This is a genomic window from Vibrio sp. Scap24, assembly GCF_013394185.1.
Taxonomy (GTDB): Bacteria; Pseudomonadota; Gammaproteobacteria; order Enterobacterales; family Vibrionaceae; genus Vibrio; species Vibrio pomeroyi.
Window position 1 is genome coordinate 1,153,432 of record NZ_CP041332.1, and the last position, 922,746, is coordinate 2,076,177.

Below are 922,746 nucleotides of genomic sequence, written 5' to 3' on the forward strand. Positions count from 1 at the left end.
CCACCAGCGCTTGGATTTCGACAAGAAGTGGTCGCGTACCTTCCCACACCACCATAACAGAACTGCCCGAGGTTTCTTCTTCACCACGAGATAAGAAGATAGCGGATGGGTTGCTGACTTCTTTTAGCCCTTGGCCTGTCATCGCAAACACACCCAGTTCGTTTACTGCACCAAAACGGTTTTTGTGGCTGCGTAGCGTTCTAAAACGGCTATCGGTTCCGCCATCTAATAGAACGGAACAGTCAATAATGTGCTCAAGTACTTTTGGCCCCGCTAAGGTGCCGTCTTTAGTTACGTGTCCAACTAAGAACACGGCAACGTTATTCTGTTTTGCGTAGCGCGTTAATGCGGTTGCTGATTCACGAACCTGTGCAACACTGCCCGGAGAGGATTGAACGTCCGCAACGTGCATAACTTGGATCGAGTCGATAACCATGATCTTAGGTTGTTCTTTTTCGGCAACCTGACAAATCTTATCCACGTTCGTTTCTGAGAGCATCTTTAGATGCTCTTTTGGCAATCCAAGTCGAGACGCACGCATCGCGACTTGTTGCAGAGATTCTTCCCCGGTTACATACAGAGTTGGTAATTGAGAAGAAAGCTGACACATAGTCTGTAATAACAGCGTTGATTTACCTGCACCCGGGTTACCACCAATCAGGATCGCAGCGCCTGGTACGACACCACCACCGAGTACGCGGTCTAGCTCTTTGAAGCCACTGCTAAAACGTGGCACTTCTTGCAAATCGATCTCTGACAGCGTTTGAACTGAAGATTCAGTTGCACCGCCCGCATAACCGCTCAACCGTTCATTACGTGCGACCTGAGGTGAAGCCGCTAATCTAACTTCTGTAATCGTGTTCCAAGCACCACATGCATTGCACTGCCCCTGCCAACGTGGAAAATCGGCACCACAGTCATTACACACATAAGCTCGCTTTGCCTTAGCCATAAAACCTCAATAATTTACTCAATTACACAATGATGTTGTCAATTTGTGACTTATTTGACCGTATGGATGAAAATAAAAGTTGCAGTCATACCACTTATACTTAAAGATCGATTTAAACTAGTCGATAACATAAACGCACCGTCCATTCTAACAAGAAAAGTATGCAGCAATCTGAAATTCTATCTGTAGCAGAACGTTTAATCCCGGCTTACCACGCCGAAGATTTCGAATTCCTTCTTTCTCAAATGACAGAAGGGGAATCGCCGTCTCTGAAGCTGCTCGTTAAAATGGAACTGAATCGTATCATGGCTCCGTGTACAAAGAGCATTGATTTACGCGGACGCATTGATAATGAGTGTCGTCAATTCACTCTCGATGGCCGTAAGCACTGGCTCGATGACATTGCTTTAAACGCGTATCAACGTGGTACAAAAAAGTTTAAAGGTTACACCGAGGGCGCATGGGAGTTAGTGATGACTCCGCGAACTCAGCCACTGCGCAGTGTTGTTAAAACTTCGTCTCAAGATAGCCACGACATCACCAGCGCTAACAGCCCGTATGAAGCGGAAGCCATTAACCTAGGTTACGACTTAAAGCGCCAAGAGAACAGACTCAAGATTAGCTCACAGGTTGAGATCACCACATCGAAAGGGCAAAGCCTACACGGTGTGACGGTTGATATCTCCCCTTCTGGTGCAAAGTTCAAAGTACCAAGTGCCTTTCGCTATAACCTTGGTGAAATCATCAGCGTTAAATTCACCGAGCTTGTCGAAAATTCTCAAGAAAACGACGTTAACCAAGCAGTAGAATTTCGCGTTCTGGGTATTGATGAATCATACGAGAACAACGCAGTTAAATTTCTGAGAACCATCAAAGTAAGCGACAACAATATTGTGGCTCGCTTGCTTGATGAGTCTTTAAATAGCACCAGTAAAAAAACCAGCCATGAGAACCAAGATAGGATCATTCGAACTCGTACGCGAGGCATCGAACACACCTATCTAAAGCACACCTGTAACCTACCTTTGTTCTTCAGCGGTAGCGAACTCAAGCTTGCCTTACTTACGGATAACAACCATCCATTGTGGCAATACTGGCACGACGAGCGTAACCAACAAGCTCTGGGTACTCTGTTCAACGAACAACGAATGAACTTATTGGCGAAACCTGGCGTTAAAGGCACCAGTAACGTGATCTATTCGTTTACCCATGAGCATCAGAATAAGACCTTGTTCTACTCGATGATGCTCCCTGAAGCCTCTCGTGAGCAAAGACAACTGTTCTGGCACATTGGTGGCAAACGTAAAAGTTGGAAGGCGTTCAAGTTCTCGGTGTTCGAACTCTCCGATACCGAGCGACAAGCGTTAGCCAAGCACTCAGATACGCTGGCTCAAAGCTCAGCACAATTGACGCATTGTGGCATTTTGCAAGAAATTGGTGATCACGAAAGTGCGGCTGACTATCTATTGAGTGAAAAGCCACGCATTCCAAGCAGTGAACTGAACCGTTTCCGTCACCCACGCACTGTGGTTGGGAACATTCAAAGTATTTACTTTGACTCTCAGACTCGTCGTAAAGAGCCGAGATACCAGTTTAAGTCGCCGTTGCAGCTCACTTCACAAGATGGTGCAGCAGCGAACGGGCACACCTTAGACATCTCGAAACGTGGGCTCAGCATTACTCTTGAACACCCGATGGTGCTCAAGATTAATGACCCCGTATTGGTCAACTTCAATGAGCTACAGCTCTATGATAAAAACTTGCCACTGAGCACAGTGCCTTATCACGTGATTCGCGTAAGCCCGAATGGCCGAAACGTACAATTGGTTATTGCAGAGAATGCCAAAACAATGCGTACTATCGCGTTCCTTAACGGGCTTATCGATCAAAACCAAAGTAAACTGATTAAGAAGAAAGAGATACTGCCAACCAATTCGTTGCTCGAATCGTTGCACAATATATTGCTGAGCAAGATGGTCAGTAACCCTATCTTCATTGATAAGCCAAGCTCAACGCTGCGCTGTAAGATCATTGGTGTGAACTTCCCACTGAATAAGCACCTAACGCTACTGGCTAAGCTTGGACACAACCAGAAGTTCTCACTAGAACCGATCTTTAAGGGTCACACTAGCTCATTACTGGCTGAGCCACTGAAAAGAATCGAAGGCGCTGAGCCTAAACATCATGACGTGTATATTGCTGCTGTGAAGTTTGCCGACAAAATCCAATCGGTGCATACCAAGTTGGTGAAAGATTTCGCTTCGGCAAAAGAGCGCATCTTATTCATTAAGAAGGCGCAGCACTTGGGTGATGTGTATGTACTGCGTGTGACAACCGCGCCAATCTTTAATCCATTGACCACCTTGTTCCAATCGGACTTAGAAGAACTGGCTCGAATTAGCATGCACCAAGCGAAGAAGTTAGAGAACGAAATCACCGCTTTTATCGGCTATGGTGAGATTGAAGACATCACAGATGAAGTGTTGATTCGATTAGAGCTTACTCGTTAGGTCAACATCCATTTGCTGGATTTTAAAATAGAAAAAGCAGGCTCATCGCCTGCTTTTTTTGTATCTGAGTTCTATTATCGTTTGCTGCTAATAAAACCTAGCAGCAAACCTTAAGGTTTGGCCTGCCAGCTGATTTTTTGCTGCTTAGCCAATACACCCGACAAGATACAAAGCACACCACCTAAACCTGCATAACGCACAGCGGTTTGAGCTTGCTGCTCTACTTTTGGTTTCGCATGGTAAGCAATACCTAAACCTGCAGAACCCATCATCACCAAGTCATTCGCGCCATCGCCCACAGCAACCGTGTTGTGCAATTCCAGCTCATACTCTTCAGCCAGTTCTACTAAAATATCAGCTTTGGTTTGCGCTGAAACCACATCACCGAGAACTTCACCCGTCAATTTGCCTTTAACGATTTCTAAAGTGTTCGACTGAGCATGGTCTAGGTCTAACGTGTCTTTCAAGTAATCCGAGAAGTAAGTAAAGCCACCTGATGCGATTGCTGTTTTCCAACCAAGCTTATTCAGTGTGTTCACAAGCCCAACGAGATCGGGCATGAATGGCAGTGATTGACGCACTTGCTCCAGAATAGCTTCATCGGCACCTTTTAGTGCGCCCACTCGTTGGCGTAGACTTTGTTCGAAATCTAACTCACCTTGCATAGCTCGCTCTGTAATTTCAGAGACTAACTCTCCTACTCCAGCCAGCTTTGCAATTTCATCAATACATTCAATCTGAATCGCTGTGGAATCCATATCCATCACAATCAAACCTGGCTTAGATAAGTCTGGGACCTCGCTAAGGCAAGCATAATCAAGCTTCAATGCTTGTAGGATTTCTTCGTGAGCAGGCGTTAAGTTTCCAGACATCAAAGCCACTTCATAATGCCCAACTTTCCATGTATCAAGAATGGTGTTGTAAGTGCCAGTGAAAAAGTCGATGTCATCAAAATATTGTGGAGATAGGTACTCGCCAAATACAATCCAGTTGGCCTTTGCCTTTGCGAGTTGAGATGCGAAACGAGTCTCGGGGAGTCGAGTTAATAATGTCGTATGCCTTTTAATCGGCAGATATTTCTGAGCGTCCATGTGTATGATTCCTAATTAACTATGCTAAACGTTAACCTATTGCAATTTGAAAACGCAAGTCTCAATATGTCTTAATCATAACATTTGTTTATTTCAGGCTTCGTGAAACATGAATGAATCATTGTTCTCAATACGTAACGCTTTACGAATGCTAGCCCTCATTTTGCTGGCTACCATGTTCGTCGTAACGATTAAAAATACGGTCGTGATCAGTAAAGGTAACGAGAAGATCCAAGCGAAACAGTTGGAAACGCTTACCAAGCTGCTTATCTCTCAGGCATCACTTTCAGCCAGCAAGATGATCACGCAACAAGACCAAGAACGACTGCTTGATCTAACCAATCAGCTGTCTCAAGACCGACTAGTATTCGATACCACCATCTATGATGCAGAGGGTATCCGACTGGCTTCAAGCGAAAAAGCACTCTCTGTACGTGAGGTTCTTGGCTTAGACACGCCACTTTCAACCGCAAGTATCGGCAGACAGCAATTAGTTGAACCTATTTATTCTGCAGAACATACGATCATCGGCTTTATTCGTGTGACCTTCGAAACCGGTAAAATGACGGCGATTTCAGATCACCACTACCGCAAGAGCGATCGTTATATGATTGGTATGGTTTTGATGGGCTTCGTCAGTGGTGTGCTGTTCATTATGTTGATTCGTAGAAGACCGACCAAGTCTGGTGAGAACTTACTGTTGAAAAACGTAAGCTCATAACGACTCAGTTCAAAAGATCCAATAAAAAGCCCCGACGCTCAGGCAGCGACGGGGCTTTTTGTTATCTGTTTGTCTCGTCCTGAAATGTGTTTACACATTGAGGACGAATTATGACTACTTCAAATAATACCTACGTTAAGCGCACTCAGCGTGATTACACACTAGGCTTTAAATTACAGGTCGTCGCCGCTGTAGAAAGAGGCGATATGACATATAAACAAGCCCAAACCATTTATGGTATCCAAGGCCGTTCAACCGTTTTAACCTGGCTTCGAAAGCACGGTAAGATGAATTGGGCGCAAAATCCAAGGATGAATGTCATGAGCCAATCACCTAAGCCTAAAGAATCGCCTGCACAGAAAATAAAACGTCTTGAAAAAGAGTTGGAAGACGAAAAAATCAAGAACCTCTTCTTAAATAGAGTGGTTGATATCCTTGATGCTGAGCACGGAACCAGTCTCAGAAAAAAGTATCTAGCCAAGGAGCCAGAAGCCTTCAAAAGCAAGAAGGAATAAGTCTAGTTCGAGTATGTAGGCTTTGCGGCATAACAAGGCAGAGTGTTTATCAACGAGAAAAGCGAGCTCATCACCGTCGGTTAGAGCTTAAACCGATTAAAAAAATGGTGTTGGATATTAGGCGCTATATGCCTCGGGTTGGTACTAGGAAGCTCTATTTTTTAATAAAACCCAGACTACAAGAACAAGGTATCAAGTTAGGCCGAGATGCGCTTTTCAACTACTTACGCGCTGAGCGATTGTTGGTAAGACCTAAGCGTAGTTTTACAAAAACGACCAATAGTCGGCATTGGATGAAGAAACACCCGAACTTATTAAAGGACTACAAGCCATGTAGTCCAGAGAGTGTGTTGGTGAGCGATATAACCTATGTTCAATCTGATGAAGGAGTTCACTACCTATCATTGGTTACAGATGCTTTTAGCCGAAAAATAATGGGTTATGAGCTGAGTAATGAAATGAAAGCGACGGATGTCGTGAAAGCGCTAGATATGGCTATCAAAGAGCGTCGATATCATCATTCTTGTATCCATCATTCAGATCGTGGTCTACAGTATTGCTCAGGTGTATATCAAGATAAACTGAAAACTAGCGGCATAATGCCTTCGATGACAGATGGTTATGATTGCTACCAAAATGCCTTAGCAGAAAGAATAAACGGGATCCTGAAACAAGAGTTCTTACTTGATAGGTGTAAGAGTCTTGAGGAGCTTAAACGACTAGTAAAAGAGTCTATCAATATCTATAACAATATGAGGCCGCACCTCAGTCTCATGATGAAAACTCCAAATGAGGTGCATGAAAAAAGCCAACAGCTGGCGCTGTTGGCTTAGTAGAAATACTGTCAACGTATTTTAGGACGAGACAGTTACTTTATCAAGCTAAAGTGAAGAACAATTACTCTTGGTCACCAAGAAGCACAGAGTCTAACGCAATAACCATCATGTCGTTGAAGGTTGTTTGACGCTCATCTGATGTAGTTTGCTCACCGGTTTTGATGTGATCAGACACGGTACAGATAGTCAGAGCTTTTGCACCGTACTCCGCACACACACCATAGATGCCTGCTGCTTCCATCTCTACACCGACAATGCCGTATTTATCCATCACTTCAAACATTTCAGGATCTGGCGTGTAGAACAACTCAGCCGAGAACAAGTTACCGACTTTTACATCAACACCACGCGCTTTTGCTGCATCTTCTGCCGCACGTACCATTTTGTAGTCTGCGATAGCTGCGAAGTCGTGACCTTTAAAGCGAATACGGTTCACTTTTGAGTCAGTACATGCGCCCATGCCAATAACCACATCGCGCACTTTGATATCTTCGCTCACTGCACCACAACTACCAACACGAATGATCTTTTTCACACCAAAGTCTTTGATCAGCTCAGTTGCGTAAATAGAACAAGATGGAATGCCCATACCGTGTCCCATTACCGAAACCTTACGACCTTTGTAAGTACCGGTGTAACCAAACATGTTACGAACGTCGCACACTTGAACCACTTCTTCTAAGAAGGTTTCAGCGATGTATTTAGCACGCAGCGGGTCGCCTGGCATTAGAACTACGTCAGCGAAATCACCCATTTCAGCATTAATATGTGGAGTAGCCATTGAAAATATCCTTAATCTCAAAACAAAAAAAGAAGAGAGAGGTTTCCCTCTCTCTTCGTTAACTATTATAGGAAACTTGTACCGTGTCCCATTGGTGATGTACCAAAGTATGACGCTAAGCTTTGACCAATATCAGCGAACGTATCGCGACGGCCTAGAGAACCGGCTGGAACCTTCTGACCGTAAACAATCACAGGGATATGCTCACGAGTATGGTCTGTACCAGGCCATGTTGGATCACAACCGTGGTCTGCAGTTAGGATAAGTACATCATCTTCTTTCATCATATCGATGATTTCATTGATGCGACCATCGAAGTACTCAAGTGCCGCTGCGTAACCCGCAACATCACGGCGGTGGCCGTAAGCTGAGTCGAAATCAACGAAGTTAGTGAACACAATCGTGTTGTCGCCCGCTTCATTGATCGCTTCTTTTGTTGCTTCAAATAGCGCAGGGATACCTGTTGCTTTGGTTTTCTGAGTGATACCACAGCCTGCGTAGATATCAGAGATCTTACCGATTGAGTGAACGTTACCGCCCTTCTCATCAGCAAGTTTCTGCAGGATAGTTGCCGCAGGTGGCTCAACAGAAAGATCACGACGGTTACCCGTACGCTCAAATTGACCTTTACCCGGACCAACGAATGGACGCGCGATAACACGACCAATGTTGTAGTCTTCTAGCTCTTCACGAGCAATCTGACAAAGGTCTAATAGGTTTTGTAGGCCGAATGTCTCTTCATGACAAGCGATCTGGAAAACAGAGTCCGCAGAAGTATAGAAGATTGGCAGGCCAGTCTTCATGTGTTCTTCACCTAGGTTATCTAGGATTTCAGTGCCTGATGAGTGGCAGTTACCCAAGAAACCAGACAAACCAGCACGCTCAAGAATGCGGTCAGTTAGCTCTTTTGGAAAGCTGTTTTCTTTGTCGGTGAAGTAGCCCCAGTCAAACAATACTGGTACACCAGCGATTTCCCAGTGACCTGATGGCGTGTCTTTACCAGAAGACAGCTCAGCAGCGTGACCGTAAGCGCCAATGATTTCAGCGTCTGCATCCATACCCGGAGCAAAACGACCTGTAGACTCTTTGTGAGCCATAGCTAAACCTAGCTTAGACAGGTTTGGTAGCGTCAGAGGACCTTGACGATCTGCGTTGTCTGCAAGACCTTTGTCACAATGATCTGCGATGTGACCCATAGTGTCTGAACCTACATCACCGAATTTGTCTGCATCCGCTGTTTCACCGATACCGAATGAATCTAAAACTAAAATAAATGCTCTTTTCATTTTCTTCACCAACTTATTGCTCTTTGCACCAGAACTCTGTTTATCGGCATACACTAGGTATGCCGAACCCTGTTATTTACACGTCTTCAGAACGAATCTGACGGTAAACGTCTGGCGTTGCTGTATATTCTCCGCCCACAGTGATTGCATTTTGTAATGCTGTTGCAGCTTCTTGCCACTGTTGTTCGTTGCGAGCATGAATCATTGCTAATGGTTTATCTTCACTTGCCACTTCGCCAAGACGAATGAAGTGATCAAAACCGACTGCGTAATCAATGCTGTCCGTTGCTACGCGGCGACCACCGCCCATACCAACTACAGCCATACCAATTGCACGAGTATCCATTGCTGATACCACACCGCTTTCTAGCGCGTACACTGGCTTAACAATTTCTGCTTTTTCTAGGTAGTTATCGTAGTTCGCTACGAAATCTGCTGGACCACCAAGGCCCGCTACCATTTTACCGAAGCACTCTGCTGCTTTACCGTTATCCAGTACTGCCATCAGTTTTTCGCGCGCTTCGTCTGAATCTTTTGCAAGGTTACCCAACACCAGCATTTCAGCACACGATGCCATCGTAATTTCTAGCAAACGTGGGTTACGGTATTCGCCCGTAAGGAATTGAACCGCTTCACGTACTTCTACTGCGTTACCCGCCGAAGAAGCCAGAACTTGGTTCATGTCCGTTAGGATTGCTGTTGTCTTAGTGCCTGCACCGTTTGCTACTGCAACGATCGATTTCGCTAGCTCTTCAGACGCTTCGTAAGTCGGCATGAATGCACCTGAACCTACTTTTACATCCATCACTAGAGAATCAAGGCCAGCAGCCAGTTTCTTAGATAGGATTGAAGCCGTGATCAGCGAGATATTATCTACGGTTGCTGTGATATCACGAGTCGCGTAAACACGCTTATCAGCAGGAGCTAGATCACCAGTTTGACCGATGATCGCTACGCCAGCATCTTTGGTTACTTCACCGAACACATCGTTAGTTGGTGTAATGTTGTAACCAGGAATAGATTCAAGCTTGTCTAGGGTGCCGCCAGTGTGGCCTAAACCACGACCAGAGATCATTGGAACGAAACCACCACATGCTGCCACCATAGGGCCAAGCATCAGAGAAGTTACGTCACCAACACCACCAGTAGAGTGTTTATCAACGATTGGGCCATCAAAGTTCATGTGGCTCCAGTCAATCACCATGCCTGAGTCACGCATTGCACACGTTAGTGCGATACGTTCTGGCATTGTCATTTCGTTAAAGAAGATAGCCATTGCGAATGCTGCAATTTGGCCTTCAGAAACCGTGTTCTTAGCTACGCCTTGAATGAAGAAGTTAATTTCTTCAGCAGTTAGGACTTCGCCATCACGTTTTCTGCGAATAATTTCTTGAGGTAGATACATTAGTGCCTCCCAAACTCTAGTGAGTATGGTTTGTAGGGGAAAGAGGTAATATGGAGTGACTTAACGCCACTCCATCAAACAGACTAAATCTTGTTACACCCGATTGGGATATTAGTATGCTGCTGGATCAGCAGTTTGGTCTGTCACTTCTAATGTATTAAGAAGGTTAGTTAGTAGGCTTGAAGCACCAAAACGGTAGTGCATGTTGTCTGCCCACTCAGCGCCTAGTAGTTCATCAGCCATTGCTAGGTATAGTGCTGCATCTTCCGCAGTACGTACGCCACCAGCAGGTTTGAAACCAACTGTTTTAGCAACGCCCATGTCACGAATAACTTCAAGCATCATGCGTGCGAACTCTGGAGTCGCGTTTACTGGCACTTTACCTGTTGAAGTTTTGATGAAGTCTGCACCAGCTTCGATACAGATTTGAGAAGCTTTCTTGATCAGTGCTTCTTCTTTCAGTTCACCTGTTTCGATGATCACTTTAAGCGTGATGTCACCACAAGCTGCTTTACATTGCTTAACTAGCTCAAAGCCAACTTCTTCGTTGCCAGCAATAAGAGCACGGTATGGGAATACTACGTCAACTTCATCTGCGCCGTACGCTACTGCTGCTTTTGTTTCTGCAACAGCAATTTCGATGTCGTCATTACCATGAGGGAAGTTAGTTACAGTCGCAATGCGTACTTCTGGAGTACCTTGCTCACGCAACGCTTTCTTAGCTGCTGGGATAAAGCGAGGGTAAATACAGATTGCAGCTGTGTTGCCTACTGCAGTCTTCGCGTCATGACAAAGCGCCACTACTTTCTCAGTAGTATCGTCGTCATTTAGCGTAGTTAGGTCCATAAGTTTAAGTGCACGTAGAGCTGCTGCTTTTAAATCGCTCATTTCTATCTCCGATCAATATATTCAAATAGTTAACTACTTCGCCCTCCATCCAGTATAGATGGATATTTTAGTAATGCTCAGTAGTCACAAATGAACGGACTTGGTTCCCTGAAGACTTGATAACTTTCGCTACCAATTGCAATCCTTGTCACCGCACAGTACCAGTTTGGTCTATGGCACAACAAATCAGTCATGTTGTGTCTAACATCTATAGCGTATCGCTAAGTTTGGCTTAATCCCAGAAGAATAACCTTTGGACGAATCCTAGCGGTCACTTTCTTGCCAAAAGAGACATCCTATCCCTTAAGCTTATACATTATAGGTATCCATCAATAAATTGTAGTGCTCCTTAGAACGCAAACGGTTTGTATCTCAAAAAAACATTCTAGACCTATTAATCGACTTCAAGCTGATGCTTATGCCAAAGAATCACTAGGCCTAAAAACAAAAAAGCCCCGCAGCAATTTCTTGCTACGGGGCGATATTATTATGGCGTCTATATATCTAAATCTACTTGATTAGAAAGATAGGAAGAAGCCAGCAATTGTTGCTGCCATCAGGTTAGATAGAGTACCAGCAATTACCGCTTTAACACCCATACGTGCGATGTCGTGGCGACGGCTTGGTGCAATACCACCTAGACCACCTAGAAGAATCGCAATAGAAGAAAGGTTTGCGAAACCACATAGTGCGAATGCGATGATTGCTTGAGTCTTCTCAGACATCACTTGGCCAGTTGCTGCAACAACTTGAGCGTTTTCACCAACGTATGGTACGAAGTTTAGGTATGCAACGAATTCGTTAACAACTGTCTTCTGACCAATGAAAGAACCAGCGATAGTTGCTTCTTCCCATGGAACACCAATGATGAATGCTAGTGGTGCGAAGATCCAACCTAGAAGAAGTTCTAGAGTTAGGTTTTCCATACCAACCCAACCACCGATGCCACCTAGGATACCGTTGATTAGAGCAATTAGACCGATGAATGCTAGTAGCATTGCACCTACGTTTAGAGCTAGTTGTAGACCAACTGATGCGCCACCTGCTGCTGCGTCGATAACGTTAGCTGGTTTGTCATCGCCACCGTCCATTTCGTCAGCGATGTTGTCGTCTGGCTTATCAGTTTCAGGCTTGATGATTTTAGCGAATAGTAGACCACCAGGTGCTGCCATGAATGACGCTGCAACTAGGTACTCTAGAGGTACACCCATAGATGCGTAACCTGCTAGTACACCACCAGCTACAGAAGCCAAACCACCACACATTACTGCGAATAGTTCAGAGTTTGTCATTTTAGGAACAAATGGACGAACAACTAGAGGTGCTTCAGTTTGACCAACGAAGATGTTTGCTGCTGCAGACATAGACTCGGCGCGAGAAGTACCTAGAGCTTTCTGAAGACCACCACCAAGAACTTTGATTACAATTTGCATTACACCAATGTAGTAAAGTACAGAGATAAGTGCAGAGAAGAAAATCAGAGTTGGTAGTACTTGGAAAGCAAAGATGAAACCGATACCGTCAACTGAGAAGTTAACTAGGCTGCCGAATAGGAAACCAGTACCGTCTTTACCGTAGTCGATCACGTTTGCTACACCAGCAGAGAAACCTGCAAGTAGATCACGACCCCAAGGGATGTAAAGTACGAATGCACCAAGTGCGAATTGGATAGCGAAAGCGCCACCCACTGTTCTTAGATTAATAGCTTTGCGGTTGTCAGATAGTAGTACTGCGATTGCGATCAGTGCAACCATTCCGACTAGGCTCATAAACAGGCTCATAGTTTATGACTTCCTTATTAGTTATTTATTGGCGTGTTACAAAATGGGGCTATAAAGCGGAGGCAATTATACTCATGCGACCACTAATAAAGTAATGCCGTCCTCACACTTTCGTAGAAGATTCATGTACCATTCACACGCAAATGTGACCCAAATCACAAGCTCAGTGCAATTTACGCAAACGATAAACAAAAACCTTCGATTTTATTCACATATACCGAATGCGCGATGGCTATTTTGCCAAATTTGCGCTGCAATCGATTGCTTTGGCTCTTTTCTAAGCAAAAAAAGTTCATTTAAGATCGTAACTAAATATTTGGAATGATTAACATTTCCTTGGTTTCCATGCATGGGCATGTCCGGAGCATCCGTTTCCAATACCAAGTATTCAAGGGGCAATTTTGCGATGGTTGTGCGTGTTTTTTGCGCTCTTGGGTAAGTTATCGTTCCACCGACGCCAATATAGAAACCGAGCTTGATCCAAGCCAAAGCCTGCTGTTCACTCCCCGAAAAACCATGAATCACACCACCTAAGGTGAACTTGTGCTGCTTTATTAGCTCAATAAGTCGGTTGTATGACTTCCTCTCATGGATGATTAAAGGCAGGTCAAACGCCTTCGCAAGCTCCATTTGTTGGATAAAAAAACGCTCTTGTTTTTCCTTTTCGACGTCGACAAAGAAGTCGAGTCCACACTCTCCTACCGCGATACACTGGCTGTTTTTTGAAGAGAGTAACTGGCGAAGTTCTGAAAATTGCGCCTCATCCGCTTGATCTAAAAAGTACGGGTGGAAGCCTAATGCATAGTAAATATTAGGGTGAGATTGAGCGATTTTATCGAGTTTCCGCCAATTACTTTGACCAATAGAAGGAATCAGCAGCTTCTCAACTTGGGCTTGTTTCGCTTCTTTTAGGTAACCATCAAGACTTTGCTCAACTGAAAAACCGCTGTCAAAGGCGTCAAAGTCCGCATGGCAATGGGTATCAAATAGCGGAAAATCACTTAATTCTGGTGTCATCTTCCCCACTCTCTGTTTGTTGTCTTTGAGGATCACGACGATGAGGCACACAGCTGCGCTTATTCTCAGGTGTTAAACCAAGCTCCTCGCACCACTTATCGTATTTCTTAATCCAAACTTTTATCCAACCGAACATCATAACCTCACGACTCTTACTTCAAATGACACGCATTAAAAAACGCCTATTGCAGAACAATAGACGTTTTTGTTTAACTCGAATAGAGCGCGGAGTAATTAGTGCTCGCGCGTCGCTCGGAACTGAACTTCTGGGAAACGTTCAGAAGCTAGGTTCAAGTTCACCATAGTTGGGGCGATGTAAGACAGGTTGTCACCGCCATCTAGCGCTAGGTTAGATTGGTTCTTACGTTTGAACTCTTCCAGTTTCTTAGCGTCGTCACACTCAACCCAGCGAGCTGTTGCAACGTTAACACCTTCGTAGATAGCTTCTACGTTGTATTCTGCTTTCAAGCGCGCTACAACCACGTCGAACTGAAGTACACCAACCGCACCAACGATCAGGTCGTTGTTCTGCATTGGACGGAATACTTGCACAGCGCCCTCTTCTGAAAGCTGAACCAAACCTTTAAGAAGTTGCTTCTGCTTCAGTGGATCGCGTAGACGAATACGACGGAATAGCTCAGGTGCGAAGTTTGGAATACCAGAGAACTTCAGGCTTTCACCTTGAGTAAAGGTATCACCAATTTGGATTGTGCCGTGGTTGTGCAGACCAATGATATCGCCCGCGTACGCTTTCTCAGCTCGCGCACGGTCACCCGCCATGAAGGTTACCGCATCAGAGATACTTACGTTCTTGCCAGTACGAACATGGTTCATCTTCATACCTTGGTTGTAAGTACCCGATACGATACGCATGAATGCGATACGGTCACGGTGCTTCGGATCCATGTTTGCTTGGATCTTAAATACGAAGCCAGAAAATTTCTCTTCTGTAGCCACAACATCACGCTCGTTCGCTTGGCGAGTTTGCGGTGCCGGTGCCCACTTCGTTAGACCATCTAGCATGTGGTCAACACCAAAGTTACCCAGTGCGGTACCGAAGTAAACAGGCGTTAGTTCACCAGCAAGGAACAAGTCGTGATCAAATTCAGGACAAGCACCGATAACAAGCTCTAGCTCTTCACGCACGCTTTCAGCAAGATCGTCACCTACCGCTTCATTTAGCTCAGGGTTATCTAGACCTTTGATGATACGTACTTCTTGGATCTCATGACCATGGCCAGATTCGTACAAGATCGTTTCATCACGGTGAATGTGGTAAACACCTTTAAACTCTTTACCACAACCAATTGGCCATGAGATTGGAGAACAAGCCATACCCAGCTCGCTTTCCACTTCATCAAGCACTTCCATCGGGTCACGAACGTCACGGTCAAGTTTGTTCATAAACGTTACGATTGGCGTATCACGTAGACGTGTTACTTCCATTAGTTTACGAGTACGATCCTCGACACCTTTCGCAGCATCGATAACCATCAAACAAGAGTCAACCGCAGTTAGTGTACGGTACGTATCTTCCGAGAAATCTTCGTGTCCTGGAGTATCTAGTAAGTTTACTAGGCAATCATTGTATGGGAATTGCATTACCGACGTAGTTACCGAGATACCACGTTCTTTTTCCATCTCCATCCAGTCAGATTTAGCGTGCTGGTTAGAGCCACGGCCTTTAACGGTACCCGCTTTCTGAATCGCGTTTCCGAATAAAAGAACTTTTTCAGTAATCGTGGTTTTACCCGCATCCGGGTGAGAGATAATTGCAAACGTTCTACGTTTGCTCACTTCTTGTTGGAAAGACATAGTCGCCCTTTGCTGATCTAAAGCGTAAAAAGGGCAAGTAGATAATACTTGCCCTTGAATTCTGTGTGCGGATTATACAGAAAGCGTATCACTTTCTAAAGGGTCAGTTTGCACCCTATTTTGTCGCTTATTCTCTGCTTAGCGAAAAGCGACAAGGTGACTAGCTAAAAGACATAAAAAGATAGCTCATAATGATCGCATCTTCATTGCCTTGCTTAGTTGGGTAATAGTTACGACGGCGGTCGACTTCGTTGAAACCGGCTTTCTCATACAGGTTAAACGCGTTCACGTTACTCTCGCGAACTTCCAGCCAAGCACTTTCCGCGTCAGCTTGCTCACACATATCAAGAAAATGCTCGGTCAGCGCTTTACCATAACCTTTACCTTGCTGGCTTGGGTCGACAGCAATATTAAGCAGCGTGACTTCACCAACGATATTCTGTGCGAAGAAATACCCAACCACCTCCCCATCGACTTCAAGCACATGGTGGCAAGCACCTCGGCTATCGAGATCGCGAACCATGGTTTCAGACCAAGGGTGAGAATGCGCGGTCTGCTCTATCTGCCAAATAGCGTCTAGGTGTTGTTGTGAAGTCGGTAAAAATTGATTAGTCATAAGCACAAATTTGTTGCCATAAGTCGCGGCGGTGTTGGTTATTACCATTAATGTCAGACAGTAATGGGGATTGTAATGTTTTTGCTTTCAACTCTTGGGCAGACTCACAACCTGCAAACCACACCCATTCAACATCACCAAGCTCGATAGAATACAGGTGTTGAGGCTGAATATGTAAGGCTTGAGATAAGTCGAGCTTGATACTTTTGAGTACACGCTCAAACATCACGGCGAGGTCTTCCTGAGGCTTTTCAGGCGATACCAGCAGTAACTTGCAATCGTTAGAGAGCGGAGTCAATTCAGATTCATAGCCCGCCAAACGCTCTGGGTGGCTAAGCTCCCATTGGCTAATGCCCATCTCTTGCAGGTATTGTGCGTGTGTTTGTGACATATCTAGCGGTTATAACCTTAGGTTGATAGTGGGTGGCTTATTAGAGCAGAGTTAAAACGAGCTCATCAGAGTTGGACTGATACTAACAAAAAATAAAGGAGCATCAAGCTCCTTTATTTAGACTAAATCAGTTTGCATTATATTGCGTGAGAAATAGGCTTATAAGTCGTTGAACTCAGGACTATAAGCAATCTCACCAGAATGCCCGACAAGCGCACCTTCAACTAACTCGATAGCTTGAAAAGCTCCCTCAGGCACATCCCAAGCGCAGCTCAAACCAAACTCACTCGCAGCCTTGAAACCAAAGCGACCGTAATAGGCAGGATCACCAAGCACAACACCGGCTGGGTAACCGAAATCAACCAAAGTAGAGAAAGCATCTTCAACCAGTGATTTAGCAATGCCTTGGTTGCGGAACTCTTCTTTCACAGCAAGTGGCGCAAGCCCCTGCCAGTTGTGATCTTCACCTTTAAGGGTAATTGGGCTAAACATCAGGTGACCAACCACCTCGCCTTCGTCAGAACAAGCCACCAGCGATAGCGTTAAATGACTATTCTCACGCAAGCTCATAACCAAATTAGCTTCTGCATCCGTTTCAAAAACAGATTTCAATAAACGATCAATGACAAGTATATCTGCCGGTGCTTCAGTTCGAATAAGCATTCATTACCTCACTTTGTGTATCTGGGGATTGTACTCCCTTCTGCACAAAATCAGCTAATTGATTTAACAAAGTTTTCATAGGAGTCGGCAATAAGTCCAAATCTACGCTATCCATCAAGTTTTTGACCTCTAAACCGAGCTCAGTATCACCTTCAATAGACAGTCTACGCTGGAAGAAAAGCGTATCTGGGTCTTCTTTACGCCCCGCAATCAACACAAGATCGTTGAGGTTTCCGCTAAAACTGACATCTTCAGCGACTTCTTTATCAGCTACAACCAGTTGCTCATTTTCGTAACTAATACACCAACTTAACCCCATATCTTTTATTGAAACTTTCAGCCACTTATCTTCTAAGAACTCAAAGTCACCGTCTTCTAAAGCTTCCTTGAAGACATTCTTCAGTGCTTCTAATAAGGCTCTTTTTTGTACTGTTTTAGGCAATAACTGGACTGGAGATCGCAAAATTGATGCGGCATTTTGAACTAGTTGAGTGCGAATCTTGTTTATCACGTGACTTATCCGTAACTTTGTCAATAATATGGAATGCATCATAGATGATGTTGAGATCTCAGTTACTGTTATGTATCAAATTAACTTCTGTTTGATACTCGACCTTTAATATCCTGAAAATCACAGTTATAGTAACTCAGGTAATGAGAATTACAGCGGATCGCTGCACTCACAGGTAAATATCGATAACCACACAAAAAGTAATAAATATTTATCGATAGTGAATATTCAAGCTCTTGGAGAATTGGTAGTACTTTGATGCCTCCCCAGCAACTACAACATTGGTTTACCCAGCTAACTGCAAATAGTCCGTTCTTTTTTGCAGTACTTGATGCTCAACATAACTATTTTATGGTGAATGAGCGTTACTGCGATATTGCTGGTTTGAGCCAAACAGAGCTTGCAGGCATGAATGACCGCCAAACCTTAGGCGAGCAATTCTACCAACATCTTAAGCCTTACTATGAGCGTGCCTTCAATGGCGAAACAATTGAGGCCGAAGTTACTCTCAACGAAACTGACCTCGATACCAGCCTTCATTTCAGCTTATCCCCTCTAGCAAACGGCAACAAAACTGACTACATCGTCTTTCATGCCTTCGATACATCTGAAAACCAAGTCCTTGTCCGTTCATTAGAAGAGTCCGAAGCGAAGTTCCACAAGCTCTCTCACTTACTCCCAGACGGATTACTCTTGGTTGAGAACGACTACATCTTGTCATCCAACCCAGCAGCAGCTCGCTTACTTGGTTTCAATTCCACTACTGAGTTGATTGGCGAAGAGTTAGGCCGCTTATTTATCGATGAACAAACCAAAACAGTCTTCAATAATAGCCTGAGTTCTATTATTTCTGAGTCTGGTTTGGTTTGCTTAACGGGCGCTCGATGTGGCTTCGAACGTAAGGTTCAACTCAACATCGACTCAACGGCCATTCTCGGCAGTAGCACCCAGCTTGTGCTTATCCAAGACGCGCAAGAAACCGCAAAACAATACACGCCCGCTAACAGTGAAGATGCTTATATCGACGCGTTAACCAAGCTCTACAACCGAGTTGGGTTTACCAAGCGCCTTGAGCAGTTCATTCACAACGACACGCCTGTTGTCATGCTCTACTTAGACATTGATAACTTTAAAAATATCAATGACTCACTGGGTCATCACATCGGTGACAAAGTGATTAAAGAGGTCGCTTCGCGTCTTAAACGCTTACTGCCTCGTCAAGCCGTTATCGGTCATTTAGGTGGTGACGAATTTGGTATTATTCTGCCAGAGCCTGAACATCAACGAACACCTGAAATGCTCGCTGAAAAGATCATTTCCTTGATCAACCAACCCTTCGATCTTCACCACTTTAGTAAACGCTTAGCCTGCTCTATTGGTAGTGTAAGCTTTCCTCAAGATGGTACTGATGCTCGCATCCTTCTGCAAAATGCCGACACTGCGATGTATGAGGCGAAAGATCGTGGTCGCAACCGCCTGATCAAGTTCAACGAACAGATGAACAAAGAAGCGCGTATGCGACTGTGGCTGGAGATTGAGCTTCAAAAAGCGCTGCAACAAAACGGACTCGAGGTTTGGTACCAACCAAAAGTAAACGCCCGTGATTTCACCATCAATGGTGCAGAAGCTCTAGTTCGTTGGAAGCACCCAGTAGAAGGCTACATCAGCCCTGCCGCCTTCATCCCAGTTGCAGAACGTGCAGGTCTTATCGAGCAGCTTGGTCGTGTGGTAATGCGTGAAGTATTTGCGACCGTTAAACGCTGGAAGATGCAGGGGATCCTGCCAGGGCGTGTGGCAATCAACCTTTCTCCCGAACAGTTTGGTAACCCGAAACTGATTGATTACATGGAAAAGCTGCTGCGTTCGACAGAGCTAGACCCAAGTGCAATTACGTTTGAGCTGACAGAAAGTGCAGTGATGAGTGACAGTGAACACACGCTGCAAATGCTCAACGCCATCAAGAAACTCGGCTTCGCCCTATCGATTGATGATTTCGGTACCGGTTATTCTTCCCTGTCTTACCTTGCTCGCTTCCCAATTGATGAGCTTAAGATCGACCGTGCTTTCATCTCGGATATCGATACGCTACCTAAACAAATCACTGTGATTGAAAACATCATCAATCTGGGTAAATCTCTCGATTTAACTGTGGTTGCTGAAGGTGTCGAAACCAGTGAACAAGCGACTCTACTGTCGAACCTCAACTGTAGCTCCATTCAAGGTTTCCACTTCTATCGCCCACAACCTAAACAAGATGTTGAAGAGCTGTTCGCACAAAACCGCCGTCATAAAAACTAATTAGACGATTCGAATACGCACCGCGTTCCAAGCCAAAGCAACACACAAAACCACCGCTCGTCAGTACCTCAAACGGAGTAAAAGCAGATTTATCCATCTAAACCTGCCTTACATCAATTCCGTCATTCACAATTCTTCATAAAATGCTCGCTTCAACTTAATTCTACTGGTAGTGAGCAAATGGAACTCTTATGCCCAGCGGGTAACTTACCTGCTTTGAAAACCGCCATTGATTGCGGTGCGGATGCTGTCTATATCGGATTCAAAGACGATACCAATGCCCGACACTTTGCAGGCCTAAACTTTGCGGGTAAAAAGCTCAATCGTGCTGTGCAGTATGTGCATGACCGCAACAAGAAAATTCATGTTGCCTTAAATACGTTTGCTCACCCAAATGGCTTCGAACGCTGGACTAATGCTGTAGACAACGCAGCTGCGCTGGGTGTCGATGCACTGATCATCGCAGACATCGCGGTACTTGAGTACGCAGCAAACAAGTATCCTGATCTTGAACTGCACTTATCTGTACAAGCATCCGCGACCAATGCCGCTGCTATCGACTTCTACCATAAAAACTTCAACGTTAAGCGTGTGGTATTACCGCGTGTATTATCGATTCATCAGGTTAAACAGCTTTCTCGTAACATCACTTCTGACGTTGACCTTGAAGTATTCGCTTTCGGTAGTTTGTGTATCATGGCAGAAGGGCGTTGCTACCTCTCTTCATACATGACAGGTGAATCACCAAATACGGTTGGTGCATGCTCTCCTGCGAAATACGTTCGCTGGCAAGAGACAGAAACAGGCCTAGAGTCTCGCTTGAATGAGATCCTTATCGATAAGTATGAAGCAGGTGAGAACGCGGGCTACCCAACGCTGTGTAAAGGTCGCTTCGAAGCGGAGATAGACGGTGAACGTAAGCGCTACCATGCACTTGAAGAGCCAACTAGCCTTAACACATTATCAATGCTTCCTGAGTTGTTCGCTGCGAATGTTGCTTCAGTGAAGATCGAAGGTCGTCAACGTAGCCCTGCTTATGTAGAACAAGTAACTCGCACTTGGCGCGCAGCCATCGACCGCTACTTAGCAAATCCAGAACAATACCAAGTAGAACAAGCTTGGAATGCGACACTGGCGAATGTATCGGAAGGTACACAAACCACGCTTGGCGCTTATCACCGTAAATGGCAATAGAGCCAAATGGAGAACTCAATGAAATACGCATTAGGCCCTCTACTTTATTTCTGGCCAAAACAAGACGTTGAAAGCTTCTATGAGCAAGCGAAATCAAGCTCTGCTGATATCATCTACTTAGGTGAAGCCGTATGCTCAAAACGTCGTGAGATGAAAGCGAAACACTGGATGGACATCGCTAAAGAGCTGTCTGCTTCAGGTAAGCAAGTGGTGCTGTCGACCATGGCATTGCTAGAAGCGCCAAGCGAAGTCAACATCATGAAGAAGTACATTGATAACGGTGACTTCGCCATTGAAGCCAATGACGTGTCTGCGATTCAACTGGCAAGCGAAAGCAAGGTGCCTTTCGTTGTTGGCCCAGCAGTAAACACCTACAACGCACGCACGCTGAACCTGTTCCTAAAGCAAGGCATGACGCGCTGGTGTATGCCTGTCGAGCTTTCTCGTGAATGGCTAAGCAACGTCATGACGCAGTGTGAAGAGCTGAATATTCGTAACAAGTTCGAAGTCGAAGTATTTAGCCACGGTTACTTGCCTCTTGCTTACTCAGCACGCTGCTTTACGGCTCGTGCAGAAAACAAAGCGAAAGACGATTGTGAAACCTGCTGTATCAAATACCCAACCGGACTACAGGTCGAGAGCCAGGAAGGCCAATCGGTATTCAACCTTAACGGTATCCAGACCCAATCGGGTTACTGCTACAACCTAGTGAATGATTTACCCAACATGCACGACTTGGTTGATGTGGTTCGTTTAAGTCCGCTCGGCATCGATACCTTCTCTGAAATTAATAACTTCAGAGCTAACGAACAAGGTCAAAACCCGATGAAGATTGAAAGCCGCCAATGTAATGGTTACTGGCATCAACTTGCAGGTTTAGACGTAAAAAACATCTAGTTCGATAATTAAACCTATCAGCTACAGATGCAAAAAAGGTCTAGCATTCGCTAGACCTTTTTAGTTCGACTTAAGAAAAGCGACCTATGCCGTCGCTGTTTCCATCGACGAAGCATCGAGCTTCTTTACGTCTTTGTAGAGCATCACCATCACCACCACGCTTAACGCAATATTAGACAGTGGATACGCAATCCAGATCCCCGGCACACCGTACAACTTCGGCATGATGTACAAGAAAGGCAGTTGGATAAGCATATTGCCTATCGTCACAAACATCGCTTTGCTGCCCTTGTTGACCGCTTGGTAATAAGCACCCGCTACCACTAAGAAACCATCCAGCGCCAATGCAAACATGTGTAGTCGAATACCCAACACTGTGTACTCTACTAGCTGTGGTTCGTCTGAGTTAAAGACTGACACAAACTCACGTGGGAAGGCGTTAAGAAGCAACACAAACACCACACCAATCAATACTGAACTCAACATAGCAATCTTAAGTAACTTACGAATATTCGCTTGGTTACGCGCACCATGGTTGTAACTCACTAATGGTTGCATACCGTTGGCGATACCTTCTGCTGTGAGATAATAAACCGTCACTATGTAGCCCAAGATAGCGTAAGCACCAATCATCAACTGGTCGCCATATTGAGAGAACAACGCATTATGTAGCGCCACCATCATCGAGCCATAGGCGTACATAAAGAAGCTTGATGTACCAATCGCGAAGATCTGTGGGATAACCGAGAGCTTCAATCGCAGTTCATTCCAACGTAAGCGTAAGTTTGCTCGACGTGAGAAGAAGTAAGCCAGACCCAAGCCCGTTACGACAAATTGTGCAATTGCGGTTGCTAGTGCCGCACCCATCAACTCCCAACCAAACTGAGCAATAAACAAGTAATCGAGAACGATATTAATCACCGCACCGACAATCATCAGGATCGTAGCTAAGTTCGGGCTGTCGTCATTACGCAGTAGAAACGGCATCGCGATAGAACCTAAAGTGAAGACGCTAGCACCAATCAGGATATGTAAATATTGCAGGCCAAGTTCATACACACGCCCTTCTGCACCCTGCCAAAGCAAAAAGTTGTCGGCAAACAGATACAGTAACGCGGAAACAATCGGCGTTATCGCCAGTAGCAAGGTTAGACCGGTCGCCAGGATCTGCTTAGCACCTTGAGTGTCTTTTTCACCTTGTCGAATCGAGACAAGCGCACCAGTACCTACGCCCACCAACATACCAATACCGAGAATCGAACCAATCACAGGCCACGCGACGTTAATACCCGCGAGTCCATCAGCGCCAACATAACGGCCAATGAAAATGCCATCCACCACTTGGTACAGGCCATTAACCAACATCGCCGCCACGGTAGGGATTGTGTATCGCCAAAATTGACGACTAATTGAGTTACTCATTTCTTACTCTACTTTCATTTGTGAGTCGTATATCAACGAGACATGACTCGGAAAATTAGTTAACAAGGCTAACTAAATATCTAAATTATTTACTTCAAAGCTTTATCTAGTAATAGGTTTAGTTGCTGAGATTCTTGCTCAGATAAACGGCTTTCTAGTATTTGAGCCATGACCTGATAGATCTTACTCTCTTCTTCTAAACCCAACTCCGCTTTGTTGGTCAATACCACTAACTTGGATCTTGCATCTTCAAGTGACGCCTTGCGCTCAACTAGGCCTTTTCTCTCAAGCCTTTGAACCATAGTGGTCGCTGAGGGCTTAGTCACCTGCATTTCAATGGCAAGATCGGTCAATCGAATCGGCTCTGGTGAAGCCTGTATGACCTTCAGATAATCATACTCGTTGAAGCTCAATTGGCAGATCGGATCTTCATTCACCTGAGTGCGCCATATCTTAGAGGCGAAGCGCTCAATCTTTTCTAAATTCTGGTTTAGCATACTCACCCAATCAAAGAAAAACATTTAGTTAGCAAGGCTAACTATTTTAATATTGTTTAAATAAAAAGCAATCAAAACGAGATAAAGATCATAAAAAAAGCCGCTGACAGGCAGCGGCTTCTTAATATTCATGATGTATTGCTTATCGAGCGTTAGCTTCTTCTTCGGCCTCTGCCAACTTAGCTTGAGCTAAATGTTCGGCTTTAAGCGTAGTAAAGATACGGCTTAACTCTAAGAAAGAGTATCGGTGCTCTACGTATTCATACACGTTGAAAGACACTGACAGCTTATACAAAGAGATCGCATTCGCGTAGTCACCATTCATATGGTAACGCTTAGCTAGGTAGAAGTAAGTCTCTGTTAGGCGCTGTGCGAGTAACGTGTTGTCACGAGTACCGGTTAAGATCGCCTTGAAAGCCTGCTCTTCGGTAATGTCATCAAGCATGATGGCAACTAACACCCATCCCCACTGCTCATCACGGCTTTCGTAACGCTTTTGTAAATCCAGCTTAGCTTGTTCTGGCGTGAGTTCATGCTGAATGATGTACAACCACAAAGCACGGAACGGATCGCTAGGATCATCGGCGTAGTGCTTCATCATCTCTTCATTAGCTAAGTCGTAACGTTCGCCGTAGTAGAGAGCAATAGAGCGGTTTCTTTCTGCATAAGAGTTTGCAGGATCAAGCTCTAGAGTAGAATCAAAAGACTCGTAAGCCGCATCAAACTCCCCTACCTGCGTAAAGTAAACACCCAAAAGATTGAAGATATCAGGTTGAGCTGGGTTCAATGAAAGAGATTGGTTGAAGTCGAGACGCGCTAAGTCACGCAGACCAACACTGTCGTAATAGTTACCACGTTCAAACAGCATCTTAGCTCGAACTTCATCGTTCAAATCTGGGCGCTGCAATAACTGACTAAGGCGTGCAATTTGAACTTCTTGCTGAACACTTGGTTGTAGTGGCACAGCCATTGGTGGATAAACCCAACGTGAGGCGTTATCTGATGTTGTTGCACAACCAGTTAGTACAAGCAGTAAACACATACTCGCGGTTTGAAACCATTTCACAAATAATTACTCCTGTTATGACCGCAATAAAAAAGGGGAGCGATATGCTCCCCTTTATAACATGCTTTGTTGACGATAGGTTAGAAATCACTAAAAAGCGATATCACCATCGACACACTGAGAATTACTCAGCAGCAGGTGCTTCGCCTTCAGCTGGCGTTTCAACTGCTTCTTTCATGCTTAGACGTACACGGCCTTGACGGTCAATTTCAAGAACCTTAACTGGCACTTCTTGACCTTCAGTTAGATAGTCAGACACTTTCTCAACGCGCTTGTCAGCGATTTGAGAGATGTGTACTAGACCATCTTTACCTGGAAGGATAGTTACGAATGCACCGAAGTCTGCTAGACGAGCAACTTTACCTTGGTAAATGCGGCCAACTTCAACTTCAGCTGTGATCTCTTCGATACGACGGATAGCTTCTTTAGCTGCTGCGCCTTCAGTAGCAGCAATCTTGATTGTGCCATCGTCTTCGATTTCGATTGTAGTACCCGTTTCTTCACAAAGAGCACGGATAACTGCGCCGCCTTTACCGATAACATCTTTGATCTTATCAGAGCTGATTTTCATTGTGTGGATACGTGGAGCGAATTCAGAGATATCTTCACGAGCACCAGAGATAGCTTCATCCATTACAGAAAGGATGTGCTTACGTGCACCTTGCGCTTGGTTAAGAGCAATTTGCATGATCTCTTTAGTGATACCTTCGATCTTGATGTCCATTTGAAGAGCAGTAATACCTTCGTTAGTACCTGCTACTTTAAAGTCCATGTCACCTAGGTGATCTTCGTCGCCAAGGATGTCAGAAAGAACAACGAAGTCGTCGCCTTCTTTAACAAGACCCATTGCGATACCCGCAACAGAAGACTTGATTGGAACACCAGCATCCATAAGAGCTAGAGATGTACCACATACAGAAGCCATTGAAGAAGAACCGTTAGATTCAGTGATTTCCGATACAACACGAACTGTGTATGGGAACTCATCAACAGAAGGCATTACTGCAGCGATACCACGCTTAGCTAGCTTACCGTGGCCGATTTCACGACGCTTAGGAGAACCTACAAAACCAGTTTCGCCAACACAGTATGGAGGGAAGTTGTAGTGTAGTAGGAAGTTGTCTTTACGCTCGCCTGTTAGCTCATCGATGATTTGAGCGTCACGTTGTGTGCCAAGAGTAGCAGTAACGATAGCTTGAGTTTCACCACGAGTGAATAGAGAAGAACCGTGTGTACGTGGAAGAACACCAGTACGTACGTCTAGCGCACGAACCATGTCTTTTTCACGACCGTCGATACGTGGGTTGCCAGCGATGATGCGGCTACGTACAACGTTTTTCTCTAGAGAACCAAGCATGCCGCGGATTTCGCGCTCGTTTAGTTCTTCGTCTTGAGCTAGTAGTGCTTCAACAACGTCGTTCTTGATTGCGCCAACTTGCTCGTAACGAGCCATTTTTTCAGTGATTTGGTAAGCGTCAGATAGACGAGCTTCTGCAAGCTCAGCAACACGAGCTTTAAGCTCAGTGTTTACTACTGGTGCTTCCCAGTTCCACGCTGGAGTAGCAACTTCTGCTGCGAACTCGTTGATAGCGTTGATAACAACTTGTTGTTGATCGTGACCGAAAACAACTGCAGAAAGCATTTCTTCTTCAGTTAGGTTATCAGCTTCAGATTCAACCATAAGAACCGCGCCTTCAGTACCAGAAACCACTAGGTCTAGTTTAGAAGTTTCAAGTTCAGTTGTGCTTGGGTTAAGAACAAGTTGACCGTCGATGTGACCTACACGTGCAGCACCGATTGGACCGTTGAACGGGATACCAGAGATAGCAAGAGCTGCTGAAGTACCGATCATTGTTACCATGTCAGGTTGAACGTCTGGGTTTACAGACATTACTGTAGCGATAACTTGAACTTCGTTCTTGAATGAATCTGGGAAAAGAGGACGAATTGGACGGTCGATTAGACGAGCCGTTAGTGTTTCGCCTTCAGATGGACGACCTTCACGCTTGAAGAAGCCACCTGGGATTTTACCAGCAGCGTATGTACGCTCTTGGTAGTTAACTGTTAGAGGGAAGAAGTCTTGACCTTCTACCGCTTCTTTTTTACCAACAACAGATACGAATACTGAAGTATCGTCCATTGTTACCATAACTGCTGCAGTAGCTTGACGAGCAATAACGCCAGTTTCTAGAGTAACTGTGTGGTTACCGTACTGAAACGTTTTTACAACTGGTTTCTCAAACATTGTATTTCCTTTATCTAAAGAGTGTTCTTTAGAGTCAGTAAGTTGGAACCCAAAAATCACCAATCGCGACTAGTCAAAGCAGACGGAATTGATTCGTTATATTAAATATACAACGAGCATCCACTTTGAATAGTCGCGACCTATTGGCCGACATCTGTGACTGTAACTTCTGGGTCGTATAATACCTATACAGATAGCTGTACAGGCGAGGCATAGTATAAACTATTTTTATATACAGGGATATTTTCACGCTGAAAAAGCTCCGTGAATTACTTCAAACTCTGTCTTTCAGGCACAAAAAAAGGAGCAATAAATGCTCCTTTTCTTCAAACAGTCTTTGCAGACATCGCTATTAGCGACGTAGGCCTAGGCGCTTGATTAGATCTTGGTAACGAGAAAGGTCTTTACCTTTCAGGTAGTCAAGAAGCTTACGACGGCTAGAAACCATACGTAGAAGACCACGACGGCTGTGGTGATCGCCTTTGTGTGCTTTGAAGTGACCTTGAAGGTGGTTGATAGAAGCAGTTAGTAGTGCTACTTGTACTTCTGGTGAACCAGTATCGCCTTCAGCGCGTGCGTATTCTGCAACGATTGCTGCTTTAGTTTCTGCATTCAGAGACATAATTCTCTCCTGATAAGAGTAGTTTAATATTTGTAGCAGCCAATCTCTGATTCAGCCGCTACGCGAGCCGAGGATTATAGGGAAGTTTGCCAGTTGGTGCAATAACAATCGAACGCCTTAAAAACGAAAAAAGCGAACCACCTAAATTCGGCGTCCGCTTTCTGTATTATTTGCTCGTCTTTAATGACTCAGCGCGAATATCTCACTCGATTTAAGCACTCGCTTGTGGTTCTTCATCTCTGAAAACAACCAAACGTTTCGGTGCTACTCGGCCATCTTCAGCAATTTGAGCAACGCCAACAAACAGCTTCTCTTCACCGCTTGTCATGCGAACCGTACCTTCCGTTGGCGCACCAGCAACTTGAACAGGCATACCGTGCTGAACTAGGTCAGTCAGTTCCGCATTCAGGTTTACTTCAGGTAAGTCTTCAACGGCTGTATCCATTGGCATCAACAGTGGATCAAGCAGCTCTTTCGGTGCAATTTCTTGCGCCTGCGCTTGCTCTAAGATCTCGTTCAGTTGTTCCAACGTTACCATACGCTCGTAAGGGTACTTTGCTACACCAGTACGTCGAAGCATGGTCACGTGAGCACCACAACCTAGCATCTCACCAAGATCGTCGGTGATTGTACGGATGTAAGTACCTTTTGAACAATGCACTTCCATCTCAACTTCATCGCCTTCAAAGCGAAGCAGTTCAATAGAGTACACAGTAATCTTACGAGACTCACGAGGAACCTCAATACCTGCACGTGCGTATTCATACAATGGCTTACCTTGATACTTCAATGCAGAGAACATTGAAGGGATCTGGTCAGTTTCACCTTTGAAGGTTTCGATACAACGCTCAAGTTGTTCTTGAGTCACGTTTACATCACGTGTCTCTACCACTTCACCATCTGAGTCAGAGGTATTGGTACGCTCACCAAGCTTAGCGATCACTACGTAGCGCTTATCAGAATCTAACAGAAACTGAGAGAACTTCGTTGCTTCACCAAGACAAATCGGCAGCATGCCAGTCGCAAGAGGATCCAGAGCACCGGTGTGCCCTGCCTTCTCTGCAAAGTAAATACGCTTTACTTTTTGCAGTGCATCATTAGACGAAATGCCTGTTGGCTTATCTAATAGAATTACCCCGTTAATAGGGCGACCTTTACGACGGCGAGCCATTACTCTTCGCCCTTAGACTGAGTTTCGTCAGTACGGCCAGCTTCTTGTTGCTTACGCTTATCATCGTTTAGAACTTCACTTACTAGGTTAGACATACGCATGCCTTCTACTAGTGTGTTGTCGTAAGTAAAACGAACTTCAGGCGTTAGACGGTGACGAATACGCTTGCCTAGCGCCATACGGATTGGCACTTCGTGCTCTTTAAGAGCTGCAAGACATGATTCCGGTGTTTGCTCACCAATACATAGGAAAGTAACGAATACTTTTGCGTAAGCAAGGTCACGAGACACTTCTACGTCTGAGATGGTTACCATACCGATACGTGAGTCACGAACTTCACGTTGTAGGATAAGTGCTAGCTCTTTTTGAAGCTGCTGAGACACACGTTGTGTGCGGCTAAATTCTTTTGACATTTTCTTTTCTCACTTAGAAAGATGGGGGGCTTGGTAATTACCAGCCCCCCATGGTGTATTCAACAACCGATTACTTATTACCTTTACTAGTAATGTTAGTAACCTTAGTCAATATGTCGAGTCGTACAGACTGATTAGTCTAGAGTACGTTGAACCTCAACGATTTCGAATACTTCGATCTGGTCACCAACGCGTACGTCGTTGTAGTTCTTAACGCCGACACCACACTCGTAACCATTCTTAACTTCTTGAACATCGTCTTTAAAGCGACGAAGTGACTCTAGCTCACCTTCGTAGATAACAACGTTTTCACGAAGTACACGAATTGGGTTGCTACGCTTAATCGTACCTTCAGTAACGATACAACCAGCGATTGCACCAAGTTTAGGCGACTTAAATACGTCACGAACTTGAGCAAGACCAATGATCTCTTGACGGAATTCAGGAGCAAGCATACCGCCCATTGCCTGTTTAACTTCGTCGATCAGTTGGTAAATAATTGAGTAGTAACGTAGGTCTAGGTTTTCGTTCTGAACCGTGTTACGCGCAGTTGCGTCAGCACGAACGTTGAAACCAAGGATGATAGCGTTAGAAGCTGCTGCAAGTGTTGCATCAGTTTCAGTAATACCACCAACACCAGAACCTACGATGTTCACTTTAACTTCGTCAGTTGATAGTTTCAGTAGAGAATCAGCGATTGCTTCTACAGAACCTTGAACGTCAGCTTTTAGTACTACGTTCAGTTCAGCAACTTCACCAGCAGCCATGTTCGCGAACATGTTCTCTAGTTTAGCTTTCTGTTGACGAGCTAGTTTAACATCACGGAATTTACCTTGACGGTAGTTCGCTACTTCACGAGCTTTACGCTCGTCACGAACAACAGTTGCTTCATCACCAGAAGCAGGAACGCCAGATAGACCTAGAATCTCTACAGGGATAGAAGGACCCGCTGTAGTTACTTCTTTACCGTTCTCATCGCGCATTGCACGAACACGGCCGTACTCTTGACCACAAAGAACGATGTCGCCTTTGTTTAGAGTACCAGACTGTACTAGTACTGTTGCAACTGGACCGCGACCTTTATCAAGGCGAGATTCAACAACAACACCAGACGCCATGCCTTCTTTAACAGCTGTCAGTTCAAGAACTTCAGACTGAAGAAGGATAGCTTCTAGAAGACCATCGATGTTTGTACCCTGTTTAGCAGAGATGTGAACGAACATGTTCTCACCGCCCCACTCCTCAGGGATTACGTCGTATTGAGCTAGCTCATTCTTAACGTTGTCTGGGTTTGCACCCTCTTTATCGATCTTGTTCACAGCAACAATCAGAGGAACGCCTGCCGCTTTCGCGTGCTGGATTGCTTCGATTGTTTGTGGCATTACGCCATCATCTGCTGCAACTACTAGTACAACGATATCTGTTGCTTGAGCACCACGAGCACGCATAGCAGTAAACGCCGCGTGTCCAGGAGTATCAAGGAAAGTGATCATGCCGTTGTCAGTATCTACGTGGTAAGCACCGATGTGCTGCGTGATACCGCCAGCTTCGCCAGAAGCAACGTGTGCTTTACGAATGTAATCCAGTGTTGAAGTTTTACCGTGGTCAACGTGACCCATGATAGTAACAACAGGAGCACGACCTTCAGCGATTGCATCGCTATCACGGTCAGCTAGTACTGCTTCTTCAAGTTCGTTTTCTTTACGTAGGATTACCTTGTGACCCATTTCTTCAGCAACAAGTTGTGCTGTTTCTTGGTCGATCACTTGGTTGATAGTCGCCATAGCGCCCATCTTCATCATTACTTTGATAACTTCAGTTGCTTTAACTGACATTTTGCTAGCCAGTTCAGAAACAACGATAGTCTCGCCGATAGCAACGTCAGATTTAGCAACAGTTGCTGACTTATCGAAGCCTTGCTGCATTGAAGTTGGTTTCGCAAGCTTACCTTTAGCGCCACGACCACGTTGGTTACGACCACCACGGTTGTTGCCAGGTTGGTTAGCTGGAGCTGCTTTCTTTTTACGACGACGAGGCGCTTTTTCTTCTTTCTGATCCGCTGCATCTTCAGCTTCACGCGCGTAAGTAGAAGTAGTCACGTGGTAGTCCGCAGACTTCTCTTGCTCTTTCTTCTTCTTCTCTTCTTCAGTCCAGCGAGCTTCGTTTTCTTCAGCTAGCTTACGAGCTTCCTCTACAAGCTTAGCTGCTTCAGCTTCTGCTTTACGAGTTGCCTCTTGCTCTTGACGAGCTTTTAGTTCATCCGCTTCTTTTTTCGCTTGTGCGTTAGCGTCTGCATTTTTTGAATTCATGTCTTTTTTAGCCTTTTCAGCTTGTGCGCGTTGAGCTTTTTCTTCAGCATCACGTTTTGCATCCGCTTCACGTTTTGCTTTCTCATCAGCTTCGCGCTGTGCTTTCTCTGCAGCTTCACGTTTCGCAAGCTCTTCAGCTTCTTGACGTGCTTTCTCTTCCGCTTCACGTGATGCTGCATCCTCAGCTTCACGTTTCGCTTCGTCTTCAATAGCGCTGCGCTTCACGTAAGTACGTTTTTTACGTACCTCTACTTGAACATCCTTACTCTTACCGCCTCCAGCGGCAACACTTAGCGTGCTGCGGGTCTTGCGTTGAAGAGTTAAACGAGTCGGCTCTGCTTCACCAGAAGTATCGCCATGCTCCTTTTTAAGGTGCGTTAGCAATGTTTGCTTCTCTGAATCAGTTACTTGATCCGACCCTGATTTCTTCATGCCTGCATCAGCAAGTTGTTCAATTAAGCGGTCAACTGGCGTACCAATCTCTTCACTCAGTGCTTTAACTGTTAATTGTGTCATACCGCTTTCTCTCCTTGCTGAATTATTCTTCGTCGCCGAACCAACAGATGTTACGCGCAGCCATAATTAGCTCGCCCGCACGCTCTGCAGTTAGGTCTTCAATGCCTTCTAGTTCATCAACGCCTTGGTCAGCTAGGTCTTCCAATGTTGCCACGCCTTTAGCTGCCAGTTTGTAAGCCATTTCACGTTCTAGGCCTTCAAGTGCTAGCAAGTCCTCAGCAGGCTCAACACCGTCGAAAGTTTCTTCTTTCGCTAGTGCTAGAGTCGTTAGTGCATCTTTAGCACGGCTACGAAGTTCTTCAACGATGCCTTCGTCTAGGCCATCTACTTCAAGAAGTTCGTTTACTGGTACGTAAGCCACTTCTTCTAGTGTAGAGAAACCTTCTTCAACAAGCAGTTGAGCAAAGTCTTCTTCGATGTCTAGGTGCTTCATGAAGTTTTCAATAGAAGCAACTGCTTCTTCTTGGTGTTTCTTCTGAAGATCTTCAACCGTCATTACGTTCAGTTCCCAACCAGTCAGTTGAGACGCTAGACGTACGTTTTGACCGCTACGGCCGATAGCTTGTGCTAGGTTATCCGCTTCAACAGCGATATCCATAGAGTGTGCATCTTCATCAACGATGATAGAAGCAACATCAGCAGGAGCCATTGCGTTGATTACGAACTGAGCCGGGTTATCGTCCCAAAGTACGATATCGATACGCTCGCCGCCAAGCTCACCAGAAACAGCTTGTACACGTGCACCACGCATACCAACACACGCACCAACAGGGTCAATACGCTTGTCGTTTGTTTTCACAGCGATTTTAGCACGAGAACCAGCGTCACGTGCAGCACCTTTAAGTTCAATTAGCTCTTCGCCAATTTCAGGTACTTCAACACGGAATAGTTCAGCAAGCATTTCAGGCTTAGAGCGAGTAATGAATAGCTGGAAACCACGAGCTTCAGGTTTAACTGCGTATAGAAGACCACGAACACGGTCACCTGGACGGAAGTTTTCACGAGGAAGTTGGTCATCACGAAGGATCACTGCTTCAGCGTTGTTACCTAGGTCTAGGATAATTGTGTCACGGTTAACTTTCTTAACAACACCCGTTACTAGCTCACCTTCGTTGTCGATGAACTGTTCAACGATTTGAGCACGCTCAGCTTCACGTACTTTCTGTACGATAACTTGCTTAGCTGTTTGAGTCGTAATACGGTCAAATGTAACTGATTCGATGTCGTCTTCGATGAAACCGCCAAGTTCGATCTCTGGATCATCGTACTTTGCAGCTTCAAGAGAGATCTCTTTCGTTGGGAATTCAACTTCTTCAACAGCTTCCCAGCGACGGAAAGTTTCGAAATCACCCGTTTTACGGTCGATTTCAACACGAACTTCAATTTCTAGTTCGCTTTTCTTTTTAGTTGCTGTTGCAAGCGCGATTTCAAGCGCTTCAAAAATACGCTCACGAGGAACTGCTTTCTCGTTAGAAACAGCTTCTACTACCGCCAAAATTTCTTTGTTCATTAATCTAGCCTCTTAAGCTCTTCTCTCTAGGAGAACTAAAATTTAGGGATCAGGTTCGCTTTCGCAATATTGCTCAGGACGAATTCTTCTTCTTGTCCTTCAACCAATACTTTTACTGTCTCGCCTTCAATAGATTGGATATCACCTTTCCATTTACGACGGTTGCCGACAGCCATTTTCAAAACGATGCTTACCTCGTGACCAATAAATTGTTGGTAATGCTCTGCTTTGAACAGTGGTCTCTCTAAACCTGGTGAAGACACTTCAAGGTTATAAGCCACTGAAATTGGATCTTCAACGTCCATTACGGCACTTACTTGGTGACTAACTTCAGCGCAATCATCTACATTGATACCGTTTGGTGAATCGATGTAAATACGTAGCGTTGAGTGCTCACCAGCACGAATAAATTCTAATCCAACTAACTCATAACCTGATGCTGCTACTGGAGCGTCAAGCATTTCAGTAAGTTGTCTTTCTAAACCAGTCATTTAACCACTCCAGAAACAAAAAAAGGGCTCAAAGCCCAATTTAAATTCCAAGCAAACATTATCTAAATACATTTACAAATGCTTAGATAACAAAAAACCCCGTATAAGCCGGGGTTTTTGTTGCTGGACCCTTATATGCTAAGTGCCATCACATTCGATATCGCACTTAACTCACAGTGAGGTTCACACTGTGCAAACTTGCTACCAACACAAGCTATATAATAGCATTGAAATTGGTTGCGGGAGCCGGATTTGAACCGACGACCTTCGGGTTATGAGCCCGACGAGCTACCAAGCTGCTCCATCCCGCGTCCGACTTGCGAGCATTATACGCCCAACAAGATGTTTTACAAGTTTGTAAACATGGTGCCGAGAGAGGGACTCGAACCCTCACACCCTAAGGCACTAGCACCTCATGCTAGCGTGTCTACCAATTTCACCATCTCGGCATCAAATCTTTACAGATTATTGTGGAATTTCATCGCCTTGCGATGGAACCTCACTCACTGCATCATCAGCTTGCTGAATTACCTGACCTTGGGTCGGGTCAATCCACTGTGACTCAGTCTTATGTGTAGACATATTACCAAGCACTAAGCTAAGGATAAAAAATGTAGTTGCAAAAATTGCAGTCATTCGGGTAAGGAAATTTCCTGAGCCACCAGCACCAAACACAGTGTTTGAAGCGCCAGCACCGAAAGAGGCTCCCATATCTGCGCCTTTACCTTGTTGAATCAACACTAGGCCAATTACACCAAGCGCTGCCAACAGGTAAATCACAAGTAGAACTGTAAACATTTTTCCACCTATGTTCCTAATTGTTGAGCCAGCGCCGTTCAAAAAACTATTTTTAAGAACAAGGCTAGCGACCTCCTAACTGAAGGCCGAGCAATACTAGCGAATGCGACGATGGCTGACAAGGAGAATTTGCTAAAAAATAAGCCTTTACCAAGTGAATGGTCAAAAAAAGGTCAAAAGCGACACAAAACTCATTTACGTCTCTTTTGACCGTTATATCTCTTGACCGTTATATAAGTCAATCACTTCAAATCATAGGCGCTATTCACTACGCCTATTCAGTAAAAGGTTAAATTAGCAGTTTGCTTTTACTGCATCAGCAATCTTAAGTGCAGATGCTTGAACAAGATCGGCATCTTCGCCTTCAACCATCACTCGCAACAATGGCTCAGTACCAGATTTACGTAATAGCACACGACCTTTTTCACCAAGCTCAGCTTCTACTTCAACAACTGCTGCTTTCACTGCTTCTGCTTCTAATGGGTTTGAATCCCCGCTGAAACGAACGTTTTCCAGAACCTGAGGGTATAGAGTCATACCTTGCGAAAGCTCGTTCAGCGTCATTTCACTGTCTACAACCGAAGCCAAAACTTGCAGCGCAGCAACGATAGCATCACCGGTTGTCACTTTATCTAATAGGATAACGTGACCCGAGTTTTCAGCACCGATCTTCCAGCCTTTAGCCAGAAGCTGCTCCATCACGTAACGGTCACCAACAGCGGCACGCACAAATGGAATACCTAGCTGCTTAAGGCCGTTTTCCATACCAAGGTTGGTCATTAGTGTACCAACAACACCACCTTTCAGCTCACCACGACGCAATGCATCACGTGCAATGATGTAAGCGATTTGGTCACCATCAACTTTGTTGCCTAGCTCGTCCACCATGATGATACGGTCACCGTCGCCATCAAAGCCAAGGCCTAGCGCAGCTTTCTCTTCAACCACTTTAGCTTGCAGAGCGCGCACATCGGTTGCGCCAACTTCATGGTTGATGTTGGTGCCGTTTGGCTCAACGCCCATAGCAATCACTTCAGCGCCCAACTCTTTAAATACCGCAGGAGCGATATGATAAGTTGCACCGTGCGCACAATCGACAACAATCTTCATACCAGCAAGCGTCATCTGATTTGGGAATGTGCTCTTACAGAATTCAATGTAACGACCTGCCGCATCGTTTAAACGTACTGCTTTACCTAGTTCAGAAGAATCAACACACTCAATGTCTTTATCAAGTTCAGCTTCAATTGCTAGCTCGATATCGTCTGGAAGTTTTGTACCTTCAGAAGAGAAGAACTTAATGCCGTTATCGTAATAAGGGTTATGCGATGCAGAGATAACAATCCCCGCTTCTGCGCGGAATGTCTGTGTTAGGTATGCAACGGCAGGTGTTGGCATTGGACCCGTAAATGTAGCTTGAAGGCCAGCAGCAGCAAGGCCTGCTTCTAAAGCCGATTCAAGCATGTAGCCAGAGATACGAGTATCTTTACCAATGATCACTTTCTTCGTGCCCTGCTTTGCAAGAACACGACCCGCAGCCCAGCCAAGCTTCAGAACAAAATCAGGTGTAATCGGGTACTGGCCTACTTTGCCACGCACACCATCTGTGCCGAAGTAACGTCTTTTATCAGACATGTTGATTTCCTTAATTATGATTAGTGATTGTTATTCATCACTTCGATTATCTTCATCGCTTCCAATGTATCTTCGACATCGTGAACGCGAATAATTTGTGCACCTTTCATTGCTGCGATGGTCGCGCAAGTCACACTTGCTACCATGCAATCAGCTGGCGCCTTGTCTAATAGCTTAAAGATCATCGATTTTCTCGACATTCCCGCCAAGACAGGCAAGCCCAACGTATGAAACTTCTCAAGGTGCGCTAATAGGTGGTAATTGTGCTCGATGGTTTTACCAAACCCAAAACCTGGGTCTAGAATCAGCTGTTCTTTTGAGATACCAACAACCTCACAAGCTTTAACCCTTTCTTGTAAGAAAGCTTCCACATCCGTTAGAACATCGTCGTAACTAGGGTTAGCTTGCATGGTTCTTGGTTGACCTTTCATATGCATCAAGCAAACCGGAACATTCGCATCAGCGGCAGCTTCTAAAGCACTAGGCTCTTGTAACGCGCGCACATCATTGATCAAATCTGCACCTGCTTCAACTGCTTGGCGCATCACTTCCGCTTTACTGGTATCAATAGAGATCCAAACATCAAACTTAGCGCGAATCGCTTTAATTGCTGGGATAACTCGAGCTAACTCTTCCTCTAGGGAAACGTCAGGAGCTCCGGGACGAGTCGACTCACCACCAATATCAATAATGCTCACGCCAGCTTGAATCATGCGCTCAGCTTGCAGTAAGGCATTGTCTAGTGAATTGAATTTTCCGCCATCAGAGAAAGAATCAGGCGTGACATTGAGAATACCCATTACATGTGGGCGGTCTAAAACGAGTGTTTTATTGTGTGCTTTTAATATCATGAAAGGCGGGTCTTAAAAGGTAAAAACATCTTGGGCTATAAACAGAAAAACCCTGAGCGTACTCAGGGTTTTAATTTATAACTTAGCGATTAAGAATCTTTGTTTTGAGCATCATCTGTTTCAGATTTAACTTCTTCAACTTTCGACTCTTCAGCTTTTGGTTCGGCTGCTGCTTCTTCTGGTTTGGCTTCAGGTTTAGCTTCTTCCTTTGCAGGTTCTGCTTTCGCCTGATCACCCCATCCAGCAGGCTCACGAATGTCGTCTTTACGTTCCATCAAGTCATCAATTTGGCCTGCATCGATCGTTTCAAACTTCATTAGCGCATCTTTCATCGAGTGCATGATATCCATGTTCTCTTCAAGAATTTGCTTCGCACGAGCGTAGTTGCGGTCGATTAGAATACGAATTTCTTCATCGATAAGCTTAGTTGTATCGTCTGAAACATGCTTAGCTTGGCTCATGCCGCGACCTAGGAAAACTTCACCTTCTTCTTCAGCATAAAGAAGAGGACCCAGTTTTTCAGAGAAGCCCCATTGCGTTACCATCTTACGAGCAATATCAGTTGCACGTTCGATATCGTTAGACGCACCAGTCGACACTTTATCTTTACCGTAGATAAGCTCTTCAGCAAGACGACCACCGTACAAGCTAGAAATCATTGATTCTAGATGTTGACGAGACATGCTTACACGATCTTGCTCAGGTAAATACATTGTCACACCAAGTGCACGACCACGTGGAATGATTGACACCTTGTACACTGGATCGTGTTCAGGTACCAAGCGACCAACAATCGCGTGACCCGCCTCGTGGTAAGCCGTTGACTCTTTCACTTCTTCAGACATAACCATTGAACGGCGCTCTGCACCCATCATGATCTTATCTTTCGCAAGTTCAAACTCAACCATAGAGACATTACGCTTGTTACCACGAGCAGCAAATAGAGCCGCTTCGTTCACAAGGTTTGCAAGGTCTGCACCAGAGAAGCCTGGAGTACCACGGGCAATCAGAGATGGTTCAACATCGCCCGATAGTGGAACTTTACGCATGTGTACTTTAAGAATCTGTTCACGACCACGTACATCAGGTAGACCAACCACAACTTGACGGTCGAAACGACCTGGACGAAGTAGTGCTGGGTCTAGTACGTCTGGACGGTTAGTCGCAGCGATAACAATGATACCCTCGTTACCTTCGAAACCATCCATCTCAACCAGCATTTGGTTTAGTGTTTGTTCACGCTCATCGTGACCACCACCAACACCAGCGCCACGTTGACGACCTACCGCATCGATTTCATCGATAAAGATGATACAAGGTGCCGCTTTCTTCGCTTGTTCGAACATGTCACGTACACGAGATGCACCAACACCAACAAACATTTCAACGAAGTCAGAACCTGAGATTGTAAAGAACGGTACTTTCGCTTCACCAGCAATCGCTTTTGCAAGCAATGTCTTACCAGTACCAGGAGGACCAACCAACAGGATACCTGTCGGGATCTTACCACCCAGTTTTTGGAAACGACTTGGGTCACGAAGGTAATCAACAAGCTCTTTCACGTCTTCTTTTGCTTCGTCACAACCAGCAACATCCGCAAACAACGTTTTGATTTGTTCTTCGCTCATCATTCGAGCTTTACTCTTACCGAAAGACATCGCGCCTTTACCGCCGCCACCGCCTTGCATTTGACGCATGAAGAAAATCCACACACCAATCAGTAAGATCATTGGGAACCAAGAGATGAAGATAGTGCCAAGAAGGCTCTGCTCTTCAGGTGGTGTACCCTGAACTTTTACGTTTTGATTAATTAAGTCATCAAGTAGCTTTTGGTCATAAACAGGCATGTAAGTTACATACTTAGAACCACCGCCACGACGTGTGAAAGTGATTTCGCTGTTATTGAACTGTGCGTCTTGAATCTGGCCTTGGCCAACTTCCTGTACAAACGTGGTGTAATCTACTGCTCTGCCGTTACTTTCTCCAGGGCCGAAGCTCTGGAATACCGACATCAACACTACCGCGATAACAAGCCACAGAATTAAATTTTTTGCCATGTCACTCAAGGTGTAAGCCTCTCGATAACTAATTGTAATTAAAGGTAGGGTACTACAGTTTGTAACCTGTAGCCATGTTGTTAACTCTCACTCTTGGAAGAGAATCGTTAACCTTTGTAACCAGTGGCTACGATGAACACTTCACGAGATCGAGCACGAGAAGAGTCGGGTTTTCTAACTTTGACTGTTTTAAACATCTCACGGACATCTTTAACATATTGGTCAAAGCCTTCGCCTTGGAATACTTTTACAACAAAACTACCATTGGTAGCTAGAACTTGTCGACACATATCCAAAGCTAATTCAACTAAATACATAGCTCTTGGCTGATCCACAGAATTGTTGCCCGCTATATTAGGCGCCATATCTGACATCACTACATCAACCATGTTTGGTTGTATACGTTCCAATAGAGCTTCTAGCACAGCGTCTTCACGAAAATCGCCTTGTAAGAAGCTAACGCCAGCAATCGGATCCATTGGTAACAAGTCACACGCAATGATTTGTCCGTTGTCTCCAACAATCTTAGCAGCATATTGAGACCAACCGCCAGGCGCTGCACCTAAATCCACAATGGTCATCCCAGGAGACAGCAATTTATCTTTCGTTTGAATCTCTTCCATTTTGAAATAAGCACGTGAACGATAGCCTTTCTTTCTTGCTTCGTTTGCATACTTGTCGTCGAAGTGTTCCTTCAACCAACGGCCTGAACTGGCCGAGTGTTTCTGTTTGCTCATTGGATACCTAAATTGGAGGAAAGTACTAATTGCTGAATAAATTATAGTCTTCAGCTTTAGATGGCGTTAAAATAGGTTTTTTCAACCCTAATAGTAAAGAAAATTGGCCGCGTAATGAACCTAAGTACCAAACAAAAGCAGCATCTAAAGGGCCTAGCTCACAGTTTAAAACCTGTAGTGCTAATGGGCGCAAATGGACTTACTGAAGCTGTTCTAGCGGAAATCGAATTAGCTCTAGACCACCACGAACTGATCAAGATTAAAGTTGCATCAGAAGACCGTGAGACTAAGCAACTGATTATCGATGCAATTGTACGTGAAACTAAAGCTGAGAAAGTACAGACTATCGGTAAAGTTCTAGTACTGTTCCGTCAGTCAGAAGCACGTAAAATCGAGATTCCACGTAAATAAGAGCTTAATATAAGCTAACTTCGCCAAGAGAAAGCCACTGCGCTTATCTTTTAGTGTAGCGTGAGAAACGAAAAAGGTCGCATTAAGCGACCTTTTTACTTATCAGAAACAAAGAAAATTCAATTAGATATATTCTACTTTGTCGATCTCGAAGTCTTTGTCACCACCAGGGGTAGAGATCATTACTTCGTCGCCTTCCATCTTACCGATAAGACCGCGAGCAATTGGTGATTTCACAGAAATACGGCCAGTTTTGATGTCAGCTTCGTCTTCAGAAACGATTTGGTAGCGGAATTCTTCATCCGTATCAACATCAATCAAAGTCACTGTCGTACCAAAGATAATCTTACCAGTGTTATCCATCTGAGTTACATCGATGATCTGAGCAAGTGATAGCTTGTATTCGATATCTCGAATTTGAGCTTCACAGATCCCCTGCTCTTCACGAGCCGCGTGGTATTCTGCGTTCTCTTTCAAGTCACCCAGTTCACGTGCTTCACCAATAGCTGCTGAAATAATAGGGCGCAGCTTAAGTAGGCGATCTAATTCATCACGTAGCTGCTGAGCGCCACGTACTGTCATTGGAACCTTTTCCATTTTTTACCTCTATGCCAAAGCTTTCTTTGGCCAACATAAATCCACCCAACATATTTATTGGGTGATAGAAACAAAACGATTTGGCTTAGTGTAAACAAACTTGATAGCTAAATCACCTTTATTCCACTTTGCGTTATAAAAGCTTTATCTAGGTCTAAATTACAGACATCACAAAAATGAATAATAACCTACCCATCAATAAGTCAGCGATAAAATACCTAAAAAAAACAAAAACAAACCAAATAAACGCAGATCACACTTTTATAAAAACAACTTAAAAACAAATACTTAAATAACAGTAAATGTAATAAAACAGTGTTCACTATTTTTATTGATATCATTTTACTAACTGGCAATGGAACTTTAGAGGTAAAAAGTACCCCATGAATTGCTCTGGCAAGTTTCACGCTTTTGTTCTAAGCATGATTATGAAGCTTGATTAATACGAGCAATACACAAAAAGGATTCAAATCCTTGATAAATACCTTTATGGACAGTAATTAGGAATTAATAACATGAACAAGACTATGATCGCGCTTGCTGTATCTGCTGCAGCTCTTGCTACTGGCGCTAACGCGGCAGAACTATACAACCAAGACGGTAACTCTGTTGAAATGGGCGGCCGTGCTGAAGCTCGTCTATCTCTAAAAGATGGCAAAGCTGAAGACAAAACACGTATCCGTCTTAACTTCCTAGGTAAAGTTGAAATCCAAGACGGCCTATACGGTGTTGGTTTCTACGAAGGCGAATTCACAACTGCTGATAACGGTGGTGCTACTGATAGCAGCAACGGCGACATCACTAACCGTTACACATACGCAGGTCTAGGCGGTACATTCGGTGAAGTGACTTACGGTAAAAACGAAGGTGCTCTAGGCGTTATTACTGACTTTACAGATATCATGGCATACCACGGTAACTCTGCTGCAGACAAAATCGCTGTAGCTGACCGTTCAAACAACATGCTTTCTTACAAAGGTCAATTCCAAGACCTAGGTCTAAAAGCAAGCTACCGTTTCGCTGACCGTGATGATAGCACTGCAAACAACGAAGGTTTTGCAGACAACGGTCAAGACGGCTACTCTCTATCTGGTATCTACGCAATTGGCGAGACTGGCATTAAGCTAGGTGCTGGTTACGCAGATCAAGATAAGAATAACGAATACATGCTTTCTGCATCTTACGCTATCTCTGATCTTTACTTCGCTGGTGTATTCACTGATGGTGAGAAAGACTTCGACGGTTACCAATACACTAATGCTAAGTTTGCAGGCGTTCAAGACTACACTGGTTATGAATTAGCAGCAGCTTACACGCTAGGCCAAACTGTATTCTCAACTACATACAACAACGCAGAGACTGGTAACGACACATCTGCAGACAACATCGCTATCGACGCGACTTACTACTTCAAGCCTAACTTCCGTGGCTACGTTTCATACAACTTCAACCTGCTAGATGCAAATGACAGCCTAGGTCTAAGCACTGTTGGTGAAAAAGGCGCTGAAGACGAAGTTGCTCTAGGTCTACGTTACGACTTCTAATTCTGACTAGCTAATTGATTAATTAGTTAATTGAGAATCAAAACGCCCGCTCTCTAGCGGGCGTTTTTTATATCTGTATACTGAAAAAATCAGCCATCCAAGAAAATCTTCTATGCGCCTTCTACCAACTCTACTTCTATGTGGTTTTTCCATTAGCGTTTTCTCAATTAACGCTTTCGCATACGCCCCTTTAGATAAACTGCCCGATGGCAGTAGCACGAGTTTGATCTTAGAATCCCTAAGTCACGATTCAAATGACATGAATACCAACAGTAATGGCTATTATCCACCAGCCAGCACTTTAAAACTGGTTACAGCTTTAGCGGCTAAATTGGAGTTAGGAGATGACTTTCACTACACAACCAGTATTGCCCGTTCCAATAAGGATGTTGTGATCTCATTCAGCGGTGACCCAACACTACAGCGAGAAGATCTAAAAAGCCTTTTAGCTCAATATGCTAAGTCGCAATCTAGAACCATTAATGGCAACTTATACCTCGATAACTCGGCTTATACGGGCTATCAACGTGCCGTTGGTTGGCCTTGGGACATTCTAGGAGTTTGTTACAGCGCGCCTTCTAGCGCGATGACGTTAGACAGCAACTGCGCGCAAGCTTCTATTTATACAAAAGATAACGGAACAACGCGCGTATATATCCCTGCGCACTATCCAATAGACGTGACAACCACAGCTGCCACTGTAACGCGTTCAGGGCAGAAGGCTACACAATGCGACTTAGAGCTCATAACGACTCCAGACAACGCTTACAAGCTCTCCGGCTGCTTGGTTGAGCGTAAGAAACCACTGCCACTCAAGTTTGCAATTCAAAATCCAGAACTGTATACCTCTCAAGTAGTGAGTTCATTGCTTAAAGAACTGAAGATCCAAGTTAAGGGCGATGTTATCGTTGGGAAAAAAGAGAAAGCAGACAAAACAACGTTAGTCGCTAGCCACCATTCTGAAAAGCTTCCCGAACTACTCGATATCATGCTGAAGAAATCAGACAACCTAATAGCTGACAACCTTACCAAAACGCTAGGTGCGACATTTTATGTTCAACCGGGCAGCTTCAATAACGGCACTGAAGCGATAAAGCAGATCTTACTGACTAAGGCCAACATCGATCTCAGCAAAGCGCAGCTAGTCGATGGTTCAGGGTTATCTAGAAATAACCGAATGACCTCGCAGACCATGGCACAGGTGCTTCGCTATATCTGGGAAAACGATCAACAACTCAACCTAATTGATGCAATGCCAACGTCAGGTATTGATGGAACGCTTAAGTATCGTCAAAGCATGCGAAAAGCACCGATTCAAGGTAACATCATTGCCAAAAGCGGCTCTCTATATGGCAGTTACAATATGGCGGGGTTTGGTTTAGATAAATCAGGTAATCCAAATTCAATCTTCGTGCAGTTTGTTCGTGATTATTTTCCTGAAAATTCAGATCCTGACAAACCAGTAGAAGCACCGATCACTCAGTTCGAACGCGCTTTCTACAAAAATGTGGTCGAGTTCAGTCAAACACAGAGCAAATCTCAGTAGCGTTCAGTTTATTGTAAACAGTTAATTAAAAAATAAAAAAGGCGCTGAAGATTTAAGATCTTCAGCGCCATTTTTGTTTCTAAGGTGTTTTTAGTTATTTTTATAGGTGCCTATTTTTATAGGAACTAAGCGATACCGAGGAACGAATTCACGACAGTGAAATAGATCCACATTCCTGATATATCGACTATCGATGCAAGTACTGGGCTCACTAACACAGCCGGGTCTAGCTTGAATAGCCTAGCAACGATCGGTAACCCACCACCGAGCACTGTGGATATCGTCACCTGAATAAATAGGGCTACGGCAATCGCAAGTGCAATCATGTTGATGTCATAACCGCCAGTCGATTGGTTTTCGCTAAACAGCAAGATACGGCCAATCATCACCACTGCGATCGCAAGTGCTAAACAGATAGCAACTCTAAACTCTTTCCACAGAACATTAGCCCATTGACGTTTTTTCAACTCGCCGGTGGCTAAGGCTCTAATCACTAAAGTCGCAGCTTGTGTTCCTGTATTACCACCCGCAGCGGCGATTACCGGCATATAGATAGCTAGAAGAACTAACTGACTAAGGATGTCTTCATACTGAGCGATGATAAGCCCAGAAACGATACCCAGTAGTGCTAAGGCAATAATCCAACCGATGCGCTGCCTAACGTGGCTCATCACCCCAGTTGAAAGGTAACCCTGTTGAGGCTCAACCTCTGAGTATATCAGCCCTAGTTGGTGAGCTAGATGTCGAGAGCGCTTCTCAAAGCCCTGCTCTTCTAACTCACTAAGTAAAGTCTGAATCGTACTAAGAGAACATTGCCCAAGTACTATCACCGCATCTTCAAGCGGCATGCGGTTCAAAAGGTTAACTTGTTGCTCATGTCCGTACTGTTGAAACGCATTCGATACAGCTTGGATGTCTTGCTCTGAGTACAGAGCTTCAATAGATAAAAAAGTGTTGTTCATTACCGTCATGGCGAATCTCCCGATTGGCAAAGGTAACGACCATCAAAACAAATAGCCTATAGCTAATACACCAAGGGCATATAACGTTTACACCAATAGGATGTAGCCAAGCGCACCAAGAACGTATAACTAGGCGCACCAAAAGCTGAAAACTACTGGTGTGTCTACTTGTTAGAATCTAGAGTGTGGAAAAGAATGAGGGGGAAAAACAAAGATACCCTACCTGAACGGCAGGACAATAGATCAATACCGAGACAGGTTATTCTTCTCCATTCAAACTAGGAGGATGGTCGGTATTGTTCATAAAAATCTCCAGAATTACTGTCAATTTGACAGCGCGCATAGTGTAGCAATAGGCGTTTCAAAGTTTCGTCAACTTTCTGTCAATAAAAAAGGCATCCGTAGATGCCTTTTGTTCAATTATTGATGAGCGTTATTACTTGATAGTGATACGAGCAAACTTACGCTTACCAACTTGGTAAACCGCAGTACCTGCTTCAGGTACAAATTTGCTGTCTTCAATCTTCTCGCCTTCAAGCTTAGCTGCGCCTTGCTTGATCATACGCATCGCATCAGAAGTCGAGTTTACTAGACCTGCTTCTTTTAGAACGTTAGCAATTGGTAGGCCCGCTTCGAATTCGAATTCAGGCATATCTTCTGGCACTTGGTTCTTAGCAAAACGGTTAACGAACTCTTGCTCAGCTGCATCAGCATCCGCTTCAGAGTGGAAACGAGCAATGATCTCTTTCGCTAGAAGCACTTTCACGTCACGTGGGTTTTTACCTGCATCAACGCCAGCTTTCAGTTCCGCAACTTCTTCAAGTGGACGGAAAGACAATAGCTCGTAGTAGCTCCACATTAGATCGTCAGAGATAGACATGATCTTACCAAACATCTCGCTTGGTGCTTCGCTAATACCGATGTAGTTGTGCGCAGACTTAGACATCTTCTTAACGCCATCTAGACCTACAAGTAGTGGCATCATCAGTACCGCTTGTGGTTTTTGACCTGCTGCTTTTTGCAGTTCACGACCCATTAGAAGGTTAAACTTCTGGTCAGTACCGCCAAGCTCAACGTCGCTCTCTAGTGCAACAGAGTCGTGACCTTGAAGAAGTGGGTACATGAATTCGTGGATAGCGATCGGTTGACCACCAGCGTAACGCTTTTTAAAGTCATCACGTTCAAGCATACGAGCAACAGTTTGGTTAGAAGCAAGACGAATCATGCCTTCAGCACCAAGCTCAGATAGCCACTCAGAGTTGAAACGAATTTGCGTTTTCGCAGGGTCTAGAATCTTGAATACTTGCTCTTTGTAAGTTTCAGCATTCTTCAATACGTCTTCACGGCTTAGCGGTGGACGCGTTGAGTTTTTACCTGACGGGTCACCAACCATTGCAGTGAAATCACCGATAAGGAATGTCACTTCATGACCAAGCTCTTGGAAAGCACGAAGCTTGTTAAAGATAACCGTATGGCCTAGGTGGATATCTGGAGCTGTTGGATCGGCACCCAGCTTAATGCGTAAAGGACGACCTTCTTTTAATTTAGCAATCAGTTCGTCTTCTGGAATCAGTTCTTCTACGCCACGTTTGATCTCGGCTAGTGCAGCTTCAATACTCGCCATTCTTGTTCACTCCCACAGATTTGGCAAAAATACATTAATTAGACATCTTACTTGAATAGCGATGTATTTTGAAACCAGTTACACTATTCCGTCGTCGATTTTCATAATATTTACAGAACGAACCGGAACATGTTGTCTATTTTTGCACGCCTTCCTATTTTGCACCGGGCTTTTATCGCATTTTTTAGTGCCGTAATTTTCGTCGCGATTTTCTTACTTCCCGACGTCAACAGTTTGCGTGACGATTCGGGTGCTTTAGTCGTGGGAAAACATTATCCACTGACTATCGATGCATCTGCGCTTGTTAGCTCAAGTGACGCACCACCAACGGCAGTACTCAATTGGGAAAAATACACCGTTCGTTCTGGCGAAAGCACCTCTGTATTATTCGAGCGTATTGGCCTCTCATACCGCCTGTTAATCACGCTACTCAATACCAATAATGATATTAAGAAACAGCTGTCTAATCTAAGACCTGGCGATGTATTGCAATTCGGCTTTGATGAAAACAACGACCTTATTCAATTAAAACGCCAACTTAGTGCATTTGAAAGCTTCAAGATCACTAAATCTGGCGATTCATTTTCTTCTAGCTTCGACAAGAAAGAAGTGGCTTACCAATACAACTATGCCGAAGCCAACATCACGTCTAACTTCTGGAATGCCGGTGTAAGCGCAGGCCTAACTGCAAACCAAATCATGGAACTGGCGGGTATTTTCGGTTGGGATATCGACTTTGCGTTGGATATTCGTAAGAACGACAGCTTCAAGATCTTGTACCAAGAGAAAGTGGTTGAAGGCGAAGTAATCGGTCGCGGCAAGATCATGGCGGCGGTGTTCAAAAACCAAGGTGATTCATTTACCGCGGTATTAGATGATAAAAGCGGCAACTACTTCGATGAGAATGGTCGAGCAATGAAGAAGGCCTTCCTACGCTCTCCGATTGATTTCCGTCGTGTAACATCGAACTTTAACCCACGCAGAAAACACCCAGTAACAGGCAAGGTTCGAGCTCACCGTGGTACTGACTATGCTGCCCCTGTTGGCACGCCTATCTGGGCGGCGGGTGATGGTATCGTTCAGAAGTCAGGATACAACCAGTTCAATGGTAACTACGTGTTCATCCGACACAGCAACACCTACATCACCAAGTATTTGCACATGAAGCGACGCATGGTGAAAACAGGTCAGCGCGTAAAACAAGGCCAAACCATTGGTACCTTGGGTGGTACAGGTCGTGTGACTGGCCCACACTTACACTATGAATTCTTGGTTAATGGCGTTCACAAGAATGCACGTACAGTGAAGTTGCCACAATCTAAGTCGCTAACCGGTAAAGCAAAAGCAACATTTATTGCTAACTCAGAGATTCGATTAAAGAACCTTGAGCGATATGGTCAGTTGCTAGCAACTAATTAGATTCAAAGTCTAATCACGGTAAAACAATAAAAAGAGCGCCCATCGAGGCGCTCTTTTTATTTTCGTTGAATCCAAATGTTCTGTTATTTTTCAGGCTTCTTATTTCGACCTAACATTAACAGACATGGTGTCAGTACCAAGGTCAGTACCGTCGCAAACGCCAACCCACCAGCAATAGCAGTCGCGAGCTGTGACCACCATTGTGTACTTGGCGCGCCAAACTCTATCTTTTGATTAATCAGGTCGATGTTCATCTCTAACACCATCGGCATCAAACCCAAGATAGTCGTAACAGTCGTGAGCATTACTGGCCTTAAACGCTGAACACCGGTTCTCAGGATCGCATCTCGTTTATCCAGGCCTCTTTTGATTAGCTGGTTATAGGTATCAATCAACACGATATTGTTGTTCACCACTATCCCTGCTAGTGCGATGACCCCGATACCCGACATCACGATGCCAAACGGGCGCTGGAAGATAAGCAACCCAACAAACACACCCACGGTTGAGAACAATACGGCACTTAGAATCAAGAACGCTTGATAGAAACTGTTGAACTGAGTTATCAGAATCAAAGCCATTACCGCCAACGCCACCAAGAAAGCACTTTGTAAGAAGGCTGACGAATTCTCTTGTTCTTCGTTTTGGCCACGGATACGAAACTCTACGCTACTCGGCAGCCCCAATTCACTTAACGCTTGCTCGATCTTTGGCAGTTCGAGCGCAAGGTTATAACCCTCTTCCATATCCGCCATGATGTTCACCACACGCTTTCCATCGAGGCGCTTAATCGTGTCCTGTTTATGGTCGGGAACAATCTGGGCAAAGTTGGTGATAGGCACTAAACCTGCTGGCGTTTTCACTCTCAGTTGGTCAAAGCGTCCAATATCCCTTTTATCATTCGGGTAACGCACCAAAATATCGACCTCTTCTGATGAATCATCAGGGAGATAATCACCAATCTTTAACCCGTTAGTGACAAACTGAACGGTGTTGCCGACCAAGGTAGCGTCTGCTGCAAAACGGGCGGCATCGTCTCGGCGGATATCCACCTTCCAATCGATGCCATCTTTACTCGCAGTGTCGCTGATATTAGTCAGTGCTTGATTACCATCCGCCCAACTTCTCACAATTTTTGCGACCTGATTTAGTTGCTCAGGTGTTTTAGCGGAAAGCTCAATCACCAAGTCATTTTCAACCGGAGGACCCGCATCTGGGAATTTGTATTCTATCTCGACACCAGCGTATTGATCCGTTTTCACCTTTAACTCATCAATGATCACTTTAACACTGCGGCGATATTGCCAATCGACTGGTGTTATCGAGATCAAACCGATCTGGTCGTCACCACCGGTACGCGTATAAACCGTATCGAACTCGTCATGATTCAGCATTATCTGTTCAATATCGCGCATGATGTCATCTTTTTCTTGAATTGAAAGGTCGCCATGAGAACGAACCTTGACGTTAAAGAATGGCGGATCAACTTCAGGGAAAAACTCAGCACCGAGTCCCGCTTTTGAATACGTGAAGCCAACCGCAACCGCTAGCAGTATCGCACTGCACAGAATCTTAAATGGGTGCTTAATCGCAATCGACAGTGTGTGGTAATACGCCTTGGTTAAGCCTGTCGCCTGTGAAAAATCACCATTATGCAAAGCCACCATTCGAGCTTGGCTCTGAGACGAGACGTATTGCGGTTTACCAATCAAGCCGCCCAACACTGGCACAAACAACAACGCCATAATCAATGAAGCCGTTAAAGTCGCGATCAGAGTTAGTGGTAGGAATTTCATGAATTCGCCTGTAACATCTGGCCAAAACAAGAGTGGAGCAAACGCCGCTAACGTTGTAGCCGTTGATGCCGTTATTGGCCATGCCATCCGCTTGGCTGCATCTCGGTAGGCATCTTTACGACCTTCCCCTTCTTGCATTCTCCGGTCGGCAAACTCAGTCACCACAATAGCGCCGTCTACTAGCATCCCCACCGCCATGATCAGAGAAAACAGCACCACGATGTTAACGGTTAAGCCGAATACAGACAGAACCAATAAACCCGTGAGGAATGATCCAGGAATTGAGATGCCCACCAATAACGCAGTACGCACACCAAGAATCGCGATAATCACAATCACGACTAGAATAATGGCGGATAAGATATTGTTTTGCAGATCATTAAGCATGATCTTCACATCTTTAGATTCGTCCCAGGTGTATTTAACCAACAGGTTATTTGGCCATTCAGCTTGCTGTTGAGCGCCAGCCATTACGGCTTTCACTAGCTCAACGGTTTCGATGATGTTCTCACCTGCACGCTTCTTGATATCCAACACCACCGCAGATTTGCCATCTAAACGAGCAAAACTTTCAGGATCTCGAAACGCTCGACGAACTGTCGCCACATCACCAAAAGTGACCACCTGTTTGCCATCCACTTTAATTGGTAGCTCAAGCACATCCTTTAAGGAATTAAACACCGAAGGTACTTTGACCGAGAAACGGCCATAGCCTGTATCGACAAAACCCGCGGCAACCACTCGGTTGTTCAAAGCGATCAGGTTGTAGATATCCGCTTGATCTAGGCTGTAGCTCTCCATCAATAGAGGGTCAACGATGATTTCAACGATATCTTCCCTATCACCTGCAATATCGACCTCTAATATCTGGCGATAGCTTTCGAGTTTATCTCCCACTTCTCGGGCAATTTGTACGATAGTACGTTCAGGAACAGTACCGAATAGCACAACAGAAAGTACTGGTTGCTCAGAAGCGAGTGTGACTTCATTTACAGTTGGTTCATCACTGTCTTCTGGTAACTTTGGTTTGGCAAGGTCAACGGCATCACGAACATCCGCCATTGCTTTGGTAAGATCAACGCCAACATTAAACTCCAACACCACAGAGGCATGACCTTCTGCTGCAGTTGCTGTCATCTCTTTTACGCCCTCAATCGACCTCAGCTCTTGCTCTATCGGTCTAACCAATAAACGTTCGGCATCGGTTGGCGAGATCCCTTGGTGCCCGACTGAAACGTAGATAATCGGGATCGTAATGTCAGGGCTCGACTCTTTGGGTATCGTGATATATGTAATAACACCTGCAACCAAGATGAGCGCCAAAAGAGAGAGCATTGTTCGAGCACGAGACAAGGCTGCATCAATAATTGAATACATCAGTTATCTCCTACTCAGTTGTTACGTTTGAGAGTTCAGCACCTTGCTCAACCGCAATCACCGAATCACCATCACGCACAAACCCTTGTCCGACGGTGATGATATCGACCTGTTGACCTAAACCCGTGAGCCACACGCCATCTTGCTCGGCTTTCACTAGCTGAATCCCAACAAATTTCACGATTGGTGAGTCATCGATTGAAACCAACGTTTTGACCCCAAGGTTACCGGCCTCATCTAAAGCCAACATTGCAGGTGTCACCTTGATTGCGTCTCTCGTTTCTAGGTTAAGTTTCACTTCAGCGCTAACCCCTGCAGGTAATAGACCTTCAGAGTTATCGATTTCAATCTCGATTGGAAAAGTATTAGTTGAGGCCGAAGAAATTCGAGACACATAACGCAAGCGCCCTTCTGCCTCTTCTCTTCCTAGCAAGCGAACCAAAGCAGATTGATTGACTAGCAGATGTTGGATGTGGCGCTCACTGACATCAGCTTCAATCACCAGAGGATCAAGGTCAATCACGCCTGCGACTGGATCGCCAACACCAACGAAATCACCCAACTCGACCATCAAATCCTGAACCACACCCGAAAAAGGCGAGGTAATAACAGTATTCTTTAAAGCCAATTCTGCATTTCGCATCATGGCTTTCGCTTCAGTTAACGAAGCCTCAGCGGTGGTATAAGCTATCTCACCTTGCAAACCTCTTTTCTTAAGTGACTGCGCCGCTTTGAACTCTTTCTGCTTTAAACGATACAGAGCCGATGCTCGCTCTAACTGTATTTCCAAATCACCTTTATCTATCTGAGCAATCGCCTGCCCCGCTTTAACCACATCGCCTTTCACGACGTTCAAGCGAACAATCTTTCCCGCAACTTCCGCCCCTAACCGAGCATGCCTGTCGGGTGCCGTGCGACCATATAAATCAATGGTTTTAAAGGTAGGTGATGAGGTGAATGTTTGAAAGGAGACCTTGGCCAACGGAATTTCTGTCGCTTTTTTCTCTGGCGACTCTTCTGCTTGCCCCACTCCTAGGCCAAGCCAGATAGACAACAACATCACTAAAATCAGAGACACTAGCCACGGCTGTTTCAGTTTCTGAAAAAGTGGTGAGTTAGAAAATAGAGTGGGCATAGCAAATCCTTTTGTCCGATGTGATTAAGACGCGCTAAATGGCTTAACACTGTCATGTGCAACTTCCTGATACACATAAGTAACCTTAACAGACCAAAACCAAACGAAGTTGGACGCTATCGACAGTTTAAAAAATATGCCGTGTACTAAAAATGATACAATAGAAGGTTGGAATGGTTTTAAAAGCAATGACTTAATGTGTCTTAGCAATTTTGAGGCTGCGTGAAAAACAACAGCCTTGCTCAGAACCGAGCTTTGTTATCAAGAGAAATTTGGGGATATAAAAACAAAAACGCCGAACATAAGTTCGGCGTTTACAACCTTCTGGTGTAGCTTTCAGCTAAAGCTGTCTTTTAACTCTAGCTATCTTTCAAGCTATACGCTGAATGATGCGCCACAACCACATGTTGTTGTAGCGTTCGGGTTGTTCACAAAGAAGCGTGCGCCTTCTAGGCCTTCTGTGTAATCAACCATGCCGCCCATTAGGTATTGTAGGCTCATTGGGTCAACAACCAGCGTTACACCGCTGTTTACAATCGTAGTGTCGCCATCATTTACTTTTTCATCAAATGTGAAGCCGTATTGGAAACCACTACAACCACCACCTGTAATGTATACACGTAGTTTTAGTTCTGGGTTTTCTTCTTCAGCGATTAGCGTTTGTACGCGGGTAGCTGCTGCATCAGAAAAAGACAATGGGATATTTACTTCGCTCACGACAACCTCTCTTACCTGTGTCAAAAACAACATGATACAAATCTAATTCGAGACCAGTGTTGTTGAGTATTTTCTTATATTCGGGTGATTATCTAATACCTGACTGAAACGTTCAAGTATTCACCACCGGATCCTTCCTTTTACTGCTGTAAACTCGTCAATATCTGGCAATTAAAACGTGTAACCACACAAAACAACCAGATTCGGGCGATTATCTGGGCGAAAGCATTCCTAGTTGGATTAGGGATAGGTACAATGCGTGGCAATTGGTCCGACAGTCAAAAGAGGATATATCAATGACCAAATCAGCAGAGCTGTACGAAAAAGCACAGCAAACTATTCCTGGTGGCGTAAACTCTCCAGTTCGTGCATTCAATGGCGTAGGTGGTTCTCCAATCTTCGTTGAACGCGCTGATGGCCCACTTATTTTTGATGCTGATGGTAAAGCATATATCGATTACGTTGGCTCTTGGGGTCCAATGATCCTTGGTCACAACCACGTTGTTATCCGTGATGCCGTTATTGAAGCAGCTCAACGCGGCCTTAGCTTCGGTGCTCCAACCGAAACTGAAATCAAAATGGCTGAGCTTGTATCAGAGATGGTTCCATCAATGGAACAGCTACGTATGGTTAGCTCAGGCACAGAAGCAACAATGAGCGCGATTCGTCTTGCTCGTGGCTTTACTGGTCGTGACAAAATTCTTAAGTTTGAAGGCTGCTACCACGGCCACGCAGACAGCCTACTTGTAAAAGCAGGTTCTGGTGCTTTGACTCTAGGTCAACCAAGCTCTCCTGGCGTACCAGCTGATTTTGCTAAGCACACGCTGACTGCAACCTTCAACAACCTAGATTCAGTACGTGAGCTATTCGCAGCGAACAAAGGCGAGATCTCGTGCATCATCGTTGAACCAGTTGCGGGCAACATGAACTGTATCCCACCAGTAGAAGGCTTCCACGAAGGTCTACGTGAAATCTGTGACCAAGAAGGTGCATTGCTAATCTTTGATGAAGTAATGACAGGTTTCCGCGTTGCTGAAGGCTGTGCGCAGGCTTACTACAACATCAAGCCAGACCTAACGTGTCTTGGTAAAGTTATCGGCGGCGGTATGCCTGTGGGTGCTTTTGGTGGTCGTAAGGAAGTGATGCAATACATCGCACCAACAGGCCCTGTTTACCAAGCAGGAACGCTTTCAGGTAACCCTGTTGCAATGGCTGCTGGCTACGCATGTTTGAACCTTCTACGTGAAGAAGGCAACGAAAAGCGTCTAGCTTCAAAAACTAAGCAGCTAGCGAATGGCTTCAAGCAACTTGCTGACAAGCACGGTATCCCGATGCTAGTACACCAAGTTGGCGGTATGTTTGGTTTCTTCTTCACAGACCAAGAAACTGTAACGTGCTACGAAGATGTAACTAAGTGTGATGTAGAACGCTTCAAGCGCTTCTTCCACCTAATGCTGGATCACGGTGTTTACCTTGCTCCTTCAGCATTCGAAGCAAGCTTTACTTCTCTTGCTCATGGTTCAAAAGAGCTCGATGCGACACTAGAAGCCGCTGACCGTTCTCTTGCTATCATTGCTGCTGAAAGCAAATAATCGAAAGCACTTTATAAGTCGCTAACCGATTGAATTTAGGGCTGCATTAACGCAGCCCTTTTTAATGCATCGACTAAATTAAACTCGAGTATTTCCGCTTAGATTACCCGTCAATTTGTTCGAAAATTTAACGAAAAGCGTCTAACGTTCCCAGAAAAGGAAAACCAACAACATCAGCGTACCAAGTAACATCCTGAACCAAGGGATCTCTTTTTTTGTTTGCTGTTGTTCGTCTTGGCATTTCTTATCTTTATCACAGCATCCCATAATCAAAACTCCTCATTGCTAACTCTCTGTTTTGCAGCCATTATAAACTCAGAACGCAAATATAGAGACCATTACCGTGTCAGAAAAAATCAAAATCAATTCCAGCCACTGGGTGATCATCATTGCCCTGCTTGCGGCGGCTTATGCTTGTTACCTGCTTATCGAACCATACGTTAACTCGATTGTGATGGCCTTTATCATTTCACTATTGATGTTCCCGATCCATGAGTGGCTTGAAAAAAAGATACCGAATAAAGAAAACGTGGTCTCCCTGCTTTCTTGTGTCATCTTAACCTTTATTATCGTGATCCCTTTATTGGCGGTGTTTGCAGCTATTGTGCAACAAGGTTCTTTGTTCTCTCAGAACACCTACCAGTGGGTAACACACGGCGGCATTCAAACTCTGTTCGAACACCCTTTGGTCGTGAAAGCCCTGTCGTTCGTGAACAACTATCTGCCTTTTGACAATATTGAACCTCAAGCGATCGCTCAAAAGGTCGGTGAATTCGCAACAAGCTTTGGTTCTAAACTTGTTGGTATCAGCGCAAAAATCCTTGGTGATGCGACTAACTTCTTGATGGACTTCTTCTTGATGTTGTTTGTTCTGTTCTTCTTGTTAAGAGATCACGACAAAATCATCAGTGTAGTACGTCATATTCTTCCGTTATCTCGCAGCCAAGAAGACAAACTTCTCACTGAGATTGAGCAAGTTTCTAAATCAGCCGTTATGGGCTCATTCTTAACGGCGATTGCACAAGGTTTTGCCGGCGGCTTAGGTATGTGGATTGCAGGTTTCCCAGGGCTATTCTGGGGCACAATGATGGGCTTCGCCTCTTTCATCCCTGTTGTCGGTACAGCACTAATCTGGATCCCAGCGGCGACCTACTTATTCCTAACCGGTGATACTACGTGGGCAATCTTCCTAACGGTTTACTGTGTGGCGATCGTTGGCTCAATTGACAACCTTCTGCGTCCGCTGCTAATGCAAGGCAGCGCGGGCATGAACACCTTAATGATTTTCTTCTCATTGCTAGGTGGTATTCAACTATTTGGCTTGATTGGTCTTATCTACGGCCCACTGATTTTTGCTATTACTATTGTCCTATTCAACATCTACGATGAAGAGTTTAAGGACTTTTTAAACCAGCAAGACAAGAGTTAATCGACTCCGAGGCAACTTGCTTGCCGAACGAGTATTAAACACTTCAAGCTTTGGGCGGATTATGCGAAAATCCGCCCTCATTTTTTGCTAACGATTCAATAGAGTGTCCTATGTCAGCTTATATTGCCCCAAGCCAGATTGCTGAGCGCCAACTTGCCTACTTTGAAGGCAAACATGTTTTAGTTGCCGGTGAGGCTGAAGACTTATTCCCTGTTGAATTAGCCAAGCATTGTGAATCTGTATCTGTGTTCACCTCTAATTACAGCTACTACCGTCAGCTTGAAGGTTATAGCACCATCCAACGCTTTTACGGTGCTGAGTTTACCGAAGAGACCAAAGCTGACTTAGTGATGCTCTACTGGCCGAAAGCCAAGGCAGAAGCTGAGTATTTGCTGGCGATGCTGTTTGCCAAGCTAGGTAAAGACACAGAGATTGTCGTAGTTGGTGAAAACCGCTCTGGCGTGAAAAGTGTTGAGAAGATGTTTGCGCCATACGGTAAGGTCGTAAAATACGATTCAGCGCGTCGCTGTTCTTTCTACTGGGGCCAATGCTTCGAACAGCCACAAGCTTTCAACTTACAAGATTGGTTTAAAACCTACACGGTGAACATTGGTGAGCAATCACTGACAGTGAAAAGCCTTCCTGGCGTATTCAGCCACGGTGAATTCGATGTGGGTAGTCAACTGCTGCTGGATACTTTGCCAAAACTGAAAGGCAAAGTTCTGGACTTCGGTTGTGGTGCAGGCGTGTTAGGCGCTGTAATGGCATCTCGTAACCCTGATATCGAACTAGAGATGTGCGACATCAGTGCATTTGCCGTAGCATCAAGTCAAGCCACACTCGAAGCGAATGGTTTAATAGGCAAAGTTTTCGCGTCAGATGTCTATTCTGATACAGCACAAGACTACCAATTCATCATCAGTAACCCACCATTCCACTCAGGTTTAGACACCAGCTATAGCGCGACTGAGACCTTACTTGCCCAGGCACCTAAACATTTGAAGCGCTCAGGTGAGATGATTATTGTCGCGAACAGTTTCTTAAAATACATCCCAATTATTGAGCAAGCGTTTGGAAAATGCGCGACTCTAAATAAGACCACCAAGTTCGCGATCTACCACGCAAGTAAGTAGCCTCTCTAGCACAGCGCAGGGTCATTATCTGCGCTGTCTGTTCATATTTCTATCAAAAGTCTATAAAAGTGAGCTTTTGCACACGCTTTAAATACCACTTACTTGTCAAAGTAAAAAAACTCGTTAATTTCGTTAAATTGGAAACCATTAATTCTATTCTCTGTACTTGTTTTCGCCCCTTTTAGCAGTACATCAAAGGAAAGTAGTACCCAATTTATGTTTAGATTTTATCGTAAGCAGAAGTTTAAGCGCCTTCAAAATACCCTAATGCTGGCATTTCTTGTCCTCAGTATTACTCCAGTGACACTTATCGCGATATTTTTCCTTCAATCGCACAGTCAGGACCTTCAGGAACAAAGCACCTCACACCTTGTTTCAGTCCGTGATACTAAGCAACAGCAAATTGTCGATTACCTGCAAGCTCAAGAATCCCAAGTTATGGGCTTTGTTCGCTCAGAATTAGCCAATGCCAGTGGCGGCCGATTCTATGGTTTGATCAATGCCTTCCAGCGACTTGGTCTAGATATTGACGAAGCACGCAGTAATGCGCAGCAGCGTTACATTCAAGGATCGGGCGATCAGATCAAAACATCGATTCTTCCAGAATCGAGCAGCTATATTGGTAGTGAACGTTATCGCCTACTGCACAAGCGCTACCATAACGCTTACCTAGAGCTGCTTAAACGCTCCGATTTTGACGATATTTTATTGGTTGATATCAATGGTAACGTCGCTTACTCCGTCTTTAAAAATGACGATTACGGCACCAACTTGCTGACAGGTAAGTACAAAGATTCAAACCTAGGCGTTACCTTTCAACGACTCGCTAAAGATGTCACTGATCGACGCAAATCCAACGAAGATTACACGCCAGTTATTGTATCGGACTTTAAGGACGAGAACGGTAAACAGACAGCATGGCTAGGTGCGCCTATCGTGCAGCAGGGGTATTTGCACAGTTATGCGATGTTCAGGCTACCGATCAACGGCATCACCAAGCTTATTGCTGATCTCAACAAGAGTTCAAATATTCAAACGCTTCTTGTAGGTAGTGACCACTTACCTCGTAGCCTTGCGCACTCTCAAGAGTCGATTAACTTAAGCCTAGACGTGGTTGATAAAGCACTTGCGGGCGAAACAGCAGTAGGCACATTTGATAACACTCTAGATCAGGCGATCATCGCGGCCTATACACCAATTGAACTCAAGTACGCGACTTGGGCTCTCGTTGTCGAGCTTCCAGAAAAAGAAGCATTTGCCCGTATTCATCAACTAGAAAAGATCTTCGTGATCGTGATGCTCACAGCGATCATTCTGGTGGTTGTCGCATCGCATTACCTCTCTAACTTCATCACCTCACCGCTACTCAAGCTCACTTGGGCTGCCGAGAAAGTTTCTGCTGGTGATCTTGATGAGACGATGATCAACACCGAACGTAAAGATGAAATCGGCCGCTTGGCGGTCAGCTTTGAACGAATGCAGCGCTCTATTCGTGAAAAGATGCAACTTATCAAAAGCCAAAATGACGAGCTGGAAGACAACCTCAAGACCATTCAAAAACAAAACGAAGAGTTACAGCTGGCTAACAAACTCAAAGATGAGTTCTTAGCGACCACCTCTCACGAATTGAGAACACCACTGCATGGCATGGTTGGTATCGCTGAAGCTCTGATATCTGGCGCGAATGGTCCTATTCCAGCAAACCAGAAGTATCAGTTAGATATCATAATCAATAGTGGTCAGCGGTTGGCTACGCTGGTTGATGACCTGCTTGATTACCACAAGATGCGTTACGGCAGCTTAGATATTAAGAAATCCGCGGTCGATCTGTCTGCAGCCACCAGCTTAGTGCTTGAGTTATCTCATCACCTGCTGGGTAACAAACCAATCCGTATTATTAACCAAGTCCCAAGCGATCTAGGGCTAGTCTCATCCGATCCTCAACGACTTGAGCAAGTGATGTATAACTTGGTCGGCAATGCCATCAAGTACACATCCGAAGGTAAGATCGTTATCTCGGCAAGCGTTATCGATGACAACATCCGTGTACAAGTGGTCGACACTGGCCAAGGCATACCAGCAGAGTACCTTGAGCACATCTTTGAGCCGTTAATTCAAGCTGGACAAGATGCGAGTAACTATCGCCAAGGTGCAGGGCTTGGGTTATCAATCAGTCGCCAGCTAATCGAGCTAATGGGTGGTTCTCTGTACGTGAGCAGCCAACCGATGCTTGGCACCACGTTTAGTTTTACTCTGCCTCTGGCGACAGAAGAAGAACTTAAGAACTACAACGAATCAGGCAGCTACTCACACTTCCAAGCGCCTGATTTGATTGATAACGCTCAGCAAGAGAGCAGTGTTATCAGTGAGAACCCTGATGGCCCACTACTGGTTATCGCTGATGATGAGCCAGTCAACCTGCGAGTATTGGACAGCTTCTTGAAATTAGAAGGCTATCGAGTACGCACAGCCTGTGACGGACCTGAAACTATTGAATTGATTGAGAAAGAGAAGCCAGAACTACTTCTACTCGACATCATGATGCCGGGCATGAGTGGCTATCAAGTGTGTGAATCGCTGCGTAAGCAGTATGACCACGCACAGTTGCCAATCATCATGCTGACGGCACTCAACCAAGCAGAAGACCGTGTACGCGGTTTCGAAGCGGGTGCTAATGATTACTTATCTAAACCATTCAACAAACAGGAACTGGCTGCGCGAATCACGGCTCACTTATCAGCAAGTAAAGCTGAGCAGAGACGCCTTGAGAATGACCAATTGCAACTTGAGCTCAAACACCGAGCCATGGTTGAAGCCAACCTATTGGAAACTCAAGGGCGTTTACTAGAACAGTTAGAGTCGGCTCCAGAAGCCATCATCTGTATTCGTGATGATCAGCGTATTCGCTTTGCCAATGAAGCGGCAGCGAAACTGTTTAGACGTGGGCAAGAACAACTTAAGCGCTCCATGGCCGATGAGATCATCGCACCTAAGTACCTTAAGGTGGAACAGGCGCACTATTGTGGTGATATCGACATCTATATTGACGATACCCGTCAGCGCATACCAAGTGACATCCTCAAGCTGCCAGAAGGTTCTGGGCTCGACACTATGTACATCTTCAATGTTGGTGGTGGCGTTAACTCAAACCGTATCAATAACCTTGAGACGGCCGTTGAAGCACTCTCTAGCTATGCCTTTGAAGGTGACAAGGATAAGCTGCAACAACTCAAGGAGCTCGGTGGTGAGTTTACGCGTCTTGCTGATAAGGCTACTGGCGAAGGGAAAAACAAACAAGAGTTGATGCGTGAAGTCCTAGTGGATGCCATGACTAACGCCATTATCTACTGGGAATCGGTTACCGGTGAGACCAAGTTTGCTTTCGCAGAAAAGAGTGGCTTGTGGCGCGTCTACTTAGACCGCAGTACGCTTCAAACGCGAACGTTGGACAAATATCTACGCGTAGAAACGCTACCGAAAACACCTCGCTGGCGAACGGTGTTAAGCTCAATCGAATTCATTCTCGAACACTGCAAAGAGCAGACGCCAGAAAGAACACACATTGAGATGCTCAGAGACAAGCTACAGAAATTACTGACCAGCTAATCCTGAACTAACATCACGATACTTCAAATAATGAAGCCCACCTCGTGTGGGCTTTTTTATGCATGGCATTCCAGTAAAAGGCACAATAACACCTCCTTGAAACCACTTTTTTCACATCATTAAACAAGCGAAATATCACGTTACTTGAGCGCAAACAGCACTGTTAAAATTCACGGTTACTTGCCCTTTTCCTCACCATTATTAACCATTAGCTGACTCTTTGTTGCAGTTTGAGAAGCGAGTCACAACAGAACGGCAGATTTAATTTTCTAGGGAAATTTAACGTAAAACGAACAAGTGACCAAGATCTACAATTACATTAAAACAACACAAGGCTATATAATTAAAAGAATAAAAAGTAAGTAATCACTAACATTTGATTGCCAACACAAATTCAATTGCGAGTCACATCACCATAACAATTGCGTGCAAAAAACCATCAAACCACCCTATTTTGACGTTAATGACGTGTGGTTATGTGTTTTTAACGTTTTTGACGGGAAACGAGTTTGATTAATTCATCGATAAGGTGTTTTCTTACTCCTGCCAAAGGCCTACAGGCCACTCTTACCACTTCTCGGAATCAACGATGAATCTGGAGCAACGAAGAAGAGGTAGGCCTTTAACTAGAGTGTGTATCTACTAAACCATTTAGCGACAGATAACATTCAATCCATTAGTGAAATGAAAGCAAATAGTAAGGAACAGCTATGCTTGCCAATATAAAAAAAACAGCAATAGCAACAGCAATTATTGCGACCGCTACAACAGGTTTTGCATCAGTAGCAACAGCTGCAGAACGCAGTGAACTGACCGTTCACCCGAAAGAGTACACTACATTCGTACGTAACTTTAACCCGTACCTTGGTGCTACTAACCTACATACTACAACTGACTTCATGTATGAGCCGCTAGTAGTATTTAACGAAATGCACGGTAACACTCCAGTGTTCCGTCTAGCTGAAAACTTCAAGATGTCAGATGACCTGATGAGCGTAGTTTTCGACATTCGTAAGGGTATTAAATGGTCTGACGGAGAAGCTTTCTCTGCTGATGATGTTGTTTTTTCTTTCAACCTTGTAAAAGAGAAGCCAGAGCTTGACCAATCTGGTATCAACTCTTGGGTAACTTCTGTAGAAAAACTGAACGACAACCAAGTTAAGTTCAGCCTAACAGAAGCAAACTCGAACGTACCTTATGAGATTGCTAAAGTACCAGTAGTACCTAAGCACATCTGGAAAGACGTTAAAGATCCATCAACGTTTACCAATGAAAATCCAGTTGGTTCTGGTCCGTTTACAGAAATCGATACGTTTACAGCGCAACTATACATCCAGTGTGCAAACCCGAACTATTGGGATGCAGACAACCTAGATGTTGACTGTCTACGTGTTCCACAAATTGCGAACAACGACCAGTTCCTAGGTAAAGTTGTAAACAGTGAAATGGACTGGACGTCTTCTTTCGTTCCAGATATCGACCGTACATACGCAGCAGCTAGCCCTAAACACCACTACTGGTACCCGCCAGCAGGTACACAGGCATTCATCGTTAACTTCAAACACCCTGATGCTGCGAAGCATGAAGCGTTGAGCAACGTTGATTTCCGTCGTGCTTTCTCTATGGCTCTTGACCGTCAAACTATCATCGACATCGCATTCTACGGCGGCGGTACTGTGAACGATTTCGCATCGGGTCTAGGTTACGCGTTTGAAGCTTGGTCTGATGAAAAAACTCATGACAAGTACAAAGGCTTCAACACTTACAACGCTGAAGGCGCGAAAAAGCTTCTTGCTGACGCTGGCTTCAAAGATGTAAACAAAGATGGTTTTGTTGACACTCCATCAGGCAAGTCTTTCGAACTAATGATCCAATCGCCAAACGGCTGGACTGACTTCAACAACACAGTTCAACTAGCGGTAGAACAGCTAAACGAAATCGGTATTAAAGCAAAAGCTCGTACGCCAGATTTCTCTGTGTACAACCAAGCAATGCTTGAAGGTACATACGACGTAGCATACACAAACTACTTCCACGGTGCGGATCCATACACGTACTGGAACAGTGCTTACAACTCATCACTACAATCTGGTGATGGTATGCCTCGTTTCGCTATGCACTTCTACAAAAACGAAAAACTAGATGGTCTTCTAAACAGCTTCTACAAAACAGCTGATAAGAACGAGCAGCTAGATATTGCACACGGTATCCAGCAAATCATCGCTGCAGACCAAGTGACAATCCCTGTGATGTCTGGTGCTTACATGTACCAATACAACACAACTCGCTTCACTGGTTGGTGGAACGAAGAAAATCCAAAAGGCCGTCCAAACATTTGGGCTGGTATTCCAGAGCGTCTACTTCATGTACTGGACCTAAAACCAGTTAAATAAGTAATCGTTCAATCCTTGCGGCGTAACCTCTTACGCCGCTTATAAAAATCCCCACACTCTCAATTGAAAGTATGGCGCTAGTCGTCAGGGGATTTTTCGTTCCAAATTTCGCTAGGAGCGACCTGAATCCAGAAACAGGGAAACAATCTGGGTGAGTAAGGTGTGAGTTATGGGTTATTTTTTAAGACGTTTGTCATTTTATTTTGTCGCGCTATTAGTTGCTGCGACGTTAAACTTTATTATTCCAAGAGCAATGCCTGGTGACCCAGTTACCATGATGTTTGCGAACGCTTCTGTACAAGTTACTCCAGAGCGTATTGCTGCAATGAAAGAACTATTAGGCTTCGTTGATGGTGGCTTACTGGTTCAATACGTAGCGTACATGAAGAACATTCTTAGCTGGGAACTTGGTACATCAATTCAATTCTACCCACTTTCTGTAAACACACTGTTGGGCGGAGCATTCGGTTGGTCGCTTTTCTTAGCTGGCACCGCAGTTATTCTTTCTTTCTCGATTGGTTCAATCCTAGGTATTTTCGCAGCGTGGAAACGCGGCAGTAAATACGACGCCTTCGTAACACCAGGGATGCTGATTCTACAAGCCGTTCCTCAAGTTGTTATCGCGATGATTGCACTATTTACCTTTGCAATTGGCTTGAAGTGGTTCCCAACTGGTTATGCCTACACCGCAGGTACTATGCCTGATTGGACAAGCTGGGCATTCATTAAAGATGTCGCTTACCACGCCTTCTTACCACTGTTCTGTGCTTCTGTTGTTCAAATTGGTGGCTTCCTAGTAAACATGCGTAACAACATGATCAACCTACTGGCAGAAGACTACATCACCATGGCGAAAGGCAAAGGCCTGAGCGAAAACCGAGTGGTATTCAACTACGCAGCTCGTAACGCGATGCTACCAAGTGTGACAGCACTTTCAATGTCACTAGGTATGGCAATTGGTGGTCAGTTAATTATCGAAATCATCTTTAACTACCCAGGTCTTGGCAGCGTACTTTTCAACGCAATTAACGCTCGTGACTACCAAGTACTGCAAGGTCAACTGCTTATCATGACGCTATTCATGCTGTTCTTTAACCTAGTTGCAGACATGCTTTACGTTGTTCTTGACCCTCGTCTTCGTAAGGGTGGTAAATAATCATGAAAGACTTTCTAAAACTCATTTGGCGTAACCCGATGGCACTAACAGGCGTCATCATCCTAAGTATTTTCATCCTTGGCGCACTTGCTGCTCCATTGATCACAAAACATGTACCAGACAAGCGTACCGGTAATCCACATGAATACCCTGGTTTCGTCGTTAAATCAGCACAAACTAACCCTGATGGCTGGGTTGCTCAAAACCTAGCAGATGACCGTCGTACATTGATTATGTCTAAAAAGGCAGACCACGTACTTGGTACAACTCGCATGGGTCGTGACGTTTGGTCTCAAGTGGTATACGGCGCACGCGTATCTCTTGCTGTAGGTTTTGGTGCGGGTCTAACCGTATGTCTATTAGCAACTGTTATTGGTGTTTCTGCAGGCTACTTCGGTGGACGTGTTGATGACGTTCTAACCGCCGCAATGAACATCATGTTGGTTATCCCTCAATACCCATTGCTGTTCGTAGTTGCAGCCTTTATCGGTGAGGCAGGGCCACTCACCATAACCTTGGTTATCGGCTTTATGTCCTGGGCTTGGGGCGCCCGTGTTGTTCGCTCCCAAACCTTAGCTTTACGTGAAAAAGAGTTTGTAAAAGCTGCAGAAGTTTTGGGTGAATCTTCATTCCGTATCATCTTCGTTGAGATTCTGCCAAACCTTATCTCTATCGTTGGCGCGAGCTTCATCGGTTCGGTGATGTACGCAATCATGATGGAAGCGACGATTTCGTTCCTAGGTCTTGGTGACCCGAACACAATCAGCTGGGGCATCATGCTTTACAACGTTCAAACTTCTTCATCAATGCTGATTGGCGCTTGGTGGGAACTGTTGGCTCCTTGTATCGCACTGACACTACTAGTAACGGGTCTTGCTCTGCTTAACTTTGCTGTCGATGAAATTGCTAACCCGCAACTTCGTTCTCACAAAGGCATGAAGCGTTGGAAGAAACTAGCAGCTCAAGACAAAGAAGAACGTGAACCAGAACTACCACCACAAAATGCACTTTGGAGCGGAGATAAATAATCATGTCTGAACCACTAATTTCTATCCGCAACTTATGCGTGGATTACATCACAGAGTCTGGCGATGTTCGTGCGTGTAACAACGTAAGCTTCGATATCGCGCCAGGTGAAGTATTCGGCCTAGCTGGTGAGTCTGGTTGTGGTAAATCAACCGTTGCTTTCTCTCTAATGCGTCTTCATAAGCCGCCCGCTTACATCAGTGGTGGTGAGGTTATCTTCAACGGTGAGAACATCCTTGAATACAGTGATGACCGCATGCAAGCGTTCCGTTGGAGCGAGATGTCGATGGTGTTCCAGAGTGCGATGAACGCGCTCAATCCAGTACTACCAATGGAAGAGCAGTTCTGTGACGTAATCATGCGTCACACCAACATGACTCGCGAGCAAGCTAAACAACGTGCTGAAGGTCTACTTGAAATCGTAGATATTCACCCGAGCCGATTGAGTGACTACCCTCACCAATTCTCTGGTGGCATGCGTCAACGTTTGGTTATTGCTATCGCATTAGCACTGAATCCAAAACTGATCATTATGGATGAACCAACGACAGCACTTGATGTTGTTGTTCAACGCGAAATCCTACAAAAGATCTATGCACTGAAAGAAGAGTTTGGCTTCTCGATTCTGTTCATTACCCATGACTTGTCATTGATGGTCGAGTTCTCTGACCGCATCGGCATCATGTACTCAGGTGAGCTTATCGAGGTCGCTAAATCTCAAGATATTCTAGAAAACCCTTACCACCCTTACACCAAAGGGCTGGGAAGTTCTTTCCCTCCACTAACAGGGCCAAAGACAAAACTAGCAGGTATTCCGGGCAACCCTCTGAACCTATTAGAGATTCCTGAAGGATGTCGCTTCCAAGCTCGTTGTGACCGTGTACATGAAACCTGTACCAAGGTACCAACCAAGCTGCGTTCTATCGAACCGGGACATTTGTCTAACTGCCACCTGTACGGCGACCCAATAGTACAAAGGAAGCTATAGCTTGCACGCTTTACGGCGTGAATAACTAAACAGGCGGCTCGACCGCCTAAAAACAAGCAAAGCGAACAAGGATTCTGGAGACAATTATGAGCAAAGATTTCGGTCAATTATTGGTAGAAGGTAAGAATGTCGTAAAAGACTTCCCAATAAGCAGTACCACCATTCAAACCCCAATGATGCGTGCAATCAACGACGTGTCATTCAAGATGTACAAAAGCCGTGGCTTAGCGGTCGTTGGTGAATCTGGTTCAGGTAAATCGACAACAGCAAAAATGATCGCAAAAATGTACGCGCCTTCAGGCGGTACGATTGAATACAAAGGCCGCGATATCCAAGAGATCTCAAGTAGAAAAGATCTTATGCACTACCGTGAAGGTGTGCAGATGGTATGGCAAGACCCGTTTGGTTCACTCAACCCAACACACAATATCTTCCACCACATTGCTCGACCACTGTTGATTCACAAGAAGGTCACCCCGGGCAATAAGAGAGAACTAGAAGAACGTGTTTATGATCTTTTAGAGCAAGTAGGCCTGATCCCACCAAAAGAGACAGCGAAGAAGTACCCTCACCAACTGTCTGGCGGCCAACGTCAGCGTGTCAACCTAGCACGTAACATCGCAGTGGGTGCTGAGGTTGTTCTAGCGGACGAGCCAACTTCAATGCTTGACGTTTCAATTCGTGCTGGTGTTTTGAACCTAATGGAAGAGATGAAGTTTGAGAAGCAAATGTCACTGCTTTACATCACTCACGACATCGCGACAGCTCGTTACATTGCTGAAGATCTTTCAGTGATGTACGTCGGTCACATGGTGGAATGGGGCGATACCGATGACGTTATTGCTAACCCTCAACACCCTTACACTCAGCTACTGGTTTCTGCTGTTCCAGATCCTAAGAAATCGATCCACGAACAATTGGCAGGTAACAAAGGTGAGATTCCACTTTGGACACCAGTATCAGCAGGTTGCCCGTTTGCAGGTCGTTGTACTCACGCAATGGACAAGTGTAAAGAGCAACTACCGGGTGTGACTCAATTAGCCGATAACCACTTTGTTCGTTGTTACCTACACGAAAGCTAAATATTAAGACTGAGTTAGGGTCTGCGGACCCTAACTATTCATATCCAAACCAATTCAGGTACCTAGCCAAAAGAAACTAGGACCTTTGGAGAACATTGATGCTGTTATTGACCAACCATATTGGCTACGAATCTTCGGCTCCCAAGCAAGCGATCTTACAAACTAAAAAGGCTCGTTTATCGAGTACGACTGCACTTTTGGTGTGTGCCGACAACCATATTACTGTGGGCAACTTTGATGTTGTGAAACAAGGCCGCGTAGCAAACTGGCATCAAGGACAATTCTTCACAATCGATTTCAGTTCCTTTACCGAATCCGGTCGCTACTACCTGCGCTTTGATAACCTACGCTCAGAAGTGTTTGAGATTGGCAGCAACCTATTAATGAACCACACCTTTTCTGACGTGCTTCATTACTTTAAGTCTCAACGTTGTGGCGGCACTTTTGACAAGAAAGATCGACAAGCACAAATTCTCGGCACCGACAGATACGTCGATGTCCATGGTGGTTGGTACGATGCATCAGGTGATGTAAGTAAGTACTTTAGTCACCTGTCTTATGGCAACTACCTCAACCCACAACAGATTCCTATGGTGGTTTGGAACATGCTCAAAAGCGTGCGCTTAACCAGCGACAATCCAGACTTCCCTAAATTCTCCATGACCCGCCTAACAGAAGAAGCGCTATTCGGTGCTGATTTCTTGGTTCGTATGCAAGACGCGGCTGGATACTTCTACATGACAGTATTTGACAAGTGGAGCAAAGACATCAACCAACGCGACATCTGCGCATATGCCACTCAAGAAGGTCATAAGTCTACAGATTTGCAAGCAGGCTATCGACAAGGTGCAGGTGTTGCTATTGCAGCATTAGCCGCAGCTTCTGAGCTTGAAGTTTCAGGCAGCTACTCTAGCCAAACCTATCTTGATACCGCAACCAAAGGTTACTGGCACCTTAAAGAGTACAACCTGCAATACCTAAACGATGGTGAAGAGAACATCATTGATGAGTATTGCGCCCTACTCGCAGCCAATGAGCTGTACCGAGTAACACAAGACGAACAATACCTGTCAGAAGCAAGAACTTGGGCGACTCGTTTAATATCTCGCCAACAATCAGATGATTCATTTGAGCACTTCTGGTCAGCTAATACTGATGGCTCTCGCCCATACTTTCATGCAGCTGAAGCCGGCCTTCCAGTGATTGCTCTATGTGAGTACATCGACAATGAAACCGATACAGAGCTGAGAGAACAAACTCGCACAGTTGTTGAACAAGCATGTCAGTTCGAAATCAACATCACCGATAAAGTAACCAACCCATTTGGCTACCCAAGACAGTACGTTAAAAATGTTGATGGTGATAAGCGCGATGCTTTCTTCGTTGCTCAGAAAAATGAAACGGGCTACTGGTGGCAAGGCGAAAACGCACGTCTTGGTTCAATCGCAACCATGGCGTACTTAGTTCAACCACATATTCAAGATAGCGAACTACAAAAGCGTTTAATCCAACTTTCACAGAACAGCCTAGATTGGATTTTAGGTCTCAATCCATACCACATGTGCATGCTTGATGGTCATGGTCATAACAACCCTGACTACCTACCGCAGCTTGGTTTTTTCAATGCCAAAGGCGGTATCTGTAACGGCATCACCGCTGGCTTTGAAGATGATCAAGACATTGCGTTCAATCCACCAGCGCAAAAAGATGACATGCTCCAAAACTGGCGCTGGGGCGAGCAATGGATCCCTCACGGCGCTTGGTTCCTATTGGCAACCGCTGCGCAATTCAATTTCCTAGCACAGCGTAAGGAGCAATAATAATGACTCTTTACTACGTAGGTATTGACGGTGGTGGCACTTCTTGTCGTGCTCGTATTCGCGATGACCAAGGTAAACTCATTGGTGAAGCGAAAAGTGGCAGTGCCAACATCCTTTTGGGTGTAGATGTTGCGATGAGCTCAATTGTTGATGCAATTACTCAAGCGGCACAGCAAGGGCAACTCGACTCTAATCATTTTTCTAATATGCATGTCGGCCTTGCTCTGGCTGGCGCTGAGCAAAAGTCGGCATGGTTCGACTTCATGGCTCAACCACACCCTTTCGCAAGTATGACGCTCAACACTGACGCTTACGGTGCTTGTATTGGCGCTCACAATAGCCAAAACGGCGCCATCATGATTGGTGGAACTGGCTCATGCGGCATCTACCTACAAGATGGTGAGCAGCACGTCGTTGGTGGTCGTGAATTCCCAATTTCCGACCAAGGTGGCGGCGCTGTTATGGGCCTTCGCTTGATTCAACAAGTCCTGCTTGCTGAAGATGGCATTCGCGACAAAACACCACTGACTCAACACGTGATGAACCACTTTGGCAATGATGTTGATGCCATAGTCGAATGGTCCAAAGGCGCTATTCCAAAAGACTACGGTCAGTTCTCACCAGTGATTTTTCAACTCGCTAATGAAGGCGATGATCTAGCTATCGAGATGCTCAAGCAAACCGCAGCTGATATCGAAATGTTTGTGCTAGCACTTCATCGCAAAGGTGCGGACAAGGTGTGCCTGATGGGCAGTATCGCCGAGCGCATTCTCAACTGGCTATCACCACCAGTACAACAATGGATCGTTGAACCTCAATTTGACGCTATCGAAGGCGCATTGATGTTTGCCGGTAAACCACAACACAACTTGTATCAACAGGCTTAGCAGGGAAGTTATATGAATTATCGCATCGACTTAGCTGTTCTTTCTGAACAAAAAAATAACTGCCGATTTGGCCTTACGGTACATAACTTAAGTGATCTTGACGTAACAGATTGGTCACTGCATTTTGCATTTGATCGATTCATCCTTCAGGAGAGTTTATCGCAGGGCGAGCTAACTCAAGTTGGCAGCTTTTGTTCGTTCAAACCAAGTTCGTCAGTGTTAAAGGCGAACAACCATTACTACCTTGAATTCAGCATTCAAAGCGCCCCATTCCGTTTTTATTCTGACGGTCTAAACGATGCCTTTATCCAAACGCATCACCAAGGCGAAACCTCAGTATTGCCAGTTGCGATATCACCCATTGTTCTGGCGTCACCATACCGTGAACGCAATCAGATACCTGAAGTGAACGCTGCTGAGGTGGCATTAATTCCTCAGCCGAACCAGATCGAACTTAAGCAAGGTAGCTTCGCCCTAAACAGCGAATGCAAGATTGAGGTTCAGTCTCACCTTGCAGATAAAGCCGTCTCTTGGCTGCAACAAGAATTACTTTCTACCTTTGAACTGTCGATTTCGAATCAGCTTCTAACGGGAGAAGGCGATGACCTTCTATTTCGCAGTAATCCGACTTTAGACGAAGCCGAATACAAACTCCGCATTACTGAACAACAGATAATTGTTGAATCAGGCAGCCAATCTGGTTTCACACACGCTGTAGCAAGTCTGATTCAATTGGTTCAACAACAGGATGCAGAAAGCTTCTCTGTGCCATGTTGCAAAATCGCCGACCAACCACGCTTCAAATACCGTGGCATGATGCTGGACTGCGCTCGTCACTTCCATTCAGTGGAACAAGTGAAGCGCTTAATCAACCAATTAGCGCACTACAAGTTCAACGTTTTTCATTGGCACCTAACTGATGATGAAGGTTGGAGAATCGAGATAAAGAGCCTACCTCAACTCACTGAAATCGGTGCTTGGCGTGGTCCTGACCATGCATTGGAACCGCAATATACCCATATTGCGGAAAACTACGGCGGCTTCTACACGCAACAACAGGTTCGCGAAGTTATTGAATACGCAGAACAACGCAGCATCACAGTGATCCCTGAGATCGATATCCCAGGACACTGTCGCGCCGCGATCAAATCACTGCCTGATATGTTGGTAGAGCAAGCTGACACCACTCAATACAAGAGCATTCAGCACTACAACGACAACGTGCTAAACCCAGGCTTACCGGGTACTTACCAGTTCCTAGATGCGGTTATTGAAGAAGTTGCAGAGCTATTCCCTGGCGAATTGATTCACATGGGCGCAGACGAAGTACCACCGGGGGTGTGGACTAACAGCCCTGCCGCTCAAGCACTGATGCAAGAGCACCAGTACCAAGACAGCAAAGACTTGCAAGGTCACCTATTCCGCTATGCCGAGAACGAACTTAAACAACTCGGCAAGCGCATGGTCGGCTGGGAAGAAGCACAGCACGGTGACAAGGTGAGCAAAGAGACCATCATCTACTCGTGGCTCAGCGAAGAAGCGGCTGTGAACTGTGCTCGCCAAGGCTTTGATGTGGTTCTGCAACCTGCACAATTTACCTATCTCGACATGACCCAAGATTATGCACCGGAAGAGCCGGGCGTAGATTGGGCTGCCGTTATCCCATTAGAACAAGCTTATACCTACGAAGCGCTTGCTGAGATATCCGACACCGACCCAATTCGTAAGCGGATCCGCGGAATTCAGTGTGCTCTATGGTGTGAGATCGTCACCAACCAAAAGCGTATGGATTACATGGTATTCCCAAGAATTAGCGCTTTAGCTGAAGGATGTTGGACACATAAAAACAACCGAAACTGGCTAGATTACTTGTCTCGCCTAAAGGGTCACTTGCCGCTGCTCGACAGACTCAATGTTGATTACCGCAACCCTTGGAAAGCTGAATAAAACAAAACCACAGCACACTCATACCGAGTGTTCGTTGACTCAAATTAAGGTGCTCAGTCTAGTTAAAACTCAGCATCACTATTTAAAAATTAGCTGCATAGATGCAGTTTGTTAAAAAGGAAATGACAATGAAATACGGCTATTTCGATAACGACAATCGCGAATACGTCATCACTCGCCCTGATGTACCAGCACCTTGGACCAACTACCTTGGTACTGAAAAGTTTTGTACCGTGATTTCGCACAATGCGGGCGGTTACTCGTTCTACAATTCTCCGGAATACAACCGTGTTACTAAATTCCGTCCAAACGGCACCTTTGATCGCCCTGGACACTATATTTACCTGCGTGATGATGAGACGGGCGACTACTGGTCTATCTCTTGGCAGCCAGTGGCAAAGAGCCTAGATGAAGCGAATTACGAAGTTCGTCATGGCCTGTCATACTCAAAATTCAAATGTGAATACAGCGGCATTACCGCGACCAAAACGCTATTTGTACCTAAGGGCGAAGATGCAGAAGTTTGGGACGTTGTCCTAAAGAACAACACGGATAAGCCTCGTACTATCAGCACATTCTCATTTGTTGAGTTCTCGTTCAGCCACATCCAATCGGACAACCAGAACCACCAGATGTCTTTGTACTCTGCGGGCACGTCTTACCAAGAAGGTGTGTTGGAATACGACCTGTACTACAACACTAATGACTTTGAAGGCTTCTACTACTTAGCGTCAACTTTCTCACCAGACAGCTACGACGGCCAACGTGACAACTTCCTTGGCATGTACCGTGATGAAGCAAACCCAATTGCAGTTGAAAATGGTAAATGTTCTAACAGCGCGCAAACCTGTTACAACCACTGTGGTTCTCTACACAAGCAATTTACCATTCAACCGGGTGAAGAAGTTCGCTTTGCCTATGTACTAGGTATCGGCAAAGGCAATGGTGAACGCCTACGTGAAAAATACCAAGACACGGCAAACGTAGACGCAGCATTCCAAGGCATCAAAGATCACTGGGATGAGCGTTGCAACAAGTTCCAAGTTAAGTCTCCAAACGAAGGCTTAGACACCATGATCAACACGTGGACACTATACCAAGCAGAAACTTGTGTAGTTTGGTCACGCTTTGCATCATTCATTGAAGTTGGCGGCCGTACAGGTCTTGGTTACCGTGATACTGCGCAAGATGCGATCTCAGTACCTCATGCCAACCCACAAATGACTAAGAAACGTATTATCGACCTGCTACGCGGCCAAGTAAAAGCGGGCTACGGTCTACACCTATTCGATCCAGACTGGTTCGATCCAGAGAAAGCTGATGTTGAGCCATCGAAATCACCAACGGTTGTTCCAACACCGTCAGATGACGACAAGATCCACGGCATTGAAGATACTTGTTCGGATGATCACCTATGGATCGTACCAACCATCATCAAATACGTGATGGAAACCGGTGAGCACGACTTCTTTGATGAAGTAATTCCATACGCAGACGGTGGCGAAGCGACTGTTTACGAACACATGAAAGCGGCACTGAACTTCTCTGCGGAATACGTGGGTCAAACCGGCATCTGTAAAGGTCTACGTGCTGACTGGAATGACTGTTTGAACTTAGGTGGCGGTGAATCTTCAATGGTTTCATTCCTACACTTCTGGGCTCTACAAGAATTCTTAGACTTAGCTAAGTTCCGCAATAACGACGCTGATGTTGCTAAATACACTGAAATGGCTGCGAATGTTCGCGAAGCGTGTGAAACACACCTTTGGGATGACGAGGGTGGCTGGTACATCCGTGGTCTAACCAAAAATGGCGACAAGATTGGTACTGCTCAGCAAGCTGAAGGTCGTGTACACCTCGAGTCAAACACACTAGCAGTTCTGTCTGGTGCGGTTTCTCAAGAGCGCGGTGAGAAAGCGATGGACGCAGTTGATGAGAACCTATTTTCTGAATACGGCCTACACCTAAACTCTCCATCGTTCGCTACACCAAACGATGATATCGGCTTTGTGACTCGCGTTTACCAAGGCGTAAAAGAGAATGGCGCAATCTTCTCTCACCCGAACCCATGGGCTTGGGTAGCAGAAGCAAAACTTGGCCGTGGCGACCGTGCGATGAAGTTCTACGACGCACTTAATCCATACAACCAAAACGACATGATTGAAACACGTTACGCAGAACCATACTCGTACGTGCAGTTCATCATGGGTAAAGACCACCAAGACCACGGTCGTGCAAACCACCCATGGTTAACCGGTACATCAGGTTGGGCTTACTTTGCGGTAACCAACTTCATTCTTGGTGTTCGAACAGGCTTCGAAGGCTTAACTGTCGATCCTTGTATACCGACGGATTGGCCAGAATTCGAAGTTACTCGTCAATGGCGCGGTGCAACTTACAACATCACGGTACAGAACCCGAATGCAGTAAGCAAAGGCGTTGCTTCTATCACTATCAACGGTGAGCCAGTTGAAGGTGTAATTCCAGTACAAGCAGAAGGCAGCGTGAACGATGTTGTCGTTGTTCTAGGCTAGTCACTCAATTTAACGAACAGCTCTTGTCTCAAGTCTTTACAGGCTTGAGACAATGAGACTAAAAGGATTTTCTAATGATTAAATTTGGTACAGGTGGCTGGCGCGCTTTCATTGGTGAAGAGTTCACGAGAGAGAACGTTCGCCTTGTGGCACAAGCCCTCGCAAACATCATCAACAACGAAAATGCAGCCAAGAACGGATTCGTGATCGGCTATGACCGTCGCTTCCTTTCCGATAAAGCCGCATGTTGGTTTGCTGAAGTATTAGCGGCTAACAACATCAAAGTGAGCTTCATCGATAAGTTCGTTCCAACTCCTATCGTGATGTTTCAAGCGAAAGAAATGGGCTGCACTTACTCGGCATGTATTACCGCTTCTCACAACCCAGCTGACTACAACGGTATTAAGATCTTCATTGAAGGTGGACGTGATGCTGATGAGATCATCACCGAGAAGATCGAACAGCAAATTGCAACATTGACCAATGAAGATGTTATTCGTGTCGATTTTGAGCAAGCATTGAATGACAAAGAGATCGAAATCATCAACCCGATGAACGCCTTTGTTGATTCCATCATTAATGCCATCGATATTGAATCGATTAAGAAAGCGAATCTACGCGTGCTGATCGACCCAATGTTTGGTGTGGCGAAAAACGCTCTGCAAACGGTTCTTATCAACGGGCGTTGTGATGTCGACGTAATCAACGATGGCAAAAACCCAGACTTCGGTGGCCTAATGCCTTCTCCAAGCGCAGCAACGCTGTATCGCTTGAAGCACTTAGTTGCTGCAGAAGGTTATGACATTGGTATTGGTACCGATGGCGATGCTGACCGTTTGGGTATCATCGATGAGAAAGGTCACTTCATTCACCCTAACGAAGTGCTACTGCTGCTTTATTACTACTTGTTGGAATACAAAGGCTGGAAAGGCTCTGTAGTTCGTAACATCGCAACCACACACCTACTCGATAAAGTCGCGGCGGATCATGGCGAGAAGAGCTTTGAGGTTCCAGTAGGCTTTAAGCATATCAGCTCACAAATGGAAGCTGATGACTCTCTGATTGGTGGTGAAAGCTCGGGTGGTTTAACCATTCGTGGCCACATCAAGGGTAAGGATGGCGTCTTCGCGTCAAGCCTACTGGTTGAAATGATCAGCGTGACAGGCAAGAAATTGTCTGAGTTGCTTGATGAGATCTACTCTAAATATGGCTATGCCTACACCGCGGAAGGCGATTGTAAGTTTAAACCTTCAGAGAAAGAAGCGCTCTACACCAAGATCTACGTTGAGAAACAACTGCCTGAATTTGAATATGAAATTGAAAAAGTCAGCTATGAAGATGGTGCTAAGGTGTACTTCAGGAATGGTGGCTGGGTGATTGCTCGTTTCTCAGGAACAGAGCCATTACTACGAATCTTCGCAGAAATGGAAGACCAAGACACTGCAGAACGTGTTCTTCAAAAAGTGAAAGACTTCCTCTCTCTATAGGCTTATAGAGTGCAGCAGTTTTAAATGGGACTTAACAAATTACTGCCTTGTTAAAGCCTATAGATGAAGAACTCTTGCCCAGTACTTTAGATTAAAGTGCTGGGCTTTTTTATGGCTAACTTCTATTGCTTAGCTGAGTCGGATTTAGTGGATCTAGCTAGCGACTAAGCTAAGTTAGAACGCCAGCACACCTTTAGTATCTACTTTCACAGTGACTGGCATACCGACTTCAAGCGCTTCCGACGAGGTCGCTAATAACTTCTGACCATTGGCTTCAATCACATAACGACAATGGTCGCCCATGAATTGCTGCTCCAGTACAGACAGATTACTATCGGCATCACGGCTTGCTACAATATGTTGAGGTCTTAACAACAACGCGCAATCCGCACCCACCTCAATCTCTGTTTGTGCTTTCGCTTCAATCAGACCTAAGCTGGTTTCAAACTCATTGTCTGAAATACGTTGTGCATTCAGGTAGCTACCACCACCCAAGAAATCAGCCACAAACTTGCTTGATGGGTGGAAGTACAACTCAGATGCTGAACCATACTGTTCAATCACACCATGGTTCATCACGGCCATTTTATCCGCAAAGGCAAATGCTTCTTCACGGCTGTGTGTCACAAAGATTGCCGTTACACCCTGCTTCTTAAAGATCTTACGAATCTGAGAGATCAGCTCATGGCGTACTTGAGTATCAATGTTCGAGAAAGGTTCATCCAACAACAGTAGATCCGGCTTATAAGCCAAAGAACGCGCAATCGCGACACGTTGTTGCTGACCACCAGACAATTGATGCGGGTAACGATCGCCATATTGATCAAGATGAACGAGCTCAAGCATCTCTTGAACCTTTGCTTTCTTGTCTTGCTCAGACATATCACGCAGGCCAAATGCCACGTTCTGATTTACCGTCAGATGTGGGAACAGTGCGTAATCTTGGAAGATCATGCCGATGTTACGTTGCTCTGGCGGTAACCAGTTTTTACCATCATCAATGGTTTGGCAATTGAGGTTCATTACACCATGGCTCAAAGGCAATAACCCAGCAATAGCCTTTAACAAAGTCGTTTTACCGCAACCACTGGCACCAAGCAGACATACGATCTCGCCATGTTCAACTTCAAGAGAAAGCGACTCAAGAACCGTTTGTGACTCATACTTACAAGTCAGATCTTTAATGGATAATGCACAGCTCATTAGTTTTTTTGCTCCAAAGAACGGTTAACGATGATCAACGGGATGAGGCCTACCAGTACAAGTAACACGGCAGGCATCGCAGCCAGCTCTAGATGCTCATCTGAGGCGTAGTTATAAACATAGGTTGCTAGGGTTTCAAAGTTAAATGGACGCAGCAATAGAGCCGCATTTAACTCTTTCATCGACTCGATAAACACCAGTAATCCAGCAATCAAGGCACCGCGTTTAATCAGAGGTAAATGCACTCGACGCAGCATCTGGTTGGTGTTGCACCCCATGGTCTTTGAAGCCATATCCAATGAAGGAGAAACTTTACTTAAACTACTTTCCACACTGCCAATAGCAACCGCAGAAAAGCGCACCACCATCGCAAAAATAAGCGCAAACATAGAGCCTGAGAAAATCAGCCCCGGACGTCCCCACTCCATCATTTTAGCTATGTCGTTTACTAGGTGGTCCATAAACAAAACGGGCACCATCACACCGATGGCTAATACCGTTCCTGGCACCGCATAGCCCATAGAAGATAGGCGCATGAAGGCTAGATTATGCTTCGCAGGGCTTACGCGTTGGTTAAAGTTAACAATAAGCGCAATCGCCACACCAATTAGCGCTGCAAGTATCGAGACATTTAAACTGTTAAGTGCGTACTCGCGGAACTCAGCCGTCCAGCTTTGTGCAAAATACTTGTAAGCGTAAATCAGTAATTGCCCTAAAGGGAACACGAACGCCGCGCAGACTAAACCCCAACACCAAAATAGTGCTAACCACTTCTTCCAACCAACTAAGTTGTAACGGAAATCTTCTCGACTACTGAATTGGTTTTGAAACAGCTTCTGCTTACGACGACTGTAACGTTCCGAGCTCAACAGCAGTATCACGATAATCAACATAATGGCTGAGATCTTAGCGGCAGCGGTCAGGCTAGAGTAGCCAAGCCACGTGTCATACACCGCGGTCGTCAAGGTGTTTACAGCAAAGTAACTCACCGTACCAAAGTCACCGATGGTTTCCATTGCAACAAGCGATAAACCAACTGCAATCGAAGGACGAACTAAGGGTAATGAGATGCGACGAAAGCTCTCCCAAGGCGAGCACTTTAATAGACGAGCAGATTGCAACAGCGAAACATTCTGCTCCATAAATGCAGCACGACATAGCAAGTAAACATAAGGGTACAGCACTAAAGAGAGGACGATAATAGCGCCGGTTAAGGTTCTTATGTCTGGGAACCAATACTCTCCTGGCCCCCATCCAGTGAGGTCACGAAGTAAGATTTGCACAGGGCCGGCGAAATCAAACCAATCGGTAAATATATAGCCCACGATATAACCCGGCATCGCGAGCGGTAGAACTAAAGCCCACTGCAGCACCTTTTCGCCAGGTACACGACACATCGCCATGATCCATGCCGAAGGAATACCAAATAGCAGCGATAAGAACATGGTTCCTAGCACTAAAACGACAGTGTTATAAGCATAGGTCGGCATCACCGTGGACATCAAATGAGAAAAAAGCTCATCTGTTTCACCCACAGCGGTCGTGAATATCGCTAAGATCGGAAAAACCAGTAGTGCAGCTATAACCCCACTACTGGTGTTCCATAAATAATTCTTTTCTTTCATCGCCTAATTACAACGAGGCTTAATGGAATACAAATGCAGTTGCAAATACATCTCATGCCCTTTTAGTGGTGGGGGTTATTTATACCCATATACTGTAATGACTTCAAGGAGCTGTGCTAATAACTCTCAAGATCCATCAAGAGCTTTGTTTCAAAAAGTGACTTAACTAAAACAAAACAACCCCAAGCACCAAAAACGGCGACTTGAGGTTGTTTAATCTAATATTGGCCGAAGCCAATATTAGGAATTACAGGTCGAATTTAACTTCGTCTAGAAGCTTGATTGCAGCTTCGTGGTGATCTGCAATTTGGTCTAGAGAAATAGTATCTGCCTTGAATTCACCCCAAGAAGCTACTAGCTCAGAAGGTTTAACATCAGCTTTAACTGGGTATTCGTAGTTTACTTCTGCGTACATACCTTGTGCTGTGTTACCAGATAGGAATTCCATTAGCTTAACTGCGTTCTCTTTGTTTGGAGAGAATTTAGCCATTGCCATACCAGAGATGTTTACGTGAGTACCCGTCGTCTCTTGGTTAGGGAAGTTGATGTAAACAGCGTCAGCCCAAGCTTTTTGCTCTTTATCGTTAACCATCTTACCTAGGTAGTAGCTGTTACCAAGAGAAACGTCACATAGACCTTCTTTGATAGCTTTAACTTGTGCACGGTCGTTACCTTGAGGTTTACGAGCTAGGTTAGCTTTTACGCCTTCTAGCCACTCTTTAGTTTCAGCTTCGCCTTTATGAGCAATCATAGAAGATACTAGAGAAACGTTGTATGGGTGCTTACCGCTACGAGTACAGATTTTGCCTTTGAATTCAGGCTTAGCTAGATCAGCGTAAGTGAAATCTTCACCTAGACGACCAACACGGTCACGTGAAGAGTAAACGCTACGAGTACGAGTTGTTAGAGCAAACCACTCGTTGTCCGCATCTTGGTACTGAGCTGGGATGTTCTTTTCTAGAACGTCGCTGTTTACCGCTTGAACCAAACCTTTTTCAGTTAGCTCAGATAGACGGCTGATATCAACAGTTAATACCACGTCTGCAGGGCTGTATTCGCCCTCTTGAGCTAGCTTCTCTGCTAAACCTTTCTTAGCAAACTTAACATTCACCTCGATACCTGTCTCTTTTGTGAACTCATCGAACATTGGCTCAACAAGGAAAGGTTGGCGGTAAGAGTATACGTTTACTTCTTCAGCAGCCATTGCTGCTGGTGCGATTGTGCTGCACGCAAGAGCTGAAAGAGTTAGCAGTTTTTTCATGATTCAATCCTTTTTTGCATAGAAATGATAATATTTATCAGTTGCATTATTATATGTATCATTAGATTAAACACAATGTTAAACATAAAAAAAACCTGCTCATCAGAGCAGGTTTCAAGTAGGTTAAGTGTAAATGTTTGTAAATTATTTTACCGACACAAATTCTGGGTAAGCGCCTACACCACAATCGTGCATGTCCATACCTTCCAGCTCTTCGTCTTCACTTACACGGATACCGATTGTCGCTTTAAGCACAGCCCATACCGCTAGACTCGCACCAAATACCCAAGCAAAGATTACTGCAGCACCTAGTAGTTGAGCACCGAATGTTGCATCTGCGTTGCTTAGTGGCACAGCCATTAGACCGAAGAAACCACACACACCGTGTACTGAGATAGCACCTACTGGATCATCAATCTTAGCTTTGTCTAGAGCGATGATGCTGAATACAACCAATGCGCCAGATACCGAACCAATTGCTACTGCGAATAGAGGTGATGGTGATAGAGGGTCTGCAGTGATTGCTACTAGGCCTGCTAATGCGCCGTTAAGAATCATTGTTAGGTCTGCTTTACCCCAAGTTGTTTTACATACTAGTAGTGCTGCGATTGCACCCGCTGCTGCTGCTGCGTTGGTGTTAAGGAAGATTTGACCAACTGCTGTCGCGTTCTCGAAGTCTGAAACCATTAGTTGAGAACCGCCGTTGAAACCGAACCAACCGAACCAAAGGATAAATGTACCTAGTGTTGCAAGCGGCATGTTTGAACCAGGGATTGGGTAGATTTCACCATTCTTACCGTATTTACCTTTACGAGCACCCAGTAGTAGAACACCTGCTAATGCAGCAGCTGCGCCAGCCATGTGTACAATACCTGAACCAGCAAAGTCACTGAAGCCTGCTTCTGATAGGAAACCACCACCCCAAGTCCAGTAACCTTCAACAGGATAAATGAACGCAGTTAGTACTACTGAGAAGATTAGGAATGACCAAAGCTTCATACGCTCAGCAACCGCACCAGATACCACAGACATTGCTGTTGCAACGAATACTACCTGGAAGAAGAAATCTGATTCTAAAGAGTGGTCTGCACCTTCACCTTGAGTACCAATCAGAGTACCGAATGATGGCAACCAACCGCCTTCACCGTTATCCACATACATAATGTTGTAACCAACAACTAAGAAAGCAGTACAAGCAATCGCGTACAAGCAGATGTTCTTAGTTAAAATTTCTGTGGTGTTCTTTGAACGAACTAGGCCAGCTTCTAACATCGCGAAGCCTGCTGCCATCCACATTACTAACGCACCTGAAATGAGGAAGAAAAAAGTGTCTAGTGCGTAACGTAGTTCCGTTACTGTTGTTGTAAGTTCCATATTAAAGTCTCCAGTCCTTGTAATTCTTTAAAGTGCTTCAGCATCCATTTCACCAGTACGAATTCGTACGGCTTGGCTTAGGTCATACACAAAAATTTTGCCATCGCCGATTTTTCCGGTGTGTGCCGCTTGGCTAATCGCTTCAACAACTCGGTCAACATTTTCAGCTTGAGTAGCTATCTCTAGTTTTACCTTTGGTAGGAAATCTACTTGGTATTCCGCACCACGGTACAATTCAGTGTGTCCTTTCTGACGACCAAAGCCTTTCACTTCAGAGACCGTCATACCTTCAATACCCACATCAGAGAGAGCTTCACGTACATCATCTAATTTGAATGGCTTAACAATGGCATTTATTAGTTTCATATTCGTTCCTTAAATTCTTCACTTAATCCGTTAATTCTCTTATTACAATCCAAGTAGCGTGCCAAAAAGTTAACCTATTGATTTTAAAGAATATAGAAATAATAAAGCCGTAATAACAAAAAAGGCCGCACCAATATGGTGCGGCCTTTTCACTATCTTAATGCGTTGCACTATTGTTGCTCCAGTTTTGGGCAACAAGGTCTCAAAAGCTAAAATAGAAACAGAATATCGAGCTTAGAAAATCAAAGACTAGTAACCTAGAAACTCCATCCAACGCTCAATCAGTAGCTCGAAGTCATCGATTCCACAGCTTGCTTGGCTCTCGCAGTTATAAAAGTCGAACTCACTGCCCTCTTCCATCTCTTGCTCGTGGCCAAGTACGTTTTCTTGAATCGTCACTTCGTCTTCATTGATAGCTAAACTGATCTCTTTACCAAGCAAGGTCACTTCATTGCTCAGATCCTGTCGAGATTGCTCAATAAGCGCCATTACATTTTCTAGTTTCTGCTTATCTTTACCGATCTCTTCTTGTAGCCAGCGGCCAACGATCTCGTGCCCCATGCTGCACTTTACATAGTACTCGCCCATTAAAGTGTTTCTTGTAAATTCAAATTCCATAAAGGCTCCGCGCACTAATGACAGATAGGGTTAAAAATGAGGCGAGAGTATATAGCGAAGTCATCAATAGATCGAGTCGCTCGTCACCGAACATTCAGACATAAAAAAACGCCTACCGAAGTAGACGCTCTATCATTTGGGTTTCTCTAAATAGTTGGAGTAGCAGCTAGGCGACAAGTACGTTCATCCCTATGAGCATAGAAGCTCTATGTAATTAGGGTGAACGTACGCCGTCAACAACGCTGCCGCTACAAATATGACGAGGAACTAGGCTGGTTCTTGGAAAATAACTGTATCTGCTTTTTCCGTGTACTGACCCATTTTATGGAAGTTCAGGTAGCGGTATGTATCTGCAGCCGTTGCATTAATCTTCTCTGCGTACTCTAGGTACTCTTCTTTTGTTGGGATACGACCAAGAATCGCACCAACCGCAGAAAGTTCAGCAGAAGCTAGGTAAACATTCGCACCAGTACCCAAACGGTTCGGGAAGTTACGAGTAGACGTAGACATTACTGTCGACTTGTCTGCAACACGTGCTTGGTTACCCATACACAGTGAACAACCCGGAGTTTCGATACGAACCCCTGCACGGCCGAAGATGCCGTAGTAGCCTTCTTCTGTCAGCTGGTCTTTATCCATCTTAGTTGGCGGAGCAACCCATAGGCGAGTGTTTAGAGAACCATTGAACTCTTCAAGCATCTTACCTGCAGCACGGAAGTGACCGATGTTCGTCATACAAGAACCGATGAACACTTCTTGAATCTCAGTGCCTTGAACGTCAGAAAGAAGACGAGCATCATCTGGATCGTTTGGAGCACATAGGATTGGTTGATCGATGTCAGCAAGGTCGATCTCGATAACGTGAGCGTATTCAGCGTCTGAATCAGCAGACAGTAACTCAGGGTTAGCTAGCCACTCTTCCATAGCTGTAATACGACGTTCGATAGTGCGAACGTCACCGTAGCCTTCAGCGATCATCCACTTAAGCATCACGATGTTCGAGTTCAAGTACTCAGAGATAGACTCTTCAGAAAGCTTAACCGTACAACCTGCAGCAGAACGCTCAGCAGATGCATCAGAAAGTTCGAATGCTTGCTCAACAGATAGATGTTCAACACCTTCAATTTCTAGTACGCGACCAGAGAATTCGTTGATCTTACCTGCTTTCTCTACAGTCAGTAGACCTTGCTTGATACCGTATAAAGGAATCGCGTGTACTAGGTCACGTAGCGTGATACCTGGCTGCATTTCACCTTTAAAACGAACCAAGATAGATTCAGGCATATCAAGTGGCATAACACCCGTTGCTGCCGCGAATGCGACTAGACCAGAACCCGCAGGGAACGAAATACCTAATGGGAAACGAGTATGCGAGTCACCACCTGTACCAACAGTATCAGGAAGAAGCATACGGTTTAGCCATGAGTGGATAACACCATCTCCCGGACGCAGTGAAACACCCGCACGGTTCATGATGAAATCAGGTAACGTATGGTGAGTGTTAACATCAACCGGTTTCGGGTATGCCGACGTGTGACAGAAAGACTGCATCACTAAATCAGCAGAGAAGCCAAGACATGCAAGGTCTTTAAGCTCATCACGCGTCATAGGACCCGTAGTATCTTGAGAACCTACGGTTGTCATCTTAGGCTCACAGTACTGACCAGCACGCACGCCTTCAACACCACATGCTTTACCTACCATCTTCTGAGCAAGCGTGTAACCTTTATCAGACGCAGAAGGGTCAATTGGTTTAGCAAACATATCCGTTTCAGCTAGACCTAAAGAGTCACGAGCACGACCAGTTAGACCACGACCGATGATCAGTGGAATACGACCACCAGCACGAACTTCATCTAGAAGAACTTTGCTGAGTTCGAAGTTTGAAATCACAGAACCGTTTTTGTGAACAACACCTTCGTACGGGTAGATATCAATGATATCGCCCATGTTCATGTCTTGTACGTTCAGTTCGATAGGTAGTGCGCCTGAATCTTCCATTGTGTTGTAGAAGATTGGAGCAATTTTACCACCTAGACAAACACCGCCAGTGCGTTTGTTTGGTACGAATGGGATATCTTCACCCATGAACCAAAGCACTGAGTTTGTCGCAGATTTACGAGAAGAACCTGTACCAACAACATCACCAACGTAAGCCAGTGGAATGCCATCTTTTTGTAGTTCTTCAATTTGAGTAATTGGACCAACGTTACCCTGGTCATCAGGAGTAATGCCTTCACGCTCCATTTTCAGCATCGCTTTTGCGTGTACTGGGATATCAGGGCGTGACCATGCATCTGGCGCTGGAGATAGGTCATCGGTGTTCGTTTCACCAGTGACTTTGAATACTTTTACTGTGATTTTTTCTGCTACTTTATCTTTCGCTGTAAACCATTCAGCATCAGCCCAAGATTGAAGTACTTGTTGTGCAGCAGCATTGCCAGCTTTCGCTTTCTCTTCTACGTCGTAGAATGCATCGAACATTAGGAGAGTGTGAGACAGTGCTTTAACAGCGATAGGAGCAAGCTCAGCATCATCAAGCAGAGATACTAGAGATTCGATGTTGTAACCACCTTGCATAGTACCAAGCAATTCTGCAGCTTTTGCTTTGCTTACTAGCGGAGATGATACTTCACCCTTTGTGATAGCCGTAAGGAAACCTGCTTTTACATAAGCAGCTTCATCTACACCCGGTGGAATGCGGTTTTCTAGTAGGTCAAGAATGATTTCTTCTTCACCTTGAGGTGGATTCTTCAGAAGTTCAACTAGGCCAGCAACCTGCTCAGCATCTAGTGGTTTTGGAACAACTCCCTCGGCAGCACGTTCTTCGACGTGTTTACGGTAGGCTTCAAGCACGACTTTTTTCCTCTCATTGCGGTTCACTTCTTACCTTCATAATTGTTAGTAAAATAAAGAAGTGAACATCCTTGGAAACTTGGCTCTCCATTGCCATTTTTGTCATTCAATTTGTATTGATGAGCGGCGTCATAGAGGCCAAACTGTGGGCGGTAGAATAGCAAATTTAACGTTAAATTAAAATCTTATCATTTTGACCAACATAGCAAGTTAAGACGAAAGTCCCACTATTTTTGCCTATTTACGCACTTAAATGACGACTCTGCGCATGATTATTTGTAAGAGGTTCCTACAATCAAGTAAACCGAGTCGAAGTTATCTTCCGTTCGTCCATAAGCTAATATGATTGGCCCAATTGGCGAATCCACACCCGCGAAAACAGACCCAGCTGTATACATTGGCGCTTCATCAAGCCTTAAATCATTGTTCGACCAGACACCACCATGTTCAATGGATGCGCCCACGTAGAACGGTGATTCAAAAAGACCGAAGTCATTTTCAAACCACTTATATCGATAGATCAGACTGGTGTACGCCAAGTTCTGACCGATTAAGCTATTTCTTGGGATACCGGATAGGTTAAGGAAACCACCTAGCTCTTTAGGGTCGATAGGAAAAATCGAGTTCTTACTCTCCACAATGCCATAATCGACCTTTCCGACTAAAGTATGTCTTTCATAACTTTGTGCAGCCATGAAATTCGCTGAAAACTCATAAACAGTATCACTCTCAGAGGTGAGTTCAGTGTCATTGATATTAGTATCATTCTGAAAGTCGTCATGAGAGACCAGATATTCCAAGTCGACAAAATAGCCTTCGGTAGGCAAGCTAAAGTTATCTAAAGTATCCAATCGATAACTGATGAAACCGCCAATACGTTTGTACCCACCGTTACCAAGAGAAGGCAGCGAAGCCACCTCCACATCACCATCGGTATAACGCGCGCCGAATTTCAGCTCTTGCCACAAAGTGGGTTGATAGCCCAACGCGATTTCACCAATGTATTCGCTGTATGTCATAGGGAAATAGTCTTGAGTTACATCCAGAGTAGGTTCTTCAATCTCATCAATGTCCACTGGCAAATTTCGGTTTTGCTTACTGTAGACAATCGAAGCTGAAGTAAATAACTTCTGACTAGAGAAGAAAGGCGAAAAGAGTTCCGCCTCAATTCGTTTATCCGTACCCATCTCGATATTGGTTCTTAACTCCGCACCGTGCGAGTTAATATCGGTGAAGTTAGCCGAAAGACCGATCGAGTATTGGCTTGTGGTAGAGAAATCATCTTCAAGAAAGAATCGGAAGTTAAGGTAGTTAGGCCCCCATGACTTCTCATCCACATCCACATGAAGTTGCTCTTCACCATCAACCGTATCAAATTCATAAGTCACGAGTTCAAATCTATCTAATGCATAAAGATCTTGCACTTTAGATTCGATTTCACTGGTTTTCAGAACCTCACCAGCATCGAGGTTTAAGCGGTTTTCAAGCAGCTTGTCTGAATAGTGGGTGTTGTTATTGATAACCACCTTGTCGATCACGGTTTTATCACCGTGCTTCAGCTGTCTACGAGCCTTCTGCTTGTCATCAATATAGTGTTGGTAGTCTGCATTCGAGAGTGACAACTTAGAAAGCTGTTCTGTGTACTGCCTAGTCGCTTCATACCCAGCATGATAAGCCGTCGGCATTTTATCGAACTCTGTGGTTTCCATTTCTCCAACATCAGGGCGTAGGAAGAAATCATGGTCCGTTAACGTAGCGGCTTGCTCTTGAGTACTGCGTTGAACTAAGTAATTAGAGAGTTGGTCTGCGGCAGCAAGAAAGTTAGTGAAGTCTTCTTTGCTCTTGTAATTTGTACTGATATCAACAGCAATGACGATGTCTGCACCCATCGCTCGGGCAACATCCACAGGCATGTTATTGGTCACACCACCATCGACCAGCATTCGCCCATCGACTTCATAAGGTGGAAGCGCTCCGGGTACTGACATACTCGCCATCATGGCATCAACGAGATGACCATGGTCAATGACGACTTCTTCAAGTTCGATGATATCGGTTGCTACAGAACGGTATGGGATAGCAAGGTTGTCGAAAGAGTCGAATGAAGATAGATTGCCGGTGGTCTCACGCAGGATACGCAACATATTCTGACCTTGAACCACACCTTTTCTCGCTTTGATTTCCCCCCAACCTAAACCGAGGTCGGTGTTCAATTGATAGCGATCTTCATACTCTTTATCACGTACACGGCGATCACTACGGTTAACGCGATCGCGATAGCCGCGATTCCAATCAACCGTATAAATAAAACTTTCAATCTCGTCAGCGCTCATTCCTGTCGCATAAAGACCGCCAACGTAGGCGCCCATACTGGTACCAGTGATGTAATCGACTGGGATCTGCATCTCTTCTAAGGCCTTAAGCACACCGATGTGGGCAGCACCTTTCGCTCCCCCACCAGCAAGAACGACAGCGACGGTTGGCCTTTTATGAGCTTGTGCAAGCTCAACGTGTTCTGATGAAACAACCTTTGCCGCAGTTGCAGCAAACAGTTGAAAACTGATCACTGTACCTACAACACCTAAGCTGCTCACTAACCAACGAGAAATCATTCTTTAAACTATCCTTGTCATTGTTTTCTGTTACGACTTTACCACTGAAAAAGCTTCTTTAGCCACTGTTTTGGTTGACTTTCACAGCCCTTTTTAATGTTCCCGCCTTCATCCCAAACTGGCAATTTAACGGTACCATCACAGTCAAACTCTAACGCGCCTTCAGGAGTTCGAGTAAAGCTGGCGGTCGCAATCCCTGTCGGCCAAGGCAGCAATAACTGTTCTGGTGTTCTTTGCTTCAGGTAATCGGCATAGACACGCAGCGCACCGCTAGAACCTGTGAGTTTAGTCGGTTTATTGTCATCACGCCCGAGCCAAATCGTCGTCACTTCACGACCATCAACCCCAACAAACCAACTATCGCGACTGTCGTTACTGGTGCCCGTTTTACCGGCTAACCCTGCCCATGCAAACTGACCTTGTAGGAAGCGACCCGTACCTTCCGACACCCCACGTTTCATCGCATAGGTTGTTAGCCAAGCGGCTTGCTGGTCAACACTTTGCGATACGCGAGGGATTGATTGATATAGAACCTCACCATCATTATCAATCACTGAACGAAGCGCAGACAGCGGTGCGATACGGCCAGAGTTAGTGATTGTCTGGTACATCTGTGCTACTTGGAATGGTGTCAGTGAGAATGAACCCAAGAACATCGATGGAACTGGGCGAATCTCATTTTTATCGACACCCAGTTTTCCAATCGTATCTGAGACACTATCAATACCTAACTGCATTCCCAATCGAACCGTTGGCACGTTATAAGATTTCGAAAGTGCCACATACAAAGGCACCTCTCCGCGGAACTTACGATCGAAGTTTCTCGGGCTCCAGACGCTGCCTTTACTGCCTTTCAAGCTGAGTGGCGTATCCATCAAAGTCGTCGCAAGCGTGTACTTTTGTGGCTGCTCTAATGCCGTCAGATAGATTGCAGGTTTGACTAATGAACCAATTGGGCGACTTGCGTTCAAGGCACGGTTAAAGCCATCGTAGCCAGTACGCTTGCCCCCTACCATCGCACGGATTTCACCAGTATTTCTATCTACAGCAATCGCAGCCGCTTCAAGTTTGTCACCTGCAGTTTTGGATAGATCTGGTACCTTACGCGCAATCGACTTCTCTAGCTTATCTTGAGACACCGGATCAAGAGAGGTAAACACACGTATCCCTTTCTTAGCTTCAAATCGGTCTCCAACGTACTTTTTCAGCTCGATGTTTACCTGTTGGAAGTAAGCAGGCTGTCGGCTGGCAATGCGCGGGTTGTCTTGAATATCCAAGTCACGGCTTGCTGCCTCTTCATACTGTCTCGGAGTCAAAATATCTTGCTGCATCAACAAGCGAAGAACCAGATCTCGTCGAGTCTTAGCGCGTTCAGGATAGCGAACAGGATTGTAATACGACGGCCCTTTCACCATACCAACAAGCAATGCTAACTGATCGATGCGCAGCTCTTGAATCGGTTGACCGAAGTACAAGCGAGATGCTAAGCCGAAACCATGGATGGCTTGACCGCCATTTTGACCAAGGTAAACCTCGTTTAGGTAAGCTTCTAGGATACGGTCTTTGCTGTAACGATGATCCAAGATCAGTGCGATGTAGGCCTCACGAACCTTACGCCACAGAGTGCGCTCACTAGATAGGAACAAGTTCTTCGCCAACTGTTGAGTCAGCGTACTACCACCTTGTACCGTGCGTCCGGCTTTAACGTTTACCACCATCGCACGAGCAATCGCCAATGGCGAAACCCCATCATGCTGGTAGAAGTTTCGGTCTTCGGTCGCCAGTAGCGCATCAACCATCACTTCTGGGAATTGGTTACGTTTTAAGAACAGTCGCTGCTCATCGTTGCTTTTTTCAAGCATACCCAGCATTTTCGGTTCAACACGCAGATAACCCATGTCGCCTTTTTTCTCTAGCGACTGGATTCGAGTTAATTCATTGCCATTGAAGTGCAACATCACGTGACGGTCGGCTTCCGGCCCATCAACAAACTCGAACGGACGACGGATCATCTCAATCTTGGTTGAAGAAGAAGAGTACTCACCCGGGTGACGAGGAGAATTCACCTTACGATAATTAAGTACATCCAGTTCATTCTTAACCTGTGTCAAACTCACCGCAGTACCCGGAGACAGGTCCAACACACGAGCATAAACAACGGTAGGCAAATCAAACAATTGACCTTCAAAGCGCTGCTTGACCACAGAATCTAGATAGATACCGACGAACAACAACAGCGCCGCCAAGGCTAAGCCCGCTTTCCACGCAATGCCCCAAAGGATCTTCAACCAACCTCGGTTACCCGTTTTTTTGGCTCTTGGTTTGGTCTTCTTCGCAGCCGCTCTCGGTTTTCGAGGCTTGGCTTTGGTCGCTGGTGACTTCTTTGCTGGCGCTTTTTTAGGTGGTGCCTTTTTTGGCGTTAACATTTTGGTCATCATCGGTTCAACTGTCGTTTGGTTTTAGTGGTTGCTACATGGTTAGCAGGATCATCGGGCCAAGGGTGTTTTGGGTAACGGCCTTTCATCTCTTTTTGTACTTCTTTGTACGCGCCAGCCCAAAAGCCAGCTAAATCTTGAGTGATTTGCAATGGTCGCTGCGCTGGAGAAAGTAACTCAAGTACGACTTTTTTACGACCTTGCGCTATCAATGGTGAGTCTTGCTCACCAAAGACTTCTTGCATTCGCACCGAGATCACAGGCTCCGATTGATAATGGTATCGAATCGCTTTTTTACTGCCTGTAGGCATCACGTAATGCGTCGGTAACCATTGGTCGATTTCTTGATTCAACGGCCAACCAAGGTACGCCGACAGTGCTTGTTCAATGGAAACATTCGACAACCCTTTTGCTGACTTAATGCCATTCAAATACGGCGATAACCAAGTATCTAGATGTTCCATTAAGCTAGCATTATCCATCGCAGGCCAATCATGCTCTGGCATCCAAAGCTGGGCGCAGCGTACACGCTCAACAAGCTGCTTAGTCGCTGGCGTCCAATGTAAATGATCAAGCCCACATCGAGCGATATAATTGAGTAGCGCTTGGCTCGCCTGATTCGCACTCGGCTCTGGTAACGCTTTGGTACTGATAATCAGTTTGCCCAAAGAGACTCGCTGCTCGGCAACTAAACGGCCACGTTTTTCATCCCAATCCGCATAATCTGAACAGGCGAAGAGTTTTGGAAATGCTTCTTCTAACTGTGCAATATCAACGGCGGTTGCCAAGAAAATCTGACTGGCTCGTCCTGTGCTGCGCATCAAATCAATCACCACGATGTAATCGTTGTTCGCCAATGGATCATCGTCACGAACCTCAGCGCCGTGACCATTCGCAAGCAGGAAAGCACTACTTGTTGCGCTTCTCGCTTGAGCTATTCGGTCAGGGAATGCAAAACAAAGCACTAATGGTAACAATGATTCATCAAGTTGTGACAAATCTACGTGATGATTGAGTTTGCTGGCGAGACTTTTCGCTCGCTGCATCACCACGCTGTTTTTCGAATGTTTTCTTTGCTTAAGGCGATGTAATGAATGCTGAATATCGGTGACGTTGCGTTCAGGCTCTTCAAGTAAAGCGGCGGCGACAATCGCCGCATTCAGCAATGCTTGGCTGCCTTTTTGCGCTTTTATAAGCATGCTGGCGATACGTGGCTCAAGGCCTAAACGTTGAGCCTGTTTACCTAGCGCTGTAAATTGGCCATTGCTATCTAATAGCTCAAGGCTTTGCAGTAGTTGCTTGGCTTGCTCAACTGAAGCTTGTGGCGGAATATCTAGCCATTGCAACTCATCTGCATTTGCAGCGCCCCACTGCGTCAACTCAGCCACCAGCGAAGAGAGATCTGAATGTAGAATTTCAGGCTCAGGTACAGCGGGTTGCTGCATTAACTGCGTTTCGCTGTACAAGCGAACACATAGACCCTCTTCAATTCGCCCTGCACGGCCTGCACGCTGCTCAGCGGAAGACTGCGAGATTTTCACTTGCTCAAGCTTGGTGATACCTGTTTTCAAATCAAACTTGGCGACTCGTTCAAGGCCAGAATCCACCACTAACCGAATGCCCTCAATGGTCAAAGAGGTTTCAGCAATATTGGTGGCCAACACCACTTTTCGACGCCCTTTCTCAGATGGTGCTATCGCTTTCTGCTGTTGAGGAAAACTGAGTTGACCATACAAAGGGCACACATCGATATCGCTAGAGAGTTGTTCTAGTTGAGACTCCACCTGCTTAATTGCAGAAACGCCAGGCAAGAATGCTAACAACGAACCGGATTCCTTCTCCATCAAAGAACGGATCACATTCGCCATTTTAGGGGCTAAATATTCATTACTACTGAGAGGCTGATAACGAAAGTCGACCGGAAAAGTACGACCTTGAGATTCAACATATTTGGCATTCGGCAATAAAGATTGCAGCGCTTGTTGATCTAACGTTGCCGACATCACAACCACTTTCAGATCATCTCGTAGCGCCTCTTGGATCTCTAGGCTAAAAGCCAAAGCGGTATCGGCATGAATGCTGCGTTCGTGAAACTCATCGAAGATCACCATGTCCACCCCTATCAATTCAGGGTCAGTTTGGATCATTCTTGTCATGATTCCTTCGGTAACGATCTCCAAGCGAGTTGCACTGCTGGTTTTAGATTCACCACGAACTCTAAAACCTATGCTCTCCCCGACCTTCTCTCCCAACTGGCTCGCCAAGTAAGTCGCAATGTTTCTTGCCGCCAAACGCCTAGGCTCAAGCATGATAATTTTGCCTTGAACGGCATTAGTCTTAACCAGCTGTAAAGGGAAGAATGTTGACTTACCTGCACCGGGAGCGGCCTTTAGAATAAGTTGAGTGTGTGTTTCTACGCCAGCGAGCAGATCTGGCATCACAGCTTCTATGGGCAGTTGTGGCAATGGGAGAACCTTGTGGTGTAATGTTGGCAACATTGTACATAAAAACCTACCCGTCTAAATAAGTAATATGCACTTCAATCCGCCATTAGAGTCAGCGACTCTTATCAAACGCTATAAACGCTTTCTCACTGACATCAAACTTCCAGACGGCAGCGAGCGTACTATTCACTGTGCTAACACTGGCGCAATGACAGGATGTGCGACCCCAGGCAACACCGTTTGGTACTCAACATCCGATAACGCAAAAAGAAAGTACCCAAACAGCTGGGAGATCTCAGAAACAGATAAAGGTCACCGTATTTGTGTAAATACTGCGCGAGCAAACCAGCTAGCGGTGGAAGCAATTGAAAATGGGACTATAGTTGAACTCTTAGGTTATAACGCGTTACGAACCGAAGTGAAGTATGGTAACGAGAATAGTCGAATTGACATTCTGCTTGAAGATAACGAAAAGCCGCCTTGTTATATCGAAGTAAAAAGCGTCACTTTGCTCGACGAGCAACAAGTGTCAACTAAACAACAAGCGTCAACCGAAGGACAAGGTTTTTTCCCTGATGCGGTCACCACCAGAGGCCAAAAACATCTGCGTGAACTCACAGAAATGGTCGAATCTGGAAATAGAGCCGTACTTTTATTCACTGTTTTGCATTCAGGTATTGAAAAAGTGTCTGCGGCACACCATATAGACGCCAAATATTCGTTATTACTAAAACAAGCACAAGACGCTGGAGTTGAAGTGCTTTGCTATAAAGCAGAGCTCAGCAGTACTCAAATACAACTAAAACAATCTGTTGAATTTATCAATAACTGAACAAAGATGTTGAACAAATCACATTGATTGCAAGTTTGAATAAGAGTATTTGCCACCATTCGTTCTTTCTGCTATAGATACCCGCCTTAAAATTAGCTGCTTTGCAGTTGACTAGGTGTAAATAGGAGATGCTGTATGCCAGAATCTAAGAAAAAAGCGCTAGGCATCCTAGCCATCGCAGGTGTTGAACCGTACCAAGAAAAGCCAGGTGAAGAATACATGTCACCTGAGCAAACGGAACATTTTACAAAAATTTTAGCAGCTTGGCGCAACCAGCTCAGGGAAGAAGTTGATCGTACTGTTCACCACATGCAGGACGAAGCAGCGAATTTCCCAGACCCAGTTGACCGTGCTTCTCAAGAAGAAGAATTCAGCCTAGAGCTACGCAACCGTGACCGTGAGCGTCGTCTAATCAAGAAAATTGAAAAGACACTAGACAAGATCGAAGAAGACGATTTCGGCTTCTGTGATTCTTGCGGTATCGAGATTGGCATTCGTCGCCTTGAAGCTCGTCCAACTGCTGACCTTTGTATTGACTGTAAAACACTTGCAGAGATCAAAGAGAAACAGATGCAAGGTTAATTCTTGCAGATATAAAGAAAGGGAGCTTTGGCTCCCTTTTTTGTTGGTGAACTCAGCGTTGAAGCGTGAGTTTGAAGCAATACTACGACAGTTAAACGTCTTAAGAATCAGCTACTGCGGTACCATCCAGATTAGGTTATTCACACATGAATTATATCGGGCGCTTTGCACCATCACCGTCAGGTCCTCTTCATTTTGGCTCACTTGTTGCTGCTCTTGGTAGCTACTTCCAAGCAAAATCTAACCAAGGAAAATGGTTGGTTCGTATGGAAGACCTAGATCCGCCAAGAGAAATGGCTGGAGCTGCAGACCTGATTCTTAAGACGCTTGAGGCTTACCATCTCTTTTGGGATGGCGAAGTTGTCTATCAAAGCCAACGTCACAACATGTATCAAGCTCAAATTGATCAATGGGTCGCTGATAAACAAGCCTACTACTGCCAATGCACTCGTAAACAGATAAAAGCCTTAGGCGGTTTCTATAATGGTCACTGCCGACACGCAGGTTTGATTGATTCAGGTGAGCAAGCAGTACGCTTGTGTATGGATTACCCTGTCGAGTCGTTTGACGATGTTCGTCACGGTACAATCCAGATACCTAAGGCATTAGCGGAAGAAGATTTCATTATCAAACGTCGAGATGGATTGTTTGCTTATAACTTGGCAGTTGTCCTTGATGATATCGGCCAAGGGGTGACAGAAGTTGTTAGAGGCGCAGACCTAATCGAACCAACAGGTCGACAAATCAGTTTGTATAAGACACTCAAGCAAAAAACCGTCAGTTACCTGCACTTACCATTGGCAACCGATGGCTTGGGGAATAAACTGTCAAAACAGAACCACGCCACAGCCATCGATCTCGACAACCCAAAACCAACGCTACTGAATGCCATGCAATTCTTAGGATTCGCTATTCCTAAGGCTATTTGTGAGGCTTCAATCGATGAGATTTTATTGTGGGGCTGCCAACAATGGAACGTCAGTCAGTTACCTGATAGTTTACAAAAAGAGCACTGTAATTAGCTCGAAATTCACGGCAAATAGCAAAAACGACACATAAAAATGCCATAACCTACCACAGTGGTTAAGCAGACGATGTTCTCAAATGGCTCGCGCTAAGCTATTATTAGCCGCAATTAAACTCTGCACTACCACTTTGGACTAAGAGAAAAACAAAGTTGGCGATACCTACTTTGTTCTAAACTAATGAATACAAACGACAATACCCCAAGCGAACAACGCGGATTCCACGAATTGGCTCTGAATATTTATACTCGTCAAGAGCACAATATTTCACGCAAGCAGATCAGCGACAACGCACTAAAAGTGTTATATCGCCTGAATGGTGCGGGTTTTGACGCGTTTTTAGTCGGTGGTGGTGTACGCGATATCCTATTAGGCTCTCAGCCAAAAGATTTTGATATTGCGACCAACGCAACGCCAGAGCAAATCAAGAACCTTTTCAGAAACTGTCGCCTTATCGGTCGCCGTTTCCGCTTGGCGCATATCATGTTTGGTCGTGACATCATTGAAGTAGCCACTTTCCGAGGTCACCATCAAGAGCCATCGAAAAACGTGTCTGCACAATCTAAAGAAGGCATGCTGCTACGAGATAACGTATACGGCAGTGTTGATGAAGATGCAGAGCGCCGCGATTTCACAATCAACGCGATGTACTACAACATTGCAGACTACAGCATCCACGATTACGCCGGTGGTGTAGAAGATTTAGAAGACAAACTGATCCGTCTAATCGGCGATCCAGAAACACGCTACCGCGAAGACCCAGTACGTATGCTACGTGCAATGCGCTTCGCCGCTAAACTGGATTTCGATATTGAAGAAGATACAGCCGATCCAATCGAAGAGCTGGCACACCTCCTAAAAGATATCCCGGCAGCGCGTCTTTACGAAGAGTCTCTGAAGTTGCTTCAATCAGGCCACGGTTTAGAAACCTACCATCTGATGCGTGAATACAACCTGTTCCAACAGATGTTCCCTGCAATCGCTGAGTTCTTCACTGAAGAATACGACTCTCACACAGAACAGATGCTTGACTTGGTACTCGACTCGACTGACCTTCGTATCGAAGATGGTAAACGCGTAAACCCTGCGTTTATGTTTGCTGCGATTCTTTGGTACCCAATGAACAAGTTGGCAGACAAGCTAGTCGCAGAGCAAGGCATGGCGCACTACGATGCGATCATGGAAGCGAGCAACATTATCCTTGACCAACAAGTTAAATCTATTGCTATCCCTCGTCGTCACACAGCAACCATTCGTGAAGTTTGGCAGCTGCAATTACGACTGCCTCGCCGTAACGGTAAACGTGCCGTTCGCCTAATGGAGCTAAACAAGTTCCGTGCAGGCTACGATTTCCTAGAAATGCGTGGTGAGATTGAAGGTGGCGAAACCAAAGATCTAGCGAAATGGTGGGAGCGCTACCAAACAGCCGGTCGCAACATGCGCCAAGCCATGGCTAATGATGTAGCAGCACCAGCAAAGTCAGGCAATCGTCGCCGTAAGACTTACCGAAACAAAAAGAGTAAGCAATCAGAATGATCACTGCTTACATTGCGGTCGGCAGCAACCTTGCCGACCCAGTTAGCCAAGCAAATTTGGCTATCGAAACGCTAAAAAACCTACCGCGATCAACGTTTGTTGCGACCTCACAGCTATATAGTAGCACTCCAATGGGGCCACAAAATCAACCAGACTACATCAATGCGGTAGTGGCAATCCAAACCGAATTAACGCCAATTGAACTGCTTGATTGCACTCAAAAAATCGAGCTAGAGCAAGGGCGCGTCCGTAAAGACGAGCGTTGGGGCCCAAGAACCTTGGATCTCGACATTGTGTTATACGGCAATGAGGTGATCGATTCAGAGCGCTTAATCGTTCCTCATTACGGAATGAAAGAACGAGAGTTTGTACTCTACCCGCTTGCTGAAATCGCACCAAGTTTACAACTCCCTGATGGGACTGAGCTGACAGAACTACTCAAAATAGTAGATAAGAACGGGCTCAATGTTTGGCAGCAATAGCCAAGCGCATTAAGGAAAACCAATGAAAAAAGTAACCATTAACGACCTTATCAAATGCAAAACTGAAGGCCGTAAATTCGCGACTTCGACAGCTTACGATGCGAGCTTTGCTCAATTATTCGAAAGCCAAGAAATGCCAGTGCTGCTTGTCGGTGATTCACTGGGTATGGTTCTACAAGGCCATAACGACACATTACCAGTTACTGTTGAAGAGATTGCTTACCATACGCGCTCAGTGCGTGCAGGTAGCCCTAACTGTCTTCTTATGGCTGACATGCCTTTCATGAGCTACGCGACTCCAGAGCAAGCTTGTGAGAGCGCAGCAACGTTAATGCGTGCTGGCGCGAACATGGTAAAAATCGAAGGCGGAAGCTGGTTGGTTGATACTGTGAAGATGCTAACAGAGCGTGCAGTACCAGTTTGTGCACACTTGGGCTTAACGCCTCAGTCTGTGAACATCTTTGGTGGTTACAAGATTCAAGGCCGTGACGACGAGCAAGCCGATAAAATGGTTGCTGATGCTCTAGCATTGCAAAACGCAGGCGCACAAATCGTTCTACTTGAATGTGTACCAGCTTCATTAGCAAAACGAATTACAGAAGCTTGTGACGTACCAGTTATCGGTATCGGCGCAGGTAACGTTACCGATGGTCAGATCCTTGTTATGCATGACATGTTCGGTATTTCTGCGAATTACATGCCGAAATTCTCTAAGAATTTCCTAGCTGAAACAGGTGATATGCGTAAGGCAGTAGCTCTATACAAAGAAGAAGTAGAGAGCGCGCGCTTCCCTGATGAAGCTCATACAATCGCTTAGGAGTAAGTATGCAAACTTTTGCTGAAATAGCGGCTCTTCGTGAGCAGATTAAACAGTTTAAGCGTGATGGACGTACGGTTGCTTTTGTTCCGACAATGGGAAACCTGCATGAAGGCCACTTAACTCTGGTAAAGAAAGCTCGCGAGTTGGCTGACATTGTTGTGGTAAGCATCTTTGTTAACCCAATGCAGTTTGACCGTGCTGACGATCTAAACAACTACCCTCGTACGTTAGAAGCTGATTTAAGCAAACTAACAGGCGAAGGTGTTGAACTGGTATTTACACCAACACCAGAGGTTATGTACCCAGAAGGACTAGACAAGCAGACGTTTGTTGAAGTCCCGGGAATCTCTCACATGCTTGAAGGTGCTTCTCGTCCGGGTCACTTCCGCGGCGTATCAACAATTGTCACTAAACTGTTCAACATCGTTCAGCCAGATTTTGCATGCTTCGGCGAGAAAGATTTCCAGCAACTTGCTGTGATTCGCCAGATGACGACTGACTTAGCGTTAGACATTGAAGTTGTGGGTGTCGCGACGGTTCGTGAAATGGACGGTTTAGCAATGAGCTCTCGTAATAGCAATCTCACCATTGATGAGCGTCAACGTGCTCCTGTTCTAGCGCGCACCATGCGTTGGATCAGCAGTGCAATTCGTGGCGGTCGCGATGATTACGCATCAGTGATTGAAGATGCAACAGACCAGCTTCGCGCAGCAGATCTGCAACCAGATGAGATCTTCATTTGTGATGCTAAGACTCTGCAAGCCATCACTTCAGAATCAACTCAAGCAGTGATTCTTATGTCAGCTTTCCTAGGTAAGACTCGTCTTATCGACAACCAAGTTCTTGATTTGGTAACGGAAACGAAAGAAGAAGTGAAAGAAGAAACGGCTGAGTAATCGCGTTCTTCTCTTTGCGTAAACCTGCTTCTAACGCAAGGCAAAAACACAAATGCAGAACATAAAAAAGGTCGATGTAATATCGACCTTTTTCTTTGCCTGCAATTCAGGGGAATCAAGAGTTAGCTGCGTAAACCGATACCTTTCGTCACTAGGTAATGTGCGATGCCATACAGCAGCACGATAAACACACCTAGCACACCAAACGACGTCACAATCCCCACATCAGACACACCCAAGAAACCATATCTGAACGCGTTTACCATGTACACGATAGGGTTCAGCTTCGATATACCTTGCCAAAACTCAGGTAATAAACTGATCGAGTAGAACACACCACCAAGATAAGTCAGTGGTGTCAAGATAAAGGTAGGGATAATCGAGATGTCATCAAACGTGCGAGCAAAGACAGCATTAATCAGGCCACCCAGTGAGAACACGACTGAAGTTAGAAATACAGTCGCAATGATCACGCCCCAATGATCGACTTGTAGGTCAACAAAGAACAGTGATACGAAGGTTACGATAGTGCCGACTAGCAAACCACGCACGACACCACCCATCACAAAACCAGCGATAATCACATAGTTAGGTACTGGTGCTACAAGCAGCTCTTCAATGTTCTTTTGGAATTTAGCACTAAAGAACGACGATGCGACATTTGAATATGAGTTGGTGATCACCGACATCATGATCAAACCCGGGACAATGTATTCCATGTAGCTAAAGCCGTTCATTTCACCAATACGCGCACCAATCAGGTTACCGAAAATGATGAAGTAAAGTGTCATGGTAATCGCTGGCGGCACTAGAGTTTGCACCCAGATACGCGTAAAGCGATTGATCTCTTTGGTCAATAAGCTGCAGAAAGCTGTCCAATATAGGCTGTACATATTATTTACTCCCCTCACGGACAATACTCACGAATAGCTCTTCTAGACGGTTTGCTTTGTTACGCATAGAGAGGACTTTCACCTGTTGTTCACTCAACTGAGCAAAGATGGCATTCAAGCCGAGGTTCTTGTCGATTTCAATTTCGAGCGAGCCATTGACCATCACTTGGCTATTCACGCCTTCTAGCTTAGGTTCCGTCGCACCCTCTTCAAGGTCCAGAATAAAGGTTTCGGCACTCAACTTACCTAGCAACGCTTTCATGGTTGTGTTCTCAATCAACTCACCACGATTGATGATACCGATATTGCGACACAGCATTTCCGCTTCTTCTAGGTAGTGCGTGGTCAAGATAATGGTAATGCCCTGCTTCTCGTTAATCTCTTTCAGGAATTCCCACATAGAGCGACGCAGTTCAATATCGACACCTGCAGTTGGCTCATCAAGAATCAGCAGCTGTGGCTCATGCATCAGTGCACGAGCAATCATCAAACGACGCTTCATACCACCAGATAAGTTACGCGCACGTTCGCTACGTTTTCCCCACAAATCGAGTTGAGATAGATACTTTTTCGCACGGTCTTTCGCAAGAGCTTTCGGCACACCGTAGTAACCAGCTTGCTGTAATACGATCTGCTCTACGGTTTCGAACGGGTTAAAGTTAAACTCTTGAGGCACTAAGCCTAGGTTTTGTTTCGCCAACTCCAGATCAGTATCAATGTCGTAGCCGAACACTTTAACCTTGCCTGAAGTCTTATTAACCAGTGATGAGATAACACCGATGGTGGTCGACTTGCCCGCACCATTTGGACCAAGTAGTGCGTAAAAGTCGCCTTTTTCTACTTGTAAACTAATGCCTTTAAGAGCTTCAAAGCCCCCAGCATAAGTTTTTCTTAATTGCTCAATTTCTAATGCATACATAGAGATAGACTGCCATTTGCTATAGATAGATGTTGATGACCGAGCATGAGGAAGAGAGTGAAACGTAAAACGAACTAGCTGAAGCTAACCCAAGATTTGTTTACTCGGCCATTTTGCGAACAAGTTTATCGTTGATTGACGATTAATACAAATATCGATTAGTGCTTTCTTTTTAAAACAGTGGAGGTTCTAAGTTAACTAGAGAAAATGAATGTGTTCGATAAATAAGAAATGCCGCCAAGTCATTCGCTTAACGGCATTTTTATCAGAATAAAATGAAGAATCGATTAATCAAATAAGTTCATCGCTAAAGCTTAGACTGACTCAAACTGGTGCTCGTCTCTTTCAACATAACTGGTTGCAGCTGTCAGCGCTTCGTATCTGAATCGGTAAGTATTGGATTCTGGAACCAAGTCAATGACATGGAATTTCTCAAGTTGCTGACGTGTATTCTCGTTAGGACACAACAAGTACACCTCACACTGCGCATCTAGAGCATCCTTGATGGCATTCTCCAGCGCTAGACCAACGGTTACATCAATCATCGGAACGTCCGTTAAATCTAGAATCATCGCTTCATAGTCAGAGATGCTCGAGTGCTGACGCGAAATCGCCTTTGAAACACTGAAGATCATTGGCCCTGAAAGATAGAAGAAAAGAACTTTACCATTCGCGCTATCGAGTAGCTGACGTTCACTATCAGTGAGTGGGATATCGTCTTCATCATCACCATCACTGATCGCCTTAACTTGCCTCGCTTGCTCTCGGCTCAATCTTTCAATAATCAAAATATTCGAGATAAAGACACCAAGTCCAACAGCAATAATCAGGTCAACAAATACGGTTAGCAGCATTACGCCATACATCACGCCCATGCCCGCATAACTCACCTTGTGCGCACGCTGAATGAAACTCCAATCAAGGATGTTGAAACCTACATACATGGCAATACCTGCTAACACCGCCATAGGAATGGGCTCGGTTAAGCCACCAGCAACCAAAACGACTAGCGCTAACACTAAGGCACGAATTACACCAGAGACTGGAGAGCGCGCACCAACCTGAATATTGGTTACGGTGCCCATAGTCGCGCCCGCACCAGGCAGTGCGCCGAACAGGCCTGAAAGCATATTGGCGATGCCCTGCCCTCGCAGCTCTTTATCAGAGTCATGCTCTTTACGAGTCAGTGAATCACCAATAACCGCAGTCAAAAGCGTATCAATACAACCCAACGTACCAAGCACTAAGGCATCGATAACCATGGTAGTGAACTGCTCAGCGCTGATAGTAGGAATAACAAGAGAAGGTAGGCCTGCAGGGATTTCACCAATGCGGCGAATAGAGTCGGTATCGAAGAAGATAACAGACAGCAGAGTTACAGCCACTAACGCGACCAGTTGTGCGGGCACATACTTACGGTACTTAGCTGGGAAGCCAAAGAGAATACCGAGCGTCAGTGCACCCAAAAACAGTTCGCTCACTTTCAAATTTGTTAGCGTATCAGGAAGCTCAGAGAGCGTGCCCATCACTCCACCAGAAGGGGCGGCGTGTCCGAGTAGTGGCGAGAGTTGTAAGATAATCAGAATAACGCCAATACCCGACATAAAACCGGAGATCACGCTATATGGCATCAAAGTAACGTATTTTCCGAGCTTTAACGTACCAAGTAGTATTTGAAATGCACCCGCCATCATCACGACGGTGAAGGTCATTGCCATTCCGGTTTCAGGATATCTAGCGACCATGCTCGTCATTACTGCTGTCATGATCACTGTCATCGGGCCGGTTGGCTCAGATATCAGGCTGCTTGAACCGCCAAACAAAGCGGCAAATAGGCCGACCATAATCGCGCCCCAAAGGCCTGCTTCAGCGCCAGCCCCAGAAGCAACACCAAATGCCAACGCTAACGGCAGTGAGATGATGGCTGTAGTCACACCGCCAAACATATCCCCTTTGAGATTGATATCCGTAAAACGACTTCCAAACAAAACACACCTTCCTGATGATGAAATGACAAACCTTATCACTTTAACAAATGTATCAAGTGTTCAGAAAGTGTTAATTCAATCACATTATTCATGTCTTATAACCGGATTATAGCTTCTAGGCTAAGTTCATGATTTTAACGACTAGAACACGTCAGATGAGTACTAATTGACACAGTTTTTACGAGATTGAATTTGTAACATTGTGTATAGTTGTGATTCTTAATTAAGGGATGTAAGACGCAAAATGCCAGAGATTAAACAGCTTTTTGAAAACAACTCTAAATGGTCTGAAGAAATTCGTTCAGAGCGACCAGAGTATTTTACAACGCTTGAAGAGGGTCAAAACCCTGGTTTCCTATGGATCGGCTGTTCTGATAGCCGTGTACCAGCCGAGCGTCTCACTGGTTTGTATTCTGGCGAACTGTTTGTTCATCGAAACGTTGCTAACCAAGTGGTTCATACCGACCTAAACTGCCTGTCTGTTGTGCAGTACGCGGTTGATGTACTTAAAGTTAAACACATTATTGTTTGTGGTCACTACGGTTGTGGCGGTGTTAACGCGGCAATTGATAATCCTAAACTTGGCCTAATCAATAACTGGTTACTTCACATCCGCGACAATTACCTAAAATACCGTAAGCAGATCGAGGGGCTTCCTCGTGAACAGTGGGGTGACAAACTGTGCGAGATTAACGTCGCAGAGCAGGTTTATAACCTAGGTAACTCAACCATTATGCAAAACGCATGGGAGCGAGGCCAAGAGGTTGAAATACACGGTGTGGTTTACGGCATTGGCGATGGCAAGTTACAAGACCTTGGCGTACGTTGCTCAAGTAACGATACCCTAGAGAACAGTCATTTAGAGGCATTGAATAAAATCTTAACGACGCCTCTTCTTAGCCAGCAAGGCTAGACCATTTCGCTATAAATACAAAAAGCCCGCTTGATGCGGGCTTTTTAATGACTTCTATTCGACAAGCGTAATAATTACTCTTGAGGTACAACTTTACCGATGTACGGTAGGTGACGATATTTTTGTGCGTAGTCGATACCAACACCAACAACGAACTCGTCAGGGATTTCAAAACCGATCCACTTAGTATCTACTGTCACTTCACGACGAGAAGGCTTGTCTAGTAGCGTACAGATTTCGATAGATTTAGGACCACGTAGGCTCAGAATCTCTTTCACTTTCGTCAGTGTGTTACCTGTATCGATAATGTCTTCTACAAGTAGAACGTCTTTACCTTGGATATCATCATCCAAGTCTTTCAAGATACGAACATCACGTGAGCTTTCCATGCCGTTGCCGTAGCTAGACGCAGTCATGAAATCAACTTGGTGAGTTAAATCGATAGCACGAGCAAGATCCGCCATAAAGACAAAAGATCCACGTAATAAGCCAACTAAAACTAGATCTTCACTACCCTTGTAGTGTTCCGTGATCTGTTTACCTAGTTCGTTCACTCGATCCTGAACTTCTTGCTCAGAGATCATGACTTCAACTGTATGCTTCATACTGCTCTCATTTTATTTGGTGATTGCGACAAGTGTAGACAGTTCTGCCATCGGCGCCGCTCAATTTGTGCGTAAGTCTAGCACTGCTCAAATACCCACACCACCTTATGGTTCAAATTTACTGTCAGATTATCAACGATAATACGCGTTGATGCCTTGTCCGATACTCGCTTCCTTTCACATCAATACTGATCACGCTTTATGTATCAAGTTTGATGTAACTGTCTATTAAATAAGCTCAAAGGATTGACCATTCGCATATGCACCATTACACTCATCTTGGCTTAAATAATAATAAAATCATTAATATAAGAAATTCGTTGGCAAGGAAAACAAAATGGACTCAATCTCTAAGAGACCTAGAACTAGGCTTTCACCCCTAAAAAGAAAACTTCAATTGATGGAAATTGCACTTGAAGTTTTCTCTCGCCGTGGCATTGGCCGTGGTGGACACGCAGACATTGCAGATATTGCTCAGGTGTCTGTAGCGACCGTATTTAACTACTTCCCAACCCGTGAAGATCTGGTTGATGAAGTACTGAATCACGTTGTACGCCAATTCTCTAACTTCCTTTCAGACAATATCGACTTAGATATTCACGCAAAAGAAAACCTACATAATATTGCGACTGAAATGGTGACGTTAGTGGCTCAAGATAGCCATTGGTTGAACGTATGGTTCGAGTGGAGCGCATCAACTCGTGATGAAGTATGGCCTCTGTTCGTAACGACTAACCGCACTAACCAAATGTTAGTACAGAACATGTTTAGCAAAGCGATTGAACGCGGCGAAGTTTGCGACGATCACGATCCTAAGCATCTAGCGAACCTATTCCACGGCATCTGCTACTCGCTATTCATTCAAGCGAAACGTGTAGAAACGCCTGAAGAGCTTTCAAGCTTAACGGATAGCTACCTAAACATGCTGTGCATCTATAAGTAGATTCGAGATTCGAGATTCGAGATTCGAGATTCGAGATTCGAGATTCGAGATTCGAGATTCGAGATTCGAGATTCGAGATTCGAGATTCGAGATTCGAGATTCGAGATTCGAGATTCGAGATTCGAGATTCGAGAAGAATTGTGAAGGGTTGACCTAATGGGTCAACCCTTTTGTTTTTAGCATTCGCTCTTCGTATCCCGGAGCGCAGCGTACTCGCATCTCGGAGTGAAACGTTCCTGCTCCTTACTTCAGACATAAAAAAGCCGCTGACGAATCAGCGGCTTTTAAAAACATTAGCGAGTGGCTAAGAAAGAATTACTTCTTCTTTTTCACAGCTTTTTTGTTTGGAAGGTCAGTGATTGAACCTTCGAATACTTCCGCAGCTAGACCAACAGACTCGTGTAGAGTTGGGTGAGCGTGGATAGTAAGAGCGATATCTTCTGCGTCACAACCCATTTCGATTGCTAGGCCGATTTCACCAAGAAGCTCACCACCGTTAGTACCAACAACAGCACCACCGATTACGCGATGAGTATCTTTATCGAAGATCATCTTAGTCATACCGTCTGCACAGTCAGAAGCGATTGCACGACCAGAAGCAGCCCAAGGGAAAGTAGCAACTTCGTAGTTTAGGCCTTCCGCTTTCGCTTCTTTCTCTGTCTTACCTACCCAAGCAACTTCTGGCTCAGTGTACGCAATTGATGGGATTACTTTAGGGTCGAAGTAGTGCTTCTTACCAGAGATAACTTCAGCAGCTACGTGACCTTCATGCACACCTTTGTGAGCAAGCATTGGTTGGCCAACAACGTCACCGATCGCGTGGATGTGAGGAACGTTTGTACGCATTTGCTTATCAACATTGATGAAACCGCGCTCATCAACTTCGATACCTGCTTTTTCAGCGTCGATAAGTGCACCGTTTGGAACACGACCGATAGCAACAAGAACAGCATCGTAGCGCTCAGCTTCAGCTGGTGCTTTTTTGCCTTCCATTGAAACGTAGATACCGTCTTCTTTCGCTTCAACAGCTGTTACTTTAGTTTCAAGCATTAGCTTGAACTTGTTCTTAATGCGCTTAGTGAAGACTTTAACGATGTCTTTATCCGCAGCAGGGATAACTTGGTCGAACATCTCAACTACGTCTACTTTAGAACCTAGAGAGTGGTAAACCGTACCCATTTCAAGACCGATGATACCACCGCCCATGATAAGCAGTTTTTCAGGAACTTCGTTTAGCTCAAGTGCATCCGTAGAATCCCAAATACGTGGGTCTTCATGTGGGATGAAAGGAAGCTTGATTGGGCGAGAACCCGCAGCAATGATTGCGTTGTCGAAGTTAACAGTTGTTGCTTCGCCTTCGCCTTCAACAAGAATGCTGTTAGGACCTGTGAACTTACCGAAACCGTTAACAACAGTTACGTTACGCATCTTAGCCATACCGCCAAGACCGCCAGTTAGTTGGTCTACTACTTTTTCTTTCCAGATACGGATCTTGCTGATGTCCGTTTGTGGCTCGCCGAATACAACGCCGTGCTCTGCCATCGCTTTAGCTTCTTCGATTACTTTAGAAACGTGAAGAAGCGCTTTTGATGGAATACAACCAACGTTTAGACATACACCACCAAGAGTGCTGTAACGTTCAACTAGTACTGTTTCTAGACCTAAATCCGCACAACGGAATGCAGCTGAGTAACCAGCAGGACCTGAACCAAGTACAACAACTTGGGCTTTAATTTCTTTGCTCATTGTGACCTCTTGTAGTCATTATCCCTAACAGGCTGAGTAGATGTTCTTAAATTATTGGGCTTTCAAACAGGAAACATTTTACAGAGATGTTAACAGTGTGAAAGTAGCTTTAAGTTAGCCTGTGAGCTAGACAACAATTCCCTTCCGCTTTATGAGAAATGCAGGAAACTGTTCTCTAAAAATAGTCTTTATATAAAGAATTAAGGTGACCCGAAAGCCACCTTAATAATTACTTTCTCAATTACAGTACTAGACGACGAATGTCAGATAGTGCGCTGTTTAGGAAAGTAATGAAACGTGCACCTTCAGCACCATCGATCACACGGTGGTCGTATGATAGAGACAGTGGAAGCTGTAGACGTGGTTGGAACTCTTTGCCGTTCCAAACTGGCTTAATTTCAGACTTAGATACACCTAGGATACCTACTTCTGGCGCATTTACGATTGGAGTAAATGCAGTACCGCCAATACCACCAAGGCTAGAGATTGTGAAACAACCGCCTTGCATGTCTGCCGCTGTTAGCTTACCAGAACGTGCTTTCTTAGAAACAGCCATTAGCTCTTCAGATAGCTCGTAAATGCCTTTCTTGTTCACGTCTTTGAATACAGGAACAACTAGACCGTTTGGTGTATCAACAGCGATACCCACGTTTACGTACTTCTTAAGAATGATGCTTTCGCCATCTTCAGAAAGAGAAGAGTTAAACGCTGGGAATGCTTCTAGCGCTTTAGCAACAGCTTTCATGATGAACACAAGTGGAGTGATCTTCATGCCAGTGTCTTTCTTCGCTTCGATTGCGTTCTGTTCTTTACGGAATGCTTCTAGCTCAGTGATGTCTGCGTTATCCCACTGTGTAACGTGAGGGATCATTACCCAGTTACGGTGTAGGTTTGCGCCAGAGATCTTCTTGATCTTAGAAAGTTTCTGAACTTCAGTTTCGCCGAACTTGCTGAAGTCAACTTTTGGCCATGGTAGTAGACCAAGAGCAGAACCGTCGCCGCCTTTGCCGGATGCTGCTGCACCAGACTCTAGACGCTTAAGTGCATCTTTAACGTAAGACTGAACGTCTTCTTTAAGGATACGGCTCTTACGACCAGTACCTTTAACCTTAGAAAGGTTAACGCCAAACTCACGAGCAAGACGACGAACAACTGGAGAAGCGTGCGCGTAGTCACCATTCTCTTGGAAGTCGCCAGCTGCTGCTGGAGCCGCTGCAGGTGCTTCTGCTTTAGGAGCAGGTGCCGCCGCTGGAGCTGCTGCTTGTGCAGGTGCTGCAACAGGAGCAGGCGCTGCGCCTTCAACTACGAAAGTCATGATTAGAGAGCCAGTTGACACTTTGTCGCCAGCTGCAATCTTGATTTCTTTTACTGTACCAGCGAATGGTGCAGGAACTTCCATTGAAGCTTTGTCGCCTTCAACAGTAATTAGAGATTGCTCTTCTTCTACTGTATCGCCAACCGCTACCATGATTTCAGTAACTTCTACTTCGTCACCGCCGATGTCAGGAACGTTTACTTCTTTCTCAGCAGATGCTGCTGGAGCCGCTGCAACTGGTGCTGCCGCCGAAGGAGCCGGTGCTGCTGCAGGAGCTGAACCAGCTACTTCGAATACCATTACTAGAGAACCAGTAGAAACTGAATCACCAGAAGCGATCTTGATTTCTTTAACGATACCAGCGAATGGTGCAGGAACTTCCATTGAAGCCTTGTCGCCTTCAACAGTAAGAAGAGATTGCTCTTCTTCTACTGCATCACCGATAGCAACCATGATTTCAGTTACTTCAACTTCATCACCGCCGATATCTGGTACGTGAACTTCTTTAAGCTCAGCTGCCGCTGCAGGAGCTGCAGCAACTGGTGCCGCCGCTTCAACTGCTGGCGCAGCCGGTGCTGCTGCAGCACCTTCCGCTTCGAAGATCATGATAAGAGAACCAGTAGAAACAGAATCGCCTTCTGCTACTTTGATTTCTTTAACGATACCCGCTTGAGACGCTGGAACTTCCATTGAAGCTTTGTCGCCTTCAACAGTGATCAGTGACTGCTCTTCTTCAACCTTGTCGCCAACGTTTACAAGAATCTCAGTTACTTCAACCTCGTCAGCACCGATGTCTGGTACATTAATTTCGATTGTCATTGTATTTACCTACCTTAATGCCAGTCTTATGCGTATTGCGGGTTAGTTTTTTCAGTGTCGATATCGAACTTAGCAATTGCTTCAACAACTACTGATTTCTCGATGTCACCACGTTTAGCCAGTTCAGTTAGAGCTGCAACTACGATGTAGCCAGCGTTAACTTCGAAGTGACGACGTAGGTTTGCACGGCTGTCAGAGCGGCCGAAACCATCTGTACCAAGTACTTTGTAAGACTCAGTTGGCATGTACGCACGTACTTGCTCAGCGTAGTTCTTCATGTAGTCAGTCACTGCGATTGCAGGTTCTTTACCAAGAACAGTTGTGATGTACGGTACTTTCTCTTCAGCTTCTGGGTGAAGCATGTTGTCACGCTCTACCGCTTGGCCGTCACGAGTTAGCTCGTTGAACGACGTTACAGAGAATACGTCAGATGCTACGCCGTACTCTTCGCTTAGAATTTCAGCCGCTTTACGCGCTTCGTTCATGATAGTACCAGAGCTCATTAGTTGAACTTTGCCCTTAGCACCAGCGTGAGATTCAAGCTTGTAGATACCTTTACGGATGCCTTCTTCAGCGCCTTCTGGCATTGCTGGCATTGCGTAGTTCTCGTTCATTACTGTTAGGTAGTAGTAAACGTTCTCTTGCTCAGGACCGTACATGCGACGGATACCGTCTTGCATGATTACTGCTAGCTCGTAAGCGAACGTTGGGTCGTAAGAGATACAGTTAGGGATAGTGTTCGCTTGGATGTGCGAGTGACCATCTTCGTGCTGTAGACCTTCACCGTTCAGTGTTGTACGACCAGCTGTAGCACCTAGTAGGAAGCCACGAGCTTGTTGGTCACCTGCTAGCCATGCCATGTCGCCAATACGTTGGAAACCAAACATTGAGTAGTAGATGTAGAACGGGATCATTGGTAGGTCGTTCGTGCTGTATGAAGTTGCAGCTGCAACCCATGAAGCCATAGAACCTAGCTCGTTGATACCTTCTTGAAGTACTTGACCAGACGTTGCTTCTTTGTAGTAAGAAACGATGCCTTTATCTTCAGGTGTGTATTCTTGACCGTGTGGGTTGTAGATACCAACCTGACGGAATAGACCTTCCATACCGAATGTACGAGCTTCATCACAGATGATAGGAACGATGTTCTTACCAATGTTCTTATCTTTAAGAAGGATGTTTAGCGTACGTACATAAGCCATAGTTGTAGAGATATCACGCTTCTGTTCACCTAGTAGAGGTGCGAATGCGTCTAGCTCAGGAACTTTGAATTCTTGAGTGAATTTTGGCAGACGTGCTGGCGTGTAACCTTGTAGGGCTTTACGACGAGCATGTAGGTATTCGTACTCAGCAGAACCTTCTTCCAGAGTCAGGTAAGGAAGCTCAGACACTTTCTCATCAGAAAGGATGTCTTGTAGGCCTAGACGGTCACGTAGGTATTGTACGTGAGTCATGTCCATCTTCTTAACACCGTGAGCGATGTTCTTACCTTCTGCAGCTTCACCCATGCCGTAACCTTTAACTGTCTTAGCTAGGATTACTGTTGGCTTGCCACCTGTCTCTTTTGCATTGTTGAATGCAGCGAACAGTTTAGAAGAATCGTGACCACCACGCTTCAGTTCGAAGATTTGGTCGTCAGTCATGTCTGCAACTAGTGCAGCTGTTTCTGGGTACTTACCAAAGAAGTGCTCACGTACGTATGCGCCATCTTTAGATTTGAATGTCTGGTAGTCACCATCGATAGTTTCGTTCATTAGTTGAAGAAGCTTACCAGTAGTGTCTTTAGCTAGTAGAGAATCCCAGTTGCTACCCCAGATAACTTTAACAACGTTCCAACCTGCACCTTTGAATAGGCCTTCAAGTTCTTGGATGATGCTACCGTTACCCATTACAGGGCCGTCTAGACGCTGTAGGTTACAGTTGATTAGGAAACATAGGTTGTCTAGCTTCTCACGCGCAGCGAAAGAGATAGCACCACGTGATTCTGGCTCATCCATCTCACCGTCGCCTAGGAAAGCGTATACACGTTGAGCAGAAGTATCTTTAAGGCCACGGCCTTCTAGGTACTTAAGGAAACGAGCTTGGTAGATCGCAGAGATCGGACCTAGACCCATAGATACTGTAGGGAACTGCCAGAACTCAGGCATCAGTTTAGGGTGCGGGTAAGAAGGGATACCTTTACCATCAACTTCTTGACGGAAGTTATCTAGCTGCTCTTCAGTTAGACGACCTTCAACGAATGCACGAGAGTAGATACCTGGAGAGATGTGACCTTGGTAGTAAACTAGATCGCCACCGTCAGTCTCGTTTGGAGCACGGAAGAAGTGGTTGAAACATACTTCGTAGAACGCTGCTGCTGACTGGTAAGAAGCCATGTGACCACCAAGGTCTAGGTCTTTCTTAGAAGCACGCAATACGATCATGATTGCGTTCCAGCGAATAATCGAACGAATACGACGCTCAAGAGTTACGTCACCAGGGTAAGCTGGCTCTTGTGCTGCTGGAATTGTGTTGATGTAGTTTGTGTTGATGCCTGTAGCCATATCAACACCATCTAAACGCGCTTTATCTAGAACTTGTTCTAGTAAAAACTGTGCACGTTCTACACCTTCTTCACGTACTACTGACTCAAGAGCTTCTAACCAATCTTGAGTTTCCAGAGCATCAACGTCATGCTTCATGTCAGACATGGCGATCTATCCTTTTTGTTAGTTGGATTCTACTAAACACGTAAAAAGCCGAAGTATTACGGCTATTTACCCTGTTGAATTCGACGTAGAGAACGTTCGCGGCGCGACTCTTCCTTCGTCAAATCCAGCAATGTTTCTTCGATGTAAGCTAAATGAGAGTGTGACATTTCACGTGCCTGTTCTGGCTGCCCTGAAACAATCGCATCTACAATGTTAGCTCGATGTATACTCACTTTCTCCACAACGTCTTTACGACGATGCAACAGCTTTAAATTCTCTAAGACGTTTTGTTCGAGTAACGGAGCCAAACTACGAACAATGTGCAATAACACCACATTGTGCGCTGCCTCTGTTAAAGCAATAAGAAAAGCCATCACCGCTGCAGATTCGGCTTCAATATCACCCTTATCTTGCGCGCCGTGAATTTTATCTTGGCATGCTTGAATTCGAGCAAAGTCTTCACCAGTGCCACGCAATGCCGCGAAGTAAGCCGAAATCCCTTCCATCGCATGACGCGATTCCAACAAGTCTAGTTGGGTTTCAGAATGGGAGGACAACAAATTAAGCAAAGGATCTGAAAAGCTTTTCCAGATATTTTCGCTAACAAACGTACCTCCACCTTGACGGCGAGTAAGCAAGCGTTTTGCTTCTAAACGTTGTATCGCTTCTCGGATTGAAGGACGAGACACATCGAACTGTTTCGCCAGTTCACGCTCAGGCGGCAGCTGCTGCCCTGGAGCCAGTGTTCCTTCCACTATCAACCTTTCTAACTCTTGTTCGATAACATCGGAGAGTTTTGGCTGACGAATCCTTTGATAAGCCATAGTTTGCTGTTCTTCTTTTTCTTCGCTGACAATTGGTAATACCAATTTTAAGTTGGGCAGAAATTAACATAATTAAAACGCCACTGTCCAGCGTAAAATTGACCTGCATCATAGAATGCAGTGTGAATTAACCGTGATTTAACAAATGAAATTTAAAACAGCAACCAAATTGGTCTTACCATTTACAGGGGTAATACTTTTGGGGAGGATTCGTGCTAGAAAGTTTCAGGATAAAAATGAATTGTTTCAGAAAGATTAGCCTAACTCGGTTAAAAATCGAACCAAGCGCACATTTGGGAGGGAATTTCTGTTCACAAATTTTAATATATGAGTGTTTGATAAGCTCGTCACACTCTCGATTTATTGATGCCCTTCCTTCAACCACTTTCTTTACATCGCAACAACAAAAATTCACAAGTGATTATGCTCAGCGTTGACTATCTATGGCTCTGTAATCAACAGAGCCATAAAGAGAATGAAAGCCTAGAAGTTCAGCTCACCTTTAAACTTCTGCCAATCGAAAACCAAACCTGGGTCAGTTTTGCGCAGAGGTGCAATATATTGATGGCCAGTGATGCGTTCATTGGTGATCTGAGGAAAGCTTGATATCAGTGATTCCGTTAACTGAGTCAGCGCTTGATATTGCTGCTCGGTGTAAGTAACAAAGTCACTGCCTTCCAGTTCAATACCGATTGAATAATCATTGCACCTTTCACGCCCTGCAAAACTCGACTGACCGGCATGCCAAGCTCGATCAAGGAAAGAAACGAACTGCACCACTTCGCCATCGCGACGAATCAAGCTGTGTGCAGACACACCCATTTGATGAATCACCTTAAAAAAGGGATGCTCAGCGGCGTCTAGCTTACCCGTAAAGAACTGCTCGATATAAGGCCCACCAAATTGCCCCGGTGGCAGGCTAATATTGTGGACCACCAGCAGAGAGATATCATCGACACTCGGCCGAGCGTCAAAATACGGGGAAGGAACATGCCGAGCGTTGTCGTACCATCCGTTGGAGCTGATCGTCATCTTGGTCTCACTTTCTTTTCTGCTAGCACAATAAGATGTGACCTTGCCCATAGAGCAGTCGCGCTAGCCTCTTTAATTTGAAGTTAAGCAAGAGTATCATTCCATTCCCACTCCCTTTCAAGATTAGATTTGCGATGAAAAACACACATAACAGCCACCAACGCCTTGACTACTTAAAAGAGCAACTGCCTCTAGAGATCACTCGTGCAGTAGCCGAGACTATTAAAGAAGATCTAGGTGGCACGTTAGATCCAGCGGCTGACATCACAGCAAGTCTAATCCCAGCAGACGCAATCAACAGCGCAACCATCATTACACGTGAGCACGGTGTGTTCTGTGGTAAAGCATGGGCTGATGAAGTGTTTAAGCAATTGGGCGGTGAAGTAACAATTGAGTGGAATGTAGAAGACGGCGATAAGGTTGAACCAAACCAAACGCTTTGCACGCTAACTGGCCCAGCACGCGCGCTACTAACGGGCGAGCGTAACGCAATGAACTTCATTCAAACACTGTCTGGTTGTGCGACAGCAACAGCTATCTACGCGGACAAAATCAAACACACAGAATGCCGCCTATTAGATACTCGTAAAACGATTCCGGGCCTGCGCAGCGCACTAAAATACGCAGTCGCTTGTGGTGGTGGCTTCAATCACCGTATTGGCGTTTTCGATGCGTACCTAATCAAAGAAAACCACATCATCGCATGTGGTGGTATTGAGAAAGCTATCTCGACAGCAAAAGAACTAAACCCAGGTAAGCCTGTAGAAGTAGAAACAGAAAGCCTAGAAGAACTAGAGCAAGCAATCAACGCGGGTGCAGACATCATCATGCTAGACAACTTCACCACAGACATGATGCGTGAAGCGGTTAAAATCAACGCGGGGCGTGCTGCACTAGAAAACTCTGGCAACGTGACGCTAGACACCATCGCAGAGTTTGCTGAAACGGGTGTGGATTACATCTCGGTAGGTGCGCTAACTAAGCACCTGAAAGCAATGGATCTATCAATGAGATTCAAAGCGTAATTTACTGAATAATAAATAAGTTATCGCTAAAGGCACTGTTAATGACAGTGCCTTTTTTATTACCTTAATTGTCAGTATTTCAAGCCGTTATTTAAGTTGATCGCATAAATTTGCTCACTATATGAAACACCACACTAATAAATACAAAACCACTCGCGCCCACACCTGAACACCATTCCACTTCCCCACCTCGACTTCTATTCTTTCCATCAACCAGTGCTTGCGCTGAAACAAACTAAAGAATGGAATTAGACAATGAATTACAAGAACAAAAGAACAAATCAGAAAGGTTTTACGCTGATTGAATTGATGATTGTAGTGGCGATTATTGGTGCTTTATCAGCTATAGCAGTTCCGGCATACAAAGACTATGTAGCCAAAAGCCAAGCATCTTCAGCTTTAGCAACATTAAAATCTCTAGTAACACCTGCGGAGCTATTTATTCAAGAAAATGGTGACCTAACAACCCTAGACGAACTCGGAGTAGCTTCAGGAGCCAATTCACTTGGAGAAATAGAAATAGCAACTCAAGCTGCATCTTCTGCAGAAATATCTTTTACTTTTGCTGATGGCGCGTTAGACACTGGGGTTATTACTGTGACGCGGTCAGATACAGGCTGGGCTTGTACTCGAACAGTGAGCACTCTCCTTCAATCCGTTGAACTAGAAGGTTGTGACTAATTTAGTGCTAACCAACCTCCCGACCGTTCTTCGTCAGGCTGGCTTACTTAGCCTGACTCAAGAACAAGCCGTTGCGGAACACATACATGCTTCAGGTGTATCTACACCTGAAGCTTTACTCGTTCTTGATTTATTCACCAGCGAGAGTCTCGCACATAATATTCAAGCCATCTTCGGTCTGCCATCGGTGCAACTCGCTAATACTGACTACGAAGTCTTGTGCGAGCAATTAGGGCTTCGCGAGCTGATCACCAAATATCACGCGATCCCAATTTCAGTCTCTAGCTCGACTCTTACTCTCGCCTCTGCCGACCCAACCGATTTACAAGCAGAAGATGATTTCCGATTCGCGACTGGATTGCAAATAGAACTCGTTGTCGCTAACTATTCTGAATTAGAAGGTGTAATACGAAAGTTGTATGGCCGTTCTATTTCCGGGCAAGAATCTAAGCGCAAAGAGATCACCCAAGACGAACTCGCCAACCTAGTTGAAGTTTCTGACGATGAGATGACTTCAATTGAAGACCTCAGCCAAGACGACTCCCCGGTTAGCCGCTTTATCAATCAGATACTGGTCGATGCGGTGCGCAAAGGTGCATCGGATATCCACTTCGAACCTTACGAAGAACACTACCGTGTGCGACTGCGTTGCGATGGTATTCTGGTTGAAATCCAACAACCCGCTTCCCACTTAAGTCGCCGTTTATCTGCTCGTCTGAAAATACTCGCCAAACTTGATATTGCCGAACGTCGCCTGCCACAAGATGGACGCATCAAGCTGCGCCTGAATGATGAACTTGCGATTGATATGCGCGTCTCAACGTTGCCAACCTTGTGGGGCGAGAAAATTGTACTGAGACTGCTTGATAGCAGTGCGGCCAATCTCGATATCGACAAGCTTGGTTACAGCGAAGATCAAAAAGCCCTCTACCTTAATGCCTTGAAACGCCCGCAAGGAATGATCCTAATGACAGGACCAACCGGCAGTGGAAAAACCGTATCTCTTTATACTGGGCTTCGAGTACTGAATACCACTGAACGCAATATTTCCACCGCTGAAGATCCGGTAGAGATTAACCTGTGTGGCATCAATCAGGTACAAGTGACACCAAAGATCGGCTTTGGGTTCGCTGAAGCACTGAGATCGTTTTTACGACAAGACCCAGATGTAGTGATGGTCGGTGAGATCCGGGATTTAGAAACCGCAGAGATCGCGATCAAAGCATCGCAAACAGGTCACTTGGTGCTATCTACGTTGCACACAAACTCCGCAGCTGAAACCGTAACTCGACTTGCTCACATGGGAATTGAACCCTTTAACCTTGCTTCGTCCTTAAGCTTGATCATTGCTCAACGTCTTGCGAGACGCTTATGTAACCACTGCAAAGCTACGGACGACTCACCAGATATTTATCTGCGTCACTCTATCCCAAATAGCCAAACCATCTACAAAGCCAACACTCAAGGCTGTAATGAGTGTAACCAAGGATACTCCGGTCGCGTTGGTATCTACGAAGTAATGCCATTCACCGACAAACTTAAAAACAGCCTAATTAACAAACCTAATGCGTTAGCAATTGAAGATCTCGCGCGCCGAGAAGGCATGAGAACACTACAAGAGTCTGGTTTAGACAAACTACTTGAGGGCACCACCAGCTATCAAGAGCTACAACGTGTTCTGTACATATAACTCAATGGAGCACCAATGAGCAGTAAGTCCAAGCAATCACAACTAAAAAGCTACCATTGGAAAGGCATTAATAGCTCAGGTAAGAAAGTGTCAGGACAAACCTTAGCGCTCACAGAATTAGAGGTGCGAGAAAAGCTCAAAGATCAGCACATTCAAATCAAGAAGATCAAAAAGAAAAGCATCTCTGCGCTGACTCGTTTAACACATCGCGTAAAACCCAAAGACATCACTATTTTGACTCGACAATTGGCGACTATGTTGGCGACTGGTGTCCCTATCGTGCAAGCCATCAAGTTGGTATCAGACAATCACCGTAAGGCTGAAATGAAGTCCATCCTCTCGCATATCTGTAAAGGTGTAGAAGCAGGCACTCCGATATCAAAAGCGATGCGAACCGCAAGTCGCCACTTTGATGACCTCTACACCGACTTAGTCGCGACAGGCGAACTGTCAGGTAATCTCGCACAAGTATTCGAACGTTTGGCAACTTATCGAGAAAAGAGTGAACAGTTAAAGTCTAAGGTTATAAAAGCACTCATCTACCCAGCGATGGTGGTCATTGTTGCACTGACAGTCTCCTACCTAATGCTAACCATGGTCATCCCGGAATTTGAATCGATGTTTTCAGGGTTTGGTGCCGATCTCCCTTGGTTTACTCAGCAGGTACTCCATCTGTCCCACTGGATGCAGACTTACAGTTTTTATGCCGCTGTGGGCGTAGGCTTGCTCGCACTATTAGTCCATCAATTGTGCCAGCGCTCTTACTCGATTCGCTTGTCAGCCAGCCGCTTAGGGTTACGATTTCCGGTGCTTGGTGGTGTGATGGCCAAAGCCTCTATTGCGAAATTCAGTCGAACCTTATCCACCAGTTTTAGTTCTGGTATTCCGATTCTAATGAGCCTTAAAACCACCGCCAAAACCGCAGGCAATTTGCATTATGAATCGGCGATCATTGAGGTTCACCGTGAAACCGCAGCTGGTATGCCGATGTATATCGCGATGCGTAATACCAATGCCTTCCCTGAGATGGTGTTACAGATGGTGATGATTGGGGAAGAGTCCGGCAACCTTGACGACATGCTTAATAAAGTCGCTTCCATTTACGAGTTTGAAGTCGACAACACCGTCGATAATCTTGGCAAGATCTTAGAGCCATTGATCATCGTGTTTTTAGGAACGGTTGTTGGCGGGCTTGTGGTTGCGATGTACTTACCGATCTTTAATCTAATGAGTGTGTTAGGATAGCCAAAAGCAACTAAACACCCATGAGTAGCAAACTTCTGCTCATATAGATCAAGTGGTAAAGGACACTATGGAAGTATTTCACTACTATCCTTGGCTATTCCCCGTATTAGCTTTCATTTTTAGCCTTCTTATTGGCAGCTTCCTCAACGTCGTCATACACCGCTTACCGATTATGATGGAACGTGAATGGCAACAAGAGTGCTCGGAGTATTTCTCTCAATATAAAATCCCAGCACCTGAAGGAAAATTTAACCTGAGCATTCCACGTTCGACTTGTCCGAAATGTGAAACCCAATTAAGAATCATCGACAATATCCCTGTATTAAGCTGGTTGTTCTTAAAGGGTAAATGCCACAGTTGTGCGAATCCAATCAGTGCACGCTACCCTTTGGTTGAACTGCTTACTGCAATCCTTTGTGCCGTAGTCGCGAGCCACTTTGGTTTTGGTTTCTACGCTATTGCGCTGATCTTTTTCACCTTCGCATTGATTACCGCGACCTTTATCGATCTCGACACCATGCTACTGCCTGATCAAATCACCTTACCTTTGGTTTGGTCCGGTATCGCTCTAGCACTGTTTAATATCAGCCCAGTATCGCTTCAAGATTCTGTGGTTGGCGCTATGGCAGGCTACCTAGCCCTATGGTCGGTTTACTGGTTGTTTAAACTACTAACTGGCAAAGAAGGCATGGGTTACGGCGACTTCAAACTGCTGGCGGCACTTGGAGCATGGCTTGGTTGGCAACATCTACCGATGATCATCCTTTTATCGTCACTTGTTGGTTTGGTTTTCGGTTTGATTCAGCTACGTTTGAAACAGCAAGGCATCGATAAAGCCTTTCCATTTGGACCTTACCTTGCCATCGCTGGTTGGGTTAGCTTGATGTGGGGTAACGACATCATGGGTTGGTATTTAACTTCTGTACTAGGAATGTAACCATGGCAATCATTATCGGATTAAGTGGCGGTATCGCCAGTGGTAAAACGACCGTCGCGAACCTGTTCAACAAACATTTCGGCATTGATATTGTCGATGCTGATATCGTGGCACGTGAAGTGGTTGCACTTGGCAGTGAAGGCCTGAATCAGATTACAGCTCATTTTGGTGAAGACATCTTGCTAGAAGATGGAACACTCAACCGCGCTAAACTGCGAGAAGTAATCTTCACTGACCCAACAGAAAAACAGTGGCTCAATGATCTTCTCCATCCAATGATCCGCGATAAAATTGACAGTGACTTGTCTAAAGTCACCTCCCCTTATGCTTTATTAGTCGCACCGCTCTTAGTTGAAAACCAAATGCAAGGCATGGCCGATCGCGTGTTAATCGTTGATGTTCCAGCTGAAGTACAAATAGAGCGCACGATGAGTCGAGATAATGTTTCTAGGGAACAAGTAACGTCAATTTTAAAATCACAGGCTTCAAGAGAACAGCGCTTAGCAGTTGCAGATGACGTGATTAAAAACCATACTAAAAACCAAGAACTTTTGCCTCAAATCACAGATTTACATCAAAAGTATCTGGCAATCAGTACAGTAGATGGGTCAGAATAGAACAATGTTGAATGAAGGTTTGCTCGATGATCACCCACAAATTTGAACATCCTCTAAATGAGAAAACACGCATCTACTTAAGAGTTGAATCACTCTTGAGGCAGCTACACTTGTCTTCTACATTTTCCGATGCTCAACAGTATCAACTCTTTTTCCGTTCTATCTTTGATCTGATTGAAATCTTCGAACAGATCCAACTCAAGAGCGAACTCGCAAAAGACATTGAGAAGCAACGTGTAACCTACAAAAGTTGGTTAGATGTTGAAGGTGTCGATCAAGAGATGCTTACATCTCTGCTCACCGATATTGGCAACATCTATCGCGAGTTGATGCAAGCAGAGCGTTTTGGACAATCACTTAAGGAAGACCGTTTCCTGAGTGCGATTCGCCAGCGCTTTAATCTACCAGGTGGCTCATGCTGCTTTGATTTACCGGCTCTGCATTATTGGCTGCACCTTCCTCTTGATAAGAGAATGAGAGACGCCAAAGCATGGATGGATAGCCTACAGCCTCTGTATGAAGCGCTAACGCTATGGTTAAAGCTCACCAGAGAAACTGGTCACTTTAAAGAGCAAATTGCTCGTGCAGGCTTCTTCCAGAGCGATGCTGATGAAGCGAATATCCTTCGTCTTTCGATTCCAATGCAATACGGCGCCTACCCGATGATATCGGGTCATAAGAACCGTTTTGCTGTTAAATTCATGAGTTTTGAAACAGGGCAAGCTTGTACTCAAGATATCGAATTTGAATTGGCTATCTGCACCTAATTAATTTCCTTTTATCGTTTGGCTTGAGTGCTCACTCGAGCCTAAACTCACTATTATTATCCCCTCAAATTAAGAATCACTATGTCGAAGAAAATCACCATCGTTAAATGCCCTCAATGTAATACTGACGTTGAATGGGGTGAACAAAGCCCACATCGCCCGTTTTGCAGCAAGCAATGTCAGATGATTGATTTTGGTGAGTGGGCAGACGAAGAGAACAGCATCGCAGGCGCACCAGACATGTCTGATAGCGATGGTTGGTCGGAAGATCCGTACTAAGATTCGAGATTCGAGATTCGAGATTCGAGATTCGAGATTCGAGATTCGAGATTCGAGATTCGAGATTCGAGATTCGAGATTCGAGATTCGAGATTCGAGATTCGAGATTCGAGATTCGAGATTCGAGATTCGGAAAAATGATTGAAGGGTTGGCGTTTTGCGTCAATCCTTTTTTATTGCCGATAGTTTGGTGTTTACTGAAAGAGATTCCCTACTCCTTCCTTCGTCAGTCTAGGGAATGACGGTTCTTAGGGTTTACTTAGCTCTATTGATCAAGCCGACTACATAAAGCCTCTTTCGCTTACCTTTTTTATATCAGGCCTATTCACTGCTATCCAATCATAATCCCCAAGAGTGAGGAACGAGCGAATTGGGGATCTCTGGTTTTCAAAACTCTAAATAACAGGCACAAAAAAGCGGAGCCAAATGGCTCCGCTTTTATCGATAGAATGCAAAAAGAATTACTTCTTAGCAAGTTTCTCTTTAATACGAGCTGACTTACCAGAACGCTCACGTAGGTAGTACAACTTGGCACGACGTACTGCACCACGGCGTTTAACTTCGATGCTATCAACCATTGGAGAGTGAGTTTGGAACGCACGCTCTACACCTTCACCGTTCGAGATCTTACGAACTGTGAATGCAGAGTGTAGACCACGGTTACGAATAGCGATTACAACGCCTTCGAAAGCCTGTAGACGCTCACGGTCACCTTCTTTTACCTTAACCTGAACTACAACAGTGTCACCTGGTGCGAATTTAGGAAGGTCTGATTTTAGTTGCTCTTCTTCAAGAGCCTTAATGATGTTGCTCATTTGTATAAATTCCTAGAATAAACTGATACTAAATTTAATAGGTTACTGCTTGCTTTTCGTTAAGAGCGTTGCTCTTTAATGAATTCAGCCAGTAATTGTTCCTGTTCGTCAGTCAGAGCTAGGTTTTCCAGGAGTTCTGGTCTTCTTAGCCAAGTTCGGCCCAACGATTGTTTTAATCGCCAGCGACGAATGTCCTTATGGTTTCCAGACTTGAGTACCGATGGCACATCTTTATCGTCTAGCACCTCAGGGCGCGTATAATGGGGACAATCTAGCAAGCCATTTGCAAAAGAATCTTCTTCTGCTGAAGCGAAATCTCCAAGTACACCCGGAACAAACCGAGATACTGAATCAATCAACGTCATGGCTGGCAATTCGCCACCCGTCATCACAAAATCTCCAATCGACCATTCTTCGTCAACTTCAGATTGAATGATGCGCTCATCTACCCCTTCGTAGCGACCACAAATAAGAAGTAAATTCTCGTTTGTTGCCAGCTCTTCAACACCTTTCTGGTCGAGTTTACGACCTTGAGGTGAAAGATAGATAACTTTCGTCTTTCCCGGTGATGTTTGCTTGGCAGTTTGGATAGCATCGCGCAAAGGCTGAACCATCATTAACATGCCAGGACCACCACCGTAAGGTCTGTCATCAACAGTGCGATGTTTATCATGAGTGAAATCGCGAGGATTCCATGTCTCAATAGATAAAAGACCTTTCTTTACCGCTTGACCCGTTACTCCAAAATCAGTAACTGAACGGAACATTTCAGGAAATAGGCTAATTACGCCAACCCACATGTGTTCTCTCGCTCTATGATTTTAAAGTTAGAATCCAGGATCCCAGTCAACTTCGATCCGTTGAGCTTCGCGATCAACTTTCTTGATCACTTGCTCTTCAAGGTACGGTACTAACCGTTCCTTTTGTCCGAAAGCATCTTTAAGATTTGCTTTGATTACTAGAACATCGTTTGAGCCAGTTTCTAGCATGTCTGTAACAATACCTAGATCGTAACCTTTAGTGGTTACAACTTGCATACCAAACAATTCACGCCAGTAGAATTCCTCTTCTGACAATTCTGGTAACGAAGCAGGGTCTACTGCAATTTCAAAGTTGGTCAGTACATGAGCGTCCTCGCGGATCTCAAAACCTTCCAGCTTACACACCATACCTTTGTTATGACGTTTCCAGCTTTCTACTTTGAATTCAACCCACTTCCCCTTTTGGTTAACATACCAAGGGGAGTAATCAAATATGCTTTCAGCATTGTCTGTGTAGGAAAAAACTTTAAGCCAGCCACGAATGCCATAGGTAGCACCAAACTTGCCCATAACAATTTTTTCGTCTTGCTTGCTCATTGTTTCTTTACCCTTCATCGACATAAGCTATTTCTCTTTAAAAAAGAATTAAGCCGCTTTTTGAGCGTCTTTAACTAGCTTAGCTACACGATCAGATAGAGATGCGCCTTGACCAACCCAGTGGTTAACACGATCTAGGTCTAGACGAAGACCTTCTTCTTGACCTTGAGCTGTAGGGTTAAAGAAACCTACTTTCTCGATGAAACGGCCAGTTGCAGCGTTACGGCTATCCGCAACTACGATTTGATAGAATGGGCGCTTCTTTGCACCGTGACGTGCCAAACGAATGGTTACCATGTCGTCCTCTTTGCTTTCTTAATAAAATAATTAACCCCAAGTCTAAGTAATAGCTTGGGGTCTCGTGCCAAATTAAAGCCCCGGAATTTTACTCTTATTCCGGTGCAATGCAAGGGCTTTAGCTATTTTTTCACCAACATAGCTGCCGTACACTTTCTGTGACACGGCTAACACTATGAAAAGTAACGTAGCTAAAGCTTACATTTGTAGGTTATCGACCGAACGGGTTAAAGCCACCACCCATTCCGCCCATACCTCCGCCGCCGCCCATCATGCCTTGCATGTTGCGCATCATGCCTTTCATGCCACCTTTCTGCATCTTCTTCATCATCTTCTGCATTTGGGTGAACTGCTTAAGCATACGGTTTACATCTTGTACCTGTGTACCAGAACCAGCAGCAATACGCTTTTTGCGTGAGCCTTTGATTAGGTCAGGACGTTGACGCTCTTTCATTGTCATAGAGTTGATGATCGCTTCCATTTGCTTGAACATCTTGTCATCAACTTTATCTTTAACGTTGTCTGGTAGCTGAGACATGCCTGGAAGCTTATCCATCATGCCCATCATGCCGCCCATGTTTTGCATCTGACCAAGCTGTTCACGGAAATCTTCAAGGTCAAAGCCTTTCTTCTCTTTGAACTTCTTAGCCAGTTTCTCTGCTTTCTCGGTATCAACGTTTTTCTGTAGGTCTTCAATAAGAGACAGAACATCGCCCATACCAAGGATACGAGAAGCAACACGATCTGGGTGGAACGGTTCTAGTGCGTCAGTTTTTTCACCAACACCCAAGAATTTGATTGGTTTACCTGTGATATGACGAACAGACAGTGCAGCACCACCACGCGCATCACCATCTACTTTCGTTAAGATAACACCGGTTAGTGGTAGCGCATCGCCAAAGGCTTTTGCAGTGTTCGCAGCATCTTGACCTGTCATTGCATCAACAACGAACAGTGTCTCTACTGGTTTAATTGCAGTATGAAGCTCTTTGATCTCGCCCATCATCTCTTCATCGATAGCCAAACGACCAGCAGTATCGACTAATAGTACGTCGTAGAATTTCTTCTTCGCGTGGTCGATTGCAGCATTTGCAATATCAAGAGGCTTTTGATCAGCTGAAGATGGGAAGAAGTCTACGCCAACATCGCTTGCTAACGTTTCAAGCTGTTTGATCGCCGCTGGACGGTAAACGTCGGCAGATACAACCAGAACCTTTTTCTTGTCACGCTCAGTTAGAAGCTTAGATAACTTACCTACCGATGTGGTTTTACCCGCACCTTGTAGGCCTGCCATCAAGATAACAGCTGGCGGTTGCGCTGCTAGGTTAAGAGCCTCGTTAGACTCACCCATCACCGCTTCAAGTTCAGCTTGAACGATCTTAATGAATTCTTGACCTGGCGTTAGAGATTTAGAAACCTCAACACCTACAGCGCCTTCTTTTACGCGCTTAACAAAATCGCGGACAACTGGCAGTGCAACGTCGGCTTCAAGTAGCGCCATACGTACTTCACGCAGCGTCTCTTTTATATTGTCTTCGGTCAGACGACCTTTACCGCTGATGTTCTTCAGCGTTTTGGATAGACGATCCGTTAAATTATCAAACATAGTTTTCTCTTCGCTCAATCCTGCGACTATTACTGTGAGTATACATTAGCGTTGATTAGAGTCATACCCGTTGTGGAGCGTTAATCATCCACGCTTGTGATGTGAGACATTGTTCACTTGGAATTGAGTGAGGTTCACCGTAGCCCCAAAGAGCGATGCAAGGTATAATTCGTCAATTAGTAATCATTTAAATGGATACCATGGACAGTCTTATTGCGATCGCAGCAGCCTTTCTTTATACAATGGCGATTTCCACGATCATTCCAGGTCTCGTGCACCAAACAGGAATCCGTGTAAAAACGGTGTTTATCAGCGCATTACTTGCTTTAGCTTTCCATGCTTGGTTGCTTGGCGATTTAATCTTTAATGCCAGTGGCCAAAACCTCAGTATCTTGAACGTTGCTTCATTAATCAGTTTAATCATTTCTTTGGTGATGAGCGGCGCGATGCTCAGAACCCGCTTGTGGTTCATTTTGCCTGTTGTTTATAGCTTCGCAGCGCTTAACCTCATGGCAGCAACGTTTCTTCCAAGTACCTTTATTAAACATCTAGAGAATGACCCGAAACTGCTCGTGCACATCTCTCTAGCATTGTTCTCATACGCGACGCTGACTATCGGTGCGTTGTACGCCCTGCAACTCGCGTGGCTTGATCACAAGCTTAAAAAGAAAAAAGCCTTAGTGATTAACCCTAACCTACCTCCTTTAATGATGGTGGAGAGACAGCTTTTCAAGATCATTCTGATTGGTAATGGTTTATTAACGGGTACTTTGCTGACTGGCCTTATCTTCGTACAAGATATGTTTGCTCAAGGAAAGGCGCACAAAGCGGTATTGTCTTTTATCGCTTGGGTTATCTACTCCATTCTTTTATGGGGTCACTACCAAAAAGGTTGGCGTGGACAGAAAGTCACTTGGTTCGCACTGGCGGGCGCCAGCATGCTCACATTAGCCTACTTCGGTAGCCGCTTCGTTCAGGAAATCATCCTGAACTAGTCTGTAAAATAAAGGCAAGGTCTCACACACCTTGCCTTTAAAATATTGAGTCCGTTAGATTCAATTGACATCTCGACCATGTTCGGTCATAAATTAATCAAGATACACAAATAGGAAAAGAATAGTTTTGGACGACATATCAACGGGTATCTTATTTGCGCTACTCGCGTGTCTCATTGTAATTTCTGGTTATTTCTCTGGTTCCGAAACGGGCATGATGTCCTTGAACCGCTACCGTTTAAAGCACTTGGCCAATACGGGTCATAAAGGTGCCAAACGCGTAGAAAAACTTCTGAACCGCCCAGACAGATTGATTGGCCTCATTCTCATCGGCAACAATCTCGTCAACATTCTTGCATCTGCGATCGCTACTATTCTTGGTATGCGCATCTACGGGGATATCGGTGTGGCTATCGCTACTGGTACCCTGACTCTCGTGATCCTCGTATTCGCCGAGGTAACCCCAAAGACTATCGCTTCTCTATTCCCTGAACGTGTCTCTTACGCCAGTAGTATCCTTTTAATGGTGCTGATGAAGGTACTGTCACCGTTGGTGATTTTGGTTAACTTCATTACCAACGGCTTCATTCGTATATTGGGTGTCAAAGCCAGTCATGATGCAACCGACCACTTAAGCTCAGAAGAGCTCAGAACCGTGGTAAATGAAGCAGGCAGCCTTATTCCCCAGCGTCACCAAGATATGTTGGTATCGATTCTCGATTTAGAGCACGTGACCGTGAACGACATCATGGTGCCTCGTAATGAAATCACCGGCATCGACATCAATGATGACTGGAAATCAATTGTGCGCCAACTGACCCACTCTCCTCATGGTCGTGTCGTTCTTTATCGTGATCAGATAGATGAAGTGGTTGGTATGCTTAGGCTGCGTGAAGCTTACCGCTTAATGCTGGAAAAGAACGAGTTCAATAAAGAGACCTTGTTGCGTGCGGCAGATGAGATCTACTTTATTCCTGAAGCGACGCCACTTAACATTCAACTGCTTAAGTTTCAGCGCAATAAACAGCGCATCGGTTTAATTGTTGATGAGTATGGTGACATCAACGGCTTAGTTACATTGGAAGATATTCTGGAAGAGATTGTTGGTGAGTTTACTACTTCAATTGCGCCAAGCTTGTCTGAAGAGATCACGCCACAAAGTGATGGCAGCTTCTTAATTGAAGGCAGCGCCAATATCCGAGACATTAACAAAGGCTTGCAGTGGGCATTACCTACCGACGGCCCAAGAACACTGAATGGTTTAATATTGGAACACCTTGAAGATATTCCAGAGAGTCACCTGAGTGTTCAGGTTGCCAGCCATCCAATGGAAATCGTAGAACTCGAAGAGAACCGTATCAAGCTGGTACGCGTGTTCCCACAGATCGTTAACGGATAAATGTGGCTTGCTGTAATAGCTAAATGAGCACACAAGCTCACATGCAACAAAAACAAAAGGCCCGATTCATTGAATCGGGCCTTTTAGTATCTAGCTCGCTCAGTCTCTAGAGCAAAATGTATCTAGAGTGAAGCATATTCAAGGTGAACTAAAAATGCTTAGTCGATTTTAAGCTCTTGAAGCATCGACTCTGGCAGTGCCAATTCATCATTCTTATTTACAGAGATACCTGCAGCGATGATTGCATTCGCGATCTCTTTCGCTTCATCCAAAGAGTGCATTGCCGCGGTACCACATTGGTATTCGTTCAGCTCAGGGATCTTATTCTGGTTCTCAACTTTCAGTACGTCTTTCATCGCAGCTAACCAACCGTCAGCCACTTGCTGCTCTGTTGGTGTACCAATTAGGCTCATGTAGAAACCTGTACGACAACCCATAGGTGAAATATCGATGATCTCTACATCTGAACCGTTCAGTTGATTACGCATGAAACCAGCGTATAGATGCTCAAGAGTATGGATACCTTTCTCAGATAGGATGTCTTTGTTTGGCGCAGTGAAACGCAGGTCAAACACAGTGATGGTATCCCCTTTTGGGGTTTGCATTGTTTTAGCAACACGAACTGCAGGTGCGTTCATGCGTGTGTGATCAACAGTGAAACTATCTAATAAAGGCATTGCTCTTCTCCGTGACGGCTGGCTTTAGAAAAACCAGCTTCGATTGTCTTCTAGTTCTTTGCGGCACTGTTTCAGCTGCCATCCATAATCTTTTGCTTGCTGTTCGACTTTGCGAGCCACCTTAATTAGCGATGGCTTGCTGTTGTATGACTTACGCTTATAACCTCCACGGCCTTCATGATAAGCCAGGTATTGGTTATAAGGGTCCCATAGCGAGATACCCAGCTGACGACGTGTCTCACTGGTATACCAACCAATAAACATCAATGCATCATCAAAGTTAGTTCTTGAACCACCGTTATTGGTCGCTTTTTGGAAGTCTTCCCAAGCAGGATCTTGAGCTTGTGCGTAACCGTAGGCACTGCTTACGCGTCCCCACGGAATAAAGCCAAGAATGTAATCTTTGGGTGGGCGTGCATCATGACGAAAGCTACTTTCTTGTTTCACAAAAGCCATCGCTACGTTAATCGGCGTGCCCCACTCCTCTTGCATATCAAGTGCATCTTCATACCAAGATGGATGCTCTCTGAAGATGCTACACAAATTATCTTGCTGCTTAGGCGGTGGCGTTGCACACCCAACCAATAGGCTAGAGACAACACCCACAGTCACTACAGGTAACCATTTACCACTCACACGAGTAGGCTGACCTAATAAGTCTTGCTTCCTTTCCACCAAAGTCTCGCTATGCTTTTAAATACGAAAAGTAATCCGCTAAGAAGCTATCAAAATCTTGAGTACTTGCTTCTTCACTTTGTTGCTGAGCCATCACAGAGCGTTGAACTTCCGCTTCCATCAACTCAGCTGAGTAAACTTTATATTCGTGTGCCTTGTGTTGCTCAGCGTACGTTTTACCTAACGCACAACCCACTTTACCTAAGCCACCCAGTTTTTGGGTCTCTTCTAGCAACTGGCCAGAAATCGTTAGCTCAGGGTTATCAATCCAAGCCTCAAGCGTATCGCATGTTTCTTGGTATGCACGCCCGCCTTGTTCTGCGTCCATCATTTCGGCAATAGAGCGTAGGTCTTTAAATACACGCTTCGCCCAATCTTGCAGAGACAAGCGCTCGCCATGACAGCCAATTTGTAGCTCTAGACCAACCTGACGACCTTCTAAGATCACCTTGTTCCAGTTATCGCGCCAACACTCAAGTTCGCAGTTATCCATCTCAGCAGAGTCTGTTAGTACACTCCACGTTAGGAATAGATCCAAGAAGCGAACTTGCTGCTCAGTGATACCGATTGCGCTGAATGGGTTTACATCTAGAGAACGAACCTCGATATACTCAACACCGCCGCGAGCCAACGCTTCAGATGGCTTCTCACCACTTTTCGCGACACGCTTAGGACGGATTGGAGCGTAAAGCTCATTCTCAATTTGCAGTACGTTGCTATTTAGCTGACGGTATTCACCATCTACCTTAGTGCCGATTTCGGCGAATTCTTCTGATGGCGTACGAATCGCTTGATTCAAACCTTCAAGGTACTGACCTAGGCTGTTGAAGCCAATCTTCAATACACTTTGCGCACTGTTCGTGTAACCAAGATCACTCAGGCGCAGCGCCGTTGCTTTTGGTAGATACAGTGTCTCACCAACCTTTTCGAAAGGTAGGTTGGTTTCTCTTCCTTTGATGAAAGAAGAACACAGTGCAGGTGAAGCACCAAAGAAATAAGGAATTAACCAACCAAAGCGGTAGTAGTTACGGATCAAGCCAAAGTAAGCATCTGACTTAGCTTCACAACGCGCTTCTTCTGTTTGCTCTCCAAACAGGCTATCCCAAAAGCTTTCTGGGAATGAGAAGTTGAAGTGAACACCTGAAATAATCTGCATCAGGCTACCGTAACGGCGCTTAAGGCCTTCACGATATAGCGTCTTCATCTTACCGTTGTTAGAAGTACCGTATTGCGCTAGCTGAATGTAATCTTCACTGCCAACGTAACAAGGCATAGAGAGCGGCCATAGCTTTTCGCCATCTAACTTGGTTTGCGTGAAGTGATGGATATCAGACAACTGATTCAAAAGCGTCGGAACGTCATTAGAAACAGGCGTGATAAATTCCAGTAGCGACTCAGAAAAATCGGTCGTTACCCATTCGTTCATCAACGCAGATCCTAAAGCTTTAGGGTGCGGCCCAGTAGCAAGGTGGCCATCTTCCGTGTAGCGTAACGTTTCCCTTTCAACACCACGACCAAATTGAGAAAAGGTCTTAGGGTTGGTTGCAACTTGCTTTAGTCGCGCAGCAAAATCAGTCAAAATTCAGTTCACTTATCTTATATTGTTCTGATTAGAACTATCATAAATTAGGTTGGAGGAGAAAAGTAGAGTCTCTTCCCTCCCCCTTTAATGTGTACTCTAACGAATGATTTCAAGCTCTTCTATTGGAATATCTAACTTTTCTAATTGCGGGCGAAGCGAAGTCGCGTCACCAACAACGATTATTTGATAATCATTCGGGTCGAACCATTTCTTCGATAGCTCATTTAAGGTCTCTTTTGAAACCGTTTCAACTATCTGATTACGCTGTTGTAGGTAATCTTCATCAAGGCTCAATGCGACAATATTACTCAACAACCCAGCCTTTTGACTTGGCGTTTCATATTTAAGCGCATCTTGTTGACCGACGGCAAGGCGCATAAATTTCACCTCTTCGTCAGTTAATCCACTTTGACTGAACTCGTTCAGCTCATTAATGAACTCTTGAATCGATGGAACCGTCGCATTCGCTCTTACCTGTGCACTGAATACCACCGCGCCCGTTTCACGAGTACTCGCAAAATAACCGCTTGCACCGTAAGTGTAGGCTTTATCTTCACGTAAATTCTGGTTGATACGGCTATTGAAGTTACCCGCTAGGTTAAAGTTAGCCAGTTGACTCAAATACAGTTCACCTGTTGCATCAAACGGCAAGCCTTTACGCACCAAACGAACAATACTTTGCGGTGCACCCGGTTTATCGACCAAGTACAGGTGCTGACCTGAAAGCTCTTTGACGATCTGTGGACGCGTTAATGGCGCGGCATCGCCTTGCCACTCTTCAAAGAATTGTAGCTGTTTTCCAATCTCTTTCTTCGAGATGTCTCCCACAACAACAATATTGGCACCTTCAGGTGTGTAGTGTTGGTCATAGAATTTTTTCACATCGTCTAGAGTGAGTTTCGATAAAGATGCTTTAGTACCGTCGCTCGCTCGAGCAAAAATACTGTCGCCAAATAGCACTTCACGTGTTGCTTGAGACGCCATCCAGCTTGGTTGTTGGTGCTGGTATACAACGCCTTCTAGCATCTGTTTCTTAACACGCTCGAAGTCTTGTTCACCAAACTTAGGCTCAAACAGAACCTCTTGCACGATCGCTAAGGTTTGAGGCAGGTTTTTCTCTAGCGTAGAAACTGAAATATCCGTGGTGTAACTGCCCGCACTGATGCTTACACTACTACCAAGCTTATCAAGTGTCGCTTGTAACTCTTCAACTGTTCGTTTTGTCGAACCTTCTTCCATCATCGAAGCGGTTAGGTTCGCTAGGCCTTCTTGCCCTTTACGAACATAACGTTCACCGGCTGGAAGTTGAATCTGCAACTGTACGGTCGGCGTTTCACTGGTCACGGTACCAATCAAATCCGTGCCGTTTGCAAAGTGCATGCGGTACAAATCAGGCATCGTTGCTTCAACACCAAAATTCACTTCTGGCATCACGCTGCGATCAAAGGTGTTCGGTGCTTTTCTGAAATCCAGCTGGTCTTCTGTCACCTTACTGTATTCAGGCAAAGTACGTGGAGGCGTGGTAAAGGTCGCTTCACGAACCGCTAAATCAAGTTGCTTCTTAGGAACCACACTCAGGGTCACCTTGTGCTTACCTTCGATGAAATCTTGGTAGGCTTTACTTACGCTTTCAGGCGTCACTGCGCGGATTTGATCCAACTGTGATTCAATGCGATCTGGCTGACCGTAGAAGGTTTGGTTAGATGCGAGTTGTGAAACCTTGCCTTTAACACTTTGCAGTGCGAAAACCGCATCTGCTTCTGCCATGCCGGTGATCTGGTCTAGACGCTCTTGTTGAACGCCCTCTTTCGAGAATTGCTCTAGGGTATCCATTAATTCTTTATTAAGAACCGTCAAATCGCCTTTTTCACCTGAGTTACCCATCGCATACACATACATGGTACATGCGAGCTCGGCACAATCATGGAAAGAGCCGGCACTGACTGCTTTCTGTGTTTTTACGAGGTTTTGATACAGGTAACTGTTGGTACCGGAACCTAGCACATTAGACAATGCATTCAATGAAGCTTGTGTCTCTTCACCGCGATATGTTGTTGGCCAACCCACAAGCACCATCGGCTGACGAATATTGTCTTCTAAGGTGATGTACTTATCTTCAGTTAGCACGGCAGGTTGTTTCTCTGCAGCCTTAACTTCTGGGCCTTGAGGGATAGGACCAAAGTACTTGTTCACCCACTCTAGCGTGTCATCAACGTCGATATCACCACCGATAGTCAATACCGCATTATTTGGGCCGTACCAGCGTAGGAAGAACGCTTTAAGGTCATTCACATCGACACGGTCTAGGTCTTCCACATAACCGATTGGTTGCCATGAGTAAGGGTGGCCTTCAGGGTAAAGCGCTTCACCCATGCGTTCCCACATCAAGCCATAAGGACGGTTTTCATAACTTTGCGCACGCTCGTTTTTAACCGTGCCTCTTTGAACTTCGAATTTCTTCTGAGAAACCGCATCTAATAAGAAACCCATTCGGTCTGATTCTAACCACAACATTTTCTCAAGCTGGTTAGATGGAACAGTTTCAAAGTAGTTAGTACGATCACGGTTAGTGGTGCCGTTTAACGAGCCACCAGCCTCGGTAATGATCTTAAAGTGCTGCTGGTCACCGACGTTCTCAGAGCCTTGGAACATCATATGTTCGAAGAAATGAGCAAAGCCCGATTTGCCTATCTCTTCACGAGCGGAACCTACGTGATAGGTCACATCAACATGCACAAGAGGATCAGAATCATCCGGGGAAAGAATAACTGTCAGGCCGTTTTCAAGCTGATACTTGGTGTAAGGGATAACTACTTTGTCTTTAGAAGGCTTAACCTCCTCGACTAGAGTGACGCCTTCTGGCAATGAGGAAAAGAAGGATGTTGAGCTAGGTACATTGTAAGAACAGCCTGCGATGGCGATAAGAGAAAATGTACCAAGTAAAACCTTTTTCATAGGTTCTCCTTAGAAAAAACCGAAGTAGATAGCAGCAAGTAAGCTGTAGCGAGCGGCTTTGCCAATCGCTATCAAAATAACGCTAGGGATAAATTTCATTCTCAGCCAACCCGCCGCGAGACACAAAGGGTCACCAATAACGGGTAACCAACTGAATAACAGTGTCCAGTAACCATAACGGCTCAGCCAAGCCATAGCCTTATGACCATGCTTTTCAGATTGAGTTCGATTAGGCAACCACAAACCAATCCAATAATTAGTCAGGCCACCTAAGGTGTTACCGAGTGTCGCTATGAGAATAATCGACGATGTTGAGAATTGATCTAGGCTCAATGCTGCAACAAGACTGGCTTCTGAACCGCCGGGCAATAACGTGGCACTTAAGAAGCCACTGATGAAGAGTACCCAAAGCGCCGAGTCAGAGAACCACAGCGCTATATTTTCAAAAAGGGAATTAAAGAACTCTAGCACTGCCTATCAGCCTTCTTGCATTTTAAGTAGTACCTTGCCTCTGGTGTGTCCGGTTTCAACCTGTAGATGCGCCGACTGCGCTTCATCCAATTGGTAGATACCTTGAATTTCTGTTTTAAGCAATCCAACACTCACCATATAAAGCATGGTGTCCATCTGCTCAGGGTTTGGCTCAACCAGCATGCCTGATGCAGTAAAACCTAATAGTGTAGCTTTTTCACAGATCAGTTCTGCAGATAGAGTCGGAACGGTCACTACTCTTGCGCCATCTTTCAAGCACTTCAACGCATCAAGCGCGGTATCGCCACCGACCAAATCAATCAGCACATCAACATCAGAAACTCGTTCTGAAGCTGGAGCAAACTTATAGTTGATCGCATGAGCGCCTAGCGTTGCAAGATAATCGAGGTTAGCTTCGCTACAGGTGGTGTAAACCTCGGCTTTTGCTGCCACTGCAATTTGAACCGCAAGGTGACCTACGCCGCCTGCGCCCGCTAAAATAAGCACGCGATCGCCTTCTTTCACTTCAGCTTTATTAAGTGCTTGAGCTGCTGTTTGGCTAGCAAGTGGTAATGCCGCTGCCGCTTCTAGGGTAACAGAATCAGGAACCATGCTGAGTGCCGCTTCTGGAACACATACATATTGGCTGTAGCCGCCACCTTGCAGTGGGAAACCAATAAAGCCTGCCACGTTGTCACCAACGGTAAAACGTTCAGCCTGTTCGCCTAGCGTGACAATTTGGCCCGAAATATCGTATCCCGGCACCCAAGGAAGGTTGTCTTTGTTTTGTGCTGCTGCCCAACCAAGGCCAGCTCGGGTTTTCACATCAATAGGATTAATGCCCGAAAAGGAAACTTTAACCACCACTTCTCCGGCCTTAGGCTCAGGAATCGCACTGGTTTGAATACTAAGGTTTTCGACGCCGCCGAATTGAGTAATCGCAATCTGTTTATTTTCCATTTCCACATTTCCTTGATTGATAAAAGCCCTAGTGAGCAAGCACCCTAATTAATAAAAAGAAAGGGATGCGAAAGCATCCCTTTGACTATAAACCATTTAATAAGGCTAAGTTAACCGCTCATTCGTAAATTGACGACCAATTAACGTAACGATACATGACCAGAAATCCATTAACCGACTAGCGCTAATAGAATACCCGCCGCAACCGCACTACCAAGTACACCTGCTACGTTCGGGCCCATCGCATGCATCAACAAGAAGTTCTGAGGGTTTGCCTCAAGACCGACTTTGTTCACAACACGTGCCGCCATTGGAACTGCTGATACACCAGCTGCACCAATCAATGGGTTGATGTCCTCTTTCGAGAAGCGGTTTAGAACCTTCGCCATCAATACACCACCCGCAGTACCAATACTGAACGCAACTGCACCTAAGCCAAGAATACCCAGAGTCTCTAAGTTCAAGAAAGTATCCGCTTGAAGCTTAGAACCAACACCGAGACCAAGGAAAATAGTCACAACGTTAATCAGTTCGTTTTGCGCTGTTTTCGATAGGCGATCAACCACACCCGCTTCACGCATCAAGTTACCCAGACAGAACATACCCACTAGAGGTGTTGCTGAAGGTAGGAACAAAATCGTCATCAGTAGTACAGCAAGCGGGAAGAGGATCTTCTCTGCCTTGCTAACATGACGAAGTTGAGCCATCTTAATCTTACGTTCTTCAGGAGACGTTAACGCCTTCATGATTGGCGGCTGAATAATAGGGACCAATGCCATGTAGCTATACGCCGCTACTGCAATCGCACCTAAAAGATCAGGAGAGAGCTTACTCGCTAAGAAGATCGCGGTTGGGCCATCGGCACCACCAATGATCGCAATAGAAGAAGCGTCGGCCATCGAGAATTCCATGCCTGGAACATAGTTCAGCAAGATCGCGCCAAATAGCGTGGCGAAGATACCAAACTGAGCCGCTGCCCCTAGCCACAATGTTTTAGGGTTCGCAATCAACGCACCGAAGTCCGTCATCGCACCCACACCCATAAAGATCAGCAGTGGGAAAATACCCGTTTCAATACCAATGTAGTAAACGTAGTACAGCAAACCACCTGGATCAGTAAACCCAGCGTTTGGAATGTTTGCTAATACAGCACCAAAACCAATAGGTAGTAGAAGTAACGGTTCAAATCCTTTACGAATTGCCAAAAATAACAATAAGCAACCAACCAACATCATACAGATCTGGCCGAACTCAAAGTTCGCAATCCCTGTTTCAGACCATAAGGTCATCAATCCTTCCATGGTACTCCCTTACGCCAAGCTTAGTAGTGGAGCGCCTACAGTAACTGCATCGCCTTCTTTAACATTCAGTTCTTGAACGATACCACCACGAGCAGCACGAACTTCCGTTTCCATCTTCATTGCTTCTAGGATAAGCAGAACGTCGCCTTCAGCAACCTCAGCACCCGCCTGAACGTTAACTTTAAAGATGTTACCCGCCAATGGAGCAGGAACCGCTTCAGCGTCAGAAGCTGCTACAGGTGCAGCCTGAGCCGCTTGAGCAGGTTTTGCTGATGGCGCAACAGATGTTAGTTCACCTTGTGGGCCAACCTCGACATCATACACTTGACCATCAACCTTCACGCTGTAGCTTTCGATGCCACCAGACACAGGAGCCGGAGTTGCAGCAACTGGAGTCGCAACTTCTGCCGTTGGTGCTGGTTCAAATGCTTCAGGGTTACGACGGTTCTTAAGGAACTTAAGACCCACTTGTGGGAAGAGTGCGTAAGTCAGGACATCATCTACTGTATCTTCAGCTAGAGAGATACCTTCTGATTTCGCTTTCTCTAAAAGGTCCGTAGTCAGCGTATCCATTTCTGACTTAAGCAAGTCAGCAGGACGACAAGTGATTGGCTCTGCACCATCCAGAACTTTCGCTTGCAGTTCAGCATCTACTTCCGCAGGTGCTTGGCCGTATTCGCCTTTCAGCAGACCTGCCGTCTCTTTAGTGATGCTCTTATAGCGCTCACCCGTTAGAACGTTAATAACCGCTTGAGTACCGACAATTTGAGAAGTTGGTGTTACCAAAGGAATGTAACCAAGCTCTTTGCGTACGCGTGGGATTTCTTCAAGAACCTCGTCCATACGATCGGCTGCGCCCTGCTCTTTAAGCTGACCTTCCATGTTAGTCAACATGCCGCCAGGAACCTGAGCGATCAAGATGCGAGAATCGACGCCTTTTAGCTGGCCTTCCCATTTCGCGTACTTTTTACGTACATCACGGAAGTAAGATGCGATTGGTTCAATTTGGTCAAGCTTAAGGTTAGTGTCACGCTCTGTACCTTCTAACATCGCCACAACCGTTTCAGTTGGTGTGTGACCGTAAGTACAGCTCATTGAAGAGATAGCCGTGTCTAGAATATCGATGCCCGCCTCAACGGCTTTAACCGCTGTTGCTGTCGATAGACCCGTTGTCGCGTGGCTATGTAACGCTAGAGGAACATCACACGATGCTTTGATGCGTGTAATTAACTCTTCCGCTTCATAAGGCTTTAATAAACCTGACATATCTTTGATACATAGTGAATGACAACCTAGGTCTTCTAGACGCTTAGCCAGATCAACCCAAGTATCAGAGTTGTGAACCGGACTGGTTGTGTAAGACAAGGTACCTTGAGCGTGGCCGCCAACATCAATCGTTGCTTTCACCGCTTTTTCAAAGTTACGTACGTCATTCATCGCATCAAAAATACGGAATACGTCCATGCCATTCTTATGGGCACGTTCAACAAATTTTTCTACTACATCATCCGCGTAGTGACGGTAACCCAACAGGTTTTGACCACGCAGTAGCATCTGCATTGGTGTATTTGGCATCGCTTTTTTCAGTTCACGCAGACGCTCCCATGGATCCTCTCCAAGAAAACGGATACACGAATCAAACGTCGCGCCGCCCCAAGTCTCTAGAGACCAGTAACCGACTTTATCCAGTTCTGCCGCAATTGGCAGCATATCTTCGATACGCATACGAGTAGCAAATAGTGACTGGTGCGCGTCACGAAGTACCACATCTGTGATAGCTAGTGGTTTAGACATGCTCATAAACTCCTTTTTAATCCTTTAAATGCTACTTAGCAGTAGACGCACGGTATTGATGAACCGCGGCCGAAATTGCTGCCACTACCTGTGGACTAACAGCTGAAGGGTTTGATTGTGATTTTTGAATTTTTTTAGGTGCTGCGATCGGCTCAGGTACTTCTTCTGGTACCAGTTTTGACATCAACCGAACGAGGTAAACTAGAATAGTTAGAAAAATAAAGACAACGGACATTCCCGTTATCATTAGAGTCGCCGCATCTCCTAGCAGGCTTCCAATATTAGTCATGTTGCTTCCTTTCTTCGTCATCCTGACATATGTACAGGATTTCAGCGAATAGTGATCCCGACCCATGGATTATCTCGATTGGTAAAACTTTGTCAATTTTGTTTAAGGTTCTGTTACGGACAACGCACACATAAGGTTAATTATTCGCCTATCAGATCACATAAATCTGTCAAATGAGTCATTTTTAGATATTTAAACTGTGACTTAAACGGGGCTTTTCTGAGAAATGATATGAGAAAGGTGGAATAACAAAGAAGCACTCAAGAAGTACTTAAAATACAACAAGTTAAATGTTAAGTAAATTTAACATTTGATCAACATTTATATAGCAAGCATAAAAAAAGCCTCGTATAAACGAGGCTTTTTTTAATAATGTGGCGCGCTCTGGAGGATTCGAACCTCCGACCGCCTGGTTCGTAGCCAGGTACTCTATCCAGCTGAGCTAAGAGCGCACGGTTTTAATATCAATTCATTGTTACTAACAACGTATCAATATAAGGATTTCATTCTCATAAGAAAGAAGCCCTAAATAGTGGCGCGTCCTGGAGGATTCGAACCTCCGACCGCCTGGTTCGTAGCCAGGTACTCTATCCAGCTGAGCTAAGGACGCACGGTTTTAGTATCAATTAGTTGTAAACAACGTTTCAATACCAGGATTTCATTCTCATGAGAAAGAAGCCCTAAATAGTGGCGCGCTCTGGAGGATTCGAACCTCCGACCGCCTGGTTCGTAGCCAGGTACTCTATCCAGCTGAGCTAAGAGCGCACGGTTTTAGTATCAACTTATAGCCAATACAAGGATTTCTATTCTCGTAAGAAAGAAGCCCTAAATAGTGGCGCGTCCTGGAGGATTCGAACCTCCGACCGCCTGGTTCGTAGCCAGGTACTCTATCCAGCTGAGCTAAGGACGCACGGTTTTAGTATCAAGTTGTATTACACAATCAATACAAGGATTTCACTCTCATAAGAGAGAAGCCCTAAATAGTGGCGCGTCCTGGAGGATTCGAACCTCCGACCGCCTGGTTCGTAGCCAGGTACTCTATCCAGCTGAGCTAAGGACGCACGCTTTTGATATTAATTCTCGATAAACGATTTATCAATATCAGGATTCAAATTCATATATGAACTAAACCCTAAATAGTGGCGCGCTCTGGAGGATTCGAACCTCCGACCGCCTGGTTCGTAGCCAGGTACTCTATCCAGCTGAGCTAAGAGCGCACGGTTTTAGTATCAACTTATAGCCAATACGAGGATTTTCATTCTCATAGAGAGGAAACCCTTAAATAGTGGCGCGTCCTGGAGGATTCGAACCTCCGACCGCCTGGTTCGTAGCCAGGTACTCTATCCAGCTGAGCTAAGGACGCACGGTGTTCATTCATTAAGAATGAAGTTGTGAAATATATCACATTCTTCTTGCTACGAAGAAAAAAAAAGGCCATCGGCCTGTAATGAATGGCGGTGAGGGAGGGATTCGAACCCTCGATGCAGCTACAAACCACATACTCCCTTAGCAGGGGAGCGCCTTCGGCCACTCGGCCACCTCACCTAATTCATTATTCTCACATCACTTACAAGTAAGAGAAGAGAGAATGGCGCGTCCTGGAGGATTCGAACCTCCGACCGCCTGGTTCGTAGCCAGGTACTCTATCCAGCTGAGCTAAGGACGCACATTTACATTGTCTAAATTGCTAATTTTAGACTCGCAAGAAATGGCGGTGAGGGAGGGATTCGAACCCTCGATGCAGCTACAAACCACATACTCCCTTAGCAGGGGAGCGCCTTCGGCCTCTCGGCCACCTCACCGTCTTGCGGAGGCACATATTACGTTTTACCGAAAATATGTCAAACACTTTATTGAAAAAAATTGGACAAAAACACTCAACCGTTTGCTATTTAATCAAAGCGCTTGCAAATTGAACTTATAAGATTCAAATCGCGCTTTTTCCCTTAAAAATTAAGGCGAAAGATTGGCAAGAATAAACAGCCGAAAACAATTATCTAATTTCTTCAGCAGCAAGTGCTACCGCTGGTTGCACCTTACTACGGGATGCGTTTTTACGCTATAGGTGAAGCTAACAAATCTTGAGCTTTGCCAAACAAAATAGAAAGAAACAACGTTGGACAACCGCAACGTTATTACACAGTGCTATAGAGCATTCATTTCACCGAGTGAATGCTGGCTTAGTTATCTAAGCCAGCTATATATCAATGAACACTTCTGTGCTCCAAGATCAAAAAAGGCTAGCAACAACGCTAGCCTCTTCTCTACGCAAAAGTATTAGTAGTTGCCAGATGCAACGTTACCATTACCTTTTTCAGCTTGAATGCGCATGTAGATCTCTTCACGGTGAACAGATACTTCTTTAGGTGCGTTAACACCGATACGTACTTGGTTACCTTTAACGCCTAGTACAGTAACTGTTACTTCATCACCAATCATCAGTGTTTCGCCAACGCGGCGAGTCAAAATTAGCATTCTTTGCTCCTTGAGTAATCTCTAAATTTATCTAGCTACGAGAGCATTATCCAACAAAAGTTATATTTTCGTAAACTATCGATTGAGTTTATTTAACCAAAATGCACTTCTTTTTTAGGATAACCCTGTGTTTCACGTGCTACGATGTATGCATTGTGTAATATGTTAGCAGCCATATCGACTTGCGTTGGTGATATCACCAAAGTTAAAGACTGCTGCTGCAATAAGTGATGCTGTACATCAATTTCGCCTTCAGACAACAATCCATGTGAACTGACCACAATTTCTTGTGTTCGGCTTCCTACCACAGTTAACAAACTAACCTGTTCACTATTACGGATTTTCTCGTCAAAAACTAGTTTTAATTTGGCACTTATGTCTTGTTTAATAATGAGTGCTGCCCGTTCTGTTTCCTCGATCACACTACAGACTTCGATCCCTAACAGTTGGCAATGCGATATGAAAGACGGTAAATCCTCATTCAAACACTCGATACGTACCATGTCTCTTTGAATGGCGATGCCAGCAATATCATTCAAACACTGGTTACCCGCGATCAATGTGCCCTCGCCTGCTTCAAAGCTGGAAAGCACGCGTAATGGCACATTATGTTGCCATGCATATTGAACACACGGTAAATGAAGAACCTTTGCACCTCGGCGAGCCATCTCTTCCATCGACGGAAAGTCTAAGGTATCGAGTTTCTTCGAATGTTTGACAACCCTCGGGTCACAAGAGTACACACCATCAACATCAGTATAGATCTGGCACTCTTTCGCCTGAAGCGCACCCGCTAACGCAACCGCCGTGGTATCTGAGCCACCGCGGCCTAGAGTGGTAATGTCGCCTTTAGCATTCATGCCTTGAAAGCCAGCCACAATCACAATCTGATTATCGTCTAACAAGGTTTGAATAGGAGCAGTATCAATACGCTCTATCGTCGCATTATTATGATTAGAATCGGTGTGTATCTTGGCTTGATAGCCAGTCATCGATGTCGCTTCATAACCTAACTTGTGCAACGTCATTGCTAACAAGGCCATGGAAACTTGCTCTCCGGCCGTTAACAGCACATCCAGTTCTCTAGCGTTGGGGACGCTATCAACCTGTGTGGCTAAGTTAACCAACCGATTTGTTTCACCTGACATAGCAGAAACGACAACCACGATCTGGTGCCCTTCATTTTTCGCTTCAATGATTTTTTCTGCTACATGATGGATTCGTTCTATTGAACCCACCGACGTTCCACCAAATTTCTGCACGATAAGAGGCATTTTCACCCGTCCTCACCTTCCCAAGACCAATGTCTATATATGACAAAAAACACATACTCCGCGTCATGGCGAAGCAATAAAAAATGAACCAAGGAGTCTAACGCAACCATTAGACTTCGTGGTTAATCTCAATCAAACCTGATTTACACACTTCCAATAGACAAAATAAAAGATGCCCAATCATCTGATTGGGCATCTTTGTATCAATTACTTAAGCTTAAAGACGTTCTTCTAGCCAAGTGCGTACAGATTTAAGCGCTTCAGGTAGTGCTTCAACGTCAGTACCACCCGCTTGAGCCATATCTGGACGACCGCCGCCTTTACCGCCAACTTGCTCAGCAACCATCTTAACTAGGTCACCCGCTTTAACTTTGCCGATAAGGTCTTTGGTTACGCCAGCAATCAGGCCAACTTTACCGTCTGCTACGTTAGCAATCAGGATGATGCCGCTACCTACTTGGTTTTTAGCGTTATCAACCATAGTACGTAGGTTCTTGTTGTCTGCGCCTTCAATTGCTGCAACCAGTACTTTAGTACCTGAGATTTCTTCCACTTTGCCCATGATGTTTGCGCCTTCGGCTGCAGCCATCTTTTCTTTAAGCAATTGGATTTCTTTCTCTAGAGATTTCGCTTTCTTAGCCGACTCAGCCAGTTTCTCTTCGTAAGCGTTAGCTTGAGCTTCTACAGCATCTAGAGCCGCTTCGCCTGTTACCGCTTCGATACGACGAATACCAGCAGCGATACCACCTTCAGAAGTGATCTTGAATAGACCGATATCACCCGTGTTGCTCGCGTGGATACCACCACAAAGCTCAGTAGAGAAATCACCCATAGACAGAACGCGAACTTCATCATCGTACTTCTCGCCAAACAGTGCCATTGCACCTTTTTGTTTCGCTGACTCGATGTCCATGATGTTGGTTTCAATCACGTGATTCTTACGAACTTGTGCGTTAACCAAGCGCTCTACTTCTTTAATCTGTGCTGGCGTTACCGCTTCAAGGTTAGAGAAGTCAAAACGTAGGTTATCTGGCTTAACCAAAGAACCTTTCTGAGCAACGTGCTCACCTAGAACTTCACGCAGTGCAGAGTGAAGTAAGTGCGTTGCAGAGTGGTTTAGTGAGATAGCAGCACGACGCTCAGCATCAACTGTTGCTTCTACTTTGTCGCCTTTAGCAAATACACCTTCAACTAGCTCACCGTGGTGCGCAAATGCGTTACCTAGCTTCTGAGTGTCTTGTACTTTGAATAGGCCCGAAGCCGTTTTCAGCGTACCAGCGTCACCGCATTGACCGCCTGACTCAGCATAGAATGGTGTCTCTTCAAGAATGATGATGGCTTTGTCGCCCGCTGATAGTGAAGATACTTCTTCGCCGTCAACGAATAACGCAGAGATTTCACCTGAACCTTCAGTACCTGTGTAACCACAGAACTCAGTGTTGGTGTCTACTTTGATCGTCGCGTTGTAATCCGTGCCGAATTGACCAGCTTCACGTGCACGCTGACGCTGTGCTTCCATCGCCTTCTCAAAGCCTTCTTCATCGATAGTAAAGTCGCGTTCACGAGCTACATCGTTAGTAAGGTCAGCTGGGAAGCCGTATGTATCGTAAAGTTTGAATACTGTTTCACCGTCAAGCTCTTTGCCTTCAAGTGCATCTAGTGCGTCATTAAGGATAACCATGCCGCGCTCTAGAGTACGACCAAAGTTTTCTTCTTCAATGCGAAGTACTTTTTCAACAAGCTCTTGCTGTTTCTTAAGTTCATCTGCCGCAGAGCCCATTACTTCAGCCAGTACACCCACAAGTTTGTGGAAGAACACGCCTTGTGCGCCAAGCTTGTTACCGTGACGAACTGCACGACGAATAATACGACGTAGAACGTAGCCACGACCTTCGTTTGAAGGCATAACACCGTCAGCAATTAGGAATGAACAAGAACGGATGTGGTCAGCAATAACGCGTAGCGATTGGTTAGATAGGTCGTCATGACCAACAACTTCAGCTGTCGCTTTGATTAGCTTTTGGAATACATCAATTTCGTAGTTAGAGTGAACGCCCTGCATGATTGCAGAAATACGCTCAATACCCATACCTGTATCTACAGCAGGCTTAGGTAGCGGTTCCATTGTGCCGTCAGCGTGACGGTTGAACTGCATGAATACGTTGTTCCAGATCTCGATGAAACGGTCACCATCTTCTTCAGGTGTACCAGGACGGCCGCCCCAGATGTGCTCACCGTGATCGTAGAAGATTTCAGTACATGGACCACAAGGACCTGTGTCACCCATTGTCCAGAAGTTATCAGACTCGAACTGTTTACCGCCTTCTTTGTCGCCGATGCGAACGATACGGTCAGCAGGTACACCTACTTTCTTGTTCCAGATATCGAATGCTTCATCATCTGTCTCGTATACCGTTACCAGTAGACGATCTTTTGGCAGTTGAAGAGTTTCAGTCAGGAATTCCCAAGCAAACGCAATCGCTTCTTCTTTGAAGTAATCACCAAAGCTGAAGTTACCTAGCATTTCAAAGAATGTGTGGTGACGAGCCGTGAAACCTACGTTTTCAAGGTCATTGTGTTTACCACCCGCACGTACACAACGCTGAGCCGTAGTTGCTCGTGTGTAGGCACGCTTTTCGGCGCCTAGGAAGCAATCTTTGAATTGGTTCATACCTGCGTTAGTAAATAGCAGGGTTGGATCGTTATGTGGAACTAACGATGAACTGTCTACGATTTGGTGTTCTTTGCTCTCAAAGAACTTAAGGAACGCGTTGCGAACCTCATCAGTGCTCATGTACATGCAGCTCTTCCTGAAAATAGTCGAGTTAGAATTTTGCCGTATTGTAGATCATGGTTAAGGCTTCGACTAGTTTTCTTGTAGAAAAGACACCCTTGGGCAGGATTTTAGATGTAAATCGACAAAATGGAGAATATTTCACTATATCTAGCAGTGGAAAAGCAGAACTCAATTGGCTACCTAGCGATTGAAGAAAGTCCGTAAACTAAGAAGATCTAACTGAGTGACACACAGAGCGAAACGGCCCCAACAAAAAAGCCCCGCATGAAAAATGCGAGGCTTTAAATTTTTCACAGTGGATACTCCTTTCAAGCACCCACTCGATAAAACGTTAGCTTATAGCTCTTCGTTTTCTTCTTCCTGTTCTACATCTTTCTCTTCAAGAACAGCAGGAGTTAGCAGCAACTCGCGAAGTTTAGTGTCGATCTCAAGAGCAACTTCTGGGTTTTCACGTAGGTATTTACCAGCGTTAGCTTTACCTTGGCCGATCTTGTCGCCCTTGTAGCTGTACCAAGCGCCCGCTTTTTCTACTAGCTTGTTCTTAACACCTAAATCGATAAGCTCACCTTCACGGTTGAAGCCTTTGCCATATAGGATTTGAGTTTCAGCTTGTTTAAACGGTGCCGCAATCTTGTTCTTAACAACCTTGATACGCGTTTCGTTACCAACAACCTCATCACCATCTTTGATCGCACCAGTACGGCGGATATCAAGACGAACAGATGCGTAGAACTTAAGAGCGTTACCACCAGTTGTTGTTTCTGGGTTACCAAACATCACACCAATCTTCATACGGATTTGGTTGATGAAAATAGCCATACAGTTAGACTGCTTAAGGTTACCAGTTAGCTTACGCATCGCTTGAGAAAGCATACGAGCCTGAAGACCCATGTGGCTATCGCCCATTTCGCCTTCGATTTCTGCTTTTGGTGTTAGTGCTGCTACTGAGTCAATAACAAGTACATCGATTGCACCTGAACGAGCCAGTGCATCACAGATTTCTAGCGCTTGCTCACCAGTATCTGGTTGAGAAACAAGAAGCGCATCGATATCAACACCAAGTTTTTGAGCGTAGATAGGGTCTAGTGCGTGTTCCGCATCAACGAAAGCACACGTCTTGCCAACTTTCTGTGCTGCAGCAATAAGCTCAAGCGTTAGCGTTGTTTTACCTGATGATTCTGGACCGTAAACTTCTACGATACGTCCCATCGGTAGGCCACCAGCACCTAGTGCGATATCTAGAGATAGAGAACCAGTAGAAATAGTTTCTACGTCCATTGTGCGGTTATCACCAAGACGCATGATAGAACCTTTACCAAATTGCTTTTCAATCTGACCAAGGGCTGCGGCTAACGCTTTTTGTTTATTCTCGTCCATTTCTATCTCCACATAATCGGTTGTCTCAACAAGCGATCTAGAATCTATTTCTAACCCACATAGGGGTGACTAATTGGCTTTCATTATACTGTTGATTCATACAGTGTCTATACCTGTATGAAAATAATTTGTACAAATGTTACTTACCTTCCATTGATAGGTAATCATAAATAACTTGCAGGGCATGGTGCGTGGCTTGTTGGCGTACTTGTGATCTATCACCTGTAAATACATTCGTTTCCACTTTATCCCAGCCGTTTAATGCCTTCCAAGCAAAACAGACGGTACCAACAGGCTTCTCTTCTGTACCGCCGCCAGGGCCAGCAATACCGCTGATCGACACAGAAATAGTGCCATTTGAATGTTGTAGTGCACCCTTGGCCATTTCTATCACCACAGGTTCACTCACCGCACCAAACTCAACCAAGGTTTCAAGCTGAACACCAATCATCTCTTGCTTAGCTTCATTACTGTAAGTGACAAAAGCACGATCAAACCATCCAGAGCTACCCGCCACATCGGTGACCGCCGTTGCTACACCACCACCAGTACAAGATTCAGCAGTCACTAGCACTTGCTTATGTTTTGCCAGTAATGGTCCGAGTTTTTCACTAAGAGCTTGAGTCATCTGCATTATCAAATTCCCTTTATTTACTGTCATATCATTTGGATTCGCATCTTTTCGCATCAGCCGCTTTTCGCACGAAACGCTTTCACGTATCCTAAGCCGCAATAGAAATAAACGAAAGAAGTTAACTGTGAAAGCCGATCAAAAACATACACCCATGATGCAGCAGTACCTAAAACTAAAAGCAGAAAATCCAGAAATTCTGCTGTTCTACCGCATGGGCGATTTCTACGAGCTTTTCTACGATGACGCTAAAAAAGCTTCTCAACTCCTCGATATTTCACTGACTAAGCGTGGTTCATCAAATGGTGAACCGATTCCGATGGCAGGTGTTCCATACCATGCGGTTGAAGGATATCTTGCAAAGTTAGTGCAACTTGGTGAGTCCGTAGCAATTTGTGAACAGATTGGTAATCCAGCACTTTCAAAAGGCCCTGTAGAGCGTGCGGTAGTACGTATCGTGACACCGGGTACCGTAACCGACGAAGCCTTGCTTTCTGAACGCATTGATAACCTAATTGCAGCCATTTATCACCACAACGGTAAATTTGGTTACGCAACGCTTGATATTACCTCTGGCCGATTCCAACTTTGCGAGCCAGAAACAGAAGAAGCGATGGCCGCTGAGCTACAAAGAACCTCTCCGCGTGAGCTGTTGTTCCCTGAAGATTTTGAACCTGTCGATTTAATGGCAAGCCGTAACGGTAATCGTCGTCGCCCAGTCTGGGAGTTTGAATTAGATACCGCGAAGCAGCAGCTGAACCAACAATTTGGCACTCGCGACCTTGTCGGTTTTGGCGTGGAAGGTGCCAAACTGGGCCTTTGTGCTGCCGGTTGTCTTATCCAATATGTAAAAGACACGCAACGTACTGCCCTTCCACACATCCGTTCACTCACCATGGATAAGCAAGATCATTCGGTGATCCTTGATGCTGCGACTCGCCGCAATCTAGAGATCACGCAAAACCTTGGCGGTGGTACAGATAACACTCTTGCTGAAGTGCTGGATCACACCGCAACGGCAATGGGCAGTCGTATGCTTAAGCGTTGGTTACATCAACCGATGCGCAATATCTCTGCACTTGATCAACGCCTAGATGCGATTGGTGAAATGAAAGATTTGGCTCTATTCACAGAGCTACAACCAACCTTAAAACAGATCGGTGATATCGAGCGTATTCTGGCTCGTCTTGCACTTCGTTCTGCTCGTCCACGTGATATGGCGCGCCTTCGCCAAGCAATGGAATACTTACCAGAGCTTGCTGAAACACTGACTCAGCTTAAACACCCATACCTGACTCAACTTGCTCAATACGCGTCTCCTGTAGACGAAGTTTCAGAACTGCTTGAACGTGCAATCAAAGAGAATCCACCCGTGGTTATCCGTGACGGCGGTGTGATTGCAGAAGGTTACAACGCCGAGCTAGATGAATGGCGTGACCTTGCTGCGGGTGCAACCGAGTTTCTGGATAAGCTTGAGCAAGAAGAGCGTGAACGTCATGGCATCGACACATTAAAAGTTGGTTACAACAACGTACACGGTTTCTTCATTCAAGTTAGCCGCGGGCAAAGCCACCTAGTGCCGCCACATTATGTTCGTCGCCAAACGCTGAAGAATGCTGAACGTTACATAATTCCTGAGCTGAAAGAGCACGAAGACAAAGTGCTTAACTCTAAATCGAAGGCTCTGGCTATCGAGAAGCAGTTATGGGAAGAGTTGTTTGATTTGCTACTGCCATATCTAGAACGACTACAAAACATCGCTTCTTCAGTATCGCAACTTGATGTACTACAGAACTTAGCTGAGCGCGCAGATACGCTGGATTACTGTCGTCCAACTATGACAGAAGCAGCCGGTGTACAGATCCAAGCGGGTCGTCACCCAGTGGTTGAGCAAGTGATGGACGAACCTTTCATCGCCAACCCTATCGACCTTAACGATAAGCGTAAAATGCTGATCATCACAGGTCCAAACATGGGTGGTAAGTCGACTTACATGCGCCAAACTGCACTTATCGCATTGATGGCTCATATCGGTTGTTATGTGCCAGCTGAAAGCGCGACTATTGGTTCTATCGACCGTATCTTTACTCGTATCGGTGCATCGGATGATCTGGCTTCTGGCCGTTCGACTTTCATGGTTGAGATGACAGAGACCGCTAATATTCTGCACAATGCAACACCAAACAGCCTTGTGCTAATGGATGAAATTGGCCGTGGTACCAGCACTTACGATGGTCTCTCTCTAGCTTGGGCAAGCGCAGAATGGCTAGCGAATCAAATCAATGCGATGACGCTGTTTGCAACGCACTACTTTGAGCTAACCGAGCTTCCGAACCAACTTCCAACGCTGGCCAACGTCCACTTGGACGCGGTTGAACACGGCGACAACATTGCCTTCATGCATGCGGTTCAAGAAGGTGCGGCAAGTAAATCTTACGGCCTAGCAGTTGCAGGGTTGGCGGGTGTACCAAAAGCCGTGATCAAGAACGCTCGCGCGAAACTAACACAGCTCGAAGCATTGAGTATTGAGTCTCCGACATCGAAGCCAAGTGGTGTTGATATCGCAAACCAACTAAGCCTGATCCCTGAACCGAGTGAAGTGGAGCAAGCACTAGCGAATGTCGATCCTGATGATCTAACACCTCGCCAAGCATTAGAAGAACTCTACCGCTTGAAGAAGCTTCTCTAACTTAAGAAGCACTCTAGTTTAAATGGCTAAGCGCTGTGGTTCCTAGTTGAAGTAAAAGCTAAACCAGAAGCTAAAACTAAAAAACGCTGACATGAGGTCAGCGTTTTTTTATTTCGATATCCTGGAATATCGTTTAGTCGTTTTCAACGTTGAACAAGTTTTCCATGTTCAGACCTTGCTTGATAAGAATCTCACGTAGACGGCGAAGACCTTCAACTTGGATTTGACGAACTCGCTCACGAGTCAGGCTGATTTCACGGCCAACTTCTTCTAGCGTTGACGGTTCATAGCCTAGTAGTCCAAATCGACGTGCAAGCACTTCTTTCTGCTTCGGATTCAGTTCATCAAGCCAGAAGATCAGTGAGTTCTTGATATCGCTATCTTGAGTTGAAACCTCAGGATCTGAATTGTTGATGTCTGGAATAATATCCAACAGTGCTTTCTCACCATCACCACCAATTGGCGTATCTACAGAGCTCACTCTTTCGTTTAGACGAAGCATCTTGCTCACATCACCAACTGGCTTATCTAGCTTAGAAGCAATCTCTTCAGCTGTTGGTTCGTGGTCAAGCTTTTGTGATAGTTCTCTTGCCGTACGCAGGTAGATGTTCAGCTCTTTCACAACATGGATTGGCAAACGGATAGTGCGAGTCTGATTCATCAACGCACGTTCAATGGTTTGACGAATCCACCATGTTGCGTAAGTTGAGAAGCGGAAGCCACGCTCTGGGTCAAACTTCTCTACGGCGCGAATCAAGCCTAGGTTGCCTTCTTCGATTAGATCGAGAAGTGCCAAGCCACGGTTGCTATAACGACGAGAAATTTTTACCACCAAACGCAGGTTACTTTCGATCATGCGTTTACGTGCTGCTTCATCACCGCGTAGAGCTCGACGTGCGTAAAGCACTTCTTCTTCTGCGGTTAGTAGTGGTGAGAAACCGATTTCGCCTAGATACAGTTGAGTGGCATCTAAGCTTTTAGACGTAACTTCAACTTCTTCTTTCGCTTCGGTTTTCTTAGTGACTGTTCGTTTTGCTTTTCCAAGAGCTTCCGGTTCCGTGGTTGCTTGGTCAAGATCGAACTCTTCTTTGGTTACTGCATTGCTTATACTCATAACGCCTCCCCCTGGCGAAATTAGCATGACATTACAACTTCATATGTCGCTAAATGACTGTGTCACTCCATACAATACGTAATTTTGCATACTGTATTTAAGGTAAATATCGTTTTGGATTTACGGATTTACCTTGGTAACGAATCTCAAAGTGCAGCCTAACACTGCTGGCTCCAGAGCTTCCCATTGTTGCAATCTTCTGCCCTGGTTTCACACTTTGCCCTTCAGATACTAATAGTCGGTCGTTGTGCGCGTATGCACTTAAGTAATTATCATTGTGCTTCACAATCACTAGATTGCCGTAGCCTCGTAGTGCATTACCCGAATAAACAACCGTTCCCCCTGCAGTAGATACTATTGGCTGACCTCGCTGTCCTGCTATGTCTATGCCTTTATTTCCTTGTTCGCCTACAGAGAAATTCTTGATTACTCTCCCTTTAGTTGGCCATAACCATTTGGATACTTTATCACTTGTTGGTTTGGTGGACGGTGTAACATTCTGTTTACCTTTAGAACCAACATACTCCTTTGATTTGGATTGTTCAACCTTCTTTGGTGGATCTTTTTTCGCCACTTTGGTGGTAGTTTGAGCTGGGGCAGGTTTAGAGTTTTTGCTCGGTTGCGATGTAGTTTTAGGTTTACTTGCCGCAGATGACGTTGTCGATGCCGCGACAGGCGCAGCAACTGCTGCTGCCGCTACCGTTGATTTACCATACGCTGGCGCATTGTAGCTAGGACGCCACAACTTAAGCTTCTGCCCTGGGTGGATAGTATAAGGGGCAGACAATTTGTTGTAACTGACGAGGTCATTGACGTCTTTATTGGTCACATAAGCGATGAAATAAAGCGTATCGCCTTTTTTCACTTCATAGTAACTGCCGCGATAACTACCACGATCAATCGATGAGTATTTCTTGTTAAGACTTGAAACGGGCGCAGGCGAATTCGCTGCACACCCAACAAGGGCACAGCTAAGCAGTAAAGTACTTCCTTTAAACAACTTCGAACGCATCGACTCTCTATCCACCTACACCATTGGTCTTGTTATTAAGCTAGTTCACCAGGAACAAGAGGTACAAATCTCACCATTTCGATAACACTCGACAAAAATTCATCGCCGTGACGAACGATCTTCAACAATTGTTGTTCATCATCCCCAACAGGAATCAGTAAACGGCCACCATCTTTCAACTGTTGCAGAAGCGCTTGAGGAATCGACTCTGCAGCAGCGGTAACAATAATCGCATCAAAAGGCGCCTTTGAAGACCACCCTTGCCAACCATCACCATGCTTAGTTGAAATATTGTAGAAATCGAGTTGCTTCAACCTACGTTTAGCATCCCATTGTAGCGACTTTATTCTTTCAACCGAATAGACATGATCAACAAGCTGAGCCAATACGGCGGTTTGGTAGCCTGAACCTGTTCCGATCTCCAAAACACGGCTATCTTGTTGTAACTCAAGTAACTCTGTCATTTTAGCAACAATGTATGGCTGCGAGATGGTTTGCCCCTGTCCGATCGGGAGCGCATTATTATCATAAGCTTGATGGTACATCGCTTGTGATAAAAAGCTCTCTCTCGGCAGTTGGTAAATCGCATCAAGAACCTTTTGATCTCGGATGCCATTTTCAATCAGAAAAGTAATTAAGCGCTCGGCTTGTGGATTGCTCACTTACTTCTCCCCTAACCATGTTGTCATCGCACCTAACGACTCGTGCGCCGTCAGATCAACTTGTAACGGTGTTACCGATACAAAGCCATGTTCGATTGCGTAAAAATCGGTACCTTCGCCAGCATCTTGTTCTTTACCCGGAGGACCAAGCCAATAGATATCATGACCACGAGGATCTTTTTGCTTAATCATATCTTCAGCATGGTGACGAGCACCTAGGCGCGTAACTTGAGTACCAGAGAGCTGATCTAAAGCCAGATCAGGAACATTAACGTTTAACAGGCGATTAGTTGGGATTGGGTTGACTAAATGTTGTTCGACGATACGACGAGCAATCGCTGCCGCTGTCTTAAAATGTTTTTTACCCACCAATGAAAACGCCACCGATTGAACGCCTAAGAAGTGCCCTTCCATTGCGGCTGCGACTGTACCTGAATAAAGCACATCGTCACCAAGGTTAGCACCGTGATTAATGCCCGTTAAAACCAGGTCGGGCATATCATTTTTAAGCAGTTCATTTAATGCAAAATGCACACAATCAGTCGGCGTGCCTTGTACCGAGTAGGTGTTTTCTGCAATTTCTTGAACACGCAAAGGCTGTTCTAAAGTTAATGAATTTGAAGCACCTGAGCGATTTCGGTCAGGCGCCACAATGATAACTTCAGCAAGATCACGTAATTCATTTGCTAGCTCATGAATACCTTGAGCATGCACACCATCATCGTTGCTGAGTAAAATCTTCATCTTGTATCCTTTCTTTTATTCCAATGCCAAGTGACTAAATTCCAATATCAAGTGACTTAGCTCCAAGCATAATCGTTATTGCTCGTAGCTTCTTTCTACGTGTACTTCTTCAACCAATTCGCGAACGATCGCTGTTGCGAAACAGCCCGCATCAAGAGAAAACTTAAGCGTGACATTATCTTCGTTCACTTCCCAAGTTAAATCCGTTGGTTTCAGTGACGCTTCACGGCGATCATGGCGCATACGGTTACCACGAATCAAAGCCATTAGATCCGGTTCAGCATCAAGGTGTTTCTGTTCTAGAGCTTGAGACTCGTCAGTCGTTGGCAAGGCATTATCGCCAGCCAGAGCAACGGTCATCAAAGCAGAGCCGTTCGCGATGTCTTGGTTTACAGCTTCAATGTTGTCAGCCGTTACCGTTAGTTGAGCGCCGTCTTTCACCACGATATCGCCAACCAATGCTGATGCAAACGCATCTTGCTCAATACGGTCTGAAAGGATCAGGTTGTAAATCCACGAACGAGCAGCAGAAAGGTACAAGCTGCGTTTATTCTGGTTACGAGTACGAACGTTATCGCGGCCCCAACGACGAGCTTCAGATAAGTTGTTACCTTCATTGCCAAAACGCTGAGCACCAAAGTAGTTTGGCACGCCCACTTGAGCGACTTTTTCCAAACGCTTGACCACATCATCGCAATCCGTTACTTCAGACAAGGTCAACTCAAATTGGTTGCCAACTAAATCGCCCGGACGTAACTTTTTGTTATGACGTGCTGTCGCTAGGATTTCAATGCTTGGGTATTGTGCTAAGAACGCTGAAAAATCAGGCTCACCTTTCGGTAGGTGAACGCTCAACCACTGCTCTGTCACAGCGTGACGGTCTTTCAAACCCGCCCAGCTCACGTCTTTCGACTTAACACCGCAAGCTTTAGCCAGCTCATTCGCTACAAAGCTCGTGTTCTCACCCGTTTTACGGATGCGAACCATTAGATGCTCGCCTTCGCCAGTAAATTCAAAACCCAAGTCTTCATTAACGACAAAGTGTTCGGCTTTTGCTTTTAGTTTTGCTTTCGCAGTTGGTTTACCGTTTAGATAAGCCAATGAAGATAAAATATCTGACATGCTGTTCTTTTCGTGTTGGTGCTTACGCACTTTTGGTAATTAGGACCACCGCTTCACATGCGATGCCCTCTTTGCGACCTGTAAAACCTAAACGCTCTGTAGTCGTGGCTTTTACATTCACATTACTAATGCTGGTTTCTAAGTCTTGTGCAATAGCTTGGCACATAGATTCTATATGAGGCGCCATTTTTGGAGCTTGCGCCATGATAGTAATATCGGCATTACCAATCACGTAGCCTTGCTCTTTTACTCGACGATAAACATCTTTCAATAGCTCACGGCTGTCTGCACCTTTCCACTCATCATCAGTATCTGGGAAATGACGACCAATATCACCCGCAGCAATCGCACCTAATAGAGCGTCACATAACGCATGCAGGGCAACATCACCGTCTGAGTGTGCAATAAGACCTTGTTCATAAGGGACGCTCACGCCACCAATAATTACCGGGCCTTCACCACCAAACTTATGTACATCAAAGCCATGGCCAATACGAATCATCATTATTCCTTATTCTGACTTAAATAGAACTCAGCGAGCGCTAAATCTTCTGGCTGAGTAATCTTAAAATTATCTGAACGCCCAGCGATTAAAGCGGGCGATAAACCTTTCCACTCAAAAGCTGAAGCTTCATCGGTAATCGAAACACCTTGTTGAAGCGCCTCACTTAATGCATTCCAGAGGGGTTCAGCTTTAAACATTTGCGGCGTCAGGGCGTGCCATAGATCAGCTCGTTCAACGGTATGCTCAATCTGCCCTTGGGCACCTCGCTTCATCGTGTCACGAACGGGCGCGGCCAAAATAGCCCCGACATCATGGCTCATCGCGCCTGAGATTAACTTATCGATATCACCCAACTGAACACAAGGCCTTGCAGCATCGTGCACCATCACCCACTCACCAAGCTGTTGTTCTGCAATGTAATCTAAAGCAGAGAGCACGGAGTCTGCTCTTTCGCTTCCACCCGACACTCTGATCACTTGTGGGTTCTGATTAAGGGCAAGCTCTGGGTAGTATGGGTCATCATCGCTAATCGCGACGACAATTTGAGAGACTTGTGGATGAGACAATAATTTCTCAACGGTGTGCTCTAAAATCGTTGTGCCGTTAATCTTAAGATATTGCTTAGGACGGTCGGCCTGCATTCGGCTACCTACGCCCGCCGCAGGGACAACGGCAATCACGCTTTGAAGTTGAGTCGACATTAATGGGATTCCTCACCAATGATGCGATAAAACGTTTCGCCTTCTTTTACCATTCCAAGTTCATGACGAGCACGCTCTTCTATCGCGTCTAAGCCTTGGCGTAGATCGTCGATTTCAGCAAACATCTCGGCATTACGAACATGCAGCTTTTCGTTTACTTGTTGCTGAACTTGGATTTCGTTGTTCACACCGTAGTAATCAGAGATACCATTTTTACCGAGCCACAGTGTGTGTTGTAGCCAGCCAAACACTATGAGCAGTACTAAAGCAAAAATTCGCATAACACCTTTCGCCGGTTGAAAAAGAAGGAACTAGAATAAGGCACATATATACCATAATGAGCTTATTGGTGCGAGATATGTGGTGTAAGGGAATCAATAAGTAGGAGAATTATTGTTGTTCGAAACCTGTAATAAGATTCTCAACACCATCGGTCTCGATAATGACGAACAAACTATTCCAGACGAAACAACCAAAGACAGAACGTCTTTCCTAAATCACGTCACCCGTCATTACCAAGAAGGAGGAACGACTGAGTTGGGAATCTATCGAGGTAAACGCAAATAAGAGATTCCCTATTCCTTCCTTCGTCAGTCTAGGGAATGACGAATTTTAGGCAAAAAAAACGCCCTACCGAAGTAGAGCGTTTTCAAAAACTTTAAGCTAATAATTCGCTAGGAATCATTGACCTTTAACTTCTTTAAGACCGTTGTAAGGAGCTTTAGAACCTAGAGCTTCTTCGATACGGATAAGTTGGTTGTACTTAGCAACACGGTCAGAACGGCTCATAGAACCAGTTTTGATTTGACCTGCAGCTGTACCTACCGCTAGATCAGCGATAGTTGCATCTTCAGTTTCGCCAGAACGGTGAGAGATTACTGCAGTGTAGCCAGCGTCTTTAGCCATCTTGATAGCAGCTAGAGTCTCTGTTAGAGAACCGATTTGGTTGAACTTGATAAGGATAGAGTTAGCTACGCCTTTCTCGATACCTTCAGCAAGAATCTTAGTGTTTGTAACGAACAGATCGTCACCAACGATTTGAAGCTTGTTGCCTAGAAGTTCAGTTTGGTGCTTGAAGCCATCCCAATCTGACTCGTCAAGACCGTCTTCGATAGAAACGATTGGGAAGTTGTTCGCTAGCTCAGCTAGGTAGTGGTTGAACTCTTCAGAAGTGAAAGTTTTACCTTCGCCCTTCATGTTGTAGATGCCAGCTTCTTTGTCGAAGAACTCAGATGCTGCACAGTCCATAGCAAGAGTAACGTCTTTACCTAGTTCGTAACCAGCAGCTGCAACAGCTTCTGCGATAACTTCTAGAGCTTCAGCGTTAGACTTAAGGTTAGGAGCGAAACCACCTTCATCACCAACTGCAGTGCTGTAGCCTTTAGACTTAAGAACTTTAGCTAGGTTGTGGAATACTTCAGCGCCGATACGTAGACCTTCTTTAAGAGTTTTAGCGCCAACTGGTTGGATCATGAACTCTTGGATGTCAACGTTGTTATCTGCGTGCTCACCACCGTTGATGATGTTCATCATTGGTAGAGGCATAGAGAACTGACCAGCAGTACCGTTTAGCTCAGCGATGTGCTCGTATAGAGGCATGCCTTTCGCAGCAGCAGCAGCTTTTGCGTTAGCTAGAGATACAGCTAGGATAGCGTTCGCGCCGAACTTAGACTTGTTATCAGTACCGTCTAGGTCAAGCATGATTTGGTCAACGTCAGCTTGTGCTTTAGCGTCAGTACCAACTAGAGCTTCAGCGATTGGGCCGTTTACAGCTTCAATAGCTTTAAGAACACCTTTACCTAGGAAACGTGATTTGTCGCCGTCACGTAGCTCAAGAGCTTCGCGAGAACCAGTAGATGCGCCAGATGGAGCAGCAGCCATACCTACGAAACCGCCTTCTAGGTGTACTTCAGCTTCTACAGTTGGGTTACCACGTGAATCGATGATTTCACGACCTAGAACTTTAACGATCTTAGACATTGAATGTTTCCTTCTCGTTGAATATATAAATGTCAAATTTAAAGGTAGCAGCACAACTTACGCAACTACCTGTATTCCTTTTTACTTTTCTAACTCGCCGCGCTGGAACTCACCAGCCGCTTTAACGAAACCTGCAAACAATGGGTGACCATCGCGAGGTGTTGAAGTGAACTCTGGGTGGAATTGAGCAGCAACGAACCATGGGTGGTTCGGGTTCTCAATAACTTCAACCAGTTTCTTGTCCGCAGATAGACCCGATACTTTTAGGCCCGCTTTTTCGATTTGTGGACGAAGATTGTTGTTCACTTCGTAACGGTGACGGTGACGTTCATGGATCGTCGCGCTACCGTATAATTCGTATGCTTTCGTACCTTTCGATAGGTGACAAAGCTGTGAACCAAGACGCATTGTGCCGCCTAGGTCAGATGATTCTGTACGCTCTTCAACTTTACCTTCGCCATCAGTCCATTCAGTGATAAGACCAACAACTGGGTACTTAGTTTCAGTACAGAATTCAGAAGAGTGCGCCCCTTCCATTTTAGCAACGTTACGAGCGTACTCGATAAGCGCTACTTGCATACCTAGACAGATACCTAAGTACGGTACTTTGTTTTCACGAGCGTATTGAGCAGCAAGAATCTTACCTTCAACACCACGGTCACCAAAGCCACCAGGAACTAGGATTGCATCTAGGCCTTCTAAAACTTCTACGCCACGAGACTCAACATCTTGTGAATCTACGTATTTAATATTAACGCTTAGGCGGTTTTTCAAGCCTGCGTGTTTTAGCGCTTCATTTACTGATTTGTATGCGTCTGGTAGTTCAATGTACTTACCAACCATACCAATCGTCACTTCACCCGTTGGGTTAGCTTCTTCGTAAATTACTTGTTCCCATTCAGACAGATCTGCTTCTGGAGCTGTGATGCCGAAACGCTTACATACAAGTTCATCAGTGCCTTGAGCTTTAATAAGCTGAGGGATCTTGTAGATAGAGTCAACATCGCGCATAGAAATAACTGCATTTTCTTGCACATTACAGAACAGAGCAATTTTCTTACGCTCGTTCGAAGGAATGTTGCGGTCTGAACGACAAACTAGGATGTCTGGCTGAATACCAATAGACAGTAGCTCTTTTACAGAGTGTTGCGTTGGCTTAGTTTTCACTTCGCCCGCAGCTGCTAGGTATGGCACTAGAGTAAGGTGCATGAACATTGCGCGTTCACGGCCTAGCTCTACTGCTAGCTGACGAATCGCTTCCATGAATGGTAGAGATTCAATATCACCAACCGTACCACCAACTTCAACGATCGCGATATCGTGGCCAGCTGCGCCAGAAATAACACGCTCTTTGATAGAGTTAGTGATGTGTGGGATAACCTGAATTGTTGCACCTAGGTAATCACCGCGACGCTCTTTAGCGAGTACGTCTGAGTAAACACGACCTGCAGTGAAGTTGTTACGCTTAGTCATCTTGGTGCGAATGAATCGCTCATAGTGACCAAGGTCAAGGTCTGTTTCAGCGCCATCTTCCGTAACGAACACTTCACCGTGCTGAGTCGGGCTCATCGTGCCTGGATCAACGTTGATGTAAGGGTCAAGCTTCATCATAGTCACTTTAAGACCACGAGCTTCTAAAATAGCCGCAAGAGATGCTGCAGCAATACCTTTACCTAGAGAGGATACAACCCCGCCAGTAACAAAAATGTAATTTGTCGTCATGTTTAACCTGAAATTGGTTGAATGAGGGAAATGGACTACTTCTGGACGGGATGAAAATATACCAGAAGCCCCTTATCGCCACAACGTGAAATCTATCACACTGCTATTTTTTATTTTTTGCTTCAAATCAATTCATGATAAAAGCTTTGGTTATCTTTTCTCCGCCACTTTGACTTCATCCCACATGGAATCAAGCTGTTGTAGTGAAAAATCGGTCAAATTTTTATCTTGCTGACGAACTTTTTGTTCCACCCCTTTAAAGCGACGTGAAAACTTCAGATTGGCTTTGTTCAGCGCCGTTTCTGGATTTTTACCTAAATGTCGCACCAAATTGACCGTCGCAAACAGTAAATCACCCAACTCTTCTTCAACCAAATCTTCGTTAGGCGTGACTTGAAGCGCCTCTTCCAGCACCTCGTCAACTTCCTCTAATACCTTATCCGCGACTGGACCAATTGAGTCCCAGTCAAAGCCAAATTTCGCGACCTGCTTTTGAATCTTTGTAGCACGCGAAAGTGCAGGTAGAGAGTTTGGTATTGAGTCTAGAATACTTTCTTGAGTTTTGCCTGCTTGTGCTTTTTCTTTGGCTTTTTCCGCTTCCCAGTTGGCGTTAATTTCTTCATCACTAGCAAACTCGGTATCAGAGAACACATGCGGGTGACGTCGTGTTAGCTTCTCATTGATGCCATCAACCACATCAGAGAACTCAAACAGTCCCTGTTCCTTCGCTAACTGGCTATAGAAGATCACCTGAAACAGCAAGTCACCCAACTCTTCTTGTAGGTTCGGCCAATCTTTGTTGTGAATCGCATCCACCACTTCGTAGGTCTCTTCGATAGTATGCGGGACAATTGTTTCAAAATTTTGTTTTAAATCCCAAGGACAGCCACCTTCTGGATCGCGCAGCTTAGTCATGATCTGTTCAAGTTGTTCAATCGGGTGATTCATCGTTTTCTTCCTATTACTGTCTTTGATTTTTAAATTTATAACGTCTTCTAAAACTAAAAAAGGTGAGCAGCCAAAACCACTCACCTTTATCTTTATTCGTCATCCCCAAGAGTGAAGAATGAGCGAGTTGGGGATCTCAAACCGCTTGGCGAGATTCCCTATCACGTTCGTCCCTCACTGTAGGGAATGACGAGGATCGTATTTTAGACTATCCCAACCTTTTTACTGACATAACATCTTTGATCTGCTCGACTCGACTGGTCACTCGACTCAGAATCTCAATATTAGTTACTTCCAAATCGAAATCCATTACCGATAGCTGACGTTTGTAGTCGATACGGCTCTTCATTGTGGTCACGCTGATCTTCTCATTCGAGAACAGTGAGGTGATGTCTTTCAGCAAGCCATTACGCTCAAGTGCTTCAACACGTAGCGTTAAGATGTAAGAACCGACAAAACCATTACCCCAGACCGTATCAATGATACGTTCTGGTGCATGTAGACTTAGCTCACTTAGTTGTTCGCAATCGCTACGGTGAACTGAAATACCACGACCTTGAGTGATGTAACCTTTAATCGTATCGCCTGGGATTGGCTGACAACAACGTGCAAGGTGGGTCATTAGGTTATCAACACCTTCAACGACTACGGCATCTTTCTTAGGACGACTCTGTTGTGCAGGCTTGTTTTCCGACTCAAGCAGTTTCTCTAGTGCTTTTTTGTCTTCTTCTTCGGCTGTTGGCTTGTTCACCAGCGCATTGATGTGATTAACCACTTGGTTAATGCGCAAGTCGCCACTACCAATACCTGCGTAAAGCTCATCTGGCGTGTTAACGTTAAAGCGTCTTAGTGCGTATTGGTCGGCGTCTTTTAGAGTTGCACCAACCTTCGCTAATTCAACCTCAAGGATGTCGCGGCCCGCTTCTAAGTTCTTCTCACGACTTTGCGCGCGGAACCATGCATTGATTTTCGCACGAGCACGTCCAGAGTGAACGAAGCCTGTGGTTGGGTTCAGCCAATCACGAGATGGGTTCGGCTCTTTCTGTGTGATGATCTCGACTTGGTCGCCCATTGATAGCTTATGGGTGAACGGTACGATACGCCCTGCCACTTTGGCACCGATACAACGGTGTCCGACCATCGAGTGGATGTGGTAAGCGAAGTCCAACGGAGTTGCTCCCATTGGCAAGTCGACCACATCACCACGCGGTGTGAACGCGTATACACGGTCATCGAATACTTGACTACGAACTTCATCCAGCATCTCGCCAGAATCCGACATCTCTTCTTGCCAATCGATAAGCTTACGCAACCAAGTGATTTTCTCGTCGTAACCACTGCGGCCGCTTGAAGCACCTTCTTTGTACTTCCAGTGAGCCGCAACACCAAGCTCTGAGTCTTCGTGCATTTGCTTAGTACGAATCTGAATCTCAATGGTCTTGCCTTCAGGGCCAAGAACAACCGTGTGAATCGACTGGTAACCATTTGGCTTAGGATTAGCCACGTAGTCGTCAAATTCACTTGGTAGGTGTTTGTATTTGGTATGAACGACACCCAAGCCGGCATAACAGTCTTGAAGTTGGTCGGCGATGATACGCACAGCTCGAACGTCAAAAAGCTCATCAAAAGCCAAGCCCTTCTTCTGCATTTTACGCCAGATGCTGTAGATGTGTTTTGGTCGACCGCTGACTTCAGCATTGATGCTTGAACGGTTCATTTCTGCCGTTAAGTCGTCAACGAAGTCTGTGATGTATTGTTCACGTACGATGCGACGCTCAGACAACTGTTTTGCGATCTGCTTGTAGGTGTCTGGCTGCTGGTAGCGGAATGCGTAATCTTCGATTTCCCACTTAAGCTGACCAATACCTAAACGGTTAGCCAGTGGTGCGTAAATATTAGAACACTCTTTTGCTGCCGCGCGGCGCACAGCATCAGGCGCCTTTTTCACCTCAATAAGGTTACAAATTCGCTCTGCTAGCTTGATGACTACGCAACGGAAGTCATCAACCATTGCCAGTAGCATGCGACGAACGTTATCAACTTGACCCGAGGCTGCACTGCCTTCAAGGGTCACGTTAAGCTGACCCAAGGCCGCCATTTCTTCAACACCATCAATCAACTTTACGGTTTCTTTACCGTAGCTTTCTTCAAACGCTTCGCGCTCAAAAACGCCGCTAGAGACGACGGGGAAAAGTTGTGCAGCAATTAAAGTGGCACGGTCCATAGACAAGGTGACCAAGATTTCGATCATCTCACGGCCACGCCAAAGCAAGAGCGATGCTTGCTCGTGATCTTTTAAAAGTTCTTCACAGTGACGATAAACTTTAATCAGTTTATTCGAGGTTTTTGCGTCTTGATTCAATGACGCAATCCAACTTTCTAGCTCAAACTGTTCGCTTGGGTTTAAATGTGCGCTTCGTACCGCAACCATCATGCCTTCCTAGTTATTCTGTTTATACCCAATTCAATATGACTAACTGGTTCCAAGTTAGTTCGACCATATTGATATCAGCGCAAGTTTCCCTGCGCCTTTGTGATTCATTTTGAAGCCTTGTTTAAGGGCCTCTAAGCCTTGATAAAGAGAGCCATTGATTCTAGATGACTGGTGTGTGGGAACATGTCCAACATACCAAGCTTGGCTAATTGGTAGCCTTGTTTTTCTAAGCTCTCAGAATCTCTAGCTAGAGTAGCAGGATTACACGAAACATAAACCACACGCTTCGCTCCTAACGCTGAAATTTGATCAACGATCCCACTCGCTCCAGCCCTTGCAGGGTCGAGCAGTACTTTATCGAATTTCTCTTTTGCCCAGGGCTGTGAAGATAAGTCTTCTTCAAGGTTGGCTTGGTAAAACTCGGTATTACTCAACTGGTTTAATTCTGCATTCGACGCGGCCTGTTGTACCATTTCGTCAACACCTTCCACACCAACTACAAACGCCGATTGCTGTGCGATAGGCAGACTGAAGTTACCTAGCCCACAAAACAGATCAAGCACTCGTTCATCCGCTTTAGGCTCTAACCACTCAATCGCTTGAGCCACCATCTGTTGGTTTACCTTCTGGTTAACCTGAATAAAGTGGTTTGGTTCGAACGGCAATGTCACACCCGTTTCTTTATAAGCTGGCGCATCACCCACTAAGCGAAGCAATTTATCGGTTTCTGGCATCGAGTACAGCGTCGCGCCTTCCTCTTTCGCTAACGCAATCAGCGCTTGCTCATCTTTTTCTACCAAAGGCTTAAGGTGACGCAGAACCATAACAGGGCCAGTATCGCCCAATACCAATTCAACGTGTCCTAAAGAGGTAAGGTTGCTGAAAGTGTTGAGTAAATTTTTCAGCTTTGGCAGCAATACATTAAGACGAGGATCAAGCACGGCACAGTCAGTGATGTTTTCAATCTGTTTGCTTTGCTTCTTACGGAATCCAAACTGAAGCTTCTGTGTTTTCTTATCAACAAACAGGCTGATGCGCGCACGACGACGATAACCTGTTTCATCACCCACAATCGGTTGGGCAACTTCGGTCTTATCTGTCTTATATTGGTTCATTAAGTGCGTGAGAGATTGCGCCTTGTGCTCAATCTGAGAGTCGTATCCAAGGTGCTGAAGATGGCAACCACCACACTGATTAAAGTGTTTACAAAAAGGCTTTAAACGTTGCTCACTCGGCTTCAATAATTTGATGAGTTTCGCGCGTGCAAATTTACTCTTACTCTCAGTAAGTTGAATAACCACCTGCTCACCGGGCAATGCGCCATCAATGAAAACAGGTTTGTTTTTCTGATAAGCGATGCCAGCGCCATTGTGATCCATTCGTTCAACTAAAACCGATTGATGCTTGGTCTCGAGTTGAGTTTTCTTTTTTGGTTGGAAAAAACGTGCCATTGCTTGTGCCTAATGTATCTTTTAATAAGTAATTGGTATCCAGGACTCACTATTCTGTCTTGGAATCATTGTCGAACGTCACGGCTTTGATTAAGCTTACCGTTCACTTAACCGCCATTGTGTGCGTTATTTTCCCATATCCAGACCTCGATGTAATTAAAGAACATGACCAGATATGGCTTAAGAGCCCGTGTAATTACCTTAACTCTAGCTCCAACCCTGATTATTGGGTTGCTATTGAGTGCATTTTTCTCATTTAACCGCTATCAAGACCTTGAGGGGCAAGTGGTTAACACTGGTACTAGCATCATTGAACCACTGGCGATTGCGAGCGAATCCGGCATGCAACTTGAAAGCCGAGAGTCTGTTCGTCAGCTAATTAGCTATGCACATCGAAAGAATTCTAAGCTTGTGCGCAGTATCGCGGTGTTCGATGAGCGACACGAGTTGTTTGTAACCTCGAACTTCCATCCTGACTTTGAAAGCCTGACCTATCCAAAAGATAAACCGATTCCACATTTAAGCTCGTCGAATCTGCTTGATAATACGCTGATCCTTCGAACGCCGATTATTGCAGAAGGTCAGTACATCAACTCGGCCAATGGCCAATCACAAGCCAACCAAGCAATAGGTTATATCGCAATTGAGTTAGACCTATCTTCACTCCGATTACAACAATACCAAGAGGTGTTCTCTGCCTTCTTAGTTCTGATTCTTGGACTGGGTCTTTCTGGTGTGTTCGCTTTCCGTTTGATGCACGATGTGACTCAACCGATCACACATATGAAGAACATGGTCGACAGGATTCGTCGTGGTCACTTAGATGTCCGTATCGAGGGCAAAATGCACGGTGAGCTAGACTCACTCAAAAATGGTATCAACGCGATGGCGGTGTCGCTGTCGGAATATCACGTCGAGATGCAACACAGTATCGACCAAGCAACCTCAGATCTGCGTGAAACTCTTGAACAGTTAGAGATTCAAAACGTTGAGTTAGACATCGCGAAGAAACGCGCACAAGAAGCGGCGCGTGTTAAGTCTGAGTTCTTGGCCAACATGTCTCACGAGCTAAGAACACCACTTAACGGTGTGATTGGCTTTACGCGCCAGATGCTTAAAACTCACCTGTCGAACAGCCAAACTGATTATCTACAAACCATCGAACGTTCGGCAAATAACCTGCTTAGTATCATTAACGATATCTTGGACTTCTCGAAACTAGAAGCTGGCAAGCTAGCCCTAGAAAACATTCCATTTGAATTCCAAGCGAGTCTTGAAGAGGTTGTGAACCTTCAAGCGACCAACGCTCATGAGAAAGGGTTAGAACTGACGCTGAAGATCGATCCGAAAGTGCCACCTGGCGTTGTCGGTGACCCGCTGCGTATTCAACAGATCCTAACCAATCTTGTTGGTAACTCAATCAAGTTTACTGAGCGTGGCAACATTGATATCAGTGTTGAACTGCGTTCACAAAGCGAAGACAACATCGAACTACAGTTCATGGTTCGCGATACCGGTATTGGTATCTCTGAGCGCCAGCAAGCACAGCTGTTCCAAGCCTTCAGCCAAGCGGATGCGAGCATCTCTCGTCGCTATGGCGGTACTGGTTTAGGCCTAGTAATCACCCAGAAGCTTGTTAGCCAAATGGGTGGTGAAATCAGCCTAACCAGTCGATTGCACCAAGGTTCAACCTTCTGGTTCACCTTAAGGCTTTCGACGACCGATATGCCGATGACTGAGCTGATTGAAACTCAATGCCTGCAAGACAAGCAACTGCTGCTTATCGAACCAAACATGCAAGCGGCTTCAATTACTCAGCAAATCCTGACTCAAGAAGGCTTAGTCGTTACCTACCGTTCGGTAATGCCGGACGAGTCGACCTCATACGACTATGTTCTACTTAACCTTGCGGCTAACCAAGATTACCAATTTGATACGGTAAGTGGTTGGGCAATTGGTGCGAAGAAGATTGCTCAGAACGTGATCATTGGTACACCGAGTACCGAGTTAGCATTGGGTGAGCAACTAATGAAAGAGGTGGATGTTCAGTGCATCACCAAGCCTCTATCTCGTAAAAAGCTACTGCAAACCTTGGTGTCTAACCAAGCGCCAACCTTGATAGCACCAGCGATTGAAACGCATTCTGAAGAGAAACTGCCGCTTACTGTGATGGCCGTAGACGACAACCCAGCCAACCTTAAGTTGATTACCGCGCTGCTTAAAGAACGTGTAGAAACTGTTATCAGTTGTACTAGCGGACAACAGGCCATCGACAAGGCGACAGAAACACCGTTTGATATCATCTTCATGGATATTCAAATGCCACAAATGGATGGTGTAACGGCTTGTGAGAATATTAAGAAACTGGCGAACAATGGTAATACGCCAGTGATTGCCGTGACCGCCCATGCAATGATTGGCGAGCGTGACCGACTGCTTGAAGCGGGTATGGATGATTACCTAACTAAGCCAATTGAAGAGCATGTGTTACAGCAGGTACTGATTCACTGGAGCCCGACCTCAGAGGTTGAGCACATCGAGAAGATAAACCCAGACCACCCTGCAGTCTCGGCTGAAATCGATAACAGCCAAGTGTCGGAAACAGAAGCCAGCGTGCACAAGAACATCATCATCGATTGGCAAGCTGCGATGAAGCAAGCCGCTAATAAAGAAGACCTCGCACGCGATATGCTGCAAATGCTAGTCGACTTCATACCTGAGGTTTATGAGGCAGCAGAGAAAGCCATTGAAGACAGTGGTTACCCTGTTGAGAAACTGATACACATCATCCATAAGATGCATGGCAGCAGCTCGTACAGTGGCGTTCCAAGGTTGAAATCGGTATGTGCAACGATAGAGAAAGAACTACGTTCAGGCACTTCTGTTGAAGATATTGAGCCAGAGCTTTTTGAACTTCAGGATGAGTTAGAAAAAGTTCAAGCAACTGCGATTCACTATTTGAAACCCGCGAAGGCTTAACAAGTAGTTGTTCTAAAAAATACTCGTTAAAAGGTTTTCCAGCTAATAAAAAAGCAGAGCTCATAAGCTCTGCTTTTTTGTTTTGTAGCGAGTCGCTAATCAAACATTAGATTCAGGTTGGTCGTAATCAATCACGATTCAAGTAACACGGTTGCCACAGCGTAGTGGCGTTCATCTGAGATTGTCAGGTGAATTGATGTTGTTCCACTCGCCTCTGCGATTTCACGCGCTTTCTTGTGCAGGCTCAATACTGGCTTACCATGCTCATCGTTAGAAATCTCAAAATCGTGGAAGGTCACACCCAGCGCGATACCTGTACCTAACGCCTTAGATGCTGCTTCTTTAGCGGCAAAGCGTTTTGCAAGGTAACGGCCTTTTTGCTTCAACTGTTGGAATACTTCAAACTCAGAATCCGTCAAAATACGTTGAGCAAAAGCGTCACCACTTCGCGACAGCGCCTTCTCGACACGTTCGATTTCTGCGATATCTGTACCTAATCCAACAACTGCCATGTTTCCTCTACTACTTAACTTCTATCTAATAATTCACAACGCATCGCTTACTACTTACAAAACTAAGCGTTGTTACGTGCTGTTTCCATGATTGCTTTCATGTCTGCAACGGCTTTGTTTAAGCCATCAAACACTGCACGTCCCATGATCGAGTGACCGATGTTCAGCTCGTAGATCTCTGGAAGTGCCGCAATCGGTGCAACGTTGTGGTAAGTCAGACCATGACCCGCATTGACTGTGATACCTAAGTCATCTGCATAGCTTGCGCCTGCTGCGATCTTCTTAAGCTCGTCTTGTTGGTCTTCTTCTGTCTTAGCATCAGCATAGTGACCCGTGTGCAGTTCAATGAACGGTGCGCCACACGCTTTTGCTGCATCGATTTGCTCACGGTCAGCATCGATAAACAGAGATACCTTGATACCTGCTGCAGACAGTTTTTGTGTCGCCGCTTTGATCTTCTCTAGTTGACCAACAACGTCCAAACCACCTTCAGTGGTTAGCTCTTCACGCTTTTCAGGAACCAGACAAACAAACTCAGGATTAGTATCGAGTGCAATTTGAACCATCTCGTCCGTTACTGCCATCTCCAAGTTCATGCGAGTTTGAAGTGTTTCAGCCAGAATACGCACATCGCGATCAACGATATGACGACGGTCTTCACGCAAGTGAATAGTAATGCCGTCTGCACCAGCACGTTCAGCAATTTCAGCTGCGTGTACTGGATCTGGGTATTTAGTACCACGTGCATTACGTAGTGTTGCAATATGGTCGATATTAACGCCTAAAAGGATTGAGCTCATTTTCCAATACTCCGTGCTCTAGAGAGGGCTATTGTTGGCATAAATAGCTCTCTACTTTTTAATGGTTTGCCGCCAAGATACGGCTTTAAGGCTATGCGTGTAAAGCGTTTTGCCGCTTTTAACTGCTCTTTAGTGATAAACCTACGTTCGCTGATTGCAATAAGTTCATCGCCCATAAAAGTCAGGTTATCTCGACGCACTGAAGCGATGAAACCTTTCTGCTCTCGGTAACGATAAGTCATGGTTGGATCGATGGCTTCACCTGTGCCTGCGCAGTGTAAAAAGTCGACCCCATAGCCCATTGCAGATAACAGAGCCAACTCAAAACGACGCAGTGCTGGCTCAGGGTTCTCATTATGCGCGAGCTCTGTTAAAGCATGAAGATAGTCGTGAAAAAGTGCAGGCATCGGTACTTCAGCCATCAATACGCGGCCGATTAGCTCATTCACATACATGGCGGAATACAGGTTTATACCCGCGAGAGGAAGCCCCAAGCTGATAGGTTCAGCTTGGCGTAAGGTTTTCATCGAACCATTACCAGACCACTTAAGCAGTAGCGGCGTAAAAGGCTGCAATGCACCTTTCAAATTGGAACGCTTGCTGCGTGCGCCTTTAGACATCAACGTCATCCGACCGAACTCTTCACTGAAGACGTCCAAGATCAGACTCGACTCACTGTATGGTCGACGGTGCAACACAAAGCATCGCTGTAACCCTTCGCTCAATCACTTACCCTTATTACAGATACAAAAAGAGAGAGTTCGCACTCTCTCTTGGATTTATCTTCAGTTCAACTTTCTTAAGATCAGAAAGTGACGTTCAATATATTATAGATCGTCGATGTAGCCTAACGAACGAAGTGCACGCTCATCATCAGCCCAGCCAGATTTAACCTTGACCCAAGTCTCTAGGTAAACCTTACGACCGAATAGCTCTTCCATATCGATACGCGCTTCACGACCAATCGTTTTGATCTTCTCGCCCGCTTTACCAATCACCATTTTCTTCTGACCTGTACGTTCAACAAGAATCAGAGCATTGATGTGGAAGCCATCGTTATCTGGGTTGTAATCGAAGCGTTCAATTTCAACCGTTACTGAGTAAGGTAGCTCGTCACCCGTAAAACGCATTAGCTTTTCACGGATAATTTCAGATGCCATAAAGCGTTGCGAGCGATCCGTCACGTATTCTTCTGGGAAGTGGTGAGTCGCTTTTGGTAAGTGTTCACGTACGTGCTTACGCAGTACATCAATGTTCTTACCTTGCTTCGCAGAGATTGGCACAACATCAATGAAGTCCATCTTCTTAGAGACTTCCATCATGTGTTGCATGACGTTCGTACGGTCTTGAACGTTATCTACTTTGTTGATGCAAAGTACAACTGGGAAGTCGGTCTTCTTCAGTTTGTTCAGAACCATTTCATCGTCGTCAGTCCAGTGAGTACCGTCGACAAGGAAGAATACTAGGTTTACATCACTCAGTGAGCTGTTCGCCGCACGGTTCATCAAACGGTTGATTGCACGCTTTTCTTCAATATGAAGTCCAGGAGTATCAACGAAGATCGCTTGGTAATCACCCTCAGTTTCCACGCCCATAATACGGTGACGTGTCGTCTGTGGTTTACGTGATGTAATAGAGATCTTCTGACCCAGAATATGGTTCAGAAGCGTCGACTTACCTACATTTGGGCGACCGACAATAGCGATGAAGCCACAGTGTTGGTTTTCCGGTAGGCCTGTTTGTTTGCTATCAGATGAAAAGAATGCATCGATATCGAAATCTTGGTTGTTATCAGACATTGCTTAGTTGCTCTAATGCTGTTTCAGCAGCCGCTTGTTCTGCCTTGCGGCGGCTAGTGCCTTTACCGATAACAGGTTTATCCACACCTGCCACTTCACACTCAACCGTAAACTCTTGGTTGTGTGCTTCACCTTTAATATTAGTCACTGTGTAGACAGGTAGAGGATTTCTTCGACCTTGTAAAAACTCTTGAAGACGAGTTTTCGGATCTTTTTGAGATACTCCAGGCTGAATTGCTTCTAGGCGAGATTGGTACCAGCTTAAAATAATGCCGCGAACCGTCTCGGTATCACTATCTAAATAGACAGCGCCGATGATCGCTTCAACAGCATCCGCTAGAATAGAATCACGACGGAAACCGCCACTCTTCAACTCACCTGGACCTAATTTTAAGTAATCTCCTAGTTCGAATTCACGACCTAGTTCTGCCAATGTATGACCACGTACTAATGTTGCACGCATGCGGCTCATATCACCTTCGTTTACCTTAGGGAAACGGTGGTAAAGATCATCAGCGATAACAAAACTTAAAATTGAATCGCCCAGAAACTCAAGACGTTCGTTATGTTTACCTGCGGCGCTGCGGTGAGTCAGCGCCAAGTGGATAAGATCGGCATCATTGAACTGATAGCCAATCTTTCTCTCTAGTTTATCAATTGGAGAATTCATGCTCTCTCGATGTGTTAATTGATCGATTAATGAATCCCACCGATGCGATTAAAACGCACACCAGTAGGAATCCATGTTGGAAGTACACTGTCTGAACCACGTTCGAACTCGAAGCTGATCCAAATTGCAACGGCCTTACCAACAAGGTTTGCTTCAGGGACAAAGCCCCAGTAACGGCTATCGGCACTGTTGTCACGGTTATCACCCATCACAAAGTACTGGCCTTCTGGAACTACCCATTCGTTAACACCATTGCGAGGCTGATATGCTTGCACACGGTCGCGGCGTAATGGGTTAACTAAAATTTGGTGCTCTACGTCTCCAAGCTGTTCATTCAGCTGAATCAGAGGCACACCATCTTGAACAAATTGGCTTTCTTCTACGTTACTTAGCTTCACTGGTTCACAGCTACTTGTACCCTTCGCTTGAATGCAGATCTCTTTACGACTGCTGTAGCGAATTGTGTCACCTGGCATACCAACAACACGCTTGATGTAGTCGATGTTAGGCTGAGGTGGGTACTTAAATACGATTGAATCACCACGCTCTGGCTTGCCCGTTTCTACCAATTGAGTGCGCCATACTGGGTCTTTTAGACCGTACGCGTACTTCTCTACCAAGATGAAGTCACCAACCAAAAGCGTTGGCATCATCGAACCAGAAGGGATTTGAAACGGTTCATAAATAAATGAACGCAGAACCAAAACAAATGCAATTACCGGGAAAATGGAAACACTGTTCTCAACCCACCAAGGCTGAGCCGTAACTTTTGCGCTGGTTTCAGCGTCTAGGCCATTCGATTGTGCTTCAACGTCAGCCAGTTTTTGTTGGCGCTTCTTCGCCCACACAAACTTTTCCAACGCCCATACAATGCCAGTCACTAGAGTTACGATCACTAAGATAAGCGAAAATGTATTAGCCATTGATATCCCTTAAATTTCATTTCTTTAAAAATAACGAAAGTGAAAGAGTATAACCCTTTCACTCTGCTTAATATTTCTAATCTGTATCAATCATGCTGACTAAATGCTGGGGAGATTACGCAGGAAAAATCGTTTAGTTCGAGGCGCAAAGTGCAGTGACTAGTGGGCCTAATTGCAATCTTTGCAACAAAGAAATAAACGATTTTAACCAGTAATGTTCAGCAGATAGTTAGTGCGATTGATACCTAGTCTTTACCAACATGAAGAATCGCTAAGAATGCTTCTTGAGGCAGTTCAACGTTACCGATCTGCTTCATACGCTTCTTACCTTCTTTTTGTTTCTTAAGAAGTTTCTTCTTACGACTGATATCACCACCGTAACATTTTGCGATTACGTTCTTACGCAGTTGTTTCACTGTAGAACGAGCAATGATGTGGTTACCAATCGCTGCTTGAATCGCGATATCGAACATCTGACGAGGGATGAACTCTTTCATCTTCTCTACCAGTAGACGACCACGAGACTGAGCAATGTCTTTGTGCGTGATGATAGCCAGTGCATCAACCGTTTCGCCATTCAACAATACGTCTACACGTACCATGTTTGATGGCTCGTAACGTTGGAAGTTGTAATCCAATGATGCGTAACCGCGAGACGTTGATTTCAGACGGTCGAAGAAGTCTAGAACTACTTCTGCCATCGGAAGATCGTATGTCACAGCAACTTGGTTACCGTGGTAAACCATGTCTACTTGTACGCCACGCTTCTCAACACACAGTGTGATTACGTTACCTAGGTAGTCCGAAGGTACCAAAATATTACAACGTGCAATTGGCTCACGAATTTCTTCTAGGTCATTAACCGCTGGCAGTTTAGCCGGGCTATCAACGTAAAGAACCGTTTTATCTGTTTTTACAACTTCATACACTACTGTTGGAGCAGTTGTGATTAGGTCTAGGTCGTATTCACGCTCTAGACGCTCTTGGATGATCTCCATGTGAAGCATTCCTAAGAAGCCACAACGGAAACCAAAACCAAGTGCTGCCGAACTTTCTGGTTCGAAGAACAGTGACGCATCGTTCAGGCTTAGTTTGCCTAGTGCATCACGGAAGTTTTCGTAGTCATCAGATGAAACAGGGAACAGGCCTGCGTATACCTGAGGCTTCACTTTTTGGAAACCAGGTAGACGTTCAGTGCTGCCGCCTTTAGCAAGCGTCAACGTATCACCAACCGGTGCACCTAGGATGTCTTTAATACCACAAACAACCCAACCTACTTCACCAGTATTTAGCTCAGTGGTGTCGATTTGCTTAGGTGTGAAGATACCTAGACGGTCAACACCCCAAACTTGGTCTGTCGACATTACTCGAATCTTGTCGTTCTTCTTCAGTGTACCGTTCTTAATACGAACCAAAGAAACAACGCCAAGGTAGTTATCAAACCAAGAGTCAATGATCAACGCTTGTAGAGGCGCTTCAGGATCACCTTCCGGTGGTGGGATAGCCGTTACGATGTTTTCTAGAACATCATCAACACCTAAACCTGTTTTCGCAGAACAGCGAGTCGCTTCCATCGCATCGATGCCAACGATCTCTTCGATCTCTTCAGCAACACGCTCTGGTTCAGCAGCTGGTAGGTCAATCTTGTTCAAGATTGGCACTACTTCCAGTTCCATTTCGATTGCTGTGTAACAGTTTGCTAGAGTTTGTGCTTCAACACCTTGACCAGCATCCACTACAAGTAGTGCGCCTTCACAAGCCGCTAGAGAACGAGATACTTCGTACGAGAAGTCTACGTGTCCAGGAGTGTCGATAAAGTTAAGTTGGTAAGTCTCACCATCTTTAGCTTTGTAATCTAAAGTCACACTCTGCGCTTTAATTGTAATACCACGCTCGCGTTCTATATCCATAGAATCGAGGACTTGAGCTGCCATCTCACGTTCACTTAATCCTCCACAAACTTGGATTAAGCGGTCAGAAAGGGTCGACTTACCGTGGTCGATGTGGGCGATAATCGAAAAATTACGAATGTGCTTCATAGGCTTGGTGTGACTAAACTCTTTGAATAGGGATAATAAGAAAGCCGCTACGCTTCCAATCTAGCATCAGCATTGGTGGCGGCATTTCAATCAAGTTGGCAGATTCTACCCAATTTAAGGGCAATAAGCATCATAAATTAGACGAGAGACTCACCTAGGATTCGAATCAAGACGACTTCTTGCTTGGATTTGTCTTCCATAGGTTTGGCTAGCCGCTTCGCCAAGGCAATACCACCAGCAGTAAATAGTGCAGCACAGAGTATAACAATCCCCTCGCCCCCTTGGAGTAAGGGTTGTAACAAGAGTTGTCCAACGCCAGCACCAATCATCAACATGAAAAGTGGGATGAGGTAAACGATAGCTGCCGACTGAAGCAGGCTTTTTTCTGGGAAGCCGATCTCTACGATTTGTCCGGCTTTAACAAGGCTTTTGGTTTTAAGCTGCCAAAACAACGATTTATTGCCTACAGCCTTGGTGACGATACCGGTTCCACAGCTTTTTTGAGAAGAGCAGCTGCTGCAACTGGTTTGTTGTTCGCAGCTCAGTTGAACAAAATATTGCTTACCTTTTTGTTCGACTGAGCTAACGGTCGCCAGCGCGGTCATCATTGCGCTGGTACCGGATTATTGAACGTGACTGACTGAGCAATCCGCTTTGCCGTTGCTGGCGGAATATCGCCAACTACAGAGATTTCTCTGTCGCCAATCACTAAGCTGTGTAAGGTTCTGCGCCCTTGACGTACCAATTGCCCTTTCAATGAATGCTCATCTTTATCGGCGATGTACACCGAAAAACTAAACAACCCATCACTGAAAAGCTGACTCTCGACCATTTTTTCGGTCGCAGCCATTTGGTAACGGCTAAGCTCTTTCGACTTAAACCCTTCAGGCACCCAAGATGCTTGCCAGTTGGTATCACTCACCAAGCCTTCTGGTAGTGATAAAACCTTCGGCAATTTCGCTTGGTTTAAACCACCCATTGCTTCTGCGATCTTATCGTTCACCACGTAAGAGATAGTGCGGTACTGTTCAAGCACTTCACCGTCACGATCTAAGAGATCGGCACGCAAAGGAAGATTCGTTTTCTCATCGACCCAAACCACGTATGAGTAACGCAGACCATCTTTCGGCACTACGCGCAATACTTGTGTTGTGCTGCCCGCTTCGCGAGATCGCCCAACTTTCACGAAGTCGTAGTATTGGTTAAGAGAGTCGATATCTCGGTTGATCATCGGAATAACAGGTGCAACCATGCTGCCCGACTGAATGGTAAATGGCTCTGTACCCGGTTCTATGTAGCTAACTTCATTGCCACGTCGAATGACCTCACGAACAGGGCCGCTTAGGTAAACAAGGTGTGCGAGTTGTTGGTCGTCGTTAACTGCATGACGATAAAGCAGAGGTTCAATACTGCTCTTCTTTATCAATATGTAGGAGAGTTCGTAATTTAGATGCTGACTGGCCTCGTTCATTTGATGCAACAAGGCCTTTGCAGTGGGTTCCTCTGCAAAGGCTGCTGGAGACATCAAGCTGAACAGTGTCAGTGCACTGACCAGGATTTTCTTCATTCAATGTCCGATTCTAGATGTGCATCTTGCATTGGCGATGCATCACTGTTTAATCTTAGTTGTAGCTCATAATCTTCTAACATTGCATGAACGCGTTTGCGCTGCTCTTGCAAGTTAGCTTCAGATGCCGGCTTCTCAACAGAGTCGCGCGTTAAGCTTACTGGTTCCGCAGAACCTGCAAATGGAATCGTCTGTAGTACAGGCAATTGCTCTGGTGCTGCTGGGTCGCTGCCACCATATTGCTGAACACCGAGTACAACGGCTAACGATACACACGCTGCCACGGCAACTTGTCCAAACTGTTGTAACCACGCAGGAAGCTGACGCTTCGCTTGCTGAGGTTTCGGCTGCTCTTCAATTGGAGCAACAGTAGGTTCAACATTCACTTGGTGCAGGTTCGGCATTGCACTATGTGCTGGCTCGGCTTCAAGCGCCGCTGCTACACTGTCAGCAATGTTCCAATCTTGAGTTTCTGGCGCATCCCCACGCATTACGTCACCAATCAAATGGTAACTCTGCCAGGTATTCATGCTTTCTTGATCAGATTCAAGGTCTATAATGAGAGCTTTATCGATCGTTTCACCATCCATGAGTGCCGAAAGCTTTTCTTTATCAGCCATTATTTTCACCATAATTATTACAAGTTCTAGCGTTGCAAAAGAGGTTTGATTTTCTTTTCCACTGCTTCACGAGCTCGGAAAATACGCGAACGTACGGTTCCTACAGGGCAATCCATTACTTCTGCAATCTCTTCGTAGCTCAAACCTTCAAGCTCACGCAGCGTCATTGCAGTTTTTAAGTCTTCTGGCAGCGCTTCAATCGCTCCAAAAACGACTTGTTTCAATTCTTTTGACAGCGTTAAGTTCTCAGGGTTCGATATTTCTTTTAACGCGCTGCCTGTTTCGTAATATTCAGCATCTTCTGCATCTACATCTGTTGCTGGCGGCCTACGGCTCTGGGCAACAATATGATTTTTAGCGGTGTTCACGGCAATTCGGTATAACCATGTATAGAAGGCACTCTCGCCGCGAAAGTTAGGTATCGCGCGGTAAGCTTTAATAAAAGCTTCTTGTGCTACATCAGGTACATCACCGGAATTATTCACGTATCGAGAGATAAGATTACAAACTTTGTTTTGATACTTAACCACTAGTAAGTTAAATGCCTGCTTATCTCCACTCTGAACTCGCTCAATCAACACTTGATCGGTTAGCTGCTCGTTCATTCGAGCGGGTACTCCTATTGTTATAACCCTCACCTTCACAGATATGGGTACTAATTATGCGAAATGTAGTATTGACACCACCGTCTACAAGAGCACTATTGTGACTAAGCCAAATACCGAAAGTTCCAACTTTCTTAAAATTATTTGCCATTATTGTTTCACAATGTGATGTAATAAAAATAGTTATCCCTATCAATTTGGGGAAACCTTGAGCAAAAGCAATGGTATTGAGCAATTAAATATTTCTAGATAGCTGTCTATATATTGATTTTGCGTAGCGTTTTAGGATGACTCTGGGGAGATTATAACAGTCTTACCGCAAGTCCTAAAACAAGACAAAGTCAATTGAGAGTGGACAACTCGACTATAGCCCGGGATTTAATAAGTTTTATGAACGCAAACCGTGAACATCAGTGTGATGTATTAGTGGTAGGAAGTGGTGCGGCAGGCTTGTCATTAGCCTTACGCGTAGCAGAACATGCAAAAGTAATTGTATTAAGCAAAGGACCACGCAGCGAAGGATCGACGTATTACGCACAAGGTGGTATCGCCGCGGTGTTCGATGAGTCGGACAGTATTGAGTCTCATGTAGAAGATACTCAAATTGCTGGGGCTGGGTTATGTGAAGAAGATACAGTTCAATTCATTGCTGAAAATGCTAAAGAGTGTGTGCAATGGCTAATTGATGGCGGTGTTCCATTTGATAAAGATGAGAACAGCACCGAAGGCCAGCCAAAATATCACCTTACTCGTGAAGGTGGACACAGCCACCGCAGAATTCTGCACGCTGCCGATGCAACTGGCATGGCGATGCAAACCTCACTGCAAGATAACGTAAAGAATCACCCAAACATCGAGATCTTCGAGCGCCATAATGCGCTAGATTTGATCACTGAAGATAAGGTTGGTGGTTCGAAAGACAAGGTTATCGGTGCCTACATTTGGAACCGAAACCAAGAACACGTCGAAACCGTACGCGCTAAATTTGTAGTGTTAGCTACTGGTGGCGCTTCAAAGGTTTATCAATACACGTCTAACCCAGATGTCTCTTCAGGTGATGGTATTGCTATCGCTTGGCGTGCTGGTTGTCGTGTGGCGAACCTTGAGTTCAACCAATTTCACCCAACTTGCTTGTTCCACCCAGAAGCGCGTAACTTCCTACTAACGGAAGCACTGCGTGGTGAAGGTGCGTACCTGCGTCGTCCAGACGGTTCCCGCTTCATGAAGGACTTCGATGAGCGCGGTGAACTGGCTCCTCGTGATGTGGTTGCTCGCGCAATTGACTTTGAAATGAAGCGCCTAGGTGCGGACTGCATGTACGTTGACATCAGCCACAAGCCTGAAGAATTCATCACTGCGCACTTCCCAATGATCCACACTCGTTTAATGGACTTGGGCATCGACATGACCAAAGAGCCGATTCCTATCGTACCAGCAGCCCACTACACCTGCGGTGGTGTTATGGTGAATAAGCAAGGTCAAACCGACCTAGCGAATCTGTATGCAATTGGTGAAGTGAGCTACACCGGCCTGCACGGCGCGAACCGTATGGCTTCAAACTCACTGCTTGAGTGTGTGGTTTACGCATGGGCAGCGGCCAAAGACATCGTCGAGAACATCGACCAATCTCAGTTGTGCGCTGAACTGCCAGCATGGGATGAAAGCCAAGTCACCAACAGTGATGAAGAGGTTATCATTCAGCACAACTGGCATGAGCTGCGTCTCTTCATGTGGGATTACATGGGCATAGTGCGTACTGATAAACGTCTTGAGCGCGCAATGCGTCGTATCCAGATGTTGCAGCAAGAGACTCACGAGTATTACAGCAACTTTAAGGTTTCAAACAACCTATTAGAGCTGCGTAACTTGCTACAAGTCGCTGAACTAATGGTTCGCTGTGCAATGCAACGTAAAGAGAGCCGAGGCCTTCACTACACGTTGGATTACCCAGAGCTTGCTGAAGACAGCGGTCCAACCATTCTGACACCAGAGAAAAGCCAGTCTTAATCTGGATAACAGATAAAATGCGAAGAAAGGGAGCCTAGTGCTCCCTTTCTTTCATCTGTAGTTATTGCTTTCAGCCTGATATTTTGATTTTTCTAACCTGTTCGTTGCAGGTTCGCCAAGAAACTTCGATATTCACGCTCACAACAGCTATCCCGCCACAACAAAACTGAATACCCACACTCAAACTGCAATTTAACGAAGAATTGCGCCCAGATCTTATCCACGGACTTTAGAATATAACGTCGGTCATTCAATCGAATCTCACCATCCTCTTTATAGTCAAAACAGCCATGAGCACTATTCAAAATAAGATGGTTGGTTTTAAACAAATGGATCAGCAGTGCCAAGCAATAAAGACTGACAACAAGTGGAATAGAAGACAGGACGATGAAAAACAAAAGGCACCCGAAAACAGTGCCTTTTGCAAATAATGCGGAATATGAAGGGTTAAGCTGGAGCTTAACGAACCTTGCTGAGGTTGTGTGCGACAATTTTATCAACCATTGATGCATGGCCTAGGTTTTCACTGCGTCCGTGTCCCATCACCCAAGTAAACAAATCTGGGTCATCACACTCTAATAGAGAAACAAACTCGCGCTGTTCCTGCTCTTGCAATGAATCAAAACACTCTTCGAAAAATGGCATGATGACTACATCAAGTTCTAACATGCCGCGACGGCAACCCCATTTAATTCGTGCTTTCTGCTCTGCAGTGTACATTGGCTATCCTCACCTATAATTTTTCTTTCTCGGAGTGTAACAAGTCATACGCTCTGCAACTACTATGTGAGTCACAGTCCCTATCTAAGCTCACAAAAAAACCTAGGCTGACAAAGAAACAGAACAGGATTAACATAGAGCCAAATAAAATTCTTAGGAAAGATAAAATGGATTGGAAAAACACATTTCAGCCGCACGCTCATACGCAAAATGACTCGCTTCCAGAACTGATGATGACACACGTGTCAGATTGGAGTGCAATTACCATGGTAGGCGATGACAAAAAATCGTACCTACAAGGTCAAGTAACGTGCGACGTCGTGACTCTTCCTAATGATGAATCCACATTAGGCGCGCACTGTGATGCAAAAGGAAAGGTATGGAGTATCTTCCGTTTGTTCCATCACAATGGTGGCTACGCACTCATGCAACCTAAATCTGCGATTGAAGTCGAGCTCGTTGAAATCAAGAAGTACGCGGTGTTCTCTAAGGTCGATATCGAGCAAACGTCTGACGTTGTTATCGGTGTGATGGGTGCATCTGCGAATCAATACATTGATTCTATTTCAGAAAGCCAAGGTAATGTACGTGCTATCTCTGGTGGTACAGCCGTTCTAGTATCAGATAACCGCTGGGCTCTACTTGTGACTGAAGAAGCCGCTGAAGCCTTGGTATCAAAGAGCGCTGCGGAGAAAGTATCAGAAACGCTATGGCAGTATCATGAAATTCTTGATGCTCAGCCTAACCTATCGAAAGCAGAGCAAAACGAACACATCCCTCAAGCACTTAACCTGCAGGCTATCGGTGGTATCAGCTTTTCAAAAGGCTGCTACACAGGTCAAGAAACGGTTGCTCGTGCTAAGTACCGCGGCATGAACAAGCGTGAGATGCGCATTGTGTCGGGCACAACTGCGGACGTACTGTCTCTAGAGAATCCTGTTGAACTAGAGCGTAGCATAGGTGAGAACTGGCGTGGTGCAGGTCGACTATTAAACGTCTATCAATTTGCTGATAACCAAGCGATTGGTTTGATGGTGTTGCCAAACAACCTTGATGACGATGTTCAACTTCGATTGACTGCGCAGCCTGATCAAACATGGAATATCCTGCCACTGCCTTACAGCCTCGAAGACGAGTAATCACGTGGAAACACTGATCACACAATGGCTGGATCAACAGCAGGTGGACTATCGCCTGCTGATGCAAAGCAAACCTACCACCAGCATCGAAGAAACCGCGCAAGAACGAGGCATCGACGCCTCTCAAATGGTCAAGTGCATCCTGCTCAAGGATATGGGCAACCAATATGCGTTGGCCTGTACAGCTGGCGATCGCTCTGTCGACCCCAAGAAAGTGCGCTCGGTGTTGAATTGCCGCAGAATGACCTGCGTATCACTCACCGCTGTGGAATCCATCACCGGCTTTAAGGTTGGTTGTGTCGGTCCGCTTGCTCTAAAGAGGCACATGCCGATCATTTTTGATCCTTCCATTCAGAACAACTCAACAGTGACCATTAGCTCTGGTGATCGAATGGCAGGCGTTGCTCTTGATCCCGAGGATCTTATGGCGTTATGCGCGCCAATCGTTGCAGAGATCAGTCGATGATCCATTCTAAGACGTAATTGATCGCAAACCTTCTTTAAAGTTTTCATTAGATACATATTTAGTGTGAAGCTCGTCATAAGAAAAACACGCCAACATTAAATAGTTAATCAAAATTAAAGCATAAGTAGTCATAAAGCAAAATCTGCGTTATTGTGAATTTACTGACTAGCCTTTAGGCAAATCAGTACAAGTGAATCCACTGAGTAACATCAGTATCCACTTTTGTGTAATGCATCTGTGACTATTCGCCCGTTTTAGACGGGCTTTTTTTATGTCTAAAATTTACAATTTGATTACACAAACAAAAAAATCCCGCCTATTCTTATACTTGTAACATTACCACTGCTTAATACCGGACAGGAAAGTTCACAGCAGTTCACGACTCAGTATTATTTTGGGGAGGAGCTCACGTAAAAATAGATATTTACTGTAGAAAGTGCTTAGAACAGCACAAATATCTAATTAACGTCATCGCTACTGCATATTACTCCATGCTTATCACAATTATTATCTCGGAGTTTTTCTATAATGTGCAGGCTAGGTAAATATAAGGATAATTAAGAATGAGACTGTTTAAGCGCTATACACCGAGTATGATTGCTAAACATGTAAGTCGACTTTTCAAAGGACGAATCTACATTTACGGCGTAGGGAAATTTGAGTTTGATAACGGCAAGCTAGTCCTGCCAGATCGAGCAGAGAAGCGCCACTTTCAAACAGTGAAAGAAATAAATAGTGAAATCATGAAGCTGCGCTGTGCTTACGCATAATCTGATTATCTAAAGAATTCAAAACAAAAAGGGTTGGCATGTGCCAACCCTTTTTTCATTCCCATAACACTAAGAACTGCGCTTAGGTGATGAGTTCAGGTAACGAATCACCTGAAAAATTAAACGACTAACGATGAGTCACAGGGCGCTTTGCTAAATCAGGCAAGTTGCCCGCAAGGCCAAGTGCTCGCTTCATTATCTCATCTTTCGCACCAGGTAGTTGACCCGCAAGCTTCATACCGATGCCACGAATCAGCTTCTTAGCTGGGTTGTCGCCTTCAAACAAATCTTTAAAGCCCTGCATTGAAGCAATCATCTTCGCCGCTTCTGCTTTTCTCCAGCGCTCATAACCACGTAGGTTACGCTTGGTACCAATGTCTTCACCAGCAGCCCACAGCTTTAACAGCTCCTGCGCTAAACTTGCAGCATCTAATAGGCCAAGGTTCACACCCTGCCCAGCTAGCGGGTGAATGGTATGGGCAGCATCACCGACCAAAGCGACACGATCAACAGCGAAGTCTCGTGCGTATCGCATGCGCAGTGGGAAGGCAAAACGATCACCGACGACTTCGCACAACCCAAGCTTTGAATCGAACTCTGCCGTTAACTGCTTATTGAATTCAGCATCCGACATAGATACGAGATTCTCGGCACGATTAGGCTCAGTAGACCAAACAATCGAGCTCATGTTGCTCGGCTGCATTGGTAAGAATGCCAGTGGACCTTGAGGTGTGAATATTTGACGCGCAACGCTGTGGTGCGGCTCTGTGGTTTTGATGTTCGCGACAATTGCACTGTGTCCGTAATCCCAATGCGTTAATGGGATATCTTGCTGCTTACGAACCCAAGAATTCGCGCCATCCGCACCCACGACTAACTTGGCTGTCAGTGCTTGGCCATTGTCTAGAGTTAGCCATGCTTCGCTCTCGCCAATCGCCATTGTTTTGCACGTTGCTGGCATGTAGAGGCTGACGTTGTCTTGCTTCTTAACCTGATCAAGCAAGGCTAATTGAATCACACGATTCTCAACAATATGACCTAGATTAGGTTGTGCCAAGCGTGTTGAGTCAAACTCAATACGGGCAAAGCTATCTTGCTCCCATACTTCCATCGCTTGATAAGGTGCAGCACGTCTTTGTTCTATACCTTGCCATGCGTCTAGATTACGCAGAATCACCTCGCTAGAGCGGCTCAACGCCGACACACGAACATCCGGTAATTCATTCAGACCTTCGCTAGGTGCCTTGCCCTCTATCACGGCAATTCTTAGATCGCTGTCTTTCAATGCAGCTGCGAGCGCTAGGCCAACCATGCCACCACCAACAATCGCGATATCAACACTTTGCATCATTATTTATCTACCTTATCTTTCTACTAGGCCAAGCGTATGACGCAAAAGTGGACCTTTAAGTGGTGGAAGGTTATCGATTACGGCTAACCCAAGATTACGCCCGATTCGAGCAGTCAAAAAATCGTTTGAGAACAGATGAACAAGACTTGATGTCAGTGTAATCGTCGCGCCTCTGTCTTGTTCTCTACGTTTTCTAAAGTTAACAAGACCAGTGTAGCGACCGACATCATCCAACTGAGAGCACAACTCTTCCGCTAAAGAGGCCACATCACGAATACCGAGGTTAAACCCTTGCCCTGCAATTGGGTGAAGTGTTTGAGCCGCATTGCCTACAATCGCGAATCGATGAGAAATATTTTGTTTACGATGGCGAAGAGTCAATGGATAGCTCGCACGCTTGCCAACCTTTTCTAGTCGGCCTAATCGCCAACCAAAATCGCTCTGAAGCTGTTCAAGGAATTCGTCGTCGTTGAAAGCCATTACTTTATCGGCTTGCTCCGGCGGTAAACACCAAACCAGAGACAAACGGTTATCGCTCATCGGTAGTAGAGCAACTGGCCCATGATGAGTAAAACGCTCAAACGCTCGACCTTGATGGGGTTCGCTCGCCACGATATTGGCAATCACAGCAACCTGTTCAAAGTCATGCTCACTCAATGAGATATTAAGTTGCTGACAACAGGTTGAGATTGCACCGTCAGCCGCAACCAATAACTTAGTCGTGACGGTTTGCCCACTGTTGAGGTTAATAGTCGTCAGTGATTCACTGCGCTCAATTTTCGCAACCGAATCCGGACACAGCATCGAAATTGCCGCTTCTGATTCCAGCTTCTGCTGATAGATTCGACCTACATCTGCTAACTCGACCACATAACCAAGCGCATCTACAGCCAGTTCTTCACTGTATATATCCGTCATTCCAGCATGCCCACGATCTGATACATGAATATCTTTAATCGGGGTCGCGACAGGAGCGATAGATTGCCACAGGTGCAATGAATCAAGGATCTGTACCGTGCCGTAAGACAAAGCGATCGAACGAGAATCAAACCCAGGGTGAGCTTGATGATCAACCTGATAAGGCTCAACGACCGCAATCGACAACGAACCTTGGCTTAGGTGATTCAGAGCAAGGGCTAGAGTTGCCCCTGCCATTGCGCCACCAGCAATTACAACATCATATTGAGCCATCATAACCTCAAACCGACAAACGATTAGTGAATGGTTGGCGCCGCATCTTCAGATGGGCGTGCACCAAATTCAGCATGGATCGTTAATGCACACGCTTTTACGTGCTCAATAACGTGTTCTAGAAGTTGTGCTTGCTCTTCCAGATCATCTTCTTCGTCAATGCCTAGCTTCGCCATCTCTTCAAGATCAGCCAAGGCTTCTTTCGTGCCTTCAGACGCTTTGTTCAATTGAGCGCCAACAAGACCTAAACCAGAGATGAAATGGTTAATCCAATCAGACACACCATCAGCAAGATCAAACACGCTCGCGCTTGCATCTTCGTCTGGCAGTAGCATAGACAGTTCCATGCCTGAGCCTGTGATTTCACTGGTTGTGACTTTCAGTGTTGCTTCCGCTAGCGTTAGCGCGCGATCTGGCCAGCCCATGCCTTCATTGGTGTAATCGAAGATAAGTGGTTGCCAGCTTTTATCTGCAAGGTTTAAGCCTCCGCTTAACATACCCGTTAATAAACCATGCATCTCAGCAGGGGTTACGGCTAGACTTGCCGATTGAAGTTCAGTCGCAACCGTTAGGTAGTCAGGTAAAGTAGTTTCGCTCATCAGATAGCTCGCTCAGTTATTCTTTATATCGATAGTATAATCGTACCACTTCACCCCAATTCTGGTAAGCATCGATCCCTAGCAATTGAAGGATGACTGACTACCAATTGTTCAATTTGCTGAATTACTGTGTGCTCAAGCTCTCATTTACAAACAGTCACTCTGAAAAGCTTGAATCTTAATAGCGGTTTACCTATAGTTTCTCCCTCAGAGGAGATTGCTTCCTCATCGGTACTTGCACTTTTTCTTTCTCAAAAAATGGCGAAGGGCAACAGCCTTAAAATAGCGCGTTAAAGAGTTCATCCATCATGAGTAATCAAGCGGTAGACGTTGAAATATTAGGAAAACTGACTCGAGTGAATTGTCCACCAGGGCAAGAAGAGTCATTGATTGCAGCGGCGGCCGATCTTGATAATCGATTGAAAGAGATGGCTGAACGTACTAAGGTAACCAATGAAGTGAAGCTGCTGACTATCGCAGCTCTGAATATTTGCTACGAATTACAAACCAAAAAGTTTGAAGCAAATGATGAACAAAACGCACTGACCGAGCGAATGGAACAGCTCACGACATCACTTTCAGATGTCCTCAGTAAAGTTAAGCACGGACAGCAATAGCGTACACAAAATTTACCCTGGAGTGTTTGTCAGAGGATTCACGTCCCCGAGCCGATAAGCAATCCCTAAGGGTTAGTACTTGAGTGCTATTGAGCATGCTCGGTCCGCCGAGAAGCCTACGGTAATCATTGCTGATCCGCCTTGAACTCGCTGGTTCAAGGGCCATCTATTCTCAACGGCACTTTGGGGTATCCCTTCTTATGAAGACGCTCACACGCAGCGAATTTCGCAAACAGATCCGTATCAAACGCAATGCCTTGCCTGGCGAACAACAAACTCAATCCGGTTTAGACCTAGTTAAGCAGTGCATGCAGCTTGATGATATTCAGTCTGCTCAGCATATTGCTCTTTATATTTCGATTGATGGCGAGCTCGATACCCAGCCTTTAATTGAATGGTTATGGTCGCAAGGTAAGCAAACTTATTTACCAGTATTGCATCCCTTCTCTGCCGGACACCTACTGTTTCTACACTACTCTCCAACCACTCCCACAATTTTAAATAAGTACGGCATTGTAGAACCCCAACTTAATCAAATGTTGGTGAAACCTTGTCAGCAGCTCGACCTCATCCTGACGCCTCTTGTCGGCTTTGACTCTCATGGTCACCGCTTGGGCATGGGCGGCGGATATTACGATCGTACTCTGGCTAAATGGTTCGAAACAGGTGAAGGCGCAACCCCAATTGGTTTGGCCCACGATTGCCAACATGTCGATACCTTACCGATTGAAGAATGGGACATTCCCTTACCTAAAATCGTGACTCCGAGTAAAACTTGGCAATGGGAAAATGACCATTAAAGCGCTATAATCGCGCCGCAAACGTTAACCTCGATATAGAAACGTTAACTCAATATCTAAACGTTAACTTCATCATTACGCAAACGATCAATTCAAAGCGCAAGACCTTATTCAGGAGAATGGCATGACTCAAGATGAAATGAAAAAAGCAGCTGGCTGGGCAGCACTTCAATATGTTGAAGAAGGCAGCATTGTAGGTGTAGGTACTGGCTCTACAGTAAATCACTTCATCGACGCACTAGGCACAATGAAAGACAAAATCAAAGGTGCGGTTTCAAGCTCTGTTGCTTCAACGCAACGACTAGAAGAGCTAGAGATCAAAGTGTATGAGTGTAACGATGTCGCTAAGCTAGACATCTATGTTGATGGCGCAGATGAAATCAACCCAACTCGCGACATGATCAAAGGCGGCGGTGCTGCTCTGACTCGTGAAAAAATCGTAGCGGCTATCTCTGATAAGTTTGTGTGTATTGTTGACGGTACTAAAGCAGTCGATGTGTTGGGTAAATTCCCACTGCCTGTTGAAGTGATTCCAATGGCGCGTTCATACGTTGCACGTGAGCTAGTAAAGCTTGGTGGTGACCCGGTTTACCGCGAAGGTTGCACAACCGATAACGGCAACATGATCCTAGACGTGTACGGCATGGCAATCGAAAACCCGAAACAACTAGAAGATATCATCAATGGTATCGCTGGTGTGGTGACGGTTGGTCTGTTCGCTCACCGTGGTGCTGATGTGGTTATCACTGGCACGCCAGAAGGTGCAAAAATCGAAGAATAAATAATAGAAGATTGAGTTTTTCTGTTACTTCATTACATACGGTGCCCAAGGGCGCCGTTTTTTTTGCTTTATACCTGTAAAATTATGTCTTATTCCGTAATTTTCTTACCCAAAACATTTTTTTTTTGTTACTTTATTGTTCAGAAGACGCACAGGGAAAACGTTTGTCTCCTAACAAAGTGGTGAATTTGTTCCCCTTTCAGCCATTTTGTAGCACGTGCGCCGCATTTGCCCAACCTTTCCATTTTAAGGACGAGAACAATGGCCAAAGTTTCACTGGAAAAAGAAAAAATAAAAATTCTACTTCTAGAAGGTCTTCACCCTTCTTCTGTAGAAGTACTGCAAGCTGCTGGTTACACAAATATTGAGTACCACAAAGGCTCGCTACCGGAAGATGAACTTCTTGAAGCAGTTAAAGATGCTCACTTCATTGGTATCCGTTCTCGCACAAACATCTCCCAAGAAGTAATTGATGCGGCTGAAAAGCTGGTTGCGGTTGGTTGTTTCTGTATTGGTACTAACCAAGTCAACCTTCAAGCAGCAGCAAAGCGCGGCATCCCTGTGTTCAACGCACCATTCTCAAACACTCGAAGTGTTGCTGAGCTAGTTCTTGGTCAGGTTCTATTGCTACTTCGTGGCATTCCTGAAAAGAACGCTCTTGCGCACCGTGGCATTTGGAAAAAGAGTGCAGACAACTCTTACGAGGCTCGTGGTAAGCGTTTAGGTATTATTGGTTACGGTCACATTGGTACTCAGCTGGGTATTATTGCGGAAAACCTTGGTATGCGCGTTTACTTCTACGACATCGAAAACAAGCTGTCTTTAGGTAACGCAACGCAAGTTCATACCATGACTGAACTGTTGAATAAGTGTGATGTGATCTCTTTACACGTCCCTGAAACCAACGAAACTAAGAACATGATGGGTAAAGAAGAGTTCGAGCGCATGAAGCCTGGTTCTATCTTTATCAACGCAGCACGTGGCACAGTGGTAGACATTCCAGCTCTGTGTGGCGCTCTAGATTCTGGTCACCTTGCAGGTGCAGCGATCGACGTTTTCCCAACTGAACCAAAAACCAATGCAGACCCATTTGAGTCACCATTAATGCAGTTCGACAACGTGATTCTTACGCCTCACGTAGGCGGTTCAACTCAGGAAGCACAAGAGAACATCGGTGTTGAAGTGGCTGGCAAGCTAGCAAAATACTCAGATAACGGTTCTACGTTATCAAGTGTTAACTTCCCAGAGGTATCTCTACCGCTACACACGGGCACATCTCGTTTGCTACACATTCACGAAAACCGCCCTGGTATCCTAACTCAGATCAACACCATCTTCGCTGAAGAAGGCATCAACATCGCGGGTCAGTACCTACAGACTGCGGCTGATATGGGTTATGTAGTTATCGATGTAGAAGCGGATCGTTCAGAAGAAGCACTGCTTAAACTGAAAGAGATCGAAGGCACAATCCGTGCTCGTCTACTTCACTAATCATCGATCTCGATATTAGTAAAAACAAAAAGGCTCTCATTATGAGAGCCTTTTTAGTATTTGGCCTATCGTAGGTAATTAGATCATCATGATCCAAAAGCCTCTATGCAGCTGTCATTACTCTTCGATCTGGTAGATCACATTAACGCGATCTCGGATGGTGATCGTTGAATCTTCATAAGAGTTCGACTCTGTTCTCGCATCCATCGCCATTGAACGCATTAGCACAGGCTGAGAAGATTGTGCGTTGTAATCAACACGCCAAACATCACCTAGCTCACGCTCAAAACCACTCGCTAGTGATTTCGCTTTCGATCGCGCATCCTTGATGGCTTCTAAGCGCGCTTGTTCTTGATACTTAGCTTGATCACGAACTTGAAGCTGAATGTTGTCGATCTGATTGATGCCCTCTCCAATCGCAATATCCATGTACTCATTGAGATTAGCTAGCTCGTTCACTTGAACGGTCACATTACGTGAAGCTCGGTAACCCACCAATTCTGGTTTACCGTCTTTCGGGTAATGGTATTGAGGAGATAGGTACAGGTTAGAGCTGTGTACGCTCGCCTCTTCTACACCGGCTTGATGCAGTTTATTGAGGAAACCAGTCACTACTTTATCAACGGTATTTTTAGCTTGTTCAGCAGTCATCGTCGATTCCACGACTCTCACAGAGAATGTCGCCATATCTGGTGTTGCGATCACTTCACCGTAGCCCGTCGTTGAAATATGCGGGAAGGATGGAGAGTCAGCCAATGATGGAAAACTCACAGCACTCAACGCTGCAGTAAGAGTAAGAGACGTTGCTAACATCTTTGGTGCAAACTTCATTAGGTAGACCTGTGCTAAACAAATGTACTTTCATCATAGAGCAATTTGCCGTTTAGCCAATCCTGATGCCGAACTTCTAACAGAACTTTGACGATGAAAAAACCAACAATTTACTGAGGTAAGTGGTTGTGAGCAAAACCTAATATCGCTTGAGATATCTCTTTGAGTACCCCACTTTCAAGCTGCCAGTGGTGCCAATAGATACGATAAGACAGCAAAAAGCCGGGCGTAATATCGATCAATTCACCGGACTCTAGCTCATCGATGATCTGCAACCGAGGGATCAAGCAATAGGCCACACCCGATAAAGCTAAACGCACAAATGCTTCCGAGCTGCCGACAGTATGATTAATCACACTGTCCCTTGGTACATTAAAATGGTCATGCAGAAACTTCTTATGCAGGTCATCGTATTGGTCATAAGAAACCGCCGGTGCTTTGCTTAATGTGGCGTAGTTTACGCCTTCAGAAAAATATCGCTGATGAAAGTCAGGGCTCGCCACACACACATAATCCATCCTGCCAAGATAGTCAGCACTGCAACCGGGGATCGCTTGAGACTCTAAACTGATTGCGCCAGCCACCTCACCACTTTTAATCTTATCAATGGTTCTCGCCTCACCATGAATCGCGAGGTTCAGTTCCACTTGGCGAGACTTCATCACATCCGATAATGCTGGTAACAGCCATGTCGCTAAGCTATCGGCATTGGTGGCAATAGATATTGATAGAGGTTGCGCACTATCTTCATTCATCAACTCAGGCACCAGTTCATGCTCTAACAAACGAACACGGCGATACAAACCCAATAATTTTTTACCTGCCGGGGTTGGCCTAGGCGGGTTTTCTCTCACCAAAGCAGGCTGAGCTAACCATTTTTCTAGCTGTTTGATACGTTGAGACACCGCAGACTGCGAGATATATAACTGCTCGGCAGCCCTTTCGAAGCTACGTTGTTTCACCACCGCATCCAGTGCTTCTATCCATTTATAATCCAATCCACGCATCAATTTGCTTCCTTTTTAAGCTAACTCCACACCACATTAGCAACTCTAATAATAGATTAAAATCATTAATTATACTTATTTAAAGGGTCGGAGTATCTTCGCCATATAGCACGTAAATATCGTTAAATAAGTGGAGGTTAAAATGAGTTTTTGGGTTTTATTACAAGGTTTTGGTCTAGGGGCAAGCATGATTATCCCTATTGGCGCTCAGAATGCGTACGTCCTAAATCAAGGGATAAAGCGCAACCACCATTTAACCACAGCGACAATCTGTAGCCTGCTCGATACCCTGTTTATCTCATTGGGTATCTTTGGTGGCGGTGCAATTCTGTCACAAAATGAATTGCTACTGACCTCAGTGACCTTAGGCGGCATCGCTTTTCTAACCGTGTATGGTTTGTTATCACTGCGCAGCGCCTTTAAAGCGCCCTCAAGCGAGGAATCAAAAGGAGAGATACTGGCTCGTGGTAAGCGCACCGTTATTTTGGGCGCCTTGGCGGTGACAGTATTAAACCCACACCTCTATTTAGATACCGTGGTGATTCTTGGTTCGATTGGCGGACAGTTTGAAGGTAACGACAGAATTGCTTTTGCTATGGGAACCATCTTGGCTTCATTCGTTTGGTTTTACTCTTTGTCATTGGGCGCAGCAAAGCTAGGCCCAACGCTATCTAAACCGAATGTTAAGAAAGGCATAGATATCGCAGTCGCGACCATGATGTTCGTTATTGCTGCTGTGCTTACCAATGGACTGATCGAGCAATACTGGTAATCACTTAAAGAACAGAGGCTACCAACCAAGCCAGAGATGCCATGAGTAACTCATTAATATAATGAATTACGCTAGAATGACTCGAATTTTACGGTTCAGTTCACTCAGCGCAGCTTCAAGGCTTGGTTCTGGTAGGCTCAAGTGATTTATCAAGGTCATGAAATAGCTATCCATAATCAATGGCATTTTTTCAGAAATAGATGCATCGACATTAACCGTCTGAAACAGTGCCCGATCAAAGGTCCGGTAATAGTCTAAATCCCAAATGACCTCTTTGAGTAACGCTCGACTTAACTCAACATTATCAAAATAATAGCGGTAGTAGTGTTCAATCAGCGAGATACCGACATCCACAGCACGTTTATCTTGCTCAGTTGCTAACACCTCCTGACCAATCTTTTCCAACTGCGATAGCATCCCTTCTCGAAGAATCGTCAGCTTGGTTTCAAAATGACTAAACACCGTGCCATCTGCCACACCTGCGTGACGAGCGATCTGGCGAGTTGTGGTGTTGTCATAACCATTCTCCCCAAATAACTCCCAAGCAGACGCTAAGATTTTCTGCTTCGTTATCTCTCTCTTACTCACGAAAATACACCCTTCTCAAATCAAGCTTGATCATACTCTTAGTGCTCTAATTTGACAAATTGAGCGCGCTCAATTATAAAAATGAGCACGCTCAATTTAAATTTGGAGATACGAACATGATGAATATATTTAACCGACTGGGACAAGTGTTTATTTTTCTGCCCACGATCTTTTGCTTCTCTTACCTACTTCGACCACTACTGATGATGATTTTGATTCCTAGCGGTTTATGTTTATTGGCTATTTTGGGAGGAGAAGAAGTAAGAAAGCCCTTATATGCGATGCTGAAAACATCGTTATGGTCAACGTCGAGTAGAACGCAAAATAGGGATATACAAAGAAAAGAAGCTAAGCAATAACAACAACTAACGAGTAAGAGGAATGATATTGAAGACAACAAAAAAGGCGGACAACCTAAGTTATCCGCCTTTCGTTATAAAAGCTTACCGCTGTAAAAGCCGATTAAAGAATTAAGCTTCTACCTTATTCATGTGCACATCCATTTGTGGGAATGGAATTTCGATACCTTCTTTATCCAAGCCTTCTTTGATTGCTTGCATCAGGTCGAAGTAAACATTCCAGTACTCTGCAGTGCTAACCCATGGGCGAACCACGAAGTTAACTGAAGAGTCAGCAAGTGTGTGAACACCCACTTGAACGCCAGGTTCTTTCAATACGCGCTCATCAGATTCACAGATCTTAGTCAGAAGTTCTTTGGTCTTTTGTAGATCAGCACCGTAAGAAACACCGATCATTAGGTCGATACGACGTGTGTCATGACGAGAGTAGTTGGTGATTGGGCTACCGATAACGCTACCGTTTGGTACCACAACCATTTTGTTGTCAGGTGTTGTTAGAACAGTTTGGAAAATTTGAATTGAATCAACTGAACCCGCTACACCACCGATTTCCACGTAGTCACCAGACTTGAATGGACGGAATGCAACAATAAGTACACCAGCAGCAAAGTTAGATAGTGAGCCTTGTAGCGCCAGACCGATAGCTAAACCAGCCGCACCAATTACAGCAACGACAGATGCTGTTTGAACACCTAAGCGACCAAGAGCTGCAATTAGAACAATAACAAATAACAAGTAACGAACTAAGCCATGGATAAACTCGACAACCGCTCGGTCCATTTTCTTCTTCTGAAGAACTTTAGACACGCTATTCGCTACTGCTTTAACGATTAAGTTACCAATAAATAGAATAACGAGCGCAGAAATAATGTTTACACCGTATTGAATAAACAAATCTGAGTTATCCGTTAACCATTGTTCTGCGTTTGAAAGACCATCCACAAGCGGGGTCTCAATCGTTGTAGAACTCTCAGCCATAATGTGCATCCTCTATGTAATATGCTATGAGCTAAACTGCCTTAAGCCAAACCTACCAAACAACCAAGCAAACAGTTTAATTTCTGTTAAGTCATTGTGTTAAAAGTAAATTCGAACCAAGTCCTTTTTTATAAACTGAACCAAGTCCAGTTTTTCGGCACGATATCCTATCTTTGACAGATTGCAAAGTCATATTTATGTAAGCTTTTGAAATAATAAAACTTACTGATAAACACAAATACCGATAACTAAAAGACTACGAAATTTATTCACCGCACGCTAGGTTTTTCACATAATTAATACAAGTTTTTATCAGACATAAAAAAACCCGCTCAATGAGCGGGTTTTTAAAACTTAAAGAGTACTTAATTCAAAGAATTATAGTACGTCTACAGCGTTAAGGTCAGCAAATGCTTTCTCTAGACGAGCAACCATTGAAGCTTGACCAGCACGTAGCCATACGCGTGGATCGTAGTACTTCTTGTTTGGAGCAGCTTCGCCAGTTGGGTTGCCGATTTGACCTTGTAGGAAATCGAAGTTGTCAGCAGAGTACTGACGGATACCGTCCCAAGTTGCCCACTGTGTATCAGTATCGATGTTCATTTTGATAACACCGTAGCCGATAGACTCTTGGATTTCTGCTTCAGAAGAACCAGAACCACCGTGGAATACGAAGTTTAGAGCGTTAGGTGCGATACCGAACTTCTCTGCACAGTATGCTTGAGAATCACGTAGGATAGTTGGAGTAAGTACAACGTTACCAGCTTGGTAAACACCGTGTACGTTACCGAAAGAAGCAGCGATAGTGAAACGTGGGCTAACAGCCATTAGTTTCTCGTATGCGTATGCTACGTCTTCTGGAGAAGTATAAAGCTCAGATGCGTCCATATCAGAGTTATCTACGCCGTCTTCTTCACCACCAGTACAACCAAGTTCGATCTCGATTGTCATGTTCATTTTAGCCATGCGCTCTAGGTACTTAGCACATGTTTCGATGTTCTCTTCTAGAGACTCTTCAGAAAGGTCTAGCATGTGAGAAGAGAATAGAGGCTTACCAGTTTGTGCGAAGAACTCTTCACCAGCGTCTAGTAGACCGTCGATCCATGGAAGAAGTTTCTTAGCAGCGTGGTCAGTGTGTAGAATAACTGGAACACCGTAAGCTTCAGCTACAGCGTGTACGTATTTTGCACCAGCTACAGCGCCAAGAACTTGTGCGCCTTGACCTTCAAGTTTAACGCCTTTACCTGCGAAGAATGCAGCGCCACCGTTAGAGAACTGAACAACTACTGGAGCTTTAACTTTAGCAGCTGCTTCTAGTACTGCGTTTACAGAGTCAGTACCAACAACGTTTACAGCAGGAAGAGCAAATTTGTTTTCTTTTGCTACTTCAAATACTTTCTGTACGTCATCGCCAGAAATCACACCAGGTTTTACAAAATCGAAGATCTTAGACATGGAAATAGTCCTATTTATTCTATCGTTTTAAGATTAAAAAACTTAAGTTCAAAAACTTGCAATCGTTTGCTCACAACTTATGCCATTCTAGCAAAAAAGTGTGATATGCAGCAAACGTTAAAAGGCGAGATTCGCACCTCGCCTTTCTAAATCAATTATGCTTTAGCACGCTCTTCAAGCATTGCTACTGCAGGAAGTACTTTACCTTCAACGAACTCAAGGAAAGCGCCACCGCCAGTAGAGATGTAAGAAACGTCAGCTTTGATACCGAACTTGTCGATAGCTGCTAGCGTGTCACCACCACCTGCTACAGAGAAACCTGCAGACTCAGCGATTGCTTTAGAGATACCAGCTGTACCCGCTTCGAAGTTTTTGAATTCGAATACGCCTACAGGGCCGTTCCAAAGGATAGTTTTTGCGTTGCCGATGATTTCAGCTAGTGCAGCAGTTGAATCTGGGCCAAGGTCGAAGATCATGTCGTCGTCTTGAACTTCAGAAACGTGCTTGATTTCAGCTTCTGCGTTTTCGTCGAATGCTTTAGCACACGCAACGTCAGTCGCTACTGGGATAGCACACTCTTTCATTAGCTTCTGAGCAGTTTCAACTAGGTCAGCTTCGTATAGAGACTTACCTACGTTGTGGCCTTCAGCAGCGATGAATGTGTTCGCGATACCACCACCAACAACAAGTTGGTCAGCGATTTTAGATAGAGACTCAAGAACTGTTAGCTTAGTCGATACTTTAGAACCACCAACGATAGCAACTAGCGGACGCTCTGGGTTGTCCATTGCTTTGCCAAGAGCTTCAAGCTCAGCAGCAAGAAGAGGACCAGCACATGCTACAGGAGCGTGAGTACCAACACCGTGAGTAGATGCTTGTGCACGGTGAGCTGTACCGAATGCGTCCATCACGAAGATGTCACATAGCGCAGCGTACTGCTTAGAAAGTGCTTCTTCGTTCTTCTTCTCACCTTCGTTGAAACGAACGTTTTCAAGAACAACTAGCTCACCAGCGTTTAGCTCTAGGCCGTTTAGGTAATCTTTAGCTAGTTTAACTTCGCAGTCTAGTGCGTCGTTTAGGTAGTTAACTACAGGAGCTAGAGAGAACTCTTCGTTGTATTCGCCTTCAGTAGGACGACCAAGGTGAGAAGTAACCATTACTTTTGCACCAGCTTCTAGGCAAAGCTTGATAGTTGGTAGAGATGCTAGGATACGTGCATCTGAAGTTACTTTACCGTCTTTTACTGGTACGTTTAGGTCAGCACGGATAAATACGCGTTTACCTGCAAGTTCCAGGTCAGTCATCTTGATCACAGACATGATTTGTCCTCTCAAATTTAAATAAAAATAAAGTTTTGGAAACTCAGCAACCCTGCTAAGCCTATAAATTATTCAACTGGTAATTTTTAACTACTAGTAATATGTGGACACTTAGCATTTATTTCAAGCTAAAAAATAAATAATCCGCACATTTGCTTCTAGGTCTTACTTCTTGCCTTCAGAAGCTTGCATTGCGAGAACCGTATCCAGCATTCGGTTCGCAAAGCCCCATTCATTGTCACACCACACTAGCATTTTTACTAAGTGGCCGTTGCTCACTCGAGTTTGAGAACCATCGACGATTGCGCTATGGGGATCGTGATTAAAGTCGATGGAAACGAGCGGCGCTTCAGTATAGTCAACTATATTGTGTAATGTACACTGGGACGCATTAACAATGGTTTGATTTACGTCATTAACTTTCACATTTGTATTAATTGTGACACTTAAATCCATCGCCGTTACGTTTACCGTTGGCACACGCACAGATATCGCTTCGAACTTGTTAGAAAATTTCGGGAAAATTCTTTCAATACCTTTATGCAATTTGGTATCGACAGGAATGATGGATTGGCTCGCAGCTCGAGTACGGCGAAGGTCGCTGTGGTACGCGTCGATCACTTGCTGATCATTCATTGAAGAGTGAATCGTTGTGATGGTACCGGACTCGATGCCAAAGGCGTCATCAAGAACCTTAATGATAGGAACAATACAGTTGGTGGTGCATGAACCGTTGGAAACGATTCGATGGTCAGCTTCGATGGTATCGTGATTCACACCATAGATAATGGTGTTATCAAGATCATTAGCACCAGGATGTGAAAACAGTACCTTTTTCGCCCCAGCAGCTATGTGCGCTAAGCCGTCAGCTCGGCAACCGTAAACACCGGTACAGTCGAGTACAATATCCACCTCAAGGTCACGCCAAGGCAACAACTCAATATCAGCGAGGTGCAAGATACGAATCGTATCAAACTCACCTTTATCTTCCGCACCAATGCCGTGATGGACATAGATGTGCTCTTGGTCGTTGGAGATCTTCTTACCGAAGCGGCCGTGACTGGTGTCGTATTGCAATAGGTGAGCCATAGCGTCAGGCTGAGCAAGCTCATTGACAGCTACTACTTTGATTTGTTGGCTTTTGCCACTTTCATAAACAGCGCGTAATACATTACGCCCTATTCTTCCAAATCCGTTTATCGCGACTTTTAGCATAGTTCCGTACATCTAACCAAAATTTCGTGCAACAGATGATAACTGAATCCTACCCAAAAGGCATTACTTGAATAGCTCAGCTTGTTCATGACAGATTGATCTGCTGCTTGTAGGGATTAGTCTAGGAGAAAACAAATCCCAGAGACAAAAAACCGAGCTCAGCGCTCGGTTTTTTCCTTCATTTAACTGTTAGCACAAAGCCATCAGTCAATGATTAAGCAAGAAGCTCTTTCGCTGTGTTTACTACGTTTTCAGTAGTGAAACCGAACATCTTGAATAGCTCGCCTGCTGGTGCAGATTCGCCGAACGTTGTCATACCGATGATCTTGCCACCGAAACCAACGTACTTGTACCAGAAGTCAGCGATACCAGCTTCTACTGCGATACGTGCTGTAACGTCAGATGGAAGTACAGACTCACGGTATTCAGCGTCTTGCTTGTCGAACGCGTCAGTTGCAGGCATAGATACTACGCGTACTGCTTTACCTTCAGCGGTTAGTTGTGCAGCAGCTTCAACTGCAAGCTCAACTTCAGAACCTGTTGCAATGATGATTAGCTCTGGCTTGCCTTCACAATCTTTCAGGATGTAACCACCCTTAGCGATGTTCGCTACTTGCTCAGCGTTACGATCTTGTTGTGCAAGGTTTTGACGAGAGAAGATTAGCGATGAAGGACCATCTTTACGCTCAATAGCCAGTTTCCAAGCGACTGCAGATTCAACTTGGTCACATGGACGCCATGTGCTCATGTTTGGAGTCAGACGTAGAGATGCAATCTGCTCAACCGGTTGGTGAGTAGGACCATCTTCGCCTAAGCCGATAGAATCGTGCGTGTAAACTTGGATGTTCTGAACTTTCATCAGAGCAGCCATACGCATTGCGTTACGAGCGTATTCCATGAACATTAGGAACGTTGCGCCGTATGGTACGAAACCACCGTGCAGAGCGATACCGTTCATGATAGCCGTCATACCGAATTCACGTACACCGTAGTGGATGTAGTTACCAGAGAAGTCAGTTGCTTCAAGAGACTTAGAACCAGACCACATAGTCAGGTTAGAAGGTGCAAGGTCAGCAGAGCCGCCCATGAATTCTGGAAGCATTTGACCAAACGCTTCTAGTGCATTTTGAGATGCTTTACGTGAAGCGATGTTTGCTGGGTTAGCTTGAAGATCAGCAATAATTGCGCTTGCTTTCTCTTCCCACTCAGCTGGAAGTTCGCCGTTAGTACGACGTTTGAACTCTGCTGCTAGCTCTGGGTAAGCCGCTGCGTATGCGTCAAACTTAGCATTCCACGCTGCTTCTTTCGCTGCGCCTGCTTCTTTCGCATTCCACTCAGCTGCGATATCAGCTGGGATTTCGAAAGGACCGTGTTCCCAACCCAATGCTGCTTTAGTTGCTGTGATTTCATCAGCGCCTAGTGGAGCACCGTGACAGTCGTGCGTACCTGCTTTATTTGGAGAACCAAAACCGATGATAGTTTTAGTACAGATAAGCGTTGGACGAGGATCCGCTTTAGCCGCTTCAATAGCAGCATTGATAGCATCAGAATCGTGACCATCTACTGCTGGGATTACGTGCCAACCGTACGCTTCAAAACGCTTAGGTGTATCGTCAGAGAACCAACCCTCAACTTCACCATCGATAGAGATGCCGTTGTCATCCCAAAAAGCAACTAGCTTACCAAGACCTAGCGTACCCGCTAGAGAACATGCTTCGTGAGAGATACCTTCCATCAGACAGCCATCACCCATGAATGCATAAGTGTAGTGGTCTACGATGTCGTGGCCTTCTTTGTTGAACTGCGCAGCCAGTGCTTTCTCAGCCATTGCCATACCAACAGCGTTAGTGATGCCTTGACCTAAAGGACCCGTCGTTGTTTCGATACCAGGAGCGTAACCGTACTCTGGGTGACCAGGAGTCTTAGAGTGCAGTTGACGGAAGTTTTTAAGGTCTTCAATTGAAAGCTCGTAACCTGCAAGGTGAAGCAGAGAGTAAATCAGCATTGAACCATGGCCGTTAGACAGGATAAAACGGTCGCGGTCAGCCCACTCTGGGTTTGCTGGGTTGTGGTTCAAGTGGCCACGCCAAAGAACTTCAGCGATGTCAGCCATGCCCATAGGTGCGCCTGGGTGGCCTGAATTTGCTTGTTGAACACCGTCCATGCTAAGTGCGCGGATTGCATTGGCTAGATCTTTACGAGAAGGCATGTCTGCTCCTGGATACATAAGCGATTTAAAAAAGAGATTGATGCTAAAGTTTTCATTTTTATTAGCGCGGGTATTCTCTCAAACGACTATAGCGACTGCAAACGTTTTACTGGCATTTTAACGGTCATTTTTCGCAATTTTCGATCATTTACATCACTTAGCAACGACTTATCTCAAACGATACGCAAACGTTTAGTTATGACATATCATAAAAAAGAGCTTGTAATTCGACCGCTGGAATTTAGAATAGCCGTCTAGATGTAGAAACACCTACAAAATATACTGTATTTAATGGCGGCGCTTCCTAGCTTGCGACGCCATAAAACTATTTACACCAAAACCTAAAAGTGGAGCTCTCATGGCTAAGCACCTATTCACTTCTGAATCTGTTTCAGAAGGCCATCCAGATAAAATTGCAGACCAAATCTCTGATGCTGTTCTTGATGCCATCTTGGAACAAGATCCAAAAGCACGTGTTGCTTGTGAGACTTACGTTAAAACCGGCATGGTTATGGTTGGCGGTGAAGTAACAACGTCTGCATGGGTTGATATCGAAGAAATCACTCGTGAAACAGTACGTGAAATTGGTTACGTTCATTCTGATATGGGCTTTGACGCTGACTCTTGTGCCGTTCTAAACACAATTGGTAAGCAGTCTCCAGACATCAACCAAGGTGTTGATAAAGCAGACCCTAAAGAGCAAGGCGCTGGCGACCAAGGCATCATGTTTGGTTACGCGACTAACGAAACACCGATCCTAATGCCTGCTCCAATTACTTACTCTCACCTTCTTGTTAAGAAGCAAGCTGAAGTACGTAAGAGCGGTAAGCTTGACTTCCTTCGTCCAGATGCGAAATCTCAAGTAACATTCCAGTACGACCAAGGTAAAATCGTTGGTATCGATGCTGTTGTTCTTTCTACTCAACACTGTGATTCAGTAACAACTCCGGATCTACGTGAAGCAGTAATGGAAGAGATCATCAAGCCAGTACTTCCTTCTGAGTGGATCAACAAAGACACTAACTTCTTCATCAACCCAACAGGCCGTTTCGTAATCGGTGGCCCAATGGGTGACTGTGGTCTAACAGGTCGTAAAATCATCGTTGATACCTACGGCGGCGCAGCTCGTCACGGTGGCGGTGCTTTCTCTGGTAAAGATCCATCAAAAGTTGACCGTTCTGCAGCTTACGCAGCACGTTACGTTGCTAAAAACATCGTTGCTGCTGGCATGGCTGACCGTTGTGAGATTCAACTGTCTTACGCTATCGGTGTTGCAGATCCAACATCTATCATGGTTGAAACGTTTGGTACTGAGAAAGTAGCTCACGAAATCATCATTGAAGCTGTTCGTCAAAACTTCGACCTACGTCCATACGGTCTTCAAGAAATGCTGAACCTTCTTCAGCCTATCTACAAGCAGACTGCAGCATACGGTCACTTCGGTCGTGAAGAGTTCCCTTGGGAAGCGACTGACAAAGCAGCAATCCTTGCAGACTTCGCTGGCCTAAAATAATTTAGCCTCTGCGATTTGTTTCTATAAAGCCCTTACTGCTTAGTAAGGGCTTTATTTTTATGTACTTACCGAACTTTCACTCGCAACTTCCTTCTTTAACGCCCTTCTTTACCGTTAACCACTAAGTATAAAAAGCCACCGATAATTTGTGTTTTCGAACACTACTGACAATAGTTAAGGTAACTCCTAGGCGATCAAGCTCACATTTAACTTAAATTAATTCAGTCTGATAACGCTCGTTAAATGCACGCTAGAACAGAAACTGGGATGACAAAGAGCAATTTAGCTCAACACCATAACTCTCACAAAAGCCACACCGATGAGCCTTATGGAATTATAACTAGGACGTTATTTAACTAGGGGGATCTATGCCTCGTACCGCGCACCCATCCGAACTGAACGATAAAAAACACAAGGTCAGCGATAAGGATTACGCTCGCACCATTCCTTGCAACCAAATCAGTATTTCCGCACCCTTTCATTGGTTGTCGCTTGCTCTGCATGACTTAGTAAGAATGCCATTAATCAGCGCATTTTACGGTTTGTGCTTTATGGGAGCGGCAATCGCCATTGTTCAACTTGTCCAATGGCAAGGAACACACTTGGTGGTGATGCCAAGCTTGATTGTTTACATGCTGATAGGACCTTTTCTTGCTCTGGGCTTGTATGACGCAGCCTGGGAAAGAGAAAAAGGGCACAACGCTAGCCTATTCCATTCAATGAAAGCCATCACACGCAACTCAACCCATCAATGGGCCTTCGCGATTGTCTTAATGGTCGCGATGATATTCTGGATGCGTATCGCCGCTCTATTGCATGCTTTGTATCCATCTGTACAAGGCGCGCCATTAGCAGAGTTTGCGCCCTTCTTGATCACGGGTTCTGTGATTGGATTTGTTATCGCTAGCCTAATCTTCAGCATCTCAGCATTTTCTATTCCATTGATGATGGAGAGACGCGTGGATGTGATGAGCGCAATCTTCACTAGCTTCAATGCTGTGAAATCCAACATCCCAGCAATGGTGGTGTGGGCAAGTATTATTTGTGCCGGTATTCTGGTGGGATTTGCGACCTACGGCATTGGTATGATCGTCACCATGCCGCTACTTGGTTATGGTACGTGGCATGCCTATCACGAAATCATCAAGAAGAATCACCACCTATAAATTATCGCCAGAATAACGAGCAATGTTATGATGAGGCCTTAGCTTAAACGCTGAGGCCTTTTTTTTTGGAGTTAACAACGTTTGTCTTACACCCCGCAACAACATCGAGCAAATAAGAAATTGGCCGAGTGCCTAGCTATCGCTAATCAACATTTCTCTCGTGAATTCCCATGCCCAACCATCACTTACAAGTTAAGAGGCAAAGCTGCGGGAAAGGCCTACCTTCAGCTCAATGAAATTAAGCTTAACCATGTACTCTTCGCCGAAAATGAGGATGCCTTCGTTAACGAGGTGGTGCCTCATGAACTGGCACACCTGATCACACATCAAGTATTTGGACGAGTGAGACCTCACGGGAATGAGTGGAAATACGTGATGGAAAAGGTATTCAACGTACCAGCCAAAACAACCCACAGTTTTGAGATTACCTCCGTGCAAGGCAAGACCTTTGAATACCGCTGCAACTGCACGGTTTACCCACTTTCGATTAGGCGTCACAACAAGGTATTGCGTAACCAATCAAGCTATCGCTGCCAACAGTGCAATCAAACCTTAGCCTTTACTGGCAAGCAACTAAGCTAGCACCCAACACTCGGCATACGTTAGATTCAGTAGCCTGCTCGTTTTTCTTCAGGAAATTGCACTCCATCGATTAGATGATTGAAATGTAATGGAGAAATCTATCACTTGAGTGCTAGACTGATATTTATCATACTTTTATCAGTCTTTTTCTATGCACAAAACCACTCCAAAAGCATTTGGCCTATCGGTGTCTTTTTACTTAACGATAGTATTTGGCCTACTGGTAACCCAAAGCGTTTTCGCCGCTCCACCAAGTTCATTCTCCAAAGCAAAAAAAGAAGCGGTAAAGATTTACCTTGATCACCCGACTTCATTTTATTGCGGCTGTGACATTACTTGGAAAGACAAAAAGAAAGGTATTCCAGATCTTGACGGCTGTGGTTATCAAGTGCGAAAGCAGCAAAAACGGGCGAGTAGAATTGAATGGGAACACGTTGTTCCCGCTTGGCAATTTGGCCACCAGCGTCAGTGTTGGCAAGATGGTGGTCGCAAGAACTGTACTCGCAATGACAAAGTATTCAAATCCATGGAAGCCGACCTTCATAACCTAACTCCGGCCATTGGCGAGGTTAACGGTGATCGCTCAAACTACAATTTCAGTCAGTGGAATGGCATGGATGGGGTGAGCTATGGTCAGTGTGAAATGCAGGTCAACTTCAAACAACGTAAGGTGATGCCACCAGACAGAGCAAAAGGCTCTATCGCTCGTACTTATCTTTATATGAGCCAAGAGTATGGTTTCAAACTATCTAAGCAGCAAACCAACCTGATGGTGGCTTGGAACAAGCAGTTCCCTGTCGATGAGTGGGAGTGTACTCGTGATGAGCGTATCTATGCCATCCAAGGTAATCACAACCCATTTGTTTACCCAGCTTGTAAATAACGCCACTCGCATAACCCACATTCCTAACCATCTCAAACAAGAGTTTCAGAATTGCCCCTGAAACTCTTGCTCTACCCTTGTTTTTTCAACTAAAAGCATCCATGTTAGGCAGAGACAAAATACCCAAATGATCATATTTATAGGTTTACCAGCATGAGAATCCCTCGTATCCATCACCCAGAACGCATTCACCAGTTAGGTTCTCTCGCTTTAGGCGAAGATGCCGCGGGTCATGTTGGTCGTGTCCTTCGCATGAAAGAAGGTCAAGAAGTTCTTCTATTTGATGGCAGTGGCGCTGAATTCCCTGCGACAATTGCTGAGGTATCAAAGAAGAATGTGACGGTTAATGTTACTGAGCGAATCGAACGCAGCAGTGAATCTCCGTTAGACTTACATTTAGGCCAAGTGATTTCACGTGGCGACAAAATGGAATTCACGATTCAGAAATCGGTTGAGCTTGGTGTAAACACCATTACCCCTCTTATTTCAGAGCGCTGTGGCGTTAAACTCGATACTAAGCGATTCGAGAAAAAACTCGCGCAGTGGCAAAAGATTGCTATCGCAGCGTGTGAACAGTGTGGCCGTAACACGGTTCCAGTCATTCGCCCAATAATGCAACTTGAAGAATGGTGTAGCGAACCGAGTGAAGCATTAAAGCTGAACCTGCACCCTCGCGCAAAATACTCAATTAATACCCTTCCAGACCCCATCAGCAAGGTACGTCTATTGATCGGTCCTGAAGGTGGCTTGTCAGCTGAAGAAATCGGCATGACAGAACAATACAAATTTGAAGAGACGCTACTCGGCCCACGTGTACTTCGTACCGAGACAGCAGCTCTAACCGCAATTACTGCCTTACAAGTCCGTTTTGGCGATCTAGGCTAGGAGAAAAAAATGATCAAACTTGGCATCGTAATGGATCCAATTTCATCCATTAACATCAAAAAAGACTCTAGCTTTGCCATGATGCTTGAAGCTCAGCGTCGTGGTTACGAAATCCATTACATGGAAATGGATGATCTACACTTAGATCAAGGCGTAGCCATTGCTGACACAAAGGTTGTAGAACTAAAAGAAGATCCAAACGGTTGGTACGAATTCAAGTCAGAACAGACTATCGCGCTATCTGATTTAGATGCAGTGCTGATGCGTAAAGATCCTCCGTTTGACACTGAGTACATCTACGCGACTTACATTCTTGAGCGTGCTGAAGAGAACGGCGCACTGATCGTCAACAAACCACAAAGCCTACGTGACTGTAACGAGAAATTGTTTACAGCTTGGTTCCCTGAGCTAACACCAACTACTATCGTGACTCGCAAAGCAGAAAAGATTAAAGAGTTCCGTGAGAAGCACGGTGACGTAATCCTTAAGCCACTTGATGGCATGGGTGGCGCATCTATCTTCCGCGTTAAGGAAGGCGATCCAAACGTATCAGTGATCATTGAAACCTTGACTAACCACGGTCAGAACTACGCAATGGCACAAACCTTTGTTCCAGACATCAGCAACGGTGATAAGCGTATTCTTGTGGTTGATGGTGAGCCAATGCCTTACTGCTTAGCGCGTATTCCGGCTAAAGGGGAAACTCGAGGCAACCTAGCTGCTGGTGGTACTGGTGAAGCTCGACCTCTAAGTGAAACTGACTGGGCTATCGCACGAGCGGTTGCTCCAGCACTAAAAGAGAAAGGCTTAATCTTCGTAGGACTTGACGTTATCGGTGACAAGCTGACTGAGATTAACGTGACGAGCCCAACGTGTATCCGTGAAATTGAAGCTGCTTTTGATATTTCCGTTACGGGTAAATTAATGGATGCAATCGAGCGTCGCGTTAACGCTAAATAGCCTAAACTTAAGAAAGTCTTAGCTATTCGCAAACATTTAGACACAGAATCAATGAGCGGCTTTACGCCGCTCTTCTTCCTTTACTGGGAACACACTGGCAGGAGGCTCTATGAATTTAACGAACCACTTTCTGGTCGCTATGCCCGGAATGAAAGACCCATACTTTCAAAATTCGGTGATCTACCTTTGTGAGCACAATGACGAAGGCGCGATGGGTTTGATGATCAACGCCCCTATCGATGTCACTGTCGGAAGCATGCTCAAACAAGTTGAGGTTGATTCTGAACAACCAAAATCCAACCAAGCAAGTCTTGATAAGCCAGTTTTAAATGGTGGACCTGTAGCAGAAGACCGCGGATTTATTTTGCACAAGCCCAAAGGCAGCTATCAATCCAGTATCAACATGACGGACCAAATCTCGGTAACAACCTCAAAAGATATCTTGATGGTGTTAGGCACCGAAGATGAACCGATCAATTATCTGGTTGCACTTGGTTATTCTGGGTGGGAGCCTGGTCAGCTGGAGATCGAACTGACCGAGAACTCATGGCTAACCGTTGAGGCCGATCCAAAGGTCATCTTCGACACACCCATCTCGGACCGCTGGAAAGTTGCGGTGCAAATGTTAGGAATTAATGCTGCTCAGCTTTCAGCAGATGCAGGCCACGCCTAGCCCTACTCAGTTCAATAAAATATACACTCAAACACAGATTAATTTGGAAGCCCCATGTCACGAACAATTATGGCATTTGACTACGGTACAAAAAGTATCGGCAGTGCGATTGGACAAGAAATCACAGGCACAGCAAGCCCTCTGAAAGCCTTTAAAGCCAAAGATGGCATCCCAAACTGGGACGATATCGAGAAGCAAATTAAGGAATGGCAACCGAATCTGATTGTGGTTGGCCTTCCTACCGACCTTCACGGTAAAGATCTAGCAACCATCACACCTAGAGCAAAGAAGTTCGCTAACCGCCTGAAAGGACGCTTTGGTGTTGATGTTGAACTGCATGATGAGAGGCTATCGACCGCAGAAGCAAGAGCCGATCTTTTTGACATGGGTGGCTACAAAGCACTAAGCAAAGGCAACGTTGATAATCAATCAGCTGTGGTTATTTTAGAGAGCTGGTTTGAAGCACAATATTCATAACGAAAAATAAGTGAGCAAAATGTGAGCTAACTTGTGATCCCACTCGAATTTCACATCGTAATGTCGATGCAATTCAAAATAAGAACGTGGGAGTTCACATGAAAATTATTCTAGCAATCTTCGCCGCTCTAGCAATAACAGCATGTAGTTCAATGGGTGGTGGTTCGGCTGGTTATACTGGCGAGCAATATCCAACTAAAATTAAATTAGAAAAAGAACGCGGTTACTCGAACGATAACAACAGTTTTGCAAACCACTAATTTATTCGCTTCACAAAAAACCCGCCTTTCGAGCGGGTTTTTTATTGGTACTAAGATTGAGCACTAAGCACTGAATCTACCCCATATCGATCTTCACACCAGCTAAAGCACCGATCCCGTAGTCATCATCGCCACGTCTGGTTTTTAGCATCAAGCGTAAGTCGTTAGCGGAGTCAGCACTGTGGAACGCATCCTCTTCGCTGATCTTGCCTGCTACAACTAAATCATACAAAGCTTGGTCAAAGGTCTGCATCCCAATCTCTTTCGATTTCGCCATTGTTGCTTTTAACTCATGCAATTCACCACGACGAATCAAATCAGACACTCGTGGGCTGTTGAGTAGAATCTCAAACACACCATGTCGACCGCTGCCATTCTTATCTCGGATTAATTGCTGAGCGACCACACCACGCAGATTCATCGACAGGTCAAACAAGAACTGTTCTTTCTGCTCTTTTGGTACCAAGTGAAGAATACGTTCTAGCGCTTGGTTGGCATTATTCGCGTGTAGTGTAGCCATACACAAGTGACCCGTCTCAGCAAAGGTCATCGCGTATTCCATAGTTTCACGGCTACGGATTTCGCCAATCAAGATCATATCTGGTGCTTGGCGCAAAGAGTTCTTAAGTGCGACTTCATAGCTCTCAGTATCGAGCCCGACCTCACGCTGAGTCACGATACATTTTTTATGTTCATGGACGAACTCAATTGGGTCTTCAACCGTTAGGATATGACCTGAACGATTGGTATTGCGATAGCCTGTCATCGCAGCCATTGAGGTCGATTTACCAGAGCCAGTCGCACCAACCACCAGCACCAGCCCCCGCTTTGCGATAGACAGGTCTTGTAATACATCAGGAAGCTTTAATTGCTCAAAGGTTGGGATGTTAGTCTCGATGCGTCGAATTACCGCTCCAGGTAGCTCTCGTTGGAAGAATGCACTGACACGAAAGCGACCAAACTCACGCACAATGGCAAAGTTTGCTTCACGTGTTTGCTGATATTCATCACGTCGGTCTTGATCCATCATCGCATCAAGTAATTGAGCAACCTGAGCCGCATTCAGCTTATCGCCTTGAGGTCGTAATTCACCATCAACACGAAACAAGATAGGCGCATCAACGGTGATATAAAGATCCGATGCTTTTTGAGACAGCATCCCTTCAACAATTTGATTCAATTCCATTTTGTTCACCTTGATTAAAACATTGAGGTTTCAATTTCGATCTTTTTCTCGACCTCTTCCGAGTCAACCAAGCCTTGAGCCATTAGCTGCTTCGCATTTTGCTCCATGGTCTGCATACCATGTGCTGCGCCCGTTTGAATGATCGAATACATCTGCGCGACCTTGTCTTCACGAATCAAGTTTCTGATCGCTGGTGTCGCCATCATGATTTCATGACAAGCCACACGACCACCACCAACACGCTTCAACAGCTTCTGAGCAATAACCGAACGCAACGATTCAGACAACATAGAACGCACCATGTCTTTGTCGCTACCTGGGAATACATCGATAATACGGTCGATAGTTTTAGCAGCAGAGCTGGTATGCAAAGTACCAAAAACCAAGTGGCCGGTTTCCGCTGCGGTTAGCGCCAAGCTGATCGTCTCTTGGTCACGAAGCTCACCAACAAGGATAACGTCTGGGTCTTCACGTAATGCGCTGCGCAGCGCCGCTTTAAAGCTGTGAGTATCACGATGAACTTCACGCTGGTTAACAAGGCATTTATTGTTGGTATGAACGAATTCAATCGGGTCTTCAATCGTCAGGATGTGCTTGTTGTGGTTACGGTTTACGTAATCCACCATCGCTGCGAGCGTCGTCGATTTACCTGAACCAGTAGGGCCAGTGACAAGCACTAAACCTTTTTCGTAGTTGGCAATCTTTTCAAAGATTTCAGGCGCACCTAACTGATCTAAAGTCGGGATCTCTACAGGGATAGTTCGAAAGACAGCTGAGCAACCACGAGCTTGGTTAAAAGCATTCACACGGAAACGACCAACATTGGGTAATTCAAAAGAGAAGTCGACTTCCAGTTTTTCTTCAAACTCACCACGCTGTGAATCGCTCATGATCTCAAAAACTAAACGATGCACATCAGCATGACTCAAAGCTGGTATTCCAAGCTTCCTTACTTCACCATCTATACGTACCATTGGAGATACACCCGCAGAAAGATGTAGATCTGACGCGTTATGCTTTACACTAAAATCTAGTAACTCAGTGATATCCATTTATTTTCCCTTAAGTAAAGTCAGCTATGAGTAGTATTCAACAAAATATCGAACAAATCACCTCACAGATTCGTAGTGCTGAGCAAAAGTGCGGACGAGCTCCAGAGTCCGTGCAACTTTTAGCCGTCAGCAAAACTAAACCTATTGATGCGATTCTAGAAGCCGCACTCGGAGGCCAAGTTGCCTTTGGTGAAAACTATGTTCAAGAAGGTGTCGATAAAGTAAAACACTTTTCAGAACAACATTCTAACCTAAATTTAGAGTGGCACTTTATTGGTCCAATTCAGTCCAATAAAACTCGCCCAATAGCAGAAAGCTTCCAATGGGTACATTCCGTTGATCGCGATAAGATCGCACAAAGACTTAATGATCAACGCCCAAGCGAACTTCCACCTCTACAGGTGCTGATTCAGGTGAATACCAGCGGCGAAGAGTCAAAGTCTGGTACTTCTGAAGAGACAGTTTTTGCACTGGCAGAGTTGATTTCGTCGCTCCCTAACCTCACTTTAAGAGGATTGATGTCGATTCCTGCAAACGTCTCTGACTATCAATCTCAGCTTAATGCGTTCTCTCAACTGGCAGAGCTTAAAGATAAACTCGCCGCGAAGTATCCAAACATCGATACCCTGTCTATGGGCATGAGTGGTGATATGGACGCAGCCGTTGAGGCTGGCAGTACCATGGTTCGTATTGGAACGGCCATCTTTGGTGCTCGTAATTACGCAAAATAGCAATTAGTTAGCAAGCAGATAGTTAGCAGCCAGAAATCGACGATAAATATTGATACCGCTTCGCTTGAATCGCGCAGCGACACGCTCAGGATTTTATATATGGAACATAAGAACATCGCCTTTATTGGGGCGGGAAACATGGTTCGCTCAATTGTAGCGGGCTTAGTGGCAAGTGGTTACCCAGCGCAAAAGATTACTGCTACAGCGCCTTCAGACACCAGAAGGCTGCCGTTAGAGCAAGAATATGGCATCAATACCACCAGCGATAATATTGTCGCAGCCGAGCAAGCAGACGTTGTTGTGTTATCAGTGAAGCCACAAATGATGGCTGATGTATGTAAACCCTTACAAAGCATCGACTTTAGCAACAAACTGGTTATCTCAATTGCTGCGGGGATTAATGCGAATCGACTCAATGAGATGTTAAACTGCCAATTGAACCTTGTACGTGTGATGCCAAATACGCCATCACTGCTTGGTAAAGGGATGAGTGGTCTTTATGCCGATTCAACGGTCAGCCAAAATGATAAAGACTTCGCATCTCAGCTGATGCAAGCTGTAGGTGAGGTTAGCTGGGTTGAGCAAGAGCCTGGTATCAATAACATCATTGCAGCAGCGGGAAGTGCTCCAGCTTACTTCTTCCTGTTTATGGAAGCGATGCAAGCCGAGGCAATCAACCAAGGCTTCGACCAAGAAACCGCTCGTAAACTAGTGCAGCAGTCTGCATTAGGCGCGGCAGAGATGGTGGTAGCGAATCCAAATACTGAATTATCGACACTGCGTGAACAAGTGACTTCAAAAGGCGGAACAACTGCAGAAGCATTGCGCACGTTCAATGAACATCAACTATCAGACATCGTAGCCAAAGCCATGCAAGCGGCGGTCGCTCGAGCTGAAGAGATGGAAAAACTGTTTTAAGCATTTTGTCGCTCGGGTTATATCTAAGCGGCAAGTAAATCCGAAAAAGGAAACAATATGAACTCGATGAGCTTTCTGATCTCGACCGTTTTTGATCTTTACATCATGGTTGTGATCTTGCGTATCTGGCTACAAGCTTCACGTGCAGATTTCTACAACCCATTCTCACAATTCATCGTAAAAGCGACACAACCGGTTGTTGCCCCACTACGCCGAGTTATCCCATCTATCGGCAGCCTTGATCTTGCGACAGTTGTTTTTGCTTATGTGCTGTGTGTACTTAAGTTCGTTGCTCTAAACCTGATTATCTCTGGCGGCGCTGCGGTATTCGATATTAGCTTCCTGATCTTTGGTGCATTATCTTTGCTAAAAGCGGCGGGTGGTTTGATCTTCTGGGTTCTACTAATCCGCGCAATCCTTAGCTGGGTTAGCCAAGGCCGTAGCCCAATCGAGTACGTGTTCCATCAACTGACTGAGCCAATGCTAATGCCTATCCGCCGTATCCTACCGGATATGGGTGGCTTCGACCTAAGCGTGCTGGTTCTGTTCATTGTTCTGCAATTTGCGAACTTCCTAATGGGCGACATGATTGGTCCTATTTGGTATCAACTATAATTCAAGTACGAACATCAGGTACTTTGACGATGCCAAAAGCGGTTTGGGCCGAGGAAGACGATATTCTTCTTAGGCTCTATATCCAACCCAAAGCAAGCCGAGACAAGATTGTTGGCTTGCATGGTGAGGAACTCAAAATTGCCATTACTGCTCCACCAGTAGATGGCAAAGCCAATGCCCACTTAGCGAAATACCTAGCGAAACAGTTTAAGGTCGCTAAAGGGCAAATTAAGATAGAAAAGGGAGAACTCGGTCGGCATAAGCAAGTTCGAATATGCTCGCCAAGTCAAATCCCTACTGAAGTCAAAGCCATCCTATGATGGCTTTTTGCTATTTATTGGAGTCACTATGCGTCTATGGATTACAGCACTACTCACCACTCTTGTTGCCCTACCAAGCTCAGCAGGACAATTTAAAAACATTAAGGATGTCGAGGTTCACTACTCGGCTTTTAACTCGACATTTCTAACGGCTCAAGTCGCAAAGCAATACAAGCTTAAGCGAAATGGCTACTCAGCGATTCTGAACATCAGCGTGTTAGACAAAGCTTCCCTTGGCAAGCCAGCAACAACGGCTAAAATCACGGGAACAGCGAAGAACCTTGTCGGCAACACTCGCACGCTTAACTTCCGCGAAATAAAGGAAGGTGATGCGATTTATTACCTAGCTGAGTTCCCTGTAACACACGAAGAAAACATCACTTTTAATATCGATGTTAACGCAGGTTTGAAAGGCACAGGCCCACTGCGATTCACACAAAAATTCTATATAGAAGAGTAGCTTCAACCACCACTTTTCTGTTCATTAACTTATTAGAGCCACATCCCCATGAGTAAGATTGTTTTAGCCACAGGCAACCAAGGTAAAGTTCGCGAAATGGCAGATATTCTGTCTGAGTTTGGTTTTGACGTTGTCGCACAAAGTGAGTTTAACGTTTCAGAAGTCGCTGAAACGGGAACAACTTTCATTGAAAATGCCATCATCAAGGCTCGCCATGCTGCGAAAGAGACAGGGCTGCCAGCGATCGCTGACGACTCAGGTTTAGAGGTTGATTTCCTTAAGGGTGCTCCGGGCATCTACTCAGCGCGTTACTCAGGTGAAGGGGCGACGGATAAGCAAAATATCGAAAAACTGCTTGATGCCATGCAAGGTGTGGAAACAGAAAAGCGTACCGCTCGTTTCCACTGTGTGTTGGTGTTAATGCGTCACGAAAACGATCCAACACCATTGGTGTGTCACGGTAAATGGGAAGGTCGTATTCTGACGGAAGAGCACGGTGAGAATGGCTTTGGCTACGATCCTGTATTCTTTGTACCAGAAGATAACTGCGCATCTGCTGAACTCGAATCTACACGTAAAAAGCAGCTTTCACACCGCGGTAAAGCCCTTGCTTCACTATTCGAAGCAATCAAGGAGCAAGCTCTGTAATGCACGATACAGCGCTTATACCACCAGCACTTAGTCTCTATGTACACATCCCATGGTGTGTACAAAAGTGTCCGTATTGTGATTTCAACTCACACGCTCTGAAAGCCGAGATTCCTGAAAAGGAGTACATCGATGCGCTGCTTGAGGATCTCGATACTGATATCGAAAAGTACCAACTCAATGGCGCACCTCGTCCATTGCACTCGATCTTTATTGGTGGTGGCACTCCGAGCCTATTCTCTCCAGAAGGGATTGGTCGATTACTCCAAGGCATTGAACAACGTATCCCGTTCAAACCAGAAATCGAAATCACTATGGAAGCCAACCCAGGCACCATTGAAGCTGAACGTTTTGCAGGTTACCAAAAAGCAGGGGTGAATCGAATCTCGGTTGGTGTGCAAAGCTTTGAGCAAGAGAAGTTAGAAAGACTTGGGCGAATTCATGGTCAAGATGAAGCTGTAAATGCCGCTCACTTAGCACATAAGATTGGATTGAATAGTTTCAACTTAGATTTAATGCACGGCTTACCGGATCAAAGCATAGATCAAGCATTGGCGGATCTAGACAAAGCGATTGAGCTTAACCCTCCACACTTATCTTGGTATCAGCTAACAATAGAACCTAACACCATGTTCTATTACAAAACGCCAAAGCTGCCTGACGACGATGACCTTTGGGATATTTTCGACTTGGGCCATAAAAAACTCGCAGACGCAGGCTATGTGCAGTACGAAATTTCAGGCTACAGCAAGCCCGGCTATCAGTGCCAGCATAACCTCAACTACTGGCGCTTTGGTGACTACCTAGGTATTGGCTGTGGCTCTCATGGCAAGCTAAGTTTTGCTGATGGACGCATCATTCGCACGACTAAGGTTAAACACCCTAGAGGCTATTTAGCGGCTTACCAGAACATGGTGAAACCGTACCTATCCGATGAGTTTGAAGTGCCAAATGAAGACCGCCCTTTTGAGTTCTTTATGAACCGCTTTAGGTTAATGGAAGCGTGTCCAAAACAAGATTTCATCGATACTACTGGGCTTGGTTTTGACGCTGTTCAGTCAACGATTGAGTGGGCAAAAGAGCTAGGTTACTTGAACGAAACCGACACTCACTGGCAGATCACTGAAAAAGGAAAGCTATTCCTAAATGATCTGTTGGAAGCCTTTATGGCCGAAGAAGACGAGTAGTTCGAGATTCGAGATTCGAGATTCGAGATTCGAGATTCGAGATTCGAGATTCGAGATTCGAGATTCGAGATTCGAGAAGTATTGCGTAAGGGTTGGCTTTAGGGTCAACCCTTTTTATTGTAAAAATATTTCTCGAAGCGAAGCGCTCTATAGGACGAAGTCCGTGCTCGCATCTCGCATCTTTCTTCTAAAAAATAGAACGACCAATTCGCTCTGAAAGCAACTCTAGCGCCTTAGTACCTGCAAGTGAGTTACCAGAAGGATCAAGTTCTGGAGACCATACCGCGATGGTCATCTCACCTGGAACGATGGCAATAATACCGCCGCCAACACCCGACTTACCCGGCATACCAACACGATAAGCAAACTCACCGGCCCCATCGTACAAACCACATGTCGCAAGCAAAGCATTCAACTGCTTAGTTTGAACTGGCGTGATGATCTCTTTCTTGGTTTGAACCGACACACCTTTGTTCGCCAAGTAGCTAAAGGTTTTCGCCAAATCCACACAGGTCATTTTAAGTGCACAAGCATGGAAGTAGTTATTCAGTACCGGGATAACATCATTCTCAAAGTTACCAAATGAACGCATCAAATAAGCAATAGCAGCATTACGGTCGCTGTGCATCATTTCTGAGGCTGCTACCACCTTGTCATACACAATATGAGTATCACCCGATAACTGACGCACAAACTCTAATAAGCGGTGTCTAGGCGCAGACAAGCGGCTTTGTAGTAGGTCTGCAACGACAATTGCCCCCGCATTGATGAACGGGTTACGGGGAATCCCATGCTCCATCTCAAGCTGAATCATAGAGTTAAAGGCTTGTCCTGAAGGCTCTTTGCCTACGCGTTGCCATATCTCTTCAGGCTTGTATAACACCATAGCTAACGTCAGGCTCAAGGCTTTAGAAATGGATTGCACAGAAAAGGCTTCCTCTGCATCACCCGCTTGAATCACCTCACCTTCGTTTGTGTATACCGCAATCGCCAGTTTCTGGTTCGATACGCGAGCCAATGCAGGGATATAATCAGCAACCTTTCCCTGACCAATTAGGGGACGAACTTCGTCTAAAATCTCGGCCAAAATAGCTTGAGTTGGTTTCATGTGTGCTTACTTCTATATTGTTATTTTTGTAGGGTTCTAACATTACTTTCTGTCCTTAAACCTTTATCGTAATAAAAGCCTAAGGACAAAAAAGCCAACATTACAATAATGTTGGCTTTAATCAATCCCACAAAGTGTAAGGTTTAACCTAAAGCAGGTTTACCTTCAATTGTTGTGCTTAAGAATTACTTAGTACGCTTGTACTTAATATCCCAAACACCATGACCTAGACGGTGGCCACGAGCTTCAAATTTAGTCAGTGGACGCTCATCTGGGCGAGGAATGTAATCACCATCTTCAGCGATATTCTCGAAGCCAGGGGCAACGTTCATCACTTCAATCATGTGCTCTGCGTAGTTTTCCCAGTCTGTTGCCATGTGGAAAATACCAGTATCAAGTTGAAGCTTACCGCGAACCATTTCTGCAAACTCAGCCTTAACGATACGACGTTTGTGGTGACGAGCTTTGTGCCATGGGTCAGGGAAGAACAGTTGCAGTGTATGCAGGCTGCTATCTGGAATCATGTGTTCAAATACTTCTACTGCATCGTGACACATTACACGTAGGTTAGTTACGCCAGCATCACGTGCTGTACCTAAACAAGCACCAACACCTGGGCTGTGAACTTCAATACCTAAGAAGTTTTTCTCAGGTGCGTTCTTTGCCATTTCAACCAGTGATGCACCCATACCGAAGCCAATCTCTAGTACAACTGGGTTATCGTTGCCAAATACTTCTTTCCAGTTAAGAAGCTCTGGGTTGTAGTCGATACCCATTGTTGGCCAACATTCATTCATCGCGTTTTCTTGGCCTTTTGTTAAGCGGCCTTCGCGGCGAACAAAACTACGGATCTTACGAACCAGTTTGCCGTCTTCAGTATATTCGTTAGTGGTCACTTCACTCATTGATTTTTGCCTGCACATTGATTAATCAAAGCGGGGATTATCCAAAGAATTGCCTTCGGTGCAAGTCTTTCCGTGGATAAATTCCCGCACAATTTGTCTGTTTTACATCCAACGTTAAGTGTGGTGCAATTTCGCTTCTAATAATAGCAAAGCATAGAGCATGTCGTGACTCCTTTCGCAACCGCCATATTAAAGTGGTATGACGCCTACGGGCGTAAAGAATTACCTTGGCAACAAAACAAAACAGCCTACACCGTTTGGCTATCTGAAATCATGCTTCAGCAGACTCAGGTTTCTACGGTGATTCCATACTACCAACGCTTCTTGGAACGTTTCCCGACGGTTATTGACCTAGCGAACGCCGAACAAGATGAGGTGCTCCACTTATGGACGGGGCTTGGTTATTACGCTCGAGCTCGCAACCTGCACAAAGCTGCCAAAATCGTCGCTGAGCAGTATGGTGGTGAATTTCCGCTGTCTATCGAAGAAATGAACGCGCTGCCGGGCATCGGTCGCTCTACTGCAGCTGCAGTGCTGTCTTCCGTTCATAAGCTTCCTCATGCGATTCTTGATGGCAATGTGAAGCGAACGCTTGCAAGAAGCTTTGCCGTTGAAGGTTGGCCAGGACAAAAGAAGGTTGAAAACCAACTTTGGGAGCATGCAGAAGCTCATACTCCGAAGAAAGATGTCGATAAGTACAATCAGGCAATGATGGACATGGGTGCCATGGTTTGTACTCGTAGCAAACCTAAATGTACTCTGTGTCCGATTGAAAGCATGTGTGAAGCTAAGAAGCTTGATAGACAACTCGACTTCCCGGGCAAGAAACCTAAGAAAGAGAAACCAATAAAAGAAACATGGTTTGTGATTCTTTATCACAACAATCAAGTGTGGCTTGAACAGCGACCTCAGTCTGGTATCTGGGGAGGCTTGTTCTGTTTCCCTCAAAATGAAAACGCAGAGATCGAACATCAGTTAGATCTTCGCTCGCTCAAAGACACTGAAACCGATTCAATCAAGACCATGATTGCGTTTAGACACACTTTCAGCCACTACCACTTAGATATCACTCCTGTATTAGTAAAATTAGATAAACAACCAGATTTGATAATGGAAGGGACCAAAGGTCTCTGGTATAACTTATCAAAACCGGAAGAAATTGGCCTAGCCGCTCCTGTGAAGCAGCTTATTGAGAGCCTACCCTTTGAACTGAACGACGACGTTTGAATCAACGAACGCGATAAGAGGAACCACTATGAGCCGCACTGTATTTTGTGCTCGCCTCCAGAAAGACGCTGAAGGCTTAGATTTTCAACTTTACCCAGGTGACTTAGGTAAGCGTATCTTTGACAACATCTCTAAAGAAGCTTGGGGACAATGGCAAAGCAAGCAAACAATGCTGATCAATGAAAAGAAGCTAAATATGATGGATCCTGAACATCGTAAACTTCTTGAAACTGAGATGGTTAACTTCCTTTTCGAAGGTAAAGATGTCGTAATTGATGGCTATACTCCACCAAGCGAATAAGACATTTATTTAAGCAAATTTTAATGACATCATGGTTAACGCTGTGATGTCATTTTTGTATGAGGAACTATGAAAAAGCTAAGTTACTTCCTAACAGCCATGTTATTAACAGGCTGCAGTCGTGAATTTGTCGAAAGCATTTATGATGTGAATTACGAACCGACCAACCGATTTGTAAGCAACTTGGCAGAGCTACCTGGTCAGTTTGAAAAAGACACCGGTGCACTGGATGCTTTGATCAATAGCTTTTCTGGCAATATCCAAAAGCGCTGGGGCAGCAGTGAAGTAAAAATGGCAGGTAAGAGTAACTATGTGAAATACATAGACAATTACTTAAGTCGTTCAGAAGTAAACTTTAGCGAAGGCCTAATCACAGTAGAAACAGTGTCCTCTACTGAACCTAAAAAACACCTCAAGAACGCGATAATGACGACGCTTTTGACGCCAGATGATCCAGCGCATGTCGACCTATTCTCTTCAAAAAGTATCAAGTTAGAAGGTAAACCTTTCCTCTACAATCAGGTCGTCGACCAAGAGAAAAAGCCCATTCAATGGACATGGCGCGCTAACCAATTCGCAGATTACTTGATCGCGAATAACCTCAAAACCAAAGAAGTCGACTTTAAAAAAGCCTACTACGTTGAGATTCCGATGGTGGCCGATCACGCGAGTCAGCGTAGCTATCAATATGCAGATATCGTCCGACGAGCGTCTCAGCGTTATGACATTCCTGAAGACTTGATTTACGCGATCATCAAAACAGAAAGTAGTTTTAACCCATATGCGGTGAGCTGGGCGAATGCATATGGTCTTATGCAAGTCGTACCAAAAACGGCAGGTCGAGACGTATTTAAACTGGTAAAGAACAAGCCTGGAGAACCGACTCCTGAGTATTTATTCAATCCAGAAAACAACATTGATGCAGGCACGGCGTACTTTTACATCCTTAAAAATCGCTATTTGAAAGACGTGCAACACCCAACGACGCTGGAATACAGCATGATTTCTGCATACAACGGCGGCACTGGTGGCGTACTCAATACCTTCAGTAAGGACAGAAAGCGAGCAATGCGAGACCTAAACTCGCTGCAACCTAGCCAAGCGTACTGGGCACTTACCAAGAAGCACCCAAATAAAGAGTCGCGCCGATACCTAGAAAAAGTAACAAAATTCAAGAAAGATTTTAACCAAGGTAAAACGTAAGCCTCACTTTTGAATAAAAAAACAACTAACGAACGTTTTTTTTAATTATTTTCAAAAAAGGTGTTGACGGTTATGCAGAAAATCCGTTTAATAGCGCTCCGTTGCCCGGATAGCTCAGTCGGTAGAGCAGAGGATTGAAAATCCTCGTGTCGGTGGTTCGATTCCGCCTCCGGGCACCACAATTTGATTTGTTGGTGTCAACACTCTTTAACAGGGAGTAGCAACACGGACAAAAGCATAAAGAATTTAGTGTGCCGACTTAGCTCAGTAGGTAGAGCAACTGACTTGTAATCAGTAGGTCACCAGTTCGACTCCGGTAGTCGGCACCATTCTTTTGCCTCGATAGCTCAGTCGGTAGAGCAGCGGATTGAAAATCCGCGTGTCGGTGGTTCGATTCCGCCTCGAGGCACCATTATTTGGTACTTAACAAATAATGGTCTTAATAGACCTGATGTTGAGACAAGTAATTCCCCCTTAGTTCAGTTGGTAGAACGGCGGACTGTTAATCCGTATGTCGCAGGTTCGAGTCCCGCAGGGGGAGCCATTTTAAAGGGCTTCATTTTAATGAGGTTCTAACGAAGAGTTTACTCTTCAAGCAAAGAATTTAGTGTGCCGACTTAGCTCAGTAGGTAGAGCAACTGACTTGTAATCAGTAGGTCACCAGTTCGACTCCGGTAGTCGGCACCATTCTTTTGCCTCGATAGCTCAGTCGGTAGAGCAGCGGATTGAAAATCCGCGTGTCGGTGGTTCGATTCCGCCTCGAGGCACCATTATTTGATACTTAACAAATAATGGTCTTAATAGACCTGATGTTGAGACAAGTAATTCCCCTTTAGTTCAGTTGGTAGAACGGCGGACTGTTAATCCGTATGTCGCAAGTTCAAGTCTTGCAAGGGGAGCCACATTCAAGAAAGCCAAGTCGAAAGACTTGGCTTTTTTTCGTTTGAACGAAAGCTAAATCTATTCGACCGCAGCATCTAACCTTAACACCCTCTATAAAGCCCCTCTTCACTCTCACGACAATATCTTCTTCTTAATTAACTTCCCACGAACTCGCCCCCCAAACTCCGTCAATTCACCAAACCAACACTTTTAAAACTCGTTCATAGTCACACAAAAATAAACAGAATATTGTTCTGTTACTTTTTTTTCTTCGTAAATTTAATCTTCATCATGTTTTGATATCTTTCTGATATCTGCCCTACACGACTTAGATTAAGATTCGATGAAATATACCTAATACTTACTATTGAATCGCTGCGCGGGGAAATATGAAATTAAAAACGCAAGCTTACTTATTATCGGGCATCATCTTGGTCGCCCTGCTAGCGCTGACTGCTACTGGTTTATGGACCTTGAGAGTCGCTAGCAGCATGGACAACAAAGCTCGCGTTACAGAGCTATTTAAGAGTGCATACAGCATTCTTACTGAAGTAGAGAAAATGGCTATTGATGGCACTCTAGAAGAGAAACAAGCGAAACAACTTGCTACTCGCCTACTGCGTAACAACATCTATAAAGACAATGAATACGTCTACGTTGCAGATGAAAACATGACGTTTGTCGCGACACCGCTAGATCCACAACTGCATGGAACCAGCTTCAATGACTTTAAAGACGGTGACGGCAATAGCGTAGGCCAGCTTATACAAAGAGTGCTTGGCAATCGTACAGGTCAGATCGTTGAATACACCTGGACGCAAAAGCTGCCAGACGGAACCATTGAAGAAAAGCTGTCTATTGCAGAAAAAACCCCGCACTGGGGTTGGGTTGTCGGCACAGGTATCGGCTTCAACGAAGTTAACGCTCGTTTCTGGTCTACCGCTCAATGGCAGCTATTCCTTTGTGTCGTGATTGCAGGCCTTATTCTATCGAGCTTAATCGTATCCATTAAACGCATGCTAGCGCTTCTTGGTGGCGAGCCTAAAGATGTAAGAGAAGCCGTACAAGCCGTTGCTGAAGGTCGTATTCAAACCTCTTTCGAAACTCAAGCGATAAACGGCAGTATCTATCACGCTGTTCAACAAATGAGTAAGTCGTTAGCTGAACTAGTCTCAAACCTAAATGCTTCTATGTTGGCACTAAGAGGTGAATTACAACGTGTGGAAGACCGTGCAGGTTCTATCGCTCAACTAACTGAAACTCAGCAGCAATCAACTGAGATGATCGCAACAGCAATGACCGAGATGGCTTCTTCTGCTAACAATGTTGCTGATTCAGCGGGCGATACAGCGCGTAATACCGACGAAGCAGACAAACAGAGCCAGCATACTCAACGTCTTATTCACAACACAGTAGACAACATTCAAGGGCTAGCAGGCCAACTAGGCACGGCAAGTGAAGCTGTCGCTAACCTAGACAACGATGTAAACAACATTGTGAAAGTACTCGACGTTATCGGTGACATTGCAGAACAGACTAACCTACTGGCACTGAATGCAGCTATTGAGGCCGCCCGAGCTGGCGAACAAGGTCGTGGGTTTGCGGTTGTTGCTGACGAAGTTCGTAACCTTGCAGGTCGAACGCAATCAAGCACCAAAGAAATCCAGTTGATGATTAATAACCTTCAAGAAGGCTCTCGTAACGCTATTCAGACCATGGAAGTGTGTGCTGCAACCAGTGAGAGCACCGTAACCGAGTCTCAAAATGCCTCTGAAGCGCTACAGCAGATTGTTATAGCTCTGGAGTCTATTTCCTCGATGAGTCATCAAATCGCGACAGCAGCTGCTGAGCAGACTCAGGTGAGCGATGACATTTCAAAGCGCATCAACATGATCGAAGAAAGTGGCAACCAACTAAGTAATGTCGTGACAGAAAGTCACAACAGTACCCAAACCCTCGCCTCTCTTTCTAACGAATTAGAAGCTTGGGTTAATAGGTTTGAAGTGAAACACTAAACTCTCGATAAAATTCTTAAGTAAAAAAGCACGTTTTCATACGTGCTTTTTTTATTTCGGCACCCATTCCGTGTAGTTAATCTAAGTTTCACTCTCTTTTAAGGCATGCTAGACCTAGGTTTTTCGTGCCAAATGAACAAAAACAACCCACTAAGTATAGAAAAACATCAAACAATACTTTTTTTGCAATTTAATGTTGACCCAGAACGCGAAAACACGTTTAATACACCTCGTCGCCCGGATAGCTCAGTCGGTAGAGCAGAGGATTGAAAATCCTCGTGTCGGTGGTTCGATTCCGCCTCCGGGCACCACAATTTATTTGTTGGTGTCTTAGACAACAACAGTAAAGCACAAAGAAATATTATGTGCCGACTTAGCTCAGTAGGTAGAGCAACTGACTTGTAATCAGTAGGTCACCAGTTCGATTCCGGTAGTCGGCACCATTTCTTTAAAGCTTTAAGAATAATTCCCCTTTAGTTCAGTTGGTAGAACGGCGGACTGTTAATCCGTATGTCGCAAGTTCAAGTCTTGCAAGGGGAGCCAAGTTAATCATCAAGCATAAGCTTTTTGATTCATGATGCCGACTTAGCTCAGTAGGTAGAGCAACTGACTTGTAATCAGTAGGTCACCAGTTCGATTCCGGTAGTCGGCACCATTCTCTTGATTAGAGACTAAACAATCAATTCCCCTTTAGTTCAGTTGGTAGAACGGCGGACTGTTAATCCGTATGTCGCAAGTTCAAGTCTTGCAAGGGGAGCCAATTAAAGAAAGCCGCATCACTGATGCGGCTTTTTTGCATCTGGATGATCCTAACTTTTCAATGACTCCCCCTTCCTCTTTCTAATACCTAATTCAATTCAGAAGCCAACAGTTTTGAATCCCCTTCAAAGCTCATCACGCTTTACTCTTTAATTCCGTTTTAGATCCAGTAACAACAGATTATCCAATTGTACAAAGAGCCAGTCACAACGGACTTGTTAGTTACGTTACTGTTGATTAGTTCTATAGGAATGAACAAGCTTTAGAGCGAATTAAATAGGTTCTAGAAAGGCTCTGTCGGTTGTTCAAATTGAAATGACATCAGAGTTACTCTTTATCAAAACTATCCACTACAATCGCTCCCATAGATGCAGGCATGGAAATTACAATCACCCTTTTGATCGATACAATTGGATCGCTGAGTAAAGGCAGCTTGTCCAAACAAGTCAGTACCAGCGCAACAACCAACGCTGTCATCACATAAGCAATAACGATTCGAAAAATAAAGACCGGCAGGCGAGCAACAATATCTTTCTGAAAGACACTCTCATAGGTATAAAAGCCTAGGAACACCGCAGACAACAGGAACAACAATAACAAGTTAGCTGTGGGTAAGGTTTCCCCTAGTTTCCAGGCCTCTTCAGAAAAAGAAATCGGCACGGCCAAAGCAAAAGATCCAACAAAGATCTGGCTAGCATCTTCAAAGTTAAAACTTAATTTCATCAGGCTACCTTTAAGGCTTAGGAATGTGTCTAGTTACCAAAACTATCAATTCATGATCTTAGGGGAATTTGTTAATTACCATCTAATATTAGTCGCATTGGTCAGAACATAGCTTGGACTAACAAGCAGTAAAATGAATAACTCACAGAACTGGTCACCAACCTCGCGTATCCACTGCCAGTGTTGAGGGAACAAGTGCATCTTTCATCTATGAGCTAAGTAAATACCTATTAGTCATCGTAGCCACTAGGTTTCAACCAACTCTATATAAATCAATACTAGAGATACTATGCCTGCTTAATTCCACATTAGTGGTACTCTTCAAATCTGAAACATCCCCTCTGATTCAATGGCGGGCTCGACATTAATACAAACAAATTTATGACGTTAATAGCCATTCTTTAATGGTGTATCTATGAGGATCCTAAAGGCTTTTAGAGTACTCTAAGCTGATTAGTGGCAAAGACGCTACGATAGCCTCTAGCGTTTAAATAAAAGGTATTGAGTACTAGCTTGTGACTGCATATCGAAAATTCTTTCTACACTTAGTGCCAGCTTATAGGTTGTGATATTTCTGGGTAAGCCTCTGGCTAATCATTACAGATCTTGATTGTGAGCGACAAACAGAGTGAAGCGGAGGATAAAAGTAGGCTGAAGCTTTGTTTACAAGTATCTATAACCTCGCGCTTTCTAATAGCACTATTCATAATCACAAGACTCTGGTGTAAGTATTGAAACGTATCTGATAGTAAACCTTCGGAGGCTTACGCCTCTTAAGCCACTCTATCCATATCCAACCTGACCTGATGAAGCTACGCAACTAAACTTAATCAGGTCTTTGTAATTACATAGAAAACATTTTTAGGGTTAGGTGCTCAAATACCAAAGCTGTATACACGAAGCGCCCTAAATCTAATTCTACGAATGAGCTTTCAGAACAGCGACTAAATAGTCGAACCTCTAAAGAATAGAGGAGTCCGAATAATTAGATTAAGTGCAAAAGTCTAATGACTCTCAACGAAGGTTTTTATGATGAGTAAATAGCTAGCGACTCATACAGCAAGAAATCATTACTCACAGATCAAAGACGCATGCTTATCGAAGTGCAACAAGCTTTTTCAAAGCAAGAGAGGCTAATAACTGATGTGAGTAAGTCTAAAGAAAGATAAGCCTTTATTTAGCTGCAAAAGACTCCGCTATGTCTAACGAGGCTTCTTTTAAGAGAAGTTATAGCTTGGGTCTTAGAAGATTGGGACTAGTAGGTCGAAGATCAAAGCATCTACGCTCAGAAACAACGAAAGCCAAGTCACAAGATTAGGCTTTCAATAAGTGGCGGAGTGGCTAGGCTGTTATTCCATCGGACTTGCGCACTAACGGGACTCTTTCGACCAAAGAGTGTGTATACAATGATTCAAATGTAAAAAAGCCCTGCTATTTCTAGCAGGGCTTATCTATAAGTGACGAAGTGGCTGGGGTCGCAGGTGACCGGACTCGTTGGTCGAAAACCAAAATATCTATTCCCCAAACGACGAAAGCCTAGTCTTATGACTAGGCTTTCTGATAAGTGGCGGAGTGGACGGGACTCGAACCCGCGACCCCCGGCGTGACAGGCCGGTATTCTAACCAACTGAACTACCACTCCGCAGTGTCTATTCAGCTTAAAGCAATTTGAGCCTGACGATGTCCTACTCTCACATGGGGAAGCCCCACACTACCATCGGCGCTATTGTGTTTCACTTCTGAGTTCGGCATGGAATCAGGTGGGTCCACAATGCTATGGTCGTCAAACAAATTCTGTTGTTAACTTGAATAATCAAATCAACCAAATATGGTGCTGATACCCAGACTCGAACTGGGGACCTCACCCTTACCAAGGGTGCGCTCTACCGGGCTGAGCTATATCAGCAATTCAGAACCGTTTAAAAGATTCTAAAGATTTAAAGCCTGGCGATGTCCTACTCTCACATGGGGAAGCCCCACACTACCATCGGCGCTATTGTGTTTCACTTCTGAGTTCGGCATGGAATCAGGTGGGTCCACAATGCTATGGTCGCCAAGCAAATTTTAAAATTCGGAAAACTGTATTTAAAAGTAACTCTTCAAACTCATTCAAGGTCTGTCTTTGAGTCCACAAAACCCCTTGGGTGTTGTATGGTTAAGCCTCACGGGCAATTAGTACAGGTTAGCTCAATGCCTCGCAGCACTTACACACCCTGCCTATCAACGTTCTAGTCTTGAACAACCCTTAAGGACGCTTATAGCGTCAGGGAAAACTCATCTCAGGGCTCGCTTCCCGCTTAGATGCTTTCAGCGGTTATCGATTCCGAACTTAGCTACCGGGCAATGCCATTGGCATGACAACCCGAACACCAGAGGTTCGTCCACTCCGGTCCTCTCGTACTAGGAGCAGCCCCCTTCAATTTTCCAACGCCCACGGCAGATAGGGACCGAACTGTCTCACGACGTTCTAAACCCAGCTCGCGTACCACTTTAAATGGCGAACAGCCATACCCTTGGGACCGACTTCAGCCCCAGGATGTGATGAGCCGACATCGAGGTGCCAAACACCGCCGTCGATATGAACTCTTGGGCGGTATCAGCCTGTTATCCCCGGAGTACCTTTTATCCGTTGAGCGATGGCCCTTCCATTCAGAACCACCGGATCACTATGACCTGCTTTCGCACCTGCTCGAATTGTCATTCTCGCAGTCAAGCGGGCTTATGCCATTGCACTAACCACACGATGTCCAACCGTGTTTAGCCCACCTTCGTGCTCCTCCGTTACTCTTTGGGAGGAGACCGCCCCAGTCAAACTACCCACCAGGCACTGTCCGTAATCCCGATTCAGGGACCAACGTTAGAACATCAAAACTACAAGGGTGGTATTTCAAGGACGACTCCACCACATCTAGCGACGCGGTTTCAAAGTCTCCCACCTATCCTACACATGTAGGTTCAATGTTCAGTGCCAAGCTGTAGTAAAGGTTCACGGGGTCTTTCCGTCTAGCCGCGGGTACACTGCATCTTCACAGCGATTTCAATTTCACTGAGTCTCGGGTGGAGACAGCGTGGCCATCATTACGCCATTCGTGCAGGTCGGAACTTACCCGACAAGGAATTTCGCTACCTTAGGACCGTTATAGTTACGGCCGCCGTTTACCGGGGCTTCGATCAAGAGCTTCGACCGAAGTCTAACCCCATCAATTAACCTTCCGGCACCGGGCAGGCGTCACACCGTATACGTCATCTTACGATTTTGCACAGTGCTGTGTTTTTAATAAACAGTTGCAGCCACCTGGTATCTGCGACTCTCGTCTGCTCCATCCGCAAGGGACTTCACTGATAAGAGCGTACCTTCTCCCGAAGTTACGGTACCATTTTGCCTAGTTCCTTCACCCGAGTTCTCTCAAGCGCCTTGGTATTCTCTACCCGACCACCTGTGTCGGTTTGGGGTACGATTCCTTACAATCTGAAGCTTAGAGGCTTTTCCTGGAAGCATGGCATCAATGACTTCACTACCGTAGTAGCTCGACATCGTATCTCAGCGTTATGAAAGTCCGGATTTACCTAAACTTTCCGCCTACGTACTTGAACCTGGACAACCGTCGCCAGGCCCACCTAGCCTTCTCCGTCCCCCCATCGCAATTGTAAGAAGTACGGGAATATTAACCCGTTTCCCATCGACTACGCCTTTCGGCCTCGCCTTAGGAGTCGACTTACCCTGCCCCGATTAACGTTGGACAGGAACCCTTGGTCTTCCGGCGAGGGAGTTTTTCACTCCCTTTATCGTTACTCATGTCAGCATTCGCACTTCTGATACCTCCAGCAGCCCTTACAGACCACCTTCAACGGCTTACAGAACGCTCCCCTACCCCACATACCCTAAGGTACGTAGCCGCAGCTTCGGTGTATAGCTTAGCCCCGTTACATCTTCCGCGCAGGCCGACTCGACCAGTGAGCTATTACGCTTTCTTTAAATGATGGCTGCTTCTAAGCCAACATCCTGGCTGTCTGAGCCTTCCCACATCGTTTCCCACTTAGCTATACTTTGGGACCTTAGCTGGCGGTCTGGGTTGTTTCCCTCTCCACGACGGACGTTAGCACCCGCCGTGTGTCTCCCGGATAGTACTTACTGGTATTCGGAGTTTGCAAAGGGTTGGTAAGTCGGGATGACCCCCTAGCCTTAACAGTGCTCTACCCCCAGTAGTATTCGTCCGAGGCGCTACCTAAATAGCTTTCGGGGAGAACCAGCTATCTCCAGGTTTGATTGGCCTTTCACCCCTAGCCACAAGTCATCCGCTAATTTTTCAACATTAGTCGGTTCGGTCCTCCAGTTGATGTTACTCAACCTTCAACCTGCCCATGGCTAGATCACCTGGTTTCGGGTCTAATCCTAGCAACTGTACGCCCAGTTAAGACTCGGTTTCCCTACGGCTCCCCTAAACGGTTAACCTTGCTACTAAAATTAAGTCGCTGACCCATTATACAAAAGGTACGCAGTCACACCACGAAGGTGCTCCTACTGCTTGTACGTACACGGTTTCAGGTTCTATTTCACTCCCCTCACAGGGGTTCTTTTCGCCTTTCCCTCACGGTACTGGTTCACTATCGGTCAGTCAGTAGTATTTAGCCTTGGAGGATGGTCCCCCCATATTCAGACAGGATATCACGTGTCCCGCCCTACTCGTTTTCACTGATGATGAGATGTCGATTACGGGGCTATCACCCTTTACTGCGGCACTTTCCAGAGCCTTCATCTGTCTCATTAAAAGCTTAAGGGCTAATCCAATTTCGCTCGCCGCTACTTTCGGAATCTCGGTTGATTTCTCTTCCTCGGGGTACTTAGATGTTTCAGTTCCCCCGGTTTGCCTCCTGTTGCTATGTATTCACAACAGGATACTTACTTATGTAAGTGGGTTTCCCCATTCAGGAATCCCAGACTCAAAGGTTATTACTACCTAATCTGGGCTTATCGCAAGTTATTACGCCTTTCATCGCCTCTGACTGCCAAGGCATCCACCGTGTACGCTTAGTCACTTAACCATACAACCCGAAAGGGTCTTAGTGTATGGCAACTAACCAAGGTTTTGGTTGTCATTAAGAAGGGTTAATTCTCAATGACTGTTTGCCGGACTCAATGTGAATCAAACTAAGTTTGATTCGAATACAAGACACTTGAATGTGTTTGTTGTGTTTATCTAAAGATAAACATTGAGAACTTTTAAATTTGATTGAATTACTCGTAAGTAATCAATCAGTCAGCTTTCCAAATTGTTAAAGAGCTTGATTTCTTTCGAAACCATTTTTAAAGATTCTTAGGGAAAAACCCTTAAAGATGGTGGAGCTATGCGGGATCGAACCGCAGACCTCCTGCGTGCAAGGCAGGCGCTCTCCCAGCTGAGCTATAGCCCCATCTAGGTCGATATTGGTGGGTCTGAGTGGACTTGAACCACCGACCTCCCGCTTATCAGGCGAGCGCTCTAACCAGCTGAGCTACAGACCCAATATCGTCTCTTAACTTTTCTAAACCTAATCAATCTGTGTGGACACTTATCGTGAGTATCTTCGTATAAGGAGGTGATCCAGCCCCAGGTTCCCCTAGGGCTACCTTGTTACGACTTCACCCCAGTCATGAACCACAAAGTGGTGAGCGTCCTCCCCGAAAGGTTAAACTACCCACTTCTTTTGCAGCCCACTCCCATGGTGTGACGGGCGGTGTGTACAAGGCCCGGGAACGTATTCACCGTAGCATTCTGATCTACGATTACTAGCGATTCCGACTTCATGGAGTCGAGTTGCAGACTCCAATCCGGACTACGACGCACTTTTTGGGATTCGCTCACTATCGCTAGCTTGCTGCCCTCTGTATGCGCCATTGTAGCACGTGTGTAGCCCTACTCGTAAGGGCCATGATGACTTGACGTCGTCCCCACCTTCCTCCGGTTTATCACCGGCAGTCTCCCTGGAGTTCCCGACATTACTCGCTGGCAAACAAGGATAAGGGTTGCGCTCGTTGCGGGACTTAACCCAACATTTCACAACACGAGCTGACGACAGCCATGCAGCACCTGTCTCAGAGCTCCCGAAGGCACACCTGCGTCTCCGCTGGCTTCTCTGGATGTCAAGAGTAGGTAAGGTTCTTCGCGTTGCATCGAATTAAACCACATGCTCCACCGCTTGTGCGGGCCCCCGTCAATTCATTTGAGTTTTAATCTTGCGACCGTACTCCCCAGGCGGTCTACTTAACGCGTTAGCTCCGAAAGCCACGGCTCAAGGCCACAACCTCCAAGTAGACATCGTTTACGGCGTGGACTACCAGGGTATCTAATCCTGTTTGCTCCCCACGCTTTCGCATCTGAGTGTCAGTATCTGTCCAGGGGGCCGCCTTCGCCACTGGTATTCCTTCAGATCTCTACGCATTTCACCGCTACACCTGAAATTCTACCCCCCTCTACAGTACTCTAGTTCACCAGTTTCAAATGCAGTTCCGAGGTTGAGCCCCGGGCTTTCACATCTGACTTAATGAACCACCTGCATGCGCTTTACGCCCAGTAATTCCGATTAACGCTCGCACCCTCCGTATTACCGCGGCTGCTGGCACGGAGTTAGCCGGTGCTTCTTCTGTTGCTAACGTCAAGAGATAGCGCTATTAACACTACCCCCTTCCTCACAACTGAAAGTACTTTACAACCCGAAGGCCTTCTTCATACACGCGGCATGGCTGCATCAGGCTTTCGCCCATTGTGCAATATTCCCCACTGCTGCCTCCCGTAGGAGTCTGGACCGTGTCTCAGTTCCAGTGTGGCTGATCATCCTCTCAGACCAGCTAGGGATCGTCGCCTTGGTGAGCCATTACCTCACCAACTAGCTAATCCCACCTAGGCATATCTTGACGCGAGAGGCCCGAAGGTCCCCCTCTTTGGCCCGTAGGCATTATGCGGTATTAGCCATCGTTTCCAATGGTTATCCCCCACATCAAGGCAATTTCCTAGGCATTACTCACCCGTCCGCCGCTCGACGCCCATTAACGCACCCGAAGGATTGTTAGTGTCGTTTCCGCTCGACTTGCATGTGTTAGGCCTGCCGCCAGCGTTCAATCTGAGCCATGATCAAACTCTTCAATTTAAGATTTTGTGACTCAACGAATACTGACTTCAAAACTACAAAAAGTAATTCTAAAGCTATTACCATTCCAACAGAATGATAATGAATTGACTGTGCCAAATAACCGAGGTTATTTGTATTGGTCACTCAGTTCATTGAAATCATTTTGATTCCGAAGAATCTGTTTTATCTAATGATAAAACGTTTTGATATTCATCAACGAGTGCCCACACAGATTGATAGGTTTAAATTGTTAAAGAGCTTTGCTTTCAGTGCCTTAGCACTCAAGCAGGACGCGTATAATACGCTTTCTACTTTGAAAGTCAACATAAAATACTAAGAAAACTTAGAACTCTATGGTGACTTGTCTACTTAGTAGACAAAGTCGAAATTAAAGCCTGGCGATGTCCTACTCTCACATGGGGAAGCCCCACACTACCATCGGCGCTATTGTGTTTCACTTCTGAGTTCGGCATGGAATCAGGTGGGTCCACAATGCTATGGTCGCCAAGCAAATTTTGCTTTTACTTTCAGCTTTTTTAAAAACTGAAGGCAAAATAATCTGGAAAACTGTAATTTAAAAGTAACTCTTCAAACTCATTCAAGGTCTGTCTTTGAGTCCACAAAACCCCTTGGGTGTTGTATGGTTAAGCCTCACGGGCAATTAGTACAGGTTAGCTCAATGCCTCGCAGCACTTACACACCCTGCCTATCAACGTTCTAGTCTTGAACAACCCTTAAGGACGCTTATAGCGTCAGGGAAAACTCATCTCAGGGCTCGCTTCCCGCTTAGATGCTTTCAGCGGTTATCGATTCCGAACTTAGCTACCGGGCAATGCCATTGGCATGACAACCCGAACACCAGAGGTTCGTCCACTCCGGTCCTCTCGTACTAGGAGCAGCCCCCTTCAATTTTCCAACGCCCACGGCAGATAGGGACCGAACTGTCTCACGACGTTCTAAACCCAGCTCGCGTACCACTTTAAATGGCGAACAGCCATACCCTTGGGACCGACTTCAGCCCCAGGATGTGATGAGCCGACATCGAGGTGCCAAACACCGCCGTCGATATGAACTCTTGGGCGGTATCAGCCTGTTATCCCCGGAGTACCTTTTATCCGTTGAGCGATGGCCCTTCCATTCAGAACCACCGGATCACTATGACCTGCTTTCGCACCTGCTCGAATTGTCATTCTCGCAGTCAAGCGGGCTTATGCCATTGCACTAACCACACGATGTCCAACCGTGTTTAGCCCACCTTCGTGCTCCTCCGTTACTCTTTGGGAGGAGACCGCCCCAGTCAAACTACCCACCAGGCACTGTCCGTAATCCCGATTCAGGGACCAACGTTAGAACATCAAAACTACAAGGGTGGTATTTCAAGGACGACTCCACCACATCTAGCGACGCGGTTTCAAAGTCTCCCACCTATCCTACACATGTAGGTTCAATGTTCAGTGCCAAGCTGTAGTAAAGGTTCACGGGGTCTTTCCGTCTAGCCGCGGGTACACTGCATCTTCACAGCGATTTCAATTTCACTGAGTCTCGGGTGGAGACAGCGTGGCCATCATTACGCCATTCGTGCAGGTCGGAACTTACCCGACAAGGAATTTCGCTACCTTAGGACCGTTATAGTTACGGCCGCCGTTTACCGGGGCTTCGATCAAGAGCTTCGACCGAAGTCTAACCCCATCAATTAACCTTCCGGCACCGGGCAGGCGTCACACCGTATACGTCATCTTACGATTTTGCACAGTGCTGTGTTTTTAATAAACAGTTGCAGCCACCTGGTATCTGCGACTCTCGTCTGCTCCATCCGCAAGGGACTTCACTGATAAGAGCGTACCTTCTCCCGAAGTTACGGTACCATTTTGCCTAGTTCCTTCACCCGAGTTCTCTCAAGCGCCTTGGTATTCTCTACCCGACCACCTGTGTCGGTTTGGGGTACGATTCCTTACAATCTGAAGCTTAGAGGCTTTTCCTGGAAGCATGGCATCAATGACTTCACTACCGTAGTAGCTCGACATCGTATCTCAGCGTTAAGAAAGTCCGGATTTACCTAAACTTTCCGCCTACATACTTGAACCTGGACAACCGTCGCCAGGCCCACCTAGCCTTCTCCGTCCCCCCATCGCAATTGTAAGAAGTACGGGAATATTAACCCGTTTCCCATCGACTACGCCTTTCGGCCTCGCCTTAGGAGTCGACTTACCCTGCCCCGATTAACGTTGGACAGGAACCCTTGGTCTTCCGGCGAGGGAGTTTTTCACTCCCTTTATCGTTACTCATGTCAGCATTCGCACTTCTGATACCTCCAGCAGCCCTTACAGACCACCTTCAACGGCTTACAGAACGCTCCCCTACCCCACATACCCTAAGGTACGTAGCCGCAGCTTCGGTGTATAGCTTAGCCCCGTTACATCTTCCGCGCAGGCCGACTCGACCAGTGAGCTATTACGCTTTCTTTAAATGATGGCTGCTTCTAAGCCAACATCCTGGCTGTCTGAGCCTTCCCACATCGTTTCCCACTTAGCTATACTTTGGGACCTTAGCTGGCGGTCTGGGTTGTTTCCCTCTCCACGACGGACGTTAGCACCCGCCGTGTGTCTCCCGGATAGTACTTACTGGTATTCGGAGTTTGCAAAGGGTTGGTAAGTCGGGATGACCCCCTAGCCTTAACAGTGCTCTACCCCCAGTAGTATTCGTCCGAGGCGCTACCTAAATAGCTTTCGGGGAGAACCAGCTATCTCCAGGTTTGATTGGCCTTTCACCCCTAGCCACAAGTCATCCGCTAATTTTTCAACATTAGTCGGTTCGGTCCTCCAGTTGATGTTACTCAACCTTCAACCTGCCCATGGCTAGATCACCTGGTTTCGGGTCTAATCCTAGCAACTGTACGCCCAGTTAAGACTCGGTTTCCCTACGGCTCCCCTAAACGGTTAACCTTGCTACTAAAATTAAGTCGCTGACCCATTATACAAAAGGTACGCAGTCACACCACGAAGGTGCTCCTACTGCTTGTACGTACACGGTTTCAGGTTCTATTTCACTCCCCTCACAGGGGTTCTTTTCGCCTTTCCCTCACGGTACTGGTTCACTATCGGTCAGTCAGTAGTATTTAGCCTTGGAGGATGGTCCCCCCATATTCAGACAGGATATCACGTGTCCCGCCCTACTCGTTTTCACTGATGATGAGATGTCGATTACGGGGCTATCACCCTTTACTGCGGCACTTTCCAGAGCCTTCATCTGTCTCATTAAAAGCTTAAGGGCTAATCCAATTTCGCTCGCCGCTACTTTCGGAATCTCGGTTGATTTCTCTTCCTCGGGGTACTTAGATGTTTCAGTTCCCCCGGTTTGCCTCCTGTTGCTATGTATTCACAACAGGATACTTACTTATGTAAGTGGGTTTCCCCATTCAGGAATCCCAGACTCAAAGGTTATTACTACCTAATCTGGGCTTATCGCAAGTTATTACGCCTTTCATCGCCTCTGACTGCCAAGGCATCCACCGTGTACGCTTAGTCACTTAACCATACAACCCGAAAGGGTCTTAGTGTATGGCAACTAACCAAGGTTTTGGTTGTCATTAAGAAGGGTTAATTCTCAATGACTGTTTGCCGGACTCAATGTGATTCAAACAAGTTTGAATCGAATACAAGACACTTGAATGTGTTTGTTGTGTTTATCTAAAAGATAAACATTGAGAACTTTTAAATTTGATTGAATTACTCGTAAGTAATCAATCAGTCAGCTTTCCAAATTGTTAAAGAGCTTGATTCAATCAATGAACCATTTTTAAAGACACTTAAATAAATGTACTTAAAGATGGTATCCCGTAGGGGAGTCGAACCCCTGTTACCGCCGTGAAAGGGCGGTGTCCTAGGCCTCTAGACGAACGGGACATAGGTTACTCTTAACTGTTTAAACATATCAATCTGTGTGGACACTTGTCGTGGATATCTTCGTATAAGGAGGTGATCCAGCCCCAGGTTCCCCTAGGGCTACCTTGTTACGACTTCACCCCAGTCATGAACCACAAAGTGGTGAGCGTCCTCCCCGAAAGGTTAAACTACCCACTTCTTTTGCAGCCCACTCCCATGGTGTGACGGGCGGTGTGTACAAGGCCCGGGAACGTATTCACCGTAGCATTCTGATCTACGATTACTAGCGATTCCGACTTCATGGAGTCGAGTTGCAGACTCCAATCCGGACTACGACGCACTTTTTGGGATTCGCTCACCATCGCTGGCTTGCAGCCCTCTGTATGCGCCATTGTAGCACGTGTGTAGCCCTACTCGTAAGGGCCATGATGACTTGACGTCGTCCCCACCTTCCTCCGGTTTATCACCGGCAGTCTCCCTGGAGTTCCCGACATTACTCGCTGGCAAACAAGGATAAGGGTTGCGCTCGTTGCGGGACTTAACCCAACATTTCACAACACGAGCTGACGACAGCCATGCAGCACCTGTCTCAGAGCTCCCGAAGGCACACCTGCGTCTCCGCTGGCTTCTCTGGATGTCAAGAGTAGGTAAGGTTCTTCGCGTTGCATCGAATTAAACCACATGCTCCACCGCTTGTGCGGGCCCCCGTCAATTCATTTGAGTTTTAATCTTGCGACCGTACTCCCCAGGCGGTCTACTTAACGCGTTAGCTCCGAAAGCCACGGCTCAAGGCCACAACCTCCAAGTAGACATCGTTTACGGCGTGGACTACCAGGGTATCTAATCCTGTTTGCTCCCCACGCTTTCGCATCTGAGTGTCAGTATCTGTCCAGGGGGCCGCCTTCGCCACTGGTATTCCTTCAGATCTCTACGCATTTCACCGCTACACCTGAAATTCTACCCCCCTCTACAGTACTCTAGTTCACCAGTTTCAAATGCAGTTCCGAGGTTGAGCCCCGGGCTTTCACATCTGACTTAATGAACCACCTGCATGCGCTTTACGCCCAGTAATTCCGATTAACGCTCGCACCCTCCGTATTACCGCGGCTGCTGGCACGGAGTTAGCCGGTGCTTCTTCTGTTGCTAACGTCAAGAGATAGCGCTATTAACGCTACCCCCTTCCTCACAACTGAAAGTACTTTACAACCCGAAGGCCTTCTTCATACACGCGGCATGGCTGCATCAGGCTTTCGCCCATTGTGCAATATTCCCCACTGCTGCCTCCCGTAGGAGTCTGGACCGTGTCTCAGTTCCAGTGTGGCTGATCATCCTCTCAGACCAGCTAGGGATCGTCGCCTTGGTGAGCCATTACCTCACCAACTAGCTAATCCCACCTAGGCATATCTTGACGCGAGAGGCCCGAAGGTCCCCCTCTTTGGCCCGTAGGCATTATGCGGTATTAGCCATCGTTTCCAATGGTTATCCCCCACATCAAGGCAATTTCCTAGGCATTACTCACCCGTCCGCCGCTCGACGCCCATTAACGCACCCGAAGGATTGTTAGTGTCGTTTCCGCTCGACTTGCATGTGTTAGGCCTGCCGCCAGCGTTCAATCTGAGCCATGATCAAACTCTTCAATTTAAGATTTTGTGACTCAACGAATACTGACTTCAAAACTACTATGTAATTCTAAAGTTATTACCATTCCAACAGAATGGTAATGAATTGACTGTGCCAAATAACCCCTCTCTATATAGAAAGTAATTATTTGTATTGGTCACTCAGTTCATTGAAATCAATGTTGTTACCGAAGTAACTACTATTACCTAAGTAATAACGTTTTGATATTCATCAACGAGTGCCCACACAGATTGATAGGTTTAAATTGTTAAAGAGCTTCTCTTCGATGTGACTTACATCACTTCGGAAGAGGCGGCCATTCTAGCGACTTAATCCTCAGTGTCAAACACTTATTTGGAATTAATTTCTACTTTCTAATAGTAGGAGCGAGTAATCACTCAAAGCTAGTTGCCTTCACTAACATTCTGCGCTGAAGCCTTGTGGCGTCTGCCGTGTCAGTGAGGCGGCATTATAGAGATGCCGCTCTTATTGGCAAGCATTAAATGCGTTTTTTATTGAAAAAAGAGGTTAAGCGAAGACATTTCAACCAAGGGCTTATTTATACCATTTTCACCCCAAGTTTCGAACAAACTACTCACAACACCTTGTGGATAACTACTCTCCGTTATCAAAAAAGTAAGATAAACGAGCTCTTGGGTTTAGATACTCTCTCACTTGTTCCGGTAATTTACTTGGATGAACGGCATTGACGATTTTTATCTCTTTAATAAAGAGGTCAATAATCGGAGCTTGGGTTCTTGGTACGCTCGGATCATAGATAAGAACATTCGGATAAAGCATATGCTTAGCATTAACGGATATCACAATCCCAATCGAATCATTTGAAAGCTGAACAACCGTTCCCGGTGGGTACACTCCCATAAACTTGACCAGTAAACTCAAGTTGTCCTGACTATATAGATGCTTGCAACTCTTATATAAGTGAGACAATGCCAGATACGGGATCATTTGTTGAGATTGTGTTTTGCCATGGCAAAGGTTATCAAATGCATTAGCCACTGCCACTATCTTGGCAAATTCATCTATCTCATCTTCTTTTAAGCCTTCAGGGTAACCAGAACCATCATTCATCTCATGATGTTGAGCAATCACCTTTTTGGCCCTTTCAGGAAAGTCATCAATTGTTGAGACAATATCTGCACCATATTTTGTATGAAGCTTTAAGTAATTCTCTTCTGGTACCGTAAGGGCACTCTGCTTTCTTAATATAGCGACTGGTATTTTGATTTTGCCTACATCGTGGAACAACGCTGCGAAGGAAAGATCTTTTAATTGCTGCGTATTGAAACCTTTCGCTTTACCTATCATCAGTGCGACAACAGAAACATTCAGTGTATGAAAATAGATGTCTTCAAAATCAGCTTTAGCATTCATAAGGTGCAAGGTGACGTTATCATCGCTTACTAATGTTTCGACAATGTCATCAACCAGAGCTTTAACCTCCCCTACGGCATCTAAAGGTCGATTACGGATCTTGGTCATTACAGAACGCATACGAGCCAGTGAACGTTCGAACTCTTTCTCGCAATGACTCACTCTGCGACGATAAGAGCTTAGAGTTTCGATACGTTCATGCTTATCTTTCCACATTCTTTCTGCTTCTAGGCTTACTTGTAAATCAGTATCGGCTTCTTGCTCAATCACATGGTTAGCAGGTAGAGGGGATGTATCGCTTTGATTCAAGTTTATATAGACGTGCTTAATCCCAAGATGTCGAATTACCTTTACTTGGGCGTCATCTTTGATTTTAAAGCTGTTAAATAAAAATGGGTGTTCATTCCATTTTACGGGGAGTCGTATATGCAGACCGGGCTGAATGCGATCTACGGTAATCTTTATGCTGCCCATTTTTATATATAATATTGATTAATAATTCCTATTTATAATTCTAATAAAACCAAGCAGCAATTTCACCATCCAATTTCACAGGTTCAATTTAAAGAATCGCAATGCACCATCCAGCGTATCCCAAACTTATCTTCGACCTTACCAAACCGAGCGCCCCAAAAAGTATCCGCTAACGGCGTCATTACGCGACCATCTTGCTTTAGCTTTTCAAAGATTTGCTCTTGAGTTGCGGTATCTTCAGTAACAAGAGAGAGCGCAAGGTTGTTCCCTTCTAATTCTTTTGCCTTTACACCATCAGACATCATGAGCTTCATACCAAATGCTTCGAACTCAGCATGCATAACCCAATCAGGTTGAGCTCCCTCTATTACCTGTGGTGCATCACTAAAGAGTTGCTTCGATAAAACCACACCGCCAAAACACTTATGATAAAAATCCAACGCTTCACTACAACGACCATCAAAAAACAAGTAAGGGGTTACTGTCAGCATATCTCTCTCCTCTGTTATTTATTTAAACATAGACAATAGAAGAAGGAATGAAAGGTAACAGTATGATTTAAGATGATTAATTTATTAGGAAATGAAATTACGAAGGGAAACTGCGAGATTGAGGAATGAAACAACAAGATCTGACTGATTAGACAAGTACTGATCTCGTAACCACGAAGGCACTGTTCTCTATACTCCAGATACAACAAAGCCCCGACTTGAGTCGAGGCTCTATCTTAAAATATGGTACCGGTAGGCGACTTGACTGGGCTTGCATCCAAGCCGACACGCTGGGTTTCAAATTCACAAACGCCCAAAACGACGAAAGGCCGCTATAAAAGCGACCTTTCTATATATGGTACCGGTAGGCGGACTTGAACCGCCACGCCCGAAGGCAACGGATTTTGAATCCGTCGTGTATACCAATTTCACCATACCGGCATTATCTTGGGGCATTGCCCTTTCGATGTTTGGCATTATACGTATGCGAACTGATGTGGCAAGTATAAAAACTTGAATTCATGTGTGTTTGCCGATAATTTCGCCACTAAGTCATAAGCTGTGCGTCATGTCTCTTTTCAGGCCAAGCCTTAAACTATATTCTGACGCCTCAATTTTTAAAGAAGTAATAACACCATGACATCAACAAACACTCTGCCACCAGCTGGGGTAATGCGCCGATTTGGTGCCTTGTTCTATGACGCTCTTATCGTAATCGCTATTGAGATGATGGCGGCTGGCGTCATTGTTGCTCTGCTACACGCACTCATGGCTCTTGGCGTTTTTAATCATAGTGGATATGCCGATGTTAGTGACTTCTTAACGAACCACCCTATTTGGAGCCCTGCATACACTTTTTACCTGGTAGTGGTTTGGGTGTACTTCTTTGTTTTCTTTTGGACAAGAGCAGGCCAAACACTGGGGATGCGAGCTTGGAAACTACGAGTTCAAAACAAAGATGGCTCTGCGATTACAATCACTCAGGCACTTATCCGCTTAGGCACTTCAGGTTTTGGATTAGCAAACCTATGTGTTCCATTCGATCCTCAAAAACGTGGCTTCCACGATATCTGGGCGAAAACGGAAGTCGTCGTGTTACCGAAGGCTCGATAACGCCATTATTCGAAATCCAAACAAGATCAAAAAAGGAAGGCGCTATGCCTTCCTTTTTTCTATCTAGAGTTTTCGCCTCAAGAGCATGATGGCTATTCCGAGGAACACCACGCTCGGGGCTATCGCACCAAAGGCCGGTGGTATTTGATAAACCAAACTCACTGGGCCAAAGAACTCACTGGATATATAGAAGGTAAAGCCAGCGATAACACCAGACAAAATCCTAGCACCCATGGTCACACTTCGCAGGGGACCAAAGATAAACGACAGTGCCATCAACATCATTACTGCTATCGATATAGGTTGAGTTATCTTTCTCCACAATGCCAGTTCATAGCGTGATGCATCTTGCTCTGACGCCTTCAGATAAGACACATAATCATACAACCCACTCAAAGACAACTCTTCTGGTTTAACCGTTACTATCGCAAGCTTATCCGGAGCTAACGATGTCTCCCATCGGTAAGTAGGCAGGCTTTCTTTAGTAATCTGAATTTCATTTTCGAACGACGTAATTTCCACATCGTTCATCGTCCAAACATTGTCTCCGACGTAATCCACTTCTTCAGAGTAGATAGCCGTTTTAAGTGCTTTGTTCTCATCAAAGCGCCACATGTTCATACCGTAAAGCTTCTCATCATCTATTTTAACGATAAAGATGAAGTCATTAGCGTCACGAGCCCAGACACCGCTTTGAGTCGAGATAATATTACCACCAGCGATCGATATGGTTCTTAAGTCACGAGCCATCTTCTGTGCTTGAGGGGCGCCCCATTGACCAAGAAGAGTCACGACGATCATGAGTGGAATAGCGGTTTTGAGTACCGATAGGCCAATATCTAACTTAGAGAAACCTGCCGCCTGCATAACGACCAACTCAGAGCTCGCAGCCAACATCCCCAAACCAATCAATGCACCAAGCAGTGCCGCCATTGGGAAGAACATTTCAATATCACGAGGAATACTCAGTAAAACGAAATACAGAGCTTGCAGTAGATCGTATGTACCACGACCAACCTTTCTCAGCTGCTCTACATACTTGATGATCCCAGAAAGACCAACAAACGTCACCAAAACCAGTGACGTCGTTGCGATGATGGTTCTGCCTATATATAAATCGAGAATCTTAAACACGGCTTAAGCCAACCTCTTATTCTTGAATTTTTCTTTCAAACGCCTTACTGGCACGCTATCCATAAAGTTTGCACCAATCGCGACAAATAACAATAACGCATTGATAGGCCACATGCCGATTACCGCCGGGATACTACCCTCTTCGATAGAAGATTTAGTCGCACTGATTGCCAAGAAGTAAGTCAGGTAAATGAGAATCGCTGGGCCAATCTTTGCAAAACGCCCTTGTCGAGGGTTTACCGCAGACAGTGGCACAACAAGCATGGTCAACAATGGAATACAAAGTACCAATGAAATACGCCACTGTAATTCCGCTTTCGCACTATTATTTGGATTACCAATCAGTTCAAGGGTTGAGATCGCTTCCCAATCTCGTCCTTTCTTCTCCACTTCACGCTGACCAATCAGGCCTTCGTATTCTTCAAAGTGCGTCACCATATAATCAAGACGTGTAGGTACACCTTCATGACGCGTACCATCGTACATAACGATGACTTGGCGACCATCACTGAGCTCTTTCACATCCCCTGACTTAGAGAACATCACGCTCGGAAGTACAGAATCACGTGGTCGCATTTGAGCAACGAACACATTTTCTAACTTATTGCCGTCGATATCATCGATGAATACCACTGACGAGCCATCCGGCGTACCTTCAAACTTACCCTTAGGTAGCAAATCGACACTGTTCTCTGCGGCAACTTCTTCATACATTTGCTCAACTTTGTCTTGCGACCAAGGAGATAACCAAAATGAGTTAAAGGCTGCAACCGATGCAGTAATCAAAGCTAAGTAAAGCGCAGATTGGATCAGGAATTTATTACCGATACCCGTAGCGTTCATCACTACAATTTCACTTTCAGCGTAAAGGCGGCCAAAAGTGAGCAAAATACCAATATAGATACTGAGTGGCAGCATCAACAAACCCATTGCTGGCATATTTAGACCAACAATCGATAATATGAGACTCGCAGGGATATCACCATCAGAGGCGTCCGCTAAAACACTGATGAATTTTTGGCTGAGAAACACGAGAAAGAGAACAAAAAAGATCGCAAATTGGCTCTTGATTGTCTCGCGGATCAAATATCTAACAATAATCACGCTCAAATTACCTATACAAAACTTGTTTTTTTGATTGAATCACTATAATTTCCCGTTGAACCTTTTATTTTTTTAAATTTTTAGCTAAGTGTTAGCGTTCTTCTTTAAGGTTAGTTCCATTATAGGATCCAACAAGTAAGAACCCATTATCTAACATTTAGTTCGATTTGTCTTCAGGATGTAGGAGTACGCATGGAGTTCAGTGTAAAAAGTGGCAGCCCAGAGAAACAGCGCAGCGCATGTATCGTTGTCGGTGTATTCGAACCGCGCCGCCTTTCTCCAGTAGCCGAGCAATTAGATAAGATTAGCGATGGCTACATTAGTTCACTGCTTCGTCGCGGTGATCTAGAGGGTAAACCTGGCCAGATGCTACTACTGCATCAAGTACCTGGTGTACTTTCAGAACGTGTTCTACTGGTAGGCTGTGGTAAAGAACGTGAGCTAGGCGAGCGTCAATACAAAGAAATTATTCAAAAAACCATCAGCACACTAAACGAAACAGGTTCTATGGAAGCAGTATGTTTCCTTACAGAACTTCACGTTAAAGGCCGCGACACTTACTGGAAAGTTCGCCAAGCGGTAGAAGCGACTAAAGATGGTCTTTACACATTCGACCAATTCAAGAGCAACAAGCCAGAGACTCGTCGCCCACTACGTAAATTGGTATTCAACGTACCAACACGTCGCGAGCTAAGCCTTGGTGAAAAAGCGATTTCTCACGGTCTTGCTATTGCTTCTGGTGTGAAAGCGTCTAAAGACCTTGGCAACATGCCACCAAACATTGCTAACCCAGCATACCTTGCCTCTCAAGCTCGTCGCCTAGCTGACGACTTCGAAACTGTAACGACTAAGATCATCGGTGAAGAAGAGATGGAAAAACTGGGCATGACTTCTTACCTAGCGGTAGGTCGTGGCTCTAAGAACGAATCTATGATGTCTATCATGGAGTACAAAGGCGCACCTGATTCAGATGCAAAACCTATTGTACTTGTTGGTAAAGGCCTTACGTTCGATTCAGGCGGTATCTCACTTAAGCCTGGTGAAGGCATGGATGAGATGAAGTACGACATGTGTGGTGCGGCATCTGTATTCGGTACAATGAAAGCATTGGCGAAACTTAACTTGCCAATCAACGTTGTTGGTATTCTAGCGGGTTGTGAAAACATGCCTGGTAGCAATGCTTACCGCCCAGGTGACATCCTAACGACGATGTCAGGCCAAACAGTTGAAGTTCTAAACACTGATGCTGAAGGTCGCTTGGTTCTTTGTGATGCGCTAACTTACGTTGAGCGTTTCGAACCAGATTGCGTGGTTGACGTTGCAACGCTAACTGGCGCGTGTGTTATTGCTCTAGGTCACCACATCAGTGGCGTTCTATCAAACCACAACCCACTGTCTCACGAACTTGTGAATGCTTCTGAGCAAGCAAGTGACCGCGCATGGCGTCTACCAATGGCAGACGAGTACCATGAACAGCTAAACAGCCCATTCGCAGACATGGCGAACATCGGCGGCCGCCCTGGCGGTACTATCACTGCTGGTTGCTTCCTGTCTAAATTCACTAAGAAGTACCACTGGGCTCACCTGGATATCGCAGGTACAGCTTGGAAATCTGGTGCAGCGAAAGGCTCGACAGGTCGTCCTGTCTCAATGCTAGTCCAATTCTTATTGAACCGCAGCGGCCATGAGACTGAAGAGCAATCTTCAAAATAATGAAAAGGGCCTACGGGCCCTTTTTAATAAGCGCTATTTGTTAGAGTCGATTGACCCAGTAAGATGAATAGCCACGATTTCCAGTTCGAGTATTGAGTATGCAGACAGCTACGTTTTACATAGTGTCATCAGACAGCCCGCAAGCCAGTGAAGAAGGTTTTGCTCACTATGTGCTGTTTCTTGCTCAGCACTTTGCGAAACAAGGCGCTAAACTTTACCTCAACTGTAACGACAAAGAACATGCCGAGCGTATCGCAGAGATTTTCTGGCAAGTTGAACCCAGTGAATTTATTGCGCACAACTTAGTTGGCGAAGGCCCGAAATATTCAACCAACATTGAAATCGGCTACCAAGGTGTAAAACACAATTGGAATCGTCAGCTGGTAATTAATCTGGCCGATAATCATACAACCTTTGCGAACGCCTTTGCTCAGGTGATAGACTTCGTTCCTTGCGAAGAAAAAGCTAAGCAACTCGCTCGAGAAAGGTATAAAATTTACCGTCAGGCTGGATATCAGCTACAAACTATCGAGATTCAACATCCATAGTCAAACCTCATAGTTAAAGCTATCTTTGGATTTAGATTCAAGAAGCTTCACTTATGAAGTTTGACCACGATTAACCATTCACAGTATCCGTTTAAGAGCACTATGGAAAAGACATACAACCCAACATCAATCGAACAAGCTCTGTATCAGACTTGGGAAGAGAAAGGCTACTTTAAGCCACACGGTGACACATCAAAAGAAGCTTACAGCATCATGATCCCGCCACCGAACGTCACTGGCAGCCTACACATGGGTCACGCGTTCCAAGATACGATCATGGATACGCTTATCCGTGCTCAACGTATGAAAGGCAAAAACACGCTTTGGCAAGTGGGTACTGACCACGCTGGTATCGCAACTCAAATGGTTGTTGAGCGTAAGATTGCTGCTGAAGAAGGCAAAACAAAACACGACTACGGCCGTGAAGCTTTCATCGACAAGATCTGGGAATGGAAAGGCGAATCAGGTGGCACGATCACTCAACAACTTCGTCGTCTTGGTGCATCTGTAGACTGGGATCGCGAGCGATTCACTATGGATGACGGCCTATCGGCTGCAACTCAAGAAGTGTTTGTTCGTCTATACGAAGAAGACCTAATCTACCGTGGTAAGCGTCTAGTAAACTGGGATCCTAAACTGCACACTGCGATTTCTGATCTTGAAGTTGAAAACAAAGACAAAAAAGGCTTCATGTGGCACTTCCGCTACCCTCTAGCGAACGGTGTTAAAACGGCGGATGGCAAAGACTACATTGTTGTTGCTACTACTCGTCCAGAAACCATGCTTGGTGATACTGGCGTAGCCGTAAACCCAGAAGATCCACGTTACAAAGATCTTATCGGTAAAGAAATCCTGCTTCCTGTTGTGAACCGTCTTATCCCTATCGTAGGCGATGAGCACGCTGACATGGAAAAAGGTACTGGTTGTGTGAAGATCACACCAGCTCACGACTTTAACGATTACGAAGTTGGTAAACGCAACAATCTACCAATGATCAACATCCTAACGTTCAACGCTGATATCCGTGATACTGCTGAAGTATTCACAACCAACGGCGAAGAAAGCGATGTTTACTCAACAGACATCCCTGCTAAGTACCAAGGCATGGAGCGCTTTGCTGCTCGTAAAGCTATTGTTGCTGAATTCGAAGAACTTGGTCTTCTTGAAGAAATCAAAGATCACGACCTAACCGTACCTTACGGCGACCGTGGTGGCGTAGTTATCGAACCAATGCTGACTGACCAATGGTACGTACGTACAGCACCTCTTGCTGAGCCTGCAGTTAAAGCCGTTGAAGATGGTCAAATCCAGTTCGTGCCTAAGCAGTACGAAAACATGTACTTCGCGTGGATGCGTGACGTGCAAGACTGGTGTATCTCTCGTCAACTTTGGTGGGGCCACCGCATCCCGGCATGGTACGACAACGATGGTAAAGTTTACGTAGGTCGCACTGAAGAAGAAGTTCGTGAAAAGAACAACCTAGCGCCTGTTGTTGTACTTAAGCAAGACGACGACGTACTAGACACTTGGTTCTCTTCTGCACTTTGGACATTCGGCACGCAAGGCTGGCCTGAAGATACTGAAGCACTGAAAACATTCCACCCATCTGAAGTACTAGTATCTGGTTTTGATATTATCTTCTTCTGGGTTGCTCGTATGATCATGATGACCATGCACTTCGTGAAAGACGAAGATGGCAAGGCTCAAGTACCTTTCAAAACGGTTTACATGACGGGTCTTATCCGTGATGAAAACGGCGACAAGATGTCTAAGTCGAAAGGTAACGTACTTGACCCAATCGACATGATTGACGGCATCGGCCTTGAAGAGCTAGTAGAGAAGCGTTGTGGCAACATGATGCAACCTAAACTGGCTGCTAAGATCGAAAAAGCAACACGTAAAACTTTCGAAAACGGTATCGAACCATACGGTACTGACGCACTGCGTTTCACTCTTGCTGCTATGGCTTCAACTGGCCGTGACATCAACTGGGACATGAAGCGTCTTGAAGGTTACCGTAACTTCTGTAACAAGCTATGGAACGCAAGCCGTTACGTACTGATGAACACAGAAGAGTACGATTGTGGCATGTCACTGTCTGTTGAAGACCGTGCAAATATGGAATTCTCTCTAGCGGATAAGTGGATTGAATCTCAGTTTGAAGTTGCAGCGAAAGAGTTTAATGCTCACCTAGACAACTACCGTCTAGACATGGCAGCAAACACGCTTTACGAATTCATCTGGAACCAATTCTGTGACTGGTACCTAGAGCTAACGAAACCTGTTCTTTGGAAAGGTACTGAAGCTCAGCAACAAGCGACTCGTTACACGCTTATCACGGTTCTAGAGAAGACTCTACGTCTTGCTCACCCTGTTCTTCCTTACATCACTGAATCTATCTGGCAGAGCGTTAAGCCGCTAGTAGACGGCGTTGAAGGCGAGACAATCATGACTCAAGCGCTTCCTCAGTTTAACGAAGATAACTTCAATGCTGAGATCGTAGAAGACATCGAATGGGTTAAGACTTTCATCACAGCTATCCGTAACCTACGTGCGGAATACGACATTGCACCAAGCCAAGGCTTAGAAGTAATGATCAAAGTCGCTGATGAGAAAGACGCTGCTCGTATCGAAGCGAACAAGATCGTTCTTAACTCTCTAGCTAAACTAGACGACATTAAAGTTCTAGCAGACGGCGAAGAGACTCCGGCTTGCGCAACTAAACTGGTTGGCAAATCTGAGCTGATGATCCCAATGGCGGGTCTTATCGACAAAGATGCAGAGCTTGCTCGTCTAGATAAAGAAGTAGCTAAAACTCACGGTGAGATTAAGCGTATCGAAGGTAAGCTAGGTAACGAAGGTTTCGTTGCTAAAGCACCAGAAGCGGTTATCGCGAAAGAGCGTGAGAAGCTAGAAGGTTACCAAGAGACTCTTGTTAAGCTTGAAGAGCAAAAAGCGACCATCGCTGCTCTTTAAAACTGAATGAACGAGGAGGTTTCTACCCTCTCGCTCTAGATAAAAAGGTTGGCCTTTATGGTCAGCCTTTTTTTATGCTCCAAGCTCCAGTCTAGTCAAACTCACTCTAGTTAATTGATAGCTTTTGCCTATCAAAACAATCTTAACTGCCCATTAGATTTAATGATAATAATTCTCAATAATAGTTCTATCGAAACAACACAACGACTGAGTAATTATCATGAAAAAGACACTAACCTTTGCTGCATTACATTTTACTATCGCATTTAGTGTCGCTTACGTACTAACAGGCGACATCTTAATTGGTAGCTTAATCGCTATGATTGAGCCTTCTGTGAATACGGTCGCCTTCTATTTTCATGAAAAGGCGTGGGCTCAAGTTCCAGCGCTTAAGGCTCGTCAATGGATGACAAAACTAAAAACAGCAAGCTTTGCGACCATTCACTTTAGTGTTGCCTTTACCGTAGTCTACTTGTTGACTGGCGATGCCTTCATCGGCGGCGTGATGGCTTTGCTTGAGCCAACTTTAAATACAGTTGCTTACTACTTCCATGAGAAAGTGTGGCTACGAAAAGCAGAAAGACAAACAGCCCAACCTCAGTTCTGTTTGCACCAACATGCTTAATTAAGAGAATTTACCATTGACAAAGTTGCGCACCACAATTAAATTAATTGCGGTGCGCAACTTTATTTAAAGGTGAAAATTATGGATGCTCGAAAACTAAGACAATACTCCCGCCAAGCCGTGCGCTTACTGGGTATGCTTGATAAACAATGTGGTGAGGTCACACTCACTCCTGTCCAAGCTCATGCATTAGGAGAGATCCAACTCCAGCCTTTAACCATCAATCAATTAGCACAACAGCTCAATGTCGATAAATCTAATGCCAGTCGAACGGTGGCTGGCCTCAGCAAACTTGAGTTGGTAGAGACTATCGAAAATCCAAAAGACAAACGCAGCCAATTGGTGACACTGACGTCTCTTGGGCAAAACATGTTGAGTCAATTAGACGTGCAACAAAACACCTTTTTCGAAGACATGCTGCTGACTCTCAATGAGGATGAGCAAGAACAGCTGAAAGTTGGATTGGAAACTTACTTAAAAGGGTTAGCGAATGTCTGCCAAGCTGACGAGTTCATACTTCGCCCACTCACTCAATCAGATAACCCGCAGTTAGCCGAGGTGATTCGTAAAGTTTCAGCGGAACATGGGCTAACCGAAGATAAAGGTTATGGCGTGGCCGATCCTACCCTTGATGACATGTACTCTGTCTATAACAAAGAGAACGCAATGTACTGGGTGATCGAACATCAAGGTGCAGTGGTCGGTGGCGGTGGTTTTGCACCATTAGCAGGACGACCAGATGTGTGTGAGCTACAGAAAATGTATTTCCTACCACAAACCCGAGGGCAAGGTTTGGCAAAGCGCATCGTTGCTCAAAGCCTAAAACTGGCTAAGCAGCTTGGCTACCAGCACATGTACTTGGAAACAACAGAATGCTTGGGTGCTGCAGTAAAACTCTATGAAAAACTGGAGTTTGAACACCTTGATTCAGCTTGGGGAGAAACAGGCCATGATGCTTGTGAAGTTGTCATGGCCAAAACGTTATAAGTATCAGATGCTAGTTGCTAGCTTTCAACGTAAAAAGTTACTCACACAAGACGCTGGATTTAAGGCAACGAAAGAACTCTCTTTTTGCCCATCGAGTTCCACTTCTAACTGGTATAAGTGCTTAGGGTTAGGCTTCTCAAGGTTAAATACCATAGGAGCCTCCACCTGAAACACAACGCCAGTATGCTCAGCTCGCACATCTATCGGCATTACAAGAGTCATGCCGTTGAACTTAATTGATGCGGATACCAAACCTGCTTTTAGCGTCTGATAAATCACATCCACTTTAAACTCACAGCCACCACCGTGGTGCCAGATCTGCTCGGTGACAACTTGTTCTAGTTTGACGTTTCGAACGAACTGCAGATAAGGTGCTTGCCAAATCCCGATGCGTGAATCAGATTTAGCGATAGCTTGTAAAGAGATAGACTCATCCATATCTTCTTCAAGCAATAGGCTCTCCTCTTCTTCCAAAAACAGGATCTCAAAACGGTTTCGACCAGACTGCATATAAGGGCGGATGTCTTTGCGATATTCAGCTTGGCTACCATCGCAATCAAACACGGCCACACCGTTAAGTCGCACTTCAGCAAAGTAATCGACACCCGCTACAACTAACTCAACAAATGGGCACGCCAACATAGCATCATCAACTTCGATGTCATGCATCAGGTGCCACTCTTGCTCTGCGATTTCATCTTCACTTAAGCTATCAGGGAGCTTTGAGCTTAATGGAGCGGGAAAGGTAATATCATCTTGTGGGATAGAGAGATCCGTCAATGGCGAAATTTGCCAAAGACCATCGAGAAGTAACCGCATATCATTCCTTGAGCCAGATCAATTTTGACCGCATTATAATGAATGAATGCATTTAAAGACATTTATTTTTCTGAGGATAAAAAAATGCCAGCTCTAGGCTGGCATTCTTTCAAACTGGGAAGAAATTACTCTTCGCCTTCATCATCTTCGTCAGGGTAGATAGCATCTTCACCTTCGTAGTAAGTGCCCCAACCGTCGTAGATAATGTCGAATTTCTCTGCAAGGTTCACAAGCTTCTCAACTTGCGCATCGATCGCTTCAGCATCTAGAGCTGACTGCATGGTTGCATCACAGCAAAGTAGCTTGTTGCCATCTTCGTCTTCTGTCTCTTCAGCTTCAAGCACTTCAAAGCCCATTTTGAATGCTTCAACAACTGCTTTCTCAAGCACTTCGAAATCTTCAGCAAATAGGTGATGCTCGATATCGTATAGAGCTTCAGGATCGCTACCATCTTCAATTAGTGCTGCAATGATGTCGCGAGTCTCTTCCTTTTGAAATTCAATTAATTCCGCTACTGATAGATATTCATCTTCGTGAGACATGTGTCTGCTCCAGAGTGTTGACTATGAAAAGATCAAATTTGATTGCCACGAAATATGGCACGGATCGTCCAGAAAAGCCACCCAGATCAGGCTTAGAAAGGTAAGTTTATCGCTAGATAGCGGGGACAAGATCAATTCAAAAGTGAAATCAAAATCACAGAAACAAATTTTCAACATTTTATTAACTGACGTCTGTTTTAGCATTTCATCTTTATTGTCGCTTCAAGCGTATTTGAATAGAAATTGCGTGCTTAGTCACCACAGATGCATACGTTCAACCCGTTTCAAGGTGCATAAAATCCCAGCTTGCTATCAAAAAGTGAATAATAGTGAATAAAAAGTCACGAATAATAAGCAAAATAGATTTCTCGCACACACTAAATCGAGCATAGATCTTCAAAACAGTTGTTCCATGAGATACATGCTCAATTAGTATTTAAGCCCAAAAAACCAAATCAACCCGGTTTTTAATACCGTAAATTCAAAAAATACTTTGTATTTACGCAACCTCCAAAACTTGCATATTACGGCCAAGCTTGTCATAAATAGACGCTGGATTAATAGTAAGGATGCAAAATGAGTAAGCTGTACGTTGGCTCCGAAGTCGGTCAATTAAGACGAGTTCTCCTAAATAGACCAGAAAGAGCACTCACCCACCTCACCCCTTCAAACTGTCATGATCTTCTATTTGATGATGTACTTGCCGTTGAAGCTGCTGGTGAAGAACATGATGCTTTTGCAGAGACACTGCGTAGTCAAGACGTAGAAGTACTACTGCTACACGACTTGCTTGTCGAAACGCTTGCCGTACCTCAGGCTCGCGAGTGGCTGCTGAATACTCAAATCTCAGATTTCCGTTATGGGCCGACTTTTGCCCGTGACTTAAGAAGCTATCTTGCTCAAATGGATAATGAGCATCTAGCAACGATCTTACTCGGTGGCTTGGCTTATTCTGAACTCCCTATCAAATCATCGTCGATGCTACCTAAGATGCATCGCCCACTTGATTTCGTTATCGAACCACTGCCGAACCACCTATTTACGCGTGATACCTCGTGCTGGGTTTATGGCGGTGTATCGCTGAACCCAATGATGAAACCAGCTCGTCAACGCGAAACAAACCACTTACGTGCTATCTACCGCTGGCACCCTGTGTTTGCTGGGCAAGACTTCATCAAGTACTTCGGTGATGAAGATCTGCACTACGACAACGCCAATATTGAAGGCGGTGACGTACTGGTTATCGGTAAAGGCGCGGTACTGGTTGGTATCTCTGAGCGTACGAAGCCTCAAGGTGTTGAAAACCTAGCGGCGAGCCTGTTCCGTTCGGGTCAAGCAACCGAAGTGATTGCTATCGATTTACCAAAACACCGCTCTTGTATGCACCTTGATACGGTGATGACACACATGGATATCGACACTTTCTCTGTCTACCCTGAGATTGTTCGCAAAGATCTAGACACTTGGCGCCTAACACCAAAAGAAAATGGTGAGATGCGCGTAGAGAAAGCGGAAAACTACCTGTCTGCAATTGAAGGGGCTCTAGGCCTTGATCAGCTGAAGATCATCACGACTGGCGGTGACAACTATGAAGCTGAACGTGAACAGTGGAATGACGCTAACAACGTACTGACAGTGAAACCGGGTACTGTAATCGGCTATGAACGCAATGTTTACACCAACGAGAAGTACGACAAAGCGGGCATCGAAGTTCTGACAATTCCAGGTAACGAGTTAGGGCGTGGTCGTGGTGGCGCTCGTTGTATGAGTTGTCCTATCGAAAGAGACGGCATCTAAGCTGATAGTTCAATAGAGCAAGCACAATAACTTATCTAGGCCAGTACCATCGTACTGGCCTTTTTTATCAAATAAATAAAATAAATATTCACAAATATAGCATTTTTATGTTTAACTGAGTTCTTCATTGATTCTATATACACAAGGAGCGAGAGATGGCCTTTAATCTTCGCAATCGTAACTTTCTAAAACTTCTCGACTTTACTCCTAAAGAGATTCAGTTTTTACTCGATCTGTCTGCTGACCTAAAAAAAGCTAAGTATGCAGGTACAGAGCAGAAAAAGCTTAACGGTAAAAACATCGCTTTGATCTTTGAAAAAGCATCAACACGAACTCGATGTGCTTTTGAGGTAGCTGCCTTTGATCAAGGTGCTCAAGTCTCTTATTTAGGCCCTTCTGGTTCTCAGATTGGCCAGAAAGAATCAATGAAAGATACGGCTCGTGTATTAGGTCGTATGTACGACGGCATTGAATACCGTGGCTTTGGCCAAAGCATTGTCGAAGATCTTGGCGCATACGCTGGTGTACCAGTTTGGAACGGCCTAACCGACGAATTCCATCCGACTCAGATTTTGGCTGACTTCCTCACAATGATCGAACATGGTCGTGGTAAACACCTACACCAGATCAGCTTTGCTTACCTAGGCGATGCGCGTAACAACATGGGTAACTCACTGTTAGTCGGTGCTGCGAAAATGGGCATGGATATTCGCCTTGTCGCGCCAAAAGCCTTTTGGCCAGAAGAACAACTTGTCGAAGAGTGCCAAGCCATTGCACAAAACACTGGTGCAAAAATCACGCTAACCGAAGACGTTGCTGAAGGCGTGAGAGGTTGTGATTTCCTATACACCGACGTTTGGGTTTCAATGGGTGAAGCCCCTGAAGCTTGGGACGAACGTGTAGCAGTAATGAAACCATACCAAGTGAATATGGATGTCATTAAGCTAACTGGCAATCCTCAAGTGAAGTTCATGCACTGCCTACCCGCTTTCCATAACAATGAAACCGTGATTGGTCAGCAAGTCGCAGACAAGTATGGAATGAACGGCTTGGAAGTGACTGACGAAGTGTTTGAATCTGACTACTCGATTGTATTTGATGAAGCTGAAAATCGTATGCACACCATCAAGGCGGTTATGGTCGCGACTCTTGGTCAATAGACAATAATGAAAGTAAACAAAAGCTTGATGTAATCGCTTGCGCTCACAAATTGAAAGCGTATAATTCTCGGCAATTTGTCTGAGAGTAGTGAAAATGACGCCAAGCAATGTTGTGATAAAACATAATGATATTGTGAAAACACCTAATATTGCTCGCAAGCTAGCATGCTTGCCAGGCCGTCTATTCTGCTTTTCAGCACTTTTTTAAAGCCTCCCATTATGGGGGGCTTTTTTATAGCCAATACATTATTGTGGGGAAGAAGATCATGGCGAATTCGCTCTATCAAAAGCACATCATCTCAATTCCAGAGCTTTCTCGTGAAGAGCTAGAATTAATTGTTCAAACGGCAGGTCAACTTAAAGCTGAACCAAACCCAGAACTCATCAAGAACAAAGTTGTTGCCAGCTGCTTCTTCGAACCTTCAACACGAACTCGTCTCTCTTTTGAAACTGCGATTCAACGCATCGGTGGTGATGTGATTGGTTTCGACAGTGGCGGTAACACTTCACTGGCGAAGAAAGGTGAAACGCTAGCAGACTCAGTGCAGGTTATCTCTTCATACGTTGATGCTTACGTAATGCGCCACCCTCAAGAAGGTGCAGCACGCCTAGCTTCTGAGTTTTCTAACGGTGTACCGGTTATTAATGCTGGTGACGGTGCAAACCAACACCCAACGCAAACGCTATTAGATTTGTTCTCTATTGCAGAAACACAAGGCCGCCTAGATAACCTAAACGTGGCATTCGTTGGTGACCTGAAGTACGGTCGTACGGTTCACTCTCTGACTCAAGCACTCGCGAAATTCGACAACATCTGTTTCTACTTTGTAGCCCCAGAAGCGTTGGCGATGCCTGACTACATTTGTGAAGAGCTTGATGAAGCGGGCATCAAGTACCAACTACTAACTGACATGGAAGATGTGATTCCTGAACTGGATGTTCTGTACATGACACGAGTTCAAAAAGAGCGCTTTGATGAGTCGGAATACGCGCACATCAAATCAGCGTACATTCTAACGGCTGCACTTCTAGAAAACGCACGCGATAACTTGAAGGTTCTGCACCCTCTTCCTCGCGTTGACGAAATTACTATCGATGTCGATAAAACACCTTACGCTTACTACTTCCAGCAAGCCGAGAACGGTGTTTACGCACGTGAAGCATTGCTAGCCCTTGTTCTTAACGAAACGCTGTAGAGGAGAGATATCATGTCTAAAGAGACTCAATTAAAAGTTGAAGCAATCAGAAACGGTACTGTTATCGATCACATCCCAGCGAACATCGGGATCAAGGTGCTAAAACTGTTCGACATGCACAACTCTCACCAGCGTGTGACCATTGGCCTAAATCTGCCGTCATCGGCACTAGGTGGAAAAGACCTGCTCAAGATTGAGAATGTGTTTATCACAGAAGAACAGGCAAGCAAGCTGGCGCTTTACGCACCTCACGCAACAGTGAACCAAATCGAAGATTACGAAGTGGTTAAGAAGTTAGCCTTAGAACTTCCAGAGCAAATCAACGATGTGTTCGAGTGCCCAAACACTAACTGCATTACACACAACGAGCCTGTTGAAAGTAGCTTTAAGATCTTTGAAAAGAAAGAAGATATTCGATTGAAGTGTAAGTACTGCGAAAAAGTTTTCTCTCGCGAAATCGTGACAGAAAGATAACGTCATACGGCAACCCGTTTGAACGCAAAAACTATCAAATACCTCGCCTGTGCGGGGTATTTTGCGCTTTACCTAGCCTAAGTTTGAAGGCACACTGAAAAACGATTTTTATCTAATAACTGATGGAATAAACCAATGACTAAAGTACTTCACACAGAATCTGCTCCAGCTGCAATCGGCCCATACGTACAAGGTGTTGACCTTGGCAACATGGTACTGACTTCTGGTCAAATCCCAGTAAACCCAGCAACTGGTGAAGTATCTGCGGATATCGCAGTGCAAGCTCGCCAATCTCTAGATAACGTTCAAGCGGTTGTTGAAGCTTCAGGCCTGACTGTAAAAGACATCGTAAAACTAACGGTATTCGTTAAAGACCTAAACGACTTCGGCACAGTAAACGAAGTTTACGGCAAATTCTTCGATGAGCACGGCGTTGCAAACTACCCTGCTCGTTCATGTGTTGAAGTCGCTCGCCTGCCAAAAGATGTAGGTATCGAGATCGAAGCTATTGCAGTTCGTAAATAGTCTTTAGTATCTAAATCTACAATGAACGTCTGAGCATAAAGCTGAGTGTTTATCAGATACAAAAAAGGTTGCCTAATTGGCAACCCTTTTTTATTGTTCGTCGTTTTGCTCAATTACTTCTTGTTAAGCTCAACCACTTCTTTATCTAATTCTTCAAGTTTCGCCGCCATTTGCTCACGAGCTAAGTTAGCCAGTTCACGAACGTTAGACTTATCAAAACCTTCAGTGCTGATAGGTGGCAGCATCTCAACAATCACATGACCATTGTTCCAACGGTTTAGTTTCACTCCACCTGTAGAGCTACATACGATAGGGATGATCGGTAAACCAGCGCCAATTGCAGCGTGGAAAGCACCTGTTTTGAATGGCAACAAACCACGACCACGAGAACGCGTCCCTTCAGGGAACATCCATACTGAAACATCGCTCTCTTTTAAGCTAGTCACTACCTGATCAATAGTACCTACTGCTTTGCTGCGGTTAGCACGGTCAATAAGAATGTTACCCGTCAGCCAGTAAAGCTGACCAAATAGCGGCATCCACACTAGGCTCTTCTTACCAACAGTCACAACTTTAGGCGTTACCGCTGATGAAATCGTGAATAGATCCCAGCTGTTCTGGTGGTTCGCCACATACACATGTTGGCCACGAGAATAAGCATCTTCTGGGATACGAAGTTCTAACTTCATGCCGAAAATTTTCGACATACGACCGAAATAACGACCGAAGGTAAATACGTGTTTCGGATTACGTGGGCTCAGTAAACAGTAACCACACCCAAATACAAACATAAGAATCGCAAATATCGCCACTGCGAAAATACGTAATATTGCTATCATTTTGTTCCTCACCAACCGCTAAGCGGATTCATCTATTCGCACAAACACTGGCAATAGATTCACTTGCGGTAAATACAACTATAAAAAAGCCGAAACCAAGGTTCCGACTTTTGTGTTTTCATTTTACTGACTCATGAACTCACTAACCTAAGTTAGCTAGACTCACGAAATCGTGTAATGTTTGCGCCTAGGGCTGACAGTTTATCTTCAATCTTATCGTAGCCACGATCGATGTGATAAATACGGTCAACGATGGTTTCACCTTGAGCGATACAGCCAGCAATAACAAGGCTCGCAGATGCACGAAGGTCCGTTGCCATTACTTGAGCGCCGCTCAACTTTTCCGTTTCACCACAGATAGCCGTGTTGCCTTCAATTTCCGCTTTTGCACCCATTCGCTGTAATTCAGGAATGTGCATGAAGCGGTTTTCAAAGATAGTCTCAGTGATAACACCACTGCCCTTCGCCATCATGTTAAGCAGAGTAAACTGAGCTTGCATGTCGGTTGGGAAGCCAGGGTGAGGTGCTGTTACGATTTTCACCGCTTTCAGCTCACGACCTGTCATATCAAGGCTGATCCAGTCTTCGCCCGTTTCAACCTTCGCACCCGCTTCTTCAAGCTTCGCTAATGCAGCTTCAAGAAGATGAGCGTTAGTGTTACGACAAACGACTTTACCGCCAGACACTGCCGCAGCAACAAGGAACGTACCCGTTTCAATACGGTCTGCAACCACAGAGTGTTGACCACCACCAAGGCGTTCAACACCTTCGATAGTAATCGTATCTGTACCTGCGCCAGAGATCTTAGCACCCAGCTTGTTTAGGAAGTCCGCGGTATCAACAATCTCAGGTTCACGCGCAGAGTTGTCTAATACTGTTGTACCTTCCGCGAGTGTTGCTGCACACATGATAGTAATCGTAGCGCCAACGCTTACTTTATCCATCACGATGTGCGCGCCTTTCAGACGGCCATCAACACTTGCTTTTACATAACCATCTTCCAACGTAATCGTTGCACCTAGCTGCTCTAGGCCATGGATATGCAGATCAACGGGACGAGCACCAATCGCACAACCACCAGGAAGTGACACTTGGCCTTCACCAAAACGAGCCACTAGTGGACCTAAAGCCCAGATAGAAGCACGCATTGTTTTTACTAAATCGTAAGGCGCACAAAATTCATTAATTTCGCTGCCATCAACATGAACGCTACCGTTACGTGATACTTTTGCGCCAAGACGCTTTAGTAGTTCCATCGTAGTATCAATGTCACGTAGGTGAGGAACATTACTCACTTCCACTGGCTCTTCAGCAAGAATTGAAGCGAATAAGATAGGTAGCGCTGCATTTTTTGCGCCTGAGATCGTCACTTCACCGCTTAGCGGCTTGTCCGATCCAATAACTCGAAACTTTTCCATCATAAACCTTAAAGTGACATCAGTTTCTTATCACGTTCCCACTCTTCTGGCGTGAAAGCCTTAATAGAAAGAGCATGGATGTCATTGCGTTGAATGTATTCCATTAGTGGGCCGTAGATTAGTTGCTGCTTCTTAACTCGATTCATGCCGTCAAAACATGGATCAACTGCAACAACTTCGTAATGACTGCCTTCACCCTTCACGAAAATCTCTTGAAGGTTCAGTGCCTCTGCTAATAATTCTTGTACTTTTGTGCTGTCCACAAATAGCTCCTGCCTAATTTTTTATGTGTTCTGCCATCATTGGCTGGATATTGCTCAATTGGAACAACGTTCGTAATTGTTCTGGCACGAAACTGAGCATTATATGACAGTTTTGATTTTTTGCATGCTCTAATAAGTGAATTAGCATCACCATTCCTGCTGAATCGACTCGATTTATATGGCTAAGGTCAATTTCAACGCTCGATTCCGTTGTTTGCCACTTTTCCAATATACGCCAGATTGCAGGGACACTGTCTCGGTCAATATCACCGAGCAGCTGATACTCTTTAGAGCTTAGTGCTTGCCATTGAGAATGGCTCATTATTTGTTACTCTCAAAACGAATCGGTTGTGCGGCCAGTTTCTCTAGTTCGTCGGCAACTTGTAAGATACCTTCCTGACGAATCTTAGTATTCCACTCTGACTGCTTGCTCGATAACAGGCTAATCCCTTCCGCAACCATATCAAATGCCTTCCACTCGCCCGACTTCTTGTCTTTACGAAGCTTAAACTCAAGCTTGATATTAGGTCGCGGCGAATCGATGATGTCTACCTTGATACTGGTAATACGGCTATCCGCTTTGATTTTTGGTTCAGGACCAAATTCAATTGTCTGATCGGTATATTGAGTCAGTACCTGAGCGTAAGAAGAAACCAGGTATTTACGGAATGAGTCAATAAATACACGCACGTCTTTTCTATCCGCGCCTTTCAGGTTTGGCCCTAGTAACTTAAGTGCTGCATATTGCGCATTCACATAAGGCATCAACTCTTCTTCCACAATGACCTTCAATAATTCTGGGTCTTGGTGGATGTTGTCTTGTTCGCTCTTCAAACGATCAAATGCAACTTCTGCTACTTGAGTCATCATCTGGTACGGCTGAGTACGATCAATCGCTTCTGCAGCAAAAGCTTGAGCCGACATCAGAAAAGCGACGGCTGTCAGAAACCATAGCTTGAATAAGTTATTCGTCTTTAACATGTGCCTACTCCTTAGCTTCGCTATCATCAGAACCACCAACGCTATACAGCACTTGGCCAATCAAATCTTCTAGTACCAATGCCGACTTAGTGTCTTCAATCGAGTCACCATCAACCAACATCTCTTCATCATCAAAAATGAAACCCGGCACCAAACTGATGTACTGCTCACCGATTAAGCCAGACGTTAAGATTTGAGCACTAGAGGTATCTGGAAATTGTGAGTACTTCGAATCAATAGACAATTGAACCACTGGCAGGTAGCTCTCGGTATCAAGCTCAATGCTTTGAACTCGACCAACAACCACACCGCCCACTTTCACAGGAGAACGAACCTTTAGGCTACCAATGTTGTCAAAGGTCGCATTTAGGTTGTAAGTATGGTTCGAACCTATACCTTTTACGTCAGCGACTTGAAAGATCATGATTAAGATTGCGCAAATTCCGGCAATAACAAAGGTGCCGACCCATAATTCTAATTTTCGAGTTTGTTGCATGATTAATTCCCAAACATCAATGCGGTAAGAACAAAATCTAGCCCTAATACCGCTAGAGAAGAGTGCACTACTGTGCGTGTGGTTGCCTGACTGATACCTTCAGAGGTTGGTACCGCATCATAACCATTGAAAAGTGCGATCCAAGTGACGGTGATAGCAAAGACCATACACTTGATCATGCTGTTACCAATATCTCGGCCTAGCTCAACAGAAGACTGCATCGCAGACCAGAAACTACCATGGTCAATGCCTTTCCAATCAACACCCACTAACTGGCCGCCCCAAATACCTACCGCCATAAAGATCATAGCAAGCAATGGCATTGAGATAAGCCCGGCCCAAAGTCGTGGTGCAATAATGCGCTTTAGAGGGTCAACGGCCATCATCTCAAGACTTGAGATCTGCTCCGTTGCCTTCATTAAGCCAATCTCAGCCGTTAACGCCGAACCTGCGCGACCTGCAAACAGCAGCGCTGTCACTACAGGGCCAAGCTCACGCAACAATGAAAGCGCGACCATTTGACCAAGGTTACCCTCAGCACCGTAGTCGATTAACACAACATAACCTTGCAGGCTGAGTACCATGCCAATGAACAGACCTGAAACTAAAATAATAGCCAATGACTGAACGCCAACGCTATAAAGTTGTTTTACTAACAAAGGGAAGTTTTTTAGTCGCGGGATGCTAAACAAAGCCCCGAATAACATCAGGCTTGCTCGACCAAATGACTCGCAAATCGCAAGTGTGCGTCTACCGACACCCGCAATAGTTTTAGCAATCATATTAAAACAAATCCTTTTCTAGACTTTGCGCTGGGAATCTAAACGGCACAGGGCCATCAGCTTCACCTTGCAAGAATTGCTGCACTCTCGGATCGTCGTTGTTGTACAACTCTTCAGGCGTTCCTGCTGCAATGATTTTGCTATCGGCCATGAGATAAACCCAATCCGCAATACTCATTACTTCTGGAACATCGTGAGAAACGACAATCGAGGTTAAGCCCAACGCTTGATTGAGGTTACGAATAAGCTCAACCAAAACACCCATGGTGATAGGGTCTTGGCCAACAAACGGTTCGTCGTACATGATGAGTTCTGGATCCAAGGCAATCGCACGTGCCAACGCTGCTCTTCTCGCCATACCACCAGACAATTCACTCGGCATTAACTGTGCCGCCCCTCGTAACCCTACCGCCTCAAGTTTAAGTAATACGATGGTACGAATGAATTTTTCATTCAGTTCAGTGTGTTCACGTAATGGAAACGCCACATTATCAAAGACATTGAGATCCGTAAAAAGTGCACCTGACTGGAAAAGCATGCTCATTTTTTTTCGTGCTTGATACAGCTTTCGACGTGATAATGCAGGGATATTGTCGCCATCAAACCAGACTTCGCCTTCATCTGGCGGCAATTGACCACCAATCAAACGCAGTAAGGTCGTTTTACCGATCCCTGACGGCCCCATGATTGCGGTTATCTTACCTTGAGGTACCTCTAAACTTATATCATCAAAGATAACGCGATCACCGCGTGAAAAGCTGAGGTTCTTAACTTTCACAAGCTCAGTGTTCAACATATTTTTGTTGTTTCCTTGCTTTAAAAAACGCCATTTATGGCTGCAATAATAATGAGTCTACTTTAGAATTAAAAGCACTGTTCGATTAATTCATATTAAACAGAAAAGTATGGCAGGGATTTGAAAGCATTGAGAAATTATCCATTCGATTCTATTTCTTTACTACTAACTGGTAATTAATTTGTCGAGTGACTTCCCTTTTAACTAGCAACAAGTCAAAATTAGCGGTTAATTCTCCGTTTTTTATTAATTTTTAGGAATCATCATGCTTGAAGCGATTGCGTTTCTTATTATCGGTCTAGGTTTTTTGGTGTGGAGTGCAGATAAGCTGGTTTACGGTGCCGCTGCTCTTGCTCGAAACTTCGGTATTTCACCACTAGTTATCGGTATGACGATCTTAGCAATGGGGTCTTCGGCTCCTGAAATGATGGTTTCTGCAACAGCAGCCCTTGATGGCAAAACAGATACAGCCGTTGGTAACGTTTTAGGTTCAAACATCGCCAACATCGCACTGATTTTAGGTATTACAGCACTGATTAAGCCATTATCTATTAGCTCAGGCGTGATTCGTCGTGAACTACCATTAATGATCGGTGTCACTCTACTAGCGGGCGCCCTATTGTGGGATAACCACTTAGGCTTCTATGAAGGCGTATTATTGTTTGTTCTTTTTGCCGCGTTTTTGTTTGCTATGTTGCAAATCAGCCGCAGCGAGAAAAAGAACGGCGATGCTTTCCTTGATGAACAAGAATCAGAGATCCCAGAAGGCGTAAGTAACCCTAAAGCCGCAATGTGGGTGGTGATTGGTCTAATCGTCCTACCTTTAGCTGCTGATATGCTGGTAGATAACGCCGTGATCATCGCGAAATTCTTCGGCATGAGCGACCTTGTAATTGGTTTAACCATCATTGCCGTTGGTACAAGCCTTCCTGAACTTGCAGCATCACTGGCTGGTGTAATGAAGGGTGAAGACGATATGGCCGTGGGTAATATCATCGGTTCAAACGTATTTAACATCCTTGCTGTTATGGGTATCCCGGGCATCTTGAATCCTTCAATCTTGAGCGAGTTTGCAATGGGTCGTGACTTCTGGGTAATGCTAGGTGTCTCACTACTGCTTGTTGTGATGGCGCTAGGAAAATCACGCAGTGTGAATCGTATTGAAGGCGGCGTGTTAATCGTGACGTTCGTGGCCTACCAAAGTTATCTACTAATGAACATGTCGGCTTAATTGTTGATTTAACTTCCCGTACTTGGAGTATTTGATGTCTCAGCCATTTGATTATCGCAGTGTTGCCAAACAAGTTTTGGAAACCGAAGTTGCAGGTCTTACTCAATTAGACCAATATTTTAATGATGATTTCTGCAAGGCTTGTGACCTTATCTTGAACAACAGAGGCAAAGTTGTTGTGATGGGTATGGGCAAATCAGGCCACATTGGCAACAAAATCGCGGCAACTCTGGCAAGTACCGGAACTTCGGCTTTCTTTGTACACCCGGGTGAGGCGGCGCATGGTGACTTAGGCATGATCGAGCCGGGTGATATTGTGATTGCGATATCCAACTCAGGTGAATCAGGAGAGATCCTCAGCCTATTCCCTGTACTAAAGCGCCTCAACATCAAGATCATCAGCATGACAGGTAAGCCAGCATCGAACATGGCGACCTTATCTGATATCCATTTACAAATTTCAGTACCAGAAGAAGCGTGTCCTCTGGGCTTAGCGCCAACGACTAGTACCACAGCAACGTTGGTTATGGGTGATGCATTAGCCGTTGCACTTTTACAAGCGCGAGGCTTCACCGCTCAAGATTTTGCACTGTCTCACCCAGGTGGCGCTTTAGGTCGTCAACTGTTGTTGAAACTCGACGACATCATGCATACAGGCGATGCACTTCCTGTTGTAGCACCCGACGCATTAGTAAGAGACGCTCTACTGGAGATATCTCAGAAAGGTTTGGGGATGACAGCCATCGTTGGTGAAGATGGTCAAATGGCCGGTATTTTTACTGATGGTGATTTACGCCGTATCTTAGATAAACGCGTTGATATTCATAACACGCAGATCGGCGATGTCATGACACTAAATCCGACGGTAGCAGAACCCAACATGCTTGCGGTTGAAGGCCTAAACTTGATGCAAGCGAAGAGCATCAACGGCCTGATGTTGTGCCAAGAAGGCAAACTGGTTGGAGCGCTAAACATGCATGACTTACTGAAAGCAGGAGTAATGTAATGACACAGACAGTCGAAACTCTCTACGGCACGGTCGATGCTGATGTATTTGCAGTAGCCAAAGAGATCAAACTTCTAATTTGCGATGTCGATGGAGTCTTCTCAGATGGTCGAATCTACATGGGCAACAACGGTGAAGAGCTGAAAACCTTCCACACTCGTGACGGTTACGGCATCAAATCACTGATGAACGCAGGTATTGAAATCGCAATCATCACAGGCCGTAAATCTCAGATTGTTGAAAATCGAATGACGGCTCTCGGTATCAAACTTATTTATCAAGGCCAAGACGATAAAGTTAAGGCATACCAAGATATTTGCGATAAGCTTTCTGTAAGCCCTGAGAATACAGGTTACATCGGAGACGATCTGATCGACTGGCCTGTAATGGAAAAAGTTGGCTTGAAGGTATGTGTTGCAGATGGTCACCCTCTACTTGCAAAGCGTGCAAACTACGTGACAAACATTAACGGTGGTCATGGTGCGGTACGTGAAGTCTGCGACCTTATTTTACAAGCAAGAAATGAACTCGACGTGCATAAAGGTTTAAGCATATGAGTTTTACTCGTATTATCTATTTAATACTAATATTTATTGCCTCTTGGTCGACCTATTATCTGTACGACAAAGAGCAAACATCGACGATACAAGTGGCTCCAAATTTGGAGCTGCCCGCGTTTAGTGGCAAAAGTCTGAACAACATTAGCTATGACCAATCTGGTATCCGTAGTTATCAAGTTGAATCGACCTATTTAGAACACTACTCAGTGGTTGGCGACACGCACTTTCAAAACCCAGTCCTTTCGGTATTTCGTGAAGGACACACGATTGAATGGCAAGTCACCGCTGATCGCGCGATTATGGATGAGAATCAAGTTGTCACGTTTTATGACAACGTGGTAGCAAAGAACCTGCTGCCAGAAGCGAGCTTCGATACGATGACCACAGATAAAATGGTTGTTGAGCTGACTAGCCGAGATTTTTATTCAGAGACTCCGGTCCATATGATCGGTACATTTTTTGAAACTGAGGGGCAAGCAATGAAGGGTAACTTCGGTACCAACAATGCAACCCTCTTTAATTCTGTTCAAGGTAGATATGAAACTCTTACACCTTAGTTTATTCGCTTTGACCCTTGCGGCGCCTAATGTCTATGCCCTTTCTTCGGATAGCGAGCAGCCTGTCTACATTGACTCAGACAGCCAGCAATTGGATATGAAAAGTAACCAAGTGACTTTCCTTGGTGATGTGAACCTTAAGCAAGGTAGCATCAACATCAATGCCGATAAGGTTATTGTTACTCGTAACGCCGTAAATGGTGAGATTGAAGAAATTCAAGGCTTCGGTAAGCCTGCAACCTTCTCTCAGCTGACTGACGACGGGAAGACACTCTACGGTGAAGCTGATGACTTACATTACCAGCTTGTTGCTGACCGATTGATCATGACCAAAAATGCGATGCTATCTCAAGATGGCAGCATCATTCGTGGCTCTAAGATCACTTACCAGATCGGCTCTCAGAAATTAGTCGCTGACAGTGGTGAGAACAAACGAGTGTCAACGGTTTTACAACCAACGGAAGTGAATAAGTAACGATGGCTGTCCTAAAAGCAAAAAACCTAGCGAAAACATACAGCAAACGTAAGGTAGTAACCGACGTTAGCTTGCAGGTGGAGTCAGGTCAGATTGTTGGCCTGCTTGGACCAAACGGTGCAGGTAAAACCACGTCGTTCTACATGATTGTTGGTCTGGTTGCGCGTGATGAAGGCACTATCAGTATTGATGACCGAGACATCAGCATCTTGCCAATGCACAGTCGTTCACGTCTTGGTATCGGTTACCTGCCTCAAGAAGCATCTATCTTCCGTAAGCTATCTGTGGAAAATAACATCATGGCGGTTTTACAAACCCGTGATGAGATGACCAACGAACAGCGTCAAGATAAGCTAGAAGACCTGTTAGAAGAGTTCCACATCCAACATATCCGCACCAGTAATGGTATGGCTCTGTCGGGTGGTGAGCGTCGTCGTGTTGAGATTGCTCGTGCACTAGCAGCAAACCCTCAGTTTATCTTGCTGGATGAACCGTTTGCTGGTGTTGACCCGATCTCAGTAATCGATATCAAAAAAATCATTGTTCATCTGCGCGATCGCGGCTTGGGCGTTTTGATTACCGACCACAACGTTCGTGAAACTTTAGACGTGTGTGAAAAAGCTTACATCGTAAGCCAAGGACACCTGATCGCTGAGGGAACTCCTGAAGATGTTCTCAATAACGAACAAGTTAAACAAGTTTATCTAGGCGAACAATTCCGTCTATGATTATATAGAGAGTATCGAGAGTTCTAAGAATAATAACTAGGTAAGTAACACTGAATGAAACCCTCATTACAACTTAAGCTAGGCCAACAGTTAGCAATGACTCCTCAATTGCAGCAAGCGATTCGTTTGTTGCAATTGTCTACTTTAGATTTGCAACAAGAGATCCAAGAAGCACTTGAATCTAACCCACTACTCGATGTCGAAGAAGGCAATGAAGATACGCCAACATCGGAAGAAAAACCTAGCAGTGACGAGAAAGAAACAGTTGAAGCCACAGAGCAAGACTTACCTGATAGCTCAGACTTAATCGAAAAATCAGAGATTGGCAACGAACTCGAAATCGACACAACTTGGGAAGATGTCTACAGCGCAAATACCGGTAACACTGGCATTGCGATTGATGATGACATGCCTGTTTATCAAGGCGAGACCACACAAAGCCTGCACGATTACCTACTTTGGCAACTCGATCTAACACCCTTCACAGATACAGACCGAAGCATTGCTTTCGCGCTCATTGATGCCATCGACGACTATGGCTACCTCACCGTATCTTGTGAGGACATCCTTGAAAACTTCGATAACGAAGAGATCGAGCTTGATGAGATTGAAGCCGTTCGCAAACGAATCCAGCAATTTGACCCATTAGGCGTCGGTTCAGTGAACCTGCAAGATTGCTTGTTACTTCAACTAGCCACCTTCCCACAGGATACACCTTGGCTTGAAGAAGCTAAGTTAGTGCTTACTAGCCATATCGACCAACTCGGTAATCGTGATTACAAACTCGTAATCAAAGAGACCAAGCTGAAAGAAGCAGAACTGCGTGAGGTTCTGCAGCTAATTCAACAACTGGACCCACGACCTGGCAGCAAGATTACACCTGATGAAACCGAATATGTGGTTCCGGATGTATCTGTATTCAAAGACCTTGGCAAATGGTTAGTGACCATTAACCCTGATAGCGTGCCTAAGCTGAAAGTGAATCAGCAATACGCCGATCTGGGTAGCAAAGGCAACAGCGCTGACAACCAATACATCCGTTCAAACTTGCAAGAAGCGAAGTGGCTAATCAAAAGCTTAGAAAGCCGAAATGAGACGCTACTCAAAGTTGCGCGATGCATTGTTGAACATCAGCGTGATTTCTTCGAACATGGCGAAGAAGCGATGAAGCCAATGGTGCTTAACGACGTTGCATTAGCCGTTGATATGCATGAATCTACAATCTCTCGTGTGACGACTCAAAAGTTCATGCATACGCCTCGTGGCATCTTCGAACTGAAATACTTTTTCTCAAGCCATGTCAGTACTGACAATGGCGGTGAATGTTCATCTACAGCAATTCGCGCGCTCATTAAGAAGCTCGTCGCGGCAGAAAATACCGCAAAACCTCTAAGTGATAGTAAGATTGCTGCTTTACTGGCTGACCAAGGAATTCAGGTAGCTAGACGTACGATAGCGAAATACCGTGAGTCTCTGGGCATTGCCCCATCGAGTCAGCGTAAACGCCTGTTATAAATAATTTAGCCCGCAGTTTCGTTAAGCTATTTATAACTAGGTAACCAACTGAAAAGGAAAGTCTATGCAAATCAATATTCAAGGCCATCACGTTGATCTTACCGATTCAATGCAAGACTATGTTCACACCAAATTCGACAAACTTGAGCGCTTCTTTGATCATATCAATAGCGTTCAGGTTGTTTTAAAAGTTGAGAAAATCAATCAAATCGCAGAAGCTACCCTGCATATAAATCAAGGGGAAATCCATGCGACAGCAACAGATGAAAGCATGTATGCCGCGATTGATTCATTGGTTGATAAACTCGTCCGCCAACTCAACAAGCACAAAGAAAAGCTAAGTAGTCACTAACATGCAATTAAGCGAAGTACTTTCATTGGACTGCACCAAAAGTGCAGTCCAATGCACAAGCAAAAAAAGAGCCCTTGAGCTCATCAGTCAGATCGCAGCAGAAAGCTGTGGTCAAGATTCAACAGAACTGTTTGAGTGCATGTTGAGCCGTGAGAAAATGGGTAGTACAGGTATTGGTAATGGCATTGCTATTCCCCATGCTCGTATGAATGTCAGTGATAAAGCGATTGCTGTATTACTGCAATGCCAAGATCCAATCGAATTTGATGCTATTGATAATCGTCCTGTCGACCTACTATTTGCTCTGCTTGTTCCAAGTGAACAGTGTAAGGAGCATCTAAAAACCCTTTCATGTATGGCAGAACGACTTAACGACAAGCAGACTCTTAAACAGTTGCGTAATGCTCAAAGCGATCAAGAGCTTTACGACATCATGATTCAAGTGCCAACTTGCGAGCAATAACATGCGATTAATCGTGGTTAGTGGCCAATCTGGGGCCGGTAAAAGTGTTGCACTACGAGTCCTTGAAGACTTGGGGTATTACTGTGTTGATAACCTACCCGTAAACCTGCTCAACGACTTCGTCGAATCGGTACGCGAAATCAATCAAAACGTTGCCGTGAGCATTGATATTCGCAACCTACCGAAAGAGCCTCAATTAGTCACAGACACGCTAGAGCAACTTGAAGCTGCCACTGATATTGATGTGAACGTCTTGTTCCTCGATGCAAGCAAGCAGACGTTACTCAAGCGCTACAGCGAAACACGCAGAATCCACCCTCTATCAATCGGCCAAGAAAAGCTCTCTCTTGAACAAGCGATTGATTTAGAAAAGACACTCCTGACACCTCTTGCTGAACAAGCCTGCATTGTGATTGACAGTAGTGACTGCAACCTCTATGAATTGAGTGAAAAGGTTCGTTTTAAAGTGGAAGGCAAAGAAAAGCAAGAGCTGATCATTGTCTTTCAATCATTCGGTTTTAAATATGGCCTGCCAAGTGACGCTGACTATGTGTTTGATGTTCGCTTCTTGCCTAACCCTCATTGGGAACCAGATTTACGACCATTAACGGGCCTCGATGCCCCGATTCACTCTTTCCTAGAAAAACACCCAGAAGTTATTGAACTCAAGCAACAGATCCAAGGCTTTGTTGAACAGTGGCTGCCAATGTTAGAGAAGAATAATCGTAGCTACCTAACAGTTGCGATTGGTTGTACTGGCGGTAAGCATCGCTCGGTTTATCTAACTCAGAAAATTGGTGAGTACTTCGAACAACTTGGCCATCAAGTTCAAATCAGACACGCCTCCCTAGAGAAGCACCAACAGGGCTAACCATGGAATTAACTCGAACTGTACTGATCCAAAACCGCTTGGGTCTTCACGCTAGAGCAGCCGTAAAGTTGGTTGAGCTTGCACAAAGCTTTGATGCGACCATCACGATCCATAGCGAAGAAGATAAAAGCGCGACAGCAGACAGCGTGATGGGCCTGCTTATGCTGGAATCAGCACAAGGGCAACACATTACGATTCAAGCTGCTGGCACCGATTCACAGCAAGCACTGGATGCTGTCTGTCATCTAATTGAAGACAAGTTTGATGAAGGTGAGTAGCGAAAGCGCTTCATTTACAACACCCAAAACTCAAACAGCGAACCAACCAATATTAAATCTTAGTTCTACCTAAGTTTATGATTTAAATAAGCCCCAGAATTAAGTTACTATTCCAAGCATTGTTAGAATAATGAGATAGGAGGAAAATATGGCAGAGCAATTAGAATTCGACCAAGCTCACCAAACCCTCCAAGAAGTCAGCGAAGCCCTAGAAAACGGCCGATTTGTTCACGTACGCCGACAACTTCAGGACATGGAACCTGAGGATATTGCACACCTTTTAGAAGCCTCCCCTCGCAAAAGTCGTGACGTACTCTGGCAACTCACCGATCCAGAAGACTACGGTGAAATTCTTGATGAACTAAACGAAGACGTCAAAGATGCTCTTGTGTCAAAAATGGCACCCGAGACCTTGGCAGAAGCAACAGAAGGCATGGAAACCGATGACGTCGCGTACGTACTTCGAAGCCTACCCGACGATGTTTCTCGCGAAGTCCTTTCTCAAATGGACTCCGTCGATCGTGCTCTAGTTGAAACCGCACTGTCGTACCCTGAAGATTCAGCGGGTGCGATCATGAATACCGACGTAATCACGATTCGTGGTGATGTCGATGTCGACGTTGTATTACGCTATATGCGAATGCGTGGCGAACTGCCCGATGCAACCGATGCGCTGTATGTTATCGATGAAGAAGAACGTCTTATCGGTAACCTATCGCTTACTACGCTAGTAACAACTCAGCCTGATGTTCCAGTATCAGAAGTGATGGATGATGCCGACGAAGCGATCGCGGTTGAAACCAGTGCTTCAGATATCGCGAGCCTATTTGAACGTCGTAACTGGGTTTCTGCACCTGTCGTCGATAGTAACCAGCACCTTGTGGGTCGTATCACCATCGATGACGTGGTTGATGTTATCCGTGAAGATGCCGAGCACTCAATGATGAGTATGGCAGGTATGGACGATGACGAAGATACCTTCGCACCGGTCGTAAAATCCGCTCGTCGTCGTAGCGTCTGGCTTGGTGCTAACGTACTCGCGGCACTGGCTGCGGCATCTGTTTCCAATATGTTTGAAGCAACGCTCGACCAAATGGCAGCGATTGCGGTTCTGATGACTATCGTGCCTTCTATGGGCGGTGTTGCTGGTAACCAAACCGTTGCACTGGTGATTCGTGGTTTAGCACTCGGTCATATCGGTGACAGTAACAAACGCGAACTACTCCTCAAAGAAGCGGCTATCGGCTTCCTCAACGGCGTTCTATGGGCCGTTATCATTGGTGGTATCGTTGTGGCTTGGAAAGGCAACTGGATACTGGGAGGCATCATCTCAGCAGCGATGATGACCAACTTGATTGTCGCGGGTATTGCTGGTGTAACCATCCCTGTGATGCTGAAGAAGATGAATATCGACCCGGCATTGGCAGGTGGTATGGCACTCACAACAGTTACTGATGTTATTGGCCTATCGGTGTTCCTAGGCTTAGCAACCATACTGATCTAGTTATCATAAGCAGCTAGCCATTTTTTGACGAAATACAGAAAACAAAAAGGGAGCCATTGGCTCCCTTTTTTAATTCATCAGATTGAATTGAATTACTCGCCCGCGACTTTCATCGACTCAAGCAAGATAGAACCTGTTTGAATCTGTGAACGCGTTTCAACATCGTTACCGACTGCAACGATCTGATTAAACATGTCTTTTAGGTTACCCGCAATCGTCACTTCTGATACTGGGTATTGGATCTCTCCGTTCTCAACCCAGAAGCCTGCAGCGCCACGAGAGTAATCACCCGTTACTGTGTTTACGCCTTGCCCCATCACCTCAGTGACTAGGAAGCCAGTGCCCAACTCTTTTAGCATCTGCTCGAAGTTTTGACCGGTCGATTTAACGAACCAGTTATGAATACCACCAGCATGACCGGTTGGCGTCATATCCATTTTACGTGCGGCATAGCTCGTTAGTAGGTAAGTCGCTAAAACACCGTCTGTGATGATTTCACGATCTTGAGTGAACACACCTTCGCTATCAAATGGGCTTGAAGCCAAACCACGTAGGATATGAGGACGCTCAGAGATATTGAACCAATCAGGTAGGATTTTCTGACCTAAATGATCCAATAAGAACGATGACTTACGGTAAAGATTACCACCACTGATCGCCATCACTAGGTGACCGATAAGACCTGTCGCAACATCATTTGCGAACATGATTGGGTATTGACCTGTTGGTAGCTTTTTCGCATCCAAACGGCTAATGGTCTTTTCTGCAGCTTCCTGACCGACACGCTCAGGCGTCCACAGCTCGTCACGGTGACGTGCAACGGTGTAGCTGTAGTCACGTTCCATTTCACCATTAGCGCCTTGTCCAATCACGCAGCAGCTCGTGCTATGGCGGCTTGAAGCGTAACTGGCTAGTAAACCATGGCTGTTACCGTAAACCTTAACGCCGTAGTGGCTGTCGTAGCTCGCGCCATCACTTTGTTTGATCTTGTCGCTATAAGCGAGCGCTTGCTTCTCAGCAGCAATCGCAATCTCAGCGGCATAGTCAGGGTTCGGTTCATCAGGGTGGAAAAGATCCAAGTCTGGAATTTCTTTTACCATGTATTCTTTTGCTGCAGGACCTGCAAAAGGGTCTTCAGACGTGTACTGAGCGATATCAAGCGCGGCTGCTACCGTTTGAGCAATCGCCTTCTCACTCAGATCAGATGTAGATGCGCTGCCTTTTTTCTGGCCGCGATAAACAGTAATACCAAGTGCACCATCACTATTAAATTCAACGTTTTCCACTTCACACATACGTGTTGAAACACTTAAACCCGTTGACTTAGTAATAGCAACTTCAGCGGCGTCGGCACTCACAGAGGCCATGTCCAACGCTTTTGCTACTGCGGCTTCTAGCTCAACTCTTTGCTGGGCGACTTGCTGTTTTACATCCATATCTATTCTAATTTTGTAGGTCAATATTACGTAGGATAACAAGAATTTCGCTTTCTCCCCAAGATTCTTGCTAAAATAGGCAATATATTCGTTTGAGATAGTGACATAGGCAGAAAAGATGGCTCGCAAAAACCAAAAAGCCCCATGGGAACCAGAAGAAGAAATCATCTGGGTAAGTAAGACAGAAATGAAAACCGACATGGAAGCGCTACAAAAACTGGGGGAAGAACTTGTTTCCCTGAAGCCTTCTGTATTAGACAAGTTTCCTCTGTCTGAAGATTTGGCACAAGCGATTAAAGATGCACAACGCTTTAAAAATGAAGCGAAGCGCCGTCAACTTCAATACATTGGTAAAGTAATGCGCAATGTTGATCCTGAGCCAATTCAAGCGGCTTTGGATAAAGTACGTAACAAGCACTCGCAAGCAACCGCTGAACTGCACAAGCTTGAGCAACTGCGTGATCGCGTTGTTGCTGAAGGCGATACTGCCATTTCAGAAGTCATGGACATGTACCCTGAAGCAGACCGTCAGCGTCTTCGTCAGCTAGCTCGCCAAGCTAACAAAGAGAAGTCAGCGAACAAGCCAGCAAAGGCTTCTCGTGAAATCTTCCAAATCTTAAAAGAGCTAAAGCTAGAAGACTAATCTTTGTCGCTTTACTCTGTAAGATAAGAAAAGACCTAGCGCATGCTAGGTCTTTTTTTTCGGCGTACTCAGTATCAAAATACATTCAATATCAAATCGAAGCCATCACTCACCCGCTTTCACAAACGAGCTCAGTTCTGGTTGTGGGTGGTCAGCGGTAAGCTCGGCTATCGAGTCTTCAACCAACACCTTCCCCAATGCCACAAACACAAACTTGTTCGCAATACTGCGCGCATCACCTAAGTGGTGTGTCACCATCAAGACGGTAATGTTGCGTTCTGCTGCTAATCGTTTTACCAAGCTCAACATCTCTTCGCGAAGCAAAGGGTCAAGCGCAGAAAAAGGTTCATCAAGCAGCCAAATGTCGTGTGGTTGAACAAAACAACGCGCCAACGCCACACGCTGACGTTGCCCACCAGATAACTGTTCAGGCAGCCTATCCAAGTACTCCGCAACACCCACTTGTGCAGCTGCTTGCTCAATATCGAGCTTTTGGGTTGCGGTAAGCTTTAACCCCGGATGCAGACCTAATCCGATATTTTCACGCACTGTGAGGTGAGCAAATAGATTGTGTTCTTGGAACAACATCGCCAACGGGCGTTGGTGCGCTTCTTTGCCAATCAATGATTGTCCTGCCACCGAGATCTCTCCCGATGTCGGCTCAATAAACCCGGCAACCAATGCAAGCAGCGTTGATTTGCCTGCACCACTTGGCCCCATCAGAGCAACAATATCGCCCTGCTCTGCTTGGAAATCAAAACTAAACAACTCTTGGTGATAGTGGTAATCCACATCTTTCATCACTAACATCATCGGTTCCTTAACTCTTTAGCTTTGAGCTTCGAGTAAACAAAAATTCAATCAGACTAAAGCTGCCCACACTCAACAACAATAAACTCACTGACACCACAGCCGCCGCTTCCATTTGATAGCTGCCTAACAATTGGAATAGATACAAAGGCAGTGTTCTAAAATCTTGGCTACTAAACAAGGCAATTGCACTTAAGTCGCCCATCGCCAGCATAAAGCTGATTGAGAATGCCTGCGCCATAGGTTTACGTAATGCACGCCACTCCACCAGCCTAAAGCGAGTGAACCCTGTCATTCCTAAGCTTGCACACACATACTGATACTGCTGAGAAAGGTGCAGCATAGGCTGAGCTAAGGTTTTAATCACGTAAGGCAACGCCATCAAACTGTTTACGGCAATCACGATAAAGAAAGCCAAGCTGAACACGTCGGTAAACGAGCGTAGTAATAAGAACAAGCCCGTACTGATCACCAAGCCCGGCGTCACCAAAATAATAGTGCCAATCAGCTCAATCTTATCCGCTCTAAAGTTCTTGTTCTGCAAACGCCATGCGCGACTGGTTAGCAGGATCGCAATACCAATACCAACGGCGATAATACTTGCGAGGGAAGCAACACGAACCGAGGTCATTAACGCTGCCCAAAATGGCTCGCTGCTCAGTACAGTAAGCGCCTGAGAATTAATACCACTGAGAATAACCATGGCTAATGGCGGCAATACCAGCATTGAGACTATGATGATCCAAAAGCTATCCCAAGCTTTTGACCACCAGCTGTCCCTAACCAAATACTTCTCTTCCGACAGATGACTGGCCGTCACAGATATAGGCTTAGACAAACGCTGAATACTCACCGCTAATACGCCACATAACAGCATTTGCCATATCGCGAGTAACGCGCCAGCTTGCAGGTCAAAGTCGAATTTGATTGCTTGATAGATGGCTAGCTCAATGGTGGTCGATTTCGGACCACCACCCAACGCCATCACGGTAGCAAAGCTGGTGAAGCACAACATGAAAACCAAGCCACACACATGTGGCAATTGCTGTCTTAGCCTCGGCCATTCAACCCATTTAAATTTATTCCAATGACTCATGCCTAAGTGAGCACAGAGTTTATGCTGCTCGGCAGGCACAGTATCTAACGCTTGCAAAAGTAAACGGCTGGCATAAGGCAGGTTGAAGAAAACGTGCGCCAACAAAATACCATTCAAGCCATAAATCGAGAATGGTAGCTCAATGTCGAAGTTCGCCAAGAATTTAGCGAACCAGCCACTGTTGCCGTAAATCGCTAGCAAGCCAAATACACCGACCAACACAGGTAGAACTAAGGTCGACGCGAACAACCTTAATAACAAGGCTCGTCCAAAAAACTGTCTGCGGCACAGAGCGTGTGCAATAGGTATAGCAAAGCCAACACTCAGCACCGTTGAGAGTGTCGCTTGATAAAAGCTGAATTTCGTTACATGCCAATAGTAAGGATCGGACCATACTTGGCTGATATCAAGAGAAGGGGCATTGCTAAGCAATGCCCCAACTGCTGAAACCACGAAGGCGGTAATGAGTATCGCAACCCAGATCCCTACCTTAGGTGTTTTCTTTATCATAAATTGATTTTTTACCGTAAATGGCTCACTCCAAACATCACTGGCGAACCTTTAAATACAGAAAGCTAGTTTTGAGTAGTAAGTTAAAAAGTAAGTGCACTCTGCCATTCACGAATCCAAGGCTTACGCTTCTCAGCGATCTCTTCAGAGCTAAAGCTCAGTGCTTTCTGTGGAACTGTTAGCTGCTCAAAGCCTTTTGGTAGCTCGACAGCCGTTACTGGGTACATCCAGTTACCTGTCGGCATCGCCGATTGGAATTCATCACTTAGGATAAACGCCATAAACTCATCAGCAAGCTTTTCGTTCTTGCTGCCTTTAACCTTAGCGGCTACTTCCACTTGAGTGTAATGCCCTTCTTCGAAGTTCGCTGCTGCGTACTTCGAATCACTTTCTGCAATGATGTGATAAGCCGGAGAAGTTGTGTAAGACAGAACCAAGTCAGACTCACCTTCTAGGAACATAGAGTAAGCTTCAGACCAACCTTTGGTTACCGTAACGGTTTTCTGAGCCAGCTTCTTCCAAGCTGCCGTTGTTTCATCACCGTAAACCGACTTCATCCATAACATCATGCCTTGACCAGGTGTTGATGTACGTGGATCTTGATAGATAACTTTCAGATCATCACGCTGCTCAACCAGCTCTTTCAGGCTCTTAGGCGGGTTTGCGAGCTTCTCTGTGTTATATACAAAAGCAAAGTAACCAAAGTCATAAGGTACAAAGGTCTTATCATCCCAACCATTAGGCAATGTTACTGATGAGGTATCAACATTGTGCTCAGCCAGTAAACCCGTCGCCTTCGCTTCAGCCATTAGGTTGTTGTCTAGGCCTAATACGATGTCAGCCTTGCTGTTGCCGCCTTCAAGACGCAAGCGGTTAAGGATAGACACGCCATCTTCAAGCGCGACAAAGTTCACATCACAACCACACTTCTCTTCAAATGCTTTTTCAACGGCAGGACGAGGGCCCCAATCCGCAGCAAAAGAGTCATAGGTGTATACAGTCAAAGTGTTGTCTGCAGCGAAGGCAGAAAAAGAGATCGCTGTAGTAACAGCAAGAGTAGTTAATGTGAATTTCACTGGACGCTCTCCATGGTCTGAGCGGCACAGGTTTGAGGGAGGAGAACGATAGAGGTTGTTCCTAACTCAATTCCTACGCCAGCATTATCTGGTTCAGGTTTACGGGTCCCAAGCACCTGCTTGATCTCAGCTCGCATTCATTATTTGAATGGTTCGCTCCCCGATGAGTGTTCAGAATTGTAATTCGAATTTTAACAATAAGCTATCAAGTTTGGATCAATTACGTTGATCGTAACCCCAACGTGGCACTAAACCTTGCTCGATACCAAGATGGTCCAAAATGCGCGCCACCATAAAATCAACCAAGTCTTCAATCGATTTAGGTTGGTGATAAAAGCCCGGAGCCGCAGGCATGATTGTCACGCCCATGGTTGAGAGTTTGTGCATGTTCTCTAGGTGAAGCGTAGAAAACGGCGTCTCACGAACCACCAATAGCAACTGACCTCGCTCTTTCATGACTACGTCTGCTGCTCGCTCAATCAGGTTATCCGATAAGCCATGAGCAATTGAAGCCAAGCTGCCCGCAGAACACGGACACACCACCATCTGCTTCGGCGCAGCTGAACCAGAGGCAACTGGTGAGAACCAATCATCTTTACCACACACCACTAGCTTTTCTGGGGCGCAGCCGAGATGCTTAACCAAAGCTTGTTTCGCAGCTTCCGGTCCAGCAGGTAACTTAAGCTCATGCTCTGTCGCTAAGACTACTCGCGCAGCCGACGATATCAGTAAATACACCTGATAATCGGCCGCTAATAGGCATTCGAGTAAACGCAGTCCATAAGGCGCGCCAGATGCGCCAGTGAAAGCAAGAGTTATCGCTTTATCGTGTTTTGTCATGTTCTCAGTTACTTCAAATTATAAGGTCTTGGGTCGGGTTAACCTTTAAGGGCTAACGCATCCAACAATTTCTGGTGAATACCACCAAAGCCACCATTACTCATTACCAAGATTTGATCGCCCGCTTGTGCCTCTGAGACAATTTTAGCAACGAATGCATCCATGTCATCACTGACGTGTGCAGGTTGATGACAAGCATCTGCGACATCTTGTACAGACCAATCAATGTTATCTGGTTGGAATAAATAGGTAGAATCCGCTTGTTTAAGCGAATCAGCCAAAGTTTCTTTGTGCACGCCACGCTTCATGGTGGCAGAACGAGGCTCTAAAACAGCAATGATTTTTTTCGTGTCGACCTTATTACGTAAACCACCGAGCGTAAGTTCAATCGCTGTCGGGTGATGTGCAAAATCATCATAAACAGACACACCAGCCACCTCGCCTTTGAACTCCAAACGACGCTTGGTGTTGATGAAAGCCGCTAGCGATTCACACGCTAAATCCGGTGTTACGCCCACATGTCTTGCCGCCGCAATCGCCATTAAGGCGTTGTTCACGTTGTGGTCGCCCACTAAATCCCAATCTACCGTTCCAACACATTCGCCTTGGAAATAAACCTCAAATTTAGAGCCGTCTTTAACCCGCTTCTTGGCATCCCAATCACCGAGTTCACCACTCGATTCCGTCTCACTCCAGCAACCGCGAGATAAAACGTCTTGAATAGCCGTATCTTGCTTCGGTGAGAAAATGCGGCCATTGCTTGGCACTGTACGCACTAAATGATGGAACTGACGCTTGATCGCTTCAAGATCATCGAAGATGTCAGCATGATCGAATTCAAGATTATTCATGACCAAGGTTCTTGGATGGTAATGCACGAACTTAGAGCGTTTATCGAAAAAAGCACTGTCATATTCGTCAGCTTCCACCACGAAGAACATGCTTTCGCCCAGACGAGCTGAGATACCAAAGTTACCTAACACACCACCCACTAAGAAGCCCGGCGAATAGCCACAGTCTTCTAAGATCCAAGCTAGCATGCTAGATGTTGTCGTCTTGCCATGCGTGCCTGATACAGCCAACACCCAACGGTCGTGCAGCAAGAACTCTTGCAACCACTGCGGACCAGATGTGTATCTAAGGTTGTTATCCAATACATACTCAACACACGGATTACCACGGCTCATCGCATTACCGATAACCACAAGGTCAGGCCTTGGTTCTAATTGACTAGGGTCGAACCCTTCAATAATCTCAATCCCTTGAGACTCCAACAAGGTGCTCATCGGAGGATAAACATTCGCGTCACTGCCGGTAACCTTGTGACCTAACTGACGAGCCAATACCGCAGCACCACCCATGAAGGTGCCACAAATTCCTAAGATATGAATATGCATAAATTGCTTCCAAACGCTTGGCTAAATGAACCATGTCTAAATCAAACTACTTGCACTCATTATCATTAAATGACGATTAAAAGCGAGCGGCAATGCAAAACAAATTGAGTCGACATAGTAAGTGAGATCTGTGTCGCTTAGTTCATTACCATTAAAAAGATCTAACCTTTAGAATTTAGGTAAGCGTCTAGATGAATAAAGCCCACTCAAGAGGCCGAATCTACAGTGCTCAAATCCCCCCTAATATTGAGAGAAGTTTAAGGAAATAACATGTCTGAGATGCGCACCCTTGGTGAGTTCATTGTTGAGAAACAGAGTGACTTCCCCCATGCAAGCGGTGATCTATCATCCCTTTTGTCGTCTATTCGACTTGCTGCAAAAATTGTTAACCGTGAGATCAACAAGGCTGGCCTAGTCGACATCACTGGCGCTGTTGGTACAGACAACGTGCAAGGTGAAGAACAGCAAAAGCTAGACCTTTACGCGAACGACAAATTTAAAGCGGCTCTTGAAGCTCGTGACCAAGTTTGCGGTGTAGCAAGTGAAGAGGAAGACGAAGCAGTCGCGTTCAACAAAGAGCTCAACAAAAACGCAAAATACGTTGTTCTGATGGATCCACTTGATGGTTCTTCAAACATCGATGTGAATGTATCTGTTGGTACAATTTTCTCTATCTACCGTCGTGTGTCTCCTATCGGAACGCCACCGACACAAGAAGATTTCTTACAGCCAGGACACAAGCAAGTAGCCGCGGGTTACGTGATTTACGGTTCTTCAACCATGCTTGTTTACACAACAGGTGCTGGCGTAAACGGCTTCACCTACGACCCATCATTGGGCACCTTCTGCCTATCTCATGAAAACATGATGATTCCAGATGAAGGCAAGATTTACTCAATCAACGAAGGCAACTACATCCGCTTCCCTACGGGTGTGAAAAAGTACATCAAGTACTGCCAAGAGAATGAGCCAAGCGACAACCGTCCTTACACATCACGTTACATCGGTTCTCTAGTATCAGATTTCCACCGTAACCTGCTGAAAGGCGGCATCTACTTGTACCCAAGCACACAAAGCCACCCGCAAGGTAAACTGCGTCTGCTTTACGAATGCAACCCAATTGCTTTCCTTATGGAGCAAGCGGGCGGTATCGCATCAGACGGTGCTCAACGTATCATGGACATCAAACCAACTGAGCTGCACCAACGTGTGCCTTTCTTTGTTGGTTCAACAAACATGGTTCGTAAAGTAGAAGAATTTCTTGAGCTGAACCCAGAGTAACCCTCTCGCTTCATTCTCAAATAAACACCATTAAAAAAGCCAGCATCTACATGCTGGCTTTTTATTATTCCATTAACTTTTCGTTCGATTATCGAATATCAAACTTCGATTCTGCGCCTCTTTCATAGTTGAAGCGGAACCATTTATCGACATCGTCACAAATACCAAGGTAAGTCTCACCACGGCGACCTAGCGCTCTCGGGTTTTGAGAACAATACTGAGTTTTACCCACTTCATAACCTTGGCCATAAGCGGCATATAAGTCTGCATCAATTGATGGTGAAGACGCGGCTTCAGCCAAACTTGCTTCAGTCTGTTTGGTTTTTCCTTTTAGCGCCATTTCTTCGCCAAAGCTCTGCCAATCGGTTGTGTTCATTGACGTTGGTGGCGGAGTTTGCGCACAACCAAATAACATTACTGATAGCACCAATAATAGATATTTCATAATTTCCTCCTGATGGAAAAGACTAGCCTGTACATTGAGACTTTTAGCTATTACGTCAGAATGCTTCCAGTAGTTCATTCACTATAGCGGGTTGCTCCGCTTACACCAGTTACCCGAAAGTATTTCTTTATTAGCTGTTAGATCAAGCTGATACAAATATACCCATGCTAATCCAAATATAGTCTCTATTTGCTCGCGACGATACTCAACAGGTACATCTTCTAGCCGATCGAGCGACTCCAAAATTTCGTCGTTAATGATATAGACCTCGCCAGCGACACTTTTCTTTCCAGAAATCATCGCCGGATAAGCACCTAAATCAAAAAGGGCAAACGACTCTGGTGTATCAAAGCGTCCCAACAACTCACCATTCTGCAAATAGTGGTGATTGGATTGGCCTTGTCTCAAGGTTCCATAGACGAACACAAGATGCTGCATAAACCCTCCATAAGCCGTTCATCTCAGTAATTCGATGAATGGCTAAAATACTCTCTGTCCAACGGCTCGACTCGGAATCAAACTGCTCTACTCGAACTCAAATTGATAGAGAAGGTCTACCGCACTGTCTAAGCCCGATACGGCTTCAACATAGAGATCCTGCATCAATCGGTAACGAACGGTAAACTCACCCAACGAGTTGAAGATACCCACACCATACTTCACCTGTAAGCCTGGCAGAATGTAACCACTTACCGTTACTTGTGAGTCATCGCCAGAACCTGCGGTATCCAATTGTAGATCTTGTACACCAAATGCTTCACCGATTTCGCCAACAACCTTACCGCTCTTCGCTAAGCTCAAACCAATTAAGGTCGTTGTCATCGAACCGTTCGACTCGCCATCAATATCTTGACCACGCAAGATATAAGACAGCGCATTGGCTTGCGGCATTGCTGGGTCAGAATAAATCTCAATCGTCGGCTCTGTCGCTGGGCCTGTCACTCGAATACCTGCGGTCACGTCATCCTGAGTGTTGTCAGGGTTACGTATCGCATTAATCGCTACGTATGGCTGATCCGGAGGACCATTCATTAGAATCTTACCTTCTTCAATCAACAGGTCTTGTCCGAATGATTGGTAAGTACCATCGACGATATTCACTTCACCGGTGATGAATGGACCTTGGTCTTTTTGAGCCACATTAAGCTTACCCACCAGCTCACCTTCAAGGCCGAAGGCAGACAGTTTAAAGTCATCGCCAATAGAGATATTAATATTGGTCATCACATTGAATGGAATCGTGTCTTCGTTCTCTGGCTCAAGATCTTTATTCAAGATCACTTGATCAGAGGAGACGCCGACCGCTGACGGTGGTAAGTCTTCGACAACGATACGTCCCCACGGCAATGCAATATCACCAGTGATTTTTGCAAGCTCAGGCGTAACATCAATGGTCATATCAGGAACCACCTTAACCTTGACCATCGGCGGTATATCAACCATCAACTCATCAGCAAATACTCTCACGTTCGAGTGCCATGCTTGAAGGTCCTGCCAATCTCCCGAGCCCTCAATATCCAAGTGACCATCAGGCGTTTCGACATTAGCATCTAGCTTCGCACTGTAACCGTCAAAATCGAGATCAATACGGCCGTCTTTAACATCAACAGGCGTGACATCACCTTTTACTTGAATGCCATCAACGGAGAACTGCCCGAAGACTTGAGGATGCATCAAAGAGCCTTTTACCTTTAGGTCACTCTCTAGATCGGCCTTCAACAGGCTGTATTCGCCAAGGATCGGTTGTAAAAAGTCCAAATGGAAGGTTGTCAGCTTAATTGCCGCATCGACCATTTTGTCTTCTGCGAGAATATCCGGTAACGAAACCGTGCCAGACAAGTCACCATTGTCGGAAACATCGAGCTTAAAGTCGGCGTTCAGTTGGTTGTCTTTCAACTGTGCATTCAATGCAACACTTTCCCAACCGAGTGTGATTGGCTCGCCAACTTGTTGAACAACCTGACCTTTCGGCATATCGACGCTTACCGTCACCTCAGGTTCACCTTGTTCCGACCATTTGGCATGAGCGGTCGCATTCACTAAGCCCTGCAATTGCGTCTCTTTAGGCACAAAGGCTTTAACTTGCTCGAAGTCGAATTGGTTAATCGCGAGCTTAGCCTCACCCGACTTCCCGGCTCGGATATCTTCATCCAGACAGACGCTCGAACCCGATTGCTTCCAACAGTGCGCTTGAACGTCGGCATACTGCTTGTCGACATCCGCCTTAATCGCAACAGGTTGGTCTAGTACCCAAGGTCCCTGCTGAGTGGTGATTTTGACTCTATCTAACGAGCCATCCCAAATCAGAGAAGGTTTCTGAATTAACTGACCAGAAATCGCCAAACTTGTCGACACGATGTCGGATATCACATCAAGTGTTACGGTATGCTTCTTCTCACCGCCATTCACCGTTACATCAATGCTATCAACGCTTTGATCTTGGTAGGTTAAGTTCTTCGCTTTTAATACAAGGTCAGCTTGAGCTTCCGGTAATGGCAGTGGAATGACAGAGCCATTAAGTGATAACGACTCAAGTGTTGCCTCGCTATTCCAATCAATCTTATCGACATTTAAAGCAAGGTCGACTTCAGGCTCGTTCGTTGGCCCGCTAAGTTGGATGTTACCAATCACTCTGCCTTTCAACTCAGGAACACTTCTTGCGAGCTCAGGGAAGAAGATATCAACGCCCATATCCCATTGTTTATCAAGCTCACCCTGCGCCTTAATCGAGTTCACCCCGTGAGCCAAGCTCAAGCCGCTGGTTTTCAGTTTAGGCTCACCACTCGCGCTGCGATCCGACGCTGACAACTGACCTTCGATATCCAGAGGGTATTCTCTCAAGATCCCTTCAATATCCAACTTAGGCAACTCAATCGCCCAACCGCCCGCTTCGGTCAACTCACCCGAAGTAACGATGCTTCCGCTAATGTTACCTTCAGCTTCTGGCCATTGCAGACCTGGCTGAATATCTTTTAGCGTCACATCGGCTTGCCAATTAACGAGCTGCTTCCAGTTCGCTTTAACCACACCATTGAGTTCGCCACCCAGCGTGTTCAGTTTTAAGCGTTCAAGTTCAATCTGTTCTGTGGTGCCCTTGCCATCGAGGTCGATGGTTAAGGCAGGTATCTCCTTACCATCCGCTTCACCTTTAAGCTGAACATTGAAACCATCTAATGAGCCATCAGCCTTAAAGCGCTCAATTTCAGCTTGGTAATCACTTTTACCCGAAAGAGGCCATTGCGCTTGGCCATCTTCTAAAAGAAGGTCAAATGGCAGAGTCGGCTCTAAAGGTTGAATGTCCCCAGACAGTTTTGCCTCAATCAATTCAGAAAACTGAGACTCTAGGTTTAGCTTAGCCACACTGCCTTGTGCTTTCAGTGATAACTTCTGACCCGCAAGATCGGTTTCTTTCACCAAAGCATCTAAAGAAAGATCTAATGGGTAGCCATCTTTGAGCTCAATCTTCGTCGCTACGTTCGCGTTCGCCTGCGGCATATCGAGCTCAAGTGTTGAAACGTCCACTTTATGCCCACCTGCTTGAGCTTCAAGTCCAAGGTGGTTCACCACAATCGGAGTTTCTTGTTCTAAGGTGAAACGATTTAGGTCAAAACGCTCCAGCACAACCTGTAACGGAATCCAGACTTCAGGCAGTTCAATCGCTGTTTTAACAGCGGCTTCTGGTTCTACCGTTTCAGCTGGTGCTTCTTCTGTCGATTCTGCGAGCTTAACTTTCAGATCATTGAATAAGGTTGGCGATACACTCAGCTTTTCACCCTGCATACTCAAAGCCGTTGAAAACAAACCCCATTCAATCTCATGACCCAAGATATTCAGTTTGATATCAGACAAAGCGATGCGATTGATCACGATTGGTAGCGGTGTTTTCACCGATGTAACTGGCGGAGTCGGTTCAGTTTCTTCTTCAGAGGCTGGAGGTAATTCCGTAAATGCGAAGTCCAAACCTTGAATCGCTAAGCGGTCGACACACAACTTAGGGTCGAGTAAACAGCGAGGATTAATAGCCAAGCTCAGCTTTTGAACCTTGGTATCGATATGTAGGCTATCATCTTTAAACTGAACGTTATTAAGCGTAAAGCTTGGGAACAGAGCCCCTTTGGTGCTCTCCACTTTAAGTTGTGGCAAGGCTTTTTCAGCGCCCCATAGCACTGTGTTCAACCCTGGGTTGGTGAACAACACAAAACCGAGCAGGGCTATCAACAACAGCAAAATAGACGTCAATGAAATCGACGTCCACTTAATGCATTTGCCCATCACTTTGATCATAATTCTGGCCCTAAACTAAAGTGCAGTTGGAACTCATCGCCTTTCTTCGCATCTAGACCCCAAGCAAAATCTAAACTCACAGGACCGACAGGCGATGCCCAGCGAACCCCGACGCCAGTACCGCGTTTCCAATCTGGCTTATCATTAAATGCATCACCAATATCGTAGAAAGCTGCGCCCCACCAATTTCCAACTAAGCGGTATTGGTATTCAAATGAGCTGGTAGCAAGGAATTTTGCACCTGTTAGTGCGTCACTTTCATCACGAGGAGAGATGGATTCGTAACCATAACCACGAATGCTGTTATCACCACCCGCAAAGAACCTCAGCGAGGGTGACAGCTTCTCAAATTCATCGGCAAAGTTACCGCCGAATTGAAGTCGAGTTAAGCCACGATGATTGTTACCAATGCTTCGAATCCAGGCCGTTTGTCCTTGGAAACGAACCACCTTGGTTTCAGACAACAAGGTGTCATCACCGGCTTCAATCATGATGGTTTGTTTGTCGCCCCACATTGGCATTGAGCCACCACGCGTTCGAGTTCGTGAGAAAGAGATGCCCGGCAATACGAATTGCGCCAAGTCATCTTGCAAACCTTGCTCATAGTTCTCGACCAAGTATCGAATGAACACAGTACGTTGCCAGCCATTATCCAAACGCCAATATCTTTCTAAGGCTAAGTTCGACTCCAAACTTTTGGTATCACGGTTGTCTAGATTCTTCATTCCGTACTTAATTTGATAATAGTCATTAAGCACGTCGTCCAACGGGATTTTGTAGGCTGCGGTAATCGTCTGCTCAGGTTTGGAGATCGACAAGCTGCTATTGAAGCTATGGCCTTGAGCGTTAACCCAAGGTTTCTTCCATTTGAGGGTACCTTTGACACCAAGGTCGGTTGATACACCGATACCCGTTTCGATTTGGTTACGCGCTTGCGGAGCCAGGCTCACCTTCATCGGAATTTCACGGCCTTCACCCAATTGGCTTAAGTCAGGTTCAACAAACACCGAAGAGAACCAATCCGTATTAGACAGGTTTTGGTTGTACTCACCGACTTTGGTGATGGAGTAAGGTTCGCCATCTTCAAAAGGTTTGAGCGATTGCACTCTATCGTCTTCGATTTGGCTGCCCGTAACCTGTGTGGTGCCAAAGTGATAACGGATACCACTGTTGTAATGAAGGCGCACATAAGCACGGTTTAATTCAGGGGCAACTTCGAGTTTGCTGACCTCATACGAACCATCAAAATAGCCTTTCGCTAATCCAAGGTTACGTATCGACGATTTTAAGGAGTCATAGTTACCGTGATTCAGGATTGAACCTTTAGACAGGTTACTCTTAGCGATCAACGCCAGAAAGTCGGGATCGTCTTCAGCTTCACCACTCAACACAATATCTGATGTGTAAATAAGAACAGGCTCCCCCTGCTCAACCGTAACGGTTAATTCGGTGTCGTCTTCAGAGTGAGTGAAAGTGATCGTCGGTTGGTAGTAGCCTAACGCATTCAACGCTTCTTTTATCATAGATTCCACGCGAGATTGGAACCTTAGAGAAACGGCATACTCTTCTTCAGGGACTGCACTCAGATAAGCATCAACATTGTCCTCAAGCGCTCCATCTAGCCCTTTAATCTCAAGGGAAACGTCAGCGAAAGCGAGCGTCGATGACAGTAGAGTGCCAATCAGAACTGGTAAAGTTTTTCTTATCATGTTTAATTGGTGAAGAAGTTATCAATACGTTAATAAGTGAAAAGAAATAATACCGCTAAAAAGGCATTGAGTCTGTAATAAATCTGGTAATAACGCGGTCTAATTTAAAGACTTAATCAATATAAACCAACAGTTAATATGAACCTACAGTTCATAAAAGCCAACGCGGTAAACGTATGCGAAAAGGAATATAACATGCTAAACAAACAACAACTGGTTTCTGCAGCAACCGCATTACCGGGAAATGCTGACCCAATCCGAATTACTGAGCGCCACTTCGTCAATCAAACAGACTTACTCGATGCTCCTACAGGTTCCCAACAAGAAGTCCTGCTTGGTATGGGATGCTTCTGGGGAGCTGAGCGTTTGTTTTGGCAATTAGATGGCGTGATTTCTACATCCGTTGGCTACGCGGGTGGATACACAGTCAACCCAACTTATGAGCAAGTGTGTACTGGCCAAACAGGACACACCGAAGTCGTTCGTGTCATTTTCGATAGTGAACAAACCTCTTTAGCTCGAATACTAGAGACTTTCTGGGAGCGTCATGACCCAACTCAAGGCATGCGCCAAGGCAACGACTTAGGAACCCAATACCGCTCCGCTATCTACACTTTCAGCGAAGAGCAACAATCTATTGCCGAGCACTCTAAACAAGAATATCAAAGAGCAATGACTGAATCTTTAGGCAACGAGATCACGACGGAAGTTCTACCTGCGGGAAAATATTTTTTTGCTGAAACCTACCACCAGCAATACCTAGCTAAAAACCCTAACGGTTACTGCGGACTAGGTGGAACAGGGGTTTGCTTCCCACCACAATAGAGGGCATTTAGGCGCCCTATCTCAAACGATATCCATTAAAAAAGGGCTTCCATTAGGAAGCCCTTTTCGTTGTTAATCTATTTGAAGCGAGACCAATCAATAAAGCTCAGTTACATCGGCAGAGCAGCAATCGTGCCGTTCACTTCTTTAAAAATAGTAAGCTTTTGTTTGTCAGACACTTCAGGAAGAAGCACCTTGCCGTGGTCGAAGCGAAACTCTCCAACACCTTCGATAGCAAACTGGCCCTTGAACAGGACTTTAACGAAACGCGCCACCTGATGTGGGCGGTAAGTAGAAAATTTTCTTAACATAATACAACCTCAATTCCATTTGAGTACTACAGTCACGCACCTGAACACCACCGTATTCAAAGCACATTTAATCGCTAATTCCTTTAGCAAACAGCAAGATAATCTATTGTTCATCTTGATATTGATGCATTATACCTTTTGATAACAAGCCCGCAACTTATTTCTACATCGTACGATAAAAAAGTTAAAGAGGCATTTTTCAAATTTCATATTATACTTCCAGTGCAAACCAATAAGCGGAACAAAAATATAATGAAAAACAAAACTCTACTGGCTTTTCTAGCCGCAGCCTCTCCACTCTTCGCCAATGCTCACAATCTATCTGTAGGATCAACTCTGCCTGCTGTCGATGTTAGCAACTATGGTGAAATCGTTCTAAACGACGGCAATACCGGATATCAAGCTTGGGCAACCAGCAATCTCCTAGGTAAAGTTCGCGTCGTTCAAGCTATCGCTGGCCGTAGCAGCTCTAAAGAGCTCAACGCACCACTGATGGCAGCCATTACCGCATCGAAGTTCTCAGAAGACAGCTACCAAACCACCACCATCATCAACCAAGATGATGCTATCTGGGGTACGGGTTCTTTTGTTAAATCGTCAGCAGAAAGCAGCAAAGAAGAATTTCCATGGTCTTCTATGGTGTTAGATGAAGATGGCACCGTTGCTTCATCTTGGGCTCTGAAAGAAGAGAGCTCAGCGATTATCGTTCAGGACAAACAAGGAAAAATCTTGTTTGTTAAAGAAGGTGCGCTTAACGAATCAGAGATCACGCAAGTCATTGAATTGATTAAAGCGAGTCTTTAATCAGATATTCACCTCTTTTTCGAGACCTTATCAAAGGATATTGTTATATTGTAACAGTATCCTTTTTTAATTCTGTGGTTAATCATCCTCATGTGGCAAGACACACCCAACAATGTGAAACGCAAAACAGGCTTCTTGCTTGGGCTGATGCTCATGCTAAGCGTGTTAGCCGCAACACACATGGTGGACATTGACCCAGAGCACCACACCTCGCATCACTGTGAGCTGTTTTCGATAAATCAGTTCATTACTGCGCACTCGCTGCCACAAGTTCCAGAGTTTCATTCAGAGTTTACTGCCGTTATCACAGAGTCAGTAACCTCACTACAGCGCCTCTATTTCGCCTATTTAGCGCGCTCTCCTCCTGTCAAAAACACTTAATTACCACTACTTTTTAATTAACCTTTATTCAGGAAACAAAACATGAAACCTTCTATTTTAGCCGTTGTTATCGGCATGACTGTCTCTACTAATGTTCTAGCAAACGAAGAATTCCGCTCTCATGGTGCACACGTACATGGTCAAGTTGAAGTAAACATCGCTCAAGATGGACAAGAACTGCTTGTTGAAGTAACAGCGCCAGGTGCCGATGTGGTTGGCTTTGAACATGCTCCAGAAACTGCTGAGCAAAAGAAAGTGTTTGAGCAAGCTATCGCACAACTGAACAAGCCAGACGAACTGTTTAGCTTTAACAATGCGAGCTGTACTCTGAAATTTAAATCAGTGTCTAACACGCTAGAAGACGATCATGATGATCATGAAGGCCATGACCACGCTGAACACGGTCATGATGACCACGAAGGCCATGACCATGCTGAACACGATCATGACGACCACAAAGACCATGACCATGCTGAGCACGATCATGACGACCACGAAGGCCATGACCACGCTGAGCACGATCATGACGACCACAAAGACCATGACCATGCTGAACATGATCATGATGACCACAAAGACCATGACCACGCTGAACACGATCATGACGACCACGAAGGTCATGATCACCACGACCATGAAGGCCATGATCACTCAGAAGGTGGCCACGGTGAGTTCACTGTTGAGTACCACTATGAATGTTCAGATGTTGCTAAGCTAGACACAGTTAGCACTCAGTGGTTCTCTAAGTTCAGCAACACTGAAAAAATGACGGTGAACCTACTAACAGACACAGCTCAAGTGCAAGAAGTACTTAACGCAGAGCGTATTAGTTTCCGATTCTAATCACTCCTAGATCGGATTAAACGTAAATAAGCAGCCAAGTAAGTACCTACTTACTTGGCTGTTCAAATCGGTGTGCTCTAGGGAATTTATGCTTCTAATTGCTGTCCAGTAGATACACCGCTTTAATTATTGGAGCTCGCATGTCTTCTGACAGTTCATCACTTGTGGTCAAACTCGAAAATATTAGCTTTCGTTGGAAGCCTGAATTACCACCAACACTAGAGATCCCTTCTCTGCATATCAAAGCTCAAGAGCACCTTTTCATAAAAGGGCCAAGTGGTTGTGGCAAATCTACATTGCTAGGGCTGCTGACTGGAATCAACCAAGCCGAGCAAGGTGAAGTCTCTATCTTAGGCCAAGACCTGACTCAACTTACACCTCGTCAAAGAGACAAATTCAGAGCCGACCATATAGGTTATATCTTCCAACAATTTAACCTGCTTCCTTACCTATCAGTCATCGACAACGTGACGCTACCTTGCCAGTTCTCAACTATTCGCAAGCAACAAGTCACAGAAAGTAAGAACAGCCTGCAAGCCACAGCTCAAGACCTATTGTTGCGACTAAAGCTGCCTCAAGCCCTAATGGATAAACCTGTTACTGAGCTGAGTATTGGCCAACAACAACGTGTCGCCGCGGCTCGTGCCCTCATCGGCCAACCTAAAATTATCATTGCAGATGAACCAACATCCGCATTGGATCATGACAACCGAGAAGCCTTTATCGAACTGTTGCTAGAACAAGCCAATCAAGCTGGTTCTACTCTTATCTTTGTAAGTCACGATCCAACACTCGAAAAATTGTTCACTCGAACCATAGATTTAAAAACCGTTAACCAAGCTAAGGTTGTCGTATGAAAGCAATTACTCACTTAGCCTTAAAAAGCGTACTCAATCGTAAAGCCACAGCTATTCTGACCATTCTTACCGTGGCGGTGTCTGTCATTCTATTGCTCGGTGTAGAGCGCGTGAGAACCGAAGCCAAGAGCAGCTTTGCGAATACTATTTCAGGTACTGACCTTATCGTTGGTGGCCGTTCTGGCCAGGTAAACCTTCTACTCTATTCTGTATTTCGAATCGGCAATGCGACCAACAATATCGACTGGAAAAGCTATCAAGAATTTAGTCAACATAACGCAGTAAAGTGGGCGATCCCTATCTCACTAGGCGACTCTCACAAAGGCTTTCGCGTGATGGGTACCAACCATAGCTACTTTGAAAACTATCGCTATGGAAGTAAGCAATTACTTACTTTCCAACAAGGTAAAGAGTTTGAAGAGTTGTTTGATGTAGTGATTGGTGCCGATGTCGCGAAGAAACTGGATTACACGATAGGTGACCAAATCATTCTTGCACACGGTATCAGTGATGTGGCGTTCAGCCGTCACGATAACCTGCCCTTCAAGATTGTTGGAATACTGGCACCAACCGGAACGCCGGTAGACAAAACCGTACACGTATCATTAGAAGCAATCGAAGCGATTCACGTTGGTTGGGAGTCGGGTGCTAACCTAGGTCACACGCCAGATGCCGAAACCTTAAAGACCTACGATTTCCAGCCTCAGCAAATCACCGCAATGATGCTTGGACTGAACTCGAAGATTCAAACCTTTGCACTGCAAAGAGAAATCAATAACTACCGTCAAGAGCCGTTGAGCGCAATTATGCCGGGTATTGCTCTGCATGAATTATGGGGCATGATGGCCGTAGCAGAACAAGCATTGCTCATTGTTTCAGGGTTTGTTGTTGTCGCCGGTTTACTGGGCATGCTAAGTAGTCTACTAACGAGCTTGCAAGAAAGACGTCGCGAGATGGCTATCCTGCGTGCAATGGGTGCACGACCTCGTCATGTGTTTGGTCTATTGATTAGTGAAGCCAGCGCCCTGACCTTCTTAGGTATCACATTGGGCGTTGCCGTGTTGTTTGCTCTGATCGCAGTAGTTGCTCCTATTGTGCAACAAAGTTATGGTATCAACATATCGATATCCGCAATCACACCGCATGAGTGGAAACTGCTTATGCTGGTACAAGTTGCCGGAATCATTATCGGCTTTATTCCCGCTTTCAGGGCTTACCGTCAGTCATTATCTGATGGCATGACTATTCGAATCTAAAACAGGAACCTACGATGCAACGCAAATTCCTACTGATACTTGGGCTACTTATGTTCCCATTTATCAGCACAGCTCACGCTGACACCACTCAGAATGAGGAATCGGTATTAACACTCGAATGGATTGATTTAATTCCAGAATCAGAGCGCGCTCAATTAGATTCGTTTGGTATGCCGATGGTAGACCACAACAGCATGGAAAAACCTCAGCAATCGACACTTGGCGCTGTTCGCCCTGAGTTAAACGGCAGCAAGGTTAAGATCCCGGGCTTTGTGATTCCATTGGAAGGCGATGAGAACATGATCACTGAGTTTCTGTTGGTACCGTACTTTGGCGCATGTATCCACGTGCCACCACCGCCACCGAACCAGATCATCTACGTGAAGTTCCCGCAAGGTGCACCCATTCAGCAACTATGGGATGTGATCTATTTGGTCGGTACGCTGAAAACAGAATCGATCAGTCACGACTTAGCTCAGACTGGTTATCTTATTGAAGGTACTGCGATAGAAGAATATGACGACATGTAGTCATTAGAAGGGTGGCTCAAGGATGAGCTGCCGTCACTAAATAAAAGATATTATTCAATAACAGTTTAATAACGATATTGTTTGACCAGATTACGCGATGTAATTAGACAAATAAGCTAGAACAGCTACGTAAGTAGCGAGTAATAACCCTATGCTAAGCTGTTTCTTCAGCTTGTTATCATTGACTTGATTCATAACTCCTCCTTGAGAATTACAACAAATTTAACATTTTATTATCATTAGCAAAAGTAAAATTTTGTTGAAGCCTTCAACTCTGCACGCAAAATCTAGCCACCAATCAGATAAAGAGTTACATTTTAGACAGTTATATCAATCACAGTAAGTAAGTGTTCAGAAATGGCGTTTCAACAAGCTAGGGCGAACAATGAATAACTACGATTGGTATTGAATCACATCCTAACGGTACTCTTATGTCAGAAACCAAACAGCCAGTGATCATTGAGCATGCTAGCGACACACAGCATAAGCATGAGAAAAAGCCTCATATTGCCGATAGTGCCAGTCGAATGCTGCACATTGCCCAAAGCTTCGGTTTAGATTCCTTAATCAGTCATAGCGAGAAAGCGAACGATAAAGCCGCTAGCACACTGATTGAGCGAGCGTTATTGCGAGAGAAGAAACGCAAGGAATTACGCCAAAAGAACTTAGAGCAGATCCTGAAACTGGCACACTCTTCATGTAAAGATGAAGCGGCTGGAGACCCAGATCAGGACTGGCTGTACCGCTTTTTCGATATGGCGCAAGAGATCCACAATACCTCGATGCAAAGGCTGTGGGCTCAGGTGTTGAAAAGAGAAGTCACCAATCCAGGCTCGACTTCGATGAAGGCACTGCAAATCTTAAAAGATATGACGCCAAAGGAGGCGCTGACTTTACAAAGAGCGGCTTCATTAGGCTGCAGTTTTGGTAGTGATAACAGCAGAAAGCTATTACTTGGCTTTAAGTCCCATGCAGGACTGTTCAGCTTTGGTAAGAGAGATACCACCAACACCATCAACCTTGGTGGGCATAACCTGCCCTACTCTAGCCTGCTCCACTTAATTGAACTCGGCATTATTCTAGGTACAGAGTTAGAGTCTGGTGAGATTGATTTCGACCCAGCGCTGCACCTAACCTATCAAGGTAAAAGCATGTCACTGGCGCCAATATCCAAAGGGGTGAAGCTGGTTTATTACCGATTCAGTCCAACAGGCAACGAACTGTGTACCTTGCTTGGCAACAAACCCAACATGCAGTATTACGATCAACTGATTGCGCTATTGAGCCAGAAATTCACGGTGCAGACAGAAGTGAAAAGCAGTGTGAACTACACCGTCTAGATAATAGACGGTGTAAAAAGTGAAGAGTATTGAGAGAAATAAAGAGAATCTAGAAGGTAGGTTTCTTGTCTCGGTAAACCAAGGCTACTCTATTTATCCATTAGCAATAAACAGATAAATTACTGAGCAGCCTTAGTCATACCAACGATCTCAATTGGCTAGAATATTACGCTTCTCTAAAGCATCGATACACAGTTCAACCAACTCATCGAGTGTCTTCTCACCCGCTGGTAGATCTATCTCTGGGTTCTGCGGCGCCTCGTAAGCTGAGCTAATACCAGTGAAGTTCGGGATTTCTCCAGCGCGTGCTTTCTTATATAAACCTTTAGGGTCACGCTGTTCGCACACCTCTAATGGCGTATTCACAAACACCTCAAGAAACTCACCTTCCGGCAATAAATCACGTACCAACTGTCTTTCTGCTTGGTGCGGAGAAATAAACGCTGACAACACGATCAAGCCAGCATCCGCCATCAATTTAGCAAGCTCACCGATACGACGAATATTCTCTCTACGGTCTTGCTCAGAAAAGCCAAGGTCGCTACATAAGCCATGACGCACATTGTCACCATCCAATAAGTAAGTATGGTAACCAAGCTGTGCCAAGCGATTTTCTAATGCTCCAGCGACTGTCGACTTCCCAGAACCAGACAACCCCGTGAACCAGAGCACGGCTGGTTTTTGTGATTTCAGATTAGAGCGAAATGCTTTATCAATCGAGTGTTGATGCCACACAACATTCTCATCTTTTGGTTTGAGTACTGCGGTCATAATTAGTCCTTTAAATAAACAGCATTAAAATGGGAAAAAGTAAGGAATTAGGGTCAGCACCAAGCCCGAGTAAACAATCGAGATTGGGATACCGATACGTAGATAATCCGTGAGGTGGTAATTACCTACGCTATAAACAAGTAAGTTGGTCTGGTAGCCATATGGCGAGATGAAGCTAGCACTCGCACCAAACAAAACCGCCATGATGAACGGCATTGGGTCGACGCCATAACCTACCGCCATGCTGTAGCCGATAGGAAATGACAGCGCTGCAGCCGCATTATTGGTAACCAGTTCAGTCAACACTAAGGTCATGAAATAGGTCGCAACTAATGCCCCGAACACACCCCAACCATTAAAGGCTTCCATGAACATCAGTCCCATACGCTCAGACAAGCCCGATGAAATCATCAGTTGAGCAATAGACAGGGCTGAACCAACAATCACCACAATATCAACCGGAAAACGACGACGAAGCTCACCAAGCTGCACCACACCAAATGCCACCAGCAATAGTAAGAAGCCTGCGAGTCCTTTGATGATAGGCACGACATCAACAAGCGCTAAACCAATCACGCTAGCAAAACCCAATAACACTAATGTCGATTTGTCAGCATCAAGCTTGGCACTTGAGTCCAAGTCATTCATCAACACAAACTCTTTACTGTGTTGCTGGCGCTGCTCTTCAAAGCGTTTACCGGGTACCAAAATCAAGGTGTCACCAGCAGTCAGCGTAATATTTCCAAGGCCACCTTCAAGGCGCTCATGGCCACGACGAATTGCCACTACAACTGCATCAAAACGATCTCTAAACTGACTGGTTTTCAATGTTTTATTACAGAAGCTTGCTGACGAACTCACCACCACTTCAACAAAGCTTTGACCATTCAAATGGTGCTGACCAAATAAGGTTAAGCCTTGGATTTCTTGCAGTGTTGCAACACTCTCTACATCACCACAAAACAATAGTCGGTCACGCGCTTGCAGTATAAAGTCAGGGTCAATCGACGCGGTGGTTTTACCGTCGCGAATCACTTCCGCTAAGAACAATTTTCTCAAAGCTCTTAGGTTGTTCTCACTGACACTGCGGCCAACTAACGGCGAACCGGGCTCAACTCTGGCTTCTAAGAAGTAAGGTAAATCATCTTGAGATCCATCATCGTAGCTTGGTAGAAAGTAGCTGAGAGGAATAAGGATCAACACACCGCCAATCAAAACCGCTAAACCGATCAAAGTAGGCGTGAAAAAGTTTAGGCTCGGCAGTCCAGCATCTTCAACAAAGCTATTGATGATCAAGTTGGTTGAGGTGCCGATCAATGTCAGTGTTCCACCAAGAATGGCGGCGTATGACAAAGGAATAAGTAACTTAGATGGCGCGTGTTGTTGATTACGTTTGATCGCCCCGATCAAAGAAACAACCACTGCCGTATTGTTAGTAAATGAAGAAAGTAGCGCTGTGGAAATACCCAACTTCGCAACCACTGTGCCTAGCCGACCTTCAGAGATATTGCGGCTAACCCAGCTGATTAAGCGAGTTTTCTCCAACGCACTTGATGCGAGAATCAGAAGAATTAAAGTCAGTAACGAGGAGTTAGTGAAGTTATTGGCTAGGCTCGACAGGTCGATCATACCGCCCATAAAAGCAATGAACGCCGCGCCAGCAAAGATAAAGCTTGGCTTAATACGGGTAACGAGCAGGCAAGTAATGATGCCGAGCAAAATCGCTAATACAAATCCTTGTTGCCACATATACCCGTCCTTTATGGCGGAAACGGTCGGTTTCCGCCTGATTCAATAAGCTGTTACTTGGTCGTTATGACTTCAGTAGCTGGCTTAAATCTTTGGCATCCCAATGAGGGAAGTGCTTGCGAACCAATGCGTTGAACTCAAGTTCAAATGCAGAGAAGTTACCCACTTGCTGTTCAACAGAGTCCAAACGGTCTCGAATCAAACCCGCACCAACTGTCACGTTAGTTAGACGGTCGATCACGATGAAGCCACCGGTATCGGCACTTTCACGATATTTATCCAGCGCGACAGTCTCGTTCAATGACCATTCACACAAGCCAATGCCATTCAGTGGCAACTCATCAACCGCGTGGGTCGACAGGTTGTTAATGTCGTACTGGTGACGAACGGTTTCAACCTGACCGACGGTTTTCTTACCTGCGATCTTGATGTCGTAAGCTTTACCCGGTTGCAGTGGTTGTTCAGTCATCCACACGATGTCAGCCAATACGTGGTTAGTAGATTCAATCTGAGCGTTTTCCAACACAATCAAATCACCGCGGCTGATGTCGATCTCATCTTCAAGAGTCAGCGTTACCGCCAAGCCCGCTTGTGCAGATTCCAAATCACCATCAAAAGTCACAATGCGTGCAACCTTAGAAGTTTTGCCTGACGGCAGTGCTTTGATTTCATCACCAACACTGACACGGCCAGAAGCGACTGTGCCTGCAAAGCCACGGAAATCTAGATTAGGACGATTCACATACTGCACAGGGAAACGGAATTCACCCGCGGAACGCTTTTGATCAATATCGACGTTCTCTAACACTTCTAGTAGAGATGGACCTTCGAACCATGCGAGCTCTTTGCTTGGTGCAGCTACGTTGATGCCTTCAAGCGCCGAAACTGGCAGGATCTGAATGTTAGTTTCGCCTTCTAGGTTTTCAGCAAACTCTAGGTATTCATCACGAATCTCTTCAAAACGATCTTGTGAATATTCCACGAGATCCATCTTATTGACTGCAACGATGAAATGCTTCAAACCAAGCAGGTTAGAAATAAACGAGTGACGACGCGTTTGATCCAGAACGCCCTTACGAGCATCAATCAAGATCACAGCCAGATCACACGTTGAAGCGCCTGTTGCCATGTTGCGCGTGTACTGCTCATGCCCTGGGGTATCAGCAATAATGAATTTACGTTTTTGTGTCGAGAAGTAGCGGTAAGCTACGTCGATCGTGATGCCTTGCTCACGTTCAGCCTGCAAGCCATCAACAAGCAGTGCCAAGTCAGGCTTCTCACCTGTCGTACCCACTCGTTGGCTATCCGAGTGAACTGCCGCTAGCTGATCTTCATAAATCTGTTTTGTATCATGGAGCAAGCGACCGATTAACGTACTTTTACCGTCATCTACTGAGCCACAAGTTAAAAATCTAAGCATAGATTTATGCTGATGCTGACTTAGATAACCTTCAATCCCTAGTTCAGCCAATTCGGCTTCTACTGCACTATTCATTTTTCTTTCCTTAGATTCTTAGAAATAACCTTGGCGCTTTTTCAGCTCCATTGAGCCCGACTGATCATGGTCAATCGCTCGACCTTGACGCTCACTAGACGTCGCCACCAGCATCTCTTCAATAATGCCTGTTAGCGTATTCGCCTCAGATTCAACCGCTCCGGTTAGTGGGTAACAGCCTAAAGTACGAAAACGAACGCTCTTCTCTTCAATCACTTCACCTTCTTGCAGCTCCATACGCTCATCATCAACCATGATCAGCATGCCATCACGCTCAACAACTGGGCGCTTGTCTGAAAGGTAAAGTGGAACAATATCGATGCTCTCTAGATAGATGTATTGCCAAATATCCAGCTCAGTCCAGTTTGATAGAGGGAATACACGAATGCTTTCGCCCTTGTTCACCTGACCGTTATAAGTGTGCCAAAGCTCTGGACGCTGGTTCTTTGGATCCCACGTGTGGTTCTTATCACGGAAAGAGTAAACGCGCTCTTTCGCTCGAGATTTCTCTTCATCACGACGCGCACCACCAAAGGCTGCATCAAAACCATACTTGTTTAACGCCTGCTTAAGACCCTGAGTTTTCATGATGTCGGTGTGCTTAGAAGAACCGTGCACAAATGGGCTACAACCCATCGCTAGACCTTCAGGGTTCTTATGTACCAAAAGGTCAAAACCATACTTCTTGGCTGTGCGGTCACGGAACTCAATCATCTCGCGGAACTTCCAATCCGTATCAACGTGTAGCAATGGGAATGGAATCTTGCCTGGGTAAAACGCTTTGCGAGCTAAATGAAGCATCACAGAAGAATCTTTACCGATGGAGTACATCATTACTGGGTTATCAAACTCAGCCGCTACTTCACGGATAATATGAATACTTTCCGCTTCTAGCTGTTTTAGGTGGGTTAAACGTTCTTGGTCCATTTCAGTGCTTCCTTTAAGGCTCGCGTTACGAGCAATTCATTACTTGGTCTTGCCAAGCAAGGGATTTAACTCATCCACTTAAGTGAATGGGAGTATTGGCACTAGAAGAAAACAGAAGCTTCGTTTTGAGCTATCCTTGCTATTCATCTGCCTGATACGTCCTTGATATAGGCATTATGACGAGCCTCTCATATTACTGGAAATTCTAAAATTTCATTTTTTATTCGAAAAGCTGATAAGGGATTAAATTTATAGATAAGCGGGTGAAATGAATGGACTAATCTTATCGATTTCAATTGTGCATTGATTGAGCAGGTTTGGGAGGCATCTTGCAGAACACCATAAAGTAATCGATCTAAGTCACGAATTAACATTCGTTGTAATCATTGTTTCATTCCATTTTGTTACATTACGCAACGAATTTTCTACTATCCACTTTGGAGCTACAAAATGAAAGTTGCAATGAAACCTTTATCATTGGCTGTACTTGCAGGTCTTGGTCTGACTCTAGCAGGCTGCACAACAACACCAGATACCGATGAAGTGATTAAACTGCGTGTCGTAGAGACAACGGACATCCATACCAACCTAATGGATTACGACTACTACAAAGACAAGCCATCGAAGAAAATCGGCTTAGCACGTACTGCAACTTTAGTAAAAGAAGCTCAAAACGAAGTAACAAACAGCGTATTAGTTGATAACGGTGACTTGCTGCAAGGTAGCCCAATGGGTGACTACATGGCAGACAAAGGCATCGTTGCAGGTGAAGTTCACCCGGCATACAAAGCAATGAACCAACTAAGCTACGATGCAGCAAACATCGGTAACCACGAATTCAACTACGGTCTTGAGTTCCTAGAAGAGTCTATCAACGACGCTGATTTCCCATACATCAGTGCTAACGTTTACGACGCAGAAACGAAAGAACACTACTTCACGCCTTACATCATCAAGACGCACACGTTTGAAGATACAGCAGGCGTAGAGCATGAGATCAAAGTGGGTTACATCGGTTTCGTTCCACCACAAATCATGACGTGGGATAAGAAGAACCTTGAAGGTAAAGTGACTGCTCGCGACATCATTGAAACTGCGAACGAGTTAGTGCCTCAAATGAAGGCTGAAGGTGCAGACGTTATCGTTGCAATCCCTCACTCTGGCGTATCTCAAGACCCATACAAAGCGGGCGAAGAAAACTCTACGCTTTACCTTTCTGAAGTAGAAGGCATTGATGCTATCGCATTCGGTCACTCTCACGCGGTATTCCCAGGTAAAGGCTTCGACAATATCCAAGGCGTTGACAACGAAAACGGCACCATGAACGGTGTTGCGGCAGTCATGCCAGGTCGTTGGGGTAGCCACGTAGGTGTTATGGACCTAACACTTGCACAAAAAGACGGTAAGTGGGAAGTGGTTAAAGGCCAATCTGAAGCACGTCCTATCTACGACAAGATCGAGAAGAAATCGCTTGCTGCAGCGGATGAAGGCATCGTAACAGCACTAGAAAAAGACCATGCCGGTACTCGTGAGTTTGTTAACCAACCGATTGGTAAAGCAGACGATGTGATGTACAGCTTCCTGTCTCTAGTACAAGACGATCCAACAGTACAAATTGTTAACCTTGCACAGAAAGATTACGTTGAGCAATTCATCCAAGGTGACCCAGACCTAGATGGTACGCCAGTACTTTCAGCAGCTGCACCATTCAAAGCAGGCGGCCGTAAAAATGACCCAGCGAACTTCACTGAAGTTGAATCTGGTCAACTGACATTCCGTAACGCAGCTGACTTGTACCTTTACCCGAACACGCTAGTTGCGATGAAGGTAACAGGTCACGAAGTAAAAGAGTGGCTTGAGTGTTCTGCAGGTCAATTCAACCAGATCGACGTGAGCTCAACAGCACCACAGCAGCTGATCGAGTGGGATAACTTCCGTACTTACAACTTCGATGTTATCGACGGTGTAGATTACCAAATCGACGTAACTCAGCCTGCGAAATACGATGCAAACTGTAAAGTGGTTAACCCTGACTCACAGCGTATTGTTGGTCTAACTTACCAAGGTAAGCCAATCGACATGAAGCAAGACTTCCTGATCGCGACCAACAACTACCGTGCATACAGCGCTAAGTTCCCAGGTACAGGTGAAGACTTCATCGCATTTGATGCACCAGATGAGAACCGTACTGTACTTGCGAACTACATCTCTCGCGTGAGCAAAGAGCAAGGTCAAGTGAGCCCAACAGCTGACAACAACTGGTCATTTGCACCAATCAAAACGGATAAAAAGCTAGATATCCGCTTTGAAACTTCGCCGAGTGAGAAAGCGGCACAGTTCATCAAAGAGAAGGGTCAATACCCAATGAAACGTGTTGCGACTGACGATGTTGGTTTCGGCGTTTACCAAATTGACCTAACTAAATAGATTACTCAAGTAATCAATAGTTAACCTTCTAAAAGGCTGAGTTTAACGACTCAGCCTTTTTCTTTTCTCGTCTAAATTCACAGCTTAAAGCCTTAGCTTTCGAGTCTTAAACACCTGCTCATTCTTCATCTAAATCGCACGCCTCAAATCATCTATTGAATCCAATCAACTTAAAAAAGCAGCAATTTGCTGTAAGTTTTTCTGAGCTCCTCCTGTCTATTTAATTTACTACACTCAATGAATGGCCGATAAGCCATTCATCTATAGGATAGATAAGGACATTTGATGGGCACCGTCGAGAGCATTCAAGCATGGTTAAATTCAGGGGAGGAGTCGCTGCTATGGCTGATGCTTGGCATTATCGCGCTTTCTTACCTGCTTGAAGATCTGGCCATCATTACGGCCGCAGGTTTAGCGACTCAAGGGCTCATACTTCCCCAATATGCATTACTTGCGATTTTCATCGGTATTGCCACCGGTGACTTAGGCCTTTATTACCTTGGGAAATCAGGGCGTTATTTCAGAGGCGTTCGTTACAAAGCCCTCACCAACCGATACTTTCGAGCGCTTCGCACCAAATTACGTCAAAACGCGTTCAGCAGTCTTTTTGTCATCCGCTTTATACCGGGGCTTCGTACCGTTGGTTTTACCTTAAGTGGTTTTTTCGCCATACCACTGCCTACTTTCCTGTTTGCCGTTATTAGCGCGACAGCGATCTGGACTGGCGTTGTCTTCTCTACCATCTACTATTTAGGGACATCAGCGTGGCTGCAAGCCTCTGAATATCAATGGATCGTCATCCCGTGTGCCATCGCTTTGCTGTTTATCGGCAATCGATTAATGAATAAAACCTACTCTAGAGGATTATCATGAGTTCACCGCAAGATATTCACATCATTCCAGTACATCGAATTAATGCAGGCATGCCCCTGCTTGAAAAAGATACCGTGCGCAGTGTCTCTCCTTATGAGTTTCTTCCGACGTGGTTCTTCTACACTCCAGTAGTGATTCAAAGCCTGATGCAAGGGTTACGGCACTTTGACTGGGCGCTGCCGCTCATCGCCAACCCGAGCATTAAGCTCAGTGGCATGGTCGGCGAATCGAAACACGAGATACTGAGCCTTGCCGGATCATCAAGTAAGCGTTGGATCTCTCCATTTATCACCTTAACCAAAACCGATCTCAGCAGTAAGAAACAAGCTGAAGATGCACGTAGTGCACTCATCCAGTCGGATCTTAATTTTCCTATTGTGGCAAAACCGGATCTTGGCTGTCGAGGTGTTGGGGTAAAGCTGATCAACAACCAAGATCAACTTGAGCAGTATGTTGAATCCTTCCCAAACAATGCTCGCTTTCTTCTGCAAGAAAAGGCGCCTTATCAAGCCGAGGCTGGCGTTTTCTATGTTCGTTACCCGAATAGCAAACAAGGCGAGATCATCTCGATCACTCTCAAATATTCGCCAATGGTGACGGGAGATGGTAGCTCGACACTCAAGCAGTTAATCGAGAACAGCCCACGTGCTGGGCAGCTCAGTCACCTGTATTTACCAAGACATGAAGATAAATTGGATCGAGTGCTCGCAGAGGGCGAAGAGTTCCAACTCGCGTTTGCAGGTAGCCATAGCCGTGGCTGTATCTTCCGAGACGGCAATCAATACATTACTCAAGCTTTAACCGAACGCTTAGATGAGATATTCGACGACTTCGACAGCTTTCATTTTGGTCGACTCGACGTGAAGTTTAAGGACATGCACAGCCTAATGAACGGTGAGGATTTCACTATCCTTGAGGTTAATGGTGCAAGCAGTGAAGCCGGACACATCTGGGATCGCAACACACCGCTGCGAGAGATATTTTCCACACTACTACTTCAATACCGCATTCTTTTTGATATTGGCGCTCAACAGAAACAAAGAGGCCACCAACCTCCTTCTTTTAAGAGCTTATTTAACGCGTGGCAAGAAGAGCGACGCCTTGTTCAACAATATCCGACCACCGATTAACTTTGTACGAGGATCATGAATGAACCCCATAGCCCAACCGAGCGCCCTCACTTCTTTCTCTCCTAGTATCAAGGGAGCGGTAGAGATATTGAATCAGGGTTTAGAGTTTCTATTAGCGATTTCTGACAGCGACTACCTAACACGAGCGAAGCCGCACGTCACAAGCTCTATTGGTGAACATACTCGCCACACGCTCGATCTTTTTCATGCGCTGATTTTAAAAGAGAATGCGACCGTTGATTACAACACTCGTCGTCGTGGTCACCCTGTCGAATACGATCGGTCAATCGCAGTAAAAGAGATCCACTATGTAATCAACTGGCTTGAACGGTTAGACCGCAACGATCTCGAAGCGCCTATCATGATCCAAACCGAGGTTTCGATGGATGCTCAGGTGTTTGCAAGCCTACCTTCTACCCTAGAAAGAGAAGTGACTTTTGCGGCACTGCATGCCAATCATCATTACGCGATGATCAAGGTGATCACCACCTTCCTAGACATTGAAACCTGTAACACCTTTGGTTATGCCCCAACCACCAGTAGCTATCTGAGGGAGCAATAATCATGTGTTCAGTATCTTGGCTACTTGAAGAAAATGGTTATCAGGTCTTTTTTAATCGTGATGAACAAAAGACCCGAGCACTGGCGATGCCACCGAAGCAATATCGAGTCAACGGTGTCGATATCATCATGCCACTCGACCCAACAGGTGGTGGTAGTTGGATAAGCATTAACGAGTTCGGGCTTTCACTATGCTTACTCAATAACTATCAAGGCATTGTTCCAGTCGGTCCTTTGGTCAGCCGTGGTTTGTTACTTAAGAACCTGTCCTCAAGTCGTAATATCAGTCAGCTCTCTGAGGCATTCCATAAGCTCGACCTGCACTCTTTTGCCCCGTTTACCTTGCTGGCTTTTGCACCGAACCTAACTCAACACAGTGGTTTGGTTATTGCCTACATGTGGGATGGCATTCAACAGAAAATAGTGGAGACCGACTCACCACTGTTCTCCTCCGGTGTTGATTTAGAGCGAGTGCAAGCCTACCGACAAGCCAAATACGACCAACTAATGGCAACAGGCAAGAATCAACAGAACTTACTGAAGTTTCATTCCCACCATCACAATGAACAGCCCCATTTAGCAACTTGTATGCATCGTGAAGACGCACACACGGTCAGCTTTACCCATTTACGTAATCTGCACGGTCAAGCCTCTATGTTTTATGCGCCCGGCTCACCTTGCGAACCAATAAACCCATGCCAGATAAATCAGCAGCGCTTTACCTTCGATTTGTCACCCGCAATCAATCTATAGATGGAGTCCATCATGAGAAAACTAATCACCATGGTCATGCTACTTGTTAGCCCGTATGTATTTGCTGCCGATGAAATCTATACCGGCTTCTTTAGCAGTAAAGCACTCGATGGTTACGATACCGTGGCTTACTTCACTTCTGGAAAGCCAGTTGAAGGGAGCAAGAAATTCAGCACAGAGTACAAAGGCGCGGACTGGTATTTCTCTTCTGAAAAGAATCTGACTTTATTTGTTAATAATCCTGAAAAATATGCCCCTCAATATGGTGGTTATTGCGCATGGGCCGTTTCTGCCAAAAACGACTTCGCACCAGGCGACCCACAGTATTGGACCATAGTTGATGACAAACTTTATCTTAACTACGACCAAGAAATTCAAACCACTTGGGAGCAAGACCGTGCACAGCATATTCAACAAGCTGATAAAGCTTGGCCGCAGCTGATTAAGTAAGGGAATAACCATGACATTCACTCCTGCTAAACATCTCCCGGCAGCATTTATCGCTTTTGTGTTTATTCAGTCGCTGTTCTTTAAGTTCACCGGCTCATACGAGACAGAGCATATCTTTGGCACACTCGCGACATGGTCAGGCTTAAGCTGGTTCGGCTCATTCGGCGGTTACTTGATTGGATTCGCTGAATTGATTGCGGCCATTTTGTTGTTCACTCGTTGGCATGGCCTCGGCGCCATTATGAGTGTGGGAATCATGACTGGTGCAATTTTCTTCCACCTGTTTACGCCATTAGGTATTCAAATGCCTGAGTTCAATGCAGCAGGCGAGATTGTCGGTTACGACGGCGGATTATTGTTTGGCATGGCATGCCTAGTTTGGTTATGCGGTGCGTTTTTAAGTGTGAAAGATTTCAAGAATCAAGACGGTTTCCTAAACAACTTTAGTCAATAAGGTAGCTTCATTATGATTGATAGTCCTTTTCGTTTACCACGTTACACGCCTTTTGGTTTAGGTGAGTCTGTTGTCGAGTGGGCAACTGGGCTATCTAAGCTAGACCGACTCTATCAAGATCGAAAAAACGAGTTATCTAGTTTTGAATTCATGAATTACACCCTATCGGCGCTCAATATCGACTACTCGGTGGCATCGGGAAGCACGGAAAATATCCCGGAAGAAGGGCCAGTCGTGATTGTGGCGAACCACCCACTTGGCGCAATTGAAGGTGTGATCCTGGCTGATCTCGTAGGATCGGTAAGAAAGGATGTGAAGGTATTAGCGAATGAATTACTCAAGCGACTGCCTGAACTGGATGATCTTTTCATAGGTGTTGATGTCTTTAATAGTAAAGAATCGAAACGCACCAATGCCAAAGCCATTCGTGATGCCAATCGTCACCTAGCCGATGGCGGGCTGTTGATCGTGTTCCCTGCAGGGGAAGTATCAAGCTATCGTAAAGGGGTAAAAACACTGACAGATATCGAGTGGAGTAAATCGGTCGCGAAATTCGTCAAACGTCATCAAGCCACTACGGTTCCTATCTTTATCAATGGAAAAAACAGTGAGCTTTTCTACCAAGCGGGTCGTGTGCATCCACTGTTGAGAACCGCTCTACTCGGGCGTGAACTTCTTAATAAACAAGCGACAACTATTTCTATCTCGATTGGCTCATCGATTCCGTATTCAGAGATAAAATCGTTTGAAAAAGAGATGGATATCGTCAACTACCTACGACTTAATACCTACCTAATGAGTCAACAAGATAGTCCGAACACGCCAATCCACGCGCCCTCTTTCGATACTCAAGTGATAACGCCAATATCACCCGAAGTATTGGCAATAGAGATAAGCTCACTCCCTGAAGAGATGAAGCTGCTCGAGCAAGGTGACTTCGAGGTCTACTGCACACCAAGCCAATCTATTCCAAACTTAATGCGCGAGATTGGTCGAGTCAGAGAAGAGAGCTTCCGTGAAGTTGGGGAAGGTAGTGGGCTTGCTTGTGATTTAGATGAGTACGACCTTTACTATCACCAATTGTTTGTGTGGAACAAAGCTAAGGCAGAATTAGTCGGCGCTTATCGACTCGGTATGGTCGACAAGTTAATCGTAGATCACGGGTTGGACCAACTCTATTCCCGCAGTCTGTTTAACTACAACCAAGAGTTTATCGATACGTTAGACAACAGCATTGAACTTGGTCGTTCTGTAGTGAGCAAACCTTATCAAAAGAGCCTTAACTCACTGTTATTGTTATGGAAAGGCATCGCGACCTTTGTGTCTCGTCACCCTAAATACACCCACCTATTTGGTCCGGTCAGTATCAGTAATGATTACAGCCACAATGCGCGCCTGTTGATAGCAACCACCTTATCGATTCACCACTACGATGAGGAAAAGGCCAATCTGGTTTCACCTTCGTCGCCACTCAATACCAGTAGTCATGTGTTCTGGCAAAATCATCTTTTGTCGTCATTGGCGAGTGTTCCCCTGCTTTCTAAAGTGCTAGCTCGTATGGAACAAGGAAAAGGCCTACCGGTATTATTGCGCCAATATCTAGGGATGAACGGGAAGCTGGTTTGCTTTAACGTCGACCCATCATTTAATGATGCGCTAGATGGTTTAATTGTGGTTAACCTTAAGAAGGTACCATTGAAGACCTTAGGTAAATACATGGGTCGAGAACTTGCTCAAGACTACCTAGAGCAACACGCTCGACGCTGATTTCGCCCGCTCTGTACCTACACTCAAATAAGTGCGATGATTTCGGCACTTATTTGGGTTAGGTTATTTTCATGCACACCTCTTTTATCGAACAACTACAAAGCTTCGACTTCTCTGAAAGTCAGATTGAATCTCTAGTCGCTGTCGCCAAGCCGCTTGAACTACCGACCAGACACATCCTTATTAACCAAGGTGAGATGGCAGGGTCAATCTACTTCGTACTTGAAGGCTTGTGTCATGCTTGCTACCTCACTGATGATGGCAAGCAATACAGCAAAGAGTTTTACTGGGAACAAGATTGGATCATCGGTTTTGAGAGTCTGATAAAAAACCAATCTTCCCCGTATCTGCTTGAAACACTAACACCCATCACAATGTTAGAACTGCCAATGAATGCGGTAATCGAGTGGCGCGCATCGAATAACCCTTTGTATTTAAAGCTGTTAGAAACACAACTGATGCATAAGGAAAACAAAGAGCGTTTCATGCTGCTCTATACTCCTGAACAACGTTATCAGCTTTTCTGCGAGCACTATCCAGACCTTGAACAGCGCCTCAACGATAATCAAATTGCCGCCTACTTAGGAATAACAGCAATAAGCTTGAGCAGAATTAAAGGTCGAATTAACAATAGTTAATGCCAACAATCATCACGCATAGTACATTCAGAGCATCGATAACCTCTGGATGTAAACATGATCACTTGGCACTCAATTCCTTTCTCTGAACTTTCAACACATCAGCTTTATCAACTACTTAAATTGCGAGTAGATGTATTTGTGGTTGAGCAAACCTGCCCTTATCCAGAGCTTGACGGTAAAGACACACTCGCTGGTGTTCATCACCTTCTTGGTTACGTAGATGAGGAGCTAGTGGCGTGTGCTCGCTTATTGCCGCCGGGCACGAGTTATGACAACACCAGCATCGGCCGAGTGGCAACTAAACAATCAGCAAGAGGCGATGGCTTAGGGCACCAATTGTTGAAAGAAGCATTAACAAACTGTGAGTCTCTTTGGCCTGGCACGGCCGTAGATATTGGTGCACAAGAGCACTTAGAAAGCTTCTATGAAAGTCATGGATTCAAGACAATCTCTGAGATGTACCTGGAAGATGATATTCCGCACGTAGATATGAGATTAGAGAAGTAATGTCGAATATCACTGTCGGTATCCTACTACTGATCGCGGGTAACCTGTTTGCCTCGCTTTCGGACGTAGCCGTAAAACTATTGAATGGCGAAGTACCGCCTCTTCAATATATTTTTTTCCGACAGTTGCTCTCTCTGCTGATCATCACCCCATTATGGTTGCAGCAGAAAAAGGAACAACGACGCTTACAGCAAGCCAAAGTCACCTTCATACGCGGCCAACTAATATTAATTGGCAGTGGGTGTATGGTTGTGGCAATCACTCATTTAACTTTGGCAACCGCCAACGCTGTGTTTTACGTAGCGCCTCTATTGATGTTGCCTCTTTCTATGTTTCTACTCAAAGAGCAACCTGCACTTGGGAAGGTAATCGCCACTACCATAGGTTTCATCGGTGCGCTGATTGTCTTAAGGCCATCACAATTTCATTGGGCAGCACTGTTTGCCTTAGGCACTGCGCTTACTCTAGCCCTGTTCAATGTATTGGTGCGAAAACTCCCTAGTGAGCAATCTGTAGTCACGACGCTGTGGTGGACAACGTTATTCTCAATTCCGGCTTCATTGATATTGTGCTTCCTGTATTGGCAACCGGTATCTATCGAGCACTTAGGATACATAGTACTAAGCGCAACACTCATCTTGAGCTATAACGGGCTTGCGGTTGCCGCCTATAAGAAAGCACACTCAAGCCAAATCGCCTTGGCAGAATATTCAGGTTTGGTGTTTGTCGCGCTAATTGGCGCCATTTGGTTCGATGAGATCCCAGATACATTAACCTTTATCGGTATCATGCTGATCATCTTGCCACTCGCCCCTTTCAAGCGACCAAAAAAAAGAGCTAATGCTTAGCTCTTTTTTATCACGTTCTTGCTGCTGAGTTCATGACTCAGCAAAGCACTTATTTACTGCGGCCAAAACCACCATCAGACAAGCGGAAGAACATCACCGATGTGTTGCCTTTCTCTAGCTGCAGGATATCAAGTTGCCCGGTCTCTGCCAGCTTAAATCGAACGAGTTGACCTTTACGGATTTGACTAAGTGGTTTGTCTGAGCCTTCGATACGCACCAATGCGTTCAAATCAGACAACGGCAAATCGTTATTTCGAAAAACCTGCGCCAGAGTATCTCCTTGCTTAACAAGGTACTCTTGCCAATTATTATTACTCGGTTCTGATGAGTTGCTGTTGGCATTTTGTTGTTCGCTTAACCCTACCGTGTTTATCTCAAGCGCAACGCGCGATGTGGTTGGGGTAGCATCTACTTTTGGTTCTGGTAGCGGCACAAAAAGTAATATTAGTACGATCGGCGAAATCACCATCAACAGTCTTTGGTGTAATTTCGGTAATGAACCCCAAGTTTGTACTGTCGAGGCTTTCATTTTATTTACATCGATCGAACTCAATTTCTCTTTGACCTGATTCAGTCGATCCTTGAATTCTGCTAAGTGGTCAACTTTCTGTTTTTTCTTTTGACGACGATTCATGCCACTGCGTCCTATACATTGAATAACTACAGTATAAAAACCAAAGTACCAACAGTATAGATCTTTCCGTCACAACAAGGCTCAAAGGGAGAAAATTGACATCCCTGTGATTTGGACGCGGTAAAGCACAAGTGATCAGGGACTAGCCGTTTCTTCACGCTGCTAATACTGGTATTCTTACCCTTTTCGTACTGACTAAAAGAGTGACTTTTCATGTCTGAAGTAAAATTTGAAACTGTAGAGCAAAAAGCTAGCTACGGTATCGGTCTACAAATGGGCCAACAACTTGCTGGTTCTGGTCTTGAAGGCCTAAACGTTGACGCAATCGCTGCTGGTATCGCAACAGCTCTAGTTGGTGACATGCCAGCTATCGAAGTTGACGAAATCAACAACGCACTACAAGAGCTACACACTCGCGGTGAAGCTGCACGTCAAGAACTAGCTAAAGCTGCTGCTGCTGACGGCGAAGCTTTCCTAGCTGACAACGCTCTTCGTTCAGAAGTAACAGTTCTTGAGTCTGGTCTTCAGTACGAAGTACTAACTGAAGGTACTGGCGAAATCCCAACTGCAGACAAGCAAGTACGTGTTCACTACCACGGCGAACTAACTGACGGTACTGTTTTCGACAGCTCTGTATCTCGCGGTCAACCAGCTGAATTCCCAGTAACTGGCGTAATTCAAGGTTGGGTACAAGCTCTACAAATGATGCCTGTTGGCTCTAAGTGGAAGCTATACATCCCACAAGATCTAGCATACGGTGAGCGTGGCGCAGGTGCTGCAATCCCACCATTTGCTGCTCTAGTATTTGAAGTTGAACTTCTAGCTATTCTTTAATTTTTATAAAAACCTTTAGTAAAACAAAATACTATAGGCAAATAAAATTAAAATAATGCAACGGCGATGTGACTACATCGCCGTTTTTCGTTTATAGTGAAAGAGTAAATTACTTTATTACTTAAGGACGAATAATGAAGAAAGTACTCATCACAGTTTTAAGCAGCCTTGCTGTTGTCTCTTGCGCTAGCACTAGTGACTCTGAACAAACCAGTTCATCATCAGATACCAACTATTCCCAACTATCACAAACTGCACTAATGGCAGCGGTGAATATGTGGTCTCAGCAAAATGAAACAACACCTCTTGCTGATACTGTTGCCGACCAAGCGTCTGTCACTAGCGATCAAGCTATTGGCGGCATTGGTTCAATGTTAGCGCTTGCACAAAACTCACTTGGTTCTACCGACAACAAAGAACTCGCTACGCTGATTCCTGGTATGTCGAGCCTTGAGTCTACTGGTCTATCATCGCTACTGAGTTCACAAGGTGCTGTTGAAAGTGCATTTTCTGGATTAGGTATGGACCCATCAATGGTTACGACATTTGCACCAATCATTCTTCAGGCATTGCAGTCACAAGGTGCAACGAGTGGCCTAATGGATTCTCTTGCAGCTATATGGCAATAAACGTTAATTATTAATAGCTAGCTTAAAGATTTGATAAGGGCACTTCGGTGCTCTTTTTTGTGCGCGAAAGAAAAGTGAGGGGAGAAACGAGATATAAGATGAGAGATACGAGATACGAGATACGAGATACGAGATACGAGATATTTTTGAGAATTATGCTAGAAATGGCATGTAAAAGTGCCAAACATCGTGGTGCAATTTTTATCGTGTAATCAGATTCGATAGATACAAAAAAGCCGAGCTAATGCTCGGCTTTTTGTATTAAGAATCTAGTATAGATTACTCAGCAGCTTCTTCAGCAGCTGGGCGGTCTACAAGCTCAATGTAAGCCATTGGAGCTTTATCACCAGTACGGAAACCACATTTAAGAATGCGAGTGTAACCACCTTGGCGAGCCGCAAAACGCGGGCCTAGTTCATTAAATAGTTTTGCTACAACTTCGTTATCACGAGTGCGAGCAAATGCAAGACGACGGTTAGCAACACTGTCTGTCTTAGCTAGGGTAATCAATGGCTCAATTACGCGACGTAGTTCTTTTGCTTTTGGCACGGTAGTTTTGATAACTTCGTGACGAACAAGAGAGCTAGCCATGTTGCTGAACATCGCTTTGCGATGACTGCTGTTGCGGTTGAGTTGACGACCACTTTTACGATGGCGCATGACCTAATCCTTCTAACTTTTCGATTAATCTTCAGCGATTGACGCTGGTGGCCAGTTTTCTAGACGCATGCCTAGAGAAAGACCACGTGAAGCAAGCACATCTTTAATCTCTGTAAGAGATTTCTTACCAAGGTTTGGCGTTTTAAGTAGCTCAACCTCAGTGCGCTGTACAAGATCACCGATGTAGTGAATCGCTTCTGCTTTCAAACAGTTAGCAGAGCGAACTGTTAGTTCAAGATCGTCTACAGGACGTAGTAGGATAGGATCGAATTCTGGCTTCTCTTCCTTCTCCTCAGGTACACGTACATCACGAAGATCTACGAACGCATCCAATTGTTCAGCTAGAATAGTAGCTGCACGACGGATTGCTTCCTCAGGTTCTAGAGTACCGTTCGTTTCCATATCGATAACAAGCTTGTCTAAATCAGTACGTTGTTCTACACGTGCCGCTTCTACAGCGTAAGCGATTTTATCAACCGGGCTGTAAGTAGCGTCAACTAGTAGACGACCGATTGGACGCTCATCTTCTTCAGTATGGATACGAGCTGAAGCTGGAACGTAACCACGACCACGTTCTACTTTGATACGCATAGCGATCTCAGCGTTGTCATCCGTTAGGTGACAAATTACGTGCTCAGGGTTAGCGATCTCTACATCACCATCGTGGGTGATGTCACCTGCAACAACAGGGCCTGAGCCTGATTTGTTCAGTGTAATAAACACTTCATCTTTGCCTTCAGCAACGCGTACAGCCAAACCTTTAAGGTTTAGAAGGATTTCCAGGATATCTTCCTGAACGCCTTCTTTAGTGCTGTATTCGTGTAGCACACCTTCAATTTCAACTTCTGTTACGGCACAACCCGGCATAGAAGATAGAAGAATGCGGCGAAGAGCATTACCTAGAGTGTGGCCGAAACCGCGCTCTAATGGCTCAAGAGTTACTTTCGCGTGTGTCGTATTGATCTGTTCAATGTCAACAAGACGCGGCTTAAGAAATTCTGTTACAGAACCCTGCATTGTGTCCTCTCTTTTTTTAACCTTACTTAGAGTAAAGTTCGACGATCAAGTGTTCATTGATGTCAGCTGATAGGTCAGAACGCTCAGGCATACGCTTGAATGTACCTTCCATTTTGCCAGCATCTACTTCAATCCAAGTTGGCTTTTCACGTTGTTCAGCAACTTCTAGAGCCGCTTTAATACGAGATTGCTGTTTAGCTTTCTCGCGGATAGAAACAACGTCGTTTGCCGCTACTTTGAAAGAAGGAACGTTTACAACTTTACCGTTAACTAGGATAGACTTGTGGCTAACTAGTTGACGAGATTCAGCACGAGTAGCGCCAAAGCCCATACGGTAAACTACGTTATCAAGACGACCTTCAAGAAGCTGAAGCAGGTTTGCACCCGTGTTGCCTTTAAGACGTGCAGCTTCTTTGTAGTAGTTGCGGAATTGTTTTTCTAGAACGCCGTAGATACGACGAACTTTTTGCTTCTCACGAAGCTGAACGCCATACTCAGATAGACGACCGCGACGAGCGCCGTGTACACCTGGTGCGTTATCAATTTTACACTTGGTATCGATCGCACGGACACCAGACTTAAGGAATAAGTCAGTACCTTCGCGACGGCTAAGCTTCAGCTTAGGACCCAAATATCTTGCCATGATCTTTCTCCAATATTCCTAGAAACGAAACTTAAACGCGACGTTTCTTAGGTGGACGACAACCGTTATGAGGGATTGGTGTCGCATCAACAATGTTAGTGATACGGAAACCAGCAGCGTTCAGTGCGCGAACAGTAGATTCACGACCTGGACCTGGACCCTTAACCATAACTTCCAAGTTCTTTAGGCCATATTCTTTAGCCATTTCACCACAACGCTCAGCTGCAACTTGTGCTGCGAACGGAGTAGATTTACGAGAACCACGGAAACCTGAACCACCTGCTGTAGCCCATGCAAGAGCGTTGCCTTGACGGTCAGTGATAGTTACGATTGTGTTGTTGAAAGAAGCATGAATGTGCGCTACGCCATCAGCTACTTGCTTGCGTACGCGCTTACGCGCGCGAGTTGGTTGTTTTGCCATTGTACTCTACCTTATCCGACTATTTCTTGATCGGCTTGCGCGGACCCTTACGGGTGCGAGCGTTGGTTTTAGTACGCTGTCCACGTAGTGGTAGACTGCGACGATGACGAAGACCGCGGTAACAGCCAAGGTCCATAAGACGCTTGATGTTCATCGATACTTCACGACGTAGATCACCTTCTACAGTGTACTTAGCTACACCATCACGCAGTTGATCGATCTGCTCTTCAGTTAGTTCACTGATCTTAGCATCTTCAGCAATACCCACTTCAGCTAGAATAGCTTGAGAGCGAGTTTTACCAATACCGTAGATTGCAGTAAGTGCAATTACAGAATGCTTATGATCAGGAATGTTAATGCCGGCTATACGGGCCATTATTCACTCCTAAGGGGTTCATAAAAGAATTATCCGCAGCAAAGCCCGTTATGGATACGCTGCGGCATACTACTTCTTTTGCACGCAAAAGGTAGGCCGAGGAATATACTCGACTCTACCTTGTATTTCAAGTAAAAATTTCTGCTAATTAGCCTTGGCGTTGCTTATGCTTTGGCTCACTGCAAATCACGCGAACGACACCGTTACGCTTGATAACTTTACAGTTACGGCAGATTTTTTTAACGGAAGCACGAACTTTCATTGCTAAACTCCGTAAATGGAATCGAAATTGCTACCACCGAATTAACGGCCGTAACCCTTCAGATTCGCTTTCTTTAACACAGAATCATACTGTTGTGACATCAGATGAGTCTGTACCTGTGCCATGAAATCCATGATAACTACCACTACGATTAGTAGTGATGTGCCGCCGAAGTAGAAACGAACGTTCCACGCGACCATCATGAACTCAGGAATCAGACATATAAAAGTAATGTATAGAGCACCCGCAAGGGTTAGTCTAGTCATCACTTTATCGATATATTTCGCTGTCTGCTCACCTGGGCGGATACCGGGTACGAATGCACCAGACTTCTTCAAGTTATCAGCTGTTTCACGTGGGTTAAACACCAACGCTGTATAGAAGAAACAGAAGAAGATTATAGCTGCTGCATAAAGCATTACATACAGAGGCTGACCTGGGCTAAGAGCTAATGACACGTCAGTTAACCAACCGAACGCGCTGCTTTCACCATTTTGACCAAACCACTGTGCTAATGTTCCTGGGAACAAAATAATACTTGATGCGAAAATCGCTGGAATAACACCTGCCATATTAATCTTAAGAGGCAAGTGAGAGCTTTGTGCTGCAAAAACCTTACGACCTTGTTGACGTTTCGCATAGTTAACGACGATACGACGTTGACCACGTTCCATGAAAACTACGAAGTAGATAACAGCAAAAGACAATACAGCAATCAACAGCAGAAGAAGCACATGCAATTCACCTTGACGCGCTTGCTCGATTGTTTGACCGATTGCAGAAGGCAATCCAGCAACAATACCTGCAAAAATCAGAATGGAAATACCATTACCGATTCCTCGCTCAGTGATTTGTTCACCTAACCACATTAAGAACATGGTACCAGTTACTAAACTCACGGTAGCAATAAGCGTAAACATGGTTTGGTTGATAACAACCAGATTGTCGACCATGTTTGGTAAGCCTGTTGCGATACCAATAGCTTGGAATGTTGCAAGTACAAGCGTGCCGTAGCGTGTATATTGGCTTATCTTACGACGGCCTGCTTCACCCTCTTTCTTGAGTTCCGCTAACGCTGGATGAACTACAGTTAACAATTGGACTACGATCGATGCCGAAATGTACGGCATGATACCCAATGCTAATATAGATGCACGCTCAAGAGCACCACCGGAGAACATGTTAAACATTTCAACGATGGTACCTTTTTGCTGATCGAACAAATCGGCAAGTACAGCTGCGTCAATACCAGGGATCGGCACAAAAGAGCCGGCTCGGAATACTAAAAGTGCACCAATTACGAATAATAAGCGCGACTTTAGTTCACTTAAGCCGCTCTGAGCACTACGAAAATCTTGTCCTGGTTTCTTAGCCATCTGTACCTCGTTCCTCGAGATTATTCCTCGATTTTACCGCCTGCAGCTTCGATTGCAGCTTTAGCGCCTTTAGTCACGCGTAGACCTTTAACAGTCACAGCTTTGCTTAGGTCACCAGAAAGAACGATCTTAACGAATTCGATGTTCTTAGTGATAACGTTAGCAGCTTTAAGGCTGTTAAGATCAACTACGTCACCTGTTACTTTCGCTAGCTCAGCTAGACGAACTTCAGCAGACACTAGGCTCTTACGAGAAGTGAAACCGAATTTAGGTAGACGTTGTTTTAGAGGCATTTGACCGCCTTCAAAACCTGGACGAACAGAGCCGCCAGAACGTGACTTTTGACCTTTGTGACCGCGGCCACCTGTTTTACCAAGGCCAGAACCGATACCACGACCTACACGCTTCTTAGAAGGTTTAGAGCCAGCAGCCGGTGATAGAGTATTCAAACGCATTCTGATTACTCCTCAATCTTAACCATGTAGTAAACCTTGTTGATCATACCGCGTACGCACGGAGTATCTTCAAGTTCTACTGTATGGTTGATGCGACGAAGACCTAGACCTTTAAGACACGCTTTGTGCTTAGGTAGGCGACCAATTGAGCTTTTAGTTTGAGTTACTTTAATAGTTGCCATCGTGTGCTTACTCCGAAATAGATTCAACAGTTAGACCACGTTTAGCAGCAACCATTTCTGGTGACTTAACGTCTACTAGAGCACCAATCGTTGCACGAACGATGTTGATCGGGTTCGTTGAACCGTATGCTTTAGAAAGTACGTTATGTACGCCCGCAACTTCAAGTACAGCACGCATTGCACCACCGGCAATAACACCTGTACCTTCTGCAGCTGGCTGCATGTAAACTTTAGAGCCCGAATGACGACCTTTCACCGGGTGGTGAAGAGTGCCTTCGTTTAGCGATACTGTAACCATGTTACGGCGCGCTTTTTCCATTGCTTTTTGAATCGCAGCAGGTACTTCACGAGCTTTGCCGTAACCGAAACCTACGCGACCGTTACCGTCACCAACTACTGTTAGCGCAGTAAAGCTCATGATTCGACCACCTTTAACCGTCTTAGATACACGGTTAACAGCGATCAGCTTTTCTTGCAAATCATTAGCTTGTTGTTGTTCTTTAGCCATCTTCCAACCCTACCTTAGAATTTCAGACCAGCTTCGCGAGCAGATTCTGCTAGCGCCGCTACTCGACCGTGGTATTGGAAACCAGAACGATCAAATGCAACTGAAGCTACGCCTTTTTCAAGAGCGCGCTCAGCAACAGCTTTACCAACTGCTTTAGCTGCATCAACGTTACCAGTGTTCTTAACTTGCTCACGGATCGCTTTTTCTACAGTAGAAGCAGCTGCGATAACCTCAGAGCCGTTTGCCGCGATAACTTGTGCGTAAACATGGCGAGGAGTACGGTGTACTACCAGGCGAGTTGCACCAAGTTCTGCAATCTTACGACGTGCACGTGTAGCACGACGGATGCGAGATGCTTTCTTATCCATAGTGATACCTTACTTCTTCTTAGCTTCTTTAGTACGCACATTTTCATCTGCGTAACGAACACCTTTACCTTTGTAAGGCTCAGGAGCACGGTAAGAACGAATGTCAGCCGCAACTTGACCTACTACTTGCTTATCGCAACCAGTAATGATGATCTCAGTTTGGCTAGGGCACTCAGCTTTAATACCTTCAGGTAGAGCGTGCTCTACTGGGTGAGAAAAGCCAAGAGTTAGAGCTACAGAGTTGCCTTTCATAGCAGCACGGTAACCAACACCCTTAAGAGTTAGCTTCTTAGTAAAGCCCTCAGTAACACCCACAACCATGTTATTAACTAGAGCGCGAGCTGTACCAGCTTGTGCCCATGCGTTAGTAACGCCTTCTTTCGGACCGAAAGTTAGCTTGGTTTCTTCCTGTGCAATAACTACGGCGCTGTTAAGAACGCGAGTAAGCTCACCTTTGCTACCTTTTACAGTAACTTCTTGGCCGTTTAGTTTCACCTCTACGCCAGCTGGAATAGCGACAGGTGCTTTAGCAACACGAGACATAATCTACTCCTTATTAAGCTACGTAACAGATGATTTCACCGCCAAGACCTGCTTTACGAGCAGCACGGTCAGACATCAGACCCTTGGAAGTAGAAACAACTGCAATACCAAGACCACCCATCACTGTAGGTAAAGAGTCTTTATTTTTATAAACTCTTAGACCAGGACGTGATACGCGCTTGATTTGCTCGATTACAGGTTTAGCTTGGAAGTACTTAAGAGTAACTTCTAGCTCAGGTTTTGCTTCGCTGTTTACAGCGAAGTCTACGATGTAACCTTCAGCTTTAAGTAATGCAGCAATTGCAACTTTAAGCTTTGAAGAAGGCATTTTTACAGCAACTTTGTTTGCTGCCTGACCGTTACGAACGCGGGTCAGCATATCCGAAATCGGATCTTGCATGCTCATAAGATTTACTCCAAATGATTAAGTGGCAATTACCAGCTAGCCTTACGAAGACCCGGAATCTCGCCTTTCATGCAAGCTTCACGAACCTTAATGCGGCTTAGACCGAATTTACGTAGGTAACCGTGTGGACGACCAGTTTGGTTGCAACGGTTGCGCTGACGTGATGCACTTGAATCACGTGGAAGAGATTGCAGTTTAAGAACCGCATTCCAACGATCTTCTTCAGATGCGTTTACATCGCTAATGATAACTTTTAGCGCAGAACGCTTTTCAGCGAACTTAGCTACTAGTTTTGCACGTTTAGCTTCACGTGCTTTCATTGATTGTTTAGCCATAACAGTAACCCTACCCTTACTTACGGAATGGGAAGTTAAAGGCAGCCAGCAGAGCTCGGCCTTCCTCATCGGAACCCGCAGAAGTCGTGATAGTGATATCAAGACCGCGGACACGATCGACTTTATCGTAGTCGATTTCCGGAAAGATGATTTGCTCGCGAACGCCCATGCTGTAGTTACCGCGACCGTCAAAAGACTTAGCGCTAACACCACGGAAATCACGTACACGTGGAAGTGCGATAGAGATTAAACGCTCTAAAAATTCCCACATGCGCTCACCACGCAAGGTTACTTTACAACCAATTGGGTAGCCTTCACGAATTTTGAAACCAGCTACAGATTTACGCGCTTTAGTGATAAGTGGCTTTTGACCAGAGATCGTTGCCATATCAGCTGCTGCGTTTTCTAGCAGTTTCTTATCGTTGATTGCTTCACCAACGCCCATGTTTAGGGTGATTTTCTCAATCCTAGGGACTTGCATGACGCTTGTGTAGCTGAACTCTTTGGTAAGCTCAGCGACTACAGACGACTTGTAGTAATCATGCAGTTTCGCCATAGTAGAACTCCAAATTACTTCTAATTAGTTAGAAACAGTTTCGCCGTTAGATTTGAAGAAACGAACTTTCTTGCCATCTTCGATACGGAAACCGATACGGTCTGCTTTACCAGTAGCCGCGTTAAAAACTGCAACGTTAGAAGCGTCAATAGCTGCTTCTTGTTCAACGATGCCACCTTGTTGACCTAGAGCCGGAACCGGCTTTTGGTGTTTCTTAACAAGGTTGATGCCTTCAACGATAACTTTACCAGTTGTCAGAACCTTAGTTACTTTACCTTTCTTGCCTTTATCTTTACCAGCAAGAATGATTACTTCGTCATTACGACGGATTTTAGCTGCCATGTTGCCGCTCCTTACAGAACTTCAGGTGCTAGTGATACAATCTTCATGAATTTCGCGTTACGAAGTTCACGAGTCACAGGACCAAAGATACGTGTGCCGACTGGTTGCTCAGTAGTGTCGTTTAACAATACACAAGCATTACTGTCGAAGCGAATGACAGAACCGTCTGGGCGACGAACGCCTTTACGGGTGCGCACTACTACCGCCTTCAGAACATCACCTTTCTTTACTTTACCGCGAGGAATCGCTTCCTTCACTGTAACCTTGATGACGTCACCGATATGTGCATAACGGCGGTGAGAGCCACCCAGAACCTTAATACACATTACCTTGCGCGCGCCAGAGTTATCTGCTGCATCAAGTGTACTTTGCATCTGGATCATTGTTAGTGCTCCGCTAAATATTAAAACTAGACCCTCTCGGGTCGGGCTGCCTCTTTAAAAGGGACGCGAATTGTACCACCCTTTTTTAAAATTGGGTAGACAAAAAACAAGCGGCTCCAAAAAATAATTTGGAGCCGCTTATAAGTTATAGAATTACAAAGATTAAATCTTCGCTTTTTCTAGAACTTTAACCAATGTCCAAGACTTAGTCTTAGACAGAGGACGACACTCAGCGATTTCAACTTTGTCGCCTAGGCCACAAGTGTTGTCTTCGTCGTGTGCGTGTACTTTAGTCGTGCGTTTGATGAACTTACCGTAAATTGGGTGTTTTACAGTGCGTTCAATAGCAACAACGATAGACTTGTCCATCTTGTCGCTTACTACACGGCCTTGCTGGATGCGGTTAGTTTCGCTCATTATGCGCCTGCCTTTTCAGTCAAAACAGTTTTCACACGTGCGATGTCACGGCGTACAGCTTTTAGAGTATGAGTTTGCTGAAGTTGACCAGTTGCAGCTTGCATGCGCAAGTTGAACTGTTCACGTAGCAAATTCAATAGCTCAGCGTTAAGCTCTTCAACGTTCTTTTCGCGTAGATCTTGTGCTTTCATCACATCACCTGCTTAGTTACAAAAGTAGTTTTAACAGGCAGTTTACGTGCCGCTAGGCGGAACGCTTCACGTGCCAACTCTTCAGGTACGCCATTCATCTCGTACATAACTTTGCCTGGTTGGATTTGAGCAACCCAGTACGCAACTGAACCTTTACCTTTACCTTGACGAACTTCAAGAGGCTTTTCAGTAATTGGCTTGTCTGGGAATACACGAATCCAGATTTGACCTTGACGCTTAATGTGACGTGTCATAGCACGACGTGCCGCTTCGATTTGACGTGCAGTCAGACGACCACGGCCAACAGCTTTAAGACCGAATTCGCCGAAGCTTACTTCAGTACCTTTAGCTAGACCACGGTTACGACCAGTCATAACCTTGCGGAACTTAGTACGTTTTGGTTGTAGCATCGTTCGACTCCTTACTTACGGCCTTTACGCTGCTTCTTAGGCTTATCGCCTTTAGGCTCTACTGCGTTAGCAGCTGGCATACCGCCTAGAATCTCACCTTTGAAGATCCAAACTTTAATGCCGATCACACCGTATTGAGTGTGAGCCGAAGAAGTTGCGTAATCAATGTCTGCACGTAGAGTGTGTAGAGGCACACGGCCTTCACGGTACCACTCAGAACGTGCGATTTCAGCACCGCCAAGACGGCCGCCTACTTGTACTTTGATGCCTTTAGCGCCTAGACGCATAGCATTTTGTACCGCACGCTTCATTGCACGACGGAACATAACACGACGCTCTAGTTGAGACGCGATGCTATCAGCTACAAGCTGACCATCTAGCTCAGGCTTACGTACTTCAGCGATGTTAATTTGCGCTGGTACACCTGCGATTTTAGCTACAGCTGCGCGTAGCTTCTCTACGTCTTCACCTTTCTTACCGATAACAACGCCAGGACGAGCAGTGTGAATAGTCACACGGATGCTCTTAGCTGGACGCTCGATAACGATACGAGATAATGATGCTTTTTGTAGTTCCTTGGTAAGGAACTGACGTACCTTGAAGTCGCCGTCTAGGTTGTCAGCGAATTCGTTGGTATTAGCAAACCATGTAGCATTCCAAGGCTTAACGATGCCAAGACGAATACCATTAGGATGTACTTTCTGACCCATTGCTTACTCTCCTAGTCTTTAGCGATCTGCTACAACAATAGTGATGTGGCTTGAACGCTTCAAGATACGATCCGCACGACCTTTAGCACGAGGCATAATACGCTTCATGATAGGGCCCTCATCTACGAAGATTTTAGCGACATTTAGATCGTCGATATCTGCACCTTCGTTATGTTCCGCGTTAGCGATAGCTGACTCAAGAACCTTCTTAACCAATACAGCAGCTTTTTTGTTGCTGAAAGTTAGAATTTCTAGAGCTTGGTCTACCGACTTACCGCGAATTTGGTCTGCAACTAAGCGAGCTTTCTGTGGAGAAATACGAGCAAAGTTATGTTTAGCTAAAGCTTCCATCATCTACTCCTTATTTCTTCTTAGCTTTCTTATCTGCAGCATGACCGCGATAAGTACGAGTTGGTGCAAATTCGCCCAGTTTGTGACCGATCATTTCTTCGGTAACGAAAACTGGAACGTGCTGACGACCATTATGGACAGCGATGGTCAAACCAATCATTGTTGGGATGATCATTGAGCGACGGGACCAAGTCTTAATAGGCTTTTTGTCTCCGCTTTCCACCGCTTTCTCTACCTTCTTCAGCAAGTGTAGGTCAATAAAAGGACCTTTCTTGAGAGAACGTGGCATGGCGATTCCTCTTTATAAATTATTTAGTGCGACGACGTACGATGTACTTGTCAGTGCGCTTGTTCTTACGAGTCTTGAAGCCCTTAGTAGGAACGCCCCAAGGAGAAACTGGGTGACGACCACCAGATGTGCGGCCTTCACCACCACCATGTGGGTGATCCACCGGGTTCATTACTACACCACGTACGGTTGGACGTACGCCGCGCCAGCGTGAAGCACCAGCTTTACCAAGTTCACGTAGCATATGCTCAGAGTTACCAACTTCACCGATCGTTGCACGACCTTCAGAAAGTACTTTGCGCATCTCACCAGAACGTAGACGGATAGTTACGTATGCACCATCGCGAGCGATGATTTGAGCATAAGCACCAGCCGAACGAGCTAGTTGAGCACCTTTACCAGGCTTAAGTTCAACACAGTGTACAGTAGAACCTACTGGGATGTTGCGCATCGGCAGAGTGTTACCTGCTTTGATTGGCGCATCTACACCAGATTGAATCTGGTCACCTGCGTTAACACCTTTAGGTGCAATGATGTAACGACGCTCACCGTCTGCGTACAGAACTAGAGCGATGTTAGCACTACGGTTTGGATCGTATTCTAGACGCTCAACTTTCGCTGGGATGCCATCTTTAGTACGTTTGAAGTCAATCAGACGGTAATGGTGCTTGTGACCACCACCGATGTGACGTACTGTAATACGACCGTTGTTGTTACGACCACCGTTCTTAGAGTTTTTCTCTAGAAGTGGTGCGTATGGCTTACCCTTGTGCAGGTCAGCGTTAACAACTTTAACGACGTGACGACGACCAGGGGAAGTCGGCTTACATTTAACAATAGCCATTTTTACTACTCCTGTTATTCCGCGCCGCCAACGAAGTCAAGATCTTGACCTTCTTTCAAAGTAACGTAGGCTTTCTTAACGTCTGAACGACGGCCTTCACGCATACCTTGACGTTTGGTCTTACCCTTTAATACAAGAGTATTTACAGACTTAACTTCAACTTCAAATAGCTTTTCTACAGCTGCTTTGATCTCTTTCTTAGTTGCATCTTTAGCTACTTTGAAAACGATAGTGTTCGCTTTCTCAGCTGCCATAGTTGCTTTTTCAGAGATGTGCGGAGCACGTAGAACTTTTAAGATACGCTCTTCAGTGATCATGCTAGCATCTCCTCAACTTGCTTAACTGCGTCAGCAGTCATTAGAACCTTGTCGAAAGCGATTAGTGATACTGGATCAACACCAGCAACATCACGTGCGTCTACTTTGTATAGGTTACGAGCAGCTAAGAATAGATTTTCATCTACTTCGCCAGTCACAATCAGAACGTCGCTTAGCTCAAGCTCTTTAAGCTTAGCTACAAGTTCTTTTGTTTTTGGTGCTTCTACAGAGAAGTTATCAACAACGATTAAACGCTCTTGACGAACTAGCTCAGAAAGAATGCTCTTCATAGCACCGCGGTACATTTTTTTGTTTACTTTTTGGCTGTGATCTTGTGGTTTCGCAGCAAAAGTAACACCACCTGTACGCCAGATTGGGCTACGAATTGTACCAGCACGTGCGCGGCCAGTACCTTTTTGACGCCATGGCTTAGCGCCACCGCCAGATACTTCAGAACGAGTCTTTTGAGCACGAGTACCTTGACGAGCACCTGCTGCATATGCAACAACTACTTGGTGTACAAGAGCTTCGTTGAAGTCACGTCCGAAAGTAGTCTCGGAAACAGTTAGTGCATCAGCACCTTTAACCATCAATTCCATTACTTACTCCTAGACGTTATGCTTTAACAGCAGGTTTTACGATCACGTTTCCGCCTGTTGAGCCCGGTACTGCACCTTTAATAAGGAGTAGATTGCGCTCAGCGTCAACACGTACGATCTCTAGGTTTTGAGTCGTTACACGCTCAGCACCCATGTGACCTGCCATTTTCTTGCCTTTAAACACGCGGCCTGGAGTTTGACATTGGCCAATTGAACCCGGTGCGCGGTGAGACAAAGAGTTACCGTGAGTCATATCTTGAGTAGAGAAGTTCCAACGCTTGATAGCGCCTTGGAAGCCTTTACCTTTAGATGTACCAGTAACGTCTACTTTTTTAATTTCGTTGAAAAGTTCTACGTTTAGCTCAGCGCCAACTTCAAACTCTTCGCCGTTTTCTAAACGGAATTCCCAAAGACCGCGACCTGCTTCTACACCCGCTTTCGCGAAGTGACCAGCTTCAGGTTTAGTTACACGGTTAGCTTTCTTAGCACCAGTAGTTACTTGGATTGCTGCGTAGCCGTCTGTCTCAAGAGTTTTAACTTGAGAAATACGGTTCGCTTCAACCTCAACAACAGTTACTGGGATAGAAACGCCTTCTTCAGTAAATACGCGGGTCATACCCACTTTACGTCCGACTAGACCAATCATTATTCTTATCTCCCTTAACCTAGGCTGATTTGAACATCAACGCCAGCTGCAAGATCAAGACGCATTAGAGCATCAACAGTTTTATCTGTTGGCTCAACGATGTCGATCAAACGCTTGTGAGTACGAATTTCGTACTGGTCACGTGCATCTTTGTTGACGTGTGGAGAGGTAAGAACAGTGAAACGCTCTTTACGAGTAGGTAGTGGAATAGGACCACGAACCTGTGCGCCAGTACGTTTTGCTGTTTCAACGATTTCCGCAGTTGAAGCATCGATTAGCTTGTAATCAAACGCTTTAAGGCGGATACGAATACGTTGGTTCTGCATGAGACAGAGCTCCAATTATTAAAAATTACACAAACAATATCGCCACTCAAACCCGATAAAACGAGAGAATGCCGATTGATTTATGTGAAACCGTAGCATCCAAAATTAGGACGCATTGTCAGTTAACTTTTGAAGCAAACAAGAAGTTCACTATTTTTATTAACCGCGAACATAAGCTGAGTATACATTACTAGGTAAGACCTACTCCTCAGTGCTCATTGGTTCACAACCAGCGTTAGCCAGTGCGATGCATTATACAGATCACACTTTAACTTGCAAGCTGTGTTTGAAAAATAATCGCAGAATCGATTTAAGAAGATAAGTGGCGAGTTTTGATTGCGCGGTAGTGCCCTACCGTTGAAAGTTGTAAGCAAGGTAACAGCTCAGTTTAAGCCTCAGCTGTTACCTCTTTTAATTACTAAGTTTTAGCCTTCGTCTTCATCCACATATTGAGCTTGTAGATAATTTTGGATCCCGGTCATTTTGATTAAACCGAGCTGGGTTTCTAACCAATCGACATGATCTTCTTCGTCTTCCAGGATGTCTTGAAACAGATCTCGCGACACATAGTCGTGAATATCTTCTGCGTACGCGATGGCATTTTTCAAATCAGGTATCGCTTCCATCTCAAGAGACAAATCACACTGAAGCATCTCTTCAGTATCTTCACCAATTTTGAGCTTACCGAGATCTTGAAGGTTTGGGAGGCCTTCTAAAAATAGTATGCGTTCTATTAGATGGTCAGCATGTTTCATTTCGTCGATAGATTCGTGGTATTCCTTATCAGCAAGATGCTTCAAGCCCCAATCTTTGTACATGCGAGCATGCAAGAAGTATTGGTTTATTGCGACGAGTTCATTACCAAGAATTTTATTGAGATGTTGAATGATGATTGGATCGCCTTTCATGACATAGCCCTCCTCTTTGGCTCTTCTAACTGTAGAACCAAATCGAGAAGTGTCAAAAAAGCTAATGCCCTTGGGGCAAAACTAGCTTGCCTGTTTGAACAGGTCTTTCGCAGTATCGTTAATGACTTCTTTTGCTGAACGTACACACTTGCCGCATTGACTGCCAAGTGCTGTACATTTTTTAATTCCTTTGATGTCAGTAATGCCCTCTTCTATTACGAGCTTGCGGATTTTTTTATCCGAAACCCCATGGCATAAACAAATGTACATACTAAAACCTAAACCTTTAACTTGGGGTTAAATATAAAAAGGAATCATTCTTATTACCAGTCATATTTAAGGTTTGGTTATATCGATTGGTTATAGTGCTTTGCGAGTAAATGGTAAAAATGGCTTTGGAGGTTGTATTACAGAAGGGGGGTATTAAGGCGGGTCAGTAAATAACTGTATTTAAATTGGAATATAGTTTGCTGTTATAAAGTGTGATGAATTACCCTTATAACCAAAATAAAAAAGGGAAGCCGAAGCTCCCCTTTTTAGATGCGTGCTCTTCTAATGAAGAGAGTGCAAAAATCTAAATGCTATTAAGCGAAGATTTTAGCTACAACACCAGCACCAACTGTACGGCCACCTTCGCGGATTGCGAAACGTAGACCTTCGTCCATTGCGATTGGAGCGATTAGCTCAACAGTCATTTGAACGTTGTCACCTGGCATTACCATTTCTACGCCTTCTGGTAGAGTGATGTCGCCTGTTACGTCAGTTGTACGGAAGTAGAACTGTGGACGGTAACCTTTGAAGAAAGGAGTGTGACGGCCGCCTTCGTCTTTAGAAAGTACGTATACTTCAGACTCAAACTTAGTGTGTGGGTTGATAGAACCTTTCGCAGAAAGTACTTGACCACGTTCAACGTCATCACGCTTAGTACCACGTAGAAGTGCACCAACGTTCTCACCTGCACGACCTTCGTCAAGCAGTTTACGGAACATTTCAACACCAGTACAAGTAGTAAGAGTAGTCTCTTTGATACCAACGATTTCTACTTCGTCACCTACACGTAGGATACCGCGCTCGATACGACCAGTTACAACAGTACCACGACCTTGAATTGAGAATACGTCTTCAATTGGTAGTAGGAACGGTTGGTCTACTGCACGCTCTGGCTCAGGGATGTAAGAATCTAGTGCTTCTGCAAGCTCAACGATCTTGTCTTCCCACTGCTTCTCGCCGTTTAGTGCGCCAAGTGCAGAACCTTGGATAACTGGTAGGTCATCACCTGGGAAGTCGTACTCAGAAAGAAGTTCACGAACTTCCATTTCTACTAGCTCAAGTAGCTCTTCGTCATCAACCATGTCACATTTGTTCATGAATACGATGATGTAAGGGATACCAACTTGACGACCAAGTAGGATGTGCTCACGAGTTTGAGGCATAGGGCCGTCAGTCGCAGCAACAACTAGGATACCGCCGTCCATTTGTGCAGCACCAGTGATCATGTTTTTAACATAATCCGCGTGTCCTGGACAGTCTACGTGTGCGTAGTGACGTGCTGGAGTGTCGTACTCAACGTGAGAAGTTGCGATTGTGATACCGCGCTCACGCTCTTCTGGAGCGTTATCGATAGATGCGAAATCTTTAGCAACACCGCCGTATACTTTTGCAAGAGTAGTACAGATAGCAGCAGTTAGAGTTGTTTTACCGTGGTCAACGTGGCCGATAGTACCAACGTTTACGTGCGGTTTCGTACGTTCAAATTTTTCTTTAGACACAATCGTGTTCCTTCCTAGTTATGATTCGCCACGTTCATTATTGAGCGAGACGCGCCAGAAATTGCTATTTTATGCGCCAACTCTCGTTAGCGCAATATTTGGACGCATTGTTCTTTCAAAAAATGAAAAAAAATGCCTTCCTTTTTTTAACCACGCTCTGCAATGATTGCTTTTGCAACATTGTTAGGCACTTCAGCGTACTCACTAAACTCCATAGAGTAAGAAGCACGACCTTGTGTCGCAGAACGTAAATCAGTTGCGTAACCGAACATGACAGACAACGGAACTTGTGCACGAATTATCTTCAGGCCAGCTGTCCCCTCGTCCATACCTTCGATGATGCCGCGACGACGGTTAATATCGCCAACAACGTCACCCATCCAGTCTTCTGGAGTAGTTACTTCAACTTTCATCATAGGCTCAAGCAGAACTGGTTGCGCTTCAAGTGCACCCGATCTGAAAGCCATAGAGGCAGCGATTGTAAACGCCATCTCACTTGAATCTGTTTCATGGTAAGAACCATCATATAGTGTAGCTTTGATATCCAGAACTGGATAGCCAGCAAGCACACCATTGTTCATCTGCTCTTCAACGCCTTTAGCAACTGAAGCGATAAACTCTTTAGGTACAATACCATTGGCAATTTCATCCACGAAAACAAAGCCTTCGCCAGCTTCTGATGGTTCCAGTTTCAGCCACACGTGACCGTACTGACCTTTACCACCATGCTCACGGATAAATTTACCTTCCGCTTTCGCTGTACCACGAATCGTTTCACGGTAAGCCACTTGCGGGTTACCAACGTTGCAGTTCACGCTAAATTCACGCTTCATACGGTCAACGATGATATCTAAGTGTAGTTCACCCATACCAGAAATCAGTGTCTGGCCTGTTTCCGCATCCATATCAACGCGGAACGATGGGTCTTCCGCTGCTAGTTTACCTAGAGCGATAGTCATTTTATCTTGATCAGCTTGAGAGCTTGGCTCTACAACGATCTGAATAACTGGATCTGGGAATTCCATGCGCTCAAGAACAATCTTATGGTTCTGGTCACATAGCGTTTCACCAGTGGTCACATCTTTCAGGCCAATGATGGCTGCGATGTCACCTGCTCGTACTTCTTTTACTTCTTCACGTTTGTTTGAGTGCATTTGAACAATGCGACCTAAACGTTCACGTTGTTTTTTCACAGAGTTGTAAGCCGTTTTACCGCTTTCTACAACACCAGAGTAAACACGGATGAAGGTAAGAGTACCAACAAATGGGTCTGTTGCGATCTTAAATGCTAGCGCTGAGAACGGTTCTTTGTCGTCCGCGTGACGCTCTGCTTCGTTCTCGTCTTCATCGATACCTTTAATTGCAGGAACATCGACTGGAGAAGGAAGGAAATCAACGACTGCATCTAGAACAGCTTGTACGCCTTTGTTTTTGAATGCACTACCACAAGTTGCTAGTACGATTTCATTGTTAAGGGTACGAGTACGAAGACCTTGTTTGATTTCAGCTTCTGTTAGTTCACCTTCTTCAAGGTACTTATCCATCAGCTCTTCATTTGCTTCTGCAGCAGCTTCAACAAGTTCTGTACGATATTCTTCAGCCATTTCTTGCATGTCTGCGGGAATATCTTCGTACGTGAAAGTCATGCCTTGGTCAGCTTCGTTCCAGTTGATTGCCTTCATCTTGATAAGATCGACAACACCCTGGAAGTTTTCTTCAGCACCAATGTTCAGTTGAATTGGAACAGGAGTTGCGCCTAGGCGATCCTTAATCTGTTCAACTACGCGCAAGAAGTCTGCGCCTGTACGGTCCATTTTATTAACGAAAACCATACGTGGAACTTGGTACTTATCAGCTTGACGCCATACTGTCTCTGACTGAGGTTCAACACCAGATGAGCCACAGAACACAACAACTGCACCATCAAGTACACGTAGAGAACGTTCTACTTCGATAGTGAAGTCAACGTGTCCAGGAGTGTCGATGATGTTGATACGGTGGTCTGAGTACTGAGCTTCCATACCACGCCAAAACGTAGTGGTCGCTGCTGAAGTGATCGTAATACCGCGCTCTTGCTCTTGCTCCATCCAGTCCATGGTTGCTGCACCATCGTGAACTTCGCCGATTTTGTGAGAAAGACCGGTATAGAACAGAATACGTTCACTTGTGGTTGTTTTACCTGCATCTACGTGAGCAACGATACCGATATTACGGTATTGCTCTATAGGAGTTTTACGAGCCACGGTTGAATCCTCTTATTAGAGACTTAGGGACTATTGCTATGTCTAGATTATGCGTTAAAAGCGATGCTTCGCTAAAAAGTGCATGCCCTAGAAATAGCAATAGTTCCTAGCATAAGCATAGGAACTAAAGAAGTGCTGCAAGGAACCTTGCAGCACTAAAAAGGTATTACCAACGGTAATGTGCGAACGCTTTGTTTGCGTCAGCCATGCGGTGAACGTCTTCACGTTTCTTAACCGCAGTACCTTTGTTCTCAGACGCGTCTAGCATTTCAGCAGCTAGGCGTTGAGCCATAGATTTTTCACCACGCTTACGCGCAGCTTCAACTACCCAACGCATAGCAAGAGCGTTACGGCGAACCGGACGAACTTCTACAGGTACTTGGTAAGTTGAACCACCTACACGGCGAGATTTAACTTCTACCGCTGGGCGAACATTTTCAAGAGCTTCTTCAAATACAGCTAAGTGGTCTTTACCAGACTTCTCAGCCATTGCATCTAGTGCAGTGTAAACAATTTTTTCTGCAGTAGATTTCTTTCCGTCAACCATAAGGATGTTAACGAATTTTGCCAGCAATTCAGATTTGAACTTAGGATCTGGAAGGATCTTACGCTGACCTATTACGCGACGACGTGGCATGGATATTCTCCGTTGTCTTCTTCAGGTTTTTTCCAAAACTTTTCAGAATAATAAATAAAATAGTGTTTGGCCTTACTTAACGCTTTCTTTTAAAAAAGAAAATGCATTAAGACTTAGGACGTTTCACACCGTACTTAGAACGACCTTGTTTACGGTCGTTAACGCCAGCACAGTCAAGTGCGCCGCGAACAGTGTGGTAACGAACACCCGGAAGGTCTTTTACACGACCGCCACGGATTAGTACAACACTGTGCTCTTGTAGGTTGTGGCCTTCACCGCCGATGTACGAAGTTACTTCGAAACCGTTAGTTAGACGTACACGACATACTTTACGTAGTGCCGAGTTAGGTTTTTTAGGTGTAGTAGTGTAAACACGAGTACATACACCACGTTTTTGTGGGCACGCTTCTAGTGCAGGCACGTTGCTTTTAACAACTTGCTTTACACGAGGCTTGCGAACCAACTGGTTAATAGTTGCCATTAACTAGCTCCTGAAATTTACTTGAAAGTAAGCTTTGTGAAAAATCTATCCCTAATCACAAGTCGTAATTAGGGACGCAAAATTCTATTCAGCAGTGGGAGGTGTGTCAAGAAATATACAGATCTTTTTTAGCCGTCTAGAGCTCAGGATGGTCTACTTTTAACCAAACTGATAAAACACAGCTACCAAGTGACTGATTTGTCGCTTAAAACCGTCAGTTTAACGAACCCGTCGAAGTCCACTTGCGGAACGACATCGGAGGCTAGTTCTTGGAGACCTCGAGCAGCAAGATCCGGTTTTAATACCGACACTCGCTCAACTGCGCTGATTTGAGTGAATAACTCATGATTTGGAAGGCAAACGTACACTGCATCTTCAACTAACAAGAACTGATCCTGCGGTTGAGAATAGGTTAATGCGAGTTTAAGTTTGTCGACTGATTTTACGATATGAAGCATAGCGTCCCCTAGAAAGTCAGTATCTGTTGGCACTGGGCTAACTTCTGAGTTAACTCATCGGCTTCAACGACGGTTGCATCAATCAACAGGTTATCTGTCGAAAGACCAAACTGACTCAGGCTACGCTGACACACATACACCTGTTCGATATCGTACAGGTTCATAAGCTTGAATGCTGAGATGTAGTCGCGAGATAGGACTTCGTCGGGTTGCTGAGCTTTGAGAAGCTGTGTCACACCATCGCCAACAAAGAACACAGCAATGTCTTCACTGTAAGCAGAAGCGGCAAGTAATGCGTCTAACCCTTCCCTACCAGCAGCGGTAGTATGAGGAAAACTATTAAATATAAAGGCTAATTTTCTCAAAACTGTACCACCCTATCTTGCGTGAGTAGCGCTTCCGATAAGCTCCCTAACCCGGCCTGAGTAAACCCTGACGCTAAGTTAGATGCGCTGAGTTGGTGTTGCTCTGCTTCGTCTGAGCTAATCACACCACGTCTTAGCGCGGCGGCTACACACGTTTCTAAGCTAACACCGTGCTCATCCGATAGCTTTTGCCAAGCAGAAGCTAAATCGAATTCATCGTTAGCAGGTACAGTGAGATCGGAGCCATTACTGACGCCATCTTGATAGAAGAATACACTGTGAAGTTTGTGGCCCTGTTTAATCAGAGCCACGGCAAACTGGTAAGCACTTCTTGCTGACTGTGAACCGTAGACAGGTCCATTGACTAAGAGCGTATAGCTTAACAACCCTCTTCATCCTCTGTTTTACGTTGGCGGATGTATAGGTACACGGTGTGCTTAGAGATGTTCAATCGCTCAGCAACACGGTTAATCGCGTCTTTGATATCGAAAATACCTTTGTCGTATAGCTCCATCACGATCTGACGGTTCTTAGTATTGTTCGATACTGACTTATCAGCATTGATCTCTTCAATGGTGCGCTCAACCGTTTGGTCGACAAGCTCTTCAACGTCGCTTGCGAAGTTAACCGATGATGCGGCTTCGTCTGCGTCTTGCGTAGGCATGAATGATTGCAGCACTTGTGAGAATGGCGCGTCTAGGTTGACGTTAATACACAGCAGGCCAATCACTCGGTCTTCACCATTGCGGATAGCAACCGTGATCGACTTCATCAACACACCGCCTTTCGCGCGAGTGAAGTATGAACGTGAGAAGTTACGCTTAGAACCTTCAATATCTTTCAGCATCTTCAATGCAAGATCGGTGATCGGCGAACCAACCTGACGACCCGTATTCTCGCCGTTGGCAATTTTAATCGCAGAAGTATTGAGGTCTTCTAATGAGTGCAAAACGATTTCACAAAACGGACCAATAAGACTCGCAATACCGTCAACAACGGCCTCATAAGATCTTAGAATGATTTTATCGTGTTCACTGAATGGCATAACGTGGACTGATTCCATTTCAAGTAACACATCTGCATTGACTGTTTCTGTAGTAGTCACTTATTCCTTACCTTCGTGTGAAAAATCAACAAATTTATGTAAGTTTATCAGAAAATTTTAATTGCACACCTAGCTAACATTGCAACTAGTGATTTAGAACAAGTTTAAAAATCAAATACTCAGCCTCAAATCATAAAAAAAACCTAACTCAAAGTTAGGCTTTTTATTCAATCAACGTAATTTAGTACGAGGTTTTTAATCGATATTACTGTGCAGGAGCTGCTTCAGCGTTATCAATTTTTAGTAGTTCAACTTCGAATACTAGCGTTGAGTTAGCTGGGATAGTCGGTGTGTCTTGCTCACCGTATGCTAGCTCTGGCGGGATTACGAACTTGTACTTAGAACCAACTTTCATTAGTTGTACGCCTTCAGTCCAACCTGGGATTACGCGGTTAAGTGGGAATGTTGCTGGTTCGCCACGGTCGTAAGAGCTGTCGAACTGAGTACCGTCTGTTAGCGTACCTTTGTAGTGTACTTGAACAGTATCAGTGTCTTTTGGAGAAGCGCCTTCGCCAGCTGTCATTACTTGGTAAAGTAGGCCAGATTCAGTTTGCTCTACGCCTTCAGTCTTTGCGAACTCAGCGCGGAAGTCATCACCTGCTTTCTTAGTTTCCGCTGATTTCTCTGCAGCTTGTGCTTGCATAGTTTCAGCAACGCGCTTGTCTAGAGCTTCAAGAGCTGCGCGAGTTTCTTCTTCGTTCAGTGCAGTTTTCTCTGCGAATACGTCTTCGATACCTTGAAGAACCATATCTTTGTCTAGGTTAATGCCTAGCTCGCTTGGCTTATCAATGCTTGTGCTTAGGTAGTTAGCGAAAGATACGCCGATTGCGTATGCCGCTTTGTCGTCTTCTGTTTTAAAGTTTACTGCTTCAACTTTAACTTCTTCAACCTGTGGAGCTTCTGCCTTTGGTTCTTCTTTCTGACAACCAACTGCTAGCATAACCGTTGCGGCAAGCAGTGATACTTTTAAAACTGATTTCATTGAATTCTCCAATTAATGGCCAAGCCATTGGTTATTGTGCACAAATCTAATGATTAGATTGGTGTGAATACGTTAGTTATAACAATATACTAGTCATATGTCTTTCGACACAAACCGGATTATTAGATGTGATGCGAATATTTTTCCACTCATTGCTATGTACAATTGTCATCACCTTGTTAAATGGATGTTTTTTCTTCCAAGATGATGAGCAACGTTGGGAAATTGAACCCAATGGTGCCACCAGCTTTGCCCTTAGCAGAGATGGACGCTTCGCCCTGCTCTACTCTCAGCAAAAACAACTGCTGCTTTGGGACCTTGCCGAAAACAAAGAGTTAGCTCAACTCGGCCCGCAAGATCAATTAGAAAACCAAGTATCGCGTATCCGTATCTCGGACAATGGCCGCTTTGCCATTACCGCAAGCCAGATGAACTTCGCCGTTTGGGACCTATCCTGGACACAAGCTGAGGGGCTATGGTCTATCTCCGATGGCTTAATTCGCGATGTCGATATCTCTAGCAATGGTGAAAAAGTATTGCTCGGCCTATCTAACGGCAAAGCGATCTATGTGGACTTAGTCACCGGACGCCGTCTTGAGTTCCTTGCTCACCGAGAAAAAGTTAATTCTGTTTCCCTTTCTTCCAATGGTCGCTACGCATTATCAGGTGGCAACGACTATAAAGCCTACCTGTGGGATACCGAGTCAGGCTTGGTATTACGTACCTTTGAGCATGAACAAAGAGTAGTACGAGTTGCGCTACAGCGCGATGGTGAACTGGCTTTTACCTCTGATGGCGGTAACCAAGCAATGATTTGGGATCTTGAAACTGGTGAACCTCAAGCGCAGCTGCAAAGCTGGTCGCGACAGCTGATCTTCTCTAGCGCGCGTTTTTCTGATGATGGCAGTATGTTGGTGACAGGTACACCGTCGAGCCAAGTCAGTGTATGGAATACTCAAGACGGAAAACGAATTTCTCGTCACGATGCTGAGCCATTAAAAGATGCTCGCCCTCCCCGTGCGGTAGTGTATGATGCAGCCTTTGATGATAAGAACCGTGTGATATCGGGCACCTCTGCGGGCATAGCCCAAGCTTGGAATGTGGATTAAGAACGATGACAGAAAAGCGAGTTGAACAACTAGAAAGCCGCGTGAATGACTTAGAATGTCAGCTAGCTTTCCAAGAACAGACCATTGAAGAACTCAATGAAGCGCTTAGCCAGCAACAGATGTTGATCACTAAGATGAAAGACCAAATGAAGTATGTCGTGGGCAAAGTGAAGAACATTGATGGTTCAAACTTGGCTGACGCATCAGAAGAAACGCCACCACCGCACTATTAAGCGCGTTTCAAATCAACTACAGCTCGCTAACGATTGAATGTGTTAGCTATCGAAATGCTTGTTGATGACGAATAAAAAGAAAGGGCGACAGATATTCTCTGTCGCCCTTTCTTTATGTCTGTGTCTCGTCCTGAAATGTGTTTACACATTGAGGACGAATTATGACTACTTCAAATAATACCTACGTTAAGCGCACTCAGCGTGATTACACACTAGGCTTTAAATTACAGGTCGTCGCCGCTGTAGAAAGAGGCGATATGACATATAAACAAGCCCAAACCATTTATGGTATCCAAGGCCGTTCAACCGTTTTAACCTGGCTTCGAAAGCACGGTAAGATGAATTGGGCGCAAAATCCAAGGATGAATGTCATGAGCCAATCACCTAAGCCTAAAGAATCGCCTGCACAGAAAATAAAACGTCTTGAAAAAGAGTTGGAAGACGAAAAAATCAAGAACCTCTTCTTAAATAGAGTGGTTGATATCCTTGATGCTGAGCACGGAACCAGTCTCAGAAAAAAGTATCTAGCCAAGGAGCCAGAAGCCTTCAAAAGCAAGAAGGAATAAGTCTAGTTCGAGTATGTAGGCTTTGCGGCATAACAAGGCAGAGTGTTTATCAACGAGAAAAGCGAGCTCATCACCGTCGGTTAGAGCTTAAACCGATTAAAAAAATGGTGTTGGATATTAGGCGCTATATGCCTCGGGTTGGTACTAGGAAGCTCTATTTTTTAATAAAACCCAGACTACAAGAACAAGGTATCAAGTTAGGCCGAGATGCGCTTTTCAACTACTTACGCGCTGAGCGATTGTTGGTAAGACCTAAGCGTAGTTTTACAAAAACGACCAATAGTCGGCATTGGATGAAGAAACACCCGAACTTATTAAAGGACTACAAGCCATGTAGTCCAGAGAGTGTGTTGGTGAGCGATATAACCTATGTTCAATCTGATGAAGGAGTTCACTACCTATCATTGGTTACAGATGCTTTTAGCCGAAAAATAATGGGTTATGAGCTGAGTAATGAAATGAAAGCGACGGATGTCGTGAAAGCGCTAGATATGGCTATCAAAGAGCGTCGATATCATCATTCTTGTATCCATCATTCAGATCGTGGTCTACAGTATTGCTCAGGTGTATATCAAGATAAACTGAAAACTAGCGGCATAATGCCTTCGATGACAGATGGTTATGATTGCTACCAAAATGCCTTAGCAGAAAGAATAAACGGGATCCTGAAACAAGAGTTCTTACTTGATAGGTGTAAGAGTCTTGAGGAGCTTAAACGACTAGTAAAAGAGTCTATCAATATCTATAACAATATGAGGCCGCACCTCAGTCTCATGATGAAAACTCCAAATGAGGTGCATGAAAAAAGCCAACAGCTGGCGCTGTTGGCTTAGTAGAAATACTGTCAACGTATTTTAGGACGAGACACTGCGATTTAAAACCAAGCCACCAAAGCTTTAGTCATCGGCGTAAATTTTCACTTCGACACGCCCATCAGTATCAACACTTGCACGATACATCCCTGAACTGTTCATGCCGAAGTGGATATCACCTTGACCATCAATTGCTATCAAGCCACCTTCGCCACCCATGGTTTTCAGTTCACCTTGGATGATATGTTCACAAGCGGTATGCACGTCTTCTTTGAGATAACGCATTCTTGCCGCTACATCACTGGCAACCATCTTTCTTAAGAAGAACTCGCCCATTCCGGTCGTGGAAACCGCAACGTTACCATTCTCGGCAATGGTACCTGCGCCAATGATTGGTGAGTCACCAACACGACCATACTTCTTGTTAGTCACACCGCCAGTGCTTGTCGCAGCGGCTAGGTTACCCGCTTGATCTAACGCCACCGCGCCAACCGTTCCGTATTTTTTGTCGTCTGGGTATTTCTCTGCATGTTGCTCGTCGTATTTTGCTTCCGACAAAGCAAAGATACCTTTCTCTTTCATTGACTGAAGCTGATCGTAGCGACGCTCAGTAAAGAAGTAATCTTGCTCAGTGAAGGTGTACTCATGTTCAAAGGCAAACTTCTCGGCACCTTCGCCAATCAATAGTACGTGGTCGCTTTTCAGCATAACATCACGTGCGAGTTCAATCGGGTTTTTGATATGACGGACACCAGCAATCGCACCCGCATCCATTTCACGGCCGTGCATCACCGACGCATCCATCTCAACAAACTCATCATGAGTCAGAACCGAGCCCTTACCAGCATTGAAATGAGGACTGTCTTCCATCACCTTAACGGATGCCACTACCGCATCCAGAGCATCACCGCCCGATTGCAGCACTTGATAGCCAGCCAGAACCGATTTCTCTAACGCTTCAGTAATACCCGTTTTTAATTCATCGCTCATTTGCTCTCGCAAGATGGTTCCCGCACCACCATGAATGGCCATTGAAAAAGGTTGTGACATGCGAACTCTCCACTGATGTCGTCTTATAATGTTGTGCCTATCAATATCACATCCATGGTTCGATGTCTGATAGCGAAAACCAAACTTTTTACGAATGCTTAGATTTGCGGACACTTAGATTTGCAGACACTTAGCTCGGTAGATTAAAAGCCAGGCGCAAAAAGCTCGGCGCTAATACGAAAAAAGCCTCCACAAGGGAGGCTTTCAAGATTCTTAATCTAAACCGCTAATTCGGTATTAGTGAGAACCACAGCTACCGCCGCCGCAGCAGCCGTCTTTTTTCTCTTCACCGTGGTCACCACAGCAACCACCTTCGTGGTCATGATCGTGACCGTGGCTGCCACAGCCGCCTTCTTGGTGTACGTGACCGTGTTGAACTTCTTCTTCAGTCGCTTCACGAACCGCTACAACTTCAACGTCAAACGTTAGAGTTTGGCCAGCCAGCATGTGGTTACCGTCAACAACAACTTCGTCGCCGTCTACTTCAGTTACTTCTACTGGGATTGGACCTTGGTCAGTATCCGCCAGGAAACGCATGCCAACTTCGATTTGCTCAACACCTTGGAATACGTCAGCAGGAACACGTTGAACTAGAGCGTCGTTGTGCTCGCCGTAAGCGTCTTCTGGAGTAACGGTTGCAGAGAACTTGTCACCAGCAACTTTGCCTTCAAGCTCTTTTTCAAGACCTGTAATTAGGTTGTTGTGACCGTGAAGGTAATCTAGTGGAGCTTCTGCAGTTGATTGGTCAACTACTACGCCATCTTCAAGTTTCACTTGATATGCAACACTAACTACTACGTTCTTTTCAATTTTCATGAGAGCTCCAAGGAGGTTTGGACTAAGCTCGAACAGTTGAGCTTAGGAAAAATTCTGTACCGGGACATTATGGGGATCAATTAACGAAACTCAATCATTCTGGTTTAAAAATACCGATCATTTCTTGATTCGCGTGTTCAGATTTCTCTACAGTTTTCGGTTTACGTTGCTCTGTGAAGTCACAATCGACACATTCCACCAGCTCGATATTATTCTCAACCCACCAGCGAAGCGTGTCTTGAGTGTTGCAGCTTGGGCAGCTCGCCCCTGCGATAAAGCGTTTTTTCTGTTTCACGTTGATATCCTTTACTACTCTGGATTCGCGGTTCTTCCGTTCTAGCTTTATTAAAGATTAAGCAGAGACCGCGTTTATTATTAGATTGGTTCTATAAACTGTAATTTCTAGGCTCAAGCTATTCGTTATTTACTCTAGCTACTGCCAATAGTTTCGAGATTGGTGATCGTTTTCCATCTCGTGTCCAAAAATCTCTTCAAGCTCTTTACGAGCCTCTTTCGCTCTTTGGGCTAACTCGGCATCTTCGTTATGCTGAGGAAGCAACTCTTTCAGCATACCATTATCCAGCTTCCTAAAGTGTGCTTCTGCTCGCTTCGCTTTATATGGGTGCATGCCAAGTTCGGTCAATGTCTGACGGCCTAAATCGAGAGCCCCAAGGAAGGTTTCACGAGAATAGTTGCTCACACCGTGGTTAAGTAATTGATACGCTTCAACACGGCTTCGTGCACGCGCTAAGATTTTTAAGCGTGGGAAGTGCTGCTTACACAAATCGACGGTTTTCATGATTTCATCAGGAGAGTCCGTACACAACACGATGGCTTCCGCTTTGTCAGCACCTGCGGCACGTAACAGTTCTAGGTGTGTTGAGTCACCGTAAAATACCTTGTAGCCGAACTTTCTCAAAATGTGTATTTGGCTGGCATCACTCTCAAGAACAGTGATGCGAATCTTGTTGGCATACATCAAGCGCCCAATAATCTGACCAAAACGACCAAATCCAGCAATGATCACTCGAGGGCTACGATCGACAACATCCGAAGACATCGCGTTCTCACTGATTTGATTCAGTTGACGAGCAAAGAATCGGTCTTGCAGCTTGAGCATTAATGGCGTGGTTACCATTGAAAGGCTCACAACCACCAGTAAGAACGACACTTGTTCGCCACTTAGGATGCCCTGCGCACTCGCCGCGGTAAAAATAACGAAAGCAAACTCACCGCCTTGGCTGAGAATCATCGCCATTCGGCTACGTGCTTTGGCCTGAGTACCAAAGATACGAGCCAGCGCATACAGCACTATGCCTTTCAATACGACCAACGCAGAAACGGCAATCAATATCGCGAATGGGCTTTCAGCAAGTAAACCCAAGTTCACCGCCATCCCCACAGAAATAAAGAACAGACCAAGCAATAATCCTTTGAATGGGTCTATCGCGATCTCCAGCTCGTGTCGATATTCACTTTCCGCCAGAAGCACGCCCGCCAAGAATGTACCGAGTGCCATCGATAAACCGATCTGCTGCATGATCACAGCAATACCAATTACCAATAACAGCGCTGCAACGGTGAACAATTCACGCACACCACTCATGACTACGTATCGGAATAGCGGCCTCAACAAGAAGTGACCACCGACAAGCAAGCCAATCACTCCGCCTAGCATCCAAAGCATGTCAGCCCAACTGCCACCGGTATTACCAGCCAGCAGAGGCAGCATCGCCAACATAGGGATGACTGCAATATCTTGGAAAAGTAACACCGCAAAGCCAGACTGTCCCGCTTCTTTACCGCCAAGCTCTCGCTCTTCAATGACACGCAAGGCAATTGCAGTCGAAGATAGGGCTAAACCCATACCTATGACCAAGCTCGTTTGCCAAGTTAAACCAAACATGCAGGCGATGGCGGTAATAATCATAGTCGTGATCAGCACTTGCGCACCACCCAATCCGAGAATAGGCGCCCGCATCTGCCACAATTTTTTAGGGTTAAGCTCTAAGCCAATCAGAAAGAGCAGCAGTACCACCCCGAATTCGGAGAAGTGCAGAATCGCCTCTACATCACTGATTAAACCAAGCCCCCATGGGCCAATAGCAACACCTGCCAGAAGGTAACCCAATACTGACCCCAAGCCAGCTCGCTGCGCGATAGGAACCGCGACTACAGCAGCCGCTAGAAATATAACGCTACTTTGCAAAAAATCATTAGTCAGAGCCATCATTCGCTCCTATCTCTTGTAGCGGGTCTCGTAACCAGTTTCGATACGCTTCAGCGTGTTGGTAACGCGTCATATCCGAGACATTTCGTGCCCAGTGTAAAACCAAAGGTGATATCCAGTTCATCTGACACAAAGCAGCGGTGAGTTCGAATGGTTGCAAGATCTCTTGTAATGGATATTTATTATAGCCTGCGGCACCAAACGCCTCTTCTTTACCACCGGTAGTGATAACGCTACGCCAGTGCTTACCCTTAAGCGCGCTTTGTTCACCGAACGCGAAACCTTTGCCCAATACGCGGTCAAACCACTCTTTTAATAATGAGGGACAGGAATACATAAACAGAGGATGTTGAAACACAATCACATCGTACTCGAGAAGTAATTCATGCTCATAAGGCACATCGATGAAGAAGTCTGGGTAGATGGCGTAGAGATCATGAATTTTGACATGACCGAGCGACTCTATCTTTTTAATCATCATCTGATTAGCAATAGAAGTTTGCGGCTCTGGGTGCGCGTAGATGATCAACACCTTTGGCACGACTTTGTCTGTCGAGGGAGTATTACTCATTCCTTTGAAACATTCCTTTGAGGGCTAAACGGTGGCAAGGCCACAAGAATTTAAGCAAAAGTTATTAATATGTTATTGGCATCATAACGCAAATTGCATTGTGATCGACTTTTATCTGGTTTCAGCCTACTATGCAGGCGTCTGTTCACCTCTAATTTCTATGCTATCTCTATATGATTACTTTCTCTGATATTCAATTGCTACGCGGCGGTAAGCCACTCCTTGACCAAGCATCTGCGACTCTTCACCCTGGCGACAAGATCGGTTTGGTTGGTAAAAACGGCTGTGGTAAATCTACGTTGTTCGCCTTAATCAAGGACGAGCTGTCTATTGACGCTGGCTCATTCAGCAAACCAGCGCATTGGGAAATGGCTTGGGTTGCTCAAGAAACGCCTGCATTAGAAAGAACAGCAATTGAATACGTGATTGATGGCGACCGTGAATATCGTGGCCTTGAAGATCAACTAGAGAAAGCGGAACAAGCCGACAACGGCACATTGGTCGCGGAGATCCACGGCAAGATCGAAACCATTGGTGGTTACAGCATCAAGGCACGCGCTGCCGAGTTGTTAGATGGCCTAGGCTTTAGCCAAGAACAAATGACATGGAACCTGACTCAGTTCTCAGGTGGTTGGCGTATGCGTTTAAACCTAGCGCAAGCCCTACTGTGTCGCAGTGACTTATTGCTGCTCGATGAACCGACCAACCACTTAGATTTAGACGCAGTAATGTGGCTAGAGCGTTGGTTACAAACCTACCCAGGCACGCTAGTGCTTATCTCGCACGATAGAGATTTCTTAGACCCTATCGTCAACCGTATCGTGCATGTTGAAAACCAACAGCTTAACGAATACACGGGTAACTACTCATCGTTTGAAACTCAACGAGCGCAAAAGCTTATCCTGCAACAAGCCATGTTCCAAAAGCAGCAGAAACAAATGGCGCACATGCAAAGCTACATTGACCGTTTCCGCTACAAAGCTTCAAAGGCTCGCCAAGCGCAAAGCCGTATTAAAGCGCTAGAGAAAATGGAACAAGTGTTACCTGCTCAGTTTGATAACCCATTCAGCTTTGAGTTCAGAGAGCCAGACGCACTGCCAAACCCAATTATGATGATGGACGAGGTTTCAGCGGGCTACGATGACAATCTAATTCTAGAAAAGATTCGCCTAAATCTCGTTCCGGGCAGCCGCATTGGTCTGCTTGGTCGAAATGGTGCAGGTAAATCAACGCTCATCAAACTGCTTTCAGGCGAACTGAAACAGCAAGGCGGTGAGCTGAGCTATTCACAAGGCGTTAAGATTGGCTACTTCGCACAGCACCAACTAGAAACCCTGCACCCAGAAGAAACGCCGCTGCAACACATGATGCAGATTGCACCTAAACACACAGAACAACAACTGCGCGATTACTTAGGTAGCTTTGGCTTCCAAGGTGAAAAAGCACTGGATAAAGTGGCGCCATTCTCAGGTGGTGAAAAAGCGCGTTTGGTATTGGCACTGCTGGTATGGCAAAAACCTAACCTATTGCTACTCGATGAACCAACCAACCACTTGGATCTCGACATGCGTCAGGCGCTGACTTTTGCACTGCAGACGTTTGAAGGTGCCATGGTTATCGTATCGCACGACCGTTACCTACTGCGTGCAACCACAGATGATCTTTACCTAGTACATGATCGCCAAGTGGCACCGTTTGATGGTGACCTAAGCGATTACTACAAGTGGCTAACTGAACAGCAGAAAGTTGAGCGTAAAGAAGCACAAGCATTGGCACCAGCAAAAGATGGCGCTAACAGTGCGGCTGCGAAAAAAGAACAGAAACGCAAAGAAGCGGAGTTCCGAAAACTGACTGCGCCACTGCGTAAAAAGCTGACTCAATTTGAAAAGCAGATGGATAAGCTGACGCAAGCTCTTGAAGAAGCCGAGCAAGAATTATCCGACACTTCACTGTATGAAGCTGAAAATAAGGCTAAACTGAATAAAGTACTCGCTCTACAAGCGAGCAGTAAGTCACAGCTAGAAGAAGTTGAAATGGATTGGATGTCCACTCAAGAAGAGCTTGAGCAGATGGAACAGGATATGGATAGCTTATGAGCCCAGAGCACGCCCCAATATCACTAACACTGGAACGACTATGGCAATTTAGCCTTCAGTATTACAGTGTGCGCGGTGTAAAGGATGCGTGCTTAGCTTTGCAAAACCAGTTCCATGGCAACGTCAATCTACTGCTGCTTCTCAAATGGCTTGATGAGCAGCAACTCTCCTTTGCGGAAGAAGAGTGGCACAAAGTACAACAATGCTTAAGCCGCTCTGAAACCCTGCTCCACAGTTATCGAGAGCTACGCAAACATCTCAAGTCACACGTTGTGGATTCGCTCTACCGTGAAGCCTTACAGTTCGAATTGCAGCTTGAGAAACAACAGCAGTCCGATCTCGTCGATTGTATTAACTCCCTACCATTGCACGCCAATCAGCAATCGCCTCTCGCATTTCAATACTGCCGTTTACTAGGAGCAGAAAACCTATACGACGCATTTTCTGAACCAGCACCTCAGCCCTAACCCGTTTCCTTTCCCTTTTACTCAATCAAGACCCAAGCTTGTTTGAGCTCTATCGCTGTCGATGTTTACAGCATAACGGTTACATACTATCGGTAGGACACGCCACTCATACAGCAAGTAACAAGCCTAACTCCGATATTATTCAATCAGTTACCCATGGCATATTTTTGTTACCCGTATCAGTGAAACCCTTGCGCTTATGCTGAGAATCAACCAAGCTCAAATAAAAACGTGGGCGTTCCGCTAAAAGCTCAACACTTTTCCAAAGCCCATAAAAGAAGCATGGACTGTTTTATGACAATATTTACCGCAGCAGCTGGTCTATCTAATCCGCACTTACAAACCTTAGTGCCACGATTTATTAGAAAGCAGGCGTTGTTCAACCCGCAATGGCAAACCTTAGAAACACCCGACGGTGATTTTCTCGATCTTGCTTGGAGCGAATCGCCAGATGGCGACAATCCAAATAGTGACAATATTAAGAACAAGCCGATATTCGTGCTGTTCCACGGTTTGGAAGGCAGCTTTGAGAGCCCTTATGCCAATGGACTAATGAATGCGTTTGCTAAAGATGGTTGGCTGTCGGTGATGATGCACTTTAGAGGCTGCAGCGGAAAACCAAATCGCTTGGCTCGCGCATATCACTCTGGTGAAGTTGAAGATGCTCGCTTCTTCCTAAGGCATCTACACGCTCAGTTTCCCAATAACCCAAAGGTGGCGGTTGGCATCTCCTTGGGCGGAAACATGTTAGCGAACTATTTGGCGGAATACGCAGATGACCCACTGTTGTCTGCAGCAACGATAGTCTCTGCACCTTTTGATTTGGCCTGTTGTTCAAGTCGCATAGAACGTGGCTTCTCGAAGCTCTATAAGAAGTACCTGCTTAACTCGCTCAAATCGAATGCCTTGAAAAAGGTGAAGCTGTTACAAGAGAAACTTGGTATCACAGCTGAATCCATCAAGAAGATCGACAAGCTGTACGAGTTTGATGAGCGGATTACAGCGCCCCTGCACGGCTTCAAAAACGCGCAAGACTACTACGCACAGTGCTCCGCTCTCCCTAAACTCAATAAAATCAAACTACCGACACAGATCATCCACGCCAAAGACGATCCTTTCATGACCGATGATGTGATTCCAAAATTCGTCCTACCGGATAACATCGATTATCGCCTGTTTCAGAAAGGTGGCCATGTTGGATTCATCACTGGTAGCACACTCAAACCACGATTCTGGTTAGAAGAAGCCTTACCTGCGTATTATGAAAGTATCCAAGGTTCAGCATAACGACGAAGCCTTGCTAAATATAAACACGAAACCTTGGTAAGATAGCGCAGTCCCAAATTGGGGTTGTACTAAAAACATCACTAAACACACTCATCAACATATCAATGAACATAAAAGAGAGAAGTATTTATGATCATCCCATGGCAAGACATCGCGCCAGAGACACTAGAAAACCTCATCAAAGAATTCGTGCTGCGTGAAGGCACAGACTATGGCGACGTTGAGATCTCACTGCAAAACAAGATTGATCAGGTGAAACATCAATTAGCTTCTGGTGACGTGAGCATCGTGTTTTCCGAACTGCACGAGACCGTTGATATCCAGGTGACAAAACGCTTCTAGGCTGCGCTTAGAAAGGAGCCGTGTTATAGTGGAAAACGATTGCTAACAAGTAAGTTACTCAAACGACAAGGGTTGTCATGTCCGCTAAACATCCAATTATTGCGGTGACGGGTTCATCTGGAGCCGGCACCACCACTACCTCAGAAGCCTTCCGCAAAATGTTCAATATGATGGACGTGAAGGCTGCTTGGGTTGAAGGGGATAGTTTCCACCGATTCACTCGACCAGAAATGGATGTCGAGATCCGCAAAGCGCGCGAGCAAGGTAAGCACATTAGCTACTTTGGTCCACAAGCCAACGACTTTGGTGCATTAGAAGAGTTCTTCCGTCAATACGGGAACGAAGGCACCGGTAAAGTACGTAGTTACCTACACACCTTCGATGAAGCTGTTCCTTACAATCAAATGCCGGGCACATTCACGCCATGGCAAGATATCCCTGAAAATTCCGATGTGATGTTTTACGAAGGCCTGCACGGCGGTGTGGTTGATGGCGATATCAATGTCTCTCAACACGTCGACCTGCTGATTGGCATGGTACCTATCGTAAACCTAGAGTGGATTCAGAAATTCGTTCGTGACACACGCGATCGTGGCCACTCTCGTGAAGCGGTAATGGACTCCATTGTACGTTCAATGGATGATTACCTTAACTACATTACCCCGCAGTTTTCACGCACACATATCAACTTTCAGCGTGTTCCAACCGTAGATACATCGAACCCACTCAACGCCAAAGGGATTCCAAGTTTAGACGAAAGCTTCGTAGTTATACGTTTGCGTGGCATCAAAAACGTCGATTTCCCTTACCTTTTGGCAATGATTGACGGCTCATTTATGTCTCGTCATAACACGCTAGTGGTGCCAGGGGGCAAGATGAGTTTTGCTATGGAGCTCATTGTAAGGCCAATCCTACAACAACTCATCGAAACCGGAAAAATAGGTTAACAAAACGACATTCTGGTTGATTACTTTTCATACCGTGATCATGTGCACAATTTTGCGTAAAAAATCGTAGCTTGGTCACGATTAAAATCAAGAAATAGTACCTGAAAAAGGATACTATTCTTAAACGAAACACAAGATAGCTTGCAGCGCTCAACGAGTGCTCTTATCCTACAAGTCAATCCAGGCTTAGCTAAAATACGGAAAGCGGCAAGCATACCCTGCAGAGGAAGTGAGATATTATGGTTCTAGGTAAACCTCAAACCGATCCAACATTAGAGTGGTTCCTTTCACACTGTCATATTCATAAGTACCCTTCAAAAAGTACTTTGATTCATGCTGGTGAAAAGGCAGAAACCTTGTACTACATCGTTAAAGGTTCTGTGGCAGTTCTTATCAAAGACGAAGAAGGTAAGGAAATGATTCTTTCTTACCTAAACCAAGGCGACTTCATCGGTGAGCTAGGCTTGTTCGAAGAAGACCAAGAGCGTACTGCTTGGGTTCGTGCTAAATCTCCTTGTGAAGTAGCTGAAATTTCTTTCAAGAAATTCCGTCAACTTATCCAAGTGAACCCAGACATCCTGATGCGCCTTTCAGCGCAAATGGCAAGCCGCCTACAAGTAACTAGCCAAAAGGTTGGTGACTTAGCGTTCCTTGACGTAACAGGTCGTATCGCTCAAACGCTACTAAACCTAGCGAAACAGCCAGATGCAATGACTCACCCTGACGGCATGCAAATCAAGATCACTCGTCAAGAGATTGGCCAGATCGTTGGTTGTTCTCGTGAGACAGTAGGTCGTATCTTGAAGATGCTAGAAGAGCAGAACCTAATTTCTGCACACGGTAAAACTATCGTGGTATACGGCACTCGTTAATCTCGATTAACTGAGCCAAAAATTTGAAAGCCACCAAATGCAAATTTGGTGGCTTTTTTATTATCTGTTCATCATGCCTCTAGATCAGAACGAATAAAGACATGACATTAACGCCGAGTCAGTAAAACTCAGCCGTTAACAGTTTAACCATTGGTACTTTCAAAGATCTTGTCCGCAGATGCTGCGACAAAACCAGTATAAAGCTCACCATTCGCCATCGCATAACGCTTAGCAAACTCGTAGAAGCCTCCAGGAATCATCTCATTGCCTTCAACAAATGAAACTGGGACTTTGTCTGCCATTGTTGATGATTGCTCTAACAAGACCTCTGGAGAGCCTTTAACCTCACCTCCAGATGCATTGATAGTGAAACCCGATTCGCTCAGGTAGTCATTCACTGCCTGTACTTCATCAAAGGTATTGAGCTGGTTTACGCTTACCGTAAAGTGGTTGGCACCGTAACCATGAGCCGCTAACCAAGACGCGTATTCACTCTCTTTTGCAAGCACTTGGAAATCTGCGAAGCTTAAATCCCAAAGGCGTCCGCCAAACAGGAATTCATGACCTTGTAGTTTGCTAGCATCGACTTGCTCAATGAGCTTAGCAACGATCTGTTGTAACTCACCTGAGCACTCTTCTACCTTCAATTCACTAATGAACACTTTCGGCTGTTTTGGGTCTGGGTGCTCGTAATGCTTCGCGACTAGCTTCTTGCTCTCAAACAAGTAATCACCACACGCTTTATAACCTAGCTCAAGGAAAGGTTTAGCCAGTGTTTCAATACCCAGTGGAGCAACATTGAAAGTACGCAGTGCAATGTGATCGTTAATCAGCGCTTCGTCTTCTTTCAGCAAGTGGTGTACTTTCTCAGCCGATGGACAAAGCCTATGAATATAATCATCCCATAGTGATTTAAAGAGTAGATCGGGCGTCATGGTGACTCCTTGTCAGAGGTTCTAGCAAGCTAGTGATTTGGATTAGAAAGGGAGAGGCTGGACATAGAGTCAGCAGCCATCAGCCTGTGACATACTTGTTCTATTATTATCTACCGCCCAATCTTGATGCTGAGCGTGGTTAAAATAAGGAAGCGATACGCCGCTTCCTTATCTCATAACTAATCAATGAGCCTTAGCTCAATATCAATCTAAACTACAGCTCGATACCCGGGCTAAACGTAGCTGGCAGTTGAGTTTCACCACCTTCCATTGAAGCCATTGGGTAAGCACAGTAGTCCGCCGCATAGTAAGCACTTGGGCGTAGGTTGCCTGAAGCACCCGGACCACCAAATGGTGCATCACCACTTGCGCCTGTTAGCTGGCGGTTACGGTTAACAATACCCGCGCGGATATGGTCAACAAAGTATTCCCACTCAGAATCGTCTGTCGATACTAAGCCAGCAGACAAACCAAAGCGTGTGTCGTTAGCTAATTTAACCGCTTGCTCTAGTGACTGGTAACGAACCACTTGTAGCAATGGGCCGAAGTACTCTTCATCTGGTAGCTCAGCAATGTTGGTTGCATCGATAATACCTGGAGAAACAAACGCCGCTTCACCCGCTTTTGCTTCGACTAGGCTTACACCACCTAACGATTGCAGATTTGCTTGTGCGTCTAAAATAAACTTAGCAGCGGCTTCTGAGATCTGTGGGCCCATGAAAGGTGCTGGTTCAGCGAAAGGCTGATCAACACGAATCTTTTGCGTAGCCGCGACCAGCTTATCGATCAGTAGGTCACCCTTCTCGCCAACAGGAACATACAGGCGACGAGCACATGTACAACGTTGACCAGCACTGATGAACGCCGATTGAATGATGGTGTATACCGTTGCGTCCGCATCACCGTATTGGTCGCTGATCACCATAGGGTTGTTGCCGCCCATTTCTAGAGCTAGCATCTTGCCCGGTTGACCCGCGAATTGGCGGTGCAGGATATGGCCCGTATTCGCGCTACCCGTGAATAACACTCCATCAAGACCTTTAGCATCAGCCAGTGCGATACCTGTCTCTTTCGCGCCTTGCACTAGGTTGATTACGCCAGCAGGAAGACCCGCTTCTTGCCATAGCTTCATTGCGAACTCACCCGTCCAAGGTGTCTGCTCTGAAGGTTTGAATACTACGGTATTACCCGATAGCAGAGCTGGAACAATATGACCGTTCGGTAGGTGACCTGGGAAGTTGTAAGGGCCAAATACCGCCATCACGCCCAATGGACGGTGACGAAGTACGATTTGGTTGCCTGCCGCTTCACGTGAAGCTTCGCCAGTACGCTCGTGGTAAGCACGAATAGAGATAGCGATCTTACCTGCCATCGCGCCCGCTTCAGTACGAGTTTCCCAAATAGGTTTACCCGTCTCTTTTGCGATAATTTGCGCGATTTCTTCGCTGTTCTCTTTCACTTTTTCCGCGAACTTCAACACGATCGCTTCGCGCTCAGTAAAGCTCAGCTTTTTCCAAACTAGAAACGCTTCACGAGCCGCTGCTACTGCAGATTCAACCTGTGCTGGTGTTGCACTATCACCTTGCCACACTACTTCGTTGTTGTATGGGCTTACTGATGTCATGGCGTCACCTTGACCTGCCACCCATTGTCCTGCTATCCACTGAGTCATACTTCTATCCTTAAAATCTTCGACAGATAATCGCCGCTCTTATTGAGCCAACATGCGAACGTATTCGCCTTCTTTTACTTCAAGAGCGCTTGCTACTTCAGATGATAAAATCACTGTGTCACTTGCTTGGTCATACGCACCTTTCGCGGCTACTGCGCGGAAGTTCTCAAACGAGGTATTACCAATTAGGAAGTCTTTAGAGCTAGAGTGCTCTGCAATTTGAACCTGTGCTCGAATTGAGTGACGCACCGATTCGATGTTTCTAAGATCACACTCAACCGTCGGGCCTGCATCAAAGATGTCGACATAACCACGATTAGTGAAACCTTCACGCTCCAGCAACTTAAGTGCAGGACGTGTATTGTCATGTACCTCTCCAATCACCGCCTGAGCTTCTTTGCTCAATAGGTTCACGTAGATAGGTAGCTTAGGCATTAGATCGGCAATGAAGCCTTTCTTGCCAATACCGGTTAGGTAATCGGCAAGCGTGAAATCAATCGAGAAGAAGTGCTCTTGCAGCCATTGCCAGAAAGGAGAATTACCTTCTGCATCCGATACACCACGCATCTCAGCAAAAATCGTTTTCGAGAAACGCTCAGGGTGCTCAGACATGATCAAGAAGCGACATTTCGACATCAAACGACCATTCAATCCACCACGGAAAGCCGGACGTAAAAACAGCGTGCAAATCTCGCTGCATCCCGTGTAGTTATTACCGAAAGTCAGCAGCTTCACGACGTTATTCACGCCAAGCTTTTGCGATGAGTGAACCACTTTACTGATGTGGTAAGAGTAAAACGGAACGTCCCAACCAATTGAAGCTTCAATGCCTGTGGTACCAGCAACTTCACCGGTTTCTGTGTCGAAGCCAACCATCAGGTAGCCTTCGTCACCGGGTTCAGTCACGTCTTGCTTGGCAAAGCTGTATTCAGAGTGAGTAATACGGTTAGTTAACAGTTCTTCGTTAACCGGAAGAGATGTGAATCCATGTCCTGACTCAACGGCGCAGGTATGCAGCGCATCGTAATCAGATAGTTTTATTGGGCGAACAACTAGCATCAATATTCCCTCCAGATGCAAAATAGGCCCAAAACCAGAAGCTTGGGCCTTTAGCAGAACGTCATGGGATCGCTCTAGTGGCGCTCATTCCTATGACGCCGCTCAGGCTAAACTAGCGTAGCGATTGCTTTGTCTAGTTTTGATAAGCCTTCTTCAATTTCTTGTGTAGTGATAACCAGTGATGGAGTAAAACGAACCACGTTTGCACCCGCAACCAGTACCATCAAGCCTTGTTCGCCTGCTGCTACTAATACGTCACGTGCACGTCCTTGCCATTCGTCGTTGAGTGCAGCACCTAACAATAGGCCTTTACCGCGAACTTCACTGAAAATTTGGTACTTGTCGTTAATCTTAGCTAGGCCATCGCGGAACAAAGCTTCACGCTCTTTCACACCAGCCAGAGTTTCTGGTTGGCTAACGACATCAACAACAGCCTCTGCCACTGCACATGCCAGTGGGTTACCACCGTAAGTAGAGCCATGCGTGCCGACTTTTAGGTGTGTCGCAAGTTCAGAGGTTGTAAGCATTGCGCCGATAGGGAAACCACCACCTAGAGATTTTGCTGTGCTCAAGATGTCTGGTGTTACACCTAGACCTTGGTAAGCATAGAAATTACCAGTACGGCCATTACCTGTTTGCACTTCATCAAAGATAAGCAGTGCATTGTGTTTGTCACACAGTTCACGAACTGTGTTCACGAATTCAGACGTTGGAGAAATGATACCGCCCTCGCCTTGCAGAGGTTCCATCATGATGGCACAAGTGCGATCAGAGATGTGTGCTTCTAGCGCTGCAATATCATTGTAAGGCAGGTGAGTTACATCGCCCGGTTTAGGGCCGAAGCCATCAGAGTAAGCTTCTTGACCACCAACCGTTACAGTAAAGAAAGTACGACCGTGGAAACCTTGTTTGAATGCAATGATTTCAGATTTCTCAGGACCGTGAACATCCGCCGCCCAACGACGAGCTAGCTTTAGAGCTGCTTCGTTCGCTTCCGCGCCAGAGTTTGCAAAGAATACTTTTTCTGCAAAACATACGTCTGTTAGCTTTTTCGCTAGACGAAGTGCAGGTTCGTTGGTCATCACGTTACTTAGGTGCCAAATCTTGTTTGCTTGCTCAGTAACGGCGTTAACCATTGCAGGGTGACAGTGACCCAAACAGCTCACAGCGATACCACCAGCAAAGTCGATATACTCTCGGCCTTGTTGGTCCCAAACGCGTGCGCCTTCCCCTTTTACCGGGATCATTTCCATTGGGTTATAACAAGGTACCATCACCTCATTAAACAGACTACGTTCTACTTTATTTTCCACTGTCATCGTACATTCCTTCTCGATACCGCAAGCTTCGCAAATAAGCGTAATGGTTCATAAGTGAGACAAAGATATTTTGTCTCGCCATAATCCCGCTGCAGCATTATATTTACATTTAATTAACCTTTTCAATAGTAGATTATTCTTTAGCCATCCCTAACAACCAGCTAAACGTCACTACCTATGACTATTTATGCATCAATTAATCTGTTTTATGAAGCTTTTTTTACCTAAACGTATAACCAGCAATAGCAAAGCCTTACTGGCACAGCGGTATATAGGGTTCGAGAGGAAATAAGGCGAATAATTTTGCATAGGCTAAAAACTTAGCGAAGCGAGAGAGAAATGTTATAAAAAGTGATCGGCGTCAGAGGGAGGGCGGTGCGTAAAGCCCGAATTTAAACGCTTAATGAATGGGCTGACAGGTTTAACTGGCTTATTTAGACGGAGAAAGGGTCAAATTTAAACACTTAGCGTGCTAGGAAGTTAGCAAGAAGCTGGTGTCCTTGCTCTGTTTTAATCGATTCAGGGTGAAATTGCACCGCATCAATCGGCAAGGTTTTGTGTTGATAACCCATGATCTCATCCATGCTGCCATCTTCAAATTCCGTCCAAGACGTCAGTTCAAAGCAGTCTGGTAGCGTGTCATTTTTCACCACGAGTGAGTGGTAACGTGTCACGGTCAATGGGTTGTTCAATCCTTGAAAAACACTCTTACCATTGTGGCGTATCGGAGAGGTTTTACCGTGCATCACTTGTCTGGCTCTCACCACTTCACCACCAAACACTTGAGCGATGGCTTGATGACCAAGACACACCCCTAAGATCGGCAGCTTGCCAACGAAGTGCTCAATGACTTGCAGAGAGATTCCCGCGTCATCCGGTGTACAAGGACCCGGTGAGATAACAAGGTGACTAGGATTCAGCGCTTCGATACCTGCGATATCAATCTCATCGTTGCGTACAACTTTTACAGTTACCCCTAACTCACAGAAATACTGATACAAGTTATAGGTAAAGGAGTCGTAGTTATCGATGATAAGTAACATGGGTCGAAATCGTTTGCTAAATACTAAAGGATTGGGATATATAGGGGCGGTATTGTGCAATACCCATAGCGAAAGGCAAGTGGAAACTGCATTTCGCCAATAATTAAGGCCAACCTAGGTTGACCTTAATTGTTTACAGGTAGCCTTCAGTTATCTGAATTGGCTTGCTTGTATGGCTTGCTAATCTACTTATAGTTTAGCTACTTGCGACGACGCCACATTGCTAGGCCAAACAATGACATCAATGCACCCAAGCCGAATGAACCGCCGACTCTTAGCTCAAGAACCGCAGGATCATGATCCGATGAACGGAAGTGATCTTGGTACTTAGGCAGATCGCCTTTGTACTCTTCGTTATAGTCAAATAACGTCGACTCGCCACCGTTAATGTGCCAGTCAGTTGCATCCACCACCATGTCTTTCAGGCTGTCGCTGATCAACAGGTGATCCAGTGCACCCACTTCGTCATTGTACGAGTAGCTCCAGCTGTCTGGGTGTTTTTGAGCGACAGCATTAATGTAGCCGTAGTTCTTAGTAATCACCGCACCGTCATCACCAAACTGCTCAACACCATCAATGTAAGTATTACGAGCCGCTTTGATTTGCTTCCCGTATTTCTCTTCAGAGTAATCCGTTAGCACCAACATTGGATCTTCCATGCCGTACGAGTTCATATCACCAAGAATGACTTTATGCCCTTTGATGCCATCGAGCGCTTCACCCAGTGCAACCGCCGCAGCTACGCGGAAGTTCTCACATGAACCTTGCTTATCGGCATCAACACCACCTTGACCGCCCTGCTCTACCGGTGCTGCATCTTCCCAACACTTAGAGCCTTTCGATTTAAAGTGGTTAATTGCTACAGTCAGTTTCTCTTTGGTGCCTTTAACTTTAAAGGTTGGTGCCAATGAGTCACGTTGGTAATTCTTACCATCTTCAATCACCTTACCTGAATCGTCTAACACCTCTGGGGCTTGTTGACTTGGCATCGCGATAACGCGGCTGTCTTTAAGCTTCACTACCTTCTTGCGGTAGATAACACCTGTTGTAATTACGTCGGTACCAATCGAGTCCATCTCGTCGGTTACGCCATCTTCATTTGAATCAACTGCGACAAACGTATAACGGTCTTTCTTACGCTCAATGCGATCATTCAACTGATTCACAAGCTGTTGAATGGCAGAACCTTCACCAAAGCCGTTGTTCTCAATTTCCATCAAACCAATGATGTCAGCGTCTAGACGAAGAATCGCGTTCACAATCTTCTCTTGCTGCATTTCAAACTCAGTGATGGTGTTTGCGCCACGGTTGTTGCCGTGCTGGTTCGCATCACCGCCAAATGGAGAGTTGAAGTAATTCAGTACATTGAAAGTCGCGATACGCAGATCACCTTCATCCATATCTGGTTTGTCAGTACGTGGGTCGTTACGAACGAAGTTTTCAGCCGAGATCTGGTTAGTCGCAATTAAACGGTATTCACCGTAGCTGTATGTCAACACACCTTCTAGGCCGACAATGGTGTCATCGATACGGATGTAGTCTTCGGTCGAACCATCTTGATCGATGTCGGTACGGCCAAAATCTGGGTAGAAAGGAACTTGGCCATCACCCGCTTTTTGATCCGTTTCTACGAAAAGACGACGATCAGCGTTGTCTTCTGTTTGCTGTTTCGCTTCATCAGAACCTGCGGCGAAAAGCTGGTTCGGTTGCATGTTGATACGCTCATGCGCCAATACCATGTTGTTGCGACGACCTGCGTAGTCATAACCAAAGGTACGCGTCACACGCATATCAAGCGCTTCGGTTGTTTTCACCAACATGCCTTCGTAGCGTTCAAGCGTTGCAGCGAAGTTCTCATCACTGTCTAGCGCTTCAATCGCCGTCGCTTCAGGTGCTTGTTGTTCGCCCTGTTTTAACCATTGGTTGTTTTCAACTTTAAGCTGAGTGTGGCTGTAGTATTCTTGAACCTTGCCTTTCACACACACCACATCGCCTGCAGCTAATTCAGAGCTAGATTGATTGGTATGAACAAATAGACCTTCAGAAGTGCTTGGGTTGAAATCATCCTCAAGAGCTTGCAGGTAGAAACCTTTAGTTAGGCCGGTAGTGACCGCGCTTACCACTCCTTTTACGAAATACTCATCATCTGTGATGTACGGGTAGCCATCGATGAACGGCGATGTCGCGACCTCACCTTGGATTTCTTGAATGGTTGTGAATACTGGGTCAGAGCCATCTAGCGTACAAGCGAAGGCTTCTGGCAACTCAACACTGTCTAGTGAACCTAGTCCTTCAATGCTGTCTTTTGGTAGTGATACCCACTGTGAAGCGTCAAACGTCGCCGATGGTGTTTGCTCAGCACGAACTAAGGTGACGTCTTTGCCCCAGTCCACATCGCCCATCACACCAATCATATCCAGCACGCTTGAGTCTGAATTTAGGATCGCCAGTGGATCGTCGCCATTATGATTAGCCAATGAAGCATTGAGAATGTCAGCGACTGCCTTAATCTCATCACTGGCACTAGTATGAGCAACAACAAGCACCTCACCGGGCGCTAAAACGTGGCCGTCTAAAGGTAAAGTGGCGCCCCATGATCCGTTGCCATTGGCTGACTTAGCCAGTGAGTAACCATCTAAGTTAATGCTGCTATCGCCGTTATTGGCGATCTCAACCGCTTTGTTGTAGCTGCCGCCTTCCACATATTGTGAAATAAACAAATCAGCGTGTGCGCTTGTGGTTAACAAGCTACCAATTGCCACTGCTAGCAATGAAGGTTTGTGTAAAAGAGCCATCCGTTTCACCTGAGTTCATTGATTTATAGTCACTGCCATCTATGGGCAGTCATGTATTTTGTGGTAACTATCAGGTTTATTTATGAAAGGAATAAGTCAGTTGGCAAGAAAATGAGGAACTTATCACTTTGGAATCATCAATTGTTTGGCACGTTATATATTTCCAACATATATAGAAATGAGTATGAATTTATAAAGTCTAGAAGTGATGAATAAGATCATCGGCACAGCATTAACATGATAGATATGCTAGCCAGATACTGCGTAAATTATCAATTCAAACAAGGGGTTTTCGAGGAAGGCAAATGGAATGGGCATTAAAAAGCCCAAAGTAAACAGAAGCTACTTTGGGCTCAAATTATCAAGCGAGTTGTTTTAGTTCACCCTATGGGCGAGTAACAAAACCTACTGCTTCGTATGCTTTTTTCAGTGTTACTGCAGCACGCTCAGACGCTTTTTCAGCACCCGCTTTCATTACTGCGTCCATGTAAGCACGGTCAGCACGGATACGGTGGTATTCCGCTTGAATCGGCTCAAGCATCTCAACCAATGCTGCGCCTACATCTTTCTTGAATGGACCGTACATCTCAACGCCTTGGTATTGCGCTTCGATCTCTTCAAACGTTTTACCTGTCGCTGCTGAGTAAAGACCCATCAGGTTAGAGATACCCGCTTTGTTTTCCCAATCGTGAGCAATGCGTGGTGGCGTTTCTGCATCGGTTTGCGCTTTGTTGATCTTCTTGATGATCGACTTAGGCTCTTCTAGCAGAGTAATCACGTTCTTACGGTTGTCATCCGACTTAGACATCTTCTTAGTCGCATCTTGCAGGCTCATTACACGTGCATTCACTGTTGGAATGTAAGGTTCTGGCACTTGGAAGATTGGCGTTTCAGGACCGTAGATGTTGTTGAAACGAGTTGCGATATCACGCGCTAGCTCTAGGTGTTGTTTCTGGTCGCTACCTACTGGCACTTGGTGAGCGCCGTAAAGTAGGATGTCTGCAGCCATCAACACTGGGTAGTCGTATAGGCCTACATTTACGTCGTTTGAGTGACGTGCAGACTTATCTTTAAACTGAGTCATACGGCTCAGTTCACCCATTTGTGTGTAACAGTTAAGAAGCCAACCAAGTTGAGCATGCTCTGGTACGTGTGACTGAACAAATAGCGTGCTCTTCTTTGGATCAACACCGACAGCAAGACAGATTGCTAGTGCGTCTAGAGTCGCTTCATGCAGTGCTTTCGGATCTTGGCGAACCGTAATTGCGTGAAGGTCTACAACACAGTATTGGCAATCGTAATCATCTTGCATCTGTTGCCATTGACGTAGAGCACCCAAGTAGTTACCGATACTTAGTTCACCAGATGGTTGAACACCACTCAATACGATGGGCTTGCTCATGGTTTTAATTCCTTTGCTTATTCGCTAAGTTTATTGAACACTTAGCTTCTTAACTTAAATATAGAAAGCCGCACAGCTCTTTCTGCGCGGCTCATCCAGTGTACTCATTGATAAGTATTTTGCTAGTGGGTTAGCTAACTTTTGTACGCTTTATGCTGAAACTAGAACGACATCTAGTAATTGAGCAACGTTATCCGCCACATAGTCAGGGTTTGATGCTGAAATTGGCTCACCGTGGTTGTAGCCGTAAGTCAGACCAAACGAGTGACAACCCGCATTCTTCGCCGCTTTGATGTCGTTGCTTGAATCACCAACCATCAGCATCTCTTCCGCTTTCACGTTGTGCTTTTCTAGCAACCAGTTCAGCGCGACTGGGTTCGGTTTTTTCTCTGGGAAAGAGTCGCCGCCTAAAACATCAACAAAGTACTTATCGATACCGTGTTGCGCCAGAACGTCGGGTACAAACTTCGATGGCTTGTTGGTCACTAGCGCCATAGTGAAACCCGCTTTATGTAGCTCAGCCAGCGTCTCTTTTACTGATGGGTAAAGATGGCTCAGCTTGTGGCCGCCCTGTTCGTAAAAATCATCAAACAAGATGCGCGCTTTCTTAAGCAGTTCAGGCTCTAGGCTTGAGTCAACAGTTAGGTTGCGGCTGAGTGAACGCCCGATAAGCACGTCAGCGCCATTGCCCACATAGTCGCGAACTTGTTCTTCACTCACTGAAGGGAAACCCAGCTCCTGACAAGCTTGGTCAGCGGCGACAGCCAAATCAGGCACGCTGTCTAACAAGGTTCCATCCAAATCAAAGGCGATCAGTTTTATTGAGCTTAATGACATCTTACTTTCCTATTAATTATTTTCGTCTTATGTGTTGAGCAATAAGACGTAAAAAAGGGGCCAATGAGCCCCTTTATCTAAATTTTTGATTTTAGGTCAACTGACCCTAGTTCTACTTTTATGCGTTAACTTTTGCAAGCTCTGCACGCATCTCATCAATCACTTCTTTGTAATCTGGTTGATTGAAGATAGCTGAACCTGCAACGAACATATCCGCGCCCGCTTCTGCGATTTCACGGATGTTATCAACCTTCACGCCGCCATCAATCTCTAGGCGAATGTCACGGCCTGACTCATCAATTAGCTTACGAACTGCACGTAGCTTATCTAGCGTGTGAGGAATGAAAGATTGACCGCCGAAGCCAGGGTTCACCGACATCAGTAGAATCATGTCTACTTTGTCCATGATGTAATCTAGGCAAGACAGAGGCGTTGCTGGATTAAGAACCACGCCCGCTTTACAGCCGTGTTCTTTGATTAGCTGTAGAGTACGGTCGATGTGTTCTGATGCTTCAACGTGGAAGGTAATCATTGATGCGCCCGCTTTCGCAAACTCAGGCACAATGCTATCGACTGGCTTAACCATTAGGTGAACGTCGATAGGAGCAGTAATACCGTAGTCGCGCAGCGCTTTACAGATAGGAGCGCCAAAAGTCAGGTTAGGTACGTAGTGGTTGTCCATCACATCGAAGTGCACAACATCAGCACCAGCTGCGAGTACTTTTTCTACGTCTTCACCAAGACGAGCAAAATCTGCAGACAAAATCGATGGAGCGATTAGAAAATCTTTCATACCAAACCTCTTAAGAGTGAGTAAATTGCGAATGTCACCGTCTTGGTGAGCTCTCATACACAAATACAAGACTCAAGCCCAAGACTATTTGGTGTGCAATTCTACCTAAGCACCTAAGCAGATCCTAGCAGTTCGAAAGATTAGTTTAAGAAAGTATCCGTTGGTCACTCAATTTAATGAGTTTGGAGGCGATTCTAACCAGTATTATTCCGCTGATACGTGTTGCTGGTTTTTCTCTTTATGGAAAAGCGCCAGTAACTCATCAACTTTATTACGCCCAGCGCCGTTACGACTGATGGTGCGCTTCACCTTCACCACGTTCAGTTCCGCACCATGATATAAACGACGCGTTAGTGTCGTATCGTGGTTTGAAATCAAAACAGGAATACCACGTTCCATTGCGGCTTTTTCAGCGACATCAGCCAAGGCTGCCTGATCATCTAAACTGAAGCCATTACCTGCGTAAGAGGTAAAGTTAGCGGTATTCGATAGCGGTGCGTACGGAGGATCACAGTAAACCACGCAGCCTTTGCGAGCACGGCTAAAGGTTTCATGGTATCCCTCACAGACGAAGGTGGCCTTTTTCGCTTTCTCAGCAAAAAACTCCAGCTCTGCTTCTGGGAAGTAAGGTTTTTTGTAAGAACCAAACGGAACGTTAAAACCGCCCTTCTTGTTGTATCGACACAGACCATTGAAGCCAAAACGGTTCATATACAAGAAGGCAAGCGAACGATACATGACGTTGTCGGTATCGTTAAACTGAGCACGAATATCTAGAAAGGCTTCTTTGCGATTGTTCTCAGGGCAGAACCAGCGCTTCGCTTCCGTGATATAAGTTTCAGGATCGGTTTTAAGTAGATTATACAGGTTGATAAGATCGGGATTGATGTCTGCAAGCAGGTACTGTTCAAAATCAGTATTCAAAAATACTGAGCCGGCACCGACAAACGGTTCTACCAATTTACGAGCAGGTGGCAGGTGACGTTGGATGTCTTCAACTAGGCCATATTTACCACCAGCCCATTTTAGAAAGGCACGCTGCTTTTTCATTTACTGCTCTATCTATCAACTCAAAAATAAGGCTGCGGAATGTAACATATTTTGAGGCTAAGCTCAGGGTTATTTCGCACGTTCTATCTCTCGATGTACTTGATTCATCGATTTTGCCCAAGGTTCCAACTGTTGAAGGGGTTTTGATAACGCACTTACCGCGTCTCTCGCCACTTGAATCGTTGGGTAATCTTGATAAGTGATGATAAACCACTTGGTGTCGTTACGAAGTGTTGGGTAGATACGAACCTTGTTCTCAAGGTCATACTCTTCAATGAAAGATTGTACATCCTCCAATGAGGTCATCGCACTCAACTGCAAGGTATACGCGCGCGGCGAGATAGCTTGTAACTCTTCACGAGCAAATGAGAAAGTAATCTTTTTGGTCGGTGGCGTTGAATCAGTTAGCTCTGATTCTTCATCGACTGTTGGTTGTGGTTCGGCTTGTGCAGAATCAGGTTGCGCGCTAACCGCTGCCCCTGTGTTTTCCTCAACAGCCGCGTCAATCGCGCTGGTATCGGCACTCTCAGGCTTATCATCAAGCAGAGCATCAACCACATCAGAGGTGATCACAACGCGTTGCTGATCTTGCTCGACTTCTCCAACACTCGCGGTATCTTCAACGACAGTCGGCGGCAAAGACGAACTATCATCATCCGCACCTTGGTAACTCATGTCGGTTTCAGCTTCAGAATCAACAGATCCATCGACGCCAGTTTGTTCAGTGCCGCTTTCCACTTCAAAGGTTGGAATAGCCGTCTGTTCAATCGGTGCGATAAGCGACTGCGCTTTATCGTCTGGTGTTGGTTGACTGAACATCCACCAATAACCACCACCAATCAACAACAGCAACAAGGCCACCACAATCGCGATATTGATTGGTGAGCCAATGATTGAGCGAATAATAATCCTTTTTTCCACTTTCAATTCTCCTAAAGCCATTAACTCGCCGGGCAGAGGTTGCGCTTTATTAAACGCACGTCGCACGCGAGTTTCAGACTCATCATCAACATATCGAATCACCAGTGATTCAAAGAAATGTTCAGCTTCTGGTTGCGAAAGGTCATCGATTTCAAGGTCGATAGGCTTGTGTGGTTGGCCGTAACTCAGACGTGTTAATAGCGTGTCTAAGTGACCCGTATCCGAGAAGAGAACGATATTGATCGTCCATTGAGGGTTTGATTGAGCTTCCAGTACCAACATCCATAATTCGGATACCAATAGCTCAGAGAGTCGGTGGGCATCATCAACAACGATAACCACATTACACGAATCCCCATCCAGCAACCGAGTGAGGCTGTCAGATAAAGAGTCATGCTGATTAAAGAGTGGATCAGAAACAATTTGGCTAAGAATAAGCGCGCGGCGTTGTTGATCGTCTTGGCTTGGGTGACAAAGCAGTAAGCACTGATTTTTTTCTGTCGACCACGCTTCAAGATAACGCTGCGCTAACCAAGAGCGGCCAGAGCCAGTTTTACCAGCAACCGTGACTAGGTTTGAGCCAAAGTTAGTCAAAAGCTGTAAGCGCTCTAGCAGCTCAACTTGAGATTCTAACTCTAATACTCTTAATTCATGAGCCAAACTCATTGGGGATCCCTACTGATAAGATCGATCAGTAAAACGCTTCAGTTGCCTAGAGTTTAACTAGGCAACCTCACAACCAAATTTAAAGAGTACGGCAGAAATCGATCGCTTGTTTAATGATGTCTTGAGGCACATCAGCGACCACTTCAGCAGTACCAATACTTGTTGGCAATACCAAACGTAACTGACCAGACAGCACTTTTTTATCACGCATCATGTGCTTCATAAAGTCTTCAAAAGACATGCTTTCTGGCGTATGGATTGGCAGTTTCGCATTCTTGAGTATAGAAATAATTCGCTCAAGTTGCTGCTGAGAGATCAGTCCCTGTAATTGCGCCGTTTTCGCTGCCATTACAGTGCCTGACGACACAGCTTCACCATGTAGCCAATTACCATAGCCTAGTTCTGCTTCGATCGCATGACCAAATGTATGACCTAGGTTCAATAACGCTCTGATTCCTGACTCTTTTTCATCTAGAGCCACCACTTCTGCCTTAATTGCACAACAACGAGCAATCGCGGTAATCAGTGCCTCTTCATCAAGTTGATAAAGTTTCTCTAGATTCTGTTCCAACCAATCAAAGAAGGCTTCATCGTAAATGATGCCGTATTTGATCACCTCAGCAATACCCGCTGCAAACTCACGCTCTGGAAGCGTTGATAAACAGTTAGTATCGATGATGACGGATTTCGGTTGGTAAAAAGCGCCGATCATATTCTTGCCAAGGGGATGGTTTACTGCGGTTTTACCACCTACAGAAGAGTCCACTTGAGAAAGAAGTGTCGTTGGGATTTGAATGAAATCAATACCGCGCTGGTAACAAGAAGCAGCAAAACCGACCAAGTCACCGATAACACCACCACCTAAAGCAATCACCACCACATCGCGGCTGTAATTTCCTTCAAGCATGTAGCCCATCACTGAATTGAACGTTTCAAGAGTTTTGTACTGTTCACCGTCTGGCAACTCTAAAAGAGAAGTTTGACAGCCGACTTGATCCAATAGCGATAAAATTTTATCAGCATAAAGAGGCGCTACTGTCACATTACTGATAACAACAACTTTCTGTTTGCCTGATAAAAAAGAAAGGTACGCCGGGTCTTCAAATAACCCGGCGCCAATAGAGATTGGGTAGCTACGCTCAGCTAGATTGACCGTAATCCGTTCCATGGGTTTGCTCTCCGAAAAAATGAACTTAACGTTCTTCTAGCATTTTTACGATCTGGTTGGCTACCACTTTTGCACTTTGGTCGTCAGTACGAACTGTGTAGTCCGCCACTTCTTCGTATAGTGCGTTGCGAGATACAGCTAGATCTTCTAGCACATCACGCGGGTTGTCTGTTTGAAGTAGAGGGCGTTTCTTGTCGCGGTTAGTGCGAGCAAGTTGCTTTTCAATTGTTGTCTCTAGGTATACAACAATGCCTCGTGCAGATAGACGGTTACGGTTTTCTTTGCTCAGCACTGAACCACCGCCTGTCGCAAGAACAATACCTTGTTCTTCTGTCAGATCGTTGATTACAGATTCTTCGCGCTTACGGAAACCATCTTCGCCCTCAACATCAAAAACCCATGCGATGTCTGCGCCAGTGCGCTCTTCGATCACAGTGTCAGAGTCTAAAAACTCCATATGAAGTTGGGAAGCTAGGTGTCTACCAATTGTACTTTTGCCGGCGCCCATTGGGCCAACAAGAAAAATATTGCGTTTCTCAGCCATGTTTTTAGCAGTAATTTACAACGTTAATTCAATGACATCGCCACAAGGTAGGTCAGTACAAGTACTGAAATTAAAAGGCCCGTGGCACCGATTCCTCACAGATAATTCGTGATAAGACCCGAAATTATCAAGGTTAGGTGCCACTAATGCAACTTTATTTTTAATCTAATTGTTCATTACTGAATCACAACTTTAGGCGTGACAAAAATAAGCAGTTCACTTTTGCCCACATTTTCGTAGCTGCGACGGAACAATGCACCTAACAAAGGTAGGTCTCCTAACACAGGAACTTTATCGACTGTGCTACTCACGCTGTGTTGAAATATCCCACCAAGAACGACCGTTTCACCATTATTAACAAGCACTTGCGTACCTATTCTTTGGGTGTCTATCGCGACCGCTTCCCCAGTTCCGGTTTTTACCACTTGGCCGGGCCTATCTTGAGTCACACTCAAATCCAACACCAAGCGATTGTCGGGCGTTATCTGCGGCGTCACTTTCAGACTCAATACCGCTTTCTTAAATGCGACCGATGTAGCACCACTTGAAGAGGACTCTAAGTAAGGAATTTCAGTACCTTGCTCAATGTAAGCGGGCTTTTTATTGGTGGTGATTAAGCGTGGGCTAGAAATAATCTCAGCTTTCGACTCTTGTTGCAGTGCCGACAGCTCAAGGTCGAGCAGCGTATCCGAACCAAGCTTGGCGACCTGAAAGGCAATACTCGATGCATTCGGCGATGTCGCCCCCAAATTAACGTTGAGGTAGTCATCAATCACACTGTTGCCACCATCATCGTCATACGGCGTGATTTGTGATGGATGATTACCTTCTATTGAGCCACCAACGGTGAAGCTTCCGTTGGTCGAGGATACACCCCAGCGCACGCCAAGTTCATCAAGGTTACCCTCGGTGACGGTTACGATACGCGCCTCTATCTGTACCTGCTTCACCGGAATATCCAGAGATTCAATGATGCCTCGTATCACGGCAATATTCTCTTCCAACTCACGAATCAACAAAGAATTAGTGCGCTCATCAATGGTAATCGAACCACGATCAGACAACATACTCACCGCACCCTCACCACCAATCATGTCAGCGATGTCGGTGGCTTTAGCAAAATTGATTTTGATGATTTCCGATTTGAGCTCGCCTAGTTCTTCTTCTAAACGAGATTTCTCAAGCGCTTGCTGCTCTCGAAGATCCAACTCAGCTTTCGGTGCAACCAAGATGACATTGCCATCCACGCGCTTATCCAAGCCTTTAACTTGCAAGATAATGTCGAGAACTTGCTGCCAAGGTACGCCATCTAAACGTAAAGTCAGGCTACCCGCGACCGAATCAGACACAACAAGGTTGAAGTCGTTGTAGTCAGCGATCAACTGAAGGACGTTTCGTACTGGGATGTCTTGGAAGTTAATTGAGATCAGCTTGCCCTCTTTCTCTAAGATGCTTTTCTCAGTTGTCGTTTCATCGATAACCGGCTTGCTGATCACCACCTCAATGAAGCGGCCTTTTAGGTTGTATTCATACTGGTAGTCATTATTGATGGTCGCGAGAAGCCGAGTGCTCGGTGTCTCTTTGTAGACTTCAATCCCTTCAACTAAGGTAGCGAAATCTTTCACATCCAGAAGGTAGAGTTTATCGTCATCAACCTGAGTATTAAGTAACTCTATACTCAAGCCTTCCTGAGCACGCTGAACATCGACCACCGCGGTACTGGTGGCCAGTTCAATAATGATGACGGCGTCTTTATCCTTATTAACCCTAAAATCAATATTCTCTAATTTATTAGGCAAGCTCTCTGCGTGGCTGAGCACGCTAAAAACCAACATCACAGACACAGCAAAACCTTGTAGAGCCTTGCTCACTAATCCACTTATTCCTTTATTCATATTTACATCTCATATCCACATCATGTGACATTGGTTTACTTCAGAGCCAGCCTAACGTTGCGCTTATGCCAACAACCTAAGCCATCTGGAAGAGTTTCATTAATCTGAACGTACTGGCTCGTCACCTTAGTAACTCGGCCATTGTTTAGGCCGATAAACTGGCCTTTCTTGACGTTTACCACGTTGCCTTTCGGTGTTTGCACTAACCCAAACACACTTGACCCACTGCCCATCACGCCTCTTAAACGAAGCTTACTCAGCGGGTACTTCTCTAACTTTCCGTTACGAGAGCGAGCGCTAGGTTGCCAGCAGTTTTTCTTAACCAAAGGCTGGTTTTGCACAATGGCTTCTTTAGGGAGTTCAAAGGGAGGACGAAAGGCTCGGCGCTGATAAGTCGCAGCTAAGAACTCAGTCGCAGGGACAAGTTGCTCGACGTCTTTTCTCGCCTTGGCTTCAACCTGCACAACAAAGTCTTCGAGTGAGTCTTGATTGGCTTTGCAGCCTGACAACGCAAGCAGCAACACGATTGAGTAAAACGCGCTATTGGGTTTCATCATTGACCTCCGATTTAAACTGGTAGGTATAAGCTCGAACCCTAAAGTGCAGCGTGCTGCTTTCTTGGCTGACTCGTTGCCAATTCACATCATCAAAGCTGATGATGCGCGGCAGCTTGGCGATGGCGGCAGAGAAGTCGCCAATCTCATGGTAGTCACCCGTCAGTTCGATATTGAGCGGTAAACGATAGAGGAACTCCTTGTTCTGCTTTTGCCCCCAATCGATTCGAGTGAAGGTCAGCGAGTTATCCAAGCCGAGTTCATTCACAGACGCCAACATACTGGCCAGCTCTTTTTGAACAGGTAGCTGCTCCAACAGATAATCGTAGCGACTGGTTAGCTCATCCAACTGGCTCTGCAACTTAGGTAAGGCCGCAACCTTGTTGGCCTTTATTCGCAAGGTCGTCTTTAAGGTTTGTTCTTGTTGCTTCATCTGTTGCAGTTCATCGTCGAGTGGCAACACATAAAGCCAAGTGCCGACACCTTGGATTAATATCATCAACACCAGAATGACCAAGAGCTGTGGCAACAACGGCCACTCGGTGATCTCATCTATATCAAGCTCTTGCAGACTCATCATGCTTTGAAAGCTACCCATTGTTAGCCCCCTTGCCTTTTCTATGTGCGGTCGTGCCCTCTAGTAACACTGGACTGAACACAAAAGAGACCTTGAAGGTCTGGAACTCTTTATTGAAGCGCTTGCGGTTATGAACGATAGAGTGCATCTCAACCCCTTCCAGAGAATCAGATCGTTCTAGGTTGTCCAACATAGTGGCGAGTCGAGCCGTACTGTCGCTGATGCCCGACATTTCAATCTCTTGACCATTCATCTTTATCTTGTCGACATATACGCCCTCAGGGATAAGCTCCGGCATCAGGTTCATGAAGTCGGTGGTTTTATTGCGGCCAAGCTGCAAAGACTCCACCACGTCCAGTCGAGTGAGAATGGCTTTGTGCTCTTGCTCGGCGACTTTCAGTGACTGAATCTGTCGGTCGAGCTCAGCGATGTATTGATTGAGATAGTTGAGGCGCTCTTGCTGCTTGGCTTGCTGGTCGTGAAAGTAGTTACCGACCGCCCATTGCCCACCAAGCGCAATGATGACACCGAGAATGACTAGATGAACAAAACGCTTTTTGTGCTGAGCACGAATCTCATCGCGCCAAGGCAGCAGGTTAATTTGATGCAACATGCTTTTCTCCCTGCCACTTGAGTCCACTCATCGCCATACCCGCGGCAATGCCAAAGTGTTGCCAGTCCATGGGCAGTCGACGTCGCTTCGCCACCTTGTTCTCAAACAGAGACAGAGGGTTGAGCAACTCACAGCTCAGCTGAAAATGGCGCTCTAGCTCTTCAGTGACCATTGGGATGCTCGCACCCTCGCCCATTAGCCAGATCCCTGAAATAGGCTGAAGTGCATTGACTGAAGAATAGAGCTGCAACTGACGCTTGAGCTTTTCGATCAAATTGACAATAAATCGATGGGTATCTTCAGCCGTGCCGAATATGCCTTCTATATCACTCGGGTTATCCGAGCTACGAAGATCTTGCGTACCAAAGGCGATATCTTTATAGAAAGGCGCTGAACTCTGCGGGATAACCCCTAGCGAGGTTTGGTCGATTCCAACATCCACCAGCAACCAGTTCTTCTTATCGGGATACAAGCGTGAGGCCAATTGCCAGATATTGAGTAGCCCATGCGCCTGCGTATCCACGACCACAGGTTTAAAACCTGCTTTAGTTAGCGTATCTGATCGACTATCGACCACTTCCTTGCGAGTGGCATACACCTGATAACTGCTTGTCGATCCTTTGCCAAATCGTTTGTCTTCCAGCTTTACAAAATCTAAACTCAGCTCCTCGATAGGAAAGGGCGACTGGTGAGCGAAGGTTTGATAGATCGAAAACTCTTTTTCTCTGTCTTCTAACTCACTCTCTATTTGCAGTACTTTGCTGATCACTGTGTTATCAGGTACCGAAATGGCGACGTTGCGACAGCCAAAAGGCAGTCCTTTCCTAAGTTCTTTGAGTTTCTTAACAGTTTTCTGATACTCCAAAGTATGGTTAGTTGTAAAAATGTCGTCCGAAATCGGCAGCTCTTTGTATCCCACTAGGGCATACAACTCCCCCACGGGTTTTAGTACCACGGCTTTAATGCTGTGATGATTTATATCTATACCTGTAATTAATGATGAACCCATGTGACCTAGCTCCTGAAGTGCCAAGCATTTCGTTGATTATCTAGGGGTTGTGATTATTAGTTAAATAAGCGTTAATAAACGAAAGCTAAGTTTTTAGCCTAGAGTACAAGGGTTTGCTGCTTATCAGCCTTAACTAATCAGGGATTATCCGGTGAAGTTCATAAAGCGATTATTCATATTTACATTGATTTGCATGATTCTTGGAGTCAGTACAATTTTCGGGTTTTATTATTACGTAAAACCAGAGTTGCCTGATGTTGCCACTTTGCGCGACGTAGAACTCCAAACGCCGATGCAAGTCTTCAGTCAAGACGGTAAGTTGATCTCTCAATTTGGTGAAAAGCGTCGTAATCCAGTCACTTATGACGAGATTCCTCGCCACTTAGTTGAGGCTTTGATTGCTACCGAAGATAGCCGTTTCTACGAACACCCAGGTATTGACCCAATCGGTATTACTCGTGCAGCGATCGTAGTTGCTATGTCGGGTTCTGCAAAACAAGGTGCGAGTACCATTACTCAGCAGCTTGCGCGTAACTTCTTCTTATCTAATGAGAAAAAGATCATGCGTAAGATTAAAGAGATCTTCATTGCGATCCACATTGAGCAACTGCTTAGCAAAGAAGAGATCATGGAGCTGTACGTAAACAAGATCTTCCTTGGTCACCGTTCATATGGTTTCGGCGCAGCAGCGCGTGTTTACTTCGGTAAAGATCTTCCAGATCTAACCCTGAGTGAGTTAGCTACACTTGCAGGTATGCCAAAAGCACCATCGACAATGAACCCTATTTACTCTGTTGAGCGTGCGACTAACCGTCGTAACGTTGTATTACGTCGTATGCTGGACGAGAAATACATCACTCAAGCAGAGTTTGATGAAGCTCGCAGTGAAGAGCTTATCTCGAAGTACCACGGTGCAGAGATTGAACTCAGCGCACCGTATGTTGCAGAAGTTGCACGTGCTTGGATGGTGGAACGCTATGGCGAAGCCGCTTATACATCAGGCATGAAGGTCTACACGACCGTTGATTCAAAACTACAGAAAGCAGCGAACCAAGCCGCGATTAAGAACCTGCTTGGCTACGATGAGCGTCACGGCTACCGTGGTGCTGAAAAAGTACTGTGGCAAACCGAGCAGTCAGCTTGGGATCATGAAAAGATCGTTAAACACCTTAAGTCTCAACCAACCTATGGTGACCTAGTCCCTGCGGTTGTAACTGCTGTTGATTCGAAAAGCGCTCAGGTTTGGGTTAAAAACCAAGGCGAAGGCACAATTGAATGGCAAGGCATGAACTGGGCACGTAAGTTCCTAACAGACGACCGTCAAGGCCCTGCTCCTTCGCAAGCAAAAGAGATTCTTGCTGTTGGTGAGCAAGTTTGGGTTCGCCATGAAGCCGTAACAGGCGACGAAGTCTCTGAAGAGCCGACAGAAGAGTCAGCGACAGCAGAATCGGAAACACCTGTTGTTTGGCGTCTAAGCCAAGTGCCAAATGCAAACACTGCGTTTGTGGCAATGAACCCGAACAACGGCGCAGTATTGTCGATGGTCGGTGGCTTTAACTTCGTACACAACAAGTTCAACCGTGCGACGCAATCTATTCGTCAGGTAGGTTCTGGTATCAAACCATTTATCTATTCAGCAGCGATTGAGAAAGGCTTAACACTGGCTTCACTGATCAATGATGCACCGATTAACCAATGGGATAAGAGCCAAGGTACAGCATGGCGACCAAAGAACTCACCACCAACCTACGTTGGCCCTACTCGTTTACGTATTGGCTTAGCTCAATCGAAAAACGTAATGGCGGTACGTGTACTGCGTGAAGTTGGTTTGGATGATACTCGTAACTACCTAACTCGTTTCGGCTTTGATATTGATGAAGTGCCTCGTTCTGAGACTATTGCTCTGGGTGCAGGCAGCTTAACACCAATGAAAGTAGCGCAAGGTTACTCAGTATTCGCAAATGGCGGTTACTACGTTGAACCTTTCTACATTAGCCGCGTTGAGACACCATTTGGTGAAACTGAGTTTGAAGCGACACCGAAAGTGGTGTGTAAAGAAGATTGCAAAGAGACTATTACTGCCGATCCAATGGCGGATGAGTTTGCAGAGCAAGACGTTGACGCTGAAGTGCAGTACGCACCTCAAGTTATCTCTGAGCAGAACGCATTCCTTGTTCGTGAAATGATGTACAGCAACATCTGGGGTGGCGGTGACTGGAGCCAAGGTACGGGTTGGAATGGTACAGGCTGGCGTGCTCAACCATTGAAGCGCCGTGACATTGGTGGCAAGACCGGTACGACCAACGACTCGAAAGATACTTGGTACAGCGGTTACGGCCCTGGCATGGTTGCAACGGTATGGGTTGGCTTTGATAACCACAACCGCAACCTAGGTCGCACTAAAGCGAACTCTAACCTTGGTAAGAACCAGATTACTGGTGCAGAAGCTGGCGCGAAAACAGCAGAACCGGCATGGGTTGATTTCATGGGTACAGCACTCGCAGGCGTTCCGGCTCAACGTAAAGAGATTCCGGACAACATCGTCCGCGTTCGTATTGACCGTGATACTGGCTTACTGACTAACAAGTTTGATAGCTCATCAATGTTCGAGTACTTCGAGAAAGGCACTGAGCCTACCGAGTACATCACCGAACGTTTCAATGATGACATCTACTCAACCTCATCAGGTGAAGCCGTAGAAGAGCTGTTCTAACTAGGGTTTGTAGAACCCAGTAACATGAACCAACAAAAAGGGTTGATATGAATTCATATCAACCCTTTTTTTATTTCGACAACATGAACTGTCTAGATCCTGAGTTCGAACATTAAAGCGCTTTTTCTAATTGCGTTCGGATAGTCTCAGCAAGTTGCTCAAAACGCCCCTTCAGTGGAGAACCCGGACGGTAAGCAACAACAATGCGACGTGAAGGCGTTGGATTCACCGCAGGCACGTAACACACACCGTCTTTCTGCTTCTCTTTCGGTACTGATAACTGAGGAAGCAAGGTAATCCCCGCCCCAGCTGCCACCATGTTGCGTAACGTTTCTAAACTGGTCGCTTTAAAGCGCTCGTCATCTTTTGCCCCTGCAGCAAAACAGAAGCCTAAGGCTTGGTCTCTTAAGCAGTGACCATCACCTAGTGCAAGTACTGTCTGCCCATTTAACTGCAGCATATCGACGCTGTCTTGTTGAGCCCACTCATGGTCACACGGCACCGCAACACTTAACGGCTCGTCATACACATCAATCTCTTTGAACACCGCGGTTTCATCAACCGCAGCCAGTACCAAGCAGTCCAGCTTTCCATCTTCCAATTGGCTCACTAATTGATGAGTTTGGGCTTCATGCAGGTACAGCTCTAACTCAGGAAAGCTTTCTTTCAGGTGAGGGACAATCTTAGGCAAAATGTAAGGACCCACGGTTGGGATAAAACCAATGTGCATTGGTCCGGTCATCGCTTCACCGTGTCCACTCGCCATATCTTTAAAGGTCTTCACCTCGTTGAGAATGCGCTTGGCTTGCTCAACAAGTTGTAACCCTGATTCTGTAAATATCACCTTCCTTGGGCTACGCTCGGTTAACTGAAGTCCAATTTCATCTTCGAGTTTGCGTATTTGACCGCTCAATGTGGGCTGACTTACAAAGCACGCTTCTGCCGCTTTTCGGAAGTGTTTGTGCTCTGCGAGCGCCACCAAGTATTCAAAGTCACGAATGTTCATGATCAGTCTCTTACCTCAGGTTTTAATAAGAACAAGGGTTTTCATAGAAACATTTAAAAGAAAAATGCTCTTGATAGAATTTACCTATCAAAACCATAACATCAAACGATTAGAGCTATCAAAGAATTTATCTAATAATGGGTTCAACAAAACGAAACAGAGCAACGAAAAACGTTAAGCTCTAATAGAACAAAATTAAAAATACTATTTAAGGAAATCAATATGTTTGCATCTAAAGAAGGTCAATCAATCCCTCAAGTAACATTCCCAACTCGCCAAGGCGATGCATGGGTTAACGTAACGACAGAAGAGCTTTTCAAAGACAAGACAGTTATCGTATTCAGCCTACCAGGCGCGTTTACTCCAACATGTTCTTCAAGCCACCTACCTCGTTACAACGAACTACACTCAGTGTTCAAAGAAAACGGCGTTGATGACATCCTTTGTGTTTCTGTAAACGACACGTTCGTAATGAACGCATGGAAAGCAGACCAAGAAGCAGAAAACATCACATTCATCCCAGATGGTAACGGTGATTTCACAGACGGCATGGGTATGCTAGTTGAGAAAAACGACATCGGCTTCGGCAAACGTTCATGGCGCTACAGCATGCTGGTTAAAAACGGCGTGGTAGAAAAAATGTTCATCGAAGAAGACGTACCAGGCGACCCGTTCAAGGTTTCTGATGCAGATACTATGCTTAACTACCTTGCTCCCGAGCACAAAGAGCAAGAGTCAATCACAGTATTCACTAAGCCAGGCTGTCCTTTCTGTATGAAAGCGAAACAGAACCTAATCGACAAAGGTCTAAACTACGAAGAAGTGGTTCTAGGTAAAGACGCTACAACAGTAAGCCTACGTGCAATCTCTGGTCGCACAACAGTTCCTCAAGTATTCATCGGTGGCAAACACATCGGTGGCAGCGAAGAACTAGAAGCTTTCCTAGGTTAAGTTAAGTGAACTAGCAATATCAGCTAACCCACCCTCTGTGGGTTAGCTATTCCAAACCACTCTCATGTGAACTTTGGAAAAAGAATATAGCTTGTGACTCGCTAACCTAAGAGCCACAAGCTAAACCTAATAAAACAGAATCACAAAACTGACCCGTTATCCTGACTCTCAAAAAATCACCAGAGTTGGAGGGGTTCGTTCAAACTAAATTCAGCCATTGCGAGAAAATTATTATGAAACAAGTCAATGTAGATGTAGCAGTTATCGGGGGCGGTACGGCAGGTCTAGGTTCTTACCGCGCTGCAAAAGCACACACTGACAGTGTCGTGATGATTGAAGGCGGCCCTTACGGTACTACCTGTGCTCGCGTTGGTTGTATGCCATCTAAACTGCTTATTGCAGCTGCAGAAAGCGTACACCAAATCGAGAAAGCTCCGGCTTTTGGCGTTCACCCACAAGGCGATATCTTGATTAACGGGCGTGAAGTGATGGATCGAGTTAAGTTTGAACGTGACCGTTTTGTTGGTTTTGTTTTAGAAGGCGTTGATGAAATCCCAGAGCAAGACAAAATCTCTGGTTACGCAAAATTCTTAGACGACAACACGCTACAAATTGATGACCACACGGTTGTAACGGCTAAGCGTATTGTTATCGCGACAGGTTCGCGTCCTGCATACCCTGCAGTTTGGAATGAACTTGACGACCGCCTAATCATTAACGATGACGTGTTCAGCTGGGATGACTTACCAGAATCGGTTGCTGTATTTGGCCCTGGCGTTATTGGCCTTGAGCTTGGTCAGTCACTGCACCGCTTAGGTGTGAAGACCAAACTGTTCGGTTTAGGTGGTCAAGTTGGCCCAGTAACTGACCCTGAGATCATGGCTTACGCAGACAAAGCCTTCAATGAAGAGTTCTACCTAGATGCCGACGTAAAAATCGAAAGCATGAAGCGTATTACCACTGAATCGGGTGAACCACGTGTCGAAATCCAGTTCATCAATAAACAAGGTGAGCTAGAAACCAACATCGTTGAGTACGTATTAGCAGCAACAGGTCGTCGTCCTAATACAGATAAACTTGGCCTAGAGAATACCTCTCTTGAGCTTGATGAACGTGGTGTACCAATCGCCGATCACTACACGCTACAAACATCATTGCCATCAGTATTTATTGCGGGTGATGCAAGCAACCAACTGCCTCTACTACATGAAGCAGCAGACCAAGCACGCATTGCAGGCGACAACGCTGGTCGCTTCCCTGAGATTCGAGCTGGCCTACGCCGCTCTAAAATCTCAGCAGTATTCTCTGACCCGCAAATCGCGATGGTTGGCGAAACGTACAAAGAAATCACCACACGCTTAGGCACATGTGGTTGTTTCGCAACGGGTGAAGTGTCTTTCGAGAATCAAGGTCGTTCACGAGTGATGCTACGCAACAAAGGTATTCTGCACGTTTACGGCGAGCAAGGTACAGGACGCTTCCTTGGCGCTGAAATGATGGGACCAAACGCAGAACACTTGGCTCATTTATTAGCATGGGCACACCAGAAAAAGATGACAGTTTCTGAAATGCTAGACATGCCGTTCTACCACCCAGTAATCGAAGAGGGTGTACGAACTGCCCTACGTGACCTGAATGCGAAACTGCACCTAGGTCCGGAGATGGTGAAACACTGTCTAGATTGTGGTCCGGGTTGTTAATCTCGGTGGATTGAGACAGAACACATAGATTAGATACTAAAAAGGAAAGCCATTGGCTTTCCTTTTTGCTTTTTGCTTTTTGCTTTTTGCTTTTTGGCAACGAGTAAATAACAGATTCCCGATTACGCTCCTTCGTCGCTTTCGGGAATGACGATAATTTTCCTATACCGTCATATCCAGTATAACGATGCTTTTCAAAACGCGTCTCAGCTAAACCCAACCAAAGTGACATCAGTTAAACCAAAACTTAACCGTCATTCCAGAACCGAGGGACGACGTATCTAGAATCTCTTGAAGTCGTTACTTATCGCTAAATGCGAGAGAATTACTTCTCAGCAGCAATCACAGAGATTTCAACAAGTAGCGCTTCACGAGCCATGTCGCCAGTCACACATGCGCGAGCTGGAGCGTGACCTTCTGGCACCCATGCATCCCAAACTGCGTTCATTTCTTGGAAATCTTTCATGTCTTTCAAGTAAATCGTTGCTGACAGCATGTGCTCTTTGTCGCTGCCTGCTTGCTCAAGTAGAGCTTCTACTTTATCTAGCATTGTCTGTGTTTGTTCAGTGATGTCTTTAGTTGCATCAGCGCAAACTTGGCCACATAGGTAGATAGTACCGTTGTGTTTAACAATACGGCTCATGCGTTGCTTGGTTTCTTGGCGCTCAATCATCGATCTTCTCTCTCTATGTCACCGTGATCCAATATCTTGTGACGTGGTATTATCAGGGCAACAAGCATAACGCGAATCAAGCCCAAGATGACATGTCTTCATTGCAATAAAAATGAAAAAATCTTCAACAAACTCGGTCGTTGCCAACGTTGTATGAATCAACTCATGGTGCTGTCGATCTTGAGTTGGGGAACATGGTGGTTATTTTTCAGGGAAGACCCGAAAACCATCAATGCCATCGCTTTGATGATGGCCGCTTTCGCATTCAGTGGCTTGCTATCGCTCCATTGGATAATGAAGTTTGTGGTGCTGCCTTTAAGGAACAAAAAGCGTTAGCTGATATGTTTGTTAGATAGGCAATAATGGTTAGATGCGAGGTTCAATACTCCAATAATTGGTCACAACCATCGTACGAGTATAACTTCCCAAACAGCAGATAGAAAAAAGCCCCAGAACCAATCGATTCTAGGGCTTTCTTAGAAAATTCTAAGAAAAAGCAGTGGTAATTTAATAGACCGGGCTTTTCTTAATTTGTTCCCAAAAAAGATCAGATTTTTGATCTTTTTTTTAGGGACTATAAAATCAATGCCTTATGCAACATTCACCTTAGCGATAATCTGCTCGACCAAGTTAACTTCCAAAGCCACTTCATCACACGCATGTTGACGAGGACACTGGTCACAATCTTTCAGTACCTTCTCAGGTAGCAGAGATTTCGAGGTTGGTAAGAAGTCGTGCTTCATAAAAAACTCAGGCGTACGAGTCAGTACAAACACCTTCTTGATGGCCATTTGACGTGCTTTCTCAACCAAGTGCTGAACAATCGCGGTCCCCTGCCCTTGACCTTGCCAACCTGCTTCAACGCCCAATGAACGTATTTCCGCTAAGCCAGAGTCATAGACATAGAGCGATGCACAACCGGTCACTTCACCATGATGTTCTGCGACCGCAAACGAACCAATATCACGCACAAGTTCATTACGAGAACGGGGTAGGTTTTCACCCATGTTCGCCCAGTAGGCCACCATGCCTTCCAATGCTTCGATGTCAGTCAAACGAGCAGGACGAACCTTAACGATGGAAGTATCACGCTGCGCCAAACGCTTCTCAGCTTGGTCTACCGCGTAAGCCACTTGTTGTGGTGATACACCACCCAGTGCGCTACGTTTTTCAAGACACGATTCAATAGTTAGGATGTCATACACATCCTCTTCTATCACCTCAGAGAACTCTTTCATCTCTGCGATGGTTAACTCTTCCAGTGCACAGCCTTTAGCAATCGCCGCCACTACTGTTACACCCACAATATGGTGAGCTTCACGGAAAGGAATGCCTTTCGCTACTAGGTAATCAGCCAGTTCCGTAGAGTTTGCATAACCTTGCTTCGCTGCTTCCAGTGTACGTTCGCCGTTCACTTTAATGCCGTCAAAACAAAGTGCAGCCATTTCCATACAATCATTCCAAGTGTCTAAAGCGTCGAACAGACCTTCTTTATCTTCTTGCATGTCTTTGTTGTATGCCAAAGGCAGAGCTTTCACTGTCATCATCATTGCTGCTAATGAACCGTACACACGGCCCGTTTTGCCACGGATAAGTTCTAGCGCATCCGGGTTTTTCTTTTGTGGCATCAGAGATGAACCTGATGTCACTGTATCCGCTAACTCGATGAAGTTTGATTCACCAGAGTTGTAGAAAATCATATCTTCTGCAAGACGCGAAAGGTGAAGCATAGAGATAGAAGCGATCGACATCAGCTCCATCACATGATCACGGTCAGATACTGAATCTAGAGAGTTGCGCGTTGCACGACGGAAACCTAAGTTGTGAGCTAACTCTTCACGGTCCATCGGGTAAGCTGTTCCTGCAAGGGCACCAGAACCCAGCGGACATGTATCTAAACGCTTAATCGCATCATTCAAACGTGAATAGTCACGCTCAAGCATTTCAACGTAAGCCAAGCACCAGTGAGCAAAAGTTACCGGCTGAGCACGTTGTAAGTGAGTGTAGCCAGGAAGCACGGTTTCTTGATGCTGAGAAGCAACATTCACCATTTGGCTTTGCAGGCGATCCAATGCTAGTAGCAGTTGGTTACCTTGCTGACGACACCATAGTTTCAGGTCTGTCGCCACTTGGTCATTACGAGAACGGCCAGTGTGAAGCTTTTTGCCCAAGTCACCGACTTTGCCGATAAGTTGTTGCTCAACCCAGCTGTGAATATCTTCTGCATCAGAACGTAGAATCTGTTCAGGATCTTCCATCACCTCAAGTTTTAGCTCATTCAGTGCTAACTCAAGCTTCTGTTGCTCTTCTTCTGTTAATACCTTGACCGACAGTAGAGCTTTAGACCAGGCAATTGAGCCCACAATGTCTTGCTCAGCCAATCGGTAATCAAAACGAAGAGAATCGTTAAAATCTTTGAACCGGGTGTCTGCTGCTTGGGTAAATCTACCGCCCCATAATGCCATTGTGTATCTCCTAATTGCACAGTGCTCACTGTTTTTGCAAATGATAATTCTGATTAAGATTCAGTATTTTTCTGATGGTTTAAACTTACGGCAATTCAAAATGAAAATAAAGTATTAATTCATTATTTTCACATATTTATTCACCACAAGTTGAATCCATTGATTATTTTCAGCGTGGAGCGCGAATTATATGCCATTCGATAGTAAAAACCGAAGCTGATTTATTAGGCGAATAGAAACTAAAAAGCCCACTCACTAATCAATAGTGAATGGGCTTTGCATAATAATGTCTGTTTACTGACCTTTAATTTTTCATCAAAGGCTAGCTCACTAACTCATTGTTAGGATTACTTTTGGCTATTCAGAGCACGGATACGGCTTGATAGCGAGTAAAGGCGGATGAAGCCTTCAGCGTGGCTTTGGTCGTAAACTTCATCTTCACCAAAGGTAGCAAACTCTTCTGAGTATAGGCTGTTGTCAGAACGCTTCTGAGTTACCGTTGCATGGCCTTTGTAAAGCTTGATAACCACTTCGCCATTCACGTCTTGTGCTAGCTCTTCTGTCGCTGCAAGGATTGACTTACATAGCGGAGTGAACCAACGACCATCGTATACAAGGTGAGACGCTTTCACACCTAGCTCTTCACGGAATTCGAATGCCGCTTTATCAAGAACCAGTTGCTCTACTGCACGCAGTGCTTCCATCATGATAGTGCCACCCGGAGTTTCGTAACAACCACGAGACTTCATGCCCACAAGACGGTTCTCTACGATATCGATACGACCAACACCGTGCTTAGCACCCTTCTCATTTAGGTAAACCAGTGCGTTGTATGGCGTCATTGTTTCACCATCAACCGCAACCACTTCGCCTTTTTCAACTTTAAGCGTCACTGTTTCAGATTCGTTTGGCGCTTGCTCTGGGTCTACAGTCCAAGCCCAGCAATCTTCGTTTGGCGCATTCCATGTATCTTCTAGAACGCCACCTTCTGTAGAGATGTGCCATGCGTTTGCATCTCGCGAGTAAATCTTAGTAAGAGAAGCAGTACAAGGAATATTACGTTCTGCTAGGTAATCCAGACACTCTTCACGGCTCACTAGATCCCACTCACGCCAAGGTGCAATTACGTGTAGGTCTGGTGCTAGTGCAGCGAATGCACCTTCAAAACGAACTTGGTCATTACCTTTACCTGTACAACCGTGACACAGTGCGTCTGCACCAACTTTACGTGCAACTTCAACCTGCGCTTTCGCGATGATTGGACGAGCCATAGAAGTACCTAGTAGGTATTTGCCTTCGTAGTAAGCGCCTGTTTTTAGTGTTGGGTAGATGTAATCTGCCACCATCTCTTCTTTAAGATCAGCGATGTAACACTCAGAAGCACCAGAAGCTTTTGCTTTCTCTTCGATACCAATCAATTCTTCATCGCCTTGACCAACATCCGCGACAAACGCAACCACTTCACAGTCATAGTTCTCTTTCAACCATGGGATGATTACTGATGTGTCTAGACCGCCAGAGTAGGCTACTACAACTTTCTTTACGTTAACTTTGCTCATTTTCTTTCTCCTAGTTTCCATACTGCACATGGCGGTCAGCGTTGGAAATGACTTCATAATTATATGTTTATTTAGTTTGTCTAAATTCTTTAAGTAGCGACTCGTTGTGAGAACTACTGAGGTAAAAACTGTGTTCCTATGCTTTTACCTGAAAACAGTTGTGTTAGCTTTTCTGGGTATCGCCAAGTAGCGACTTCGATTGGTCGTCCGAGGTCGTTGGCGGCTTCTAGTGCGGCTTGAACCTTAACGATCATGCCGTCAGTAATCACTTTGCCTGCAATAAGGTCATCGGCTTGTTGTTGATTAAGGCTTGGAATGAGGTGGCCTTTGCCATCCAACACACCACTTACATCAGAAAGAAGAACTAGTTCAGCATCAAGTGCGCCAGCAACGGCAACCGCAGCTTGGTCGGCATTGACGTTCATCAGTTGACCTTGTTCAGTCAGACCAATTGAGCTAATGATTGGCAGTGCGCCAGCATTAAGAATCGCTTGCAGAACGGTTGAGTCGCCCGGCTCCGCTTTTCCTACCGCACCCAGTTCAGGGTTCAGTTCGCTCACTTTGCATAAACCACCATCAGCTAAGCTCAAACCAACGGCATTGATACCGTCTTTTATCGCCTGACCTTGCAGTAATTTATTCGCCGTACCCGCTAGTGCACCTGCAATCACAGGGATCTGATCATAAGGAGTAACACGTAGCCCTTCTTTCTTAACGGTTTCGAGGTTCAACTTATTCATCAAGTCATCAACAAGGTAACCACCACCGTGAACAATCACGATTGGTCGCTGTGCCTGTTGTTGGTAAGCAGAGATAGCACCAAATAACTTGCTAAGTGTTTCACCACAAGATAGCGCAGCGCCACCTAACTTTATGATTAATGGTTGATTATTAAGGCTCATATCTAGATTTCCTTACACTAACGCAGTTAATGGCGCAAAACCATAACGTAAATTTAAACACTGCATCGCTTGGCTAGATGCACCCTTTAATAAGTTATCAATCGCTGAAACAACGATGATGTGTTGACCTTGAACCTTCCAACCTAAATCACAGAAAGGTGTTTGTTCTACGTCTTGAATTCTTGGCAATGTCTCTTCGAGTAATCTCACCGCAGGTTTACCTTGGTAAGCTTGCTCAAAGGCATCTTGTATCTGTTGTTCTGTCACGCCTTCAGCCAATTTCATGGTGATGGTCGCTAAAATACCGCGCTTAAAGTTGCCGAGGTGCGGAGTAAAAATCACATCACATCCTAAATGTGCAGCCATTTCAGGTTGATGACGGTGATTGAATACGCCGTAAGCTTGCAGACTCACTTCGCAGAAGCTGTTAACCATGGTCGCCTTACGACCCGCTCCTGTAACACCACTCGTTGCGTTAATCACCGGCCATTGGTTTTCGTCCAGCAACTTCGCTTCAACCAAAGGCTTAATCGCCAATTGTGATGCAGTTGGATAACAACCCGCGACTGCGACAAGTTGAGCTTCTTTAATCGCTTGCTCATTCCATTCTGCTAAACCGTAAGCGGCTTTATCTAGCCATTGCTCGTGTTGGTGTTCAAAACCATAGAACTCTTGGTAGAAGTTCTCACCTTTCACTCTGAAGGCACCTGATAGGTCGAACACTTGGCAATCGTTCTCTAGAAAGATTGGCGCTAGGTCGTGACTTACTTCGTGTGCGGTAGCTAAGAAAATCACATCAGACTGTTTAGCCACTTCTTCTGGATTCGTTAATGGTTGTACTGGCATATCAATCAAGCCAGCTAACTTACCGTGCAATGCCGCAATAGGTTTACCTGCGTCTACACTATTGGCTGAGACATATAAACCTGATAGCGTGAGCTCAGGGTGTCTGTTTATCATTAGAGCCAGTTCTGCTCCTGTGTAGCCGCTTGCGCCAATGATCGTGGTTTTCAACATCTCAACACATCCATTTCTGAGGTAAGTTACATTTCAAAATTTGACTATTCATACTTAATTTTTAGCTTTATTTGATTTCTTATGCATTAAATATGATTTAATATGTGTTTTACCGACTTATAGTTTTCCTGTCAATAGTAGAAGTGAAGATATTATGCAATTACCGAGTTTTCTTGAGGTCTACAAAGGCCTAATTTCCACCGACTCTATTAGTTCTACTGATCCAAGCTGGGATCATGGCAACGAAAAAGTGATCGAAAAAATGGCTCAATGGTTTAAAGACTTGGGCTTTAGCGTAGAGGTCGTGGAAGTCGAGCCCGGCAAACATAATATGGTCGCAAAGATGGGATCTGGTGAAGGTGGCTTACTATTAGCAGGACATAGCGACACCGTGCCATTTGATGAAGGGCGTTGGAACTTCAACCCTCATGCACTGACAGAGCACAATAATCGCTTCTACGGATTAGGCACGGCCGACATGAAAGGCTTCTTCGCTTTTGTTTATGAAGCGGCAAAGAAGATGGATTGGAGCAAACAGGCGAAGCCACTTTATGTATTAGCAACCTGTGATGAAGAGACAACCATGCTAGGCGCACGACACTTCACGGAAAATGCACCATTTAAACCGGACTACTGCATCATTGGTGAGCCAACTAGCCTAGTTCCGATTCGTGGACACAAAGGCCACGTGGCAAATGCGGTACGAGTAACCGGTAAATCAGGTCACTCTTCTGACCCGGCATTAGGCGTCAACGCCATCGAGATCATGCATGAAGTGTTATTCGCATTAATGCAGCTACGTGACAAGTTAGTTAAAGAGTACCATCACCCGGGGTTTGCAATTCCAAGCCCGACTCTAAACCTTGGCCATATTCACGGTGGCGACAGTGCTAACCGTATCTGTGGTTGCTGTGAACTGCACTATGATGTGCGTCCTTTACCGGGTATCAGCTTAGATGGCTTGGATAACATGCTGCGCAGCGCACTCAAAGAAGTGGAAGCGAAATGGCCGGGCAGAATTGAGATTACCCCACTGCACGAACCTATCCCGGGTTACGAGTGCCAACATGACCATCCATTTATCGGTGGCATGGAATCCGTTTGCGAAACTGAATCACAAACCGTGAACTACTGTACCGAGGCTCCTTTCCTTCAAGAACTTTGCCCAACCTTAGTTCTGGGTCCGGGCTCAATCGACCAAGCTCACCAACCGGATGAGTTCTTAAGCTTCGATTTTATCGATCCAACGATTGATGTTCTGAGTAAATCCATCCGTAAATATTGTTTCTAGTTATTGCTACCCTTTCGATATTTTTTTATAAAAGCCGCCCAAAAAGGTGGCTTTTATTCTGTTATCCCTGCCAAAGCCTGATCTTGTAATTAAATTTCACTTTATTCCGAAGTCTTGGAAAATTTACTTCTCCCGCATTTCGAAAACTAATAATTGCAAACTTAGAATGCTTTATTTGACTAGATACAGCAGTTTTCGCTAGATTGTGTACTTAACAAGGAACAATGGATGTAATTTTTTTACGAGGCAGGATGACAATGAACGAGAAATACGCCGCTCTCAAGAGTAACGTAAGCATGCTGGGACGCTTGCTAGGTAACACAATCCAAGATGCACATGGTGACGTTATCTTAGAGAAAGTGGAAACTATCCGTAAACTTTCCAAATCCGCCCGCGCAGGCAACAAAGCTGACCGTGACAGCCTAGTTGAAGAAATCAAAAACCTGCCAAACGAACAACTCACTCCTGTTGCTCGTGCATTTAACCAATTTCTCAACCTCACCAACATGGCAGAGCAGTACCACACCATCTCTCGCCACTGTGAGGAGCATGTTTGCGAACCAGACGTGCTGCAATCTCTATTTTCCAAATTAAACCAGAATGACATCAGCAAGCTAGATGCGGCTCAAGCCGTTCGCGACCTGAACATTGAACTCGTTCTGACTGCACACCCAACAGAAATCACTCGTCGCACCATGATCAACAAGCTGGTTAAGATCAACGAGTGTCTGTCTAAATTAGAATTAAGCGACCTATCACACAAAGAGCGCGTGAAAACCGAACGTCGCCTAGAGCAACTTATCGCTCAAGGTTGGCACTCTGATGTGATTCGTCAGCAACGCCCAACGCCACTTGATGAAGCTAAGTGGGGCTTTGCGGTTGTAGAAAACTCTCTATGGGAAGCCGTGCCTGATTTCCTACGTGAAATGGACGGCCGACTAAAAGGCTACCTTGGTGAAGGCCTGCCGATCGATGCACGTCCGGTACACTTCTCATCTTGGATGGGCGGTGACCGCGATGGTAACCCATTCGTAACGCACACCATCACTAAGGAAGTTCTACGCCTATCTCGCTGGAAAGCTGCAGACCTTTACCTAGGCGACGTAAATGAGCTGATTACTGAACTGTCGATGACTAAGTGTAATGATGCGGTTCGTGATCTAGCAGGCGATGAGCACGAAGCTTACCGTGCAATCCTGAAGAACTTACGCACTCTGCTGAACAACACGCTAGAAGTGCTGGATGCAAAACTGCATGACACTGAGGTTCCGAAGAAAGAAACACTACAGAACATCGACCAACTTTGGACTCCGCTTTACGCGTGTTACCAATCGCTGCACGAATGTGGCATGGGCGTAATCGCAGACGGTTCTCTGCTTGATACTCTACGCCGCCTAAAAGCATTCGGTGTACACCTAGTGCGTCTCGATGTTCGTCAAGAAAGTACCCGTCACTCAGATGTACTGTCTGAACTGACTCGCTACCTAGGCATTGGCGACTACGACCAATGGAGCGAGCAAGACAAGATTGCTTTCTTAACCAATGAATTAAGCTCTAAGCGCCCATTACTTCCTCGTGATTGGGAGCCATCTGAACAGGTTAAAGAGGTTTTAGACACCTGTAAGGTCATTGCTGCTCAACCTCGAGAAGCCTTCGGTGCTTACGTGATCTCTATGGCTCGTACTGCATCAGATGTACTGGCTGTTCACTTACTACTGCAAGAATGTGGTTGCCCTTACCGCATGGACGTATGTCCGCTGTTCGAAACGCTAGACGACTTGAACAACTCAGAAGCAGTAATGAAGCAGCTAATGAGCATCGACTTGTATCGTGGCTTTATCCAGAACCACCAAATGGTGATGATCGGATACTCTGACTCAGCGAAAGATGCGGGTGTAATGTCTGCAGGTTGGGCTCAATATGACGCGATGGACAAGCTGGTTAAGGTTTGTGATGAAGAAGGCATTGAACTGACTCTATTCCACGGTCGTGGCGGTACGGTTGGTCGTGGTGGTGCTCCTGCGCACGCAGCTCTTCTTTCTCAGCCGCCTAAGAGCTTGAAAGGCGGTTTACGTGTAACTGAGCAAGGCGAAATGATCCGCTTTAAACTTGGCTTACCAGACGTTGCGGTAAACAGCTTTAACCTTTACGCAAGTGCGATTCTAGAAGCGAACCTTCTGCCGCCACCAGAGCCAAAACAAGAGTGGCGTGACCTAATGGAAGTGCTGTCTCAAGTGTCTTGTGAGGCTTACCGTAACGTGGTTCGTGGCGAAGAGAAATTCGTACCTTACTTCCGTCAAGCGACACCTGAACTAGAGCTAGGCAAACTGCCTCTTGGTTCTCGCCCTGCGAAACGTAACCCGAACGGCGGCGTAGAAAGTCTACGTGCGATTCCATGGATCTTCTCTTGGAGCCAAAACCGTTTGGTACTGCCTGCATGGTTAGGCGCGGGTGAAGCGATTCAGTACTCAGTAGACCAAGGTCATCAAGCCCTGCTTGAAGAGATGTGTCGCGAGTGGCCGTTCTTCTCTACCCGTCTAGGTATGTTGGAAATGGTGTACTCGAAGTGCAACATGGAAATCGCTAAATACTACGACCAACGTCTTGTTGACGAAGAGCTATTACCGTTAGGTGAATTGCTGCGTGAACAGTTGCAAAAAGACATCAAAGCCGTGCTGAATGTTGAGAACAACGAGAACCTAATGCAGAGCGACCCTTGGGGACTTGAGTCAATCCGCCTACGTAACATCTACGTTGAGCCACTAAACATGCTTCAAGCTGAGCTGCTTTACCGTACTCGTAAGTGTGAAACACCACCAGCAGAGCTTGAAGAAGCGCTAATGGTGACGATTGCAGGCATTGCAGCAGGCATGCGAAACACTGGTTAATTAGTGATTCCTACTATACAATAGACAAAAGGTCGCCTAGTGCGACCTTTTTATTTCACAAAATAAGCAATACTGAGTTTTTTGTCAGTTTTTTGGGTTATTTTGTCCATGTATTCTACTTTATGCTTATTATTTAGATATACTACTGCTCCGCTGCGGAAACACTCCAAAAAAATAATCTGCAGCATCTTGACCAATAAACTGGTCAACCTAGGTGATAAACGGCTTTGTAAGGTGACATAACCAACCGATGAGTTGGTGCTACTTAGACATAACCAATATAACGTGCCATTAGAAGCACACTTGTTGTTTAAGTATTTGTTTACTGTTTACCATTTGGATTTCAGACATGTCATTACCACACGTAATTCTAACCGTTTTAAGTACACGCGATGCTACTGGTTACGATATCACAAAAGAATTCTCCGCAAGCATTGGTTACTTCTGGAAAGCTAGCCACCAACAAGTTTACCGCGAGCTAAATAAAATGGCTCAGAATGACCAGGTAACTTGCGTGCTTGAGCCTCAAGAAGGCAAACCTGATCGTAAAGTTTACTCTATCACTGATGCTGGCCGTGGCGCGCTAGGTGAATGGTTTGAACAACCAACTGCACACCCAACCGTTCGTGACGAGTTCTCAGCTAAGCTAATGGCTTGTGCTGTACAACCTTCTGACGCTTACCGTGTACAACTTGCTGAGCTAGTAGAAGAGTCTCGCAAACTGGTTTCTCACTACCGTGAAATCGAAGCGGCTTACTACGCAACGCCATCAACTCTAGACAAGCAAGCACGCCTTGAGCGTCTTACTCTTCGTCGTAACCTACTTATCCGTGAAGCATGGATTGTATGGGCTGAAGAAGTACTGCTTGAACTTGGCGCTCTTGCTTAAGTTAAGCTAGAAGCTAGAAGCTAGAAGCTAGAAGCTAGAAAAGCAAAAGGCTTGAACTCTTAGAGTCCAAGCCTTTTTTGTATCTATAGGATTTGAAATTTTACAGCCAGAAGCTTTTTACAAGTACTTAGGCTTTACTTCTAGACTTTGCTTAAAGCGCAGCGACTTGCGGACGAACACCTAACGTGTGGCAAAGTGCGTAAGTCATTTCTGCACGGTTCAGCGTGTAGAAGTGGAAGTCCTTCACACCTTCACGGCTCAGTGTACGAACCATATCAATTGCCTGGCTAGCACCAACAAGCTGACGAGTCGTTGGATCATCATCCAAACCCTCAAACTGCTTCGCCATCCAACCCGGTACTTTTACGTTGTTCATCGCAGCAAAGCGAGACGCTTGCTTGAAGTTAGAAACCGGTAGGATGCCCGGTACAATCTCAACATCAACACCCGCCGCCACACAACGGTCACGAAAGCGTAGGTAGCTCTCTACATCAAAGAAGAACTGAGTGATAGCACGGTTAGCACCGGCATCTACTTTACGTTTTAGGTTAATAAGATCCGATTGAGCGCTTTTTGCTTCAGGGTGAACCTCAGGGAATGCCGCTACTGAAATATCAAAGTCGTGACGAGACTTAAGTAGTTCAACTAGATCAGATGCGTACATCTCTGGCGCGCCGCCACCTGCTGGAATATCACCACGCAGAGCAACAATACTCTCGATACCATTCGCCCAGTAATCGTCGGCGATTTGAATCAGCTCCTCGCGGCTAGCATCAATACACGTTAGGTGTGGAGCTGCTACTAGACCTGTTTGGTTTTTGATTTCTTTAATGATTGAGTGGGTACGGTCACGTTCACCCGAGTTTGCACCGTAGGTTACTGATACAAATTTTGGCTGAAGTGTTTTAAGACGGTGAACAGAATTCCACAGGGTCTCTTCCATCTTCTCACTGCTTGGTGGAAAAAACTCAAATGACACATTGATGTTGTCAGAAAGCTCAGCGATATTCTGATTTAAAGCGTCGATATGACTAGCGTGTGTGTATCCCATCTTACTCTCCCTGTGGCAAAAGCGACCACTAAAATCTCAAATCCTTAAACGACGTTTAGACGTCTATATGTCTGTAGGATGTATTGAATACGATTTAATGTCAACAGATCCATTATGAATTTTTTTCAAGTAGATCGTGAGTAAAACTCAAGTAGTTAGATGGCTTGCAAAGCAGAAATAATGTAGAAAAAAGGCTGAAAAACACATCGTGCTTTCAGCCTTATTTATCTTAGTGAATAGTATGCTATTTAGACGCTAAACCAAACGATCTGAGTATCAGAACAGACTAGACATTCTGTTTAGGTCTGATTGAATTGCACCCGCCGTTACCTCACGCCCTGCACCTGGGCCACGAATAACCAATGGATTATCTTTGTACCATTTGCTCTCAATCGCAAAAATGTTATCGCAAGGCAGCAAGTTAGCTAGAGCGTGTTCTTTAGATAGGGCTTCAACACCTACGGTTGCCTTACCATTCTTCTCTAAACGCGCTACGTAACGCAGAACCTTCTGTTGGGAGTGCGCTTTCTCTAAACGCTCTGCTAGCTCTTCGCTTAACACAGAAGCCTTATCAAAGAAGTCATCAACCGACAGATCTTGCAACTCTTCAGGTACCAATGATTCAACTTTTACGTTTTCAGGCTCGATGTTTAAGCCCGACTCACGAGCCAGAATCACCAGCTTACGCATCACGTCTGAACCATCGAGGTCAGCTCGTGGGTCTGGTTCCGTAAGACCTTGTTGCCATGCCAAGTCAACCAACTCACTGAACGGCACTGTGCCATCAAACTGTTGGAACAACCAAGACAATGTGCCCGAGAAAATGCCAGACAACGCAATGATGTCATCGCCACTTTCACGCAGGTCACGCACCGTGTGGTTAATCGGCAAACCTGCACCAACGGTCGCGTTGTACAACCAATGACGGCTAATCTTCGCAAAAGCATCTTGTACCTGATGGTAATACTCGCTTGATGCAGAGCCTGCCACCTTGTTCGCCGAGATCAGGTGAATACCTTGTTGTGCGATTTGCAGATATTTTGCCGCAAGCACTGGGCTTGCAGTCACATCGAGAACCACTGCTTCGTCATAACCCTGAATAGAGCCTAAACGCTCTAACCAGTCGTTACCATTGTTGGCAATCGCTTCGTCGTCAAAGCGCTTACCTACCGAAGTCGCATCAATACCTTGGTCGTCGAACCAATAGGTTTGGCTATCAACCACGGCTACTAATTCAAAGTTCATTCCACGACGCTTTTCAAGTTCCGCTTTTTGCTCTGCAAACAGGCTTAACCAGCTTGAACCAATATTGCCCTTGCCACATAAAGCAATCGCAACACGCTTCTGCGCTTGGAATAGTTGAGAGTGAATGCCTTTCACTAGGCTTGATGTTTCACTCTTACGAATCACAGCCACTAAGCTCAAGCCAGAGTTGGCTTCCGAGATGAATTCAACCGGCGAGCTCTTAAGCTGTTGGTAGAAACCATAACAGTGGTTCGGATTCTTAGTCACGCCAGCACCCACGGCAGCAATCAAAGAGAAACCTTCTTTAAGCTTAATCTCAGCTTCAATCGCGTGATCTTGCAGATATTCTAAAGCGCCACCAGCGATCTCTTCTGTGTAAGCAAGGCGCAAACAGTGCTGGTCCGGTTCAAGCTCGTAAGCAAGCGGCTCAAGTTGAGCGCGCTTAAGCCCTTCAAGCACTTCACTCTCTAGACGGTCAAAATCATGGCCGTGCCCAAACGTCAGTTGCACGATAAGCACTTCATCCAAAGAGGTAATGATTTTTGCGCCGCGACCCGATGCTAGTACACGCTCTATCTGTGTAGAGCCCGCCTCTGGCTGATAGCTGCAGCGTAAGCTTAAGTCCATAGCACTTTGAGCCACAGGCTGTAGCGTTCGGCTATGAAGCACTGGAGCCGCTAGACGAGCGAGTTCACTCGCCTCATCAAGGCGAAGCAGAGGCAATAAACACGCATCCGAAACCAAACGAGGGTCTGCGCTGTATACACCAGCGACGTCACTCCAAATCGTTACGCGTTCAACCTCAGCCAAAGCACCAATCACAGTTGCAGAGTAATCCGAACCGTTACGGCCGAGTAGAACCGTTTCACCCTCAGTGTTTTGAGCCATAAAACCAGTAATCACGACGCGGCAATGTGCATGCTGCGCTAAGGCTTCTTTAATTAGAGGGTAAGAACGTGCGCGGTCAACTTCAGGTTGAGCACCCACTTCTGCACGCAAAAAGGCACGTGCATCTTGAGCAACCGCTTGTAAATCATGTTGGCACAACAAAGCGGCTAATAGACGTGAAGACCAAACCTCACCATGTCCTAGCACTTGTGCTTTTTGCGCTTCGCTTAGAGGAGCAGTTAGCTCACCCAAAGCGGTAAATTCCTGTTGAATGGTAGCCGTTAGCTGAGCCGAAGACTCACCTTCAAGCAGCGCTTCAATCAGCTCAAGTTGGAACTGACGAAGTGCTTGCAAACATTCGTGAGCGATACGACCATCTTTGTCGAGCGCTTCAACAAACTCAATCAAGCGGTTAGTGGTTTTACCCGCTGCCGACACCACGACCAAGTCAGTGGCTGATGAGTATTCTCTAAGAATGTTGACCACGCGTTGGTAACACTCAGGGTTCGCTAAGCTGCTACCACCAAATTTATGTAGCTGGCGAAAGGTTGCCATTATTAACCCTCCCCTTCAGCGATAAAGCTTTGTGTTTTATCAAACGCTTGCTTGAGGTCATCAATCAAGTCTTCAGCATCTTCAAGACCAACAGAAAGACGCAGCAACTGTTGAGAAACGCCCGCTTCTGCCAGCGCTTCTTCACCCATCGCACGGTGAGTCATCGACGCAGGGTGACAAATCAAGCTTTCCACACCACCTAGAGACTCCGCCAAAGAAAATAGCTCTAACTTATCAACAAAGTATTTAAGCGCTTCAAATGAACCTGCAAACTCGAAGCTCAGCATTGAGCCAAAGCCAGACTGCTGCTTCTTCGCAATATCATGACCCGGATGTTCAGGAAGGCTTGGGTGGTAAATCGTGCCGACTAAATCTTGTTGCTGCAGAGACGCCAGAATTTCACGTGAGCTCTCTTCGTGAACTCGCATACGCGCACCTAGCGTACGAATACCACGTAGAGTCATGTAGCTATCAAATGGTGTGCCGGTCGCACCAATACAGTTGCCCCACCATGCTAGCTCTTCAGCGTGCTCTTCCGTTTTCGTGACGACAACACCACCAATAACGTCTGAGTGTCCGTTGATATACTTAGTGGTTGAGTGAATAACAAAATCTGCACCTAGCTCTAAAGGCTTTTGGAACACAGGAGTCAAAAACGTGTTGTCGACAGCAACCAGAGCACCAACCTCTTTCGCTTTACGGCATGTTTCTGCAATATCAACCACACGAACCAATGGATTCGATGGTGTTTCAATTAAGATCAACTTTGGCTTAAGCGCGATCGCCGCATCCAGTGCTGCTTGATCCGATTGATCAACAAACAGAACTTTGAAGTCACCTTTCAGTGAGCGAGTGTTAAACAGACGGTAAGTACCACCGTAGCAGTCGTGTGGTGCGATAATAAGATCATCGCCACTTAAGAAAGCAGAAACCCATAGGTTTAGCGCCGAAGTACCACAGTTAGTAACAACCGCGCCTTTGCCTGATTCAAGCTCAAACAGTGCCGTTTCTAGTAAACCGCGGTTTGGGTTACCAGAACGGGTGTAATCGTACTTTGGCACTTCACCAAAAGCGGGAAACCCATAGTTAGTCGAAAGATAAATAGGTGGGACAACGGCATGGTGTTGCGTGTCTGACTCGATACCAGTACGTACTGCGATTGTTGCTGGCTTCCGGCTGCTCATAGGTGCTTCCTTACAAGTTTTGCGTCTGAGAATCACAGCTGCTTGTCGGCATTTTGCGGCTGTGTTAGATATATGTTATTCACTTTACTTTCATAAACGTGAGCCGTCAACACTTCTAGACGTCTATATGTCTTTGCTTATGGCGGTAAATCCCGCTAAAATCACCACTATTAATTTATTCTAACAACTAAAGTGATGAAGGTACGCAATGGCCGACTGGAATGGTGAATACATAAGCCCATATGCTGAGCATGGAAAGAAAAGCGAACAAGTAAAGAAAATTACAGTTTCTATCCCTCTAAAAGTGTTAAAGGTTCTAACTGACGAGCGTACTCGCCGCCAGATTAACAACCTACGCCATGCAACAAACAGTGAGCTACTGTGCGAAGCCTTTCTACATGCATACACAGGCCAACCACTACCAACGGATGAAGACCTTCGTAAAGACCGCCCAGACGATATTCCTGCTGAAGTGAAAAAGCTGATGACAGAGATGGGTATCGAGTTCGAAGCGTTTGACGAAGAATAAAAACAACTCAGTCACTGCCTTTGAACCCTATTGATCACATCGTGCATTGTTTTTATGACTGCGCTATGAATGATAGACATAAAAAAACCGACTCCAGATGAGTCGGTTTTTTATTATTCTTTTGCACTCAAGAGAGCAGCAGCTATAAAAAGCTATTAAGCCATATAGTTAGCAGGCATCTCGATACGAGCAACGCCAGACTCAACAGCCGCTTCTGCTACTGCTTTTGCTACGCGAGGAAGTAGACGTGGGTCCATTGGCTTAGGAATGATGTAGCCTTTACCAAATTCCAGTGCAGTTTCACCCGCCGCTGCCAGTACTTCAGCTGGAACTTCTTCTTTCGCCAGTTCACGAATCGCTTTAACCGCCGCTAGCTTCATTTCGTCATTGATTTCGCTTGCACGCACATCTAGCGCACCACGGAAAATGAATGGGAAACAAAGTACGTTGTTTACTTGGTTAGGGTAATCACTGCGGCCTGTACCCATGATAAGGTCAGAACGAACTTCGTGAGCAAGCTCAGGTTTGATCTCTGGATCTGGGTTTGAACATGCAAACACAACTGGCTTATCAGCCATCAGCGTTAGTGCTTCTGCTGGAAGCAGGTTAGGACCAGATACACCCAAGAATAGGTCAGCACCTTCGATAACATCTTCAAGCGTACGCTTATCTGTGTTGTTTGCGAATAGTTCTTTGTATTCGTTTAGGTCGTCACGGCGAGTGTGGATCACACCTTTACGGTCAAGCATGTAGATCTTCTCACGCTGAGCGCCACACTTAATCAGTAGTTCCATACACGCAACCGCTGCTGCGCCAGCACCTAGACAAACGATCTTACACTCTTCCAGTTTCTTACCTTGAAGCTCGATCGCGTTCAGCATACCTGCTGCTGTTACAATCGCAGTACCGTGTTGGTCGTCGTGGAATACTGGTACATCACAACGCTCAATCAGGCGACGTTCAATCTCAAAACAGTCTGGTGCTTTGATGTCTTCTAGGTTAATACCGCCGAATGTATCTGCAATGTTCGCAACTGTATCAACGAACTCATCGATTGTGCGGTGTTTTACTTCAATATCGATAGAATCTAAACCAGCAAAACGCTTAAACAGTAGCGCTTTACCTTCCATAACAGGTTTAGAAGCAATAGGACCAAGGTTACCTAGGCCAAGAATCGCTGTACCGTTAGAGATAACAGCAACCATATTGCCCTTACCTGTGTACTTATAGACGTTATCAACGTTCTGTGCGATCTCGCGAACAGGCTCAGCCACGCCTGGGCTGTATGCAAGTGCTAGGTCTTCTGCAGAGTTTGCAGGCTTCGTCAGTTCTACGGCAATTTTGCCTGGAATCGGGAACTCATGATAATCAAGAGCTTGCTGACGGAATTGTTCTTGAGGCGATAATTCTTGAGAGGATTGAGCTTGGCTGCTGTCTTCAGACATAGGTGTAGGTTCCTAGGATATTATTATTTGGGGGATCTTGTTCATGTTAATGGATGTACTTCAAAGTTCCTAGGTGGTTGAAGCCTCTGTCTCATTAAAAAACGAGATTTCACTACTAATAAGACCAGTGAGCAGTTGAAATTACTATCGCTTGTTGAACTTTCATGCGGAATTTTGGTGACGAATGATAAGCAAGGAATTGCCGTGCAATAGAATAAAGAGGCAACTTATCGTTAGGTGAGATGGACACTTGAATAGAAGTCAGTGATTTTACCAATTACAGGCAACAAAAAAGGACACCGAAGTGTCCTTTTTATGTCTAAATAGCGAGAATTACTTCTTGCTAGAAAGAGCACCGAAACGCTTGTTGAAGCGATCAACACGGCCGCCAGTATCTACGATACGTTGCTTACCAGTGTAGAACGGGTGACATTTGTCACATACGTCTAGGTGGATTGATTCTTTTGCTAGCGTTGAGTTGAACTCAAATGTGTTGCCGCAAGAACAAGTAGCAGTAACTGCTTTGTATTCTGGGTGGATTCCAGCTTTCATGGGATAACCTCAAGTAGGCCGTGTCGCTATACGATTCTAAGCCGCACACCACACGTAGTTTAAAAAAGAAATAAAGACACCGCATTCGCACAAAAGAGTGACGAAGCCATACCTTTAAGGCGCAGTATAGTAATGAATCTATAAGGCAGGATCAACTGATTTGATACATTTTTCACCAATTGTGTCTTTATTTCCTTTTTCAGCAGAAGCGTTGATTGAAATTTGGGGATGATAGCTGCCTTCATGCGTTAGCTTGCCCTCTCTCATTCAAACTGCTCCTCGAATTTAACCGCCTTATCCTTTAGACTGTTCGCTCTCGTCAACTCAGATAAAGCCGTCCCTTTATGCGTCCAATGATTGCCCGTGTGGCACTGCCTGTTCCACTCGACAAGCAGTTCGATTACAAGATTCCAAACCACCTGTTTCCGATTATTGGTGGACGAGTCTCTGTGCCTTTTGGACGACAAACCTTAACAGGAATAGTTACGGCTCTGGTTAACGAATCCGAATTCGAGCTAGACAAGCTCAAGCCAATTAAAGCGCTATTGGATAATCAACCTGTTTGGCCGGAATCTGTCTACTCACTGTTAACGTGGTGCAGTCAGTTCTATCAATATCCGCTTGGCGAGACCTTTGCTAACGCCCTGCCGAGTGCCTTACGCAAAGGTAAAGCGGCCGACTTCGCGACACTGGTTGAATGGCAGTTAACACCATCAGGGCGAGACCAACTGATGCAGGGCTTTGGTCGTGCTGTCAAACAAGCCAAAGTAATGCATATGCTTGAGCACGGCCCCGTTCCTCATCAAGAGTTTATTGATGAAGAGGTGGGTAGCGCTGTACTCAAGACGTTAGAGGAAAAAGGCTGGATTGAATCGGTAGAGAAAAAGCCGAAGCGTCAACCTTGGCCTGAGGATCTTGAGAACGACCAAGACAAACCCAAGCTTAATGCAGAGCAAGCCATCGCAATCGCGACCGTCAATAGCCAGACCGATTTCGGCTGCTTCTTACTAGAAGGTGTGACAGGCTCAGGTAAGACAGAAGTCTATCTGAATATGATCAAGCCGATACTCGATAAGGGTAAACAGGCATTGGTCCTGGTGCCAGAAATCGGCCTCACTCCACAAACCATTAACCGCTTTAAGCGACGCTTTAATGTGCCTGTTGAGGTTATCCACTCTGGTTTAAACGACTCTGAGCGACTGAATGCGTGGTTATCAGCACGCGATAAGATAGCGGGCATTGTGATTGGTACCCGTTCAGCTCTGTTCACACCGTTTGCAGACTTGGGCATCATCATTGTTGATGAAGAGCACGATGCCTCTTATAAACAGCAAGACAGCCTGCGCTACCACGCTCGTGATGTCGCGATCATGCGCGCTCATAAAGCACAGATTCCAGTTGTATTAGGCTCAGCAACACCTGCCTTTGAAACGCTGCATAATGCTCAGATAGGCAAATACAGTTATCTCACCCTTACTTCACGGGCGGGGGTCGCTTTGCCGACCACCAATAAAGTGCTGGATGTGAAAGGCGAATATCTGGAAAGTGGTTTATCGGCGTCATTAATTGCCGAGATGCAAAGACACCTGAAAGCAGGCAACCAAGTGATGCTGTTCCTCAACCGCCGTGGGTTCTCTCCGGCATTAATGTGTCACGACTGTGGTTGGACAGCTGAATGTAAGCGCTGTGATGCCTACTACACCTATCATCAATACAGTAATGAAATGCGTTGCCACCACTGTGGTTCACAGCAGCATATCGTGCACAATTGCCAAGGCTGTGGTTCTGCTAATTTGGTGACGGTAGGTGTAGGTACCGAACAACTTGAAGCGCAGCTTGGTCAACTATTTCCTGAATACAAAACCATACGTATTGACCGCGACAGCACCCGTCGAAAAGGCAGCTTAGAAAGTGCATTAGAGTCGATTCGTAAGGGTGAATACCAAATCCTGATTGGTACACAGATGCTGGCCAAAGGTCATCACTTCCCTGACGTGACACTTGTGGCGTTATTGGATGTCGATGGCTCTTTATATAGTAGTGATTTCCGAGCGTCTGAACGCCTTGCTCAGCTGTTTATCCAAGTCGCGGGCCGTGCAGGTCGTGCAAGCAAACCTGGTGAAGTAATTTTACAAACACACCACCCTGAACACGGATTACTGCAGGCGCTGCTACACAAAGACTATAACCATTTTGCTCAGACGGCTTTGGCTGAACGTAAACAAGCGATGTTGCCTCCTTATACGTTCATGACGCTGTTCAGAGCTGAAGCGAATGACACGCGCTTAGTGGAAGAGTTCTTACGTCAGGTTCGCCATACATTGGAATCACATCCACTGTTCGACCAATATTGCATGGTGTTAGGGCCAACTCCTGCACCGTTAGCCAAACGAGCTGGCAAATCTCGTTGGCAACTAATCTTGCAAACCCAAACTCGTTCATTGATGCAGAAGCTATTAATGAGCGCGAAACCGGCAATCAATATGTTACCCGCTGCGAAAAAAGTCCGTTGGTCACTCGATATCGAACCGCAAGATTTAAGCTAAACCCACGCGGGTTAAAACTAATGATAAGTTTGTTCACAAATATTTCATATTTCTCGTGAGCAACTTCACACTAGTCATGTGATTTTTGTTAATCTAGCCGTAACTTTACACGGATTAAACGAATAAAATATTGCAATAAAAAAAGTGTTAGCAACACTTTCACAATATCTATCCGATTACATTTATTATTCACGCCTTAGATACTTAGGCGACAAAGGAACTTAAAAGAGGGTTTAATTTATGGCGACAATGAAGGATGTTGCCCAGCTAGCAGGCGTCTCAACAGCCACTGTATCACGTGCATTGATGAACCCTGAGAAAGTCTCAGTTTCAACTCGTAAGCGAGTGGAAACAGCAGTACTTGAAGCTGGATACTCACCCAACACATTAGCTAGAAACTTACGTCGCAACGAATCAAAAACCATCATCACTATCGTTCCTGATATCTGTGACCCATATTTCGCCGAGATCATTCGTGGTATCGAAGATGCCGCAGTAGAAAATGACTATCTTGTTCTACTGGGTGACAGCGGTCAGCAAAAGAAGCGCGAGTCTTCGTTTGTTAACCTTGTCTTCACTAAGCAAGCGGACGGCATGTTATTGCTTGGCACCGACCACCCGTTTGATGTCAGCAAGCCTGAACAAAAGAACTTACCACCGATGGTAATGGCGTGTGAGTTCGCTCCTGAGCTTGAACTCCCAACAGTACACATCGATAACCTGACCTCTGCATTTGAAGCCGTGAATTACCTAGCTCAGTTAGGTCATAAACGTATAGCTCAAATCTCTGGCCCAGTATCAGCAACTCTATGTAAGTTCCGCCAACAAGGTTATCAACAAGCTCTGCGTCGTGCAGGTGTGGCAATGAACCCAGCCTACAGTACAGTCGGCGACTTCACTTTTGAAGCCGGTGCTCAGGCCGTTCGTCAATTACTGGCACTGCCAGAACAACCAACCGCTATCTTCTGTCACAACGATGCGATGGCCATTGGTGCGATTCAAGAAGCGAAGAAGTTAGGTTTACGAGTTCCTCAAGACCTATCGATTGTTGGCTTCGATGACATTCAATTCGCTCAATACTGCGATCCACCGCTAACCACCATTTCTCAACCTCGTTATGAGATTGGACGCCAAGCGATGTTGATGATGCTGGATCTACTGAAAGGCAATGATGTGCAAGCAGGTTCGCGTCTGCTAGAGGCCAAATTAGTGGTTCGTGGCAGTACTGCGCCACCTCGAATGTAAACCATAGAAATACCGATATAAATCTGCGGCACATTTTGATGTGCCGCTTCCATTTCTGCACTATTATCCTCGCGCAATCTGGATTACCATGAGAGTAGAATTACCAACTACTGAATTGTCTTGTGGCTAATAGAGATTATGTAAAGCGCGGTCGTGGCACGAAGAGACCGACCAAGAAGCAAGCCCCTCGCCGTAAACCATGGCGTAGTGGTCTTTTGGCGATCCTCCTTGTTGGCGGATTTGGTTACGGACTTTACTTATTGAGTAATGATCCTGAGCCACCAGCACCGGCTCCAGTAGTGAGCAAACCGAAGCCTAAGCCAAAACCAGCGAAAGTGATTCCGCCACCTCCAGAAGAGAAGTGGGACTACGTTGAAACGCTGCCGAGCCGCGAGATTGAAGTCAAAGCCAAAGAGCAAGAGATCTCTAAGATCCCTTACATCATGCAGTGTGGCGCTTACAAAACCTCAGCACAGGCAGAAGCACGTAAACTGGATATTGCCTTCCAAGGTATTTCGAGTGAAATCCGTAAGAAAGACGGCAGTAGCTGGTACCGTGTGGTTCTAGGACCCTACAAGTTGAAGCGTGATGCCGAGCGAGATCGCCACAAGCTACAGCGCGCAAAAATCGAACCTTGTGCTATTTGGAAAGATACCGAGTAGTGATAAGCGATAACGCAGTTGTGTAGCCGCTCGAGTCGCAGCAAACACCGAAAGCCTCCCATTGTGGAGGTTTTCTTTTATTTAGTCCCTTTCGCCAAATTTCCTTACAACTTCCACCGATAAGTTGCGCGACATCACTCGCCCTTCCTTGAATTATCAGAGTGCCATCCTCATATACTTTTTATACCCAAAGATAAGAATATTAAGAGGCCCTACTCGTGACTACCATAGTATCTGTACGTCGTAATAATAAAGTCGTCATCGCGGGTGATGGACAAGTATCTCTAGGCAATACTGTAATGAAGGGCAATGCCCGCAAAGTACGTCGCCTATACAACAACAAAGTACTGGCTGGTTTCGCTGGCGGTACCGCTGATGCTTTCACGCTATTCGAAAAATTTGAAAGCAAGCTACAAATGCACCAAGGCCACCTAACCAAAGCTGCCGTTGAGCTGGCAAAGGATTGGCGTAGCGATCGTGCTCTACGTAAATTAGAAGCACTGCTTGCGGTAGCGGATGAAACCGCTTCACTGATCATTACGGGTAACGGTGACGTAGTTCAACCAGAGAACGACCTGATTGCTATCGGTTCGGGTGGTAACTATGCACAAGCCGCTGCTATCGCGTTACTAGAAAATACTGATTTAGATGCGCGTGAAATCGCAGAGAAGTCGCTGAATATTGCTGGCGATATCTGTGTGTTCACCAACCATCACCACACTGTTGAAGAGCTAGAAAGCACTGTTGAGCTGCCAAAGCCAGAATAACAAACGCTTCTACCCAAAACGTGTATCAACAGTGATTAAAGAATTAAGGAAAAACCATGTCTGAGATGACTCCTCGCGAAATTGTTCACGAACTCAATCGCCACATTATCGGCCAAGACAACGCTAAGCGTTCAGTGGCTATCGCACTGCGTAACCGCTGGCGTCGTATGCAGCTTGAAGAAAGCCTGCGTGTTGAAGTATCACCAAAGAACATCCTGATGATCGGTCCAACCGGTGTAGGTAAAACTGAAATTGCTCGCCGCCTAGCGAAACTAGCAAACGCGCCGTTCATTAAGGTAGAAGCGACTAAGTTCACCGAAGTGGGCTATGTGGGTAAAGAAGTTGAAACCATCATCCGTGACCTAACGGACGTTGCGATCAAGATGACACACCAGCAAGCGATGGAAAAAGTACAATACCGCGCTGAAGAACAAGCTGAAGAACGCATTCTTGATGCCCTACTACCACCAGCACGCGATGCTTGGGGTCAGAACGAGCAATCAAACGAAGACGCTACCTCTTCAAACACTCGTCAGATTTTCCGCAAGAAACTGCGCGAAGGTAAGCTAGACGACAAAGAGATCGAAGTTGATGTAGCAGCGCCGCAAATGGGTGTTGAAATCATGTCACCTCCTGGCATGGAAGAGATGACCAACCAGCTACAAGGCATGTTCCAAAACCTAGCGGGCGACACCAAGAAAAAGCGTAAGATGAAAATCAAAGACGCATTCAAAGCACTGACGGAAGAAGAAGCTTCGAAGCTTGTGAACCAAGAAGAGCTAAAAGAGAACGCGATCTTCAACGCTGAAAACAACGGTATCGTATTCATCGATGAGATCGACAAAATCTGTAAGCGTGGCGACAGCTCAGGCCCAGACGTATCTCGCGAAGGTGTTCAACGTGACCTACTGCCTCTTATCGAAGGCAGCACAGTATCAACTAAGCACGGTATGGTAAAAACGGACCACATCTTGTTTATCACATCAGGTGCTTTCCAAGTGGCTAAGCCATCTGACCTGATCCCTGAACTACAAGGTCGTCTGCCAATTCGTGTCGAACTTGAAGCGCTTTCAGCGAATGACTTCAAACGTATCCTGACTGAACCAAAAGCATCTCTGACTGAGCAATACATTGCCCTGATGAAAACAGAAGATGTGAGCATTGAGTTCACTGAAGATGGCATCAACCAGATTGCTGACGCTGCATGGCGTGTCAACGAAACCACTGAAAACATCGGTGCACGTCGTCTACACACAGTAATGGAACGCCTGATGGATGAGATTTCATTCGACGCAACAGACAAGGCTGGCAGCAAGCTAGTGATTGATGAAGCTTACGTAACAGCTAAGCTTGGTGAGTTCGTTGAAGACGAAGACCTAAGCCGCTTCATCCTGTAGCACACGAAACTCCAACTTATTGCTCTAACTCAAAGAAATAGCAGCTAATAAGCGAATTCAAGGCCCACTTTCGAGTGGGCTTTTTATTACCCGAAAAATGGGCGTATACTCAAATCACAGTATGAAACGAAGACTTACAACGAAATAGACCTACGATGAAACAATCTCTACTGATTTGGCTTGATGCCGCACGACCGAAAACTCTGCCTCTCGCACTCGTCTCTATTCTTACAGGAAGTAGTTTAGCGTTCGCCAGCGATCAGTTTTCTTTATCGATAGCACTACTGGCTTTTTTAACCGCCACCCTATTACAAATTCTGTCGAACCTAGCCAATGACTACGGTGATGCAGTAAAAGGCACCGACAACGAAAATCGCCTCGGTCCAACACGTGCGATGCAGTCTGGCGCGGTGACAGCGAAAACCATGAAGCAAGCCATCATCCTCAATATCGTGTTTACCATGGTTGCCGGGCTGATTCTGATTTTTCATGCGCTGACCTCAATAGAAAGTATCTTATCTTTCATCGCATTAGGCGTATTAGCGATTGTGGCAGCCATTGCTTACACCGTGGGTAATAAGCCTTATGGTTACATTGGCCTCGGCGACTTATCGGTATTTATCTTCTTTGGTTTGTTAGGTGTATCGGGGACTTACTTCCTACACACAGGTCATGTTGAACCAAGCCTGTTCCTTCCGGCATTGGGCTGTGGCTTGATGGCGGTTGCGGTACTCAATATCAACAACATGCGTGACATCGAAAACGACAGTGAATGTGGCAAACGCACCATGGCGGTTCGCCTTGGCCAGCGTAAAGCCAAACACTACCACTTTGCACTGCTTGGATTAGCCCTTGTCTCTTTTGCTATTTACCTACTGATTCAAGAAAAGCCGGTCTGGATCAGCCTGCCGTTTTTACTGAGCATTGTGATTGTTTACAAGCATGGCAAGGCAGTTTGGGAAACAGAGAAACCAGCACAGATCGCGCCAATGATGCCTGTGATTGTGAAATGCTCATTGGTCACTAACCTATTGTTTGCAGGGGTTGTCGTAGCTCAAACTCTATTGAGTTAATTGAGACTAATCATTGCAAAGGGATCAAGCACCGATATACTCAAAGTAAGCTCATTGTTCAAAAGGTATACTAATGGAATACAACACTTCAGCACTGTGCGACATATATTTGGATCAAGTTGATGTCGTGGAGCCAATGTTCAGCAACTTCGGTGGACGTGCATCCTTCGCAGGACAGATCACGACATTAAAGTGCTTTGAAGACAACGCCTTGATTCGCTCGGTATTAGAGCAAGATGGTCTAGGACGTGTGTTGTTAATCGATGGCGGCGGCTCACTGCGTAAAGCGCTGATCGACGCTGAGATGGCCTTACTTGCCGAAGACAATGAGTGGGAAGGGATTGTGGTTTACGGCTGCGTTCGCGAAGTCGATGAACTTGAAGACATGAACCTAGGCATTCAAGCCCTAGCTTCTATTCCGGTTGGTGCAAGCCAAGAAGGTGTCGGTGAGATAGACGTACCAGTGAATTTTGGCAGCGTGACCTTCTTACCGGAAGACTACCTCTACGCAGACAACACCGGCATTATTCTTTCTGCTGAGCCTTTGGATGTTGAGCTTGATTTGGATGTTGAAGAAGAGGTTGAGTAACCCCTGTTAACTCCAAGCTAATCTTTCCAAAATTAAGAACAAACAAAAACGCCCGCTACTGAGTAGCGGGCGTTTTTTAAATCTAAAGAGTGAATTACTCTACTTCATCCATTTTACCAAGAAGGTTACGGATGCGATCTTGCCATGCTGAATGCTCTTCTTGCATCTGCTGAGTTTTTTGCTCTAGCTCGTGACGGCTTGCTTTAAGCTCACCAGCTTCAGTTGCTAGTGCTTGTTTCTCTTCTTTAAGTTCTTCCACTTCCATTTGAAGAAGTGCAATTGTATCTACTGCTGTTTGAATTTTTGCTTCTAGCTGCTCTAGTACTTCAAAAGACATTCTGGCCTACCTTTAAGTTATCCATTTGATGGTGAAGGTTCACTCCACTTATTTCCCCATTCTACTCAGCAGAGCAAGGATAAACACTCAATATATTCGATATTTTGCGCCATTCGATGAAAAAAACAGCGCTTTTTACCGAATATTGACGTGAATGATTACTGCCACAACGGCAAACCAATTATTTTGATGAATATTAGCGGTTTTCCACTGCAAATTGATCGAGAGCAATCCCGAAAAAACAAAAAGGCAAACGTTTCCTTTTGGATATGGTAAAATCCGCCGCGAAATTTCTATTCCCCCTTTGAAAATTTTGGAGTCCGCATGAAACGCGATTTAGCAATGTCATTCTCTCGTGTCACAGAAGGTGCAGCACTAGCTGGTTACAAGTGGCTTGGCCGTGGCGACAAAAACGCTGCAGATGGCGCTGCTGTAGAAGTAATGCGTAGCCTACTTAACAAAACCGAAATCAGCGGTGAGATTGTTATTGGCGAAGGTGAAATCGATGATGCACCTATGCTATACATCGGCGAAAACGTAGGTGTAGGCGGCGACGCTGTCGACATCGCAGTAGACCCAATTGAAGGGACACGCATGACAGCAATGGGTCAATCAAATGCATTGGCAGTATTGGCTGCAGGCGAAAAAGGCAGCTTCCTTAAAGCGCCTGATATGTACATGGAAAAATTAGTTGTAGGCCCTGGCGCTAAAGGCGTTATCGACCTAGAACTGCCACTGAAAGAAAACCTAGAAAACATTGCTAAGGCTCTGGGCAAAACACTGGATACACTGGTTGTAACGACACTGGCTAAGCCACGTCACGATCAAGTTATCGCCGACATGCAAGCTATGGGCGTTCGTGTATTCGCAGTGCCAGATGGCGATGTTGCAGCTTCTATCCTAACCTGTATGCCAGACAGCGAAGTAGACGTAATGTACTGCATCGGCGGCGCACCTGAAGGTGTAGTTTCTGCTGCTGTTATTCGTGCACTTGACGGTGACATGCACGGTCGTCTTCTTCCTCGTCACGAAGTAAAAGGCGACACAGAAGAGAACCGTAAACACGGTGAACTTGAACTAGAGCGTTGTGCCGAAATGGGTGTAACGGCTGGTATCGTGTTGAAAATGGAAGACATGGCTCGCAGCGACAACGTTGTATTCTCAGCAACAGGCATCACTAAGGGTGACTTGCTAGAAGGCATTTCTCGTCAAGGCAATATCGCGACAACAGAAACGCTACTTATCCGTGGCCGCTGCCGTACGATTCGCCGCATCAAATCAATCCACTACCTAGAGCGTAAAGATCCAGAAGTAGTGGGTCACATCCTGTAAACCTAAACTAGGTTAAACAGAACAGACAAAGGCTGATACTTGGTATCGGCCTTTTGTTTTATTGGCCCAAGACAATCGCGCCCTGCTTTCTGCCCAAAGCGTAAATTACGGTCAATATAGTAAATGGTTTGCTTTATAAACACCTTGCCTCATAATAGTAAGGTTCATGAGGTAGGGATAGTATGAAAACAAGCGACAAAATCTTACAGACCATTAAGCGTCAAGGTGCGGTAACCGCGAAACAACTGTCAGAAGAATTTGGCATGACGACAATGGGTGCGAGGCAGCATCTGCAAAGTCTGGAAGATGATGGCATTCTTGCGTTTCATGACGTGAAAGTAAAAGTGGGTCGCCCGACTCGTCATTGGTCCCTTACTCAACATGGCCACGGTCAGTTTTCAGACCGACACGGTGAACTGACGATTCAAGTCATTGATGCAGTCGAGAACCTGTTTGGTAAAGAAGGGCTTGCTAAGGTCGCTGCCGAGCGTGAACAGCACACCCTCAAGCAATATCAATCTGCCCTATCTGGCTGCAATGACCTAATCAGTAAGCTTGAAAAGCTCACTCAACTTCGTGAAGAAGAGGGGTACATGGCGGAGCTTCAAGAGCATGATGATCATTACATCTTGATCGAAAACCACTGCCCTATCTGCAAAGCAGCGACTCGTTGCCCTAGCCTATGCCAGTCAGAGCTCAATGTTTTCACAGAACTGCTCAAAGACGAATGCCACGTAAGCCGCACTGAGCACATTATTGCTGGCGAGCGACGTTGCACTTACACGTTAACACCCACGCCTTCATCGTAATCCCAAGCGCTAAAGCCTAGCGCTAAGCCACTGATCTCGTCTCAATATTGAGAAAATACCAATAGAGCAAAATTTGTACAGAATTCTTTCTTAAGCTTAAAGCATATGAAACATGCTTAATGCTAAGGAAGGAATGATGGCACATCCACAACCCAATCAAAAACTGCCACCCTTTGATGAACTTGTCCAACTCGCGAAAAGCGATCCTAAAGCATTCAATCAATTCAAACACGAGATGTGCGAACAGATGATTTGTTCGGCTTCTGAAACCATGCAAGACAGACTCCGCGCTCAGCAAAGCCACATCGACTTGGTGGTGAGCCGCTGTAAGAATCCGCACCATGCCAACGTAGTACTTATGCAGGAGTTGCGCTGTCAGGTCTGTAAGTTCCAAGATGCACTCGAAGGCCGCTGCGGTTTTGAAGAAACTCTGCCAGAAAATGTGGTACCTTTTAGACCCAATACAGAGCCGAAAATGTATTAAAGCGGATATAAGTTAACAGCAGACACACATGATAAGCAGACTGTTATAAAACAAAAAAGGGAGCACAATGCTCCCTTTTGTTCATTCATAATTCCGCGATTACACCGGATCTTCGCCGTAATCATTGCGACCTTCAGTGCCTTTCATCAAGCCACATTCAATCAAAATCCATAAACCACACACTAATGCTGCAACGGTTGCCACCATATGAACTGGCGATACCGACTCTGTTGTCGTCGCAGCCATTGGTGAAGCCAAACGACCTAACACCAGCGGCACATTCAGCAGTAACCAGTAGTTCGATTTGTTACGGTCATGCCAGCGCTTGGCGGTTACCGCAAGATCTGGGATAACCAACATCAGTAGGAAGATTGGTAGTAGAATGTAAGAGTACGCCGGGAACAAAACCGAGATACCAGAAGCAAAACCAGTAATCGCAATGTAGTAGAAAATGTTCCACATCCAGTAAGTCTTACGACCAATTCTCCCTTTGAAAGAGAGCAGTAAATCTTTCATCGACATCTAAAAATACTCAAAAATTAATACGCTACCAAAAAAGTTAGCAGCAAATTGCTCGTTAATCACTTTTATTAAGTTAATCACTTTTATTAAAAAAATCAGTTAATCACTTTCTGAAAGCAGCTTTTATCCATATCTCTTATGTTCACCGTAAGGCTGCGGATATGGCTCGCCTGTTCTTGTAAGGTTTGCATTAACGAACGCGACAGTTCTCTTTTCTGTTCTTCGGTACGCCCTGAAAGTAACTCGAAGCTAATGTGAATAAAATCCACACTGTCCTCTTCATCACCGACTAGCCAGTTATGACAACGCAGTGAACGCGACTTAACAGAAGGCACATCAAACAAGCCACAGTTTAATGCAACTTTATGAAGATCTTCTAGTAAACCTTGGATATTCACTCGCTCGTCCACTGAATTTGAGTACTCTAGAACTAGATTCGGCATTATTACTTCCTATTGTTAACGCAATCGTTTGTCCCTTAATACCAACTAACGATGAAAAATCCGAGAAGTTAGCTATTATTCTGTCTGCCGGATCACTGATATATGCTCAAAATCTACTCTGACCATTGAGTAAGATCCAAGAAAGTCATGACCACAGTCATGATCTGTTGATATTAATCTGTTATATTATTTCGTAATAAAGTTTACTTTTTTACATTCGATTTATTTAAATACTTTGGAGATATTCCTATGCGTCATCCTGTAGTTATGGGTAACTGGAAACTAAACGGCAGCAAAGAAATGGTTGTTGATCTACTAAACGGTCTTAACGCTGAACTTGAAGGCGTAACAGGCGTAGACGTAGCAGTTGCTCCACCAGCACTTTTCGTTGATCTAGCAGAGCGTACGCTTACTGAAGCGGGCAGCGCGATCATCCTAGGTGCTCAAAACTCTGACCTAAACAACAGCGGTGCATTCACTGGCGACATGTCTCCAGCAATGCTTAAAGAGTTCGGCGCATCTCACATCATCATCGGTCACTCTGAGCGTCGTGAATACCACAACGAATCAGACGAGTTCGTAGCTAAGAAATTCGCATTCCTAAAAGAGAACGGCCTAACTCCAGTTCTTTGTATCGGTGAATCTGAAGCACAAAACGAAGCAGGCGAAACTGTTGCAGTATGTGCACGTCAACTTGACGCTGTTATCAACACTCAAGGTGTTGAAGCTCTTGAAGGCGCTATCATCGCTTACGAACCAATCTGGGCTATCGGTACTGGTAAAGCAGCTACAGCTGAAGATGCACAACGCATCCACGCTCAAATCCGTGCACATATCGCTGAGAAATCTGAAGATGTTGCTAAGAAAGTTGTTATCCAATACGGCGGTTCTGTTAAGCCAGACAACGCAGCAGCTTACTTCGCACAACCAGACATCGACGGTGCTCTAGTTGGCGGCGCAGCTCTTGACGCGAAAAGCTTCGCAGCTATCGCTAAAGCAGCAGCTGAAGCAAAAGCTTAATTTAAACTTCACCGTTTAAATTGAATGAAAGGTCAACTTAGGTTGGCCTTTTTTGATCTCGCTCGAACACCACCCTCTTGATCCTCTCTTTTGTCACCTACTCTTCGTAACTTAATAACACTTCAATTCATTGGACCGCGTTATGAAGACTTATACACGACCTCAACTCAATACATTTCGACGGATACTCCGAAGTAACATGCCTCAACCAGAACGCAAACTATGGTTTTATATAAGAAAAAAGCAGCTTGGCGTAAAATTTAGAAGACAACATAGTATTGGAAAGTACATCGTAGATTTCTTCTGCTGCGAACTAAAGCTCGCTATTGAGATAGATGGTAATAGCCACTTCTCAGAACAAGCACAGGCTTACGATCATCAGCGCACACGAGACTTAAACAAGCTTGGAATCAAGATACTTCGCTTTACCAATAATGAGGTTAATCAGAACCTTGAGGAAGTTTTGGTGAAGATCATAAATTCAATTCCCAAATAAAGTTCCATGTATACACCCCCCTCTAACTCCCCCTTATTTTAATATTCTCGATTACCCTACCGATCTAGGATAAAGGGGGAGAACTTTCTTTGTTCACTGAGATTTCTTGGCTAACTGAAACCATAAAATGTTCCATGAATCGCCAATTGGAAAGCTTACCCTGATAGATAAAATTTGTTGTAGGCGGTATCTGTTCCAACAACTACGGAACTGTTCCTCCCCTTTCCAAATAAAGCTAAAGGGATCTATGAGCCTAAATTAAGGGGAGGCTAGGAGGGGATTTTACAATGAATAAAAAAACGTCAGGAACAAAAAAACCGCTGATAAATCAGCGGTTTTTAAATTATTTAAGCGAACGCTAAGCGCGGCTTAGAACAACTCTTCTGCAACGCGGAATAGCTCAGAACGGTCTGGGTTCTGCATGTTCTCGATACAGTCGATGATGTCATGGTGAACAAGTTCTTCTTTCTCGATACCAACACAACGACCACCGTGACCTTCTTGAAGAAGGTGAACAGCGTAGTTACCCATGCGAGAAGCAAGTACACGGTCAAATGCAGTAGGACGACCACCACGTTGGATGTGACCAAGAACCGTTGCGCGAGTCTCACGACCCGTTGCTGTTTCGATCTCTTTAGCTAGTTCGTTCGCGTCCATCATAAGCTCTGTTAAAGCGATGATTGCGTGCTTCTTACCTTTAGCAATTCCATCTTGGATGTTGCCGATAAGCTGGTCTTTATCTAGACCAGTCTCTGGAGTAATGATGTACTCACAACCACCCGCGATTGCTGACATAAGCGTAAGGTCACCACAGTGACGGCCCATGATTTCAACAATAGAAATACGTTGGTGAGAAGAAGACGTGTCACGTAGACGGTCGATTGAATCGATAACTGTGTTAAGCGCAGTTAGGTAACCGATTGTGTAGTCAGTACCTGCGATATCGTTATCGATTGTGCCTGGAAGACCGATACATGGGTAACCCATCTCAGTTAGCTTCTTAGCACCCATGTAAGAACCGTCACCACCGATAACAACAAGTGCTTCGATGCCGTGTTTCTTAAGGTTCTCGATGCCTTTCTCACGAACAGCAACGTCTTTGAATTCAGGGAAACGTGCAGAACCTAAGAAGGTGCCACCACGGTTGATTACGTCAGATACGCTTGAACGGTCAAGCTTTTCGATACGGTCTTCAACAAGGCCTTGGTAGCCATCGTAAATACCGTAAACTTCAATGCCAACTGATAACGCAGTACGAACAACGCCGCGAACTGCTGCGTTCATACCTGGAGCGTCACCACCACTGGTCAAAACACCGATCTTCTTAATCATGCTCACCCTCGATTTTTGGGAATCTATTATTCAATTCTTGTTCTTGCTGATTGTATATCAACAAGATTTTAAATCTATATTTGTGCGTTATGTTACATTTCCTCAACAGGAATAGCACTTAAATCACGTAAAATTATGTAACATTTCTACTTCTGTAAGAGTATTACAGTTTTACTCAATAACTTTGTTGATTCACATCAGAATCAACATTAATTGTTACTAAGGTGGTTTTTGAATCACCAAAGAACTAGTAATTTTTACTCACTCTAGTTCAAAAGCCGCCCACTTACCATTTGCCACTCAATTTTTAGCCCGTATCACCACGAGTGGAATTTTTGCTGCTTCTCTGGTCCAAATACGACCGAATACGGATCCTGGTGAATTAATACATCAGCATCAGGGAATACGGAGATAAGCTTGGCCTCAACTTCGTCAGAAATGCGATGCGCTTCAATAAGTGGCATCTCATCTTCAAGTTCTAAGTGCAATTGAATGAAGCGAATTGGCCCCGAACGACGCGTTCGTAATTGATGCACACCCAACACGCCTTCGATGCTCAACGATGTCTCTTTTATCTGTTTTAGCTCTTCATCCGGCAGCTTATGATCAAGCAGAGATTGAATCGCTTCCATCGCCATTTGATAAGCGCTGTAAAGAATGTAGATACCAATACCCACCGCGAATACAGAGTCCGCTTGGCTAATACCAAACCAGCTCAATGCTAGGGCTAGCATGATCGCGGCATTCATATAAAGGTCAGATTGATAGTGCAGTGAATCAGCGGCAATCGCTTGGCTACCGGTTTTCTTTACCACGTGTTTTTGGAATCGCACCAAGCCGAAGGTCATCATCATCGCGAATAAGCTGACGTAGATACCAATCTCTGGAGAGTTGAGTTCATGAGGTCTGAAGAAGCGCTCAATACCGTTAAGAATGAGGAAACAAGCCGAGCCTGAGATAAACATCGCCTGCGCTAATGCGGCAAGAGATTCGGCCTTACCATGACCAAAGGTGTGTTCTTTGTCGGCAGGCTGCAGAGAGTAGCGAACCACGATGAGGTTAACGACAGACGCTGCGATATCCAACATTGAATCGACCACGGAAGCCAACAGACTCACAGAACCTGTCACCCACCATGCTGCGACTTTCACTATCAATAAAATAGTGGCGATGGTGGTGGCTGCCCAAGCAGCAAGCGTAACTAAACGTGCGTATTCTTGTTTCATAACTTGGCTATAAAGTGACTGATAGCACAAAGTATAACCTGCAAACAACCAATTGAATATGACAGCTAGGGTGTAAGACATTCATTTTTAGGGATCAAAAAAAGCGGCAAACGGCCGCTTCTTTCTAAATACTTTCATTCAAAGCTGCTTTATCAAGCTTGAATTACTTGTCTTTGTTCATGCGTTTTTCCATCTTGTCAGCACACTTAGTCATGCGCTCTTGCTGGATTTCTTTCAGTTGAGTCTTTTGCTCAACCGTTAGTACGCTCATCATTTCGTGTTGCTTCTTCAGCATTGCCACGCGACGCTCAGTTTGCTTCTCAACCATTTCGCTTGCTAGGTCGTTCGCTGCTGCTTCATCGAAGTTGTCAGCCAGTACCAATGCTTGAACTTTCTCTTGGTGCGCTTTCATTTTCGCCATTTTATCGGCTTTATTGCCAGCGTGTTTTTCTTTCATCTCTGCACGATTCGCTTCGCGCATCTCTTTCAATTCTGTTTTTTGTGCGTCAGTTAGGTCTAGTTGACGCATCACTTTCTTATCGAAACCGCCACATTTACCGTGCATGCCTTTGTGGTCGCCTTTATCGCCGCCGCCAAATGCGTACGCGCTTGCTGTACCTAACATTAGTGGAAGTGCCGCAGCTGCTAGTACAAGTTTCTTAGTCATTTTCATAATTGTTGCCTCAATTCGGTATAATAAGTCATGTGTTGCGTCTGTTTCTCAGCGCTTGAATATAGATTAGTCTTTCCCTCGTAAAGTGACGTTTAGAAAGCGTAAAGAATCGTAAAGAGTGAAAGCTGACCAATAATTAGCAGTATTATTAACGTGTAAATAACCGATTAAGGCTTCCCTATGGCGAACATTCTTCTTATTGATGACGACACCGAGTTAACCAGCTTACTTAAAGACATTCTGAGCTTTGAGGGCTTCACTGTTTCCGAAGCTAATGACGGCTACGCGGGGCTCGAAGCGATCAATGATGAGATTGACCTGATTCTTTTGGATGTGATGATGCCGCGCCTGAATGGCATGGAAACTCTCAAGAAGCTAAGAGAAAATTGGGAAACACCCGTACTGATGCTGACCGCAAAAGGTGAAGAGATCGACCGTGTGATTGGCCTAGAGCTTGGCGCAGATGACTATTTACCTAAGCCTTTCAGTGACCGAGAGCTACTTGCGCGTATTCGTGCCATCTTGCGCCGAACGCAAACCACCACGGCACCTAAGGCGGCCAGTGATCGGATTCAATACCAAGATATTGAAGTCTTCCCTGGCAAACAAGAAGCTTACTGTAATGGCGAGATTATCGATCTCACCACCACTGAGTTTGCTCTGTTGAGCCACCTTATCCAAAACCCGGGGCAAGTGATCACCAAAGAAGCATTAAGCCTAGATGTATTGGGCAAAAGGCTTGCGGCGTTTGACCGTGCGATCGATATGCACATATCCAATCTGCGTAAAAAGATCCCAGAGCGCAGCGACGGAAAATCTCGCATCAAGACCTTACGCGGTCGTGGCTACTTATTGGTAGAGGAGGATTAATGCGTATCCCTAAAATCACCAGCTTATATGGACGTATCTTTGCTATCTTTTGGTTCACCATGTTACTGGTGCTTTTGTCGGTACTGTCACTTCCTCATTTAGACCCGCGAGTCGCGCGCGACGTGCCTGCTGATCATCTCGGTAAATTAGAGCGTATCGCCAAGGCCGCTGAAAAACGCTACGCCAGAGAACCGAACCTCGGCAAAATTGTCTTCCAACTTGAGGCGCCACGCAGCCGCAAGGATTCTCGTGCCCGCATCTATTTAACCGATCTTGAAGGCGCCGTTCTCACCTCGAAAAGGCATTCAGACTATAAGCTTAAGGCGATTCGTAACTTTGTTACCTCGATTGATAACCCTGAGATGCCGAAGCAAAAACTCTACGGGCACTACATGGTTGCAGGGCCAGTACCTATTACTCTCGCCGGTGAAGAGTTGCTGATGTATGCCGGAGTGAAGTGGAACCAACCACCGCCGTTCTTACTGCGACTGTTTGATAGACCTCTGCAGCTATTGCTTGCCGTGATGTTGGCGAGTACCCCGCTATTACTTTGGTTAGCTTGGGCACTGAGCCAACCTGCTCGTAGGCTTGAGCGCGCTGCTCAACGTGTAGCGAAAGGTCAGTTTGAGGTTGATCCAACACTTGAAAAAGGCACGTCTGAATTCAGACAAGCGGGTGAGAGCTTTAACCAGATGGTCGAAGCGGTAAACCAAATGATCTCAGGGCAACAACGCCTGCTTTCTGATATTTCACACGAGCTACGCTCACCACTGACTCGTTTGCGCATGGCGAACGCACTGGCAATTCGTAAACAAGGTGAGAGCCAAGAACTTGAACGTATCGATACTGAAGCACAACGTCTCGAACAGATGATCAGCGAGCTACTGACGCTATCGCGCATGCAGGTCGACAGCCACATTACTCGTGAGGTTCAGCCGATCTCGAGCCTGTGGGAAGAGATCTTGAAAGACGCACAGTTTGAAGCCGAACAGATGGGTAAACAGCTGACGTTCTCGGAGATCCCTGAGCGTTCTATTTCGGGTAATCCTAAGCTGCTGATGAGCGCGCTAGACAATATTACGCGTAACGCCATCTACTACGGTAAAGACCAAGTCGATGTGCAGTTCCACGTAGTGCAAGATCAGCTGACGATTTGCGTGAACGATAACGGTGATGGTGTGCCTGATGATGAATTAGATTCTATCTTCAGACCTTTCTATCGCGTTTCTACTGCCCGTGATCGTAATACCGGTGGCACAGGGCTTGGGTTAACCATTACTGAGAGTGCGATTCGCCAACACAGCGGAACCATCACAGCAACCCGCAGTCAGTTAGGTGGATTACAACTCGAAATCACCCTACCTATCTTACCTGTGTAATACCCCCACAAAGATCACAGTTGATAATGATTGTTATTATCATTATGGTAAATCCTCTAATTATGGAGGATTTACCATGTCGCACACTTTCCCTGATCTACCCTACGCTTACGATGCCCTAGAACCTTACATTGATGCTAAAACGATGGAAGTGCATTACAGCAAGCACCATAGAACCTACTACGATAAGTTTGTTGCGGCGGTGTCTGGCAGCGAACTAGAACAGCAATCTCTGACCGAGATCTTCGCTAACATCTCACAACACAGTCCTGCCGTTCGTAACAATGGTGGCGGCTACTACAACCACATCTTGTATTGGAACTGCATGTCTCAAGACGGCGGTGGTGAACCAACTGGCGAGCTTGGTGATGCTATCAAGAGTACATTCGGAGATTTCGAGACGTTCCAAGATCAGTTCGCTCAAGCGGCAATCAATACCTTCGGTTCAGGCTTTGCGTGGTTGGTGGTAGAAGAAGGTCAACTGAAAATCATCTCGACCTCAAACCAAGACAACCCGTGGATGGATACCATCGCCAGCAACGGTGAGCCGATTCTTGCACTGGATGTTTGGGAACACGCCTACTACATCAGCTACCAAAACCGTCGCCCTGATTACATCAACGCATGGTGGAATGTGGTGAATTGGAATGCGGTTGCTGAAAACTACGCGCAAGCACTCGTGAATAAAGCGTAAGCGAACGGTGGTGAACTGTACTCACTCAGCTTGCCACCGTATACTCTGGCTATCTTTGATTATTCTTGTGAACCAACATGTTTGATATCGCTCTATACGAACCTGAAATTGCACCCAATACGGGTAACATCATCCGCCTATGTGCTAACTGCGGCGCAAACCTGCACCTGATTGAACCGCTTGGCTTTGATTTTGAAGAGAAGAAAGTTCGTCGTGCTGGCTTGGATTACCACGACCTAGCGCGTGTTAAGCGTCACAAGAACCTAGAAGCCTTTCTTGAGTATCTAGAAAATGAACGCGAAGGTGATTTCCGTATCTTTGCTTGCACCACTAAAACAACAGGTCACCACGTGGATGCGAAATTCCAACAAGGTGATGTGTTGATGTTTGGCCCAGAGACACGCGGCCTGCCTGCTGAGTTCATTGAAAGCATGCCAATGGAGCAACGTATTCGTATTCCAATGATGCCAGACGCACGCAGCCTAAACCTGTCTAACGCGGTTGCTATCATCGCATTTGAAGCGTGGCGACAAATGGGCTTCGAAGGCGCGGTATAATACCGAAACTCAGTAAGTAACCGCTCACACGGCCTGTTACCTGTTGCTGCTCGCAATAGTAAATAACAGGCTACACGCAATAAAAAGGCTCTTACCGTTATCTCTTTCTTGCGAAGGATAAAGGTAAGAGCCTTTTCTGTTTCTGTTCTTTTGTCTTTCTATATAAAAGAAAGCAAAAAGCGACGGAATTAGTTTAAGCGGTTACGATCGTTATCGTCGTCTTTCTTCTCAAACTCACCTTCAAAGGTGTTGCCATCTTTTGACTGATCAAATGGGTCACGATTAAACGGGTCTTGTCCAAATGGTCCCTGACCAAAGCCCGCTTGTCCACCAGCATGGAAGCCGCCAGACATATTTTTAACCACCATTTTTTCCATCATTTTCTTAGCAATCATCGCTCTTGGTGCTGGCAGCAATACCAACATACCGAGTGCATCCGTCATGAAACCCGGAGTCAGCAGCAATACACCTGCAACCGCAAGCATCACGCCTTCAAGAATCTGTTGTGCTGGCATTTCGCCTTGTTGCAAACGACCTTGTACAGACATAAGTGTCTGAATGCCTTGGCTACGAACCAGTGAGGCACCAACAAATGCCGTGATCAACACTAACGCAATAGTTGGCCACAATCCTAAGAAGCCACCAACTTGAATAAATAGCCCAATCTCAATGATGGGTACGAAGATAAATAGTAATAATAAGATAGGAAACACACGCCCTCCTTTGTTACTTGCAGTTTACGCTGAAAGCTCTATCAATCTCAAATTTATCCTGTAAATAAGCGTGTTTATTGACCAAGAATAACTTTGCAAAATATTGACGAAACAAAAGCGAAAAAGGTGATCAACTTACTATTTTTATGCGCTAGGTACAGTATCATGTGCCACATAAGTCAGGACGGATTTATCAGCCCAATATTCTAGCGAACGGAGTATTTGCACACAGAATAGGCTAATAACTAACTATATAATCAGAATAATTCTCTAAGGATCCTGTTATGGCTACTCTATCAGAAGCACAAGTTGATGCTCCTCAAGCTACTCGTCTCGAAGAAGATCTTTTAGGTCAACGTCATGTTCCGGCTGATGCTTACTACGGCATCCACACTCTACGCGCAGTTGAAAACTTCAACATCTCAAATGTAACGATCTCAGATGTACCTGAATTCGTTCGCGGTATGGTGATGACAAAGAAAGCTGCGGCTTTAGCAAACAAAGAGTTAGGTGTAATTCCTAGCGAAGTGGCTAAATACATCATCCAAGCTTGTGACCTAATTCTAGACACAGGTAAGTGCATGGATCAGTTCCCATCAGACGTTTTCCAAGGTGGTGCTGGTACTTCTGTAAACATGAACGCGAACGAAGTAGTTGCGAACGTGGCACTTGAGCTTATGGGCAAAGAAAAAGGCCAATATGAGTTCATCAACCCGAACGACCATGTAAACCGCAGCCAATCTACAAACTGTGCTTACCCAACTGGCTTCCGTATCTCTGTTTACAACAGCGTACTAAAACTGATCGACGCGATTGAATACCTAAAAGGTGCATTCGAGCTTAAGAGCCAAGAATTCAACACAATTTTGAAGATGGGTCGTACTCAACTTCAAGATGCAGTTCCAATGACGGTTGGCCAAGAGTTCCACGCTTGGGCTGTAACCATCAACGAAGAAATCAAAAACCTAGAATACACATCAAAGCTACTGCTTGAAGTTAACCTAGGCGCAACGGCAATCGGTACTGGTCTGAACGCAGCACCGGGTTACCAAGGCCTTGCAGTGAAACACCTAGCTGAAGTAACTGGCCTAGAGTGTGTTCCTGCAGAAGACCTAATCGAAGCAACGTCTGACTGTGGCGCATACGTAATGACGCACGGCGCACTTAAGCGTCTAGCCGTTAAACTGTCTAAAATTTGTAACGATTTGCGTCTGCTTTCTTCAGGTCCACGTACTGGCTTGAACGAGCTAAACCTACCTGAACTGCAAGCTGGTTCTTCAATCATGCCTGCTAAAGTAAACCCAGTTGTTCCTGAAGTAGTAAACCAAGTTTGCTTCAAAGTTCTAGGTAACGACAACACGGTTTCTTTCGCTGCAGAAGGTGGTCAACTTCAGCTGAACGTAATGGAACCCGTTATTGCACAAAGCATGTTTGAGTCTCTAGACATCCTAACAAACGCTTGTGTGAACCTACGCGACAAGTGTGTAGACGGCATTACTGTAAACAAAGAAGTGTGTGAATCTCACGTATTTAACTCTATCGGTATCGTAACTTACCTAAACCCATACATTGGCCATCACGAAGGTGACATTGTTGGTAAGATCTGTGCAGAAACAGGTAAGAGCGTGCGTGATGTGGTTCTAGAGCGCGGTTTATTGACCGAAGAAGAACTTGATGACATTTTCTCTGTTGAAAATTTGATGCATCCTCAGTATAAAGCGAAGCGCTACGAATAAAGTTAGCGAGAAAGGGCTCCAAAGGGAGCCCTTTTTTAGGCTCCAATACGGTTAACCCTGTTTATTTTGTGGATTTCTGTATGTTGCACTTTTGTTTAATTGAACCTAAACCATAGAACTATTATGTGAACATTCCAGCGGCGAATGTTCACATAATAAAATCTAAATGAGGTGTTACTTATGATTGCAGTAGAACTATTTATCGTCCTGCTCTTTATCTTTTTGGGGGCCAGAATTGGCGGTATCGGTATCGGTTTTGCCGGTGGTGCTGGTGTTATTGCCCTATCACTTATTCTTGGCGTTCCAACAAGCCAATCTTTCATCCCGATCGACGTAATCTTGATCATCATGTCTGTTATTACCGCAATTGCTGCAATGCAGGTTGCTGGCGGTATGGACTGGTTGGTGCAAATTGCAGAAAACTTTTTGCGTAAGCACCCTGAACGCATCACCTTTTATGCGCCAATCGTGACCTTTGTAATGACATTAATGGCGGGTACTGGTCACACAGCATTCTCAACACTTCCTGTTATCGCAGAAGTAGCGAAAGGCCAAGGCGTTCGTCCTTCTCGTCCACTGTCTATCGCAGTTGTAGCATCTCAGATTGCAATTACAGCTTCGCCAATCTCGGCAGCAGTTGTGGCTTTCGCAGCAATGCTTGCACCGTTCGGTGTTGATTACCTAACGCTACTGATGGTTTGTATCCCAACAACCTTCATCGCTTGTATGGTTGGCGCAGTTGTCGCGAACTACATGGGTAGCGAGCTGAAAGACGATCCTGTTTACCAAGAGCGTCTAGAGAAAGGTCTAATCAAACTGGCAACAGAAGAAAAACGCGAGATCCTTCCTACAGCGAAGAAAGCGACTTACATCTTCCTAGCAGCGATTGGTTTCGTGGTTTGTTACGCAGCGGCTATCTCTAGCTCTGTTGGTCTAATTGAAAACCCAGCACTAGGTCGTAACGAAGCGATCATGTCTGTAATGCTAGCAGCAGCGGCAGCAATCGTTATGTTCACTAAGATTGATGCAGCTAAGATTTCTTCAGCTCCAACATTCCGCTCTGGTATGACGGCGTGTGTATGTGTACTTGGTGTGGCTTGGTTAGGTTCAACGTTCGTAAACGCACACGTTGCTGAGATTAAAGACGTAGCAGGCGCTCTACTGGCTGACTACCCATGGATGCTGGCGCTTGTTCTATTCTTCGCTTCTATGCTGCTTTACTCTCAAGGCGCAACAACGGTTGCACTTATGCCAGCAGCTCTAGCGATTGGCGTAGCACCACTAACAGCGGTTGCTTCTTTCGCTGCGGTAAGTGCGCTGTTCGTACTTCCAACTTACCCAACGCTACTAGCGGCGGTTGAGATGGATGACACAGGCTCAACGCGTATCGGTAACTACGTATTCAACCACCCATTCTTCATTCCAGGTGTGGTAACAATCAGTACTGCGGTAGCACTAGGCTTCGCATTCGGCGGTCTGTTTATCTAACACTCGCTGATGATTGAACCTTTAAAAGGAAGCTTCGGCTTCCTTTTTTGTTTTCTACTCAATGTGATATTTGATACACGTCAAATAACCATTATAAACTTTAAAAACCGCCTAAAAATAAAGTTTGAATAAAATTCCAAGGTTATTCAAACCCACTAGAAACAACACCTATCAAATCAATCTCCCCTCGCTTTCCTTTAATCCACATCGAATATTAATCCAAGCTAACTAACCAAAAAACCTTGCCGTTTTTTTGCCATTTTCCAGCCCATTCATTAGCGATTATTTTTGTGAACAGCGCCAAACTTAAATACCGACGTAAGGAATAAAATAACCGCAGCTAAAATAAATCTAAATTCATTTGGATTGGTAAATATAAAAATAACCTTAATTTAAAGTCAGCAACTTTTATCGTTGGGTACTTTATAAGAGTCAATGTATTTACAATCTATAAATCATTAGTCGCTAATTCACATCACTTCTATTTAAGATGATGTAAGGAGATAGCCATGACAACTCAAACGATACCAAGCGAGACAAAAAAGGGCGGCTTCTTTGCCAATTTTAAATTCCCTTCTGCTTATACCATTTTATTTATTCTAATTGCGTTCGTTGCTCTGCTTACCTGGATTGTTCCTGCCGGACAATACGACCGAGCAATGAATGAAGAACTAGGCCGAGAAGTACCTGTCACGGGTACTTATCAAGCGGTAGAGGGAAACCCTCAAGGCGTGATTGACGTACTGCTAGCGCCTATTGACGGCTTCTACGACCACAATAGCTATGAAGCTGCGGCAATCGACGTTTCGCTGTTCATCTTAATCATTGGTGGCTTCTTAGGACTAGTAACCAAAACTGGCGCGATTGATGCCGGTATCGAACGCGTTACCGCCCGCTTAGAAGGGCGAGAAGAGTTGATGATACCAATACTGATGGCACTGTTTGCCGCGGGCGGTACTGTCTACGGCATGGCGGAAGAATCACTGCCCTTCTACACCCTACTAGTACCTGTGATGATGGCAGCTCGCTTCGACCCTCTAGTGGCTGCTGCGACGGTACTGCTTGGCGCGGGTATTGGGGTGCTAGGCTCAACCATAAACCCATTCGCAACGGTTATCGCTGCTAACGCCTCTGGCATTCCATTTACCGACGGTATCGTGCTGCGTGTTGGTATGTTGATTGTTGGCTGGGGTATCTGTGTCGCTTACGTCATGCGTTACGCAAGAATGGTGCAAGCCGATCCAAGCAAATCAATTGTGTACGACAAGTACGAAGAGAACAAAGCGCACTTCCTTGGCAACGCAAGTGGCGAAAAACTTGAATTCACCACAACTCGCAAACTGATTCTGACCATTTTTGGTGGCTCATTCGCAGTAATGATTTACGGTGTATCCGTTGCTGGGTGGTGGATGGCAGAGATCTCTGCAATGTTCTTAGCAGCGACCATCATCGTTGGTATTGTGTCTCGCATGAGCGAAGAAGAGTTTACTTCAAGCTTCATTGATGGTGCTCGTGACCTACTGGGCGTAGCGCTTATCATAGGTATCGCACGTGGTATTGTGGTGGTGATGGACCGCGGTATGATCACCGATACTATCCTCTTTTCTGCAGAGCAAATGGTCACTGGCTTGTCTTCGGTTATCTTTATTAACGTGATGTTCTTCTTAGAGATTCTATTGTCATTCTTAGTGCCTTCAACCTCTGGTTTAGCGGTACTCACTATGCCAATCATGGCGCCATTGGCTGACTTTGCTGGCGTAGGTCGTGACCTTGTTATCACCGCTTACCAGTCAGCTTCTGGCTTGGTAAACCTAATCACACCAACCTCTGCGGTAGTAATGGGTGGCTTGGCGATTGCTCGTGTCCCTTACGTGCGCTGGGTTAAATGGGTAATGCCATTAATCGGTATCTTGATGGTGTTCTGCATCATTGTTCTGAGTATTGGTGCGCTTATCTAAAACCAACACACCTCACTTTCTCACTTAAAGCCGCTTTCTAGCGGCTTTTTTTGTCACTATCGATACCAACAACACTCTTCCATCGAAACACCCTCACAAGCTGCACACGCATCATTTAAAGCCTCTTTATCACCTTATCTACCTGCCTATCAAAGCAGCAAAACTTCAACGAGCTGAGACACTTGCTAGAAAACAAAACTCACCTTTAAATATCGATGCTAAGGTTAATTAAAACGCAAATATTCATCGCTACTATATTTAGAGAAATAGTTAGTCATTTATTAGCGTTAATTATATTTAAAGTAATTCACTCTGTAATAACCAAAGGACAAACATTAGCTATTTTTATAGAAATTCGGATTAAAACACTCGATTATAAAGTGTGACCGCAATAGCTTTATTCGCATTTAAATTGTTAAGGAATAATTAATTTCACATTCAAAATTAAATATATAAATACTAACATTGCATACTTCCACCTTAAGCTCATTCTTATCAATAAATTTGATTTGCATATAAAGCCCTAGAATTCCCATTCTAGTAATACGAGTGAAAAAAGCATGCATAATGTTCCCAAAGAGTTAACTATTTAGAAGAGATAGCCAATAGTTAAAAGTGCATAAAGTTTGTTAAAACCCTTAATTTTAAAGGGCTGCGGGATAAAAAACGATTTGTGATAGATCTCTAAGAATACCTGACTAGCAGGCGTAATATTAATTCCAGACAAGAGATATGAATAAATAATTCATTCTTCTCAACTGAAAATAAATAATTACTCTTAGCGATAAAAGTAATTCAAATATATAAGAGAGAGACGATCATGAGTAAGTTCTATGTAGGTTCTGAAATAGGTCAATTACGCCGCGTTCTAGTTCACCGCCCAAGACGCGCACTGACTCACTTAACACCCTCTAACTGTCACGATTTGCTGTTTGATGACGTACTGGCTGTTGAGCGTGCAGGTAAAGAGCATGACGCATTTACTCAAACGCTACGTGATCAAGGTGTTGAGGTTCTTCTTCTTACTGACCTACTAGCAGACACCCTAGCCGTACCAGAAGCGAAAGATTGGCTTTTGAGTCATCAAGTTTCTGATTACCGCTTAGGCAAAACTTTTGCTAACGATGTGCGCTGCTACTTAGGCGACTTACCAAACCTAGAGCTAGCGAAAATCCTGACGGGTGGTCTGTCTTACGCTGAAATGCCAATGAAATCATCTTCAATGATGCAAGGCATGCACGCACCAACGGACTTCATTATCGAGCCTCTACCAAACCACCTATTTACTCGTGACACCTCTTGCTGGGTCTACGGTGGTGTATCTATCAACCCAATGGCGAAACCTGCTCGTCAACGTGAAACCAACCACGTTCGCGCTATTTACCGCTGGCACCCAACATTCGCAGGCCAAGACTTCATTAAATACTTCGGTGATGAAGAGAGCATCAGCTACGACAACTCAACCATTGAGGGTGGTGACGTTCTTGTTATCGGCCGCGGCACGGTACTTATCGGTATGTCTGAGCGTACTACAGCACAAGGTGTTGAGCATTTAGCATCGAGCCTATTCAAACACGGTCAAGCGAAACAAGTTATCGCAATGCAGCTACCAAAGCACCGCTCTTGCATGCACTTAGACACCGTTATGACGCACATGAACGAAGATACCTTCTCTGTTTACCCAGAAGTGGTGAGTAAAGATGTGCAGTGCTGGAACCTAACTGGCGATGAGTCTGGCGCAGTGAAAGTGAAAGAAGAAGGCTACTTCGTAACCGCTATCGAAAAAGCACTGGGCGTAGACAAGCTAAACCTCATCACAACAGGTGGTGACAACTTCCATGCAGAACGTGAGCAGTGGAACGATGCAAACAACGTTCTTACGGTGAAACCTGGTGTCGTGATTGGCTACGAAGGCAACACCTACACCAACGAAAAATACGACAAAGCAGGCATCACGGTTCTTCCGATTCCTGGAGATGAGCTTGGCCGCGGTCGCGGTGGCGCACGCTGCATGAGCTGCCCAATTGAGCGTGATGGTATCTAATCACTAAGACGAAACGGCCAAGTTGGCGAACGCAAATAACCTCAACTTGGCCACAATGAGAGAACACAATTATGACTAAACAAACTGTTGTTGTTGCACTCGGTGGTAACGCCCTACTTCGTCGCGGTGAGCCGTTAGAAGCTGATATTCAACGCCGCAATATTGAAACGGCGGTGAAAACCATCTCTGAAATCGCAAAAGTGTACAACGTGGTGTTAGTGCACGGTAATGGCCCACAAGTTGGATTACTTGCTCTGCAAGGTTTGGAATACAAGAAAGTAAATCCATACCCGCTGGATGTGTTGGGCAGTGAGACTCAAGGCATGATCGGCTACATGTTGATGCAAGAGTTCAAAAACTACCTGCCTAACCGCAACATCTCGTGCATGTTGACCCAAATGACAGTTGATCCAAATGATCCTGCGTTTGCGGATCCAACCAAACCGATTGGCCCAATTTACGAAGAAGCGGAAGCGCGTGAACTAGCAGAGAAATTCCATTGGATCGTGAAACCCGACGGCCAACATTTCCGTCGCGTAGTACCAAGCCCACGCCCTACTGGCATTGTTGAACACGAAGCGATCACCCAGCTTATCGATGCAGGTCACCTAGTAATTTGTACTGGCGGCGGTGGCATCCCAGTGAAAAAAGAGAATGGCAAATTAGTTGGTGTGGAAGCGGTTATCGACAAAGACATGTCAGCGGCTTTCCTAGCGAAACAATTAGATGCGGATGCGCTACTGATTCTGACCGATGCAGACGCTGTGTACTTGGATTGGGGCAAACCGACTCAACACGCATTGCGCAGTACCACGCCAAGTGAATTAGCGATGTTCGAATTCGATGCTGGCTCAATGGGGCCAAAAATCGAAGCATCGTGCGAATTCATTGAGCAAGGCGGCAAGGTTGTGGGTATCGGTGCACTCGAAGATGGCTTGCAAATCCTGCAAGGCCAAGCGGGCACAAACATCACCAAGGGTTAACGATCTTAAAGCTAGAGAGCTTTTTAAACCTTGATGGCTTTTAAACCCTGTAAAACAAAGCATTAAACGAACAAATTTAACTAAATATTGAATCGCGCTTTCTTGAATTTTCTTTCCCTGTAACAAGAAAGCGCCTAAATCTAAAAAGGAATACATCATGGCTTTTAACCTACGCAATCGTAACTTCCTAAAACTACTAGATTTCACTCCACGCGAAATTCAACACTTGTTAGATCTTTCTATGGAGCTTAAAAAAGCGAAGTACAACGGTTACGAACAGCCAACACTGACTGGCAAAAACATTGCGCTTATCTTTGAGAAAACTTCGACTCGTACTCGTTGTGCATTCGAAGTCGCAGCATTCGACCAAGGTGCTCGCGTCTCTTACTTAGGCCCATCGGGATCTCAAATTGGCCACAAAGAATCAATGAAAGATACGGCTCGCGTTCTTGGTCGTATGTACGATGGCATCGAATACCGCGGCTTCGGTCAAGAGATCGTTGAAGAGCTAGGCGCATACGCTGGCGTGCCAGTATGGAATGGTCTGACTGACGAATTCCACCCAACTCAAATCTTGGCAGACTTCCTAACCATGACCGAATACGGCCGTGGCAAGCAGCTGCATGAAATCAGCTTTGCTTACCTAGGTGATGCTCGCAACAACATGGGTAACTCTCTGATGGTTGGCGCAGCGAAAATGGGTATGGACATTCGCCTTGTTGCTCCAAAACAGTTCTGGCCACAAGAAGAACTATTGGCTCAATGTCGTAAAATCGCAGAACACACAGGCGGCAAAATTACACTGACTGAAGATGTTCAAGAAGGCGTGCAAGGTTGTGACTTCCTGTACACCGATGTTTGGGTATCGATGGGCGAAGCTAAAGAAGCATGGGCTGAGCGTATCAACCTAATGATGCCTTACCAAGTGAACATGGAAATGCTGAAAGCAACGGGTAACCCACATGTGAAATTCATGCACTGCCTACCGGCTTTCCACGGTGAAGACACTACTGTTGGCAAACAGCTTGCGGCTGAATATCCACAGCTAAAAGACGGCGTTGAAGTGACAGATGAAGTGGTTGAGTCTGAATACTCTATCGTGTTCGATGAAGCTGAAAACCGCATGCACACCATCAAAGCAGTAATGGTTGCAACCCTAGGCAGTTAATTACCTAAACAGCTAAGAATCGAAACAACTAAGAAGTTAAGCACTCACTTGTTCGCAAGACATGGACAAGTGAAGTGCAATGACAGGGAAATGCGGGTGGCGTACTTGGGATTTAGCCCTTGGATAAAGCCCGCATTTTTTTTCATGAGCTTGAAGGCATTATCGCCCCAAAAAACCTGAGATTTTCTGTTTCAACAAGGGCTTAAATCAAAGCCAAATGTAGACGTTATTTCGCATAAAAATCCATTAAATGAATACTTTACAGAAAGTATTGCATGGCGTTTTTATCTGAGTATAATCCTCCGCAATTTGTCTTAAGAGAGCAAAAAATGAACTGCAATTCTGTCGCACATGATTGTCAAACTACACGCCAAAGAGTGGCGGTGGTGTCATTTTTATTTTGCTCTATTGATCGTTTCGAAGCCTCCTATTTTTAGGGGGCTTTTTTTTGTCCGCAATTTGACTGTATGCATAGAAGGAAGACCCGTTATGGCGCATTCGTTATTTAACAAGCACATCATCTCCATACCTGAGCTCACTCGGAATGAACTGGAGCTTATCGTCGACACAGCAGCAAGACTCAAGGCCGAGCCAAACCCAGAGTTGCTGAAAAATAAAGTCGTTGCGAGCTGCTTCTTTGAGCCTTCAACTCGAACTCGCCTTTCATTTGAAACCGCCGTTCAACGCCTTGGTGGCACGGTCATCGGCTTTGATAATGGCGGTAACACCTCACTGGCGAAAAAAGGCGAAACGCTTGCCGATTCAGTGCAGGTTATTTCATCCTACGTCGATGCCTTTGTCATGCGCCACCCACAAGAAGGGGCAGCACGTTTAGCGTCTGAATTTTCTAACGGTGTTCCGGTGGTAAACGGCGGCGACGGTGCTAACCAACACCCGACTCAAACCTTGCTGGATCTGTTCTCGATTTACGAAACGCAGGGCACGCTCGATAACCTCAATGTGGCGTTCGTTGGCGACTTAAAATATGGCCGAACTGTCCACTCATTGACGCAAGCACTATCGAAATTCAATAACGTGCGTTTCTTCTTTATCGCGCCAGAAGTATTAGAGATGCCAGATTACATCTGTGAAGAATTAGAAGAGATGGGTATCCAATACAGCACTCACAGCAGCATTGAAGAAGTCGTGCCGGAACTGGATGTTCTGTACATGACTCGCGTACAGAAAGAGCGCTTTGATGCGTCGGAATACGCACACATGAAATCGGCTTACATCCTCACCGCCGATACACTGAAAGACGCTCGTCAAAACATGAAAGTACTTCACCCGCTGCCACGCGTCGATGAAATCACCACCGACGTCGATAAAACGCCACACGCTTACTACTTCGAACAAGCTGAAAACGGTGTATACGCTCGCGAAGCCCTATTGGCCCTAGTTCTTAACGACACTTTATAAGCAGGAGAAACAGTCATGGTTAAACAAACTCAGCTACAAGTAGAAGCGATCCGTAACGGCAGCGTGATTGACCACATCCCTGCTCACCTTGGTATCAAAATCCTTAAACTGTTTAAGCTGCACAAGACAGAACAGCGCATCACTATGGGCTTAAACCTGCCATCATCGGCACTTGGCCATAAAGACCTAATCAAGATAGAGAACATCTTCCTGACCAAGGAACAAGCCAACCAATTGGCTCTTTATGCTCCGCAGGCAACGGTGAATCAGATTGAAGAGTACAAAGTGGTTAACAAGCTAACCCTTGTGCTGCCAGAGCAAATCCACAGTGTGTTCTCTTGCCCAAATAGCAACTGTATTTCACACGGTGAACCTGTCGAAAGTCACTTTAAAGTGCAGCTAAAACAGGAAAAAGTGCAGCTAAAATGTCACTACTGTGAAAAAGTATTCTCTCGCGAGATCATGAATGAGATTCGCTAACCCTTAGCGGCATTACCTTCGCAACAAAAACCACTTAGATAACATGGATATTTATTCCCACGCCGGAATAAATATCCATTAAACAAAGAATAAAACCCCAAAATAAAAGCAATAAACCAGAATATTATTTGGTGATCGCCTTCAAAAAGATAACTATCCTTTAGTGGTAGACTCAATGCATAGATGATCATACATCTCGCATACCCTCCCCTCTTTACTTCGGGATTCATCGGTAAGCCCTATTAACAATCGTACTCTACGGCTTTGGGAGTGCGTTCGGCGCTATGGACAAGCGATATCCACACGTTGACCTTAAGGAGTTGTTCATGAACGAAATCACTGAGCACGGTTGCTTGTATTCAGCTGAAGATAAAACACTGACTGCAGCGTGCAAACGCTTACTACAACAACAAAGCTTCTCGACCCAAAATCAGCTGCGCGAGAAACTGGTCGAGATCGGTTATACCGGCATTAGCCAATCAACCGTATCTCGCATTTTGTCACAACTTGGCGTGGTGAAAATCCAGAACGCCTGTGGCAAAAAGGTGTACTGCATCACTGTTGAAAGCGCACCGGTTCGTGTCGATGCATCCATCTCATCGCAAATTGAATTAATTACTCATAACCAAGCGATGGTGATAGTAAAAACCCACCCTGGTTGTGCACAGTTAGTGGCAAGATTAGTAGATATCGACCCACATACTGAGATTATCGGCACCGTTGGCGGCAACGACACCGTGTTAATCATTCCGAAAGACACGACCAATATTGATGCCTGCGAACAAGTGGTCAAAGCACGCTTGGGCGTTGCCTAAATGTCTTATTGGCAAGGTCTGTTCACTGCAGTTGCGCTGCTAACTCTCTCTCGACTGCCTACGAAGGTGGCTCACCCGCCCTAGCGGATATTTGCTGGTCGATGAAACTAATCACAAACTATTACGGTCTGATTGAGTTAAGATACCTTCAACTCCATTTTGATGACTAAATAGTATGCGACGACTTGCCACATTACTTTTTGTTTGTATTTCCCTGTTCACCCAGCCTGCGTGGGCGCTTTTTGGAAATGACAACGCCGAGCCAAGCTTCGGAGGCAATAACAACGGTTTTGTCCCTGTAGACCAAGCTTTCCCTTTCAATTACTACCAGCAAGACGGCAAGGTGCTTCTCGACTGGCAAGTAAAAGAAGGCTACTACCTCTACCAACATAGCCTCTCTTTCACTGGGCAAAACCTCGCGATCGGTAACGTTGAATTAGAAGATGGTAAGCCGCACCAAGATGAATTCTTTGGTGAGGTGAGCATTTATACCCAGCCATTATTCGTGCAAGTTCCGCTACAGAGTTACCAAGATGGTTCACAGCTGATTGTTAAATATCAAGGCTGTGCCGATGCGGGTTTCTGCTATCCACCAGAAACTCGAATCATCGACATTGAGCCATTTACAGCTACAGATTCTGGTTCAGGCGACTCTCAAGCTAATGCAATGTCGCCAGAGTCATCGTCTGCAAACAATAAGGCTGATGCTTCAACACAGCAAGCCTCTCCAAAAACAGACGTTGCAACTAACACCACTCCACAATCAACTGCACCCGTTTCAAAAGAAGCGAGCCTAGCCGATAAGCTCGGTGACAGTTGGTGGACGCCATTATTATTCTTAGCACTTGGTGTTGGCTTAGCCTTTACACCGTGTGTTCTGCCGATGTACCCAATTCTAACGGGTATCGTATTAGGTGGCGGCAAGCTCAGCCAAGGTCGTGCGCTGATGTTGTCCTTCATCTACGTGCAAGGCATGGCGCTAACCTACACCCTATTAGGTTTAATGGTTGCCTCTGCAGGCATGCAGTTCCAAGCTGCGATGCAACACCCTTACGTATTGATTGCGTTGAGCGTTCTGTTCGTGGCATTAGCCATGTCGATGTTTGGCGTTTATAACCTGCAACTGCCGAGCAGCATCCAAACTTGGCTCAACAACCAAAGTAACAAGCAACAAGGTGGCAATACCTTGGGCGTGTTCGCGATGGGCGCAATCTCTGGCTTGGTGTGTTCACCTTGTACTACAGCCCCACTATCAGGTGCGCTGCTGTATGTCGCTCAAAGTGGTGACCTGTTTACCGGCGCAATTGCTCTGTACGCGTTGGCGATGGGTATGGGTATCCCACTGATTTTGGTTGCGGTATTTGGTAATAAGCTACTGCCGAAAGCAGGCAGCTGGATGGACAAGGTAAAAATCGTATTCGGCTTTATCTTGCTAGCAGCACCAATCTTCCTGCTAGAGCGCATTATCCCTGAATTGTGGGCAACTGTGCTTTGGTCTGGCCTTGGCTTCATCGCCTTTGGTTGGCTGTACCACAGCAAGAATGCACTGCCATTCGGCGGCTGGAAACAGAGTGCAGTGGGCATCATCGCAATGCTTGGCTTATTTGCTTCCGCACAGCCTGCGTTGAACTATTGGTTTGCGGAGAAGAGCGTAACGGTGGAGCAACAGCATATCCAATTTGCACGCATCAATACCGTTGAAGAGCTCGAAATCCAGCTCATCGAAGCGAAAAAACTGGGCAAGCCTGTGATGCTCGATTTCTACGCCGATTGGTGTGTGGCGTGTAAAGAGTTTGAGAAGTACACTTTCCATCAAGCTGATGTTGAGAACAAGCTTTCTGACTTCGTACTACTACAAGCTGACGTAACAAGAAACATGCCTCAAGACATTGAACTGCTTAAACAATTGCAGGTACTCGGCTTACCAACGATTGAGTTCTGGGATGGCGAGGGTAACCATGTTCCAAATGCTCGTGTAACGGGTTTTATGCCTGCCGATGTATTCTTAAAACACATGCAAGACCACCAGCTATAACGACGACATTCGTCTAAATACAAGCTCTAGCAAAAGCCGCATTGCTCCTCATAACGAGATGGCAGTGCGGCTTTTTTGTGATTATAGGAAACGCTTTCCAAGAACAGGGATAAAAGTCGATATGGTTCAGACTTTTAATGCATAGATATTGTCCACATACTCAATCAGGATGATAATAAATATTAACTAAATTGTTAAAAGTATGAACGTCATGGACTCGACCTATACCATCATCATTGCTGATGACCACCCTCTCTTCCGCAACGCCCTGTTTCAGTCAGTTCATATGGCGATCAGCGGTGCGAACCTGCTTGAGGCTGATTCTCTCGACGCCTTACTGACTCTGCTTAAGAAAGAAGATGAACCCGACCTGCTGCTTCTTGACCTGAAAATGCCGGGAGCAAATGGTATGTCTGGTCTCATTCAACTTCGTGCTGAATACCCAGATCTGCCGATTGTGGTGATTTCTGCCAGTGAAGATGCCAGCGTAGTGACTCAAGTGAAGAGCCACGGTGCGTTTGGCTTCATTCCTAAATCGAGTGACATGCGTGAATTAGTGAGTGCACTGAATCAAGTGCTGAATGGCGACCCGTTCTTCCCTGAAGGGCTGATCACCAACAATGCTGCCTGCAGCGACCTTGCGGAAAAGATTTCCACACTGACGCCTCAGCAATACAAGGTACTAGGGATGCTTTCTGACGGCCTGCTAAACAAGCAAATCGCCTATGAATTGAATGTTTCGGAAGCGACCATCAAGGCTCATATGACAGCCATCTTCCGTAAACTGGATGTGAAAAACCGAACTCAAGCAGTTATCTTACTGCAAGAAGTCCATAATTAAGCGCCGCTGATATCCTCTTCTAAAGTCGTCTTAGGCAAACATAAACCCAGCTTGACGACTTTATGATCATCTATCTCTGCGACGACCCAATTGATGTCATGCCACTCGAAGCTATCGCCCAATACTGGGTGTGCGCCAAGCTCACGTTCAGCCAATTGTTTTAGCGTCATGTCGCGCTCTTCTTCCGAGCCAAGCTCAATGCCATAGCAGTCACTCACCGCAGCAATCGACAAACCAACCTCAAGGAAGAAATCACCAAAGAATCGAGCTGCGTCTTCGGCCAAAGGTGCCTCACTGAATAGCTCACTTAGGCTATCTAGGTCTTTATCTTGGCCCAGCACACAGAGAATATCGTTCGCCTCTAGCACGGTACTGCCCGACGGGTGAAGTAAGGCATCCTTTCTAAACAGTGCAGTAATTCGCGTTCCTTCCGGCATAGACAAGCGCTTAAGTGGTTCGCCCACACACCATTTCTCTTCTTTCAGCTTGTATACAAACATCTCCCACTCACTAGCAGGGTAGATTTCAATGCCTGTACGAGAAATCGGTGTCGGCGTTGGAGGTAGCGTCACTTGAGCTAATCTCGCGACTTTCATCAAGCTGCCGCCTTGAACAATCAGCGACACCATAACCACGAAGAACGCGATGTTGAAGTAAAGCTGAGCATTAGGCAGGCCAGCCATCATCGGGAACACAGCCAGAATGATCGGCACTGCACCACGTAAACCAACCCAAGAAACAAACCAACGCTCTTTGGTGGTAAAGCTTCTGAACGGCAGCAAGCCCAACCAAACAGACAGTGGACGCGCAAACAGAATCATACCGAAAGCCAGTGCTAATGCTGGAAGTGCAATGTCCATCAAGGTCGATGGTGTCACCAATAGACCCAACACCAAGAACATCACGATTTGGCTTAGCCACGTCATACCATCAAGGACATTAAGAATCGAGTGTCGAGAGCGCGTCGGACGATTACCAATGAACAAGCCCACTAGGTAAATCGATAGGATGCCACTGCCGCCAAGCATGTTAGAGAAGGCAAACAGAGCCACACCACCACTGAGCACCAGAATCGAATACAGGCCATCAGCCAGCTGTACTCGGTTGATTAGACTCCATAGAACCCAACCACCACCAAGGCCGATAAGCGTACCGACACCAAACTGCATCGCGAAGCTTTTCAGTAGGAAGTTCATTCCCATCTCAGCATCTGGGGTGCCAAGTAGCGCAATTAAGGTCACCGTCAGGAAGACCGCCATTGGGTCATTGGTACCCGATTCGATCTCTAGGGTTGAGCCAACACGCTCGTTGAGGCTTTGCCCTTTCAGCAAAGAGAATACCGCTGCTGCATCGGTTGAACCGACAATCGCACCAACCAAAATGCCCTGCATCAGTGATAGGTCAAACAGCCAAGCCGCCATTAAACCGGTTAGGGTTGCGGTACAGGCTACGCCTATTGTGGCCAATGAGAGTGACGGCCAAAACGCGACCTTGAAGCTCGCGACCTTGGTTCGCATACCGCCATCCAGCAAGATCACGGCAAGCGCGAGGTTACTCACCAAATAAGTCAGTGAGTAATCATCAAAATTAATACCACCCGGACCATCTTCACCCGCCAACATACCAACGAATAAAAAGATCAAAAGAATCGGAACGCCCAATCGTGAGGACACTTGTGAGAAAAGCACACTGATGGCGATGAGCACCGCACCAGTTAAAAATAAGTGGTTGATAGTTATTGCGTCCAATTCGTTCCCCCAAAGAATAAAACTCAAGATATAAGCATGTTGATCTTCTGCCGCTAAGCATGGCACGGTCGATGAAAGTGCTTTAGTTACTATAACAAACTTATGTTTCCCTTCGTGTCATACGCAGGACTAAATACCGTTTCTCAGTCATTTAGTTGTTAAATTTTATGACTCGCACTCTAATTCATCCACTTTTGTTAGACCTTTGGCTAATTTAACAACCTTGTAACATCACATTTTTCTATGGTTCTGTCTTCCAACTCCCATATTTCAGTACATTAGCGCCAATACTATCCCGACTAAAGTTGCACAGATCCCTTGACTCATCCTTGCTACATTCTAAATCGTAACATTACGTTAACAGGCTATTTTACAAAAACGGTTTCTACGAAAACGGAATAAAGGAGAAGGCAATGGCGTTCGAATCTACGGAACATGCTCAAGCCTACTGGAAGGAAAACTTGGGAATTATGGGAACACTGCTCGCGGTCTGGTTTGCAGTGTCTTACGGCGCTGGCATCTTATTTGTGGATGCCCTCAATACCGTTCAGTTTGGCGGGTTCAAGCTAGGATTTTGGTTCGCTCAGCAAGGTTCGATATACACCTTCGTGGCGCTGATATTTATTTACGTTGTTCGCATGAATGCGCTCGACAAAAAATACAACGTACAGGAAGACTAGAGGCTAGAACATGGATATTCAAACTTGGACGTTTATTCTCGTCGGTATTACTTTCGCGGTATATATCGGCATCGCAATCTGGGCTCGTGCAGGGTCTACCAGTGAGTTCTACGTTGCTGGCGGTGGTGTACACCCAGTAGCAAACGGCATGGCGACTGCAGCTGACTGGATGTCGGCAGCATCATTCATCTCAATGGCAGGTATCATCTCATTCGTTGGTTACGACGGTGCAGTTTACCTAATGGGTTGGACAGGTGGTTACGTACTACTTGCGCTATGTTTAGCACCTTACCTACGTAAGTTCGGTCAGTTTACGGTTCCTGATTTCATCGGTGAGCGTTACTACTCGAAAACAGCACGTATGGTAGCGGTATTCTGTGCAATCTTCGTATCATTCACGTACGTTGCAGGTCAGATGCGTGGTGTAGGCGTTGTATTCTCTCGTTTCCTAGAAGTCGACATTAACCTAGGTATCATCATTGGTATGGGTATTGTGTTCTTCTACGCAGTACTTGGTGGCATGAAAGGCATCACTTATACGCAGGTAGCTCAATTCTGTGTCCTCATTTTCGCCTTCCTTGTTCCAGCAATCTTTACGTCAATCATGATGACAGGTAACCCACTTCCACAAGTTGGTATGGGCTCTACGCTATCAGGTACGGATGTTTACTTACTTGATAAACTGGATGGACTCACCGAAGAACTCGGATTTACCGCCTATACCGAAGGTAACAAGAGCATGGTGGATGTATTCTTCATCTGTGCGGCTCTAATGGTAGGTACTGCAGGTCTTCCCCACGTAATCATTCGTTTCTTCACTGTACCAAAAGTACGTGATGCTCGTATCTCAGCGGGTTGGGCTCTACTGTTCATCTCATTGCTATACACAACAGCACCAGGCGTTGCAGCATTCGCTCGTGTAAACATGATCGAAACAATCAACGGCCCTGACATGCAAGGTGTCGCAGCAGCAGATGCACCAAGCTGGTACAAAAACTGGGAAAGCACTGGCCTAGTAGGTTGGGAAGATAAGAACGGCGATGGCAAAATGTTCTACTCGGGCGATGAGCGCAACGAGATGAAGATTAACCGTGACATCATCGTACTGGCTTCTCCAGAGCTAGCGAAACTACCAAACTGGGTTGTGGCACTACTGGCAGCCGGTGGCCTAGCAGCCGCACTATCAACAGCCGCGGGTCTACTATTGGTAATCTCAACGTCGATTTCACATGACTTGTTGAAGAAAGGCTTCAGACCAAACATGACCGACAAGCAGGAGCTGTTAGCCGCTCGTTTGGCAGCCATGATCGCGATTGTCGGTGCAGGTTACTTGGGTATTAACCCACCAGGCTTCGTAGCACAGGTAGTAGCGTTTGCCTTCGGCTTAGCCGCAGCATCCTTCTTCCCAGCGATTATCCTAGGTATCTTCTACAAGAAGATGAACAAGGAAGGCGCAATTGCAGGTATGTTGTCAGGTATTGCCTTTACAGCAAGCTACATCATCTACTTCAAGTTCATTAACCCAGCAGCAAGCACACCTGAAAACTGGTGGTTTGGTATCAGCCCAGAAGGCATCGGTACGCTAGGTATGTGTCTAAACTTTGTAGTATCGATTGCTGTAAACAAAGTAACTGCTGAAGTACCACAAGATGTACAAGACATGGTTGAGAACATCCGTTACCCGAAAGGTGCTGGTGAAGCTCACGACCATTAAACAGAGATGTTTAGCAAAAATGATTCAGTACTTACATTGTAGGGATTAGGTACTGAATCTCAGAAAGCCGATACGTTATGTATCGGCTTTTTCTTTTCCTCGTCATTTTATAAAAAGACAAACAAAGGGTTGTTTTTAAAGTCTCATTTGATAATAATTATCATTAACATCCAATAAAGAGATGCAAATGATGATGAAAGAACAGCAGGGTCTCTATTCGAGGTTTTACAAAGCACAAGATCGCTTTGCTTCATTAGAGCAAGTTCAAGGCCATGAGCCGTTTGTGATTCGAGACTACATCGAGTGCGCATTGACGCTTTCCGCTTACTATGAAAAGCACGCCGCCCAAGAAAACATCTTGTTGTGCGAACTGTACCTGCGCCAAGTTTTCTTCCATTTGATTGAAGCGATTGAGTCTCCTGAGCGCAGTTTCGCCTTTCGTCATATCTGCCTAGACTCTATTCACTCACCACTATTTTATTTGAAACGCCATTACTGCCAGCAGCCTCAAGGCCAAGCGCGTTTTTTGAATCTCAGCCAAACACTACAACAAGTCCAAGCCCCACTTGGCTAACAAGGATAGAAGATGACCCTACAATATCGAATTGAGAAAGACAGCATGGGAGAAGTGAAAGTCCCTGCCGATGCGCTATACCAAGCACAAACTCAACGTGCTGCAGATAACTTTGCTTTTAGTTCACACAAGATGCCAACCAGCTTCATTCAAGCATTGGCATTCATTAAGCAGGCGGCCGCTGACACCAATGCTCAGTTGGGTTTATTAGAAGGTGATATTGCCAACGCGATCGCCGAAGCGAGCCAAGAGATCATCGATGGTAAATACCTCGAACAATTCCCGATCGATGTTTACCAAACTGGTTCTGGTACTAGCTCCAACATGAATGCCAACGAAGTGATTGCAACACTCGCTTCAAGAAGCTTACAAGGCGACGTAAACCCAAATGATCACGTCAATATGGGCCAAAGCAGTAACGATGTGGTACCAACCGCAATTCAAGTCAGTGTCGCTCTTATGGCAGAAAACAAACTGCTACCTGCATTAACTCACCTTTCAGAAGCACTTACCGTTAAACAGCAAGAGCTGGCTGAGGTAGTGAAAACAGGCCGTACTCACCTAATGGATGCGATGCCAATTACCTTTGCTCAAGAACTGGGTGGTTGGAAATTCCAGATTGAACACGCTAAGCAAGCCATTGAAAGCACCCTACCTACTATCAAAGCACTCGCTCAAGGTGGTACAGCGGTCGGAACCGGGATCAATGCCGACCCACGCTTTGCCGATAAGTTTTCAAGTAACCTATCTCAATCGACAAAGATCAGCTTCAACTCAAGTGAGAACTTCTTTTTTAATCTCAGCAGCCAAGATGCGATCGTTGCGTTTTCGGGTCAGCTCAAAACTGCAGCAGTTGCGATCATGAAGATCTCAAACGATCTTCGTTGGATGAACTCTGGCCCATTGGCAGGCTTAGGTGAAATTGAATTGCAGGCGCTACAGCCAGGTTCTTCTATCATGCCAGGCAAAGTAAACCCTGTGATTCCAGAAGCCGCAGCGATGGCTGCAGCGCAAGTGATGGGTAACGACACCACCATTACTGTCGCAGGCCAATCAGGCAACTTCCAACTAAACGTGATGTTGCCAGTGATTGCTCATAACGTATTAGAAAGTATCGAGCTTTTAGCTAACAGCTCTGTCGCACTAGCAGATAAAGCGGTTGCGACCTTCACGGTGCGCCAAGACAACCTTGATTTAGCACTTTCAAAGAATCCAATTCTAGTGACGGCACTCAACCCTGTAATTGGTTACTTGAAAGCTGCGGATATTGCCAAGAAAGCCTACAAAGAGGGTTTGCCAATCCTTGATGTTGCAGAAAGAGAAACCGATCTCAGCCGAGAAGAACTCAGCAAGCTGCTTGATCCAACCGCCCTCACTCAAGGTGGTATTGCAGGTTAGTTAGCAAGCTGACAAACATTTGCTAAAACTCACTGAAATAGCAGAGACAAAAAAGGCCTCATACGAGGCCTTTTCAATATCCGCTAGCAATTCCGAACCTGTTAATTCAAGCTAGCTCACTCGATTCAATACCGCTCTGAGTTTTAACGGTTTCACAGGCTTGGCAATAAAACTAAAGCTGTTGGCCTTTATCGCAGCCAACATGTCATCGGTTCTATCAGCACTAATAATGACACCCTCAAAGGAATCTCCAAGGCGTAAGCGACATTGTTGCAACACTTCCAGACCGGTTCGACCATTATCAAGGCGATAATCAGAGAAAATTACATCCGGCTGCCAGTCGTCATCGAGACACTTCAAGCTTTCAACCAGATCAACCGCAGTCTTAACCTCACAACCCCAACGTCCAATCAGGTTCTCCATTCCGACCAAAATCTCGCGCTCATTATCGACACACAGTATCTTCAGGTGTTCGATGTCGCTAGTCGCCATTGGCGCTGAAGCTTGCACAACCGGAGCGACCTGCTCCGCTCTTGCTAAGGTGATAGAGAAAACACTGCCTTGCCCCGGCCATGAACGCATCGATATTTGATGACCAAGTACGTGAGCAATACCTTTAGAGATAGCTAACCCTAGCCCCAAGCCTTGATCAGCACGCACTTGGCTGCCACGAGTGAACTCTTCGAAGATCTCTTGCTGCTTGTCTTCATCAATACCGGTTCCGTTATCCCACACATCAATTCGTACCTGACCATTGACTCGTCTCGCCCCGAGTACCACTTTCCCTTCTGGGTTATAGCGAAAAGCGTTAGTCAAAAAGTTCTGAATCACACGCCTTAATAACTTAGGGTCAGAGTGAATGAACAATGATGATGGAATCATCTTAAACTCAATTTTTTGTTGTCTAGCTAAGGCACTAAATTCCGCATTTAAGTTGGTTAGCACATCGTGCACAGCAATCGCGTGAATGTTGGTTTCTAGCTTGCCAGACTCCAGTCGAGAGATATCCAGTAAGTCACCAATCAGATCTTCAGCAGCACCAAGCGCACTCTCGATATGAGACGAAAGCTGCTTAACCTCTTGCTCTTTTGCTACCTCCGAAAGTGATGAAGCAAACAAGCGCGCAGCATTCAATGGCTGCATCAAGTCGTGGCTTACTGCCGCCAAGAAACGACTCTTAGATTGCGATTCTTGGTCAGAGATTTGTGTCGCCTTGACCAAGCGATGGTTCAACTTTTCGAGCTCTTGAGTTCGTTCGTGTACTCTTGATTCCAAGGTTTCATTGGCATCTTTTAGCGCTTGCTCTGCTTGTCTGAATACCGTGATGTCAGTAAAGCTCATTACGAAGCCACCACTTGGCATCGGGTTACCTTGCACCTCAATCACTCGACCATCAGGACGAATACGTGAAGAGGTGTGTCGCGTACCTTGCTCAAGGTGATAAACACGACGTCGAACATGATCTTCTGGGTCACCCGGACCACACAAACCTTGCTCGGCATTGTGGCGAATCACATCTGAAATGGGTCGCCCAACCTGAATCAAACCCGCAGGAAATTCAAACAGTTCTAAGTAACGTTGGTTCCACGCCACCAGCCTCATTTGCTTATCGATCACTGCGATGCCTTGACCAATGTGTTCAATCGCACCTTGCAGTAAACCACGGCTAAAATCATACAGTTCAGAGGCTTCATCAACGATAGTTGCGACCTCTTCAAGCTGCATATTTCTGCCTTGTAAAGCAGAAGTAAGTACTAACTTAGCGGAAGAGGCACCGAATACACCCGCGAGTACACGCTCTGCATGGCGAATCAAACTTGCGGGCGCTTGCTGATTGGGAAGCAGCGGCTGCCCGTGTTGTTGCCAATAGCTGTGTAAGGCGCTTTTCGCTCGCTTTCGACCGACAAAACGCGACGCCAACATCTCTAATTCAGCGACCGTCACGCGGTTCTGGTAAAGGCTGATATTTTCATTCTCAGGCAGCGGTGTACCAACGAATGCTGCCGATTGTAAGCGCTCACTTAGGCTTGGTCTTGTCGACATCGAAACCACGGCATAGCACAAGGTATTGAGCACAATACTCAACACGATTCCCCAGTTTGAACTGCTGACATTCCAGCTACTGAGCAACTCTGGCGGCGTGATAATCCACAGTAAAAGGTTACTTTGACTGTCGCCTGCCAACATGCTGGTTTGACTCATCAAAGTAATCAGCCAGATCACCGAACCGACCATTAAGCCGACATACACACCCTTTCGGTTACCCGGACGCCAGTACAAACCACCAATCAATGCCGGAGCAAATTGCGCAATCGCTGCAAACGAAAGGAAGCCAATCGCAGACAAAGAATGAATGGTATCGAGCGCCTGATAAAACAGCCATGCGCCAAGAAGCAACAGCAGGATTAACCCGCGACGAATAACGAGTAACAGACCCGAAAAATGGCGATGAGTTCTTTGAGTTAAGCGCATTCGACGCAGCAACAGTGGCATCACTAAATCGTTCGACACCATGATCGCTAACGCGATAGTCGAGACAATCACCATGCCACTCGCAGCAGAAGTACCACCTAAGAAAGCGAGCAAGGCAATATGATTAGCACCCTCAGCCATTGGCACACTGATAACGTAAGTATCGGCTGGCATGTCGGTCAATAACCCCTGACCTGCCCATGCAATTGGCAGTACGAATAACCCCATCAAAATCAGATAAAGCGGAAATAACCAACGAGCGGTGTGCAGATCTTGAGGACGTTCGTTTTCAACCACCATGGTATGGAATTGGCGTGGCAGACAGACAATCGCCAACATGGTTAAAACGGTATGAATTATTAAGGTCGGAATATTCGGTGATTCGTAGGTAGAAGCAGCCACATCAAGCAAGTCGATTTTGTCACTGCTCATCGCCAGATACATAATAAACAGACCAACAATCAGGAATGCCGCCAGCTTAACGATGGACTCAAACGCCACCGCCATCATCATGCCACGGTGATGCTCCGTGTTGTCGATGTGCCTGGTACCAAACAACATGGTGAAGATGGCCAGTGCACCAACCACAAACCAAGAGACGTGATAATCCTGATAGCCAAAATCTTGCGCCAGACTCGGAGCAACAATATCGAGCCCCATGGTGATACCACGAAGTTGCAGCGCGATATAAGGAAGAATACCGACCACAGCAATCACGGTGACAGCCACCGCCAAGCCTTGGGATTTTCCATAGCGAGCCGCGATAAAGTCGGCAATAGAGGTAATGTGTTCACGCTTCGCTATCAAGATCAGCCGCGCTAAGATCCGCCAGCCGAGAGTGAAGACCAAAATCGGTGCGAGATAGATGGGTAAAAAAGACCAAGGGTTATTGCTCGCCTGACCCACCGTTCCATAGAAGGTCCAAGAGGTACAATACACCGCAATGGAAAGGCTATAGATCCACGGTCGCCAACGCGATAGCCAACGAACCTGCCTGTCTCCATACCAAGCGATCAGAAATAACACGCCCAAGTAGGCTAAAGAGACTGGAATTACTACCCATCCTTGCATTGAAAACCCTTTCTTCATCCATAAAAAACCTCTCCATAAGGGAGAGGTTTCATTTAACTAAGGATGAGTCATTAACTCAATCGCATCGCTTAAATTCTGTGCTTTAGACTCTAATAATCACGATTGACTATCCGCTCTGAACTTCTGACTCAGGTTGATTAACTTCAACCACAGAGCTTCTTTCATCCAGCTTGATGAACAGTGCCAGTCCACCCATCGCAGCCATTCCCCAGAAGATATTCGCGCCCCACAGTTCGTAGCCCCAACCACTTAGGGTCGTCATTAACGCGATAAAGGCGCCAAGTGGTATCGCATTGTAAAGCGCCTGCAGTGCCACCATTTTGTTCGACTCTTGAGACTGAATGTATTGAATCGCAGCGATATGTGCCATCGCAAATGTCACTCCATGCAGCAGCTGAGCCACTATCAATACTGGAATCGCAGTCGTTGATGCCGTAATACCCCAACGAGCCATTACTCCGATACCAGCAATCACAAACAGAGTGCGCAATGATAATCCAGCAAACAGTCGCTTGCTCAGAGCAAATACTGCCACCTCAGCAACCACAGCCAAGCTCCACAGATAGCCGATGATCGCCTCAGAGTGCCCCGTCTCTTTCCAGTAAATCGCACTAAAGCTGTAATACGCGGCGTGGCTTCCTTGAAGCAGTGCCATCAATGCAAGAAACTTCACTACCGATGATTCACGTAACAGTTGACCAAGCTTAGGTCTTTCAGCGACTTGCTCAGACTCTGTCACCGGCATCACATTTGGATTTCTCATCGCGAGCAACAGAGAAACCAACACGCCTGCCAGCGCAGTATACAAAATCATATCTGTGCCAAATTCAGCCACCAGATAACCAACCACGGTAGAACCCGCAATAAATGCTACTGACCCCCACAAACGTGTACGTCCGTAATCGAGCATTTTGAGACGGCTGTAATGGTTCGCCATTGCATCAGAAAGCGGAATAATTGGTCCATAGCAGAGGTTGAACATTACCGTTGCTAGTAGCATCAATAAAAAGCTACCACCAGTAAAGAAATGGAAACCAACGAATAATAGCGCGACAAAACTGAGGCAACGCAGTGCTGGCATTAAGTGTTCAACTTTATAGATACGTGGTGTTATCACAAAGTTAGCAACACAACGTGTAGCCAAACCCACACCAATCAATACGCCAATGTCCCCTGCAGACACGCCTTGGTCTTCAAACCACAGCGCCCAAAATGGCAGATAAACGCCATAGGCAAAAAAGAAACCGAGAAAATACTGGGATATCCAGCCATAAGGGGAAGGATTAAACATAGGCGACCTATAAAAATGTGTGGAACAAGGAAGCGCCAATTATGCCTAGGTCACAAAAGATGAAAAAGGGAATTATTGAAGAGATACCATTCCTATATTCAATGAATATCGATATCCAATTTTGTTCAAGTATCCAGTGTTCAACAGCCCTCACGATCGCATTTAGACTAAAGTCGTCTGGAGCTTCGCTGGTAATTTGTCAGACTGAAAAGAGACTCCTAACTCTTTCGATGCTTATGCCTGATAAATTTAATATGCAGCACCCGCCCTTCGATAGCCTGTCCGACGCGGAACAGTTAACGCTGCGTTCCTCATTAGATGTGGTTTATTACCGATCGCACGAGGTGATACTGGAGGCTGACCGCCCCAGTCGCCATTTGCATATTCTGATTAAAGGGGCCGTCGAAGAGCGTGCCAGCAGCGATGGTGAGATCTACGCGCACTATGCCAATGACGATATTTTCGATGTGCGTAGTCAGTTTGAGCCTCACACCAAGCACCAATATATCGCGCTGGAAGATACCTTAAGTTATCTATTGCCAACTGATGTCTTCCTTGAGCTTTACCACGCCAATGGCCAATTCGCGGCTTACTTTGATAGTAACCTCTCTACCCGCAAAGCACTGATTGAAGCCGCTCAGCAGCAACAAAATCTTGCCGAGTTCATACTGACCAAAGTCGACGACTCTATTTATCACCCTCCACTGATACTCGAACCCAGCCAACCGATTAATCAAGTGACTCAAACCCTGAAAGAACAAGGGTTGGACTCGGCTCTGGTTCATTTAGATCATGATGATCCAAAAGCTTTTGGATCATCATGTACCTTTCCGTATGGAATCGTCACACGAACCAATTTATTGCACGCGGTGATGCTCGATAATCACCCACTCGATACTGCGGTTGGCGAGATAGCAACCTTCCCTGTTTTACATGTTAATCAAGGCGATTTCTTGTTTAATGCCATGATCACTATGACCCGAAATCGTGTAAAGAGGCTGATGGTTTGTGATGGTCAAAACGCAGTGGGCATGGTCGATATGACGCAAATACTCAGTGCGTTCTCCACTCATTCGCACGTGCTTACTTTGCGAATTGCGCGAGCCACCAGCATTGAAGAACTGGCCATGGCTTCCAACAAACAGCGTCAATTGGTCGAAAGCCTACTCAGTAATGGCATTCGTACACGCTTTATCATGGAGCTAATTTCTGCCGTAAATGAACAGATTATAGAGAAAGCATTTGAGTTAGTTATCCCGCCAGCGCTGCACAACCATTGCTGTCTGATCGTGTTGGGTTCTGAGGGGCGTGGAGAGCAAATCCTCAAAACCGATCAAGACAACGCTCTGATTATTCAAGATGGTTTGGAATGGCATCAATGCCAAAGTGCCATGAACGACCTCACCCACACATTACAGCAATTGGGGTATCCGTTATGCCCGGGCAACGTGATGGTCAACAACCCCAAATGGGTGCATTCAGAACAAGAGTGGAAACAAACCCTCACCAGTTGGGTAAGAAAAGCAACGCCAGAGACAGTGATGGATATCGCCATAATGGCGGATGCACACGCTGTGGCGGGAAACAAGGAACTACTAAAACCGGTCAAGCAGCACTTGAGTGATTTGATGCTCGGACAAGAGTTGATTCTGACTGAATTCTGCCGCCCTGCTCTGAACTTCTCAGTTCCCCTGACCCTGTTTGGTAACGTGAAACAATCCAAGTCAGGACTCGACATCAAACAAGGCGGTATTTTCCCTCTCGTGCACGGTGTGAGAGCGCTTAGCCTTGAACATGGTGTGACGGTCAATAACACCTTTGAACGCATTGAGCATCTCGTAAGTAAGAAGGTACTAGAGCAAAGCACCGCGGATAACCTCAATGAAGCGCTCAAGCAGTTCTTTAAGTGGCGCTTATCACAACGCCTATCGCAACAGCACAGCAGCAATAAAATAGACGTCAAATTGATGGAACGAGCAGACCGAGATCTGCTTCGTCACAGCCTGCATGTCGTTAAAAAGTTCAAGCAATGGCTTGGCTACCACTATCAGATAAGGGACTAGGTGATTGAACAATGAATAGACTGGTTCGCTATTACTGGCATCACAAACTCAAAGGCTCTTCGTATCAGCCTCTGTTTACTGCGCCTGTTCACCAAGAGTATGTCTCACTCGATTGTGAAACCACCAGCCTCGACCCCAATCAAGCCGAGCTGGTGACCATTGCCGCGACAAAGATCATCGGTAACCGAATCATTACCAGCCAACCTTTTGAAGTGCGGTTGCGAGCGCCTCAATCACTCGATTGCAATTCGATAAAAATCCACCGTATTCGCCATCAAGACCTCAAACACGGAATCGAAGAGAAACAAGCCTTAATTGAGCTACTAGGTTTCATTGGTAATCGTCCTTTAGTCGGCTATCACATCCGCTATGACAAGAAAATTCTCGACCGCGCCTGTTTAAAACAACTCGGATTTCCTCTGCCTAACCGATTAGTCGAAGTAAGCCAACTCTATCAAGACAAACTCGAAAGACAGCTGCCCAACGCCTATTTCGATCTCAGTATGGATGCCATCTGTCGCCAGCTCGACTTGCCTATTCCAGTCAATAAACATGATGCATTACAAGACGCTATCTCCGCTGCGCTGATCTTTGTTCGCCTGAAACACGGCGACTTGCCACGCTTCAACTCTTCTTATTCTTAATTCAACCACTGGCTTTCTACATAGAGAGCAACATCTCAAAAATGAACTTAACTCGCTATTTTGTAAGTGAAAAGCGGCGTCTCATCCTAAAGTCTAATTGTGGAAATCGCCGTCCTAGCCGAGAGTGATAACACAAAGACGGTTCTGTAATAGACCTAGAAATTGAACACAAAGGAAGTTGCCAGTTCATTAGGAATGTAGGCACAAGGAGAGATGCAATGAGTGAAGCCCACGTTTATCCGGTAAAAGAAAATATTAAATCAACCACACACGCGGATAATGACACTTACCTAGCCATGTACCAGCAATCTGTTTCTGACCCTGAAGGCTTTTGGGGTGAACACGGAAAAATCGTTGATTGGATTAAGCCTTTCACACAGGTAAAAAATACCTCTTTCGACCCTGGCCATATCGACATCCGCTGGTTTGAAGATGGTACGCTTAACGTATCGGCTAACTGTATCGACCGTCACCTTTCAGAACGCGGTGATGAAGTCGCAATCATCTGGGAAGGCGATGACCCTGCCGATGATAAAACTCTAACTTTTAATGAACTACACAAAGAAGTGTGCCTGTTTTCAAATGCTCTGAAAGAGCAAGGCGTACGTAAAGGTGATGTGGTTTGTTTATACATGCCAATGGTGCCAGAAGCGGCAGTAGCAATGCTGGCATGTACCCGTATTGGTGCGGTTCACACGGTAGTATTTGGTGGTTTCTCACCAGAAGCTCTGTCTGGCCGTATTATCGATTCAAATTCTAAAGTTGTTATCACTGCCGATGAAGGCGTGCGTGGCGGCCGTGCTGTTCCACTTAAGAAAAACGTTGATGAAGCGCTGACTAACCCTGAAGTGAAGAACATCGAGAAGGTTGTGGTATTCAAGCGTACTGGCGGTGATGTTGCTTGGCATGAACACCGTGATGTTTGGTGGCACGATGCTATTGCAAACGTATCGGCAGATTGCCCACCAGAAGAGATGAATGCAGAAGACCCACTATTCATCCTTTATACCTCAGGCTCAACAGGTAAACCTAAAGGCGTTATGCACACCACAGGTGGTTACCTTGTTTATGCAGCGATGACATTCAAATATGTATTCGATTACCAAGAAGGCGAAACCTTCTGGTGTACAGCCGATGTGGGTTGGATTACAGGTCACACATACCTTGTTTACGGGCCGCTTGCCAATGGCGCTAAAACCATTCTGTTTGAAGGCGTGCCGAACTACCCGAACACAAGCCGCATGAGTGAAGTAGTCGATAAGCACCAAGTTAATATTCTTTATACTGCACCAACGGCTATTCGTGCACTGATGGCGAAAGGCAACGAAGCCGTTGAAGGTACTTCTCGTGACAGCCTAAGAATCATGGGCTCAGTGGGCGAACCTATCAACCCAGAAGCGTGGGAGTGGTACTACAAAACAATTGGTAATGAGCAGTCTCCAATTGTCGATACTTGGTGGCAAACAGAAACGGGCGGCATCTTAATCGCACCACTACCGGGAGCAACCGACCTAAAACCTGGCTCAGCGACGCGCCCATTCTTCGGTGTACAACCTGCTCTGGTTGATAACATGGGTAACATCATTGAGGGCGCAACTGACGGCAACCTTGTGATTCTTGACTCTTGGCCGGGCCAAATGCGTACTGTGCATGGCGATCACGATCGCTTCGAACAGACTTACTTTTCTACCTTTAAAGGCATGTACTTCACCAGTGATGGTGCTCGTCGTGATGAAGATGGCTACTACTGGATTACAGGCCGTGTTGATGACGTACTTAACGTCTCTGGTCACCGTATGGGTACTGCAGAGATTGAATCGGCTCTAGTCGCGTTTGATAAGATTGCAGAGGCAGCGATTGTGGGTATTCCTCACGATATTAAAGGCCAAGCAATTTACGCTTACATCACGCTGAATGATGGCGAGTTCCCAACAGCTGAACTTCATAAAGAAGTGAAAGACTGGGTACGTAAAGAGATTGGTCCAATCGCAACGCCAGATGTGCTGCACTGGACCGACTCATTACCGAAAACTCGTTCAGGTAAAATCATGCGTCGTATCCTGCGCAAGATTGCTACGGGTGATACAGGTAACCTAGGTGATACCTCTACTTTGGCAGACCCAAGCGTGGTTGATAAGTTGATTGCCGAGAAAGCAGAACTGGCATAAGCAACCAGTCACACCCTGAATTACTGTTTAAAACAGACCTTACCTAAACCGTCACCTATGTGGCGGTTTTTTTATGGCTGATCTTGATCTCAAATATCCCGCCCCAAATTAAGGCTAAGGCGCTTTTTTGTTAAGTTGGTAACAATTCCACGCTGTATCAATAGGAGATTAGACCAGTAAATTGCTGCGATTTGCGCTGAATTAGCTATAATCTGGTTCTAATTTTTAAATTTGGGTTTTTCTCACTAGAAATTAACCGCAAATTTTCAATAAAATGGCAACATTCACGTTCGTAAACACGATAAAGGAAGATAGCCCCACGATGTCTACAAAGTTTCGCATTCTAGTTTTAAATGGCCCAAACCTTAACCTGTTAGGCCTAAGAGAGCCTACACACTACGGTTCTCAAACACTTGACCAGATTATTAGCTCATTGACCGAGCAAGCGAAAGCACACGATGTTGAGCTATCTCACTTACAGTCAAATCGCGAGTATGAACTGATTGAAGCGATCCATAGTGCTTATCAAAATGTTGATTTTATCATTATCAACCCAGCAGCCTTTACACATACCAGTGTGGCATTGCGTGATGCACTACTTGGCGTTGCAATCCCATTTCTTGAGGTCCATCTATCGAATGTTCACGCGCGTGAACCATTCCGTCACCACTCTTACCTATCTGATAAAGCAGAAGGTGTGATTTGTGGCTTAGGTGCCCAAGGTTATCAATTTGCTTTGACCGCTGCGCTCAGCAAGCTCAACTCAAAGTAAACATAAACAACGAACTATTACTAACCTACTCAGTCATAGAGTAAGTTCAATTAACAGATAAAGAGAAAGAAACAATGGATATTCGCAAAATCAAAAAGCTAATCGAATTGGTTGAAGAGTCTGGTATTTCTGAGCTAGAAATCTCTGAAGGTGAAGAGTCAGTACGAATCAGTCGTAACAGCACTGCACCTGTAGCACCTGTTCAATATGCAGCAGCTCCTGCTCCTGTAGCAGCGGCAGCAGCTCCTGCGGCGGCACCTGTAGCAGCAGAAGCAGCGGCTCCAGCAGTTCCAGCGGGCCACCAAGTTCTTTCTCCAATGGTTGGTACTTTCTACGGCGCTCCAAGCCCAGACGCAAAACCATTCGTTAAAGTTGGTCAATCAGTAACAGCTGGCGAAACTCTATGTATCGTTGAAGCAATGAAAATGATGAACCAAATCGAAGCTGATAAGTCTGGTGTTGTTACCGCTATCCTAGTTGAAGACGGTCAACCAGTAGAATTCGACCAAGCTCTAGTAATTATCGAATAATAGAGAGCACTCATTATGTTAGATAAATTAGTAATCGCGAACCGTGGTGAGATTGCACTACGTATTCTGCGTGCATGTAAAGAGCTTGGCATTAAAACGGTAGCTGTTCACTCAACAGCTGACCGCGATCTTAAGCACGTACTGCTTGCAGACGAAACCATTTGTATCGGTCCAGCTCGTGGTATCGATAGCTACCTGAACATTCCTCGTATCATCAGCGCTGCTGAAGTTACAGGTGCAGTAGCCGTTCACCCTGGCTACGGCTTCCTATCTGAAAATGCAGACTTTGCAGAACAGGTAGAGCGCAGTGGCTTTATCTTTGTTGGCCCTAAAGCTGAAACTATTCGCATGATGGGTGACAAAGTGTCAGCTATCACGTCGATGAAGAAAGCTGGCGTACCTTGCGTGCCAGGTTCTGACGGTCCTCTTGATGACGACGACGCGAAAAACAAAGCGCACGCTAAGCGCATTGGTTTCCCTGTAATCATCAAGGCATCTGGCGGCGGCGGCGGTCGTGGTATGCGTGTAGTTCGTTCTGAAGCAGAACTAACAGAAGCTATCGCGATGACTCGTGCTGAAGCAAAAGCATGTTTCAACAACGACATGGTTTACATGGAGAAATTCCTAGAAAACCCACGTCACATTGAAGTACAAGTGCTTGCAGATGGCCAAGGTAATGCTATCCACCTAGGTGAGCGTGACTGTTCAATGCAACGTCGTCACCAGAAAGTTGTGGAAGAAGCACCAGCTCCAGGTATCACTGAAGAGATGCGTAAGTACATCGGCGAACGTTGTACTCGTGCTTGTCTTGAGATTGGTTACCGCGGCGCAGGTACATTTGAATTCCTATACGAGAACGGTGAGTTCTACTTCATCGAAATGAACACTCGTATCCAGGTTGAGCACACGATTACTGAAATGGTAACGGGTATCGACCTAGTGAAAGAGCAACTGCGTATCGCTGCTGGTCAGCCTCTATCATTCACTCAAGATGATATTAAGCTGCGTGGCCACTCAATCGAATGTCGTATCAATGCGGAAGATCCAGTTCGTTTCCTACCTTCTCCAGGTAAGATTGAACGTTTCCACGCACCAGGCGGCATGGGCGTACGTTGGGAATCTCATATCTACACAGGTTACACAGTGCCACCACACTACGATTCAATGATTGGTAAGCTGATCACTTACGGTGAGAACCGTGATGTTGCTATCGCTCGTATGAAGAACGCACTGGGTGAAATGATTGTTGAAGGTATTAACGTTAATACTGAACTTCAACTGTCTATTATGAACGACGAAAACTTCCAACACGGTGGTGCGAACATCCACTACCTTGAGAAGAAGCTTGGTCTGCAATAAAACTAGCCCTAAGTAATCGGTTCTTTTAAGAACATTTAAAATGCTCACTTCGGTGAGCATTTTTGTTTTTAGAGCCCCGAAAAACTCAATCTTTAATCCCCATTTTATTCCGTGGGGTTTTGGTGAATTTGCTCATATTTTCTGCTAGACTCGCCATCCAATTTTTCTCATATAGAAGATGCAGCCATGCCTTGGATTCAAATCAAGCTTAATGCTACCAATGAAAATGCCGAACAAATCGGCGACATGTTAATGGAAGAGACTGGTGCTCTTTCTGTAACTTTCCTGGATGCACAAGATACCCCTGTATTTGAGCCTCTGCCGGGTGAAACTCGCCTTTGGGGTGATACTGACATTCTCGCGCTTTACGACGCTGAGATTGATACTGGTGTCGTTCTAGCGCAGATTAAAGCAAGCAACATGTTCCCTGCAGACTTTGCTCATAAAGTAGAGCAAATTGAAGACAAGGATTGGGAACGTGAATGGATGGACAACTTCCACCCAATGAAGTTTGGTGAGCGTTTATGGATCTGCCCTAGCTGGCGCGATATCCCTGAACCTGACGCTGTAAACGTAATGCTGGATCCAGGTCTTGCATTCGGTACAGGTACTCACCCAACAACGGCATTGTGTCTTGAGTGGCTTGAAGGCCTAGACCTAACAGGCAAAACCGTGATCGACTTCGGTTGTGGTTCAGGCATCCTAGCGATCGCAGCGATCAAACTTGGCGCAGCAAAAGTTATCGGGATCGACATTGATCCTCAAGCTCTGCTTGCATCAAAAGACAACGCACAACGTAATGGCGTTGCTGAGCAACTAGAGGTGTTCTTGCCACAAGATCAACCTGAAGGTTTGCTGGCTGACGTTGTTGTTGCCAACATTCTTGCGGGTCCATTACGCGACCTTTCAGGCATCATTAAAGGCCTAGTTAAGCCAAATGGTGTGCTGGCGATGTCGGGTGTTTTAGATACACAAGCGGAAGATGTTGCGACTTATTATCGTGATGAGCTTCACATTGATCCGATCATCGAGCAACAAGAGTGGTGTCGTATCTCTGGTCGCAAGCAAGGCTAGACAAGACTTTGGGCGCTAATTGATTGAATTTTATGCAAATTACAAAAACAATTTGTAAATGCTCAAATATTAGTCTTTTCACGCAGCGAAAAAATGCGTAAAATGCGCGCCCTTGCTGGTACAGAACTGTGATGACGTTTTGAAAATCGGAAATTATCAACTTAAGAACAATCTAATCGTCGCTCCAATGGCTGGCGTAACGGATAGACCATTCCGTGAGTTGTGTCTTCGCTATGGTGCGGGGATGGCAGTCAGTGAAATGATGTCCTCCAATCCTAAGGTTTGGAAAACGTCGAAGTCTCAGCAGCGTATGGTACATGAAGGCGAATCGGGCATTCGTTCAGTACAAATCGCTGGTGCAGATCCACAGCTTATGGCCGAGGCTGCTCAATTCAATGTCGATAACGGTGCGCAAATCATCGATATCAATATGGGTTGTCCAGCCAAAAAAGTGAATAAGAAGCTTGCGGGCTCTGCCCTACTTCAGCATCCAGAACTCATTGAAGAGATCTTGAAAGCTGTCGTAAACGCAGTCGACGTTCCAGTAACGTTAAAGACTCGTACAGGCTGGGATACAGATAACAGAAACTGTGTCCAAATCGCTAAAATAGCCGAAGACTGCGGCATACAGGCACTTGCCCTTCACGGGAGAACTCGCGCTTGTATGTACAAAGGTGAGGCAGAATACAAACACATTAAAGCGGCGAAACAAGCTGTATCTATTCCGGTTATTGCTAACGGTGATATCGATAGCCCGGAAAAAGCTAAGTTTGTGCTGGAGTACACCGGCGCTGACGCTTTGATGATTGGTCGTCCTGCCCAAGGTCGTCCGTGGATTTTTAACGAAATCCTACACTATTTGGAAAACGGCACCACGATGGACCCACTCCCAATCTTGGAAGTGAAGGACATCATGCTTGGTCATGTTAACGCTCTGCATGAATTCTATGGAGAGTTTTTAGGCCCTCGCATCGCTCGTAAGCATGTGGGTTGGTATCTAAAAGAGCATGAACAAGCGAGTGAGTTTCGCCGTACCTTCAACGCACTCGAAGCAGGTGATCTGCAGCTTGAGGCGCTAGAAGGTTATTTTGATAACGTTGCACCATAATTACGAGAAGAGCTAGACCGAATATGTTCGAACAAAATCTGACTTCAGAAGCATTGACAGTGACTACAGTAACATCACAAGACCAAATCACGCAGAAACCACTACGTGATTCAGTGAAAGCATCATTGAAAAACTACCTTGCTCAATTAAACGGTCAAGAAGTCAGCGAGTTATACGAACTAGTATTAGCTGAAGTTGAACAGCCACTACTAGACACCATCATGCAGTACACTCGCGGTAACCAAACTCGCGCAGCAACTATGATGGGTATCAACCGCGGTACTCTTCGCAAGAAACTTAAAAAATACGGCATGAACTAATCGTTCTTTCGTAATTAATTGAATTGAAAGCCAAGCTCATTGATTGAGTTTGGCTTTTTTTTGGCTTGTCGATTGAGTACCAGAGAGAATCTAGTACCAGAACTGGCTATAAAAGGCGCTGTTAGCTACAGCAACGCCCCTTATCAAGGTTTGCTGAGTCCAAGGCTGCAAGAATAGAACAATGGCTCGCATCGTCGTCTATGTGGCCACAACACGCATCATTAATCTTCTTAAGTGCAGTACGAATCTTGGTGAGCTCGGTAATCTTCTCATCGATCATCTCCAGTTTAGCTGTGGTAATCGACTTCACTTCAGCGCAACTGTGCTGTGTCGCTTCCAAGCGAATCTCAAGCAATTCTTTAATCTCATCCAAACTCAGCCCCAACTCTTTGGATTTGAGAATAAAGGTCACCTGTTTCTGGTTATTTTCATCATAGAGACGATAACCCGACTCACTGCGACTGGCTGGCGCAATCAGGTTATTCTTCTCATAAAATCGCAAGGTATCGGCCGTCACACCGCATCGTTTCGCTAATTCACCGATCTGGAACATGTTTTTTCCTACTCTTTCGTCCATTCCACAATTAACCTTATCGTTACTTTTCAGGCTGAAATGGCACTTTTCACAATTAATTTTGAGATGCCAAACGATTGCGCGAGCTTTTTTGTAATAAATTAGTTAGAATCTGCGCCATCAAATTTGGAGTTGGTTATCTTATAGCGAGATCATAAGACAAACCCAAAAGGTCTTTACCAAAACTGGCCAATATTTTATCTCTTACTGGTATCTAAGATAATCCACGCTAAGAAGATAGAAACAAGTTCTTTTTTGGCAAATATCTTTATTTTAACCCCATGAATTTGAGGAAGATGGAAGCATGAATAACGCTCGTCCAATTCGCCGCGCTCTAATCAGCGTATCAGACAAAACTGGTATCGTTGAATTTGCACAAGCTCTTGCTAACCGTGGTGTAGATATTCTATCTACCGGTGGCACTGCTCGCCTGCTTGCTGAAAAAGGCATCTCTGTTACAGAAGTATCTGACTACACTGGTTTCCCTGAAATGATGGACGGCCGTGTTAAGACTCTGCACCCAAAAGTTCATGGTGGTGTTCTAGGCCGTCGTGGTCAAGACGATGACGTGATGGAAACTCACGGTATCAACCCTATCGATATGGTTGTTGTAAACCTATACCCATTCGCAGAAACCGTTGCTAAAGAAGGTTGTACCCTTGCTGATGCTGTTGAGAACATCGACATCGGCGGTCCTACAATGGTTCGCTCTGCAGCGAAAAACCACAAAGACGTGACTATCGTTGTAAACGCACACGACTACGAGCGCGTTGTAGCTGAAATGGACGCTAACGAGAAATCTCTAACGCTAGAGACTCGTTTCGACCTAGCTATCGCTGCATTCGAGCACACAGCTTCTTACGACGGCATGATCGCAAACTACTTCGGCACTATGGTTCCTAGCTACGGCGAGAACAAAGAAGGTGACGAAGAAAGCAAATTCCCTCGCACGTTCAACCAACAGTTCGAGAAGAAACAAGACATGCGCTACGGTGAGAACAGCCACCAAGCAGCAGCATTCTACGTTGAAGCAAACCCAGAAGAAGCGTCAGTGTCTACTGCTCGCCAAATTCAAGGTAAAGCACTTTCTTACAACAACATCGCTGATACCGACGCAGCACTTGAGTGCGTGAAAGAGTTCGACCAGCCAGCATGTGTGATTGTTAAGCACGCTAACCCATGTGGTGTGGCACTAGGTGAAGATATCCTAGAAGCTTACGACCGTGCATTCAAAACAGACCCAACGTCTGCATTTGGCGGCATCATAGCATTCAACCGTGAACTAGACGCTGCAACAGCAACGGCTATCACTGAGCGTCAATTCGTTGAAGTTATCATTGCACCTTCTGTTTCTGCTGAGGCAGTAGAAATCGTAGCGGCTAAGAAAAACCTTCGTCTACTTGAGTGTGGCGAGTGGACAACTAAGACAACTGGCTTTGACGTGAAACGCGTTAACGGTGGCTTGCTAGTTCAAGACCGCGACCAAGGCATGGTATCTGAAGATGACCTTAAAGTCGTTTCTAAGCGCCAACCTACAGCTGAAGAGCTAAAAGACGCACTATTCTGCTGGAAAGTAGCGAAGTACGTTAAATCTAACGCTATCGTTTACTCGAAAGGCGACATGACTATCGGTGTAGGCGCAGGCCAAATGAGCCGCGTTTACTCTGCGAAAATCGCAGGCATCAAAGCTGCAGACGAAGGTCTACAGGTTGAAGGTTGTGTGATGGCATCAGATGCATTCTTCCCATTCCGTGACGGTATCGACGCGGCAGCAGAGGCGGGTATCAAGTGTGTTATCCAACCGGGCGGTTCTATGCGTGATGACGAAGTTATCGCAGCAGCAGACGAACACGGCATGGCGATGATCTTTACGGGCATGCGTCACTTCCGCCACTAATCAGAACAGGCTCTAGGTTTTCCTAGAGCCTTTTTTATTGGTTTAAGAATTCATTACTCATGTTGGTTCAACTATCAACATGACTTAAAAGCTTAATATTTTCGATATCGTCATTCCGTATAGTGAGGCACGAGCGTAATACGGAATCTCTCTATTCAACGAACTAAGAAGATTCCCGATAGTTTCGTTCCTCAACTTCGAGAATGACGATTTTTGATGTAAGGATTAAAACATGAATGTACTTATTATCGGTGCCGGCGGCCGTGAGCACGCTTTAGGTTGGAAAGCAGCACAGAACCCAAACGTTGAAACAGTATTCATTGCTCCAGGGAACGCAGGTACTGCACTTGAGCCGAAACTTGAGAACGTAAATATCGGCGTTGAAGACATCGCAGGTTTAGTCGCGTTTGCTCAAGAGAAAAAAATCGAACTGACTATCGTTGGCCCTGAAGCGCCATTAGTTATTGGTGTGGTTGACGCATTTCGCGAAGTCGGTCTGCCGATATTTGGTCCTACTCAAGCAGCAGCGCAGCTTGAAGGTTCTAAAGCATTTACTAAAGACTTCCTAGCTCGTCATGACATCCCAACAGGTTACTACGCAAACTTCACTGAGATTGATCCAGCTATCGCTTACGTACGCGAGCAAGGCGCACCAATCGTAGTGAAAGCTGACGGTCTTGCGGCAGGTAAAGGCGTTATCGTTGCGATGACACTTGAAGAAGCTGAAGACGCTATCAAAGACATGCTTGCTGGCAACGCATTTGGCGAAGCAGGCAGCCGCGTGGTGATTGAAGAGTTTCTTGAAGGCGAAGAAGCAAGCTTCATTGTAATGGTTGACGGTTCTAGCGTTCTGCCTATGGCCACCAGCCAAGACCACAAACGTGTTGGCGACAAAGACACTGGCCCTAATACTGGCGGCATGGGTGCTTACTCTCCAGCTCCAGTTGTGACGCCGGAAATCCACAACCGTATCCTTGAGGAAGTTATCTACCCAACGGTACGTGGTATGGATGCTGAAGGCGCACCTTACACTGGTTTCCTTTACGCTGGCTTAATGATCGATGCTGACGGCACACCTAAGGTTATCGAATACAACTGCCGCTTCGGCGACCCTGAAACGCAACCTATCATGATGCGCATGGAGTCAGACCTTGTTGAGCTTTGCCTAATGGCTATCGACGAGAAACTAGATGAAGCTGAGTCTAAGTGGGATCCACGCGCTTCGATCGGTGTTGTTCTTGCAGCTGGCGGTTACCCTGCTGACTACACAAAAGGTGACGTTATTTCACTACCAACAAGCGAAGTTGAAGGCCAAAAGGTTTTCCACGCCGGTACTACAAATAACGAAGCTGGCGACGTTGTGACAAACGGCGGTCGTGTACTTTGTGCAACAGCACTAGGCAACACGGTTTCTGAGGCTCAGGAGCGCGCTTACGCGTTAACGAAGCAAGTTAGCTGGAATGGTATGTTCCACCGCAATGACATTGGTTACCGTGCGATTGCGCGCGAGCAAGAGCAGTAATCAATACTGTCACTCGCTTAATCCGAATACGGTAAGTGAGTAACGCAAAAACTGTTCGCAACAAAATGAAAGAAGGCGCCTCTAAGGCGCCTTCTTTATTGCTTAATCTGCAGCTGTACAGACAAATCAGCACTTGGCCTACCATAGGCCAAATACCCTTAATCCTTTGATTGCTCGCTACTCTTTCAGTAATGATGGCCTTGTCACACAGTCATGGCTGTCATCAGCTAACATCAGTAACTCTTCAACCGACATTTTACCGAGTGAATCACTGCCTAGAAACGCCGCATAGCTTTCCACAGACGCCAATCGATCAATCACGAAGCTTGGTAAGGTCTGGTTAAACTCAAAGCTATCAAATTCGCCGCCAGAGCATGTTTCGAAAGAGCTGCCATTCCAGTAACCCTGAATCAGTCGAAAACCTTCGTCATACTGCTTCATCGTGGTCTCTAGAACCGACTTAGCTTCTTTCTGGTAGTTCTCAAGCTGTTTAGCTTGGATAGGTAAGATCTTGTTGTTAAGACGATACTGTTGATACACAGCTTCGCCTGACTTATTGAAACGCACATGGACGCGATAAGGAACTAGTTCATTCGATGAATTACGCTGTTCGCCTTCACGAATGAATTCACGCAGTACACCTTCCGACCAAGCATAGTCAGTTTGGTACCAGCCGTAATCGCCCACAGTGACGTAGTCAGCTGAAGTATGAGGTTGTGTTAGCTTGTTGGTGACCCAGTAGAAACTTGTCGCGTCGCCCATGACTTGGCCGCCGGTATGAGTTTCAAATTGCTCTAGGTTTTTGCGAGGGCTTGTTGAAGAACAGCCAATGAGAAATGTAAATAACAGTGAAACGAGAAGAAATGCTTTTTTCATAAAAACCTGTACCGAGGTGGAATACGACTACCTCGGTACAGTTTAGATTATTTCACTGAATCTTTCAGCGCTTTACCTGCAACAAATGCTGGAACATTTGCAGCAGCGATTTGGATCTCGTCACCAGTTTTTGGGTTACGACCAGTGCGAGCTGCACGGTGGTTTACTTTAAAAGTACCAAAACCAATTAGCTGAACTTGATCGCCATCTTTAAGAGCATCTGTAACACCGCCAAGAGTCGCTTCTAGAGCAGCTTTAGCTTGTGCTTTAGAAAGGTCCGCTTTTTCAGCAATAAAGTCGATTAATTGAGTCTTGTTCATTTTAGGTTTCCCTTCTTTGTATTTTTGAATTCAATTCACTCTAAAACATAAATGCCCCATCTGGCAAAGGTTTGTCGTCGATCTTTAGCTCTAATGCCGTAGTTTTAGCCATAATATGAGTAATAACTCACAATTTGTTACTGATTTTATTGAGCAAGCCCTTGTTTAAAAGGGGCTCAGCGCAAAATTAATGATGACCTAGCCACTACTTTTTCTCTATAATCCACGCTGAATCGCTGATAAAGCGTACAATTTAATTTAAGGGCAAACATGCTGCTGCTAACTATTTACGTCTCCATTGCTATTGGAGTTTCTTTCATTTGTTCTGTTTTGGAAGCTGTACTTTTGAGTATTAGTCCGAGCTACATTGCTCAACTAAAACAAAATGGGCACCCTGCAGCAGAGTCATTAGACAAACTGAAAACAGATATTGACCGTCCACTGGCATCAATTTTAACGCTCAACACCATCGCGCACACTATCGGTGCAGCGACAGCGGGTGCACAAGCAGCGGTTGTATTTGGTAGCCAATGGTTGGGTGTATTCTCAGCTGTGCTAACTCTGGGTATTTTGGTCTTGTCTGAGATTGTTCCAAAAACGATTGGTGCAACCTACTGGCGTCAACTTGCTCCTGCATCATCAACCGTACTTCGTTGGATGGTGTTCTTCCTAACTCCGTTTGTTTGGTTCTCAGAGCAAATTACCAAGCGTCTGGCTCGTGGCCACCAAGCACCAAAAATGCGTGATGAGTTGTCTGCAATGGCGATTTTGGCTAAAGAGAGCGGTGAGTTTGCAGAAGGCGAATCAAAAATCCTGAGCAACCTACTTGGTATTCAAGACGTGCCTGTGACTCAAGTAATGACACCACGCCCGGTTGTATTCCGTGTGGATGCGGAAATGAGTGTGAATACTTTCCTTGAGCAACACAAAGACACGCCATTCTCTCGCCCGCTGGTTTACAGCGAGCAGAGCGATAACATCATCGGCTTTGTCCACCGCTTGGAGCTGTTTAGATTGCAGCAAGCCGGTTGTGGCGAAAAAGCGCTAGGTGAAGTGATGCGTCCTATTCACGTGTTGCTGAACAACATGGGCTTAGCGAAAGCTTTTGACCAAATGATGGCAAACCGCCTGCAACTGTCTTTGGTTGTTGATGAGTACGGCACAATTCAGGGCATCATCACCCTAGAAGACATCTTTGAGCACCTTGTAGGCGAAGAGATCGTCGACGAAGCAGATAAAACCACCGACATGCAAGAGCTGGCGTTTCAACGCTGGGAAAAGTGGAAAGAAACACACGGTGTTATCGAAAACCGCGATGAAGAGGACGAGCTAGAGGAAGAAACTCCAGCAGACAACGAAACCTCTGATTCAAAAACTGCGGATGAAGAGCAAGCGCCAAAAGAAGTGAAAAAAGACGCTTAATCTAGATTTGATATCGTCAGATACAATAAAGGCTCCCAAGAGAGCCTTTATTTTTATTCGTACTTTGATGCGATAACAAATTATAACGCGACACCAATGTTACTGACTGGGTCTTCACGCAGTTCGTGACGTAGGTCTTTGATAAGCTCTAGGTCACGCTCAGTCGTTTCACGTAGAGGTCGGAAGATGGCCCACTGAACATCCCACTCTTCACACACCGCTTCGTTTTCTTTCTGGTTTTCGTTTGTCACTTCATCTGCGCCTTGAGCAAACTCAAGCTCAGCAACCGTCTTCACCGATTGTTGACTCACTTTAATCACAGCTTCAAACATGTGCTCACGGTCAAGCAGACCATGGATCAGCGTTGCTAAACCTTGGCACGCGTCCATTGCAGGGTAAACACCATAGAAGTCAAAATCATCTGCGCTAGGAAATAGTTCTTCTACTTTCTCTAGTTGACGTTCAAAGTTCACCTTTGCCGTTTTAACCGTTAGGATTTCCCAAATGCTATCCAAAACATCACGATAGATTCGAGCTTCCGCAAATTCTGTATTCTCACAAAACATGGCATAGTTAGGGTACATACGCTCACATAGACACGCCATAAAGGTAATTTGTTGCCAAGGTTCTAACTTTTCAAGACGAACCTGCAGTGGATTCTGAAGCATAGTCACTCAATAATTGCAGAAAAAGACAGCGAAAGTGTACTTGATAAACCCTGGGGGGAAAAGGTAAGCCGATGAACAATTTTACGAATAAGCTCTATATTCTTACTGAGCATGACGATACCTATACGCAACTGATTCTAAACCAAGATTTACCCGACTTAGAAATCACTCAAAACCCCGAGTTGGCTGAGATTGTATTAGCCTCACCTCCCCTGATAGCCGAGCGTCTTAACGAGTTTAAAACGCTTGATTGGGTACAAAGCACCTACGCTGGCATCAATAAGCTCACTCAACCAGAGCTTCGTCAGGATTACACGCTGACCAACGTCAAAGGTATCTTCGGCCCTGCTATCGCGGAGTACGTTTTAGGTTACGCAATCAGCCACTTTAGACACTTTCCTCATTACCACCAGCAACAACAGCAGCGAAACTGGCAGCCTCAGCTTTATTCTAGCCTAACTGACAAAACCATGGTGATTTTAGGAACGGGGTCTATTGGTAGTCATTTAGCAAAAACCGCTGAAGCGTTTGGCATTCATACCATTGGCGTCAACCGCACAGGCATTCCATCAAAGCAAGAGACCTTCAAAGACACATTCCACATCAATGAGTTAGAAGCCACCCTCAAGCAAGCGGATATTGTGGTCAATACTCTGCCATCGACACCCGAAACCTATCAACTACTTAATCAAACCACTCTCAGTTATTGTTCTAATGTGCTGCTGTTTAATGTCGGCAGAGGGGAAAGCTTAGACAACAAAGCCTTGTTGTTAGCGATTAAAAACCGATGGGTAGAACACGCATTTTTAGATGTATTTGAAAGCGAGCCCCTTTCGCAAGATCATCCGTTCTGGAAACTACCGCAAGTGACGATTACGCCACACATTGCTGCACTCAGTGAACCAAGACAAGTAATAGAGATCTTCGCAGAGAATTACAAACAGTGGCGAGATGGTTTTACACTGAACCATGTCATTGATTTTGATAAAGGCTACTAATGTCCTCTTCGCTACTTAAAGAGATACGACAATGCACTGCATGTGAGCCTCACCTCTCGCACGGTGCCAACCCTGTCATTCAAGCTCATCCAAACGCGCGCTTGTTGATCATAGGCCAAGCGCCAGGTATCAAGGTGCATGAATCCTCCACCCCTTGGAACGATGCCAGTGGTGAACGATTGAGAGAATGGTTAGGGATAGACAGTGATACCTTTTATGACGAGAAAAAAGTCGCGATTGTACCTATGGGGTTTTGTTACCCGGGCAAAGGAAAAAGTGGCGACCTGCCACCACGGAAAGAGTGTGCTGAACTCTGGCATCAGAAAGTACTGCAATCACTACCCAATATCCAAATGACACTATTGATTGGTCAGTATGCGCAAAACTATTATTTAAAGGAAAGAAACACCAAAACACTGACAGAAACTGTCAAGAACTGGCAAGCTTGGGCACCGGAGTTTTTACCACTTCCCCACCCTTCACCACGTAATAATATCTGGCTCAAGAAGAACCCGTGGTTTGAGAATGAGGTTATTCCTTACATCCGGCAGCACATCTCAGAGCATTTGACCTACCATGATCTAAATGCCTAATTAACTGCACACGGCGAAGTTCAACAAGTATTAAATGCCGAGCTTCAGGCAATAAAAAAGCGCTGCGGGTTGCCCAGCAGCGCTTTCAATCATCTTACACAGAATTACTTGTGGTAAGGCTTAGACAGTTCGTGAACAGCGTCAACGAATACACCAGCGTTTTCTGGCGGCACATCTAAGTGGATACCGTGGCCTAGGTTAAATACATGACCTGTACCACCGTCGCCAAAGCCTTCAAGAATGCTACCTACTTCTTCACGAATACGTTCTGGTTGAGCGTAAAGCATAGAAGGATCCATGTTACCTTGCAGTGCCACTTTGTCGCCAATGCGAGCTTTCGCGTCTGCGATATTGATTGTCCAGTCTAGACCTACAGCATCACAGCCAGTTGCTGCGATAGACTCTAGCCACATACCACCGTTCTTAGTAAACAGAGTCACTGGAACACGACGACCTTCGTTTTCACGGATTAGGCCATCAACGATTTTGTGCATGTACTGCAGTGAGAACAGGTTGTAATCACGAGGAGTCAATACGCCACCCCATGTATCAAATACCATTACTGATTGAGCACCCGCTTTAATTTGCGCGTTTAGGTATTCAATTACACTGTCAGCCAGCTTATCTAGAAGCAGGTGCAGTGTTTGTGGTTCTGCGTACATCATCTTCTTGATCTTAGTGAACGCTTTAGAGCTTCCACCTTCAACCATGTATGTCGCTAGCGTCCATGGGCTACCAGAGAAACCAATCAGTGGTACTTCGCCTTTCAGGTCTTTACGGATCTGACGAACAGCATTCATTACGTATTGAAGCTCACCTTCTGGATCAGGTAGGCCAATTTTTTCTACGTCAGCTTTACATGTGATTGGACGCTCGAACTTAGGACCTTCACCTGTTTCAAAGTACAAACCTAAACCCATAGCATCAGGGATAGTTAGGATGTCTGAGAACAAGATTGCCGCATCAAGCGGGAAACGACGTAAAGGTTGAAGGGTTACTTCTGATGCAAGTTCCGCGTTTTTGCACAAAGACATGAAGTCGCCTGCTTCTGCACGCGTTGCTTTGTACTCTGGAAGATAGCGGCCAGCTTGGCGCATCATCCATACCGGTGTGTAATCAACAGGCTGTTTTAAAAGTGCGCGTAAATAGCGATCGTTTTTTAATTCGGTCATTCCGTTAAATTCCAATTCAATCTTGTCTAGTTTTGATGGCAAGTATTCTAACACTGATTGAGGGGTAAAAGCTGTGTGCTTTGCAACCTAGATCAAGTTATTAACTTTTAAATCAATGCTTAATTTGCACCCAATTAAGGGAGCATGTTAAAAATTTGTTCGCTAGCGAAAATTACAATTATAACACCTGAGTAGTCACTACTCAGCATCTCATAACGACATCTTACTTACCCCCTCCACTTGTGGAGGGTTTTTTTTAGCTTTTGACCACCCATAGGCCAAATACTATTGCAGGCCATTTAGTGCTCGAGCACCTGCTCTGTCACTTCACCTTTCATCACGTCATCGACGGTTTTCTCAATCAATTGTCTCGCAATAGTACCAACCGGAGCCACATCAGGTAGAGCCGTCACGTCAAACCACTGGGCATCGGATAGCTCACTGTAATCAGGCTTGAGAGTACCACTAGCATAATCAGCCAGAAAGGCCATCATCATGCTCGATGGGAAAGCCCATGGCTGACTGCCAAAGTAACGAATATTACCCACATCGATGCCCGTTTCTTCTTTGACTTCGCGCGCCACACACTGCTCTAAGGTCTCTCCTACTTCTAGAAAGCCCGCTATCACGGTATACATGCCCGTTTTATGTCTTGGGTGTTGTGCCAGCAATATCTTGTTGTCGTTTCGTACAGCGACAATGATGCACGGGAAAATGCGAGGATAATGAAGAGTTCGGCAGTCACCGCACTGCATCGCCACTTGATTGTGGTTCAAGTGATTACGACCACCGCACTGCGGGCAGAAACGCATACTTTGAGTCATGTGCCCATACTGGATAGCCTTACTTGCCATGAGAAAGTTCGATTCAGGCCAGTGCAGTAACTCGCGTAGGTTAACCATGCTCAGTTCACTCTCGACATCACAATCGTTAAGCCAATACACCTTACGACCTTGATGTTGGCCAATACAAATCGCATGTTCAACACTGAGCCCGAGCTCGTCAGCTGAGCCGTAAGGAAACTGATCATTATTAACCCAAATATCACTACCTGAAACGACGCACCAATAAGCTTGCTCTGTCATTTTCTTATCACTTTTTTTTAACATCCCTATGCCTCATTGCTTGCAGTTCGTTCATTTTACTGGCAATCTAATTTCATACTAGAGTTGTAGCAGAGAATAATTCAAGCTATTACTTTTAGTAGTTATCAATAAACGGACCCTGCTTAGGCAATTACTTGATCACAAGGTTGTGATCAGATCATGAGGACATGGTCATGCTAAATAAATTCAAACAAATACAAGAACAATGGGGTGGCTCTAATGAGGTCATCGATCATTGGCTCGAAACTCGACAATCTCTAATCGTTGAGTATTGTAAGCTAGGTGCCTTGCAGCCAGCTAGCAATGGGCAATCAAACGTTGTTGAACTCCCTTCTCCTAAAGAAATAAGCTCATTCTGCGATCATGTTGTCGATTATATCTCAGAGGGTCATTTTAAGATCTACGATATGGTAATGAAAAAATGGCAAGCAACGGGCTTTAAAACCAATGACGAGATTGATACAACTTACGCGAAGATCGTACTCACAACCGAGCCGCTTCTAGAGTTCAATGATAAGTACGTTAAAGTAAATGCAGACGATGAGTTGCCTAACTTCGAAGGAGATATGTCAAAAGTAGGTGAACTACTCGAAGTACGTTTTGAAGTAGAAGATAATCTTATCCAGCTTATTGCAGACAGTTTAGCGATTCCACCAGGCGCTTAGTTAGCTGAACCCTTAATAAGCTTGCCTCTGTGCAAGCTTTTTGTTTTGCCTATAACTCCCCTAACCACTCAACTCTATTAAAGCCTAAGTACCACCAGCAAACTGCGAATCCGTCCCCTCGACTCATCCACGATTATCCTCTTTCCATCAATGCTCGTGATTCACCGGCTAGCGTCAGTAAAAACACGCCTAAGCTCACATACCAATAACCCAAACGCCAGATACAAAAAAGGCACCCGTAGGTGCCTTTTTGTTATCTCTTAGAGACTACTCGTAGAGCTTACTCTTCTGAAGAGAAACCAGCATTTAGAAGTGCTGCTAGATTGTCAGTAGCTTGTTCAGCTGAAGGACCTTCTTGCTCTTCTTCACGCTTAGCTTGACGCTCTTGGTGGTATGCGAAACCAGTACCAGCTGGGATCAGACGACCAACAATTACGTTCTCTTTCAGACCGCGAAGGTCGTCACGCTTACCAGAAACTGCCGCTTCTGTTAGTACGCGAGTCGTTTCTTGGAACGATGCAGCTGAGATGAATGACTCAGTTGCAAGAGATGCTTTAGTAATACCTAGTAGATCACGTTCGAAACGTACTAGTTCTTTACCTTCAGCTTCTAGCTTACGGTTAGCAATCTTAACATTGTGGTACTCAACTTGTTCGCCAGGTAGGAACTGAGAGTCACCAGAATGAGTGATTGTACACTTACGTAGCATTTGACGAACGATAGTCTCAATGTGCTTATCGTTAATCTTAACGCCTTGTAAGCGGTAAACTTCTTGAACTTCGTTCGCGATGTACTGAGTTACTGCGTGGATACCACGTAGACGCAGGATATCGTGTGGAGTTTCAGGACCGTCGGCGATTACATCACCACGTTCAATCTTCTCACCTTCGAACACGTTCAATTGACGATGCTTAGGAATCATCTCTTCGTAAGCGTCACCGCCTTCACGAGTGATTACTAGACGACGCTTACCTTTCGTTTCTTTACCGAAAGACACAGTACCTGTGTGCTCAGCAAGGATCGCAGGCTCTTTAGGCTTACGAGCTTCGAATAGGTCAGCTACGCGTGGTAGACCACCGGTGATATCTTTGTTTCCGCTCGATTTTTGAGGGATACGAGATAGTGTGTCACCAATGCCAACTTCAGCGCCATCTTCAATGTTTACAATCGCTTTACCAGGTAGGAAGTAGTGAGCTGGCATTTCAGTACCAGGGATCATTACATCGTTACCTTGCTCGTCAACAAGTTTGATAGCTGGACGCATATCTTTACCTGCTGCTGGACGAGCTGCTGCATCTGTAACTTCAGAAGAAGAAAGACCAGTTAGATCATCCGTTTGACGAGAAACAGTTACGCCATCGATCATATCAACGAACTGGATGCGACCTGCCACTTCAGTGATGATTGGCATAGTGTGCGCTTCCCAGTTAGCTACAACTTCACCAGCTTCCACTGCGTCGTTGTCCGCTTTGCTCAGTACAGAACCGTAAGGAAGTTTGTGCTTCTCTTTAGTACGACCGAACTCATCAATAATCGTCATCTCAGATGCACGAGAAGTGATAACTAGCTTCTTGTCTTTGTTGATTACGAACTTAGCGTTGTGAAGTTTCACAGTACCAGTTGTCTTAGCTTGGATGCTGTTCTCTGCTGCTGCAGTAGATGCCGCACCACCGATGTGGAACGTACGCATCGTTAGCTGTGTACCCGGCTCACCGATAGATTGTGCAGCGATAACACCAACTGCTTCACCTTGGTTCACTAGGTGACCACGTGCTAGGTCACGACCGTAACACTGTGCACAACAACCGAAGTCTGCATCACAGGTAACAACAGAGCGCACTTTCATGCTATCTACTGAGTTGTCTTCCATGATTTGACACCACTTCTCATCAATCAGAGTATTACGTGGAATCAGTACATCTTCAGTACCAGGCTTAAGAACGTCTTCAGCTACTACACGACCTAGAGCAAGCTCAGAAAGTGCAACTTTAACGTCACCACCTTCGATGTGAGGCATCATGTCGATACCTTCATGTGTGCCACAGTCATGTTCGTGTACTACAACGTCTTGAGCAACGTCTACTAGACGACGAGTTAGGTAACCCGAGTTTGCTGTTTTCAGTGCTGTATCCGCAAGACCCTTACGAGCACCGTGCGTTGAGATAAAGTACTGAAGGACGTTTAGACCTTCTTTAAAGTTCGCAGTGATCGGCGTTTCGATGATTGAACCATCTGGACGCGCCATCAGACCACGCATACCCGCTAGCTGACGAATCTGAGCTGCAGAACCACGTGCGCCCGAGTCGGCCATCATGTAGATGCTGTTGAACGATTCTTGTTGTTCTTCTTCACCGTCACGGTTGATAACTGTTTCAGAAGATAGGTTATCCATCATTGCTTTCGCAACGCGGTCATTCGTAGATGCCCAGATATCGATAACTTTGTTGTAACGCTCACCCGCAGTAACAAGACCAGATTGGAATTGCTCTTGGATTTCACGAACTTCTTCTTCAGCAGATTCAATTTCATCGTATTTCGCTTGAGGTACAACCATATCGTCGATACCTACAGAAACACCAGAAAGTGCCGCGTATGCAAAACCTGCGTACATGATTTGGTCAGCGAATACTACTGTGTCCTTAAGACCAAGCTTACGGTACGCTTCGTTAAGAAGGGTAGAAATTTGCTTCTTACCTAACTTCTGGTTAACGATGCTGTACGGTAGGCCAGCTGGAACGATTTGCCATAGCATTGCACGGCCGACAGTTGTATCAACCATCTTCGTTTCAGTAGTGCTGTTACCATCTTCGTCTACTACGGTCTCAGTGATACGAACTTTAACGCGAGCGTGAAGCTCAGCAGTCTTAGTACGGTATGCCTTCTCAGCCTCTTCAGGGCCAGCAAGGTACATACCTTCGCCTTTCACGTTGATCTTTTCACGAGTCATGTAGTAAAGACCCAATACAACGTCCTGAGAAGGTACGATGATCGGATCACCTGACGCTGGCGACAGAATGTTATTCGTCGACATCATCAGTGTACGTGCTTCAAGCTGTGCTTCTAGAGTTAGAGGCACGTGTACCGCCATTTGGTCACCATCGAAGTCGGCGTTGTATGCCGCACACACTAGTGGGTGAAGCTGAATCGCTTTACCTTCGATTAGTACTGGTTCAAACGCTTGGATACCTAGACGGTGAAGTGTAGGTGCACGGTTAAGCAGCACTGGGTGTTCACGGATAACTTCGTCTAGGATATCCCAAACGATAGCTTCTTCGCGCTCTACCATCTTCTTAGCAGCTTTGATTGTCGTAGCCATGCCACGAGTTTCTAGCTTGCTGTAGATGAACGGCTTAAATAGCTCAAGTGCCATCTTCTTAGGAAGACCACACTGATGTAGACGAAGGTATGGACCTACTGTGATTACAGAACGGCCAGAGTAGTCTACACGTTTACCTAGAAGGTTTTGACGGAAACGACCTTGTTTACCCTTGATCATATCAGCAAGAGATTTCAGAGGACGCTTGTTCGAACCTGTAATCGCACGACCGCGACGACCGTTATCTAGAAGTGCATCAACAGACTCTTGCAGCATACGCTTTTCGTTACGTACGATGATGTCCGGAGCAGCTAGCTCTAGAAGACGCTTCAAACGGTTGTTACGGTTAATAACACGACGGTAAAGGTCGTTCAGATCAGAAGTCGCAAAACGACCGCCATCTAGTGGTACTAGAGGACGTAGATCTGGCGGTAGCACTGGAAGTACAGTCAGGATCATCCATTGAGGGTCGTTGCCCGATTGGATGAACGCTTCAACTAGCTTCAAACGCTTAGTAACTTTTTTACGCTTAGTTTCAGAGTTAGTTGTTTCCAACTCTTCGCGCATTTCTTCCACTTCTTGATGAAGGTCCATTGTTGCAAGCAGATCTTTGATCGCTTCAGCACCCATCTTAGCAGTGAATTCGTCACCCCACTCTTCTAGACGATCCAGATACTCTTCTTCAGTAAGCATCTGAGATTTTTCTAGATCAGTCATACCTGGTTCAGTTACTACGTACATTTCGAAGTAAAGAACACGTTCGATATCACGTAGAGGGATATCCATTAGTAGACCGATACGAGACGGCAGTGATTTTAGGAACCAGATGTGAGCAACTGGAGAAGCTAGCTCGATGTGGCCCATACGGTCACGACGAACTTTAGTCTGTGTAACTTCAACGCCACACTTCTCACAGATAACACCACGGTGCTTCAGGCGCTTGTATTTACCACAAAGACATTCGTAGTCTTTAACTGGACCAAAAATACGCGCACAGAACAGACCATCACGTTCAGGTTTGAACGTACGATAGTTAATTGTTTCCGGTTTCTTAACTTCACCAAAAGACCATGAACGGATCATGTCTGGTGAAGATAGACCGATTTTGATTGCATCAAATTCTTCGGTCTTATGCTGTGCTTTTAGAAAGTTTAATAAGTCTTTCACATTCAGCTCCTGTAAGGAGTTAAAGGAGCTCGCTACTGCAGCGGGCTCCCTTTTACCAAATAATCCTATCTTCTTTTAAAAAGAGGAGGGATTACTCTTCGTCTTCTAGCTCGATGTTGATACCTAGCGAGCGAATCTCTTTCAACAGTACGTTGAACGACTCAGGCATACCAGGTTCCATGCTATGGTTACCGTCTACGATGTTCTTATACATCTTAGTACGGCCGTTAACGTCATCCGACTTAACTGTTAGCATTTCTTGTAGAGTATATGCAGCACCGTATGCTTCTAGTGCCCATACTTCCATCTCACCGAAACGCTGACCACCGAACTGAGCTTTACCACCAAGTGGTTGCTGAGTTACTAGGCTGTAAGAACCAGTAGAACGAGCGTGCATCTTGTCATCAACCAAGTGGTTCAGTTTCAGCATGTACATGTAACCTACAGTTACAGGACGCTCAAACGAATCACCAGTACGACCATCAAACAGTTTAAGCTGACCAGATTCTGGCAGATCACCCAGTTTAAGTAGTTCTTTGATTAATGTCTCAGAAGCACCGTCGAACACAGGAGTAGCAATCGGTAGACCGCCACGTAGGTTCTTGATCAGTGTACGAACTTGATCATCAGACAGTTCAGCAATATCAACTTTCTGACGAGTATCACCAAGATCATAAACCTTCTGTAGGAACTCACGGAACTTATGCAGTTCTTGTTGTTCCTTAACCATTTGGTTGATCTTGTCACCGATACCTTTAGCAGCCAAACCTAAGTGAACTTCTAGGATCTGACCGATGTTCATACGCGATGGTACACCCAGCGGGTTAAGTACGATGTCTACAGGTTGACCTTTCTCATCGTATGGCATGTCTTCAACAGGGTTAATCTTAGAGATTACACCTTTGTTACCGTGACGACCGGCCATCTTATCACCAGGCTGGATACGACGTTTAACCGCTAGGTAAACTTTAACAATCTTAAGAACGCCAGGCGCTAGATCATCACCTTGAGTGATTTTACGACGCTTAGTTTCAAACTTCTTATCGAAGTCTGCTTTTAGCTCATCCCACTGCTCAGCAAGTTGCTCAAGCTGTGTTTGTAGCGCATCGTCTTCTAGAACTTGCTCTAGCCATTGCTTACGACCGATAGTATCAAGCTTAGCTTCAGAGTAACCACCAGACAGAAGTACAGCTTTAACACGGTTAAGAAGGCCACCCTCAAGAATTTGGAACTCTTCAGTTAGGTCTTTCTTAGCTTCTTTAAGCTGCATCTGTTCGATTTCAAGTGCACGCTTGTCTTTCTCTACGCCATCGCGAGTGAAGACTTGTACATCGATGATAGTACCCGAAACAGAGTTTGGTACACGTAGAGAAGTATCTTTAACATCAGATGCTTTCTCACCGAAGATTGCACGTAGTAGCTTCTCTTCAGGAGTCAGTTGAGTTTCACCTTTAGGTGTTACTTTACCAACTAGGATGTCGCCACCCTTAACTTCAGCACCAATGTAAACGATACCTGACTCGTCTAGTTTAGACAGAGCAGACTCACCTACGTTTGGAATATCAGCTGTGATCTCTTCAGAGCCCAGCTTAGTATCACGAGCCACACAAGACAGTTCTTGAATGTGGATAGTCGTGAAACGGTCTTCTTGAACTACGCGCTCAGATACTAAGATCGAGTCTTCGAAGTTGTAACCGTTCCAAGGCATGAACGCGATACGCATGTTTTGGCCAAGAGCTAGTTCACCAAGGTCTGTTGAAGGACCGTCAGCAAGAACGTCGCCGCGTGCAACTGGTTCGCCAGGAAGTACAGTTGGACGTTGGTTGATACATGTGTTTTGGTTCGAACGCGTGTACTTAGTTAGGTTGTAGATATCGATACCAGCTTCGCCAGGTACCAACTCATCTTCGTTAACCTTAACTACGATACGAGAAGCGTCTACAGACTGAACTTGACCACCACGTTTAGCAACCGCTGTAACACCAGAGTCAACTGCGATGTTACGTTCAATACCAGTACCTACTAGAGGCTTATCAGCCTTAAGTGTTGGTACAGCTTGACGTTGCATGTTCGCACCCATCAATGCACGGTTCGCATCATCGTGTTCTAGGAACGGGATAAGCGAAGCAGCGATAGATACTACTTGGTTTGTCGCAACGTCCATGTAGTCAACGTGATCACGAGGGTGAAGACCAGATTCACCTTTTTGACGAGCAGTGATTAGCTCATCTGCAAACGTACCTTCTTCTGTAAGAACAGTGTTTGCCTGCGCGATTACGAATTGACCTTCCTGGATTGCAGACAGGTAATCAACTTCTTCTGTTACTACACCATCTACTACACGACGGTACGGAGTTTCTAGGAAACCGTAATCGTTACAACGTGCAAACGCAGATAGCGAGTTAATTAGACCGATGTTTGGACCTTCAGGCGTTTCGATCGGACATAGACGACCGTAGTGAGTTACGTGAACGTCACGTACTTCGAAGCCTGCGCGCTCACGAGTAAGACCACCAGGACCTAAAGCAGAGATACGACGCTTGTGCGTAACTTCTGACAATGGGTTGTTTTGGTCCATAAACTGTGAAAGCTGTGAAGAGCCAAAGAATTCTTTAACTGCAGCAGAGATCGGCTTAGCGTTGATAAGATCTTGAGGCATGATTGCATCAAGGTCACCAAGGCTTAGGCGCTCTTTAACGGCACGTTCTACACGAACTAGACCAACACGGAATTGGTTTTCTGCCATTTCACCTACAGAACGGATACGACGGTTGCCAAGGTGGTCGATATCGTCCACTTCACCAATACCGTTACGGATACCAATCAGTTTCTTCATCACTTCGATGATGTCTGATTCATCCAGAGTACCGCGCTCTTCTTCTTCTTCACGCTCGATAGAGCTGTTGAACTTCATACGGCCTACAGTTGATAGGTCGTAACGTTCTTCAGAGAAGAATAGGCTTTCGAATAGAGATTCTGCAGCTTCTTTCGTTGGTGGCTCGCCAGGACGCATCATGCGGTAGATTTCTACCAATGCAGAGATGCGATCTACTGTGCTATCTGCACGTAGAGTGTCTGACATGAATGGACCGTGATCTAGGTCATTCGTGAACAGAGTTTGTAGAGCCTTGTGGCCTGCTTGAGACAGGTTAGCAAGTGCTTCTAGGCTAATCTCTTGGTTCGCGCCAACGATGATCTCGCCAGTTGCTTCGTTGATGTAATCTTTAGATGCAACTTTACCAACGATGTACTCTACTGGTACTTCGATGTGCTCAACGCCATCTTTTTCAAGTTGACGGATATGGCGAGCAGTAACACGACGACCAGTCTCAACGTAAGTTTTGCCGTTTGCTTCGATGTCGAATGACGCAGTTTCACCACGTAGACGATCAGGAACCAACTCCATAAGAAGAGTTTGGTCTTTAACTTCGAAGTTCACTTTGTCGAAGAACAGATCAAGGATCTCTTCAGTCGATTTACCAAGTGCACGAAGAATAATCGATGCTGGTAGCTTACGACGACGGTCGATACGTACGAATAAGTTATCCTTAGGATCGAACTCAAAGTCTAACCATGAGCCACGGTAAGGAATTACACGTGCGTTATAAAGAACTTTACCTGATGAGTGGGTCTTACCCTTATCACTGTCGAAGAACACGCCTGGGCTTCGGTGCAGCTGGGATACGATAACCCTCTCGGTACCATTAATTACGAAAGTACCATTGTCTGTCATAAGCGGAATTTCGCCCATGTAGACTTCTTGTTCTTTAATGTCTTTTACAGTACCTGCTGGTGCATCTCGATCAAAGATAACTAGACGTAGTTTTACGCGTAGTGGCTTTGAGTAAGTAACACCGCGGATTTGACATTCTTTAACGTCAAAAACTGGCTCACCAAGACGGTAGCTAACGTATTGCAGCTCAGAATTGCCGTTGTAGCTCTGAATTGGAAATACAGAACGGAAAGCAGCTTCAAGACCGTATTGACCTTCTGGATCCTGTTCGATGAATTTGTCGAAAGAATCAAGCTGGATCGATAACAGGTATGGAATGTCCAAAACTTGTGGACGAGTACCAAAATCCTTACGGATGCGCTTTTTCTCGGTATAAGAGTAAACCATGGGGTTCCTCAGCTCGCTGATAAGTGACCCAAACCACCCAAAACACTCTTCAGAGGGGGTGGTGACAAACAGCTGTTTAGTGGTAGTGAACAATCATTTCGAAAAAATGACTGTTTTTTTGCTCGGATTATGACGGTTAAACAGCGGAAATTTCGTCATAGCCCTACAGCGCAAAAAGGCCGGTGGTTAATAAACCACCAGCCATTAGCCTTGCGGCTATGAAATTAAGTAATAATTACTTGATTTCAACAGAAGCGCCAGCTTCTTCTAGCTGTGCTTTAAGAGCTTCAGCTTCAGCTTTGTCAACGCCTTCTTTAAGCGCTGCAGGAGCTGAGTCTACAAGACCTTTAGCTTCTTTAAGACCTAGGCCAGTTGCGCCACGTACAGCTTTGATAACTTGTACTTTGTTAGCGCCAGCAGCAGTTAGGATAACGTCGAATTCAGTTTGCTCAGCAGCAGCGTCGCCGCCAGCTGCGCCACCAGCTACAACAGCAGCAGCTGCAGTAACGCCGAATTTCTCTTCCATAGCTTCGATAAGCTCAACAACTTGCATTACAGACATTTCTGCAACTGCGTCTAGGATTTGCTCGTTAGTAATAGACATAACAATTCTCTTTTAAGTCAACAATAAGTTTAAATAGCAACCAGTGAAAAGCAAGGCTTATGCCGCAGCTTCTTCTTTTTGGTCGCGAACAGCAGCGATAGTACGAACCAGCTTGCCAGCAGAAGCTTCTTTCATGCACATCATTAGGCGTGCGATAGCTTCGTCGTAAGTTGGTAGTGTCGCTAGTACTTCAGCATCAGTAACTGCGCCTTCAAATGCAGCAGCTTTGATCTCGAAATCTTTATTCTCTTTAGCGAAGTCTTTGAAAAGACGCGCTGCAGCACCTGGGTGCTCATTAGAGAATGCGATCAGAGTTGGACCAGTGAAAGTGTCTACTAGACACTCGTAGTCTGTACCCTGAACCGCACGGCGTGCTAGTGTGTTACGAACAACTTTCATGTAAACACCCGCTTCGCGAGCTTGTTTACGTAGAGAAGTCATTGCGCCAACTTCAACGCCACGAGAATCAGCTACAACTGCAGAAAGTGCACCACTGGCAGCTTCGTTGACTTCAGCAACAATTGCTTTTTTGTCTTGAAGATTTAAAGCCATTTGGATTAACCTCTGGTTGTGATTACAGCACTCAATACAAAATGTAATGAGCGTTTACGATGTTATTTAAAAATGAATAAATTCACTTCAAACCACAACATCGCCTACGTAGGTTTTATTAAGCTATCAATAATCTAATGAAAATCGACAGCGCCTACGGTCTTGGGATAGATGATTTCAAATTGCTTTAAAACCACCCAACCACAAATATTAGGCGCAGAAGTATACACTAAATCTGCGCCTAAGCAAATTAGTTTGCTTGAGTGTCAAGACTAGCTTGATCAACAGCAACACCAGCACCCATCGTAGTAGAGATGCTTACTTTCTTCAGGTAAGTACCCTTAGCTGAAGAAGGTTTAGCTTTCTTAAGAGCAACTAGAAGTGCTTCTAGGTTCTCTTGAAGCTGGTTAGCTTCGAAAGATGCTTTACCGATAGTAGTGTGGATGATGCCGTTCTTGTCGTTACGGTAACGAACCTGACCAGCTTTAGCGTTCTTAACCGCTTCAGCAACGTTAGGAGTTACAGTACCAACTTTAGGGTTTGGCATAAGGCCGCGTGGACCTAGGATTGTACCTAGTTGACCAACAACACGCATTGCATCTGGAGAAGCAACAACTACGTCGAAGTTCATTTCGCCTTTTTTCACTTGCTCAGCAAGATCTTCCATACCAACGATATCTGCGCCAGCAGCTTTAGCAGCTTCTGCGTTTGCACCTTGAGTGAAAACAGCAACGCGGATGTCACGGCCAGTACCGTGAGGTAGCACAGTTGCGCCACGAACGTTTTGGTCAGATTTACGAGCATCGATGCCTAGGTTAACAGCAACGTCTACAGACTCAACGAATTTAGCAGTCGCTAGTTCTTTAAGAAGAGCAACAGCTTCGTTGATTTCGTATTCTTTAGTTGAGTCAACTTTGTCGCGGATTACGCGCATACGCTTAGTAAGTTTTGCCATGATCTTATCCCTCTACCACTAGGCCCATTGAACGAGCAGTACCAGCAATAGAACGCTTCATTGCTTCGATGTCAGCACCAGTCATATCAGCAGCTTTAGTTTCTGCGATTTCCTGAACTTGAGCGTCAGTAACAGTACCAACTTTCTCAGTGTTTGGACGACCAGAACCAGACTTAACGCCAGCAGCTTTCTTAAGAAGAACAGCAGCAGGTGGAGTCTTAGTTACGAACGTGAAAGAACGGTCGTTGTAAACAGTAATAACTACTGGAGTAGGTAGACCTTTCTCAACAGATTCTGTTTTTGCGTTGAACGCTTTACAGAATTCCATGATGTTCACGCCGTGTTGACCTAGAGCAGGACCAACCGGTGGACTTGGGTTTGCCATACCAGCTGCAACTTGCAGTTTGATATAAGCTTCAACTTTCTTAGCCATGATATTTCCTAATATTTGGGTACATGCGCCAGCCGTAAGGCGAGCTCCCCATAATTTCAATTAACTCTTTTTTACTTCCATAGAAGCAAAAAGGCGCGAAATTATAATCATAATTCGCGCCTTTAACAACCCTAAAAAGGTGATTTTTTATACTCTTTAATTTTGAACAGCTTATGAACTATTTATCCACAACTTGCTCAAAAGGTAAGAGTATTAGTCCAGTTTTTCAACCTGACCAAATTCAAGCTCAACCGGTGTTGCACGACCAAAGATCGATACAGATACCTTAATGCGGCTTTTCTCGTAATCTACTTCTTCAACAGTACCGTTGAAGTCAGCAAATGGACCATCGTTCACACGAACCACTTCACCCGCTTCGAACATTGTCTTAGGACGTGGAGACTCGCTCGCTTTCTCTAGACGGTTCAAGATAGCATCAGCTTCTTTATCAGTGATTGGTGCAGGACGATCAGAGGTACCACCAATGAAGCCCATAACACGCGGAATGCTGCGTACTAAGTGCCATGATTCATCATTCATGATCATTTGAACTAATACGTAGCCAGGGAAGAATTTACGTTCACTTTTACGACGTTGGCCTGCACGCATTTCCACTACTTCTTCAGTAGGTACTAGCACATCGCCAAATAGTTCTTCCATGTTGTGCATTTTAATATGCTCGCGTAGCGACTGTGCAACACGACCTTCAAAGCCAGAAAAGGCTTGAACTACATACCAACGTTTTTTTGGAGCTTCACTCATGAATCAGAACCCTCTACACCCCAGTTGCTAGAGAAACTAGACGGACCATAATGCCGTCAATTCCCCAAAGCACTAGAGACATAACAATACATACAGCTAAAACGATCAATGTAGTTTGCATAGTTTCTTGGCGAGTAGGCCAAACAACTTTACGAATCTCCATACGAGATTCTTTTGCAAAATCGATCGCAGCTTTACCTTTAGTTGTTGTTGCTGCAACGCCTAGTGCGGCAGCAATCAGCACAACTACACCTGCAGCGCGAATTACAACAGACAATTCACCATACAGGTAATTACCCACAACAGCAGCAGCCAACAGAACAAAAGCGACAATCCACTTCATTGTATCTGCTGCACTTGAGCTATCAGGAGTTTCAGCGTTTGCTTTCATAAAACCAACCTGTGATAAGTCTTAAATATAGACGACAATAACCCCGCTGTTGCAGGGCACATTCCTTTGCGTTGCAAAACAACACATCTAACAGTCATTTTAGTCAAAAAGACCGTTTAATTCTTTGCTAAGAGCTGAAATTGATGTCAAATCGCTCAACTCTTTTTTCAGCGCAGAAAAAGGGCATCAAATGATGCCCTTTTTACTAGTGGTTCGTCAAATCTTATGCAAAGATTTTAGCTACAACACCAGCACCAACTGTACGGCCACCTTCGCGGATTGCGAAACGTAGACCTTCGTCCATTGCGATTGGAGCGATTAGCTCAACAGTCATTTGAACGTTGTCACCTGGCATTACCATTTCTACGCCTTCTGGTAGAGTGATGTCGCCTGTTACGTCAGTTGTACGGAAGTAGAACTGTGGACGGTAACCTTTGAAGAAAGGAGTGTGACGGCCGCCTTCGTCTTTAGAAAGTACGTATACTTCAGACTCAAACTTAGTGTGTGGGTTGATAGAACCTTTCGCAGAAAGTACTTGACCACGTTCAACGTCATCACGCTTAGTACCACGTAGAAGTGCACCAACGTTCTCACCTGCACGACCTTCGTCAAGCAGTTTACGGAACATTTCAACACCAGTACAAGTAGTAAGAGTAGTCTCTTTGATACCAACGATTTCTACTTCGTCACCTACACGTAGGATACCGCGCTCGATACGACCAGTTACAACAGTACCACGACCTTGAATTGAGAATACGTCTTCAATTGGTAGTAGGAACGGTTGGTCTACTGCACGCTCTGGCTCAGGGATGTAAGAATCTAGTGCTTCTGCAAGCTCAACGATCTTGTCTTCCCACTGCTTCTCGCCGTTTAGTGCGCCAAGTGCAGAACCTTGGATAACTGGTAGGTCATCACCTGGGAAGTCGTACTCAGAAAGAAGTTCACGAACTTCCATTTCTACTAGCTCAAGTAGCTCTTCGTCATCAACCATGTCACATTTGTTCATGAATACGATGATGTAAGGGATACCAACTTGACGACCAAGTAGGATGTGCTCACGAGTTTGAGGCATAGGGCCGTCAGTCGCAGCAACAACTAGGATACCGCCGTCCATTTGTGCAGCACCAGTGATCATGTTTTTAACATAATCCGCGTGTCCTGGACAGTCTACGTGTGCGTAGTGACGTGCTGGAGTGTCGTACTCAACGTGAGAAGTTGCGATTGTGATACCGCGCTCGCGCTCTTCTGGAGCGTTATCGATAGATGCGAAATCTTTAGCAACACCACCGTACACTTTTGCAAGTGTAGTACAGATAGCAGCTGTTAGAGTTGTTTTACCGTGGTCAACGTGGCCGATAGTACCAACGTTTACGTGCGGTTTCGTACGTTCAAATTTTTCTTTAGACATGGGGTGTCCCTCTAGGTACGGATTAGGTGGCTTAAAATAAGACCACGCAACCAAAAAAATGGTTTTCTTTATTAAAGGAGAAGAAGCTTTAGACTGGTGCTAATACCCAGAGTCGAACTGGGGACCTCACCCTTACCAAGGGTGCGCTCTACCGACTGAGCTATATCAGCACACAAAATGAGTTGGAGCGTGCAGCGGGAATCGAACCCGCATCATCAGCTTGGAAGGCTGAGGTAATAGCCATTATACGATGCACGCAACACGTAACTCTGTTTGAGCTATTTAACCTTTAGAATATGGTGGAGAGGGACGGATTCGAACCATCGAAGGCAGTGCCAACAGATTTACAGTCTGCTCCCTTTGGCCACTCGGGAACCTCTCCAAATTTTGAGCTTTCTCTCGCTTGCCTTAAAGGAAGGGAGAAAGTGGTGCCGACTACCGGAATCGAACTGGTGACCTACTGATTACAAGTCAGTTGCTCTACCTACTGAGCTAAGTCGGCACAAGTGGGGCGCATTTTATTGAATGATTTTCCACCTTGCAATAGTAAATTGAAAAAAAGTGCAAAATTCTCTTACCAAACTCCTACATACGGCAATTTAGCTCAAGGTTTCCATCTTTAACCCGCATCTAGCACAGGAAGATATTTTATTTATCTATCGCTTGATGTATTTTCCATGCACTTGTTTTGTTATCCACTATAGAGTTTTGTATGAGCCCATTTATGTCATTTGACCGCGAACGCTGGTCTGAGCTAAGGAATTTAGTTCCGATGACACTTTCTGAAAGCGACTTAAAAGAGCTTCAAGGCATCAATGAAAAGCTCACAATGGAAGAGGCTGTGGAGATCTACCTACCGCTTTCTCGTCTGTTGAATCTCTATGTAGCAGCCAGACAAAACAGAAACTCGGTACTTCATGAGTTCCTAGATAAGAAAGAGAAAGCACCACCTTTTATCATCGGTATTGCGGGTAGTGTTGCGGTTGGTAAGAGTACGACCGCACGACTGCTTAAAGCCCTACTCTCTCGTTGGGAAAACCATCCAAAGGTCGAGCTAGTGACAACTGACGGTTTCTTATATCCAAATGAAGTGTTGGAAGAAAAAGGGTTGATGAGTAAAAAAGGCTTCCCTGAATCATACGACATCAAACGTCTAGTGAACTTTGTCTCGGATGTTAAAGCGTGCAAAAGAAATGTCACCGCACCGGTATACTCGCACCTAACTTACAACATTACTGACGATGTTAAGTGTGTCGACCTACCCGATGTGCTTATTATTGAAGGGCTTAATGTCTTACAGAGTGGCATGAACTACCCACACGAACCGCATCGTGTGTTTATTTCAGACTTCCTTGATTTTTCACTCTATGTTGATGCTGACAGCCAGCAGATAAAAGAGTGGTACATCAATCGTTTTATGAAGTTTCGCGACGGGGCGTTTACTAAGCCTGGCTCGTATTTTAGTCATTACACTAAGTTATCGAACCAAGCAGCACTGGACAAAGCGGAAGGTATCTGGAGTTCAATCAATGGCTTGAACCTTGAACAAAATATCCTTCCAACAAGAGAAAGAGCGCATCTGATTTTGCGAAAAGGCGCAGATCACATGGTTGAAGAAGTGTTACTCAGAAAATAGTAACGCCTTAATCCCCTTTTCGTAGCGATATTTCGCCACCAATATAACTCTCGATGCCATTCTCGGTTTTGAGTAACACGGCACCTTGTTCATCGATGCCTTGAACAACACCTTCAATTTCTCTAGGTCCAATAATCAACCTAACATTGCGACCTAAGAAATTATCTAAGCGATTCCAACGTTCTACGAAGTTAGACATCCCTTTCAATTCATAATCCACAAGAGACTTGTCCCAAGCATTGATCAGAGCCTGTGCTAATTGGTTACGATCTGGCACCTTCCCGTCACACACTTCTTTAAGAGAAGTCCACGGTTGACCAATACCTGATATTGTTGGGTCCATAGATAGGTTCAGCCCTAAACCAATAACAATATGAGCTGCGCCACCCGACTGCCCAGAGAGCTCGACCAAGATACCCGCGAGCTTCTTGTCATTGTGGTATAGGTCATTCGGCCACTTAAGCTTGATGCCTTCAACGCCCATTTCTTCCAAAGCCTCTACAACGGCTACGCCAACCACAAGACTTAAGCCCATTGCAGCAGCCATACCAGCGTCAAGCCTCCAGTACATTGAAAGGTACAGGTTTGCACCAAATGGCGATACCCATTCTCTTCCACGACGCCCGCGACCAGAAGCTTGATATTCAGCAATACAAACTGACCCAGACTCAAGAGTATTCGTACGCTCTAACAAGTGTTGATTAGTCGAACCAATGATTGGGATCAGCTCAAGCGAAGCGTCAGGGCTAGGAGCTGACAATTTCTCTTGGTCAAGCATGTCCAACTGGTTAGCTAACTTGTAGCCCTTGCCTTGCACTCGATAGATATCCAAGCCCCACTCTTGAATCCCTTTAATGTGCTTACTGATAGCCGCTCTTGATACGCCTATCAACTCACCGAGGTCTTCTCCGGAATGAAACTCGCCATCGGAAAGGCATTTTAGTAGTGCTAGCTTAGTACTGTGCTCCCTCATACTAATGCCTCCAAAGCTCTATCTAGGTTTGTCTCGCTATCTCTACCCATAAAGCGGACTTCGTGTTCCAACTGAATATCGAACTTGTTCAGGACAGATTGACGAACTCGGTCAGCAAGCTTAAGGATATCGGTAGCTGAAGCTTGATCATAATTAATGATAACCAGTGCTTGGTTTGGGTGAACTTGAGCGCCGCCTTCAGTAACACCTTTAAACTGGCATTGATCAATCAACCACCCAGCAGCAACTTTGATCATATCGTTACTCTCGTAACCAACGATATTCGGGTACAGTTCTGACAAGCGATCAAAATGATCTTTAGTGATCACGGGGTTTTTGAAAAAGCTTCCAGCATTGCCCTGTTTCGAAGGGTCTGGCAGTTTGCTCGAACGAATAGCACATACTTCATCGAATATCGTACTAGGGGAAAGTGTTTCTGCTGGCAGGCTTTTAAGTGGACCGTAATGGTTACATGGCTTCCACTCTTTCGGCAGTGTTAAACCAATCGCGACAACAATCGCTTTGCCATAAAGCGCGTGTTTAAAAATGGAATCTCGGTAACCAAAGAGGCATTCCTCTTTGCTTAATCGCTTAACTGTATAAGTATCCAGAGATAAGATATCGACGTATTCACAGACGTCTTGCAGTTCAACGCCGTACGCACCAATATTCTGAATAGGTGCAGAGCCAGAGCAACCCGGAATCATGGCTAGGTTTTCTAAGCCGCCAAGCCCTTTATCGACACTCCACTTAACCAAGCTAGGCCAATCCTCACCACCATTAACATGTAGATGGTGATGACTATCTGTCTCGGTTAGCGTAATCCCAGCTAACTGGTTCACAATAATCAAGCCTGCAAAGTGCTCAGTAAAAAGCATATTACTGCCCTTACCCAGTATCAACTTAGGCAAAGTTGACCATTTAGGGTCTTGATAAACCGTTATCAGTTCTTCGATAGTCGTGACTTCAACCAACGCATCACATGTCTGATCGATGGAAAAAGTATGAACGTTTTTTAAACTAGCATTGAGATGGAATTGCATGACGATATTCAATTAACTTACACTGCAGCCATTCTACAGCAGATAAACCAGTGGCGCAGTGACTGAATGAACAATGTCATCATTACCCAATTAGACCCCGTTAAAGTTCCCTTAGTAAAACGTTTCTACAAGGAACATTATCCAACGGGAAAAGCCAATAAGAGTGAGCTTATCTATTCATTACTGATGGATAACGAGCTTTGTGGTGTCGTGCGTTTTCGGACGATAGAAAATGCTCGCTTACTTACCGGAATGGCTATATCAAAAGAACATCGTGGTAAGCAATTAGGCTCTCAGCTTATGGATTATTGTGCTCAGCATACGCTGACAGAAAACGACTACTGCTTCGCCTACGCGCATCTCACCGGCTTTTACTCACGACATAAGTTCGTACAGATCGCTCCAGAACAGCTACCCAATGGCTTAAGAGTTTTATACGAGCGCTATTCGAATAGCGGAAAAGATCTCATTCCTATGCATTATCAGCAAAATTGTTAGAGAATGCCTCGATTATCTAGTATTTGGGTCTATCCCTTTGGTAAAATTAAAGGTTCGCAATTTTGCATATTTTTAAGGTAAAACAGTCAATATGATTGCCAGTAGGAATCCATTCATACAGTTGCCAACCATAGCGCAGAATCCTGACAAGTTTGAAGTACTACTATCAGCGCAAGAGTTTCGAACTCGCTTACTTGATGAGATATCTCGCGCAACGACTCGTATTAGTTTAGTCGCTTTGTACCTTGAAGATGATGAGGCTGGCCGTGAGATCCTAACTGCCTTATATGAAGCAAAGCAAAAGAATCCAGAACTAGACGTGAGTGTATGTGTCGATTGGCACAGAGCACAACGTGGATTGATTGGCGCAGAGTCCTCAGAAGGCAACGCGGCAATGTATAAAGAGTTTGCTGAAAAATATCAGCACTCTGTTCCTGTCTATGGCATCCCTGTCCGCGGTAAAGAAGTCTTTGGCGTATTGCACCTAAAAGGCTTTATCGTCGATGACAGCGTGATATACAGCGGCGCAAGCCTTAACAATATCTACCTGAACTACCATGACCGCTATCGCTTTGATCGCTACCATGTTTTAAACAACGCAGCACTTGCTGACTCGATGTTTACCTACGTGCACCAGCAAATGATCTCAGACAGCGCTGTTTACGACTTGGCAGATAAGAACAAGCCAGTAACCAAAGAGCTGAAACCAGCGATTCGCCAGTTCCGAGCTTCACTAGCTCGATCTCAATACCAATTCGATGGTCAGGATGTTTCGCCAGAGCAAGTAGCCGTAACGCCATTAGTGGGTATTGGTAAACGACGTAACCGTCTGAATCAAGGCATCAATCAACTTGTCGCTCAAGCTAAAGATGAGATCTTTATCTGCACACCTTACTTCAACTTCCCACCTAGCCTAGCTAAAGAAGTGAAGAAAGCGCTTAAGCGTGGTGTAAAGGTCAGTATTGTTGTCGGTGATAAAACAGCAAACGATTTCTTTATCTCACCAGAAGAAGAGTTTAAAACGATCGGTGGCTTGCCATACCTTTACGAATTGAACTTGCGCCGTTTCGCTAAAGCCAATGAAGCTCACATTGCTAGCCGTAATCTATCGATTCGACTTTGGCAACACGATTCTAATAGCTTCCACCTGAAGGGTATCTGGGTCGATAAGCGTTATATGCTCCTAACAGGCAATAACCTAAACCCTCGTGCATGGAAACTCGATCTAGAGAACGGTATCTTTATCCAAGATCACTACCATCACCTAACAGATAAGTTCCAAGCTGAAGTAGACAACATTCTTCAACACACTCAGCTTATCTGTACTTATAAGCAGTTAGATAAAGTAGATAGCTACCCTACGGAAGTTCAGAAGCTGATTCGTAAGATCACTCGTGTCAAAGCCGACAGGGTGCTTAAACAGATTCTATAGCAAATAGCTTCTCATACGATTGCCCAGCAAACGCTGGGCGTTTTTGTATCAGTTATACGAGAGTATGAGATATATTTTCTGAGCAGGTGCAAACTGTCAACTATTAGCTAAGGCTCGAATGTAATTACCTAAAAGCTGTCTGCGCAATAACTCGCTTTCCCCCCACAACTAAGTGGCTGGAGATCGTGAATGGTTACCTTCAACATGTAGAAAGCTTCAAGACCACACTCTGACTAATCACTACTATCCCTATAGAGCGTCTCTACTGCAGATGAACATAACTTCATCCAACACACCCTAACGATCAAAACTCCAATCAAACAAATCGAATCAACCATTTCTTCCTCCTCCTAAATAACACTAAATAGCCTCAATCGATATCAGAATGGCCTTAATAGTTACTCCAAGTATCACGATACTCATACGACGATATTTACAGATAGGAGGCATATAAAACTTGCGAGCATTCTGACAGGGGTGGCTTTTCTAATAGGTAACCGAATAGTTGGATTTTCGCACCTTCAATAACGAACGGAGTAAAGATAATCGTATATTTTTAAAGTATAAATAAGCTTCGGAAATTCGAAGAAGTGTTCCTCATAAGTAATGGTTTGATGTGATCTATACCCATCCAGAACCGTACTCAGGGACAAGTTCATCCTAGTCTAGAAACGATGAAAGCCCCGCTATTTTCTAGCGAGGCTTCTTAATAAGTGGCTTTGTGGCTGAGGACTCTGGCAACCGGAACTCATTGGTCGAAGACTAAATTATCTATACTCAGAAACGACGAAAGCCTAGTCGTAAGACTAGGCTTTCTGAGAAGTATCGGAGTGTCTGGTATTCCATCAGAATCACGCACGAGTAGAACTATTTCAACTGAAGGGAATATACAATGATTCAAATGTAAAAAAGCCCTGCTATTTCTAGCAGGGCTTTTCTAATAAGTGGCGGAGTGGACGGGACTCGAACCCGCGACCCCCGGCGTGACAGGCCGGTATTCTAACCAACTGAACTACCACTCCGCAGTGGACTACTTGTCGTCGCTGACAAGTCGTTCATAATTTAAAGCCTGGCGATGTCCTACTCTCACATGGGGAAGCCCCACACTACCATCGGCGCTATTGTGTTTCACTTCTGAGTTCGGCATGGAATCAGGTGGGTCCACAATGCTATGGTCGCCAAGCAAATTTTGCTTTTACTTTCAGCTTTTTTTAAAAACTGAAGGCAAAATAATCTGGAAAACTGTAATTTAAAAGTCTCTTCAAACTCATTCAAGGTCTGTCTTTGAGTCCACAAAACCCCTTGGGTGTTGTATGGTTAAGCCTCACGGGCAATTAGTACAGGTTAGCTCAATGCCTCGCAGCACTTACACACCCTGCCTATCAACGTTCTAGTCTTGAACAACCCTTAAGGACGCTTATAGCGTCAGGGAAAACTCATCTCAGGGCTCGCTTCCCGCTTAGATGCTTTCAGCGGTTATCGATTCCGAACTTAGCTACCGGGCAATGCCATTGGCATGACAACCCGAACACCAGAGGTTCGTCCACTCCGGTCCTCTCGTACTAGGAGCAGCCCCCTTCAATTTTCCAACGCCCACGGCAGATAGGGACCGAACTGTCTCACGACGTTCTAAACCCAGCTCGCGTACCACTTTAAATGGCGAACAGCCATACCCTTGGGACCGACTTCAGCCCCAGGATGTGATGAGCCGACATCGAGGTGCCAAACACCGCCGTCGATATGAACTCTTGGGCGGTATCAGCCTGTTATCCCCGGAGTACCTTTTATCCGTTGAGCGATGGCCCTTCCATTCAGAACCACCGGATCACTATGACCTGCTTTCGCACCTGCTCGAATTGTCATTCTCGCAGTCAAGCGGGCTTATGCCATTGCACTAACCACACGATGTCCAACCGTGTTTAGCCCACCTTCGTGCTCCTCCGTTACTCTTTGGGAGGAGACCGCCCCAGTCAAACTACCCACCAGGCACTGTCCGTAATCCCGATTCAGGGACCAACGTTAGAACATCAAAACTACAAGGGTGGTATTTCAAGGACGACTCCACCACATCTAGCGACGCGGTTTCAAAGTCTCCCACCTATCCTACACATGTAGGTTCAATGTTCAGTGCCAAGCTGTAGTAAAGGTTCACGGGGTCTTTCCGTCTAGCCGCGGGTACACTGCATCTTCACAGCGATTTCAATTTCACTGAGTCTCGGGTGGAGACAGCGTGGCCATCATTACGCCATTCGTGCAGGTCGGAACTTACCCGACAAGGAATTTCGCTACCTTAGGACCGTTATAGTTACGGCCGCCGTTTACCGGGGCTTCGATCAAGAGCTTCGACCGAAGTCTAACCCCATCAATTAACCTTCCGGCACCGGGCAGGCGTCACACCGTATACGTCATCTTACGATTTTGCACAGTGCTGTGTTTTTAATAAACAGTTGCAGCCACCTGGTATCTGCGACTCTCGTCTGCTCCATCCGCAAGGGACTTCACTGATAAGAGCGTACCTTCTCCCGAAGTTACGGTACCATTTTGCCTAGTTCCTTCACCCGAGTTCTCTCAAGCGCCTTGGTATTCTCTACCCGACCACCTGTGTCGGTTTGGGGTACGATTCCTTACAATCTGAAGCTTAGAGGCTTTTCCTGGAAGCATGGCATCAATGACTTCACTACCGTAGTAGCTCGACATCGTATCTCAGCGTTATGAAAGTCCGGATTTACCTAAACTTTCCGCCTACGTACTTGAACCTGGACAACCGTCGCCAGGCCCACCTAGCCTTCTCCGTCCCCCCATCGCAATTGTAAGAAGTACGGGAATATTAACCCGTTTCCCATCGACTACGCCTTTCGGCCTCGCCTTAGGAGTCGACTTACCCTGCCCCGATTAACGTTGGACAGGAACCCTTGGTCTTCCGGCGAGGGAGTTTTTCACTCCCTTTATCGTTACTCATGTCAGCATTCGCACTTCTGATACCTCCAGCAGCCCTTACAGACCACCTTCAACGGCTTACAGAACGCTCCCCTACCCCACATACCCTAAGGTACGTAGCCGCAGCTTCGGTGTATAGCTTAGCCCCGTTACATCTTCCGCGCAGGCCGACTCGACCAGTGAGCTATTACGCTTTCTTTAAATGATGGCTGCTTCTAAGCCAACATCCTGGCTGTCTGAGCCTTCCCACATCGTTTCCCACTTAGCTATACTTTGGGACCTTAGCTGGCGGTCTGGGTTGTTTCCCTCTCCACGACGGACGTTAGCACCCGCCGTGTGTCTCCCGGATAGTACTTACTGGTATTCGGAGTTTGCAAAGGGTTGGTAAGTCGGGATGACCCCCTAGCCTTAACAGTGCTCTACCCCCAGTAGTATTCGTCCGAGGCGCTACCTAAATAGCTTTCGGGGAGAACCAGCTATCTCCAGGTTTGATTGGCCTTTCACCCCTAGCCACAAGTCATCCGCTAATTTTTCAACATTAGTCGGTTCGGTCCTCCAGTTGATGTTACTCAACCTTCAACCTGCCCATGGCTAGATCACCTGGTTTCGGGTCTAATCCTAGCAACTGTACGCCCAGTTAAGACTCGGTTTCCCTACGGCTCCCCTAAACGGTTAACCTTGCTACTAAAATTAAGTCGCTGACCCATTATACAAAAGGTACGCAGTCACACCACGAAGGTGCTCCTACTGCTTGTACGTACACGGTTTCAGGTTCTATTTCACTCCCCTCACAGGGGTTCTTTTCGCCTTTCCCTCACGGTACTGGTTCACTATCGGTCAGTCAGTAGTATTTAGCCTTGGAGGATGGTCCCCCCATATTCAGACAGGATATCACGTGTCCCGCCCTACTCGTTTTCACTGATGATGAGATGTCGATTACGGGGCTATCACCCTTTACTGCGGCACTTTCCAGAGCCTTCATCTGTCTCATTAAAAGCTTAAGGGCTAATCCAATTTCGCTCGCCGCTACTTTCGGAATCTCGGTTGATTTCTCTTCCTCGGGGTACTTAGATGTTTCAGTTCCCCCGGTTTGCCTCCTGTTGCTATGTATTCACAACAGGATACTTACTTATGTAAGTGGGTTTCCCCATTCAGGAATCCCAGACTCAAAGGTTATTACTACCTAATCTGGGCTTATCGCAAGTTATTACGCCTTTCATCGCCTCTGACTGCCAAGGCATCCACCGTGTACGCTTAGTCACTTAACCATACAACCCGAAAGGGTCTTAGTGTATGGCAACTAACCAAGGTTTTTGGTTGTCATTAAGAAGGGTTAATTCTTAATGACTGTTTGCCGGACTCAATGTGATTCAAACAAGTTTGAATCGAATACAAGACACTTGAATGTGTTTGTTGTGTTTATCAAAAGATAAACATTGAGAACTTTTAAATTTGATTGAATTACTCGTAAGTAATCAATCAGTCAGCTTTCCAAATTGTTAAAGAGCATGAGACTTTAAGAACCAGTGTTCTAAAATTCACATTTTCTAAAGACTCTCACAGTCGAAAAATCCAACCAGCGACATAAGAAGTGGTTTGGAGTTTTAACTTCCAAGAATATTTAGAGAATGGTGGGCGATACCGGGCTCGAACCAGTGACCCCCTGCTTGTAAGGCAGGTGCTCTCCCAACTGAGCTAATCGCCCACGATAGTTTTAATTCCTTCGCGGAGAAAGAATGGTGGGTCGTGCAGGATTCGAACCTGCGACCAATTGATTAAAAGTCAACTGCTCTACCAACTGAGCTAACGACCCAATGGTATCCCGTAGGGGAGTCGAACCCCTGTTACCGCCGTGAAAGGGCGGTGTCCTAGGCCTCTAGACGAACGGGACACTGGATTGAAGAACTTGGGAGTTCTTCGTCTCTTTTACTTTCTAAACCTAATCAATCTGTGTGGACACTTATCGTGAGTATCTTCGTATAAGGAGGTGATCCAGCCCCAGGTTCCCCTAGGGCTACCTTGTTACGACTTCACCCCAGTCATGAACCACAAAGTGGTGAGCGTCCTCCCCGAAAGGTTAAACTACCCACTTCTTTTGCAGCCCACTCCCATGGTGTGACGGGCGGTGTGTACAAGGCCCGGGAACGTATTCACCGTAGCATTCTGATCTACGATTACTAGCGATTCCGACTTCATGGAGTCGAGTTGCAGACTCCAATCCGGACTACGACGCACTTTTTGGGATTCGCTCACTATCGCTAGCTTGCTGCCCTCTGTATGCGCCATTGTAGCACGTGTGTAGCCCTACTCGTAAGGGCCATGATGACTTGACGTCGTCCCCACCTTCCTCCGGTTTATCACCGGCAGTCTCCCTGGAGTTCCCGACATTACTCGCTGGCAAACAAGGATAAGGGTTGCGCTCGTTGCGGGACTTAACCCAACATTTCACAACACGAGCTGACGACAGCCATGCAGCACCTGTCTCAGAGCTCCCGAAGGCACACCTGCGTCTCCGCTGGCTTCTCTGGATGTCAAGAGTAGGTAAGGTTCTTCGCGTTGCATCGAATTAAACCACATGCTCCACCGCTTGTGCGGGCCCCCGTCAATTCATTTGAGTTTTAATCTTGCGACCGTACTCCCCAGGCGGTCTACTTAACGCGTTAGCTCCGAAAGCCACGGCTCAAGGCCACAACCTCCAAGTAGACATCGTTTACGGCGTGGACTACCAGGGTATCTAATCCTGTTTGCTCCCCACGCTTTCGCATCTGAGTGTCAGTATCTGTCCAGGGGGCCGCCTTCGCCACTGGTATTCCTTCAGATCTCTACGCATTTCACCGCTACACCTGAAATTCTACCCCCCTCTACAGTACTCTAGTTCACCAGTTTCAAATGCAGTTCCGAGGTTGAGCCCCGGGCTTTCACATCTGACTTAATGAACCACCTGCATGCGCTTTACGCCCAGTAATTCCGATTAACGCTCGCACCCTCCGTATTACCGCGGCTGCTGGCACGGAGTTAGCCGGTGCTTCTTCTGTTGCTAACGTCAAGAGATAGCGCTATTAACGCTACCCCCTTCCTCACAACTGAAAGTACTTTACAACCCGAAGGCCTTCTTCATACACGCGGCATGGCTGCATCAGGCTTTCGCCCATTGTGCAATATTCCCCACTGCTGCCTCCCGTAGGAGTCTGGACCGTGTCTCAGTTCCAGTGTGGCTGATCATCCTCTCAGACCAGCTAGGGATCGTCGCCTTGGTGAGCCATTACCTCACCAACTAGCTAATCCCACCTAGGCATATCTTGACGCGAGAGGCCCGAAGGTCCCCCTCTTTGGCCCGTAGGCATTATGCGGTATTAGCCATCGTTTCCAATGGTTATCCCCCACATCAAGGCAATTTCCTAGGCATTACTCACCCGTCCGCCGCTCGACGCCCATTAACGCACCCGAAGGATTGTTAGTGTCGTTTCCGCTCGACTTGCATGTGTTAGGCCTGCCGCCAGCGTTCAATCTGAGCCATGATCAAACTCTTCAATTTAAGATTTTGTGACTCAACGAATACTGACTTCAAAACTACTATGTAATTCTAAAGCTATTACCATTCCAACAGAATGGTAATGAATTGACTGTGCCAAATAACCCCTCTCTGTAAAGAAAGTAATTATTCGTATTGGTCACTCAGTTCATTGAAATCATTTTGATTCCGAAGAATCTGTTTTATCTAACGATAAAACGTTTTGATATTCATCAACGAGTGCCCACACAGATTGATAGGTTTAAATTGTTAAAGAGCTTTGCTTTCAGCGCCTTAGCACTTAAGCAGGACGCGTATAATACGCTTTCTACTTTGAAAGTCAACATAAAATACTAAGAAAACTTAGAACTCTATGGTGACTTGTCTACTTAGTAGACAAAGTCGAAATTAAAGCCTGGCGATGTCCTACTCTCACATGGGGAAGCCCCACACTACCATCGGCGCTATTGTGTTTCACTTCTGAGTTCGGCATGGAATCAGGTGGGTCCACAATGCTATGGTCGCCAAGCAAATTTTGCTTTTACTTTCAGCTTTTTTTAAAAACTGAAGGCAAAATAATCTGGAAAACTGTAATTTAAAAGTCTCTTCAAACTCATTCAAGGTCTGTCTTTGAGTCCACAAAACCCCTTGGGTGTTGTATGGTTAAGCCTCACGGGCAATTAGTACAGGTTAGCTCAATGCCTCGCAGCACTTACACACCCTGCCTATCAACGTTCTAGTCTTGAACAACCCTTAAGGACGCTTATAGCGTCAGGGAAAACTCATCTCAGGGCTCGCTTCCCGCTTAGATGCTTTCAGCGGTTATCGATTCCGAACTTAGCTACCGGGCAATGCCATTGGCATGACAACCCGAACACCAGAGGTTCGTCCACTCCGGTCCTCTCGTACTAGGAGCAGCCCCCTTCAATTTTCCAACGCCCACGGCAGATAGGGACCGAACTGTCTCACGACGTTCTAAACCCAGCTCGCGTACCACTTTAAATGGCGAACAGCCATACCCTTGGGACCGACTTCAGCCCCAGGATGTGATGAGCCGACATCGAGGTGCCAAACACCGCCGTCGATATGAACTCTTGGGCGGTATCAGCCTGTTATCCCCGGAGTACCTTTTATCCGTTGAGCGATGGCCCTTCCATTCAGAACCACCGGATCACTATGACCTGCTTTCGCACCTGCTCGAATTGTCATTCTCGCAGTCAAGCGGGCTTATGCCATTGCACTAACCACACGATGTCCAACCGTGTTTAGCCCACCTTCGTGCTCCTCCGTTACTCTTTGGGAGGAGACCGCCCCAGTCAAACTACCCACCAGGCACTGTCCGTAATCCCGATTCAGGGACCAACGTTAGAACATCAAAACTACAAGGGTGGTATTTCAAGGACGACTCCACCACATCTAGCGACGCGGTTTCAAAGTCTCCCACCTATCCTACACATGTAGGTTCAATGTTCAGTGCCAAGCTGTAGTAAAGGTTCACGGGGTCTTTCCGTCTAGCCGCGGGTACACTGCATCTTCACAGCGATTTCAATTTCACTGAGTCTCGGGTGGAGACAGCGTGGCCATCATTACGCCATTCGTGCAGGTCGGAACTTACCCGACAAGGAATTTCGCTACCTTAGGACCGTTATAGTTACGGCCGCCGTTTACCGGGGCTTCGATCAAGAGCTTCGACCGAAGTCTAACCCCATCAATTAACCTTCCGGCACCGGGCAGGCGTCACACCGTATACGTCATCTTACGATTTTGCACAGTGCTGTGTTTTTAATAAACAGTTGCAGCCACCTGGTATCTGCGACTCTCGTCTGCTCCATCCGCAAGGGACTTCACTGATAAGAGCGTACCTTCTCCCGAAGTTACGGTACCATTTTGCCTAGTTCCTTCACCCGAGTTCTCTCAAGCGCCTTGGTATTCTCTACCCGACCACCTGTGTCGGTTTGGGGTACGATTCCTTACAATCTGAAGCTTAGAGGCTTTTCCTGGAAGCATGGCATCAATGACTTCACTACCGTAGTAGCTCGACATCGTATCTCAGCGTTATGAAAGTCCGGATTTACCTAAACTTTCCGCCTACGTACTTGAACCTGGACAACCGTCGCCAGGCCCACCTAGCCTTCTCCGTCCCCCCATCGCAATTGTAAGAAGTACGGGAATATTAACCCGTTTCCCATCGACTACGCCTTTCGGCCTCGCCTTAGGAGTCGACTTACCCTGCCCCGATTAACGTTGGACAGGAACCCTTGGTCTTCCGGCGAGGGAGTTTTTCACTCCCTTTATCGTTACTCATGTCAGCATTCGCACTTCTGATACCTCCAGCAGCCCTTACAGACCACCTTCAACGGCTTACAGAACGCTCCCCTACCCCACATACCCTAAGGTACGTAGCCGCAGCTTCGGTGTATAGCTTAGCCCCGTTACATCTTCCGCGCAGGCCGACTCGACCAGTGAGCTATTACGCTTTCTTTAAATGATGGCTGCTTCTAAGCCAACATCCTGGCTGTCTGAGCCTTCCCACATCGTTTCCCACTTAGCTATACTTTGGGACCTTAGCTGGCGGTCTGGGTTGTTTCCCTCTCCACGACGGACGTTAGCACCCGCCGTGTGTCTCCCGGATAGTACTTACTGGTATTCGGAGTTTGCAAAGGGTTGGTAAGTCGGGATGACCCCCTAGCCTTAACAGTGCTCTACCCCCAGTAGTATTCGTCCGAGGCGCTACCTAAATAGCTTTCGGGGAGAACCAGCTATCTCCAGGTTTGATTGGCCTTTCACCCCTAGCCACAAGTCATCCGCTAATTTTTCAACATTAGTCGGTTCGGTCCTCCAGTTGATGTTACTCAACCTTCAACCTGCCCATGGCTAGATCACCTGGTTTCGGGTCTAATCCTAGCAACTGTACGCCCAGTTAAGACTCGGTTTCCCTACGGCTCCCCTAAACGGTTAACCTTGCTACTAAAATTAAGTCGCTGACCCATTATACAAAAGGTACGCAGTCACACCACGAAGGTGCTCCTACTGCTTGTACGTACACGGTTTCAGGTTCTATTTCACTCCCCTCACAGGGGTTCTTTTCGCCTTTCCCTCACGGTACTGGTTCACTATCGGTCAGTCAGTAGTATTTAGCCTTGGAGGATGGTCCCCCCATATTCAGACAGGATATCACGTGTCCCGCCCTACTCGTTTTCACTGATGATGAGATGTCGATTACGGGGCTATCACCCTTTACTGCGGCACTTTCCAGAGCCTTCATCTGTCTCATTAAAAGCTTAAGGGCTAATCCAATTTCGCTCGCCGCTACTTTCGGAATCTCGGTTGATTTCTCTTCCTCGGGGTACTTAGATGTTTCAGTTCCCCCGGTTTGCCTCCTGTTGCTATGTATTCACAACAGGATACTTACTTATGTAAGTGGGTTTCCCCATTCAGGAATCCCAGACTTAAAGGTTATTACTACCTAATCTGGGCTTATCGCAAGTTATTACGCCTTTCATCGCCTCTGACTGCCAAGGCATCCACCGTGTACGCTTAGTCACTTAACCATACAACCCGAAAGGGTCTCTGTTTTACTTTCACTTTTGAAAAGTGAAAACAAACTAGTATGGCAACTAACCAAGGTTTTTGGTTGTCATTAAGAAGGGTTAATTCTCAATGACTGTTTGCCGGACTCAATGTGAATCAAACTAAGTTTGATTCGAATACAAGACACTTGAATGTGTTTGTTGTGTTTATCTAAAGATAAACATTGAGAACTTTTAAATTTGATTGAATTACTCGTAAGTAATCAATCAGTCAGCTTTCCAAATTGTTAAAGAGCTTGATTTCTTTCGAAACCATTTTTAAAGATTCTTAGGGAAAAACCCTTAAAGATGGTGGAGCTATGCGGGATCGAACCGCAGACCTCCTGCGTGCAAGGCAGGCGCTCTCCCAGCTGAGCTATAGCCCCATCTAGGTCGATATTGGTGGGTCTGAGTGGACTTGAACCACCGACCTCCCGCTTATCAGGCGAGCGCTCTAACCAGCTGAGCTACAGACCCAATATCGTCTCTTAACTTTTCTAAACCTAATCAATCTGTGTGGACACTTATCGTGAGTATCTTCGTATAAGGAGGTGATCCAGCCCCAGGTTCCCCTAGGGCTACCTTGTTACGACTTCACCCCAGTCATGAACCACAAAGTGGTGAGCGTCCTCCCCGAAAGGTTAAACTACCCACTTCTTTTGCAGCCCACTCCCATGGTGTGACGGGCGGTGTGTACAAGGCCCGGGAACGTATTCACCGTAGCATTCTGATCTACGATTACTAGCGATTCCGACTTCATGGAGTCGAGTTGCAGACTCCAATCCGGACTACGACGCACTTTTTGGGATTCGCTCACTATCGCTAGCTTGCTGCCCTCTGTATGCGCCATTGTAGCACGTGTGTAGCCCTACTCGTAAGGGCCATGATGACTTGACGTCGTCCCCACCTTCCTCCGGTTTATCACCGGCAGTCTCCCTGGAGTTCCCGACATTACTCGCTGGCAAACAAGGATAAGGGTTGCGCTCGTTGCGGGACTTAACCCAACATTTCACAACACGAGCTGACGACAGCCATGCAGCACCTGTCTCAGAGCTCCCGAAGGCACACCTGCGTCTCCGCTGGCTTCTCTGGATGTCAAGAGTAGGTAAGGTTCTTCGCGTTGCATCGAATTAAACCACATGCTCCACCGCTTGTGCGGGCCCCCGTCAATTCATTTGAGTTTTAATCTTGCGACCGTACTCCCCAGGCGGTCTACTTAACGCGTTAGCTCCGAAAGCCACGGCTCAAGGCCACAACCTCCAAGTAGACATCGTTTACGGCGTGGACTACCAGGGTATCTAATCCTGTTTGCTCCCCACGCTTTCGCATCTGAGTGTCAGTATCTGTCCAGGGGGCCGCCTTCGCCACTGGTATTCCTTCAGATCTCTACGCATTTCACCGCTACACCTGAAATTCTACCCCCCTCTACAGTACTCTAGTTCACCAGTTTCAAATGCAGTTCCGAGGTTGAGCCCCGGGCTTTCACATCTGACTTAATGAACCACCTGCATGCGCTTTACGCCCAGTAATTCCGATTAACGCTCGCACCCTCCGTATTACCGCGGCTGCTGGCACGGAGTTAGCCGGTGCTTCTTCTGTTGCTAACGTCAAGAGATAGCGCTATTAACACTACCCCCTTCCTCACAACTGAAAGTACTTTACAACCCGAAGGCCTTCTTCATACACGCGGCATGGCTGCATCAGGCTTTCGCCCATTGTGCAATATTCCCCACTGCTGCCTCCCGTAGGAGTCTGGACCGTGTCTCAGTTCCAGTGTGGCTGATCATCCTCTCAGACCAGCTAGGGATCGTCGCCTTGGTGAGCCATTACCTCACCAACTAGCTAATCCCACCTAGGCATATCTTGACGCGAGAGGCCCGAAGGTCCCCCTCTTTGGCCCGTAGGCATTATGCGGTATTAGCCATCGTTTCCAATGGTTATCCCCCACATCAAGGCAATTTCCTAGGCATTACTCACCCGTCCGCCGCTCGACGCCCATTAACGCACCCGAAGGATTGTTAGTGTCGTTTCCGCTCGACTTGCATGTGTTAGGCCTGCCGCCAGCGTTCAATCTGAGCCATGATCAAACTCTTCAATTTAAGATTTTGTGACTCAACGAATACTGACTTCAAAACTACTATGTAATTCTAAAGCTATTACCATTCCAACAGAATGGTAATGAATTGACTGTGCCAAATAACCCCTCTCTGTAAAGAAAGTAATTATTCGTATTGGTCACTCAGTTCATTGAAATCAATGTTGATTCCGAAGAATCTGTTTTATCTAACGATAAAACGTTTTGATATTCATCAACGAGTGCCCACACAGATTGATAGGTTTAAATTGTTAAAGAGCTTTGCTTTCAGTGCCTTAGCACTTAAGCAGGACGCGTATAATACGCTTTCCACTTTGAAAGTCAACATAAAATACTAAGAAAACTTAGAACTCTATGGTGACTTGTCTACTTAGTAGACAAAGTCGAAATTAAAGCCTGGCGATGTCCTACTCTCACATGGGGAAGCCCCACACTACCATCGGCGCTATTGTGTTTCACTTCTGAGTTCGGCATGGAATCAGGTGGGTCCACAATGCTATGGTCGCCAAGCAAATTTTGCTTTTACTTTCAGCTTTTTTTAAAAACTGAAGGCAAAATAATCTGGAAAACTGTAATTTAAAAGTCTCTTCAAACTCATTCAAGGTCTGTCTTTGAGTCCACAAAACCCCTTGGGTGTTGTATGGTTAAGCCTCACGGGCAATTAGTACAGGTTAGCTCAATGCCTCGCAGCACTTACACACCCTGCCTATCAACGTTCTAGTCTTGAACAACCCTTAAGGACGCTTATAGCGTCAGGGAAAACTCATCTCAGGGCTCGCTTCCCGCTTAGATGCTTTCAGCGGTTATCGATTCCGAACTTAGCTACCGGGCAATGCCATTGGCATGACAACCCGAACACCAGAGGTTCGTCCACTCCGGTCCTCTCGTACTAGGAGCAGCCCCCTTCAATTTTCCAACGCCCACGGCAGATAGGGACCGAACTGTCTCACGACGTTCTAAACCCAGCTCGCGTACCACTTTAAATGGCGAACAGCCATACCCTTGGGACCGACTTCAGCCCCAGGATGTGATGAGCCGACATCGAGGTGCCAAACACCGCCGTCGATATGAACTCTTGGGCGGTATCAGCCTGTTATCCCCGGAGTACCTTTTATCCGTTGAGCGATGGCCCTTCCATTCAGAACCACCGGATCACTATGACCTGCTTTCGCACCTGCTCGAATTGTCATTCTCGCAGTCAAGCGGGCTTATGCCATTGCACTAACCACACGATGTCCAACCGTGTTTAGCCCACCTTCGTGCTCCTCCGTTACTCTTTGGGAGGAGACCGCCCCAGTCAAACTACCCACCAGGCACTGTCCGTAATCCCGATTCAGGGACCAACGTTAGAACATCAAAACTACAAGGGTGGTATTTCAAGGACGACTCCACCACATCTAGCGACGCGGTTTCAAAGTCTCCCACCTATCCTACACATGTAGGTTCAATGTTCAGTGCCAAGCTGTAGTAAAGGTTCACGGGGTCTTTCCGTCTAGCCGCGGGTACACTGCATCTTCACAGCGATTTCAATTTCACTGAGTCTCGGGTGGAGACAGCGTGGCCATCATTACGCCATTCGTGCAGGTCGGAACTTACCCGACAAGGAATTTCGCTACCTTAGGACCGTTATAGTTACGGCCGCCGTTTACCGGGGCTTCGATCAAGAGCTTCGACCGAAGTCTAACCCCATCAATTAACCTTCCGGCACCGGGCAGGCGTCACACCGTATACGTCATCTTACGATTTTGCACAGTGCTGTGTTTTTAATAAACAGTTGCAGCCACCTGGTATCTGCGACTCTCGTCTGCTCCATCCGCAAGGGACTTCACTGATAAGAGCGTACCTTCTCCCGAAGTTACGGTACCATTTTGCCTAGTTCCTTCACCCGAGTTCTCTCAAGCGCCTTGGTATTCTCTACCCGACCACCTGTGTCGGTTTGGGGTACGATTCCTTACAATCTGAAGCTTAGAGGCTTTTCCTGGAAGCATGGCATCAATGACTTCACTACCGTAGTAGCTCGACATCGTATCTCAGCGTTAAGAAAGTCCGGATTTACCTAAACTTTCCGCCTACATACTTGAACCTGGACAACCGTCGCCAGGCCCACCTAGCCTTCTCCGTCCCCCCATCGCAATTGTAAGAAGTACGGGAATATTAACCCGTTTCCCATCGACTACGCCTTTCGGCCTCGCCTTAGGAGTCGACTTACCCTGCCCCGATTAACGTTGGACAGGAACCCTTGGTCTTCCGGCGAGGGAGTTTTTCACTCCCTTTATCGTTACTCATGTCAGCATTCGCACTTCTGATACCTCCAGCAGCCCTTACAGACCACCTTCAACGGCTTACAGAACGCTCCCCTACCCCACATACCCTAAGGTACGTAGCCGCAGCTTCGGTGTATAGCTTAGCCCCGTTACATCTTCCGCGCAGGCCGACTCGACCAGTGAGCTATTACGCTTTCTTTAAATGATGGCTGCTTCTAAGCCAACATCCTGGCTGTCTGAGCCTTCCCACATCGTTTCCCACTTAGCTATACTTTGGGACCTTAGCTGGCGGTCTGGGTTGTTTCCCTCTCCACGACGGACGTTAGCACCCGCCGTGTGTCTCCCGGATAGTACTTACTGGTATTCGGAGTTTGCAAAGGGTTGGTAAGTCGGGATGACCCCCTAGCCTTAACAGTGCTCTACCCCCAGTAGTATTCGTCCGAGGCGCTACCTAAATAGCTTTCGGGGAGAACCAGCTATCTCCAGGTTTGATTGGCCTTTCACCCCTAGCCACAAGTCATCCGCTAATTTTTCAACATTAGTCGGTTCGGTCCTCCAGTTGATGTTACTCAACCTTCAACCTGCCCATGGCTAGATCACCTGGTTTCGGGTCTAATCCTAGCAACTGTACGCCCAGTTAAGACTCGGTTTCCCTACGGCTCCCCTAAACGGTTAACCTTGCTACTAAAATTAAGTCGCTGACCCATTATACAAAAGGTACGCAGTCACACCACGAAGGTGCTCCTACTGCTTGTACGTACACGGTTTCAGGTTCTATTTCACTCCCCTCACAGGGGTTCTTTTCGCCTTTCCCTCACGGTACTGGTTCACTATCGGTCAGTCAGTAGTATTTAGCCTTGGAGGATGGTCCCCCCATATTCAGACAGGATATCACGTGTCCCGCCCTACTCGTTTTCACTGATGATGAGATGTCGATTACGGGGCTATCACCCTTTACTGCGGCACTTTCCAGAGCCTTCATCTGTCTCATTAAAAGCTTAAGGGCTAATCCAATTTCGCTCGCCGCTACTTTCGGAATCTCGGTTGATTTCTCTTCCTCGGGGTACTTAGATGTTTCAGTTCCCCCGGTTTGCCTCCTGTTGCTATGTATTCACAACAGGATACTTACTTATGTAAGTGGGTTTCCCCATTCAGGAATCCCAGACTTAAAGGTTATTACTACCTAATCTGGGCTTATCGCAAGTTATTACGCCTTTCATCGCCTCTGACTGCCAAGGCATCCACCGTGTACGCTTAGTCACTTAACCATACAACCCGAAAGGGTCTTAGTGTATGGCAACTAACCAAGGTTTTTGGTTGTCATTAAGAAGGGTTAATTCTTAATGACTGTTTGCCGGACTCAATGTGATTCAAACAAGTTTGAATCGAATACAAGACACTTGAATGTGTTTGTTGTGTTTATCAAAAGATAAACATTGAGAACTTTTAAATTTGATTGAATTACTCGTAAGTAATCAATCAGTCAGCTTTCCAAATTGTTAAAGAGCATAAAGCAAAAAGCTTTAATCAATAACTTGCGTTATTAATTAAAGCTCTGGCTTTAACTAAATCTAAACCATCAATCTGTGTGGACACTTATCGTGAATATCTTCGTATAAGGAGGTGATCCAGCCCCAGGTTCCCCTAGGGCTACCTTGTTACGACTTCACCCCAGTCATGAACCACAAAGTGGTGAGCGTCCTCCCCGAAAGGTTAAACTACCCACTTCTTTTGCAGCCCACTCCCATGGTGTGACGGGCGGTGTGTACAAGGCCCGGGAACGTATTCACCGTAGCATTCTGATCTACGATTACTAGCGATTCCGACTTCATGGAGTCGAGTTGCAGACTCCAATCCGGACTACGACGCACTTTTTGGGATTCGCTCACTATCGCTAGCTTGCTGCCCTCTGTATGCGCCATTGTAGCACGTGTGTAGCCCTACTCGTAAGGGCCATGATGACTTGACGTCGTCCCCACCTTCCTCCGGTTTATCACCGGCAGTCTCCCTGGAGTTCCCGACATTACTCGCTGGCAAACAAGGATAAGGGTTGCGCTCGTTGCGGGACTTAACCCAACATTTCACAACACGAGCTGACGACAGCCATGCAGCACCTGTCTCAGAGCTCCCGAAGGCACACCTGCGTCTCCGCTGGCTTCTCTGGATGTCAAGAGTAGGTAAGGTTCTTCGCGTTGCATCGAATTAAACCACATGCTCCACCGCTTGTGCGGGCCCCCGTCAATTCATTTGAGTTTTAATCTTGCGACCGTACTCCCCAGGCGGTCTACTTAACGCGTTAGCTCCGAAAGCCACGGCTCAAGGCCACAACCTCCAAGTAGACATCGTTTACGGCGTGGACTACCAGGGTATCTAATCCTGTTTGCTCCCCACGCTTTCGCATCTGAGTGTCAGTATCTGTCCAGGGGGCCGCCTTCGCCACTGGTATTCCTTCAGATCTCTACGCATTTCACCGCTACACCTGAAATTCTACCCCCCTCTACAGTACTCTAGTTCACCAGTTTCAAATGCAGTTCCGAGGTTGAGCCCCGGGCTTTCACATCTGACTTAATGAACCACCTGCATGCGCTTTACGCCCAGTAATTCCGATTAACGCTCGCACCCTCCGTATTACCGCGGCTGCTGGCACGGAGTTAGCCGGTGCTTCTTCTGTTGCTAACGTCAAGAGATAGCGCTATTAACGCTACCCCCTTCCTCACAACTGAAAGTACTTTACAACCCGAAGGCCTTCTTCATACACGCGGCATGGCTGCATCAGGCTTTCGCCCATTGTGCAATATTCCCCACTGCTGCCTCCCGTAGGAGTCTGGACCGTGTCTCAGTTCCAGTGTGGCTGATCATCCTCTCAGACCAGCTAGGGATCGTCGCCTTGGTGAGCCATTACCTCACCAACTAGCTAATCCCACCTAGGCATATCTTGACGCGAGAGGCCCGAAGGTCCCCCTCTTTGGCCCGTAGGCATTATGCGGTATTAGCCATCGTTTCCAATGGTTATCCCCCACATCAAGGCAATTTCCTAGGCATTACTCACCCGTCCGCCGCTCGACGCCCATTAACGCACCCGAAGGATTGTTAGTGTCGTTTCCGCTCGACTTGCATGTGTTAGGCCTGCCGCCAGCGTTCAATCTGAGCCATGATCAAACTCTTCAATTTAAGATTTTGTGACTCAACGAATACTGACTTCAAAACTACTGTGTAATTTTAAAGCTATTACCATTCCAACAGAATGGTAATGAATTGACTGTGCCAAATAACCGAGGTTATTTGTATTGGTCACTCAGTTCATTGAAATCATTGTGTTACCGAAGTAACTGTCATTACCTAAGTAATAACGTTTTGATATTCATCAACGAGTGCCCACACAGATTGATAGGTTTAAATTGTTAAAGAGCTCTAGCGTTTTGTGATTCACATCTCAGTCGCTAGGGGTGCGTACTATACCTGCACCACTTTGAGAGTCAAGAGTTATTTTCAAACTCTTTTTCTCTACCGATTTCGCTGTGTGACTTTCGCCTCACTCCGTGTCGGTGAGGCGGCATTATAGAGAGATTGAAGGGGAGCACAAGGGCTTTTTGAAATAAAAGTTTTGTTCGCCTAAAAAGCCACCAGATCCGCATTTTTCGAATAAAAACTAAACATTTGAGACGTATCACAGCAATACATTGGAAAAATGGAAGCCATGAACGTAAGATTCATGTGTCTATTTTGTTAATGGTAGATGCGTCTATTTCGTTTATTAATATGTAGTATTCCGATATGAACTCAAAAAAATCGATGTTGTTAATTGTCGCACTGGCTGTATTAGGCGGCATTGTTTTCTCTCAGGTAGATATATCGCCTGCAATTACCTTTATCCTTGGTGTCTTGGCTTCCGCTTTTGTTGTTAACTTTTCAAGCACCGACTCAAAATCAGATTCAGAACCTAAGGCTTCAACAAAAACACTTTATGTGGGTAACCTTCCATACAAAGCAAACGAATCACATGTGCGTGAATTATTCTCAGAGCATGGTGAAGTCTTTGCAGTACGTTTAATGAAAGACAAACGCACTGGTAAAAGAAGAGGCTTTGGATTTGTTGTTATGGCAAGTAATGATGTGAATCATGCAATCTCTGCACTTAATGATAAAGATTACATGCAACGAACTTTAAAAGTACGTGTTGCAAATGATCCTAAACATCCTGAAGCGGACGAATCTGAACTGAGCTAAACCCTAACTGCTTTAACATGCTATTTAGTGCACTTTCTTTTTTAGGAAGTGCACTACAAAAAACCTCACGTACTCCCCCCTCTTTATTACCACTTTCCAAATCCAATAAATCTTGCACTCGTTTAGCGATCGCTTTACCAGAATCAACCAATAAAACATTACTACCTAAGACTTGTTGAATCTCTGACTTTATCAATGGGAAATGTGTACACCCTAAAACGGCCACATCTATAGTATTGAGCATCGGTTGAAGGATTTGCTGCAACTCTTCAAGATTAATCACCTCACCTCTAAGTTTCTCTTCGGCCATATCCACCAGCCGAGTAGAACCTAAAAGCTCGACTCTTTTATTACTCGAGAAGTTTTTGATTAAGTCGTGCGTGTATTGACGAGTAATCGTTGCGGGAGTAGCAATAAGGCCGACCGCTTTATTGGCAAGCAAGGATGCCGGCTTAATTGCCGGTACAACACCAACTATAGGAATAAGGTTATTAGCTCTGAGTGTCGGTAAGACAATCGTGCTCGCTGTATTGCAAGCTATCACTACGATATCAATCGCGTGACTGGCTACAAAACTAGCCACGATGCTTTGAACTCTGCGAATGAGTACTTGCTGGTCAAGCTCACCATAAGGATAAGCCTCGTTGTCGAATACATAGATATAATTATGATTCGGTAGTAACTGACTTATCTCTTTATATACAGATAGACCACCCACTCCAGAATCAAAGACCAATATATTTTTTTGTAGACTATCCGACACAGCGATTACCTATAATAAGTTTCGCTGCAATGATACTCCTTCGCTTAGTTTTCGCCAATCCTCACTCTATATAATGCAAGCTTGATAGCGTTGATGAACAAAACGTTCACCTTGTTCTACATTTTCTAACTCTATCTTAAGCTTTCCTTTAAAACACGGTGCTGACGTCACTAGAGTATGAAACTCACCATCTTCACCACATGGATCGACATGACTCGGTAAACTTTCTATTAGTTCTGACGTGTATTTCTGACCACAGTAGCTCTTACCCAATGCGTCGCTATCAACCGTGACGAGAAAGGTTTCAATTCCTCTATTTATTATCTCACTAGCTAGAGCGTGACTGCTCTCTCCCATGAGAGGAAATACACACTCCCAACCCGCCGGTTCTATATAGCTTTTGCGATAGTCGGCTATGCCGTTACAAAACATATCGCCAAATGCGACCGCATCAATTGATAAGCCAGACCCTTTCAATGCTGAGACAATCGTACTTTGGTAAATCTCATTACTTGGGAACACTTCCGGAAGCTCTATGGTGATGAGTGGCAAACCGATTAATTGTGCCTGCATGGCAACTACATCAATCGGAGTCACTTGGAAAGGGACTTCATCTCCAACATACGTAGTATAGAGAGCAACAACTTCATATTCGCTGCTTTCAAGCAAACGCTCTAGGGTTAAGGTGGAGTCTTTACCTGATGACCAGCTTATGACGACTTTCTTTTTCATTGATATACCCAATAAGAAAAAACCGCCCGAAGGCGGTTTAGGTGTTAATTAGAATTGGTAAGCTACGCTCACGTAATAATTACGCTCTGGTGTTTTATAACCTTTAGCAGTTTCATACTCTTCATCAAATAAGTTAGCAACTTTACCTGCAACGGTTACGTCATTATCAAAGTGGTAAGACGTTGCAAAATCAAATAACGAGTACGCATCAAGCTCTGTCGTATTAGCTAGATCATCATAACGCTTACCTTGATATAGGTAACTAAGATCGAATCTCCAGTTGCTCAACTCATAAGTAGTGTTCCATTTGCCACTATGCTTCGCTCTACGAGCAAGTTCGTTACCTGTAGATTTGTCTTCGGTATCAAGATAATCGTACGATGCTGAATGGTATAATGGTCCAGTATAAAAAGAGCCAACAACTTCGTACCCTTTGATTTCAGCTTCGCCTATATTCACTTGAGTAAGACCATTACTTGTAATCATCTTCTCTACATCGCTCTTATGTGCAGCAACTCGTAATTCAAGAACGTCAAAGCTACCTTCCAGCGCTACTTCTGCTGTTTTTGATTCTTCCGGTTGTAGATTTGGGTTGCCTGAGTAACATCCCCATGAACTACACTCTAAAGGCCAATACAGCTCATTAAATGTCGGAGCTTTAAATGCAGTACCATACATACCCACTAAGCGAATAAACTCAGTGATGTTGTACCCTGCACCTAATTGATAAGTCGTAAAGTTTCCAAATGAGCTGTTATCATCCCAACGCAGATTCGCTTCCGCAGACAATTTGCCTATCGATATATCACCACCAGCGTAGAGTGCAGTGTTGTCGCGACTATCTTTAGTCATTGATGTGGAGTCGTTTTTCACCTTGTCTCGGTACCAATCAACACCACCAATAACCGCTGCACTATCACTTAACTTGTACTGATTATTCCAAGACACAGAATTGCGATTCGTTGTTATAGCACTCGGTGTTGTCCCTTGCCCTGAAGATTCAGCTTCATCCTGATTGCTTCCAAGGGTTATCACACTATTTAGGGAGTCACGCTTGTAATCTCCCACTAGACCTAACGCATATAGTTCGCTATCAGTTTCGTCAACGCCTCCCCACGGGTTATCAAACTCTACGTCGTGTTTTTGATAATAACCATTCGCTTTCAAGGTGAAATTTGGTGAGACGTAAAAGCCACCATCGATAGTTAGGTATTGAGTGCTGTGACCATCTTTGTCGGCATCAAGAGGATTAGTACTCGTAGGTTGGACATTATAACCCTCACTTTGCTGGTGTGTGGCTGCCACATTAATCCAACCACTATCGTTAGCAACTGACCCTGATGCGTTTACATCATATAGTCCAAAACTACCCACGCCCGCTTTAACGGTGGCTGTATTATTAGCACTTCGCGTAGTTATAATATTGACCACACCGCTAACAGCATCAGAACCGTACACTGCAGCACGAGCACCTCTTAAAACTTCAACCCTCTCCACACCATTCAACGGAATTGAGGCTAGATTAGCGTACCCTAACGTAGCACTACCAATTCGGATACCATTTACTAAGATGAGAGTGTTTTTAGTAGAGCGACCACGTATATATAACTCTTGCCCCTGCGCAAGACCGCCTTGATTCGTTACTTGAACCCCTGGTAATCGACGTAACACTTCAGATAACGAAGTTGCTTGTATAGCATCTATTTCTTGTTTTGTTATAACTTCAACTGGAGCAATTGTGTCGCTGACTTGTTGCTCAAAACGGTTAGCCGTAACCACCATGGTTTCGTCGGCAGAGGCTTCTTGGGCGTGTAAATTGGAGATAGGTGAAAGCAGCGATGCTACAGCTATCGCTAAAAGGGATTTGTTCATGTTGTTATCCTAAATCGCGTAAATTCCTACCAAACCACATCTTATGGTTTAGCTACTGGCAGGTATTCGGACTCAAGAGCACAACCTTATGGTTACCTTGTATTCGACTTCCCACAAAAGGCTATTTGCAGTGTCTTATGAATACTTGTTCTCTTTTACCGCTGCGCGTCAGTTCTGGATTCACACCAGATTCCCTCTTCAGCCATCTATACATCTAAATGGCACCAGCTTGCCGAAGATAGTATTGACCTCTGAATCATTTGTCTAGTCTAAGATAGTTATAAGCTATAGTTTTCATGGCCTATTTACACTGATTGGCTCTCAACACTGGACAAGCGCCTGTGATTGAATAAAATCTGCGCTCTTGATTTAAAAGCACGACAGCAAAAGGCATAACAATGGCGAATTTAGATGTAAACCCGCAACGCTACCAAGAACAACTAGCAGAAAAGACTGAGCGTCTTACTGAGATGTTCTCACAATACGATGTGCCTGAGTTGGAAGTGTATGAATCTCCAGAACAACACTACCGCATGCGTGCTGAATTTCGCGTGTGGCATGAAGGTGACGATATGTATTACGTCATGTTCAATCAAGAGACCAAAGAAAAATACCGTGTAGACCAGTTCCCAGCGGCTAGCCGTCTTATCAACGACTTAATGCCTTTGTTAGTCGATGCAATGAAGGACAACCATTCTCTACGCCACAAGCTATTCCAAGTAGATTTCCTTTCTACACTAAGCGGCGAAATTTTGGTGTCACTGCTTTACCACCGTCAATTGGGTGAACAGTGGATTCAAGATGCTAAAGCACTTAAACAGCAATTAAACGATGAAGGTTTCAATCTAAACCTGATTGGCCGTGCGCGTAAGATGAAAATCGTACTGGACCGCGACTACGTCATTGAAAAGCTAGACGTGAATGGTGACAGCTACATCTACCAACAAGTAGAAAACAGCTTTACTCAACCAAACGGCAAAGTAGCAGAGAAAATGTTGGAATGGGCTGTCGACTGTACTCAAGACAGCAAAGGCGACTTGCTTGAGCTGTACTGTGGTAACGGTAACTTCTCATTAGCATTGGCACAGAACTTCGAGCGTGTACTGGCAACAGAACTAGCGAAGCCATCAGTAGAGTCAGCGCAATACAACATTGCAGCGAACAAGATTGAAAATGTTCAGATTATTCGTATGTCTGCGGAAGATTTTACCGTAGCAATGGAAGGCAAGCGTGAATTCCGCCGTCTACAGCAAGCGAACATCGATCTTAAGAGCTACAACTGCAACACTATCTTTGTCGATCCACCGCGTTCAGGTATGGATGTTGATACTTGTAAGATGGTTCAAGGTTACGAGCGCATCATGTACATCTCTTGTAACCCTGAAACGTTGAAAGAGAACCTAGAGATCTTAAGCGAAACGCACGATATCACTCGTTTTGCTCTGTTTGACCAGTTCCCTTACACGCACCACATGGAAGCTGGCGTATTCCTAGAGCGTAAAGCGTAAGTCTCGCTTTCTAAGTCTAAGCCGAACAGTAGATACAAAAAAACGAGCCCGTTGGCTCGTTTTTTTTAATTTCTAAATCAACTTAAGCAGTTTTGCCGATAAAGCCTAGTTTCTTACCTACCCATGCAAGAAGCAACATCGCGACAATAATCGCAAAGAAGTTTGAGCCAGCATCAGGGTGTTGTGCCTTAACAAAAGCCGAGTGGCCAAATGCACCTACAAAGAAACAAGCCAAACCTACTAGTGGAATATCTTCAGATACTGGATTAGTTAGGTACTCTTGGTAAAGTGCTTGTACCGCCAAGACTAAAGCAATCAGTGGGAAAATAGAGAAGCCCACTTCGCTCATCGTTACCCAAGATAACAGAGCATCACCACACACACCGGCAATAACAGCAAGTACGAGTGTCTTTCTTTCTGAACCACGGTTTACAGTATTATTTTCATTCGACATTATTCAATCCCGCCTTTTAATCGGTTACGTTCACGTTCTTTACGATACCAAAAAGCCCCTTTGGCCATCATTCGCAATTGCATGATCAAGCGTTCAGCCAGTTCATCTCGCTGACGTCGATCTAAATCTAATGCTTCTGCCCCTGAGTTGAAAACCAAGATAACGGAGGCTTCAGCTTGAGTGAAAGCTTCGTCTCGTGTCATGCCAGTCGTTATCAAATATTCGGTTAACTCAGCAGAGAAGTGCTGTATCTCACGAGCTACCGCCGCACGAAACTCAAACGAAGTTCCTGAGCGCTCTCGCAATAACAGTCTGAATACGTTTGGACTGCTTTCAATGAATTCCATAAAGGTTTCAACCGATGTGCGAATCACACTGCCTTCTTTTACTATACGTTGCCTAGCTTGTCGCATGAGCTGGCGCAGTAGTAAACCACCTTCATCAACCATGGTTAAGCCAAGCTCATCCATGTCTTTGAAGTGACGATAAAAGGAAGTCGGTGCTATTCCAGCCTCACGAGCGACTTCTCTCAAGCTTAGGTTGGAAAAACTACGATCGGCACTGAGTTGGCTAAATGCTGCATCGATTAAGCTGCGACGAGTTTTTTCTTTTTGCTGTGCGCGAATGCCCATTGGTTTCATACTTTATCAATTTCTTCTTTTACAGCCTAAACAGGCATGTCTAATACTCTCTTCAATATAACGCGAATCACTTATTTATATAAGGCACTCCGGTTATATAAGACACTCAACACGCCTCTTTGTTCACGTACCGAAGTAAATACGTTCGAAGAAAAAATTTCAATATCCACACTGTCATTTGGAGACATACGACATACCAAATATTATTTTTTCGATAACACTGCGTGATCTCACCGACTCTCTGATGCCCTTTTCATGTACCCAAGAACAGAATCAGTTAAAATCTCGCTAAAGCAATGTTAATCAAATATAACAAGGAAGATATCTATGCCACACTCCAACCACTTTGATGTAATCGTAATTGGTAGTGGCCCCGGAGGCGAAGGGGCAGCGATGGGATTAACCAAAGCCGGGTTGAACGTTGCAATCATTGAAAAAGAGAGCAGCGTTGGTGGTGGTTGTACCCACTGGGGAACCATTCCTTCCAAAGCACTGCGTCATGCCGTAAGTCGTATTATTGAATTCAATAACAACCCACTGTTTTGTCAGAACAACAAAAGCATTCACTCAACGTTCTCTAATATTCTGGGTCATGCTAAATCCGTTATCGATAAGCAAACTCGACTACGCCAAGGCTTCTACGACCGTAACCAATGTACGCTAGTATTTGGTACTGCGCGTTTTATCGATACTAACACTGTCTCAGTAATGCAAAGCGATGGCACTGAAGAGCATTACAGTGCAGACAAATTTGTGATCGCGACAGGCTCTCGCCCATATCAACCAGACAACGTGGACTTCCTGCATGAGCGTGTTTACGACAGTGACTCGATCCTTTCTCTTAAACACGACCCTCAACACATCATCATTTATGGTGCTGGTGTTATTGGTTGTGAGTACGCGTCTATCTTCCGCGGTTTAGGTGTCAAAACCGATCTCATCAATACTCGAGACCGCCTACTGTCATTCCTAGACAATGAAACCTCTGATGCGCTTTCTTACCACTTCTGGAACAGCGGTGTGGTGATTCGTAACGATGAAACCTTTGAGAAAATTGAAGGCACTGATGATGGCGTGATCATTCACCTAGAGTCAGGTAAGAAAATGCGTGCGGATTGCCTCCTGTATGCCAATGGCCGAACCGGTAATACCGATAAGCTGAACCTTGGTGCGGTTGGTTTAGAGGCGGACTCTCGTGGCCAAGTATCAGTAAACACCAATTACCAAACCAATGTGGACCATGTTTACGCAGTAGGTGATGTGATTGGCTACCCTAGCCTAGCGAGTGCGGCTTATGACCAAGGTCGATTCGTTGCACAAGCGATTGTCAAAGGTGAAGCTGAACGCCACCTTATTGAAGACATCCCAACTGGTATCTACACCATCCCTGAGATCAGTTCTGTAGGTAAAACCGAGCAAGAACTAACGGCTGCGAAAGTACCGTACGAAGTGGGACGTTCTTCATTCAAACACTTAGCTCGCGCTCAAATCGCAGGTAAAGATATTGGTAGCTTGAAGATCCTATTCCACCGTGAAACCAAAGAGATTTTGGGTATCCACGTGTTTGGTGAGCGTGCTGCTGAAATCATCCATATCGGCCAAGCGATTATGGAACAGAAAGGTGAAGCAAATACCATCGAGTACTTTGTTAATACCACCTTTAACTATCCAACGATGGCAGAGGCTTATCGTGTTGCAGCACTTAACGGACTTAACCGTTTGTTCTAAAAAAGAACCAACGGGAGTATTTGACCACCCATAGGCCAAATACATAAACAGCAAGCCATGAGCTTGCTGTTTTCATTTAAAGCACTGAAAAATATAGCATCTAGAGTAATTAGATCATGATGTTCTAAATACCCCTTTTCCTGTACAGCCTCTATTTGTTGCTCCCTGAACTGAGCTATCTAAGTAAGCTAAGCGAGAAACTCTCCCTTCTTCCACTGAGAAACAAATAAAACACCGAGACCAATCCCACGCATTGCCATAAAGCTCAACATTGCTAGCCACAGTGCATGGTTTTCTAAACCTGAAGCTAAGTAGAAAATAGCAAAGAAACTGCAGGTCGCCACGAACATGCTATTGCGCATATCTTTGCCCTTGGTTGCCCCAACAAAAATGCCGTCGAGCAGGAAGCACCACATAGAAACCAGCGGCATTGCGATTAACCACGGTAAATACACTTCCGCTTGGCTCTTAACGTCAGGGATTGTGGTGATCATATTAATCAAGCTAGACCCTGCAATTGCGAACACGATAGTGAGCACCAAGCAAATATTGATGCTCCAGAAAAAGGTGCCAATCAATGATTGGTTTAATTCGTCTTTATCTTTCGCGCCAATCGCTTTACCCACCATGGCTTCCATCGCGTAGGCGAAGCCATCCATCCCATAAGAGATAATCATCAAAAAGCTCATCAACACCGCATTTGCGGCCACGACATCATCACCAAAGCTTGCCCCTTGGAAAGTCATAAAAGTGAAAGTCGCTTGTAGGCATAGTGAACGGAGAAATATATCGCGATTCAGCTTTACGAAACGACTCAAGCCTTGACTGGTTTTCTTAAGCAGATCCCATGGCGAAGGCAGCTGTCTCTTAATCCAGATTCGATAAACGCAGATTAAGCCAAACGTTAAGCCAGCATAATCGGCCATTACTGATGCCAACGCGGCACCTTCAACCTGCCACCCAAGACCAATAACAAATACGATATCCAAAACGATGTTGGTGATATTGGTGATAATCACCATCCACATTGGCGCTTTAGCATTTTGGGTTCCAAGTAGCCAACCCAAAATCACAAAGTTAGTAAGCGCAGCAGGTGCACTCCATGCTCGGATTGAGAAATACTGCTGACCATAGTGTTTCACTTGATCACTGGCACTACTCAGAGAGAAAACCAGATCCGCTACCAAGCTATGTAAAAGTAAGAAGACACCAGCAAACCCTAAGGCCATAGTCGCACCTTGCACAAACACCAAACCGAGCTGCTTGCCATCGTCTGCGCCATAAGATTGTGCTGCAAGCCCAGTTGTAGACATACGCAAAAAACCGAGCAGCCAAAAGGTCACGCTGATCATAGTGCCACCTAATGCCACACCACCGAGATACCAAGAATGCTCTAAGTGACCGATAACCGCGGCATCGACTAAGCCAAGAAGTGGAACGGTAATATTGGAAAGTACCATCGGGATCGCGAGCAACAGCACTTGTTTGTGCATTGCTTGATTGGATAGCGTTTGGAAAATAGTTTGGGGATTAAATAGCTTCACGATCACCTCTTCGATTAGAGGCGATAGTTTAACCTAGTGAGTGGGCTTTCACTATGTTACGAAGTTTTCGCTTATGGCAAAGTGGGCTTTGGTGCTGTGCAAGCTAAATCGCTGGCACTACCATTTAACCAACACCAATTGTGGCGTTAAACGCTTTTTGACCTGAGAGATCTTGCACAATAATCGCTGCCATAATTTCCAACGATTACATTGCTGATCTAGTGGAGAAAAGGCTTTTACCCATTGCGTCCATGGTAACCAATTTAGAATGCTATCAACTGGGGAAGATAAGCCATGAGCATAGTCACCAGAACCAAGCTTTTTGCCTAGAGTGCTTGAGCTTTTGTCTCCCGCTAATACTAAACACGCATGTGCATGAGTAAAGTAGCGGCTCAGAGACTGAATAAAGTGCGCGGTCTGCTGTTCATTACAATCAAGCAGAGCATGTTCACACACCACCATCACCGATGCTTGCTCTGGGATATTAAGTTCATCTAACCAAGTTAAGTCGTCAACAGAGCCACACTCTAAACGATAGCGTTCATTTTTGTGGAACAAGCGTTGTCGCCAAAGCAGATTCTCGGTTACATCCAGCTCAACCCAATGACAGCGACCATTATCTAAACGGTAGAAACGGGTATCGAGCCCTGCTCCCACGTTAATAATCCAAGCATCTGGGTTATGAGATAAAAACTGTTGAACTTGAGAATCACAAAGTTGAGTCAGAGTCGCGTAAAGGAGTTGTTGTTGGTCGAGTTCACCGGTAAGGCATTCAGGTGCGAGTTGGCAACGCTTGCAGGCTTGTGCTGCAATAGGGTCATAAACTAAGCCATCGTCGGCAAGGCTTTCGCGGCTGCGAAACCAAAGATGTTGAACGAGATTCGTCGGAACTTGAAATTCTTGATGAGCAGACCCTTGATCAGAAGAAGCCCTTTGATCAGAGGCGCGCGGCTTACGAGTAAGCGGCTTTAATTGAGGTTTGGTTGGGTTTGGCATCATCATCTTCCTTGTATCTCGACAAAGAAGATGATAATGAATATCAATTACAATAACAAGTTATTGAGAATAAATATCAATAAGCTGTTTATAATGACTACATCCAGTCGGTGTTACGAATGATACCAACAGCAAGGCCTTCAATAGACAAGTGTTGAGATTCAAGATCGACATGGATTGGAGAAAACTCTTCATTTTCAGCATGTAACAGCACCGTTGAACCTTTACGTTCTAGGCGTTTTACCGTTACATCATCGTCGACACGCGCCACGACAACCTGACCATCGCGAACATCTTGAGTTTTATGAACAGCCAGTAAATCACCATCCATAATACCGATGTCTTTCATACTTTCGCCATTTACACGAAGTAGGAAGTCAGCCTGTGGTTTAAACATGCCAGGGTCAACTTGGTAATGCATTTCTACATGCTCTTGAGCCAGAATAGGCTCACCAGCGGCAACCTGACCGATTAATGGTAAACCTTGCTCTTCGTTTGCTGCATCTTCAAGCAAAATACGAATACCGCGAGACGCACCCGGGATAATCTCAATCGCTTCTTTACGAGCAAGAGCTTTCAAATGTTCTTCTGCAGCATTAGCAGAACGGAAGCCTAGTTCACGCGCGATTTCTGCACGTGTCGGTGGCATACCGGAATCTTCGATCTTACCTTTGATAAGGTCAAAGACTTGTTGCTGGCGGGGCGTTAACGGCTTCATGATTCACCTGTCTTTTTATACAGTTGACTGTGAGTATATCCAGTAACTGCACAAAAGCAAAGCAATTGGTTGTTTTTAGTTCATTTTTAACGAATTACAAAAACAAGATCTCTAACCACACATAACCTGCGAGCACCAAACAGATGAAAACGGCCGCGGAACCGACATCTTTCGCCATCCCAGATAACTCATGATGTTCGCTGCCAATTCGATCGACGACCGCTTCTATCGCGGTATTAATCAATTCAACAACCATCACCAACACAACCGACGAGATCATCAAGATTCGCTCTACTTGGCTCACGTCTAGGTAAAACGCCAACGGAATAAGCACCGCTGCCATAAACACTTCTTGTCGAAATGCGGCTTCGTTTTTAAACGAACTCGTGATGCCTTGCCATGAAAAGCCTGCCGCTTTCACGATACGTTTGAATCCGGTGTTTGATTTTTTCGCCATTTTTAACCCTATACTCAATCAGTCGATGAATGATTTTCCACAAACTTAACGGCAATATGACTATTTCCATTAAAAGGTTAGACCAGTTTCTGGTATTCTTGCATCGATTAAATTTACGCCTAGGCCTATCCCTATTTCACCCATAGGTTTTATCCTTTTCATCATAGAAATAGAGATACGCTTAAGCACATTGAAATAACTATTGAGGCAGTGAACCTATATGTCTTCTGGACAATCTTTTTCACGTTCATTAATGAAGCTACCTTTATCCGTTTTGGTAAAAGGCACATCAATCCCTTCAAACCCAGTTGAGGATTTGAACATTGATTTAGGCAAACCGATTGTATACGCCTTACCGTTTCGCTCAAGTGTCGATCTGCTGACGCTACAAAAGCATGCGCTGGAATTAGGCTTACCTGATCCATTAAGCAAGCTTGAAATAAGTGGCAAATCACTGCAACGCTACGTTTTTATCTCTTCTCGCAAAACACTGCTGCAAGACGATGATTATGTACCAAGCTCTTCTATTGAAGTTTTCTCTGAGCTGCTTTCACTGCATGCTGAAGATTCAGAGCTCGATGTTCAAGTTATCCCAGCTACTGTGCTGTGGGGACGTAAGCCTGGTAAAGAGAATAACCAGAAACCTTACCTACAAGCAATGAACGGCTTAGAGAAGTCTAAAGCGGTATTACTCGCTGGTCGTGACTGCCTAGTGCGCTTCAGCCCAGTGGTTTCTCTACGTTACATGGCTAACTCACACGGTACTGACAGCACCATCGCACACAAACTAGCGCGTGTGGCTCGAATCCACTTCTCTCGTCAAAAGCTGGCTGCATCAGGCCCTAACCTGCCAAGCCGCCAAGCACTGTTCGATCGCCTACTAAAATCAGAAGCGATCAAAAAAGCGATTGAAGACGAAGCGAAATCGAAGAACATCTCGATCGAGAAAGCGAGTAAAGAAGCTCAAGACATCATGGACGAGATCGCTGCGAACTTCTCTTACTCGCTAATCAAGCGTGGTGAGAAGATTCTTGGCTGGCTATGGAACAAGCTGTATCAAGGCCTGCACATCAGCAACGCTTCAACAGTTCGTAAACTGGCGCAAGATGGTCACGAGATCGTTTATGTCCCGTGTCACCGCAGTCACATGGACTACTTGCTGCTGTCTTACGTGCTTTACCACGAAGGCATGGTGCCTCCGCACATCGCAGCGGGTATCAACCTGAACTTCTTCCCTGCCGGTCCTATTTTCCGTCACGGTGGCGCGTTCTTTATTCGTCGTAGCTTTAAGGGCAACAAACTTTACTCGACGATTTTCCGCGAATACCTAGCAGAACTGTTCGCTAAAGGTTACTCGGTCGAGTACTTCAGCGAAGGTGGCCGTTCTCGTACTGGTCGTTTGCTACAAGCTAAAACCGGCATGCTAGCGATGACAATCCAAGCAATGCTGCGTGGTATGAACCGTCCAGTCACACTCGTTCCTGTGTACATCGGGTACGAGCACGTAATGGAAGTAGCGACTTACGCGAAAGAGTTGCGTGGCAAGCGTAAAGAGAAAGAAAACGCGAGCCTAGTAATTCGTACTATCCGTAAACTGCGTAACTTTGGTAAGGGCTACGTGAACTTCGGTGAGCCAATTCAGCTAAACCAATATCTGAATGAGCACTCACCAGAGTGGACCAAAGATATCGACCCAATGGGTACCAGCAAACCCCAATGGATGGCTCCAGTGGTGAATGATCTAGCCACCAAGATGATGACGCACATTAATGATGCGGCCGCGACCAACGCACTGACACTGTGTGCAACGGCTCTGCTTGCATCACGCCAACGTGCATTGTCTCGTGACTCTTTGGTTTCTCAGATCAACTGCTACCTGTCGCTACTTAAGAATGTGCCTTATTCAGACACATTCACAGTACCAAAAGACAGCGCAGAAGAATTGGTAAAACACGCAGAATCACTGAACAAGTTCCTGATTGAATCCGATTCGATGGGCGACATCATTTCACTTGATCGTCACCAATCGATTCTGATGACTTACTACCGTAACAACATCATTCACTTGTTTGCTCTGCCGTCGTTAATTGCACAAATGACCATTCGTCAGCGCGGTTTATCAATTGACACAATTCAAGAGAACGTTGCAGCTATCTACCCGTTCTTGAAGAAAGAGTTGTTCTTAAGCTACGACGAAGACCAGCTTGAGACTGTGGTTGCGAACATCATTGATGAGCTTGTTAGCCAAGGTATGCTGATGGTGTCGGACAACGAAGTCACCATCAACCAATCGAACAGCCAAGCACTAATGCTACTAGGTCGTACGATCTCAGAGACTCTACAGCGCTACTCTATAGCTCTCAACCTATTGGCAGAAAATCCTGAACTGGATAAATCTGACCTAGAGCAGAAGAGCCAAGACATCGCACAGCGTCTTGGTCGCCTACAAGGTATCAATGCGCCGGAGTTCTTCGACAAAGGTGTGTTCGCATCGATGTTTGCAACGCTTAAACAGCAACAGTACTTAGATAACGACGGTAACTGTGATTTAGAAAAGACTCAGCAATTCGCTAAGCTTCTTTATTCAATGCTTTACCCAGAAGTACGATTGACGATTCAAGAGAGCATCCACCAAGTAGAGTAAGCGCTTGGCTAGCTCGCTTTATTCGCTAGACTGAAACGATCAAAAAAGGCACCTAATGGGTGCCTTTTTATTTTCGTTCTCTTTAGCTTTAATTGCTATTTACCAGAAGGTAATAAACAAGCCAAAGGTGACTGCCATTCCAACATAGTTGTTGTTCAGGAAAGCCTGGAAACATAAGTCACGGTCACGATGACGCATCAGGTGTTGCTGATACACAAACAAGCTACCTGCCACTAACAATGCCCAGTAAAAGGTATCACCCAATTGGTAATGCATACCCAACGCAATCAACATCGCCAGTGTTACAAGCTGCAAGAAACCAACAATCAACTTATCAAAGCGGCCAAACAAAATCGCTGTCGACTTAATGCCAATCTTCAGGTCATCATCTCGGTCAACCATCGCATATTGCGTGTCGTAAGCAATCGTCCACAGCGCATTAATAACAAAGATAAACCAGACCACACTTGGCAGTTCATTGGTTTGTGCTGCCCACGCCATTGGAATCGCCCAGCTAAACGCCAGCCCAAGGAATAACTGTGGAAGGTGCGTAAAACGCTTCATGAAAGGGTAGATGAACGCTAAGCCAACCCCGATAAAAGAGAGTTTAATCGTCAAAAGGTTCATAGTAAGTACCAGCAAGAATGAAACCACAGCTAGCACTAAAAAGAGGATTATCGCTTCCTTACTCGACACCAAACCTGAAGGTAATGGACGCTGCTTGGTGCGTTTAACGTGTCCATCCACTTTGCGATCGGCAAAATCATTGATCACACAGCCAGCTGAACGCATCAGCACCACACCGAGTACGAAAACAACCAAGACATCCAAGTCCGGCATGCCTTGCGCGGCGATAATCAGTGACCATAACGTAGGCCAAAGAAGTAATAGGGTACCAATCGGGCGATTCATTCGCGTTAATTGCCAATACGCCTTCGCTTTGGTGGCAAGCATTTACACACTCTCCTTAGAGTAAATGGGTGATGTTGGTAAAAACAGTTCTGCCACAAGCATCGGTTTATGGTTCATCCATAATCGAGAACGACGTGCGAGCAATCGCTCATCGCCTGCAATAACCCAACCGACTTGCAGCGCATCTCGCTCCACGTTCTCAGCACTGAAAACGGTTAATCCAAGCGGGACATTACCTTGTTGAGAAAGGTCGGAATGCTGATCTTCTAGCGTAACTCGGGGAATCAAAGTTCGACCTAACACCCACGGTTCGCCATCACCCTTTAAAATCACTTTACGCAGTAAGCAATCAAACGATGATAAAAGATGTTCCTCGTCTTGTTGTAGCCTTGAGCGTTCTACAACTTGATTATGAAGCAACTCAACAGACAGGTGTTGACAGCTCTTGCCCAACTTGCGAGAAAGAGAACCTTGCTCCATAAGCCACTCTTTGGTGGTTTCATTAGGAAAATCAAATGTTTCTGTACTTTGCCAATCTACATTCATTAACGAATTAAGATACAGCGATATTGGCTGATTCATACTAGTATTCAATAGGTGACTTTACACGTACAATAAAGCTTCAACTTTCGAACAAAATTAAAGCGTTCTTCGAATTGTAAACGTATTTAGATTTAGACCGCTCATTGTAACAAGACTAATGCGTTTCGAATATCGCGAATAAACTAAAGAAAAGTCACAAATATGCACAAACGTTATGTAGCCCAAATAATTCTTGCGATTACCCTACTCTTTTCAGCATCAAGTTTCGCGGAAGAGGAGTCAGCACCCAAACTAGCCTACTTCACGCTAGAGCCAGACCTGACCACCAATTTTTACACTAAAGGTAAAAAACTGGGCTACATTCAGGTTCGCCTCGATATCATGGTTGCGAACAGCAATGACCTGGCTGCCATTGAGCACCACCAACCATTAATTCGCGATGCCGTGATTGAATTACTTGGTAAACAAAACGAAGAAACGATTAAATCTCTGTCTGGTCGTGAAGATTTGAGAAAGACTTTGGTTGAACACCTCAACAAGATTCTTCTGCCTGAGACGGGCAAAACCCTGATTGCTGACTTACTGTTTACCAAATACCTTTATCAGTAATTCTGTAACAACGAATCCCAATAAAAAAAGCGGCTCATCTGGCCGCTTTTTTTGTATCTCTCGATTCTCGGAAACTAACGCGCTAGCTTGTTGCCGATTTCGGCGCTTTCATTGAATCTACAAATCCGATAATCACACCTGCGACTAAACCTGCCAAGTGAGCGGTATTAGCGATAGCCATAAACGGCTGCATATACCCAAGCACTAACCACACCAACATAAAGCCGACAATCTGTCTTGGAATGCCCAAACCAAGTTGCGGTGCTTTGGCGCCAACTACCCATAGGTAACCAACCAAGGCATACACAACCCCAGATAAGCCACCGAAGTTCGCACCTTCAACCCAATATTGACCTGCGCCAGAAAGCGCAGAAGAGACAGCAAAGATCTGCAGTAACTTAAGGCCGCCTAACTTTTTCTCAATATCTCCGCCCAGTTGCCACCACCACAAGATGTTGAATGCGATGTGCATAACCGAGAAATGCAAAACCGCGTGACTGAGCCAGCGCCACAATTGCCACTGCTGTCCATCAACCGCAGGGAAATGTAAGGCATTAAAAATCGCCTGCCCGAAACCTATCTGTTGCAGAGCAAAAATCACCACACACACCAGCATGATGCTGAGTGTCACAGGGCCAGCTTTGGCTTTTATCATGCCCATGAAGCTAGGTGTGTGGTAATGAAAGTTGCTCTTTCTGGTCTCTGCCATGTCCCAAGACGCCGCTTGATAGCGCTTATGATTGGGTTCCGACAAGAAGCGATTGAGCTCAGCTTCGGTTTCAAGCTGAAATTGGCTATCAATAAGCCAAAGCGCAACACGCCCCTCCCCCTCAGGAGACATCTGAATAGGGATCTGACGAGACGCCATATAATCAATAAATGCTTGAGCAAGACGTGGGTTGTCTAACACCATCAATCTAATCATTGTTACTTCCTATTCATGCTATGAGAGATGCTTGAGCGTAAAGGTAATTAACCAGCAATCACGGGAAGTTCAGCACGGTGCCAAGCTTCGAAACCGCCATCTACACTATATACCTCTTCAAAGCCTTGGTTCACTAAATATTGTGCAGCACCTTGGCTGCTAATACCGTGGTAACACATCACCAAGATAGGTTGTTCGAACTCAACCTCATCCATGAACGACACCATAGTATCGTTGGTAAGGTGGTAGGCTGTTTTTGAGTGCGCAACCGCAAAAGACTGCGGGTCACGTATATCGACAAGTCGAGCATCACCTTGTTCAATGAGGGCTTGAGCGCCTTTAACGTCGATATGTTTAAACTGGTCCATGACTTTCTCTTTTTATACTGATTTACTTTGCTGCCATTGTAACCTATCCCAAGGCTAACAATCACATCCACTTAATAAGGTTATCCACCAGCGATCACTTTTACACCATTTGTGGATAAATCTGTGAATTGCGTGAATAAAGTGCCTTTTGGAAAATAGATCCACAACATGTAGTAATGATCCTGATCTAACTGTGGGTTAACTAAAACATATCCCCACTCGAAAAACCCGTTCAAAGCCTTACTACACCCTGCTTTTAGACAGCTGACGAATAAACTTCTCACAGAGTTATCCACAAAATCATTTTGCAAATTCCGATCGCAAAACTTGAGAAATCGATCCAAAACAAAAAGGCCGAGATCTCTCGATCTCGGCCTTTTCAAAATTCAGTTATTTGCTAGCTACTATTTAGATACCAAATATGATTAGAAACTAAATGCTATTAGAAATCACCAACAGCTTGTTTCAGTTTCTTCATCGCATTCTTTTCTAATTGGCGAACACGCTCTGCAGAAATGCTGTAGGTATCCGCTAAGTCTTGTAGCGTTGCTTTGTTGTCATCTAACCAACGTGAGCGAACAATGTGTTGGCTACGCTCGTCTAAGCTTGCTAGTGCTAGCCCTAGGCGATTGTTGGTGTGTGACTCCCAGTTAGCCGCTTCAACCGTTTCAGCAACGTCTGATGCTTTGTCTTCTAGGTAGTAAACTGGAGCAGTGTAAGCAGAACCGCCGTCGTCGTCGTCCATAGGCGCTTCAAACGTCGCGTCTTGTGCCGCTAAGCGAGATTCCATTTCACGAACTTCTGAAGGCTCAACACCTAGCTCACGAGCAACCGTCTCAACTTCGCCGTTGTTAAACCAACCTAAACGCTTTTTAGACTTACGAAGGTTAAAGAACAGTTTACGCTGTGCCTTAGTTGTCGCAATTTTAACAATGCGCCAGTTACGCAGCACGTATTCATGGATTTCAGCTTTGATCCAGTGAACTGCGAAAGAAACCAATCGAACACCAACTTCTGGGTTGAAGCGCTTAACAGCCTTCATCAAGCCGATGTTACCTTCTTGGACGAGATCAGCCATTGGCAGCCCGTAGCCAGAGTAGCCTCTTGCAACGTGCACCACGAATCGTAAGTGAGAAAGGATCAAGCCTTTCGCAGCGTCGATCTCACCTTTGTAATGTAATCGCTCTGCAAGTCCACGTTCCTCTTCAGGCGTCAGCATTGGGTAGCTGTTCGCTGAGCGGATATAGCTATCTAAACTATCTTGTGTGACTAAAGCCATTTGATACGCTTGGTTTGCCATTCGGTTCCTCATCAATCTCTGATCTGGAGTAATACATCTATTAAAACCCGACAATCTTGAACCTAAAATGAACAGGTTTCAAGGAGGGGGAAGTAATTATGCATAATCAATTCGTCTATACAAGGCAAAAACTGGTTAAGAAGTGCCTATTTTTCGTCTAAATATGACTCTATTCACCTAAACTGGTTCAATTTCTTTTAGGTGACGCTGTGCAGAAAGCTTCGCAGCCACACTACCAAGCAGGGTTCCGACGATCAAAAGCAGTAAAGATTCATCCCAGCTCAGGCCAATTAAGCGGAAGTGGCTGTCATACAGCTGAGCCAAGTCATCCACTGCACTGTTCAGTAATACGGTAATCAATGCCGTCATTACCCAAGCGCTAATCGAACCTAAAACACCAAACCACATCCCAGCATAAAGGTATGGGCGAAGTATGTAGCTGTCGGTCGCACCAATCAGCTTCATGGTTTGAATCTCTTCTTTATGCGCCAATACATTAAATCGTAATGTATTGCCGATAATTAAAAATACTGCGCCTAGCATTAATACCGTTAAGGTAATCACGATGACGGCTGCTAGCGCTTTGATAGCGTCTAACCTGGCTAACCAGTCTTCATCTAGGCGAACGTCGGTCACTAATTCTTGTTTTTTAACAGTACCAGCGAGTTCTTTAATTTGAGTATCTCTGTGTACGCTTGGCGTAATCACCAGCACACCAGGCAGTGAATAGTCATCTAGGATAGTTAGGGCATCTTCGAAACCAGAATACTGGCTGAGATCGGCAAGTCCTTGCTGCGGTGAAATGTATTCCACCAGCTCAACTTGCTCCCAACTTTCAATTTCATCCTTGAGCACCATTACTCTAGGCTCAGGAATGCCATCCTCTACATAAGCACTAATTTGTGACGGGCTTGTGACATCTTGCGCCACTTCACCCACGTTTTTGCCCAATAGGTACAAACACGCAGGCATCGCCAACGCCATTGAGATCACCGCAAGGGTCAGCAAATTACCTAGCGGGCGCTGCCACATCTGCGAGAACGATGACTTAGCTTGTTTCCAATGCACAACAAAGAAGCCATCACTTGAAGCGCGGCTTGCTGCTCGATTAGATTGAGGTTTCTTGATGCGCTTATTAGCGGCCATAATCTTCAACCTCACTCAAAAAGCCTTGGTTTAATTCAAGATGACGATATTGAGGGCGAGTGTTCACTAACCCGATATCGTGCGTCGCTAGGATGATCGTCACACCGGCACGGTTAAACTCTTCAAACAGTCGCAGCACACGGTTAGATAGTTCAGGGTCTAGGTTACCCGTTGGCTCATCCGCTAAAAGTAGAGTTGGACGGTTTACCACGGCGCGAGCAATACCCACGCGTTGCTGTTCACCACCAGAAAGCTGACTTGGTAAACAACGAGCTTTGTCGAGTAAGCCAGTTTTATCCAACGCAGCACTCACTCGGCGCTTTATTTCATTTTCAGAAATAGATTCAATACGCATAGGCAGAGCAACGTTATCGAAGATCGAACGATCCATCAGCAGGCGATGGTCTTGAAAAACAATCCCAATATTACGGCGTAAAAACGGGATGTCTTTGGCTGGGATACGTGTGATGTCGTGATCGTTGAACCAGACGCGTCCATCGGTTGGACGCTCTATCGCGCAGATCAACTTCAGCAAGGTACTTTTACCAGCACCGGAGTGCCCGCCTAAAAATGCCATCTCTCCACGTTTGAGGTGAAAGTCCACTTTTTGGAGCGCTTGGCGTCCGCCTCGGTAGGCTTTACTCACTTGCTGAAATTTGATCACCGAAAATTCCTCTTACGATCACTAATATCAAATTTAAAACGGTAGCAGGTTAAGGATAAACCACTTTGCTACTCGCGTTACTCTTCGCGGCTAAATAGCGCTTCAATAAAGTCTTTTGACTCAAATGGACGCAAGTCGTCAATGCCTTCACCAACACCAATGTAACGAATTGGAATCTGGAACTGGTCTGCAATTGAGAAAATCACACCACCTTTCGCCGTACCATCAAGTTTAGTTAGCGTAATACCCGTTACCGGTGCAACTTCACTGAATAGTTTTGCTTGGCTGATAGCGTTCTGACCAGTACCAGCATCAAGCGTTAGCATGATTTCGTGTGGTGCAGAGTCATCAATCTTCTTCATTACGCGAACAATCTTACGTAACTCTTCCATTAGGTTGCTCTTGTTCTGCAAACGACCGGCAGTATCGGCAATCACTACGTCAACGCCACGTGCTTTCGCCGCTTCAATTGCATCGTAGATAACTGACGCACTGTCCGCACCTGTGTGCTGAGCGATAACAGGTACATCGTTACGCTGACCCCAAACCTGAAGTTGTTCAACAGCTGCTGCACGGAAGGTATCACCCGCCGCTAGCATCACTTTCTTGCCTTCATTTTGGAATTGTTTCGCCAGCTTACCGATAGTGGTTGTCTTACCCACACCGTTCACGCCAACCATTAAGATAACGTAAGGTGTTTTAGTCGTATCAACAACTAATGGCTGTTCCACTTGGCTTAGGATGTCCGCCATCTCATCTTTGAGCAGACCATAAAGTGCTTCACCGTCTTTTAGGTCATTGCGAGATGCTTTTTCTGTCAAGTTTTCAATGATCTTCACTGTGGTATTCATACCCACATCAGCGATCAGAAGCTGCTCTTCTAGCTCTTCAAACAGGTCTTCATCGATTTGCTTGCCTTTGAACAAACCAAAGAAGCCAGCACCAATGTTTGCTTTAGTACGGCTTAGGCTGCGCTTAAGGCGAGCAAAGAAGCTTTCTGTTGGCTTCTCTTGTACTTCTTCAACCTTAGCTTGAGGAGCAACGACTTCTTCCTGTTCTGCTTCTGCTTCTGCTTCTGCTTCTGCTTCTGCTTCTGCTTCTGCTGGGACAGGTTGCTGTTCTTGTTGAGCCTCTTCAAGCGCTTGCTCTGATTCAGCAAGCTCAGATTCAACTGACTCAGCTTCAGTTGATTTAATTACTTCAGCTTCAGACGCGGCCTGTTCAGCCTCGACTTGTGATTCAACTTCAGTTTGATCTTCAACGTTTTCTACGTTCGCTTCATTCTGAGTCTTTGGGCTTTGTTCTTCTTCACCAAAACCAAGCCACGATAATAATCCGCGCTTCTTTTTTTCCGTCATCCGAGGAGTTTCCTAGATCTACTAATTAACTGTATTGACTTAATGCACGTCGACTCTTTGCTATTGTTATACAATACAAGCTTGTACAAACGAATAGTAAAGAAAAATGACAAAGCAGTGATAAGTTTGCTTTTAGCTTGATACACTTTGTCATTGCAAATTTATTTAATACTCGAACCAACTTAAATTGGGCTCGGTATAGTATCACTTTATTAGCGGTCAAAAAATCTATGGTAAGACGTCGCCAGCAAAACACATCACAAAAAAAGCCATCCGGTGGCTTTGTTCGAATTATTAGTGGCTCATGGAGAGGCAGAAAGCTACCTGTTCATGATTTAGAAGGCTTACGCCCAACCATTGACCGAGTAAAAGAGACCCTCTTTAACTGGGTGGCACAAGATATCCCAAATTCGACCTGCTTAGACGTATTCGCAGGTTCTGGTGGTTTAGGTTTTGAAGCAGCTTCTCGCCAAGCAAAAATGGTGACGCTGCTCGAAATGAATCAAAAGGCCGCCAAGCAGCTTTCTGATAATGCTAAAGAGCTCAAAGCGGACAACATCAATGTGGTGAATACTGATGCCATATCTTTCCTTAAGAAGCCAGGTACCCCTTACGATATGGTTTTCCTTGATCCACCATTTCGTAAAGGCTTGTTAGCAGAGACAGTACAACTGCTTGAGAGTAATGGCTGGCTTGCAGATGACGCCATCATTTACGTTGAGACAGAGAAAGAGCTGAAACTCGAAGCGATGCCAGAAAACTGGGAATTACATCGCGATAAGACCACCGGCCAGTCGAGCTACCGACTGTTTAATCGAATCACTGAAGAATAGGAGTTATTGAATGAAGTTCTTGCTTCCACTAGCAAAAACAGCCATCGCCTTTGTTTGGTTTATCTTAATCGCCAATATTTTCTACCCGTTCCCGGGTAATGCGGCGATTGCGCTTTATATCATGACCGCATTCTTGTTCTTCATGCACGGCCTGCAGATGCTGATCTTTATCGGTGCCTTCGGCGATAAGATCGAGATGTCACGTTGGGAGAAATGGTCAATCTTGATTTTCGGCGTCTTTGCCCTACTCGATATCCGTCGTAAGCACATGATGTAATCGAAATAAAAACCGAAGACACAAATACAAAAACGCCGCTCAGTAGAACGGCGTTTTTTTATTGAGTAATGATAGCAACACTAGCCCATGTAGCCCTTCACACCATCCAAGAACATTTGAGTCGATAGCATAACAAGTAACAAGCCCATCAAGCGCTCAATGGCTTTAAGCCCTCTCTCACCTAGTACTCGTAGGAAGAAGCCATTAAACATCAGGATAAAGAAGGTAGCGCCCCATGCCAGCATCACAGCCGCTGAAAGCTCTAACATGTTGTCTGGATGCTGTGTCGACAGCAGAATCAGTGCAGCAATCACTGACGGACCTGCAATCATAGGGATCGCCATCGGCACAATAAACGGCTCTTCACCAGCCGCTAGGCCAGTAATGCTGCCTGCGCTTGGGAAAATCATCTTAATCGCGATAATAAATAGAATAATACCACCAGAGATACTCAAGGTTTCAGGCTGTACGTGCAGGAAGTTCATGATGCTTTGACCGGCAAACAAGAACAGCAACAAGATAACCAGTGCGAACATCAGCTCACGAATCAGAACAATACGGCGACGCTTCGGGTCAATATGCTTAAGGATAGAGAGCACGATTGGCAGGTTGCCAAGCGGGTCCATGATAAGAAACAGCATGGTTGCTGCAGATAAGATTTCCATAAGTTTGTCTCGAAAAGCGTAAGTGCGCGGAGTATAGCAGCCTCAACATTGATTTTCGAACGCAGTGGTAAACGGGTTAACTTATGCTTGTAGAGTGGAAAGTTGTTAGAAGGAAAATTGGCAAAAGCAGATTGAAAGGTAATGAAAAGAGTGAATCCAAAACATGCACCCACTCTCTATTCACGAATAAAACAAGCCACTAAGAATTAGTGATTACACACACGTTCGCGGTTAGTGCAAAGCTTGTCATCGACAAAGACAACCTTTTCCATCTTCAAGAAAAACTTCAACAGGCTATCTAAATCCAGATCATTGAGCTTACAAGTATGGAAGCGAGCTTCTTCGCCATAGGTTTGAGCAAGCGCTAATGTCAGCTCTTCGCGAGTCAGTGGCTTTTCACTAAGCAGGTTTAAAACGTTGTGTGCGTGAATTTCAGTCGTCATAACTCAATCTCATATTTAATGAATTACATGTAGAGTACCGAGTTTTAGCAACGTCGTTTTGATGTAGCTCAGGCTTGAGAGAGCTCTACCCTAAATAGTAATCGATGCGACGATGAGTGCGTGTGCAAGAAAGTAACTACCCGTTACCCAAAAGTAAGCGCCCTTGATTGGGCTGCGGTAACTGTTTAGTGCATAGGCTAAGGCCGAAAGGAGCAGCACGCTACAACCGGCAAAACCGACCGCGTGTGATAACTGAGGATCCAGCAGCCAAACCTCACCAGAAGCCCATGCTAGCTGAATAAGCACAATGCCCATGATGACCACAGGAAAGACGAGTTTGTCTAAGCGTGGCAGCAGTAAAAAGAAAGCAACAATGCAGGCCGCTAATAACAGCGCGAACAACCACCAAACCATTTCTCCCGATAGTTGTAACCAAAAAGCTTTGCTGTAACAGAGTTGAGCCACTAAGAAGCAGACAAAATGCAGAGGACGTTTTTGAGTGAGAGTATGAAGCACATCTGCGATCGCAGAGATAGCCAACCCCGCGACTATCCAATAGGTAAAGTCAGCCACAACCGACTGAGTTAAAGCAATAGTCGCTAATAATACAAAGGTAAATACCTTATACGATAAGGCCTGACCGATATGTCCATGTTTCGTTCCTGCTATTGCTCCGATACCAGATAAGGAAACCGCTAACCAACTCCACATACCACTTGCCCTATTGCTTTAAATCGTCGCCAGTCTAGGCACACGAGTGTTGATGTAAAGCCTAAGCCTTTCAAAATTGGATCTTGATTACGCTTCCACTAAAAAGAGCCTCTTTCGGTTGAAGCCATGACAATTACGCGGAGATAACGATGATTCGTTTAAAACTAGAGCGATTCTTCGTTAAACCCATCGAAAAGCACCTTACAGTGCCCAGCTTTTCATTTTGGTTATTTCTAACCTAGCCAAATCGCTAAAACCCGTCAAAAACAGCCAAAAATAACATTTTAAAATTTGAAATCCTCACATTAAAAATCAATAAATACAATAATTTAAACATTAAAAATGAAAATTAAAAAGGAATTAAAAACCTCAAACATACCTAGCTTTGTAAAGTAAGTAACTTGCGTTATTTCAGCTCCTGTTTGTCAGAATTTTCCTAGCTCCTTGTCAAATCAGCCACCAAAAACAAGACAAAAATGCACAAACAAAACCAAATCTAACCCAGAAGCCACCAGCCCCCATTAATACAGTTTAACAACCTTTAACAATATAAACTACACATAACAACCATTATAAAACAGCAACTTAAATCAAATAAGAACAAACATGAATCACAACGAACAAAATAAGAACACACCAAAAAACACAGTTAAACACCCCCAAACAAGCCAATATCCAATAGTTTTCTACCACTTTTAAGGCTTTCGAAAGTAATTCTTGATCTAATCCTATAAGTGGGCTATTCTTTAAAACATAGCGAGAGACAACCAAATTTAGGAGTAGTGTTATGATTTCATCTTCGCAAAGACAAGGACTTGTAATGATCGCGGTAGTTGTAGGTCTAATGACACTACCGATGATGTACTAAGCAAGTTACAAATAAAAAAAGGGACGCCATGAGCGTCCCTTTTTTTGTTCAAATTTTTCACTTCGAAAACAGATGCAGTGTTAACACATCCCAGTTCGCATAGTAGAAACCCGCTGCGGCTAAAGTCATTGTCATCATCAATAAGATCGCAACACGCCAGATAAAACGACCGCTTCGTGGAGTCAGCTCCTTCTCACAATCGTTACACATCATGATGAATTTATGCTGGTCTTCCAACTGAGCGTCATGCTCATTCACTACCTTGTTACGACACGTTGCGATATAACGCAGCTTACTTACCATATCGTGCGGTAGCCTTTCTTCACAGCTTGTCACAAGCTCGTGCAATCCTTCGCCTTCAGCGTGATATTGAAGTCTCAATAATTTTTCTATATTGCGAGTTCTTGTCACCACTTTTTCAATGTCGGTCATCTTGGCCTCCCACTCCACACTATAATTCTAGTCGAGCATTTCCTTATTCTTATACAAAATCATCGCTATTTACGTGAGAAAGAGACAATAAATAACAATGCTTTATCCCAAACTGGCCATTAAATGTGATATCAGCCGAAAAATAATCAGCTTTGCTTACAGCAGTTCACGAATAGCGGCTTTAAACACATATCCCTATTGCCCGAAAGACTAGAATAACCATCACGACTACATGGAGGTTATATGCCTAACTCACTCTTTTTTGCCATCTTTGCACTCGCAGGTCTAGCGGCCTGGGGTTTTCTTGTTTTTTATCGAAAACATATGCAAGGCGAGAACGCACCAGAAAAGAAAGTGAACGTGACGGTATTAGATAAACAGTCCATCGACCTTCCTGACGCAGAACCCGGTCAAGAAGATCAAGAATACTGGATTTACGTTCAACGCGGTATGGTTGGTCCGAAACGAGAATTCCAAGTCGGAATCCACTATTTCCACGCACTTAATCCTGGCGATAAAGGAACCTTGACCTACCAAGGCGATAAGTTCTTACACTTTGCGTTGAAGCGCTAATCATAAGCCGCTTCAACGATTCATCAAAAGCGACCATCAGCGATAATAACTAATGGCTTTAGTATTAACGACTAAGGCAATAACCAGCGCGTTTTCTCAGATTTAGAGACCATCCAGCTCATCCACAGCGCGCCAGCACCACTGATCACAATCCACAATGGGATAACCCACGCAGGATGTCCTTGGTACCAACCAAACTCTTTCATTGGCCACAAGAAGATAGGATGCAGCAGGTAGATACCTAAGCTGTGCTTACTGATAAAGCCTACCACTTGGTTACCTTTCTCAGATAATCCTTCTCCGTAGTAACGACACAGCATAAACACCATGCTAGCTGCTAATACGGTATTCAGCGTCTTGTATGATAACCAACGGCCAACCGTGTACTCCTCGGCGATTAAACTCGCATCAACCACCATGTAAACTGTGGTTAACAACGCCAGCGCACCGAGCCCTGCACTCACCCCAACGGTGAACTTGTTAAGCGGCACCTTCTTGTACAACAGGTAGCCCAGTGGCAAGTAGCCTGTGTAAAGCCATAACTCATGACTCCACGGGCCATCAATTCTCAGTAAGAACAGTAACGTCGTGAACAACCACACCGCTGTGAAGCCATAGACTGCTTTGTCGCCATACTTTCTGACCATGATCTGTAAAAAAGGAATCACAAAGTAGAGCGGGATAAAGTAATAGAAGAAACCAAGGTGGTAGTAGGTGTAGTGATGATAACTATTGAGTAACACATCCCAGCTGACGTCGGCATCAAAGCCCATCGCAGACCAGCCAGATAGATAGGTATAGAAAAGCGACCAGACGATGAAAGGTATCAATACCTTGCCTAAGCGTCGCTTGAGGTAGTATTTAGCATCAAATGGGCGCTGATCGCTTAGCATCAAGGCGCCGGTTATCAGTATAAAGACAGGCACCGCCCAGCGGCTGAAGCCATTGACGGTGATTGCTGTTAACCATTCGCCGAAAGGAATCGTTCCTAGCTCATTGCGATAAGGCGCCAAAACATGAATCGCGATAACCGCTACGGCCGCGACACATCGTGCTAAATCAAAAAAGAGAATTCGCTGCTTCATGTAAATGCCTGATTAATATTCAATCATTCTACTATAGCAATAAAAAAGCTGACCGGAATAAATACCAAGTCAGCTTATTGTTAAAGGAGAAGCATATCGCGAATTAATCTTATACGAATGAGCAGTTGCAACTTTCGCCCTTACGAATGAGACCTATGCGGCAGATGTTTGCGGCACCTTAGGTAAACGCAGAGAGATCACCGTTGTGATTGCTAAGAATGCGAACGATACCCACAAACATGCAGGCAAGCCGCCCATTTGGAATACTAAGCCTGACAAGATTGTGCCAATCAAGCGACCCATTGCATTCGCCATGTAATAGAAGCCAACATCAAGCGACACACCATCGCCTTTCGCGTAACTCACAATCAGGTACGAGTGAAGGGATGAGTTCACCGCGAAGATGGCACCAAACACCATCAAGCCACCAATGATCACTAACTCTGGTTGCCAACCTATTTGCACCGCATAAGCGATAGCACCTGTAACGATAGCCAGAGCACCCGCCCATAATAACGCTGCATGACCGTCTGGAACCTTGCCTTGTGCCTTACCCGTAATCTTAGGTGCAATGCCCTGTACGAAGCCGTAAGCGATGGTCCAAGCCGCTAGGAAGCCACCAACCCATGAATGGTCCCAACCAAATACGCTGCCCAGATAGATTGGCAGAGCAATCACAAACCACACGTCACGAGCACCAAACAGGAACATACGCGCCGCAGACAGGATGTTGATGGATTCAGATTTAGAGAAGATCTGTTTGAACTTAGACTTGGTCTTCGCCTTACCCATGTCCGCTTCTAAGCTCAGCACACTGCCAATAAAGACCAAGGTCAACACGGCTGCCATCGCAAGCACTGCATATTGGAAGCCAATCGTCGAAAGCAACAAGCCGCCAATAAAGAAGCCAGCACCTTTAAGCGCATTCTTAGATCCGGTCAGAATCGCAATCCACTTATACAAGGCACCTTGTTGTTCATCCGGTACCAAGGTTTTGATTGAGCTCTTAGCACTCATCTTATTGAGGTCTTTAGCGATACCAGACAGTGCCTGCGCAGCCATCACCCAAGGGATAGTCAACATGGCCGATGGCAGTGCCAGCATGCCTAAGGCGAAGACTTGCATCCCTAAGCCGATGTTCATGGTCTTATTGAGACCAAGACGCGCGCCCAACCAACCACCGATTAGGTTAGTCACCACACCAAAGAATTCATAGAAAAGGAACAGTGAGGCGATCTCTAACGAACTGTAGCCAAGGTCGTAAAAATACAGGACCACCAGCATACGAAGTGCACCATCAGTAATGGTGAAATTCCAGTAGTTGAAAGTCACCAACATGTATTGGCGAACGCTCTTACTTAGATTTGAAAACATAACGCTATCTCTGCAATCTAAACAAAAAGAGCTTTTAGATCATAGGTGTCCAAAAGCTCTAATTCTTACTTTCCACTTAACTTATACTCAAAATAATTGGAGTTGCAGCTAGGCAACAAGCAAGTTCAGCCCTATGAGCATAGGTGTTCTATGTGATTAGGGCGGCCGGCGCTCCGGTGAACTTGCGCAGTTAACAACGCTGCAGGTTCAAGTATGAAGAGCTACGCAGAAGCTACGCCGTTGATATACTCAACCTGAATAGGTTTAGTAAAAGCACCTGGACGAAGCGCCTGAACTTCTTGAACAATCTTGCTCAGATCCCAACTCTTCTCTAGCAGTAGGTGTGCAGCCAGTAAGCCAGTACGACCAGAACCGCCCATGCAGTGCATCGCTACCTTACCGCCGTTATCGACAACTTGGTGTAGCGCAGGGCTCGCTGCTTGCCATTTCGCAGCAAAATCAGCACCTGGTGCACAATCGTCTTCAATTTCGATTTGGAACCACTGCATGCCTAGTGCTTGCGCTTTCTCACCTAGCTCAGAAACATTCTTGCTCGCCAGTTCTTCACTGTCTAAAGCCGTCACAATCGCTTCTACGCCTTGCGCTTTAAGTTGAGCTAGAGATGCGTCTAGGTCAGCTTCTTTGGTACCTGGGCACGGAGTAAGCACTAACGCACCAGTTTCTAAATCTAGTTGCCATGTTGGATGTGTCATTATGTAATCTCTTAAATTCTTATAGAACCAATACTCAAAATAATTGGAGTTGCAGCTAGGCAACAAGTAAGTTCAGCCCTATGAGCATAGGGGCTCTATGTGATTAGGGTGAACTTACGTAGTTAACAACGCTGCAGCTTCAAGTATGAAGAGTATTATGCCAAACCAACGGTACGTACTAGCTCTGCTGTACGTGTCGCGTAGCCCATCTCGTTATCGTACCAAGCGTAGATCTTAACCATGCGCTTACCTACCAACATAGTTGATAGTGCATCTACGATAGTTGAGCGTTGGTCGCCTTTGTAATCGATAGAAACCAGTGGACGCTCTTCAAAGCCAAGAATGCCTTTCAGTTCGTTCTCAGACGCTTCTTTCAGCATCGCGTTAACTTCTTCTGCTGTTGTATCTTGCTTCACTTCGAAGATGATGTCAGTCAGAGAAGCATTCGCTAGTGGTACACGAACCGCGTGGCCGTTGATACGGTTTTCAAGCTCAGGGAAGATCTCAACAATCGCTTTAGCACTGCCCGTTGTTGTAGGGATAAGGCTCATGCCACATGCACGTGCGCGGCGTAAGTCTTTGTGGGGCGCATCTAGGATAGTTTGCGTGTTGGTTAGGTCGTGAATTGTAGTGAAAGACGCATTCTCGATACCAAGCTTCTCGTTGATCACTTTAACCACTGGCGCGATACAGTTTGTTGTACAAGACGCGGCGGTTACGATTTTGTGCACTGCTGGGTCGAAGATGTTGTCGTTCACACCAACAACGATGTTTGCGATGCCTTCTTCTTTCACTGGCGCTGATACCACAACACGCTTCACGCCCTGCTCTAGGTATTTGTTTAGGAAAGATGTCTTACGGTGAACACCTGTCGCTTCGATAACCACATCACAACCAGACCAATCGATCGCGTCAATGTCGCGCTCTTTGGTGGTTTTGATGCGTTGGCCGTTGATGATCATCTCATCGCCTTCAACCGAAACTTCGTGGTTCCAACGACCTTGTACTGAATCGAACTCTAAAAGGTGCGCCAGCGTCGCAGTGTCGCCAGCAACATCATTAATTTGTACAAACTCTAGCTCAGCCCAATCGAATGCTGCGCGAAGTGCTAGACGGCCGATACGGCCAAAACCATTGATACCTACTTTCACTGTCATCGTATTTTCTCTCAGTTAATTGCCTTCATATTTGAAGCCGCAGCGTTGTTGACTACGTTCACTTACCCTAATCACATAGAACCACTATGCTCATAGGGATAAGCTCACTTGTCGCCTAGCTGCAACTCCAACTATTTCGGCAATAAGTTTTAATGTATTTAAACGCAACATTGAGGGCGTGAAGCTATCGCTTCTAGGCGCTCAATGTCGTGTTGATATTCAGTTTTCAAACAGTTCGATGCGATAAGGTCATCAATTAACTTTAGCATCCAACCCGGTAAATCTTGTGACAGGCGGTAAAACACCCACTGTCCTTGGCGAACGTCAGTCAAAATGCCGTTTGAGCGTAACTGCGCAAGGTGACGAGAAACCTTTGGCTGACTTTCTTGTAATGCCTGAGTCAACTCACCAACAGAAAGGCACTCTTGGCGCACAATCAACATTAAGCAACGCACTCGCGTTTCATCAGACAGTAATTTAAAAAATTGGTGAGGAAGCATAACTACATACTCATATATGGATATACGTATATATTAGTTATAAAAAAACGCACGTCAAGGCGTGCGTTTCAATTGTCATAAAAGTTTAACGAAAGGAAATCAGAGCTGATTAGTCACGGTATGGCTCCAACGTCGAGCTTCGGTGAGCTCCGTTCTTACCTGTTCCACACTTAAACCTAAGTCGGCACAGTGTTCATCAATCTGCTGCCAGTCAGCGTGTTCAAAGCTCTCTTCAAGTGCTAACAAGGTGCCATAAGGCCCTTCTCTGCGCAGCAAAGCGACCTTAATGCTCTTACACAGTGGTAATTGCTCTACGAGGTTCTCTAGTGACAGGTCGAGCAAAGCATCAAGCAAGGAGAACAAACCGATCATAAAGGCTTGCTCAGTGTGCCCTTCAAACGCTTGATAACGAGACATGCGCTGACAAAATTGCGCTCGCTGTAAAGACAAGCCATACAACTCTTTCGGCTTTTTATCAGAGACATAAGAGGCCACCGCCAAAGAGACAAACATTTTCAGCTTCTCTTGCCCCAGATAAACCAAGGCTTGACGAAATGACGAGATAGTTACCTCAAGACGAGGCGACATGGTGTTTACAAAGCGCAGTAGCTTGTAGGACAGAGCAACATCCTTCGCGACGATGCTTTCGACACGTTGGAAGTCGACATCCGGCTTGCACACTTCTTGGAACAGCTCCATGGCAATCACTTGCTCAGGGCTGATGTACTTGGTCTTGATGATTTCCGGTTTACTAAAGAAGTAGCCTTGGAAGAACTTAAAGCCCGCCTCTTTGGCTTGCTGAAATTCTTGTTCAGTTTCGACTCGTTCAGCAAGAAAGCTAAATTTCTTTCCCTGATGCGCCCTAACCAAATCACACGCCTCATCTAAGCCCATCTGCATGATATCGAGCTTAACAATGTGTGTATATCTGAGGAAACGTTCCCATTCTGGTGTCGAAGTAAAGTCATCTAGGGCAATCATGTAGCCCGCTTGGTAGAGCTCTTTAACGGCTTCTAATAACTCATCGGTCGGTTGGCAGGTTTCAAGGATCTCAACCACCACCTTGTCTTTCGGCAAGCTCAAAGGCAGCCGACGAATCAGGCTTTGATACGGGAAGTTAATAAAGCAGCGTGAAGATGGGATCGAAGGGTTAAGCCCGACCGACAAGAAGTTCTCAACAATCAGACGATACGTTGCTCTGTTAGACTCAATATGCGCTGGATAAGCATTCCTTTCTCCGTCACGAAACAACAGCTCATAACCAAGCGTGTTCTTGTTACGATTTAAGATCGGTTGTCGAGCAACGTACGTAGCGGTCATTTATTGATAACTCTAATTGGTTTAACTATAACTCTATTGCTTTCACTAAGCTTTGGCGGCAGCCAGCAACGCGCCGCAGCCCATGAACATACCACCAAATATCTTATTTATCTTACCCATTATACGATCTGAGCGGATAAAGCGTCCCATTTGTGAAGCTAATGACGTGTAACCCAACATAACAACGCTATCAATGAATACGGTTGTCACGCCCAGCACTAACAGTTGCGGTGCTTGCGGTTGTGTCGGGTCGATAAACTGAGGAAACAGAGCCACCAAAAACACGATAGATTTTGGATTAGTTAGGTTGATAAGCACAGCATTTCTCAGCAGTTTGCCACTCGATAACGTTGAGCTCTCTTCAGAAGCCACTAAGCTAGAGTTGTCACGCCACTTTTGGATACCCAACCAAAGTAGATATACCACGCCCACCCATTTGATGATGGTGAACGCCAATGCAGATTGCGCTACTAATGCACCAATGCCCGCTCCCACCAGCATGATGTGAAATGCAAGGCCTAGTTGTAAGCCTGCGATCGACGCAAGTGACTTCTTAGTGCCATAGCTTAGGCCATTACTGATTGAATTAACGGTACCTGAGCCCGGAGCCAAACTAAACAAAATCGCCGTGACGACATAAGCAAGCCAAACATGAGTATCCATTTGCATTTCCTTACTAGTTCTTTAATCTAACAACATTAGTAGCGATAAAGCTCTCACATGCACCAGTTCAGGTAATTTCCCATGGAAAACCACAGCGCCGCCCCGTTTTCGTACACGCAAGAACCTCAGTTCGAGCAAGCGATTAAACACCCGATCCCCACTCTTTGGCAACAACGAAAAGATGGGTATGTAACATCATCCGGTAAAAAGAAGCTGTACTGGTGTAGCCTAACCTCACCGACTCATACCAAAGCCATAGTTATTTCAAATGGCCGCATCGAGTGCTGCCTAAAATACCAAGAACTCTTTTATGATTTCTATCAACAAGGCTATGACGTTTATTCATTTGACCACCAAGGTCAAGGTCAGTCGGAACGTATGGTAACAGACTCTGACATTGGTCACATTCACGAGTTCGATGATTATGCATCAGACATGTCTGACATCATTGCTAGTTTTGACTTAAGTAAGTATTCCGAGCGTTACCTTCTTGCACATTCAATGGGCAGTACCATCGCGACTCGCTACCTACAGACTCATCCTGACCACCCGTTTGATAAGGTAACCCTGTGTGCACCGATGTTTGGCATTAACACTGAATGGTACCTAAAACCTATCGCGATGGTTATTGGACAAGTGCTGACCGCGTATCACGCTAAACCAACTTATGCGCCAGGCCAACAAGCGTATTACTCAAAGCCTTTCGAAAACAACTTACTGAGCCACAGCAAGGTTCGCTATCAGTGGTTCCGCCGTTTGTATGACGAGTCACCCTCTTTGCAAGTGGGCGGACCAAGTACGCGCTGGGTGTGGCAAGGGTTAATGGCAGCCAAGCAAGCCATCCAGCAAACTCGCCAAATCAAAATCCCACTGCTTTTGATTCAAGCGGGGGAAGAGAAGATTGTGAGTAACGATGCTCAAGTGAAGTTCATCAACAAGCTGAAGAAAACCAACTCGGATTGCCAGTTTAAGGTCATCGAAGGGTCTAGGCATGAGGTGTTGTTTGAGAAGGATGAGTATCGTAATCCAACATTGGATGCTATTACTCAGTTTTTTGCTTAGCGTTAGCGTGGTAACAAGAAAAGTAACGGACACAAGAAAGAGGCGCTAAAGAGGAAGAGAAGTAAGTGAGCTTTGCCCTCTTTTCTTGCGTGAATTTGGCATACAATTTCTAGATAGAGATATTGTATTTCAAAGGGCGCTAGCATTGGCTGGTGTCGATATTGGTTAAGCATTTTGCAATGAGGGTTAAATGACTATTCCTGCACTTAAAGATTCCGTGAAAATCGTTGCCTCTGATTTAGATGGTACGCTTCTGGCTCCCAACCATCAGTTAAGCGATTTTACCAAGCTGACACTCAAGAAGTTACACGACCAAGGTTACACCTTTATCTTCGCGACGGGTCGCCACCATGTCGATGTTGCGGGTATTCGTGAGATAGCTGGGATTCCGGCATACATGATCACTTCAAACGGTGCGCGCGTGCACGACCAAAGTGATCAGCTAATGTATAGCCAGAACGTGCCTCAGGATTTAGTTCAGCCTGTTATTGATGTGGTTCGCCAAGATCCAAACATCTTCATTCACATGTACCAAAATGAAGATTGGTTGTTGGATCGTGAAGATGAAATGCTGGCTAAGTTCCACAGTGAATCTGGCTTTAGCTACAAGCGCTTTGAAGCTGACAACGCGCCGAGTGATGGCATTGCGAAAGTCTTCTTCACACACCCAGAACAAGACCATGAATACCTAGTGACGTTTGAACAAAAGCTAAGAGATACGTTTGGCGACAAACTGAACATCGCTTTCTCTACGCCTTGGTGTCTAGAAGTGATGGCAGCAGAAGTATCGAAAGGCCACGCGTTAGATGCTGTTGCGAAGTCACTGAACCTGACTCTTGATAACTGCATTGCCTTTGGTGATGGTATGAATGATGCTGAGATGCTGGCTATGGCGGGTAAGGGCCTGATCATGGGCACATCACATGAGAAAGTGATGAAAGCTCTGCCAGATAATGAAGTGATTGGCAGCAACGCAGACGACGCCGTTGCACACTACTTAGAAAAACACCTACTCTAAGCAGTCCCAATAAAACATAAAGGCAGCCAATGGCTGCCTTTTTTGAACCTTACGCCAAAAGCTTTCTCTAAGGTTAGCGAGAACCGAGTACTTCTTTGCTTAAGATGGCCTGCCACTCCAGCTCTGTAACTGGCATGATGGACAAGCGATTACCGCGTTTCACCAATGGCATTTCTGATAGCTCTGGCATGGCTTTCAATGTTGCTAAGGGAATCAAACGCTCAGTCACTCTTACAAACTCGACATCCACCATGATCCAACGAGGATTATCAGGTGAAGATTTAGGGTCGTAGTAATCACTCTCTGGATCGAATTGAAAATGATCTGGATAGGCTTCTCTGGTTACTTTCGCGATCCCCGCTACGCCAACTTTTTTACATGATGAATGGTATATCATCACCAAGTCTCCAAGCTTGACGTCATCACGCATCATATTTCGAGCCTGATAGTTGCGTACACCCTCCCAACAAGAGGTTTTTTGTACTCTAAGAGTCTGAATAGAAAAGGTGTCGGGTTCTGTTTTAAATAACCAATATGCCATAATAAATCCAATTAACGGTTGCTCCGAGGAAGATATAACATGAAGGTAATGAAAAACCCAGTGACATGGCTAGTCGCATTCGCGCTACAAGGTTGTGTAACGGCGCCAGATACGCCGCAACAACCTGAAGTTCCACCAGCAACCTTGGATGAGCCACTGAGCATTCAACCGCAAACCTTCATCATGCGTGGTCAGGTTGTGGTTGGCCATGAGAGCCGAACCTTCACCCCTTGCGGTAGCCAACAACAATATTGGTTAGACTTATCGCCAGAGTTAGCACTCGAGGCTCAAGGCTTAGCGACCAGACCTTATCAAGCCTTGTATGGTGAGCTCATTGGTCACCTAACGGTACCAAGCCAAACTGGATACAATGCCGACTTCACCGCACGCTTCGTGGTTGACCAAGTCAATATCCTCACTGCCGAGAATCCTGATCGTTGTGACCAACCCTTGCGTTCTACTCGTGTGTTCGGTAATGAACCCTTCTGGTCAGCGACCTTTGATAAAGACCAACTCAAATACACCAAGATGGGCGAAGAGCCTCAGCGCCTCAATATCGAATCCAGTCGCACCACTCCAAGCACTCGTGATTACCAACTAGAAGGTCAATCAGCGCAAGGCGAACTCAACCTGATCAAAGAAAGCTGTAGCGATGGCATGAGCGACTCTATCTATGGATGGGAAGCGAAACTCAACCTTAATGACAGCAAGTACAGCGGCTGTGCAACTGTATCTAACCAAGATCCTACGCTGGACTGGAGCGGACTCTACTTCGCAAGCTCAACACAAAACTCTGGGTTCTCTATCAACCTAGAGCTCAACGATGACCACAGCGCGATCACGACCTACTCATACAGCAATGGCGACCCTTCGATTGTTGAACAAGGCTTCTGGCAGCAACTCAACCAAAATCAGGTTCAAGTTGTGATGACTCGCCACCAGCAGCAATACCTGATCTCAGAGCGTATCTTCACACTCGATAACGGTAAGCTGGTCGCAGAGAAAGAAAAGGTCGGTAACGTTGTCTATCCAATTGCCAATGGCGGTCTGGTGCTATTTGAGGCCAAGAGTGAACAGGCACAAGTAAACACGACCACGGCCGTGGATCTAACCGCAAAGCAGGTTAACTCGAGTGATCAACTTGATCCAAAAGTCGACCAAGCGATCCGCGAGTATTTTAAGATCAACAACAGCTCACCAGACGATACTAAGTACCGTTGGCTGACCTACGATCTCAACGGTGATGGAAAAGAAGAGCTGTTTGCTCAACTCGACTGGTGTGGTTCTGGTGGCTGTACACTGCTTATCTTTGAAAACCATCAAGACAACTGGCGCTTCAATAGTCGAGTAACATTGGTTAAAGGCGATGTACGCTTAGGTAAGTCGCAAAATCATGGTTGGCAGGATCTTATCTTCAATGTCAGTGGCGGCGGAGCAACACCTGCAAAACATGTACTGTCTTACACTGGTGTGAGCTACCCACTCAACCCAAGCGTCGCACCGGTTGCAGATGATGCAGACATCAGTGACGTAATTCTATTTGCTGATGGTATCTCACCAGTACAAAGCGGAGTTAAGCTGTAAACATGAGTAACCAACAAGCTTGCAGTGGTTGTGGCTTCACTCACCAGTGTATTTGTCATCGAATACCGAGTACCGAAAGCCAAACCCATGTTGTGTTGCTCACTCACGAGAATGAATTGTTACGCGACACCAATACAGGAAAGCTACTACAACAATCGCTTGAGAATTGCGAGTCGTACGTATGGCAAAGAAAAACGCCACCAGCCGAATTGATGACATTTCTTGAAGATGAAACACGACAGCCTTTTCTGTTGTTCCCAAGCGATGAAAGCATGGAATGTCAGCAAGCAGTATTGAACAAAGCTAATGACCGAGAACCGTTATTCATTATCTTGGATGGCACATGGCAAGAAGCGAAGAAGATGCTCAACAAGAGCCCGTGGCTACAATCCATTCCACAGGTTCATCTCGATATTGCCAGCGAATCTTCGTATACATTGCGCCGTAACCAAGACAGTGGTCATCTATGCACCTGTGAGGTCGGTGTCGAACTACTCAAAGCATTAGGTGAAGAGGAGCCCGCGAGATTGATTAACGATTACTATCAGCACTATCTCAAGGTATTTCAAGCCGACAAGAGTGGTCACGCGCTCAAATAGTGAAGTACATGTACTTGCGATAAATAGCGGCAATAAAAAGGGTGAGCCATAAGCTCACCCTTTTTATATCTAAATTTAATCCATTGCACAGGCTAGTGTTTCACGTGAAACGATCGACTACATAACCCATCCCATCAAAATAGGCGCTTGGGTTCACCAAAATAATAGCCTTGCAGGTAATCTACACCCATATCCTCTGCGATTCGACATATTTGCTCGTTATGAACAAACTCCGCCACCGTCTTAGCATTCAGAATCTGACATAAACTCACTAACTGTTGGGCTATCTTTCGCTGCTTCTTATCTTGGTCGATATTTCGAATCAGGCTGCCATCTAATTTGATCACTTGTGGCTCTAACTTCAATATCTCATCAATGTTCGAATAACCTGAACCGAAGTCATCAACAATAATATTCACGCCAAGGTCACGGAAATGGTTACACACCTCAATCAAGCGACCGTAGTCTTGAATTTGCTCCGTTTCCAAAACCTCTAAACCAATGCGCTGAGGGTGACTGATTTGCTTGATCGCTTGCTCAAGATGAAGAATGGTTTTCTCATTGTTGAAATCTTGGGGTGCCAAGTTGATTGAGAACGAATCGGTTCGCTGACTCATAAAATCAAAGGTACGCGTTATCATCTGGCGGCTTAAGCGAGTATAGAGATGAGTCCCTTCAATGATGGGTAAGAACTTACCCGGAGCAATCAACTGACCGTCTTCTTCGATTCGAACCAAGCATTCGTAGCTCTCTACCTGATGACTGTGTGCCGATACTATTGGCTGAGAACACGCGACAATGTTTTGATTGAGTACTGCACGGCTGACGCACGACAACCAACCCAGCTGTTCTTGGCGATGTTTTTCTAGTTGAATGAGCGTCTTGGCACTCACTAAATGTTTGTTCTGACTCACCGCACTGCGACGCGCTTCAATCGCCTTCAGCAATAAGTCATCTATCGAGGTATCAGGGAAATCTCGACGACTCGCAACACCCGCACAGATAGACACCGACAGATAATCAATATCAGGTAATCCGGTAGGTTCGAAATTCACATGCTCGGTTTGATCAGCAAATTCAGAGAAGCGTTGGTGAATATGTTCTTGGCTTGCCCAACTATCAAACACCACCGCCCACTCACCAATACCGATGCTATAAAGCTGACACCCTTTATCAAAGAACTGCCACAAAGCTTTTTGAAAGTACTCGCTCAAATCATGCAGCAGTTTGTCACCGACGCGATAGCCATACTTCTCATTGATCTGACCAAATGTCGTCACCTTCAAAGCCAACAAGTGACTATCCGCACTCATCTTCGATAACTTCTCTCGCAATACACTTCGATTGGGTAAACCAGTACGGCGGTCAATTCGATAGCTTGCTGTTAATGCAGTAGCTTGTTGTTGAATCTTGCTGGCCATGCTGTTGTTCATGTCATCGACATCCAGCAAAGCATTACGAATCAGTGAAAACAAAGGAGAGATATTGGTCGCGGGTTGTGTCTCTAATGGTTGCACAGCCTTGCCTTCGCCTTCTCTGAGCGCGAGATACGTCAAGCTATGGTGCAAAATTCGTTGTTGGTCACTCTCTTGGAAGAGCTCTCCCATGCAGTACACGCCATAGGTGTCGGCCAGTTTCTGGAAAACCTCCACCTCTTGGTTGCCATCAATAAAATCGATGCGAGAAGTGCAGTTATAGATGAAGAACTGCTCTGGCTTATGAGAAGCAATCTGTTGAACGCCAAGTCGAATTTGTTCCAAGGTCAGCGAAGGATGGTCATAACAGAATCGAACCTCTTCACCCACCTGGAACTGACCGCTGAATTCTATGTCTCCACACTCCAGTACCTTAAGTGGTAAATGAATATTCTGCACTTTGGGGTCACCGACCATTAAGGGAAAGTTATGCAATTGCTCAAAAGGCACTTCGAGGCCATCGGCCAAATAACGGTTATAGAGATCGCGAACCGGCATACCATCCAATTCCGCTAATCGGTTACCTTGAGCACCTGTGACTCGAAAGGTTCGGCCAATTGGATTCCACTCAGTGTAATAACCCTGGGTAATGGCCAGTTCAACGCTGTGTAGCGCCACCATCACATAAGCATTTTCATAGCAGATACCATCAAGCATCACCCACCGGCCATTATCTGTAATGGTCGATGCGCCGCCACAGATAGGCAATGAATATCTCGATTGCTCAAATGCGGCAAACAGTGCTCGGTCATTTATCTGCAAGCGATCAGCAAAGCAGATGACGCTTTGCGTATTCTCGTGACATTCAAGTTGCTGCCACATCGCTTGGCTATCAGCTTGTGGTTGTTCGCTGTATTCGACAACGCCACAGGTGTAAGACGTCGCCTCAAAGCGAGTGATAATAAGGTAGAGACCTCGATGGAGAATGACACCTTGGCTGATGTAATGGTTAGCACTACAACCAATCAGTTTGGCATTAGGGAAAGTCGATTGAATCACTTGGCAGGCAGCCAAAACCGCACCTTTCTCGAAAGACGAAAACACCTGAATCAGTAGCTTTTCATGTTGATGAAAGTCTATCTTTTCCAATTCACGTTGGGTTTGTTCTATGTCTTGTATCAGGAGAGAGGTCGACTGCATATTCACATTAATCGTTGCGTTAATGATTTGTTATTGTGCTTATTATAGATAAGGCTTGCACGGAATATTTACGATCGTCTTACGAATAATGTGAGGTTAGTTAGACATCATTCACTCCACTGAAAATCAGTCATTAATAACGGCTGAGCGCTTTTATAACCAATGGCTTTCGAATACTGAAAGCTTTAACAACTAAAACAGTCGCTTAGGCTCACCAAAGTAATAACCTTGCAGGTAATCGACACCCATCTGCTCTGCTATCTCACACACCTGCTGGTTGTGGACAAACTCAGCAACCGTTTTGGCGTTAAACACTTGGCACAAGCGCACCAACTGAGAAGCGATATTTCTCTGCTTTTGGTCTTTATCGATATTACGAATCAAGCTGCCATCGAGCTTAATTATCTGCGGTTCAAGCTTAATAATCTCATCGATATTGGAATAGCCAGAACCGAAGTCATCCACAATGATTCTCGCACCTAATGCTCGAAAGTGATCACATACCTCAATCATACGACCATAATCTTTAATCTGCTCGGACTCGAGTACCTCAAGACCCAGTCGAGTGGGATCGTTCATCCCACTAATTGCAGTCTCAAGAACTTCGAGCGTCTTATCGCTCAGTAAATCTTGTGGTGATAGGTTGATGGAAAACGAGCTCTGCTTATCTGCCATGTAACCTATGGTGTTCTTAATCATGTGTCGGCTAAGACGAGTGTAGAGATGCGTGTCGGCAATCATGGGTAGGAACTTACCTGGCGGCACAATCGTCCCGTCTGACTCCATGATTCTGACCAAGCACTCTTGGCCAATCATTTCATGGGTTCCCGATGCCACGATAGGTTGAGAGTAAGTGATGATGTTCTGATCTAAGATCGCGCGACTTACACAACTCAGCCAACCGAGTTGCTCTTTACGATCTTCTTCACTCACTTGGATGTCTTTAGCATTGGTGATGTGGGTATTATTTCGCACCCCATAGCGTCGAGCTTCAATCGCTTTCAGTAAGATCTCATCACCGCTGTCGGTTAAGAAATCACAGCGACTGGCAAAACCACCGCACAATGAAACCGACAGGTAATCAATATCGGTTAAGCCATACGGCTCAAAGTTAATGTGTTCGATGTCATCCGCAAACTCAACGAAGCGCTCTTTTATCTTAGAGCTATCAACACTTGCGTTAAAGATGATCGCCCACTCACCAACACCAATACTGAACAGCTCTACTTTGACCTTAGACTCTTTAACTACACGAAGCTGTAATCGCTCGATAAAGTGATTAGACAGGTCGAGCAGTAACTGATCTCCCACTTGATAACCATACTTCTCGTTAACCTGATGGAAGTTAGTTAGCTTTAAGGTCAACAGATGCTCACTGAACAGAATCGTATTGAGGCGCTCTTTCAATACGATTCGATTCGGTAGCCCAGTACGGGAGTCAATACGGTAGCTCTCGGTTAAACGGCGAGCTTGTTGATGGAGTTTATTTTCCATCTGAGTATTCATGCTATCGAGATCAGCCACAGCATTTCTTACGAGATTGAGCAGTGGTGATACCGTGGAGTCACATTTAAAATCTTCGCAACGAAATTCATTAATCTCGTCCGATTCTCTCATCGCAATGTAAGTGAGACTGTGGTGCAAGATATCTTGGCGATCTTCATTGCGGTATAGCTCACCCATGCAGTAAGCACCGCACGTGTTCACAATCCCTTCAAATGGTTTCAGCTCGACCTTACTGTCGATGAACTCAAGGCGAGAGACACAGTTATAAATGATCACAGATTCAGGCTGATGCATAGCAAGCATCTCAGCGCCATGACGCACTTTTTCAGCAGTCAAAGAGGGATGGTTATAGCAAAACTGCGCCTCTTCTCCGATTTGCCAAGGGCTATCAAACTCAATACTGCCGTCATCATTAATACGAAGAGGTGTCGAGATACCCTTCTTTCGACCAAGTTCTCGATACAGCGGGAAGCTCATCAGCTGGCTGAAAGGGAGATCTTTGCCATCGGCGAGGTAATGTTTGAACACCTCAATCGCAGGCTTGTCGTTGAGCGCATACAGGCGATTCCCCACAGCATGAGTCACACGCAGCTTCATCCCAATAGGGTTCCACTCCGAATACGCATCTGACCACACCTTCAACCTCGGGTTAGTCAAAGCCACCGCAACACAAGCATGTTGGTAGGTTTGATCGTTATGCATAACCCAACGACCATACTCGTTCTCATGACACAGTCCACCAGCCACAGGTAACGCATAAGGCAAGTTTTCGAAGGCGCTATAGATAGGATAATCACGACCTTCAACCTGATCGCACAGGCTGATAACCGTTTTAGTATCTTTTGTTAGGCCTAGCTGAGAAGCAAGCGCTTGGCTGTCTTGATTTGGGTTGCCCGTAAAAGGCTGAACCGCTGAGGTTAAATGGGTTTCGTTGAACTCACTGATGATGACTAAAGTACAGGCACTCTCAAGGCAGTTATCGCAGATAACATGACGAGCACTCTGACCAATTAACGTCGCACTGTTTAGACGATTAAGGGCAACATTCGCGATTCGACGAGCTATATCAGAGGATTGAGCGGAGAAAATTTGAATAAGGTACTGTTTGCTGTCACACCACTCTCGCAGATCAAATTGAGATTTAAATAACTCCTCAGTATTTGCGAGAAATGTAAATGTTTGCATGCCAACCCTTGTTCAAAATCGAGTGAAGTGAGAACCCGCAACCACTGCTATGACTGAATGAATCGATAAAAAGTAGTCGCCAATTATCCTAGCCTAAACAGGCTTTTATTGGCGACTAATGTAACAATTCACTATCATAAATGCGACACAATAAGCTTACAGTAGCCATTAAATTAGTCGCATAAGATCGCTGAGTTGCTCTATTTCAACATCAGGAAGCACACTCGCCTTCGAAGAGAGGTATAAATTGGAACCAGTGTCATTAAACCAGCATGCTTGGAAGCCGTTTTTCTTAGCTCCGTAGACATCGGTTCTCAGGTGATCACCCACATGAAGGATGTTATTCGCATCAAAACCTAGGTATTGCTGCGCTTTATCAAACATATCTGGGTAAGGTTTGGCTTTGCCATCAGGGCCAGCTTTAAGGATTAATTGGAAGTACTTTCCCAAGCCAATTTTATGCGGGTCTACATTGCCATTAGTAATCGCAACCAAGGGAATGCGTTGGCTAAGCTCTGCCATCACTCGATGTGTTTCTTGAGGAACGTCGACTTGATTGCGCAGCCATAATGCATGTTCGATACCTTCACGAGCCGCCTGTTCAGCTTGCTGCTGTGAATAACCCAACTGCAGTAAACCGACCTTTATCTGAGTCTCACGCCACACGGTGACATCGTGCTTTAGCATTGGATTATCAGATGCGACCTGCTGCTTAATGCCCTGCCACTCTTCGAGTGATAAAGAGGCCGACACAGGGTGCTTTTGAAAAAGCCACTGCGCCATCTCTTTCTCAACCTTCATGATCACAGGCCAGTTGTCGTACAAGGTGTCATCCAAGTCAAAGGTCATGGCTTTGATCGGCTTTAAGCCTCGATAAATTCGCATAGTAAAACCTTTAATCTAATCTTTGTTCTTCTTACGAGCTCTCGGATGAGCCTGATCATAAGCTTGCGCTAAGTGTTGAAAATCCAAGTGGGTATACACTTGCGTGGTCGAGATGTTTTCATGCCCTAATAACTCTTGAACGGCACGAAGGTTTTGGCTCGACTCGAGTACATGCGTGGCAAAAGAGTGACGCAGTTTGTGCGGGCTAATATGGCTCGCCACAGCCTGCTTCTTACCCCACTCTTCCATACGCTTTTGCACGCTACGATGAGAGATGCGTGTCCCTAGTTTAGAAACAAACAGTGCGCTTTCTCCTGGCGACGCTAATTCACCGCGGACCTTGAGCCATTTATCGACCCACTCTTTGGCTAAACCAGAAAACGGCGCCTTACGTTCTTTGTCGCCCTTACCAATCACTCGGATCTCGCCCTGACGACCCAACACATCTTTAAGGTTAATACCCACCAGTTCTGCCAGTCGCAAACCAGCGCCGTACAGCACTTCCATCATCGCTCGGTCACGAATCGACAGTGGATCGTCCTCATTCATATCAAGCAGTTGACCCACTTCATCGACATCGAGGTTTTTAGGCAGAGGACGTTGTTTTCGAGGTGCCGAGACCCCTTTGGCTGGGTTGGCGGTCATTTCGCCACGCAAAACAAGGAAATCAAAGAAGCTGCGTAGTGAAGACAAACGCGTTGCAATGCTGCTCGCTTTCATCCCCTCACGCATGCCTTTACTGGCAAGTTGTCTTACCCACGCAGCATCGACTTGGTCCCAATCCTTCAGCCCAAGAGTGACTAAATGAGCGGCCATAGTTTCAAGTTGTTGTCGGTAGTTACGTTGAGTGTGTAGGCTGAGTCCCTTCTCGCTTCTGAGATATTCATAGAAGCGAGAAAGTGGCTTTTGAAGGCTATTAGGAAGAGGTATTTTGGGCTCTAGGCTCATTATTTATCTGCCAAGGTAAGGTGTCCGCCAAATGAGCAACAACAAGCGCCAAATGACGTAAAAAGAGCGTATCCATATGAGGTTGGAAATGTCCGCCATCTTCACTAGAGAAAGCGAGCAAACCCAATGGAGACTGCTTAGCAAGTGGAAGTACTACATAAGAGCCTAGCTCTGGAACCTGAAAATCACCAAACAAATCGTGTCTGTCGGCTTTTCTCAGGCGTCCTAGATAAGCATCTTTGCCGTTAAAATGGTTAAGCGAAAACTTCGAATAACCCTCAGCACTCAGTTGATAAAAGCCCGATTGAGAAAGAATTCGAACATGCGCTTTAAGCCCAAGGTCTAATGCTTTCTGTTCAACGGCTTTAATCACCTGCATGAAGTCACTGCATTTGAGCACTTGAGCTTGCAGATCCATAAACTCATAAAAGGTTTTATCGTTATTCGCCGCCAGCGACATCAAGCCAGTGATCTCTTCTTCGAGCTCTTCGATTCGATGACGTTGGCGTTTAAGCTGAATCTCAACCAGAGAAACAGCACCCTGCTCAACGTTATTGATAGCAAGGCGATCAACCAAATCTTTTCTGTCTTGGAAAAAATCTGGGTTATCACGTAAATATTCCGCGACCACTTCTGCGGTGAGTGCGTCGGCTTCAACGTAAGACAAAACCTATCCTTTATGTTTTATGAATCTATTAGTTATAAATCGTTATTAGCAAGAAAGTTGACCATCAAACACATGCGTTGCAGGGCCAGTCATAAACAGAGGTTTACCCGGACCTTGCCAACTAATGTGTAAATCACCGCCAGGTAGACGAACTTTCACATTCTCAGCCAATAAGCCTTGGGTAATACCTACCGCAACCGCGCCACATGCACCGCTGCCACATGCTTGAGTTTCGCCTGCACCACGCTCATAAACACGTAAGCGAACCTCTTCACGGTTAACCACCTGCATAAAGCCAGCATTAACACGCTCAGGGAAACGTTCATGTGATTCAAGAAGCGGGCCTAAGGTGTCTACATCCGCGGTGTCGACGTCATCAACCACGGTCACCACATGTGGGTTACCCATGCTTACTGCACCACAGAACAAGGTGTGTACATCCGTTCTCAGGATATAGGTCTTCTCTGGCTGCTTGGCCTTGAATGGAATCTTGCCTGGCTCGAACTCAGGAATGCCCATGTTAACAGTGATCAGGTCATTCTCTTCAATCTTAAGAACCATTTTGCCTTTCTTGGTACTCACGTTGATGCTGTACTTATTCGTTAAGCCTTTCATGCGAACGAATCGTGCAAAACAACGAGCGCCATTGCCACACTGCTCCACTTCACTGCCATCCGCATTGAATATGCGGTAATGGAAATCAGTTTCTGGATCATAGGGAGCCTCAACCACAAGTAGCTGGTCAAAGCCCACACCAGTGTGACGATCCGCCAAACGACGGATCAAATCTGGAGAAAAGAAAATATTTTGAGTAATGCAGTCCACGACCATGAAATCATTGCCCAAACCATGCATTTTAGAAAAGTGGAAGTGCATAACGCTTAAAATTACTCCGGAAGAATGTTTTCAAGTTCCCACAGACTCGTAAGCTCTTCACGCTGACGAACCAAGTGAGTTTTATCGCCATCCACCATCACTTCAGCCGCACGCGAACGAGTGTTGTAGTTAGATGACATCGCGAAGCCATAAGCACCCGCAGAACGAACTGCCAGTAAATCGCCTTCTTCAAGAACAAGGTCACGATCTTTACCTAGGAAGTCACCTGTCTCACAGATAGGGCCAACCAAATCGTAAGTCACCGCTTTACCCTGACGTGGGCTTACTGGAACAATATCTTGCCAAGCTTGGTAAAGCGCTGGACGCATTAGGTCGTTCATCGCGGCATCGATGATGGCAAAGTTCTTATGCTCCGTTGGCTTCAGGAACTCGACTTTCGTTAATAATACACCAGCGTTAGCAGCAATCGCTCTTCCAGGCTCGAAAATCAGCTCTAGATCAGAATGATTGTCTAGGCGAGCCAATAGGGCTTTCGCGTAGTCAGAAGGCTGTGGTGGTAATTCATCACGATAAACCACACCTAAGCCACCACCAACATCAAGGTGTTTGATGTTAATACCGTTAGCACGCAGTTGGTCGATAAGAGCAAGCAGACGATCGGTTGCATCGATGAAAGGTTCAATATCCGTTAGCTGAGAACCGATGTGGCAATCAATACCATGGATAGACAAGTTATCGAGTGTTTGTGCAAACGCATAAACAGCTGGAGCACGGTCAAAGGCAATACCAAACTTGTTATCACGCAGACCTGTAGAGATGTAAGGGTGAGTATTTGCATCAACATCTGGGTTGATACGCAGTGAAATCGGCGCTTTAACACCAAGCTCACCAGCCACTTTATTCAGTCGCTCTAGTTCTGGTTCAGACTCTACGTTGAAACACTTAATGTTCAACTCAAGCGCACGCTTCATTTCAGCGGCTGTTTTGCCGACACCAGAGAACACAACTTTCGCCGGATCGCCACCTGCAGCAACCACACGCTCTAACTCACCGCCAGAAACGATGTCAAAGCCTGAGCCCAAACGAGCCAAAGTGTTCAATACGCCAAGGTTCGAGTTAGCTTTAACGGCATAACACACCAAGTGTGGATGCTCACCAACCGATGAATCAAACGCATTCCAGTGGCGTTCTAATGTTGCACGAGAATATACATACAGCGGTGTACCATATTGCTCTGCTAGTTGTGAAAGTGCGACGTCCTCAGCCCAAAGCTGGCCATCTTCCTGATAGTTGAAGTAATCCAAAGTTCTTATCCCTTATAAATAACGATTTCTGCGTGTTTCACTTATTGTGATTGTTCAGTCTGCTGAACTTCATCAGGATCGTATAACGGACCCGTTTGACCACAACCAGAAAGTCCAATAACGGACACCATAAACAGAGCGGTAATTAATTTTTTCATTTTGCATATCGTGATTATTAACTCAATGCCCCCTATAATCGCACCACACTCAGGAAAAGCAATAGGATAGAAAGGATGAACGAGACTGAATTTCATCAGCTGGTCGATATACAGATGCAAAACATCGAAGAAGCTATCGATGAATCAGAGGCAGATATTGATTACGAAGTGACTGGTAACGTGATGACGCTGGAGTTTGAGAACCGCAGCCAAATCATCATTAACCGCCAAGAACCAATGAAAGAAATCTGGTTGGCGTCTAAATCTGGTGGCTTCCACTTTAAATTAATCGACGACAAGTGGACATGTTCTAAGACGGGCATGGAGCTGTTTGAGATGGTGAAAGAAGAATGCGTGAAGCACGCAGGTGAAGAGATCGATTGGGTCTAATCATTTGTAAGCAAAACTAAAAAGGAGTGAATCAATCACTCCTTTTTTAGTATCAATCAGTCTTAATAAGCCTAGATGTTCACTATCTTTGAACTCCGAGAAGCTAACGTCGCATCGTTACGGTAAGGCACAACATAAGAGTTGCCCTCTTCTGGATGAACGATCTGGTAGTACTGAGGTAAGTTAAAGTTAATCAACTTAGACGACATCTTCGATTCATCTTTTACCGACGTGTAGAAAGAGTTCACACTCGCGATCATCTCATCTTTTTCGCCGCTGTACTGATGATACACCTCAACCTGATTCGACTCATCCAATACATAAATATTGAAACCTTTATCGGTATCTTCGAAGAAGAACTGAATTAAGCCCTCACTCGCAAAACCATCTACCACTTCTGGCAATTGATACTCTTGCTCTTTGTCGAGCATCAGTAAAGGCGAACCCTTCAGCTTGTTAGTTGAGATACTACGATAGAAGTCGACCGAGTTTTCCAACATCTGTACCGACACACCACGACGTTCGAAGAATAGGCCAAACATCTTATTAGCTAAACGAATAGCCTTAAAACGACGGCGCTTCTCTGGTTCGATTGGCTTTAAGCGTAAGTCGATACACTCAGCAAGTAGCTGATACACCATGTTACGCATCACACCGCGCAGGTTTTTGCTGTAACAGAATACATCGACCGACTCTGGCGGCAACGCATCTTGGTGCATTTTGCCCAGTACCGTTTTAAGCGCGTCCAGCATTGCGGTATCACCTTGGAAATGAAGCGTACGTACTTCATGCCAAGAGTTACGATAAACCAAATCGACACTGCCGACTAAGCTCTTACCTTCTTCACCAAAGCTAAAGATATCGGCATTCTTCAGGTCAACCTTCAAAGCACGACCACTCAATTCAGAAGTCGGGTCGTTTTCGAAGTTAATGAACATCGCCAGCTGGCTGATCTCACACGGGCTCGCCAGTGCTTGCATACTCGGACGGCGCTTACGTAAAGAGAAGGTATTACGAAGATCACTCACCATTTGATAGAACTTATCGATATCAATGTGGGCGTCACGAACCACAGAATGCAAACGTGTCGATTCAGTAATCAAACCATTGAAGAATGACCAAGCAACCAGCTTACTCAAGTACTCATGGTGCTCAAGTGAAGGCTGGCCAAGAATACGGTGCGCAATCAGTGGCTGTTTGTACAAGTACCAACCCGCTTTATTGGATTGCCCCTGGCGAACCTCAATAAAGCTCAAGTCAGGTTCATGCAGATCCGGAGAGATTTGCGGGTTCAATAACGTCACTTTACCCGGCAACACCTCAAACGCAGCATAAAGCTTACGTGCCAAGATACTGATATCTTGTGGGCTGATTGCCGAAGTGATGTCGTTACGACGTGCAAATTGAATCAAGTTACGATAGCTCAGCATCAAGGCATCAAGTAGCGCATGGTGCACCACTTTCACCTGTTCAACCTTCCAGTTACGGCGGTTATCGAGCTCAGCAATGGTTTCCTGTCCCCAATTCCAAGACTTAGTCATCTCGGTTAGGGCTTCACGACGCCATGCAACAGAACCGATACCGGCTTCACGCGACAACTTCTCGTGAGTCTTGAGGTAGAAACAGCGTCTCACCAAGTCCAAACGAGTGTGGTCGTTAATACGCTCTAGGTAGCGAGTTACCTTCTCTAGCATCAGATAGTAGCTATCCATGCCATATAGATCAGGTTCATCCGCAAAGAAGCGGCGCTTGGTATCGATACTCAATAGTTGGGTATTTGGGTATTCCCATGAATAAGCTTCTAGCAGGATCGCCTTTAACACCGACTTATACGGTGAGTCGATACTCTTGTAGAGCTGCCACAAGTTAGAACCGAAGTACTCTTCCGCGGGAATGCGATTCAGCTTGCCGAAATCGATCCACTGCGAACAATCAAGATAACCATCCTGACATAGGCCTTGAACATATTGGTCATAACACTCTTCCATTTCTGGCGGAATGATTTGCCACAACAAGCGTTGGCCAGCTAAACGAACGGCTGAGCGATAGAACTCATCAAGCAATAACAGGTGCTGTGAAGAACCACAGTTATCACCAGTCATCTCTTCAGAATGGTTCGAGCGGAAACGCTGTTCATCCATCAAGAAAAAGTTAGCTTCAACACCTAAGGTTTCAGCCCAATCGGTAATCAACAAGCACTTGTTCGTCAAGCTATCACGCGCTGGGCCATCCATATCAGGAGAAACACATACCCAGATATCCAGATCACTTGAGGTGCTTTGACCGATAGAAGAGGTACTACCCATGGTGTACAAGCCAAGAATTGCTGGTTCAGCAGCCTCGGTAAGTTTACCGCCAAGTGTTAATTCGGTATCAGACACAAATTGCTTTTGGAATTCATTAAGCGTGAAGCTACGAATTCCAAAAGGAACTTGTTGGTCATAATAACCAGGCATCATTGGGTGATTGAAATGAAGAAGTGCGGGGATTAGGTTAAAAACTCGCTGGCCTTGGACATTCATCAACGCCAACGCACGATCAATGCGCTGCTGATTTAGATTGTCTAATCGTTGAATCAAAGTCTGAGTGTAAGCCTGCAAGGTAAGTCCTTGGTTTGAGATTAAATGCACTTCTGTTTAGTTACTGAACGAAAGCAGCAACAAAACGTGATCAATTTAACACTTTTACCCCTAATGGTAAAGCAAAGGAACCCGTCATACTGGCCAATTCCTTAATGACAGAAAGTTAAACTCACGGCGCCGTAGTGTCCTCTTTATTGACTATTTCTAATAATAGCCCATGTTTCAAATGAGATACCAATCACACTATTTTGGTGAACTCATGAAAATCTCTCAGCTATCAAAGCATGGAATGATCAAACAGTAAGAATTTTCGCCTCACAATGGTAGGATTAGGCTATTACAGAACCTATATCGGAAACACCATGACAAATTCAGCACCAATCCGTATCGCAACCAGAAAAAGCCCTCTTGCCCTTTGGCAGGCATACTTTGTAAGGGATGCACTGCAAGCTGCTCACCCTGGTTTAGAGGTTGAGTTGGTAACTATGGTGACCAAAGGTGACATTATCCTCGATACCCCACTGGCTAAAGTTGGCGGTAAAGGGCTGTTCGTTAAAGAACTCGAAGTGGCAATGCTAGAAGGTCGTGCTGACCTTGCGGTTCACTCAATGAAAGATGTACCTGTCGACTTCCCTGAAGGTCTAGGTCTGGTAACGATCTGTGAACGTGAAGATCCACGTGATGCTTTCGTATCAAACACTTACAACAACATTGATGAGCTACCACAAGGTGCTGTCGTGGGTACATGTAGCCTACGTCGTCAATGTCAGCTATTAGAATACCGCCCTGATTTAATCATCAAGGAACTGCGTGGCAACGTTGGTACTCGTCTAGGTAAACTCGATGATGGCCAATACGATGCTATCGTCCTAGCGGCAGCTGGACTTAAGCGCCTAGAGCTTGAAGAGCGTATCCGTAGCTTTATCGAACCAGAACAGTCTCTGCCTGCTGTCGGTCAAGGTGCTGTAGGCATTGAATGTCGTCTTGATGACGAGCGCCTGATCAAGCTTCTTGAGCCACTGAATCACCAAGACACAGCCGATCGCGTACTTTGCGAGCGTGCAATGAACCTAACGTTGGAAGGTGGTTGTCAGGTACCTATCGGTAGCTACTCACTGTTAGATGGCGACAACATCTGGCTGCGCGCACTTGTTGGTGAACCTGACGGTTCTAAGATGGTTCGTGGTGAGATCTCTGGTCCTCGTAAGGATGCAGAAGCACTGGGCGTTACTCTGGCTAATCAACTGCTGGATGACGGGGCGAGAGAAATCTTAACCAAGCTTTACGCAGACCAAGAATAATTATGACAGTGTTGGTAACTCGTCCCGGCTCAGAGGGACAATCGCTTTGCCAACAACTAGCGGATGAAGGGATTCAAGCAATCCATCATCCGCTTATTCGTATCGTTGATAACCCAGACTCTGCGGATTTAAGCACTCAACTCAATAACAGCGATATCATTATTGCAGTCAGTCACCATGCTGTGACCGCGGCTCAAAGCATCCTTTCCAAAACCTCATCTATTTGGCCTACTTCGCCGCTTTATCTTGGCGTTGGTCAAAAAACTGCGCACGTTTTAAGCAAAGTCTGTAAACAAAAAGTAAACTATCCTCAAGTTAGTGATAGTGAACATCTTCTTAAACTTACTGAACTTAATGGTGTCGATAATAAATCCATTTTGATACTACGTGGCAATGGTGGGCGTGAGCTCATTAGAGATTCTTTACTCAATCAAGGTGCACAAGTCTCCTATTGTGAGACCTACCGTAGAGAATATATTCCCATTAACGACCACAATACCTATCAAACATGGGTAAACCAAAATACATCAAAAGTTGTCATCACTAGTCAGGAACAATTGGAGTATCTCTGCTCAATAACCCCTGACGAGTATTTGGCTTGGCTTTCAACAAGACAACTATTTGTCCCAAGCCAGCGCATAGCAGAACGAGCACAGCAGCTCGGGTTCTCCAATGTGATTAATACTCAAAGTGCTACGAACCAAATATTACTGGCTGCTCTCCGGCCTTAGCTAGAAACAGGAAATAAGCATGACAAGCAAAAAAAATAATGAGCATATTGAACCTGAAAAGAAACAAGATACTCAGCCAGTAGTTGTTGAAAACGAAAAAGCTGAATCTACAGAGACAAAACAACCTGAACAAAAGCTTGATGCCTCTGCATCAAATACCACTCAAAATGAACAGTCTCAAGCTGAACATAAAGAGCAAATAGAGAAAGCGGAAAAGCAAGGTAAGCGCGGTGTCAAACTAGGTGCAATTGCAATCGCTATTTCTATTATTTTCAGCGGTGGCATTGCCTTTCAAATGCAACAAAAGAGCGCAGATTACTCAGCTCAAATCGCAGCGCTTCAAGCACAATTACAAAACACCCAGTCTGCAGTAAATAAAGACCTACAAACCATCAAGCAAGAGACCATCCAAGAAGCGTCACATGCGGTGGAAAAAACTCAGGTAGTACAATCCCAACAACAGAAAAGCATTCAAAGTCTGCAGTTAGCCGTAGCTGACGTTAAAGGCCGCCGCCCGAATGACTGGTTACTTGCCGAAGCCGATTACCTTGTAAAACTTGCTGGCCGTAAACTTTTCCTTGAGCATGATGCTGTTAGCGCCACCAAACTTATGGAAAGCGCCGATCAGCGTATCGCAGCACTGAACGACCCTAGCTTGGTGTCTCTGCGTCAATCCATGACCAATGACATTACTAAGCTTCGCACTATCCCTCTGATCGACCGTGATGGTTTAGTTCTACGTATTACAAGCCTTCAACAACAAGTCGATAATCTGCCCCTAGCTAACGCTATTCTTCCAGAAGCTGCGGTTGTTGAGAAACAAGCTGTGTCGCAAGACATCAATGATTGGCAGAACAACTTGATGACGTCGATGAAAGACTTTTCAGAAAACTTCATTACTTTCCGTAGTCGTGATGGTGAGGTTATCCCACTACTATCACCGGAACAGCACTTCTACTTGCGTGAAAATATCAAAGGCAAGCTAGAAACAGCTATTCGCGCGGTCTACAAAGAGCAAGGTGAAGTCTATAGCGCAGCGCTTAAGACAGCTAACGAGTGGTCGAAGTCGTACCTAAACCAAGATAACAACTCAGTAATCGAGTTCGAAAAGGCGATTAAACAGTTAAGTGAGCAAAATATTTCTGTGAAATACCCTGTAAAGCTTGAGTCTCAAAATGAGTTGTCGGATGTCATTCGTGAACGTCTACGCCGTGAGGTAACGGTAATGACCTCGGAGGAGAAATAATGATTCGTTTGATTTTTCTTTTCCTTGTACTCGGTGCGGGTCTGTTTGTCGGCACTCAGTTCTCAGGTCAACAAGGTTATGTGCTGATCTCAATTGCGAATAAGACGATTGAGATGAGTGTGACAACAATGGCTATCTTTGTGATTGCCCTTTTGGCCGCACTGTTTGGCTTAGAGTACCTATTTAAGAAGCTTATTTACGCGAGCTCAACAACTTGGAACTGGTTCAGCGTTCGTAAACTAAAACGCTCTCGTCGTTATACCAATGAAGGCATCATCAAGCTTCTTGAGGGTGATTGGAAAGGCGCAGAGAAGAAGGTAACTCGTTGGGCAAATCACCACGACATGCCTTTGCTTTGTTACCTAGTAGCTTCACAAGCGGCACATGAGCAAGGCAATACCGCTGAGCGCGATAAGTACATCGAGCTTGCTAGCCAACAAGACGATTCTCTACTGGCCGTTGAGCTAACTAAAGCCAAGCAACAAATCAGCGAATCAAACTACGAAGCCGCTTTCGATACGCTTTCAAATCTTAAAGGTTCGCACCCTAACAACACTGCGGTGCTTGGATTGCTAAAAGCGACCTACATGCAGCTGAAGCTATGGCAGCCATTGTTGGAACTAACGCCAAAACTCGCTAAGAACAAGCTTCTAACGGCAGATGAGCAGCGTGAACTAGAACAGAAAGCACAATGTGGTTTGCTTCACGACGTCGCACAGCAACAAGGTAGCGAAGGTTTAATCAGTCACTGGAATAAGCTTCCAAGAAAACAGAAGCAAAGTTCACACCTTGTATCGTGCTTTGTGAAACAACTGATCGCACGTAAAGCTGATTCAGAAGCCTTCACAGTGATTAAAGAGAACATTGCGAAGAATGGTTCAAACGAACTCTACATGTTGCTTCCTGAACTTAATCTAGCCGATCACCACCCAGTGGTTGTGATGCTAGAGCGCGCAATCAGTAAAGATAGCAACAATGCAGAAGCACACAGTGCATTAGCTCAGTTCTACCTAAGAGAGCAAAAGTGGGCAGAAGCTCAAAGCCACTTCGAAAAAGCACTAGCACTTCGTTCTAATGTTTCAGATTACGGATACCTATCTGATGCACTAGAGAAGCAGAACTTAACCAAAGCAGCCCACGAGGTTTCTCGTAAGGCACTCGCTCTAGTTCAGCCAGCTTAAGCAAATACACTTAACATGAAGCCGATGCCAAGCATCGGCTTTTTTGTGTCTGTAATTTACCTCTCGATAACGCCAAACAATCCTACTTTTCATCAGATACAGTTTAAGCATAGATATCCCGCAAGGTAACTAAACCGGTTCAACAGACTCTAGACATAATACTGAGGCACAAGAGCAATCGTAAATGATTCATTGAGCCTAGCGGCTTTAGCTCGAACTCTAGCGAGAGTATTTCAATAACAAATAAACTCTTTAGAAGCGATTAGAGCTGACAAATATTCGCTATGCCAACATCTAGCTTGACTAAGCCTATTTAGCGAGAAGGATAAAATACTTCAAAAGGTTTTAGATTAGGTGTGAACTCAGAACTCGACGATCCATTTCCAACTATAGATCCAGTAATCCGAGTAACTCTTCCTTTATGCTAGGGAGTGTAGACCGATCAACCGCTGTACTCACCATACAACTATTATCAACTAGGCTTTATCAGTCATTCACCCTCTAAATTATCAGAACCTATAGGCATAAATATCACTATTGAGAGCAGAGCTTTCTTACCCCGATAGATTCAGGGGTAATAGAAGTTAAACAACCTCATGCAAGTTAGTGCTAGGCTTTCTGGTAACTGGTAAGCATCGAGGCTGCGAACTACGGACAAGCCACGAGTGGGACGCTTTCGACCTAGGAATTAAACAGCAAGACTTCTTAGTAAGTGCTGTTGTGGCAGCCCGAAGCGAGCGGAGCTTGATCGAAAATATAGCCAGAAACGACGAAAGCCTAGTCGTCAGACTAGGCTTTCTGAGAAGTATCGGAGTGTCTGGTATTCCATCGGACTCACGCACGAGCAGAACTCTTTCAACTGAAGAGAATATCCAATGATTCAAATGTAAAAAGCCCTGCTATTTCTAGCAGGGCTTTTCTAATAAGTGGCGGAGTGGACGGGACTCGAACCCGCGACCCCCGGCGTGACAGGCCGGTATTCTAACCAACTGAACTACCACTCCGCAGTGGACTACTTGTCGTCGCTGACAAGTCGTTCATAATTTAAAGCCTGGCGATGTCCTACTCTCACATGGGGAAGCCCCACACTACCATCGGCGCTATTGTGTTTCACTTCTGAGTTCGGCATGGAATCAGGTGGGTCCACAATGCTATGGTCGCCAAGCAAATTTTGCTTTTACTTTCAGCTTTTTTAAAAACTGAAGGCAAAATAATCTGGAAAACTGTAATTTAAAAGTCTCTTCAAACTCATTCAAGGTCTGTCTTTGAGTCCACAAAACCCCTTGGGTGTTGTATGGTTAAGCCTCACGGGCAATTAGTACAGGTTAGCTCAATGCCTCGCAGCACTTACACACCCTGCCTATCAACGTTCTAGTCTTGAACAACCCTTAAGGACGCTTATAGCGTCAGGGAAAACTCATCTCAGGGCTCGCTTCCCGCTTAGATGCTTTCAGCGGTTATCGATTCCGAACTTAGCTACCGGGCAATGCCATTGGCATGACAACCCGAACACCAGAGGTTCGTCCACTCCGGTCCTCTCGTACTAGGAGCAGCCCCCTTCAATTTTCCAACGCCCACGGCAGATAGGGACCGAACTGTCTCACGACGTTCTAAACCCAGCTCGCGTACCACTTTAAATGGCGAACAGCCATACCCTTGGGACCGACTTCAGCCCCAGGATGTGATGAGCCGACATCGAGGTGCCAAACACCGCCGTCGATATGAACTCTTGGGCGGTATCAGCCTGTTATCCCCGGAGTACCTTTTATCCGTTGAGCGATGGCCCTTCCATTCAGAACCACCGGATCACTATGACCTGCTTTCGCACCTGCTCGAATTGTCATTCTCGCAGTCAAGCGGGCTTATGCCATTGCACTAACCACACGATGTCCAACCGTGTTTAGCCCACCTTCGTGCTCCTCCGTTACTCTTTGGGAGGAGACCGCCCCAGTCAAACTACCCACCAGGCACTGTCCGTAATCCCGATTCAGGGACCAACGTTAGAACATCAAAACTACAAGGGTGGTATTTCAAGGACGACTCCACCACATCTAGCGACGCGGTTTCAAAGTCTCCCACCTATCCTACACATGTAGGTTCAATGTTCAGTGCCAAGCTGTAGTAAAGGTTCACGGGGTCTTTCCGTCTAGCCGCGGGTACACTGCATCTTCACAGCGATTTCAATTTCACTGAGTCTCGGGTGGAGACAGCGTGGCCATCATTACGCCATTCGTGCAGGTCGGAACTTACCCGACAAGGAATTTCGCTACCTTAGGACCGTTATAGTTACGGCCGCCGTTTACCGGGGCTTCGATCAAGAGCTTCGACCGAAGTCTAACCCCATCAATTAACCTTCCGGCACCGGGCAGGCGTCACACCGTATACGTCATCTTACGATTTTGCACAGTGCTGTGTTTTTAATAAACAGTTGCAGCCACCTGGTATCTGCGACTCTCGTCTGCTCCATCCGCAAGGGACTTCACTGATAAGAGCGTACCTTCTCCCGAAGTTACGGTACCATTTTGCCTAGTTCCTTCACCCGAGTTCTCTCAAGCGCCTTGGTATTCTCTACCCGACCACCTGTGTCGGTTTGGGGTACGATTCCTTACAATCTGAAGCTTAGAGGCTTTTCCTGGAAGCATGGCATCAATGACTTCACTACCGTAGTAGCTCGACATCGTATCTCAGCGTTAAGAAAGTCCGGATTTACCTAAACTTTCCGCCTACATACTTGAACCTGGACAACCGTCGCCAGGCCCACCTAGCCTTCTCCGTCCCCCCATCGCAATTGTAAGAAGTACGGGAATATTAACCCGTTTCCCATCGACTACGCCTTTCGGCCTCGCCTTAGGAGTCGACTTACCCTGCCCCGATTAACGTTGGACAGGAACCCTTGGTCTTCCGGCGAGGGAGTTTTTCACTCCCTTTATCGTTACTCATGTCAGCATTCGCACTTCTGATACCTCCAGCAGCCCTTACAGACCACCTTCAACGGCTTACAGAACGCTCCCCTACCCCACATACCCTAAGGTACGTAGCCGCAGCTTCGGTGTATAGCTTAGCCCCGTTACATCTTCCGCGCAGGCCGACTCGACCAGTGAGCTATTACGCTTTCTTTAAATGATGGCTGCTTCTAAGCCAACATCCTGGCTGTCTGAGCCTTCCCACATCGTTTCCCACTTAGCTATACTTTGGGACCTTAGCTGGCGGTCTGGGTTGTTTCCCTCTCCACGACGGACGTTAGCACCCGCCGTGTGTCTCCCGGATAGTACTTACTGGTATTCGGAGTTTGCAAAGGGTTGGTAAGTCGGGATGACCCCCTAGCCTTAACAGTGCTCTACCCCCAGTAGTATTCGTCCGAGGCGCTACCTAAATAGCTTTCGGGGAGAACCAGCTATCTCCAGGTTTGATTGGCCTTTCACCCCTAGCCACAAGTCATCCGCTAATTTTTCAACATTAGTCGGTTCGGTCCTCCAGTTGATGTTACTCAACCTTCAACCTGCCCATGGCTAGATCACCTGGTTTCGGGTCTAATCCTAGCAACTGTACGCCCAGTTAAGACTCGGTTTCCCTACGGCTCCCCTAAACGGTTAACCTTGCTACTAAAATTAAGTCGCTGACCCATTATACAAAAGGTACGCAGTCACACCACGAAGGTGCTCCTACTGCTTGTACGTACACGGTTTCAGGTTCTATTTCACTCCCCTCACAGGGGTTCTTTTCGCCTTTCCCTCACGGTACTGGTTCACTATCGGTCAGTCAGTAGTATTTAGCCTTGGAGGATGGTCCCCCCATATTCAGACAGGATATCACGTGTCCCGCCCTACTCGTTTTCACTGATGATGAGATGTCGATTACGGGGCTATCACCCTTTACTGCGGCACTTTCCAGAGCCTTCATCTGTCTCATTAAAAGCTTAAGGGCTAATCCAATTTCGCTCGCCGCTACTTTCGGAATCTCGGTTGATTTCTCTTCCTCGGGGTACTTAGATGTTTCAGTTCCCCCGGTTTGCCTCCTGTTGCTATGTATTCACAACAGGATACTTACTTATGTAAGTGGGTTTCCCCATTCAGGAATCCCAGACTCAAAGGTTATTACTACCTAATCTGGGCTTATCGCAAGTTATTACGCCTTTCATCGCCTCTGACTGCCAAGGCATCCACCGTGTACGCTTAGTCACTTAACCATACAACCCGAAAGGGTCTTAGTGTATGGCAACTAACCAAGGTTTTTGGTTGTCATTAAGAAGGGTTAATTCTTAATGACTGTTTGCCGGACTCAATGTGATTCAAACAAGTTTGAATCGAATACAAGACACTTGAATGTGTTTGTTGTGTTTACCTTAAAGGTAAACATTGAGAACTTTTAAATTTGATTGAATTACTCGTAAGTAATCAATCAGTCAGCTTTCCAAATTGTTAAAGAGCTTGATTTCTTTCGAAACCATTTTTAAAGATTCTTAGGGAAAAACCCTTAAAGATGGTGGAGCTATGCGGGATCGAACCGCAGACCTCCTGCGTGCAAGGCAGGCGCTCTCCCAGCTGAGCTATAGCCCCATCTAGGTCGATATTGGTGGGTCTGAGTGGACTTGAACCACCGACCTCCCGCTTATCAGGCGAGCGCTCTAACCAGCTGAGCTACAGACCCAATATCGTCTCTTAACTTTTCTAAACCTAATCAATCTGTGTGGACACTTATCGTGAGTATCTTCGTATAAGGAGGTGATCCAGCCCCAGGTTCCCCTAGGGCTACCTTGTTACGACTTCACCCCAGTCATGAACCACAAAGTGGTGAGCGTCCTCCCCGAAAGGTTAAACTACCCACTTCTTTTGCAGCCCACTCCCATGGTGTGACGGGCGGTGTGTACAAGGCCCGGGAACGTATTCACCGTAGCATTCTGATCTACGATTACTAGCGATTCCGACTTCATGGAGTCGAGTTGCAGACTCCAATCCGGACTACGACGCACTTTTTGGGATTCGCTCACTATCGCTAGCTTGCTGCCCTCTGTATGCGCCATTGTAGCACGTGTGTAGCCCTACTCGTAAGGGCCATGATGACTTGACGTCGTCCCCACCTTCCTCCGGTTTATCACCGGCAGTCTCCCTGGAGTTCCCGACATTACTCGCTGGCAAACAAGGATAAGGGTTGCGCTCGTTGCGGGACTTAACCCAACATTTCACAACACGAGCTGACGACAGCCATGCAGCACCTGTCTCAGAGCTCCCGAAGGCACACCTGCGTCTCCGCTGGCTTCTCTGGATGTCAAGAGTAGGTAAGGTTCTTCGCGTTGCATCGAATTAAACCACATGCTCCACCGCTTGTGCGGGCCCCCGTCAATTCATTTGAGTTTTAATCTTGCGACCGTACTCCCCAGGCGGTCTACTTAACGCGTTAGCTCCGAAAGCCACGGCTCAAGGCCACAACCTCCAAGTAGACATCGTTTACGGCGTGGACTACCAGGGTATCTAATCCTGTTTGCTCCCCACGCTTTCGCATCTGAGTGTCAGTATCTGTCCAGGGGGCCGCCTTCGCCACTGGTATTCCTTCAGATCTCTACGCATTTCACCGCTACACCTGAAATTCTACCCCCCTCTACAGTACTCTAGTTCACCAGTTTCAAATGCAGTTCCGAGGTTGAGCCCCGGGCTTTCACATCTGACTTAATGAACCACCTGCATGCGCTTTACGCCCAGTAATTCCGATTAACGCTCGCACCCTCCGTATTACCGCGGCTGCTGGCACGGAGTTAGCCGGTGCTTCTTCTGTTGCTAACGTCAAGAGATAGCGCTATTAACACTACCCCCTTCCTCACAACTGAAAGTACTTTACAACCCGAAGGCCTTCTTCATACACGCGGCATGGCTGCATCAGGCTTTCGCCCATTGTGCAATATTCCCCACTGCTGCCTCCCGTAGGAGTCTGGACCGTGTCTCAGTTCCAGTGTGGCTGATCATCCTCTCAGACCAGCTAGGGATCGTCGCCTTGGTGAGCCATTACCTCACCAACTAGCTAATCCCACCTAGGCATATCTTGACGCGAGAGGCCCGAAGGTCCCCCTCTTTGGCCCGTAGGCATTATGCGGTATTAGCCATCGTTTCCAATGGTTATCCCCCACATCAAGGCAATTTCCTAGGCATTACTCACCCGTCCGCCGCTCGACGCCCATTAACGCACCCGAAGGATTGTTAGTGTCGTTTCCGCTCGACTTGCATGTGTTAGGCCTGCCGCCAGCGTTCAATCTGAGCCATGATCAAACTCTTCAATTTAAGATTTTGTGACTCAACGAATACTGACTTCAAAACTACTATGTAATTCTAAAGCTATTACCATTCCAACAGAATGGTAATGAATTGACTGTGCCAAATAACCCCTCTCTGTAAAGAAAGTAATTATTCGTATTGGTCACTCAGTTCATTGAAATCAATGTTGATTCCGAAGAATCTGTTTTATCTAACGATAAAACGTTTTGATATTCATCAACGAGTGCCCACACAGATTGATAGGTTTAAATTGTTAAAGAGCTTTGCTTTCAGTGCCTTAGCACTTAAGCAGGACGCGTATAATACGCTTTCCACTTTGAAAGTCAACATAAAATACTAAGAAAACTTAGAACTCTATGGTGACTTGTCTACTTAGTAGACAAAGTCGAAATTAAAGCCTGGCGATGTCCTACTCTCACATGGGGAAGCCCCACACTACCATCGGCGCTATTGTGTTTCACTTCTGAGTTCGGCATGGAATCAGGTGGGTCCACAATGCTATGGTCGCCAAGCAAATTTTGCTTTTACTTTCAGCTTTTTTTAAAAACTGAAGGCAAAATAATCTGGAAAACTGTAATTTAAAAGTCTCTTCAAACTCATTCAAGGTCTGTCTTTGAGTCCACAAAACCCCTTGGGTGTTGTATGGTTAAGCCTCACGGGCAATTAGTACAGGTTAGCTCAATGCCTCGCAGCACTTACACACCCTGCCTATCAACGTTCTAGTCTTGAACAACCCTTAAGGACGCTTATAGCGTCAGGGAAAACTCATCTCAGGGCTCGCTTCCCGCTTAGATGCTTTCAGCGGTTATCGATTCCGAACTTAGCTACCGGGCAATGCCATTGGCATGACAACCCGAACACCAGAGGTTCGTCCACTCCGGTCCTCTCGTACTAGGAGCAGCCCCCTTCAATTTTCCAACGCCCACGGCAGATAGGGACCGAACTGTCTCACGACGTTCTAAACCCAGCTCGCGTACCACTTTAAATGGCGAACAGCCATACCCTTGGGACCGACTTCAGCCCCAGGATGTGATGAGCCGACATCGAGGTGCCAAACACCGCCGTCGATATGAACTCTTGGGCGGTATCAGCCTGTTATCCCCGGAGTACCTTTTATCCGTTGAGCGATGGCCCTTCCATTCAGAACCACCGGATCACTATGACCTGCTTTCGCACCTGCTCGAATTGTCATTCTCGCAGTCAAGCGGGCTTATGCCATTGCACTAACCACACGATGTCCAACCGTGTTTAGCCCACCTTCGTGCTCCTCCGTTACTCTTTGGGAGGAGACCGCCCCAGTCAAACTACCCACCAGGCACTGTCCGTAATCCCGATTCAGGGACCAACGTTAGAACATCAAAACTACAAGGGTGGTATTTCAAGGACGACTCCACCACATCTAGCGACGCGGTTTCAAAGTCTCCCACCTATCCTACACATGTAGGTTCAATGTTCAGTGCCAAGCTGTAGTAAAGGTTCACGGGGTCTTTCCGTCTAGCCGCGGGTACACTGCATCTTCACAGCGATTTCAATTTCACTGAGTCTCGGGTGGAGACAGCGTGGCCATCATTACGCCATTCGTGCAGGTCGGAACTTACCCGACAAGGAATTTCGCTACCTTAGGACCGTTATAGTTACGGCCGCCGTTTACCGGGGCTTCGATCAAGAGCTTCGACCGAAGTCTAACCCCATCAATTAACCTTCCGGCACCGGGCAGGCGTCACACCGTATACGTCATCTTACGATTTTGCACAGTGCTGTGTTTTTAATAAACAGTTGCAGCCACCTGGTATCTGCGACTCTCGTCTGCTCCATCCGCAAGGGACTTCACTGATAAGAGCGTACCTTCTCCCGAAGTTACGGTACCATTTTGCCTAGTTCCTTCACCCGAGTTCTCTCAAGCGCCTTGGTATTCTCTACCCGACCACCTGTGTCGGTTTGGGGTACGATTCCTTACAATCTGAAGCTTAGAGGCTTTTCCTGGAAGCATGGCATCAATGACTTCACTACCGTAGTAGCTCGACATCGTATCTCAGCGTTATGAAAGTCCGGATTTACCTAAACTTTCCGCCTACGTACTTGAACCTGGACAACCGTCGCCAGGCCCACCTAGCCTTCTCCGTCCCCCCATCGCAATTGTAAGAAGTACGGGAATATTAACCCGTTTCCCATCGACTACGCCTTTCGGCCTCGCCTTAGGAGTCGACTTACCCTGCCCCGATTAACGTTGGACAGGAACCCTTGGTCTTCCGGCGAGGGAGTTTTTCACTCCCTTTATCGTTACTCATGTCAGCATTCGCACTTCTGATACCTCCAGCAGCCCTTACAGACCACCTTCAACGGCTTACAGAACGCTCCCCTACCCCACATACCCTAAGGTACGTAGCCGCAGCTTCGGTGTATAGCTTAGCCCCGTTACATCTTCCGCGCAGGCCGACTCGACCAGTGAGCTATTACGCTTTCTTTAAATGATGGCTGCTTCTAAGCCAACATCCTGGCTGTCTGAGCCTTCCCACATCGTTTCCCACTTAGCTATACTTTGGGACCTTAGCTGGCGGTCTGGGTTGTTTCCCTCTCCACGACGGACGTTAGCACCCGCCGTGTGTCTCCCGGATAGTACTTACTGGTATTCGGAGTTTGCAAAGGGTTGGTAAGTCGGGATGACCCCCTAGCCTTAACAGTGCTCTACCCCCAGTAGTATTCGTCCGAGGCGCTACCTAAATAGCTTTCGGGGAGAACCAGCTATCTCCAGGTTTGATTGGCCTTTCACCCCTAGCCACAAGTCATCCGCTAATTTTTCAACATTAGTCGGTTCGGTCCTCCAGTTGATGTTACTCAACCTTCAACCTGCCCATGGCTAGATCACCTGGTTTCGGGTCTAATCCTAGCAACTGTACGCCCAGTTAAGACTCGGTTTCCCTACGGCTCCCCTAAACGGTTAACCTTGCTACTAAAATTAAGTCGCTGACCCATTATACAAAAGGTACGCAGTCACACCACGAAGGTGCTCCTACTGCTTGTACGTACACGGTTTCAGGTTCTATTTCACTCCCCTCACAGGGGTTCTTTTCGCCTTTCCCTCACGGTACTGGTTCACTATCGGTCAGTCAGTAGTATTTAGCCTTGGAGGATGGTCCCCCCATATTCAGACAGGATATCACGTGTCCCGCCCTACTCGTTTTCACTGATGATGAGATGTCGATTACGGGGCTATCACCCTTTACTGCGGCACTTTCCAGAGCCTTCATCTGTCTCATTAAAAGCTTAAGGGCTAATCCAATTTCGCTCGCCGCTACTTTCGGAATCTCGGTTGATTTCTCTTCCTCGGGGTACTTAGATGTTTCAGTTCCCCCGGTTTGCCTCCTGTTGCTATGTATTCACAACAGGATACTTACTTATGTAAGTGGGTTTCCCCATTCAGGAATCCCAGACTCAAAGGTTATTACTACCTAATCTGGGCTTATCGCAAGTTATTACGCCTTTCATCGCCTCTGACTGCCAAGGCATCCACCGTGTACGCTTAGTCACTTAACCATACAACCCGAAAGGGTCTTAGTGTATGGCAACTAACCAAGGTTTTGGTTGTCATTAAGAAGGGTTAATTCTTAATGACTGTTTGCCGGACTCAATGTGATTCAAACAAGTTTGAATCGAATACAAGACACTTGAATGTGTTTGTTGTGTTTATCAAAAGATAAACATTGAGAACTTTTAAATTTGATTGAATTACTCGTAAGTAATCAATCAGTCAGCTTTCCAAATTGTTAAAGAGCATAAAGCAAAAAGCTTTAATCAATAACTTGCGTTATTAATTAAAGCTCTGGCTTTAACTAAATCTAAACCATCAATCTGTGTGGACACTTATCGTGAATATCTTCGTATAAGGAGGTGATCCAGCCCCAGGTTCCCCTAGGGCTACCTTGTTACGACTTCACCCCAGTCATGAACCACAAAGTGGTGAGCGTCCTCCCCGAAAGGTTAAACTACCCACTTCTTTTGCAGCCCACTCCCATGGTGTGACGGGCGGTGTGTACAAGGCCCGGGAACGTATTCACCGTAGCATTCTGATCTACGATTACTAGCGATTCCGACTTCATGGAGTCGAGTTGCAGACTCCAATCCGGACTACGACGCACTTTTTGGGATTCGCTCACTATCGCTAGCTTGCTGCCCTCTGTATGCGCCATTGTAGCACGTGTGTAGCCCTACTCGTAAGGGCCATGATGACTTGACGTCGTCCCCACCTTCCTCCGGTTTATCACCGGCAGTCTCCCTGGAGTTCCCGACATTACTCGCTGGCAAACAAGGATAAGGGTTGCGCTCGTTGCGGGACTTAACCCAACATTTCACAACACGAGCTGACGACAGCCATGCAGCACCTGTCTCAGAGCTCCCGAAGGCACACCTGCGTCTCCGCTGGCTTCTCTGGATGTCAAGAGTAGGTAAGGTTCTTCGCGTTGCATCGAATTAAACCACATGCTCCACCGCTTGTGCGGGCCCCCGTCAATTCATTTGAGTTTTAATCTTGCGACCGTACTCCCCAGGCGGTCTACTTAACGCGTTAGCTCCGAAAGCCACGGCTCAAGGCCACAACCTCCAAGTAGACATCGTTTACGGCGTGGACTACCAGGGTATCTAATCCTGTTTGCTCCCCACGCTTTCGCATCTGAGTGTCAGTATCTGTCCAGGGGGCCGCCTTCGCCACTGGTATTCCTTCAGATCTCTACGCATTTCACCGCTACACCTGAAATTCTACCCCCCTCTACAGTACTCTAGTTCACCAGTTTCAAATGCAGTTCCGAGGTTGAGCCCCGGGCTTTCACATCTGACTTAATGAACCACCTGCATGCGCTTTACGCCCAGTAATTCCGATTAACGCTCGCACCCTCCGTATTACCGCGGCTGCTGGCACGGAGTTAGCCGGTGCTTCTTCTGTTGCTAACGTCAAGAGATAGCGCTATTAACACTACCCCCTTCCTCACAACTGAAAGTACTTTACAACCCGAAGGCCTTCTTCATACACGCGGCATGGCTGCATCAGGCTTTCGCCCATTGTGCAATATTCCCCACTGCTGCCTCCCGTAGGAGTCTGGACCGTGTCTCAGTTCCAGTGTGGCTGATCATCCTCTCAGACCAGCTAGGGATCGTCGCCTTGGTGAGCCATTACCTCACCAACTAGCTAATCCCACCTAGGCATATCTTGACGCGAGAGGCCCGAAGGTCCCCCTCTTTGGCCCGTAGGCATTATGCGGTATTAGCCATCGTTTCCAATGGTTATCCCCCACATCAAGGCAATTTCCTAGGCATTACTCACCCGTCCGCCGCTCGACGCCCATTAACGCACCCGAAGGATTGTTAGTGTCGTTTCCGCTCGACTTGCATGTGTTAGGCCTGCCGCCAGCGTTCAATCTGAGCCATGATCAAACTCTTCAATTTAAAGTTTTGATTACCTAAATTAATAGGTGTGACTCAACGAATACTGACTTCAAAATCCATCCTCACTCGAAAGTAAGAAGTAATTCTAAAGCTATTATCTTTCCAACAGAAAGATAATGAATTGACTGTGCCAAGTCCTAAGACTTGATTGGTCACTCAGTTCATTGAAATCAATTTTGATTCCGAAGAATCTGTTTTATCTAACGATAAAACGTTTTGATATTCATCAACGAGTGCCCACACAGATTGATAGGTTTAAATTGTTAAAGAGCTTTACTTCTTGAGCGTTCCTTTTAAGTAAGGAGCCTCTCGAAGTGGACGGCCATTCTAGCGAATTAACATTCAGTGTCAAACACTTTTTGAAAATTAATTTTTGTCGCTTTCCGTCTTACTGATTCTTGCTGAAGCCTTGTGGCTTCTGCCGTCTCAGTGGGGTCGCATTATAGGGAACCCTCTCAGGTTAGCAACTACTTTTTCATAAAAAATGAATAAATAGAGGTTAACTGCCTAATAGTTCACCTAAACGTAAAAAAGAGAGCATTTCTGCTCTCTTTTTACTCAAAATCTAAGAGTATTATTAGATAAAGGCGTAAGCATCAGCGTACATATGGTCACGCTTTGCTTCTTTATTCTGAGTAAATAGGTCTCTTGCAGCACCTGCCATCTCAAAACGACCTGCAATATAGATATCGAAATCAGCCAGTGATTCGAAACTTTGCGTAATTGCTTCAAGTACATTACCAGTTTGGCCGTGCCATACTTCAGGTGCTTCTTCTACTACTGGTACAAAGTGCACATTGCTGTGCTTTTCTGCGATACCTACTAGCTCTTCTTTTGCATATAGCTGGCACTCGTCTTTTGCGCCCCAGTATAAGTGAATCTCTTTTTTGCTGTTTTGCGCGATACAGTGATCTAGGATTGAACGCACGTAGCTAAAACCAGTGCCACCAGCAATCAATAATAGAGGGCGTTCGCTTTCTTCTTTAATCCACGCATCACCGTGTGGTGCATCAATAGCGATATCGCCATCTTCAGCTTGCGCTTTTTTCATCGCCTCAACTACTTCTAATGCGTAAGCATTGTGCTCAGCGGCACCAATGTGTAACTCAAGCTCACCTTCATGGCGGCATGGGCTGCTTGCAATAGAAAATGGACGTTTATCTTTCTCGCCCATTTCAACCATCAGGTACTGACCCGCTTTAAAAACAACAGGTGTTTCTGGGTGAAGTAGGATTTGGTAAGTGTTACAAGCCAAAGGCTCGATAGACTTCACTTTACATTTAATAGTCATGTTCTTCCTCTTACTAACCCTTAATCGGCAAAGGTTAGAACTAAATTACTTTCTGCAAATGCTTGGCAAGCGAAAATCCAGCCTTGTTCCTGCTCTTTCTCTGTGAGCATGGGTTCAAGGTGGTAACTCACTTGCCCTTCTAATTTTTTGCACATACACATCGCGCATGCGCCAACTTGGCAACGGTTTGGGAAATAGATATCGCTGTTGAGCGCAGCATCCAAGACCGTTTGCCTTTTTTCCACTGTGAAACTGATGTTTTCTGGATATAAGACTACTTGGTAGCTCATGAAATTCCTAGTTGTTCCCAGATGCTATCAATCTTTTTAACGACATCCGGATCTTTTGTGATAGGAACGCCCCACTCGCGAAGACATTCGCCTTCCCATTTATTAGTCGCATCTAGTCCCATTTTGGAGTGTCCCGTTTCGTTCTGCAGGAACAATGTATCTCTGGCCGGATCCATTCTTGTCGTTACCGCCCAAATGATGTCATTCCAGTCACTCACGTTGACATCGCCATCACACACGATAACAAACTTGTTCTCATCAAATTGAGACCAAACCGCTTCCATGATTTTCTTACCATTACCTGCAGCTTGCTTATCAATAGACACCACAACCATGCTGGCGTTATCGTTCTGCAGATGAATATCAATAATTTCAGGGTGAGCCTTGGTTAACTCAGCCAGGCTGCATTCAATATGTTCACTACTTACAGGCGCAGATTCAACGTCTGGCGATAGTGCTAACTCCGCATCCCACTTCTTGGTGATGTCTAAACCCATCTTAGAGCCCAGTCCAACCACTGGTGATGCAAAATCTAACGAATCGATAGGTGTGTTCTCTATCATCAAGCTATCACGAGACGGATCCATGTGTTCACACATCGCAGCGGTTACTTGAGACCAATCACGTGCGTTCACATCCTCATCGCACACTAATACAAATTTGGTGTACATGAATTGACGCAAGAAAGACCATACACCCATCATCACACGCTTAGCGTGACCTGGGTATTGCTTCTTCATTGTCACTACCGCCATTCGGTACGAACAGCCCTCTGGTGGCAGGTAGAAGTCTTCTATCTCTGGGAACTGCTTTTGAAGGATAGGAACAAACACTTCATTTAATGCAACACCCAATACCGCAGGTTCATCAGGCGGGCGGCCAGTGTAAGTGCTGTGATAGATAGGGTTCTCGCGCATGGTTACATGAGTAATCGTAAATACGTGGTGCTTTTCTTTCTCGTTGTAGTAACCCGTATGGTCTCCGTATGGGCCTTCATCGGCGAACTCATTCGGGTCGATGTAGCCTTCCATTACGATTTCCGCACTTGCTGGTACTTCTAGGTCATTACTGATTGATTTAACGACCTCAGTTTTACTACCACGTAGTAAGCCTGCAAACGCGTATTCAGATAAGGTATCTGGTACAGGTGTCACCGCGCCAAGAATGGTGGCAGGGTCTGCGCCAAACGCAACAGATACTGGGAAAGGTTTACCAGGGTTGGTTTCCATCCAGTCGCGCAGATCAAGCGCTCCACCGCGGTGAGCTAACCAACGCATGATGATTTTGTTCTTACCGATCTTTTGCTGACGATAGATGCCTAAGTTTTGGCGTTTTTTGTTTGGACCACGAGTAACAGTTAAACCCCATGTTAGCAATGGTGCGACATCGTCGGCCCAACAGCTCATCACCGGAATTTTATCTAGGTCGACGTCATCACCTTGCCACACCACTTGTTGGCAAGCAGCTTTACGAAGGCGTTTAGCTGGCATGTTTAAGACTTGCTTAAACACTGGCAGTTTATCGATAGCGTCTTTAAAGCCTTTTGGTGGCTCAGGCTCTTTTAGATAAGCAAGCAGCTTACCCACTTCACGTAGCTCTTTTACATCCTGACGTCCCATACCAATGGCAACACGGTTAGGTGTACCAAATAGGTTGGTCAAAACAGGCATGTCATAGCCTACTGGTTTTTCAAACAATAGAGCCGGGCCACCAGCACGTAGAGTACGGTCGCTAATCTCGGTCATTTCATAGTCTGGGTCGACTGGGTGAGAGATGCGTTTCAACTGACCAATACTTTCAAGATGGTCGATAAAATCACGTAAATCTTTAAAACTCATAGGACTTCTACATGCTGATTATTCTGCGCTCAGTATATCAAAAAGGGTGACACTGAGATCCCCCTTTTTAATGTGGTTATTGAGAGCCAAAATCCACTTTACGGTAATGCTTGCTCGATCAAAGAACTCTTCACCTGAGGGTTATCATTCACGAGGTCTTGTAACCATCCAGTATGACCTTGTTTTGCTAATTCACGGGCAACCAAAGGGGCTTCATCAGCAATCGCCATTCTAGAGACCAAGAACTGCTTCACCTCATCCGATAATGGATTCACTTTGGTGAGCAAGGTAATCGCTTCATCTTTCAAGCGTGGATTTTTAGTCGCAGCCATGACCTGCTCAAGAGCGAATGCTTGCTTGGTTTCAGCAAGACGAACCAACTCAGCTTGACTGTGATAATCAGCCTTCATACGCCATAGGATCTTGTAGACCTCAGGATCTTCACTCACCTGTGCTAATCGAACCACCACCTCGGAGGACGGTAGCCAACTTACAATCGACGACGTGGTAAGTTGTTTGGTTAGGTAATCAACCGCTTCAGGCGACAAGCTGTCTAGCTCTCGGATTAGCAGCGCTTCTCGAGTCTGGACTTGGTGTTCAGAGCCAGATAACCACTCTTTCAGGTTGAGATCTTGTTTCTCCGCATCAAGAACAAATACCAATGTCTTTTGGTCTTGGCGCCACTGCTTAATGAGTCGGTTAGCAATCGAAGGGTAATTAAAGGCAGGTACCGTAAACTCATAGCCATCGCCACGCTCTAACACTTGATAAGTTGGCGTGATAGCAAGTTGCTGCTCAATGAAGATAGACATCTTGGGCGTGAGTACGATTTTTTGCTGTTCGAGCTTCTTCAAGAGTTGGTAACGAGCCACCTCTTGTTGGGGAAATGTCAGGCGCTCAAGTGCAAAGCGTAGCGAATTCACTTCGTCACGCACGACAAACTCGAGCAATTCAGCAGTTTTCAGTTTTACTTGATCATTCTCAAGCCAAGACTCTACTGTAGTTGGAGACATCTCGGTGGCATAGCTGATACCGACCGGTGAAAATAACAGTGAAGTAGACAGGAGTAATGATGACAACAGTCCATGTTGCATTTTAACTTCCTTGTAACACTTTTTGTCATTCTGCAAGCTGTCGCTACAAAATGCAAATAAAAAGCGCTACCCGAAGGCAGCGCTTTTTAATAACTATCAGCTAATCAATATTACTGACGACGCATTGCGTCAAAGAACTCATCGTTCGTTTTCGTCATTGCTAGCTTGTCGATAAGGAATTCCATTGCGTCGATTTCGCCCATTGGGTGAACAATCTTACGCAGGATCCACATCTTCTGTAGTTCATCGTTCTTCGTAAGAAGCTCTTCACGACGAGTACCAGAGCGGTTGAAATCAATCGCAGGGAATACGCGTTTTTCAGCAATCTTACGGTTAAGGTGCAGTTCCATGTTACCTGTACCTTTAAATTCTTCGTAGATAACTTCATCCATCTTAGAACCAGTATCAACCAGTGCTGTAGCGATGATAGTTAAGCTACCGCCTTCTTCTACGTTACGTGCCGCACCGAAGAAACGCTTAGGACGGTGAAGTGCGTTAGCGTCTACACCACCAGTAAGAACTTTACCTGATGAAGGAATCACAGTGTTGTAAGCACGAGCTAGACGAGTAATAGAATCCAGAAGGATAACTACGTCTTTCTTGTGTTCAACAAGGCGTTTCGCTTTCTCGATAACCATTTCTGCTACTTGTACGTGGCGAGATGCTGGCTCATCGAATGTTGAAGCAACTACTTCACCTTTAACTAGGCGCTGCATTTCTGTTACTTCTTCTGGACGCTCATCGATCAGAAGAACCATCAATTCACATTCAGGGTGATTGTGAGCGATGCTCTGAGCGATGTTCTGTAGAAGCATTGTTTTACCCGCTTTTGGCGGAGCAACAATCAGACCACGCTGACCTTTACCAATTGGAGACGCAAGGTCAAGAATACGAGCCGTAATATCTTCAGTCGCACCGTTACCACGTTCCATCACCATACGTTCGTTGGCGTGAAGAGGAGTAAGGTTTTCGAAAAGAATCTTGTTACGAGCGTTGTCTGGCTTATCGTAGTTAACAGTGTTTACTTTTAGCAGTGCAAAGTAACGTTCACCGTCTTTAGGTGGACGAATCTTACCGCCAATTGAATCACCAGTACGTAAGTTAAAACGACGAATTTGGCTTGGAGATACGTAGATATCATCAGGGCCAGCCAGGTATGAACTGTCGGCACTACGTAGGAAACCAAAACCGTCTTGAAGAATTTCTAGAACACCATCACCAAAGATGTCTTCACCACTTTTTGCATGTGCTTTAAGGATGGAGAAGATAATGTCTTGTTTTCTTAGGCGAGCTTGATTCTCAAGACCTAAGCTTTCGCTAAGTTTAACAAGCTCAGACACAGGTCTGTTCTTCAGTTCAGTAAGATTCATAGTGGTGGAAGTTTGTTTAGTCAAAATAGGATCTGTTTTCTTAAGTTAAGAAGGAGTTGGTCACAGGATCGACCAAGAAGAGAAATTCGTTCAATTAACGTGCGATAAATTAGCACTAAAACTAAGACTAGTCCATAGCTTAGAAAAAACAAAACCGCGCATTTGTTAACTGCACGGTTTCTTTTCAAATGCTGACCTGATTAAAGGTTAGCGTCTAAGAACTCTTTAAGTTGAGTTTTAGATAATGCACCAACTTTAGTCGCTGCTACGCCGCCATCTTTGAAAAGAAGAAGCGTTGGAATGCCGCGAATACCAAACTTTGGTGGTGTTCCAGCATTTTGGTCGATATTAAGTTTACCGATAGTGAGCTTGCCTTCGTACTCGTCTGCGATTTCATCAAGAATCGGAGCAATCATCTTACAAGGACCACACCATTCAGCCCAAAAATCAACAAGAACCGGGCCTGCAGCATTGATTACATCGTTATCAAAACCGTCATCAGTTAGCTGCAAAATCTTATCACTCATCTTCCACTCCAATGTATTTTTTAGAACTGGTTGGATGATAACCAGTAAATAGATGCCCTATTGGAATGTATTTACTTTCGTATTGCAAGCTTAAGCTGATATTCTATAGCAATGAAAAAGACGCATATCACAGAGCAAAAGTTCGCCGACTTGGATTTACTTCCGCAAGTCATTGAAGGATTGGAGAAAAAAGGGTTCGATTATTGTACCCCGATCCAAGCCTTGGCGCTCCCGGTACTGCTCACCGGCCAAGACATTGCAGGCCAGGCCCAAACGGGTACTGGTAAAACGCTTGCGTTTCTTACTGCTACTTTCAACCACCTGCTAAAAACACCTGAGCATGAAGGGCGTAAGCCTAACCAGCCACGTGCGATTATTATGGCACCAACGCGTGAACTCGCGATTCAGATCTACAACGATGCTGATTCTCTAGTTGCAAGCACAGGTATCAAAGCAGCATTAGCTTACGGTGGCGAAAGCTACGACAAGCAGCTAGGTAAAATCGAAGAAGGCGCAGATATCTTAATTGGTACTACTGGCCGTATCATCGACTTCTACAAGCAGAAGGTATTTAACCTTAACCACATTCAAGCTGTTGTTCTTGACGAAGCTGATCGCATGTTCGATCTTGGTTTCATCAAAGATATCCGCTTCTTGTTCCGCCGTATGCCTGAGCCAAAAGATCGCCTGAACATGCTGTTCTCTGCGACGCTTTCTTACCGCGTACAAGAGCTAGCGTTCGAACATATGCACAACCCAGAGCATGTTGTTGTTGAACCAGAGCGTAAAACAGGTCACCGCATCAAAGAAGAGCTGTTCTACCCTTCAAACGAACACAAAATGGCACTACTGCAGACGCTAGTTGAAGAAGAATGGCCAGAGCGCGCTATCATCTTCGCTAACACTAAGCACAAGTGTGAGTCTGTTTGGGGTCACCTAGCAGCAGATGGTCACCGTGTTGGCCTACTAACTGGCGATGTTCCTCAGAAGAAACGTGAAAAAATTCTTGAGCAATTCACTAAAGGTGATGTTGATCTACTTGTGGCAACCGACGTTGCAGCACGTGGCCTACACATTCCTCAAGTAACACACGTATTCAACTTCGACCTACCAGACGATTGTGAAGATTACGTTCACCGTATCGGCCGTACAGGTCGTGCTGGCGCAAGTGGTCACTCGATCAGCTTTGCTTGTGAAGATTACGCAATCAACTTGCCGCCAATCGAAGAATACATTGAGCACGCTATCCCAGTGTCTGACTACGACTCTTCTGCACTGCTAGAAGATCTACCAGCACCATTGCGCTTACGCACACGTAACCCGCAACAGCGCCGTTCAAACAACAATGGCCCACGCAACGGTAACCGTAAACCAAACCAGAACCGTCGCCCACGCCAACCGCGTCATAACAAGGAAGCTTAGTCGCTTATGAGTCAAACAGTGTCACCACCGCTTTACGCTGCAATCGACCTCGGGTCGAACAGTTTTCATATGCTCGTTGTGCGTCATATCGATGGCAGCGTACAAACCATGGCTAAAATTAAGCGCAAAGTGCGTTTAGCTGCAGGCTTAGATGAAAATAATGCGCTTAGTACTGAAGCCATGCAGCGCGGTTGGGACTGTTTGAGTCTCTTTGCAGAGCGACTGCAAGATATTCCAAAAGAAAATATCCGCATTGTCGGTACAGCGACCCTACGTACTGCTATCAATGTGGATATATTTCTCGAGAAAGCGAACCAGATCCTTGGTTACAACATCAATGTTATCTCTGGTGAAGAAGAAGCTGCGACTATCTATAAAGGCGTGGCACATACTTCTGGTGGCAGCGGCCGCCGACTGGTCGTGGATATTGGTGGCGCAAGTACCGAGATGATCATCGGTGAAGGCTTCTCAGCGAAAGCACTGACCAGCTTAAAAATGGGCTGTGTGACTTGGCTTGAACGCCACTTTAAAGATCGTCAATTAACCGCAACCAACTTTAACAACGCCATTGAAGCGGCGAAGTCGACGTTGGCTCCTATTCTAGATAGCTACACCGATATCGGATGGGATGTGTGTGTTGGTGCCAGTGGTACCGTTCAAGCACTGCAAGAAATCATGTTGGCGCAAGGCATGGATGAGGTTATTACTCATGCCAAACTTAAGCGCCTACAGAAACAAGCGATGATTACTGAACGCTTAGAAGAGCTAGAAATAGAAGGATTAACCCTTGAACGCGCTTTAGTGTTCCCAAGTGGTCTTTCTATTCTTATTGCGATTTTTGAGCTGCTTGAAATCGATTCAATGACACTCGCAGGCGGCGCACTCCGTGAAGGTCTAGCCTACGAGATGGTTGATGAGCTACGCCAAGACGATATCCGTGCACGTACCATCAAGAGCGTACAATCACGCTACCAAATGGACGTAAGCTACGGTGAACAAGTGGCTGTCGTGGCACAAACTCTGCTAGATCAAGCAGGCGGAGAAGCTTGGGTTTCAGAACCTCAAGCAAGTGTTTTATTACAAACCGCAACCAAACTTCACGAAATTGGTTTAACCATCGATTTCAAAAAAGGCGGCGAACACAGCGCTTACCTGCTACAGAATTTAGATCTGCCAGGTTTTACCCGAGCACAGAAATACTACTTGGGTGAATTAACACGTCGTTACCGTGAGCAATTAACCTCATTGCCAGAGCAACATGCTATCTCAGGCACCAGCAGTAAGCGTATTTTACGCATTCTGCGTTTGGCTATTTTGCTAACCCACCGTCGTAACCCAACGCTAGAACCTGAGTTCAAGCTAACAACGGATGGTAACAACCTGACCTTAACGCTTTCTAAGCAATGGCTAGCAGACAACCCGCTGACCGCTGCAGAGCTAGAGATCGAGTCGAACAGACAAACCGACATCGGCTGGCCTCTTGTTATTGCCGAGCAATAACACACAGATAAAGCCACTCGTTACTAAGTTAAAGTCGCCAACGTAATACCAAAAAGCTCTCTGTATTGAGGGCTTTTTTAGGCCTATCGAAAACCACAATCCGCTGTATCTTTCGCATCAAACCCTCAATCCATCACACACATCTGATAATCCACTAGATAATTACAACAAATTCATTACATTATGTAATAGAGTTAATATTGTAGATCGAAATTACAAGGGCTCTGTTTGGATGCAGGAGAAAGGGATGTTGGAGAAAAATTCGTGTTTTAGTGTGGATGAGTGGCTGTTCATACCTAATGAAGGACAGATTCTCTTTGCCAACAAAACAGTGACCATTGATAAGCGCTTAACCAAGCTCTTGGAATTTCTGTGCCTTAACCCTGGGCAGACCCATACTCGTGACGAGCTCATCGACCACGTGTGGAGCGGTATGATCCTCACCGACCAAGTGGTAACCCAAGCCGTCTTTGAGCTGCGTAAAGTCCTCAAGCAAAATTCAGAACAACACAGCAGCTACATCATTACTGTACCCAAGCGTGGTTATAAGTTCGAAGCCGATGTTATCCAAAGCAAGATCGAAACTGAACAAACGACAGAGCCAGAGCCTGTAGCGACAGAAAACACCACGCAGCCTTCACCATCGACGGCTACAGCGCATCCCGAAGAACAAACGAAAGACACGGAACCCAGTAAAAGAAACCTGATGATTGGTTTGTTGCTTGGTGCGATTGTCGTTTTAGAGTCCGGCTATATCCTCTACTCAGCCACCAGCAGTACTAACAACAAAGAAGCAGCCCCGACAACACAACTCAGACACTATGAGTTTCGCTATGTAGTGCTCGATATCAGTGATGATGTCAGAGCCGATCCGGTTCTCTACGGCACCGTCACCAAGTTTATTGAATACGTGAGTGCTTACAGTGGCATTCGTATCGTACACAGTGAGCCATTACAGAAAATTGCCGCGATCAAACTCACCTTTGGTACCAGTCCAAGTCGAGATGGCAAACACACGCGACTCACGATGCGTTATCACAACAACATCTCTGATCGATCGCACCTCAACCGTCGTTACCCTACAGAGCTACCAGAACTTCATCACACGCTGTATCGCATGGTCGATGACGTCTTAGATTCTCTGTACATCAAAGTACCCAAAGAAGAGCTCACAGAAAGTATTAGCCAGCTACCTACAGAAGACGAAGCGCTCAAGTACACACTCAGCGGTTTAGGTGTTTTGTATAACCGTGCAGAACTGCCAATGGTGATGGATTACTTTGAAAAAGCGCAGGAATTAGATCCGAGCAATGACTTTGTGTTCGTGGCGAACTACATCGGCAAGATAATGAATACCTTTTACGCTTCATCAGGCAGTAAAAAGCAAGCGATTGCCAAACTGAACCAAGATGCGAAGCCAAGGCTAGAGCGATTATTGGCTGAAGGGAAATTGGCACGCGCCTATGATGCCAACGCCATCATCGCCCTTTCTGAGGATGACCCAGAAAAAGCGATGAAGATCTTATTGTCGATGCCACCACAAAACCAATCGATACTGACCTATTTGTTACTCGCGAAGGCGGAAGAGTCTCGTGGCAATGCCAGTGCAGCGAAAGAGCTCTACATCAAAGCGACGCAAGGCAACTCTTCGCTTAAAGCAATACAACTCGCCTCACCTCTCTTCTTCGACAGTAATCTCGAACCTCTGCTTAAAGAGTTAGAGTGATAACTATCGTTAGACAAGGTTAAGCTTAATATTTAGCAGCAGAACATCATTGGAGCATATCACCAGATAGTGCGTTGCTGTTTTTCAGTTGGTTGTCTGGTGCTTGTTCATGTTCATGTTCAGAAGACTGTTTGTCTTTTGTTAGCTGCCTATCTAACAGGATATGGCAGATTTCGAGTGTTAATCCAAACGCTAATGCAACGTACAAATAGCTTTTGTCCACATGTAACCCATACCCTTCTACAACCAATAATCCACCAAGCAAAATCAGGAATAACAGCGCCAACAACTTCAAGCCCGGGTAAGCGGTAATGGTTATCTGAATCTTCTCCGCCACCGCCAACATGATGATCGCAGAGATAACGATAGCAGCGATAATGATTTCAACGTTATGTACCAGTGCAACCGCAGTAATCACTGAGTCAAACGAGAACACCGCATCAATCGCAATAATCTGCAACACGATCATGGTGACACTATTCTCGAGTGCGCTTTTCTTCTTCTCTTTCGCCAGTAGCCAACCCAACAGCTCCTTAAAGCTCTTAACTAAAAGGAAGGCTCCCCCAACAATCAAGATTAAGTCCTTGCCCGATAATCCTCGGTCAAACACCGTGACAAAAGGTTCAGTGAGCGACATTAGCCAAGTGACAGAAAACACTAAGCCAATACGAGTTAACACCGCTAATCCAATACCAAGATTACGAATGCGACTTCTGAGCCTGACAGGCAGCTTCTCGACCAAGATGGAGATAAAGATAATGTTGTCGACACCGAGAATAACTTCGAGCAGCAAGAGCATGCTAAATGACGCGAGATAATCAACGTACATAACAGCCTCTTCTTCGGGTTATTTTCAACCAAGCCAAAGAAGCTAAAGGTTCAACCATTAGCCAAAGCATCATTAATTGGACAATAAATAGAGTCATCATGGTTATGACGGCTCCACGTTATTGCGCGCACCTAAAATGCCGTCTAAATAGCCCTGTTTTCTTAGCTTCATAAAGCAGAAGACAGCCAATTTTAAAGTAATCAGTATCATCAGAAATCTAACTCAGTAGTGAATGGCCGGCCATTCTACGAACTGGTCAAATAGCTTCATCATCAAAGCGTTACCTATAGATAAAGACGATATAACAAGAATATAAAGTCATTTATATCAGTAAGTTACAATTATCAACTGGCAGGTAAGGTGCTACTTTAGCAATCAGAGACTGGAGAAATAGGAAGGACAATAAAACGATAATGGTTTAATGATGTATTGAAAGCAGCGCGCCATAATAATGCAGCCTCAACAATTCAGAGGTCACTATGCAAAGCTACATCGAAACCATTTTTATGACGCTAAAAGAGTACGACTTGCTGCTCGCAATGCTGTTCATCTTCATCTACTGGCTACTTAAACGCTCGACAGAGAAAGCCATCATCACCCTCGCCCAAAAGAAAACCGTTGATGCCACACGCACCGCTTTTATCAACCGCTGCTTTAGTATCATTTACTTCGGTTTCTTGTTTGCGACGTATTTGATTGTCAGTGGCATCGGTTACGGTAACTTTTCGATTTTTATCTCTTCGGTATTCACCGTCATAGGCGTAGGTTTTATTGCTCAGTGGTCAATTTTAAGCAACATCACCGCCAGCTTTCTTATCTTCTTTGTATTTCCCTACCGCATTGGGGATTCAATCATCGTAGCGGACGGAGACGGCATTGAAGGCAAGATATTGGACATAAAGATGTTCCATACCCTTATTCGACACCCAGAAGGAAACATCATTACTTACCCAAACTCTCTGCTACTGCAAAAAAGCGTGACTAAGGTGACCGGTAAGAATTTGAAATATGCGGCATCGACGCCCAAGAGAGCGATAAAAGACAAAGGTATGGATATAGAGAGTGTGATTGAAGCTAAGGTATGAAATACAAACGAAAAGGCGTGAAGTGCAAGCAAGAAAGCAGAAGATGAAAGAGAGTTGAAACGCGGTTATCCCTAACAGTAAGGGAATAACCGCGTATTTCGATAGCAACTAAGCGTTAACGCCTGTCGCTTTAAAGTCTGGGTTTACCGCAGTCAGCTTCTTGACAATGTAGTTCAGAAGCACGCCGTACATAGGAACGAACAAGCCTAAGCTGATGATAAGTTTGAATCCGTAGTCGACTAAAGCAATCTCAGTCCAGTGCTCAGCCATGAATGGATCTGGGCTTTGGTAGAAAGCAATCGCAAAGAAAGCGATGGTATCAATGGCATTACCGAATAGCGTTGAACACGTTGGGGCAACCCACCACTGTTTAAGCTGACGTAAACGGTTGAAAACGTGCACATCCAAGATCTGACCGAGCAAGTAAGCCATGAAGCTTGCCGCTGCGATACGTGCAACAAACAGGTTGAACTCGCCTAATTGGCTAAACCCTTGGAATGAACCTTCAAAGAACACCACTGACAAAAAGTAAGAAACGGCCAGTGCAGGTAGCATCACTAAGAAAATGATTTTACGAGCAAGCTGCGCACCAAAAATGCGTACAGTCAGATCAGTCGCTAGGAAGATAAACGGAAAAGTGAAAGCACCCCAAGTGGTGTGCATACCGAAAACGGTAAAAGGTAGCTGAACCAGATAGTTGCTTGACGCAATAATGACCAAATGGAACAAAACTAATAGTGCTAGGGCTTTGCGCTGTTGCGCAGGGGTAAAGTTACTCATGCTGTACCTTTTTAGTTTGGTTTGGGGGTGAGGGAACCCAAATCGAGTCATTTCTTCGAATAAACTAAGAAAGCTCTTACCAATAATGTGAATTAAAAATGTTTCTATAATTTGCTCTATTGAGCGGCGGGCGATTATACATTAATCAATATTGGCTGCAATGGTGAGAACAAACGCAAACGTTTATTCTCACTTTTATTGGTGAATAGCGTTAGAAACTATGTTTTAAAAGCCAGGTTTAAAAGCTACATTTAGAAGCTGTGCTAAAAGTTAAAAACCGCGCTTAAAAAGCGCCGCGAGATAATCAAACTCTTCTCGGCTCTCTTCTGCGTTTAACGACTCAAACCAAATTGATTCACTGTAATGTTCAGACTTTAAAAACATCCGACAATCTTCAAAATCAATCAACCAAGAGTGCATGTCGGCGTCCCATTGCTTTTCAACTACAGAAGCAGACAACAATGCCACCAGCTTTTCACCTAACACTTCGTAAGAATCAAAATCAAAACTTGGAGACGTAATCAATAAACGCCCTTCCTCAGCCAAATACTCTCTTAAGCCAAATTCTGTTTGTGTTGTCATGTCCCTATCAACCTTATTCTTGTTCTATGATCTCGTCGCTTTTAGAAGCTAAGCGACTCTGCAAATTAGCCGTGTGTCGTGATGTGTTCTTGAATCAAATCTAAGAATGGGTCTGCGTACTTATCGAGTTTACGCTGACCAACACCGTTAACCGCCAGCATCTCACCGTATGAGGTTGGCAGCACTTCAGCCATATCAATCAGAGTCGCATCACTGAATACCACATAAGGTGGCAAACCATCTTCATCTGCAATTGATTTACGTAGCTTACGTAATTTGGCAAACAGCTTCTTATCGTAGTTCTTGCTGCTGAGTTTATCGGACTTAGCATTACGCACCGCTGTATCCAAACGAGGCACAGCCAATTCCAAAGACATCTCACCACGCAGTAGCGGACGCGCTTCCTCTGTTAGCTGTAATGTCGAATTACGAGTGATGTTCTGGAACAGCAAACCTTTGTGAATCAGCTGACGGAAGATACTGATCCAGTAATCATGGCTGTGATCGCGGCCAATACCGTAAGTAGACAGCTTGTCGTGACCATTATCGCGCACTCGGATGTTCTGCATGCCACGCATCACTTCAACTACGTAGCCCATACCAAACGACTGATTCACACGGTACACACAAGACAAGGCTTTCTGCGCCTCTTGGGTCGCATCAAAGTGTTTTGGTGGATCTAGGCAGATATCGCAGTTGCCACATTGCTTCTCGCGATATTCGCCAAAGTAGTTGAGCAGAACCTGACGACGACAGGTTTGTGCTTCGGCAAAGGCACTCATCGCGTTTAGCTTATGCATCTCAACTTGTTTTTGCGGGCCTTCTTCTTTTTCATCCAGCATACGACGCAGCCAACCCATATCAGCCGGGTCAAACAACATCATAGCTTCAGCAGGCAAGCCATCACGACCAGCACGGCCAGTCTCTTGATAGTAAGACTCAATGTTGCGTGGAATATCAAAGTGCACCACAAAGCGAACGTTGGGTTTGTTGATACCCATACCAAACGCCACGGTCGCGACAACAATCTGGATATCATCACGTTGGAAGGCTTCTTGAACGTAAGCGCGCTCATCGGTATCCATACCTGCGTGATAACCCGCAGCACGAATACCGTTGTTACAAAGCTTCTCGGTCACCATCTCTACTTTCTTACGGCTACCACAATAGATGATGCCGCAATTGCCCTTCTGAGTTTCTAGGTAACGAACCACCTGTGAAACGGGCTTATGCTTCTCAACCAGGTTGTAGCGGATATTCGGACGGTCGAAGCTGCCCAAGTAAGTATGCGGATCCACCAGCTGCAGACGCGAGATAATGTCTTTGCGTGTTGCATCGTCGGCGGTTGCCGTCAGCGCCATATAAGGTACATGCGGGAAATATTGTTTAAGTTGGCCTAATGATGCGTATTCCGGACGGAAGTCATGCCCCCATTGAGAGATACAGTGCGCCTCATCCACCGCAATCATCGAAAGCGGTAAACCTTGAAGACGTTCGATAAAGTCACGCATCAACACACGTTCTGGCGACACATAGACCATCTTCAATTGGCCTGAGTTCATGCGATTAAACACACTCATCAGTTGGTCACGTGGCATTGAAGAGTTGATGCACTCAGCCGCAACACCATTCGCCTTCAGTTGGTCGACTTGGTCTTTCATCAGCGAGATCAGCGGTGAGATAACCAGAGTGAGCCCTTCACGAACCAAAGCAGGAATCTGGTAACAAAGTGATTTACCACCACCGGTTGGCATAATCACCAAACTGTCTCTGCCTTCACCGGCCAGATCAATGACCTCTTGCTGACCATCGCGAAAGCTTTGATAGCCAAACACATCTTGGAGGATGTTTTGCGCATCATTCGCGGGAGTCGGTATTTGCTCAGCAATCAGAGTGGCGGTCATTATGGTTCCTAATCGAGGTATGAAATCAGCAAGCATCATTCGCAAGCAAGTCGCACATTGTAGAGGGGAACGCTGGCGAATTAAACCGCAAATTGTTAGGTGAAAAGGGTTAACGCTCCTATACTGACCAACTCTCTTATAAATCTTATTAATAAGCACTCAGTGCTAGAGAAAGATGCATGACACAAGAAGAACAACAACGTACGCGCCAAGGAATTTTGCTTGCAGTTGGTGCCTACACGATGTGGGGTATCGCCCCTATATATTTCAAATCCTTAAGTGAAGTTTCCCCATTTGAGATTCTCAGCCACCGTGTAGTATGGTCTTTTTTCCTACTCGCTTTTTTACTACACGTTAGCCGCAGTTGGCGTAAAGTGCGCGACACCCTTACCTCAAAGCCAAAAATGCTCTATTTGGTGGCGACCTCTATCTTGGTGGGTGCTAACTGGCTGATCTTTATCTGGGCGGTAAACTCCAATCACATGCTCGATGCCAGTTTGGGGTATTACATCAATCCACTGATTAACGTGTTACTCGGGATGTTTTTCCTTGGCGAACGCTTACGTAAGCTTCAATGGTTTGCGGTCGCCCTTGCTGCCATTGGCGTTATCATTCAATTGATCGCGTTTGGCTCAGTGCCAGTGGTTGCGATTGCCCTAGCCTTCAGCTTTGGTTTCTATGGTTTATTGCGTAAGAAGGTCAGCTTAGAAGCGCAGACTGGCTTGTTCATTGAAACATTAGTGATGCTGCCTATCGCCGCAACTTACCTGTTGTTTATCGCAGACAGCCCAACTTCAGATTTCTCGATGAACCCGATGCAACTCAACCTATTATTGATTGCAGCAGGTGTTATCACCACAGTTCCGCTGCTTTGTTTTACTGGCGCAGCAACTCGCCTGAAGCTATCGACACTCGGCTTCTTCCAGTACATCGGTCCTAGCCTGATGTTCTTGTTGGCGGTTCTTATCTATGGTGAAGCCTTTACCAGTGACAAAGCGATCACCTTCGCCTTCATCTGGGGCGCTCTGGTTATCTTTAGCTTTGATGGCCTGCGCCACAGCAAAAAGAACAAGCGCGCGAAACAGTAACACTGATCGTTTTTTACAAGACAATCTATAAATACAGAGATAAGCTTGGTTGAATTGATGATAATTTAACCAAGCTTTTTTATGCCATGGATAAAGTCCACTACTACTCGACACCTAGCCAAGATATCAGCCTGATCCAAGCTCAATACCAAGAGTTTGCCTTTCAGCGCCACTATCATTTGGACTTTCACATCGGCCTAATCACTCAGGGTCAACAAAAGTTTGTCTATAAAGGGACGAGCTACCACGCTGGCGCAGGACAAGTGGTGATGATGCCACCTGATGAACTGCACGATGGCCATTCAAAGCTAGAATCTGGCTACCAAGTGAGTGTGTTTGCTGTCTCGCCGCAATGGCTGGGCGATCTTGCCGATCACAGAGAAAATGGTCACGCTTTAAGCTTTTCTGAGTTGATCCTCTCCGATCAAGCGACTTTTTACAATTGTGCAACCTTCATGGGCTGCTTATCAATCCAAACATCAGTCAACTCGCTCAAGATTGCCTACCGTTCGAAGGTTTTTCGACAATAGTTGATCGTTACGCTCAGTTTGGATCGAAAACTCAGGTGCAGCTTGGTACTCAGTCGGTTAACACGCTAAAAGACTATTTGATGGCAAACCTCGACCAACCAGTACGCCTAGAGCAGCTGTCTGAACTGTGCGATCTCACCACCACACAGTTTCAACGCCACTTTAAGAACAAAATGGGCATTACCCCTTATGCTTGGCTAAGCCGTTTACGTATGGAACAAGGCATGCGACTGATTAAGTCAGGTGTTGGCGGAACCGAGGTCGCTCATCAAGTTGGATTTTACGATCAAGCCCATTTCTCAAAGGCATTTAAGACCGCATTTGGTGTTTCCCCGTCGAAAATTAACTAAGTGTTGATAATTTACAATTGAGAGATTCGAAATCACGGTAAGCTGCGCTCAACAACTCTCAACAGAACAACCCAGTTATTGGAACAGATATGAATGAAGTCACCATATTAGTCACCCTCGCCTCTATCCACTTTATTGCCCTGATGAGCCCAGGCCCTGACTTTGCCCTTGTGGTACAAAACGCAACACGCCACGGACGACAAACTGGCTTATACATTGCTCTGGGATTATCTTGCGGGATCTTGCTGCATTCATTGTTGAGCCTGACGGGTATCAGTTATCTGGTTCATCAGCACCCAACTCTTTTCGCCACCATACAGTTAGCTGGCGGTAGCTACTTGTTGTATCTCGGTGTTGGTGCACTAAAGGCAACTTGGCAGATCATTACTCATCACGAAGATGAGACCAATCCTGTCGATTCAAAGGATCTGATTCTCACCAATAAACGTCAGGCTTTTTCGAAAGGGTTTGCGACGAACATCTTGAACCCAAAAGCCTTAGTATTTTTCATCAGTTTGATGTCGAGCTTGGTTCCTGCAGACATGTCGCTTTCCGGCAAAGGCCTTGCTTTGATCATCCTATTTGGCCTTTCACTATTCTGGTTCTCGCTATTGGCGTGGATGCTTTCTACTAAAACCCTACAGAAGAAGCTTAGCGAAGCAACGGTCTACATTGATGGCTTGTGTGGCGTGCTATTCAGCCTGATTGGCCTGAGTATTCTTTGGCAGTCGCTGTCTGGTTTAATCGCCTAAATTCGAATCAAGATTACAATTCGTTAACAACGCACTGGCTATCTTATCTTTCCACTGTCAATCTAGCTCTGCATATTAAAAGGAGAAGATCATGCAGTGGAAAACAAAACTAACAACCCTCGCCACTTCTACCCTACTTTTTGCCTCTCACGTCAGTTGGGCAAATCAAGCTGCCGATTCCGTCGCTCCAGAACAAAGTAGTGGTTTAGAAACCAAACAACTCGTTAAAGCCAACGATTGGATGGTCACCGCCGCCAACCCACTGGCGACCCAAGCGGGTGCCGATGTACTGGCTCGTGGTGGTAATGCGATTGATGCGATGGTTGCTGTGCAGCTGATGCTTGGCTTAGTGGAACCTCAGTCATCAGGTATTGGTGGTGGCGCGTTCCTTGTTTATTTTGATGGCAAGGACAAGCAACTCAAAACCTACGATGGTCGTGAAACTGCACCACTTGATGCCACACCTCGTCTTTTCCAAGACGAAAATGGACAACCGCTTAAGTTTTACGATGCTGTGGTTGGTGGTCGCTCTGTAGCGACACCGGGCACCGTCCAATTGCTGTGGGACACTCACCAAAAATATGGCAAGTTAGAGTGGGCATCGCTGATCAAACCTATCGCTCAACTGGCTGAAAAAGGTTTTACCATCAGCCCACGTTTAGCGACCTTGATTGAAAATGACCAAGAGCGACTAAGCCGCTTTGCGACAACTAAAGCCTACTTCTTCAATGCCGATGGCAGCCCAAAAACCGCAGGTACGCTGCTTAAGAACCCTGAATACGCTGCAACGCTAAACGCTATCTCAAAGGATGGTGCTAAGGCGTTCTATCAAGGCGAGATTTCTGCCGACATCATCAACACGGTACAAACCGCCAAAGGTAACCCGGGCGTATTAGCGCAGAAAGACTTCGATGCGTATTCAATTAAGCAACGCGAACCGGTTTGTTCCGCTTATGAGAGCTACGATATCTGTGGCATGGGACCACCAAGTTCAGGTGCATTAACGGTTGGGCAGATCTTAGCGATGACCGAACAGTTTGATCTGAAATCATGGGGACCAAACGATGCGAAATCTTGGCAAGTGTTAGCGGACGCTTCTCGTTTAGCCTTTGCAGACCGTGGTATGTACATGGCAGACCAAGATTACGTGCCAATGCCAACCCAAGGGTTAGTGAATACTGACTATTTGCAGGAACGTGCCCAGCTAATTACTGCTGGAAAGGCATTAGAGAGTGCACCATCAGGCACCCCACCGTGGGATCACGCCATGCTACGTAGCCAAGATGTGTCTATCGAACTGCCGTCCACCAGCCACTTCAATATTGTCGATAGCGATGGCAATGTCGTCTCGATGACCACCACCATTGAGAACGCATTTGGCTCACGCTTGATGGTAAGAGGCTTCCTGCTCAACAACGAACTGACCGACTTCTCATTCAAGACTCATAACGATGGCAAGCCTATCGCGAACCGACTTGAACCGGGTAAACGCCCACGTTCTTCAATGGCACCGACCATCATCATGCAAGACGATAAGCCTTACATGGCGATCGGTTCTCCGGGCGGCAGCCGTATCATAGGTTATGTGGCACAAGCCATTATTGCCCACACCCAATGGGACATGGATATCCAACAGGCGATCAACCAACCACACTTCCTAAACCGTTTCGGAACCTTAGATTTGGAAAAAGGAACATCGGCGGAAAACTTCAAACCTGAGCTAGAAAAGATGGGATTTGAGGTCAACGTTCGCGATCTTAACTCGGGTTTACACGCTATTCGCGTCACAAAAGATGGTCTAGAAGGTGCTGCAGACCCTCGTCGTGAAGGTGCCGCTATCGGCCAATAAGAGAAAATACTCCCTTTTTACTCCCTGTCTTGTGCGAGATCTCTCACAAGGCAGTGAGTAAATATCGATATTTAACTGCGAAATTAAGCACCTATACATTGTAACCAATTGAAATTAAATGATACGTACATTTATCATTCAAATAATTATATAGAAATTCGCTTATGCACCATTGCTGATAAATAAGGAATCGGTAATATGAATGGTGTCGGAAGGATGCTGACACGGAACAGGAAACGCCAAGGACTTGGTTATCTTCAGGATGAAGATTCGATTACTCAGGATGAATAATCGGCATGGATAGCGAAATGGACATTGAATGGACGCAATAGTAACTAGGATGGTTGCTACTAAGGAAAGACAATGGACACCTCTGGACGAGGAAAGGACTGAACATCAGGATGATGTAAAGGACACCGCTCAAGGAACAAGTGAGCGCGCTAACGAGGATTGTTGGCAGATCAGGATAAGATCAAGGACACCGCTAGGAAGGCGACGAAAGGAATACGCTGAAGGATAACAGCACACTATCATGGATTTGATGCATGGAGCACACTTAGTAGCCGGATTGCTGCGAGTAAGACTATAGACCCCGATGAGCGCAAGCTCTCGGGGTTTTTCTTTATCTGTCGTCCCACCTTTTATTCCCCTAAAACAAATAAATCAAAGACCTTTGATTACAATTCTGACATTTAAATCATTCACTTCTTAACCACTTCCAAGTAACGTAAGTCTTACTAGGCTCAACTAGTTTCATAACCATAATTAAACTAAGGACAAATTCATGTCACACGTTACCTTCAAAGGCGCTGTTGTACCGCTAACTGGCACATTCCCGCAAACTGGCGAACAGGCACCAAGCTTTGCACTAACTGCAGGCGATCTTTCTGAACTGACTCTTGCTTCTCTTGCTGGCAAGAAAGTGGTTCTAAACATCTTCCCAAGTATCGACACAGCAACTTGTGCAACGAGCGTACGTACGTTCAACGCAAAAGCGGCAGAGCTTGAGAACACGGTTGTTGTTTGTATTTCTGCTGACCTACCATTTGCTGCAGGTCGCTTCTGCGAACTAGAAGGCATTGAAGGCGTTCAACACGCTTCAACTTTCCGTTCTCCTACATTCGCATCAGACTACGGCGTGGCGATTGCTGAAGGTCCACTAGCAAGCCTAACAACACGTGCAGTTGTCGTTGTTGATGAAAAAGGTGTGGTAACGCACAGCGAATTGGTTGCAGAGATCACTGAAGAACCAAACTACGAAGCGGCACTGGCTGCACTGTAAGATCCCCTCTCGTCAGTAATCTATTGTGATCGCTTAAAGCGGTACGCAATAAAAAAGAGCAGCCATTGGCTGCTCTTTTTGTTTTCAATAATGAACGGTTATTAGATGCTGAAGTAATAGATTAAAGCTGCTCTAAACGCGCGTAAGCCGTTACTAACCACTTAATCCCTTCACCGTTAAACGCCACTTGAACTCGACTCTGTGGACCACTTCCTTCAAAGTTGATGATGGTGCCTTCACCAAACTTAGGGTGCTTCACGCGAGAACCCAAGCTAAAGCCTGTTTCATTGAAGTTCTCTTTCACAGCGGTTTGGCTAAAGCGACCACTGCTTGCAGGGCGACTGACTTGCGCTTTCATACGCACTTCATCCAGACAGGTCTCTGGTAGTTCACGAATAAAACGTGATGGCTTATGGTACTTATCCTGACCGTACAGACGACGCATCTCTGCATAAGTGATGTAAAGCTTCTCCATCGCACGAGTCATGCCTACGTAACACAAGCGACGCTCTTCTTCTAAACGCCCCGCTTCTTCGGCAGACATCTGGCTTGGGAACATGCCTTCTTCGACACCCACCATGAATACCATTGGAAACTCTAGACCTTTAGCACTGTGCAGAGTCATTAACTGAACCGCATCATCAAACTCATCGGCCTGACCTTCACCCGCTTCCAAAGCTGCGTGAGTTAAGAACGCCGTCAGCATGCTCATCTCATCCGCTTCTTCCGGCTTTTCAAACTGGCGCGTTGCCGTTACCAATTCTTCTAAGTTCTCAATACGTGCCTTCGACTTCTCACCCTTTTCTTGCTCGTACATCGCAAACAGGCCTGATGATTTGATCACGTGGTCAGTTTGTTCATGTAGGCTAAGCTCTAGCGTGTCGTCTTCAAGCGCGTTAATTAGCTCGATAAAACGGCTCAAAGCACCAGCAGCACGGCCTGGCAGCACTTGTTCTTCTATCAGAGCAAGACTTGCTTGCCACATCGTTGCACCACGGTCACGCGCTGCGAAACGAATCGTCTCTAGGGTTTTATCACCCAAGCCACGCGTTGGTGTGTTTACCACACGCTCAAAAGCAGCATCATCGTTACGGTTACCCATTAAGCGCATGTAGCTCAAGGCATCTCGAATTTCCTGACGCTCGAAGAATCGCATGCCGCCGTAGATTCGGTAAGGCAAACCACCTTGAATCAAAGCTTCTTCAAGAACACGAGACTGGGCATTGTTACGATAAAGCATTGCGGTATCTTCTAGCGCACCGCCTTTCTCCTGCCACTCTTTGATCTTGCTAACCGTGAAACGCGCTTCATCGAGCTCGTTGTAAGCCGAGTACACAGAGATTGGCTCGCCATCATTGCCGTCGGTCCACAACTCTTTACCCATACGCTCGGTGTTGTTCGAGATAAGCTCGTTCGACGCCTGCAGAATGGTTTTGGTTGAACGGTAGTTTTGTTCTAGTCGAATCGTTGAAGCACCTGGGAATTCATCCAAGAACTTCTGAATATTTTCGATCTTAGCACCACGCCAGCCATAGATAGATTGGTCATCGTCACCCACGATCATCACACGACAATCAGGGCCTGCCATCATGCGTAGCCAAGCGTATTGGATGTTGTTGGTATCTTGGAATTCGTCGACCAAAATATGCTTGAAGCGAGCTTGGTAGTGCTCTCGGATATGTTTCTTATCACGCAGAAGTTCGTGTGCTCTTAGCAAGATCTCCGCAAAATCGACCAAGCCAGCACGGTCACATGCCTCTTGATAAGCAGAGTAGATCTTTAACCATGTTTGAGTTACTGGATCATGGTAGGCATCAATGTGACTTGGGCGTAGACCTTCATCTTTCTTGCCGTTGATCCACCAAGAAGCTTGCTTGGCAGGCCACTGTTTTTCATCCAGGTTTTGCGCCTTGATTAAGCGACGCAGCAAACGAATCTGATCATCTGAATCAATGATCTGGAAATCTTCTGGCAGTTTTGCATCTAGGTAGTGAGCGCGAAGGATACGGTGACAGATGCCGTGGAAGGTGCCGTTCCACATGCCCGACGAGCTACCCATCATCAACTCTTCAATACGACCACGCATCTCTGCTGCCGCTTTGTTGGTGAAGGTAACCGACATGATAGAGAACGGTGATGCTTGCTCTACGCTTTGCAGCCAAGCAATACGATGCACCAACACTCGCGTTTTACCACTACCAGCACCTGCCAGAATAAGTAGGTTTTCTAAAGGTGCCGCGACCGCCTCACGTTGTTTGTCGTTTAGGCCATCGAGTAAAAGCGAAGGATCTATCATTGGATATGCTCACTACTGGGTATTTATACATAAAAGTTGATTATAACCTAAACACTAGGCTGCGTTTAGGATAATAAGAAGAAAAAACAATCAAAAATTAACATCATAAAATCAGCAACTTAAATGACGAATCATCATTAATATTGATATTTTTTATAATGCCATGAAATTATTTCCGAGTTCTTCCTATCCTTTTTAGTAAGCAAGTTAACAATTCATTAACCTGCGATGTAAAAATACTATTAAGTCCTAGAGGGAATGACTATGAAAAATTCTAATCTTGCTGTTACAGCTGCAATCACAAGTGTACTAGCGTTTGGCGGTGCAGTTCTTACATCAGCACCTGCGGAAGCAGCAGCGAAAGAAAAATGCTACGGCGTGGCAAAAGCTGGCCAGAATGATTGTGCAACCAAAACAAGCTCATGTGCAGGTACAGCAAAAGAAGACAACCAATCCGATGCATTCGTAGTCGTTCCTAAAGGACTATGTGGCAAATTAACTGGTGGTAACACTCAATCATCATAATTGAGCTGCTTAGTATGGTGGGCTGATATTCAGCCCACCTCCACTTCCTATTAGGAGAACCGTTGTGACTCAAACTCTTCACCCCAATGCAGGGGTTGGCCTTAGAACACCGCACTTGGACTTCTTTAGCCAAAATCCATCTCTAGTGAGTTGGTTAGAGGTTCACAGCGAGAACTACTTTTTAGCTCAATCACCGCAACGCCAACAACTCAGAGAAATTCGTAACGCACATAGCATAAGTTGTCATGGTGTTGGGTTGTCTCTTGGTTCTGTTGAGCGTATCAATCAACACCATCTGGTGCAGTTAAAAGACCTGATTGATGATATCGAACCTTTCTTGGTTTCTGACCATCTCAGCTGGAGTCAAACTGGCGGGCATTACTTCAATGACTTGCTGCCGCTGCCTTACACAGAAGAAGCGTTAGAAGTCTTCTGTCGCAATGTCATCGAGGTTCAAGACAGCTTGCAACGCCCGATGTTGATTGAGAATCCATCAAGTTACCTTGCCTTCAAGCATTCTACTATTCCAGAGTGGGAGTTTTTGGCTGAGGTACAAAAGCGCACAGAGTGTCGCCTGCTGCTCGATTTCAATAATATTTTCGTCTCATCTTTTAATCATGGCTTCAGTTGTGAAGAGTACCTAAGCGGAATACCTGCAGACAAAGTGGAAGAGATTCACTTGGCAGGTTTTACCAAAAAGAAGCTTGAACAAGGTGAGATCTGGATAGACACGCACAGTAAACCTGTCTGTGACGAAGTGTGGAAACTCTACACTGACTGGGTAGCACAACATGGTTTACGCCATACCTTGATTGAGTGGGATCTCGATATCCCAGAACCACAAGTTTTATTGGCTGAAGCAACCAAAGCCAGTGACATTTTGTATCAACACGACAAATTCAACCGAAGGAGTCGCGCATCATGAGCCACTCCCTAGCAGATGTTCAATTGGAGTTTGCTAACGCCCTGCGCTACCAAAACAATGGTGAGCACTGCGACATAGTGAGCGACCATTTTACCGATGAACAGCGCATCCAGATTTACCGTAATAACTTTGTGATCAGCTTGAGCGAAGTTCTAACAGCAACCTACCCACTCACTGAAATGTTGGTTGGTGAAGAGTGCTTCCAACAGATGGCTCGTCAACATGTCTTAAGTTATCCATCTACTTCTGGTGATGTCAGTGGTTACGGTGAACACTTTGAACAGACTATCAAAGCCTTTCCTGCCGTTATTGAGGCTGCACCTTATCTCGGTGAAGTGGCTTTGTATGAATGGAAGAAAGACAGCTTGGCAAGGCTTGCGTCACAAGTACATACCGACCAGAGACCTCTTTCTTGCTTAGCCGATGTACCACAAGAACAGCAAGGTGCTTTGGTCTTTCATCTCAAAGATTCAATAACACTGATTCATTCTAGTTACACGATTATCGCGCTTGAACAAGCCATCTATCAGCAGCAACTTGATGGACTAGACATCAACCAACCTGAATTTGGGGTGTTAATCCGAGCTGATAATTCACAGGTTGAGAGCCATAGTTTGAGTGAAGAGAGCCACCAACTCCTCACTGAGTTGCAATCAGGTCAAACACTCTCAGCAATCGATCCTTTATTACTACAACATCTGAATACTGTTATGGCGCTAAACGTCATCTCAGGTTTTTCAATCAATGCCGAATTGGAGACATAACATGGATAACAACACAGTCACGAACATGATGGCTCAATACGACAGTTTGATTGAGAAATCACAGGCCCTTTTTGTTCCGGTGCTTCTACTATTTTGTCGCCTATGGGTGGCGTGGGTCTTCTTTAATTCTGGGTTAACCAAAATAGCAACTTGGGATAGCACTCTTTACTTGTTTGAGTTGGAATACCAAGTACCACTGCTACCTTGGGAATTAGCAGCTTACATGGGGACTGCCGCTGAGTTAATTCTGCCGGTGTTCTTAGCACTCGGTTTATTAACACGACCTATGGCTGCGGTGTTGTTCGTTTTCAATATCATTGCTGTCGTGTCTTACCCTGTATTGTGGGATCAAGGCTTCTACGATCATCAGCTTTGGGGATTAATGATTCTTATCGTTGTCGTGTGGGGCGCAGGACCATTCTCGCTTGATAGAGTTTTGAAAGCGCAGTTCAGGAATTAAAATGAGTTTTCACCTCTTTTGAATAGCTAAAGCTAAATGGCTACAGCCCAAACGCAAAAAACCACTCAATTGAGTGGTTTCTTTTTTAACTGGGATAAGCTTACTTATTTAGAAAAGCTTGTAGCTCTTCAGCAGAGATACCTTGCTCTGCAAGTTCTTTTGCCAATAGCTGAACCTGCTCACCCTTACGAGACTCTACCACACGCTGAAATTGGTAAATGATATCTCGCAAAGTATCGATTGGAACTTGTTTTGCCGCACTGCGAATACGCTCTTCACTTTGGTTACCTAGCTCTTTAAGCAGTTTACCAAACATGACCTTTTCAGGTGCATCTTCCATTTGTTCTAAGACGCGCGCCATTTCGTAGGTTGTTAATGACATTACAGTATTTTCCGTTGGGGACTAACGTTTCAATGAGTGACAAATATACCATGTTTTAACGTTTCGAAAACCGCCATTTGTATATTTTGTCACCCTTGTAACTTATGCCTTAGCAAACGTCGCGTGCCATGACTTACCCGCTTTGCTCGCGAGCACTAATAACGCAGGAACAATCAGGAACATTTGTAGAGCGATCATAACTTGCGATGTTAAATCAAGACGTTGCATCGTACCCACAAGAAGTCCTGAACCACTCATTTGGAACAAGCCAAGTAGCGCAGCAGCCGTACCTGCACGGTCACCAAAGGGTTCTAGAGCTTTACCTGCTGCAGCACCAAGAATCCAAGCAAAGCCAACCGACGATAAGAAGATCGGTAACATGAACGCGATTGGAGTCGCGTGCTCAGCAAGCACCAACATAATCACACCTGCTAAGCCCAGCGTCGAGATGCCGACAACCAATGCCTTGTAAGTACCAAAACGGTCCATAAACTTCGGCGCCGTAAATGCAGCAGTGATGTTGATAGCGGCGTTAATACCAAACCAGAAGGTAAACTCGTTCATCGTCAAACCTAGGTTCTCCATCAACACGACTGGTGCTGAGGTAACATAAGCAAGAATTACTGCCATCGCCATCAAACATAAGGTTGCATGGAAAAGGAACGATGGTGTTTTCAGTACTGACCAGTAACGTTCCAGCTTGAACACAGCAACCTTCTCTGTCGCCGGGTTAGATTCTTTCATTTGGAAGAATAAGATGCTGCCAACGACGACCGCGAAACCAGCCATAAAACTGAAGTTCGAGCGCCAGCCAAATTGATGCGTTAACCAAGCACCAAGAATCGGTGCCAATGCAGGGATAAAACAGATCGCACCATTGAGGTAGCTGATCATTCGGCCACTCTTCTCTGGGCCAAATAGATCGCGAACCGTTGCAAAGGCAGCTACAGAAGTCGCACAAGCTCCTAAGCCTTGTAGCAGCCGAGCTATTAGCATCATATCAATCGATTGAGCTGCCCACGCCAAGCAAGCACTCAATGCATAGATACTAACACCTCCCAATGCAACGGTTCGACGTCCTAACTTATCAGCCAAAGGGCCAGCAAACAGTTGGCCGACACCCATAGCAAATAAAAACCAAGTAATCGTATCTTGTGCTAGTGCATGTTCCACGTGAAACGCTGTCGAAATTTGTGGCAGAGCTGGTAGGTAGATATCAATAGCCAAAGGGCTAAATAGAACCAGCATTGCCAATAAAGCAACCTGCAGTTTACTAGGGGTTGGAAGCGCGTTAGAAGGCACAAGATTCTCCGGATGAGTTAATTTAGGTGCATAATAACCAACTAAAGATATGAACAAAAATGGCATATACTCATTAGCATTATTCCAAATAGGAAACTCACATGAATATCGAGAAACTATCACGCCTCGACCTCAATCTATTAGTTTGCTTGCAGGTACTGATGGAAGAGCTGAGTGTTACTCGCACTGCACATCGATTGTGCCTAAGCCAGTCAGCCGTGAGTAAGTCATTAGCCAAACTTCGTGAGCAATTTAATGATCCCCTTTTCACGCGAAGTGCTCATGGCCTACGACCAACACCAAAGGCAGTCTTTCTCAAACCTCGATTAGAAACGCTGATCAACCAACTTGATGTGCTCACCCAACCAGAGACGTTCATTCCCAATAACAGTGACCACAGTTTTCACATTGCGGCAGTTGAAAGTGTTTACCCGCTTATTCTTCCCCACTTCTTACCGGCGATATTTCGACAAGCCCCTAAGGTGAATATCAACACTCACGCTTGGACGGAGCAAACCTTTAAGAAATTGCAGCTTGGTGAACTGGATATCGGACTCACGGGTAAGGATATCGACATCAACGACGCGCGTTTAACCATGTTGCCGCCAGACGATATTTGCGAACAAGAGATCTATCGCGATGCACAAATGTGTGTGCTAAGACGTAACCACCCTGCTCTGAGCGGCAAATGGGATCTGGAAACCTACCTCGCACAGCGTCATGTACAAGTAAGGTGTGATGGTAACGATCGTTGGTTACTCGACTACAAACTTGCCGACCTTGGTCACCAACGTGATATCGCTATTTCTGTTCCCGACTTCAACAGTGCGGCTAGCCTGTGCACTTACACTGACTTTGTGTTTACGGCACCAAGTCACTTCACCTACCTTGTTGCCAAGCAGCTCGACTTAGTCGTTGTCCCTCTGCCGATGGAATTCCCGCCGATGGCATACACTCTGTTTTGGCACCGTGATAGAGAAAATGACCCAGCGTTAACTTGGTTGCGAGATATCATCAAAGAAAAAACTCTGCACCTTAGATAAAAATGGCGTACAGCGTTTGCAGCCAACGAACAAAAGCGCTAGCTTATTGACCTAATAAGTCCCCTCACATGTATATCTACTGTGAGTGTTAACAAGGACCCTAACAATAAGGATAAACACAGATGCACAATATCACTGCGGAACGCGTTACTGCGGTTCGAGCTTGGCTTGAAGCAAACCAACTAGATGCGGTTATCATCCCACACGAAGATGAGTATCTAGGCGAGTACGTTCCAGCTCATAACGAGCGACTTCACTGGTTAACTGGTTTCACGGGCTCTGCAGGTGCAGCGGTCATCACTCGTGAAAACGCTGCTATTTTTGTTGATGGTCGCTATACCGTTCAGGTTCGTAAGCAGGTACCAGCAGAGTTATTTGAGTATCGCCACCTTATTGAAGAGCCGGCTTTAGATTGGATCATCAATTCACTAGCCCAAGGCAGCAAGGTTGCATTTGACCCACGTATGCACACAGCAGCGTGGTTGAAAGGCGCACAAGCAAAACTGACTGATAAAGTCGAACTCACGACATTAACAGCAAACCCGATTGATGAGCTTTGGTCTGATCGTCCTGAGCCTGTTGTATCTGATGTTCGCCTAATGGCGACCGACGCCGTTGGTCAATCAAGTGAAAGCAAACGCGCTGAAATTGCAGGCCTACTAAAAGCCAAAGGTGCAGATGCCGCTATCCTTACTGAACTAGACTCGATTTGCTGGTTACTCAACGTTCGTGGTTTGGACGTGTCTCGCCTACCGGTTGTATTGTCTAATGCCATCATTCACGCCGATGAAAGCGTCGACTTCTTCTTAGACCCGGCTCGTATCCCTGCTGGCTTTGAAGCGCACGTTGGTAATGGTATTCGTGTTTCTCACCCATCTGAGCTTGAAGCACGTCTTCAATCTTTAGAAGGTAAGAATGTGTCAGTTGATTCAGGCACAAGCAACGCTTGGTACACGCTTGTTCTACAAAACGCAGGTGCTCATATCATTGAAGCAGCAGACCCGTGCTTAATGCCAAAGGCTGCTAAGAATGCAACTGAAATTGCCGGTATGAAAGCGTGTCACATTCGTGATGGTGTTGCGATGGCTAAGTTCCTGTCTTGGATTGATGCTGAAGTCGCGCAAGGTAACCTACACAACGAAGCGGTATTGGCTGACAAAGTACAATCGTTCCGCGAGCAAGACCCAACGCTGATGGACCTAAGTTTTGACACGATTTCAGCAGCAGGCGGAAACGCAGCTATGTGTCACTACAACCATGAGAACCAACCTGAACCAGGTCAGCTAGAACTGAATACTCTGTACCTAGTCGATTCAGGCGGTCAGTACTTAGATGGTACAACCGACATCACTCGTACTATTGCAATTGGCCAACCAAGCGGCGAAATGATTCAGCAGTTCACATTAGCGCTTAAAGGTCACATCGGCATTGCACGTGCACGTTTCCCACAGGGCACTCGTGGTTTCCAACTTGATATCCTAGCGCGTCAGCACTTATGGGCAGAAGGCTTCGACTACGACCACGGTACTGGTCACGGTGTTGGCCACTTCCTAAGTGTTCATGAAGGTCCGCAAAGCATCTCTAAGAAGCTAATCGACGTACCTCTAGTGGAAGGTATGGTGTTATCAAACGAGCCGGGTTACTACCGTGCTGATGAGTTTGGTATCCGCATCGAGAACCTAGAATTGGTAGTTGAGCTTCCTACTCAAGGTGACTTCTCAGTACTAACGTTTGAATCACTAACACGTTGCCCTATCGATAAGCGCAACATCAACGTCGATCTACTGACACGACCTGAACTCGCGTGGCTGAACGATTACCACCAGAAAGTATGGAATGATGTTAGTCCATTAGTTGAAGGTGATACGTTGGAATGGTTACGCCAATCAACAACACCACTTGCTCACGCTTAATACATTGCTAGGCAGGTAACTGACCAAAACTAGTTGCCTCAGTTAAATATTAAAACGGCTACCCTTAGGTAGCCGTTTTTGTTTGTCGATTTCACATCATTGATGTTTCACGTGGAACATTAACCAAGATATGAGTTAGCCTGAGTAAGCGCTATGCCAATCGCGCCATACTGGGTCGAAGCCGCGTTGACGAATCATAGCCTCAACATCAGCCGCACTTCGCTCATCACTTATCTCAAACTGCTCAAGCTCTTCCTCACCCGAAGCATAACCACCAGGTTGAGTTTTTGACGCGGCAGACATGCTAGTGATACCTAACGGCAATACGTTATCGCGGAACGTTGCAGACTCACGAGTCGAAAGAGACAACTCAACTTCAGGGTTTAATAATCGATAAGCACAGATAAGTTGTACCAACTGCTTATCACTCATAATCGACTTAGGCTGCAAACCGCCCTCGCACGGACGAAGGCGTGGGAATGAAATCGAGTAACGCGTTTGCCAGTAAGTTCGCTCTAAGTAATCCAAGTGAGCGGCCACGAAGAAGCAGTCTGTTCGCCAGTCTTCCAAGCCAATCAAAGCACCAATCCCTATCTTATCAATACCCGCTTTTGCCAGACGATCAGGCGTTTCAAGCCGGTATTCAAAATCCATTTTGTTGCCACGCAAGTGATGCTCAGCGTAAGTACTTGGGCTATATGTTTCTTGGTAAACCATCACAGCATCTAAGCCAAGGGTTTTGAGTTCCGCGTAGTCGTCTTGATCAAGCGGCTGCACTTCCATCGCAAGGTAGTTAAATTGCGCTTTGATATTCGGTAGCACCTCACGGAAGTATTTCATCCCAACCTTAGTTTCGTGCTCACCGGTCACCAACAACACACTATCGAATTTCATCTTTTTGATGGCCGCACTCTCGGCATCAATTTCATCCAAGGTTAATGTTCGACGCTTGATGCGGTTCTCCATTGAGAAGCCACAATAGGTACACGCATTCGCACACAAGTTCGATAAGTACAAAGGAATATACAGCGACATCGTATTACCGAATCGCTTACGCGTTAGCGCCAACGATTGTTGTGCCATCTGCTCTAAGTAAGGTTCTGCTGCCGGAGAAATTAAAGCCTTAAAATCTTCTAAGTCGCGTTTGGGTTTACTCAAAGCACGTTCAACATCCGCCGCCGTTTTACTGAAGATGGACATACCAATGTCATCCCAGTTGAGCTGTTTAAATCGATCAACAAACGTCATGGCAATACTACTCGTATAGGAATGAGGTTAGCGGACTGGAAGCAACCGCGTGAGATACCTGACCAGCTAACCCAGCAAGGTAAGCCATACGACCCGCTTCAACTGCCAGCTTAAAGGCAACTGCCATTTCAACAGGCTGTTGAGAAGCAGCAATCGCCGTATTCACTAACACAGCATCTGCACCCATTTCCATTGCACGTGCAGCATGTGATGGCGCACCAATGCCAGCATCAACAATAACAGGGACGTTAGCTTGGTCGATAATGATCTCGAGGAAGTCGGCTGACGCGATGCCCTTATTCGAACCAATCGGCGCACCGAGTGGCATCACAGCAGCACAACCTACCTCTTCTAAGCGCTTACACAATACAGGGTCAGCGTGGCAATAAGGCAACACAACAAAGCCATCTTTCACTAGTTGCTCAGCAGCGTTAAGTGTCTCGATTGGGTCTGGCATCAAGTACTTGGGATCCGGATGAATCTCAAGTTTTAACCAGTTAGTACCTAGTGCTTCGCGAGCCAAGTGTGCGGCAAAAATCGCATCCTTCGCGTTCTTCGCACCAGAGGTATTCGGAAGTAGATTTACGCCAGCATCAATAATTGGCTGCAAAATATCATCTTGCTCAGAACGAATATCAACTCTCTTTAGTGCCATGGTTGCCAGTTGAGAACCGGAAGCTTCGATAGCACTCGCCATCAAATGTTTGTTTGCGAACTTGCCGGTTCCAGTGAACAGACGTGATTGAAACGTTTTATTTGCGATGGTTAACATGGTTAGCCCCCTGCAATAGCTTGGAAAAGAGAGATCGAATCGCCTTCGTTGACGATGGTTTGTTGCCACTGGCTGCGTGGTACAACCACGTTATTGATAGCAAATACACACCCTAAATCAGGTAGCGATAGTGCTTGGATGATGTCTGAAAGAGACGACGATTGCGCGACTTGCTCTGGTTGCTCGTTTATAGAAATAGTTATGTGGCTCATTGTGCTTCTTCTTGTAGGTGTTGGATCGCCGTTGTGTTGCAAACCGGACAATCGCTATCTTGCGTGACCATTAGGTTTTGCCAGTTCATGGTCTTGCCATCGAACAGCTTTAGTTGATGTGTTGCGACTTTAAACTCGCCACTACTAATACGCTGAATAGCAGCAAGAGCTTGAAGGTTACCTATCGTTCCAACCACTGGACCAATGATGCCGCTATCACTACAACGCGTTGTTTGTGGATGGTGTTCAAACGGGAAAAGGCAGTGGTAACACCCTTTCTGGTTCTGATAATCAAAGACAATAAATTGACCTTTCCAGCCGATTGCAGAACCCGATATCAAAGGTGTATTAGCTTTAAAACAAGCTCGGTTAACCTGCTGCCGTGACGCGAAGTTGTCAGTACAATCCAACACGAGATCAGCCAACATGACTTCTAATTCAAGTTGGCTTTCACTCATTCGTTGATTGATGGTTCTTACTTGGCTGCGATCATTGAGCTCATTCAGTTGTTGTTTGAGTGCTTCAACCTTAGATGAACCTAATTGGTTTTCCCTAAACGCGACTTGTCTCTGTAGGTTGGACGAATCCACACAGTCATCATCGACCAACACAATTCTTCCCACACCAGAAGCTGCGAGATAAAGAGCAGCGACATTACCTAAACCGCCGCAACCAATCACCAACACATGGCTGTTTAACAGGTTTCGTTGCCCTTGCTCACCCACCTCAGGCAATGCAATTTGTCGTTGATAACGGATGAACTCAAAGTCACTCAACATAGCTAGGCTCCCGCATAACCTCTTTACTCGTCATTGAAGAGTTAGGAGCCATCAAGTTGTCGAAGAATTCGATCACTTTCTGTGGGTCTTCCGCTAATGTAATCGCACGCACAACCGCCAAACTCGATACACCACAACCCCAAACCTGCGCAGCTGTCGATTGGTCAATACCACCAATAGCAACCGTCGGATAACCAGTAAGTTCTTCTGTATATGGGATGGTATCAATTAGCTGTTGGTACAGAGATAAACGCACCAAACCTTGAGGCTTCGATGGCATCTGTTTTGTTGTGGTCGGAAATATATGGCCTAGTGCAATGTAGCTTGGATTGATTTGGACGATGCGCAGTAACTCATAATAACCATGAGTCGATAGACCGATCTTAATACCCGCTTGGCTCAGTTGGGAAAGGTTTGATTCTTCAATATCCTCTTGCCCAAGGTGTACACCAAAAGCACCATGCTTAAGTGCAAGCTGCCAGTAATCATTAATAAAAACCTGAGCGTTATGTTCTCGACCAAGTTCGATAGATCGTGCGACTTGTTGCTCTAAGTCGGCTTGTTGAGGGTTCTTAATACGCAGTTGGACAGTGTTAATCCCAAGTTTAAGCAACCTTTCTATCCACTCAACGTCATCAACAACCGGGTATAAGCCGAGGCTATTCTTTGTTAACTCAGGGAAAGAAAGTGATATCCCTTGGTTGGCCCAACCAACGCTGATATTCAGTCGCTCGTCTTCAAGGATAGGGATAGGAAAATCTCGATAATGTGCAGGCCATGTTCCACGTGAAACATTCGATGCAGCGCGAGCTAAAACCAGCGCATCTTCCAATGGAAATTCCAACGCCAATAAAGTAAGTAACCAAGCAAAGTGGCCACGACTATCTAATTCTTGATGAGCTGTAGTGTCACTCTTGATAACACGATTAGCATCTAAGTGTGACCAGATATCTAACACAGCTGAATCATCGGAGACTCCGATATAGACGGTGTTCGAAGCTTGAGTCAAAGCAGTACAAACATCGGTCAACGCAACTGAATTACTGTAATCAACAACGTGGTTCAATTGCGCTAACTGACACTCCGCCAATGAATCAACATCATGAGCAAAGCCAATAGATAATGCCTGTTGAGCATCAACGATAGAGAAGTATCGAGTTGGGCTTACACCCAACTCAACTGCATCAGTTGCTAAACCTTGTCGTTTAGCAACCAATAGACAGTTTTGAACCTCCCCCGTTAACTCGATGTATTGAGATGGGATGAGAATCTTCACTTTCATTATTCCTCTAATTGAGCTTCTTTTGCGCCTACTGCAGGGTGATAAAGTTCAGAGCCAGTATCACGGAACTCTTGTGATTTTTGACGCATTCCCTCCAACGGGTTATCTAGCATCTTAATCTCGATAGCCTGATCAGCGGCTACTTGTTCTGTGTCTTTCGCATACTCGCGAACTTCTTGAGAAATCTTCATCGAGCAGAACTTAGGTCCACACATAGAGCAGAAGTGAGCAACCTTGCCCGACTCTTGTGGCAGAGTTTCATCGTGGAAAGAACGTGCTGTTTCTGGATCTAAAGCTAGATTAAATTGGTCTTCCCAACGGAATTCAAAACGTGCTTTAGATAATGCATTATCTCGGATTTGTGCGCCCGGGTGTCCTTTTGCCAAATCTGCAGCATGTGCGGCCAGCTTATAAGTAATTAAGCCGGTCTTCACATCTTCTTTGTTTGGTAAACCTAGATGCTCTTTAGGGGTTACATAACAAAGCATTGCGCAGCCGTACCAACCAATCATGGCCGCGCCAATTCCTGAGGTAATGTGGTCATAACCAGGGGCAATATCGGTAGTCAGTGGGCCTAATGTATAAAACGGTGCTTCATGGCAATGCTCTAACTGCTCGTCCATGTTCTCTTTAATAAGATGCATAGGTACATGTCCAGGACCTTCAATGATCACCTGAACGTCGTATTCCCAAGCAACTTTAGTTAACTCACCTAGAGTACGTAACTCTGAGAACTGAGCCTCATCATTGGCATCTGCAATAGAGCCAGGACGTAGGCCGTCACCTAGTGACAAAGCCACATCGTACTTCGCACAGATCTCGCAGATCTCGCGGAAGTGTGTGTATAAGAAGCTTTCTTGGTGATGTGCAAGACACCATTTCGCGATGATAGATCCACCACGAGAGACAATACCTGTCACACGTTTAGCCGTCATAGGAACGTAACGAAGAAGCAAACCGGCATGAATAGTGAAGTAATCAACGCCCTGCTCCGCTTGTTCAATCAAGGTATCGCGCATCACTTCCCAGTTAAGGTCTTCGGCTACGCCATTCACTTTCTCAAGCGCTTGATACATAGGAACCGTGCCAATCGGCACTGGGCTGTTACGTAAGATCCATTCACGAGTCTCGTGGATATTACGGCCTGTAGAAAGGTCCATTACGGTATCGCCGCCCCAGCGAGTCGACCACACGAGCTTCTCAACTTCTTCTTCAATCGAAGAGCTTACCGAAGAGTTACCGATATTGGCGTTCACTTTCACTAAGAAGTTTCGGCCAATAATCATAGGTTCTGATTCTGGGTGGTTGATGTTTGAAGGGATGATAGCTCGGCCTTCAGCGACCTCTTTGCGCACGAACTCAGGGGTAATTTCTTTGGGTAGGTTTGCGCCAAAGTTATGACCAGGGTGTTGGTGATTAAGCTGTTCATCAGCGAACTTCTGACGCCCCATGTTCTCACGTATCGCAATGTACTCCATCTCAGGAGTGATAATGCCCTGACGAGCATAATGCAGTTGAGTTACACATTGGTCACCAGTAGCACGACGAATTCGAGGCAGGTTTCCGTAACGAAGGTCGTCTAGGGTTTCATCTTCTAAACGTTCTTTGGTGTAAACAGAGCTTACATCATCGAGCAATTCTGTATCACCACGCTCTTCAATCCATTGCTCTCGCAACTTAGGAAGGCCGTTATAAAGGTCTATTTCATGCGTAGGATCGGTATAAACACCTGAGGTATCGTAGACATGAATCGGCTCATTAGGTTCGAATACAGGCTCTTTTTTGGTACCACCAACAAGGCTATCTGCGAGGGATATTTCTCGTACAGGGACTTGAATGTCCTCTCGAGATCCTTGGATGTAAGCTTTTTTTGAATTTGGATAAGGTTGTACGGATAAAGAATCGATGAAATTCTTCGCTTCCAGTCTTGCTTGTTTACGACTCGACATAGCATTTTTCCTTGGCTTTTAGCCATTATTTATAGGGATAAAAATGCTTGACGGATTAGATGCTACAAGAGGGATCACGGTAAGAAATACAGTTGTGATCTGGAGATAGATCTCTAGAAGGATTCTAGTTAGATATCTACTCTTGTTCCCTTCGCAGGTATTAGCCTGATCAGGTTCAACGGATCCCGAGTTAACGGTCTCAGCCATATGGCACTCCGACAAGTTCGATCGAGTATATAAAAACGGCTTGGATAAACCAAGCCGAGTTGTTAACAAATCGTAAGAAAGTTTTAAGACTTTATCAAAAGTTGGAAGCCGATCCATGCAGCCGAGATACTGAGAACCACGTTGAGCAGCACATTGAGCCCCATCTTAAAGAAAGCACCCTGCTGCATAAGAAGTACGTTATCCATCGAAAATGTAGAGAACGTAGTCAGGGCTCCAAGGAAACCAAGGCCGATGATCTGTCTCCATGGTTCAGTCGCAACCATCTCATTTTCAAATGCGGCGATGAGCAAACCCATAATGAAGGAGCCGATTACGTTAACGGTTAGTGTACCGTAAGGAAAACCACGCCCTAACATCACTACACATAACTCTGAAATCAAATAGCGCGAACAAGCACCAAATGCACCACCAATGGCAATAAAACCTAAAATAGATAGCTGACCCATGAATCCTCCCAAATAACAGTCCCTATATTCTAGCTTTACCGCCGATAAAAGCGAGGGTAGAAACTAAGAATGCATGTGCAAATATTAAACGTTACAGGTGTCACTTAACTTCAATATATCCCATCAAACCCGTTTTCATGTGCTCAATTACATGACAGTGGTACATCCAACGCCCCGGGTTGTCTGCAACAAACGCAGCTTTCGCTCGGCCGTTTTTCCCTAGTAACACTGTATCAGTATGGAAGGGTTCTTCTATTTTTTTACCATCAAGTTCCAATACAGTAAATGTATGACCATGGATATGAATTGGGTGATGGTATTGAGTGACGTTCTTTAGATCGAATATATAAGTTTTACCTAACTCCAACGTCGCCAACGGATCTGGAATATTGTCTTTGCTCATTCCCTCCCACGCGCGCTTGTTAGTGAGCCAAAACTTAGGCATCGACTTCCCATCTTTAGATACCGGTGATACCGCTCCTTCCCACTCAAACACAAAATCAATTTCTTCTGCGTTAACGAGATCTAAGTTAGGCACAGGATTGAGAGGCAATGAAGGAAGTGTTTGGCCTTCTATTAGCGTGGAATCTACAACCTTAAACTCACATAAGGAAAAAGGAAAGCGTCCCTTCATTTGCAAAACATTCACTCGCTCCCCCGCCTTGGGAGCAATCAACCCGAGATCGACACGCATACCTGGGCCAATTTTGTGTTGAGTCAGCTTATAAGGTGTCTTTACAGGGTTACCATCAATGGCAATGACCCATGCTTCAGCACCTTCAATAGCTATCGGATAGGTAATCGTGTTATCAACATTCGCAATACGCAGCCTAGTCGTTGCGTGCTGCTTCAATTGATAGATAGGTTCATGTACTCCATTGACGCTACTCCACTCTCCTGGCGTACCCATACGAGCGCTGAGGCGAGGGATCATCAAGTCTTTCCACTGACCTTGTTTGTCGATATGCCAATGTTTCAGCATCAGAGCATGCTCTTCATCGAACTGAACTGGCGCACTCTCTTCGACAATAATAAGCCCGACCAAGCCCATACCAAGTTGCTTAACACTGTTCATGTGCGGGTGATACCAGAATGTGCCCGCATCTGGTGGCGTAAACTCATAGACAAACGTTTCACCGGGCATAATAGGAGGCTGACTTAAGAAAGGTACCCCGTCCATTTCGATCGGAATTCTCAGGCCATGCCAATGAATTGTGGTCGGTTCTGATAGCTTGTTTGTAAATCGAATCGTTACCTTTTCGCCTTGTCGACAGCGAATAATCGGCGCTGGAATCTGTCCATTAAAGACTAAAACATTAGTACTAAATCCCTTCACCAACTCAGCGGTTGAAGGCTCAGCAGTTAAGTCATAAACGAACTTTCCTTGCTCATCAAAAGACCGCTTCATTGAGCAAGCTGGTAGGACGGTTAGTGCAGATATAGCGAGAGATGATTGAATAAACTTACGACGGGAAATATCCATATTTGTTGCCTTTTAGTAATAACGACCAAAATGTAACAAAATATTGAGAATAATTCTCATAAAGAAGTGTGGTTTGTGCTGTCGATTGTTTATAAAAGACACAGGGGTTAGTAAGTACTTACACTGTTAAGTGTTAAATTCTGTTAAAGATAAGGAATATTGATTAAAAAATAAAACCAACAGACGTAAAAAGCCCCAGCATTTCTGCTGAGGCTTTAGATATCGCATTGTCTCGTCCTGAAATGTGTTTACACATTGAGGACGAATTATGACTACTTCAAATAATACCTACGTTAAGCGCACTCAGCGTGATTACACACTAGGCTTTAAATTACAGGTCGTCGCCGCTGTAGAAAGAGGCGATATGACATATAAACAAGCCCAAACCATTTATGGTATCCAAGGCCGTTCAACCGTTTTAACCTGGCTTCGAAAGCACGGTAAGATGAATTGGGCGCAAAATCCAAGGATGAATGTCATGAGCCAATCACCTAAGCCTAAAGAATCGCCTGCACAGAAAATAAAACGTCTTGAAAAAGAGTTGGAAGACGAAAAAATCAAGAACCTCTTCTTAAATAGAGTGGTTGATATCCTTGATGCTGAGCACGGAACCAGTCTCAGAAAAAAGTATCTAGCCAAGGAGCCAGAAGCCTTCAAAAGCAAGAAGGAATAAGTCTAGTTCGAGTATGTAGGCTTTGCGGCATAACAAGGCAGAGTGTTTATCAACGAGAAAAGCGAGCTCATCACCGTCGGTTAGAGCTTAAACCGATTAAAAAAATGGTGTTGGATATTAGGCGCTATATGCCTCGGGTTGGTACTAGGAAGCTCTATTTTTTAATAAAACCCAGACTACAAGAACAAGGTATCAAGTTAGGCCGAGATGCGCTTTTCAACTACTTACGCGCTGAGCGATTGTTGGTAAGACCTAAGCGTAGTTTTACAAAAACGACCAATAGTCGGCATTGGATGAAGAAACACCCGAACTTATTAAAGGACTACAAGCCATGTAGTCCAGAGAGTGTGTTGGTGAGCGATATAACCTATGTTCAATCTGATGAAGGAGTTCACTACCTATCATTGGTTACAGATGCTTTTAGCCGAAAAATAATGGGTTATGAGCTGAGTAATGAAATGAAAGCGACGGATGTCGTGAAAGCGCTAGATATGGCTATCAAAGAGCGTCGATATCATCATTCTTGTATCCATCATTCAGATCGTGGTCTACAGTATTGCTCAGGTGTATATCAAGATAAACTGAAAACTAGCGGCATAATGCCTTCGATGACAGATGGTTATGATTGCTACCAAAATGCCTTAGCAGAAAGAATAAACGGGATCCTGAAACAAGAGTTCTTACTTGATAGGTGTAAGAGTCTTGAGGAGCTTAAACGACTAGTAAAAGAGTCTATCAATATCTATAACAATATGAGGCCGCACCTCAGTCTCATGATGAAAACTCCAAATGAGGTGCATGAAAAAAGCCAACAGCTGGCGCTGTTGGCTTAGTAGAAATACTGTCAACGTATTTTAGGACGAGACACATAGATGGAAGTTTAGACTCCCAACACGCGCTATTTTGGTAAGTCGGGGAATCCGCTGCTCTGAATGTATTAGATTCAAAAAGCAAAAAGGCCCTAGCATTTCTGCTAGAGCCTAAATATGGCAGGGGTGGAGAGATTCGAACTCCCAACACGCGGATTTGGAATCCGCTGCTCTGCCAATTGGAGCTACACCCCTAAAACTTTATCTTACTTCAGATTCGAAAAAAACCTCGCACTAGGCGAGGTTATCGAATAAGTGGCGGAGTGGACGGGACTCGAACCCGCGACCCCCGGCGTGACAGGCCGGTATTCTAACCAACTGAACTACCACTCCGCAGTGGACTACTTGTCGTCGCTGACAAGTCGTTCATAATTTAAAGCCTGGCGATGTCCTACTCTCACATGGGGAAGCCCCACACTACCATCGGCGCTATTGTGTTTCACTTCTGAGTTCGGCATGGAATCAGGTGGGTCCACAATGCTATGGTCGCCAAGCAAATTTTGCTTTTACTTTCAGCTTTTTTTAAAAACTGAAGGCAAAATAATCTGGAAAACTGTAATTTAAAAGTCTCTTCAAACTCATTCAAGGTCTGTCTTTGAGTCCACAAAACCCCTTGGGTGTTGTATGGTTAAGCCTCACGGGCAATTAGTACAGGTTAGCTCAATGCCTCGCAGCACTTACACACCCTGCCTATCAACGTTCTAGTCTTGAACAACCCTTAAGGACGCTTATAGCGTCAGGGAAAACTCATCTCAGGGCTCGCTTCCCGCTTAGATGCTTTCAGCGGTTATCGATTCCGAACTTAGCTACCGGGCAATGCCATTGGCATGACAACCCGAACACCAGAGGTTCGTCCACTCCGGTCCTCTCGTACTAGGAGCAGCCCCCTTCAATTTTCCAACGCCCACGGCAGATAGGGACCGAACTGTCTCACGACGTTCTAAACCCAGCTCGCGTACCACTTTAAATGGCGAACAGCCATACCCTTGGGACCGACTTCAGCCCCAGGATGTGATGAGCCGACATCGAGGTGCCAAACACCGCCGTCGATATGAACTCTTGGGCGGTATCAGCCTGTTATCCCCGGAGTACCTTTTATCCGTTGAGCGATGGCCCTTCCATTCAGAACCACCGGATCACTATGACCTGCTTTCGCACCTGCTCGAATTGTCATTCTCGCAGTCAAGCGGGCTTATGCCATTGCACTAACCACACGATGTCCAACCGTGTTTAGCCCACCTTCGTGCTCCTCCGTTACTCTTTGGGAGGAGACCGCCCCAGTCAAACTACCCACCAGGCACTGTCCGTAATCCCGATTCAGGGACCAACGTTAGAACATCAAAACTACAAGGGTGGTATTTCAAGGACGACTCCACCACATCTAGCGACGCGGTTTCAAAGTCTCCCACCTATCCTACACATGTAGGTTCAATGTTCAGTGCCAAGCTGTAGTAAAGGTTCACGGGGTCTTTCCGTCTAGCCGCGGGTACACTGCATCTTCACAGCGATTTCAATTTCACTGAGTCTCGGGTGGAGACAGCGTGGCCATCATTACGCCATTCGTGCAGGTCGGAACTTACCCGACAAGGAATTTCGCTACCTTAGGACCGTTATAGTTACGGCCGCCGTTTACCGGGGCTTCGATCAAGAGCTTCGACCGAAGTCTAACCCCATCAATTAACCTTCCGGCACCGGGCAGGCGTCACACCGTATACGTCATCTTACGATTTTGCACAGTGCTGTGTTTTTAATAAACAGTTGCAGCCACCTGGTATCTGCGACTCTCGTCTGCTCCATCCGCAAGGGACTTCACTGATAAGAGCGTACCTTCTCCCGAAGTTACGGTACCATTTTGCCTAGTTCCTTCACCCGAGTTCTCTCAAGCGCCTTGGTATTCTCTACCCGACCACCTGTGTCGGTTTGGGGTACGATTCCTTACAATCTGAAGCTTAGAGGCTTTTCCTGGAAGCATGGCATCAATGACTTCACTACCGTAGTAGCTCGACATCGTATCTCAGCGTTAAGAAAGTCCGGATTTACCTAAACTTTCCGCCTACATACTTGAACCTGGACAACCGTCGCCAGGCCCACCTAGCCTTCTCCGTCCCCCCATCGCAATTGTAAGAAGTACGGGAATATTAACCCGTTTCCCATCGACTACGCCTTTCGGCCTCGCCTTAGGAGTCGACTTACCCTGCCCCGATTAACGTTGGACAGGAACCCTTGGTCTTCCGGCGAGGGAGTTTTTCACTCCCTTTATCGTTACTCATGTCAGCATTCGCACTTCTGATACCTCCAGCAGCCCTTACAGACCACCTTCAACGGCTTACAGAACGCTCCCCTACCCCACATACCCTAAGGTACGTAGCCGCAGCTTCGGTGTATAGCTTAGCCCCGTTACATCTTCCGCGCAGGCCGACTCGACCAGTGAGCTATTACGCTTTCTTTAAATGATGGCTGCTTCTAAGCCAACATCCTGGCTGTCTGAGCCTTCCCACATCGTTTCCCACTTAGCTATACTTTGGGACCTTAGCTGGCGGTCTGGGTTGTTTCCCTCTCCACGACGGACGTTAGCACCCGCCGTGTGTCTCCCGGATAGTACTTACTGGTATTCGGAGTTTGCAAAGGGTTGGTAAGTCGGGATGACCCCCTAGCCTTAACAGTGCTCTACCCCCAGTAGTATTCGTCCGAGGCGCTACCTAAATAGCTTTCGGGGAGAACCAGCTATCTCCAGGTTTGATTGGCCTTTCACCCCTAGCCACAAGTCATCCGCTAATTTTTCAACATTAGTCGGTTCGGTCCTCCAGTTGATGTTACTCAACCTTCAACCTGCCCATGGCTAGATCACCTGGTTTCGGGTCTAATCCTAGCAACTGTACGCCCAGTTAAGACTCGGTTTCCCTACGGCTCCCCTAAACGGTTAACCTTGCTACTAAAATTAAGTCGCTGACCCATTATACAAAAGGTACGCAGTCACACCACGAAGGTGCTCCTACTGCTTGTACGTACACGGTTTCAGGTTCTATTTCACTCCCCTCACAGGGGTTCTTTTCGCCTTTCCCTCACGGTACTGGTTCACTATCGGTCAGTCAGTAGTATTTAGCCTTGGAGGATGGTCCCCCCATATTCAGACAGGATATCACGTGTCCCGCCCTACTCGTTTTCACTGATGATGAGATGTCGATTACGGGGCTATCACCCTTTACTGCGGCACTTTCCAGAGCCTTCATCTGTCTCATTAAAAGCTTAAGGGCTAATCCAATTTCGCTCGCCGCTACTTTCGGAATCTCGGTTGATTTCTCTTCCTCGGGGTACTTAGATGTTTCAGTTCCCCCGGTTTGCCTCCTGTTGCTATGTATTCACAACAGGATACTTACTTATGTAAGTGGGTTTCCCCATTCAGGAATCCCAGACTTAAAGGTTATTACTACCTAATCTGGGCTTATCGCAAGTTATTACGCCTTTCATCGCCTCTGACTGCCAAGGCATCCACCGTGTACGCTTAGTCACTTAACCATACAACCCGAAAGGGTCTTAGTGTATGGCAACTAACCAAGGTTTTTGGTTGTCATTAAGAAGGGTTAATTCTTAATGACTGTTTGCCGGACTCAATGTGATTCAAACAAGTTTGAATCGAATACAAGACACTTGAATGTGTTTGTTGTGTTTACCTTAAAGGTAAACATTGAGAACTTTTAAATTTGATTGAATTACTCGTAAGTAAATCAATCAGTCAGCTTTCCAAATTGTTAAAGAGCATGAGACTTTAAGAACCAGTGTTCTAAAATTCACATTTTCTAAAGACTCTCACAGTCGAAAAATCCAACCAGCGACATAAGAAGTGGTTTGGAGTTTTAACTTCCAAGAATATTTAGAGAATGGTGGGCGATACCGGGCTCGAACCAGTGACCCCCTGCTTGTAAGGCAGGTGCTCTCCCAACTGAGCTAATCGCCCACGATAGTTTTAATTCCTTCGCGGAGAAAGAATGGTGGGTCGTGCAGGATTCGAACCTGCGACCAATTGATTAAAAGTCAACTGCTCTACCAACTGAGCTAACGACCCAATGGTATCCCGTAGGGGAGTCGAACCCCTGTTACCGCCGTGAAAGGGCGGTGTCCTAGGCCTCTAGACGAACGGGACACTGGATTGAAGAACTTGGGAGTTCTTCGTCTCTTTTACTTTCTAAACCTAATCAATCTGTGTGGACACTTATCGTGAGTATCTTCGTATAAGGAGGTGATCCAGCCCCAGGTTCCCCTAGGGCTACCTTGTTACGACTTCACCCCAGTCATGAACCACAAAGTGGTGAGCGTCCTCCCCGAAAGGTTAAACTACCCACTTCTTTTGCAGCCCACTCCCATGGTGTGACGGGCGGTGTGTACAAGGCCCGGGAACGTATTCACCGTAGCATTCTGATCTACGATTACTAGCGATTCCGACTTCATGGAGTCGAGTTGCAGACTCCAATCCGGACTACGACGCACTTTTTGGGATTCGCTCACTATCGCTAGCTTGCTGCCCTCTGTATGCGCCATTGTAGCACGTGTGTAGCCCTACTCGTAAGGGCCATGATGACTTGACGTCGTCCCCACCTTCCTCCGGTTTATCACCGGCAGTCTCCCTGGAGTTCCCGACATTACTCGCTGGCAAACAAGGATAAGGGTTGCGCTCGTTGCGGGACTTAACCCAACATTTCACAACACGAGCTGACGACAGCCATGCAGCACCTGTCTCAGAGCTCCCGAAGGCACACCTGCGTCTCCGCTGGCTTCTCTGGATGTCAAGAGTAGGTAAGGTTCTTCGCGTTGCATCGAATTAAACCACATGCTCCACCGCTTGTGCGGGCCCCCGTCAATTCATTTGAGTTTTAATCTTGCGACCGTACTCCCCAGGCGGTCTACTTAACGCGTTAGCTCCGAAAGCCACGGCTCAAGGCCACAACCTCCAAGTAGACATCGTTTACGGCGTGGACTACCAGGGTATCTAATCCTGTTTGCTCCCCACGCTTTCGCATCTGAGTGTCAGTATCTGTCCAGGGGGCCGCCTTCGCCACTGGTATTCCTTCAGATCTCTACGCATTTCACCGCTACACCTGAAATTCTACCCCCCTCTACAGTACTCTAGTTCACCAGTTTCAAATGCAGTTCCGAGGTTGAGCCCCGGGCTTTCACATCTGACTTAATGAACCACCTGCATGCGCTTTACGCCCAGTAATTCCGATTAACGCTCGCACCCTCCGTATTACCGCGGCTGCTGGCACGGAGTTAGCCGGTGCTTCTTCTGTTGCTAACGTCAAGAGATAGCGCTATTAACACTACCCCCTTCCTCACAACTGAAAGTACTTTACAACCCGAAGGCCTTCTTCATACACGCGGCATGGCTGCATCAGGCTTTCGCCCATTGTGCAATATTCCCCACTGCTGCCTCCCGTAGGAGTCTGGACCGTGTCTCAGTTCCAGTGTGGCTGATCATCCTCTCAGACCAGCTAGGGATCGTCGCCTTGGTGAGCCATTACCTCACCAACTAGCTAATCCCACCTAGGCATATCTTGACGCGAGAGGCCCGAAGGTCCCCCTCTTTGGCCCGTAGGCATTATGCGGTATTAGCCATCGTTTCCAATGGTTATCCCCCACATCAAGGCAATTTCCTAGGCATTACTCACCCGTCCGCCGCTCGACGCCCATTAACGCACCCGAAGGATTGTTAGTGTCGTTTCCGCTCGACTTGCATGTGTTAGGCCTGCCGCCAGCGTTCAATCTGAGCCATGATCAAACTCTTCAATTTAAGATTTTGTGACTCAACGAATACTGACTTCAAAACTACTGTGTAATTTTAAAGCTATTACCATTCCAACAGAATGATAATGAATTGACTGTGCCAAATAACCGAGGTTATTTGTATTGGTCACTCAGTTCATTGAAATCATTGTGTTACCGAAGTAACTGCTATTACCTAAGTAATAACGTTTTGATATTCATCAATGAGTGCCCACACAGATTGATAGGTTTAAATTGTTAAAGAGCTTTTCCTTTTTGAGCTTCGCTCAAATCGGACGGCCATTTTAGCGATTTAAGTTTTAGTGTCAACCACTATTTTCAAAACTTTTTTCAAGCGCTTAGCTTGGCTAATTTGACCTGCTTATTCGTTTTGGTTTCCTAAGAAGTCATCCCGTGTCAGCGAGGTGGCATTATAGAGATTTCGATCACACTGGCAAGCCCTTTTTGAAGTTTTTCTTACTTTTTTGATTGTTCGAGCGTTTTTTGTTCAAAACACCCCATTTTCACTAGTATTCCCCTTAATTAAGGGCTTAAGGTGCCTATATAAAGGAGGATTTATGAGTTCAATACGCAGTTACAAAGGTATATCACCTCAGATTGGGCAAGATGTCTATATAGATACAACTTCGGTACTGGTTGGAGATATCAAAATCGGGGATGACTCTAGTGTATGGCCTTTGGTTGCAGCTCGAGGAGATGTGAACCACATACATATAGGCGATAGAACCAATATCCAAGATGGTAGCGTTCTGCATGTTACCCACAAGAATGCTGAAAACCCTGAGGGTTTTCCTCTATTAATAGGTAATGATGTCACTATCGGTCATAAAGTAATGCTGCATGGCTGCACTATTAAGGATCGCGTACTCGTCGGTATGGGAGCTATTGTGCTGGATGGTGTGGTTATCGAACAAGAAGTGATGATTGGTGCGGGAAGCTTGGTTCCACCTAACAAGGTACTTGAGAGCGGTTACCTATATGTAGGAAGCCCCGTTAAGCAAGCACGCCTATTAAATGATAAAGAACGTGCTTTCTTACAGAAGTCGGCTGACAACTATGTTCAGAATAAAAATGACTATCTAGACTCTGTGCTTCCTGTTTAAAGCGCTTTGATCTGAATTCGATTAGAGGAGTCATACTCCTCTTCTTCTATTAGCTCTTCTGCTAATTCTTCAATATCAAACCGAAGCTCAGAAAATACAGTCAACGCTTGTTCACCTTCTTCTATATCTTTACCAGACAATCGAGACAACTCTTCAACAGACACAGCACATTTGATCAACGCACCAGACTGCTGTGCTGGGAAAACAATAGACTGACTTTCTTCATCCCAATCTTGGATGTCAGGGAATAAGATTGATTGATTCATTTTTATAAGTACCTTGTTACATCTCTAGATTTCTACGTAATTCTCTTAAGATCTGCTTAGTTCCCGGACGAAGACCACGCCATAACATGAAGCTCTCTGCAGCCTGACCCACCAACATACCTAAACCATCATAAGCAGCATGAACACCATTATCTAATGCCCACTGATTAAATAGCGTTGTTCCAGATCCGTAGACCATGTCATAGACGGCGCTGTTTGTATTAAAGATGACATCGGACACTTCAGGGAGCTGGCCACTTAGGCCTGATGACGTAGAGTTAATGATGACATCAAAGCCTTCATTCACATCACTTAGTCCCATTCCTTTGATATTGCCGTTTGAAGAAAACATCTCAGCTAGGAGTTCAGCTTTGGAACTGGTTCGATTAGCAACCACTAATTGTTGTGGTTTTTGATCAAGAAGAGGCTGAATCACTCCTCTTGCAGCGCCACCAGCACCTAGCAAGAGGACTCGAGATCCCTCTAATACCACTTGATGCTGAAGCAAGTCCTGAACGAGGCCCTCACCATCAGTGTTATCACCAATGATCTCTCCGTCATCTAACTTCTTCAATGTATTAACGGCGCCAGCTAATTGAGCCCTTTCCGTTAGGCGATTAGCAAACTGATAAGCGTCTTCTTTAAATGGCGCAGTGACATTACACCCTCTACCACCTTCACTAAAAAAAACTTTAGCCGCGGTAATGAATTGGCCATGTTCTGGCTGCAGTGCTGTATAGGTAAGTTGTTGATTGGTTTGGCGAGCAAATAACGTGTGAATGAATGGCGATTTGCTTTGCCCAATAGGGTTACCGAAAACGGCATAACGATCTACTTGCTGTGTCATATCCTTACCTAACAGAAATAATAAAAAGGGTCATCTATATAGATGACCCTATCACTATCCCTATAAGGAAGGAAGAACTACCAAACTCGCGGTTTTAGGTAGTCACTATAAAGAAGAGCTTCTGGCGACCCGGCTTGTGGTTCATAACGGTATTCCCAACGAGCCAATGGTGGCATAGACATCAAGATAGACTCTGTGCGACCACCGCTTTGTAGACCAAATAGGGTGCCACGGTCATACACTAGGTTAAATTCAACATAGCGGCCACGACGGTATAGTTGGAAGTCACGCTCACGTTCGCCATAAGATGTCTCTTTGCGACGCTCGACAATAGGCAAGTACGCCGCAGCAAAACCTTCACCGACCGCCTGCATGTAAGCAAAACTCTTATCGAAACCCCACTCATTTAAGTCATCAAAGAACAGACCACCAACACCGCGCGTTTCATCACGGTGGGGCAAGTAGAAATACTTATCACACCATTCTTTGTGTTCTTGGTAAACATCATCACCAAATGATGCGCACAGATCTTTAGCGGTTTGATGCCAAGACTGGCAATCTTCATCTACTGGATAGAATGGCGTTAAATCAAAACCACCACCAAACCACCAGATAGGGGCTTCCCCTTCCTTTTCGGCAATAAAGAATCGTACGTTGGCGTGTGAGGTTGGGATATAAGGGTTTTTTGGGTGAATAACTAACGATACACCCATCGCTTCAAACTTACGTCCGGCTAATTCAGGGCGATGAGCGGTTGCTGAAGCCGGCATTGCCTTACCTGCAACGTGAGAAAAGTTAACACCACCTTGCTCAAAGACCGCACCGTTGGTCATCACACGAGTACGACCACCACCACCGAGGCGTTCGCCAGGTTCGCGCTCCCATGCGTCTTCTTCAAACAACGCGCTACCATCAGCTTGCTCAAGCTGTTGGCAAATCGAATCTTGTAGGCTCAGTAAAAACTGCTTTACTGCTTCTTTATCAATTGCTGACATTTACTTTCCTTTGCAGGGTTTAACCCTGTCTTAATATTTTCGACGTTTTTGCATCTCTAATTTCGCTAGGCTTCACGCGACCACCCGTTTGACCTTCTAGAATCGCGACCAAGTGCTGACCCAGTTGCTGTTGGACTTCTTCAGTCGTCATACAAGGCGGTTCACCCGTAAGGTTGGCACTGGTAGAGGTTAACGGCTTACCGAATTCATTACACATTCTTTGAACCAAAGGGTGATCCGTCACTCGTACCGCGATCGAATCAAATTGACCGCTGACCCAATCCGTTACTTTACTGCTGGTTGGCATAACCCAAGTGACCGGACCCGGCCATGTCGCTTTAACCGCCGCTAATTGGTCATAGGTTAATTGGCTCTCATCAATATAAGGAAGCAACTGCTCATAACTTGCCGCAATTAAGATCAAGCCTTTTTCAACCGGGCGCTGTTTTAACTCGAGTAATTTCTTGATGGCTTGTGGATTATCTGGATCACAACCAACCCCAAAAACGCCCTCGGTCGGGTAAGCAATAACTTCACCTTGTTGTAATGCCTGCAATGTATGTTGAAAGTTATCCACGGGTGCCTCATTAATTCAGTTATCTAACTCACTAAGTGTACAAATTATCACTCACTGTGACTAAAGCTATTTGTTTATAAAATGTATCAATTAACAACTTAGACTGACGCAAACGTTTTCCTTGAGCAATTTTACCCGTATAATGCGCGCAAAATATCTAATCACTAATTAAATCGTACCTGAAGGAGTTTGAGATGACTGTCGGTATTATCATGGGTTCTAAATCTGATTGGCCAACAATGAAGCTAGCTGCAGAAATGTTGGATCAGTTTGGCGTGGCGTACGAAACAAAAGTGGTTTCTGCTCACCGCACACCTCAGTTGCTAGCAGACTACGCAACCAGTGCGAAAGAGCGCGGTATTAAAGTGATTATTGCTGGCGCAGGCGGTGCTGCACACCTACCTGGCATGGCGGCTGCTTTCACAAGCGTACCTGTTCTTGGTGTTCCAGTTCAATCTAAAGCATTGAAAGGCATGGACTCTCTACTTTCTATCGTGCAAATGCCAAAAGGCATCGCGGTAGGTACTCTAGCTATCGGTGAAGCTGGTGCAGCGAACGCTGGCATCCTAGCGGCACAAATCATTGGTACACACAATGAAGATGTGATGGCAAAAGTAGAAGCGTTCCGCTCTGAGCAAACAGAAACGGTACTTGCTAATCCAAACCCTGCAGAGGACTAATTCCCATGCATGTTCTTGTGTTAGGCGCGGGCCAACTTGCTCGCATGATGTCCCTAGCTGGGGCACCGCTGAATATTGAAATTTCTGCTTTTGATGTTGGCAGCAAAAATATTGTTCATCCATTAACGCAAGCGATTCTAGGCAACGGCTTAGAAAATGCGATTGAGCGCGCGGACGTCATTACTGCTGAGTTCGAACATATCCCCCACGATGTACTTGAGATATGTGAGCGCAGCGGTAAGTTCTTACCGACTACTGAAGCAATCAAAGCTGGCGGTGACCGTCGTCTTGAAAAAGCGCTGTTAGACGAAGCGAACGTGAAAAACGCTAAGTACTATGTGATTAACTCTCGCGAAGACTTTGACGCTGCGATCGCTCACGTTGGCTTACCAATGGTACTGAAGAGCACCCTTGGCGGCTACGATGGCAAGGGCCAGTGGCGCTTAAAGACACTAGACAATGTTGACGCGACTTGGGCAGAAATGGCCGAGTGCATTGCAGAGACAGACAATCAAGCCATTGTGGCTGAAGAGTTCGTTCCGTTTGACCGAGAAGTATCACTGGTTGGTGCTCGCGGTACCAATGGCGAGATTCAAGTGTACCCATTGGCTGAGAATGTTCACACCAACGGCGTGTTGAGCTTATCGACAGCGATTGATGACATTGAACTGCAAGAGCAAGCGAAAACCATGTTCACCGCAATTGCAGAACGCTTAGATTACGTTGGCGTGCTAGCACTTGAGTTCTTTGACGTTCAAGGTTCACTGCTGGTTAACGAGCTAGCACCACGTGTTCATAACTCTGGCCACTGGACGCAACAAGGCGCTGAAACTTGTCAGTTTGAGAACCATCTGCGTGCTGTGTGTGGGATGCCACTAGGCAGCACTAAGCTGATTCGTCCAACCGCAATGATCAACATTCTTGGTGAAGATACCCTACCTGAAGCTATTCTGGCTCAAGGTGGCTGTCATGTTCATTGGTATGGCAAAGAGAAACGTGCTGGTCGTAAGATGGGCCACATTAACGTGAGCGCTGACTACAACGCAGAACTGCAAAGAGCGTTGTGCTCATTGGCTGATATTCTTGATAAGCAAGCCTACCCTGCTGTGCATGAGTTTGCTGAGCAGATGAAGTAAGCCTACAACATTGGTTGATTGATATAAAAAGTTTATTGGATGTAGAAACGGCGCTCATTGAGCGCCGTTTTTTTCTGGTCATTCACTTACTGTTATTAGCATGACTACTGAGATTGAATGTGATGACACTTGCGATCAGCGCATTGCTTCTTGGTTCCACTAGCTGTTTTCTTCTCCATCAACAGCGGAAACTGGCACTCTTCACAGCGACCAATAACAGGAGGCTGATTAACGGCAAACTTACACTTAGGGTAGTTATCACACGCATAGAAGGTTTTGCCATAGCGAGATTTACGCTCAACCAAGTGGCCTCTACCACACTCAGGGCATGCAATCAGCGGCTGCTCTTCAGGTTGTTCTTTTGGTTGGTCCAAAGATTCGATGTGATTACACTCTGGATAGTTGCTACAACCAATAAACATCCCAAAACGACCTTGTCTTAGTACCAATTCGTTTTGGCATTTAGGACACGGTACACCCAGCTCTTTCACCACATGACCATCATTTTGATGGAGAGGTTTGATGTAATCACAGCTCGGATACTGCTTACAGCCCAAAAATGGGCCGTGCTTACCATGGCGAAGCTGAAGCTCCCCACCACACTGTGGACATGGTTCATGCTCTAACGCATGTTCATGTGCTGAAAAAAGCTGATTATCAATCTTACTACTCATGACAAGCCTGTATTAATGCAAGATACCTTGCTCTTTGGTGTACAACAGCTCTTCCATTTGCGTGTAAGCACTTTCATTACCCGGTACATTGAATAGCACCATTAAGATAATCCATTTCAGGTCATCCAATTCAAATTCGTTAGTCTCTAGCCCCATCACACGATCAATCACCATTTCACGAATCTCTGTCGTGAGCACGTTGATCTGCTCTAGGAACAGTAAGAAACCTCGACACTCCATATTAATACGCGATACCTCTCGACTGGTGTAAACACGCATCGAGGTATTGGAGCACATAGTAATCGCCGCTTGGTTGTCGGTATCTTGAAGTGCCGCAAGATCTTCTAACCAATGGAGGGCCTTATAAATATCGTCTTGGTGAAACCCTGCTCGAAGAAGCTCATCTTCAAGTTCGTCTTGATCCACCTGCAATTCAGAATCGCTATGGATGTAGGTTTCAAACAAGTACATCAGTATGTCCATCATCATAGCTTAGCCTCTCCCCTTTCGAATATAGCCACCGGAAACTGCAACAACATGCCCTGAGAGCTCAAGCTCTAAAAGCTGCATCATGACCTCATGCACAGGTATATGGGTTCTCTGTGCCAAAATATCAACGGGTGTCGCCTCTAATCCTACGTTAGCTAACAGCTGTGGAAATGGCAATTGCTCATTTTCACCCTCATTCGGCGTAGGCTCGAAAAAGCTGGGCTGCTGATCTATAGACCAGTCTAACAGACTCTTTATTTCAATCAGAACATCTTGAGCATTTTGCACTAAACATGCTCCAGCTTTAATGAGGCTGTTACCTCCGCGACTGGTTGGGCTATGAATGGAACCGGGCAGCGCAAACACCTCTCGTCCTTGCTCCATGGCATAGCGAGCCGTAATCAAAGAACCACTCTTCTTAGCCGCTTCCACCACCAAGGTTCCGAGCGACAAGCCACTAATAATACGATTACGACGGGGGAAATGTTCAGGTCTTGGTTTAGCGCTTGGTCGAAACTCTGAAATCAGCGCACCATTTTCACAGATTTTATCGGCTAAGTTTCTGTGCCGCGCTGGGTAAATGGAATCCAAGCCAGAACCCAACACTGCAAATGTTTCTCCTCCCTTATCCAGAGCACCATCATGAGCATAGCCATCAATACCGAGCGCTAAGCCACTGGTGACAATCAAACCGTTTTGGACGAACTCTTTGGCGAAGGACTTCGCGGTTTGCAGCCCTTCGAGACTGGCATTGCGACTGCCGACCATGGCGATTTGAGGTTCAATCAGCTTTTCAACGTGTCCTTTAACGAAAAGAACACTGGGCGCAGAAGCTATCTCATTGAGCAGTTTGGGATAATGTGAGCAATTCGGGGTAATGATGTGATGGTTAGTTTGTTTTGCTTGCCATGCGAGACAAGCCTCCACTTCTCTTGGGGCTTGCTCTCTTAGATAAGAAATTTGCTTGGCTGACAAACCCATCGCTTGCAGTTGCTGACTTGAGTAGCCAACAATGTTCGAAGGGGAATCGATACTCAGCAGGCGAGAAAGGCGTTTGCCACCCAGTTGCGGAACAAAACTTAGAGTTAGCCAAGCACTCAGTTGTTGCTCATTCACTCGGTGCCCTTAATCTCTTCCGTCAAAGCAAGATCCAAAGGCGATACTGCCAGAATGTCATTGCTAACAGGCTTAGAGCTCTGAGTGATCAAGGCCAAGCTAAAATATTCATAAGGACGAATGACCATCAAGCTACCCAGCGAGGTACTTGGCAATTGCACCTTATCACTCGTCGCAGACTCTTTATAACTGTATTCACCTTGCTTACCAAACACCACCGCACCGCTTTCGCTGAGGGTAAACATAGAACCCTGACGAAGGTTATCCTGTGAACCTTTGTTGATCACTACAACCTGATTCTTCGCGCTGTATTGGCTGCCATCTAATGAGCCCAAGATATTAGCAAACTGACCCACCGCACTAGGTGCAGGATAAAACGTGGTAGAGAGCTTCACCTGATCAACACCAAGTTCTGGTAGCACAAGGTCGTTCAGCAATACCTCTTGCAGCTGAGTGTCTATCTGCAAGCTGCTGAACTCAGCATCCACCTCTTTTAAACGCGCAGTGGCGACCAAACGCAACGAGGTAATACTCGCTTGAGGTTGCTGTCGTTGGTAGGTTTCAACGGCGCGGTAGATTCCCCACTTTTGATGCTGCTGGTTACCTGATATGAATAACCGGTCTGCACCCGATAAGAATCTCTTTTCATCACTGGTCCCTAATACTCGTTGCGCCGATTGAATGTCTTGCTGCTCTACCAAGCGATCTGACTGTAAATAAGGCAGAACCAGCCCCTCGTTGACGGTAGGTACTGCTTTTTTCTCAGAGACACGAATCTTAGGACTAAGCTTGATAACAGGCTTGAGGCTCAATACAGGCTCGCCATTAATCCAAACCAAAGACAGTTTATCTCCGGGATAAATAAGATGGGGGTTTTCTATCTCAGGGTTTACCTGCCATAACCTTGGCCACAACCATGGGCTATCGAGATACATCGCAGAAATATCCCATAAGGTATCGCCCTTAACCACCACATACGCCTCGGGTGCGCCCTGTTTAATGGTTAAAGGTTGCTCACTATTTCCCGCCGTAGCGGTGAACGAAATCGAGGCACAAATAAGAGATAAAGCAGGGAATAAATGACGCATGACCTAGGTTCCTTGGTCTGAATATATGACATCTGATTGGAGAATTACCTTCAGGATGCTGTCATTTGACCTCTAAAATGTCTAGAATTGAGCCAACAAGGTTTAAGCTGTTTCGGCACAGTTCAATATTTCGAGTGTATATGTCTGTATTACAAGTATTAACATTACCAGATGATCGTCTACGTACCGTGGCGAAACCGGTAAAAGAAGTTACCCCAGAGATTCAAAAGTTCGTTGATGACATGATTGAAACCATGTACGACGAAGAAGGTATCGGCCTTGCGGCAACGCAAGTAGATTTCCACCAACGCATCGTTGTTATCGATATTTCAGAGACGCGTGATGAGCCTATGGTTCTGATCAATCCTGAAATCACTGAAAAACGCGGCGAAGATGGTATCGAAGAAGGCTGCCTATCTGTACCAGGCGCTCGAGCTCTAGTACCTCGCGCTGCAGAAGTAACGGTAAAAGCATTAGACCGTGACGGCAACGAATTCACATTCGACGCTGATGACCTTCTGGCTATCTGTGTTCAGCACGAACTTGACCACCTAGAAGGCAAGTTGTTTGTTGATTACCTATCGCCACTAAAGCGTAAACGTATCCAAGATAAGCTAGCGAAAATTAAGCGTTTCAACGAGAAACAGGGTTAATCACCGCTGCTATTACTAAATTAGAAGGAAGCCTACCTTGAGTCAGTCTTTAAGAATTGTCTTCGCAGGTACTCCGGATTTCGCCGCCCGTCACTTGGCGGCGTTGTTGTCTTCGGAGCATGAAGTTATTGCTGTTTACACACAGCCAGATCGTCCAGCAGGCCGCGGTAAAAAACTGACTGCGAGCCCAGTAAAAAACATCGCACTTGAAAATAATATTCCGGTTTACCAACCAGAAAACTTCAAGTCAGATGAAGCTAAGCAAGAGCTAGCAGATTTGAATGCTGACATCATGGTTGTTGTAGCGTACGGCTTATTGCTTCCACAAGTGGTTTTAGATACACCTCGCTTAGGTTGTATCAACGTGCATGGCTCTATTCTACCGCGCTGGCGTGGTGCTGCTCCTATCCAACGCTCTATTTGGGCGGGTGATAAAGAGACAGGCGTAACGATCATGCAGATGGATATCGGCCTAGATACGGGTGACATGCTAAGCATCGCAACGCTACCAATTGAAGCGACAGATACCAGTGCTTCAATGTACGAAAAGCTAGCTGGCCTTGGCCCTGATGCGCTTGTTGAGTGTTTGTCTGACATCGCTTCTGGTAAAGCTGTAGCTGAAAAGCAAGACGACGAACTTGCTAACTACGCGAAGAAGCTAAGTAAAGAAGAAGCGCGTATCAACTGGAGTGATGACGCGGCTCATATTGAGCGCTGCGTTCGTGCTTTCAACCCATGGCCAATGAGCCACTTTGAAGCTGCGGAAAACAGCATCAAGGTATGGCAAAGCCGTGTGGCAGAGCAAACTTCGGATAAGCCTGCAGGTACTATTCTGCAAGCCGATAAAACGGGTATCTACGTAGCAACAGGACAAGGTGTACTTGTTCTTGAACAGCTGCAAGTGCCTGGTAAAAAAGCCATGTCAGTTCAGGATATCTTGAACTCTCGTGCAAGCTGGTTTGAAGTTGGAACTCAACTTTCTTAACCGCTTTTAAAGCTTGCCATAAGCGCAGCTTAGAAAACCTTTACGAGGGAAGAGATGCCCTCATGTATTCAAATAAATATTCGGTACCCCTCATGAATGTTCGCGCTGCTGCTGCAAATGTCCTATTCCAAGTTGTCGATAAAGGCCACTCTCTTTCACACGCTCTCCCAGCGGCCCAAAAAACGATCCGCCCGCGAGACCACGCTCTACTGCAAGAGATTTGCTACGGCGCACTTCGTTACCTGCCTCGTTTAGAGTCAATCGCTAACGAACTGATGGAAAACCCGCTTAAAGGTAAAAAGCGTGTATTCCACCACCTAATTTTGGTGGGCATTTACCAACTGAGCTTCATGCGTATTCCTTCGCACGCTGCCGTTGCTGAAACGGTTGAGGGTACTAAAACACTGCGCGGTCCAAGCCTAAGTGGTTTGATCAACGCGGTATTACGTAGCTACCTACGTGACCAAGAAGAGCTAGATGAAAAAGCGGTTAGCCACAATGCGGGCAAATACGGCCACCCAAGCTGGATTCTAAAAATGCTTCAAGAGAGCTACCCAGATCAATGGGAGCAACTGGTTGAAGCAAACAACAGCAAGGCACCAATGTGGTTGCGCGTAAACCGCCAACACCACACGCGTGACCAGTATGTTGAACTGCTTAAAAACGAAAACATTGAATACACACTGCACCCAGAAGCGGCGGATGCCATAAAATTGGCCGCACCTTGCGATGTGACTTTACTACCGGGCTTCGACAGAGGCTGGGTATCAGTACAAGACGCAGCGGCTCAGCTTTCTGTAGATTACCTAACACCAAAAGATGGTGAGCTAATCCTAGACTGTTGTGCAGCCCCAGGCGGTAAAACCGCACACATTCTTGAGCACACTAACGACACTGAAGTGGTTGCCATTGACTGTGATATTAAACGCCTAGACCGTGTTTACGATAACCTTGAACGCCTACAACTGCGTGCCGACGTAATTTGTGGCGATGCTCGCTACCCTGAAGAGTGGTGGATGGGCGATAAATTCGACCGTATCCTACTTGATGCGCCTTGTTCAGCGACCGGTGTAATCCGCCGTCACCCTGACATCAAGTGGCTACGTCGTGCATCTGATATTGATGCACTTGCGGAACTGCAAAGTGAGATCATGGATGCGATGTGGCGTCAGCTGAAAGAAGGCGGCACCATGGTTTACGCGACATGCTCTATCACACCGCAAGAGAACGTTCTGCAAGTGAAAGCTTTCCTAGAGCGTACCGAAAACGCAACGCTAGTTGGGTCTGATATCAAAAATCCGGGTCGTCAAATACTACCTGGTGAAGAAGATATGGATGGCTTCTACTACGCAGTTCTAGTAAAACAGGCATAACAACTAACAGCGGCTAAGAATTTATTTCTTAGCCGCTGTTTCTTTCTAGTGCATTATCGAAGCAAAATGCGCGCACTAGAATTACAACGGCAAAAATAAGAGAAAGGCTATGAAGATCATTATCCTAGGTGCTGGACAAGTAGGCGGTACCCTTGCTGAAAACCTAGTAGGTGAAAACAATGACATCACGATCGTCGACCGTAATGCCGACCGACTGCGTGAACTTCAAGACAAATACGACCTTAGGGTTGTAAACGGCTATGCCAGCCACCCGAACACACTACGTGAAGCGGGTGCACAAGATGCCGACATGTTGGTTGCCGTAACCAACATGGATGAAACCAACATGGCCGCATGTCAGGTTGCCTTCTCTCTTTTCAACACGCCAAACCGAATTGCCCGTATTCGTTCTCCAGAATATCTGGAAGAGAAAGAAGCGCTGTTCAAATCTGGTGCTATCCCTGTCGATCACCTGATCGCACCGGAAGAACTGGTCACCAGCTACATCGAACGTTTGATTCAATACCCAGGCGCACTACAAGTAGTAAGCTTTGCAGAACAGAAAGTAAGCCTAGTGGCGGTAAAAGCCTACTACGGTGGTCCACTGGTTGGTAATGCCCTGTCTGCTTTGCGTGAGCACATGCCACACATCGATACTCGTGTTGCGGCTATCTTCCGTCAAGGTCGCCCTATTCGCCCACAAGGTACCACCATCATTGAAGCCGATGATGAAGTGTTCTTTGTGGCGGCAAGTAACCATATCCGCTCAGTAATGAGTGAGCTGCAACGTCTAGAGAAACCGTACCGCCGAATCATGATTGTCGGTGGCGGTAACATTGGTGCAAGCTTGGCGAAACGCCTTGAGCAGAGCTACAGCATCAAGCTTATTGAGCGCAGTTACACTCGTGCCGAGAAGCTATCTGAAGAATTAGAAAACACCATAGTATTCTGTGGTGATGCAGCAGACCAAGAGCTGCTAACCGAAGAAAACATCGATCAGGTTGATGTGTTCATCGCCCTAACCAATGAAGATGAAACCAACATCATGTCTGCGATGCTGGCTAAGCGCATGGGTGCCAAGAAGGTAATGGTACTGATTCAACGTGGTGCTTACGTCGACCTTGTTCAGGGTGGTGTGATTGATATTGCTATCTCTCCACAACAAGCGACCATTTCTGCGCTGCTTACTCACGTTCGTCGTGCTGATATTGTAAACGTATCTTCACTACGTCGCGGCGCTGCAGAGGCTATCGAAGCGATTGCTCACGGTGACGAAACGACATCGAAAGTCGTTGGCCGAGCAATTGGCGACATCAAACTGCCACCGGGCACGACAATTGGTGCGATTGTTCGCGGAGAAGAGGTACTGATCGCCCACGATAGAACCGTGATCGAACAGGATGACCACGTAGTGATGTTCCTAGTGGACAAGAAATACGTACCTGATGTTGAGTCTCTATTCCAACCGAGCCCGTTCTTCTTATAGCCTTGTTCTCGCAAGCTTCTTCTCACAACCTTCTAATGTGAGAACGAAGCTCCGACACAAAGCGATGGTCTATTAAGCTATGGTCAACTTTCGTCCGATATTATTAGTGATAGGGTTAGTGTTATCAAAACTCGCCCTTTTCATGTACATCCCCACATTGGTTGCCTTCTTTACTGGCACCGGTGGCTTCCTCGAGTTTGGTCAATCGGTAGTGATTACGCACATTGTAGCGTTCATCTGCTTGAGTTTAGGCCGTTCAGCTAAGTTCCGACTTGGGGTGCGGGACATGTTCCTTATTACCTCTCTAGTGTGGACAATAGCCAGTGCCTTCGCCGCGCTGCCATTTGTGTTCATCAACCATATCAGCTTCACTGACGCCTACTTTGAAACCATGTCTGGTATTACTACGACAGGTTCCACGGTACTGAGTGGCTTAGATAGCATGGCACCAAGCATTCTGCTGTGGCGTTCAATCTTGCAGTGGCTCGGTGGCATCGGTTTCATCGTAATGGCGGTGGCGGTACTGCCAATGCTTAACGTCGGTGGTATGCGCCTGTTCCAAACTGAATCTTCCGATTGGTCAGATAAAAGCAGCCCGAGAGCAAAAACCGTCGCCAAAAACATCGTAGCTGTTTATCTGGTATTAACTGGCTTGTGCTTGGTGAGCTATCTGTTTGCAGGCATGAGCGTGTTTGATGCCATCAACCACTCATTCACCACGCTATCTACAGGCGGTTACTCAACCTCAGACGGCTCAATGAACCACTTCTCGAACAGCGCTCATTGGGTGGGCACCGTGTTCATGTTCTTAGGTGGCCTACCATTCCTACTCTTTGTTAGCGCACTGCGCGGTAGAAAGCTCTCTATCCTCTACAAAGATGCCCAAGTGAGAGGCTTCGCTTACCTGTTTTTATTCACCAGTGCGGTCATTTCAGCATGGCTAGTGGTGAAAGATGGCTACACCGTTTTGGATGCACTACGTGTTTCTATGTTCAACATTGTTTCTGTGGTCACCACTACAGGCTTTGGCTTGGAAGACTTCACAGCATGGGGCGCACTGCCTACCACTTTATTTGCCTTCCTGATGATGGCGGGTGCTTGTTCTGGTTCAACTTCTGGTGGTATCAAAATCTTCCGCTTCCAGATAGCGATGACTATGCTTCACAAACAGATGATGAAGCTGATTCACCCATCAGGCGTATTTGTTCAACGCTATAACCAACGACCTGTCAGCGACGACATCGTGCGTTCGTTGGTGGCGTTTGGTTTGATGTTCTTTATAACGATCATCTTAATCGCTGGCGGCTTGAGTGCGATGGGGTTAGACCCAATAACCAGTATATCTGGCGCTATCACTGCGGTAGCCAACGTTGGTCCGGGTATGGGCAGCGTGATTGGCCCGACGGGTAACTTCGCTCCTTTGCCAGACGCGGCTAAGTGGTTATTGAGCCTTGGTATGTTGATGGGAAGGCTTGAGATACTGACGCTGATCGTTCTATTCTTCCCAGCCTTCTGGCGACGCTAATTGCACGAATATTTAAGGAAACAGAGATGAAATCATACCTACTTATCGCAAGCGCACTGCTGAGCAGTTCAGCCTTCGCCGACCAAATGGTAACCCTTCAAGATGGAAAACAGATACTGCTGAAAGATGACTTTACTTGGCAGTACGTGGCACAGAAGCAAGCGGAAGAAGCATCAACAACATCAGAGATCGCTGTACCTGTCGCTGCCACTCCTATTGTAGCAGTCCCAGTGGCGACTAACGTGCGTGGTACAACGATTGTCGTTGATAGCAAAAAACCAAGTTTACAGCTATCTCAATCAGGGGTTGATGTAGTGCTAGGCGCGAGTCACTATGAAGGTGGTGAGCTGATTATCCCAACCGCGATTACCAACCAAAGCACACAAGCCGTGATCTTAGTGTCGGTAAAACTCGGCCTGTATTCAGCGAGCGGTGAATTGTTAGAAGAGAAAACCGTAGCCGTTTGGAAATCAATTAAGCGTATGGCAGATACCTACCTTCGACCAAAAACAGATGCCGAAGGTACTTCTATCAAACTAGCGGTTGAACAGCACCCTGAATACCAAATCAAAGCTGAAATCGTTGAAGTACTGACTCGCTAAACCGGAGTCACATACAGATAGATAGCGAAGAAATGGCAAGCGCAGCCCGCCAACACAAACAAGTGCCAGATGGCATGATTGTAAGGGATGTGTTTTGCCACGTAGAAAATCACACCCAGAGAATAAATCACACCACCGAGTGCTAGTAGCACCAAGCCACCCATCTCGATATTCATCGCCAGTTGATAAACCACAATCAGCGACAACCACCCCATCGCCAAGTAAGTCACCAATGACAAACGCTTAAATCGGTAGACGAAGGCAATCTTCATAATGATACCCACCAGCGCAATTCCCCAAATCACCGCCATCAAGCCCATCGCTAATGGTGTTCTTAAACTCACCAATAAAAATGGCGTGTAGCTGCCCGCGATCAGCAGGTAGATCGCACAGTGATCGAGGGTTTTCAGTAGGCGCTTAGTCTTTTCTGTGGTGATCGAGTGATAAAGCGTGGAAGCGAGAAAGAGTAGGATAATACTGCTGCCATATACCGCCATGCTCGCAATAGTCAGCATGTCGGCTTGATGGTCAAACGCACGAATCAGTAGCAGGATTAAACCAACCACGCCAAGCACAACACCCAAGCCATGGGTTATCGCATTGGCGCGTTCTTCGATGTCACTGTATTCGCTCGCCGATGATGCAGACATGATTATCCTACTAGAGTAAATGTTCGATTTGCCTAGTATTGCACATTAAGCTTACACGTGTAAGCTTAAATTTTTATGACATATTTTATGAAATTAACAACGCCTAAACTGTGTGATGAAGCTAAGGTATCTAAAGCTAAAGAACCAAATAGCTAACTAAGAAGCGTTGTCTAGATACTCAAGCACCATCTTGCCTGCATCTTGTGGTGAAGTATCCAATGGCACACTCAATTGGCGCTGTAGCTGGCCAATGCCTAACAAGCTCGCCAACATACCTTTTGCACCATCGCGATTACGGTCTATCTCAAACCACAACTTAAGCTCGGTTTCATCACGATGAGCCACCACTTCCAGTTCACGCCAGCGACCATGATATGGACCAGTGGTAGGGACAAACTCAAACTCTTGAACAAATGGCAGTTCAAAGCCCTCTACCGCTTCACACTCAACTTGGCGAATGCGTAGACCTTGAGCTTCTAGTTCATTAAAAATACCATCGAGAAGTGCATCTGGGCGAACCGTTAAAATATCCTTATCCGATGGGTCAATCGCCATCGCAATGTCTAATCCGGTTTCAAGCCATACTTTTGAATCACCGATCGTCACTGGGGTATTCAACGGAACATCAAATTCGCACTCGAAATCACGGGTTTCACCCGGCTGAATAACAAAGGCATACGGCAGGCTCCATTTGGCCAACGAGTATGTCTGGTGCATTCGACGTTTTTGACCACCCTCTTGTCTCTGCGAGTTCATGGTGACTTCTTTGACATAACGACAGCACAGATTGAGATCGATGTTGTCGATCTCCTGCGGCTGAGCGCCACCATACACGTGCACAATAATGCTCGCCTTTTGCCCTGGATAAAGCACTTCCTGTTGCAATACAGAATCCACCTTGGCAGACCCAATACCAAAACTTGCTAACGTTTTCTTTAAGAACGACATATGCACCTCCTTTAAAGCATCATCTTAAGCCTGAAAGAGGTTCAAACTCAAATATACTGCTCACACTATTTTAGCTCTAATATCGTCTATTTATCACTCAGGCGTCGATCGATAAGTTAGATAGTGATAATCTAAGCCTTGATATGCATGCATATCATTATCCTGATTTATTATTCGGATTGGCGAAAGCCAGACGAGCGACTCTTCAAGAAATTGAGGCGGACCTCATGGTAAATCAGGCCATTAGATTGGCAATGGATATGCCTGACCGTTAGGTAAATGAATGCGCCCAACAGCTGTCAGGTTCTCGCACACCAACCGTAGTGCGATGCGTCGTCGTAGTGGCTTTGTTGCTGCTCCAACGGCAAAGAAATTGGCTCCAACAATGACTTTAGTTGAGAAGACTGCTTTATTAGCACCGACTACAACAAAAGTAATTAAAGCCGCTTAACAAAAAGCGCAGTTTTTACTGCGCTTTTTTCTTGCCTATTTCCCTGCTCGAAATGAGTTTACACATTGGTATTCCCCACCCGATTTGATACCTTAGCCACAAATCATTATAAAATTTGTGGAGAATAAAGTATGAAGTGTCACCGCATTGAAGAGCTGCTTGAACTGATGGAGCCTGAGTGGCAGAAAGATCAAGAGCTTAACTTGTTAGAGTTCATCATCAAGCTATCAAAAGAAGCCGGCTACGAAGGTAAACTTGAAGAACTGACTGACGATGTTCTTATCTATCACCTAAAAATGCGCAACAGCGAGAAAGATGAAATGATCCCAGGTCTTAAAAAAGACCAAGAAGATGATTTCAAAACCGCAATTCTAAAAGCGCGCGGCATCCTATAATTACCTCAATGCTCAACAGCGTAATTGCCGTATAGATAAAATACTCAATTTTAAAAAGCGACCACTCGGTCGCTTTTTTGTTTCTGTTCGCTATTTTTTCGTCACAACTGTTATGACTTTTGTTGTTAAAGGTTGATAGCGTTAAAGAAATGAGAACAAGATTGTCGCTATAATCGCCACCCATAAGAATCTTCTAAAATAATAAGAGTAAGTGCGATATCAACTGACGCATCAAGCTCAATTTCTACAGGTTCTCTAAACCACACTTTAAAGTAATGTCGTCTTGCTCGATTTAACCGAGCAAACCAGCCACAAAAAGGATAGTCCATGAGTCAGGATAAAATCGATATCAAAGATGTGACTCCTAAAACCTTTAACCCGAAAACACATAAAGGTAATGGAGATCGATTTAACCCAAGTAACCGAATCTACGTTCGAGAAAGCAAAGGTAAATTCCAACAATTACGCCGTTACGGTGGTTGGTTCTTACTTTTACTTTTTGCACTTATTCCGTGGATCCCATTTGGTGAGCGACAAGCGATCTTGCTCGATATCGGCAGCCAACAGTTCAACTTCTTTGGCACAACCTTATACCCACAAGATCTGACCCTGCTCGCGATCCTCTTCATGATTGCAGCGTTCGGCCTGTTTTTTATCACCACCTTTTTAGGTCGTGTCTGGTGTGGTTACCTTTGTCCTCAAACCGTGTGGACCTTCATGTACATCTGGTTTGAAGAGAAACTTGAAGGCGCGGCTAACAAGCGAAGAAAACAAGATTCCGGAAAACTGACCACCAATCTAATGGTCAGAAAAACCCTCAAACACATTGCATGGTGGGCGATTGCCATTGCGACCGGCTTAACTTTTGTTGGCTACTTCATCCCAATCAAAGAGTTAGTGGTTGGCTTCTTTACCTTTAATTCATCGTTCTGGCCTGTGTTCTGGGTATTGTTCTTTGCAGGCTGTACCTACGCGAATGCGGGTTGGATGCGCTCGATTGTGTGTCTGCACATGTGTCCTTACGCTCGCTTCCAATCTGCGATGTTTGATAAAGACACCTTCATCGTTGGTTATGACACTGAGCGTGGTGAGAGCCGTGGTCCTCGTTCTCGTAAGGCCGATCCAAAAGAGCTTGGCTTAGGCGACTGTATTGACTGTAACCTGTGTGTTCAAGTGTGCCCGACAGGGATTGATATCCGTGATGGTCTGCAATACGAGTGTATCAACTGTGGCGCGTGTATTGATGCTTGTGACAACACCATGGAGCGTATGGGTTATGAGAAAGGCCTGATCAACTACACCACAGAACATAGGCTTGAAGGGCATTCAACTAAGGTAATGCGTCCGAAATTACTAGGTTATGGGGCGATCTTAGTTCTTATGCTAGGTCTGTTCTTCGTGCAGATCGCGAGTGTTGATCCTGCGGGTCTGAGCGTACTTCGCGATAGAAACCAGCTGTTCAGAATCAACAACCAAGGGCTGGTTGAAAACACCTACACCCTAAAAGTGATCAACAAAACGCAACAAGAACAAGAATACAAACTCGATGTCAGCGGGCTACCTGGTTCTATCTGGTACGGTAAGCAAACCATCACTGTCGATCCGGGCGAGGTTTTGAACCTACCTATCAGTTTAGGTGCTGACCCTGAAAAACTGAGCTCACCAGTTTCGACAATTCAGTTTATACTCTCGGATAATGAAGAGTTTACGATGGAAGTAGAAAGCCGCTTTATCAAGAAACTCTGATACTAATCACTCACGATTGGTACAACACCCAATAAATGGAAAAAGGCTCAGTAATGAGCCTTTTTTATTATATGACGATGCAAGCCTTTAACTTTGATAACCTGACCCCTGACTTCATGTGGTACGCACTGGAGAGTATTGGGGTGCGTGCTGAATCCGGGCTTCTCGCTCTCAACAGTTACGAAAACCGGGTCTATCAATTCACAGATGAAGACCGTAAACGCTACGTCGTTAAATTTTATCGCCCACAGCGTTGGAACAAAGAGCAAATCCAAGAAGAACACGACTTCGCACTAGAGCTGATCGAGCAGGAAATGCCAGTCGCTCCACCAATGCGCGTCAACGGTGAAACCCTGCATGAATACCAAGGTTACCTATTTGCGTTGTTCGAAAGCGTTGGCGGTCGACAATATGAAGTGGATAACCTAGACCAACTAGAAGGTGTCGGACGTTTCCTAGGCCGAATTCACAAAGCGAGTGCAGGAAGAACCTTCCAACATCGCCCAACCATCAGCCTAGATGAATATCTGTATCAACCACGTAAGATATTAGAAAACTCTCAGTTTATCCCGGCTCACCTAGAGAACGCGTTCTTCAATGACGTCGACCTTCTGATTAAAGAGTTAGAGAGCCAATGGCCGAGCAATATTGAGAACATCCGCCTGCATGGCGATTGCCACCCAGGCAATATTCTGTGGCGCGACGGGCCGATGTTCGTTGATCTTGATGACGCACGTAATGGCCCTGCAATACAAGATCTATGGATGCTGCTCAACGGTGAACGCCAAGATAAGCTAATGCAACTCGATATTCTGCTAGAGAGTTATCAAGAGTTTTGCGATTTTAATACCTCGCAACTGAAACTAATCGAACCACTACGCGGTCTACGTATGGTGCATTACATGGCATGGTTAGCGAAGCGATGGCACGACCCGGCGTTTCCTTTGGCCTTCCCGTGGTTTAATGATCCGAAATATTGGGAGCAACAAGTACTTGCTTGTAAAGAGCAAATTGCTACCCTGCAAGAGCCACCACTTTCGTTAATGCCTCAGTGGTAACCGCAATCGCAACATACAACTAGATAAAAATTCAAACATAATGGAGATTGGATAAATGAAAAAGCTATTCGCATTTTTCTCATTGATCATGTTGAGCCTTTCAGCTCACGCTGCGAAATTTAACGAAGGTGAGCACTACAAAGTTCTCGATCTAGAAGCATCAAAGAAGCCAGTAGTGACAGAGTTCTTCTCTTTCTACTGCCCTCACTGTAATAGCTTTGAGCCTATCATCCAGCAGCTAAAACAACAGCTACCTGCGGACGCTAAACTACAGAAGAACCACGTTTCATTCATGGGTGGCAACATGGGCCTGCCAATGAGCAAGGCTTACGCGACCATGATTGCACTGAAAGTTGAAGACAAGATGGTGCCAGTGATGTTTAACCGCATTCACAACATGAACAAGCCACCACGTGATGAAGCAGAACTACGTCAAATCTTCCTAGACGAAGGTGTTGATGCTAAGAAATTTGATGCGGCATACAATGGCTTTGCGGTAGATTCAATGGTTCGTCGTTTCGACAAAGCATTCAAAGACAGCGGCCTTTCAGGTGTACCAGCTGTAGTAGTGAACAACCGCTACCTAGTAGAAGCACAAGGCATCAACAGCCTAGACGAATACTTTGAATTGGTTAACTTCCTACTGAAGAAGTAAAAAACAATCAAAAAACCATAATAAGGAAGCTTCGGCTTCCTTTTTTATGCCTGACGTTTTTTAATCATCTTCAGTAAACACATAATTTTTAGCTCGCAATACGGTTCTACTTCCCATTTATCTAATAAACCTTTATAAGGTGCGCGATAAAGTGAACCTTTAGATTATGTTGTTTTCTATAACTTTTTATTAACAGCTATTTATTGCTACCACTCACCGGGGCAAGGAGCCTCTGAATGAAAATCAAATATACGTTATTAGTACTGAGCGTTGCCGCAGCACCTGCTTTTGCCAAGCTTGCTGATGAAGCAGGTTTCAGTGGTGAAATCTCTATCAACACCGGTTTGACTTCTTCAACCTCAAACTTTAATACCGATGCTGACAGCACTATTTCATCTAATGATCAGAAGGCTTCTTCGGAAAGCTCATTTCTGATTGCTCCTTTAGGTAGCGTTGCGTACACCTTCGGCGAGAAATTGAACCATCAGGTTTACACAGGTACTGCGCGTGATGACGTGGCGACGGGTACCGTGGTACTTGAAGTGGGTTACAAATACCAACTTGAATCTGGCATGGTGATCGATGCTTCTATTCTGCCAACCATTATGTCTGGTGAGACTTGGGCAAACCCTTACGCAGTAGGTATTGCTCGAAGTGAAACGGACGAAACAGGTAATGCGTTCCGTCTAAAGCTAGATAGCATTGCTGGCTCTGCGTTCTCTGTCGATATGGCTTTCGCGACTAGAGATGTAGAAAATGATCTGGTTGAGGACGCACTAAAGCGTGATGCGGATACCTTCTACCTGAAAGGTCAGTACCGCCAACCGATTAGCCGTACCATGATGCTGGTTCCGTCTTTGATCTATCAATCAACAGACGCTAAAGGCGATGCAGAATCATTCGAACAGTTTGGTGGTGAGGTCAGCTTATTTGGTGGTATGGGTCGTCACCAGTACGCACTAACAGCGGGTTACAGCCAGCGCTCTTACGATGCGAGCAGCATGACTTTTCAAAAGAAGCGCAGCGACGACAACATCAATCTATTCGCCGCGTATGAATATGACCAATTCATGGAATGGGAAAACTGGTCGTTTGTTGCTCTTGCCGGTTACGGAACTAGCGAATCAAACATTACCTTCTACGATGAATCACAATACATCGCTTCAGTTGGCTTGAACTACAAGTTCTAATCACTGCTTACTCATGCAACCAACCTGAATAACGAAAGCCTGCATCATTGCAGGCTTTTTTCCGCTAGCTCACTACACCGCTTGAGCCGTAAGTTGTTTCAGCAATCTATCCATCGCTCGGTAACCCAGCGCTTCCGATAAATGCTTCTTCTCAATCTGTTCATTACCATCCAGGTCAGCGATGGTGCGTGCCACCTTGATAATTCGATGATAAGCACGAATCGATAAACCCAATCGATGTAGCGCGGTTTCGAGAAACTCCGCATCTTCGCGTCGCAGTGGGCAGTACTTCTCAATTTCTCGACTACCAAGTAGTGCATTCGATTTATGGTTCCTAGACAACATCAACTGACGCGCTTGTTTGACCCTTTGCTTTACCACTTGAGTGGTTTCACCACGATCGCCACCTTCAGCCAACATTCCTTTGGGAAGCAAGGGGATCTCCAATGACATATCGAACCGATCAAGCAATGGCCCAGACAATCGATTGAGATAGCGCAAAATGATCTGCGGATTAGCGCGTGCTTGATTGCCTTCGTAATAACCAGTCGGACTTGGATTCAAGGCGCCGACCAACTGAAAGCGCGCAGGAAAACGAGTCTTACCTGCCACTCGTGAAATAATAATCTCACCCGACTCTAACGGCTCGCGCAGTGAATCAAGCACTTTGCGCTCAAACTCCGGCATCTCATCCAGAAACAGTAATCCGTTATGCGCCAGAGAGATCTCACCGGGGCGAGGTACTGAACCGCCACCGACCAATGCTGCCATCGAGCTCGAATGGTGAGGCGAACGAAATGGCCTCTGCTTCCAGTTGTATTGATTGATCTCTTGCTGCGTTAATGAAGCGACCGACGCGGTCTCCATCGCTTCGTCATCACTCATTTCAGGTAACAAATCACGCAACCGAGATGCCAACATGGTCTTGCCCGTTCCGGGAGGACCAAGGAACAATAAGTTATGGTTGCCAGCTGCTGCGATTTCCAACGCTCGCTTACCTTGCTGCTGACCAATAATATCTTGCAAGTCACGATGCTCAGAAACATCAACTTGATGTTGCTCTGTCCGATACAAACCAAGCTGAGCCTGACCACACATGTCCGCACAAACTTCTAACAGGGTTTGTGCCGACTTATGCGCTCCCTTACCGACTAACGCGGCCTGATCTCCGTTATGATGTGGTACCACCAAGCAACGTTCGACGTTATCAGCGGCGAGTGTTGCGGGCAGTACACCTTTCACTGAGCGTAGTTCTCCCGACAGTGCCAATTCACCGATAAATTCATGTTGAGCTATTTTAGATGTGGGTAGCTGATCGGATGCCACCAAGATCCCTAGTGCGATTGGCAGGTCAAAACGGCCGCCCTCTTTGGGTAAATCTGCAGGAGCAAGGTTGACCGTGATTCTTTTCGAGGGAAATTCAAAGCGAGAGTTGATGATGGCACTTCTTACTCTGTCTTTGGATTCCTTGACCGTCGTTTCAGGCAAACCCACCAGCGTAAAACCGGGCATTCCGTTGCTTATATGGACCTCAACGGTCACTTCTGGCGCCTCTACACCCACACTTGCTCGGCTATGAATTATCGCGAGTCCCATAACTTTCCTTTGTCTTTGATTTAAAAGTATTCGCTCTGGATATTCATTGCTCACCAAAGCGATAAGGTTGTTATATAGCTTGGTGGAATGGTGTTTTAATGTGAAAAAAGAATGACATTTTCCTTGTCAGGCAACAGATTTGTGTGATAACACTAGAGATGTAGACATTTACTGAACACAATAAACGAGAAAACTCGAATTATATGAACTTTAACGCTCGCATTTACGCACTGATTAACCTGATTATCGTGGTCATTATTAAGACTGCGCGGGGGCGAGTGGGAAAAAAGTAACCACGAATTAGAAAAAACCCCCGCACTGACAAGTCCGGGGGTTTTTTCTAATTTGAATAATCGATTTTTATATTTTTGAGCATTTTCGGCTTTGCCGATTTACAGGAAGAATGGGAGCACACGATGTGCAGAGACAAAGGAAACAGTTACCAAAACACAGGTAATACGGGAGAATTCCGATGAAAGGCGCAGAACTAGTCGTATCCGCACTCAAGCAACAAGGAATTGAAACCGTATTTGGTTACCCAGGTGGTGCCATCATGCCAATCTACGATGCACTTTATGACGGCGGAGTTGAGCATATCCTATGTCGTCATGAGCAAGGCGCAGCTATGGCCGCGATCGGTATGGCTCGTGCAACACAAGATGTCGCTGTTTGTATGGCAACCTCAGGACCAGGTGCAACTAACCTAGTCACTGGCCTTGCCGATGCCTTTATGGATTCAATCCCACTGGTTGCTATCACAGGTCAGGTTGCAAGTTCCCACATTGGTACCGATGCATTCCAAGAGATGGATGTGATTGGTATGTCTCTGTCATGTACCAAGCACAGTTACCTAGTGACCGACATTGAAGAATTGGCACCAACCTTAGCTGAAGCCTTTGTAGTCGCGAAATCTGGCCGCCCGGGTCCGGTTATCGTCGATATCGCTAAAGATGTTCAACTAGCAGAAGCTCCTGTTAAAAACCTCCCAGAATTTACTCCACCAGCTATTCCTGTTGCGACAACCGACGCCATTGAACAGGCACAGTACTTTTTGTCTCAAGCAACCCGTCCTGTTTTATACGTAGGTGGTGGTGTTCAACTTGCTAAAGCGACCGATGCTGTTCGTGAGTTCTTACGCCTTAACCCTATGCCTGCGGTAAGTACACTGAAAGGCTTGGGTACCATCGAACGTGATGACCCACACTACCTTGGCATGCTAGGCATGCACGGCACCAAAGCCGCTAACCTAGTGGTTCAAGAGAGTGACCTACTGATTGTTGTTGGCGCTCGTTTCGATGATCGAGTAACCGGTAAGCTTGATACCTTTGCACCACACGCAAAGGTTATCCATATCGATATCGATGCCGCTGAGTTCAGTAAATTGCGTCTTGCTAATGCGCCAATTCGTGGTGACATCAACAAGATCATGCCTCAATTAGAGCTAAGCCAAGATATCTCATCTTGGGTTCACCACTCTGAAGGCCTTCGTAGCTCATTCAAATGGCGCTACGACCACCCAGGCGATCTGATCTTTGCTCCGCTACTGTTGAAGCAACTGTCAGACATGATGCCAGCAAGTTCTATTGTTTCGACCGATGTTGGCCAACACCAAATGTGGGCAGCTCAACACATTCAGCCTCGCGATCCACAGAACTTCATCACCTCTGCCGGTTTAGGCACCATGGGCTTTGGCTTACCAGCCGCTATGGGTGCTTCGGTTGGACGTCCTGATGACCAATCTATTCTTATCTCTGGTGATGGCTCGTTCATGATGAACGTGCAAGAGCTTGGCACGCTGAAACGCCGCCAAATCCCAGTGAAGATGGTGCTTCTAAACAACTCTCGCTTAGGCATGGTTCGCCAATGGCAATCACTGTTCTTTGATGGCCGCCACAGTGAAACCATCTTAGATGACAACCCAGACTTCGTAATGCTAGCAAAAGCCTTCGATATCCCGGGTAAAACCATCACGCGCAAAGAAGAAGTAGAGCCAGCACTGAAAGAGATGCTAGAAAGCAAAACTGCTTACCTACTTCATGTTCTTATCGATGAAGAAGAGAACGTATGGCCACTAGTACCGCCAGGTGCTTCAAACAGTGAGATGTTGGAGAACACATAACATGAAAAGATACCTATTAGACATCAAAGCCGATGATAAGCCTGTACTACTAGAGCGTGTTCTTCGTGTTATCCGCCACCGTGGCTTTATTGTTAAGCAAGTTGCGGGCACTCAAAACCACGAAAGCAAAGTGGCGAGTGTTGAGATCATTGTAGACAGTGACCGTCCGATCTCTTTCTTGGTCAATCAAATCGAAAAGCTGTGGGATGTACGTACCGTTGACGTTATCTCTATCAGTCGTAATGAATTGCCAAACAACAACTTACAACAAAAGATAAACGCATAAGGAACCGCAAACATGACAGCTAAAACGGCAGACTATATTTGGTTTAACGGTGAGATGGTTCCTTGGGCAGAGGCGAACGTTCACGTCCTGACTCACGCAATGCACTACGGTACTTCTGTATTTGAAGGTGTTCGTTGCTACAACACACCAAAGGGTCCGGTGATTTTCCGTCACCCTGAGCACGCTAAGCGCCTAAAAGATTCAGCAAAAATCTACCGCTTCCCGATTCCTTACACAGAGGAAGAAATTATGGAAGCGACTCGCGAAACGCTACGTCAAAATAAGCTAGAGTCAGCGTACATCCGCCCACTAGGCTTTGTCGGCAACGTGGGGTTGGGTGTATGCCCTCCAGAAAACACTGAAATGGAACTGATCATCGCTGCTTTCCCTTGGGGCTCTTACCTAGGTGAAGAAGCACTAGAGAACGGCGTAGACGCAATGATCTCAAGCTGGAACCGTGCAGCTCCAAACACCATCCCAACCGCTGCTAAAGCCGGTGGCAACTACCTATCTTCACTGCTAGTTGGTGGTGAAGCTCGTCGTCATGGTTACGATGAAGGTATCGCACTAAGTGTTGATGGTTATCTTTCTGAAGGCGCAGGTGAAAACATCTTTGTAGTGCGTAATGGCGTGCTATCGACACCACCAGCGACCAGTGCAATTCTGCCGGGCATCACTCGTGATTCGATCATGACACTAGCAAAAGACATGGGTTGTGAGATCCGTGAAGAGAACATTGCTCGTGAAGCACTATACCTTGCTGATGAAGTCTTCATGACTGGCACAGCAGCGGAAATCGTTCCGGTTCGCAGCGTAGACAAAATTACAGTAGGTGAAGGCAAACGCGGCCCTATCACTGAAAAAGTTCAAGCGGCTTACTTTGGTTTATTCAATGGCACCACTGAAGATAAATGGGGCTGGTTAGATTACGTTTATCCAGAAAACCACGCTTCAGCTAACCAAACACAATCAACTAAGTAAGCAACAGCCAAGTATTTATAAGGATTTAAGCAATGCCAATCTATCGTTCAGCAACAACTACCCACGGACGCAACATGGCTGGTGCGCGCGCTTTATGGCGTGCAACTGGCGTTAAAGATGATGACTTCGGTAAGCCAATCATCGCGGTTGTAAACTCTTTCACCCAATTCGTACCAGGCCACGTTCACCTTAAAGACATGGGTCAATTGGTTGCAGGTGAAATCGAGAAAGCGGGCGGTATCGCTAAAGAATTCAACACCATCGCAGTGGATGATGGTATCGCAATGGGTCACGGTGGCATGCTGTACTCACTGCCATCACGTGAGCTGATCGCAGACTCAGTAGAGTACATGGTGAATGCGCACTGTGCGGATGCGATGGTGTGTATCTCTAACTGTGACAAAATCACTCCAGGAATGATGATGGCTGCTATGCGCCTAAACATCCCAGTGATCTTTGTTTCTGGCGGCCCAATGGAGGCGGGTAAAACTAAGCTTTCAGATCAGATCATCAAGCTAGACCTTGTTGACGCAATGATTCAAGGTGCCGATCCAACGATTTCAGATGAGCAGAGTGAGCAAGTAGAACGTTCTGCGTGTCCGACATGTGGCTCTTGTTCAGGCATGTTCACGGCTAACTCAATGAACTGTCTAACTGAAGCGCTTGGCCTGTCTCAGCCAGGTAACGGCTCTATGCTAGCAACGCACGCTGACCGTGAAGAGCTATTCATCAATGCTGGTAAGCGCATCGTTGATCTCACCAAGCGTTACTACGAGCAAGATGACGAATCAGCACTGCCTCGTAACATCGCAAACCGCGCAGCATTTGAAAACGCGATGGCGCTGGATATCGCGATGGGCGGTTCTAGTAACACCGTTCTCCACCTATTGGCTTCTGCTCAAGAAGGTGAGATTGATTTTGATATGGGTGATATCGACGAGATGTCTCGCCGCGTTCCACACCTATGTAAGGTTGCGCCTTCAACGCCTAAGTACCACATGGAAGACGTTCACCGCGCTGGTGGTGTAATGGCTATCCTAGGTGAACTAGATCGTGCAGGCCTACTGAACAACCAGACTCGCACAGTACTTGGTCTAAGCATGCAAGAGCAACTAGCTCAATACGACATCATGCAGACAGAAGACGAAGCAGTGCTTAAGTTCTTCCGTGCTGGTCCTGCAGGCATTCGTACTACCAAAGCATTCTCACAAGATTGCCGTTGGGATCGTCTTGATGACGACCGCAAAGAAGGTTGTATCCGCACCAAAGAGAACGCATTCAGCCAAGAAGGCGGCCTAGCAGTTCTTTCGGGCAACATCGCCGTTGATGGCTGTATCGTTAAGACAGCAGGCGTTGATGAAGAAAACCTGAAATTCCAAGGCCCAGCTATCGTATTTGAAAGCCAAGATAGTGCTGTTGATGGCATCTTAGGCGGCCAAGTAAAAGCGGGCGAAGTGGTTGTGATTCGTTACGAAGGTCCTAAGGGTGGTCCGGGCATGCAAGAGATGCTTTACCCAACCACTTACCTAAAATCAATGGGTCTAGGCAAGTCTTGTGCACTACTAACAGATGGTCGTTTCTCTGGTGGTACTTCGGGTCTGTCTATCGGTCACGCTTCTCCAGAAGCAGCAAGTGGCGGTGTGATTGGTCTAGTAAACACTGGCGACATCATCACTATCGACATCCCTAGCCGTTCTATCACACTTGATGTGCCTGAAGCTGAACTTGAAGCGCGTCGTGTTAAGCAAGATGCACTAGGCTGGAAACCAGAAAACCGTCAGCGTGAAGTGTCGTTCGCACTGAAAGCTTACGCAAGCATGGCAACCAGTGCCGACAAAGGCGCCGTGCGTGATAAGTCTAAGCTAGAGGGCTAGTCTATGAGTGATGACACGGTCAGTCCCGTAAAACAAACTGGCGCAGATTACCTGCGTCAGATCCTGAGAGCACCAGTTTACGAAGCGGCAATCGTGACGCCTCTGCAAGAGATGCCTCGCTTAAGTGCTCGTATTGGTAATCAGGTTCAGCTAAAGCGTGAAGACCGTCAACCGGTCCACTCGTTCAAGCTACGTGGTGCCTACAACATGGTATCAAGCCTTTCAGAGCAACAGAAAGCTGCCGGTGTGATTGCTGCATCGGCGGGTAACCATGCTCAAGGTATGGCGCTGTCCGGTTCTAAACTTGGTATTCAAACCACGATTGTAATGCCAAAAACCACTCCAGACATCAAGGTTGATGCAGTACGTGGCTTTGGCGGCAACGTGGTTCTGCACGGCAGTAACTTTGATGAAGCTAAAGCTGAAGCAGAACGTCTTTCAGCTGAGCACGGCTACACCTTTGTGCCTCCATTCGATCACCCATTGGTGATCGCTGGTCAAGGCACCATGGGTATGGAGATGCTTCAGCAAAATGGTCACATGGATTACATCTTTGTGCCTGTTGGTGGTGGTGGCTTAGCTGCCGGTGTTGCTGTGCTGGTTAAACAGCTGATGCCAGAAATCAAAGTCATCGCGGTTGAACCAGAAGACTCATCTTGCTTGAAAGCGGCACTGGATGCCGGTGAACCAGTGGTTCTTGATCAAGTCAGTATGTTTGCCGATGGCGTTGCGGTTAAGCGCATTGGTGAAGAGACGTTCCGCCTATGCCAGCAGTACATCGATGGTCACATTGCCGTGTCTAGCGATGAGATCTGCTCGGCGGTGAAAGACATCTTTGAAGATACTCGTGCGATTGCTGAACCTTCGGGAGCGCTTGCTCTGGCTGGCTTGAAAAAGTTTGCTGAGCAGAACCAACTGCAAGGCAAGCAACTGGCGACGGTACTGTCTGGTGCTAACACCAACTTCCACGGTCTGCGCTATGTGTCTGAACGTTGTGAACTAGGTGAGAAACGCGAAGGTTTGCTTGCGGTGACTATCCCTGAGCGACAAGGTGCGTTCCTAGAGTTCTGCAATATTATTGGCGGCCGAGCGGTGACGGAGTTTAACTACCGCCACAATGACGAAAGCCTAGCGAATATCTTCGTTGGTGTACGTCTGCAAGGTGGTCAAGAAGAGCTTGAGCACATCATCAATGACCTACGTGAGGGTGGCTATCCAGTCGTCGACCTTTCTGATGATGAGATGGCAAAACTGCACATTCGCTATATGATTGGCGGCAAACCATCAAAACCATTGAAAGAACGCCTATACAGCTTTGAGTTTCCGGAATACCCAGGTGCCTTGATTAAGTTCCTTGATACCTTAGGTACCCACTGGAACATCAGCCTGTTCAACTATCGTAACCACGGTGCCGATTATGGTCGAGTGTTATGTGGCTTCGAACTTGGCGATGATGATTTGGCCCAGTTCTCTACCCACCTAAGAGAGCTTGGTTATCAATGTAAAGATGAAACCAATAACCCTTCTTACAAGTTCTTCTTGTCGTAAGAGCTAAACAATCGAAACAAAAAGAGCGAGTTTTTACTCGCTCTTTTTTGGTGCCCATTCAGGCCAACACCCAAAAGCTCCCTTTCAAATAGATCATTAGATCGCCTTGCGATGATCCAACCAATCTTGATGAAGTTGTTCACTTGATCCTAGGTACTTCACCATCCATTCGATCAACTTATGGTTGTCATCTTTTCGCCAGACCAAACAGCAATGACTCTGCGGGCTTGGTTCTGGCAAGATTTTTTCCACTAGCAAACCTTGTTCAATAATAGGCGCAGCAATATGCCTTGGCATGTAACCCACTCCAACACCGTTCTTGAGGCACTCAATCGCACTGTACCAGTTAGGCAACAATAAGCGCCTTTGGTTGCCATAGTGGCCAGTGTGGCGTTTAGGCAGCACACTAGAGGTATCATCTAAACAGATTGCAGGAAACTGACTCACGAACTCTTCATTGAGATTTTGCTCTCGCACACACGGATGACTTGGCGACATCACAAACGCCCAATCTAAGCGTCCCATGTCTTTCACCTCAAAGTCACCACCCACTGGAATCGCAGAGGTTGCACCAATCACGATGTCCGCCCTGCCCTGTGCAATCGCTTCCCATGAGCCGTTGAACACCTCCATGTTGATCTGAAGTTCGGCAAACTCAAACGTTTGATAGAACTCTTCAATCATCGGCTTCATCTTGTCGAGCTTCACCACGTTATCGAGCGTGAGACGCAAGGTTTTCTTCCAGCCACGAGCAGCTCGTCGCGTCTGTGCGCTAACCTCTTCCATTTGTCTGAGCAGAGCACGCGCCTCTTCAATGAACAGTTCACCTGCAGGCGTTAGCTCTACCTTTCTAGGTAAACGTCTGAAAAGTAAAACATCCAATTCTTGCTCAACCTGCCTAACACCATAGCTGATCGCCGAGGGCACTTTGTGCAATTGCTCCGCAGCAGCAGTAAAGCTACCTAAGCGGGCAACCGTATCGAGCATTTCTAAAGAGGATTTAGAGAACATAAGCCTTCAAATTTTTTGATTGATAACCACATATTTTAGCGTTTTATTTTATCAGTTCTGAAAAATAGAATGTCAGCATAAATAAACAGGGGCTTTAACTTCTGTCTATCAAACAATTTTTTTGATGATAAATACATCACTACTTTTAGCTTAATGGCATCTTATGAATATTTCTAAATTTCAATTGGTCTACCTTGCAGTGCTTTCAATGCTTGGTTTTATTGCGACCGATATGTACCTTCCTGCATTTAAGGCGATGGAGATTGATTTCGCAACCGGTCCAGAGCAGATCGCGCTGTCGCTAACGGTATTCCTTGGTGGTATGGCAATGGGCCAGCTTCTTTGGGGTCTGGCGAGTGACAAATTCGGTCACCGCAATACGCTAGCGGTTGGTCTTGTTATCTTTACTGCAGCTTCATTCGGCTTAGCATTCAGCACCGAGGTATGGCACCTACTAACACTACGCTTCATTCAAGCGATCGGTGTATGTGCTCCAGCGGTAATTTGGCAAGCAATGGTGATTAAGCGTTACTCTCAAAGCAGCAGCCAACAAATTTTTGCAACCATCATGCCTTTGGTTGCCCTATCTCCAGCATTAGCACCTCAACTTGGTGTACTACTGGCAGACAACTTCGGCTGGCACAGTATCTTCATCACGTTAACGCTGATGGGTGCACTGCTGGTCGCAACAACGATGGCTCAACCGAAAGAAGCGCCAGAAGTAAAACAAACATCGATTAAGACAGACATCAAGATGTTGCTTAAATCAAAGCCTTACATGGGCAATGTATTGATGTTTGCATCAGCTTCAGCAGCATTCTTCGCTTACCTAACGGGTATGCCAGAGATCATGGCTCAGCTAGGTTATGAAGCAAAAGACATCGGCTTAAGCTTTATCCCACAAACGATCGCTTTCATGGCAGGTGGCTACTTCGGTAAGCAAGCAGTGAAGAAGTATGGTGATGGCGTTGTACTAAGAAACCTTATCGGTTTGTTCAGCGTAGCTGCGATGCTTATCTTCATCGCATCACAGTGGGAACTAACATCAATCTGGCCACTACTAGCACCTTTCTGTTTGATTGCAGTAGCGAATGGCGCACTTTACCCAATCGTAGTAAATCGCGCCCTATCGAGCGCGAAACAGAGCCCTGCAACAGCGGCAGGCCTACAGAACAGTCTACAAATCAGCATCAGTGGCCTATCAAGTGCATTGGTAGCGGCAATGGCGAGCCAAGCACTGAGTGCAACGGGTATCGCGGTTGTGATTTGTTTGGGCGCGTTGTGGGTTGGCTACATTATTTCGAACAAAGAGCTGTCTGAGCATTTCGCAACACCAGATAACTCTCGAGTAGTGGCAGACGAGAAACAAGACTAGTTCCTCGTTTAGCGCAAACAAAAAAGAGCGAGATTACTCGCTCTTTTTTATATATAAATTTCACTTCTACTTACTTAGCGGCGACTTCCCCATCGACCATTTCTAACACAGGTGCTTTATGGCGGCTGTATTCATCATAGTTAACCACTCGGCTACGACCCATATCTTTGGCCATGTAGAGCGCGTTATCGGCCATCTTAACCAGAGATTCGGTATCAGAAGCTGGCTTAGGATATGTCGCCACACCAATTGAAACTCCAAGCTGCCCTAGCGATAGGCCTTTGTGCTCAAGATGCATAGAACGCACAGCATCACACAGCGTTTGACCAAACTCGGTCGCTTGCTGCATGGTGTAATGCGGAAGCAACACAGCTAACTCTTCACCACCCAATCGACATGCGATCTCATCTTCACTCACACTCTGTTTAAGTAGCGCACTGATCTCTTTCAACACGAAATCACCTGCATCATGACCAAAGTTGTCATTGAAGCGTTTGAAGTGATCCAAATCGAGCATCAATAGCGATAATGGTTGTTCGCTGGTGGCCGAATTCATCGAATGCTCTTCCAGTTTTTGCTCGAAGAAGCGACGGTTGAACAGTCCTGTAAGTGGATCGCTTAATGCTTGTGAGCGAAGCTTCTCTTGTAGGCTCAAGTTAGCCAATGCCAAGCCTAGATGCTCTGAAACACTGAAAGCCAATTGCTCGGTAATCGGGTCAATCTTGATATCACCGACACCAAAGTACAGATGCATGATGCCTATGGTGTTACCGTGAGCAGTTAATGGGATACAAAGAGTTTGGTTGTTTTCCATTTCATGCATGTGACCACAGGTTAGAGAGTGGAAATCATCATTCGATTGATGAGCACGCCCCTTGCGCAGAGACCAACACTCTTCCGGTGCAAAGCTCGCACTTCCTGGCCAAGTATCCCCCCAATCAAGCTGAGTGATCAGCTGGTTACGCGATGCGCGCATCAGAGAGACACTGCCGTTCACGTTACCAAGGATTCGCGGCAAAATATCAGAAACAATCTGCTGTGCCTCGACCATGTTATTACACGCTGCAAGCATGTTCGCTAAGCGGTGCATCAGTTCAATTTCATGGGTTCTTTGGCGAATACGTTCGTCTTGTTTCTTCTGTTCTTCTTCAACTTTATGAACAATCTGGCGGTTACTCACATAAGAAGTACCGATTAAGAAGCTCAAACTCAGCACCACCATCCCGATCAGAATGCCCATCAATTGGAAGTTCATCTGTTTAAGTTGGTGCATCGGAGAAGAGATGACAATAACGAAGCTGTTATCGTTTATCGTTTCTTTGTGGGAGTAATAGATGCGATCGACAGAGGTAACGGTACTAAAGCGTACATCACTGCCAAGCCCGCTCTTCAGAGCTTGTTGAAACTCGGGGCGATCACTGTGGTTTTCAACACCCGCGAGTGCATGGTCAGACAAATCGGTATCACCAATCACAACACCGTCGAGGTTAATGACCTGAATTCTTAATCGTGTATTGGCTTGCGTCAGGTTGCCAATGTAATCATCAACATTCACGCCGCCCGTAAACAAACTACTGTCTTCACGTATTTCATAAACGACATCAGACATCAACGACACTAAGTGGCTACGTTCGTTCTCTACCACTAACTTTTCCAGGGTGATGTAGAAGCCATATAAGCCCACCAGCATTGAAAAAGATAAAATAACGATTGGCAGGGTCTGCCATTTTTTATCGACGAGTCTCACGGTATGTTCACTTCCATTTTACAGAACCACTGCCCGAATAGTAACAATCTTCCTACAAAATACAATTAGGAAATAGATTATTTTTTTGTCAGTAAATGATGACAAAAAAGCCAGCAACGTAAGTTGCTGGCTTTCACAAGAATCAAACTTTAGATGTGAGAAGATTACTTCTTCTTCGGGCGCTGCCAATCTGCAATCTTGCGCTCTTTCGCACGGCTGATAACCAGTTCATTCTCAGAAACATCGCGTGTTACCGTAGAGCCAGCACCAACAGTCGCGCCGTTGCCAATGGTAACGGGAGCGATTAATTGGCTATCTGAACCAACAAATACGTCGTCGCCAATGATGGTCTTAAACTTGTTCGCACCGTCGTAGTTACAAGTAATCGCACCCGCACCAACGTTTACGCGCTGACCAATTTCAGCATCCCCCAAATATGTTAGGTGGTTCGCTTTAGAACCCTCACCAAGGCGAGTATTCTTCACTTCTACAAAGTTACCAACGTGCGAGTTGTTACGCATATCCGCGCCCGGGCGTAGACGAGTGAAAGGACCAACAGTACAGTCTTCACCCACTGTAGCACCTTCAATTACGCTGTATGGACGAACGATGGTGTTGTCATCAATCTCACAGTCTTTCAATACACAGCCTGTCCCGATAACCACGTTATCGCCAATGCTTACGCAGCCTTCGATGATAACGTTAGTATCAATCTCAACATCCATACCGCACTGAAGTTCACCACGTAGGTCAAAGCGACTTGGATCGCGTAGCATAACGCCCTGCTTCAATAGCTTGTCAGCTTGCTCAACTTGGTAAGCACGCTCTAAACGAGCCAGCTGAGAGCGGTCGTTAACGCCTTCAACTTCAATCGGGCTTACAGGATGTACAGCCTCTACCGCACGACCTTCGTCGTGAGCGGCTGCAATAACGTCAGTCAGGTAGTATTCACCTTGTGCGTTGTCATTGCTTAGACCAGATAACCAACGCTTAAGATCGCCACCTGTCGCTACCATAACGCCAGTGTTGATCTCTTTGATAAGCTTCTGCTCATCGGTTGCATCTTTTTGCTCAACGATAGCCACTACAGGACCATTACGACGAATAATACGACCGTAGCCCATTGGGTTGTCTAACACGACCGTTAGCAGCGCAATGCCACCATTTGGTTGAGCGTCTAATAGGTTTTCAATGGTATCTGGTGAGATAAGAGGCACATCACCGTACAGTACTAGTACCTTTTCATCATCAGCGAAGTGCGCAGATGCCTGATCAACCGCGTGGCCAGTACCCAGCTGCTCAGCTTGCAGAGCCCAATTTACAGATTCTTCAGCTAAGGTGGCCTTCATCTGGTCACCACCATGGCCGTAAACCAAGTGGATATTTTGAGCGCCAAGACCATTACAGGTATCGATAACATGTTTCACCATCGGCTTACCCGCAAGCGTGTGCAGAACCTTTGGTGTATTTGAATACATGCGAGTGCCTTTGCCCGCCGCGAGAATTACCGCGCTAAACTTCATTGTAAACCTATCCAACGTTATTTTTATTAAGCCGATATTGTAACCGTTTTTGGGCAAAAAATTAAATCGTAATAACCATTTAACCGTTAGTGATATGTAAAAGGAGCATTTTTAAGAATCCCAAAAACGCAAAAAGGCGACCCGTAGGTCGCCTTTATCTCAGAATCGGTCATCTTATAAAAGATTAACGACGCTGTTTTGTCAGTTCGATAACTCGTAACTGAGCAATGGCTTTAGCCAGTTCACCGGCCGCTTGTGCGAAGTCTATGTCGCCATGCTGATTTTGGATATTCTCCACAGCCTTGCGCTTAGCTTCTTCCGCCTTTGCTGCGTCTAGTTCTTCACCACGGATAGCTGTATCAGCCAGTACAGTCGCTGTACCAGGCTGAACTTCTACCATACCACCAGAAACATAAATGATTTCTTCGTGGCCGTGCTGCTTAACAATACGCACCATACCAGGCTTGATAGCGGTCAGCAGTGGAGTGTGACCATGGAAAATACCAAGTTCACCCTCACTACCGGTCACCTGAAACGTCTCAACAAGACCAGAGAAAAGTTGTTTCTCTGCACTTACAACGTCTAGGTGAAAGGTTATTGCTGCCATATCGCCTCCTAGTTAGCCTTATAGCTTCTTAGCATTCTCAATAGCTTCGTCAATTGCACCACAGTACATGAACGCTTGCTCTGGAATGTCATCGTATTCACCAGATAGAAGACCTTGGAAGCCACGTAGAGTCTCTTTAAGAGGTACGTAAACGCCTGGGTCACCTGTAAATACTTCCGCTACGTGGTAAGGCTGAGTTAGGAACTTCTCAATCTTACGAGCACGAGATACAACTTGCTTATCTTCTTCAGATAGCTCATCCATACCTAGGATAGCAATGATATCTTTCAGCTCTTTATAGCGCTGAAGAGTAGACTGAACGCCACGAGCGATGTCGTAGTGCTCTTGTCCAACTACCAATGGATCCAGTTGACGTGAAGTAGAATCTAGCGGGTCGATCGCTGGGTATAGACCCATAGATGCGATATTACGGTTAAGTACAACCGTTGCATCTAAGTGAGCGAACGTTGTTGCTGGAGACGGGTCAGTCAAGTCATCCGCTGGTACGTATACCGCCTGTACAGACGTGATAGAACCAGATTTAGTTGACGTGATACGCTCTTGTAGAACACCCATTTCTTCAGCTAGCGTAGGTTGGTAACCTACCGCAGAAGGCATACGACCTAGAAGTGCTGATACTTCAGTACCTGCTAGTGTGTAACGGTAGATGTTATCAACGAACAGTAGAACGTCACGACCTTCGTCACGGAAGCGCTCTGCCATTGTTAGACCAGTCAGTGCAACACGTAGACGGTTACCTGGTGGCTCGTTCATCTGACCGTAAACCATCGCTACTTTTGATTCTTCAGGTTTTTCAACGTTTACAACGCCAGCTTCCTGCATCTCAAAGTAGAAATCGTTACCTTCACGAGTACGCTCACCTACACCTGCGAATACAGATAGGCCTGAGTGTTGAAGTGCGATGTTGTTGATAAGTTCCATCATGTTAACGGTCTTACCTACACCAGCACCACCGAATAGACCGATTTTACCACCCTTAGCGAATGGACAAATCAAGTCGATTACTTTAACACCAGTTTCTAGAAGAGCTGTCTCGTTAGACTGCTCTTCGTAGCTTGGAGCTTCACGGTGAATTGCGTAATGCTCTTCAGCACCAATTTCACCACACTCATCAATCGCGTCACCTAGGACGTTCATGATACGACCCAATGTCTTAGTACCTACTGGTACTGAGATTGGAGCGCCAGTATTTTCAACTGTCAAACCACGACGTAAACCATCAGAGCTACCCATTACGATTGCGCGAACTACGCCACCGCCAAGTTGTTGCTGAACTTCAAGAACTAGACGTTCTTGTACTTCATTAACATTCAGAGCGTCGTATACACGAGGTACTTCACCCTGTGGGAACTCTACGTCGACTACCGCACCGATGATCTGTACGATCTTACCTGTAGCCATCGTTAATCCTCTAACTATTTAGTTTTACCTAAGCTTAAACCGCAGCTGCGCCTGAAACGATCTCAGAAAGTTCTTGTGTAATCGCCGCTTGACGCGCTTTGTTGTACACAAGTTCTAAGTCATCAATAATGTCACCAGCGTTATCTGTTGCTGATTTCATAGCAATCATTCGAGCCGCTTGCTCACAAGCAAGGTTCTCGACCACACCTTGATATACTTGAGATTCGACGTAGCGAACCAGTAGTGCATCTAGTAGTGGTTTTGGCTCAGGCTCATAAATGTAGTCCCAAGCATGATCGCGTTTCATGTCTTCGCTGTCTGATTTAGGCAAAGGAAGTAATTGATCGATCGTTGGTTCTTGTACCATAGTGTTTTCAAACTTGTTGAACACTACGAACAGGCGATCTAATTCGCCTTCATCATATTTCTTCAGCATAACGCTTACAGAGCCAATCAAGTCTTCAAGGCTTGGGCGATCGCCCAGACCAGAAACTTGAGCTGCTACTTTCGCGCCGCTGTTGTTGAAAAATGCTGTTGCTTTAGAACCTACAATTGCAAGCTCCACATCAGCACCTTTCTCAGACCAATCTTTCATGTCGTTCATGGCTTTCTTGAACAAGTTAATGTTCAAACCACCACAAAGACCACGGTCTGTAGAAACGATGATGTAACCAACACGTTTGGCTTCACGTTCCTCAAGATAAGGATGCTTATACTCGAGGCTACCATTAGCCAAATGACCGATCACTTTACGCATTGTTTCTGCATATGGACGAGTAGCTTCCATTGCGTCTTGAGAACGACGCATTTTTGAAGCTGCTACCATTTCCATTGCTTTCGTAATCTTCTGTGTGCTTTTAACACTACCGATTTTATTACGTATCTCTTTTGCGCCGGCCATCGTTACTCTCCGTTAATGGTATGAGGTGGCCCTAAGACCACCCACCAATTACCAGGTCTGGGTTGCCTTGAAATCGTCAACAAGCTTCTTCAGCTCAGCTTCGATTTCTTTATTGAAAGCACCCGTTGTGTCGATCTGTGTTGCTAGATCGGCATATTGACCACGAGCAAACGACAGTAAAGCAGCTTCAAAGTCTAGAACTTTAGAAAGTTCAACGTCTTGAAGGTATCCACGCTCTGCAGCGAAGATTACTAGAGCTTGGTCAAATACAGACATAGGAGCGTATTGCTTCTGCTTCATCAGTTCTGTAACTTTTTGACCGTGGTCTAGCTGCTTCTTAGTCGCTTCATCAAGATCCGATGAGAACTGTGCAAATGCTGCAAGTTCACGGTATTGAGCTAGTGCAGTACGGATACCGCCAGATAGCTTCTTGATGATTTTAGTCTGCGCCGAACCACCTACACGAGAAACTGAGATACCTGGGTCAACAGCTGGACGTACGCCCGCGTTGAATAGCTCAGTTTGTAGGAAGATCTGACCATCAGTAATCGAGATTACGTTCGTTGGTACGAATGCAGATACGTCACCAGCTTGCGTTTCGATGATAGGAAGAGCAGTTAAAGAACCAGTCTTGCCTTTCACTTCGCCGTTAGTGAACTTCTCTACGTATACTTCGCTTACACGAGCAGCACGCTCTAGTAGACGAGAGTGAAGGTAGAAAACGTCACCTGGGAACGCTTCACGACCTGGTGGACGCTTAAGTAGCAGCGAGATTTGACGGTAAGCTACAGCTTGTTTAGATAGATCATCATAAACAATCAGTGCATCTTCACCGCGATCACGGAAGTATTCACCCATCGCACAACCTGCGTATGGCGCTAGGTATTGTAGCGCTGCAGATTCAGAAGCCGATGCAACAACAACAACAGTGTTTGCTAGTGCGCCGTGCTCTTCTAGTTTGCGAACTACGTTAGCAATAGTCGACGCTTTTTGGCCGATAGCTACGTAGATAGAGAAAATACCAGAATCTTTTTGGTTAATAATCGCATCGATCGCCATTGCTGTTTTACCAGTCTGACGGTCACCGATTACTAGTTCACGTTGACCACGACCGATAGGGATCATTGAGTCAACTGACTTGTAACCAGTTTGAACAGGTTGATCTACCGATTTACGGTCGATTACACCTGGTGCGATAATTTCTACAGGCGAAGTTAGTTTCGCTTCGATAGGACCTTTACCATCAATTGGCTCACCTAGTGTGTTTACAACACGACCAAGCATTTCTGGACCTACTGGTACTTCTAGAATACGACCAGTACCTGTAACTTTCATGCCTTCCTGTAGGTCAGCATATGGGCCCATTACAACAGCACCAACCGAATCACGGTTCAAGTTAAGTGCTAGCGCGTAACGGCCACCCGGTAGTTCAATCATTTCACCTTGCATCACGTCCGCTAGGCCGTGAATGCTAAGGATGCCATCGCTTACCGAAACGATAGTACCTTCATTGCGAGCTTCACTAACAACGTCGAAAGATTCAATACGTTGTTTAATTAGATCGCTAATTTCAGTGGAATTAAGTTGCATGCTCCAATCCCCATTAAGACTGCAATGCATCGCTCAGGCGGTCTAAACGACTGCGCGCTGAGTTATCGATGACTAGGTCTCCGGCTCGAATAATAACTCCACTAAGTAGAGTCTCATCTATACTGCAATTCAGCTGAACTTTGCGCGCTAAGCGCTGTTCCAATTTGCTGCTGATATCTGCGCGTTGTTCTTCAGAAAGTTCAACCGCTGAAGTCACTTCAACGTCGATCTCTTTCTCATACTCTTTTTTGAGTATAAAGAACTCTTTGCAAACATCAGGAAAAGCCATTAAGCGGCCATTCTCTGCCATCACTTTAATTAAGTTCTGACCGAATTCATCAAATTGTTCGCCACAAATTACAATGAATACTTCAGCTAATTTTTCAGCAGTCATAGAACCGCTTAATAAATTATGAACATCATCATTTTGTGCCACTTCGGCAGCAAAAGTAAGCATCTGACCCCATTGGTCTAGCTCACCTTTATCTACCGCAAAGTCAAACGCTGCTTTAGCATAGGGGCGTGCGATTGTAGTCAAATCAGACATATACAGCCCCTTGCTTTAAAGTTTTGCAGTAATGTTGTTAAGAAGATCATCGTGTACATCTTTATCGATAGTACGTTCAAGGATTTTCTCAGCACCAGCTATAGCCAGAGTTGCGACTTGTTTGCGCAGGTCATCACGGGCACGTGTGCGCTCAGCTTCAATTTCTGCTTCAGCTTGCGCTAAGATCTTCTGGCGTTCTGCCTGAGCCTCTTCGCGAGCTTCATCAATAATTTGAGCTTTACGTTTGTTTGCCTGTTCAATAACCTCAGTTGCAGTGCGCTTTGCTTCTTTCATTTGCTCAGAAGCGTTGGCTTGTGCCAGGTTCAAGTCTTTAGCAGCGCGTTCAGCGGCTACTAGACCGTCAGCAATTTTCTTCTGACGCTCTTCAATTGCTTGCATAATTGGTGGCCATACATATTTCATGCAGAACCAAACAAAAAGTGAAAAAGCAATTGCTTGACCTAACAGAGTTGCGTTCATATTCACAACAGCTACCCCTCGTTAAGAATCAACTACAAAAATTTAATTAACTATTGAGAGTTAATTAGCCTGCTAGTTGACCAACAAATGGGTTAGCAAACGTGAATAGTAGTGCGATTACGATACCGATCATTGGAACAGCATCCAGTAGACCAGCGATGATGAACATCTTAACTTGTAGCATTGGAGCCATTTCAGGTTGACGCGCAGCGCCTTCTAGGAATTTACCACCAAGAATAGCAAAACCAATTGCAGTACCTACGGCACAAAGACCAACAATAATAGCAACAGCGATTGCTGAAAAACTTAGTACAGTTTCCATTTACGTTCTCCGATTAACATTAATAGTTAGAATAAAGCTTAAAAATTTTTTTAGTGATCACTATCTTCATGAGCCATTGATAAGTAAACGATTGTCAACATCATGAAAACAAACGCTTGAATCAAAATAACCAAGATATGGAAGATAGCCCAAGGTAGTGCACCTACCCATTGTAAGTACCACGGTAGCATTGCCGCGATAAGAATAAACACCACCTCACCCGCAAACATATTACCAAATAAACGCATACCTAGAGATAGTGGCTTCGCTAATAACGAAATTACCTCAAGTACCAAGTTAAATGGAATCATGATTGGGTGATTAAATGGATGCAGTGCCAATTCTTTAGCAAATCCGCCTAGGCCTTTCACTTTGATGCTGTAGTAGATCATCAGAGCAAAAACACCCAAAGCCATTGCCATGGTTATATTTACATCAGCTGTAGGAACCACTTTCAAGTAAGGGATACCTAGCCAATGCTCTGCAGGATATGGTAAGAAATCGATAGGCACTAAGTCCATCAAGTTCATTAAGATAATCCAGCAGAATATAGTCAGTGCTAGTGGGGCAATCAGAGGGTTGCGGCCATGGAAAGTTTCTTTAACGTTGTCGCCAACGAATTCCACTACCATTTCAACAAAACACTGAAGCTTACCAGGTACACCTACTGTTGCTTTCTTAGCGACTGAGCGAAAAACCCAAAGGAATAACATCCCTGTCAACACCGAAAAAAACAGACTGTCTATATGTACGTTCCAGAAACTTGTCTCCTCTACAAGACCAAACTTAGCTAAAGAAAGGTTTTGTAAGTGGTGCTCAATGTATCCGGATGCTGTTGGCGCAGCCATAACTCATCCTATTTTTTATTGTTAATGAAAAGCACTGGCGCAAAGATATTAATACCTAGAACCAGTAAATAGGTCAGTTTGAGGGGAACTAATTCCACCTGCATATACATGTAGACAATAGAGAATAGTAGAACTGTGATAAGGATTTTTAGCGCTTCGCCTGCATAGAACGACGCCGCAACTAACTTAGTTGCGCGAGCTCCACAAAATAGGAAAGCACACACACAAAAAACTACATTCGCGATGACAAAAATACCGCCACCGATTAATGCAGCAAAACCCCAATCAGGATTAACAGCTAAACCTAACCCTATCGCCACTAATATAACCGCGCTAAGCTCGATCAATAACATTTGCTTTGCAAGCACTCGTCCTGGTCTTGCTAACGCCGCTACCATGTATTCGTTCCTCTTTTAAGCCTTCTTTACTACTCGCTTAAAAGCGTGCTGAGAAATTGGCGAAAATTATACGTTCAGCCAAATTGATTGCAATAACAATGCAGCAATCATTTACATTTTTGTATACAAACCTACAACTTTTGTACGAAATTACTTGTTTATTACATAATTGACCTAAATCAATTATCTCATTTAGTACTCTAGTTTAGCAATAAGTTGCTCTAATTTGTGAGGCTCATCAAGAGTAATTGTCACTTTTGACTTACCGCTAACAGAACGAGTAACTGAAACGTTTGCTTGCAATTTTTCCGTGAGTCTTCGTGAAAGTTCGATAGCTTCTGTATCTTCAGGCTTCGATTCAGGTTCAACGTCTGGTTTTAAGCACTTTTTGACAAGTTGCTCAGTTTGACGCACGGTCATTTTTTTGGTTGCCGCTGTGTTTGCTGCTTCAACCTGGGTATCACCCTCTAGCGCAAGCAGTGCTCGAGCATGCCCCATTTCCAGTTGTTTATTGGAAACTAAACCTTTTACTTCATTTTCCAGCTGATTTAGACGTAATAAGTTACTGACCGTTGCTCTCGATTTACCGATCACATCTGCGACTTGTTGGTGCGTCAGTTCAAATTCGTTCTGTAGGCGCTCTAGCGCTTGTGATTCTTCGATAACATTCAGGTCTTCACGCTGAATATTCTCGATCAATGCCATCGCAATCGCGGCTTTGTCTTCCACTCGCTTGATCAGGCATGGCACTTGCTTTAAACCAGCTTGACGTGCCGCTCTCCAACGACGCTCACCAGCGATGATCTCAAACTGGTCGTGTGCTAAAGGGCGTACTACGATTGGCTGAATAATGCCTTGAGACTGGATTGACGCTGCTAGTTCTTCTAGCGCTTCAGGCGCAATATCCTTACGCGGTTGATAAACACCTGGCTTCAAGCAACCAACAGCCAATTCTGTTAGCTCTCCATCAGCAGACAACGCCTGACTATGAGAAGCAACTTGCTGTTTTTCACGAGCCAACGAGCTAGTTGCAAGCAATGCATCTAGCCCCTTTCCTAAACCACGCTTAGACATTGAGCGAATTCCTTTGGTTAGACCTATACTGGGACTTCTTCACGACGCAACATTTCGCCTGCCAGAGCAAGATATGCTTTAGCACCTGCGGAATATTTGTCGTAGTACATTGCTGGCTTGCCATGACTTGGCGCTTCTGCCAGACGCACATTTCTAGGGATCACTGTTCGGTAGACTTTGCTACCGAAGTGTTTTTTGAGTTGATCAGATACTTCGTTCGATAAGCGGTTTCGAGGATCATACATAGTACGCAGAAGACCTTCGATCTTCAGGTTCTCGTTAACAACCGCAGCGAGCTTACTGATGGTATCCATCAACGCAGTCAAACCTTCCAGAGCAAAATATTCACATTGCATTGGAACTAACACGGAGTCGGCCGCAGCCATCGCGTTAATTGTAAGAAGATTTAGAGAAGGTGGGCAATCAATAAAGATGAAATCATAATTATCGCGAATGGATGCCAGTGCATTCTTAAGGCGAACTTCGCGAGCAAAGACTTCCATCAGCTTGATTTCTGCCGCAGTAACATCACCGTTAGCGGCGATGAGGTCGTAATTGCCAGACGTACTTCGACAAACTACCTCATCAAATGGGGTGTCTTCAACCAACAAATCGTAAGCAGTTGCTTCAACTTGATATTTGTCGACACCGCTCGCCATAGTGGCATTACCTTGGGGATCGAGGTCAACAACCAATATCTTGCGTTTTGTCGCCGCCATTGATGCTGCTAAATTAATGCAAGTTGTTGTTTTTCCTACGCCGCCCTTCTGGTTGGCAATTGCTACGATTCTACCCACTATGGCCTCGCTGATTATCCCTGACGCGATAAAGTTACTAGATGACGCTCTCCATCAAGCTCTGGTACTTGCAAAGCTTTAATGTCTGTCACTGAACACCATTCAGGTAACAGGTCGATTTCGTCTCTAGGATGTTGTCCCTTAAGAGCCAAAAATACACCGGATTGCTCTTTAGGTAAATGGTGACACCACTCTACCATGTCTGTCATTGATGCAAATGCACGACTGAGCACTGCATCAAACTTTTCTTCAGGTTGAAACTCTTCAACACGACTTTGAACCGGCACAACGTTGTCGATACCCAGCTCATGAATCACCTGTTTGATAAAACGAATACGCTTACCCAAGCTATCTAGCAAGTAAAACTCGCAGTCAGGATTCATGATTGAGAGCGGAATCCCAGGAAGACCAGGGCCAGTGCCAACGTCAATAAAGCGCTTACCTTGTAAGTGAGTGCTAACAATGATGCTATCTAAGATATGTTTCACCATCATTTCTAACGGATCACGAACTGATGTTAGGTTGTACGCCTTGTTCCATTTATTGAGCAACTCAACGTAGCCAACCAATTGGCCACGTTGTTTTTCAGATACTTCTAATTCAGTCTGGCCAATCAGGTGATCCAGTTTCTCGCGTAATGCGCTCATTATGCTTCCTCACCTTTTTTTAATAGGCCGTGCTTTTTCAGGTAAACCAACAAAATTGAGATTGCTGCAGGTGTGATACCTGAAATACGAGAAGCAATACCAATAGAGTCTGGTTTAGTGGTTGTCAGTTTTAGAACCACTTCGTTAGAAAGCCCTTTCACCTTGCTGTAATCGATATCAGCAGGCAGTTTGGTGTTTTCATGACGCAGTGATTTTTCGATTTCGTCTTGTTGGCGCTGAATGTAGCCTTCGTATTTCACTTGGATCTCAACTTGCTCAGACGCTTGTTGATCTTCCAGTGCAGGACCGAAACGATCCAGTGCGGTGAGCTGTGAATAAGTCATTTCAGGACGACGAAGAAGATCTTCACCACTCGCTTCGCGAGACATTGGTGTTTTTAGGATCTGGTTCAATGCACCGATGTCCTCAGACTTTGGATTAATCCAAGTTTCTTTCAGACGTTGACGCTCCTTCTCCATGTTGTCCATTTTTTCGTTGAAACGAGCCCAACGTGCATCGTCAACAAGGCCAAGTTCACGAGACTTCTCAGTCAATCGGATATCGGCGTTATCTTCGCGAAGCAACAGACGGTATTCCGCACGAGACGTAAACATACGGTAAGGTTCTTTAGTGCCCATTGTTGATAGGTCATCAATAAGAACACCCATGTAAGCTTGGTCACGACGTGGACTCCAGCCTTCTTTGCCTTGCGTAAACAGACTCGCATTCAGACCGGCCATTAAGCCTTGTGCTGCAGCTTCTTCGTAACCTGTTGTACCGTTGATCTGACCAGCAAAGAACAGACCCTTGATAAACTTGGTTTCGTAAGTCAGCTTAAGATCGCGAGGGTCAAAGAAATCGTACTCAATCGCATAGCCTGGGCGAACGATATGAGCATTCTCAAAGCCCTTCATAGAGCGAACGATTTGAACCTGTACATCAAACGGCAGACTGGTTGAGATACCATTCGGGTATAGCTCATGTGTCGTTAGACCTTCAGGCTCAATAAAGATTTGGTGGCTGTTCTTATCAGCAAAACGCATCACTTTGTCTTCAATCGAAGGACAGTAACGAGGGCCAATGCCTTCAATCACACCCGCGTACATTGGGCTGCGATCAAGATTGGCACGAATAACGTCGTGTGTATTTTCGTTGGTATGCGTGATGTAACACGGGATTTGACGAGGCTGTTGCGCTCGGCTACCCATGAACGAGAAAACAGGGGTTGGGTTATCACCGTGCTGAACTTCAAGCTCAGAAAAATCAACGCTACGTGCATCGATACGTGGCGGTGTACCTGTTTTCAGGCGATCAACTCGGAATGGAAGATCACGAAGACGGTCAGCCAGTGCGATCGATGGTGGATCACCCGCACGACCACCAGAAGAACTCTCCATACCAATATGGATCTTTCCGCCTAGGAATGTGCCTACAGTCAATACCACAGCATCTGCGCGGAACTTAAGGCCCATCTGTGTAACCACACCCACCACTTGATCCTGTTCAACGATCAAATCATCAACCGACTGTTGGAACAAAGTCAGGTTTGGTGTGTTTTCAAGAACGTTACGAACAAACGCTTTGTAAAGCGCGCGGTCAGCTTGTGCACGAGTTGCACGAACCGCAGGGCCTTTTGATGCGTTCAATGTTCTGAACTGAATACCTGCATGATCAATAGCTTGCGCCATTAATCCACCCATTGCATCGACCTCTTTTACCAAGTGGCCCTTACCGATCCCGCCAATGGCTGGGTTACAAGACATTTGTCCTAATGTATCGATATTATGAGTAAGTAATAACGTACTTTGACCAGTACGTGCAGATGCGAGTGCGGCTTCCGTTCCTGCATGGCCACCACCAACAACGATGACGTCAAATTTTTCGTGATAAAGCATGAACCGACCTCAGGTATTCAAACGTTTTCTAGACTGATAAAAAGGAGCGATATTCTACCTGTTTTCATAGCCTGAGAAAACGTTTTTGGAATTTTTCGAGAAAGCTGTTTTTAATTAATATAGATAAGATCTTTAAGGAGATCTTTTATTAGATCTATTATTAGGATCGAGTCGTTCTGTGGATAAGTCGAAAATGATCAACGAGATCATGGATCTTTTTTGGATCAAATGATGTGATCTAACTTTGATCAGGGTGAGGATTAACTGGGATCAAAATGGCTACTTATTCACAGGGGTAAATTGGCTTAAAACTTGTTATTTGGATAACTATAGGTTAATCACCGTATATGTATGATCTTATCCACAGAGAAAATCGAAAATAAATCGCTTATTTTCGATATTTTTGAAAAAAGTTATTCACAATCACGATATTTGGAGCCAAAAAAAGCGGCATAAGCCGCTTCAGGGAAGAAAGGAGAGGTTAAAACTGGTCGCTATGATCGTTAAACCAGGCTTCTGCAGCATCTTCAGGTACCGGAGTTTCCAATACATCGATGGTAAAACACGCTGAAATCGGTTTTGCACCGAGGTTTTCCAGTTGGTGGTGGACGGATTTCCCAGCCAAACAGAAGGTATCGTAGCTTGAATCGCCAAGCGCCACGACAGCAAAGCGAACTTGGTTTAAGTCTGGAGAGTGTTGGGTTAATGCGTCGATAAAAGGCTTAATATTGTCTGGAAACTCACCCGCACCGTGAGTTGAAGTTACCAATAACCAAAAGCCTTGTTGTGGAATATCATCGTACTCAGGCTGATTGTGTAGGGTGATCTCATGACCTTGTTCTTCAAGAAGATCATTAAGGTGATCGCCAACGTATTCGGCGCCGCCTAGGGTGCTGCCTGTAATAATGTGGATCATTAAACTGTCCTTACTAAAGAAAAAGGCCAGCTAATGCTGGCCTTTAAAGGTTATTTACCGATACAGAAAGAAGAGAAGATGCGACCTAAAAGATCGTCTGAGCTAAACTCACCCGTGATCTCATTGAGGTGCTGTTGAGTGATACGAAGCTCTTCCGCTAAGATCTCTCCAGCCATGTAGCCTTCAAGTTGCTGCTGGCCAATATCCAAGTGCTCAGAGGCGCGTTCTAGGGCGTCTAAGTGGCGACGACGCGCCATAAATCCGCCTTCATGACCACCAGCAAAGCCCATGCAATCCTTAAGGTGGCTGCGCAGAGCATCAACACCTTGGCCTGTTTTCGCAGATAGGCGGATGAGGGTTGGATCGTTCACATGGCAAATGCCTAGCTCTTCACTGGTTTGATCCGCTTTATTACGAATCACCGTCATACCGATGTTATTTGGTAAACGATCAACGAAATCTGGCCAGATATCTTTCGGGTCTGTTGCGTCTGTGGTAGTGCCATCCACCATAAATAAAACTCGGTCTGCCTGAGCAATTTCTTCCCAAGCGCGTTCAATACCGATTTTCTCGACTTCGTCAGATGCATCACGCAGGCCTGCGGTATCGATAATGTGCAGTGGCATACCGTCAATATGGATATGCTCACGCAGTACATCACGTGTGGTACCGGCAATATCGGTCACAATCGCTGACTCTTTGCCAGACAGTGCATTCAATAGGCTCGATTTACCCGCATTTGGACGACCAGCAATCACTACCTTCATACCTTCACGCATGATGGCACCTTGATTGGCTTCTTGGCGCACGGCTTCCAGGTTGTCGATGATAGCCTGTAAGTCAGCACTTACTTTACCATCAGCCAGGAAATCAATTTCTTCTTCTGGGAAGTCGATAGCTGCTTCAACATAGATTCGTAGGTGAATCAGTGAATCGACCAGCGTATTAATGCGCTTAGAGAACTCACCTTGCAATGATTGCAGCGCTGATTTTGCTGCTTCTTCTGAACTTGCGTCAATCAAGTCAGCAATCGCTTCAGCTTGGGTTAAGTCCATCTTGTCGTTCAAGAAGGCACGCTCAGAGAACTCGCCTGGACGCGCAGCACGTACGCCGGAGATGGTTAGGATGCGCTTGATTAGCATGTCCATAACCACTGGACCGCCGTGGCCTTGCAGCTCTAACACGTCTTCGCCAGTGAACGAATGTGGGTTAGGGAAGTAAAGCGCGATACCTTGGTCGAGCTCGATGCCATCGGCCGATTTAAAAGGCAGGTACTCAGCGTAGCGAGGCTTAAGTGTCTTTCCTGTTACTTCTAGGGCAACCTGAGTCGCCAATGGGCCGGAAACGCGGATAATACCGACGCCACCACGGCCGGGCGCGGTCGCTTGAGCAACAATCGTATCTGTAGTCATAGTTGTGCCTGCTAGCATGTGAAAGCTCAAAAGGGGCGTTCACGATTAATCAATTAGCTGAATTGTAATCAGCTAAAAACAAAAAGGCGACCTTTTGGTCGCCTTTCTTTATCTCTTTCTATTATCGAACTTACTTAGAATGTAAGCCTTTCTTTTCCAGCGCGCGGTAGATAAGCGTTTGCTGAATCAGAGTTACGATGTTCGATACTAGCCAGTAAAGAACCAGACCTGAAGGGAAGAACAGGAAGAAGAATGTGAACATAACCGGCATAAAGGTCATGATCTTCTGCTGCATTGGATCCGTTACAGTTGTCGGGCTCATCTTCTGGATTAGGAACATTGAAGCACCCATCAGAAGTGGCAAGATGTAGTATGGGTCTTGTGCTGAAAGGTCAGTAATCCAACCGAAGAACGGTGAGTGACGCAGTTCAACAGACTCCATTAGTGCCCAGTATAGCGAAATGAAGATAGGCATTTGCAGAAGGATAGGTAAACAACCACCTAGTGGGTTTACTTTCTCTTTCTTGTAAAGCTCCATCATTTCTTGGCTCATGCGTTGACGGTCGTCGCCAATACGCTCACGCATTGCAGTCAGCTTAGGCTGAAGCATACGCATTTTCGCCATAGACGTGTACTGAGCTTTCGTTAGTGGGTACATAGCACCACGAACGATGAAAGTTAGGATGATGATTGCCACACCCCAGTTCGATACGAAGCCTTGAATGAACGAAAGCAGAGTATGAAGAGGTTTAGCAATGAACCATAACCAACCGTAGTCAACTACTAGGTCTAGGTTAGGTGCAGTTTCAGCCATTTGGTCTTGAAGTTTTGGACCAACCCAAAGCGTTGCTTTGAAGCTCGCTTCGTCACCGTTAGCGATAGTTTTGTTCGGCATACGAACACCGATGTCGCCAAGGTTACCAATTACACGAGTGTAAAGGTTGCTGCCTGCTTCGTCGCGTGGGATCCAAGCACTTGCAAAGTAGTGCTGAATCATCGCTGCCCAACCTTGACCGTTTGCTAGGTTAAGAGACAGGTTGCGATCTTGCATGTCATCGAAGCTGTATTTTTTGTAACGCGTATCTTCCGTAGAGTAAGCACCACCACGGTAAGTTGGCATTGTTAGGCTACCGCCGTCATCCATAACGTTTTGACGTAGGTGAGCGTACATGCCGAATGTCGCGTTGTTACCAGAGTTGTTGATTACATCGTATTCAACGTCAATCGCGTAGCTGCCGCGCTTAAGTACGAATGTTTTTGTGTAATCAAGGCCGTTCGCTTGGTAAGTCATTGGGATGCGTAGTTCATCTTGACCTTCAGCCAGCTTGAAGCTGTCTGCTGAAACCGTGTAGCTAGGGCGGTTAGTGCTGCTTAAATCGATACCTTGAGGACCAACTAGACCGCTTTGAGCGATAAATTGGTGACCTGGTTCGTTTTTAAGAAGAACAAACGTATCTTCAGAATCGAACTCAGCAGAGTAATCATTTAGGTTTGCTTTAACGACATCACCACCAACCGTATCAATTGACAGAGTCAGTACATCAGTTGTTACTGTGATAGTTTTTGCAGAAGCAACTTGACCAGGAGCCGGGTCTAGATCATCTGCATAAGATGGCGCTGGTAGGGTGCTGCCAGATTGTGCCTGCTCAACCGCTTGTGGTGCTGGGTTCTTAGCTACGTTCCATTGTTGGAAAAGTAGGAAAGAAACCAATGCCAATGCGATTAACAGGATATTACGTTGAGAATCCATCGTTATTTATCTCTGTCTTGTTTTTGGACTGGTGGAACGGGGTCAAAGCCCCCTTCGTTCAAAGGATGGCATTTTAATAGACGTTTGCCTGATAACCAACACCCTTTTACAAAACCGTGAGCTTTCAACGCTTCTATCGCATATAAAGAGCAGGTTGGAGTAAATCGGCAGCGTGGGCCGATGAGTGGACTAATAAACCATCTATAAAAATAGATGGGTATTAGCGCTATCCACGCGAAGGGCGAGACAGGCGAAGCCATAATTTGTCGAGTAGCTTGAACATTTCTTCATTGCTTAAATCTTGCGCGCTCTTCTTAGCGATTACAACAAAATCTTTGTTAGGAAGTTTGTGTTGAGTGTTACGAAAGCTTTCACGAGTAAGACGCTTGAATCGGTTACGACCAACTGCGGTTTTAATCTGCTTTTTCGGAACGGCTAATCCAAGGCGAGGATTTGAAAGAGAGTTATTTCGAGCAATGATGGTGAAATGAGGAGAGCCAGCTCGATGAGCTTGCTTGAAGACATTTTGATAATGTTCGGGAGTTAACAAGCGTAACTCCCGACCGAAGGCTAGCTTATTCAAAATAATCAAAGATTACTTAGAAAGACGCTTACGGCCTTTTGCACGACGTGCATTGATTGTTGCGCGACCGTTCTTAGTAGCCATGCGAGCACGGAAACCGTGAGTACGCTTACGCTTTAGAACTGTAGGTTGAAAAGTGCGTTTCATTTGTAATTACCTTACTGATCAGTAGTTTTAGGTTTTTGTTAAACCCGGCGTGGGCATTTTTTCTCTTCTTTATATAAGAAAGGAAAACCGACGCCTCTCAACAAAGAGGCGGAATTGTAATCACTGTCACAAAAAGTGTCAATGATTGGGTTAACTAAAATTCCGGTCGGGGGATTATACGTAGATTAACTAAAATCACAAGGATCCTTAGTCGATCCCAACCTTATTTAAGAATTTTTTTAATTTAGGATCCTGTGGATTACCAAAAATATCCTGTGGAGATCCCTGCTCGACAATATGACCGTCAGCCATGAAGATCACTCGGTCTGCGACCTCTCTAGCGAACTGCATTTCATGGGTAACCACCAGCATGGTTTGATGCTGATTTGCTAACTTTTTCATTAAGTTAAGCACTTCGCCAACCCACTCAGGATCAAGCGCTGAGGTCGGCTCATCAAACAACAAAAGCTCAGGTTGGAGTGCCATTGCACGGCCAATTCCAACGCGTTGTTGTTGACCACCTGAGAGTGCTGCTGGGTAGCTATCGGCTTTGTCACCTAAGCCAATGTCATCGAGTATTTGTTGTGCCTTTTCATGAGCTTGCTGTTTTTTCCAGCCACGAACGGTAATCAAACCTTCGGCAATATTCTGTCTCGCGGTTTGATGAGCGAATAGGGCATAGTTCTGGAACACAAAGCCGGTCTTACGACGCAGTGCAAGTACCTCTGCTTTGGTGTGTTTCTGAGCATCGACATTAATATCATCAATCGAAATGGTGCCTTGGTCGGCCTGCTCTAGAAAGTTCACACAACGCAGTAAGGTAGATTTACCTGTTCCACTTGAACCTATGATGACAATTATCTCACCTTGCTTGATTTCTAGGTCGATCCCTTTCAAAACTTCGGTGTCACCAAACTGCTTGTGGATATTTTGTAATTTGATCATCGTACATACGCCTTATTCAGTTTCACTTCGGCCCAAATTTGAATACGAGTGAGGATAACCACCACGCCCCAGTAAATCAGCGCGACTGCTAAGAAAGCCTCGAAGAAGCGGAAACTTGAAGAAGCCTCCATCTGAGCTTTAGCCATGATTTCGGCTACACCTAGGGTGAATGCAAGCGAAGTCGACTTAATCATGTCGATAAAGTAGTTCATCAGTGATGGCAGTGCCACGCGGGTGGCTTGTGGCAAGATCACTCTGCGCATCGCTTGGCTGGTTGTCATACCTACCGAAAGGCTGGCTTCCATCTGGCTGCGATCAATACCAATAATCGCTGCACGAATACTTTCTGCCATGTACGCGGCAAAGTGCAAGGTTAAACCAATCACAGCGGCGCTGAAGGCATCTAAGCCAACCATCCACGGGAATACTTGTGGTAAGCCGTAATAAAGGAGGAATAGCTGTACCAGCAGTGGCGTACCTCGAAAGAAGCTAATATACAATTGGCTTAGCTGGTCGAGTACTGGGATTTTGAATACACGAATGTTCGCCAGTATCAGAGACAAGATCAGAGCAAAGAACAAGCCCCAGATCGCCATCTCCATGGTGGTGCCCAGATACTTCAGCAGTATCGGCAACAGCTCTAGCATGTAATTAAAGTCAAATCCCATAATCTATCTCGTATTTTTATTGGAAGTGTTGTTATCTTTCGAAGTACGGTTATATCAGGCTTTTTAATCGGTGACACAAAAGCAAAAAGCCCACCGCTGTGTAAAGCAGTGGGCCTTCAATGGAGAAAGTGAGTAATTACTTCTGAGTAATGTCCGCACCAAACCATTTCTGAGAGATACTTTCTAGCGTACCATCTGCGCGCATTGCTGCTAATGCTTCATTTACTTCTGCTTGCAGTTTTTTACCGTTGTCGTTGTCAACGAAAGGCCAAGCGTTTTCAATTGTTTCGAATGGCTGACCTGCTAGTTGTAATGGTAGACCAGTCTTCTTGATAAGCTCTAGTGCTGATAGGCGATCCATTACGAATGCATCTGCACGGCCTAGTGCTACATCATGTTCAATACCTGTATCGTAGGTCTTCACATTGATCTTGCCGTCTTTGTCGTAGCTGCGAAGCAGTTGTTCAAAGTTTGAACCCAGGTTTACCGCAACTGTCTTGCCATCTAGGTCTTCGATGCCTTTGATGCTGTCATTACCTTTACGAACGGTAATCTGTGCGCCGTCTACTACGTATGGGTCTGCGAATAGGTATTTCGCTTTACGTGCATCCGTCATTGTAATTTGGTTTGAAATGGTATCGATTCGACCCGTTTCAAGAAGACCGAACAGACCAGAGAAGTTTGCCGTTACGTATTCAACCTTGTAGTCGTTACGCTTACCGATCTCATCCCATAAATCCACTTCAAAACCTTGCAGTTGGTCTTGTTTAACGAAAGTAAACGGGAAGTAGCGACCAGACATGCCGACTTTAACTTCAGTCGCGGCTTGAACAGTAGCAGCAGAGAGTGCGATAGCCGCAATTGCAGCCTTAATCCAGTTATTCATTTGGTAACTCCTTATATTTATGGGATTGGATGTTACTGGGAAAATGCACAATAGAATAAATAACCAGATGTTATTAACCATAACCAGATCGCATTCCTGATTTGGGGATAACTAGCAAGGATCCGGGCATAAGTGGATCGTTATGTGAGTAAATTAGGGGCAAGATGTGTGGATCCACCGATTAATTACAAATTTATTGTGAATAACTTGGATCTTATTCACTGGATCTGTGATCAATTGCTGGTGATCTGACTTATCAACAGGTAAAATTAGCAGTCATTTCATATTACTTAAATAGAGTGGGGGCACCGTGTCATCTTCGCTTTGGTTGCAGTGTTTGCAACAGCTTCAAGAAGAGTTACCAGCTACAGAATTCAGTATGTGGGTTCGTCCGTTACAAGCGGAGCTCAATGACAATACTCTAACTCTATTTGCTCCGAACCGATTCGTACTCGATTGGGTTCGTGATAAGTACTTAAATAGCATCAACCGCTTGCTGCAAGAATATTGCGGTAATGATATCCCGCATTTGCATTTTGAAGTGGGAAGCAAGCGTGTGGTTGCACCAAAGCCAGCGACACCAGCACCGACTCGTACACGTACGGCAGCCGATGTGGCCGCTGAGTCATCTGCTCCTGCACAATTACAAGCTCGTAAGCCTGTTCACAACACGTGGCGTGATGAAGAGCCTGTAGCCGTGGACATTAACCACCGTTCAAACGTCAACCCTAAGCACAAGTTCAATAACTTTGTTGAGGGTAAGTCGAACCAACTGGGTTTGGCTGCTGCACGTCAGGTGGCGGATAACCCAGGCGCGGCGTACAACCCTCTATTTCTATACGGTGGCACCGGTCTAGGTAAAACTCACTTGTTGCACGCCGTAGGTAACGCCATTGTTGATGGCAAGCCAAATGCGAAAGTGGTGTACATGCACTCTGAGCGTTTTGTTCAGGATATGGTAAAGGCACTGCAAAACAACGCGATCGAAGAATTCAAACGCTACTACCGTAGTGTCGATGCATTGCTTATCGATGACATCCAATTCTTCGCTAATAAAGAGCGTTCTCAAGAAGAGTTCTTCCATACCTTTAATGCGCTGCTTGAAGGCAACCAACAGATCATCCTAACTTCTGACCGTTATCCAAAAGAGATCAACGGCGTAGAAGATCGTCTTAAGTCTCGCTTCGGTTGGGGTTTGACGGTAGCGATTGAGCCACCAGAGCTTGAGACGCGTGTTGCGATCTTAATGAAGAAAGCAGAAGACCACCAAATTCACCTTGCGGATGAAGTGGCGTTCTTTATTGCTAAGCGACTACGATCTAACGTTCGTGAGCTTGAAGGCGCATTGAACCGTGTGATTGCGAATGCAAACTTCACAGGTCGCCCGATCACGATCGATTTCGTACGTGAAGCACTGCGTGACCTTCTTGCACTGCAAGAGAAGCTGGTCACCATTGATAACATTCAAAAGACAGTTGCTGAGTACTACAAAATCAAAGTAGCCGATCTCCTGTCTAAACGTCGTTCTCGTTCTGTTGCTCGTCCACGTCAATTGGCGATGGCACTGGCGAAAGAGCTGACTAACCACAGCTTGCCTGAGATTGGTGATGCATTCGGTGGTCGTGACCATACGACCGTACTGCACGCTTGTCGTAAGATTGCGCAGCTGCGTGAAGAGAGCCACGACATTAAAGAAGATTATTCGAACTTGATTCGTACCCTTTCTTCTTAATACACAGTATTCTTAACCTTAATAAGCAGAATCTTGGCCATGCATTATGATGCGTGCCATTTAGACCGTAAGAGCAAGATATGAAATTTACCATTGAACGTAGTCATCTGATTAAGCCATTACAACAAGTGTCTGGCGCGCTAGGTGGCAGGCCAACGCTTCCAATTCTAGGAAACCTACTGATTAAAGTAGAAGATAACGTGTTGTCGATGACAGCAACGGATCTAGAAGTTGAACTGATCAGCCGTGTAACGCTTGAAGGTGATTTTGAAGCGGGCAGCATCACGGTGCCTTCTCGTAAATTCCTAGATATCTGTCGTGGTTTACCTGATAGCTCAGTGATCACTGTGGTATTGGATGGCGACCGTGTTCAAGTTCGCTCTGGTCGTAGCCGTTTCTCATTGGCAACCTTGCCTGCGGCAGATTTCCCAAATATTGAAGACTGGAGCAGTGAAGTTGAAGTGTCTGTGACACAAGCTGAGCTACGCGGTCTTATTGAAAAAACTCAATTCTCTATGGCGAACCAAGACGTTCGTTACTACCTCAACGGTATGTTGTTTGAGATTGAAGGCTCTATCCTGCGCAGCGTAGCGACTGATGGTCACCGTATGGCGGTATCTCAAGCACAGCTAGGTGCGGATTTTGCTCAAAAGCAGATCATTGTTCCTCGTAAGGGTGTTCAGGAGCTAGTGAAGCTATTAGATGCACCAGAACAGCCAGTAACGCTGCAAATTGGTAACTCAAACGTACGTGCAGAAGTGAACAACTATGTCTTCACTTCTAAGCTAGTTGATGGTCGTTTCCCTGATTATCGCCGCGTAATGCCGCAAAACACCACTAAAACGCTAGAAGCGGGTTGTGACGAATTACGCTCTGCGTTCTCTCGCGCTGCGATTCTTTCGAATGAAAAATTCCGTGGTGTTCGCGTTAACCTTGCAGATAGCGAGATGCGTATTACCGCGAACAACCCAGAACAAGAAGAAGCGGAAGAGATGCTAGACGTTACCTTCGACGGTGATGCATTAGAGATTGGCTTCAACGTAAGCTACGTATTGGATGTTCTGAATACACTGCGTTGCGAACAAGTTCGTATCTCAATGTCAGACGCGAATGCGAGTGCTTTGATTGAAAACGCACAAGATGACAGCGCAATGTACGTTGTTATGCCAATTCGCTTATAAGCGTTGTTTGTGAATCAACCATGTTTACTGATCAACAACGTTTACCTACCGAGTCGTGATTGAAGATTAATATGAAGACGTTATGCCTTTATCGCGCTTAATCGTTAAGCAGTTTAGAAATATTGAAGCCTGTGACATTCAACCGTCATCAGGCTTTAACTTTCTTATAGGGGCTAACGGAAGCGGCAAAACCAGTGTCCTTGAAGCGGTGTATCTGCTCGGACACGGCCGTTCATTCAAGAGCTCGCTCACCGGTCGTATCATACAAAACGAGTGTAGTGAGCTGTTTGTACATGGCCGTTTTATGACCTCGGATCAATTTGAGCTGCCAATTGGCATTAATAAGCAGCGCGATGGCACGACAGAGGTTAAAATAAGCGGTCAAACTGGGCAAAAGTTGGCTCAGTTAGCTCAAGTCTTACCTTTGCAGTTGATTCACCCGGAAGGGTTTGATTTACTGACAGATGGACCTAAGCATCGCCGAGCATTCATTGATTGGGGAGTCTTCCACAGTGAGTCGGGTTTTTATGATGCTTGGGGTAGGGTAAAGCGCCTCAATAAACAGCGAAACGCATTATTGAAAACGGCAACCCACTATCGAGAGCTGAGCTATTGGGATCAAGAACTGGCCCGTTTAGCTGAAAGCATCAGTCAGTGGCGTGCCACCTACGTTGATCAGCTTAAAGAAGTCGCCGAAGAAATCTGCGCGACCTTCCTACCTGAGTTTGAGATAAAGATTAACTACTATCGCGGCTGGGATAAAGACACCCCATACGCCGAGATATTAGAAAAGAATTTTGAAAGGGATCAGCAGCTTGGTTACACCTTTAGTGGGCCAAATAAAGCTGATCTAAAGATAAAAGTGAATGGCACTCCTGTGGAAGATGTCTTGTCACGAGGTCAATTGAAGTTGATGGTGTGTGCATTGCGAGTAGCACAAGGGCAACACCTCACTCAAATGACAGGAAAGCAGTGTATCTATTTAATAGATGACTTCGCTTCCGAATTAGATAGCCAACGCCGCGCACGTCTTGCTGAGTGTTTAAAGGCGACCGAGGCTCAAGTTTTTGTAAGCTCTATTACCGCTGATCAGATTGCAGATATGCATGATGAAAATAGCAGGATGTTTCATGTGGAACATGGCAAAATAGAGCAAGGATAATTAGTCAGAGAGTAACTATGTCAGATAATTACGATTCATCGAGTATTAAAGTACTGAAGGGTCTGGATGCGGTTCGTAAGCGTCCTGGAATGTACATTGGCGACACGGATGATGGTACCGGTCTGCACCACATGGTCTTCGAGGTAGTAGATAACTCTATTGATGAAGCACTTGCTGGTCACTGTAATGACATCATTGTTACTATCCATGAAGACAATTCAGTATCGGTACGCGATGACGGCCGTGGTATTCCAACTGAACTACACCCAGAAGAGCAAGTGTCTGCTGCTGAAGTAATCATGACGGTTCTTCACGCTGGTGGTAAGTTCGATGATAACTCATACAAGGTATCAGGTGGCTTGCACGGTGTTGGTGTTTCAGTAGTAAACGCACTGTCTAAGCAGGTTACTCTTACTATCCACCGCGGTGGTAAAATCCATACTCAAACGTATCACCACGGTGAGCCGCAAGCTCCTCTTGCTGCTATCGGCGATACAGACAAAACGGGTACAGAGATTCGTTTCTGGCCAAGTGAAGATACATTCTCTAATGTACTTTTCCACTACGATATTCTTGCTAAGCGTCTACGTGAACTGTCGTTCCTAAACTCAGGCGTATCTATCAAGCTAATTGATGAGCGTGAAGAAGATAAATCGGATCACTTCATGTTTGAAGGTGGTATTCAGGCGTTCGTTGATCACCTAAACACCAATAAGACACCGATCATCCAAAAAATCTTCCACTTCGACCACGAACGTGAAGATGGCATCACTGTAGAAGTCGCGATGCAGTGGAATGATGGTTACCAAGAAAACATCTACTGTTTCACAAACAACATTCCTCAACGTGATGGTGGTACTCACCTTGCTGGTTTCCGTGCTGCGCTTACGCGTACTTTGAACAGCTTCATGGATAAGGAAGGCTTCTCTAAGAAAGCGAAGACTGCGACTTCAGGTGATGATGCTCGTGAAGGTCTAACCGCTGTAATCTCAGTGAAAGTGCCTGATCCTAAGTTCTCAAGCCAAACTAAAGACAAGCTGGTTTCTTCTGAAGTGAAGTCTGCGGTTGAGCAAGCGATGGGTGAAAAACTGTCTGAGTTCCTAATTGAGAACCCGGGCGAAGCTAAGATTGTTTGTTCTAAGATTATCGATGCAGCACGTGCTCGTGATGCAGCTCGTAAGGCGCGCGAAATGACTCGTCGTAAAGGCGCTTTAGACCTAGCTGGCCTACCTGGTAAGCTTGCTGACTGTCAGGAAAAAGATCCTGCACTGTCTGAACTATACATTGTGGAAGGGGACTCTGCTGGCGGATCAGCTAAGCAGGGGCGTAACCGTAAGAACCAAGCGATTCTTCCACTTAAAGGTAAGATTCTAAACGTAGAGAAAGCACGTTTCGACAAGATGCTTTCTTCACAAGAAGTTGCAACGTTAATCACAGCTCTTGGTTGTGGTATCGGCCGCGACGAATACAACCCAGACAAACTGCGTTACCACAACATCATCATCATGACCGATGCCGATGTCGATGGTTCGCACATTCGTACGCTACTGTTGACCTTCTTCTACCGTCAAATGCCAGAGCTAATCGAACGTGGTTACATCTACATCGCTCAGCCACCACTTTACAAAGTGAAGAAAGGTAAGCAAGAGCAGTACATCAAAGATGAAGATGCAATGAACCAGTACCAAGTATCATTGGCACTAGACAACGCAGCTCTACACGTTAACCCTGATGCACCAGCATTGGCAGGTGAAGCGCTAGAGAAGCTTGTTCAGCAATACAACTCTGGTATCAAACTGGTTGAGCGCATGAGCCGCCGTTACCCACATGCACTGATGCATGAAATGATCTACATGCCTCGTCTAACTGCAGAGCAGTGTCACGATGAGTCAGCAGTAGAAACTTGGGGTAAGCAGCTGGTTGAGCAACTAAACGCGAAAGAGGTTGGTGCAAGCCAGTACTCTCTAGAAGTTGAAAAACATGAAGAGCTAGGTCTAAGCCTACCTAAGATTGTGGTTCGTACTCACGGTGTGACACACGAACATGCGCTAAGCATTGAGCTATTCAACTCGAAAGAATACGGCAAGCTAGCAAGCCTATCAGAAGCACTAGACGGTCTTATCGAAGAAGGCGCTTACATCAAACGTGGTGAGCGTACTCAAGCAGTAACGAACTTCGTTGAAGCTCTGAACTGGTTGGTTAAAGAGTCTCGTCGTGGTCTAAGCCTACAACGATACAAAGGTCTAGGTGAGATGAACCCAGATCAGCTTTGGGAAACTACAATGGATCCTGAAACTCGTCGCATGATGCAAGTAACGATCGAAGATGCGGTTGGCGCTGACCAACTGTTCACCACGCTAATGGGTGACCAAGTTGAGCCTCGTCGTAACTTCATCGAAGAGAACGCACTTAAAGTAGCTAACCTTGATGTATAGATCTCTTTAGTAATAAAGAAACTTAAGATTATAAAAGCACTGCCAACTGGCGGTGCTTTTTTATGTCTGTTCAATATGACGGCCTGTCGTGGCGAGGAAGTACTTTCCGGATAAAAGTCCTACTTCGTAGTCATGTTCAAGTGCATGTTTAGGACTTCCGAGTAATGTTGAGTGCAGCGCTTTGTTTGGATGAATCTCATAAATGGTTGCGCCTTCAGGAGGGTTACTCAAAAAGTCTTGAGTCGCACGGTAATGTGCTTCGTGCTTGATTAACAGATCAATCATCGCTTTGGCTTTTGTTTTCCCTAATAACTTACTGTATTTGCACATCCAGCGGTGATCAAAAGACGTTGAAATGGGTACAGTTCGAATCACGACTATATGTTTATAGCCCCGGTTATAGGCTTCTTGCGCGGGTATTGGGGCGGCAATACTGCCATCAAGCCACTCTTCATCATTCGCTTGAATTGCCTTTGGGCTGATAAAAGGAATGGCACATGAGGCTTTGAGTGCGTCCTGCCAAGCGTGTGAGTCTAAGTCAAAATAGGTTGGCTCGTGATGAGTTGCGTGGGATGCACAGGCAAGCACCTTACAATTCTTCATATTGTCATGACCTAACTGCCAGTTGAGCGGTAAGCTTGTTTCGGTTTGCTCAAGCAACCAATCAAGGTCTAGTCCTTTCTTTTTCAGTAAAAACTTATAAGTATCGAAGAACTTAGGGCTGACTGTTGCTTCTGTGATGACGCGATACGCATGTCGATGTTGACCACATATATAGGATGCTAGATTTAGAGAGCCCGCTGATGTACCAATCATCAGTGAAAACGGATTAAAGCTTTGCTCGAGAAAGGCATCTAATACGCCCGCTGTAAAAATGCCACGTTGGCCGCCACCTTCTGTTACCAGAGCCACTTTATCGATGTGGATATCGAGGTGTGCTAAGGCATCGTAAGAGTGAAGTGCGTAAGATATATGTGTAGAAGGCATTAGGATTACCACCAAAAACGATAAAAAAGGACTCAACTCGATTAGGGTATGACCAATGGTGGTTAATTAAAATTAAGTAATATTTATGTAGCGTTTGGTTTTTCTTAACCAAAAAATTGAAGATCGCCGCTTGAAAAGCACTTTGTGGCACCATATATCTATTTATGAAGAGGATGACTGTCTTGCTCTACAAGAGAAGAAACGGAACCTTCATTACCGCTGACGAAGTATCGCTCAACAGAGGATAACTTTAGCAGCACACAACTTAAAAATTGATTCATTGTCATGTCCCAGTGTTGTCGCCAATAGAGGTGAAACCCGAGGAATGCGAATTGAATCTCTTAGCTGTTTACTGGATCACACATAGGTTCGATCTAAGTAAAATTCACGGCTAAGACTATTGCTTACTAAAAGGATAGCATTATGAGAACTGTAGATTTCACTCCACTTTACCGCAACGCAATCGGCTTCGATCGTCTATTCAACATGATGGAAGCGAACACATCGAAGAACTCTTCTGGCGGTTACCCTCCATACAATATCGAGCAAAAAGACGAGAACAACTACCGTATTACTATGGCAGTTGCTGGTTTTTCCGATGACCAATTAGACCTGACTCAGAAAGAGAACATGCTAATAGTTAAAGGTGAGCGTAAAGCTGAAGCAGAGAAAACCTTCGTATACCAAGGTATTGCAGAGCGTGATTTCGAGCGTAAATTCCAACTGGCAGACTACGTAAAAGTGGTAGGTGCAAGCATGGAAAATGGTCTTCTTCATATTGACCTAGAACGCGAAATCCCAGAAGCGATGCAACCACGTAAGATTGCTATCAACGGTAATAGCCTACTAGAAGGTTAATACCCGTCATACTTGAAGCTACAGCGTTGTTGACGTCGTAAATTCCCCCTAATCACATAGGTTCCCTATGCTCATAGGGCTGAATTTTCTAGTCGCCTAGCTGAACCCCCAATTATTTAGGGTATTCAAGTGACAAAAACTATCGGGAAGTAAAAGTGAAAGAGCACCTAATAAGGTGCTCTTTTTGTATTTGGTCTACGGTAAGTTAAAAGCTCTGATTACTGCTCTGAGTATGCCTTTTTCACTTCTTCAGCAATAATTTTAATGCCTTTCTGCATCGCTTCATCATCTTGTACGTAGTTCATACGTAAGCACTGGTGAGCATGATCCCACTCATCTTCTTGGCCGATAAAGAAGTATTCACCTGGAACAATCAATACGCCGCGAGCTTTCAAGCGGTCATACAGTTCCATTGTCGTGATAGGCAGTTCATCAAACCATAACCACAAGAAGATAGCGCCTTCAGGTTTGTGAATGCGAAAACGTGGATCGTCGATAGCGTCTTGCAGCAGTTCAACAGCGCGCAAAGACTTCTCTTTATAGAAAGGCTTAATCACTTCGCTGCTTAAACGTAATAGATCACCGTTCTCAATCATGTGGTTGGCAATAGCAGGGCCCACACTGCTTGGCGCTAAGCTGATAATGCCATTCATGTTAGTCAGTGCTTGTGTTACTTCTTCGCTCGCAATCACGATACCGCAGCGTACACCTGGCAAACCAAGCTTAGACAGGCTCATGCACAGAATCGTATTTTCATTCCAGAACGGTTCTACATCTTCAAAGATGATGTTTGGAAATGGTAGGCCGTAAGCGTTATCGATCAGTAGCGGGATGTTATTTTCACGTGCGAGTTTATCCAACTTACGTACTTCCTCATCTGTCAGTACGTTACCGGTTGGGTTGGTTGGACGAGATGCACAGATAGCGGCCACAGAGTCATCAACCTTGAGTTGTTCAAAATCGACATGATATTTGAACTGACGGTTTTCAAGCAATTCTATCTCTGGGTGGTAAGAGATAAAGATGTCGTCATCAATCCCTGCATCACCGTAGCCGATGTATTCAGGAGCGATCGGCAGCAAGATTTTCTTGTGTGAACCGTCTGGTTGTTGACCCGCTAATAGGTTGAATAGGTAAAAGAAGCCGCTCTGACTGCCATTAGTCAGGCTGATGTTTTTTTCGCTGATGTCCCAGCCATAAGTCTCTTTTAGCATCGCAGCTAATGACTTAATGAAGCTGTCTTTACCCTGCGGACCGTCGTAGTTGGCGAGGGCGGCGATGAGTTCTCCACTGGCGAGCATGTCGGCACTGGCTTGGTTAAAGTAATCGAGCATGGCTGGGATAGCGGCTGGGTTACCACCACCGAGCATGATAGCGCCTGGAGTGCGCAGACCATCATTCAAATCATCCATTAAACGAGTGATTCCAGAGTATCGATTAAACTTTTCACCAAACTTAGAGAACTGCATTACTTATTTTACCTAATTCATTGTGATTGCTTGTTATGTGTCAGTAAGGCAGACCTTATACCTGCCATCAGTGTATTCCTTGAACATACCGCAATGTTTTTGCGACGCATAGCGCCAAATGCTCTAACACGAAAAAAACTTCTATAAAGTTTGGCTAATGAGTGACAGCTTGCTTATTGAACGCGCTTTTAGTGATCAAAAAAGGGAAGCCGAAGCTTCCCTTTAAATTTATGTCGTTTGATAACCGTGCGTGTTTACTTTGAACCGGTATAAACAACCAACACCTTGTCATCTTGGTATTGGCGTTCGAAGGCGTAGTAGCCCTTGCTGTTGCGGATGATGTGCTTACCTTGCGCGACGGCTGGGTGGCGTTGGCGGAATTGACCAAGCGCTTGCCAGTGTTCTAGCAATTCTGCACGTTCGCCGATGATTTGATCCCAAGGCATGTCTGAGCGAGTACCTTGCATTGGGTCGGAGCCTGTTGGGCCAAAGTCACGGGCGATTTCATCGCCGTAATAGATCTGTACTGCACCCGGAGCAAGCATTAATGCATTCGCGGCTTTGGTTTGTTTAGCAAAGTCACTGCCGTGCTGTGTCCAGAATAGTGAGGTATCGTGAGACGATAGGTAACTCAACACGTTGAACTCGCTGTCAGTGTTGATCTTCTCTGCGTAGCGGAGGTAATCAGCATCGAGATCGGATAGACACTTAAGCGCCTTTGGTGCGATATCGCTCTGGAATTCAAAGTTGATGATCGAATCAAAACCGTTAGCGAAGTAATCTGATTTCACCACGCTATGGGCCCACACTTCGCCTGTCATCCAGAAGGGTAAGTCATCCAAGGCTTTGTCTGGGTTGTTCTGCTTCCACTCAGCAAGAGCTTGGTTAGTGCTCTCTTTAAGCTCTGCCCAAGCTTCCAGTTCAACGTGCTTAGCGGTATCTACCCTAAAGCCATCCACACCGTATTCGCGCACCCAGTCAGACAACCAAGTGATCAGATGTTCACGAGGCGTTTTAAGTTCATCAGTCGCGCTGGTGGACTTATTGCGATAGAAGTTCGGTAGCCCAGTGGTTTCTGTCGATTCTGTTTTGAAATCGGGCAGATGCGCTAAAGACATGGTGAGGTTGTTGTAACCCGGAGAGTCATAAGCACCGATATCGCTGCGCAGCCATGCCTTGCCCCACCATTTCTCCCACGCTTCTTTATCGCTGTATGAAATGTAGTTATTGAAGTAGTGCCAGTTCTGACCTTTAGCGGGTTGCCAGTCAGTCCAGTTTTCGCCAAGTGTTTTTGTTGCTTCTTCATCGGTGAGGTTGAGCTTACCAAAGTAGAACTCTTGCATATCAGCAAGTGTGGCGTAACCAGTGTGGTTCATTACCACGTCCCAGACGACACGAATACCTTTGCTATGCGCGGTATCTATGAAGGTTTTCAGTTCGTCTTCTGTACCCATGTTGTCATCAAGCTTAGTCCAATCTTGGTGGTAGTAACCATGGTAGCCATAGTGTTTGAAATCACCGCGATCACCTCCGCCAACCCAGCCGTGGATCTGTTCTAACGGAGACGTTATCCAGATGGCGTTAGCACCGAGCGATTCAATGTAGTCGAGCTTTTCGGTTAAGCCTGCTAAGTCACCACCGTGAAAGGTGCCGATTTCATCTTGTCCGTCTTGGCTGCGACCGTAACTGTTGTCGTTGTCAGGGTTACCGTTATGGAAGCGGTCGGTCATTACGAAGTAAACCGTGGCGTTATCCCAACTAAATTCAGCTTTGGTTTTGGGTTCCACTTTTTCTAGCAACAAGACACCTTGGCTATTTTCTGCTGGCTGCATGGTGACGCTGCCATTAGTTACTGTGACTTGTTTGCCTGAAAGAGCGTCTCTAACCACGGTGCCATCATCAAAGGTTTGAGCAACGTCGATGATGGTTGGTTCGTCATTAGGAACCGGACAAGCAAAGCTTTGTACTTGTTGTTGCTTCGGTTTTATCTGAACGGTCAGCTCATTGGTTTGTGGGTTGAGCGTAAACTGATAGGTGTTAGCGCGAAAGACCTTGATATCTAATTCAGACTTATCGGCGCAGTCGTCTAGGCGAAGGGGTTTATTGAATTTGATGCGGTTTTCTTCAGCCAGCGCATAGTTGGTACCACAGGTATTTTGAGTATCGCTGATAGAGAAGGTATAGCTACCTTTAGCGAGTTCCTGTTCAGCAATAACAGTGCCTTTTCCTGTCGATTCAAATACGACAGTGTTGTTATCGATCGTCAGCAATAAGCTGTCATCACTGGTTTGGCTGCATGCGCTGAGTGCGAGTATTGAAAGCGCGAGTACTGTTTTTTTCATTGTTCCCTTCCCCTGAATAAACAGGTCAGTTATAGCAAACAATGCCCTCTACAGTCTGAGCGCTGATTCATTCAGATAGTCAATAACACCTCTACAAACAAATGCTTGGTTCACAAAAACAAAAAGGGAAGCTTTCGCTTCCCTTTGGGTGTTTACCTTTGGTTGCTCAGAGTATGACTTAGAGCAACTGTCTCACTCGTGCTTATTTTTGCAGTAGAGAGATGTCAGCAATCTGTAGGAACAGGTTACGTAGGTTGTTCAGTAGCGTTAGACGGTTCTTCTTAAGCGCTTCGTCATCAGCCATAACCATTACGTTATCGAAGAATGCATCAACCGGTTCACGCAGGTCAGCAAGCTTGCTTAGGGCTTCTTGGTAGTTGCCTGTTGCGAATGCTGGTTCTAGTGCTTCCGTCATTACTTCAACGTTTTCAGCCAGTGCTTTCTCTGCGTCTTCTTGAAGAAGCGTTAGGTCGATTTCAGCTGGTAGCTCGCCATCGAACTTCGCAAGGATGTTACCTACACGCTTGTTCGCTGCTGCTAGTGCTTCTGCTGATTCCAGTTCACGGAAGTGAGAAACCGCTTTAACACGTTGGTCAAAGTCAGCTGGCTTAGTTGGACGACGTGCTAGTACTGCTTGGATGATATCAACGCTGAAGCCAGCATCTTGGTACCATGCGCGGAAACGACCTAGCATGAAGTCGATAACGTCAGCTTCTACGTTTTCGTTGGTTAGCTTGTCGCCTAGTAGCTCTTTCGCTTTACCGATCAGATCCGTTAGGTCTAGGTTGTAGCCGTTTTCAACGATGATACGCAGCACACCTAGTGATGCACGACGTAGAGCAAATGGGTCAGAACCTTTTGGTGCTTGGCCAATACCGAAGATACCTACGATAGTGTCTAGCTTGTCTGCCATTGCAACTGCAGAAGAGATACCCGTGCTTGGTAGGTCGTCACCAGCGAAACGAGGCATGTACTGCTCGTAAAGTGCCAGTGCAACTTGCTCGTCTTCACCATCGTGAGTCGCGTAGTGCATGCCCATTACACCTTGTGTATCCGTGAATTCGAATACCATAGATGTCATAAGGTCACACTTAGCCAGTAGGCCTGCGCGCTTAGATTTCTCAACATCTGCATCGATTTGCTCAGCGATGTAGCCAGCAAGTTCTGTGATGCGGTCTGTTTTGTCTTTGATAGTACCAAGCTGCTTCTGGAAGATAGCTTGGTCTAGCTCAGGAAGACGGTCGATCAGCGGACGCTTACGGTCTGTGTTGAAGAAGAACTCAGCATCAGCAAGACGTGGACGTACAACTTTCTCGTTACCTTCGATAACGTGACGAGGCTCTTTAGACTCGATGTTTGATACGAAGATAAAGTTCGGTAGTAGCTTCTTGTTTTCATCGTAAACAGGGAAGTATTTTTGGTCACCTTTCATGGTGTAAACCAAAGCTTCAGAAGGTACTTTTAGGAACTCTTCTTCAAACTTCGCTGTAAGTACTACTGGCCATTCAACCAGAGACGTTACTTCTTCAACAAGGTCATCTTCTAGGTCAGCTTTACCGCCAACTGCTGCTGCCGCTTTTTGAGAGTCAGCAAGGATGATTGCTTTACGTGCTTCGTAATCCGCCATTACTTTACCGCGCTCTTCTAGGATCGCAGGGTATTGGTCAGCAGAATCGATTGTGAACTCTTGTTCGCCCATGAAACGGTGGCCACGGATAGTGCGGGCAGATGCTACACCTAGGATTTCGCCTTCAACAAGCTCATCACCTAGTAGTACTGTCAGTGTTTTTACTGGACGGATAAATTGAATGTCTGAGTTACCCCAGCGCATTGCTTTAGGAATTGGCAGACCAGCTAGTGCTTTCGCAGCGATGTCCATCACCAATTCTTGAACAGGTTTGCCAGCTACTTCTTGTTTGAAAAGAAGCCACTCGCCTTTGTCTGTTTTCAGACGGTCAGCTTGCTCAACAGTAATACCGTTACCGCGAGCCCAACCTTGTGCTGCTTTAGTCGCGTTGCCTTCTGCATCGAATGCTACAGAAACAGCAGGACCACGTTTTTCAACGACTTTGTCCGCTTGGCCTTCAGCCAGTGCTGTTACTTTAAGTGCTAGACGACGAGGTGCTGCGTACCACTTGATGCCTTCGTGAGAAAGCTCAGCCGTTTTAAGACCTGCTTCAAAGTTAGAAGCAAATGCTTCTGCTAGAGAACGAAGTGCTGTTGGTGGAAGCTCTTCCGTACCCAGTTCAATTAGAAAATTCTTCGCCATGATTATTTGTCCTTCTTACACATTGGGAAGCCAAGCGCTTCACGTGACGCGTAGTACGCCTCAGCAACTGATTTAGTCAGGTTGCGGATACGAAGGATGTAACGTTGACGCTCTGTTACAGAGATAGCTTTGCGCGCATCAAGGATGTTGAATGCGTGGCCTGCTTTTAGAATGCGCTCGTAAGCTGGAAGCGGAAGTGGCTTCTCAAGCTCAAGTAGCTCTTTACACTCTTTTTCGCATTGATCGAAGAAAGCGAATAGGAAATCTACGTCTGCGTGTTCGAAGTTGTACGTTGATTGCTCAACTTCGTTTTGGTGGAATATGTCACCGTAAGTCACGTTAGAACCGTCTGGTCCTACGTTCCATACTAGGTCGTAAACAGAATCTACTTCCTGAATGTACATTGCTAGACGCTCGATACCGTAAGTGATCTCGCCCGTTACTGGCTTACACTCAAGGCCGCCAACCTGTTGGAAGTAAGTAAACTGAGTTACTTCCATGCCGTTTAGCCATACTTCCCAACCAAGGCCCCATGCGCCTAGTGTTGGGTTTTCCCAGTTATCTTCAACGAAGCGAATATCGTGAACAAGTGGGTCAACACCAAGAACCTCTAGTGAGCCTAGGTACAACTCTTGGATATTGTCTGGCGATGGTTTTAGCGCTACTTGGAATTGGTAGTAGTGCTGAAGACGGTTAGGGTTTTCACCGTAACGGCCATCAGTAGGACGACGTGAAGGTTGTACGTAAGCTGTAGACATTGGCTCTGGGCCAAGTGCTCGTAGACATGTCATTGGGTGAGAGGTGCCTGCACCTACTTCCATATCTAGAGGTTGAACAATGGTACAACCGTTTTGAGCCCAGTAATCCTGCAGCGCGAGGATCATTCCCTGGAAGGTTTTGATATCGTATTTTTGCATAGTCAGGTTCGCGCGATTCTTTTAAATGAATGAGAAAAATAACCTCTGAGTATACCGAGATATTCGTAAAGCGAGTAGGGGTAATCTTGTTTAATTAGTGGTCTAAAATGTCGTTTAGTGGATTTTTTTGCCTTTAATGTTTGTTTTTCGGCACAAGTGGATATTTTGATAAGTTTGACACTTGTGTTTGACTACGTGGGTGATTAGAATCTCGCGGTCTTTGGGGAGTAGCTTACTTATTCATATCCTATTGAATGAGTTCGTTCGTCAACATAATTGATGCAAAATCATCATGGCGTTCGAGGCAACCACCACCTTGGTGGCGCTTAGCAAGACCTTAGACAAGCATCGTGAACCGGGATGGGGCGCGAGGTTTGTCTTTGGTTAAATATAATAATCTCCATCCCAAATGAGCATGTCGTGAGCGTTTTAGCTATTTCAATTACAACTGTGGCCCTTGCCGAGATCGGTGATAAAACCCAGTTGCTGTCCCTTTTGTTAGCCAGTCGATATCGAAAACCGATACCGATCATTGCTGCTATTTTCTTTGCCACTATCGCCAATCATGCCCTCGCTGCATGGCTCGGTGTGGTGATCGCAGATTACCTGTCGCCAGAAGTTTTAAAGTGGGTGCTGGTGGTCAGCTTCATTGCGATGGCAGGCTGGATTTTGATTCCCGATAAGTTAGACGATGATGAACAGATCTCGAACCGAGGCCCATTTGTTGCCAGTTTTATCGCTTTCTTTATTGCTGAGATTGGTGATAAAACCCAGATAGCGACCTCCATTCTCGGGGCTCAATACGCGGATGCATTAACCTGGGTAATTCTGGGTACGACCATCGGTATGTTATTGGCGAATGTGCCAGTAGTGATCATCGGTAAGTTGTCGGCAGATAAGATGCCGCTTGACCTGATTCGTAAGATCACGGCCTTGTTATTCGTCGGTTTGGCTATTGCTGCGGCGTTCTATTAATCGGTGACGTTGAGGCTAATTATACTCAACCAGTGGAGTAATGTGTTGTAGGTCATACTCTTACAGTATTGTGGGGTTTATCGAGCGAACGGACATATAACTGTCATACTTGTCATGATATTTTAATCTTGTGAGTTAAGAACACGAGGGCATGATTATGTTGACGCGTTATATGGGTATTACTCCACAAAGCCAAAGCTATCTATTTACCTTTGGTTTGGCTCTTACATTACTAGGCATGGTGTTGACGGACATGTGGCTACCAATGGTGGCCGGTGCGATGATCATGACTGCACTTGCAGTCGAGGCCTGGATTCGGGTGTCGCATATTATTCCTATGCGAAAAGACATTCGATCGCTTCAACATCAGCTTGAGCATCTGCAAAACAGATCGAGAAACGAATAAACAAAAAGCCGCTCGTACTCTGAGTTCTGCAAAGAACATAAGGTACGAGCGGCTTTTTTGACGCTTGATTCTAGGTGGGGCTTACGCCTCCAATCCCTTTCTGATCAAATACTGGTACGGCAAAGTTTCTGTCGCTTGGCCCACCAACTGGTGATCCATGAATCGACAAAAGCTCGGGATATCTCGAGTTGTCGAAGGATCGTCAGCTTTTACCAGTAACACATCGCCATCCTGCATGTTTCTAATTGTCTTCCTGACCATCATTACTGGTTCTGGGCAACGCAGGCCTTCAGCTTCTAAAGTATGGGTTGCCAGTTCAGGTTTGAATGTCATGGTTTGTATCTCTATATCTATCTAACGAGTGAATAATACGTCTGCAGAAAAAATATGCAATAAGTGCTTGGCAAACAGAATCATTTCCTATAACTTAGTTAACAAGTTGATAACAACTTGAAACAAAGGCAACTAGCTAAGGAGTGGCGATGTTGACAGGATTAGATAGATTAACAATTTATTCGGTTCTCTGTTTTATTTCTTTTTGTGCGTTAGTACTACGCTCATCTACAGAGACCTCACTGATGCCTATTTTTGGCATAGTAGCAACGATTATTGGTATTTGGGTTGAGATGCGCCGTTGGCAAGGTGTAGCCGAAGAGCAAGAGCATTAACCCGAGTACAACAAGCAAATTCCGATACGACAACATTCCGACACTATCCCCAAATTTTCTTGGGCTTCCCCGCGTAATTGCGGGATTTTTTTTATCTAAAGCATGCTATAAACAACTTAGTGACTAATGATCATTGTATACAGCTAGGTAAGTGGCGTGGAATTAGAAGACATCTATCGTAGAGACCTGAATTTATTGGTCGCTTTAAAGGTATTGATTGAAGAGGGCAGCGTTAGTCAGGCTGCGATTCGTCTTAATTTAAGTCAGTCGGCAACCAGTCGAGTATTAGGGCGCTTAAGAGAGTTACTCAACGACCCCTTGTTTACGCGTCAAGGTCAGCATCTCATCCCCACCAAAAAAGCACTTGAGATCAGCCAGCGCATTGATCAGCCTTTAGAATCATTTCGTCAGTTACTTAGCCCTAGTGATTTCGATCCTTACTATTGCAGTGAGCGCTTTTTGATTGCGACCACTGACTACGCAATGCAAACCATCTTACCTTATGCACTGCCGAAGATTTATGAGCAAGCTCCGAACATCTCTTTGGAGTTTGCACCGCTGCAGCATGAACATTTGTTTAAGCAGCTCAGTACCGAGCGTGTTGATATGGCGATTTGCCGCCCAAGTGGTAGCGTCGCACCACTACATCAAGAAGTGCTGGGGCCGGTGGGTGTGTCGTGTTTGTTATCTAAGAATCATCCTTTGGCTGACAGTTCGCTGAGCCTTGAGGATTATGTCTCTTTGCCTCATGCGATGATCGCGATCAGTGATGGTGTAAAGGCCTTATTGGACAACGCCTTAGCCAATCAGCAACCTCGAAAAATGGTATTGCGCGCGTACCACCTTGAAGCCGCATTGGCGATCGTCGATAGAATGCCACTCGTGATTACTGTGCCTGCCGATCTGGCTTACTTGGTTGCAGAGCGTTACGACTTAGTCGTTAAGCCGCTGCCATTCGAGTTTATGCCATTTGATTACTCGCTGATCTGGCACTCCCGTTGTGATTCTTCTGCCTCACAACAGTGGCTAAGAAGAGTGGTAAAAGAGGAGTGTGGTGAGCTGATTCAAAAACGGATTGCGGATGTTGGCTTGGGGTAGGTTTTATATTGAATAGCAAACAGAAAAGGGCTGATAATGATCAGCCCTTTTGTTTTTTGCGTGTTGCTTTTAGAGTGCTAGCTATTACAGCTTAATAACTACACGACCAGTGATTTGACCGTTAGTGATGTCTTCTGCCGCTTGAATAGCACCATCTAGAGACACTTCTTTGGTAGCTTGAGCGTAGAAAGACTCTGGTAATAGTTCAGCCAGTTGTTCCCACGCTTTAATACGTTTTTCACGAGGGCACATTACTGAGTCCACACCTTGTAGGCGAACGTTACGCAGAATGAATGGCATTACCGTTGTTGGTAAGTCAAAGCCGCCAGCTAGACCACACATTGCTACCGCACCGTTGTAATCAATTTGCGCCAATACTTTAGCAAGTACTTTGCTGCCAACCGTATCGATAGCACCAGCCCACAGTTGTTTCTCTAGTGGTTTTGCTGGTTCTTCTAGTTCTGCACGCTCAACAATGCGTGTAGCGCCTAGTGATTTTAGAAGCTCACCATTTTCTGAAGCTCGTCCAGTAACCGCTGCTACTTTGTAACCCAGTTGGTTCAATAGAGTGATAGACACGCTGCCTACACCGCCACTTGCGCCTGTTACTAGGATTTCACCGTCTTCCGGTTTGATGCCTGAATCGACGATAGCTTGCACACAAAGCATCGCGGTGAAGCCAGCTGTACCAATCGCCATTACTTTCTTAGCGTCAAGACCTGCAGGCATTGGCACTAACCAGTCACCGTTTAGGCTTGCTTTCTCAGACATGCCGCCCCAGTGACCTTCACCAACACCCCAGCCAGTTAGAACCACTTCGTCGCCCGCCTTGTATCTTGGGTCATCAGATTGTGAAACCACACCAGAAAGGTCGATACCAGGAACCATAGGGAAGTTGCGAACAATGCGCCCTTTACCTGTAATCGCCAAACCATCTTTGTAGTTCAAAGAAGAGTAGCTCACATCGATCTTCACGTTACCTTCTGGTAATTGTGACTCTTCAATTTGAGAAACTGATGCGATAGTTTTTTTGTCTTCTTGGTTTAGTACAAGTGCTTTAAACATGATCTGCTCCGTAGGAGGAATATTAGGAAACTGAAGTAACTTTAGTTGAATCATCCGAGAAAAAATAATGAAACATCAACATTGAATCTATGCATTCTATGCATACACGTCGTTGGGTGCTTTTCTCTGATTAGGCTTGCTGAACGAATCTGTACATGACTTGATAGCCAGATATAAAAAGCGCAGCTATATAAAGATAGCTGCACATAAGATTACCCGACAAGTTTTACAACCAAAGAGGGCTAAGGGCGTTCAAATACCGTTGCAATACCTTGGCCTAAACCAATACACATGGTTGCTAAGCCGTATTTCACGTCTTGTGCTTCCATTAGGTTGATTAGGGTTGTCGAGATACGAGAACCAGAACAACCCAGTGGGTGACCCAGTGCAATTGCACCGCCATTAAGGTTCACTTTTTCGTCAACCACATCCAGTAGACCTAGGTCTTTAGCACATGGTAGAGATTGAGCAGCGAACGCTTCGTTTAGCTCAACTACACCCATGTCTTCAATCGTTAAACCAGCACGCTTAAGTGCTTTCTTGGTTGCTGGAACTGGGCCATAACCCATGATTGAAGGATCGCAGCCAGCAATAGCCATAGATTTCACTCGAGCACGAATCTTAAGGCCAAGCGCATTAGCTTTCTCTTCACTCATGATCAGCATTGCCGATGCACCATCAGACAGAGCTGATGACGTGCCTGCTGTTACCGTGCCGTTGGCTGGGTCAAATACAGGACGTAGCTGAGATAGGCCTTCGACCGTGGTTTCTGGGCGAATCACTTCATCGTAATCTAGGGTAAACAGTGAACCGTCTGCAGCGTGACCTTCTGTCGGTAGAATTTCGTTTTTGAAACGACCTTCAACCGTCGCGGCTTGTGCTCGAGCATGTGAACGAGCTGCGAATGCATCTTGGTCTTCACGGCTAATACCATGCAGTTTGCCAAGCATTTCTGCGGTTAGGCCCATCATGCCTGCGGCTTTTGCTACGTTCTTTGACATGCCAGGGTGGAAATCAACACCGTGTGTCATTGGTACGTGACCCATGTGTTCCACACCACCGATTAGGCAGATTTCTGCATCACCGACCATGATTGAGCGAGTTGCATCATGCAGAGCCTGCATAGATGAACCACATAAACGGTTGACCGTTACAGCACCAATTTCAATCGGTAAGCCAGCTAATAGAGCGGCGTTACGTGCAACGTTGAAGCCTTGCTCTAGCGTTTGTTGTACACAACCCCAGTAGATATCTTCAATCTCTGAAGGATTAACTTCTGGATTACGCTCTAAAATGCCTTTCATCAAATGTGCAGACAGATCTTCAGCACGAGTGTGACGGTAAGCTCCACCTTTGGAACGTCCCATTGGGGTGCGAAGGCAATCAACAACAACTACATTATTCATTTTGCTATTCCTTTTCCAAATGTGGGTTACAGAGAACTGGCTTGTTGAGCGTCGTAAAAGCTTTCGCCTTTCGCTGCCATATCAAGCAATAGTTGAGGAACTTGGTACATTGCACCTAAGTCTTGGTAGCCTTTCGCCATTTCTACGAAGTTACCAATACCCACACTGTCTAAGTAGCGGAATACGCCGCCTCGGAATGGAGGGAAGCCTAAACCGTAAACCAGTGCCATATCCGCTTCTTGCGGTGTCGCGATGATGCCTTCTTCTAAACAAAGCACCACTTCGTTGATCATTGGAATCATCACACGTTGGATAATTGTCTGGTCATCAAAATCTTGTGGTTGTTCGCATACGTCAGCCAAGATAGGAAGAATGTCTTCAGAGAAGGTCTTCTTAGGACGACCGCGTTTGTCTACGCTGTATGTGTAGAAGCCGCTACCGTTTTTCTGACCGTATTTTTCAGCAACATAAAGTGCATCAATCGCATCACGGCCTTCTTTACCCATACGCTCTGGGAAACCTTGCGCCATCACAGCTTGTGCATGGTGTGCAGTGTCTAGGCCTACAACGTCTAGCAAGTATGCAGGGCCCATTGGCCAACCGAACTTACGTTCCATGACTTTATCGATCTTAGTGAAATCAGCGCCGTCACGTAGCAACATGCTGAAACCGCCAAAGTAAGGGAAAAGTACACGGTTAACGAAGAAGCCTGGGCAGTCGTTAACAACGATTGGGGATTTGCCCATTTTCGCAGCGTAAGCGACCACGCGATTGATTGTCTCTTCTGAAGTATGTTGACCACGGATGATCTCAACCAAAGGCATACGATGCACAGGGTTAAAGAAGTGCATGCCACAGAAGTTTTCTGGGCGCTTCAGTGATTTCGCTAGCAGGTTGATAGGAATCGTAGAGGTATTCGATGTTAGAACGGTGTCTTCATCAACCAAACCTTCTACTTCGCTCAGAACTGCAGCTTTAACTTTCGGGTTCTCTACAACCGCTTCTACAATCACATCTGATTGTTCTACACCTGCGTAATGCAGACTTGGAGTAATAGAAGACAGAATGCCTGCCATCTTGAACCCGTCTAGGCGACCGCGTGATAAGCGTTTATTCAACAGCTTAGATGCTTCGTTCATACCTAGATCAAGCGATGCTTGTGCGATGTCTTTCATCATCACTGGCACGCCTTTTAGGGCTGATTGATAAGCAATACCGCCGCCCATGATACCTGCGCCAAGTACGGCTGCACGCTCAGTTGCTTTGTTTGCTGACTTACCCGCTTGTTTCGCTAGGCCTTTGATGTACTGGTCATTCAGGAATAAGCCAACTAATGCTTTTGCTTCTTCCGATTTCGCTAGCTTAACGAAGTGCTTACGTTCGATGTCGAGTGCTGCATCGCGATCGCTACGTGCTGCTTCCTCAATCGCAATCACAGAAGTGATTGGCGCTGGGTAATGAGGTCCTGCTTTTTGAGCGACTAGGCCTTTAGCCATAGTAAAGCTCATCATCGCTTCTAGTTTGCTTAGTGAAAGCGCTGATGTTTTTTGTTTACGGCGTAGCTGCCAATCGAGTTTTTCATTGGCTGCCAGAGAAACGGTGTTGATCGCCGATTCTAATAACTGGTCTGTATCTACAATGGCATCTAGCAAGCCAACCTTAAGCGCTTCATCAGCACGGCATGCTTTGCCTTGAGTGATAATTTCCATTGCGCTGTCAGCACCGATAACACGAGGCAGGCGCACACAACCACCAAAGCCAGGCATGATGCCAAGTTTGGTTTCAGGTAGGCCAATGCTGGTGGTCTTGTCACCGATACGGAAATCGGTAGCCAATACACATTCACAGCCGCCGCCAAGGGCATGGCCACGCATCATTGAAAGAGTTGGGACAGGAAGGTCTTCGAGCTTGCTGAAGATTGAATTCGCGAATCTTAACCATTCATCAAGTTCTGCTTCTGGCTTAGCGAATAGGCCAAGAAATTCAGTGATGTCTGCGCCTACAATGAACGCGTCTTTGTTTGAAGTTAAGATTAAACCACGTAATCCTGCGTGAGCATTAAGAGCGTCTAACGCTTTGTCTAGTGATTCTAAAGTAGCAAGGTCGAGTTTGTTTACAGAGGCCGGAGCGCAGAAGCTTAATTCCGCAATACCATCTTGTAATTCCTTTACCTGTAGGGTGTTAGCTTGGTAAATCATTGTCTATCTCCATGACATACAATCCACGATTGTTTGAGAGAATCTTGTTATCTTTCTATTATTGTAGAACGCCTGGTAAGACCAGTTATCTTAGTCTGTACCTCTGCTTGGTGAATTTCAATACATTTTTTAAACAATTGTTTAACATTGTGCGATAGCACAGATCCTCTAACCCTTATTATTCACGCGTGATACACTTCGCCGCTCTTATTAATTAAGTTAACGATATGAATGAACAGCCCTATTTAATACCGTCTGCGTCGGCTCTGTTTGAAGAAGAGATAAAAAAGAGCGTCTTTATTACTCATCTTGCTCATACTCCAAGTGTAGAAGCTGCCAAACAGTTCGTAGAACAGGTAAAGAAAGAGCATTCTTCAGCGCGACATAATTGTTGGGGTTTTGTGGCGGGGCGACCTGAAGATTCAATGCTTTGGGGTTTTAGCGATGATGGTGAACCTTCCGGTACTGCGGGTAAGCCGATCTTGGCACAACTGTCTGGTTCTGGTGTGGGTGAGTTAACGGCTGTGGTGACTCGTTATTCAGGTGGAATTAAGCTTGGAACGGGTGGTTTGGTTAAAGCCTATGGCGGAGGAGTGCAACAAGCTCTCAAGCTGCTTCAAACAATCGAGAAAAAAATAACCACAAAATTACGGCTAGAGTTAGACTATGGCTTTGTGCCAATTGCGCAATCCATCATGGCTCAGCATCAGGCTGTTGAGGTCCAAGCGGATTATGGTGTTCAAGTTGAGCTTATTATTGAAATAGAGCTCCTGCAGGTAGATTCGTTTACCCAAACCATGATCAATAAAAGCGGTGCTAAGGCACTGGTAACGAAAGTCAAAGACAACTAGGAAGTGTGAAGCATTTCGCTTCGTTCAATAGCTCATGCAATTTCGCTCAATTATTCGAATCGTCGGATTATTATTAGCACTTTTTAGTGTATCAATGCTCGCACCTGCGCTAGTCGCACTTATCTATCGAGATGGTGCGGGTGTGCCATTTGTGACGACTTTTTTCGTTCTATTGTTTTGCGGAGCAACTTGTTGGTTTCCAAACCGCCGCTATAAACATGAATTGAAAGCGCGTGATGGCTTTTTGATTGTTGTTTTGTTCTGGACGGTAATCGGTAGTGCGGGTGCGTTACCGTTTTTGATCGCTGATAACCCGAGTGTTTCGGTAACCGATGCTTTCTTCGAATCCTTTTCTGCATTAACTACAACAGGGGCGACCGTTATCGTCGGCCTTGATGATCTCCCTAAGGCGATTTTGTTTTATCGCCAATTCCTGCAGTGGTTTGGCGGTATGGGTATCATCGTATTGGCGGTAGCCATTCTTCCTGTTCTTGGTATCGGTGGCATGCAGCTGTACCGAGCTGAAATTCCAGGCCCTGTAAAAGACAGTAAGATGACCCCGCGTATCGCTGAAACGGCAAAAGCGCTGTGGTACATCTATCTCAGCCTAACGATTGCTTGTGCAGTAGCGTTTTGGTTGGCGGGTATGAGCTTCTTTGATGCGATCAGTCATAGCTTCTCGACTATCGCAATTGGTGGCTTCTCAACACACGATGCAAGCATGGGCTATTTCAACAGCCCTGCTATTAACATGATTACGGTTGTGTTCCTTCTTATATCTGCGTGTAACTACTCACTTCACTTCGCAGCATTTGCTTCAGGTGGTGTGCATCCTAAGTATTACTGGAAAGATCCTGAATTCCGCGCTTTTATCTTTATTCAAGCAGTGCTGTTTTTGGTTTGTTTCTTATTGTTACTGAATCACCACTCTTATGACTCGTACTACGACGCTTTCGATCAAGCCTTGTTCCAAACCGTGTCTATATCTACAACTGCTGGTTTTACTACGACTGGTTTTTCAGAGTGGCCACTGTTCTTACCCGTACTGCTTTTGTTCTCTTCTTTTATAGGGGGATGTGCAGGTTCTACGGGTGGTGGTATGAAAGTGATTCGAATCTTACTGCTTACTCTTCAAGGTGCTCGTGAAATGAAGCGTCTTGTTCACCCGCGCGCTGTCTATACCATCAAGGTTGGTGGTTCTGCATTACCACAACGTGTCGTGGATGCGGTTTGGGGCTTTTTCTCTGCATACGCTCTGGTTTTTGTGGTTTGTATGTTGGCTCTTATTGCAACTGGCATGGATGAGTTGAGTGCTTTCTCTGCCGTAGCCGCAACATTGAACAACCTCGGCCCGGGCCTTGGCGAAGTCGCGGTGCACTTTGGCGATGTGAATGACAAAGCAAAATGGGTACTTATCGTATCTATGCTGTTTGGCCGATTAGAAATTTTCACCTTATTAATCTTATTGACCCCTACGTTTTGGCGTAGCTAAGGACAACATTGTGGCAAAAGCTCTATTTTTGTATTCAAGCCGTGAAGGCCAGACCAAGAAAATCTTGAACTATATAAAAGAAGAAATGAATGAGTTCGAATGTGAGCTTCAAGATCTGCACACTATTGGTAATGTCGACTTTGCTCAATATGACAGAGTATTGATCGGTGCATCGATTCGTTACGGTCACCTTAATAAGAAGCTATATCAATTTATTGATGCGAATCTTGCTCAGTTAAAATCAAGCAAGGTTGCGTTCTTCTGCGTGAACTTAACAGCACGTAAAGAAGACCAAGGTAAAGATACGCCAGAAGGAAGTGCTTACATTAAGAAGTTTCTTATAAAGTCTCCGTGGCAGCCGACGTTAATCGGTGTATTTGCCGGTGCCCTCTATTACCCACGTTACAACTGGTTCGATAAAACCATGATTCGCTTTATTATGAATATGACAGGTGGCGAAACGGATACAACCAAGGAAGTTGAGTACACAAACTGGGAAAAAGTCTCTTTGTTCACTGAAAAACTAAAGAATATGTAATAGAAAAGCTTACTTTTGAGGCGTTTTGAGTTCTTTTTAATCGAACGAATAAAAAAACGAGAAAAACTTAAAAAAGGGCTTGCCAGTGTGATCGAAATCTCTATAATGCCACCTCGCTGACACGGGATGGCTTCGAAAGAAACCAAAACGAATCAGCAGGTCAAATTAGCCAAGCTAAGCGCTTGAAAAAAGTTTTGAAAATAGTGGTTGACACTAAAACTTAAATCGCTAAAATGGCCGTCCGATTTGAGCGAAGCTCAAAAAGGAAAAGCTCTTTAACAATTTAAACCTATCAATCTGTGTGGGCACTCGTTGATGAATATCAAAACGCTTTATCGTTAGATAAAGCAGATTCTCCGGAATCAAAATGATTTCAATGAACTGAGTGACCAATACAAATAACCTCGGTTATTTGGCACAGTCAATTCATTATCATTCTGTTGGAATGGTAATAGCTTTAAAATTACACAGTAGTTTTGAAGTCAGTATTCGTTGAGTCACAAAATCTTAAATTGAAGAGTTTGATCATGGCTCAGATTGAACGCTGGCGGCAGGCCTAACACATGCAAGTCGAGCGGAAACGACACTAACAATCCTTCGGGTGCGTTAATGGGCGTCGAGCGGCGGACGGGTGAGTAATGCCTAGGAAATTGCCTTGATGTGGGGGATAACCATTGGAAACGATGGCTAATACCGCATAATGCCTACGGGCCAAAGAGGGGGACCTTCGGGCCTCTCGCGTCAAGATATGCCTAGGTGGGATTAGCTAGTTGGTGAGGTAATGGCTCACCAAGGCGACGATCCCTAGCTGGTCTGAGAGGATGATCAGCCACACTGGAACTGAGACACGGTCCAGACTCCTACGGGAGGCAGCAGTGGGGAATATTGCACAATGGGCGAAAGCCTGATGCAGCCATGCCGCGTGTATGAAGAAGGCCTTCGGGTTGTAAAGTACTTTCAGTTGTGAGGAAGGGGGTAACGTTAATAGCGTTATCTCTTGACGTTAGCAACAGAAGAAGCACCGGCTAACTCCGTGCCAGCAGCCGCGGTAATACGGAGGGTGCGAGCGTTAATCGGAATTACTGGGCGTAAAGCGCATGCAGGTGGTTCATTAAGTCAGATGTGAAAGCCCGGGGCTCAACCTCGGAACTGCATTTGAAACTGGTGAACTAGAGTACTGTAGAGGGGGGTAGAATTTCAGGTGTAGCGGTGAAATGCGTAGAGATCTGAAGGAATACCAGTGGCGAAGGCGGCCCCCTGGACAGATACTGACACTCAGATGCGAAAGCGTGGGGAGCAAACAGGATTAGATACCCTGGTAGTCCACGCCGTAAACGATGTCTACTTGGAGGTTGTGGCCTTGAGCCGTGGCTTTCGGAGCTAACGCGTTAAGTAGACCGCCTGGGGAGTACGGTCGCAAGATTAAAACTCAAATGAATTGACGGGGGCCCGCACAAGCGGTGGAGCATGTGGTTTAATTCGATGCAACGCGAAGAACCTTACCTACTCTTGACATCCAGAGAAGCCAGCGGAGACGCAGGTGTGCCTTCGGGAGCTCTGAGACAGGTGCTGCATGGCTGTCGTCAGCTCGTGTTGTGAAATGTTGGGTTAAGTCCCGCAACGAGCGCAACCCTTATCCTTGTTTGCCAGCGAGTAATGTCGGGAACTCCAGGGAGACTGCCGGTGATAAACCGGAGGAAGGTGGGGACGACGTCAAGTCATCATGGCCCTTACGAGTAGGGCTACACACGTGCTACAATGGCGCATACAGAGGGCAGCAAGCTAGCGATAGTGAGCGAATCCCAAAAAGTGCGTCGTAGTCCGGATTGGAGTCTGCAACTCGACTCCATGAAGTCGGAATCGCTAGTAATCGTAGATCAGAATGCTACGGTGAATACGTTCCCGGGCCTTGTACACACCGCCCGTCACACCATGGGAGTGGGCTGCAAAAGAAGTGGGTAGTTTAACCTTTCGGGGAGGACGCTCACCACTTTGTGGTTCATGACTGGGGTGAAGTCGTAACAAGGTAGCCCTAGGGGAACCTGGGGCTGGATCACCTCCTTATACGAAGATATTCACGATAAGTGTCCACACAGATTGATTAGGTTTAGAAAGTAAAAGAGACGAAGAACTCCCAAGTTCTTCAATCCAGTGTCCCGTTCGTCTAGAGGCCTAGGACACCGCCCTTTCACGGCGGTAACAGGGGTTCGACTCCCCTACGGGATACCATTGGGTCGTTAGCTCAGTTGGTAGAGCAGTTGACTTTTAATCAATTGGTCGCAGGTTCGAATCCTGCACGACCCACCATTTCCTCCCAAGGAAATAAAAATATGGGGCTATAGCTCAGCTGGGAGAGCGCCTGCCTTGCACGCAGGAGGTCTGCGGTTCGATCCCGCATAGCTCCACCATTCCTTCCATAAGGAATTAAAACTTTTATGGGCGATTAGCTCAGTTGGGAGAGCACCTGCCTTACAAGCAGGGGGTCACTGGTTCGAGCCCGGTATCGCCCACCATCTTTAAGCATTCTCTTCGGAGAGTTTTTAAAAATGGGTTAAAAGTTTAATACTTTGAAACTCTTGCTCTTTAACAATTTGGAAAGCTGACTGATTGATTACTTACGAGTAATTCAATCAAATTTAAAAGTTCTCAATGTTTACCTTTTAGGTAAACACAACAAACACATTCAAGTGTCTTGTATTCGATTCAAACTTGTTTGAATCACATTGAGTCCGGCAAACAGTCATTGAGAATTAACCCTTCTTAATGACAACCAAAAACCTTGGTTAGTTGCCATACACTAAGACCCTTTCGGGTTGTATGGTTAAGTGACTAAGCGTACACGGTGGATGCCTTGGCAGTCAGAGGCGATGAAAGGCGTAATAACTTGCGATAAGCCCAGATTAGGTAGTAATAACCTTTGAGTCTGGGATTCCTGAATGGGGAAACCCACTTACATAAGTAAGTATCCTGTTGTGAATACATAGCAACAGGAGGCAAACCGGGGGAACTGAAACATCTAAGTACCCCGAGGAAGAGAAATCAACCGAGATTCCGAAAGTAGCGGCGAGCGAAATTGGATTAGCCCTTAAGCTTTTAATGAGACAGATGAAGGCTCTGGAAAGTGCCGCAGTAAAGGGTGATAGCCCCGTAATCGACATCTCATCATCAGTGAAAACGAGTAGGGCGGGACACGTGATATCCTGTCTGAATATGGGGGGACCATCCTCCAAGGCTAAATACTACTGACTGACCGATAGTGAACCAGTACCGTGAGGGAAAGGCGAAAAGAACCCCTGTGAGGGGAGTGAAATAGAACCTGAAACCGTGTACGTACAAGCAGTAGGAGCACCTTCGTGGTGTGACTGCGTACCTTTTGTATAATGGGTCAGCGACTTAATTTTAGTAGCAAGGTTAACCGTTTAGGGGAGCCGTAGGGAAACCGAGTCTTAACTGGGCGTACAGTTGCTAGGATTAGACCCGAAACCAGGTGATCTAGCCATGGGCAGGTTGAAGGTTGAGTAACATCAACTGGAGGACCGAACCGACTAATGTTGAAAAATTAGCGGATGACTTGTGGCTAGGGGTGAAAGGCCAATCAAACCTGGAGATAGCTGGTTCTCCCCGAAAGCTATTTAGGTAGCGCCTCGGACGAATACTACTGGGGGTAGAGCACTGTTAAGGCTAGGGGGTCATCCCGACTTACCAACCCTTTGCAAACTCCGAATACCAGTAAGTACTATCCGGGAGACACACGGCGGGTGCTAACGTCCGTCGTGGAGAGGGAAACAACCCAGACCGCCAGCTAAGGTCCCAAAGTATAGCTAAGTGGGAAACGATGTGGGAAGGCTCAGACAGCCAGGATGTTGGCTTAGAAGCAGCCATCATTTAAAGAAAGCGTAATAGCTCACTGGTCGAGTCGGCCTGCGCGGAAGATGTAACGGGGCTAAGCTATACACCGAAGCTGCGGCTACGTACCTTAGGGTATGTGGGGTAGGGGAGCGTTCTGTAAGCCGTTGAAGGTGGTCTGTAAGGGCTGCTGGAGGTATCAGAAGTGCGAATGCTGACATGAGTAACGATAAAGGGAGTGAAAAACTCCCTCGCCGGAAGACCAAGGGTTCCTGTCCAACGTTAATCGGGGCAGGGTAAGTCGACTCCTAAGGCGAGGCCGAAAGGCGTAGTCGATGGGAAACGGGTTAATATTCCCGTACTTCTTACAATTGCGATGGGGGGACGGAGAAGGCTAGGTGGGCCTGGCGACGGTTGTCCAGGTTCAAGTACGTAGGCGGAAAGTTTAGGTAAATCCGGACTTTCATAACGCTGAGATACGATGTCGAGCTACTACGGTAGTGAAGTCATTGATGCCATGCTTCCAGGAAAAGCCTCTAAGCTTCAGATTGTAAGGAATCGTACCCCAAACCGACACAGGTGGTCGGGTAGAGAATACCAAGGCGCTTGAGAGAACTCGGGTGAAGGAACTAGGCAAAATGGTACCGTAACTTCGGGAGAAGGTACGCTCTTATCAGTGAAGTCCCTTGCGGATGGAGCAGACGAGAGTCGCAGATACCAGGTGGCTGCAACTGTTTATTAAAAACACAGCACTGTGCAAAATCGTAAGATGACGTATACGGTGTGACGCCTGCCCGGTGCCGGAAGGTTAATTGATGGGGTTAGACTTCGGTCGAAGCTCTTGATCGAAGCCCCGGTAAACGGCGGCCGTAACTATAACGGTCCTAAGGTAGCGAAATTCCTTGTCGGGTAAGTTCCGACCTGCACGAATGGCGTAATGATGGCCACGCTGTCTCCACCCGAGACTCAGTGAAATTGAAATCGCTGTGAAGATGCAGTGTACCCGCGGCTAGACGGAAAGACCCCGTGAACCTTTACTACAGCTTGGCACTGAACATTGAACCTACATGTGTAGGATAGGTGGGAGACTTTGAAACCGCGTCGCTAGATGTGGTGGAGTCGTCCTTGAAATACCACCCTTGTAGTTTTGATGTTCTAACGTTGGTCCCTGAATCGGGATTACGGACAGTGCCTGGTGGGTAGTTTGACTGGGGCGGTCTCCTCCCAAAGAGTAACGGAGGAGCACGAAGGTGGGCTAAACACGGTTGGACATCGTGTGGTTAGTGCAATGGCATAAGCCCGCTTGACTGCGAGAATGACAATTCGAGCAGGTGCGAAAGCAGGTCATAGTGATCCGGTGGTTCTGAATGGAAGGGCCATCGCTCAACGGATAAAAGGTACTCCGGGGATAACAGGCTGATACCGCCCAAGAGTTCATATCGACGGCGGTGTTTGGCACCTCGATGTCGGCTCATCACATCCTGGGGCTGAAGTCGGTCCCAAGGGTATGGCTGTTCGCCATTTAAAGTGGTACGCGAGCTGGGTTTAGAACGTCGTGAGACAGTTCGGTCCCTATCTGCCGTGGGCGTTGGAAAATTGAAGGGGGCTGCTCCTAGTACGAGAGGACCGGAGTGGACGAACCTCTGGTGTTCGGGTTGTCATGCCAATGGCATTGCCCGGTAGCTAAGTTCGGAATCGATAACCGCTGAAAGCATCTAAGCGGGAAGCGAGCCCTGAGATGAGTTTTCCCTGACGCTATAAGCGTCCTTAAGGGTTGTTCAAGACTAGAACGTTGATAGGCAGGGTGTGTAAGTGCTGCGAGGCATTGAGCTAACCTGTACTAATTGCCCGTGAGGCTTAACCATACAACACCCAAGGGGTTTTGTGGACTCAAAGACAGACCTTGAATGAGTTTGAAGAGACTTTTAAATTACAGTTTTCCAGATTATTTTGCCTTCAGTTTTTAAAAAAAGCTGAAAGTAAAAGCAAAATTTGCTTGGCGACCATAGCATTGTGGACCCACCTGATTCCATGCCGAACTCAGAAGTGAAACACAATAGCGCCGATGGTAGTGTGGGGCTTCCCCATGTGAGAGTAGGACATCGCCAGGCTTTAAATTTATTTTCACTTTTTCAAAAAGTGAAGACAAAAAGCTTCGTTATTTGCATAGCAAGTAACAACCTCAACAGTGTACTAATCTGTTGATGATAATTTGTTGGAGGGATGGCTGAGTGGTCGAAAGCACCGGTCTTGAAAACCGGCAACCGTTAATAGCGGTTCTAGGGTTCAAATCCCTATCCCTCCACCACCATTAGAAAGCCCGCTGAGAAATCAGCGGGCTTTTTTCTTATCTGTGTCTCGTCCTGAAATGTGTTTACACATTGAGGACGAATTATGACTACTTCAAATAATACCTACGTTAAGCGCACTCAGCGTGATTACACACTAGGCTTTAAATTACAGGTCGTCGCCGCTGTAGAAAGAGGCGATATGACATATAAACAAGCCCAAACCATTTATGGTATCCAAGGCCGTTCAACCGTTTTAACCTGGCTTCGAAAGCACGGTAAGATGAATTGGGCGCAAAATCCAAGGATGAATGTCATGAGCCAATCACCTAAGCCTAAAGAATCGCCTGCACAGAAAATAAAACGTCTTGAAAAAGAGTTGGAAGACGAAAAAATCAAGAACCTCTTCTTAAATAGAGTGGTTGATATCCTTGATGCTGAGCACGGAACCAGTCTCAGAAAAAAGTATCTAGCCAAGGAGCCAGAAGCCTTCAAAAGCAAGAAGGAATAAGTCTAGTTCGAGTATGTAGGCTTTGCGGCATAACAAGGCAGAGTGTTTATCAACGAGAAAAGCGAGCTCATCACCGTCGGTTAGAGCTTAAACCGATTAAAAAAATGGTGTTGGATATTAGGCGCTATATGCCTCGGGTTGGTACTAGGAAGCTCTATTTTTTAATAAAACCCAGACTACAAGAACAAGGTATCAAGTTAGGCCGAGATGCGCTTTTCAACTACTTACGCGCTGAGCGATTGTTGGTAAGACCTAAGCGTAGTTTTACAAAAACGACCAATAGTCGGCATTGGATGAAGAAACACCCGAACTTATTAAAGGACTACAAGCCATGTAGTCCAGAGAGTGTGTTGGTGAGCGATATAACCTATGTTCAATCTGATGAAGGAGTTCACTACCTATCATTGGTTACAGATGCTTTTAGCCGAAAAATAATGGGTTATGAGCTGAGTAATGAAATGAAAGCGACGGATGTCGTGAAAGCGCTAGATATGGCTATCAAAGAGCGTCGATATCATCATTCTTGTATCCATCATTCAGATCGTGGTCTACAGTATTGCTCAGGTGTATATCAAGATAAACTGAAAACTAGCGGCATAATGCCTTCGATGACAGATGGTTATGATTGCTACCAAAATGCCTTAGCAGAAAGAATAAACGGGATCCTGAAACAAGAGTTCTTACTTGATAGGTGTAAGAGTCTTGAGGAGCTTAAACGACTAGTAAAAGAGTCTATCAATATCTATAACAATATGAGGCCGCACCTCAGTCTCATGATGAAAACTCCAAATGAGGTGCATGAAAAAAGCCAACAGCTGGCGCTGTTGGCTTAGTAGAAATACTGTCAACGTATTTTAGGACGAGACACTGCGATATATATAAATGAAAAAGGGAAGAGCACTGACGTGCACTTCCCTTTTTTGTATTGAAACTAACGACTATTAGTCCGTTAAATACTTCCCTTCAGCAACTTGCCAGAACGCTCGAATTAGAGGGTTATCTAACTGTGCTCGCTTGCAGCAAACCCCCAATTCAAAGGGTTTGATGGGTTCTATCTTTAAACGGTCGACCTTATCTCTTACGGGGCTGTTGTTAATCACTACATCTGGCGCAATACCCACCCCACAACCTAGCGCCACCATACTGACGATCGCCTCATGGCCAGAAACTTGCGCGTATATGTTGGGTTTTATCTTCATCTTTTTGAACCATGCATTAGCACGTTCACGAGCTGTCCCCGCTTCTGGGATGATAAAAGGCACTTTATTCCAGTTTGGCTTGTCGGATTGAAGTTGCTGGCTAAAGCTACTGACACCTGATGGAATAATTACTGATAGTGGTATATCGCTAATCGTTTCGAACTCTAATCTTGAGGGGAGAATGTCTGGCTTCGCTGAGATTGCGATATCTGCTTCATCATTTAAAATCTTGTCGATAGATTGAGCCGGATCGCCCGTAGATAGTTTGAATTCGATATACGGATGAATGGCTCTGAATTCAGTAATCAGTTCTGGTAAGTGGCTGTAGCTAGCGGTTACGGAGCAAAATATACGGATTTCACCTTTCAACTCCTGCTCTCCGCCTTTTAAGTGAAGGTTATATTGCTGCCACTCCCCAACAATGCTCAATGCCACAGGCAATAGGTGCTTCCCTGCTGGTGTGAGATCAACACTACGGTTGTCCCTGATAAGCAGCTCTTGCCCTGTTTCCTCTTCAAGTTTCTGTACCTGACGGCTTAATGCTGAAGGGCTGACGTGCATAGCAGCAGCGGTTTTGCTGAAACTCTTGCTATCACATAAATGTATAAATAATTGTAGAGATTTTATGTTCATGTTTTGCGATCGTTTCCATGTTGCATTTATTGCAATAACTAATTGTGAATATATCACTTTCAGCAACGGAGTGTCTGTTTTAGTATGAAGTCATTCGATAGAGAGATATCGACCTTACGGACTTATTTTTAAAGGAGTGCCCTAGAATGGCTAACTATTTCAATACATTAAACCTTCGTGAACAACTAGACCAACTAGGTCGTTGCCGCTTCATGGATCGTGAAGAATTTGCGACAGAAGCTGAATATCTTGAAGGTAAGAAAATCGTAATTGTTGGTTGTGGTGCTCAAGGCCTAAACCAAGGTCTAAATATGCGTGACTCTGGTCTAGACGTATCTTACGCTCTACGCCAAGCTGCCATTGACGAGAAGCGTCAATCATTCAAGAACGCTGATGAGAACGGCTTTGTTGTTGGTAGCTACGAAACGCTAATCCCTCAAGCAGACCTAGTAATCAACCTGACTCCAGACAAGCAACATACAAACGTTGTTGAAACTGTAATGCCTCTAATGAAAGAAGGCGCTGCACTTGGTTACTCTCACGGCTTTAATGTTGTTGAAGAAGGCATGCAGCTACGTTCTGACCTTACGGTTGTAATGGTTGCTCCTAAGTGTCCTGGTTCTGAAGTACGCGAAGAGTACAAGCGTGGCTTCGGTGTACCAACACTGATCGCTGTTCACCCAGAAAATGATCCTAAAGGTGAAGGTTGGGATATCGCTAAAGCTTGGGCTGCTGGTACCGGTGGTCACCGCGCAGGTTGCCTAGAGTCTTCTTTCGTAGCGGAAGTTAAATCTGACCTTATGGGTGAGCAAACTATCCTTTGTGGCATGCTACAAGCAGGTTCTATCGTATCTTACGAGAAGATGATTGCAGACGGCATTGAACCAGGTTATGCAGGTAAACTTCTACAATACGGTTGGGAAACAATCACTGAAGCACTTAAGTTCGGTGGCGTAACTCACATGATGGACCGTCTATCTAATCCAGCTAAAGTTAAAGCGTTTGAGCTTTCTGAAGAGCTTAAAGACCTAATGCGTCCGCTTTACAACAAGCACATGGATGACATCATCTCTGGTCACTTCTCTAGCACTATGATGGCTGACTGGGCGAACGATGATGTGAACCTACTAGGCTGGCGTGAAGAGACTGGCGAAACGGCATTCGAAAACTACCCAGCTTCTGACGTAGAAATTTCAGAGCAAGAGTACTTCGATAACGGTATTCTTATGGTTGCTATGGTTCGTGCCGGTGTTGAGCTAGCATTCGAAGCAATGACTGCATCAGGTATCATCGATGAGTCTGCTTACTACGAATCTCTACATGAACTTCCACTAATCGCAAACACAGTTGCTCGTAAGCGTCTTTACGAAATGAACGTAGTAATCTCTGATACAGCTGAGTACGGTAACTACTTATTCGCTAACGTAGCAACACCGCTACTACGTGAGAAGTTCATGCCTTCAGTTGCAACAGACGTAATCGGCCGTGGTCTAGGTGAAACATCTAACCAAGTAGATAACGCTAAACTAATCGAAGTTAACGAAGCTATCCGTAACCACCCTGTAGAGTACATTGGTGAAGAGCTACGTAGCTACATGAGCGACATGAAACGTATCGCTGTAGGCGGTTAATTCGTCGCTTAGATACTGCGAATTTGTAGAAAAAGCAAAGCAGTATCAATAACTCCTTACAGGTTGGAGTTATGAATAAGCAACACAACATCTAATGAAAAGGCTTGGTCGCCGTTGACCAAGCCTTTTTTGTTTTTCAGAGGTGGGAATCGAGAATGCTTCGCGTACCTGAGGATGATGGCTTTAAAGCTAAGTCATTCTTTTAAAAAAGCGAAGGAGCGTGGTCGGGAATATCTCCTTATTATTCTCGCTCGCATAAAAAAGGGCTGACGTTTTCACGTCAACCCTTCTATATTTTTCGCTGATAGCTTACTTGTCAGCAAGCTTAGCTTCTAGATCTGCTAGCTTCTGTTCCATTTCAGTTAGCTTCTGGCGTGTACGCAGCAGTACTTGAGTTTGAACATCAAACTCTTCACGGCTTACAACGTCTAGTTTATTCAGTTGGCCTTGGATAACCTGGCGAACCTTTTGGTCTACGTCTGAACCCAGTTCTTTCACTGGTTGAGGCATAGAGTCGTGGATCTGCTTAGCAATTTGCTCTAGTTTTTTTGGATCAAACATATCGATTAAAACTCCTGACTATTTATCACTATTCTATTTAATCACACCTGAGATGTCGCCTATCGCGTATAAAAAAAGGCCACCGAAGTAGCCTTTTTAATTGTTTTACGACTTAGCGATTATTTGTTGTCTGCTAATTCTCTGTGCGCTGCTTTTGCTTCATCGACGCGAGCTAGTTTTTCTAGGTCTTTGTCTTCAACAAATACAGGAAGAGGTTTGTGTTTTTCAGCTAGGTAGCTGTAAATCACAGGCAGTACGAACAGCGTAAAGATAGTACCAATCGCTAGACCAGCAACGATAACAATACCGATACTGAAACGTTGAGCAGCACCCGCGCCTGTTGCGTACATTAGCGGGATTAGACCTGCAATCATCGCAGCAGTTGTCATTAGGATTGGACGAAGACGAACCTTCGCTGCTTCCATTACTGCTTCAATACGTGTCTTGTGGTGATGTAGTTGTTCTTCTTTTGCTACCTCACAGATCAAGATACCGTGCTTAGTAATCAGACCGACCAACGTAATCAAACCTACTTGCGAGTAGATATTCATCGTTGCCGCACCCCAGGCTAGAGCGATTAGGGCACCACAGATCGCCAGTGGTACAGATACCATGATAACCAATGGATCTTTCAGAGATTCAAATTGAATCGCCAGTACCAAGAAGATGATTGCCAGTGCTAGACCAAAGGTTGCGTAAAGTGCGCTACCTTCAGTTACGTATTGGCGGGCTTCACCCATGTAATCGTGGTTGTAGCCACTTGGTAGTTTGTTCGCTGCTGTCTCTTCAAACCATGCAATTGCATCACCCATTGCAGCGCCTGGAGCAGGTACTGCACCAATCGTAGCTGAGTTCAATTGGTTGAAGTGAGGAAGAGAGCGAGGCTCAGCCACAACATCAATCGTAATCAAACTGCCTAGCGGTACAGCTTTACCATCCGCAGCACGTACGTAGTAGTTATTCATCGACTCAGGGTTTAAACGGAACTTACGTTCAACTTGAGGGATAACCTCGTAAGAACGACCGTTTAAGTCGATACGGTTTACGTAGCCATCAGACATCATAGTACCCAGTGTGATACCGATATCTTGCATGGTCACACCGTATGCGCCTGCTTTGTCTTTGTCGATGTGTACTTTCATCGTTGCTGAGTCGTAGTTCAGATCGAGATCCGAGTAAACGAACAGCGGATTGGTCGCTACATCAGTCAAGATGTCAGTCGTGATCTGGAACAAGCTCTCAAAACTGTTTGGCGTTGTAATAACAAACTGAATTGGAAGACCTGAACCAGCACCTGGTAGTTCTGGCATTTGGAACGCCGTTACTGCCATACCCGGTACATCTTTCACTAGCTCACCAACGCGGTTAGCTACTTCTGATTGGCTTGTTTCACGCTCACTCCAAGGAACCATAGATGCAATACCAAATGCTTGGTTTGCGTTAGGTACACCAGTAAATACCTGTGCGTACGCCACTTCTGGCTGATCAGACAGAATCGCGTTTACGTCGTTCATGGTATTTTGCATGTAGTCTAAGTTCGCGTTTGATGGTGCTGTACCCATAAGCATGATTACACCTTTATCTTCTGAAGGTGCTAACTCACTCGGGATGAACTTAAACAGCATTGGTAGACTTGCAAATACGATAACCGCAAAGCCAATGAATACTGGGCGATGATTCATTACCGCACCAAGCATACGCTCGTAACGGTTCGTCATGCCATCCAGTACGCTATGTACTTTTTGCTCAAATTTACTTGGCTCAGCGTGAGCTTTTAGCATTTTTGAACACATCATTGGCGACAGGGTTAATGCCACGATACCTGATACAAATACTGAACCTGCAAGGGTTAACGCAAACTCTTTAAATAGTGAGCCCGTGATACCACCCATCATTGCGATCGGAGCGTATACCGCACCTAGTGTCAGTGTCATTGCGATAACTGGAACCGCGATTTCACGAGTACCGATGATCGCTGCTCGGAAAGGGGATTCCCCGAGCTTGATATGTCGGTCGACGTTTTCGAGTACAACGATCGCATCATCTACCACTAGACCGATGGCGAGTACCATTGCCAGTAGCGTCATCAGGTTCCACGAGAAGCCCATCGCCTGCATTACCATTGCTACACCAATTAGCGATAGCGGGATAGTAACGATAGGGATAAGAACCGCACGGAACGAACCAAGGAACAAGGTAATAACGATCAGTACGATTAATGCCGCTTCAAGGATGGTCTTGATAACCTCTTGAATCGATTCGTTAATCGCAATGGTCGAGTCATACATCACGTTCATTGAGATGTTACTTGGCAGGTTCTTCTCTAGTTGAGGAAGAAGCTCAAGTACATCAGCGGCAATGTTGATTGGGTTTGCACTTGGTGCCGCGTTAATTGCAGCAACAACCGCCTCCTGACCATTGGCACTTGCGCGGTAAACATCGTGGCTCTTCTCTAGAGAAACCTTAGCGATGTCAGATAGACGGATGATTTCGCCTTCGCCGCTTCGTACAACAAGATTCTCTAGCTCTTCAGTGTTCGATACTTGCGTATCAGCGCTGCCGTTATAAAGAACAAATTCACCGGTTGCTTGACCTGTCGCAGATTGGTAGTTGTTCGCATCCAATACCGCCATCACGTCAGTTGCTGTTAGGTTTACTGCCGCCATTTTTGATGGATCTAGCCATACGCGCAGTGCGTATTTCATACCACCGTATAGGTCAACTTTTGATACACCGTTTACCGTAAATAGCTGCGGGTTGATTACACGCTCTAGATAATCGGTAATTTGGCTCGACACCAACTCATCACTGGTAAAACCAATATAGAGTACCGCCGTCGTTGAACCGGTAGACATAGTTACGGTTGGATCTTCGGCTTCTTTTGGAAGCTGAGAACGAACCGAGTTTGTTTTGGCCAGTATGTCCGACAGTGCAGCATTCGGGTCGGTGTTCAACTTCATGTTTACGGTAATCGTGGAACTACCAAGTACAGAAGAAGAAGTCATATAGTCGATGTTATCCGCTTGGGCCACAGCCTGTTCGAGGGGCTGGGTGATAAAGCCTTGGATAAGATCGGCACTTGCACCGTAGTAACTCGTTGTTACGGTTACTACGGTATTCGTCATTTCAGGGTATTCACGCACCTGCATTTTGAAGATTGCTTGTAAGCCAAGCAGCGCAATCAAAAAGCTGATGGATACCGCTAGAACTGGACGTTTAATAAAAACATCAGTAAAGCGCATTGTGCCTCCGGTTACAGCTTAGGTGTTTCAGCAGGTGGAGTGATTGCATCACTTTCAACAACCTTAACTTTGGCACCGTTACTTAGACGTACTTGGCCAGAAGTTACAACCGTATCACCTGCTTTCACGCCTTCAAGGATGTGTGCAATATCAGCTGTACGCTCACCTACTTTTACAACATGTTGAGCAACACGTTGAACGCCGTCTTCTTCAGTTAGGATGTAAACATTGTCACCGTATAGAGTGAAAGTAATCGCTGTTTGAGGCAGAGTTACTTGGTTCTCTAATTTAGGCAGAATGATGTTAGCGCGAGCGAACATACCGCTACGAAGCTTGCCATCATTGTTTGGAATGTCTGCTTGAACTTGGATAAGACCACTTTGGATGCTTACTGCGGGTTCAATTGCACTGATAGAGCCTTCAAACGGTTTTTCTGGGTAAGCATCAACAAAGATGTCGATTGCTTGGCCAACATTGATGCGAGAGATATCAGTTTGAGAAACCGTGAAGCGCAGGCGCATAACACTTGTGTCTTCTAAGCGAACGATATCCGTACCTGATTGTAGGTATTGACCAAGGTAAACGTTACGAATACCAACCGTGCCATCGAATGGGGCGCGAATTTCACGACGCTCGATAGATGCTTTTAGGCTTTCAATGTCAGCAGATAGAGAGAAGTAGTTTGCTTCTGCTTCATCGTATGCTTCTTTAGAGATAGAGCCTTTTTTGAATAGACCTTGGTAACGCTTGTACTTAGCTTTAGCTGCAGGCAAGCGAGCTTGAGAACTCTTAAGGTTCGCTTTTTCTACGTCAGAATCTAGGCGAACTAATTGTTGGCCACTCTTAACGTCAGTACCTGACTCAAAAGAGATCTGGTCAATAACACCGCTGGTTTCGTTTGCTAGTGTCACACCTTGGTTAGGTTCAATGAAGCCGATAGCTTCAATTACCGGAACCCAATCGATCGGCTGAACTTCAGTTACCGTTACTGGAAATTCTGGTTCAGGGCGGTTGGCCATATACTCAGCAATTTTTTGTTGTTTGAACATGTTGAACCCAATAACGCTGCCGAAAAGAATTACAGCGATGAGTAACATGAAGAAAGTCCACTTTTTCATTATGGTCAAAACTCCGATCTAGTGTTTAATTATTGCATCCCAACTGGCTTCAATGGCGGCTTCTAATGCTGCCTCATCTAGTTGGTAAAATCCTAAAGAATGCTTTCGCGCTAGAGATACACTAGCCGCTAAGCTCAAGCCGCTTAATACTTCATTATGAAGCGGTTTAAACAGTCCTTGCTCTTTGCCCTCATTAAATAGCAGCTCAACTTGGGCAAACATTTCGCGTTCTAGTTCCCTGAAGTTTAGGCTATTTGTGATGGGTAAAGAGTCATACTGAACCCGATTTTTAATCGCAGCTAAATTCGTTCCCGCTAAGTCCCATATATTTAACCACATGGTTCTGTAGCGTTGCTTTATTGGGTCCGAATCATTAACTCCTTCTTGAACAGCATCTGCTACTCGTTGAGTTACGAGCACTCGAACGTCATCGATCAAGTGATCCTTATCTTCGAAGTAGCGATAGATAGTGCCTGCAGCCACTCCCGCCTCTTTTGCTAGTTTTTGCATTGAGAGGCCTTGAAAACCGACCTCTGAAATTAGCTTCTCTGCTGCAGAAAGTATTTGTTGGCGTTTATCCTGAGGTGCATGAGTTGTCATATTTACATCACCAGTGAATGAACGTTCATTCATTATAGCCTAAGAACCATACACATGTGCAACAAAGTTTTACATAAATGACGTAAAATTCTTGTAGAAGAGAACATAGCTTTCGTGGAGTTGCAGCATTATTATAGGCGCGCAACCAATTCGACCTTGTAAGAACAAATAGAGAATCAAATGAAACTGAACCCAAGACAAGATGAAGCCGTGAAGTATGTTTCTGGCCCCTGCTTAGTATTAGCAGGCGCTGGATCAGGCAAAACACGTGTTATCACCAATAAAATTGCTTATTTGGTTCAGGAATGTGGCTACAAGGCACGTAACATTGCTGCGGTGACCTTTACCAACAAAGCTGCGCGTGAGATGAAAGAGCGTGTTGGTCAAACCTTGGGTAAAGGTGAGTCGAAAGGATTAATTGTTTCGACATTCCATACTATGGGCTTAACGATTATTCGTCGTGAGTACAAAGCTTTGGGTCTTAAGGCGGGATTCTCTCTGTTTGATGACCAAGACCAGTTGGCCTTATTAAAAGAGCTAACAGAAAAGCAGATCGATGGTGATAAGGATCTGTTACGCGCTTTGATGAGTACCATTTCGAATTGGAAAAATGACATGCTGACGCCAGATCAGGCGAAAGCGCGCGCTCAAGGCGAACAAGAACAGCTATTTGCTTTCTGCTTTGAGATGTACCAAAAACAGATGAAGGCCTACAACGCACTCGACTTTGATGATCTGATTGCGATGCCGGTATTGCTACTCAAAACCAATCAAGAAGTGCGCGAGCGCTGGCAGTCGCGTATTCGCTACCTATTGGTGGATGAATACCAAGATACCAACACCAGTCAATATGAACTGGTTCGCCTACTGGTTGGAGAGCGTGGTCGTTTGACGGTAGTAGGTGACGACGACCAATCTATCTACTCATGGCGTGGCGCAAAACCGCAAAACTTGGTGTTGTTGGGTGAAGACTATCCTAACCTTCGCCTGATCAAACTAGAGCAAAACTACCGCTCAACCAGTCGAATCTTGCGTGCCGCGAACATCTTGATCGCCAATAACCCGCACGTTTATGAGAAGTCTCTATTCTCAGAGATTCCTGACGGTGAAAAGCTCAAGGTATTGAATGCCAAGAATGAAGAGCACGAAGCCGAACGTATTACCGGTGAGATCATCGCGCATAAGTTTTTGAACCGTACCGAATACAAAGATTATGCGGTGCTTTATCGCGGTAACCACCAATCTCGCCTGATTGAAAAAGCCTTGATGCAAAACCGTGTGCCTTACAAGATCTCTGGCGGCACTTCTTTCTTTGCTAGAGCAGAGATAAAAGACATCATGGCTTACCTGCGTGTGTTGGTGAACCCAGATGATGACAACGCCTTCCTACGTATTGTAAACACGCCGCGCCGTGAGATTGGCCCGGTTACGCTTGAGAAATTAGGCAGCTACGCCAACATGCGTGGTAAGAGCCTGTTTGAAGCCAGCTTTGAGATGGGCTTGGAGCAGACACTGACGGGACGTGGTTTAGAAAACTTGCGTCGATTCACTGATTGGATTGTTCGTATCTCAGATAACGCTGAACGTGGTAACACTGTGGATGCGGTTCGTGCGTTAGTTCGTGACATTAACTACGAAGATTGGCTATACGAAACCTCAGCAAGCCCGAAAGCGGCAGAGATGCGAATGAAGAACGTCTCTGATCTGTATAGTTGGATTGTGGCTGACCTCGAAGGTGACAACTACGATAAAGAAGAGAAAACACTTCGTGAGGTTGTTCAACGCTTAACACTGCGTGACATGATGGAGCGTGGTGAAGATGATGACGATGCAGACCAAGTTCAACTAATGACGCTGCACGCATCGAAAGGTCTAGAATTCCCTTATGTATTCTTGATGGGCACTGAAGAGGGCATCTTGCCGCACCAAACCAGTGTTGATGAAGGTAATGTAGAAGAAGAACGTCGTCTTATGTATGTAGGGATTACTCGAGCACAGAAAGAGCTGACCTTTACCAAGTGTCGTGAACGTCGCCAGTATGGTGAGTTGATTAAGCCAACACAAAGTCGCTTCTTAGATGAATTACCCCATGATGATGTGGAGTGGGAAAGTGTGAAGAAACCACAGTCCGCTGAAGAGCGAATGGAGAAAGGTCAGGCGCACATTGCTAACATTCGTGCGATGTTCAATAAGAAGTAACGTTCTCCTTGATTAGCACTATATAGAAGACAATAAAAAAGGTGACCTGATGGTCACCTTTTTTGAATTTGGCTTTTTTAATTACAGAACGGTGAATTACAGACCAGCAATCATGTGCTCGATAGCATCTTTGATTTCATCGTCTGAACAGTCCATACATGAACCTTTCGCTGGCATCGCGTTGAAGCCGTTGATTGCGTGGTCAGCTAGGATATCGCGACCTTGAGCAATACGAGGACCCCAATCACCAGCATCACCTGTTTTCGGTGCGCCACTTACGCCAGATGCGTGACAAGCGATACAAAAGGTACCGTAAACTGCTGCGCCATCACGAGGGCCTGTTGGTTCTGCGGCTACTGGCTCACTGCCGACTAGGTATACTTGGCCAACTGGTTTGATGCGTTCAGCAATTGCATCTTGCTCTGCTTCGCTTAGGCCTGAAGCCATTGCACCAGTTGAAAAGGTTAAAACTGCGATGACAACGCTTAAAATTCGACGAGACATATCCATTAAACTCACTTTACATTCCCAAGGTAAGTACATGCTTACCAATTTATAGTGTTGGAGGGGTGTTTTGGCTTTAAGCAGTAAAGAGCAACTGTTAAACCAATGTAAATAATGGGTGATTATATCCCGATAAGTTGTTGCAATAAACAACAACTTATAAGCTGTGGCGGGTTGTAGTACTCAAATAAGGGGTTTATCACATATTAACTGTCGAAAAAGAGACCAAACAGAAAAAAAAGTTAAAAAAGTACTAGACGGCATTGGGTGATATACGTATTATTCCACTCCGCCGACAGGGCATGCGCCTGTAGCTCAGCTGGATAGAGCGTTGGCCTCCGGAGCCAAAGGCCGAAGGTTCGAATCCTTTCAGGCGCGCCATCCGGTCTCTTACTTCGGTAAGTGAGAAATTGGCAGAAAAGAAATAATGGTGGCTATAGCTCAGTTGGTAGAGCCCTGGATTGTGATTCCGGTGGTCGCGAGTTCGAATCTCGTTAGCCACCCCATTCTTTCTTTACAAAATATCGGTAGCTTCGGCTTCCAGTGTTGATTCACTATCCCAAGAATCGATACAAAACTAGTCGGTGAATAGCGCAGCTTGGTAGCGCATCTGGTTTGGGACCAGAGGGTCGGGGGTTCGAATCCCTCTTCACCGACCACTATTTCAATAATCGCTTGCTAAGCGGTTATATAAAAAATTAGTGGTGGCTATAGCTCAGTTGGTAGAGCCCTGGATTGTGATTCCGGTGGTCGCGAGTTCGAATCTCGTTAGCCACCCCATTAATTTTGGTAGCTTCTTTGAAGTTCCCTGTTTGAGAAATCAAACGAAACGTCTCGGTGAATAGCGCAGCTTGGTAGCGCATCTGGTTTGGGACCAGAGGGTCGGGGGTTCGAATCCCTCTTCACCGACCACCTTAAGAAGCCTCGTCAGAAATGACGGGGCTTTTTTACGTCTGGAATTTAGATATTTTGAGACCAGAGGGTCGTGGGCTGGAGCGCCAGTCCGATCAAATCCCTCTTCACTGACCGATTTTAAGAAAGCTCATCAGAAATGATGAGCTTTTTTTCATCTGTAGATCACTAGATTGGAACCCAAGTGAGGTTCGCCTGACGTTCAAAGGATGTCTCTTCACCGATCACTTAAGAAGCCTCAACTAGCCGTCCGCGTCAGGAATGACAGGGCTTTTTTGCGTCTGGAATTTAGATAATTTGGTACCAAGAGGGCTGCGGACTGGATCGCCAGTTCTGTTCGACTCGCTCCTCTTTAGTAAGCTCCTTTTATAAGTAAGAATCCCACCTTCGATCTCCTCGATTATTGCGTCTTTATAGAAGCACTCCATTTATCAAATGAAAAGATCTATATCTAATTTTATATAAAATAACCGTTCAATAATTCGACAAATTAATAGGTCTGGTCTAGAGATTTTTGTGAAAAGTTGAATTTGGTTCTTAATTTGCTCACTAAGGCACGTATTTGACAGCTTTCTTCCTATCAAGCACTTCAAAATATCATCTAATTTACTAAGCCTTTGGGTTGCTTGTCTTCTATTTAGATAAGCAATGAAAATGGTTAAATATGTGGTCAATATAATCCTATCTAGTTGTTTTGTTTGTTTAAATTAACAAAGTTAGCGTTTGTTTCTATAGTGTTAATTATTTTCTGGAATAATTATTTGTTTTTATTGAATGGTAGTGAGATCTGCTTTGAACCACAGCTTTAGGTCTACAAGTAAGTAGTGGTAAGGGGTTTGTGAGTATTTATTACCGCTAATATAATGTTGATTTTTCTTACTATATGCTCTTTGAGTGAATAGTTATGTGTCACTTTTGCTTGCTAAGCGTTTAATGTCGACTTTTTATCCTATTTTTGTTGCTTTTCTGTGAATTATTTGCCAAATTGTCAACCGTATAAAATATCAGAACAATATTCTGGTAAGAATGGATTCAATTTTGCAGACAGGGCAGAAAGCTGCCAAAGCAGTAGAGGTCTGGTAATGTCACTTTTAGAAGTAAAAAATCTTCGTATCGAATACCCATCTCGTCATGGAGTTCACGCCGCAGTTAAATCGCTTTCGTTCAACATTGAACGTGGTGAGATCGTTGGTGTTGTAGGCGAGTCTGGTGCAGGTAAATCAACAGTAGGTAATGCTGTGATCGATTTGCTGAGCCCTCCCGGTCGCATTGCTAGCGGCGAGGTATTTCTGGATGGCGAAAAAGTCTCTGGCTTATCTCCTGAACAGATGCGTTCTGTTCGCGGCTCAAAGATTGGTTTTATCTTCCAAGATCCAATGACGTCTCTTAACCCTCTATTCACAGTAGAACAGCAGTTAAAAGAGACGATTCATGCCAACATGAAGGTTTCGGATCAAGAAGCCTACCAGCGTTCATTAGACTTGATGAACCAAGTGGGTATCCCACAACCAGAAAACCGTTTAAAGCAGTACCCACACCAATTCTCTGGCGGTATGCGTCAGCGTGTGGTTATCGCGATCGCATTGGCAGGTGAACCTGACCTTATCATCGCAGATGAACCGACAACGGCACTCGATGTGTCTATTCAAGACCAAATCTTAGGTTTGATTCGCGATCTATGTATTAAGAAAAACGTAGGTTGCATGTTGGTAACGCACGACATGGGCGTGGTATCTAACGTTACCGACCGCGTAGCCGTTATGTATCGTGGTGACTTAGTTGAGTTTGGCCCAACAGCGAAAGTTCTGGGCACTCCTGAACACCCATACACACATAGCCTTATCTCTGCGGTTCCTCGTTCAGACCGCAAACTCGATCGTTTCCCTCTTGTTAGCTACATCGAAGAAGCACAAGAGATGGAACCACTCGATGTGAAAAACCACTGGTTAGGTCAAAGCCAAGATCACCGTGATTACACTGGTCCACTGTTGAATGTTGAGAACGTAAACTTGCGCTTTACCACCAAAGATTCTTTCTTTGAGAGCCGCCGTGAGTACGTTCAGGCGTCAAACAACGTGAGCTTTGAAGTACATGAAGGCGAAACGTTTGGTCTAGTAGGTGAATCAGGTTCAGGTAAGTCAACGATCGCTCGTGTGATTGCTGGCTTGTACGCACCGAACTCAGGCAAGGTAACGTTTGAAGGCGTTGATCTTACTGGGCTTAAATCTGAAAAAGAACGTCGCCCGATGCGTCGTCAAATGCAGATGGTTTTCCAAAACCCTTACACATCAATGAACCCTCGAATGAAGATATTCGACATCATTGCTGAACCTATCCGATTCCATAAGCTTACTCGCAACGAAAATGAAACTCGTCAGATCGTGAACGACCTGCTAGAGCATGTTGGTTTAGGCAAGATGGCAGGGGTGAAGTACCCGCATGAATTCTCAGGTGGTCAACGTCAGCGTATTTCTATCGCTCGCGCTTTGGCAACTCGTCCGCGTCTTTTGATTTGTGATGAACCAACATCGGCACTGGATGTTTCGGTACAGGCTCAGATCCTTAACCTACTAAAAGACTTACAAGACGAGCTAAACCTAACCATGCTGTTCATCAGTCACGATCTACCGGTTATTCGCCAAATGTGTGACCGTGTTGGTGTGATGCAAATGGGAGAACTATTGGAAGTAGCGCCAACAGAGCAGCTGTTCCAATCGCCTCAGCATGAATACAGCAAACATCTGATTTCTTTAATGCCTGAATTTACAGGTTTAAGAGAAGAAAAAGCAGTGGCACAAGCCGCGGTATAAAAATCAGCAGGCTGGAGTTTAGCTTGCTAACAACAATAAACAGACGCAAATACAACAACTAGGGATCTGGATTCCCGCATGAAGGAGTTATGCAATGAAAACCATGAAAAGCAAATTAGCAGTAGCTTTAATGGCAGCTGGCCTAAGCTTTAGTGCAGCAGCAGCAGATATTACCGTTGGCTACGCAGCTGACCCAGTATCACTTGACCCGCACGAGCAGCTGTCTGGTGGCACACTGCAAATGTCTCACATGGTGTTTGACCCTCTAGTACGTTTCACTCAAGAGATGGATTTTGAAGGCCGCCTAGCATCTAGCTGGGAGCGTGTTGATGAAACGACTTTCCGCTTCAACCTACGTAAAGGTGTGAAATTCCACTCTGGTAACGAACTGACTGCTGATGATGTTGTGTGGACTTTTGAACGTCTACAAGCTTCTCCAGACTTTAAGTCTATCTTCACGCCATACGAAAAAATGGTAAAAGTGGATGACTACACAGTTGAGCTAGTATCAAAAGCGGCTTACCCACTAGTACTACAAACAGCAACTTACATCTTCCCAATGGACAGCAAGTTCTACTCTGGCCAAACAGCGGAAGGTAAAGACAAGTCTGAGCTAGTTAAGCACGGTAACTCGTTTGCTTCGACTAACGTTTCAGGTACTGGTCCTTTCATCGTAACGCAGCGTGAGCAAGGCGTTAAAGTAACGTTCGAACGTTTCAACGATTACTGGGATACAGAAACTGAAGGTAACGTAGACAAGCTAACACTTGTGCCAATCAAAGAAGACGCAACACGTGTTGCAGCACTTCTTTCTGGCGACGTTGATATGATTCACCCAGTAGCACCAAACGATCACAAGCGTGTTAAAAACGCTAAGAACATCGATTTAGTAACGCTACCTGGTACTCGTATCATCACGTTCCAAATGAACCAAAACAGCAACGAAGCTCTTAAAGATGTTCGCGTTCGTCAGGCGATTGTTCACGCAATCAACAACGAAGGTATCGTTAAGAAGATCATGAAAGGTTTCGCAACAGCTGCTGGTCAGCAAAGCCCAACAGGCTACGCGGGTCACAACGAAGACCTAGTTCCTCGTTACGATCTGAAAAAAGCGAAAGAGCTGATGAAAGAAGCGGGTTACGAAGATGGCTTTACGCTAACTATGATGGCTCCAAACAACCGTTACGTGAACGATGCGAAAGTAGCGCAAGCGTCTGCGGCAATGCTGTCTAAGATTGGTATTAAAGTTGATCTTAAGACTATGCCTAAAGCACAGTACTGGCCTGAGTTTGACCTATGTTCAGCAGACATGATGATGATCGGCTGGCACTCAGATACAGAAGATTCAGCTAACTTCAACGAGTTCCTAACTATGACTCGTAACGAAGAGACTGGCCGTGGTCAATACAACTGTTCTGGTTACTCAAACCCAGAAATGGATGCGATTGTAGAAGCTTCTAACACTGAAACTGACCCAGTTAAGCGTTCTGAAATGCTGAAAGGCGTTGAAGCAACACTTTACAACGACGCAGCATTCGTACCGCTACACTGGCAAAGTGAAGCGTGGGGCGCGAAGTCTAACGTAGGTGCAGCAGACGTAGTAAACCCAATGGTTATGCCTTACTTCGGCGACCTAGTTGTAAAATAATCTAGCTTGCTAGAATCGAGAGCCTGAAGCTTTTCAGGCTCTCAAATTATTAAGAAATAGATTTAAGTTTCGGTATTTGGTCTTCCTTCAGTCTGGCTAAATACCTTTTTTAAGACTGAATTTTGTTATCTAGTCGCGGATTTCGATTAGATAGTCATGGATAGATAAGGGGCAAGGAATGGTTACGTTTCTGGTCAAGCGCCTGTTTCAGGCACTGATAGTGATGTTTGTGATCAGTTTGGTGGCGTTTGCCATTCAGGATAACCTGGGCGACCCGTTGCGTGAGTTAGTCGGTCAATCTGTTTCAGAATCGGAGCGTCAAGCGCTGCGTGATGAACTCGGCTTAAATGATCCCTTCATTACAAAATACACTCGCTTTGTGGGCGCAGCTCTACAAGGTGATCTTGGTACTTCATATTTCTTTAAACGCCCAGCTGTGGACGTAATCTTAGATAAACTAGTCGCAACGCTTGAACTTGTGTTTGGTGCTTCTCTGATCATTGTTTGTCTGTCGATTCCACTTGGCGTTTATTCTGCAATACACCCAAAAAGCTTCTTCACTAAACTGGTGATGGCGGGCAGTAGTATCGGCATTTCTGTGCCTGTTTTCTTAACCGCAATCATGTTGATGTATGTATTCTCTATTGAATTAGGTTGGCTGCCGTCGTTTGGACGTGGTGAGACCGCAAACTGGTTTGGTTGGGAATCTGGCTTCTTAACGATAGATGGCCTTGCGCACTTAGTGCTGCCGAGTATTGCTCTAGCATCTATCATGCTGCCTCTGTTTATTCGTCTAGTACGCTCTGAAATGCTAGAGGTTCTTAGCTCTGAATACATCAAGTTTGGTAAAGCAAAAGGCCTAGCGCTGAACAAGATTTACTACCAACACGCTTTGAAAAACACAATGCTGCCAGTATTAACGGTAGGTGGTGTTCAAATCGGTACTATGGTGGCTTACACCATTCTTACTGAAACCGTATTCCAATGGCCGGGCACCGGCTTCCTATTCCTTGAAGCGATTAACCGAGTGGATACACCACTGATTACCGCATACGTTATCTTCGTTGGCCTAATCTTCGTAGTAACGAACACCATTGTTGACTTGCTATACGGCATTATTAACCCAACAGTGAACATCACAGGGAAAGGAGCATAATCATGGAACAAACAACAACAGCTCCATCTCGTTGGGAGCGATTCAAGCAGTCAGATATTCTGTACTACTTCTTACGTGACAAAGTGGCAATGGTCAGCTTTGCGATCTTTGCAGCCTTTTTAGTGATGGCACTAGCGGCACCGATTTTAGCGCCAACAGACCCGTATGACGTGACGTCTATCGATATCATGGATTCAGAGTTGCCACCATCTTGGATGGAAGACGGCGAAGAGCGTTTCTTACTGGGTACTGATGAGCAAGGTCGTGACATCCTATCGACGATGCTTTACGGCTCTCGCCTTTCATTGACGATTGGCTTCTTAGCGGTTGGCCTTCAGCTGACTCTAGGTATCATCATTGGTTTGTCTGCGGGTTACTTCGGTGGTCGTATCGATAGCTTCTTGATGCGTTTTGCCGATGTTCAGCTTTCGTTCTCAACCATGATGGTTGCGATCATTGTCTCGGCTATCTTTAAGGCAAGTTTCGGTAGTGACTTCTACGCGCAATATGCCGTTGTTATGCTGGTGGTGATCATCGGTATTGCCGAATGGCCGCAGTATGCTCGTACGATTCGTGCATCGGTATTGGCAGAGAAGAAGAAAGAGTACGTAGAAGCGGCTCGTGTGATGGGCTTCAGAGCACCTCGCATCATGTTCCGTCATATTCTGCCTAACTGTTTATCACCGATTTTGGTTATTTCTACTGTACAGGTGGCAAATGCCATCATGTCAGAGGCGGCACTTTCTTTCCTAGGTTTAGGTCTTCCGGTAGACCAACCGTCACTCGGTGCCCTGATCAGTACTGGTTTTAACTACATTTTCTCAGGAGCATGGTGGATCACAGCATTCCCAGGTGTGCTTTTGGTAACATTAGTTCTAGTTATTAACCTACTAGGCGACTGGTTACGTGACGTGTTTAACCCTAAAATTTATAAAGGGTGATAGCGCGGTTTGATTTTTAGAAAAAAAAGTCACTAAACTAAGAGCCGTAAGCAATTACGGCTCTTTTTTTGCTTAATGGATCTGGAACTTAGTATCATTGATACTGTCAATAATACTTAAAATGGAATTCATGTTTTATCGACATTGATTCGGTAATAATTAACCCGTAAGGGTTTAAGTGGTGGTTATGAAATTGACAATGAATGCTGTATGTCGTGCTGTGATGAGAAATTATCGTATGGGGCTTATCGCTGCATCCCTTTTGGTATCGAGCCAAGTTAGTGCAGAATCGGTTCTATGTGATGCTACTCAGGCAAGCACCAATCAATTACCACAGCTAGAGCAGTCATGTCCGATTGGTAAAGGAGTTTGGGGTAGCAAGGCACCTAAACGCCATTCAGATAACGAGTTGTTTTGGGTTCAATGTGGCCTGCTGAACAAGCCTTTGTCGCTGAACCGTGCAAAACCTCTATATGAAAAGATCTCGACTAACGTTTGGATGAAGCTGGAAGGAAGTGACTACCGTTGCTTAATCGGCCCTTACTCTACCTTCTCTGATGCGAGAAAAGACCTAGCTCAAGTACGTAAGGTTCCGGGTTACGGTGAAGCCTTTATTCGTATGGTTGATAAGTCGAAAACTTCATCACAACCTATCGTTGCAAAAGCGGCAGCACCTAAAGCCGTCGAATCCAAAGCGGTTAAGCCTAAAGCTCCGGCAAAGCCAGTCGCTAAACCAGCACCGAAACCTGTGGTTGCAACTCAAGCGGCAACCAGCGCTGCTGCAATTCAAGCGTTCCCAAGTAGTGGTACAAGCTCAAACAACGACCTTGATATCGAAATTCGTGTGACGGCCAATGTGGCGGGCTCTCAATATGCGATACCTTACCTTCTTGATCACCAACAGCAGTTTTACATGGAACAAGGCAAGCCTTGGAGTCGCCTAGATTACGCCAGTGCTGAGCTAGTGTGTAAGCAGGTTAACATGAAGCTGATGACTGAAAAGCAATGGCAGAGCATCTTAGGTTCAAAGGTTATGGAAAAACAGAACTGGCCAATGCATCTACCTTATTGGGGCGCAGATAAGAAAGGTCTGTTTACCAACGGTAACGTGAATCAATTGAAAGGCTCTTCACTGCTTAACGTGATGTGTGTGAAGTAACTCCGACATACAGTAATACCAAACAAGCCTCAGCCATCGCTGGGGCTTTGTTGTTTTTACATCTTTCTTTTTCAATCTTGGTCTAAGTTATTGATGTTCACTTCTTCAAAACGAATTTGATTAAATATCGTTAGAAATTGTTCAAATAGAGCCTTTGATGCGTAGAAAACCATAACTCAAGCAATAAGGTGATTGAGATTATGAGTTTGAAGAAACGATTAGAAGACGTAGCTCCGCGCTTCGAAGCGGGTGGTAAGTACGAAAAGCTATATCCTGTGTATGAGGCTTTTGCGACCATCTTTTATACTCCCGGGAACGTAAACCGCGGCATAACCCATGTTCGAGACAGTATAGATCTTAAACGCATCATGATTCTGGTGTGGCTAGCAACTTTTCCCGCAATGTTCTGGGGTATGTACAACGTAGGTCATCAAGCCATGATGGGTTTGACTGTGACCTATTCTGGCGCAGAGCTTACCTCCATCATCGACAGCAGTTGGCGTTTATCGTGGGCGTTTGGTAGTGCTGACGCTATAGTCTCCAGTGGATGGGGAAGCCAGATGTTTCTCGGTGCTCTCTACTTTCTTCCCGTTTATGCCACGGTATTTGTGGTTGGTGGCTTTTGGGAAGTCTTATTTGCGGTTGTGCGAAAGCACGAGGTGAATGAAGGTTTCTTTGTTAGCTCGGTTCTCTTTGCTTTAATTCTTCCACCAACCATTCCGCTATGGCAGGCCGCTCTGGGTATCACCTTTGGTATTGTCGTAGCCAAGGAGTTGTTTGGTGGTACTGGGCGAAACTTCCTTAACCCTGCGCTCGCAGGTCGAGCATTTCTTTACTTTGCCTATCCTGCCAACATGTCAGGTGGTTTGGTTTGGGTAGCCGCTGACGGCTATTCAGGAGCGACTCCGCTGAGCCAGTGGTATGAAGGCGGAAGCTCGTCACTCATCAACAACATGACAGGTGAGGCTATCACTTGGATGGATGCCTTCATCGGTAATATTCCAGGTTCGATGGGCGAAGTGTCTTCACTGCTTATTATGCTGACCGGTGTAATTCTGATTGTGATGAAGATAGCCTCTTGGCGCATTGTTGCGGGTGTGATTGTTGGTCTGGTGGTGACTTCGAGCTTGATGAACTGGATTGGCTCAGAGACTAACTCTATGTTCTCGATGCCGTTCTACTGGCACTTTGTGTTGGGTGGTGTGGCATTTGGTACCTTCTTTATGGCAACGGATCCGGTTTCCGCGGCATTCACTAATCAGAGTAAGTGGGCTTACGGGATCTTGATTGGTGTAATGACGGTCGGTATCCGAGTGCTCAATCCTGCTTATCCAGAGGGCATTATGCTCGCTATCTTGTTTGCTAACCTGTTCGCACCATTGTTCGACTTTGTTGTAAAAGAGCAAAACATCAAACGCAGACAAAAACGCACAGCACGATAAGAAATGAGATCCAAAAGAAAAAGGCTTGCATCAACGCAAGCCTTTCCATTTTGATCACGATTGATTTGAAGTTGATTTAACTCCACTTCAAATCAATCTCGAACGGTTGTGTGCTACCACAGTGTTCACCACACATTTCATCATAAGCGCTGTTATGAATGAGGGTTGCCGACGCCACACCTTGATCACTAAAGTGGTCACGTGCTTGATTGACACTCAAAAACTTCATTGGGTGCTGGTGGTCGTCCTTAATTAACTGCTTTTGCTCGCCAACGACTTGGTAAGCTAAGTAAATCCCGCCTTCAAATGATTCAATTAGTAGATTCATCACAAACTCCATTGCTGTTCTTAATAGGTCTTTGTTTTGGTATTTACGTTAATAGTTGTTTGAAGGTTCATGTGGTTTAAAAATGAAAAAACCAGAAGCACAGCTTCTGGTTTCTGATTAAGTCATCAAACTAACTCAGTGATTAGTTGATTTTCTGCATGATGCTCACATGACCTGTTGTTACTCCGCTTGGAGTCATTTTTCGGCGAGTTAACAGCCCTTCATCCCAACTGGTACCTGCTGGTTGATACTCCCACTTGATGATGTATTCTTGGCTGTAGCCATTTTCATCAACAGGACATTGAGCTCCTGAACCAGGAACATAGCCATTGTCTGTATCATCACAGAAGCGTACTACTGAGTTTAGCTCTGTTAGTGTTGCTTTTGATGCGCGTCCCGTCGTGTTGAACCACCAGTAGTCAATTGCAGCAAGCTCTTCATATGTATATTTATTGCCTGCGTTTTCAAGATTCTCTGGCGAGTTTGAATTACACTCTTGTCCTGATACTGTAGCTCCTTCAGCATCAAATACCATTCTCATCACTGCGCTCTGTCCATCAGCACAAATCTGCGTAGTATCCCAAGTACCAGTAAAATCTACGTATCTCTCGTCGTTAGGGGCTTCTACTTGATAGAAGAAGTTTAAACTTTCTTCGATACGTTTTGCTTCACTAGATTTATCTGATGGATCGTTTAGCTCTGTTTTTGAACGAACCTGAGTGTATATTTTTGTAATTGGGTCATAACTACCAGAAAGAGTTTCATATTGGTATGAAGGAGTTACATCACCTTCATTTCGATCATCTTCTAGCTTATTTGGAGTGTAATGGTTGAGAGCTTGTTGGTTGCCCTCAATGAAAGGTACCCAGCCGTAACTTTCTGTTTTAGGTGTTGTATCTTCTTTGCTTTTATCGATCAAAAGGTAAGAAAATGGGGAGTTTAGACTGAAGTTAGGGTGAGCCTGTTGACTACAATTTGTTGAATCTCCCGTCAGCTCACAGTTTATATGACCTTCGGCTGTTGCGCCTGATAACAAAAAGTCGCTTTCAGCAACGACTAAAAGTCCATTGGCAGAATCTTGATAAGTGAAGTAGGGCATACCACGTGTATTTTCAAACACAGTTTCTGGAAGCATTTTGTCAGCGTGAACTAAGATGGTCTTTTTATTAGGGTTATTAATAGGATCTTCAATATCATACTGTCTCACCATGATTGAGCGGATATATTGCCCATTTTTTGCTACAAATGGGTTCGCTTCATCACTACCACGAACGGTTCCAGATTTTTCTCCGAATGCATTTTCCATATGAGTTAATGCTTCAGATTCACTGATAATTGAACTTACTCCTACAGCTGTCAGGAAATCTGTAACAGAATCGCGGTCATCAAGACTTAGATCTTTCATCTTCGCTAACGTAGCAGCATCAGGAGCACGCAGCATATCTGGAATTGTCAGTACTTCATCTGAAGTGTTACCAAATTGGTTATCTAAAGACTGAAGTAGGATTGCTAAATTCAGAGCTCGATCGTATTTTCCCGCCGCTTCAAATGGAGTCAGTACATCACGGTTTGATGCTGCACCTACTTTTAAGCCGTTTTCACCACCGATGAAGAAGGTAACCGTGTCGCTAGTTTTAGCCGTAAATTCGCCTTCACTATTCGTAACGCCGTTTAATCCAGAACTGGTGTTGTAGTAGATACCTTCAACAACTGCATCGATAAATTTGTTGGTTGTTGTCGATGGTTCTGTCGGTGTTGTTACACCTGAGTTAGAACTATCGCTACCACAACCTGTTAAAGCCACTGCAATCGCTGCTGCGAGAATACTCACTTTTTTCATTACTCGTACATCCTTTATGTAATAGAGCTATTTGTTATTTTTATGCGTGTAATTTTATAGCGCGCGATTGTAGTGTGATCTTTCTTCCAAGTTAAGGGTGTGAAACGCTGTTCGGTTAATAAACATTCTAACCATGCGGTAAAAAACAAAAAAAGCCGACACAGGTCGGCTTTTTATAATATTTCTTTGACTTACAAAGAGTTAACGCATAGTTACGAACTCTTCGCTGCCCGTTGGGTGAATTGCCACAACAGAGTCGAAGTCTGCTTTGGTTGCGCCCATCTTCATTGCAACGCCGAAGCCTTGAATCATTTCATCAACAGTGAAGCCGATGCCGTGTAGGCCGACTACTGTCTCTTCTTCGCCAGCACATACTAGCTTCATCTTACAAGGTTGGCGGTGCTTAGTTACTGCTGTGTACATAGCAGTGAAGCCCGATGTGTATACCTTGATGTTGTCTTTGCCGTACTGCTCTTCAGCTTCTTGAGTCGTTAGACCGATCGTGCCGATAGGTGGGTGGCTGAATACAACAGTAGGTACTAGCTTGTAGTCCATCTTCGCGTTGGTTTGACCGTTGAATAGACGCTCAGAAAGCTGACGACCTGCTTTAACAGCTACAGGAGTTAGCTCGATACCGCCTTCCATGATGTCACCAACACAGTAGATGCCAGGAACGTTAGTTGCTTGGAACTCGTCTACTTTGATGTAGCCACGGTCGTTCGTCTCAACGCCAGTTGATGCTAGGTTGATAGCGTCAGTCGCTGGGTGGCGGCCGATAGCCCAGATAAGGTGGTCAACGTTTTGAGTGTTGCCGTTCTCTAGGTGTAGAGTCAGTGTGCCGTCCGCTTCTTTCACAACTTCTTTAGGCACTGAGTGCGTGTGAAGTGTTGGACCTTCTGCTTCCATTACTTCTACTAGCGTTTCGATGATCATTGGATCGAAGCTACGTAATGGAGATTCTTTACGGCAGAACAGGTGTGTTTCTGTTCCAAGTGCGCTTAGTACGCCTGCGATTTCAACCGCGATGTAGCCAGCACCAATAACTGCAACGCGTTTTGGTTGCTCCATCAGGTCGAAGAAGCCATTTGAATCGATGCCGTATTCTGCACCTGGGATGTTTGGAATCGTTGGACGACCACCTACCGCGATCAGGATGTGATCTGCTGTGTAGTGTTCACCGTTCACTTCAACAGTTTTTTCATCAACGAACTTAGCAAAGCCTTTGATTACGTTTACTTTGTTGTTACCCAGTACGCGGTCGTAAGATTGGTGGATACGACCAATGTACGCTTGGCGATTTTCAACCAGTTTGCCCCAGTTGAAGCCTTTTACGTCAACATCAAAGCCGTAGTCTTCAGAGTATAGGTTGATCGCTTCAGCTACTTGAGCGCCGTGCCACATTACCTTTTTAGGAACACAACCAACGTTTACACAAGTACCGCCAAGGTCTTGAGCTTCGATAAGTGCAACTTTTGCACCGTGCATAGCAGCGCGGTTTGCTGATGCGATGCCGCCTGAACCGCCACCGATACAGATGTAATCAAAATGAGTCGCCATTACTTTCTCCATTTATTGAAGGTTGTAGTCACAGTGAGAGCACTGGATACCTACGTCCTATAGATTCTTAAATTGTCTAATTATTATATTGAGGGCAGATCGGTTGAACTCAATCTCCCTGTTTAAAATTTATTCGTCCACATCACAGTCTGTTGAAGATTCTTCAGTCTATGATGTGGATTCGAGATTACTCGGGTACGATCCACTCTACTTTGAAGTGACCGGTTGCCGGTGCAATTGCTTCCTTCAAGAATGGAAGAATCTCGTTCATTTGGCTTTCTAGTTTCCAAGGTGGGTTGATAACAATCATGCCTGATGCTGTCATGCCACGCTCGTTGGTGTCTGGTGATACGCCAAGTTCGATTTGTAAAATCTTGTTGATGCCTAAGCCTTCAAGGCCTTCGATCATGTCTTCGATGTCACAACGGTTTACTACCGGGTACCAAATTGCGTAGATACCGGTTGCCCAGCGCTTATGGCTTTGAGCAATCGCAGTCACTACATCGCGGTACTCTCTTGCTAGCTCATAAGGCGGATCGATAAGTACCAAACCACGACGCTCTTTTGGTGGCAGGCTACCTTTTAAGCGTTGGAAACCATCTTCTTTGTAGATAGATACCTGACGATCGCGGTGGAACTCTTGCTCAAGCAGCGGGTGATCGGCTGGGTGAAGCTCAGTTAGTACCATACGGTCTTGGTCGCGCAGGTGGGCACGGGCAACACGTGGTGAACCCGGGTAGTAGCGCAGCTTGTCGCCGTTGTTTAGCGTTGAGATAGACTCAAGGTAGCTTTGAATGTCTTCAGGAAGGTCTTTTTGCTCCCACACGCGTGCAATACCTTGCTTGTATTCACCAGTTTTTTCAGACCATTCATGCGTTAAGTCGTAACGACCTACACCAGAGTGAGTGTCATGATAAACAAAAGGCTTATCCTTCTGTTTCAAAGAATTAAGAATAAGGCTCTGTACGATATGCTTTACTACGTCGGCATGGTTACCTGCGTGGAAGCTGTGGCGATAACTTAACAAATTAAACTCTCGTAACACTCTCGATTTAGAGTGTGGTTAGTGTAGGTGGGGTTAATCAGACCATTATAACCCTCAATGGAACATAAATTCTCGAACAATTCAGGAACAGTCGTTCGCAATATGTGGTTAGTTATTGGTTCTACTATTGAAATTTGCTTTATTGGGCACTATTTAATAACTATTCGCAGGTGATTTTTTTAGGGCGAACCTGAGCCTGATGACTGTAAGACGACCTCATTACAAAAAAGACGAAAGTCTCTAAAGCCAAAGGAATGTTTATATGTCTAATCCGCTATTAACCTTCACGGACTTACCTCCGTTTTCACAAATCAAACCTGAGCACGTTAAGCCAGCGGTTGAGCAAGTGATTGAAGCGTGTCGCAACAAGATAGAACAAGTACTTGAAGGTAATACTTCACCAAGCTGGGACAACCTAGTTGCTCCGATTGAAGAAGTGGATGATCGTTTAGGCCGTATTTGGTCACCAGTAAGCCACATGAACTCTGTTGTGAACAGCGACGAACTGCGAGAAGCGTATGAGAGCTGTTTGCCAGTATTGTCTGAGTACGGCACTTGGGTTGGTCAACACAAAGGCTTGTTTGAAGCGTACAAAGCGATCAAGGCGAGTGAAGCATTCTCAGCATTAAACCGAGCTCAACAAAAAACCATAACAGACGCACTGCGTGACTTCGAACTGTCAGGCATTGGCTTGCCAGCAGACGAGCAGCACCGTTACGGCGAGATCAGCAAGCGCCAGTCTGAGCTAGGCTCTCAATTCTCGAACAACGTACTTGATGCAACCATGGGTTGGAGCAAGCAGATCACAGACGTCGCTGAATTAGCGGGTATGCCTGAATCAGCACTGGCGGCAGCTCAAGCGGCAGCGGAGTCTAAAGAGCAAGACGGTTACCTACTGACTCTAGATATCCCATCATACCTACCTGTGATGACTTACTGTGATAACCAAGAACTACGTAAAGAGTTGTACGAAGCTTACGTAACTCGTGCTTCGGATCGCGGTCCAAATGCCGGTAAGTGGGACAACACTGAGATCATCACAGAGCAGCTTAAACTGCGTCACGAGATCGCTCGTATGCTGGGCTTTAGCACCTACAGCGAGAAGTCACTGTCGACTAAAATGGCTGAAACGCCAGATCAGGTTCTTGGCTTCCTAAACGACCTAGCAGTAAAAGCAAAACCACAAGGTGAACGCGAAGTTGAAGAGTTGCGTCAGTTTGCGGAAAAAGAGTTTGGTGTTTCTGAACTAAACCTGTGGGATATCGCTTACTACAGCGAAAAACAGAAGCAGAACCTGTTTGAGATCTCTGATGAAGAGCTTCGTCCTTACTTCCCGGAATCGAACGTGGTTTCAGGCCTGTTTGAGGTACTGAATCGTGTGTTTGGTATGTCGGTAACAGAGCGTGAAGGCGTCGATACATGGCATGAGTCAGTTCGCTTCTTTGATATCTTTGATGCGACAGGTGCACTGCGCGGTAGCTTCTACCTAGACCTATACGCACGTGAACACAAACGTGGCGGAGCTTGGATGGATGACTGTCGTGGTCGTCGTATTACTGAATCTGGCGATCTACAAACACCAGTCGCTTACCTAACGTGTAACTTCAACAAGCCAGTTGGTGATAAGCCAGCACTGTTTACTCACGATGAAGTCGTGACTCTGTTTCACGAGTTTGGCCACGGTATCCACCACATGCTAACGCAAGTTGAAGCGGGCGCAGTTGCGGGTATCAATGGTGTACCTTGGGATGCGGTTGAGCTACCAAGTCAGTTCTTAGAAAACTGGTGTTGGGAAGAAGAAGCGCTGTCATTTATCTCGGGTCACTTCGAAACGGGTGAAGCATTACCAAAAGAGATGCTAGAGAAGATGCTGGCAGCGAAGAACTTCCAATCAGCGATGTTTATCCTGCGTCAGCTAGAGCTTGGTTTATTCGACTTTACGTTACACACAGAGTACGACCCAGAAGTGGGAGCTCGCGTACTCGAAACGCTAGCAGACGTGAAATCTAAGGTATCGGTATTGCCAAGCTTAGATTGGAACCGTTTCTCTCATAGCTTTGGTCACATCTTTGCTGGTGGTTACAGCGCGGGTTACTACAGCTACCTATGGGCAGAAGTGCTTTCAGCAGATGCGTTCTCTGCGTTTGAAGAAGAGGGCATCTTCAATACTGAAACCGGTAATCGCTTCCTAAACAACATCCTTGAGATGGGTGGCAGTGAAGAGCCGATGGAGCTGTTCAAACGCTTCCGTGGTCGTGAGCCACAAATCGATGCGATGCTGCGTCATGCGGGTATCAGCGCTTAATATAGTGCTGACCAGAATGTAAAAGAGCCTCCTTGTGAGGCTCTTTTTGTATCGATTTATCAAACGATTATGGATTCACATTGCGGTTGATAGGGTTCTGTAATGAAATCAGTGTCTCTGTCGACTGAACTTCATCGATCGCTTGCAGCTTATCGATCAGTACAAACTGCAGCTCTTCAATAGACTTACACATCAGCTTTACAAAGATATTGTAAGCACCAGTGGTGTAATACGCCTCAACCACTTCATCTAAGGCATTCAGCTTGGCGATCGCCGAGTGGTAATCTTTGGCAGCATTGAGGTTGATACCAATAAAGCAACACACGTCGTAACCCAGTTTTTTGGTATTTACCACAACCTCGGTACGCTCAATAATGTCGGCCGATCTCATTTTCTCGATACGGACGTGAATGGTCGCAGGGCTTACGTCAAACTGCTTTGCCATCTCGGCATAAGGCGTACGAGCATCTTCCATTAAGGTTTTCAGAATGGCACGGTCTAGGTCATCGAGACGAGCGGTGGTTGTGGACATGCTTAACCCTTAGATTTAATGAAAATATATTGGCTAGAGTACATATCATAGCCAAGGGTGATAATATTAGCAGCAACGATGATGTTAGGGTGAATTCAGTGCGATTTTGGGTGTTATTTATTGCGATGTGTTGGAGCGTATTTGCTTCGGCGCAGACAAAAGATGTATTGGTGATCCATTCCTACCATCAAGGTTTTTTCTGGACGGATGATTTTCATAAAGGATTATCAGACGAGCTCGATCGTGATGGGTTGTCTTACCGTGTCGTTTATCTCGATAGTAAACGTACTCAAAACCCAGAATACCTAGAGCGTGTGTATCAGCTTTATCACACCAAGCTGCAGCATGAAGAATTTGCAGCGATTGTCGTTAGTGATAACAACGCACTCAACCTAATGAAGCGTCTTGCGCCTGATCTCAAGGGCACACCAGTCATCTTTGGTGGTATTAACAATTTCTCCCCTAAAATGATCGAAGGTTTGAACGCGACGGGCATCACCGAAGATATCGACTTAGTGGGCAATATTGAGCTGGTTAAGCGTCTTCAATCGACCGTAAAGAAGATCTACATAGTTACTGATCACTCGGTCACGGGTGAGGCGATTCGTTCTCAAATCGATCTTTTCATCAAAACTCATCCGGATTTTTCTGATCTCGTTGAGCACTATGTGCCGGATTCTTACCAAGAACTAATGGAATTTTCTCAACGTGCTGATCTAGGTAAAAGTTTACTGTTTTGGGCCTATTACCGCGATGCTCAAGGCCGAGTGAGCAGCGATGAAGATTGGCGACAACTGAATATTAAGACCCAGATGCCACTGTATATGGTGCACGATTTGGGGCTTGGTTTTGGTGCGATTGGTGGTGTAATTCAAAGTGGCGAAACGCAAGGTCGAGACACCGGACGTGTGTTATTGAATGTGTTGAATCACCCTGATGAGCCATTACCGTTAGTGGTGGCTGGCGCTCCGGAAATCAAACTCGATTATCAACAGATCTCTCGTTGGGATTTGGGCGCTGAAAATGAAGCCTCGGTGACATTCCTCAACAAGCCTAAGTCATTCTTAATGCGCTACCGAGATGAAATTCGCACCATCGGCTTAATGTTCTTGAGCATGTCGTGTGTTATCGCGGTGTTGGTGTATTACCTTAATCGCCTCAAAAAGAGCGAACGTGCCAGTCGCCAAAGCCAACGACTGCTTGAATCGATATTCGATCAGAGCCTGCAATTTATGGGCATCATCGATAAGGGCGGCGTATTGTTGTCGAGTAACAGCAAACTGCATGAGCTGCTTTACAATCAAGGCTATAAATTGGGAACGCCGCTTCAACAACATCAACACTGGGAAGATTCCGCTGGTGAGGTGTTGAGAGAATACTTCGCCGCAAAAGGTGAACATCCAGCTCTTAGATTTGAGGCTGAGGTGTGGTGTCGCGACCGTGGTGCGATGGTTTTGGATATTTCACTGAAGCCAATGCCGGGCACGGAAGAAGACGATATTCAGTTCTTGTTTGAAGCGCGTGATGTCACCTCACGTAAGCTTGCGGAAAATAAGCTGTTCCAACGTGAAGCGAACCTAAAACTGTATTACGACAAACAGCCCGTGATGATGATTACCCTCGATGGTAATAACCGCATTCAACAAGTGAACCAGTTTGCCGAAGAGTTATTGGGTTACCCACTGGATCAGCTACTAGGCCATCGCCCTAGAGAATTCTATGTTGACGAGAACGCGATGATTCCTCGTCATATTCTGCTGCAACCACAGCACAAGATTCGTGGTGTGTGGCGTCGTGATATTGAATATCGTCATGCCGATGGCAGCACAATCTGGATTCGAGAAAATATCCGCCCGCTGGTGGAGTCTGATCAGCTACTGATTGTGGGTGAAGATATCACCGAAACACACGAGTTGTCTGAAAAGCTAGAGTATCAAGCACAGTACGATCTGTTGACTGACACCTTTAACCGCAACCACTTTGAGCAAGAGTTGCAAAAGGCGCTGAAAGAGGTTGAGAGCCACATGCGTACCCATGCGATGTTGTTCTTAGACCTAGACCAATTGAAAGTCTTGAACGACACCGCAGGACATGAAGCGGGCGATGCGGCGATCTTGTTTAGCGCTCAACTGCTCGAAGATGTGCTGCCATACAATGCGGTGTTGGCACGAATGGGTGGTGACGAGTTTGCAGTATTAATTAAAGACTGTACCGAACGCGACGCTGTGAATGTGTGTCGCAGTATTATCTCGATGATGAGTGAGAATCCGTTCTTGTGGGATGATATTCGCCTCAATCTGACTTGTTCTATCGGCATTCGATTGATTGACCATACCGCGGCTTCACCGCAGATGGTGCATGCTCAAGCCGATGCAGCGTGTCATGCGGCCAAAGAAGAAGGTCGTAACCGCTATAACCTTTACCATCAAGATGATGAAGACCTACGTCGTCGTCACCTAGAGATGGAGTGCGTGAACCTAGTGCATGAAGCCTTGGCCAATGATCGCTTAGAGTTGTTTGCACAGCGTATTCTTGGCTTAGACGAAGAAAGCGAGAAAATGCACTTTGAAATATTGGTGCGCATCAAGAACATCAAAGGGGAGTACATCTCTCCGGGGATCTTCATGCCAGCCTCTGAGCGCTATAACATCGCGCACTTGATTGACCGCCAAGTGGTGGGGCAAACGCTGAACTGGTTAGAGCAACGCCCACATCTGATTGATGAGCTAGGGATGTGCTCAATCAACCTTTCTGGTCACTCGATGGGTAACCGAGAGTTTGTTGAATTCCTGATAGATAGCTTGAGCAACTCGTCGATACCGTGTCATAAGATTTGTTTGGAGATCACCGAAACGGCTGCGATGAGTAACATGAAGCAGGCGATAAAGTTCTTCACTCGTATTAAAGAGCTTGGTTGCATGATTGCACTGGATGATTTCGGTTCTGGTTTATCGTCGTTTGGTTACTTGAAGAAGCTTCCGGTTGATATTGTGAAGATCGATGGTCTGTTTGTGCGTGATATTGATGTCAACGAGATGGACCATGTGATGGTTCGTTCGATCAATGATTTAGCCAAGCAAATGGGCAAATACACGGTGGCTGAATTTGTTGAAAACACCCAGATTATCGACAAGCTGATTGAGCTTGGTGTGAACTACGCACAAGGCTACATCATTGGTCGACCTAAGCCGCTTGCGGAACTGGTTGAAGAGTTACAGAAAGAGCGAGCGCTAGAGCACCTCGATTAAAGTAAACCAAGCGACACGATGAGTATTCTTTGGTGCTAGCCACTTGCAGCGCTAATGGCTTTGAGAACGAATAGTTTGCTCCGTTAATATGTATTGTTGAGGCAATCAGGTAAACTGGTTGCCTCTTTTGTTTTGAATACTACTGTCTGTTGGAGACGACCTTGCAACTACAACTGATTTGCGAAGATGCTACCCAAATCGATCATTTAAATGACTTAGCGACCCGTTGGAATTTATCTCATGATGAAAACAGCGAATTTGCTTTGGTGCTGACTGACGAACGACTTGAGTTACGCAAAGTGGACGAACCTAAGCTTGGCGCTATCTTTGTTGATTTAGTCGGCGGCGCGGTTGGTCACAGACGTAAGTTTGGTGGTGGCAAAGGTCAGGCGATCGCTAAGGCGGCAGGCTTAAACAAAGGGGCTACGCCAACCATTCTTGATGGTACGGCTGGCTTAGGTCGCGACGCGTTTGTGTTGGCCTCTCTCGGTTGTAAGGTACAAATGGTAGAGCGTCACCCAGTAGTGGCAGCTTTGCTGGATGATGGCTTACAACGCGCCCAGCAAGACCCAGACATCGGTGATTGGGTAAGCGAGCGTATGAAGTTGATTCACGCTTCAAGCCATGATGCGTTAGATAAGCTCAGTAATGATCCTAACTTCGAGCAGCCAGATGTGGTGTATCTTGATCCAATGTACCCGCACCCTGAGAACAAAAAGAAATCGGCTCTGGTTAAAAAAGAGATGCGTGTATTCCAATCTTTGGTCGGTGCAGATTTAGATGCTGATGGTTTGTTGGCACCTGCAATGAAGTTGGCATCAAAACGAGTTGTGGTGAAAAGACCCGATTACGCAGCATGGTTAGATGAGCAAAAACCGAGTATGGCGATCGAAACCAAAAAGAACCGTTTTGACGTCTATGTGAAAGCATCAATGACTTAAGTAAAGCATCAATAACTTAGCAACACGCTAAGAAAATTTCCCGTCATAAATACGATAAATCACCATTTAACACTTGCGATAGTCGCGTTACGGATGTATATCTAACTAAGAATCATTATTATTCTTAGCTGGAGTTGTAGCATGGCTAAACGCTTTTGTAAGTTAAACCGTCGAGATATTACCGAACACCTAGGCGAGATCCACAGCTTGGTTACGCAGCCAAAGTTTGTGTGCCGCTCTTGTGCACGTTCATCGGCGGACGAAGCGAACCTATGCAAACCAACCGCAATTCCACCAATTGGCTGTCAAAACAAACCTGCCGAAGAGAAAGCGGCTTGTGGTCTGTTGGCTGAAACGCTGCCTAAGCCTGAAATAACACTGGCTGAGGTTGTGGATACGCCTGATTCAGCCGTTCAAATGTTTGACCCTAGCGTTACTAGTATTGCTAAGAAACCATCATTGAAAAAAGCCAAGTTGAAAAAGCTCATGGCGAACAGTGGTGAGAAAAAAGAGCTTAAGCGAGCGAAGAAAGCCGCGAAGAAGCAAGAGAAGTACAATAAGAAACTGGCGAAGATGATTAAGAAGCAGCAAAAGCTGTTTAAGAAGAGTCAGAAGATGGAAAGCAAATTGGAACGCATCAACCTACAACTTGATGACGTTGTTTTCACAGAAAGCCCATCGATGGCCGTGAACCATATTCACTGATTGTAATGATATCACCCAATTAAAAAGAGCGACCTAAGGTCGCTCTTTTGCTTTCTGGGGTAACTCAAAATCGATTCAAATCAAGCCAATTAAGCGTTGCTAGCGGATCTCGCGACACGCTTCTTCACCCAAGTTTCGTTGACCCACAGTGAAAGCAAGATAACCCCGCCACCAATCGACAGTCGAACCAAGTCGACGTCTCTATTCCAGATCAGAATGTTCACCACCAAGCCAGCAGGCACTAGGATGTTGTTCATTACTGCAAGCGCACCTGCATTCACCATGCATGCACCTTTGTTCCACATAAAGTAACCTAAACCTGAAGCAATTAAACCTAGGTAGATCAGGATCCCCCATTGAAGTGTGGTGGTTGGCAGTTTTTCAGGGTTGCCCAGCAGCATGAAAGCAACTGAAGCCACACACAAAGCACCTAAGTAGAAGTAGCCGAATACCGTGTGTTGAGGCAGCTCAGTGGGTTCATTCTCCATCACCACCTTGTAGCCCACCTGACCGATAGCAAAACATAGGTTCGCGCCTTGCACGACAAGGAAGCCGACTAAAAAGTTGTCGTTGATACCTGCGAACTTAATGAACACAGCGCCCAACACCGCAATTGCAGCTGTCACTAAGTACCAAGGTGAGAATTGTCCTTTAAGAAAGTCATAAATCAGGGTGACGTAGATTGGGGTAAAGACAGTAAACAGAAGGACTTCGGGTACAGATAGTAGCAAGAAGGATTGATAGTAGAAGCAGTACATCAGGCCAAGCTGGATACCGCCAATCGCCATTAACTTTCCGATCAGTTTGCGTGACACACCGCGGAATTTAAGGAAAGGAAGGAACACGATACCCGCAAGGGCAACGCGCATTAGTACTGAAAACCAAGAATCAACCTGACCTGCAAGGTAGACGCCGATCAGGCTAAAAGAGAAGGCCCATAGGAGGGTAACACCAGCTAAATAGCTCATAGTAAAACTTCGTTAATAAGATATGAGCTGTATGTTACCTAACCTTAAATCATTAGTCTTCTGAATCTCTTAGAGGCACGACCAGCATATCAACCGGTGAGGCGTTGATCAGTTGGCGTGTTGAAGAGAGCAGTTTGCTCCAGAAATCTTGATGGTGTCCGCAAACCACTAAATCCACATTGAACTCGTTGATGGTGTCACACAGCTCGTGGCTCAGGTCACCACTGCCCACTAAGGTGTGAGTGATTGGGTATTGAGCGTGTTCGGCAAAGTTTTGCAGTTGAATACGAGAGGCTTCCATCGCGTTGTGTTGGGTTTCGGCCATGTTGATATCAATCAGGCCGGTATAGAGCTCTGCGTAGTTAATGTCGATATGGATAAAAGAGACTTTGGCTTCCAATGGCTTTGCCAATGCTACCGCTTTATCCACAATTAATTTGCTGTCATCTGATAAATCGACTGCGACCAAAATATGTTTGTAACTCATATCGCTACCTCCTTTATTCATTGTCTGATTAAAGATTAGCACTATGCGATGGCTTTTTTTGCTGAAGTGATCTCATATCCACTGTCTTGCGTAGTGATGATTCAAAATTGGTTAACTAATGCTCTGCGAGATATTAATAAAATAGTGATATAGTAGAGAAAATTGAGGATGTAATTAGGAGTCTTAAATGCTGTCAAAAACTATGGTTGAGCAACTGAATGATCAAATTAACCTAGAATTTTTCTCATCCAATCTATACTTACAAATGAGTGCTTGGTGTGAAGACAAAGGATTTGAAGGTGCAGCCGAGTTTCTGCGTGTTCATGCGGTAGAAGAAATGGAGCATATGCAGCGTCTTTTCACTTACGTAAGTGAGACAGGTGCAATGCCAATTCTAGGTGCAATTGAAGCACCAAAACACGAATTCGAAAGCCTTGGCGCAGTGTTCCGTGAAACTTATGAACATGAGCAGATGATTACTGAAAAGATCAACAAACTGGCTCACGTTGCTTTCAGCACACAAGACTACTCAACCTTTAACTTCCTGCAATGGTACGTTGCAGAGCAACACGAAGAAGAGAAGTTGTTTAAAGGTGTATTGGATAAGCTAGAACTTGTTGGTGAAGACGGTAAAGCACTGTTCTTTATTGATAAAGACCTAGCGCAATTGGCAAAAGATGGTTCATCTTCAATTATGGAAGCTCCTGCCGTTTAGGTAGTACGAGAAAGACACTGATTATCTTTTTCTTTTGAGTTTTCTTATGAAGATGTAGGGAGGAAAGGATGATCAGCGGCGACACTATTCTATTTGCACTAATGGTTGTGACTTGTGTGAACTGGGCGCGTTATTTTACTGCGCTAAGAACACTTATTTATATTATGCGAGAAGCACATCCTCTGCTTTATCAACAAGTAGATGGAGGTGGGTTCTTCACAACTCATGGCAATATGACCAAACAAGTCCGCTTGTTTAGTTACATTAAAAGCAAAGAGTATCACCATCACCATGACGAAGTGTTCACTTCCAAGTGTGATCGTGTAAGACAGTTATTCATACTCTCTTCTGCCCTACTTGGTGTGACGTTATTGTCGTCGTTTATCGTCTAGGCGATCCAGTACGTGTGATATAGAGTGTCGGTTGTTTGTTCGTTAAGCTCAGTAGCCTAATCGCAGCTGTCTGCGATTTGTACAATTGAACATCAATTGCAAAGTTAAAAATTGACGCTAAAATAGCGAGCAATTAGTAAGGATGTGCTGTTTATGCACATCCTTTTTTATTGATGGCATTTCGAGAACAGGGTGTACTCGTGATGCAAAAGTGAAGAAAGCAGAACCACAATGAGTGAAAAATTTGATGTAATCGTGATTGGTGCGGGCGCCGCAGGCTTAATGTGTGCTGCGGAAGCTGGTAAACGCGGCCGACGAGTGCTGGTGGTTGATCATGCGAAAAAGCCAGGCAGAAAAATTTTAATCTCAGGTGGTGGTCGTTGTAACTTCACTAACTATGACGTTTCAGCGAACAACTTCCTTTGTAACAACCCTCACTTCGTGAAGTCAGCTTTATCTCAATACACCAACTGGGATTTTATCTCGATGGTGAGCAAGTACGGCATTGAGTTCGAAGAGCGCGATCACGGGCAATTGTTCTGTGTGAATGACCACACCGCAAAAGACATCGTGAGCATGTTGCTTGAAGAGTGTAAGCAAGTGAAAGTTGAACAACGCTATCGTTGTGATGTTCACTCAATCGAAAAGACTGATTCTGGCTTCAAAATGCACCTTAATACCGATGAAGTTGAGTGTGACTCGCTAGTTGTCGCGACAGGTGGTTTATCGATGCCTAAGCTCGGCGCGACGCCATTTGGCTATAAGATTGCAGAGCAGTTCGGCTTATCAGTCATGCCGACTACAGCGGGTTTAGTGCCGTTCACTCTACATAAAGAAGACAAAGAAGATTTCGCTGAGCTTTCTGGTATCGCGATTCCTGCGGAGATCACGGCGCAAGACGGTACCTTATTCAAAGAAGCACTGCTGTTTACGCACCGTGGCCTATCTGGTCCTTCAGTACTGCAAATCTCTTCGTTTTGGAAAGCGGGTCAGTCGGTTTCAATTAACCTAGTACCAGAGGTTGATGTGGCTGAACTGTTGGCGAATTCTCGCGAGAAGCACCCAAACCAGAGCTTGAAGAACACCTTGGCCAAAGCACTGCCGAAGCGCTTTGTAGAGGTGTTGATTGATCGTAAAGAGCTGGAAGACAAACCGCTTAAGCAGTTCAACGAAAAGCAGTTGAATGACATTGTCGAGCACCTAGAGAACTGGAAAATCGCACCAAACGGCACAGAAGGTTACCGAACTGCCGAAGTGACTTTAGGCGGCGTCGATACTAACCATCTATCTTCAAAAACCATGGAGTGTAAGAGCGTGTCTGGCCTTTACTTCATCGGCGAAGTGATGGACGTGACGGGCTGGTTGGGTGGCTATAACTTCCAATGGTGCTGGAGTTCTGGTTTTGCAGCAGGTCAGTGGGTGTAAGTACTTCGCTTATCCATTAGTTCAGGTTACATAAAAATGGCGAGTCATATGACTCGCCATTTTTGTATCTAATCCAGAGTTAAAGTAACTAAATTGATGGTTTTCGCAGTCAATCGACGCTTTTAGTTCTCATTAGCAACGGTCTTGTTTTTTGAAAACTTGATCTGTTGAATCACCAAACCGGCAATGATCAACACCAAACCAAACAGTGTCGCGGGGTGGATTTCTTCGCCGATAATGGTTGAAAGTAGCATCAACGAGATAAACGGTGAGGCGAAAATTAGGTTACTGATACGTGCCGTGTTGTTGGTCAGTTTCAGTGCCGATAGCCACAATACAAAGGTAATACCCATCTCAAATAGGCCAACGTAAGTCACCGCCATCCAACCCTTCGCCGTGATTTGGCTAAAGCTTTCGCCCTCGTAAATGGTTAAACCAATCGCGAATGGCAACGCCACTAAGAATCCAAGCAGTACACCTACCACAGGGTCAGCCTTGTTTTTTGTGTTGAGAATCCAGTAGCCAGCCCAAAGTAGAGTTGAAAGCAGAGCTAATGCCACACCAAGTGGGCTATCGAACTGCATGCCTAACACGTCACCTTTGGTGGCGATGACCACGACACCTGCATAGCTGAAGGTACACGCAATCCAATCTTGTTTACGAATCTTTTGTCCTAGAAAAACCGCTGCCATTAAAGTTAGGGTGATTGCCCAGCTGTAGTTAATAGCTTGAGCTTGAGAAGCGGGCAGCAGGTCGTATGCTTTGAATAGAATCAGGTAGTAAGCCAGCGGGTTAACCAAACCGAGCAGCAGGTAGTACCAAGGATTTGAAAGAAACGTAGTACTAAGCTGAGAAAGCCTACCTTGAAAGGCGCAAACGGCGAACAGCGCAATCGACGACACAATGCTGGCAATAGTCAGCATTTGAATCGGTGAAAACTCAGCAAGGGTCAGCTTAAAAGCAGTAGCGACCGTTGACCACAGTAGCACTGCGGAAAGACCAAAGCCCAAGGCACGACGTTCGTTCATAGCAACTCATTCTAATTTGATGGGACAGAATACGGAGCGCTTAGTCTATCTGTCGAATTTTAATACGGCAAACTGGACATTTATCCAGTATCAAAATACCATTTAATGAGTTATTTCCAATTAGGCAAAATCATTATCATGCAATGGATTATCGAACATCAGGCAACGCTTATTGCTGCAATTTCTGGCGCGCTCGTCAGTGGTGGTGTCGTGGGTTGGTGGGTTAAACAGAAGCTCTCTTTTCAGCAGCGATTGCTCGAGCAGCAACTAGAGTCCGATCGTTTGTTGCATGAATCTCAGCAGTCTCAGCTCAAATCGTCGCTCGCAGAGGCGCAACAAGAGCTTGATGAGTTGGATGACGACCGAGATAAAGCCGCATTCGAACTTAAGCAAGCGCACGGTAAGGTGATGGCTGCGATGGAAAAGCTTCGCTACTTTGAGGCGGTGAAGCAAGAACGTCAGCAGTATGCCGATGAGATCAATGTGCTGAAAGACCATAAATCTGAATTGGAAGCCGAACTTCGCGAGCAAGAGGCAAGGCATGACCAAGAAAACCTCGCCAATAGCGAAAAGCTGCAGTTGCTAGAACAAGCGGAATCACGCTTGAAGCAACAGTTCGAGCATCTTGCTAATCAGTTGTTTGAAACTAAAACCGCTAAGGTCGACCAACAGAACAAGCAGAGCCTAGAAGGACTGCTGTCGCCGTTGAGGGAGCAGTTAGAAGGCTTCAAGAAGCAGGTTAATGACAGCTTTAGCCAAGAAGCCAAAGAGCGCCACACCTTAGTGCATGAGCTGAAAAACCTACAGCGCCTCAACGAGAGCATGACGCGAGAAGCGGTTAATCTGACTCAGGCGCTCAAGGGCGACAACAAGCAGCAAGGTAACTGGGGTGAGGTGGTCTTGGCGCGTGTGCTTGCTGAATCTGGGTTGCGAGAAGGCCATGAATACCAAACGCAAGTGAATCTCCAGAACGATGCTGGCAAGCGTTATCAGCCTGATGTGATAGTCCATTTGCCACAAGGTAAGCAAGTGGTGGTGGATTCGAAAATGGCGTTGGTGGCGTTTGAGCGCTACTTCAATGCAGAAACCGATCAACAGCGTGATGCGGCACTGCGTGATCACTTGGTGTCACTGAGAGCGCACATTAAAGGACTGAGCCAGAAGGATTATCATCAACTTAAAGGTATTCAGAGCTTGGACTATGTGTTGATGTTTATCCCTGTCGAACCCGCATTCCAAGTCGCGATTCAAGCCGACCCTAGCTTGGTGAAAGACGCGATGGAGCAAAACATCATCTTGGTCAGCCCAACGACCTTGCTGGTGGCACTGCGTACCATTGATAATCTGTGGCGTAATGAAAGACAGAACCAGAACGCACAAGTCATTGCAGAACGTGCAAGTAAACTTTACGACAAACTGCGCTTGTTTGTTGATGACATGGAAGGCCTTGGTAGCTCGTTAGATAGAGCTAATCAAAGCTATCAAGGCGCGATGAACAAGCTAGTCACAGGCCGTGGCAACGTGATTCGTCAGGCCGAAAGCTTCAAGCAGCTCGGGGTTGAGGTGAAGAAACCTATCTCGATTGGTTTGGCCGAAATGGCGCAAAATGAGGCTTTTTCAGAAAATGCCTCCTTAGTAGAAAGACAACCCGCTGAGGATAAAGTAAACTAATCGGCCGCAGCGCCTCTAAACACGGAGCGTGCTGTCGATGAGAACTTACCATGGTAGATAACAGCATTATGGACACAAGCGTGCAGACAAATTCAGCAGTAGAGTCAGAAACCACACACTTTGGTTTCGAAACAGTCGCGAAAGACGAAAAAGTCGCGAAAGTAGCAGAGGTATTTCACTCTGTAGCCGCTAAATACGACATCATGAATGACTTAATGTCGGGTGGTGTTCACCGCTTGTGGAAGCGATTCACGATTGATTGCAGTGGCGTTCGCCCTGGTCAGCGTATCCTAGATCTTGGTGGTGGTACTGGCGACCTTACTGCGAAATTCTCGCGTATTGTTGGTGAAAAAGGCCACGTGGTTCTTGCTGATATCAACAACTCAATGCTGAATGTTGGCCGTGATAAGCTGCGTGATAGCGGCATTGTTGGCAACGTACACTACGTACAAGCGAACGCTGAAGAGCTACCTTTCCCAGATAACTACTTCGATTGCATTACGATCAGCTTCTGTCTGCGTAACGTAACCGATAAAGACCAAGCGCTGCGTTCAATGTACCGTGTGCTTAAGCCTGGTGGTCGTCTGTTGGTTCTTGAGTTTTCTAAGCCAGTGCTTGAGCCACTATCAAAGGTTTACGACGCATACTCTTTCCACCTGCTGCCAAAAATGGGTGAGCTGATTGCTAACGACGCAGACAGTTACCGTTACCTTGCAGAATCTATTCGTATGCACCCAAATCAAGAGACTTTGGAAGGCATGATGCAAGAAGCGGGTTTTGAAAATACAAAATACTTCAACCTAACGGGCGGCATTGTTGCGCTGCACCGCGGTTACAAGTTCTAGTCGAGCTTGGTAGCAAGCTCGTTGAGTGTGCTAAACAATAAGAATAAAGATAGAACGGATAGGTTAAGGCTTATCCGTTTTCAAAGGTAAGGACAGTCATGCCATTTGATCCATTGGTAACCGCGGTTATTGAAACCTCTTTAAATACTTTTGTGAACGATGATCCAGCACTGGTTCGTCGTTTGTCTCGTTTAAAGGGGCAGATCATTCAAGTCAATTTGAAAGAGTTGAATAAAACACTCACTTTCGTTTTCAGCCAACAGATTGATGTGTTGTCAGAATACGAAGGGCAGCCTGACTGCTACCTATCTTTGAACCTATCGGTGTTACCTGAACTGCGTGAGCAATCGAACATTACCAAGCTGATCAAGCAAGATAAGCTGATCTTAGAGGGGGATATTCAGCTGGCTCAGAAATTCGCTCAACTGATGACAGACTGCAAGCCTGACTTGGAAGAGTGGTTGTCGCGTGTGACGGGTGATGTGGTTGCGCATACCTTGGTACAAGGCGTTAAGAATGTGGGCGGCCTTGTGACTAAGCAAGCGACTAAGCATCAAAACCACCTCGCTCAGGTATTAACTGAAGAGTGGAAAATTGCTCCAGCACCATTAGAAGTTGCGCATTTTTGCGATCAAGTTGATGACGTAAAAAGCTCAGCAGCACGCCTTGAAGCTAAGTTGAACGCTCTGTTGGAGAAAGCATGACCCCAACAGAACTGAAACGTCTTTATCATATTATCAAGGTACAGTTGGAATATGGCCTTGATGAATTGATGCCAGAGCACCAATTGACCAAGGCCCCTTTATTGGCGCGAAAGTCTCTGTTTTGGCTTAGAAACAAGCATCAAGATAAAGAGTTGGGCCATCGCTTACGTCTCGCGCTGCAAGAACTTGGCCCTGTGTGGATCAAGTTCGGACAGATGATGTCGACACGTCGCGATCTGTTCCCTCCTCATATCGCTGATCAGCTTGCTCTGCTACAAGACCAAGTTGCACCATTTGATGGTGAACTGGCTAAGCAAGATATGGAAAAGGCGCTCGGTGGCAGCTTAGATAACTGGTTTACCGACTTTGATATCGAGCCTCTAGCTTCAGCTTCTATCGCTCAGGTGCATACTGCGAAACTCAGAGAGAGCGGCCGTGAGATTGTTCTCAAGGTAATTCGCCCTGATATTCGCCCGGTGATTGATGCAGATCTAAAACTGATGCACCGAATGGCGCGTATAGTCGCTAAGTCGCTTCCTGAAGCACGTCGTTTGAAACCTGTTGAGGTGGTTCATGAGTACGAGAAAACCTTACTGGATGAACTAGACCTGCGCCGTGAGGCGGCCAATGCGATTCAACTTAGACGTAATTTTGAAGGCAGTGAAGAGCTGTATGTTCCAGAGGTTATCCCTGATTTAAGCAGTGAAACCTTGATGGTGTCGGAGCGAATCTATGGTATTCAGGTTTCGGATATTGAGACGCTAAACGCCAACGGCACTAACATGAAATTGCTCGCTGAACGTGGTGTAACGGTATTCTTCACCCAAGTGTTCCGTGATAGCTTTTTCCATGCAGACATGCACCCTGGCAACGTATTCGTTAACCCAGAAAATCCAGATAACCCGCAGTGGATTGGTTTGGATTGTGGCATTGTCGGCACACTCAACAGCGAAGATAAGCGTTATTTAGCAGAGAACCTGCTGGCTTTCTTCAATCGAGATTATCGTAAAGTCGCCGAGCTGCACGTTGATTCTGGATGGGTACCACACGACACCAACGTCAACGACTTTGAGTTCGCGATTCGCATGGTGTGTGAACCAATTTTTGCAAAACCACTTGGCGAGATCTCATTTGGCCATGTGTTGCTAAACTTATTTAATACAGCAAGACGTTTCAACATGGAGGTTCAGCCTCAGTTGGTGCTTCTACAGAAGACCTTGTTGTATGTGGAAGGCCTAGGTCGCCAGTTGTATCCGCAGCTTGATTTGTGGGCAACGGCTAAGCCTTTCCTTGAAACCTGGATGATGAATCAGGTGGGGCCGCAAGCTGTGATCAACGCAGTAAAAGAGCGCGCACCATTCTGGGCAGAAAAACTGCCAGAGCTGCCGGAGCTACTTTATGACAGCTTACGCCAAGGTAAAGCGATGAACCACAGAATGGATCAGCTCTATCAAGGCTATAGAGATAGTAAGCGCCAACAAGCAACTGGAAAGTTTTTGTTTGGTGTTGGAGCCACTTTAGTCGTATGCTCCGCAATATTAGTTTCAAGCCCTTATGAGCAGCTATCTATGGGCTGTGGCATCGCAGGTGTCACATTTTGGTTGCTTAGTTGGCGAGCTTACCGTCGTTAGACAGTAGACTCTCTTAATATTTTTTTATGTGTAGACAGACCCGAGGACAATGACAATGGGTGGTATCAGTATTTGGCAACTTCTAATCATTGCTGTAATTGTAATTTTGCTATTCGGAACAAAGAAACTGCGCGGCATGGGTGGTGACTTAGGTTCAGCGGTTAAAGGCTTCAAAAAAGCGATGAGCGATGAAGACAAGCCTGCAGATAAGAAAGATGCAGACTTTGAACCAAAGAATATTGAACAGCAGAAGACAGAAGCGACTGCTGAAACAAAGAAAGACAAAGAGCAGGCGTAAATCGTGTTTGATATCGGTTTTTGGGAACTGGTATTAATATCTGTCGTTGGGTTAGTGGTTTTAGGACCTGAGCGTTTGCCTGTTGCGATTCGCAGTGTATCCAAGTTTGTGGGTGCGGCGAAAAGTATGGCAAACAGTGTGAAAGATGAACTTTCTCACGAGCTTAAGGTGCAAGAGCTACAAGAAAACCTACGTAAGGCGGAACAAATGGGTATGGAAGATTTATCTCCAGACCTTAAGGCGTCAGTCGATGAACTTAAGCAGGCCGCTGCTGAGGTTCAACGTCCGTATGCTAAGCCTGAGTCTGATAAGCCAAGTGAGACTAAACCTAGTGTCACGGAAACTGCTGAGCCTGAAGCCATTCAGACTAGCAGCGAAGCTTCAGCACCGTCAGATAAGAAAGCCGAATAGTCTCGCAAGGAGGAGTCGTCTGATACCTAAGTAGCTAGATACTTAAATAGACAGCTATTTAAGTAAATAACTATTCAAGTGGATACCAATCCAACTGGATAGATAGGTGCGCGGCTCCTTTTCGATCTTCCTGTTTAAGAGGTTTGACATGTCTTCGACTGAGCAGACACAGCCTTTAATTAGCCATCTTCTGGAACTACGTAATCGCCTATTGCGCGCGATTGTCGCGGTTCTGGTTGTGTTTATCGGGCTAATTTATTTTGCTAATGATATTTATGAATTCGTATCAGCACCTTTAGTAGATCGTCTACCTGAAGGGGCGACGATGATCGCAACGGATGTTGCATCGCCATTTTTCACACCACTGAAATTAACCTTAATCGCGTCTATTTTTGTCGCGGTGCCGTTTATTTTGTATCAGGTGTGGGCGTTTGTTGCTCCGGGCTTATACAAGCATGAGAAGCGCTTGATCATGCCACTTTTGGCATCAAGTTCTTTGCTGTTTTACTGTGGTGTAGCGTTTGCTTACTTCGTGGTATTCCCGCTGGTATTTAGCTTTTTCACGGCTATCTCTTTGGGGCAGGTAGAGTTCGCAACAGACATATCGAGCTATCTCGATTTTGTACTCGCGTTGTTCTTTGCGTTCGGTATTGCTTTTGAAGTGCCTGTCGCGATTATCTTGTTGTGTTGGACTGGGGCGACGACGCCGAAGGCTTTATCTGAAAAGCGTCCTTACATTGTCGTGGGTGCTTTCATCATCGGTATGATGCTGACACCACCAGATATGATCTCACAAACACTGTTGGCGATTCCAATGTGTATTCTGTTTGAGATTGGTCTGTTCTTTGCGCGCTTCTATGTGCGTAAGCCAGATGCTGACGAAGAAGAAGCCGAGTCTTGATTCGCAAGATTCTTTGAGAACTGTTCGAGCGTGTTCTCAAGCAAAAATCACATAATAAAAAAGCGGCCTAGGGCCGCTTTTTTATTATGTCCGTTTATCGAATCTTTAACTGATAGCCACAGTTCTGACATATATAGAGCTCTTTAATGCCCAAAAGTTTATGCCATAGGGTTCGATGCTGACGTTGTAAGTGTTGTGAATGGTCACACATAATCAACTACCTCCATATGCAGGTGGTTGATAGTATACACATCACTTTGCTTTAACAAATAAATCGGCTATAAATTCATAAAATTATCTTATTAATAGATTTATCACAAATTAAACAATGACTTAGCATTTGTTGTGGTTATGTTTTCGACTTCTTCTAGGGTAATTCCGCGCAGTTCGGCAATGCGTTTTGCCACTAATTCTGTGTAAGCTGGCTCATTGCGTTTGCCGCGATTTGGCGTCGGTGCCAAGTAGGGGCAATCTGTTTCTAGGATGACGTAGTTCATATCCAGATGTGGGGTCACCTTATCCATCCCTGAATTCTTAAAGGTCGAAACACCACCTAATCCGAGGTGGAATCCTAGAGCGTTGATCGCTTGAGCTTCTTCTAAGCTGCTGCCAAAACAGTGGAATACGCCACGTAAGCTGCCATCTTGCTCTTGTTTCAGTAGCTCAAGTGTCTCTTCAATGGAGTCGCGCGTGTGGATCACCACAGGTAGATCGAGCTCTTTTGCCCACTGTAGCTGAGTCACGAACGCCATCTCTTGTTCGGCCTTGAAAGTTTTATCCCAGTACAGGTCGATACCAATCTCACCCACGGCGATGAAGTTATGCTTGTCGAACCAAGCACGAATGGTCTTTAGTGTTTCTTCAATATTTCCATCCACATAACAAGGGTGTAAGCCCATCATTGAACGGCACACATCCGGAAACTGAGCTTCTGTCGCTAGCATTGGCTCGATAGATTCTAAGTCGATGTTCGGCAATAGAATAGTATCAATCCCTTGAGCCAGTGCGCGCTCTACAACTTGCTCGCGGTCTTCATCAAATTCACTCGCATAAATATGAGCATGGGTGTCGATCATTGTTTTGTCCTGAAAGCGGTCTTTACTGAGTTGTCATGAGTATACGGCAGTGTGAGGAGAAGGTCATTTTTTGCCATTTCTCCCTGTTTTTGAGTGGGTTTTATATTTTACTGCTAGCGTCCTGAGCCATCAGTGATATGCTTTTGCCTGTATTTAGCACTTTTCATATCTAAGTATTTCGGTGCTTAGACTAGGCAAGGAGAATCTAGTGTCTGTTTCAATTCAAGGTCAATTCCCAGGTCGCCGTATGCGCCGTATGCGTAAGCACGACTTTAGCCGTCGCCTAATGGCAGAAAATCAATTGTCTGTGGATGATCTAATCTACCCAATGTTTATCCTGATGGGTAAAGACCGCCGCGAGCCTGTAGAGTCAATGCCGGGTGTTGAACGCCTGTCGATCGACCTTATGCTTGAGGAAGCGGATTACCTATCTAAACTGGGTGTTCCTGCGATTGCTCTATTTCCAGTCGTGAACCAAGATGCTAAAAGCTTATGTGCAGCTGAGGCCCATAACTCTGAAGGTTTGGTTCAGCGAGCAGTACGCTCATTAAAAGAACATGTGCCAAACATTGGTGTTATCACTGATGTCGCACTAGACCCGTTCACCACTCACGGCCAAGACGGCATCATCGATGAAGATGGCTACGTGATGAATGATGAGACCACTGAAGTCCTGATCAAGCAGGCTTTGTCTCATGCTGAAGCGGGCGCTGATGTGGTTGCACCATCGGATATGATGGACGGTCGTATTGGTAAAATCCGTGAAGCGCTAGAAGAAGCGGGTCATATTCATACCCAAATCATGGCTTACTCAGCGAAATACGCATCGTGCTACTACGGTCCATTCCGTGATGCCGTCGGCAGTGCTTCGAACCTGAAAGGTGGTAACAAGAAGAACTACCAGATGGATCCAGCAAACAGCGATGAAGCAATTCACGAAGTGGCGATGGATCTTAATGAAGGTGCAGACATGGTGATGGTGAAGCCAGGCATGCCTTACCTAGACATCGTGCGCCGTGTGAAACATGAACTGCAAGCGCCGACATTTGCTTACCAAGTGTCAGGTGAATACGCGATGCACAAAGCAGCAATTCAAAACGGTTGGCTGAAAGAGCGCGACACCGTTATGGAATCACTGCTGTGCTTTAAGCGTGCAGGTGCCGATGGCATTCTGACTTACTTCGCTAAAGATGTGGCTGAGTGGCTTGCAGAAGACAACGCACAAGCAGCAGAGCACCTAAAAGCAAAGTAACGATCTAGCGTTGCTTAACTGATCACCAAAAGGGTTGGCCATTGTGCCAGCCCTTTCGTTTATGAGGATGAAATAAGATGTCAGTCATCGTACGTGAAGGCTCACTGGAAGAAGTGGTTTCAGTTGTGGAGCAGATCTCTGAGTTTGCTAAAAAAGAGAGTGTGGCTTCTCTTTCAGAGCGATTATCAGGCAAGAAGAACCTGATCTTAGTAGCAGAAGAGGCAGGAGTGCTGCTTGGCTTTAAGATCGGCTATGAATTGGATCAGCAGACTTTTTACAGTTGGTTTGGTGGGGTGTCACCGCTCGCAAGAAACAAAGGGGTCGCACAGTCTCAGTTAGATGTTCAGGAACTGTGGGCACAACAACAAGGTTATAAGCAGCTAAAAGTAAAATCTCGTAACCAGTTCCCCGCGATGTTACGCCTGCTATTGAGAAACGGTTATCAAATCGAAAAACTGGAAGAAAAAGAAGATATTAATGAAAATAGAATCCATTTTGTGAAGCAATTATCAGTACTGTGAATCGTTTTTAGTAGCGAGATAAAACATGAAAATGAAATTAAATGAGATTTATTATCATTTACTGGTTGACTATTAAATGAGAATCATTATTATTAAACCTGTCTTAGGGAATGAGGAAATGTTCACAAGGATGTTAAGTACTCAAGTATCAACTTGGTTACCCAACAGAATTCTCGCGAACTTGTACTAAGTTCTTTTTGACACGACATTGCTCACATTGCTTCCAGTGTAATTTATAGCTTTTAGGTAAAGCTGTGGTATTCAATTTGAATGGCTTTACCGGTTTTTGCTAGGCGACATCTTCGGGTGTCGCTTTTTTTATATCTCTATTTCAACAAGATGCATATTTAGTGGCACGTATTTTTATGAATAAAACGCCATCAGCATTCTTTTCCACAATGCAAGATCGAAAAAAGATCGTTGATCATATGTTCGATCTGTAATTTTATTCTTTATTTTCAGTTGTTTATTTGTGTTTTTTGCTTGGTTTACCTTAGTTCTCAACAGGGTGGATAAATAATATAAACAGAGTTATCCACAGAACGCTTGTGTCTAAGAACAAAAAATAACAACAAATTGATTATAACGAACACAACCGAGTGAACGGATACGGATCGACAACGTGGAATCCAACCAACAGACGTGGCATTCTTAACAGATAATTTCTGTACTTACTGGATACACAAATATTATGGCTCGTATTCCTGATAATCCATTGATTCTGATCGATGGCTCTTCTTACCTATATCGCGCGTTCCATGCTTACCCTGGCACAATGAGCAATGGTGATATCCCAACGAACGCCGTTTACGGTGTAGTTAACATGCTGCGTAGCATGATGCGTCAATTTGCTTCTGATCGTATTGCGGTTATTTTTGATGCGAAAGGAAAGACGTTCCGTGATGACATGTACCCAGAGTACAAAGCAAACCGTCCACCAATGCCTGACGATCTTCGTTGCCAGATCGAACCTTTGCACAATGTGATTCGTGCGATGGGCTTACCGCTTATCTCTATTCCCGGCGTTGAAGCGGATGACGTGATTGGTACGCTTGCTTCTCAAGCTTCTGCTATTGGCATGCCTGTGCTTATCAGTACTGGTGATAAAGATATGGCGCAACTGGTTGATGACAACGTTACCCTGATCAACACCATGACTAACGTGGTGATGGATCGCGAAGGCGTTATTGAGAAGTTTGGTATCCCACCAGAGCTTATCATCGACTACCTTGCATTGATGGGTGATAAAGTCGATAACATCCCAGGAGTTCCGGGCGTTGGTGATAAGACTGCGACAGCGTTACTGCAAGGTATTGGTAGCATCGAAAAGCTGTACCAAAACCTCGATGATATCGCGGCGCTTGGTTTCCGTGGTTCAAAGACTATGGCTAAGAAGCTGATTGATAATAAAGACAACGCTGAGATGTCTTACGAGCTTGCAACGATCAAACTCGACGTCGAGCTTGAAGAGACACCTGAGTCGCTTGTAAAAGCACAACCAAACACCGATGAGCTGATTAAGCTATACGGTCAACTGGTCTTCAAATCTTGGTTGAACGAGCTACTTGAAGGCGGCAGCGGTGTAGTTGAGGCGGATGAGAAGTCGGGTGCAGTACGTAGCAGCACAGCATCAACTACTTCTACGGTAGAAATGAATACCTCTGCAGTGACGATTGATCGCAGCAACTACGAAACCATCTTAGATGAAGCCTCTTTTAATGCGTGGCTAGAAAAACTGAAAGCGTCAGAGGTGTTTGCCTTTGATACTGAAACAGACAGCTTGGACTACATGGTGGCTAATCTTGTTGGCCTATCATTCGCAACCGAAGAAGGCGTTGCCGCTTACGTACCGGTTGCTCATGACTACCTAGATGCTCCTCAACAACTTGATCGTGATTGGGTACTTGAGCAGCTTAAGCCGATTCTTGAAGATGACGCACAAGCTAAAGTCGGTCAAAACCTGAAATACGATATGAGCGTTTTAGCGCGCTACGGTGTCGAGATGAAAGGCATCAAGCACGACACCATGCTAGCGTCTTACGTCTTCAATAGTGTTGGCGGCAAGCATGATATGGATAGCCTAGCGCTGCGCTTCCTACAGCACAGCTGTATCTCATTCGAGCAGATCGCAGGTAAAGGTAAGAAGCAGCTTACTTTCAACCAGATTGAGTTAGGTGAGGCGTCTCCATACGCTGCAGAAGATGCGGACGTAACTCTACGTCTTCATAACCGTTTAATGGAAAACATCGAGCAAGATGAAAAGCTAAAAGCGATTTATGAAGAGATCGAAGTACCACTGATTCCAGTGATGTCTCGTATTGAACGCACTGGCGTATTCATCGACGACATGTTGCTAGGCGCTCAATCGCAAGAGATTGCCGTTCGTCTTGATGAGCTAGAACAGAAAGCTTACGAGATTGCAGAGCAAGAGTTCAACATGAACTCACCAAAACAGCTGCAAGCGATCCTTTTTGAAAAGATGGGCTTGCCTGTTATTAAGAAAACGCCATCAGGTGCACCTTCAACCAATGAAGAAGTGCTACAAGAACTCGCGCTTGATTACCCGCTACCTAAGCTGATCATTGAGTATCGTGGCCTTGCGAAGCTGAAATCAACTTACACAGATAAGCTGCCGAAGATGATCAACGCTGAAACTGGTCGTGTTCATACGTCTTACCATCAAGCGGTGACGGCGACGGGTCGTTTGTCTTCTACAGATCCAAACCTACAGAACATCCCAATTCGTAATGATGAAGGTCGTCGTATCCGCCAAGCATTCGTTGCACAGCATGGTTGGAAGATTCTAGCGGTCGATTACTCTCAAATTGAATTGCGTATCATGGCGCACCTATCGGGTGACAAAGCGCTTCTGGAAGCATTCCAACAAGGCAAAGATATCCACGCAGCAACGGCGGCTGAGATCATCGGCGTTAATATTGAGGATGTAACGACAGAACAACGTCGTCGTGCTAAGGCTGTTAACTTCGGTCTTATCTACGGCATGAGTGCCTTTGGTTTGGCTAAGCAGCTAGGTATTCCTCGTGGCGAAGCACAGCACTACATGGATACTTACTTCGAGCGCTACCCTGGTGTAATGCAGTACATGGAAGACACACGCAGTGCTGCTTCAGAACAGGGCTTCGTTGAAACCATCTACGGTCGTCGTTTGCACCTTCCTGAAATTCAATCTCGTAATGGCATGCGTCGTAAAGCAGCTGAGCGTGCGGCGATCAACGCGCCAATGCAAGGTACAGCGGCAGACATCATTAAGAAAGCGATGCTATTGGTTGATGAATGGATCCAAGCGGAAGGCGATGGTCGAGTTAAGTTATTGATGCAAGTACACGATGAATTGGTGTTTGAAGTGGAAGAGTCATCTTTAACCGAAATTGAAAGTAAAGTACAAGAATTGATGGAATCAGCTGCAGAGCTAGAAGTACCACTTGTGGCGGAAGCTGGCCACGGTGACAACTGGGATCAAGCCCACTAATCAGTTTTTGACCTTATTAAGCAAATTAGTATGAGCCAGTGCACAAACACTGGCTTTTTTTTATCTCGAATAAAGTTGAATCGTGAAAAGGGTTTAGGTGTTTTAATAAAACATTCATGAAAAAAAACTACAAAAGTTGTTTTCATTTCTGAGCAATTGTTGTACATTAAATCTCGTAGGGTACAGAGGTAAGATGTTCTATCTTTCAGACCTTTTGTTTCACGTTATTGGATTAGGCTGATTCAGCCGCCCCAGTCAGCATTTGACTGGGGCGTTTTTTCTTGTGCGAAAGAAAAATATTTCCAACCTACTATTCCCCTGTAAATCCGCTTCTTTTTAGTGCCTTGTATTACTCTTTTTTTCACGCTCTAGCTAACCGCCAATTTTTCCTAAATCTGGAATTTGATCAGCAATTGGTAATTTAAATCCACACTTAAATTGATTGTTTTATCATTTGAAATAACTTTTATTTTACAAGTTGCCGATAAAGGATTGATGGATCACGCCTTATTTATCAGAGCATTGAGTCGGTGAATGCTCAATGTAGTCCATGATTTCTTGCTGCTTCTCGGTGCTGTATTTCAGTGCTTCGGCAGTGACTTGGATAGATTGAGCCATAGAGGAGATATTGTTAGTCGCTTTAACCAAGGTTTGTTGCATGGGTTTGAGGATTAGCAGGTAAATAGCGGTCAGGGCGATAATAATCACACCGACAACGGCAACCAGCGCGATGATGACTTTGGTTTGGATATCGTCGAGCAGCGTTTGGCTTGTCTGTTTAAAGGCGACGCGTGATTGATCTAAGGCTTGTGGCAGTTGATTGAGCGAGGTCTTGGTTGTGTCTGCAAGCTTGTTGATGCTTTCAACCGTTTGATTAAGCGCCAGTTGTTGTTCATCGCTGAGGTTAGGATTATTGACGATGGCTTGCAAAGATTGTGATATCACTTCGAGTGACTCGCTTGCTTCCTGAGCGTACTTTTCCATACCGTCGAGGTCTAAGGTCATATCGACGTTGATCAGTGGTGCTTCCGTGGGTTCTGCGTCAGAGGCGTGGCCTGTAACAGGTATCAGCATCATTGCCATTACGGCCAAGAGTGTTTTCCACATGAGTATTCCTTTCTCTATATTCTGTTTATCAAAGTCTGTTTTTTAGTATGGTCCACTTCTGTTGCTTATAATGGGTTTATCTCGTTTTTTATCCTTAGTTTTTGAGTTTAACCCGCTAATTTATAGATAAAAAAATGGTTCATCGCGGCTTTCCGGGGAAAGCCGCTTTTATCTTCAAGAAGAAGTAGTCTGTATCTCGATACCCATACCCCATTCGCTTGATTAACTTTATTTTGTTGTTTATCCCTTCTAATGTGCAGGTGTTGAGCGGATAACTTGCCGATGCAATAATACCGTGAAGATAAGGCCTCAGTTTTCGTGCGAACTCTTTCAATGGCTTAATTCCACTTTCTTGCACTTGTGCCCACCATACCTCCCAGAGCCCCTTAGCATGTGCTTCTGATTCACAATACCAAAGCTCTTTGAGTTGTGAGCCGAGTATATAAGTGGTCATTAAGTCCTTATTGATGTTCAATATTTCGGTAAGGTAGCTATCTTGCCGTGGATTTAAGTTGCTTCTATTTTTCAACAATACCCAGCGTGAGCGCTTGACCCATTGCCTCGTTTTTTTATCTTGCTTGAGTTTGTTGGCTTGGTCGACTCTGACTCTATCCATCACCTCACGACCGAACTTAGCAACAACATGGAATAAGTCGTAAACGATTTTTGCGTTCGGGCAGTACGCTTGAACTTCAAGGTCAAAAGCCGTATTCATGTCCATCGCGACCGCTTCGATATTGTTGCCATGCTTGCCTAACTGCTCGAAGAACGGTCGTATGTCCTTGCGGCCACGGCCTAACCCTATCCAAATGACTTGGTGAGTCTTAGCATCAGCGATGACTGTGGCATATCGGTGCCCTTTAAAGATGGCGAACTCGTCCATGACGAGTTGTGTTAACTCCTCCCATTTCACCGAAGGTACAACTTGGCGAAGTCGACGTTTATCTATCTCTTTAATGGTGTGCCAATGAACGCTCGTTAACTGGGAGATATGCTTAATTGGAAGAAGAGGCAGTAGTTGTTCTATATAGCTTTTTAGGCGCTTCGTTATACGAGCATAAGGCTCCAACCAAGATAGAAACTCTGTTTTTATGCCGCAGTCACGACACTTAATCCTTCGAGTTTGAACGGAAAGTTCAACAGGAACACTGAACAACATCGCCTCTTTCACATGACGCCATTGATACTCATGGATAGCCTCGGCTTCAAGACCGCAAAGGCATTTAGCCTCAGAGTTAGGTTTAAGAGTCAGTGTAATAAGTGATGCTGTCTGGTGAGACTTTACTATTTTAAAGCCTTCCCAGAATGAAGATAGGAAAGTATGATTCGGCATGAAAACGGTAGTTTGTGTATGATTTTTGTTTGGCGACTAAACCATATCACTTACTACCGTTTTTGTTTTTAGTTCCCGCTAATCCGCGATGAACCAAAAAAATACCCCACCTATATAAGGCAGGGTATTGATAAGGTGCGATCACTTGACCGTCGTGAGCTAGTCCCTCTATATAGAGACTACTCTGAATCGTTGTGTTCTTCGTCTGCTAGCTCATCGATAAGCTGGTCTGCAAGTGCTGGCGCGAACCACTCATCCATCTTGGCACGCAGTTGGTCAACACCGATGCCTTTCATAGAAGAGAAGACATCAACCGCTACATCACCACCGAAAGATTTTGCATCGTTACGGATTTTCAGTAGCTGTGCTTTACGCGCACCGCTTTTCAGTTTGTCTGCTTTTGTTAACAAAACCTGTACTGGGATGCGGCTATCGATAGCCCAGTAGATCATTTGTTGGTCAAGGTCTTTCATTGGGTGACGGATATCCATCAATACCACTAAACCTTTCAGGCTTTCACGTCGTTGTAGGTATTCACCTAGCGACTTCTGCCATTTTTTCTTCATCTCAAGTGGTACTTGAGCGAAGCCATATCCAGGCAAATCGACGATATGACAACCGTCTGTCACCTTAAATAAGTTAATTAGCTGAGTTCGACCTGGTGTCTTACTGGTTTTCGCCAAGCTTTTTTGGTTGGTAACGCGATTTAACGCGCTAGATTTACCAGCATTGGAGCGTCCTGCAAACGCAATTTCGATCCCTTCGTCTTCTGGTAAATGACGAATATCAGGTGCACTGGTAATGAAATGCGTGTTTTGATAATGAATTTTTACGCTCACTGTTAACTCCATCTCGACTTTGTGTAGTCGATTGATTACTTTTTTGTGAATTTGTGTAAAATAACCGTGCTCGGCATAAGGTCGCCTATTGTACCATGAGTGGCAACATAGAGTGGTACTGGAAGCTTGATAATTATAATGGAATGTCATGAAGAAATTAGCGCTAATTTTGAGTCTTTTAGCCAGCTGCTCAGTATGGGCTCAAGGTAGTATTGAAGCTGGTAAAGCCAAATCACAAACATGTGTTGCCTGCCACGGTGCTGACGGCAACAGTCTGATCACTCAGTACCCTAAGCTGGCTGGTCAACATGAGAAGTACCTAGAGAAGCAGTTAAAAGAGCTTAAGCTAGGTATGACAAGTGGTGGTAAGCAAGGTCGTTACGAACCTGTAATGGGTGCAATGGCGATGCCTTTATCTGAAGAAGATATGGCTGACCTAGCGGCATACTACGCATCTCTACCTATCTCTAGTAACTCTACTCCTGAAAATGTAGTAGATGAAGGTAAGGTTCTTTACACGGCGGGTAACGCAGAACGCGGCCTAACGGCATGTATTGCTTGTCACGGCCCACGTGGTAACGGTACCGAACTTTCTGGTTTCCCTAAGATTTCTGGTCAACACGCAGATTACATCAAGGCTCAACTTGAAAAATTCCGCGATGGTAACCGTAATAACGACATGAATGCGATGATGCGTGATGTAGCTAAAAAGTTAACAGACGCAGAAATTGATACCTTATCGAAGTACGTTGGTGGTCTACACTAATTTGTCGGTTTCTTGCTCTTAGCCAGAGTGAAGAAATGTACGTTCGAGCGAGATTGAAGAGACGCCCCGATCAATTATGGTCGGGGCTTTTCTTTTTGGCAGGTTTTCTTTTGATTGTCACTAGTTATGAATCAATTGTTTATGTCTGATTTATCTATGTGTGATCAATTTGTGTTCGAAAGTGTGAACTCGCACTATTGTAGTCTTTTTGTAACACGGTAAAGTAACCGCCATCAGCTAGGAGCTGACTTAGATATGGATGATCATCTAGTCTAACGGTATAGACAGAAATGGATCAGGCTAGGACAGCCCAGCAACAAGGTGTTAGAAAAGGATAGCCAAAACTCATCAGGACGATGAACAACAAACAAATTTGGCATGGAAAGCACCAATAACAAATGGAGATTTGTGTACCAAGTTGAGTATGCAAATTTTGGCCGATATAGGCAGATTTAGAGAGCGATAGGTTTTCCTATCGCTTTTTTTATTGATTTGATGAAAAAACACCCAATACCTCTCCACTATAAACGCAGTTTCTGGTATGTTTCGCATCCCTGTTTAAGGATGTGCTATGTATACTTGTCCCTTATGCCATCACCAAGGCGTGAATCACTATTTTGAAGACAAACGCAGAGCCTATCTGCAGTGTCAGCAATGTGAACTGGTATTTGTTAAACCTGAACAAAGGTTAGAAGCAAAAGAAGAAAAAGCACACTATGATCTCCATGAGAACGATCCTAGTGATGCAGGCTATCGCCGTTTTTTATCTCGCATCGCGGATCCACTAACAGACAAAATTTCATCCAACTCACACGGGTTGGATTTTGGTTGTGGCCCAGGCCCTACGCTATCTATCATGTTAGAAGAAGCCGGACACACCATGGAGTTGTACGATATCTATTACCACCCAGAGACTTCTGTGTTGGAAAAAACGTACGACTTTATGACTGCCACGGAGGTGATTGAACATCTTTATCACCCAGATAAAGTGTGGCAGCAATGGTTGAATTTAGTTAAACCCAGAGGCTGGATTGGTCTTATGACTAAGCTAGTAATAGACGTAGATGCGTTTGCTGGTTGGCACTACAAGAATGACCCGACTCATGTTGTCTTCTTTAGTCGTCAAACATTCCAGTTTTTGGCAGAGCGGGATAAGCTCGAACTAGAATTTTTTGGAAATGATGTAATTTTACTGAGGAAAGTGCAGTAATGGCTCGTAGTAAAAAATCAAGAAAGCCGGGAGCTCTTGGCGCTCCGGAACCTATGGTTACTCGCAACCGTAGCGAATCTGATGTTGAAGGTCGTGAACGTAAGCGTGTTAAAAAGCGCAAAGGCCTAAAATCTGGCAGCCGTCACTCAGATGGTAGCGAAGCAAAACAGCGTAAAGCTGCACAAGCTCGCGACCCTCGTTTAGGCAGCAAGAAAAAAATCCCGCTGATCATTGAACCAGCGAAGAAGCCAACGAAACAAGAGCGTAAGCTATCTAACGAACAAGAGTTAGAGATGCTTGAGAACGATGCTCAACTGAACACGCTGCTAGATCGCCTTGAAAATGGTGAAAACCTAGGTGCAGGTCTACAGAAGTTCGTTGACGAGAAACTTGATCGTATCGAACACCTAATGGGCCGCTTAGGTCTGTTAGAGCCAGAAGAAGACGAAGAAGAGATCTTCGAAGAAGCACCAGTTGCATCTAAGAAGAAAGCAAGCTCTGACGAAGACTTGCTATCTCAATTCGAAGACTTCGACTTAGACAGCTTTAAAGGTTAATAGCCAATGAACGTAACCTTATTAGCAATTGCTGGTGGAATTATCATTCTCGGCTTGGGCTCTTACGCAGGTTACCTTCTACTTCAAGTGAAGAAGCAGACGGAGTTGCAAAAGCAGCATCAAGCACTAGCCATTGAGAAACGTAACGCGACGATTTACGACAACGTAAATACCTTGTGTTTAGCGGGCATTCAAGGGCAGTGTGATTTACCTGAGATCAGTATCCGAGTGTGTATCATTATGGATAACGTTCAGGGTGATGAGCGTGTCGATTTAGATTCTGAATATCCTGCTCTTTCTGAGCTGTACCACATCGTTAAAGATATGGCGCGCGGAGAGGAAAGACAGGAACTGACGAAGAAAGAACGCATGCAGCAGAACCTCACACGCCACAAGGCAGAGACTCGCTTGAACGATGCGGTTATCGAAGATTTGAAAAGGTTGCAGGAGAAGGTTAAACCTCTCAACAATCAAATCAATATTCAGATGATCTAGTCGCTAAGACTATTAATATAGAGGCTCGTTTAATACACGGTGTATTTAAGATTCATTATCTTTAATCCCGAGTGCTGAATGAGCCTTCTTACCTCTTGCACCCCTGTATTTCGGTGCATTGTTAGTGATCAAGCTAGCAGTTCTGAGTTTTTATCTGAAAAAAAGATTTTGTCTTGAAACGACCTTACAAGTCGTGTGGCAAAATAACCCGTCTATATTTTAATGTATGTAAAATGATTTGAGAGACCTTAGGTTCTCGCGGATCTAAATTGGAAGTACCGCTATGTCGAGCAAGCCAGTAACAACGAATCAGCAAATCGTTTGGGATCAAGAGATCTTAAACAAGTACAACTATTCGGGACCTCGTTACACCTCATACCCAACTGCGTTGGAGTTTCATGAAGCGTTTACCGTCGCTGATTACGACATGGCGTGTACGCAATACCCTGAGCGTCCACTCTCTCTTTACGTGCATATCCCGTTCTGCCATAAGCTTTGTTACTACTGTGGTTGTAACAAGGTCATTACTCGTCACTCGCACAAAGCGGATGAGTATCTAGATGTGATTGAGCATGAAATCCGCCAACGTGCGTCTCTGCTTAATGGTCGCGAAGTGACTCAACTGCACTTCGGTGGCGGCACACCAACCTTCTTGAGCAAGACTCAAATCACTCGTTTGATGATGATTCTGCGTGATGAGTTTAACTTCACTGCGGATGCTGAAATTAGTATCGAAGTAGACCCTCGTGAAATTGAGCTCGATGTGCTCGATCACCTACGTAACGAAGGCTTTAACCGCCTGAGTATCGGTGTTCAAGACTTCAATAAAGAAGTGCAGAAGCTAGTTAACCGTGAGCAAGATGAAGAGTTCATCATTGCGATGGTTCAACGTGCTAAAGAGCTAGGCTTCCGTTCGACTAACCTAGATTTGATCTACGGCCTGCCAAAGCAGACTCAAGCGCTATTCGCTGAAACACTGAAGCAAGTACTTGAGATGAAGCCGGGTCGTCTATCGGTATTTAACTACGCGCACATGCCACAACTGTTTGCGGCGCAGCGTAAGATTAAAGATGAAGACCTGCCGGAAGCAAAAGAGAAAATGGCTATCCTGCAAGATACTATCGAGACTCTAACGGGGGCGGGTTACCAGTTCATCGGTATGGACCACTTCGCTCTACCTGAAGACGAGCTAGCGGTTGCACAGCGTGAAGGCATCCTGCATCGTAACTTCCAAGGCTACACGACCCAAGGCGAAGCGGACCTAATTGGTTTCGGTGTTTCTGCTATCTCTATGGTGGGTGATGCTTACGCACAAAACCAAAAAGAGCTGAAGAAATACTACGCTCAGGTCAATGACCTGCGCCACGCACTTTGGAAAGGTGTGGCACTTGATAGTGATGACCTTTTACGTCGCGAAGTGATAAAGCAGCTTATCTGTAACTTTAAGCTTGATAAGACCATGATCGAGTCTGAGTTCTCGGTTAACTTTAATCGTTACTTCAAGGAAGACTTAGAGCTTCTACAAACCTTCATTAATGATGAGTTGGTTGAAGTCGACGACAAAGAGATCCGCGTGACTCTGCGTGGTCGTTTGTTGATTCGTAACATCTGTATGTGTTTTGACAAATACCTACGCGCTAAGGCTCGCCAACAGCAATTCTCTCGCGTGATCTAATCGCTCGATTGAGAGTAGAGACATAAAAAATAGAGACATAAAAAATGCCAGCATTATGCTGGCATTTTTGTATCTATAGTTTGTTCACTCGATCTTGTCGGCTTGGTTTAACTGATGCTCTCTTGGCTTCGGTATTCTGTTTGATTTTACCATTCTGTTGAGCATTGCTTAGATCGGTTGGCCATTGGTCAAAAGGTACTGGACGACTGTATAAGAACCCTTGTGCTTGTGGGCATTGCAGCTGCTTAAGTAGGTCTGCTTGCTGCTGAGTTTCAACGCCTTCGGCGACTAAGCTGACCTTGAAGCCTTTGGTAATGTTGACGATGGCTGCAACAATCGAGCTGTCTAGATTCTCTTTGTCTAGCTTACTGACAAAGCTACGATCAATCTTCAGGCAATCAAATGGCAGTTTGTGCAGGTAGGCCAGTGACGAATATCCAGTACCAAAGTCATCAATGGCAATTGAGATTCCCAATGCTTTGAGAGTCAGCATGTTTTCGATGATGGTTGGGTCATTATCTATGATGCGTGACTCAGTGATTTCCAGCGTAAGGTTTTTGGCCGGTAGTTTGGTATCACTCAGCGTGTTTTTAACTAAACCAATAAACCCTCTTTCACTGAGCTGGTCGACAGATAAGTTAACGTGAATCGAGAAATCTTCGCTCCATTTTCCTGACTCAATCGCAATTGCCGTATCTCGACAAGACTTGTGCAAGATCTGCTTACCAATATCGTAGATAAGTCCGGTTTCTTCTGCCAGTGGGATGAATTCCAGTGGTGAGATAATGCCTTCGTCGGTGACCCAGCGAGCCAAAGCCTCAGCGCCTATCGTGGTGCCTGATTCGAGGTCGATGATTGGCTGATAAAAGGGTTCAAATTGCTGCAGCTCAATTGCTTTGTTCAGTCGAGCCAACATCTTAGTGCGGTGTCGAGAGGCGTTGCCCATCTCTGGGCTATAGATGCTGACGCGTGTTTTATCTTGTTTGGCATTACTTAATGCAATGCTGCTATTACGAAGCCACGACGTAATATCTTGATCGTTGGATACATGCACAACACCAATCGAAACCTTGACCACGACACTTTCAGATTCCATCGCAAACGGCGAAGCAAAGGTTTGAACCAAGCGGTTAGCAAGCAGTTGAACGTCTTCCTCTTGGGTGACGTTGGGTGCGTATATGGCGAACTCATCACCGCCCGTGCGTGCCAATAGGTAATCTGATGGTAGCGTGCCTCTCAATCGAGCGGCAGAGATGATAAGCAGCTGGTCGCCATTGTAGTGACCTAGGCTGTCATTAATGTCTCGGAAGCGATCGATACCAACCAAGTACAGCGTGCCTTTTTCGGTTGCTGCATTTTTCTGTGCTGCACCGATAAAGCCTTCTCGGCTGTAGAGTTTGGTCAACGAGTCATAGGTCAATTGAGACTGTAATTGTTGGAATGACGCTTTCAGGTTGTTGGCCATTTCGTTGAAGGCCTCTACTAACATACTGGTTTCGTAGATATTGCCTGACTTCGGCATACTGCTGTCCCAATCACCTTTGGCAAGGCGTTTTGCGGCATCTGCGGTGGAGGTGATGGGCTGGGTCACACGATTGAAAGCGATTAATCCCGCGATAATCCCAACGCAGCTAAGCGCGAGTCCAAGTAGCCAACTGTCTCTTTGGTTTTCAGGTAATTCACCGAGTAGATTACTTTCTGGAATCGACATACCGATAAACCAAGTGAGACCGTGTTTGTCTTCATAAGGTGTTATTTGGTTAAAGTATTGCTCGCCATCCAATGTGAACCTGAAGCGTTGTACGCCCATATCGTCAATCAAGTGCAGTTGATCAACGTAATTGGCACTCTCTCGTATTACTGGGTTGGCACTTTCTGTGGCTAATAAGCGTTGGCCTTTATGCGTCTTACCTGTGCCCCATGAAACCACACTGCCGCCACCGGAGTGTGCGACTAAGCGTTGTTGCTGATCGATGATATAGACAGAAGCATCGGTCTTGTCTTTTAAGTTCTTCAGGAATGCGTTGAAGGTGTTGATCTTGATGTCGCTGACGATGACCGCTTTAAACTCGTTGTCGGAATAGATAGGAGCGAGGGCAGAAAGAGTAATCTCTTGGCGCTCATCCGCATTGGCATAAATTGGCGACCATACTGCTTTTTTCTCATTAACAACCGGTGTGTACCAAGGGCGGACTCTTGGATCGTATCCGGAAATGACCGAGCGAATGTCTTCGCTAATCTTGCTACCGCGGTAGATGACGAGTTGATCTTGGGTTCGTTCATCTTGCACCATTAAGGTGTAGCCGTTGTTGGCCTCTTTACGAAAACCGACATAGTTGCCATCTTCAGAACCAAAGCCGATCACATCCAACTGCGGCACGGCAGTGAAATGGTCGGAAAACTTATAAAGGATGTAATCTTGAACCTTACTGAGATTACCGGGCTGATAGAGCTTGTGGTAACCAATGTTGTGGCTGAGGGAGAGGTTCGCGTGAAAGGGTTTTTCTAAAAAATCGGAAAGACTTTGATGAACGTTGTCAGTGAGTGATGCTAGCTGACGTGCACTAATATCACTCACCATCTCTTTGTAGCTTTGCTTTTGAGTGAAAACCATTACGCCCATAGTGAACAGAAATATCATCACGAAGGGCAGAACCACTGCGGTTCTCAATGTAATTTGGGTTTTCAAAGACATCTTTAGCTACAACTTTGGTGAATAGTGTACTGTAATTGTACCGACACTATTCAAACCAAGCGACACTTTTTTGGTTAAAAAGTAGCTGCATCGAGAGTCATATAATGCCTAGTACAGTTCTTTAAGCTTACGAGTTAGGGTGTTTCGTCCCCATCCCAAAACCTTCGCTGCATCCTGTTTATGACCATTAGTATGGTTGAGCGCAGCCTCTAGCAGTATACGTTCAAACTCTGGCAGAGCATAAGTCAGCAGCTCCTTTTCTCCTGAATCAAGCGCACATTTTGCCCAATTCGCAAGCAGTTGTTGCCAGTTGTCTCCAGTACCGGAAGTGGTCACCACTTTCTCTTCCAACAGCTCTGGTGGTAAGTCCGAAGGGAGTATCTCACTGCCACTCGCCATTACGGTCAACCAACGACAAATGTTCTCAAGCTGACGCACGTTACCCGGCCAATTGAGCTGGTTTAGCTTCATTATGGTTTCAGGGTGCAGTGTTTTCACTTCAACACCGAGCTCTTCAGCGGCTGACGCTAAGAAGTGATGAGTCAGCTTTTCAATGTCTTGTTTACGTTCGCGCAGTGCAGGGATGTGAATTCGGATTACATTGAGTCGGTGGAACAAATCCTCACGGAAATCGCCTTCATGCACCAATCGTTCAAGATCTTGGTGGGTTGCCGCCACGATACGCACGTCAACCTTAACCGCAGAATGACCACCGACACGATAAAACTGACCATCAGAAAGCACACGTAATAAGCGAGTCTGAATATCGAGTGGCATGTCACCGATCTCATCAAGAAATAGGGTACCGCCGTTGGCTTGTTCAAAGCGCCCTTGGCGAACGCTATTGGCTCCGGTAAAGGCACCTTTCTCGTGGCCAAATAGCTCTGATTCAATCAGGTCTTTAGGAATAGCTGCCATGTTGAGGGCGATAAAGGGCTTCTTTGCTCTTGGGCTGTGGCGATGTAAGGCATGAGCCACTAACTCTTTACCTGTACCGGATTCACCATTAATGAGTACGGAAATGGATGAGCGAGACAAACGACCAATCGCTCGGAAAACTTCCTGCATCGCCGGTGCTTCGCCAATGATTTCAGGCGCGTTGGTCTCTTCAGTGACTTCGCTGGCTTGTTCGCGCTTTTGTTCTTGGCTGTGTGCGATCGCTCGCTCTACTAGCGTGAGTGTCTCATCGATATCAAACGGCTTTGGTAGGTATTCGAAGGCACCTTTTTGGTAAGCATTTACTGCAGCATCAAGGTCGGAGTGTGCCGTCATGATGATCACTGGCAAATCGGGAGAGCGTTGATGCACTTGATGCAGCAGCTCAATCCCGTCGATACCAGGCATGCGTATATCAGACACTAATACGTCTGGCGTTTCGCGCTCAAGAGCAAGCAACACGCTCTCTGCATCAGCAAATGTTTCACACTTTATATCCGCAGATGAAAGTGTTTTCTCTACTACCCAGCGGATAGAGCTGTCGTCATCGACGACCCAAACGTATCCCTTACTCATAATTCAATTCCTTTGCAGCCAAATCTATTGTGATAATCATTGTTGTTTTTATTGTTCGTATTCTTCGTTGCCATGAAGCTCACTTTCTCATCGAGAAGTGTCGTTTCGCTTATATCGGCAAATAAATCGTGAATGTGGTGTTACCTGGCCAGCTCTCAACATCAATTTTTCCGTTGTGCTGATCGATCAAGTTTTGAGATATCGATAACCCTAAGCCTGTGCCACCCTCTCGTCCGCTGACCATTGGGTAAAAAAGCGTGTCTTTTAATTCGTCGGGGATGCCCGGGCCGTTATCGCTGATCTCAATTCGAGCAGCGAGCTTGTGTCGCTGCCCATGAATGTTTGCTTGGTGCACCGTTCTGGTGCGAATGGTGATTTTCCCTGATTCTTGCGTCTTTAGAATTTGCGCTGCATTACTCACGATATTGAGCATGGCTTGTTCAACTTGCGCAGAATCCATCAAAATCGCAGGTAGGCTTGGATCGTAATCTCGTTCGATTGCGAGCGTCGAACCTGATTCGAGCTCAACTAGCTGCCTTACTTTTTCGAGTATCTGGTGAAGGTTCTCTTCTGATTTGGTTCCTGGCTTTTGCGGGCCAAGTAGGCGATCGACTAAAGCACGTAAGCGGTCGGCTTGCTCAATAATGATCTGGGTGTACTCATTCAGAGACTGATCAGGGAGCATCTTTCCAAGCAGTTGTGCTGCCCCTCTTAAGCCACCCAACGGGTTCTTGATTTCATGCGCCAAGCCACGCACCAACAGCTTAGCCGCTTGTTGTTGTGCGTGTTGGTTAAGTTCTTGGCTGAGTCTTCTTTGCTGGTCTATCTTGCGCATTTCAACCAATAACAGCGTCTCACGTTGCCAAGAGATAGGGCTAACCGTCACCTCAAGCATCAGAGGGCGGTTATCAACAACGAAGGTCACATCGCTATCGGTAATGCTTTGGCCACTTTGTAGCGGTTGGGTCAGCAATGCCAAATCAAGAGAGGCGTGTTGGATAAGCTGACTCAGTGGATGATCAACAATGCGTCGCGCACTCTGTGAAAAGAGTTGTTCAGCCGCCGGATTGGCGTATCGCACATAGAGTTGCTCATCGAGCATCAATGTCGAAGTCACCATATTGTCGAGAATGGCGCTGGAAAGATGATGTGTATCTATGCTGTCGCTTTTGGCTGATCGATTCACTATTTCGTCCTTGAACTGGTGTTTTTCTCACTGCACCAAATTGGTGCGTAGCTAAGTTCAAGTATGGCGCATATCAACCAGAAGCTAAAGATAATTCATTAGAGTTGCTGAAAGCTGCTTCGATTAGGTGAAAAGTAGAGGTAATTCAGTCTCTTTTAACACATTGGCCTACTTGAGCGTCGCTCGATGTAAATACACGGTGACTGGACTAGTAGATGCAATAAGCTTGCCGCTTCTATGTGCTTGAATTGCAATGGTGTGAGTACCTCGATCGATACCTTTTAATTCCCAGTTAGCTTTGGTTTGAGGAGCCCCGTAACGGCGGCCATCGAGCATCAATTGCAGCTGCTCTCCAATACCGAGTTTTCGGTTAAGCTCGATTTGAATTGGGATTAAACCGCGGTTGCTACGGATAGTTTGATCATGAATGGGTGTCAGCATGGTGAGCGTTAACTGAGCCGGAGCCTCGCGTTGTTTGGTTTCGGTTTGTGGCTGAGCTTGAGTGGGCGTTGCTGTTGAAGTTGCAGCATCAACGGGAGTCGAGGCTTCAAATTTAGGGGCGGGTGCTGATGCTTGTACGTCTGGTAGGCGAAGAGACTTAGCGCTTTGATCCGTCGGGGTGTCACTAAAGTGGAGTACGCCATCCTCATCAACCCAGGTATATACAGTTTGAGCAGAACACGAGAACGCGACTGTTAACCCGATTAGGAACAGTATGTTTTTCATATCTTTAGCCTCTTTCCACCCTTGGGTGGTTTCACGTTTGGCATTGGTTTATTGGTTTTGATTTTGTTGTATTTCGCGCGACAGCCTCTGAGGGCTTTTGGCTAAGATATGGTACGAGGAAGCTGGGGGAGGGAGAATATAAAAAAGGCCCGCCTGCGAGGCGAGCCTAATATTTAGTTAGCGATTCTTACAAGGTTGCAGTAAGAAATGGCTTATCTCTACCAGAGATTAAACTGAGTAGTACAGTTCAAACTCAAGTGGGTGTGTAGCCATGTTCACGCGTTGTACGTCGTCAGATTTCAGAGCGATGTAAGAATCGATGAAGTCGTCAGAGAATACGCCGCCAGCTGTTAGGAACTCACGGTCTTCGCTAAGCGCTGCTAGAGCTTCTTGTAGAGATTCTGCAACTGTTGGGATTTCAGCTGCTTCTTCTGCAGGAAGGTCGTATAGATCTTTATCCATAGCTTCGCCTGGGTGAATCTTGTTCTTGATGCCGTCAAGGCCAGCCATAAGCATTGCTGAGTAGCATAGGTATGGGTTAGCTGCTGGGTCACCAAAACGTAGTTCGATACGACGTGCTTTAGGGCTTGGTACTACTGGGATACGGATAGAAGCAGAACGGTTACGTGCTGAGTAAGCAAGCATTACAGGTGCTTCGAAACCAGGTACAAGACGCTTGTACGAGTTAGTTGATGGGTTAGCAAATGCGTTGATTGCACGAGCGTGTTTGATTACACCACCGATGTAGTAAAGAGCCATTTCAGATAGGCCGCCGTACTTATCACCAGCAAACAGGTTAACGCCGTCTTTTGCTAGAGATTGGTGAACGTGCATACCAGAACCGTTATCACCAACTAGTGGCTTAGGCATGAAGGTCGCTGTTTTACCAAATGCGTGAGCAACGTTGTGTACAACGTACTTGTAGATTTGAGTTTCATCAGCTTTCGCTGTTAGCGTGTTGAAGCGAGTTGCGATTTCGTTTTGACCCGCAGTTGCTACTTCGTGGTGGTGAGCTTCAACTACTAGGCCCATCTCTTCCATTACTAGACACATTGCTGAACGGATGTCTTGAGATGAATCTACAGGAGCTACTGGGAAGTAACCGCCTTTAACGCCAGGACGGTGACCTTTGTTACCGCCTTCGAAGTCAGTACCTGTGTTCCAAGCTGCTTCTACGTCATCGATCTTGAAGAAAGAACCAGACATGTCGTTTGAGAACTTAACGTCATCAAATAGGAAGAACTCTGGCTCTGGACCAACTAGAACTGTGTCTGCGATACCTGTAGAACGTAGGTACTCTTCAGAACGTTTAGCGATAGAGCGTGGGTCACGGTCGTAGCCTTGCATTGTTGCAGGCTCAAGAATGTCACAACGGATGTTTAGCGTTGCGTCTTCTGTGAATGGGTCCAGTACAGCAGATGCTGCGTCTGGCATCATTACCATGTCAGATTCGTTAATGCCTTTCCAACCAGCTACTGAAGAGCCGTCAAACATTTTGCCTTCTTCGAAGAAGTCTGCATCAACTTGGTGAGAAGGAATAGAGATATGCTGCTCTTTACCTTTTGTATCAGTAAAACGTAAGTCGATAAATTTAACTTCGTTCTCTTGGATCAGGGATAGTACATTTTCTACTGACATCTTGGATAACCTCCAGTGTTATTAATTCGGTATTAGCTCGATTCGGTTGAAACTAGCATTGATTAATGTCTATAAGTGCATTAATCGATGCTGATTTATCTATAGCCAAAAACGTGCCAAAAAAATTATTCCATTAATTTCAATGATTTAACTGTTTTTAAGTTTTGCTTAATCTACTTTTTGCACCAAAATGATCTCTGATTGCACTTTATTGGTGCAATCGTTTGTCTGTGCACCAATATGAGACAATAAGCGAACACCATTCAGCAATGAATTGCCTAAGTTGTCAATCCACTTTTGTCATTTTGCCGGAGATTTGGCTTGTGACTCGCGCGTGATGCTTTTTTAGAATCCTACGAATCGGGCTACCCAACACTGTACTGAATCAAAGTTAAGAGGATATGAATCGCTAACTAAGAAAAAAGCCTTGGTTCAGATCACATATTTCTGGGTTTTTGTCTAGAATCTGGTATATTATTGACCGTTTTTTAAATCAAGCTAGCGGTTATTATCCAAACTTTTGAGATAAGTGACGGCTACTTTTATGAGTGAATCGAGAATCCATGTCTACTCCACAGATTGATAAGTTAAGAAATATCGCGATCATCGCGCACGTTGACCACGGTAAAACGACTTTGGTTGATAAACTGCTACAACAGTCAGGCACTCTTGAGTCTCGTGGTGAAGCTGAAGAGCGTGTCATGGATTCGAATGACATCGAAAAAGAGCGTGGCATTACCATTCTTGCTAAGAACACAGCAATCAACTGGAATGATTACCGCATCAACATCGTAGATACTCCGGGACACGCGGACTTCGGTGGTGAAGTTGAGCGTATCATGTCTATGGTTGACTCTGTTCTGCTTATCGTTGACGCAGTTGACGGCCCAATGCCTCAAACTCGTTTCGTAACGCAAAAAGCATTCGCACACGGTCTTAAGCCAATCGTTGTAATCAACAAGATTGACCGCCCAGGCGCTCGTCCTGATTGGGTTATGGATCAAGTATTCGACCTTTTCGACAACCTAGGTGCTACTGATGAGCAACTAGACTTCACAGTTGTTTACGCTTCAGCTCTAAACGGTTGGGCAACAATGGAAGAAGGCGAAACTGGTACAGACATGGAACCATTGTTCCAAGCTGTTGTTGATACAGTAGACGCGCCTGCAGTTGACCTTGACGGTCCTCTACAAATGCAAATTTCGCAACTTGATTACAGCTCTTACGTAGGTGTTATCGGTGTTGCTCGTGTTACACGTGGTTCTGTTAAGCCAAACCAACAAGTAACTATCGTTGGTTCTGACGGTAAGAAGCGTAACGGTAAAGTAGGTACAGTTCTTGGTTACCTAGGTCTTGACCGTCACGAAGTTGAGCAAGCTAACGCTGGCGACATCATTGCAATCACTGGTCTTGGTGAGCTGAAGATTTCAGACACTATCTGTGACCAAAACAATGTTGAAGCAATGACTCCGCTTTCTGTTGACGAACCAACAGTAACAATGACGTTCCAAGTAAACACTTCTCCGTTCGCGGGTAAAGAAGGTAAGTTCGTTACTTCACGTAACATTCTTGAGCGTCTAGAAAAAGAACTAGTACACAACGTTGCACTACGTGTTGAAGAAACTGATAACCCAGATCGCTTCCGTGTTTCAGGTCGTGGTGAACTTCACCTATCTATCCTGATCGAAAACATGCGTCGTGAAGGCTTCGAGCTAGCTGTATCTCGTCCAGAAGTTATCATCAAGAAAGACGAAGATGGCAACCTAACTGAACCGTTTGAAACTGTGACTATCGACGTGCTTGAAGAGCACCAAGGTGGCATCATGGAAAACATCGGTCTACGTAAAGGTGAGCTAACTGATATGTCTCCAGATGGCAAAGGCCGTGTTCGCATGGACTTCATGATGCCTTCTCGTGGTCTTATCGGTTTCCAAACTGAGTTCCTAACTCTAACGTCTGGTTCTGGTCTTCTTTACCACTCATTTGATCACTACGGTCCTCACAAAGGCGGCGTAATCGGTCAACGTAACAACGGTGTTCTTATCTCGAACGCTACTGGTAAAGCTCTGACTTACGCACTATTCAACCTACAAGAACGTGGTCGTCTATTTGCTGAGCACGCGGATGAAGTATACGAAGGTCAAATCATCGGTATTCACAACCGTTCAAACGACCTAACAGTAAACTGTCTGAAAGGTAAGCAGCTAACGAACGTTCGTGCATCTGGTACTGATGAAGCACAGGTTCTTTCGCCACCTATCCGTCACACTCTAGAGCAAGCTCTTGAGTTCATCGACGAAGACGAACTAGTAGAAGTAACGCCAGAAAGCATTCGTATCCGTAAGAAGCTTCTTACTGAAAACGAACGTAAGCGCGCAGCACGTCCAGCTAAGGCTTAATTGCCAGTTGACTAGCTTCTAGCTAAGTAAATAAGAAAGCCCCGAGTAGCCTAGCTGCTCGGGGCTTTTGTTTTTTAGTTTGTTTAGATTCGAGTAGACGGGATGCGAAGAGCATGTTCGATATCTATTTAGCGAATCGTCCTTCCAGAATCCAGGAACGAGATATCAGGAATCTTTTTACGGCATGGAAGATATTCTTTATCACGCTCGTGCCTCGCTGTAGGGAATTACGGAAGTTTGTTTAGCACGAGTTAGACGAGATGCGTGATACGAAGAGTGTGTTTAGACTGGAGATAGCCAGATACTAAGAGGGTAAGTATCTTCGGTGCCCGCTATCTTTTATCCATTCCTGTCATCGAATCGTCATTCCAGAATTGAGGAATGAAATATCTGGAATCTAGATTTTGATTCCTAGGTGGCTTTCAACGAATTGCACTCGCTCTGCTACCGACATAAATGGCACTTCAACCACCTCATAACCTAGCTCCTGATAGATTTTGACCAGCGTGTAGTGAATCTCTAACGCTTCTTCAAAGGGATAAGGTCGCACTTCATCTTGCACATAAATCGAAGCCTCTGGGCGGCAGAACAAGACTTGTGAGTGGTAGCCTTGGCTTGCTTCTCGATAGGTCGCATCTATCTCTAGTTTCGCCTGAGCCAAATAGCCACAAATGTCGGGAATGGCACGATCGAGGAACGCAATCGGGTGCTGCCTCGCTTGCTCTTTCTGCTCGCTCATTACACCTAAACATAGCTGAGCAAAGCCCGGAAGATCTAACCAAGGCAAGATGCCGTCTTCAAGTTGACTCTGCTGTTCTATTAACTGACGAGAGGACTCTGCGAAGGTTGGGTAGCCCGCATCTCCCAAGGCATTAATTAGTGTGGTCTTTCCGGCGCCAGGGCCGCCAGTAATAATGATTGGGTTCATACGGGCTTATCTTGATTCGTTTCTAATGACGTTATTTCTGGTTCAGTTGAGCTAGGAATTTATCCGATTCTGCGATGGCAGCATTCATCTGCTTAATCGCGTAGGCGATGTCTTTTTCTAAGCTCATAAACTCACCTTGCAAAGAGCCAACCGCGCTCGCATTGAGGTTATGCTTTAAGTAAAGCGTGTTGTCTCGAAGGGTATTGAGAACCGGATCCATTTTCTTCTCAGCACGCTTCATAGCTGACAACATGGTCTTGTAAGAGGATTGAGTCTCGCGCAGTTTTTGTTCGCTTGAGCGACGCAGTGAGTCACTGGTGTAGAGGTCTAACTCTCCCTGCCACTCTTCAAATAGTGCATCCGACACATCTTCAATTGCAGCAATACGATCACTGACATTTTGAGCGGCTTTTTCGCTGTCTTGGTATTTGTCATTGATTTGGTTGTACATGTCTTCTAGGTCGCCGCCACTGAAGTTAGTCAGGCTGCTGAGCGCTTCAAGTGCGCTGGTAAACTCTTCCTGAGCATCCTGCTGTGACTCTTTCGCGTCTTCTACTCTGTCGACCATAATGTCGCGTTTGTGGTAACCCACTTGCTCCATTGCGGAGTAATAAGCTGACTGGCATCCAGTAAGAGTAAAAATAGAGAGGACTATAACTATTAAATAAGGCATCCTAGTTTCCTATAGTTAAATAATATCAATCGTAGTAAATATCCGCTCAACCTAGCTTGTTAAAATGCTCGATAACGGCGTTAGAGTTTTTGATTGTAGAATAACTACTTATCAAAAAAGCTGCCTTGTTCTCTAGCCTTTTTCCTACGCTATTTTTGAACATTTATTCACTGTGATTGATATGTCGGAATAATAATTAGGACTATGAACGAGTTACAAGGGAGTTACAAGTTGAAGATAAAAAAGGTCGGCACACTCAGCATTCATTTTTCTCGCTATCTTTTGGCGCGAATGACGCACGATAGAGTCAATGTGAATGCGGGGTACTTGGCGTACATTACTTTGCTCTCAATCGTACCGATGTTGACGGTTCTGCTCTCTATCTTATCGTCATTCTCTATCTTTGCTGATGTTGGTATCGTGATTCAAAACTTCGTCATTACCAACTTTGTTCCAGCGTCAGGAGATGCGGTGCATGGTGCCTTGCTCGAGTTTGTTGCTAACACGGGTAAGATGACGGCGGTCGGTAGTGTGTTCTTATTTATAGCAGCACTGATGCTGATCTCTAACATCGATAAGAACCTAAACTACATCTGGCGTGTTACTGAGAAGCGACGTGCGGTACTGTCTTTCTCTATGTACTGGATGGTGCTAACACTTGGGCCTATCTTGGTTGGGGCGAGCATTGCGGCTACTTCGTATGTGACATCGCTCAGTCTGCTACAAAATGAAGTGGTATCTGGCGCTTTTAATACCGTGATTCGCAAACTTCCTTTGATTCTCTCTTTCTTTGCGTTCTTCGGTTTGTACTTGTTGGTTCCCAACAAAAAGATACATTTTTCTCATGCAGCGGCAGGCTCTCTGGTTGCGGCTCTGTTGTTCGAACTCAGTAAGAAAGGCTTTGCGGCCTACATTACTCAATTCCCTTCTTATCAGCTGATCTATGGTGCTTTGGCGGCGATTCCGATTCTTTTTGTCTGGGTGTATTTGTGTTGGCTGATCGTATTGGTTGGTGCTGAGGTGACGGCAGCGCTCGGTGAGCACGAACAGTGGAGTGACACGCAAGAAATGGTACACTCTTCGGATAACGACAAAATCACAGAGCAAGGAAACAACAGTGATAGCACTGATCCAGAGAGTAAGTGAAGCTGCCGTCCGTGTTGATGGCGAAGTAGTTGGTGAGATTGAGCAAGGCTTATTAGTTCTGTTAGGCGTAGAAAAAGGTGATGACGAAGCCAAAGCCAAACGTTTGATGGAACGAGTGACCACTTATCGTGTCTTTGGAGATGAAGACGATAAAATGAACCTCAACGTGAAGCAGGTAGAAGGCAAGGTATTAGTGGTATCTCAATTCACTCTGCCAGCCGATACCAAGAAAGGCACACGAGCAGGCTTTTCTCGCGGTGCTCACCCAGAAGATGCAGAACGTCTTTACAACTATTTTTCTGACCAATGTGAATCAGTGTTGCCAACGGAACGTGGCCGATTCGCAGCCGACATGAAAGTGTCTTTGGTCAATGATGGCCCAGTAACATTCTGGCTGCAGGTTTAGGCTTAAAGGAATAAGCATGTTTAAACTCATAACTCCAACCACCGAAAATCAACTAAACAAGTATTACCATTTTCGTTGGCAAATGTTGCGCGAACCATGGCGAATGCCTGTAGGTTCTGAGCGTGATGAATATGATGGCATGAGTCACCATCGCATGATTGTCGATGGTCGAGGTCGTCCAATGGCGATCGGCCGTCTTTATATCACTCCCGATCTCGAAGGTCAGATCCGCTACATGGCGGTTAAGAACTCTCGTCGTAGCAAAGGCATGGGCTCACTGATTTTGGTCGCCCTAGAGTCGCTGGCGCGTCAAGAAGGTGCTAAGCGTTTGGTGTGTAATGCACGCGAAGATGCGATCTCATTCTACGAGAAGAATGATTTTGAACGTCGTGGTGAGATTAATGACCAGCGTGGTCCTGTGCGTCACCAACAGATGGTTAAGCACCTTGACCCAATGGCAGACGTACTGCGCAAACCAGAATGGTGTAATGAACTGCAGCAGCGCTGGGAGCATCAGATCCCTATCAGTGACAAGATGGGCATCAAGATTAACCAGTACACGGGTTACCAATTTGAGTGTAGTGCTCAACTGAATCCAAACCTGAACCCGCACAACACCATGTTTGCAGGTTCAGCTTTTACGCTGGCAACCTTAACGGGTTGGGGGATGACATGGTTACTGATGAAAGAGCGCGGCCTAACCGGCGATATCGTTCTCGCAGACAGTAATATTCGTTATCGCCATCCGGTCGAGCAAAACCCTGTCGCCTCTACTTCTTTAGACGGTATCAGTGGTGACTTGGATCGCCTAGCATCAGGCAGAAAGGCGCGTATCATTATTCATGTGACCATTCATAGTGGCGATGTGGAAGCGGTAGAGTTTACCGGAACCTATATGCTGATCCCTGACTACAAGAAAATCCTATCGACTGATAGCAAGGTGAGTGAATAACGTCACTATTGCTTGATGAACGCTTGCTTAATGGAAGGTTGAGTTATTGATTGAAAGCGCTACTCCTGAGGAGTTGCGCTTTTTTGTTGGCAGTCATTAATCTCTGAATATTCAGCTTGGTCGAGCTTTCCTGAGATTTGATTGCATTGGTCGGACAGAGTAATAGAAAGCGTGTGTTGCTCGGCTTTAAGCAAGTCGAGCTCTCCAGAAATCTTACCATTGAGTGTTTGAACCCTTTTTTCGCCTTGCTCTGCTGCTGATGCACCAATAATGTGCATTGGTTCGAGCGTGAAGCGACCACGGTCAAAATTCGCATTGAGCTCTGGGATTTCAAACACGTTATCTGTTGATGTTTCGGAAAGCTTATCGTTAAAGGTCATCACTCCTTGGCGAACGCTGCCTTTGAGTTGACCTGTGGTCGAATAGCCAAGCATAAGTGAGTCACCATACAAACCTGCAGCTTGAAGTTCGAATTCACCATAACCGGTAGCATCAAGCGGTAATTCCAGTTGTTGCAGCATTGGAGAGATAGGCAAGCCATCGGCAGATATATCTATACTCCACGGTTTGCTTATTTGGTTAAAGTCGAGTGTTGCATTGGCTTCAACATAACCATTCTTTAATGGCATAAACAGGCGTGTCAGTGTCCACTTTCCTTGTTCACTATTCATTTCAACCACAGGTTGGGCGCTGAGGATACTTTGGTAGCTGGCATCGTTGGCGCTGGCCATCAATTTGCCTTGCCATAAACCTAGCTTTCTATTTTGCAGTAGTTGAACGTGATGCCCTTCGACATGCAGCCCTGATACCTGCCAGTAAGGTTTCTCTGCGAGTTGAATGAGTTGGGTTCGCTCTACATTAAGTCGGTCTATAGAGGCTTGTTGAAGCTCTGTAAGCCAAGGTATTAGTCGTGCGGCGGGTAGATGATTGTCTTGGCTTTCGGTAATCCACTTGATGCCTTGAAGATCAAGCTGTGCCAAATCAATAGCAGTAGGGGTAACTTTACCATTTAGCTGAATACTGCCTTGCAGGAATTGTGTATAGAAGTCTTCAACCAAAATTTGGTTGGGGTTTAGGTTCAGCTTAAGGCTTGGGTCGATGAATTGATCATTGTCTAAGGTGACGCCTTCAGCTTGCAGAGAGAAAATTGCTTTCTGTTGCTTCCACAGTTCAAAAGGCAATTGGATATTTTCTAGTGAGGCATCAAAGGCTGCAAGGTGACCATCTTTCCACTCTATGTCGCTACGCAGAATATCTAAGCTGTTGATGTGGTTGATCTGAATGCCTGCCACATCCCATTCTTTGTTCAATAGGCTTTGAGTTTGTTCTTCATTTAATCGCAAGCCATCAATCGTCACATTCACCAATGACCAGTCATGTTGATATTGTTCAGCTTGCCCAGAAATCTTGGTACCACGCCAATCAAAGGAAGCGCCATAAAGGGTGCTGTCACTCGGTTTGAGGTCTAGGTCAATCAACAGATTATCGAAGGCTTCGCCTTGCCAATATAACTGCGAGGCTGAAAGTTGGGTTTTGCCATAGGGTAGTAGTGAGTTTTGGTTATCCCAGACGGGGTCTGCGATCTGCAGGTCGATGCCTCGTGCATTAAAGTCTGGAGTCGAGAAATCTAGGTTATTGAGCGCTAGCTGACGGAGCTTGAGGTTTGGTTGGGTAAACACTGATGTGAGTGTGTCCAGATCGTCGGCTTCTAACTGCAGGCCGCTGATCAATACAGAGTCCAAAACCAGCTTAGCATCAAGAAGAGAGTCTGGGCTGAACCAGATGTCGGCCTTGTCGATATACAGAGGGGGGTGTTTTTCAGATTGGCTTTGGGTGATGCCCATCAAGGTGATGTGATAAGGCGCCTGATACTCAACATCTTCAATGAGCACCGGTTGTTCAATCGTATGCTTGATAAAAAAGTTAGCAACATCGGCGCGGTATTGAGTTTGTAGGCTTAATAGCAACGCTGCGATCACCGCAACGGCGATAGCCAACACAATGCCAAACACCATGAATACCTTTTTCATTCCCTGAAAGCCTTAAATCTCAATAGTCTTAAAACAGAGTGGAACAAAAAGGGTCAAGCATCAACAAAAAAGCCCCTCAAAAGAGGGGCTTGCTACAAAAATATCATTTTAAATTGGGCGTTCGCTTTTGACTAAGCCCGAGCAGATGGTTGGATTAGTCCAGTTGAGGACCAGCTGCAACCAGTGACTTACCTTCAGCGTTGTCTGTGTACTTGTCAAAGTTGTTGATGAAGCGTTCTGCTAGATCTTTCGCTTTGCTTTCCCATTGTAGCGGGTCAGTGTACGTGTCGCGTGGGTCAAGAATCGCTGGGTCAACATCGTGTAGCGCTAGTGGCACTTCTAGGTTGAACATAGGGATAACCTTAGTATCAGCCTTGTCGATAGAGCCATCTAGGATTGCGTCGATGATGCCACGCGTATCTTGGATAGAGATACGTTTGCCAGTTCCGTTCCAACCTGTGTTTACTAGGTACGCTTCAGCGCCAGCTGCTTCCATGCGCTTCACAAGTACTTCAGCGTACTGAGTTGGGTGAAGAGTAAGGAACGCCGCACCAAATGCCGCAGAGAACGTTGGCGTTGGTTCAGTAATACCACGCTCTGTACCGGCTAGTTTCGCTGTGAAGCCAGATAGGAAGTGGTACTTCGTTTGTTCTGGGGTCAGCTTAGAAACTGGTGGTAGTACACCAAATGCATCAGCAGTCAGGAAGATAACCTTTTGAGCATGACCTGCTTTTGATACTGGTTTAACGATGTTGTCGATGTGGTGGATCGGGTAAGAAACACGAGTGTTTTCAGTTTTAGAACCGTCATCAAAATCAATAGAGCCATCGCCACGAACCGTTACGTTTTCTAGCAGTGCATCACGGCGGATAGCGTTGTAGATTTCTGGTTCTGCTTCTTTAGATAGACGAATGGTCTTCGCGTAACAGCCACCTTCAAAGTTGAAGATACCGTCGTTGTCCCAACCGTGCTCATCATCACCGATTAGCTCACGCTTAGGATCGGTAGATAGGGTTGTTTTACCTGTACCCGATAGGCCGAAGAAGATGGCTACATCGCCTTTCTCGCCTACGTTTGCACTACAGTGCATTGAAGCTATGCCTTGTAGAGGCAGTAGGTAGTTCATCATTGCGAACATGCCTTTCTTCATCTCACCGCCGTACCAAGTACCACCGATGATTTGAACACGCTCTGTTAGGTTGAAAGCAACGAAGTTTTCAGAGTTTAGACCCTGTTTTTCCCAGTTAGGGTTGGTTGTTTTAGCACCGTTCATTACCACGAAATCAGGTTCGAACGTTGCCAGTTCTTCGTCAGTTGGACGAATGAACATGTTCTTAACGAAGTGCGCTTGCCACGCTACTTCAGTGATAATACGTACACTTAAGCGCGTATCTGGGTTAGCACCACAATAACCGTCAATGACAAACAGGCGCTTGCCAGATAGCTGAGTTGTCACAAGCTCTTTCAGCTCATTCCATACTTCAGTTGTAATCGGTTTGTTGTCATTTTTGCCTTGATCTGACCACCACATGGTATCGCGGGTCGTGTCATCTTTAACAATGTACTTATCTTTTGGTGAGCGGCCAGTAAAGATACCAGTGTCAACCGCAACAGAGCCTAGTTCCGTTACTACGCCTTTTTCGTAGCCTTCCAAACCTGGCAGTGTTTCTTCAACGAATAACTGCTCGTAGCTAGGATTACGAAGAACTTCAGTAACGCCAGTCAGTCCGTGCTTAGTTAGATCAATTTGTGCAGCCTTAGTATGTTCCATAACGGTCATAGGTGCTCCTTGTAGGATATTTTGTAGGGATTTTGTATTAATTTTTTATTGTTATCTGCTCACCATGCTAGCAACGAGACTCGGGGGAAACAGGGATACAGCTCAAAAAATATCCATATTAACCTTGGGGTTTTAAGCGTCTCGTCACATATTGGCCCAACTAGTCTATCCTGTACGCAAACCTTTGCGCTAGGGGCGAGAACATTATTAATTGATTAAAATTAAGCGGTGATTTTATTACGAAATGTTAAGGAGTTTGCGCTATTTTGATCACAAAAAAAGCCAGCTGAGTGCTGACCTTTTTGGGGTAAATTACGTGTTTTTGGTACGCCGTAAATTAATGAACCGTATTGCTGCCTTTATCTGCTGCTTCTGCGTACAAAGCATCAACATCGTTCTTGTCGAACGAGTAGTTTGTGCCACAGTAATCACAGTGCAGAGCAACGCTACCTTCTGTACTTAGGATGTCGTAGATCTCTTCTTGAGCAACGGTAATGATAGCCGCCGCGCTGCGATCGCGAGAGCAACCACAGAAGAACTCAACCGGTTGCGGTGTGAACAGCTGTACTTTCTCTTGGTTGTACAAACGGTAAAGCAGTTCGTTGGCTTCTAGAGTGAACAGCTCTTCGTTTTTCACTGTGTCTGTTAGCTGCTCTAGGTGCTCGAAGTCGTCTGGTGTGCCAGTGCCGTCAGGCATAACTTGCAGCAACATACCTGCAGCGTGTGCTTTGTCTTCGTGCTCGCCAGTACGTAGCCATAGACGAGTCTTAAGCTGCTCAGAGTTAGCGAAGTAACCTTCAAGTACTTCAGCAAGAGTGTCGCCTTCAAGACCAACGATACCTTGGTAACGCTCACCTTTCTTAGGATCGATAGTGATCACTAGGTGGCCTTTACCCATAAGATCGTGCAGACCAGCGTCGTCAGCGATATCGCCTTCAAAGCGAGCAACACCACGAATCTTCTGATCGTGATCGCCATTAATAACTGCTAGAGATACTGGGCCGTCACCTTGCAATTGCATAGTGATCGAACCTTCAAACTTTAGGGTCGCAGTCAGTAGCGTAGTTGAAACCAATAGCTCACCCAGTAGTTTTTGCACGGGTGCTGGGTATTCCTTGCTAGAAATAATCTGTTGGTACGCTTCATCCATTTGTACCAATTCACCACGTACTGATAGATCCTCAAATAGGTAGCGATTTAAAACATTACTTGTAGACATTGGGTCTGCCATTTGGCTATTCCTTCTAGCTTATTGATGCTTGAACTTGATGATGTCACGACGTTGCTTCTTATCAGGGCGACGCTCTGGAGCTGGGTTATGAGCATTCAGTTTGCGCTGTTTTGCAAACTCTTCTCTTTTTACCAAGCTCTCGGTGGTTTCTTCATAGAGGGTTTGAGCGATCGGAGCTCCACCACGATGGGCAGAGATTTTCTCGATAGTCACCGTCTTTTCTTCATTACCTTGACGCAGTGTAATTACTGCCCCAAGTTCGACTATTTTACTTGGCTTGCTGCGCTGACCATTATAGTGGACTTTGCCACCATCGACCATGTTGCGAGCAATCGACCGGGTTTTGTAAAAGCGTGCTGCCCACAACCATTTATCGAGTCTGACAGCTTCACTAGCAGTTTTCATATAGGGCTGTGCCTTATTAAGTGAGAAATGAATGCGGTTTAACTGTAATGAACAGTGCGCAACATGTTTTTGATGATGCTTATCACATTAAGTAGAAGCTTTAAGTGGAGGCGGTTGGCATTTTTTTCAAGTCATATTACAAAATAGCCATGTTATGCCGATTTATCGATTTGCTATGATATAGTTCAGGATCTTATGCTTAAATAAGCTCGGTATCGAACGAATGAATAAAAAAGCTGAAAGTTTAATGATTTGCAGCGTTTGTCGTCATGAAAAGGGGCAAGGAAAGTGAACTTTTTAGAGCTCAAAAATAGCATAGGAAATTCTCCTGTGTTGAGCCGCTTATTAGATAATGGATTTGTACTTCAGCAGAAACTGAGCCTAGCTACGTGTTGTGTGTTGATTGCAGCTTCTGCATGGATTTTAGGACAGCTTGCATGGTTTATCGAACCTGCCGAGCAAACAGTCGTGCCTTGGAAAGCAACCGCTTCATCGTCTTCTGCACCTCAATCGACCCTTGATATCTCATCTTTGCAGAAGAGTAACCTTTTTGGTGCCTATAACCCAACTACGGCTCCAGTGGTTGAGCAACAAGTGATCCAAGATGCACCAAAGACGCGATTGAACCTAGTATTGGTGGGTGCGGTTGCCAGTTCGAATCCCAAATTAAGCTTAGCTGTGATTGCTAATCGCGGCACGCAAGCAACCTACGGAATTAACGAAGAGATAGAAGGCACCAGAGCTAAGCTCAAAGCCGTGTTAGTGGATCGCGTGATCATTGATAACTCAGGTCGTGATGAAACCTTGATGCTTGAAGGTATCGAGTACAAGCGTCTAGCGGTATCAGCCCCTGCGCCACCTCGCGCTTCTTCATCTGTTCGTGGTAATAACCCCGCTTCTGCAGAAGAGAAGTTGGATGAAATTAAAGCGAAGATAATGAAAGATCCGCAACAAATCTTCCAATATGTTCGCCTGTCTCAGGTGAAGCGCGACGATAGTGTTATTGGTTATCGTGTGAGCCCTGGCAAAGATTCAGAACTTTTTAACTCTGTTGGGCTCCAAAACGGAGATATTGCCACTCAGTTAAATGGGCAAGACCTGACAGACCCCGCCGCTATGGGCAACATATTCCGTACCATCTCAGAGCTAACAGAGCTAAACCTCGTCGTTGAGCGAGATGGGCAACAACATGAAGTGTTTATTGAATTTTAAAACTTTGCGTCTAACGAAGGACGAAAGTGTAGGAGAAGTACGTGAAGCATTGGTTTAAGAAAAGTGCATGGTTACTGGCAGGAAGCTTAATCTGCACACCCGCAGCCATCGCTAGTGATTTTAGTGCCAGCTTTAAGGGCACTGATATTCAAGAGTTTATTAATATCGTTGGTCGTAACCTAGAGAAGACGATCATCGTTGACCCATCGGTGCGCGGGAAAATCGATGTACGTAGCTACGATGTCCTTAATGAAGAACAATATTACAGTTTCTTCTTAAACGTTTTAGAGGTGTACGGCTATGCGGTCGTTGAAATGGACTCGGGTGTTCTGAAGATCATCAAAGCCAAAGACTCTAAAACATCGGCAATTCCAGTAGTCGGTGACCGTGACTCAATCAACGGCGATAGCGTCGTGACACGAGTTGTGACGGTGCGTAATGTGTCGGTTCGTGAACTTTCTCCTCTGCTGCGTCAACTGAACGACAATGCAGGCGCGGGTAACGTTGTGCACTACGACCCTGCAAACATCATCCTTATTACAGGCCGAGCGGCGGTAGTAAATCGCTTAGCTGAAATCATCAAGCGTGTTGACCAAGCGGGTGACAAAGAAATTGAAGTTGTTGAGCTAAAGAATGCTTCAGCAGCTGAGATGGTGCGCATTGTTGATGCATTGAATAAAACCACAGACGCAAAGAACACACCTGCCTTCCTTCAACCTAAATTGGTTGCTGATGAGCGTACTAACGCAATCCTTATCTCAGGTGACCCTAAGGTTCGTAGCCGTCTAAGAAAGCTTATCGAGCAACTTGATGTTGAAATGGCTACTAAGGGTAACAACCAAGTTATCTACCTTAAGTATGCGAAAGCTGAAGATTTGGTTGATGTATTGAAAGGTGTGTCGGACAACCTGCAATCAGAGAAGCAGTCATCAACTAAAGGCAGCTCATCGCAACGTAACCAAGTGATGATCTCTGCACACAGTGATACCAACTCGTTAGTTATTACTGCCCAACCAGATATCATGAACGCGCTGCAAGATGTGATCGCTCAGCTAGATATTCGTCGTGCCCAAGTATTGATTGAAGCCTTAATTGTCGAAATGGCTGAAGGTGACGGCATCAACCTTGGTGTGCAATGGGGTAACCTTGATACTGGTGCTGTGATTCAATACGGCAACACAGGTGCATCGATCGGTGGTGTAATGGTTGGTCTGGAAGAAGCCAAAGACACTGAAACGACTACTGCAGTCTACGACTCTGATGGTAACTTCCAACGTAATGAGACGACTACTGAAAAGGGTGACTATTCAACACTAGCGTCAGCTCTTTCTGGTGTTAATGGCGCGGCTATGAGTGTGGTGATGGGTGACTGGACTGCACTGATCAGTGCGGTAGCGACCGATTCAAACTCAAACATCCTATCTTCTCCAAGTATTACAGTAATGGATAACGGCGAAGCGTCGTTCATTGTGGGTGAAGAGGTGCCTGTTTTGACAGGTTCGACTGCAGGTTCAAGCAACGACAATCCATTCCAAACGGTTGAACGTAAAGAAGTGGGTATCAAGCTGAAGGTTGTTCCACAAATCAACGAAGGCGATTCGGTTCAGCTGAATATTGAACAAGAAGTATCAAACGTACTGGGCGCGAATGGTGCGGTTGATGTGCGTTTTGCTAAGCGTCAATTGAATACGTCGGTGATTGTTCAAGATGGTCAAATGCTGGTACTTGGTGGCTTGATTGACGAGCGTGCATTAGAGAGTGAGTCTAAGGTGCCATTCTTAGGTGATATTCCTGTGCTTGGGCACTTGTTCAAATCAACCAGTACTCAGGTTGAGAAAAAGAACCTAATGGTATTCATCAAGCCAACCATCATTCGCGATGGCATGACGGCGGATGGTATCACTCAGCGTAAATACAACTTCATCCGAGCAGAGCAGTTGTACAAAGCAGAACAAGGTTTGAAATTGCTTGATGACGATAACATCCCGGTACTGCCTAAATTTGGTGCCGATATGAATCACCCGGCTGAAATCCAAGCCTTCATCGATCAAATGGAAACAGAATAATGGCTGAATTGGTAGGGGCGGCACGTACTTATCAGCGCTTGCCGTTTAGCTTTGCGAATCGCTACAAGATGGTGTTGGAATATCAACATCCAGAGCGCGCGCCTGTACTTTATTATGTAGAGCCTCTGAAATCGGCGGCGATCATTGAAGTCAGCCGTGTGGTGAAAAATGGCTTCACGCCACAAGCGATCAGCGCAGACGAATTTGATAAAAAGCTGACCGATGCTTATCAGCGTGACTCGTCGGAAGCGCGTCAGCTAATGGAAGACATTGGTGCTGATAACGACGACTTCTTCTCGCTAGCTGAAGAGCTGCCACAAGATGAAGATCTGCTCGAGTCAGAAGACGATGCGCCAATCATCAAGCTCATCAACGCGATGCTAGGTGAGGCGATCAAAGAAGGCGCTTCGGATATTCATATCGAAACCTTTGAGAAGTCATTGTCTATCCGTTTCCGTATTGATGGTGTGTTGCGTGATGTTCTTGCGCCGAGCCGTAAACTGGCTCCGTTATTGGTTTCACGTGTCAAGGTTATGGCTAAGCTGGATATTGCTGAAAAACGCGTACCACAAGATGGTCGTATTTCTCTGCGTATCGGTGGTCGAGCGGTCGATGTTCGTGTGTCTACCATGCCTTCATCACACGGTGAACGCGTGGTAATGCGTCTGTTGGATAAGAACGCGACTCGTCTAGACTTGCACAGTTTGGGTATGACGGCAGAGAACCACGAAAACTTCCGTAAACTGATTCAACGCCCGCATGGCATTATCTTGGTTACCGGCCCTACAGGTTCGGGTAAATCTACGACCTTGTATGCTGGCCTGCAAGAGCTCAACAGTAACGAACGCAACATCCTTACCGTTGAAGATCCAATCGAATTCGATATCGATGGCATTGGTCAAACACAAGTGAACCCTAAGGTTGATATGACCTTTGCTCGTGGTTTGCGTGCGATTCTTCGTCAAGATCCCGATGTGGTTATGATTGGTGAGATCCGTGATTTAGAAACCGCTGAGATTGCCGTTCAAGCCTCTTTGACGGGTCACTTAGTAATGTCGACTCTCCATACCAATACCGCGGTAGGTGCGATTACGCGTCTGCGTGATATGGGTATTGAACCCTTCCTTATCTCCTCTTCACTGCTTGGTGTGTTGGCGCAGCGCTTGGTTCGTACCTTGTGTAACGACTGTAAAGAACCTTACGAAGCAGACAAAGAGCAGAAGAAGCTGTTTGGACTGAAGAAGAAAGACAGCCTGACGCTTTACCATGCCAAAGGGTGTGAGCACTGTAGCCACAAAGGTTACCGAGGTCGTACTGGTATTCATGAGCTTCTGATGGTTGATGAATCCGTGCAAGAACTGATTCACAGCGAGGCTGGCGAACAAGCGATCGAGAAAGCAATTCGTGGCACAACCCCAAGTATTCGAGAGGATGGCTTGAGCAAAGTTCTGAAAGGGGTAACGTCCCTAGAGGAAGTGATGCGCGTGACCAAGGAAGTCTAGTATGGCGGCATTTGAATACAAAGCGCTGGATGCTAAAGGTAAAAGCAAAAAGGGCTCGATTGAGGCGGATAACGCTCGTCAGGCTCGCCAGCGCTTAAAAGAGCAAGGCTTAATGCCGGTTGAGATGACCGAAGCCAAAGCAAAAACGGCTAAAGGTGCGCAACCTTCGACTAGCTTTAAGCGTGGCATCAGCACGCCTGATCTTGCCTTGATTACTCGTCAAATATCAACGCTTGTTCAATCGGGTATGCCTCTAGAAGAGTGCTTGAAGGCAGTTGCTGAGCAATCTGAAAAGCCACGTATTCGAACCATGCTATTGGCGGTTCGCTCTAAGGTAACTGAAGGCTACTCGCTAGCCGACAGCCTGTCTGATTACCCACACATCTTCGATGAGCTATTTAGAGCCATGGTGGCGGCGGGTGAGAAATCGGGGCACTTGGATGCGGTATTGGAGCGATTGGCCGATTACGCAGAAAATCGTCAGAAGATGCGTTCTAAACTCCTACAAGCGATGATCTACCCAGTGGTGCTGGTGGTGTTTGCGGTGACGATTGTTTCGTTCCTGTTGGCAACCGTGGTACCTAAAATCGTCGAGCCTATTATCCAAATGGGCCAAGAGCTGCCTCAATCGACACAATTTTTATTAGCATCGAGTGAATTTATCCAGAATTGGGGCATCCAATTACTGTTGTTAATCATTGCTGTGATTGTTCTGGTTAAGACCGCGCTGAAAAAGCCGGGCGTTCGCATGAGTTGGGATCGCAAATTATTGAGCATTCCGCTTATCGGCAAGATAGCAAAAGGGATCAATACCTCTCGTTTTGCACGAACACTTTCTATTTGTACCTCGAGTGCGATTCCTATCCTTGAAGGGATGAAGGTCGCGGTTGACGTAATGTCGAATCACCATGTGAAGCAACAAGTATTACAAGCATCGGATAGTGTCAGAGAAGGCGCGAGCCTGCGTAAAGCTTTGGATCAAACCAAACTCTTTCCACCGATGATGCTGCATATGATTGCCAGTGGTGAGCAGAGTGGTCAATTGGAACAGATGCTGACAAGAGCGGCTGATAACCAAGACCAAAGTTTTGAGTCGACCGTGAATATCGCCCTAGGCATATTTACCCCTGCCCTTATCGCTTTGATGGCAGGCTTAGTGCTGTTTATTGTGATGGCGACTCTAATGCCGATGCTTGAAATGAACAATTTAATGAGCGGTTAACGTATTGCTCATCAAACGTTAGTTTTTGGATTATCGAGAAGAAGGACATCATTACCTTCAACTCGCGGTCTGTAATTTGGAGAAAATAATGAAAAATAAAATGAAGAAACAATCAGGCTTTACCCTATTAGAAGTGATGGTTGTTGTGGTTATCCTTGGCGTATTGGCGAGCTTTGTTGTACCTAACCTATTAGGTAACAAAGAGAAGGCTGACCAACAAAAAGCCATCACTGATATCGTGGCGCTAGAGAACGCGCTGGATATGTACAAACTGGACAACAGCGTTTACCCAACAACGGATCAAGGTCTTGATGCACTGGTTTCTAAGCCAAGCAGCCCAGAGCCTCGTAACTACCGCGACGGTGGCTACATCAAGCGTCTACCTAACGACCCATGGGGCAACGAGTACCAATACCTAAGCCCTGGTGATAACGGCACTATTGATATCTTTACGCTTGGTGCTGATGGCCAAGAAGGTGGTGAAGGTATTGCTGCGGATATCGGCAACTGGAACATGCAAGACTTTCAATAAGCCTAGGCTTGTTGCTTGATGCGTTATTGTTGTTTGATTCGTTATTGATGGTAGGACATAAACAGATGGAGTCTAAAGGTGAAAACTAAGCAAACACAGCCAGGTTTCACCTTGATTGAGATTCTTTTGGTACTGGTATTACTGTCAGTAACGGCGGTCGCGGTTATCGCGACCATTCCTACCAATAGTAAAGATGTTGCCAAAAAATACGCTCAAAGTTTTTATCAGCGAGTTCAGCTACTCAATGAAGAAGCTATCTTGAGTGGTTTGGATTTTGGCGTTCGTGTTGATGAAAAGAAATCGACTTATGTTCTGATGACGCTTAAGTCTGATGGTTGGCAAGAAACTGAGTTCGAAAAGATCCCTTCTTCAACTGAATTGCCAGAAGACCTCGCACTGACGCTGACACTCGGCGGTGGCGCTTGGGAAGACGACGATCGCCTTTTTAATCCGGGAAGCTTATTTGATGAAGATATGTTTGCTGATCTTGAAGAGGAAAAGAAACCGAAGCCACCGAAGATCTACATCTTGTCGAGTGCTGAAACCACACCTTTTACGCTTTCTTTCTACCCAAATACGGGTGACACAGTACAGGATGGTTGGCGTGTTCGCGTGTTAGACAATGGTGTTATTCGATTGCTTGAACCGGGAGAAGAAGATGAAGAGGAATAACCGTTCTCCTTATCGCTCTCGTGGTATGACTCTTGGTTCTCGAGGAATGACTCTGCTTGAGGTGTTAGTGGCACTCGCTATTTTCGCAACCGCAGCGATCAGTGTGATTCGTGCCGTAACCCAGCACATCAATACACTCAGTTATCTCGAAGAAAAAACCTTCGCCGCTATGGTTGTTGATAATCAAATGGCCTTGGTGATGCTGCACCCTGAGAAGCTTAAAAAAGCACAGGGTACGCAAGAGTTAGCGGGAAGAGAGTGGTTCTGGAAGGTGACACCGATTGATACCAGCGACGATTTATTAAAGGCGTTTGATGTGAGTGCAGCAACCAGTAAGCAAGCGTCTCCAGTCATTACGGTGCGAAGCTATGTGGTCAACTAAGAGCGTGTTGTTAGTTAAGAACAGCTCGCTAACTAACAGCAAGTCGCTAAGTAAGAGCATGTCCGTTAAGAAACGAGTGCCTCGTAAGCAAGGTCTATCTTCAAAAGGGAGAGGTTTTACCTTAATTGAAGTCTTGGTCTCGATCGCTATCTTTGCCACGTTGAGCATGGCGGCCTATCAAGTCGTGAATCAGGTTCAGCGCAGCAATGAGTTATCAATCGAGCGCAGTGCCCGTTTGAATCAACTGCAACGTAGTTTGGTCATTTTAGATAATGATTTTCGCCAGATGGCAGTACGACAATTTCGTACTAATGGTGAAGAAGCATCATCTAAGCTGGTTATAGTGAAAGAGTATTTATTGGACTCCGATAGCATTGGTATCGTGTTTACTCGCCTTGGTTGGCATAACCCACAACAACAGTTTCCTCGCGGAGAAGTCACCAAGGTTGGCTACCGCATCAAAGAGGAAACGCTTGAGCGTGTATGGTGGCGTTATCCCGATACTCCTGCAGGCCAAGAGGGTGTGATTACTCCGCTGCTTGATGATGTAGAAGGCTTTGAAATCGAGTTTTATGATGGGAGTCGCTGGGGCAAAGAGTGGCAAACCGACAAATCACTGCCTAAAGCGGTGAGACTTAAGCTGACACTGAAAGATTATGGTGAGATAGAACGTGTTTATCTTACTCCCGGAGGGACCCTAGATCAGGCTGATGATTCTTCAAGCAGTGACTCTTCAGGCAGTAGTGAGGGGAATAATGATTCATCGACCTAACAAGCTTGTAGCGACAAGTTCGGCTTTCGGCCGCAAACAACGTGGTGTCGCGCTGATCATTATTTTGATGCTACTGGCGATCATGGCAACCATTGCTGGCAGTATGTCTGAGCGTCTGTTTACTCAGTTTAAACGCGTTGGTAACCAGCTGAACTACCAACAGGCCTATTGGTACAGTATTGGCGTAGAAGCGCTTGTGCAAGATGGTATTAGGCAAAGCTACAAAGACAGTGATACCGTAAACTTAAGCCAGCCGTGGGCGTTAGAAGAACAAGTGTACCCACTTGATTATGGCCAAGTGAAGGGACGTATCGTTGATGCTCAGGCGTGTTTTAATCTTAATGCGCTAGCTGGCATAGCGACGACTTCAAGCAACCAGACACCTTATTTAGTGACAGTTTGGCAAACCTTATTGGAAAACCAAGATGTAGAGCCTTATCAAGCCGAGGTTATCGCGCATTCAAGCTGGGAGTTTGTTGATAGCGATACTCGAGCAATCTCTTCCGCTGGCGTAGAAGACAGTACTTATGAGGCGATGAAGCCATCTTATTTGGCAGCTAATGGCTTAATGGCAGACGAATCAGAGCTACGAGCGGTTTATCAAGTCACGGGTGAGGTGATGAATAAGGTTCGCCCATTTGTTTGTGCTCTACCGAGCGATGATTTCCGTTTGAACGTGAATACACTAACGGAAAAACAAGCGCCACTATTGGAAGCGATGTTTGCTCCGGGCTTAAGTGAATCGGATGCGAAACAGCTGATAGACAAACGTCCATTTGATGGTTGGGATACGGTGGATGCTTTTATGCAAGAGTCTGCCATTGCTGGTGTCAGTGGCGAAGTCAGCAAAAAAGCCAAAGCATATTTAACTGTAGATAGCGCCTATTTTGAGCTAGATGCAGAGGTATTAGTTGAGCAGTCACGTGTGCGTATACGGACGCTTTTCTATAGTAGTAATCGAGAAACAGTGACGGTAGTACGCCGTCGTTTTGGAGGAATCAGTGAGCGAGTTTCTGACCGTTCGACTGAGTAGCGAACCACAAAGCCCTGTGCAGTGGTTAGTTTGGTCGACAAGCCAACAAGAAGTGATAGCAAGTGGCGAATTGTCTAGCTGGGAGCAGCTTGATGAGTTAACGCCCTACGCTGAAAAGCGCAGCTGCATCGCTTTATTGCCGGGAAATGAATGCTTAATTAAGCGTGTTGAGATCCCGAAAGGTGCTGCTCGCCAGTTCGATTCTATGCTGCCGTTTTTGTTAGAAGACGAAGTTGCACAAGATATCGAAGACTTACATCTGACTATTTTAGATAAAGACGCTACTCATGCGACCGTGTGTGGTGTTGAACGTGAATGGTTAAAACAAGCGTTAGAGCAGTTCCGTGAAGCCAATATTGTCTTCCGCAAGGTACTGCCAGACACGTTAGCTGTGCCTTTGGAAGAACAAGGCATCAGTGCGTTGCAGATAGACCAGCATTGGTTATTGCGTCAAGGCAACTACCAAGCTGTATCAATCAGTGAAGCATGGCTCCCAATGTTTTTGCAAAGTGATTGGGTTGTCGTTGATGACGAAGAAAAGCCAGCGACGATCTTCAGTTACACCTCAATGCCGAGCGACGACGTTCAGCAGCAAAGTGGAGTGGAGTGGCAAGCTAAGCCTGCTGAGTTGGTGATGTCTCTACTGAGCCAACAAGCGATCACAAGCAGCGTGAATTTACTGACTGGCACCTTTAAAACCAAATCTTCATTCAGTAAATATTGGCGTGTTTGGCAAAAAGTGGCGATTGCGGCTTGTTTGCTGGTGGCGGTGATTGTGACTCAACAGGTGTTGAAGGTTCAGCAATATGAAGCGCAAGCTGAAGCTTACCGAATGGAAAGTGAGCGCATCTTTAGAACTGTATTGCCAGGTAAACAGCGTATTCCAACTGTGAGCTACCTTAAGCGTCAAATGAACGATGAAGCCAAGAAGTATGGCGGTTCAGGCGATGGTGACTCCTTACTTGGTTGGCTAGCCTTGTTGCCAGAAACTTTAGGACAGGTGAAATCCATTGAAGTCGAAAGCATTCGCTACGATGGCAACCGCTCAGAGGTTCGACTACAGGCTAAAAGCTCTGACTTCCAACATTTTGAGACCGCGAGAGTGAAGCTCGAAGAGAAGTTTACCGTTGAGCAAGGGCCATTGAATCGTAATGGCGATGCCGTGTTTGGCAGCTTTACTCTTAAACCCCGTCAGTAACCTGCGCAAGGAGATCAGTGATGAGAAATATGATTGAGCCACTCCAAGCGTGGTGGACTTCAATAAGTCAAAGAGAGCAGCGATTAGTTATCGGCTGTTCAATTTTATTGGTGGTAGGTGTGGTTTATTGGGGGCTAATACAACCACTCAGTCAGCGAGCTGAACTCGCACAAAGCCGTATTCAGAGTGAGAAGCAACTGCTGGCTTGGGTCACCAATAAAGCCAATGAAGTGGTTGAACTGCGAGGCAGTGGCGGCATCAGTGCTAGTCAGCCTTTGAACCAATCCGTACCTGCTTCTATGCGTCGTTTTAAGATTGAGTTAATTCGTGTACAGCCACGTGGCGAGATGCTGCAAGTCTGGGTTAAACCTGTACCCTTTAATCAGTTCGTAGATTGGCTAACATACCTGAAAGAAAAGCAGGGTGTTGAGGTTGAGTTCATGGACATTGATCGTTCTGATAGCCCTGGGGTTATTGACGTCAACCGACTACAGTTTAAACGAGGTTAATGTGAAACGCGGTGTATCTTTGAAGTTAGGTTTGCTCTTTGGTGGCATCTTTATTGTCTTTTTCTCGGTTAGCCTGTTACTGCACTTACCGGCCTCATTTGCTCTCAAGCATGCACCTGTTGTTCGTGGATTGAACATTGAAGGTGTTGAAGGGACGGTTTGGCAAGGTCGTGCCAACAATATCGTGTGGCAGCGTGTTAATTACGGCTCAGTACAGTGGGACTTCCAGTTCTCTAAACTGTTCCAAGCTAAAGCTGAACTAGCGGTTCGTTTTGGTCGCAATAGCGACATGAACTTGTCAGGAAAAGGGCGTGTTGGGTACAGCATGAGTGGCGCGTATGCGGAAAACTTAGTCGCATCAATGCCCGCTGCGAACGTGATGAAGTATGCCCCAACCATTCCAGTGCCGGTTTCTATTGGTGGACAAGTAGAACTGACGATCAAACATGCGGTTCATACTCAGCCTTGGTGCCAATCGGGCGAAGGTACGCTTGCTTGGTCTGGTGCTGCCGTTGACTCACCTGTGGGGTCGTTAGATCTAGGCCCTGTGATTGCCGACATTACCTGTGAAGACAATACTATTGCAGCCAAAGGTACTCAGAAGAGCGACCAAGTGGATAGCGAATTCTCTGCGAGTGTCACGCCTAATCAAAGCTACACCTCGGCGGCATGGTTTAAACCGGGGGCAGAGTTCCCGCCAGCCATGCAGAGTCAGCTAAAGTGGCTAGGCAACCCGGATAGCCAAGGTAAGTACCAGTTCAGCTATCAAGGGCGCTTCTAGTCAGATAGCTTCTTTTGATCTCGTATCCGCTAGTTATCCGAGAGCAAGATAAAAAAATGGGCACCTCACTGAGGTGCCCATTTTATTTGAATATCAGATTGTTATGAGGCTAAGTTGTTTTAGTCTTTGCCTTGTAGGATCTCAGCCCAAGGTAAGTCTGCATCACCAAGTACAATGAAGTTCGGGTTCTCAAGGGTCTCTCTTTCATTGTAAGAGAGCGGCTCTAGTTGAGTACTCAAGATACGACCGCCAGCTTCCTCAACAATGCACTGGGTTGCTGCGGTATCCCACTCGCCAGTAGGTCCAAGGCGCAGATAACAATCCACAGCACCTTCTGCGACTAAACATGCTTTTAGTGCGGCAGAGCCAAGAGGCACCAAGTCATAGTTCCATGCCGAGCTCATGCGGCTCGTGATGCGGTTGATATCTTGGCGGCGGCTGATCGCCATTGCTATAGATTGGTTTGGCAGCTCGTGACGGTGCGTTTTGATTTTAACGCTGTCATTAAGGTCTGGGATCTTCCAAGCCCCTTTGCCGCTGTAAGCGTAATAGCTCACACCAGAAACAGGCGCATATACCACACCCATTACCGGCTTGTTATGCTCAATTAGGGCGATAATTGTCGCGAAGTCACCACTTCTTGCGATGAACTCCTGCGTTCCATCTAATGGGTCTACTAACCAGTAACGATCCCATTGCGCGCGTTTCTCTAGGCTAATATCAGCGGCTTCTTCGGATAACACCGGGATATCTGGCGTGAGCTCACTGAGCTTTTTCGAGATCAGCTTATGCGCTGCCAGATCGGCACTGGTGACTGGTGTGTCGTCACTCTTGGTGAACTCTTCGTAATCTTTCTTTTCGTAGATCTCTAAGATGAGTTGGCCTGCAGAGCGAGCAACCTCAATCACAGAGGGTAGGAGATGAGACAAATCTTTTGTTGTTGGCATAAATATTCTCTTACTCTTCGAGTGCGCTTATGGCTTTAATTATTATTGAGTGATCGAAGGGTCAATAGTAGGGCGGTAATACTGCGAGCCTCACAGAAGTCGAGATGCGTTAATAGCTCTTCGGCTTGAGCAAGCGGCCAGCGCACAATGTCCAGTGGTTCAGGTTCATCACCTTCTAGCTTCTCTGGGTAGAGGTCTTCTGCTATAAACAGCGTCATTTTGCTAGAAAAGTAAGAGGGAGCGAGGATCACTTCCTTTAGTGGAGTGAGTTTGTTGGCACCAAAGCCAATCTCTTCTTTGAGTTCACGAACTGCGGCTTCACTAGGTTGTTCACCTGGGTCAATCAGTCCTTTCGGAAAGCCGAGCTCATAGCGTTCAGTACCCGCTGCATATTCACGCACTAATAGAATATCGCCTTGTTCAGTAATCGGAACCATCATTACTGCGTTGCGCCCGCTAGGCTTCATGCGTTCGTAAGTTCGCTCTTCACCGTTTGAAAAGCGTAAGTCGAGAGACTCGATAGAGAATAGTTTTGATTGAGCGACAGTTTGCTGAGCCAAAATTTCTGGCTTGGTCCTTTTTGTCATTGCGCTCGCTCCTTAGCTCATTGGAATTCTTTCTTATAAAGTCATTCTAATATAGGGGAAATGACGTTGAGTTCCTAGATCCGAGTTTTCATATCCGAGAATTATTGAAGCAGGAACCGATTGCGATCACTTGAATACCTTACTCAAGATGGTAACGAGGCGAGAATATCGGTGAGGAGCATAAGGAATACAAGCGCATAGGAAGCCTGGATTAGAGTGTGTATGCTCAGCCCGAAAACAAAAAAGGTTGATGCTTGCGCATCAACCTTTCAAATAACGACTAACACTAAATCAGTGATTAGTAGTAAGAGTGCTCACCACGATCGTGCTCAGTTGCATCACGAACAGCAGTCAGTTCACCTTCGAATTGTTGAAGAAGTTCTTTTTCGATGCCTTCTTTTAGAGTCACATCAACCATAGAACAACCGTTACAACCGCCGCCGAATGCTACGATAGCAGCACCGTCTTCAGTGATTTCTACCAAGCTAACGTGACCGCCGTGACCAGCAAGTTGTGGGTTAACTTGTGTTTGAATTGCGTACTCAACACGTTCTAGAAGCGGCGCATCGTCTGATACTTTACGCATCTTAGCGTTTGGTGCTTTAAGTGTTAGTTGAGAGCCCATTTTGTCTGTAACGAAGTCGATTTCAGCTTCGTCTAGGAACGGTAGGCTTAGCTCATCTACGTATGCAGAGAAAGCTTCGAACTTAAGCTCTGTGTCAGATGCTTCAATCGCATCTGTTGGGCAGTAAGAAACACCACACTCAGCGTTTTGTGTACCTGGGTTTACCACGAACACACGAATGTTTGTACCTTCAGGCTGCTGTGACAGCAGATTGGCAAAATGAGTTTGAGCTGTTTCTGTAATAGTAATATTTGACACGACGAATACCTGAGTAAATTTGTAGGCTATTAGCGCCATTCTACTCCTGTCAGATTTGTAATTCAGCCCTTTTTTGTTGGATTGCTGTACAAGTAGCGACTCACACCAGTTATCCAGAGGGCTCAGGAGTGCGGCAGATGCAGTAAATATCAATCCTTTTCACCCCTACTTCAAGTAGTAATTGGCATAATTGATACACAGTACTGCCTGTGGTTACAACATCATCAATTATCGCGACGTGCGAATAATCCGTCGCTGAAAAGTTTAAATTTTTCAGAACGAAAGCGTCTTTCAGATTACTTTTTCTTGCCGACTTGGTGAGCCCTTGTTGGGAAATCGTTGAGCGGGTTCGTCTAAATAAAACGGCATTTTTGATGTTGAGCTCGTGAGCGGTGTAACGCGCCAATAACTCACTCTGATTAAAGCCACGATGAATGTACCTTTGCCAATGCAGTGGGACACTCGTCAGCAACGATGCGGGCTCTTCAATCCGTGACGCTAATAACTTCGACAAGTCGCGAGCAAACCAGAACTTATCCGCGTACTTCATTTGTTGAATATAACCAGCGGTTGGAAAGGTGTAATCGCCGACACAATAGAGGCGATGCCAAGGTGGTGGCTTTGATAAACACTCACCACACTGCTCAACGGTGGTGACAGTTCTTAAGCCACATCGCTGGCAGCGAGGTGCTGGCTCAAAGAGTGTGAGACAAGAATTGCACCATCGAGGATGTGTATTACTAGGACATTTATCTAGCTTACACAGGTGGCATTGAGGTGTGACCAGACGTGGTGTGTGTTTTTGTAGCCAATCGGATAACATAGCTCGCGATGCTTTTGGGTTATGGTGTTCCTTTTGCTCACCATACTGAAAAGCGCAGTTTATCGCTGATGGAAAAAGTAGGGAATATTGAGAATGAGTGACGCGTTGTATTGGCATGTTTCAGGGCAGGGACCCGATTTGGTATTGGTTCATGGTTGGGGAATGAACGGTGCGGTATGGCAGCAAACCGTGAATGCGTTAGAGGCCGATTTCCGAGTACATGTTGTCGATTTGCCAGGGTACGGACACAGTTCTCATTGTCATGCTCAAGATCTTGAAGAGATAGCTCAACAACTGTTGGCCGAAGCGCCAAAGCAGGCGATTTGGGTCGGTTGGTCACTCGGTGGTTTGGTTGCGACGCACATGGCGCTGCATCATTCAGATTACGTGAGCAAATTAGTGACGGTTGCGAGTTCGCCGAAATTTGCTGCCGCAAAAGAGCCAGTATTATGGCGAGGTATTCAACCAAATGTATTAACCGCTTTCACCGAACAGCTGGTGGAAGATTTCCAAACCACCATCGAACGCTTTATGGCATTGCAAACCATGGGCAGTCCGTCAGCAAGACAAGATGTCAAACAGCTCAAGCAAGCGGTACTGTCTCGCCCGCTGCCTAATCCTGATTCGTTATTAGCTGGCTTAAAGATGTTGTCTGATGTTGACCTGCGTGAACAGCTACCTGAGATCTCCGTGCCTATGCTTCGCTTGTATGGTCGGTTAGATGGACTCGTGCCAATCAAGGTCGCCAAAGATTTGGGTACAGCCTTGCCTCATACTGAGCAATACATCTTCACTCAGTCTTCGCATGCTCCGTTTATGACCGAAGCGGATGCCTTTTGCAGTGAGCTTGTCAGCTTCGCACAAAAATAATTGCTAAATATATATCCGGCTTGGTCGATATATAAGCTAATACCAATCACAGTAAGTAAGTGTTCAACAATAGCGTAGGAAAAAGGCTTGAGAACAAGGCAGAGCTTTTTGATAAGTAGTTATTCTACAATCAAAAGTTCTAACGCCGTTATCGAGCGTTTTAACAAGCTAGGGTGAGCAGTTATTTACTACGATTGGTATAACACCAATGCACTGCATGATACTCAGACCTAACTCTCTCCAGAGCTGATTGCGGTAAGTTGGGCTATGCCTGTTGTGCGTTCTCGGTACAACAGTGCTATGGCAATAGTGATGGGCGATTCTTGAGGAGAGTTCGCGATGATTGTGTCACCTGCAACTGCAGTGAGTGTGCCACTAATCGCCCCGTCCGTTAATGTGCAAACAGAGCAAGTTGCGCGTGATAATAGAGTCCGAGAGCCTGTTGCTCCCGCAGTAGCATTGGCGAGAACCAATGCAGAGCGTAAGGTAAAATCAGACGATAAACGAAGGCAGCAGTCGGCTTGGGACCCTTCAGACCATCCAGGTTATGAAATGGAGAACGAGTCAGAGGCCAATTCGGTTAGCCAAGAAGAGCCACAAGACCCTTTTGATAGGCTGTTCAGCTTATTGGCACTGAAAACATACAGTGCTGATCAAGGCAAAGGCTATACCATGCGTTTCCGCCTGCCAAAGCATGTTTTAGATGCGGCGATTCAGGAAGGACAGATGGAGAAACGACGTAAGGTCATAAAGTATCATTATGGTCATGCTGTTGCGCCTCATGCTCCGTCAGAGATGTTAGTCGTATTATGATTATACTCTTCATACTTGAAGCCGCAGCGTTGTTAACTGCGTAAGTTCACCCTAATCACATAGAACCCCTATGCTCATAGGGCTGAACTTACTTGTTGCCTAGCTGCAGCTACAATTATTTTGAGTATAAAGACGAAGGATACAACCAAACTTCGATGTCTTTTTTGAACACATAATAAAAAAACCTGCATACCCTAAGGGATGCAGGTTTTCTGTTTTTAAGCTAACCCGTTTTTCGATGAGCTAATGGATTACTTTTTCGCTTTTGCAAAAGCAGCGGCAAATGCGCCACCCATTGCGGCATTTTGTTGTGGCTCTTCACGACGGCGTTGGCCACCTTGTGAGTTTTGATTCGAGCGGTTTTGTGTGCGAGGTGCACTTGAACGTTGAGCACGGTTGTCTTGTCCCGGTTCGTCCTTCATACGCATGCTTAGTGCAATACGTTTACGCTGAACATCCACTTCCATCACTTTCACTTTCACGATGTCGCCCGCTTTCACCACTTCACGTGGGTCAGAAACAAAGCGATCGGTGAGCGCTGAAATATGAACTAAGCCATCTTGGTGAACACCAATATCAACGAAGGCACCAAAGTTGGCCACGTTCGATACCACGCCTTCTAGAATCATGCCCGGTTCTAGATCTGAAACGCTGTTTACGCCATCAGCGAAGGTTGCAGTCTTGAACTCAGGGCGAGGGTCGCGTCCCGGTTTATCTAACTCTTTGATGATGTCGGTGACCGTTGGAACACCAAAGTTTTCATTGGTGTAATCAATCGCGTGCAAACCACGTAAGAAGTCGGTGTTACCTACCAGAGATTTGATGTCTTTCTGGTTTTTCTCAGCGATGGTTTTCACCACAGGGTAAGCTTCCGGGTGAACCGATGATGCATCTAACGGGTTCTTACCATCCATAATACGTAGGAAACCAGCACACTGTTCAAAGGCTTTTGGCCCCAAGCGAGCAACTTTCTTCAGCGTAATACGAGCTTCGAAGCGACCATTCTCATCACGGAAATCCACGATGTTCTGAGCGATAGTGCTAGAAAGACCCGCTACGCGAGTAAGTAGCGCGGCAGACGCAGTATTCACATCAACACCTACGGCGTTTACACAGTCTTCGACGATCGCATCTAGGCGCTTAGCAAGCATGGTTTGGCTAACGTCATGTTGGTATTGGCCCACACCGATCGATTTAGGGTCAATCTTCACTAGTTCTGCCAATGGGTCCTGTAGACGACGAGCGATAGACACCGCGCCACGGATTGATACGTCCATGTTCGGGAATTCTTTCGCCGCTAATTCAGACGCTGAATAAACCGATGCACCTGCTTCGCTAACAATGATTTTTTGCGCTTTTAGGTTGCCGCGTTTAATTACGTCAGCCACAAAGCTGTCGGTTTCGCGTGAAGCCGTACCGTTTCCAATCGCAATTAGGTCGACATTAAACTGACGAACCATCTGCTCAACAACGTGTGCTGATTTGTCGTATTGCTTTTGTGGTGGGTGAGGGTAAATAGTTTCTGTCGCGAGAACCTTGCCGGTTGAATCCACAACGGCGATTTTCGAACCGGTACGTAAACCTGGATCCAAGCCTAATGTGGCACGAGGGCCAGCAGGTGCAGCCATTAGCAGGTCTTTAAGGTTGGTCGCGAATACTTCAATCGCTTCGATCTCAGCACGCTCTTTCATTGCGCCCATTAACTCGGTTTCCATGTGCATCGAAACCTTGATGCGCCATGCCCAGCTGATCACTTGCTTACGCCAGGCATCTGCTGGTGCGCTGCTTAGGGTAATGCCGTAGTGATCAGAGATGATGTTCTCACAGTAAGAACCACGTACACCTTCTTCTTGCTCTGGGTCTGCGTTCATCGCCAGTGTTAGGAAGCCTTCATTTCGGCCACGTAGCATTGCAAGCGCACGGTGAGACGGTACTTTGCTCAGAGCTTCGTTGTGCTCGAAGTAGTCTTTGAACTTCTCACCTTCGTTCTCTTTGCCTGCTACAACACGAGCACCAAGCTCTGCATTGCGGTTTAGGTGTTGGCGGATCTTCTCAAGCAGGTTCGCGTCTTCTGCAATGCGCTCCATGATGATCGCACGTGCGCCATCGAGTGCTGCTTTGGTATCGGCAATGCCTTTGTCGTTGCTAATAAAGTTAGCAGCTTCGGTTTCTGGATCGTGCTGTGGTTCAGTCCATAGTGTATCGGCAAGTGGCTCTAGGCCTGCTTCAATTGCGATCTGACCTTTGGTGCGACGCTTTGGTTTGTAAGGCAGGTATAAATCTTCTAGGCGAGTCTTGCTGTCAGCCTGAGTAATATCACGCTCAAGTTCTGGCGTGAGTTTCCCTTGGTCTTGAATCGATTTAAGAATCGTTTGGCGGCGATCATCAAGTTCGCGAAGGTAAGAAAGGCGACTATCAAGGTTACGTAGTTGGGTATCGTCTAAGCCACCCGTGACCTCTTTACGGTAGCGGGCAATAAAGGGAACGGTGTTACCGTCGTCAATTAGGTTTACTGCGGCGGTGACTTGCTCTGAACGAACATTCAGTTCTTCAGCAATCAGTCGACAGATAGCTTGGCTCATCCGATGAATCTCTTATTTAATATCGTGACAATTACATGGGGGTGAGCGTACGCTTTTTCTAGCTTTGGCTGTGTAATTATCCTGTCAGAAGTCGAATTTCCGTTTGTGATACCCACTTTGTGCGAGATCTCTTACAAGTGATGTGCGACTAAGTCACTTTAAACCGATGAAATCGTCTTAAGATTAACTTAAGTTACTGATTTTATTGTGTTGAGTGTTTGAGGGCATATTTCTCATCTGAAATGTTTTTTGGGACTATCTAGGAAATAGCGTCGTTTCCCGTAATATTTAACTTGTCGACAGGGAGTTGGCAGGAACAGGAAAAAGCCTAATGGACTAGGTATCTTCAGGATGAAGATTTGATTACTTAGGATGAGTGGTCAGCAAGGAAGTGATAATCTCTGGATGAGATTCGCCAGTCAGGATGACAGGCTAGAATGGACACCGCTAGGATGGCGATGAACAAAAAGGAAATTGGTTAAAGGATTTAGCCACTATCAAGGAAAGATGCAGGGAGCACCTTATCTCGAAGAGATAAACAGTAGCCGGATTGCTGCGATAGAGACTTAACCCCGCTAGGCGAAAGCCTTGCGGGGTTTTCTTTTATCTGGCGTTTGTAATGTCAGCGACGGGTTTATCGCTGCCTACCAATCCGATAGACGTTAGCTTTCAGCGTAGCGAATTGAGTTAACGAACCACTCTTTTTCGCCTTCTGGGGTTCTTACCGTAAATTCGTCATCCACTTCTTTCTTTAGCAGCGCACGCGCCATCGGCGAATCGATAGACACGTAGTTTTTCACGCCGCCATAGATCTCATCAGGGCCAACAATGCGGAATGTTTTGGTGTCGCCATCGTCGTTTTCGATCTCGACCCAAGCTCCGAAGAACACTTTACCTTCTTGCTGTGGTGAGTAATCCACAACTTTTACCTGATCAAGACGTTTTCTTAGATAGCGAACGCGGCGATCGATTTCTCGAAGGCGTTTTTTGTTGTACTGATAGTCGGCATTTTCGCTGCGATCGCCAAGGCTTGCAGCCCAAGTCACTTTCTTGGTGACCTCTGGACGATCTTCTCGCCACAAAAAGTTAAGCTCTTTTGTGAGTCTTTCATAACCCTCACGAGTGATTAGGTTTGTTTTCATAAATCTGACTTAATGAAATGATGTTCTAAGATAGAATATATAGAAAGGCAACATACGTTAACAATTCTTTAGGCGACTTTTTCTCCAAGAATGTTACATTTTTAATGTCTTATACCAATACACATTTACCAAGAATGCTTAACCTTAGGTTTGAGCTTTAATAGGTGGAACCATTACATGCAAGAAAACTACAAAATTTTAGTGGTCGATGACGATGCTCGTTTACGTGCTTTGTTAGAGCGCTATCTGTCAGAGCAAGGCTTTCAAGTGCGTAGCGTGGCAAACAGTGAGCAGATGGACCGCCTGTTAACCCGTGAAAACTTTCACTTGATGGTATTGGACTTAATGTTGCCGGGCGAAGATGGTCTTTCGATCTGTCGTCGTCTAAGAAACGCAAACAACTCGCTACCTATCCTGATGCTGACGGCAAAGGGTGACGAAGTGGATCGTATTGTGGGCTTGGAAGTGGGTGCCGATGATTACCTACCAAAACCATTCAACCCACGTGAACTGCTTGCTCGTATCAAAGCGGTACTGCGTCGCCAAGTGATTGAAGCGCCGGGTGCACCAAGCACAGAAGAGTCTGTGGTTGAGTTTGGTGAGTTCCGCTTGAACCTAGGTACGCGTGAAATGTTCCGCGGTGAAGAGCCAATGCCGCTTACTTCAGGTGAATTTGCGGTACTTAAGTCGCTAGTGACTAACGCGCGTGAGCCAATGTCTCGCGATAAGCTGATGAACATGGCTCGTGGCCGTGAGTATTCAGCAATGGAACGCTCTATCGATGTTCAGATTTCACGTCTGCGTCGTCTAGTGGAAGAAGATCCAAGCAAACCTCGCTACATCCAAACGGTGTGGGGCTTGGGTTACGTGTTCGTTCCAGATGGTAAGGCTGTGTAAGTCAGCTTAATAAGCTCTACAGCAGCTTTATCGATTCTGTCATTCAGAATTCTCTATTTACGGGCCATCTCATTAATATGTGATGGCCCGTTTTCTATTCAGCACAATGGTTTAGAGTTATAGTTTCTATTATGTCTCTGTTTCTCCTCCTTTCACTTTAGGTTTTCTATGCGCATACGTAGCTCCTTTACTCAGTCGATAGTGCTTTTCTTAACGCTATTGGTTGCTAGCCAAATTTTTTCTTACTACGCCGTGTTTAACTACGCTTTGATGCCGAGTTTGCAGCAGTTTAATAAGATATTGGCACATGAGTTAAACCTCGTATTGGACCAAGGCAGTGATATCGAAATTGATGCACCGCTGCGCCAGCGTGTACTTGAGCAGCTAGGGGTAACCGTTCATGCCAAGGACAGCGAAGCCGCGGGCGAGTATTACCATGCAGTAGCGATTGACCTGATGAGTGAGGAGATGACCAAAGAGCTCGGTTCCGAAACCGAAGTGCGGTTGATTCTCGGCAAAGAGAGTTATGTGTTGTGGATGGATATCGATCAGCTTCCTAACTCTTTGATTCGTATTCCGCTGTCTGAACTGCAAGAAGAAGATTTCGCGCCGCTATTTCGTAACAGTTTGATCATGGCAATGTTGATTGTCGCAGGTGGCTGGCTGTTCATCCGATTGCAAAACCGCCCGTTGATTGCGCTAGAGAAAGCCGCACAAGGGGTTGGGCGCGGTGACATTCCGCCGCCATTGCCAGTGCAAGGTGCACAAGAGATTCGCTCGGTAACTCGTGCCTTCAACCAAATGTCGAAAGGCATACAAGAACTGGAAGAAGATAGGGCTCTCTTGATGGCAGGTATCAGTCATGATTTACGTACTCCATTAACGCGTATTCGCTTAGCGACTGAGATGATGTCGCCAGAAGATGGTTACTTAGCAGAAGGGATCATCAGTGATACTGAAGAGTGTAACGAGATCATCAGTCAGTTTATGGACTACCTAAAGCCAGTCGATCGTGAATCGTTTCAAGCGGTATTCGTCGATGATATTGCACGTGAGGTGTCGAGCTCAGAAGGCGGCTATGAGGTTCAGATAGAAACCGATATTCCGGAAAGCATGAAACCTGCACTAGGCAATCCGATCGCAATGAAGCGTGCTGTGAGTAACTTGGTGGTGAACGCGCTGCGTTACGGTAATGGTTGGGTCAAGGTATCAACTGGCATGACAGCGGATAACAAACTGGCTTGGGTAACGGTAGAAGATAACGGTCCGGGTATCCCACAGGACCAAATTGGTAAGTTGTTTGAACCGTTTACGCGTGGTGACACAGCCCGTGGCAGTGAAGGGACAGGTTTAGGCTTGGCGATTGTGAAACGTATTGTCAGCCAACATCAAGGTGCTGTGGTGGTTAATAATCGCAGTGAAGGTGGTTTAAAAGCGCAGATCAGTTTCCCAGTAAAGCCTTAGGTTTTATTGAGTAGTTGGGGAGTTGAATATAGATCCCCGATTCGGTCATTCTTCCCTCTCGAGGATGACGGTGTGATAAGTATTCAGGTTCATTAAGCGCAAACGGTGTGCTTAACCTTGAAGCTCTTTCTTATTATGTAGAACTAACGCCAGAGAAAGAGGTTGAGTAAGACTGGTGGTAAAATCTGAGTCGGACGATGCCTATCCGCAACCTTTCGTCATTCCCTATCGTGAGGAACGAACGAGTAGGGAATCTCGCTCTTGGTTTATTAAAGTAATGTGTATTAAAAAGGCTTCCTTGTGGAAGCCTTTTTACGTTTTAAGCGGGAATATGAGGGCTAATTACGCCTTAGAATACACATCGCGTTCACCCAACCAGCGATTGATGATCGCCTTGGCGTTGTCTGGGTAGCTATCATGAATATGACGCGCGATACGCTGCACTTCAGGAATTAAACGTTGGTCACGAACTAAGTCGGCAATCTTAAAATCAGCCAAGCCTGTCTGTTTAGTGCCAAGTAGCTCACCGGGGCCGCGGATCTCTAAATCACGCTGCGCTATCACAAAGCCATCGTTACTTTCACGCAGCACACCTAAGCGCTTCTGAGCGGTTTTAGACAGCGGTGAGTGATACAGCAATACACAGTGACTTGCGACCGAGCCTCGGCCAACACGGCCTCGTAATTGGTGCAGTTGTGCTAGGCCAAGACGCTCTGGGTTTTCGATGATCATTAAGCTCGAATTCGGAACATCCACACCGACTTCAATCACCGTCGTCGCAACCAATAGGTGAAGTTTGTTCTCTTTGAACTCCTGCATCACCGCTTGTTTCTCAGCTGGCTTCATTCGTCCGTGTACCAAACCTATTTTCACATCAGGCAGTTTTCGTTGCAGCTCTTCAGCAGTATCAGCCGCAGCTTGCGCTTCTAATACTTCGGATTCATCAATCAGCGTACATACCCAATAAGCTTGTTTGCCCTCGTTAAGACACGCATTACGCACGCGCTCAACAATGTCATCACGCTTGGTATCTGGAATTGCCACGGTTTGAATAGGTGTTCGACCCGGCGGTAGCTCATCAATGATTGAGGTTTCGAGATCGGCATAGGCCGTCATTGCTAGTGTTCGTGGAATTGGCGTTGCAGTCATCACCAATTGGTGAGGGTAGTAACCTTGTTTTGCGCCTTTCTCGCGCAGCTCTAGTCGCTGGTGGACACCAAATCGGTGCTGCTCATCAATGATGACCAAACCAAGGTTTTTGAACTCGACATGCTCTTGGAATAGGGCATGAGTACCGACAACCATCTGCGCTTCGCCACTGGCAATGCGCGCCAGTTCAGTCTCACGAGCCTTACCTTTGAGTTTACCTGCTAGCCAACCTACTTGAATGCCCATGGCTTCAAACCAGTTGGAAAAATTGATCGCGTGCTGCTCTGCCAATAGCTCAGTTGGGGCCATCAAAGCGACTTGTTGACCATGCTCTAACGCTCGAACTGCCGCCAACGCAGCAACCAAGGTTTTACCTGAACCTACATCCCCTTGCACTAAACGCATCATAGGGTGAGGTTTTTCCAAATCAGCTTCGATCTCTTTAGTCACTCGTGCTTGAGCATTGGTTGGAGAAAACGGCAGCTGAGCCAGCAATTTATCTTTCAGAGTATTTACTGGAGGAAAAGGCATCGCTTTGTCTTGCTGCCCTTTGCTGCGAACCGACAGCATAGACAGGTTTTGAGCCAGCAACTCTTCCATAATCAAGCGCAGTTGCGCGGGGTGCTTACCTTCATCAAACAGCTCTAGGTCAATGCCCGGAGGTGGTCTGTGAATGGTATGCAGTGCTTGTGCGAGAGTAATTTGGTGATCGTATAAGCCAGAGGGCAGAAGCTCGTTGACGGCTGCTTTGTCGATCAGTTCTAACGCTTGATCAGTCAGATTACGCAGCGTGACTTGTCTCAGCCCTTCAGTAGTTGGGTACACCGGAGTCAGATTTGCTTCAACGTCTGGCTGCTGCCTTGGGGCAAAGAATTTGTAATCAGGGTGGACGATCTCAAGTCCCATATTTCCGCGCTTGATCTCGCCATAGGCGTGGACTTGTTTGCCTTCGGCAAAGTTGTTCTTCATACCTGCGGTAAAGTTGAAAAAGCGCAGAGTAATGGTGCCGTTACCATCACTGATCTTTACCGCCAACATCTTACGTTTGCCGAAAATGGTATCGACGTGCATGACCTTGCCTTGTACTGCAGCCCAAAGGCCTGCATGTAGTTTTACGATTGGGTAGATACGTGTTCGATCTTCGTAGCGTAAAGGTAGGTGAAACAGTAGGTCTTGTACATTGTTAAGCCCAACCTTTTCCAGTTTCTCTGCGACTTTAGCGCCGACTCCAGATAAAGAGTTGAGAGGGATAGCAGATAAAAGCTGTGACATAACAAGGCTCATAAACGTAAGAGAGATAATCTATTCAAGCATTTTACTGGGTTTTTGTACAGGATAAAGCGAAAGAGCAGATACGGGATGCGGGTAAACGAGATTCGAAGAGATTAAGAGCAAAGAGGAGTTTGGAGTTATCGAGGAATGAAAGAACAGGGCAGTACAAAAAATTAAAGCAGACTCGAAATACGAAAGGTTGAGTGGTGAAAAGCTTTTGCTCTTCGCATCTCGAGACTCGTATCTCTCATCTGCCTTATCGCTTTATCTATCGATATTCAAAAAACTAAATCAGATGTGGAGCCAAGATAGTGAGTCACGAAGTCTTTTGCTCTTCGCATCTCGCCATCTCGAATCCCTCATCTGCTCTATTAGCTAGTTCTTACGACGCCTTACTTTCAGCGCGTGTGGCATCACACGTAGCTTCTTCATAATGCTCGCAAGGTGAACACGATCTTTAGTAGTCAGCAAGATTGTCACTGTGTACAAGCGTCCATCACGTTCTTCGGTTGAAATACCGTGAATGTTAGAGCCTGTTTTCGAGATAACGTTAGTTAACTCAGCCAGTGCACCTTGGTGGTTCTGCAGATCAACCTGAAGCTCAGCTGTGAACTCTTGGTCGTAATCGTCAGACCATTCCACCGCCATGTACTTATCTGGTTCTTTCTGGTAACCACGAACGTTTGGACACGTTTCACGGTGAACCACAAGGCCACGACCCGGAGATACATGGGCAATGATGTGATCATCAGGAATCGGGTGACAACAGTTAGCGAATGTCAGCAGTAAACCTTCAGCACCACGGATCGGAAGTTTCTTCCTAGGTGTATCGCTGTTGTTTTCCACTTCAGTCAGTTCGTCAGCATCACCAAGTAGGCGACGAGCAATAACGATACTCATCAGCTCACCAAGACCAATTGATGCCAGCAAGTCTTCAACGTTATCTAGGCGTAAGTCTGACAATACATGCTCAAGGTTCTCTTGGCCGATATCGGCAATAGAGTGTTCACCAAGTGCGTGATTCAGTAGACGACGACCTAGCGTAATTGACTCTTCACGGCGCATCGTTTTCAGAACCTGACGGATCTTAGTACGCGCACGTGATGTTACTACGTAGTTGAGCCATGCAGCATTCGGACGTGCGCCCGGAGCACTGATGATCTCAATGGTTTGACCGTTCTTCAGCGACTTGCTGAGTGGGTAAGGGTTCATGTCTACACGAGCACCCACACACATGTTGCCGACATCGGTATGCACCGCGTAAGCAAAATCGACCGCTGTTGCGCCAGCAGGAAGTTCGACAATGCGACCCTTCGGCGTGAACACGAAGATCTCATCTGGGAACAGATCAGATTTAACGTTTTCAATGAATTCGAATGAGTTACCTGCGCTTTGTTGAAGTTCAAGTAGGCTCTGCATCCAACGTTGTGCTTTAACCTGTGCGGTTGTGCCATTACTGCTGCGTGAGCCATTGCCTTTGTAAGACCAGTGCGCCGCGACACCTTTGTCTGCCATTTGATCCATATCTTCAGTACGGATCTGAACCTCAACAGGCACCCCGTGAGGGCCGATCATTGATGTGTGCAGAGATTGGTAGCCGTTGGCTTTTGGTACCGCAATATAATCTTTCATGCGGCCAGGACGAGGCTTGTACAGGCTGTGAGCCTGACCAAGTACGCGATAACAAGTATCTGGGGTATCAACCACTACGCGGAAAGCGTAGATGTCCATAATGGTGTGGAAGCGCTGCTCTTTGGTTTTCATCTTGTTGTAGATGGAGAACAGGTTCTTTTCACGACCAAGTACGCGAGCAGGCAAACCGACTTCTTCAAGACGGCCTTCGATTTCGCTATGGATACGTTGGATCATTTCCTTACGGTTACCACGCGCAGCTTTCACTACGTTTTTCAGTACGCGATAACGGTTAGGGTAGAGGGCTTCGAAGCCCAGCTCTTCTAGTTCGGTCTTGATGTTATGAATACCAAGACGGTGAGCTAGCGGAGAATAGATCTCTAGGGTTTCACGAGCAATACGACGCTTTTTGTCAGGACGAAGTGCCCCAAGCGTGCGCATGTTGTGAGTACGGTCAGCTAATTTGATCAAGATAACGCGGATGTCTTGCACCATGGCGAGAACCATCTTACGGAAGTTCTCTGCTTGCGCTTCTTTGCGATCACGAAATTTAAGCTTATCCAGCTTAGATACACCATCAACCAATTCAGCAACGGTATTGCCGAATTTTTCCTCTAGGTCTTCTTTAGTGACATCACAGTCTTCAATCACATCATGAAGTAGAGCAGCTTGCAGGGTTTCGATATCCAGACGCATTTCTGCCAGGATTCTTGAAACAGCTACAGGGTGGATAATGTATGGTTCACCGCTTGAGCGGGTTTGCCCTTCATGGGCGTCTCTCGCTACCACATAAGATTGACGCAGAGCCTCAATTTGAGGCTCTGTTAGGTATTCTTGGGCAACGTCTTTGAGGCTATCGAATAGATACAAATTAAAGGCCCGGAAGGTTAATTAGTTCGAATGACGTTATTAACGAGTGTGAGCGATGCTGCTTACTGCTGCAAGTTCAGCCGCTTCTTGCTCTTGTTGCTCTTGACGCTCACGAGCATCTAGTACGTCTTTAGTGATAAGACCTTCTTCGATTTCGCGAAGAGCGATAACCGTTGGCTTATCGTTTTCTTCAGGCACTAGTGAATCTTTACCGCCAGTTTGCATTTGACGTGCGCGGCGAGCCGCAATAAGAACTAGGTCGAAACGGTTGCCAACTTTTTCAACAGCGTCTTGAACAGTTACGCGTGCCATGAGGACTCCAAATAGTAATTAACTAATAAATTTTTGATGACGAGAAAGTATACAAGTTTAACTAGAGACTTTCTAGATCACCGTATACTTATCTCAATGGAAAATCCAGTTATACCAATCACAGTAAATAAGTGCTCAGAGATAGCGCCGGAAAAAAGTTTGAGAACAAGGAAGAATTTTTCGATAAGTAGTGACCCTACAATCAAAAATTCTAACGACGTTATCAGGCTTTTTCACAAGCTAGAATGACCAGTTGTTTACTACGATTGGTATCAGAGATTATTCCGCCAGTAGTGCTGTAAGCATGCCGCTGTATTTAGCTGCTTGCTTATCTTCTTTCAAACGCTCCGCACGAATGATTGCTCTGAAGTCCATTAGGGCTGCATCAAAGTCATCATTCACGATCACATAGTCATACTCACTGTAGTGAGAAATTTCAGACTTTGCTTCGCTCATGCGTTTCGCAATAACTTCGTCGCTGTCTTGACCACGAACGTTTAGACGACGCTCTAGCTCACCATTTGATGGTGGAAGAATGAATACACTCTTCGCTTGAGGCATCTGTTCACGGATCTGACGAGCACCTTGCCAGTCGATATCTAGGAATACATCGATACCGCGGTCTAGGTTTTCTTCAATCCAAACGCGTGAAGTACCGTAGTAGTTGCCGAATACTTCAGCGTACTCTAGGAACTCACCTTTATTGATCAGGTCTTCGAAGTGGTGCTTCTCTACGAAGTGGTAGTGAACACCATTTTCTTCACCAGGGCGCATACCGCGAGTGGTGTGTGAAACAGATACCTTCATTGCGTAGGTTGGATTGGTTTCTAGCATTGCTGAGATCAAGCTCGACTTACCTGCGCCACTAGGTGCAGATACGATGTAAAGAGTACCTTTGCCCATCTGTATATTTCCACTGTTGGTTGGATTGAGTGAAGGCGATAAACCGACACTATAAAAGATAGCACTGACCTTAATTGTTGTACCGATGGTTACGTCTATAAAGGGATAACGAGTAAAACTAATAGAAGCAACTGGTGAAATTTAGGTCAGAAAAATGGAGGCGAAGAGTAGCATATTTAGATGATTGAGAACAACTGGCTTGATCGTTATTTATTAGCGAATGATCTTCTCGACGATCTTTGTAGAAATGTAATGACTGGTCATCGGTACTTTTTTATGTGATCTGGACAAAATTTGTTGAAGTTTTAATCTCAATCCTTACAATCCGCGCAAACGATTAAATGCTGTATATATCTAGGGTCTGTTGACCTTTCGCGATGGAGTTTTGTTCGAGAAAAAATAGTTTTAGGCGCGGCAAGGAGTTTGTAGCCTAGTATTCTAAGTAAAGACTCCTTAACAAAGCATAAAACGATTTTAGCCGAACCCTTCGGGCAGCGTTTGTTGGTGATTTCTACTGCGTTATCGACTTCTTATGTAGGCTAGCTATACTTCAAAGTCTCTGCCTTGTAGAAATCCCCAACAACTCGCTGCAAAAATCATCTCGAAGGGCCAACAGACCCTGCTAGACTAGATGTTTCTACTACCGAGCCTACCTTGGTGACTACAGTTTTTAGTGTAGAGACCTCTCTATTCTCACAGCATTTGAATCACCAAGTTCTTAATTTATTGCAAAGGTTTTGTTGTGAGTACCGATTCCACCCTGAAAGCCCAGAACACCTCTGGATCGCTTGATTCGATGTTTAAAATCACTGAAAGAAAAACCACTATTGGCACTGAGCTGTACGCAGGTTTCATTACTTTCTTGGCAATGAGCTACATTCTGGCGGTGAACCCAGCGATTTTGGGTGACATTCCAGGCATGGATAAAGGTGCCGTGTTTACTGCGACAGCTCTGTCTGCGGCTATCGCGACCCTAATCATGGGTATTTGGGGTAACTACCCAGTAATGCTAGCACCAGGCATGAGCATGAACGGCTTCTTCAAAGGTTTACTACTAAGCGGTTCGGTAGCTGTGCTTTGGAATGAAGCACTGTTTGGTATCTTCCTTTCCGGTATTCTTTACCTCGCGTTCTCGTTAACCAATATCCGTAAATCGATGATTGAGTCGATTCCGGAAGATTTGAAGTTGGCGATTACGGTTTCTCTCGGTTTGTTCATTGCTTTCTTAGGTCTTAAGAATGCAGGCATCATTGTTTCAAACCCATTCGTACTGGTTGGCTTAGGTGATATTTCCGATCCAAAAGTGATCATCGCTTACGTGAGTATCTTCATCGCACTTGGCTGTATGGTTCGTGACATTAAGTTGGCGACCTTCATCTCGTTCGTTTCAGCTATTGTGTTGACCATTCTTGCTGACGTATTCATGGGTACATCAAATGCACCAATCCCAGAGCAGCTAGTTGCGATGCCGCCGAGCATGGCGGGTAGCTTCGGTGCCATTTTTGATTTCTCGGCTTTCACACCTGAGAAAATGTTTGACCTATTGTTCATCGTGCTTATCTTCCTGATTGTCGATTTCTTCGATGGCTTGAGTACGATTGTTGGTGTTGGTCGTGATGCGGGTATCATCGATAAAGACGGCAAGGTGCCAAATGCGAAGTCAGCTCTAGTGGCGGATGCGGGTGGTACGGTGATTGGTTCGATTCTTGGTACCACATCGATCACCGCGTTCTCTGAGTCTGGTATCGCTTCTTCTCAAGGTGCGAAGACGGGCTTAGCGGCAGTGATGGTTGCAGGTTTGTTTCTAATCTCGCTATTCCTATACCCAATCTTCTCTATCTTCTCGGCAGCTATGGTTGCGCCTGCGATGGTAGTAGTGGGCATCTACATGGTAGGTCGTCTTGGTCAGATCAACTGGGAAAAGAAAGAGTCACGTATTGCAGCCTTCTTCACTATCATGTTCACAGTATTAAGCTTCTCACCAGCAAACGGTATGGCGATGGGCTTCATCAGCTACGCATTCACTATGGTTGTCGCGGGCAAGCGCAAAGAAGTTCACCCACTAATCTACGGACTGTGTGTGGTGTTCTTAACTTATCTGATTCTGCTATAAGGCAGCTCGGTAGGTAGCGTTTGTTAAGAACAGGCGTTAAGTAAAAGACCAATAAATGGCTCTACAGCGAATGTAGGGCCATTTTTGTATTTGCCGTTTCTAGACGTGTAACTGGTGGCGTTATCCTAAAGTCGATGCTTTGAGAGTACGCGACTTATATTGATGCATGCTATTGTAGAGACTGGATTAATTATTTTTTGAAGAGTGACTATGCCTTCTCACTTACCTAAATCTTTTAGTAAGCCGTTTTTAAAAGTATTCCATATTATGGAAGCGGTGCTGCTGGTGGCGATCACACTGGCGACACTGTTCGCGATGGTCGAAGAGTTCATGCATGTCTTCGCTGAACGCCGAGTGCAACTGACCGATATTCTGTTGATGTTTATCTATCTCGAAGTGTTGGCCATGGTTCAGCAGTTTGTGGTGAATGGTAAGATTCCTGTTAGGTACCCTATCTACATCGCGATGATGGCAATTGCTCGTTACATCACTTTAGGTATGAAAGAGCTCGATGCGGTATTGATCGTTTGGTTGTCTCTAGCTGCATTTATTTTGGCAGCAGCGACGCTATTAATTCGTGTTGGACATCATTACTGGCCTTATGTGGATCTACGAACCAAGCAGCCAGATGAGTAAAATTTTGAAGGTTAAGACTTTATAAATGAAGCCCAGCGATAGCGCTGGGTTTTTCAATAAGGGGAGCTTGAGCGAAAAAACGTCGTTTTCTTTAAATAACGCTTTACAACCTAGCTAGGATCACCAAGAATGGCCTCGCTCTGTTTTCAGGGTTATTAAATGAAACATCCAGTTGTAAAGTAAAACCCTTAGTATTGCTTCATTGTTATTCTCAGTGTTTCCCTTAGCTTCATAGATACATTAAATAATTCAAGCTTTCAGCGCATCGCACTTCTTGGCGATTAATTTTTTATTTTTATATAAGGGACACATCATGTCTAACAAAGTAAACGGCGTAGTAAAATGGTTTAACGAAGAGAAAGGTTTCGGTTTCCTAACTCAAGACAACGGCGGCGCTGACGTATTCGTACACTTCCGTGCTATCGCTTCTGAAGGTTTCAAAACTCTTAAAGAAGGCCAACAAGTGTCTTTCGAAGTAGAGCAAGGCCAAAAAGGTCTTCAAGCTGCAAACGTTGTAGCTCTATAAGATTTTAAGTCGGCGCAGGTTGCAACAGCAGCTTGCGTCACTTTCTCTCAAATCTGTATCCCCCTCAGTTCCACCGTAACACCCCCTTCAAAAAACGCTTAAATCCTTCTGCTACACTCGTTTCTCTGTTCTATCTGTAGCTGTATCTATCCTTCGATCTAAAAAATCTCCTGCGTAACTTATTGCTCACTGACTTACCGAGATTGTTATTGTTGTATCCATAAAAAAAGCCCCTAAAACTAGGAGCTCATTTTTAGTGAATCAAGACTGCTATTAACAGACTGTTATTCAATGTTTTGGATCTGCTCACGCATCTGTTCGATAAGAACCTTCAGCTCTACACCAGAGGCTGTGATGTCTGTGCTGATAGATTTAGACGCTAGCGTGTTTGATTCACGGTTGAACTCTTGCATCATGAAGTCTAGCTTACGGCCACAAGCGCCACCTTTCTTCAATACTGCATTGGCTTCTTTCACGTGAGAATCTAGACGGTCTAGCTCTTCGGCTACGTCTGACTTCTGTGCTAGTAGGATAAGCTCTTGTTCAACGCGAGAACCTTCAAGCTCAATCTTCGCTTCTTCAAACTTGTTAAGCAGACGCTCACGTTGCCATTCTAAGATCTCAGGCATGCGTGCACGAACTTTCACTACTTCTTCAGTGATTGCATCCAAGCGCTGTACGATTAGCGCCTTCATGTTTTCACCTTCGCGAGCACGAGCATCAATGAACTCTGCAATAGCATCGTTGAATGCGTCTAGCAGGTCTTTGTTGATAGCATCCATGTCTTGCTCTGGAGTTTCCATCACACCAGGCCAGTTCATTACTTGGAATGGGTTCAAACGGCTGTCTTCGCCAGTCATGGTCATTACTTGGTTAGCAGCGTTAATTACTTGCTGTGCTAAACCTTCGTTGATGCTTAGCTCACCTTTAGCGGCTGGGTTTGCTTCGAAGCGTAGGTTACATTCAACCTTACCGCGAGCTAGACGCTTACGGAAACGCTCACGCAAGATTGGCTCTAAACCACGGAACTGTTCAGGCATACGGAAGTAAGTTTCTAGGTAGCGTTGGTTTACACTACGGATTTCCCATACTGCTGTACCCCAATCGCCTTTTACTTCTTTGCGCGCGTACGCGGTCATACTATAAATCATCGAATTTTCCTGTCTTTTATCATTCTGAAAATAACGCGCACGCATAGTATCACGATACGAGTTGCACCCGAAGTCGATTGATTTTCACTATAAATAGCCTTTCAAGATAAATAGCTTTGAACGGCAAATAGATTTGAAAGATAAACTGCTATATAATCTTGCCCCAATCAAAACTGTCTCACCCCTTTCTTAGGTGATGCACTCTTTCGATAGTAAATCACTTCAGACTGTTAATAAGGTAGATACCAATGCGTCCAAATGACCGCGCTGTAGATCAAATTCGTCCAATTAAAATTACTCGTAACTACACAGCTTATGCTGAGGGTTCTGTATTAGTTGAGTTCGGCAACACTAAAGTTCTATGTAATGCGACGGTAGAAGAAAACGTACCGCGTTGGTTGAAAGGTCAAGGTAAGGGTTGGGTAACCGCTGAATACGGCATGCTGCCACGTGCAACGCACACTCGTAACCGTCGTGAAGCGGCGAGCGGTAAGCAAGGCGGTCGTACGATGGAAATCCAACGCCTGATCGCGCGCAGCCTACGTGCTGTTGTTGACCTGAAAGTAATGGGTGAAATCATGATCACTGTCGATTGTGATGTTATCCAAGCAGACGGCGGTACACGTACTGCTTCTATCTCAGGTGCAAGTGTAGCAATGGCTGATGCTATCAACAGCCTACTAGCAAGCGGCAAACTGAAAAAGAACCCAATGAAAGGCCACGTAGCGGCAGTTTCAGTGGGCATCGTTGGTGCACAAGCACTGTGTGACCTTGAGTACGTTGAAGACTCAGCAGCCGATACCGACATGAACGTTGTAATGACGGAAGACGGTAAGATGATTGAGATTCAAGGCACCGCAGAAGGCGAACCGTTCAGCCACGAAGAGCTGATGCAGCTTTTAGCCCTGGCAAATAAGGGCATTGCCGATATTGTTGAAGCGCAGAAGTCGGCGTTAGCAGAATAGTTTTTAGATAGCTCCTTTCATAAGGGGCTATTTTTTTGTCTGTAAAACTCGAAAGGGTAGTGCAGAGCGTAAGTTAAGTTTTATTGAATAAACGTAGAGGAAGAACATGAAAGCATATCAACGTGAATTTATTGAATTTGCACTAGAGAAAGAAGTACTTAAGTTTGGTGAGTTTACTTTAAAGTCTGGCCGTAAGAGCCCTTACTTCTTCAATGCTGGATTGTTTAATACAGGTCGTGACCTAGCACGCTTAGGTCGCTTCTACGCAGCGGCATTGGCTGATTCAGGTATTGAGTTCGATGTACTATTTGGCCCTGCATACAAAGGTATCCCAATCGCGACGACAACAGCGGTTGCACTGGCAGATCACCACGATGTGGATACGCCTTACTGCTTTAACCGTAAAGAAGCGAAAGACCACGGTGAAGGTGGCAACTTAGTCGGTAGTGCTCTTGAAGGCCGTATCATGCTGGTGGACGATGTGATCACTGCAGGAACTGCAATTCGTGAGTCGATGGAAATCATCCAAGCGAACGGTGCTGATCTAGCGGGTGTTCTTGTTGCTATCGACCGTCAAGAGAAAGGTAAAGGCGAGCTGTCTGCAATTCAAGAAGTTGAACGCGATTTCGGTTGTGCAATCATCTCAATCGTTAGCCTGACTGACCTTGTGACTTTCCTTGAAGAGAAAGGCACAGATGCAGCACATCTAGAATCTGTAAAAGCGTACCGCGCTCAATACGGCATCTAATATTTGATGTCTTGAATCTTAAGATTTAGAGCTTCAAACAGAAAGGCCCGAGAGATAAATATCTTTCGGGCCTTTTACTTTTCTATTGAGGTGAGCTGCTTTCTTACCTGAAGATAGGTGCTCTATTTGTAACGAATGCCGCGTTCAGCTTCTGGATCTTCCATAGTCTTGAATCGCTTGTGTAGCCACATCCATTGCTCTGGAGCGCGTAAGATAATCTTCTCTAGGTAGCTGTTCATGTAAGCCGCCGCCGCTTTCTCATCTTTTTGCGGATAGTTATCTTCGATCGACTCGTCAGCCATGATTTCATACTTGCCATCGGCATTTCTAAAACCTGAACCCGGAACAAGTGCACATCGGCTGGTGTACGCAAGAATGCTGGTGCCTGTTGTCGTACACGCATCTTCTACTGCGAAGAAAGGCACAAATACAGACTTGTTACGACCGTAATCATGATCCGGCAGATAGAAAAGGATCTCACCCTGACGCAGAATTCGAATCATGCGTTTCACGTCTTTTCGGTGAATCAGACGGTTGCCGTTTTGAGTGCGACCACGGTATTGAATGAACTCATAAGCTGGGTTGTTGTGCGGGCGATAAACACCTAAACCTGAAATACCAAGAACAGCCATTGCTCGTGCCGTGATCTCTAGGTTTAAGGCATGCACACAACACAGAAGAACACCTTTGCCGTTGGCTTTATGTGTACGCAGCATTTGAGTGTCTTTGTCTACTAAGATTCGTTTAAAGCGCCACGTCGGCCAGAACCAAGTAATCCCAGTTTCGATCAGTGCCATACCTGTATTCTTAAAGTTCTCACTCACCATAGCCGCGACTTCGTCTACTGGTTTATCTGGGAAGGCAAGCTCTAGGTTACGTGTTGCTACTGCCACACGTTTTTTACCATAACGAGCACCAAGAGAGCCTAACGAGCGACCTAGCAGTAACAAGATACGGTAAGGTAGAACGTTAACGATAAGTGCCAATAGCCCAAAGCCGAACCAAACACCCCAATATTTAGGGTGGAGTAGCGCCAGAGTAAAAGGCGGCTTAGTAATAACGTGTTGTGCAGTGCTGCTTGTCGGAGAAGTTTTCGTCGTCATAACCATCACTTAAAATTTGATTGCTACTTACTTTGATTGCTACTTAATCTGAGCGCTTAGCAGAGCCCAGTAAGCATCAAAGTTTTCTGTCGGTTGATATTTGAAGTCTGAGCGAACAAAGCGATTCAAGCTGCCTTCAACCTGACCTAGCAGTTGGGCGGCTAAAATTTTCTCATCAACCGGGAATGACTTCCCTTCACGAAGCTTTCTTTCACGCAGGATTTGGCGAAGTTGCGTTTCAATGCGTTCGAAAAGTTGATTGATGCGGTCGCGTAGGCGTTCATTTTCAAACATTAGAGCATGACCAGACAAAATTCGAGTCAGGCCTGGGTTACGTTCTGAGAAAACTAAGATCAGTTGTAATACTAGGCGAATGCGCTCTAGCGTGTCTTTCTCTTCATCCAGAATACGGTTGATTCGAGACATCAACGCTTCTTCAATGAACTCGATTAGGCCTTCAAACATGCGAGCTTTGCTTGGGAAGTGGCGGTATAACGCAGCTTCAGAAACACCCACTTGCTTGGCCAACTTTACCGTTGTGATACGAGAAGCACCTTCGGTCGATTCCAACATTTGTGCGAGAGCTTGCAGGATTTCTTCACGACGGTTTGATTTTCGAGTACCAGCCATCTATTTACTTCCTTTCCTAAAGATGAGGATTGAGTGAAGAAGGATTATAAACACCATTCAATTCTGTTTCCTAGTTTTGTAAGACCTAGGTCAACAGAATCGAGAGGTGTCAGCAGATTGTCAGAGCTAAATCGTGTGTTTATTCGACAATAAGTTGTTGGATCTGATCGAGGATCTGGAAACCAAGGGTGTCTTTGCTGTCCAGTGGCAGAGATTTATCGCCGTCTTTCCAATAAAGGTGCAGTTCGTTGCTGCTGCTATTGAAGCCTTGGCCTTCGACAGATACGTCGTTGGCACAAATCATATCGAGGTTCTTTCGTTCCAGCTTGCCGCGAGCGTATTTCTCAACATCTTGAGTTTCTGCAGCGAAGCCGACAGTAAATGGGCGACCTTCAGCCATTGAAGCAACAGAGGCGACGATGTCTGGGTTCTTCACCATTTGAATAGTCATGTCATCTTTGCCATCGACCTTTTTGAGCTTTTGGTCTGCGATGGTTTCAGGGCGATAATCGGCAACCGCGGCGCAGCTGATGAAAATATCGTGTTGAGCAGCGTGAGCTGTAACGGCATCAAACATCTGTTGTGCGCTATCTACATCAACCCGAGTTACTTTGTTTGGTGTCGCAAGTGATACAGGGCCACTGATTAGAGTCACTGTTGCACCTTGCTTCGCGGCTGCTTCAGCTAATGCATAGCCCATTTTTCCTGAGCTGTGATTAGTAATGTAGCGTACAGGGTCGATCGCTTCACGAGTAGGGCCTGCAGTAATAAGCACAGAACGGCCAGCAAGTGGTTTAGGTTGGAAGAAGTCTTCACAGCGATGTACGAGCTGCATTGGCTCTAACATGCGTCCCATACCGACATCACCACATGCTTGTTCGCCTGCAGCTGGCCCCCAGATTTCACAACCACGGCGTTTTAGCGTTGCGATGTTCTCTTGGGTAGCTGGGTGGCTGTACATTTGTTGATTCATTGCTGGAGATACCGCAACTGGCGCATCGGTTGCTAAAACCAGAGTAGTCAGTAGGTCGTTACCCATGCCAGCAGTCATGCGTGCAATAAGGTCAGCGGTTGCAGGTGCTAGTAATACTAAGTCAGCCCATTTTGCTAGCTCGATGTGTCCCATTGAAGCTTCAGCCGCAGGATCAAGCAAACTGTCAGACACAGGCCTTCCCGAGACCGCCTGCATGGTAAGGGGAGTGATGAACTCCTTGGCTGCATTGGTCATGACGACTTGTACCTGCGCCCCACGCTCAATTAGGCGGCGAGTCAGCTCGGCACATTTATAAGCAGCGATACCACCACTAATACCAAGAAGAATTTTTTTCCCTGCTAGGCCTTGTTGGTCAGCGTTACTCAGTGGATTAACCTGTGTTTGCATGATTCTGTTCCTTAATTTTTCTGCGACTTACGATATCAGAACAAAGGATGAGTGCCTAGAAGCAGAACTCGAACAGAGTTGACGCTCATCAAGTTGGTGTTATCAAACTTATCAATTACACGATTTTGTTAGGGACTCGCTGTCTTTTATCTCTATCAAAGGATCTCAGAGTGCAAGCTCATTACGCTGATGGATCGTGTTCATGACCAATGATTAGCTTTTATATGCCGATAAATAAAATGCCCGCTGAATCGATGCCAAGAGAAAAGTTATTGAATCGAGGGCCAGATTCTTTAAGTGATGCCGAACTCTTAGCAATATTTCTCAGAACGGGTACACAAGGAATGAACGTTTTAGAGTTGGCGGACAAGTTAATTAAAGATTTTGGTTCGCTAAGGCATCTTTTTTCAGCAACGGAGGCTGAGTTCTGTGCTCATAAAGGTATGGGGCAGGCTAAATACGTTCAACTTCAGGCTGTGTTAGAGATGACGCAGCGCTATCTCGCGGAGACTTTATCTCGAGGGGACGCCTTAACCAGCCCAAGTAATACCAAGCTTTACCTTTCGAGTATGTTGCGTGATCGCCAGCGAGAAGCCTTCTATATATTGTTCCTCGATAACCAGAATAGGGTAATTAAAGACGAGGTGATGTTTGAAGGAACCATCGATGCTGCTTCGGTTTACCCGAGAGAAGTAGTCAAACGCGCACTTCATCACAATGCGGCGGCATTAATTTTAGCGCATAACCATCCTTCGGGTGTCGCAGAGCCAAGTCAAGCAGATAGGCGAATCACTCGCCGTTTAACTGATGCATTAGCGCTGGTGGACATCCGAATTCTCGACCATTTTGTCGTTGGAGATGGCGAAGTTGTCTCTTTTGCAGAGCGTGGATGGATTTGAATCACATTTTAGGTTGTTAGTTACGTTAAATCTGCTATTATTCCGCCCACATTTTTAGACCTAAAATCAGCTCTGATTACTCAAGCAAGCTGCGCTGCACAAAAAAAGATCACGAAATCCGTAAAAAGGATCTGTTCGGGTCTTGAGCAATGCGTGTCAAGTTAGTATAATGCGCGACCTTTGATAGCCTTGTATGGATTTTCCATAACGGTTTTTACCTTCTATTTTAATTGATAGAGAGGTTCGGCCACCAAGGTTGATATCGAGCTGAAACGATTGGAGAAGACATTCATGTCCCGAGTATGCCAAGTAACTGGTAAGCGTCCAGTAACGGGTAACAACCGTTCACACGCACGCAATGCTACTAAGCGCCGTTTTCTGCCGAACCTACAAACTCATCGTTTCTGGGTAGAGAGCGAAAAACGTTTTGTTAAACTACGTCTAACTGCTAAAGGCATGCGTATCATTGATAAGAAAGGCATCGATGCTGTTCTTGTTGATATCCGTGCACGTGGCGAAAACGTTTAAGAGGAATTAAGCAATGGCTAAAGGCATTCGTGAGAAAATTCGTCTAGTATCTTCTGCAGGTACTGGTCACTTCTACACAACTGATAAGAACAAGCGTAACATGCCAGGCAAATTTGAGATCAAAAAGTTTGATCCAGTAGTTCGCCAACACGTTATGTACAAAGAAGCGAAAATCAAGTAATTGATGCTTTTTTTGCTCTTCTTCAGTAGAAGAAAGAATTGAAAAACCCAGCTTAATCGCTGGGTTTTTTTATATCTAAATTTTGAGTAATTTAACGACTTCCGGCTGATACAGCATCTAATCGATAGAAAAACGTGCAGCATGGAAAGTATTGCCACTTTCACGATATACTGATTGCTCAATAGGTTAGATGAGCAGAATCAGATGAGATATCGTGGACGTAGGTGGAACAACATACTCATGTTGAGCGTGATCGCTTTTATTGGCGTGCTAAACCTTCCAACATTGATCAAAGCTTATCTCATCGAACCTGAGCCTGAATCCGAACTTAAGGTAAGCAGTCCTTACCCTTATCTCTTAAATCCTGAATCAGAACTTCAAGCTTTGCACTTTACTAAGTGGTCAATCGTACAAGAAGATGGTCAGTGGATTTATCAAATGAAAGATCCCGTGCCAAAAAAAACGACGAGTGCACAAGACCTGTCACAGCGTTGGCAACAGCTTGTAGGTACCGAGGTCGACTCACAAACCTACACAGACCTTACGCCTCGGTTAAATACACCACACACTGTTGAAGTTTGGTATCACGATCAGGAAGAACCACAACGTATTACCTATTATCAATTGCCTGATTTTTGGTTATTAAAAAACTGGAATGATCAGTGGTTGGCGGTGTCTATTGAAGAGAGTTACTTGTTTCCAAGTCTTAACTCAGACAATTCCTCAAAATCGGACGACTAAACTATGCCTGAATTACCCGAAGTCGAAGTAAGCCGTATGGGGATCTCACCTCATTTAGTCGGCGAGACCATCAAGACCCTTACCTTTCGTACGCCTAAGCTGCGTTGGGATATCCCGCAAGAGCTTAAGCTGTTAGAAGGGCAGGTGATTCGTTCCATCTCGCGTCGCGCAAAATACTTACTGATTGGAACTGATACCGGCACTGCCATAGTGCACCTTGGTATGTCTGGCTCACTGCGTGTATTAGATGCCGATTTCCCCGCGGCAAAGCACGATCACGTGGATCTAAAGCTCACTAACGGTAAAATCCTACGTTATAACGACCCACGTCGCTTTGGAGCATGGTTATGGTCGGCGCCTGATGAAACTCACTCTGTGTTGCTTGATTCTGGCCCTGAGCCATTAACGGACGACTTCAACGCTGACTACATCGCGGAAAAGGCCGGAAAGCGTAAAGTGGCTGTTAAGCAGTTCATCATGGACAACAAAGTTGTTGTGGGTGTCGGGAATATCTACGCTAACGAAGCGCTATTTTCTTCGCGAATTCACCCTTTGCGCCCTGCAAGCAAAGTGACAAAAGAAGAATGGATCTTGTTAACCCAAGAGATCAAACAAGTGCTCGCTACCGCCATCAAACAAGGTGGCACTACACTCAAAGACTTCGCCCAAGCGGATGGCAAGCCAGGCTACTTCGCGCAAGAGCTGCAAGTGTATGGAAAAGCGGGAGAAAAGTGCCCGAGTTGTGGTGAGAAGCTTGAAGAGCAAAAAATCGGGCAAAGGAATACGTTTTTTTGCTCTCAATGTCAGGTATAGAAAAACTGAACCTATGTTCACTTTTTTAAGCTAGTAGATATACGGTCTAATAGCTACAATTGCAATAATTATATGAATTGAGAATAGTAGAATGAAATATTTAGTAACTGGCGTTGCTGGTTTTATTGGCTCTGCTGTGTCAGAGCGACTATGTGCGGCAGGACATGAGGTTATTGGTATCGATAACCTAAATGACTACTACGAAGTCTCTCTGAAACATGACCGCCTTAAACGTATCGAACATGAAAACCTTACCTTTATCGAGCTTGATCTTGCGGATAGAGAAGGCATCGCTGAGCTTTTCGCAAAGCAAAAGTTTGACCGAGTTATTCACTTAGCGGCGCAAGCTGGCGTTCGTTACTCAATCGATAACCCAATGGCGTATGCTGATAGTAACCTTGTTGGTCATTTAGCTATTCTAGAAGGTTGTCGTCATAACAAGGTTGAACACCTAGTTTATGCATCATCGAGTTCTGTCTATGGCTTGAACCAGAAAATGCCATTCCACACGGCAGACAGCGTTGATCACCCTATCTCACTATATGCTGCGACTAAGAAGTCGAATGAGCTAATGGCGCATACTTATTCTCATTTATACGATGTTCCGACAACTGGTCTACGTTTCTTTACTGTGTATGGTCCTTGGAGTCGTCCTGATATGGCGATGTTTAAGTTTGCGAACTTAATCGTAGCGGGTAAAGAGATCGACATTTACAACAACGGCGACATGATGCGTGACTTCACTTATATCGATGATATCGTTGAAGGTATTATTCGTGTGCAAGACCGCATTCCAGCAAAACAGCCAGATTGGACGGTAGAGCAAGGATCACCAGCGACCAGCTCTGCACCATACCGAGTGTTCAACATCGGTCATGGTAGCCCAGTTAAATTGATGGATTACGTTGAAGCGTTAGAAACCGCTTTAGGTATTGAAGCGAAGAAGAACTTCATGCCAATACAGCCTGGTGATGTGTACGCGACTTATGCTGATACGGAAGATCTTTTTGAAGCTGTTGGCTACAAGCCTCAAGTTAAAATCGAAGAAGGTGCTAAAGCTTTCGCTGATTGGTATAAAGCTTACTACTCACTGTAAATCCCAATTGCAGTCACAAAAAATAGCGCTCAATGAGCGCTATTTTTGTTTTTGGAGGGGGTATTATTCTACTGTTTTACGTTTTATTTCATCTGCGACTTTTTGTGGCACAAATTGACTTATATCCCCACCATGTATCGCGACTTCACGAACAATCGTTGAAGATAGGAAGGCATACTCTTCCGAAGGGGTTAAGAACACGCTTTCAAGTCCGGGTAGAAGCTTGCGATACATGCTAGTGAGACCGAACTCGTACTCAAAATCCATGGTTGTTCTTAGGCCTCGTACCAATACGTTAGCTTTCTGTTGCTTGGCAAAATCGACAAGCAAACCAGAAAAGCCTTCAACAGATACATTCGGCAAGTGAGACACAGCATCACGCAACAGCTCTACTCGCTCATCTAACTTAAACATGGTCTTTTTGCTTGGGCTCGCGGCTACTCCGACAGTGATATGATCAAACATGCTTGCAGCTCGGACAATGATATCGAGGTGACCGTTAGTTACCGGATCGAAAGTGCCTGGGTAGATAACGTGTGTGGTCATATTAGCTGTCCTTGCTTGGTGTTGTAATAGAATTTAAGGCTTTGTCTAATGTCTGTTTTACCATTTCGAGCGTAATGTCTTTCATTAAATCATCGCCTTTTGCTCGAGTTCCCCATGGAAGGTCTTGAACAGGTTTCCCTTGTTGCGCCTCTACGTGCTGTTGGTACACACTGACCACGATATCAAGGTCATTGTAGGGGCCTGTTCTTCGAGGGTCACTGTGTGCGTACAACCCAATGACTGGTGTTGATTGTGTTGTTGCTAGGTGTGCTGGACCTGTATCTGGTGCTATCACCACGGTCGCATGTTTCAGTACGGCGGTGAGTTGCTTTAGGTTAGTTTTGCCAATTAAGTTGATGACAGGAGATTGGCATAATGCTTCGATGTCCTTACCAAGGTTTACTTCCCGTGGAGCAGGAGAGCCACACAGTACCACTTGTATCCCTTTTTCTACTGCATAATCGGTAATGGCGGCATATCGTTCTGTTAACCAGTTGCGTGAATCTTTACTAGCAGCAGGGGAGATAACCAGAGTCGGTTTCCCTGCCATAGTGTTGATGGCTAGTTGCTCATCTTCCGGTGTTAAAGGAATATCCCATTGAGGTTTACCGAAGGACACACCAATGTAGCGAGCAAATTCAGCAAAGTTATCTAATACATGAAACTTGTCTGAAATAGGCAGGTGGCGATTAGTAAAGAGTGACTGCATTTCACGAGTTCGGTTTTTGCCAAATCCCACCTTACACTTCGCCTTTATTCCCCAGGAAAGTACGCTGGCTCTGAGTGCGGCTTGCATGTGTAGCAGCGCATCAAATTTGCGGTCAGACAGTTGTCTCCATAATTCACGCATTCCTTTGAAGCCTTGTTTCTTATCGAAAATAATAACTTCAATACCCGGTAGGTCGCCGATCAGCATAGCTTCTATTTTGCCCGTTATCCAAGTGATTTTCGTTTCAGGCCACTGCTTCTGGATGGCTTGAACCACAGAAATAGCATGGCAAACATCGCCAATCGCGGATAGGCGAAGTATGCAAAGAGATTGAGGTGCAGTTGAGAACAGTGACATAAAGTGCCCGAAAAAAGTGAATAACATCAGAATTATGCAGATACTCGCATTAGTTGTAAAATAGCAATGACGAAAAGCGACCCAAAGGCCTCATAGATGGAAACGATTAGCACCAACAACCAAACAATTTGGTATGATCCTGAACTTCTGGCTCAAGTACCAGAGGACGATATGGTTCAGATTTTTGAGGCAGAATACTGGCAGCAACGAGAATCTATTTCAGGAAGTGCTCAGGGGCGTGGCACCACCTGGTTTATTCAACTTGATGGACTGCAAGCTGCGTTGCGTCACTATCGTCGTGGTGGGCTATTTGGCAAACTCGTTGAAGACCAATATCGTTTCTCTGATTGGGAAAGTACGCGCTGCGCGATGGAGCTTAATGTTCTTAATGTATTAGCTAATGCCGGCGTGAATGTACCTAAGCCGATTGCCGCTCGGGCGACGAAAAGCGGCCTATTTTATCGTGCAGATCTGATGTCGGAACGAATCCCCAATGCGAAGGATCTGGTTGATGTATTGATTGCTAATCCGATAAGTGCGGATATCTATCAAAGGATTGGTCAAGAGATACGTAAAATGCACAATGCTGGCGTTAACCACACTGATCTCAACATTCACAATATCCTGCTTGATGATTCACAAAAGGTGTGGATTATTGACTTTGACAAGTGCGGTCAACAAGCGGGTGATGACTGGAAAGAAGGTAACTTGAATCGTTTAAAACGCTCATTCCTAAAAGAAGTAAACAAGCGCCAGATTCAATGGCAAGAGTCGGATTGGGGATACTTAAATGATGGATACATGTTGGGAGTTATATAAATGTTCTTAAATAAAAACATCATCGTTGGTTTTGAAAATCATGTTTTTACTAAATTATATATTGATGTACTTGTTAGAAAGTGTTCGATTAGAGAAGAAGATATCATCCTAATATCTTTGTCTGAAAATGTTCAGGGTACTCATTTAAAAGGTACAAATGTAAAGTTATTCAACTATCGAATGGTAGATTTAGCTGCTCTTGCTAGCTGTAAAACAGTAACCTCGATGAGCTTAGGGTTAAGTAATGCCCCTTTTTTGAAAACCCTTCTGGAATGCTCAGATGAATTTGTTAGTAAGCTATATATTCACCTCACAGATGATGAAGTTGCTCGTTGGCTCAAAACAATCGAAAAGAAAGGTAGTTTAATTCAAACGAGAAATAATCAGATTAATGAAGACTGCTTATTTGTCCTGAGCAAAGTTATTAACTTTATTGCGCCAGAACCCTACTTCCGACCCTCACTTGAAAAAATTCTGAAACGAAGAGATCTCAATTTTCATGATGCAAGGGATGCTTTTAAATCGATGCCCAGTGAGTTATGGGATGAATTTGAATGTATGCAATCTAAGTACATAGAAGAAACTCGACCAGAAAATAAGATATTAATAGGTGCAAAAGCTGATACTTTTTCTGTGTTTGAAATTTTGTCAATTATCTATCATTTAGGTATGGCTGGAGTTTTAAATCAACATAAATTGTTAGTTTTCGTTAAACCTAAAAGAGTGTTTTCTAAGATCATTATCGATGCATTCTTGGCGTTGTTTAAGATGAAATGTGTAGTTGATATCAGCTATGTAACACCAACAAACAATATTAATTACAACGCATTAATCATGTCTTGCTCCGATATTATCTTACAAGGAAGAGGGAGCATGAGTACGGCTAGGAGCTTTATTTCTGGTGGTAATGGTGTAATCCATGTGAAAGCTGAAACCCCTAATTTCATTGAGATGACAGAATCCGAAGGAATCTCAGTTAACGGCTACAACACTTTGGCTGAAATACCACAGAGTTTTGAGAATAAACCTAAAGCTACGGATGAAAACCGACAAATAATTAAAAGTCGATTTTCACAAAAGTATCAAGTTTTGAATGATATATACAGTTAACAGCTTTCTATTTTTATGAGTGTATTGAGCAATGCCCCTCGGTTCTGCTCAACCACTTGATAAGCCGCTAAGCCTTTATCTTTACGTAAGTTAGGTTGTGTGAACAGCTCTTTGAGTTGGCCTGCAATTTGATTGCTGTTTTGGCAAATAGTGACAGCTTGAGCTTCAAGCAGTTTGTCGGTGATCTCGCTAAAATTAAAGTAGCTAGGGCCATTTAGTAAGGGTAGCTGTAGAGCTGCTGGTTCTAGCAGATTATGCCCTCCAACTTTATCTCCAATAAGACTTCCGCCCATAAAACAGACATCAGCGCCGCCGAGTAGTACCAACATTTCGCCCATCGTATCCGCAATATACACTTCAACATCAGAGGAGATTGGTTGCTGACTCGTTCGAGTGATAGTGTTGAATTGGTGTTGTTTAGCCAGTTCCATCACTTGGTTAAATCTCTCTGGGTGACGAGGAACAATCATCAGCAAGGTATTAGGATTGCCTTTAAGGAGCTGTTTATGAGCGTCTAAGATAATTTCATCTTCGCCTTGATGAGTGCTGGCAGCTATCCATACACAGCGATCAAAGCCAATTTGTTCACGTAATGCCTTGCCTTTTGATACTTGTTCAGTAGAGACTTCAATATCAAATTTGATTGAGCCCGTCACATGCACAGATGCTTTATCTAATCCCAACCGTACAAAACGTTCCGCATCACTAGGGTATTGGCAGAGCACTTGAGAAAGGTTTTTTGCTAGAAGGTTAAACACGGGTTGGAATTTGGCGTAGCGCTGGCATGAACGTTCAGATAGGCGAGCGTTGAGTACTGATATAGGAATTCCAGCTTTCGCGACGCAATGTAACGTGTTTGGCCAAAGCTCTGTTTCCATAATCAACATTTGCTTTGGTTTTACTGATTTAAGGAAGCCTCGCACACACCAAGAAAAATCAATCGGCATGTAGCGATGCTCGACCAAACCACCAAGTTTGTCTATTTGTTCTGCACCTGTGCTGGTTGTCGTGGTAACGATGATGGCTTGATTTGGGTCTCGCTGCTTCAATTGCTTGATAATAGGTATCGCAGCAATAGATTCACCTACCGACACCGCATGAATCCAGATCGGGCTTTTACCTTGAATCTTCGTTGTAATACCGAAATGCTCTTTCCAGCGCTTACCGAAACTTGGTTTGCCGGGTTTGCTCTTATAAAGCCCATAGAGGAGCAGTGGAGAGGCCAATGACAATATAAGAGTGTATATAAGTCGTATAAGCATAAGAACAGTGACACCAGAGGGTAAAATCAGTAATCAGAAGAGTATTTTCTTCAATCTCGAAAGTAAAGAGCGTTATAATTAAATGCTTAGTGACACTTTCAAACGGAAATGGTGAACTCTATCTCATCGCTTATTCAAACCGATCAATCCTATCGTTTTTTGCTCTATGTCGAGCAAAACTACTCATTTGCTATCCTTCGCTCATTTTATAACTACGCGAAGCAACTTGGCCATGACGTAAAGTGGTTGCTCGTTGGTGAGGATGCTTCTGAACACCTCTTATTAGAGCAAGAGCAGCGCGTGTCTTTGACAGAAGCTGTCGCCTATAACCCTTCTGCTGTTTTAGTACCCGGTGATCGCGTTCCTGCTTTTATCCCAGGTTTGAAGGTACAAGTGTTTCACGGTTTGAATGAGAGTAAACGAGGGAACTTATATCCTGAGCGTGGTCTATTTGACTTGTATTGCACAGAAGGTCATGAAAGAACCAACTCGTTGGAACCGTTAGCTAAGCAGCGTGGCTATTTTCAAGTCAAAGAGACCGGATGGTTGAAGCTAGATAGTTTGTTTAACTACCAAGCTAGTGAGAGTCATTTTGATAGACCTCAAATTCTATTCGCTTCCACTTTTTCGCCAAGTTTATCCTGTGCTGAATTGGTTTATGAAGAACTTAAGCGCCTAAGCAAACTGAGCCAGTGGCAGTGGCTAGTGACATTGCACCCTAAAATGAAGCAAGAGACACGAGAAAAATACCAGGCGTTGGAAGGCGATAACCTTCTGTTCTTCGACAATGACCGAGTGATTGAAATGCAACATCGTGCTGATGTTATGGTGTGTGACAACTCATCGATATTTCAAGAGTTTTTGTTACTCAATAAGCCTGTTGTTACGGTAAACAACCGAGACCCTCAAGCGAGCTTCATCAATATTACTCAAGCAGAGCAGTTAGAGTCAGCAATTCAACAAGCAATGCGACCTGATGAAGCAAGAGATAACGCTATCGCTAATTATGGCCCATCGATAACCCCATATTTAGATGGCCAATCCTCAGCGAGAGTTCTGAGTGCGATTACCGAAGTGCTAGAAAGTGGTTGGCAAGATAAGAAACCCAAAAATTGGATTCGTAACTTTAAGATCCGTAAATCATTAAACTATTGGAAATTCTAGGGCTGAATAATGAGAAAACATACCCTGTCTGTCATTGTTATTACCAAGAATGAAGAAGACCGAATTGAAACTTGCCTTAAATCTGTTGTTGATATTGCCGATGAACTGATTGTTTTAGACAGTGGCTCAACAGATGCAACCGTTGAAATATGCCAAAAATATACAGATAACGTGACCATCACAGATTGGCCTGGCTTTGGTAAGCAAAAGCAGCGAGCGCTAGATAAAGCGACATGTGATTGGGTGCTATCAATTGATGCAGACGAAGCTCTAGATGAAGAGATGAGTAATGCTCTTGTTGAACTATTAAAACAAGATCAAATCAAACACACTGCGTACAAACTGCCTTGGGGAGTGACTCTTTATGGCACGACTCTAAAACATGGCCGCAGTGCTCGTGCAGTATTAAGACTGTTTAAGAGAGAAGGTTCTCGTTATACGCTTGATGAAGTTCATGAGACGGTCGTTCCAGAGCAAGGCTCTACAGGGATATTGAAGGGTTTTCTTCTTCATTACACTCATCGTGATTATGGTCATGGTTTAGATAAAGCGGCGCAATATGCTTGGCTTGGCTCGCAAAAATACCATCGTAAAGGTAAAAAATCACATGGCTTATTCCTCGCTCTACTACGAGCTATATGGACGTTCTTCTTAGTCTATATTATCCGCCGTGGCTTTATGGATGGCAGTGTCGGCTTCATTATGGCGATGACTTACGCTCAAGTGAATTTCAATAAATATGTCGGTTTGTGGATTCTTGAAAATCGCTCAGAAGACCGTTCAACAGACCAAGCTAAATAGGAACCGATAGATGAAGATTTTAGTTTGTGCATCATACTTACATGCATGGAACAGTTTGCGTCCAGAAGCTGCGATTTTTATCGAGCTAGCTCGTCAGGGGCATCAAGTGACGATCATGACTCAGGGAGAATCTGAGCACGTATCGAAGCTAGAAGAGCACGGTATCCGAGTGGTCGATGGCTATCCGAAACGTAAAATTTGTTTTGATACCATTAAAAAGATCCGTCATGAGTTAAAAACGCATAATTATGACATCTGCTATGCTTTTAACTCTAAGACAATCCCCAATGCAGCGTTTGCGTGTATTGGTTTTGACGTTAAGTTGGTCGTTTATCGAGGTACAACTGGTGGGCTGTATCGACATGACCCAAGCGCTTACCTAACTCAACTCCATCCTCGTGTAGACGGTATTGTGTGCGTGTCTGAAGCAGTGCGACAGGATGTAGTGAAGCGTGTTTGGAAGAACAAAGATAACGTTGTTACCATATATAAAGGGCATGAATTGGATTGGTACAAGGTACCACCAACTGAGCGTTCTGAATTTGGTTTGAGTGAAGAGCATGTTGTTGCGATTACTGCAGCGCACGTAAGGCCAAGTAAAGGTATTTCCGTTTTGCTTGAAGCGACCAAATACATTTCGGCCCCCAACTTCCACCTGATTTTAGCTGGTAGTGGTTATGAGCCTCACTTTGATGAGATGAAAGCTAGCCCTATGAGTGAGCGAATTCATTACATAGGTCACCGGACCGATATCCCTTCAATTATGTGTATGGCTGACTTTCAAGTTCAGCCATCGATCAGCGGAGAAGGGCTACCACGCACGATTGTCGAAGCGATGGCAAATGGCACAACCTCAGTAGTGACAACTACTGGTGGCGCTCCTGAACTCGTTGTCGATGGCGAGACTGGCTATATCGTCCCTACGGGAGACGCAAAAGCGCTGGGTGAGGCTATGGACAAGCTCGCACAAGACAAGGCCAAGTGCACAGCCATGAGTGAAGCGGCTAAGAAGCGCCTAGATGAAAGCTTTAGTTCCCGAGTGACAGTGAAGAAGCACCTGGAATTTTTTGAGAAGTTGCTAGCCAGTTAAAGTAGCTAGATATCAATTTTGAATTCAAGTACCTAAGTTTAAAACTTAGAGAAATAGAAATATATTAGAGTAGTTCAGTATGCTAAATAACAAGACAGTGTTAATTACAGGTGGCACAGGGTCGTTTGGTAAGCAATTTATCAAAACAATTCTTGAACGATACCAAGACGTAAAGAAGATCATTATCTTTTCTCGTGATGAACTGAAGCAGTTTGAAATCAAGCAGCAATATCCTCACAAGGATTTTCCACAATTACGCTTCTTTATTGGCGATGTTCGTGATCGTAACCGTATGATTCAAGCGTGTGAAGATGTTGATGTTATTATCCACGCAGCTGCGATCAAACAAGTAGACACTGCTGAGTACAACCCGACTGAATGTATTCGCACCAATATTGATGGCGCAGAGAATGTGATTAGTGCGGCTCTTGCGTGTGGTGTGAAAGACGTTGTTGCTCTCTCGACCGATAAAGCATGTGCACCAATTAACTTATATGGTGCTACAAAACTCGCTTCAGATAAGCTTTTTGCCGCTGCGAACAATATTAAAGGATCTAAAGACATTCGTTTCAGTGTCGTACGTTACGGTAATGTTATGGGCTCTCGTGGTTCGGTTATTCCATTCTTTATGCAGAAAAAAGAAGAAGGTGTACTGCCAATTACACATGAAGAGATGACGCGTTTTAATATTTCTCTTCAAGATGGTGTGAATATGGTCATGTATGCACTTGAAAACCATTTGGGTGGTGAGATCTTTATTCCTAAGATCCCTTCATACAAAATTCTAGATATTGCTGAAGCTGTTGCGCCAGGCATGACAACCAAGGTTGTTGGTATTCGCCCAGGTGAAAAACTTCATGAAGAAATGATTACTGATACTGATTCTCTTAATACAATTGATTTAGGTCGTTATTACGCGATCCTTCCTTCTGTCTCTTTTACATACACAGAAGATGAGTACATGAGTCATCATAAGGCTGAGAAAGTGCCTTTTGGTTTTAAATACAACTCAGGTACCAATACTGAGTGGGAAACGATTGAAGGTCTACGTGGCCTAATCAAAGAGCATGTTGATCCTAAATTTACAGTGTGAGTAGAACAGTGATTCCATACGGTAAGCAAGATATCAGTCAGCAAGACATTGATAGTGTGGTTGATGTCCTTAAATCTGATTTTCTAACTCAGGGACCACAAGTTCCTGCGTTTGAAAAAGCGTTAACAGAACATACTGGTGCTCAGTATGCGTTAGCAGTGAATAGTGCAACCTCCGCTCTGCATATCGCTTGCTTGGCTTTAGGTTTGGGTGAAGGTGACTGGTTGTGGACAACGCCTGTTACTTTTGTCGCATCTGCAAACTGTGGTCTTTATTGCGGGGCCAAAGTGGACTTCGTTGATATTGATTCAGCAACTTATAACATGTGCCCTAAAAAGCTAGAGCAAAAGCTTATCGCAGCTAAAGCTAATGGAAAGCTACCAAAAGTTGTTGTTCCTGTTCATTTGTGTGGTCAGCCTTGTGATATGGAATCTATTGCTAAATTAGCGAAAGAGTACGGCTTTAAAGTCATTGAAGATGCGTCTCATGCTATTGGTGGTAAATATCAGGACAAACCAGTTGGTAACGGTGAATATTCTGATATTACTGTTTTCAGTTTTCACCCAGTGAAAATTGTGACAACAGCGGAAGGTGGGGCGGCGTTAACCAATCAGAAAGAACTGGCTGATAAAATGGCTCTATTACGTAGTCATGGCATCACTCGTGACTCTGAAATGATGACGGAAGCTTCTCATGGTGGTTGGTACTACCAACAGGTTGATTTAGGTTTCAACTACCGCATGACAGAACTTCAAGCGGCATTGGGTGTCACGCAAATGCAGCGTCTTGATGAATTTGTTGCAGCGCGGCATGTGTTGTCTAAGCGTTATAATCAAATGTTATCTGAATTACCTTTAGTACTTCCTTACCAACTCGAAAACACGTACTCAGGTCTACATTTATTCGTAATTCGTTTGAAGTTGGATGAGATATCATTAACTCATAAACAAGTTTTTGATGCACTGCGTGAAAATGGTATCGGTGTTAATTTGCATTACATTCCTGTTCATACTCAGCCATATTACCAAGCTATGGGCTTTACTGAAGGGGATTTCCCTGAGTCAGAACGCTATTATCAGGAAGCAATCTCACTGCCAATGTTCCACGGTATGACGGAAGAACAACAAAATACCGTTGTTCGTGTAGTAACCGAAACTTTGACAGGTAAATAATGAACGTTGCTATTATTCCTGCTCGTGGTGGCAGCAAGCGTATTCCTCGTAAAAATATAAAGCACTTTCATGGCAAGCCTATGATCGCTTACTCAATCGAAGCAGCACTTGCTTCGGATTGTTTTGATAAGGTTATTGTCTCTACTGATGATGCTGAGATAGCTGAGGTAGGGAAAAAATATGGTGCTGAAGTACCATTTTTACGGCCTTCAAATATCTCAGGTGATTATGCTACCACCATGGATGTAATGCACCATGCAATAACTTGGTGCGATATTAATGGCTGGGATATTGGTGATGTTTGTTGTTTGTACGCTACCGCCCCGTTTGTTTTACCTGAAGATCTTCAGAAAGGCTATGAGCTACTTAGGGGTACTAGTGTGCAATTTACATTTAGTGCTACGTCGTTTCCGTTTCCGATTCAGCGTGCAATTAAGCTTGATGAGCAAGGTTCTGTTTCGATGTTTTCTCCTGAAAACGAACAAGTAAGATCACAAGACTTGGAAGAAGCGTATCACGATGCTGGCCAATTTTATTGGGGTCGTAAAGATGCTTTCTTGAATAAATTATCGGTGTTTTCTAGCCACTCTAAGGCTGTGCTCTTACCGAGAAAACGCGTTCAAGATATTGATAACCAAGAAGACTGGGAACTGGCTGAATCTCTTTTCTCAGCATTGAGGTTAGGATAAACAATGAAGGTTACCTTCCGAGTGGATGCGTCACTATTTATCGGTAGTGGACACGTCATGCGCTGTTTGGTGCTTGCTGATATATTAAAAAGCAAAGGTTTTTCTGTATGCTTTGCTTGCCTGCCTCAGCCTGGGGACATGATTACATATATCCGTGATAGAGGCTTTGACGTATTAGAGCTGACTCCCTCTTGCCTACAAATGACTCCCTCCCATAGCGCTGATTATAAAGCTTGGCTTCAACGTAGCGTTGAAGAAGATGCAAATGACTTTCTATCTAAAGTTGATTATTCCGAGTGGGTGATTGTGGATCACTATGCGTTGGACCATGAATGGGAAAGTATCATTATTGGTAAGCTGTCATGCGCTATTTTATCGATTGATGACCTTAACCGTGAACACTGTAGTGATATTATTCTCGACCAAAACCTATGGCCGAACATTTCAAAAAGATATTCGGATTGTTCTGCTACTAAACTCCTTGGTCCTGAATATGCTCTTTTAAGAAAGAGCTTTTCAACATTGCGGGATTCGCCCCGAGATTCAATATCTAATCAACTCTTAGTCTTTTTTGGTGGAACAGATCCTACAAATGAGTGCGAGAAGTTTATTCTTGCAGCAAATGAGTTTAAGACGCTCCCGTTTAATACTATTTTGATCACGGGGAGAATCAACCCTCGTTTTGATGCTTTGATAAAGCTTAATCAAAATAGCAATGTTTCTATATATAAAAATTTAGAGAGTTTTGATTTATCTTTAAGTAATAGCAAATATGCAATTGGCGCATCAGGAGTCAGTAACTGGGAGCGGTTTTGTCTTAGAGTTCCTGCCTCGATAGTTTCCGTAGCGGAGAACCAAGTCATACTTTCAAATTACTTGTCAGATTTAGGGTTTGTTGAATACTTAGGTGAAGGTATAACGACGAGTACCGATACTTATGCACTTGAGCTAGCGCGTTTATGTAAAAGGTGGGATTACATTAAACCTTTTAGCGATTTTGAAGTTGATGGCTTTGGTGCGAATAAGGTCGCTCAAACAATGGAGAGCTTTTGTCGTGAAACAAAGAGTGATTAAATTTAGGCTACTTGAAGAAAGTGATTTAGAAGAAGTTCTCACTTGGAGAAACTCTCCAGATGTTAGGAAAAACATGTACACCTCTCATGAAATCACTATGGATGAACACAAGTCGTGGTTTTCTAGTATGTGCAAGGATAGTTCAAAAGAATATTTTTTAGCGGAGTTAAATGGAGAGCCGGCAGGTGTTGTTGGATTTACTGATATAAATCGAATTTCTAGAATCGCTTCTTGGGCATTCTATGCATCGCCCAATGCGGTAAGAGGTACAGGATCTTTGATGGAATATCGAGCGCTAGAGCATGCATTTACTGAATTAGATTTGCATAAATTACGCTGTGAGGTTTTAGGCTTTAATCAACCAGTGGTGAAGTTACATTCCAAATTTGGCTTTAAAGTTGAAGGTACTCATCGAGATGCTTTCTTCAATGGGACTGACTATCACGATGTAGTACATTTGGGTATCTTTTCACATGAGTGGAAAGGTATTAGAAACCTTATGAAAGATAAATTGAGAGTATACGAAGAGAATGAATAAAAACATATACATCGATAATCGAGAAATTGGTCCTAATTGTCCTCCATATATTATTGCTGAACTTTCTGCTAACCATAATGGCGATATAAACCGTGCTTTTCAGATTATGGAAGAAGCAAAAAAAGCAGGTGCTGATGCGATTAAACTTCAAACCTATACCCATGAAACTATCACAATGGATAGTGACTCGGAAGAGTTTCAAATTCATGGCGGCTTATGGGATGGCCAAACTCTGTATGAGTTGTATAAAGAAGCGCATATGCCTTGGGAATGGCATAAACCTTTGTTTGAAAAAGCAAAAGATTTAGGTATTACGATATTTAGTTCACCATTTGATTTTACCGCTGTAGATTTATTAGAGGAGCTAGACGCTCCTGCATACAAAATAGCATCTTTCGAAGTGGTTGATTTACCTTTGATCAAGCGTGTTGCTCAAACCGGTAAGCCGATGATCATTTCAACGGGTATGGCCAATGAGGAAGAGATTGAAGAAGCAGTAAAAACAGCGAGGGATAATGGATGTACTGAGCTAGTTGTACTGCATTGTGTAAGTGGGTATCCAGCGCCGGCTGAACAGTACAATTTAAAAACTATTGCCGATATAGCACAACGATTTGAGGTATTGTCAGGCCTTTCTGATCATACAATCGACAATGCCACCGCAGTTGCTTCGGTTACTCTAGGTGCGTGTTTGATAGAAAAGCATGTCACGATGGATCGAAATGGTGGCGGTGCCGATGATAGCTTTTCTCTTGAGCCTCATGAATTAGCGGCATTATGTAAAGACACGAAAACGGCTTGGCAAGCAATGGGACAAGTTAACTACGAAAGAACAGAAGCTGAAAAGGGAAATGTTAAGTTTCGTCGCTCTTTATATGTGGTAAAAGACATAGCGGAAGGTGAATTGTTGACCCCCGAAAACATTCGGAGTATCAGGCCTGGTTTTGGCTTACCACCAAAATACTATGAAGAGGTTCTGGGGAAAAAAGCTCTAACTAAGATAAATTCAGGAACTCCTTTATCCTTGAATTTATTTATCTAGTTAGTTATTTGATATTAGATAGCCGTAGAGATATTAAATCTTGAAGGCTATCTTGTTTTTTTTCTAATTCAATTAATATATTTTCTAAGTCATGAACTTTGCTGTCCGGGATTAATTTATATATTTCACAATATTCCTCGATCCCCATCCCGGCTGAAGAGTTAATTGATATTATGTTAACCTTATCTTTGCTAGATAGTAGGTATATTTCTAAAGGTAGCTTGTTAGATAAAAAGCTAACGCCTTTATCTTTGAAAGATAAATAATCTGACTCGCTTTCCTTTGGATGTAACTTTAAAATTGGGGTTAAACCTTTATGTTTACTTTCTAATATTAACTTACTATAGATGTCATAAAAGAAACCATTGTCTTTAAGCTTACCTTTTAATTTGTTAAATATAGGTTGTGTGGCGATGATCAATGTTTTATTGTCGAAATTATTAGTACTATCAAATTTAAAGCATTGTTGAATTTTTGATATTTTTGCTTTATCTTTTGATAAAATAAGTCTTCTTCCTTTGTGTTGTACAGATTTTGGTAACTTTTCTGGGTGTATTACATAAATGTGGTCACATTGCTTTCTTTCACCAAATACGTAATGGTTAGGTGGTTGATTTGATAGCAAGCGAAGTAATTGCTTGGGTTTATCATCAATCTGGTGCTTAACGTAATTCCCAATTCCATCTTCTATCATTGAGTAAGAGCTAACTAGAAGGCGAAATAGCCTAGACATCTTATTGTTATCATTGAATAAGAATAGTTTATTTATCCCCTTCTTTAGGTCTACGTTGTTATTGCTCTCATATATTGACGACGTCAATATGTTTTTTAATGGATCTGGTATTGGCCAACCACGAAGTGAACAAAATAAAATATATTTACCAATATATCCAATTTTCTTTATATGATTAACTAATGACTCTCTGTTCATTAAGACTAACTCTATTTTTTTAGGGAGTTGAGTTGTGTCTATGTCTTTGGGGTCTATATCTTGGTAATCATAGAAATAAATTATGGTTGAGAGATTTACCTCATCTTGTGCTTTATACAAACTAAGTAATAAGTGCCTTACCGTAGAGCAGATATATATATCTTTATGTGTTGAATTCATGATTTATTTCTACTCAGTTTGAATTTCAAATTATGTAAGTGGCGTTGAATAGTTTCATTTAAATTGAACCATTCACGCTTACATTTCTTGAATAAACTTCTGTTGCTGGTGCGCTTTTCATAGCCGATATCAGAATCAAACTTTGGGTCATTTGTTAAGCAGGGGACCGCAGTGCCGTAGCACTCGACTTCGTTTTGCCAGAATCGATCCATATAAATATCTACAGCCATATACCACTCTTTTGAGTGTTCAAGGAGTTTTTTAGCCCCTGAAGGTCTTAAGAAATAAGCTGTTGCACTCATATGTCCTTTAGTGAACTTATGAATACTAGTATATTTAGCTCCGAACACTTCATAAGAATCATATTTACGGCGCTTATTTTTGAATAATCTCACACATTCTACAGTTTCAGGTATATCACTAATATCTTGTATGAAGTTAATGAATGTCTCTTTAAATATAAGAGCATCATCTTCAATTACGATTATTGATTGGTTGAGTTCGACACATTTCTGCCATAATAAATAATGGCTTGCATAGCACCCTAACTGACCAGCGCTTAGGGTTTTTGCTCGGTATGTTTGACTTAAATCATTATTGTAAAGGCTTAGTAGTGGGTGAGAGGGGGATATTCTGCCATCCACAGCAGAAAAAAGCTCAAAAGGAAGAGATAGTTCATCTAGTTGACGACTAATGTTCTCTTTTCTCTCTTTGGAAGATTCTAAATTTATGACAAATATTTTAGTCATTGGTAACTCTCTTGCATCTTGAGCAAATAGGGATTAAGAGTAATAAATACAGTATTAAAGGTTGTGGGTGATTAAAAGGAACATCGGTCAAACCGGCAAAGAAGAAAAGAGATGTTGCTCCAATAACAATAAATTTTTCATAAATCAATAAATGCTTTAAAGCTAGTAGTGGAAAAACGAGTAATCCGCTAAGTAACAATAGTCCTACTATTCCTGATTTAACTAACTTGTCAATAATTTGATTATGATAATGGCTAGACGCATAATAATAAATAAAATGAGATATAGTATTATTATCTAGTTTCTCTTTTAATATTTTATTATAGCTTTCGCCATGACCTTGGCCTATTATAGGGCTTTGCGTATAAAACTCTGGTGCTAACTTCCATAACTGAATCCTCCATCCAATAGACGTGTCATAATTTCCAGATTTTATATTATTAATTTCATAAACGGTATGGTTGTATCTCTGGCTTATTTTGTCCTTAAATAAAATAAAACTAGCTGAAAGTAAAATAGCAGTTATAGTTGTGAAAAATAAAACTTGATATTTAGATGGCTTGTTTGTCACGCACCTGAAAAATATTATGAGAGAAATGCTTAACAATAAAGCTAGCCAAACCCCTCGAGCTTCGCTCAAAAGAATAGGGGGCAGGTAGAGTAGTGTTGTGAAAGTGTTAATTAACTTGTTCTTAAATGTTGATTTTTCTATTGCTAGAGAGAAAGCAGCGATGAAGAGTAAAGCAGAAGCGGTAGCATAAGGAATTGGGTTAATGTACCCAGCATCACGTTCAATACCGACATATACGTTAAAATAAAGACTATTGGCACATATAAACAAGCCACCAGTTAAAAGGACATAACGAATTGTTTTCTTTTGCAGTAACTCATTAGGGAGAAATAATAGAAATAATGTTATACCAATTAATGCTCTAAGTTCTCTAGAACTTGCACCATGATAATAATAGCTGAATATTGAATATAGACATAAGGTACACAACAGCCATATGAAAGGATGACGTAAATTTTGTACTACAATGGTTTTTTTGAACAAAATAATACTGACTATAATACTAACCAAAATAAATGGGATTAATTTTTTATCACCATCACCTAATATCATCATACCAGTAACAGAGAAAAAATATGGTAATACTAATAAAACAGTATATATATGATTTTTTTTAATTATCATCGCTTTCTATGCTAACTATTATAAGGATTTATATTGCTCTCAGGACGGGTCTTAAGTAGTCTTAAGATCCACATATATTGCTCAGGATTTTTGCTTACATAATCTTCAATGCATTGATTCATCATACGAGCATCTTGCTCTTCGCTTCCCGTAGGGAAGGGTAGAGCAGGGTAGAAGTCCAGAGTGTATTGGCCAGTGTTACTATCGTATTGAGCAAAGAGAGGAACAATTTTAGCCTTACTCAGTTTAGATAGTCGACCAAGGCCTGAAATAGTTGCTTTTTGAGTGGCAAAGAAATCAACAAAGACACTGTGTTCACGGCCAAGATCTTCATCAGGGAGATAGTAACCAAGGTACCCGTCACGAACTGATTTGATAAAAGGTTTTATACCGCCACTACGGTCATAGACTCGACCGCCGTATTGTACGCGCTGTCGATGCATCAACCAGTCACTGAGTTTGTTTTTCTGAGCCTTTGCCATCGCAGATACTGGGAGATTACGTGACGCGAGTAATACTGCTGGGATATCGATTGCCCATGTGTGTGGTACTAACAAGATAACATTCTCGCCACGATCCGTAAGCTCAGTTAGGTTGCTCAGGCCGTTAATCGAGGTGTTATTCTCTAACCAATCTTTGCTTTTGAGGGTTAGGGATGCAAAGCCCATCAAAAATGAGATGGATGTAACGTACGACTTATAAAGGAGTGCTTCGCGCTCTTCGATTGATTGCTCAGGAAAACACATCTCAAGGTTTACACGAGCTCGACGGTTGGCTTTATTCTTTATTTTTACTGCCTGTTTAGCCATAAACTTCGCCAAGGCTAAACGAATACTATTAGGTAAAAAGCTAACTAACGAAGATAGCAGCACGGCGATCCAGGTGCCCCAGTATTTAGGTGCTAGAAAGCCCCATTCAAACTCAGGGTTGTATGCTTTTGGGTCAAAGTCATTGCGTTGTGTGGTCATCAATAAACTACATTTTTATTAAGGGAGCGAGCTATGAACTTACAACTCAAGGAGAGATCATATTTTAATAATGATGGCCCTAGCAATAGAGCCCGCCACTAACTAAAATTTTTGATAACTTATTGTTCGTTAACAAGCTTCATGTATTCAGAAACACCGTCGGCAACAGATTTAAACTTAATATCACAACCTGTATTACGCAGTTTAGTTAAATCAGCTTGGGTGAATTCTTGATAAGCACCTTTTAAATGCTCAGGGAAAGGAATCGTTTCGATTTCGCCTTTACCGTGGTGCTTGATTACGGCTTTTGCTACTTCTTCAAAAGACTCTGCGTTGCCTGTACCTAGGTTGAAGATGCCAGATACCCCACTCTCTAAGAACCACAAGTTTACAGCCGCGACATCACCCACATACACAAAATCACGCTTAAAGGTCTCGCTGCCTGCAAACAGTTTTGGATTTTCACCGGCGTTCATTTGATTGTTTAGGTGGAAGGCAACTGATGCCATGCTACCTTTGTGTTGTTCGCGCGGGCCATAAACATTGAAGTATCTGAAGCCTACAATTTGTGAAAGTGTCTCGTTGTGCGCTGCTGCATCAGCAGTTAAGCGACGAACGTAGTTATCAAACTGTTGTTTTGAGTAGCCATATACGTTTAATGCACTTTCGTATTCGCGCTCTTCAATGAAAGTATCAGTTTCACCGTACGTTGCAGCGGAAGAGGCATATAGGAACGGAATTTCACGTTCAACACAGTAATGAAGCAGTTCTTTTGAGTACTCGTAGTTGTTGAGCATCATGTACTTGCCATCCCACTCAGTGGTCGCAGAGCATGCACCTTCGTGGAAGATCGCTTCGATATGGCCAAAGTCATCGCCAGCCATTACTTGAGTTAGAAAATCATCACGATCCATGTAGTCTGTGATGTCTAAATCGACAAGGTTTTTAAACTTCTTACCGTCTTTTAAGTTGTCGACGACTAGAATATCGTTGTGGCCCGCTTCGTTAAGCGCCTTAACAATATTGCTGCCAATCATGCCAGCACCACCGGTTACGATAATCATAATTCTCTAACTCTTTTGAATACAAAACTATCACGAGTATAGCAAGGAATGGATAAGGCGGGCTAGTGGAATAATTCCCCAACCGGAGTATGATACGGCAAGCTAAGTTATAAATTTTGTTGAGTTAATTGCTCAAAACTATAGGTATTATCATGAAGATTGCAGTAGCCGGTACAGGGTATGTAGGTCTCTCAAATGCGATGTTGTTAGCTCAGCATCATGAAGTGATCGCGGTGGATATCATCGATGAAAAAGTGAAAATGCTTAATAATAAGCAGTCGCCTATTGTTGATGCTGAAATAGAACACTTTCTGGCAAATAAAGCGCTGAACTTCAGAGCCACGACCGATAAATCAGTGTATGAAGGTGCAGAGTTTGTCATCATCGCAACGCCTACCGATTATGATCCAAAAAATAACTACTTTGATACCAGCTCTGTTGAGTCTGTTATCAAAGATGTGATAGCAGTAAATCCTAAAGCAGTGATGGTTATAAAATCAACGGTACCTGTTGGTTATACTGAGCGTATCAAACAAGAACTGAGTTGTGAAAATGTCATGTTTTCCCCTGAGTTTTTGCGTGAAGGTAAAGCTCTGTATGATAACTTACATCCGTCGCGAATTATCGTTGGTGAGTGCTCTGAACGCGCTAAAGTGTTTGCCGACCTACTTGTTGAAGGCGCTGAAAAAGAGAATATCGATGTTTTGTTCACCAATTCAACTGAAGCCGAAGCAGTAAAACTTTTCTCTAATACTTACCTTGCGATGCGTGTGTCCTATTTCAATGAACTTGATTCTTACGCGGAAGCACATGGCTTGGATTCTCGCCAGATCATTGAGGGTGTGGGCTTAGATCCTCGAATTGGCAATCACTACAATAATCCTTCGTTTGGCTATGGCGGCTATTGCCTACCGAAAGATACCAAACAACTATTAGCTAACTACCAAGATGTGCCAAACAACATTGTCGGTGCCATTGTTGACGCTAACCGTACACGCAAAGATTTTATTGCGGATTCAATCATCAAGCGCGCTCCTAAAGTTGTGGGTATCTATCGATTGATCATGAAGGCGGGGTCGGACAACTTCCGAGCCTCTTCTATTCAAGGGATTATGAAGCGCTTGAAAGCGAAAGGTATCGAAGTGGTGGTGTTCGAACCTGTGCTGGAAGAAGAGCACTTCTTTAACTCAAGAGTGTATGCTGACCTTGCTGAGTTCAAAGCGGTATCAGATGTGATTGTTTCTAATCGAATGGTAGAAGAGATCGCAGACGTAGCAGACAAGGTTTACACACGAGATCTGTTTGGCAGCGACTGATACATCTCTATTTTAGCTAATGCTAATTAGACCAGATGTTAACAGCTCGATCTATCCGTTTAGTGGCGATATACTGAAGCGCTAAACGGATAGGGATACTTATAATCAATGAAAACACGTGACAAGATTGTTTACGCTGCTTTAGAGCTTTTTAACGAGCATGGTGAGCGTAGTATTACGACCAATCATATAGCTGAGCACATCGAGATCAGCCCTGGTAACCTCTACTACCACTTTCGTAACAAGCAAGAAATTGTCCGTGATATCTTCACTCTCTATTCAACAGAGTTGCTTGAAAGGTTCACGCCGATTCAAGGCCAACAAGAAAGCCTGACGCTGCTAAAGACCTACTTAGATTCTATCTTCACACTGATGTGGAAGTACCGATTTTTTTACGCAAACCTTCCTGAAATCTTGTCTCGTGACGAGCAACTTCACCTTGATTACATGGCTGTGCAAGAAAGGTTGCAAACTAACCTTGTCGATATCATGAGAGCGTTTGTTGAATTGAACTTGCTGAAAGCGACAGATTCAGAGATGAAGTCGATGGTGACTTCTCTTCACTTGATCGCATCGGGTTGGTTAGCTTATCAATCTGCGATGTCTCCAAAAGCCCAAATTACCGAGCAAGTTGTACATCAAGGGATGTTACAGATGATCGCGACTGTTAAACCGATTGCAACAGCACAAGGTTTTGAGCAGCTGACACTTTTGGAAGATGGCGTAAGGGCGTTGAACTCTAAATAGAAAGATACGAGTTGAGAGAGTGGCGAGATTCCAAGAGTAGGGAAGAGAAGGTTCTAGTCATGAATAGGGAATCTTTGTGTTGAGGCTAGAAATATCATAGCGAGATTCCAGATATTTCGTTCCTCAATTCTGGAATGACGAAGTCTGAGAATACGAATATAGATACTCTCAATGACCTGATTTGTTTTTCTAATCTCGTTTACTCGAATCCCGCATCTGCTCTTACCTAACCAACCAGCTCTTCGGGTTCTGAGCTTGGCTGTTTCTGCGAATCTCAAAGTACAATGATGGACGTGTTTGGCCGCCAGTATCACCAGCTAGAGCAATAGCTTCGCCAGCTTTAACCTTGTCACCTTCTTTCTTTAAAAGCGCTTGGTTAAAGCCATAGAGCGTCATGTCGCCTTTACCATGATCAAGCAGTACCACTAAGCCATAACCTCGCAGATACTCGGCAAATACAACAGTGCCGGAGTAAACCGATTTTACTTGCTGACCGTACTTGGCGTTGATCACCATACCTTTCCAGTTAACTTGGCCTGTTTGTCGTGAACCATAGTTGTGCAGAACTTTATCTTTTATCGGCCAAGGCAGTTTTCCTTTACGCTTAGCTAAACCGTCCATAGGTACAGCATTACGTCTTTCTCGAGCTGCCTTCTCTGCTTTCGCTATTTCAGCTTTCAGACGAGTTTCATTGCGTTGAAGTTCTGCCAAATAGTTTTTGTCACCCGAGATGTTTTTCTTGATGCTACCAACGGTTTTCTTACGTTGTGTCTGGGTTGTGGCTAGCGTATCGCGCTTTGTGGTTTGTTGTTTTAATAGTGTTGCTATCTGTTCTTGTTCAAGTTGGCGTTGTTTGTGGCTTTCTTCTAACTCAAGTTGAGTTTGTTCAATCGTTTTGATTGTTGCAGAGCGGGCTTTAGCAAGATGTTGGTAATAGTGACTGATGCGATCTTCTTCGACACCCGTATTGAGGATGTGTGATGAGGCTTTAGCGCGGCTTGTCATGTAGTAAGTTTGAATCAGTTGCTCTAGCTTATCGGTATGGACTTTTTTCTGTGCTGTGAGCGCTTTTATCTTGGTGTCTAAGTTCGCAATATTAGCATTAGCGTTATTCAGCTGCTTTTTACTGTCTAGGATAGCTTTTTCAAGCGAAGCAATGGAGAGCTCTTGTTTTTTGAGACTTGCTTGTAGGTTATCGAGTTTTTTCTGTTGTGAGGATAGATTCTTTTGTTGGCGAGATATCTCGCTAGATACACCTTTCAGTTCACCTTGAGATGCAGCAAATGACGACGTAGATAAAAGAGCAATACAGAGGCTCGCTGATATCAGGAGAGTCGAACTAATAGCTCGAATTTGTTTCATCATTATCGTCATTTAGTTGTTATTCATCTACTTGTAGGTTGTTTATGTTCTATTCGAACCTCATCGATGCTCGCAATTCCTCTCGCATCTGGATACTCGTTTCCCGCTACTGCTGTTTAAATCCCATCACCATGAATAAAGTTCTGTGAACGACCGTTGAACCCTTGGTCCATATCTAAAGATGGTTTGTCAGTTTTTGGTTTACCGACAATCTTTGCTGGCACGCCCGCCACGGTAGTATGAGGTGGTACAGCCTGCAGGACTACAGAGCAAGAGCCAATCTTAGCACCTTCACCCACTTCAATATTGCCAAGGATTTTCGCGCCTGCACCAATCATTACGCCTTCACGGATTTTAGGGTGTCGATCACCGCCTTCTTTACCGGTACCACCTAGGGTCACGTCTTGAAGAATCGACACGTCATTTTCGACGACAGCCGTTTCACCAATAACAATGCCTGTTGCGTGGTCGAGCATGATTGCTTTGCCAATACGTGCTGCCGGGTGGATATCTACTTGGCAAGCGACTGAAATTTGATTTTGCAGATAAGTGGCAAGTGCGATTCGACCTTGCTTCCAGAGCCAGTTCGCGACTCGGTAACCTTGCAGAGCATGGTAGCCTTTAAGATAAAGCAGAGGCATTGAATACATCTCTACCGCCGGATCTCGAGTCACTGTTGCACAAATATCACAAGCGGCAGCATCAATAATCGATTGGTCCTGCTTAAATGCTTGTTCAACCACTTCACGCACTGCCATTGCAGGCATTGAGGCGGTCTTTAACTTGTTTGCCAGAATATAACTGAGCGCGGCGCCCAAGCTTTCGTGGTTGATGATCGTGGCATGGTAAAAACTCGCAAGCATGGGCTCTTGCTCTGACTGCTGTCGAGCTTCCTTCACAATGCATTGCCAAACTTTTTGTTGTTCACAGTGTTTCATTTTTCCATCCATCTTATCTATTTCATTCCACGACTTGATGCGCGATGTTATCGCTCTGACTTTTTGTCTCGAGCAAGTAGGTCTTGCGCCGCTAAGTGGGCATCTTTCTCTTGATACAGCACTTGATAAATTTGTTCAACAATTGGCATCTCAACGCCCATACGTTCTGATAGTAACCAAACTTCTTTGGTGTTGCGATACCCTTCGACCACTTGGCCTATTTCTTCTTGTGCAGTATCGACGTCTTTACCTGAGCCTAGCGCCAAACCAAAGCGACGGTTACGTGATTGATTATCGGTACATGTCAGTACTAAATCGCCTAATCCAGCCATACCCATGAAGGTTTCTGGTTGTGCGCCAAGTGCTGCGCCTAATCGACTCATCTCAGCTAACCCACGCGTGATCAGTGCTGTACGAGCATTGGCACCAAAGCCAATACCATCTGACATGCCTGCGCCAATTGCGATAACGTTTTTAACCGCGCCGCCAAGTTGCATGCCAATGAAATCTGAGTTTGCGTAGACACGGAATGTTTTACCGCAGTGAATCTTCTCTTGTAGTTCTTTGAGGAAGTTTTCGTCAGGCGAGGCAACTGAAATTGCTGTCGGCATACCCATCGCAAGCTCTTTGGCAAAAGTAGGGCCAGATAGAACTGCTAGTGAGTAACCATCACCAAGTACATCGTGTGCGACATCTTTAAGTAGGCGGCCAGTTTCTGGTTCCAATCCTTTCGTAGCCCAGCAAATACGAGAATTCGCTGACAAATGAGGTTTTAAACTATTTAGAACGATACCAAACACGTGGCTAGGAACGACAACGAGAAGATCACGGCTTGCTGTGACAGCTTTCTCAAGATCCGATTCTATAATCAGGCTTTCTGGAAAGTCGATATTCGGCAGAAACTCATTATTCGCACGCTCAGATTCAAGGTGAGCCATATGAACAGGGTCATGTCCCCAAAGAACAACGTTTGCACCGTTACGCGCTAGAGAGATAGCTAGAGAGGTTCCATAAGAACCCGCGCCAATGACTGTCATGGCGATGTCTTTGCCGTAAGCGTTTGTCGTGTGTGCCGGGCGAGTTGTTTCTGTCATGCTTCCACCTAAAAATAATGAGGGAAATCGAAGAGTTCTGGAAAGTTTGCTACTAATAAGAAATAGCTGTTTACTTAAGTAACAGTGTAAAGAAAAAATGCACATCGCAGAAGCTGCGATGTGCATTTAAAAGCTAAGCTTCTTATAAAATAAGCTATTTAAGCACTCGTTAGAGTTAAGTTCTACTTTGAGACTTAAGCCTGTTCGCCTTCAGCTTGCTGAGCTTGGTTCTGTAGGTAGTTCATGAACAAAGCATCGAAGTTTACAGGTGCTAGGTTCAGTTGTGGGAACGTTCCTTTAACCACTAGGCTAGAGATTGTTTCACGAGCGTATGGGAATAGGATGTTCGGGCAGAATGCGCCTAGGCAATGTGCTAGTTGGCCAGCTTCCATTTCGCTTGCAGAGAAGATACCACCTTGCTGAACTTCACAAAGGAATGCAGTGTCGTCAGCATTTTTTACAGTCACTGTTAGACGAAGAATTACTTCGTATACGCCTTGGCCTAGTTCACGGCTTTGAGTGTCTAGGTCCAGTTTTACATCTGGGTTCCACTCTTTTTGAAACATGTCTGGAGAGTTTGGCGCTTCGAAAGAGACGTCTTTTAGGAAGATACGTTGGATTGCGAAGTTTTGTTGTGCGTCTTGTTGTGCTGCTTCAGCCATTTTCTTGTCCTTAAAAATTTAAATTAGACTTTGCTACCACATCAGTCGAGCAAAGCCTGAAAGTCATATTGGTTTAACTCGGTCAGCTTATTTCTTGCCTTGAACTATTTCTTACCTTTAACCAAAGGCAGGTTCGCTTCGCTCCAAGCCACTAAGCCGCTTTTCAGCACGCTTACGTTTTCGAAACCTGCTTTAACCAGCAAGTTAGCGCTTTCTTGAGCTGTTTGACCAGTCTTGCATACTACGATGATTGGGTCAGCTTTATGGCTTTCAAGGCTACCAAAGCTATTTGATTTGATGTCTGACGGTAAAATGTGAAGTGCGTCAGTAATATGGCCCTTTTTGAATTCATCTTTAGTACGAATATCAACCACAACGCCGTTTTCACGGTTGATCAGTTGTGTAGTTTGCGCTGCCGTGATCTCTTTGTAGGCTGCGTTTGATGTTTTGATTACGTTCGCGATGATGGCAACAACTAAGCCGATCCACACGATGGCTAAAATCATATTCTCTTGAACAAATGGAACTAACTCTTGCATGTCTTGAACTCTTATTCGTTATTGGGCGAAAAATTATAGGGTAGGAGTATAGCGAGATTTGGAGTTGAGTGTACACAGAGTTCTCAATCTTTGAACAAACCCGATAGTAAATTCTACGATTTTTTTGATTATAATTTCTGATACATAGATAATAGCGACATTTACATTTTTAAATCTGAATGCGTAGTGTGGTTACCGCTTTGTTACCAAAGGGCGGTAGCATGCCTGGTGGGGATTGCTGTATCGTATTAAGTTTTTGATTATAAAGGTTTTGTCTTAGGAGTTTTTGTGAAGATATTAGTCACCGGTGGAGCTGGTTTTATTGGTTCTGCAGTTATTCGCCATATTATCAGTAACACATCTAACAGCGTGATAAACGTTGATAAGCTGACTTATGCGGGTAACTTAGAGTCACTTGTCGATGTCGGTTCAAATGAGCGTTATACATTCGAGCAAGTAGATATTTGTAATCGTTCAGAACTTGATCGTGTTTTTGCTGAGCATAAACCGGATGCTGTAATGCACTTGGCTGCTGAGTCGCATGTTGACCGTTCTATCACTGGTCCTGCTGCATTTATTGAAACGAACGTAGTTGGAACATATACGTTGTTGGAAGCGACGCGCGAGTACTGGAATAAACTTGAAGATCAAGCGAAAGTAGAGTTTCGCTTCCATCATATCTCTACCGATGAAGTGTACGGTGACCTTCCCCACCCAGACGAAGTCCCTAATGGAACCGAGCTACCAATGTTCTTGGAGACGACCTCTTACGAACCGTCTAGTCCTTACTCTGCTTCAAAAGCATCAAGTGACCACTTAGTTCGCGCATGGCTGCGTACTTATGGTTTACCAACAATTGTCACTAACTGCTCAAATAACTACGGTCCGTATCACTTCCCTGAAAAATTGATCCCACTGGTTATCCTTAATGCTTTGGAAGGGAAAGAGCTTCCGATTTACGGTAAAGGTGACCAAATTCGTGACTGGTTGTTCGTTGAAGATCATGCTAAAGCTCTTTACAAAGTAGTGACTGAGGGCAAAGTAGGCGAGACCTATAACATTGGTGGTCACAATGAAAAGAAGAATATCGAAGTTGTTAATACTATTTGTGACATCCTTGATACGTTAGTTCCGAAAGAGACCAAATACGCTGAACAGATAACGTATGTACAAGACCGTCCTGGTCACGATCGCCGCTACGCTATCGACTCATCGAAGATGCAACAAGAATTAGGTTGGACACCGGAGGAGACTTTCGAAACGGGGCTTCGTAAAACTGTGCAATGGTATTTAAACAATTCCACTTGGTGTAAAAATGTCCAAGATGGCAGTTATCAACGTGAACGTTTAGGTGTGGAGTAATTTATGAAAGGTATTGTATTAGCTGGTGGTTCAGGCACTCGTTTATATCCACTTACTCGTGGTGTATCTAAACAGCTACTTCCCGTTTACGATAAACCTATGGTGTTTTATCCTATTTCGACCCTTATGCTGGCAGGTATTCGTGATATTTTGATTATTACCACTCCTGAAGATCAAGCTGCTTTTAAGCGTTTGCTTGGAGATGGGGCGGATTTTGGCATTAACTTAGAGTATGCAGTTCAAGCTTCACCAGACGGTTTAGCTCAAGCCTTTATTATTGGTGAAGAATTCATCGGTGATGATAATGTCTGTCTAGTGTTAGGGGATAATATATTCTATGGGCAGTCATTTAGTCGAACATTAAAAAATGCGACCATGCGAGAAAGAGGTGCGACTGTCTTTGGTTATCATGTAAAAGATCCAGAGCGCTTTGGCGTTGTGGAGTTTGATGGTGATTACAAAGCTCTAAGCATTGAAGAGAAGCCGCTACAACCAAAATCAAACTGGGCAGTGACTGGGTTGTATTTTTATGACAACCGAGTTGTTGACTTTGCAAAACAAGTTCAGCCATCAGAACGTGGCGAGTTGGAAATAACGTCTATTAACCAGATGTATCTCGATGACGCTTCATTAAGTGTGGAGTTACTGGGTCGTGGGTTTGCATGGTTAGATTCAGGGACACATGAAAGTCTTCATGAGGCTTCTTCCTTTGTTGAAACATTGGAAAATGTTCAAGGTTTAAAGGTTGCTTGTCTAGAAGAAATTGCTTGGGCTAATGGGTGGTTGTCTGATGAAGATATCATTCGCCTTGCTCAACCGATGCTGAAAAATAGCTATGGCCAATACTTGATCTCTCTGATTAACAATCGAACTTTAAGAGAATCTCTAAAGGTGAACCGATAATGAAAGTCACAAAAACTAAGTTGCAGGGTTGTATAATTATTGAGCCAACAGTCTTTGGTGACAATAGGGGCTTCTTTTTAGAAACTTTTCAAGAAGAAAGGTATTTTAAAGCTGGTATTAAAGAACGTTTTGTGCAGGATAACCGTTCTAGATCCACTCACGGTGTGTTAAGGGGTTTACATTTTCAGAAGTCGAAGCCACAAGGCAAGTTAGTTAGTGTAACGCATGGGGAGGTCTTTGATGTTGCTGTTGATTTACGTCCGAACTCAGAGACGTTTGGTCAGCATGAAGCAGTAATTCTAACCGGCGACAATAAGCTTCAATTTTATGTACCTCCAGGCTTCGCTCATGGTTTTTGTGTACTAAGTGAATCTGCTGACTTCCAATATAAGTGTACAGACTATTATGATCCAAGTGATGAGAGCGGCTTACTATGGAATGATCCAGAACTAAAAATTGAATGGCCTCTTCTTGAGCCACAGCTGTCCGAGAAGGATCGAGTTCAGCCACTACTGAGCGAAATTGAAGATAGAATTAGACTAGGGTGGGTATGATGGAAAAGTTCACAGTTTTTGGTGGAAGAGGGTTCATTGGCTCTGCATTTGTAAACGAACTTAAACAGCAAGGTCATGATGTTAATGTACCAGAAAGAGACGATGAAAGTATTTACAACAGTGATCTAGGAACGGTCATATACAGTGCTGGTTATGGTGATTGTAATAAGGACCCATTTAATGTTCTAGACGCAAACGTAGTCTTACTTAGCTCTCTATTAAAGAAGGCACAATTTAGCAAACTTGTCTACGTATCTTCGACAAGAGTATATATGAACCAAAGTGATGCAAGTGAGAACAGTGATTTAAAAATTTGTGAAGAAGATAGTCGAAGATTGTTTAATCTTACTAAACTGACAGCTGAAGAGTTGTGTTTGAAAAGTAACCGGGACTGTCTAATAATAAGGCCAAGTAACGTATACGGCTTAGCTATTAATAGTAACTTATTTCTACCTTCTATAATTAGAAATGCAATAAATGATGGCAAAATCGACATGTACATTGCAAAGTCTTACGCTAAAGATTATGTATCAGTGAATGATGTAGTTTTTGGTACATTATCCTTACTCAAGTTAGACGTTACACCGAGTATAGTTAATATTGCATACGGAAGAAACATTACTGCAAATGAAATTTCAGAGGTATTAACCGAAAATATCGATACTGAAATTAACTGGTTGAATGAAGGCCAAAAGGGAGAGGAGCTCTTTCCTGAAACGGATATTTCCACCTTAGTTTCACTTATTGATTACAAACCTAGGTATGTACTAGATGATTTAAAACTTCTTATTGAAGATTTTAAAAAGAAGTTACAACCAAATGAAGTATAGAGTAGAAAAAAAAGATGTTATTTGGGGGTACTTGTCACAAGCATTGAACATGGCATCTAGTCTAATGCTATTACCTTTTATTCTATATTTTCTAACTCAAGAAGATGTTGGGGTTTGGTATGTTTTTATAACCTTTATTGGGTTAATTCAGCTACTCGAGTTTGGATTCTTACCTACTATTTCCAGATATGTTTCTTATGTTTTCTCTGGTGCAGATGAAATATCAGACAAGTATGTCCCTGAGGAGGTTAATAAAGGTAGTGTGAATGTGCAACTACTATCAAACATTATATCTGCATCAAGGAATATATATCTATTCGTCTCGATAATTTCATTTGCTATAATTTCAGTCGGAGGGACTTATTACCTTTCAACACTAGATTACTCTGGTGATAGAGTTCTTCTTTACTTTTCTTGGCTAGTGTATGGTTCAGCTACAGTTATCTTATTTTATTTTGGATACTATAATGCTTTATTGAAGGGAAGGGGAGACCAAACACAGTTGAATAAAGTGATTGTCTTTTCGAAATTAACCAATATTGCATGCGCGATCCCTTTGCTGTATTTGGGTTACGGGTTACTATCACTGTCTATTGGAATGTTATGTAGTGCTGTCGTTGACCGGATTTTAGTGAGGTTGAGTGTTTTTGATAATAGTGCATATGACACGATAGAGGCATTTAAGTTAAAGTGTACCAAAGGTTATACTAGCGTTATATGGAAAAATGCAAAGCTTATGGGGGTTGTACAGTTAGGTAACTTCCTTACAGTTAGGGCAAGCGTACTAATAGTATCGTCTATTATTAGCTTAGAAGCCGCTGCTATGTATGGGTTTACCTTACAGATTACATCCATTGCTGTCATAGTGGCATCTATGTATTTTGGGCTCCAGCTTCCTTATATGAACTCTGAGCAAGTAAAGGGCAATATTGAAGGAATAAAGCGAGCTTTTTGTCGCTCACTCGGTCTATCATGGTTATTATTTCTTACCTTTGCCATTGCGCTTCTCACCATAGGGCCACACTTACTAGCTTTTGTATCTAAAAATACGCAGCTTCTCCCTAGTGCTATGTTGTTTGTTTTCTTGGTTGCTGCTTTTTTAGAGATGAATCATTCGCTATGCACGGCATTTCTAACCACGAAAAATGAGATCATATTTATGTGGCCTCTATTTATAACTGGTGTGTTGATTTCATTTTGTTCTATTGTTTTTGCATACTTTTATGGTTTGTGGGGAGTGATTTTATCTCAATTAATATTACAAATCCTATACAATAACTGGAAGTGGCCTTTATTAGTATTTCGAGAGTTGAACATTAGGGGATTAGAACCAGTAACATCTTTATTGAGGTTAAAATAGTGAATATTATAGTTGATTTAATCAGACGCAATAATGAACATCACGTCTTTAATTCTGAAATTGTGAAATATTTTGACTTGTTAGGTGGTGCTATATTTTTTTTGGATAAAAATGCATCTTCTGCCGAGTGCGTTAAAGACCAAAATAATGTAAAGCTAATAGATGTTAAGGCAACAAAGTTTTATCTTTGGTTCGCATCTAATATACTTCTTGCTAAAATATTATTCACTAGCGGAAAGGGGAGTACTTATACATTTCTTTCATCAACACCGTTACAATACATAATCTTGTCTATTGTATCTAAGCTATTTGGAATGAAAATTAATATTTTCATGCATGGTGAGCTTGGCTACTTGAAAAAAGCAAACGGTCGTGGTCAAAAACTGGGAGCAAGATTTATAAGCCTAGCTTTTAGTTTAAAGTCCAAAGTAAAGTTTATAGCTATTAATGCATACATTTACGATAACTTAAAAAAGCTATACAAAGGTGATAATTTTTTTCATATAGAACATCCAATTCAAAGCAAATATGAGATATCAAAGAGTAACTATGATGGATTGGTTTTTGGTACTTTTGGGGTACAGTCAGTCAATAAAAGTAGTGAGGAAATTTATGCTCTATCTACTCTTCTGTCAAATGACTTTTATAAATCAAACAGTTTAATTACGGTCGGTGTGTCCGATGGTACATTTTCATATGACCGCAATGAAAAGGTCCAACACCAGTGTAAGGGGCTTTTGAAAGATAGCTTGATACCTTTTGATGAATTTATGAAGAATGTAGCATCAATTGATTGCGTTCTATTTTTTAATGAGAATAACAGTAACTACGAACTAACGCCTAGTGGTGTTTTCTCTGATTGTATTTCACTAGAGAAGCCAATAATAGCAATTAGAACTAATATGCTAGAAAGTTATTTTAAAAAATATGGTCAGTTAGGTTACCTCTGTAACGATATAAGTGAGATGGCTGTGGTTATGGACAAAATTGCCAATGATAAGCAGGGGATATTAGAAATAGTCTCAAACTTGCAACAGGTTAAGTCCGAGCTATCTAATGATTATTATATAAGAAAGATTAGCCAATTATCATGATATACTTTCTCGTCCTTACGTTAGTCTATTTTCTTGCTAATGTTGATGTGGCATACCATAATGATAAAAAAATTCAATTAATATTTTTATTGTTTGTCGGACTAATGCTTTCGGTATTTATTGGCTTTAGGTGGGAGGTTGGTTCTGATTGGGATGTTTATTTAAACCATTACAATGTTGTTCAAGGTGAGCAGTTTGAATTAGGTTATGTGTTCTTGGAAAAGATATTCTATACCAGTAACCTGGAATACTCATACTTTCTATTTTTTGTTACTTTAGTTTCTATTTTCTTTATATCGTATTTTTTATTTTCAAGAGTAGATTATGCTATCGTTGCAATAATGTTTTTTGTTGCAAACTATATGCTTTCTTTTATGGGAGGGAATCGCCAAATAATAGCAATTGGAATAGTGTTTCTTAGCAATGCTTTTATCATAGATAGGAATAAATTTGGTTTTATTTCGTGCATTTTATTAGCTTCCCTTTTTCATATTTCAGCAATCATCTATATCGTAGCATATTTTTTTACTATTGATTATGTATCAGCCAAAAGACGATACTTCATTCTAGTGGGATGTGTGGTTTTTGGTTCATATCTAGCGCCAGCGCTTATAGCAATTGCAATAAAAATATTTTCGCTTATTGGTGTTACATATGTGGTTGACAAGTTGACGACATATCAAAGTGTAATTTTTGATAATTTTAGTATAACGTCAATGCTTAAGAAAATTATTATACTACTCTTTTTTGATTTATATTACCAACAGGTGTTGAGTAAGGTAAAAAAAGAATTATGTAATGTTTTCTATAACTTGTACTTTTTTTCTGTGATATTTGATGCGGTTGTTGGTCCAATTAATGCTGCATTCATGAGAGCTAGTGTCTACTTTAGAATATCAGAGATAGTTATTGTGTCTTTAATAGTTGCAACATCGAAAAGTAAAGCTCATCGTATTTTTCTAATATTCATTATCTTTGTCTTATGTTTAAGGCAGTTAAACTCAGCTCTTGCTTTTTACCCAGATTTATATGCTGATTATAAAAACGTGGTTTTTTGATGTTGACTCTCAATGTTAGCTTTAATGATTAAAATTTGGTTTTAAAATGAAAATAAAAATACTAGTTCTCAATATTAATGATATTGGAGGCATTGAGCGAGTTGCTTTCAATATGATTGATATGTTTAAAAAAGATAAATCTCTTTCTAATGTCGAAATAATTTCTATTCATGGTAAAAGTGATTCTTCGTATATTAAAGTTCTGAGTGGTAAAGATGAAAATAGGAAACTATTCCGCTTCTCTAAATCTTTAGAACCCGACACCATCGTTTTATCAATGTATGATAGGTTTAGTATTAAACTAAGCCTTATTCGAAGTGTGTTAAAAAGTGATTTTAAGTTATATGCATGTCAGCACGCTGATTATTTTGCGCATCGTATATCAACTAGGCTATTACGTCGGATCTTTTATCGTGGTGTGGATAAGATTATTGCTTTGACTGAAACTGATAGCAACTTATATAAAAAACATTTTTCAAATGTTTATATTATTCCAAACGTTTTAGGGTATTACCCAGAACATACCTTAAAACATAGTGATCGCATTATCGATTGCGCAGCTGCTGGTCGACTTGTGCCTATTAAACAATATGATCACTATTATCAATTCTTGTCAACTATAGAGCCTCTGAGAGAAAAACAATCTTTTAAATTATATGGGGACGGCCCAGAGAGTAAAAAATTAAGTGATATACTGATATCAAATGGTATGGTTCCAGAGCTTATTCAAGCCGGCACAACTAAAAATATTTATAAAGAACTTAATAATACGAAATTTTTCTTTGTAACTTCACTTAGAGAAAGCTTTTCGATGGTAATATTGGAAGCTATGGCAAGCGGATGTGTAGTCATTAGTTACGATTGCCCCACTGGACCTAGTGAACTAATACAGCATAGAGTGAATGGTTATTTAGTCAAGGCCAACGACATTTATGGGTTATCTGATTGTTACAAGGAATTATTTGAAAACCCAGAAACTTGTCAAAAAGTTAGCAATAATGCAAGAACTACTGCTTTAAAGTATGTAGAGTCAAATATAATAAAAATGTGGAAAGGTATCTGTGAATAAAAAAATATCTGTAGTTATACCGATGTACAATGCCGAATCTGTCATAATAAGAGCGGTACAGTCGGTACTAAACCAGACCATTGACGTCGATGAGATTATTATTGTAGATGATGGTTCGAAAGATAATTCACTCAATGTGATTAGTGACTTTGCTGTTGATAATAGCGATAAAAATATTAGAGTTTTAAGTAAAATAAACGGCGGTGCTTCTTCAGCTCGAAACTTTGGTATTTTAAATGCGAAAAATGAGATATTGGCTTTTCTTGACAGTGATGATGAGTGGACCAATGAGAAGTTAGAAAGTCAAATCAATTATATACTCAGAGATGATGTTGTATTGGTTGGGGGAAATCACTTTGATAAGAGTGTACAACGTATCTCACTAAAGAAAGCTCAAGATGTTAATGAAGTTACTCTTACAGACTTGTTGTTTAAAAACTACTTTCAGACTTCTACTGTAATGACTAAAAGATCTATAGCTTTAGACTTTGGTTGTTTCAATGAGAATCAAAAATATGCAGAAGAAGGTCAGTTTTACTACAATTTGTCAAAGTATGGGAAAATGATTCATATAAACAAGCAGTTAGTCATTTATGATGGTGGGGAAAAATCTGGATTTGGCGAATCTGGGTTGTCTGCTAATATAAAAGAAATGGAAAAAGGGGAATTGAATAATTTAAAGTATGCATATTCTAAACTTGATATTTCATTGTTAACTTATATAGCTGCTTCTTTTTTTTCTATTTTGAAGTTTGTTCGACGTTTTTATCTGGTGAAATTTAAGAAATGATTTTTAAAAATGGAATTATTAACACGATCTACTTGTCATTTTGTTGGCTGCTAACAAAAATTCTTTACAACGAACAGAAGATTATACGATTTCCTTTTGAAGTTAGAGGTAAAAAAAATATATCCTTTTCTGAAAACTTGTCTACTGGCCGGTATTGTCGTATTGAAGCATACTCTACAAATCACGAAAAAGTTCTAAAAATCGGTCATAATTGCCAGATAAACGACAATGTTCATATAGTCGCATGTGAAAATGTAACTATTAAAGATAATGTTCTGATTGCTAGTAGAGTGTTTGTTTCTGATCTTAATCATGGCTCTTATTCTGGATGTTATCAATCGCATCCATCCGAGTTGGCTGCAAAGCGAGTTTTATCTTCATCTCCTGTAATTATTGAAAGTAATGTCTGGCTAGGAGAAGGTGTAGTAGTTTTGCCTGGAGTCACTATAGGAGAAAATGTTATAGTCGGAGCTAACTCTGTAGTTTCTAAGAGTTTAGAAAGTAATTCCATATATGCTGGTAACCCAGCAAAACTTATTAAAAAATATAACTTCGAAACTGAGTCATGGGAAAGAGTTTGATGTTAGACTTAAAGCTCAAAGATAAGAAAATAGCACTCTTTTGCCCTGCTTTCTTTGGTTATGATAATGATATAAAAGATACGTTAGAAGAAAGTGGAGCAAAGGTTTTTTTGTATGATGAGCGTGTCTTTACAAGTACTTTAGGTAGAGGCCTTGTTCGTTTAGGTTTTCACCGGTTAGTTAGTCCCTATATTGATAGTTTTTATAGCGAAAATCTTGTAAATAAGGCAAGTGAATTAGACTATATACTGTTGGTCAACCCCGAAACTGTACCTGTCGAAGTTTTAAAAAGAGCCAAGAAAAATAATCAAAAAATTAAAATTATCACTTACATGTGGGACTCTTTTAACAACAAACCTTACTCAAACAAATATATAGATGTATCATCTTCATTTTTCACATTTGACCCAAGTGATGCTAAAGAAAATAATGTTGCTTTTTTGCCTCTTTTTTATGTTAATGAATATGAGGGTTTGAGTAACAAAGAAGTTAAGTACGATCTTGCCTTTATCGGAACGGCTCATTCAGAGCGATTTGAGTCTGTTTCTAATATCGTAAAACATTTCGATAACAAGTTTTTATTTTTCTACTGCCCTAGTTATATGGTTTTTCTTTTTAAGAAATATATAAAAGGTGAGTTGCAAGGTTTGAATTTATCAGATGTCTCTTTCTCGTCGATGAGTAGAGATAAAGTATTAAATTTAATCGAGAAAACTAATACAATTATAGACATTAGTCATCCATCTCAAATCGGTCTAACGATGAGAACTATTGAGATGCTTGGAGCAGGAAAGAAAATAGTCACGACGAATAGTCAAATATTATCTTATGACTTTTATCATCCGAGTAATATATTGTATGTGGATGATGAAACCTCTTCAGAAGAAATTAATTCTTTCGTCAATACACCTTACTCTCCAATCGAGAGTGAACTTCGCAGAAAATACAGTATTAACTCTTGGATTGAAAGGCTTTTTATATGAGCAATATTTTACCCGTTATTTTAGCTGGAGGTTCAGGTTCGCGATTGTGGCCGATGTCTCGCACTCATTATCCGAAGCAGTTTTTACCACTGACAAACGAAACCTCAATGTTGCAAGATACTATCCTTCGATTGGGTGGGCTTGAACATGGTCCAGTGTCGTTAATCTGTAATGAAGCACATCGTTTTTTAGTGGCTGAGCAATTGCGTTCCAATAACATTAAGCACTCTGGGATAATCTTAGAACCCTTTGGACGTAACACGGCGCCTGCAGTCGCTTTGGCTGCTTTGAGAGCAATCGAAAACGAACAAAACCCGATATTATTGGTATTGGCAGCTGATCATTTGATAAAAAATGAGCAAGAATTTAGAGAAACATTGGCAATCGCCAAACCATTTGCCGAGAGTGGGAAGCTCGTAACTTTTGGTATCGTTCCTACCAAACCTGAAACTGGCTATGGCTATATCCGAGGAGGTCATGAGATCGATGAGAGTGGTCTTTACTCTGTTGATACCTTTGTTGAGAAGCCGAACCGCGTTGTAGCTGAACAATATTTAAAAGACGGCGGATACTACTGGAACAGTGGAATGTTCATGTTCACTGCCTCTCGTTATTTAGAAGAACTTGAGAAGTTTCGTCCGGATATTTTGGCTCTCGTAAAAAAAGCTTACTCAGGAGCTAACTTTGACCTTGATTTCATTCGTTTGGATGAAGAGGTATTTGCTAAATGCCCTGACGAGTCTATTGATTACGCTGTAATGGAAAAAACGAACGATGCTGTCGTTTGTCCGATGGATGTTGGTTGGAGCGATGTTGGAGCATGGTCATCACTTTGGGAAGTCAGTGATAAAGATTGCAATGGCAACGTTGTAAAAGGTGACGTATTAACTGATAACACCCACAATTGTTACATTAACTCACCACATCGATTAGTTGCGACTGTCGGTGTAAATGATCTCGTTGTTGTTGATACTAAAGATGCATTATTAGTAGCACATCGAGATGAGGTTCAAAACGTCAAGAACATAGTGTCAAACTTAAAGGCCAAAGAACGAACCGAATTCTTACATCATCGCGAAGTATATCGCCCTTGGGGTAAGCACGAATATATTGCAGGAGGCAATCGCTATCATGTAAAAAAAGTTATTGTAAAACCGGGTGAGAAGACGGCTATGCAATTACACTATCACCGTTCAGAGCACTGGGTTGTCGTGTCTGGGACAGCTAAAGTATATAGAGGTAGCGATGAGTACGTTATCACCGAAAATGAATCGATTTATATACCTGTTGGTGAAGAGCACTGTTTTGAGAACCCAGGGAAGTTACCTTTGGAAATTATTGAGGTCAGATCAGGTAGCTATTTAGGTGAAGATGATATCGTAAGAACACCCCGCCAGGGTGAGGGTTACTAACTAATTTAAGGTCTTATTATGCTAATTACATCACAAGTGATCTCAGATTCTGGCATTCAGTTTGGAACAAGTGGGGCTCGGGGGCTCGTTGAGCAATTCACGCCAGAAGTGTGCGCTGCTTTTAGTCATGCGTTTATTGGTAGTCTTGAAGGTACTTATAGCTTTCAAAGAGTCGCTGTTGCTATTGATAATCGTCCAAGCAGCTTGGCAATGGCACAGGCAACTGTTTCAGCTATCAGAACCATGGGGTATGAAGCTATCTACTATGGGGTTCTTCCTACTCCTGCGTTAGCATACTCTGCAATGCAAGATAATATCCCTTGTATCATGATCACCGGAAGTCATATTCCGTTTGACCGCAATGGAATTAAATTCTATCGACCTGATGGTGAAATTACAAAAGCCAATGAACAAGTGATTCTGAACGCGAAAGTCGAATTTGAACCACCGACTTTGGAGAAGTTACAAGTCTCGTCTAGAGCTCAAACACAGTATATCAAGCGCTATACAAAACTGTTCGCTTCTAGTTTCCTGAACGGAAAACGCATTGGTATCTACGAGCACTCTAGTGCAGGGCGTGATTTATATTCAATCTTGTTTCAGGAGTTAGGTGCGGAGGTTATTTCTCTTGAACGTACGGATGAATTTATCCCAATTGATACCGAAGCTGTAGCAGAAGTCGATAAAGAGAAAGCGCGTCAATGGTCCCAACAGTACAATCTAGACTTTATCTTCTCTACGGATGGTGATGGCGACAGACCGCTAGTCGCTGATGAAAATGGAGAATGGTTAAGGGGGGATATCTTAGGATTACTCTGCGCGGAAGCTATGAATATCGAAGCGTTAGCGCTACCAGTAAGCTGTAATACTGTAATTGATTCCTCCGAGTCATTTAAAAAAGTTACTCGAACTAAAATTGGTTCCCCGTATGTAATTGAAGCGTTCTCAAAACTTTCAGAAGTTTACAAAGCAATTGCAGGCTTTGAAGCGAACGGGGGATTCTTGCTTGGGAGTGATATAAAGATAAATGATCAAGTTTTAAAGGCTCTACCTACGCGTGATGCTGTCCTTCCTGCACTTATGCTACTTTGGGCCGCTCAGGAGGGTGAAATATCCTCATTGCTTGGTGAGCTTGAACCTCGTTTTACGAGTAGTGATCGCATTCAAAAGTTTGCGACAGATAGGAGTAAAGCTATTCTTGCCAGAGCTGCTGGACAAGAAGAAAACTTGATTCATGCTCTGGGGTTTAAGGATTTGACGGTTCTTAACGTAGATACAACAGACGGCCTTCGTATGACATTAAGTTCGAATGATATCCTTCACCTTCGTCCTTCTGGTAACGCACCTGAACTTCGTTGTTATGCAGAGTCATCAACTGTAGAAGAGGCACAACAGATTGTAAGACAAGTGTTAAATGCCATTCAAAACCTTGATATGGATAAGTGGTAACGTTTAATGGCGATATTTAAGCTTAAAAATCGTATACAGAATTATGCTTGGGGTAGTAAAACATCCATGGCTGATCTGTTTGGTTTTGACAATGTAGATGATCAGCCACAAGCTGAGCTTTGGATGGGGGCTCATCCAAACGGCTGCTCTGAGCTTGAACCGTTAGGTGAATTGCTTTCGGACTATATTAGCAAAAACGCACATGAAGTTTTGGGGAGGCATACAGCACAGCGATATGGTCAGCTTCCCTTTTTATTTAAGGTGCTTGCTGCACACACACCACTGTCGATACAAGTACACCCAAATAAAGCGAATTCTGAGCGCGGCTTTGAATTAGAAACTAAGAAAGGTGTTGAACTTGATGCGAGCAATCGAAACTATAAAGACCCCAATCATAAGCCCGAGTTGGTATATGCAATAACTAAATACAAAGCAATGAATGGTTTTAGGCCAATTCGACATATTATTTCGTTATTTGATGAGGTTGCTCTTCCTTCTCTTGAATTTGAGCTTGAGGCTCTTAAAACGGAACCAAGTAAAGATGGGCTAAAGCGCTTTTTTACTACTCTTATGGTGTTATCAGGTGCAGAAAAATTAGCAATTCTGAATGAGTTTAAAGAGGTTTTTGAACGCTCAAATATGTCTGTAATGCTTCAGCAGGCGATTGGCTATAGTCAAAGTTTTGTAGAATATTATAGTGATGATATTGGTATATTGGCGCCATTAATTTTAAATATTGTAGAGCTTGAGCCTGGTGAAGCAATGTTTCTTCACGCTGAAACACCTCATGCATACGTGAAAGGCACCGCGCTTGAGATTATGGCAAGTTCAGATAATGTTCTTCGTGCGGGCTTAACGCCTAAACATATTGATGTTGATGAACTTGTTTCAAATACCTCTTTCGAATCTATCCCATTAGAGCAGTTGAAGCTTACCCCAATATCTGCTGAAGGGCGCTTGAGATTTCCAGTGCCGGTGGATGACTTCGCTTTTGATGTTCTTAATGTGGGGAACCCCGTTAGAGAGTTGCATACTCGCAGTGCTGAAATCTTGTTCTGTATTGAAGGTGAAGTGAAGATATGTTCTCGAGATGTTAACCTGAGTATGAAAGCAGGTGAAAGTGTATTTATTCCTTGTAGTGTTTCATCTTATTGGTTAGCGGGAGAAGGGAAGCTTGCTCGAGCTTACAACTAACAGTAATTCGTCTTTAGTTACTTTTGCTTTTTGAGCACCAATCATATCTTGCAGACAATTATTAATTATATGCAGACTACATTCTTTTCGTGAGAGTGTAGGAAGTAAAAGCCGCCATTAAGGCGGTTTTTACTTTATCTTATATGCTTTAGTTATGGTTATTTGCTGTCATGGGTATAGAGAACTTACTGGTCATATTGGCCCGTATCCTTAACTTAACAAAGGTAGGCTAAGTTAGTTGATTTACTATTTACCAGAGTTAGCTTTATGTAACTTAACCCTTAAAAAAGCGGTTATTTTCCAAATATTACTCAAAAGAAACAGATAGATGAGAAAGCAACTTAGAAATGTATAAAGCATTATATACTCTGGTATGCCTATCATTTCGGCATAAATACCTATACCTGCAAATAAGACAGCTATACTGCAGATTACGACCAAAGTTTGAGTAGAGCTAAACCCCAAACGTTGGAAAATGTGGTGTAAATGCTCACGGTCCGGTTTGAATGGTGAGTCGCCACGTCGAATACGGCGGATCATAATTGCAGCCATATCCATTAATGGTATGGCAATTAACCATAGGGCAGTGACTGGGCGTAGCGGGGGCCTTGTACCATTTTGACTCGAGAGCAATAACAACCAGATAACGGTAAAGCCGATGAGCATACTTCCGGCATCTCCCATGAAAACCTTTCTTTTTCGGCCAAAAGCACCTAGGTTGAGAAGAATGTACGGTACTATTATTACTACGAGTACTAAACATATATACGCTAAATTATATTGCCCATCATAATTCAGCATAATCCCTAAGCCGCCGAAAGTGACTACAGATAACCCACCTAAAAGCCCGTCTATACCATCAACCATATTAAATGCGTTGATTGCTCCTACAACTGCAAGCACCGTAACTAGATAGCCAAACCAGCCCAATGTTACGACATCTCCAGAACCAAAAATGTCCCCAATAGTATTGAGTTCAATGCCGCCAACAACCATCATCGCAACAGATAGTGCTGCTTGAACAGCAAAGCGCAGCTTGAAGCTTAAATCAAACTTGTCGTCTAGAGCGCCTACCCCCACAAGAAGTAAGATGCATGCTGCATAAAGACCACTATTGGGTAAGATGTCCGGGTTGTTAAGCAAAAAGTAAAGTGTTGATATGCATATTGATATTCCACCAACTAATGGCACTGCTCCTTTATGAAGCTTACGTATATTAGGTTTGTCAACTAAGCCGACTTTCTTAGCAACCTTACGCATTAGAAAAATAGTCGCGAGAGAAAAGAAAAACAAAAAAGAGAGGTCAAGAAATGAAATGAGCACGACTAAGCCTAATAATGGATGTTAGGGAGATTTTAGTGTATTTGAGCTCAATATTAAAGAGGAGGCTATGGTCTCCGTGATCTCTTCGTGTAAATGATTAGTAAATCTAAGTTTACCTTGTTTAAAGGCACTTTACAGGAGGTGCGACTCAATGAGTTTTGTTTGCTCGTATAAAAGGGTAATGTCCGGAGTTTCTTTAGAGTTGGACGTTTTTCTTGAACCCTTTTTCATACCTGGTTGTAATTCTGTTAGATGTATTTTGAGACGGTAAGTCGGAGCCTATAATCAATATTCAGGTTCATAAGATCACTTTCATAAAGTTTACAACTCAGACAATACTAAAAGTATATGATGTGATAGTATTTTTCGTTATCGATTTTAGATGTTTTGAGAGATTTACAGTGAAACCGAAGACCCAATCACAATCATTTCCCACCAAAAGTTCAATGATGCATACAGACCACAATGAACTTGATTTTCGAGAGCTTTTTAAGGTTTTGTGGGACGGTAAGTTAGTAGTTGTCTTGATTACAGCTTTATTCAGTATTGCTAGTATTTGCTTTGCATTATTAGCTCAGGAGTGGTGGTCTTCAAGTGCTAAAATCACAAAAGCTCAGCCTCAAAATATAGCTGCTTATCAGCAGCAAGTTAGACAGTTTCAACCTGTTTTCAATGTTTACCAAGAAGATGGTACTGTTTTAGTTAGCAAAGAGCTTGATAGTGTGGGAGACTCCAAAGTTCTCTTTCAGCGTTTTATTAACACTTTTAACTCAGCTAACAATAAACGAGTGTTTTTAGATAAAAGCCCATACTTTCAAGCGCTTAAAGGCAGGCAGGCTGCTAATAGTGCTGATTTGTCGGAAGTTGCAGAGCGTACTTTATACTCGGATTGGTTTAAAAGAATTACGGCGTCTTTGGAAAATATAGAAAATCATAATTCGCCATATTTTGTGCGTTTTCAATCTACAACAAGACAAGGTAGTTTTGATTTACTCACCGCTTACATCGCTTTTACGGAGTCTCAAATTCATCAAGACGCGTTTAACAACTTGGAGGCTATGGTGAGCGGTAAGCGAAATGAGTTGATTCAACAAAAAAGGATTCTGGAAACCCAAGCAAAAAATCAATTGTCGGTTGAAACAGAGCGAACCAAATATGCAATGAGCATAGCTCGCGCGGCCGGTGTCGATAAACCTATCCCAGTAGGTAATGAAAATGAGCTATTTGGTATAGAGCTAGGTTCAAAAGGGTTAGAAGCGAAGATCAAAGCGCTAGAGTCAGTAAAAAATTTGAATGTTATCGAACCCCGCTTACTACAAATAAATGCAAAATTGGACATGCTCAACAATCTTGAAATTGACCGTAGTGTTGAGTTTCAAACATTTCGTTTCTTAGATAATGTTCAACAACCAATTTCTCGAGATAAACCTAAACGTGCACTTATTGTGATTATTTTCACATTATTTGGTGGGTTGGTCGGTGCGGCAATTGTATTGATACGATTTGCGCTCAGAAAAGAAGATTAGCACCCTATGTGGCTAGTGCCACACATAGCCTCTAAGGCTATTTTTATGTGATGCTATTTCATAAATGATGCTTTATAAGGTATTGCTTATGATTTATCCATTTACTTGATTGTGGTTATTATCTATCATGCTCAATCAGTTGTTTAAGCTGAGCAACTGTTTGAGGGTGTGAAAATCATCTTCTACATATAAACGTTTATATTAATGGAAATCATTATGAAAAAGATGGCTCTAGCAGCTGCATTAGCAGTTAGCTTCTCAGGTGCTGCATTTGCAGCTGAAACTACAGCGGCAGCGGGTACTGGTTCAGGTACTGGTACAGCAGCAGGCGCTGGTGCATCGGCAGCAGCAGCTGGCACAGCAACAACAGTTGCAGTAGCGACAGCAGCAGTAGCAGCAGCAGCAGCTGTAGCGGTTGCTTCTAACGAAAGCGGTGCAACAACTACAACAACTACTCGATAATTTTTGAGTAATACATGTTTTAGTTAATGTATGTTTAAAACCATTTTATGTGAAAGCATAAAGTGGTTTTTTTATATCTAATTGATTAATTTTCCATATTGGACAGCAGCAATAAGATTGCTAGGAAGCAGAATTCGCCATGCTTAAACCTCTAATCATATCTCTTGGTCTTTTTCTTGCTGGTTGTTCTCAGCAGTTTCAAGACGTTAATTCTACTTTTGATGAAGCCTTTTTTGGAAGCTCCGATGTTGAGCTATCTAAGGAATATATTCAAACTTTACCGTACTCCAGCATTTACGCGGAAGTGAATGACCAAGGTAAAATCTTCATGGTTTTGGCCTACGTCGGTGAAAATCCGCAAACGGGCGCAGAACAGTTAAAGTGGATGTCTTCTGATAAAGCGATGATCGTCACTGAAAATGGACGTATCGTACAAACGCTATTGCTTCCTTATGAAAACCTTTCTGGTTTGGCATTCCAACCGCTAGGAGCATTCTCTTCTGCAAATAACTCGTCAGCAGACTCTTCTTCTGCATTTGATGTGTCCGCTAACCCCGGAGCCCAAAAGTGGCAAGCGGTTTACGACTGGCAACCCAACTATCGATTTGGCTATAAAGCAAATATCACCCGAACGTATGCGGGAAATGAAACGGTCGAAACACCGTTAGCGTCTATCGATACTAATAAGTTCCAAGAAAAGATTAATTTCCCTATGTTAGAGCAAGATATCACCAACGAGTATTGGGTCGACAGCAAAGGCAAAGTGGTCAAAACCATACAGTATTTAGGCCCTGATATGACAAGGCTTGAGTTAACCGTCCTTAAGCATTATCAAAGCAATTAACGAACAGGGTAATGAACTAAAATGATGAATTATATTAGTCACGCATCAAAAATGACGGGGCGTCGGTTGCCAGTAGTGAGAGCTCTGTTAATGATGAGCGCTTTGTTTGCTTTGAGCTACGCTTCTGCGGCATCTAACGTTGTTACGCCTTCGATTAAAACAACAATCGAACTTCCTCTTCAGGGTGTCACGCTTGAGTATAAAGCTAATGTTCGACTGCTACAGGTATTAGACGACGCGAATGCTAGCGGCAGTATTGGTTACTTCCCCCTTTCAGCTCAACTGTTTGATAAAACCAATACTGAAGCTAACGAATCTAACAAAGATATCGAAGCAAAAAAGCGTAATGTATTTAACCAACTTGACGCTTTCGCGGTAGAAGAACCAGAAGCAAAACTGGTAAAGCAACAATTAGCTTCTTTCCAATATCTTAATCGAGTTTTTATTGAATTAGACCGTAATGCGGTTATCTCACAATCAGATAAGAACCCGTTACTTGTTTCAAGCTTTAATACTAACAAGTCGTCGACCAGCCAAACTCAAGCCTTTTCTCTGTACTTACCAAAACGACCAACGTCAATTCAGTTGATGGGTGTAATGAAAGAGTCGGTAACAATGAATCTGATTGAGCATGGAACGTTGAATGATTATCTCGATGCATTACCGAACGGTTTTGTCGGTGAATCAGCAGATAAAAGCGTGGCTTATGTTGTCCAGCCAGATGGCGTCGTGCAAACCATTCAATACGCTTACTGGAACGAACAGCCGGTGTACTTAGCACCAGGTGCTATCGTATTTATGGCGTTCTACTCTCTGCCATCGGAATACTCAACGTTGAACCAAGATATTGTCGATTTGCTACGTCATAAGGTTGGCTTGTAATGCTGAAACAGAAATCATTCCCTCTATCGGCAGTGTGCACATCGGTTACCTGCGCCTTGTTAATGGCTAACAGCGTGCCGACGAGAGCAGAAACAGCCATTGATTCCTCTTCGATCAGAGCGGAGAAATCATCATTCGACGATACAGAATACAGAACATCGCAAATGAACTTTGGTGGTGTTGGCCTAATGCAAATGCCAACAGGCCGAATGGCACCAGAAGGTGAGTTCAACTTCAGTGCTTCGTTTAACAATGAGTACTACTTTTATAACGTCAGCCTACAGGTGATGCCTTGGCTTGAAACTACTATTCGTTATACGCAAGTTCAAGATCTGCTTTATAGCGGAGGCGCGAACCAAGACTGCTCTCAGAACTCATTCAGTGGCTGTACCAAATACACAGATAAAGGTATCGACTTTAAACTGCGCTTAATCGAAGAAGGGTACTACTTACCGGAAGTGTCGGTAGGCGTACGTGACTTCGGTGGTACCGGTTTATTTGATGGCGAATTTGTCGCGGCCACCAAGCGTTTTGGCCCTGTTGATTTTACCTTGGGCATGGCTTGGGGATACATGGGTACCAGTGGCAACTTCACTAATCCATTGTGTAAAGCCAGTGACAAGTATTGTGAACGCCCGTCTGATTTTAAAGGCAATGGCGGCAGTGTCGATTTTGAACGTTGGTTTAAAGGCGATGCGGCGATTTATGGTGGCTTTGAATACCAAACCCCTTATAAGCCGTTAACCTTGAAGCTTGAATACGATGGCAATGATTACTCTCAAGACTTCCCAGTAGTGCGTGGTGGTGTCGACATGACACAACACACGCCATGGAACGTGGGTGCGGTGTACCGTTTCACTGATTGGGGTTCAGCGAAAGTGAGCTATGAACGAGGTGATACTTTAACTCTTGGTTTTGATCTCTCTACCAATTTCAATGAAATGTATTCTGTGTGGCGAGATACTGAAACAGCAGAATTGCGCCCAAGTGATGTTGAGACGGTTGATGATATTGATATGGCTGCCCTTGCGGGAGAGCTCGAAACGATCGCTGGTTATGAACAAGCGCAAATCTTGGTAGACGATAACAGTATTGTGGTAAAGGGCACTCAGGTTAAATACCGAGACAAAGATATCGCCCTTGAACGCGGTGCGACAGTGATTGCCAACGCGGTGCCGAGTTACATCGATACCTACAAAATCATTGAAAACGATAAGTCATTGGAACTCACCGAGACAACGGTAGATGCTCAAGTGTTCAAAGCGGCGGCTAACAACAGTTATCTCAATGCTCAAACCAGTGATGCAACAAACACTCATGAATTAGAGCGCAAGAAATCCGTTATTTATCATGATGGGCGCGAACGATTCGATGTGTCGGTTTCACCAAATCTAGCTCAATCATTCGGCTCGGCTGAAAACTTCTACCTATACAGTTTAGGTTTATACACCAACGCTTCGTTCTGGGCGTTAAACAATGTCGAACTGTCGGGTTCTCTTTACGTTAACTTGGTCGATAACTACGACAAGTTTAATTACGAAATTCCATCAGACGGTACCGACCAAACGCCAAGAGTAAGAACCTTGTTCCGCTCTTATGTTGATGACCCGGTTCGCTTAGACCGTTTACAACTGACGTGGTTTGAAGACTATGGCAGCGGTGTCTACACCCAAGCTTACGGTGGTTACCTAGAGAGCATGTTCGCGGGTGTGGGTGGCGAAATCCTTTATCGTCCATTCAACAAAAACTGGGCGATTGGCGCAGATATGACGGCAATAAGCCAACGAGATCCAGAAAGTTGGTTCGGCACGTTTGATCAAGAGATCCAAGTCAACCCAGATGACAGCAGCCGAACATACAAGGTGATTGATAAAGGTACGACTGGTTTTATTACGGGTTACTACACACCACAATGGGACTTCTTGAGCGATACCTTGCTTAAAGTAGGAGTGGGTAAATTCCTTGCGGGTGATATCGGTACTCGTGTCGACTTCTCTAAGCAGTTCAAGAGTGGCGTTATTGCCGGCGCGTTTGTCAGCCTAACCGACATGACAACCGAAGAATACGGTGAGGGCAGCTACACCAAAGGCTTCTACGTATCGATTCCGTTTGATCTCGTCACCGTAAAACCAAGCTCAAGCCGTGCAGGTTTCACCTGGTTACCGATCACCCGTGATGGCGGCCAAGTACTGAATAAGCAGTACAATTTGTTCGATCAAACCGATGCGCGCTCACCTTGGTTCCAAAGACCAAGTAGCGTTAAGTAGCTTAAAAGCAGATGCGGGTAAAGAGTAAGCGGAATACGAAGAGCGGGGAAGAGCAGATACGAGATACGAGATGCGAGTAATCGTGTATCGAAGAGCGAGAAAAGATAGATTTGGGTGACGAGTAAGCGGGATGAGAAGATCAGGGAAAAAGCAGTCTTGAATAATTGAGGATAGCTTTTGGTTCTCCCCCTTGAACGCCGTTCGTTTGTGAGCGGTGATGTTCATCAAAGGGGGGAGTTAGAGGGGGATGTTTATCTATGTGTTAGTGTTACCAACCCCTCCCAGCCTCCCCTTATGTTAGTATTTTCTGCCAAACAACAGCTGTGATAAAGGGGAGGAGCGAAAAGCCTCCCATCATGCTTTACCTGCTCTTCGTTTACTCGTATCTCGCTACTCTCATCTGCTCTTTAGCTTTTCGCATCTCGTTTACCCGCATCTCGCATCTGCTCTTATCTACATTTAAAACCATTCAACTAGGTTGATAATAACCACAATTTGTGGATAATGCTTACGGATTAAACTAACCGTATGCAAGCGCATTTTATTGCTACGTTTTAGACAAAATACGCCTATTCAAATTCCATATTGATAGGGGCAGATTAACTACGCAGTGTGATGTCGCGGAATATCAAGGGGCGGTAGCGTTCCTATCTTTGATGTTAAGATGGAAGCGAGGTCACGGTAATGGCTTCCCTTAACTCTCTTAAATACTGCGTAGCTGATAAAATTGTTTGTTCTAACTTCTTTGGGTGTCCTTTGGGATATCACAACAAATTCCGTTTCTATGACTTGGTTAACATGAAGATTAATAAAAATCGTCTCCTTTTAGCGCTCCTTCCTGTATTGCTTGCAGGGTGTACTACTCCAGGAACTCACCTTTCTACTGGCAACAAGAATGTGATTCAGCCTTCAGAGGAACAGCAAGAATCTGATATCTCTGATGTGGTTAACCTTTACCCACTGACAGCGCAATCAGTATCGAGTTACCGAAACGAATCTTTATCGGTTTCCCAAGCTAACCCGACGCTAGATGTTGATATTGCAAAGTATGAATATCAAGTCGGTGTCGGTGACATCTTAAACATCACCATTTGGGATCACCCTGAACTGACCATTCCGGCGGGCTCTTACCGTAGTAGTACTGAAGCGGGTAACTGGGTTCATGCAGACGGCACCATCTTCTACCCGTACATTGGTACAGTAGAAGTGGCGGGAAAAACCGTTCGTGAAGTGCGTGCTGATATTGCCGGTCGCTTAGCTAAGTACATCGAAAGCCCTCAAGTTGATGTTAACGTCGCCGCTTTCCGCTCTAAGAAAACTTATATTACAGGTGAGGTGTCAAACCCTGGCCAGCAAGCCATCACCAATATCCCATTAACGTTACTGGATGCAGTAAACCGTTCTGGCGGCCTTTCAGAAGATGCTGATTGGCGTAATGTGTCATTAACTCGCAATGGTGTAGAAGAAAATCTCTCTCTTTACGGCTTAATGCAACGTGGTGATCTAACTCAAAACCGCTTATTACAAGCCGGCGATATTGTTCACGTACCTCGTAACGACAACCAAAAAGTGTTCGTGATGGGCGAAGTGAATGACCCACAACTACTCAAGATCGATAGAGTGGGGATGAGCCTAACCGAAGCGCTCAGCAACGTTGGTGGTATCAACCAACTGACTGCAGATGCAACGGGCGTGTTTGTGATTCGAACTTCTGATGATAAATCTGAACGTATGGCGGATATCTACCAACTGAATATGGAAGACGCCTCAGCCCTAGTCATTGGCACCGAGTTTGATTTAAAACCTTATGATATTGTTTACGTTACCGCCGCGCCAATCAGTCGTTGGAACCGTGTTATTGGTCAGCTTGTACCAACCATTTCGGGCTTCAACGACCTAACCGAAGGTATGTTACGCGTTCGTAATTGGTAATAAGAGCAGATTGATAATCAGGTTGCATGTTGTGTGTAGCCTGATTTTTTATATTTAAAATCAAATCCTGTTTATAAACACGTTCGGTTTATAAATACATTCAGATTGTGAATGACTAACGTTATAAGTGAATTATGTTTAATAAAATTTTAGTCGTATGCGTGGGCAACATTTGTCGTTCCCCGACTGGAGAGCGAGTTTTACAAAACTTGCTGCCTAATAAAGAGGTGGCTTCTGCTGGCATCGCTGCTGAAAAAAGCCGTTTAATTGGTAAGCCAGCAGACGACACGGCGATTCTAGTTGCCGCTGAAAACGGGGTCGATGTTGAAAATCATCAGTCTCAGCAAGTTACACCGCAGCTTTGTGCTCAGTATGATTTGATCTTGGTGATGGAGAAGGGGCATATGGAGGCGCTCACTCAAATATCACCGGAAGCGCGTGGTAAAACCATGTTGTTTGGTCAGTGGATTGGCCAAAAAGACATTCCAGATCCGTATCGTCAAAGCCGCGAAGCATTTGAACATGCTTATCAGCTGATTGACGAAGCCGCAAAAGCTTGGGCAAAAAAGCTGTAATTAACCTTTAGCCAAGCTATCTAGTTAAGCTTTAGATACGCTTGGTTAAGCTATGATGCATAGCTATTAATAGAATCATATAAAAGAGAAGCATATAAACCGTATTTAACTTCTCTTCAAAATACTAGTTTAGGAAGTAGCAACCAGATGACAACACAACCATCTCAGCAATCACACACAGATAATTCTGATGAGATAGATTTAGGGAAACTGCTTGGCATCTTATTAGATGCTAAATGGCTAATCATGCTCACCACATTTGCTTTTGCTGTGTTTGGTATTGCGTTTGCTCTGCTTTCAACGCCGATATACAAAGCCGATGCTCTGATCCAAATTGAAGAGAAGAGCTCTGGTGGTATTTCATCGATGGTCGGTGATATGGGCGAATTGTTCTCTCAGGAATCCTCTGCGACGACAGAAGTGGAGATCATCAAATCGCGTATGATCTTGGGCGAAACCGTTGATAAATTCAATTTAACCACCGTAACCTCTCCAAACTATGCGCCAATTGTAGGTAAAGGGTTCGCGCGCTTAACCGGCGACATTAACCACATTGTGGTGAGCCGTTTTACCTTGCCAAGCTATGCGAGCGATTACGGGCACACTATTCAGATCGTCGATGCCGAACAAGGCACCTACCAACTGGTTCGTGACGATGAGCGCGTTATCTTAACAGGCAAAGTGGGTGTACTAGCAACCTCTGATGACTACAGCTTGTTTGTAGCAGGTTTTGAATCGCATAACGGTTTTGAATTCTCGATTGGTCAACGCAGCCGACTAGAAGCTATCGAATGGTTAAAGTCTTCTTTGTCTCTTTCTGAGCAAGGTAAGCAAACTGGCATTCTGAAGCTGAGCTTTGAAGGCGAGAACAAACAGCAGATTTCTGAAATCCTAAACCACATTAGCCAGATCTACTTCTTACAGAACGTGAAGCGTAATTCAGCAGAAGCAGAGAAGAGCCTACAGTTCTTAGAGAGCCACCTTCCTGGTATTAAATCTGAGTTAACTGGCTATGAAGACACACTAAACAATTACCGTCAAAAGAACGAATCGATAGATTTGGGTTTAGAAGCACAATCAACCTTGAAGGTAATGGTTGAGCTTGAAGCGCAATTAAATGAACTAACGTTCAAAGAGAGCGAAATCAGCCAACGCTTCACTAAAGATCACCCTGCATACAAAGCCCTGCTTGATAAACGTAAAACGCTATTAAGTGAGAAAGAGCGCCTAAACAAGCAAGTACAAAAACTACCAAAAACACAACGTGAAGTACTACGTATGACACGTGATGTTGAAGTAAACCAACAAATCTACATTCAGCTTTTAAACAAGGTTCAAGAGCTAAGCATCATCAAAGCTGGTACCGTCGGTAACGTTCGCATCTTAGATGACGCGCAAGCCTATGCTCGCGCCGTTAAACCGAAGAAGCCGCTGATTGTTGTGTTAGCGACACTATTAGGCGGCATGCTAAGCGTCGCGTTTGTATTAGTGAAAGCGGCGTTCCACCGTGGCGTTGAAAGCCCAGACCAAATTGAACAAATCGGCCTGCCGGTTTACGCAGCCGTACCAAAATCTGATTTACAAATTGAACTGACTAACCGCTTTAAATCGAAGAAAGTACAAACAAAAGGCGTTCAAGCACTGCTTGCAGAATCGAACCCTGCGGATCTTTCAGTTGAAGCACTGCGTGGCCTGCGAACCAGTTTGCATTTCGCAATGTTAGAAGCGAAAAACAACGTCTTGATGATCTCTGGCCCTGCACCGGGCATTGGTAAATCCTTTATCTCGACCAACTTTGCCGCAGTAGCCGCAAAAACAGGCCAAAAGGTACTGTTGATTGATGCGGATATGCGTAAAGGTTACCTCCAACAAAGCTTTGGTGTGAATTGGGATAACGGCCTTTCTGATGTATTGAGCAGCAAGCAAGAGTTCGCTCAGTCCATTAAAACCACACCAGTAGAAAATCTAGATATTCTTACGCGCGGCCAAGTGCCACCTAACCCATCTGAGCTTCTGATGCACCCGCGCTTTGCCAAGCTCATGGAGTGGGCATCAAAAGAGTATGATTTAGTGATTGTCGATACCCCACCAGTACTCGCGGTAACCGACCCAAGTATTGTCGGCGCCTTCGCAGGTACCACACTAATGGTGGCTCGTTACGGCCAAAACACCATTAAAGAGATCGATGTTGCTCGTAACCGTTTCGAACAATCAGGTATCGAAGTGAAAGGCGTTATCTTCAACGCTATCGAGAAGAAAGCATCAAGCTCATATGGCTACGGCTACTATAACTACGCATATTCGAGTGATAAAAAGTAAAAAGCAGTAACTAGATACGAGTAATCGGGTAAACGAAGAGCTTAAGAGAGAAGAGTAGATACGGAATGCGAGTGGCGAGATACGAAAAGCGCCGCTCTTTGTATCCCGCTACTCGCATTTGCTTTTAAGCTCTTCGAGTCCCGTTTACTCGTCACCCGTATCTACTTTTTATAACCCCACCCGTTGAATACAATCCAATCGCCGCTAACACCGGATAACCAAACGCTTCACTGAGCATTTCTCCTAACAGTTTCCAATCGTAGCCCAATACAGCTCAGAAGGCATGGTGAATAATAACCAAAGCTTCGTTTCACTTGATAAACGCTTTGTGCGAAGCCTGTCTAAATAGGGCAAATTTCAAACTGGTCAATATGCACTTACTTTGCTAGAATGCGCAGCAAATTAAAACCGTATGAAAACCGCATAAAGCGAACAAATTGTGATTATTGCCTGTGGGAGCCAAACCTAAGGGCGGTAGCGTACCTAAATGCGAATGACTAGCAACCCCAAAGGGCTTTGAGCCGTAAAAAGAATGTTTTGCGGCCTATTGGGGCTAGTTTGGTAAGATATTTTAAATCAAGTAATTACAATGGGATAGTTGGATTGGGCTGTCTCGTTTTGAATGAAAAGTGCCTCAGGCGGTGAAAATGTTTGAGGGTAATTAGCGTAATAATGTTAAAAATTATTATATGCTCACAAGTAGTGAGTTTAAGTTTAGTGGAAGTAGTATGTTAAATAATAAAACCGTATTAATCACTGGCGGAACCGGTTCGTTTGGTAAGCAGTTCATCAAGACCATCCTAGAACGTTACCAGAGCGTAAAGAAAATCATCATTTATTCTCGTGATGAACTGAAGCAGTTTGAGATTAAGCAACAGTATCCAGCAAAAGACTTCCCTCAACTGCGCTTCTTCATTGGTGATGTTCGTGATCGTAACCGTATGATTCAAGCGTGTGAAGATGTTGATGTTATTATCCACGCAGCTGCGATCAAACAAGTAGACACTGCTGAGTACAACCCGACTGAATGTATTCGCACCAATATTGATGGCGCAGAGAATGTGATTAGTGCGGCTCTTGCGTGTGGTGTGAAAGACGTTGTTGCTCTCTCGACCGATAAAGCATGTGCACCAATTAACTTATATGGTGCTACAAAACTCGCTTCAGATAAGCTTTTTGCCGCTGCGAACAATATTAAAGGATCTAAAGACATTCGTTTCAGTGTCGTACGTTACGGTAATGTTATGGGCTCTCGTGGTTCGGTTATTCCATTCTTTATGCAGAAAAAAGAAGAAGGTGTACTGCCAATTACACATGAAGAGATGACGCGTTTTAATATTTCTCTTCAAGATGGTGTGAATATGGTCATGTATGCACTTGAAAACCATTTGGGTGGTGAGATCTTTATTCCTAAGATCCCTTCATACAAAATTCTAGATATTGCTGAAGCTGTTGCGCCAGGCATGACAACCAAGGTTGTTGGTATTCGCCCAGGTGAAAAACTTCATGAAGAAATGATTACTGATACTGATTCTCTTAATACAATTGATTTAGGTCGTTATTACGCGATCCTTCCTTCTGTCTCTTTTACATACACAGAAGATGAGTACATGAGTCATCATAAGGCTGAGAAAGTGCCTTTTGGTTTTAAATACAACTCAGGTACCAATACTGAGTGGGAAACGATTGAAGGTCTACGTGGCCTAATCAAAGAGCATGTTGATCCTAAATTTACAGTGTGAGTAGAACAGTGATTCCATACGGTAAGCAAGATATCAGTCAGCAAGACATTGATAGTGTGGTTGATGTCCTTAAATCTGATTTTCTAACTCAGGGACCACAAGTTCCTGCGTTTGAAAAAGCGTTAACAGAACATACTGGTGCTCAGTATGCGTTAGCAGTGAATAGTGCAACCTCCGCTCTGCATATCGCTTGCTTGGCTTTAGGTTTGGGTGAAGGTGACTGGTTGTGGACAACGCCTGTTACTTTTGTCGCATCTGCAAACTGTGGTCTTTATTGCGGGGCCAAAGTGGACTTCGTTGATATTGATTCAGCAACTTATAACATGTGCCCTAAAAAGCTAGAGCAAAAGCTTATCGCAGCTAAAGCTAATGGAAAGCTACCAAAAGTTGTTGTTCCTGTTCATTTGTGTGGTCAGCCTTGTGATATGGAATCTATTGCTAAATTAGCGAAAGAGTACGGCTTTAAAGTCATTGAAGATGCGTCTCATGCTATTGGTGGTAAATATCAGGACAAACCAGTTGGTAACGGTGAATATTCTGATATTACTGTTTTCAGTTTTCACCCAGTGAAAATTGTGACAACAGCGGAAGGTGGGGCGGCGTTAACCAATCAGAAAGAACTGGCTGATAAAATGGCTCTATTACGTAGTCATGGCATCACTCGTGACTCTGAAATGATGACGGAAGCTTCTCATGGTGGTTGGTACTACCAACAGGTTGATTTAGGTTTCAACTACCGCATGACAGAACTTCAAGCGGCATTGGGTGTCACGCAAATGCAGCGTCTTGATGAATTTGTTGCAGCGCGGCATGTGTTGTCTAAGCGTTATAATCAAATGTTATCTGAATTACCTTTAGTACTTCCTTACCAACTCGAAAACACGTACTCAGGTCTACATTTATTCGTAATTCGTTTGAAGTTGGATGAGATATCATTAACTCATAAACAAGTTTTTGATGCACTGCGTGAAAATGGTATCGGTGTTAATTTGCATTACATTCCTGTTCATACTCAGCCATATTACCAAGCTATGGGCTTTACTGAAGGGGATTTCCCTGAGTCAGAACGCTATTATCAGGAAGCAATCTCACTGCCAATGTTCCACGGTATGACGGAAGAACAACAAAATACCGTTGTTCGTGTAGTAACCGAAACTTTGACAGGTAAATAATGAACGTTGCTATTATTCCTGCTCGTGGTGGCAGCAAGCGTATTCCTCGTAAAAATATAAAGCACTTTCATGGCAAGCCTATGATCGCTTACTCAATCGAAGCAGCACTTGCTTCGGATTGTTTTGATAAGGTTATTGTCTCTACTGATGATGCTGAGATAGCTGAGGTAGGGAAAAAATATGGTGCTGAAGTACCATTTTTACGGCCTTCAAATATCTCAGGTGATTATGCTACCACCATGGATGTAATGCACCATGCAATAACTTGGTGCGATATTAATGGCTGGGATATTGGTGATGTTTGTTGTTTGTACGCTACCGCCCCGTTTGTTTTACCTGAAGATCTTCAGAAAGGCTATGAGCTACTTAGGGGTACTAGTGTGCAATTTACATTTAGTGCTACGTCGTTTCCGTTTCCGATTCAGCGTGCAATTAAGCTTGATGAGCAAGGTTCTGTTTCGATGTTTTCTCCTGAAAACGAACAAGTAAGATCACAAGACTTGGAAGAAGCGTATCACGATGCTGGCCAATTTTATTGGGGTCGTAAAGATGCTTTCTTGAATAAATTATCGGTGTTTTCTAGCCACTCTAAGGCTGTGCTCTTACCGAGAAAACGCGTTCAAGATATTGATAACCAAGAAGACTGGGAACTGGCTGAATCTCTTTTCTCAGCATTGAGGTTAGGATAAACAATGAAGGTTACCTTCCGAGTGGATGCGTCACTATTTATCGGTAGTGGACACGTCATGCGCTGTTTGGTGCTTGCTGATATATTAAAAAGCAAAGGTTTTTCTGTATGCTTTGCTTGCCTGCCTCAGCCTGGGGACATGATTACATATATCCGTGATAGAGGCTTTGACGTATTAGAGCTGACTCCCTCTTGCCTACAAATGACTCCCTCCCATAGCGCTGATTATAAAGCTTGGCTTCAACGTAGCGTTGAAGAAGATGCAAATGACTTTCTATCTAAAGTTGATTATTCCGAGTGGGTGATTGTGGATCACTATGCGTTGGACCATGAATGGGAAAGTATCATTATTGGTAAGCTGTCATGCGCTATTTTATCGATTGATGACCTTAACCGTGAACACTGTAGTGATATTATTCTCGACCAAAACCTATGGCCGAACATTTCAAAAAGATATTCGGATTGTTCTGCTACTAAACTCCTTGGTCCTGAATATGCTCTTTTAAGAAAGAGCTTTTCAACATTGCGGGATTCGCCCCGAGATTCAATATCTAATCAACTCTTAGTCTTTTTTGGTGGAACAGATCCTACAAATGAGTGCGAGAAGTTTATTCTTGCAGCAAATGAGTTTAAGACGCTCCCGTTTAATACTATTTTGATCACGGGGAGAATCAACCCTCGTTTTGATGCTTTGATAAAGCTTAATCAAAATAGCAATGTTTCTATATATAAAAATTTAGAGAGTTTTGATTTATCTTTAAGTAATAGCAAATATGCAATTGGCGCATCAGGAGTCAGTAACTGGGAGCGGTTTTGTCTTAGAGTTCCTGCCTCGATAGTTTCCGTAGCGGAGAACCAAGTCATACTTTCAAATTACTTGTCAGATTTAGGGTTTGTTGAATACTTAGGTGAAGGTATAACGACGAGTACCGATACTTATGCACTTGAGCTAGCGCGTTTATGTAAAAGGTGGGATTACATTAAACCTTTTAGCGATTTTGAAGTTGATGGCTTTGGTGCGAATAAGGTCGCTCAAACAATGGAGAGCTTTTGTCGTGAAACAAAGAGTGATTAAATTTAGGCTACTTGAAGAAAGTGATTTAGAAGAAGTTCTCACTTGGAGAAACTCTCCAGATGTTAGGAAAAACATGTACACCTCTCATGAAATCACTATGGATGAACACAAGTCGTGGTTTTCTAGTATGTGCAAGGATAGTTCAAAAGAATATTTTTTAGCGGAGTTAAATGGAGAGCCGGCAGGTGTTGTTGGATTTACTGATATAAATCGAATTTCTAGAATCGCTTCTTGGGCATTCTATGCATCGCCCAATGCGGTAAGAGGTACAGGATCTTTGATGGAATATCGAGCGCTAGAGCATGCATTTACTGAATTAGATTTGCATAAATTACGCTGTGAGGTTTTAGGCTTTAATCAACCAGTGGTGAAGTTACATTCCAAATTTGGCTTTAAAGTTGAAGGTACTCATCGAGATGCTTTCTTCAATGGGACTGACTATCACGATGTAGTACATTTGGGTATCTTTTCACATGAGTGGAAAGGTATTAGAAACCTTATGAAAGATAAATTGAGAGTATACGAAGAGAATGAATAAAAACATATACATCGATAATCGAGAAATTGGTCCTAATTGTCCTCCATATATTATTGCTGAACTTTCTGCTAACCATAATGGCGATATAAACCGTGCTTTTCAGATTATGGAAGAAGCAAAAAAAGCAGGTGCTGATGCGATTAAACTTCAAACCTATACCCATGAAACTATCACAATGGATAGTGACTCGGAAGAGTTTCAAATTCATGGCGGCTTATGGGATGGCCAAACTCTGTATGAGTTGTATAAAGAAGCGCATATGCCTTGGGAATGGCATAAACCTTTGTTTGAAAAAGCAAAAGATTTAGGTATTACGATATTTAGTTCACCATTTGATTTTACCGCTGTAGATTTATTAGAGGAGCTAGACGCTCCTGCATACAAAATAGCATCTTTCGAAGTGGTTGATTTACCTTTGATCAAGCGTGTTGCTCAAACCGGTAAGCCGATGATCATTTCAACGGGTATGGCCAATGAGGAAGAGATTGAAGAAGCAGTAAAAACAGCGAGGGATAATGGATGTACTGAGCTAGTTGTACTGCATTGTGTAAGTGGGTATCCAGCGCCGGCTGAACAGTACAATTTAAAAACTATTGCCGATATAGCACAACGATTTGAGGTATTGTCAGGCCTTTCTGATCATACAATCGACAATGCCACCGCAGTTGCTTCGGTTACTCTAGGTGCGTGTTTGATAGAAAAGCATGTCACGATGGATCGAAATGGTGGCGGTGCCGATGATAGCTTTTCTCTTGAGCCTCATGAATTAGCGGCATTATGTAAAGACACGAAAACGGCTTGGCAAGCAATGGGACAAGTTAACTACGAAAGAACAGAAGCTGAAAAGGGAAATGTTAAGTTTCGTCGCTCTTTATATGTAGTAAAAGACATTAAGGCTGGTGAAACATTTACTCCAGAACATGTACGAAGCATTAGACCTGGTTATGGGTTAGCGCCAAAATATTATGATAGTGTTATTGGAAGTGTAGCTAGTGCAAATGTTGAAGGTGGTTCGCCACTTCGTGAGGAACATTACTTGTGAACGTGTATTGTTATAGGTTAGATGTACTATTACAATATTATATATTAGCGACTGGATCTCTTGCTGAATTTTTATCTGTTGGATGAAGCATATCAATCTAATTTGAACTCCTACAAAGGTAAAGTACAATGAAATTTATTTTTCATGTTCACAGTAATATTAATCTATCTACTGCATTGGCAACTGTTGACTTTTTAAAGTTAAATTATGAAGATGTTTTGTTTCTATTGTTTAGAGGGGTAGGTACAAACGTAACTAGCGTAAATTGCATCGTTATGGACGATAGCCTAATTCTTCATAACTATGCAAACCTTAGGGCGTTAAAAACTAAAAGCATGTTCCTGAATAGAGAAAAGGTTGAAATAATAGACTCGGTTTTGGATGAATTTTTGAAAGGTGATGTTTTTACTTATTTTTGCCCTAACACCAAGAACCCGTTTTATCAAATATATTTGACGCATGAAAAGTGTGTACAAATAAATTATATAGAAGATGGATTTGATGCATACTTGGATAAAAATGACTTATTAGCTAAATTCCCTTTGAAAGAGCATTACATTGACAGATTACTCTCTTTGCTAATGCCATTCTTTGAGAGTACAAGCTCAACAAGGGTAAAGTATGGACGATATATGTACGATAACTATGGTTACAGTAAGTCAAGATTTTTTCATATAGGCAAAGGCGCATTTTTACATTCAAACCCTAATGACCGTTTTCATGTACCAATAAACTACAAAGCTAACATTAACTCGAATGTCTGTTTTGTTTTTGATGCACTGGTTGAGCAAGAAATAATAACTCACGACAGTTTGCTGCATTACTTAATTCGCTCATGTTCTATAATGAAAGATGAACTTAAAGTTGATACTTTAGCTGTAAAGTTTCATCCAATGCAAACTATTAGCTTGAGAGCAGAACTAATTTCAATAATGTCTAACTTCTTTCAGGTTGAGGTGATTGAAGACAGTGTAATTCTTGAAAACTACTTTATCGCAAGTGGTGGGCTAAAAGTTTTTGGTTTCGGCTCATCGCTTTTGATTTATGCGTCTCTAAATGACACCAATAATGTTTATCCACTATATACAATGATTGATAAGTCTGATTATCTTGATACTAGAAGGCCTGGCTTGTGGAAGAAAACTTTTAGTAAAATGAAGAATATAAATGATATTCAGGTGATTTTATGAAAAATTTAGTCGGTGTCAATATCACTTCTCCATATCAACTATTGTCTCTAATGTCTTACTATAAGGCTAACGGCTCGAGATATAATTGTATTGTTGTATACAAGTATAATGCTTGGGGGAGTGAGCAAATTTCAAACTTATATCTAGACTATTTTCACTCAATTGGCGGAGTGTTGGTTGAGGGGCTTAAGGGGACTCCAACTATAATAAAAGATATCAAACGGCGCTTTAGTCCAAAAGAAATAGACTTTGTTTCTGTTGGAAAAATAGATCCGCTTATGTCCATTTTTTTTCGAAAAAGTCGTAGAGTTGTAATTGCTGATGGATTTGGCTCTTATGGTAGCGTGTATTCATTCTACAAAGCAATTCGCAGAGAAGGTCAGTCAGTAAATGTATATTGTCTATATGCAGTTTTTCATTATACGCTCAAGTCAATATTCAACAGTTTGATAAAGTCTGAATCCTATGCTTTTCATAACTTGAAGACTATGGAAGAAGACAATAGATTTGCTTCTGAGTTTAAACTGGTTTGTAGGGAAATTGGCCCAATTGAAGATGGGGTAATGGGTGATAGGAAAGTACTACTAGTAGCTGAGCAACCTCTTGTCAAGCTTGGCCTACTCACCAATAGTGAGTATGGCGATATACTGTGTAGGATAAAGCGATATGCTGAGGAAAACAATTTACAATTGATACTAAAGAAGCACCCATCTGAAAATTTCACTAGCAAAGAGCCCTTTGATTACATAAGTAATGCTCGGATAGTTGAAGACATCTGTATTAATAGCCCCAATATAACGCATGTGGTTTCACATTCATCAAGTAGTCTGTTTAATTTAACCGTGCTTAACGAAGAAATTAACGTCATTTCTTTTCTTTGTGAACTTCCCCCAATCCTAAGTTCTAAGCAAAAGAAGCTATTTTCAAAAATTAGGTTGGAAAACTTTTAGGTGTGCTAAATGTATAATAGATGGTTAGTGTTATCTTTTTGGGTTAAAGATTGATGATTAAAAAAAACATCTTGTCATATTTTGTATCTAATGTTCTTAGTGCTGCTATTCCATTTTTTTTGATACCAATAATTACGCGCTATCTTACAGTTGAAGAATATGGTCAAGTTGCCATGTTCCTTATTTTGATTAATATATTTTCTGTATTTGTTGGGTTTCGATGTGTCGGGGCAGCAACCAGAAAGCACTATGATTTAAAGTCTAATGATGCAGTTGCATATAATATTAATTGTATTTACGTGATGATATTAACGTTACCATTCTGTTTTCTGGGGGTATATCTATTTCAATCAGAATTTATAAGTTATTTTTCAGTGCCAATTACGTGGGTGTATATAGCAATAGCGTCGTCTATTGCTATATTTTTTAATGAGCTTAGACTTACGCAATGGCAAGTAAGAAACAAAGCTATAGCTTACGGCTTTTTCCAAGTTAGTACAGTAGTTGTAACTTTTGCATTAAGTGTTCTGGCTGTATTTAATGACTTTGGTGGTGAAGGAAGAATAGTTGCGCAGTTTCTTTCTGTGTCACTTATGTCGACTTTTGCAATATACTCACTATTTCATACTCGAGTTATCTCTATATCTAGATTTAGCAATTTGTACATAAAAGATATCATAATTTTTAGTGTTCCACTTCTTCCCCACTTATCTTTTGGATTGCTAATATCTTCATACGATAGATTTCTTATTAATCAGGAGCTAGGTCTTCACAGTGCAGGTTTATATATGGCCGCTATACAACTTGGGTTTGCCTTAAAAGTTGTATTCGACTCTGTAAACAAAGTAGCAGTACCAAAGATTTATGAAGTGTTGTCAAAGGATTGTATCGATGATAAGCAGTTGCTCGTAAAAAATACATATATATATATGGCACTTTTGCTTAGTGTGTTTCCTTTGACATTTGTATTATCAGAATTTGCGATTAAAGTTATTCTCGGTCAGAAATATATTGTATTGACTGAGTTTATTCATTGGGTTTTTCTCGCACAATCATTCAATGGAATTCAAACGTTATTATCTTCATATTTAACGTATTCAAGAAAGAACGCTACAATTTCGTTCATAACAGTTTTAACAGGTTTGATGAACGTACCGTTGATGTTTTGGCTCATTTCTACTCACGAACTTTTAGGTGTGGCGTTATCTTTTGCCCTAAGCTCTTTGATAAGACTATTGTTGACATTTTATTTTGTTCAGAAAGAAAAACTGGTACCTTGGAGTTTAGGGTATGAATTTTAAAATCAATTTTAATACGATAGTTTGGTTAGTAATGATTTTATTAACCACAGTTATAAATAGCAATGCTGCCTACTTTTTGTTTATTTGTTGTTCGCTTTTATATATGGTCGCAAAACTAAGACTGCCATTAACTAACTATTGTGTGGTTACAGTCGTGTCCGTTTTTCTGCTCATCCCTCCCACATTAGGGTATACAGATAACAATAGCTTAGGCAGCATGTTTACAGTGCTAAGTTTTGTATTTAGCTTTTTATTTGCATTCAGGGTTTTGACGTCTAGGACAGAACTTATCCTTCTTTCTAAGGTTCTAATTTACTATATTTTTGGTTTGGTAGTTCTAGGGCTTATATATTCTATTGTTGTTGGTCAACGGTTCTATATCACGGCAGATAATTTACTCCCTGGGCAAAGTAGAAATATGTTGTCATACTATGTATTCTTTTCTCTATCCTTCTACCTATTTTCGAATAGAATTAATGATATAAAGCCTAGCTTGGTCATTATTGGGGTGGGCCTGATTTTTTCCGTTCTGCTTTACGGTCGTTCGGGAATTGGTTTTGCATCAGCATTATTTTTAATATCAGTTGCATTTTATTGCAAGAAACGGGTTATAGCTGTAATTGGTCTTATAGTTATCCCTATATTAGTCTATTATTATATGGAACAGTATTATGATGTAATAGAGTTATATATTACGAATTATACGAAATTCGGAAGAACAACAGAAAATGTAAGGCTAGTAATGCTTGTTGACTACCTTGACCAATTAACTTTCTCAAAGTTCTTTTTAGGCCAACAGTTTACTCGGGTTCCATCAATTATGAGCCTAGGTTCTGGTTCACCACATAATTCCTACATATGGTTTTTGGCTAACTTTGGATTTAATTTTCTACTGTTTCTTTTAGTTGCAATTTTTTCTTTGGTTTTATTTTTGATACACGATAGGTTTTTGTTTTCTATTTTCTTGCTTTTTTTGATGAGGTCTTTCTTTGAGGTTATCATATTTCCTGGTTCAATATCTGATGTTTTTCTCTTCATTATGTTACTGTACCCGATCAAATATTTACAGTTTAATAAGGAGTTAGCATGAAAGTTATTGGACTAGTTCATAGTCATGAGAAAGCCTTTTTTCCGGAATCAAATGCATATCGAAAGTACTTTAAAAGCAAGGAAGACTATCGGGTTGAAATATTTAATAGCTTCGATGAAGCAAGTAAAGAGTCAGATTGTATAATCTTCTATTGTGGTTTCTTGCCCTTCTGGAAAAATTGTGATGCCAAACTGATTATGGAGTATCATTCGTTAAGTACAGGGAGGTGGCCAAGGCTAAAAAATTTGGTTAAACGGATTTTAAACAAAAGAGCTGATGGGTATATATTTCTAAATGAGTCAACCCAAACCGGTTTCTATTTTAACTCGGTTAGCAATTATTGTTATAGGTCGATGGGCTATAGTAATTATCAGGTGCCGAAGTCTTTAGACTCTCTAGAACAAAAGATAGTGTACATGGGAACAGTTAATCGCCAAGGTGTTTTGTCGACAATTAAGAAATTGGCAGCTTTAGGATTTGAACTACATATCATTGGTGGCGAACTCCCAGAGAAAATACCTAATGTAATCACTTATCCTCGGATGTCTCAAAAAGACGCTTATACTATAGCTGCAAGCTGTACATTTGGACTTAATTATACTCCTGACTTATATCCATACAATATTCAAGATAGTACGAAATTAATTGATTACTGCGGACTGGGGATGAGAGTGATTACTAATAAATACCAATGGGTGTATGATTTTGAAATAGAAACTAACTCATGCTTTTATAATGTCGAAGATGTTATTACTCTTTCTAGTTTTGATGAAATAGACCAACTTCCTTATAGAGAAGGTGACTATAGTAAAAGAGCTTGGGAAGAAGTTATAGATTCATCAGGTGTTTATAGAGTTGTATCCGAGGCTTTGAAGCATAATTGAAATTGTATTTTATAACTAATTAACTTTTTTAATATTTATGTCGAAGGTGTTAGGTCGCCTTGTGCTTATTTTCTGTGATGTAAGCTATTAGGTTTGATTAATAATTTTCTAACTGTGTTCGATGATTTTTCGTTTATTTATTCGTGTCATGATTTATTGTGCGTTTATATTTCGTTTGGTATTGAACTTGTTTGAGCTTGGCTGGTTTTGAAGTCAAAAAATTAACACTCAGTCATGTCAGTTTTGTAATACATTGTTAAGGAGAAAATATGTTGGTCTATGCTGTTATTCCTGCACGGTCTGGTTCTAAGGGGTTACCAGGCAAAAATATTAAGGAAATCGCTGGTAAGCCTCTTATCGCCTACTCGATTGAATTTGCTAAGTCGATAGAATGCATCGACAGAGTTTTCTGTACTACTGACTCTAAAGAATATGCCAATATAGCTAAAAAATATGGTGCAGAAGTGCCTTTTTTGAGAAGTGATTTAGCATCTCATGACACTGCGATGGAGCAAGACATTCTTAGAAATATCCGTGAAGAATTTAGGCTTCATGGGATCGAAGAGCCAGAGATAATTGTTTGGTTGAGACCAACTTTCGTATTTCGTTCTAAGGCTGATGTTGAGGTTGCGGTTTTGAGCCTAAAAAATGACACTAGTCTTAGTGCTGCGCGCACTGTCATTGAGGCTGAGAATCGTCTATATTCCACCGAAAAAAATAAGCTGGTACCTCTGTTTGACGACAAATGTAAATCAATGATTAGGCGACAGGATATGCCAAAGAGTTACAAAGTGTTCAGCACGGATATATTTAGATTCAAGGGAAACGAATTTGGAGATGATTTCCTTGGTAGAAACGTATTAGCATTCGAATCAAACAAGGTTTGTGGTTTAGATATAGATGATTCACTTGACTTCCACATTGTACGTTCATTAATTGAAAATTCGAGAGAAATAGTAGATGAGTATTTGCCAAAAATTAGTAACTGAAATCAAAGAACAGTTAGAATTAATTGTTAGCTTTAAGTCAACAAAAGTAAAAAAATCAGACGACAGTTTTGTTTCAAAAGGAGATCTTCTTGTTCAAGAGATAGTGTTGGACTTTTGTAGTCGATATCTTCCAGAACACACCTTAATTTCTGAAGAGCTTGCTCCTTTTGAAGGTTATGAATGGAACCTTAATGGCTCCTACGTAGTGTTGGATCCGATTGACGGAACAGAAAACTTCGTTAGTGGTCTTCGTGAGTGGGGTGTAGGAATCTCAATTTATACAAAAGGTTTGCATGCTGAGTCGTGTATATATCTTCCAGAACTTGATGAAGTTGCTATTAGTGGGCAACCTCTCGAAAAGTTTGAGTCTCGTATTCATGGTTTGTCCTCATCTTTGACTAAAGAAGACCTTAGTAAACTTCCAGAAGGTTTTGAATATCGAATTATTGGTTGTTCTATGTACAATATGCTAAACGCTGTCAAGGGCAGTTATTCGCGATTTGAGAATGTTAAGGGAGTCAGTTGTTGGGACATTTTACCAGGCTTAAATCTTGCTCTTGAGCATGGTGTTAACGCTTACGTAAATGGCGAACGTTATAATGGACAGCTCCTTTTTCCAACTCAAAAATACAAGATTCTTTTGGAGGCTTAGTTGTTGATGAAATCTTCTTTTTTTGATGTTTTCGAGCTATTTAAGCTTTCCGGAAAAAAAAATATTGCGATTATTGGTAAGGGTTCGTCTTTCGATCATATAGATCTAGAGTGTTTAGATGAATTTTTCGTTATTAATATCAATGATTCAGAAAAAGCCTATTCGGGTGATGTCGGAATGTATCACTTCGAATGGGTTAGGGACTATCTGGCGAGTTCTACAGGCCAATGTACATTTTATTTAACTTCTAAACCTCTTGAAAAAAACAATCATATATACATATCTGAAAGGCATGAAGACCCAGAGAATTACCTTCCAATACAAGAGCGTTTTTTTGAGACGGAATTTGTGTTGGAAGACGCAACAATCATATCTGCATTAAAGCTTTGCAACTTGATAGCTGATTATGTCAGAGATAAACTTGAAGTCTATTTGCTGGGGTTTGACTTTACGTTATCCGCTGGTTTTTCTCAAAGATCTGGTGGAACAGTCGATTTTGGTGAAGAGGCTTATGTTGAAAATATTCTTCATAGCCAGAGGGCTTATCTAGAGCTGTTAATGGCACATGAGAAAGACCTATCGATTACAGTTAATCATGTTGGGAGCCAAGATTTTAGTCACCTAAACCCTAGTCAGTTTAATCAAGCATTTAATGGTAAGGCTTTTACTCTAGGTGAATCGACTAGACCTAAAAGCATTTGCCAATCTGCGAAACGTAATTATAAAGTAAAAGTTATTGCCGAGATAACTACAAATCATTTCGGTGATCTACAACTTCTAAAAAAAATGATCTTAGCTGCTGCAGAGTCTGGGGCTGATTATATAAAGCTTCAAAAAAGAGATGTTGAATCATTTTATTCTCCAGAAGAACTCGATAAGCCTTATACATCACCATTTGGAGAGACATTCCGTGATTATCGTTATGGACTAGAACTTGATGAATTTGGCTTTAACATGGTGGAAAAGTGGTGTAACGAATTTGATATTAAGTGGTTTGCATCAGTTCTTGACCTACCTTCTTACGAGTTTATAAAGAAGTTTTCCCCAGATATGATAAAGCTTCCATCAACTATATCTGAACACACAGATTTCTTAGAAACCGTAGCAGACGACTTTAGAGGTGATGTTGTGTTGTCTACTGGTATGACTGACAGTGCTTACGAAAAATTTGTTATAGAAAAATTCAATAAGTGTCGCTCTCTTTATTTGCTGCAATGTGTATCTGCTTATCCTACGATGAATGAAGATGCTAACGTGGCGGTAGTTCGTCATTATCATGATTTAAGTAAGAAATATCCTCGAATAATTCCAGGTTATTCCAGCCATGATATTGGTTCTTTATGCTGTCAGTTGTCGGTCGCTGCTGGAGGTCGTATGGTAGAGAAGCATGTCAAGTATGGGAATACACCTTGGGCCCATTTCGATAATGTTGCGATTGACATGTTGACAGATAATTTTAAGAAGTTTGTTGATGATATTCGCCTAGCAGAGTTATGCTTAGGTAGTGACTCAAAAGAAGTATTAAAATCCGAACATCATAAATACAGAAAATAGCAGTTATTCTTAGCAACGATTTGTCTAACTACTGATGATTAATTCATGTGTTCGGTGTTGTATTCGGCGTTTTTCAAGGTAGTTGTCGCCTGAGTTGTTAAGCTGCTTCTTTTTTGTTCTCTGGGTTTTAATGCACATCGCCGATGTCATCCCAGTTTCTGATGCTCTTTGACCAGCGGTTAGGGTTCTTTTCATGTGCTTTTCTATATACCTCCCCTCGTTTGCAAGGATGACCTTATCTTCATCATTGTGTGTTGTATAGGTGTCACGAACCAGGGAAACTGCACGGATTGTAACCCTCCCCAATAACCGTCTCACTTTCATTTAGACGTTTCCGTTTACACTCAAAGAAACGGAGAAACAACATCATGAAAAAATCACGCATTACGGAAGAGTAAATTATCAAAATTTTGAAGGAAGTTGAGGCTGGTCGAATGCTCAAAGATGTCTGCCGAGAACACGGCGTGGCTCTGCCTTCGTACTACAACTGGAAATCGAAATATGGTGGTATGGAAGCATCCGATGTAAAAAATCAAAGCACTGAAGGAGAGAATCGACGCCTTAAAACGATATTCGCAGATCTAAGCTTGGAGCTCTGAATTGTCAAAGATACCTTAGAAAAAAGCTGTCAAGGCAGCGGTTAAAAGAGAACTTGTTGATTATGTCGTTCAGCAGTTCAAGGTCAGCCTAAGACTGGTCTGCTGTGCAGTTGGCATTAGTGGTTCAAGTTATCGCTACAAAGCGCATTACCACCGTGATGATATGATCATCGAGAAAACCCAAGAGATATCTGAACGTTATCCTGCGTATGGATTTGGGAAAATATTCAAAGTTCTAAGGCGGTGGGGACATCCGTGGAATCACAAACGAGTTTATCGAGTCTATTGTTCGCTCAAACTAAATTTCCGACGTAAGGGTAAGGGTCGTCTTCCCAGTCGTAACCCTGCACCACTTGCCGCTCCTGAATATATGAATGCCTGTTGGTCGATGGATTTTGTTAGTGACGCTCTTCATTGGTAACTGTTCACCCGCGAGGTATTGTCAGTGAACAGAGAATGTGAATCGGCACCACCTTTAGTATTAAGCACTATCTGGATATACCTGTAGCTACTAAATTTAGAAAATTCACTAGACCGCATAATTCATGCGACTACAGAAGGTGATCTGGGTGAACAATTACCTTTATTGTGGAATAAGATTCAGGGCGTTAAATATCGTCGATGATTTTAATCGATAAGCTTTGGCCATTGAAATATACCTTAATTTACACGCTCAGGGAGTTATTCGAACTCTCAAAAGGCTTATTGCATGGCGTGGAACATCATCAAAGATCAGGGTAGACAATGGGCCTGAACTTATCGCGACGGCATTGGCAGAATGTACCAAAGAACAGCGAACTCTCTTGAAGTTCATTGAACCAGGAAAGCCAACACGAACTCATTTATTGAGCGATTTAATCGTACATATCGAAACGAATTACTCGATATGTACGTTTTTAGTAGCTTGAATCAAGTTCCGGAAATGACGGATGAATGGATGCGAGAATATAACGAAGATCGCCCTCATGACTCTCTGAAGATCTAACCTCTTGGGAATATTTAGCCAAATATGAATTGGGAGAAATATAATTTATAAATCGTTTTGCCAGTATTCATCACAACATTGATAACTGACTAAGGAGCAAGATACTGAGTGTTTTTTATGGTTCTGTACTAAAACGGAGCCAGATTATGACGACAATAACGAACCCATTTATGCATTTCGAAGTGATAAAAGATTACCGACAAGCCGCGAAAGTGGAACATAAATTGTCAGACATTATTTTGCTGACGATGTGTGGCGTGCTATCTGGTTTTGAGAATGGTATTCCGTCATCAGGTACTATTGCTCGGTCATGGGTATGGTGAGTCCGTCAGCGATGCAAAAGGCATTCATTAAGTGGATTAAAAGATTGTCATCAATAAATATCTAGCAGCGGTTAAATCTGCGCTGAATTAATTCTGATAGTGATTATATTCCGCGTGTAAGCCGTCGTTATCAAAAAAATAAGTTGGTTAAAATGAAAATTGCAATTGCCGGTACAGGCTATGTAGGCTTATCAAATGCGATGCTGCTATCACAGCATCATGACGTTGTCGCAGTCGATATTATCGAAGAAAAAGTAAAACTACTGAACGAGAAACGCTCTCCAATCGTAGATGCGGAAATTGAAGATTTCTTGGCTAATAAGTCATTAAGTTTCATCGCTACACTCGATAAAGAACTGGCGTATGCCGATGCGGAATTTGTGATAATAGCTACTCCCACCGACTACGATGTAGAAACGAATCACTTCAATACTTCATCAGTTGAAGCCGTCATTAAAGATGTTATGGCGATTAATCCCAATGCGGTGATGGTGCTCAAATCTACCGTGCCAGTGGGTTATACTGCACGTATTAAACAAGAGCTAGAATGTGAAAACCTGATCTTTTCTCCTGAGTTCTTACGTGAAGGTAAAGCCTTATACGATAACTTGCACCCATCTCGTATTGTCGTGGGTGAACGATCTGAGCGCGCTCAAGTATTCGCTAACCTGCTCTTAGAAGGTGCGGTTAAAAAAGACGTTGAAATCCTGTACACCGATTCAACAGAAGCCGAAGCAGTGAAACTGTTCTCTAACACTTACTTGGCACTTCGCGTTGCTTACTTTAATGAACTCGATACCTACGCAGAATCTCACGGGTTAAATGCTCGTCAAATTATTGATGGTGTAAGTTTAGACCCTCGTATTGGTTCACATTACAATAATCCTTCGTTTGGTTACGGTGGTTATTGTTTACCAAAAGATACAAAACAACTTCGTGCTAACTATGCTGATGTACCAAACAACATTATTGGTGCTATTGTGGATGCTAATACCACGCGTAAAGATTTTGTTGCAGATGCAATCTTAAAACGAATTCCGAAAGTGGTTGGGATCTATCGTTTAATTATGAAGTCTGGGTCTGATAACTTTCGAGCATCGAGTGTTCAAGGGGTGATGAAGCGCTTGAAAGCTAAAGGTGTTGAAGTCGTGGTCTATGAGCCAGTACTTGATGTTGAAGATTTCTTTCACTCAAAAGTTGTTAAATCTCTCGATGAATTTAAATCAATGTCTGATGTTATTGTCTCAAATCGAATGGTTGAGGAAATAGCTGATGTTGAAAGTAAAGTTTACACTAGAGATCTTTTTGGTAGTGATTAATTGATTCTATCGCTAGTAGATAACTGTAGTAAAGAGGCTCCATGTATATATCAGTTCAGTATTTAAGGGCGCTAGCAGCATTATTTGTATTGTTGGCTCATATTGGTTTTAAACTTGAAGTACATAGTATTAACTTGTTAAGTAGTTACAAGATTGGCTCCTATGGTGTTGATCTTTTTTTTATCATATCAGGGTTTATTATGTGCCTGACAATTGATAAGAATAAAAGCACTGTTATTGCGTTTATGAAAGCCCGATTTATCCGAATAATTCCGTTGTATTGGATTTTGTCTTTTGTTGCCTTAATTATATTTTTAGTTAACCCTTCCCTAGTAAACTCCTCTGGCGGTCAAACTTCAATATGGGCTTCTTTTACATTAATCCCCAATGGGGATAAATATCTTATTAATAATGGCTGGACGTTAAGCTTCGAGTTCTTTTTTTATTTGGTGTTTTCTCTATTTATCCCTTTTGGAGCAGGGCAAAAGGCTTTGACGATTTTGGCTCTGTTAAGTTTAAGTATAATTGGTTTGCTAGTAGATACAGAAAACTCTTACTTTAAGTTTATTACTTCCCCGTTACTCCTTGAATTTGTGATGGGTATTGTTGCGTATAAATTAATTCAGTTTAAGCGGATAAAGTTGATATATTCTATTGTGTTAATATCTGCTTCATTGAGTCTTTTGTTTTATGTCAACGGATCTGGACTTGAGTCGAAAGATGTGATTTTTGGCAGGGCATTATATGCGGGGCTGCCTATGATGATGTTGTTTTTGGGAGTTGTTTCAATAGAACACCTTATGCCAAAGGATAGAATTCTTTATAATATTGGTATGTCTTCATATTCATTATACCTATTGCATCCATTCACTCTTTCTGCCGTGACAGTTTGCTTTTCTTTAGTTGGTTTGATGGATTACGCATACTTATATTTCTTTTCAATGTTGCTTGTAAGTTGTCTTTCCGGGTGGGTTTGTTACAAATTTATTGAGTTGCCTATAGGTGATAAAATAAGAAAGCTATCAAGTTCTGATTTTAAATTTTACAATAGAAGCATTTGACTTTTATGAAGTATTTGATAACTGGTGCTGCGGGTTTTATCGGCAGTGCTGTGGTAGAGCTGCTAACGGCGAAAGGCCACCAGGTTGTGGGTGTTGATAACCTCAATGATTACTACGATGTCGCTTTAAAAGAAGCGCGCCTAGCGCGTATTCAGCATGTCAATTTTAAACTGGTTCAGTTGGATATTGCCGATCGCGATGGTATCGCTAGCTTGTTTGAAACTGAACAATTTGACCAAGTGATTCATTTGGCTGCACAAGCGGGTGTTCGCTATTCTATTCAAAACCCACATGCCTACGCTGATTCAAACTTAATCGGGCACTTAAACATTCTTGAAGGGTGTCGTCACAATAAAGTGAAGCACTTGATTTACGCCTCTTCAAGTTCAGTTTACGGTTTAAATGCTAAAACACCGTTTGCAACCTCAGATTCGGTCGATCATCCCGTTTCATTGTACGCAGCGACGAAGAAGTCGAATGAGCTGATGGCGCACAGCTATTCTCACCTATACGATATTCCAACCACAGGCTTACGCTTCTTTACTGTGTATGGTTCGTGGGGCCGCCCAGATATGGCACCGTTTATCTTCACTAAGAAGATTCTGGATGGCGATACTATTGATATCAACAATAACGGCGATATGTGGCGTGATTTTACTCACGTAAACGATATTGTTGAAGGTGTGGTTCGTATCGCTGATGTAGTACCTACGCGTGATAATGCTTGGACGGTAGAGGCAGGTTCCTCGGCGACCAGCTCTGCGCCTTATGCCGTTTATAATATTGGCCACGGCTCTCCGATCAGCTTGATGGATTTTGTGAAAGCCATTGAAGACGAACTAGGCATTGAAGCGAAGAAAAACTTCAGAGAAATGCAGCCTGGTGATGTGTATCAAACCTATGCCGATACACAAGACTTGTTTGCGGTAACAGGTTATACGCCGAAGGTAGGAGTAAGAGAAGGTGTATCAGAGTTTGTTAGTTGGTATAAAGAGTTTTATAAATAAATGAAAAAAATACTGTTTGTTGTCAATGTCGATTGGTTTTTTATCTCCCATCGCCTCCCTATTGCATTACAAGCGATAGCGGACGGTTATGATGTACATCTTGCTTGTTCTTTCACAGATAAGAAATCCCAACTCGAAGAATTAGGTATTACTTGCCATAGCATTGCGTTTTCAAGAAGCGGGAGCTCGATAAAAGGCGAATTCAATGCAATCTCTTCCATTCGTCGAGTGATAAAGAGTCTTAAGGTCGATGTTGTACATGCGATAACAATAAAGCCGGTAATTTATACAGGACTAGCTTTGCAGAGTATTAAAAGTCCGCCAGCTTTTGTCGCTGCTATCTCAGGTTTAGGTTACGTGTTTACTGCGGAGACCCTTAGAGCAAAAATGACGAAGCTATTGGTTTCATTAATGTACAAGTTTGCTCTTCGTAATAAACGTAAAGTCGTGATATTTCAAAACACTTCAGATCAAACTATTTTATCTGAAATTGTAAAGTTATCAAAAACAGATAGGACTTTGATTAAAGGGTCTGGTGCCGATCTTTCTGTTTATCGTTATCAGGCAGAACCTGTGAGCCCTAAAAAAATAGTATCTATGGCCTGTCGCTTACTTAAAGAAAAAGGCGTCTATGAATTTGTTGAAGCCGCTAAAATCATTAAGGCAAAACATTCAAATATCGATTTTTGGTTGGTAGGTAGTGTTGACCTAGAAAACCCCAATTCGGTATCGCAAGAAGAAGTCGATACTTGGGTTGAGCAGGGGGTTATAACTGCTTTAGGCCATCGTGAGGATATTCCAGGATTGTTCGCTCAATCTCATATTGTAACGATGCCTTCATTTTACGGTGAAGGGGTTCCCAAAGTGCTGATAGAGGCGGCTGCTTGCGGACGTCCAATTGTGACTACTGATAATCCAGGTTGTAGAGATTCGATTATCAATGAAGAAACGGGCTTACTAGTGCCTATCAAAAATGCGGAAGCACTTAGTGAAGCCCTGATGGTTTTACTTCTTGATGAAGATAAGCGGATTAGAATGGGGTTACAAGCAAGGCAGTATGCCGTAAACGAGTTTGATGTCAGCAATGTTGTTATAAGACATTTAGAAATATATGAATCATTAATGGTAAGCGAATAATGACGATATTAGTAACTGGATCTTCTGGGTTTGTCGGCACTAAGCTTTTAGAGCGCTTTCCTTGTGACGAGATTGTAGGTCTTGGGCGTAAGAAGCCTCTTAACTTAGAATTGCATCAATTTATTGAAGCCGAAATCGATAGATATACTGATTATTCGGCAGCTTTAAGTGGTGTTAGTGTTGTTATTCATCTCGCCGCGAGAGTTCATGTAATGGGAGATTCGGTAGAAAACCCTTTAGATGCCTATCGAGAAATCAATACATTAGGTACCATTAATCTTGCAAGGCAGGCGGTCAATGCAGGGGTCAAGCGATTTGTCTTTATTAGCTCTATTAAAGTGAATGGTGAATCATCAACTTCAGGTTATCCATTTACTTATACGGATAAACGTAAACCAGAAGATTTTTATGGGCAATCCAAGTCTGAAGCTGAAGAACAACTTTTAGCATTAGCAGAAGAAACAGGATTAGAAGTCGTTATTATTCGCCCAACGCTAGTTTATGGTGCTGGTGTTAAAGCTAATTTTGCTTCATTAATGAATTCGGTTTCGAAAGGCTTTCCTTTGCCCTTTGGTTCAATCAATTCAAATAAGCGCAGTTTAGTGTCTGTGGTCAATTTGGTTGATTTAATTGTGACTTGTATCGAGCACCCTAAAGCTAAGAACCAAGTGTTTCTAGTTTCAGATGATCACGATGTTTCTACTTCTGAAATGGTAAGACAAATGTCAGTGGCTTGTGGTAAGACAAATTTTCAGTTACCTATCCCTGCTTGGTGCTACAAGCTTGCTGGTAAGTTGTTTAAAAAAGAAGATGTAGTTGCTCGTCTTATTGGTTCTTTACAAGTAGATATATCTTATACAAAAGAAAAACTAGATTGGACACCACCTCAGTCTTTGCAAGATGGTTTTAAAGAAACAGCTGACTATATTTTAAATAAACGAGGTAACAAGTAATATGATCCGTTTAATCGATTTTCTTACTTCTTTTTTGGGGTTGCTATTCCTATGGCCAGTACTTGCCGTTGTAATCATTATCGGCATGTTTGATACAGGTTCACCAATTTTTATTCAAGAGCGTGTAGGTCGTAACAAAAAACCTTTTAAACTTATTAAGTTTCGTACTATGTCGGTTGAAACAAAATCCGTAGCGAGCCACTTAGCGAGCGATGCTTCTATCACAAGGCTTGGTGGTTTTTTGCGTAAAACTAAAATTGATGAGCTACCGCAATTAATCAATGTTGTGAAAGGTGAAATGAGTCTAGTTGGTCCACGTCCAAATTTATTTAATCAAGAAGAGTTGATCAAAGAGCGTGATGCTCAAGGCGTGTATGATGTGTTGCCTGGGGTTACTGGCTTAGCTCAAGTTCAAAACATTGATATGTCCACGCCAGCGCTGCTAGCTAAGACGGATAAGCAAATGATAGATACGCTGACATTAAAAGATTATTTCAAGTATATCTTGATGACAGCGACTGGCAGTGGCTCCGGTGATGCAGTTAAATAATCCCTATTCTTAGAACGAGCCCTTCTCTTTTAGAACCTTGCTCTTCTAATCATTGGCTTAGTGATTTGAGAGTCTGAGGCATGAGAGTATTTTTCGTGTAAACTCCTTTCTTAATCCGATTCAAATACCCCAATAGGTTAAATTTTTTGAACTGCTGGGGTGTTTTTACCAAGAACAAATATAAGCTAAAACTAAAATATTTGGGTTGCCCTTTGCAAGCTCTCCTTGCGAACTCCAACCATGTTCTATACACCCCACTAATGCAGTATTTGTGGTTTATTAAATACTCATAAATAAGAATAACTTTATGCAACGTCTAAACTTCATATGGCACCTTTCTCGTTTTAAAAAGCGGGTTATCAGTGTTTCTATTGATACCTTGCTTATTGTACTTGCTCTGCATATTGCTTTGTGGACAAGGCTAGGTGATTTTCAATTTTTGACTGATGGTGACAATTTATTGCTGATAGGCTTAACAGTAGTAACAACGGTGGCTATTTTTACAAAAATTGGGCTCTATCGTGCAGTACTTAGGTACCTTACCTTTCAAGCGCTGTTTGTGGTAACTGCCGGTGCGCTATTATCGGCAATCTCTCTAGCTCTGTTTGCGTATTACTTGCAAGAGCCCATTCCTCGTACGGTGCCCATTATTTACTGTGCTTATTTAGCCTTGTTATGCGGTGGCTCTCGTTTGGTGGTTCGCAATCTTGTCGCGACGACATCACCATCGAAAGATTCACGTGAAGAAGTACTGATTTACGGTGCGGGCTCTGGCGGTCGACAATTGGCGGTAGCACTAAGAGCATCTGAAAACTATCGAGTACGTGCCTTTATTGATGAAGACAAAACGCTCACCAATACGATGATTTTAGGCATGCCTGTTATTGTATTAGGCAAAGCTGAGCGTTTGATTGAAAAACATGACGTCTCTAAAATCTTGTTAGCGATACCCAGCGCCTCGCGCGCTCGCCGTAAGCAAGTGTTGGATTTATTAGCCCCACTACCTGTAGAGATTCAAACCGTTCCTGAAATGGCCGATATTGTGTCAGGTAAAGCAAAAATTGATGAGCTTACCGATGTACCTATTGAAGATTTGCTCGGTCGCGATGCGGTTGCGCCTCAGCAAGCTCTGATGGAAGCCAATATCAAAGGCAAGGTGGTGATGGTTACTGGTGCTGGCGGCTCTATTGGTTCTGAATTGTGTCGTCAAATCCTCAAACAACAGCCTAAAACATTAGTGTTGTTTGAAGTTTCTGAATTTGGCTTGTACCAAATTGATCGCGAGCTTTCTCTAGTTAAAGAAACCAAAGGTTATGATGTTGAGATAGTACCACTATTAGGCTCTGTTCAACGTGCACATCGCTTGTTAACTTCAATGCAGTCTTTTGGTGTACAAACGGTTTATCACGCTGCAGCTTATAAACATGTCCCTCTTGTTGAATACAATGTCGTCGAAGGCGTGCGCAATAATGTTTACGGGACTTACTATACAGCTAAAGCAGCGATTGAAGCGGGTGTCGAATCTTTTGTACTGATCTCTACAGACAAGGCGGTACGTCCTACCAATGTGATGGGTACAACTAAGCGTATGGCAGAGTTAGGCCTGCAGGCTTTAGCGCAACAAGAGAATCAAAAAGAGCATGGCACGCGTTTTTGTATGGTTCGTTTTGGTAATGTGCTTGGTTCTTCGGGTTCTGTGATACCTCTTTTTAAAAGGCAGATTAAAGCCGGTGGTCCACTCACTGTTACCCACCGCGATATTACCCGTTTCTTTATGACTATCCCTGAAGCGGCGCAACTGGTTATTCAAGCGGGTGCCATGGGTAAAGGCGGCGATGTGTTTGTGCTTGATATGGGTGAATCAGTTAAAATTACTGACCTTGCTGAAAACTTGATCAACCTTTCAGGTCTCTCTGTTAGAAATGAAGAGAACCCTCATGGCGATATTGAGATCCAATTCTCGGGCCTACGCCCTGGTGAGAAGCTCTATGAAGAGTTGTTGATTGGCGATAATGTGGCCCCAACCGCTCATGAGCGAATCATGACAGCGCAAGAAGTGTTCTTACCGATTGACGAATATGACACTCTGCTGGAATCTTTGGATTTTGCTTGTCATAACTTAGAGCATGATACGATTCGTCAACTTCTGCTTGATGCGCCAACCGGGTTTAAGCCGACAGACGGGATTGGTGATTTGGTTTGGAATGCTGCTCAGGCACAAGATATGCTTTTTCTGGAACCTAGAACCTAGAACCTAGAACCTATATTGAATTCGGCTATTTGAATTATGACCTTCTGTTGGCGTGTTTTTTACACAATTCTTTCGAAGGTGTTCTGTTTATTGTCCATAATTACTGTGAGCTTAAGTAGCGATATGAGGCAGCAATCATGATAATAGATCTTTCATCTAATCAAGAAATTGAAGAAAGTTTGGATCAGATATTGTGGGATGATTTTAGTTTTCAATATGTTACCAACAAAACCACAGTGACAGAGCAACCAGTGGTGCATGATCTAAAGTCACAGGACGATGATGAAGATTATGACACTGAGATTAATCTTCTAAACTGAAAAGCTATGAGGTTATTGTTGTTCCGCTTTTTCAATATAGATGGTGGGGATATAAGTGTTCATATCCCTGCTTTACACCCTCCTAAAATGACATTTTTTTTCACATCAGATCCGCCTACCTGCGACCTTTCTTGATCTTCCGCTACAGTTTTGACTGTAAACTGTAGTAAAATTACGCTAATTTGTTTTTATACCGATTTATTTTGAATTGAACGAGGTCAGTCCTATGTCAGCTAAGAAGCCAATGGCTCTAGTGATCCTTGACGGTTACGGTTACCGTGAAGACAACCAAGACAACGCTATCGCGAACGCTAATACACCTGTATTAGACGGTCTTATTGCTAACCAACCTAATACGCTAATCTCTGCTTCTGGCTTAGATGTGGGTCTACCTGATGGTCAAATGGGTAACTCTGAAGTGGGCCACACCAACATCGGTGCGGGTCGCGTGGTATACCAAGATCTTACTCGTATTACGAAGTCAATTTCAGACGGTGAGTTCGGCCAAACTGAAACGCTAGTGAACGCTATCGATAAAGCGGTAAAAGCTGAGAAAGCGGTGCACATCATGGGTCTTATGTCGCCAGGTGGCGTTCACTCTCATGAAGATCACATCTATGCAGCGGTTGAAATGGCAGCAGAGCGTGGCGCAGAGAAAATCTACCTACACGCTTTCCTAGACGGTCGTGATACACCGCCACGTAGCGCAGAAAACACACTGGCACGTTTCCAAGAGTTGTTCGCTAAACTGGGTAAAGGTCGTGTTGCTTCTCTTATTGGTCGTTACTATGCAATGGACCGTGATAACAACTGGGATCGCGTTCAAGAATCTTACGACCTGCTGACTCAAGCAAAAGCTGAGTTCACATTCGACACTGCAGTGGCTGGCCTAGAAGCAGCTTACGCTCGTGACGAAAACGATGAGTTCGTTAAAGCGACTGAAATTAAAGCGGAAGGCGAAGAGTCTGCAGCTATCGTAGATGGCGATGCAGTTATCTTCATGAACTACCGTGCTGACCGTGCTCGTGAAATTACACGTGCATTCGTTCCTGATTTCGATGGTTTTGCTCGTAACGTATTCCCAGCGATCGATTTCGTGATGCTGACTCAATACGCAGCAGACATCCCGCTTCTATGTGCATTCCCACCGGCTTCTCTAGAGAACACTTATGGTGAATGGCTATCGAAGGAAGGTAAAACGCAGCTACGTATATCTGAAACAGAGAAATACGCGCACGTTACTTTCTTCTTCAATGGCGGTATCGAAGACGAGTTCGAAGGCGAAGAGCGTCAGCTTGTTGCTTCTCCAAAAGTAGCAACGTACGACCTACAGCCAGAAATGAGCGCGCCAGAGCTAACTGAAAAGTTAGTTTCAGCAATCAAAGGTGGCAAATACGATGCTATCGTTTGTAACTTCCCTAACTGTGACATGGTTGGCCACACTGGCGTTTACGATGCAGCAGTTAAAGCCGTAGAGTCTTTAGACGAATGTCTTGGCAAAGTAGTTGAAGCAATCAAAGAAGCCGATGGTCAACTGCTTATCACCGCAGACCACGGTAACGCAGAAATGATGGTAAACCCAGAAACGGGCGGCATCCACACTGCGCACACTAACCTACCAGTTCCACTTATCTACGTAGGTAGCAAAGACGTTGAGTTCAAAGAGGGCGGCAAGCTGTCTGACCTAGCACCAACGATGCTTTCTCTATCTGGTATCGCAATCCCGGCTGAGATGTCAGGCGATGTGATCGTTAAGTAATTGTTTAGCTCAGCGTTTCACGTTGAGCTTTAATGATTCTGAAAGCCCGCACTTCAAAGTGCGGGCTTTTTTTATAGATGCTAGGTACGAGTAAACAGGATACGAAGAGCTTAAAGGTAGGTGATAGGTACGGGTAAACTAGTAGCGAGAAGCGATAAAGCCAAAAACAGAAAGAGAATTCCTTCTTTTTTCTGTTCGCATCTCGTCACTCGTTACTCTCATCTTGCTTCTAAAACCGAACGCTCAAACTCCAACAACCACTCTTTGCGGTTCATGCCACCCGTATAGCCGGTTAATGTGCCATTGGCACCAATCACTCGATGACATGGAACTACGATACTAAACGGGTTCTTGCCGTTTGCACCTCCCACAGCTCTCACTGCTTTTGGCTTGTCCATTCTCTTTGCTTGTTCACCGTAACTGATGGTTTCGCCATAAGGAATGGTCGTTAAAGCCTGCCAAGCTGCTTTTTGAAAGTCAGTGCCTTTTGTCGCTCTTAATGGCAAATCGAATTCTGTTCGCTGCCCTGCGAAGTACTCATCTAACTGTTTCGTCGCCAGTTGGCAAAGGTCATCTGGATTGCTAGTCATTAGCTCTTCGTGATTTATATGGTCAATTTCAATAATTGCGTCGCCATTACTAACAATGATTATCTTGCCAATCGGCGCGTCATAAAGCTGTTTGTAAGTGGTGTCTTCCATGTAACCTTCCTTCTTTTAGTTTCTTTCTGCTCTTATATCTTTTCGCATCTCGTTCACTCGTATCCCGCATCTGCTTTAGCTCTTACACGAAGCGCAAAGCAATACCCTGAAATACCGCCCATGATGTTCCCCAAGGCTAAGCCTATAAACAACCCTTCGACACCATCAATTTGGCTGCCTACCCAAGCGAACGGCAAGGTAAACACAAACAGGCGCATGAAGCTCCATTGAAAGGCTTTGAGTGGTTGATGCATCGCATTCATCGCGCTGATCAGCATCATCACAATACCTTGGAACCCATAGCTAAAGGGCACAACTAGCAGGTAATGCCACAAGATGCCTCGTACGGATTCTTCTTGAGAGAAAAGGGCGGCTAAAGGGATGCTCAGTGGCACCATCATTAAGAAAATCAAACCTTGTAACATCACAGCAAAACGCATGCTTAAGAACAGCGCTTTAAAACTGCGTTGTGGATTACTAGCACCAAAGTTTTGCGCCATGAAAGGCGTGAGAGCAGAGGTTAAAGACATCAGTACGATGATCAAAATCGATTCAATTCGCTGAGCTGCGCCATAAGCTGCAACGGCTTCAGTCCCTTGCTTGGCTAACATCATCATAATGATGGCACCAGCTAGTGGGTTTAGCGCATTGGAAAGTGCAGCGGGTGTGCCGATGGCTAAGATCTGTTTCCAGTCATCGATGATGTTTTTTAGTTTGGGCGGAGCAAGCAGCTTTTCTCGTATGGTTAATACATACAGTGAGCCACACAATGCACCAAACCAACTGAATCCGCTAGCAATGGCTGCGCCTTGAATCCCTAGCTCAGGAAAAGGCCCGTAACCGAAGATCAGCAGCGGGTCGAGAATACCGTTAATCAGGCCAGCCAGCATCATGATCTTGGCGGGGGTTTTGGTATCGCCACTCGCACGTATTGCGCTGTTGCCTGCCATAGGAATGACAAGCAGTGGTATCGCTAAATACCAGACCGACATGTATTCGGATATCAGTGGCAGTAACTCAGGCTCTGCGCCCAAGAGAGTAAAAATGGGTTCTAGTGTTACCAGTCCCAGTGTTGATGCGAAACCTACAAGAAGCACGGCAAGTAATAAACCGTGGCAGGTAAAACGAGCTGCATTTTGCGCGCAGCCTTGGCCAAGTAACCGCCCTATACACGTCGACAAGCCAATACCTATACCCATGGTAATACAGTTGATGGCGAAGGTGACAGGGAAGGTAAAGCTCACCGCTGCAAGAGCTTGTGTGCCGAGTAATGAGATAAAGAAGGTATCGACAAGGTTAAACATCAAGATCGCCACCATACCGAAGATAGTCGGTATGGTCATAGTGCGCAGAGTGTCTGCTATCGGGGCTGTAAGAAGCCCGTGTTTATCTTGCATGTAAAACGCCAGCTGAAACGAAAGGAGTAGGATAAACAGATGTGGCTTGGAAAGAAAGATGCGAGTAAACGAGATTCGGGATGCGAAGAGCTCAAGAGAGGGTTTGATGCATGAGTTTCCAGTTTTAAAGCATACGGGCATTTACCACCGCTTAGGACATCCTCAACTTGCTTCGTTATTCCCTACAGCGAGGAACGAGCGAGATAGGGAATCTCTTTATCTTTGGTGTTTGGGGATTCCAGACACTTCGTCCCTCAGTTCTTGAATGGCGGCATCTTAACTCGTATTTTCTACCAATATCTCGCATCGTATTTACTTCTTTTCGTTGCTCGCATCTTACATCGGCTCTATCTGCCTATCAGATCACAATTTTTCTCTTTCACCCCTTGGGATCTTCCGCATCGCCCCAACATACTCTTTAACCCCATGCCAATCGTGGCAACTATCAAATTAAATGGAAATTATCAGGAGATACGACCGATGAATATCCGTCCTCTACACGACCGAGTTATCGTTGAGCGCCAAGAAGTTGAATCTAAATCTGCTGGTGGCATCGTTCTAACTGGTTCTGCCGCTGAAAAATCAACTCGCGGTACAATTCTAGCTGTTGGCAAAGGCCGCATCCTAGAAAACGGTTCAGTACAACCATTGGACGTTAAAGTTGGCGACACTGTTATCTTTGCTGAAGGTTACGGCACTAAGTCAGAAAAGATCGACGGTAAAGAAGTTCTGATCATGTCTGAAAACGACATCATGGCGATCGTTGAGTAATCCGACCCATAAAACTGAACTGACTGAATAAAGAATTTAAAGGAAATAAAGATGGCTGCTAAAGACGTTAAATTTGGTAACGACGCACGTATTAAAATGCTAGAAGGTGTAAACGTTCTGGCTGACGCTGTAAAAGTAACGCTAGGTCCTAAAGGCCGTAACGTTGTTCTAGACAAATCATTTGGCGCACCAACAATCACTAAAGATGGTGTTTCTGTTGCACGTGAAATCGAACTTGAAGACAAGTTCCAAAACATGGGCGCACAAATGGTTAAAGAAGTGGCTTCGCAAGCGAATGACGCAGCGGGCGACGGTACAACGACAGCAACCGTTCTTGCTCAAGCTATCATTACTGAAGGCCTAAAAGCGGTAGCAGCTGGCATGAACCCAATGGATCTTAAGCGCGGTATCGACAAAGCGGTTATCGCTGCAGTTGAAGAGCTTAAAGGCCTTTCTGTTCCATGTTCTGATACTAAAGCTATTGCTCAAGTAGGTACTATCTCTGCGAACTCTGATTCGACAGTAGGTAACATCATTGCTGAAGCGATGGAAAAAGTAGGTCGTGATGGCGTAATCACGGTTGAAGAAGGTCAGGCTCTACAAGACGAGCTAGACGTAGTTGAAGGTATGCAGTTCGACCGCGGTTACCTATCTCCTTACTTCATCAACAATCAAGAAGCGGGTTCTGTTGATCTAGAAAGCCCATTCATTCTTCTTATCGACAAGAAAGTTTCGAACATCCGTGAACTTCTTCCGACTCTAGAAGCAGTTGCTAAGGCATCTCGTCCACTTCTTATCATCGCTGAAGATGTAGAAGGCGAAGCGCTTGCAACTCTAGTTGTGAACAACATGCGTGGCATCGTTAAAGTAGCAGCTGTTAAAGCGCCTGGTTTTGGTGACCGTCGCAAGTCTATGCTTCAAGATATCGCTATCCTAACGGGCGGCACGGTTATCTCTGAAGAGATCGGTCTAGACCTTGAGAAAGTAACGCTAGAAGACCTAGGTCAAGCTAAGCGCATTACTATCACTAAAGAAAACTCGACTATCATCGATGGTGCGGGTGATGAAGTGATGATCCAAGGTCGTGTTTCTCAAATCCGTCAACAAATCGAAGACGCAACGTCAGACTATGACAAAGAGAAGCTTCAAGAGCGCGTAGCTAAGCTAGCTGGCGGTGTTGCAGTAATCAAAGTTGGTGCTGCTACTGAAGTTGAGATGAAAGAGAAGAAAGACCGCGTAGAAGATGCACTTCACGCAACTCGCGCTGCAGTTGAAGAAGGTGTGGTTGCTGGTGGTGGTGTTGCACTTATCCGCGCTGCATCTAAAGTTGCTAACCTTGAAGGTGACAACGAAGAGCAAAACGTAGGTATCCGTGTTGCATTACGTGCAATGGAAGCGCCAATCCGTCAAATCACTAAGAACGCAGGCGATGAAGAGTCTGTTGTTGCTAACAACGTTCGTGCAGGCGAAGGTAACTACGGTTACAACGCGGCAACTGGCGAATACGGCGACATGATTGCAATGGGTATCCTAGATCCAACTAAGGTGACTCGTTCTGCATTACAATTCGCAGCATCAGTTGCTGGTCTTATGATCACAACAGAAGCGATGGTAACAGATAAGCCTCAAGATTCAGCTCCTGCAATGCCTGATATGGGCGGCATGGGCGGTATGGGTGGTATGGGCGGTATGATGTAATCATCCCCTTTCTCTATAGCAGAGAAAGCCATACATAAGCTTTAAAGTGGAGACCTCGGTCTCCGTTTTTTGTATTTTGAAATCATCATTTCCTACAGAGAGGCGCGAGCGTAATGGGAATCTACTTACGTGAGTAGAGGATCTTTCAAGGTGTTGAGATTCCAGATACTTCGTTCCTCAGTTCTGGAATGACGGTAGTTATTGGTCTGAGCCATTTATCTATCGTCGTTCCCTACAGCGAAGTACGAGCGTGGTGGGGTATCTACTTACGTGGGTAGCGGAGCTTTCGAGGTGTTAGGATTCCAGATACTTCGTTCCTCAGTTCTGGAATGACGGTAGTTATTGATTTGAGCCATTTATCCATCGTCATTCCCTACAGCGAGGCACGAGTGTGATGGGGAATCTTTAGTGTTGTGCATCGAAATGTGTGCCGATGGCTACTCTTACCTCTTATCGTATCCCTTTCTTTATATTGCTCTTTATGATTTAGAGTCTTATATTCAACAGTACAGTTATGACATCGATTTAACATGGATAGCTGTTGAATAAAGGACAATAAATGCTTGATTGATAATGTATAAATCAAGTCAACAATAAGTCAGTGGAGACTCCCCAATGAAAAAACTACTTTCAGTACTTGCTGTGTCGGCAGCGGTAATGGCACCAGCGGCATTCGCTTCTTCGCCAGTTATGTTTTCAACAATCAACGGCTTCAACGCACCTGATTCAGATGCAGTTGGCGGTGTGCGCTTGGCTTTACTTCACGGACAAGTTAACGACCTTAAAGGTCTTGACCTTGCGGTTGTTGGTATGTCAGAAACACAAACCACAACAGGTGTGAACCTGGGTATTTTTGGTGCATCTAAAGTGAATCAAGAGATGACCGGCGCGTCACTGGGTTTCTTCAACTGGAACACAGGCCAAACAACGGGTCTTAACTTAGGTGCCGTGAACATCACTAACGATGTGAAAGGCGCGAACGTGAGTTTTGTAAACTATTCTGAAGGCGACACTATGGTCGATGTTGGCGCAGCTAACCTTTCAGATGTTTCTACGGTTCAGGTTGGTATCTTCAACAAAACCAACAAAATCGAAGGCGTACAGATTGGTCTGATCAACTGTGCTGACAACGGTTTCTTCCCGTGCTTCCCGATTGTGAACTTTGCTAAGTAAGACGTTAGCTGAGCCTTTAGTTTCACTATCGGCGAGCGATTTTCTTATCTAGATTTAAAGTTATTCTCACGCCTAAGCTTGTTGCTTAGGCGTTATTAGTTTTAGTCTCGGCCTTCATCTAATCCCCGTTAGCCACCCAATAAGCATGTTGTTTTATATTTAATGTTGCGCCATTTTTATTTATAAGTACAATGTTCGATAAATTTCCAACGATGATTTATATGCTTTGATTAATCACCATACCGTCGATTTTAAAAGGGCTTTCTTAAGCCTGACCGCCATTTTTTTAGTAGTTTTGAGCTTGTTGCTCGTTGATTCAGCGGAAGAATCAGATAAACAGTATGGAATTGAAAACCAAGGCGTGACACGCTCTTTAACCGAGCTCACACAGATCATTAATGCGCTTGAGTACAACATCACTGCGCTTTACCCATTGCATGGAGATACTTATGTATTCTCGCATGACAAAAAGGTAGAGGGTGAGACGTGTTACTTCATTAGTGAGGAGCAGCAAGCCCCTCGTTTTGACTTTATGTTCTCTGGCCCAAGCGAGATGTGCGACCCTAATTCAGAACTTCACTCTGAAGCGGCCAAGCGCTTATTCATCGCACCTACCATGGCTTATTTCGCCAATACTATAGAGACCATCTCTGCAATTTACTTCATCTCGAAAGAGAAGTTCATCATCTCTTCGCCTTCTGACTTTGCTAGCTACATTAAGGGCGATACCTTTGATTCGGTCGTGAATAGCCGTCCTTATTGGGTGAATACGATTCGCTTTGGCCTCTCTCAAGGCAAAGAGCAGGTGGTGTATACCGGCCAATATGATGACTACCTGACCGGAAAGAAAGTCGTGACCTTAACCAAAGGGATCTACGTCAATGGCGAGTTCAAAGGGGTATTAGGCGTTGATGGCTATGTCTCTAATCTCGTATCGAATCCAGCACATGGTTATGAGGTGACGAGTGTCAGAGGTGCCAACAAATATGGCTTGATGGATTTTACCCACTCACGACCTTTGTATGTCGATGGCATCAACACACAGCTATACCTGACTATCGAAGAAGATAAGAGCGAGCACTTCTTACATGTGTTGGAGATGGAGCGGGTTCAGTTATTCATTTTACTGGCTTTGTATCTTGTATCAGCCTTGTCGCTGTGGCGCTTCTATACCAAACAAGAACATAAGCGTTTAAATGATTTAGCGATGCAAGATCCGCTGACAGGGTTATTGAATCGACGTGGTTTTGAGGCTCGATTACTGGCGCAAGATGAAGAGCCGATTATTGGCGTGGGCGTGTTTGATATCGATGACTTCAAGGTGGTGAACGATCAACATGGTCATAAAGTAGGGGATGAGGTGATCTGTCACGTCGCTCAACTGATGATGAACAGTGTTAGGCAGCAAGACATTGTGGCTCGCTTTGGCGGTGAGGAGTTTGTTGTCGCGATTACGGGTGAATCATCTGAACTGCTTTCATCGATCTTTGAGCGAATTCAAAACGACATCAGCTTGCAGAGCTACCGATGCCCAACAGGCGATAAAATCAGTATCTCTGTGTCTGGAGGTGCGACCCTCTACTCTTTGTATAAGTTTGAAAGTGTCGGGCACTTGTGGGAAAACCAAAGCATACGTTCGTCTGATGAACAGCTCTACAAAGCTAAAGCCGCAGGTAAGAACCAAGTGTGTATTGAGGTGTATTAGCAACTCACCAAATAACGAAAAGCCTAGTCGATTGACTAGGCTTCTTTGTATCAGTGGTCGTGCATTTAGGCCTTGAGACAAAAGGCTATAAAGGGCGGTATTATTTCTTCACGCGACCTTTGCGCATCCACTTCTGGTGAACACCACGGCGCAAGCTCTGAAAGCTGTTTTCCACCTTGTCGACACCAAGCAGAATCACGAGCGCCATTAGCGTGATAATGACTGATTGTGAAAGGTGACCAAGGGCAATCATCATCCCAAGCGCAGCAAGCACCCAGATAATGGCAGCTGAGGTCACGCCATGAATCTTGCCGTCGAGCGTCATCATCACGCCTGCACCAAGGAAACCTACCCCTGTAATGATCTGACCAAGCACACGAGCTTGATCGAGCGTATTGGGGGAAAGGCTAATCGCCATGGTGAGGAAGAAGTAAGTACCGCTGATGATCAGAATCGAGGTTCTGATGCCTACGGGTTTACCGCGCGTTTGTCGCTCGATGCCGATTAACGAACCACACAGCATACACACAGCAAGGCCTGCCCAGCTAAAGGGGGCAAGGTTGAGAGTTTGTTCTATAAATTGTGTCATATCACCCCTCCTAAAAATTTAGAATAGAGCTGAGTATGCTAATAATAGACCGGACGATCGAACAAAAACTTTTTGTCTTAACGATTGATAAAGATGATTTAAAGTCTAGCAACCGTCTGTTGTTAACGTGAATACTGGTGTCGTGGTCTCAGTCGCTTCTTGATACTCCAGGTAGCAGTTATCTCCTGCCTTTTTACGACTTGCTGGAGCATAGATAATTTTTCCATCTGTACCGTTACTGTTCGTAAAATACCAATCGGCATTGCCGACTCCCCACTCTGCATCGAGAAAGGTTGATTCTATTAGCATTGACCAAGCGTCACTGTTGATCGCCGCTGGGTAGCCATAGACGACTAAGATATCGTCGCCCTCAACATTTACTGACGCACTCGCTGCTTTATCTAAGCCTAATGCTGATGTCTTACCATAAAGCATAGCACTTGCGCCTTCCATCCCGCCTTTGAGGCCATTTAATGTCGAGATGCGAGCATCGGTTTGAAGGTTGAGAAACTTAGAAGCCGCAGTGACTGACACAATACCCAGAATTACGATCACCACCACCAGTTCGATAATGGTGAAGCCTTTTGAGCGGTGCTTTATCGCTGGTGGCATAACTGAGGCATTGCGTTTCATTGATACGACTTCTCTATTCAATGTGTAGGTCGAGTGGTGTCTTGCTAGTGCGACCACCGATCTCGCGAGTGAGCTTAGGTACTAGGTAGCCAGAGACTTCAGAGATCAAACCCTTGAAGTGGTGCTTTGCATCTTCATCTGAAATATAGAAGTGCGCCGCGCCCTGAACCTTATCAAGCACATGCATATAGTAAGGTAAAACACCGGCATCGAATAGTCTTTCACTTAAATCTTTCAATGAGTTAGCGCTATCATTGACCCCTTTCAGCATCACGCCTTGATTAAGCAGAGTCGCACCAGTTTGCTTAAGTTTTTGGAAGGTTTGCTTGAGCTCTGCATCGATCTCATTGGCGTGATTGATATGGCTAACCATGACAACATTGAGACGAGTGTTAGCCAATATTTGACACAGTTCGTCGGTCACACGTGCTGGAATCACGACAGGCAAGCGGCTATGAACACGAACGGTTTTCACATGTGGTATCTGTTCGATGGCATTGATAAGCCAATCTAGTTCGCTGTCTTTGGCCATCAGAGGATCGCCACCGGATAAGATGACCTCGTTGATCTCCGGGTGCTGGGCCACATAGTCGAGGCTGGTTTGCCAAACCGACTTTGAACCCTTGTTATCTTGATACGGAAAATGACGACGGAAGCAGTAGCGACAGTTAATCGCACAGCCACCTTTCACAATCATCAATGCGCGATTTTTGTATTTGTGCAGTAGTCCGGGAATGGCGTTGTCTTGCTCTTCTAATGGATCGGCGGAATAACCCTGATGAACCTCAAACTCTTCGCTTAGCGGCAAAACCTGTCGCAGCAAAGGGTCGTGTGGGTTGCCTTTTTCCATTCGTTCGACAAAGCTAAGAGGAACCCGAAGCGCAAATAACTCACGTGCAGCAAAGCCGGCTTGCCACGGTGTTGGGTCTATTTCCAATGCCTCAAGCAGTTTTGTCGGGTCAGAGATCGCATTCGATAGTTGTTTGAGCCAGTTTTGCTCAACAGATTCGACTTTTCGGGTTATGATATGCGGCATTGAAATTAACTCAAAGATGTGGAAGAGAAAATCATGGCGTCAGTAAGCACCAATGAATTCAAAGGCGGTTTAAAATTCATGATGGATAACGAGCCTTGCTCAATTATCGAAAATGAATACGTTAAGCCAGGTAAAGGCCAAGCGTTTAACCGTGTTAAACTTCGTAAACTGCTGTCAGGCAAAGTGTTAGAGAAAACATTTAAGTCAGGCGATACAGTAGAACTAGCGGACGTTGTAGACGTTGAACTAGGCTACCTATACAGCGATGGCGAATTCTACCACTTCATGAACAACGAAACATTCGAGCAAATCGCTGCTGATGCAAAAGCAGTAGGCGAGACTTCTAAATGGTTAGTTGAAAACGACGTATGTACTCTAACGTTGTGGAATGATAACCCTATCACAGTAACTCCACCAAACTTTGTTGAGATCGCAGTAACAGAAACCGATCCTGGCCTTAAAGGCGACACACAAGGTACTGGTGGTAAACCTGCAACTCTAGCAACTGGCGCGGTAGTTCGCGTACCTCTATTCATCGCAATCGGTGAAGTTGTTAAAGTTGATACTCGTACTGGCGAATACGTTGGTCGTGTGAAGTAATTTACTTCAAGTATCTGAAAAGGTCGCTTAGGCGGCCTTTTTTTGTATTAAAAAAAGCAGATGCGCGTAAACGAGATGCGAGATACGAAAAACAAAAAAGCAGAACAAGATAACCCTGCTCTGCTTCTAGTCTTTTCGCTCTTAAGCTCTTCGATACTCGATTACTCGAATCCCGTATCTGCTCTTAACTGTTAAATCATAAAGATGAAAATAACAGATAACGCGCTGATTAGGCCTGCAAAGAAGTAGCAGCCCACTTTACCCGCAACACCGACGTGGAACTTAAGGTCGTGCATGCCGTGGTGAAGACGGTGCATTGCGTGCCACATTGGCAGTGCTAGCGTACCGATGATGAATAGCGCACCGATAATGCTGGTAGCGAATTCAGACACACGCTCGTAGCTCATTGCGTCCGCATCGATGATGCCCATTGGTACTAAGATACCTAACACTAGAACTGTGATTGGTGTGATCATCGCGAACCAAGTACCGCCAGCGCCAAATAGACCCCACCAGATTGGCTCATCAGAGCGTTGAGGATTGTGGTTAACAGGCTTAACTTTGTAGTTTGTGTTCATAACGAAAGCTCCTTACACCACAACAAGAACGATTAAAGAAATAAAAGCCACCGCTGCCCACTGAGTCAGTACGATGATTCTCTTATCAACCAATTTGCCTTTAAGGCGGATTGGCATCACTTGAGGCATCATGCTGAAGAAGGTTTGAGCGTGCATTAAGCTACCTAGCAGTGCCACGATATTAATACCGACAATGATAGGGTTCGCCATAAAGCTCAACCAACCCGCCCACGCTTCAGGGCCCTTCACTAGCGCACCTAAACCAAAGGTTAGGAACACGGTGAACAGAATCAAAGGCAGTACAGTTGCTTCACGTAGCATGTAGAAGCGGTAGAACGGATGGTTGCTCCACCACGTTCTCTTCATCTCACGAACATAAGGCTTACGATTGCTCATATTATGCCTCCTCTGCTGTTTTTACTTGCGACCCGTCTGGCTTGAACATCGAGATAACGAAGTCCATTGAAGACTCAACTTTACCTTGGTTCACTGCCGCTGCTGGGTCTACTTTCTTCGGACATACTTCAGAACAGTAACCAACGAACGTACAGCCCCAAGCGCCGTTTTCACCGTTGATAAGCTTCATACGTTCAGCTTTACCGTTGTCACGACTATCTAGGTTGTAACGGTGAGCAAGAGTCAGTGCCGCAGGGCCGATGAACTCAGGGTTCAGACCAAATTGAGGACATGCTGCGTAACAAAGACCACAGTTGATACAACCAGCGAACTGTTTGTACTTCGCCATTTGCTCTGGAGTCTGAATGTTAGTTCCGTCTTCAGGCTTACGGTCGTTACCAATGATGTAAGGCTTGATAGCTTCAAGGCGCTCAATGAACGGCGTCATGTCGACAATCAAATCTTTCTCGATTGGGAAGTTAGCCAATGGCTCGATAGTTAGGCCGTTCGGGTAGTCACGTAAGAAGCTCTTACACGCTAGCTTAGGCACGCCATCAACCATGATGCCGCAAGAGCCACAGATCGCCATGCGACAAGACCAACGGTATGAAAGGTCTTTGTCTTGGTGGTCTTTGATGTAACCAATCGCATCAAGTACTGACATGGTTTCATCGAATGGGACTTCGAAAGTCTGCATGTAAGGTTCTGCATCTTTCTCGGGGTCGTAGCGCAGAATGTCTACTTTTTGGATACGGTTCGCTGACATTATGCTTGCTCCTCTTCGCTCTTCTCATCTTTCTTAGCATTCGCTTCTGCAGCTTTTTCAGCGGCAGCGGCTTTCTCTGCTGCTTCACCGTATAGACGAGCTTTAGGTTGAGATTTGGTAATCTTCACGCCGCTGTAGTCGATAGTTGGTGCTGCATCTTCGTTGTAGAACGATAGAGAGTGTTTCAGGAAGTTCACGTCATCACGTTCTGTGCAGTTGTCGTCTAGACGTTGGTGTGCACCGCGAGACTCTTTACGAAGGATCGCTGAGTGAACCATCGCTTCTGCGACTTCTAGGCCGTAGCCCACTTCGATAGCGTAAAGTAAGTCAGTGTTGAACACTTTGCCTTTGTCTTTAATGCTGATCTTCTTGTAGCGCGCTTTCAGTTCAGTGATCTTGTTGATGGTCTCTTGCATCAAGTCTTCTTGACGATAGATACCACAACCCGCTTCCATGGTGTGACCCATTTCAGTACGGATATCAGCCCAGTTTTCATCGCCTTCTTGGTTTAGTAGACCAGCGATGCGATCTTCAACCGCTTTAACTTGCTTAGCGATAGACTCTTCATTCCAGCCTTTGAATTCAGTAGCGCGTTTCACCGCTTCTTCACCAGCTACGCGACCAAATACTACGAACTCAGCCAGAGAGTTAGAACCTAGGCGGTTTGCACCGTGTAGGCCAACAGAAGCACATTCACCAACAGCGAATAGGCCTTTGATGCGAGTTTCACAAGTACCGTTAGTTTCAATACCACCCATGGTGTAGTGAACCGTCGGGCGGATTGGGATTGGCTCTTTTGCTGGGTCGACGTTTACGTAGGCTTTTGCAAGCTCACAGATAAACGGTAGACGCTCTTGCAGGTACTCTTCACCAAGGTGGCGAAGGTCAAGGTGTACTACATCACCAAGCGGGTGCTTGATGGTGTTGCCTTTTTGCTGCTCGTGCCAGAATGCTTGAGAAACCTTGTCACGAGGACCCAGTTCCATGTATTTGTTTTTCGGCTCGCCCACTGGAGTTTCAGGGCCCATGCCGTAATCTTGCAGGTAACGGTAGCCGTTCTTGTTGACGATGATACCGCCTTCACCACGACAACCTTCGGTCATCAAGATGCCAGTGCCTGGAAGGCCTGTTGGGTGGTATTGAACGAACTCCATATCACGCAGTGGTACACCGTGGCGATAAGCCATTGCCATACCGTCGCCCGTTACGATGCCGCCGTTGGTGTTACAGTGGTAAACACGACCTGCGCCACCGGTTGCTAGAACAACAGATTTCGCTTTAATGGTAACAAGCTCACCTTCAGACATATGAATCGCGATAAGGCCTTGTACTTCGCCCTCTTCAACGATCAAATCCACCACAAAGTACTCATCAAATCGTTTGATTGTGTCGTACTTCATCGAAGTCTGGAACAGAGTATGAAGCATGTGGAAGCCGGTTTTATCCGCTGCGAACCACGTTCTCTCTACCTTCATACCGCCGAATCGGCGTACGTTTACTTCACCGTTTTCTTTACGACTCCATGGGCAGCCCCATTGTTCCATTTGGATCATTTCGCGAGTCGCGTTTTCAACAAAGTATTCAACAACATCCTGTTCACATAGCCAGTCGCCACCGCCAACAGTATCGTTGAAGTGGTTATCTAAGCTATCTTCGTCTTTAATTACCGCTGCTGAACCGCCTTCTGCTGCTACCGTGTGCGAACGCATTGGGTAAACTTTAGAAATCAGTGCTACTTCCAGTTCAGGATTAGCTTCAGCCGCAGCAATAGCTGTACGAAGACCAGCGCCGCCTGCGCCGATGACTGCGATATCTGTGGTAATTGTCTTCACAGTTATTCTCCAGTGTGATGCGGAGTATTCCGCTTGTTATTATAAAAAGCCTATTTAGAGAGCAGTAAACGGCATCAACCGATCATCACCCCTAAGCCTTAAGTGGTAGGTTCAGTGTAAGAGAGGAGGGTGTTTGAAAAATTGATGTATTTAGGTTTTTGCTTCGGTAATGCATATGGAGGCATAGAATTTATAGGTTATGTGACTGCAATCACGGCAATCAATTGTTGATAACGATTCCCCCACAAGGCTCGTGTTAACGGCTTGTTGAGTATGATTTTTGTTATCAATGCTGGGAGAGGTCAAATATGTATAAATGTATTGTAGAACGTGATTTTATGGCTTCATGAAAACCGTATGATGACCTCATTAATACAAAGATAGAAGCTTACAAAAGCGACGAAAAGTGATAATTTTCGTCGCCTAGAATTCAGTGATATGGAACTTAGTAATGCACTCAACATGGCAACCTGCCGCAACCATTAAGCAGTTAAAGCAACGTGCTGATATCCTTAATCAAATCCGCCAGTTTTTTGCAGAGCGAGACGTGATGGAGGTCGATACGCCAGCCATGAGTCATGCCACGGTGACGGATGTGCATTTACATACCTTCAAAACTGAATTCGTCGGTCCAGGTTATGCGCAAGGCCAACCACTGTTCTTTATGACAAGTCCTGAATTTCATATGAAGCGCTTGTTGGCAGCAGGAAGTGGCTGTATTTACCAAATTTGTAAGTCGTTTCGTAATGAAGAAAACGGCCGTTACCACAATCCTGAGTTCACTATGCTGGAGTGGTATCGTGTTGGTTTTGATCATCATGATTTGATGGATGAAATGGATCTGCTATTGCAGCAAATCTTAAAGTCAGGTGAGGCAGAACGCATGACTTACCAACAAGCCTTTATTGATGTGTTGGGTGTCTGTCCACTTGAGGATTCGATGGATACCCTAAAACAAGCGGCAGCGAAATTGGGGTTGAGTGACATTGCCGACCCTGAATTAGACCGCGATACCTTACTGCAACTGCTATTCAGTGTGGGTGTCGAAGAAAAGATTGGTCAATCAGTACCTGCGTTTGTTTATGACTTCCCAGCTTCACAAGCGGCATTAGCCAAGATTAATCCTAGTGATTCGCGAGTGGCGGACCGCTTTGAGGTGTACTTTAAAGGCATCGAATTGGCAAACGGCTTCCATGAATTAGATAAGCCACAAGAGCAGCTTAAGCGCTTTGAAGATGATAATGCCAAACGTATTGAGATGGGCTTATCGCCTCAACCGATTGACCATCATTTGATTGAGGCATTAAAAGCGGGCTTACCTGATTGTGCGGGTGTTGCACTGGGTATCGACAGACTAATCATGCTCGCTTTGGGATACGACCACATCGATGACGTGACCGCTTTCCCGTTCCCGCGTTCTTAGTTTTCTGTTTTTACTGAGAGCTAATAGCTAGTAACTCTCAGCTTTCAATCTGGTTCACTAGCTGACCAAGATACCGGTTCCCACTACGGCAACAATGGCACCGATCCAAGCGTAGGCATTTGGCCTCTGCTTGGTGTACAGCCATAGAATTGGTAGCAACATGATAGGTGTGGTTGAAGATAACAGAGCAACCATGCCGACATTCCCTTCCTGTAGTGCATACAAGATCAGCGTCATTCCTACTGCCATAGCAAGAAAGCCATTCACTGCAGTAATTGCGAATATCTGCCCGTTCATCGGATTCAGTGCGCGTGAGAGCTTAGCGCCCGTTAAACGAAATGCGGAGTGGGCGACAAAGGCGGTGATCATTCGAATAGCAGAGGCGGCAACTGGGTCGATGCTGGTTTGCATCACGGGTTTGGCAATAATACCGCCCAATGCTTGGCAGATAGCCGCCGTGATGCCCAGAGCGACACCAATCCACACGGTACCCTTGATGGTTTCAAGCTGGTTGTTGGCTTGTCCGCGACGACCAAAGAAGATAGCGGTTAATACGCCACTAAACACCAACGCCGAGCCAATTAGCTCGCCGGAAGTCATGCTTTCGCTAAACAGGAAGTAACCGAGAATCGCCGAGAAGACGGCGTGGCAAGAGAACAGTAATCCTGCTTGGCGCGGTCCCATGCGGTTCAAACAAGCAAATAGGGCGGTATCACCAATGAAGATACCAATCAGGCCAGACAGCATCATCGGCGTGACTAAGTCTGCTTCAACACTTGCCCACCCACCCGTAAACCAAGCCATGCTCGATAAGATAATAGCGGTACAACCCATGCGCCAACGACTATAGGCGAAAGAGCCTAAGTGTTGAGCAGGCTTTACGGACATTAGGCTGGCAATAGCCCAAAGAAAAGCGGCAGCAAGAGCTAACCATTCGAATCCCATCTGAATAACATCCTTGTGTCTGGGATAAATTAGCTCATCAATATGCATCAAACCGAACTGAGAACAAAGCGATTCTTAACAAAAGAATCATGAACGTTTACAGTTCGGCTTAGCTTGATGTGATTAACTGCGCGTTACACTTTAAAGCGTTCCACATCTCGACGCATCGACTCAGCAGCGCTACTCATTTCATTTGAGCTATTGCGGCTGCTTTCCGCTTGTTGGGCAAGATCATCAGAGGCATCTTTGATCCCTTGTGTATTGCGACTGATGTCTTCGCTCACTGCTCGTTGTTCTTCGGCTGCACTCGCTATCTGCAATGCCATGTCGTTGATTTCGGTGATAGCTTGCGTGATTTTAGTCAGGCTGCCATGAGCTTGCTCTGCGAAACCAACACTGTTCTCTGCCAGTTGAGTACTGGTGGTCATGCTTTCTACGGCATGTTCAGTGTTCTTTTGCAGGGTATCAATCATCACGCGGATCTCTTCCGTCGAGCCATGCGTCCTTTGGCTAAGCACTCGCACTTCATCTGCGACAACAGCAAACCCGCGACCTTGTTCACCCGCACGCGCCGCTTCAATTGCAGCATTTAATGCCAATAGATTGGTTTGTTCGGCAATGCCTTGAATGGTGGACAGGATCTGGTTGATGCTTTGCGCGTTGTTTTCCAGCTCTCGGATGACATTGGCAGCGTCTTCCACTTGGCTCGCAAGGCTAGTAATCGCATCGCGGTTTTGTTGAATAACCTCTTGCCCATCATTACAAGCGGTCGCCGAAGCTTGAGATGCGGATGCGGTTAATTCCGCATGGCTCGCCACTTCTGCAGCAGTCGCTGACATCTCATGAATCGCGGTCGCTATCTGGTTGATATCGTTTTGTTGATTCTCCACTCGAATGGAGGATTGAGTGGCCAATTGGTTGGCTTTTTCTGCGTGATTATTTAAATCATGACTGTGCTCGATAACGCCTTTCAGCATGCTTTGCATTTGGCTTAAGAACTGGTTCACCAGCTCGGCAAGTTTACCAATCTCATCCATGCGTGTGATATCAATGCGTTGAGTGAGATCGCCTCGACCTTGAGCAAGCTGAGTCAACGCTTCTGATAAGGTTTGCAATGGGTAAAGCAAGCGGTTGATGACCATGGTACTGGCGATTGAAATCACGATGTACAGAATCAGAGAGGTCAGCGCGATGAATTGAATCGCGTCAGATACCGCAGAGAACGCCAACTCTTTATCGATAACAATGCCCAGAGACCAATCTGTATTTGGCACGTTGGCAATGTAAACCAACTTATCGCCCTGACCTGGCCAGGTTAATGTGGTGATGGTGTGATTTTGAATCAGCTGTGACACTCGGTTTGCGGTTAACTCTGGGTTCAAGCTCGTAAGTGGTTTTTGACTTAACGCTTCATCACTGTACGCAACAATGTTGTTGTTGCCATCGACCAAGAAGGCAAAGCCATCGTTATCCAGTTTTACGTTAAGAACGGTGTCGATAATGCTGGTGACAGTTAAGTCTGCAGCAAGCACGCCCTGTTTTTGGCCACTGAAGGCTTTAGCAAAGCTGATAACGATGCTGCCATCGAAATCTTGATACGGTTCAGTAATGATAAGGTCTGATGCGGCGTTGGCATCTTTGTACCATGGGCGAGTACGAGGATCGTAGTCTGCTGGCCAGCTTTCCGTTTTATCGCCATAAGCGATCGTGCCATCGCTGAACCCGGCGTAAACTGATAGGAATTGCCCGGCTTGTTTGGTGATTAGTAATTCGCGGTCAGAGTTACTGTTGCTTGAAATGGTCGGCTCATTGGCCAGCATCATATCACTGCGAGTCGAGAGCCAATCAGCAATGTAATTGGTTGTCCCTACACTGACATTCTTCATTTCTTGGTTGATCGCGACTTCAGTCTCTTGAGTGAGCTGGGTAACCGATATCCAAGCTTGGGTACCACTCACTACGGCGATAATGATCGCAATGGCGATCTGAATTTTAAATTTAATAGTATGTCTCAAGGTCCATTCCTCTCTGATTAGACAAAACCTAACTACGGTGACGTACTTAATAATGAATTGATGTGTCTTTGATAGGCGTATAGTGCCGCTGTCTTAGGCAGAATGAATGTGTTTGAAATCATAAATTCTAAATATATTTACTCTGCTTTTTGTAAAACAGTGAAGTAAAATCACAGTTATTAATTGATTTAAAAATCAATTGCTTGTT

At 45.1% G+C, this 922,746-nt stretch carries 796 protein-coding genes, 58 tRNA genes, 28 rRNA genes, 1 other RNA gene, 4 pseudogenes and 4 riboswitches (1 of these 891 only partly in view); of the genes and pseudogenes, 408 read left to right on the forward strand and 479 right to left on the reverse strand.

All coding sequences use genetic code 11. From position 1 onward, the window contains the following. A protein-coding gene (radA, locus tag FLM53_RS04755; protein ID WP_017063288.1) for a DNA repair protein RadA crosses the window boundary here: on the reverse strand, positions 1 to 952 show its 5' portion. 428 nt of this gene lie to the left of the window's left edge; the window shows 952 of its 1,380 coding nt (coding positions 1-952); the start codon lies at positions 950 to 952; its stop codon lies off the left edge, out of view. 161 nt (positions 953 to 1,113) lie between these two features. On the opposite strand from radA, the gene FLM53_RS04760 reads away from it, so the two are divergent. After that, positions 1,114 to 3,462 (forward strand): PilZ domain-containing protein, encoded by a 2,349-nt coding sequence (locus FLM53_RS04760; RefSeq protein WP_176680381.1) that lies wholly within the window; start codon positions 1,114 to 1,116, stop codon positions 3,460 to 3,462. A 110-nt stretch (positions 3,463 to 3,572) separates the two neighbouring features. Here FLM53_RS04760 and serB read toward each other — a convergent pair whose 3' ends face one another. Further along, positions 3,573 to 4,553, reverse strand: coding sequence for a phosphoserine phosphatase (serB, locus tag FLM53_RS04765; RefSeq protein WP_048612297.1), 981 nt, complete (start codon positions 4,551 to 4,553; stop codon positions 3,573 to 3,575). A 109-nt stretch (positions 4,554 to 4,662) separates the two neighbouring features. On the opposite strand from serB, the gene FLM53_RS04770 reads away from it, so the two are divergent. Beyond that, positions 4,663 to 5,274, forward strand: a complete 612-nt coding sequence (locus tag FLM53_RS04770) for a YtjB family periplasmic protein (protein ID WP_019819837.1) — start codon at positions 4,663 to 4,665, stop codon at positions 5,272 to 5,274. A gap of 110 nt (positions 5,275 to 5,384) precedes the next feature. After that, positions 5,385 to 6,622, forward strand: a protein-coding gene (locus tag FLM53_RS04775) for an IS3 family transposase (RefSeq protein WP_176679224.1) whose coding sequence is annotated in 2 segments (ribosomal slippage) — positions 5,385 to 5,757 and positions 5,757 to 6,622 — 1,239 coding nt in all. Because the reading frame shifts where the segments join, the coding sequence is not laid out codon by codon here. A gap of 64 nt (positions 6,623 to 6,686) precedes the next feature. Here the strand turns inward: FLM53_RS04775 and deoD are convergent. The 12 genes from deoD to FLM53_RS04835 all read right to left on the reverse strand — a co-directional run bounded on the left by deoD (position 6,687) and on the right by FLM53_RS04835 (position 17,821). Beyond that, on the reverse strand, positions 6,687 to 7,406 hold the full coding sequence (gene deoD / locus FLM53_RS04780; RefSeq protein WP_004734474.1) for a purine-nucleoside phosphorylase: 720 nt from the start codon (positions 7,404 to 7,406) through the stop codon (positions 6,687 to 6,689). Between the two features lie 65 nt (positions 7,407 to 7,471). Further along, the gene (locus FLM53_RS04785) at positions 7,472 to 8,692 is read right to left on the reverse strand and encodes a phosphopentomutase (protein ID WP_132762129.1); all 1,221 of its coding nucleotides are present in this window, start codon (positions 8,690 to 8,692) and stop codon (positions 7,472 to 7,474) included. A gap of 76 nt (positions 8,693 to 8,768) precedes the next feature. Beyond that, a complete protein-coding gene (deoA, locus tag FLM53_RS04790; RefSeq protein ID WP_176680382.1) occupies positions 8,769 to 10,097 on the reverse strand; it encodes a thymidine phosphorylase in 1,329 nt (442 codons plus the stop codon). 111 nt (positions 10,098 to 10,208) lie between these two features. Next, positions 10,209 to 10,985, reverse strand: coding sequence for a deoxyribose-phosphate aldolase (gene deoC / locus FLM53_RS04795; RefSeq protein WP_048605645.1), 777 nt, complete (start codon positions 10,983 to 10,985; stop codon positions 10,209 to 10,211). Between the two features lie 518 nt (positions 10,986 to 11,503). Next, positions 11,504 to 12,766 (reverse strand): NupC/NupG family nucleoside CNT transporter, encoded by a 1,263-nt coding sequence (locus FLM53_RS04800; RefSeq protein ID WP_017629634.1) that lies wholly within the window; start codon positions 12,764 to 12,766, stop codon positions 11,504 to 11,506. Between the two features lie 204 nt (positions 12,767 to 12,970). Then, positions 12,971 to 13,783, reverse strand: coding sequence for a TatD family hydrolase (locus FLM53_RS04805; protein ID WP_176680383.1), 813 nt, complete (start codon positions 13,781 to 13,783; stop codon positions 12,971 to 12,973). Then, entirely contained in the window at positions 13,764 to 13,919 is a 156-nt protein-coding gene (locus tag FLM53_RS04810; RefSeq protein ID WP_176680924.1) for a DUF5363 family protein, read from the reverse strand. The genes FLM53_RS04805 and FLM53_RS04810 overlap by 20 nt, the downstream gene beginning before the upstream one ends. A 98-nt stretch (positions 13,920 to 14,017) precedes the next feature. Continuing rightward, a complete protein-coding gene (prfC, locus tag FLM53_RS04815) occupies positions 14,018 to 15,598 on the reverse strand; it encodes a peptide chain release factor 3 (RefSeq protein ID WP_132762122.1) in 1,581 nt (526 codons plus the stop codon). Positions 15,599 to 15,758: 160 nt separating this feature from the next. Then, positions 15,759 to 16,214 (reverse strand): ribosomal protein S18-alanine N-acetyltransferase, encoded by a 456-nt coding sequence (gene rimI, locus FLM53_RS04820; protein ID WP_176680384.1) that lies wholly within the window; start codon positions 16,212 to 16,214, stop codon positions 15,759 to 15,761. Continuing rightward, on the reverse strand, positions 16,207 to 16,605 hold the full coding sequence (locus FLM53_RS04825; RefSeq protein ID WP_176680385.1) for a DNA polymerase III subunit psi: 399 nt from the start codon (positions 16,603 to 16,605) through the stop codon (positions 16,207 to 16,209). The genes rimI and FLM53_RS04825 overlap by 8 nt, the downstream gene beginning before the upstream one ends. Positions 16,606 to 16,764: 159 nt before the next feature. Next, positions 16,765 to 17,268, reverse strand: coding sequence for a GNAT family N-acetyltransferase (locus tag FLM53_RS04830; protein WP_176680386.1), 504 nt, complete (start codon positions 17,266 to 17,268; stop codon positions 16,765 to 16,767). Next, positions 17,252 to 17,821, reverse strand: a complete 570-nt coding sequence (locus FLM53_RS04835; RefSeq protein ID WP_176680387.1) for an SCP2 domain-containing protein — start codon at positions 17,819 to 17,821, stop codon at positions 17,252 to 17,254. Before FLM53_RS04835 ends, FLM53_RS04830 begins: the two co-directional genes overlap by 17 nt. 216 nt (positions 17,822 to 18,037) lie before the next feature. Between FLM53_RS04835 and FLM53_RS04840 the strand changes: the two genes are divergently transcribed. The 3 genes from FLM53_RS04840 to FLM53_RS04850 all read left to right on the forward strand — a co-directional run bounded on the left by FLM53_RS04840 (position 18,038) and on the right by FLM53_RS04850 (position 22,168). After that, the gene (locus tag FLM53_RS04840; protein ID WP_017629626.1) at positions 18,038 to 20,077 is read left to right on the forward strand and encodes a bifunctional diguanylate cyclase/phosphodiesterase; all 2,040 of its coding nucleotides are present in this window, start codon (positions 18,038 to 18,040) and stop codon (positions 20,075 to 20,077) included. Positions 20,078 to 20,257: 180 nt separating this feature from the next. Next, positions 20,258 to 21,271 carry a peptidase U32 family protein gene (locus tag FLM53_RS04845; RefSeq protein ID WP_176680388.1) on the forward strand — a complete coding sequence of 338 codons (1,014 nt, stop codon included), beginning with the start codon at positions 20,258 to 20,260 and terminating at the stop codon, positions 21,269 to 21,271. 18 nt (positions 21,272 to 21,289) lie between these two features. Then, positions 21,290 to 22,168, forward strand: coding sequence for a U32 family peptidase (locus tag FLM53_RS04850; protein WP_176680389.1), 879 nt, complete (start codon positions 21,290 to 21,292; stop codon positions 22,166 to 22,168). Between the two features lie 84 nt (positions 22,169 to 22,252). On the opposite strand, the gene FLM53_RS04855 is transcribed toward FLM53_RS04850, so the two are convergent. The 17 genes from FLM53_RS04855 to rlmE form a co-directional block, all read right to left on the reverse strand. Then, on the reverse strand, positions 22,253 to 23,590 hold the full coding sequence (locus tag FLM53_RS04855) for an MATE family efflux transporter (RefSeq protein WP_176680390.1): 1,338 nt from the start codon (positions 23,588 to 23,590) through the stop codon (positions 22,253 to 22,255). Positions 23,591 to 23,679: 89 nt separating this feature from the next. Further along, complete coding sequence (locus FLM53_RS04860) at positions 23,680 to 24,087, reverse strand: MarR family winged helix-turn-helix transcriptional regulator (protein ID WP_176680391.1); 408 nt, start codon at positions 24,085 to 24,087, stop codon at positions 23,680 to 23,682. Positions 24,088 to 24,229: 142 nt separating this feature from the next. Then, positions 24,230 to 25,153 (reverse strand): lipoprotein NlpI, encoded by a 924-nt coding sequence (gene nlpI, locus FLM53_RS04865; protein WP_017633286.1) that lies wholly within the window; start codon positions 25,151 to 25,153, stop codon positions 24,230 to 24,232. 124 nt (positions 25,154 to 25,277) lie between these two features. Then, complete coding sequence (gene pnp / locus FLM53_RS04870) at positions 25,278 to 27,398, reverse strand: polyribonucleotide nucleotidyltransferase (protein ID WP_017633285.1); 2,121 nt, start codon at positions 27,396 to 27,398, stop codon at positions 25,278 to 25,280. 352 nt (positions 27,399 to 27,750) lie between these two features. Then, a complete protein-coding gene (gene rpsO, locus FLM53_RS04875) occupies positions 27,751 to 28,020 on the reverse strand; it encodes a 30S ribosomal protein S15 (protein ID WP_004728948.1) in 270 nt (89 codons plus the stop codon). Between the two features lie 211 nt (positions 28,021 to 28,231). Further along, complete coding sequence (gene truB, locus FLM53_RS04880; RefSeq protein WP_176680392.1) at positions 28,232 to 29,191, reverse strand: tRNA pseudouridine(55) synthase TruB; 960 nt, start codon at positions 29,189 to 29,191, stop codon at positions 28,232 to 28,234. Beyond that, positions 29,191 to 29,604, reverse strand: coding sequence for a 30S ribosome-binding factor RbfA (rbfA, locus tag FLM53_RS04885; protein ID WP_017633284.1), 414 nt, complete (start codon positions 29,602 to 29,604; stop codon positions 29,191 to 29,193). Before rbfA ends, truB begins: the two co-directional genes overlap by 1 nt. Before the next feature lie 134 nt (positions 29,605 to 29,738). Further along, on the reverse strand, positions 29,739 to 32,429 hold the full coding sequence (gene infB / locus FLM53_RS04890) for a translation initiation factor IF-2 (RefSeq protein ID WP_176680393.1): 2,691 nt from the start codon (positions 32,427 to 32,429) through the stop codon (positions 29,739 to 29,741). A gap of 22 nt (positions 32,430 to 32,451) precedes the next feature. Further along, complete coding sequence (nusA, locus tag FLM53_RS04895; protein ID WP_017633283.1) at positions 32,452 to 33,939, reverse strand: transcription termination factor NusA; 1,488 nt, start codon at positions 33,937 to 33,939, stop codon at positions 32,452 to 32,454. Between the two features lie 35 nt (positions 33,940 to 33,974). Further along, positions 33,975 to 34,430 (reverse strand): ribosome maturation factor RimP, encoded by a 456-nt coding sequence (gene rimP / locus FLM53_RS04900; RefSeq protein WP_004738265.1) that lies wholly within the window; start codon positions 34,428 to 34,430, stop codon positions 33,975 to 33,977. Between the two features lie 234 nt (positions 34,431 to 34,664). Continuing rightward, positions 34,665 to 34,741, reverse strand: a tRNA-Met gene (locus tag FLM53_RS04905). Positions 34,742 to 34,794: 53 nt separating this feature from the next. Continuing rightward, positions 34,795 to 34,879: transfer RNA gene (locus tag FLM53_RS04910), tRNA-Leu, on the reverse strand. Positions 34,880 to 34,895: 16 nt separating this feature from the next. After that, positions 34,896 to 35,228 carry a preprotein translocase subunit SecG gene (gene secG, locus FLM53_RS04915; protein ID WP_017633282.1) on the reverse strand — a complete coding sequence of 111 codons (333 nt, stop codon included), beginning with the start codon at positions 35,226 to 35,228 and terminating at the stop codon, positions 34,896 to 34,898. A gap of 294 nt (positions 35,229 to 35,522) precedes the next feature. Continuing rightward, entirely contained in the window at positions 35,523 to 36,863 is a 1,341-nt protein-coding gene (gene glmM, locus FLM53_RS04920) for a phosphoglucosamine mutase (protein WP_176680394.1), read from the reverse strand. A gap of 20 nt (positions 36,864 to 36,883) precedes the next feature. Next, on the reverse strand, positions 36,884 to 37,714 hold the full coding sequence (folP, locus tag FLM53_RS04925; protein WP_176680395.1) for a dihydropteroate synthase: 831 nt from the start codon (positions 37,712 to 37,714) through the stop codon (positions 36,884 to 36,886). Positions 37,715 to 37,803: 89 nt separating this feature from the next. Further along, positions 37,804 to 39,771 carry an ATP-dependent zinc metalloprotease FtsH gene (gene ftsH, locus FLM53_RS04930; protein ID WP_176680396.1) on the reverse strand — a complete coding sequence of 656 codons (1,968 nt, stop codon included), beginning with the start codon at positions 39,769 to 39,771 and terminating at the stop codon, positions 37,804 to 37,806. 107 nt (positions 39,772 to 39,878) lie between these two features. After that, positions 39,879 to 40,508, reverse strand: coding sequence for a 23S rRNA (uridine(2552)-2'-O)-methyltransferase RlmE (rlmE, locus tag FLM53_RS04935; RefSeq protein ID WP_017633278.1), 630 nt, complete (start codon positions 40,506 to 40,508; stop codon positions 39,879 to 39,881). Positions 40,509 to 40,622: 114 nt separating this feature from the next. Here rlmE and yhbY point away from each other — a divergent pair, with 114 nt between their 5' ends. Beyond that, a complete protein-coding gene (yhbY, locus tag FLM53_RS04940; protein ID WP_004738252.1) occupies positions 40,623 to 40,919 on the forward strand; it encodes a ribosome assembly RNA-binding protein YhbY in 297 nt (98 codons plus the stop codon). 123 nt (positions 40,920 to 41,042) lie between these two features. Here yhbY and greA read toward each other — a convergent pair whose 3' ends face one another. After that, positions 41,043 to 41,516, reverse strand: a complete 474-nt coding sequence (gene greA / locus FLM53_RS04945; RefSeq protein ID WP_017633277.1) for a transcription elongation factor GreA — start codon at positions 41,514 to 41,516, stop codon at positions 41,043 to 41,045. Between the two features lie 515 nt (positions 41,517 to 42,031). Here greA and FLM53_RS04950 point away from each other — a divergent pair. Both FLM53_RS04950 and dacB read left to right on the forward strand, forming a co-directional pair. After that, positions 42,032 to 43,060, forward strand: a complete 1,029-nt coding sequence (locus FLM53_RS04950; RefSeq protein WP_176680397.1) for a porin — start codon at positions 42,032 to 42,034, stop codon at positions 43,058 to 43,060. A 112-nt stretch (positions 43,061 to 43,172) separates the two neighbouring features. Further along, the gene (dacB, locus tag FLM53_RS04955; RefSeq protein ID WP_176680398.1) at positions 43,173 to 44,606 is read left to right on the forward strand and encodes a serine-type D-Ala-D-Ala carboxypeptidase; all 1,434 of its coding nucleotides are present in this window, start codon (positions 43,173 to 43,175) and stop codon (positions 44,604 to 44,606) included. 125 nt (positions 44,607 to 44,731) lie between these two features. Here the strand turns inward: dacB and FLM53_RS04960 are convergent, their stop codons facing one another. Both FLM53_RS04960 and tyrS read right to left on the reverse strand, forming a co-directional pair. Beyond that, positions 44,732 to 45,577, reverse strand: coding sequence for a magnesium transporter (locus tag FLM53_RS04960; protein ID WP_176680399.1), 846 nt, complete (start codon positions 45,575 to 45,577; stop codon positions 44,732 to 44,734). Between the two features lie 427 nt (positions 45,578 to 46,004). Next, entirely contained in the window at positions 46,005 to 47,192 is a 1,188-nt protein-coding gene (gene tyrS / locus FLM53_RS04965; RefSeq protein WP_123284066.1) for a tyrosine--tRNA ligase, read from the reverse strand. A 129-nt stretch (positions 47,193 to 47,321) separates the two neighbouring features. On the opposite strand from tyrS, the gene FLM53_RS04970 reads away from it, so the two are divergent. Continuing rightward, positions 47,322 to 48,611: a peptidoglycan DD-metalloendopeptidase family protein gene (locus FLM53_RS04970; protein WP_176680400.1), complete on the forward strand. Its 1,290-nt coding sequence runs from the start codon at positions 47,322 to 47,324 to the stop codon at positions 48,609 to 48,611. 83 nt (positions 48,612 to 48,694) lie between these two features. Here FLM53_RS04970 and FLM53_RS04975 read toward each other — a convergent pair whose 3' ends face one another. From FLM53_RS04975 to erpA, 3 genes are all read right to left on the reverse strand, one after another. Then, positions 48,695 to 51,784: an efflux RND transporter permease subunit gene (locus FLM53_RS04975; RefSeq protein WP_176680401.1), complete on the reverse strand. Its 3,090-nt coding sequence runs from the start codon at positions 51,782 to 51,784 to the stop codon at positions 48,695 to 48,697. A 10-nt stretch (positions 51,785 to 51,794) separates the two neighbouring features. Continuing rightward, positions 51,795 to 52,919, reverse strand: coding sequence for an efflux RND transporter periplasmic adaptor subunit (locus tag FLM53_RS04980; protein ID WP_176680402.1), 1,125 nt, complete (start codon positions 52,917 to 52,919; stop codon positions 51,795 to 51,797). 375 nt (positions 52,920 to 53,294) lie between these two features. After that, positions 53,295 to 53,636 (reverse strand): iron-sulfur cluster insertion protein ErpA, encoded by a 342-nt coding sequence (gene erpA / locus FLM53_RS04985; RefSeq protein ID WP_004734539.1) that lies wholly within the window; start codon positions 53,634 to 53,636, stop codon positions 53,295 to 53,297. 296 nt (positions 53,637 to 53,932) lie between these two features. On the opposite strand from erpA, the gene hemL reads away from it, so the two are divergent. The 14 genes from hemL (at position 53,933) to FLM53_RS05055 (ending at position 76,716) form a co-directional block, all read left to right on the forward strand. After that, positions 53,933 to 55,228, forward strand: a complete 1,296-nt coding sequence (hemL, locus tag FLM53_RS04990) for a glutamate-1-semialdehyde 2,1-aminomutase (RefSeq protein ID WP_048605689.1) — start codon at positions 53,933 to 53,935, stop codon at positions 55,226 to 55,228. Positions 55,229 to 55,571: 343 nt separating this feature from the next. After that, entirely contained in the window at positions 55,572 to 56,657 is a 1,086-nt protein-coding gene (locus FLM53_RS04995) for an AI-2E family transporter (protein WP_017633266.1), read from the forward strand. A 110-nt stretch (positions 56,658 to 56,767) separates the two neighbouring features. Beyond that, positions 56,768 to 57,790 (forward strand): 16S rRNA (guanine(1207)-N(2))-methyltransferase RsmC, encoded by a 1,023-nt coding sequence (gene rsmC / locus FLM53_RS05000; protein WP_176680403.1) that lies wholly within the window; start codon positions 56,768 to 56,770, stop codon positions 57,788 to 57,790. 216 nt (positions 57,791 to 58,006) lie between these two features. After that, positions 58,007 to 61,396: a response regulator gene (locus FLM53_RS05005; RefSeq protein WP_176680404.1), complete on the forward strand. Its 3,390-nt coding sequence runs from the start codon at positions 58,007 to 58,009 to the stop codon at positions 61,394 to 61,396. A 710-nt stretch (positions 61,397 to 62,106) separates the two neighbouring features. Continuing rightward, on the forward strand, positions 62,107 to 63,789 hold the full coding sequence (locus FLM53_RS05010) for an ABC transporter substrate-binding protein (protein WP_176680405.1): 1,683 nt from the start codon (positions 62,107 to 62,109) through the stop codon (positions 63,787 to 63,789). Between the two features lie 169 nt (positions 63,790 to 63,958). After that, entirely contained in the window at positions 63,959 to 64,945 is a 987-nt protein-coding gene (locus tag FLM53_RS05015) for an ABC transporter permease (protein WP_017633262.1), read from the forward strand. 2 nt (positions 64,946 to 64,947) lie between these two features. Next, entirely contained in the window at positions 64,948 to 65,973 is a 1,026-nt protein-coding gene (locus FLM53_RS05020; RefSeq protein WP_017633261.1) for an ABC transporter permease, read from the forward strand. A gap of 2 nt (positions 65,974 to 65,975) precedes the next feature. Then, entirely contained in the window at positions 65,976 to 66,959 is a 984-nt protein-coding gene (locus FLM53_RS05025) for an ABC transporter ATP-binding protein (protein ID WP_017633260.1), read from the forward strand. 86 nt (positions 66,960 to 67,045) lie between these two features. Beyond that, positions 67,046 to 68,041, forward strand: a complete 996-nt coding sequence (locus FLM53_RS05030) for an ABC transporter ATP-binding protein (RefSeq protein WP_017063264.1) — start codon at positions 67,046 to 67,048, stop codon at positions 68,039 to 68,041. Between the two features lie 98 nt (positions 68,042 to 68,139). Then, the gene (locus FLM53_RS05035; RefSeq protein ID WP_176680406.1) at positions 68,140 to 69,861 is read left to right on the forward strand and encodes a glycoside hydrolase family 9 protein; all 1,722 of its coding nucleotides are present in this window, start codon (positions 68,140 to 68,142) and stop codon (positions 69,859 to 69,861) included. Positions 69,862 to 69,863: 2 nt separating this feature from the next. Continuing rightward, entirely contained in the window at positions 69,864 to 70,748 is an 885-nt protein-coding gene (locus FLM53_RS05040) for an N-acetylglucosamine kinase (RefSeq protein WP_176680407.1), read from the forward strand. A 12-nt stretch (positions 70,749 to 70,760) separates the two neighbouring features. After that, positions 70,761 to 72,695, forward strand: a complete 1,935-nt coding sequence (locus tag FLM53_RS05045) for a beta-N-acetylhexosaminidase (RefSeq protein ID WP_176680408.1) — start codon at positions 70,761 to 70,763, stop codon at positions 72,693 to 72,695. A 128-nt stretch (positions 72,696 to 72,823) separates the two neighbouring features. Then, positions 72,824 to 75,229, forward strand: a complete 2,406-nt coding sequence (locus FLM53_RS05050) for a GH36-type glycosyl hydrolase domain-containing protein (protein WP_176680409.1) — start codon at positions 72,824 to 72,826, stop codon at positions 75,227 to 75,229. A gap of 74 nt (positions 75,230 to 75,303) precedes the next feature. Continuing rightward, a complete protein-coding gene (locus FLM53_RS05055; RefSeq protein ID WP_176680410.1) occupies positions 75,304 to 76,716 on the forward strand; it encodes a phosphoglucomutase/phosphomannomutase family protein in 1,413 nt (470 codons plus the stop codon). Positions 76,717 to 76,890: 174 nt separating this feature from the next. Here the strand turns inward: FLM53_RS05055 and FLM53_RS05060 are convergent, their stop codons facing one another. The 10 genes from FLM53_RS05060 to hrpB form a co-directional block, all read right to left on the reverse strand. Beyond that, on the reverse strand, positions 76,891 to 77,919 hold the full coding sequence (locus FLM53_RS05060) for an ABC transporter ATP-binding protein (protein WP_176680411.1): 1,029 nt from the start codon (positions 77,917 to 77,919) through the stop codon (positions 76,891 to 76,893). Further along, positions 77,919 to 79,544: an iron ABC transporter permease gene (locus FLM53_RS05065; RefSeq protein WP_176680412.1), complete on the reverse strand. Its 1,626-nt coding sequence runs from the start codon at positions 79,542 to 79,544 to the stop codon at positions 77,919 to 77,921. The genes FLM53_RS05060 and FLM53_RS05065 overlap by 1 nt, the downstream gene beginning before the upstream one ends. Positions 79,545 to 79,791: 247 nt before the next feature. After that, on the reverse strand, positions 79,792 to 80,805 hold the full coding sequence (locus FLM53_RS05070; protein ID WP_176680413.1) for a Fe(3+) ABC transporter substrate-binding protein: 1,014 nt from the start codon (positions 80,803 to 80,805) through the stop codon (positions 79,792 to 79,794). A 144-nt stretch (positions 80,806 to 80,949) separates the two neighbouring features. Further along, entirely contained in the window at positions 80,950 to 82,179 is a 1,230-nt protein-coding gene (locus tag FLM53_RS05075; RefSeq protein WP_017633251.1) for an ammonium transporter, read from the reverse strand. A 27-nt stretch (positions 82,180 to 82,206) separates the two neighbouring features. Further along, positions 82,207 to 82,545, reverse strand: a complete 339-nt coding sequence (glnK, locus tag FLM53_RS05080) for a P-II family nitrogen regulator (protein WP_004738200.1) — start codon at positions 82,543 to 82,545, stop codon at positions 82,207 to 82,209. Positions 82,546 to 82,794: 249 nt separating this feature from the next. Continuing rightward, complete coding sequence (locus FLM53_RS05085) at positions 82,795 to 83,163, reverse strand: YacL family protein (RefSeq protein WP_132762108.1); 369 nt, start codon at positions 83,161 to 83,163, stop codon at positions 82,795 to 82,797. Positions 83,164 to 83,430: 267 nt separating this feature from the next. Then, positions 83,431 to 86,019 (reverse strand): bifunctional aconitate hydratase 2/2-methylisocitrate dehydratase, encoded by a 2,589-nt coding sequence (acnB, locus tag FLM53_RS05090; protein ID WP_132969751.1) that lies wholly within the window; start codon positions 86,017 to 86,019, stop codon positions 83,431 to 83,433. Between the two features lie 272 nt (positions 86,020 to 86,291). Continuing rightward, complete coding sequence (locus tag FLM53_RS05095) at positions 86,292 to 88,631, reverse strand: patatin-like phospholipase family protein (protein WP_176680414.1); 2,340 nt, start codon at positions 88,629 to 88,631, stop codon at positions 86,292 to 86,294. 38 nt (positions 88,632 to 88,669) lie between these two features. Then, complete coding sequence (mrcB, locus tag FLM53_RS05100; RefSeq protein WP_176680415.1) at positions 88,670 to 91,069, reverse strand: penicillin-binding protein 1B; 2,400 nt, start codon at positions 91,067 to 91,069, stop codon at positions 88,670 to 88,672. After that, positions 91,066 to 93,504 carry an ATP-dependent helicase HrpB gene (hrpB, locus tag FLM53_RS05105; RefSeq protein WP_256099353.1) on the reverse strand — a complete coding sequence of 813 codons (2,439 nt, stop codon included), beginning with the start codon at positions 93,502 to 93,504 and terminating at the stop codon, positions 91,066 to 91,068. The genes mrcB and hrpB overlap by 4 nt, the downstream gene beginning before the upstream one ends. A 94-nt stretch (positions 93,505 to 93,598) precedes the next feature. On the opposite strand from hrpB, the gene sfsA reads away from it, so the two are divergent. The 7 genes from sfsA (at position 93,599) to panC (ending at position 99,683) form a co-directional block, all read left to right on the forward strand. After that, positions 93,599 to 94,342: a DNA/RNA nuclease SfsA gene (gene sfsA, locus FLM53_RS05110; RefSeq protein WP_176680417.1), complete on the forward strand. Its 744-nt coding sequence runs from the start codon at positions 93,599 to 93,601 to the stop codon at positions 94,340 to 94,342. Between the two features lie 135 nt (positions 94,343 to 94,477). Beyond that, the gene (gene dksA, locus FLM53_RS05115) at positions 94,478 to 94,924 is read left to right on the forward strand and encodes an RNA polymerase-binding protein DksA (protein WP_004738189.1); all 447 of its coding nucleotides are present in this window, start codon (positions 94,478 to 94,480) and stop codon (positions 94,922 to 94,924) included. 146 nt (positions 94,925 to 95,070) lie between these two features. Beyond that, a complete protein-coding gene (gene gluQRS, locus FLM53_RS05120; RefSeq protein ID WP_176680418.1) occupies positions 95,071 to 95,946 on the forward strand; it encodes a tRNA glutamyl-Q(34) synthetase GluQRS in 876 nt (291 codons plus the stop codon). A 183-nt stretch (positions 95,947 to 96,129) separates the two neighbouring features. Next, complete coding sequence (gene pcnB / locus FLM53_RS05125) at positions 96,130 to 97,485, forward strand: polynucleotide adenylyltransferase PcnB (protein WP_176680419.1); 1,356 nt, start codon at positions 96,130 to 96,132, stop codon at positions 97,483 to 97,485. Next, positions 97,482 to 97,967 (forward strand): 2-amino-4-hydroxy-6-hydroxymethyldihydropteridine diphosphokinase, encoded by a 486-nt coding sequence (gene folK / locus FLM53_RS05130; protein WP_048664512.1) that lies wholly within the window; start codon positions 97,482 to 97,484, stop codon positions 97,965 to 97,967. The genes pcnB and folK overlap by 4 nt, the downstream gene beginning before the upstream one ends. 22 nt (positions 97,968 to 97,989) lie before the next feature. Further along, positions 97,990 to 98,784, forward strand: a complete 795-nt coding sequence (panB, locus tag FLM53_RS05135) for a 3-methyl-2-oxobutanoate hydroxymethyltransferase (RefSeq protein ID WP_176680420.1) — start codon at positions 97,990 to 97,992, stop codon at positions 98,782 to 98,784. An 8-nt stretch (positions 98,785 to 98,792) separates the two neighbouring features. Further along, positions 98,793 to 99,683 carry a pantoate--beta-alanine ligase gene (gene panC, locus FLM53_RS05140; RefSeq protein ID WP_086048786.1) on the forward strand — a complete coding sequence of 297 codons (891 nt, stop codon included), beginning with the start codon at positions 98,793 to 98,795 and terminating at the stop codon, positions 99,681 to 99,683. A gap of 122 nt (positions 99,684 to 99,805) precedes the next feature. Here panC and FLM53_RS05145 read toward each other — a convergent pair whose 3' ends face one another. From FLM53_RS05145 to FLM53_RS05155, 3 genes are all read right to left on the reverse strand, one after another. Beyond that, positions 99,806 to 100,576: an ABC transporter permease gene (locus tag FLM53_RS05145; RefSeq protein WP_176680421.1), complete on the reverse strand. Its 771-nt coding sequence runs from the start codon at positions 100,574 to 100,576 to the stop codon at positions 99,806 to 99,808. A 1-nt stretch (position 100,577) separates the two neighbouring features. Further along, positions 100,578 to 101,495 (reverse strand): ABC transporter ATP-binding protein, encoded by a 918-nt coding sequence (locus tag FLM53_RS05150; protein ID WP_176680422.1) that lies wholly within the window; start codon positions 101,493 to 101,495, stop codon positions 100,578 to 100,580. A 314-nt stretch (positions 101,496 to 101,809) separates the two neighbouring features. Continuing rightward, positions 101,810 to 103,441, reverse strand: coding sequence for a SulP family inorganic anion transporter (locus FLM53_RS05155; RefSeq protein ID WP_176680925.1), 1,632 nt, complete (start codon positions 103,439 to 103,441; stop codon positions 101,810 to 101,812). Between the two features lie 286 nt (positions 103,442 to 103,727). Between FLM53_RS05155 and can the strand changes: the two genes are divergently transcribed. Beyond that, on the forward strand, positions 103,728 to 104,396 hold the full coding sequence (gene can, locus FLM53_RS05160; RefSeq protein WP_017633236.1) for a carbonate dehydratase: 669 nt from the start codon (positions 103,728 to 103,730) through the stop codon (positions 104,394 to 104,396). Positions 104,397 to 104,470: 74 nt separating this feature from the next. Here can and hpt read toward each other — a convergent pair whose 3' ends face one another. Further along, the gene (gene hpt, locus FLM53_RS05165; protein ID WP_017633235.1) at positions 104,471 to 105,001 is read right to left on the reverse strand and encodes a hypoxanthine phosphoribosyltransferase; all 531 of its coding nucleotides are present in this window, start codon (positions 104,999 to 105,001) and stop codon (positions 104,471 to 104,473) included. 337 nt (positions 105,002 to 105,338) lie between these two features. On the opposite strand from hpt, the gene FLM53_RS05170 reads away from it, so the two are divergent. Beyond that, positions 105,339 to 105,944, forward strand: coding sequence for a LuxR/HapR/OpaR family quorum-sensing transcriptional regulator (locus FLM53_RS05170; RefSeq protein WP_048664508.1), 606 nt, complete (start codon positions 105,339 to 105,341; stop codon positions 105,942 to 105,944). Between the two features lie 315 nt (positions 105,945 to 106,259). On the opposite strand, the gene lpdA is transcribed toward FLM53_RS05170, so the two are convergent. From lpdA to ampD, 5 genes are all read right to left on the reverse strand, one after another. Beyond that, positions 106,260 to 107,690, reverse strand: a complete 1,431-nt coding sequence (gene lpdA, locus FLM53_RS05175) for a dihydrolipoyl dehydrogenase (protein ID WP_017630530.1) — start codon at positions 107,688 to 107,690, stop codon at positions 106,260 to 106,262. 241 nt (positions 107,691 to 107,931) lie between these two features. Beyond that, complete coding sequence (aceF, locus tag FLM53_RS05180) at positions 107,932 to 109,824, reverse strand: pyruvate dehydrogenase complex dihydrolipoyllysine-residue acetyltransferase (protein WP_176680423.1); 1,893 nt, start codon at positions 109,822 to 109,824, stop codon at positions 107,932 to 107,934. A gap of 26 nt (positions 109,825 to 109,850) precedes the next feature. Further along, the gene (gene aceE, locus FLM53_RS05185; RefSeq protein ID WP_017629814.1) at positions 109,851 to 112,514 is read right to left on the reverse strand and encodes a pyruvate dehydrogenase (acetyl-transferring), homodimeric type; all 2,664 of its coding nucleotides are present in this window, start codon (positions 112,512 to 112,514) and stop codon (positions 109,851 to 109,853) included. 62 nt (positions 112,515 to 112,576) lie between these two features. Further along, positions 112,577 to 113,338, reverse strand: coding sequence for a pyruvate dehydrogenase complex transcriptional repressor PdhR (pdhR, locus tag FLM53_RS05190; protein WP_176680424.1), 762 nt, complete (start codon positions 113,336 to 113,338; stop codon positions 112,577 to 112,579). Between the two features lie 483 nt (positions 113,339 to 113,821). Beyond that, positions 113,822 to 114,421 carry a 1,6-anhydro-N-acetylmuramyl-L-alanine amidase AmpD gene (ampD, locus tag FLM53_RS05195; protein ID WP_176680425.1) on the reverse strand — a complete coding sequence of 200 codons (600 nt, stop codon included), beginning with the start codon at positions 114,419 to 114,421 and terminating at the stop codon, positions 113,822 to 113,824. An 83-nt stretch (positions 114,422 to 114,504) separates the two neighbouring features. Here ampD and nadC point away from each other — a divergent pair, with 83 nt between their 5' ends. From nadC to yacG, 8 genes are all read left to right on the forward strand, one after another. After that, a complete protein-coding gene (gene nadC / locus FLM53_RS05200; RefSeq protein WP_004738163.1) occupies positions 114,505 to 115,395 on the forward strand; it encodes a carboxylating nicotinate-nucleotide diphosphorylase in 891 nt (296 codons plus the stop codon). Between the two features lie 255 nt (positions 115,396 to 115,650). Beyond that, positions 115,651 to 116,076, forward strand: a complete 426-nt coding sequence (locus FLM53_RS05205; protein ID WP_176680426.1) for a pilin — start codon at positions 115,651 to 115,653, stop codon at positions 116,074 to 116,076. A 4-nt stretch (positions 116,077 to 116,080) separates the two neighbouring features. Further along, the gene (gene pilB, locus FLM53_RS05210; RefSeq protein WP_176680926.1) at positions 116,081 to 117,766 is read left to right on the forward strand and encodes a type IV-A pilus assembly ATPase PilB; all 1,686 of its coding nucleotides are present in this window, start codon (positions 116,081 to 116,083) and stop codon (positions 117,764 to 117,766) included. Positions 117,767 to 117,781: 15 nt separating this feature from the next. After that, positions 117,782 to 119,011, forward strand: a complete 1,230-nt coding sequence (locus tag FLM53_RS05215; RefSeq protein ID WP_176680427.1) for a type II secretion system F family protein — start codon at positions 117,782 to 117,784, stop codon at positions 119,009 to 119,011. A gap of 67 nt (positions 119,012 to 119,078) precedes the next feature. Next, positions 119,079 to 119,948, forward strand: a complete 870-nt coding sequence (locus FLM53_RS05220; RefSeq protein WP_176680428.1) for an A24 family peptidase — start codon at positions 119,079 to 119,081, stop codon at positions 119,946 to 119,948. A gap of 2 nt (positions 119,949 to 119,950) precedes the next feature. Beyond that, positions 119,951 to 120,565, forward strand: a complete 615-nt coding sequence (coaE, locus tag FLM53_RS05225) for a dephospho-CoA kinase (RefSeq protein ID WP_176680429.1) — start codon at positions 119,951 to 119,953, stop codon at positions 120,563 to 120,565. 26 nt (positions 120,566 to 120,591) lie between these two features. After that, positions 120,592 to 121,332 carry a cell division protein ZapD gene (zapD, locus tag FLM53_RS05230; RefSeq protein ID WP_176680430.1) on the forward strand — a complete coding sequence of 247 codons (741 nt, stop codon included), beginning with the start codon at positions 120,592 to 120,594 and terminating at the stop codon, positions 121,330 to 121,332. An 81-nt stretch (positions 121,333 to 121,413) separates the two neighbouring features. After that, positions 121,414 to 121,611, forward strand: a complete 198-nt coding sequence (gene yacG / locus FLM53_RS05235; RefSeq protein ID WP_017106879.1) for a DNA gyrase inhibitor YacG — start codon at positions 121,414 to 121,416, stop codon at positions 121,609 to 121,611. Between the two features lie 461 nt (positions 121,612 to 122,072). Here yacG and rplS read toward each other — a convergent pair whose 3' ends face one another. The 5 genes from rplS to ffh form a co-directional block, all read right to left on the reverse strand. Beyond that, positions 122,073 to 122,426, reverse strand: a complete 354-nt coding sequence (gene rplS / locus FLM53_RS05240; RefSeq protein WP_004738151.1) for a 50S ribosomal protein L19 — start codon at positions 122,424 to 122,426, stop codon at positions 122,073 to 122,075. Positions 122,427 to 122,485: 59 nt separating this feature from the next. Next, positions 122,486 to 123,226 (reverse strand): tRNA (guanosine(37)-N1)-methyltransferase TrmD, encoded by a 741-nt coding sequence (gene trmD, locus FLM53_RS05245; RefSeq protein ID WP_176680431.1) that lies wholly within the window; start codon positions 123,224 to 123,226, stop codon positions 122,486 to 122,488. Positions 123,227 to 123,253: 27 nt separating this feature from the next. Further along, positions 123,254 to 123,808 (reverse strand): ribosome maturation factor RimM, encoded by a 555-nt coding sequence (gene rimM, locus FLM53_RS05250; protein ID WP_176680432.1) that lies wholly within the window; start codon positions 123,806 to 123,808, stop codon positions 123,254 to 123,256. Positions 123,809 to 123,832: 24 nt separating this feature from the next. Beyond that, complete coding sequence (gene rpsP / locus FLM53_RS05255; protein ID WP_004410028.1) at positions 123,833 to 124,081, reverse strand: 30S ribosomal protein S16; 249 nt, start codon at positions 124,079 to 124,081, stop codon at positions 123,833 to 123,835. Positions 124,082 to 124,292: 211 nt separating this feature from the next. Further along, complete coding sequence (gene ffh, locus FLM53_RS05260; protein WP_010435884.1) at positions 124,293 to 125,687, reverse strand: signal recognition particle protein; 1,395 nt, start codon at positions 125,685 to 125,687, stop codon at positions 124,293 to 124,295. Between the two features lie 200 nt (positions 125,688 to 125,887). On the opposite strand from ffh, the gene FLM53_RS05265 reads away from it, so the two are divergent. Together FLM53_RS05265 and FLM53_RS05270 are read left to right on the forward strand one after the other, a co-directional pair. Then, positions 125,888 to 126,682 (forward strand): inner membrane protein YpjD, encoded by a 795-nt coding sequence (locus FLM53_RS05265; protein WP_132762097.1) that lies wholly within the window; start codon positions 125,888 to 125,890, stop codon positions 126,680 to 126,682. Positions 126,683 to 126,809: 127 nt separating this feature from the next. After that, positions 126,810 to 128,081: an HlyC/CorC family transporter gene (locus FLM53_RS05270; RefSeq protein WP_017629424.1), complete on the forward strand. Its 1,272-nt coding sequence runs from the start codon at positions 126,810 to 126,812 to the stop codon at positions 128,079 to 128,081. Between the two features lie 158 nt (positions 128,082 to 128,239). On the opposite strand, the gene luxS is transcribed toward FLM53_RS05270, so the two are convergent. The 24 genes from luxS to pncC form a co-directional block, all read right to left on the reverse strand. Further along, on the reverse strand, positions 128,240 to 128,758 hold the full coding sequence (luxS, locus tag FLM53_RS05275) for an S-ribosylhomocysteine lyase (protein ID WP_017629423.1): 519 nt from the start codon (positions 128,756 to 128,758) through the stop codon (positions 128,240 to 128,242). A gap of 24 nt (positions 128,759 to 128,782) precedes the next feature. Then, entirely contained in the window at positions 128,783 to 129,433 is a 651-nt protein-coding gene (locus FLM53_RS05280; RefSeq protein WP_176680433.1) for a hypothetical protein, read from the reverse strand. A gap of 10 nt (positions 129,434 to 129,443) precedes the next feature. Next, positions 129,444 to 131,012, reverse strand: a complete 1,569-nt coding sequence (gene gshA / locus FLM53_RS05285; protein WP_176680434.1) for a glutamate--cysteine ligase — start codon at positions 131,010 to 131,012, stop codon at positions 129,444 to 129,446. Positions 131,013 to 131,111: 99 nt separating this feature from the next. Then, on the reverse strand, positions 131,112 to 133,970 hold the full coding sequence (locus FLM53_RS05290) for a pitrilysin family protein (protein ID WP_176680435.1): 2,859 nt from the start codon (positions 133,968 to 133,970) through the stop codon (positions 131,112 to 131,114). A gap of 9 nt (positions 133,971 to 133,979) precedes the next feature. Beyond that, the gene (locus tag FLM53_RS05295) at positions 133,980 to 134,441 is read right to left on the reverse strand and encodes a YqaA family protein (protein WP_004741880.1); all 462 of its coding nucleotides are present in this window, start codon (positions 134,439 to 134,441) and stop codon (positions 133,980 to 133,982) included. A 6-nt stretch (positions 134,442 to 134,447) separates the two neighbouring features. Further along, entirely contained in the window at positions 134,448 to 135,401 is a 954-nt protein-coding gene (locus FLM53_RS05300) for an NADP-dependent oxidoreductase (RefSeq protein ID WP_029222288.1), read from the reverse strand. A 170-nt stretch (positions 135,402 to 135,571) separates the two neighbouring features. Continuing rightward, the gene (locus FLM53_RS05305; RefSeq protein ID WP_019825842.1) at positions 135,572 to 136,702 is read right to left on the reverse strand and encodes a sodium ion-translocating decarboxylase subunit beta; all 1,131 of its coding nucleotides are present in this window, start codon (positions 136,700 to 136,702) and stop codon (positions 135,572 to 135,574) included. A 9-nt stretch (positions 136,703 to 136,711) separates the two neighbouring features. Continuing rightward, a complete protein-coding gene (gene oadA, locus FLM53_RS05310; RefSeq protein ID WP_176680436.1) occupies positions 136,712 to 138,496 on the reverse strand; it encodes a sodium-extruding oxaloacetate decarboxylase subunit alpha in 1,785 nt (594 codons plus the stop codon). 31 nt (positions 138,497 to 138,527) lie between these two features. Next, complete coding sequence (locus FLM53_RS05315; RefSeq protein WP_004741884.1) at positions 138,528 to 138,785, reverse strand: oxaloacetate decarboxylase subunit gamma; 258 nt, start codon at positions 138,783 to 138,785, stop codon at positions 138,528 to 138,530. A gap of 375 nt (positions 138,786 to 139,160) precedes the next feature. Further along, positions 139,161 to 139,237: transfer RNA gene (locus FLM53_RS05320), tRNA-Arg, on the reverse strand. Between the two features lie 81 nt (positions 139,238 to 139,318). After that, positions 139,319 to 139,395: transfer RNA gene (locus FLM53_RS05325), tRNA-Arg, on the reverse strand. 78 nt (positions 139,396 to 139,473) lie between these two features. Next, positions 139,474 to 139,550, reverse strand: a tRNA-Arg gene (locus FLM53_RS05330). A 68-nt stretch (positions 139,551 to 139,618) separates the two neighbouring features. Beyond that, positions 139,619 to 139,695 (reverse strand) — tRNA-Arg (locus tag FLM53_RS05335). Positions 139,696 to 139,769: 74 nt separating this feature from the next. Then, a tRNA-Arg gene (locus FLM53_RS05340) sits at positions 139,770 to 139,846 on the reverse strand. A 79-nt stretch (positions 139,847 to 139,925) separates the two neighbouring features. Continuing rightward, positions 139,926 to 140,002, reverse strand: a tRNA-Arg gene (locus tag FLM53_RS05345). 69 nt (positions 140,003 to 140,071) lie between these two features. Next, positions 140,072 to 140,148 (reverse strand) — tRNA-Arg (locus FLM53_RS05350). 89 nt (positions 140,149 to 140,237) lie between these two features. Then, positions 140,238 to 140,330: transfer RNA gene (locus tag FLM53_RS05355), tRNA-Ser, on the reverse strand. 44 nt (positions 140,331 to 140,374) lie between these two features. After that, a tRNA-Arg gene (locus FLM53_RS05360) sits at positions 140,375 to 140,451 on the reverse strand. A gap of 43 nt (positions 140,452 to 140,494) precedes the next feature. Then, positions 140,495 to 140,587, reverse strand: a tRNA-Ser gene (locus tag FLM53_RS05365). Positions 140,588 to 141,062: 475 nt separating this feature from the next. Continuing rightward, positions 141,063 to 141,260 carry a carbon storage regulator CsrA gene (gene csrA / locus FLM53_RS05370; RefSeq protein WP_004415691.1) on the reverse strand — a complete coding sequence of 66 codons (198 nt, stop codon included), beginning with the start codon at positions 141,258 to 141,260 and terminating at the stop codon, positions 141,063 to 141,065. A 92-nt stretch (positions 141,261 to 141,352) separates the two neighbouring features. Further along, the gene (locus FLM53_RS05375; protein WP_176680437.1) at positions 141,353 to 142,534 is read right to left on the reverse strand and encodes an aspartate kinase; all 1,182 of its coding nucleotides are present in this window, start codon (positions 142,532 to 142,534) and stop codon (positions 141,353 to 141,355) included. A 217-nt stretch (positions 142,535 to 142,751) separates the two neighbouring features. Then, positions 142,752 to 145,334 (reverse strand): alanine--tRNA ligase, encoded by a 2,583-nt coding sequence (gene alaS / locus FLM53_RS05380; protein WP_017632914.1) that lies wholly within the window; start codon positions 145,332 to 145,334, stop codon positions 142,752 to 142,754. 333 nt (positions 145,335 to 145,667) lie between these two features. After that, positions 145,668 to 146,708, reverse strand: a complete 1,041-nt coding sequence (gene recA, locus FLM53_RS05385) for a recombinase RecA (protein WP_176680438.1) — start codon at positions 146,706 to 146,708, stop codon at positions 145,668 to 145,670. A 139-nt stretch (positions 146,709 to 146,847) separates the two neighbouring features. Then, positions 146,848 to 147,342, reverse strand: coding sequence for a nicotinamide-nucleotide amidase (gene pncC, locus FLM53_RS05390; RefSeq protein WP_017633209.1), 495 nt, complete (start codon positions 147,340 to 147,342; stop codon positions 146,848 to 146,850). Positions 147,343 to 147,466: 124 nt separating this feature from the next. Between pncC and mutS the strand changes: the two genes are divergently transcribed. Continuing rightward, positions 147,467 to 150,028, forward strand: coding sequence for a DNA mismatch repair protein MutS (gene mutS / locus FLM53_RS05395; protein WP_176680439.1), 2,562 nt, complete (start codon positions 147,467 to 147,469; stop codon positions 150,026 to 150,028). A gap of 133 nt (positions 150,029 to 150,161) precedes the next feature. On the opposite strand, the gene rpoS is transcribed toward mutS, so the two are convergent. The 8 genes from rpoS to ftsB form a co-directional block, all read right to left on the reverse strand. Continuing rightward, positions 150,162 to 151,142: an RNA polymerase sigma factor RpoS gene (rpoS, locus tag FLM53_RS05400; RefSeq protein WP_017059027.1), complete on the reverse strand. Its 981-nt coding sequence runs from the start codon at positions 151,140 to 151,142 to the stop codon at positions 150,162 to 150,164. A gap of 97 nt (positions 151,143 to 151,239) precedes the next feature. After that, on the reverse strand, positions 151,240 to 152,154 hold the full coding sequence (nlpD, locus tag FLM53_RS05405) for a murein hydrolase activator NlpD (RefSeq protein ID WP_123284049.1): 915 nt from the start codon (positions 152,152 to 152,154) through the stop codon (positions 151,240 to 151,242). 35 nt (positions 152,155 to 152,189) lie between these two features. After that, positions 152,190 to 152,816 carry a protein-L-isoaspartate(D-aspartate) O-methyltransferase gene (locus FLM53_RS05410; RefSeq protein WP_019826319.1) on the reverse strand — a complete coding sequence of 209 codons (627 nt, stop codon included), beginning with the start codon at positions 152,814 to 152,816 and terminating at the stop codon, positions 152,190 to 152,192. Then, a complete protein-coding gene (gene surE, locus FLM53_RS05415) occupies positions 152,817 to 153,560 on the reverse strand; it encodes a 5'/3'-nucleotidase SurE (protein ID WP_176680440.1) in 744 nt (247 codons plus the stop codon). A 75-nt stretch (positions 153,561 to 153,635) separates the two neighbouring features. Then, the gene (gene truD, locus FLM53_RS05420; protein ID WP_176680441.1) at positions 153,636 to 154,682 is read right to left on the reverse strand and encodes a tRNA pseudouridine(13) synthase TruD; all 1,047 of its coding nucleotides are present in this window, start codon (positions 154,680 to 154,682) and stop codon (positions 153,636 to 153,638) included. Between the two features lie 22 nt (positions 154,683 to 154,704). Beyond that, positions 154,705 to 155,184, reverse strand: a complete 480-nt coding sequence (gene ispF / locus FLM53_RS05425) for a 2-C-methyl-D-erythritol 2,4-cyclodiphosphate synthase (RefSeq protein WP_176680442.1) — start codon at positions 155,182 to 155,184, stop codon at positions 154,705 to 154,707. A 2-nt stretch (positions 155,185 to 155,186) separates the two neighbouring features. After that, positions 155,187 to 155,888, reverse strand: coding sequence for a 2-C-methyl-D-erythritol 4-phosphate cytidylyltransferase (gene ispD / locus FLM53_RS05430; RefSeq protein ID WP_176680443.1), 702 nt, complete (start codon positions 155,886 to 155,888; stop codon positions 155,187 to 155,189). Further along, the gene (ftsB, locus tag FLM53_RS05435) at positions 155,888 to 156,169 is read right to left on the reverse strand and encodes a cell division protein FtsB (RefSeq protein WP_017633218.1); all 282 of its coding nucleotides are present in this window, start codon (positions 156,167 to 156,169) and stop codon (positions 155,888 to 155,890) included. Before ftsB ends, ispD begins: the two co-directional genes overlap by 1 nt. Positions 156,170 to 156,281: 112 nt before the next feature. Here ftsB and FLM53_RS05440 point away from each other — a divergent pair, with 112 nt between their 5' ends. Next, the gene (locus tag FLM53_RS05440; RefSeq protein WP_176680444.1) at positions 156,282 to 156,455 is read left to right on the forward strand and encodes a hypothetical protein; all 174 of its coding nucleotides are present in this window, start codon (positions 156,282 to 156,284) and stop codon (positions 156,453 to 156,455) included. A gap of 114 nt (positions 156,456 to 156,569) precedes the next feature. On the opposite strand, the gene eno is transcribed toward FLM53_RS05440, so the two are convergent. From eno to rlmD, 5 genes are all read right to left on the reverse strand, one after another. After that, positions 156,570 to 157,868, reverse strand: a complete 1,299-nt coding sequence (gene eno / locus FLM53_RS05445) for a phosphopyruvate hydratase (RefSeq protein WP_017063215.1) — start codon at positions 157,866 to 157,868, stop codon at positions 156,570 to 156,572. A gap of 81 nt (positions 157,869 to 157,949) precedes the next feature. Next, positions 157,950 to 159,590: a CTP synthase gene (locus tag FLM53_RS05450; protein ID WP_176680445.1), complete on the reverse strand. Its 1,641-nt coding sequence runs from the start codon at positions 159,588 to 159,590 to the stop codon at positions 157,950 to 157,952. 150 nt (positions 159,591 to 159,740) lie between these two features. Continuing rightward, entirely contained in the window at positions 159,741 to 160,538 is a 798-nt protein-coding gene (gene mazG / locus FLM53_RS05455) for a nucleoside triphosphate pyrophosphohydrolase (protein WP_017629585.1), read from the reverse strand. A gap of 208 nt (positions 160,539 to 160,746) precedes the next feature. Then, entirely contained in the window at positions 160,747 to 162,969 is a 2,223-nt protein-coding gene (gene relA / locus FLM53_RS05460) for a GTP diphosphokinase (RefSeq protein ID WP_176680446.1), read from the reverse strand. Between the two features lie 134 nt (positions 162,970 to 163,103). Beyond that, the gene (gene rlmD / locus FLM53_RS05465) at positions 163,104 to 164,423 is read right to left on the reverse strand and encodes a 23S rRNA (uracil(1939)-C(5))-methyltransferase RlmD (protein WP_176680447.1); all 1,320 of its coding nucleotides are present in this window, start codon (positions 164,421 to 164,423) and stop codon (positions 163,104 to 163,106) included. Between the two features lie 165 nt (positions 164,424 to 164,588). On the opposite strand from rlmD, the gene barA reads away from it, so the two are divergent. Further along, entirely contained in the window at positions 164,589 to 167,402 is a 2,814-nt protein-coding gene (barA, locus tag FLM53_RS05470; RefSeq protein ID WP_176680448.1) for a two-component sensor histidine kinase BarA, read from the forward strand. 131 nt (positions 167,403 to 167,533) lie between these two features. Here barA and acpS read toward each other — a convergent pair whose 3' ends face one another. The 11 genes from acpS to rpoE form a co-directional block, all read right to left on the reverse strand. Then, positions 167,534 to 167,914, reverse strand: a complete 381-nt coding sequence (gene acpS, locus FLM53_RS05475) for a holo-ACP synthase (protein ID WP_176680449.1) — start codon at positions 167,912 to 167,914, stop codon at positions 167,534 to 167,536. Positions 167,915 to 167,976: 62 nt separating this feature from the next. Continuing rightward, on the reverse strand, positions 167,977 to 168,714 hold the full coding sequence (pdxJ, locus tag FLM53_RS05480) for a pyridoxine 5'-phosphate synthase (RefSeq protein ID WP_017059040.1): 738 nt from the start codon (positions 168,712 to 168,714) through the stop codon (positions 167,977 to 167,979). Next, the gene (gene recO, locus FLM53_RS05485) at positions 168,711 to 169,439 is read right to left on the reverse strand and encodes a DNA repair protein RecO (protein WP_026084110.1); all 729 of its coding nucleotides are present in this window, start codon (positions 169,437 to 169,439) and stop codon (positions 168,711 to 168,713) included. Before recO ends, pdxJ begins: the two co-directional genes overlap by 4 nt. A 102-nt stretch (positions 169,440 to 169,541) precedes the next feature. Beyond that, a complete protein-coding gene (gene era / locus FLM53_RS05490) occupies positions 169,542 to 170,513 on the reverse strand; it encodes a GTPase Era (protein WP_017629580.1) in 972 nt (323 codons plus the stop codon). After that, on the reverse strand, positions 170,506 to 171,183 hold the full coding sequence (rnc, locus tag FLM53_RS05495; protein ID WP_017629579.1) for a ribonuclease III: 678 nt from the start codon (positions 171,181 to 171,183) through the stop codon (positions 170,506 to 170,508). The genes era and rnc overlap by 8 nt, the downstream gene beginning before the upstream one ends. Before the next feature lie 26 nt (positions 171,184 to 171,209). Then, on the reverse strand, positions 171,210 to 172,106 hold the full coding sequence (gene lepB / locus FLM53_RS05500) for a signal peptidase I (RefSeq protein ID WP_086711995.1): 897 nt from the start codon (positions 172,104 to 172,106) through the stop codon (positions 171,210 to 171,212). A 245-nt stretch (positions 172,107 to 172,351) separates the two neighbouring features. Then, positions 172,352 to 174,145 carry a translation elongation factor 4 gene (gene lepA, locus FLM53_RS05505; protein ID WP_017629577.1) on the reverse strand — a complete coding sequence of 598 codons (1,794 nt, stop codon included), beginning with the start codon at positions 174,143 to 174,145 and terminating at the stop codon, positions 172,352 to 172,354. Positions 174,146 to 174,282: 137 nt separating this feature from the next. Beyond that, complete coding sequence (locus FLM53_RS05510) at positions 174,283 to 174,753, reverse strand: SoxR reducing system RseC family protein (protein ID WP_176680450.1); 471 nt, start codon at positions 174,751 to 174,753, stop codon at positions 174,283 to 174,285. After that, complete coding sequence (rseB, locus tag FLM53_RS05515) at positions 174,750 to 175,712, reverse strand: sigma-E factor regulatory protein RseB (RefSeq protein ID WP_176680451.1); 963 nt, start codon at positions 175,710 to 175,712, stop codon at positions 174,750 to 174,752. Before rseB ends, FLM53_RS05510 begins: the two co-directional genes overlap by 4 nt. After that, positions 175,709 to 176,332, reverse strand: a complete 624-nt coding sequence (locus FLM53_RS05520; protein ID WP_176680452.1) for an RseA family anti-sigma factor — start codon at positions 176,330 to 176,332, stop codon at positions 175,709 to 175,711. The genes rseB and FLM53_RS05520 overlap by 4 nt, the downstream gene beginning before the upstream one ends. A 26-nt stretch (positions 176,333 to 176,358) precedes the next feature. After that, positions 176,359 to 176,937: an RNA polymerase sigma factor RpoE gene (gene rpoE, locus FLM53_RS05525; RefSeq protein ID WP_008223963.1), complete on the reverse strand. Its 579-nt coding sequence runs from the start codon at positions 176,935 to 176,937 to the stop codon at positions 176,359 to 176,361. 390 nt (positions 176,938 to 177,327) lie between these two features. Here rpoE and nadB point away from each other — a divergent pair, with 390 nt between their 5' ends. Next, positions 177,328 to 178,944, forward strand: coding sequence for an L-aspartate oxidase (gene nadB, locus FLM53_RS05530; RefSeq protein ID WP_176680453.1), 1,617 nt, complete (start codon positions 177,328 to 177,330; stop codon positions 178,942 to 178,944). A 92-nt stretch (positions 178,945 to 179,036) separates the two neighbouring features. Here the strand turns inward: nadB and FLM53_RS24170 are convergent, their stop codons facing one another. Further along, the gene (locus FLM53_RS24170; protein ID WP_370780374.1) at positions 179,037 to 179,456 is read right to left on the reverse strand and encodes a protein YgfX; all 420 of its coding nucleotides are present in this window, start codon (positions 179,454 to 179,456) and stop codon (positions 179,037 to 179,039) included. After that, the gene (locus FLM53_RS05535; protein ID WP_004735374.1) at positions 179,404 to 179,664 is read right to left on the reverse strand and encodes a succinate dehydrogenase assembly factor 2; all 261 of its coding nucleotides are present in this window, start codon (positions 179,662 to 179,664) and stop codon (positions 179,404 to 179,406) included. Before FLM53_RS05535 ends, FLM53_RS24170 begins: the two co-directional genes overlap by 53 nt. A 167-nt stretch (positions 179,665 to 179,831) precedes the next feature. Between FLM53_RS05535 and ygfZ the strand changes: the two genes are divergently transcribed. From ygfZ to FLM53_RS05550, 3 genes are all read left to right on the forward strand, one after another. Next, positions 179,832 to 180,803 carry a tRNA-modifying protein YgfZ gene (gene ygfZ / locus FLM53_RS05540; RefSeq protein ID WP_176680454.1) on the forward strand — a complete coding sequence of 324 codons (972 nt, stop codon included), beginning with the start codon at positions 179,832 to 179,834 and terminating at the stop codon, positions 180,801 to 180,803. 4 nt (positions 180,804 to 180,807) lie between these two features. Further along, a complete protein-coding gene (locus FLM53_RS05545; RefSeq protein WP_176680455.1) occupies positions 180,808 to 181,269 on the forward strand; it encodes an aminoacyl-tRNA deacylase in 462 nt (153 codons plus the stop codon). Positions 181,270 to 181,832: 563 nt separating this feature from the next. Continuing rightward, positions 181,833 to 182,039: a DUF1107 domain-containing protein gene (locus FLM53_RS05550; protein ID WP_009847660.1), complete on the forward strand. Its 207-nt coding sequence runs from the start codon at positions 181,833 to 181,835 to the stop codon at positions 182,037 to 182,039. A gap of 127 nt (positions 182,040 to 182,166) precedes the next feature. Here the strand turns inward: FLM53_RS05550 and FLM53_RS05555 are convergent, their stop codons facing one another. From FLM53_RS05555 to FLM53_RS05565, 3 genes are read right to left on the reverse strand one after another with little or no spacing between them, the layout of a single operon-like run. Beyond that, a complete protein-coding gene (locus FLM53_RS05555; RefSeq protein WP_017629569.1) occupies positions 182,167 to 183,390 on the reverse strand; it encodes an FAD-dependent 2-octaprenylphenol hydroxylase in 1,224 nt (407 codons plus the stop codon). Between the two features lie 12 nt (positions 183,391 to 183,402). Continuing rightward, positions 183,403 to 184,581: a 2-octaprenyl-6-methoxyphenyl hydroxylase gene (ubiH, locus tag FLM53_RS05560; RefSeq protein WP_176680927.1), complete on the reverse strand. Its 1,179-nt coding sequence runs from the start codon at positions 184,579 to 184,581 to the stop codon at positions 183,403 to 183,405. A gap of 23 nt (positions 184,582 to 184,604) precedes the next feature. Then, a complete protein-coding gene (locus FLM53_RS05565) occupies positions 184,605 to 185,180 on the reverse strand; it encodes a YecA family protein (protein ID WP_019826273.1) in 576 nt (191 codons plus the stop codon). Between the two features lie 308 nt (positions 185,181 to 185,488). Between FLM53_RS05565 and zapA the strand changes: the two genes are divergently transcribed. The 5 genes from zapA to serA all read left to right on the forward strand — a co-directional run bounded on the left by zapA (position 185,489) and on the right by serA (position 188,869). After that, the gene (gene zapA, locus FLM53_RS05570) at positions 185,489 to 185,797 is read left to right on the forward strand and encodes a cell division protein ZapA (RefSeq protein WP_004735366.1); all 309 of its coding nucleotides are present in this window, start codon (positions 185,489 to 185,491) and stop codon (positions 185,795 to 185,797) included. 11 nt (positions 185,798 to 185,808) lie between these two features. Then, a non-coding RNA gene (gene ssrS, locus FLM53_RS05575) (6S RNA) lies at positions 185,809 to 185,991 on the forward strand. 6 nt (positions 185,992 to 185,997) lie between these two features. Beyond that, the gene (locus tag FLM53_RS05580; protein ID WP_176680456.1) at positions 185,998 to 186,597 is read left to right on the forward strand and encodes a 5-formyltetrahydrofolate cyclo-ligase; all 600 of its coding nucleotides are present in this window, start codon (positions 185,998 to 186,000) and stop codon (positions 186,595 to 186,597) included. 124 nt (positions 186,598 to 186,721) lie between these two features. Then, complete coding sequence (gene rpiA / locus FLM53_RS05585) at positions 186,722 to 187,378, forward strand: ribose-5-phosphate isomerase RpiA (RefSeq protein ID WP_017629565.1); 657 nt, start codon at positions 186,722 to 186,724, stop codon at positions 187,376 to 187,378. Positions 187,379 to 187,639: 261 nt separating this feature from the next. Then, a complete protein-coding gene (serA, locus tag FLM53_RS05590; RefSeq protein WP_123301095.1) occupies positions 187,640 to 188,869 on the forward strand; it encodes a phosphoglycerate dehydrogenase in 1,230 nt (409 codons plus the stop codon). A gap of 117 nt (positions 188,870 to 188,986) precedes the next feature. Here serA and FLM53_RS05595 read toward each other — a convergent pair whose 3' ends face one another. Together FLM53_RS05595 and FLM53_RS05600 are read right to left on the reverse strand one after the other, a co-directional pair. Next, positions 188,987 to 189,700 carry an oxidative stress defense protein gene (locus FLM53_RS05595; protein WP_123301096.1) on the reverse strand — a complete coding sequence of 238 codons (714 nt, stop codon included), beginning with the start codon at positions 189,698 to 189,700 and terminating at the stop codon, positions 188,987 to 188,989. 110 nt (positions 189,701 to 189,810) lie between these two features. Next, positions 189,811 to 190,707 (reverse strand): LysR family transcriptional regulator ArgP, encoded by an 897-nt coding sequence (locus FLM53_RS05600; RefSeq protein WP_176680457.1) that lies wholly within the window; start codon positions 190,705 to 190,707, stop codon positions 189,811 to 189,813. Between the two features lie 142 nt (positions 190,708 to 190,849). On the opposite strand from FLM53_RS05600, the gene FLM53_RS05605 reads away from it, so the two are divergent. Next, positions 190,850 to 191,479 (forward strand): LysE/ArgO family amino acid transporter, encoded by a 630-nt coding sequence (locus FLM53_RS05605; RefSeq protein ID WP_176680458.1) that lies wholly within the window; start codon positions 190,850 to 190,852, stop codon positions 191,477 to 191,479. A gap of 66 nt (positions 191,480 to 191,545) precedes the next feature. Here FLM53_RS05605 and FLM53_RS05610 read toward each other — a convergent pair whose 3' ends face one another. The 6 genes from FLM53_RS05610 to tkt form a co-directional block, all read right to left on the reverse strand. Continuing rightward, the gene (locus FLM53_RS05610) at positions 191,546 to 192,067 is read right to left on the reverse strand and encodes a TetR/AcrR family transcriptional regulator (RefSeq protein ID WP_176680459.1); all 522 of its coding nucleotides are present in this window, start codon (positions 192,065 to 192,067) and stop codon (positions 191,546 to 191,548) included. A 470-nt stretch (positions 192,068 to 192,537) separates the two neighbouring features. Beyond that, positions 192,538 to 193,404, reverse strand: a complete 867-nt coding sequence (mscS, locus tag FLM53_RS05615; RefSeq protein WP_017629560.1) for a small-conductance mechanosensitive channel MscS — start codon at positions 193,402 to 193,404, stop codon at positions 192,538 to 192,540. Between the two features lie 378 nt (positions 193,405 to 193,782). Continuing rightward, positions 193,783 to 194,859 carry a class II fructose-bisphosphate aldolase gene (fbaA, locus tag FLM53_RS05620; protein WP_010435694.1) on the reverse strand — a complete coding sequence of 359 codons (1,077 nt, stop codon included), beginning with the start codon at positions 194,857 to 194,859 and terminating at the stop codon, positions 193,783 to 193,785. 155 nt (positions 194,860 to 195,014) lie between these two features. Then, positions 195,015 to 196,178 (reverse strand): phosphoglycerate kinase, encoded by a 1,164-nt coding sequence (locus tag FLM53_RS05625; RefSeq protein ID WP_017068708.1) that lies wholly within the window; start codon positions 196,176 to 196,178, stop codon positions 195,015 to 195,017. A gap of 165 nt (positions 196,179 to 196,343) precedes the next feature. Then, the gene (gene epd / locus FLM53_RS05630) at positions 196,344 to 197,393 is read right to left on the reverse strand and encodes an erythrose-4-phosphate dehydrogenase (protein WP_128644326.1); all 1,050 of its coding nucleotides are present in this window, start codon (positions 197,391 to 197,393) and stop codon (positions 196,344 to 196,346) included. Positions 197,394 to 197,607: 214 nt separating this feature from the next. Further along, the gene (gene tkt / locus FLM53_RS05635; protein ID WP_176680460.1) at positions 197,608 to 199,602 is read right to left on the reverse strand and encodes a transketolase; all 1,995 of its coding nucleotides are present in this window, start codon (positions 199,600 to 199,602) and stop codon (positions 197,608 to 197,610) included. Between the two features lie 358 nt (positions 199,603 to 199,960). Between tkt and metK the strand changes: the two genes are divergently transcribed. The 9 genes from metK (at position 199,961) to FLM53_RS05680 (ending at position 207,001) form a co-directional block, all read left to right on the forward strand. Next, a complete protein-coding gene (metK, locus tag FLM53_RS05640; RefSeq protein WP_017629557.1) occupies positions 199,961 to 201,115 on the forward strand; it encodes a methionine adenosyltransferase in 1,155 nt (384 codons plus the stop codon). A gap of 368 nt (positions 201,116 to 201,483) precedes the next feature. Continuing rightward, on the forward strand, positions 201,484 to 202,281 hold the full coding sequence (locus FLM53_RS05645) for a DUF2189 domain-containing protein (protein WP_008223581.1): 798 nt from the start codon (positions 201,484 to 201,486) through the stop codon (positions 202,279 to 202,281). 81 nt (positions 202,282 to 202,362) lie between these two features. Continuing rightward, positions 202,363 to 202,863: a SprT family zinc-dependent metalloprotease gene (locus FLM53_RS05650; RefSeq protein ID WP_176680461.1), complete on the forward strand. Its 501-nt coding sequence runs from the start codon at positions 202,363 to 202,365 to the stop codon at positions 202,861 to 202,863. A 151-nt stretch (positions 202,864 to 203,014) separates the two neighbouring features. Continuing rightward, the gene (locus FLM53_RS05655; RefSeq protein WP_176680462.1) at positions 203,015 to 203,746 is read left to right on the forward strand and encodes an endonuclease; all 732 of its coding nucleotides are present in this window, start codon (positions 203,015 to 203,017) and stop codon (positions 203,744 to 203,746) included. A 153-nt stretch (positions 203,747 to 203,899) separates the two neighbouring features. Further along, the gene (rsmE, locus tag FLM53_RS05660; protein ID WP_176680463.1) at positions 203,900 to 204,631 is read left to right on the forward strand and encodes a 16S rRNA (uracil(1498)-N(3))-methyltransferase; all 732 of its coding nucleotides are present in this window, start codon (positions 203,900 to 203,902) and stop codon (positions 204,629 to 204,631) included. 9 nt (positions 204,632 to 204,640) lie between these two features. Beyond that, positions 204,641 to 205,591 carry a glutathione synthase gene (gene gshB / locus FLM53_RS05665; RefSeq protein WP_017629553.1) on the forward strand — a complete coding sequence of 317 codons (951 nt, stop codon included), beginning with the start codon at positions 204,641 to 204,643 and terminating at the stop codon, positions 205,589 to 205,591. A 109-nt stretch (positions 205,592 to 205,700) separates the two neighbouring features. Next, positions 205,701 to 206,264, forward strand: coding sequence for a YqgE/AlgH family protein (locus FLM53_RS05670; RefSeq protein ID WP_017629552.1), 564 nt, complete (start codon positions 205,701 to 205,703; stop codon positions 206,262 to 206,264). A gap of 54 nt (positions 206,265 to 206,318) precedes the next feature. Further along, positions 206,319 to 206,741: a Holliday junction resolvase RuvX gene (gene ruvX / locus FLM53_RS05675; RefSeq protein WP_048659417.1), complete on the forward strand. Its 423-nt coding sequence runs from the start codon at positions 206,319 to 206,321 to the stop codon at positions 206,739 to 206,741. 98 nt (positions 206,742 to 206,839) lie between these two features. Further along, positions 206,840 to 207,001 carry a hypothetical protein gene (locus tag FLM53_RS05680; protein WP_176680464.1) on the forward strand — a complete coding sequence of 54 codons (162 nt, stop codon included), beginning with the start codon at positions 206,840 to 206,842 and terminating at the stop codon, positions 206,999 to 207,001. Between the two features lie 76 nt (positions 207,002 to 207,077). Here FLM53_RS05680 and FLM53_RS05685 read toward each other — a convergent pair whose 3' ends face one another. Both FLM53_RS05685 and FLM53_RS05690 read right to left on the reverse strand, forming a co-directional pair. After that, positions 207,078 to 208,187, reverse strand: coding sequence for a PilT/PilU family type 4a pilus ATPase (locus tag FLM53_RS05685; protein WP_176680465.1), 1,110 nt, complete (start codon positions 208,185 to 208,187; stop codon positions 207,078 to 207,080). Positions 208,188 to 208,201: 14 nt separating this feature from the next. After that, the gene (locus tag FLM53_RS05690) at positions 208,202 to 209,239 is read right to left on the reverse strand and encodes a type IV pilus twitching motility protein PilT (protein WP_048659419.1); all 1,038 of its coding nucleotides are present in this window, start codon (positions 209,237 to 209,239) and stop codon (positions 208,202 to 208,204) included. Positions 209,240 to 209,265: 26 nt separating this feature from the next. Here FLM53_RS05690 and FLM53_RS05695 point away from each other — a divergent pair, with 26 nt between their 5' ends. The 7 genes from FLM53_RS05695 to hemW all read left to right on the forward strand — a co-directional run bounded on the left by FLM53_RS05695 (position 209,266) and on the right by hemW (position 214,118). Beyond that, the gene (locus tag FLM53_RS05695; RefSeq protein WP_176680466.1) at positions 209,266 to 209,970 is read left to right on the forward strand and encodes a YggS family pyridoxal phosphate-dependent enzyme; all 705 of its coding nucleotides are present in this window, start codon (positions 209,266 to 209,268) and stop codon (positions 209,968 to 209,970) included. A 99-nt stretch (positions 209,971 to 210,069) separates the two neighbouring features. Beyond that, the gene (gene proC / locus FLM53_RS05700) at positions 210,070 to 210,888 is read left to right on the forward strand and encodes a pyrroline-5-carboxylate reductase (RefSeq protein WP_176680467.1); all 819 of its coding nucleotides are present in this window, start codon (positions 210,070 to 210,072) and stop codon (positions 210,886 to 210,888) included. A 57-nt stretch (positions 210,889 to 210,945) separates the two neighbouring features. Then, complete coding sequence (locus FLM53_RS05705) at positions 210,946 to 211,503, forward strand: YggT family protein (RefSeq protein WP_010435653.1); 558 nt, start codon at positions 210,946 to 210,948, stop codon at positions 211,501 to 211,503. A gap of 29 nt (positions 211,504 to 211,532) precedes the next feature. Further along, positions 211,533 to 211,823, forward strand: a complete 291-nt coding sequence (yggU, locus tag FLM53_RS05710) for a DUF167 family protein YggU (protein WP_009847703.1) — start codon at positions 211,533 to 211,535, stop codon at positions 211,821 to 211,823. Between the two features lie 28 nt (positions 211,824 to 211,851). Beyond that, positions 211,852 to 212,283 (forward strand): DUF4426 domain-containing protein, encoded by a 432-nt coding sequence (locus FLM53_RS05715; RefSeq protein WP_176680468.1) that lies wholly within the window; start codon positions 211,852 to 211,854, stop codon positions 212,281 to 212,283. Positions 212,284 to 212,331: 48 nt separating this feature from the next. Continuing rightward, positions 212,332 to 212,931, forward strand: coding sequence for an XTP/dITP diphosphatase (locus tag FLM53_RS05720; RefSeq protein ID WP_146490584.1), 600 nt, complete (start codon positions 212,332 to 212,334; stop codon positions 212,929 to 212,931). Next, positions 212,931 to 214,118 carry a radical SAM family heme chaperone HemW gene (hemW, locus tag FLM53_RS05725; protein ID WP_176680469.1) on the forward strand — a complete coding sequence of 396 codons (1,188 nt, stop codon included), beginning with the start codon at positions 212,931 to 212,933 and terminating at the stop codon, positions 214,116 to 214,118. The genes FLM53_RS05720 and hemW overlap by 1 nt, the downstream gene beginning before the upstream one ends. Positions 214,119 to 214,305: 187 nt before the next feature. On the opposite strand, the gene glsB is transcribed toward hemW, so the two are convergent. Together glsB and trmB are read right to left on the reverse strand one after the other, a co-directional pair. Continuing rightward, the gene (gene glsB / locus FLM53_RS05730; RefSeq protein ID WP_017629544.1) at positions 214,306 to 215,226 is read right to left on the reverse strand and encodes a glutaminase B; all 921 of its coding nucleotides are present in this window, start codon (positions 215,224 to 215,226) and stop codon (positions 214,306 to 214,308) included. Positions 215,227 to 215,411: 185 nt separating this feature from the next. After that, positions 215,412 to 216,131 carry a tRNA (guanosine(46)-N7)-methyltransferase TrmB gene (gene trmB / locus FLM53_RS05735; protein WP_010435641.1) on the reverse strand — a complete coding sequence of 240 codons (720 nt, stop codon included), beginning with the start codon at positions 216,129 to 216,131 and terminating at the stop codon, positions 215,412 to 215,414. A gap of 165 nt (positions 216,132 to 216,296) precedes the next feature. Here trmB and mutY point away from each other — a divergent pair, with 165 nt between their 5' ends. The 16 genes from mutY to FLM53_RS05815 all read left to right on the forward strand — a co-directional run bounded on the left by mutY (position 216,297) and on the right by FLM53_RS05815 (position 222,519). Further along, the gene (gene mutY, locus FLM53_RS05740) at positions 216,297 to 217,358 is read left to right on the forward strand and encodes an A/G-specific adenine glycosylase (RefSeq protein WP_176680470.1); all 1,062 of its coding nucleotides are present in this window, start codon (positions 216,297 to 216,299) and stop codon (positions 217,356 to 217,358) included. A 28-nt stretch (positions 217,359 to 217,386) separates the two neighbouring features. Continuing rightward, positions 217,387 to 217,659, forward strand: coding sequence for an oxidative damage protection protein (locus FLM53_RS05745; RefSeq protein WP_004735465.1), 273 nt, complete (start codon positions 217,387 to 217,389; stop codon positions 217,657 to 217,659). A 69-nt stretch (positions 217,660 to 217,728) separates the two neighbouring features. Then, the gene (gene mltC, locus FLM53_RS05750) at positions 217,729 to 218,862 is read left to right on the forward strand and encodes a membrane-bound lytic murein transglycosylase MltC (RefSeq protein WP_176680471.1); all 1,134 of its coding nucleotides are present in this window, start codon (positions 217,729 to 217,731) and stop codon (positions 218,860 to 218,862) included. 103 nt (positions 218,863 to 218,965) lie between these two features. Continuing rightward, a tRNA-Phe gene (locus FLM53_RS05755) sits at positions 218,966 to 219,041 on the forward strand. A gap of 74 nt (positions 219,042 to 219,115) precedes the next feature. Next, positions 219,116 to 219,191 (forward strand) — tRNA-Thr (locus FLM53_RS05760). A gap of 7 nt (positions 219,192 to 219,198) precedes the next feature. Beyond that, positions 219,199 to 219,274 (forward strand) — tRNA-Phe (locus FLM53_RS05765). Positions 219,275 to 219,330: 56 nt separating this feature from the next. Next, positions 219,331 to 219,406: transfer RNA gene (locus tag FLM53_RS05770), tRNA-Asn, on the forward strand. Between the two features lie 67 nt (positions 219,407 to 219,473). After that, positions 219,474 to 219,549: transfer RNA gene (locus FLM53_RS05775), tRNA-Thr, on the forward strand. 7 nt (positions 219,550 to 219,556) lie between these two features. Beyond that, positions 219,557 to 219,632, forward strand: a tRNA-Phe gene (locus tag FLM53_RS05780). Between the two features lie 56 nt (positions 219,633 to 219,688). Next, positions 219,689 to 219,764: transfer RNA gene (locus FLM53_RS05785), tRNA-Asn, on the forward strand. A 369-nt stretch (positions 219,765 to 220,133) separates the two neighbouring features. Further along, a complete protein-coding gene (locus FLM53_RS05790; RefSeq protein ID WP_176680472.1) occupies positions 220,134 to 221,759 on the forward strand; it encodes a methyl-accepting chemotaxis protein in 1,626 nt (541 codons plus the stop codon). Positions 221,760 to 221,994: 235 nt separating this feature from the next. Further along, positions 221,995 to 222,070, forward strand: a tRNA-Phe gene (locus tag FLM53_RS05795). Between the two features lie 56 nt (positions 222,071 to 222,126). Further along, a tRNA-Thr gene (locus FLM53_RS05800) sits at positions 222,127 to 222,202 on the forward strand. A gap of 24 nt (positions 222,203 to 222,226) precedes the next feature. Continuing rightward, positions 222,227 to 222,302 (forward strand) — tRNA-Asn (locus FLM53_RS05805). A 36-nt stretch (positions 222,303 to 222,338) separates the two neighbouring features. After that, positions 222,339 to 222,414: transfer RNA gene (locus tag FLM53_RS05810), tRNA-Thr, on the forward strand. 29 nt (positions 222,415 to 222,443) lie between these two features. Further along, positions 222,444 to 222,519 (forward strand) — tRNA-Asn (locus FLM53_RS05815). Between the two features lie 326 nt (positions 222,520 to 222,845). Here the strand turns inward: FLM53_RS05815 and FLM53_RS05820 are convergent. The 16 genes from FLM53_RS05820 to FLM53_RS05895 all read right to left on the reverse strand — a co-directional run bounded on the left by FLM53_RS05820 (position 222,846) and on the right by FLM53_RS05895 (position 238,650). Continuing rightward, complete coding sequence (locus FLM53_RS05820; RefSeq protein WP_017079303.1) at positions 222,846 to 223,241, reverse strand: DUF2391 family protein; 396 nt, start codon at positions 223,239 to 223,241, stop codon at positions 222,846 to 222,848. Between the two features lie 1,565 nt (positions 223,242 to 224,806). Beyond that, positions 224,807 to 224,883, reverse strand: a tRNA-Asp gene (locus FLM53_RS05825). Between the two features lie 30 nt (positions 224,884 to 224,913). Continuing rightward, a 5S ribosomal RNA gene (gene rrf / locus FLM53_RS05830) occupies positions 224,914 to 225,029 on the reverse strand. Positions 225,030 to 225,070: 41 nt separating this feature from the next. Next, positions 225,071 to 225,147: transfer RNA gene (locus FLM53_RS05835), tRNA-Thr, on the reverse strand. 36 nt (positions 225,148 to 225,183) lie between these two features. Continuing rightward, positions 225,184 to 225,299 (reverse strand): 5S ribosomal RNA (gene rrf / locus FLM53_RS05840). 93 nt (positions 225,300 to 225,392) lie between these two features. Beyond that, positions 225,393 to 228,284 (reverse strand): 23S ribosomal RNA (locus FLM53_RS05845). A 293-nt stretch (positions 228,285 to 228,577) separates the two neighbouring features. Then, positions 228,578 to 228,653, reverse strand: a tRNA-Ala gene (locus FLM53_RS05850). A gap of 14 nt (positions 228,654 to 228,667) precedes the next feature. Beyond that, positions 228,668 to 228,744 (reverse strand) — tRNA-Ile (locus FLM53_RS05855). A gap of 67 nt (positions 228,745 to 228,811) precedes the next feature. Then, positions 228,812 to 230,366, reverse strand: a 16S ribosomal RNA gene (locus tag FLM53_RS05860). A gap of 375 nt (positions 230,367 to 230,741) precedes the next feature. Continuing rightward, positions 230,742 to 230,857 (reverse strand): 5S ribosomal RNA (gene rrf, locus FLM53_RS05865). A gap of 131 nt (positions 230,858 to 230,988) precedes the next feature. After that, a 23S ribosomal RNA gene (locus tag FLM53_RS05870) occupies positions 230,989 to 233,880 on the reverse strand. Between the two features lie 294 nt (positions 233,881 to 234,174). Further along, a tRNA-Glu gene (locus tag FLM53_RS05875) sits at positions 234,175 to 234,250 on the reverse strand. Positions 234,251 to 234,315: 65 nt separating this feature from the next. Continuing rightward, a 16S ribosomal RNA gene (locus FLM53_RS05880) occupies positions 234,316 to 235,870 on the reverse strand. Positions 235,871 to 236,464: 594 nt separating this feature from the next. Next, positions 236,465 to 237,718, reverse strand: coding sequence for an HD-GYP domain-containing protein (locus tag FLM53_RS05885; RefSeq protein ID WP_176680473.1), 1,254 nt, complete (start codon positions 237,716 to 237,718; stop codon positions 236,465 to 236,467). 83 nt (positions 237,719 to 237,801) lie between these two features. After that, positions 237,802 to 238,209, reverse strand: a complete 408-nt coding sequence (locus tag FLM53_RS05890) for a VOC family protein (protein ID WP_176680474.1) — start codon at positions 238,207 to 238,209, stop codon at positions 237,802 to 237,804. 356 nt (positions 238,210 to 238,565) lie between these two features. Then, a tRNA-Leu gene (locus tag FLM53_RS05895) sits at positions 238,566 to 238,650 on the reverse strand. Between the two features lie 195 nt (positions 238,651 to 238,845). Between FLM53_RS05895 and FLM53_RS05900 the strand changes: the two genes are divergently transcribed. Continuing rightward, positions 238,846 to 239,322, forward strand: coding sequence for an RDD family protein (locus tag FLM53_RS05900; RefSeq protein ID WP_176680475.1), 477 nt, complete (start codon positions 238,846 to 238,848; stop codon positions 239,320 to 239,322). 63 nt (positions 239,323 to 239,385) lie between these two features. Here FLM53_RS05900 and lptG read toward each other — a convergent pair whose 3' ends face one another. Beyond that, positions 239,386 to 240,456, reverse strand: coding sequence for an LPS export ABC transporter permease LptG (lptG, locus tag FLM53_RS05905; RefSeq protein ID WP_017633035.1), 1,071 nt, complete (start codon positions 240,454 to 240,456; stop codon positions 239,386 to 239,388). A 3-nt stretch (positions 240,457 to 240,459) separates the two neighbouring features. Next, positions 240,460 to 241,560, reverse strand: coding sequence for an LPS export ABC transporter permease LptF (lptF, locus tag FLM53_RS05910; protein WP_017633034.1), 1,101 nt, complete (start codon positions 241,558 to 241,560; stop codon positions 240,460 to 240,462). A gap of 192 nt (positions 241,561 to 241,752) precedes the next feature. On the opposite strand from lptF, the gene pepA reads away from it, so the two are divergent. From pepA to FLM53_RS05935, 5 genes are all read left to right on the forward strand, one after another. Next, on the forward strand, positions 241,753 to 243,273 hold the full coding sequence (gene pepA, locus FLM53_RS05915; protein WP_017633033.1) for a leucyl aminopeptidase: 1,521 nt from the start codon (positions 241,753 to 241,755) through the stop codon (positions 243,271 to 243,273). Between the two features lie 98 nt (positions 243,274 to 243,371). Further along, positions 243,372 to 243,821 (forward strand): DNA polymerase III subunit chi, encoded by a 450-nt coding sequence (locus FLM53_RS05920; protein ID WP_017055302.1) that lies wholly within the window; start codon positions 243,372 to 243,374, stop codon positions 243,819 to 243,821. Between the two features lie 102 nt (positions 243,822 to 243,923). Continuing rightward, positions 243,924 to 246,797, forward strand: coding sequence for a valine--tRNA ligase (locus tag FLM53_RS05925; protein ID WP_176680476.1), 2,874 nt, complete (start codon positions 243,924 to 243,926; stop codon positions 246,795 to 246,797). Between the two features lie 220 nt (positions 246,798 to 247,017). Then, positions 247,018 to 247,422, forward strand: coding sequence for a DUF2061 domain-containing protein (locus tag FLM53_RS05930; protein ID WP_086715536.1), 405 nt, complete (start codon positions 247,018 to 247,020; stop codon positions 247,420 to 247,422). 81 nt (positions 247,423 to 247,503) lie between these two features. Beyond that, positions 247,504 to 248,409, forward strand: a complete 906-nt coding sequence (locus FLM53_RS05935; protein ID WP_176680477.1) for a GNAT family N-acetyltransferase — start codon at positions 247,504 to 247,506, stop codon at positions 248,407 to 248,409. 24 nt (positions 248,410 to 248,433) lie between these two features. On the opposite strand, the gene FLM53_RS05940 is transcribed toward FLM53_RS05935, so the two are convergent. Then, on the reverse strand, positions 248,434 to 249,228 hold the full coding sequence (locus tag FLM53_RS05940) for a hypothetical protein (protein WP_176680478.1): 795 nt from the start codon (positions 249,226 to 249,228) through the stop codon (positions 248,434 to 248,436). A 125-nt stretch (positions 249,229 to 249,353) separates the two neighbouring features. After that, positions 249,354 to 249,770 carry a ribonuclease E inhibitor RraB gene (gene rraB, locus FLM53_RS05945; RefSeq protein ID WP_017633027.1) on the reverse strand — a complete coding sequence of 139 codons (417 nt, stop codon included), beginning with the start codon at positions 249,768 to 249,770 and terminating at the stop codon, positions 249,354 to 249,356. Positions 249,771 to 250,346: 576 nt separating this feature from the next. On the opposite strand from rraB, the gene arcA (FLM53_RS05950) reads away from it, so the two are divergent. From arcA (FLM53_RS05950) to FLM53_RS05970, 5 genes are all read left to right on the forward strand, one after another. Then, positions 250,347 to 251,567: an arginine deiminase gene (gene arcA, locus FLM53_RS05950; protein WP_017632293.1), complete on the forward strand. Its 1,221-nt coding sequence runs from the start codon at positions 250,347 to 250,349 to the stop codon at positions 251,565 to 251,567. A 155-nt stretch (positions 251,568 to 251,722) separates the two neighbouring features. After that, the gene (locus tag FLM53_RS05955) at positions 251,723 to 252,727 is read left to right on the forward strand and encodes an ornithine carbamoyltransferase (protein WP_176680479.1); all 1,005 of its coding nucleotides are present in this window, start codon (positions 251,723 to 251,725) and stop codon (positions 252,725 to 252,727) included. Positions 252,728 to 252,993: 266 nt separating this feature from the next. Then, a complete protein-coding gene (gene pyrB / locus FLM53_RS05960; protein ID WP_132764310.1) occupies positions 252,994 to 253,923 on the forward strand; it encodes an aspartate carbamoyltransferase in 930 nt (309 codons plus the stop codon). 12 nt (positions 253,924 to 253,935) lie between these two features. Continuing rightward, entirely contained in the window at positions 253,936 to 254,397 is a 462-nt protein-coding gene (gene pyrI / locus FLM53_RS05965; RefSeq protein ID WP_017632290.1) for an aspartate carbamoyltransferase regulatory subunit, read from the forward strand. 135 nt (positions 254,398 to 254,532) lie between these two features. Then, positions 254,533 to 254,922 (forward strand): RidA family protein, encoded by a 390-nt coding sequence (locus FLM53_RS05970; protein WP_009847729.1) that lies wholly within the window; start codon positions 254,533 to 254,535, stop codon positions 254,920 to 254,922. Between the two features lie 113 nt (positions 254,923 to 255,035). On the opposite strand, the gene FLM53_RS05975 is transcribed toward FLM53_RS05970, so the two are convergent. From FLM53_RS05975 to mlaF, 8 genes are all read right to left on the reverse strand, one after another. Beyond that, positions 255,036 to 255,761, reverse strand: coding sequence for a 1-acylglycerol-3-phosphate O-acyltransferase (locus tag FLM53_RS05975; RefSeq protein ID WP_050652139.1), 726 nt, complete (start codon positions 255,759 to 255,761; stop codon positions 255,036 to 255,038). A gap of 152 nt (positions 255,762 to 255,913) precedes the next feature. Continuing rightward, on the reverse strand, positions 255,914 to 257,179 hold the full coding sequence (murA, locus tag FLM53_RS05980; RefSeq protein WP_086715546.1) for a UDP-N-acetylglucosamine 1-carboxyvinyltransferase: 1,266 nt from the start codon (positions 257,177 to 257,179) through the stop codon (positions 255,914 to 255,916). Positions 257,180 to 257,187: 8 nt separating this feature from the next. Next, the gene (ibaG, locus tag FLM53_RS05985; RefSeq protein ID WP_017058924.1) at positions 257,188 to 257,442 is read right to left on the reverse strand and encodes a BolA family iron metabolism protein IbaG; all 255 of its coding nucleotides are present in this window, start codon (positions 257,440 to 257,442) and stop codon (positions 257,188 to 257,190) included. Positions 257,443 to 257,455: 13 nt separating this feature from the next. Then, the gene (locus FLM53_RS05990) at positions 257,456 to 257,764 is read right to left on the reverse strand and encodes a lipid asymmetry maintenance protein MlaB (protein WP_004735315.1); all 309 of its coding nucleotides are present in this window, start codon (positions 257,762 to 257,764) and stop codon (positions 257,456 to 257,458) included. Continuing rightward, positions 257,764 to 258,366 (reverse strand): phospholipid-binding protein MlaC, encoded by a 603-nt coding sequence (locus tag FLM53_RS05995; RefSeq protein ID WP_176680928.1) that lies wholly within the window; start codon positions 258,364 to 258,366, stop codon positions 257,764 to 257,766. The genes FLM53_RS05990 and FLM53_RS05995 overlap by 1 nt, the downstream gene beginning before the upstream one ends. A gap of 61 nt (positions 258,367 to 258,427) precedes the next feature. Further along, positions 258,428 to 258,919 carry an outer membrane lipid asymmetry maintenance protein MlaD gene (gene mlaD, locus FLM53_RS06000; protein WP_176680480.1) on the reverse strand — a complete coding sequence of 164 codons (492 nt, stop codon included), beginning with the start codon at positions 258,917 to 258,919 and terminating at the stop codon, positions 258,428 to 258,430. Between the two features lie 2 nt (positions 258,920 to 258,921). Further along, the gene (mlaE, locus tag FLM53_RS06005; RefSeq protein WP_176680481.1) at positions 258,922 to 259,701 is read right to left on the reverse strand and encodes a lipid asymmetry maintenance ABC transporter permease subunit MlaE; all 780 of its coding nucleotides are present in this window, start codon (positions 259,699 to 259,701) and stop codon (positions 258,922 to 258,924) included. Position 259,702: 1 nt separating this feature from the next. Then, positions 259,703 to 260,497 carry a phospholipid ABC transporter ATP-binding protein MlaF gene (mlaF, locus tag FLM53_RS06010; RefSeq protein WP_123306381.1) on the reverse strand — a complete coding sequence of 265 codons (795 nt, stop codon included), beginning with the start codon at positions 260,495 to 260,497 and terminating at the stop codon, positions 259,703 to 259,705. 265 nt (positions 260,498 to 260,762) lie between these two features. On the opposite strand from mlaF, the gene FLM53_RS06015 reads away from it, so the two are divergent. From FLM53_RS06015 to mgtE, 12 genes are all read left to right on the forward strand, one after another. After that, on the forward strand, positions 260,763 to 261,728 hold the full coding sequence (locus tag FLM53_RS06015) for a calcium/sodium antiporter (protein ID WP_017063737.1): 966 nt from the start codon (positions 260,763 to 260,765) through the stop codon (positions 261,726 to 261,728). A 34-nt stretch (positions 261,729 to 261,762) separates the two neighbouring features. Then, positions 261,763 to 262,734 carry an arabinose-5-phosphate isomerase KdsD gene (gene kdsD / locus FLM53_RS06020; protein ID WP_176680482.1) on the forward strand — a complete coding sequence of 324 codons (972 nt, stop codon included), beginning with the start codon at positions 261,763 to 261,765 and terminating at the stop codon, positions 262,732 to 262,734. Next, on the forward strand, positions 262,734 to 263,291 hold the full coding sequence (gene kdsC / locus FLM53_RS06025; protein WP_176680483.1) for a 3-deoxy-manno-octulosonate-8-phosphatase KdsC: 558 nt from the start codon (positions 262,734 to 262,736) through the stop codon (positions 263,289 to 263,291). Before kdsD ends, kdsC begins: the two co-directional genes overlap by 1 nt. Further along, entirely contained in the window at positions 263,288 to 263,851 is a 564-nt protein-coding gene (gene lptC, locus FLM53_RS06030) for an LPS export ABC transporter periplasmic protein LptC (protein ID WP_017632282.1), read from the forward strand. Before kdsC ends, lptC begins: the two co-directional genes overlap by 4 nt. Continuing rightward, entirely contained in the window at positions 263,832 to 264,326 is a 495-nt protein-coding gene (lptA, locus tag FLM53_RS06035) for a lipopolysaccharide transport periplasmic protein LptA (RefSeq protein WP_017058914.1), read from the forward strand. Before lptC ends, lptA begins: the two co-directional genes overlap by 20 nt. Before the next feature lie 2 nt (positions 264,327 to 264,328). Further along, complete coding sequence (gene lptB / locus FLM53_RS06040; protein ID WP_004735304.1) at positions 264,329 to 265,054, forward strand: LPS export ABC transporter ATP-binding protein; 726 nt, start codon at positions 264,329 to 264,331, stop codon at positions 265,052 to 265,054. 54 nt (positions 265,055 to 265,108) lie between these two features. Next, the gene (locus FLM53_RS06045; protein ID WP_017632280.1) at positions 265,109 to 266,569 is read left to right on the forward strand and encodes an RNA polymerase factor sigma-54; all 1,461 of its coding nucleotides are present in this window, start codon (positions 265,109 to 265,111) and stop codon (positions 266,567 to 266,569) included. A 64-nt stretch (positions 266,570 to 266,633) separates the two neighbouring features. After that, on the forward strand, positions 266,634 to 266,921 hold the full coding sequence (gene hpf / locus FLM53_RS06050; RefSeq protein WP_009847742.1) for a ribosome hibernation promoting factor: 288 nt from the start codon (positions 266,634 to 266,636) through the stop codon (positions 266,919 to 266,921). Between the two features lies 1 nt (position 266,922). Further along, on the forward strand, positions 266,923 to 267,384 hold the full coding sequence (gene ptsN, locus FLM53_RS06055; protein ID WP_004738707.1) for a PTS IIA-like nitrogen regulatory protein PtsN: 462 nt from the start codon (positions 266,923 to 266,925) through the stop codon (positions 267,382 to 267,384). A gap of 1 nt (position 267,385) precedes the next feature. Next, positions 267,386 to 268,255, forward strand: coding sequence for an RNase adapter RapZ (gene rapZ, locus FLM53_RS06060; protein WP_176680484.1), 870 nt, complete (start codon positions 267,386 to 267,388; stop codon positions 268,253 to 268,255). Between the two features lie 2 nt (positions 268,256 to 268,257). After that, on the forward strand, positions 268,258 to 268,533 hold the full coding sequence (locus tag FLM53_RS06065; RefSeq protein ID WP_017063734.1) for an HPr family phosphocarrier protein: 276 nt from the start codon (positions 268,258 to 268,260) through the stop codon (positions 268,531 to 268,533). Between the two features lie 148 nt (positions 268,534 to 268,681). Then, positions 268,682 to 270,037, forward strand: coding sequence for a magnesium transporter (gene mgtE / locus FLM53_RS06070; protein WP_017632278.1), 1,356 nt, complete (start codon positions 268,682 to 268,684; stop codon positions 270,035 to 270,037). Between the two features lie 92 nt (positions 270,038 to 270,129). On the opposite strand, the gene pmbA is transcribed toward mgtE, so the two are convergent. After that, entirely contained in the window at positions 270,130 to 271,473 is a 1,344-nt protein-coding gene (gene pmbA, locus FLM53_RS06075) for a metalloprotease PmbA (protein WP_076656627.1), read from the reverse strand. Positions 271,474 to 271,591: 118 nt separating this feature from the next. Between pmbA and yjgA the strand changes: the two genes are divergently transcribed. Continuing rightward, positions 271,592 to 272,116, forward strand: a complete 525-nt coding sequence (gene yjgA / locus FLM53_RS06080; protein WP_176680485.1) for a ribosome biogenesis factor YjgA — start codon at positions 271,592 to 271,594, stop codon at positions 272,114 to 272,116. Positions 272,117 to 272,221: 105 nt separating this feature from the next. On the opposite strand, the gene thiQ is transcribed toward yjgA, so the two are convergent. The 5 genes from thiQ to mpl all read right to left on the reverse strand — a co-directional run bounded on the left by thiQ (position 272,222) and on the right by mpl (position 277,845). After that, the gene (gene thiQ, locus FLM53_RS06085; protein ID WP_176680486.1) at positions 272,222 to 272,926 is read right to left on the reverse strand and encodes a thiamine ABC transporter ATP-binding protein; all 705 of its coding nucleotides are present in this window, start codon (positions 272,924 to 272,926) and stop codon (positions 272,222 to 272,224) included. A 10-nt stretch (positions 272,927 to 272,936) separates the two neighbouring features. Next, positions 272,937 to 274,532, reverse strand: a complete 1,596-nt coding sequence (gene thiP / locus FLM53_RS06090) for a thiamine/thiamine pyrophosphate ABC transporter permease ThiP (protein WP_176680487.1) — start codon at positions 274,530 to 274,532, stop codon at positions 272,937 to 272,939. 83 nt (positions 274,533 to 274,615) lie between these two features. After that, positions 274,616 to 275,608 carry a thiamine ABC transporter substrate binding subunit gene (thiB, locus tag FLM53_RS06095; protein WP_176680488.1) on the reverse strand — a complete coding sequence of 331 codons (993 nt, stop codon included), beginning with the start codon at positions 275,606 to 275,608 and terminating at the stop codon, positions 274,616 to 274,618. 53 nt (positions 275,609 to 275,661) lie between these two features. Continuing rightward, positions 275,662 to 275,781, reverse strand: a riboswitch (TPP riboswitch). 43 nt (positions 275,782 to 275,824) lie between these two features. Beyond that, complete coding sequence (locus FLM53_RS06100) at positions 275,825 to 276,448, reverse strand: flavin prenyltransferase UbiX (protein WP_176680489.1); 624 nt, start codon at positions 276,446 to 276,448, stop codon at positions 275,825 to 275,827. A 38-nt stretch (positions 276,449 to 276,486) separates the two neighbouring features. After that, positions 276,487 to 277,845: a UDP-N-acetylmuramate:L-alanyl-gamma-D-glutamyl-meso-diaminopimelate ligase gene (gene mpl / locus FLM53_RS06105; protein ID WP_176680490.1), complete on the reverse strand. Its 1,359-nt coding sequence runs from the start codon at positions 277,843 to 277,845 to the stop codon at positions 276,487 to 276,489. A gap of 270 nt (positions 277,846 to 278,115) precedes the next feature. Between mpl and fbp the strand changes: the two genes are divergently transcribed. Beyond that, the gene (gene fbp / locus FLM53_RS06110; protein ID WP_017633404.1) at positions 278,116 to 279,126 is read left to right on the forward strand and encodes a class 1 fructose-bisphosphatase; all 1,011 of its coding nucleotides are present in this window, start codon (positions 278,116 to 278,118) and stop codon (positions 279,124 to 279,126) included. 88 nt (positions 279,127 to 279,214) lie between these two features. Here the strand turns inward: fbp and FLM53_RS06115 are convergent, their stop codons facing one another. From FLM53_RS06115 to FLM53_RS06130, 4 genes are all read right to left on the reverse strand, one after another. After that, complete coding sequence (locus FLM53_RS06115; RefSeq protein WP_017633399.1) at positions 279,215 to 279,571, reverse strand: DUF2799 domain-containing protein; 357 nt, start codon at positions 279,569 to 279,571, stop codon at positions 279,215 to 279,217. 81 nt (positions 279,572 to 279,652) lie between these two features. Further along, entirely contained in the window at positions 279,653 to 280,009 is a 357-nt protein-coding gene (locus FLM53_RS06120; protein WP_017633400.1) for a gamma-glutamylcyclotransferase, read from the reverse strand. Positions 280,010 to 280,096: 87 nt separating this feature from the next. Then, positions 280,097 to 283,855: a translocation/assembly module TamB domain-containing protein gene (locus tag FLM53_RS06125; protein ID WP_176680491.1), complete on the reverse strand. Its 3,759-nt coding sequence runs from the start codon at positions 283,853 to 283,855 to the stop codon at positions 280,097 to 280,099. Next, entirely contained in the window at positions 283,852 to 285,564 is a 1,713-nt protein-coding gene (locus tag FLM53_RS06130; protein ID WP_176680492.1) for an autotransporter assembly complex family protein, read from the reverse strand. Before FLM53_RS06130 ends, FLM53_RS06125 begins: the two co-directional genes overlap by 4 nt. Before the next feature lie 195 nt (positions 285,565 to 285,759). Between FLM53_RS06130 and msrA the strand changes: the two genes are divergently transcribed. Beyond that, complete coding sequence (gene msrA, locus FLM53_RS06135; RefSeq protein WP_017633403.1) at positions 285,760 to 286,389, forward strand: peptide-methionine (S)-S-oxide reductase MsrA; 630 nt, start codon at positions 285,760 to 285,762, stop codon at positions 286,387 to 286,389. A gap of 110 nt (positions 286,390 to 286,499) precedes the next feature. On the opposite strand, the gene FLM53_RS06140 is transcribed toward msrA, so the two are convergent. Continuing rightward, positions 286,500 to 286,700: a DUF1107 family protein gene (locus tag FLM53_RS06140; RefSeq protein WP_017632273.1), complete on the reverse strand. Its 201-nt coding sequence runs from the start codon at positions 286,698 to 286,700 to the stop codon at positions 286,500 to 286,502. A gap of 252 nt (positions 286,701 to 286,952) precedes the next feature. On the opposite strand from FLM53_RS06140, the gene FLM53_RS06145 reads away from it, so the two are divergent. The 7 genes from FLM53_RS06145 (at position 286,953) to FLM53_RS06175 (ending at position 292,711) form a co-directional block, all read left to right on the forward strand. Then, entirely contained in the window at positions 286,953 to 287,504 is a 552-nt protein-coding gene (locus FLM53_RS06145) for a YtfJ family protein (RefSeq protein ID WP_176680493.1), read from the forward strand. 90 nt (positions 287,505 to 287,594) lie between these two features. Further along, complete coding sequence (locus tag FLM53_RS06150) at positions 287,595 to 287,885, forward strand: DUF2607 family protein (RefSeq protein ID WP_176680494.1); 291 nt, start codon at positions 287,595 to 287,597, stop codon at positions 287,883 to 287,885. A gap of 42 nt (positions 287,886 to 287,927) precedes the next feature. Then, a complete protein-coding gene (locus FLM53_RS06155) occupies positions 287,928 to 288,728 on the forward strand; it encodes a DUF2796 domain-containing protein (protein WP_176680495.1) in 801 nt (266 codons plus the stop codon). Positions 288,729 to 288,868: 140 nt separating this feature from the next. Next, a complete protein-coding gene (locus FLM53_RS06160; RefSeq protein ID WP_176680496.1) occupies positions 288,869 to 289,585 on the forward strand; it encodes an ABC transporter ATP-binding protein in 717 nt (238 codons plus the stop codon). Beyond that, complete coding sequence (locus FLM53_RS06165) at positions 289,582 to 290,841, forward strand: FtsX-like permease family protein (protein WP_176680497.1); 1,260 nt, start codon at positions 289,582 to 289,584, stop codon at positions 290,839 to 290,841. The genes FLM53_RS06160 and FLM53_RS06165 overlap by 4 nt, the downstream gene beginning before the upstream one ends. A 14-nt stretch (positions 290,842 to 290,855) precedes the next feature. Further along, on the forward strand, positions 290,856 to 291,371 hold the full coding sequence (locus FLM53_RS06170) for a DUF3299 domain-containing protein (RefSeq protein WP_017632266.1): 516 nt from the start codon (positions 290,856 to 290,858) through the stop codon (positions 291,369 to 291,371). 431 nt (positions 291,372 to 291,802) lie between these two features. Continuing rightward, positions 291,803 to 292,711, forward strand: coding sequence for a TIGR03899 family protein (locus tag FLM53_RS06175; protein ID WP_176680498.1), 909 nt, complete (start codon positions 291,803 to 291,805; stop codon positions 292,709 to 292,711). Between the two features lie 150 nt (positions 292,712 to 292,861). Here FLM53_RS06175 and cysC read toward each other — a convergent pair whose 3' ends face one another. The 4 genes from cysC to cysD form a co-directional block, all read right to left on the reverse strand. After that, positions 292,862 to 293,482: an adenylyl-sulfate kinase gene (gene cysC, locus FLM53_RS06180; protein WP_176680499.1), complete on the reverse strand. Its 621-nt coding sequence runs from the start codon at positions 293,480 to 293,482 to the stop codon at positions 292,862 to 292,864. A gap of 24 nt (positions 293,483 to 293,506) precedes the next feature. Then, complete coding sequence (locus FLM53_RS06185) at positions 293,507 to 295,231, reverse strand: SLC13 family permease (protein WP_176680500.1); 1,725 nt, start codon at positions 295,229 to 295,231, stop codon at positions 293,507 to 293,509. Positions 295,232 to 295,295: 64 nt separating this feature from the next. Then, positions 295,296 to 296,726: a sulfate adenylyltransferase subunit CysN gene (cysN, locus tag FLM53_RS06190; RefSeq protein ID WP_048662155.1), complete on the reverse strand. Its 1,431-nt coding sequence runs from the start codon at positions 296,724 to 296,726 to the stop codon at positions 295,296 to 295,298. Positions 296,727 to 296,744: 18 nt separating this feature from the next. Then, entirely contained in the window at positions 296,745 to 297,689 is a 945-nt protein-coding gene (gene cysD / locus FLM53_RS06195; RefSeq protein WP_256867720.1) for a sulfate adenylyltransferase subunit CysD, read from the reverse strand. A gap of 414 nt (positions 297,690 to 298,103) precedes the next feature. On the opposite strand from cysD, the gene FLM53_RS06200 reads away from it, so the two are divergent. From FLM53_RS06200 to FLM53_RS06250, 11 genes are all read left to right on the forward strand, one after another. After that, on the forward strand, positions 298,104 to 300,080 hold the full coding sequence (locus FLM53_RS06200; RefSeq protein WP_176680502.1) for a bifunctional 2',3'-cyclic-nucleotide 2'-phosphodiesterase/3'-nucleotidase: 1,977 nt from the start codon (positions 298,104 to 298,106) through the stop codon (positions 300,078 to 300,080). A gap of 285 nt (positions 300,081 to 300,365) precedes the next feature. Next, positions 300,366 to 300,953, forward strand: coding sequence for a DedA family protein (locus FLM53_RS06205; RefSeq protein ID WP_176680503.1), 588 nt, complete (start codon positions 300,366 to 300,368; stop codon positions 300,951 to 300,953). Continuing rightward, positions 300,950 to 302,083: an ATP-grasp domain-containing protein gene (locus tag FLM53_RS06210; RefSeq protein ID WP_176680504.1), complete on the forward strand. Its 1,134-nt coding sequence runs from the start codon at positions 300,950 to 300,952 to the stop codon at positions 302,081 to 302,083. Before FLM53_RS06205 ends, FLM53_RS06210 begins: the two co-directional genes overlap by 4 nt. A 19-nt stretch (positions 302,084 to 302,102) precedes the next feature. Further along, complete coding sequence (locus FLM53_RS06215; protein ID WP_123322761.1) at positions 302,103 to 302,645, forward strand: hypothetical protein; 543 nt, start codon at positions 302,103 to 302,105, stop codon at positions 302,643 to 302,645. Positions 302,646 to 302,647: 2 nt separating this feature from the next. Continuing rightward, a complete protein-coding gene (locus FLM53_RS06220) occupies positions 302,648 to 303,397 on the forward strand; it encodes an NRDE family protein (protein WP_176680505.1) in 750 nt (249 codons plus the stop codon). Between the two features lie 12 nt (positions 303,398 to 303,409). Continuing rightward, entirely contained in the window at positions 303,410 to 303,847 is a 438-nt protein-coding gene (locus tag FLM53_RS06225; protein ID WP_123322759.1) for a YHS domain-containing (seleno)protein, read from the forward strand. 10 nt (positions 303,848 to 303,857) lie between these two features. Beyond that, positions 303,858 to 304,301: a hypothetical protein gene (locus FLM53_RS06230; protein ID WP_176680506.1), complete on the forward strand. Its 444-nt coding sequence runs from the start codon at positions 303,858 to 303,860 to the stop codon at positions 304,299 to 304,301. A gap of 12 nt (positions 304,302 to 304,313) precedes the next feature. Beyond that, positions 304,314 to 306,068, forward strand: a complete 1,755-nt coding sequence (locus FLM53_RS06235; protein ID WP_176680507.1) for a lysophospholipid acyltransferase family protein — start codon at positions 304,314 to 304,316, stop codon at positions 306,066 to 306,068. 71 nt (positions 306,069 to 306,139) lie between these two features. Then, on the forward strand, positions 306,140 to 306,706 hold the full coding sequence (locus tag FLM53_RS06240) for a Crp/Fnr family transcriptional regulator (RefSeq protein WP_176680508.1): 567 nt from the start codon (positions 306,140 to 306,142) through the stop codon (positions 306,704 to 306,706). A gap of 57 nt (positions 306,707 to 306,763) precedes the next feature. Beyond that, entirely contained in the window at positions 306,764 to 307,216 is a 453-nt protein-coding gene (locus FLM53_RS06245; protein ID WP_176680509.1) for a GNAT family N-acetyltransferase, read from the forward strand. Then, the gene (locus FLM53_RS06250) at positions 307,216 to 308,064 is read left to right on the forward strand and encodes a DMT family transporter (protein ID WP_176680510.1); all 849 of its coding nucleotides are present in this window, start codon (positions 307,216 to 307,218) and stop codon (positions 308,062 to 308,064) included. Before FLM53_RS06245 ends, FLM53_RS06250 begins: the two co-directional genes overlap by 1 nt. 49 nt (positions 308,065 to 308,113) lie before the next feature. Here FLM53_RS06250 and FLM53_RS06255 read toward each other — a convergent pair whose 3' ends face one another. Then, positions 308,114 to 308,698 (reverse strand): LysM-like peptidoglycan-binding domain-containing protein, encoded by a 585-nt coding sequence (locus tag FLM53_RS06255; protein WP_176680511.1) that lies wholly within the window; start codon positions 308,696 to 308,698, stop codon positions 308,114 to 308,116. 213 nt (positions 308,699 to 308,911) lie between these two features. Between FLM53_RS06255 and FLM53_RS06260 the strand changes: the two genes are divergently transcribed. Continuing rightward, on the forward strand, positions 308,912 to 309,532 hold the full coding sequence (locus FLM53_RS06260; RefSeq protein WP_008220519.1) for an FKBP-type peptidyl-prolyl cis-trans isomerase: 621 nt from the start codon (positions 308,912 to 308,914) through the stop codon (positions 309,530 to 309,532). 134 nt (positions 309,533 to 309,666) lie between these two features. After that, entirely contained in the window at positions 309,667 to 310,161 is a 495-nt protein-coding gene (locus FLM53_RS06265; protein WP_176680512.1) for a DUF2780 domain-containing protein, read from the forward strand. Between the two features lie 279 nt (positions 310,162 to 310,440). Here the strand turns inward: FLM53_RS06265 and rplQ are convergent, their stop codons facing one another. The 39 genes from rplQ to fkpA form a co-directional block, all read right to left on the reverse strand. Next, positions 310,441 to 310,821 carry a 50S ribosomal protein L17 gene (rplQ, locus tag FLM53_RS06270; RefSeq protein WP_004729812.1) on the reverse strand — a complete coding sequence of 127 codons (381 nt, stop codon included), beginning with the start codon at positions 310,819 to 310,821 and terminating at the stop codon, positions 310,441 to 310,443. Positions 310,822 to 310,845: 24 nt separating this feature from the next. Further along, positions 310,846 to 311,838, reverse strand: coding sequence for a DNA-directed RNA polymerase subunit alpha (rpoA, locus tag FLM53_RS06275; protein WP_004729813.1), 993 nt, complete (start codon positions 311,836 to 311,838; stop codon positions 310,846 to 310,848). Between the two features lie 22 nt (positions 311,839 to 311,860). Continuing rightward, entirely contained in the window at positions 311,861 to 312,481 is a 621-nt protein-coding gene (rpsD, locus tag FLM53_RS06280; RefSeq protein ID WP_004738777.1) for a 30S ribosomal protein S4, read from the reverse strand. A gap of 31 nt (positions 312,482 to 312,512) precedes the next feature. Beyond that, the gene (gene rpsK, locus FLM53_RS06285; RefSeq protein ID WP_004738778.1) at positions 312,513 to 312,902 is read right to left on the reverse strand and encodes a 30S ribosomal protein S11; all 390 of its coding nucleotides are present in this window, start codon (positions 312,900 to 312,902) and stop codon (positions 312,513 to 312,515) included. A gap of 19 nt (positions 312,903 to 312,921) precedes the next feature. Beyond that, entirely contained in the window at positions 312,922 to 313,278 is a 357-nt protein-coding gene (gene rpsM / locus FLM53_RS06290; RefSeq protein ID WP_004738779.1) for a 30S ribosomal protein S13, read from the reverse strand. 148 nt (positions 313,279 to 313,426) lie between these two features. Beyond that, a complete protein-coding gene (rpmJ, locus tag FLM53_RS06295; protein ID WP_000868186.1) occupies positions 313,427 to 313,540 on the reverse strand; it encodes a 50S ribosomal protein L36 in 114 nt (37 codons plus the stop codon). Between the two features lie 41 nt (positions 313,541 to 313,581). Then, positions 313,582 to 314,916: a preprotein translocase subunit SecY gene (gene secY, locus FLM53_RS06300; protein WP_004738781.1), complete on the reverse strand. Its 1,335-nt coding sequence runs from the start codon at positions 314,914 to 314,916 to the stop codon at positions 313,582 to 313,584. A gap of 20 nt (positions 314,917 to 314,936) precedes the next feature. After that, positions 314,937 to 315,371, reverse strand: a complete 435-nt coding sequence (gene rplO, locus FLM53_RS06305; protein ID WP_004736758.1) for a 50S ribosomal protein L15 — start codon at positions 315,369 to 315,371, stop codon at positions 314,937 to 314,939. Positions 315,372 to 315,376: 5 nt separating this feature from the next. After that, positions 315,377 to 315,553, reverse strand: a complete 177-nt coding sequence (gene rpmD / locus FLM53_RS06310) for a 50S ribosomal protein L30 (RefSeq protein WP_004736756.1) — start codon at positions 315,551 to 315,553, stop codon at positions 315,377 to 315,379. A gap of 7 nt (positions 315,554 to 315,560) precedes the next feature. After that, complete coding sequence (rpsE, locus tag FLM53_RS06315) at positions 315,561 to 316,061, reverse strand: 30S ribosomal protein S5 (RefSeq protein ID WP_017061307.1); 501 nt, start codon at positions 316,059 to 316,061, stop codon at positions 315,561 to 315,563. A 14-nt stretch (positions 316,062 to 316,075) separates the two neighbouring features. After that, complete coding sequence (gene rplR, locus FLM53_RS06320) at positions 316,076 to 316,429, reverse strand: 50S ribosomal protein L18 (protein WP_004738784.1); 354 nt, start codon at positions 316,427 to 316,429, stop codon at positions 316,076 to 316,078. 9 nt (positions 316,430 to 316,438) lie between these two features. Then, positions 316,439 to 316,972, reverse strand: a complete 534-nt coding sequence (rplF, locus tag FLM53_RS06325) for a 50S ribosomal protein L6 (RefSeq protein ID WP_017629801.1) — start codon at positions 316,970 to 316,972, stop codon at positions 316,439 to 316,441. A gap of 13 nt (positions 316,973 to 316,985) precedes the next feature. Further along, on the reverse strand, positions 316,986 to 317,378 hold the full coding sequence (rpsH, locus tag FLM53_RS06330; RefSeq protein WP_017061309.1) for a 30S ribosomal protein S8: 393 nt from the start codon (positions 317,376 to 317,378) through the stop codon (positions 316,986 to 316,988). Positions 317,379 to 317,407: 29 nt separating this feature from the next. Beyond that, a complete protein-coding gene (gene rpsN, locus FLM53_RS06335; protein WP_004738789.1) occupies positions 317,408 to 317,713 on the reverse strand; it encodes a 30S ribosomal protein S14 in 306 nt (101 codons plus the stop codon). A gap of 16 nt (positions 317,714 to 317,729) precedes the next feature. Beyond that, positions 317,730 to 318,269 (reverse strand): 50S ribosomal protein L5, encoded by a 540-nt coding sequence (gene rplE / locus FLM53_RS06340; RefSeq protein ID WP_004738790.1) that lies wholly within the window; start codon positions 318,267 to 318,269, stop codon positions 317,730 to 317,732. Between the two features lie 24 nt (positions 318,270 to 318,293). Then, positions 318,294 to 318,611: a 50S ribosomal protein L24 gene (rplX, locus tag FLM53_RS06345; RefSeq protein WP_004738792.1), complete on the reverse strand. Its 318-nt coding sequence runs from the start codon at positions 318,609 to 318,611 to the stop codon at positions 318,294 to 318,296. Positions 318,612 to 318,622: 11 nt separating this feature from the next. After that, positions 318,623 to 318,994 (reverse strand): 50S ribosomal protein L14, encoded by a 372-nt coding sequence (rplN, locus tag FLM53_RS06350; RefSeq protein ID WP_004736740.1) that lies wholly within the window; start codon positions 318,992 to 318,994, stop codon positions 318,623 to 318,625. A gap of 162 nt (positions 318,995 to 319,156) precedes the next feature. Further along, positions 319,157 to 319,411: a 30S ribosomal protein S17 gene (rpsQ, locus tag FLM53_RS06355; RefSeq protein ID WP_004736739.1), complete on the reverse strand. Its 255-nt coding sequence runs from the start codon at positions 319,409 to 319,411 to the stop codon at positions 319,157 to 319,159. After that, positions 319,411 to 319,602 carry a 50S ribosomal protein L29 gene (gene rpmC / locus FLM53_RS06360; RefSeq protein WP_004736737.1) on the reverse strand — a complete coding sequence of 64 codons (192 nt, stop codon included), beginning with the start codon at positions 319,600 to 319,602 and terminating at the stop codon, positions 319,411 to 319,413. The genes rpsQ and rpmC overlap by 1 nt, the downstream gene beginning before the upstream one ends. After that, a complete protein-coding gene (gene rplP / locus FLM53_RS06365; RefSeq protein WP_004736736.1) occupies positions 319,602 to 320,012 on the reverse strand; it encodes a 50S ribosomal protein L16 in 411 nt (136 codons plus the stop codon). The genes rpmC and rplP overlap by 1 nt, the downstream gene beginning before the upstream one ends. A gap of 11 nt (positions 320,013 to 320,023) precedes the next feature. Then, positions 320,024 to 320,722 (reverse strand): 30S ribosomal protein S3, encoded by a 699-nt coding sequence (gene rpsC / locus FLM53_RS06370; protein ID WP_004736734.1) that lies wholly within the window; start codon positions 320,720 to 320,722, stop codon positions 320,024 to 320,026. An 18-nt stretch (positions 320,723 to 320,740) separates the two neighbouring features. Continuing rightward, positions 320,741 to 321,073, reverse strand: coding sequence for a 50S ribosomal protein L22 (gene rplV, locus FLM53_RS06375; protein ID WP_004736732.1), 333 nt, complete (start codon positions 321,071 to 321,073; stop codon positions 320,741 to 320,743). 10 nt (positions 321,074 to 321,083) lie between these two features. After that, complete coding sequence (gene rpsS / locus FLM53_RS06380; protein WP_004736729.1) at positions 321,084 to 321,362, reverse strand: 30S ribosomal protein S19; 279 nt, start codon at positions 321,360 to 321,362, stop codon at positions 321,084 to 321,086. 19 nt (positions 321,363 to 321,381) lie between these two features. Next, positions 321,382 to 322,206 carry a 50S ribosomal protein L2 gene (rplB, locus tag FLM53_RS06385; protein ID WP_017629802.1) on the reverse strand — a complete coding sequence of 275 codons (825 nt, stop codon included), beginning with the start codon at positions 322,204 to 322,206 and terminating at the stop codon, positions 321,382 to 321,384. 14 nt (positions 322,207 to 322,220) lie between these two features. Next, positions 322,221 to 322,523, reverse strand: coding sequence for a 50S ribosomal protein L23 (rplW, locus tag FLM53_RS06390; RefSeq protein ID WP_004736765.1), 303 nt, complete (start codon positions 322,521 to 322,523; stop codon positions 322,221 to 322,223). Next, positions 322,520 to 323,122 carry a 50S ribosomal protein L4 gene (gene rplD, locus FLM53_RS06395; protein ID WP_004738803.1) on the reverse strand — a complete coding sequence of 201 codons (603 nt, stop codon included), beginning with the start codon at positions 323,120 to 323,122 and terminating at the stop codon, positions 322,520 to 322,522. Before rplD ends, rplW begins: the two co-directional genes overlap by 4 nt. A 16-nt stretch (positions 323,123 to 323,138) precedes the next feature. Further along, entirely contained in the window at positions 323,139 to 323,768 is a 630-nt protein-coding gene (rplC, locus tag FLM53_RS06400; protein ID WP_004736763.1) for a 50S ribosomal protein L3, read from the reverse strand. A 14-nt stretch (positions 323,769 to 323,782) separates the two neighbouring features. Beyond that, complete coding sequence (gene rpsJ, locus FLM53_RS06405) at positions 323,783 to 324,094, reverse strand: 30S ribosomal protein S10 (RefSeq protein ID WP_004736761.1); 312 nt, start codon at positions 324,092 to 324,094, stop codon at positions 323,783 to 323,785. A 425-nt stretch (positions 324,095 to 324,519) separates the two neighbouring features. Continuing rightward, entirely contained in the window at positions 324,520 to 325,002 is a 483-nt protein-coding gene (bfr, locus tag FLM53_RS06410) for a bacterioferritin (RefSeq protein WP_017629803.1), read from the reverse strand. 81 nt (positions 325,003 to 325,083) lie between these two features. Then, positions 325,084 to 325,272 carry a (2Fe-2S)-binding protein gene (locus FLM53_RS06415; RefSeq protein WP_017629804.1) on the reverse strand — a complete coding sequence of 63 codons (189 nt, stop codon included), beginning with the start codon at positions 325,270 to 325,272 and terminating at the stop codon, positions 325,084 to 325,086. 314 nt (positions 325,273 to 325,586) lie between these two features. Beyond that, positions 325,587 to 326,771, reverse strand: a complete 1,185-nt coding sequence (gene tuf / locus FLM53_RS06420; protein WP_010435158.1) for an elongation factor Tu — start codon at positions 326,769 to 326,771, stop codon at positions 325,587 to 325,589. 146 nt (positions 326,772 to 326,917) lie between these two features. Beyond that, positions 326,918 to 329,014 carry an elongation factor G gene (gene fusA, locus FLM53_RS06425; protein ID WP_017632120.1) on the reverse strand — a complete coding sequence of 699 codons (2,097 nt, stop codon included), beginning with the start codon at positions 329,012 to 329,014 and terminating at the stop codon, positions 326,918 to 326,920. A 166-nt stretch (positions 329,015 to 329,180) separates the two neighbouring features. After that, positions 329,181 to 329,651, reverse strand: coding sequence for a 30S ribosomal protein S7 (gene rpsG, locus FLM53_RS06430; protein WP_004737195.1), 471 nt, complete (start codon positions 329,649 to 329,651; stop codon positions 329,181 to 329,183). 106 nt (positions 329,652 to 329,757) lie between these two features. Further along, entirely contained in the window at positions 329,758 to 330,132 is a 375-nt protein-coding gene (gene rpsL / locus FLM53_RS06435; protein ID WP_004737194.1) for a 30S ribosomal protein S12, read from the reverse strand. Between the two features lie 182 nt (positions 330,133 to 330,314). Further along, complete coding sequence (tusB, locus tag FLM53_RS06440) at positions 330,315 to 330,590, reverse strand: sulfurtransferase complex subunit TusB (protein WP_176680513.1); 276 nt, start codon at positions 330,588 to 330,590, stop codon at positions 330,315 to 330,317. 8 nt (positions 330,591 to 330,598) lie between these two features. Continuing rightward, complete coding sequence (tusC, locus tag FLM53_RS06445; RefSeq protein WP_176680514.1) at positions 330,599 to 330,955, reverse strand: sulfurtransferase complex subunit TusC; 357 nt, start codon at positions 330,953 to 330,955, stop codon at positions 330,599 to 330,601. Beyond that, entirely contained in the window at positions 330,952 to 331,341 is a 390-nt protein-coding gene (gene tusD / locus FLM53_RS06450) for a sulfurtransferase complex subunit TusD (RefSeq protein ID WP_176680515.1), read from the reverse strand. The genes tusC and tusD overlap by 4 nt, the downstream gene beginning before the upstream one ends. After that, entirely contained in the window at positions 331,335 to 332,060 is a 726-nt protein-coding gene (locus tag FLM53_RS06455) for a transcriptional regulator (protein WP_004729851.1), read from the reverse strand. The genes tusD and FLM53_RS06455 overlap by 7 nt, the downstream gene beginning before the upstream one ends. A gap of 205 nt (positions 332,061 to 332,265) precedes the next feature. Continuing rightward, complete coding sequence (gene fkpA / locus FLM53_RS06460) at positions 332,266 to 333,042, reverse strand: FKBP-type peptidyl-prolyl cis-trans isomerase (protein ID WP_017632116.1); 777 nt, start codon at positions 333,040 to 333,042, stop codon at positions 332,266 to 332,268. 131 nt (positions 333,043 to 333,173) lie between these two features. On the opposite strand from fkpA, the gene FLM53_RS06465 reads away from it, so the two are divergent. From FLM53_RS06465 to FLM53_RS06475, 3 genes are all read left to right on the forward strand, one after another. Continuing rightward, a complete protein-coding gene (locus FLM53_RS06465; protein ID WP_176680929.1) occupies positions 333,174 to 334,151 on the forward strand; it encodes a WD40 repeat domain-containing protein in 978 nt (325 codons plus the stop codon). Between the two features lie 5 nt (positions 334,152 to 334,156). After that, positions 334,157 to 334,384 (forward strand): SlyX family protein, encoded by a 228-nt coding sequence (locus tag FLM53_RS06470; RefSeq protein ID WP_017632115.1) that lies wholly within the window; start codon positions 334,157 to 334,159, stop codon positions 334,382 to 334,384. 161 nt (positions 334,385 to 334,545) lie between these two features. Beyond that, a protein-coding gene (locus FLM53_RS06475; RefSeq protein ID WP_176679224.1) for an IS3 family transposase occupies positions 334,546 to 335,783 on the forward strand; the annotation gives its coding sequence in 2 pieces (ribosomal slippage) (positions 334,546 to 334,918 and positions 334,918 to 335,783; 1,239 coding nt in all). A 63-nt stretch (positions 335,784 to 335,846) separates the two neighbouring features. Here FLM53_RS06475 and FLM53_RS06480 read toward each other — a convergent pair. From FLM53_RS06480 to kefG, 5 genes are all read right to left on the reverse strand, one after another. Beyond that, positions 335,847 to 336,812, reverse strand: coding sequence for an isoaspartyl peptidase/L-asparaginase family protein (locus tag FLM53_RS06480; protein WP_176680516.1), 966 nt, complete (start codon positions 336,810 to 336,812; stop codon positions 335,847 to 335,849). A 237-nt stretch (positions 336,813 to 337,049) separates the two neighbouring features. Beyond that, a complete protein-coding gene (slyD, locus tag FLM53_RS06485) occupies positions 337,050 to 337,628 on the reverse strand; it encodes a peptidylprolyl isomerase (protein ID WP_176680517.1) in 579 nt (192 codons plus the stop codon). A gap of 94 nt (positions 337,629 to 337,722) precedes the next feature. Further along, a complete protein-coding gene (locus FLM53_RS06490; RefSeq protein WP_017632113.1) occupies positions 337,723 to 337,923 on the reverse strand; it encodes a YheV family putative zinc ribbon protein in 201 nt (66 codons plus the stop codon). 138 nt (positions 337,924 to 338,061) lie between these two features. Then, positions 338,062 to 339,858, reverse strand: a complete 1,797-nt coding sequence (gene kefB, locus FLM53_RS06495) for a glutathione-regulated potassium-efflux system protein KefB (RefSeq protein WP_176680518.1) — start codon at positions 339,856 to 339,858, stop codon at positions 338,062 to 338,064. Next, positions 339,845 to 340,429 (reverse strand): glutathione-regulated potassium-efflux system ancillary protein KefG, encoded by a 585-nt coding sequence (kefG, locus tag FLM53_RS06500; RefSeq protein ID WP_017632112.1) that lies wholly within the window; start codon positions 340,427 to 340,429, stop codon positions 339,845 to 339,847. The genes kefB and kefG overlap by 14 nt, the downstream gene beginning before the upstream one ends. Positions 340,430 to 340,602: 173 nt before the next feature. Here kefG and FLM53_RS06505 point away from each other — a divergent pair, with 173 nt between their 5' ends. The 6 genes from FLM53_RS06505 to crp all read left to right on the forward strand — a co-directional run bounded on the left by FLM53_RS06505 (position 340,603) and on the right by crp (position 346,440). Continuing rightward, entirely contained in the window at positions 340,603 to 342,525 is a 1,923-nt protein-coding gene (locus tag FLM53_RS06505) for an ABC transporter ATP-binding protein (protein ID WP_017632111.1), read from the forward strand. Next, on the forward strand, positions 342,522 to 342,992 hold the full coding sequence (locus FLM53_RS06510) for a TIGR02444 family protein (RefSeq protein WP_176680519.1): 471 nt from the start codon (positions 342,522 to 342,524) through the stop codon (positions 342,990 to 342,992). Before FLM53_RS06505 ends, FLM53_RS06510 begins: the two co-directional genes overlap by 4 nt. A 294-nt stretch (positions 342,993 to 343,286) precedes the next feature. Next, on the forward strand, positions 343,287 to 344,279 hold the full coding sequence (locus tag FLM53_RS06515; protein WP_176680520.1) for a hydrolase: 993 nt from the start codon (positions 343,287 to 343,289) through the stop codon (positions 344,277 to 344,279). Positions 344,280 to 344,408: 129 nt separating this feature from the next. After that, positions 344,409 to 344,621, forward strand: coding sequence for a YheU family protein (locus FLM53_RS06520; RefSeq protein WP_136974327.1), 213 nt, complete (start codon positions 344,409 to 344,411; stop codon positions 344,619 to 344,621). 77 nt (positions 344,622 to 344,698) lie between these two features. Continuing rightward, positions 344,699 to 345,568 carry a phosphoribulokinase gene (locus FLM53_RS06525; protein WP_017632107.1) on the forward strand — a complete coding sequence of 290 codons (870 nt, stop codon included), beginning with the start codon at positions 344,699 to 344,701 and terminating at the stop codon, positions 345,566 to 345,568. 239 nt (positions 345,569 to 345,807) lie between these two features. Further along, positions 345,808 to 346,440, forward strand: coding sequence for a cAMP-activated global transcriptional regulator CRP (crp, locus tag FLM53_RS06530; RefSeq protein ID WP_004410522.1), 633 nt, complete (start codon positions 345,808 to 345,810; stop codon positions 346,438 to 346,440). 143 nt (positions 346,441 to 346,583) lie between these two features. Here the strand turns inward: crp and FLM53_RS06535 are convergent, their stop codons facing one another. The 18 genes from FLM53_RS06535 to pilM all read right to left on the reverse strand — a co-directional run bounded on the left by FLM53_RS06535 (position 346,584) and on the right by pilM (position 367,292). Then, complete coding sequence (locus FLM53_RS06535) at positions 346,584 to 347,375, reverse strand: DUF1338 domain-containing protein (protein WP_176680521.1); 792 nt, start codon at positions 347,373 to 347,375, stop codon at positions 346,584 to 346,586. 214 nt (positions 347,376 to 347,589) lie between these two features. Then, the gene (astD, locus tag FLM53_RS06540) at positions 347,590 to 349,047 is read right to left on the reverse strand and encodes a succinylglutamate-semialdehyde dehydrogenase (protein WP_176680522.1); all 1,458 of its coding nucleotides are present in this window, start codon (positions 349,045 to 349,047) and stop codon (positions 347,590 to 347,592) included. Between the two features lie 39 nt (positions 349,048 to 349,086). Further along, positions 349,087 to 350,106: an arginine N-succinyltransferase gene (astA, locus tag FLM53_RS06545; RefSeq protein WP_016796008.1), complete on the reverse strand. Its 1,020-nt coding sequence runs from the start codon at positions 350,104 to 350,106 to the stop codon at positions 349,087 to 349,089. Positions 350,107 to 350,213: 107 nt separating this feature from the next. After that, positions 350,214 to 351,425 (reverse strand): aspartate aminotransferase family protein, encoded by a 1,212-nt coding sequence (locus tag FLM53_RS06550; protein WP_016796007.1) that lies wholly within the window; start codon positions 351,423 to 351,425, stop codon positions 350,214 to 350,216. A gap of 464 nt (positions 351,426 to 351,889) precedes the next feature. Beyond that, positions 351,890 to 352,468 carry an aminodeoxychorismate/anthranilate synthase component II gene (locus FLM53_RS06555; protein ID WP_176680523.1) on the reverse strand — a complete coding sequence of 193 codons (579 nt, stop codon included), beginning with the start codon at positions 352,466 to 352,468 and terminating at the stop codon, positions 351,890 to 351,892. Between the two features lie 200 nt (positions 352,469 to 352,668). Further along, a complete protein-coding gene (locus FLM53_RS06560; RefSeq protein WP_176680524.1) occupies positions 352,669 to 355,263 on the reverse strand; it encodes an ExeM/NucH family extracellular endonuclease in 2,595 nt (864 codons plus the stop codon). Between the two features lie 385 nt (positions 355,264 to 355,648). Then, on the reverse strand, positions 355,649 to 356,665 hold the full coding sequence (gene trpS / locus FLM53_RS06565; RefSeq protein WP_016796005.1) for a tryptophan--tRNA ligase: 1,017 nt from the start codon (positions 356,663 to 356,665) through the stop codon (positions 355,649 to 355,651). A 150-nt stretch (positions 356,666 to 356,815) separates the two neighbouring features. Next, positions 356,816 to 357,502, reverse strand: coding sequence for a phosphoglycolate phosphatase (locus FLM53_RS06570; RefSeq protein ID WP_176680525.1), 687 nt, complete (start codon positions 357,500 to 357,502; stop codon positions 356,816 to 356,818). A 118-nt stretch (positions 357,503 to 357,620) separates the two neighbouring features. Then, positions 357,621 to 358,295 (reverse strand): ribulose-phosphate 3-epimerase, encoded by a 675-nt coding sequence (gene rpe / locus FLM53_RS06575; protein WP_017068835.1) that lies wholly within the window; start codon positions 358,293 to 358,295, stop codon positions 357,621 to 357,623. Positions 358,296 to 358,499: 204 nt separating this feature from the next. Beyond that, positions 358,500 to 359,345 (reverse strand): Dam family site-specific DNA-(adenine-N6)-methyltransferase, encoded by an 846-nt coding sequence (locus FLM53_RS06580; RefSeq protein ID WP_017632098.1) that lies wholly within the window; start codon positions 359,343 to 359,345, stop codon positions 358,500 to 358,502. A 69-nt stretch (positions 359,346 to 359,414) separates the two neighbouring features. Further along, a complete protein-coding gene (locus tag FLM53_RS06585) occupies positions 359,415 to 360,932 on the reverse strand; it encodes an AAA family ATPase (protein WP_176680526.1) in 1,518 nt (505 codons plus the stop codon). Positions 360,933 to 361,011: 79 nt separating this feature from the next. Then, positions 361,012 to 362,100, reverse strand: coding sequence for a 3-dehydroquinate synthase (gene aroB, locus FLM53_RS06590; RefSeq protein ID WP_176680527.1), 1,089 nt, complete (start codon positions 362,098 to 362,100; stop codon positions 361,012 to 361,014). Between the two features lie 25 nt (positions 362,101 to 362,125). Continuing rightward, a complete protein-coding gene (gene aroK, locus FLM53_RS06595) occupies positions 362,126 to 362,644 on the reverse strand; it encodes a shikimate kinase AroK (RefSeq protein ID WP_009848907.1) in 519 nt (172 codons plus the stop codon). 176 nt (positions 362,645 to 362,820) lie between these two features. Further along, entirely contained in the window at positions 362,821 to 364,539 is a 1,719-nt protein-coding gene (locus FLM53_RS06600) for a type IV pilus secretin PilQ (RefSeq protein WP_176680528.1), read from the reverse strand. A 35-nt stretch (positions 364,540 to 364,574) separates the two neighbouring features. Next, a complete protein-coding gene (locus FLM53_RS06605; protein WP_176680930.1) occupies positions 364,575 to 365,093 on the reverse strand; it encodes a pilus assembly protein PilP in 519 nt (172 codons plus the stop codon). After that, positions 365,080 to 365,691: a type 4a pilus biogenesis protein PilO gene (locus FLM53_RS06610; RefSeq protein WP_176680529.1), complete on the reverse strand. Its 612-nt coding sequence runs from the start codon at positions 365,689 to 365,691 to the stop codon at positions 365,080 to 365,082. Before FLM53_RS06610 ends, FLM53_RS06605 begins: the two co-directional genes overlap by 14 nt. Further along, complete coding sequence (locus tag FLM53_RS06615; protein ID WP_176680530.1) at positions 365,684 to 366,283, reverse strand: PilN domain-containing protein; 600 nt, start codon at positions 366,281 to 366,283, stop codon at positions 365,684 to 365,686. Before FLM53_RS06615 ends, FLM53_RS06610 begins: the two co-directional genes overlap by 8 nt. Beyond that, the gene (gene pilM / locus FLM53_RS06620; protein ID WP_176680531.1) at positions 366,267 to 367,292 is read right to left on the reverse strand and encodes a type IV pilus assembly protein PilM; all 1,026 of its coding nucleotides are present in this window, start codon (positions 367,290 to 367,292) and stop codon (positions 366,267 to 366,269) included. Before pilM ends, FLM53_RS06615 begins: the two co-directional genes overlap by 17 nt. Positions 367,293 to 367,443: 151 nt before the next feature. Here pilM and FLM53_RS06625 point away from each other — a divergent pair, with 151 nt between their 5' ends. Next, positions 367,444 to 370,005, forward strand: a complete 2,562-nt coding sequence (locus FLM53_RS06625) for a penicillin-binding protein 1A (protein WP_176680532.1) — start codon at positions 367,444 to 367,446, stop codon at positions 370,003 to 370,005. Positions 370,006 to 370,117: 112 nt separating this feature from the next. Here FLM53_RS06625 and oxyR read toward each other — a convergent pair whose 3' ends face one another. After that, the gene (oxyR, locus tag FLM53_RS06630) at positions 370,118 to 371,011 is read right to left on the reverse strand and encodes a DNA-binding transcriptional regulator OxyR (RefSeq protein ID WP_176680533.1); all 894 of its coding nucleotides are present in this window, start codon (positions 371,009 to 371,011) and stop codon (positions 370,118 to 370,120) included. Here oxyR and FLM53_RS23975 point away from each other — a divergent pair. From FLM53_RS23975 to FLM53_RS06640, 3 genes are all read left to right on the forward strand, one after another. Then, complete coding sequence (locus FLM53_RS23975; RefSeq protein WP_256099342.1) at positions 371,010 to 371,189, forward strand: hypothetical protein; 180 nt, start codon at positions 371,010 to 371,012, stop codon at positions 371,187 to 371,189. The genes oxyR and FLM53_RS23975 overlap by 2 nt on opposite strands. A 44-nt stretch (positions 371,190 to 371,233) precedes the next feature. Beyond that, the gene (locus FLM53_RS06635; protein WP_048659171.1) at positions 371,234 to 371,962 is read left to right on the forward strand and encodes a glutathione peroxidase; all 729 of its coding nucleotides are present in this window, start codon (positions 371,234 to 371,236) and stop codon (positions 371,960 to 371,962) included. A gap of 233 nt (positions 371,963 to 372,195) precedes the next feature. Next, positions 372,196 to 373,662, forward strand: a complete 1,467-nt coding sequence (locus tag FLM53_RS06640; RefSeq protein ID WP_176680534.1) for a dihydrolipoyl dehydrogenase — start codon at positions 372,196 to 372,198, stop codon at positions 373,660 to 373,662. A gap of 325 nt (positions 373,663 to 373,987) precedes the next feature. Here the strand turns inward: FLM53_RS06640 and FLM53_RS06645 are convergent, their stop codons facing one another. Next, a complete protein-coding gene (locus FLM53_RS06645) occupies positions 373,988 to 374,335 on the reverse strand; it encodes a RidA family protein (protein ID WP_004729674.1) in 348 nt (115 codons plus the stop codon). Between the two features lie 87 nt (positions 374,336 to 374,422). Between FLM53_RS06645 and FLM53_RS06650 the strand changes: the two genes are divergently transcribed. Then, on the forward strand, positions 374,423 to 374,671 hold the full coding sequence (locus FLM53_RS06650; RefSeq protein WP_176680535.1) for a DUF3624 domain-containing protein: 249 nt from the start codon (positions 374,423 to 374,425) through the stop codon (positions 374,669 to 374,671). A 254-nt stretch (positions 374,672 to 374,925) separates the two neighbouring features. On the opposite strand, the gene argH is transcribed toward FLM53_RS06650, so the two are convergent. The 4 genes from argH to argC all read right to left on the reverse strand — a co-directional run bounded on the left by argH (position 374,926) and on the right by argC (position 380,278). After that, positions 374,926 to 376,800 (reverse strand): argininosuccinate lyase, encoded by a 1,875-nt coding sequence (gene argH / locus FLM53_RS06655; protein WP_176680536.1) that lies wholly within the window; start codon positions 376,798 to 376,800, stop codon positions 374,926 to 374,928. A gap of 347 nt (positions 376,801 to 377,147) precedes the next feature. Then, entirely contained in the window at positions 377,148 to 378,359 is a 1,212-nt protein-coding gene (locus FLM53_RS06660) for an argininosuccinate synthase (protein WP_017632086.1), read from the reverse strand. A gap of 113 nt (positions 378,360 to 378,472) precedes the next feature. Beyond that, the gene (gene argB, locus FLM53_RS06665; protein ID WP_017063686.1) at positions 378,473 to 379,261 is read right to left on the reverse strand and encodes an acetylglutamate kinase; all 789 of its coding nucleotides are present in this window, start codon (positions 379,259 to 379,261) and stop codon (positions 378,473 to 378,475) included. Positions 379,262 to 379,273: 12 nt separating this feature from the next. Further along, positions 379,274 to 380,278 (reverse strand): N-acetyl-gamma-glutamyl-phosphate reductase, encoded by a 1,005-nt coding sequence (gene argC, locus FLM53_RS06670; RefSeq protein ID WP_102433309.1) that lies wholly within the window; start codon positions 380,276 to 380,278, stop codon positions 379,274 to 379,276. A gap of 154 nt (positions 380,279 to 380,432) precedes the next feature. Here argC and argE point away from each other — a divergent pair, with 154 nt between their 5' ends. From argE to FLM53_RS06685, 3 genes are all read left to right on the forward strand, one after another. Further along, positions 380,433 to 381,569 (forward strand): acetylornithine deacetylase, encoded by a 1,137-nt coding sequence (gene argE / locus FLM53_RS06675; protein WP_176680537.1) that lies wholly within the window; start codon positions 380,433 to 380,435, stop codon positions 381,567 to 381,569. A gap of 251 nt (positions 381,570 to 381,820) precedes the next feature. Then, positions 381,821 to 384,457 (forward strand): phosphoenolpyruvate carboxylase, encoded by a 2,637-nt coding sequence (ppc, locus tag FLM53_RS06680; protein WP_176680538.1) that lies wholly within the window; start codon positions 381,821 to 381,823, stop codon positions 384,455 to 384,457. A gap of 349 nt (positions 384,458 to 384,806) precedes the next feature. Then, positions 384,807 to 385,346: a PadR family transcriptional regulator gene (locus FLM53_RS06685; protein ID WP_017061141.1), complete on the forward strand. Its 540-nt coding sequence runs from the start codon at positions 384,807 to 384,809 to the stop codon at positions 385,344 to 385,346. Positions 385,347 to 385,497: 151 nt separating this feature from the next. On the opposite strand, the gene metF is transcribed toward FLM53_RS06685, so the two are convergent. The 3 genes from metF to FLM53_RS06700 all read right to left on the reverse strand — a co-directional run bounded on the left by metF (position 385,498) and on the right by FLM53_RS06700 (position 390,269). Beyond that, the gene (gene metF, locus FLM53_RS06690; protein WP_004729683.1) at positions 385,498 to 386,397 is read right to left on the reverse strand and encodes a methylenetetrahydrofolate reductase; all 900 of its coding nucleotides are present in this window, start codon (positions 386,395 to 386,397) and stop codon (positions 385,498 to 385,500) included. Between the two features lie 276 nt (positions 386,398 to 386,673). Next, entirely contained in the window at positions 386,674 to 389,085 is a 2,412-nt protein-coding gene (locus FLM53_RS06695; protein WP_176680539.1) for a bifunctional aspartate kinase/homoserine dehydrogenase II, read from the reverse strand. A gap of 2 nt (positions 389,086 to 389,087) precedes the next feature. Beyond that, positions 389,088 to 390,269 (reverse strand): O-succinylhomoserine (thiol)-lyase, encoded by a 1,182-nt coding sequence (locus FLM53_RS06700; protein WP_176680540.1) that lies wholly within the window; start codon positions 390,267 to 390,269, stop codon positions 389,088 to 389,090. A gap of 208 nt (positions 390,270 to 390,477) precedes the next feature. Here FLM53_RS06700 and metJ point away from each other — a divergent pair, with 208 nt between their 5' ends. Continuing rightward, on the forward strand, positions 390,478 to 390,798 hold the full coding sequence (metJ, locus tag FLM53_RS06705; protein ID WP_004415993.1) for a met regulon transcriptional regulator MetJ: 321 nt from the start codon (positions 390,478 to 390,480) through the stop codon (positions 390,796 to 390,798). A 155-nt stretch (positions 390,799 to 390,953) separates the two neighbouring features. On the opposite strand, the gene FLM53_RS06710 is transcribed toward metJ, so the two are convergent. The 3 genes from FLM53_RS06710 to FLM53_RS23980 all read right to left on the reverse strand — a co-directional run bounded on the left by FLM53_RS06710 (position 390,954) and on the right by FLM53_RS23980 (position 393,062). Further along, entirely contained in the window at positions 390,954 to 392,243 is a 1,290-nt protein-coding gene (locus FLM53_RS06710) for a malic enzyme-like NAD(P)-binding protein (protein WP_048663011.1), read from the reverse strand. A gap of 333 nt (positions 392,244 to 392,576) precedes the next feature. Beyond that, a complete protein-coding gene (gene rpmE, locus FLM53_RS06715) occupies positions 392,577 to 392,795 on the reverse strand; it encodes a 50S ribosomal protein L31 (protein ID WP_004737142.1) in 219 nt (72 codons plus the stop codon). Positions 392,796 to 392,933: 138 nt separating this feature from the next. Continuing rightward, positions 392,934 to 393,062 (reverse strand): hypothetical protein, encoded by a 129-nt coding sequence (locus FLM53_RS23980; protein ID WP_256099343.1) that lies wholly within the window; start codon positions 393,060 to 393,062, stop codon positions 392,934 to 392,936. 77 nt (positions 393,063 to 393,139) lie between these two features. Between FLM53_RS23980 and priA the strand changes: the two genes are divergently transcribed. The 7 genes from priA (at position 393,140) to rraA (ending at position 401,074) form a co-directional block, all read left to right on the forward strand. Then, positions 393,140 to 395,341: a primosomal protein N' gene (gene priA, locus FLM53_RS06720; protein WP_176680541.1), complete on the forward strand. Its 2,202-nt coding sequence runs from the start codon at positions 393,140 to 393,142 to the stop codon at positions 395,339 to 395,341. Positions 395,342 to 395,581: 240 nt separating this feature from the next. Beyond that, positions 395,582 to 396,586, forward strand: coding sequence for a DNA-binding transcriptional regulator CytR (gene cytR, locus FLM53_RS06725; protein WP_017630922.1), 1,005 nt, complete (start codon positions 395,582 to 395,584; stop codon positions 396,584 to 396,586). 122 nt (positions 396,587 to 396,708) lie between these two features. Next, entirely contained in the window at positions 396,709 to 397,248 is a 540-nt protein-coding gene (gene ftsN / locus FLM53_RS06730) for a cell division protein FtsN (protein WP_017630921.1), read from the forward strand. A 218-nt stretch (positions 397,249 to 397,466) separates the two neighbouring features. Further along, the gene (hslV, locus tag FLM53_RS06735) at positions 397,467 to 398,015 is read left to right on the forward strand and encodes an ATP-dependent protease subunit HslV (RefSeq protein WP_017630920.1); all 549 of its coding nucleotides are present in this window, start codon (positions 397,467 to 397,469) and stop codon (positions 398,013 to 398,015) included. Between the two features lie 56 nt (positions 398,016 to 398,071). Next, entirely contained in the window at positions 398,072 to 399,412 is a 1,341-nt protein-coding gene (gene hslU, locus FLM53_RS06740) for an HslU--HslV peptidase ATPase subunit (protein WP_176680542.1), read from the forward strand. A gap of 155 nt (positions 399,413 to 399,567) precedes the next feature. Then, positions 399,568 to 400,485 (forward strand): 1,4-dihydroxy-2-naphthoate polyprenyltransferase, encoded by a 918-nt coding sequence (locus tag FLM53_RS06745; RefSeq protein ID WP_176680543.1) that lies wholly within the window; start codon positions 399,568 to 399,570, stop codon positions 400,483 to 400,485. A gap of 73 nt (positions 400,486 to 400,558) precedes the next feature. After that, positions 400,559 to 401,074, forward strand: a complete 516-nt coding sequence (gene rraA / locus FLM53_RS06750) for a ribonuclease E activity regulator RraA (protein WP_176680544.1) — start codon at positions 400,559 to 400,561, stop codon at positions 401,072 to 401,074. Between the two features lie 94 nt (positions 401,075 to 401,168). Here the strand turns inward: rraA and zapB are convergent, their stop codons facing one another. Continuing rightward, the gene (gene zapB, locus FLM53_RS06755) at positions 401,169 to 401,411 is read right to left on the reverse strand and encodes a cell division protein ZapB (RefSeq protein ID WP_008219652.1); all 243 of its coding nucleotides are present in this window, start codon (positions 401,409 to 401,411) and stop codon (positions 401,169 to 401,171) included. 324 nt (positions 401,412 to 401,735) lie between these two features. On the opposite strand from zapB, the gene glpX reads away from it, so the two are divergent. The 3 genes from glpX to FLM53_RS06770 all read left to right on the forward strand — a co-directional run bounded on the left by glpX (position 401,736) and on the right by FLM53_RS06770 (position 404,036). Further along, positions 401,736 to 402,743 (forward strand): class II fructose-bisphosphatase, encoded by a 1,008-nt coding sequence (gene glpX / locus FLM53_RS06760; protein WP_017630917.1) that lies wholly within the window; start codon positions 401,736 to 401,738, stop codon positions 402,741 to 402,743. 182 nt (positions 402,744 to 402,925) lie between these two features. Next, positions 402,926 to 403,552 carry a metalloregulator ArsR/SmtB family transcription factor gene (locus FLM53_RS06765; RefSeq protein WP_017630916.1) on the forward strand — a complete coding sequence of 209 codons (627 nt, stop codon included), beginning with the start codon at positions 402,926 to 402,928 and terminating at the stop codon, positions 403,550 to 403,552. Positions 403,553 to 403,688: 136 nt separating this feature from the next. Continuing rightward, complete coding sequence (locus FLM53_RS06770) at positions 403,689 to 404,036, forward strand: DUF3135 domain-containing protein (protein WP_017630915.1); 348 nt, start codon at positions 403,689 to 403,691, stop codon at positions 404,034 to 404,036. A 99-nt stretch (positions 404,037 to 404,135) separates the two neighbouring features. Here the strand turns inward: FLM53_RS06770 and FLM53_RS06775 are convergent, their stop codons facing one another. Then, entirely contained in the window at positions 404,136 to 404,558 is a 423-nt protein-coding gene (locus tag FLM53_RS06775) for a DUF805 domain-containing protein (protein ID WP_017630914.1), read from the reverse strand. A gap of 95 nt (positions 404,559 to 404,653) precedes the next feature. Continuing rightward, positions 404,654 to 405,001, reverse strand: coding sequence for a 5-carboxymethyl-2-hydroxymuconate Delta-isomerase (locus FLM53_RS06780; RefSeq protein WP_176680545.1), 348 nt, complete (start codon positions 404,999 to 405,001; stop codon positions 404,654 to 404,656). A gap of 249 nt (positions 405,002 to 405,250) precedes the next feature. On the opposite strand from FLM53_RS06780, the gene tpiA reads away from it, so the two are divergent. Beyond that, the gene (tpiA, locus tag FLM53_RS06785) at positions 405,251 to 406,021 is read left to right on the forward strand and encodes a triose-phosphate isomerase (RefSeq protein ID WP_017055868.1); all 771 of its coding nucleotides are present in this window, start codon (positions 405,251 to 405,253) and stop codon (positions 406,019 to 406,021) included. A gap of 142 nt (positions 406,022 to 406,163) precedes the next feature. Next, complete coding sequence (locus FLM53_RS06790; protein ID WP_176680546.1) at positions 406,164 to 406,517, forward strand: endonuclease domain-containing protein; 354 nt, start codon at positions 406,164 to 406,166, stop codon at positions 406,515 to 406,517. Positions 406,518 to 406,886: 369 nt separating this feature from the next. Here the strand turns inward: FLM53_RS06790 and pfkA are convergent, their stop codons facing one another. The 3 genes from pfkA to FLM53_RS06805 all read right to left on the reverse strand — a co-directional run bounded on the left by pfkA (position 406,887) and on the right by FLM53_RS06805 (position 409,748). Then, positions 406,887 to 407,849 carry a 6-phosphofructokinase gene (pfkA, locus tag FLM53_RS06795; protein WP_176680547.1) on the reverse strand — a complete coding sequence of 321 codons (963 nt, stop codon included), beginning with the start codon at positions 407,847 to 407,849 and terminating at the stop codon, positions 406,887 to 406,889. 317 nt (positions 407,850 to 408,166) lie between these two features. Then, positions 408,167 to 409,075 carry a CDF family cation-efflux transporter FieF gene (gene fieF / locus FLM53_RS06800; RefSeq protein ID WP_176680548.1) on the reverse strand — a complete coding sequence of 303 codons (909 nt, stop codon included), beginning with the start codon at positions 409,073 to 409,075 and terminating at the stop codon, positions 408,167 to 408,169. A gap of 163 nt (positions 409,076 to 409,238) precedes the next feature. Then, a complete protein-coding gene (locus FLM53_RS06805) occupies positions 409,239 to 409,748 on the reverse strand; it encodes a CpxP family protein (protein ID WP_176680549.1) in 510 nt (169 codons plus the stop codon). Between the two features lie 180 nt (positions 409,749 to 409,928). Here FLM53_RS06805 and FLM53_RS06810 point away from each other — a divergent pair, with 180 nt between their 5' ends. The 4 genes from FLM53_RS06810 to trmL all read left to right on the forward strand — a co-directional run bounded on the left by FLM53_RS06810 (position 409,929) and on the right by trmL (position 413,248). Further along, entirely contained in the window at positions 409,929 to 410,618 is a 690-nt protein-coding gene (locus FLM53_RS06810) for a response regulator (protein WP_176680550.1), read from the forward strand. Further along, positions 410,618 to 411,997 carry an envelope stress sensor histidine kinase CpxA gene (cpxA, locus tag FLM53_RS06815; protein ID WP_017630908.1) on the forward strand — a complete coding sequence of 460 codons (1,380 nt, stop codon included), beginning with the start codon at positions 410,618 to 410,620 and terminating at the stop codon, positions 411,995 to 411,997. Before FLM53_RS06810 ends, cpxA begins: the two co-directional genes overlap by 1 nt. 76 nt (positions 411,998 to 412,073) lie before the next feature. After that, positions 412,074 to 412,691 carry a superoxide dismutase gene (locus FLM53_RS06820; protein ID WP_176680551.1) on the forward strand — a complete coding sequence of 206 codons (618 nt, stop codon included), beginning with the start codon at positions 412,074 to 412,076 and terminating at the stop codon, positions 412,689 to 412,691. A 77-nt stretch (positions 412,692 to 412,768) separates the two neighbouring features. Continuing rightward, positions 412,769 to 413,248, forward strand: coding sequence for a tRNA (uridine(34)/cytosine(34)/5-carboxymethylaminomethyluridine(34)-2'-O)-methyltransferase TrmL (gene trmL / locus FLM53_RS06825; RefSeq protein WP_009844716.1), 480 nt, complete (start codon positions 412,769 to 412,771; stop codon positions 413,246 to 413,248). 188 nt (positions 413,249 to 413,436) lie between these two features. Here trmL and FLM53_RS06830 read toward each other — a convergent pair whose 3' ends face one another. After that, complete coding sequence (locus FLM53_RS06830; RefSeq protein ID WP_061033600.1) at positions 413,437 to 413,961, reverse strand: FxsA family protein; 525 nt, start codon at positions 413,959 to 413,961, stop codon at positions 413,437 to 413,439. Between the two features lie 284 nt (positions 413,962 to 414,245). Between FLM53_RS06830 and aspA the strand changes: the two genes are divergently transcribed. From aspA to FLM53_RS06885, 11 genes are all read left to right on the forward strand, one after another. Continuing rightward, positions 414,246 to 415,697 (forward strand): aspartate ammonia-lyase, encoded by a 1,452-nt coding sequence (aspA, locus tag FLM53_RS06835; protein WP_017630905.1) that lies wholly within the window; start codon positions 414,246 to 414,248, stop codon positions 415,695 to 415,697. A 180-nt stretch (positions 415,698 to 415,877) separates the two neighbouring features. Further along, on the forward strand, positions 415,878 to 417,185 hold the full coding sequence (locus tag FLM53_RS06840) for an anaerobic C4-dicarboxylate transporter (RefSeq protein ID WP_017630904.1): 1,308 nt from the start codon (positions 415,878 to 415,880) through the stop codon (positions 417,183 to 417,185). A 509-nt stretch (positions 417,186 to 417,694) separates the two neighbouring features. Next, the gene (locus tag FLM53_RS06845) at positions 417,695 to 419,143 is read left to right on the forward strand and encodes a YfcC family protein (RefSeq protein WP_176680552.1); all 1,449 of its coding nucleotides are present in this window, start codon (positions 417,695 to 417,697) and stop codon (positions 419,141 to 419,143) included. 820 nt (positions 419,144 to 419,963) lie between these two features. Further along, positions 419,964 to 421,187, forward strand: coding sequence for an arginine deiminase (gene arcA / locus FLM53_RS06850; protein ID WP_017630901.1), 1,224 nt, complete (start codon positions 419,964 to 419,966; stop codon positions 421,185 to 421,187). 71 nt (positions 421,188 to 421,258) lie between these two features. Then, positions 421,259 to 422,170 carry a carbamate kinase gene (gene arcC, locus FLM53_RS06855; protein WP_176680553.1) on the forward strand — a complete coding sequence of 304 codons (912 nt, stop codon included), beginning with the start codon at positions 421,259 to 421,261 and terminating at the stop codon, positions 422,168 to 422,170. A 157-nt stretch (positions 422,171 to 422,327) separates the two neighbouring features. Next, a complete protein-coding gene (locus tag FLM53_RS06860; protein ID WP_176680554.1) occupies positions 422,328 to 423,338 on the forward strand; it encodes an ornithine carbamoyltransferase in 1,011 nt (336 codons plus the stop codon). A 489-nt stretch (positions 423,339 to 423,827) separates the two neighbouring features. After that, positions 423,828 to 424,757 carry an aspartate carbamoyltransferase gene (pyrB, locus tag FLM53_RS06865; RefSeq protein WP_017062721.1) on the forward strand — a complete coding sequence of 310 codons (930 nt, stop codon included), beginning with the start codon at positions 423,828 to 423,830 and terminating at the stop codon, positions 424,755 to 424,757. Between the two features lie 15 nt (positions 424,758 to 424,772). Then, positions 424,773 to 425,237, forward strand: a complete 465-nt coding sequence (pyrI, locus tag FLM53_RS06870; protein ID WP_017630899.1) for an aspartate carbamoyltransferase regulatory subunit — start codon at positions 424,773 to 424,775, stop codon at positions 425,235 to 425,237. A 326-nt stretch (positions 425,238 to 425,563) separates the two neighbouring features. Further along, on the forward strand, positions 425,564 to 426,052 hold the full coding sequence (locus tag FLM53_RS06875; protein ID WP_017630898.1) for an arginine repressor: 489 nt from the start codon (positions 425,564 to 425,566) through the stop codon (positions 426,050 to 426,052). 175 nt (positions 426,053 to 426,227) lie between these two features. Further along, positions 426,228 to 428,087, forward strand: a complete 1,860-nt coding sequence (locus FLM53_RS06880; RefSeq protein ID WP_176680555.1) for a protein-disulfide reductase DsbD — start codon at positions 426,228 to 426,230, stop codon at positions 428,085 to 428,087. Between the two features lie 211 nt (positions 428,088 to 428,298). Further along, complete coding sequence (locus FLM53_RS06885; protein WP_019821543.1) at positions 428,299 to 428,928, forward strand: response regulator transcription factor; 630 nt, start codon at positions 428,299 to 428,301, stop codon at positions 428,926 to 428,928. On the opposite strand, the gene FLM53_RS06890 is transcribed toward FLM53_RS06885, so the two are convergent. After that, entirely contained in the window at positions 428,925 to 430,676 is a 1,752-nt protein-coding gene (locus tag FLM53_RS06890) for a potassium/proton antiporter (protein ID WP_176680556.1), read from the reverse strand. The genes FLM53_RS06885 and FLM53_RS06890 overlap by 4 nt on opposite strands. Positions 430,677 to 431,089: 413 nt before the next feature. Here FLM53_RS06890 and FLM53_RS06895 point away from each other — a divergent pair, with 413 nt between their 5' ends. From FLM53_RS06895 to FLM53_RS06910, 4 genes are all read left to right on the forward strand, one after another. Then, positions 431,090 to 431,356 carry a DUF4212 domain-containing protein gene (locus FLM53_RS06895; protein WP_010435433.1) on the forward strand — a complete coding sequence of 89 codons (267 nt, stop codon included), beginning with the start codon at positions 431,090 to 431,092 and terminating at the stop codon, positions 431,354 to 431,356. 10 nt (positions 431,357 to 431,366) lie between these two features. Next, the gene (locus FLM53_RS06900) at positions 431,367 to 433,070 is read left to right on the forward strand and encodes a sodium:solute symporter family protein (RefSeq protein WP_017630894.1); all 1,704 of its coding nucleotides are present in this window, start codon (positions 431,367 to 431,369) and stop codon (positions 433,068 to 433,070) included. A gap of 187 nt (positions 433,071 to 433,257) precedes the next feature. Further along, complete coding sequence (locus FLM53_RS06905; protein ID WP_017630893.1) at positions 433,258 to 433,644, forward strand: hypothetical protein; 387 nt, start codon at positions 433,258 to 433,260, stop codon at positions 433,642 to 433,644. Positions 433,645 to 433,656: 12 nt separating this feature from the next. Continuing rightward, on the forward strand, positions 433,657 to 435,042 hold the full coding sequence (locus FLM53_RS06910; RefSeq protein WP_176680557.1) for a lyase family protein: 1,386 nt from the start codon (positions 433,657 to 433,659) through the stop codon (positions 435,040 to 435,042). A 111-nt stretch (positions 435,043 to 435,153) separates the two neighbouring features. Here the strand turns inward: FLM53_RS06910 and FLM53_RS06915 are convergent, their stop codons facing one another. Together FLM53_RS06915 and FLM53_RS06920 are read right to left on the reverse strand one after the other, a co-directional pair. Next, positions 435,154 to 438,585 carry a PAS domain-containing hybrid sensor histidine kinase/response regulator gene (locus tag FLM53_RS06915; protein WP_176680558.1) on the reverse strand — a complete coding sequence of 1,144 codons (3,432 nt, stop codon included), beginning with the start codon at positions 438,583 to 438,585 and terminating at the stop codon, positions 435,154 to 435,156. A 127-nt stretch (positions 438,586 to 438,712) separates the two neighbouring features. Further along, the gene (locus FLM53_RS06920; protein WP_176680559.1) at positions 438,713 to 439,897 is read right to left on the reverse strand and encodes a 3-phenylpropionate MFS transporter; all 1,185 of its coding nucleotides are present in this window, start codon (positions 439,895 to 439,897) and stop codon (positions 438,713 to 438,715) included. A gap of 230 nt (positions 439,898 to 440,127) precedes the next feature. On the opposite strand from FLM53_RS06920, the gene FLM53_RS06925 reads away from it, so the two are divergent. The 9 genes from FLM53_RS06925 (at position 440,128) to fis (ending at position 449,935) form a co-directional block, all read left to right on the forward strand. Beyond that, positions 440,128 to 441,960, forward strand: coding sequence for a DUF294 nucleotidyltransferase-like domain-containing protein (locus FLM53_RS06925; protein ID WP_176680931.1), 1,833 nt, complete (start codon positions 440,128 to 440,130; stop codon positions 441,958 to 441,960). Positions 441,961 to 441,971: 11 nt separating this feature from the next. After that, a complete protein-coding gene (locus FLM53_RS06930) occupies positions 441,972 to 442,604 on the forward strand; it encodes a 3'-5' exonuclease (RefSeq protein WP_176680560.1) in 633 nt (210 codons plus the stop codon). Between the two features lie 218 nt (positions 442,605 to 442,822). Continuing rightward, a complete protein-coding gene (acs, locus tag FLM53_RS06935) occupies positions 442,823 to 444,772 on the forward strand; it encodes an acetate--CoA ligase (protein WP_176680561.1) in 1,950 nt (649 codons plus the stop codon). 322 nt (positions 444,773 to 445,094) lie between these two features. Continuing rightward, positions 445,095 to 445,544: a type II 3-dehydroquinate dehydratase gene (gene aroQ / locus FLM53_RS06940; protein ID WP_176680562.1), complete on the forward strand. Its 450-nt coding sequence runs from the start codon at positions 445,095 to 445,097 to the stop codon at positions 445,542 to 445,544. A 74-nt stretch (positions 445,545 to 445,618) separates the two neighbouring features. Further along, positions 445,619 to 446,074 (forward strand): acetyl-CoA carboxylase biotin carboxyl carrier protein, encoded by a 456-nt coding sequence (gene accB / locus FLM53_RS06945; RefSeq protein ID WP_048659206.1) that lies wholly within the window; start codon positions 445,619 to 445,621, stop codon positions 446,072 to 446,074. A gap of 15 nt (positions 446,075 to 446,089) precedes the next feature. Beyond that, on the forward strand, positions 446,090 to 447,433 hold the full coding sequence (accC, locus tag FLM53_RS06950; protein WP_017633389.1) for an acetyl-CoA carboxylase biotin carboxylase subunit: 1,344 nt from the start codon (positions 446,090 to 446,092) through the stop codon (positions 447,431 to 447,433). 186 nt (positions 447,434 to 447,619) lie between these two features. Continuing rightward, positions 447,620 to 448,507: a 50S ribosomal protein L11 methyltransferase gene (gene prmA / locus FLM53_RS06955; RefSeq protein WP_176680563.1), complete on the forward strand. Its 888-nt coding sequence runs from the start codon at positions 447,620 to 447,622 to the stop codon at positions 448,505 to 448,507. A gap of 139 nt (positions 448,508 to 448,646) precedes the next feature. Then, the gene (gene dusB / locus FLM53_RS06960) at positions 448,647 to 449,615 is read left to right on the forward strand and encodes a tRNA dihydrouridine synthase DusB (protein WP_164913329.1); all 969 of its coding nucleotides are present in this window, start codon (positions 448,647 to 448,649) and stop codon (positions 449,613 to 449,615) included. Positions 449,616 to 449,638: 23 nt separating this feature from the next. Beyond that, positions 449,639 to 449,935 (forward strand): DNA-binding transcriptional regulator Fis, encoded by a 297-nt coding sequence (fis, locus tag FLM53_RS06965; protein WP_004729744.1) that lies wholly within the window; start codon positions 449,639 to 449,641, stop codon positions 449,933 to 449,935. A 121-nt stretch (positions 449,936 to 450,056) separates the two neighbouring features. Here the strand turns inward: fis and zntR are convergent, their stop codons facing one another. Beyond that, positions 450,057 to 450,488, reverse strand: coding sequence for a Zn(2+)-responsive transcriptional regulator (gene zntR, locus FLM53_RS06970; RefSeq protein WP_017633392.1), 432 nt, complete (start codon positions 450,486 to 450,488; stop codon positions 450,057 to 450,059). Positions 450,489 to 450,813: 325 nt separating this feature from the next. On the opposite strand from zntR, the gene purH reads away from it, so the two are divergent. Both purH and purD read left to right on the forward strand, forming a co-directional pair. Next, positions 450,814 to 452,406, forward strand: coding sequence for a bifunctional phosphoribosylaminoimidazolecarboxamide formyltransferase/IMP cyclohydrolase (gene purH / locus FLM53_RS06975; protein ID WP_010435512.1), 1,593 nt, complete (start codon positions 450,814 to 450,816; stop codon positions 452,404 to 452,406). Between the two features lie 232 nt (positions 452,407 to 452,638). Beyond that, positions 452,639 to 453,928, forward strand: a complete 1,290-nt coding sequence (purD, locus tag FLM53_RS06980) for a phosphoribosylamine--glycine ligase (protein ID WP_176680564.1) — start codon at positions 452,639 to 452,641, stop codon at positions 453,926 to 453,928. 177 nt (positions 453,929 to 454,105) lie between these two features. On the opposite strand, the gene FLM53_RS06985 is transcribed toward purD, so the two are convergent. Both FLM53_RS06985 and hupA read right to left on the reverse strand, forming a co-directional pair. Then, positions 454,106 to 454,804, reverse strand: coding sequence for a DUF1481 domain-containing protein (locus FLM53_RS06985; protein ID WP_176680565.1), 699 nt, complete (start codon positions 454,802 to 454,804; stop codon positions 454,106 to 454,108). Between the two features lie 47 nt (positions 454,805 to 454,851). After that, complete coding sequence (hupA, locus tag FLM53_RS06990) at positions 454,852 to 455,124, reverse strand: nucleoid-associated protein HU-alpha (protein ID WP_004729753.1); 273 nt, start codon at positions 455,122 to 455,124, stop codon at positions 454,852 to 454,854. A gap of 270 nt (positions 455,125 to 455,394) precedes the next feature. Between hupA and FLM53_RS06995 the strand changes: the two genes are divergently transcribed. Beyond that, positions 455,395 to 456,546 (forward strand): CNNM domain-containing protein, encoded by a 1,152-nt coding sequence (locus tag FLM53_RS06995; protein ID WP_176680566.1) that lies wholly within the window; start codon positions 455,395 to 455,397, stop codon positions 456,544 to 456,546. Positions 456,547 to 456,626: 80 nt separating this feature from the next. Here FLM53_RS06995 and FLM53_RS07000 read toward each other — a convergent pair whose 3' ends face one another. Further along, positions 456,627 to 457,214: a YjaG family protein gene (locus FLM53_RS07000; protein WP_017633397.1), complete on the reverse strand. Its 588-nt coding sequence runs from the start codon at positions 457,212 to 457,214 to the stop codon at positions 456,627 to 456,629. 71 nt (positions 457,215 to 457,285) lie between these two features. Here FLM53_RS07000 and FLM53_RS07005 point away from each other — a divergent pair, with 71 nt between their 5' ends. Together FLM53_RS07005 and FLM53_RS07010 are read left to right on the forward strand one after the other, a co-directional pair. After that, entirely contained in the window at positions 457,286 to 458,212 is a 927-nt protein-coding gene (locus FLM53_RS07005; RefSeq protein ID WP_176680567.1) for a D-2-hydroxyacid dehydrogenase, read from the forward strand. Further along, positions 458,212 to 458,805 (forward strand): uracil-DNA glycosylase family protein, encoded by a 594-nt coding sequence (locus tag FLM53_RS07010; RefSeq protein ID WP_176680568.1) that lies wholly within the window; start codon positions 458,212 to 458,214, stop codon positions 458,803 to 458,805. The genes FLM53_RS07005 and FLM53_RS07010 overlap by 1 nt, the downstream gene beginning before the upstream one ends. 104 nt (positions 458,806 to 458,909) lie before the next feature. Here the strand turns inward: FLM53_RS07010 and hemE are convergent, their stop codons facing one another. Further along, a complete protein-coding gene (gene hemE / locus FLM53_RS07015) occupies positions 458,910 to 459,977 on the reverse strand; it encodes a uroporphyrinogen decarboxylase (RefSeq protein WP_017060530.1) in 1,068 nt (355 codons plus the stop codon). Positions 459,978 to 460,276: 299 nt separating this feature from the next. Further along, on the reverse strand, positions 460,277 to 461,086 hold the full coding sequence (gene nudC, locus FLM53_RS07020) for an NAD(+) diphosphatase (RefSeq protein ID WP_176680569.1): 810 nt from the start codon (positions 461,084 to 461,086) through the stop codon (positions 460,277 to 460,279). Positions 461,087 to 461,250: 164 nt separating this feature from the next. Here nudC and FLM53_RS07025 point away from each other — a divergent pair, with 164 nt between their 5' ends. Further along, the gene (locus FLM53_RS07025; protein ID WP_017096512.1) at positions 461,251 to 461,748 is read left to right on the forward strand and encodes an Rsd/AlgQ family anti-sigma factor; all 498 of its coding nucleotides are present in this window, start codon (positions 461,251 to 461,253) and stop codon (positions 461,746 to 461,748) included. A gap of 280 nt (positions 461,749 to 462,028) precedes the next feature. On the opposite strand, the gene rpoC is transcribed toward FLM53_RS07025, so the two are convergent. The 13 genes from rpoC to FLM53_RS07090 form a co-directional block, all read right to left on the reverse strand. After that, entirely contained in the window at positions 462,029 to 466,231 is a 4,203-nt protein-coding gene (gene rpoC / locus FLM53_RS07030) for a DNA-directed RNA polymerase subunit beta' (RefSeq protein WP_017631518.1), read from the reverse strand. Between the two features lie 91 nt (positions 466,232 to 466,322). Then, positions 466,323 to 470,351, reverse strand: a complete 4,029-nt coding sequence (gene rpoB / locus FLM53_RS07035) for a DNA-directed RNA polymerase subunit beta (protein WP_017631517.1) — start codon at positions 470,349 to 470,351, stop codon at positions 466,323 to 466,325. A gap of 235 nt (positions 470,352 to 470,586) precedes the next feature. Further along, positions 470,587 to 470,955, reverse strand: a complete 369-nt coding sequence (gene rplL, locus FLM53_RS07040; RefSeq protein WP_017631516.1) for a 50S ribosomal protein L7/L12 — start codon at positions 470,953 to 470,955, stop codon at positions 470,587 to 470,589. Between the two features lie 57 nt (positions 470,956 to 471,012). Next, a complete protein-coding gene (gene rplJ / locus FLM53_RS07045; protein WP_010435550.1) occupies positions 471,013 to 471,507 on the reverse strand; it encodes a 50S ribosomal protein L10 in 495 nt (164 codons plus the stop codon). Positions 471,508 to 471,757: 250 nt separating this feature from the next. Beyond that, positions 471,758 to 472,462, reverse strand: a complete 705-nt coding sequence (gene rplA, locus FLM53_RS07050) for a 50S ribosomal protein L1 (protein WP_017631514.1) — start codon at positions 472,460 to 472,462, stop codon at positions 471,758 to 471,760. Positions 472,463 to 472,466: 4 nt separating this feature from the next. After that, positions 472,467 to 472,895 carry a 50S ribosomal protein L11 gene (gene rplK, locus FLM53_RS07055; protein ID WP_010435555.1) on the reverse strand — a complete coding sequence of 143 codons (429 nt, stop codon included), beginning with the start codon at positions 472,893 to 472,895 and terminating at the stop codon, positions 472,467 to 472,469. Between the two features lie 213 nt (positions 472,896 to 473,108). Further along, entirely contained in the window at positions 473,109 to 473,657 is a 549-nt protein-coding gene (gene nusG, locus FLM53_RS07060) for a transcription termination/antitermination protein NusG (RefSeq protein WP_010435556.1), read from the reverse strand. A gap of 13 nt (positions 473,658 to 473,670) precedes the next feature. Continuing rightward, positions 473,671 to 474,048, reverse strand: coding sequence for a preprotein translocase subunit SecE (gene secE, locus FLM53_RS07065; protein ID WP_017631512.1), 378 nt, complete (start codon positions 474,046 to 474,048; stop codon positions 473,671 to 473,673). A gap of 223 nt (positions 474,049 to 474,271) precedes the next feature. After that, the gene (tuf, locus tag FLM53_RS07070) at positions 474,272 to 475,456 is read right to left on the reverse strand and encodes an elongation factor Tu (RefSeq protein WP_010435158.1); all 1,185 of its coding nucleotides are present in this window, start codon (positions 475,454 to 475,456) and stop codon (positions 474,272 to 474,274) included. 94 nt (positions 475,457 to 475,550) lie between these two features. Then, a tRNA-Thr gene (locus FLM53_RS07075) sits at positions 475,551 to 475,626 on the reverse strand. Positions 475,627 to 475,639: 13 nt separating this feature from the next. Further along, positions 475,640 to 475,714: transfer RNA gene (locus FLM53_RS07080), tRNA-Gly, on the reverse strand. A gap of 39 nt (positions 475,715 to 475,753) precedes the next feature. Further along, positions 475,754 to 475,838, reverse strand: a tRNA-Tyr gene (locus FLM53_RS07085). A 44-nt stretch (positions 475,839 to 475,882) separates the two neighbouring features. Then, positions 475,883 to 475,958, reverse strand: a tRNA-Thr gene (locus tag FLM53_RS07090). A gap of 210 nt (positions 475,959 to 476,168) precedes the next feature. Here FLM53_RS07090 and coaA point away from each other — a divergent pair. Further along, positions 476,169 to 477,092 (forward strand): type I pantothenate kinase, encoded by a 924-nt coding sequence (gene coaA, locus FLM53_RS07095; RefSeq protein ID WP_048657856.1) that lies wholly within the window; start codon positions 476,169 to 476,171, stop codon positions 477,090 to 477,092. A 7-nt stretch (positions 477,093 to 477,099) separates the two neighbouring features. Here the strand turns inward: coaA and birA are convergent, their stop codons facing one another. Both birA and murB read right to left on the reverse strand, forming a co-directional pair. Next, positions 477,100 to 478,065 (reverse strand): bifunctional biotin--[acetyl-CoA-carboxylase] ligase/biotin operon repressor BirA, encoded by a 966-nt coding sequence (gene birA, locus FLM53_RS07100; RefSeq protein ID WP_176680570.1) that lies wholly within the window; start codon positions 478,063 to 478,065, stop codon positions 477,100 to 477,102. Beyond that, on the reverse strand, positions 478,062 to 479,108 hold the full coding sequence (gene murB / locus FLM53_RS07105) for a UDP-N-acetylmuramate dehydrogenase (protein WP_176680571.1): 1,047 nt from the start codon (positions 479,106 to 479,108) through the stop codon (positions 478,062 to 478,064). The genes birA and murB overlap by 4 nt, the downstream gene beginning before the upstream one ends. Before the next feature lie 66 nt (positions 479,109 to 479,174). Between murB and FLM53_RS07110 the strand changes: the two genes are divergently transcribed. Beyond that, positions 479,175 to 479,606 carry a GNAT family N-acetyltransferase gene (locus tag FLM53_RS07110; protein WP_176680572.1) on the forward strand — a complete coding sequence of 144 codons (432 nt, stop codon included), beginning with the start codon at positions 479,175 to 479,177 and terminating at the stop codon, positions 479,604 to 479,606. Between the two features lie 91 nt (positions 479,607 to 479,697). After that, positions 479,698 to 481,038 carry a CDP-diacylglycerol--serine O-phosphatidyltransferase gene (pssA, locus tag FLM53_RS07115; protein WP_176680573.1) on the forward strand — a complete coding sequence of 447 codons (1,341 nt, stop codon included), beginning with the start codon at positions 479,698 to 479,700 and terminating at the stop codon, positions 481,036 to 481,038. Between the two features lie 945 nt (positions 481,039 to 481,983). Here the strand turns inward: pssA and FLM53_RS07120 are convergent. The 15 genes from FLM53_RS07120 to FLM53_RS07190 form a co-directional block, all read right to left on the reverse strand. Next, positions 481,984 to 482,060 (reverse strand) — tRNA-Asp (locus FLM53_RS07120). 45 nt (positions 482,061 to 482,105) lie between these two features. Then, positions 482,106 to 482,221, reverse strand: a 5S ribosomal RNA gene (gene rrf, locus FLM53_RS07125). Positions 482,222 to 482,351: 130 nt separating this feature from the next. Continuing rightward, positions 482,352 to 485,243, reverse strand: a 23S ribosomal RNA gene (locus tag FLM53_RS07130). A 361-nt stretch (positions 485,244 to 485,604) separates the two neighbouring features. Then, positions 485,605 to 485,680: transfer RNA gene (locus FLM53_RS07135), tRNA-Val, on the reverse strand. A 32-nt stretch (positions 485,681 to 485,712) separates the two neighbouring features. Beyond that, a tRNA-Lys gene (locus tag FLM53_RS07140) sits at positions 485,713 to 485,788 on the reverse strand. A 2-nt stretch (positions 485,789 to 485,790) separates the two neighbouring features. Then, positions 485,791 to 485,866, reverse strand: a tRNA-Glu gene (locus FLM53_RS07145). An 89-nt stretch (positions 485,867 to 485,955) separates the two neighbouring features. Continuing rightward, positions 485,956 to 487,510, reverse strand: a 16S ribosomal RNA gene (locus FLM53_RS07150). Between the two features lie 389 nt (positions 487,511 to 487,899). Next, positions 487,900 to 488,015, reverse strand: a 5S ribosomal RNA gene (gene rrf / locus FLM53_RS07155). A gap of 130 nt (positions 488,016 to 488,145) precedes the next feature. After that, positions 488,146 to 491,037 (reverse strand): 23S ribosomal RNA (locus FLM53_RS07160). Positions 491,038 to 491,365: 328 nt separating this feature from the next. After that, positions 491,366 to 491,441, reverse strand: a tRNA-Ala gene (locus FLM53_RS07165). 14 nt (positions 491,442 to 491,455) lie between these two features. Next, positions 491,456 to 491,532 (reverse strand) — tRNA-Ile (locus FLM53_RS07170). A gap of 67 nt (positions 491,533 to 491,599) precedes the next feature. Next, positions 491,600 to 493,154: ribosomal RNA gene (locus FLM53_RS07175) — 16S ribosomal RNA — on the reverse strand. Positions 493,155 to 493,544: 390 nt separating this feature from the next. Continuing rightward, positions 493,545 to 493,660, reverse strand: a 5S ribosomal RNA gene (gene rrf, locus FLM53_RS07180). A gap of 130 nt (positions 493,661 to 493,790) precedes the next feature. Next, positions 493,791 to 496,682: ribosomal RNA gene (locus FLM53_RS07185) — 23S ribosomal RNA — on the reverse strand. 348 nt (positions 496,683 to 497,030) lie between these two features. After that, a 16S ribosomal RNA gene (locus FLM53_RS07190) occupies positions 497,031 to 498,585 on the reverse strand. A 603-nt stretch (positions 498,586 to 499,188) separates the two neighbouring features. On the opposite strand from FLM53_RS07190, the gene FLM53_RS07195 reads away from it, so the two are divergent. Continuing rightward, on the forward strand, positions 499,189 to 499,641 hold the full coding sequence (locus FLM53_RS07195; protein ID WP_017061054.1) for an RNA-binding protein: 453 nt from the start codon (positions 499,189 to 499,191) through the stop codon (positions 499,639 to 499,641). On the opposite strand, the gene murI is transcribed toward FLM53_RS07195, so the two are convergent. The 3 genes from murI to FLM53_RS07210 form a co-directional block, all read right to left on the reverse strand. Continuing rightward, positions 499,604 to 500,404: a glutamate racemase gene (murI, locus tag FLM53_RS07200; protein WP_176680574.1), complete on the reverse strand. Its 801-nt coding sequence runs from the start codon at positions 500,402 to 500,404 to the stop codon at positions 499,604 to 499,606. The genes FLM53_RS07195 and murI overlap by 38 nt on opposite strands. 66 nt (positions 500,405 to 500,470) lie before the next feature. Continuing rightward, positions 500,471 to 501,136 (reverse strand): adenine nucleotide alpha hydrolase, encoded by a 666-nt coding sequence (locus FLM53_RS07205; RefSeq protein ID WP_176680575.1) that lies wholly within the window; start codon positions 501,134 to 501,136, stop codon positions 500,471 to 500,473. A 48-nt stretch (positions 501,137 to 501,184) separates the two neighbouring features. After that, positions 501,185 to 503,008 carry a TonB-dependent receptor domain-containing protein gene (locus FLM53_RS07210; RefSeq protein ID WP_176680576.1) on the reverse strand — a complete coding sequence of 608 codons (1,824 nt, stop codon included), beginning with the start codon at positions 503,006 to 503,008 and terminating at the stop codon, positions 501,185 to 501,187. 39 nt (positions 503,009 to 503,047) lie between these two features. Further along, positions 503,048 to 503,252: riboswitch (cobalamin riboswitch) on the reverse strand. Between the two features lie 154 nt (positions 503,253 to 503,406). Here FLM53_RS07210 and trmA point away from each other — a divergent pair. After that, positions 503,407 to 504,516: a tRNA (uridine(54)-C5)-methyltransferase TrmA gene (trmA, locus tag FLM53_RS07215; RefSeq protein ID WP_176680577.1), complete on the forward strand. Its 1,110-nt coding sequence runs from the start codon at positions 503,407 to 503,409 to the stop codon at positions 504,514 to 504,516. Between the two features lie 82 nt (positions 504,517 to 504,598). Here trmA and FLM53_RS07220 read toward each other — a convergent pair whose 3' ends face one another. Together FLM53_RS07220 and fabR are read right to left on the reverse strand one after the other, a co-directional pair. Next, positions 504,599 to 504,970 (reverse strand): YijD family membrane protein, encoded by a 372-nt coding sequence (locus FLM53_RS07220; protein ID WP_017061049.1) that lies wholly within the window; start codon positions 504,968 to 504,970, stop codon positions 504,599 to 504,601. Then, positions 504,970 to 505,611, reverse strand: coding sequence for an HTH-type transcriptional repressor FabR (gene fabR / locus FLM53_RS07225; protein WP_010438693.1), 642 nt, complete (start codon positions 505,609 to 505,611; stop codon positions 504,970 to 504,972). The genes FLM53_RS07220 and fabR overlap by 1 nt, the downstream gene beginning before the upstream one ends. Before the next feature lie 327 nt (positions 505,612 to 505,938). On the opposite strand from fabR, the gene sthA reads away from it, so the two are divergent. Further along, positions 505,939 to 507,339 carry a Si-specific NAD(P)(+) transhydrogenase gene (gene sthA, locus FLM53_RS07230; protein WP_102478815.1) on the forward strand — a complete coding sequence of 467 codons (1,401 nt, stop codon included), beginning with the start codon at positions 505,939 to 505,941 and terminating at the stop codon, positions 507,337 to 507,339. A gap of 188 nt (positions 507,340 to 507,527) precedes the next feature. On the opposite strand, the gene dinF is transcribed toward sthA, so the two are convergent. The 4 genes from dinF to FLM53_RS07250 form a co-directional block, all read right to left on the reverse strand. Beyond that, positions 507,528 to 508,883, reverse strand: coding sequence for an MATE family efflux transporter DinF (dinF, locus tag FLM53_RS07235; RefSeq protein ID WP_176680578.1), 1,356 nt, complete (start codon positions 508,881 to 508,883; stop codon positions 507,528 to 507,530). A gap of 117 nt (positions 508,884 to 509,000) precedes the next feature. Then, on the reverse strand, positions 509,001 to 509,879 hold the full coding sequence (locus FLM53_RS07240) for a class I SAM-dependent methyltransferase (RefSeq protein WP_176680579.1): 879 nt from the start codon (positions 509,877 to 509,879) through the stop codon (positions 509,001 to 509,003). A gap of 97 nt (positions 509,880 to 509,976) precedes the next feature. Continuing rightward, positions 509,977 to 510,597: a transcriptional repressor LexA gene (lexA, locus tag FLM53_RS07245; RefSeq protein ID WP_019820514.1), complete on the reverse strand. Its 621-nt coding sequence runs from the start codon at positions 510,595 to 510,597 to the stop codon at positions 509,977 to 509,979. Positions 510,598 to 510,691: 94 nt separating this feature from the next. After that, the gene (locus FLM53_RS07250) at positions 510,692 to 511,054 is read right to left on the reverse strand and encodes a diacylglycerol kinase (RefSeq protein ID WP_176680580.1); all 363 of its coding nucleotides are present in this window, start codon (positions 511,052 to 511,054) and stop codon (positions 510,692 to 510,694) included. Positions 511,055 to 511,274: 220 nt separating this feature from the next. Here FLM53_RS07250 and plsB point away from each other — a divergent pair, with 220 nt between their 5' ends. Then, positions 511,275 to 513,698 carry a glycerol-3-phosphate 1-O-acyltransferase PlsB gene (gene plsB / locus FLM53_RS07255; protein WP_176680581.1) on the forward strand — a complete coding sequence of 808 codons (2,424 nt, stop codon included), beginning with the start codon at positions 511,275 to 511,277 and terminating at the stop codon, positions 513,696 to 513,698. A gap of 99 nt (positions 513,699 to 513,797) precedes the next feature. Here plsB and ubiA read toward each other — a convergent pair whose 3' ends face one another. Both ubiA and FLM53_RS07265 read right to left on the reverse strand, forming a co-directional pair. After that, on the reverse strand, positions 513,798 to 514,652 hold the full coding sequence (gene ubiA / locus FLM53_RS07260) for a 4-hydroxybenzoate octaprenyltransferase (RefSeq protein WP_176680582.1): 855 nt from the start codon (positions 514,650 to 514,652) through the stop codon (positions 513,798 to 513,800). Further along, positions 514,653 to 515,192: a chorismate lyase gene (locus tag FLM53_RS07265; protein WP_164913326.1), complete on the reverse strand. Its 540-nt coding sequence runs from the start codon at positions 515,190 to 515,192 to the stop codon at positions 514,653 to 514,655. It abuts the gene before it with no gap. Positions 515,193 to 515,354: 162 nt separating this feature from the next. On the opposite strand from FLM53_RS07265, the gene FLM53_RS07270 reads away from it, so the two are divergent. Then, complete coding sequence (locus FLM53_RS07270; RefSeq protein WP_017061041.1) at positions 515,355 to 515,762, forward strand: flagellar basal body-associated protein FliL; 408 nt, start codon at positions 515,355 to 515,357, stop codon at positions 515,760 to 515,762. 82 nt (positions 515,763 to 515,844) lie between these two features. Here the strand turns inward: FLM53_RS07270 and glpG are convergent, their stop codons facing one another. The 6 genes from glpG to ftsY all read right to left on the reverse strand — a co-directional run bounded on the left by glpG (position 515,845) and on the right by ftsY (position 521,523). Then, positions 515,845 to 516,687 (reverse strand): rhomboid family intramembrane serine protease GlpG, encoded by an 843-nt coding sequence (gene glpG, locus FLM53_RS07275; RefSeq protein ID WP_176680583.1) that lies wholly within the window; start codon positions 516,685 to 516,687, stop codon positions 515,845 to 515,847. A gap of 47 nt (positions 516,688 to 516,734) precedes the next feature. Beyond that, positions 516,735 to 517,055 (reverse strand): thiosulfate sulfurtransferase GlpE, encoded by a 321-nt coding sequence (gene glpE / locus FLM53_RS07280; protein WP_076651411.1) that lies wholly within the window; start codon positions 517,053 to 517,055, stop codon positions 516,735 to 516,737. Positions 517,056 to 517,497: 442 nt separating this feature from the next. Then, positions 517,498 to 518,355 carry an RNA polymerase sigma factor RpoH gene (gene rpoH, locus FLM53_RS07285; protein ID WP_017055518.1) on the reverse strand — a complete coding sequence of 286 codons (858 nt, stop codon included), beginning with the start codon at positions 518,353 to 518,355 and terminating at the stop codon, positions 517,498 to 517,500. A gap of 177 nt (positions 518,356 to 518,532) precedes the next feature. Next, a complete protein-coding gene (gene ftsX / locus FLM53_RS07290) occupies positions 518,533 to 519,501 on the reverse strand; it encodes a permease-like cell division protein FtsX (RefSeq protein WP_176680584.1) in 969 nt (322 codons plus the stop codon). Next, complete coding sequence (gene ftsE, locus FLM53_RS07295; RefSeq protein ID WP_004740528.1) at positions 519,491 to 520,165, reverse strand: cell division ATP-binding protein FtsE; 675 nt, start codon at positions 520,163 to 520,165, stop codon at positions 519,491 to 519,493. The genes ftsX and ftsE overlap by 11 nt, the downstream gene beginning before the upstream one ends. A 77-nt stretch (positions 520,166 to 520,242) precedes the next feature. Beyond that, the gene (gene ftsY / locus FLM53_RS07300) at positions 520,243 to 521,523 is read right to left on the reverse strand and encodes a signal recognition particle-docking protein FtsY (protein ID WP_176680585.1); all 1,281 of its coding nucleotides are present in this window, start codon (positions 521,521 to 521,523) and stop codon (positions 520,243 to 520,245) included. Between the two features lie 230 nt (positions 521,524 to 521,753). Here ftsY and rsmD point away from each other — a divergent pair, with 230 nt between their 5' ends. Together rsmD and FLM53_RS07310 are read left to right on the forward strand one after the other, a co-directional pair. Next, entirely contained in the window at positions 521,754 to 522,356 is a 603-nt protein-coding gene (rsmD, locus tag FLM53_RS07305; RefSeq protein WP_176680586.1) for a 16S rRNA (guanine(966)-N(2))-methyltransferase RsmD, read from the forward strand. A 10-nt stretch (positions 522,357 to 522,366) separates the two neighbouring features. Then, complete coding sequence (locus tag FLM53_RS07310) at positions 522,367 to 522,633, forward strand: DUF1145 domain-containing protein (protein WP_176680587.1); 267 nt, start codon at positions 522,367 to 522,369, stop codon at positions 522,631 to 522,633. Between the two features lie 80 nt (positions 522,634 to 522,713). Here the strand turns inward: FLM53_RS07310 and FLM53_RS07315 are convergent, their stop codons facing one another. The 4 genes from FLM53_RS07315 to FLM53_RS07330 form a co-directional block, all read right to left on the reverse strand. Continuing rightward, entirely contained in the window at positions 522,714 to 523,298 is a 585-nt protein-coding gene (locus tag FLM53_RS07315) for a YhgN family NAAT transporter (protein WP_017061035.1), read from the reverse strand. A 206-nt stretch (positions 523,299 to 523,504) separates the two neighbouring features. Continuing rightward, positions 523,505 to 523,741, reverse strand: a complete 237-nt coding sequence (locus FLM53_RS07320) for a YecH family metal-binding protein (RefSeq protein ID WP_176680588.1) — start codon at positions 523,739 to 523,741, stop codon at positions 523,505 to 523,507. Positions 523,742 to 523,831: 90 nt separating this feature from the next. After that, entirely contained in the window at positions 523,832 to 524,452 is a 621-nt protein-coding gene (locus FLM53_RS07325) for a lysoplasmalogenase (protein ID WP_137002209.1), read from the reverse strand. A 925-nt stretch (positions 524,453 to 525,377) separates the two neighbouring features. Beyond that, positions 525,378 to 525,752, reverse strand: coding sequence for a DUF4145 domain-containing protein (locus FLM53_RS07330; RefSeq protein WP_176680589.1), 375 nt, complete (start codon positions 525,750 to 525,752; stop codon positions 525,378 to 525,380). A 243-nt stretch (positions 525,753 to 525,995) separates the two neighbouring features. Here FLM53_RS07330 and FLM53_RS07335 point away from each other — a divergent pair, with 243 nt between their 5' ends. Beyond that, complete coding sequence (locus FLM53_RS07335) at positions 525,996 to 526,325, forward strand: DUF2500 domain-containing protein (protein WP_132764908.1); 330 nt, start codon at positions 525,996 to 525,998, stop codon at positions 526,323 to 526,325. 71 nt (positions 526,326 to 526,396) lie between these two features. Here FLM53_RS07335 and FLM53_RS07340 read toward each other — a convergent pair whose 3' ends face one another. The 7 genes from FLM53_RS07340 to rhtB form a co-directional block, all read right to left on the reverse strand. Next, positions 526,397 to 527,410, reverse strand: coding sequence for an acyltransferase (locus FLM53_RS07340; protein ID WP_137002210.1), 1,014 nt, complete (start codon positions 527,408 to 527,410; stop codon positions 526,397 to 526,399). Between the two features lie 153 nt (positions 527,411 to 527,563). Beyond that, positions 527,564 to 528,784, reverse strand: coding sequence for an organoarsenical effux MFS transporter ArsJ (arsJ, locus tag FLM53_RS07345; RefSeq protein WP_176680590.1), 1,221 nt, complete (start codon positions 528,782 to 528,784; stop codon positions 527,564 to 527,566). 221 nt (positions 528,785 to 529,005) lie between these two features. After that, complete coding sequence (locus FLM53_RS07350; RefSeq protein ID WP_017633155.1) at positions 529,006 to 529,497, reverse strand: cyclin-dependent kinase inhibitor 3 family protein; 492 nt, start codon at positions 529,495 to 529,497, stop codon at positions 529,006 to 529,008. A 155-nt stretch (positions 529,498 to 529,652) separates the two neighbouring features. Next, entirely contained in the window at positions 529,653 to 530,654 is a 1,002-nt protein-coding gene (locus FLM53_RS07355; RefSeq protein WP_060468838.1) for an ArsJ-associated glyceraldehyde-3-phosphate dehydrogenase, read from the reverse strand. 158 nt (positions 530,655 to 530,812) lie between these two features. Next, positions 530,813 to 531,154: a metalloregulator ArsR/SmtB family transcription factor gene (locus FLM53_RS07360; RefSeq protein ID WP_176680591.1), complete on the reverse strand. Its 342-nt coding sequence runs from the start codon at positions 531,152 to 531,154 to the stop codon at positions 530,813 to 530,815. Positions 531,155 to 531,253: 99 nt separating this feature from the next. Continuing rightward, positions 531,254 to 532,474, reverse strand: coding sequence for an EAL and HDOD domain-containing protein (locus tag FLM53_RS07365; protein ID WP_132764891.1), 1,221 nt, complete (start codon positions 532,472 to 532,474; stop codon positions 531,254 to 531,256). A gap of 45 nt (positions 532,475 to 532,519) precedes the next feature. Then, positions 532,520 to 533,137, reverse strand: coding sequence for a homoserine/homoserine lactone efflux protein (rhtB, locus tag FLM53_RS07370; protein WP_123312060.1), 618 nt, complete (start codon positions 533,135 to 533,137; stop codon positions 532,520 to 532,522). A gap of 81 nt (positions 533,138 to 533,218) precedes the next feature. Here rhtB and FLM53_RS07375 point away from each other — a divergent pair, with 81 nt between their 5' ends. Both FLM53_RS07375 and FLM53_RS07380 read left to right on the forward strand, forming a co-directional pair. Continuing rightward, positions 533,219 to 534,199 (forward strand): alpha/beta fold hydrolase, encoded by a 981-nt coding sequence (locus FLM53_RS07375; protein WP_176680592.1) that lies wholly within the window; start codon positions 533,219 to 533,221, stop codon positions 534,197 to 534,199. A gap of 190 nt (positions 534,200 to 534,389) precedes the next feature. Then, positions 534,390 to 535,217 carry a Cof-type HAD-IIB family hydrolase gene (locus FLM53_RS07380; protein WP_176680593.1) on the forward strand — a complete coding sequence of 276 codons (828 nt, stop codon included), beginning with the start codon at positions 534,390 to 534,392 and terminating at the stop codon, positions 535,215 to 535,217. A gap of 73 nt (positions 535,218 to 535,290) precedes the next feature. Here FLM53_RS07380 and FLM53_RS07385 read toward each other — a convergent pair whose 3' ends face one another. Next, positions 535,291 to 535,758, reverse strand: coding sequence for an EVE domain-containing protein (locus FLM53_RS07385; protein ID WP_176680594.1), 468 nt, complete (start codon positions 535,756 to 535,758; stop codon positions 535,291 to 535,293). A gap of 39 nt (positions 535,759 to 535,797) precedes the next feature. Between FLM53_RS07385 and FLM53_RS07390 the strand changes: the two genes are divergently transcribed. Both FLM53_RS07390 and FLM53_RS07395 read left to right on the forward strand, forming a co-directional pair. Next, positions 535,798 to 537,342, forward strand: coding sequence for a COG3650 family protein (locus FLM53_RS07390; protein WP_176680595.1), 1,545 nt, complete (start codon positions 535,798 to 535,800; stop codon positions 537,340 to 537,342). Positions 537,343 to 537,344: 2 nt separating this feature from the next. Next, positions 537,345 to 537,941: a tRNA-uridine aminocarboxypropyltransferase gene (locus FLM53_RS07395; protein ID WP_176680596.1), complete on the forward strand. Its 597-nt coding sequence runs from the start codon at positions 537,345 to 537,347 to the stop codon at positions 537,939 to 537,941. A gap of 134 nt (positions 537,942 to 538,075) precedes the next feature. Here FLM53_RS07395 and FLM53_RS07400 read toward each other — a convergent pair whose 3' ends face one another. The 8 genes from FLM53_RS07400 to FLM53_RS07435 form a co-directional block, all read right to left on the reverse strand. Continuing rightward, positions 538,076 to 540,556, reverse strand: a complete 2,481-nt coding sequence (locus FLM53_RS07400) for an EAL domain-containing protein (RefSeq protein WP_176680597.1) — start codon at positions 540,554 to 540,556, stop codon at positions 538,076 to 538,078. A gap of 192 nt (positions 540,557 to 540,748) precedes the next feature. Further along, the gene (locus tag FLM53_RS07405) at positions 540,749 to 543,247 is read right to left on the reverse strand and encodes an EAL domain-containing protein (protein WP_176680598.1); all 2,499 of its coding nucleotides are present in this window, start codon (positions 543,245 to 543,247) and stop codon (positions 540,749 to 540,751) included. Between the two features lie 168 nt (positions 543,248 to 543,415). Further along, positions 543,416 to 544,132, reverse strand: coding sequence for a 5-amino-6-(5-phospho-D-ribitylamino)uracil phosphatase YigB (gene yigB, locus FLM53_RS07410; protein ID WP_176680599.1), 717 nt, complete (start codon positions 544,130 to 544,132; stop codon positions 543,416 to 543,418). A 15-nt stretch (positions 544,133 to 544,147) separates the two neighbouring features. Next, positions 544,148 to 545,080: a tyrosine recombinase XerC gene (gene xerC, locus FLM53_RS07415; protein WP_176680600.1), complete on the reverse strand. Its 933-nt coding sequence runs from the start codon at positions 545,078 to 545,080 to the stop codon at positions 544,148 to 544,150. Next, positions 545,049 to 545,747: a DUF484 family protein gene (locus FLM53_RS07420; RefSeq protein WP_048658896.1), complete on the reverse strand. Its 699-nt coding sequence runs from the start codon at positions 545,745 to 545,747 to the stop codon at positions 545,049 to 545,051. Before FLM53_RS07420 ends, xerC begins: the two co-directional genes overlap by 32 nt. Positions 545,748 to 545,792: 45 nt before the next feature. Continuing rightward, positions 545,793 to 546,623 (reverse strand): diaminopimelate epimerase, encoded by an 831-nt coding sequence (dapF, locus tag FLM53_RS07425; RefSeq protein WP_017061013.1) that lies wholly within the window; start codon positions 546,621 to 546,623, stop codon positions 545,793 to 545,795. 11 nt (positions 546,624 to 546,634) lie between these two features. Next, complete coding sequence (gene lysA, locus FLM53_RS07430; RefSeq protein WP_176680601.1) at positions 546,635 to 547,888, reverse strand: diaminopimelate decarboxylase; 1,254 nt, start codon at positions 547,886 to 547,888, stop codon at positions 546,635 to 546,637. 41 nt (positions 547,889 to 547,929) lie between these two features. After that, positions 547,930 to 548,142 carry a lipoprotein gene (locus FLM53_RS07435; protein ID WP_017104751.1) on the reverse strand — a complete coding sequence of 71 codons (213 nt, stop codon included), beginning with the start codon at positions 548,140 to 548,142 and terminating at the stop codon, positions 547,930 to 547,932. Between FLM53_RS07435 and cyaY the strand changes: the two genes are divergently transcribed. Beyond that, positions 548,122 to 548,436 (forward strand): iron donor protein CyaY, encoded by a 315-nt coding sequence (cyaY, locus tag FLM53_RS07440; protein WP_017633314.1) that lies wholly within the window; start codon positions 548,122 to 548,124, stop codon positions 548,434 to 548,436. The genes FLM53_RS07435 and cyaY overlap by 21 nt on opposite strands. 71 nt (positions 548,437 to 548,507) lie before the next feature. On the opposite strand, the gene FLM53_RS07445 is transcribed toward cyaY, so the two are convergent. Further along, positions 548,508 to 551,036, reverse strand: coding sequence for a class I adenylate cyclase (locus FLM53_RS07445; protein WP_176680602.1), 2,529 nt, complete (start codon positions 551,034 to 551,036; stop codon positions 548,508 to 548,510). Positions 551,037 to 551,380: 344 nt separating this feature from the next. Here FLM53_RS07445 and hemC point away from each other — a divergent pair, with 344 nt between their 5' ends. Genes hemC through FLM53_RS07465 form a run of 4 tightly spaced genes read left to right on the forward strand, consistent with a single transcriptional unit; the run spans position 551,381 to position 555,477 of the window. Beyond that, positions 551,381 to 552,319: a hydroxymethylbilane synthase gene (gene hemC, locus FLM53_RS07450; protein WP_017633312.1), complete on the forward strand. Its 939-nt coding sequence runs from the start codon at positions 551,381 to 551,383 to the stop codon at positions 552,317 to 552,319. A 2-nt stretch (positions 552,320 to 552,321) separates the two neighbouring features. Continuing rightward, a complete protein-coding gene (locus FLM53_RS07455; protein WP_176680603.1) occupies positions 552,322 to 553,050 on the forward strand; it encodes a uroporphyrinogen-III synthase in 729 nt (242 codons plus the stop codon). Between the two features lie 19 nt (positions 553,051 to 553,069). Continuing rightward, positions 553,070 to 554,296, forward strand: a complete 1,227-nt coding sequence (locus tag FLM53_RS07460) for a uroporphyrinogen-III C-methyltransferase (RefSeq protein WP_176680604.1) — start codon at positions 553,070 to 553,072, stop codon at positions 554,294 to 554,296. Next, on the forward strand, positions 554,296 to 555,477 hold the full coding sequence (locus FLM53_RS07465; protein ID WP_176680605.1) for a heme biosynthesis protein HemY: 1,182 nt from the start codon (positions 554,296 to 554,298) through the stop codon (positions 555,475 to 555,477). Before FLM53_RS07460 ends, FLM53_RS07465 begins: the two co-directional genes overlap by 1 nt. A gap of 927 nt (positions 555,478 to 556,404) precedes the next feature. On the opposite strand, the gene FLM53_RS07470 is transcribed toward FLM53_RS07465, so the two are convergent. The 15 genes from FLM53_RS07470 to trxA form a co-directional block, all read right to left on the reverse strand. Then, positions 556,405 to 556,481 (reverse strand) — tRNA-Asp (locus FLM53_RS07470). Positions 556,482 to 556,526: 45 nt separating this feature from the next. Further along, positions 556,527 to 556,642 (reverse strand): 5S ribosomal RNA (gene rrf / locus FLM53_RS07475). A 129-nt stretch (positions 556,643 to 556,771) separates the two neighbouring features. Continuing rightward, positions 556,772 to 559,663, reverse strand: a 23S ribosomal RNA gene (locus FLM53_RS07480). Positions 559,664 to 559,957: 294 nt separating this feature from the next. Beyond that, positions 559,958 to 560,033 (reverse strand) — tRNA-Ala (locus tag FLM53_RS07485). Between the two features lie 14 nt (positions 560,034 to 560,047). Further along, positions 560,048 to 560,124, reverse strand: a tRNA-Ile gene (locus FLM53_RS07490). Between the two features lie 67 nt (positions 560,125 to 560,191). Next, positions 560,192 to 561,746, reverse strand: a 16S ribosomal RNA gene (locus FLM53_RS07495). Between the two features lie 390 nt (positions 561,747 to 562,136). Next, positions 562,137 to 562,252, reverse strand: a 5S ribosomal RNA gene (rrf, locus tag FLM53_RS07500). Between the two features lie 130 nt (positions 562,253 to 562,382). Continuing rightward, positions 562,383 to 565,274: ribosomal RNA gene (locus FLM53_RS07505) — 23S ribosomal RNA — on the reverse strand. 347 nt (positions 565,275 to 565,621) lie between these two features. Further along, positions 565,622 to 567,176 (reverse strand): 16S ribosomal RNA (locus FLM53_RS07510). A 577-nt stretch (positions 567,177 to 567,753) separates the two neighbouring features. Then, on the reverse strand, positions 567,754 to 568,467 hold the full coding sequence (gene fre / locus FLM53_RS07515; RefSeq protein WP_176680606.1) for an NAD(P)H-flavin reductase: 714 nt from the start codon (positions 568,465 to 568,467) through the stop codon (positions 567,754 to 567,756). Between the two features lie 20 nt (positions 568,468 to 568,487). Continuing rightward, the gene (locus tag FLM53_RS07520; protein ID WP_176680607.1) at positions 568,488 to 568,757 is read right to left on the reverse strand and encodes a 2Fe-2S iron-sulfur cluster-binding protein; all 270 of its coding nucleotides are present in this window, start codon (positions 568,755 to 568,757) and stop codon (positions 568,488 to 568,490) included. Continuing rightward, positions 568,754 to 570,595 (reverse strand): 4-hydroxy-3-polyprenylbenzoate decarboxylase, encoded by a 1,842-nt coding sequence (gene ubiD, locus FLM53_RS07525; RefSeq protein WP_176680608.1) that lies wholly within the window; start codon positions 570,593 to 570,595, stop codon positions 568,754 to 568,756. The genes FLM53_RS07520 and ubiD overlap by 4 nt, the downstream gene beginning before the upstream one ends. A 98-nt stretch (positions 570,596 to 570,693) precedes the next feature. Then, complete coding sequence (locus FLM53_RS07530) at positions 570,694 to 571,689, reverse strand: hypothetical protein (RefSeq protein ID WP_176680609.1); 996 nt, start codon at positions 571,687 to 571,689, stop codon at positions 570,694 to 570,696. A 110-nt stretch (positions 571,690 to 571,799) separates the two neighbouring features. Beyond that, complete coding sequence (gene rho, locus FLM53_RS07535; RefSeq protein WP_017631298.1) at positions 571,800 to 573,059, reverse strand: transcription termination factor Rho; 1,260 nt, start codon at positions 573,057 to 573,059, stop codon at positions 571,800 to 571,802. A gap of 200 nt (positions 573,060 to 573,259) precedes the next feature. Next, positions 573,260 to 573,586, reverse strand: coding sequence for a thioredoxin TrxA (trxA, locus tag FLM53_RS07540; protein WP_010440700.1), 327 nt, complete (start codon positions 573,584 to 573,586; stop codon positions 573,260 to 573,262). A gap of 111 nt (positions 573,587 to 573,697) precedes the next feature. On the opposite strand from trxA, the gene rhlB reads away from it, so the two are divergent. The 3 genes from rhlB (at position 573,698) to FLM53_RS07555 (ending at position 578,234) form a co-directional block, all read left to right on the forward strand. Beyond that, the gene (gene rhlB / locus FLM53_RS07545; protein WP_017631297.1) at positions 573,698 to 575,008 is read left to right on the forward strand and encodes an ATP-dependent RNA helicase RhlB; all 1,311 of its coding nucleotides are present in this window, start codon (positions 573,698 to 573,700) and stop codon (positions 575,006 to 575,008) included. Positions 575,009 to 575,014: 6 nt separating this feature from the next. Next, on the forward strand, positions 575,015 to 576,508 hold the full coding sequence (gene gppA, locus FLM53_RS07550; RefSeq protein WP_176680610.1) for a guanosine-5'-triphosphate,3'-diphosphate diphosphatase: 1,494 nt from the start codon (positions 575,015 to 575,017) through the stop codon (positions 576,506 to 576,508). Between the two features lie 247 nt (positions 576,509 to 576,755). Further along, positions 576,756 to 578,234 carry a winged helix-turn-helix domain-containing protein gene (locus tag FLM53_RS07555; protein WP_176680611.1) on the forward strand — a complete coding sequence of 493 codons (1,479 nt, stop codon included), beginning with the start codon at positions 576,756 to 576,758 and terminating at the stop codon, positions 578,232 to 578,234. Between the two features lie 46 nt (positions 578,235 to 578,280). Here the strand turns inward: FLM53_RS07555 and FLM53_RS07560 are convergent, their stop codons facing one another. Then, a complete protein-coding gene (locus FLM53_RS07560) occupies positions 578,281 to 579,063 on the reverse strand; it encodes a TerC family protein (RefSeq protein ID WP_176680612.1) in 783 nt (260 codons plus the stop codon). Between the two features lie 479 nt (positions 579,064 to 579,542). Between FLM53_RS07560 and FLM53_RS07565 the strand changes: the two genes are divergently transcribed. Beyond that, positions 579,543 to 580,148 (forward strand): mechanosensitive ion channel family protein, encoded by a 606-nt coding sequence (locus FLM53_RS07565; protein WP_176680613.1) that lies wholly within the window; start codon positions 579,543 to 579,545, stop codon positions 580,146 to 580,148. Positions 580,149 to 580,256: 108 nt separating this feature from the next. Here FLM53_RS07565 and FLM53_RS07570 read toward each other — a convergent pair whose 3' ends face one another. The 3 genes from FLM53_RS07570 to recQ all read right to left on the reverse strand — a co-directional run bounded on the left by FLM53_RS07570 (position 580,257) and on the right by recQ (position 583,414). Continuing rightward, complete coding sequence (locus tag FLM53_RS07570) at positions 580,257 to 580,928, reverse strand: 7-cyano-7-deazaguanine/7-aminomethyl-7-deazaguanine transporter (protein WP_017631682.1); 672 nt, start codon at positions 580,926 to 580,928, stop codon at positions 580,257 to 580,259. Positions 580,929 to 581,198: 270 nt separating this feature from the next. Next, positions 581,199 to 581,510 carry a DUF3630 family protein gene (locus tag FLM53_RS07575; RefSeq protein ID WP_081231249.1) on the reverse strand — a complete coding sequence of 104 codons (312 nt, stop codon included), beginning with the start codon at positions 581,508 to 581,510 and terminating at the stop codon, positions 581,199 to 581,201. 65 nt (positions 581,511 to 581,575) lie between these two features. Continuing rightward, positions 581,576 to 583,414, reverse strand: coding sequence for an ATP-dependent DNA helicase RecQ (gene recQ / locus FLM53_RS07580; RefSeq protein ID WP_176680614.1), 1,839 nt, complete (start codon positions 583,412 to 583,414; stop codon positions 581,576 to 581,578). A 179-nt stretch (positions 583,415 to 583,593) separates the two neighbouring features. Here recQ and rarD point away from each other — a divergent pair, with 179 nt between their 5' ends. The 5 genes and pseudogenes from rarD (at position 583,594) to tpx (ending at position 589,265) form a co-directional block, all read left to right on the forward strand. After that, on the forward strand, positions 583,594 to 584,502 hold the full coding sequence (gene rarD / locus FLM53_RS07585) for an EamA family transporter RarD (protein ID WP_132936180.1): 909 nt from the start codon (positions 583,594 to 583,596) through the stop codon (positions 584,500 to 584,502). A gap of 86 nt (positions 584,503 to 584,588) precedes the next feature. Continuing rightward, a pseudogene (locus tag FLM53_RS07590) lies at positions 584,589 to 585,382 on the forward strand (AraC family transcriptional regulator). 89 nt (positions 585,383 to 585,471) lie between these two features. Then, entirely contained in the window at positions 585,472 to 586,134 is a 663-nt protein-coding gene (locus FLM53_RS07595) for a LysE family translocator (protein WP_132936178.1), read from the forward strand. Between the two features lie 91 nt (positions 586,135 to 586,225). After that, positions 586,226 to 587,983 (forward strand): gamma-glutamyltransferase, encoded by a 1,758-nt coding sequence (gene ggt, locus FLM53_RS07600; RefSeq protein WP_176680615.1) that lies wholly within the window; start codon positions 586,226 to 586,228, stop codon positions 587,981 to 587,983. Positions 587,984 to 588,767: 784 nt separating this feature from the next. Continuing rightward, entirely contained in the window at positions 588,768 to 589,265 is a 498-nt protein-coding gene (gene tpx, locus FLM53_RS07605) for a thiol peroxidase (RefSeq protein WP_176680616.1), read from the forward strand. Between the two features lie 121 nt (positions 589,266 to 589,386). Here tpx and uvrD read toward each other — a convergent pair whose 3' ends face one another. Continuing rightward, positions 589,387 to 591,561 carry a DNA helicase II gene (gene uvrD / locus FLM53_RS07610; RefSeq protein ID WP_176680617.1) on the reverse strand — a complete coding sequence of 725 codons (2,175 nt, stop codon included), beginning with the start codon at positions 591,559 to 591,561 and terminating at the stop codon, positions 589,387 to 589,389. A 264-nt stretch (positions 591,562 to 591,825) separates the two neighbouring features. Between uvrD and FLM53_RS07615 the strand changes: the two genes are divergently transcribed. The 4 genes from FLM53_RS07615 to FLM53_RS07630 all read left to right on the forward strand — a co-directional run bounded on the left by FLM53_RS07615 (position 591,826) and on the right by FLM53_RS07630 (position 594,235). After that, on the forward strand, positions 591,826 to 592,086 hold the full coding sequence (locus FLM53_RS07615) for a DUF2282 domain-containing protein (RefSeq protein WP_076654523.1): 261 nt from the start codon (positions 591,826 to 591,828) through the stop codon (positions 592,084 to 592,086). Positions 592,087 to 592,150: 64 nt separating this feature from the next. Then, positions 592,151 to 593,011: a DUF692 domain-containing protein gene (locus tag FLM53_RS07620; protein ID WP_176680618.1), complete on the forward strand. Its 861-nt coding sequence runs from the start codon at positions 592,151 to 592,153 to the stop codon at positions 593,009 to 593,011. Beyond that, on the forward strand, positions 593,008 to 593,775 hold the full coding sequence (locus FLM53_RS07625) for a DNA-binding domain-containing protein (RefSeq protein WP_176680619.1): 768 nt from the start codon (positions 593,008 to 593,010) through the stop codon (positions 593,773 to 593,775). The genes FLM53_RS07620 and FLM53_RS07625 overlap by 4 nt, the downstream gene beginning before the upstream one ends. A gap of 1 nt (position 593,776) precedes the next feature. Beyond that, the gene (locus FLM53_RS07630; RefSeq protein WP_086715425.1) at positions 593,777 to 594,235 is read left to right on the forward strand and encodes a DoxX family protein; all 459 of its coding nucleotides are present in this window, start codon (positions 593,777 to 593,779) and stop codon (positions 594,233 to 594,235) included. A gap of 100 nt (positions 594,236 to 594,335) precedes the next feature. Here the strand turns inward: FLM53_RS07630 and FLM53_RS07635 are convergent, their stop codons facing one another. Together FLM53_RS07635 and FLM53_RS07640 are read right to left on the reverse strand one after the other, a co-directional pair. Further along, entirely contained in the window at positions 594,336 to 594,617 is a 282-nt protein-coding gene (locus FLM53_RS07635) for a hypothetical protein (RefSeq protein WP_009848181.1), read from the reverse strand. A 102-nt stretch (positions 594,618 to 594,719) separates the two neighbouring features. Beyond that, positions 594,720 to 595,919, reverse strand: a complete 1,200-nt coding sequence (locus tag FLM53_RS07640) for a multidrug effflux MFS transporter (RefSeq protein WP_206192966.1) — start codon at positions 595,917 to 595,919, stop codon at positions 594,720 to 594,722. Between the two features lie 101 nt (positions 595,920 to 596,020). On the opposite strand from FLM53_RS07640, the gene FLM53_RS07645 reads away from it, so the two are divergent. Together FLM53_RS07645 and FLM53_RS07650 are read left to right on the forward strand one after the other, a co-directional pair. Beyond that, entirely contained in the window at positions 596,021 to 596,962 is a 942-nt protein-coding gene (locus FLM53_RS07645; protein ID WP_012605070.1) for a LysR family transcriptional regulator, read from the forward strand. Positions 596,963 to 597,084: 122 nt separating this feature from the next. Further along, positions 597,085 to 598,875: an aminopeptidase P family protein gene (locus tag FLM53_RS07650; RefSeq protein WP_176680620.1), complete on the forward strand. Its 1,791-nt coding sequence runs from the start codon at positions 597,085 to 597,087 to the stop codon at positions 598,873 to 598,875. A 135-nt stretch (positions 598,876 to 599,010) separates the two neighbouring features. Here FLM53_RS07650 and thiH read toward each other — a convergent pair whose 3' ends face one another. From thiH to FLM53_RS07690, 8 genes are all read right to left on the reverse strand, one after another. Continuing rightward, a complete protein-coding gene (thiH, locus tag FLM53_RS07655) occupies positions 599,011 to 600,123 on the reverse strand; it encodes a 2-iminoacetate synthase ThiH (RefSeq protein WP_116869900.1) in 1,113 nt (370 codons plus the stop codon). 7 nt (positions 600,124 to 600,130) lie between these two features. Then, positions 600,131 to 600,895: a thiazole synthase gene (locus FLM53_RS07660; protein WP_176680621.1), complete on the reverse strand. Its 765-nt coding sequence runs from the start codon at positions 600,893 to 600,895 to the stop codon at positions 600,131 to 600,133. A 2-nt stretch (positions 600,896 to 600,897) separates the two neighbouring features. After that, entirely contained in the window at positions 600,898 to 601,107 is a 210-nt protein-coding gene (thiS, locus tag FLM53_RS07665) for a sulfur carrier protein ThiS (protein ID WP_176680622.1), read from the reverse strand. Then, on the reverse strand, positions 601,104 to 601,886 hold the full coding sequence (locus FLM53_RS07670) for a HesA/MoeB/ThiF family protein (RefSeq protein ID WP_176680623.1): 783 nt from the start codon (positions 601,884 to 601,886) through the stop codon (positions 601,104 to 601,106). Before FLM53_RS07670 ends, thiS begins: the two co-directional genes overlap by 4 nt. Beyond that, positions 601,876 to 603,168, reverse strand: coding sequence for a thiamine phosphate synthase (locus FLM53_RS07675; protein WP_176680624.1), 1,293 nt, complete (start codon positions 603,166 to 603,168; stop codon positions 601,876 to 601,878). Before FLM53_RS07675 ends, FLM53_RS07670 begins: the two co-directional genes overlap by 11 nt. Next, entirely contained in the window at positions 603,168 to 605,117 is a 1,950-nt protein-coding gene (gene thiC / locus FLM53_RS07680) for a phosphomethylpyrimidine synthase ThiC (RefSeq protein ID WP_017631664.1), read from the reverse strand. Before thiC ends, FLM53_RS07675 begins: the two co-directional genes overlap by 1 nt. Before the next feature lie 129 nt (positions 605,118 to 605,246). Beyond that, positions 605,247 to 605,345: riboswitch (TPP riboswitch) on the reverse strand. Between the two features lie 62 nt (positions 605,346 to 605,407). Next, positions 605,408 to 605,791 (reverse strand): fluoride efflux transporter CrcB, encoded by a 384-nt coding sequence (gene crcB / locus FLM53_RS07685; protein ID WP_029405270.1) that lies wholly within the window; start codon positions 605,789 to 605,791, stop codon positions 605,408 to 605,410. 100 nt (positions 605,792 to 605,891) lie between these two features. Continuing rightward, on the reverse strand, positions 605,892 to 607,274 hold the full coding sequence (locus tag FLM53_RS07690) for a multicopper oxidase family protein (RefSeq protein WP_176680625.1): 1,383 nt from the start codon (positions 607,272 to 607,274) through the stop codon (positions 605,892 to 605,894). Positions 607,275 to 607,542: 268 nt separating this feature from the next. Between FLM53_RS07690 and FLM53_RS07695 the strand changes: the two genes are divergently transcribed. Then, positions 607,543 to 608,780, forward strand: a protein-coding gene (locus tag FLM53_RS07695; RefSeq protein WP_176679224.1) for an IS3 family transposase whose coding sequence is annotated in 2 segments (ribosomal slippage) — positions 607,543 to 607,915 and positions 607,915 to 608,780 — 1,239 coding nt in all. Because the reading frame shifts where the segments join, the coding sequence is not laid out codon by codon here. Positions 608,781 to 608,934: 154 nt separating this feature from the next. Here FLM53_RS07695 and FLM53_RS07700 read toward each other — a convergent pair. The 8 genes from FLM53_RS07700 to FLM53_RS07735 all read right to left on the reverse strand — a co-directional run bounded on the left by FLM53_RS07700 (position 608,935) and on the right by FLM53_RS07735 (position 614,601). Beyond that, a tRNA-Trp gene (locus FLM53_RS07700) sits at positions 608,935 to 609,011 on the reverse strand. 61 nt (positions 609,012 to 609,072) lie between these two features. Continuing rightward, positions 609,073 to 609,149, reverse strand: a tRNA-Asp gene (locus FLM53_RS07705). A gap of 45 nt (positions 609,150 to 609,194) precedes the next feature. Continuing rightward, positions 609,195 to 609,310, reverse strand: a 5S ribosomal RNA gene (rrf, locus tag FLM53_RS07710). A 130-nt stretch (positions 609,311 to 609,440) separates the two neighbouring features. After that, positions 609,441 to 612,332: ribosomal RNA gene (locus FLM53_RS07715) — 23S ribosomal RNA — on the reverse strand. 363 nt (positions 612,333 to 612,695) lie between these two features. After that, positions 612,696 to 612,771: transfer RNA gene (locus tag FLM53_RS07720), tRNA-Val, on the reverse strand. Positions 612,772 to 612,803: 32 nt separating this feature from the next. Next, positions 612,804 to 612,879: transfer RNA gene (locus FLM53_RS07725), tRNA-Lys, on the reverse strand. Between the two features lie 2 nt (positions 612,880 to 612,881). Next, a tRNA-Glu gene (locus FLM53_RS07730) sits at positions 612,882 to 612,957 on the reverse strand. 89 nt (positions 612,958 to 613,046) lie between these two features. Then, positions 613,047 to 614,601: ribosomal RNA gene (locus tag FLM53_RS07735) — 16S ribosomal RNA — on the reverse strand. A 550-nt stretch (positions 614,602 to 615,151) separates the two neighbouring features. On the opposite strand from FLM53_RS07735, the gene FLM53_RS07740 reads away from it, so the two are divergent. Continuing rightward, positions 615,152 to 615,697 carry a gamma carbonic anhydrase family protein gene (locus FLM53_RS07740; protein ID WP_176680626.1) on the forward strand — a complete coding sequence of 182 codons (546 nt, stop codon included), beginning with the start codon at positions 615,152 to 615,154 and terminating at the stop codon, positions 615,695 to 615,697. On the opposite strand, the gene FLM53_RS07745 is transcribed toward FLM53_RS07740, so the two are convergent. The 4 genes from FLM53_RS07745 to FLM53_RS07760 all read right to left on the reverse strand — a co-directional run bounded on the left by FLM53_RS07745 (position 615,694) and on the right by FLM53_RS07760 (position 618,382). Next, entirely contained in the window at positions 615,694 to 615,963 is a 270-nt protein-coding gene (locus FLM53_RS07745) for a DUF1488 domain-containing protein (RefSeq protein WP_176680627.1), read from the reverse strand. The genes FLM53_RS07740 and FLM53_RS07745 overlap by 4 nt on opposite strands. 16 nt (positions 615,964 to 615,979) lie before the next feature. Next, positions 615,980 to 616,810: a shikimate dehydrogenase gene (gene aroE, locus FLM53_RS07750; RefSeq protein ID WP_176680628.1), complete on the reverse strand. Its 831-nt coding sequence runs from the start codon at positions 616,808 to 616,810 to the stop codon at positions 615,980 to 615,982. Between the two features lie 77 nt (positions 616,811 to 616,887). Next, positions 616,888 to 617,805 (reverse strand): oxygen-dependent coproporphyrinogen oxidase, encoded by a 918-nt coding sequence (gene hemF / locus FLM53_RS07755; RefSeq protein ID WP_176680629.1) that lies wholly within the window; start codon positions 617,803 to 617,805, stop codon positions 616,888 to 616,890. 19 nt (positions 617,806 to 617,824) lie between these two features. Further along, positions 617,825 to 618,382: an L-threonylcarbamoyladenylate synthase gene (locus tag FLM53_RS07760; protein WP_176680630.1), complete on the reverse strand. Its 558-nt coding sequence runs from the start codon at positions 618,380 to 618,382 to the stop codon at positions 617,825 to 617,827. A gap of 194 nt (positions 618,383 to 618,576) precedes the next feature. Here FLM53_RS07760 and purE point away from each other — a divergent pair, with 194 nt between their 5' ends. Then, positions 618,577 to 619,062 carry a 5-(carboxyamino)imidazole ribonucleotide mutase gene (purE, locus tag FLM53_RS07765; protein WP_017073863.1) on the forward strand — a complete coding sequence of 162 codons (486 nt, stop codon included), beginning with the start codon at positions 618,577 to 618,579 and terminating at the stop codon, positions 619,060 to 619,062. A 5-nt stretch (positions 619,063 to 619,067) separates the two neighbouring features. Next, on the forward strand, positions 619,068 to 620,198 hold the full coding sequence (locus FLM53_RS07770) for a 5-(carboxyamino)imidazole ribonucleotide synthase (RefSeq protein ID WP_176680631.1): 1,131 nt from the start codon (positions 619,068 to 619,070) through the stop codon (positions 620,196 to 620,198). Positions 620,199 to 620,302: 104 nt separating this feature from the next. Here the strand turns inward: FLM53_RS07770 and FLM53_RS07775 are convergent, their stop codons facing one another. Genes FLM53_RS07775 through FLM53_RS07790 form a run of 4 tightly spaced genes read right to left on the reverse strand, consistent with a single transcriptional unit; the run spans position 620,303 to position 623,565 of the window. Next, positions 620,303 to 620,872, reverse strand: a complete 570-nt coding sequence (locus FLM53_RS07775; RefSeq protein WP_176680632.1) for a type I DNA topoisomerase — start codon at positions 620,870 to 620,872, stop codon at positions 620,303 to 620,305. Positions 620,873 to 620,884: 12 nt separating this feature from the next. Further along, positions 620,885 to 621,361, reverse strand: coding sequence for a DUF494 family protein (locus FLM53_RS07780; protein ID WP_048657837.1), 477 nt, complete (start codon positions 621,359 to 621,361; stop codon positions 620,885 to 620,887). Between the two features lie 3 nt (positions 621,362 to 621,364). After that, positions 621,365 to 622,477: a DNA-processing protein DprA gene (dprA, locus tag FLM53_RS07785; protein ID WP_176680633.1), complete on the reverse strand. Its 1,113-nt coding sequence runs from the start codon at positions 622,475 to 622,477 to the stop codon at positions 621,365 to 621,367. Further along, positions 622,474 to 623,565 (reverse strand): LysM peptidoglycan-binding domain-containing protein, encoded by a 1,092-nt coding sequence (locus FLM53_RS07790; RefSeq protein ID WP_176680634.1) that lies wholly within the window; start codon positions 623,563 to 623,565, stop codon positions 622,474 to 622,476. Before FLM53_RS07790 ends, dprA begins: the two co-directional genes overlap by 4 nt. A 140-nt stretch (positions 623,566 to 623,705) precedes the next feature. On the opposite strand from FLM53_RS07790, the gene def reads away from it, so the two are divergent. From def to FLM53_RS07820, 6 genes are all read left to right on the forward strand, one after another. After that, positions 623,706 to 624,218 (forward strand): peptide deformylase, encoded by a 513-nt coding sequence (gene def / locus FLM53_RS07795; RefSeq protein WP_017058772.1) that lies wholly within the window; start codon positions 623,706 to 623,708, stop codon positions 624,216 to 624,218. A gap of 37 nt (positions 624,219 to 624,255) precedes the next feature. Next, positions 624,256 to 625,203, forward strand: a complete 948-nt coding sequence (gene fmt, locus FLM53_RS07800) for a methionyl-tRNA formyltransferase (RefSeq protein WP_123326566.1) — start codon at positions 624,256 to 624,258, stop codon at positions 625,201 to 625,203. A gap of 92 nt (positions 625,204 to 625,295) precedes the next feature. After that, the gene (gene rsmB, locus FLM53_RS07805; RefSeq protein WP_176680635.1) at positions 625,296 to 626,576 is read left to right on the forward strand and encodes a 16S rRNA (cytosine(967)-C(5))-methyltransferase RsmB; all 1,281 of its coding nucleotides are present in this window, start codon (positions 625,296 to 625,298) and stop codon (positions 626,574 to 626,576) included. 109 nt (positions 626,577 to 626,685) lie between these two features. After that, positions 626,686 to 628,062, forward strand: coding sequence for a Trk system potassium transporter TrkA (gene trkA, locus FLM53_RS07810; RefSeq protein ID WP_004739332.1), 1,377 nt, complete (start codon positions 626,686 to 626,688; stop codon positions 628,060 to 628,062). Positions 628,063 to 628,141: 79 nt separating this feature from the next. Beyond that, a complete protein-coding gene (locus FLM53_RS07815; protein ID WP_176680636.1) occupies positions 628,142 to 629,587 on the forward strand; it encodes a TrkH family potassium uptake protein in 1,446 nt (481 codons plus the stop codon). A gap of 26 nt (positions 629,588 to 629,613) precedes the next feature. Further along, positions 629,614 to 630,189: a DUF3157 family protein gene (locus FLM53_RS07820; protein WP_176680637.1), complete on the forward strand. Its 576-nt coding sequence runs from the start codon at positions 629,614 to 629,616 to the stop codon at positions 630,187 to 630,189. Here the strand turns inward: FLM53_RS07820 and FLM53_RS07825 are convergent. Both FLM53_RS07825 and FLM53_RS07830 read right to left on the reverse strand, forming a co-directional pair. Beyond that, positions 630,186 to 630,839, reverse strand: coding sequence for a hemolysin III family protein (locus FLM53_RS07825; protein ID WP_176680638.1), 654 nt, complete (start codon positions 630,837 to 630,839; stop codon positions 630,186 to 630,188). The genes FLM53_RS07820 and FLM53_RS07825 overlap by 4 nt on opposite strands. Positions 630,840 to 630,995: 156 nt before the next feature. After that, entirely contained in the window at positions 630,996 to 631,787 is a 792-nt protein-coding gene (locus FLM53_RS07830) for a sporulation protein (protein ID WP_029405285.1), read from the reverse strand. 283 nt (positions 631,788 to 632,070) lie between these two features. Here FLM53_RS07830 and FLM53_RS07835 point away from each other — a divergent pair, with 283 nt between their 5' ends. The 6 genes from FLM53_RS07835 to FLM53_RS07865 all read left to right on the forward strand — a co-directional run bounded on the left by FLM53_RS07835 (position 632,071) and on the right by FLM53_RS07865 (position 637,282). After that, positions 632,071 to 632,238, forward strand: a complete 168-nt coding sequence (locus tag FLM53_RS07835) for a hypothetical protein (protein WP_004739323.1) — start codon at positions 632,071 to 632,073, stop codon at positions 632,236 to 632,238. A gap of 131 nt (positions 632,239 to 632,369) precedes the next feature. Further along, the gene (locus FLM53_RS07840) at positions 632,370 to 632,633 is read left to right on the forward strand and encodes a YihD family protein (protein ID WP_010433308.1); all 264 of its coding nucleotides are present in this window, start codon (positions 632,370 to 632,372) and stop codon (positions 632,631 to 632,633) included. Between the two features lie 327 nt (positions 632,634 to 632,960). After that, a complete protein-coding gene (gene ccoG, locus FLM53_RS07850; protein WP_176680640.1) occupies positions 632,961 to 634,379 on the forward strand; it encodes a cytochrome c oxidase accessory protein CcoG in 1,419 nt (472 codons plus the stop codon). 71 nt (positions 634,380 to 634,450) lie between these two features. After that, complete coding sequence (locus tag FLM53_RS07855; protein ID WP_176680932.1) at positions 634,451 to 635,437, forward strand: serine/threonine protein kinase; 987 nt, start codon at positions 634,451 to 634,453, stop codon at positions 635,435 to 635,437. A gap of 55 nt (positions 635,438 to 635,492) precedes the next feature. Beyond that, positions 635,493 to 636,092 (forward strand): thiol:disulfide interchange protein DsbA/DsbL, encoded by a 600-nt coding sequence (locus FLM53_RS07860; RefSeq protein WP_176680641.1) that lies wholly within the window; start codon positions 635,493 to 635,495, stop codon positions 636,090 to 636,092. A gap of 236 nt (positions 636,093 to 636,328) precedes the next feature. Further along, positions 636,329 to 637,282, forward strand: a complete 954-nt coding sequence (locus FLM53_RS07865; protein WP_176680642.1) for a DUF2860 domain-containing protein — start codon at positions 636,329 to 636,331, stop codon at positions 637,280 to 637,282. A 72-nt stretch (positions 637,283 to 637,354) separates the two neighbouring features. On the opposite strand, the gene FLM53_RS07870 is transcribed toward FLM53_RS07865, so the two are convergent. Beyond that, the gene (locus FLM53_RS07870; protein ID WP_176680643.1) at positions 637,355 to 638,878 is read right to left on the reverse strand and encodes a YifB family Mg chelatase-like AAA ATPase; all 1,524 of its coding nucleotides are present in this window, start codon (positions 638,876 to 638,878) and stop codon (positions 637,355 to 637,357) included. 472 nt (positions 638,879 to 639,350) lie between these two features. On the opposite strand from FLM53_RS07870, the gene ilvG reads away from it, so the two are divergent. Genes ilvG through ilvA form a run of 5 tightly spaced genes read left to right on the forward strand, consistent with a single transcriptional unit; the run spans position 639,351 to position 645,686 of the window. Then, positions 639,351 to 640,997, forward strand: coding sequence for an acetolactate synthase 2 catalytic subunit (gene ilvG, locus FLM53_RS07875; RefSeq protein ID WP_176680644.1), 1,647 nt, complete (start codon positions 639,351 to 639,353; stop codon positions 640,995 to 640,997). A gap of 1 nt (position 640,998) precedes the next feature. Continuing rightward, the gene (ilvM, locus tag FLM53_RS07880; RefSeq protein WP_017055442.1) at positions 640,999 to 641,283 is read left to right on the forward strand and encodes an acetolactate synthase 2 small subunit; all 285 of its coding nucleotides are present in this window, start codon (positions 640,999 to 641,001) and stop codon (positions 641,281 to 641,283) included. A gap of 12 nt (positions 641,284 to 641,295) precedes the next feature. Next, a complete protein-coding gene (locus FLM53_RS07885) occupies positions 641,296 to 642,264 on the forward strand; it encodes a branched-chain amino acid transaminase (protein WP_176680645.1) in 969 nt (322 codons plus the stop codon). Positions 642,265 to 642,296: 32 nt separating this feature from the next. Further along, entirely contained in the window at positions 642,297 to 644,138 is a 1,842-nt protein-coding gene (gene ilvD, locus FLM53_RS07890; protein ID WP_176680646.1) for a dihydroxy-acid dehydratase, read from the forward strand. Between the two features lie 3 nt (positions 644,139 to 644,141). After that, positions 644,142 to 645,686: a threonine ammonia-lyase, biosynthetic gene (gene ilvA / locus FLM53_RS07895; protein WP_176680647.1), complete on the forward strand. Its 1,545-nt coding sequence runs from the start codon at positions 644,142 to 644,144 to the stop codon at positions 645,684 to 645,686. 96 nt (positions 645,687 to 645,782) lie between these two features. Here the strand turns inward: ilvA and punR are convergent, their stop codons facing one another. Beyond that, on the reverse strand, positions 645,783 to 646,697 hold the full coding sequence (gene punR / locus FLM53_RS07900; RefSeq protein WP_048657821.1) for a DNA-binding transcriptional activator PunR: 915 nt from the start codon (positions 646,695 to 646,697) through the stop codon (positions 645,783 to 645,785). Between the two features lie 163 nt (positions 646,698 to 646,860). On the opposite strand from punR, the gene punC reads away from it, so the two are divergent. After that, complete coding sequence (gene punC / locus FLM53_RS07905) at positions 646,861 to 648,072, forward strand: purine nucleoside transporter PunC (RefSeq protein WP_176680648.1); 1,212 nt, start codon at positions 646,861 to 646,863, stop codon at positions 648,070 to 648,072. A gap of 70 nt (positions 648,073 to 648,142) precedes the next feature. Here the strand turns inward: punC and FLM53_RS07910 are convergent, their stop codons facing one another. From FLM53_RS07910 to FLM53_RS08025, 24 genes are all read right to left on the reverse strand, one after another. Continuing rightward, positions 648,143 to 649,762, reverse strand: coding sequence for a diguanylate cyclase (locus FLM53_RS07910; RefSeq protein WP_176680933.1), 1,620 nt, complete (start codon positions 649,760 to 649,762; stop codon positions 648,143 to 648,145). Between the two features lie 221 nt (positions 649,763 to 649,983). Continuing rightward, positions 649,984 to 651,342: a bifunctional UDP-N-acetylglucosamine diphosphorylase/glucosamine-1-phosphate N-acetyltransferase GlmU gene (gene glmU, locus FLM53_RS07915; protein ID WP_176680649.1), complete on the reverse strand. Its 1,359-nt coding sequence runs from the start codon at positions 651,340 to 651,342 to the stop codon at positions 649,984 to 649,986. Between the two features lie 184 nt (positions 651,343 to 651,526). Beyond that, entirely contained in the window at positions 651,527 to 651,949 is a 423-nt protein-coding gene (locus tag FLM53_RS07920) for a F0F1 ATP synthase subunit epsilon (protein WP_017107532.1), read from the reverse strand. Positions 651,950 to 651,967: 18 nt separating this feature from the next. Then, positions 651,968 to 653,371: a F0F1 ATP synthase subunit beta gene (gene atpD / locus FLM53_RS07925; protein ID WP_019825544.1), complete on the reverse strand. Its 1,404-nt coding sequence runs from the start codon at positions 653,369 to 653,371 to the stop codon at positions 651,968 to 651,970. A gap of 34 nt (positions 653,372 to 653,405) precedes the next feature. Beyond that, on the reverse strand, positions 653,406 to 654,272 hold the full coding sequence (gene atpG, locus FLM53_RS07930; protein ID WP_017058793.1) for a F0F1 ATP synthase subunit gamma: 867 nt from the start codon (positions 654,270 to 654,272) through the stop codon (positions 653,406 to 653,408). A gap of 48 nt (positions 654,273 to 654,320) precedes the next feature. Next, positions 654,321 to 655,862 carry a F0F1 ATP synthase subunit alpha gene (atpA, locus tag FLM53_RS07935; RefSeq protein ID WP_017632647.1) on the reverse strand — a complete coding sequence of 514 codons (1,542 nt, stop codon included), beginning with the start codon at positions 655,860 to 655,862 and terminating at the stop codon, positions 654,321 to 654,323. A 13-nt stretch (positions 655,863 to 655,875) separates the two neighbouring features. Then, on the reverse strand, positions 655,876 to 656,409 hold the full coding sequence (atpH, locus tag FLM53_RS07940) for a F0F1 ATP synthase subunit delta (RefSeq protein ID WP_017632648.1): 534 nt from the start codon (positions 656,407 to 656,409) through the stop codon (positions 655,876 to 655,878). A gap of 15 nt (positions 656,410 to 656,424) precedes the next feature. Beyond that, the gene (gene atpF, locus FLM53_RS07945) at positions 656,425 to 656,895 is read right to left on the reverse strand and encodes a F0F1 ATP synthase subunit B (RefSeq protein WP_128644429.1); all 471 of its coding nucleotides are present in this window, start codon (positions 656,893 to 656,895) and stop codon (positions 656,425 to 656,427) included. A gap of 58 nt (positions 656,896 to 656,953) precedes the next feature. Continuing rightward, positions 656,954 to 657,211, reverse strand: coding sequence for a F0F1 ATP synthase subunit C (gene atpE, locus FLM53_RS07950; RefSeq protein WP_004411110.1), 258 nt, complete (start codon positions 657,209 to 657,211; stop codon positions 656,954 to 656,956). A 50-nt stretch (positions 657,212 to 657,261) separates the two neighbouring features. After that, entirely contained in the window at positions 657,262 to 658,059 is a 798-nt protein-coding gene (gene atpB, locus FLM53_RS07955; RefSeq protein ID WP_017632650.1) for a F0F1 ATP synthase subunit A, read from the reverse strand. A gap of 8 nt (positions 658,060 to 658,067) precedes the next feature. After that, positions 658,068 to 658,457, reverse strand: a complete 390-nt coding sequence (locus FLM53_RS07960; protein WP_017632651.1) for a F0F1 ATP synthase subunit I — start codon at positions 658,455 to 658,457, stop codon at positions 658,068 to 658,070. 192 nt (positions 658,458 to 658,649) lie between these two features. Next, entirely contained in the window at positions 658,650 to 659,531 is an 882-nt protein-coding gene (locus FLM53_RS07965) for a ParB/RepB/Spo0J family partition protein (protein WP_017632652.1), read from the reverse strand. A gap of 23 nt (positions 659,532 to 659,554) precedes the next feature. Continuing rightward, entirely contained in the window at positions 659,555 to 660,328 is a 774-nt protein-coding gene (locus tag FLM53_RS07970; RefSeq protein ID WP_026084427.1) for a ParA family protein, read from the reverse strand. A gap of 14 nt (positions 660,329 to 660,342) precedes the next feature. Next, on the reverse strand, positions 660,343 to 660,975 hold the full coding sequence (gene rsmG / locus FLM53_RS07975; RefSeq protein ID WP_076654327.1) for a 16S rRNA (guanine(527)-N(7))-methyltransferase RsmG: 633 nt from the start codon (positions 660,973 to 660,975) through the stop codon (positions 660,343 to 660,345). Continuing rightward, complete coding sequence (gene mnmG, locus FLM53_RS07980) at positions 660,975 to 662,870, reverse strand: tRNA uridine-5-carboxymethylaminomethyl(34) synthesis enzyme MnmG (protein ID WP_176680650.1); 1,896 nt, start codon at positions 662,868 to 662,870, stop codon at positions 660,975 to 660,977. Before mnmG ends, rsmG begins: the two co-directional genes overlap by 1 nt. A gap of 481 nt (positions 662,871 to 663,351) precedes the next feature. Then, on the reverse strand, positions 663,352 to 663,786 hold the full coding sequence (mioC, locus tag FLM53_RS07985) for an FMN-binding protein MioC (protein WP_176680651.1): 435 nt from the start codon (positions 663,784 to 663,786) through the stop codon (positions 663,352 to 663,354). Between the two features lie 50 nt (positions 663,787 to 663,836). Beyond that, on the reverse strand, positions 663,837 to 665,198 hold the full coding sequence (gene mnmE / locus FLM53_RS07990; protein WP_176680652.1) for a tRNA uridine-5-carboxymethylaminomethyl(34) synthesis GTPase MnmE: 1,362 nt from the start codon (positions 665,196 to 665,198) through the stop codon (positions 663,837 to 663,839). 130 nt (positions 665,199 to 665,328) lie between these two features. Then, positions 665,329 to 666,948, reverse strand: coding sequence for a membrane protein insertase YidC (gene yidC, locus FLM53_RS07995; RefSeq protein WP_176680653.1), 1,620 nt, complete (start codon positions 666,946 to 666,948; stop codon positions 665,329 to 665,331). 2 nt (positions 666,949 to 666,950) lie between these two features. Continuing rightward, positions 666,951 to 667,208, reverse strand: a complete 258-nt coding sequence (gene yidD / locus FLM53_RS08000) for a membrane protein insertion efficiency factor YidD (protein WP_004735802.1) — start codon at positions 667,206 to 667,208, stop codon at positions 666,951 to 666,953. Further along, on the reverse strand, positions 667,175 to 667,498 hold the full coding sequence (gene rnpA, locus FLM53_RS08005) for a ribonuclease P protein component (RefSeq protein ID WP_017055478.1): 324 nt from the start codon (positions 667,496 to 667,498) through the stop codon (positions 667,175 to 667,177). The genes yidD and rnpA overlap by 34 nt, the downstream gene beginning before the upstream one ends. Positions 667,499 to 667,543: 45 nt before the next feature. After that, positions 667,544 to 667,678, reverse strand: a complete 135-nt coding sequence (rpmH, locus tag FLM53_RS08010; RefSeq protein WP_004735800.1) for a 50S ribosomal protein L34 — start codon at positions 667,676 to 667,678, stop codon at positions 667,544 to 667,546. Between the two features lie 207 nt (positions 667,679 to 667,885). Then, a complete protein-coding gene (locus tag FLM53_RS08015) occupies positions 667,886 to 668,623 on the reverse strand; it encodes an amino acid ABC transporter ATP-binding protein (protein ID WP_176680654.1) in 738 nt (245 codons plus the stop codon). Next, positions 668,620 to 669,291 carry an amino acid ABC transporter permease gene (locus tag FLM53_RS08020; protein WP_017632660.1) on the reverse strand — a complete coding sequence of 224 codons (672 nt, stop codon included), beginning with the start codon at positions 669,289 to 669,291 and terminating at the stop codon, positions 668,620 to 668,622. Before FLM53_RS08020 ends, FLM53_RS08015 begins: the two co-directional genes overlap by 4 nt. 136 nt (positions 669,292 to 669,427) lie before the next feature. Further along, positions 669,428 to 670,177 (reverse strand): amino acid ABC transporter substrate-binding protein, encoded by a 750-nt coding sequence (locus FLM53_RS08025; RefSeq protein WP_009848135.1) that lies wholly within the window; start codon positions 670,175 to 670,177, stop codon positions 669,428 to 669,430. 310 nt (positions 670,178 to 670,487) lie between these two features. Between FLM53_RS08025 and dnaA the strand changes: the two genes are divergently transcribed. From dnaA to gyrB, 4 genes are all read left to right on the forward strand, one after another. Beyond that, on the forward strand, positions 670,488 to 671,909 hold the full coding sequence (gene dnaA / locus FLM53_RS08030; protein WP_017632661.1) for a chromosomal replication initiator protein DnaA: 1,422 nt from the start codon (positions 670,488 to 670,490) through the stop codon (positions 671,907 to 671,909). An 80-nt stretch (positions 671,910 to 671,989) separates the two neighbouring features. Then, complete coding sequence (gene dnaN, locus FLM53_RS08035) at positions 671,990 to 673,090, forward strand: DNA polymerase III subunit beta (RefSeq protein ID WP_017632662.1); 1,101 nt, start codon at positions 671,990 to 671,992, stop codon at positions 673,088 to 673,090. A gap of 82 nt (positions 673,091 to 673,172) precedes the next feature. Next, the gene (recF, locus tag FLM53_RS08040) at positions 673,173 to 674,252 is read left to right on the forward strand and encodes a DNA replication/repair protein RecF (protein WP_017632663.1); all 1,080 of its coding nucleotides are present in this window, start codon (positions 673,173 to 673,175) and stop codon (positions 674,250 to 674,252) included. A gap of 17 nt (positions 674,253 to 674,269) precedes the next feature. Continuing rightward, on the forward strand, positions 674,270 to 676,687 hold the full coding sequence (gene gyrB, locus FLM53_RS08045) for a DNA topoisomerase (ATP-hydrolyzing) subunit B (protein WP_176680655.1): 2,418 nt from the start codon (positions 674,270 to 674,272) through the stop codon (positions 676,685 to 676,687). Positions 676,688 to 676,747: 60 nt separating this feature from the next. Here the strand turns inward: gyrB and FLM53_RS08050 are convergent, their stop codons facing one another. Further along, complete coding sequence (locus FLM53_RS08050) at positions 676,748 to 677,674, reverse strand: patatin family protein (RefSeq protein WP_176680656.1); 927 nt, start codon at positions 677,672 to 677,674, stop codon at positions 676,748 to 676,750. A gap of 423 nt (positions 677,675 to 678,097) precedes the next feature. Here FLM53_RS08050 and FLM53_RS08055 point away from each other — a divergent pair, with 423 nt between their 5' ends. After that, entirely contained in the window at positions 678,098 to 678,532 is a 435-nt protein-coding gene (locus tag FLM53_RS08055; RefSeq protein ID WP_048618373.1) for an Hsp20 family protein, read from the forward strand. Positions 678,533 to 678,750: 218 nt separating this feature from the next. Here the strand turns inward: FLM53_RS08055 and FLM53_RS08060 are convergent, their stop codons facing one another. The 4 genes from FLM53_RS08060 to glyQ all read right to left on the reverse strand — a co-directional run bounded on the left by FLM53_RS08060 (position 678,751) and on the right by glyQ (position 685,529). After that, positions 678,751 to 680,001, reverse strand: a complete 1,251-nt coding sequence (locus FLM53_RS08060) for a valine--pyruvate transaminase (protein ID WP_176680657.1) — start codon at positions 679,999 to 680,001, stop codon at positions 678,751 to 678,753. A gap of 254 nt (positions 680,002 to 680,255) precedes the next feature. Continuing rightward, the gene (locus FLM53_RS08065; protein ID WP_176680658.1) at positions 680,256 to 682,343 is read right to left on the reverse strand and encodes an alpha-amylase; all 2,088 of its coding nucleotides are present in this window, start codon (positions 682,341 to 682,343) and stop codon (positions 680,256 to 680,258) included. Positions 682,344 to 682,545: 202 nt separating this feature from the next. After that, the gene (glyS, locus tag FLM53_RS08070; protein ID WP_176680659.1) at positions 682,546 to 684,612 is read right to left on the reverse strand and encodes a glycine--tRNA ligase subunit beta; all 2,067 of its coding nucleotides are present in this window, start codon (positions 684,610 to 684,612) and stop codon (positions 682,546 to 682,548) included. 2 nt (positions 684,613 to 684,614) lie between these two features. Continuing rightward, positions 684,615 to 685,529, reverse strand: coding sequence for a glycine--tRNA ligase subunit alpha (gene glyQ / locus FLM53_RS08075; protein WP_176680660.1), 915 nt, complete (start codon positions 685,527 to 685,529; stop codon positions 684,615 to 684,617). 210 nt (positions 685,530 to 685,739) lie between these two features. Next, positions 685,740 to 685,915: riboswitch (yybP-ykoY riboswitch) on the forward strand. A gap of 34 nt (positions 685,916 to 685,949) precedes the next feature. Between glyQ and FLM53_RS08080 the strand changes: the two genes are divergently transcribed. Together FLM53_RS08080 and FLM53_RS08085 are read left to right on the forward strand one after the other, a co-directional pair. Then, a complete protein-coding gene (locus tag FLM53_RS08080) occupies positions 685,950 to 686,504 on the forward strand; it encodes a TMEM165/GDT1 family protein (protein ID WP_176680661.1) in 555 nt (184 codons plus the stop codon). Between the two features lie 151 nt (positions 686,505 to 686,655). Further along, entirely contained in the window at positions 686,656 to 686,910 is a 255-nt protein-coding gene (locus FLM53_RS08085) for a hypothetical protein (RefSeq protein ID WP_017632671.1), read from the forward strand. A gap of 81 nt (positions 686,911 to 686,991) precedes the next feature. On the opposite strand, the gene tusA is transcribed toward FLM53_RS08085, so the two are convergent. Further along, a complete protein-coding gene (gene tusA, locus FLM53_RS08090; protein ID WP_004736675.1) occupies positions 686,992 to 687,243 on the reverse strand; it encodes a sulfurtransferase TusA in 252 nt (83 codons plus the stop codon). 149 nt (positions 687,244 to 687,392) lie between these two features. On the opposite strand from tusA, the gene FLM53_RS08095 reads away from it, so the two are divergent. Together FLM53_RS08095 and FLM53_RS08100 are read left to right on the forward strand one after the other, a co-directional pair. Further along, complete coding sequence (locus FLM53_RS08095) at positions 687,393 to 687,578, forward strand: hypothetical protein (protein WP_004739241.1); 186 nt, start codon at positions 687,393 to 687,395, stop codon at positions 687,576 to 687,578. A gap of 156 nt (positions 687,579 to 687,734) precedes the next feature. Next, a complete protein-coding gene (locus FLM53_RS08100; RefSeq protein ID WP_176680662.1) occupies positions 687,735 to 688,676 on the forward strand; it encodes a LysR family transcriptional regulator in 942 nt (313 codons plus the stop codon). An 84-nt stretch (positions 688,677 to 688,760) separates the two neighbouring features. Here the strand turns inward: FLM53_RS08100 and FLM53_RS08105 are convergent, their stop codons facing one another. The 3 genes from FLM53_RS08105 to fadB form a co-directional block, all read right to left on the reverse strand. Then, positions 688,761 to 689,741 (reverse strand): MDR family oxidoreductase, encoded by a 981-nt coding sequence (locus FLM53_RS08105; protein ID WP_176680663.1) that lies wholly within the window; start codon positions 689,739 to 689,741, stop codon positions 688,761 to 688,763. A gap of 242 nt (positions 689,742 to 689,983) precedes the next feature. After that, entirely contained in the window at positions 689,984 to 691,147 is a 1,164-nt protein-coding gene (gene fadA / locus FLM53_RS08110; RefSeq protein ID WP_017632674.1) for an acetyl-CoA C-acyltransferase FadA, read from the reverse strand. Positions 691,148 to 691,173: 26 nt separating this feature from the next. Then, positions 691,174 to 693,345: a fatty acid oxidation complex subunit alpha FadB gene (fadB, locus tag FLM53_RS08115; protein ID WP_176680664.1), complete on the reverse strand. Its 2,172-nt coding sequence runs from the start codon at positions 693,343 to 693,345 to the stop codon at positions 691,174 to 691,176. Positions 693,346 to 693,572: 227 nt separating this feature from the next. Here fadB and FLM53_RS08120 point away from each other — a divergent pair, with 227 nt between their 5' ends. The 12 genes from FLM53_RS08120 (at position 693,573) to FLM53_RS08175 (ending at position 703,704) form a co-directional block, all read left to right on the forward strand. Continuing rightward, entirely contained in the window at positions 693,573 to 694,196 is a 624-nt protein-coding gene (locus FLM53_RS08120) for a YigZ family protein (RefSeq protein WP_017058823.1), read from the forward strand. Positions 694,197 to 694,230: 34 nt separating this feature from the next. Next, complete coding sequence (locus FLM53_RS08125; RefSeq protein ID WP_171349890.1) at positions 694,231 to 695,688, forward strand: TrkH family potassium uptake protein; 1,458 nt, start codon at positions 694,231 to 694,233, stop codon at positions 695,686 to 695,688. Between the two features lie 10 nt (positions 695,689 to 695,698). Next, the gene (gene hemG, locus FLM53_RS08130) at positions 695,699 to 696,226 is read left to right on the forward strand and encodes a menaquinone-dependent protoporphyrinogen IX dehydrogenase (RefSeq protein ID WP_017632676.1); all 528 of its coding nucleotides are present in this window, start codon (positions 695,699 to 695,701) and stop codon (positions 696,224 to 696,226) included. 509 nt (positions 696,227 to 696,735) lie between these two features. Further along, positions 696,736 to 698,290, forward strand: a 16S ribosomal RNA gene (locus FLM53_RS08135). A gap of 89 nt (positions 698,291 to 698,379) precedes the next feature. Next, positions 698,380 to 698,455 (forward strand) — tRNA-Glu (locus FLM53_RS08140). A 2-nt stretch (positions 698,456 to 698,457) separates the two neighbouring features. Beyond that, positions 698,458 to 698,533 (forward strand) — tRNA-Lys (locus tag FLM53_RS08145). 25 nt (positions 698,534 to 698,558) lie between these two features. Next, positions 698,559 to 698,634 (forward strand) — tRNA-Ala (locus FLM53_RS08150). 29 nt (positions 698,635 to 698,663) lie between these two features. Next, positions 698,664 to 698,739, forward strand: a tRNA-Val gene (locus tag FLM53_RS08155). Between the two features lie 306 nt (positions 698,740 to 699,045). Further along, positions 699,046 to 701,937, forward strand: a 23S ribosomal RNA gene (locus tag FLM53_RS08160). A 130-nt stretch (positions 701,938 to 702,067) separates the two neighbouring features. Further along, positions 702,068 to 702,183, forward strand: a 5S ribosomal RNA gene (rrf, locus tag FLM53_RS08165). 106 nt (positions 702,184 to 702,289) lie between these two features. After that, positions 702,290 to 702,380: transfer RNA gene (locus FLM53_RS08170), tRNA-Ser, on the forward strand. An 86-nt stretch (positions 702,381 to 702,466) separates the two neighbouring features. Next, positions 702,467 to 703,704 (forward strand): IS3 family transposase gene (locus FLM53_RS08175; protein ID WP_176679224.1). Its coding sequence is split into 2 segments (ribosomal slippage): positions 702,467 to 702,839 and positions 702,839 to 703,704, totalling 1,239 coding nucleotides; the frame shifts between segments, so codons are not numbered across the junction. Between the two features lie 108 nt (positions 703,705 to 703,812). Here the strand turns inward: FLM53_RS08175 and ilvY are convergent. Next, a complete protein-coding gene (gene ilvY, locus FLM53_RS08180) occupies positions 703,813 to 704,703 on the reverse strand; it encodes an HTH-type transcriptional activator IlvY (RefSeq protein WP_176680665.1) in 891 nt (296 codons plus the stop codon). A gap of 146 nt (positions 704,704 to 704,849) precedes the next feature. On the opposite strand from ilvY, the gene ilvC reads away from it, so the two are divergent. Then, on the forward strand, positions 704,850 to 706,334 hold the full coding sequence (gene ilvC, locus FLM53_RS08185; protein ID WP_086711540.1) for a ketol-acid reductoisomerase: 1,485 nt from the start codon (positions 704,850 to 704,852) through the stop codon (positions 706,332 to 706,334). Between the two features lie 309 nt (positions 706,335 to 706,643). Here the strand turns inward: ilvC and FLM53_RS08190 are convergent, their stop codons facing one another. The 4 genes from FLM53_RS08190 to FLM53_RS08205 all read right to left on the reverse strand — a co-directional run bounded on the left by FLM53_RS08190 (position 706,644) and on the right by FLM53_RS08205 (position 711,855). After that, the gene (locus FLM53_RS08190; RefSeq protein WP_032551009.1) at positions 706,644 to 706,895 is read right to left on the reverse strand and encodes an accessory factor UbiK family protein; all 252 of its coding nucleotides are present in this window, start codon (positions 706,893 to 706,895) and stop codon (positions 706,644 to 706,646) included. Positions 706,896 to 707,014: 119 nt separating this feature from the next. Then, positions 707,015 to 710,137 (reverse strand): multidrug efflux RND transporter permease subunit, encoded by a 3,123-nt coding sequence (locus FLM53_RS08195; protein WP_176680666.1) that lies wholly within the window; start codon positions 710,135 to 710,137, stop codon positions 707,015 to 707,017. 11 nt (positions 710,138 to 710,148) lie between these two features. After that, entirely contained in the window at positions 710,149 to 711,255 is a 1,107-nt protein-coding gene (locus FLM53_RS08200; RefSeq protein WP_123287362.1) for an efflux RND transporter periplasmic adaptor subunit, read from the reverse strand. Positions 711,256 to 711,273: 18 nt separating this feature from the next. Further along, positions 711,274 to 711,855 carry a TetR/AcrR family transcriptional regulator gene (locus FLM53_RS08205; protein WP_207895974.1) on the reverse strand — a complete coding sequence of 194 codons (582 nt, stop codon included), beginning with the start codon at positions 711,853 to 711,855 and terminating at the stop codon, positions 711,274 to 711,276. A gap of 180 nt (positions 711,856 to 712,035) precedes the next feature. On the opposite strand from FLM53_RS08205, the gene rep reads away from it, so the two are divergent. After that, positions 712,036 to 714,054, forward strand: coding sequence for a DNA helicase Rep (gene rep / locus FLM53_RS08210; protein WP_132763853.1), 2,019 nt, complete (start codon positions 712,036 to 712,038; stop codon positions 714,052 to 714,054). A 96-nt stretch (positions 714,055 to 714,150) separates the two neighbouring features. Here the strand turns inward: rep and FLM53_RS08215 are convergent, their stop codons facing one another. Further along, positions 714,151 to 714,564, reverse strand: a complete 414-nt coding sequence (locus FLM53_RS08215; protein WP_009848079.1) for a cytochrome c5 family protein — start codon at positions 714,562 to 714,564, stop codon at positions 714,151 to 714,153. Between the two features lie 298 nt (positions 714,565 to 714,862). Between FLM53_RS08215 and FLM53_RS08220 the strand changes: the two genes are divergently transcribed. The 11 genes from FLM53_RS08220 (at position 714,863) to FLM53_RS08270 (ending at position 724,626) form a co-directional block, all read left to right on the forward strand. Next, a tRNA-Arg gene (locus tag FLM53_RS08220) sits at positions 714,863 to 714,939 on the forward strand. Between the two features lie 49 nt (positions 714,940 to 714,988). Beyond that, a tRNA-His gene (locus FLM53_RS08225) sits at positions 714,989 to 715,064 on the forward strand. Between the two features lie 76 nt (positions 715,065 to 715,140). Further along, positions 715,141 to 715,217: transfer RNA gene (locus FLM53_RS08230), tRNA-Pro, on the forward strand. A gap of 45 nt (positions 715,218 to 715,262) precedes the next feature. Further along, positions 715,263 to 715,338, forward strand: a tRNA-His gene (locus FLM53_RS08235). 55 nt (positions 715,339 to 715,393) lie between these two features. Beyond that, positions 715,394 to 715,470: transfer RNA gene (locus FLM53_RS08240), tRNA-Pro, on the forward strand. 1,082 nt (positions 715,471 to 716,552) lie between these two features. Continuing rightward, positions 716,553 to 718,280, forward strand: coding sequence for an ABC transporter ATP-binding protein (locus FLM53_RS08245; RefSeq protein ID WP_086774448.1), 1,728 nt, complete (start codon positions 716,553 to 716,555; stop codon positions 718,278 to 718,280). Between the two features lie 94 nt (positions 718,281 to 718,374). After that, entirely contained in the window at positions 718,375 to 719,928 is a 1,554-nt protein-coding gene (locus FLM53_RS08250; RefSeq protein ID WP_017631993.1) for an ABC transporter substrate-binding protein, read from the forward strand. Between the two features lie 178 nt (positions 719,929 to 720,106). After that, positions 720,107 to 721,084 carry an ABC transporter permease gene (locus FLM53_RS08255; RefSeq protein WP_008218600.1) on the forward strand — a complete coding sequence of 326 codons (978 nt, stop codon included), beginning with the start codon at positions 720,107 to 720,109 and terminating at the stop codon, positions 721,082 to 721,084. A gap of 2 nt (positions 721,085 to 721,086) precedes the next feature. Next, the gene (locus FLM53_RS08260; RefSeq protein ID WP_017060135.1) at positions 721,087 to 722,025 is read left to right on the forward strand and encodes an ABC transporter permease; all 939 of its coding nucleotides are present in this window, start codon (positions 721,087 to 721,089) and stop codon (positions 722,023 to 722,025) included. A gap of 187 nt (positions 722,026 to 722,212) precedes the next feature. Continuing rightward, a complete protein-coding gene (locus tag FLM53_RS08265; protein WP_176680667.1) occupies positions 722,213 to 723,184 on the forward strand; it encodes an SPOR domain-containing protein in 972 nt (323 codons plus the stop codon). Positions 723,185 to 723,384: 200 nt separating this feature from the next. Continuing rightward, on the forward strand, positions 723,385 to 724,626 hold the full coding sequence (locus FLM53_RS08270; RefSeq protein ID WP_176680668.1) for an NADH:ubiquinone reductase (Na(+)-transporting) subunit B: 1,242 nt from the start codon (positions 723,385 to 723,387) through the stop codon (positions 724,624 to 724,626). A gap of 76 nt (positions 724,627 to 724,702) precedes the next feature. Here the strand turns inward: FLM53_RS08270 and FLM53_RS08275 are convergent, their stop codons facing one another. The 4 genes from FLM53_RS08275 to FLM53_RS08290 form a co-directional block, all read right to left on the reverse strand. After that, entirely contained in the window at positions 724,703 to 724,966 is a 264-nt protein-coding gene (locus FLM53_RS08275; protein ID WP_256099344.1) for a DUF6482 family protein, read from the reverse strand. A 130-nt stretch (positions 724,967 to 725,096) separates the two neighbouring features. After that, a complete protein-coding gene (locus tag FLM53_RS08280; protein WP_176680669.1) occupies positions 725,097 to 726,794 on the reverse strand; it encodes a hypothetical protein in 1,698 nt (565 codons plus the stop codon). A gap of 201 nt (positions 726,795 to 726,995) precedes the next feature. Beyond that, positions 726,996 to 728,351, reverse strand: a complete 1,356-nt coding sequence (gene gorA, locus FLM53_RS08285; protein WP_161753144.1) for a glutathione-disulfide reductase — start codon at positions 728,349 to 728,351, stop codon at positions 726,996 to 726,998. Between the two features lie 187 nt (positions 728,352 to 728,538). Then, complete coding sequence (locus FLM53_RS08290; RefSeq protein WP_123950607.1) at positions 728,539 to 729,378, reverse strand: 23S rRNA (adenine(2030)-N(6))-methyltransferase RlmJ; 840 nt, start codon at positions 729,376 to 729,378, stop codon at positions 728,539 to 728,541. Between the two features lie 280 nt (positions 729,379 to 729,658). On the opposite strand from FLM53_RS08290, the gene prlC reads away from it, so the two are divergent. Next, positions 729,659 to 731,701, forward strand: coding sequence for an oligopeptidase A (prlC, locus tag FLM53_RS08295; RefSeq protein WP_176680670.1), 2,043 nt, complete (start codon positions 729,659 to 729,661; stop codon positions 731,699 to 731,701). Positions 731,702 to 731,768: 67 nt separating this feature from the next. Here the strand turns inward: prlC and asnC are convergent, their stop codons facing one another. After that, positions 731,769 to 732,233 (reverse strand): transcriptional regulator AsnC, encoded by a 465-nt coding sequence (gene asnC / locus FLM53_RS08300; protein WP_008218581.1) that lies wholly within the window; start codon positions 732,231 to 732,233, stop codon positions 731,769 to 731,771. Positions 732,234 to 732,358: 125 nt separating this feature from the next. Here asnC and FLM53_RS08305 point away from each other — a divergent pair, with 125 nt between their 5' ends. The 3 genes from FLM53_RS08305 to FLM53_RS08315 all read left to right on the forward strand — a co-directional run bounded on the left by FLM53_RS08305 (position 732,359) and on the right by FLM53_RS08315 (position 737,127). Next, positions 732,359 to 735,481 carry an EAL domain-containing protein gene (locus FLM53_RS08305; protein ID WP_176680934.1) on the forward strand — a complete coding sequence of 1,041 codons (3,123 nt, stop codon included), beginning with the start codon at positions 732,359 to 732,361 and terminating at the stop codon, positions 735,479 to 735,481. A gap of 161 nt (positions 735,482 to 735,642) precedes the next feature. After that, positions 735,643 to 736,422, forward strand: coding sequence for a class I SAM-dependent methyltransferase (locus FLM53_RS08310; protein ID WP_176680671.1), 780 nt, complete (start codon positions 735,643 to 735,645; stop codon positions 736,420 to 736,422). Between the two features lie 141 nt (positions 736,423 to 736,563). After that, a complete protein-coding gene (locus tag FLM53_RS08315; protein ID WP_176680672.1) occupies positions 736,564 to 737,127 on the forward strand; it encodes a hypothetical protein in 564 nt (187 codons plus the stop codon). 89 nt (positions 737,128 to 737,216) lie between these two features. On the opposite strand, the gene FLM53_RS08320 is transcribed toward FLM53_RS08315, so the two are convergent. Continuing rightward, entirely contained in the window at positions 737,217 to 738,095 is an 879-nt protein-coding gene (locus FLM53_RS08320) for a carboxylate/amino acid/amine transporter (protein WP_176680673.1), read from the reverse strand. Between the two features lie 52 nt (positions 738,096 to 738,147). Next, complete coding sequence (gene uspA, locus FLM53_RS08325; protein ID WP_017631982.1) at positions 738,148 to 738,582, reverse strand: universal stress protein UspA; 435 nt, start codon at positions 738,580 to 738,582, stop codon at positions 738,148 to 738,150. A 187-nt stretch (positions 738,583 to 738,769) separates the two neighbouring features. On the opposite strand from uspA, the gene ftnA reads away from it, so the two are divergent. The 3 genes from ftnA to FLM53_RS08340 all read left to right on the forward strand — a co-directional run bounded on the left by ftnA (position 738,770) and on the right by FLM53_RS08340 (position 741,114). Beyond that, a complete protein-coding gene (gene ftnA, locus FLM53_RS08330; protein WP_017066029.1) occupies positions 738,770 to 739,297 on the forward strand; it encodes a non-heme ferritin in 528 nt (175 codons plus the stop codon). Between the two features lie 68 nt (positions 739,298 to 739,365). Beyond that, positions 739,366 to 739,689 (forward strand): universal stress protein UspB, encoded by a 324-nt coding sequence (gene uspB, locus FLM53_RS08335; RefSeq protein ID WP_009848060.1) that lies wholly within the window; start codon positions 739,366 to 739,368, stop codon positions 739,687 to 739,689. Between the two features lie 231 nt (positions 739,690 to 739,920). Next, complete coding sequence (locus tag FLM53_RS08340) at positions 739,921 to 741,114, forward strand: NAD(P)/FAD-dependent oxidoreductase (protein ID WP_176680674.1); 1,194 nt, start codon at positions 739,921 to 739,923, stop codon at positions 741,112 to 741,114. A 122-nt stretch (positions 741,115 to 741,236) separates the two neighbouring features. Here FLM53_RS08340 and FLM53_RS08345 read toward each other — a convergent pair whose 3' ends face one another. Continuing rightward, a complete protein-coding gene (locus tag FLM53_RS08345; RefSeq protein WP_176680675.1) occupies positions 741,237 to 742,142 on the reverse strand; it encodes a DMT family transporter in 906 nt (301 codons plus the stop codon). A gap of 138 nt (positions 742,143 to 742,280) precedes the next feature. On the opposite strand from FLM53_RS08345, the gene rmuC reads away from it, so the two are divergent. The 7 genes from rmuC to tatC all read left to right on the forward strand — a co-directional run bounded on the left by rmuC (position 742,281) and on the right by tatC (position 748,603). Further along, complete coding sequence (rmuC, locus tag FLM53_RS08350) at positions 742,281 to 743,813, forward strand: DNA recombination protein RmuC (protein WP_176680676.1); 1,533 nt, start codon at positions 742,281 to 742,283, stop codon at positions 743,811 to 743,813. 65 nt (positions 743,814 to 743,878) lie between these two features. After that, a complete protein-coding gene (gene ubiE, locus FLM53_RS08355; RefSeq protein WP_026012235.1) occupies positions 743,879 to 744,658 on the forward strand; it encodes a bifunctional demethylmenaquinone methyltransferase/2-methoxy-6-polyprenyl-1,4-benzoquinol methylase UbiE in 780 nt (259 codons plus the stop codon). A gap of 98 nt (positions 744,659 to 744,756) precedes the next feature. Further along, positions 744,757 to 745,362: an SCP2 domain-containing protein gene (locus FLM53_RS08360; RefSeq protein ID WP_176680677.1), complete on the forward strand. Its 606-nt coding sequence runs from the start codon at positions 744,757 to 744,759 to the stop codon at positions 745,360 to 745,362. After that, entirely contained in the window at positions 745,359 to 746,993 is a 1,635-nt protein-coding gene (gene ubiB, locus FLM53_RS08365) for a ubiquinone biosynthesis regulatory protein kinase UbiB (RefSeq protein ID WP_176680678.1), read from the forward strand. The genes FLM53_RS08360 and ubiB overlap by 4 nt, the downstream gene beginning before the upstream one ends. Positions 746,994 to 747,048: 55 nt before the next feature. Continuing rightward, entirely contained in the window at positions 747,049 to 747,291 is a 243-nt protein-coding gene (gene tatA / locus FLM53_RS08370) for a Sec-independent protein translocase subunit TatA (protein WP_017631977.1), read from the forward strand. 3 nt (positions 747,292 to 747,294) lie between these two features. Then, positions 747,295 to 747,702 carry a Sec-independent protein translocase protein TatB gene (tatB, locus tag FLM53_RS08375; RefSeq protein ID WP_176680679.1) on the forward strand — a complete coding sequence of 136 codons (408 nt, stop codon included), beginning with the start codon at positions 747,295 to 747,297 and terminating at the stop codon, positions 747,700 to 747,702. Positions 747,703 to 747,850: 148 nt separating this feature from the next. Further along, positions 747,851 to 748,603, forward strand: a complete 753-nt coding sequence (gene tatC, locus FLM53_RS08380) for a twin-arginine translocase subunit TatC (RefSeq protein ID WP_017631975.1) — start codon at positions 747,851 to 747,853, stop codon at positions 748,601 to 748,603. A gap of 314 nt (positions 748,604 to 748,917) precedes the next feature. Here the strand turns inward: tatC and FLM53_RS08385 are convergent, their stop codons facing one another. Next, positions 748,918 to 749,679 (reverse strand): TatD family hydrolase, encoded by a 762-nt coding sequence (locus FLM53_RS08385; protein ID WP_176680680.1) that lies wholly within the window; start codon positions 749,677 to 749,679, stop codon positions 748,918 to 748,920. Between the two features lie 208 nt (positions 749,680 to 749,887). On the opposite strand from FLM53_RS08385, the gene hemB reads away from it, so the two are divergent. The 3 genes from hemB to polA all read left to right on the forward strand — a co-directional run bounded on the left by hemB (position 749,888) and on the right by polA (position 754,942). Continuing rightward, the gene (gene hemB / locus FLM53_RS08390; RefSeq protein WP_176680681.1) at positions 749,888 to 750,931 is read left to right on the forward strand and encodes a porphobilinogen synthase; all 1,044 of its coding nucleotides are present in this window, start codon (positions 749,888 to 749,890) and stop codon (positions 750,929 to 750,931) included. Between the two features lie 77 nt (positions 750,932 to 751,008). Further along, positions 751,009 to 751,452 carry a GNAT family N-acetyltransferase gene (locus FLM53_RS08395; protein WP_176680682.1) on the forward strand — a complete coding sequence of 148 codons (444 nt, stop codon included), beginning with the start codon at positions 751,009 to 751,011 and terminating at the stop codon, positions 751,450 to 751,452. Between the two features lie 691 nt (positions 751,453 to 752,143). Then, a complete protein-coding gene (gene polA, locus FLM53_RS08400; protein ID WP_176680683.1) occupies positions 752,144 to 754,942 on the forward strand; it encodes a DNA polymerase I in 2,799 nt (932 codons plus the stop codon). Between the two features lie 507 nt (positions 754,943 to 755,449). On the opposite strand, the gene FLM53_RS08405 is transcribed toward polA, so the two are convergent. The 3 genes from FLM53_RS08405 to yihA form a co-directional block, all read right to left on the reverse strand. Further along, complete coding sequence (locus tag FLM53_RS08405; RefSeq protein ID WP_176680684.1) at positions 755,450 to 756,049, reverse strand: GTP-binding protein; 600 nt, start codon at positions 756,047 to 756,049, stop codon at positions 755,450 to 755,452. Positions 756,050 to 756,188: 139 nt separating this feature from the next. After that, the gene (locus FLM53_RS08410; RefSeq protein WP_176680685.1) at positions 756,189 to 757,382 is read right to left on the reverse strand and encodes an ISL3 family transposase; all 1,194 of its coding nucleotides are present in this window, start codon (positions 757,380 to 757,382) and stop codon (positions 756,189 to 756,191) included. A gap of 179 nt (positions 757,383 to 757,561) precedes the next feature. Then, complete coding sequence (yihA, locus tag FLM53_RS08415) at positions 757,562 to 758,221, reverse strand: ribosome biogenesis GTP-binding protein YihA/YsxC (RefSeq protein WP_017631972.1); 660 nt, start codon at positions 758,219 to 758,221, stop codon at positions 757,562 to 757,564. A 148-nt stretch (positions 758,222 to 758,369) separates the two neighbouring features. On the opposite strand from yihA, the gene FLM53_RS08420 reads away from it, so the two are divergent. The 5 genes from FLM53_RS08420 to hemN all read left to right on the forward strand — a co-directional run bounded on the left by FLM53_RS08420 (position 758,370) and on the right by hemN (position 762,924). Continuing rightward, positions 758,370 to 758,987, forward strand: coding sequence for a cytochrome c (locus FLM53_RS08420; RefSeq protein ID WP_017631971.1), 618 nt, complete (start codon positions 758,370 to 758,372; stop codon positions 758,985 to 758,987). Positions 758,988 to 759,558: 571 nt separating this feature from the next. Further along, positions 759,559 to 760,197, forward strand: a complete 639-nt coding sequence (locus FLM53_RS08425) for a class I SAM-dependent methyltransferase (RefSeq protein WP_176680686.1) — start codon at positions 759,559 to 759,561, stop codon at positions 760,195 to 760,197. After that, positions 760,197 to 760,754: a Der GTPase-activating protein YihI gene (gene yihI / locus FLM53_RS08430; RefSeq protein WP_176680687.1), complete on the forward strand. Its 558-nt coding sequence runs from the start codon at positions 760,197 to 760,199 to the stop codon at positions 760,752 to 760,754. The genes FLM53_RS08425 and yihI overlap by 1 nt, the downstream gene beginning before the upstream one ends. Positions 760,755 to 760,760: 6 nt before the next feature. Continuing rightward, entirely contained in the window at positions 760,761 to 761,249 is a 489-nt protein-coding gene (locus tag FLM53_RS08435; protein ID WP_017631968.1) for a DUF2489 domain-containing protein, read from the forward strand. Positions 761,250 to 761,532: 283 nt separating this feature from the next. Then, the gene (hemN, locus tag FLM53_RS08440) at positions 761,533 to 762,924 is read left to right on the forward strand and encodes an oxygen-independent coproporphyrinogen III oxidase (protein ID WP_176680688.1); all 1,392 of its coding nucleotides are present in this window, start codon (positions 761,533 to 761,535) and stop codon (positions 762,922 to 762,924) included. Between the two features lie 73 nt (positions 762,925 to 762,997). On the opposite strand, the gene FLM53_RS08445 is transcribed toward hemN, so the two are convergent. From FLM53_RS08445 to glnA, 5 genes are all read right to left on the reverse strand, one after another. Continuing rightward, positions 762,998 to 765,619, reverse strand: coding sequence for an EAL domain-containing protein (locus tag FLM53_RS08445; protein WP_176680689.1), 2,622 nt, complete (start codon positions 765,617 to 765,619; stop codon positions 762,998 to 763,000). A gap of 108 nt (positions 765,620 to 765,727) precedes the next feature. Further along, positions 765,728 to 767,131, reverse strand: a complete 1,404-nt coding sequence (gene glnG, locus FLM53_RS08450) for a nitrogen regulation protein NR(I) (RefSeq protein ID WP_017631965.1) — start codon at positions 767,129 to 767,131, stop codon at positions 765,728 to 765,730. Between the two features lie 109 nt (positions 767,132 to 767,240). Further along, a complete protein-coding gene (gene glnL, locus FLM53_RS08455; RefSeq protein ID WP_017095622.1) occupies positions 767,241 to 768,317 on the reverse strand; it encodes a nitrogen regulation protein NR(II) in 1,077 nt (358 codons plus the stop codon). 168 nt (positions 768,318 to 768,485) lie between these two features. Beyond that, on the reverse strand, positions 768,486 to 769,043 hold the full coding sequence (locus FLM53_RS08460) for a DUF4124 domain-containing protein (RefSeq protein ID WP_176680690.1): 558 nt from the start codon (positions 769,041 to 769,043) through the stop codon (positions 768,486 to 768,488). A 228-nt stretch (positions 769,044 to 769,271) separates the two neighbouring features. Beyond that, entirely contained in the window at positions 769,272 to 770,681 is a 1,410-nt protein-coding gene (gene glnA / locus FLM53_RS08465) for a glutamate--ammonia ligase (RefSeq protein WP_017631962.1), read from the reverse strand. A gap of 563 nt (positions 770,682 to 771,244) precedes the next feature. On the opposite strand from glnA, the gene typA reads away from it, so the two are divergent. Beyond that, entirely contained in the window at positions 771,245 to 773,080 is a 1,836-nt protein-coding gene (gene typA / locus FLM53_RS08470) for a translational GTPase TypA (RefSeq protein ID WP_086711625.1), read from the forward strand. Between the two features lie 397 nt (positions 773,081 to 773,477). Here the strand turns inward: typA and FLM53_RS08475 are convergent, their stop codons facing one another. Both FLM53_RS08475 and FLM53_RS08480 read right to left on the reverse strand, forming a co-directional pair. After that, positions 773,478 to 774,008, reverse strand: a complete 531-nt coding sequence (locus FLM53_RS08475; protein WP_176680691.1) for an AAA family ATPase — start codon at positions 774,006 to 774,008, stop codon at positions 773,478 to 773,480. 31 nt (positions 774,009 to 774,039) lie between these two features. Then, positions 774,040 to 774,681, reverse strand: coding sequence for a DUF2959 domain-containing protein (locus tag FLM53_RS08480; protein ID WP_061039846.1), 642 nt, complete (start codon positions 774,679 to 774,681; stop codon positions 774,040 to 774,042). Positions 774,682 to 774,885: 204 nt separating this feature from the next. Here FLM53_RS08480 and FLM53_RS08485 point away from each other — a divergent pair, with 204 nt between their 5' ends. The 3 genes from FLM53_RS08485 to FLM53_RS08495 are packed head-to-tail and all read left to right on the forward strand — an operon-like array spanning position 774,886 to position 777,185. Next, the gene (locus FLM53_RS08485) at positions 774,886 to 775,827 is read left to right on the forward strand and encodes a virulence factor BrkB family protein (RefSeq protein ID WP_176680692.1); all 942 of its coding nucleotides are present in this window, start codon (positions 774,886 to 774,888) and stop codon (positions 775,825 to 775,827) included. Continuing rightward, positions 775,799 to 776,233 (forward strand): D-aminoacyl-tRNA deacylase, encoded by a 435-nt coding sequence (gene dtd, locus FLM53_RS08490; RefSeq protein WP_004735590.1) that lies wholly within the window; start codon positions 775,799 to 775,801, stop codon positions 776,231 to 776,233. Before FLM53_RS08485 ends, dtd begins: the two co-directional genes overlap by 29 nt. A 16-nt stretch (positions 776,234 to 776,249) precedes the next feature. Continuing rightward, positions 776,250 to 777,185, forward strand: coding sequence for a bifunctional GNAT family N-acetyltransferase/hotdog fold thioesterase (locus tag FLM53_RS08495; protein ID WP_017633229.1), 936 nt, complete (start codon positions 776,250 to 776,252; stop codon positions 777,183 to 777,185). A gap of 59 nt (positions 777,186 to 777,244) precedes the next feature. Here FLM53_RS08495 and FLM53_RS08500 read toward each other — a convergent pair whose 3' ends face one another. The 4 genes from FLM53_RS08500 to hslR form a co-directional block, all read right to left on the reverse strand. Next, positions 777,245 to 779,215 carry an AsmA family protein gene (locus FLM53_RS08500; RefSeq protein WP_256099345.1) on the reverse strand — a complete coding sequence of 657 codons (1,971 nt, stop codon included), beginning with the start codon at positions 779,213 to 779,215 and terminating at the stop codon, positions 777,245 to 777,247. A gap of 154 nt (positions 779,216 to 779,369) precedes the next feature. Beyond that, positions 779,370 to 780,995, reverse strand: a complete 1,626-nt coding sequence (pckA, locus tag FLM53_RS08505; protein ID WP_048663054.1) for a phosphoenolpyruvate carboxykinase (ATP) — start codon at positions 780,993 to 780,995, stop codon at positions 779,370 to 779,372. A gap of 337 nt (positions 780,996 to 781,332) precedes the next feature. Then, entirely contained in the window at positions 781,333 to 782,226 is an 894-nt protein-coding gene (hslO, locus tag FLM53_RS08510) for an Hsp33 family molecular chaperone HslO (RefSeq protein ID WP_176680693.1), read from the reverse strand. Between the two features lie 18 nt (positions 782,227 to 782,244). Continuing rightward, positions 782,245 to 782,631, reverse strand: coding sequence for a ribosome-associated heat shock protein Hsp15 (gene hslR, locus FLM53_RS08515; protein WP_176680694.1), 387 nt, complete (start codon positions 782,629 to 782,631; stop codon positions 782,245 to 782,247). Positions 782,632 to 782,919: 288 nt separating this feature from the next. Between hslR and gspC the strand changes: the two genes are divergently transcribed. The 12 genes from gspC to FLM53_RS08575 all read left to right on the forward strand — a co-directional run bounded on the left by gspC (position 782,920) and on the right by FLM53_RS08575 (position 794,512). Beyond that, positions 782,920 to 783,843: a type II secretion system protein GspC gene (gene gspC, locus FLM53_RS08520; protein ID WP_176680695.1), complete on the forward strand. Its 924-nt coding sequence runs from the start codon at positions 782,920 to 782,922 to the stop codon at positions 783,841 to 783,843. 41 nt (positions 783,844 to 783,884) lie between these two features. Continuing rightward, the gene (gene gspD / locus FLM53_RS08525) at positions 783,885 to 785,909 is read left to right on the forward strand and encodes a type II secretion system secretin GspD (RefSeq protein ID WP_132940732.1); all 2,025 of its coding nucleotides are present in this window, start codon (positions 783,885 to 783,887) and stop codon (positions 785,907 to 785,909) included. After that, complete coding sequence (gspE, locus tag FLM53_RS08530; RefSeq protein WP_017629476.1) at positions 785,909 to 787,411, forward strand: type II secretion system ATPase GspE; 1,503 nt, start codon at positions 785,909 to 785,911, stop codon at positions 787,409 to 787,411. Before gspD ends, gspE begins: the two co-directional genes overlap by 1 nt. Position 787,412: 1 nt before the next feature. Further along, positions 787,413 to 788,633, forward strand: a complete 1,221-nt coding sequence (gene gspF, locus FLM53_RS08535; protein WP_176680696.1) for a type II secretion system inner membrane protein GspF — start codon at positions 787,413 to 787,415, stop codon at positions 788,631 to 788,633. Between the two features lie 88 nt (positions 788,634 to 788,721). After that, the gene (gene gspG, locus FLM53_RS08540; RefSeq protein WP_004741459.1) at positions 788,722 to 789,165 is read left to right on the forward strand and encodes a type II secretion system major pseudopilin GspG; all 444 of its coding nucleotides are present in this window, start codon (positions 788,722 to 788,724) and stop codon (positions 789,163 to 789,165) included. Positions 789,166 to 789,243: 78 nt separating this feature from the next. Next, a complete protein-coding gene (gspH, locus tag FLM53_RS08545; protein ID WP_176680697.1) occupies positions 789,244 to 789,837 on the forward strand; it encodes a type II secretion system minor pseudopilin GspH in 594 nt (197 codons plus the stop codon). Continuing rightward, positions 789,824 to 790,219: a type II secretion system minor pseudopilin GspI gene (gene gspI / locus FLM53_RS08550; protein ID WP_176680698.1), complete on the forward strand. Its 396-nt coding sequence runs from the start codon at positions 789,824 to 789,826 to the stop codon at positions 790,217 to 790,219. The genes gspH and gspI overlap by 14 nt, the downstream gene beginning before the upstream one ends. Continuing rightward, positions 790,206 to 790,991 carry a type II secretion system minor pseudopilin GspJ gene (gene gspJ, locus FLM53_RS08555; RefSeq protein WP_176680699.1) on the forward strand — a complete coding sequence of 262 codons (786 nt, stop codon included), beginning with the start codon at positions 790,206 to 790,208 and terminating at the stop codon, positions 790,989 to 790,991. Before gspI ends, gspJ begins: the two co-directional genes overlap by 14 nt. After that, positions 790,975 to 792,024 (forward strand): type II secretion system minor pseudopilin GspK, encoded by a 1,050-nt coding sequence (gspK, locus tag FLM53_RS08560; protein WP_176680700.1) that lies wholly within the window; start codon positions 790,975 to 790,977, stop codon positions 792,022 to 792,024. The genes gspJ and gspK overlap by 17 nt, the downstream gene beginning before the upstream one ends. Further along, on the forward strand, positions 791,993 to 793,222 hold the full coding sequence (gspL, locus tag FLM53_RS08565) for a type II secretion system protein GspL (protein ID WP_176680701.1): 1,230 nt from the start codon (positions 791,993 to 791,995) through the stop codon (positions 793,220 to 793,222). Before gspK ends, gspL begins: the two co-directional genes overlap by 32 nt. 20 nt (positions 793,223 to 793,242) lie before the next feature. Continuing rightward, on the forward strand, positions 793,243 to 793,731 hold the full coding sequence (locus FLM53_RS08570; RefSeq protein WP_176680702.1) for a type II secretion system protein M: 489 nt from the start codon (positions 793,243 to 793,245) through the stop codon (positions 793,729 to 793,731). Between the two features lies 1 nt (position 793,732). After that, positions 793,733 to 794,512, forward strand: a complete 780-nt coding sequence (locus FLM53_RS08575; protein ID WP_176680703.1) for a type II secretion system protein N — start codon at positions 793,733 to 793,735, stop codon at positions 794,510 to 794,512. 119 nt (positions 794,513 to 794,631) lie between these two features. Here FLM53_RS08575 and cysQ read toward each other — a convergent pair whose 3' ends face one another. The 4 genes from cysQ to FLM53_RS24130 all read right to left on the reverse strand — a co-directional run bounded on the left by cysQ (position 794,632) and on the right by FLM53_RS24130 (position 797,752). After that, entirely contained in the window at positions 794,632 to 795,459 is an 828-nt protein-coding gene (cysQ, locus tag FLM53_RS08580) for a 3'(2'),5'-bisphosphate nucleotidase CysQ (RefSeq protein ID WP_048663063.1), read from the reverse strand. Positions 795,460 to 795,494: 35 nt separating this feature from the next. Further along, a complete protein-coding gene (nudE, locus tag FLM53_RS08585; protein WP_176680704.1) occupies positions 795,495 to 796,046 on the reverse strand; it encodes an ADP compounds hydrolase NudE in 552 nt (183 codons plus the stop codon). Between the two features lie 298 nt (positions 796,047 to 796,344). Then, entirely contained in the window at positions 796,345 to 796,929 is a 585-nt protein-coding gene (gene nfuA, locus FLM53_RS08590) for a Fe-S biogenesis protein NfuA (protein WP_026084098.1), read from the reverse strand. A gap of 109 nt (positions 796,930 to 797,038) precedes the next feature. Beyond that, positions 797,039 to 797,752, reverse strand: a complete 714-nt coding sequence (locus FLM53_RS24130) for a ComF family protein (protein ID WP_176680705.1) — start codon at positions 797,750 to 797,752, stop codon at positions 797,039 to 797,041. A gap of 93 nt (positions 797,753 to 797,845) precedes the next feature. On the opposite strand from FLM53_RS24130, the gene bioH reads away from it, so the two are divergent. Then, positions 797,846 to 798,622 carry a pimeloyl-ACP methyl ester esterase BioH gene (bioH, locus tag FLM53_RS08600; protein WP_176680706.1) on the forward strand — a complete coding sequence of 259 codons (777 nt, stop codon included), beginning with the start codon at positions 797,846 to 797,848 and terminating at the stop codon, positions 798,620 to 798,622. Between the two features lie 339 nt (positions 798,623 to 798,961). Further along, positions 798,962 to 799,435 (forward strand): hypothetical protein, encoded by a 474-nt coding sequence (locus FLM53_RS08605; RefSeq protein WP_017063078.1) that lies wholly within the window; start codon positions 798,962 to 798,964, stop codon positions 799,433 to 799,435. A 251-nt stretch (positions 799,436 to 799,686) separates the two neighbouring features. On the opposite strand, the gene FLM53_RS08610 is transcribed toward FLM53_RS08605, so the two are convergent. Then, entirely contained in the window at positions 799,687 to 802,017 is a 2,331-nt protein-coding gene (locus FLM53_RS08610; RefSeq protein WP_176680707.1) for a Tex family protein, read from the reverse strand. 662 nt (positions 802,018 to 802,679) lie between these two features. After that, entirely contained in the window at positions 802,680 to 803,159 is a 480-nt protein-coding gene (greB, locus tag FLM53_RS08615; RefSeq protein WP_048663067.1) for a transcription elongation factor GreB, read from the reverse strand. A 177-nt stretch (positions 803,160 to 803,336) separates the two neighbouring features. Between greB and ompR the strand changes: the two genes are divergently transcribed. Beyond that, positions 803,337 to 804,056 (forward strand): two-component system response regulator OmpR, encoded by a 720-nt coding sequence (gene ompR, locus FLM53_RS08620; protein WP_008218409.1) that lies wholly within the window; start codon positions 803,337 to 803,339, stop codon positions 804,054 to 804,056. A gap of 168 nt (positions 804,057 to 804,224) precedes the next feature. Further along, on the forward strand, positions 804,225 to 805,520 hold the full coding sequence (gene envZ / locus FLM53_RS08625; RefSeq protein WP_176680708.1) for a two-component system sensor histidine kinase EnvZ: 1,296 nt from the start codon (positions 804,225 to 804,227) through the stop codon (positions 805,518 to 805,520). 342 nt (positions 805,521 to 805,862) lie between these two features. Here the strand turns inward: envZ and recG are convergent, their stop codons facing one another. The 4 genes from recG to gmk all read right to left on the reverse strand — a co-directional run bounded on the left by recG (position 805,863) and on the right by gmk (position 811,658). Next, positions 805,863 to 807,941 (reverse strand): ATP-dependent DNA helicase RecG, encoded by a 2,079-nt coding sequence (gene recG, locus FLM53_RS08630; protein WP_176680709.1) that lies wholly within the window; start codon positions 807,939 to 807,941, stop codon positions 805,863 to 805,865. A 375-nt stretch (positions 807,942 to 808,316) separates the two neighbouring features. Then, positions 808,317 to 810,443, reverse strand: a complete 2,127-nt coding sequence (gene spoT / locus FLM53_RS08635) for a bifunctional GTP diphosphokinase/guanosine-3',5'-bis pyrophosphate 3'-pyrophosphohydrolase (RefSeq protein ID WP_017629494.1) — start codon at positions 810,441 to 810,443, stop codon at positions 808,317 to 808,319. Between the two features lie 39 nt (positions 810,444 to 810,482). After that, positions 810,483 to 810,755: a DNA-directed RNA polymerase subunit omega gene (rpoZ, locus tag FLM53_RS08640; RefSeq protein WP_009848003.1), complete on the reverse strand. Its 273-nt coding sequence runs from the start codon at positions 810,753 to 810,755 to the stop codon at positions 810,483 to 810,485. Positions 810,756 to 811,034: 279 nt separating this feature from the next. After that, entirely contained in the window at positions 811,035 to 811,658 is a 624-nt protein-coding gene (gene gmk / locus FLM53_RS08645) for a guanylate kinase (protein WP_017629495.1), read from the reverse strand. 742 nt (positions 811,659 to 812,400) lie between these two features. Here gmk and FLM53_RS08650 point away from each other — a divergent pair. The 3 genes from FLM53_RS08650 to FLM53_RS08660 all read left to right on the forward strand — a co-directional run bounded on the left by FLM53_RS08650 (position 812,401) and on the right by FLM53_RS08660 (position 814,933). Next, positions 812,401 to 813,771, forward strand: coding sequence for an NCS2 family permease (locus FLM53_RS08650; protein WP_017629496.1), 1,371 nt, complete (start codon positions 812,401 to 812,403; stop codon positions 813,769 to 813,771). Positions 813,772 to 813,981: 210 nt separating this feature from the next. Beyond that, complete coding sequence (locus FLM53_RS08655; RefSeq protein ID WP_026084101.1) at positions 813,982 to 814,407, forward strand: phosphate-starvation-inducible protein PsiE; 426 nt, start codon at positions 813,982 to 813,984, stop codon at positions 814,405 to 814,407. 313 nt (positions 814,408 to 814,720) lie between these two features. Continuing rightward, positions 814,721 to 814,933: a cold-shock protein gene (locus tag FLM53_RS08660; protein ID WP_017071067.1), complete on the forward strand. Its 213-nt coding sequence runs from the start codon at positions 814,721 to 814,723 to the stop codon at positions 814,931 to 814,933. Positions 814,934 to 815,217: 284 nt separating this feature from the next. Here FLM53_RS08660 and FLM53_RS08665 read toward each other — a convergent pair whose 3' ends face one another. Next, entirely contained in the window at positions 815,218 to 816,084 is an 867-nt protein-coding gene (locus tag FLM53_RS08665; protein ID WP_176680710.1) for a YicC/YloC family endoribonuclease, read from the reverse strand. Positions 816,085 to 816,332: 248 nt separating this feature from the next. Between FLM53_RS08665 and rph the strand changes: the two genes are divergently transcribed. After that, a complete protein-coding gene (rph, locus tag FLM53_RS08670; protein WP_019826449.1) occupies positions 816,333 to 817,049 on the forward strand; it encodes a ribonuclease PH in 717 nt (238 codons plus the stop codon). Between the two features lie 106 nt (positions 817,050 to 817,155). After that, complete coding sequence (pyrE, locus tag FLM53_RS08675; protein ID WP_048607662.1) at positions 817,156 to 817,797, forward strand: orotate phosphoribosyltransferase; 642 nt, start codon at positions 817,156 to 817,158, stop codon at positions 817,795 to 817,797. Positions 817,798 to 817,919: 122 nt separating this feature from the next. Here pyrE and lpxL read toward each other — a convergent pair whose 3' ends face one another. The 3 genes from lpxL to coaBC all read right to left on the reverse strand — a co-directional run bounded on the left by lpxL (position 817,920) and on the right by coaBC (position 820,911). Next, positions 817,920 to 818,900, reverse strand: a complete 981-nt coding sequence (gene lpxL / locus FLM53_RS08680; RefSeq protein ID WP_176680711.1) for an LpxL/LpxP family Kdo(2)-lipid IV(A) lauroyl/palmitoleoyl acyltransferase — start codon at positions 818,898 to 818,900, stop codon at positions 817,920 to 817,922. Positions 818,901 to 818,939: 39 nt separating this feature from the next. Beyond that, on the reverse strand, positions 818,940 to 819,530 hold the full coding sequence (gene slmA / locus FLM53_RS08685; RefSeq protein ID WP_004741428.1) for a nucleoid occlusion factor SlmA: 591 nt from the start codon (positions 819,528 to 819,530) through the stop codon (positions 818,940 to 818,942). Positions 819,531 to 819,669: 139 nt separating this feature from the next. Continuing rightward, entirely contained in the window at positions 819,670 to 820,911 is a 1,242-nt protein-coding gene (coaBC, locus tag FLM53_RS08690) for a bifunctional phosphopantothenoylcysteine decarboxylase/phosphopantothenate--cysteine ligase CoaBC (protein WP_176680712.1), read from the reverse strand. A gap of 224 nt (positions 820,912 to 821,135) precedes the next feature. Between coaBC and radC the strand changes: the two genes are divergently transcribed. From radC to FLM53_RS08720, 6 genes are all read left to right on the forward strand, one after another. Beyond that, positions 821,136 to 821,810 (forward strand): DNA repair protein RadC, encoded by a 675-nt coding sequence (radC, locus tag FLM53_RS08695; RefSeq protein ID WP_176680713.1) that lies wholly within the window; start codon positions 821,136 to 821,138, stop codon positions 821,808 to 821,810. 291 nt (positions 821,811 to 822,101) lie between these two features. After that, positions 822,102 to 822,338, forward strand: coding sequence for a 50S ribosomal protein L28 (gene rpmB, locus FLM53_RS08700; RefSeq protein ID WP_004728407.1), 237 nt, complete (start codon positions 822,102 to 822,104; stop codon positions 822,336 to 822,338). A 13-nt stretch (positions 822,339 to 822,351) separates the two neighbouring features. Beyond that, complete coding sequence (gene rpmG / locus FLM53_RS08705) at positions 822,352 to 822,519, forward strand: 50S ribosomal protein L33 (protein WP_002535344.1); 168 nt, start codon at positions 822,352 to 822,354, stop codon at positions 822,517 to 822,519. Positions 822,520 to 822,723: 204 nt separating this feature from the next. Next, entirely contained in the window at positions 822,724 to 823,260 is a 537-nt protein-coding gene (locus FLM53_RS08710; RefSeq protein WP_176680714.1) for a hypothetical protein, read from the forward strand. 3 nt (positions 823,261 to 823,263) lie between these two features. Next, positions 823,264 to 824,073 (forward strand): bifunctional DNA-formamidopyrimidine glycosylase/DNA-(apurinic or apyrimidinic site) lyase, encoded by an 810-nt coding sequence (gene mutM / locus FLM53_RS08715; RefSeq protein WP_176680715.1) that lies wholly within the window; start codon positions 823,264 to 823,266, stop codon positions 824,071 to 824,073. Positions 824,074 to 824,164: 91 nt separating this feature from the next. Then, complete coding sequence (locus FLM53_RS08720) at positions 824,165 to 825,169, forward strand: NAD-dependent epimerase (protein WP_176680716.1); 1,005 nt, start codon at positions 824,165 to 824,167, stop codon at positions 825,167 to 825,169. A gap of 63 nt (positions 825,170 to 825,232) precedes the next feature. Here the strand turns inward: FLM53_RS08720 and coaD are convergent, their stop codons facing one another. Beyond that, on the reverse strand, positions 825,233 to 825,715 hold the full coding sequence (gene coaD / locus FLM53_RS08725) for a pantetheine-phosphate adenylyltransferase (protein WP_176680717.1): 483 nt from the start codon (positions 825,713 to 825,715) through the stop codon (positions 825,233 to 825,235). Between the two features lies 1 nt (position 825,716). After that, positions 825,717 to 826,781, reverse strand: a complete 1,065-nt coding sequence (locus FLM53_RS08730; protein WP_176680718.1) for a glycosyltransferase family 9 protein — start codon at positions 826,779 to 826,781, stop codon at positions 825,717 to 825,719. 96 nt (positions 826,782 to 826,877) lie between these two features. Between FLM53_RS08730 and FLM53_RS08735 the strand changes: the two genes are divergently transcribed. Together FLM53_RS08735 and FLM53_RS08740 are read left to right on the forward strand one after the other, a co-directional pair. After that, positions 826,878 to 827,600, forward strand: coding sequence for a 3-deoxy-D-manno-octulosonic acid kinase (locus FLM53_RS08735; RefSeq protein ID WP_176680719.1), 723 nt, complete (start codon positions 826,878 to 826,880; stop codon positions 827,598 to 827,600). Next, on the forward strand, positions 827,601 to 828,710 hold the full coding sequence (locus FLM53_RS08740) for a hypothetical protein (protein ID WP_176680720.1): 1,110 nt from the start codon (positions 827,601 to 827,603) through the stop codon (positions 828,708 to 828,710). Here the strand turns inward: FLM53_RS08740 and waaA are convergent. After that, positions 828,707 to 829,972, reverse strand: coding sequence for a lipid IV(A) 3-deoxy-D-manno-octulosonic acid transferase (gene waaA / locus FLM53_RS08745; protein ID WP_176680721.1), 1,266 nt, complete (start codon positions 829,970 to 829,972; stop codon positions 828,707 to 828,709). The two genes, FLM53_RS08740 and waaA, sit on opposite strands and share 4 nt — an antisense overlap. A gap of 132 nt (positions 829,973 to 830,104) precedes the next feature. Between waaA and FLM53_RS08750 the strand changes: the two genes are divergently transcribed. From FLM53_RS08750 to pseI (FLM53_RS08790), 9 genes are all read left to right on the forward strand, one after another. Next, positions 830,105 to 831,136 (forward strand): UDP-N-acetylglucosamine 2-epimerase, encoded by a 1,032-nt coding sequence (locus FLM53_RS08750; RefSeq protein WP_176680936.1) that lies wholly within the window; start codon positions 830,105 to 830,107, stop codon positions 831,134 to 831,136. 9 nt (positions 831,137 to 831,145) lie between these two features. After that, a complete protein-coding gene (locus FLM53_RS08755; RefSeq protein WP_176680722.1) occupies positions 831,146 to 831,937 on the forward strand; it encodes a glycosyltransferase family 2 protein in 792 nt (263 codons plus the stop codon). Between the two features lie 10 nt (positions 831,938 to 831,947). Continuing rightward, positions 831,948 to 833,027: a glycosyltransferase family 4 protein gene (locus FLM53_RS08760; protein WP_176680723.1), complete on the forward strand. Its 1,080-nt coding sequence runs from the start codon at positions 831,948 to 831,950 to the stop codon at positions 833,025 to 833,027. Between the two features lie 79 nt (positions 833,028 to 833,106). Continuing rightward, complete coding sequence (gene pseB, locus FLM53_RS08765) at positions 833,107 to 834,120, forward strand: UDP-N-acetylglucosamine 4,6-dehydratase (inverting) (RefSeq protein WP_176680724.1); 1,014 nt, start codon at positions 833,107 to 833,109, stop codon at positions 834,118 to 834,120. After that, the gene (gene pseC, locus FLM53_RS08770) at positions 834,117 to 835,292 is read left to right on the forward strand and encodes a UDP-4-amino-4,6-dideoxy-N-acetyl-beta-L-altrosamine transaminase (protein ID WP_176680725.1); all 1,176 of its coding nucleotides are present in this window, start codon (positions 834,117 to 834,119) and stop codon (positions 835,290 to 835,292) included. Before pseB (FLM53_RS08765) ends, pseC (FLM53_RS08770) begins: the two co-directional genes overlap by 4 nt. Further along, positions 835,292 to 835,981 (forward strand): pseudaminic acid cytidylyltransferase, encoded by a 690-nt coding sequence (pseF, locus tag FLM53_RS08775; RefSeq protein ID WP_176680726.1) that lies wholly within the window; start codon positions 835,292 to 835,294, stop codon positions 835,979 to 835,981. Before pseC (FLM53_RS08770) ends, pseF (FLM53_RS08775) begins: the two co-directional genes overlap by 1 nt. 3 nt (positions 835,982 to 835,984) lie before the next feature. Beyond that, entirely contained in the window at positions 835,985 to 837,055 is a 1,071-nt protein-coding gene (gene pseG / locus FLM53_RS08780; protein WP_176680727.1) for a UDP-2,4-diacetamido-2,4,6-trideoxy-beta-L-altropyranose hydrolase, read from the forward strand. Continuing rightward, positions 837,036 to 837,593 carry a UDP-4-amino-4,6-dideoxy-N-acetyl-beta-L-altrosamine N-acetyltransferase gene (pseH, locus tag FLM53_RS08785; RefSeq protein ID WP_176680728.1) on the forward strand — a complete coding sequence of 186 codons (558 nt, stop codon included), beginning with the start codon at positions 837,036 to 837,038 and terminating at the stop codon, positions 837,591 to 837,593. The genes pseG (FLM53_RS08780) and pseH (FLM53_RS08785) overlap by 20 nt, the downstream gene beginning before the upstream one ends. Next, positions 837,586 to 838,635 (forward strand): pseudaminic acid synthase, encoded by a 1,050-nt coding sequence (pseI, locus tag FLM53_RS08790; protein WP_176680729.1) that lies wholly within the window; start codon positions 837,586 to 837,588, stop codon positions 838,633 to 838,635. The genes pseH (FLM53_RS08785) and pseI (FLM53_RS08790) overlap by 8 nt, the downstream gene beginning before the upstream one ends. 4 nt (positions 838,636 to 838,639) lie before the next feature. Here the strand turns inward: pseI (FLM53_RS08790) and FLM53_RS08795 are convergent, their stop codons facing one another. From FLM53_RS08795 to rfaD, 5 genes are all read right to left on the reverse strand, one after another. Next, the gene (locus FLM53_RS08795; protein ID WP_176680730.1) at positions 838,640 to 839,746 is read right to left on the reverse strand and encodes a polysialyltransferase family glycosyltransferase; all 1,107 of its coding nucleotides are present in this window, start codon (positions 839,744 to 839,746) and stop codon (positions 838,640 to 838,642) included. Further along, entirely contained in the window at positions 839,743 to 840,495 is a 753-nt protein-coding gene (locus FLM53_RS08800; protein WP_176680731.1) for a glycosyltransferase family 25 protein, read from the reverse strand. The genes FLM53_RS08795 and FLM53_RS08800 overlap by 4 nt, the downstream gene beginning before the upstream one ends. Continuing rightward, positions 840,488 to 841,690, reverse strand: a complete 1,203-nt coding sequence (locus FLM53_RS08805) for an O-antigen ligase (protein ID WP_176680732.1) — start codon at positions 841,688 to 841,690, stop codon at positions 840,488 to 840,490. Before FLM53_RS08805 ends, FLM53_RS08800 begins: the two co-directional genes overlap by 8 nt. Before the next feature lie 11 nt (positions 841,691 to 841,701). After that, positions 841,702 to 842,658 carry a lauroyl-Kdo(2)-lipid IV(A) myristoyltransferase gene (gene lpxM, locus FLM53_RS08810; RefSeq protein ID WP_176680733.1) on the reverse strand — a complete coding sequence of 319 codons (957 nt, stop codon included), beginning with the start codon at positions 842,656 to 842,658 and terminating at the stop codon, positions 841,702 to 841,704. A 119-nt stretch (positions 842,659 to 842,777) separates the two neighbouring features. Beyond that, positions 842,778 to 843,722 carry an ADP-glyceromanno-heptose 6-epimerase gene (rfaD, locus tag FLM53_RS08815; RefSeq protein ID WP_176680734.1) on the reverse strand — a complete coding sequence of 315 codons (945 nt, stop codon included), beginning with the start codon at positions 843,720 to 843,722 and terminating at the stop codon, positions 842,778 to 842,780. A 152-nt stretch (positions 843,723 to 843,874) separates the two neighbouring features. Here rfaD and FLM53_RS08820 point away from each other — a divergent pair, with 152 nt between their 5' ends. Together FLM53_RS08820 and FLM53_RS08825 are read left to right on the forward strand one after the other, a co-directional pair. Then, the gene (locus FLM53_RS08820; protein WP_176680735.1) at positions 843,875 to 845,038 is read left to right on the forward strand and encodes a nucleotide sugar dehydrogenase; all 1,164 of its coding nucleotides are present in this window, start codon (positions 843,875 to 843,877) and stop codon (positions 845,036 to 845,038) included. 108 nt (positions 845,039 to 845,146) lie between these two features. Then, positions 845,147 to 845,785, forward strand: a complete 639-nt coding sequence (locus tag FLM53_RS08825; RefSeq protein WP_065584535.1) for a TetR/AcrR family transcriptional regulator — start codon at positions 845,147 to 845,149, stop codon at positions 845,783 to 845,785. Positions 845,786 to 846,007: 222 nt separating this feature from the next. On the opposite strand, the gene FLM53_RS08830 is transcribed toward FLM53_RS08825, so the two are convergent. The 5 genes from FLM53_RS08830 to FLM53_RS08850 form a co-directional block, all read right to left on the reverse strand. Then, positions 846,008 to 847,159 carry a murein hydrolase activator EnvC gene (locus FLM53_RS08830; RefSeq protein WP_176680736.1) on the reverse strand — a complete coding sequence of 384 codons (1,152 nt, stop codon included), beginning with the start codon at positions 847,157 to 847,159 and terminating at the stop codon, positions 846,008 to 846,010. Between the two features lie 104 nt (positions 847,160 to 847,263). Continuing rightward, on the reverse strand, positions 847,264 to 848,085 hold the full coding sequence (cysE, locus tag FLM53_RS08835; RefSeq protein ID WP_048612489.1) for a serine O-acetyltransferase: 822 nt from the start codon (positions 848,083 to 848,085) through the stop codon (positions 847,264 to 847,266). Between the two features lie 47 nt (positions 848,086 to 848,132). Then, positions 848,133 to 849,179, reverse strand: coding sequence for an NAD(P)H-dependent glycerol-3-phosphate dehydrogenase (gpsA, locus tag FLM53_RS08840; RefSeq protein WP_176680737.1), 1,047 nt, complete (start codon positions 849,177 to 849,179; stop codon positions 848,133 to 848,135). 194 nt (positions 849,180 to 849,373) lie between these two features. Beyond that, positions 849,374 to 849,841, reverse strand: a complete 468-nt coding sequence (gene secB / locus FLM53_RS08845; RefSeq protein WP_004741403.1) for a protein-export chaperone SecB — start codon at positions 849,839 to 849,841, stop codon at positions 849,374 to 849,376. 104 nt (positions 849,842 to 849,945) lie between these two features. Next, the gene (locus FLM53_RS08850; RefSeq protein WP_132940412.1) at positions 849,946 to 850,380 is read right to left on the reverse strand and encodes a rhodanese-like domain-containing protein; all 435 of its coding nucleotides are present in this window, start codon (positions 850,378 to 850,380) and stop codon (positions 849,946 to 849,948) included. Between the two features lie 288 nt (positions 850,381 to 850,668). Between FLM53_RS08850 and rfbB the strand changes: the two genes are divergently transcribed. Genes rfbB through manA form a run of 14 tightly spaced genes read left to right on the forward strand, consistent with a single transcriptional unit; the run spans position 850,669 to position 865,019 of the window. Beyond that, positions 850,669 to 851,742 (forward strand): dTDP-glucose 4,6-dehydratase, encoded by a 1,074-nt coding sequence (gene rfbB, locus FLM53_RS08855; protein WP_176680738.1) that lies wholly within the window; start codon positions 850,669 to 850,671, stop codon positions 851,740 to 851,742. Between the two features lie 3 nt (positions 851,743 to 851,745). After that, positions 851,746 to 852,645 carry a glucose-1-phosphate thymidylyltransferase RfbA gene (gene rfbA, locus FLM53_RS08860; RefSeq protein WP_105057766.1) on the forward strand — a complete coding sequence of 300 codons (900 nt, stop codon included), beginning with the start codon at positions 851,746 to 851,748 and terminating at the stop codon, positions 852,643 to 852,645. Beyond that, entirely contained in the window at positions 852,645 to 853,199 is a 555-nt protein-coding gene (gene rfbC, locus FLM53_RS08865) for a dTDP-4-dehydrorhamnose 3,5-epimerase (protein ID WP_176680739.1), read from the forward strand. The genes rfbA and rfbC overlap by 1 nt, the downstream gene beginning before the upstream one ends. Then, a complete protein-coding gene (locus FLM53_RS08870; RefSeq protein ID WP_176680740.1) occupies positions 853,199 to 854,029 on the forward strand; it encodes an NAD(P)-dependent oxidoreductase in 831 nt (276 codons plus the stop codon). The genes rfbC and FLM53_RS08870 overlap by 1 nt, the downstream gene beginning before the upstream one ends. Further along, a complete protein-coding gene (wzx, locus tag FLM53_RS08875) occupies positions 854,019 to 855,389 on the forward strand; it encodes an O-unit flippase-like protein (protein WP_176680741.1) in 1,371 nt (456 codons plus the stop codon). Before FLM53_RS08870 ends, wzx begins: the two co-directional genes overlap by 11 nt. Continuing rightward, positions 855,389 to 856,483, forward strand: a complete 1,095-nt coding sequence (locus tag FLM53_RS08880) for a hypothetical protein (protein WP_176680742.1) — start codon at positions 855,389 to 855,391, stop codon at positions 856,481 to 856,483. Before wzx ends, FLM53_RS08880 begins: the two co-directional genes overlap by 1 nt. A 47-nt stretch (positions 856,484 to 856,530) precedes the next feature. After that, on the forward strand, positions 856,531 to 857,541 hold the full coding sequence (locus FLM53_RS08885) for an EpsG family protein (RefSeq protein WP_176680743.1): 1,011 nt from the start codon (positions 856,531 to 856,533) through the stop codon (positions 857,539 to 857,541). Positions 857,542 to 857,587: 46 nt separating this feature from the next. After that, positions 857,588 to 858,610 carry a glycosyltransferase gene (locus FLM53_RS08890; protein ID WP_176680744.1) on the forward strand — a complete coding sequence of 341 codons (1,023 nt, stop codon included), beginning with the start codon at positions 857,588 to 857,590 and terminating at the stop codon, positions 858,608 to 858,610. Further along, positions 858,603 to 859,400 carry a glycosyltransferase family 2 protein gene (locus tag FLM53_RS08895; RefSeq protein WP_176680745.1) on the forward strand — a complete coding sequence of 266 codons (798 nt, stop codon included), beginning with the start codon at positions 858,603 to 858,605 and terminating at the stop codon, positions 859,398 to 859,400. Before FLM53_RS08890 ends, FLM53_RS08895 begins: the two co-directional genes overlap by 8 nt. Next, a complete protein-coding gene (locus tag FLM53_RS08900; RefSeq protein WP_105057774.1) occupies positions 859,397 to 859,981 on the forward strand; it encodes a DapH/DapD/GlmU-related protein in 585 nt (194 codons plus the stop codon). Before FLM53_RS08895 ends, FLM53_RS08900 begins: the two co-directional genes overlap by 4 nt. Further along, on the forward strand, positions 859,981 to 860,964 hold the full coding sequence (locus FLM53_RS08905) for a hypothetical protein (RefSeq protein ID WP_176680746.1): 984 nt from the start codon (positions 859,981 to 859,983) through the stop codon (positions 860,962 to 860,964). Before FLM53_RS08900 ends, FLM53_RS08905 begins: the two co-directional genes overlap by 1 nt. Further along, a complete protein-coding gene (locus tag FLM53_RS08910; RefSeq protein ID WP_176680747.1) occupies positions 860,961 to 862,376 on the forward strand; it encodes a mannose-1-phosphate guanylyltransferase/mannose-6-phosphate isomerase in 1,416 nt (471 codons plus the stop codon). The genes FLM53_RS08905 and FLM53_RS08910 overlap by 4 nt, the downstream gene beginning before the upstream one ends. 18 nt (positions 862,377 to 862,394) lie before the next feature. Further along, entirely contained in the window at positions 862,395 to 863,825 is a 1,431-nt protein-coding gene (locus FLM53_RS08915; protein ID WP_176680748.1) for a phosphomannomutase, read from the forward strand. Between the two features lie 6 nt (positions 863,826 to 863,831). After that, a complete protein-coding gene (gene manA, locus FLM53_RS08920; protein ID WP_176680749.1) occupies positions 863,832 to 865,019 on the forward strand; it encodes a mannose-6-phosphate isomerase, class I in 1,188 nt (395 codons plus the stop codon). Between the two features lie 246 nt (positions 865,020 to 865,265). Here manA and wecA read toward each other — a convergent pair whose 3' ends face one another. After that, a complete protein-coding gene (wecA, locus tag FLM53_RS08925) occupies positions 865,266 to 866,342 on the reverse strand; it encodes a UDP-N-acetylglucosamine--undecaprenyl-phosphate N-acetylglucosaminephosphotransferase (protein WP_176680750.1) in 1,077 nt (358 codons plus the stop codon). A 401-nt stretch (positions 866,343 to 866,743) separates the two neighbouring features. On the opposite strand from wecA, the gene FLM53_RS08930 reads away from it, so the two are divergent. From FLM53_RS08930 to gpmM, 33 genes and pseudogenes are all read left to right on the forward strand, one after another. After that, on the forward strand, positions 866,744 to 867,868 hold the full coding sequence (locus FLM53_RS08930; RefSeq protein WP_176680751.1) for an LPS O-antigen chain length determinant protein WzzB: 1,125 nt from the start codon (positions 866,744 to 866,746) through the stop codon (positions 867,866 to 867,868). A 216-nt stretch (positions 867,869 to 868,084) separates the two neighbouring features. Continuing rightward, positions 868,085 to 868,330: a hypothetical protein gene (locus FLM53_RS08935; RefSeq protein ID WP_016784037.1), complete on the forward strand. Its 246-nt coding sequence runs from the start codon at positions 868,085 to 868,087 to the stop codon at positions 868,328 to 868,330. Between the two features lie 139 nt (positions 868,331 to 868,469). Next, positions 868,470 to 869,174: a YjbF family lipoprotein gene (locus FLM53_RS08940; protein ID WP_176680752.1), complete on the forward strand. Its 705-nt coding sequence runs from the start codon at positions 868,470 to 868,472 to the stop codon at positions 869,172 to 869,174. A gap of 21 nt (positions 869,175 to 869,195) precedes the next feature. Next, entirely contained in the window at positions 869,196 to 870,056 is an 861-nt protein-coding gene (locus FLM53_RS08945) for a capsule biosynthesis GfcC family protein (RefSeq protein WP_176680753.1), read from the forward strand. Then, positions 870,056 to 872,323 carry a YjbH domain-containing protein gene (locus FLM53_RS08950; RefSeq protein WP_176680754.1) on the forward strand — a complete coding sequence of 756 codons (2,268 nt, stop codon included), beginning with the start codon at positions 870,056 to 870,058 and terminating at the stop codon, positions 872,321 to 872,323. Before FLM53_RS08945 ends, FLM53_RS08950 begins: the two co-directional genes overlap by 1 nt. A 798-nt stretch (positions 872,324 to 873,121) precedes the next feature. Next, a complete protein-coding gene (locus FLM53_RS08955) occupies positions 873,122 to 874,255 on the forward strand; it encodes a polysaccharide export protein (protein ID WP_176680755.1) in 1,134 nt (377 codons plus the stop codon). 134 nt (positions 874,256 to 874,389) lie between these two features. Then, positions 874,390 to 874,830 (forward strand): low molecular weight protein-tyrosine-phosphatase, encoded by a 441-nt coding sequence (locus FLM53_RS08960; protein ID WP_176680756.1) that lies wholly within the window; start codon positions 874,390 to 874,392, stop codon positions 874,828 to 874,830. A gap of 147 nt (positions 874,831 to 874,977) precedes the next feature. Then, on the forward strand, positions 874,978 to 877,149 hold the full coding sequence (locus tag FLM53_RS08965; protein ID WP_176680757.1) for a polysaccharide biosynthesis tyrosine autokinase: 2,172 nt from the start codon (positions 874,978 to 874,980) through the stop codon (positions 877,147 to 877,149). 728 nt (positions 877,150 to 877,877) lie between these two features. Further along, positions 877,878 to 878,891, forward strand: coding sequence for a UDP-N-acetylglucosamine 4,6-dehydratase (inverting) (pseB, locus tag FLM53_RS08970; protein ID WP_176680758.1), 1,014 nt, complete (start codon positions 877,878 to 877,880; stop codon positions 878,889 to 878,891). Beyond that, entirely contained in the window at positions 878,888 to 880,063 is a 1,176-nt protein-coding gene (pseC, locus tag FLM53_RS08975; RefSeq protein ID WP_176680725.1) for a UDP-4-amino-4,6-dideoxy-N-acetyl-beta-L-altrosamine transaminase, read from the forward strand. The genes pseB (FLM53_RS08970) and pseC (FLM53_RS08975) overlap by 4 nt, the downstream gene beginning before the upstream one ends. Beyond that, positions 880,063 to 880,752 carry a pseudaminic acid cytidylyltransferase gene (gene pseF, locus FLM53_RS08980; protein WP_176680726.1) on the forward strand — a complete coding sequence of 230 codons (690 nt, stop codon included), beginning with the start codon at positions 880,063 to 880,065 and terminating at the stop codon, positions 880,750 to 880,752. The genes pseC (FLM53_RS08975) and pseF (FLM53_RS08980) overlap by 1 nt, the downstream gene beginning before the upstream one ends. Positions 880,753 to 880,755: 3 nt before the next feature. Then, positions 880,756 to 881,826, forward strand: coding sequence for a UDP-2,4-diacetamido-2,4,6-trideoxy-beta-L-altropyranose hydrolase (pseG, locus tag FLM53_RS08985; protein ID WP_176680727.1), 1,071 nt, complete (start codon positions 880,756 to 880,758; stop codon positions 881,824 to 881,826). Further along, positions 881,807 to 882,364, forward strand: a complete 558-nt coding sequence (gene pseH / locus FLM53_RS08990) for a UDP-4-amino-4,6-dideoxy-N-acetyl-beta-L-altrosamine N-acetyltransferase (RefSeq protein WP_176680728.1) — start codon at positions 881,807 to 881,809, stop codon at positions 882,362 to 882,364. Before pseG (FLM53_RS08985) ends, pseH (FLM53_RS08990) begins: the two co-directional genes overlap by 20 nt. After that, positions 882,357 to 883,406, forward strand: a complete 1,050-nt coding sequence (gene pseI / locus FLM53_RS08995; RefSeq protein WP_176680759.1) for a pseudaminic acid synthase — start codon at positions 882,357 to 882,359, stop codon at positions 883,404 to 883,406. Before pseH (FLM53_RS08990) ends, pseI (FLM53_RS08995) begins: the two co-directional genes overlap by 8 nt. 128 nt (positions 883,407 to 883,534) lie before the next feature. Beyond that, the gene (locus FLM53_RS09000) at positions 883,535 to 884,596 is read left to right on the forward strand and encodes a polysialyltransferase family glycosyltransferase (RefSeq protein WP_176680760.1); all 1,062 of its coding nucleotides are present in this window, start codon (positions 883,535 to 883,537) and stop codon (positions 884,594 to 884,596) included. Then, positions 884,593 to 885,546, forward strand: a complete 954-nt coding sequence (locus FLM53_RS09005; protein WP_176680761.1) for a polysialyltransferase family glycosyltransferase — start codon at positions 884,593 to 884,595, stop codon at positions 885,544 to 885,546. Before FLM53_RS09000 ends, FLM53_RS09005 begins: the two co-directional genes overlap by 4 nt. Before the next feature lie 53 nt (positions 885,547 to 885,599). After that, the gene (locus tag FLM53_RS09010) at positions 885,600 to 886,847 is read left to right on the forward strand and encodes a lipopolysaccharide biosynthesis protein (RefSeq protein ID WP_176680762.1); all 1,248 of its coding nucleotides are present in this window, start codon (positions 885,600 to 885,602) and stop codon (positions 886,845 to 886,847) included. Continuing rightward, on the forward strand, positions 886,837 to 887,937 hold the full coding sequence (locus FLM53_RS09015; RefSeq protein ID WP_176680763.1) for a hypothetical protein: 1,101 nt from the start codon (positions 886,837 to 886,839) through the stop codon (positions 887,935 to 887,937). Before FLM53_RS09010 ends, FLM53_RS09015 begins: the two co-directional genes overlap by 11 nt. Beyond that, on the forward strand, positions 887,934 to 888,821 hold the full coding sequence (locus FLM53_RS09020; RefSeq protein ID WP_176680764.1) for a hypothetical protein: 888 nt from the start codon (positions 887,934 to 887,936) through the stop codon (positions 888,819 to 888,821). Before FLM53_RS09015 ends, FLM53_RS09020 begins: the two co-directional genes overlap by 4 nt. Positions 888,822 to 889,090: 269 nt before the next feature. Beyond that, positions 889,091 to 889,810 carry a cytidylyltransferase domain-containing protein gene (locus FLM53_RS09025; RefSeq protein ID WP_176680765.1) on the forward strand — a complete coding sequence of 240 codons (720 nt, stop codon included), beginning with the start codon at positions 889,091 to 889,093 and terminating at the stop codon, positions 889,808 to 889,810. Then, positions 889,782 to 890,462, forward strand: a complete 681-nt coding sequence (locus tag FLM53_RS09030) for an inositol monophosphatase family protein (protein ID WP_176680766.1) — start codon at positions 889,782 to 889,784, stop codon at positions 890,460 to 890,462. Before FLM53_RS09025 ends, FLM53_RS09030 begins: the two co-directional genes overlap by 29 nt. Before the next feature lie 6 nt (positions 890,463 to 890,468). Then, entirely contained in the window at positions 890,469 to 892,016 is a 1,548-nt protein-coding gene (locus FLM53_RS09035) for an N-acetylneuraminate synthase family protein (protein ID WP_176680937.1), read from the forward strand. 398 nt (positions 892,017 to 892,414) lie between these two features. After that, positions 892,415 to 893,030: pseudogene (locus FLM53_RS23990) on the forward strand (transposase); the annotation flags it as partial. Positions 893,031 to 893,202: 172 nt separating this feature from the next. Further along, positions 893,203 to 893,600, forward strand: a pseudogene (locus FLM53_RS23995) (integrase core domain-containing protein); the annotation flags it as partial. A gap of 146 nt (positions 893,601 to 893,746) precedes the next feature. Further along, a pseudogene (locus FLM53_RS24175) lies at positions 893,747 to 893,974 on the forward strand (transposase family protein); the annotation flags it as partial. Positions 893,975 to 894,075: 101 nt separating this feature from the next. After that, the gene (locus FLM53_RS09060; protein WP_176680769.1) at positions 894,076 to 895,242 is read left to right on the forward strand and encodes a nucleotide sugar dehydrogenase; all 1,167 of its coding nucleotides are present in this window, start codon (positions 894,076 to 894,078) and stop codon (positions 895,240 to 895,242) included. Positions 895,243 to 895,283: 41 nt separating this feature from the next. Beyond that, on the forward strand, positions 895,284 to 896,303 hold the full coding sequence (locus tag FLM53_RS09065; protein ID WP_176680770.1) for an acyltransferase: 1,020 nt from the start codon (positions 895,284 to 895,286) through the stop codon (positions 896,301 to 896,303). Between the two features lie 5 nt (positions 896,304 to 896,308). After that, a complete protein-coding gene (locus FLM53_RS09070) occupies positions 896,309 to 897,310 on the forward strand; it encodes an NAD-dependent epimerase (protein WP_176680771.1) in 1,002 nt (333 codons plus the stop codon). Next, complete coding sequence (locus tag FLM53_RS09075) at positions 897,311 to 898,447, forward strand: glycosyltransferase family 4 protein (protein WP_176680772.1); 1,137 nt, start codon at positions 897,311 to 897,313, stop codon at positions 898,445 to 898,447. It abuts the gene before it with no gap. Then, positions 898,447 to 899,400: an SDR family oxidoreductase gene (locus tag FLM53_RS09080; protein ID WP_176680773.1), complete on the forward strand. Its 954-nt coding sequence runs from the start codon at positions 898,447 to 898,449 to the stop codon at positions 899,398 to 899,400. Before FLM53_RS09075 ends, FLM53_RS09080 begins: the two co-directional genes overlap by 1 nt. Position 899,401: 1 nt before the next feature. After that, positions 899,402 to 899,950: a sugar transferase gene (locus FLM53_RS09085; protein WP_176680774.1), complete on the forward strand. Its 549-nt coding sequence runs from the start codon at positions 899,402 to 899,404 to the stop codon at positions 899,948 to 899,950. A gap of 307 nt (positions 899,951 to 900,257) precedes the next feature. Beyond that, the gene (locus FLM53_RS09090; protein ID WP_176680775.1) at positions 900,258 to 902,201 is read left to right on the forward strand and encodes a nucleoside-diphosphate sugar epimerase/dehydratase; all 1,944 of its coding nucleotides are present in this window, start codon (positions 900,258 to 900,260) and stop codon (positions 902,199 to 902,201) included. A 546-nt stretch (positions 902,202 to 902,747) separates the two neighbouring features. Next, positions 902,748 to 904,280 (forward strand): 2,3-bisphosphoglycerate-independent phosphoglycerate mutase, encoded by a 1,533-nt coding sequence (gene gpmM, locus FLM53_RS09095; protein ID WP_176680776.1) that lies wholly within the window; start codon positions 902,748 to 902,750, stop codon positions 904,278 to 904,280. A 218-nt stretch (positions 904,281 to 904,498) separates the two neighbouring features. Here the strand turns inward: gpmM and FLM53_RS09100 are convergent, their stop codons facing one another. Continuing rightward, a complete protein-coding gene (locus tag FLM53_RS09100; protein WP_176680777.1) occupies positions 904,499 to 904,981 on the reverse strand; it encodes a methylated-DNA--[protein]-cysteine S-methyltransferase in 483 nt (160 codons plus the stop codon). Positions 904,982 to 905,034: 53 nt separating this feature from the next. Beyond that, complete coding sequence (locus FLM53_RS09105) at positions 905,035 to 906,378, reverse strand: MATE family efflux transporter (RefSeq protein ID WP_176680778.1); 1,344 nt, start codon at positions 906,376 to 906,378, stop codon at positions 905,035 to 905,037. A 480-nt stretch (positions 906,379 to 906,858) separates the two neighbouring features. Here FLM53_RS09105 and FLM53_RS09110 point away from each other — a divergent pair, with 480 nt between their 5' ends. From FLM53_RS09110 to FLM53_RS09125, 4 genes are all read left to right on the forward strand, one after another. Then, a complete protein-coding gene (locus FLM53_RS09110) occupies positions 906,859 to 907,149 on the forward strand; it encodes a co-chaperone GroES (protein ID WP_017061289.1) in 291 nt (96 codons plus the stop codon). Positions 907,150 to 907,200: 51 nt separating this feature from the next. Continuing rightward, the gene (gene groL / locus FLM53_RS09115; RefSeq protein WP_048607778.1) at positions 907,201 to 908,847 is read left to right on the forward strand and encodes a chaperonin GroEL; all 1,647 of its coding nucleotides are present in this window, start codon (positions 907,201 to 907,203) and stop codon (positions 908,845 to 908,847) included. 615 nt (positions 908,848 to 909,462) lie between these two features. Beyond that, the gene (locus FLM53_RS09120; RefSeq protein ID WP_176680779.1) at positions 909,463 to 910,020 is read left to right on the forward strand and encodes a VC2662 family protein; all 558 of its coding nucleotides are present in this window, start codon (positions 909,463 to 909,465) and stop codon (positions 910,018 to 910,020) included. Positions 910,021 to 910,300: 280 nt separating this feature from the next. Beyond that, positions 910,301 to 911,725, forward strand: coding sequence for a sensor domain-containing diguanylate cyclase (locus FLM53_RS09125; RefSeq protein ID WP_176680939.1), 1,425 nt, complete (start codon positions 910,301 to 910,303; stop codon positions 911,723 to 911,725). 100 nt (positions 911,726 to 911,825) lie between these two features. Here the strand turns inward: FLM53_RS09125 and FLM53_RS09130 are convergent, their stop codons facing one another. The 3 genes from FLM53_RS09130 to epmB all read right to left on the reverse strand — a co-directional run bounded on the left by FLM53_RS09130 (position 911,826) and on the right by epmB (position 913,983). Further along, positions 911,826 to 912,314, reverse strand: a complete 489-nt coding sequence (locus tag FLM53_RS09130) for an MgtC/SapB family protein (RefSeq protein WP_048607785.1) — start codon at positions 912,312 to 912,314, stop codon at positions 911,826 to 911,828. A 105-nt stretch (positions 912,315 to 912,419) separates the two neighbouring features. Continuing rightward, entirely contained in the window at positions 912,420 to 912,947 is a 528-nt protein-coding gene (locus FLM53_RS09135) for a prepilin-type N-terminal cleavage/methylation domain-containing protein (RefSeq protein ID WP_176680780.1), read from the reverse strand. A 13-nt stretch (positions 912,948 to 912,960) separates the two neighbouring features. Continuing rightward, on the reverse strand, positions 912,961 to 913,983 hold the full coding sequence (epmB, locus tag FLM53_RS09140; RefSeq protein WP_176680781.1) for an EF-P beta-lysylation protein EpmB: 1,023 nt from the start codon (positions 913,981 to 913,983) through the stop codon (positions 912,961 to 912,963). 33 nt (positions 913,984 to 914,016) lie between these two features. On the opposite strand from epmB, the gene efp reads away from it, so the two are divergent. Further along, positions 914,017 to 914,583 (forward strand): elongation factor P, encoded by a 567-nt coding sequence (gene efp, locus FLM53_RS09145; RefSeq protein ID WP_017067165.1) that lies wholly within the window; start codon positions 914,017 to 914,019, stop codon positions 914,581 to 914,583. Between the two features lie 191 nt (positions 914,584 to 914,774). Here efp and frdD read toward each other — a convergent pair whose 3' ends face one another. The 4 genes from frdD to frdA are packed head-to-tail and all read right to left on the reverse strand — an operon-like array spanning position 914,775 to position 918,155. Then, entirely contained in the window at positions 914,775 to 915,161 is a 387-nt protein-coding gene (frdD, locus tag FLM53_RS09150; RefSeq protein ID WP_017631313.1) for a fumarate reductase subunit FrdD, read from the reverse strand. 12 nt (positions 915,162 to 915,173) lie between these two features. Beyond that, positions 915,174 to 915,557 (reverse strand): fumarate reductase subunit FrdC, encoded by a 384-nt coding sequence (frdC, locus tag FLM53_RS09155; protein WP_008219063.1) that lies wholly within the window; start codon positions 915,555 to 915,557, stop codon positions 915,174 to 915,176. A 1-nt stretch (position 915,558) separates the two neighbouring features. Next, positions 915,559 to 916,323 carry a succinate dehydrogenase/fumarate reductase iron-sulfur subunit gene (locus FLM53_RS09160; protein WP_017631312.1) on the reverse strand — a complete coding sequence of 255 codons (765 nt, stop codon included), beginning with the start codon at positions 916,321 to 916,323 and terminating at the stop codon, positions 915,559 to 915,561. Continuing rightward, complete coding sequence (gene frdA, locus FLM53_RS09165; RefSeq protein ID WP_176680782.1) at positions 916,323 to 918,155, reverse strand: fumarate reductase (quinol) flavoprotein subunit; 1,833 nt, start codon at positions 918,153 to 918,155, stop codon at positions 916,323 to 916,325. The genes FLM53_RS09160 and frdA overlap by 1 nt, the downstream gene beginning before the upstream one ends. Before the next feature lie 451 nt (positions 918,156 to 918,606). On the opposite strand from frdA, the gene epmA reads away from it, so the two are divergent. Beyond that, complete coding sequence (gene epmA, locus FLM53_RS09170; protein WP_176680783.1) at positions 918,607 to 919,578, forward strand: elongation factor P--(R)-beta-lysine ligase; 972 nt, start codon at positions 918,607 to 918,609, stop codon at positions 919,576 to 919,578. Positions 919,579 to 919,635: 57 nt separating this feature from the next. Here the strand turns inward: epmA and FLM53_RS09175 are convergent, their stop codons facing one another. Together FLM53_RS09175 and FLM53_RS09180 are read right to left on the reverse strand one after the other, a co-directional pair. Then, a complete protein-coding gene (locus tag FLM53_RS09175; RefSeq protein WP_176680784.1) occupies positions 919,636 to 920,523 on the reverse strand; it encodes a DMT family transporter in 888 nt (295 codons plus the stop codon). Between the two features lie 134 nt (positions 920,524 to 920,657). Beyond that, positions 920,658 to 922,538 (reverse strand): methyl-accepting chemotaxis protein, encoded by a 1,881-nt coding sequence (locus tag FLM53_RS09180; RefSeq protein ID WP_176680785.1) that lies wholly within the window; start codon positions 922,536 to 922,538, stop codon positions 920,658 to 920,660. Positions 922,539 to 922,746: the final 208 nt, after the last annotated feature.

What these genes read in the sequence shown, in the direction of transcription:
- FLM53_RS04760 (WP_176680381.1), top strand. Translation starts at nt 1,114, where the DNA reads ATGCAGCAATCTGAAATTCTATCTGTAGCAGAACGTTTAATCCCGGCT.
- serB (WP_048612297.1), bottom strand. Translation starts at nt 4,553, where the DNA reads ATGGACGCTCAGAAATATCTGCCGATTAAAAGGCATACGACATTATTA.
- FLM53_RS04770 (WP_019819837.1), top strand. Translation starts at nt 4,663, where the DNA reads ATGAATGAATCATTGTTCTCAATACGTAACGCTTTACGAATGCTAGCC.
- deoD (WP_004734474.1), bottom strand. Translation starts at nt 7,406, where the DNA reads ATGGCTACTCCACATATTAATGCTGAAATGGGTGATTTCGCTGACGTA.
- FLM53_RS04785 (WP_132762129.1), bottom strand. Translation starts at nt 8,692, where the DNA reads ATGAAAAGAGCATTTATTTTAGTTTTAGATTCATTCGGTATCGGTGAA.
- deoA (WP_176680382.1), bottom strand. Translation starts at nt 10,097, where the DNA reads ATGTATCTACCTCAAGAAATTATTCGCAGAAAACGTGATGGCGAAGTC.
- deoC (WP_048605645.1), bottom strand. Translation starts at nt 10,985, where the DNA reads ATGAGCGATTTAAAAGCAGCAGCTCTACGTGCACTTAAACTTATGGAC.
- FLM53_RS04800 (WP_017629634.1), bottom strand. Translation starts at nt 12,766, where the DNA reads ATGAGCCTGTTTATGAGCCTAGTCGGAATGGTTGCACTGATCGCAATC.
- FLM53_RS04805 (WP_176680383.1), bottom strand. Translation starts at nt 13,783, where the DNA reads ATGACACCAGAATTAAGTGATTTTCCGCTATTTGATACCCATTGCCAT.
- FLM53_RS04810 (WP_176680924.1), bottom strand. Translation starts at nt 13,919, where the DNA reads ATGTTCGGTTGGATAAAAGTTTGGATTAAGAAATACGATAAGTGGTGC.
- prfC (WP_132762122.1), bottom strand. Translation starts at nt 15,598, where the DNA reads ATGTCTTTCCAACAAGAAGTGAGCAAACGTAGAACGTTTGCAATTATC.
- rimI (WP_176680384.1), bottom strand. Translation starts at nt 16,214, where the DNA reads ATGACTAATCAATTTTTACCGACTTCACAACAACACCTAGACGCTATT.
- FLM53_RS04825 (WP_176680385.1), bottom strand. Translation starts at nt 16,605, where the DNA reads ATGTCACAAACACACGCACAATACCTGCAAGAGATGGGCATTAGCCAA.
- FLM53_RS04830 (WP_176680386.1), bottom strand. Translation starts at nt 17,268, where the DNA reads ATGCTTATTCGAACTGAAGCACCGGCAGATATACTTGTCATTGATCGT.
- FLM53_RS04835 (WP_176680387.1), bottom strand. Translation starts at nt 17,821, where the DNA reads ATGATGCATTCCATATTATTGACAAAGTTACGGATAAGTCACGTGATA.
- FLM53_RS04840 (WP_017629626.1), top strand. Translation starts at nt 18,038, where the DNA reads ATGCCTCCCCAGCAACTACAACATTGGTTTACCCAGCTAACTGCAAAT.
- FLM53_RS04845 (WP_176680388.1), top strand. Translation starts at nt 20,258, where the DNA reads ATGGAACTCTTATGCCCAGCGGGTAACTTACCTGCTTTGAAAACCGCC.
- FLM53_RS04850 (WP_176680389.1), top strand. Translation starts at nt 21,290, where the DNA reads ATGAAATACGCATTAGGCCCTCTACTTTATTTCTGGCCAAAACAAGAC.
- FLM53_RS04855 (WP_176680390.1), bottom strand. Translation starts at nt 23,590, where the DNA reads ATGAGTAACTCAATTAGTCGTCAATTTTGGCGATACACAATCCCTACC.
- FLM53_RS04860 (WP_176680391.1), bottom strand. Translation starts at nt 24,087, where the DNA reads ATGCTAAACCAGAATTTAGAAAAGATTGAGCGCTTCGCCTCTAAGATA.
- pnp (WP_017633285.1), bottom strand. Translation starts at nt 27,398, where the DNA reads ATGTTTGAGAAACCAGTTGTAAAAACGTTTCAGTACGGTAACCACACA.
- rpsO (WP_004728948.1), bottom strand. Translation starts at nt 28,020, where the DNA reads ATGTCTCTGAATGCAGAAACTAAAGCAGCAATCGTTGCAGAATACGCA.
- truB (WP_176680392.1), bottom strand. Translation starts at nt 29,191, where the DNA reads ATGGCTCGCCGTCGTAAAGGTCGCCCTATTAACGGGGTAATTCTATTA.
- rbfA (WP_017633284.1), bottom strand. Translation starts at nt 29,604, where the DNA reads ATGTCAAAAGAATTTAGCCGCACACAACGTGTGTCTCAGCAGCTTCAA.
- infB (WP_176680393.1), bottom strand. Translation starts at nt 32,429, where the DNA reads ATGACACAATTAACAGTTAAAGCACTGAGTGAAGAGATTGGTACGCCA.
- nusA (WP_017633283.1), bottom strand. Translation starts at nt 33,939, where the DNA reads ATGAACAAAGAAATTTTGGCGGTAGTAGAAGCTGTTTCTAACGAGAAA.
- rimP (WP_004738265.1), bottom strand. Translation starts at nt 34,430, where the DNA reads ATGACTGGTTTAGAAAGACAACTTACTGAAATGCTTGACGCTCCAGTA.
- secG (WP_017633282.1), bottom strand. Translation starts at nt 35,228, where the DNA reads ATGTTTACAGTTCTACTTGTGATTTACCTGTTGGCAGCGCTTGGTGTA.
- glmM (WP_176680394.1), bottom strand. Translation starts at nt 36,863, where the DNA reads ATGTCTGATAAAAGACGTTACTTCGGCACAGATGGTGTGCGTGGCAAA.
- folP (WP_176680395.1), bottom strand. Translation starts at nt 37,714, where the DNA reads ATGATATTAAAAGCACACAATAAAACACTCGTTTTAGACCGCCCACAT.
- ftsH (WP_176680396.1), bottom strand. Translation starts at nt 39,771, where the DNA reads ATGGCAAAAAATTTAATTCTGTGGCTTGTTATCGCGGTAGTGTTGATG.
- rlmE (WP_017633278.1), bottom strand. Translation starts at nt 40,508, where the DNA reads ATGAGCAAACAGAAACACTCGGCCAGTTCAGGCCGTTGGTTGAAGGAA.
- yhbY (WP_004738252.1), top strand. Translation starts at nt 40,623, where the DNA reads ATGAACCTAAGTACCAAACAAAAGCAGCATCTAAAGGGCCTAGCTCAC.
- greA (WP_017633277.1), bottom strand. Translation starts at nt 41,516, where the DNA reads ATGGAAAAGGTTCCAATGACAGTACGTGGCGCTCAGCAGCTACGTGAT.
- FLM53_RS04950 (WP_176680397.1), top strand. Translation starts at nt 42,032, where the DNA reads ATGAACAAGACTATGATCGCGCTTGCTGTATCTGCTGCAGCTCTTGCT.
- dacB (WP_176680398.1), top strand. Translation starts at nt 43,173, where the DNA reads ATGCGCCTTCTACCAACTCTACTTCTATGTGGTTTTTCCATTAGCGTT.
- FLM53_RS04960 (WP_176680399.1), bottom strand. Translation starts at nt 45,577, where the DNA reads ATGACGGTAATGAACAACACTTTTTTATCTATTGAAGCTCTGTACTCA.
- tyrS (WP_123284066.1), bottom strand. Translation starts at nt 47,192, where the DNA reads ATGGCGAGTATTGAAGCTGCACTAGCCGAGATCAAACGTGGCGTAGAA.
- FLM53_RS04970 (WP_176680400.1), top strand. Translation starts at nt 47,322, where the DNA reads ATGTTGTCTATTTTTGCACGCCTTCCTATTTTGCACCGGGCTTTTATC.
- FLM53_RS04975 (WP_176680401.1), bottom strand. Translation starts at nt 51,784, where the DNA reads ATGTATTCAATTATTGATGCAGCCTTGTCTCGTGCTCGAACAATGCTC.
- FLM53_RS04980 (WP_176680402.1), bottom strand. Translation starts at nt 52,919, where the DNA reads ATGCCCACTCTATTTTCTAACTCACCACTTTTTCAGAAACTGAAACAG.
- hemL (WP_048605689.1), top strand. Translation starts at nt 53,933, where the DNA reads ATGACCAAATCAGCAGAGCTGTACGAAAAAGCACAGCAAACTATTCCT.
- rsmC (WP_176680403.1), top strand. Translation starts at nt 56,768, where the DNA reads ATGTCAGCTTATATTGCCCCAAGCCAGATTGCTGAGCGCCAACTTGCC.
- FLM53_RS05005 (WP_176680404.1), top strand. Translation starts at nt 58,007, where the DNA reads ATGTTTAGATTTTATCGTAAGCAGAAGTTTAAGCGCCTTCAAAATACC.
- FLM53_RS05010 (WP_176680405.1), top strand. Translation starts at nt 62,107, where the DNA reads ATGCTTGCCAATATAAAAAAAACAGCAATAGCAACAGCAATTATTGCG.
- FLM53_RS05015 (WP_017633262.1), top strand. Translation starts at nt 63,959, where the DNA reads ATGGGTTATTTTTTAAGACGTTTGTCATTTTATTTTGTCGCGCTATTA.
- FLM53_RS05020 (WP_017633261.1), top strand. Translation starts at nt 64,948, where the DNA reads ATGAAAGACTTTCTAAAACTCATTTGGCGTAACCCGATGGCACTAACA.
- FLM53_RS05025 (WP_017633260.1), top strand. Translation starts at nt 65,976, where the DNA reads ATGTCTGAACCACTAATTTCTATCCGCAACTTATGCGTGGATTACATC.
- FLM53_RS05030 (WP_017063264.1), top strand. Translation starts at nt 67,046, where the DNA reads ATGAGCAAAGATTTCGGTCAATTATTGGTAGAAGGTAAGAATGTCGTA.
- FLM53_RS05035 (WP_176680406.1), top strand. Translation starts at nt 68,140, where the DNA reads ATGCTGTTATTGACCAACCATATTGGCTACGAATCTTCGGCTCCCAAG.
- FLM53_RS05040 (WP_176680407.1), top strand. Translation starts at nt 69,864, where the DNA reads ATGACTCTTTACTACGTAGGTATTGACGGTGGTGGCACTTCTTGTCGT.
- FLM53_RS05045 (WP_176680408.1), top strand. Translation starts at nt 70,761, where the DNA reads ATGAATTATCGCATCGACTTAGCTGTTCTTTCTGAACAAAAAAATAAC.
- FLM53_RS05050 (WP_176680409.1), top strand. Translation starts at nt 72,824, where the DNA reads ATGAAATACGGCTATTTCGATAACGACAATCGCGAATACGTCATCACT.
- FLM53_RS05055 (WP_176680410.1), top strand. Translation starts at nt 75,304, where the DNA reads ATGATTAAATTTGGTACAGGTGGCTGGCGCGCTTTCATTGGTGAAGAG.
- FLM53_RS05060 (WP_176680411.1), bottom strand. Translation starts at nt 77,919, where the DNA reads ATGAGCTGTGCATTATCCATTAAAGATCTGACTTGTAAGTATGAGTCA.
- FLM53_RS05065 (WP_176680412.1), bottom strand. Translation starts at nt 79,544, where the DNA reads ATGAAAGAAAAGAATTATTTATGGAACACCAGTAGTGGGGTTATAGCT.
- FLM53_RS05070 (WP_176680413.1), bottom strand. Translation starts at nt 80,805, where the DNA reads ATGAAAAAACTGCTAACTCTTTCAGCTCTTGCGTGCAGCACAATCGCA.
- FLM53_RS05075 (WP_017633251.1), bottom strand. Translation starts at nt 82,179, where the DNA reads ATGGAACTTACAACAACAGTAACGGAACTACGTTACGCACTAGACACT.
- glnK (WP_004738200.1), bottom strand. Translation starts at nt 82,545, where the DNA reads ATGAAACTAATAAATGCCATTGTTAAGCCATTCAAATTAGATGATGTA.
- FLM53_RS05085 (WP_132762108.1), bottom strand. Translation starts at nt 83,163, where the DNA reads ATGGAATTTGAATTTACAAGAAACACTTTAATGGGCGAGTACTATGTA.
- FLM53_RS05095 (WP_176680414.1), bottom strand. Translation starts at nt 88,631, where the DNA reads ATGATTTCTCGTTGGTTAGTGAGCAGCTTAGGTGTTGTAGGTACAGTG.
- mrcB (WP_176680415.1), bottom strand. Translation starts at nt 91,069, where the DNA reads ATGATGACCAAAATGTTAACGCCAAAAAAGGCACCACCTAAAAAAGCG.
- hrpB (WP_256099353.1), bottom strand. Translation starts at nt 93,504, where the DNA reads ATGCCAGATCTGCTCGCTGGCGTAGAAACACACACTCAACTTATTCTA.
- sfsA (WP_176680417.1), top strand. Translation starts at nt 93,599, where the DNA reads ATGCACTTCAATCCGCCATTAGAGTCAGCGACTCTTATCAAACGCTAT.
- dksA (WP_004738189.1), top strand. Translation starts at nt 94,478, where the DNA reads ATGCCAGAATCTAAGAAAAAAGCGCTAGGCATCCTAGCCATCGCAGGT.
- gluQRS (WP_176680418.1), top strand. Translation starts at nt 95,071, where the DNA reads ATGAATTATATCGGGCGCTTTGCACCATCACCGTCAGGTCCTCTTCAT.
- pcnB (WP_176680419.1), top strand. Translation starts at nt 96,130, where the DNA reads ATGAATACAAACGACAATACCCCAAGCGAACAACGCGGATTCCACGAA.
- folK (WP_048664512.1), top strand. Translation starts at nt 97,482, where the DNA reads ATGATCACTGCTTACATTGCGGTCGGCAGCAACCTTGCCGACCCAGTT.
- panB (WP_176680420.1), top strand. Translation starts at nt 97,990, where the DNA reads ATGAAAAAAGTAACCATTAACGACCTTATCAAATGCAAAACTGAAGGC.
- panC (WP_086048786.1), top strand. Translation starts at nt 98,793, where the DNA reads ATGCAAACTTTTGCTGAAATAGCGGCTCTTCGTGAGCAGATTAAACAG.
- FLM53_RS05145 (WP_176680421.1), bottom strand. Translation starts at nt 100,576, where the DNA reads ATGTACAGCCTATATTGGACAGCTTTCTGCAGCTTATTGACCAAAGAG.
- FLM53_RS05150 (WP_176680422.1), bottom strand. Translation starts at nt 101,495, where the DNA reads ATGTATGCATTAGAAATTGAGCAATTAAGAAAAACTTATGCTGGGGGC.
- FLM53_RS05155 (WP_176680925.1), bottom strand. Translation starts at nt 103,441, where the DNA reads ATGTTTGGCGGTGTGACTACAGCCATCATCTCACTGCCGTTAGCGTTG.
- can (WP_017633236.1), top strand. Translation starts at nt 103,728, where the DNA reads ATGCCAGAGATTAAACAGCTTTTTGAAAACAACTCTAAATGGTCTGAA.
- hpt (WP_017633235.1), bottom strand. Translation starts at nt 105,001, where the DNA reads ATGAAGCATACAGTTGAAGTCATGATCTCTGAGCAAGAAGTTCAGGAT.
- FLM53_RS05170 (WP_048664508.1), top strand. Translation starts at nt 105,339, where the DNA reads ATGGACTCAATCTCTAAGAGACCTAGAACTAGGCTTTCACCCCTAAAA.
- lpdA (WP_017630530.1), bottom strand. Translation starts at nt 107,690, where the DNA reads ATGAGCAAAGAAATTAAAGCCCAAGTTGTTGTACTTGGTTCAGGTCCT.
- aceF (WP_176680423.1), bottom strand. Translation starts at nt 109,824, where the DNA reads ATGACAATCGAAATTAATGTACCAGACATCGGTGCTGACGAGGTTGAA.
- aceE (WP_017629814.1), bottom strand. Translation starts at nt 112,514, where the DNA reads ATGTCTGACATGAAGCATGACGTTGATGCTCTGGAAACTCAAGATTGG.
- pdhR (WP_176680424.1), bottom strand. Translation starts at nt 113,338, where the DNA reads ATGGCTTATCAAAGGATTCGTCAGCCAAAACTCTCCGATGTTATCGAA.
- ampD (WP_176680425.1), bottom strand. Translation starts at nt 114,421, where the DNA reads ATGGGCAAGGTCACATCTTATTGTGCTAGCAGAAAAGAAAGTGAGACC.
- nadC (WP_004738163.1), top strand. Translation starts at nt 114,505, where the DNA reads ATGAAAAACACACATAACAGCCACCAACGCCTTGACTACTTAAAAGAG.
- FLM53_RS05205 (WP_176680426.1), top strand. Translation starts at nt 115,651, where the DNA reads ATGAATTACAAGAACAAAAGAACAAATCAGAAAGGTTTTACGCTGATT.
- FLM53_RS05215 (WP_176680427.1), top strand. Translation starts at nt 117,782, where the DNA reads ATGAGCAGTAAGTCCAAGCAATCACAACTAAAAAGCTACCATTGGAAA.
- FLM53_RS05220 (WP_176680428.1), top strand. Translation starts at nt 119,079, where the DNA reads ATGGAAGTATTTCACTACTATCCTTGGCTATTCCCCGTATTAGCTTTC.
- coaE (WP_176680429.1), top strand. Translation starts at nt 119,951, where the DNA reads ATGGCAATCATTATCGGATTAAGTGGCGGTATCGCCAGTGGTAAAACG.
- zapD (WP_176680430.1), top strand. Translation starts at nt 120,592, where the DNA reads ATGATCACCCACAAATTTGAACATCCTCTAAATGAGAAAACACGCATC.
- yacG (WP_017106879.1), top strand. Translation starts at nt 121,414, where the DNA reads ATGTCGAAGAAAATCACCATCGTTAAATGCCCTCAATGTAATACTGAC.
- rplS (WP_004738151.1), bottom strand. Translation starts at nt 122,426, where the DNA reads ATGAGCAACATCATTAAGGCTCTTGAAGAAGAGCAACTAAAATCAGAC.
- trmD (WP_176680431.1), bottom strand. Translation starts at nt 123,226, where the DNA reads ATGTGGGTTGGCGTAATTAGCCTATTTCCTGAAATGTTCCGTTCAGTT.
- rimM (WP_176680432.1), bottom strand. Translation starts at nt 123,808, where the DNA reads ATGTCGATGAAGGGTAAAGAAACAATGAGCAAGCAAGACGAAAAAATT.
- rpsP (WP_004410028.1), bottom strand. Translation starts at nt 124,081, where the DNA reads ATGGTAACCATTCGTTTGGCACGTCACGGTGCAAAGAAGCGCCCATTC.
- ffh (WP_010435884.1), bottom strand. Translation starts at nt 125,687, where the DNA reads ATGTTTGATAATTTAACGGATCGTCTATCCAAAACGCTGAAGAACATC.
- FLM53_RS05265 (WP_132762097.1), top strand. Translation starts at nt 125,888, where the DNA reads ATGGACAGTCTTATTGCGATCGCAGCAGCCTTTCTTTATACAATGGCG.
- luxS (WP_017629423.1), bottom strand. Translation starts at nt 128,758, where the DNA reads ATGCCTTTATTAGATAGTTTCACTGTTGATCACACACGCATGAACGCA.
- FLM53_RS05290 (WP_176680435.1), bottom strand. Translation starts at nt 133,970, where the DNA reads ATGAAAAAGGTTTTACTTGGTACATTTTCTCTTATCGCCATCGCAGGC.
- FLM53_RS05300 (WP_029222288.1), bottom strand. Translation starts at nt 135,401, where the DNA reads ATGGAAAATAAACAGATTGCGATTACTCAATTCGGCGGCGTCGAAAAC.
- FLM53_RS05305 (WP_019825842.1), bottom strand. Translation starts at nt 136,702, where the DNA reads ATGGAAGGATTGATGACCTTATGGTCTGAAACAGGGATTGCGAACTTT.
- oadA (WP_176680436.1), bottom strand. Translation starts at nt 138,496, where the DNA reads ATGTCTAAACCACTAGCTATCACAGATGTGGTACTTCGTGACGCGCAC.
- FLM53_RS05315 (WP_004741884.1), bottom strand. Translation starts at nt 138,785, where the DNA reads ATGACTAATATTGGAAGCCTGCTAGGAGATGCGGCGACTCTAATGATA.
- csrA (WP_004415691.1), bottom strand. Translation starts at nt 141,260, where the DNA reads ATGCTAATTTTGACTCGCCGCGTTGGCGAAACACTGATGATTGGTGAT.
- FLM53_RS05375 (WP_176680437.1), bottom strand. Translation starts at nt 142,534, where the DNA reads ATGCCTCTTATCGTGCAGAAATTTGGTGGAACGTCGGTGGGTTCAATA.
- alaS (WP_017632914.1), bottom strand. Translation starts at nt 145,334, where the DNA reads ATGTACATGAGCACTGATGAGGTTCGCAACGCGTTCCTTAAGTTCTTT.
- recA (WP_176680438.1), bottom strand. Translation starts at nt 146,708, where the DNA reads ATGGACGAGAATAAACAAAAAGCGTTAGCCGCAGCCCTTGGTCAGATT.
- pncC (WP_017633209.1), bottom strand. Translation starts at nt 147,342, where the DNA reads ATGCAGATGACTCAAGCTCTTAGTGAAAAACTCGGACCATTACTGGCA.
- rpoS (WP_017059027.1), bottom strand. Translation starts at nt 151,142, where the DNA reads ATGAGTATAAGCAATGCAGTAACCAAAGAAGAGTTCGATCTTGACCAA.
- nlpD (WP_123284049.1), bottom strand. Translation starts at nt 152,154, where the DNA reads ATGCGTTCGAAGTTGTTTAAAGGAAGTACTTTACTGCTTAGCTGTGCC.
- surE (WP_176680440.1), bottom strand. Translation starts at nt 153,560, where the DNA reads ATGAAGATTTTACTCAGCAACGATGATGGTGTGCATGCTCAAGGTATT.
- truD (WP_176680441.1), bottom strand. Translation starts at nt 154,682, where the DNA reads ATGTCAGATATTTTATCTTCATTGGCTTATCTAAACGGTAAACCAACT.
- ispF (WP_176680442.1), bottom strand. Translation starts at nt 155,184, where the DNA reads ATGATTCGTATTGGCCATGGCTTTGATGTACATAAGTTTGGTGGTGAA.
- ispD (WP_176680443.1), bottom strand. Translation starts at nt 155,888, where the DNA reads ATGTCGACTCAACTTCAAAGCGTGATTGCCGTTGTCCCTGCGGCGGGC.
- ftsB (WP_017633218.1), bottom strand. Translation starts at nt 156,169, where the DNA reads ATGCGAATTTTTGCTTTAGTACTGCTCATAGTGTTTGGCTGGCTACAA.
- eno (WP_017063215.1), bottom strand. Translation starts at nt 157,868, where the DNA reads ATGTCTAAGATCGTTAAAGTTCTAGGTCGTGAAATCATCGATTCACGT.
- FLM53_RS05450 (WP_176680445.1), bottom strand. Translation starts at nt 159,590, where the DNA reads ATGACGACAAATTACATTTTTGTTACTGGCGGGGTTGTATCCTCTCTA.
- mazG (WP_017629585.1), bottom strand. Translation starts at nt 160,538, where the DNA reads ATGAATCACCCGATTGAACAACTTGAACAGATCATGACTAAGCTGCGC.
- relA (WP_176680446.1), bottom strand. Translation starts at nt 162,969, where the DNA reads ATGGTTGCGGTACGAAGCGCACATTTAAACCCAAGCGAACAGTTTGAG.
- rlmD (WP_176680447.1), bottom strand. Translation starts at nt 164,423, where the DNA reads ATGGCACGTTTTTTCCAACCAAAAAAGAAAACTCAACTCGAGACCAAG.
- barA (WP_176680448.1), top strand. Translation starts at nt 164,589, where the DNA reads ATGACCAGATATGGCTTAAGAGCCCGTGTAATTACCTTAACTCTAGCT.
- acpS (WP_176680449.1), bottom strand. Translation starts at nt 167,914, where the DNA reads ATGGCAGTTGTTGGATTAGGTACAGATATCGCAGAAATCGAACGTGTC.
- pdxJ (WP_017059040.1), bottom strand. Translation starts at nt 168,714, where the DNA reads ATGAGCTCAATCCTTTTAGGCGTTAATATCGACCATATTGCAACACTA.
- era (WP_017629580.1), bottom strand. Translation starts at nt 170,513, where the DNA reads ATGTCTGATAACAACCAAGATTTCGATATCGATGCATTCTTTTCATCT.
- rnc (WP_017629579.1), bottom strand. Translation starts at nt 171,183, where the DNA reads ATGAATTCTCCAATTGATAAACTAGAGAGAAAGATTGGCTATCAGTTC.
- lepB (WP_086711995.1), bottom strand. Translation starts at nt 172,106, where the DNA reads ATGGCTAATACATTTTCGCTTATCTTAGTGATCGTAACTCTAGTGACT.
- lepA (WP_017629577.1), bottom strand. Translation starts at nt 174,145, where the DNA reads ATGAAGCACATTCGTAATTTTTCGATTATCGCCCACATCGACCACGGT.
- FLM53_RS05510 (WP_176680450.1), bottom strand. Translation starts at nt 174,753, where the DNA reads ATGATGACCGCGCTGGCGACCGTTAGCTCAGTCGAACAAAAAGGTAAG.
- rseB (WP_176680451.1), bottom strand. Translation starts at nt 175,712, where the DNA reads ATGAAGAAAATCCTGGTCAGTGCACTGACACTGTTCAGCTTGATGTCT.
- FLM53_RS05520 (WP_176680452.1), bottom strand. Translation starts at nt 176,332, where the DNA reads ATGGCTGATAAAGAAAAGCTTTCGGCACTCATGGATGGTGAAACGATC.
- rpoE (WP_008223963.1), bottom strand. Translation starts at nt 176,937, where the DNA reads ATGAACGAGCAGCTAACCGATCAAGTGTTGATTGAGCGAGTTCAGAGT.
- nadB (WP_176680453.1), top strand. Translation starts at nt 177,328, where the DNA reads ATGAACGCAAACCGTGAACATCAGTGTGATGTATTAGTGGTAGGAAGT.
- FLM53_RS24170 (WP_370780374.1), bottom strand. Translation starts at nt 179,456, where the DNA reads ATGCATCAATGGTTGATAAAATTGTCGCACACAACCTCAGCAAGGTTC.
- FLM53_RS05535 (WP_004735374.1), bottom strand. Translation starts at nt 179,664, where the DNA reads ATGTACACTGCAGAGCAGAAAGCACGAATTAAATGGGGTTGCCGTCGC.
- ygfZ (WP_176680454.1), top strand. Translation starts at nt 179,832, where the DNA reads ATGGATTGGAAAAACACATTTCAGCCGCACGCTCATACGCAAAATGAC.
- FLM53_RS05550 (WP_009847660.1), top strand. Translation starts at nt 181,833, where the DNA reads ATGAGACTGTTTAAGCGCTATACACCGAGTATGATTGCTAAACATGTA.
- FLM53_RS05555 (WP_017629569.1), bottom strand. Translation starts at nt 183,390, where the DNA reads ATGATGCAAAGTGTTGATATCGCGATTGTTGGTGGTGGCATGGTTGGC.
- ubiH (WP_176680927.1), bottom strand. Translation starts at nt 184,581, where the DNA reads ATGGCTCAATATGATGTTGTAATTGCTGGTGGCGCAATGGCAGGGGCA.
- FLM53_RS05565 (WP_019826273.1), bottom strand. Translation starts at nt 185,180, where the DNA reads ATGAGCGAAACTACTTTACCTGACTACCTAACGGTTGCGACTGAACTT.
- zapA (WP_004735366.1), top strand. Translation starts at nt 185,489, where the DNA reads ATGAGTAATCAAGCGGTAGACGTTGAAATATTAGGAAAACTGACTCGA.
- FLM53_RS05580 (WP_176680456.1), top strand. Translation starts at nt 185,998, where the DNA reads ATGAAGACGCTCACACGCAGCGAATTTCGCAAACAGATCCGTATCAAA.
- rpiA (WP_017629565.1), top strand. Translation starts at nt 186,722, where the DNA reads ATGACTCAAGATGAAATGAAAAAAGCAGCTGGCTGGGCAGCACTTCAA.
- serA (WP_123301095.1), top strand. Translation starts at nt 187,640, where the DNA reads ATGGCCAAAGTTTCACTGGAAAAAGAAAAAATAAAAATTCTACTTCTA.
- FLM53_RS05595 (WP_123301096.1), bottom strand. Translation starts at nt 189,700, where the DNA reads ATGAAGTTTGCACCAAAGATGTTAGCAACGTCTCTTACTCTTACTGCA.
- FLM53_RS05600 (WP_176680457.1), bottom strand. Translation starts at nt 190,707, where the DNA reads ATGCGTGGATTGGATTATAAATGGATAGAAGCACTGGATGCGGTGGTG.
- FLM53_RS05605 (WP_176680458.1), top strand. Translation starts at nt 190,850, where the DNA reads ATGAGTTTTTGGGTTTTATTACAAGGTTTTGGTCTAGGGGCAAGCATG.
- mscS (WP_017629560.1), bottom strand. Translation starts at nt 193,404, where the DNA reads ATGGCTGAGAGTTCTACAACGATTGAGACCCCGCTTGTGGATGGTCTT.
- fbaA (WP_010435694.1), bottom strand. Translation starts at nt 194,859, where the DNA reads ATGTCTAAGATCTTCGATTTTGTAAAACCTGGTGTGATTTCTGGCGAT.
- FLM53_RS05625 (WP_017068708.1), bottom strand. Translation starts at nt 196,178, where the DNA reads ATGTCTGTGATCAAGATGACTGACCTGGAACTTGCAGGTAAACGCGTA.
- epd (WP_128644326.1), bottom strand. Translation starts at nt 197,393, where the DNA reads ATGCTAAAAGTCGCGATAAACGGATTTGGAAGAATAGGGCGTAATGTA.
- tkt (WP_176680460.1), bottom strand. Translation starts at nt 199,602, where the DNA reads ATGCCTTCTCGTAAAGATCTAGCCAATGCAATCCGCGCACTTAGCATG.
- metK (WP_017629557.1), top strand. Translation starts at nt 199,961, where the DNA reads ATGGCTAAGCACCTATTCACTTCTGAATCTGTTTCAGAAGGCCATCCA.
- FLM53_RS05645 (WP_008223581.1), top strand. Translation starts at nt 201,484, where the DNA reads ATGCCTCGTACCGCGCACCCATCCGAACTGAACGATAAAAAACACAAG.
- FLM53_RS05655 (WP_176680462.1), top strand. Translation starts at nt 203,015, where the DNA reads ATGCACAAAACCACTCCAAAAGCATTTGGCCTATCGGTGTCTTTTTAC.
- rsmE (WP_176680463.1), top strand. Translation starts at nt 203,900, where the DNA reads ATGAGAATCCCTCGTATCCATCACCCAGAACGCATTCACCAGTTAGGT.
- gshB (WP_017629553.1), top strand. Translation starts at nt 204,641, where the DNA reads ATGATCAAACTTGGCATCGTAATGGATCCAATTTCATCCATTAACATC.
- FLM53_RS05670 (WP_017629552.1), top strand. Translation starts at nt 205,701, where the DNA reads ATGAATTTAACGAACCACTTTCTGGTCGCTATGCCCGGAATGAAAGAC.
- ruvX (WP_048659417.1), top strand. Translation starts at nt 206,319, where the DNA reads ATGTCACGAACAATTATGGCATTTGACTACGGTACAAAAAGTATCGGC.
- FLM53_RS05680 (WP_176680464.1), top strand. Translation starts at nt 206,840, where the DNA reads ATGAAAATTATTCTAGCAATCTTCGCCGCTCTAGCAATAACAGCATGT.
- FLM53_RS05685 (WP_176680465.1), bottom strand. Translation starts at nt 208,187, where the DNA reads ATGGAATTGAATCAAATTGTTGAAGGGATGCTGTCTCAAAAAGCATCG.
- FLM53_RS05690 (WP_048659419.1), bottom strand. Translation starts at nt 209,239, where the DNA reads ATGGATATCACTGAGTTACTAGATTTTAGTGTAAAGCATAACGCGTCA.
- FLM53_RS05695 (WP_176680466.1), top strand. Translation starts at nt 209,266, where the DNA reads ATGAGTAGTATTCAACAAAATATCGAACAAATCACCTCACAGATTCGT.
- proC (WP_176680467.1), top strand. Translation starts at nt 210,070, where the DNA reads ATGGAACATAAGAACATCGCCTTTATTGGGGCGGGAAACATGGTTCGC.
- FLM53_RS05705 (WP_010435653.1), top strand. Translation starts at nt 210,946, where the DNA reads ATGAACTCGATGAGCTTTCTGATCTCGACCGTTTTTGATCTTTACATC.
- yggU (WP_009847703.1), top strand. Translation starts at nt 211,533, where the DNA reads ATGCCAAAAGCGGTTTGGGCCGAGGAAGACGATATTCTTCTTAGGCTC.
- FLM53_RS05715 (WP_176680468.1), top strand. Translation starts at nt 211,852, where the DNA reads ATGCGTCTATGGATTACAGCACTACTCACCACTCTTGTTGCCCTACCA.
- FLM53_RS05720 (WP_146490584.1), top strand. Translation starts at nt 212,332, where the DNA reads ATGAGTAAGATTGTTTTAGCCACAGGCAACCAAGGTAAAGTTCGCGAA.
- hemW (WP_176680469.1), top strand. Translation starts at nt 212,931, where the DNA reads ATGCACGATACAGCGCTTATACCACCAGCACTTAGTCTCTATGTACAC.
- glsB (WP_017629544.1), bottom strand. Translation starts at nt 215,226, where the DNA reads ATGAAACCAACTCAAGCTATTTTGGCCGAGATTTTAGACGAAGTTCGT.
- trmB (WP_010435641.1), bottom strand. Translation starts at nt 216,131, where the DNA reads ATGAGTGAAGTGACCACTAACGAATATACTGAAGACGGCAAACTGGTT.
- FLM53_RS05745 (WP_004735465.1), top strand. Translation starts at nt 217,387, where the DNA reads ATGAGCCGCACTGTATTTTGTGCTCGCCTCCAGAAAGACGCTGAAGGC.
- mltC (WP_176680471.1), top strand. Translation starts at nt 217,729, where the DNA reads ATGAAAAAGCTAAGTTACTTCCTAACAGCCATGTTATTAACAGGCTGC.
- FLM53_RS05790 (WP_176680472.1), top strand. Translation starts at nt 220,134, where the DNA reads ATGAAATTAAAAACGCAAGCTTACTTATTATCGGGCATCATCTTGGTC.
- FLM53_RS05820 (WP_017079303.1), bottom strand. Translation starts at nt 223,241, where the DNA reads ATGAAATTAAGTTTTAACTTTGAAGATGCTAGCCAGATCTTTGTTGGA.
- FLM53_RS05885 (WP_176680473.1), bottom strand. Translation starts at nt 237,718, where the DNA reads ATGGGCAGCATAAAGATTACCGTAGATCGCATTCAGCCCGGTCTGCAT.
- FLM53_RS05890 (WP_176680474.1), bottom strand. Translation starts at nt 238,209, where the DNA reads ATGCTGACAGTAACCCCTTACTTGTTTTTTGATGGTCGTTGTAGTGAA.
- FLM53_RS05900 (WP_176680475.1), top strand. Translation starts at nt 238,846, where the DNA reads ATGACATCAACAAACACTCTGCCACCAGCTGGGGTAATGCGCCGATTT.
- pepA (WP_017633033.1), top strand. Translation starts at nt 241,753, where the DNA reads ATGGAGTTCAGTGTAAAAAGTGGCAGCCCAGAGAAACAGCGCAGCGCA.
- FLM53_RS05920 (WP_017055302.1), top strand. Translation starts at nt 243,372, where the DNA reads ATGCAGACAGCTACGTTTTACATAGTGTCATCAGACAGCCCGCAAGCC.
- FLM53_RS05925 (WP_176680476.1), top strand. Translation starts at nt 243,924, where the DNA reads ATGGAAAAGACATACAACCCAACATCAATCGAACAAGCTCTGTATCAG.
- FLM53_RS05930 (WP_086715536.1), top strand. Translation starts at nt 247,018, where the DNA reads ATGAAAAAGACACTAACCTTTGCTGCATTACATTTTACTATCGCATTT.
- FLM53_RS05935 (WP_176680477.1), top strand. Translation starts at nt 247,504, where the DNA reads ATGGATGCTCGAAAACTAAGACAATACTCCCGCCAAGCCGTGCGCTTA.
- FLM53_RS05940 (WP_176680478.1), bottom strand. Translation starts at nt 249,228, where the DNA reads ATGCGGTTACTTCTCGATGGTCTTTGGCAAATTTCGCCATTGACGGAT.
- rraB (WP_017633027.1), bottom strand. Translation starts at nt 249,770, where the DNA reads ATGTCTCACGAAGATGAATATCTATCAGTAGCGGAATTAATTGAATTT.
- arcA (WP_017632293.1), top strand. Translation starts at nt 250,347, where the DNA reads ATGAGTAAGCTGTACGTTGGCTCCGAAGTCGGTCAATTAAGACGAGTT.
- FLM53_RS05955 (WP_176680479.1), top strand. Translation starts at nt 251,723, where the DNA reads ATGGCCTTTAATCTTCGCAATCGTAACTTTCTAAAACTTCTCGACTTT.
- pyrB (WP_132764310.1), top strand. Translation starts at nt 252,994, where the DNA reads ATGGCGAATTCGCTCTATCAAAAGCACATCATCTCAATTCCAGAGCTT.
- pyrI (WP_017632290.1), top strand. Translation starts at nt 253,936, where the DNA reads ATGTCTAAAGAGACTCAATTAAAAGTTGAAGCAATCAGAAACGGTACT.
- FLM53_RS05970 (WP_009847729.1), top strand. Translation starts at nt 254,533, where the DNA reads ATGACTAAAGTACTTCACACAGAATCTGCTCCAGCTGCAATCGGCCCA.
- FLM53_RS05975 (WP_050652139.1), bottom strand. Translation starts at nt 255,761, where the DNA reads ATGATAGCAATATTACGTATTTTCGCAGTGGCGATATTTGCGATTCTT.
- murA (WP_086715546.1), bottom strand. Translation starts at nt 257,179, where the DNA reads ATGGAAAAGTTTCGAGTTATTGGATCGGACAAGCCGCTAAGCGGTGAA.
- FLM53_RS05990 (WP_004735315.1), bottom strand. Translation starts at nt 257,764, where the DNA reads ATGAGCCATTCTCAATGGCAAGCACTAAGCTCTAAAGAGTATCAGCTG.
- FLM53_RS05995 (WP_176680928.1), bottom strand. Translation starts at nt 258,366, where the DNA reads ATGTCGGCTCAAGCTTTTGCTGCAGAAGCGATTGATCGTACTCAGCCG.
- mlaD (WP_176680480.1), bottom strand. Translation starts at nt 258,919, where the DNA reads ATGCAACAAACTCGAAAATTAGAATTATGGGTCGGCACCTTTGTTATT.
- mlaE (WP_176680481.1), bottom strand. Translation starts at nt 259,701, where the DNA reads ATGATTGCTAAAACTATTGCGGGTGTCGGTAGACGCACACTTGCGATT.
- mlaF (WP_123306381.1), bottom strand. Translation starts at nt 260,497, where the DNA reads ATGTTGAACACTGAGCTTGTGAAAGTTAAGAACCTCAGCTTTTCACGC.
- FLM53_RS06015 (WP_017063737.1), top strand. Translation starts at nt 260,763, where the DNA reads ATGCTTGAAGCGATTGCGTTTCTTATTATCGGTCTAGGTTTTTTGGTG.
- kdsD (WP_176680482.1), top strand. Translation starts at nt 261,763, where the DNA reads ATGTCTCAGCCATTTGATTATCGCAGTGTTGCCAAACAAGTTTTGGAA.
- kdsC (WP_176680483.1), top strand. Translation starts at nt 262,734, where the DNA reads ATGACACAGACAGTCGAAACTCTCTACGGCACGGTCGATGCTGATGTA.
- lptC (WP_017632282.1), top strand. Translation starts at nt 263,288, where the DNA reads ATGAGTTTTACTCGTATTATCTATTTAATACTAATATTTATTGCCTCT.
- lptA (WP_017058914.1), top strand. Translation starts at nt 263,832, where the DNA reads ATGAAACTCTTACACCTTAGTTTATTCGCTTTGACCCTTGCGGCGCCT.
- lptB (WP_004735304.1), top strand. Translation starts at nt 264,329, where the DNA reads ATGGCTGTCCTAAAAGCAAAAAACCTAGCGAAAACATACAGCAAACGT.
- FLM53_RS06045 (WP_017632280.1), top strand. Translation starts at nt 265,109, where the DNA reads ATGAAACCCTCATTACAACTTAAGCTAGGCCAACAGTTAGCAATGACT.
- hpf (WP_009847742.1), top strand. Translation starts at nt 266,634, where the DNA reads ATGCAAATCAATATTCAAGGCCATCACGTTGATCTTACCGATTCAATG.
- ptsN (WP_004738707.1), top strand. Translation starts at nt 266,923, where the DNA reads ATGCAATTAAGCGAAGTACTTTCATTGGACTGCACCAAAAGTGCAGTC.
- rapZ (WP_176680484.1), top strand. Translation starts at nt 267,386, where the DNA reads ATGCGATTAATCGTGGTTAGTGGCCAATCTGGGGCCGGTAAAAGTGTT.
- FLM53_RS06065 (WP_017063734.1), top strand. Translation starts at nt 268,258, where the DNA reads ATGGAATTAACTCGAACTGTACTGATCCAAAACCGCTTGGGTCTTCAC.
- mgtE (WP_017632278.1), top strand. Translation starts at nt 268,682, where the DNA reads ATGGCAGAGCAATTAGAATTCGACCAAGCTCACCAAACCCTCCAAGAA.
- pmbA (WP_076656627.1), bottom strand. Translation starts at nt 271,473, where the DNA reads ATGGATGTAAAACAGCAAGTCGCCCAGCAAAGAGTTGAGCTAGAAGCC.
- yjgA (WP_176680485.1), top strand. Translation starts at nt 271,592, where the DNA reads ATGGCTCGCAAAAACCAAAAAGCCCCATGGGAACCAGAAGAAGAAATC.
- thiQ (WP_176680486.1), bottom strand. Translation starts at nt 272,926, where the DNA reads ATGTTAGTGATGAAAGATGTGGATTACCACTATCACCAAGAGTTGTTT.
- thiP (WP_176680487.1), bottom strand. Translation starts at nt 274,532, where the DNA reads ATGATAAAGAAAACACCTAAGGTAGGGATCTGGGTTGCGATACTCATT.
- FLM53_RS06100 (WP_176680489.1), bottom strand. Translation starts at nt 276,448, where the DNA reads ATGACAAAACACGATAAAGCGATAACTCTTGCTTTCACTGGCGCATCT.
- mpl (WP_176680490.1), bottom strand. Translation starts at nt 277,845, where the DNA reads ATGCATATTCATATCTTAGGAATTTGTGGCACCTTCATGGGTGGTGCT.
- fbp (WP_017633404.1), top strand. Translation starts at nt 278,116, where the DNA reads ATGTCTGAGATGCGCACCCTTGGTGAGTTCATTGTTGAGAAACAGAGT.
- FLM53_RS06115 (WP_017633399.1), bottom strand. Translation starts at nt 279,571, where the DNA reads ATGAAATATCTATTATTGGTGCTATCAGTAATGTTATTTGGTTGTGCG.
- FLM53_RS06120 (WP_017633400.1), bottom strand. Translation starts at nt 280,009, where the DNA reads ATGCAGCATCTTGTGTTCGTCTATGGAACCTTGAGACAAGGCCAATCC.
- FLM53_RS06125 (WP_176680491.1), bottom strand. Translation starts at nt 283,855, where the DNA reads ATGATCAAAGTGATGGGCAAATGCATTAAGTGGACGTCGATTTCATTG.
- FLM53_RS06130 (WP_176680492.1), bottom strand. Translation starts at nt 285,564, where the DNA reads ATGATAAGAAAAACTTTACCAGTTCTGATTGGCACTCTACTGTCATCG.
- msrA (WP_017633403.1), top strand. Translation starts at nt 285,760, where the DNA reads ATGCTAAACAAACAACAACTGGTTTCTGCAGCAACCGCATTACCGGGA.
- FLM53_RS06140 (WP_017632273.1), bottom strand. Translation starts at nt 286,700, where the DNA reads ATGTTAAGAAAATTTTCTACTTACCGCCCACATCAGGTGGCGCGTTTC.
- FLM53_RS06145 (WP_176680493.1), top strand. Translation starts at nt 286,953, where the DNA reads ATGAAAAACAAAACTCTACTGGCTTTTCTAGCCGCAGCCTCTCCACTC.
- FLM53_RS06150 (WP_176680494.1), top strand. Translation starts at nt 287,595, where the DNA reads ATGTGGCAAGACACACCCAACAATGTGAAACGCAAAACAGGCTTCTTG.
- FLM53_RS06155 (WP_176680495.1), top strand. Translation starts at nt 287,928, where the DNA reads ATGAAACCTTCTATTTTAGCCGTTGTTATCGGCATGACTGTCTCTACT.
- FLM53_RS06160 (WP_176680496.1), top strand. Translation starts at nt 288,869, where the DNA reads ATGTCTTCTGACAGTTCATCACTTGTGGTCAAACTCGAAAATATTAGC.
- FLM53_RS06165 (WP_176680497.1), top strand. Translation starts at nt 289,582, where the DNA reads ATGAAAGCAATTACTCACTTAGCCTTAAAAAGCGTACTCAATCGTAAA.
- FLM53_RS06170 (WP_017632266.1), top strand. Translation starts at nt 290,856, where the DNA reads ATGCAACGCAAATTCCTACTGATACTTGGGCTACTTATGTTCCCATTT.
- FLM53_RS06175 (WP_176680498.1), top strand. Translation starts at nt 291,803, where the DNA reads ATGTCAGAAACCAAACAGCCAGTGATCATTGAGCATGCTAGCGACACA.
- cysC (WP_176680499.1), bottom strand. Translation starts at nt 293,482, where the DNA reads ATGACCGCAGTACTCAAACCAAAAGATGAGAATGTTGTGTGGCATCAA.
- FLM53_RS06185 (WP_176680500.1), bottom strand. Translation starts at nt 295,231, where the DNA reads ATGTGGCAACAAGGATTTGTATTAGCGATTTTGCTCGGCATCATTACT.
- cysN (WP_048662155.1), bottom strand. Translation starts at nt 296,726, where the DNA reads ATGAATAGTGCAGTAGAAGCCGAATTGGCTGAACTAGGGATTGAAGGT.
- FLM53_RS06200 (WP_176680502.1), top strand. Translation starts at nt 298,104, where the DNA reads ATGAAAGTTGCAATGAAACCTTTATCATTGGCTGTACTTGCAGGTCTT.
- FLM53_RS06205 (WP_176680503.1), top strand. Translation starts at nt 300,366, where the DNA reads ATGGGCACCGTCGAGAGCATTCAAGCATGGTTAAATTCAGGGGAGGAG.
- FLM53_RS06210 (WP_176680504.1), top strand. Translation starts at nt 300,950, where the DNA reads ATGAGTTCACCGCAAGATATTCACATCATTCCAGTACATCGAATTAAT.
- FLM53_RS06215 (WP_123322761.1), top strand. Translation starts at nt 302,103, where the DNA reads ATGAACCCCATAGCCCAACCGAGCGCCCTCACTTCTTTCTCTCCTAGT.
- FLM53_RS06220 (WP_176680505.1), top strand. Translation starts at nt 302,648, where the DNA reads ATGTGTTCAGTATCTTGGCTACTTGAAGAAAATGGTTATCAGGTCTTT.
- FLM53_RS06225 (WP_123322759.1), top strand. Translation starts at nt 303,410, where the DNA reads ATGAGAAAACTAATCACCATGGTCATGCTACTTGTTAGCCCGTATGTA.
- FLM53_RS06230 (WP_176680506.1), top strand. Translation starts at nt 303,858, where the DNA reads ATGACATTCACTCCTGCTAAACATCTCCCGGCAGCATTTATCGCTTTT.
- FLM53_RS06235 (WP_176680507.1), top strand. Translation starts at nt 304,314, where the DNA reads ATGATTGATAGTCCTTTTCGTTTACCACGTTACACGCCTTTTGGTTTA.
- FLM53_RS06240 (WP_176680508.1), top strand. Translation starts at nt 306,140, where the DNA reads ATGCACACCTCTTTTATCGAACAACTACAAAGCTTCGACTTCTCTGAA.
- FLM53_RS06245 (WP_176680509.1), top strand. Translation starts at nt 306,764, where the DNA reads ATGATCACTTGGCACTCAATTCCTTTCTCTGAACTTTCAACACATCAG.
- FLM53_RS06250 (WP_176680510.1), top strand. Translation starts at nt 307,216, where the DNA reads ATGTCGAATATCACTGTCGGTATCCTACTACTGATCGCGGGTAACCTG.
- FLM53_RS06255 (WP_176680511.1), bottom strand. Translation starts at nt 308,698, where the DNA reads ATGAATCGTCGTCAAAAGAAAAAACAGAAAGTTGACCACTTAGCAGAA.
- FLM53_RS06260 (WP_008220519.1), top strand. Translation starts at nt 308,912, where the DNA reads ATGTCTGAAGTAAAATTTGAAACTGTAGAGCAAAAAGCTAGCTACGGT.
- FLM53_RS06265 (WP_176680512.1), top strand. Translation starts at nt 309,667, where the DNA reads ATGAAGAAAGTACTCATCACAGTTTTAAGCAGCCTTGCTGTTGTCTCT.
- rplQ (WP_004729812.1), bottom strand. Translation starts at nt 310,821, where the DNA reads ATGCGCCATCGTAAAAGTGGTCGTCAACTCAACCGCAACAGCAGTCAT.
- rpoA (WP_004729813.1), bottom strand. Translation starts at nt 311,838, where the DNA reads ATGCAGGGTTCTGTAACAGAATTTCTTAAGCCGCGTCTTGTTGACATT.
- rpsD (WP_004738777.1), bottom strand. Translation starts at nt 312,481, where the DNA reads ATGGCAAGATATTTGGGTCCTAAGCTGAAGCTTAGCCGTCGCGAAGGT.
- rpsK (WP_004738778.1), bottom strand. Translation starts at nt 312,902, where the DNA reads ATGGCAAAACAACCAACTCGCGCGCGTAAGCGCGTACGCAAGCAAGTA.
- rpsM (WP_004738779.1), bottom strand. Translation starts at nt 313,278, where the DNA reads ATGGCCCGTATAGCCGGCATTAACATTCCTGATCATAAGCATTCTGTA.
- rpmJ (WP_000868186.1), bottom strand. Translation starts at nt 313,540, where the DNA reads ATGAAAGTTCGTGCTTCCGTTAAAAAAATCTGCCGTAACTGTAAAGTT.
- secY (WP_004738781.1), bottom strand. Translation starts at nt 314,916, where the DNA reads ATGGCTAAGAAACCAGGACAAGATTTTCGTAGTGCTCAGAGCGGCTTA.
- rplO (WP_004736758.1), bottom strand. Translation starts at nt 315,371, where the DNA reads ATGCGTTTGAATACTCTATCACCGGCTGCTGGCTCTAAACCTTCTAAG.
- rpmD (WP_004736756.1), bottom strand. Translation starts at nt 315,553, where the DNA reads ATGGCAACTATTAAAGTAACTCAAACTAAAAGCTCAATTGGTCGCCTA.
- rpsE (WP_017061307.1), bottom strand. Translation starts at nt 316,061, where the DNA reads ATGGCTAAAGAACAACAACAAGCTAATGATTTGCAAGAAAAGCTGATC.
- rplR (WP_004738784.1), bottom strand. Translation starts at nt 316,429, where the DNA reads ATGGATAAGAAAGCATCTCGCATCCGTCGTGCTACACGTGCACGTCGT.
- rplF (WP_017629801.1), bottom strand. Translation starts at nt 316,972, where the DNA reads ATGTCTCGTGTTGCTAAAGCACCTGTCGCTATTCCAGCTGGCGTAGAG.
- rpsH (WP_017061309.1), bottom strand. Translation starts at nt 317,378, where the DNA reads ATGAGCATGCAAGATCCGATTTCGGATATGCTGACCCGCGTTCGTAAC.
- rpsN (WP_004738789.1), bottom strand. Translation starts at nt 317,713, where the DNA reads ATGGCTAAACAATCAATGAAAGCACGTGAAGCTAAACGTGCAAAACTA.
- rplE (WP_004738790.1), bottom strand. Translation starts at nt 318,269, where the DNA reads ATGGCGAAACTGCATGATTACTACAAGTCGTCTGTAGTCGCTGAGCTT.
- rplX (WP_004738792.1), bottom strand. Translation starts at nt 318,611, where the DNA reads ATGGCAGCTAAAATCCGTCGTAATGACGAAGTAATCATTCTTGCTGGT.
- rplN (WP_004736740.1), bottom strand. Translation starts at nt 318,994, where the DNA reads ATGATCCAGATGCAAAGTACACTTGATGCAGCAGATAACTCTGGCGCG.
- rpsQ (WP_004736739.1), bottom strand. Translation starts at nt 319,411, where the DNA reads ATGAGCGAAACTAACCGCATCCAGCAAGGCCGTGTAGTAAGCGACAAG.
- rpmC (WP_004736737.1), bottom strand. Translation starts at nt 319,602, where the DNA reads ATGAAAGCACAAGATCTACGCGAAAAGAACGTTGAAGAGCTTAACGCT.
- rplP (WP_004736736.1), bottom strand. Translation starts at nt 320,012, where the DNA reads ATGCTACAACCAAAACGTACTAAGTTCCGCAAGGTTATGACTGGTCGT.
- rpsC (WP_004736734.1), bottom strand. Translation starts at nt 320,722, where the DNA reads ATGGGTCAGAAAGTACATCCTAATGGTATTCGTCTTGGCATCGTTAAG.
- rplV (WP_004736732.1), bottom strand. Translation starts at nt 321,073, where the DNA reads ATGGAAGCTTTAGCTAAACATAACTTTGCTCGTATTTCTCCACAGAAA.
- rpsS (WP_004736729.1), bottom strand. Translation starts at nt 321,362, where the DNA reads ATGCCACGTTCTCTCAAGAAAGGTCCTTTTATTGACCTACACTTGCTG.
- rplB (WP_017629802.1), bottom strand. Translation starts at nt 322,206, where the DNA reads ATGGCTATTGTTAAATGTAAGCCGACTTCCCCTGGTCGTCGTCACGTC.
- rplW (WP_004736765.1), bottom strand. Translation starts at nt 322,523, where the DNA reads ATGATCACTGAAGAGCGTATCTTAAAAGTTCTACGTGCTCCGCACATC.
- rplD (WP_004738803.1), bottom strand. Translation starts at nt 323,122, where the DNA reads ATGGAATTGATGGTTAAAGGTGCTGATGCACTAACTGTTTCCGAGACT.
- rplC (WP_004736763.1), bottom strand. Translation starts at nt 323,768, where the DNA reads ATGATTGGTCTAGTCGGACGTAAAGTGGGTATGACCCGCGTATTTACT.
- rpsJ (WP_004736761.1), bottom strand. Translation starts at nt 324,094, where the DNA reads ATGCAGAACCAACGTATTCGTATCCGCCTTAAAGCGTTTGATTACAAG.
- bfr (WP_017629803.1), bottom strand. Translation starts at nt 325,002, where the DNA reads ATGAAAGGCGATCCAATCATCATTCAACATCTCAATAAAATTCTTGGT.
- FLM53_RS06415 (WP_017629804.1), bottom strand. Translation starts at nt 325,272, where the DNA reads ATGTACATTTGTTTATGCCATGGGGTTTCGGATAAAAAAATCCGCAAG.
- rpsG (WP_004737195.1), bottom strand. Translation starts at nt 329,651, where the DNA reads ATGCCACGTCGTCGCGTAATAGGTCAGCGTAAGATCCTTCCAGATCCT.
- rpsL (WP_004737194.1), bottom strand. Translation starts at nt 330,132, where the DNA reads ATGGCAACTATTAACCAGTTGGTTCGCAAGCCTCGTGTAAAGCAAGTT.
- tusB (WP_176680513.1), bottom strand. Translation starts at nt 330,590, where the DNA reads ATGCTTCATATCGTAAAATCAGTCGACAAACTTAAACTCGCATTAACC.
- fkpA (WP_017632116.1), bottom strand. Translation starts at nt 333,042, where the DNA reads ATGAAATCAGTTTTAAAAGTATCACTGCTTGCCGCAACGGTTATGCTA.
- FLM53_RS06465 (WP_176680929.1), top strand. Translation starts at nt 333,174, where the DNA reads ATGCGAATATTTTTCCACTCATTGCTATGTACAATTGTCATCACCTTG.
- FLM53_RS06470 (WP_017632115.1), top strand. Translation starts at nt 334,157, where the DNA reads ATGACAGAAAAGCGAGTTGAACAACTAGAAAGCCGCGTGAATGACTTA.
- FLM53_RS06480 (WP_176680516.1), bottom strand. Translation starts at nt 336,812, where the DNA reads ATGTCACAACCTTTTTCAATGGCCATTCATGGTGGTGCGGGAACCATC.
- slyD (WP_176680517.1), bottom strand. Translation starts at nt 337,628, where the DNA reads ATGAAAATTGAAAAGAACGTAGTAGTTAGTGTTGCATATCAAGTGAAA.
- kefB (WP_176680518.1), bottom strand. Translation starts at nt 339,858, where the DNA reads ATGGCTCTGACTAATGATTTTTTGCAAAGTAGCGTTATATTTCTAGCG.
- kefG (WP_017632112.1), bottom strand. Translation starts at nt 340,429, where the DNA reads ATGAGTAATACTCCCTCGACAGACAAAGTCGTGCCAAAGGTGTTGATC.
- FLM53_RS06505 (WP_017632111.1), top strand. Translation starts at nt 340,603, where the DNA reads ATGATTACTTTCTCTGATATTCAATTGCTACGCGGCGGTAAGCCACTC.
- FLM53_RS06510 (WP_176680519.1), top strand. Translation starts at nt 342,522, where the DNA reads ATGAGCCCAGAGCACGCCCCAATATCACTAACACTGGAACGACTATGG.
- FLM53_RS06515 (WP_176680520.1), top strand. Translation starts at nt 343,287, where the DNA reads ATGACAATATTTACCGCAGCAGCTGGTCTATCTAATCCGCACTTACAA.
- FLM53_RS06520 (WP_136974327.1), top strand. Translation starts at nt 344,409, where the DNA reads ATGATCATCCCATGGCAAGACATCGCGCCAGAGACACTAGAAAACCTC.
- FLM53_RS06525 (WP_017632107.1), top strand. Translation starts at nt 344,699, where the DNA reads ATGTCCGCTAAACATCCAATTATTGCGGTGACGGGTTCATCTGGAGCC.
- crp (WP_004410522.1), top strand. Translation starts at nt 345,808, where the DNA reads ATGGTTCTAGGTAAACCTCAAACCGATCCAACATTAGAGTGGTTCCTT.
- FLM53_RS06535 (WP_176680521.1), bottom strand. Translation starts at nt 347,375, where the DNA reads ATGACGCCCGATCTACTCTTTAAATCACTATGGGATGATTATATTCAT.
- astD (WP_176680522.1), bottom strand. Translation starts at nt 349,047, where the DNA reads ATGACTCAGTGGATAGCAGGACAATGGGTGGCAGGTCAAGGTGACGCC.
- astA (WP_016796008.1), bottom strand. Translation starts at nt 350,106, where the DNA reads ATGCTAGTTGTTCGCCCAATAAAACTATCTGATTACGATGCGCTGCAT.
- FLM53_RS06550 (WP_016796007.1), bottom strand. Translation starts at nt 351,425, where the DNA reads ATGACAGTGGAAAATAAAGTAGAACGTAGTCTGTTTAATGAGGTGATG.
- FLM53_RS06555 (WP_176680523.1), bottom strand. Translation starts at nt 352,468, where the DNA reads ATGTTACTTATCATCGATAACTACGACTCCTTTACCTATAACTTGTAT.
- FLM53_RS06560 (WP_176680524.1), bottom strand. Translation starts at nt 355,263, where the DNA reads ATGGCTCTTTTACACAAACCTTCATTGCTAGCAGTGGCAATTGGTAGC.
- trpS (WP_016796005.1), bottom strand. Translation starts at nt 356,665, where the DNA reads ATGAGCAAGCCCATCGTATTGAGTGGTGTTCAACCATCTGGTGAACTA.
- FLM53_RS06570 (WP_176680525.1), bottom strand. Translation starts at nt 357,502, where the DNA reads ATGTCATTAAGCTCAATAAAACTGATCGCCTTTGATTTGGATGGAACC.
- rpe (WP_017068835.1), bottom strand. Translation starts at nt 358,295, where the DNA reads ATGAAAGATTTTCTAATCGCTCCATCGATTTTGTCTGCAGATTTTGCT.
- FLM53_RS06580 (WP_017632098.1), bottom strand. Translation starts at nt 359,345, where the DNA reads ATGAAAAAGCAGCGTGCCTTTCTAAAATGGGCTGGTGGTAAATATGGC.
- FLM53_RS06585 (WP_176680526.1), bottom strand. Translation starts at nt 360,932, where the DNA reads ATGAGTTTGGCTCATGAATTAAGAGTATTAGAGTTAGAATCTCAAGTT.
- aroB (WP_176680527.1), bottom strand. Translation starts at nt 362,100, where the DNA reads ATGGAACGGATTACGGTCAATCTAGCTGAGCGTAGCTACCCAATCTCT.
- aroK (WP_009848907.1), bottom strand. Translation starts at nt 362,644, where the DNA reads ATGGCTGAGAAACGCAATATTTTTCTTGTTGGCCCAATGGGCGCCGGC.
- FLM53_RS06600 (WP_176680528.1), bottom strand. Translation starts at nt 364,539, where the DNA reads ATGAATAAAGGAATAAGTGGATTAGTGAGCAAGGCTCTACAAGGTTTT.
- FLM53_RS06605 (WP_176680930.1), bottom strand. Translation starts at nt 365,093, where the DNA reads ATGAAACCCAATAGCGCGTTTTACTCAATCGTGTTGCTGCTTGCGTTG.
- FLM53_RS06610 (WP_176680529.1), bottom strand. Translation starts at nt 365,691, where the DNA reads ATGGGTAGCTTTCAAAGCATGATGAGTCTGCAAGAGCTTGATATAGAT.
- FLM53_RS06615 (WP_176680530.1), bottom strand. Translation starts at nt 366,283, where the DNA reads ATGTTGCATCAAATTAACCTGCTGCCTTGGCGCGATGAGATTCGTGCT.
- pilM (WP_176680531.1), bottom strand. Translation starts at nt 367,292, where the DNA reads ATGGGTTCATCATTAATTACAGGTATAGATATAAATCATCACAGCATT.
- FLM53_RS23975 (WP_256099342.1), top strand. Translation starts at nt 371,010, where the DNA reads ATGATCAGTCTCTTACCTCAGGTTTTAATAAGAACAAGGGTTTTCATA.
- oxyR (WP_176680533.1), bottom strand. Translation starts at nt 371,011, where the DNA reads ATGAACATTCGTGACTTTGAATACTTGGTGGCGCTCGCAGAGCACAAA.
- FLM53_RS06635 (WP_048659171.1), top strand. Translation starts at nt 371,234, where the DNA reads ATGTTTGCATCTAAAGAAGGTCAATCAATCCCTCAAGTAACATTCCCA.
- FLM53_RS06640 (WP_176680534.1), top strand. Translation starts at nt 372,196, where the DNA reads ATGAAACAAGTCAATGTAGATGTAGCAGTTATCGGGGGCGGTACGGCA.
- FLM53_RS06645 (WP_004729674.1), bottom strand. Translation starts at nt 374,335, where the DNA reads ATGATTGAGCGCCAAGAAACCAAGCAACGCATGAGCCGTATTGTTAAA.
- FLM53_RS06650 (WP_176680535.1), top strand. Translation starts at nt 374,423, where the DNA reads ATGACATGTCTTCATTGCAATAAAAATGAAAAAATCTTCAACAAACTC.
- argH (WP_176680536.1), bottom strand. Translation starts at nt 376,800, where the DNA reads ATGGCATTATGGGGCGGTAGATTTACCCAAGCAGCAGACACCCGGTTC.
- FLM53_RS06660 (WP_017632086.1), bottom strand. Translation starts at nt 378,359, where the DNA reads ATGAGCAAAGTTAACGTAAAGAAAGTTGTAGTAGCCTACTCTGGCGGT.
- argB (WP_017063686.1), bottom strand. Translation starts at nt 379,261, where the DNA reads ATGAGCCTTAATAATCAACCATTAATCATAAAGTTAGGTGGCGCTGCG.
- argC (WP_102433309.1), bottom strand. Translation starts at nt 380,278, where the DNA reads ATGTTGAAAACCACGATCATTGGCGCAAGCGGCTACACAGGAGCAGAA.
- argE (WP_176680537.1), top strand. Translation starts at nt 380,433, where the DNA reads ATGCAATTACCGAGTTTTCTTGAGGTCTACAAAGGCCTAATTTCCACC.
- ppc (WP_176680538.1), top strand. Translation starts at nt 381,821, where the DNA reads ATGACAATGAACGAGAAATACGCCGCTCTCAAGAGTAACGTAAGCATG.
- FLM53_RS06685 (WP_017061141.1), top strand. Translation starts at nt 384,807, where the DNA reads ATGTCATTACCACACGTAATTCTAACCGTTTTAAGTACACGCGATGCT.
- metF (WP_004729683.1), bottom strand. Translation starts at nt 386,397, where the DNA reads ATGGGATACACACACGCTAGTCATATCGACGCTTTAAATCAGAATATC.
- FLM53_RS06695 (WP_176680539.1), bottom strand. Translation starts at nt 389,085, where the DNA reads ATGGCAACCTTTCGCCAGCTACATAAATTTGGTGGTAGCAGCTTAGCG.
- FLM53_RS06700 (WP_176680540.1), bottom strand. Translation starts at nt 390,269, where the DNA reads ATGAGCAGCCGGAAGCCAGCAACAATCGCAGTACGTACTGGTATCGAG.
- metJ (WP_004415993.1), top strand. Translation starts at nt 390,478, where the DNA reads ATGGCCGACTGGAATGGTGAATACATAAGCCCATATGCTGAGCATGGA.
- FLM53_RS06710 (WP_048663011.1), bottom strand. Translation starts at nt 392,243, where the DNA reads ATGTCTGAAGACAGCAGCCAAGCTCAATCCTCTCAAGAATTATCGCCT.
- rpmE (WP_004737142.1), bottom strand. Translation starts at nt 392,795, where the DNA reads ATGAAAGCTGGAATCCACCCAGAATACAAAGCAGTTACTGCTACTTGT.
- FLM53_RS23980 (WP_256099343.1), bottom strand. Translation starts at nt 393,062, where the DNA reads ATGAGAGAGGGCAAGCTAACGCATGAAGGCAGCTATCATCCCCAAATT.
- priA (WP_176680541.1), top strand. Translation starts at nt 393,140, where the DNA reads ATGCGTCCAATGATTGCCCGTGTGGCACTGCCTGTTCCACTCGACAAG.
- cytR (WP_017630922.1), top strand. Translation starts at nt 395,582, where the DNA reads ATGGCGACAATGAAGGATGTTGCCCAGCTAGCAGGCGTCTCAACAGCC.
- hslU (WP_176680542.1), top strand. Translation starts at nt 398,072, where the DNA reads ATGTCTGAGATGACTCCTCGCGAAATTGTTCACGAACTCAATCGCCAC.
- FLM53_RS06745 (WP_176680543.1), top strand. Translation starts at nt 399,568, where the DNA reads ATGAAACAATCTCTACTGATTTGGCTTGATGCCGCACGACCGAAAACT.
- rraA (WP_176680544.1), top strand. Translation starts at nt 400,559, where the DNA reads ATGGAATACAACACTTCAGCACTGTGCGACATATATTTGGATCAAGTT.
- zapB (WP_008219652.1), bottom strand. Translation starts at nt 401,411, where the DNA reads ATGTCTTTTGAAGTACTAGAGCAGCTAGAAGCAAAAATTCAAACAGCA.
- glpX (WP_017630917.1), top strand. Translation starts at nt 401,736, where the DNA reads ATGAAACGCGATTTAGCAATGTCATTCTCTCGTGTCACAGAAGGTGCA.
- FLM53_RS06765 (WP_017630916.1), top strand. Translation starts at nt 402,926, where the DNA reads ATGAAAACAAGCGACAAAATCTTACAGACCATTAAGCGTCAAGGTGCG.
- FLM53_RS06770 (WP_017630915.1), top strand. Translation starts at nt 403,689, where the DNA reads ATGGCACATCCACAACCCAATCAAAAACTGCCACCCTTTGATGAACTT.
- FLM53_RS06775 (WP_017630914.1), bottom strand. Translation starts at nt 404,558, where the DNA reads ATGTCGATGAAAGATTTACTGCTCTCTTTCAAAGGGAGAATTGGTCGT.
- FLM53_RS06780 (WP_176680545.1), bottom strand. Translation starts at nt 405,001, where the DNA reads ATGCCGAATCTAGTTCTAGAGTACTCAAATTCAGTGGACGAGCGAGTG.
- tpiA (WP_017055868.1), top strand. Translation starts at nt 405,251, where the DNA reads ATGCGTCATCCTGTAGTTATGGGTAACTGGAAACTAAACGGCAGCAAA.
- FLM53_RS06790 (WP_176680546.1), top strand. Translation starts at nt 406,164, where the DNA reads ATGAAGACTTATACACGACCTCAACTCAATACATTTCGACGGATACTC.
- pfkA (WP_176680547.1), bottom strand. Translation starts at nt 407,849, where the DNA reads ATGATTAAGAAGATCGGTGTTTTGACCAGTGGTGGTGACGCTCCAGGT.
- fieF (WP_176680548.1), bottom strand. Translation starts at nt 409,075, where the DNA reads ATGAAACAAGAATACGCACGTTTAGTTACGCTTGCTGCTTGGGCAGCC.
- FLM53_RS06805 (WP_176680549.1), bottom strand. Translation starts at nt 409,748, where the DNA reads ATGAAAATGACTAAGAAACTTGTACTAGCAGCTGCGGCACTTCCACTA.
- FLM53_RS06810 (WP_176680550.1), top strand. Translation starts at nt 409,929, where the DNA reads ATGGCGAACATTCTTCTTATTGATGACGACACCGAGTTAACCAGCTTA.
- cpxA (WP_017630908.1), top strand. Translation starts at nt 410,618, where the DNA reads ATGCGTATCCCTAAAATCACCAGCTTATATGGACGTATCTTTGCTATC.
- FLM53_RS06820 (WP_176680551.1), top strand. Translation starts at nt 412,074, where the DNA reads ATGTCGCACACTTTCCCTGATCTACCCTACGCTTACGATGCCCTAGAA.
- trmL (WP_009844716.1), top strand. Translation starts at nt 412,769, where the DNA reads ATGTTTGATATCGCTCTATACGAACCTGAAATTGCACCCAATACGGGT.
- aspA (WP_017630905.1), top strand. Translation starts at nt 414,246, where the DNA reads ATGGCTACTCTATCAGAAGCACAAGTTGATGCTCCTCAAGCTACTCGT.
- FLM53_RS06840 (WP_017630904.1), top strand. Translation starts at nt 415,878, where the DNA reads ATGATTGCAGTAGAACTATTTATCGTCCTGCTCTTTATCTTTTTGGGG.
- FLM53_RS06845 (WP_176680552.1), top strand. Translation starts at nt 417,695, where the DNA reads ATGACAACTCAAACGATACCAAGCGAGACAAAAAAGGGCGGCTTCTTT.
- arcA (WP_017630901.1), top strand. Translation starts at nt 419,964, where the DNA reads ATGAGTAAGTTCTATGTAGGTTCTGAAATAGGTCAATTACGCCGCGTT.
- arcC (WP_176680553.1), top strand. Translation starts at nt 421,259, where the DNA reads ATGACTAAACAAACTGTTGTTGTTGCACTCGGTGGTAACGCCCTACTT.
- FLM53_RS06860 (WP_176680554.1), top strand. Translation starts at nt 422,328, where the DNA reads ATGGCTTTTAACCTACGCAATCGTAACTTCCTAAAACTACTAGATTTC.
- pyrB (WP_017062721.1), top strand. Translation starts at nt 423,828, where the DNA reads ATGGCGCATTCGTTATTTAACAAGCACATCATCTCCATACCTGAGCTC.
- pyrI (WP_017630899.1), top strand. Translation starts at nt 424,773, where the DNA reads ATGGTTAAACAAACTCAGCTACAAGTAGAAGCGATCCGTAACGGCAGC.
- FLM53_RS06875 (WP_017630898.1), top strand. Translation starts at nt 425,564, where the DNA reads ATGAACGAAATCACTGAGCACGGTTGCTTGTATTCAGCTGAAGATAAA.
- FLM53_RS06880 (WP_176680555.1), top strand. Translation starts at nt 426,228, where the DNA reads ATGCGACGACTTGCCACATTACTTTTTGTTTGTATTTCCCTGTTCACC.
- FLM53_RS06885 (WP_019821543.1), top strand. Translation starts at nt 428,299, where the DNA reads ATGGACTCGACCTATACCATCATCATTGCTGATGACCACCCTCTCTTC.
- FLM53_RS06895 (WP_010435433.1), top strand. Translation starts at nt 431,090, where the DNA reads ATGGCGTTCGAATCTACGGAACATGCTCAAGCCTACTGGAAGGAAAAC.
- FLM53_RS06900 (WP_017630894.1), top strand. Translation starts at nt 431,367, where the DNA reads ATGGATATTCAAACTTGGACGTTTATTCTCGTCGGTATTACTTTCGCG.
- FLM53_RS06905 (WP_017630893.1), top strand. Translation starts at nt 433,258, where the DNA reads ATGATGATGAAAGAACAGCAGGGTCTCTATTCGAGGTTTTACAAAGCA.
- FLM53_RS06910 (WP_176680557.1), top strand. Translation starts at nt 433,657, where the DNA reads ATGACCCTACAATATCGAATTGAGAAAGACAGCATGGGAGAAGTGAAA.
- FLM53_RS06915 (WP_176680558.1), bottom strand. Translation starts at nt 438,585, where the DNA reads ATGCAAGGATGGGTAGTAATTCCAGTCTCTTTAGCCTACTTGGGCGTG.
- FLM53_RS06920 (WP_176680559.1), bottom strand. Translation starts at nt 439,897, where the DNA reads ATGTTTAATCCTTCCCCTTATGGCTGGATATCCCAGTATTTTCTCGGT.
- FLM53_RS06925 (WP_176680931.1), top strand. Translation starts at nt 440,128, where the DNA reads ATGCTTATGCCTGATAAATTTAATATGCAGCACCCGCCCTTCGATAGC.
- FLM53_RS06930 (WP_176680560.1), top strand. Translation starts at nt 441,972, where the DNA reads ATGAATAGACTGGTTCGCTATTACTGGCATCACAAACTCAAAGGCTCT.
- acs (WP_176680561.1), top strand. Translation starts at nt 442,823, where the DNA reads ATGAGTGAAGCCCACGTTTATCCGGTAAAAGAAAATATTAAATCAACC.
- aroQ (WP_176680562.1), top strand. Translation starts at nt 445,095, where the DNA reads ATGTCTACAAAGTTTCGCATTCTAGTTTTAAATGGCCCAAACCTTAAC.
- accB (WP_048659206.1), top strand. Translation starts at nt 445,619, where the DNA reads ATGGATATTCGCAAAATCAAAAAGCTAATCGAATTGGTTGAAGAGTCT.
- accC (WP_017633389.1), top strand. Translation starts at nt 446,090, where the DNA reads ATGTTAGATAAATTAGTAATCGCGAACCGTGGTGAGATTGCACTACGT.
- prmA (WP_176680563.1), top strand. Translation starts at nt 447,620, where the DNA reads ATGCCTTGGATTCAAATCAAGCTTAATGCTACCAATGAAAATGCCGAA.
- fis (WP_004729744.1), top strand. Translation starts at nt 449,639, where the DNA reads ATGTTCGAACAAAATCTGACTTCAGAAGCATTGACAGTGACTACAGTA.
- zntR (WP_017633392.1), bottom strand. Translation starts at nt 450,488, where the DNA reads ATGTTCCAGATCGGTGAATTAGCGAAACGATGCGGTGTGACGGCCGAT.
- purH (WP_010435512.1), top strand. Translation starts at nt 450,814, where the DNA reads ATGAATAACGCTCGTCCAATTCGCCGCGCTCTAATCAGCGTATCAGAC.
- purD (WP_176680564.1), top strand. Translation starts at nt 452,639, where the DNA reads ATGAATGTACTTATTATCGGTGCCGGCGGCCGTGAGCACGCTTTAGGT.
- FLM53_RS06985 (WP_176680565.1), bottom strand. Translation starts at nt 454,804, where the DNA reads ATGAAAAAAGCATTTCTTCTCGTTTCACTGTTATTTACATTTCTCATT.
- hupA (WP_004729753.1), bottom strand. Translation starts at nt 455,124, where the DNA reads ATGAACAAGACTCAATTAATCGACTTTATTGCTGAAAAAGCGGACCTT.
- FLM53_RS06995 (WP_176680566.1), top strand. Translation starts at nt 455,395, where the DNA reads ATGCTGCTGCTAACTATTTACGTCTCCATTGCTATTGGAGTTTCTTTC.
- FLM53_RS07000 (WP_017633397.1), bottom strand. Translation starts at nt 457,214, where the DNA reads ATGCTTCAGAATCCACTGCAGGTTCGTCTTGAAAAGTTAGAACCTTGG.
- FLM53_RS07005 (WP_176680567.1), top strand. Translation starts at nt 457,286, where the DNA reads ATGAACAATTTTACGAATAAGCTCTATATTCTTACTGAGCATGACGAT.
- FLM53_RS07010 (WP_176680568.1), top strand. Translation starts at nt 458,212, where the DNA reads ATGTCCTCTTCGCTACTTAAAGAGATACGACAATGCACTGCATGTGAG.
- hemE (WP_017060530.1), bottom strand. Translation starts at nt 459,977, where the DNA reads ATGACCGAATTAAAAAACGATCGCTATTTACGCGCACTTTTAAAACAG.
- nudC (WP_176680569.1), bottom strand. Translation starts at nt 461,086, where the DNA reads ATGTTAAAAAAAAGTGATAAGAAAATGACAGAGCAAGCTTATTGGTGC.
- FLM53_RS07025 (WP_017096512.1), top strand. Translation starts at nt 461,251, where the DNA reads ATGGTCATGCTAAATAAATTCAAACAAATACAAGAACAATGGGGTGGC.
- rpoB (WP_017631517.1), bottom strand. Translation starts at nt 470,351, where the DNA reads ATGGTTTACTCTTATACCGAGAAAAAGCGCATCCGTAAGGATTTTGGT.
- rplL (WP_017631516.1), bottom strand. Translation starts at nt 470,955, where the DNA reads ATGTCTATTACTAACGAGCAAATCCTAGACGCAGTTGCAGAAATGTCT.
- rplJ (WP_010435550.1), bottom strand. Translation starts at nt 471,507, where the DNA reads ATGGCTTTAAATCTTCAAGACAAAAAAGCAATTGTTGCTGAAGTCAAC.
- rplA (WP_017631514.1), bottom strand. Translation starts at nt 472,462, where the DNA reads ATGGCAAAACTTACTAAGCGTATGCGCGTAATCCGCGACAAAGTTGAC.
- rplK (WP_010435555.1), bottom strand. Translation starts at nt 472,895, where the DNA reads ATGGCTAAGAAAGTTGAAGCTTATATCAAACTGCAAGTTGCAGCTGGT.
- nusG (WP_010435556.1), bottom strand. Translation starts at nt 473,657, where the DNA reads ATGAGTGAAGCTCCAAAAAAACGTTGGTATGTAGTTCAAGCCTTTTCT.
- secE (WP_017631512.1), bottom strand. Translation starts at nt 474,048, where the DNA reads ATGAAAGCAAACGCTGAAACTCCTGATAGCTCAAGTGCAGCAGATACA.
- tuf (WP_010435158.1), bottom strand. Translation starts at nt 475,456, where the DNA reads ATGTCTAAAGAAAAATTTGAACGTACGAAACCGCACGTAAACGTTGGT.
- coaA (WP_048657856.1), top strand. Translation starts at nt 476,169, where the DNA reads ATGAGCCCATTTATGTCATTTGACCGCGAACGCTGGTCTGAGCTAAGG.
- birA (WP_176680570.1), bottom strand. Translation starts at nt 478,065, where the DNA reads ATGAGGGAGCACAGTACTAAGCTAGCACTACTAAAATGCCTTTCCGAT.
- murB (WP_176680571.1), bottom strand. Translation starts at nt 479,108, where the DNA reads ATGCAATTCCATCTCAATGCTAGTTTAAAAAACGTTCATACTTTTTCC.
- FLM53_RS07110 (WP_176680572.1), top strand. Translation starts at nt 479,175, where the DNA reads ATGAACAATGTCATCATTACCCAATTAGACCCCGTTAAAGTTCCCTTA.
- pssA (WP_176680573.1), top strand. Translation starts at nt 479,698, where the DNA reads ATGATTGCCAGTAGGAATCCATTCATACAGTTGCCAACCATAGCGCAG.
- FLM53_RS07195 (WP_017061054.1), top strand. Translation starts at nt 499,189, where the DNA reads ATGAACTCAAAAAAATCGATGTTGTTAATTGTCGCACTGGCTGTATTA.
- FLM53_RS07205 (WP_176680575.1), bottom strand. Translation starts at nt 501,136, where the DNA reads ATGAAAAAGAAAGTCGTCATAAGCTGGTCATCAGGTAAAGACTCCACC.
- FLM53_RS07210 (WP_176680576.1), bottom strand. Translation starts at nt 503,008, where the DNA reads ATGAACAAATCCCTTTTAGCGATAGCTGTAGCATCGCTGCTTTCACCT.
- trmA (WP_176680577.1), top strand. Translation starts at nt 503,407, where the DNA reads ATGGCGAATTTAGATGTAAACCCGCAACGCTACCAAGAACAACTAGCA.
- FLM53_RS07220 (WP_017061049.1), bottom strand. Translation starts at nt 504,970, where the DNA reads ATGTCGAATGAAAATAATACTGTAAACCGTGGTTCAGAAAGAAAGACA.
- fabR (WP_010438693.1), bottom strand. Translation starts at nt 505,611, where the DNA reads ATGAAACCAATGGGCATTCGCGCACAGCAAAAAGAAAAAACTCGTCGC.
- sthA (WP_102478815.1), top strand. Translation starts at nt 505,939, where the DNA reads ATGCCACACTCCAACCACTTTGATGTAATCGTAATTGGTAGTGGCCCC.
- FLM53_RS07240 (WP_176680579.1), bottom strand. Translation starts at nt 509,879, where the DNA reads ATGCCAAACCCAACCAAACCTCAATTAAAGCCGCTTACTCGTAAGCCG.
- lexA (WP_019820514.1), bottom strand. Translation starts at nt 510,597, where the DNA reads ATGAAGCCGTTAACGCCCCGCCAGCAACAAGTCTTTGACCTTATCAAA.
- FLM53_RS07250 (WP_176680580.1), bottom strand. Translation starts at nt 511,054, where the DNA reads ATGGCGAAAAAATCAAACACCGGATTCAAACGTATCGTGAAAGCGGCA.
- plsB (WP_176680581.1), top strand. Translation starts at nt 511,275, where the DNA reads ATGTCTTCTGGACAATCTTTTTCACGTTCATTAATGAAGCTACCTTTA.
- ubiA (WP_176680582.1), bottom strand. Translation starts at nt 514,652, where the DNA reads ATGCTTGCCACCAAAGCGAAGGCGTATTGGCAATTAACGCGAATGAAT.
- FLM53_RS07265 (WP_164913326.1), bottom strand. Translation starts at nt 515,192, where the DNA reads ATGAATCAGCCAATATCGCTGTATCTTAATTCGTTAATGAATGTAGAT.
- FLM53_RS07270 (WP_017061041.1), top strand. Translation starts at nt 515,355, where the DNA reads ATGCACAAACGTTATGTAGCCCAAATAATTCTTGCGATTACCCTACTC.
- glpG (WP_176680583.1), bottom strand. Translation starts at nt 516,687, where the DNA reads ATGATTAGATTGATGGTGTTAGACAACCCACGTCTTGCTCAAGCATTT.
- glpE (WP_076651411.1), bottom strand. Translation starts at nt 517,055, where the DNA reads ATGGACCAGTTTAAACATATCGACGTTAAAGGCGCTCAAGCCCTCATT.
- rpoH (WP_017055518.1), bottom strand. Translation starts at nt 518,355, where the DNA reads ATGGCAAACCAAGCGTATCAAATGGCTTTAGTCACACAAGATAGTTTA.
- ftsX (WP_176680584.1), bottom strand. Translation starts at nt 519,501, where the DNA reads ATGGCCGCTAATAAGCGCATCAAGAAACCTCAATCTAATCGAGCAGCA.
- ftsY (WP_176680585.1), bottom strand. Translation starts at nt 521,523, where the DNA reads ATGACGGAAAAAAAGAAGCGCGGATTATTATCGTGGCTTGGTTTTGGT.
- rsmD (WP_176680586.1), top strand. Translation starts at nt 521,754, where the DNA reads ATGGTAAGACGTCGCCAGCAAAACACATCACAAAAAAAGCCATCCGGT.
- FLM53_RS07310 (WP_176680587.1), top strand. Translation starts at nt 522,367, where the DNA reads ATGAAGTTCTTGCTTCCACTAGCAAAAACAGCCATCGCCTTTGTTTGG.
- FLM53_RS07315 (WP_017061035.1), bottom strand. Translation starts at nt 523,298, where the DNA reads ATGGAAATCTTATCTGCAGCAACCATGCTGTTTCTTATCATGGACCCG.
- FLM53_RS07320 (WP_176680588.1), bottom strand. Translation starts at nt 523,741, where the DNA reads ATGACGACTGAAATTCACGCACACAACGTTTTAAACCTGCTTAGTGAA.
- FLM53_RS07325 (WP_137002209.1), bottom strand. Translation starts at nt 524,452, where the DNA reads ATGTGGAGTTGGTTAGCGGTTTCCTTATCTGGTATCGGAGCAATAGCA.
- FLM53_RS07330 (WP_176680589.1), bottom strand. Translation starts at nt 525,752, where the DNA reads ATGACCGACATTGAAAAAGTGGTGACAAGAACTCGCAATATAGAAAAA.
- FLM53_RS07335 (WP_132764908.1), top strand. Translation starts at nt 525,996, where the DNA reads ATGCCTAACTCACTCTTTTTTGCCATCTTTGCACTCGCAGGTCTAGCG.
- FLM53_RS07340 (WP_137002210.1), bottom strand. Translation starts at nt 527,410, where the DNA reads ATGAAGCAGCGAATTCTCTTTTTTGATTTAGCACGATGTGTCGCGGCC.
- arsJ (WP_176680590.1), bottom strand. Translation starts at nt 528,784, where the DNA reads ATGTTTTCAAATCTAAGTAAGAGCGTTCGCCAATACATGTTGGTGACT.
- FLM53_RS07350 (WP_017633155.1), bottom strand. Translation starts at nt 529,497, where the DNA reads ATGACACATCCAACATGGCAACTAGATTTAGAAACTGGTGCGTTAGTG.
- FLM53_RS07355 (WP_060468838.1), bottom strand. Translation starts at nt 530,654, where the DNA reads ATGACAGTGAAAGTAGGTATCAATGGTTTTGGCCGTATCGGCCGTCTA.
- FLM53_RS07360 (WP_176680591.1), bottom strand. Translation starts at nt 531,154, where the DNA reads ATGCTTCCTCACCAATTTTTTAAATTACTGTCTGATGAAACGCGAGTG.
- FLM53_RS07365 (WP_132764891.1), bottom strand. Translation starts at nt 532,474, where the DNA reads ATGACCGCTACGTACGTTGCTCGACAACCGATCTTAAATCGTAACAAG.
- rhtB (WP_123312060.1), bottom strand. Translation starts at nt 533,137, where the DNA reads ATGGATACTCATGTTTGGCTTGCTTATGTCGTCACGGCGATTTTGTTT.
- FLM53_RS07375 (WP_176680592.1), top strand. Translation starts at nt 533,219, where the DNA reads ATGGAAAACCACAGCGCCGCCCCGTTTTCGTACACGCAAGAACCTCAG.
- FLM53_RS07380 (WP_176680593.1), top strand. Translation starts at nt 534,390, where the DNA reads ATGACTATTCCTGCACTTAAAGATTCCGTGAAAATCGTTGCCTCTGAT.
- FLM53_RS07385 (WP_176680594.1), bottom strand. Translation starts at nt 535,758, where the DNA reads ATGGCATATTGGTTATTTAAAACAGAACCCGACACCTTTTCTATTCAG.
- FLM53_RS07390 (WP_176680595.1), top strand. Translation starts at nt 535,798, where the DNA reads ATGAAGGTAATGAAAAACCCAGTGACATGGCTAGTCGCATTCGCGCTA.
- FLM53_RS07395 (WP_176680596.1), top strand. Translation starts at nt 537,345, where the DNA reads ATGAGTAACCAACAAGCTTGCAGTGGTTGTGGCTTCACTCACCAGTGT.
- FLM53_RS07400 (WP_176680597.1), bottom strand. Translation starts at nt 540,556, where the DNA reads ATGCAGTCGACCTCTCTCCTGATACAAGACATAGAACAAACCCAACGT.
- FLM53_RS07405 (WP_176680598.1), bottom strand. Translation starts at nt 543,247, where the DNA reads ATGCAAACATTTACATTTCTCGCAAATACTGAGGAGTTATTTAAATCT.
- yigB (WP_176680599.1), bottom strand. Translation starts at nt 544,132, where the DNA reads ATGCGAATTTATCGAGGCTTAAAGCCGATCAAAGCCATGACCTTTGAC.
- xerC (WP_176680600.1), bottom strand. Translation starts at nt 545,080, where the DNA reads ATGAGCCTAGAGCCCAAAATACCTCTTCCTAATAGCCTTCAAAAGCCA.
- dapF (WP_017061013.1), bottom strand. Translation starts at nt 546,623, where the DNA reads ATGCACTTCCACTTTTCTAAAATGCATGGTTTGGGCAATGATTTCATG.
- cyaY (WP_017633314.1), top strand. Translation starts at nt 548,122, where the DNA reads ATGAACGAGACTGAATTTCATCAGCTGGTCGATATACAGATGCAAAAC.
- FLM53_RS07435 (WP_017104751.1), bottom strand. Translation starts at nt 548,142, where the DNA reads ATGAAATTCAGTCTCGTTCATCCTTTCTATCCTATTGCTTTTCCTGAG.
- hemC (WP_017633312.1), top strand. Translation starts at nt 551,381, where the DNA reads ATGACAAATTCAGCACCAATCCGTATCGCAACCAGAAAAAGCCCTCTT.
- FLM53_RS07455 (WP_176680603.1), top strand. Translation starts at nt 552,322, where the DNA reads ATGACAGTGTTGGTAACTCGTCCCGGCTCAGAGGGACAATCGCTTTGC.
- FLM53_RS07460 (WP_176680604.1), top strand. Translation starts at nt 553,070, where the DNA reads ATGACAAGCAAAAAAAATAATGAGCATATTGAACCTGAAAAGAAACAA.
- FLM53_RS07465 (WP_176680605.1), top strand. Translation starts at nt 554,296, where the DNA reads ATGATTCGTTTGATTTTTCTTTTCCTTGTACTCGGTGCGGGTCTGTTT.
- fre (WP_176680606.1), bottom strand. Translation starts at nt 568,467, where the DNA reads ATGACTATTAAATGTAAAGTGAAGTCTATCGAGCCTTTGGCTTGTAAC.
- FLM53_RS07520 (WP_176680607.1), bottom strand. Translation starts at nt 568,757, where the DNA reads ATGAGCTACCAAGTAGTCTTATATCCAGAAAACATCAGTTTCACAGTG.
- ubiD (WP_176680608.1), bottom strand. Translation starts at nt 570,595, where the DNA reads ATGAGTTTTAAAGATTTACGTGATTTTATCGACCATCTTGAAAGTATT.
- FLM53_RS07530 (WP_176680609.1), bottom strand. Translation starts at nt 571,689, where the DNA reads ATGCAACATGGACTGTTGTCATCATTACTCCTGTCTACTTCACTGTTA.
- rho (WP_017631298.1), bottom strand. Translation starts at nt 573,059, where the DNA reads ATGAATCTTACTGAACTGAAGAACAGACCTGTGTCTGAGCTTGTTAAA.
- trxA (WP_010440700.1), bottom strand. Translation starts at nt 573,586, where the DNA reads ATGAGTGATAAGATTTTGCAGCTAACTGATGACGGTTTTGATAACGAT.
- rhlB (WP_017631297.1), top strand. Translation starts at nt 573,698, where the DNA reads ATGAAAAAGACGCATATCACAGAGCAAAAGTTCGCCGACTTGGATTTA.
- gppA (WP_176680610.1), top strand. Translation starts at nt 575,015, where the DNA reads ATGAGTCAAACAGTGTCACCACCGCTTTACGCTGCAATCGACCTCGGG.
- FLM53_RS07555 (WP_176680611.1), top strand. Translation starts at nt 576,756, where the DNA reads ATGTTGGAGAAAAATTCGTGTTTTAGTGTGGATGAGTGGCTGTTCATA.
- FLM53_RS07560 (WP_176680612.1), bottom strand. Translation starts at nt 579,063, where the DNA reads ATGTACGTTGATTATCTCGCGTCATTTAGCATGCTCTTGCTGCTCGAA.
- FLM53_RS07565 (WP_176680613.1), top strand. Translation starts at nt 579,543, where the DNA reads ATGCAAAGCTACATCGAAACCATTTTTATGACGCTAAAAGAGTACGAC.
- FLM53_RS07570 (WP_017631682.1), bottom strand. Translation starts at nt 580,928, where the DNA reads ATGAGTAACTTTACCCCTGCGCAACAGCGCAAAGCCCTAGCACTATTA.
- FLM53_RS07575 (WP_081231249.1), bottom strand. Translation starts at nt 581,510, where the DNA reads ATGACAACACAAACAGAATTTGGCTTAAGAGAGTATTTGGCTGAGGAA.
- recQ (WP_176680614.1), bottom strand. Translation starts at nt 583,414, where the DNA reads ATGACCGCCACTCTGATTGCTGAGCAAATACCGACTCCCGCGAATGAT.
- rarD (WP_132936180.1), top strand. Translation starts at nt 583,594, where the DNA reads ATGACACAAGAAGAACAACAACGTACGCGCCAAGGAATTTTGCTTGCA.
- FLM53_RS07595 (WP_132936178.1), top strand. Translation starts at nt 585,472, where the DNA reads ATGAATGAAGTCACCATATTAGTCACCCTCGCCTCTATCCACTTTATT.
- ggt (WP_176680615.1), top strand. Translation starts at nt 586,226, where the DNA reads ATGCAGTGGAAAACAAAACTAACAACCCTCGCCACTTCTACCCTACTT.
- tpx (WP_176680616.1), top strand. Translation starts at nt 588,768, where the DNA reads ATGTCACACGTTACCTTCAAAGGCGCTGTTGTACCGCTAACTGGCACA.
- uvrD (WP_176680617.1), bottom strand. Translation starts at nt 591,561, where the DNA reads ATGATAGATCCTTCGCTTTTACTCGATGGCCTAAACGACAAACAACGT.
- FLM53_RS07615 (WP_076654523.1), top strand. Translation starts at nt 591,826, where the DNA reads ATGAAAAATTCTAATCTTGCTGTTACAGCTGCAATCACAAGTGTACTA.
- FLM53_RS07625 (WP_176680619.1), top strand. Translation starts at nt 593,008, where the DNA reads ATGAGCCACTCCCTAGCAGATGTTCAATTGGAGTTTGCTAACGCCCTG.
- FLM53_RS07630 (WP_086715425.1), top strand. Translation starts at nt 593,777, where the DNA reads ATGGATAACAACACAGTCACGAACATGATGGCTCAATACGACAGTTTG.
- FLM53_RS07635 (WP_009848181.1), bottom strand. Translation starts at nt 594,617, where the DNA reads ATGTCATTAACAACCTACGAAATGGCGCGCGTCTTAGAACAAATGGAA.
- FLM53_RS07645 (WP_012605070.1), top strand. Translation starts at nt 596,021, where the DNA reads ATGAATATCGAGAAACTATCACGCCTCGACCTCAATCTATTAGTTTGC.
- FLM53_RS07650 (WP_176680620.1), top strand. Translation starts at nt 597,085, where the DNA reads ATGCACAATATCACTGCGGAACGCGTTACTGCGGTTCGAGCTTGGCTT.
- thiH (WP_116869900.1), bottom strand. Translation starts at nt 600,123, where the DNA reads ATGACGTTTGTTGATCGATTTAAACAGCTCAACTGGGATGACATTGGT.
- FLM53_RS07660 (WP_176680621.1), bottom strand. Translation starts at nt 600,895, where the DNA reads ATGTTAACCATCGCAAATAAAACGTTTCAATCACGTCTGTTCACTGGA.
- thiS (WP_176680622.1), bottom strand. Translation starts at nt 601,107, where the DNA reads ATGAGCCACATAACTATTTCTATAAACGAGCAACCAGAGCAAGTCGCG.
- FLM53_RS07670 (WP_176680623.1), bottom strand. Translation starts at nt 601,886, where the DNA reads ATGTTGAGTGACTTTGAGTTCATCCGTTATCAACGACAAATTGCATTG.
- FLM53_RS07675 (WP_176680624.1), bottom strand. Translation starts at nt 603,168, where the DNA reads ATGAAAGTGAAGATTCTCATCCCATCTCAATACATCGAGTTAACGGGG.
- thiC (WP_017631664.1), bottom strand. Translation starts at nt 605,117, where the DNA reads ATGTCGAGTCGTAAACAAGCAAGACTGGAAGCGAAGAATTTCATCGAT.
- crcB (WP_029405270.1), bottom strand. Translation starts at nt 605,791, where the DNA reads ATGGGTCAGCTATCTATTTTAGGTTTTATTGCCATTGGTGGTGCATTT.
- FLM53_RS07690 (WP_176680625.1), bottom strand. Translation starts at nt 607,274, where the DNA reads ATGGATATTTCCCGTCGTAAGTTTATTCAATCATCTCTCGCTATATCT.
- FLM53_RS07740 (WP_176680626.1), top strand. Translation starts at nt 615,152, where the DNA reads ATGAGTTCAATACGCAGTTACAAAGGTATATCACCTCAGATTGGGCAA.
- FLM53_RS07745 (WP_176680627.1), bottom strand. Translation starts at nt 615,963, where the DNA reads ATGAATCAATCAATCTTATTCCCTGACATCCAAGATTGGGATGAAGAA.
- aroE (WP_176680628.1), bottom strand. Translation starts at nt 616,810, where the DNA reads ATGACACAGCAAGTAGATCGTTATGCCGTTTTCGGTAACCCTATTGGG.
- hemF (WP_176680629.1), bottom strand. Translation starts at nt 617,805, where the DNA reads ATGTCAGCAATTGATAAAGAAGCAGTAAAGCAGTTTTTACTGAGCCTA.
- purE (WP_017073863.1), top strand. Translation starts at nt 618,577, where the DNA reads ATGACTGTCGGTATTATCATGGGTTCTAAATCTGATTGGCCAACAATG.
- FLM53_RS07770 (WP_176680631.1), top strand. Translation starts at nt 619,068, where the DNA reads ATGCATGTTCTTGTGTTAGGCGCGGGCCAACTTGCTCGCATGATGTCC.
- FLM53_RS07775 (WP_176680632.1), bottom strand. Translation starts at nt 620,872, where the DNA reads ATGAGTAGTAAGATTGATAATCAGCTTTTTTCAGCACATGAACATGCG.
- FLM53_RS07780 (WP_048657837.1), bottom strand. Translation starts at nt 621,361, where the DNA reads ATGATGATGGACATACTGATGTACTTGTTTGAAACCTACATCCATAGC.
- FLM53_RS07790 (WP_176680634.1), bottom strand. Translation starts at nt 623,565, where the DNA reads ATGCGTCATTTATTCCCTGCTTTATCTCTTATTTGTGCCTCGATTTCG.
- def (WP_017058772.1), top strand. Translation starts at nt 623,706, where the DNA reads ATGTCTGTATTACAAGTATTAACATTACCAGATGATCGTCTACGTACC.
- rsmB (WP_176680635.1), top strand. Translation starts at nt 625,296, where the DNA reads ATGAATGTTCGCGCTGCTGCTGCAAATGTCCTATTCCAAGTTGTCGAT.
- trkA (WP_004739332.1), top strand. Translation starts at nt 626,686, where the DNA reads ATGAAGATCATTATCCTAGGTGCTGGACAAGTAGGCGGTACCCTTGCT.
- FLM53_RS07815 (WP_176680636.1), top strand. Translation starts at nt 628,142, where the DNA reads ATGGTCAACTTTCGTCCGATATTATTAGTGATAGGGTTAGTGTTATCA.
- FLM53_RS07820 (WP_176680637.1), top strand. Translation starts at nt 629,614, where the DNA reads ATGAAATCATACCTACTTATCGCAAGCGCACTGCTGAGCAGTTCAGCC.
- FLM53_RS07825 (WP_176680638.1), bottom strand. Translation starts at nt 630,839, where the DNA reads ATGTCTGCATCATCGGCGAGCGAATACAGTGACATCGAAGAACGCGCC.
- FLM53_RS07830 (WP_029405285.1), bottom strand. Translation starts at nt 631,787, where the DNA reads ATGTCGTTCTTAAAGAAAACGTTAGCAAGTTTTGGTATTGGGTCTGCC.
- FLM53_RS07835 (WP_004739323.1), top strand. Translation starts at nt 632,071, where the DNA reads ATGCGCCCAACAGCTGTCAGGTTCTCGCACACCAACCGTAGTGCGATG.
- FLM53_RS07840 (WP_010433308.1), top strand. Translation starts at nt 632,370, where the DNA reads ATGAAGTGTCACCGCATTGAAGAGCTGCTTGAACTGATGGAGCCTGAG.
- ccoG (WP_176680640.1), top strand. Translation starts at nt 632,961, where the DNA reads ATGAGTCAGGATAAAATCGATATCAAAGATGTGACTCCTAAAACCTTT.
- FLM53_RS07855 (WP_176680932.1), top strand. Translation starts at nt 634,451, where the DNA reads ATGACGATGCAAGCCTTTAACTTTGATAACCTGACCCCTGACTTCATG.
- FLM53_RS07860 (WP_176680641.1), top strand. Translation starts at nt 635,493, where the DNA reads ATGAAAAAGCTATTCGCATTTTTCTCATTGATCATGTTGAGCCTTTCA.
- FLM53_RS07865 (WP_176680642.1), top strand. Translation starts at nt 636,329, where the DNA reads ATGAAAATCAAATATACGTTATTAGTACTGAGCGTTGCCGCAGCACCT.
- FLM53_RS07870 (WP_176680643.1), bottom strand. Translation starts at nt 638,878, where the DNA reads ATGGGACTCGCGATAATTCATAGCCGAGCAAGTGTGGGTGTAGAGGCG.
- ilvG (WP_176680644.1), top strand. Translation starts at nt 639,351, where the DNA reads ATGAAAGGCGCAGAACTAGTCGTATCCGCACTCAAGCAACAAGGAATT.
- ilvM (WP_017055442.1), top strand. Translation starts at nt 640,999, where the DNA reads ATGAAAAGATACCTATTAGACATCAAAGCCGATGATAAGCCTGTACTA.
- FLM53_RS07885 (WP_176680645.1), top strand. Translation starts at nt 641,296, where the DNA reads ATGACAGCTAAAACGGCAGACTATATTTGGTTTAACGGTGAGATGGTT.
- ilvD (WP_176680646.1), top strand. Translation starts at nt 642,297, where the DNA reads ATGCCAATCTATCGTTCAGCAACAACTACCCACGGACGCAACATGGCT.
- ilvA (WP_176680647.1), top strand. Translation starts at nt 644,142, where the DNA reads ATGAGTGATGACACGGTCAGTCCCGTAAAACAAACTGGCGCAGATTAC.
- punR (WP_048657821.1), bottom strand. Translation starts at nt 646,697, where the DNA reads ATGTTCTCTAAATCCTCTTTAGAAATGCTCGATACGGTTGCCCGCTTA.
- punC (WP_176680648.1), top strand. Translation starts at nt 646,861, where the DNA reads ATGAATATTTCTAAATTTCAATTGGTCTACCTTGCAGTGCTTTCAATG.
- FLM53_RS07910 (WP_176680933.1), bottom strand. Translation starts at nt 649,762, where the DNA reads ATGCTGGTGGGCTTATATGGCTTCTACATCACCCTGGAAAAGTTAGTG.
- glmU (WP_176680649.1), bottom strand. Translation starts at nt 651,342, where the DNA reads ATGAAGTTTAGCGCGGTAATTCTCGCGGCGGGCAAAGGCACTCGCATG.
- FLM53_RS07920 (WP_017107532.1), bottom strand. Translation starts at nt 651,949, where the DNA reads ATGGCAGCAATAACCTTTCACCTAGACGTTGTAAGTGCAGAGAAACAA.
- atpD (WP_019825544.1), bottom strand. Translation starts at nt 653,371, where the DNA reads ATGGCTACAGGTAAGATCGTACAGATCATCGGTGCGGTAGTCGACGTA.
- atpG (WP_017058793.1), bottom strand. Translation starts at nt 654,272, where the DNA reads ATGGCCGGCGCAAAAGAGATACGTAATAAAATCGGTAGTGTTAAAAGC.
- atpA (WP_017632647.1), bottom strand. Translation starts at nt 655,862, where the DNA reads ATGCAACTTAATTCCACTGAAATTAGCGATCTAATTAAACAACGTATT.
- atpH (WP_017632648.1), bottom strand. Translation starts at nt 656,409, where the DNA reads ATGTCTGATTTGACTACAATCGCACGCCCCTATGCTAAAGCAGCGTTT.
- atpE (WP_004411110.1), bottom strand. Translation starts at nt 657,211, where the DNA reads ATGGAAACTGTACTAAGTTTTTCAGCAATCGCTGTTGCTATTATTGTT.
- atpB (WP_017632650.1), bottom strand. Translation starts at nt 658,059, where the DNA reads ATGGCTGCGCCAACAGCATCCGGATACATTGAGCACCACTTACAAAAC.
- FLM53_RS07960 (WP_017632651.1), bottom strand. Translation starts at nt 658,457, where the DNA reads ATGGTAGCGGCGTTAGCAAGACCAGGACGAGTGCTTGCAAAGCAAATG.
- FLM53_RS07965 (WP_017632652.1), bottom strand. Translation starts at nt 659,531, where the DNA reads ATGTCTAAGCGTGGTTTAGGAAAGGGGCTAGATGCATTGCTTGCAACT.
- rsmG (WP_076654327.1), bottom strand. Translation starts at nt 660,975, where the DNA reads ATGAGCGCATTACGCGAGAAACTGGATCACCTGATTGGCCAGACTGAA.
- mnmG (WP_176680650.1), bottom strand. Translation starts at nt 662,870, where the DNA reads ATGCTTTATCACGAAAAATTTGACGTCATCGTTGTTGGTGGTGGCCAT.
- mioC (WP_176680651.1), bottom strand. Translation starts at nt 663,786, where the DNA reads ATGATCCACATTATTACAGGCAGCACCCTAGGCGGCGCCGAATACGTT.
- mnmE (WP_176680652.1), bottom strand. Translation starts at nt 665,198, where the DNA reads ATGACTACAGATACGATTGTTGCTCAAGCGACCGCGCCCGGCCGTGGT.
- yidC (WP_176680653.1), bottom strand. Translation starts at nt 666,948, where the DNA reads ATGGATTCTCAACGTAATATCCTGTTAATCGCATTGGCATTGGTTTCT.
- yidD (WP_004735802.1), bottom strand. Translation starts at nt 667,208, where the DNA reads ATGGCTTCGCCTGTCTCGCCCTTCGCGTGGATAGCGCTAATACCCATC.
- rpmH (WP_004735800.1), bottom strand. Translation starts at nt 667,678, where the DNA reads ATGAAACGCACTTTTCAACCTACAGTTCTAAAGCGTAAGCGTACTCAC.
- FLM53_RS08015 (WP_176680654.1), bottom strand. Translation starts at nt 668,623, where the DNA reads ATGATCAAATTACAAAATATCCACAAGCAGTTTGGTGACACCGAAGTT.
- FLM53_RS08020 (WP_017632660.1), bottom strand. Translation starts at nt 669,291, where the DNA reads ATGGGATTTGACTTTAATTACATGCTAGAGCTGTTGCCGATACTGCTG.
- FLM53_RS08025 (WP_009848135.1), bottom strand. Translation starts at nt 670,177, where the DNA reads ATGAATAACTGGATTAAGGCTGCAATTGCGGCTATCGCACTCTCTGCT.
- dnaN (WP_017632662.1), top strand. Translation starts at nt 671,990, where the DNA reads ATGAAATTTACCATTGAACGTAGTCATCTGATTAAGCCATTACAACAA.
- recF (WP_017632663.1), top strand. Translation starts at nt 673,173, where the DNA reads ATGCCTTTATCGCGCTTAATCGTTAAGCAGTTTAGAAATATTGAAGCC.
- gyrB (WP_176680655.1), top strand. Translation starts at nt 674,270, where the DNA reads ATGTCAGATAATTACGATTCATCGAGTATTAAAGTACTGAAGGGTCTG.
- FLM53_RS08050 (WP_176680656.1), bottom strand. Translation starts at nt 677,674, where the DNA reads ATGCCTTCTACACATATATCTTACGCACTTCACTCTTACGATGCCTTA.
- FLM53_RS08055 (WP_048618373.1), top strand. Translation starts at nt 678,098, where the DNA reads ATGAGAACTGTAGATTTCACTCCACTTTACCGCAACGCAATCGGCTTC.
- FLM53_RS08060 (WP_176680657.1), bottom strand. Translation starts at nt 680,001, where the DNA reads ATGCAGTTCTCTAAGTTTGGTGAAAAGTTTAATCGATACTCTGGAATC.
- FLM53_RS08065 (WP_176680658.1), bottom strand. Translation starts at nt 682,343, where the DNA reads ATGAAAAAAACAGTACTCGCGCTTTCAATACTCGCACTCAGCGCATGC.
- glyS (WP_176680659.1), bottom strand. Translation starts at nt 684,612, where the DNA reads ATGGCGAAGAATTTTCTAATTGAACTGGGTACGGAAGAGCTTCCACCA.
- glyQ (WP_176680660.1), bottom strand. Translation starts at nt 685,529, where the DNA reads ATGCAAAAATACGATATCAAAACCTTCCAGGGAATGATCCTCGCGCTG.
- FLM53_RS08085 (WP_017632671.1), top strand. Translation starts at nt 686,656, where the DNA reads ATGATTATGTTGACGCGTTATATGGGTATTACTCCACAAAGCCAAAGC.
- tusA (WP_004736675.1), bottom strand. Translation starts at nt 687,243, where the DNA reads ATGACATTCAAACCTGAACTGGCAACCCATACTTTAGAAGCTGAAGGC.
- FLM53_RS08095 (WP_004739241.1), top strand. Translation starts at nt 687,393, where the DNA reads ATGTTGACAGGATTAGATAGATTAACAATTTATTCGGTTCTCTGTTTT.
- FLM53_RS08105 (WP_176680663.1), bottom strand. Translation starts at nt 689,741, where the DNA reads ATGTTTAAAGCACTTGTACTAAACCAAGAAGACAAAAAAACTATCGCA.
- fadA (WP_017632674.1), bottom strand. Translation starts at nt 691,147, where the DNA reads ATGAATAATGTAGTTGTTGTTGATTGCCTTCGCACCCCAATGGGACGT.
- fadB (WP_176680664.1), bottom strand. Translation starts at nt 693,345, where the DNA reads ATGATTTACCAAGCTAACACCCTACAGGTAAAGGAATTACAAGATGGT.
- FLM53_RS08120 (WP_017058823.1), top strand. Translation starts at nt 693,573, where the DNA reads ATGAATGAACAGCCCTATTTAATACCGTCTGCGTCGGCTCTGTTTGAA.
- FLM53_RS08125 (WP_171349890.1), top strand. Translation starts at nt 694,231, where the DNA reads ATGCAATTTCGCTCAATTATTCGAATCGTCGGATTATTATTAGCACTT.
- ilvY (WP_176680665.1), bottom strand. Translation starts at nt 704,703, where the DNA reads ATGAACATAAAATCTCTACAATTATTTATACATTTATGTGATAGCAAG.
- ilvC (WP_086711540.1), top strand. Translation starts at nt 704,850, where the DNA reads ATGGCTAACTATTTCAATACATTAAACCTTCGTGAACAACTAGACCAA.
- FLM53_RS08190 (WP_032551009.1), bottom strand. Translation starts at nt 706,895, where the DNA reads ATGTTTGATCCAAAAAAACTAGAGCAAATTGCTAAGCAGATCCACGAC.
- FLM53_RS08195 (WP_176680666.1), bottom strand. Translation starts at nt 710,137, where the DNA reads ATGCGCTTTACTGATGTTTTTATTAAACGTCCAGTTCTAGCGGTATCC.
- FLM53_RS08200 (WP_123287362.1), bottom strand. Translation starts at nt 711,255, where the DNA reads ATGAAAAAGTGGACTTTCTTCATGTTACTCATCGCTGTAATTCTTTTC.
- FLM53_RS08205 (WP_207895974.1), bottom strand. Translation starts at nt 711,855, where the DNA reads ATGACAACTCATGCACCTCAGGATAAACGCCAACAAATACTTTCTGCA.
- rep (WP_132763853.1), top strand. Translation starts at nt 712,036, where the DNA reads ATGAAACTGAACCCAAGACAAGATGAAGCCGTGAAGTATGTTTCTGGC.
- FLM53_RS08215 (WP_009848079.1), bottom strand. Translation starts at nt 714,564, where the DNA reads ATGGATATGTCTCGTCGAATTTTAAGCGTTGTCATCGCAGTTTTAACC.
- FLM53_RS08245 (WP_086774448.1), top strand. Translation starts at nt 716,553, where the DNA reads ATGTCACTTTTAGAAGTAAAAAATCTTCGTATCGAATACCCATCTCGT.
- FLM53_RS08250 (WP_017631993.1), top strand. Translation starts at nt 718,375, where the DNA reads ATGAAAACCATGAAAAGCAAATTAGCAGTAGCTTTAATGGCAGCTGGC.
- FLM53_RS08255 (WP_008218600.1), top strand. Translation starts at nt 720,107, where the DNA reads ATGGTTACGTTTCTGGTCAAGCGCCTGTTTCAGGCACTGATAGTGATG.
- FLM53_RS08260 (WP_017060135.1), top strand. Translation starts at nt 721,087, where the DNA reads ATGGAACAAACAACAACAGCTCCATCTCGTTGGGAGCGATTCAAGCAG.
- FLM53_RS08265 (WP_176680667.1), top strand. Translation starts at nt 722,213, where the DNA reads ATGAAATTGACAATGAATGCTGTATGTCGTGCTGTGATGAGAAATTAT.
- FLM53_RS08270 (WP_176680668.1), top strand. Translation starts at nt 723,385, where the DNA reads ATGAGTTTGAAGAAACGATTAGAAGACGTAGCTCCGCGCTTCGAAGCG.
- FLM53_RS08275 (WP_256099344.1), bottom strand. Translation starts at nt 724,966, where the DNA reads ATGGAGTTTGTGATGAATCTACTAATTGAATCATTTGAAGGCGGGATT.
- FLM53_RS08280 (WP_176680669.1), bottom strand. Translation starts at nt 726,794, where the DNA reads ATGAAAAAAGTGAGTATTCTCGCAGCAGCGATTGCAGTGGCTTTAACA.
- gorA (WP_161753144.1), bottom strand. Translation starts at nt 728,351, where the DNA reads ATGGCGACTCATTTTGATTACATCTGTATCGGTGGCGGTTCAGGCGGC.
- prlC (WP_176680670.1), top strand. Translation starts at nt 729,659, where the DNA reads ATGTCTAATCCGCTATTAACCTTCACGGACTTACCTCCGTTTTCACAA.
- asnC (WP_008218581.1), bottom strand. Translation starts at nt 732,233, where the DNA reads ATGTCCACAACCACCGCTCGTCTCGATGACCTAGACCGTGCCATTCTG.
- FLM53_RS08305 (WP_176680934.1), top strand. Translation starts at nt 732,359, where the DNA reads ATGTGTTGGAGCGTATTTGCTTCGGCGCAGACAAAAGATGTATTGGTG.
- FLM53_RS08315 (WP_176680672.1), top strand. Translation starts at nt 736,564, where the DNA reads ATGGCTAAACGCTTTTGTAAGTTAAACCGTCGAGATATTACCGAACAC.
- FLM53_RS08320 (WP_176680673.1), bottom strand. Translation starts at nt 738,095, where the DNA reads ATGAGCTATTTAGCTGGTGTTACCCTCCTATGGGCCTTCTCTTTTAGC.
- uspA (WP_017631982.1), bottom strand. Translation starts at nt 738,582, where the DNA reads ATGAGTTACAAACATATTTTGGTCGCAGTCGATTTATCAGATGACAGC.
- ftnA (WP_017066029.1), top strand. Translation starts at nt 738,770, where the DNA reads ATGCTGTCAAAAACTATGGTTGAGCAACTGAATGATCAAATTAACCTA.
- uspB (WP_009848060.1), top strand. Translation starts at nt 739,366, where the DNA reads ATGATCAGCGGCGACACTATTCTATTTGCACTAATGGTTGTGACTTGT.
- FLM53_RS08340 (WP_176680674.1), top strand. Translation starts at nt 739,921, where the DNA reads ATGAGTGAAAAATTTGATGTAATCGTGATTGGTGCGGGCGCCGCAGGC.
- FLM53_RS08345 (WP_176680675.1), bottom strand. Translation starts at nt 742,142, where the DNA reads ATGAACGAACGTCGTGCCTTGGGCTTTGGTCTTTCCGCAGTGCTACTG.
- rmuC (WP_176680676.1), top strand. Translation starts at nt 742,281, where the DNA reads ATGCAATGGATTATCGAACATCAGGCAACGCTTATTGCTGCAATTTCT.
- FLM53_RS08360 (WP_176680677.1), top strand. Translation starts at nt 744,757, where the DNA reads ATGCCATTTGATCCATTGGTAACCGCGGTTATTGAAACCTCTTTAAAT.
- ubiB (WP_176680678.1), top strand. Translation starts at nt 745,359, where the DNA reads ATGACCCCAACAGAACTGAAACGTCTTTATCATATTATCAAGGTACAG.
- tatA (WP_017631977.1), top strand. Translation starts at nt 747,049, where the DNA reads ATGGGTGGTATCAGTATTTGGCAACTTCTAATCATTGCTGTAATTGTA.
- tatC (WP_017631975.1), top strand. Translation starts at nt 747,851, where the DNA reads ATGTCTTCGACTGAGCAGACACAGCCTTTAATTAGCCATCTTCTGGAA.
- FLM53_RS08385 (WP_176680680.1), bottom strand. Translation starts at nt 749,679, where the DNA reads ATGATCGACACCCATGCTCATATTTATGCGAGTGAATTTGATGAAGAC.
- FLM53_RS08395 (WP_176680682.1), top strand. Translation starts at nt 751,009, where the DNA reads ATGTCAGTCATCGTACGTGAAGGCTCACTGGAAGAAGTGGTTTCAGTT.
- polA (WP_176680683.1), top strand. Translation starts at nt 752,144, where the DNA reads ATGGCTCGTATTCCTGATAATCCATTGATTCTGATCGATGGCTCTTCT.
- FLM53_RS08405 (WP_176680684.1), bottom strand. Translation starts at nt 756,049, where the DNA reads ATGTGGAAAACACTCTTGGCCGTAATGGCAATGATGCTGATACCTGTT.
- FLM53_RS08410 (WP_176680685.1), bottom strand. Translation starts at nt 757,382, where the DNA reads ATGCCGAATCATACTTTCCTATCTTCATTCTGGGAAGGCTTTAAAATA.
- FLM53_RS08420 (WP_017631971.1), top strand. Translation starts at nt 758,370, where the DNA reads ATGAAGAAATTAGCGCTAATTTTGAGTCTTTTAGCCAGCTGCTCAGTA.
- FLM53_RS08425 (WP_176680686.1), top strand. Translation starts at nt 759,559, where the DNA reads ATGTATACTTGTCCCTTATGCCATCACCAAGGCGTGAATCACTATTTT.
- yihI (WP_176680687.1), top strand. Translation starts at nt 760,197, where the DNA reads ATGGCTCGTAGTAAAAAATCAAGAAAGCCGGGAGCTCTTGGCGCTCCG.
- FLM53_RS08435 (WP_017631968.1), top strand. Translation starts at nt 760,761, where the DNA reads ATGAACGTAACCTTATTAGCAATTGCTGGTGGAATTATCATTCTCGGC.
- hemN (WP_176680688.1), top strand. Translation starts at nt 761,533, where the DNA reads ATGTCGAGCAAGCCAGTAACAACGAATCAGCAAATCGTTTGGGATCAA.
- FLM53_RS08445 (WP_176680689.1), bottom strand. Translation starts at nt 765,619, where the DNA reads ATGTCTTTGAAAACCCAAATTACATTGAGAACCGCAGTGGTTCTGCCC.
- glnG (WP_017631965.1), bottom strand. Translation starts at nt 767,131, where the DNA reads ATGAGTAAGGGATACGTTTGGGTCGTCGATGACGACAGCTCTATCCGC.
- FLM53_RS08460 (WP_176680690.1), bottom strand. Translation starts at nt 769,043, where the DNA reads ATGAAAAACATACTGTTCCTAATCGGGTTAACAGTCGCGTTCTCGTGT.
- glnA (WP_017631962.1), bottom strand. Translation starts at nt 770,681, where the DNA reads ATGTCAGTAGAAAATGTACTATCCCTGATCCAAGAGAACGAAGTTAAA.
- typA (WP_086711625.1), top strand. Translation starts at nt 771,245, where the DNA reads ATGTCTACTCCACAGATTGATAAGTTAAGAAATATCGCGATCATCGCG.
- FLM53_RS08475 (WP_176680691.1), bottom strand. Translation starts at nt 774,008, where the DNA reads ATGAACCCAATCATTATTACTGGCGGCCCTGGCGCCGGAAAGACCACA.
- FLM53_RS08480 (WP_061039846.1), bottom strand. Translation starts at nt 774,681, where the DNA reads ATGCCTTATTTAATAGTTATAGTCCTCTCTATTTTTACTCTTACTGGA.
- FLM53_RS08485 (WP_176680692.1), top strand. Translation starts at nt 774,886, where the DNA reads ATGAACGAGTTACAAGGGAGTTACAAGTTGAAGATAAAAAAGGTCGGC.
- FLM53_RS08495 (WP_017633229.1), top strand. Translation starts at nt 776,250, where the DNA reads ATGTTTAAACTCATAACTCCAACCACCGAAAATCAACTAAACAAGTAT.
- FLM53_RS08500 (WP_256099345.1), bottom strand. Translation starts at nt 779,215, where the DNA reads ATGAAAAAGGTATTCATGGTGTTTGGCATTGTGTTGGCTATCGCCGTT.
- pckA (WP_048663054.1), bottom strand. Translation starts at nt 780,995, where the DNA reads ATGACCGTTATGGAACATACTAAGGCTGCACAAATTGATCTAACTAAG.
- hslO (WP_176680693.1), bottom strand. Translation starts at nt 782,226, where the DNA reads ATGGCAGACCCAATGTCTACAAGTAATGTTTTAAATCGCTACCTATTT.
- hslR (WP_176680694.1), bottom strand. Translation starts at nt 782,631, where the DNA reads ATGAAAACTGCTAGTGAAGCTGTCAGACTCGATAAATGGTTGTGGGCA.
- gspE (WP_017629476.1), top strand. Translation starts at nt 785,909, where the DNA reads ATGGCTGAATTGGTAGGGGCGGCACGTACTTATCAGCGCTTGCCGTTT.
- gspF (WP_176680696.1), top strand. Translation starts at nt 787,413, where the DNA reads ATGGCGGCATTTGAATACAAAGCGCTGGATGCTAAAGGTAAAAGCAAA.
- gspG (WP_004741459.1), top strand. Translation starts at nt 788,722, where the DNA reads ATGAAAAATAAAATGAAGAAACAATCAGGCTTTACCCTATTAGAAGTG.
- gspI (WP_176680698.1), top strand. Translation starts at nt 789,824, where the DNA reads ATGAAGAGGAATAACCGTTCTCCTTATCGCTCTCGTGGTATGACTCTT.
- gspJ (WP_176680699.1), top strand. Translation starts at nt 790,206, where the DNA reads ATGTGGTCAACTAAGAGCGTGTTGTTAGTTAAGAACAGCTCGCTAACT.
- gspK (WP_176680700.1), top strand. Translation starts at nt 790,975, where the DNA reads ATGATTCATCGACCTAACAAGCTTGTAGCGACAAGTTCGGCTTTCGGC.
- FLM53_RS08570 (WP_176680702.1), top strand. Translation starts at nt 793,243, where the DNA reads ATGAGAAATATGATTGAGCCACTCCAAGCGTGGTGGACTTCAATAAGT.
- cysQ (WP_048663063.1), bottom strand. Translation starts at nt 795,459, where the DNA reads ATGCCAACAACAAAAGATTTGTCTCATCTCCTACCCTCTGTGATTGAG.
- nudE (WP_176680704.1), bottom strand. Translation starts at nt 796,046, where the DNA reads ATGACAAAAAGGACCAAGCCAGAAATTTTGGCTCAGCAAACTGTCGCT.
- FLM53_RS24130 (WP_176680705.1), bottom strand. Translation starts at nt 797,752, where the DNA reads ATGTTATCCGATTGGCTACAAAAACACACACCACGTCTGGTCACACCT.
- bioH (WP_176680706.1), top strand. Translation starts at nt 797,846, where the DNA reads ATGAGTGACGCGTTGTATTGGCATGTTTCAGGGCAGGGACCCGATTTG.
- FLM53_RS08605 (WP_017063078.1), top strand. Translation starts at nt 798,962, where the DNA reads ATGATTGTGTCACCTGCAACTGCAGTGAGTGTGCCACTAATCGCCCCG.
- FLM53_RS08610 (WP_176680707.1), bottom strand. Translation starts at nt 802,017, where the DNA reads ATGAGCCAAGCTATCTGTCGACTGATTGCTGAAGAACTGAATGTTCGT.
- greB (WP_048663067.1), bottom strand. Translation starts at nt 803,159, where the DNA reads ATGAAAACAAACCTAATCACTCGTGAGGGTTATGAAAGACTCACAAAA.
- ompR (WP_008218409.1), top strand. Translation starts at nt 803,337, where the DNA reads ATGCAAGAAAACTACAAAATTTTAGTGGTCGATGACGATGCTCGTTTA.
- envZ (WP_176680708.1), top strand. Translation starts at nt 804,225, where the DNA reads ATGCGCATACGTAGCTCCTTTACTCAGTCGATAGTGCTTTTCTTAACG.
- recG (WP_176680709.1), bottom strand. Translation starts at nt 807,941, where the DNA reads ATGTCACAGCTTTTATCTGCTATCCCTCTCAACTCTTTATCTGGAGTC.
- rpoZ (WP_009848003.1), bottom strand. Translation starts at nt 810,755, where the DNA reads ATGGCACGCGTAACTGTTCAAGACGCTGTTGAAAAAGTTGGCAACCGT.
- gmk (WP_017629495.1), bottom strand. Translation starts at nt 811,658, where the DNA reads ATGGGCAAAGGTACTCTTTACATCGTATCTGCACCTAGTGGCGCAGGT.
- FLM53_RS08655 (WP_026084101.1), top strand. Translation starts at nt 813,982, where the DNA reads ATGCCTTCTCACTTACCTAAATCTTTTAGTAAGCCGTTTTTAAAAGTA.
- FLM53_RS08660 (WP_017071067.1), top strand. Translation starts at nt 814,721, where the DNA reads ATGTCTAACAAAGTAAACGGCGTAGTAAAATGGTTTAACGAAGAGAAA.
- FLM53_RS08665 (WP_176680710.1), bottom strand. Translation starts at nt 816,084, where the DNA reads ATGATTTATAGTATGACCGCGTACGCGCGCAAAGAAGTAAAAGGCGAT.
- rph (WP_019826449.1), top strand. Translation starts at nt 816,333, where the DNA reads ATGCGTCCAAATGACCGCGCTGTAGATCAAATTCGTCCAATTAAAATT.
- pyrE (WP_048607662.1), top strand. Translation starts at nt 817,156, where the DNA reads ATGAAAGCATATCAACGTGAATTTATTGAATTTGCACTAGAGAAAGAA.
- lpxL (WP_176680711.1), bottom strand. Translation starts at nt 818,900, where the DNA reads ATGACGACGAAAACTTCTCCGACAAGCAGCACTGCACAACACGTTATT.
- slmA (WP_004741428.1), bottom strand. Translation starts at nt 819,530, where the DNA reads ATGGCTGGTACTCGAAAATCAAACCGTCGTGAAGAAATCCTGCAAGCT.
- coaBC (WP_176680712.1), bottom strand. Translation starts at nt 820,911, where the DNA reads ATGCAAACACAGGTTAATCCACTGAGTAACGCTGACCAACAAGGCCTA.
- radC (WP_176680713.1), top strand. Translation starts at nt 821,136, where the DNA reads ATGCCGATAAATAAAATGCCCGCTGAATCGATGCCAAGAGAAAAGTTA.
- rpmB (WP_004728407.1), top strand. Translation starts at nt 822,102, where the DNA reads ATGTCCCGAGTATGCCAAGTAACTGGTAAGCGTCCAGTAACGGGTAAC.
- rpmG (WP_002535344.1), top strand. Translation starts at nt 822,352, where the DNA reads ATGGCTAAAGGCATTCGTGAGAAAATTCGTCTAGTATCTTCTGCAGGT.
- FLM53_RS08710 (WP_176680714.1), top strand. Translation starts at nt 822,724, where the DNA reads ATGAGATATCGTGGACGTAGGTGGAACAACATACTCATGTTGAGCGTG.
- mutM (WP_176680715.1), top strand. Translation starts at nt 823,264, where the DNA reads ATGCCTGAATTACCCGAAGTCGAAGTAAGCCGTATGGGGATCTCACCT.
- FLM53_RS08720 (WP_176680716.1), top strand. Translation starts at nt 824,165, where the DNA reads ATGAAATATTTAGTAACTGGCGTTGCTGGTTTTATTGGCTCTGCTGTG.
- coaD (WP_176680717.1), bottom strand. Translation starts at nt 825,715, where the DNA reads ATGACCACACACGTTATCTACCCAGGCACTTTCGATCCGGTAACTAAC.
- FLM53_RS08730 (WP_176680718.1), bottom strand. Translation starts at nt 826,781, where the DNA reads ATGTCACTGTTCTCAACTGCACCTCAATCTCTTTGCATACTTCGCCTA.
- FLM53_RS08735 (WP_176680719.1), top strand. Translation starts at nt 826,878, where the DNA reads ATGGAAACGATTAGCACCAACAACCAAACAATTTGGTATGATCCTGAA.
- FLM53_RS08740 (WP_176680720.1), top strand. Translation starts at nt 827,601, where the DNA reads ATGTTCTTAAATAAAAACATCATCGTTGGTTTTGAAAATCATGTTTTT.
- waaA (WP_176680721.1), bottom strand. Translation starts at nt 829,972, where the DNA reads ATGCTTATACGACTTATATACACTCTTATATTGTCATTGGCCTCTCCA.
- FLM53_RS08755 (WP_176680722.1), top strand. Translation starts at nt 831,146, where the DNA reads ATGAGAAAACATACCCTGTCTGTCATTGTTATTACCAAGAATGAAGAA.
- FLM53_RS08760 (WP_176680723.1), top strand. Translation starts at nt 831,948, where the DNA reads ATGAAGATTTTAGTTTGTGCATCATACTTACATGCATGGAACAGTTTG.
- pseB (WP_176680724.1), top strand. Translation starts at nt 833,107, where the DNA reads ATGCTAAATAACAAGACAGTGTTAATTACAGGTGGCACAGGGTCGTTT.
- pseF (WP_176680726.1), top strand. Translation starts at nt 835,292, where the DNA reads ATGAACGTTGCTATTATTCCTGCTCGTGGTGGCAGCAAGCGTATTCCT.
- pseG (WP_176680727.1), top strand. Translation starts at nt 835,985, where the DNA reads ATGAAGGTTACCTTCCGAGTGGATGCGTCACTATTTATCGGTAGTGGA.
- pseI (WP_176680729.1), top strand. Translation starts at nt 837,586, where the DNA reads ATGAATAAAAACATATACATCGATAATCGAGAAATTGGTCCTAATTGT.
- FLM53_RS08795 (WP_176680730.1), bottom strand. Translation starts at nt 839,746, where the DNA reads ATGAATTCAACACATAAAGATATATATATCTGCTCTACGGTAAGGCAC.
- FLM53_RS08800 (WP_176680731.1), bottom strand. Translation starts at nt 840,495, where the DNA reads ATGACTAAAATATTTGTCATAAATTTAGAATCTTCCAAAGAGAGAAAA.
- FLM53_RS08805 (WP_176680732.1), bottom strand. Translation starts at nt 841,690, where the DNA reads ATGATAATTAAAAAAAATCATATATATACTGTTTTATTAGTATTACCA.
- lpxM (WP_176680733.1), bottom strand. Translation starts at nt 842,658, where the DNA reads ATGACCACACAACGCAATGACTTTGACCCAAAAGCATACAACCCTGAG.
- rfaD (WP_176680734.1), bottom strand. Translation starts at nt 843,722, where the DNA reads ATGATTATCGTAACCGGTGGTGCTGGCATGATTGGCAGCAATATTGTT.
- FLM53_RS08820 (WP_176680735.1), top strand. Translation starts at nt 843,875, where the DNA reads ATGAAGATTGCAGTAGCCGGTACAGGGTATGTAGGTCTCTCAAATGCG.
- FLM53_RS08825 (WP_065584535.1), top strand. Translation starts at nt 845,147, where the DNA reads ATGAAAACACGTGACAAGATTGTTTACGCTGCTTTAGAGCTTTTTAAC.
- FLM53_RS08830 (WP_176680736.1), bottom strand. Translation starts at nt 847,159, where the DNA reads ATGACGATAATGATGAAACAAATTCGAGCTATTAGTTCGACTCTCCTG.
- cysE (WP_048612489.1), bottom strand. Translation starts at nt 848,085, where the DNA reads ATGAAACACTGTGAACAACAAAAAGTTTGGCAATGCATTGTGAAGGAA.
- gpsA (WP_176680737.1), bottom strand. Translation starts at nt 849,179, where the DNA reads ATGACAGAAACAACTCGCCCGGCACACACGACAAACGCTTACGGCAAA.
- secB (WP_004741403.1), bottom strand. Translation starts at nt 849,841, where the DNA reads ATGGCTGAAGCAGCACAACAAGACGCACAACAAAACTTCGCAATCCAA.
- FLM53_RS08850 (WP_132940412.1), bottom strand. Translation starts at nt 850,380, where the DNA reads ATGCAAGAGTTAGTTCCATTTGTTCAAGAGAATATGATTTTAGCCATC.
- rfbA (WP_105057766.1), top strand. Translation starts at nt 851,746, where the DNA reads ATGAAAGGTATTGTATTAGCTGGTGGTTCAGGCACTCGTTTATATCCA.
- rfbC (WP_176680739.1), top strand. Translation starts at nt 852,645, where the DNA reads ATGAAAGTCACAAAAACTAAGTTGCAGGGTTGTATAATTATTGAGCCA.
- FLM53_RS08870 (WP_176680740.1), top strand. Translation starts at nt 853,199, where the DNA reads ATGGAAAAGTTCACAGTTTTTGGTGGAAGAGGGTTCATTGGCTCTGCA.
- wzx (WP_176680741.1), top strand. Translation starts at nt 854,019, where the DNA reads ATGAAGTATAGAGTAGAAAAAAAAGATGTTATTTGGGGGTACTTGTCA.
- FLM53_RS08890 (WP_176680744.1), top strand. Translation starts at nt 857,588, where the DNA reads ATGAAAATAAAAATACTAGTTCTCAATATTAATGATATTGGAGGCATT.
- FLM53_RS08900 (WP_105057774.1), top strand. Translation starts at nt 859,397, where the DNA reads ATGATTTTTAAAAATGGAATTATTAACACGATCTACTTGTCATTTTGT.
- FLM53_RS08905 (WP_176680746.1), top strand. Translation starts at nt 859,981, where the DNA reads ATGTTAGACTTAAAGCTCAAAGATAAGAAAATAGCACTCTTTTGCCCT.
- FLM53_RS08910 (WP_176680747.1), top strand. Translation starts at nt 860,961, where the DNA reads ATGAGCAATATTTTACCCGTTATTTTAGCTGGAGGTTCAGGTTCGCGA.
- FLM53_RS08915 (WP_176680748.1), top strand. Translation starts at nt 862,395, where the DNA reads ATGCTAATTACATCACAAGTGATCTCAGATTCTGGCATTCAGTTTGGA.
- manA (WP_176680749.1), top strand. Translation starts at nt 863,832, where the DNA reads ATGGCGATATTTAAGCTTAAAAATCGTATACAGAATTATGCTTGGGGT.
- FLM53_RS08935 (WP_016784037.1), top strand. Translation starts at nt 868,085, where the DNA reads ATGAAAAAGATGGCTCTAGCAGCTGCATTAGCAGTTAGCTTCTCAGGT.
- FLM53_RS08940 (WP_176680752.1), top strand. Translation starts at nt 868,470, where the DNA reads ATGCTTAAACCTCTAATCATATCTCTTGGTCTTTTTCTTGCTGGTTGT.
- FLM53_RS08945 (WP_176680753.1), top strand. Translation starts at nt 869,196, where the DNA reads ATGATGAATTATATTAGTCACGCATCAAAAATGACGGGGCGTCGGTTG.
- FLM53_RS08950 (WP_176680754.1), top strand. Translation starts at nt 870,056, where the DNA reads ATGCTGAAACAGAAATCATTCCCTCTATCGGCAGTGTGCACATCGGTT.
- FLM53_RS08955 (WP_176680755.1), top strand. Translation starts at nt 873,122, where the DNA reads ATGAAGATTAATAAAAATCGTCTCCTTTTAGCGCTCCTTCCTGTATTG.
- FLM53_RS08960 (WP_176680756.1), top strand. Translation starts at nt 874,390, where the DNA reads ATGTTTAATAAAATTTTAGTCGTATGCGTGGGCAACATTTGTCGTTCC.
- FLM53_RS08965 (WP_176680757.1), top strand. Translation starts at nt 874,978, where the DNA reads ATGACAACACAACCATCTCAGCAATCACACACAGATAATTCTGATGAG.
- pseB (WP_176680758.1), top strand. Translation starts at nt 877,878, where the DNA reads ATGTTAAATAATAAAACCGTATTAATCACTGGCGGAACCGGTTCGTTT.
- pseF (WP_176680726.1), top strand. Translation starts at nt 880,063, where the DNA reads ATGAACGTTGCTATTATTCCTGCTCGTGGTGGCAGCAAGCGTATTCCT.
- pseG (WP_176680727.1), top strand. Translation starts at nt 880,756, where the DNA reads ATGAAGGTTACCTTCCGAGTGGATGCGTCACTATTTATCGGTAGTGGA.
- pseI (WP_176680759.1), top strand. Translation starts at nt 882,357, where the DNA reads ATGAATAAAAACATATACATCGATAATCGAGAAATTGGTCCTAATTGT.
- FLM53_RS09000 (WP_176680760.1), top strand. Translation starts at nt 883,535, where the DNA reads ATGAAATTTATTTTTCATGTTCACAGTAATATTAATCTATCTACTGCA.
- FLM53_RS09005 (WP_176680761.1), top strand. Translation starts at nt 884,593, where the DNA reads ATGAAAAATTTAGTCGGTGTCAATATCACTTCTCCATATCAACTATTG.
- FLM53_RS09010 (WP_176680762.1), top strand. Translation starts at nt 885,600, where the DNA reads ATGATTAAAAAAAACATCTTGTCATATTTTGTATCTAATGTTCTTAGT.
- FLM53_RS09015 (WP_176680763.1), top strand. Translation starts at nt 886,837, where the DNA reads ATGAATTTTAAAATCAATTTTAATACGATAGTTTGGTTAGTAATGATT.
- FLM53_RS09020 (WP_176680764.1), top strand. Translation starts at nt 887,934, where the DNA reads ATGAAAGTTATTGGACTAGTTCATAGTCATGAGAAAGCCTTTTTTCCG.
- FLM53_RS09025 (WP_176680765.1), top strand. Translation starts at nt 889,091, where the DNA reads ATGTTGGTCTATGCTGTTATTCCTGCACGGTCTGGTTCTAAGGGGTTA.
- FLM53_RS09030 (WP_176680766.1), top strand. Translation starts at nt 889,782, where the DNA reads ATGAGTATTTGCCAAAAATTAGTAACTGAAATCAAAGAACAGTTAGAA.
- FLM53_RS09035 (WP_176680937.1), top strand. Translation starts at nt 890,469, where the DNA reads ATGAAATCTTCTTTTTTTGATGTTTTCGAGCTATTTAAGCTTTCCGGA.
- FLM53_RS09060 (WP_176680769.1), top strand. Translation starts at nt 894,076, where the DNA reads ATGAAAATTGCAATTGCCGGTACAGGCTATGTAGGCTTATCAAATGCG.
- FLM53_RS09065 (WP_176680770.1), top strand. Translation starts at nt 895,284, where the DNA reads ATGTATATATCAGTTCAGTATTTAAGGGCGCTAGCAGCATTATTTGTA.
- FLM53_RS09070 (WP_176680771.1), top strand. Translation starts at nt 896,309, where the DNA reads ATGAAGTATTTGATAACTGGTGCTGCGGGTTTTATCGGCAGTGCTGTG.
- FLM53_RS09075 (WP_176680772.1), top strand. Translation starts at nt 897,311, where the DNA reads ATGAAAAAAATACTGTTTGTTGTCAATGTCGATTGGTTTTTTATCTCC.
- FLM53_RS09080 (WP_176680773.1), top strand. Translation starts at nt 898,447, where the DNA reads ATGACGATATTAGTAACTGGATCTTCTGGGTTTGTCGGCACTAAGCTT.
- FLM53_RS09085 (WP_176680774.1), top strand. Translation starts at nt 899,402, where the DNA reads ATGATCCGTTTAATCGATTTTCTTACTTCTTTTTTGGGGTTGCTATTC.
- FLM53_RS09090 (WP_176680775.1), top strand. Translation starts at nt 900,258, where the DNA reads ATGCAACGTCTAAACTTCATATGGCACCTTTCTCGTTTTAAAAAGCGG.
- gpmM (WP_176680776.1), top strand. Translation starts at nt 902,748, where the DNA reads ATGTCAGCTAAGAAGCCAATGGCTCTAGTGATCCTTGACGGTTACGGT.
- FLM53_RS09100 (WP_176680777.1), bottom strand. Translation starts at nt 904,981, where the DNA reads ATGGAAGACACCACTTACAAACAGCTTTATGACGCGCCGATTGGCAAG.
- FLM53_RS09105 (WP_176680778.1), bottom strand. Translation starts at nt 906,378, where the DNA reads ATGCAAGATAAACACGGGCTTCTTACAGCCCCGATAGCAGACACTCTG.
- FLM53_RS09110 (WP_017061289.1), top strand. Translation starts at nt 906,859, where the DNA reads ATGAATATCCGTCCTCTACACGACCGAGTTATCGTTGAGCGCCAAGAA.
- groL (WP_048607778.1), top strand. Translation starts at nt 907,201, where the DNA reads ATGGCTGCTAAAGACGTTAAATTTGGTAACGACGCACGTATTAAAATG.
- FLM53_RS09120 (WP_176680779.1), top strand. Translation starts at nt 909,463, where the DNA reads ATGAAAAAACTACTTTCAGTACTTGCTGTGTCGGCAGCGGTAATGGCA.
- FLM53_RS09130 (WP_048607785.1), bottom strand. Translation starts at nt 912,314, where the DNA reads ATGACACAATTTATAGAACAAACTCTCAACCTTGCCCCCTTTAGCTGG.
- FLM53_RS09135 (WP_176680780.1), bottom strand. Translation starts at nt 912,947, where the DNA reads ATGAAACGCAATGCCTCAGTTATGCCACCAGCGATAAAGCACCGCTCA.
- epmB (WP_176680781.1), bottom strand. Translation starts at nt 913,983, where the DNA reads ATGCCGCATATCATAACCCGAAAAGTCGAATCTGTTGAGCAAAACTGG.
- efp (WP_017067165.1), top strand. Translation starts at nt 914,017, where the DNA reads ATGGCGTCAGTAAGCACCAATGAATTCAAAGGCGGTTTAAAATTCATG.
- frdD (WP_017631313.1), bottom strand. Translation starts at nt 915,161, where the DNA reads ATGAACACAAACTACAAAGTTAAGCCTGTTAACCACAATCCTCAACGC.
- frdC (WP_008219063.1), bottom strand. Translation starts at nt 915,557, where the DNA reads ATGAGCAATCGTAAGCCTTATGTTCGTGAGATGAAGAGAACGTGGTGG.
- FLM53_RS09160 (WP_017631312.1), bottom strand. Translation starts at nt 916,323, where the DNA reads ATGTCAGCGAACCGTATCCAAAAAGTAGACATTCTGCGCTACGACCCC.
- epmA (WP_176680783.1), top strand. Translation starts at nt 918,607, where the DNA reads ATGCACTCAACATGGCAACCTGCCGCAACCATTAAGCAGTTAAAGCAA.
- FLM53_RS09175 (WP_176680784.1), bottom strand. Translation starts at nt 920,523, where the DNA reads ATGGGATTCGAATGGTTAGCTCTTGCTGCCGCTTTTCTTTGGGCTATT.